The 914,427-nt window shown below is 61.9% G+C and carries 810 protein-coding genes, 4 tRNA genes, 57 pseudogenes and 1 riboswitch (1 of these 872 cut by a window edge); of the genes and pseudogenes, 385 read left to right on the forward strand and 486 right to left on the reverse strand.

Annotation, left to right across the window (positions count from 1 at the left end):
- The 3 genes from sctV to EJ076_RS01115 form a co-directional block, all read left to right on the forward strand.
- Window positions 1–1,869, forward strand: partial view of a type III secretion system export apparatus subunit SctV gene (gene sctV / locus EJ076_RS01105; RefSeq protein WP_063169272.1) — the 3' portion only. Its footprint begins 195 nt before the window's first position; the window shows 1,869 of its 2,064 coding nt (coding positions 196–2,064); its start codon lies beyond the left edge, outside the window; its stop codon occupies window positions 1,867–1,869.
- 53 nt (window positions 1,870–1,922) lie between these two features.
- A complete protein-coding gene (locus EJ076_RS01110) occupies window positions 1,923–2,465 on the forward strand; it encodes a tetratricopeptide repeat protein (RefSeq protein WP_082826568.1) in 543 nt (180 codons plus the stop codon).
- 894 nt (window positions 2,466–3,359) lie between these two features.
- Entirely contained in the window at window positions 3,360–3,830 is a 471-nt protein-coding gene (locus EJ076_RS01115; RefSeq protein ID WP_024505385.1) for a MucR family transcriptional regulator, read from the forward strand.
- 228 nt (window positions 3,831–4,058) lie between these two features.
- Here the strand turns inward: EJ076_RS01115 and EJ076_RS01120 are convergent, their stop codons facing one another.
- Both EJ076_RS01120 and EJ076_RS01125 read right to left on the reverse strand, forming a co-directional pair.
- Window positions 4,059–4,271: a cold-shock protein gene (locus tag EJ076_RS01120; RefSeq protein ID WP_008874821.1), complete on the reverse strand. Its 213-nt coding sequence runs from the start codon at window positions 4,269–4,271 to the stop codon at window positions 4,059–4,061.
- 1,543 nt (window positions 4,272–5,814) lie between these two features.
- The gene (locus EJ076_RS01125; protein WP_063169274.1) at window positions 5,815–6,936 is read right to left on the reverse strand and encodes a DUF418 domain-containing protein; all 1,122 of its coding nucleotides are present in this window, start codon (window positions 6,934–6,936) and stop codon (window positions 5,815–5,817) included.
- Window positions 6,937–7,687: 751 nt separating this feature from the next.
- On the opposite strand from EJ076_RS01125, the gene EJ076_RS01130 reads away from it, so the two are divergent.
- The 7 genes and pseudogenes from EJ076_RS01130 (at window position 7,688) to EJ076_RS01160 (ending at window position 17,848) form a co-directional block, all read left to right on the forward strand.
- Entirely contained in the window at window positions 7,688–8,146 is a 459-nt protein-coding gene (locus EJ076_RS01130) for a response regulator transcription factor (RefSeq protein WP_224570033.1), read from the forward strand.
- A gap of 244 nt (window positions 8,147–8,390) precedes the next feature.
- A pseudogene (locus EJ076_RS01135) lies at window positions 8,391–8,823 on the forward strand (helix-turn-helix domain-containing protein); the annotation flags it as partial.
- Between the two features lie 619 nt (window positions 8,824–9,442).
- Window positions 9,443–10,102 carry a response regulator transcription factor gene (locus EJ076_RS01140; RefSeq protein ID WP_024505389.1) on the forward strand — a complete coding sequence of 220 codons (660 nt, stop codon included), beginning with the start codon at window positions 9,443–9,445 and terminating at the stop codon, window positions 10,100–10,102.
- Window positions 10,099–11,427, forward strand: coding sequence for a HAMP domain-containing sensor histidine kinase (locus EJ076_RS01145; protein WP_063169275.1), 1,329 nt, complete (start codon window positions 10,099–10,101; stop codon window positions 11,425–11,427). Before EJ076_RS01140 ends, EJ076_RS01145 begins: the two co-directional genes overlap by 4 nt.
- A gap of 1,950 nt (window positions 11,428–13,377) precedes the next feature.
- Window positions 13,378–14,682, forward strand: a pseudogene (locus tag EJ076_RS01150) (pitrilysin family protein); the annotation flags it as partial.
- Window positions 14,683–15,231: 549 nt separating this feature from the next.
- Window positions 15,232–15,957: pseudogene (locus EJ076_RS36085) on the forward strand (pitrilysin family protein); the annotation flags it as partial.
- Window positions 15,958–16,372: 415 nt separating this feature from the next.
- On the forward strand, window positions 16,373–17,848 hold the full coding sequence (locus EJ076_RS01160) for an NAD-dependent succinate-semialdehyde dehydrogenase (RefSeq protein WP_095769043.1): 1,476 nt from the start codon (window positions 16,373–16,375) through the stop codon (window positions 17,846–17,848).
- A 784-nt stretch (window positions 17,849–18,632) separates the two neighbouring features.
- Here the strand turns inward: EJ076_RS01160 and EJ076_RS01165 are convergent.
- On the reverse strand, window positions 18,633–19,148 hold the full coding sequence (locus EJ076_RS01165; RefSeq protein ID WP_224570032.1) for a DUF2285 domain-containing protein: 516 nt from the start codon (window positions 19,146–19,148) through the stop codon (window positions 18,633–18,635).
- A 793-nt stretch (window positions 19,149–19,941) separates the two neighbouring features.
- On the opposite strand from EJ076_RS01165, the gene EJ076_RS01170 reads away from it, so the two are divergent.
- The gene (locus tag EJ076_RS01170) at window positions 19,942–20,397 is read left to right on the forward strand and encodes a transposase (protein WP_256748481.1); all 456 of its coding nucleotides are present in this window, start codon (window positions 19,942–19,944) and stop codon (window positions 20,395–20,397) included.
- Window positions 20,398–21,277: 880 nt separating this feature from the next.
- The gene (locus tag EJ076_RS35945; RefSeq protein ID WP_135907184.1) at window positions 21,278–21,406 is read left to right on the forward strand and encodes a hypothetical protein; all 129 of its coding nucleotides are present in this window, start codon (window positions 21,278–21,280) and stop codon (window positions 21,404–21,406) included.
- Here the strand turns inward: EJ076_RS35945 and EJ076_RS01180 are convergent.
- The 3 genes and pseudogenes from EJ076_RS01180 to EJ076_RS35565 all read right to left on the reverse strand — a co-directional run.
- A complete protein-coding gene (locus tag EJ076_RS01180; RefSeq protein WP_063169279.1) occupies window positions 21,372–22,001 on the reverse strand; it encodes a hypothetical protein in 630 nt (209 codons plus the stop codon). The genes EJ076_RS35945 and EJ076_RS01180 overlap by 35 nt on opposite strands.
- A 192-nt stretch (window positions 22,002–22,193) precedes the next feature.
- Window positions 22,194–22,507, reverse strand: a pseudogene (locus EJ076_RS01185) (ATP-binding protein); the annotation flags it as partial.
- A gap of 10 nt (window positions 22,508–22,517) precedes the next feature.
- Window positions 22,518–23,051, reverse strand: a pseudogene (locus EJ076_RS35565) (IS21 family transposase); the annotation flags it as partial.
- A 516-nt stretch (window positions 23,052–23,567) separates the two neighbouring features.
- Between EJ076_RS35565 and EJ076_RS01195 the strand changes: the two are divergent.
- On the forward strand, window positions 23,568–23,927 hold the full coding sequence (locus EJ076_RS01195) for a hypothetical protein (RefSeq protein WP_126066776.1): 360 nt from the start codon (window positions 23,568–23,570) through the stop codon (window positions 23,925–23,927).
- A gap of 569 nt (window positions 23,928–24,496) precedes the next feature.
- Here the strand turns inward: EJ076_RS01195 and EJ076_RS01200 are convergent.
- Together EJ076_RS01200 and EJ076_RS01205 are read right to left on the reverse strand one after the other, a co-directional pair.
- On the reverse strand, window positions 24,497–25,813 hold the full coding sequence (locus EJ076_RS01200; protein WP_063169281.1) for a HipA domain-containing protein: 1,317 nt from the start codon (window positions 25,811–25,813) through the stop codon (window positions 24,497–24,499).
- The gene (locus EJ076_RS01205) at window positions 25,803–26,141 is read right to left on the reverse strand and encodes a helix-turn-helix transcriptional regulator (RefSeq protein ID WP_063169282.1); all 339 of its coding nucleotides are present in this window, start codon (window positions 26,139–26,141) and stop codon (window positions 25,803–25,805) included. The genes EJ076_RS01200 and EJ076_RS01205 overlap by 11 nt, the downstream gene beginning before the upstream one ends.
- A gap of 611 nt (window positions 26,142–26,752) precedes the next feature.
- Here EJ076_RS01205 and EJ076_RS35045 point away from each other — a divergent pair.
- Window positions 26,753–27,249, forward strand: a pseudogene (locus EJ076_RS35045) (aldehyde dehydrogenase family protein); the annotation flags it as partial.
- 512 nt (window positions 27,250–27,761) lie between these two features.
- Here EJ076_RS35045 and EJ076_RS01220 read toward each other — a convergent pair.
- Window positions 27,762–28,222, reverse strand: a pseudogene (locus EJ076_RS01220) (OB-fold nucleic acid binding domain-containing protein); the annotation flags it as partial.
- Window positions 28,223–28,529: 307 nt separating this feature from the next.
- The gene (locus tag EJ076_RS01225) at window positions 28,530–30,461 is read right to left on the reverse strand and encodes a potassium transporter Kup (RefSeq protein WP_063169287.1); all 1,932 of its coding nucleotides are present in this window, start codon (window positions 30,459–30,461) and stop codon (window positions 28,530–28,532) included.
- 975 nt (window positions 30,462–31,436) lie between these two features.
- Here EJ076_RS01225 and EJ076_RS01230 point away from each other — a divergent pair.
- The 5 genes and pseudogenes from EJ076_RS01230 (at window position 31,437) to EJ076_RS35050 (ending at window position 37,860) form a co-directional block, all read left to right on the forward strand.
- The gene (locus EJ076_RS01230; RefSeq protein ID WP_063169289.1) at window positions 31,437–31,715 is read left to right on the forward strand and encodes an AlpA family phage regulatory protein; all 279 of its coding nucleotides are present in this window, start codon (window positions 31,437–31,439) and stop codon (window positions 31,713–31,715) included.
- The gene (locus EJ076_RS01235; RefSeq protein ID WP_063169290.1) at window positions 31,712–32,344 is read left to right on the forward strand and encodes a hypothetical protein; all 633 of its coding nucleotides are present in this window, start codon (window positions 31,712–31,714) and stop codon (window positions 32,342–32,344) included. The genes EJ076_RS01230 and EJ076_RS01235 overlap by 4 nt, the downstream gene beginning before the upstream one ends.
- 702 nt (window positions 32,345–33,046) lie before the next feature.
- The gene (locus EJ076_RS01240; protein WP_082826570.1) at window positions 33,047–36,580 is read left to right on the forward strand and encodes an autotransporter domain-containing protein; all 3,534 of its coding nucleotides are present in this window, start codon (window positions 33,047–33,049) and stop codon (window positions 36,578–36,580) included.
- A 243-nt stretch (window positions 36,581–36,823) separates the two neighbouring features.
- Window positions 36,824–37,507: pseudogene (locus EJ076_RS35570) on the forward strand (integrase); the annotation flags it as partial.
- A 116-nt stretch (window positions 37,508–37,623) separates the two neighbouring features.
- The gene (locus EJ076_RS35050) at window positions 37,624–37,860 is read left to right on the forward strand and encodes a hypothetical protein (RefSeq protein WP_063169293.1); all 237 of its coding nucleotides are present in this window, start codon (window positions 37,624–37,626) and stop codon (window positions 37,858–37,860) included.
- A gap of 161 nt (window positions 37,861–38,021) precedes the next feature.
- On the opposite strand, the pseudogene EJ076_RS01255 reads toward EJ076_RS35050, so the two are convergent.
- Both EJ076_RS01255 and EJ076_RS01260 read right to left on the reverse strand, forming a co-directional pair.
- Window positions 38,022–38,222, reverse strand: a pseudogene (locus tag EJ076_RS01255) (SMC-Scp complex subunit ScpB); the annotation flags it as partial.
- 93 nt (window positions 38,223–38,315) lie between these two features.
- The gene (locus EJ076_RS01260; RefSeq protein ID WP_095769041.1) at window positions 38,316–38,576 is read right to left on the reverse strand and encodes a hypothetical protein; all 261 of its coding nucleotides are present in this window, start codon (window positions 38,574–38,576) and stop codon (window positions 38,316–38,318) included.
- 217 nt (window positions 38,577–38,793) lie between these two features.
- On the opposite strand from EJ076_RS01260, the gene EJ076_RS01265 reads away from it, so the two are divergent.
- Both EJ076_RS01265 and EJ076_RS01270 read left to right on the forward strand, forming a co-directional pair.
- The gene (locus tag EJ076_RS01265) at window positions 38,794–40,956 is read left to right on the forward strand and encodes a prolyl oligopeptidase family serine peptidase (protein WP_082826571.1); all 2,163 of its coding nucleotides are present in this window, start codon (window positions 38,794–38,796) and stop codon (window positions 40,954–40,956) included.
- Between the two features lie 38 nt (window positions 40,957–40,994).
- A complete protein-coding gene (locus EJ076_RS01270; RefSeq protein WP_063169295.1) occupies window positions 40,995–41,693 on the forward strand; it encodes an OmpW family protein in 699 nt (232 codons plus the stop codon).
- Between the two features lie 307 nt (window positions 41,694–42,000).
- Here the strand turns inward: EJ076_RS01270 and EJ076_RS01275 are convergent, their stop codons facing one another.
- The 8 genes and pseudogenes from EJ076_RS01275 to EJ076_RS01310 all read right to left on the reverse strand — a co-directional run bounded on the left by EJ076_RS01275 (window position 42,001) and on the right by EJ076_RS01310 (window position 48,831).
- A complete protein-coding gene (locus EJ076_RS01275) occupies window positions 42,001–42,201 on the reverse strand; it encodes a hypothetical protein (protein WP_244514237.1) in 201 nt (66 codons plus the stop codon).
- A 905-nt stretch (window positions 42,202–43,106) separates the two neighbouring features.
- Window positions 43,107–43,762 (reverse strand): annotated as a pseudogene (locus EJ076_RS01285) (IS630 family transposase); the annotation flags it as partial.
- Window positions 43,763–43,830: 68 nt separating this feature from the next.
- Window positions 43,831–44,065: pseudogene (locus EJ076_RS01290) on the reverse strand (aldehyde dehydrogenase family protein); the annotation flags it as partial.
- A gap of 308 nt (window positions 44,066–44,373) precedes the next feature.
- Window positions 44,374–44,622 (reverse strand): aminotransferase class III-fold pyridoxal phosphate-dependent enzyme, encoded by a 249-nt coding sequence (locus tag EJ076_RS35950; protein ID WP_063169297.1) that lies wholly within the window; start codon window positions 44,620–44,622, stop codon window positions 44,374–44,376.
- A complete protein-coding gene (locus EJ076_RS35955) occupies window positions 44,583–44,810 on the reverse strand; it encodes an aminotransferase class III-fold pyridoxal phosphate-dependent enzyme (RefSeq protein WP_263485461.1) in 228 nt (75 codons plus the stop codon). Before EJ076_RS35955 ends, EJ076_RS35950 begins: the two co-directional genes overlap by 40 nt.
- 221 nt (window positions 44,811–45,031) lie before the next feature.
- Complete coding sequence (locus EJ076_RS01300; protein WP_063169298.1) at window positions 45,032–47,014, reverse strand: argininosuccinate synthase-related protein; 1,983 nt, start codon at window positions 47,012–47,014, stop codon at window positions 45,032–45,034.
- On the reverse strand, window positions 47,011–47,955 hold the full coding sequence (locus tag EJ076_RS01305) for a DMT family transporter (protein ID WP_082826572.1): 945 nt from the start codon (window positions 47,953–47,955) through the stop codon (window positions 47,011–47,013). The genes EJ076_RS01300 and EJ076_RS01305 overlap by 4 nt, the downstream gene beginning before the upstream one ends.
- A gap of 657 nt (window positions 47,956–48,612) precedes the next feature.
- Window positions 48,613–48,831 (reverse strand): helix-turn-helix transcriptional regulator, encoded by a 219-nt coding sequence (locus EJ076_RS01310; RefSeq protein ID WP_029354714.1) that lies wholly within the window; start codon window positions 48,829–48,831, stop codon window positions 48,613–48,615.
- A gap of 109 nt (window positions 48,832–48,940) precedes the next feature.
- Here EJ076_RS01310 and EJ076_RS01315 point away from each other — a divergent pair, with 109 nt between their 5' ends.
- On the forward strand, window positions 48,941–49,207 hold the full coding sequence (locus tag EJ076_RS01315; RefSeq protein ID WP_063169299.1) for a DUF2285 domain-containing protein: 267 nt from the start codon (window positions 48,941–48,943) through the stop codon (window positions 49,205–49,207).
- Between the two features lie 438 nt (window positions 49,208–49,645).
- Here the strand turns inward: EJ076_RS01315 and EJ076_RS01320 are convergent, their stop codons facing one another.
- Entirely contained in the window at window positions 49,646–49,879 is a 234-nt protein-coding gene (locus tag EJ076_RS01320; RefSeq protein ID WP_082826573.1) for a helix-turn-helix transcriptional regulator, read from the reverse strand.
- Between the two features lie 115 nt (window positions 49,880–49,994).
- Here EJ076_RS01320 and EJ076_RS01325 point away from each other — a divergent pair, with 115 nt between their 5' ends.
- Window positions 49,995–50,276 (forward strand): DUF2285 domain-containing protein, encoded by a 282-nt coding sequence (locus EJ076_RS01325; protein ID WP_063169301.1) that lies wholly within the window; start codon window positions 49,995–49,997, stop codon window positions 50,274–50,276.
- A 438-nt stretch (window positions 50,277–50,714) separates the two neighbouring features.
- Window positions 50,715–51,671, forward strand: a complete 957-nt coding sequence (locus EJ076_RS01330) for an IS481 family transposase (protein WP_063169302.1) — start codon at window positions 50,715–50,717, stop codon at window positions 51,669–51,671.
- A 175-nt stretch (window positions 51,672–51,846) separates the two neighbouring features.
- Here the strand turns inward: EJ076_RS01330 and EJ076_RS01335 are convergent, their stop codons facing one another.
- The 10 genes and pseudogenes from EJ076_RS01335 to EJ076_RS01380 form a co-directional block, all read right to left on the reverse strand.
- Window positions 51,847–52,584, reverse strand: coding sequence for a LuxR family transcriptional regulator (locus tag EJ076_RS01335; protein WP_082826574.1), 738 nt, complete (start codon window positions 52,582–52,584; stop codon window positions 51,847–51,849).
- A gap of 870 nt (window positions 52,585–53,454) precedes the next feature.
- Window positions 53,455–54,860 (reverse strand): annotated as a pseudogene (locus EJ076_RS01340) (aminotransferase).
- Window positions 54,861–55,050: 190 nt separating this feature from the next.
- Window positions 55,051–55,471 (reverse strand): annotated as a pseudogene (locus EJ076_RS35575) (transposase); the annotation flags it as partial.
- Between the two features lie 483 nt (window positions 55,472–55,954).
- The gene (locus EJ076_RS01345) at window positions 55,955–56,461 is read right to left on the reverse strand and encodes a TIR domain-containing protein (RefSeq protein ID WP_063169304.1); all 507 of its coding nucleotides are present in this window, start codon (window positions 56,459–56,461) and stop codon (window positions 55,955–55,957) included.
- Between the two features lie 9 nt (window positions 56,462–56,470).
- On the reverse strand, window positions 56,471–57,331 hold the full coding sequence (locus EJ076_RS01350) for a DUF4231 domain-containing protein (RefSeq protein WP_063169305.1): 861 nt from the start codon (window positions 57,329–57,331) through the stop codon (window positions 56,471–56,473).
- Window positions 57,332–58,733: 1,402 nt separating this feature from the next.
- Window positions 58,734–59,231: an Lrp/AsnC family transcriptional regulator gene (locus EJ076_RS01360; RefSeq protein WP_063169306.1), complete on the reverse strand. Its 498-nt coding sequence runs from the start codon at window positions 59,229–59,231 to the stop codon at window positions 58,734–58,736.
- 493 nt (window positions 59,232–59,724) lie between these two features.
- The gene (locus tag EJ076_RS01365; RefSeq protein ID WP_063169307.1) at window positions 59,725–61,248 is read right to left on the reverse strand and encodes a fumarate hydratase; all 1,524 of its coding nucleotides are present in this window, start codon (window positions 61,246–61,248) and stop codon (window positions 59,725–59,727) included.
- Window positions 61,249–61,275: 27 nt separating this feature from the next.
- Window positions 61,276–62,709: an NAD-dependent succinate-semialdehyde dehydrogenase gene (locus EJ076_RS01370; protein WP_063170369.1), complete on the reverse strand. Its 1,434-nt coding sequence runs from the start codon at window positions 62,707–62,709 to the stop codon at window positions 61,276–61,278.
- Between the two features lie 193 nt (window positions 62,710–62,902).
- Window positions 62,903–63,829, reverse strand: coding sequence for a LysR family transcriptional regulator (locus EJ076_RS01375; protein ID WP_063169308.1), 927 nt, complete (start codon window positions 63,827–63,829; stop codon window positions 62,903–62,905).
- A 167-nt stretch (window positions 63,830–63,996) separates the two neighbouring features.
- Window positions 63,997–64,398, reverse strand: coding sequence for a hypothetical protein (locus tag EJ076_RS01380; RefSeq protein ID WP_063169309.1), 402 nt, complete (start codon window positions 64,396–64,398; stop codon window positions 63,997–63,999).
- A 1,485-nt stretch (window positions 64,399–65,883) separates the two neighbouring features.
- Here EJ076_RS01380 and EJ076_RS01385 point away from each other — a divergent pair.
- Window positions 65,884–66,231 carry a transposase gene (locus EJ076_RS01385; RefSeq protein ID WP_063169310.1) on the forward strand — a complete coding sequence of 116 codons (348 nt, stop codon included), beginning with the start codon at window positions 65,884–65,886 and terminating at the stop codon, window positions 66,229–66,231.
- 713 nt (window positions 66,232–66,944) lie between these two features.
- Entirely contained in the window at window positions 66,945–67,319 is a 375-nt protein-coding gene (locus EJ076_RS35580) for a zinc ribbon domain-containing protein (protein WP_063169311.1), read from the forward strand.
- Window positions 67,320–67,374: 55 nt separating this feature from the next.
- Here EJ076_RS35580 and EJ076_RS01395 read toward each other — a convergent pair.
- The 10 genes and pseudogenes from EJ076_RS01395 to EJ076_RS01435 all read right to left on the reverse strand — a co-directional run.
- Window positions 67,375–67,499, reverse strand: a pseudogene (locus tag EJ076_RS01395) (integrase core domain-containing protein); the annotation flags it as partial.
- A 24-nt stretch (window positions 67,500–67,523) separates the two neighbouring features.
- Window positions 67,524–68,426, reverse strand: coding sequence for a CoA ester lyase (locus tag EJ076_RS01400; RefSeq protein WP_210326668.1), 903 nt, complete (start codon window positions 68,424–68,426; stop codon window positions 67,524–67,526).
- Between the two features lie 133 nt (window positions 68,427–68,559).
- Window positions 68,560–69,711, reverse strand: coding sequence for a CaiB/BaiF CoA-transferase family protein (locus EJ076_RS01405; protein ID WP_063169312.1), 1,152 nt, complete (start codon window positions 69,709–69,711; stop codon window positions 68,560–68,562).
- An 11-nt stretch (window positions 69,712–69,722) separates the two neighbouring features.
- Window positions 69,723–70,976, reverse strand: a complete 1,254-nt coding sequence (locus EJ076_RS01410; protein ID WP_063170371.1) for a methylaspartate ammonia-lyase — start codon at window positions 70,974–70,976, stop codon at window positions 69,723–69,725.
- A 453-nt stretch (window positions 70,977–71,429) separates the two neighbouring features.
- Complete coding sequence (locus EJ076_RS01415) at window positions 71,430–72,425, reverse strand: succinylglutamate desuccinylase/aspartoacylase family protein (protein WP_063169313.1); 996 nt, start codon at window positions 72,423–72,425, stop codon at window positions 71,430–71,432.
- A gap of 319 nt (window positions 72,426–72,744) precedes the next feature.
- The gene (locus EJ076_RS35055) at window positions 72,745–72,918 is read right to left on the reverse strand and encodes a hypothetical protein (RefSeq protein WP_164548525.1); all 174 of its coding nucleotides are present in this window, start codon (window positions 72,916–72,918) and stop codon (window positions 72,745–72,747) included.
- 93 nt (window positions 72,919–73,011) lie between these two features.
- A complete protein-coding gene (locus EJ076_RS01420; protein ID WP_063169314.1) occupies window positions 73,012–74,790 on the reverse strand; it encodes an ABC transporter permease subunit in 1,779 nt (592 codons plus the stop codon).
- A gap of 20 nt (window positions 74,791–74,810) precedes the next feature.
- Complete coding sequence (locus EJ076_RS01425) at window positions 74,811–75,899, reverse strand: ABC transporter ATP-binding protein (RefSeq protein WP_224570037.1); 1,089 nt, start codon at window positions 75,897–75,899, stop codon at window positions 74,811–74,813.
- A gap of 190 nt (window positions 75,900–76,089) precedes the next feature.
- Window positions 76,090–77,196: an ABC transporter substrate-binding protein gene (locus tag EJ076_RS01430; RefSeq protein ID WP_063169315.1), complete on the reverse strand. Its 1,107-nt coding sequence runs from the start codon at window positions 77,194–77,196 to the stop codon at window positions 76,090–76,092.
- 62 nt (window positions 77,197–77,258) lie between these two features.
- Window positions 77,259–78,422, reverse strand: coding sequence for a M20 aminoacylase family protein (locus EJ076_RS01435; protein ID WP_063169316.1), 1,164 nt, complete (start codon window positions 78,420–78,422; stop codon window positions 77,259–77,261).
- Between the two features lie 443 nt (window positions 78,423–78,865).
- On the opposite strand from EJ076_RS01435, the gene EJ076_RS35060 reads away from it, so the two are divergent.
- Together EJ076_RS35060 and EJ076_RS01440 are read left to right on the forward strand one after the other, a co-directional pair.
- Window positions 78,866–79,036 (forward strand): hypothetical protein, encoded by a 171-nt coding sequence (locus EJ076_RS35060; RefSeq protein ID WP_164548526.1) that lies wholly within the window; start codon window positions 78,866–78,868, stop codon window positions 79,034–79,036.
- 85 nt (window positions 79,037–79,121) lie between these two features.
- Window positions 79,122–79,753 (forward strand): annotated as a pseudogene (locus tag EJ076_RS01440) (IS5 family transposase).
- A gap of 2 nt (window positions 79,754–79,755) precedes the next feature.
- Here EJ076_RS01440 and EJ076_RS01445 read toward each other — a convergent pair.
- On the reverse strand, window positions 79,756–80,931 hold the full coding sequence (locus EJ076_RS01445) for a Xaa-Pro peptidase family protein (RefSeq protein ID WP_063169317.1): 1,176 nt from the start codon (window positions 80,929–80,931) through the stop codon (window positions 79,756–79,758).
- A gap of 258 nt (window positions 80,932–81,189) precedes the next feature.
- On the opposite strand from EJ076_RS01445, the gene EJ076_RS35065 reads away from it, so the two are divergent.
- Window positions 81,190–81,345 (forward strand): hypothetical protein, encoded by a 156-nt coding sequence (locus tag EJ076_RS35065; protein ID WP_164548527.1) that lies wholly within the window; start codon window positions 81,190–81,192, stop codon window positions 81,343–81,345.
- A 155-nt stretch (window positions 81,346–81,500) separates the two neighbouring features.
- Window positions 81,501–82,957: pseudogene (locus tag EJ076_RS01455) on the forward strand (MFS transporter).
- 830 nt (window positions 82,958–83,787) lie between these two features.
- On the opposite strand, the gene EJ076_RS01460 reads toward EJ076_RS01455, so the two are convergent.
- From EJ076_RS01460 to EJ076_RS01475, 4 genes are all read right to left on the reverse strand, one after another.
- A complete protein-coding gene (locus tag EJ076_RS01460) occupies window positions 83,788–86,127 on the reverse strand; it encodes a penicillin acylase family protein (protein WP_063170375.1) in 2,340 nt (779 codons plus the stop codon).
- A 352-nt stretch (window positions 86,128–86,479) separates the two neighbouring features.
- On the reverse strand, window positions 86,480–87,223 hold the full coding sequence (locus EJ076_RS01465) for an amino acid ABC transporter ATP-binding protein (protein WP_135921822.1): 744 nt from the start codon (window positions 87,221–87,223) through the stop codon (window positions 86,480–86,482).
- Window positions 87,224–87,317: 94 nt separating this feature from the next.
- Window positions 87,318–88,292 (reverse strand): amino acid ABC transporter permease, encoded by a 975-nt coding sequence (locus tag EJ076_RS01470; protein ID WP_063170377.1) that lies wholly within the window; start codon window positions 88,290–88,292, stop codon window positions 87,318–87,320.
- 60 nt (window positions 88,293–88,352) lie between these two features.
- The gene (locus tag EJ076_RS01475; RefSeq protein ID WP_063169318.1) at window positions 88,353–89,195 is read right to left on the reverse strand and encodes a transporter substrate-binding domain-containing protein; all 843 of its coding nucleotides are present in this window, start codon (window positions 89,193–89,195) and stop codon (window positions 88,353–88,355) included.
- Between the two features lie 458 nt (window positions 89,196–89,653).
- Here EJ076_RS01475 and EJ076_RS01480 point away from each other — a divergent pair.
- A pseudogene (locus EJ076_RS01480) lies at window positions 89,654–90,031 on the forward strand (alanine dehydrogenase); the annotation flags it as partial.
- A gap of 354 nt (window positions 90,032–90,385) precedes the next feature.
- Window positions 90,386–91,603: a serine hydrolase gene (locus EJ076_RS01485; RefSeq protein WP_063169320.1), complete on the forward strand. Its 1,218-nt coding sequence runs from the start codon at window positions 90,386–90,388 to the stop codon at window positions 91,601–91,603.
- A 505-nt stretch (window positions 91,604–92,108) separates the two neighbouring features.
- Here EJ076_RS01485 and EJ076_RS01490 read toward each other — a convergent pair.
- Both EJ076_RS01490 and EJ076_RS01495 read right to left on the reverse strand, forming a co-directional pair.
- A pseudogene (locus tag EJ076_RS01490) lies at window positions 92,109–92,495 on the reverse strand (transposase); the annotation flags it as partial.
- Window positions 92,496–92,764: 269 nt separating this feature from the next.
- Window positions 92,765–94,420 (reverse strand): MFS transporter, encoded by a 1,656-nt coding sequence (locus tag EJ076_RS01495; protein ID WP_063169321.1) that lies wholly within the window; start codon window positions 94,418–94,420, stop codon window positions 92,765–92,767.
- Window positions 94,421–95,001: 581 nt separating this feature from the next.
- Here EJ076_RS01495 and EJ076_RS35585 point away from each other — a divergent pair.
- Window positions 95,002–95,168, forward strand: a pseudogene (locus tag EJ076_RS35585) (IS21 family transposase); the annotation flags it as partial.
- A 400-nt stretch (window positions 95,169–95,568) separates the two neighbouring features.
- Here the strand turns inward: EJ076_RS35585 and EJ076_RS35960 are convergent.
- From EJ076_RS35960 to EJ076_RS01540, 9 genes and pseudogenes are all read right to left on the reverse strand, one after another.
- Window positions 95,569–95,775: an SDR family oxidoreductase gene (locus EJ076_RS35960; RefSeq protein ID WP_199489648.1), complete on the reverse strand. Its 207-nt coding sequence runs from the start codon at window positions 95,773–95,775 to the stop codon at window positions 95,569–95,571.
- A pseudogene (locus tag EJ076_RS35965) lies at window positions 95,763–96,044 on the reverse strand (SDR family NAD(P)-dependent oxidoreductase); the annotation flags it as partial. The pseudogene EJ076_RS35965 and the gene EJ076_RS35960, both read right to left, overlap by 13 nt.
- A gap of 27 nt (window positions 96,045–96,071) precedes the next feature.
- Window positions 96,072–96,269, reverse strand: a complete 198-nt coding sequence (locus EJ076_RS35970) for an SDR family oxidoreductase (RefSeq protein WP_063169323.1) — start codon at window positions 96,267–96,269, stop codon at window positions 96,072–96,074.
- A gap of 739 nt (window positions 96,270–97,008) precedes the next feature.
- Window positions 97,009–97,902 carry a polysaccharide deacetylase gene (locus tag EJ076_RS01515; RefSeq protein WP_224570030.1) on the reverse strand — a complete coding sequence of 298 codons (894 nt, stop codon included), beginning with the start codon at window positions 97,900–97,902 and terminating at the stop codon, window positions 97,009–97,011.
- Window positions 97,903–98,047: 145 nt separating this feature from the next.
- Window positions 98,048–99,451, reverse strand: a complete 1,404-nt coding sequence (locus EJ076_RS01520; protein WP_063169325.1) for an aspartate aminotransferase family protein — start codon at window positions 99,449–99,451, stop codon at window positions 98,048–98,050.
- A gap of 13 nt (window positions 99,452–99,464) precedes the next feature.
- On the reverse strand, window positions 99,465–100,943 hold the full coding sequence (locus EJ076_RS01525) for an NAD-dependent succinate-semialdehyde dehydrogenase (protein WP_063169326.1): 1,479 nt from the start codon (window positions 100,941–100,943) through the stop codon (window positions 99,465–99,467).
- Between the two features lie 973 nt (window positions 100,944–101,916).
- Window positions 101,917–103,095, reverse strand: coding sequence for a Xaa-Pro peptidase family protein (locus tag EJ076_RS01530; protein WP_063169327.1), 1,179 nt, complete (start codon window positions 103,093–103,095; stop codon window positions 101,917–101,919).
- Between the two features lie 401 nt (window positions 103,096–103,496).
- Window positions 103,497–104,645, reverse strand: coding sequence for a M20 family metallopeptidase (locus tag EJ076_RS01535; protein ID WP_063169328.1), 1,149 nt, complete (start codon window positions 104,643–104,645; stop codon window positions 103,497–103,499).
- A 36-nt stretch (window positions 104,646–104,681) separates the two neighbouring features.
- Window positions 104,682–105,860, reverse strand: a complete 1,179-nt coding sequence (locus EJ076_RS01540; RefSeq protein ID WP_063169329.1) for an aminotransferase class V-fold PLP-dependent enzyme — start codon at window positions 105,858–105,860, stop codon at window positions 104,682–104,684.
- 844 nt (window positions 105,861–106,704) lie between these two features.
- Here EJ076_RS01540 and EJ076_RS01545 point away from each other — a divergent pair.
- The 3 genes from EJ076_RS01545 to EJ076_RS01555 all read left to right on the forward strand — a co-directional run bounded on the left by EJ076_RS01545 (window position 106,705) and on the right by EJ076_RS01555 (window position 110,282).
- Window positions 106,705–107,172, forward strand: a complete 468-nt coding sequence (locus EJ076_RS01545; protein ID WP_063169330.1) for an Lrp/AsnC family transcriptional regulator — start codon at window positions 106,705–106,707, stop codon at window positions 107,170–107,172.
- A gap of 409 nt (window positions 107,173–107,581) precedes the next feature.
- Window positions 107,582–108,769: a M20 aminoacylase family protein gene (locus EJ076_RS01550; protein ID WP_063169331.1), complete on the forward strand. Its 1,188-nt coding sequence runs from the start codon at window positions 107,582–107,584 to the stop codon at window positions 108,767–108,769.
- Window positions 108,770–108,848: 79 nt separating this feature from the next.
- A complete protein-coding gene (locus EJ076_RS01555) occupies window positions 108,849–110,282 on the forward strand; it encodes an amidase (protein WP_063169332.1) in 1,434 nt (477 codons plus the stop codon).
- 808 nt (window positions 110,283–111,090) lie between these two features.
- On the opposite strand, the gene EJ076_RS35975 is transcribed toward EJ076_RS01555, so the two are convergent.
- A complete protein-coding gene (locus EJ076_RS35975) occupies window positions 111,091–111,396 on the reverse strand; it encodes a hypothetical protein (RefSeq protein ID WP_164548505.1) in 306 nt (101 codons plus the stop codon).
- A 2-nt stretch (window positions 111,397–111,398) separates the two neighbouring features.
- Here EJ076_RS35975 and EJ076_RS01565 point away from each other — a divergent pair, with 2 nt between their 5' ends.
- The 3 genes and pseudogenes from EJ076_RS01565 to EJ076_RS01575 all read left to right on the forward strand — a co-directional run.
- On the forward strand, window positions 111,399–111,728 hold the full coding sequence (locus tag EJ076_RS01565; protein WP_272482847.1) for an ATP-binding protein: 330 nt from the start codon (window positions 111,399–111,401) through the stop codon (window positions 111,726–111,728).
- Between the two features lie 771 nt (window positions 111,729–112,499).
- Window positions 112,500–113,507: an ATP-grasp domain-containing protein gene (locus EJ076_RS01570; RefSeq protein ID WP_063169333.1), complete on the forward strand. Its 1,008-nt coding sequence runs from the start codon at window positions 112,500–112,502 to the stop codon at window positions 113,505–113,507.
- A gap of 188 nt (window positions 113,508–113,695) precedes the next feature.
- Window positions 113,696–113,976: pseudogene (locus EJ076_RS01575) on the forward strand (integrase core domain-containing protein); the annotation flags it as partial.
- Window positions 113,977–114,024: 48 nt separating this feature from the next.
- Here EJ076_RS01575 and EJ076_RS36090 read toward each other — a convergent pair.
- Window positions 114,025–114,264, reverse strand: coding sequence for an IS110 family transposase (locus tag EJ076_RS36090; protein WP_063169335.1), 240 nt, complete (start codon window positions 114,262–114,264; stop codon window positions 114,025–114,027).
- 209 nt (window positions 114,265–114,473) lie between these two features.
- On the opposite strand from EJ076_RS36090, the pseudogene EJ076_RS01585 reads away from it, so the two are divergent.
- The 7 genes and pseudogenes from EJ076_RS01585 to EJ076_RS01610 form a co-directional block, all read left to right on the forward strand.
- Window positions 114,474–115,678 (forward strand): annotated as a pseudogene (locus tag EJ076_RS01585) (IS110 family transposase).
- A 419-nt stretch (window positions 115,679–116,097) separates the two neighbouring features.
- Window positions 116,098–116,478, forward strand: a complete 381-nt coding sequence (locus tag EJ076_RS01590) for a transposase (RefSeq protein WP_199489649.1) — start codon at window positions 116,098–116,100, stop codon at window positions 116,476–116,478.
- Window positions 116,475–116,827, forward strand: a pseudogene (tnpB, locus tag EJ076_RS01595) (IS66 family insertion sequence element accessory protein TnpB). Before EJ076_RS01590 ends, tnpB begins: the two are co-directional and overlap by 4 nt.
- A gap of 69 nt (window positions 116,828–116,896) precedes the next feature.
- Window positions 116,897–118,214: pseudogene (locus EJ076_RS01600) on the forward strand (IS66 family transposase); the annotation flags it as partial.
- A 49-nt stretch (window positions 118,215–118,263) separates the two neighbouring features.
- Entirely contained in the window at window positions 118,264–118,566 is a 303-nt protein-coding gene (locus EJ076_RS35075; RefSeq protein ID WP_063169337.1) for a hypothetical protein, read from the forward strand.
- On the forward strand, window positions 118,553–120,616 hold the full coding sequence (locus tag EJ076_RS01605) for a recombinase family protein (protein WP_063169338.1): 2,064 nt from the start codon (window positions 118,553–118,555) through the stop codon (window positions 120,614–120,616). The genes EJ076_RS35075 and EJ076_RS01605 overlap by 14 nt, the downstream gene beginning before the upstream one ends.
- Window positions 120,617–120,644: 28 nt before the next feature.
- Window positions 120,645–120,837, forward strand: a pseudogene (locus EJ076_RS01610) (transposase domain-containing protein); the annotation flags it as partial.
- A 44-nt stretch (window positions 120,838–120,881) separates the two neighbouring features.
- Here EJ076_RS01610 and EJ076_RS35605 read toward each other — a convergent pair.
- From EJ076_RS35605 to EJ076_RS01650, 8 genes and pseudogenes are all read right to left on the reverse strand, one after another.
- Window positions 120,882–121,219: pseudogene (locus tag EJ076_RS35605) on the reverse strand (IS110 family transposase); the annotation flags it as partial.
- Window positions 121,220–121,307: 88 nt separating this feature from the next.
- Window positions 121,308–123,176, reverse strand: coding sequence for a CocE/NonD family hydrolase (locus EJ076_RS01620; RefSeq protein ID WP_082826580.1), 1,869 nt, complete (start codon window positions 123,174–123,176; stop codon window positions 121,308–121,310).
- A gap of 399 nt (window positions 123,177–123,575) precedes the next feature.
- The gene (locus EJ076_RS01625) at window positions 123,576–125,408 is read right to left on the reverse strand and encodes a CocE/NonD family hydrolase (RefSeq protein WP_082826581.1); all 1,833 of its coding nucleotides are present in this window, start codon (window positions 125,406–125,408) and stop codon (window positions 123,576–123,578) included.
- Window positions 125,409–125,542: 134 nt separating this feature from the next.
- Window positions 125,543–126,544, reverse strand: coding sequence for an ABC transporter ATP-binding protein (locus EJ076_RS01630; protein WP_063169341.1), 1,002 nt, complete (start codon window positions 126,542–126,544; stop codon window positions 125,543–125,545).
- A complete protein-coding gene (locus tag EJ076_RS01635; RefSeq protein ID WP_063169342.1) occupies window positions 126,537–127,547 on the reverse strand; it encodes an ABC transporter ATP-binding protein in 1,011 nt (336 codons plus the stop codon). Before EJ076_RS01635 ends, EJ076_RS01630 begins: the two co-directional genes overlap by 8 nt.
- Window positions 127,544–128,476, reverse strand: coding sequence for an ABC transporter permease (locus EJ076_RS01640; RefSeq protein WP_063169343.1), 933 nt, complete (start codon window positions 128,474–128,476; stop codon window positions 127,544–127,546). Before EJ076_RS01640 ends, EJ076_RS01635 begins: the two co-directional genes overlap by 4 nt.
- Window positions 128,473–129,462 carry an ABC transporter permease gene (locus EJ076_RS01645; RefSeq protein WP_063169344.1) on the reverse strand — a complete coding sequence of 330 codons (990 nt, stop codon included), beginning with the start codon at window positions 129,460–129,462 and terminating at the stop codon, window positions 128,473–128,475. Before EJ076_RS01645 ends, EJ076_RS01640 begins: the two co-directional genes overlap by 4 nt.
- Window positions 129,459–131,138 (reverse strand): ABC transporter substrate-binding protein, encoded by a 1,680-nt coding sequence (locus EJ076_RS01650; protein ID WP_063170379.1) that lies wholly within the window; start codon window positions 131,136–131,138, stop codon window positions 129,459–129,461. Before EJ076_RS01650 ends, EJ076_RS01645 begins: the two co-directional genes overlap by 4 nt.
- A 715-nt stretch (window positions 131,139–131,853) precedes the next feature.
- Here EJ076_RS01650 and EJ076_RS01655 point away from each other — a divergent pair.
- A pseudogene (locus EJ076_RS01655) lies at window positions 131,854–132,924 on the forward strand (IS5 family transposase).
- Window positions 132,925–133,172: 248 nt separating this feature from the next.
- On the opposite strand, the gene EJ076_RS35445 reads toward EJ076_RS01655, so the two are convergent.
- From EJ076_RS35445 to EJ076_RS01700, 8 genes are all read right to left on the reverse strand, one after another.
- Complete coding sequence (locus EJ076_RS35445; RefSeq protein ID WP_176477193.1) at window positions 133,173–133,841, reverse strand: hypothetical protein; 669 nt, start codon at window positions 133,839–133,841, stop codon at window positions 133,173–133,175.
- Window positions 133,842–134,403: 562 nt separating this feature from the next.
- Window positions 134,404–135,180: an ectoine/hydroxyectoine ABC transporter ATP-binding protein EhuA gene (ehuA, locus tag EJ076_RS01665; RefSeq protein WP_063170381.1), complete on the reverse strand. Its 777-nt coding sequence runs from the start codon at window positions 135,178–135,180 to the stop codon at window positions 134,404–134,406.
- A gap of 119 nt (window positions 135,181–135,299) precedes the next feature.
- Window positions 135,300–135,968 (reverse strand): ectoine/hydroxyectoine ABC transporter permease subunit EhuD, encoded by a 669-nt coding sequence (ehuD, locus tag EJ076_RS01670; protein ID WP_063169345.1) that lies wholly within the window; start codon window positions 135,966–135,968, stop codon window positions 135,300–135,302.
- Window positions 135,965–136,636: an ectoine/hydroxyectoine ABC transporter permease subunit EhuC gene (ehuC, locus tag EJ076_RS01675; protein ID WP_063169346.1), complete on the reverse strand. Its 672-nt coding sequence runs from the start codon at window positions 136,634–136,636 to the stop codon at window positions 135,965–135,967. Before ehuC ends, ehuD begins: the two co-directional genes overlap by 4 nt.
- Window positions 136,637–136,695: 59 nt before the next feature.
- Complete coding sequence (gene ehuB, locus EJ076_RS01680; RefSeq protein ID WP_082826582.1) at window positions 136,696–137,568, reverse strand: ectoine/hydroxyectoine ABC transporter substrate-binding protein EhuB; 873 nt, start codon at window positions 137,566–137,568, stop codon at window positions 136,696–136,698.
- Between the two features lie 224 nt (window positions 137,569–137,792).
- Window positions 137,793–138,914 carry an alpha/beta hydrolase gene (locus EJ076_RS01685; RefSeq protein WP_063169347.1) on the reverse strand — a complete coding sequence of 374 codons (1,122 nt, stop codon included), beginning with the start codon at window positions 138,912–138,914 and terminating at the stop codon, window positions 137,793–137,795.
- A gap of 770 nt (window positions 138,915–139,684) precedes the next feature.
- Window positions 139,685–141,370, reverse strand: a complete 1,686-nt coding sequence (locus tag EJ076_RS01695; protein WP_063169348.1) for a GMC family oxidoreductase N-terminal domain-containing protein — start codon at window positions 141,368–141,370, stop codon at window positions 139,685–139,687.
- A 475-nt stretch (window positions 141,371–141,845) separates the two neighbouring features.
- Window positions 141,846–142,310, reverse strand: a complete 465-nt coding sequence (locus EJ076_RS01700) for an Lrp/AsnC family transcriptional regulator (protein WP_063169349.1) — start codon at window positions 142,308–142,310, stop codon at window positions 141,846–141,848.
- A gap of 621 nt (window positions 142,311–142,931) precedes the next feature.
- Here EJ076_RS01700 and ectB (EJ076_RS01705) point away from each other — a divergent pair.
- The 9 genes and pseudogenes from ectB (EJ076_RS01705) to EJ076_RS01745 form a co-directional block, all read left to right on the forward strand.
- Complete coding sequence (ectB, locus tag EJ076_RS01705; protein ID WP_063169350.1) at window positions 142,932–144,248, forward strand: diaminobutyrate--2-oxoglutarate transaminase; 1,317 nt, start codon at window positions 142,932–142,934, stop codon at window positions 144,246–144,248.
- A gap of 225 nt (window positions 144,249–144,473) precedes the next feature.
- Complete coding sequence (locus EJ076_RS01710; RefSeq protein ID WP_063169351.1) at window positions 144,474–145,934, forward strand: aldehyde dehydrogenase family protein; 1,461 nt, start codon at window positions 144,474–144,476, stop codon at window positions 145,932–145,934.
- A 328-nt stretch (window positions 145,935–146,262) separates the two neighbouring features.
- On the forward strand, window positions 146,263–146,631 hold the full coding sequence (locus EJ076_RS01715; RefSeq protein WP_063169352.1) for a GNAT family N-acetyltransferase: 369 nt from the start codon (window positions 146,263–146,265) through the stop codon (window positions 146,629–146,631).
- Complete coding sequence (locus EJ076_RS35610) at window positions 146,609–147,076, forward strand: transporter substrate-binding domain-containing protein (RefSeq protein ID WP_224571101.1); 468 nt, start codon at window positions 146,609–146,611, stop codon at window positions 147,074–147,076. The genes EJ076_RS01715 and EJ076_RS35610 overlap by 23 nt, the downstream gene beginning before the upstream one ends.
- 756 nt (window positions 147,077–147,832) lie before the next feature.
- Window positions 147,833–149,026, forward strand: a pseudogene (locus EJ076_RS01725) (IS256 family transposase).
- A 986-nt stretch (window positions 149,027–150,012) separates the two neighbouring features.
- Window positions 150,013–150,456, forward strand: a complete 444-nt coding sequence (gene panD / locus EJ076_RS01730) for an aspartate 1-decarboxylase (protein WP_063169354.1) — start codon at window positions 150,013–150,015, stop codon at window positions 150,454–150,456.
- A gap of 313 nt (window positions 150,457–150,769) precedes the next feature.
- Window positions 150,770–152,038, forward strand: coding sequence for an acetyl-CoA carboxylase biotin carboxylase subunit family protein (locus tag EJ076_RS01735; RefSeq protein WP_082826583.1), 1,269 nt, complete (start codon window positions 150,770–150,772; stop codon window positions 152,036–152,038).
- 81 nt (window positions 152,039–152,119) lie between these two features.
- Window positions 152,120–153,289, forward strand: a complete 1,170-nt coding sequence (locus EJ076_RS01740) for a Xaa-Pro peptidase family protein (protein WP_063169356.1) — start codon at window positions 152,120–152,122, stop codon at window positions 153,287–153,289.
- Between the two features lie 117 nt (window positions 153,290–153,406).
- Window positions 153,407–153,637 (forward strand): annotated as a pseudogene (locus EJ076_RS01745) (IS3 family transposase); the annotation flags it as partial.
- Window positions 153,638–153,779: 142 nt separating this feature from the next.
- On the opposite strand, the gene EJ076_RS01750 reads toward EJ076_RS01745, so the two are convergent.
- A complete protein-coding gene (locus EJ076_RS01750) occupies window positions 153,780–154,220 on the reverse strand; it encodes a GNAT family N-acetyltransferase (RefSeq protein WP_158515807.1) in 441 nt (146 codons plus the stop codon).
- A gap of 476 nt (window positions 154,221–154,696) precedes the next feature.
- Complete coding sequence (locus EJ076_RS01755; protein WP_063170383.1) at window positions 154,697–155,626, reverse strand: 2-oxoglutarate and iron-dependent oxygenase domain-containing protein; 930 nt, start codon at window positions 155,624–155,626, stop codon at window positions 154,697–154,699.
- A 456-nt stretch (window positions 155,627–156,082) separates the two neighbouring features.
- On the opposite strand from EJ076_RS01755, the pseudogene EJ076_RS35615 reads away from it, so the two are divergent.
- Window positions 156,083–156,226 (forward strand): annotated as a pseudogene (locus tag EJ076_RS35615) (transposase); the annotation flags it as partial.
- Between the two features lie 81 nt (window positions 156,227–156,307).
- Here the strand turns inward: EJ076_RS35615 and EJ076_RS01760 are convergent.
- The 7 genes from EJ076_RS01760 to EJ076_RS01790 form a co-directional block, all read right to left on the reverse strand.
- Window positions 156,308–158,038, reverse strand: coding sequence for a GMC family oxidoreductase N-terminal domain-containing protein (locus tag EJ076_RS01760; protein WP_224571100.1), 1,731 nt, complete (start codon window positions 158,036–158,038; stop codon window positions 156,308–156,310).
- A 282-nt stretch (window positions 158,039–158,320) separates the two neighbouring features.
- The gene (locus EJ076_RS01765; protein WP_158515808.1) at window positions 158,321–158,887 is read right to left on the reverse strand and encodes a GNAT family N-acetyltransferase; all 567 of its coding nucleotides are present in this window, start codon (window positions 158,885–158,887) and stop codon (window positions 158,321–158,323) included.
- Between the two features lie 389 nt (window positions 158,888–159,276).
- Window positions 159,277–161,106 carry an IucA/IucC family siderophore biosynthesis protein gene (locus tag EJ076_RS01770; RefSeq protein WP_063169359.1) on the reverse strand — a complete coding sequence of 610 codons (1,830 nt, stop codon included), beginning with the start codon at window positions 161,104–161,106 and terminating at the stop codon, window positions 159,277–159,279.
- A 463-nt stretch (window positions 161,107–161,569) separates the two neighbouring features.
- Window positions 161,570–162,871: a diaminobutyrate--2-oxoglutarate transaminase gene (gene ectB / locus EJ076_RS01775; protein ID WP_063169360.1), complete on the reverse strand. Its 1,302-nt coding sequence runs from the start codon at window positions 162,869–162,871 to the stop codon at window positions 161,570–161,572.
- Between the two features lie 166 nt (window positions 162,872–163,037).
- Window positions 163,038–163,877: a hypothetical protein gene (locus EJ076_RS01780; protein WP_063169361.1), complete on the reverse strand. Its 840-nt coding sequence runs from the start codon at window positions 163,875–163,877 to the stop codon at window positions 163,038–163,040.
- Entirely contained in the window at window positions 163,870–165,126 is a 1,257-nt protein-coding gene (gene ectB / locus EJ076_RS01785) for a diaminobutyrate--2-oxoglutarate transaminase (protein WP_063169362.1), read from the reverse strand. Before ectB (EJ076_RS01785) ends, EJ076_RS01780 begins: the two co-directional genes overlap by 8 nt.
- A 1,064-nt stretch (window positions 165,127–166,190) precedes the next feature.
- Entirely contained in the window at window positions 166,191–166,907 is a 717-nt protein-coding gene (locus EJ076_RS01790) for an SPASM domain-containing protein (protein ID WP_224571099.1), read from the reverse strand.
- 719 nt (window positions 166,908–167,626) lie between these two features.
- Here EJ076_RS01790 and EJ076_RS01795 point away from each other — a divergent pair.
- Window positions 167,627–167,862: pseudogene (locus tag EJ076_RS01795) on the forward strand (transposase); the annotation flags it as partial.
- A gap of 16 nt (window positions 167,863–167,878) precedes the next feature.
- Here EJ076_RS01795 and EJ076_RS01800 read toward each other — a convergent pair.
- Window positions 167,879–168,625, reverse strand: a complete 747-nt coding sequence (locus EJ076_RS01800; protein ID WP_063169365.1) for a LuxR family transcriptional regulator — start codon at window positions 168,623–168,625, stop codon at window positions 167,879–167,881.
- A 354-nt stretch (window positions 168,626–168,979) separates the two neighbouring features.
- A complete protein-coding gene (locus EJ076_RS35080) occupies window positions 168,980–169,282 on the reverse strand; it encodes a hypothetical protein (RefSeq protein ID WP_127262113.1) in 303 nt (100 codons plus the stop codon).
- Here EJ076_RS35080 and EJ076_RS01805 point away from each other — a divergent pair.
- Window positions 169,262–171,064 carry an ABC transporter ATP-binding protein gene (locus tag EJ076_RS01805; RefSeq protein ID WP_063169366.1) on the forward strand — a complete coding sequence of 601 codons (1,803 nt, stop codon included), beginning with the start codon at window positions 169,262–169,264 and terminating at the stop codon, window positions 171,062–171,064. The two genes, EJ076_RS35080 and EJ076_RS01805, sit on opposite strands and share 21 nt — an antisense overlap.
- Before the next feature lie 597 nt (window positions 171,065–171,661).
- Here EJ076_RS01805 and EJ076_RS01810 read toward each other — a convergent pair.
- The 27 genes and pseudogenes from EJ076_RS01810 to queC all read right to left on the reverse strand — a co-directional run bounded on the left by EJ076_RS01810 (window position 171,662) and on the right by queC (window position 196,337).
- Window positions 171,662–171,868 carry an exopolysaccharide production repressor protein gene (locus tag EJ076_RS01810; RefSeq protein ID WP_082826584.1) on the reverse strand — a complete coding sequence of 69 codons (207 nt, stop codon included), beginning with the start codon at window positions 171,866–171,868 and terminating at the stop codon, window positions 171,662–171,664.
- Window positions 171,865–172,182, reverse strand: coding sequence for a ferredoxin III, nif-specific (fdxB, locus tag EJ076_RS01815; RefSeq protein ID WP_174800308.1), 318 nt, complete (start codon window positions 172,180–172,182; stop codon window positions 171,865–171,867). The genes EJ076_RS01810 and fdxB (EJ076_RS01815) overlap by 4 nt, the downstream gene beginning before the upstream one ends.
- A complete protein-coding gene (locus EJ076_RS01820) occupies window positions 172,179–172,382 on the reverse strand; it encodes a CCE_0567 family metalloprotein (RefSeq protein WP_063169367.1) in 204 nt (67 codons plus the stop codon). The genes fdxB (EJ076_RS01815) and EJ076_RS01820 overlap by 4 nt, the downstream gene beginning before the upstream one ends.
- A 46-nt stretch (window positions 172,383–172,428) precedes the next feature.
- Window positions 172,429–172,865, reverse strand: a pseudogene (locus tag EJ076_RS01825) (DUF269 domain-containing protein).
- Window positions 172,866–173,189: 324 nt separating this feature from the next.
- Entirely contained in the window at window positions 173,190–174,347 is a 1,158-nt protein-coding gene (locus tag EJ076_RS01830; protein ID WP_063170386.1) for a TlpA disulfide reductase family protein, read from the reverse strand.
- A gap of 599 nt (window positions 174,348–174,946) precedes the next feature.
- Window positions 174,947–175,960: a 1-aminocyclopropane-1-carboxylate deaminase gene (locus EJ076_RS01835; protein ID WP_024505903.1), complete on the reverse strand. Its 1,014-nt coding sequence runs from the start codon at window positions 175,958–175,960 to the stop codon at window positions 174,947–174,949.
- Between the two features lie 236 nt (window positions 175,961–176,196).
- Entirely contained in the window at window positions 176,197–176,496 is a 300-nt protein-coding gene (locus EJ076_RS36095; RefSeq protein ID WP_082826585.1) for an exopolysaccharide production repressor protein, read from the reverse strand.
- Window positions 176,468–176,783 (reverse strand): annotated as a pseudogene (fdxB, locus tag EJ076_RS01845) (ferredoxin III, nif-specific). The gene EJ076_RS36095 and the pseudogene fdxB (EJ076_RS01845) overlap by 29 nt, the downstream one beginning before the upstream one ends.
- The gene (locus tag EJ076_RS01850) at window positions 176,780–176,938 is read right to left on the reverse strand and encodes a CCE_0567 family metalloprotein (RefSeq protein ID WP_224571204.1); all 159 of its coding nucleotides are present in this window, start codon (window positions 176,936–176,938) and stop codon (window positions 176,780–176,782) included. The pseudogene fdxB (EJ076_RS01845) and the gene EJ076_RS01850 overlap by 4 nt, the downstream one beginning before the upstream one ends.
- Window positions 176,939–177,028: 90 nt before the next feature.
- Window positions 177,029–177,472: a DUF269 domain-containing protein gene (locus tag EJ076_RS01855; protein WP_224571203.1), complete on the reverse strand. Its 444-nt coding sequence runs from the start codon at window positions 177,470–177,472 to the stop codon at window positions 177,029–177,031.
- A 320-nt stretch (window positions 177,473–177,792) separates the two neighbouring features.
- Window positions 177,793–178,938, reverse strand: coding sequence for a TlpA disulfide reductase family protein (locus tag EJ076_RS01860; protein ID WP_063170388.1), 1,146 nt, complete (start codon window positions 178,936–178,938; stop codon window positions 177,793–177,795).
- Window positions 178,939–179,210: 272 nt separating this feature from the next.
- Window positions 179,211–179,588: a hypothetical protein gene (locus tag EJ076_RS01865; RefSeq protein ID WP_024505270.1), complete on the reverse strand. Its 378-nt coding sequence runs from the start codon at window positions 179,586–179,588 to the stop codon at window positions 179,211–179,213.
- A gap of 13 nt (window positions 179,589–179,601) precedes the next feature.
- Window positions 179,602–180,900, reverse strand: a complete 1,299-nt coding sequence (locus EJ076_RS01870; RefSeq protein WP_063169368.1) for a SidA/IucD/PvdA family monooxygenase — start codon at window positions 180,898–180,900, stop codon at window positions 179,602–179,604.
- 842 nt (window positions 180,901–181,742) lie between these two features.
- On the reverse strand, window positions 181,743–182,615 hold the full coding sequence (locus EJ076_RS01875) for a universal stress protein (RefSeq protein WP_063169369.1): 873 nt from the start codon (window positions 182,613–182,615) through the stop codon (window positions 181,743–181,745).
- Window positions 182,616–182,710: 95 nt separating this feature from the next.
- Window positions 182,711–183,415 (reverse strand): response regulator transcription factor, encoded by a 705-nt coding sequence (locus tag EJ076_RS01880; protein WP_224571202.1) that lies wholly within the window; start codon window positions 183,413–183,415, stop codon window positions 182,711–182,713.
- 107 nt (window positions 183,416–183,522) lie between these two features.
- On the reverse strand, window positions 183,523–184,002 hold the full coding sequence (locus tag EJ076_RS01885; protein WP_024505267.1) for a NifX-associated nitrogen fixation protein: 480 nt from the start codon (window positions 184,000–184,002) through the stop codon (window positions 183,523–183,525).
- Between the two features lie 16 nt (window positions 184,003–184,018).
- Window positions 184,019–184,516, reverse strand: a complete 498-nt coding sequence (nifX, locus tag EJ076_RS01890; RefSeq protein WP_063169371.1) for a nitrogen fixation protein NifX — start codon at window positions 184,514–184,516, stop codon at window positions 184,019–184,021.
- The gene (gene nifN / locus EJ076_RS01895) at window positions 184,513–185,865 is read right to left on the reverse strand and encodes a nitrogenase iron-molybdenum cofactor biosynthesis protein NifN (protein WP_024505265.1); all 1,353 of its coding nucleotides are present in this window, start codon (window positions 185,863–185,865) and stop codon (window positions 184,513–184,515) included. Before nifN ends, nifX begins: the two co-directional genes overlap by 4 nt.
- A gap of 8 nt (window positions 185,866–185,873) precedes the next feature.
- The gene (gene nifE / locus EJ076_RS01900) at window positions 185,874–187,358 is read right to left on the reverse strand and encodes a nitrogenase iron-molybdenum cofactor biosynthesis protein NifE (RefSeq protein WP_024505264.1); all 1,485 of its coding nucleotides are present in this window, start codon (window positions 187,356–187,358) and stop codon (window positions 185,874–185,876) included.
- Window positions 187,359–187,419: 61 nt separating this feature from the next.
- A complete protein-coding gene (gene nifK, locus EJ076_RS01905) occupies window positions 187,420–188,961 on the reverse strand; it encodes a nitrogenase molybdenum-iron protein subunit beta (protein WP_024505263.1) in 1,542 nt (513 codons plus the stop codon).
- A gap of 129 nt (window positions 188,962–189,090) precedes the next feature.
- Complete coding sequence (nifD, locus tag EJ076_RS01910; RefSeq protein ID WP_024505262.1) at window positions 189,091–190,593, reverse strand: nitrogenase molybdenum-iron protein alpha chain; 1,503 nt, start codon at window positions 190,591–190,593, stop codon at window positions 189,091–189,093.
- Window positions 190,594–190,680: 87 nt separating this feature from the next.
- Entirely contained in the window at window positions 190,681–191,574 is an 894-nt protein-coding gene (nifH, locus tag EJ076_RS01915) for a nitrogenase iron protein (RefSeq protein WP_024505261.1), read from the reverse strand.
- A 1,097-nt stretch (window positions 191,575–192,671) separates the two neighbouring features.
- Window positions 192,672–192,868, reverse strand: a pseudogene (locus EJ076_RS35620) (7-carboxy-7-deazaguanine synthase QueE); the annotation flags it as partial.
- A 160-nt stretch (window positions 192,869–193,028) separates the two neighbouring features.
- On the reverse strand, window positions 193,029–193,781 hold the full coding sequence (locus tag EJ076_RS01930; RefSeq protein ID WP_063169372.1) for a carbonic anhydrase: 753 nt from the start codon (window positions 193,779–193,781) through the stop codon (window positions 193,029–193,031).
- 770 nt (window positions 193,782–194,551) lie between these two features.
- The gene (gene queE / locus EJ076_RS01935) at window positions 194,552–195,277 is read right to left on the reverse strand and encodes a 7-carboxy-7-deazaguanine synthase QueE (RefSeq protein ID WP_164548811.1); all 726 of its coding nucleotides are present in this window, start codon (window positions 195,275–195,277) and stop codon (window positions 194,552–194,554) included.
- Between the two features lie 5 nt (window positions 195,278–195,282).
- Entirely contained in the window at window positions 195,283–195,639 is a 357-nt protein-coding gene (gene queD / locus EJ076_RS01940) for a 6-carboxytetrahydropterin synthase QueD (protein WP_063169374.1), read from the reverse strand.
- A complete protein-coding gene (queC, locus tag EJ076_RS01945) occupies window positions 195,639–196,337 on the reverse strand; it encodes a 7-cyano-7-deazaguanine synthase QueC (protein WP_063170389.1) in 699 nt (232 codons plus the stop codon). Before queC ends, queD begins: the two co-directional genes overlap by 1 nt.
- A gap of 369 nt (window positions 196,338–196,706) precedes the next feature.
- On the opposite strand from queC, the pseudogene EJ076_RS01950 reads away from it, so the two are divergent.
- A pseudogene (locus tag EJ076_RS01950) lies at window positions 196,707–196,848 on the forward strand (transposase); the annotation flags it as partial.
- Here EJ076_RS01950 and EJ076_RS01955 read toward each other — a convergent pair.
- The 3 genes and pseudogenes from EJ076_RS01955 to hisC all read right to left on the reverse strand — a co-directional run bounded on the left by EJ076_RS01955 (window position 196,843) and on the right by hisC (window position 200,536).
- Window positions 196,843–198,045: pseudogene (locus tag EJ076_RS01955) on the reverse strand (IS3 family transposase). The pseudogenes EJ076_RS01950 and EJ076_RS01955 overlap by 6 nt on opposite strands.
- Before the next feature lie 254 nt (window positions 198,046–198,299).
- Window positions 198,300–199,334 (reverse strand): LLM class flavin-dependent oxidoreductase, encoded by a 1,035-nt coding sequence (locus EJ076_RS01960; RefSeq protein ID WP_063169375.1) that lies wholly within the window; start codon window positions 199,332–199,334, stop codon window positions 198,300–198,302.
- A 71-nt stretch (window positions 199,335–199,405) separates the two neighbouring features.
- Window positions 199,406–200,536, reverse strand: a complete 1,131-nt coding sequence (gene hisC, locus EJ076_RS01965) for a histidinol-phosphate transaminase (RefSeq protein ID WP_063169376.1) — start codon at window positions 200,534–200,536, stop codon at window positions 199,406–199,408.
- A gap of 796 nt (window positions 200,537–201,332) precedes the next feature.
- Here hisC and EJ076_RS01970 point away from each other — a divergent pair.
- Window positions 201,333–202,286, forward strand: a complete 954-nt coding sequence (locus EJ076_RS01970) for an IS481 family transposase (RefSeq protein ID WP_063169377.1) — start codon at window positions 201,333–201,335, stop codon at window positions 202,284–202,286.
- A 161-nt stretch (window positions 202,287–202,447) separates the two neighbouring features.
- Here EJ076_RS01970 and EJ076_RS01975 read toward each other — a convergent pair whose 3' ends face one another.
- Window positions 202,448–202,720, reverse strand: coding sequence for a hypothetical protein (locus EJ076_RS01975; RefSeq protein WP_199489650.1), 273 nt, complete (start codon window positions 202,718–202,720; stop codon window positions 202,448–202,450).
- Window positions 202,721–203,893: 1,173 nt separating this feature from the next.
- Between EJ076_RS01975 and EJ076_RS01980 the strand changes: the two genes are divergently transcribed.
- Complete coding sequence (locus tag EJ076_RS01980; RefSeq protein ID WP_063169380.1) at window positions 203,894–204,427, forward strand: peroxiredoxin; 534 nt, start codon at window positions 203,894–203,896, stop codon at window positions 204,425–204,427.
- A gap of 68 nt (window positions 204,428–204,495) precedes the next feature.
- Window positions 204,496–205,929: an RNA polymerase factor sigma-54 gene (rpoN, locus tag EJ076_RS01985; protein ID WP_063169381.1), complete on the forward strand. Its 1,434-nt coding sequence runs from the start codon at window positions 204,496–204,498 to the stop codon at window positions 205,927–205,929.
- Here the strand turns inward: rpoN and EJ076_RS01990 are convergent.
- From EJ076_RS01990 to EJ076_RS02010, 6 genes and pseudogenes are all read right to left on the reverse strand, one after another.
- Window positions 205,926–206,552, reverse strand: a complete 627-nt coding sequence (locus tag EJ076_RS01990; protein ID WP_063169382.1) for a nitrogen fixation protein NifQ — start codon at window positions 206,550–206,552, stop codon at window positions 205,926–205,928. The genes rpoN and EJ076_RS01990 overlap by 4 nt on opposite strands.
- Complete coding sequence (locus EJ076_RS01995; RefSeq protein ID WP_063169383.1) at window positions 206,539–207,591, reverse strand: LLM class flavin-dependent oxidoreductase; 1,053 nt, start codon at window positions 207,589–207,591, stop codon at window positions 206,539–206,541. The genes EJ076_RS01990 and EJ076_RS01995 overlap by 14 nt, the downstream gene beginning before the upstream one ends.
- Window positions 207,592–207,729: 138 nt before the next feature.
- Window positions 207,730–209,331, reverse strand: a complete 1,602-nt coding sequence (locus tag EJ076_RS02000) for an SDR family oxidoreductase (RefSeq protein WP_063169384.1) — start codon at window positions 209,329–209,331, stop codon at window positions 207,730–207,732.
- Between the two features lie 148 nt (window positions 209,332–209,479).
- A complete protein-coding gene (locus EJ076_RS02005) occupies window positions 209,480–210,067 on the reverse strand; it encodes a nuclear transport factor 2 family protein (protein ID WP_050580531.1) in 588 nt (195 codons plus the stop codon).
- 138 nt (window positions 210,068–210,205) lie between these two features.
- Window positions 210,206–210,367, reverse strand: a pseudogene (locus EJ076_RS35625) (ferredoxin); the annotation flags it as partial.
- Window positions 210,358–211,536, reverse strand: a complete 1,179-nt coding sequence (locus EJ076_RS02010) for a cytochrome P450 (RefSeq protein ID WP_063169385.1) — start codon at window positions 211,534–211,536, stop codon at window positions 210,358–210,360. The pseudogene EJ076_RS35625 and the gene EJ076_RS02010, both read right to left, overlap by 10 nt.
- A gap of 1,486 nt (window positions 211,537–213,022) precedes the next feature.
- Here EJ076_RS02010 and EJ076_RS02015 point away from each other — a divergent pair.
- On the forward strand, window positions 213,023–214,255 hold the full coding sequence (locus EJ076_RS02015; RefSeq protein WP_063169386.1) for an MFS transporter: 1,233 nt from the start codon (window positions 213,023–213,025) through the stop codon (window positions 214,253–214,255).
- A 156-nt stretch (window positions 214,256–214,411) separates the two neighbouring features.
- Here the strand turns inward: EJ076_RS02015 and EJ076_RS02020 are convergent, their stop codons facing one another.
- Together EJ076_RS02020 and EJ076_RS02025 are read right to left on the reverse strand one after the other, a co-directional pair.
- Complete coding sequence (locus EJ076_RS02020) at window positions 214,412–215,548, reverse strand: ChuX/HutX family heme-like substrate-binding protein (RefSeq protein ID WP_082826587.1); 1,137 nt, start codon at window positions 215,546–215,548, stop codon at window positions 214,412–214,414.
- A gap of 51 nt (window positions 215,549–215,599) precedes the next feature.
- Window positions 215,600–215,923 (reverse strand): hypothetical protein, encoded by a 324-nt coding sequence (locus tag EJ076_RS02025; protein ID WP_126066777.1) that lies wholly within the window; start codon window positions 215,921–215,923, stop codon window positions 215,600–215,602.
- Between the two features lie 210 nt (window positions 215,924–216,133).
- On the opposite strand from EJ076_RS02025, the gene EJ076_RS02030 reads away from it, so the two are divergent.
- The 14 genes and pseudogenes from EJ076_RS02030 (at window position 216,134) to EJ076_RS02100 (ending at window position 227,635) form a co-directional block, all read left to right on the forward strand.
- A complete protein-coding gene (locus EJ076_RS02030; RefSeq protein ID WP_029356570.1) occupies window positions 216,134–216,454 on the forward strand; it encodes an iron-sulfur cluster assembly accessory protein in 321 nt (106 codons plus the stop codon).
- Between the two features lie 347 nt (window positions 216,455–216,801).
- Window positions 216,802–218,013, forward strand: a complete 1,212-nt coding sequence (nifS, locus tag EJ076_RS02035) for a cysteine desulfurase NifS (protein WP_063169388.1) — start codon at window positions 216,802–216,804, stop codon at window positions 218,011–218,013.
- Between the two features lie 179 nt (window positions 218,014–218,192).
- Window positions 218,193–218,570 (forward strand): nitrogenase stabilizing/protective protein NifW, encoded by a 378-nt coding sequence (gene nifW, locus EJ076_RS02040; RefSeq protein WP_063169389.1) that lies wholly within the window; start codon window positions 218,193–218,195, stop codon window positions 218,568–218,570.
- A 188-nt stretch (window positions 218,571–218,758) separates the two neighbouring features.
- Window positions 218,759–219,610 (forward strand): electron transfer flavoprotein subunit beta/FixA family protein, encoded by an 852-nt coding sequence (locus tag EJ076_RS02045; RefSeq protein ID WP_063169390.1) that lies wholly within the window; start codon window positions 218,759–218,761, stop codon window positions 219,608–219,610.
- A 16-nt stretch (window positions 219,611–219,626) separates the two neighbouring features.
- Window positions 219,627–220,736: an electron transfer flavoprotein subunit alpha/FixB family protein gene (locus EJ076_RS02050; RefSeq protein ID WP_024505237.1), complete on the forward strand. Its 1,110-nt coding sequence runs from the start codon at window positions 219,627–219,629 to the stop codon at window positions 220,734–220,736.
- A gap of 10 nt (window positions 220,737–220,746) precedes the next feature.
- On the forward strand, window positions 220,747–222,051 hold the full coding sequence (locus EJ076_RS02055) for an FAD-binding protein (protein WP_063169391.1): 1,305 nt from the start codon (window positions 220,747–220,749) through the stop codon (window positions 222,049–222,051).
- Window positions 222,052–222,063: 12 nt separating this feature from the next.
- The gene (locus EJ076_RS02060) at window positions 222,064–222,363 is read left to right on the forward strand and encodes a ferredoxin family protein (RefSeq protein WP_024505235.1); all 300 of its coding nucleotides are present in this window, start codon (window positions 222,064–222,066) and stop codon (window positions 222,361–222,363) included.
- 255 nt (window positions 222,364–222,618) lie between these two features.
- Window positions 222,619–223,335, forward strand: a complete 717-nt coding sequence (locus tag EJ076_RS02065) for an alpha/beta fold hydrolase (protein WP_063169392.1) — start codon at window positions 222,619–222,621, stop codon at window positions 223,333–223,335.
- 691 nt (window positions 223,336–224,026) lie between these two features.
- A pseudogene (locus EJ076_RS02075) lies at window positions 224,027–224,113 on the forward strand (helix-turn-helix domain-containing protein); the annotation flags it as partial.
- A 273-nt stretch (window positions 224,114–224,386) separates the two neighbouring features.
- Entirely contained in the window at window positions 224,387–225,868 is a 1,482-nt protein-coding gene (nifB, locus tag EJ076_RS02080; RefSeq protein ID WP_063169393.1) for a nitrogenase cofactor biosynthesis protein NifB, read from the forward strand.
- 29 nt (window positions 225,869–225,897) lie between these two features.
- Window positions 225,898–226,092 (forward strand): 4Fe-4S binding protein, encoded by a 195-nt coding sequence (locus EJ076_RS02085; protein WP_024505232.1) that lies wholly within the window; start codon window positions 225,898–225,900, stop codon window positions 226,090–226,092.
- Window positions 226,093–226,177: 85 nt separating this feature from the next.
- A complete protein-coding gene (locus EJ076_RS02090) occupies window positions 226,178–226,498 on the forward strand; it encodes a nitrogen fixation protein NifZ (protein WP_024505231.1) in 321 nt (106 codons plus the stop codon).
- Window positions 226,495–226,707 (forward strand): putative nitrogen fixation protein NifT, encoded by a 213-nt coding sequence (gene nifT, locus EJ076_RS02095; protein ID WP_024505230.1) that lies wholly within the window; start codon window positions 226,495–226,497, stop codon window positions 226,705–226,707. Before EJ076_RS02090 ends, nifT begins: the two co-directional genes overlap by 4 nt.
- 34 nt (window positions 226,708–226,741) lie before the next feature.
- Entirely contained in the window at window positions 226,742–227,635 is an 894-nt protein-coding gene (locus EJ076_RS02100; protein WP_024505229.1) for an SIR2 family protein, read from the forward strand.
- Between the two features lie 307 nt (window positions 227,636–227,942).
- Here EJ076_RS02100 and EJ076_RS02105 read toward each other — a convergent pair whose 3' ends face one another.
- The 5 genes and pseudogenes from EJ076_RS02105 to EJ076_RS02125 all read right to left on the reverse strand — a co-directional run bounded on the left by EJ076_RS02105 (window position 227,943) and on the right by EJ076_RS02125 (window position 234,722).
- Window positions 227,943–228,509 carry a sugar O-acetyltransferase gene (locus tag EJ076_RS02105; protein ID WP_024505228.1) on the reverse strand — a complete coding sequence of 189 codons (567 nt, stop codon included), beginning with the start codon at window positions 228,507–228,509 and terminating at the stop codon, window positions 227,943–227,945.
- Window positions 228,510–228,973: 464 nt separating this feature from the next.
- Window positions 228,974–230,017, reverse strand: a pseudogene (gene nifA / locus EJ076_RS02110) (nif-specific transcriptional activator NifA); the annotation flags it as partial.
- 772 nt (window positions 230,018–230,789) lie between these two features.
- Window positions 230,790–231,998: a beta-ketoacyl-[acyl-carrier-protein] synthase family protein gene (locus EJ076_RS02115; protein WP_063169394.1), complete on the reverse strand. Its 1,209-nt coding sequence runs from the start codon at window positions 231,996–231,998 to the stop codon at window positions 230,790–230,792.
- The gene (locus tag EJ076_RS02120) at window positions 231,999–232,280 is read right to left on the reverse strand and encodes an acyl carrier protein (protein WP_029356603.1); all 282 of its coding nucleotides are present in this window, start codon (window positions 232,278–232,280) and stop codon (window positions 231,999–232,001) included.
- Window positions 232,281–233,498: 1,218 nt separating this feature from the next.
- Window positions 233,499–234,722: pseudogene (locus EJ076_RS02125) on the reverse strand (IS110 family transposase).
- 701 nt (window positions 234,723–235,423) lie between these two features.
- Between EJ076_RS02125 and EJ076_RS02130 the strand changes: the two are divergent.
- Window positions 235,424–236,341 (forward strand): LysR family transcriptional regulator, encoded by a 918-nt coding sequence (locus EJ076_RS02130; protein WP_063170390.1) that lies wholly within the window; start codon window positions 235,424–235,426, stop codon window positions 236,339–236,341.
- Between the two features lie 48 nt (window positions 236,342–236,389).
- Here the strand turns inward: EJ076_RS02130 and EJ076_RS02135 are convergent, their stop codons facing one another.
- The 12 genes and pseudogenes from EJ076_RS02135 to EJ076_RS02190 form a co-directional block, all read right to left on the reverse strand.
- Window positions 236,390–237,193, reverse strand: coding sequence for a TIM barrel protein (locus EJ076_RS02135; protein WP_063169395.1), 804 nt, complete (start codon window positions 237,191–237,193; stop codon window positions 236,390–236,392).
- A 164-nt stretch (window positions 237,194–237,357) separates the two neighbouring features.
- Window positions 237,358–238,418, reverse strand: a pseudogene (locus EJ076_RS02140) (LacI family DNA-binding transcriptional regulator).
- Between the two features lie 275 nt (window positions 238,419–238,693).
- A complete protein-coding gene (locus EJ076_RS02145; RefSeq protein WP_210326678.1) occupies window positions 238,694–239,977 on the reverse strand; it encodes a dicarboxylate/amino acid:cation symporter in 1,284 nt (427 codons plus the stop codon).
- A gap of 392 nt (window positions 239,978–240,369) precedes the next feature.
- Window positions 240,370–241,131, reverse strand: a complete 762-nt coding sequence (locus tag EJ076_RS02150) for a sulfotransferase domain-containing protein (protein ID WP_063169397.1) — start codon at window positions 241,129–241,131, stop codon at window positions 240,370–240,372.
- Between the two features lie 283 nt (window positions 241,132–241,414).
- Window positions 241,415–242,203, reverse strand: coding sequence for an ABC transporter permease (locus tag EJ076_RS02155; RefSeq protein WP_063169398.1), 789 nt, complete (start codon window positions 242,201–242,203; stop codon window positions 241,415–241,417).
- A 3-nt stretch (window positions 242,204–242,206) separates the two neighbouring features.
- Complete coding sequence (gene nodI, locus EJ076_RS02160) at window positions 242,207–243,121, reverse strand: nodulation factor ABC transporter ATP-binding protein NodI (protein ID WP_024505873.1); 915 nt, start codon at window positions 243,119–243,121, stop codon at window positions 242,207–242,209.
- A 261-nt stretch (window positions 243,122–243,382) separates the two neighbouring features.
- Window positions 243,383–244,708, reverse strand: a complete 1,326-nt coding sequence (gene nodC / locus EJ076_RS02165) for a chitooligosaccharide synthase NodC (RefSeq protein ID WP_063169399.1) — start codon at window positions 244,706–244,708, stop codon at window positions 243,383–243,385.
- Between the two features lie 15 nt (window positions 244,709–244,723).
- Window positions 244,724–245,383 carry a chitooligosaccharide deacetylase NodB gene (nodB, locus tag EJ076_RS02170; protein ID WP_063169400.1) on the reverse strand — a complete coding sequence of 220 codons (660 nt, stop codon included), beginning with the start codon at window positions 245,381–245,383 and terminating at the stop codon, window positions 244,724–244,726.
- Complete coding sequence (locus tag EJ076_RS02175) at window positions 245,380–245,970, reverse strand: NodA family N-acyltransferase (protein WP_063169401.1); 591 nt, start codon at window positions 245,968–245,970, stop codon at window positions 245,380–245,382. The genes nodB and EJ076_RS02175 overlap by 4 nt, the downstream gene beginning before the upstream one ends.
- Window positions 245,971–246,823: 853 nt before the next feature.
- Window positions 246,824–248,032, reverse strand: a complete 1,209-nt coding sequence (locus EJ076_RS02180; RefSeq protein ID WP_063169402.1) for a beta-ketoacyl-[acyl-carrier-protein] synthase family protein — start codon at window positions 248,030–248,032, stop codon at window positions 246,824–246,826.
- Window positions 248,033–248,314 carry an acyl carrier protein gene (locus EJ076_RS02185; protein WP_029356603.1) on the reverse strand — a complete coding sequence of 94 codons (282 nt, stop codon included), beginning with the start codon at window positions 248,312–248,314 and terminating at the stop codon, window positions 248,033–248,035.
- A 785-nt stretch (window positions 248,315–249,099) separates the two neighbouring features.
- Entirely contained in the window at window positions 249,100–249,375 is a 276-nt protein-coding gene (locus tag EJ076_RS02190) for a hypothetical protein (RefSeq protein ID WP_063169403.1), read from the reverse strand.
- 697 nt (window positions 249,376–250,072) lie between these two features.
- On the opposite strand from EJ076_RS02190, the gene EJ076_RS02195 reads away from it, so the two are divergent.
- Window positions 250,073–250,489, forward strand: a complete 417-nt coding sequence (locus EJ076_RS02195; RefSeq protein WP_063169404.1) for a hypothetical protein — start codon at window positions 250,073–250,075, stop codon at window positions 250,487–250,489.
- A gap of 238 nt (window positions 250,490–250,727) precedes the next feature.
- Here the strand turns inward: EJ076_RS02195 and EJ076_RS36100 are convergent, their stop codons facing one another.
- The 3 genes and pseudogenes from EJ076_RS36100 to EJ076_RS02210 all read right to left on the reverse strand — a co-directional run.
- On the reverse strand, window positions 250,728–251,219 hold the full coding sequence (locus EJ076_RS36100) for a cytochrome c (protein WP_244514239.1): 492 nt from the start codon (window positions 251,217–251,219) through the stop codon (window positions 250,728–250,730).
- A 41-nt stretch (window positions 251,220–251,260) separates the two neighbouring features.
- Entirely contained in the window at window positions 251,261–251,482 is a 222-nt protein-coding gene (locus tag EJ076_RS35640; RefSeq protein WP_245462946.1) for a hypothetical protein, read from the reverse strand.
- Window positions 251,483–251,503: 21 nt separating this feature from the next.
- Window positions 251,504–251,783: pseudogene (locus EJ076_RS02210) on the reverse strand (DUF411 domain-containing protein); the annotation flags it as partial.
- A gap of 801 nt (window positions 251,784–252,584) precedes the next feature.
- Here EJ076_RS02210 and EJ076_RS35645 point away from each other — a divergent pair.
- The 4 genes and pseudogenes from EJ076_RS35645 to EJ076_RS02230 all read left to right on the forward strand — a co-directional run.
- Window positions 252,585–252,789 (forward strand): annotated as a pseudogene (locus EJ076_RS35645) (isopenicillin N synthase family oxygenase); the annotation flags it as partial.
- A gap of 8 nt (window positions 252,790–252,797) precedes the next feature.
- Window positions 252,798–253,067, forward strand: a pseudogene (locus tag EJ076_RS02220) (pyridoxal-phosphate dependent enzyme); the annotation flags it as partial.
- A gap of 278 nt (window positions 253,068–253,345) precedes the next feature.
- Window positions 253,346–253,509, forward strand: a pseudogene (locus tag EJ076_RS02225) (thioredoxin domain-containing protein); the annotation flags it as partial.
- Window positions 253,510–253,550: 41 nt separating this feature from the next.
- Window positions 253,551–255,005 carry a glutamate synthase subunit beta gene (locus EJ076_RS02230; RefSeq protein WP_063169408.1) on the forward strand — a complete coding sequence of 485 codons (1,455 nt, stop codon included), beginning with the start codon at window positions 253,551–253,553 and terminating at the stop codon, window positions 255,003–255,005.
- 69 nt (window positions 255,006–255,074) lie between these two features.
- Here the strand turns inward: EJ076_RS02230 and EJ076_RS35650 are convergent.
- Window positions 255,075–255,269: pseudogene (locus EJ076_RS35650) on the reverse strand (DUF459 domain-containing protein); the annotation flags it as partial.
- Between the two features lie 1,181 nt (window positions 255,270–256,450).
- A complete protein-coding gene (locus EJ076_RS36105; protein ID WP_236473435.1) occupies window positions 256,451–256,759 on the reverse strand; it encodes a helix-turn-helix domain-containing protein in 309 nt (102 codons plus the stop codon).
- Window positions 256,760–257,124: 365 nt separating this feature from the next.
- On the opposite strand from EJ076_RS36105, the gene EJ076_RS35655 reads away from it, so the two are divergent.
- The 3 genes and pseudogenes from EJ076_RS35655 to EJ076_RS02255 all read left to right on the forward strand — a co-directional run bounded on the left by EJ076_RS35655 (window position 257,125) and on the right by EJ076_RS02255 (window position 259,758).
- Window positions 257,125–257,367, forward strand: coding sequence for a hypothetical protein (locus EJ076_RS35655; RefSeq protein WP_224571023.1), 243 nt, complete (start codon window positions 257,125–257,127; stop codon window positions 257,365–257,367).
- A gap of 1,053 nt (window positions 257,368–258,420) precedes the next feature.
- Window positions 258,421–258,642, forward strand: a pseudogene (locus EJ076_RS02250) (insulinase family protein); the annotation flags it as partial.
- Window positions 258,643–258,699: 57 nt separating this feature from the next.
- Window positions 258,700–259,758, forward strand: a complete 1,059-nt coding sequence (locus EJ076_RS02255) for a class I SAM-dependent methyltransferase (RefSeq protein ID WP_024504268.1) — start codon at window positions 258,700–258,702, stop codon at window positions 259,756–259,758.
- Window positions 259,759–260,179: 421 nt separating this feature from the next.
- On the opposite strand, the pseudogene EJ076_RS02260 reads toward EJ076_RS02255, so the two are convergent.
- The 4 genes and pseudogenes from EJ076_RS02260 to EJ076_RS02275 all read right to left on the reverse strand — a co-directional run bounded on the left by EJ076_RS02260 (window position 260,180) and on the right by EJ076_RS02275 (window position 266,383).
- A pseudogene (locus tag EJ076_RS02260) lies at window positions 260,180–261,524 on the reverse strand (IS5 family transposase).
- Between the two features lie 400 nt (window positions 261,525–261,924).
- Window positions 261,925–262,980: a hypothetical protein gene (locus EJ076_RS02265; RefSeq protein WP_063169411.1), complete on the reverse strand. Its 1,056-nt coding sequence runs from the start codon at window positions 262,978–262,980 to the stop codon at window positions 261,925–261,927.
- On the reverse strand, window positions 262,977–265,043 hold the full coding sequence (locus EJ076_RS02270; protein ID WP_063169412.1) for a hypothetical protein: 2,067 nt from the start codon (window positions 265,041–265,043) through the stop codon (window positions 262,977–262,979). The genes EJ076_RS02265 and EJ076_RS02270 overlap by 4 nt, the downstream gene beginning before the upstream one ends.
- A gap of 2 nt (window positions 265,044–265,045) precedes the next feature.
- Window positions 265,046–266,383: a metallophosphoesterase gene (locus tag EJ076_RS02275; protein ID WP_063169413.1), complete on the reverse strand. Its 1,338-nt coding sequence runs from the start codon at window positions 266,381–266,383 to the stop codon at window positions 265,046–265,048.
- A 491-nt stretch (window positions 266,384–266,874) separates the two neighbouring features.
- On the opposite strand from EJ076_RS02275, the gene EJ076_RS02280 reads away from it, so the two are divergent.
- The 7 genes from EJ076_RS02280 (at window position 266,875) to EJ076_RS02315 (ending at window position 272,858) form a co-directional block, all read left to right on the forward strand.
- Window positions 266,875–267,138 carry a hypothetical protein gene (locus EJ076_RS02280; protein ID WP_082826710.1) on the forward strand — a complete coding sequence of 88 codons (264 nt, stop codon included), beginning with the start codon at window positions 266,875–266,877 and terminating at the stop codon, window positions 267,136–267,138.
- Between the two features lie 317 nt (window positions 267,139–267,455).
- Window positions 267,456–267,572: riboswitch (TPP riboswitch) on the forward strand.
- 103 nt (window positions 267,573–267,675) lie between these two features.
- A complete protein-coding gene (gene thiC / locus EJ076_RS02290; protein WP_063169414.1) occupies window positions 267,676–269,511 on the forward strand; it encodes a phosphomethylpyrimidine synthase ThiC in 1,836 nt (611 codons plus the stop codon).
- A complete protein-coding gene (gene thiO, locus EJ076_RS02295) occupies window positions 269,508–270,509 on the forward strand; it encodes a glycine oxidase ThiO (RefSeq protein ID WP_063169415.1) in 1,002 nt (333 codons plus the stop codon). The genes thiC and thiO overlap by 4 nt, the downstream gene beginning before the upstream one ends.
- Window positions 270,478–270,675 (forward strand): sulfur carrier protein ThiS, encoded by a 198-nt coding sequence (thiS, locus tag EJ076_RS02300; protein ID WP_024504260.1) that lies wholly within the window; start codon window positions 270,478–270,480, stop codon window positions 270,673–270,675. Before thiO ends, thiS begins: the two co-directional genes overlap by 32 nt.
- A 1-nt stretch (window position 270,676) precedes the next feature.
- A complete protein-coding gene (locus tag EJ076_RS02305) occupies window positions 270,677–271,450 on the forward strand; it encodes a thiazole synthase (protein ID WP_024504259.1) in 774 nt (257 codons plus the stop codon).
- A complete protein-coding gene (locus EJ076_RS02310) occupies window positions 271,447–272,052 on the forward strand; it encodes a thiamine phosphate synthase (protein ID WP_063169416.1) in 606 nt (201 codons plus the stop codon). Before EJ076_RS02305 ends, EJ076_RS02310 begins: the two co-directional genes overlap by 4 nt.
- Window positions 272,043–272,858 (forward strand): hydroxymethylpyrimidine/phosphomethylpyrimidine kinase, encoded by an 816-nt coding sequence (locus EJ076_RS02315; protein WP_063169417.1) that lies wholly within the window; start codon window positions 272,043–272,045, stop codon window positions 272,856–272,858. Before EJ076_RS02310 ends, EJ076_RS02315 begins: the two co-directional genes overlap by 10 nt.
- Window positions 272,859–273,763: 905 nt before the next feature.
- Here EJ076_RS02315 and EJ076_RS02320 read toward each other — a convergent pair.
- The 7 genes from EJ076_RS02320 to EJ076_RS02350 form a co-directional block, all read right to left on the reverse strand.
- A complete protein-coding gene (locus EJ076_RS02320) occupies window positions 273,764–274,330 on the reverse strand; it encodes a hypothetical protein (protein ID WP_063169418.1) in 567 nt (188 codons plus the stop codon).
- A gap of 24 nt (window positions 274,331–274,354) precedes the next feature.
- Entirely contained in the window at window positions 274,355–276,328 is a 1,974-nt protein-coding gene (locus EJ076_RS02325) for a DUF3732 domain-containing protein (RefSeq protein ID WP_063169419.1), read from the reverse strand.
- Window positions 276,329–276,841, reverse strand: a complete 513-nt coding sequence (locus tag EJ076_RS02330; RefSeq protein WP_063169420.1) for a three component ABC system middle component — start codon at window positions 276,839–276,841, stop codon at window positions 276,329–276,331.
- Window positions 276,838–278,004, reverse strand: coding sequence for an ABC-three component system protein (locus tag EJ076_RS02335; protein WP_063169421.1), 1,167 nt, complete (start codon window positions 278,002–278,004; stop codon window positions 276,838–276,840). The genes EJ076_RS02330 and EJ076_RS02335 overlap by 4 nt, the downstream gene beginning before the upstream one ends.
- 323 nt (window positions 278,005–278,327) lie before the next feature.
- A complete protein-coding gene (locus tag EJ076_RS02340) occupies window positions 278,328–281,801 on the reverse strand; it encodes an AAA family ATPase (RefSeq protein WP_063169422.1) in 3,474 nt (1,157 codons plus the stop codon).
- Window positions 281,798–283,057 carry a DNA repair exonuclease gene (locus EJ076_RS02345; RefSeq protein WP_063169423.1) on the reverse strand — a complete coding sequence of 420 codons (1,260 nt, stop codon included), beginning with the start codon at window positions 283,055–283,057 and terminating at the stop codon, window positions 281,798–281,800. Before EJ076_RS02345 ends, EJ076_RS02340 begins: the two co-directional genes overlap by 4 nt.
- 71 nt (window positions 283,058–283,128) lie before the next feature.
- A complete protein-coding gene (locus tag EJ076_RS02350; protein WP_063169424.1) occupies window positions 283,129–288,714 on the reverse strand; it encodes a DUF3320 domain-containing protein in 5,586 nt (1,861 codons plus the stop codon).
- A gap of 636 nt (window positions 288,715–289,350) precedes the next feature.
- Between EJ076_RS02350 and EJ076_RS02355 the strand changes: the two genes are divergently transcribed.
- On the forward strand, window positions 289,351–289,764 hold the full coding sequence (locus tag EJ076_RS02355) for a MucR family transcriptional regulator (RefSeq protein WP_082826711.1): 414 nt from the start codon (window positions 289,351–289,353) through the stop codon (window positions 289,762–289,764).
- A 34-nt stretch (window positions 289,765–289,798) separates the two neighbouring features.
- Window positions 289,799–290,629, forward strand: a complete 831-nt coding sequence (locus EJ076_RS02360) for a thermonuclease family protein (RefSeq protein ID WP_127224212.1) — start codon at window positions 289,799–289,801, stop codon at window positions 290,627–290,629.
- A gap of 13 nt (window positions 290,630–290,642) precedes the next feature.
- Here EJ076_RS02360 and EJ076_RS02365 read toward each other — a convergent pair whose 3' ends face one another.
- The 6 genes from EJ076_RS02365 to EJ076_RS02390 form a co-directional block, all read right to left on the reverse strand.
- On the reverse strand, window positions 290,643–291,788 hold the full coding sequence (locus EJ076_RS02365; protein ID WP_095770037.1) for a DUF4236 domain-containing protein: 1,146 nt from the start codon (window positions 291,786–291,788) through the stop codon (window positions 290,643–290,645).
- Window positions 291,789–291,838: 50 nt separating this feature from the next.
- Complete coding sequence (locus EJ076_RS02370; RefSeq protein ID WP_224571173.1) at window positions 291,839–292,897, reverse strand: hypothetical protein; 1,059 nt, start codon at window positions 292,895–292,897, stop codon at window positions 291,839–291,841.
- The gene (locus tag EJ076_RS02375) at window positions 292,885–294,201 is read right to left on the reverse strand and encodes a hypothetical protein (RefSeq protein WP_063169428.1); all 1,317 of its coding nucleotides are present in this window, start codon (window positions 294,199–294,201) and stop codon (window positions 292,885–292,887) included. The genes EJ076_RS02370 and EJ076_RS02375 overlap by 13 nt, the downstream gene beginning before the upstream one ends.
- Window positions 294,201–295,019, reverse strand: a complete 819-nt coding sequence (locus EJ076_RS02380; RefSeq protein WP_063169429.1) for a hypothetical protein — start codon at window positions 295,017–295,019, stop codon at window positions 294,201–294,203. The genes EJ076_RS02375 and EJ076_RS02380 overlap by 1 nt, the downstream gene beginning before the upstream one ends.
- Complete coding sequence (locus tag EJ076_RS02385) at window positions 295,012–296,451, reverse strand: hypothetical protein (protein WP_063169430.1); 1,440 nt, start codon at window positions 296,449–296,451, stop codon at window positions 295,012–295,014. The genes EJ076_RS02380 and EJ076_RS02385 overlap by 8 nt, the downstream gene beginning before the upstream one ends.
- A gap of 197 nt (window positions 296,452–296,648) precedes the next feature.
- Complete coding sequence (locus tag EJ076_RS02390) at window positions 296,649–297,089, reverse strand: hypothetical protein (protein ID WP_126066778.1); 441 nt, start codon at window positions 297,087–297,089, stop codon at window positions 296,649–296,651.
- Window positions 297,090–297,242: 153 nt separating this feature from the next.
- Between EJ076_RS02390 and EJ076_RS36110 the strand changes: the two genes are divergently transcribed.
- From EJ076_RS36110 to EJ076_RS02405, 3 genes are read left to right on the forward strand one after another with little or no spacing between them, the layout of a single operon-like run.
- Window positions 297,243–297,353: a YHYH domain-containing protein gene (locus EJ076_RS36110; RefSeq protein WP_095770035.1), complete on the forward strand. Its 111-nt coding sequence runs from the start codon at window positions 297,243–297,245 to the stop codon at window positions 297,351–297,353.
- 28 nt (window positions 297,354–297,381) lie between these two features.
- Window positions 297,382–297,621 carry a hypothetical protein gene (locus EJ076_RS02400; RefSeq protein WP_082826591.1) on the forward strand — a complete coding sequence of 80 codons (240 nt, stop codon included), beginning with the start codon at window positions 297,382–297,384 and terminating at the stop codon, window positions 297,619–297,621.
- Between the two features lie 52 nt (window positions 297,622–297,673).
- Window positions 297,674–297,958 carry a DUF6804 family protein gene (locus tag EJ076_RS02405; RefSeq protein WP_063169433.1) on the forward strand — a complete coding sequence of 95 codons (285 nt, stop codon included), beginning with the start codon at window positions 297,674–297,676 and terminating at the stop codon, window positions 297,956–297,958.
- A gap of 203 nt (window positions 297,959–298,161) precedes the next feature.
- Here the strand turns inward: EJ076_RS02405 and EJ076_RS02410 are convergent, their stop codons facing one another.
- The 6 genes from EJ076_RS02410 to EJ076_RS02435 form a co-directional block, all read right to left on the reverse strand.
- Entirely contained in the window at window positions 298,162–299,115 is a 954-nt protein-coding gene (locus EJ076_RS02410; protein WP_063169434.1) for an IS481 family transposase, read from the reverse strand.
- Window positions 299,116–300,110: 995 nt separating this feature from the next.
- Window positions 300,111–300,773, reverse strand: a complete 663-nt coding sequence (locus tag EJ076_RS02415) for an SMC-Scp complex subunit ScpB (protein WP_063169436.1) — start codon at window positions 300,771–300,773, stop codon at window positions 300,111–300,113.
- 2 nt (window positions 300,774–300,775) lie between these two features.
- The gene (locus tag EJ076_RS02420; protein WP_063169437.1) at window positions 300,776–301,732 is read right to left on the reverse strand and encodes a DUF1403 family protein; all 957 of its coding nucleotides are present in this window, start codon (window positions 301,730–301,732) and stop codon (window positions 300,776–300,778) included.
- A gap of 488 nt (window positions 301,733–302,220) precedes the next feature.
- On the reverse strand, window positions 302,221–302,808 hold the full coding sequence (locus tag EJ076_RS02425; RefSeq protein WP_126066779.1) for a hypothetical protein: 588 nt from the start codon (window positions 302,806–302,808) through the stop codon (window positions 302,221–302,223).
- A 945-nt stretch (window positions 302,809–303,753) separates the two neighbouring features.
- Window positions 303,754–305,601: a DNA helicase RecQ gene (recQ, locus tag EJ076_RS02430; protein WP_126066780.1), complete on the reverse strand. Its 1,848-nt coding sequence runs from the start codon at window positions 305,599–305,601 to the stop codon at window positions 303,754–303,756.
- Window positions 305,601–306,362: a sulfotransferase gene (locus EJ076_RS02435; RefSeq protein WP_126066781.1), complete on the reverse strand. Its 762-nt coding sequence runs from the start codon at window positions 306,360–306,362 to the stop codon at window positions 305,601–305,603. Before EJ076_RS02435 ends, recQ begins: the two co-directional genes overlap by 1 nt.
- A 312-nt stretch (window positions 306,363–306,674) precedes the next feature.
- Here EJ076_RS02435 and EJ076_RS02440 point away from each other — a divergent pair, with 312 nt between their 5' ends.
- On the forward strand, window positions 306,675–308,093 hold the full coding sequence (locus EJ076_RS02440; protein WP_126066782.1) for a coniferyl aldehyde dehydrogenase: 1,419 nt from the start codon (window positions 306,675–306,677) through the stop codon (window positions 308,091–308,093).
- Window positions 308,094–308,274: 181 nt separating this feature from the next.
- On the opposite strand, the pseudogene EJ076_RS02445 reads toward EJ076_RS02440, so the two are convergent.
- A pseudogene (locus tag EJ076_RS02445) lies at window positions 308,275–308,433 on the reverse strand (cupin); the annotation flags it as partial.
- On the reverse strand, window positions 308,433–309,479 hold the full coding sequence (locus EJ076_RS02450; RefSeq protein WP_109664434.1) for an AraC family transcriptional regulator: 1,047 nt from the start codon (window positions 309,477–309,479) through the stop codon (window positions 308,433–308,435). The pseudogene EJ076_RS02445 and the gene EJ076_RS02450, both read right to left, overlap by 1 nt.
- Window positions 309,480–309,623: 144 nt before the next feature.
- Between EJ076_RS02450 and EJ076_RS02455 the strand changes: the two genes are divergently transcribed.
- Window positions 309,624–310,076: a cupin domain-containing protein gene (locus tag EJ076_RS02455; RefSeq protein ID WP_126066783.1), complete on the forward strand. Its 453-nt coding sequence runs from the start codon at window positions 309,624–309,626 to the stop codon at window positions 310,074–310,076.
- Between the two features lie 205 nt (window positions 310,077–310,281).
- Here EJ076_RS02455 and EJ076_RS02460 read toward each other — a convergent pair whose 3' ends face one another.
- Both EJ076_RS02460 and uxaC read right to left on the reverse strand, forming a co-directional pair.
- Window positions 310,282–310,617, reverse strand: coding sequence for a cupin domain-containing protein (locus tag EJ076_RS02460; protein WP_126066784.1), 336 nt, complete (start codon window positions 310,615–310,617; stop codon window positions 310,282–310,284).
- Window positions 310,618–310,671: 54 nt separating this feature from the next.
- Window positions 310,672–312,081 carry a glucuronate isomerase gene (gene uxaC / locus EJ076_RS02465; RefSeq protein ID WP_126066785.1) on the reverse strand — a complete coding sequence of 470 codons (1,410 nt, stop codon included), beginning with the start codon at window positions 312,079–312,081 and terminating at the stop codon, window positions 310,672–310,674.
- 176 nt (window positions 312,082–312,257) lie between these two features.
- Here uxaC and EJ076_RS02470 point away from each other — a divergent pair, with 176 nt between their 5' ends.
- On the forward strand, window positions 312,258–313,766 hold the full coding sequence (locus EJ076_RS02470) for a mannitol dehydrogenase family protein (RefSeq protein ID WP_206438764.1): 1,509 nt from the start codon (window positions 312,258–312,260) through the stop codon (window positions 313,764–313,766).
- Window positions 313,767–313,934: 168 nt separating this feature from the next.
- Here the strand turns inward: EJ076_RS02470 and EJ076_RS02475 are convergent, their stop codons facing one another.
- The 8 genes from EJ076_RS02475 to EJ076_RS02510 form a co-directional block, all read right to left on the reverse strand.
- A complete protein-coding gene (locus EJ076_RS02475) occupies window positions 313,935–314,342 on the reverse strand; it encodes a F0F1 ATP synthase subunit epsilon (protein ID WP_126066787.1) in 408 nt (135 codons plus the stop codon).
- A 60-nt stretch (window positions 314,343–314,402) separates the two neighbouring features.
- Window positions 314,403–315,995 carry a F0F1 ATP synthase subunit beta gene (gene atpD, locus EJ076_RS02480; protein WP_164548529.1) on the reverse strand — a complete coding sequence of 531 codons (1,593 nt, stop codon included), beginning with the start codon at window positions 315,993–315,995 and terminating at the stop codon, window positions 314,403–314,405.
- 70 nt (window positions 315,996–316,065) lie between these two features.
- Window positions 316,066–316,950 (reverse strand): F0F1 ATP synthase subunit gamma, encoded by an 885-nt coding sequence (locus EJ076_RS02485; RefSeq protein WP_126066788.1) that lies wholly within the window; start codon window positions 316,948–316,950, stop codon window positions 316,066–316,068.
- A 31-nt stretch (window positions 316,951–316,981) separates the two neighbouring features.
- On the reverse strand, window positions 316,982–318,511 hold the full coding sequence (gene atpA / locus EJ076_RS02490; RefSeq protein WP_126066789.1) for a F0F1 ATP synthase subunit alpha: 1,530 nt from the start codon (window positions 318,509–318,511) through the stop codon (window positions 316,982–316,984).
- Window positions 318,511–319,071 (reverse strand): F0F1 ATP synthase subunit delta, encoded by a 561-nt coding sequence (locus EJ076_RS02495; RefSeq protein WP_109664418.1) that lies wholly within the window; start codon window positions 319,069–319,071, stop codon window positions 318,511–318,513. Before EJ076_RS02495 ends, atpA begins: the two co-directional genes overlap by 1 nt.
- Window positions 319,072–319,317: 246 nt before the next feature.
- Window positions 319,318–319,713, reverse strand: a complete 396-nt coding sequence (locus EJ076_RS02500) for a DUF4345 family protein (RefSeq protein WP_109664413.1) — start codon at window positions 319,711–319,713, stop codon at window positions 319,318–319,320.
- A 95-nt stretch (window positions 319,714–319,808) separates the two neighbouring features.
- On the reverse strand, window positions 319,809–320,504 hold the full coding sequence (locus tag EJ076_RS02505) for an aspartate/glutamate racemase family protein (RefSeq protein WP_126066790.1): 696 nt from the start codon (window positions 320,502–320,504) through the stop codon (window positions 319,809–319,811).
- Between the two features lie 48 nt (window positions 320,505–320,552).
- Window positions 320,553–322,736, reverse strand: a complete 2,184-nt coding sequence (locus tag EJ076_RS02510) for a primosomal protein N' (protein WP_126066791.1) — start codon at window positions 322,734–322,736, stop codon at window positions 320,553–320,555.
- Between the two features lie 90 nt (window positions 322,737–322,826).
- Between EJ076_RS02510 and fsa the strand changes: the two genes are divergently transcribed.
- A complete protein-coding gene (fsa, locus tag EJ076_RS02515; protein ID WP_126066792.1) occupies window positions 322,827–323,483 on the forward strand; it encodes a fructose-6-phosphate aldolase in 657 nt (218 codons plus the stop codon).
- 92 nt (window positions 323,484–323,575) lie between these two features.
- Here fsa and EJ076_RS02520 read toward each other — a convergent pair whose 3' ends face one another.
- The 3 genes from EJ076_RS02520 to leuS form a co-directional block, all read right to left on the reverse strand.
- Entirely contained in the window at window positions 323,576–326,284 is a 2,709-nt protein-coding gene (locus EJ076_RS02520) for a DNA translocase FtsK (RefSeq protein ID WP_126066793.1), read from the reverse strand.
- 296 nt (window positions 326,285–326,580) lie between these two features.
- Entirely contained in the window at window positions 326,581–327,162 is a 582-nt protein-coding gene (gene lptE, locus EJ076_RS02525; RefSeq protein ID WP_126066794.1) for an LPS assembly lipoprotein LptE, read from the reverse strand.
- Complete coding sequence (leuS, locus tag EJ076_RS02530) at window positions 327,149–329,773, reverse strand: leucine--tRNA ligase (protein ID WP_126066795.1); 2,625 nt, start codon at window positions 329,771–329,773, stop codon at window positions 327,149–327,151. The genes lptE and leuS overlap by 14 nt, the downstream gene beginning before the upstream one ends.
- A 155-nt stretch (window positions 329,774–329,928) precedes the next feature.
- On the opposite strand from leuS, the gene EJ076_RS02535 reads away from it, so the two are divergent.
- Together EJ076_RS02535 and EJ076_RS02540 are read left to right on the forward strand one after the other, a co-directional pair.
- Entirely contained in the window at window positions 329,929–330,591 is a 663-nt protein-coding gene (locus EJ076_RS02535) for a YggS family pyridoxal phosphate-dependent enzyme (protein WP_126066796.1), read from the forward strand.
- 109 nt (window positions 330,592–330,700) lie between these two features.
- Entirely contained in the window at window positions 330,701–331,750 is a 1,050-nt protein-coding gene (locus EJ076_RS02540; RefSeq protein WP_126066797.1) for an aldo/keto reductase, read from the forward strand.
- 44 nt (window positions 331,751–331,794) lie between these two features.
- Here the strand turns inward: EJ076_RS02540 and EJ076_RS02545 are convergent, their stop codons facing one another.
- Window positions 331,795–332,703, reverse strand: coding sequence for a LysR substrate-binding domain-containing protein (locus EJ076_RS02545; RefSeq protein WP_126066798.1), 909 nt, complete (start codon window positions 332,701–332,703; stop codon window positions 331,795–331,797).
- Between the two features lie 119 nt (window positions 332,704–332,822).
- Here EJ076_RS02545 and EJ076_RS02550 point away from each other — a divergent pair, with 119 nt between their 5' ends.
- Together EJ076_RS02550 and EJ076_RS02555 are read left to right on the forward strand one after the other, a co-directional pair.
- Entirely contained in the window at window positions 332,823–334,004 is a 1,182-nt protein-coding gene (locus EJ076_RS02550; RefSeq protein WP_126066799.1) for an MFS transporter, read from the forward strand.
- Between the two features lie 57 nt (window positions 334,005–334,061).
- A complete protein-coding gene (locus EJ076_RS02555) occupies window positions 334,062–335,096 on the forward strand; it encodes an aldo/keto reductase (protein ID WP_126066800.1) in 1,035 nt (344 codons plus the stop codon).
- Between the two features lie 39 nt (window positions 335,097–335,135).
- Here the strand turns inward: EJ076_RS02555 and EJ076_RS02560 are convergent, their stop codons facing one another.
- Window positions 335,136–335,528 carry a DoxX family protein gene (locus tag EJ076_RS02560; RefSeq protein WP_109664374.1) on the reverse strand — a complete coding sequence of 131 codons (393 nt, stop codon included), beginning with the start codon at window positions 335,526–335,528 and terminating at the stop codon, window positions 335,136–335,138.
- Window positions 335,529–335,653: 125 nt separating this feature from the next.
- Window positions 335,654–335,926, reverse strand: a complete 273-nt coding sequence (locus tag EJ076_RS02565; protein WP_109664371.1) for an usg protein — start codon at window positions 335,924–335,926, stop codon at window positions 335,654–335,656.
- Window positions 335,927–336,240: 314 nt separating this feature from the next.
- Between EJ076_RS02565 and acs the strand changes: the two genes are divergently transcribed.
- Window positions 336,241–338,196 (forward strand): acetate--CoA ligase, encoded by a 1,956-nt coding sequence (acs, locus tag EJ076_RS02570; RefSeq protein WP_126066801.1) that lies wholly within the window; start codon window positions 336,241–336,243, stop codon window positions 338,194–338,196.
- Window positions 338,196–338,945, forward strand: coding sequence for an MOSC domain-containing protein (locus tag EJ076_RS02575; RefSeq protein WP_126066802.1), 750 nt, complete (start codon window positions 338,196–338,198; stop codon window positions 338,943–338,945). The genes acs and EJ076_RS02575 overlap by 1 nt, the downstream gene beginning before the upstream one ends.
- On the opposite strand, the gene EJ076_RS02580 is transcribed toward EJ076_RS02575, so the two are convergent.
- The 3 genes from EJ076_RS02580 to EJ076_RS02590 all read right to left on the reverse strand — a co-directional run bounded on the left by EJ076_RS02580 (window position 338,946) and on the right by EJ076_RS02590 (window position 343,220).
- Window positions 338,946–340,214, reverse strand: coding sequence for a cyclopropane-fatty-acyl-phospholipid synthase family protein (locus tag EJ076_RS02580; protein ID WP_126066803.1), 1,269 nt, complete (start codon window positions 340,212–340,214; stop codon window positions 338,946–338,948). It lies immediately after the preceding gene.
- 368 nt (window positions 340,215–340,582) lie between these two features.
- Entirely contained in the window at window positions 340,583–342,058 is a 1,476-nt protein-coding gene (locus EJ076_RS02585; protein WP_126066804.1) for a pilus assembly protein, read from the reverse strand.
- Between the two features lie 292 nt (window positions 342,059–342,350).
- Complete coding sequence (locus EJ076_RS02590; RefSeq protein WP_109664351.1) at window positions 342,351–343,220, reverse strand: transglutaminase family protein; 870 nt, start codon at window positions 343,218–343,220, stop codon at window positions 342,351–342,353.
- Between the two features lie 166 nt (window positions 343,221–343,386).
- On the opposite strand from EJ076_RS02590, the gene EJ076_RS02595 reads away from it, so the two are divergent.
- A complete protein-coding gene (locus tag EJ076_RS02595) occupies window positions 343,387–344,052 on the forward strand; it encodes an HAD-IA family hydrolase (protein WP_126066805.1) in 666 nt (221 codons plus the stop codon).
- Window positions 344,053–344,224: 172 nt separating this feature from the next.
- Here EJ076_RS02595 and EJ076_RS02600 read toward each other — a convergent pair whose 3' ends face one another.
- On the reverse strand, window positions 344,225–344,446 hold the full coding sequence (locus EJ076_RS02600) for a DUF1674 domain-containing protein (RefSeq protein ID WP_109664342.1): 222 nt from the start codon (window positions 344,444–344,446) through the stop codon (window positions 344,225–344,227).
- Window positions 344,447–344,551: 105 nt separating this feature from the next.
- Here EJ076_RS02600 and htpX point away from each other — a divergent pair, with 105 nt between their 5' ends.
- The 4 genes from htpX to purH all read left to right on the forward strand — a co-directional run bounded on the left by htpX (window position 344,552) and on the right by purH (window position 350,733).
- Window positions 344,552–345,571, forward strand: a complete 1,020-nt coding sequence (gene htpX, locus EJ076_RS02605) for a zinc metalloprotease HtpX (RefSeq protein ID WP_126066806.1) — start codon at window positions 344,552–344,554, stop codon at window positions 345,569–345,571.
- Window positions 345,568–346,956 carry an RsmB/NOP family class I SAM-dependent RNA methyltransferase gene (locus tag EJ076_RS02610; RefSeq protein ID WP_245462947.1) on the forward strand — a complete coding sequence of 463 codons (1,389 nt, stop codon included), beginning with the start codon at window positions 345,568–345,570 and terminating at the stop codon, window positions 346,954–346,956. The genes htpX and EJ076_RS02610 overlap by 4 nt, the downstream gene beginning before the upstream one ends.
- A 246-nt stretch (window positions 346,957–347,202) precedes the next feature.
- Window positions 347,203–348,927, forward strand: a complete 1,725-nt coding sequence (locus EJ076_RS02615) for a heparinase II/III family protein (protein WP_109664328.1) — start codon at window positions 347,203–347,205, stop codon at window positions 348,925–348,927.
- 189 nt (window positions 348,928–349,116) lie between these two features.
- On the forward strand, window positions 349,117–350,733 hold the full coding sequence (gene purH, locus EJ076_RS02620; protein WP_109664319.1) for a bifunctional phosphoribosylaminoimidazolecarboxamide formyltransferase/IMP cyclohydrolase: 1,617 nt from the start codon (window positions 349,117–349,119) through the stop codon (window positions 350,731–350,733).
- Between the two features lie 134 nt (window positions 350,734–350,867).
- On the opposite strand, the gene EJ076_RS02625 is transcribed toward purH, so the two are convergent.
- Together EJ076_RS02625 and EJ076_RS02630 are read right to left on the reverse strand one after the other, a co-directional pair.
- Window positions 350,868–352,244 carry an MFS transporter gene (locus tag EJ076_RS02625; RefSeq protein WP_109664316.1) on the reverse strand — a complete coding sequence of 459 codons (1,377 nt, stop codon included), beginning with the start codon at window positions 352,242–352,244 and terminating at the stop codon, window positions 350,868–350,870.
- A 134-nt stretch (window positions 352,245–352,378) separates the two neighbouring features.
- Window positions 352,379–357,193 carry an NAD-glutamate dehydrogenase gene (locus EJ076_RS02630; RefSeq protein WP_126066808.1) on the reverse strand — a complete coding sequence of 1,605 codons (4,815 nt, stop codon included), beginning with the start codon at window positions 357,191–357,193 and terminating at the stop codon, window positions 352,379–352,381.
- Between the two features lie 135 nt (window positions 357,194–357,328).
- Here EJ076_RS02630 and EJ076_RS02635 point away from each other — a divergent pair, with 135 nt between their 5' ends.
- Both EJ076_RS02635 and EJ076_RS02640 read left to right on the forward strand, forming a co-directional pair.
- The gene (locus EJ076_RS02635; RefSeq protein ID WP_126066809.1) at window positions 357,329–357,892 is read left to right on the forward strand and encodes a peroxidase-related enzyme; all 564 of its coding nucleotides are present in this window, start codon (window positions 357,329–357,331) and stop codon (window positions 357,890–357,892) included.
- A 136-nt stretch (window positions 357,893–358,028) separates the two neighbouring features.
- A complete protein-coding gene (locus EJ076_RS02640) occupies window positions 358,029–358,355 on the forward strand; it encodes a hypothetical protein (RefSeq protein WP_126066810.1) in 327 nt (108 codons plus the stop codon).
- 9 nt (window positions 358,356–358,364) lie between these two features.
- On the opposite strand, the gene EJ076_RS02645 is transcribed toward EJ076_RS02640, so the two are convergent.
- Window positions 358,365–358,979, reverse strand: a complete 615-nt coding sequence (locus tag EJ076_RS02645) for a LysE family translocator (protein WP_126066811.1) — start codon at window positions 358,977–358,979, stop codon at window positions 358,365–358,367.
- A 395-nt stretch (window positions 358,980–359,374) separates the two neighbouring features.
- Between EJ076_RS02645 and EJ076_RS02650 the strand changes: the two genes are divergently transcribed.
- Entirely contained in the window at window positions 359,375–360,001 is a 627-nt protein-coding gene (locus tag EJ076_RS02650; RefSeq protein ID WP_126066812.1) for a DUF1062 domain-containing protein, read from the forward strand.
- Window positions 360,002–360,062: 61 nt separating this feature from the next.
- On the opposite strand, the gene typA is transcribed toward EJ076_RS02650, so the two are convergent.
- Window positions 360,063–361,892 carry a translational GTPase TypA gene (typA, locus tag EJ076_RS02655; RefSeq protein WP_109664297.1) on the reverse strand — a complete coding sequence of 610 codons (1,830 nt, stop codon included), beginning with the start codon at window positions 361,890–361,892 and terminating at the stop codon, window positions 360,063–360,065.
- Window positions 361,893–362,089: 197 nt separating this feature from the next.
- Here typA and EJ076_RS02660 point away from each other — a divergent pair, with 197 nt between their 5' ends.
- The gene (locus tag EJ076_RS02660) at window positions 362,090–362,371 is read left to right on the forward strand and encodes a hypothetical protein (RefSeq protein ID WP_245462948.1); all 282 of its coding nucleotides are present in this window, start codon (window positions 362,090–362,092) and stop codon (window positions 362,369–362,371) included.
- Window positions 362,372–362,419: 48 nt separating this feature from the next.
- Here the strand turns inward: EJ076_RS02660 and EJ076_RS02665 are convergent, their stop codons facing one another.
- Together EJ076_RS02665 and EJ076_RS02670 are read right to left on the reverse strand one after the other, a co-directional pair.
- Entirely contained in the window at window positions 362,420–363,994 is a 1,575-nt protein-coding gene (locus EJ076_RS02665) for an alkaline phosphatase (protein WP_126066814.1), read from the reverse strand.
- Between the two features lie 112 nt (window positions 363,995–364,106).
- Window positions 364,107–365,390 carry an MFS transporter gene (locus EJ076_RS02670; RefSeq protein ID WP_109664290.1) on the reverse strand — a complete coding sequence of 428 codons (1,284 nt, stop codon included), beginning with the start codon at window positions 365,388–365,390 and terminating at the stop codon, window positions 364,107–364,109.
- Window positions 365,391–365,463: 73 nt separating this feature from the next.
- On the opposite strand from EJ076_RS02670, the gene EJ076_RS02675 reads away from it, so the two are divergent.
- Both EJ076_RS02675 and EJ076_RS02680 read left to right on the forward strand, forming a co-directional pair.
- Window positions 365,464–366,081 (forward strand): TetR/AcrR family transcriptional regulator, encoded by a 618-nt coding sequence (locus tag EJ076_RS02675; RefSeq protein WP_109664286.1) that lies wholly within the window; start codon window positions 365,464–365,466, stop codon window positions 366,079–366,081.
- A gap of 44 nt (window positions 366,082–366,125) precedes the next feature.
- Window positions 366,126–366,719: a hypothetical protein gene (locus EJ076_RS02680; protein ID WP_126066815.1), complete on the forward strand. Its 594-nt coding sequence runs from the start codon at window positions 366,126–366,128 to the stop codon at window positions 366,717–366,719.
- A gap of 9 nt (window positions 366,720–366,728) precedes the next feature.
- Here EJ076_RS02680 and ppa read toward each other — a convergent pair whose 3' ends face one another.
- The 6 genes from ppa to EJ076_RS02710 form a co-directional block, all read right to left on the reverse strand.
- On the reverse strand, window positions 366,729–367,262 hold the full coding sequence (gene ppa / locus EJ076_RS02685) for an inorganic diphosphatase (RefSeq protein WP_126066816.1): 534 nt from the start codon (window positions 367,260–367,262) through the stop codon (window positions 366,729–366,731).
- A 112-nt stretch (window positions 367,263–367,374) separates the two neighbouring features.
- Window positions 367,375–367,881, reverse strand: a complete 507-nt coding sequence (locus EJ076_RS02690; protein ID WP_056586049.1) for a GNAT family N-acetyltransferase — start codon at window positions 367,879–367,881, stop codon at window positions 367,375–367,377.
- Window positions 367,882–368,000: 119 nt separating this feature from the next.
- Complete coding sequence (locus EJ076_RS02695) at window positions 368,001–368,639, reverse strand: TPM domain-containing protein (protein WP_126066817.1); 639 nt, start codon at window positions 368,637–368,639, stop codon at window positions 368,001–368,003.
- A gap of 9 nt (window positions 368,640–368,648) precedes the next feature.
- Complete coding sequence (locus EJ076_RS02700) at window positions 368,649–369,518, reverse strand: YgcG family protein (RefSeq protein ID WP_126066818.1); 870 nt, start codon at window positions 369,516–369,518, stop codon at window positions 368,649–368,651.
- Between the two features lie 4 nt (window positions 369,519–369,522).
- Window positions 369,523–370,353, reverse strand: coding sequence for a YgcG family protein (locus EJ076_RS02705; RefSeq protein ID WP_126066819.1), 831 nt, complete (start codon window positions 370,351–370,353; stop codon window positions 369,523–369,525).
- Window positions 370,354–370,371: 18 nt separating this feature from the next.
- Window positions 370,372–371,010, reverse strand: coding sequence for a LemA family protein (locus EJ076_RS02710; protein ID WP_126066820.1), 639 nt, complete (start codon window positions 371,008–371,010; stop codon window positions 370,372–370,374).
- Window positions 371,011–371,173: 163 nt separating this feature from the next.
- Between EJ076_RS02710 and EJ076_RS02715 the strand changes: the two genes are divergently transcribed.
- The 6 genes from EJ076_RS02715 (at window position 371,174) to EJ076_RS02740 (ending at window position 376,462) form a co-directional block, all read left to right on the forward strand.
- Entirely contained in the window at window positions 371,174–371,425 is a 252-nt protein-coding gene (locus EJ076_RS02715) for a hypothetical protein (protein ID WP_109665384.1), read from the forward strand.
- Between the two features lie 13 nt (window positions 371,426–371,438).
- On the forward strand, window positions 371,439–372,323 hold the full coding sequence (pdxY, locus tag EJ076_RS02720) for a pyridoxal kinase PdxY (protein ID WP_126066821.1): 885 nt from the start codon (window positions 371,439–371,441) through the stop codon (window positions 372,321–372,323).
- The gene (locus EJ076_RS02725) at window positions 372,320–373,090 is read left to right on the forward strand and encodes a DUF429 domain-containing protein (protein WP_126066822.1); all 771 of its coding nucleotides are present in this window, start codon (window positions 372,320–372,322) and stop codon (window positions 373,088–373,090) included. The genes pdxY and EJ076_RS02725 overlap by 4 nt, the downstream gene beginning before the upstream one ends.
- A 148-nt stretch (window positions 373,091–373,238) precedes the next feature.
- Window positions 373,239–373,883, forward strand: coding sequence for a carbonic anhydrase (locus EJ076_RS02730; RefSeq protein ID WP_109664254.1), 645 nt, complete (start codon window positions 373,239–373,241; stop codon window positions 373,881–373,883).
- Window positions 373,880–374,314: a hypothetical protein gene (locus EJ076_RS02735; protein WP_109664249.1), complete on the forward strand. Its 435-nt coding sequence runs from the start codon at window positions 373,880–373,882 to the stop codon at window positions 374,312–374,314. Before EJ076_RS02730 ends, EJ076_RS02735 begins: the two co-directional genes overlap by 4 nt.
- Before the next feature lie 93 nt (window positions 374,315–374,407).
- Window positions 374,408–376,462 (forward strand): M3 family metallopeptidase, encoded by a 2,055-nt coding sequence (locus tag EJ076_RS02740; RefSeq protein ID WP_126066823.1) that lies wholly within the window; start codon window positions 374,408–374,410, stop codon window positions 376,460–376,462.
- Between the two features lie 146 nt (window positions 376,463–376,608).
- Here EJ076_RS02740 and EJ076_RS02745 read toward each other — a convergent pair whose 3' ends face one another.
- The 4 genes from EJ076_RS02745 to EJ076_RS02760 form a co-directional block, all read right to left on the reverse strand.
- Entirely contained in the window at window positions 376,609–378,105 is a 1,497-nt protein-coding gene (locus EJ076_RS02745; RefSeq protein ID WP_126066824.1) for a M81 family metallopeptidase, read from the reverse strand.
- A 23-nt stretch (window positions 378,106–378,128) separates the two neighbouring features.
- Window positions 378,129–378,953 carry a carbohydrate ABC transporter permease gene (locus EJ076_RS02750; protein WP_109664236.1) on the reverse strand — a complete coding sequence of 275 codons (825 nt, stop codon included), beginning with the start codon at window positions 378,951–378,953 and terminating at the stop codon, window positions 378,129–378,131.
- A complete protein-coding gene (locus EJ076_RS02755; RefSeq protein ID WP_126066825.1) occupies window positions 378,950–379,819 on the reverse strand; it encodes a sugar ABC transporter permease in 870 nt (289 codons plus the stop codon). The genes EJ076_RS02750 and EJ076_RS02755 overlap by 4 nt, the downstream gene beginning before the upstream one ends.
- A gap of 235 nt (window positions 379,820–380,054) precedes the next feature.
- Window positions 380,055–381,287 (reverse strand): sugar ABC transporter substrate-binding protein, encoded by a 1,233-nt coding sequence (locus EJ076_RS02760; protein ID WP_109664227.1) that lies wholly within the window; start codon window positions 381,285–381,287, stop codon window positions 380,055–380,057.
- 182 nt (window positions 381,288–381,469) lie between these two features.
- Between EJ076_RS02760 and EJ076_RS02765 the strand changes: the two genes are divergently transcribed.
- Genes EJ076_RS02765 through EJ076_RS02775 form a run of 3 tightly spaced genes read left to right on the forward strand, consistent with a single transcriptional unit; the run spans window position 381,470 to window position 384,238 of the window.
- Complete coding sequence (locus EJ076_RS02765) at window positions 381,470–382,276, forward strand: SDR family oxidoreductase (RefSeq protein WP_109664222.1); 807 nt, start codon at window positions 381,470–381,472, stop codon at window positions 382,274–382,276.
- A gap of 2 nt (window positions 382,277–382,278) precedes the next feature.
- Window positions 382,279–383,346 (forward strand): sn-glycerol-3-phosphate ABC transporter ATP-binding protein UgpC, encoded by a 1,068-nt coding sequence (gene ugpC / locus EJ076_RS02770; protein WP_109664217.1) that lies wholly within the window; start codon window positions 382,279–382,281, stop codon window positions 383,344–383,346.
- A gap of 10 nt (window positions 383,347–383,356) precedes the next feature.
- Window positions 383,357–384,238 (forward strand): MurR/RpiR family transcriptional regulator, encoded by an 882-nt coding sequence (locus tag EJ076_RS02775; RefSeq protein WP_109664213.1) that lies wholly within the window; start codon window positions 383,357–383,359, stop codon window positions 384,236–384,238.
- An 18-nt stretch (window positions 384,239–384,256) separates the two neighbouring features.
- Here EJ076_RS02775 and EJ076_RS02780 read toward each other — a convergent pair whose 3' ends face one another.
- Together EJ076_RS02780 and EJ076_RS02785 are read right to left on the reverse strand one after the other, a co-directional pair.
- Complete coding sequence (locus tag EJ076_RS02780) at window positions 384,257–384,568, reverse strand: DUF167 family protein (RefSeq protein WP_126066826.1); 312 nt, start codon at window positions 384,566–384,568, stop codon at window positions 384,257–384,259.
- A 13-nt stretch (window positions 384,569–384,581) separates the two neighbouring features.
- A complete protein-coding gene (locus EJ076_RS02785; protein WP_109665382.1) occupies window positions 384,582–384,872 on the reverse strand; it encodes a YggT family protein in 291 nt (96 codons plus the stop codon).
- A gap of 159 nt (window positions 384,873–385,031) precedes the next feature.
- Between EJ076_RS02785 and EJ076_RS02790 the strand changes: the two genes are divergently transcribed.
- From EJ076_RS02790 to EJ076_RS02820, 6 genes are all read left to right on the forward strand, one after another.
- Window positions 385,032–385,107 (forward strand) — tRNA-Ala (locus tag EJ076_RS02790).
- A 331-nt stretch (window positions 385,108–385,438) separates the two neighbouring features.
- Window positions 385,439–386,188 carry a helix-turn-helix transcriptional regulator gene (locus EJ076_RS02795; protein ID WP_126066827.1) on the forward strand — a complete coding sequence of 250 codons (750 nt, stop codon included), beginning with the start codon at window positions 385,439–385,441 and terminating at the stop codon, window positions 386,186–386,188.
- Between the two features lie 528 nt (window positions 386,189–386,716).
- On the forward strand, window positions 386,717–387,679 hold the full coding sequence (locus EJ076_RS02805) for a SagB/ThcOx family dehydrogenase (protein WP_245462949.1): 963 nt from the start codon (window positions 386,717–386,719) through the stop codon (window positions 387,677–387,679).
- A gap of 58 nt (window positions 387,680–387,737) precedes the next feature.
- Window positions 387,738–387,992, forward strand: coding sequence for a hypothetical protein (locus EJ076_RS02810; RefSeq protein ID WP_109664195.1), 255 nt, complete (start codon window positions 387,738–387,740; stop codon window positions 387,990–387,992).
- A gap of 79 nt (window positions 387,993–388,071) precedes the next feature.
- A complete protein-coding gene (locus EJ076_RS02815; RefSeq protein ID WP_164548531.1) occupies window positions 388,072–388,278 on the forward strand; it encodes a hypothetical protein in 207 nt (68 codons plus the stop codon).
- Between the two features lie 74 nt (window positions 388,279–388,352).
- Window positions 388,353–388,673 (forward strand): hypothetical protein, encoded by a 321-nt coding sequence (locus EJ076_RS02820; RefSeq protein ID WP_109664185.1) that lies wholly within the window; start codon window positions 388,353–388,355, stop codon window positions 388,671–388,673.
- A 23-nt stretch (window positions 388,674–388,696) separates the two neighbouring features.
- Here the strand turns inward: EJ076_RS02820 and EJ076_RS02825 are convergent, their stop codons facing one another.
- The 4 genes from EJ076_RS02825 to EJ076_RS02840 all read right to left on the reverse strand — a co-directional run bounded on the left by EJ076_RS02825 (window position 388,697) and on the right by EJ076_RS02840 (window position 391,902).
- Window positions 388,697–389,641: an energy transducer TonB gene (locus EJ076_RS02825; RefSeq protein ID WP_126066828.1), complete on the reverse strand. Its 945-nt coding sequence runs from the start codon at window positions 389,639–389,641 to the stop codon at window positions 388,697–388,699.
- Window positions 389,638–390,084, reverse strand: coding sequence for a TonB system transport protein ExbD (gene exbD, locus EJ076_RS02830; RefSeq protein ID WP_126066829.1), 447 nt, complete (start codon window positions 390,082–390,084; stop codon window positions 389,638–389,640). Before exbD ends, EJ076_RS02825 begins: the two co-directional genes overlap by 4 nt.
- A 4-nt stretch (window positions 390,085–390,088) precedes the next feature.
- Entirely contained in the window at window positions 390,089–391,039 is a 951-nt protein-coding gene (gene exbB / locus EJ076_RS02835) for a tonB-system energizer ExbB (protein ID WP_126066830.1), read from the reverse strand.
- 65 nt (window positions 391,040–391,104) lie between these two features.
- Window positions 391,105–391,902, reverse strand: coding sequence for an ATP-binding cassette domain-containing protein (locus tag EJ076_RS02840; RefSeq protein ID WP_126066831.1), 798 nt, complete (start codon window positions 391,900–391,902; stop codon window positions 391,105–391,107).
- 278 nt (window positions 391,903–392,180) lie between these two features.
- Between EJ076_RS02840 and EJ076_RS02845 the strand changes: the two genes are divergently transcribed.
- Window positions 392,181–392,867, forward strand: coding sequence for an isochorismatase family cysteine hydrolase (locus EJ076_RS02845; protein ID WP_126066832.1), 687 nt, complete (start codon window positions 392,181–392,183; stop codon window positions 392,865–392,867).
- Between the two features lie 6 nt (window positions 392,868–392,873).
- Here EJ076_RS02845 and EJ076_RS02850 read toward each other — a convergent pair whose 3' ends face one another.
- Window positions 392,874–393,815 (reverse strand): LLM class flavin-dependent oxidoreductase, encoded by a 942-nt coding sequence (locus EJ076_RS02850; protein WP_126066833.1) that lies wholly within the window; start codon window positions 393,813–393,815, stop codon window positions 392,874–392,876.
- A 113-nt stretch (window positions 393,816–393,928) separates the two neighbouring features.
- Entirely contained in the window at window positions 393,929–394,084 is a 156-nt protein-coding gene (locus tag EJ076_RS02855; protein WP_109664162.1) for a hypothetical protein, read from the reverse strand.
- A 289-nt stretch (window positions 394,085–394,373) separates the two neighbouring features.
- Here EJ076_RS02855 and EJ076_RS02860 point away from each other — a divergent pair, with 289 nt between their 5' ends.
- Window positions 394,374–395,141, forward strand: a complete 768-nt coding sequence (locus EJ076_RS02860) for an SDR family oxidoreductase (RefSeq protein WP_109664148.1) — start codon at window positions 394,374–394,376, stop codon at window positions 395,139–395,141.
- 30 nt (window positions 395,142–395,171) lie between these two features.
- On the opposite strand, the gene EJ076_RS02865 is transcribed toward EJ076_RS02860, so the two are convergent.
- The 7 genes from EJ076_RS02865 to EJ076_RS02895 form a co-directional block, all read right to left on the reverse strand.
- Complete coding sequence (locus EJ076_RS02865) at window positions 395,172–396,116, reverse strand: ABC transporter permease (RefSeq protein WP_109664143.1); 945 nt, start codon at window positions 396,114–396,116, stop codon at window positions 395,172–395,174.
- Complete coding sequence (locus EJ076_RS02870; protein ID WP_109664140.1) at window positions 396,113–397,168, reverse strand: ABC transporter permease; 1,056 nt, start codon at window positions 397,166–397,168, stop codon at window positions 396,113–396,115. The genes EJ076_RS02865 and EJ076_RS02870 overlap by 4 nt, the downstream gene beginning before the upstream one ends.
- The gene (locus EJ076_RS02875; protein ID WP_126070945.1) at window positions 397,168–398,679 is read right to left on the reverse strand and encodes an ABC transporter ATP-binding protein; all 1,512 of its coding nucleotides are present in this window, start codon (window positions 398,677–398,679) and stop codon (window positions 397,168–397,170) included. Before EJ076_RS02875 ends, EJ076_RS02870 begins: the two co-directional genes overlap by 1 nt.
- 181 nt (window positions 398,680–398,860) lie before the next feature.
- The gene (locus EJ076_RS02880) at window positions 398,861–399,892 is read right to left on the reverse strand and encodes a BMP family protein (RefSeq protein WP_126066834.1); all 1,032 of its coding nucleotides are present in this window, start codon (window positions 399,890–399,892) and stop codon (window positions 398,861–398,863) included.
- 153 nt (window positions 399,893–400,045) lie between these two features.
- The gene (gene pcaF / locus EJ076_RS02885) at window positions 400,046–401,251 is read right to left on the reverse strand and encodes a 3-oxoadipyl-CoA thiolase (protein ID WP_126066835.1); all 1,206 of its coding nucleotides are present in this window, start codon (window positions 401,249–401,251) and stop codon (window positions 400,046–400,048) included.
- Window position 401,252: 1 nt separating this feature from the next.
- The gene (locus tag EJ076_RS02890) at window positions 401,253–402,050 is read right to left on the reverse strand and encodes a CoA-transferase subunit beta (protein ID WP_126066836.1); all 798 of its coding nucleotides are present in this window, start codon (window positions 402,048–402,050) and stop codon (window positions 401,253–401,255) included.
- Complete coding sequence (locus EJ076_RS02895; protein ID WP_126066837.1) at window positions 402,047–402,904, reverse strand: CoA transferase subunit A; 858 nt, start codon at window positions 402,902–402,904, stop codon at window positions 402,047–402,049. The genes EJ076_RS02890 and EJ076_RS02895 overlap by 4 nt, the downstream gene beginning before the upstream one ends.
- A 120-nt stretch (window positions 402,905–403,024) precedes the next feature.
- On the opposite strand from EJ076_RS02895, the gene EJ076_RS02900 reads away from it, so the two are divergent.
- Window positions 403,025–403,795: an IclR family transcriptional regulator C-terminal domain-containing protein gene (locus EJ076_RS02900; protein ID WP_126066838.1), complete on the forward strand. Its 771-nt coding sequence runs from the start codon at window positions 403,025–403,027 to the stop codon at window positions 403,793–403,795.
- A 16-nt stretch (window positions 403,796–403,811) separates the two neighbouring features.
- Here the strand turns inward: EJ076_RS02900 and EJ076_RS02905 are convergent, their stop codons facing one another.
- The 4 genes from EJ076_RS02905 to EJ076_RS02920 are packed head-to-tail and all read right to left on the reverse strand — an operon-like array spanning window position 403,812 to window position 408,777.
- Window positions 403,812–405,101, reverse strand: a complete 1,290-nt coding sequence (locus EJ076_RS02905) for an FAD-binding oxidoreductase (protein ID WP_126066839.1) — start codon at window positions 405,099–405,101, stop codon at window positions 403,812–403,814.
- On the reverse strand, window positions 405,101–406,483 hold the full coding sequence (locus EJ076_RS02910) for a glutamine synthetase family protein (protein ID WP_126066840.1): 1,383 nt from the start codon (window positions 406,481–406,483) through the stop codon (window positions 405,101–405,103). Before EJ076_RS02910 ends, EJ076_RS02905 begins: the two co-directional genes overlap by 1 nt.
- Before the next feature lie 16 nt (window positions 406,484–406,499).
- Window positions 406,500–407,774: a glycosyltransferase gene (locus EJ076_RS02915; RefSeq protein WP_126066841.1), complete on the reverse strand. Its 1,275-nt coding sequence runs from the start codon at window positions 407,772–407,774 to the stop codon at window positions 406,500–406,502.
- A gap of 10 nt (window positions 407,775–407,784) precedes the next feature.
- Window positions 407,785–408,777: a GntR family transcriptional regulator gene (locus EJ076_RS02920; protein ID WP_245462950.1), complete on the reverse strand. Its 993-nt coding sequence runs from the start codon at window positions 408,775–408,777 to the stop codon at window positions 407,785–407,787.
- Window positions 408,778–408,962: 185 nt separating this feature from the next.
- On the opposite strand from EJ076_RS02920, the gene EJ076_RS02925 reads away from it, so the two are divergent.
- The 9 genes from EJ076_RS02925 (at window position 408,963) to EJ076_RS02965 (ending at window position 416,772) form a co-directional block, all read left to right on the forward strand.
- Window positions 408,963–410,027: a spermidine/putrescine ABC transporter substrate-binding protein gene (locus EJ076_RS02925; protein ID WP_126066842.1), complete on the forward strand. Its 1,065-nt coding sequence runs from the start codon at window positions 408,963–408,965 to the stop codon at window positions 410,025–410,027.
- Between the two features lie 100 nt (window positions 410,028–410,127).
- Window positions 410,128–410,970, forward strand: a complete 843-nt coding sequence (locus EJ076_RS02930; protein WP_126070947.1) for an ABC transporter permease — start codon at window positions 410,128–410,130, stop codon at window positions 410,968–410,970.
- On the forward strand, window positions 410,963–411,757 hold the full coding sequence (locus EJ076_RS02935; protein ID WP_126066843.1) for an ABC transporter permease: 795 nt from the start codon (window positions 410,963–410,965) through the stop codon (window positions 411,755–411,757). Before EJ076_RS02930 ends, EJ076_RS02935 begins: the two co-directional genes overlap by 8 nt.
- Window positions 411,754–412,827 (forward strand): ABC transporter ATP-binding protein, encoded by a 1,074-nt coding sequence (locus tag EJ076_RS02940; RefSeq protein ID WP_126066844.1) that lies wholly within the window; start codon window positions 411,754–411,756, stop codon window positions 412,825–412,827. Before EJ076_RS02935 ends, EJ076_RS02940 begins: the two co-directional genes overlap by 4 nt.
- A gap of 13 nt (window positions 412,828–412,840) precedes the next feature.
- Complete coding sequence (locus EJ076_RS02945; RefSeq protein ID WP_126066845.1) at window positions 412,841–414,115, forward strand: glycosyltransferase; 1,275 nt, start codon at window positions 412,841–412,843, stop codon at window positions 414,113–414,115.
- Entirely contained in the window at window positions 414,112–414,462 is a 351-nt protein-coding gene (locus EJ076_RS02950) for a cupin domain-containing protein (protein WP_126066846.1), read from the forward strand. Before EJ076_RS02945 ends, EJ076_RS02950 begins: the two co-directional genes overlap by 4 nt.
- 71 nt (window positions 414,463–414,533) lie before the next feature.
- Complete coding sequence (locus EJ076_RS02955) at window positions 414,534–414,875, forward strand: cupin domain-containing protein (protein WP_126066847.1); 342 nt, start codon at window positions 414,534–414,536, stop codon at window positions 414,873–414,875.
- Between the two features lie 23 nt (window positions 414,876–414,898).
- A complete protein-coding gene (locus EJ076_RS02960; protein ID WP_126066848.1) occupies window positions 414,899–415,243 on the forward strand; it encodes a cupin domain-containing protein in 345 nt (114 codons plus the stop codon).
- Window positions 415,244–415,263: 20 nt separating this feature from the next.
- The gene (locus tag EJ076_RS02965; protein WP_126066849.1) at window positions 415,264–416,772 is read left to right on the forward strand and encodes an aldehyde dehydrogenase family protein; all 1,509 of its coding nucleotides are present in this window, start codon (window positions 415,264–415,266) and stop codon (window positions 416,770–416,772) included.
- A gap of 38 nt (window positions 416,773–416,810) precedes the next feature.
- Here EJ076_RS02965 and bla read toward each other — a convergent pair whose 3' ends face one another.
- Complete coding sequence (gene bla, locus EJ076_RS02970; protein ID WP_126066850.1) at window positions 416,811–417,704, reverse strand: class A beta-lactamase; 894 nt, start codon at window positions 417,702–417,704, stop codon at window positions 416,811–416,813.
- 104 nt (window positions 417,705–417,808) lie between these two features.
- Here bla and EJ076_RS02975 point away from each other — a divergent pair, with 104 nt between their 5' ends.
- Window positions 417,809–418,705, forward strand: a complete 897-nt coding sequence (locus EJ076_RS02975; protein ID WP_126066851.1) for a LysR family transcriptional regulator — start codon at window positions 417,809–417,811, stop codon at window positions 418,703–418,705.
- Window positions 418,706–418,776: 71 nt separating this feature from the next.
- On the opposite strand, the gene EJ076_RS02980 is transcribed toward EJ076_RS02975, so the two are convergent.
- From EJ076_RS02980 to EJ076_RS03005, 6 genes are all read right to left on the reverse strand, one after another.
- Window positions 418,777–419,508, reverse strand: a complete 732-nt coding sequence (locus EJ076_RS02980; protein ID WP_126066852.1) for a hypothetical protein — start codon at window positions 419,506–419,508, stop codon at window positions 418,777–418,779.
- 302 nt (window positions 419,509–419,810) lie between these two features.
- Entirely contained in the window at window positions 419,811–420,572 is a 762-nt protein-coding gene (locus EJ076_RS02985; protein WP_126066853.1) for a glucose 1-dehydrogenase, read from the reverse strand.
- A 10-nt stretch (window positions 420,573–420,582) separates the two neighbouring features.
- Window positions 420,583–421,395, reverse strand: a complete 813-nt coding sequence (locus EJ076_RS02990) for an ABC transporter permease (RefSeq protein WP_126066854.1) — start codon at window positions 421,393–421,395, stop codon at window positions 420,583–420,585.
- Window positions 421,395–422,258: an ABC transporter permease gene (locus EJ076_RS02995; protein ID WP_109664060.1), complete on the reverse strand. Its 864-nt coding sequence runs from the start codon at window positions 422,256–422,258 to the stop codon at window positions 421,395–421,397. The genes EJ076_RS02990 and EJ076_RS02995 overlap by 1 nt, the downstream gene beginning before the upstream one ends.
- A 73-nt stretch (window positions 422,259–422,331) precedes the next feature.
- Window positions 422,332–423,495 (reverse strand): spermidine/putrescine ABC transporter substrate-binding protein, encoded by a 1,164-nt coding sequence (locus EJ076_RS03000; protein WP_126066855.1) that lies wholly within the window; start codon window positions 423,493–423,495, stop codon window positions 422,332–422,334.
- On the reverse strand, window positions 423,476–424,612 hold the full coding sequence (locus EJ076_RS03005) for an ABC transporter ATP-binding protein (protein WP_126066856.1): 1,137 nt from the start codon (window positions 424,610–424,612) through the stop codon (window positions 423,476–423,478). The genes EJ076_RS03000 and EJ076_RS03005 overlap by 20 nt, the downstream gene beginning before the upstream one ends.
- 115 nt (window positions 424,613–424,727) lie before the next feature.
- On the opposite strand from EJ076_RS03005, the gene EJ076_RS03010 reads away from it, so the two are divergent.
- Entirely contained in the window at window positions 424,728–425,534 is an 807-nt protein-coding gene (locus EJ076_RS03010) for a LuxR C-terminal-related transcriptional regulator (protein ID WP_126066857.1), read from the forward strand.
- Between the two features lie 5 nt (window positions 425,535–425,539).
- On the opposite strand, the gene EJ076_RS03015 is transcribed toward EJ076_RS03010, so the two are convergent.
- From EJ076_RS03015 to EJ076_RS03055, 9 genes are all read right to left on the reverse strand, one after another.
- Entirely contained in the window at window positions 425,540–427,606 is a 2,067-nt protein-coding gene (locus tag EJ076_RS03015) for a 3-hydroxyacyl-CoA dehydrogenase NAD-binding domain-containing protein (protein ID WP_126066858.1), read from the reverse strand.
- Window positions 427,607–427,743: 137 nt separating this feature from the next.
- Window positions 427,744–428,691: an ABC transporter permease gene (locus EJ076_RS03020; protein WP_126066859.1), complete on the reverse strand. Its 948-nt coding sequence runs from the start codon at window positions 428,689–428,691 to the stop codon at window positions 427,744–427,746.
- 3 nt (window positions 428,692–428,694) lie between these two features.
- Window positions 428,695–429,675: an ABC transporter permease gene (locus EJ076_RS03025; protein ID WP_164548532.1), complete on the reverse strand. Its 981-nt coding sequence runs from the start codon at window positions 429,673–429,675 to the stop codon at window positions 428,695–428,697.
- 1 nt (window position 429,676) lies between these two features.
- Complete coding sequence (locus EJ076_RS03030; protein ID WP_126066861.1) at window positions 429,677–431,146, reverse strand: sugar ABC transporter ATP-binding protein; 1,470 nt, start codon at window positions 431,144–431,146, stop codon at window positions 429,677–429,679.
- A 49-nt stretch (window positions 431,147–431,195) separates the two neighbouring features.
- Window positions 431,196–432,209: an ABC transporter substrate-binding protein gene (locus tag EJ076_RS03035; protein WP_109664026.1), complete on the reverse strand. Its 1,014-nt coding sequence runs from the start codon at window positions 432,207–432,209 to the stop codon at window positions 431,196–431,198.
- Window positions 432,210–432,303: 94 nt separating this feature from the next.
- On the reverse strand, window positions 432,304–433,317 hold the full coding sequence (locus EJ076_RS03040; RefSeq protein WP_245462951.1) for an SMP-30/gluconolactonase/LRE family protein: 1,014 nt from the start codon (window positions 433,315–433,317) through the stop codon (window positions 432,304–432,306).
- Between the two features lie 73 nt (window positions 433,318–433,390).
- Entirely contained in the window at window positions 433,391–434,359 is a 969-nt protein-coding gene (locus tag EJ076_RS03045) for a YihY/virulence factor BrkB family protein (protein ID WP_245463065.1), read from the reverse strand.
- Between the two features lie 187 nt (window positions 434,360–434,546).
- Window positions 434,547–435,269 (reverse strand): response regulator transcription factor, encoded by a 723-nt coding sequence (locus EJ076_RS03050; protein ID WP_126066863.1) that lies wholly within the window; start codon window positions 435,267–435,269, stop codon window positions 434,547–434,549.
- Entirely contained in the window at window positions 435,269–436,555 is a 1,287-nt protein-coding gene (locus EJ076_RS03055; protein WP_126066864.1) for a histidine kinase, read from the reverse strand. The genes EJ076_RS03050 and EJ076_RS03055 overlap by 1 nt, the downstream gene beginning before the upstream one ends.
- A gap of 155 nt (window positions 436,556–436,710) precedes the next feature.
- Between EJ076_RS03055 and EJ076_RS03060 the strand changes: the two genes are divergently transcribed.
- The 7 genes from EJ076_RS03060 to EJ076_RS03090 all read left to right on the forward strand — a co-directional run bounded on the left by EJ076_RS03060 (window position 436,711) and on the right by EJ076_RS03090 (window position 445,695).
- On the forward strand, window positions 436,711–439,128 hold the full coding sequence (locus EJ076_RS03060) for a glucan 1,4-alpha-glucosidase (RefSeq protein WP_126066865.1): 2,418 nt from the start codon (window positions 436,711–436,713) through the stop codon (window positions 439,126–439,128).
- Between the two features lie 50 nt (window positions 439,129–439,178).
- Window positions 439,179–440,192 (forward strand): phosphogluconate dehydrogenase (NAD(+)-dependent, decarboxylating), encoded by a 1,014-nt coding sequence (gene gnd, locus EJ076_RS03065; RefSeq protein WP_126066866.1) that lies wholly within the window; start codon window positions 439,179–439,181, stop codon window positions 440,190–440,192.
- 22 nt (window positions 440,193–440,214) lie between these two features.
- Window positions 440,215–441,591 (forward strand): glucose-6-phosphate dehydrogenase, encoded by a 1,377-nt coding sequence (gene zwf, locus EJ076_RS03070; protein ID WP_126066867.1) that lies wholly within the window; start codon window positions 440,215–440,217, stop codon window positions 441,589–441,591.
- An 11-nt stretch (window positions 441,592–441,602) separates the two neighbouring features.
- A complete protein-coding gene (locus tag EJ076_RS03075; protein WP_109663992.1) occupies window positions 441,603–442,322 on the forward strand; it encodes an ROK family protein in 720 nt (239 codons plus the stop codon).
- 216 nt (window positions 442,323–442,538) lie between these two features.
- Window positions 442,539–443,000 (forward strand): MucR family transcriptional regulator, encoded by a 462-nt coding sequence (locus EJ076_RS03080; RefSeq protein ID WP_056585880.1) that lies wholly within the window; start codon window positions 442,539–442,541, stop codon window positions 442,998–443,000.
- Between the two features lie 196 nt (window positions 443,001–443,196).
- Entirely contained in the window at window positions 443,197–444,297 is a 1,101-nt protein-coding gene (locus tag EJ076_RS03085) for a pyridoxal phosphate-dependent aminotransferase (protein ID WP_126066868.1), read from the forward strand.
- 159 nt (window positions 444,298–444,456) lie between these two features.
- Window positions 444,457–445,695: an MFS transporter gene (locus EJ076_RS03090; RefSeq protein ID WP_126066869.1), complete on the forward strand. Its 1,239-nt coding sequence runs from the start codon at window positions 444,457–444,459 to the stop codon at window positions 445,693–445,695.
- 2 nt (window positions 445,696–445,697) lie between these two features.
- On the opposite strand, the gene EJ076_RS03095 is transcribed toward EJ076_RS03090, so the two are convergent.
- From EJ076_RS03095 to hemC, 6 genes are all read right to left on the reverse strand, one after another.
- A complete protein-coding gene (locus tag EJ076_RS03095) occupies window positions 445,698–446,414 on the reverse strand; it encodes a glutamine amidotransferase (protein ID WP_126066870.1) in 717 nt (238 codons plus the stop codon).
- 18 nt (window positions 446,415–446,432) lie between these two features.
- Window positions 446,433–446,912 carry a TerB family tellurite resistance protein gene (locus EJ076_RS03100; protein ID WP_126066871.1) on the reverse strand — a complete coding sequence of 160 codons (480 nt, stop codon included), beginning with the start codon at window positions 446,910–446,912 and terminating at the stop codon, window positions 446,433–446,435.
- 102 nt (window positions 446,913–447,014) lie between these two features.
- The gene (locus tag EJ076_RS03105) at window positions 447,015–448,616 is read right to left on the reverse strand and encodes a heme biosynthesis protein HemY (RefSeq protein WP_126066872.1); all 1,602 of its coding nucleotides are present in this window, start codon (window positions 448,614–448,616) and stop codon (window positions 447,015–447,017) included.
- Window positions 448,617–448,626: 10 nt separating this feature from the next.
- On the reverse strand, window positions 448,627–450,111 hold the full coding sequence (locus EJ076_RS03110; protein ID WP_109663967.1) for a COG4223 family protein: 1,485 nt from the start codon (window positions 450,109–450,111) through the stop codon (window positions 448,627–448,629).
- Between the two features lie 115 nt (window positions 450,112–450,226).
- On the reverse strand, window positions 450,227–450,937 hold the full coding sequence (locus EJ076_RS03115; RefSeq protein WP_109663964.1) for a uroporphyrinogen-III synthase: 711 nt from the start codon (window positions 450,935–450,937) through the stop codon (window positions 450,227–450,229).
- A gap of 1 nt (window position 450,938) precedes the next feature.
- Entirely contained in the window at window positions 450,939–451,865 is a 927-nt protein-coding gene (hemC, locus tag EJ076_RS03120; RefSeq protein WP_109663960.1) for a hydroxymethylbilane synthase, read from the reverse strand.
- A gap of 157 nt (window positions 451,866–452,022) precedes the next feature.
- On the opposite strand from hemC, the gene tsaD reads away from it, so the two are divergent.
- Genes tsaD through EJ076_RS03150 form a run of 6 tightly spaced genes read left to right on the forward strand, consistent with a single transcriptional unit; the run spans window position 452,023 to window position 456,042 of the window.
- Window positions 452,023–453,108: a tRNA (adenosine(37)-N6)-threonylcarbamoyltransferase complex transferase subunit TsaD gene (gene tsaD, locus EJ076_RS03125; protein WP_206438802.1), complete on the forward strand. Its 1,086-nt coding sequence runs from the start codon at window positions 452,023–452,025 to the stop codon at window positions 453,106–453,108.
- Entirely contained in the window at window positions 453,105–454,121 is a 1,017-nt protein-coding gene (locus EJ076_RS03130; protein ID WP_109663953.1) for an NAD(P)H-dependent glycerol-3-phosphate dehydrogenase, read from the forward strand. The genes tsaD and EJ076_RS03130 overlap by 4 nt, the downstream gene beginning before the upstream one ends.
- Window positions 454,122–454,158: 37 nt before the next feature.
- A complete protein-coding gene (locus tag EJ076_RS03135; RefSeq protein ID WP_126066873.1) occupies window positions 454,159–454,455 on the forward strand; it encodes a YciI-like protein in 297 nt (98 codons plus the stop codon).
- A gap of 40 nt (window positions 454,456–454,495) precedes the next feature.
- A complete protein-coding gene (locus EJ076_RS03140; protein ID WP_109663946.1) occupies window positions 454,496–454,921 on the forward strand; it encodes an EVE domain-containing protein in 426 nt (141 codons plus the stop codon).
- 53 nt (window positions 454,922–454,974) lie between these two features.
- Window positions 454,975–455,574: a methyltransferase gene (locus tag EJ076_RS03145; RefSeq protein WP_206438803.1), complete on the forward strand. Its 600-nt coding sequence runs from the start codon at window positions 454,975–454,977 to the stop codon at window positions 455,572–455,574.
- A 51-nt stretch (window positions 455,575–455,625) separates the two neighbouring features.
- On the forward strand, window positions 455,626–456,042 hold the full coding sequence (locus tag EJ076_RS03150) for a DUF1761 domain-containing protein (protein ID WP_109663939.1): 417 nt from the start codon (window positions 455,626–455,628) through the stop codon (window positions 456,040–456,042).
- Between the two features lie 134 nt (window positions 456,043–456,176).
- On the opposite strand, the gene gcvA is transcribed toward EJ076_RS03150, so the two are convergent.
- Window positions 456,177–457,112 carry a transcriptional regulator GcvA gene (gene gcvA, locus EJ076_RS03160; RefSeq protein WP_109663936.1) on the reverse strand — a complete coding sequence of 312 codons (936 nt, stop codon included), beginning with the start codon at window positions 457,110–457,112 and terminating at the stop codon, window positions 456,177–456,179.
- A 130-nt stretch (window positions 457,113–457,242) separates the two neighbouring features.
- Here gcvA and EJ076_RS03165 point away from each other — a divergent pair, with 130 nt between their 5' ends.
- A complete protein-coding gene (locus EJ076_RS03165; RefSeq protein ID WP_109663933.1) occupies window positions 457,243–457,491 on the forward strand; it encodes a hypothetical protein in 249 nt (82 codons plus the stop codon).
- 46 nt (window positions 457,492–457,537) lie between these two features.
- On the opposite strand, the gene EJ076_RS03170 is transcribed toward EJ076_RS03165, so the two are convergent.
- Window positions 457,538–458,074: a L,D-transpeptidase gene (locus EJ076_RS03170; protein ID WP_164548813.1), complete on the reverse strand. Its 537-nt coding sequence runs from the start codon at window positions 458,072–458,074 to the stop codon at window positions 457,538–457,540.
- A gap of 144 nt (window positions 458,075–458,218) precedes the next feature.
- Here EJ076_RS03170 and EJ076_RS03175 point away from each other — a divergent pair, with 144 nt between their 5' ends.
- The 4 genes from EJ076_RS03175 (at window position 458,219) to EJ076_RS03190 (ending at window position 461,197) form a co-directional block, all read left to right on the forward strand.
- Window positions 458,219–458,902, forward strand: a complete 684-nt coding sequence (locus EJ076_RS03175) for a response regulator transcription factor (RefSeq protein ID WP_013528898.1) — start codon at window positions 458,219–458,221, stop codon at window positions 458,900–458,902.
- A gap of 123 nt (window positions 458,903–459,025) precedes the next feature.
- Window positions 459,026–459,481 (forward strand): Crp/Fnr family transcriptional regulator, encoded by a 456-nt coding sequence (locus EJ076_RS03180; protein WP_126066875.1) that lies wholly within the window; start codon window positions 459,026–459,028, stop codon window positions 459,479–459,481.
- A 7-nt stretch (window positions 459,482–459,488) separates the two neighbouring features.
- Window positions 459,489–460,001 carry a GNAT family N-acetyltransferase gene (locus EJ076_RS03185; RefSeq protein WP_126066876.1) on the forward strand — a complete coding sequence of 171 codons (513 nt, stop codon included), beginning with the start codon at window positions 459,489–459,491 and terminating at the stop codon, window positions 459,999–460,001.
- Between the two features lie 104 nt (window positions 460,002–460,105).
- Window positions 460,106–461,197, forward strand: a complete 1,092-nt coding sequence (locus EJ076_RS03190; protein WP_126066877.1) for a glycosyltransferase family 9 protein — start codon at window positions 460,106–460,108, stop codon at window positions 461,195–461,197.
- 216 nt (window positions 461,198–461,413) lie between these two features.
- On the opposite strand, the gene EJ076_RS03195 is transcribed toward EJ076_RS03190, so the two are convergent.
- The 3 genes from EJ076_RS03195 to EJ076_RS03205 all read right to left on the reverse strand — a co-directional run bounded on the left by EJ076_RS03195 (window position 461,414) and on the right by EJ076_RS03205 (window position 465,887).
- Window positions 461,414–462,220, reverse strand: a complete 807-nt coding sequence (locus tag EJ076_RS03195) for an exodeoxyribonuclease III (RefSeq protein WP_126066878.1) — start codon at window positions 462,218–462,220, stop codon at window positions 461,414–461,416.
- A 167-nt stretch (window positions 462,221–462,387) separates the two neighbouring features.
- On the reverse strand, window positions 462,388–463,071 hold the full coding sequence (locus EJ076_RS03200; protein ID WP_109665359.1) for an outer membrane lipoprotein carrier protein LolA: 684 nt from the start codon (window positions 463,069–463,071) through the stop codon (window positions 462,388–462,390).
- 152 nt (window positions 463,072–463,223) lie between these two features.
- Window positions 463,224–465,887 (reverse strand): DNA translocase FtsK, encoded by a 2,664-nt coding sequence (locus EJ076_RS03205; protein ID WP_126066879.1) that lies wholly within the window; start codon window positions 465,885–465,887, stop codon window positions 463,224–463,226.
- Window positions 465,888–466,088: 201 nt separating this feature from the next.
- Between EJ076_RS03205 and EJ076_RS03210 the strand changes: the two genes are divergently transcribed.
- A complete protein-coding gene (locus EJ076_RS03210) occupies window positions 466,089–466,460 on the forward strand; it encodes a hypothetical protein (RefSeq protein WP_126066880.1) in 372 nt (123 codons plus the stop codon).
- A 93-nt stretch (window positions 466,461–466,553) separates the two neighbouring features.
- On the opposite strand, the gene EJ076_RS03215 is transcribed toward EJ076_RS03210, so the two are convergent.
- The 4 genes from EJ076_RS03215 to tesB form a co-directional block, all read right to left on the reverse strand.
- On the reverse strand, window positions 466,554–466,829 hold the full coding sequence (locus EJ076_RS03215; RefSeq protein WP_109665356.1) for a hypothetical protein: 276 nt from the start codon (window positions 466,827–466,829) through the stop codon (window positions 466,554–466,556).
- Between the two features lie 328 nt (window positions 466,830–467,157).
- Window positions 467,158–468,513 carry an ammonium transporter gene (locus EJ076_RS03220; RefSeq protein WP_109663905.1) on the reverse strand — a complete coding sequence of 452 codons (1,356 nt, stop codon included), beginning with the start codon at window positions 468,511–468,513 and terminating at the stop codon, window positions 467,158–467,160.
- Between the two features lie 31 nt (window positions 468,514–468,544).
- Entirely contained in the window at window positions 468,545–468,883 is a 339-nt protein-coding gene (locus tag EJ076_RS03225) for a P-II family nitrogen regulator (RefSeq protein WP_013528889.1), read from the reverse strand.
- 217 nt (window positions 468,884–469,100) lie between these two features.
- The gene (gene tesB, locus EJ076_RS03230; RefSeq protein WP_126066881.1) at window positions 469,101–469,976 is read right to left on the reverse strand and encodes an acyl-CoA thioesterase II; all 876 of its coding nucleotides are present in this window, start codon (window positions 469,974–469,976) and stop codon (window positions 469,101–469,103) included.
- Window positions 469,977–470,075: 99 nt separating this feature from the next.
- On the opposite strand from tesB, the gene EJ076_RS03235 reads away from it, so the two are divergent.
- Window positions 470,076–471,335 (forward strand): ubiquinone biosynthesis hydroxylase, encoded by a 1,260-nt coding sequence (locus EJ076_RS03235; RefSeq protein ID WP_164548814.1) that lies wholly within the window; start codon window positions 470,076–470,078, stop codon window positions 471,333–471,335.
- Between the two features lie 10 nt (window positions 471,336–471,345).
- On the opposite strand, the gene EJ076_RS03240 is transcribed toward EJ076_RS03235, so the two are convergent.
- From EJ076_RS03240 to EJ076_RS03250, 3 genes are all read right to left on the reverse strand, one after another.
- Window positions 471,346–471,873: a hypothetical protein gene (locus tag EJ076_RS03240; RefSeq protein WP_109663898.1), complete on the reverse strand. Its 528-nt coding sequence runs from the start codon at window positions 471,871–471,873 to the stop codon at window positions 471,346–471,348.
- 151 nt (window positions 471,874–472,024) lie between these two features.
- Window positions 472,025–472,381 (reverse strand): YciI family protein, encoded by a 357-nt coding sequence (locus tag EJ076_RS03245; protein WP_126066883.1) that lies wholly within the window; start codon window positions 472,379–472,381, stop codon window positions 472,025–472,027.
- A 3-nt stretch (window positions 472,382–472,384) separates the two neighbouring features.
- Window positions 472,385–472,603, reverse strand: a complete 219-nt coding sequence (locus tag EJ076_RS03250; protein ID WP_126066884.1) for a hypothetical protein — start codon at window positions 472,601–472,603, stop codon at window positions 472,385–472,387.
- A gap of 222 nt (window positions 472,604–472,825) precedes the next feature.
- On the opposite strand from EJ076_RS03250, the gene EJ076_RS03255 reads away from it, so the two are divergent.
- A complete protein-coding gene (locus EJ076_RS03255) occupies window positions 472,826–473,251 on the forward strand; it encodes an OsmC family protein (protein ID WP_126066885.1) in 426 nt (141 codons plus the stop codon).
- Window positions 473,252–473,306: 55 nt separating this feature from the next.
- Here the strand turns inward: EJ076_RS03255 and EJ076_RS03260 are convergent, their stop codons facing one another.
- The 8 genes from EJ076_RS03260 to EJ076_RS03295 form a co-directional block, all read right to left on the reverse strand.
- Entirely contained in the window at window positions 473,307–473,936 is a 630-nt protein-coding gene (locus EJ076_RS03260; protein WP_126066886.1) for a DUF480 domain-containing protein, read from the reverse strand.
- Between the two features lie 224 nt (window positions 473,937–474,160).
- Window positions 474,161–475,801, reverse strand: coding sequence for an LTA synthase family protein (locus EJ076_RS03265; RefSeq protein ID WP_126070951.1), 1,641 nt, complete (start codon window positions 475,799–475,801; stop codon window positions 474,161–474,163).
- Window positions 475,802–476,285: 484 nt separating this feature from the next.
- On the reverse strand, window positions 476,286–477,065 hold the full coding sequence (locus EJ076_RS03270; protein WP_126066887.1) for a succinate dehydrogenase iron-sulfur subunit: 780 nt from the start codon (window positions 477,063–477,065) through the stop codon (window positions 476,286–476,288).
- Window positions 477,065–477,502: a DUF3052 family protein gene (locus EJ076_RS03275; protein ID WP_109663873.1), complete on the reverse strand. Its 438-nt coding sequence runs from the start codon at window positions 477,500–477,502 to the stop codon at window positions 477,065–477,067. The genes EJ076_RS03270 and EJ076_RS03275 overlap by 1 nt, the downstream gene beginning before the upstream one ends.
- 2 nt (window positions 477,503–477,504) lie before the next feature.
- Complete coding sequence (gene sdhA / locus EJ076_RS03280; protein WP_126066888.1) at window positions 477,505–479,340, reverse strand: succinate dehydrogenase flavoprotein subunit; 1,836 nt, start codon at window positions 479,338–479,340, stop codon at window positions 477,505–477,507.
- Window position 479,341: 1 nt separating this feature from the next.
- Window positions 479,342–479,737, reverse strand: coding sequence for a succinate dehydrogenase, hydrophobic membrane anchor protein (gene sdhD / locus EJ076_RS03285; RefSeq protein ID WP_126066889.1), 396 nt, complete (start codon window positions 479,735–479,737; stop codon window positions 479,342–479,344).
- Between the two features lie 2 nt (window positions 479,738–479,739).
- The gene (gene sdhC, locus EJ076_RS03290; protein ID WP_109663862.1) at window positions 479,740–480,159 is read right to left on the reverse strand and encodes a succinate dehydrogenase, cytochrome b556 subunit; all 420 of its coding nucleotides are present in this window, start codon (window positions 480,157–480,159) and stop codon (window positions 479,740–479,742) included.
- A gap of 242 nt (window positions 480,160–480,401) precedes the next feature.
- Complete coding sequence (locus EJ076_RS03295; protein ID WP_109663858.1) at window positions 480,402–480,830, reverse strand: hypothetical protein; 429 nt, start codon at window positions 480,828–480,830, stop codon at window positions 480,402–480,404.
- A 261-nt stretch (window positions 480,831–481,091) separates the two neighbouring features.
- Here EJ076_RS03295 and EJ076_RS03300 point away from each other — a divergent pair, with 261 nt between their 5' ends.
- Window positions 481,092–481,454: a hypothetical protein gene (locus EJ076_RS03300; protein WP_109663855.1), complete on the forward strand. Its 363-nt coding sequence runs from the start codon at window positions 481,092–481,094 to the stop codon at window positions 481,452–481,454.
- Here the strand turns inward: EJ076_RS03300 and EJ076_RS03305 are convergent.
- From EJ076_RS03305 to rplS, 9 genes are all read right to left on the reverse strand, one after another.
- A complete protein-coding gene (locus EJ076_RS03305; protein ID WP_126066890.1) occupies window positions 481,438–482,646 on the reverse strand; it encodes a GGDEF domain-containing protein in 1,209 nt (402 codons plus the stop codon). The genes EJ076_RS03300 and EJ076_RS03305 overlap by 17 nt on opposite strands.
- Before the next feature lie 76 nt (window positions 482,647–482,722).
- Window positions 482,723–483,919 (reverse strand): GGDEF domain-containing protein, encoded by a 1,197-nt coding sequence (locus tag EJ076_RS03310; RefSeq protein ID WP_109663848.1) that lies wholly within the window; start codon window positions 483,917–483,919, stop codon window positions 482,723–482,725.
- 161 nt (window positions 483,920–484,080) lie between these two features.
- A complete protein-coding gene (gene leuC / locus EJ076_RS03315) occupies window positions 484,081–485,490 on the reverse strand; it encodes a 3-isopropylmalate dehydratase large subunit (protein WP_109663845.1) in 1,410 nt (469 codons plus the stop codon).
- A gap of 364 nt (window positions 485,491–485,854) precedes the next feature.
- Window positions 485,855–486,490, reverse strand: coding sequence for a class I SAM-dependent methyltransferase (locus EJ076_RS03325; protein WP_126066891.1), 636 nt, complete (start codon window positions 486,488–486,490; stop codon window positions 485,855–485,857).
- A gap of 54 nt (window positions 486,491–486,544) precedes the next feature.
- Entirely contained in the window at window positions 486,545–487,354 is an 810-nt protein-coding gene (locus EJ076_RS03330; RefSeq protein WP_126066892.1) for an amino acid ABC transporter permease, read from the reverse strand.
- A 92-nt stretch (window positions 487,355–487,446) separates the two neighbouring features.
- Window positions 487,447–488,244: a transporter substrate-binding domain-containing protein gene (locus tag EJ076_RS03335; protein WP_126066893.1), complete on the reverse strand. Its 798-nt coding sequence runs from the start codon at window positions 488,242–488,244 to the stop codon at window positions 487,447–487,449.
- 175 nt (window positions 488,245–488,419) lie between these two features.
- On the reverse strand, window positions 488,420–488,920 hold the full coding sequence (locus EJ076_RS03340; RefSeq protein WP_126066894.1) for a MarR family transcriptional regulator: 501 nt from the start codon (window positions 488,918–488,920) through the stop codon (window positions 488,420–488,422).
- Entirely contained in the window at window positions 488,917–489,351 is a 435-nt protein-coding gene (locus tag EJ076_RS03345) for an organic hydroperoxide resistance protein (RefSeq protein ID WP_109663829.1), read from the reverse strand. The genes EJ076_RS03340 and EJ076_RS03345 overlap by 4 nt, the downstream gene beginning before the upstream one ends.
- A 140-nt stretch (window positions 489,352–489,491) precedes the next feature.
- Window positions 489,492–490,040 carry a 50S ribosomal protein L19 gene (rplS, locus tag EJ076_RS03350; protein WP_109663826.1) on the reverse strand — a complete coding sequence of 183 codons (549 nt, stop codon included), beginning with the start codon at window positions 490,038–490,040 and terminating at the stop codon, window positions 489,492–489,494.
- A 328-nt stretch (window positions 490,041–490,368) separates the two neighbouring features.
- Between rplS and EJ076_RS03360 the strand changes: the two genes are divergently transcribed.
- A complete protein-coding gene (locus tag EJ076_RS03360; RefSeq protein WP_126066895.1) occupies window positions 490,369–491,121 on the forward strand; it encodes a sulfite exporter TauE/SafE family protein in 753 nt (250 codons plus the stop codon).
- On the opposite strand, the gene trmD is transcribed toward EJ076_RS03360, so the two are convergent.
- Both trmD and rimM read right to left on the reverse strand, forming a co-directional pair.
- Window positions 491,103–491,804: a tRNA (guanosine(37)-N1)-methyltransferase TrmD gene (gene trmD, locus EJ076_RS03365; RefSeq protein ID WP_126066896.1), complete on the reverse strand. Its 702-nt coding sequence runs from the start codon at window positions 491,802–491,804 to the stop codon at window positions 491,103–491,105. The genes EJ076_RS03360 and trmD overlap by 19 nt on opposite strands.
- Window positions 491,801–492,400 carry a ribosome maturation factor RimM gene (gene rimM / locus EJ076_RS03370; RefSeq protein ID WP_126066897.1) on the reverse strand — a complete coding sequence of 200 codons (600 nt, stop codon included), beginning with the start codon at window positions 492,398–492,400 and terminating at the stop codon, window positions 491,801–491,803. The genes trmD and rimM overlap by 4 nt, the downstream gene beginning before the upstream one ends.
- Before the next feature lie 129 nt (window positions 492,401–492,529).
- Between rimM and EJ076_RS03375 the strand changes: the two genes are divergently transcribed.
- Window positions 492,530–493,468, forward strand: coding sequence for a tyrosine recombinase XerC (locus EJ076_RS03375; protein WP_126066898.1), 939 nt, complete (start codon window positions 492,530–492,532; stop codon window positions 493,466–493,468).
- A gap of 61 nt (window positions 493,469–493,529) precedes the next feature.
- A complete protein-coding gene (locus tag EJ076_RS03380) occupies window positions 493,530–494,600 on the forward strand; it encodes a TraB/GumN family protein (RefSeq protein WP_126066899.1) in 1,071 nt (356 codons plus the stop codon).
- 2 nt (window positions 494,601–494,602) lie between these two features.
- On the opposite strand, the gene EJ076_RS03385 is transcribed toward EJ076_RS03380, so the two are convergent.
- From EJ076_RS03385 to mdh, 11 genes are all read right to left on the reverse strand, one after another.
- The gene (locus tag EJ076_RS03385; RefSeq protein WP_164548533.1) at window positions 494,603–495,079 is read right to left on the reverse strand and encodes a DUF2867 domain-containing protein; all 477 of its coding nucleotides are present in this window, start codon (window positions 495,077–495,079) and stop codon (window positions 494,603–494,605) included.
- Window positions 495,080–495,379: 300 nt separating this feature from the next.
- Window positions 495,380–495,703: a hypothetical protein gene (locus EJ076_RS35085; RefSeq protein ID WP_164548506.1), complete on the reverse strand. Its 324-nt coding sequence runs from the start codon at window positions 495,701–495,703 to the stop codon at window positions 495,380–495,382.
- Window positions 495,704–495,742: 39 nt separating this feature from the next.
- Complete coding sequence (gene lpdA, locus EJ076_RS03395) at window positions 495,743–497,173, reverse strand: dihydrolipoyl dehydrogenase (protein ID WP_126070952.1); 1,431 nt, start codon at window positions 497,171–497,173, stop codon at window positions 495,743–495,745.
- Between the two features lie 60 nt (window positions 497,174–497,233).
- Window positions 497,234–497,989 (reverse strand): SDR family oxidoreductase, encoded by a 756-nt coding sequence (locus EJ076_RS03400; RefSeq protein WP_126066902.1) that lies wholly within the window; start codon window positions 497,987–497,989, stop codon window positions 497,234–497,236.
- Window positions 497,986–498,504: a hypothetical protein gene (locus EJ076_RS03405; RefSeq protein WP_126066903.1), complete on the reverse strand. Its 519-nt coding sequence runs from the start codon at window positions 498,502–498,504 to the stop codon at window positions 497,986–497,988. The genes EJ076_RS03400 and EJ076_RS03405 overlap by 4 nt, the downstream gene beginning before the upstream one ends.
- 59 nt (window positions 498,505–498,563) lie before the next feature.
- Window positions 498,564–499,832: a 2-oxoglutarate dehydrogenase complex dihydrolipoyllysine-residue succinyltransferase gene (gene odhB / locus EJ076_RS03410; RefSeq protein ID WP_126066904.1), complete on the reverse strand. Its 1,269-nt coding sequence runs from the start codon at window positions 499,830–499,832 to the stop codon at window positions 498,564–498,566.
- A gap of 28 nt (window positions 499,833–499,860) precedes the next feature.
- Window positions 499,861–502,848 (reverse strand): 2-oxoglutarate dehydrogenase E1 component, encoded by a 2,988-nt coding sequence (locus EJ076_RS03415; RefSeq protein ID WP_126066905.1) that lies wholly within the window; start codon window positions 502,846–502,848, stop codon window positions 499,861–499,863.
- Between the two features lie 135 nt (window positions 502,849–502,983).
- Window positions 502,984–503,886, reverse strand: coding sequence for a succinate--CoA ligase subunit alpha (gene sucD / locus EJ076_RS03420; RefSeq protein ID WP_126066906.1), 903 nt, complete (start codon window positions 503,884–503,886; stop codon window positions 502,984–502,986).
- A gap of 50 nt (window positions 503,887–503,936) precedes the next feature.
- Window positions 503,937–504,308, reverse strand: coding sequence for a cupin domain-containing protein (locus tag EJ076_RS03425; RefSeq protein WP_057145194.1), 372 nt, complete (start codon window positions 504,306–504,308; stop codon window positions 503,937–503,939).
- Between the two features lie 4 nt (window positions 504,309–504,312).
- Window positions 504,313–505,506 (reverse strand): ADP-forming succinate--CoA ligase subunit beta, encoded by a 1,194-nt coding sequence (sucC, locus tag EJ076_RS03430; RefSeq protein WP_109663789.1) that lies wholly within the window; start codon window positions 505,504–505,506, stop codon window positions 504,313–504,315.
- Between the two features lie 16 nt (window positions 505,507–505,522).
- Window positions 505,523–506,491, reverse strand: coding sequence for a malate dehydrogenase (gene mdh / locus EJ076_RS03435; protein ID WP_126066907.1), 969 nt, complete (start codon window positions 506,489–506,491; stop codon window positions 505,523–505,525).
- A gap of 392 nt (window positions 506,492–506,883) precedes the next feature.
- On the opposite strand from mdh, the gene EJ076_RS03440 reads away from it, so the two are divergent.
- A complete protein-coding gene (locus EJ076_RS03440; protein WP_245462952.1) occupies window positions 506,884–507,954 on the forward strand; it encodes an ISAs1 family transposase in 1,071 nt (356 codons plus the stop codon).
- 82 nt (window positions 507,955–508,036) lie between these two features.
- Here the strand turns inward: EJ076_RS03440 and zapE are convergent, their stop codons facing one another.
- Both zapE and EJ076_RS03450 read right to left on the reverse strand, forming a co-directional pair.
- Window positions 508,037–509,236 carry a cell division protein ZapE gene (zapE, locus tag EJ076_RS03445; protein WP_126066908.1) on the reverse strand — a complete coding sequence of 400 codons (1,200 nt, stop codon included), beginning with the start codon at window positions 509,234–509,236 and terminating at the stop codon, window positions 508,037–508,039.
- Window positions 509,237–509,318: 82 nt separating this feature from the next.
- On the reverse strand, window positions 509,319–509,858 hold the full coding sequence (locus EJ076_RS03450; RefSeq protein ID WP_109663783.1) for a protease inhibitor Inh/omp19 family protein: 540 nt from the start codon (window positions 509,856–509,858) through the stop codon (window positions 509,319–509,321).
- Between the two features lie 293 nt (window positions 509,859–510,151).
- Here EJ076_RS03450 and EJ076_RS03455 point away from each other — a divergent pair.
- The 9 genes and pseudogenes from EJ076_RS03455 to EJ076_RS03495 all read left to right on the forward strand — a co-directional run bounded on the left by EJ076_RS03455 (window position 510,152) and on the right by EJ076_RS03495 (window position 518,058).
- Window positions 510,152–511,169 (forward strand): annotated as a pseudogene (locus tag EJ076_RS03455) (MBL fold metallo-hydrolase).
- A gap of 71 nt (window positions 511,170–511,240) precedes the next feature.
- Complete coding sequence (locus tag EJ076_RS03460; RefSeq protein WP_109665341.1) at window positions 511,241–511,807, forward strand: hypothetical protein; 567 nt, start codon at window positions 511,241–511,243, stop codon at window positions 511,805–511,807.
- Window positions 511,808–511,906: 99 nt separating this feature from the next.
- Window positions 511,907–512,068: a DUF1328 family protein gene (locus EJ076_RS03465; RefSeq protein WP_082525393.1), complete on the forward strand. Its 162-nt coding sequence runs from the start codon at window positions 511,907–511,909 to the stop codon at window positions 512,066–512,068.
- A gap of 95 nt (window positions 512,069–512,163) precedes the next feature.
- Window positions 512,164–513,048, forward strand: a complete 885-nt coding sequence (gene dapF / locus EJ076_RS03470; protein WP_126066909.1) for a diaminopimelate epimerase — start codon at window positions 512,164–512,166, stop codon at window positions 513,046–513,048.
- Complete coding sequence (gene mtaB, locus EJ076_RS03475) at window positions 513,048–514,361, forward strand: tRNA (N(6)-L-threonylcarbamoyladenosine(37)-C(2))-methylthiotransferase MtaB (protein ID WP_126066910.1); 1,314 nt, start codon at window positions 513,048–513,050, stop codon at window positions 514,359–514,361. Before dapF ends, mtaB begins: the two co-directional genes overlap by 1 nt.
- A 12-nt stretch (window positions 514,362–514,373) precedes the next feature.
- A pseudogene (ftsY, locus tag EJ076_RS35660) lies at window positions 514,374–516,037 on the forward strand (signal recognition particle-docking protein FtsY).
- A 61-nt stretch (window positions 516,038–516,098) separates the two neighbouring features.
- Window positions 516,099–516,773: a septation protein A gene (locus EJ076_RS03485; RefSeq protein WP_126066911.1), complete on the forward strand. Its 675-nt coding sequence runs from the start codon at window positions 516,099–516,101 to the stop codon at window positions 516,771–516,773.
- A gap of 94 nt (window positions 516,774–516,867) precedes the next feature.
- Window positions 516,868–517,488, forward strand: coding sequence for a pyridoxamine 5'-phosphate oxidase family protein (locus tag EJ076_RS03490; RefSeq protein WP_126066912.1), 621 nt, complete (start codon window positions 516,868–516,870; stop codon window positions 517,486–517,488).
- Window positions 517,489–517,527: 39 nt separating this feature from the next.
- Complete coding sequence (locus tag EJ076_RS03495) at window positions 517,528–518,058, forward strand: NADPH-dependent FMN reductase (RefSeq protein ID WP_126066913.1); 531 nt, start codon at window positions 517,528–517,530, stop codon at window positions 518,056–518,058.
- Window positions 518,059–518,081: 23 nt separating this feature from the next.
- Here EJ076_RS03495 and EJ076_RS03500 read toward each other — a convergent pair whose 3' ends face one another.
- Window positions 518,082–518,288 (reverse strand): 4-oxalocrotonate tautomerase family protein, encoded by a 207-nt coding sequence (locus tag EJ076_RS03500; RefSeq protein WP_013528835.1) that lies wholly within the window; start codon window positions 518,286–518,288, stop codon window positions 518,082–518,084.
- 76 nt (window positions 518,289–518,364) lie between these two features.
- Window positions 518,365–519,285 carry an SMP-30/gluconolactonase/LRE family protein gene (locus tag EJ076_RS03505; RefSeq protein ID WP_126066914.1) on the reverse strand — a complete coding sequence of 307 codons (921 nt, stop codon included), beginning with the start codon at window positions 519,283–519,285 and terminating at the stop codon, window positions 518,365–518,367.
- Between the two features lie 270 nt (window positions 519,286–519,555).
- Between EJ076_RS03505 and EJ076_RS03510 the strand changes: the two genes are divergently transcribed.
- Window positions 519,556–519,723, forward strand: a complete 168-nt coding sequence (locus EJ076_RS03510) for a hypothetical protein (RefSeq protein WP_081738754.1) — start codon at window positions 519,556–519,558, stop codon at window positions 519,721–519,723.
- Between the two features lie 158 nt (window positions 519,724–519,881).
- Here the strand turns inward: EJ076_RS03510 and EJ076_RS03515 are convergent, their stop codons facing one another.
- The 4 genes from EJ076_RS03515 to ccmA form a co-directional block, all read right to left on the reverse strand.
- Window positions 519,882–520,460 (reverse strand): DsbE family thiol:disulfide interchange protein, encoded by a 579-nt coding sequence (locus EJ076_RS03515; RefSeq protein WP_126066915.1) that lies wholly within the window; start codon window positions 520,458–520,460, stop codon window positions 519,882–519,884.
- Window positions 520,457–520,624, reverse strand: coding sequence for a heme exporter protein CcmD (gene ccmD / locus EJ076_RS03520; RefSeq protein WP_126066916.1), 168 nt, complete (start codon window positions 520,622–520,624; stop codon window positions 520,457–520,459). Before ccmD ends, EJ076_RS03515 begins: the two co-directional genes overlap by 4 nt.
- 176 nt (window positions 520,625–520,800) lie before the next feature.
- A complete protein-coding gene (gene ccmB / locus EJ076_RS03525) occupies window positions 520,801–521,466 on the reverse strand; it encodes a heme exporter protein CcmB (RefSeq protein WP_126066917.1) in 666 nt (221 codons plus the stop codon).
- Window positions 521,466–522,095 carry a heme ABC exporter ATP-binding protein CcmA gene (gene ccmA, locus EJ076_RS03530; RefSeq protein ID WP_109663759.1) on the reverse strand — a complete coding sequence of 210 codons (630 nt, stop codon included), beginning with the start codon at window positions 522,093–522,095 and terminating at the stop codon, window positions 521,466–521,468. Before ccmA ends, ccmB begins: the two co-directional genes overlap by 1 nt.
- A gap of 281 nt (window positions 522,096–522,376) precedes the next feature.
- On the opposite strand from ccmA, the gene acnA reads away from it, so the two are divergent.
- On the forward strand, window positions 522,377–525,067 hold the full coding sequence (gene acnA, locus EJ076_RS03535; RefSeq protein WP_126066918.1) for an aconitate hydratase AcnA: 2,691 nt from the start codon (window positions 522,377–522,379) through the stop codon (window positions 525,065–525,067).
- Between the two features lie 120 nt (window positions 525,068–525,187).
- Here the strand turns inward: acnA and EJ076_RS03540 are convergent, their stop codons facing one another.
- Window positions 525,188–525,859, reverse strand: a complete 672-nt coding sequence (locus tag EJ076_RS03540) for a ceramidase domain-containing protein (protein ID WP_126066919.1) — start codon at window positions 525,857–525,859, stop codon at window positions 525,188–525,190.
- A 298-nt stretch (window positions 525,860–526,157) separates the two neighbouring features.
- Here EJ076_RS03540 and EJ076_RS03545 point away from each other — a divergent pair, with 298 nt between their 5' ends.
- A complete protein-coding gene (locus EJ076_RS03545; RefSeq protein ID WP_109663751.1) occupies window positions 526,158–526,943 on the forward strand; it encodes a thioredoxin family protein in 786 nt (261 codons plus the stop codon).
- Between the two features lie 661 nt (window positions 526,944–527,604).
- On the forward strand, window positions 527,605–527,991 hold the full coding sequence (locus EJ076_RS03550; RefSeq protein WP_109665336.1) for a DUF2794 domain-containing protein: 387 nt from the start codon (window positions 527,605–527,607) through the stop codon (window positions 527,989–527,991).
- A 123-nt stretch (window positions 527,992–528,114) separates the two neighbouring features.
- On the opposite strand, the gene EJ076_RS03555 is transcribed toward EJ076_RS03550, so the two are convergent.
- The 4 genes from EJ076_RS03555 to EJ076_RS03570 form a co-directional block, all read right to left on the reverse strand.
- Window positions 528,115–528,693, reverse strand: coding sequence for a GNAT family N-acetyltransferase (locus EJ076_RS03555; protein ID WP_109663749.1), 579 nt, complete (start codon window positions 528,691–528,693; stop codon window positions 528,115–528,117).
- Window positions 528,694–528,815: 122 nt separating this feature from the next.
- The gene (locus tag EJ076_RS03560) at window positions 528,816–529,595 is read right to left on the reverse strand and encodes a Bax inhibitor-1/YccA family protein (protein WP_126066920.1); all 780 of its coding nucleotides are present in this window, start codon (window positions 529,593–529,595) and stop codon (window positions 528,816–528,818) included.
- A 227-nt stretch (window positions 529,596–529,822) separates the two neighbouring features.
- Window positions 529,823–532,372 carry an ABC transporter permease gene (locus tag EJ076_RS03565; protein WP_126066921.1) on the reverse strand — a complete coding sequence of 850 codons (2,550 nt, stop codon included), beginning with the start codon at window positions 532,370–532,372 and terminating at the stop codon, window positions 529,823–529,825.
- Complete coding sequence (locus EJ076_RS03570) at window positions 532,372–533,061, reverse strand: ABC transporter ATP-binding protein (RefSeq protein WP_109663743.1); 690 nt, start codon at window positions 533,059–533,061, stop codon at window positions 532,372–532,374. Before EJ076_RS03570 ends, EJ076_RS03565 begins: the two co-directional genes overlap by 1 nt.
- 88 nt (window positions 533,062–533,149) lie before the next feature.
- Here EJ076_RS03570 and EJ076_RS03575 point away from each other — a divergent pair, with 88 nt between their 5' ends.
- Entirely contained in the window at window positions 533,150–533,794 is a 645-nt protein-coding gene (locus tag EJ076_RS03575) for an arylesterase (protein ID WP_126066922.1), read from the forward strand.
- Window positions 533,795–533,922: 128 nt separating this feature from the next.
- On the forward strand, window positions 533,923–534,519 hold the full coding sequence (gene thpR, locus EJ076_RS03580) for an RNA 2',3'-cyclic phosphodiesterase (protein WP_109663738.1): 597 nt from the start codon (window positions 533,923–533,925) through the stop codon (window positions 534,517–534,519).
- Here thpR and EJ076_RS03585 read toward each other — a convergent pair.
- On the reverse strand, window positions 534,423–534,941 hold the full coding sequence (locus EJ076_RS03585; protein WP_126066923.1) for a low molecular weight protein-tyrosine-phosphatase: 519 nt from the start codon (window positions 534,939–534,941) through the stop codon (window positions 534,423–534,425). The genes thpR and EJ076_RS03585 overlap by 97 nt on opposite strands.
- A 108-nt stretch (window positions 534,942–535,049) precedes the next feature.
- Between EJ076_RS03585 and EJ076_RS03590 the strand changes: the two genes are divergently transcribed.
- From EJ076_RS03590 to EJ076_RS03600, 3 genes are all read left to right on the forward strand, one after another.
- Entirely contained in the window at window positions 535,050–535,346 is a 297-nt protein-coding gene (locus EJ076_RS03590; protein WP_126066924.1) for a 4a-hydroxytetrahydrobiopterin dehydratase, read from the forward strand.
- A 159-nt stretch (window positions 535,347–535,505) separates the two neighbouring features.
- On the forward strand, window positions 535,506–535,868 hold the full coding sequence (locus tag EJ076_RS03595; RefSeq protein ID WP_126066925.1) for a YkvA family protein: 363 nt from the start codon (window positions 535,506–535,508) through the stop codon (window positions 535,866–535,868).
- Window positions 535,869–536,137: 269 nt separating this feature from the next.
- Window positions 536,138–536,641, forward strand: a complete 504-nt coding sequence (locus EJ076_RS03600) for an invasion associated locus B family protein (protein ID WP_056585679.1) — start codon at window positions 536,138–536,140, stop codon at window positions 536,639–536,641.
- A 69-nt stretch (window positions 536,642–536,710) separates the two neighbouring features.
- Here EJ076_RS03600 and EJ076_RS03605 read toward each other — a convergent pair whose 3' ends face one another.
- On the reverse strand, window positions 536,711–538,060 hold the full coding sequence (locus tag EJ076_RS03605) for a chloride channel protein (protein WP_126066926.1): 1,350 nt from the start codon (window positions 538,058–538,060) through the stop codon (window positions 536,711–536,713).
- 153 nt (window positions 538,061–538,213) lie between these two features.
- Window positions 538,214–538,513 (reverse strand): hypothetical protein, encoded by a 300-nt coding sequence (locus EJ076_RS03610; protein WP_109663731.1) that lies wholly within the window; start codon window positions 538,511–538,513, stop codon window positions 538,214–538,216.
- 270 nt (window positions 538,514–538,783) lie between these two features.
- On the opposite strand from EJ076_RS03610, the gene rlmN reads away from it, so the two are divergent.
- The 3 genes from rlmN to EJ076_RS03625 are packed head-to-tail and all read left to right on the forward strand — an operon-like array spanning window position 538,784 to window position 540,947.
- A complete protein-coding gene (gene rlmN / locus EJ076_RS03615) occupies window positions 538,784–540,019 on the forward strand; it encodes a 23S rRNA (adenine(2503)-C(2))-methyltransferase RlmN (RefSeq protein ID WP_126066927.1) in 1,236 nt (411 codons plus the stop codon).
- The gene (locus tag EJ076_RS03620) at window positions 540,016–540,471 is read left to right on the forward strand and encodes a hypothetical protein (RefSeq protein WP_126066928.1); all 456 of its coding nucleotides are present in this window, start codon (window positions 540,016–540,018) and stop codon (window positions 540,469–540,471) included. The genes rlmN and EJ076_RS03620 overlap by 4 nt, the downstream gene beginning before the upstream one ends.
- Complete coding sequence (locus tag EJ076_RS03625) at window positions 540,468–540,947, forward strand: hypothetical protein (protein WP_109663727.1); 480 nt, start codon at window positions 540,468–540,470, stop codon at window positions 540,945–540,947. The genes EJ076_RS03620 and EJ076_RS03625 overlap by 4 nt, the downstream gene beginning before the upstream one ends.
- Window positions 540,948–540,954: 7 nt before the next feature.
- Here the strand turns inward: EJ076_RS03625 and EJ076_RS03630 are convergent, their stop codons facing one another.
- Together EJ076_RS03630 and EJ076_RS03635 are read right to left on the reverse strand one after the other, a co-directional pair.
- Window positions 540,955–541,596 (reverse strand): LysE family translocator, encoded by a 642-nt coding sequence (locus tag EJ076_RS03630; protein WP_126066929.1) that lies wholly within the window; start codon window positions 541,594–541,596, stop codon window positions 540,955–540,957.
- Window positions 541,597–541,726: 130 nt separating this feature from the next.
- Window positions 541,727–543,772, reverse strand: coding sequence for a bifunctional diguanylate cyclase/phosphodiesterase (locus EJ076_RS03635; protein ID WP_245462953.1), 2,046 nt, complete (start codon window positions 543,770–543,772; stop codon window positions 541,727–541,729).
- A gap of 333 nt (window positions 543,773–544,105) precedes the next feature.
- On the opposite strand from EJ076_RS03635, the gene EJ076_RS03640 reads away from it, so the two are divergent.
- Entirely contained in the window at window positions 544,106–545,329 is a 1,224-nt protein-coding gene (locus tag EJ076_RS03640; protein WP_109663722.1) for an argininosuccinate synthase, read from the forward strand.
- A gap of 5 nt (window positions 545,330–545,334) precedes the next feature.
- Window positions 545,335–545,862: a hypothetical protein gene (locus EJ076_RS03645; protein WP_109663720.1), complete on the forward strand. Its 528-nt coding sequence runs from the start codon at window positions 545,335–545,337 to the stop codon at window positions 545,860–545,862.
- 165 nt (window positions 545,863–546,027) lie between these two features.
- Here EJ076_RS03645 and EJ076_RS03650 read toward each other — a convergent pair whose 3' ends face one another.
- On the reverse strand, window positions 546,028–546,825 hold the full coding sequence (locus EJ076_RS03650; RefSeq protein WP_109663718.1) for a lytic transglycosylase domain-containing protein: 798 nt from the start codon (window positions 546,823–546,825) through the stop codon (window positions 546,028–546,030).
- Window positions 546,826–547,154: 329 nt separating this feature from the next.
- On the opposite strand from EJ076_RS03650, the gene EJ076_RS03655 reads away from it, so the two are divergent.
- The 6 genes from EJ076_RS03655 to rpsP all read left to right on the forward strand — a co-directional run bounded on the left by EJ076_RS03655 (window position 547,155) and on the right by rpsP (window position 552,729).
- Window positions 547,155–548,252: a putative zinc-binding metallopeptidase gene (locus EJ076_RS03655; protein ID WP_126066930.1), complete on the forward strand. Its 1,098-nt coding sequence runs from the start codon at window positions 547,155–547,157 to the stop codon at window positions 548,250–548,252.
- 63 nt (window positions 548,253–548,315) lie between these two features.
- Window positions 548,316–548,915: a DUF1236 domain-containing protein gene (locus EJ076_RS03660; RefSeq protein ID WP_126066931.1), complete on the forward strand. Its 600-nt coding sequence runs from the start codon at window positions 548,316–548,318 to the stop codon at window positions 548,913–548,915.
- 182 nt (window positions 548,916–549,097) lie between these two features.
- Window positions 549,098–550,060, forward strand: a complete 963-nt coding sequence (locus tag EJ076_RS03665; RefSeq protein ID WP_126066932.1) for a type II CAAX endopeptidase family protein — start codon at window positions 549,098–549,100, stop codon at window positions 550,058–550,060.
- Window positions 550,061–550,349: 289 nt separating this feature from the next.
- Complete coding sequence (ffh, locus tag EJ076_RS03670; protein ID WP_109663712.1) at window positions 550,350–551,948, forward strand: signal recognition particle protein; 1,599 nt, start codon at window positions 550,350–550,352, stop codon at window positions 551,946–551,948.
- A gap of 7 nt (window positions 551,949–551,955) precedes the next feature.
- Window positions 551,956–552,288, forward strand: a complete 333-nt coding sequence (locus EJ076_RS03675; RefSeq protein ID WP_109663710.1) for a chorismate mutase — start codon at window positions 551,956–551,958, stop codon at window positions 552,286–552,288.
- 39 nt (window positions 552,289–552,327) lie between these two features.
- Entirely contained in the window at window positions 552,328–552,729 is a 402-nt protein-coding gene (rpsP, locus tag EJ076_RS03680; protein WP_126066933.1) for a 30S ribosomal protein S16, read from the forward strand.
- A gap of 86 nt (window positions 552,730–552,815) precedes the next feature.
- Here the strand turns inward: rpsP and EJ076_RS03685 are convergent, their stop codons facing one another.
- The 4 genes from EJ076_RS03685 to EJ076_RS03700 form a co-directional block, all read right to left on the reverse strand.
- Window positions 552,816–553,079 carry a glycine zipper domain-containing protein gene (locus tag EJ076_RS03685; protein WP_126066934.1) on the reverse strand — a complete coding sequence of 88 codons (264 nt, stop codon included), beginning with the start codon at window positions 553,077–553,079 and terminating at the stop codon, window positions 552,816–552,818.
- Between the two features lie 247 nt (window positions 553,080–553,326).
- Complete coding sequence (locus EJ076_RS03690; protein WP_126066935.1) at window positions 553,327–553,854, reverse strand: SRPBCC family protein; 528 nt, start codon at window positions 553,852–553,854, stop codon at window positions 553,327–553,329.
- 74 nt (window positions 553,855–553,928) lie between these two features.
- Window positions 553,929–554,339, reverse strand: coding sequence for a DoxX family protein (locus EJ076_RS03695; protein ID WP_126066936.1), 411 nt, complete (start codon window positions 554,337–554,339; stop codon window positions 553,929–553,931).
- Between the two features lie 105 nt (window positions 554,340–554,444).
- Window positions 554,445–555,350, reverse strand: a complete 906-nt coding sequence (locus EJ076_RS03700) for a bestrophin family ion channel (protein WP_126066937.1) — start codon at window positions 555,348–555,350, stop codon at window positions 554,445–554,447.
- A gap of 186 nt (window positions 555,351–555,536) precedes the next feature.
- Between EJ076_RS03700 and EJ076_RS03705 the strand changes: the two genes are divergently transcribed.
- The gene (locus EJ076_RS03705; RefSeq protein WP_126066938.1) at window positions 555,537–555,944 is read left to right on the forward strand and encodes an ACT domain-containing protein; all 408 of its coding nucleotides are present in this window, start codon (window positions 555,537–555,539) and stop codon (window positions 555,942–555,944) included.
- Between the two features lie 198 nt (window positions 555,945–556,142).
- Here the strand turns inward: EJ076_RS03705 and EJ076_RS03710 are convergent, their stop codons facing one another.
- Window positions 556,143–557,177: an aspartate-semialdehyde dehydrogenase gene (locus EJ076_RS03710; RefSeq protein ID WP_027059343.1), complete on the reverse strand. Its 1,035-nt coding sequence runs from the start codon at window positions 557,175–557,177 to the stop codon at window positions 556,143–556,145.
- A 438-nt stretch (window positions 557,178–557,615) separates the two neighbouring features.
- On the opposite strand from EJ076_RS03710, the gene EJ076_RS03720 reads away from it, so the two are divergent.
- Window positions 557,616–559,487, forward strand: coding sequence for a DEAD/DEAH box helicase (locus EJ076_RS03720; protein WP_126066940.1), 1,872 nt, complete (start codon window positions 557,616–557,618; stop codon window positions 559,485–559,487).
- On the opposite strand, the gene EJ076_RS03725 is transcribed toward EJ076_RS03720, so the two are convergent.
- Window positions 559,484–560,902 (reverse strand): glycosyltransferase, encoded by a 1,419-nt coding sequence (locus tag EJ076_RS03725; protein ID WP_126066941.1) that lies wholly within the window; start codon window positions 560,900–560,902, stop codon window positions 559,484–559,486. The two genes, EJ076_RS03720 and EJ076_RS03725, sit on opposite strands and share 4 nt — an antisense overlap.
- Before the next feature lie 153 nt (window positions 560,903–561,055).
- Here EJ076_RS03725 and EJ076_RS03730 point away from each other — a divergent pair, with 153 nt between their 5' ends.
- Window positions 561,056–561,769, forward strand: a complete 714-nt coding sequence (locus EJ076_RS03730; protein WP_126066942.1) for a DUF805 domain-containing protein — start codon at window positions 561,056–561,058, stop codon at window positions 561,767–561,769.
- Between the two features lie 70 nt (window positions 561,770–561,839).
- Window positions 561,840–562,493 carry a DUF805 domain-containing protein gene (locus EJ076_RS03735; protein ID WP_126066943.1) on the forward strand — a complete coding sequence of 218 codons (654 nt, stop codon included), beginning with the start codon at window positions 561,840–561,842 and terminating at the stop codon, window positions 562,491–562,493.
- Here the strand turns inward: EJ076_RS03735 and EJ076_RS03740 are convergent.
- From EJ076_RS03740 to leuD, 7 genes are all read right to left on the reverse strand, one after another.
- On the reverse strand, window positions 562,483–562,965 hold the full coding sequence (locus EJ076_RS03740; protein WP_126066944.1) for a GNAT family N-acetyltransferase: 483 nt from the start codon (window positions 562,963–562,965) through the stop codon (window positions 562,483–562,485). The genes EJ076_RS03735 and EJ076_RS03740 overlap by 11 nt on opposite strands.
- A gap of 5 nt (window positions 562,966–562,970) precedes the next feature.
- A complete protein-coding gene (leuB, locus tag EJ076_RS03745) occupies window positions 562,971–564,074 on the reverse strand; it encodes a 3-isopropylmalate dehydrogenase (RefSeq protein ID WP_126066945.1) in 1,104 nt (367 codons plus the stop codon).
- Between the two features lie 91 nt (window positions 564,075–564,165).
- Window positions 564,166–564,516 carry a VOC family protein gene (locus EJ076_RS03750; protein ID WP_126066946.1) on the reverse strand — a complete coding sequence of 117 codons (351 nt, stop codon included), beginning with the start codon at window positions 564,514–564,516 and terminating at the stop codon, window positions 564,166–564,168.
- A gap of 14 nt (window positions 564,517–564,530) precedes the next feature.
- A complete protein-coding gene (locus EJ076_RS03755; RefSeq protein WP_126066947.1) occupies window positions 564,531–564,914 on the reverse strand; it encodes a RidA family protein in 384 nt (127 codons plus the stop codon).
- A 256-nt stretch (window positions 564,915–565,170) separates the two neighbouring features.
- On the reverse strand, window positions 565,171–566,100 hold the full coding sequence (locus EJ076_RS03760; RefSeq protein WP_109665320.1) for a hypothetical protein: 930 nt from the start codon (window positions 566,098–566,100) through the stop codon (window positions 565,171–565,173).
- A gap of 107 nt (window positions 566,101–566,207) precedes the next feature.
- The gene (locus tag EJ076_RS03765) at window positions 566,208–567,071 is read right to left on the reverse strand and encodes a hypothetical protein (protein WP_126066948.1); all 864 of its coding nucleotides are present in this window, start codon (window positions 567,069–567,071) and stop codon (window positions 566,208–566,210) included.
- 69 nt (window positions 567,072–567,140) lie between these two features.
- Window positions 567,141–567,746, reverse strand: a complete 606-nt coding sequence (gene leuD / locus EJ076_RS03770; protein ID WP_126066949.1) for a 3-isopropylmalate dehydratase small subunit — start codon at window positions 567,744–567,746, stop codon at window positions 567,141–567,143.
- A gap of 128 nt (window positions 567,747–567,874) precedes the next feature.
- Here leuD and EJ076_RS03775 point away from each other — a divergent pair, with 128 nt between their 5' ends.
- Window positions 567,875–568,300, forward strand: a complete 426-nt coding sequence (locus tag EJ076_RS03775) for a GNAT family N-acetyltransferase (RefSeq protein WP_126066950.1) — start codon at window positions 567,875–567,877, stop codon at window positions 568,298–568,300.
- Between the two features lie 237 nt (window positions 568,301–568,537).
- On the opposite strand, the gene EJ076_RS03785 is transcribed toward EJ076_RS03775, so the two are convergent.
- From EJ076_RS03785 to EJ076_RS03800, 4 genes are read right to left on the reverse strand one after another with little or no spacing between them, the layout of a single operon-like run.
- Window positions 568,538–569,704 (reverse strand): FAD-binding oxidoreductase, encoded by a 1,167-nt coding sequence (locus EJ076_RS03785; RefSeq protein ID WP_126066951.1) that lies wholly within the window; start codon window positions 569,702–569,704, stop codon window positions 568,538–568,540.
- Window positions 569,705–569,742: 38 nt separating this feature from the next.
- Window positions 569,743–571,338 (reverse strand): ATP-binding protein, encoded by a 1,596-nt coding sequence (locus EJ076_RS03790; RefSeq protein WP_126066952.1) that lies wholly within the window; start codon window positions 571,336–571,338, stop codon window positions 569,743–569,745.
- A complete protein-coding gene (locus tag EJ076_RS03795; RefSeq protein WP_126066953.1) occupies window positions 571,329–572,021 on the reverse strand; it encodes a response regulator transcription factor in 693 nt (230 codons plus the stop codon). The genes EJ076_RS03790 and EJ076_RS03795 overlap by 10 nt, the downstream gene beginning before the upstream one ends.
- Window positions 572,022–572,024: 3 nt before the next feature.
- Entirely contained in the window at window positions 572,025–573,569 is a 1,545-nt protein-coding gene (locus EJ076_RS03800) for a DUF4173 domain-containing protein (protein ID WP_126066954.1), read from the reverse strand.
- 354 nt (window positions 573,570–573,923) lie between these two features.
- Here EJ076_RS03800 and EJ076_RS03805 point away from each other — a divergent pair, with 354 nt between their 5' ends.
- A complete protein-coding gene (locus EJ076_RS03805) occupies window positions 573,924–574,814 on the forward strand; it encodes a CoA ester lyase (protein WP_164548534.1) in 891 nt (296 codons plus the stop codon).
- Window positions 574,815–574,849: 35 nt separating this feature from the next.
- Entirely contained in the window at window positions 574,850–575,056 is a 207-nt protein-coding gene (locus EJ076_RS03810) for a DUF1737 domain-containing protein (protein WP_027032001.1), read from the forward strand.
- 162 nt (window positions 575,057–575,218) lie between these two features.
- On the opposite strand, the gene EJ076_RS03815 is transcribed toward EJ076_RS03810, so the two are convergent.
- On the reverse strand, window positions 575,219–575,641 hold the full coding sequence (locus EJ076_RS03815; RefSeq protein WP_023763026.1) for a metallopeptidase family protein: 423 nt from the start codon (window positions 575,639–575,641) through the stop codon (window positions 575,219–575,221).
- 182 nt (window positions 575,642–575,823) lie between these two features.
- Here EJ076_RS03815 and EJ076_RS03820 point away from each other — a divergent pair, with 182 nt between their 5' ends.
- From EJ076_RS03820 to EJ076_RS03830, 3 genes are read left to right on the forward strand one after another with little or no spacing between them, the layout of a single operon-like run.
- Entirely contained in the window at window positions 575,824–576,867 is a 1,044-nt protein-coding gene (locus EJ076_RS03820) for a hypothetical protein (RefSeq protein ID WP_126066956.1), read from the forward strand.
- Window positions 576,809–578,287 carry a DUF6504 family protein gene (locus EJ076_RS03825; RefSeq protein ID WP_126066957.1) on the forward strand — a complete coding sequence of 493 codons (1,479 nt, stop codon included), beginning with the start codon at window positions 576,809–576,811 and terminating at the stop codon, window positions 578,285–578,287. The genes EJ076_RS03820 and EJ076_RS03825 overlap by 59 nt, the downstream gene beginning before the upstream one ends.
- Window positions 578,284–581,637, forward strand: a complete 3,354-nt coding sequence (locus EJ076_RS03830) for an error-prone DNA polymerase (protein WP_126066958.1) — start codon at window positions 578,284–578,286, stop codon at window positions 581,635–581,637. The genes EJ076_RS03825 and EJ076_RS03830 overlap by 4 nt, the downstream gene beginning before the upstream one ends.
- 304 nt (window positions 581,638–581,941) lie before the next feature.
- On the opposite strand, the gene EJ076_RS03840 is transcribed toward EJ076_RS03830, so the two are convergent.
- The 4 genes from EJ076_RS03840 to EJ076_RS03855 all read right to left on the reverse strand — a co-directional run bounded on the left by EJ076_RS03840 (window position 581,942) and on the right by EJ076_RS03855 (window position 584,651).
- Window positions 581,942–582,190, reverse strand: coding sequence for a Trm112 family protein (locus EJ076_RS03840; protein ID WP_126066959.1), 249 nt, complete (start codon window positions 582,188–582,190; stop codon window positions 581,942–581,944).
- Window positions 582,191–582,199: 9 nt separating this feature from the next.
- The gene (locus EJ076_RS03845; protein ID WP_109663661.1) at window positions 582,200–582,871 is read right to left on the reverse strand and encodes an LON peptidase substrate-binding domain-containing protein; all 672 of its coding nucleotides are present in this window, start codon (window positions 582,869–582,871) and stop codon (window positions 582,200–582,202) included.
- A 183-nt stretch (window positions 582,872–583,054) separates the two neighbouring features.
- Window positions 583,055–584,068, reverse strand: coding sequence for a thioredoxin (trxA, locus tag EJ076_RS03850; RefSeq protein ID WP_109663659.1), 1,014 nt, complete (start codon window positions 584,066–584,068; stop codon window positions 583,055–583,057).
- Window positions 584,069–584,153: 85 nt separating this feature from the next.
- A complete protein-coding gene (locus EJ076_RS03855) occupies window positions 584,154–584,651 on the reverse strand; it encodes a prolyl-tRNA synthetase associated domain-containing protein (protein ID WP_109663657.1) in 498 nt (165 codons plus the stop codon).
- A gap of 217 nt (window positions 584,652–584,868) precedes the next feature.
- Here EJ076_RS03855 and EJ076_RS03860 point away from each other — a divergent pair.
- Both EJ076_RS03860 and EJ076_RS03865 read left to right on the forward strand, forming a co-directional pair.
- Window positions 584,869–584,943: transfer RNA gene (locus EJ076_RS03860), tRNA-Gly, on the forward strand.
- Window positions 584,944–585,472: 529 nt separating this feature from the next.
- The gene (locus EJ076_RS03865; protein WP_126066960.1) at window positions 585,473–587,125 is read left to right on the forward strand and encodes an amidohydrolase family protein; all 1,653 of its coding nucleotides are present in this window, start codon (window positions 585,473–585,475) and stop codon (window positions 587,123–587,125) included.
- 141 nt (window positions 587,126–587,266) lie between these two features.
- On the opposite strand, the gene EJ076_RS03870 is transcribed toward EJ076_RS03865, so the two are convergent.
- A complete protein-coding gene (locus tag EJ076_RS03870) occupies window positions 587,267–588,055 on the reverse strand; it encodes a SapC family protein (RefSeq protein ID WP_126066961.1) in 789 nt (262 codons plus the stop codon).
- 279 nt (window positions 588,056–588,334) lie between these two features.
- On the opposite strand from EJ076_RS03870, the gene EJ076_RS03875 reads away from it, so the two are divergent.
- On the forward strand, window positions 588,335–588,610 hold the full coding sequence (locus EJ076_RS03875) for a hypothetical protein (RefSeq protein ID WP_126066962.1): 276 nt from the start codon (window positions 588,335–588,337) through the stop codon (window positions 588,608–588,610).
- 70 nt (window positions 588,611–588,680) lie between these two features.
- Window positions 588,681–589,259, forward strand: coding sequence for a 2OG-Fe(II) oxygenase (locus EJ076_RS03880; RefSeq protein WP_126066963.1), 579 nt, complete (start codon window positions 588,681–588,683; stop codon window positions 589,257–589,259).
- A 3-nt stretch (window positions 589,260–589,262) separates the two neighbouring features.
- Here the strand turns inward: EJ076_RS03880 and EJ076_RS03885 are convergent, their stop codons facing one another.
- The 5 genes from EJ076_RS03885 to EJ076_RS03905 form a co-directional block, all read right to left on the reverse strand.
- Window positions 589,263–589,784 carry a GNAT family N-acetyltransferase gene (locus EJ076_RS03885; RefSeq protein ID WP_281037497.1) on the reverse strand — a complete coding sequence of 174 codons (522 nt, stop codon included), beginning with the start codon at window positions 589,782–589,784 and terminating at the stop codon, window positions 589,263–589,265.
- A 4-nt stretch (window positions 589,785–589,788) separates the two neighbouring features.
- Entirely contained in the window at window positions 589,789–590,310 is a 522-nt protein-coding gene (locus EJ076_RS03890; RefSeq protein ID WP_126066965.1) for a tail fiber protein, read from the reverse strand.
- Window positions 590,311–590,320: 10 nt separating this feature from the next.
- A complete protein-coding gene (locus tag EJ076_RS03895) occupies window positions 590,321–590,824 on the reverse strand; it encodes a tail fiber protein (RefSeq protein ID WP_126066966.1) in 504 nt (167 codons plus the stop codon).
- Between the two features lie 12 nt (window positions 590,825–590,836).
- Window positions 590,837–591,334, reverse strand: a complete 498-nt coding sequence (locus tag EJ076_RS03900; protein WP_126066967.1) for a tail fiber protein — start codon at window positions 591,332–591,334, stop codon at window positions 590,837–590,839.
- A gap of 249 nt (window positions 591,335–591,583) precedes the next feature.
- The gene (locus tag EJ076_RS03905) at window positions 591,584–603,496 is read right to left on the reverse strand and encodes an inverse autotransporter beta domain-containing protein (RefSeq protein ID WP_126066968.1); all 11,913 of its coding nucleotides are present in this window, start codon (window positions 603,494–603,496) and stop codon (window positions 591,584–591,586) included.
- Window positions 603,497–603,674: 178 nt separating this feature from the next.
- Here EJ076_RS03905 and EJ076_RS03910 point away from each other — a divergent pair, with 178 nt between their 5' ends.
- Complete coding sequence (locus tag EJ076_RS03910; protein WP_245463067.1) at window positions 603,675–604,373, forward strand: invasion associated locus B family protein; 699 nt, start codon at window positions 603,675–603,677, stop codon at window positions 604,371–604,373.
- Window positions 604,374–604,518: 145 nt separating this feature from the next.
- Window positions 604,519–605,763 carry a Xaa-Pro peptidase family protein gene (locus tag EJ076_RS03915; RefSeq protein WP_126066969.1) on the forward strand — a complete coding sequence of 415 codons (1,245 nt, stop codon included), beginning with the start codon at window positions 604,519–604,521 and terminating at the stop codon, window positions 605,761–605,763.
- Window positions 605,764–605,768: 5 nt separating this feature from the next.
- Here the strand turns inward: EJ076_RS03915 and EJ076_RS03920 are convergent, their stop codons facing one another.
- The 5 genes from EJ076_RS03920 to EJ076_RS03940 form a co-directional block, all read right to left on the reverse strand.
- The gene (locus EJ076_RS03920; RefSeq protein WP_126066970.1) at window positions 605,769–607,205 is read right to left on the reverse strand and encodes an amidase; all 1,437 of its coding nucleotides are present in this window, start codon (window positions 607,203–607,205) and stop codon (window positions 605,769–605,771) included.
- Window positions 607,206–607,432: 227 nt separating this feature from the next.
- Window positions 607,433–608,524, reverse strand: a complete 1,092-nt coding sequence (locus tag EJ076_RS03925) for a Gfo/Idh/MocA family oxidoreductase (RefSeq protein WP_126066971.1) — start codon at window positions 608,522–608,524, stop codon at window positions 607,433–607,435.
- A gap of 78 nt (window positions 608,525–608,602) precedes the next feature.
- Entirely contained in the window at window positions 608,603–609,766 is a 1,164-nt protein-coding gene (locus EJ076_RS03930; RefSeq protein ID WP_109663638.1) for an ABC transporter substrate-binding protein, read from the reverse strand.
- A 70-nt stretch (window positions 609,767–609,836) separates the two neighbouring features.
- Window positions 609,837–610,685: an ABC transporter permease gene (locus tag EJ076_RS03935; RefSeq protein WP_109663636.1), complete on the reverse strand. Its 849-nt coding sequence runs from the start codon at window positions 610,683–610,685 to the stop codon at window positions 609,837–609,839.
- Window positions 610,682–611,509: an ABC transporter ATP-binding protein gene (locus tag EJ076_RS03940; RefSeq protein WP_109663634.1), complete on the reverse strand. Its 828-nt coding sequence runs from the start codon at window positions 611,507–611,509 to the stop codon at window positions 610,682–610,684. Before EJ076_RS03940 ends, EJ076_RS03935 begins: the two co-directional genes overlap by 4 nt.
- A 336-nt stretch (window positions 611,510–611,845) precedes the next feature.
- Between EJ076_RS03940 and EJ076_RS03945 the strand changes: the two genes are divergently transcribed.
- The 3 genes from EJ076_RS03945 (at window position 611,846) to EJ076_RS03955 (ending at window position 615,433) form a co-directional block, all read left to right on the forward strand.
- Complete coding sequence (locus EJ076_RS03945) at window positions 611,846–612,790, forward strand: MurR/RpiR family transcriptional regulator (RefSeq protein ID WP_126066972.1); 945 nt, start codon at window positions 611,846–611,848, stop codon at window positions 612,788–612,790.
- 169 nt (window positions 612,791–612,959) lie between these two features.
- Window positions 612,960–614,744 carry an NAD(P)/FAD-dependent oxidoreductase gene (locus EJ076_RS03950; RefSeq protein WP_126066973.1) on the forward strand — a complete coding sequence of 595 codons (1,785 nt, stop codon included), beginning with the start codon at window positions 612,960–612,962 and terminating at the stop codon, window positions 614,742–614,744.
- 224 nt (window positions 614,745–614,968) lie between these two features.
- On the forward strand, window positions 614,969–615,433 hold the full coding sequence (locus EJ076_RS03955; RefSeq protein ID WP_126066974.1) for a CatB-related O-acetyltransferase: 465 nt from the start codon (window positions 614,969–614,971) through the stop codon (window positions 615,431–615,433).
- A 53-nt stretch (window positions 615,434–615,486) separates the two neighbouring features.
- Here EJ076_RS03955 and EJ076_RS03960 read toward each other — a convergent pair whose 3' ends face one another.
- Together EJ076_RS03960 and EJ076_RS03965 are read right to left on the reverse strand one after the other, a co-directional pair.
- Entirely contained in the window at window positions 615,487–616,722 is a 1,236-nt protein-coding gene (locus EJ076_RS03960; protein WP_126066975.1) for an amidohydrolase/deacetylase family metallohydrolase, read from the reverse strand.
- Between the two features lie 29 nt (window positions 616,723–616,751).
- Window positions 616,752–617,117 carry a RidA family protein gene (locus EJ076_RS03965; protein ID WP_109665318.1) on the reverse strand — a complete coding sequence of 122 codons (366 nt, stop codon included), beginning with the start codon at window positions 617,115–617,117 and terminating at the stop codon, window positions 616,752–616,754.
- A 220-nt stretch (window positions 617,118–617,337) separates the two neighbouring features.
- Between EJ076_RS03965 and EJ076_RS03970 the strand changes: the two genes are divergently transcribed.
- A complete protein-coding gene (locus EJ076_RS03970) occupies window positions 617,338–617,823 on the forward strand; it encodes a hypothetical protein (RefSeq protein ID WP_126066976.1) in 486 nt (161 codons plus the stop codon).
- Window positions 617,824–617,830: 7 nt separating this feature from the next.
- Here the strand turns inward: EJ076_RS03970 and EJ076_RS03975 are convergent, their stop codons facing one another.
- Entirely contained in the window at window positions 617,831–618,466 is a 636-nt protein-coding gene (locus tag EJ076_RS03975; protein WP_109665314.1) for an isoprenylcysteine carboxylmethyltransferase family protein, read from the reverse strand.
- Window positions 618,467–618,742: 276 nt separating this feature from the next.
- Between EJ076_RS03975 and EJ076_RS03980 the strand changes: the two genes are divergently transcribed.
- From EJ076_RS03980 to EJ076_RS03995, 4 genes are all read left to right on the forward strand, one after another.
- Window positions 618,743–619,000 carry a hypothetical protein gene (locus tag EJ076_RS03980; RefSeq protein ID WP_109665312.1) on the forward strand — a complete coding sequence of 86 codons (258 nt, stop codon included), beginning with the start codon at window positions 618,743–618,745 and terminating at the stop codon, window positions 618,998–619,000.
- A gap of 29 nt (window positions 619,001–619,029) precedes the next feature.
- Window positions 619,030–619,827: a hypothetical protein gene (locus tag EJ076_RS03985; RefSeq protein ID WP_126066977.1), complete on the forward strand. Its 798-nt coding sequence runs from the start codon at window positions 619,030–619,032 to the stop codon at window positions 619,825–619,827.
- Window positions 619,828–619,931: 104 nt separating this feature from the next.
- Window positions 619,932–620,609 (forward strand): winged helix-turn-helix domain-containing protein, encoded by a 678-nt coding sequence (locus tag EJ076_RS03990; protein ID WP_126066978.1) that lies wholly within the window; start codon window positions 619,932–619,934, stop codon window positions 620,607–620,609.
- Window positions 620,606–621,976, forward strand: a complete 1,371-nt coding sequence (locus EJ076_RS03995; RefSeq protein WP_109663616.1) for a HAMP domain-containing sensor histidine kinase — start codon at window positions 620,606–620,608, stop codon at window positions 621,974–621,976. Before EJ076_RS03990 ends, EJ076_RS03995 begins: the two co-directional genes overlap by 4 nt.
- 43 nt (window positions 621,977–622,019) lie before the next feature.
- Here EJ076_RS03995 and EJ076_RS04000 read toward each other — a convergent pair whose 3' ends face one another.
- Window positions 622,020–622,448, reverse strand: a complete 429-nt coding sequence (locus tag EJ076_RS04000) for an Lrp/AsnC family transcriptional regulator (protein WP_109663614.1) — start codon at window positions 622,446–622,448, stop codon at window positions 622,020–622,022.
- A 115-nt stretch (window positions 622,449–622,563) separates the two neighbouring features.
- On the opposite strand from EJ076_RS04000, the gene EJ076_RS04005 reads away from it, so the two are divergent.
- Window positions 622,564–623,667 (forward strand): saccharopine dehydrogenase family protein, encoded by a 1,104-nt coding sequence (locus EJ076_RS04005; RefSeq protein ID WP_109665309.1) that lies wholly within the window; start codon window positions 622,564–622,566, stop codon window positions 623,665–623,667.
- 174 nt (window positions 623,668–623,841) lie between these two features.
- Here the strand turns inward: EJ076_RS04005 and EJ076_RS04010 are convergent, their stop codons facing one another.
- From EJ076_RS04010 to EJ076_RS04030, 5 genes are all read right to left on the reverse strand, one after another.
- A complete protein-coding gene (locus tag EJ076_RS04010) occupies window positions 623,842–624,693 on the reverse strand; it encodes a glycosyltransferase (protein ID WP_164548535.1) in 852 nt (283 codons plus the stop codon).
- 100 nt (window positions 624,694–624,793) lie between these two features.
- Complete coding sequence (gene lpdA / locus EJ076_RS04015) at window positions 624,794–626,191, reverse strand: dihydrolipoyl dehydrogenase (protein ID WP_126066980.1); 1,398 nt, start codon at window positions 626,189–626,191, stop codon at window positions 624,794–624,796.
- A 247-nt stretch (window positions 626,192–626,438) separates the two neighbouring features.
- Window positions 626,439–627,767, reverse strand: a complete 1,329-nt coding sequence (locus tag EJ076_RS04020; protein WP_126066981.1) for a dihydrolipoamide acetyltransferase family protein — start codon at window positions 627,765–627,767, stop codon at window positions 626,439–626,441.
- A gap of 1 nt (window position 627,768) precedes the next feature.
- The gene (locus EJ076_RS04025; protein ID WP_109663606.1) at window positions 627,769–628,782 is read right to left on the reverse strand and encodes an alpha-ketoacid dehydrogenase subunit beta; all 1,014 of its coding nucleotides are present in this window, start codon (window positions 628,780–628,782) and stop codon (window positions 627,769–627,771) included.
- A 4-nt stretch (window positions 628,783–628,786) separates the two neighbouring features.
- On the reverse strand, window positions 628,787–630,019 hold the full coding sequence (locus tag EJ076_RS04030) for a 3-methyl-2-oxobutanoate dehydrogenase (2-methylpropanoyl-transferring) subunit alpha (protein WP_126066982.1): 1,233 nt from the start codon (window positions 630,017–630,019) through the stop codon (window positions 628,787–628,789).
- A gap of 329 nt (window positions 630,020–630,348) precedes the next feature.
- Here EJ076_RS04030 and holA point away from each other — a divergent pair, with 329 nt between their 5' ends.
- Window positions 630,349–631,392, forward strand: coding sequence for a DNA polymerase III subunit delta (gene holA / locus EJ076_RS04035; RefSeq protein ID WP_126066983.1), 1,044 nt, complete (start codon window positions 630,349–630,351; stop codon window positions 631,390–631,392).
- A 46-nt stretch (window positions 631,393–631,438) separates the two neighbouring features.
- On the opposite strand, the gene EJ076_RS04040 is transcribed toward holA, so the two are convergent.
- The 7 genes from EJ076_RS04040 to mnmE form a co-directional block, all read right to left on the reverse strand.
- Entirely contained in the window at window positions 631,439–632,227 is a 789-nt protein-coding gene (locus tag EJ076_RS04040) for a DUF2182 domain-containing protein (RefSeq protein ID WP_126066984.1), read from the reverse strand.
- 32 nt (window positions 632,228–632,259) lie between these two features.
- Window positions 632,260–632,886 (reverse strand): DUF1326 domain-containing protein, encoded by a 627-nt coding sequence (locus tag EJ076_RS04045; protein ID WP_109663597.1) that lies wholly within the window; start codon window positions 632,884–632,886, stop codon window positions 632,260–632,262.
- Between the two features lie 388 nt (window positions 632,887–633,274).
- Window positions 633,275–634,165 (reverse strand): ParB/RepB/Spo0J family partition protein, encoded by an 891-nt coding sequence (locus tag EJ076_RS04050; RefSeq protein ID WP_126066985.1) that lies wholly within the window; start codon window positions 634,163–634,165, stop codon window positions 633,275–633,277.
- 63 nt (window positions 634,166–634,228) lie between these two features.
- A complete protein-coding gene (locus EJ076_RS04055) occupies window positions 634,229–635,029 on the reverse strand; it encodes a ParA family protein (RefSeq protein WP_109663593.1) in 801 nt (266 codons plus the stop codon).
- Window positions 635,030–635,083: 54 nt separating this feature from the next.
- Window positions 635,084–635,716: a 16S rRNA (guanine(527)-N(7))-methyltransferase RsmG gene (rsmG, locus tag EJ076_RS04060; RefSeq protein WP_126066986.1), complete on the reverse strand. Its 633-nt coding sequence runs from the start codon at window positions 635,714–635,716 to the stop codon at window positions 635,084–635,086.
- Window positions 635,713–637,593, reverse strand: coding sequence for a tRNA uridine-5-carboxymethylaminomethyl(34) synthesis enzyme MnmG (mnmG, locus tag EJ076_RS04065; protein ID WP_126066987.1), 1,881 nt, complete (start codon window positions 637,591–637,593; stop codon window positions 635,713–635,715). Before mnmG ends, rsmG begins: the two co-directional genes overlap by 4 nt.
- 293 nt (window positions 637,594–637,886) lie before the next feature.
- Complete coding sequence (gene mnmE / locus EJ076_RS04070) at window positions 637,887–639,218, reverse strand: tRNA uridine-5-carboxymethylaminomethyl(34) synthesis GTPase MnmE (RefSeq protein WP_126066988.1); 1,332 nt, start codon at window positions 639,216–639,218, stop codon at window positions 637,887–637,889.
- Between the two features lie 66 nt (window positions 639,219–639,284).
- Here mnmE and EJ076_RS04075 point away from each other — a divergent pair, with 66 nt between their 5' ends.
- Window positions 639,285–641,303: a thioredoxin domain-containing protein gene (locus tag EJ076_RS04075; RefSeq protein WP_126066989.1), complete on the forward strand. Its 2,019-nt coding sequence runs from the start codon at window positions 639,285–639,287 to the stop codon at window positions 641,301–641,303.
- Here EJ076_RS04075 and EJ076_RS04080 read toward each other — a convergent pair whose 3' ends face one another.
- The 4 genes from EJ076_RS04080 to hemE form a co-directional block, all read right to left on the reverse strand.
- Complete coding sequence (locus EJ076_RS04080; protein ID WP_126066990.1) at window positions 641,304–642,236, reverse strand: EamA family transporter; 933 nt, start codon at window positions 642,234–642,236, stop codon at window positions 641,304–641,306.
- Between the two features lie 172 nt (window positions 642,237–642,408).
- A complete protein-coding gene (rho, locus tag EJ076_RS04085) occupies window positions 642,409–643,674 on the reverse strand; it encodes a transcription termination factor Rho (protein WP_109663581.1) in 1,266 nt (421 codons plus the stop codon).
- A 174-nt stretch (window positions 643,675–643,848) separates the two neighbouring features.
- The gene (gene hemJ, locus EJ076_RS04090) at window positions 643,849–644,385 is read right to left on the reverse strand and encodes a protoporphyrinogen oxidase HemJ (protein ID WP_126066991.1); all 537 of its coding nucleotides are present in this window, start codon (window positions 644,383–644,385) and stop codon (window positions 643,849–643,851) included.
- A complete protein-coding gene (gene hemE / locus EJ076_RS04095) occupies window positions 644,385–645,416 on the reverse strand; it encodes a uroporphyrinogen decarboxylase (RefSeq protein WP_126066992.1) in 1,032 nt (343 codons plus the stop codon). The genes hemJ and hemE overlap by 1 nt, the downstream gene beginning before the upstream one ends.
- A 405-nt stretch (window positions 645,417–645,821) precedes the next feature.
- Between hemE and EJ076_RS04100 the strand changes: the two genes are divergently transcribed.
- From EJ076_RS04100 to dnaQ, 5 genes are all read left to right on the forward strand, one after another.
- The gene (locus tag EJ076_RS04100) at window positions 645,822–646,643 is read left to right on the forward strand and encodes a pyruvate, water dikinase regulatory protein (protein ID WP_109663575.1); all 822 of its coding nucleotides are present in this window, start codon (window positions 645,822–645,824) and stop codon (window positions 646,641–646,643) included.
- A 132-nt stretch (window positions 646,644–646,775) separates the two neighbouring features.
- A complete protein-coding gene (locus EJ076_RS04105) occupies window positions 646,776–647,375 on the forward strand; it encodes a Maf-like protein (RefSeq protein ID WP_126066993.1) in 600 nt (199 codons plus the stop codon).
- On the forward strand, window positions 647,368–648,210 hold the full coding sequence (locus EJ076_RS04110; protein WP_126066994.1) for a shikimate dehydrogenase: 843 nt from the start codon (window positions 647,368–647,370) through the stop codon (window positions 648,208–648,210). The genes EJ076_RS04105 and EJ076_RS04110 overlap by 8 nt, the downstream gene beginning before the upstream one ends.
- Entirely contained in the window at window positions 648,207–648,812 is a 606-nt protein-coding gene (coaE, locus tag EJ076_RS04115; protein ID WP_126066995.1) for a dephospho-CoA kinase, read from the forward strand. Before EJ076_RS04110 ends, coaE begins: the two co-directional genes overlap by 4 nt.
- Window positions 648,813–648,989: 177 nt before the next feature.
- Window positions 648,990–649,694, forward strand: a complete 705-nt coding sequence (gene dnaQ, locus EJ076_RS04120; RefSeq protein ID WP_126066996.1) for a DNA polymerase III subunit epsilon — start codon at window positions 648,990–648,992, stop codon at window positions 649,692–649,694.
- Window positions 649,695–649,817: 123 nt separating this feature from the next.
- Here dnaQ and secB read toward each other — a convergent pair whose 3' ends face one another.
- Entirely contained in the window at window positions 649,818–650,318 is a 501-nt protein-coding gene (gene secB / locus EJ076_RS04125; protein ID WP_109663564.1) for a protein-export chaperone SecB, read from the reverse strand.
- A gap of 179 nt (window positions 650,319–650,497) precedes the next feature.
- Here secB and EJ076_RS04130 point away from each other — a divergent pair, with 179 nt between their 5' ends.
- Complete coding sequence (locus EJ076_RS04130) at window positions 650,498–650,971, forward strand: hypothetical protein (RefSeq protein WP_126066997.1); 474 nt, start codon at window positions 650,498–650,500, stop codon at window positions 650,969–650,971.
- Window positions 650,972–650,996: 25 nt separating this feature from the next.
- Here the strand turns inward: EJ076_RS04130 and EJ076_RS04135 are convergent, their stop codons facing one another.
- Window positions 650,997–651,497 carry an FxsA family protein gene (locus EJ076_RS04135; RefSeq protein ID WP_126066998.1) on the reverse strand — a complete coding sequence of 167 codons (501 nt, stop codon included), beginning with the start codon at window positions 651,495–651,497 and terminating at the stop codon, window positions 650,997–650,999.
- A 217-nt stretch (window positions 651,498–651,714) separates the two neighbouring features.
- On the opposite strand from EJ076_RS04135, the gene EJ076_RS04140 reads away from it, so the two are divergent.
- The 4 genes from EJ076_RS04140 to EJ076_RS04155 are packed head-to-tail and all read left to right on the forward strand — an operon-like array spanning window position 651,715 to window position 654,463.
- Window positions 651,715–652,422 carry a Tim44/TimA family putative adaptor protein gene (locus EJ076_RS04140; protein ID WP_126066999.1) on the forward strand — a complete coding sequence of 236 codons (708 nt, stop codon included), beginning with the start codon at window positions 651,715–651,717 and terminating at the stop codon, window positions 652,420–652,422.
- 24 nt (window positions 652,423–652,446) lie between these two features.
- Window positions 652,447–653,571: a murein transglycosylase A gene (locus EJ076_RS04145; protein WP_126067000.1), complete on the forward strand. Its 1,125-nt coding sequence runs from the start codon at window positions 652,447–652,449 to the stop codon at window positions 653,569–653,571.
- Window positions 653,568–654,098, forward strand: a complete 531-nt coding sequence (locus tag EJ076_RS04150; RefSeq protein WP_109663556.1) for a Smr/MutS family protein — start codon at window positions 653,568–653,570, stop codon at window positions 654,096–654,098. The genes EJ076_RS04145 and EJ076_RS04150 overlap by 4 nt, the downstream gene beginning before the upstream one ends.
- Window positions 654,095–654,463 carry a helix-turn-helix transcriptional regulator gene (locus EJ076_RS04155; protein ID WP_109663555.1) on the forward strand — a complete coding sequence of 123 codons (369 nt, stop codon included), beginning with the start codon at window positions 654,095–654,097 and terminating at the stop codon, window positions 654,461–654,463. The genes EJ076_RS04150 and EJ076_RS04155 overlap by 4 nt, the downstream gene beginning before the upstream one ends.
- Before the next feature lie 86 nt (window positions 654,464–654,549).
- Here EJ076_RS04155 and EJ076_RS04160 read toward each other — a convergent pair whose 3' ends face one another.
- From EJ076_RS04160 to EJ076_RS04180, 4 genes are all read right to left on the reverse strand, one after another.
- Window positions 654,550–654,786, reverse strand: a complete 237-nt coding sequence (locus EJ076_RS04160) for a hypothetical protein (protein WP_109663554.1) — start codon at window positions 654,784–654,786, stop codon at window positions 654,550–654,552.
- 334 nt (window positions 654,787–655,120) lie between these two features.
- Entirely contained in the window at window positions 655,121–655,738 is a 618-nt protein-coding gene (locus EJ076_RS04165) for a transglutaminase-like cysteine peptidase (RefSeq protein ID WP_109663552.1), read from the reverse strand.
- A 257-nt stretch (window positions 655,739–655,995) separates the two neighbouring features.
- On the reverse strand, window positions 655,996–657,273 hold the full coding sequence (locus tag EJ076_RS04175; RefSeq protein WP_126067002.1) for a polyhydroxyalkanoate depolymerase: 1,278 nt from the start codon (window positions 657,271–657,273) through the stop codon (window positions 655,996–655,998).
- A gap of 291 nt (window positions 657,274–657,564) precedes the next feature.
- Entirely contained in the window at window positions 657,565–657,924 is a 360-nt protein-coding gene (locus EJ076_RS04180) for a septal ring lytic transglycosylase RlpA family protein (RefSeq protein ID WP_109663545.1), read from the reverse strand.
- A 309-nt stretch (window positions 657,925–658,233) separates the two neighbouring features.
- Here EJ076_RS04180 and EJ076_RS35090 point away from each other — a divergent pair, with 309 nt between their 5' ends.
- Complete coding sequence (locus EJ076_RS35090) at window positions 658,234–658,410, forward strand: hypothetical protein (protein ID WP_164548536.1); 177 nt, start codon at window positions 658,234–658,236, stop codon at window positions 658,408–658,410.
- Window positions 658,411–658,421: 11 nt separating this feature from the next.
- Here EJ076_RS35090 and EJ076_RS04190 read toward each other — a convergent pair whose 3' ends face one another.
- The 4 genes from EJ076_RS04190 to tauA form a co-directional block, all read right to left on the reverse strand.
- The gene (locus tag EJ076_RS04190; protein ID WP_126067003.1) at window positions 658,422–658,607 is read right to left on the reverse strand and encodes a hypothetical protein; all 186 of its coding nucleotides are present in this window, start codon (window positions 658,605–658,607) and stop codon (window positions 658,422–658,424) included.
- A 29-nt stretch (window positions 658,608–658,636) separates the two neighbouring features.
- Complete coding sequence (locus EJ076_RS04195) at window positions 658,637–659,497, reverse strand: ABC transporter permease subunit (RefSeq protein ID WP_126067004.1); 861 nt, start codon at window positions 659,495–659,497, stop codon at window positions 658,637–658,639.
- Window positions 659,494–660,285 (reverse strand): taurine ABC transporter ATP-binding protein, encoded by a 792-nt coding sequence (locus EJ076_RS04200; protein WP_126067005.1) that lies wholly within the window; start codon window positions 660,283–660,285, stop codon window positions 659,494–659,496. The genes EJ076_RS04195 and EJ076_RS04200 overlap by 4 nt, the downstream gene beginning before the upstream one ends.
- Before the next feature lie 121 nt (window positions 660,286–660,406).
- On the reverse strand, window positions 660,407–661,420 hold the full coding sequence (tauA, locus tag EJ076_RS04205; protein ID WP_126067006.1) for a taurine ABC transporter substrate-binding protein: 1,014 nt from the start codon (window positions 661,418–661,420) through the stop codon (window positions 660,407–660,409).
- A gap of 699 nt (window positions 661,421–662,119) precedes the next feature.
- On the opposite strand from tauA, the gene EJ076_RS04210 reads away from it, so the two are divergent.
- The 10 genes from EJ076_RS04210 (at window position 662,120) to EJ076_RS04255 (ending at window position 673,979) form a co-directional block, all read left to right on the forward strand.
- Window positions 662,120–662,569, forward strand: coding sequence for an Rrf2 family transcriptional regulator (locus EJ076_RS04210; RefSeq protein ID WP_126067007.1), 450 nt, complete (start codon window positions 662,120–662,122; stop codon window positions 662,567–662,569).
- Between the two features lie 31 nt (window positions 662,570–662,600).
- Window positions 662,601–663,935 carry an FAD/NAD(P)-binding protein gene (locus tag EJ076_RS04215; protein WP_126067008.1) on the forward strand — a complete coding sequence of 445 codons (1,335 nt, stop codon included), beginning with the start codon at window positions 662,601–662,603 and terminating at the stop codon, window positions 663,933–663,935.
- Window positions 663,936–664,286: 351 nt separating this feature from the next.
- On the forward strand, window positions 664,287–665,708 hold the full coding sequence (locus EJ076_RS04220) for a pyridoxal-phosphate dependent enzyme (protein ID WP_126070957.1): 1,422 nt from the start codon (window positions 664,287–664,289) through the stop codon (window positions 665,706–665,708).
- Window positions 665,705–666,886 carry a PLP-dependent aspartate aminotransferase family protein gene (locus tag EJ076_RS04225; RefSeq protein WP_126067009.1) on the forward strand — a complete coding sequence of 394 codons (1,182 nt, stop codon included), beginning with the start codon at window positions 665,705–665,707 and terminating at the stop codon, window positions 666,884–666,886. The genes EJ076_RS04220 and EJ076_RS04225 overlap by 4 nt, the downstream gene beginning before the upstream one ends.
- A gap of 269 nt (window positions 666,887–667,155) precedes the next feature.
- Window positions 667,156–668,127 (forward strand): GlxA family transcriptional regulator, encoded by a 972-nt coding sequence (locus EJ076_RS04230; RefSeq protein ID WP_126067010.1) that lies wholly within the window; start codon window positions 667,156–667,158, stop codon window positions 668,125–668,127.
- A 269-nt stretch (window positions 668,128–668,396) separates the two neighbouring features.
- Window positions 668,397–669,692 (forward strand): Xaa-Pro peptidase family protein, encoded by a 1,296-nt coding sequence (locus tag EJ076_RS04235; protein WP_126067011.1) that lies wholly within the window; start codon window positions 668,397–668,399, stop codon window positions 669,690–669,692.
- Window positions 669,689–670,369 carry an isochorismatase family protein gene (locus EJ076_RS04240; RefSeq protein WP_126067012.1) on the forward strand — a complete coding sequence of 227 codons (681 nt, stop codon included), beginning with the start codon at window positions 669,689–669,691 and terminating at the stop codon, window positions 670,367–670,369. The genes EJ076_RS04235 and EJ076_RS04240 overlap by 4 nt, the downstream gene beginning before the upstream one ends.
- 11 nt (window positions 670,370–670,380) lie before the next feature.
- Entirely contained in the window at window positions 670,381–671,328 is a 948-nt protein-coding gene (locus tag EJ076_RS04245; RefSeq protein WP_126067013.1) for an alpha/beta hydrolase, read from the forward strand.
- A gap of 402 nt (window positions 671,329–671,730) precedes the next feature.
- Complete coding sequence (locus tag EJ076_RS04250) at window positions 671,731–673,371, forward strand: ABC transporter substrate-binding protein (protein ID WP_126067014.1); 1,641 nt, start codon at window positions 671,731–671,733, stop codon at window positions 673,369–673,371.
- Window positions 673,372–673,790: 419 nt separating this feature from the next.
- Window positions 673,791–673,979 carry a hypothetical protein gene (locus EJ076_RS04255; RefSeq protein WP_126067015.1) on the forward strand — a complete coding sequence of 63 codons (189 nt, stop codon included), beginning with the start codon at window positions 673,791–673,793 and terminating at the stop codon, window positions 673,977–673,979.
- Window positions 673,980–674,422: 443 nt separating this feature from the next.
- On the opposite strand, the gene EJ076_RS35455 is transcribed toward EJ076_RS04255, so the two are convergent.
- From EJ076_RS35455 to EJ076_RS04265, 3 genes are all read right to left on the reverse strand, one after another.
- On the reverse strand, window positions 674,423–674,518 hold the full coding sequence (locus tag EJ076_RS35455) for a putative RiPP precursor (protein WP_206438766.1): 96 nt from the start codon (window positions 674,516–674,518) through the stop codon (window positions 674,423–674,425).
- Window positions 674,519–674,894: 376 nt separating this feature from the next.
- On the reverse strand, window positions 674,895–675,407 hold the full coding sequence (locus tag EJ076_RS04260) for a hypothetical protein (protein ID WP_126067016.1): 513 nt from the start codon (window positions 675,405–675,407) through the stop codon (window positions 674,895–674,897).
- A 214-nt stretch (window positions 675,408–675,621) separates the two neighbouring features.
- Entirely contained in the window at window positions 675,622–677,196 is a 1,575-nt protein-coding gene (locus EJ076_RS04265; protein ID WP_126067017.1) for a DUF262 domain-containing protein, read from the reverse strand.
- A gap of 244 nt (window positions 677,197–677,440) precedes the next feature.
- Between EJ076_RS04265 and EJ076_RS04270 the strand changes: the two genes are divergently transcribed.
- Window positions 677,441–678,100 (forward strand): hypothetical protein, encoded by a 660-nt coding sequence (locus EJ076_RS04270; RefSeq protein WP_126067018.1) that lies wholly within the window; start codon window positions 677,441–677,443, stop codon window positions 678,098–678,100.
- A 129-nt stretch (window positions 678,101–678,229) separates the two neighbouring features.
- On the opposite strand, the gene lepA is transcribed toward EJ076_RS04270, so the two are convergent.
- Entirely contained in the window at window positions 678,230–680,035 is a 1,806-nt protein-coding gene (gene lepA / locus EJ076_RS04275; RefSeq protein WP_126067019.1) for a translation elongation factor 4, read from the reverse strand.
- A 191-nt stretch (window positions 680,036–680,226) separates the two neighbouring features.
- Here lepA and EJ076_RS04280 point away from each other — a divergent pair, with 191 nt between their 5' ends.
- The 4 genes from EJ076_RS04280 (at window position 680,227) to msrA (ending at window position 683,763) form a co-directional block, all read left to right on the forward strand.
- Window positions 680,227–681,405 carry a TadE/TadG family type IV pilus assembly protein gene (locus EJ076_RS04280; RefSeq protein WP_126067020.1) on the forward strand — a complete coding sequence of 393 codons (1,179 nt, stop codon included), beginning with the start codon at window positions 680,227–680,229 and terminating at the stop codon, window positions 681,403–681,405.
- A gap of 340 nt (window positions 681,406–681,745) precedes the next feature.
- Complete coding sequence (locus EJ076_RS04285; protein WP_126067021.1) at window positions 681,746–682,438, forward strand: DUF1223 domain-containing protein; 693 nt, start codon at window positions 681,746–681,748, stop codon at window positions 682,436–682,438.
- Between the two features lie 103 nt (window positions 682,439–682,541).
- Window positions 682,542–682,880, forward strand: coding sequence for a hypothetical protein (locus EJ076_RS04290; protein ID WP_245462954.1), 339 nt, complete (start codon window positions 682,542–682,544; stop codon window positions 682,878–682,880).
- Between the two features lie 145 nt (window positions 682,881–683,025).
- Window positions 683,026–683,763, forward strand: a complete 738-nt coding sequence (gene msrA / locus EJ076_RS04295) for a peptide-methionine (S)-S-oxide reductase MsrA (RefSeq protein WP_126067022.1) — start codon at window positions 683,026–683,028, stop codon at window positions 683,761–683,763.
- A gap of 37 nt (window positions 683,764–683,800) precedes the next feature.
- On the opposite strand, the gene EJ076_RS04300 is transcribed toward msrA, so the two are convergent.
- Together EJ076_RS04300 and EJ076_RS04305 are read right to left on the reverse strand one after the other, a co-directional pair.
- A complete protein-coding gene (locus EJ076_RS04300) occupies window positions 683,801–684,805 on the reverse strand; it encodes a cytochrome d ubiquinol oxidase subunit II (protein ID WP_126067023.1) in 1,005 nt (334 codons plus the stop codon).
- 10 nt (window positions 684,806–684,815) lie between these two features.
- Window positions 684,816–686,177, reverse strand: coding sequence for a cytochrome ubiquinol oxidase subunit I (locus EJ076_RS04305; protein WP_126067024.1), 1,362 nt, complete (start codon window positions 686,175–686,177; stop codon window positions 684,816–684,818).
- A 317-nt stretch (window positions 686,178–686,494) separates the two neighbouring features.
- On the opposite strand from EJ076_RS04305, the gene EJ076_RS04310 reads away from it, so the two are divergent.
- Together EJ076_RS04310 and EJ076_RS04315 are read left to right on the forward strand one after the other, a co-directional pair.
- A complete protein-coding gene (locus tag EJ076_RS04310; RefSeq protein WP_126067025.1) occupies window positions 686,495–687,421 on the forward strand; it encodes an ABC transporter ATP-binding protein in 927 nt (308 codons plus the stop codon).
- On the forward strand, window positions 687,418–688,179 hold the full coding sequence (locus EJ076_RS04315; protein ID WP_126067026.1) for an ABC transporter permease: 762 nt from the start codon (window positions 687,418–687,420) through the stop codon (window positions 688,177–688,179). Before EJ076_RS04310 ends, EJ076_RS04315 begins: the two co-directional genes overlap by 4 nt.
- 109 nt (window positions 688,180–688,288) lie before the next feature.
- Here EJ076_RS04315 and EJ076_RS04320 read toward each other — a convergent pair whose 3' ends face one another.
- On the reverse strand, window positions 688,289–689,326 hold the full coding sequence (locus EJ076_RS04320; protein ID WP_126067027.1) for a phosphatidylglycerol lysyltransferase domain-containing protein: 1,038 nt from the start codon (window positions 689,324–689,326) through the stop codon (window positions 688,289–688,291).
- A 354-nt stretch (window positions 689,327–689,680) separates the two neighbouring features.
- Between EJ076_RS04320 and EJ076_RS04325 the strand changes: the two genes are divergently transcribed.
- From EJ076_RS04325 to EJ076_RS04335, 3 genes are all read left to right on the forward strand, one after another.
- Window positions 689,681–690,877, forward strand: coding sequence for an NAD(P)/FAD-dependent oxidoreductase (locus tag EJ076_RS04325; protein ID WP_126067028.1), 1,197 nt, complete (start codon window positions 689,681–689,683; stop codon window positions 690,875–690,877).
- 84 nt (window positions 690,878–690,961) lie between these two features.
- A complete protein-coding gene (locus tag EJ076_RS04330) occupies window positions 690,962–691,447 on the forward strand; it encodes a MarR family transcriptional regulator (protein WP_126067029.1) in 486 nt (161 codons plus the stop codon).
- A complete protein-coding gene (locus EJ076_RS04335; protein WP_109663481.1) occupies window positions 691,444–692,124 on the forward strand; it encodes a GNAT family N-acetyltransferase in 681 nt (226 codons plus the stop codon). Before EJ076_RS04330 ends, EJ076_RS04335 begins: the two co-directional genes overlap by 4 nt.
- 19 nt (window positions 692,125–692,143) lie before the next feature.
- Here EJ076_RS04335 and EJ076_RS04340 read toward each other — a convergent pair whose 3' ends face one another.
- Both EJ076_RS04340 and EJ076_RS04345 read right to left on the reverse strand, forming a co-directional pair.
- Window positions 692,144–692,368, reverse strand: a complete 225-nt coding sequence (locus tag EJ076_RS04340) for a hypothetical protein (protein WP_013528677.1) — start codon at window positions 692,366–692,368, stop codon at window positions 692,144–692,146.
- 138 nt (window positions 692,369–692,506) lie between these two features.
- Window positions 692,507–694,510 (reverse strand): PhoX family phosphatase, encoded by a 2,004-nt coding sequence (locus EJ076_RS04345; protein WP_126067030.1) that lies wholly within the window; start codon window positions 694,508–694,510, stop codon window positions 692,507–692,509.
- A gap of 677 nt (window positions 694,511–695,187) precedes the next feature.
- On the opposite strand from EJ076_RS04345, the gene EJ076_RS04350 reads away from it, so the two are divergent.
- Window positions 695,188–695,667: a hypothetical protein gene (locus EJ076_RS04350; protein ID WP_126070959.1), complete on the forward strand. Its 480-nt coding sequence runs from the start codon at window positions 695,188–695,190 to the stop codon at window positions 695,665–695,667.
- A gap of 152 nt (window positions 695,668–695,819) precedes the next feature.
- Here the strand turns inward: EJ076_RS04350 and EJ076_RS04355 are convergent, their stop codons facing one another.
- Complete coding sequence (locus EJ076_RS04355) at window positions 695,820–696,482, reverse strand: response regulator transcription factor (protein ID WP_109663474.1); 663 nt, start codon at window positions 696,480–696,482, stop codon at window positions 695,820–695,822.
- Entirely contained in the window at window positions 696,479–697,870 is a 1,392-nt protein-coding gene (locus EJ076_RS04360; RefSeq protein ID WP_126067031.1) for a sensor histidine kinase, read from the reverse strand. The genes EJ076_RS04355 and EJ076_RS04360 overlap by 4 nt, the downstream gene beginning before the upstream one ends.
- 170 nt (window positions 697,871–698,040) lie before the next feature.
- Between EJ076_RS04360 and EJ076_RS04365 the strand changes: the two genes are divergently transcribed.
- The 4 genes from EJ076_RS04365 (at window position 698,041) to EJ076_RS04380 (ending at window position 701,478) form a co-directional block, all read left to right on the forward strand.
- Window positions 698,041–698,382 (forward strand): hypothetical protein, encoded by a 342-nt coding sequence (locus EJ076_RS04365; RefSeq protein WP_109663468.1) that lies wholly within the window; start codon window positions 698,041–698,043, stop codon window positions 698,380–698,382.
- A 14-nt stretch (window positions 698,383–698,396) separates the two neighbouring features.
- Window positions 698,397–699,116, forward strand: a complete 720-nt coding sequence (locus EJ076_RS04370) for a phosphatase PAP2 family protein (protein ID WP_126067032.1) — start codon at window positions 698,397–698,399, stop codon at window positions 699,114–699,116.
- 295 nt (window positions 699,117–699,411) lie between these two features.
- Entirely contained in the window at window positions 699,412–699,669 is a 258-nt protein-coding gene (locus EJ076_RS04375; protein WP_109663459.1) for a helix-turn-helix transcriptional regulator, read from the forward strand.
- Window positions 699,670–699,768: 99 nt separating this feature from the next.
- On the forward strand, window positions 699,769–701,478 hold the full coding sequence (locus tag EJ076_RS04380; RefSeq protein ID WP_126067033.1) for a SulP family inorganic anion transporter: 1,710 nt from the start codon (window positions 699,769–699,771) through the stop codon (window positions 701,476–701,478).
- Window positions 701,479–701,723: 245 nt separating this feature from the next.
- Here the strand turns inward: EJ076_RS04380 and EJ076_RS04385 are convergent, their stop codons facing one another.
- Entirely contained in the window at window positions 701,724–702,641 is a 918-nt protein-coding gene (locus EJ076_RS04385; protein WP_126067034.1) for an NADP-dependent oxidoreductase, read from the reverse strand.
- A gap of 63 nt (window positions 702,642–702,704) precedes the next feature.
- Here EJ076_RS04385 and EJ076_RS04390 point away from each other — a divergent pair, with 63 nt between their 5' ends.
- Window positions 702,705–704,153: a PLP-dependent aminotransferase family protein gene (locus tag EJ076_RS04390; protein WP_245462955.1), complete on the forward strand. Its 1,449-nt coding sequence runs from the start codon at window positions 702,705–702,707 to the stop codon at window positions 704,151–704,153.
- Window positions 704,154–704,333: 180 nt separating this feature from the next.
- Here EJ076_RS04390 and EJ076_RS04395 read toward each other — a convergent pair whose 3' ends face one another.
- Window positions 704,334–705,194, reverse strand: coding sequence for an ATP/GTP-binding protein (locus tag EJ076_RS04395; RefSeq protein WP_126067035.1), 861 nt, complete (start codon window positions 705,192–705,194; stop codon window positions 704,334–704,336).
- A gap of 113 nt (window positions 705,195–705,307) precedes the next feature.
- Here EJ076_RS04395 and EJ076_RS04400 point away from each other — a divergent pair, with 113 nt between their 5' ends.
- Entirely contained in the window at window positions 705,308–706,114 is an 807-nt protein-coding gene (locus tag EJ076_RS04400) for a helix-turn-helix transcriptional regulator (protein WP_126067036.1), read from the forward strand.
- An 8-nt stretch (window positions 706,115–706,122) separates the two neighbouring features.
- On the opposite strand, the gene EJ076_RS04405 is transcribed toward EJ076_RS04400, so the two are convergent.
- The 3 genes from EJ076_RS04405 to EJ076_RS04415 are packed head-to-tail and all read right to left on the reverse strand — an operon-like array spanning window position 706,123 to window position 708,383.
- Complete coding sequence (locus EJ076_RS04405) at window positions 706,123–706,923, reverse strand: lipo-like protein (RefSeq protein WP_109667682.1); 801 nt, start codon at window positions 706,921–706,923, stop codon at window positions 706,123–706,125.
- 51 nt (window positions 706,924–706,974) lie between these two features.
- Window positions 706,975–707,913, reverse strand: a complete 939-nt coding sequence (locus EJ076_RS04410) for a CHAD domain-containing protein (protein ID WP_109667680.1) — start codon at window positions 707,911–707,913, stop codon at window positions 706,975–706,977.
- Window positions 707,910–708,383, reverse strand: a complete 474-nt coding sequence (locus tag EJ076_RS04415; protein ID WP_109667677.1) for a CYTH domain-containing protein — start codon at window positions 708,381–708,383, stop codon at window positions 707,910–707,912. The genes EJ076_RS04410 and EJ076_RS04415 overlap by 4 nt, the downstream gene beginning before the upstream one ends.
- 104 nt (window positions 708,384–708,487) lie before the next feature.
- Here EJ076_RS04415 and EJ076_RS04420 point away from each other — a divergent pair, with 104 nt between their 5' ends.
- From EJ076_RS04420 to EJ076_RS04435, 4 genes are read left to right on the forward strand one after another with little or no spacing between them, the layout of a single operon-like run.
- Window positions 708,488–709,192: a CerR family C-terminal domain-containing protein gene (locus EJ076_RS04420; protein WP_126067037.1), complete on the forward strand. Its 705-nt coding sequence runs from the start codon at window positions 708,488–708,490 to the stop codon at window positions 709,190–709,192.
- On the forward strand, window positions 709,189–710,142 hold the full coding sequence (locus EJ076_RS04425; protein ID WP_126067038.1) for an HlyD family efflux transporter periplasmic adaptor subunit: 954 nt from the start codon (window positions 709,189–709,191) through the stop codon (window positions 710,140–710,142). Before EJ076_RS04420 ends, EJ076_RS04425 begins: the two co-directional genes overlap by 4 nt.
- The gene (locus EJ076_RS04430) at window positions 710,139–711,059 is read left to right on the forward strand and encodes an ABC transporter ATP-binding protein (RefSeq protein WP_126067039.1); all 921 of its coding nucleotides are present in this window, start codon (window positions 710,139–710,141) and stop codon (window positions 711,057–711,059) included. Before EJ076_RS04425 ends, EJ076_RS04430 begins: the two co-directional genes overlap by 4 nt.
- Window positions 711,056–712,192: an ABC transporter permease gene (locus EJ076_RS04435; protein ID WP_126067040.1), complete on the forward strand. Its 1,137-nt coding sequence runs from the start codon at window positions 711,056–711,058 to the stop codon at window positions 712,190–712,192. The genes EJ076_RS04430 and EJ076_RS04435 overlap by 4 nt, the downstream gene beginning before the upstream one ends.
- 3 nt (window positions 712,193–712,195) lie before the next feature.
- Here EJ076_RS04435 and EJ076_RS04440 read toward each other — a convergent pair whose 3' ends face one another.
- The 4 genes from EJ076_RS04440 to EJ076_RS04455 form a co-directional block, all read right to left on the reverse strand.
- Window positions 712,196–712,795 carry a DNA-3-methyladenine glycosylase gene (locus EJ076_RS04440; RefSeq protein ID WP_126067041.1) on the reverse strand — a complete coding sequence of 200 codons (600 nt, stop codon included), beginning with the start codon at window positions 712,793–712,795 and terminating at the stop codon, window positions 712,196–712,198.
- 18 nt (window positions 712,796–712,813) lie between these two features.
- Window positions 712,814–713,194 carry a nuclear transport factor 2 family protein gene (locus tag EJ076_RS04445; protein WP_126067042.1) on the reverse strand — a complete coding sequence of 127 codons (381 nt, stop codon included), beginning with the start codon at window positions 713,192–713,194 and terminating at the stop codon, window positions 712,814–712,816.
- 47 nt (window positions 713,195–713,241) lie between these two features.
- Window positions 713,242–714,219 carry a threonine/serine dehydratase gene (locus tag EJ076_RS04450; protein WP_126067043.1) on the reverse strand — a complete coding sequence of 326 codons (978 nt, stop codon included), beginning with the start codon at window positions 714,217–714,219 and terminating at the stop codon, window positions 713,242–713,244.
- A gap of 179 nt (window positions 714,220–714,398) precedes the next feature.
- A complete protein-coding gene (locus EJ076_RS04455) occupies window positions 714,399–714,722 on the reverse strand; it encodes a hypothetical protein (RefSeq protein ID WP_056585424.1) in 324 nt (107 codons plus the stop codon).
- A gap of 176 nt (window positions 714,723–714,898) precedes the next feature.
- On the opposite strand from EJ076_RS04455, the gene mbfA reads away from it, so the two are divergent.
- Window positions 714,899–715,882, forward strand: coding sequence for an iron exporter MbfA (gene mbfA, locus EJ076_RS04460; protein ID WP_109667652.1), 984 nt, complete (start codon window positions 714,899–714,901; stop codon window positions 715,880–715,882).
- A gap of 159 nt (window positions 715,883–716,041) precedes the next feature.
- Here the strand turns inward: mbfA and EJ076_RS04465 are convergent, their stop codons facing one another.
- From EJ076_RS04465 to EJ076_RS04475, 3 genes are all read right to left on the reverse strand, one after another.
- Window positions 716,042–716,386 (reverse strand): antibiotic biosynthesis monooxygenase, encoded by a 345-nt coding sequence (locus EJ076_RS04465; RefSeq protein WP_126067044.1) that lies wholly within the window; start codon window positions 716,384–716,386, stop codon window positions 716,042–716,044.
- Window positions 716,383–716,715 (reverse strand): NIPSNAP family protein, encoded by a 333-nt coding sequence (locus EJ076_RS04470; RefSeq protein WP_126067045.1) that lies wholly within the window; start codon window positions 716,713–716,715, stop codon window positions 716,383–716,385. The genes EJ076_RS04465 and EJ076_RS04470 overlap by 4 nt, the downstream gene beginning before the upstream one ends.
- Before the next feature lie 86 nt (window positions 716,716–716,801).
- Window positions 716,802–717,017: a DUF1127 domain-containing protein gene (locus EJ076_RS04475; protein WP_126067046.1), complete on the reverse strand. Its 216-nt coding sequence runs from the start codon at window positions 717,015–717,017 to the stop codon at window positions 716,802–716,804.
- A 68-nt stretch (window positions 717,018–717,085) separates the two neighbouring features.
- Between EJ076_RS04475 and EJ076_RS04480 the strand changes: the two genes are divergently transcribed.
- Window positions 717,086–717,760, forward strand: a complete 675-nt coding sequence (locus EJ076_RS04480) for a winged helix-turn-helix domain-containing protein (protein WP_126067047.1) — start codon at window positions 717,086–717,088, stop codon at window positions 717,758–717,760.
- Window positions 717,761–717,964: 204 nt separating this feature from the next.
- On the opposite strand, the gene ligD is transcribed toward EJ076_RS04480, so the two are convergent.
- Window positions 717,965–720,472, reverse strand: a complete 2,508-nt coding sequence (ligD, locus tag EJ076_RS04490) for a DNA ligase D (protein ID WP_126067048.1) — start codon at window positions 720,470–720,472, stop codon at window positions 717,965–717,967.
- A 12-nt stretch (window positions 720,473–720,484) separates the two neighbouring features.
- Entirely contained in the window at window positions 720,485–721,354 is an 870-nt protein-coding gene (locus EJ076_RS04495; protein ID WP_109667639.1) for a Ku protein, read from the reverse strand.
- Between the two features lie 377 nt (window positions 721,355–721,731).
- Here EJ076_RS04495 and EJ076_RS04500 point away from each other — a divergent pair, with 377 nt between their 5' ends.
- Together EJ076_RS04500 and EJ076_RS35665 are read left to right on the forward strand one after the other, a co-directional pair.
- A complete protein-coding gene (locus EJ076_RS04500) occupies window positions 721,732–721,878 on the forward strand; it encodes a hypothetical protein (RefSeq protein WP_082525385.1) in 147 nt (48 codons plus the stop codon).
- A gap of 180 nt (window positions 721,879–722,058) precedes the next feature.
- Window positions 722,059–722,220: pseudogene (locus EJ076_RS35665) on the forward strand (DCC1-like thiol-disulfide oxidoreductase family protein); the annotation flags it as partial.
- On the opposite strand, the pseudogene EJ076_RS04510 reads toward EJ076_RS35665, so the two are convergent.
- A pseudogene (locus EJ076_RS04510) lies at window positions 722,219–722,407 on the reverse strand (C4-dicarboxylate ABC transporter); the annotation flags it as partial. The pseudogenes EJ076_RS35665 and EJ076_RS04510 overlap by 2 nt on opposite strands.
- A gap of 257 nt (window positions 722,408–722,664) precedes the next feature.
- On the opposite strand from EJ076_RS04510, the gene EJ076_RS04515 reads away from it, so the two are divergent.
- The 3 genes from EJ076_RS04515 (at window position 722,665) to EJ076_RS04525 (ending at window position 724,747) form a co-directional block, all read left to right on the forward strand.
- Window positions 722,665–723,033, forward strand: a complete 369-nt coding sequence (locus tag EJ076_RS04515; protein WP_109667638.1) for a YciI family protein — start codon at window positions 722,665–722,667, stop codon at window positions 723,031–723,033.
- A 116-nt stretch (window positions 723,034–723,149) separates the two neighbouring features.
- Window positions 723,150–723,503 (forward strand): YciI family protein, encoded by a 354-nt coding sequence (locus EJ076_RS04520; RefSeq protein ID WP_056585399.1) that lies wholly within the window; start codon window positions 723,150–723,152, stop codon window positions 723,501–723,503.
- Window positions 723,503–724,747, forward strand: coding sequence for an RNA polymerase sigma factor (locus EJ076_RS04525; protein WP_126070961.1), 1,245 nt, complete (start codon window positions 723,503–723,505; stop codon window positions 724,745–724,747). Before EJ076_RS04520 ends, EJ076_RS04525 begins: the two co-directional genes overlap by 1 nt.
- Window positions 724,748–724,768: 21 nt before the next feature.
- On the opposite strand, the gene EJ076_RS04530 is transcribed toward EJ076_RS04525, so the two are convergent.
- From EJ076_RS04530 to hrcA, 6 genes are all read right to left on the reverse strand, one after another.
- Entirely contained in the window at window positions 724,769–725,395 is a 627-nt protein-coding gene (locus EJ076_RS04530) for a glutathione S-transferase family protein (RefSeq protein WP_126067049.1), read from the reverse strand.
- A 131-nt stretch (window positions 725,396–725,526) separates the two neighbouring features.
- Window positions 725,527–726,507, reverse strand: coding sequence for a cysteine synthase A (cysK, locus tag EJ076_RS04535; RefSeq protein ID WP_109667634.1), 981 nt, complete (start codon window positions 726,505–726,507; stop codon window positions 725,527–725,529).
- Between the two features lie 180 nt (window positions 726,508–726,687).
- Window positions 726,688–727,305 carry a LysE family translocator gene (locus tag EJ076_RS04540; protein WP_126067050.1) on the reverse strand — a complete coding sequence of 206 codons (618 nt, stop codon included), beginning with the start codon at window positions 727,303–727,305 and terminating at the stop codon, window positions 726,688–726,690.
- Between the two features lie 132 nt (window positions 727,306–727,437).
- Window positions 727,438–728,790 carry a sorbosone dehydrogenase family protein gene (locus EJ076_RS04545; RefSeq protein ID WP_126067051.1) on the reverse strand — a complete coding sequence of 451 codons (1,353 nt, stop codon included), beginning with the start codon at window positions 728,788–728,790 and terminating at the stop codon, window positions 727,438–727,440.
- 98 nt (window positions 728,791–728,888) lie between these two features.
- Entirely contained in the window at window positions 728,889–729,086 is a 198-nt protein-coding gene (locus EJ076_RS04550; RefSeq protein WP_126067052.1) for a hypothetical protein, read from the reverse strand.
- Window positions 729,087–729,110: 24 nt separating this feature from the next.
- The gene (hrcA, locus tag EJ076_RS04555) at window positions 729,111–730,193 is read right to left on the reverse strand and encodes a heat-inducible transcriptional repressor HrcA (protein WP_126067053.1); all 1,083 of its coding nucleotides are present in this window, start codon (window positions 730,191–730,193) and stop codon (window positions 729,111–729,113) included.
- 176 nt (window positions 730,194–730,369) lie between these two features.
- Between hrcA and rph the strand changes: the two genes are divergently transcribed.
- From rph to EJ076_RS35670, 8 genes and pseudogenes are all read left to right on the forward strand, one after another.
- Window positions 730,370–731,086, forward strand: coding sequence for a ribonuclease PH (gene rph / locus EJ076_RS04560; protein ID WP_109667625.1), 717 nt, complete (start codon window positions 730,370–730,372; stop codon window positions 731,084–731,086).
- Between the two features lie 10 nt (window positions 731,087–731,096).
- The gene (locus EJ076_RS04565; RefSeq protein ID WP_126067054.1) at window positions 731,097–731,507 is read left to right on the forward strand and encodes a VOC family protein; all 411 of its coding nucleotides are present in this window, start codon (window positions 731,097–731,099) and stop codon (window positions 731,505–731,507) included.
- On the forward strand, window positions 731,507–732,154 hold the full coding sequence (rdgB, locus tag EJ076_RS04570) for an RdgB/HAM1 family non-canonical purine NTP pyrophosphatase (protein WP_109667619.1): 648 nt from the start codon (window positions 731,507–731,509) through the stop codon (window positions 732,152–732,154). The genes EJ076_RS04565 and rdgB overlap by 1 nt, the downstream gene beginning before the upstream one ends.
- A complete protein-coding gene (hemW, locus tag EJ076_RS04575) occupies window positions 732,151–733,314 on the forward strand; it encodes a radical SAM family heme chaperone HemW (RefSeq protein WP_126067055.1) in 1,164 nt (387 codons plus the stop codon). The genes rdgB and hemW overlap by 4 nt, the downstream gene beginning before the upstream one ends.
- A gap of 4 nt (window positions 733,315–733,318) precedes the next feature.
- Window positions 733,319–733,642 (forward strand): low molecular weight protein tyrosine phosphatase family protein, encoded by a 324-nt coding sequence (locus tag EJ076_RS04580; protein WP_126067056.1) that lies wholly within the window; start codon window positions 733,319–733,321, stop codon window positions 733,640–733,642.
- A 25-nt stretch (window positions 733,643–733,667) separates the two neighbouring features.
- Window positions 733,668–734,105 (forward strand): EamA family transporter, encoded by a 438-nt coding sequence (locus EJ076_RS04585; RefSeq protein WP_126067057.1) that lies wholly within the window; start codon window positions 733,668–733,670, stop codon window positions 734,103–734,105.
- A gap of 51 nt (window positions 734,106–734,156) precedes the next feature.
- Complete coding sequence (locus EJ076_RS04590; protein ID WP_126067058.1) at window positions 734,157–734,375, forward strand: hypothetical protein; 219 nt, start codon at window positions 734,157–734,159, stop codon at window positions 734,373–734,375.
- Between the two features lie 386 nt (window positions 734,376–734,761).
- Window positions 734,762–734,878, forward strand: a pseudogene (locus EJ076_RS35670) (transporter); the annotation flags it as partial.
- A 73-nt stretch (window positions 734,879–734,951) separates the two neighbouring features.
- Here EJ076_RS35670 and EJ076_RS04600 read toward each other — a convergent pair.
- A complete protein-coding gene (locus EJ076_RS04600) occupies window positions 734,952–735,131 on the reverse strand; it encodes a hypothetical protein (RefSeq protein WP_126067059.1) in 180 nt (59 codons plus the stop codon).
- A gap of 147 nt (window positions 735,132–735,278) precedes the next feature.
- Between EJ076_RS04600 and rsmI the strand changes: the two genes are divergently transcribed.
- The gene (rsmI, locus tag EJ076_RS04605) at window positions 735,279–736,190 is read left to right on the forward strand and encodes a 16S rRNA (cytidine(1402)-2'-O)-methyltransferase (protein ID WP_164548538.1); all 912 of its coding nucleotides are present in this window, start codon (window positions 735,279–735,281) and stop codon (window positions 736,188–736,190) included.
- A complete protein-coding gene (locus tag EJ076_RS04610; protein WP_164548539.1) occupies window positions 736,183–736,560 on the forward strand; it encodes a YraN family protein in 378 nt (125 codons plus the stop codon). Before rsmI ends, EJ076_RS04610 begins: the two co-directional genes overlap by 8 nt.
- A gap of 104 nt (window positions 736,561–736,664) precedes the next feature.
- On the opposite strand, the gene EJ076_RS04615 is transcribed toward EJ076_RS04610, so the two are convergent.
- Entirely contained in the window at window positions 736,665–737,471 is an 807-nt protein-coding gene (locus EJ076_RS04615) for an undecaprenyl-diphosphate phosphatase (RefSeq protein WP_126067061.1), read from the reverse strand.
- Window positions 737,472–737,632: 161 nt separating this feature from the next.
- On the opposite strand from EJ076_RS04615, the gene EJ076_RS04620 reads away from it, so the two are divergent.
- From EJ076_RS04620 to EJ076_RS04670, 11 genes are all read left to right on the forward strand, one after another.
- Entirely contained in the window at window positions 737,633–738,325 is a 693-nt protein-coding gene (locus EJ076_RS04620) for a glutathione S-transferase family protein (RefSeq protein WP_126067062.1), read from the forward strand.
- A complete protein-coding gene (queG, locus tag EJ076_RS04625; RefSeq protein WP_126067063.1) occupies window positions 738,306–739,460 on the forward strand; it encodes a tRNA epoxyqueuosine(34) reductase QueG in 1,155 nt (384 codons plus the stop codon). The genes EJ076_RS04620 and queG overlap by 20 nt, the downstream gene beginning before the upstream one ends.
- Window positions 739,457–740,356, forward strand: coding sequence for an SDR family oxidoreductase (locus EJ076_RS04630; protein WP_126067064.1), 900 nt, complete (start codon window positions 739,457–739,459; stop codon window positions 740,354–740,356). Before queG ends, EJ076_RS04630 begins: the two co-directional genes overlap by 4 nt.
- Window positions 740,357–740,421: 65 nt before the next feature.
- Window positions 740,422–741,516, forward strand: a complete 1,095-nt coding sequence (gene mepA, locus EJ076_RS04635) for a penicillin-insensitive murein endopeptidase (RefSeq protein WP_109667592.1) — start codon at window positions 740,422–740,424, stop codon at window positions 741,514–741,516.
- Window positions 741,517–741,689: 173 nt separating this feature from the next.
- On the forward strand, window positions 741,690–742,736 hold the full coding sequence (locus EJ076_RS04640) for a glucokinase (RefSeq protein ID WP_126070962.1): 1,047 nt from the start codon (window positions 741,690–741,692) through the stop codon (window positions 742,734–742,736).
- Between the two features lie 78 nt (window positions 742,737–742,814).
- Entirely contained in the window at window positions 742,815–744,674 is a 1,860-nt protein-coding gene (locus EJ076_RS04645; protein ID WP_126067065.1) for an ABC transporter ATP-binding protein, read from the forward strand.
- Window positions 744,671–745,513, forward strand: coding sequence for a 4-hydroxy-tetrahydrodipicolinate reductase (dapB, locus tag EJ076_RS04650; RefSeq protein ID WP_109667586.1), 843 nt, complete (start codon window positions 744,671–744,673; stop codon window positions 745,511–745,513). The genes EJ076_RS04645 and dapB overlap by 4 nt, the downstream gene beginning before the upstream one ends.
- Before the next feature lie 33 nt (window positions 745,514–745,546).
- Window positions 745,547–746,167, forward strand: a complete 621-nt coding sequence (locus EJ076_RS04655; RefSeq protein ID WP_109667583.1) for a 2,3-bisphosphoglycerate-dependent phosphoglycerate mutase — start codon at window positions 745,547–745,549, stop codon at window positions 746,165–746,167.
- 84 nt (window positions 746,168–746,251) lie between these two features.
- Window positions 746,252–746,336 (forward strand) — tRNA-Leu (locus tag EJ076_RS04660).
- A gap of 149 nt (window positions 746,337–746,485) precedes the next feature.
- On the forward strand, window positions 746,486–748,165 hold the full coding sequence (locus EJ076_RS04665) for an FAD-dependent oxidoreductase (RefSeq protein WP_126067066.1): 1,680 nt from the start codon (window positions 746,486–746,488) through the stop codon (window positions 748,163–748,165).
- On the forward strand, window positions 748,162–748,470 hold the full coding sequence (locus EJ076_RS04670) for a UBP-type zinc finger domain-containing protein (protein ID WP_164548540.1): 309 nt from the start codon (window positions 748,162–748,164) through the stop codon (window positions 748,468–748,470). The genes EJ076_RS04665 and EJ076_RS04670 overlap by 4 nt, the downstream gene beginning before the upstream one ends.
- Before the next feature lie 267 nt (window positions 748,471–748,737).
- Here the strand turns inward: EJ076_RS04670 and EJ076_RS04675 are convergent, their stop codons facing one another.
- Window positions 748,738–749,595, reverse strand: a complete 858-nt coding sequence (locus EJ076_RS04675) for a class I SAM-dependent methyltransferase (protein ID WP_126067068.1) — start codon at window positions 749,593–749,595, stop codon at window positions 748,738–748,740.
- 728 nt (window positions 749,596–750,323) lie between these two features.
- On the opposite strand from EJ076_RS04675, the gene EJ076_RS04685 reads away from it, so the two are divergent.
- A complete protein-coding gene (locus EJ076_RS04685; protein WP_126067070.1) occupies window positions 750,324–750,866 on the forward strand; it encodes a cytochrome b in 543 nt (180 codons plus the stop codon).
- 121 nt (window positions 750,867–750,987) lie between these two features.
- On the opposite strand, the gene EJ076_RS04690 is transcribed toward EJ076_RS04685, so the two are convergent.
- Window positions 750,988–751,470 carry a DUF2127 domain-containing protein gene (locus EJ076_RS04690; protein ID WP_126067071.1) on the reverse strand — a complete coding sequence of 161 codons (483 nt, stop codon included), beginning with the start codon at window positions 751,468–751,470 and terminating at the stop codon, window positions 750,988–750,990.
- 38 nt (window positions 751,471–751,508) lie between these two features.
- Between EJ076_RS04690 and EJ076_RS04695 the strand changes: the two genes are divergently transcribed.
- Window positions 751,509–752,051 carry a phosphatase PAP2 family protein gene (locus EJ076_RS04695; RefSeq protein WP_126067072.1) on the forward strand — a complete coding sequence of 181 codons (543 nt, stop codon included), beginning with the start codon at window positions 751,509–751,511 and terminating at the stop codon, window positions 752,049–752,051.
- 60 nt (window positions 752,052–752,111) lie between these two features.
- Here EJ076_RS04695 and EJ076_RS04700 read toward each other — a convergent pair whose 3' ends face one another.
- The gene (locus EJ076_RS04700) at window positions 752,112–752,291 is read right to left on the reverse strand and encodes a hypothetical protein (RefSeq protein ID WP_164548818.1); all 180 of its coding nucleotides are present in this window, start codon (window positions 752,289–752,291) and stop codon (window positions 752,112–752,114) included.
- A gap of 131 nt (window positions 752,292–752,422) precedes the next feature.
- Window positions 752,423–754,414 carry a BTAD domain-containing putative transcriptional regulator gene (locus EJ076_RS04705; RefSeq protein WP_126070963.1) on the reverse strand — a complete coding sequence of 664 codons (1,992 nt, stop codon included), beginning with the start codon at window positions 754,412–754,414 and terminating at the stop codon, window positions 752,423–752,425.
- A gap of 253 nt (window positions 754,415–754,667) precedes the next feature.
- On the opposite strand from EJ076_RS04705, the gene cysK (EJ076_RS04710) reads away from it, so the two are divergent.
- From cysK (EJ076_RS04710) to EJ076_RS04745, 8 genes are all read left to right on the forward strand, one after another.
- Entirely contained in the window at window positions 754,668–755,756 is a 1,089-nt protein-coding gene (gene cysK, locus EJ076_RS04710; protein ID WP_126067073.1) for a cysteine synthase A, read from the forward strand.
- Window positions 755,757–755,768: 12 nt separating this feature from the next.
- On the forward strand, window positions 755,769–757,256 hold the full coding sequence (locus EJ076_RS04715; protein ID WP_109667559.1) for an aspartate aminotransferase family protein: 1,488 nt from the start codon (window positions 755,769–755,771) through the stop codon (window positions 757,254–757,256).
- A 63-nt stretch (window positions 757,257–757,319) separates the two neighbouring features.
- Window positions 757,320–757,661 (forward strand): hypothetical protein, encoded by a 342-nt coding sequence (locus EJ076_RS04720; RefSeq protein ID WP_245462956.1) that lies wholly within the window; start codon window positions 757,320–757,322, stop codon window positions 757,659–757,661.
- A 124-nt stretch (window positions 757,662–757,785) separates the two neighbouring features.
- The gene (locus EJ076_RS04725; protein ID WP_109667556.1) at window positions 757,786–758,157 is read left to right on the forward strand and encodes a hypothetical protein; all 372 of its coding nucleotides are present in this window, start codon (window positions 757,786–757,788) and stop codon (window positions 758,155–758,157) included.
- A gap of 150 nt (window positions 758,158–758,307) precedes the next feature.
- The gene (locus EJ076_RS04730) at window positions 758,308–758,934 is read left to right on the forward strand and encodes a CDGSH iron-sulfur domain-containing protein (protein WP_109667554.1); all 627 of its coding nucleotides are present in this window, start codon (window positions 758,308–758,310) and stop codon (window positions 758,932–758,934) included.
- A 57-nt stretch (window positions 758,935–758,991) separates the two neighbouring features.
- Window positions 758,992–759,294, forward strand: coding sequence for a cupredoxin family copper-binding protein (locus EJ076_RS04735; RefSeq protein WP_109667551.1), 303 nt, complete (start codon window positions 758,992–758,994; stop codon window positions 759,292–759,294).
- A gap of 213 nt (window positions 759,295–759,507) precedes the next feature.
- On the forward strand, window positions 759,508–761,550 hold the full coding sequence (locus EJ076_RS04740) for a hydantoinase/oxoprolinase family protein (RefSeq protein ID WP_126067074.1): 2,043 nt from the start codon (window positions 759,508–759,510) through the stop codon (window positions 761,548–761,550).
- 268 nt (window positions 761,551–761,818) lie between these two features.
- Window positions 761,819–763,987, forward strand: coding sequence for a malate synthase G (locus EJ076_RS04745; protein WP_126067075.1), 2,169 nt, complete (start codon window positions 761,819–761,821; stop codon window positions 763,985–763,987).
- Window positions 763,988–764,037: 50 nt separating this feature from the next.
- On the opposite strand, the gene EJ076_RS04750 is transcribed toward EJ076_RS04745, so the two are convergent.
- The 3 genes from EJ076_RS04750 to gshB all read right to left on the reverse strand — a co-directional run bounded on the left by EJ076_RS04750 (window position 764,038) and on the right by gshB (window position 767,579).
- A complete protein-coding gene (locus EJ076_RS04750) occupies window positions 764,038–764,577 on the reverse strand; it encodes a J domain-containing protein (RefSeq protein WP_109667544.1) in 540 nt (179 codons plus the stop codon).
- A 345-nt stretch (window positions 764,578–764,922) separates the two neighbouring features.
- Window positions 764,923–766,455, reverse strand: a complete 1,533-nt coding sequence (locus tag EJ076_RS04755) for a YifB family Mg chelatase-like AAA ATPase (RefSeq protein WP_126067076.1) — start codon at window positions 766,453–766,455, stop codon at window positions 764,923–764,925.
- Window positions 766,456–766,637: 182 nt separating this feature from the next.
- On the reverse strand, window positions 766,638–767,579 hold the full coding sequence (gene gshB, locus EJ076_RS04760) for a glutathione synthase (protein WP_109667539.1): 942 nt from the start codon (window positions 767,577–767,579) through the stop codon (window positions 766,638–766,640).
- A gap of 250 nt (window positions 767,580–767,829) precedes the next feature.
- Between gshB and EJ076_RS35095 the strand changes: the two genes are divergently transcribed.
- The 9 genes from EJ076_RS35095 to EJ076_RS04800 all read left to right on the forward strand — a co-directional run bounded on the left by EJ076_RS35095 (window position 767,830) and on the right by EJ076_RS04800 (window position 775,942).
- Window positions 767,830–767,976 (forward strand): hypothetical protein, encoded by a 147-nt coding sequence (locus EJ076_RS35095; protein ID WP_164548507.1) that lies wholly within the window; start codon window positions 767,830–767,832, stop codon window positions 767,974–767,976.
- A complete protein-coding gene (locus EJ076_RS04765; RefSeq protein WP_126067077.1) occupies window positions 767,973–768,371 on the forward strand; it encodes a GtrA family protein in 399 nt (132 codons plus the stop codon). Before EJ076_RS35095 ends, EJ076_RS04765 begins: the two co-directional genes overlap by 4 nt.
- 184 nt (window positions 768,372–768,555) lie before the next feature.
- Window positions 768,556–769,905, forward strand: a complete 1,350-nt coding sequence (locus tag EJ076_RS04770) for an EAL domain-containing protein (RefSeq protein ID WP_109667529.1) — start codon at window positions 768,556–768,558, stop codon at window positions 769,903–769,905.
- Window positions 769,906–770,175: 270 nt separating this feature from the next.
- The gene (locus tag EJ076_RS04775; RefSeq protein WP_126067078.1) at window positions 770,176–770,943 is read left to right on the forward strand and encodes an SDR family oxidoreductase; all 768 of its coding nucleotides are present in this window, start codon (window positions 770,176–770,178) and stop codon (window positions 770,941–770,943) included.
- A complete protein-coding gene (locus tag EJ076_RS04780; protein ID WP_126067079.1) occupies window positions 770,940–771,899 on the forward strand; it encodes a 2-dehydro-3-deoxygalactonokinase in 960 nt (319 codons plus the stop codon). Before EJ076_RS04775 ends, EJ076_RS04780 begins: the two co-directional genes overlap by 4 nt.
- Complete coding sequence (locus tag EJ076_RS04785) at window positions 771,896–772,534, forward strand: 2-dehydro-3-deoxy-6-phosphogalactonate aldolase (protein ID WP_126067080.1); 639 nt, start codon at window positions 771,896–771,898, stop codon at window positions 772,532–772,534. The genes EJ076_RS04780 and EJ076_RS04785 overlap by 4 nt, the downstream gene beginning before the upstream one ends.
- Window positions 772,534–773,415, forward strand: a complete 882-nt coding sequence (locus tag EJ076_RS04790; RefSeq protein ID WP_126067081.1) for an SMP-30/gluconolactonase/LRE family protein — start codon at window positions 772,534–772,536, stop codon at window positions 773,413–773,415. Before EJ076_RS04785 ends, EJ076_RS04790 begins: the two co-directional genes overlap by 1 nt.
- A 129-nt stretch (window positions 773,416–773,544) precedes the next feature.
- Complete coding sequence (locus tag EJ076_RS04795; RefSeq protein ID WP_126067082.1) at window positions 773,545–774,612, forward strand: D-alanine:D-lactate ligase-like protein; 1,068 nt, start codon at window positions 773,545–773,547, stop codon at window positions 774,610–774,612.
- A gap of 67 nt (window positions 774,613–774,679) precedes the next feature.
- Complete coding sequence (locus tag EJ076_RS04800; RefSeq protein WP_206438768.1) at window positions 774,680–775,942, forward strand: low temperature requirement protein A; 1,263 nt, start codon at window positions 774,680–774,682, stop codon at window positions 775,940–775,942.
- Between the two features lie 604 nt (window positions 775,943–776,546).
- On the opposite strand, the pseudogene EJ076_RS04815 reads toward EJ076_RS04800, so the two are convergent.
- The 9 genes and pseudogenes from EJ076_RS04815 to dnaK form a co-directional block, all read right to left on the reverse strand.
- Window positions 776,547–776,849: pseudogene (locus EJ076_RS04815) on the reverse strand (GFA family protein); the annotation flags it as partial.
- Window positions 776,850–776,865: 16 nt separating this feature from the next.
- Window positions 776,866–777,333 carry an SRPBCC family protein gene (locus tag EJ076_RS04820; RefSeq protein ID WP_126067083.1) on the reverse strand — a complete coding sequence of 156 codons (468 nt, stop codon included), beginning with the start codon at window positions 777,331–777,333 and terminating at the stop codon, window positions 776,866–776,868.
- On the reverse strand, window positions 777,330–777,650 hold the full coding sequence (locus EJ076_RS04825; RefSeq protein WP_126067084.1) for a helix-turn-helix domain-containing protein: 321 nt from the start codon (window positions 777,648–777,650) through the stop codon (window positions 777,330–777,332). The genes EJ076_RS04820 and EJ076_RS04825 overlap by 4 nt, the downstream gene beginning before the upstream one ends.
- A gap of 276 nt (window positions 777,651–777,926) precedes the next feature.
- The gene (locus tag EJ076_RS04830) at window positions 777,927–778,214 is read right to left on the reverse strand and encodes a DUF1330 domain-containing protein (protein WP_126067085.1); all 288 of its coding nucleotides are present in this window, start codon (window positions 778,212–778,214) and stop codon (window positions 777,927–777,929) included.
- Window positions 778,215–778,245: 31 nt separating this feature from the next.
- Entirely contained in the window at window positions 778,246–778,944 is a 699-nt protein-coding gene (pyrF, locus tag EJ076_RS04835) for an orotidine-5'-phosphate decarboxylase (RefSeq protein ID WP_126067086.1), read from the reverse strand.
- On the reverse strand, window positions 778,941–779,537 hold the full coding sequence (locus EJ076_RS04840) for an NADPH-dependent FMN reductase (protein ID WP_109667499.1): 597 nt from the start codon (window positions 779,535–779,537) through the stop codon (window positions 778,941–778,943). Before EJ076_RS04840 ends, pyrF begins: the two co-directional genes overlap by 4 nt.
- Window positions 779,538–779,592: 55 nt before the next feature.
- A complete protein-coding gene (gene pmtA, locus EJ076_RS04845) occupies window positions 779,593–780,198 on the reverse strand; it encodes a phospholipid N-methyltransferase PmtA (RefSeq protein WP_109667496.1) in 606 nt (201 codons plus the stop codon).
- A 169-nt stretch (window positions 780,199–780,367) separates the two neighbouring features.
- The gene (gene dnaJ / locus EJ076_RS04850; protein ID WP_013528587.1) at window positions 780,368–781,498 is read right to left on the reverse strand and encodes a molecular chaperone DnaJ; all 1,131 of its coding nucleotides are present in this window, start codon (window positions 781,496–781,498) and stop codon (window positions 780,368–780,370) included.
- A 213-nt stretch (window positions 781,499–781,711) separates the two neighbouring features.
- Window positions 781,712–783,628 (reverse strand): molecular chaperone DnaK, encoded by a 1,917-nt coding sequence (gene dnaK, locus EJ076_RS04855; protein ID WP_109667494.1) that lies wholly within the window; start codon window positions 783,626–783,628, stop codon window positions 781,712–781,714.
- Window positions 783,629–784,118: 490 nt separating this feature from the next.
- Here dnaK and EJ076_RS04860 point away from each other — a divergent pair, with 490 nt between their 5' ends.
- The 5 genes from EJ076_RS04860 to EJ076_RS04880 all read left to right on the forward strand — a co-directional run bounded on the left by EJ076_RS04860 (window position 784,119) and on the right by EJ076_RS04880 (window position 793,543).
- Window positions 784,119–786,080, forward strand: a complete 1,962-nt coding sequence (locus EJ076_RS04860) for a hypothetical protein (protein WP_126067087.1) — start codon at window positions 784,119–784,121, stop codon at window positions 786,078–786,080.
- A gap of 10 nt (window positions 786,081–786,090) precedes the next feature.
- On the forward strand, window positions 786,091–789,834 hold the full coding sequence (locus tag EJ076_RS04865) for a DUF11 domain-containing protein (protein WP_126067088.1): 3,744 nt from the start codon (window positions 786,091–786,093) through the stop codon (window positions 789,832–789,834).
- 222 nt (window positions 789,835–790,056) lie between these two features.
- The gene (rpe, locus tag EJ076_RS04870) at window positions 790,057–790,734 is read left to right on the forward strand and encodes a ribulose-phosphate 3-epimerase (protein WP_126067089.1); all 678 of its coding nucleotides are present in this window, start codon (window positions 790,057–790,059) and stop codon (window positions 790,732–790,734) included.
- A gap of 361 nt (window positions 790,735–791,095) precedes the next feature.
- Window positions 791,096–791,842, forward strand: a complete 747-nt coding sequence (locus EJ076_RS04875) for a GntR family transcriptional regulator (protein WP_126067090.1) — start codon at window positions 791,096–791,098, stop codon at window positions 791,840–791,842.
- Between the two features lie 186 nt (window positions 791,843–792,028).
- Window positions 792,029–793,543 carry a malonyl-CoA synthase gene (locus EJ076_RS04880; protein WP_126067091.1) on the forward strand — a complete coding sequence of 505 codons (1,515 nt, stop codon included), beginning with the start codon at window positions 792,029–792,031 and terminating at the stop codon, window positions 793,541–793,543.
- A 78-nt stretch (window positions 793,544–793,621) separates the two neighbouring features.
- Here EJ076_RS04880 and EJ076_RS04885 read toward each other — a convergent pair whose 3' ends face one another.
- The 5 genes from EJ076_RS04885 to EJ076_RS04905 are packed head-to-tail and all read right to left on the reverse strand — an operon-like array spanning window position 793,622 to window position 798,602.
- Window positions 793,622–794,734 (reverse strand): NAD(P)/FAD-dependent oxidoreductase, encoded by a 1,113-nt coding sequence (locus EJ076_RS04885; RefSeq protein WP_126067092.1) that lies wholly within the window; start codon window positions 794,732–794,734, stop codon window positions 793,622–793,624.
- A gap of 10 nt (window positions 794,735–794,744) precedes the next feature.
- On the reverse strand, window positions 794,745–795,917 hold the full coding sequence (gene nagA / locus EJ076_RS04890) for an N-acetylglucosamine-6-phosphate deacetylase (protein ID WP_126067093.1): 1,173 nt from the start codon (window positions 795,915–795,917) through the stop codon (window positions 794,745–794,747).
- Window positions 795,914–796,948, reverse strand: coding sequence for an SIS domain-containing protein (locus EJ076_RS04895; RefSeq protein ID WP_126067094.1), 1,035 nt, complete (start codon window positions 796,946–796,948; stop codon window positions 795,914–795,916). Before EJ076_RS04895 ends, nagA begins: the two co-directional genes overlap by 4 nt.
- On the reverse strand, window positions 796,945–797,727 hold the full coding sequence (locus tag EJ076_RS04900; RefSeq protein WP_027040192.1) for a GntR family transcriptional regulator: 783 nt from the start codon (window positions 797,725–797,727) through the stop codon (window positions 796,945–796,947). The genes EJ076_RS04895 and EJ076_RS04900 overlap by 4 nt, the downstream gene beginning before the upstream one ends.
- On the reverse strand, window positions 797,724–798,602 hold the full coding sequence (locus EJ076_RS04905) for an N-acetylglucosamine kinase (protein ID WP_109667474.1): 879 nt from the start codon (window positions 798,600–798,602) through the stop codon (window positions 797,724–797,726). The genes EJ076_RS04900 and EJ076_RS04905 overlap by 4 nt, the downstream gene beginning before the upstream one ends.
- A 198-nt stretch (window positions 798,603–798,800) precedes the next feature.
- On the opposite strand from EJ076_RS04905, the gene EJ076_RS04910 reads away from it, so the two are divergent.
- The 6 genes from EJ076_RS04910 (at window position 798,801) to EJ076_RS04935 (ending at window position 805,121) form a co-directional block, all read left to right on the forward strand.
- The gene (locus EJ076_RS04910) at window positions 798,801–799,760 is read left to right on the forward strand and encodes an N-acetylmuramic acid 6-phosphate etherase (RefSeq protein ID WP_126067095.1); all 960 of its coding nucleotides are present in this window, start codon (window positions 798,801–798,803) and stop codon (window positions 799,758–799,760) included.
- Between the two features lie 2 nt (window positions 799,761–799,762).
- Entirely contained in the window at window positions 799,763–801,022 is a 1,260-nt protein-coding gene (locus EJ076_RS04915; RefSeq protein WP_109667467.1) for an ABC transporter substrate-binding protein, read from the forward strand.
- 247 nt (window positions 801,023–801,269) lie between these two features.
- The gene (locus EJ076_RS04920; RefSeq protein ID WP_126067096.1) at window positions 801,270–802,199 is read left to right on the forward strand and encodes a sugar ABC transporter permease; all 930 of its coding nucleotides are present in this window, start codon (window positions 801,270–801,272) and stop codon (window positions 802,197–802,199) included.
- Window positions 802,200–802,209: 10 nt separating this feature from the next.
- On the forward strand, window positions 802,210–803,049 hold the full coding sequence (locus EJ076_RS04925; protein ID WP_109667461.1) for a carbohydrate ABC transporter permease: 840 nt from the start codon (window positions 802,210–802,212) through the stop codon (window positions 803,047–803,049).
- The gene (locus tag EJ076_RS04930) at window positions 803,046–804,107 is read left to right on the forward strand and encodes a Gfo/Idh/MocA family oxidoreductase (RefSeq protein ID WP_126067097.1); all 1,062 of its coding nucleotides are present in this window, start codon (window positions 803,046–803,048) and stop codon (window positions 804,105–804,107) included. The genes EJ076_RS04925 and EJ076_RS04930 overlap by 4 nt, the downstream gene beginning before the upstream one ends.
- Window positions 804,108–804,122: 15 nt before the next feature.
- Window positions 804,123–805,121 carry an ABC transporter ATP-binding protein gene (locus EJ076_RS04935; protein WP_126067098.1) on the forward strand — a complete coding sequence of 333 codons (999 nt, stop codon included), beginning with the start codon at window positions 804,123–804,125 and terminating at the stop codon, window positions 805,119–805,121.
- 158 nt (window positions 805,122–805,279) lie between these two features.
- Here EJ076_RS04935 and EJ076_RS04940 read toward each other — a convergent pair whose 3' ends face one another.
- The 5 genes from EJ076_RS04940 to EJ076_RS04960 all read right to left on the reverse strand — a co-directional run bounded on the left by EJ076_RS04940 (window position 805,280) and on the right by EJ076_RS04960 (window position 811,593).
- On the reverse strand, window positions 805,280–806,125 hold the full coding sequence (locus EJ076_RS04940) for a fumarylacetoacetate hydrolase family protein (protein WP_126067099.1): 846 nt from the start codon (window positions 806,123–806,125) through the stop codon (window positions 805,280–805,282).
- Window positions 806,126–806,151: 26 nt separating this feature from the next.
- Window positions 806,152–806,883: an SDR family oxidoreductase gene (locus EJ076_RS04945; protein ID WP_109667449.1), complete on the reverse strand. Its 732-nt coding sequence runs from the start codon at window positions 806,881–806,883 to the stop codon at window positions 806,152–806,154.
- Window positions 806,884–807,064: 181 nt separating this feature from the next.
- Window positions 807,065–809,437, reverse strand: a complete 2,373-nt coding sequence (locus tag EJ076_RS04950; RefSeq protein ID WP_126067100.1) for an aldehyde dehydrogenase family protein — start codon at window positions 809,435–809,437, stop codon at window positions 807,065–807,067.
- Window positions 809,438–809,504: 67 nt separating this feature from the next.
- Window positions 809,505–810,554 (reverse strand): deoxyribose-phosphate aldolase, encoded by a 1,050-nt coding sequence (gene deoC, locus EJ076_RS04955; protein WP_126067101.1) that lies wholly within the window; start codon window positions 810,552–810,554, stop codon window positions 809,505–809,507.
- Window positions 810,555–810,765: 211 nt separating this feature from the next.
- The gene (locus EJ076_RS04960) at window positions 810,766–811,593 is read right to left on the reverse strand and encodes a ferredoxin--NADP reductase (RefSeq protein WP_126067102.1); all 828 of its coding nucleotides are present in this window, start codon (window positions 811,591–811,593) and stop codon (window positions 810,766–810,768) included.
- A gap of 222 nt (window positions 811,594–811,815) precedes the next feature.
- On the opposite strand from EJ076_RS04960, the gene EJ076_RS04965 reads away from it, so the two are divergent.
- The 4 genes from EJ076_RS04965 (at window position 811,816) to EJ076_RS04980 (ending at window position 817,741) form a co-directional block, all read left to right on the forward strand.
- Complete coding sequence (locus EJ076_RS04965) at window positions 811,816–813,900, forward strand: hydantoinase/oxoprolinase family protein (RefSeq protein WP_126067103.1); 2,085 nt, start codon at window positions 811,816–811,818, stop codon at window positions 813,898–813,900.
- 1 nt (window position 813,901) lies between these two features.
- A complete protein-coding gene (locus EJ076_RS04970) occupies window positions 813,902–815,659 on the forward strand; it encodes a hydantoinase B/oxoprolinase family protein (protein WP_126067104.1) in 1,758 nt (585 codons plus the stop codon).
- A gap of 124 nt (window positions 815,660–815,783) precedes the next feature.
- Window positions 815,784–816,557 carry an ABC transporter substrate-binding protein gene (locus EJ076_RS04975; protein WP_126067105.1) on the forward strand — a complete coding sequence of 258 codons (774 nt, stop codon included), beginning with the start codon at window positions 815,784–815,786 and terminating at the stop codon, window positions 816,555–816,557.
- A gap of 53 nt (window positions 816,558–816,610) precedes the next feature.
- Window positions 816,611–817,741, forward strand: coding sequence for an aminomethyltransferase family protein (locus tag EJ076_RS04980; RefSeq protein ID WP_126067106.1), 1,131 nt, complete (start codon window positions 816,611–816,613; stop codon window positions 817,739–817,741).
- 115 nt (window positions 817,742–817,856) lie between these two features.
- Here the strand turns inward: EJ076_RS04980 and EJ076_RS04985 are convergent, their stop codons facing one another.
- The 3 genes from EJ076_RS04985 to EJ076_RS04995 all read right to left on the reverse strand — a co-directional run bounded on the left by EJ076_RS04985 (window position 817,857) and on the right by EJ076_RS04995 (window position 820,544).
- Entirely contained in the window at window positions 817,857–818,513 is a 657-nt protein-coding gene (locus EJ076_RS04985) for a methionine ABC transporter permease (RefSeq protein WP_027161152.1), read from the reverse strand.
- The gene (locus tag EJ076_RS04990) at window positions 818,494–819,591 is read right to left on the reverse strand and encodes a methionine ABC transporter ATP-binding protein (RefSeq protein WP_126067107.1); all 1,098 of its coding nucleotides are present in this window, start codon (window positions 819,589–819,591) and stop codon (window positions 818,494–818,496) included. The genes EJ076_RS04985 and EJ076_RS04990 overlap by 20 nt, the downstream gene beginning before the upstream one ends.
- A 98-nt stretch (window positions 819,592–819,689) precedes the next feature.
- On the reverse strand, window positions 819,690–820,544 hold the full coding sequence (locus EJ076_RS04995) for a MetQ/NlpA family lipoprotein (protein ID WP_126067108.1): 855 nt from the start codon (window positions 820,542–820,544) through the stop codon (window positions 819,690–819,692).
- Window positions 820,545–820,939: 395 nt separating this feature from the next.
- On the opposite strand from EJ076_RS04995, the gene hpaR reads away from it, so the two are divergent.
- The 9 genes from hpaR to EJ076_RS05040 all read left to right on the forward strand — a co-directional run bounded on the left by hpaR (window position 820,940) and on the right by EJ076_RS05040 (window position 830,178).
- Window positions 820,940–821,368 (forward strand): homoprotocatechuate degradation operon regulator HpaR, encoded by a 429-nt coding sequence (hpaR, locus tag EJ076_RS05000; RefSeq protein ID WP_126067109.1) that lies wholly within the window; start codon window positions 820,940–820,942, stop codon window positions 821,366–821,368.
- A 217-nt stretch (window positions 821,369–821,585) separates the two neighbouring features.
- Complete coding sequence (locus EJ076_RS05005; RefSeq protein WP_126067110.1) at window positions 821,586–822,074, forward strand: hypothetical protein; 489 nt, start codon at window positions 821,586–821,588, stop codon at window positions 822,072–822,074.
- 186 nt (window positions 822,075–822,260) lie between these two features.
- Window positions 822,261–823,355 (forward strand): transporter substrate-binding protein, encoded by a 1,095-nt coding sequence (locus EJ076_RS05010; RefSeq protein ID WP_109667408.1) that lies wholly within the window; start codon window positions 822,261–822,263, stop codon window positions 823,353–823,355.
- Window positions 823,352–823,954 (forward strand): ANTAR domain-containing protein, encoded by a 603-nt coding sequence (locus tag EJ076_RS05015; RefSeq protein ID WP_126067111.1) that lies wholly within the window; start codon window positions 823,352–823,354, stop codon window positions 823,952–823,954. Before EJ076_RS05010 ends, EJ076_RS05015 begins: the two co-directional genes overlap by 4 nt.
- Window positions 823,955–823,973: 19 nt before the next feature.
- Window positions 823,974–824,840: an ABC transporter permease gene (locus tag EJ076_RS05020; RefSeq protein ID WP_206438805.1), complete on the forward strand. Its 867-nt coding sequence runs from the start codon at window positions 823,974–823,976 to the stop codon at window positions 824,838–824,840.
- Window positions 824,837–825,757: an ABC transporter permease gene (locus EJ076_RS05025; RefSeq protein ID WP_126067112.1), complete on the forward strand. Its 921-nt coding sequence runs from the start codon at window positions 824,837–824,839 to the stop codon at window positions 825,755–825,757. Before EJ076_RS05020 ends, EJ076_RS05025 begins: the two co-directional genes overlap by 4 nt.
- Before the next feature lie 44 nt (window positions 825,758–825,801).
- A complete protein-coding gene (locus EJ076_RS05030) occupies window positions 825,802–827,445 on the forward strand; it encodes an ABC transporter substrate-binding protein (RefSeq protein ID WP_126067113.1) in 1,644 nt (547 codons plus the stop codon).
- Window positions 827,435–828,379, forward strand: coding sequence for an acetamidase/formamidase family protein (locus EJ076_RS05035; protein WP_126067114.1), 945 nt, complete (start codon window positions 827,435–827,437; stop codon window positions 828,377–828,379). Before EJ076_RS05030 ends, EJ076_RS05035 begins: the two co-directional genes overlap by 11 nt.
- Entirely contained in the window at window positions 828,376–830,178 is a 1,803-nt protein-coding gene (locus EJ076_RS05040) for an ABC transporter ATP-binding protein (RefSeq protein WP_126067115.1), read from the forward strand. Before EJ076_RS05035 ends, EJ076_RS05040 begins: the two co-directional genes overlap by 4 nt.
- A gap of 116 nt (window positions 830,179–830,294) precedes the next feature.
- On the opposite strand, the gene EJ076_RS35675 is transcribed toward EJ076_RS05040, so the two are convergent.
- Both EJ076_RS35675 and EJ076_RS05045 read right to left on the reverse strand, forming a co-directional pair.
- Window positions 830,295–830,438, reverse strand: a complete 144-nt coding sequence (locus tag EJ076_RS35675) for a LuxR C-terminal-related transcriptional regulator (RefSeq protein ID WP_245463068.1) — start codon at window positions 830,436–830,438, stop codon at window positions 830,295–830,297.
- The gene (locus EJ076_RS05045; protein WP_245462958.1) at window positions 830,375–831,058 is read right to left on the reverse strand and encodes a hypothetical protein; all 684 of its coding nucleotides are present in this window, start codon (window positions 831,056–831,058) and stop codon (window positions 830,375–830,377) included. The genes EJ076_RS35675 and EJ076_RS05045 overlap by 64 nt, the downstream gene beginning before the upstream one ends.
- Before the next feature lie 418 nt (window positions 831,059–831,476).
- Here EJ076_RS05045 and EJ076_RS05050 point away from each other — a divergent pair, with 418 nt between their 5' ends.
- The 7 genes from EJ076_RS05050 (at window position 831,477) to EJ076_RS05085 (ending at window position 838,046) form a co-directional block, all read left to right on the forward strand.
- A complete protein-coding gene (locus EJ076_RS05050; RefSeq protein ID WP_126067116.1) occupies window positions 831,477–832,685 on the forward strand; it encodes an ABC transporter substrate-binding protein in 1,209 nt (402 codons plus the stop codon).
- Window positions 832,686–832,696: 11 nt separating this feature from the next.
- The gene (locus tag EJ076_RS05055) at window positions 832,697–833,476 is read left to right on the forward strand and encodes an ABC transporter ATP-binding protein (protein ID WP_126067117.1); all 780 of its coding nucleotides are present in this window, start codon (window positions 832,697–832,699) and stop codon (window positions 833,474–833,476) included.
- Window positions 833,469–834,179 (forward strand): ABC transporter ATP-binding protein, encoded by a 711-nt coding sequence (locus EJ076_RS05060; protein WP_126067118.1) that lies wholly within the window; start codon window positions 833,469–833,471, stop codon window positions 834,177–834,179. Before EJ076_RS05055 ends, EJ076_RS05060 begins: the two co-directional genes overlap by 8 nt.
- Window positions 834,180–834,186: 7 nt before the next feature.
- Complete coding sequence (locus EJ076_RS05065; protein WP_126067119.1) at window positions 834,187–835,074, forward strand: branched-chain amino acid ABC transporter permease; 888 nt, start codon at window positions 834,187–834,189, stop codon at window positions 835,072–835,074.
- Window positions 835,075–835,117: 43 nt separating this feature from the next.
- Window positions 835,118–836,089 carry a branched-chain amino acid ABC transporter permease gene (locus EJ076_RS05070; protein WP_126067120.1) on the forward strand — a complete coding sequence of 324 codons (972 nt, stop codon included), beginning with the start codon at window positions 835,118–835,120 and terminating at the stop codon, window positions 836,087–836,089.
- Window positions 836,090–836,143: 54 nt separating this feature from the next.
- The gene (locus EJ076_RS05075; protein WP_245462959.1) at window positions 836,144–836,668 is read left to right on the forward strand and encodes a hypothetical protein; all 525 of its coding nucleotides are present in this window, start codon (window positions 836,144–836,146) and stop codon (window positions 836,666–836,668) included.
- A gap of 319 nt (window positions 836,669–836,987) precedes the next feature.
- Window positions 836,988–838,046 (forward strand): aminopeptidase, encoded by a 1,059-nt coding sequence (locus EJ076_RS05085; RefSeq protein WP_126067121.1) that lies wholly within the window; start codon window positions 836,988–836,990, stop codon window positions 838,044–838,046.
- 97 nt (window positions 838,047–838,143) lie between these two features.
- On the opposite strand, the gene EJ076_RS05090 is transcribed toward EJ076_RS05085, so the two are convergent.
- From EJ076_RS05090 to EJ076_RS05145, 12 genes are all read right to left on the reverse strand, one after another.
- A complete protein-coding gene (locus EJ076_RS05090) occupies window positions 838,144–839,277 on the reverse strand; it encodes a substrate-binding protein (RefSeq protein ID WP_126067122.1) in 1,134 nt (377 codons plus the stop codon).
- 73 nt (window positions 839,278–839,350) lie between these two features.
- Window positions 839,351–839,623 carry a hypothetical protein gene (locus EJ076_RS05095; protein ID WP_027024197.1) on the reverse strand — a complete coding sequence of 91 codons (273 nt, stop codon included), beginning with the start codon at window positions 839,621–839,623 and terminating at the stop codon, window positions 839,351–839,353.
- A 90-nt stretch (window positions 839,624–839,713) separates the two neighbouring features.
- The gene (locus EJ076_RS05100; protein WP_126067123.1) at window positions 839,714–841,291 is read right to left on the reverse strand and encodes an HD domain-containing phosphohydrolase; all 1,578 of its coding nucleotides are present in this window, start codon (window positions 841,289–841,291) and stop codon (window positions 839,714–839,716) included.
- A 370-nt stretch (window positions 841,292–841,661) separates the two neighbouring features.
- Window positions 841,662–841,895 (reverse strand): hypothetical protein, encoded by a 234-nt coding sequence (locus EJ076_RS05105; RefSeq protein WP_126067124.1) that lies wholly within the window; start codon window positions 841,893–841,895, stop codon window positions 841,662–841,664.
- Window positions 841,896–842,003: 108 nt separating this feature from the next.
- Window positions 842,004–842,387: a VOC family protein gene (locus tag EJ076_RS05110; RefSeq protein WP_126067125.1), complete on the reverse strand. Its 384-nt coding sequence runs from the start codon at window positions 842,385–842,387 to the stop codon at window positions 842,004–842,006.
- Window positions 842,388–842,492: 105 nt separating this feature from the next.
- The gene (locus EJ076_RS05115) at window positions 842,493–843,473 is read right to left on the reverse strand and encodes a 2-dehydropantoate 2-reductase (protein ID WP_126067126.1); all 981 of its coding nucleotides are present in this window, start codon (window positions 843,471–843,473) and stop codon (window positions 842,493–842,495) included.
- A gap of 2 nt (window positions 843,474–843,475) precedes the next feature.
- Window positions 843,476–845,002 carry an acyl--CoA ligase gene (locus tag EJ076_RS05120; RefSeq protein WP_126067127.1) on the reverse strand — a complete coding sequence of 509 codons (1,527 nt, stop codon included), beginning with the start codon at window positions 845,000–845,002 and terminating at the stop codon, window positions 843,476–843,478.
- 78 nt (window positions 845,003–845,080) lie between these two features.
- The gene (ggt, locus tag EJ076_RS05125) at window positions 845,081–846,667 is read right to left on the reverse strand and encodes a gamma-glutamyltransferase (protein WP_126067128.1); all 1,587 of its coding nucleotides are present in this window, start codon (window positions 846,665–846,667) and stop codon (window positions 845,081–845,083) included.
- Between the two features lie 47 nt (window positions 846,668–846,714).
- Window positions 846,715–847,515, reverse strand: a complete 801-nt coding sequence (locus EJ076_RS05130) for an ABC transporter permease (RefSeq protein WP_126067129.1) — start codon at window positions 847,513–847,515, stop codon at window positions 846,715–846,717.
- On the reverse strand, window positions 847,512–848,432 hold the full coding sequence (locus tag EJ076_RS05135) for an ABC transporter permease (protein ID WP_126067130.1): 921 nt from the start codon (window positions 848,430–848,432) through the stop codon (window positions 847,512–847,514). The genes EJ076_RS05130 and EJ076_RS05135 overlap by 4 nt, the downstream gene beginning before the upstream one ends.
- Window positions 848,432–849,514, reverse strand: coding sequence for an ABC transporter ATP-binding protein (locus EJ076_RS05140; RefSeq protein ID WP_126067131.1), 1,083 nt, complete (start codon window positions 849,512–849,514; stop codon window positions 848,432–848,434). The genes EJ076_RS05135 and EJ076_RS05140 overlap by 1 nt, the downstream gene beginning before the upstream one ends.
- Before the next feature lie 84 nt (window positions 849,515–849,598).
- Window positions 849,599–850,639, reverse strand: coding sequence for an ABC transporter substrate-binding protein (locus tag EJ076_RS05145; protein WP_126067132.1), 1,041 nt, complete (start codon window positions 850,637–850,639; stop codon window positions 849,599–849,601).
- Window positions 850,640–850,879: 240 nt separating this feature from the next.
- On the opposite strand from EJ076_RS05145, the gene EJ076_RS05150 reads away from it, so the two are divergent.
- On the forward strand, window positions 850,880–851,581 hold the full coding sequence (locus tag EJ076_RS05150) for a GntR family transcriptional regulator (protein ID WP_126067133.1): 702 nt from the start codon (window positions 850,880–850,882) through the stop codon (window positions 851,579–851,581).
- Between the two features lie 61 nt (window positions 851,582–851,642).
- On the opposite strand, the gene EJ076_RS05155 is transcribed toward EJ076_RS05150, so the two are convergent.
- On the reverse strand, window positions 851,643–852,407 hold the full coding sequence (locus EJ076_RS05155) for an SDR family NAD(P)-dependent oxidoreductase (RefSeq protein WP_126067134.1): 765 nt from the start codon (window positions 852,405–852,407) through the stop codon (window positions 851,643–851,645).
- Window positions 852,408–852,952: 545 nt separating this feature from the next.
- On the opposite strand from EJ076_RS05155, the gene EJ076_RS35100 reads away from it, so the two are divergent.
- Together EJ076_RS35100 and EJ076_RS05160 are read left to right on the forward strand one after the other, a co-directional pair.
- Entirely contained in the window at window positions 852,953–853,183 is a 231-nt protein-coding gene (locus EJ076_RS35100; protein ID WP_164548542.1) for a hypothetical protein, read from the forward strand.
- Between the two features lie 121 nt (window positions 853,184–853,304).
- Entirely contained in the window at window positions 853,305–854,159 is an 855-nt protein-coding gene (locus tag EJ076_RS05160) for a DUF1353 domain-containing protein (RefSeq protein WP_164548543.1), read from the forward strand.
- Window positions 854,160–854,165: 6 nt separating this feature from the next.
- Here the strand turns inward: EJ076_RS05160 and EJ076_RS05165 are convergent.
- Window positions 854,166–854,242, reverse strand: a tRNA-Arg gene (locus EJ076_RS05165).
- A gap of 306 nt (window positions 854,243–854,548) precedes the next feature.
- Entirely contained in the window at window positions 854,549–856,039 is a 1,491-nt protein-coding gene (locus EJ076_RS05170) for a HAMP domain-containing sensor histidine kinase (protein ID WP_126067136.1), read from the reverse strand.
- Between the two features lie 279 nt (window positions 856,040–856,318).
- Between EJ076_RS05170 and rpmH the strand changes: the two genes are divergently transcribed.
- The 4 genes from rpmH (at window position 856,319) to EJ076_RS05195 (ending at window position 859,375) form a co-directional block, all read left to right on the forward strand.
- Window positions 856,319–856,453, forward strand: a complete 135-nt coding sequence (gene rpmH, locus EJ076_RS05180; RefSeq protein WP_008833937.1) for a 50S ribosomal protein L34 — start codon at window positions 856,319–856,321, stop codon at window positions 856,451–856,453.
- A 16-nt stretch (window positions 856,454–856,469) separates the two neighbouring features.
- Entirely contained in the window at window positions 856,470–856,823 is a 354-nt protein-coding gene (rnpA, locus tag EJ076_RS05185; protein WP_027040126.1) for a ribonuclease P protein component, read from the forward strand.
- A gap of 14 nt (window positions 856,824–856,837) precedes the next feature.
- Entirely contained in the window at window positions 856,838–858,649 is a 1,812-nt protein-coding gene (yidC, locus tag EJ076_RS05190) for a membrane protein insertase YidC (protein ID WP_126067137.1), read from the forward strand.
- A 165-nt stretch (window positions 858,650–858,814) separates the two neighbouring features.
- Window positions 858,815–859,375, forward strand: coding sequence for a fasciclin domain-containing protein (locus tag EJ076_RS05195; RefSeq protein WP_126067138.1), 561 nt, complete (start codon window positions 858,815–858,817; stop codon window positions 859,373–859,375).
- Between the two features lie 189 nt (window positions 859,376–859,564).
- On the opposite strand, the gene EJ076_RS05200 is transcribed toward EJ076_RS05195, so the two are convergent.
- The 3 genes from EJ076_RS05200 to EJ076_RS05210 are packed head-to-tail and all read right to left on the reverse strand — an operon-like array spanning window position 859,565 to window position 862,846.
- Window positions 859,565–861,106 (reverse strand): DHA2 family efflux MFS transporter permease subunit, encoded by a 1,542-nt coding sequence (locus EJ076_RS05200; RefSeq protein WP_126067139.1) that lies wholly within the window; start codon window positions 861,104–861,106, stop codon window positions 859,565–859,567.
- On the reverse strand, window positions 861,103–862,389 hold the full coding sequence (locus tag EJ076_RS05205; protein WP_126067140.1) for an HlyD family secretion protein: 1,287 nt from the start codon (window positions 862,387–862,389) through the stop codon (window positions 861,103–861,105). Before EJ076_RS05205 ends, EJ076_RS05200 begins: the two co-directional genes overlap by 4 nt.
- Window positions 862,382–862,846, reverse strand: coding sequence for a MarR family transcriptional regulator (locus EJ076_RS05210; protein WP_126070965.1), 465 nt, complete (start codon window positions 862,844–862,846; stop codon window positions 862,382–862,384). The genes EJ076_RS05205 and EJ076_RS05210 overlap by 8 nt, the downstream gene beginning before the upstream one ends.
- Window positions 862,847–863,022: 176 nt before the next feature.
- Between EJ076_RS05210 and EJ076_RS05215 the strand changes: the two genes are divergently transcribed.
- The 3 genes from EJ076_RS05215 (at window position 863,023) to yihA (ending at window position 864,774) form a co-directional block, all read left to right on the forward strand.
- Window positions 863,023–863,337 carry a hypothetical protein gene (locus EJ076_RS05215; protein ID WP_109667774.1) on the forward strand — a complete coding sequence of 105 codons (315 nt, stop codon included), beginning with the start codon at window positions 863,023–863,025 and terminating at the stop codon, window positions 863,335–863,337.
- Between the two features lie 142 nt (window positions 863,338–863,479).
- Window positions 863,480–864,118, forward strand: coding sequence for a CatB-related O-acetyltransferase (locus tag EJ076_RS05220; RefSeq protein WP_164548544.1), 639 nt, complete (start codon window positions 863,480–863,482; stop codon window positions 864,116–864,118).
- A complete protein-coding gene (yihA, locus tag EJ076_RS05225) occupies window positions 864,115–864,774 on the forward strand; it encodes a ribosome biogenesis GTP-binding protein YihA/YsxC (RefSeq protein ID WP_024502094.1) in 660 nt (219 codons plus the stop codon). The genes EJ076_RS05220 and yihA overlap by 4 nt, the downstream gene beginning before the upstream one ends.
- A 125-nt stretch (window positions 864,775–864,899) precedes the next feature.
- On the opposite strand, the gene EJ076_RS05230 is transcribed toward yihA, so the two are convergent.
- Entirely contained in the window at window positions 864,900–865,634 is a 735-nt protein-coding gene (locus EJ076_RS05230) for a TetR/AcrR family transcriptional regulator (RefSeq protein ID WP_109667329.1), read from the reverse strand.
- A 132-nt stretch (window positions 865,635–865,766) separates the two neighbouring features.
- On the opposite strand from EJ076_RS05230, the gene EJ076_RS05235 reads away from it, so the two are divergent.
- Complete coding sequence (locus EJ076_RS05235; protein ID WP_126067142.1) at window positions 865,767–866,966, forward strand: HlyD family secretion protein; 1,200 nt, start codon at window positions 865,767–865,769, stop codon at window positions 866,964–866,966.
- A 22-nt stretch (window positions 866,967–866,988) separates the two neighbouring features.
- The gene (locus EJ076_RS05240; RefSeq protein WP_126067143.1) at window positions 866,989–868,581 is read left to right on the forward strand and encodes a DHA2 family efflux MFS transporter permease subunit; all 1,593 of its coding nucleotides are present in this window, start codon (window positions 866,989–866,991) and stop codon (window positions 868,579–868,581) included.
- A gap of 236 nt (window positions 868,582–868,817) precedes the next feature.
- Here EJ076_RS05240 and EJ076_RS05245 read toward each other — a convergent pair whose 3' ends face one another.
- The 5 genes from EJ076_RS05245 to EJ076_RS05265 form a co-directional block, all read right to left on the reverse strand.
- Window positions 868,818–869,168, reverse strand: coding sequence for a hypothetical protein (locus tag EJ076_RS05245; RefSeq protein WP_126067144.1), 351 nt, complete (start codon window positions 869,166–869,168; stop codon window positions 868,818–868,820).
- A 72-nt stretch (window positions 869,169–869,240) separates the two neighbouring features.
- Window positions 869,241–869,744, reverse strand: a complete 504-nt coding sequence (msrB, locus tag EJ076_RS05250; protein WP_126067145.1) for a peptide-methionine (R)-S-oxide reductase MsrB — start codon at window positions 869,742–869,744, stop codon at window positions 869,241–869,243.
- Between the two features lie 231 nt (window positions 869,745–869,975).
- On the reverse strand, window positions 869,976–870,533 hold the full coding sequence (locus EJ076_RS05255) for a fasciclin domain-containing protein (RefSeq protein WP_126067146.1): 558 nt from the start codon (window positions 870,531–870,533) through the stop codon (window positions 869,976–869,978).
- A gap of 224 nt (window positions 870,534–870,757) precedes the next feature.
- Window positions 870,758–871,486, reverse strand: coding sequence for an anti-sigma factor (locus EJ076_RS05260; protein WP_126067147.1), 729 nt, complete (start codon window positions 871,484–871,486; stop codon window positions 870,758–870,760).
- Window positions 871,483–872,022 carry a sigma-70 family RNA polymerase sigma factor gene (locus EJ076_RS05265; RefSeq protein WP_109667311.1) on the reverse strand — a complete coding sequence of 180 codons (540 nt, stop codon included), beginning with the start codon at window positions 872,020–872,022 and terminating at the stop codon, window positions 871,483–871,485. The genes EJ076_RS05260 and EJ076_RS05265 overlap by 4 nt, the downstream gene beginning before the upstream one ends.
- A 150-nt stretch (window positions 872,023–872,172) precedes the next feature.
- Between EJ076_RS05265 and EJ076_RS05270 the strand changes: the two genes are divergently transcribed.
- From EJ076_RS05270 to argB, 3 genes are all read left to right on the forward strand, one after another.
- The gene (locus EJ076_RS05270; RefSeq protein WP_126067148.1) at window positions 872,173–873,666 is read left to right on the forward strand and encodes an amidase; all 1,494 of its coding nucleotides are present in this window, start codon (window positions 872,173–872,175) and stop codon (window positions 873,664–873,666) included.
- A 54-nt stretch (window positions 873,667–873,720) separates the two neighbouring features.
- Entirely contained in the window at window positions 873,721–873,918 is a 198-nt protein-coding gene (locus EJ076_RS05275; protein ID WP_126067149.1) for an RNA polymerase sigma factor region1.1 domain-containing protein, read from the forward strand.
- Between the two features lie 100 nt (window positions 873,919–874,018).
- Entirely contained in the window at window positions 874,019–874,912 is an 894-nt protein-coding gene (gene argB / locus EJ076_RS05280) for an acetylglutamate kinase (protein WP_013528489.1), read from the forward strand.
- Window positions 874,913–874,942: 30 nt separating this feature from the next.
- On the opposite strand, the gene EJ076_RS05285 is transcribed toward argB, so the two are convergent.
- The 3 genes and pseudogenes from EJ076_RS05285 to EJ076_RS05295 form a co-directional block, all read right to left on the reverse strand.
- Window positions 874,943–875,341, reverse strand: a complete 399-nt coding sequence (locus EJ076_RS05285) for a RidA family protein (RefSeq protein ID WP_126067150.1) — start codon at window positions 875,339–875,341, stop codon at window positions 874,943–874,945.
- A 223-nt stretch (window positions 875,342–875,564) separates the two neighbouring features.
- On the reverse strand, window positions 875,565–877,112 hold the full coding sequence (gene bchE, locus EJ076_RS05290; protein ID WP_126067151.1) for a magnesium-protoporphyrin IX monomethyl ester anaerobic oxidative cyclase: 1,548 nt from the start codon (window positions 877,110–877,112) through the stop codon (window positions 875,565–875,567).
- Window positions 877,113–877,228: 116 nt separating this feature from the next.
- Window positions 877,229–877,703 (reverse strand): annotated as a pseudogene (locus tag EJ076_RS05295) (Lrp/AsnC family transcriptional regulator).
- 140 nt (window positions 877,704–877,843) lie between these two features.
- Between EJ076_RS05295 and phhA the strand changes: the two are divergent.
- Window positions 877,844–878,680 (forward strand): phenylalanine 4-monooxygenase, encoded by an 837-nt coding sequence (phhA, locus tag EJ076_RS05300; RefSeq protein WP_109667299.1) that lies wholly within the window; start codon window positions 877,844–877,846, stop codon window positions 878,678–878,680.
- A gap of 53 nt (window positions 878,681–878,733) precedes the next feature.
- Here phhA and EJ076_RS05305 read toward each other — a convergent pair whose 3' ends face one another.
- Window positions 878,734–879,234, reverse strand: a complete 501-nt coding sequence (locus EJ076_RS05305; RefSeq protein ID WP_126067152.1) for a MarR family transcriptional regulator — start codon at window positions 879,232–879,234, stop codon at window positions 878,734–878,736.
- A 94-nt stretch (window positions 879,235–879,328) separates the two neighbouring features.
- On the opposite strand from EJ076_RS05305, the gene EJ076_RS35105 reads away from it, so the two are divergent.
- Complete coding sequence (locus tag EJ076_RS35105; RefSeq protein ID WP_164548546.1) at window positions 879,329–879,496, forward strand: hypothetical protein; 168 nt, start codon at window positions 879,329–879,331, stop codon at window positions 879,494–879,496.
- 82 nt (window positions 879,497–879,578) lie between these two features.
- Here EJ076_RS35105 and EJ076_RS05310 read toward each other — a convergent pair whose 3' ends face one another.
- The 3 genes from EJ076_RS05310 to EJ076_RS05320 all read right to left on the reverse strand — a co-directional run bounded on the left by EJ076_RS05310 (window position 879,579) and on the right by EJ076_RS05320 (window position 882,166).
- Window positions 879,579–881,018 (reverse strand): GMC family oxidoreductase, encoded by a 1,440-nt coding sequence (locus EJ076_RS05310; protein WP_126067153.1) that lies wholly within the window; start codon window positions 881,016–881,018, stop codon window positions 879,579–879,581.
- A complete protein-coding gene (locus tag EJ076_RS05315; protein ID WP_109667291.1) occupies window positions 881,015–881,209 on the reverse strand; it encodes a hypothetical protein in 195 nt (64 codons plus the stop codon). The genes EJ076_RS05310 and EJ076_RS05315 overlap by 4 nt, the downstream gene beginning before the upstream one ends.
- Before the next feature lie 195 nt (window positions 881,210–881,404).
- Window positions 881,405–882,166 (reverse strand): GGDEF domain-containing protein, encoded by a 762-nt coding sequence (locus EJ076_RS05320; protein WP_126067154.1) that lies wholly within the window; start codon window positions 882,164–882,166, stop codon window positions 881,405–881,407.
- A 160-nt stretch (window positions 882,167–882,326) separates the two neighbouring features.
- On the opposite strand from EJ076_RS05320, the gene EJ076_RS05325 reads away from it, so the two are divergent.
- On the forward strand, window positions 882,327–883,040 hold the full coding sequence (locus EJ076_RS05325; RefSeq protein WP_109667287.1) for a pyrimidine 5'-nucleotidase: 714 nt from the start codon (window positions 882,327–882,329) through the stop codon (window positions 883,038–883,040).
- 88 nt (window positions 883,041–883,128) lie between these two features.
- Here EJ076_RS05325 and EJ076_RS05330 read toward each other — a convergent pair whose 3' ends face one another.
- Window positions 883,129–883,974, reverse strand: a complete 846-nt coding sequence (locus EJ076_RS05330) for an LOG family protein (RefSeq protein WP_109667284.1) — start codon at window positions 883,972–883,974, stop codon at window positions 883,129–883,131.
- A 226-nt stretch (window positions 883,975–884,200) separates the two neighbouring features.
- Between EJ076_RS05330 and dapD the strand changes: the two genes are divergently transcribed.
- The 4 genes from dapD to EJ076_RS05350 all read left to right on the forward strand — a co-directional run bounded on the left by dapD (window position 884,201) and on the right by EJ076_RS05350 (window position 886,650).
- The gene (gene dapD / locus EJ076_RS05335; protein WP_126067155.1) at window positions 884,201–885,055 is read left to right on the forward strand and encodes a 2,3,4,5-tetrahydropyridine-2,6-dicarboxylate N-succinyltransferase; all 855 of its coding nucleotides are present in this window, start codon (window positions 884,201–884,203) and stop codon (window positions 885,053–885,055) included.
- Between the two features lie 72 nt (window positions 885,056–885,127).
- On the forward strand, window positions 885,128–885,490 hold the full coding sequence (locus EJ076_RS05340; RefSeq protein WP_126067156.1) for a DUF805 domain-containing protein: 363 nt from the start codon (window positions 885,128–885,130) through the stop codon (window positions 885,488–885,490).
- A complete protein-coding gene (locus tag EJ076_RS05345) occupies window positions 885,483–885,860 on the forward strand; it encodes a DUF805 domain-containing protein (protein ID WP_164548547.1) in 378 nt (125 codons plus the stop codon). The genes EJ076_RS05340 and EJ076_RS05345 overlap by 8 nt, the downstream gene beginning before the upstream one ends.
- 13 nt (window positions 885,861–885,873) lie before the next feature.
- Window positions 885,874–886,650, forward strand: coding sequence for a hypothetical protein (locus EJ076_RS05350; protein ID WP_126067157.1), 777 nt, complete (start codon window positions 885,874–885,876; stop codon window positions 886,648–886,650).
- On the opposite strand, the gene EJ076_RS05355 is transcribed toward EJ076_RS05350, so the two are convergent.
- Window positions 886,550–887,593, reverse strand: a complete 1,044-nt coding sequence (locus EJ076_RS05355) for a 2-dehydropantoate 2-reductase (RefSeq protein WP_126067158.1) — start codon at window positions 887,591–887,593, stop codon at window positions 886,550–886,552. The genes EJ076_RS05350 and EJ076_RS05355 overlap by 101 nt on opposite strands.
- A 129-nt stretch (window positions 887,594–887,722) precedes the next feature.
- Between EJ076_RS05355 and dapE the strand changes: the two genes are divergently transcribed.
- Together dapE and EJ076_RS05365 are read left to right on the forward strand one after the other, a co-directional pair.
- Window positions 887,723–888,916, forward strand: coding sequence for a succinyl-diaminopimelate desuccinylase (dapE, locus tag EJ076_RS05360; RefSeq protein WP_126067159.1), 1,194 nt, complete (start codon window positions 887,723–887,725; stop codon window positions 888,914–888,916).
- 5 nt (window positions 888,917–888,921) lie between these two features.
- The gene (locus EJ076_RS05365; RefSeq protein ID WP_109667267.1) at window positions 888,922–889,554 is read left to right on the forward strand and encodes a transporter; all 633 of its coding nucleotides are present in this window, start codon (window positions 888,922–888,924) and stop codon (window positions 889,552–889,554) included.
- Window positions 889,555–889,601: 47 nt separating this feature from the next.
- Here the strand turns inward: EJ076_RS05365 and truA are convergent, their stop codons facing one another.
- From truA to def, 4 genes are read right to left on the reverse strand one after another with little or no spacing between them, the layout of a single operon-like run.
- Window positions 889,602–890,372: a tRNA pseudouridine(38-40) synthase TruA gene (gene truA / locus EJ076_RS05370; protein WP_126067160.1), complete on the reverse strand. Its 771-nt coding sequence runs from the start codon at window positions 890,370–890,372 to the stop codon at window positions 889,602–889,604.
- A gap of 22 nt (window positions 890,373–890,394) precedes the next feature.
- Window positions 890,395–890,901: an N-acetyltransferase gene (locus EJ076_RS05375; RefSeq protein WP_126067161.1), complete on the reverse strand. Its 507-nt coding sequence runs from the start codon at window positions 890,899–890,901 to the stop codon at window positions 890,395–890,397.
- A complete protein-coding gene (gene fmt, locus EJ076_RS05380) occupies window positions 890,898–891,851 on the reverse strand; it encodes a methionyl-tRNA formyltransferase (protein WP_126067162.1) in 954 nt (317 codons plus the stop codon). Before fmt ends, EJ076_RS05375 begins: the two co-directional genes overlap by 4 nt.
- A 5-nt stretch (window positions 891,852–891,856) precedes the next feature.
- Complete coding sequence (gene def / locus EJ076_RS05385; RefSeq protein ID WP_126067163.1) at window positions 891,857–892,387, reverse strand: peptide deformylase; 531 nt, start codon at window positions 892,385–892,387, stop codon at window positions 891,857–891,859.
- A gap of 103 nt (window positions 892,388–892,490) precedes the next feature.
- Here def and EJ076_RS05390 point away from each other — a divergent pair, with 103 nt between their 5' ends.
- Window positions 892,491–893,762 carry a DNA recombination protein RmuC gene (locus tag EJ076_RS05390; RefSeq protein WP_126067164.1) on the forward strand — a complete coding sequence of 424 codons (1,272 nt, stop codon included), beginning with the start codon at window positions 892,491–892,493 and terminating at the stop codon, window positions 893,760–893,762.
- A 6-nt stretch (window positions 893,763–893,768) separates the two neighbouring features.
- Here EJ076_RS05390 and EJ076_RS05395 read toward each other — a convergent pair whose 3' ends face one another.
- The 3 genes and pseudogenes from EJ076_RS05395 to EJ076_RS05405 form a co-directional block, all read right to left on the reverse strand.
- Window positions 893,769–894,173 (reverse strand): GFA family protein, encoded by a 405-nt coding sequence (locus EJ076_RS05395; protein ID WP_109667250.1) that lies wholly within the window; start codon window positions 894,171–894,173, stop codon window positions 893,769–893,771.
- A 63-nt stretch (window positions 894,174–894,236) separates the two neighbouring features.
- Window positions 894,237–895,202, reverse strand: a complete 966-nt coding sequence (locus tag EJ076_RS05400) for a cation diffusion facilitator family transporter (RefSeq protein ID WP_126067165.1) — start codon at window positions 895,200–895,202, stop codon at window positions 894,237–894,239.
- Between the two features lie 105 nt (window positions 895,203–895,307).
- A pseudogene (locus EJ076_RS05405) lies at window positions 895,308–896,115 on the reverse strand (transglutaminase family protein).
- A 211-nt stretch (window positions 896,116–896,326) separates the two neighbouring features.
- Here EJ076_RS05405 and EJ076_RS35990 point away from each other — a divergent pair.
- The gene (locus tag EJ076_RS35990; RefSeq protein WP_013528464.1) at window positions 896,327–896,452 is read left to right on the forward strand and encodes a hypothetical protein; all 126 of its coding nucleotides are present in this window, start codon (window positions 896,327–896,329) and stop codon (window positions 896,450–896,452) included.
- A 207-nt stretch (window positions 896,453–896,659) separates the two neighbouring features.
- Complete coding sequence (sugE, locus tag EJ076_RS05415) at window positions 896,660–896,974, forward strand: quaternary ammonium compound efflux SMR transporter SugE (protein ID WP_013528463.1); 315 nt, start codon at window positions 896,660–896,662, stop codon at window positions 896,972–896,974.
- 75 nt (window positions 896,975–897,049) lie between these two features.
- Here the strand turns inward: sugE and EJ076_RS05420 are convergent, their stop codons facing one another.
- Complete coding sequence (locus EJ076_RS05420) at window positions 897,050–897,478, reverse strand: DUF6481 family protein (RefSeq protein WP_109667244.1); 429 nt, start codon at window positions 897,476–897,478, stop codon at window positions 897,050–897,052.
- 276 nt (window positions 897,479–897,754) lie between these two features.
- Here EJ076_RS05420 and EJ076_RS05425 point away from each other — a divergent pair, with 276 nt between their 5' ends.
- The 4 genes from EJ076_RS05425 to EJ076_RS05440 all read left to right on the forward strand — a co-directional run bounded on the left by EJ076_RS05425 (window position 897,755) and on the right by EJ076_RS05440 (window position 902,053).
- A complete protein-coding gene (locus EJ076_RS05425; protein ID WP_126067166.1) occupies window positions 897,755–898,816 on the forward strand; it encodes an LLM class flavin-dependent oxidoreductase in 1,062 nt (353 codons plus the stop codon).
- 114 nt (window positions 898,817–898,930) lie between these two features.
- Entirely contained in the window at window positions 898,931–900,100 is a 1,170-nt protein-coding gene (locus tag EJ076_RS05430) for an AI-2E family transporter (RefSeq protein WP_126067167.1), read from the forward strand.
- A gap of 68 nt (window positions 900,101–900,168) precedes the next feature.
- A complete protein-coding gene (locus EJ076_RS05435) occupies window positions 900,169–901,170 on the forward strand; it encodes an LLM class flavin-dependent oxidoreductase (RefSeq protein WP_126067168.1) in 1,002 nt (333 codons plus the stop codon).
- An 88-nt stretch (window positions 901,171–901,258) separates the two neighbouring features.
- Window positions 901,259–902,053, forward strand: a complete 795-nt coding sequence (locus EJ076_RS05440) for an inositol monophosphatase family protein (protein ID WP_245462960.1) — start codon at window positions 901,259–901,261, stop codon at window positions 902,051–902,053.
- Window positions 902,054–902,073: 20 nt separating this feature from the next.
- On the opposite strand, the gene EJ076_RS05445 is transcribed toward EJ076_RS05440, so the two are convergent.
- Entirely contained in the window at window positions 902,074–903,093 is a 1,020-nt protein-coding gene (locus EJ076_RS05445) for a LacI family DNA-binding transcriptional regulator (protein WP_126067169.1), read from the reverse strand.
- A 220-nt stretch (window positions 903,094–903,313) separates the two neighbouring features.
- Here EJ076_RS05445 and EJ076_RS05450 point away from each other — a divergent pair, with 220 nt between their 5' ends.
- Genes EJ076_RS05450 through EJ076_RS05460 form a run of 3 tightly spaced genes read left to right on the forward strand, consistent with a single transcriptional unit; the run spans window position 903,314 to window position 907,177 of the window.
- Window positions 903,314–904,897: a sugar ABC transporter ATP-binding protein gene (locus EJ076_RS05450; protein ID WP_126067170.1), complete on the forward strand. Its 1,584-nt coding sequence runs from the start codon at window positions 903,314–903,316 to the stop codon at window positions 904,895–904,897.
- Window positions 904,894–906,222, forward strand: coding sequence for an ABC transporter permease (locus EJ076_RS05455; protein WP_126067171.1), 1,329 nt, complete (start codon window positions 904,894–904,896; stop codon window positions 906,220–906,222). The genes EJ076_RS05450 and EJ076_RS05455 overlap by 4 nt, the downstream gene beginning before the upstream one ends.
- Window positions 906,209–907,177: a substrate-binding domain-containing protein gene (locus EJ076_RS05460; RefSeq protein ID WP_126067172.1), complete on the forward strand. Its 969-nt coding sequence runs from the start codon at window positions 906,209–906,211 to the stop codon at window positions 907,175–907,177. Before EJ076_RS05455 ends, EJ076_RS05460 begins: the two co-directional genes overlap by 14 nt.
- Window positions 907,178–907,222: 45 nt before the next feature.
- Here the strand turns inward: EJ076_RS05460 and EJ076_RS05465 are convergent, their stop codons facing one another.
- From EJ076_RS05465 to EJ076_RS05490, 6 genes are read right to left on the reverse strand one after another with little or no spacing between them, the layout of a single operon-like run.
- Window positions 907,223–907,684, reverse strand: a complete 462-nt coding sequence (locus EJ076_RS05465; protein ID WP_126067173.1) for a MarR family transcriptional regulator — start codon at window positions 907,682–907,684, stop codon at window positions 907,223–907,225.
- A complete protein-coding gene (locus tag EJ076_RS05470) occupies window positions 907,681–908,265 on the reverse strand; it encodes an amino acid synthesis family protein (protein ID WP_126067174.1) in 585 nt (194 codons plus the stop codon). The genes EJ076_RS05465 and EJ076_RS05470 overlap by 4 nt, the downstream gene beginning before the upstream one ends.
- On the reverse strand, window positions 908,258–909,142 hold the full coding sequence (locus EJ076_RS05475; protein WP_109667760.1) for a hypothetical protein: 885 nt from the start codon (window positions 909,140–909,142) through the stop codon (window positions 908,258–908,260). Before EJ076_RS05475 ends, EJ076_RS05470 begins: the two co-directional genes overlap by 8 nt.
- Entirely contained in the window at window positions 909,142–910,683 is a 1,542-nt protein-coding gene (locus EJ076_RS05480; RefSeq protein WP_126067175.1) for a 6-hydroxynicotinate reductase, read from the reverse strand. The genes EJ076_RS05475 and EJ076_RS05480 overlap by 1 nt, the downstream gene beginning before the upstream one ends.
- Window positions 910,680–913,514, reverse strand: a complete 2,835-nt coding sequence (locus EJ076_RS05485; protein ID WP_126067176.1) for a molybdopterin-dependent oxidoreductase — start codon at window positions 913,512–913,514, stop codon at window positions 910,680–910,682. The genes EJ076_RS05480 and EJ076_RS05485 overlap by 4 nt, the downstream gene beginning before the upstream one ends.
- Window positions 913,511–914,368 carry a xanthine dehydrogenase family protein subunit M gene (locus tag EJ076_RS05490; RefSeq protein ID WP_126067177.1) on the reverse strand — a complete coding sequence of 286 codons (858 nt, stop codon included), beginning with the start codon at window positions 914,366–914,368 and terminating at the stop codon, window positions 913,511–913,513. Before EJ076_RS05490 ends, EJ076_RS05485 begins: the two co-directional genes overlap by 4 nt.
- Window positions 914,369–914,427: the final 59 nt, after the last annotated feature.

Genomic DNA, 914,427 nt, shown 5'->3' on the forward strand with positions numbered 1-914,427 from the left:
GATTTTTCCTCTTTGCCCGGCGTTATTTTGATTTCCACTGTATTCCGTCTCGCGCTCACGGTCGCAACGACGCGACTGATCCTGGCCGAGGGGGAGGCCGGCAGCATTATTCATACTTTTGGCGATTTCGTCATTTCAGGCAATATCGTGGTGGGTTTCGTCATATTTCTGGTCGTCACCATGGTGCAATTCATGGTCCTCGCGAAGGGTGCCGAACGGGTGGCAGAAGTGGCGGCGCGTTTCACGCTGGATGCTCTGCCGGGCAAGCAAATGGCGGTCGACGCAGAGCTACGCAACGGCCACATCGATGCCAACGAATCCCGCCGGCGGCGCGCCGAATTGGAGAAGGAAAGCCAACTCTATGGCGCGATGGACGGCGCGATGAAATTTGTGAAGGGCGATTCCATCGCCGGGCTGGTGGTTATCTGCATCAACATGCTGGGTGGAATTTCGATCGGCCTGCTCTCCAAGGGCATGTCCTTCGGCGAGGTACTGCATCACTACACTCTGCTGACGATAGGCGATGCATTGATATCGCAGATTCCGGCCCTTCTGCTCTCCATTACTGCGGCGACCATCGTCACCCGTGTGACTGGGACGGCGAGGATCAACCTCGGTACAGAAATGGTCAGTCAGCTCACGGCCAGCACTCGAGCCTTGCGACTGGCGGCCGGCGTCCTGGTTGTAATGGGGTTCGTTCCTGGGTTTCCCCTCCCCGTCTTTCTGATGCTGGCCGCAGTGTTCGCTGCGGTAAGCATTGTCAAGGCTGATGTGCTGGGCGCCGGCACTGCCGATGCGAAAGGTGGAACTGCAGCGGAGCCTAAGCAAGCCGCGCCTGCGAAGGAATTCCCGATCGCATTTTTTCTAGCGCCAGATCTTATGCAGGCGGTCGATCAAGCCGAATTGCAAAAACATATTGGGCGCGTTTCGCTCCTGGTCACAGCCGATCTGGGCATTATCGTTCCTCGCATCCCTGTCTTGGTTGACGAGCAGCTGCCTGAATCGCAATTCCGAATTGATGTCGAGGGCGTGCCAGTCGAACAGGACGCCTTAGATCCAAACCAGATGGCGCTCCGAGCCGATGTAGCGCACGTCGACTCGAGCGGTGTCCCCCTTAGACGTGAGCCGAAAACGGACAGACTCCCGGTTGAACATACCCCTGCAAAGGCCCTTACGGGCGCCGGCACGGAGCATAGGGCTCCCGGCGAACTCCTCGCCTTGCGCGTCCATGCAGCGTTGACCCGCTACGCACCGCGATTGGTGGGCATCCAAGAGACCCGACATTTCCTGGGCCGAATGGAGCAGGAATATTCTGAGCTTGTGAAAGAGGTGCTACGCACGACGCCGATTCCTCGGATTGCCGATGTTCTGCGCCGCCTCCTGGAGGAAGGTATCCCAATCCGCCACACCCGTCTCGTGTTGGAGGCATTGGCCGAATGGAGCGAGCGTGAGCAGAACGTTGCCCTGCTGACGGAATATGTCCGTTCTGGTTTGAAGCGACAGATCTGCCACCGCCATGCCAACACGGAGGGCATCGTGTCCGCCCTGGTCGTCGAGCGCGAGAGCGAGGATGTGATGCGTGGCGCGGTTCGAGATTCGGATGCAGGCCCCTATCTCGCACTGGAGGATCGGCAAAGCGAAGCGATGCTATCACAGATACGTCAGGTCCTTTCGAACGCAGAACCGGGTCAAACCCGCCCTATTCTGTTGACGTCGATGGATGTCCGACGTTTCGTCCGCGGCTTTCTGACGCGAAACGGGGTTGATCTCGCCGTGCTGTCTTATCAAGACCTCGCCTCCGACTTTACAATTCGCCCCGCAGGATCCGTCACACTCCCGCACGGATCGAACAGCGGATTGTTAGAGTAGTCCCACCTTTCCTAACTGAACGCCACGCGCCTCCCCGATAACTGAGAGATAACATGAATAGTAATACAGTTTCTCCATCGCCTATGTTTCTGCGCCGGAACTCACTTCTTTTTGCCGTACTCGCCATTCTGCCTTTGGGCGGTTGCGCCAGCTGGCAAAAGCCGGCTCTTTCCGTGCAGGAGACATCTTCCCCCGAGTTGCTCAGCGCCGATCAAATCGATCCGGCTATGCGCGAACGCATTTTGCGCGAAGTTGGTCAGGATGTTCAAGAGCGGGCTTTGCGGGATGAGGTGAAGCAGCACCCGGACAATGTTGATGCGGCGATACGACTTACAAATGCCTTGGTGGGCCAGAAGCGCCCGCACGAAGCGGTTGAGGTGCTCGACAGCGTCTTGGTTGCAGCCCCAGGAAACGTACGTGCATTGAATGCGAAGGGCGTGATTTTGGACATTGAGGGGCGGCATGACGCGGCACAGGCCCTGTATCGGCGAGCTCTCGAAAACGAGCCAGGCAATCAGATGGTGCAGCATAACTTCAATCTGTCGCTTGCCTTTAACGGCAAGTCCGAACAACCAAGGTTAGCACGATCGCAATAGGTGGGCACAGTGCATGCGCAGCCTGTTCCCCGGCTCGAACACGCGCTCGGCTCCCATCATAGATGGCCCCCTGAAGAGAGCCATATCTATGCAAAACAGTTGCTCCAGATCTGGCCGGCAGAGATCGGCAGGAGAGCCGGATGACATCACGCGGCCACCCGCAAGGCCACCCGCCTCGCTTCGTTGCCAGAGCGCCCTCTCCCTCGCCGGTCACCGTCTCGCAATGCGGCGACCTGGCTTAAGGCGGTCGACCGAGCGCCCGATGCAGTAGCCATGAATACGTAACGCAGCGATGGACCCGCCGGATCGTGTCGCGCTTGTGCTGGCCGTCCCTGCCATTACAGCACGGTGATTGTAGCTGGATCATATTCTAGAGGCATCGATGGTGTGGATGCCTTCGATCCAAACAATCGATTTGTTGAATTCGTCCGCCTGAGGAAATTAGCTGCGGCGATCCGACTTCCGACGCCTGCAGGCGCAAAACCAACAGCGTGAGCGCTGCGGGTCCGGAGGCAGGCTGCAAAGTGCAATCACCAGCGCTGATAAGCGGCAAGTGAAGAATGTATCGCTCGGGCAACTCCTGTGTTGTGCACGGTTGCCCCGCGAGGTGAACTGTAGCAGCTTGGCAGCTCAGCGTTCACGAAAGGAGAAAAGATTTGGGGCCAAGCAAAGACCGGCTTTTTTGATTGTCTTGCTGTATCGCTATGGTGGGGCGGGCGCGACCGCTCCCATAATTCAATACGCTGCCTTTAGCGATGGACGATGACGGGATGCGTCGCCGAGACTTCAATGGTGGAGGAGCAGCGCACCCGTCGATCCATTTGCTTTCAGCGGCAACCGCCACTATGAAGCGACACTTCGCCCAACTGTGTTTCAAGCTGCCCGGAGAAGTTTATGACAGAAGAACCCCACAAGACCGACATCCTCATCGAGCTCACTGCCGATGTTGTATCAGCCTACGTCTCCAACAACCCCGTCCCGGCGGGGGAGCTTCCTGCCCTGATCGCCCAAGTGCACGGGGCTCTAAACGGCACGGCTGGACTCATACCGGCAGAAGAGCCTGTGCCTGTAAAAAAACCTGCTGTCCCGATCAAAAAGTCGATCGAACCGGACTACATCATTAGCCTTGAAGACGGCAAGAAATTCAAATCGCTAAAGCGCCATCTGGCGACGCACTATGGTCTGACCCCAGACGAATATCGCGCCAAATGGGGTCTGCCGTCGGATTATCCCATGGTGGCGCCGAATTACGCCGCTGCGCGCTCCGCCTTGGCCAAGACCATGGGACTCGGCCGCAAACCGAAAGAGCCGGAAGCCCCAGCCACGGCGCCGGCGAAACGGACCCGCAAGAAGGTCGCAGCCTAAATCCGTATCAACAGTCGTTCGGACGCGCAGCAGCCGTTGGCCCAATCTGCGCGGAATCAAAGGGCGGGGATGAGCCCCGCCTTTCCCGTCCAAGAGCCTCATTTCCAGAGTAATTCATGATGGCTCCAGCAATCCCTGCCGCGGCATTAACTTGCATGCTCCGGCCCGGGTTTCGAGCCGTCAATGCGTTCCGGCGATGACGAACCTTGCCAAGGCTTTCCCGGACCGTTAGCCAGCCTTGCTGAGGCTGCCTGCAGAGGACTTTCCCGTGCGGCGATCCTGTTCCACCTCGTAGTTGATCTTCTGGCCCTCATTAAGGGTCGACAGGCCCGCTCGTTCAACAGCGGAAATGTGGACAAAGACATCCTGACCGCCGTTGTCAGGCTGAATAAAACCAAAACCCTTCGTGCTGTTGAACCACTTCACCGTTCCAGTCGCCATATCCATTCCTTTGTAATAAGTCGCAACTTAGGCAGGCCATTCACGCCAGCCTGATTTGTACACGAGACTTTAGGCGCATCAAAATCGGAAAATTGCAAGGCCCACTCGATCGCCTGATCTCCAGCAGCAACTGCAACATATGCGAGGCGCGTGCCAGACGAGGCGTATGCCAGACGTTTCGTCGTGCGCTGTCGCTCGAACGTTGACAGAAACAATGACACACCTTGCAAACTCGGCACATCTTGTGGACGTGCTCGGGTCGCTTCTCGACTGCGATACCCGCTCCTGACCGGGTATCGTCGGCCAAAATGAGAGTTTTTGTCATGTGCCGCCAGACCGAAAGATCAGGCGCGCAGCGACCTGCACATTCAAACCGGAACCCGCGAACCTCGATTAGCTTCTGCCTGCTCCGAAGGGCGGTAGCCTGCTCTGAGGCGGGCCACTGTCGGGTTGAAAACCAACTGTCGGGTTCGGAACCCCAGATTGTCGGCAAGGTACGCGCCGCCCACTGGTTGGCCAAAGGGGCACTGGCTCCTGATCCTGCCGCCATGCTCGCCCGATCTCAACCCGATCAAGACAGGTCTGCTCAAAACTCAAGGCGCGGCTGCGGAAGAAGGCGGCCAAAACTTTCGACGCTCTCTGCGGAACTCTCGGCGATATCTGCCAGCTGTAGGAGCCAAATCAAAAACCATTAATTGCGACAGGTGATTTTATGACATTCATTGCGAAGAGGCCAGAATGAACAGCGGAAGAGAGTAGCAGCTCTCTGGTCGCGGCGAGGTGGATCGTCGACACGATCGGCACCTGGCCCGTGCGGGGATCGCACCGCAGCCAGCACCAGAGCCAGACCTTGACCGCTTGCCTTGCTCAGGCGCCACAACAACGAGTGGCTGGAAGCAGATCCACGTGAACTCAGCGATATCGATCAGACGATGCTTACCCTCATGAAAGCCGATCCCGACGCTGTCCAGCGCCGCGAAATCCTGACCAGCATATGGCGCATCGGATGCCACCGCCTGCACACTCACCATCGACATGCCGGAACTCGGAACCAAAGGCCGCAAGCCTCGCCGGCCTCGGCAAAATGGAGCGGCCGCGCCTTCATCCGGGGCGGCCGGGCCAATGTTCGCCAGGCCCTCTACATGCCCGGCCCTTCGCCCTGCGCTTCAACCCCGACCTCAAGGCAAAATACCAGGCGCTAAAGGCGGCAGGCAAACCCGCAAAGGTCATCATCTTGTTGCGAAAGCTCCTCATCCTAGCAAACGCTCTCCTCAAGGCGCAGCGAAAATGGCCCCTAAAACCCTTGACCGAAACGGATACCTTAGCCTTTCAGGTGAGGCGGGCCGAGATAGACCAACCGCGGGTTTAACTTCGCGAGTTTAAGCTGATTATGCCGATGCAACTCTAGCGCCTGCGCGACCGTTTTAGCTTCCATCAACAAGGCGGCAGGCTGGGAGGAAGTACCCTCCCCTGCCGCGAACAAGCTTTGGACAAAGCCCCACCTTGTCCGTAATGTGATCGGGAGGCCGGGGCGCGGCGGTGCTCAGCGGATGTGACGCGCGAGATCTGCGACCCTACCCATCAGCACTTCCATCGGTCCTCGCTGGAAGATGCGCAGCCAAAGCACCGCAAAAGTGCTGATAACCACAACGAAGCCAAAGAGCGTGGACAGGCTCTCGTCTTTGAAAATGTTTATCTTCATAAGATAGGCTATTCCCGCAATGTGCAGCACATAGGCCGTCAAAGACATCGAGCCGACTGCGATTATTGGCCAGACCAGCTTTCGCAGACGCGGGAGCGCATCCACAGCGAGCATGCAAGCCGCCAAGATGATCATTGCGCAACCGGTGCTGCCCACGATCGAAAGCGTCGTTTCGCTATGAGGTGCGGCTATCCATGACGACTTGACTATAAATGACGACTTGGAAGGCTCAAAAGCGCCGTCAACGTCAGACCACCACAAGGAGGTTTCAGTCAAAGCGCGGGAACTCAGCGCGAGCAAGGATCCCCCATGGCCCAACACGGCCAGCGCGACCCCCGCCAGACCAAGGCGCCAATGCGCTGCTAGCGTATTAAGATTAAGGCGCGCGATGGCCATGCCAGCGATGAGGAAAGGAACCCAGGTCACCGCGGGATAGTAGCCGTTGACCATGAGGTTGAAGACCGGGTCGAGGAGGTTGGGGGCAACCGACAGAAGGGAGGAACGGACTTGCGGGAGAACTAATGCCGTAGCGGCAGCGATCAAGCCCAGCTGATATGCGCTGAGCCGATGGAGCGGCAATACCAACAAGAAGCAAATTCCGTAGTATTCTAGGATGACTTCGACCTGGGTACCGAGGCAGCCCAGGATTGAGCCAAGCGCGAGCAAAACAAGGGCACGAATTGCGACTCTGGCGATGGCCTGTCTACCGGCTATCCCCGACTTCGGCGCCTTGCGACCTGTAATCAGGAGGATTGAAAAACCGGCCAATACGGCAAACAGGGCCGACGGCCGCCCATGGGTTAGTTCCATCAGAAACCCGACTAGTCCTCCTTCGCCGGGGTCGGGACCGAGATGGGCGGCATACATCCCGAAGACAGCCAGGCCCCGAGCGAGGTCGATGCCGACCAGCCGATCTACTACCGACCCATTCCTAGCGTCGGCAACCGGTGCCTTCATTACCATGGTAGATTCCCTTGTTGGGTGTGTGGATCGCGGGAGCCGCGATAGGAGAGCCGGTCGGCTGCTGCCGTCGCCTCGTGAAAGGGTTCAAAACATCGCGCCATCTGGCGCATCGAGCCGGCGACAGAGCTGTTCAGCCATTAGCCTGGGGTAAGAACAACAGATCGGCTCACAAAGCCTGTGTCACGGACCTGAAAAGTGGTGTCGCGGAACCGTCGTTTTTTGCATGATGGCTAAGCCGAGAGATCCACTGCACCGACGAGAGACTCAGCGACGTTAGATATCCGATCAGTACGCCGCGGCTCCGCCGGTGACGATCACCCCGGGTGTCAAGGCCAGGGCGTAAACCTGCCATAATCTGTGGTAGTGCGCCCGCGACCAATCCGTTCGACAAAGCTCGGCGCATGGTCGAGCCAATCATATTCTTCCATGTGGCTGTTGCCTGAAAAACCGAAGACGCCGTTCGCTGGTCCAGCTCCAGACCTCGGCCTGCGTCGGTCATTAGAACCGGCGCGCCTGTTTCCCAAATCAATTTGCTGATGCAGCCGCCGGGGGTCACATTGAGCAAAAGTGCCGAGTTCAGGACGGGTTTCATAGGGGCTCTTCGTTTGGCTTTGTTAACGACCCCTTTCTTGCAAGTTGTAGCTGACAGCAGCCTGAAAGCTCCCCAAATAATTCGCTGCCGCCGGTTCAGCCTATTGTCAGCTTCGACCAATAAGATGGGAGCCTTGCCCTCATACCGGAGCTCGGCAGCATGATGCGAATACTGCTCACTGAAGACGATAAGGACCTTGGAAGTGCTATGCACGATCATTTGGTGGCTGGTGGCCACGCGGTCGACTGGGCCAAGAACCTGTCCGAAGCGCGCGATTATGCAGCTGTGGTCGGCTACGACCTTATTTTGCTCGACGTTCACCTGCCGGACGGCAATGGGATCGACTATCTGCGGGAGCTGATCAAGGAACTTGAATCGGCACCGGTCATCATTCTGACAGCCTGCGATCGGATTTCGCATCGCATCGAGGGCTTCAACGCTGGAGCCGACGACTATTTGGTCAAGCCGTTCGATCTGGGGGAACTCTCAGCGCGTATCCATGCAGTGGCACGTCGCCATGGGCATTTTCCGGAGCCGCAATTTTCGGTTGGGACGCTTTCCATACAGGCAGCCGAGCGACGCCTCTTCCGCGACGGGCAGGAGGTCTACCTGACTTGACGCGGATGGGCGGTGCTCGACTACCGTCTGCCCCAGCCCTGCACGGTCGTTTCAAAAGGGAAGATCGTGGACGCGCTTTTCGGCAGACGGCGCTGATTCATACTCTAAAAGAAAATTCGGCTTCCAGTTGCCTTGGCCATGACTTTCCTTCCCGAGAGATGGGTGACAGTTCATTCCGGATAGATGGGTTACACTTTCGGCCCTTTGCAAGGAGAGCAAGGTGCCTTGGAAGGAGTGTAACGTCATGGAAGAGCGGCTGAAGTTCGTCGCCCGGCTGCTGGACGCGAGAAGATGGCGGTGCTTTGCCGGGAGTTCGATATCTCGCGCAAGACCGGCTACAAGATCCTCACGCGCTACAACGACAGCGGCCTGGAGGGCTGACGGACCGATCGCGGCGGCCCTATCGCCACGCCAATCAGCTTCCGTTTCAAATCGAGAAGCTGATTGTGCGCCTCAAGCAAGACAAGCCGACATGGGGTGCGCCGAAGATACGCGAGCGGCTGGCCCGGCTGTATCCGGATGTGCACCGGCCCGCGATCTCGGCCGTGCATGCCGTGCTCGACCGCCACGGCATGGTCGAGCGCCGCAAGCGCAGGCGCAACAGGGCGACGGGGACACCACTTTCAAACGGCTGTCGCCCTAACGATCTTTGGTGTGCCGACTACAAGGGCGAGTTCGGCAGAGAACACGGCCGGGACAGGGGATCACAAACACTTGACCGTTCCAGACCCTGGCAGTGGCGCATCGATTGACCGTTGGCTCTGTTCGTGGGCACCGAAAATAGGGCCTTCTTGGTCCTCGGCAGAGAATATGGCCCGGACGGGGGATAACAAACACTTGACCGTTCCAGACTCTGGCAGTGGCGCATCGATTGACCGTCGACTCTGTTCGCGAGCGCCGAAAATACGGACGACCCCTATGGTCAAAGTGCACTTCTGACCTGCTAGGCACTGTTCGATAACTGGAGGCACCCGCTACGGTGCCCTCGTATTTAAGACACCTGTCAGTTTCAAGCCTGGACATTGACGCGTGGCGCGGCTGCCATTCGTTGACCGCCACGTCGAATTGCCCGCCAACCAGTGTACAGCCGCCGGTGGTCACATTGAGCAAAAGTGCCGAGATCAGGAGGGGTTTCATAAGGCCTCTTCGTTTGGCTTTGTTAACGACCCCTTTCTTGCAATTGTAGCTGACAGCAGCCTGAAAGCCCCCAGATATTCGCTGGCGCCGGTTCAGCCTACTGTCAGCTTCGATCAATAAGGCAGGAGCCTTGCCCTCATACCGGAGCTCGGCAGCCTGATGCGAATACTGCTCATTGAAGACGACGACGACCTTAGAAGTGCTGTGCACGATCATTTGGTGGCTGGTGGCCACGCGGTCGACTGGGCCGAGGGCCTGTCCGGAGCGCGCGGTCATGCAGCTGTGGCCGGCTACGACGTTATTTTGCTCGACGTTCACCTGCCGGACGGCAATGGCATCGACTATCTGCGGGAGCTGATCAAGGGGCTTGATACAACGCCGGTCATCATTCTGACAGCCCGCGATCGGATTTCGCATCGCATCGAGGGGCTCAACGCTGGCGCCGACGACTATTTGGTCAAGCCGTTCGATCTGGGGGAACTCTCGGCACGCATCCGTGCAGTGGCACGTCGCCAAGGGCATTTTCCGGAGCCGCAATTTTCGGTTGGGACGCTTTCCATACAGGCAGCCGAGCGACGCCTCTTCCGCGACGGGCAGGAGGTCCACCTGTCTGGACGCGAATGGGCGGTGCTCGACTGCCTTCTACGCCGGCCCGGTTCGGTCGTTTCAAAGGGGAGGATCGAGCACGCGCTTTATTCATTCAATTCGGAGTTCGAGAGCAACACAGTGGAGGTTTATGTCAGCCGGCTCCGCAAGAAGATCGGCGGGGATAGAATAGCAACCGTGCGTGGCTCCGGATACAGGCTCGTGGTCACATGACGAACTCGAACAGCATGACGAGAAAGCTGATATCGTGGTTAGGCGGGGCAACGCTCCTGGTTTGGATCGCCGCCCCAACCATTGCTGCGTTCATTTTTTGCAATAATGTAAACGAAAGTTCGGATGACTTGCTCCAGGGGAGCGCAGAGTACAGAGAACCAGAGCTGATCAAGGTCTTGAATGGAAAACACGTTGATCAATACAATAACCACTTGCCAACTTATGAAAAGTACTGGACCTATCGTGAGCAGGTTATTAATAAGTACGGGGTAGTGCTTATTTCTGAACCGGAAGAGGGTCAGCAGCCCTTCCCTGATGCTCCCCTGAGTAACGGCTTTTGGCGAAACGCTGATTACCGCGTCTACACAGAGGAGATCCAAGACGGCGTGTATCATCAGTTGGCCGAACCGCTTGATGGCCGCCGTACCACAATCGCGAAGGGCGCACTTTTTGTCTTCCTTCCGACACTCGTGCTCCTGCCCTTTAGCTTAGCTGTTTGGTGGATCGTGATCCGGCGCTCGCTGCGGCCAATCGAGGTACTGCGACAGCAGATCGGATCGCGCGACGGCGGCAATCTGTCACCAATGGACTTGGGCGATTTCCCGGCAGAGTTGGCTCCAATCGCGGCATCCGTCAATCGGCTTCTCGATCGTCTGCGGGCGGCTCTCGAGGCCGAACGCGAGTTCGCCGCAAACAGTGCGCATGAACTGCGCACGCCGATCGCAGGTTCAATCGCTCAGATGCAGAGATTAGTGGCCGAGCTTCCCAATGGGTCGGCCAAAATGCGTGCGCGCGGCATCGAGCAAGCGCTGTCGAGCCTTGGCCGCCTTGTCGAAAAAGTGCTTCAGCTCGCTCAAGCCGAATCGGGGGTTGGCATGGCGGATCACGCGATCGATCTTGTCCGATCGGTTCGGCTGGAAATCGATGACCTGAGGAAAAAGCCGCAATATGCCGGACGCCTGCATCTTAACGTCGACGGCTGCCCCACTTTGATGCGCAAAGTGGATGTCGATGCGTTTGGGATCCTCCTTCGTAACCTGATCGAGAATGCGCTGATACATGGACTGCCCACTGTTCCGACAACAGTTTCCGTCCAAACTGATGGAACCATCGCTATTGCAAACGCCGGACCGGTGGTGCCCCTCCCCGACCTCGAAGGGCTTACAAAGCGATTTAGTCGTGGTGCTACTCCTGCTGCGGGCTCAGGCCTTGGTCTACATATCGCTAACATGGTTATCCAGCGGATCGGTGGCAGTCTAGAGCTTGCGTCGCCCGCCCGCGGTCGCAATGATGGTTTCGAGGCGATCATACGAATTCCTCAATGACACCGGTGAATTCGACGACAGTTGGACACAGGGCGGATTGCTGGCAAGGCTGCTGACAGGGCGAACTGTACGGCAGTATGTATACGGCGTAGAAATCGTACTTCACACAACGCATTTCGGCCGCGGCAATCAATGCCGCTATCATCGTCTGAGCAGTTCGATCGAAGCGACACGACATGATCGGCAAAATCGAAGGCTCCGCCTCACCGCTCGCTCGATTTCGCCCGGGGAGAAAAAAGGCCATCCGAGAAAGTGCAAGCCGCCGCGCAAAGGCGACGTGTCCAATTGTCTGGGTGCCCCTGTGCGCCGGCCCGATCGGGTTGGCGCAGGTCCAGTAAGGACCCGGACCAACCATTCCATTTAGACGACCGGCAGGTTTTAATCGGCGTCCGGATCGCCGTCCCAAAATGCCCCAAGTATACGGCTAGAAAGGCTGCCAACGATCGAGCTTTGGTCGGAGGCGTGCTTGTCAGCGTCTTGGGTGCTTGACCGGCCTTTGCAATGGCCATCGCCATCGCAAGTATCGTGCGTGGCCAGTGAGACCGCAATTTCATCAGCCTGGAGCCGACCGTATCGGTGCTTTTTTATGATTTAGGGATTTTTCGTTTTCCTCTTGGATCATCACGGGTTTGGAGAGGATCTGGTGTTAAGTGCCATTCGGAGCGCCGGCGAACGGCCCGAAATTAATGTGGTCGAGTGATGAAGCCTCCCGAATGCGTTAAACGAGACCCTTTATGGCGGCCCTGGCTGACAACAGTCTGAAAGCTGCAAGCGGCATGCGAAAATGGGGCGATCCTGAATGACGACAGATGCTATCAACATGAAAGAGGCTCGCCCTGAAAGCTGAGCACGCTTTATGCTCAGGCTGCTGACAAGGCCAAAGCAGCGTAAGTGCGTAGTGAAATCCAAGGTCCACATGGGTCGTCGCGCGTCCCATGCGCCTGGGAAGGCGCCGGCCCGGCCAAGCTTTCCCAGCTCGTCCGCATGATGCTTCGCTGAGCGTCAATGGACGTTGGCGCGAGACCAAGGCGTCGTGCGTTGCAATCCGGACGGTCCAGGGTATCAGGAGTTTCACGGCCTCGGCCCGCTTGGCTGGCCACAGTTGAAGCTCCAACGTACCGGCTGGCACCGGGAAATTGGGCTCTGCGCTGCCTCAACGCTGATGGCACGGTCAATGCTTGCCTACCGATGGGGCCGCCCATGCCGTGATGCTGTCGGTCGACGTTCGCAAACCAGACCCTCGCGAGACCCAGCGAAGGGGCTCGCCGGTACGACGAGGGACCTTACCTCTTTATGCGCGGCATCATTATCGAGGATGACATGTTGCCTTACACGTCGTCCCTCGCGCTCGGGTCTTTGTGGGGCGGATGAAGTCCTGATCGCGGTGGCACTGCTGCATGTTTGCGTAAGACCCATCCAGTCACGATCGCGCTGTCCTTCGATGTCGCGGTGCTGATAGGCGGGCAGATCGGTGTGCGCGGCGCCCGCCAAAGGATCGTCGTCACGCCGGAGGAGGCGAGCGTCATAGCCGGCGCGCCGGCGAAAGGCGCTTTCTGTCGGATGCCCGACAATGTCGGATATCGCAAGTATCAAGGTTGGATCAAACCTTGCGAATCGGGGCTTTCTTACTTGGCACGGGGCATGCTCAGGTATCCGCAAACACCCAATGGATAACGAGCAGACTTCCCATGGCCTCACCATGCCGAAAGTTTCCCGGACGCATCCAAAGATGAGGCTCGCGTCAGGCCCAGCAACACGCTGACGGCTCATGTGGCTCGGCGTCGCGTGCCGATCCACTTTCTCCCAATAGGCGTTCGGGAGACATAGATCCTTCAAAATGAGGAACAGATCACTTTGCCAGGAACGCAGCCCATAACCCCACTCTCCCTACCAGAACTACCAAGCAAGCCCCGCACTCATGGGCTTCGCAGGACGTCCGTTGCGTCCGAGTTGGTCGGCGCGGGGCCGGCTCCGATCCCCGTCGCATGGGAGGACGGCAAGGCGAGGGATTTCGTGCTCGACAACGGCATGGAGGTGGTCGTCATTCCCAACCACCGGGCGCCGATCGTCACCCACATGGTGTGGTACAAGATCGGCAGCGCCGACGAGCCGCCGGGCAAATCCGGCATCGCCCATTTCTTCGAGCATCTGATGTTCAAGGCGACGACCAACCATGCGGGCGGCGAATTCGACCGCGCAGTGTTCGAGATCGGCGGCTCCAACAACGCCTTCACCTCCTCCGACTACACCGCCTTCTATCAGACAGTGGCGCCGTCGGCGCTCGAGCTGATGATGAGCTTCGAGGCCGACCGAATGCGAAACCTCATCCTGACCGACGATGTCGTCAAGACCGAGCGCGATGTGGTCATCGAGGAGCGCCGCTCAAGCACCGACACCAACCCGCAGGACGTTCTCCATGAGGAGATCGACGCGACGCTGTGGCAGAACCACCCCTATCGCATCCCGATCATCGGCTGGATGCAGGAGATCGAGCAGCTGAACCGCGTCGACGCCACCGTCTTCTATGAAAAGTACTACTGGCCCAACAACTCCGTGCTGATCGTGGCCGGCGATGTCGAACCGGACACGGTGCGGGCGCTGGCCGAAAAGACCTATGGCAAGGTGGCGCGCGGACCTGACCTGCCGCCGCGCATCCGGCCGGTTGAGCCCGAGCAGAACACCAGGCGCACCGTCACGCTCTCAGACGCCCGCGTCAGCGTGCCCAGTTTTTCGACGCAGTGGGTGGTGCCGTCCTACCACACCGCCAAGCCGGGCGAGGCCGAAGCGCTCGACCTGCTGGCCGAAATTCTCGGCGGCGGTAACCGCGGCCGGCTCTACCAGGCGCTCGCTGTCCAGCAAGGTATCGCTTCCAGCGCCCGCGTCTATTTCCAGGGCACTATGCTCGACGACACCAAGTTCGCCATCTATGGCGCACCGCGCGGCGATGCCAAGCTGGCTGATCTCGAAGCGGCGGCCGCTGCCGAAGTTGCCCGCATTGCCGAGGATGGTGTCAGCAACGAGGAACTAGGCAAGGCCAAGGACCACTATTTGCTCAATATGATCTTTGCGGAAGACAACCTGGACTGGCTCGCCAGCATCTACGGCTCGACGCTGGCCACCGGCGGTACCGTGAAGGATGTCGAGGAACGGCCGAATCGCATCCGCAAGGTTACCCCCGAGCAAATCAAAGCAGTTGCCGCCCGCTATCTCGCGTTCGACCGTTCGACCACGGGCTATCTCTTGCCCAAGACGGAGAATCAAGAGATGACGCTCGGCGCTCGGCCCCATGCTGCGATGAACATCCAGGAGGTGAAGTCCGAAAAGGGCATCATCGCCTGGCTGGTGGAGGACCACACAGTGGAAATCGTCAACATCGGCTTTGCCTTCAAGGGCGGCACCAAGCAGGACCCGGTCGGGAAGGAGGGGATGGCCAAACTGATGGCCGGCCTGTTCATCGAAGGCGCTGGCCATTACGACAGCGGTGCCTTCCAGGTGAAGCTCGACCATGCCGGCGCCGAAATGAGTTTGGACGCGCAAAGCGACGACATCTACGGATCGATGTGCATGCTTTCCAAAAAGCAGGACGCGGCGTTCGGCCTGCTTCGGCTCGCGCTGAACGCGCCGCGCTTCGAGCAGGGGCCGATCGATCGCGTCCGCGCCGAGATTGTCTCCCGCATCGTCGGCAGCGAGCGAGACCCTAACGCCATCGCTCAGCGCAAATGGCTGCGCGCGATCTATGGCGCGCATCCTTGTTCAAGGCTGGGAGAAGGCACAAAAGAGAGCCTGCCCGGCATCACGCCGTCCGACCTCCGCGCCTTCCACCAGGCCATTTTCGCTCGCGACGGGCTCCATATTGCCGTGGTGGGTGACATTGACGCGAACACGTTGAGGGAAAGGCTTGACCAGCTGTTTGGTGATTTGCCTGAGCAACAAACCCTCGTCCCCGTCTACGATGTCGCGCCGAAACTCGGTCAACTGGTGGAGGAGAACTACGACCTGCCGCAGACTTCGCTGACGTTGGCCTGGCCTGGCGTGAAGCCTAGCGCGCCGGATTTCTACGCGGCCGTGCTGCTGAACGACATCCTTGGCGGCTCATACTTGACTTCCCGCCTTTACGAGGAGGTACGTCAAAAACGCGGCCTTGCCTATCACGTCAGCTCTGAACTAACCCTTGACTCGCTTCTGGTTACGACAGAGACACGCTCGGACTGCGCTGCCCAAACACTGAGCATCGTGCGAGATGTGGTAAAGCAGATGGCGCAGCAAGGACCGACCGGGGCCGAGCTCAAGGCGTCGAAGAAGCACCTGATCGGCGCCTATGCCATCGACCAACTGGGCTCGACCCGCTCGATTGCAGACCGGCTCCTGGATTTGCAGATTCACAAGGCCGACGTCGACTACAACCAGCGTCGCGCCCGCAGCATCGGTCGGGTGACGCTCAAACAGGTCAAGGCGGCGGCCAAAAAGCTGCTTTCGGCCGAGCCCGCCATTTTGGTGGTCGGCCCGCCGCTGGGCGGCAAGGATGAGTAAAGAAACTCATCTCACCTTCCTTCTTCATCGGGGCTTCTCGTGGGAAGAGCGAATGTGGAGGCCCGTGGGCCAAGCAGATCATGCAGACGCGCGGAGTCGTTTTCGCCGACCTTGCGCGGCATTGGCGGTCCGGCGGCCTCTCGCCGAAATGGCGCTCCTCAGCATGTATGCCGCCTTTTTGCAGAATTCAGTCGCATGCCACCAGCAGGCATGGTGGATGAAGCAAACATCCGACTGCTTAATCCATCAATTGATGAACCGCGGGCACTCAAACTAACGAAACTGCTGTCTTTTCATCGGGCTAGCGTGGTCTACCAGCTGCTTTGCCGAGGCCCTACGACGAACCCACTGGTGCAGAATACACACTGACGGCCTGTCGACCTGGATGTTCGCTGCGTTGAGGAGGAATCCGGTATTGCCCCTGTGCCTGCCGATGATCCGCCGTCTGAAATCCCCGCACCTGTTTGGAGCCATCGACCGCCTGCCGGCACTCGGCAGACCAGTTGGCAATAAGACGTTCGAGGTCGTCAATCCGTCGACCGGCGAAGTTTTGGCAGAGCTTCCCGATATGGGCGTGGAGGAGACACGTGCTGCGGTAGACAAGGCCTATGTTGCGCAGTCGGGATGGGCCGCGTTGACGGCCCGAGAACGTAGCGACGTTCTTTGGCGATGGCATCAGCTGATCATCGACCATGCAGGCGATCTCGCCGCGATTCTGACTGCGGAAATGGGCAAGCCGCTTGCCGAAGCCATTTCAGAGGTATCGCATGCGGCGGCGTATCTGCAATGGTATGCCGAGGAGGCCAATCGCGTCTATGGCGAGACGATCTCGGCACCCTCGACAGACCGCCGAATGCTAGTGATCAAGCAGCCCATCGGCGTTGTTGGCACGATCACGCCATGGAATTTCCCGGCCTCCATGGTGGCGCGCAAAATCTCGCCGGCCTTGGCTGCGGGCTGCACAATCGTGCTCAAGCCCGCTGAACAGACGCCGCTCGTGGCTGGCGCAATGTTCGCCCTCGCCCATCAGGCCGGCTTTCCCGATGGCGTGGTCAACCTGATCTATGCGTCCGAAGGTGATCGCGTGGGCCGTGAACTCTGCACCAATTCCAAGATTCGAAAGATCAGCTTCACCGGTTCGACCGAGGTCGGACGGCTGCTGATGCGTCAGTGCTCTGACCAGATCAAGAAGGTCAGCCTTGAACTCGGCGGCAATGCACCTTTCATCATCTTCGATGATGCCGACATTGACGGTGCTGTTGACGGTGCGGTCCAGGCGAAGTTCCGCAATGCCGGCCAGACCTGCGTTTCCGCGAACCGCATTTACGTCCAATCGAGCGTTCACGATGAGTTCGTCAAGAAATTCGTGGAAAGAATCCGGCACTTGTCGGTTGGCGACGGATTCGATGCCGGAGTGGACATCGGACCGCTCATCGACAAGCATGCTCTGGCCAAGATCGAGTCTCACGTCGCAGATGCCATTGCGAAAGGCGGCACAATACGATGCGGGGGCCAGCGTATCGGCAAGAATGGCACGTTTTTCGAACCCACGGTCCTCACCGAGATTTCCAGCGTCATGGCAGTCGCGCAAGAGGAGACATTCGGGCCGCTCGCGCCGATCATTCGCTTCAACGATGCGGATCAGGTCGTGCGCGAGGCCAATGACACGATATACGGCCTCGCCGCATACTTCTATGCCTCAAACCTGAAGCGGGTCTGGCGTGTGGCAGAGGCTCTGGAATATGGCATGGTTGGCATCAACACGGGACGCATGTCCTCGGAGGCGGCACCGTTTGGCGGGATCAAACAATCCGGCATCGGGCGGGAGGGTTCCCGTCATGGCCTCGAGGACTATCTGGAAATGAAATATCTTTGCATGGGCGGGATTTGAAACCTGCTGCACTGTCTCTCCGCCCCACCGGGGGGCGGCCTGCGGTCAATGCCGCCACCTAATTGGAAGTTCCAAACGCCGTTGACCTGAAACACGGATGCCCGGCAGGAGACTGAGCTCGCTGTCGGGCCGGACATGCCTTGGGAGGGCATAAGTCAGCGCTCCTAGGGCCGATGGGCCACTCAGTTCGTGCGCCTTTTGCCGATTGCGTTGCATGTGCCGTGCCAAGCCAAAAAGCATTGATAAACCGCCGATGGATCAGCTTTTGCCCTGTTGCGCATTCTACATTGTGGGATATGCGACAATGCCCAAGCGGTTGAATCGTCGTGTTGCAGAACCCCAGACGGGTCATGACTGCTATTCTTAGGACAGTGCGCAGCAAGCCGCTACTCGCTGCACTCCAGGCACACCATTTCCATAATCAAGCGGTGGGTGCTATGTTGACCGAGCTGTCGACCAGGGAACGGTGTGAGGCCTCAGATCCCTCCATATTGTTGCACCCGCCGGTCCAACAGGACTGCAGGTCCGGCCTCAAAGGATCTTGGCTGCTATGGCGACATTGCGGTGCACGCCGCTTTCCGACCAATGATGTGCGTCCAGGTCGAGGCCGGCCCTAATGAACCACCGCCTTGGCACCCTCGCCCATCTCATTTCGGCATCGACAAGCTAGACCAGAGCGCACTTGCAAGGCGCCATGCAGTCCTGTCGGCGGGCGAACTGTTGGTGACGGGTACAGCTGCGAGCGAACGTTCATCCACCGACGCACAGCGCGGACTGTCGCTTTTCAAATTAGGAAATCTCTGTAGCCACCATTCATGAGCGCGCGGCCACGCGAGACGGCCCGACGGATGCGGTCGCGCAGATGATCGCGAGGATCCGCCCAGTCGGCATGGACGCGCCGTTGACCGATGAGAACTTCGGCGAGCTCGCGATGAGGTGCTCCGGCGAGCGAACCGTCGAGCGCACGAAGAACGAAGGACAAACGAACGCCGCGCTTTTCCGGCGCAAACAAGCGGGGGGGCAACTGTTGCCCTAGACTGAGAGCATTGAGGCACTCCAGTCCCCTCAGTCGATGCTTTAAAAGCACCGCGGGCCAGATGGCTTGCGTATGCAGGCAAACAGGGTGGAGGATATTCGCGCCCGAGACGGCGAGCTGCAGCGCGTGGTCCGCATTGCGAAGAAGAACATGCTGGCTCTTGTCGGGCGCCAGCAGGACGATTGCACGACAGGGCAATGCCGAGAGTTCGAACGGCGGTGTCGGCGACGAGGCAGGCAACCGTTCCGCAATGACCGGCAGCACATGGACGCACCAGAGCGGACACCAGAATACGACCGAAGCGCGGCCACAAGACTCCGCGAAACAGAACACCCCAGCGTGACAGGTCGCCGGCCGACGCGACCATATCGAGAAAGGATTGGAGAGACCAAGTCTTGCAATGCTGGCGCGCAGCGGTCAGATCGCGCTGGAACGCTGGATTGCGGCGTAAGAACTCCCAAGCCCACTCCCGCAGCGTCAGGCCAGCGGTGTAGTCGTATGATCTTTCATCCCGCCAATCGGCCTGATCCGCGCCAGTCAGGAGATTCATGACTGACATCCCCTGCCCGCGCCTGCGTGCGTCGAAACATTATGCCACTTCGCAAAGCATCGGCGAAGGCAGCAGACGTCGAAGACCCCGTTTCGTTGAAGCGTCAGCCATCGCCACTGTCGGCGACAGAAGATGTGCCCAAATTGCCACCAGACCGTCGAACTGGCACAGCGACGGCCAGCGCGACCTGGAATTGATCCCGTAACGGTCATCGGCTCCTGCGTCGCGATCCAGACGTCCCTTGAAGGCGCAGTAGCGCGGCAGTGGATCGCACGCTGCTTGTCGGCAAGTTGTCGTAGCGGCGGCGCCATAGGCACGGTCATCGGAGGGTCTCCTGCGGCAAGCTTTCGCCATTGGAGGCCAATCTCCCCGCTAGGGCAGCCTGTGCAGTTGCACAGGTGAAGCGGATCAATCAGGGGGAGCCATGGCGGAAACTGGATGATGGCGGCTTGAGGAGAGCGGCGTATCGAGGCGGGTGATGAAGCCTGCCAGTACCTCTCAAGGAGAGTGATACGCCATGAACGAGACTATCAACACATTGTTCGCCTTCGTCAGCCCGACGAAATCGATGATACCCTGACGGATGTACTTCGCAGCGGCGCGCGCAAATTGCTTGCGCATGCGATCGAGATGGAGGCCGAGGCGTATGCCAAGGCGGTCGACTGCCTGACGAAAGATCATATTGCGTCGCTGGCGCTCTACGATTTCCCCGCCCAACACTGGGATCATCTGCGAACGTCCAATCCCATCGAAAGCGTCTTTGCAACCGTTCGCTATCGCACGGTGCGTACCAAGGGCTCGCTATCCTCGAAAACCGCCCAGCTGATGGTCTTCAAGCTGTTGGCCGCGGCCAGGAAGTGGCGACGATTGAAAGGACAAAATCAGTTGCCGAAACTCATCGCAGGTGCCAGGTTCCTGGACGGAATCCAGGTCATCGAAACGAAGCCGCAGAGCGCCGCTTGATCAGCCTCGTCACCCAAATTCCAGCATAGCTCCATCGGAACTGCCAGCCTTCCTTGCCGATCAGGCGCATATCAGCGCTGACGATACCGAGGACGGCGATGGCGGTCACCTCCAGGCCGCCGAGTAACGACCCTCAAAACACCGCACTGGTCGAGGCCAGCCTGAACCGGTATCTTGTGCCTGCCCTCGGGAGTCGCTCTATCCACCATGTGATCGACACCGACATTGCTAACATCACCAAGAAGATCGTCGCCGGGGGTCACCCGCAAGCGGCTAACACGGCCTTCTGGTGTATGCGGGCATTTTTCAACTGGTGTCGCAAACCGCCGCAACGGCTCATCCGCGGTTTCCCCGCGAGGGATTGGAAAATCCGGATCCGGCCCCGATCGTCAAGCGCAAGCGAGTGGTGAACGATGCCGAACTGGCGGCTATATGAACGGGCTGTGAGCCCGAACCGGGCGATATCGGCTATTCGTTCGGCTCCATCGTCAAGCTGCTCATTCTGACCGGACAGAGGCGTACGGAAGTTGCCGCGATGCGTTGGTCCTCAACCTTGAAGCCGGAACATGGAACTATCGGGTGACCGCACGAAGAACGAAGAGCCTACGCTTATTCCGCTGTCCACACTGGCGGTGTCGGTCCCCCAGACGGTACCGAAGACCAATGACACGTTTTTTTCCCTGCGAGGGGCAACGAAAGAAGCCACTTCTCAGGCTACGCGAAGGGCAAGAAGGCTCTAGACGGCAAGGTCAATACTGACGGGGTGGCTTTGGAGAACTGGACCCTTCACGATCTGCGCAGGACGCTCGCGACAAATCTCGGCAGGCGGCAGGTATTGCCACACGTCATCGAGCACATACTGAATCACAAGGCGGCGTCCTTGACAGACATTGGCGAAATCTACAATCTCTATAGCAACGTCAAGGAGAAGCGCGAGGTGTTGCAGATGTGGTCAAATCACATCGAATGGCTGATCAAGCAGGCTGCGGATGACGCTCTGGCGGCGTAGCTGCTGGCATGGGCGGAAGATGCGGCGCAACAATCGTCAGAGCCTCATCGAATTGGAGAGCATGCTTGACCAGCAAATGCGCGGCCAATGCTTCGATGGCCGACCAGTGATCGAGTACTAGCCGGGCCGTGCAATCTTCGATCCGCCCCCAATCGGGGCGGCGCGGCATCAGGAACCGCAACTCACCATAGATTCGCTTGGCATCCGCGTAGTCGCTGCTCCCCTCATTCCCATCGGACGCATTCATCGCCATATCGCGCGGGTCCAGATAGCCTTCGAATGCGGATTCTGCAAAAGGACCTGCCAGACACGCAACTATCTCCCGGATCGCATCATCGCGTTCCAAACATCGATCCATATCGTCCTCGAAAATCGGCTTTCGCTTCGAGGTGAATCCTTGCGCTGAATAAAAACCCGCGCCTTCGACAACACCACCGCACTCTCCGTCACCGACGTCGGGGTAAATACTAACACTTGAGAAAGCAGGGAGTTCACGGTCGTCGTCGAACGTCTGACGGTGCAAAACGATGGCGGCCACCGCGTGCCCGGCTTCGTGATGCGCCACAAGCGGCAGATATTGGGAGGCTACATTCATGCGGTGCGGCTCTCAGGTCTAGTTTGCTTTTGCGCATAGGACCGCAATTGTCGTGCCAACTGGGAAAATCGTTTCGGGCAATGCGATCGCTCCGATAGCGTTGCGTCTCCTGTCTGACATTGTTGGGAAGTCGACACGCGCCCGTCGCAATGCGGTCGACCTTCCGCGCGAGTTGGGTGACCCGTGAAGGCGGCCGACCAGGACGATGTTGCGCTGATCGGCGACGAAGGCGCGGCCGGGCGAGATCGCGCATCAGGGGGTGACCGGCGTGTCGGCGAAGTCGAAGTCGTCGATGTCCTTGGCCAGCGGCAACTTGGCGACAGCGAACTGGTATTTGATGGAGCGGGCCTGCTTCTCCGATATCTCGGCCTGCAAGAGATCACCGACAATCCTGGGCGGCTCGTGCCGTCGCTTGATGGCGACGCGCCCATGATCTCGTCATAGGCTCTGCGCATTCCGTAGAGCTTCAGCGCTCCCATCAGTTCCAGTACCTCGGTGCGTTCCATGGCTGTTTGTCCTCCTGAGACTGTCATAGCGGGTGCAGTCGGCGACCGCTCGTGAGCTAGCTTCAGCGCTTGGGGAATGGAAAGGATCGTGCCCGGCGCCGGATCGCGGCTGCGGGCCAGGATGTTGAGGATCACCGGCGCCGACGATGCACCGTGCTCGATGGCTTCCTGACAGGCGGCCTCGACCGCGCTCAATCCGTCGGTCAGCACCCAGGTGAGGATCAACACCATCTGCCGGTCGACGTCATCAACCGCCTTGAGCTGCGCCGCACCTTCTCCATTGCCGACCGCACGACCCAGCCAAGGAACGGCGCGCGCCGTGTGCCAGGGATCGTAGGCGACCTCGTTGCGGCCAAAGGAGCGAACGTGTTCTCCCACGACCACGCCATCCTCTGGCGGATGCGATCCGATCGACATAAGCATGGATCTCGATGGGCCGACCGACGGCACTCGACAGCACCGAGTATTTGTTGTTGTCGAAGCGCACCGTGCAGGTCTTCGACACCGACGGGGGAATGCAATGGAAGCCGTCGAAGCGACCGGCAGCCGCTCCCGCTGCGGCTTGGCCGCATTCGCCGACAGCAGCCGGTCCCGCGTCTCACGCCGAGCTCCCATGCGGGGATAGGGCTGGTGCTTGCGCTCGTAGCGGAACTGCGTCTCCTCAGAACGCAGGACCTTGCGCACCACCTTGCGCGAGATCTTCAGCTCACGGCAGATCGCTTTGATCGACTTCCCCTGGACCAGCGACAGCCGACGTATCTTTGCAATCGTCTCTAAAACCAACATCCAAAACACAAATGCCTCCGATCAAGCCGGAGGCATCTTGATGACCCCATCGTTAAGGGGTCCCGTTTGGACGAAAATCACCCTTTAAACAGGGTCCCCATTCCACGAAAAATCAATGCACTACCTTCCAAAGCTGCGAGAGATCGCCACCGACCGCTTTGAAGGGGCTTTCGGCGGTCTCGTCAGCGAGGTTGTGGCATGAAGAAACATCAATCCACAGCATTGGGCCGAAGCATGCCACGGGCTCATGCCGCGGGAGAGCGGGAAGATATTCTTGAAAGAAGAAGCGGTCTCCGACATCAATACCGACAGGATGGGCAGCTTTCTCACATCACTTGAGGTCGAGCGTGGCAGTTGCGACCCGCAATGCAAGGCTGGCGGCGATGCATGCCTTTGCGCGGTTCCTGATTTCGGAGCACCCCGAATATTAGGATACGCTGCAACTGGTGGTGACACTTCCCTTCAAGAGGGCGCGTGGGTGGCACCTGTCGAATATCTCGATGAGCCCGGAAATCAAGAGCGTCCTGGCGCGTATCGTCCGCCGCACGCCTTCTGGACAGCGGGATTACGCTCTGTTTTCGCTGATGTTCAATACGGATGCACGAGTTCAGGGATCCTGAATCTTCGATTGTGACCTTCGTCTGGTATCGCCCTGTCCCGCCGAGCAAAGCAACGACCGCCCCACACTGCTCACCCGGTTCGGTGTTCCATACTTGCTGCGCACACATGGCTGCGGGCGAAGGAACCACCATGGCGGAAAAAAGCATCCATCATCGCCCTTTGCGGGACACGACGGCCATCCACCTCGTCAAGGCGGGTGTTGACATCGCCACCATCAGTCGATGGCCAGGCCACTCGGGCTGAACTAACGATGCGCTACGCCCAGGCCGGTATCGATATGAAGCGGCAAGCGCTCGAACAAGGCTTCCCCGACGTGATGTCATCGGCAAAAGATCAGACGATCATCGCTTTGATGGCTGGATGTTTGGCTGGCTGCACCGCTTGTAGACGCTCAGTTATGTGGAGTTGTATCGCGGGAAGTCGCGCGTCTTGGGCTTTTGCGGTGTCAGCTCCACATCTCTCCGCAGTGCACGTTGTCACTGTTGAAGAGCCGTTTGTTCAATCTTCGTCCTGGCACGGCAAGGGTTGTCGATATTGTGGGCGTCTTGCGCTTGCCGAGCTTGTCCGAAATCCAGCGCCGGATCAGGCGTGAACACTGTTGCGTAGTTCGTCAGCCAGAGCGCGGAGAACGTCGGCGCTTCCTTCCAGCGCCGTAAAAGCGTAGGGATTGAGGAACTGTCGGCCCCAGAACAGATTGCGATCTGTGCCGGATAGCGTAGCTTCCTCGCTGACACGCGGCCAATTCTCCGCAATGCATCGGAGCTGGCCTTCAACAATCGCAAGAGCTTCCGGCGCGCTGAGCAGGAAGTGATGCGCCGCTTCAAGGCAGGACGCTATCCGGCTCATGCGGTTATTGCCGCTGATGAGCATGGCCTGGCTGGCCTCCTGGCCACTGCGGGCCTGCGGACAAATATCGTACGCAGGCGTGAGGGTGAGCTTAGCGCCGTCCCAGAATGCCGCATGGTTGCGGGCATGATCGTCGGTGTTGCCGCAAAGTATGTTGAAGACAATGCGGCTGAACAACTCGCGCAGAGTTTCCGACGGCGCGGTGAATCGGTGGCGAATGATCTCCGCCAAATCCTGGTAGCTGGCGTAACGCGCCATCATCTCATCGAGCGCGAGCATCGTCAGCGCTGAGACCATGGATTTGCGTTGCCAGCCGCCCGTGACCTTGATCCGGTCGAATCGCTCGACGAGCAACACGTCGTTGCCTGCGGCGCGAACGAGCGAGACGGATGCCGCTCTGATGCCGCACAAGGCGGCAAGCCGCATGGCTATGAATTCTCCTTTGACGACGCTGTAAAGGTCGGCAGACGAGGAAAATTTCGCGACATGCTTGACGGCGTCACCCTCGATCAGCGCCTTTGGCCTTGCGCCGCCGATCGAGCTGCCGTGATGCAGCGCCTGATCTAATTCGGGGGTGAGCGGAATACCTTTCTCTACCCGCTCCGCCGATTGGACAAGCTCTTCGAGAGTGGCATTGGCCAGTGCGCGCGGCTCGTAATGCATTGGCGAAAACTGAAAATCGAGCGCGCCGATGCGGTCCGAGCCTGATTCCAGCAAGAACGTCAGTTCTGAAATATCGAGCCGCGCGATTTCATCGCCCTTCACACCGAATTTGCGGTTTAGGATAACCCGTCGTCCCCAGGCATCAGGGGCAGCATCGCGGATGCATCCCGGCATGGTTAGGCCAGGAAGCAAAGGCAATTCGCCTGCCTTCAGGGGCAGTTCCGGGAGATAAAGCGGGATCGCGCTTCCCAGTTCACGAAAGCTCCTGCCATAGTTGAAGCTGACGAGTCCGTCATGGGCATATAGCCGCCCGGCGACAACCGGCGCGGTCTCGCCCGGCAGCCAGACCCAGACATAGGCTTCGTCGTACTTGGGGACCTTAGAACTCATCGACGATCTGCTTGCCGGCCTTGTAGACGTGCTTCGGCAGCAGCGCGATGCGATCGTCCATGCGGCCTGTGAGGGCTGTGATGCCATTGCCGTCGGCATCGAACAGCTTCACACCGACAATGGCAGCAGCTTCGAACATCAGTCCGATTTCGACTTTGGGATCGCCCTTCTCGATGCGCTGCAGGGTGCTGCGTGAAACACCGATTCTCTCGGCTAACTCCTGTGCGGTTAACCGGTGCTGCATCCGGCCAAGCCGGATGGTCTTACCGAAAAGGCCAAGCGCTTCCATCGCGTAGCGCGAATAGGTGCGTTTATACGTTGCCTTCATTCGGGTCTCTGTGACCTATGCATGATCCATATCGCCTTCTTTCGAACTTTATATAGGTAATGTCACAGAGCGACTGCCAAAGTCAAGACTCCGTATCGCAAGCGTTACCCATCCGAACGAGGAAGGCGGATATTGCCGACGGCTCCTGCACAACCGGCCAGCTCTGCGCGTCTCGGGCGAGGCGGAGATCTGGCGCTGGATCGCGGACAGCCTTGAGACGCCTCGCATGAGTCATTCATGGGCGGTCCCTGGTGCGGGGCCGCGGCGCTCGACTGCTGGCCGACATTCTCGGCGGCGGGACCCGCATCCGGCTACACCAGCACTTTTCGACCGCATACGCGCCCAGCTTCTCTCCGAAATCATTGCCAATGAGCGCGAACCTCATGCGATCGCCGAGCTGGCCTGGCGGCGCGGAATCTACGCACGCATCCGTATTCGAGACCGCCCAAGGGAGGCTGACTAGCGTAACGCCCTCCGATCTAAGCGCCTTCCACAAAGCCGCTTTCGCACGCGACGGGCTGCATGTGGCGGTCGTAGGCGACATAGATGCCAAGCCCTGAGAGTAAGGCTCTACCAGCTGTTCGGCGATTTGCCTCAGAAACTGGCGCTTGCCGGCGCGAACCAGTGGTATCGCGAGGGCGAGCACGCCGAGCGCTTTTCCTCCGCCCTCCACTGACCACAGACCCGCACGCAACGAAGCCGCGCTCGATCTTATCGTGGCGTGGCTAGGTGCAATGTTTGCTCTCGCCATCAGGCCGGCTTTCCCGATGGCGTGGTCAACCTGATCTATGCGTCCGAAGGTGATCGCGTGGGCCGTGAACTCTGCACCAATTCCAAAGATCAGCTTTACCGGTTCGAACGAGGTCGGACGGCTGCTGATGCGTCAGTGCTCTGACCAGATCAAGAAGGTCAGCCTTGAAACCGGCGGCAATGCACCTTTCATCATCTTCGATGATGCCGACATTGACGGTGCTGTTGACGGTGCGGTCCAGGCGAAGTTCCGCAATGCCGGCCAGACCTGCGTTTCCGCGAACCGCATTTACGTCCAATCGAGCGTTCACGATGAGTCCGCCGAGAAATTGTGGAGAAGGTCCGGCACTTATCAGTGGTCCGACGTCTACTCCCGGAGCGAAGCCGTCGCCAACCCAAGATCGAGTCCCACATCGCAGATGATAATTCGATGCGGGGCCGAACGATAAATATGCATGCTTTGGCCACCCCGAGGCAGGGCTCATTGAGATGATCCGACCGCCTTGGAACAAAGATGGGGTAGAGCAGATGAAGCGTTGGCAGCGTGTCTCCATTCGACGCGAGCGCTTAGGATGGGATCACGATCATTCGCATCACGCGCAGCCGCAAGGGCGATGCCATGGCTACTTTGGAATCGTTGAAGTGGTTTGAGCCGGACAGTCACAAATACACCCGTTACGCCGCGGCTCAGGAAACGGGGCGGCGTCCGGCGGTGGAGGTGCTCGCTGACTTAAAAAGGGTGCGGGCAGTCGTTGCGCTTGAGAGCGACGACATTTGGGATCCGGCACGGGGTGACCTGCTGCCAATCGGCAGTTAACAGGGTCCGACAAAAGTGTGCACAACATGCTGCTGAAGTGGCCTCCGGAAGCGCTACCGGAAGTTACGCGTCTTGAACTTGATAGGGTCGATATGGTCATACTGCATCGACGATGTCGCGCCCCTTCGGCATGCCGCGCGGATCGATGCCCGATCCGCCGTGATGAGCCTCGTCCCTCGGCCGTGCGGCAACGGAAACGGCGTCTTGCGGTTTCCCACGCTGGCCAGCCCGGCCGACAGATCGGTCAGCTCGTGGGCGACGAGGTGCACCACCTCCTCTTCCGTCGGATGCGTCCGCGGACGCCGAGCATGGCCGAAGCAAGAAGCACGCGCCGGAATTTCTCGAGAGATCTTGACCCAGACGACGACGTTTGCCGCACCCGTCTCATCCTCCAGAGGAACATGAAGCCTTTGGCCGAGCCCGGCCGCTGCCGGACCAGCACCAGGCCGGCGGCCTCGAGCCAGCTTCTGCCTCGCGCCTGCATAGCATCCTGACAGGTCACGGTGCGGCGCCGGTTAGGCGGCACGCCGATTTTGGCAACGCTAGCCTGTGAACTGAAGAATGAAGGTCGGACTTGCGGCACATCGATTAGGTTCAAATGATAAGTTGCTGCCCGGCGAGGTCGTTTCAGCGCATCTCGACTGGTGGGTCGGCAAGACAATGCGGAACGGAAATGATCGCAGGCGTAAAGGACGGCTTTCGGGGCCGGAAGCTTCAGGCCTGGAACCGGACCCCAGTTTGGCGCAAGCATCGTGGCCTCCGCCCGGTCAGGCATTCACCGGCTCGCGAAATGCCAATTGATTCTGCTTAACCGGGCATACCTAAACGGCCACTTGCGTTCCGATCTCGACCACACGTCCGGTCGGGATCTGGAAATACTCCGTCGCGTCGGCGGCCGTGCGCGCCAAGCCGATGAACAGCTTGTCCTGCCACACCGGCATGCCGGAGTTGGGTGACGCCTTGAGCGAGCGACGCGACAGGAAGAAGGACGTCGTCATGATGTCGAACTTCCAACCCTGCTTGCGGCAGATCGCCAGCGCACGCGGGATGTTAGGCTGTTCCATGTAGCCGAAGGTCAGTGTCACCCGCATGAACAGCTCATTGATCGTTTCCATCTTGATCCGCTCGCTGTCGGGCACCACGGGCTGCTGCGCCGTCACCACAGAGAGGATGACGTTCTGTTCGTGCAGCGCCTTGTAGTGCTTCAGGCTGTGCATCAACGCGGTCGGCGCACTGGCGGGATCGCTGGTCAGGAACACGGCCGTACCGGACACCAGCTGCGGTTTCTTCTTCAACAGATTGCCCGCAAGGAAATCGAGCGGAATCTGGTTCCTGCGCGTCTTGTCAAATAGATACCTGCTGCCTCTTATCCAAGTCCACATGGTCATCACGATCACTGCGGCAATGGCAAGCGAGGCCCAGCCGCCTTCGAATACCTTGACGATGTTAGCTGCAAAGAAGCCGGTATCGATGAAGACGAACACCGCCATTAAGGCTATCGCGACGCCGAGCGGCCATTTCCAGATGCGCGTCATCACAACAAAAAGCAGTATGTTCGTCACCAGCATATTGCCGGTCACCGAAATACCGTAGGCCGAGGCCAGCCGGCTGGATTCGCCGAAGCCGACCACCAGCAGCATCACCACCAGCGCCAGCATCAGGTTGATGCGCGGCAGATAGATCTGGCCCGACTGTTTTTCCGACGTGTGCTGGATGACGAAACGCGGCAGCATGTTGAGCTGTACCGCTTGCCTGGTCAGCGAAAAGGCGCCGGAGATCACCGCCTGGCAGGCGATCACGGTCGCCGCCGTGGCAAGCACGACCATCGGAATAAGCGTCCAGCCCTGGTTCATCTCGAAGAACGGATGACCGACAACGCCGCCATTTGCCAGCACGAAGGCGCCTTGCCCGACATAATTGAGCAACAGACAAGGGAACACGATCGCCAGCCAGGCGAGCACGATCGGCTTGCGGCCGAAATGGCCGAGGTCGGCGTAGAGCGCCTCGGCTCCGGTGACGGCGAGGAAGACTGCACCAACCGTAACGAAGGCGACGTCAGGCGAGTTGACCAGGAACGACACGATGTAATGCGGGCTGATTGCCAGCAGGATTTCCGGGTCGTCCATGATGTGGTTGAGCCCGGAAAGGCCGATGGCCAGGAACCACAGCGCGGTAACGGGTCCGAACACCAATCCTACGCCGCCGGTGCCAAACCGCTGTACCGCAAACACGATCGCCAGGATGGCCAGTGTCAGCGGCACCACATAGGGCTGGAACGTCGGCGTGACGACATTCATACCTTCGACCGCCGACAGTACCGAGATTGCCGGCGTAATGACGGCGTCGCCAAAAAAAAGCGCCGCGCCGACGATGCCGATGCCGATGCCGATGCCGAGGATCACCGCAGAGCAGGTCGGGAAACTGTTGCGCGCCAGCGCCATAAGCGACAGCACTCCGCCCTCGCCTCGATTGTCGGCGCGGAGCACGAACATGATGTATTTGATCGTCACGGTGATCGTCAGGGACCAGATGATCAGCGAGAGTACGCCGAGGATGTCGCCACGGCTGGCGACGTTGCCACCCGCTGATGCATGCAACGCCTCGCGAAATGCATAGATCGGGCTGGTGCCTATATCGCCATAAACGACACCTAGTGCGCCCAACATCAGCGCCTTGGTGCTGTGCTGCTCGACCTCAGAATGGCTCGATTGTTCGACAGGTTCTGCCTCGTTACCAGCATTGGTAAGGGCCATGGACGACACTCCGATAAGCGCGCGGTGCTCTACGCTTGCTGCACTGCAATATCAAGTTCCGTCACGTAATGTCTGCCGTCTCGCCTGTCGTTGCTCGCCTTGGTAGACTCGCCAGCCCGCAGCCCTACCGAGCAGCAATAGCGCCCCGGCAGAACCCTCAATCGCCCAGATCAATGAATGGTTATCGCCCACAGTGCCCCCCCGCGATGCGGCCGATGGCGACCAGGGTGTCGTGGGCGCACAAGGATGGCGCTTTCCTGATGACGCCGTGCTCCAGGTGTGATCGCACCGTTGCTGCGCAAGCCATTTACTTGCTCGTCCCAGCGAGGACCGTGGCCAACTGGAACGCAGGGCCACGCCGCTCACCGGCCGCACTTTGCGGCGCAGATAACGATTCGATCTCCGCGGCGAGATTCTGGTTGAAGAAGCCACCAAGCTTGTCGAAGGACACACGGTCGTAATATCGACATGCCAGTATCCGCAACCCAGAAAAGCTCCTTGGGCTCCGCTGCGCGCGCCACGAACAACCCGATCTTCTCTGCGAAGAGGACGCCGTAATCCTTCAGGTTGAAGCCAAACCGGGGGGCGGCCGTGACGTATGGGCGAAGGGCTAGGAGGCGGGTTCGGTGAGGAACGGCATTGATGTCCACGCCGTCTCCTGGAAAGACAGAGGAATGCGGTGTCACCGACTGGCGCCGGAGGTTGATCCGGTGATTAGGAGGAGCACTCGTTGTCGGATTCTCGACGATGTCGGACATCTGACACAACGCTGCCAGAGCGATCACGTTGTTCCGAAACGATTTTCCCAGTTGGCACGACAATTGCGGTCCTATGCGCAAAAGCACTGCGATGCCGCACCGACTGGAAGAACTCATCAATGATCACGCTTTTCGAACATGTGGGCGCCGCTACCAACACTAAGCGTTCCCGATCAAACGGAAGCCTCTATCCCTTCTTTCTGAAGGCTGTCCGGACATGAACGCATTTGATGTCCGTCCAACGCTGGATGCTCCCGACGACGATCTCTATCTTTGGCTTGAAGATGTGGAAGGCGAGCGGGCACTTGCCTGGGCCGCCGGCCAGTCGGCAAAGACCCTGAAGCACTTCAGTGGAACGCAGTTCGAGCGCGACCGCGCGACTCTGAAGGCAGGCCTGTTCCCTAAGCGGCGTCGCATCTCCCCCGGCCGAGTCGCATGGCTTGAATCCGATATCAGGGCTTGGATGGAAACTAGATCTGAGAGCCGCACCGCATGAATGTAGCCTCCCAATATCTTCTCCCGTCTGTGGCGCATCACGAAGCCGGGCACGCGGTGGCCGCCATCGTTTTGCACCGTCAGATGTTCGACGACGACCGTGAACTCCCTGCTTTCTCAAGTGTTAGTATTTACCCCGACGCCGGTGACGGAGAGTGCGGTGGTTTTGTCGAAGGCACGGTTTTCTATTCAGCGCAAGGATTCACCTCGGAGCTAAAGCCGATTTTCGAGAACGATATGGATCGACATTTCCAACGCGATGAAGCGATCCAAGAGATAGTTGCGTGTCTGGCAGGTCCTTTTGCAGAATCCGCATTCGAAGGCTATCTGGACCCGCGCGATATGGCGATGAATGCGTCCGATGGGAATGAGGGGAGCAGCGACTACGCGGATGCCAAGCGAATCTATGGTGAGTTGCGGTTCCTGATGCCGCGCCGCCCCCGTTGGAGGCGGATCGAAGATCGCACGGCCCGGCTAGTACTCGATCACTGGTCAGCCATCGAAGCATTGGCCGCGCATTTGCTGGTCAAGCATGATCTCCAATTCGATGAGGCTCTGACGATTGTTGCGCCGCATCTTCCGCCCATGCCAGCAGCTACGCCGCCAGAGCGTCATCCGCAGCCTGCTTGATCAGCCATTCGATGTGATTTGACCACATCTGCAACACCTCGCGCTTCTCCTTGACGTTGCTATAGAGATCGTAGATTTCGCCAATGTCTCCGGTGCGGGCTCACAGCCCGTCCATATAGCCGCCAGTCTGCTGCCTTCGAGTGGCCCATGTTGGCCGCGGCCAGGAAGTGGCGACGATTGAAAGGACAAAATCAGTTGCCGAAACTCATCGCAGGTGACGGTCTGGTGGCAATTTGGGCACATCTTGTGTCTCGTCGCCAGTAAACACGGATGCCCGGCAGGAGCTGAGCTCGCTGCCGGCGGAAATCGTAGAGCGCCAGCGACGCATTCTGATCTTTCGTCAGGCAGTCGACCGCCTTGGCATACGCCTCGGCCTCCATCTCGATCGACCTGAACCGGTATCTTGTGCGCCATCCGGACGATCTGGGAAAGCTTGGCCGGGCCGGCGCCTTCCCAGGCGCACGGGAAGCGCGACGACCCATGTGGACCTTGGATTTCACTCCGCACTTACGCTGCTTTGGCCTTGTCAGCAGCCTGAGCATAAAGCGTGCTCAGCTTTCAGGCCGAGCACTCATCCATTGTTGACAGCACCTGTCGTCATTCAGGATCGCCCCATTCTCGCAGGCCGCTTGCAGCTTTCAGGCTGTTGTCAGCCAGGGCCGCCATAAAGGGTCTCGTTAAACAATTCAGGAGGCCGTTCCAATGAACAATCAGTTTGCGAGACTTTTTCGAGGACCAGGTATGCAGGCTTGTTTCAGGACAAAGAACTTTCTGGCGGCAACCACCGCGATGACGACGGTATTCCTGCCGGCTGTGTCTCTCGGGGTGGGTCTGGTAGCATTTCCAACTGGAGAAGCGTTGGCCGACGACCCGATTTCGATCCCGCTGGAGTATGTCGGGGAAGGCCATGACCGCCTGGGCATCTGGGCCAAGATCAACAATGGCAACGCGCAGCGATACGTATTCGACACGGGCTCGGACCAGCTCAACACGCAGATCGGGTCAGAGGTGACCGGGGTCCGCCCGATTGCCGACACGCCTTACGTATATACGTACGGGGACGGAACGTATGGTAATAAGCTTCAGAACGTGGAAATTGATAAATTTACATATGTCGATCCAGATCAAAAGATAACAATCGACGGGCCGTCTGTAAGCGATAAGAAATACCGGGCTGCTCGCATTCTCGATTTTGTCTATACCCATGCGTATTGCAAGGACAACAATCTTAAGTGCACGCCGGGATCCGTGACGGATGGACTTAAAGATATGTATGGTCAGGATCTCCAAGAACCTTATCACGCCGATAAGGAGCAGCGGGCGAAAATGACCGCTGGCAAGATGGCAGACGAAGGCGGCGATTTCGCAGGTACATTCGGGGCCGGCGATTTTCTTGGCAAGACAAGTGTCTGGGGCATGATGGGCAGTGTCACCAGGTCTGGCTACGTGGTCTCCGCCAATGTGAATCCGGATTCCGAGAGCGACCAAACGCCTGGCTGTTCCCCCTGCACGATTGTCAACCTCAATCCAAGCCTCCGGGCCCAATATACTAATGCCATGCCATGGGGAGAACCCGAGGAAAAAGATCAGGATTCTTATCAGAATTTTCCTGGCTCTGGCGCCAATGCCTCGACCGAATACGAAGGCAGCTACAATCTGCAGTACACGGTTAAGGATGGAGCCCCACCAATCACCGACCCCAACAAGACCGCGGTATTGCTCGACACCGGCACACCGGGCGGTGGCAGTCTGGAGATCAGTGATGCGATGCTGAAGCAATTTCAGGATGCGGGCGTCAAACTTAAAAATGTTCGGAGAAATGAGCAACGCGAGATCGTAAGCGCATCGGGCAACATCCCGAGCGTTACAATCGCAGGAACGGATGGCGATCCGGTAAGGCTGGACAATATCGACTTCACCTACACCAGCGGCACGACGGAACAACCCAATGACCAGACCAGTTTTGTTGCCGGTCTTGACTTCTTCAAAAACAGATCGGTCATTTTCGATCTGGAGAAGAAGTATACCGCTTATACGTCACATTTCGTCACTGCCAGCAACTTCTCTACCGATTCATCCGCACCCGAAGGGACCGGTCTGAGCAGGATCACGACGAGCATGGGGAATGAGGGCGGGTTCGGCATAGCGGGTGTCGTCTCCGGCTCCGGATCGCTGACGCTTGATACAAAGACGGTGGTCCGGATGACGAATGTCAACACCTACACCGGCGAGACGAATATTGCTCAGGATGCCTATCTCTCGCTTGCGGGGCTCGGCAACATCCAACGGTCAGCGAAAGTCGTTGCAGACGGCACGTTCGATATCTCCGAACATGGAAATGGCAGCGACTATTGGGGAATCTCCGACGCCTACAACGATGCCCGTATTCGTAGCCTGAGTGGCAGCGGAACGGTCGAACTGGGCAAGCGTACCCTGGTGCTAACGGATTCGAACGACACGTTCGCCGGCAGCATCAACGACCTCGACGTTGATAACAATAATATGGGCGGCAAACTATTCGTTGCCGGTGGCGTGCAAACGCTGAGCGGAAAGAACAATTTTTCCGGCATGACGACGGTCGGTTCCGGCGCGGGATTGCTGCTTGCCGATACAGGTGTGCTTTCCCATGATGCGACCACGTCCGGCTTTCTCGGGAATGACGGGCAGATCGGGGGCACGGCTATCGCAAACAGCGGCGGTGTCGTCGCAGGCGGCGGCACCTACGGTGCGGTCACCATTTCCGAGGGCGGCACGGTCGCTCCTGGCAGTGCGACCGATCCGAGCAGGATCGTCACCACACTGACTGTCACGGGCGATTTCGCGCAGCAGTCCGGATCGATCTATCAGGTCGACCTCGCAAGGTCGTCCGATCTCATCGATGTTGGCGGAGCAGCGGCGATCGACAGCGGCGCGCAGATCGAGCTGCTGCGGCAGGGAACGCTATCGGTCGATGCCCGATATACTCTGCTCTCCGCAGCAGGCGGCGTAAGCGGCACCTATGGCGGGCTGACGGGGGCTCTGGCGACAGACGCGACGCCCTTCGTCGATTTCCAGCTCGTCTACGATGCCAACAATGTCTATCTCGATATCAGCCGCACATCGACGGCGTTTGCCGATGTAGCCAGCACCTTCAATCAACGCTCGGTCGCCGCAGCGGCTCAGGCGCTTGGAAGCGGTAATCCGATCCAGGACAACATCCTGTTCCTGACGGCGCCGGAAGCCCGCAACGCTTTCGATATGCTATCAGGCGAGGTTCATGCTTCCATTCATAGCGGCCTCATCGAGGACAGTCATTCTGTACGCGATGCCGCGAGCGAACGGATCCGTGCGGCGTTCGACGGCGTCGGTGCCTCCAGCGTTCCGGTGATGACTTATGGGCTGGGTGGTCTGGAACTGGCCCCGGCAACGAGTGAGAATTTCGCCGTATGGGGCCGTGGCTTCGGCGCCTGGGGTCATCTCGACAGCGACGGCAATGCCGCCGGTCTCGATCACTCGACAGGCGGCTTTCTGGCTGGCGGTGACGCGGCTGTCGGCGAAAGCTGGCGGCTCGGCCTCATCAGCGGCTACAGCCATACCTCCTTGGAGGCGGACGATCGCGCGTCGTCGGGCTCGAGCGAGAATTACCATCTCGGTCTTTTTGCCGGCACGCAGAACGGCAATCTCGGTTTTCGTTCCGGCCTTGCCTATACCTGGCACAGCATCGAGACCGGCAGGTCCGTGGTCTTTCCAGGCTTCGCCGACAGCCTTTCGGCCGATTACGACGCCGGCACGTTCCAGGCCTTTGGCGAGCTCGGCTACCGTATCAATACGGCTTCGGCTTCCTTCGAGCCCTACGCTAATCTCGCTTATGTGAATTTTGACGCCGATGGCTTCACCGAGAATGGCGGCGCAGCCGCCTTGTCGAGCGGGGATCGCTCGAGCGACACGGCGTTTACCACGCTAGGTCTGCGTGCGTCGACGGTACTGACCCTCGGCACCGTGACTGCTACCGCGCGCGGCGGTCTTGGCTGGCGCCACGCCTTCGGCGACGTCAGGCCGGATACCGCTCTTGCCTTTGCTGGCGGTTCCTCCTTCGCCATCAAGGGCGTGCCGATCGCAAAGAACGCAGCTCTGCTCGAAGCTGGGCTTGACGTAAACATCACCGAGAACGCGACGTTCGGCATCGCCTATCAGGGACAGATCGCCTCGGATGCCCAGACACACGGGTTCAGCGCCAAGCTCGGCGTCCGTTTCTAAATCACCCGCAAAAGAGATTGGTTATGAAGTCAGTGAGTGCATTTTCTTTTACCGTCGTTCTCGGCTCAGCGACGGTGATGTCTGTGTCCGCCGCGCGAACGGACGATGCCTGCTACAACAAGGCACAAAGCCTATGATGACGCAATGTTCAATCGACGACCTGAAGCCAGTCGATGGCGAGCTTGACAAGCTCTACAAGGAGATGGAGACCCGGCTCAAAGAGTCCCGGCGCATGTCCAGGAACTGGTCGAGACCGCGAGGGGCTACAACGCCACCTCGGAGAACACGCGCGACGCCTACCCCAAGGATTGGCGGCATTTTTCCTCCTGGTGCCGGCGCGCTGGCTTCGATCCCCTGCCTCCGGGCTCGAAGGTGATCAGGCTCAATATCAGCGCCTGTGCCTCGGGCACCGCCGCCGGCGATCCGAAGCGTGGCGCCCCTGCCCTTTAGTTTGCGACCATCGAGCGGCGGCTTTCCGGCCTCGCCTGGAACTTTACCCAGCGCGGCCGGCCGTTGGACCGCGCGGAGCGGCATATCTATAAGGTTCTTGCCGGCATTCGCCGCAAGCACGCAAAGCCACCGCGGCAGAAAGAGGCGGTCCTGGCGACGATCTGCTGGCGATGATCGCCACGCTCGGCCACGACCTCAGGGCCTGCGCGACCGCGCTATTTTGCTCCTGGGCTGTGGCGGCGGCCTGCGGCGCTCCGAGATCGTCGGTCTCGACGTCATGCGCGACGACAACAGCGATGGCGCCAGCTGGATCGAGATTTTTGACGGCAAGGGCTGCTGGTCACCCTGCGCGGCAAGACCGGCTGGCGCGAGGTCGAGGTCGGCCGCGGCTCCAGCGACCACACCTACCCCGTAGTCGCGCTCGAGAGCTGGATCCGCTTTGGCCGCATCGCACGTGGACCCCTGTTCCGCCGCATCTTGTCGATCAGGTCGATATAATACGAAAAAGCCGCCGCCATTCGGGACGGGCGTCGGCTATCATGTCCAGCCATTATGCGGCGAGCGGATAGCTTTCGCCGGACCAGGCAGAGAACTTGGCGGCAAAAGCCTTCATCTCGTCGACCGCGAATGTGGTGCGCGGTTGCGAACTCGACTTGCTGGGCGAGAGGGACCTCGCCGAGAAAGGCGCTGACATGAGCGGGATGCTGCTTGGCCAAATCGAGATCCGCAAAGCAATCGGCCAGCGCCGCGTCGTCCAGCTGTACGCTGCAGGGCGCGTTCACGTCGTCAAGACGGATGCCAAATGCTTGCTCATAATGGCCGCAAGGTAATCGTTTCGGGTCGGAGACACAAGTTGCCGCCTCCTTCGCCGTAGAGTGGCCCGATACAATCACGATCGATATTGCCACCTCTTATCGATAGTGATCGCATAGTTCCCTGATTCGACTCTCAACCGCTCATATCAAGCGATTACTTCCATGTATCTGCTGCGCTAGCCCGTCCTGGCCTTGGAGTGTCGCTCCTCACCTCCTCCACCACTCACCAGCCCGATGGGAGTATCGCCCGCCAGCAGCTTCTCCTTGCTGAGCAGCGCGGCAACCTCAATCGCCTCGAAATCGGGCAAATCCCGCAGTGTGTCGAGGCCGAAGTGCAACAGGAAGGTCTTGGTCGTGACGTAGGTGTAAGGCGTGCCAAATTCAGCGGGCAGGCAGACGTTGACCCACAACAATCAAGGGGACGGTGCAGGCCAAGATTGCGGCAGGGCTTGGGCCCCCCACCCTTCTCCTCAGAACTCCGCTGCTTCCAGCTGGCGGCTGAAACTCACAGGCGCAGCCAGCTTGGTCTCTAACAGCATCGATCGCATCATGGTGTCTGCCATGAATCCGTGTGCGTGAAGCGCTCCAGAGCGAAGATGTTGGGCGTCAACCAGGTTCACTCCAATGAGCTTCACTTCTCGAGTTCTGCACAGTGTCCACGACTGGCGCCGGAGGTTGATCCGGTGATTAGGAGGAGCACTCGTTGTCGGATTCTCGACGATGTCGGACATGTGACACAACGCTTCCAGAGCGATCGCATTGTTCCGAAACGATTTTCCCAGTTGGCACGAAGGTTGCGGCCCTATGCGCAAAAGCACTGCGATGCCGCACCGACTGGAAGAACTCATCAATGATCACGCTTTTCGAACATGTGGGCGCCGCTACCGACACTGAGCGTTCCCGAGCCGACGGAAGCCTCTATCCCTTCTTTCTGAAGGCTGTCCGGACATGAACGCATTTGATGTCCGTCCAACGCTTGATGCTCCCGACGACGATCCCTATGTCTGGCTTGAAGATGTAGAGGGCGAGCGGGCACTTGCCTGGGCCGCCGGCCAATCGGCAAGGACTCTGAAGCACTTCGGTGGAACGCAGTTCGAGCGCGACCGCGCGGCTCTGACAGCCATTTTCGACAATCGCGACAATCTTCCCCTGATCGCGCGCCGTAGTCAGTACCTCTACAATTACTGGCGAGATGACGGTAATCCACGCGGACTGTGGCGCCGGACCACCCTTGCCGCCTACATGAAGGCGGATCCCCAATGGGAGCTACTGCTCGATCTGGATGCTCTCGCGGCTAGCGACGGAGAGGACTGGATCTGGGACGGCGCGTCCATCGAGCCGGAGAGACGGGAAAGAGCCGTTCTGCGCCTGTCGCGCGGCGGCAGCGACGCGGTCGTGCATCGCGAATTCGACCTGATTTCTCTGAGCTTTGTCGCCGACGGCTTCAACCTCCCCGAGGCCAAAGGCTACGTTAATTGGCTGGACCCTGACACGCTTCTGCTTTCCAGTGCGCTTGGTAATGGCATGGCCACCCGCTCCGGCTATGCGCGCACAGTTCGACTGTGGAAGCGTGACGCGGATCCCCTCACCACGCCGGCAATCTTCGAGGCCGGGTTCGAAAGCTTCCAAGTGTCTGGTCATTCGGACCGCACCGGCCGCAGCGAGCGCCTTTGGTTCATCGAGCAGCCGGCCTTCTTCGAGAAGATCAGCTGGATCGGCGATAGGAGCGGGCCGAGGAGGCAGATCGATCTTCCTCGCGACGCGTCGTGGCGGGTCTTCGGCGACTGGCTGGCGGTAAGGCCGCGCAAGCCCTGGACGGTGGGAGGCACCACCCATCCCGCCGACGCGCTGATCGTCATCTCGCTTTCCACTTTCCTCGCCGGCGGACGCCGTTTTGAGACCCTGTTTCAACCAGGGGAAAGGCGCTCCATGCAGTCATTCTTCTGGAATGACGGGAAGCTCATTATCTCTTACCTCGTCAATCTCGCACCGCGTTTCGAGATGTTCACTCCCGGCCACCAGGAATGGACGCGCCGAGTCCTGAACACCCTGCCCGCCGAAGGTACTGTCGACGTCTGGTCATTCGATGCGGCAGTTCACGAGACCAATGGAGAGGTCCTGATCTGTGCTCAGGATCCGATCACGCCGCCGCAGCTCTTGCTGTTCGATCTGAATGCCGCGCCGTCTCTCAGCGCTTCAGCAATCCTGAAGCGCAGCCCGGAGAATTTCGATGCATCCGGACTGGTGGTCACGCGCCACGAGGCAGTCTCTATCGATCATGAGCTGATCCCCTATACGCAGGTTGGTCCGGCGAACGGGAACGGAGATGCTCCGATTCACCTTTCCGCTTATGGCGGGTTCGGCGTATCATTCCTGCCCTACTACAACTCCCCGCTGGGCAAGCTGTGGCTCGAGCGCGGTGGCACGTGTGTCGAGGCGAACATCCGCGGCGGCGGCGAGTTCGGCACCCGCTGGCACGAAGCCGGGCGCAGGGAGGGCAAGCGTCTCGCCCACGACGATTTCGCCGCCGTTGCCTCCGACCTCGTGCGAAGGGGCATCACCCTGCCGAGGCGGATTGCCGCCGAGGGTGGCTCAAATGGCGGCCTGCTGATCGCAAACATGCTGACCCGCTATCCTGAGCATTTCGGGGCTCTGTTCTGCACAGCACCGCTTATCGACATGCGTCGCTACACCAAGCTCTTGGCGGGCGCGAGCTGGATCGACGAATATGGCGATCCGGACAAGGTTCACGATTGGGCTTTCCTGAAGGAAATCTCCGCCTATCACGCCGCAGCGCCGGGACAGCCCTATCCGCCTATCCTGATCGCCACCACGAAACGCGACGACCGCGTCCATCCGGGCCATGCGCGCAAGATGGCCGCAAAACTGCAGGCTCTTGGCTATCCCGCTTACTTCTACGAGGCCAGCGCAGGCGGGCACGGCTGCGGCGAGGACAATCGGGAGCAAGCCGCATTCATCAGTCTAGGCACCAATTTTCTCCGCAGCGCAATCGGCTTCAACGATCACCCTCCGGAGACGGCGGAACGCGTTGCAACGCAAGAGGGGCATTTGAGGTCCATCAACAATTCATTCGAGCAGGAGACGAAATAGTGCAGTGCATCCTTTCTGAACATCAAGGAGTGAATCTCATGGCGAGAACGCGAATGGGCGTAGCGCGGGCAACAGCAGCGGCGGTGGCCCTGATCATGGTGGGACAGCAGGCCGTCGCCGCGGAGCCTGCGCAAGCAGAGACCGTCCTGGCGGAGACGGGAGCCTCGGTCACCGAAGCGCCAATCCCTTGGCAGGTCCGCCTGCGGGCGTTGGGCGTCGTTACGAAAGATCTGGGCTACGTTGATACGCTTCCCGGCTCCGGTCTTTCGTATTCGGACACGGTGACGCCGGAACTCGATATCTCGTATTTCTTCACCGACAACATCGCCGCCGAACTCATACTCGGTACCACTTATGCCAACATCGCGGGCCAAGGGACGATCGGAGGGTTGGGCAACATCGGCAAAGTTTGGCTGCTGCCGCCGACACTCACGTTGCAGTACCATTTTACCGATCTCGGCGCGTTCAAGCCTTATGTCGGCGCCGGCGTGAACTACACGATCTTCTACAACCAGGACACTGGCAGCGCTGATGCTCTCAAGGTGAAGAACACGTTCGGCACGGCGCTGCAGGTCGGATTCGACTACATGGTGGACCAGCACTGGGGCCTCAACTTCGACGTGAAGAAGCTTTTCCTGAAGCCGGACTTCGACGTCACGGTGACCGGCGCGAAGCTGACGGGGAAGGCGGAGCTCGATCCCTGGCTGATAGGCGCAGGTGTCACCTACCGCTTTTGAATATCAGAGTGAAGTCTGCTTCCCGACTGCCGGTTTAAATGAAGGGCGCCTCGCGCGCCCTTTTTTACGGTCGACACTGCAGCGCAAGACCTCATGAAGCTATTGTCGGGCGGGGTTCTCTTCCGGCGGACCAAGAAGATGCACTGGCCAACCGGCCTTGCGCCTGAGGTGGAGTGCTTAGAAGCGCTTTGGATCGGGACGGGCTTTGGTATTGTGGGTGGAATGCTTCAGCCAGACCATTTGCCAGCATCGTCTCCCGGACGTCATGTGTGAGCTTCTTTGTCAGCGCAAGGCGAACACGGATCTCCTAGCAGGCCGTTGAAGAAGTGTCCCGTTTGGCCTTGAGGATTGCCTCGTCGCCGTTGTGATAGAAGGTGATGTCGATGGAGCCGTCGTCGAGCAGTTCAGCATGGCCGTCGCCTGTGACCTCGTCCATTTCGTCGAATCCGACCCATGTGAAGAAGACCGTCGACGGGCCGTAGCCGAGTTCGAGGGTTAGATGAGCCAAACGCCAGTGGGGCGTCCTGGGGACGACGCGCGCGAGATTCTGGTCGTGGTGGCCAGCCCAATACGATGTGAGAAGTTGCTGCCGGTGCGGGTACCGGAGGTCGCCGATAGTGACAGCCGATGTTCGACAGCGGCAAGGACATGCTCAGCCGTCAACGCGCCGAGGGCTTGGCCGGGAATGGTGGTGATGGAACCAATCCAGAAAGCGGCGGCTGCCCAGGAGAACGCCTTCGCGGGACTTTGACTCCAGTCCGCACACCCTGCTCAGATAGTCCGAAAAAGAGGTCAGAAGCGGAGCATCCGGATTATTATCTACACTGGGAACAGAAGCATGGAAGCGTTCTGGAGCCACTCGCCGCGCGTTTACCAGTGCCGACACTGCTCCAAGCTGACTATCTGCCATGACCACCTGCCGAACGTAGTCCGTTGATGCCACCGGTACCCTTCGCGGTCTGCTCCAGCGGGAAGATCGGGTCTGATCGACCCTGCTGACCTGTGCGGCGGCCTCTCTCGCTAGGGCGTCCCCCTTCCTGTCGTCCTCCTCCGCCGCTTTCGGCTGCTTTCGGCCCGCCGCCCTCGCCAAGGCGTCGTAGTCGGTAAGCGCGTCCTCCGTCTCCTTTAGGGGCTTCATCGCGTGACTAGAGTTTAGCGCGTGTTTGTAGGCGGCGGACCGAATGGTCGTCGAAATGCCACTCAGCGCCACCGCAAGATGCCCTAGGGCTTCCGCCTCATGATCTGACAGCGGCACGTCACGATTAGAGCCGATTGCCCTGCCTTCTTCCAGTTTCACAATGTTTGTAGTCATTTCCTGCTCCATCGCGTTGACTGAGATACGATGGAGACGGAAGTGGAGAACAAATTTTTACAAGCAACTAAGATGATATTCTCGTCAACGGGACAATAGTGGACGTTGAGGGCGGCGAACAGGGTGGTGGTGCCGTTGCGCTTGTAGTCGTGCCTCATCGTACCGAGCCGCCCCTTCTTCATCGGCAGGCCGGGTGGGTGCGGTCGAGCGCCGGATCTGGCTCTTTTCATCGACCGACAGAACGATGGCATGGGCCGGCGCATCGAGATAGAGGCCGACGACGGCGCGCAACTTGTCGACGAACTTCGGATCATTGGAGAGCTTGAACCTGGCGCCAGCGGTGGGGTGCGAGACCATGCGCCTTCCAGATGCGCCTGACGGCGCTGGCGCTGATTGCGGCGGCTTGCGCCATCATGTCGGCGGTCCAGTGGGTCCTCTCGCCCGGCGGATCGGCAAGCGTCAGTGCCACGACGCGCTCGCCGACATCGGGACCGAGCGGCGGAATGCGCCACTGTCGCGTCTTGTCGCGCAGCAGCCCGTCACAGCCTTCCGCGGCAAAGCGCTCCTGCCAGCGCCAGACGTCGGTCTTCGACTTGCCGATGCGGCGCATGACCTCGCCGGTGCCGACGCCGTCGGCGGGCAAAAGCACTATCTCGGCGCGCCAGACATGCTTTTGCGGGGCGTTGCGATCCCTGATCAGCGCCGTCAGACGGACGCGATCGGCCGACGAAACGGTGAACGATCTTCCTGTGCGCATGCGCCAGACTCGCACGCGCAGGCCAGAAAGGGAATCTCTGATTGGACTCCTATGTCAGGCGGGAACCACTAGACGCCGAGACCGCCGATGCAGACATGTTTGGTGTCGAGATAATCCACGATGCCCTGGAGGCCGCCTTCCTTGCCGAGGCCCGATTCCTTGACGCCGCGGAACGGCACCTCCGGCGTGGTGATCAGGCCTTCATTGACGCCGGTACTTCAGTCCTTCCATCACGCGGAAGGCGCGACCGAGATCGCCGGTGTAGAAGTAGGCCGCGAGGCCGAACTCGGTGTCGTTGGCGAGCGGCGTGCCCGACCTGAGACATGGGTGACGTTTTGTACCGGACACGGATGAAGTGCACCCCTCGGGTGAGCGTTTGCTCGATAATATCCACTGAAGTGAAGCAGTCGGTCTTAATGCTGGAACTCATGCCACCCGACCGACCCGGGAATTCGCAGCAGCGGCGCCGTCGAGTGCAGAACGAATGCCGTCAACCAAGGGGTCGATCTCGCTTTCGGTGATTATATAGGGCGGACAGATTCCAAGCACTTCTCCCATATTGCGGATCATGACGCCGTGCTCGCGGCACCGCCGCTCGACATCGCCGATCCTCAGCTCGGGCGCGAAGACGCGACGGGCGCACGATCCTCGACGATCTGAACCCCCGCGATGAAGCCGCGGCCGCGGGCTTCACCGACAAGCGGATGGTCGCCGAGCGCGTCCGCGAGGGCTCCATGCAAGTGATCGCCGAGACGACGCGCCTGGGTCACGAAATCGATCTCGCTGTAGATCCTGATCGCCTCGGCGGCGACGGCCGCTATCACCGGATGACCGGAGTAGGTGAAACCGTGACCGAACACGCCGACCTTGTGGGCCTCGTCAGCGGCGCATTGATAAATCTTGTCGAGATAATGACGCCGCCAATGGGCAGGTGACCGGATGAAAGCCCCCCGGCGATCGAGAGCATGTCCGGTTCCATCCCAAATGTCTGGCTACCAAACCAGTTCCCGGTGCCTCCGAAGCCGCAGACCACCTCGTCGGACAGCATGAGGATAATTTCTCACTTTCTTGCGAAGATCGGGGGTGTCCACGGTCATTCGTATTACGCGAGATCCGCGAGGCCAAAAACCATCATACCAGAGAGGCGAAACTGCTATCTAGGTGTTTAGATGCAAGAAATTAATCCTGCATTGTTCCCGCACCAGGAACACCCGAGAGGATACCAAGCAGTATTGAACCTTGTTGAAAATGCTCTCGGCGCGCTGGGCGTTATAATTTCTCGAAGGCGATCACAAGGACGTCGCGATAAGCGTACGGCATTTTCAGGTTTTCGGCCACAATCGACGATACATCGTGAAAGGTTTCGCGGTCGTTGCAGATCACAAAATCATTCGGGGAGTTCATTTCGACCTCGCCGAGGAACTCCTTTGAGGCGTCGGTGATCATGCTCATGCCGCCGGTGACGTTGACCCGCCCAATCATATAGCAAGCAATGAAGTCCACCCCGTCCTGGTGAAGGCCCTCGGGTGCCGGTTTGCCATTTACACCATCGCGCGCGACAATCCGGTAGGGATGGATCTTGATATTCCAACGATCATGTCGGGCGGCTTCACATAGAATTCTGCAGAAACCTGTCAGAATCTTTTCTAAGACGGGATGGTCTATAAAGGAGTTTTCAAGGGGCTCGAAGTGGCGCTTGAAGCCGCCATTCAGATGATTGACACTTTTTGATTGTTCGTAGGGGGCGTGGGGTAGGAGCCTAAAGATTCCGTCAGTCGCGTCATATTCAAAAGCGCTATAGCGCCGGTAACGATATGTTCCGCCGTCACGCATGTATTCATCGAGAAGAAGTCGATTCCAATGGTCAGCAAAGTTCTTCCAGGCTGCATCAATTTCGATGCCAAAGCAGGCTTCGGCGCGCTCGCCTTTTGAAAACCACCATCCATTTGTCACCAGACCGTCAGTGCATTGTTGACTGAGGTTGGCCGGCGCCTGGGGTGCGTTGTTTTCCACGGGTGTCTCCCTTTTGGTGACTTGGCGAGGACGGAACGCTTTGGACAACGCTATGTGGGTTGCGGCTTGGTATTCCCAAAGGTCGCGGTCCCTAATGTATCTCGGCGTCCTGGCTCGGATCGACCGAGGTAAAAAGCGTGTGTGATCGACTATGTAGCTGACGCTCCCGCTAACGCCCTCGAGGGCGGATGCAATGGCCCGTTCGCACATCTGGTGAATAGTACTGCCCCATGCACCTGAAACCGCCTCTTGGGACCAGGCTTGCTCAAGCCCTTGCTTCAAAACGATTGATGCCACGTCAAGAGAAGCGGTTTCGAGGTGACGCAGCGCGTCGAAGATAATGGCCGCGGCAGGGGCCTCGCGGACTTCGAGAACCTTTTGGCCGGTTGTGATGTGTTCAAGCCCGACAAAGCGGCCGTGCCCGAATTTGCCGACCGTGTTATTCAGGAACGGGATTGCGTCGACCAATGCAACATCACGGTCATCAATTGACACGAGACTTCCGTCTGCAAACCCGAGTTTGATCTCTACCGGCTGCTCTGCGGGAATGTGGCGCGTCCAAGCAAATGCCTCCTCGGGGATGGAAAAGTTCTCGGGATCTTCCAAAGGCCCCGACTCGAATTCCCGACACCAGAGGTTTTCGTCCGCGCTCCACGTGCGGTCCGCCACAAAAGTCGCTCCACACTTGGACAGGTCGGAGGTCTTCTGTTGTCGGGATATCACAGAGCATTCATACGGACTGCCGAAGTTGCCGGAAAATCCTGAGCGCTTAATGCTATTGTTAAGGCGCGGAAGACTGTTTTGAGAAAGGTTTGCTGTATGAAGAACCAGCCGTGAGTTGATTGACCTAGCATGATTAACAACCAAAGATGCGATTATGGGACGGCTCAACGAACTGCTCAACGGATAGATGCCAAGGTACTTGGCGTGGGCTCGAATGGCTGATTTCACGCCTTGTTCGACAAAGGCATCCCGCCCTTCGAGGCAGACAAAGCGCGCGCCGAACATGGCTGCCGTCCGTTCCAACAAAGGCTGATCGATGCGCGTTCCGACATCCGCTGCGACAGCTTCAATGTTCGCAAAGCCAAGGCTTTGCAGCTTGTAGAGAAGATAGGTGCTGTCGAGACCGCCGCTGAACATGGTTGCAACTGGTGCGGTTCGGTCCGGAAAAGCCTCCAGATCTTCAAAACTCGAAATGCCGCCGATGGCGGGTTTGGTGGAAGCCAAGATGGGGTTCATTTGGATGTCCTGCTCTCAAACCAGATGCCAGCAAACGTCGCAGCGAGGACGAGGCCTGCGCCTATCAAGCTCGGTACTGTCAAAGGCTCATTCAGAAGAAGGTGCGCTAGAACGAAACCAAAAAAAGGTTCTGTTCCCATCAAGAAGCCAACCCGTGTCGGTGTGGATTTTCTCACTGCGGCATTTTGAATGTAGAATGCAGCGAGGGTGCAGAAGAGTGCAAGGAAGGCAACAGCGCCCCAAAACTGAAGGGTGGCCCTCACAACAAGGCCTGAAATTCCGAACTGAGCGACGGCCAAAACGAAAGTAAGTGTTGCCACCGTCGATCCTTGGATGGCCGTCAGGGCTGCAGATGAAATCTGCCGGCCGGCCAGAAGGCGTTTGGTGGAAACGACCATAACCGCTCGCAGAATCGCGGCCCCCAAGACAAGCGCGTCACCCGGGCTGAACCTGCTGATCCCGCCAGTGAGAATGCCGACACCGATGCACGCTATGGCAGCACTTGCCAAAATGCCCGTAGGTGGAAGTCGCCGTGATAGCCCATAGTCGATGCTCGGCGTGAAAATCACACAAAGCGATATGATCAAGGCCGTGTTCATTGCGCTTGTCGATGCAACGCCGTAAGTTTCAGCAATAAAGATGCAAAAAAGTATTGTTCCCAATGCGAAGCCGCGGATGAAATCGCCCCAGGAGACCAATGCGATCTCATGTCTTGCAGCCACTGCCGTAATGATCGTAGTAATCAGGAAGCGATAAAGAACAAGTATCGAAACCGGCGCGTAGAACAGTGCGCCTTTCCCGACCGGATAGCTCGCCCCCCAAACGAATGCGACTCCCAGCAAGGCTAGATCCACCGAGAAAGATGGCGTCCGTGTTTTCCTGACAGGTATTGGAGAACTTTCGAAAACGTCCACCTTCAAAGTTTCCTTTGTGTTAGCCATCCACCCCTGCTGCGAGGGTCAAACAGATCAGGTCGTTCAGCCTCTTGGGCGATCCGTGCCGCGGCGTACTTGTTTTTGGTAACGCAAGTGCCGTGCCGATTCGGAAAACCATTGCTAGACAACAACCTGGTCGCCTTGATAGTTCGGCGGTTCATGTCCATTGTTGTCAGAATGCCGACAATGACTTCAACTGCAGGGATCCTACCGGCAGGGCCTCAAGGCGAACACGCGGCTCCAAGATGCCGACACGATGGCTGGTTCAGCCATGCTTCGACAGTTGCCTGTTTTTTCAGTTCCTTTGCTGTTCGTGCGCTAACCGCAACGCTCCATACTAGTCTCGCGTGGCTGTCCCCGTGGGGTGGGCGGCAGAAAGCGATTAGGCCCGCTGAAAGAGGCGAACCGCATCCGAAGGATCGTAACCAAGAGAAGGACCTGAAGCGAGAGCGAAGGTTGCGGGAGGCCGCGGCGGGCCTAAAAGGCAATGCCGACCGCCCCAGGAAAGGCTGACAAAAACCGCAGCGGCCGACTGTCCAATAGGGTGCGCCGGGCCAGGGCGAGCCAAATGGCAGGGGCTGCCGGGGGACCCTAAGAAAAGCCTGGGTTCACGAGCACCCGGCGCGCGCCATCAGGCGGCCAGCTACTTGGAGGGCGGGTGTATCATGCCTGTTTGTCGGGCCGAACCAGATCCATGTGGCTGACGCCGAGGGCCAATGCCAGTTCATAGATCGTGATAATTGTCGGATTTCTTCGGCCTTTCTCCAAGCCGCTGATGTACTGCTGACTGAACCCGGAAATCTCCGCAAGCTGCTCCTGCGTCAGGCGCTTCCTTTGCCTGATCCTCTGCACATTCCGTCCGACCAACTTGCGCATATCCATGCACGCAAGCCAGCGGATCAGGCGGCTTGAGTTTATCAACTATAATATGTAATCCACATTTAGCAGGCACAGGGCTTCGCGGGTCCATTGGCCGGAGATAGAATTAGCGATGTTGCAGCCCAGATCGAACACGCCGTTCGCCGACGAGGTCCCCTGGTCGGACCGCATTACAGCCTACGACAAGGACCACTTTACAACCTATATGAGGCTCCTGGACGCCTCGGCCGACAACGCCACTGAAGAGGAAATGGCCAAAGTGATCCTCGGCATTGATCCGGCACGCGAACCTGAGCGCGCACGCAACGTTCTTCGCAGTCATCTCGACCGTGCAAACTGGGTGGTGACGAGCGGCTACAAGGATTTGTTCGCCAGTTGACGAAATGGGCGGTGCGGTCGCTTCGCTTCAAGCAACGAAGTCGCGCAACCGCCATGCATCGACGTATCACCACAGCGCGGATGGCCCAGCGCTTCGCTGTCTCATCATTTTGTCCTCCGCTCGCCAATGGCTGCTTCCCAGGAATGGGTGCGGCGGCGAATCATGACAGGAACGGGTCCGCCGTCTGAGCCGCACCGCATCCGAAGGGCCGGATGGACAACCTACTGAAAGCTCACAGCTGGCTAAGGGTTGCGGGACGCCGCGGCGGGCCTAGAAGGATGCGGCGCCACCTGCTGAGAAAGGCACAAAACAGAGCGAATTGCGAGAGTCTAACGACGCGCTAGGAGGCGCAGCGGAATGGTCGAGACGCCAGAGCCAAGAAAATCGGGGCTCGACCCACCGGCACACGGCACGCGCGGTGATGGGCGCGGGCGCCCACTACGTGCGCAGGCTCAACAGAATCTCACACGGATCAGCATCGAGGGCCGCAGTTACGTCGAGAAACTCAATGACATCGAGACGCCGTTCGCCACCCTCATATTTCGCCACGAAAGATTGCGGACGACCAAGCTTCTCAGCCACCTGCGCCTGCGTCAGCCCTTTGACATTGCGCAGTGAGATCAACTGGGCCAGAAACCGCTGGTGGCGGGGAGATCGAAGAGATTTGGGCATTTAGGTGAACCGGCAGGTAGAGACCGGCTCAGCGACTAATCCCCGTTTCGGATTATCCCATTTTGGGATATTCTGCCTTGGATCCAGCGATCAACATGCGAGGTTCGCGGCAGACATGAATCAATCAACGGGAACAGATAGGACTCAAAGCTCAACACTGCTCGACGAAGTCCCTTGGTCTGACCGTCTTACCGCCTACGACAGGGCGCACTTTACCATCTATATGAGGCTCCTGGACGCCTCAGCCGATGAGGCGCCCGAAGAGGAAATGGCCCAACTGATCCTCGGCATTGATCCGGCACTTGAACCGGAGCGCGCCAGGAAGGCGCTTCGTAGTCATCTCGACCGTGCGAACTGGATGGTGACGAGCGGCTACAAGGAATTGTTCGCCAGCTGACAAATTCGCAGTGCTCGGTCATAGAAGCGTTCCTGTGCCATTGGTCAGGCTGATCGGGGCCTGCACCACAGACGCGCCGGCAAAATGGACCCGGTGGCGAGCACAATTCAGTTCCCAGGAAATCGGGGTTTGGCAACTGTCCGAGCGTCTGACGTGATAGAAGGTTCCGCTCTGTCTGGATGGGTATTAGCCCGGAGCAGCACTCCATATCGTACCGGCGCTCGACGAAGGGTCCACCTCTTCGCTTTCAAGCCGCATAACCGATAGCCATCGCCCTAAGTCAAGGGTTAGAGATTACCGGCAGGCAGGTATGCAAGCGGGCCATCCTCGGAAACTATATAACCGCACGACTAGCTGTGAGCTTTCGGGAGGTTGTCCATTCGGACCGGACCGGGGAGACTGGAGTTACCAAGCTTCAGCACTCACCGGAGGGTCCGAATGAACATCCATAAGAATGCCCGTCTCACACCGCTGCGTCGAGAGGAGATGGCGCTGTCGGTGATAGAAGGCGCTTTCTCCAAAGCCCATGCGGCGCGTGTCTACGGCGTGTCGGCCAAGATCGTGGCGCGCTGGGTCGAGCGCTACAAGTCCGAAGGGCGGGCCGGCATGATCGACCGTTCCTCGCGGCCCGCCAATATGCCGCAGGCCACCGCTGCGTTGATCGCCGAGCGCATCATGGCGCTGCGGCGGCAACGTTGGACCGGCAAGCACATCGCCCATGAGGTCGGCGTCTCGCCCGCCACCGTTAGCCGGGTTCTCAAGCGTGCCGGACTGTCGCGGTTGCGGGATATCGAACCGGCCGAGCCGATCCGACGCTACGAGCGCGAGCATCCTGGCGAGATGATCCATATCGATATCAAGAAGCTCGGTCGTTTCGAGCGCATCGGTCATCGCATTACCGGCAAGCGCACCGGCAATGCCAGCTCGCGCGGCAGCAGTTGGGAGTTCGTCCATGTCTGCATCGACGACGCCTCCCGCATCGCCTTCTCGCAGATCCTGCCCGACGAGAAAAAAGAAAGCGCCATCGCCTTCCTCAAGGCGGCGGTGGCCTACTACGCCAGCCTCGGCGTCACGATAGCCCGCGTCATGACCGACAACGGCTCCTGCTACAGATCAAAGGCCTTCGCCAAGGCCTGCCGCGATCTCGGCCTCAAGCACGTCAGGACAAGACCCTATACACCCAAGACCAATGGCAAGGCCGAGCGCTTCATCCAGACAGCACTGCGCGAATGGGCTTATGCCATCGCTTATCCGACTTCAGATCACCGCGCCGCAGAGTTGCCGGTCTGGCTGCACAGATACAATTGGCACCGTCCCCACGGGAGCCTAAAGTCCAAAACACCTATCAGTCGCCTCGCTCTAACCGAGGACAACCTGTTGAGGCTCCACAACTAGCTCGTCAGCGACGACACACCCGCTCGAGCACCCATAGACTATGATCACCGGCGCGGACTGGAAGAATACGGCTGCATCGCCCGAGCCGGCGGAACAGAAGATCTCGGCATCCAGTCAACGCTCGATACAAAGCGCGCGATCGAATGGCCCGAGCACAAGGGGATCAAAAAGCTTCTCAGACAATTGAGGACCCTTCGGACCCCAAAAGGGCTATAGCCTGATTTTGGGTTCGCACGCCTAGCTTCTTCTTGGCATTGTCCAAATGAAAAGCGATCGTGCGTGGCTTGATACCCAAGATGCGGCCGGTCACCCAGGCTGAATTACCCCGCGCTGCCCACCTCAGGCACTCATATTCGCGGGATGTCAGCGAAACCCCATCCACTGTTCGATCGCTCGGCAATTTGCGGCGAACGCAACGATGAAAGCAGGCCGCCATCAGTTGAAGAGCTTGTTCGTACCGCTCAGCGACCCGAAGAAATACTGGACGAGGCTCATCGGCGGCAAAAGTAACCGCAGCGATGCGGCCGCGGAGATCGACAATTGGGATCGTCAAACCGCAGCAGATGCTGAATTGAGCCGCCTCATCGAATAGCTGCTGTTGAGCCGGCGACATTTTATCGCCTCCCAAATTCGATCCCCAGTGAAACGGGCAGCCGCCATTTCGAGCACGCAAGACCACAGGATCGAGTTTCTCATACTGATTTTCCAGATACTGTCTGGTCCAGCGGGGTGGATAGTTTGAAATTAACCTCGGTTTGCCGGAAGGCCGTGCTGGCAAGGAGAGGTAGGCAAAGAAGATTAGGTCAAGTCGTCCGGCCGCCTCAGCCATGGCATCCCGGAAATCTGCCTCATCGATACTCTGTGACAGTCTTTCAAGGAATGTCTCGAAAACAAGTGGCATGTGCCTCGTCATCGTCGCGCTCGATTCTTCCTCTTTCTGCACGCCTTCCGGCTGCGTCGTGTATGTCCCGACAAACGTGATTGAATTCGCGGGCGTCGCTGGGCTGACCGGGCTCCAGAATGCTGCCACACTTTCGATCTTCGTCGGTCATCCCAATCATGCTGGGCTCACCCGATGGGCGTCTGGCAGACGCCTCATGATCTCAACAGCTCAATCAGAGAATCTCCATGCATTAAATCATGACCGCCCCTGCACCGACCAAATCAGGAGAAATCATCCTGCGCTGACCAAAAGCCATCATTGACCCCAGCTTTTGCAGGAATTTGGGTCGGCATTAGCATAACAATTCGGATAGCCGCTCATCCCCCACCCGGGGCGCCGTGATCCGCAAAGAAGTGTTGCGATGCTTTCTTTTCTTTGATAGGCAAATCGTCTCAACAATATTAAAATGCCTTTCCTTGTGAACGGGGTGGCGTGTGAGTATCGTCCTTCTATATACCTGACGTGATAAAATTCACCGCAATGATTATGGCCCGCTGCAATGATGTAAAGGGCACGTCTAAGCTCAATCTGCATCGGAACGTGCAGATGACCTTTACCAGACCCTCGATCCCGCACGGGCCATAATGATACTGATTACGTGGGTCAAAAAGGGCGCCCTGCCGGCGGGGAGGTACACCCGCAGGGCGCGCCGCACAGAGGTCCTGGTCGTTGGGCAACAGGACAGCGGCGGCAGAACTGATTCGGTTACAAATCGTGACTGAAATAGCCCGGAGCATGCTCAAGATCAGATATCTGGAATTCAACAGTTTTGGGTCTGCTCGGCGCAGTAGCGCGCAGGGACATGCCTGCCTCCGGACTCGCTCCTTCGCGATCGCAAAATCATACGGCACCCTCGGCCTTCAGCGCGCGATAGGTGGTATCGACCGACTTTACCGTCGCGTCGACAATGATGTCGATCTCTTTTCGGGTAATGATCAGGGGGGGGCATAACCGAGGATGTCGCCATGCGGCATGGCCCGTCCGATGACACCATTCTCAAACAGAGCAGCTGCAGTGCGCACCCCGACCTGAAGGTCGGGTTCGAATGGTATCCTTTGTTTTGGGTCCCGCATCATCTCTACGGCCGACAGGATACCCACTCCGCGAACTTCACCAACGATGGGATGTCCCGCCAGCTCGGCCTTCATCCGGTCTTGCCAATACGGTCCAACATCGCGGACATGCTCCAGAATATTTTTTTCTTTAAGCAGTCGAATATTGGCGAGCGCGGCTGCGGCACAAAGCGTGTGCCCCGAATATGTCCAGCCGTGGCCGAGTGCGCCGTGCTTCTCAGTTCCTTGTTCCAAAACCGACCAGACACGGTCGCCAATGATTGACCCGGAGATGGGGAGGTAGGCGGAACTCAAACCCTTTGCGATGGTCACGAAATCCGGACGCATGTTATACAGGTGGGAACCGAACTTCTCGCCGGTTCGCGCGAAGCCACAGACCACTTCATCCGCGATTAGAAGGATATCGTATTTGTCGAGCACCGCTTGAATGGACGTCCAGTACCCTTTGGGGGGCGGCACAATACCTCCTGTCCCAAGTACCGGCTCTCCGATAAAAGCTGCAACCGTTTCCGGTCCTTCGGCCAGGATCAAGGCTTCAAGCTCATCGGCACAGCGCCGGGAGAACGCTTCCTCGCTCTCCTCGACACGCGCCTGGCGGTAATAGTGCGGCGTGGTTGTATGGCGCACCAAATCCAGAGGCAGGTCGAAGAAATTGTGAAAGAAGGGAAGGCCAGTTAGGCTACCCGTGACCAATCCAGACCCGTGATAGCCGCGATTTCGCGAGATGATCTTTTTCTTTTCGGGCCGGCCAAGAATGTTATTATAGTACCAGACCAGCTTGATGTTGGTTTCGTTGGCATCGGAACCGGAGAGGCCGAAATAGACCCTTCGCATGTTCTGACCGAAATACTCGACCACGGCCTCTGCCAACAGGGCGACCGGCTCCGTACCTTGGCTGGCATAGACGTGCGCGAACGGCAATTCGTGTGCTTGCCTGGCAATGGCCTCGGCGATCTCCGTGCATCCATATCCCATGTTGACGCAGTAGAGTCCTCCGAAACCGTCGAGGCTCCTTCGGCCTTCGGTGTCCCAGATATAGACGCCTTCCGCACCGGCCATAATCCTATTTGGCGTTTCGCCTCGGCTGTGCTTGGCCAGATGCGTAGAAGGATGGAAGACGAAGCTTCTATCCTTCTCCCGGAGTTGCTCGGTTCCCAGATTGCTCAAGCGCATGTCCCTCTCCTCGCGATAAATTGGCGGAGGGCACTCGGCCAGCCACCTGTTTAGCAAATAGCATACCGGAAACGTCCCTTGAGTTTCTCGGGAATGCAGGTTATTCGCCGTGAAATTCGCGGGATCGGCCCGAATTGCCGTGAAAACTAAGGCGTCACCTTCGCCTTAGCCGAGGGTCGGGGGCGCGTCCTGCAAACACGAACAGCTTACGACGCGCATGCGCCCAGCATAGTGCCCGATTAGCGGGCGATATTGACGGATGAATAGCGCTCGGGACGCTGTTCCCGCCGGCCGCGCGAGGCACGATAGAGCGCCGGCGGCCATGTTCCGCCGAACTGCCGGTCATCCCTTACATTCTGACGGTCCGGATCGGTCTTGCCCTTCCCAAGGGTGGTAATGAGGTGATCAGGGGCAAAGCACATTCGCCTCGATCAGCAGGCAGCGGGTTCCGTGCCGCGGCACAGGCTCCAACCTGGTTGGCCAGCGCTGAGAGGCTGAGGTCGTGCCCTCGCGCATATTGATAGCTTTGGCGGTGCGGCGGCTGGTGCTCGGCAGACTTCTCGAAGGAGCATAGCCAGAAGGTTCGGCCCGGCAAAGACGCGCGGCGAGAGCTCCTTGCCATTGACATCTTGATTCGCAGCCGACCAGCGCCGCCAAGTTCTATCGTCAGCGTGTTGCCTTTCTTGCGATCGCAAATTCGTGGTTGCTGCGCAGGGCGAGCCGAGCTGCGGCTCGCAGGAGGGGGCGAGCCGACAGAATTGCGCGGCCTGAAAAGCTGCCTCCATCAATGCTGGCCGCTCGTGCAGTCTCGAAACGCTGGATCAAGCCTCAAACATCGAACAGCCGCTCCTTTTCCTCGCGAAACCAGCGCCCTCGCGCGACATGATCTTGTCTGACGATCCGACGCTTCGAGCGGGGCTCCTCTAATAGGTTGCACATGACCTGCAGCTTTCAGCCAAACTCAGCAAATCGGACGTCGTGCTCTTCTTATCATCGCTCGGCAAGCTCGGAACACGCTGGCGGACGTTGCTAAGGCTAGTCGCCGCCAGCGGATGGCGAGGATGTTTGGGCGGCTAAGTGCTTTTAGGTGGCGATTATAAGCCGAGATCGCGATAGGTGCTTTCGCCATAGCTCCTGGCGCCATCGCCACGCTGAGCGTTTGAAAGCCGATGAAATTCGCTCGGCCAATTGGCTAGCGCGTGCTTGATGGCCTTCATCTTGAACGGCACGTGCACAACACATTTGTCCCTGATGATAGGCGGACAGCTCACATCTTGTTGCCGCGAGCCGTTAAGGTTTGCTGCGATTATCGGCAGACCTAGATCAAGAGCCAATTCCATTTCCCAGCGCACGAAGCGAAAAAGGTTTTTCGTCTTCTCACCGATCAGGACAAGTACCTGGCTCGATCCATTCATTCTGTTGCGAAGATTGCGTTTAACATAATCTTCGTCCTGTGCTCGGCTCGTCATATTGTCCAGATCGTGAGCGTTCGCGAATTCAAAACTCACATTCTCGCTGGCGTTCCACCCTTTCATAAAGCGGTATGCCCAAGCGTCTTCATCGCCGTCAAATATTACATAGGTCGGATCGCTGTATGCCATTGTTGTCTCTTAGTTGTTTTGACGAGCAACCCACTGGGTGTGCTCCCGTGAGAAAGCCAGTTCGGCTTCGTTCACCGCGGCGGAGAATGCCTCATCCGAGTTGGCGTCCGTAATAAGGTCGGCAGTCAAGCCGATCTCGTGAGCTGTCAACGTGTAAGCCGATGCCAATTCGTTAAATTTCTTGATCTGGGTCCACCCAATAAGGGAGGCGGCGATGACAATTAGCGGCTCGGTCGGCCAGCCTGGCATCGCGGGGTCAGCGATGCGTACTACGATGAACGAGAATCCCAGAGCGTATGCAAAAATACCAAGGCCCATCCAGACTTTCGCGGACCTCTTGTTCGAGCGCGCCTTCTTCTCGTACCACTTCCGTTGGTCGCAGATTCGTCTCTGCAGATATAGGTCTTTTCTTTCTTTTAGCGGGGAGTCCCTTATCGACATCATCTGGTCGGTTGTTTGGGGGGATGCTGAATCGGTGCCGCTCAACGCGCTACCAAGGTGACGATTGCTATCAAGGATACCTTCCATGAGCTTTCGAAAATCAGCTCTGGCGTCAGCGGCGCGCGCGTCATCGAACGGCTGTGCTCGCATCGCGAAGCGCCAAGTCAATGTCTTCACCGACTCTGCCAGAGCTCGAGCCTGATACCAGACCTGCTCGGGCTTTGTGACCGACCGGAAAATGAGGACTCCCATTGAGCAAAGAAATACCGCAGCATAGACACCGAAATAGGCTTTTGATGGCGACAAGTCCAAAGAGAGCACCGACGCTAAAAAAAGAAGAACGTACTCTGCCCGGATCAGGCGCAGAAACGTCGCCTGCTGCTCGTTGGATGCCACGTCGGCGCTATTATAGAGTCCAGGATATTTCATTTTTGAAGCACACCAGTCTATTTTGTGGCGGTAAATTCTTTAAGCCAGGATTTGGCAAACGTGAGGTTAGCAGTCGAGCTTACAGAGCCTATTCTTGAGCGAGGCGCGGTCCCTCTGTTCATAAACAGGAATGCAGGTCCTGTCCCATCAATGTAAGGGTATAGGCCCAAAAATTCTTGCCCGGAGAATGTTTCCGAAGAATTTTTTGCCACGGGCAGAACCGCTACCGCGGTCCGAAACCCATCGAAAAAGCCAAGCTCCCAAGGCATCCATCTGGATCCTGGAGAATTGTTTGAATGCACATAGATTAGCGTCTTTGACTGCCTCATACGGGTCCGCAGCAACTCGGCGGTGGCCGAGGAGACTTTTGTGCGGTCCAGTTGTGAATCTTCGACCCAATCTACGTAAGCAGTGAACCCAAGCTCCTCGAAAATTCGCTTCACACCGAGAACGATCTCTGCGTCCTTGAAAGAATGTGACAGAAAAACGTCGAATGACGATCTGGCTGTAGCTGCGGCCGTCTCTTCCTTTAGAACGATCGATGCGGCTCTATGTCCTCGACTGGCATTCGCAACTCTTTTCAGCTCTGCCTCGGTCAGTAGCACTATTCAAATCCCCCCATGATCTGTTCGCAATCTATGAACTTGACGCCCATTCGATTAAGCGACCCTTGTCTTGTGAAAACTGGCACCATGCTCTCCAGCCGGTAGCGCAACCTCCACCTTCTCAAAGACCACGTCGGGTGGCAGGAGTGACCGGCCTTGTCACCCACCTACGCGATCCCGGCACAGCCATGCTCCTCGCTTAGAAGGCTGCGGAGACCAGCAATGTCAAACAGGACAGACGATCTCCTAATCTCGAACAGCAACGAACTTAGGACGTAAAAACGCGATCTCCGAATGTCCGCAGGCGTCGAGGGCCGGGTTGGTCGCCAAGGCCGAGCGGGCCAGCTTGCACTCCCGCTACCCGTCGGCTTGCCAAACCCTCGCTGTAGATTTCGCCCCCTACACGGATGCGCTGACCGCGACTAAGCTCAATCGCCACTGATCGCCAATCCAGGGCGAAAGTTCCCCCCTTGAAGTAGCGGTAGAGGCATTTTTCGGCACTTCGCATCTTAGATATGGACGCCTCCTCAACCAGGCACGATCCGGTTTGGCTTCTCGCCGTAACCGTGCTGGGCAAGTGCGTCCGATGGCTGCTTCGATCCTCTCCTGGAATAGATCGGTTCCAGATTGCTCAAGCGCATCGTCCTTGCTCGCGATCAACTGGCGGATAGCGCTCGGCCACCTTTTTCCAGCAATTAGTATACCGCAAATGTCCCTTGAGTTTCGTCGGAATGGGTGCCTTTTGCCGACGAATCTACGGGATCCGTGCCAAACGCCGTTGAAACTTAGCTTTTGGGTTACCGTTGCCTCAGGGCGGACAAAGGTATCGGTGAATTGGACTTCACTGGTTTCGTGACGACAAGGCTATAGTATTGATCAATCCCCAAGCCTGCCTGCAGCAGTCCCTCCATGAAATCCTGATAGGCGGCCATAGAACGAGATGCGACCCGCATCAGATAATCCACGCGCCCCCCAATTGCCCAGCAGTCCAGGATTTCCGGAATGTCTTGGATAGCAGTTTCGAAGTGTCGTTGGTCCTCAAGACGATGACGATCCAGCACGACCTCCACCATCACAAAGATCATGCCGCCGATGAGGGCAGGACTCAGCCGCGCATAAAATCCCTCAATAATCCCCGCGGCCTTGAGTGCTCGGAGCCGCTCCGAACAGGCGGACGCCGAAAGATGAACTCGTTTTGCAAGCTCACTTTTTGAAATCCGACCGTCTGCCTGAATTTCGGAGAGGATCCGCAGGTCCCAACTGTCGAGTTGCACGGGATCGGGTTTCGACTTCATAACCTATGCTCTCAGCGATGACATCGCGTTGTGTGCCGATCAATTCTATCATCAATTGAAACGAGCGAATGTAGCAGTGGAAGGCATCCGTTCCAGGCCCGAGATGTGCCAGAATGGGGTACGAAAATCAGCTGAGGGTGAGCGATCCGCTGAGAAAAGCTGCAGAAGTAATTTGGCTATCGCCCCAACGCCCAACGGGGCAATGGTGCAGCTGGAGAGAATAGTCGGCGGCGGCGGAGACCATGATAAATAGATAACCGATTTTCTTGAATCTCGCTGCCGTACTTGATAGACGCGCGACTGCATTCGACCCTCGATCGCATGGACGGCATACTCAATGCAGTATTCACTCGCACATTCAACTATTAGGGTGAATTGAAGGCCTTGCTTGGCCGGCTCGCCGAGGCGCAGGGCACCGCAAATGCCGCTCGTCTTATGGCTTGCCCGATAATTTGGCGCTCGGGTCTGGCCGAAATCGCCCAACCGGAAAGACTCAAACACCGATGTTGCGTGCGATGCTGTCGGCTGCCATACGCTTACGCCACTCAAGAGGCCCGGAATTGTGAATGGAGTTTCCCTCAACATCGACAGCCATGACGACGGGCATGTCCTGCACATCGAATTCATAGATGGCTTCCATGCCCAGGTCTTCAAAGGCGACAATCCGCGCCGCCTTAATCGACTTTGAAATCAGGTACGCAGCGCCACCCACTGCAGCAAGGTATGGCGTTCTGTGTCTTACAATCGACGCGATGGCCGCCGGTCCCCTCTCCGCTTTGCCCACCATCGCGAAAAGGCCGGTTTCGGCGAGCACCTTGTCCGTAAAATCGTCCAAGCGGCTGGAGGTTGTTGGACCGGCGGGTCCAACGACTTCATTCCTCACTGCCCGGACGGGACCGACGTAGTAGATCACGCGGCCCCTCAGATCGACTGGGAGCGGCTTGCCGGCATCAATCAGTTCGACCATTCGTTTGTGGGCAGCGTCACGGCCCGTCAGCATCTTTCCAGAAAGCAGGAGCGTTTCACCGCAGCGCCACGATGCCGTCTCTTCCTTCGTAAGCGTATCTAAATTGACCCGCCGGACGCCGGCTGGGTTCAATTCGTCGGCTCCGATGTCGGGCCATTCGCGCAAATCGGGCGGCTGGAGGCTGATGGGTCCAGAGCCGTCCAAAGTAAACTTCAGGTGCCGGTTGGCGGCGCATTGCGGGATGAGCGCCACAGGCTTGGACGCTGCATGAGTAGGATAGGTCGCAACCTTGACGTCAACGACTGTCGTCAGACCACCAAGGCCTTGGGCGCCGATACCAAGCGCGTTGATCCGCTCATAAAGCTCAATCCGCAGCCCCTCTTCTGCGCTTGACGCCCCCCTTGCGATCAGTTCCGCCATATCTATGGGCTCGTTCATGGCCTCCTTGGCCAGCAGCATCGCCTTTTCAGCGCTACCACCGATGCCGACAGAGATCAGTCCAGGTGGACACCACCCGCTGCCAAGGGTCGAAACGGTATTGACCACCCAGTCGGAAACGGAGGCGGTGGGATTGAGGGTGGTAAAACGTGCCTTGTTCTCCGACCCGCCGCCTTTCGCGGCGATGGTGATCTCAATCTGGTTACCTTGCACCAGGTCGACATGGACAACTGCCGGTGTGTTGTCGCGGGTGTTGACCCGTCTAGCGAGGGGATCCGCAACGATCGATGCCCGAAGGGGATTGTCCGGATCGAGATAGGCTTGACGTACGCCCTCATTCACAAGATCCGCGAAACTGGCTGTTGACTTAATGCGGGCATCCATGCCGACCTTTGCGAAGACAACCACAAGTCCGGTGTCCTGACAAATCGGGCGCCGCCCAAAGGCCGCCATGCGGGAGTTCAGCAGAATCTGACCTATGGCATTCTTCGCCGACGGGCTCTGTTCTCGCGTGTATGCGTGAGAAAGAGACCGGATATAATCTGGAGGATGATAGTACGAGATGTACTGAAGGGCGTCGGCGACGCTCCTTGTGATGTCGCTACCGGCCATGGTCCGTGTTCTGTTTCCCACCGGATTTTATCCAAATGAACCGAGGCCATTGACCATTTTCAGAATCTGGAAGCTTCGCACCCCCTGCTCGCCGCCTTCATATCCATAGCCGCTTTGTTTGACTCCTCCATAAGGGGCATCAGCGGAAACCCCTTTCAGGTAATTCACACTAACAGCGCCCGCAGAAAGACCGCCCACAAGCCTCTGTTGCGTATCGGCCGCGCCAGTAAACAAGTAGGCGGCCAGACCGTACTCCGTGGCGTTGGCTTCATCGATCGCCTCTTCGATCGTATCGAAAGGAGCCACGGTGAGAATTGGTCCGAACGGCTCTTCATGAAGCACTCTCGCTTCCTTCGGTACGCCAGTCAGGATGGTTGGCGGCCAGTAAAACCCCGGTCGGTCAAGGGGGATGCCACCGGTCTCGATTTGGGCGCCGCCCTCTACCGCATCTTTGGTCAGGCGTTGCATGGCCTCGATTCGCCGCGCGTTTGCCATGGGACCCATCTGCGTTGCAGGGTCATCCGGTGGACCGATCCTGATTTTTCGGACCGCCTCCGTCATCCGGAACAGGAATTCCTCATAGCGGGATCGGGCGACAAGAATCCTGCTGGGCGCATTACAACTCTGGCCCGCGCACTCGAATTTGTATTCCGAAATAGCCGGTATCGCCGTTGCCAGGTCGGCATCTTCGCACACAATAACCGGGGAATGTCCACCGAGCTCAAGGATGCAGCGCTGCAGATTATTCGCGGCCAGTGTGGCCAGCTGTTTCCCAACAGCGGTCGACCCCGTGAACGTCAAGACTTTGACAATTGGCGAACTGAGCAGATGCCGTGATATATGCACAGGAACACCGAACACCAGGTTGACCACGCCTTCCGGTATCCCTGCTTGACGCAAAGATTCCACGACATGGACAGCCACGCTTGGCGTCTCTTCGGCCCCTTTGAGGATCACCGGGCAGCCTGCCGCCAGCGCGGGGGCGAGCTTGCGGGCGATGAGAACGGCTGGATAGTTCCACGGCGTAAAGGCAGCGACGACACCGAGGGCCTCCGGGACGATCATCCTGTTCGGACCCAACGGAATCGGGGTCGACAACTCATCGGCATGCCGGCCATTCCATTCCAGCGTTTCGACTGCGCGCGCGTACTCTCCTGTTGCTTCGGCAATCGTCTTTCCCTGTTCGGACGACAGGTCCCTGGCTGCGGCGCCAGCTTTCTCAGCCAGATTGCTGGCGGCAGAGACGAGGATCTCGCCACGCTCTTTGGCGGGGCGTGAGGACCACGCCTTGCGGCTGCGTTCTGCCGAAGCAAGAGCTTCATCCAAGTCTGGAACCGTAGCCGAGGCCACTGAGGCAAATACCTTCTCCGTCGCCGGGTTGATCACCGGCAAAGTGGCTCGGCTACCACCGGCTCGCCATTTGCCATTAATGAAGAGCTCGTAGCTCCTGGCGTGGGACATCGCGGGCTCCACTTGTGATTCTGGCCATGCGAGCGCCGTTTCAATTTTCGAAGCCGCTGAGCTCGCTTGAGCCAGTTTCATCGCGATGGTCGCAGCGGGTCAAATATCGATTAGTGCCTAAATCCATCTGGAATCCAGATCGATCTGTTCCGACAGGAAGGAAGTCATGCCGTTGTTTACAGATCGATGGTTCTCAGGTCGCGTCAGGAGCCGATGCTACCCAGCCCCGGCTCTCAATCAATTCTCTGGCGACCTTCGGAATGAGCTTGCGGACCGCAGAAACGGCCGCAGAACGCTCATCTTTGGGATTTACAGCAAGCACCACGGAGCGGGTAATTACCGGATCGACTATCTTGACCGTCCGGACCAGCCCTTGAGAGGCTTCTTTCTGAACGGCAGACGGGGCGAGAATAGAATGCGCTTTTCCCTCTACGACCATGTTGATGATCGTTGAGAGCGAGTCCACTTCAAACTTGACGTCCATCGCGCAACCGTGTTGTGCGACGACATCAGCCACCGAACGCCTGACATTGTTGTTGCGCATGGGAACCGCCAGGGGGAATGCATGCAGGTCGGCCAGAGATATCGCATCTTCAAACGGTGGCTCGCCGGACGGAACCACCAGACAAAGGTCTTCGCGCGCTAGCACAGTCATTCGCCCCACACTGTCCGCAGTGCGGTACAGAACCGCCAGATTGAAGCGTCCAGCCGCCATCCATTCCTCTAGCGGTCCCGTCATACCCTCGACCATCTTGAGGGACACCTTGGGCAGTTCGTGTCTTACCGTCTCAAGCAGCGGACCGCTCAGGACGCGAGCAGCTCCAGACGGAATGCCAATAGTCACCTCCCCGGCGGGGGAAGCGGCTGTGTTGGTCAATTCCACCTCGGTAATTCGAATTTCTTTGAGAATCGCCCGCGCCCGCTCCAGGAGTTTGGCTCCTGACGCCGTCACGCTCACGCCGGTCCTGTCGCGTATCAGCAGCTGAGTGCCGAAGCCTTCCTCCAATTGGCGCACATGCAGACTCAGCGCACTCTGGGCGACATTCAGAAAGCCAGCGGCCTTCGTGAAACTGCCTGCTTCGACCACGCCAACAAAGTATCTTAACTGCCTGATTTCCACGGGTACTCTTCCGAGGGCGGACTGCAATGATGTAATCTATCTCGAAATGTGATGGCGCGACAGCAATAATTGCAGAGCGACATGACGCCTAACTGTCGTGTCATCTCAGTGTGGTTTGACCAAAACCGTAACCTATGTGTCCAGAATGGACCCAACCCGCCGAGGCTTCAACCGGCCAACTCGGCGCCCTGATCCATGGAGATGATTTCTCGGACCCTTCGAATAACCGGTAGATCGACCATCTTCCCGTCCAATGTGAACGCGCCTTTGCCTTGCGCCGTCGCATCTTTTTCGCCGCGAGGACACGACGGGTCCCTCGAGTTCTTGTGCGCTTGGTGAAAAGCCCCATCGATGTTTAAATGGATCGCCTGCGGCCCCACGAAGTTATCATTGTCTAAGAATCGCCGATGCTTCCTATCGAGCCGAGACTGCCGCATGGGGAACAGAACGGAAAGGTTCGGCGTCAAAAGCAGGTCGAGTTCTGGGGCACCGCCAACAGCTGCACTGAAGTCTTCAGTACCAAGCGCCATTGCAACCAGCGGCGCTAACAAGATGGGAAAGGAGGTCATTGCTATTGCCGCTGGCGGACTTCGGCCGGCCACCCCATTTCCTCTTCCGAGAGGTGAATTGTCCAACCAACCCTGCTGACTAATGACGAGCATGATCGTATCGTCAACGTGTCACAGAATTGCTTGCAAGCTCACGGCCTCAGCTGGGCCAACGAACATTGAACTCCGTGGACGAAGCCTGGACCCGTCGTCATCCAAGTCAATCCGCGCCTCGATGAGGGGACAGATCCTCAATTGGTTCAGCTGGCTTGCAGTATTGCACCTAGCAGTCACGGCGAGGACTGGGATTTGCGAAGAAGGCATTCTCGCAGTGCGGCCGTACGGTACCTCATTCCTGGCACACTGGATTAGATCGCTGGCGACATTAAGATCAGGTGTGACCGAGGTGAAATTTTATGTCGAAAACCTGAAGGCAGGGCGTCAGGCAGGGCGATTACAGAGATCCTATCGGACATGTCATCGCAGTTTCATCCACCATTGCTCGACCGAGGCGACACTCATCGTCCCATCAACCTAATCCATTGGTCGATCACGCCGTTCACGACCCTTGGCGAAGAAGGAATCAGCAGCCCCTAGGCTCAATTGGAAAGCGGGGCGGGGTCCATACGTATCTTCGTTTCCGGGCACCTCATGCTAATGAAGCCGCGACAACAGGTTGGTTATGCACCCAGGTGCTGGCCAATCCGGCTTGACTGGAAAGTTTCATACCCAGGCCTGGCACAGGCGAGCGTGATGCCGCTCTCGCTATGTTGGACCGCAGACGCCGCGACGGCGCATCGACTGGCGCTGGCGAAGCCTAGGACGCGCCAGTCAAGGACCTGCAAAGAGCAAGATCACGCCGCGCGTTGCCTTCAACGCCCATTTGAGCAGAAAGCAACAAGCCTCGCGTATAGCGATCGATGACCGCACGAAGCGCCATCCGGGCTATGATCTCAGTCAGCACTGCCCTAAGGGGTCAGAGGAGGGTTCGGTCAGTCAAGACCTCAGACGGCATGGCCAAGGTCAAGCTGCGAGGATGTGCCACCGCGGGCGCGGCATAACTTGGCGGGCTACAATTTGGTTCGCTTGCCCAGGCTGCTGGCAGCGCCGGTAGTCGGCCGCGCCGGACTGGCACCTACGTCTGGTCCATGAACGGTTGCTTTAGCAAAACCGAAGTCCTCGCCAAAACTCTTCGCCGACGTGCGACGACCGCGCCGGTGCTCGTTCCGGGGTCGGCAAGACGAAGACAGGCCTACTCTGGATTTATGCCCGCGATGACTGATTAGGGAGGGAGCGGACCGCCGGGCGTCTTATGTCTATGCGCCGGACCGAAAAGGCCCAGCGTGCGATCGCTCATCTCGCAGGCTCTCTACCGGAACTTGCAGGTCGACGGCTATAGCGGGCCATCGCTTGCTGGCCGACGAAAAGCGGCTTCACGCTCGCCTTCTGCCATGCCGCGCCCGATCGAGGCGCTAAGAAGGATCCGCGAACTCTAAAAGATCGAGGATGACATCCGTAGCCGAGGCCAACGAGGCCTTGCTGCACGCAGGCAAAAAGTGCTCAACCATCACGGCACTGGACCCAGGGCGGCTAGAGAAGCTCGGCCAAATCAGTCAGAAGACCAAGCTCACAGCGGCGATCCCCTACACGCTCTCGCGCTGGGAAGCGCCTCTCGCGCATCCTGGACGAGGCCATATCAAGATCGACAGCAACGTGGTCGAACGCTCAATCATACGCAACTCTTTTTGCAGCTCCGGCGGTGGCGCTGAGCACTGGTCAGTCATCGTGTCGCTGGGTGATCGCCGGGATTGGCCGGATAGCCTGAAGCTAAGGCCGTCGAGCCAGACCCTCTGACCTGCCACTGAACTTTCAACCAGTGGCGATTAGCCTCGGCCGTTTCTGTTATGGCGCGGTTTGAGCAACGGGCGGAGGCGCGAAGCCTTCATTGAGTGCAGCGTCGGAGCCGGTTGCGGCGAGGGTTCCGGCGAAGACCGCCGGGGTCAAATAGCGAGCGAGGAATGCGGCCTCACGGTGTTGAACAACACCAGGAAAGAACACCCACAGGACCGAGGAACGCAAGTTTCTTTATCCGTGGCATCCTTGGGCCGGGCGTTGTGTTCACGTTCATGAGGTGATCGAGAACGCCGACCGGGAGGTTTTCCGCTGCAGTCTCTCCCGCCACGCCTCCGATCGGTGGCTGGAAGTTCCGGCCTGGATGTTTGATCGCGGTCTGCACCGCGTGGCGCATTGCCCTGCCCCACATATCGATCCCAGAACGCTTGGCGTCTTGGTGACACTGCTGCAGGACCCGACGGCCAATTCCCACACCCCATCGCAATTGGAGGATTCGGGCGCAGCATCGGGTCCTCACGAAGCGAACCGGGGAGAGGTCCATACCGCGCCAGCCTACGACATATCAGTTCGATCTTCTCCAACCCGCACGACGCGCAGACCGCGCAGATGCCGCCATTCGCTCGCGCAGCCGCCGTAAGGCGCGAGATGCTGGCGCTGATTCCGGGTGCACACGAAGGCTACGTCGGCTGGGAAAGGCGGAAGCGATCCGCAAGATGGTGAGCGACCACGTGCCCACGAGCCGGCATCACGGGGCGCCCAAGCATGGCGACGCTCTGCTCGCCGACCTTGTCCGCTGCCGGCGCTGCGGCCGCGAGCTGACGGTCCGCTACACGGGAACCAAGCACAACATTCCGCGCTATTCCTGCTGGCGTGGTCTGCTTGACAATGGCGAGCCGCGTTGCATCGCCTTCGGTGGACTCGCGTCGATCGAAGGCGTTCATCCTCTGCCGGACGGTCCATGGGTCTTCAGCCGATCAACGCTTGACGAACCGGCGGCTCAGCGCATCGTTCATCGCGCGCGGCAAAACCCAAAATACCCCATGGGATCGCATCCAGATCAGCAAAACCTATTCACTCAAATGACATAGACAGATGAGTGTTATGAACAGGATTTAGGTCCTGCCTCCATTCGGCAGTGGCACTGCGGGCGTGGTCGAGGCCGAAGAACAGGCCATCGTTCAACAGCTCGTCTCGCATTCGGCCGTTGAGGGAATCGCGTAGCCATTTTGCATCGGCTTGCCCGGCGCGGTGTAGTGCCATTCGCTCCTGTTCAGCCGCTGATAACAGGCCAGTCAGTTGTTGCCCACAAGAATCAGGATCTCGTGGGCGCGCCGCACCACTGGCGGATCTATCATTTTGCCATTCAACGAGAATGCGGACAGTCCACGCGTGGCGGCATCATTTGCCGCCGCGACAACTTTATGGGCCCACTCGAGCTCCTGGGCGCTTGGCGAGAAAGCCTCATTGAATATGGCCACCTGTGTCGGATGGATCGCCAAAGCTCCGGCAAAGCCAAGCCGCCGCGCCCGCACCGCGGCCTCACGAAGTTTATGCGTGTCCGAGAACTCGCCGATGCTTCCTATGAAGCCCAGCGGGAGCAAGCCGGCCGCGCGGGCGGCAAACAGAACAGAAAGGTTCGGCGTCAAAAGAAGGTCGAATCCTGGGGCGCCGCCAACAGCGGCGCTGAAGTCTTCAGGGCCAAGCGCCATTGCGACCATCCTTGGATGCGCCGACGCAATGGCCGCAAGCCTTTGCAAGGCGCCCGGGGTCTCAATCTGGGCAAGGAACCGGATGCCTCCCTGCGGAAGATTTCTTTCACGTTCTAGTTCCGAAACCGCATTCGCGATCTCTATAACCCACTCTGCCGAATCCGTCTTCGGAAGAACCAGTGCGTCAACACCCGCCATCACGGCTGCATCGAGATCGGCCGCCAAGGCGCGCAGACCATGATTCACGCGGACCAAAACAGATGCGCCTTTCCGGCCCACCTCTGCCACGCATTCAGGAAGCTGCTGCCGTGACTCTCCTTTCCGATCCTGGGGCACGGAATCCTCCAGGTCGAGAATGACGCCATCTGCGCCCCGCTCATGGGCCGTCTCTACAAAGCGCGGAACGTGAACAGGAACGAAGAGCAGGGATCTCCAGCGCGGTACAGACATCGCGCCTTCAACGGCCGCAAAGGTGTCCTTGATCATGGAGACGCCTTTGCGGCCGATTTTAGCGCGGGCGCTGCCAGTGAGCTTTCTAGGCGGCCGGTGCGCTGAAATGATCCGAGGTACACAGGCATTTTGTAAACCGCGAGCAGTCTCACCTTACTGAAACGCGCGCTCACGCTGACGCGGCTCTTTCGCGCAAAAGCGCCCGCACCTCCTCGCGGACAGCCTCGGTATGAGAGCCAAGAGCCGGGACTGGGCGAAGCGAGGGGAGCTCCGAGTTGAAAATCGCCGCCGGCGCTATCGTCTCGACGGCTCCATCGGGTGTTCCAACCTGCACCCTGCGAATGTGTGGATGCTTTGAAACATCCACCACTTCGTTCAGTCGGCCATATGCCAGGCCGGCCGCCTCGAGCTCCTGCATCGCATCGTGGCAGGATAGTTCAAAAAACCGCTGTTCAATGATCTCATCAAGTTGCGCACGATGAGCGAGGCGCTCCATATTGTCAGCAAAACCAGGTGCGCGTGTGAGCCCGGACTGCTTCAGGAATTTCTCGCAGAAATTCACCCATTCGCGGTCATTCTGAACCGAAAAGATGACCTCTTTGCCGTCGGCACAGCGATAGGCACCATACGGCGCGAGCGACGGGTGTTTCACGCCTGCGCGTACCGTCTGGTAGCCGCTGTAATCATTTTGCAAAACCGGCACGTTCATCCAGTCGGCGACGGCATCAAACAGTGACACCTGGATGCTGGTCCCTTCGCCGGTGACCTCGCGGTGGTACAGTGCCTGAAGAATGGCGCTGTGCGCTGTCATGCCCGCCGAGATATCGCAAACCGAGACCCCTACACGCGCAGGCCCCTGTTGGTTGCCGGTGATAGCGCATAGACCTGTTTCGGCCTGGACGATCAGATCGTAGGCCTTCAAATGGGAATACGGCCCTGACTCCCCGAAACCAGAAATGTCGCAGGTGATCAGCCGCGGATATCGTCGACGCAGATCAGCGGACGCGAACCCCAGTTTTTCTATGCTGCCCGGCTTTAGATTCTGGATGAAGACATCAGCACTGGCAATGAGCGTGTCGAGGACGGCGCGATCCGCCTCCAACCTCAGGTCTAGACAGACCGACTCCTTACCCCGGTTGAGCCAGACGAAGTACGCGCTCTGCCCCCGCACCAGCTTGTCGTAGTTTCGGGCAAAGTCCCCTTCGGGCCTTTCGACCTTGATCACCCGGGCGCCTGCGTCAGCAAGGCGAGACGATGCGTAGGGAGCTGCAACGGCCTGTTCGACCGCCACAACCGTGATGTCCTTGAGACTGTTTAGCATCAGGGCGCTTCCTACGCGGCTTTCAGGTTTTGTGCCCGACGCCGATCAAGCATGGCGAGCAACCGATTTTGTTCGTTGCCTACAATGGAAAGACCTTCGTCGATGCCCATGCCAGGCTTCGCGAGCATCATGTCCGCCTGTGTTGCCACCGAAATGTGAACCGTCGCTCGCGCGGAGAGATCCGTCTCGCTGCAGCTGCCTCCCACATAGGCGTCCACGTTGTTCTCTTTGCACAGAAGCACCGCACGGGCGCTGTCGGCGATCGAGCCCACGTCCGGCGTCTTGATCTGCACGAGATGGGTCGCCTTAGCCTCCGCAAACAGACGCACATCCTCTAAGGTGTTGCAGCGTTCATCGACAACGATGCGCGCACGTGACGCGCGCGCATTCAGAATGCCGACGATCTGCCCGTAATTTTCGACCTGCGCCGGCGTAGACCCGAAGTCGGCTGGCGATTCGATATTCACCGTGAACTCCGGAACCGCGTCAGCAACCTTACTGATGAAGTCGGCGATGCGCTGGACGTCGAGCCCGATCTCCATACCGATCCAGCCGTACACATCGAAATGCAGCACCGGAGAATAGTCTGGTTGGCCGATTTGCTTGACGCGGTGCGCCACCCATTTGACGAAATCCAGAAAGGTTTCTCCCCCAACGCCGAATTTGCTACGCGAGTTGATGAGGCCATGCGGGATCACATCCACCCCCTTCAGGATCATTTTATCGACATTGATTTCGCGCGCATCACCGCTCTGGCAATAAATTGGGACACGACGATGCGGCATGGATAGGCAAAATTCCGAACAAACCACCTCCGCCATGGTACGACGCGCAGCATGGGCAGCAGCGCTTAAAAGGGCTTGGCTGACCCCATATTCGATGCATAGTGGGAGTCGTTTCCCAGTATGGAGATCGAAGACACTGGAGCAGGCTGTCAAAAAGCTGGACGCATCAATGTTTAAGAGCCGCGGGACAACAACACGTGACGTGAGATCCATGATGGCTCCGACGTCAAACAGGGGGTCACGCCCGCCAGCCCCTGAGTATTGCACTCCCATCATATCGCCCCAGGCGACCATATCGTCTTCCAGGACAAGCCCGACGCTTAAGCAAGCTGCCGGAACACGGATATCACGGAAGCCGGGCGTCAATGGCTCGCCGACGTAAACAAAACCGTCCTGGCCAACCCCTGCCCTAATGGCAGCTTGATCGTCATAAAAGAAGGCGCCGTTGCCGGGCGTGAGAATGACGTCTTTGATCTGCACTGAATTATACTCGAGTTTGGCCAAGCTATGAGCTGCGGCCGGATTTGCGCGCTCTGTCCTAAGTTATGCCCCGTTCGGAATCGGTTTTGCCAATATAAAGCCCCGAACGTGCCCATCTCGTTTTAAGATACGATAAAGTTGTTTTACGGGCGTCAGCGGGGACGGCACCGTCCGCCTCCCCTCTTGGTCGCGGTGCGCCGGATCGTCGCCCCTGCTTCCATAACAGAAGCTAGGCGATCAATCCGTCCGGCCAGCTCCCATCTCGGACCGCCACTTTCAACCATGGTTAGTATAAACCAAGCGATCAAGGATCAAGCAATCTTTTTGGCATGATTTTGGAAGACAGGATCAGCCGCTGATCGATCCGAGGAGCTGGCCTATAAGCTCCAGTCGAGGCCAGTGCCTTCATACCGGAGTTACTACAGCTGGCCAAGGCGCGGCTAATCTGTACCTCTAGTTATGCAGCGGCCGCGCAAGGATGGCTACCCCTTCATTGCGGTCGACATGCGCGCCCGATCCTATGGCTAGGACGATTGATGGCCCAGGCGCTCGGATGTCAATGGACGGAGCGGAAACAGAATCCATAGAGTGTAGGATACCTATAAGATCTCCCGACCTCACTTCATCCAACACAGAGCAGCGAGGTTCGAAGATACCCTGCGCGGGCGATTTCAACTCGTCTGATATCAGCGTCTCAAGGGTCTGACTGGACCTTTTGTTACGGAAAGACACGTCCTCGACTTTTCCTTCGACGAGTCCAAGCATAACGAGCGCGTTGCGAACTCCAGCTTCATAAATCGCTAGAGCTTCTGCGCTAACCGTACCACCGCCGAATTCCGCGCAAACGAATACCTTCCCTAGGCTATGTGCCCAACTGTCGAACATCCCAGCCGTGTCGTCATGTTGCCAGAGCAATGTTACGGGCAGCTTAAATGCCGCTGCCATTGCGAGCGTCTTAGCCATGAGATCCGCATCAGCAATTGGATGCGTGATGACCGCCGGGGGAAAATCCCACGTTGGGCCGAAGCTGTGCAGATCGAAAACGATGTCGGCATTTGGCAACAATACGCGTGAAACCGCATCCGCGATTCGTTCCGTAACAGACCCGTCGGCACGGCCCGGAAACACGCGGTTCAGATTCAAACCATCAAGCGGAGTATTGCGGCTCCATGCTTGAACTGCCAATGGATTAAGCACTGGCAGCACGATGATCCTACCACTGGTTTGCGCTTGTGGCAGCCACTCGATAAGCCGCCGCGCGACTAATGGCCCCTCCATTTCATTGCCATGATTCCCACCGGTGATAAGAAGGCGCGGTCCATCGCCCTTATTAAGACTAAAAACCGGAAGCGAGAACTCTTCATGGTCGGCGCCTCCCGGCACAACGAGGTGTCCTCTGCTCACGCCATGCGCATCGAGATCAAACGTAAGATGTGGTGCTTCGTTCATTGCTTAACCTATTGCGGGTGATCTGGCGACTTTGACCGGGCATATGGTCTTGTACACGGCTATTTTTTTCGCCTGGAACTATGCACACGCGGTCACCACTTCGCCAATATAATGTCCGAGACGGCACCATCGCGTTTTCAGATGACCAGGGCTCGCTCTGCTGACCTGTCCCTTGGTTCGTCACCTTGATCCCGGTGCACTAAGGGAGGAGGAAGGTCAAAGTCGCGGTGGGTAGCCGATTTCAGAAATCGCGCGATCAGCCGGTTGACGTTGGCTAGCTGTTCGTTGTTCAGACGGGCGAAGGATCTGTGCGATCCGGTCAGCGCCGTTGACCTCGAATTCCATCCTGGCGCGCAGCAAGAGGATCGGCAGGTCTGAGCTTGCTGGCGAGCAAGGCCGGCCGATCCCAGACATAGTCCGAATCCTTGATCCGCATGTGCCAGATGATAATTGCAAGAGCTTTACTGGTTTCCGTTTTGGACCAGGTGGCCATTTTATCCGCCCGTTGAAGCCCCGAACAGATGCTTGTCGCCAGTCCGTAGGAATAGGTCGGACGCATCATCAGGAAGTGGATCTGCCACGCCAGTTAGGCAGCGGCTTCCTGTAATGTTCGCTGCATGCTCGGTCGAGAACGCCACCAGACGGCATAGAGGACAAGCATCCAGATTAAAGGCAGAAGCATCAAAAGAGAAGCGACTGCAGCAATCGTCGGGTCGATTTGGTGGCGGATATTCTCCAGCATCTTCAAGGGCAACGTCCGCACCGACAGACCGCCGACCAAAGACGTTATGACCGCTTCATCGAATGACTGGAGGAATGCGAACATGGCGCCGCCGATCACTCCCGGCCTGATTAACGGCAGTGTTACGCGAAAAAACGTTTGCAGTGGTCCGGCACGCATACTCTTGGCCGCCTGCTCTAACGTCCGATCGAAGTTGGCCAACGTCGCAGAAACGATCACCACCACAATTCCAACAGCGCCGATACTGTGAGCGAGGGCGATACCACCCTTTGTGCCGATTAGACCAATCTGGATGAGACCCAGATAAGTCGCGATACCGACCACGATAACTGGAAAGGTGATAGGCGTGATTATGATCATTGTCAGCACGCCGCGAAGTCTTGCGCTTATTCGGCTCAATCCGAAAGCAGCAAGTGTTCCCAATAGAGTAGAAATAACAGCTACCTCGACACCAATCTCGACGCTGGTCCAAGCTGCTCCGCTCCAAGATGCATCGCCGAAAAACGAGCGATACCATTGAAGCGACAGGCCCGAAGGCGGAAATTGCAAAAATGCCCCGGAACTGAACGACATGATGACAACGATTATCCCTGGGAATAAAAGAAAGGCCATCACCAAAACGATAAAAACGATCGCGACGACTTTAGGCCATCGCCTTTCCGCCCCAGGCACGTAGCGCCGTCCCGTCCACCGTTTGACACGATAGGGACGCAGAATTTCGCTGAAGTTTCGTTTGATAACAAGAACAATGGGTAGTCGGGACATCGAGCCCTTCGGAGCTCGAGTTTGGCTTTGCTCTTGTTTGCCGGAGAGGTCAAGCCCGACCATGGAAAGCACCACAATGGCAAACCCGAGAAGGATGAAGGACGCAGCGGCAATGCGCGGAATATCGAACGAGCTATTCACCTCGGCCGCAATGAAGGTTGAAAGCATGGCATCGCGCAATCCCCCAAGTGCCGCCGGCGTGATATAGAATCCTAGGCAGAACACAAAAACTAGGAGCGAGCCACTCCGTGCGCCTGGAATGCTAAGGGGGAGAAATACACGCCTGAAAGCGGTGAAAGGTCCCGCTCCCATACTGCGTGCAGCAGCCATCAAGGACCGATCGATCCCCATCATCGCACTAACCAAGGGAAGTATCATCATCGGCAGCATGATGTGGACCATGCCAATATAGACCGCGGTTCGGTTATAGATGAGTTGCAGAGGTCGATCGATCAATCCGACGTCCAGCAAGATGTTGTTGATGACCCCGCGATCCCCAAGAATAACAATCCATGCGTAGGTACGCGCCAGCCCACTGGTCAAATAGGGGATGATCACGAGAGCGATGAGCGTCATGCGCAGAGTCTTGGATGCCGTGACGATCAGATACGCGGTTGGATAGCCTACGATTAAGCAGATGGCAGTTGCGACCAGACTTATTTCTATCGTTTGAAAGAGCACCCGCACATTAGCTGGCTGGGCGAAAAACGCTCCGTAGTATTGGAACGAGAAATCGGGGGCATTGACACTGCTTAGGAAAAGCAAGGTTATAGGGGCACCGAAAACCACAAGCAAAAGCGCGAACGCGGGCGCGGTTAACCCAAGTGGCACCTTGGCCATTCTGCGCAAAAGCTTCATGGATATCCCTTATCAATCGCTTATGGCGAAACGAAGCGAATGTCTGACCGCAGCCACGTGAGGCAAACCTCCTCGCCTGGCTGGAAAACAGGTTGGTCTGCCGCGACATGTTCCCGGACGATGAGAACATTGTTGCCAACGCGAACATGGTATTTTCGCAGAGGGCCGGCAAAAATCATATCGTCGACCGCACCGGCAACATATTGCCGCTGGTCCGTTTGAGCCCACTCCGCAGTCTTCGGAAGTACACTGATGCGCTCTGGCCTTATCATCGCAACGGTGCCGATTTGCGGCGCGTTGCCCCCTCTGGCCAGCAACAAGGCATCCTCGAGAATGTTCGCCTCACCCAGAAATTTAGCGACAAAGCACGATGATGGCCGATCATAGAGGGCCTCTGGTGTATCGATTTGCTCGACACGTCCTGCGCGCATTACAACAATCCGGTCTGACAGAGTAAGCGCCTCCTCCTGGTCATGCGTAACGCACACCGTCGTGATACCGAACTCCTTGTGCAAGCTCTTCATCTCGATCTGCATCTGCTCACGCAGGTTACGGTCGAGTGCGCCAAGCGGTTCATCAAGTAATAGGAAGGGTGGATCGGCAATCAGCGCGCGGGCTAGCGCCACGCGCTGCTGCTGACCGCCACTCAATTGGGATGGCATGCGACCGCCGAATTCCCCTAGATGCACGCGCTCAAGCATACGGGCTACCCGAACCTTCCTCTGATCGGGAGCCATGCCCCGCATTTCGAGAGGGAATTCCAGGTTTCGAGCCACTGTGAGATGCGGGAACAGCGCATAGCTCTGGAACACAATTCCTTGATCGCGCCGGTAGGACGGGACCGAAGCCACTGAATGGCCGGCGATCATAATATCACCCGAACTCGGGGCCTCAAAGCCGGCCAAGAGCATCAGGGTAGTGGTCTTACCCGAGCCGCTCGGGCCGAGAATCGTCAAGAACTCGCCGCGACGCACGGTCAGCGACAGATCCCTGACCGCCGGAACACTCCCGTACATCTTGGTAACACTGCTGAACTGAATTTGTGGCACCGATTGGTTCACATCTGCAGCGTCAACTTCCGAACGGGGGGCGGTATTCATTGCGTGCATGTTCACTGTGGCTCCTCCACCATCGCTGGCGTGCATTAGCAGGCATTTGCCGTACCTTCTGCCGTCGTACCCGATGCCGTGAGCGGAGAGGCTAGTGGGCTACCCCGCTCCCCGTCACATTTTCAGCATCAGTTTCGACTTTAGCCCGGTATGGAGTTACCCCGACCGGACTTTCGCACTTCAACCAACCCTACTGCAGGATCCACTCATTCCACCGCTGGATAAGCATCTCAGTGTTGGAAACACCGCTGGGGCCTACCTCATTGTACCATTTGCCGTTGATGGAAACGCTGCTCTTGATGTAATCTGGGTGGGTAGGGAGCTTGCGCGCAACTTTCTCGGGAAGAAGTTTGAACGCATTGCCGTTGCTTGGTCCCTCAGGAAACAATTGGCAAAATGCTGCCTGACGTTCCGCGCGAGTGGCGAATTCGATAAACTTCTGCGCAGCCTTCGCGTTGGGTGAACCCTTTGGAATGACCCAATAATCCCACTGCAGCTTCGCCTGGTTTCGATTGATCTCCGTCGCGGCGCCCTGATCGATCAACAGTAGAGCTCTTCCGTCATACGATTGAGCGATGTCAACGACCTTATCATGCAACATCTGTTGAATCTCTGATCCGCTGCTCCACCACTTACGGATGTGCGGCTTTATTTTGTCCAAACTGGCAAACACCCGGTCGATATCCATCGGGTAGAGCTTATCGGGAGATACACCGTCCGCTAACAGGGCCTCTTCCCAGGGTCCTTCTGAACCAAACTGGCCGGACACCAAGGTGCGAACGCCGGGAAACTTATCAGCATCCCAGAATTCAGCCCAGTTTGTCGGCCGGGGTTTATCAGCTGGGAATACGTCTGTGCTATATACCATATTATATGAGTAAATCAAATTTGCCACGCCAAACGGTTGCTTGGCAAATTCATAAATTCCGTCTAGCTCTTCTTTCCTGAACAAGGAGTAATCAATTTCTTCAAGAATTCCTTTCTTAGCTGCGACCAAGCCGGACCCTTGCGTAAGCGCCCCGACATCTACCGTGACATTGCCCGATTTTACCATCAACTCGACCTGTCCCATACCCATGTCGTCGGTGATTGGGTTGACCTTGATACCGGTCTCAGCTTCAAATGGCTTAGCGTAAGCCTCAATGTTAGCCTTTCCCCAATCGCCGCCGCCTAGCACTACGTTGATCTGGTTGGGTGTTTGGGCCGCAACGCGGCCCGCAATTGAAGACAGAGCGCCAGCCGCCATGGCGGTCGATGTCGCCTGCAGCAATCGTCGGCGATTTATTTCGTATTTCATGTCGTTACCCTCTTCTTGTGATCTCAGCCTTGATTAGCCAAGGTTGTTTTGCTTGGACAATGTCATGGTGCTAGAGCAGCCTCGGCCAAGTTGACCCAGTATCCAATGCCGTATGGCAGTGCTTCATCGTTAAAGTCGTAGGTTGGATTATGGAGAGCAGCAGTCGATCCATTTCCAAGCAGTATACATGCCCCCGGCCGCGCCTCTAGCATGTACGCGAAGTCCTCTGACCCCAAACTAGGTTTGACTTTGGGGTTCACCGATGAATGGCCGACCAGAGCACGCGCCACCTCTGTTGCCCGACGCGTTTGATCGGGATGATTGACAGTGAGGGGCTCCAGGCGGCGATGCTGAAACTCGACCTTCGCCCCGGAAGCGCGTGCAATATTTTCCGCGCACGCCTCAATCTGTTTTTCAGCGAAGTCGCGCAAAATCGGTGACAGTGTCCTGACTGTTCCGGCAATCTCCGCGCGTTCGGGAATGATGTTGTAAGCTTGTCCGGCGTTCAGCTTTGTGACGGAGATCACCAGGGACTCGGTGGGGTCCGTGTTGCGTGAGACTAGTGTCTGCAAGCCTAAAATGATCTGAGCTGCAACAACGACGGGGTCAATTGTCAGATGGGGAGCGGCCGCGTGACCCCCTCTGCCTTTGACCACAATATCGAACTCGTCGAGCGCGGCAAAAATCGAACCTTCGCAAATGCCGAACGCACCAACCTCCATGCCTGGCCAATTGTGCATGCCAAAGACCTGAGATATCCCGAAACGGTCCATGATCCCCTCCTGGACCATTCTTTGGCCGCCGCGGCCATCTTCCTCGGCAGGTTGGAAGATCAGGGCAACGGACCCTTTGAAGTTCCGGGTCGCGGCGAGGTATTTCGCGGCGCCAAGGAGCATTGCAGTATGCCCGTCGTGACCACACGCGTGCATCTGTCCGGACCTTTTCGACGTCCAAGGTTTGCCTGAAGCTTCGAGTATAGGCAGAGCGTCCATGTCGGCCCGCAACCCGATAGTGGGCCCATCTCCGAGTTGACCTTGGATCAACGCAACCACGCCGGTTTCAGCTATCCTGCACTCGATGTGGTTAATCCCGAAGGAAGCCAGCTTTTCCGCCACAAATGCCGCTGTGTCATTCACCCGATAGTCAAGCTCCGGATTCTCGTGCAGGTACCGGCGCCAAGTCATCGCTTCGATCTCGATCTCCTTGAACCTGTCAACGCCAACCATAGGCACGTTCCCGCATTTGAGTAATTTGGATCAGGCGCCGGTGCGTAATTAATGATCGATGCCACCGGTGTTTTCGTCAAATGCAGTTTGGATATCGTAACCATCTAGAACCGAGATAGCCCCGCGTTCAGGCCTCGGTGTTGGCGCCGGCGACTGCGACCCGATAACAAGCCGTTTGCCCTCAAATGGATAAGCTTCGGCCTTAGAGGACCAGCTGCGAAGTGCTGGCAATCATAAACTCTGGCTCTGCTGGCAACGGCCAATGGCAAAGGTCTGAGTAGGAAGAGCTGTCACCATCGCGACACTCCTCCCCCTCCCACGACCTACTTTCCAGGACTGCATGCGCTTTGCCACTCAATCCGCAAACCGCAGACCCTAGGCGGCGTGGACAAATTCGATGTTAGCAGGGTCGCTTTCCTGCGATCGGGTTGTTAGCATTGGGAATGACACTGGAAGAAGAGAGCGAACGAGCTACGTCGATGCTGATTGGCAAGGTTGTTCGCCGTGTCATGCGCCACCGCGATGGAGAGGTGGTGATCGAGTTTGAGGATGGCAGCCGATTTTTCGCGGATAGCGACAGCCCTCTCGAACTGTCCATCACCTTGGCGGAATAGTATATCCGCCTTACGGAATTTCGGACGTCGATGCGATTGACGTAGCCCAAGAGGATTGATTCAAGGCTGCTTTTTGGAGGCAGGTTTGAGCAGGGGCGATCTCACCGAAGCAGAATGGCGTGTTCTCAAGGGCTTGCTGCCCATCGACCCTGACAAACGCGGCCGAGGTAGACCTCCCAAGCAGAATCGTTCGATCATCAACGGCATTCTCTGGCGGCTCCGCTGCGGCGCTCCATGGCGGGATGTCCCGCCCAAATACGGCAGTTGGAACACCATCTATCGTCGGTTCCGACGCTGGAGCGAGGCCGGGGTCTGGGAGACCGTGGCGGTAATGCTCGCCGAGGTCATGGCGGACAGCGGCCACTACAGCATCGACAGCACCACAGTTCGCGCCCATGTCTCGGCAGCGGGCGGAAAAGGGGGACTCGTGCACCGGACGCCTTCCTTGCGGACAAGGGCTACGATGCCGATACCATTCGCGCCGATCTCGCCGAGCGGAAGATTAAACCCGTCATACCCGGCCGATCAAACCGCCGCGTGAAGATCGAGTATGACCGGGCGCTCTACAAGCAGCGGAACCGAATCGAGCGCATGTTCGGCCACCTCAAAATCAACCGGGCCATTGCCACCCGCTACGATCAATTGGCCAATAGCTTCCTCGGAATGGTCTACCTAGCCACCGCCAGATACTGGCTCAAATTTGTCCACGCCGCCTAGCATCACGCCCGATAAAGTGTTGGCGGGATTTCGCTCAGGAGTTCCGCGCCGCGCTCTGTCACGAGCACGTGTGCGCCGGCACCAAATAGGTAGCCACTTTCGCTGCACAAAATGTTTGGCATGTGCAGGGTCATGCCAGCTCGGAGTGGTTCATTTACATCGGGCTCCAGGCTTAGGTCGCCGCGCTCAGTCCAATTGATGCCAGTTTGGTATCCTGTTCGTTGGCGGAAGACGCCCTTGCGTCCAGATCGCTTCAACACCTCGCCCCCAGCAGCGTGAACGTCCGCCGGCGTAGCACCTGGTCGAATCGAGGAGACAAGGGCCGCAATGACCTCTTCAGCCAAGCCGTGCAAAGATTCGGTTTCGGGATGTTTGCCAAGGACTGCGCATCGAACCATTCCCACTGTATACCCGTGTTTCGAAGCCCCTATCTCCAGAAAGGCAGGTTCGTTGTTGCTGAGAGGATGATGGGTCGCTGGCGCATGGGGCAACTTCACTCGCTCTCCAAACAAAATGGTACCCGGCGCAAGCCCGATATCCCCAGCGGCGTTGCTGGGGTCGTTTGTTACCGCCGCAGCTAGGGCCGCTGCCATTTCGATCTCCGTAATGCCGGGACGAAGCGATTGCTGAAAGGTTCGAATTGCCACGTCAGTGAGTCGAACAGCATCGCGCATACACGCCAACTCAAGTTCTCCTTTCACTGCTGACACTGACGAGACCAGTCGGGTGACGTCAGTAATCTTCAGATCCGGGAGCTGGTCTTGGACTGCGCGCACGTCGGCGGGCGCGAGATTCCAGCAGCCAAGCTCGAAACCGACTCGCTTATTGTCCAGTCCGAGTCGACGCAATACATCGGCGCAGACCCTGCCAAAATCAGGCTGATGTGTATAGGTTTCAATTTCCTCGATGCAGCTATATGAACGTACTGCCTGCTCGTCATATTCTCGGACAACAAATATCGGGACCCGACCCGGCATCAGAATAAGAGGGAAAGGCGCGAAATATCCACCGCTCCCATCGTAGCCGCTGAGATACTTCAAGTGGCCGTGCGCCGTTACTACGATTGCGTCCAAGCCTGCCGTAGCAACCGCATCCAGCACATTGTTTTGCCGGCGCTCATACTCTGATATCGGAAACGGTACACCAGTCAGAGGAATTGCGGAGCGTGTCGTCGCCATATCTCACCTCAATCAGTGTGTCGTGGTTTGGTTGCGCAAAACGCGCGATCGCGTCCATGTTCGAAATTGAACAAAAGCTTCGCCGGCTCATGCGGGGTGACAATCCCCTTTCCTGGCGGCTAGCGTCAAATGCTGTTTTTATATCGGCTGCATCTCGCAGCGAGATGCGCATAGTGCCTTCATCGGCCGCTCAATGCAGGCAACGCTGGTCTCCGACAGCTTTGTTCTCGCCAGAGGATCGCCGACAAAGGCGCCGAGTTGCTCGGCAAGCTCGTCAGCCTCGGCCAGAAGAACCATGCTGACGACCTTGAGCTTGGCAGCGAGTCGGCGCGCCTTCGCATTCTTGCCGGCGAAGCCGCCGACGCCGGGGGAACTGTGCCGGCGCCACGCAACAGCATGTTTGCACTGATGTAAGGCCGCTGCGACACCAGCGACGGCTCTCCGCCGCCACCTCCGCATCTCGCTACCAGATGACACTAATACAAAGACTGCATTTGGCGCATCCGACGTGTAAGAGGATCGTGTCGCGCGAAGTGGTTAAGCTTGGCGGAACCGAATCGGTCGGAGCAATGAGCAAAGCGGCGGGCGCAGATGCGGATGTAGTTTCGCCGAAGACGTTTGCGCCGCTCAGGAATACGACATTTCGCTCAATCTGGTTTAGCCTCTCAAGTCTCTTCCCTTGGCTGGCTGATGCAGACCGTTGCTATCAGCTGGCTAATGGCAACGGTTCCGACCTCCGATCTGATGGTTGCGCTCGAGCAGGCTTCGTCTAACCTGCCCGCTTTCATTTTGTCCATTTTCGCTAGGGGTTCTCGCCGACAACTTCAGCCGTCGAAGAGTCATGTTCGCCGGCCGATGCCTAATGGTAATAGCATCCGCGATGCTACGGCTTCAGTGGTGCTGGGCTTTATCGCCCCGTGGATGATCTTCGGCTTCAGCTTCTTGATCGCAAGTGGTGCCGCGCTCAACGATACCGCCTGGCAGGCTTCTGTTGGCGATATTGTGGACCGACGCGAAGTTCCCGCTGCCGTCACCCTCCTCTCCATTGGCTTCAACACTGCACGGACCGTGGGACCGGCGCTCGCGGCATCATGATTGCGTCGTTCGGACTTATGACGGCTTTCGCTATGTTTACACTCACCTATATGATCCCTTTGGTCACCATATGGCGATGCAAATGGAAGGTTCGCTCCTCACTTCTCCCACGTGAGTCAATGAGGACGGCCATCTATGACAGGCTGCGCTTCACAGCGATGTCATCGGAAATCAAGACGGCGATCGCCCGCGGAACCTTCTTTGGCCTGTCGGGCATCGCCATACTCGCACTGCTGCCATTGGTTGTCCGCGATCAGCTGGGCGAAGGACCGCTCGCCTATGGCACCATCATCGCCGGCTTCGGCACAGGCGCCGTCATGGCTGGCGTCGCCAACAGCCTATTAAGACGGAGCTTGTCAGAAGAGCAACTAATGACGCTGGCATGCGTCGCCTGTGCGGCGTGCTCCCTTTTTCTGGCACTGCCTCTTCCATTGCGAGCGGCGTCCTGTTTCCCCTTCGCGAGGGTCGCGAGGCCGAGCCCGACCCTTTGGAGGAATTCGACGCGCCGGCAGTCGCCCTCAGTCTCAAGCCGAGAAGCGGCCCCATCGTGGTCAAAGTCGAGTACCTCATACTCGTGGAAAATCTAGAAGAATTCCTCGCCATGCGCGGGTGCCGGCATGTACAGAGTCGCGTTGGTGCTCGGCACTGGACTCTCCAGCGCAACCTTCAGGAGCCTGTGCTATGGACGGAGACATTCCGTACGCCGACCTGGACCGACTACCTTCGCCTGAATCATCGCCTTACCGAGGCCGACAAGGAACTGGACGAGAGAATCATCCTCCTCCACAAAGGAAAGCATTCTCCACGAATAACATTGTCAATCGAGCGCCCCACGAGTGCTCCACGCAAGCCTGAGTCATCAACGCCTTTTTTCCCCCGCCATTCAACGAAACGGCCAGCGTGCCACCGCAGGCTGAATGAAGATACATAAGAAGGCACGTCAACTGCTAACCACATCGGGCGGGCAACAAGCATCGCCGCCTTCGGGTATATGACAGACAGAATGTAGCGGACTTGAAAAATGAAAGGCGCTCACCCACCGCCAACATTTCTCGGCTGGTTCCCGGCATTCAAGGTCCTGCGGCTATACGCGAAGGCGGCAAGCCGCGTTGAAGTCGTCGATATTCAGTCGCATCGAAGGACAATGACGTGTTGCCCTGATGCCACTCTCTGCGAGGTTAGCTTGTTTCTCGGATGAGGAGACAGACAATGGTCTGCCCCCTGAAAGGTCCTCCCTGAGGTATGTGTCCATTCTTGAACTCGGCTCGACAATGATAGCGAACCCTGTTGACCGTCGCACTGTCAGTCTCGAATCAAGTGCTCTCCTACAGCAGATGCGATTATCGCCAATGCGTACTGGTAGCGCCCGAAGCGCGCGTTATCGGCAGCCGCCGAGGGCCGTGATGCGGCCGCGATCGAGCCTTGTAGTAACAGACGCGCTCTCCGGTGGTCGGGCCAGCACCTTACCCCTCTTCCCTATGGCCCCAAGGCAGAGCAATTGCCAATGCGGGACATCCCGCTTCTAAGTCTCCTGCAACATTATTGGAGGCCGCGACGGCCCTGCTCGTGACGATCAGGGGTGGTCGCCGCACACCAGCGGGATCATTGCCCCACAAGCGCATCCAGATTCCGGCCGGGCGTTCCGCTGTCAATATCAAAGTCGGCCGGCGGGCGCTAAAGTGTCGATCCTCACCTTGCCGCCAGGTGAGTTCGACCGATATGTTCCTGCTACAATGGTAAGCGGCCTATACTGTCGCATCCTCAACAGTCAGCGGGAGACAGGACGACCCTATGTTCGAGCTCCCTCCGTATGGACTCCTCTGAATATAACAAGGGCTTGTATTCGCCCCGTTGCCAATCGTGATTGAGGTCACGATAATGACTTGAGATCGGAACACCCGACTGACCTGGATTGTTAATAAAGAGACTGTCATCCCATGACCCAACGTCCATGATTATCCGCACTGACGGTCCTTCTGAAACAGAGAATTGGCCGCTTCGGTAACTCGAAAAATTGAGCGTTGAGCTACTTCCGCCGAGGGCTATGGCGCCCAACGACCATTGTTCAGACGTCAGTGCCTGCAGAGGGTGGCGCAAATCAAGCTTATGTATACTGCCCCATGCCCATGAGGCAGAATCGTCGCCAAATCGACATATGCATTCACTCCAGGCAGAAGTTAGGGATTCCATTATGGAATGCTTCAACTTTTCACTAGGCTCTGCCTGTTCGAGCCAAGAGGCTATGGCCGAAGGCTGTAAAGGCACGAGCAGTGCCAACACTTCATCGTCAGCGCTTTCTAAGCGAGCTACTGTCGGGCCAAGGTGTTTGCTAAGCCAAATCTCAAAGAACGCGGCGGCTGGCGAACTCGCATCCAAATGCCGGTCCCAGTTAGAAAATAAGTGCAACGCAGGCATGTTTGCAACCGAACCGAGAAGAGTGTCTAGTTTCGCAAGAATACGAACTGCTATCGGCGAATACACCGAACATTGCAGCGACATGCAGTCCCGCAACGAGATCTTCTCTGATCGTGAGAGAGTTGTATGAAGGGTATCATGTCTGCTGCTGTCAGACCACTCGTAGCCAAAAGCAGGATGCGATCTACTCCATTCCTCCGGAACATTCATTGCGTTGGCAGTGGCGACAAAACCTTTGGCGGGGTTCATCTCGAACGGCCCATCGTCCGGTGACAAATACCCTTCCCATTCGAACCGACCGTCTCCTGGAACCGGAAGCAGGCCGTCCCAATTTCTTCGGACCGGAGCCGCACCTGACGGTTTCCACGCAATTACATTCGACGTGTCCGCATAGATGTGATTAACTGAAGGACAACCCCAGTTTGCTAGACTGGAGGTGTATTCTGAAAATGTCTTAGAGCGCATTACGGCCAAGCTGGCCATGTAAGGTGCCATGCCGGGATCCATCCATACGGTTCTCAGTGCGAAGGCGCGGTCTTTTTCAGCATTTTGGTTTAAAATGGGTCCATGGCGTGTGAACTGAAGCTTTACCTCCTGGTCGGTGTGGGCGCGAACTGGAATTTTCTCGTGTATAGTCTTCACCTGCTCCCAGGCCCCTTTATATAAGTATTTATTTCCCTCACTCTTGGTTTCGTAAACATAAATATCTTCTTGGTCAGCGCCGAAAATAGTCAGACCAAAGGCGGCTGTCCCGTTGTGACCCATGGAGATTCCTGGGATCATAGGCTCTCCAGCGCCAATTACATCGAGCCCGGGCATACTCAGGTGTACAAGATACCTGATGGACGGAAGGACGTGCTTGCGATGCGGGTCTAGAGCAAGGATTGGTCGCTCCGTTGTGGTTTTTGTTGCGGATATGGCCCAGTTGTTTGAGCCCTCTTGGAACACCGTCTGCATGATCTCATCACTCGGTGTTACGCGGGTCCAACGGTCAGCTTCCTGAAGACTTGCTGCAAGTCTTTCCCTCGAGAATGAGACGGGACAGATTGCCAAGCGAAAATCCTGCAGTACTCGATCTGTCATAAAGGCGAGGTCAAGGCCCTCCGCTGGTCGTGGCGCTATCGGAGGTGACAATTCTTGTCTCAACCTGTCGAGGCGGGTACCTCGTTCCACACCTGCCAATGCCATCACCCTGCAGCGCAGAAGCTCCGAAATCGCATTTCGGGTTAGTGAGTGCGTTCGCACGCGAACGACGTCTTCGGGTTTCCAATAGTCGGGAGTGTGACCGAGGAGGCCAAACTCGGGTGGCAAGGCAATCAAACCGTCATGGCAACTGTCTACGTAGGAATTGATCCCCTCGGCAAACGCTGAGCATATCTCTTCGGAATCCGGGCCGTACGCCTGCCATTCTGCACTCATGGCTCCGCGAAATAAAAAGAGACGCGCCGCCCGATCCTGCTCCAAATATCCGGGGCCAAAGTCTCGTGACAGGAGACCGAGACCTCGTTTGCGCGCAATATCAATTTGCCAGAGGCGGTCTCGAGCTGCATTCCAACCCTGCGCGAAAAATAGGTCGTGCAAGTTCTGAGCCTTGATATGAGGAACCCCCCATTTATCAATGTCGATCGTGACCTCACTCTTAAGCTTGTCGGAGCTGTGGCGGTCGAAGGTTATGTTCTTTAACATGTGTTGATCCGTTTGGTTCACCCAAAGATGGTCGGGAATCTGCCAGAGGACGACGTCTGCAGATTGTGGTCGGTTGCGGGCAGAGGGTTGAGGCCGCACTCTTGCAACCTGATCATGTGTGGCGAGCCAATCCTCAGCGCGCCTGGACGCGAACTGGCACGGTGGGCTGCGCACAAGCTCAGCGGGATCCTACTCTCGCGCTTCCGGGAACGAGGCGCTTGCCGAGAACGCTCTGATGTATGTCAGCCAATACGTACGAATACAATATCCGCACATGTTGTCTCGCTGGCCTGAGGCAACGCATTCGATACACAGTAACTCGGTCGAACGGCCTCGTTGAAGGATGGCTCCCTCAATGCGACAAGATCTGGCTGAGAAACAATTTCGTTCTTTCGTGCTGCGGGTTTCTGAAGAAGTCGTGCGGTGTACCCTCTTCGACGATCTCACCTCGATCCATGAAGATTACTCGATCGGCCACGGCGCGCGCAAAGCCCATCTCGTGGGTGACGCATACCATGGTCATGCCGTCGCGTGCGAGTCCGGTCACAGTCTCGAGCACTTCAGCGACCATCTCTGGATCGAGCGAGGAGGTCGGCTCATCGAAGAGCATGACTGCAGGCTCCATACAGAGGGACCGGGCAATTGCGACGCGCTGCTGCTGTCCCCCGGAGAGCTGAGCCGGATATTTGTTCGCCTGTTCGGGAATGCGCACGCGCTCTAGGAATTTAAGCGCGATCTTTCTAGCCTCACCCTCTGGAACGCCCTTTATCCACATCGGCGCCGCCATACAGTTCATCAGCACGGTCATGTGCGGGAAAAGATTAAAGTGCTGAAAAACCATGCCGACGCTTTTGCGAACTTCAGCTACGTTGCGCATTTTGTTATGTAACCTAATCCCAGTGACGGTAATCTCGCCATCCTGGTGCGCTTCGAGCCGATTGACGCAACGGATCAGCGTCGACTTTCCCGAGCCTGAGGGCCCACAGATGACGATACGTTCGCCCTTGCGGACGGTTAGGTTGATGTCAGTTAGTGCTCTGAAGGCACCATACCATTTGGATACATTCTTAGCTTCGATGACTTCGTCGCTCAATATTGCATCTCTCTTGTTCATTGGCGCATCTGTAAGTGCCTTGAAAATGGCCGAACCAACTTAGACGTCTTTTTTAGCTTGACCAATGAATTCACGATCATCGCTTCTTACTTCTGGCAAAATGGTCCTCGATCCGGGATTGGACCAGTTCCAGGCAGGCGGATAAAATCCAATAAATCATTGCCGCTGTTACTAGCATCTCCATAGTATGGAAGGTTGGCTGGCCGAGTGAGTGAGCTAGATACGTCAGCTCCCAAACGCCAAGAACCGAAACGAGAGAGCTGTCTTTGAGCATTGAGATGAACGTGTTTCCCATCGGGGGAATGATAACCGGAAGCGCTTGCGGCAGAATGATTCTGCGCATTGTGAGCGCAAAGCCGAAACCTAATGACCGGGATGCCTCCCACTGGCCGCGATCGATGCTGGCTATGCCCGAACGGAAGATCTCCGTCATGTAGGCACCACTGCATAGCGAAAGCGCCAACACGCCTGCAGGCACGGCATTAATAACGTAACCTACCTGGGGCAAGCCCATGTAGATCAGATAAACCTGCATGAGAAGCGGCAGACCCCGGAAGCATGAAGTGTAGAAGCTGACTATCGCGTAAGCCATGCCGTTGCTTGACAGTTTCGCAATCGCGCCGATTATTGCGATAGCCGACGCAAATAGCAGTGACATCGCTGATACGTAAACTGTAGTAACTACCCCCTGCGTAATTAGAAATGGCAGGTTTGCCCAAATAAATGGCATGCTTAAGTCAAATGCCGCGAAGAGCGAAAGGAACAGTAGCACCAACTCAAACCATACGATCCCGATTTGGATTTTGAGCGGGACAAAACCAATCAGCACGAGGTTGAGGCAGAACATTGCGGCAATTACAAAAGCGATCGCAATGCGACTGTAAAACTTCACTTGTGCGTGATCGCCAATCACGGGCCGTAGGAGTTCGCCCATCGTGGTGCCCGCTACGTTGAAGATAAGAAAAACCGCGAGCACAATTGCAAATATGCAGCCGATAAACCATGGCTTGTGGACGAGCACCTCAGATTCAACTGTATCGTGGTAAAGCATAAGCATTTTCTTCCTAAGAAGAGGCGCCCCCGGGAAGGGGACGCCCACGATTGTGTCATGTTATTTATCGACGCTGAAATCCCCCCCGAACCACTTGACCGAGAGTTTAGCAAGAGTGCCGTCATCCTTCATCTTCTTGACCGCGGCAGCGACCTTGTCGATAAACTCCTTATCGCCACGCTCGATTGTGACAGCGCCCGGGGCGTAGAATAAGGGATCGCCAATAACCTTCAATGGATAGCCAGATTTGATTGCCGCAGCCGCCGTCGTTCCTTCAGTAATGACGCCATCGAGACGAACACCATCGCCGAGGCGCAGGTCGTCAAGCGTAAGAGAGTTAGCACTTGGATAAGCCTTCACTTGGCCCGCTGTAAATTGATATTGTATTGGCTTAGCGCCGATCCATGCCGGTGTGAGCTTGTGATTGGCATACAAATCGCCAAGAGTTCCCGCTCGGACGCCGACGATCTTGCCCTCCAGGTCGGAAGGCTTCGTCGCTTTGCTATCCTTGTGAACGACAGCGACTTCGCCTTCGTAGAAGTACATGGCCGGGAAGGCGAATTTTTTGGCGCGATCGTTGGTCGGCGTCATTTGACCCATGGCCATGTCCCAACGCCCCCCCCACTGGCCTGCCTGAATGATATCCCAGCCCGGGGTCACGAATTTGATCTTCACGCCCAAGTAGTCCGCAATGCCCTTCGCGACCTCTACATCATCACCGTCGAGTTCATGTTGGTCGTTCAAGTGAGACAAGGCTCCCCAGTCGGACCCGACCGCTACCGTCAATGTCTGTGCCGCGAGCACACGATCAAGGACTTCGCCGGCGCAAGCCTTGGCTGACAAAGACATCGACGCAACCGCCATGGAGACTGCAACTACGACCGTCGTTACATGATTGTTCATCTATAGTTCCCTTTTTTCTCGTTCTTATTTTCTTGAAAGCTACCTTCGTCGCCACCGAGAGGAGTGTCTTAGCGGTGCGCCATTGCTCCCTGCTGATTGGACCCATCCCGGTCCGTCATTTAACGAACGACACCTTATCGCTCTGCATTGTTGGCATTCAGCGAAATCGAGTTCGATGATGCAGGTTTCCTGCGAACTACCCTTGGCTTTCGCCGGATCGCTCTGGCGATTTCACAAAGCACGGATACCCTGGCCTCAGAGAGGTCGGCGAACTCGCCAACTCGCTGGACTCCGAAGGCTGCAGATTGCATCGCCACAAGACGTCTTGTTTGGAAGGATCTAAACTGGACTGGCGCGTTGAATTACACCTTGCAGGGCTGACTCTGGTCACGTGGGAACTGCGGTCCAAGCCCCTCTCTCTCCCTAATCTCGACCTCCCTAATCTCGACCTCCCTAATCTCGACGACCTCTTCGCCGGCCGTGTGCGCACCCGCTACTCAACCGTCGGGGCGCTCGAGGAAGAATGCTTCTCTGCCGACATCGTGGTCGGGGCCGTGCTGATCGCCGGTGCTGCCGCGCCAAAGCTCGTCACCCGCGAAATGATGTCCGGCATGAAGAAGGGCTCGGAGCTGGTCGACGTCGCTATTGACCAGGGCGGTTGCTTCGAGACGTCGCATGCGACGACTCAAGCCGAGCCCACCTACGAAGGCGACGGCGTTATCCACTATCGCGTCGCCAACATGCAGAGTCGCCCATGCCATTTCGCGATTTCTTGCCTTGCGAGTTCGCACGTATCCCTCTGGGTCAACATCGTTGATAGACCAGAGAATTTTTGACTCATCGTAGCTCGGACAGCGGAGACGCGTTACAATTGTCAACCCGTTCGGACCCGGTTTAATCGAGATGTACTCGGCATACTGCGCATGATGGCTCATGCCTCTTGTAGCTGGAAGCGTTCGGCAAGTTAGGTCCTACTTGCCACGCGAGAGCGGGGCCGCAAGTATGCGCCGGCCGCAATACAACGCTGATTTGCTGCGTTGTCGAGGACATTTCGCATAGAATGCGCGCCTGCCGCTGCTATGATCATAACATGTTGTGATTTAGTCCAGTCCGAACTCCCGAGGTTGGGTCGCAACTCTCGATAGCCAGCTGGCGCCGGGGGCGCCTAGGCATGAAATTGGATCCCATGTATGACAGAATTCAAACAACGGCAAACCGTCGGTAACGCGTCGGAGAGCGTACTCGAATTCGACGGACAGCAATACCTGGACGGCCGTGCATCGGATCCTCGCGAATTTGGCTGGATGCGCGGTGCGCCGCCGCCGCCAGACAAGCGTGTAACATTCGAGAATGAAACTGTTTGGACCTTTCCTCAGCTTCGCTGGTCGCTATCGCATATGCGTGAGCTGCGGCCCACAGTCCAAGTGTGGCGAGGGCGGGGCGGACCGTCGCAGCTTGAGTGCAGCAACAGGTCTACCGAAATCGATGGGCTCACGTTCGTCGACATGGACGACCGCACCAACCGGTTCGAGGAGGCGCTATTCGACACCTACACCGACGGCATTTTGGTCCTGCATCGGGGGCGGATCATATACGAACGATACTTCGGCGCACTCGCGCCGCACGTACAACATTCGTGTCAGTCAATCACCAAATCGTATGCGGGCACCCTAGCCGCGGCGTTGGTGCATGAGGGCATTCTCGACGACAGGAAGACAATATCGCAGTTTGTGCCGGAATTACGAGGTACAGGGTGGGAAGATGCAACGCTCCGCCAAGTCATGGACATGCAAACTAACGTTGCTTTTACTGAAGATTACACAAGTGTAGACAAGTCATATAGATGCGAATACCTGCGTACCATACGAAAGGAAGGGGCGCACGGCAAATTTGTCTACAAAGGCGTCGATACCAATGTTATGGCTTGGGTTATGTCGCGCGCAACGGGCCGGTCGTTCGCACAACTGTTGGAGGAGCGCTTATGGTTGCCACTGGGCTGCGAAGAAGACGCCTATGTCGAGATCGACCCGACAAACGGTATGCCGAGGGCGCATAGCGGACTCAATGTGACGTTGCGCGACTTGGCGCGTTTCGGCGAGCTGATGCGATGTGAAGGCTCGTGTAATGGCAAGCAACTGGTTCCCGCGAGTGTTGTCTACGACCTTCAAGATCTCGACCACCCCGCCAAGCCGGACCTCCCATTCGGCTATACATACCGAAGCCAATGGTGGGTATCACACGACGAGCTTGATGCTATTGAAGGTCGGGGCCTTTACGGCCAGAACCTGTACATAGCGCCAAAGGCGGAGATGGTGATTGCGCGCTTCGGGTCGCACCCCGCTTGCGACCACATTGATCGGATTAGAAGGCCGCAGATGCAGGCATTGGGGAGGATGCTCCGCGCGTAACTTGATGCACTAGACGGTCACCGCGCTTGTTTAGGAATTTCCTGCAAATTCGCGGTTGAAGAACTGGGGCGCCTACGCCGAATTCCTGCGTTCGGCTAGGGGGCAATTGGCGCAAAAGGCCTGTAGACGCTGCTACGCTTATGAAGTAAATACCAGAAGCCTCGCTTCCCATATGCATAATGCAGACCGATCTGGCTCGCTTTTGCTGAGGAAACAATGATCACCGAACATTGCATATTGATTGGGGCCGTCGCGACTTTGTATTGCGAGAATGGAACCGGTGGACCTATTGTATTCTTGCATGGTGCCGCTTTCGGGCTTATCCGTCAGCTTGACCTGAAACAAAACCCAACCCAAACATCAACGAGACCCAGGATCAGACCGAAAAATGGCCGCCTTCAAATCGGAATGCTGGCCGGAATGAAATCGGAATGACTGGCCGGCTTCAAATCGGAATCGGTGGCCGGCTTCATCGGAATACGCAGGCAATGGTATCGGCATCAGTGGCAGCGCTCTTGCGCTGCTTCTGGACGGTGAGATCGGCGGTTACCTGGGAAAGCCGGGCGACCAGCGCCTTGAGCCGCTGCTGGGCCGCGCTCGGCGGCAGCGTCGGCTGCAGCCGTTTGACCTCGCTATAGCGGGCGATGACGGCGGCGTCGATCCTGTCGGTCTTCTCCAGGAAGCCCATCGCCTCGGCGAATCAGCGTACGCTCCTCGCATTGGCCATGCCGCAGGCTACTCCCAACTCCCACGACAGCAGGAAGGGAAGCCGTTCGTAGCCGCCACTGGCCTCCATGACGACGAGCTCGACACCATTGACCTAACACCAGGCAGCAAGCTCGGCTATGCCTGCCGCATCGTTGCGAAAGCGGCCCGCCGCTCCGCTCGGCACGACATGGGTATCGAGCCAGTCTTTCGAAACATCCACTCCACAGATAGTCTTGTTCACGGTAACCTGCCTTGTGCGTGCGATTGGAGCCAAGCGACTATTCGGTCGTACGTGACGAAGGCGAAGATCCCAGGCTCACCCACGGTTGTGGCCGGAGGGGTGTCGGGCGACTTCGCCTTGCTTCGAACCGGATGGCCATCCGGTTCGAGGCTCAGTCGCTTCCATCGCACAAAGTCCTCTGCGTGCAGATACAAGGGGTTAACCTCGAAGAGTCAGTGTCGGAGAAAATAACGTGCTGATTCATCGGACTTTAGGGCCGAGCTTGTTGGTCGCTCGATAAAAAGCATGATTTTAGGCGGAAGCTGTCCTGCATGCAATTTCAGCACTTGTTTACCCAATTCCTTGTCTGCTTCCGTGAGACGATGGTTCAGGCGAAGGTAGTCGGTCCAGGTCGGCGTGCGGAATGTCTCTATCCATTGCATAGGCTCCTGAAGGTTGCGCTGGAGAGTCCAATGACGAGCGCCGACGCGACTGTGCACATGCCGGCGCGCCCGCATGAGTTCCAGGAATGCTTCGCGATTTTCCTCGGGCACTAGGTACTCGACTTTGACCACGATGGGACCGCTTCTTGGCTTGAGATTGAGGGCGACTGCCGGTGCGTCGAAGTCCTCCAAAGCATCTGGATCGGATTCGCGGCGCTCGCGAAGGGGAAACAGGAGGCCCGTGGCGGCGACCAGCAGAAGGGCTCCAGCGGAGCCCTCCAGTGCCAAGGTCAGTGAATGGTTCTGGGCCACCGTGCCCCACACCCAACTGCCCGCTGCGATGCCGCCATCGATCAATGCATAGTAAATCGAGATGGTGCGCCCCACGACCCAGCGCGGGCTTGCCAGTTGCACGGTCACGCCGACCCCGGACCAGGCGGTGACCCAGCCCGCGCCACCCATGGCGAGTGCAATTGCCGCCACTGCAATCGAAGAAGTCAGCGCAAGCGAAAGGGAGCATGCCGCGCAGGCGACGCATGCGAGCGTCATCAGCCGCTCTTGTGACAAGCTCCGTCTGAACACGCTGTTCGAGATGCCGGCGAAGACGGCGCCTGTCCCGAATCCGGCCATGAGCGTGCCATAGGCGAGCGGTCCGCCTCCCAGCTGGTCGCGGACAACCAGCGGCAGCAGCGCGAGAATGGCGATGCTCGCCAGACCAAAGAGGGTTCCGCGAGTGATCGCCGTCTTAATCTCCGACGACATCGCCGTGAAGCGTAGCCCGTCATAGATCGCCGTCCTCATCGACTCACGTGGGAGAGGTGATGAGCGAACCATCCACTTGCAGCGCCATATGGTTACCAAAGGGACCAGATAGGTAAGACTGGTTACGGCGAAAGCCGTCATCAGCCCAAAAGAGGCAACTACTATGCCACCGAGCGCCGGGCCTACGGTCCGAACAGTGTTGAAGCCAACGGAGAGGAGCGTGACGGCGGCGGGAACGTCGCGTCGGTTCACCATATCGCCAACCGAGGCCTGCCAGGCTGGATCGTGGAGAGCGCCGCCGCATGCGATCAAGAAGCTGAAGCCGAGGATCATCCACGGATCGACAAAGCCCAGCACCACAAAAGCCGTCAGCATCGCAGATGCCAATACCATAAGGCACCGGCCGGCGAACATGACCCGGCGCCGGCTGAAATTATCAGCCAAGGCCCCGGCGAAGACGGATAAGATGAACGCTGGCAGGTTTGAAGAAGCCTGAACCAGCGCGACCATCAGATCGGAAGTCGAAATCGTAGCCATCAGCCAGCTGATGGCAACAGTCTGCATCAACCAGCCGAGCGAGCTGACCTGCGTGGCGAACCAGATTGAACGAAAGCTCGGATTTCTGAGGGGCGCAAATGCTCCTGGCGAATTTGGATCGGCGACTTGGTCCGCAAGACTGCTCATCAATCTAACTCTTGCCTATGAGCCAGTTTTACATTGCTCCGACAGCCAGCAGCCGCCCAACCCGTTGAAGGTCCGAATCGGCCAATGTGCGCAAATAGTTACAACGCCCGGCAGGAGATTGAACTCGCTGCCGGGCCGATGCGCCTTGGGAGGAGGCGTAGTTGGAACCTTTGTGAAGACTTGGAACCAGCCGCATCAGGCCAGCCTACACTTACAATATGAGGATCAGACCACTCCAGGATTTTAGTGCATTGAATGGGTACTCTTCCAGCAATCCTCGCCAACAAATGCAGGAGATCGGCGTCGAGCTCCTAAATCTGCATAATATCGGTGATTCGCGGGCGAGCAGTGCAGTGGGCACATTCTCCAAGCTAAACGCTGAACGGGCTTTTTGCTTCTCAAATCGCCATAACAGGGAGAGATGGGCAAATACTACTTCAATATGCTCCCAAGGACGCTGAGTTGACTGCAGCCTCAGCAGAGCTCTCCGCGTGCCTTTTTGCGGCTCCCCGCGGTGCTCGCGCCCGCCGCGCCTGCAAAGGCTTTCCTCAACAGTCGTTCAGTTCGAGCAGCCTTTGCCAACTCTGACTCAAAAGCTGCCCGACTGGATTGACGGCCTCAGCTTCTTCGGCGGGTCACTGAGGCGATCCGTCTGCTACAACCTGGTGTGGCCAAGGCGCTGTGGTTCGCGCCGACGCTGAACGCGACCGTTGCGACAATGACCGAGCAGTACGACACTGCCATATTGATCGCTGGGAAGCGCGCGAAGGGTAAATTCAACTTGCCCACCACCGCGATCAAATGTGCGCCGGGTAATGGCGCCGCTAACAGGATCGACCACCGGAACCGGTTACCGGCAGAGTCGGTCTGCATCCGGGAATTGCAGGGCCATCCTGTGTATAGGCTTAAATTGCGCTATTCTTCTCTACTGTGACAGGCGGGAGCCGCCGTCGACGGGGATCACTGCGCCCGAGACGTAGAACGCGTCGTCCGAAGCAGGAAGGCGATCACCGCCGCCTGCTCCTCCGGCGAGGAGACGCGCTCGAGCGGATTGGCGCGACCATCAGGCGTTGGTAGCTGCGTACGTGCAGCGCTCGAGTCATGTCGGTGGGGACCACGCCGGGCGCCACCGCATTCACGGTTATACCCTACAGGCCCTGCTCGCCGGCCTGCTGGAGCGTGAGATACGCGATCCCGGCCTTGGCCACCGAATAGCCTACCGTTCCGGGATAGCCCGTAAGCCCGAGGATCGAGCTGACATTAATGATCCGCCCGCCCGGCTGGCGCATCCGCGGCCGCAACTCGCGGGTCAGGCTGATGACTGCACGCAAGTTGATATCGATCAGCGGGAACAAAAGGCATCGTCAGTATCGGCGAGCGACTTCGAACCGCCAATGCCGGCATTGTTCACGAGGACGTCGAGCGTCTCGATCCTTGCGGCATCCAAGGCGGCCAGAACCCGCCCTGCGGCGTCGGGCATGGCCAGATCGCAGACGAGCGCCGTCTGGCCAAGGCCCGCAGCTGTGTCGTGCACTTTATCCAGAACATCCACTAGCAACACCCACGCCTCTTCCGAGCCAAGCCACGCCGCTGTTGCGGCACCGATCCCGCGCGCCGCGCCGGTGACGACGACAGTGTTTCTGACCGGAGCTTAGGCAAGGCTGCCTCCGTCGACCGTAAGCGCGGCGCCGATGGTGAAGCCCGCCGCATCGTCCAGCAGATAGCCGACAGCTGTCGCCACCTCGGACGGCAACCCCATTCGGCCCATCGGATGCGCAGCGATGATCTTCGTCCGGCGCTCGACCTGTGCCGCTTCTCCCCGGGCGAAGGCGACGCCGGCCTCGGCCAACGGCTGGCGATGGTTCCGGGGCAGACACAGTTTGCGCGGATATTTCTGCCGCGTGGTTCAGCGCCAGCGTGCGAGTCATCATCACAACCGCCGCCTTGGTCACCGAATAGATCGGCACGTCCTTCGAGGCCTGCAGACCAGCAGTCGAGCTGAAGAGCACCACCGATCCGCGGCCAAGCTCGCGCATCTGCGGGATGCAGCTTGCAGATTCGCCAAATGGCCCCGACGTTGAAGCTGAACATGGCTTCGTACCCTTCACGTCTATCAGCCGCTTCATCGCACCGTAATGCCAGCGGCCGCGACCAAGCCCTCAACCGGCCGGCCAAAGCTCTCGCGGGCGAGGTCGACCAGCCCTTCCAGCATCGCCGGATCGGTCACGTCGCAGACAACTCAACGGGCACCAGGACAGGCGGCCAGAGTTTGGTCCAGAGCCTCTTGCGACAGGTCAGCCAACACCAAATCCGCTCCACCCGCCGCCAGCAGTTTGGCACTGGCCGGGCCAAGCGCGCCACCCGCCGGTAATCAGCACCGTTTTTCCGGCAAAGGTCGTGTCAATCAAGATTGTAGTCCTCCTCCAAGATAAGAACTCCCACTGTACCCGCTCTGAAAGCGAATACCGGACAGCGGATGATCCGCGTCATTCCAAATCCATTGGTGACCGCCGCAACGGTCGAGGCGCAGGACGGCTTGCGCCGCCCCAAGAACACCGCACTCTACCGGCGTTCCTGTCTGAGAGTTTTCAGAGACATGAGGACGCACGCTCGGCGACCTGATGATGTGTGGCGAACCAAACGTCACCCTTTGCTTTGGCGCGTCGAATTAATTCTTCTACGATCCAGATCCGTGAGCGATATCCAATGACGTGTGGATGCAGAGTCAGCTGAAATAAATCGGCATCTTGATAGGCCCCTTCGAACTCCCGAATAAATACAGAAAGCACGTCGTCGACTGATAAATCTGGCCGTGAAGACCCATCGGGACTCATCCAAAGATAAGTGGCATCGTCTCGAATCCATTCGACCGGTATTTCAATCACTCCCGTGGGTTCCTCGTCTTCCAGCAGCTCATAGCAACTATCATCGGCCATAAGGGATGAGTCGTATGTCAATCCGGTTTCACGTATGATCCGTAGAGTTGCGTCGGAAAAATCCCAGGAAGGCGTTCGAATTCCCGTCGGGCGTTTGGAAGTGATTTTTTCAAGAGTGTCGGCACTCCTCATCATTAAAGAGCGCTCGCTCTCTGCGCTCAGTTCCGAGTTTAGCTCGTGTATCCAGCCGTGCATGCCAATTTCATGGCCTTCATCGACAACTGCGCGTTGCTCGTCTGGATACAACTGAGCGATCACAGCGGGAACGAAAAAACTCGCCGGAACGTCGTACTTTCTCAAGAGTTCCAAAGCCCGAGGCATCCCTCGTCGGCTCCCGTACTGACCCCAGGATAATCTGCTTAGCGATCGCCCTCCCCTGCGCAATTCGTTCGACTCATGATCGACGTCGAACGAGATGGCGAAGGCACAGCGTTTACCGCCGGGCCACATTGGTCTTAGTGCCTTGCCCGCTCTGACTTTGTTGATGCGCCGCCGCCAATGGCTTTCAGGCCATTCCCAGGGATTGAGTGCGGTCGAATTGGCCACCAGTTCCTCCTGAGCAGTGTCTGCATTGAATTCCGCCGAAAACTCAATGAGCGGAACGCGGCACCAGCTCAGCTGGCAGCCCCGCAAGCCGATCAGGCCGTCGCTTGAGTTTGCGCCTTGATTACGACAAGATGGCCCAACTCATTCAGATTTTCTCACTCTCGCGAACAAGCTCATCCATAACCGAGCGCACGGCGCTTTCTGCGATTGCAACAATCTCCTCCGCCTCAGCTTTGGTTGTAACCAGCGGCGGAGCAAAGCCCAAAATGTCCCCGTGCGGCATGGCCCGAGCGATAAGACCACGGTCACGGGCGGCCTTCGAGATTCGCGCACCTACCTTGAGCGCCGGATCGAAACGCTTCCGATTGTCGCGATCGGCAACGAACTCGATTGCGCCCATAAGACCGACGCCCCGCACTTCGCCGACGATCGGCAACTGCGCGAACCTCTCCTGCAACTGCGCCTGGAAAAACGCGCCGACGTCACGCGCATTGCCGGGGAGGTCTTCTTTCTCGACAATATCGAGGACCGCGTTGGCCGCGGCGGCGCCGATCGGATGACCAGAGTAGGTGTAGCCGTGCGAGAATGCCCCGACCTTGTCGGCTCCATCCTCCAGGACTTTATACACCTTCTCACCGACGATTGCCGCTGAAAGCGGGAAGTAGGCCGACGTCAAACCTTTAGCGATCGTGATGAGGTCTGGCTCGATGCCATAGTGCTGTGAGCCGAACATGGAACCGGTGCGGCCGAACCCTGTGATCACTTCATCGGCAATCAGCAGCACATCATGTTTTTTGAGGACCGTCTGTACCGCTTCCCAATAGCCTTCCGGCGGAGGCGTGATACCACCTGTGCCGAGGACGGGCTCGCCAATGAAGGCGCCGACGTTGTCCGGGCCGAGCCGCTCGATCAACTGATCAAGCTCGGCGGCGCGGCGAGCGGAGAATTCGCGCTCGGTTTCGCCCGGGGTTGCGCCCCAGTAATGATGTGGAACACCCGTGTGAACAATCTGCGGAAGTGGCAGGTCCATGTGGTCGTGATAAAAGCTCATGCCCGTCATCGAGCCCGACACGACGCTGCAGCCGTGATAGCCGCGTTCACGGGAGATGATCTTCTTTTTGGTCGGCTTGCCACGCAGGTTGTTGTAGTACCAAACAAGCTTGGCCTGGGTCTCGTTCGCATCCGAGCCGGACATGCCATAGAACACCTTGCTCATCTTGCCCGGCGCCATCTTCACAAGGCGATCGGAGAGGATCGCAAGCTCGTCGGTCGTGTGCGCCGCATAGGAGTGGTAATACGCCAAGCGATAGGCCTGACGCGAGATCGCATCGGCGACTTCCGTGCGGCCATACCCGACATTGACGCAGTATAGGCCGGCAAAGCCATCGATAAATTGGTTGCCATGCGCGTCCTGGATGCGGATCCCCTTCCCTGTCACCACGATCGTTGGGTCGCCGAGCTTGCCAGTGGCGAAATCTTTAAGCTGAGTGAAAGGATGCAAGACCGAGTTGCGGTCCTTTTCGGTGATCTCTTTGATGTTGATGGTCATTGAATGCTTCCTTTCAGGCCGCGATGTTGCCGATGCAGAGGTATTTGGGTTCGAGATATTCGATAAGACCGTGCCTTGAGCCCTCGCGACCAAGGCCGGATTGTTTCCAGCCGCCGAACGGAATGCCCGGCCCCGTAAATTTTGGAGTATTCACGGCAACCATGCCATATTCGAGCCGGTCGGAGAGCCGCATGGCTCGGTTGAGATCTTGGGTATAGACGTAGGCCGCAAGTCCCATCTCGGAATTGTTGGCTCGCGCGACCACCTCCCGTTCGTCGTCGAAGGGCAGGATTGCAGCGACAGGTCCAAACGTTTCGTCCTTCGCAATCACCATGTCATCGGTCACATTAGCAAGCACGGCCGGCGTGACGAAGTTCCCGCCAAGCGAATTGTGCTGTGCGCCTGCTACCATTCGAGCCCCGGCTGCTAGAGCCTCAGAAACCTGGTGCCTGCATTTGTCAGCACCAGACGTCTTTGTCATCGGACCGATGTCGACACCTGGCTCCAATCCGTGCCCGACCTTTAGTTTACTGGTGGCCTCGGCAAATTTTTCCGTAAAATGCTCGTAAATCTCTCGCTGCACATAAATCCGGTTTGCCGCGAGACAGTCCTGACCGGATGTCGCGAACTTGGCTGCCATGCAACCGGCGACCGCAGCGTTGATCGGCGCATCGCCGAAAAGGATGAAAGGAGCATTGCCGCCAAGTTCGAGCGAGACTTTCTTCACTGTCTTCGCGGATTGCTCGAGAAGGATTCTGCCGACCTCGGTGGAGCCCGTAAAAGAGAACGCACGCACGTGGGTATGCAACAACAGCCGTTTGGCAAGTGGCGGAGCTTCGCCCGTGATCACCTGAAACACGCCGGGCGGAATGCCAGCATCCCCGGCAAGGCGGGCAAGCGCGAGGGCCGACAGTGGCGTTTCGGGTGCCGGCTTTACAATCATTGTGCAGCCAGCGGCCAGTGCAGCTCCAGCCTTTCTGGTGATCATTGCCGCTGGGAAGTTCCATGGCGTAATGGCGACAGTCACCCCGATCGGCTGCAAATGCACGGCCAGCCTGCTTGCGGGGAGATGGCTGGGAATCGTTTCGCCGTAAGCCCGCTCCCCTTCCCCTGCAAACCAATCTAAAAAGCCGGCAGCGTATGAAACTTCGCCGCGGGCTTCAGCAATCGGTTTTCCTTGCTCGGCCGTTATGATGACAGCCAGGTCTTCGGCGCTCTCCCGCATGCCTGCCGCCCATTTCCGCAGATATGCACCACGCTGTAACGGAAGCATGTCGCGCCACTTGAGGAACGCTGCTCTTGCGCAATGGACCGCGTCGTCAACGTCGGCGTCTGCGCAAGCCGCAACTTGAGCGATCTCGTCACCGCTGGCAGGATCAAACACGGCAAGAGTATCTGATTTGGAGAGCCAGGCGCCGTTCAGATACGCATCACCACGCAAAAGGTCTGGCCGTTTGAGCCTGCGTAATGCCGTGATTGACGTACCCCTCATCTAAGACTCCAATGGTATGCTGATGCCTTTAGGTTATTGCTGCCACAGCGCCGATCGGCAGCGCAGTTGATGCCCCTTTAGCTGCATTCCTGCAAACAGCAGCCAATTCGCGTAGAATTGGACACGGCTCACAACTTCACTTGCCAGGAGGCTTAGCGACCGCGAGCGAAGGTCGCGCTGGTCGCCGGCGGCGCGGAAAGTAGTTGGTTCCAGCGCCGATCTCCCGATCCCGAGTTCCCGATCTGGCCTCGTGGCATTAAGTTCTCGACCGACACCGATCAGGCGCACTGACGCAGGCGCAACCGCCTCGAATCTTAGACGGAACTCGCCGCAAGGCTACTTTCGTCCGGCACTGTGCAGGGTGACCGCGACCGCTTCAGACACGATGGCATCGCGGACGACTTCATTCGGAAGGAGGTCTTGGGGTCCCGAAATTGAGGTCCCCGCGATAACCCAGACATTCACTTGGTGAAGTGGTGAAGTCGCACGAAACAGCAGAAAAGGATGAAGCGAGCCCCGGGCAAAAGGCGAGCTTCGCTGCCGAGCCATCTATCGGGAACAACGTGTGCTGATGTCGCGACGTGTTGCACGGACGGGGCGGACCATACTCGCGTTCCCACCGGCGCGCAGGGTTGGCAAGAGCCCGCTTCAGGCGCGCGTAAACTCGTCCTCAATGCTCCTCAAAAGCTAAGTCCTCTTGCGTCATCCGCGCATTTGTAGAATGGGGCAACGTTCACGCCGCGCTCGCGTCACAGGTGGCTCATTTCGGCCTACGGATCTTAATCTCCGCTGATGCAGAGAACTCATGTGCTAGGCGAGATTCTCCTGTCCCAGAGGTTGGGCATGCCGCACCTCTCAGACAGCGCCGTCCTTAAGCTAGATCCGTTCATCCGCTCGCCGCAGAAACAAATTTCAACCGGCTTCGAACGGACCCAGTGAGATCGCAAAACGATTTGGGTCACATCCAAATCACCTAGTCCACGACGATCAAGCGGCGATCAACATCTGCCAATCGCTCACCGCCCCTTTCGGTTACAATAAATGATTCAGAGATGGCGGCGCCGAACCCTTCGAGCCTAACCCCCGACTGAAAATGGAAGCACATTCCTGGTTGTAGGATGGTCTTGTCGCCCGCGCGAATACTAACCGTGCGTTCGCCCCATTCCGGCGGGAAGTTGAGTCCGATTGAATAGCCGGAGCGGCCTATCTTGATATACCCGTTCCGCTTGAGGATATCTTGCCACACCGCATTAAGCTCCTCAACGACGGTACCAGGCTTTGCCATCTCGAGCACAGCATCCCCGCCTTCCACTATAACCTCAGCAAGACGCGAGACCTCTGCGGGTGGCTTTCCGATGTGGACGGTGCGGCACAGCGGCGCACAGTAGCGGCGTCGGGTGGCGCCGAACTCCATGAGAACCAGGCCAGAGGTCGGCAAGGGCTCCTCGGTCCAACTGAGGTGCGGAGCGTTCGTTTGTTCGCTAGTCTGGATAAGAGGAGGACCGCTAGAGTCGCCATATTTACCGTCCACCCCTCGTGTCTGGGCCCGGTACACCTCCGCGACGACCTCATGTTGCGGCACTCCAGGCCTTAGGTTAGCGATTGCCGTCTGCATCGTATGCGTTGCAAGGTGGCCCGCTTCTCTCATGTAGACTAGTTCAAGGTCAGATTTTATAAGCCGTGCCCAATTGACTAATTCGCGGCTATCAGAGAATTTTGCATTCGGAAGGCCTTTGACGAGATGTTGATGTGCTCGGGCAGTATAGAAGTGGGCGTTAAGCTCGACACCGATTCGATCAGATCCCCAGCCGCGCGAATTGATAAGCTCGCAAAGATCGTCAAATGGATGTAATTCTGGATGTTGAAGTCTATGATCGGAAAATGAGCTTATATTTTCTCTAGGCAGATCCGTCGTTATATAAGCGGAATTTACATCGACGAAACGTCCGAACCAGAGGGGCATGTCCGACTGGAGATGCACTAAGACCACCTGAGGCACGTAGAACGAATAGCCGTCAAAGCCGGTAAGCCAATACATATTCGCGGGATCCTGGCAGATCAGCAAGTCCAGCCCCGCTCGCTCCATCCGCTGCTTCACGTCATGAACACGACGCCGAAACTCCTCGGGCGGAAATGGCTTCTCATATTTCATCTCGTCGAGTCCTTCAAAACAGGCATTCCTCGAACGGATCAGGCATTCGTCCTGTCCGCATACTTTCTCTTCGTATCACGTCACAAGAGGCTGTTTTCCCCGAGGATTTCTTCTTGTCGCGGAAAATCTGCATTTCCTAGGCACTTGCCGTACGTTATCCGCATATGAGCGCCAAATTTTCGGTGGCTCTGCGTCTCCGGTGGAAGATCATGCCCTCCCTATGGTGAAGACGCACTCTGCCTGTCGCAACAGAATTTCAAGCACGGGCGGCAAGATCTACGTGGGAAGCGCCGACGAGACCAGCGAAGATCGGGACGTTGCGGCCGCCACGCTCATGCAGCATCCGGGGCGTCCGCGGCCCAATGGACGGGGTTTGAGCACCCCCATCAGGCCGGCCACTCCTAATATGTGAGCATGATTCTCTGGTACAAATCAGCAGCCTTGGTCAGTTGATCGATTTCAACGAACTCGTTGTTCGTATGGGCTTGGGCAGTACGCCCGGGTCCGATAATCACACACGGGATCCCAGCCAATGACAGCTGATTTGCATCCGAGCCGCCGGTGGCTCCCTTCTGCTCTCCGGTCCCCGCGACGTGGGCACAAGCCGCTCCTGCGACTGCTGCAATTTTGCTCGACCCGGAACTGATTGGAGGCGGGTCTTCCAATGCGGGAAGCAATGACCGAACATTGATCTTGTCTTCGCCCTGGCGAAGGCCTTCCAGTATGCTTTCTACCTCCGCCAACGCGTCCTGCGGCCGCTCCCCGGGTATGAGACGCCGATCGACCCAGATACGGCATACCGGCGGTACAGTGGTAAGTTCCAAACCTCCTTCGATGAGGCTCACGGTCAGCTGTGATGACCCTACCAATGGGTGCTGCGCCCGAGACACAAGGGATCGATGGTGCTCATCAAGTGCCAATACCACCTTGGCCATGCCCGTGATCGCGTTCACTCCGAGATGAGGCTTCGACGTATGAGCCGGTACACCCTGAACCTCGATTTGCCAGCGGACAGAACCCATGTGAGCTACAACGAGCTCTAATTCGGTGGGTTCACCGACTACCGCACCCTCATAAGCGACACCGGAATCGGCTATAGCGCGGGCGCCAAGTTTGCGGTACTCTTCGTCAATGCTGGCTGCCACAACAACCGTGGCCCGGGGCTGCCGTTCACCAAGTGAGCTAAGCGCAATCAACATAGCTGCAAGTGAGCCTTTTGTGTCGCAGCTACCTCGCCCATATATTCGCCCGTCCCGTTGCTCACCCGAGAATGGATCTGATTCCCACCTATCGATAGGAACGGTATCCATATGAGCAATGAATAGAATACGCCTATCGGGTTCTTTCCCAGGTACCCAGGTCAGGAAATTCGAGCGACCATCGGCCACCTCCTGTATCCCGTAAGCCAGCTTCCGCTCCTTGCAAAAACCCTCGAGGAACTTGGCTACACCTTGCTCTCCACTACCTTTTGGCGACAGCGATGGATTGATGCTCTCGATCTTTATAAGATCTTGGAGAAGTCCGATAGTCTCGGCGCTCTGGGTCGACATGTACTCTCCTGTGTGCATGAACTAGCCGTGTCGCTCTTACTTCGACCAGCTCTTGGCCAGATTGATTACGCGATCGACTTCATCGGCGGTGTTGTAAAGATGCAGGGAAAACCGGAGCATGCCTCTGCGTATTGAGACGATTACCCCGTTCTTCGTGAAATGCTCGTGAAGCGACCGAATGCGGGCGTCGACTGGGCGCCCTTCAACAAGATCGCTGGAATCGCCAACGGCTACGATACTTCCAGTGTGAGCGCCTGGTGGCCCGCCGCAGACCGGAAGCCCGATATCTAAGAGACCAGTGGCCATACGTTTTGCGAGTGAGGTAACGCTCTGGTCGATCGCCTCGGTTCCGATATCAAGTAGCTGGCCCATTGATGCATATGCAGCCAACATGCCAGGGAAGTTGTAATGCCCGATATCAAAGCGGGGCGCGCCAGAGCGCAACTTTACAAAACTAGGTACCGGAGCTGATTCTGGCGCGTTTCCGAAATCTACGCTGAAGCGCGCAAGATAGGCCGGGCTCAGCCGATCGGCCCATTCTTTACGGCAATATAAAAAACCCGATCCATAAAGACCCATCAAACCCTTCACAGTGGACACTGCTACACCGTCTACGCCAAGTCGATTGACGTCGGTGTGGAGTATCCCAACAGATTGCGTCGCGTCCGCCAAAAGAAATGCACCGTAGTGCCTACAGGCTTCGGATATCTGCTCCATGACGGTCCGAAACCCCGGAACCATCGTCACCGTCGCCAAGGCAACAACGCGGGTATGAGAATCAATCGCCTTTACGAATGCATCAGGGGGAATTGAGCCGTTATCCGGCTCTACGACTCGCAACTCGACATTGTAGCGGTCTCTGATCTGAATCCATGGCAAGATATTATTTGCGTGTTCCAATTTTGGGCATAGAACGACGTTGTCTCCATCTCTCCAATCGATCGCATTAGCGATGATGTTGATGCCTTCCGATGCATTCTTGGTAATTGCAATTTCATCGTGATCTGAATTGATAAATTGTGCGAACCTAGCGCGAGTACGCTCGACGTGTTCGAGCATTCTTTCTTCGTCGTTTAGGCCATGCAGCCGATTGTTCAAATGAGGCTCGATTGAAGCCAATGTTGTGCTTGATATGAGGCCCTGGTTCGCGACATCCATGTAGATGGCGTTTGCTGTGGCTGGAAACTCCTTTCGGAGGATGTCCAAGGGAAGCATATGGCTTTCTCTCCTGGGAGTGCGGACGGCGGTTGAGCTACCTTGTTCAGGCGATCGTTCCGGCAAGGGTAAGAATGCCGCCAGACTGGTCTGCGCTGACCTGCCCATTTTACACGGTGCTCGTGCCGACTTTGGTCTAACATTCGGTCTCCCACGCCGCATTCCTGCGCCAAACCGCGATTCACGCAGAGATCGCGAGCCATTCTCGCGGATCACTGAAGCGTCTCGACGGAATGCAGCTGCAACAACTGCCTCACGAGAGATCAATTTGGGTAATTCTCAGACCGCGGATAGGGCTTCTTACCAGTGCTTGGAGCGACGTTAGCCTGACTGAGCCGACGACCTTCTCCTCCAGCCCCACACCCATGCGGATCATAGTTCACTCGCGGCCGACGCGCGAGGGCCGTAAGGCATCCGAAAGCCGGGGCCGGTTCATAGCCTGACTCTCATGGTCTCCGATTTATGCTGCAACGCCGACACCCTTGGTGATGTCGCTCCCTAACACGCTTGCCTCGAACTGATGCGAGCGTGCTGCAACTCATGTTTTCTGCGCCTGAGCAACGAGATCGGTAGGATCTTTTCGACCGGGGATCGCCCCCACCCGATCGAATCTGCCGTTCTTGCGCTGGCCCGCAACTGCTCACCAGCAACGCCCATCGATTCAGCGGCACCCCTCAGATAGTTATACTATGCCGGTATTGTGCGCAGATGGCGAAAGAAACGCCGATTTTCTGCGACTTGGACCGACTTTAGCGCCGAGAGGGCGTTTGGCACTTGCTACATTTTGGACGTACGGACTGGCGGCCTTGGCATTGGCCGATATCATCATGAGCAGAGATTGTGAATGGATCTGGATCGAATTGACCGGAAGATTCTCAACGTCGTGCAGCGCAACAATCGCCTTACGACAGAGGAATTGGGCGAACTTGCCGGACTATCGGCTACCGCTTGTCAGCGGAGATTAAAGCGACTTCGAGACGCTGGCGTCATCGAAGCGGACGTTGCCATAGTTTCACCGGAAGCCGTCGGTCGGCCCCTGCTCCTGCTGGTATCCATCACTCTCGAGCGCGATCGCGCCGATATCATCGATCGTTTCAAGCAGGCAATTCGGCGGACGCCTGAGATCATGAACGCTTACTACGTTACGGGTGAAGCGGATTTTATTATTACGGTCTCTGCTCAGGACATGGCCGAGTACGAGGCGTTTACCCGTCGTTTTTTTTACGAACATCTTGAAGTAAAGGGGTTCAAGACAATCGTTGTAATGGATCGGATCAAGGCGTCGTTTGCTCTGCCAATTGCTGAAGAGTAGCCTTCAAAAGAGCCCGCCCAGGCAACCACCACGCGCCTTCCGCGGGTCGCAGTTGTCCCGCACTTCTGAATGTCGGCTGTCCTATTTTGAATGGTCCCGCATATATACCAGGGCACCTCCTCTCAGCCTGCAGGTGTTATGCGCCAATGACCAAAAAACGATGATATTCTGCGGGACCAAGGCGCCCTTCGCGCAACCAAGCTCTTTGGCACTTGCTACATTCTGGGCGGAGCGGAATTCAGGATTGTCGGTCCCCGGCTAATTGGAGCGGCTTCAGTCGGCGGAATAGCTGGGGTGCCTACGTCGCACAGAGGATGCTGTGCTCCCGGCAGCGCGGAAACGGGTCTCCCGGCTCTCGCAAGGACAAAGCGTGAAATTCGCCTGCAACCGGCAAGAAAGGAAAGTCCCCGTGGCAATTCTCAATAGCGTCGCAGAGTTTCTCCCCGAGATAGTGGCTTGGCGCCGGGACATCCATGCACATCCCGAACTGGGCTTCGACATCCCCCGTACTTCGGCATTTGTCGCCGAGCGCCTGCGCGAATTCGGCTGCGACGCCGTCGCGACCGGCATCGGCAAAACCGGCGTCGTTGGCGTCATCAAGGGCAACGGCGTCGTGAGCGACGGTAACCCAAAGGTTATCGGATTGCGCGCTGACATGGATGCGCTGCCGATCAACGAAGCGACCGATCTGCCCTATGCGTCCAAGAACAAGGGCTTGATGCATGCGTGTGGGCATGACGGCCACACCGCGATGCTGTTGGGTGCCGCGCGCTATCTTGCCGATACTCGGAATTTCGCTGGAACGGCGGTCATGATCTTCCAACCTGCCGAGGAGATCGGTACCGGCGCCGTTGCCATGCTAGATGACGGTTTGATGGAGCGGTTCGGCATCGAGCACATCTACGGAATGCACAATCGTCCGGGCTTGCCGGTAGGTGTCTTCGGAATCCGGCAAGGTCCAGTGATGGCGGCAACTGATAGCATAGAAATTAGCATTGAAGGGCGAGGGGGGCACCCTGGAAGGCCTCATGAATGCATCGATCCGATTCTGGTCGGCGCTCAGCTTGTGACGGCCCTGCAGCATATCCTGGCTCAGAACATTGACCCTGTCGACTCGGCAGGAATTTCGTTCCACCAGTTCCAGTCCGGGCAGAGACTAGTCCCCGTCGTTCCGCAAACAGCGGAGTTGGTGGGCACCATGCGGACGCTAAAGCCGGAGGTGCGCAAGTTCGTGAAGGAGCGGGTGGGCGAAGTGGTCGCCGGCATCGCCCAGATAACCGGCGCGAAGATAGATATTAAATTTCAGAGCTTCGACGCAATTCTCTTCAATGAGGTCCAGCAGACCGACCTTGCGAGAAGCGCGGCCAAGGGCGTGGCCGGTGAAAACAATGTGCTCGAGACGCCACCGGTAATGGGGGGGGAAGATTTCTCCTTCCTGGCGCAGGCGCGGCCGGGTGCTTTCGTCTGGTGCGGGAACGGTGACAGCGCCGGCCTGCATCACCCTGCCTACAATTTCAACGACGAGGCGATTCCTTATGGAACATCGTACTGGATCAAGCTCGTAGAGAACACGTTGGGATCCCGTCCGACGTCTTGATGATCGGTCTGACAAGGGCCGCAGAACGAATGAATAACTGCCGTCTTATGCCAGGCTTGAATGTAGCGGACCTCGTAAAATGAAAACTCGTTCATCCGTGCCAACATCTCTTGAGGGTCTGTCGGCGTGCGAATGCCTGGAACTCTACCGAAGGCGGCAGCTCTCGCCTGTTGAAGTCGTCGATGACTGTCTCAGCCGCATCGACGCCAACAACCCGGCGCTGAACGCATTTTGCCTCGTCGACCACGAAGGGGCCAGGTCTGCTGCCCGGGCCTCGGAGGGTCGATGGATGAAGGGGGAACCAGCCGGAGTACTAGATGGCATTCCGGCCACCATCAAAGACCTCACCTTGACACGAGGCTGGCCGACAAGACGTGGCTCATTGTCCGGCAGCACCGAGGGACCCTGGACTGAAGACGCCCCTGTTCCAGCCCGTATCCGTGAGACCGGTGGCGTTATCCTGGGCAAGACAACCACTCCAGAATTTGGCTGGAAAGGGGTAACAGACAGCCCGGTCTACGGGATCACCCGCAATCCCTGGAATCCTGACCTGACACCAGGCGGGTCGTCGGGAGGGGCGGCAGTTGCGGCTGCGCTCAACCTTGGCTTTCTTCATCAGGGTAGCGACGGCGGGGGATCAATCCGGATACCGGCGAGCTTCACGGGGACCTTCGGCTTCAAGCCAACCTTCGGCATCGTTCCGCAATGGCCAGCTAGCGCCATGACAACGCTGTCTCATTTGGGGCCGGTGACCCGCACCGTTGCGGATGCGATCCTGATGATGAATGTGATTGCACGAAAGGACGCTCGCGATGGCTATGCGGGTCCGGCGTACCTAGGTCTCGACCCCGATCCAGCAAAGACCACCATCAGGGGCCTGCGGATCGGCTACAGTCGGAACCTCGGCTATGTCAAGGTGGCGCGAGATATCCAAAACGTTACCGATAATGCGATCGACCAGCTTCGAGCTCTTGGGGCCGAGGTGGCCGAAGTCAATCCGGGATTTGCGGATCCGGTGGAGGTGTTTTCTACATTCTGGTTCGCTGGCGCCGCCCGTATTGTGTCACGAATGAACAAACAGCAAAGACAATTACTAGATCCTGGCTTTCTGGAAGGTGCCGAACGCGGGCTGAAGATCACCCTTACCGAATTTCAGGAAGCTGAGGCGATGCGGTTCGAGCTCTCCGCTCTGATGGCGAAGTTCCACGAAAATTACGATCTCTTGGTCACACCGACGATGCCTATCGCGCCGTTCCCCGTCGGGCGAAATGTGCCGGATGATAGTTACAAGGGGTGGGTGGACTGGACGCCCTTCACCTACCCTTTCAACTTGACCCAGCAACCAGCAGCATCGATTCCATCGGGCCTGGATGATCAAGGGCTGCCCGTCGGGCTACAACTGGTCGGCGCGCGCTATTCCGACACCTCCGTCCTAGCCGCGGCATATACGATCGAAAGTCGCCTGGGGCTTCCTTCTTTCGCGAGGAGCAGATTCCACGCTGCCACCCCTTAAAACTTGAGACTGCCGCGCTCAAGCACCTGACGGCCTCCAAGCGGTCAAGCCACGGACGCGAATGTCATTCGATAAAGGGGCGCGGCGTCATAGATGGGCAGTCCTGTCCTACGACGGATTGCTGACGTCACCATCGGGGACAATGTACATTCAAATAGGAGTGCGTCAATCTTGGGATGTGCGGCGCGAAGTCGCGACACAGACTGCAACCCGGGGACTCCATTTCGGTAACACTAGCCGGCCGCGTATTACCTTCGATGCCGCCGATGGCTACTCTTGCCCCTGCGGATGAATCCATGCCCAGCAGCTCTTCGCCGCAGTGTCTTGAGTCTGCGGCCAGACGGCGAGCTTTGCGCCGGCCGGAAGCTGCCGGAGGAGCGTGGGCGCCAGTAGCAGGCTCGACATGGCCACGGGAAGTTTGACAGACGTGGCCAGTGCAGCCTGGCACCAGATACTGAAGCCGCAGTCCCTGGTTATCGCGACGGCTCCGCGCTCAACCAACCGCCTGGCAGCTGCAATGTAGGCCGGCTCGAGAGAGGCATCGCCAGGACTGACCCTCTCCGCCAAAGCCCCGGCCGCGGTCTCTATTATAATTGGGAAGTCGAAGTTGCCGGGTTGAAGACCGACCCCGATGCGGTGGCGGAAATTCACCAGGGCGCAAGTCCGATCTCCAGCCTGTGATTTTTGCAACACTGGCCATCCAATGAGGATCCAACTGCCGTCTGATCGTGACAATTCAGCTGCGTCAAATGCCTTTGCCGCCAAGATGGCGCGTATCGTCAGGTTGTGCTGACCAAGCTGGGACGCTCTACGAGCGCAGGAATCCTGCATTCGCCTGACGCTTCCGGCTCGGTTGCAAGGCTCGGGAATAGTAATGACGAAACAGTGGATCAGCACGCCGTAAGCCCAGTGCAAAAAATGCGGGCTTCGTGCCGAACCTTTTTTTGGAACGGCGGGCGCGGATCTCATCATTGAGATTACCGGAAAGCCTGTCCGGACTTTTCCGAAGCCGCACTGTTATCCTGTTCGAGAGCGACGCATCGATGGTTCCTTTCCCCGCCTCATCGACAAGCTCACCCGTGTCCACTTGGCTCATCCACGACGACTTCGGCAACCATGCTCTCTCCGATCAGCAGCGCTTCCACCTCTTCGAAAATCGTCGAGGAGCGCTATCAGAGAAAATCCACCCTGATCACCGCCCAGGTCCCCGTGGCAAGCTGGCACGACCTTATTAACGACAGCACGGTCGCCGACGCTATACACGACCGCTCGTGCACAATGCACACCGCATCGCCCTTCAGGGCGAGAGCATCCGAAGAAAAAAGCCTCGGCCCTCTTGACCGACTCCGAGAACACCGAAATCAATCAGCCCTACAGCAACCAGGCTGCCGAGGACCAACCTCGACGAACTGTCGGACTTTTGTGAAAACGCTGTCCGGGAATTAGCGGAATCGCTGTCCAGCTTTTGAAGCGCGCAATAACACTATGGCCGTCATCGAAATGAGCAAGGCGAAGTGCTGATTGCCGCGTTTGTTCCGGGATTAAGCGCCAGCCTCTCAAGAAGATTTATGCCGACTCGCCATCATTGTTGAAACTGCTGCAGCGCTCGCACGTTGAAGCCGGCCAGGCCGGGCATACGATTATGCGGATCGCCTTCGCCCAACTTCAATTCTGGACGCCAGGGCTCGATGTAAGGGACCGGCGAGCGTCAAAAGACTGCGGATGGGTCGCCGCTCGTCCCCTGGGATACGATCTCTGTCGGATTTTGTCGCGCCTGCGACATAGTGGTTGTGCGGGCCAGTTTAGTACCTGATATGACCGTAAGTTTGATATCAAACTCAAAGCACTGGCCGACGTGCATTTTGCGAGGTTGGCACGGTTTTTGAAGCGATCATTTCGCGTCGGAGCGCTCTCATCCGCCGGTTATCATCTGTTTTGGCATAAACCCTGCATAAGGCTTTATTGATGGTACCGCAACCCAACTCGCCGTCTTTCGAGCTACTTGGGCAAAAAGAGCACCGCCAGCGGAAAGGGTCGGGAACCGGAGAGGGAACCGGGTGGTGGACCTATGTTTGTGGAGGGGGTTGTGAAAAGGGTCAGCCATGGTGCTTCGAGCCTCTTGTACTCGTGCAGGTCGTCAATGTTGATATAGCGGTTGGCCTCCATCCAGTTTTCATTGGTTTCGTGACAGCAGACAAACGTCAAAGGAGATAGCTCATGCGAGTAGCCATCGTAACGAACAGTGATTTCAACGGTGTGATTAACCGGTTCGGTCAGCCTTGTCCGCAGCCGCCGCAGCCTTGGCCGCATAGCGGCACGTTGGAAGATGTGGTGGCGGCACTTCAAGAGGGCGGCCACGAGACGGTAGTGTGTGAAGGCGATAAAGGACTGCTCGCCAGTCTCGAGCGGTTCATGCCACCTGATCCGCAAGGTCGCCCCTCGGGAATGGTCTTCAACTTGGCGGAGGGAATTCAGGGCGAAAAGCGTTACACTCATGTTCCTGCCATGCTTGAGATGGCCGGTGTTCCATACACTGGATGTAGCCCCTTCGGGATTGGGCTGACGGGAGACAAAGTCATTACCAAAATGCTCATCCGCGATCAGGGCGTGCCGACTCCGAACTTTCGCGTGATGCGTCGCGGCACCGAGAACACCGGCGACCTGAGATTCCCAGTGGTAGTGAAGCCGCGGGAGGAGGACTGCAGCTTCGGATTGCAGATCATACATGAACACTCTAAGTTGCGGCAGGCCGTCGAAGTGATCGTCACGCAGCATGCTCAGGATGCGCTAGTGGAGGAATACATCGAGGGGCGGGAAATCTGCGTTGCGTTGCTCGGAAACGGGGAGCCCGAAGTTTTGCCTCTAGTGGAGCAGGACTTCGGTGACCGCGAAACGCGTGTTATGAATTGGGATGCGAAGTACGTGGCGGCCGCAGCGGTGCCCAAGATTTGCCCGGCGAAAATCGAGAGCGGGCTTGAGACGATGTTACGGGATATTTCGGTTGCGACCTTCCGTGCCTGCCACTGCCGGGACTATGCCCGCGTCGATTTCCGGATCGATCGCTCAGGCCAACCGTTTGTCCTAGAGATGAACTCGGTGCCGGCCCTTGGTATACACTCCAGTTATGGCACAGCTGCAACGGCCGGCGGACACAGCTTCGTAAGCTTGATCAATCGCATCCTCAATGTCGCCCACACCCGCTATTTCGGAATCGGCGTCTCATAGTGGATTGATCGGATCAAAAGAGTCCGATTTCGGGATTCCGTTTTGCGGTTTGGCGTGCGAGTTAGATGCATGCGCAATAGCATCCCCCTTCACCGTTTTGGCCAGCGACCGTCAGCGCCTGCAAGCGCTCGTCGCGGCGCCAGGAAGCCCGCAAGCACGTTCGGGGGCCGCATCGTCGCGCTGTGCTTCGAACCACGAAGCCAAAGCATACTTGGACCACCGGCTAGGTCGAGCGAATGAACCGCACCATCAAGGACGCGACGGGCAAGCGTTTCCACTACGACGATCATGACCAACTGCGTCGGCATCTTGCCGACTTTGTTGCGGCCTACAAATTTCGGCCGCAGGCTGAAGGCCCTCAAAGGTCTCACCCTACGAGTTCATCTGCAAGGCATGGGCTTCCCAGCCCGAGCGCTTCACTCTCAATCCGCTCCACCAAATGCCTGGACTTGTCTATTCGGCGTGTTGAAGTCAATCCCATTCAAGCTTCCTAGGCTGACCTGCCGACGCGATTATCCTAGCCTGATTGATGTAACCGCGGCGTCAAACCGAGATACGGCCCCACGTCCTTCGAATTCCTGAAGGGGGCAGGAATATCGACCGTGGCGTTGAAACCCAGTGCAACGATAGGGCCGACGCCCAGCACGGTCATCAACCGCCTGCAAACCGTGTCACCCCTCACGATCGACAACAGTCTTTCGTGTAGCACCGTGAACTGCTCGCAAAGTTTCCGACGGGCGGTGAGCAACGTCTCCATGATGTCTCGAGTTCCGGAATGTCACCGGAAGGGTCCCGGATGCGATCCGCGAATTTGCCGGCCGTCGACAATGCCAACTTTGAGACCGAAGTTACGAAACAGGCCACGGATGTCGTTCTCGATGGCGATGGCCTTTTCCTGAAGCGACTTGAGGGCCGTCAGCAGCGCCCGGCGATTCTGGGTCGTCAGCGTCTTGACAGTAAGACCGTATGTCCGCCTCTGCCGATGAGGTGGCTCGCCCTACACTGCGCGTCCGAGGGTTGCTCGGACGGGCCGAGCCGATCCTCACCACAGGAGGACGAGCCGTGGCGGATTATAGAGAAGCATTTGTCGGAATCGATGTTGCGAAGCTTAAGAACGCTATTGCGATTGCGGAGGCAGGCCGGGAAGGAGAGGTTCGGTTCTTCGGTGAGGTCGACGCGTCGGCGACCAGCATGCGGCGGGTCATAGGCCGGATCGCCAGCCGCTTTGATTACGTGCATTTCTGCTATGAGGCTGGGCCGACCGGGTACGGCCTTTATCGCCTGATCCGGTCGCTCGGGCACGAGTGCACCGTGGTTGCACCATCATTGATACCAAGGAAGCCCGGCGATCGGGTGAAGACGAACCGTCGAGACGCCATTTCCCTTGCCCGACTATTGCGCGCCGGCGAGCTGACCGCGGTGTGGGTTCCCGATGAAGGGCACGAGTCCATACGGGATCTTGTTCGCGCGCGGGCGGGCGCGGTCGAGACGCTGCGGGTCCATCGCCAGCAGGTGAGCGCATTCATGCTCAAGCACGGCCGTAGCTATCCGCGAAAGAAGAGCTGGACGATGCGCTATCTACGCTGGCTTCAGGAACAAGGTTCGATCATCCCGCGCATCAGATCGCACTCCAGGAGATGGTCGAGGCGGTGCGCGTCTCGAAAGAGCGGGTCGAGCGGCTGGAGCGTGTGATCGAAGAGTTCGTCCCGGCCTGGTCGCTGGCACCGATCGTGTGGGCGCTTCAGACATTGCGTGGGGTAGACCTAATTGTCGCCGTGACGTTCGTCACCGAAGTCGGCGACGCCAGCCGGTTCGAAAGCCCACGCCAGCTCATGGGATATCTCGGTCGGGTCCCCGGCGAGCGCTCAACCGGGGAGACAGTCCGGCGCGGCGGCATCACAAAGGCAGGCAACGGTCGGGTTCGCCACATGTTGGTCGAGAGCGCCTGGACCTATCGACATCCGCCCAAGGTCGGGAAGGCGAAGCTATACCGGTTGGAGCAGGCGTCACCGAAGGTGCGTGAGATCGCCTGGAAGGCGCAGTCCCGCCTGACAGCCCGCTACCGCATGCTGAGCGCTCGGGGCAAACGGACAACGGTCGTCTGCACCGCGATCGCCCGTGAACTGGTCGGCTTTATGTGGGCAGTCGCAAGGGAGGCGCGCGTCACCTGATCGCTCGCCGCGATGGCGCACATATCGCGCATGGGCGGAGGCGGGACCACGGCAGGGGAATGCCCGTCAGACGCTTTGTGGCCGGCAAATCGACCGACGCCCGCAGTAAGATAGGAACAGCCCCGGACGCACAATCGGGAATGCGGTAGCCAACCCGCGCATCAGAGCTTGATCACCGACGTCCTTCAGTTCCGCCTCCCCACCCATGCGCGATCATCAGAATGAGCAGCCGTTCCTCGGATCGGGCGACCTCATGCGTTCCAAACCTTGACAGCGGACATCAGAGCGGTGTTTCCGGACCACCTTTCGGGAGTGGTCGCGATCTGTGAGGTTGCCGATCCTGTATTGGGATCGGAGATCGGCTTGTGTCTGGACTTGACCTTACGCTTGACCCGGAGCGGCAGCTTCGGCGTTTCGAGGTGATCAACGGTGCCGGCGGTCGGCGTCACTGGTCGGTGGATGACAAGGCGCGGATCATCGCAGAGACGCTGGAGCCGAATGCGATCATTTCCGAGGTCGCCCGCCGTTATGGTCTCAGGCCGCAGCAGGTCTTCGCCTGGCGCCGCGAAGCGCGCAAACAGGCCGCTTCGGTGCAGCAAGATTCTCCTGCCTTTGTGCCGGCGGTTGTGGCGGCGGCGGAACCTGCAGCCAGCCGTTCACCGAAGCAGCGGAAACGGCAAGCCACCCGAGATGCCGGCATGATCGAGCTTGAGATCGACGGCATCGCGATGCGCGTCGGCCGGGGCGCCGATACCAAGACGGTGGCCGCAGTGATCCGCGCGCTGAAGGCGACGTCGTGATCGGGCCGACGGGTGCGGTCAAGGTCATGGTGGCGACGAAGCCCGTCGACTTCCGCAAGGGTGCGGAGGGATTGGCGGCGCTGGTGCGAGAGACAATGGGGGCCGATCCGTTCAGCGGGGCCGTCTACGTCTTCCGGGCGAAGCGGACTGACCGGATCAAGCTGATCTTCTGGGATGGCACCGGGGTTTGCCTGCTAAGCGTTTGGAGGATGGGGAGTTCCGCTGGCCGAAAGTGCATGACGGCATGATGCGGCTGACGGCCGCGCAGCTCTCGGCGCTACTCGAAGGTCTCGACTGGCGGCGAGTCCATGAGGCGCGCCGGACCCGCGTGCCAGCCCAGGCGGGCTGACCCGCGACGAAGTGAATCAGCCTAGATTCCGCTGTCGCGGGCTGTCGGCGAATATGGTCTGATCCGTTCATGGCGATGACGGCTGACCAGCTTCCCGACGATCCGGACGCGCTGAAGGCGATGGTCCTGGCGCACGACGTCGAGAATGCCCGTCTGATTCAGATCATCAAGGAATTGCAGCGTCACCGCTTCGGCCGGCGTGCCGAGACGCTCCCCGAGGATCAATTGCTGCTGGGGCTCGAAGAGGCGGAGCAGATCGAGGCCGCCGGTGAGGAAGAGAAGGAGCAATCTGCTCCCGCCGAGCGGCAAGCAAAGGCCACGAGGCGCCGGGCCAACCGGGGCGCGCTGCCACCCCATCTGCCGCGCGTGGAGATGGTCGTCGACATCGAGGACCATGCCTGCCCATGCTGCCGCAATGGCTTGCATCGGATCGGCGAGGACGTGAGCGAGCGGCTCGACATCGTTCCGGCGCAGCTGCGTGTAATCGTCGTGCGCCGGCCCAAATATGCCTGCCGCGCCTGCGAGGACGTCGTGGTTCAGGCTTCCGGCGCCGGCCCGGCTGATCGAGGGTGGTCTTCCGACCGAGGCAACGGTCGCCCAGGTGCTGGTCTCAAAATATGCCGATCACCTTCCGCTCTATCGTCAGGCGCAAATCTACGCCCGGCAGGGTATCAATCTCGATCGCTCTACGCTCGCCGACTGGGTCGGCCGCGCCGCCTGGCACCTGCGTCCGGTGCATGAGCGGCTGCTTGGCAAGCTGAAGTCCTCGGCAAAACTCTTCGCCGACGAGACGACCGCGCCGGTGCTCGATCCCGGCCGCGGCAAGACTAAGACAGGTCAACTCTGGGCCTATGCCCGCGATGACCGACGATGGGAGGGGAGCGACCCGCCGGGCGTCGCCTATGTCTATGCGCCGGACCGAAAGGCCGAGCGTCCGATCGCTCATCTCGCAGGCTTCACCGGAATCTTGCAGGTCGACGGCTATGGCGGCTATCGCGTGCTGGCCGACAAAAGCGGCGTCACGCTCGCCTTCTGCTGGGCGCATGTCCGTCGGCGCTTTTATGAACTGGCAGCAGCCGGTCCCGCGCCGATCGCCAGTGACGCGCTGAGACGGATCGCCGAACTCTACAAGATCGAGGATGACATCCGTGGCCGATCGGCCAACGAGCGCCGCGCGATGCGTCAGGACAAAAGCCGCGCCATCGTCGCCGATCTCGAACCCTGGCTGCGTGAGAAGCTCGGCCTGATCAGTCAGAAGACCAAGCTCGCAGAGGCAATCCGCTACACGCTCTCACGCTGGGAAGGCCTCTCGCACTTCCTTGACGACGGCCGCATCGAGATCGACAGCAACACCGTCGAACGCTCGATCCGTCCGATCGCAATCTCGGGGTCATTCTGCCCATGTTGGGCAGGAGGTCGAAGTCCCGTGCGCAGCAATGGATCTGGGCTCCCCGCGCGCGTCGCTTGCTGCACTGCTTGAACTGAACAAGCTCTTGATCCAGCGCCGTTTCCGGCGAGGCTCTCCGGATGGTTTCATCATCGGGGAGACTCAAAATGAGAACCTTGCCGCCACCGACACGATCTCTCGTGATCGTTCGCCAGCTCAGCATGCGCTCGACTCGCACAAGCTAGTCGGGCTGAGCGCAGCGCAACGAACGATCGTGATCGCCCGGCTCGCCAATGTGCTGATGGCCGCCGCCGGTATCGTGACGGAGGAGAGCCGCGATGACGAGCCGTAATCTGATTCCGGCCACCATCCTCAAGCGCAAGGCCGTTGTCTATGTACGTCAGTCCACGCAGGCGCAAGTGCAGCTCAATCTTGAGAGCCAGCGTCGGCAATATGAGCTGGTCGACGTCGCGCGGCGCTGGGGATTCCGCAAGGTTGAGGTGATCGACGAGGACTTGGGACGCACCGCAAGTGGAGCTGTGGAACGTCCCGGTTTCGAACGCCTGGTCGACGATCTGTGCACCGGTCATGTGGGCGCTGTGCTTTGCCTGGAGGCGTCCCGCCTGTCTCGCAACGGACCGGACTGGCATCGGCTGCTCGAGTTGTGCGGCGAAGTCGATGCACGGGTGATCGATCTGGACGGAGTCTACGATCCGGGACTGCCGAACGATCGCCTGCTGCTCGGCATGAAGGGGAGCATAAGCGAGTTCGAACTCGGGGTGCTGCGTGCTCGCATGTACGAAGCTGACCGCGCCAAGGCACAGCGCGGCGAACTGCGCATCTCTGTGCCCTTCGGCTACGTCTGGCACCGGGATTACGGTCTCGGGTTCGATCCCGATATACGCCTGCAGGAGACCATTCGCCTGATATTCGCGCGTTTCCGCGAACTCGGCAGTGCCCGCCAGGTCCTGATCTCGATGATCGACGATGGCGTGCATTTCCCCAGACCCTCCGACGGCAAGAAGATGGTGTCCTTCGCCTGGGTTCCGGTCCGCTACCGCAACGTGATCTCCGTCCTGAAGAACCCGTTCTACGCCGGCGCTTATGTCTATGGTAAGAGCGAGAAGCGCACCGAGATCGTGGATGGCCGCGTCCGCAAGAGCTATGGTCATTACAAGCCGGCCAGCGATTGGGCGGTGGTGCTCAAGGAGCATCACGAAGGCTATATCGGATGGAGCGAGTACGAACGGAACCAGGAACTTCTCGCCGCCAACGCCTATGGCAAAGCCGGCGGCGTCAAGTCGGGCCGCGGCGGTCGCGCGTTGCTCCCGGGTCTTCTCTCCTGTGGTCGATGCGGGCGAAGACTGGTTGTCACGTATGCCGGACGTGGCCAAGGTTACCCGGTCTATCGTTGCGAGAACACCATGATGGCGCAGGCGCGATGCATGTCGTTCAACGGCTTTCGCACCGATGCGGCGGTGGCCCGCGAAGCCTTGGAGGCGGTTGCGCCGATGGCGATCGAGGCGGCGTTGGAGGCTGAACAGATGCAGCTGGAGAGCGAAGCCAGGCGGCGGCAGATGATCGAGATGGACCTGCAGCAGGCACGCTATGAGGCATCGCTCGCCGAGCGCCGCTACGCCGCCTGCGACCCGGAGAACCGGCTTATAGCGGCCCAGCTCGAGAGGAACTGGGAAGCTAGGCTCAGGCGCGTGGAGACCTGCGAGGCCCGGCTCAGTGAAGTCCAGCGTATGGAGCCTGTCGACGCGATCCCTGACTTCACCGGCCTCGCCCAGGATCTCGAAGCCGCCTGGAATGCGCCGGGTGTCGATATGCGGTTCCGTCAGCAACTGCTGCGCGCGCTCATCAAGGACATTGTGGCGGACGTCGATGACGACGCGCGCGATGTGATCCTGACCATCCATTGGCATGGGGGCCAGCATTCCCAGGTAAGGGTTCGCAAGTCCAAATCCGGAGAGCATGGCCAGAGTACGCCTGAGGAGGCTCTGGCGGTCATGCGATCCATGGCAACGCGATGGTCGGATGCCGAAATCGCCGCCACACTCAACCGCATGGGCATGAAGACGGGTCAGGGAAAGACCTGGACGGCGCGACGCGTCCAATCCCTGCGCACGGTGCACAAGATCAGCGGCTATCGGTCTTCCGACAAGAACGGCGAGTGGCTTACCATGTCGGACGCGGCCGCGAAGCTTGGCGTGTCGCACGTCAAAATCCGCCGGTTCGTCAGGGACGGCATATTACCAGCCGAGCAGGTCATGCGCGGCGCGCCCTACCAGATCCGCGCCAGCGACCTTGAAGATGAACGGATCAAGGCCGATTTGGCGCGCAAATCTCCGCGTATCATCAACGACGATAATCAGAAATCGCTGTTTCCCGCCATTTGAAGAGGGGGTGCATAATGAATCAGTCTTCGCGCTCAACCGCAAGAACGCGCTCTTCGCAGGCTCTGACGGCGGCGCCGAACACTGGGCAGTCATCGCCTCGCTGATCGAAACCTGCAAGCTCAATGGTGTCGAACCGCTCGGCTTATCTCGCCGATGTCCTCACCAGGATCGTCAACGGCCACCCCAACAGCCAGATCGACGATCTCCTGCCTTGGGTCTACATCAACAAGCTCGAGCTCAAGGCCGTGGCCCGAGAATACCGCTTACTCTTGACATGCACGGGCCGGAACAGGTTAACCCGCATATCTGCGCGATGCCGCGAGCATGGTTGCGGTCGGTCTTGTTGACCTGTGCCTTGAGAACGCCTTGGAATGACGGGGCTCGATACAGGTCACGTAGTCCGGCTGCCGCCAGACCAACCATTGGGATAAGGGGCCGGCTTCAAGCCTGATCCGGGCGAGATTCCATGCGGGGTTCTTCAATGCGTCAGCAAGATCGTCCGGATGACTAGCAACCTTCATCTCTCGGCAAATTCGGCGCCCTTCTCACGATGCAAACGGTGGTCTCTTTCACGGAGACGTCCAGTCCGGCATAATTTTTCATGCTGCGCTTCCTTTCCTGATGCTTGTGGCTGTTCACACAGACCACGTTTTGTCATCATCTCGAAGCGCAGCACTTCAAAACAACCCGTTCAAGGCGGGGGGCAAAGCCGAATACCACAATCTAAACACCTAGCGATGCTGTTCAAATTCGCCTTGCCGGCATGGGACCCCATCGCTGTCATCACAGGAAGCAGTACGTGGGAGGGGAACTGCTCGCAGTGATGAATCGTGTTCCGAGCCACTACCCATTCAGTTTCGTCCCAGTTGTTACCTCCCGTATTCAGGTTGCGGTCGAACCGCGGGAAGGCCGAACTAGTGATTTCCAGGCGAATTTGATGGCCGGCCGGAAACCAATTACTTGTGGCGTCGAGATCAATCTCGATTTTGCATATAACGCTCGGTTCCATGAAAACAGCCCGATCAAAGCCCTCGCGATAGCGGACGCGCAGTATCCCGTCCACCACGTCAATCGCACGGCCATCGGGATGTACGTCCAACAGTCTGGCCACGAAGTCCGTGTCCGGGGCCGAAGAAGAGACGAAGAGGACCGCCCGGACAAATCCGGTAACCTCCATGCCCTCTGTGAGGGGCGGTGAAGTGAAGCAGAGGACGTCTGGACGAAGCTGGACGTCCTGGTAATCGCGGGGTCCTATAGTAGTTCCACTTGACTTCCCGCCGTCCATCCCCAAGAACGGCGCCGGATCCCCAGGGTCGTAGGTAAACGTGTCAGCCGGCTCGTCGGCACTCGGAGGCTCTACATCAAGAGTCCCGTCGCCTAGACGGGTCGCGGCATTCCCGCCGCTGCGGAGGAACCAGTGCTGCAGTTCCACACCAAGAGGGGGCCATTCTGACGCGGCACGCCACTCGTTGCGACCCATCACGTAGTACTGGACGCGGGGCATTCCCTCGATCCGGTCGGGCTTGTCGTTCAGCCAGCAGTCGAACCAGTCCAGGTAGATCTGCCAGCAATCCAGGCGCGCGTCGCCCAGCTCGCGCTCGCCGATAACCGTCGGGGCTTTGAGACTCTCGGTGCCACAATGCGTGGCTGGCGACAGAATGATATGTTGGTGATCGCGTGCCGCCGGGCTCAATCCGCGAGCACTAAAAACGCGCTGCTGGTGAAGCGCGTCGGCAGCCCCCACGTCGTACCACGAGTTCACGAACAGGGCTGGGACGTCGATGGTCGAGTCCTCGCTAAGCATCCCATTCCGATCCCCCCAGGGATCGCCTGGGTCACGCGAGACCCAGTCCTCCCAGTCAGTCGGCGGTCCCCCAAGGCTCTTAAGCATGTTGACGAGCGGCAGCGACGCGAAAGCCCGCTGATACTCCTCATCGCTTTTCGGTTGCACTCGGGACCGGTCCTTCGCTGCGGTTTGGTGGAACCAGGGGACAAACGCGGCAACCTCCACCGCACCGCCGAGACGGAGATCCCCGTTGCGATATCGCCCTCCGGCAGAGCCGTTCGCGCCGCCCGATCCCTGCGCAATTGCGCATCGGTGGGCTGGATGGCACAACTGCGCCAGCAAAACCTGCGCGATACCAAGCGCCGAGCACCCATATGTGCCCACGCGTCCATTCGACCATGGCTGCTGCGAAATCCAGGACAGCGTGTCATAACCGTCGTCCCTTTCATTCTCCATGAGGGTGAATACGCCGCCGGAATCGAAGACTCCACGAAGCTCCTGCACAAGTACGGCGAAGCCTTGTCCAGCAAACATTCTTGCCACTTTGTGGCGAGGCTCAACCGGACAGCGATAGGGCGTCTTACCGTATTGAGTTCGGATAAGGATTGACCCGAGTTCCCCAGTGTAACCAATAGGCCGATACAGGTCCGTGGCGAGCTCAACGCCGTCCCGCATTGGAACGCGCAAGCCGGTCTGCAAAACCACTTCGTATCGCGGCGTTGGCGGTTTAATCGGGCCTAGTTCATTACACACTTCAGAGTGCCTCCCAGACATTGAGACTGATTCAAGATGGAGTGGCCAATTTCGACGGGTCTCAGCATTCTATCTGCACGGTGGTGTGTTCGTCGCATTCACAGTACAACGATGAACTCTGTGCCGTTGCTAAGTTGTTTGAAAAGAAACTCAACCGTGCTTCTCTAGCAGGTCCGGCACTCAATGATGGCGCGTTGCCACCCCAATTTCCCTATTGCTTAAATCAATGTGACAGCGCGCCTACGCCGCTGTGCAAAACATCAATTGTGAGTCTCACCGCCATTATGTGCCGATCCATGGACCCCCATTCCATGCTGATTGACGCGGGCCGATGGGGCAAGCTGCTTGATGTGAGAAGCGACGGGCTCCCCGACCGATCGCAGCTTGTTATCACCGTTTGTTTGAAATAGTGGAGGTAGGCTAGCCAGGCGGCAAGCTGTTCAAATTCGCCTTGCCGGCATGGGACCCCATCGCTGTCATCACAGGAAGCAGTACGTGGGAGGGGAACTGCTCGCAGTGATGAATCGTGTTCCGAGCCACTACCCATTCAGTTTCGTCCCAGTTGTTACCTCCCGTATTCAGGTTGCGGTCGAACCGCGGGAAGGCCGAACTAGTGATTTCCAGGCGAATTTGATGGCCGGCCGGAAACCAATTACTTGTGGCGTCGAGATCAATCTCGATTTTGCATATAACGCTCGGTTCCATGAAAACAGCCCGATCAAAGCCCTCGCGATAGCGGACGCGCAGTATCCCGTCCACCACGTCAATCGCACGGCCATCGGGATGTACGTCCAACAGTCTGGCCACGAAGTCCGTGTCCGGGGCCGAAGAAGAGACGAAGAGGACCGCCCGGACAAATCCGGTAACCTCCATGCCCTCTGTGAGGGGCGGTGAAGTGAAGCAGAGGACGTCTGGACGAAGCTGGACGTCCTGGTAATCGCGGGGTCCTATAGTAGTTCCACTTGACTTCCCGCCGTCCATCCCCAAGAACGGCGCCGGATCCCCAGGGTCGTAGGTAAACGTGTCAGCCGGCTCGTCGGCACTCGGAGGCTCTACATCAAGAGTCCCGTCGCCTAGACGGGTCGCGGCATTCCCGCCGCTGCGGAGGAACCAGTGCTGCAGTTCCACACCAAGAGGGGGCCATTCTGACGCGGCACGCCACTCGTTGCGACCCATCACGTAGTACTGGACGCGGGGCATTCCCTCGATCCGGTCGGGCTTGTCGTTCAGCCAGCAGTCGAACCAGTCCAGGTAGATCTGCCAGCAATCCAGGCGCGCGTCGCCCAGCTCGCGCTCGCCGATAACCGTCGGGGCTTTGAGACTCTCGGTGCCACAATGCGTGGCTGGCGACAGAATGATATGTTGGTGATCGCGTGCCGCCGGGCTCAATCCGCGAGCACTAAAAACGCGCTGCTGGTGAAGCGCGTCGGCAGCCCCCACGTCGTACCACGAGTTCACGAACAGGGCTGGGACGTCGATGGTCGAGTCCTCGCTAAGCATCCCATTCCGATCCCCCCAGGGATCGCCTGGGTCACGCGAGACCCAGTCCTCCCAGTCAGTCGGCGGTCCCCCAAGGCTCTTAAGCATGTTGACGAGCGGCAGCGACGCGAAAGCCCGCTGATACTCCTCATCGCTTTTCGGTTGCACTCGGGACCGGTCCTTCGCTGCGGTTTGGTGGAACCAGGGGACAAACGCGGCAACCTCCACCGCACCGCCGAGACGGAGATCCCCGTTGCGATATCGCCCTCCGGCAGAGCCGTTCGCGCCGCCCGATCCCTGCGCAATTGCGCATCGGTGGGCTGGATGGCACAACTGCGCCAGCAAAACCTGCGCGATACCAAGCGCCGAGCACCCATATGTGCCCACGCGTCCATTCGACCATGGCTGCTGCGAAATCCAGGACAGCGTGTCATAACCGTCGTCCCCTATATGTTCCCTAGCGTATACGCCGCCGGAATCGAAGACGCCACGACGCTCCTGCACAAGTACAGCGAACCCTTGTCCAGCAAACATTCTTGCCACTTTGTGGCGAGGCTCAACCGGACAGCGATAGGGCGTCTTACCGTATGGAGTTCGGATAAGGATTGACCCGAGTTCCCCAGTGTAACCAATAGGCCGATACAGGTCCGTGGCGAGCTCAACGCCGTCCCGCATTGGAACGCGCAAGCCGGTCTGCAAAACCACTTCGTATCGCGGCGTTGGCGGTTTAATCGGGCCTAGTTCATTACACACTTCAGAGTGCCTCCCAGACATTGAGACTGATTCAAGATGGAGTGGCCAATTTCGACGGGTCTCAGCATTCTATCTGCATGGTGGTGTTCCAGCCCACCTGCCTGTGCAATACCAGATGGAATACGCTCATTGGGGTGGCGCTGATTGCATGCCTTTCACTTAGCGAGCCAGCAGGCTGACAGGTGCTGTGGTCCAACTTCGATCGCCGGCGGCTCCTCAGCTTTGCAACGGTCGAAGGCAAGCGGGCAACGAGGATGGAAACGGCAGCCCTTCGGCACGCGCGCGGCACTTGGAACCTCGCCCTGCAGGGCCGGCAACTCGGCGCGACCTGCGTTGCCGCCAATCTGCGGTGTGGCGTTGCGCAAGGCGACGGTATACGGATGGCGAGGGTTGAATGTGATCTCGTCGGCGCTACCAATCTCGACCAATTTTCCAAGATACAAGACCGCAATCCGGTCGGCGATCAGCCAGGCAAGGGGCAAATCGTGGGTGATGAACAGCAGCGCCATGTTGTGCCTGTCGCGCAAGTCAACCAGGACCTGAAGAATCTGAGCGCGTATCGAGACATCGAGCATCGATACAGGTTCATCAGCAACGATGAGTTCCGGCCGGACGGCAAGCGCTCCTGCAATCACGACGCGCTGGCGCTGCCCGCCGGATAGCTCGTGCGGGAAGCGGGCGAAGAAATCGCCGGGAGGATTGAGCCCAGCGGCCGCAAGCGCTTCACTCACCCGGTCGGCGAGTTGAGTGGCGTTACCGACCAGCCGCAGGGACTGCAACGGCTCCGCCACGATGTCGAACACGGTGTGTCGCGGATTGAGGGCCTGATAAGCGTCCTGGAAGATCATTTGCACGCGACGCCGGTACGGACGTAGAGCCGAGAAGCCCTCTACCGACCTCATGTCGCGGCCTTCGAACAGCATTCTGCCGCCAGTCGGCTTGGCAAGCTTGGTGATGACGCGGCCCACAGTGGTCTTGCCGCTTCCCGATTCGCCGACCAGGGCGACGATCTCGCCCCGCCCGACGTTGAGGTCGATCCCGTCTACCGCGCGCATGGCGCCGACAGATCGGCCCAGGACACGGTCGAACAGACCGCCCTGGATAGGAAAATGAACTTGCAGGCTCTCGAGACGCAGGATGCCGGCAGTGTCAGGCATGAACAGCGACCTTGTCTTCTTGCGTCAAGGACCGGTGAAGGTGACAGGCGACACGTCCCCGCCCGAACTTATTGAGGCTGGGGACTTCGGTCGCGCACCCCCCCATGACCGACGGGCAACGCGGATGGAAAGCGCAGCCCGAGGGTCGATTCACCAAGTTGGGAGGATCACCCGGTATTGGCCGGATCATCTTTTTGCCGCTCGCTGGGTTCGGGATCGATTCGATCAGCTGTCGGGTGTAGGGATGTTTGGGCTGGGCGAAAATCTCGGCGACAGTGCCATCCTCGACGATGCGGCCCGCGTACATGATCATTACGCGATCACAACACTTAGCCACCACAGAAAGGTCGTGGGTGATCAAAATCAGGGCGAGGCTCAACTGCGATCGCAAGTCGCCTAGCAGGTTAAGGATCTGAGCCTGAGTGATGACGTCGAGCGCTGTGGTGGGCTCGTCACCAATGATAATCGAAGGTCGACACGCGAGCGCCATGGCAATCATCACCCTTTGTCGCATTCCGCCCGACAACTCGTGAGGGTAGGCGGAACCACGATCCGCCGGGATGCCGACCAGTTGAAGCAACTCACTTCCCCGCTTGGTCGCCTCGCCCCGCGACATGCCGAGCTTCAGCATGCATGGCTCGGCGATCTGCTTGATAATGCGGTGAACAGGATTAAGTGCGTTCATCGCGCCCTGGAAGACAACGGACGTTTCGCTCCAGCGATGTGGCCGCATCGCCGCATCATCGTCGATCGGCAGTCGGTTGCCACGATAGCGCACTTGGCCGCCGCTGACCCGCGCGTTGGGTGATAGTAGACCAGCGATCGCCATCGCGGTCGTGGTCTTGCCACTGCCCGATTCTCCGACGAGGCCCACGGCCTCTCCGGCTCGGAGCGCGAAGCTTACGCCGTCGATTGCTCGCAATGAAACGCCCTTGAGCCCATAATCGACAGAGAGCCGGTCTATTTCCAGAAGCGGTGTTTTGTCCTGGGAGGAGCTGGTCATGGGATCACCCTCCGCCGTGGATTGAACGTGTCGTCAAGGGCACTGCCAATCAGGACGAAGCTAAGCGAAACCGTGAGTACGCACAGTCCTGGGGCGCCGAGGTACCACCAGGCTCCAGCACTGGCCGCGCCGGCGCGCTGAGCGAGCGAAAGCAAAGTGCCCCATGAAGGCTGCAACGGGTCCCCGAGTCCAAGGAATGAGAGCGATGTCTCGACATAGATTGCGCTGGCGACCACCAGCGCACCATTGGCTGCGATTTGCGGCACGAGATTGGGGAGGATGTGCCGCACCATGATGCCGAAATTACTGCTACCCGCAACGCGCGCACGATCAATGAATGGTCGCTCCTTAAGCGACAGTGTCTGACTCCGGACGATACGTGCAACAAAGGACCAGCTTGTCATGCCTATAACGACAATGATCACGAAAAGAGAAGGACGGAAGCCCAGGATTTCTCCACCGCGCCCCATCACCTCGAGAACCACGGGTGTAATGACCAGCGCCAGCACGAAGGACGGCATGACAAAAAAGAAGTCTGTCAAGCGCATCAGCCAGACGTCGACCCTGCCACCATAGTAGCCAGCGGTCGTACCGATTGTAGTCCCAACGACGAGGCTGATCACAGTCGCGAGTAGCGCAATCGTAAGCGAGATCCGGGCACCATGGAGGACCAGATTGAGCACGTCCCGCCCGATTTCGTCCGTGCCGAGCAGATGCTCGCCTGATGGGGGTGCGAGGAAATCGCCAGTTGCATTGATCGCAGTCTGGAGCGGTCCCGCCAGAATATTGGGGACCGCTCCCACAACAAGAAAGAATACCAGACATACGAGGCCCACCTGAGCACCGCCATAGCTGAGAAATTGACGCAGAAAGCCTTTTATTGCGCGCGCCCGGCCTCGCGGGCAATATCGAACAATATTGTCGCTCATTGTCGGACCCTCGGATCTAGAAGGCTGTAGGCAAGATCGGCTACGAGGTTTGCGAGAACAATTGAAACGCCAAGCAACAGGAATATGCCTTGAAGGACTGGGTAGTCCCGTGCGTTGAGTGCTTCCACCGTCAGCCCGCCGATACCCGGCCAGGCGAAAACGGCTTCGACAGTGATGGCCCCGGCGACCACATAGCCAATATTGAGGGTGATCAAGGTCACGACCGGTAGCATTGCATTGCGAAATGCATGACGCATCAGCATTTGACCGTTGGTCAGCCCTTTCGCCCGTGCGGTTACCATGTAATCCTCGGTGAGTACGTCACTCATTGCGGCACGAGCGACGACGACGTACTGGCCGATTAGCCCAAGCGCCACCGCAGTGGCGGGAAGCGTGAGATGTTGCAGGTAGTCGAGGAACGAACCAAGAGAGCCCGTGATCAGGCCGGGCGAGTATGCACCATAGCCCGGGAGCCAACCCAATGCCGTGCTGAAGATTACCACCAGGATCATGCCGAGCCAGAAAGCCGGCGTAGAATAGAGCGCCAGAGAGGCTCCGGTTGCGATACGGTCGCCGGCTCCTCCCCGGCGCCAGCCTGCGTAGATCCCAAGCATCACCCCAATAACGATTGCCATTATCTGAGCAACCCCGACTAGGACTATGGTGTCCGGCAGGCGTTCCGCTATCAGGTCTGCGACATGCCTGCCCCTGAACTTGAAGCTGTAGCCGAAATCGCCGCGGAGTGTTGCCGACAGGTAGTCGACCGCCTGGTCCGGGAACAGCGGCCGGTCAAGGCCCCAACGTTGGTTCTGCGCCTCAATCTGCTCGGCGGTGACGCTGACGCGCGCCCCGCCAAGCAAAAGAGATGCAGGGTCACCTGGAATAACTCGGAATAGGATGAAGTTCAGGACTGCCACCATCAGGAGGGTTATAGAGGCCCTGACGATGATGCGCAGGATGTGACGGCTCCCTCCCCCTCCGTTCACGGCGCGGGCACCGGCTTCAAGCGATCGAATGGGAAGTAGCTGTCCATCGACATGATGCCTTGCTTTCCCCAACCCTCGAAGCAATCCCTCCGGTGGGCTTCGAGCAGGGTGGGGTAACATAGTACGATGTAAGGCGCTTCAGTATAAATTAGTCGCGCTGCCTGGTCGACCAGCTTTTGGTTTTTCTTGAGGTCAACGGTGACCTGCACCTCCGCGAACAGTTTGTCGAACTCCGCATTCGTCCAGTACGCCTTGTTCTTGATGCCGATGGAATTGCTGCTGCCGAAGATGAGCAGGTCTTTAGGTGTTGGGCCTTGCCAGGTATCGGAAATGAGCAGATCCCACCCTCCGCCGCCTTTCGCCGGAGCTGCGGCGCGGGCGCTCAGCGCACCGGAGTCGAGCCGAGTCACCGATACAGGGATACCGATTTGCTCCAACCAGCCAGCGATAAACTGCACTGCCGCGACCGGCATCTCTATATTTGCTGAAGGTCCAGACACCAGCTCTAGCTGGAAACTCTTCCCGTCCTTGTCCTCCCGAATGCCATCGCCGTTCGTGTCCCGGTACCCTGCGGCGTCAAGCCGGCGGTTGGCTTCGGCGAGATCGAAGTGGCGCCTGATGTCGTTCAGATCTGAATAGTAATCGGCCGCCACCGGCATTGCGAGTCCGACACCAGGGTCGGCGTGTCCGCGCATGGCTCGATCGACGATGGCCTTCTGATCGATCGCGTAGCCGAGCGCATCGCGAAACGCCGGATCCTGCAGAGCCTTGGTGCTACCTGCGCCATCTCCCGAAGCGGTGTTGAAGGCGAGATAGGTTTTCTGAGCTATGCGGGATTCACCGACTACAATGTCGGGATCCTTCGAGAGATCAGCCCACTGGGCGGACGTCAGGTAGTTGCCATAATCGAGTTCCCCGCTCTTAAGACCTTGCGCAATCGGATCGGCGGCATCGAAGGACCGCAGGATCACCCCCGCGATTTGGGGCTTCCCCGTACGGAAATAGGGGTTCGGCGTCAGGCGTGTAAACTGGCCCTGGTGAAACTCCGAAACGATCATAGGTCCCGTACCCACCAAAGGCGGATCGTTGCGGAAGGTTACGCGTGCGTCAGCATAGCTGATGTCCTTCCAAATGTGCTCGGGAACGATCATTATGATATTGTCTATTGGCCAGGTCGCGGGGAACTTGGTCACGATCTGCAAAGTCTCGTCGTCGAACGCTTTGATGGACTCGACGTTCTCAAGACCGCTGGTGCTGTTCCACCCGACGTTTAGCTCGTCGGGCTTGCCTATGGAATCGTGCAAATAACTATAAGTGAACGCCGCGTCCCTAGCGGTAGCAGGCTGGCCGTCCGACCACTTCATGCCGGGCCAGATCTTGAAGGTCCAAGTGAGGTTGTCGTCGGCGACGGACCAAGATTGGGCAAAGCCCTTTCGATCGTCGTATCGCTGGGCGTCTATGCAGACCAAGAAATCATAGCAAATAGCCAAGGGCCAAAAGGAGCCCCAAGTGGCGAAGGGGTTCATCGAATCAGGGCCTCCACCCAGTCCGCCGATTCGCAGGATGCGATCGTCGCACGACGAGGCGAACGCCCTCGAGTTAATCCCCCAAGGGGTCGCCGAAATCGCCAGCATTGCCTTCATAAGCGCACGACGATTATATGAGTATTGGCTCATTTTATCCTCCCTGTTTGCCGGCTTTATCATCACTTCATGTTCACACGACCACGATGATCTACGGCCTCAACCCGGAACATCTGGCTTCCTTTTGACGGAAGCTCCACAGTCCCCTCATTCCAGATAAGTAGCAGTGCCCAGGGGGGTGGTTCCTGCAAATTGGCCGCTGTGCCTGCATGAATCCGGCGTTTTTCTCGATTCTGGGCACAGCTAGCCAGAATTAAAGTCGATTGGCCGGTTCCAGCTCCTGGCGGCGCCCACGGACAATTCGCATATAGCAAACGAGGCAGTCATTCAGGTTCTGTTCGCGACCTCGGGTTGGAGGGTCCCGTCGAGCCGCAAACGCCTTTATCACGGATGTGTGATGTCGGAATGTCGATGCCGAAATTCCAGAGGATATCCTCTTCCGGCACACGACGGTCTAAGAGGCGTTCGACAAGCTGCGCGCCGCGCAACAACACGGAGCTTGAGCCGCCCGTTGAAAAACGATGTAAACGCTGATGGATCTCCAGCCTGATGCGTGGCCGCCAGCTCGTCGACCGTGAACTATCCGCAAGCCATTGATCTGGCCTTTTGATTGAGGCGGATAGCGTCTTTTGAATTGCAGGATTAGCGGTATTTGGACGCTGTTTTCCTGCAATTCGGTTTTGCGATTCCCTTGTGCTGCGGAGCGTGATTCACTCGGTTCGGCGGCGGCGAATCGAGGGGACGGCGAATGTCCAAGCCACGCGAGACGGGAGAGCAGGACCTGTTCCGCTCCAGGCTCGATCAGATCATCAACATGAAGCAGGCGATCGACCGGCCGGTGCTGGAGGAGCGTTTCGGCGCCGTCTATTCGGACGGCCCCGGCATGCCGCCGCTGCCGACCCGGCTGATGGCGGGGCTGGCGATCCTCAAGCACACCTTCAACCTGTCGGATGAGGTGCTGTGCGAGCGCTGGGTGGAGAACCCTTACTTCCAGTATCTCACCGGCGAGACGTTCTTTTGCCATACGCTGCCGTTCGACCTCTCGTCGATGACGCGCTGGCGCAGCCGCATGGGCGAGGAGCGGATCGTGGCGCTGTTGCAGGAGAGCCTCAGCCTTGCGGTCAAGACCGGGGCGATGAAGCCGGCCGACACGCGCCAGGTGATCGTCGACACAACCGTGCAGCCGAAGAACGTCATGTTCCCGACCGACGCCAAGCTCATCAACCGGGCGCGCGAACGGCTGGTGCGGCTGGCCAAGAGGGAAGGAGCTCCATTTGCGCCAGAGCTATCAGCTGGCGCTGATCAGCCACCAGCGCTATGCCCACGCCAAGCAGTTCAAGCGGGCCAACAAGGCGCTGCGCAGGCTCAAGACCTATCTCGGCCGGACCATTCGCGACATTTCTCGCCAGATCGCCGGCGATGCGGGGCTGGACGCGCTCTTCAAATGGCCGTTCTACCAGGCCGCCACCGTTCTCTAGCAACGCCAGCGCCAGCGCGGCCGCAAGATCTACAGCCTGCACGCGCACGAGGTGGAATGCATTGGCAAGGGCAAGGCGCATATGCCCTACGAGTTCGGTGTGAAGGTGTCGGTGGCCACCACGCTGAAGCGCTCCAAGGGCGGCCAGTTCGCCCTGCATGCAAAAGCGCTGCCCGGCAATCCCTATGACGGCCACACGCTGGCAAGCGTCATATCGGCCACATCAAGAACGAACACCGCATGGGCCGCAACTACCTCGCCGGCCAGCAGGGCGACGCCCTCAACGCCGTCCTGGCCGCCGCCGGATACAACTTCTCCCTCCTGCTCAGGTGGCTGAAGTGATTTTTGTGGCCCTTGATCGCCCTGCTTCAACTCCGGCCGAAGTCGGTCGCCGCTTAGCGTCTGGATCACGGTCGACCAGCACGAGTTCCAAAAATCCAACCTGCATCTCAGGCACCGCGTCCTGACCTCGGAAATCGAGGATCCAGTCTCGACAGAGTATTCGACAAGATGCGGACGTGTGTTACAATAACGAGCCGCAACTCATACCAGACATGAGCTCATATTTTGGGATAGTGGCCTCCAAGCGGTCAAGCCACGGACGCGAATGTCATCCGATAAAGGGTCGCGGCGTCATAGATGGGCAGTCCTGTCCTACGACGGATTGCTGACGTCACCATCGGGAACAATGTACATTCAAATAGGAGGGCGGCAATCCCCGGATGTGCGGCGCCAAGTCGCGCGACACAGGCTGCAACCTCCGACTCCATTTCAACAACACCAGCCGGCCACGCGTCACCTTCAATGCCGCCGATGACTACTCTTGCCTCTGCGGATGAATCTATGCCCAGCAGCTCTTTGCCGCAGTGTCTTGAGTCTGCGGCCACAACGGCGAGCTTTGCGTCAGCTGGAAGCTGCCGGAGTAGCGTGGGCGCCAGTAGCAGGCTCGACATGGCCACCGGGACTTCGACAGACGCGGCCACTGCAGCCTGGTACCGGATACTGAACCCGCAGTCCCCGGTTATCGCGACTGCTCCGCGCTCGACCAACCGCCTGGCAGCTGCAATGTAGGCCGGCTCGAGAGAAGCATCACCGGGAATGACCCTCTCCTCCAAAGCCCCGGCCGCGGTCTCTATTATAATTGGGAAGTCGAAAGTTGCCGGGTTGAAGACCGACTCCGGTTGCGGTGGCGGAAATTCACGAGGCGGAAGTCCGATCTCCAGCCCAATAATTCCGAGGGCCCTTTGTTGAGTTGTCACGGAAGCATCCTTCTTCTGGAAGCAGCTAAGATGGTGATTTCGGCAGCAAATGCCCATCACCTGCGCGATACAGGTTCTCTCTGAATGCACGAATTTAACAGCGTCGAAACGGCTGTTTCAGAGAAACATGCCTTTCCAGGCGCAGTAAGTCGGCATTGTTTTGGTGCATTCGCATGAAAGCCGTAAAAACTGGGAAACCGCAGAACGCTTGTGCGACCCTCCCCGGGCCTGTAGGATACCGGGTTTGCGTCCGCCGTCAGACAATCGTGTTAGGGCACTTTCCAGAGCCCAGATGCCCTGAATGGCAGATTGAACGCACATCAGATCTTCAAGCTCGCAACTGCCGAACGGGCAGCGCTATTTACCTAACTCGACCAATCTGGGGCTTGGACCGGACGATCCTAGTTATGCAGTCCTGAATGAACTGGGGCAGTAACCTCGACATCAACCCGGCCCTGAAAAACCGCGCGTAGGTTCGTCGCAGGGCAGCCTGCTCCGAACGGACCAGTTCCTGCCCGGAAGCCACCCACGGGATAACTCAACTAGCGGCACAACCCGCAACTCACCTCGTCTCCAGCACCGCATTGAGAAACTGCTGCGTTCGCTCGTTTTGCGGATTGCCTAAAAGCTGGCTGGGCGGGCCTTGCTCGACAATCTTACCGCCAGAAAAGAAGCACACGCGATCGGAGAACTCCTTGGCAAAGCCCATCTGGTGCGTGACCATCAGCATTGTGAGGTCATGTTCGGCGCTGAGCTTGCGGATGACGTTGAGCACCTCTCCAACCAGTTCCGGGTCAAGCGCTGATGTCACCTCGTCAAACAGCATCACCTTGGGCCGCATGGCCAACGCCCGAGCGATCGCCACGCGTTGCTTCTGGCCCCCGGAAAGCTGGATCGGGAAATGGTTCTTCTTGTCGCCGAGGCCCACCAAGTCGAGCAGCTCTGCCGCTCGGGCCTCCGCCTCCTTCTTCGAGAGCCCAAGGACGGAGATCGGCGCCTCCATGCAGTTCTGCAGAGCAGTCATATGCGGGAACAGGTTAAAGTGCTGGAACACCATACCGATCTTGGCACGCACGCGACGGAGATGACGCTCGCTCGCCGGCACTATTTGGCCGTTCTTCTGCGTATGCGTCAACGGTTCACCGTCGACCCATATCACCCCCCCGTTGATGTGCTCAAGCGTCATCAGCATGCGCAGAACGGTGGTCTTGCCCGAGCCGGACGGACCAATGATGGACACCTTCTCGTTGCGTGCGATCTCGAGATTGAGTTCGTCCAGCACCGTCAACGCGCCGTAGCGCTTTGTGACGTTCTCGAAGCGAACTATGGGTTCGTTCATGACTTTTTCGCTGCGCCTGATATCGAGGTCAAGCTCGTCCCGCCTGGCTGATGCCCTAGGGCGCTTCGTGAGATCGTCCTCGAAGCGAAGCACAAATTCGCTCATAGTATAAGGCCTCCCTATTGCAGATGGTAGCGGCGGTTGAGCCAGACGCGGACCGACTGCACGATAGCGGAAGCAACCAAGCTGAACACGTAGTAGAAGAAGCCGCACATAGTGATCGCTTCTATGTATCGATAGTTATTGCCCCCGAAATTTTTCGCCTGCTGCAGCATCTCGAAGATCGAGATTGCCGCCAGGACCGGCGTGTCCTTGAACATGCCGATGAAGTAATTGCCCAGAGCTGGCACCATGGGCGGGATCGCCTGCGGCAGAATGATTGTTCGCCAGGTCCGCGTTCGCGAAAGGTTTAGTGCCGTACAGGCCTCCCACTGGCCGCCATCCACATTCTCGATGCCGCCGCGGAAGACTTCGGAACAATAGGCTGCATAGTGGATCCCCAGCACGCCAACTCCCGCCGTCCAGGCAGGAATGAAGATTCCGATCTGCGGACCAACGAAATAGACAAAGAACAACTGCAGCAGCAAGGGCGTTGAACGGATAAACTCCACGATCTCCGCCATGGTGGTCGAGACGTAGCGGTTTGGCGACTGGCGAATCATCGCGAAGACAAGACCCAATATCAGCGCGATCGCAAACCCGAGCAGCGTAGCCTCAATGGTGACGATCGCTCCCTGATAGAGATATGGGAAAGCCTCCCATACGTAAGACCAATCCCAGATCTTCAAGCCACCTGCTCCCGAACGAAACCGCGCGAGACGCGGCGTTCCAGCCAGCGCACGAAAGGAGTGATGAGGGCGCGCGCGATGATGTAATAACCGAATAGTGCAACCGCAAAGAACAGCATATAATCGCCAGTTGCGTCGGCCGCCTGCTTGGCGGCGCTAGTAAATTCGGGAATGGTGATGAAGAAGACGAGCGAGCTACCCTTAAGCACATCGATGAGCATGTTACCCCAGGTCGGCAGCATGGCGCGCATTGCCTGTGGGAGGATAATACGCCGCATCATGGTGAGCCGCGAAAAATTGAGCGCTGTAGATGCCTCATACTGGCCCCTATCAACGGCCTGAATGGCGGCGCGGACATACTCGGCTGCGTAGCCAGAGGCATTCATTCCGATCCCCAAAATTCCGACAGTCCACGGCGACAGGAAAATACCGAAAATCGGCAATACAAAGAACCACCAGTAGAGCTGAACCAGCATGGACGTCCCGCGGAAGAATTCGATGTAGGCGATACTGAACCAGCGCAACTGCCGACGGGGAGAGACTCGGGTCAGGCCCACGAAAAGCCCAAGGACGATCGCTACGACGCAGGCGCCAAGAGTGACGATGACCGTAGTCATGACGCCCTTGGTGAGCACGGCAAAGATAAAGCTGAGATCGACCTTACTCATATGCCCTCCCCACTGACCGCCTACCGGCCAAGGGCCGGGGAGCGGTCAGACGCATAGCTTCAGCCCTTGCAAAGATCAGCGGTCTTGCTGCCATCCGGGAGATCGCGTTTGGTGTAACCATATTTGCCGACCGCGGCCATCATTTCGTCAGAGCCAATATAGTCTTTCAACACAGCATTGAACGCGTCTACCGCAGCCTGTTCGCTGAGCGGGAAGGCTATGGCGGGATGTTCATTCGGTCCCGGCGGGGTATACGGGTCAGCCACCTCAATGCTGGGATCCTGCTCGGCAAGAGTCGTCGCGTTCAGACTATAGAGCGAGCCGGCAGCGGCGCGGCCGGCCTTTACAGCCTGTACGACCTCGGGCGGTCCGGCGACCTGCATAACCTTGTCGTCAGGGAAACCTAATTTCTTCGCCTGCTCGACTGCGGTGGTACCCGTCATGATGGCCAGGGTAAGCCCCTTCTTCTGAGCGTCATGGAGGGAATGCAGCGCTTCCGGATTGCCCTTCGGCACGATCATCGAATCATTGCTCGATGCGATCGGTTCGCTGAACAGGACGTTGCGGCACCGCTCCGGCTTAATCCACATGCCGCCCGTGATGATGTCAAAGCGACCAGCCTGGAGGCCCGGGACAAGGGAACCCCAATCGGTTACGACCGGCTCGATTTTGGTCGTTCCCATCTTTCTCAGAACGTCCAGTGTCATCACATTGACCAGGCCAAGCGGCTCGTTGTTCGCACCAGGATAGGCACTGGGAGGCTCATTGGTGAAGCCAAGACGGATCGTTTCTCCGTTCTTAATCTTATCGAGCAGCGACTCCGCCGAGGCCGAACCGGCAAAGGACGAGATTGTCATCGCCGCCAGGCCGAGCGCGGCAATCCTCTTCAAGATTGCAGCCTTAAAGCATTCGTCGAGTTTCCACTTGACCACTGGTTAGTCCTCCGTTTTCGCATCGCCGATGGTCTCCCGATATGCCTCGGGAAAAGACCATTGCATCATTTGTTGAGCTTGTAGTCCGGCGGTTCCCATCATCGTGTGAGCTGCAGGGTCCCCACTTAGGTATAGATTCCTCCAGTCGATCCTTTGCTACGCCACTTGTGCATGCTTCGTGAGCGTAGCAGCGCAGCTGTGGTGCTTTGTGCGAGAAATGCAAGTTATTCGCAGAAATTCGGTGATTTTTGGGTGCATACGCACATTTCCGTCATCCCCGTGGTTCGTTGGAAGTGAACAATCGCGAGCTGTGGTATGGCCAACTGAGGCACACCACGTCTTGCATGACTCCTGCCCTGCCCGGTTGGATGGGCGCCACCGCCTGGGCTATGCCCTTGTTGCCATGGCAGGGCACAAGTTCGTCGTATGCGACACGCCGCTGAGAGATTCGCCTCGGAGACGCTGGCCCGAGCATTGTTCCCGTCACAGTTGATCATTCGTGCCATTGACGGATGAGTCTGTTCACGGCTTCGCTCCGGATCAACCTGGACGGAATCGCCGGCATTATTGAGCAGATGGAAATCTGAATTCCTGATCAGCTTCGCCAGGTTGATCCCTTGCTCCGGCGTCGCGGTAGGGTCGTTCTTGGACCAGATGATCAACGTCTGGGCCTGAAGCTGATCAAGGTAGGGGAAGATATACTTCTGCTGCAGCAGTGGATAACGATGCAGGTTTGTCTCGTCTTCCGGCAATCTCTGCCAGATCTCCCATTGTCCCCGAGCCGCGGCCCGCCGATAGGCTTCTCGCTCGGCGCATTCCACATCCTGCCCGTGGGCGCGGCAGCTTTTCCGCCGTGCGGTGATGTATTCCTCTTCGCTCGGCATCGGGCCGGAACAGCCGTAAGCCTGCCGGCAGGCCTCCAGCCAAGCTTCGTCACGGTCATCTCCGAACGCCGGCGACACGGAGTTAGCGGTCAGCAGGACAAGCTTAGAAACAAGATCGGGACGCACGATCGCGACCCGCGCGTCGACGAATGATCCTTCTGAATGGCCGACTAGCGTGATCTGCTTCAAACCCAGTTGTTGGAGGAAGCTAATTACATGATTCACACGACCGAGCCGGTTAATGTATTTGCAGTCAGCAGGATAATCCGTTCCCCCAAAATGGAGTTGATCAATCGCTACTACCGTAAATTGATCGGATAGCCCGTTCAGCTGCCGAACAAAGGAACTCTTAGCCTCTGCACGGAAGCCCGCCCCCTGCAGGAAAACAATCGGCCTACCAGCTCCGTTCTCGCAGTACGATGTCTCGACACCATCAACCGATACGCGATGCTTGGTGATCATCGGTTCCTCGGCAAAAGGAGGGGCATCAGGTCGGCATTGCGACATGCGAGATGGACTGCCATTGCTCACTCCTGAGCGTAGCAGCCTCACATGCCACGTTGCCGAACTATCTCGTCTGAATACCGGAAATCGGCACCCCGGAGCCTCGCGTCTTGTCACTTTGCTCTGTCGTCGCCCAGCCACTGCGGCCGGGAGCCTTTTAGGTGCATGGGTGGCATTCCCCGCAAGATTTCAACCCTTGCACAGGTCGCCGGTCTTGGTGCCGTCCGGCAGATTGATTTTGGTGTAGCCGTATTTTGACCGACTGCATCATTTGGTCGGAGCCGATATAAGTATTCAATACCTCGTTGAAGGCATCGACCGCCTGCTGATTGGGCAGGAAGGCGAGACTTGGGTAGCCGGCCTTCCCAGCCGGCGGGGTGAACGGATCTGCCATTTCAACGCTGTCGACCTTGTCAGCGAGCTCCTTACCGTGAAGTAGTTTAGCGACCCCGCCGCCGCGCGGCCGACCTTCACTGCCTGCAAGAATTCGGCCTGGCCGGCGACCTGCATGACACGATCCTCCGGAATGCCCGCGTCTTTGGCGGTCGTGACCGTGTCGGAACCGGCGGTGGTGACCAGCGTTAGGCCCTTATCACGAATATCGTCAAAGGAGTGCTGGTCTTTTGGGATTGCCATTCGGCATGAGCAGGGCTTCGGTGAACTTAGCAAGCGGCTCGGTGAACACCACATTGCGGCAGCGCTCCGGCAGAATGTACATGCCGCCTGGCCTAGCTCCGTCTGCCGTCTCTCAAGGTTGTGTCGGCCAATTTCTCAGCCACCATAATCGTCGGAATGTTTGTGTTCGCCCGAGGGCAAAATGGCATGACGGAAGCGTCGGCGATCCTCAAACCCAAAATACCATGAACGCGTCCCGACGGATCGGTCACAGCGCCAGGATCCGCGGCTGCCCCCATCCTGCAGGTCGACGTCGGATGCCAACTTGGGATGACGTTCTGGCGAATATACCGATCCAGATGTTTCTCGTCGTTGACGAGATCGGAAATGCTATCCCCATCCGTTATGACGCGCCTAATCAGCCCACGGCGCAGCCGCGGCGACGCGTCCATGAGCAGCGCCAGAAATGACGTGAGTGCATAGTTTGTGCTTGTGACCTTGCTCACCAGCTTCGCTCGCGCATTCAACGCTGACGGAAACGGGTCCAGCGCCACAGAGGACAGCGAATCTTGCTGCAGCAGGCGGACTATGAAGCGAAAGCCCTGCTTGAGGCGCTCGGCGTCCCGCTTGTCGCTCAACCAGTTGAAATCGACCTCCGGCTCTATTTTATGCGAACTACCCTTGAGCGCCACAGTTCCCGTCGAGTAGCTGCGATTGACCCACACGGCGAGAGTGCCGAGGCGCCTCCCCAGCGGGTGCCAGGATGATTTGGCAACAGTCGATATTGCCATATCGGTCGACGGGCAGCCTTCGTAACCCGACGAGTAGCGGGCGTGCATCTGAATATATTCGCTCACGCCGGGTGACAAGCGATCGGCCGGCTTCAAATAGGCCGAAACGCAAATCGTGGGGTGTTCCTGAAGATTCTGGCCCACACCTTTCAAATCTGCAACGATAGGGATTCCGAATTGTACTAATTCCTTCGCGGGGCCGATCCCGGAGCGCATCAATATGGCGGGTGAATGGAGTGCTCCTGCGCACAGGATAACGCAAGAAGCGCTATACGATTGCACGCCCGATTTGTTCTCCGTCTCGACCCCCGTTACCGTTGTTCCCAAAAAGGTCAGCCGCGCAACTGTCGTTTCGGATAAAATCGTTAGATTGCGGCGAGAGCGGACGGTTTCGGGTAAGTACGCCATCGCGGAGGAGACCCGATGACCATTGCGGTTGGTCAATGGGACAACTGAATAGCCATCACCGAATGCACCATTGAAGTCTGGCCTGAAATGAAGCCCCAAAGCATCGTAAGCATCGGAGATTGCCCGGATGAAGCCCGACCAGTCTGATTGGCGCACACGTTTGATTGGCAAGGGGCCGTTCGTGCCATGAAATTCCCCGCCGAAATCCAAATCGCATTCTAGACGACGGAAGTAGGGCAGCACGTCTTCCCAACCCCAGCCCGTTGCACCGCTTGAGGCCCACTCATCGTAATCTCCGGGCCCGCCGCGGTTGGCGACTTGGGCATTGATGCTGGAGCCGCCACCCATGACGCGCGCCTGTTCGTAATGGACAGGCTTGCGGCCACCTCGCACCGTTGTCGCGTGGAGTGACTGCCATCGATAACCGGGATTAAGGTAAGCACGCGTTGGGTCGCCATCCTGGATGTCGTCAGGAATGGCATTCGGCGGCGTATCAGGGCCAGCTTCAATGAGCAGCACGCGAGCGCCATAGGCGGAGAGCCTGCTCGCCATCACGCATCCAGAGGAGCCACCACCCACGACGATATAATCGAAAACCACGCAAACTCGCAAATGTCTGAGTCGGGCAAAAATCTAGCAGACGGCGAGCAAGCAAAAACGCGCAATTATCTTGCAGGACGCAGGAAATCAGCGCATTCTTAAGAGATTCGCATTATGGCGGCCTCCCAACGGGGCGGAACGTTTAAACATGACCTTGCCAGCAGTCCATCAGGGCTGAAGGCGATGCCGGAGCGTCGTGACTTAAGTGGACAAAGCGCATCGCGACTGAAGGGGACAAACCTATCGCGAGATACATCAGAATGCAGCCCGGTAGGTCCAGAAGTGCTTTTGCAGCATCGCGCTGACGAGGCCGTTGTAAGGAGCAGAATGATGCTTCGCCTTGCGCTCCATCGCCGCTTTAGCGGTACGAAAACTCCCGTCCCAATCATGGCCGGCGGGCAAGGCGGCTGACCCTTGCGCCAGTCATCGGTGAATCGGATCAACCAGTTGTTGAATGCGCGTAAGATTGCGCGTTCTATACATCGATTGGCACCGCCAAGGTTACCTTCGTGCGATCCATCACAATCATCGTGCTGTAATTTCTAACAGCCGGGCTATCAAAGAAGAAACGCCTCGAGAATGCGTCGTACTCTGCCAAGTCACGCACGGAGAGAAGGAGAACGAAATCGGCGTTACCGGTGACCGCATACGCGCTCATTACTTCAGGCGCCTTCTGTAGAGACTGCTTGAAGCGATCGATGACGTCGGAACGATAGCGCTCAATGTCGACCAAGACCAGCATCATCAGGGACCTGCCCACCGCCTCAGGCGACACGATTGCAACATCAGCCTCAATTACGCCAATTTGTCGCAACTGCTTCAATCGCCGCTGACAGGCCGTGGGCGATATACCGGCCAGTTGGCCCAATTCTTCCGTTGTTTGGCGATTGTTGCGCTGAACAGCGCTTAAGATTTTCAGATCTATCCGATCCAATTCCATGGTCATTCTCCGGAATAGCTGCAATTTGCGCAGAAAAACTGCGATATGCACTCGACTGTAGCCTCAACCCCGCGCAGACGGAAGCCCAAACGATCAGGCCAGGCATGGGACCAAAGTCGGCTATCGTCCTCGACGTCAGTTATAGCCATTGGCCGAAGAGTGCTGTCCACCATCGCCCAACTGACAATGGCAGCCGACGGTCAAAAGCCGAGGCCTTGCGCCCAGTTCGGCCGAGGAAACGTCTCGGAACTTAAACGCTAAGCCGACTGGACGATGATGATAGGGGGGACCTCTATTTCCGCGCTTCGGCTTCCATTCGTTGGCTCACGCTGCCAAGAGTCTCATCTGTGTATAGGGAATCGAGCGCTAGGTTCGCCTGCCCCGGTTGCTGCATCAAATGCAGCCGTCTTGAGGTGGTTGGGAAAAATCGTCACCGCAGCCACACAAACCGCCGGCCTTATGCAACCTGCCGGCAATTTCGCATAATTACTGCATCCCGCCGCTCAGAATTTGCGCAAGGCGCCCAATGTAGCGCGCTATTGTCTCACAACGGCACCTACACGCCACTTCATAAAGCAGAAGAGGCCTGGCTTTGCAGGCTTCAGATTGAGGAGTTCGCCTATGAGCAAGCAATTCGCACCTGAAATGGATGCAGGTCTCGCGGTTTTCAATCGCCTGGAGTCTGAGGTGCGCAGCTACGTCCGCGCCTTCCCCGCCCTATTCGATCGCGGAGTCGGGACCACTCTCATCGCTGCAGACGGTCGGGAATATCTCGACTTTTTCGCCGGTGCAGGCGTTTTGAATTATGGGCACAACAACCCCGTCATCAAGAAGGCGCTGCTGGATTATATCGAGCGCGACGGAATTGTGCATGGGCTGGACCTTGCCACGACGGCCAAGAAAGCCTTCATCGAAGCTTTCGAGCGATACATTCTCAAGCCTCGTGGTCTGACATACAAATTACAGTTTCCCGGCCCCACAGGTACGAACGCGGTCGAAGCGAGTCTAAAACTGGCTCGCCAGGTGACCGGGAGATCGAACATCGTCTCGTTTACCAACTCGTTCCATGGGGAAAGCGCTGGAGCATTGGCAGCGATGGGAAACAAGGAGCACCGGGCCGCTGCCGGGTTTCCCCTCGCCCATGTGACATCGTTGCCATACGAAGGCTACCTGGGGGCGTCAGTTGACACAATCGATTACTTCGAAAAGCTTCTCAATGACCCCAACAGTGGCCTCGACAAACCTGCCGCGGTGATCCTGGAAGGGATCCAAGGTGAAGGCGGCATCAATGCTGCGAGCGTTACTTGGCTGCAACGGCTGCGCGAGCTAACGTCGCGGCACGGAATCTTGATGATCCTCGATGACATCCAGGCCGGGGTCGGTCGCGCGGGCAGTTTCTTCAGTTTCGAAGCGGCTGCAATTGTGCCGGACATCGTTACCCTGTCCAAATCTTTGTCGGCGATCGGAACCCCAATGGCCCTTATTCTCATCAAGCCTGAACTTGATGTCTGGGCCCCGGGCGCACACACCGGGACCTTCAGAGGCAACAACTATGCTTTCGTCACTGCTCGTGCGGCCCTCGAAGCTTACTGGTCCGACTCCAAGTTCGAGGATGAGATCGCTCGCAAGTCTGCGATCTTGGTCCAAGAACTCAACGCGATTACCGAGGAATTCCCCACCCTCGGCCTGAGCGTGCGAGGCCGCGGTCTGATGTACGGACTCGTTTCACCGAAGCACCACTCCTTGCCAGGTCTGGTCTCCCAGGAGGCTTTTCGTCGGGGCTTGGTGATCGAGATCGCCGGCTCATACGGTGAGGTGCTTAAGTTCATGACTGCCCTCACCATCGCCGAGGCTGACCTTCGGCGTGGTCTGTCCATCATTCGCGACAGCATTGGCGCAGTAGCGACTACCCTCGACGGTGGAGGCGCGGCTCGCTAGCCGACAAAGCACCGGGCCACTAGCAGGTCCAAAATCGGGCCGCTCGCAGTCACGGAACGGGAAGGCCGTTCCGTGGCATGTGGCAGTGGGCGAACTCGGAGCGGCTGAACGGCAGACTAGGGCTTTCACTGCCGGACCGATACCACGGTTGCCGTTCTTCCTGCGGCGCCGACCACTGTCGCTGCGCCAATTCGAAGAAAATCGAGCGATAAGAAAGAGGACTGGATGGCCAGCAACGACGTAGTCAAAAATTATATCGATGGCGAGTGGCGGGATTCTGTGTCCGGCACACGCATCGAGGTCGATGACCCGGCGAGCGCCGAAACGATTGCTGTCGTAGCTGAAGCAGGACCCCAAGACATCGAGCTTGCCGTTACTGCTGCTCACCGCGTTTTTCGCGACCGCGTGCTGATAGACATGCATCCGTATGATCGCGGTCGCATGTTGTTTCGCGTTGCCGACGCCCTTGAAGCGCGTTTCGACGAGATCGCAGCCATTAACTGCGCGGAGACGGGGAAGGCATTGGAACTTGCCGATGGCGAGGTTCAGACCGCCATCAGATACCTGCGATACTATGGTGGCTTGGCCGACAAACTTGAAGGGCGCTCGATCCCGCGCGGGGCCAACCTGGTCAACTACACAGTCAGAAGTCCCTTCGGCGTGTCCGCCCAGATCGTTCCGTGGAATGGTCCACTTGAACTGACGGCCCGCTCGCTGGCCTGCGCCATCGCAACCGGCAACTCAGTCGTGGTGAAGTCGCCGGAACTAGCTCCCCTTTCCGGAGTTGAACTTGCGCGTGCCTGTGAGACAGCGGGGCTGCCTGCCGGAGCGGTCAACGTGCTCACTGGATACGGCCAAACGGCAGGCCAGGCGCTGATCGAACATCCCGACGTTCGCCACATCGTCTTCACGGGCTCGATTACTACTGGGCGGACGGTGCTCAAGACGGCAGCGGATCGGATCGTGCCCTGCATAATGGAACTGGGCGGAAAGTCGGCTGCAGTTGTGTATTCCGATGCCGACCTCGACTGCGTTGTGGAAGCGGTACGCGTCGGGACCTTTCTGAATGCAGGCCAGAATTGCAACAACCTTACACGTCTTATTGTGGAACGTTCTATTGCAGACAAACTGGTGGAAAGAGTGAGGGTCTGCGTCGAAGGACTGTCGGTCGGTCCAGGACGCGAAAACTGCGACATCACCCCGTTGATCTCCCGAAACCAACGACAAGGAGTTGAGCGGGCCTGCCAGACGGCCCTCTCGCAGGGCGCGCGACTCGTAACCGGCGGGACTGCGCTTTCGGAGCGGAGCGGTTACTTTATGGCGGCCACGGTGTTTGCCGATGTCGCGCGAGACAGCAATCTCTTCCAGCAAGAAGTATTCGGTCCTGTTCTTGCCGTTACCACGTTCGATAATCCGGGAATGGCCGTCAATCTCGCGAACGACACCGTTCACGGTCTGGCAGCGGGCGTGTTCACGCGGGATATTGACCGGGCCCTCTGGACCGCCGACCGCCTTTGGGCCGGTCAAGTGTACGTGAATGGGTGGTATGTGGGCGGGGTGGAAACACCGTTCGGTGGGATAAACCAGTCCGGCTACGGCAGGGAGAAGGGTCAGGAAGCGCTGGACGGCTACGTTCAGACGAGAAACGTTGGTATCCGCCTCTCGCAGCCACCATCTGGAAATTGAACGCTTGCTGATCCCTACCGACGGCGCGGCTGTCGGGCGATGCAGGATTCAATGACCTCGACCAAATCGAAATAAGCCCGGCGAGAGAATCCGTATCGGAGGTCATCGAGAACAACTCTAATCATAGGATTTTTGGCTGCGGACGGGCTTTACCCACCACGGACATGTAGGAGCGCATTGCCTAGCCCGCTGCGTGGGTCGCATGGGTCAGGAGAGGATCACAGTGCTTCAGAGACAATTGAGATTCGCAGAGCTGCCGCCGAAGATTTCGACAAGTTGGCAATGTTGAACCGCGAGTTGATCGAGGCCGAGAAGCATCGAAACCCCGATGACGGTTTCAGAACTCAAGGAGCGGTTTATTCAGTTGGTGAATCGCGAAATTTGGATGGTCGACCTCTTCAGCCAGAACGGCGAGATTGTGGGCCTCGCCACTCATCGTTTGGAGCCAGACAATGCGGAGCCGAGTGGGCAACGCGTCTTTTTGAGGCAATTCTACGTCAGCTGCCAACACCGACGTTCGGAGATTGGCTGCAGGACCCTTGAGCTGCTTATTCGGTCTCGTTTCCACAACAAATCAAGGATTTTCCTCGACGTGCTGGAGACCAATCCTGGCCGCAAGACCTTCTGGTCTCACACCGGTTTTGTCGCCTACAGCACGCTCATGGAGCGTCTCGTTGAAAAAGCGGACACCAAATAACCTGCGGTGCTGGGAATTAATTTGGGGATCGGATTGTCTGGCATTTGCGTGCGTCGCGCAAAAACACGAGAATAGAATCGAGCCGGTCGTAACCGAATGGGGCTCACTTGTCCCCGGCCTGCAGGCTAGCCGCTTCGACTTCATCACGGCCGGCATGTGGATCAAGCCGGAGCGCTGCCGCAACGTGCTGTTCAGCGAACCGATCGCTACGGAGAGAGGCGCACTGCTGGTGCCTAAGGGCAACCCGGAAGGGCTGCATTCTTATGAGGATGTGCGTGACAAGGGACTCACCTTCGTCAGTGATACAGGCTACACCGCGGTCCAGGACGCGAAAAAGTCAGGCATCGCCGACGACAAAATCATGCAGGTCGCCGGACCGCCGGCGGACAGGCTGTCGCGCCGCCGCCGGTGCCCTCGACTACTTTACAGCGACTGGACTTGTTAAGAAGGACCACAGCCTTGAGCTGGCCGATTCGTTCATCGCGCCAGCCAACTATCCTGCTATCGCCTTCGAGCTCAACGAGCAGGCTGCGGTCGACGCGTTCAATGCCGTATGCAGGACTATGTTGGCTCTGGCGAAATGATGGCAGTATTCGGCAAATACGGCTACGGCAAAGACAACCTGCGGACGGCAGCAAGACCGCTGACCTCTGCAGAGGCTGAAGGCAATGTGCCTTAACACGTCCCCGGTCATGGCGGGGACGTGTTCAGTGGGCAAGCGTCTGTGAGGCGATTTCAGGTCCACCGTGGCGGTGCTCACAAGACGCGCCTCATTGCCTGAAACAAACACATCTACACTTCATCGGGTGCGCACATGTGAGCGTCGCGGCCCACAATACGACGGCCAATATGCGGGCTGGCTCACCTGCCACATCAGGCAACTGCGCAAGCAAATCCCCTGACGTGTGCCGGAACGAGAAGCAGGAGAATACTGTGGAAATCAGAGTTGTACGCCCGGGCGACCTTTCTCAATTGCGCAAGATTTGTGACGAACACATCGACTTGGAAGGGGTGACAATAGCGGACCAGGACCTGAGTCCTTATTGGAACTCGGCGTTTTTTGGAACACCTGCCCAGTTGTTCGGTTGGGTTTGTGATGAAGGAGGGTGTGTGCTGACAGTTCTGCAAATTCGCTGAGAGAGGGCGGTCATGGCAGGCTGGTGATTGTTCACGTCACCGATTCCCGCGAAGGAACGCCACCATGACCAAGATTGAAAGTAAGACCGGCAGCGCTGCCATCAAAGACATTCTGCTTTCGGACCCGGACGGACTTCACGAAGTGATCCGTGCGGTGATGCAGGAGGTACTCGAGGCCGAGATGGACGAGGCGCTGGGGGCTTCGAAGAGCGAGCGCACACCTGAGCGGCTCGGCTACCGCTCGGGTTATTACGGCCGCACCCTTGTCACGCGGGTCGGCAAGCTTGAGCTGCGGGTTCCGCAGGACCGGGCCGGCCGCTTCTCGACCGAGCTTCTCGAGCGTTACCAGCGTTCGGAGCGGGCCTTGGTGGCGACGCTTGCGGAGATGTATGTGCAGGGCGTGTCGACCCGCAAGGTCAAGGCGATCACGGAAGAGCTGTGCGGCCATGCGTTCTCGGCCTCGTCGATCTCGGCCATCAACAAGCGGCTGGACGAGAGCCTCGCTGCCTTTGCCAGGCGCCCCCTTCAAGAGCCGTTTCCTTACCTCATCCTCGATGCGCGCTAAGAGAAGGTGCGTGAGGCCGGCGTCGTCATGAGCCAGGCGGTGCTGATCGCTGTCGGCATCGACTGGGACGGCCGGCGCCAGATCCTGGCCGTCGAGATGGCCAATCGCGAAAGCCGCTCGGCCTGGAGGGATTTCCTCGTCGCGCTGAAGGCGCGCAGCCCCAAGGGCGTCGAGCTGGTTGTCTCCGCCAATCATGCCGGCCTGGTCGCGGCGATCGGCGAGGTGATCCCCGAAGCCGCCTGGCAGCGCTGCTACGTCCACTTCCTCAGGAACGCGCTCGATCACCTGCCGAGAAAGCACGGCGCCGACTGCCTGCAGGACTTGCGCTGGCTCTAATGACCGGCGCGATCTCGCCGAGGCCAAGGCCGATCTCGCCGCATGGCTGTCCAAATGGTCGGGCCGCTATCCGCGACTGACGAGTTGGGTGGAGGAGACCATCGAGCGCACGCTGACCTTCTTTTGCCTGCCGCGCCAGCATCACAAGCATCTCAAGAGCACCAACATGCTTGAACGGCACAATGAGGAAATCCGCCGGCGCACCAATGTCATGCGCATCTTCCCCAATGAAAGCTGCCTGCGCCTCGTCAGGGCGCTGGCTGCGAGACCAACGAGAACTGGATGGAGGCCAACCGCTACATCAACATGGACGATCTGCGCGAGCACAAGAAGCTCGCTCTACGCCAAGCCGCATGACCAGCATCGTGGCCGCCCCATTTTGCAGAACTTGACGCACACAACCTGAAGGAGGTAAGCGTCATGACAACTCTTAGAGGATACATGACCGCGTCGATCCGGCTTTTCCTTGTTGGTCAGGGGCGATCCTCGGGTACGCCTCCGGCGAGGGCCGCCTTGCGCGATCATGGCACGGTAGCGAGGCTGGGCTCTTAAGGTCGTCCTTAGGAGCGTAAGCCCCGCGACCATCCCATCGCTGAAAACAAACCCTTGATCAGCGGGCGCCCGACGGACCGCCTCTGTCGTCGTGGCGCTCCCATGAAGAACCTGGCCCATAGTGCATCCTTTGATTCGGAAGATAAGGATGCCCCATCAAAACCTGAGATCAAACATTTAGGCAGGCCTCGACTGGGACAAGTAAAACGGCCGCATTCGAGGCATGAGGCTGCACGCGTCTAAGATCCGAACAGCCAATACCCGAGCGTCCTCGACATCCCCGCCGCCAGAAGTCAACGATGCCCAGATCGGCCGCACGACCACCAGCAGAAGGGCGCCACCTCAACCCGTCCTACACTCAACATTTTGTCGCGTCCGCGACGTGCCTTCTTGATCCGATCCGTGGTCTGCTCACCTAAATAGCTGAAAGAGATCACGCATTTCTGTTTCCGGCCTGATTAGCCAGTTTGGCACGAGGTTTGCAACTTTGTGTGCGATCCAGTTGAACGGGCCGATTGGCACAGTCACCTGAAATCACAACTAATTAAAGGAACGGAACATGTCGGAACTGTATCGGATGGCATTACCAATGGGGGACAGCCGGCCGGCAATGCCTCCGCCCACCACAACCAGCCTTCGCCTGACTGTCTCGTGCTGGCCACGCCAGAGTAATCAATTTTGTCCTAAGAACCACAATACGACAAATCGCAGAACGTCCATCCATCCATCCTGAAACCAAGACACAGCAATCGCTTGTCGACGCAGTGTCCCACCGCCGAGAGGAAATGTAGATGAGAAAATTTGTTGCCGCCAAGCTTCATGGAATAACTGTGACCGACGCGAATTTGAACTACCGGGGCTCAATAACTTTGGATCCAGATCACTGCGACGAAGCCGGCATCCTTCCAATGGAATTCGTTGAAATCTGGAATAAATCATCGGGCGCTCGAATCAGCACTTACGTGATTTATGGAGAGCGGGGTTCTCGTTGCTGCGTGCTGAACGGAGCCGCTGCTCGCACCTGTCAGGTCGGGGACGAAATAATCGTTTGCTCCTCCGCATACATCGAGGAGCATCAGATGGTGGAGATCAAGCCGCGAGTGCTGACTTTCCACCGGGATAATTCTATCTGCGACCACATGTTCTACGAGGGTGCAATAGACGACGATGGAAGGATAACGTTCTCGATTCGCGAGGGCTCTCCCGGCGATAACGCGCTAAAACTCACTCCCTAGTAGGGCCTTTCGGTGACAGCTCGTGGCGCCGGGTCCCGGTCAAGGGCGTACTCGTCCCCAGTACTCTGGTACGCGATACAGTGCATTATCCCACTCGGCCACTATTCGGTCAGTTGCCATCAAGCCCAATCGGTTCTGCCCAGATCTGGGAAGACGATTTTGCTGCGCCAAAGGCAACTTCAGCTTCAGCCAGCGGCTGCGGGTAGAGGCGACCAATTTCACGGAATGTTTGGCCTTGGATCGTTGTCTTTAAGTCTGAGGTCCACGATGGCAAAACGACCTATCGACAAAAACGCAGAGTGGAGAACAGCCAATGTCAAGGAAAGCTCTCATCCTGGTTGAAGGCCATGCAAGAGGTAATGGAATACGATACATCCACGCGGCCCGGCGTCTTGGCTTTCATCCAATTACACTATCAGTTGATCCAACACAGTACGAGTATCTTGCGGCGGAAAGAAGCGAGGCAATCCGTGTCGATACAACCAATCTTGATACCTTGATTCGCGAATGTTCCAGGCTGCGTGAGACCAATGACATCGCTGGTATCACGGGCTTCTCGGGCATCGACGAGTCGGTCTATGCAACCGTTGGCAAACTATGTCGGCATTTCGACTTACCGGGACCCAACCCCGAATTGATTGAACGATGCTGTGACAAATTCTCTCAGCGCCAGCTACTTGCGGAAGCCGGAGTTCCGATACCCGCTTATCGCATGGCGCTGAATGTGGCAGAAGTAGAAAGCGCTGTCGCGGAGATCGGCTTTCCCGTAATTGTTAAGCCGGCAATCGGCAGCGGTAGCATCGGTGTCCGATTGTGCCGCAACGCCGATGAGTTAGCTGACCACACGACCTATCTGTTGGGTGGGAAGCACATCTGGCCGTCTTCGCCGAGGATATTGGTTGAGGAATTCGCGCGCGGCCCTTTTTATAGCGTGGAGATAATGGGCAATGAGGTTATTGGGATTGTCGCCGTTGATTTCGGCCCCCCACCGCATTTCGTCTTCCGTGAAACGACCTTCCCGGCCCCGCTTGCGGAAGACGATCATGACCGTATCGTTGATGTTTCGCTGAGGTGCTTGCAAGCTCTTGGCCTTAATTGGGGGCCAACGAACATCGAGCTCCGGTTGACTAATCATGGCCCGGTTGTAATCGAAGTGAATCCGCGTCTTGCTGGTGCGCTTGAGCCTGAACTGGTCCAACTGGCGAGCGGTGTCGATCTGGTCACCGAGCACATCAAGCTTGTCGTCGGCGAGGAATGGGATTTGCGCAGAAGGCATTTGCAGACCGCAGCCGCGCGGTTCCTAGTTGCTGATTGCGACGGCACCCTCGATTGGATCGATGGCGGCAGTCAGGCGATCGCGGTACCAGGTGTCGCTGAAATCAAATTGTATGTTGAACCCAACGCGCCGATCTTCAGGAAAGGCGATTTTCGAGACTGGATAGGACATGTCGTCGCCGTTTCACCCAGCCTTGCTCAGACCGAAGCGATACTCCAACGAGCTGTCGACTTAATCGCTTGGTCTATCACACCGCCGTCGGGCGAACAGGAGCGATCTGCAGCCCCACGACTCCCCCCCAACTGAGAGGTGATCCGTCGCCAGCATAAGAACTCTTACCCGCAATAGCTCGCCTTGTTGTCAAAAGCATAGCTGGAGTTCAAACTTATGAATATATCCAAGGGACCCCAGGCATTCCCTAGAAGTGAATACCTTCGCCGGCTCGGCTCGGTGAAGTTCGAAATGGGTCGGTGCGATATCGACGCGCTCGTCGTTTCCGACCAACATAACATTACCTATCTCACGGGGTACACCGCGCTATCAGCCTATGTTCCTCAGGCCGTTGTGGTTTCGATACGAGAAGAGGAACCGACGTTCATTCTGCGCCGCTGTGATGCGCCGGCAGCCATTCATCAATGTTTTATGGAGCGCGACAAAATCGTCGCATACCCCGAAGCGTATATTGGAAATCCTGACAAGGATGGCTATGACGCGGTAGTCGATTACTTGGAGGACGTCGGCCTCGCGAGTCGAGGCATAGGAATCGAGCTATGCTGCCTTCCATCGCAATCGGCGAAAAAGTTTAGGATGCGCCTGCCTGGTGCCACGATCGTCGATGCTACTAAGGCGGTCACTTGGAAAAGGCTCATCAAGTCAGATCTCGAGATAGCTGTAATGCGGGAGGCGGCGGCAATCTCAGACGCCGCGATTCGACGCGCTGCTGAGGTAATACGCCCCGGGGTGCGTGAAGCAGACGCGTGCGCGGAAATTGTGGCAACGTTGGTGCGCGGCGCAAACGGTAAGCCAGGAAGCGGGATCGAGGGAATAAGTTTGTGTTCATCACCGCGAACGGGAACGTGCCACATTCCGTGGAGCGAGGACGTTTTTCGCTATGGATCGCAGGTGAATCTCGAAATCGGCGGTGCGCGATATGGTTACTGTGCTGGGCTTATGCGCACTTACACGATCGGCTCACCCTCCGATCGTCTACGTCGCGTGCATGAGATCCAAGTCGCCGGCCTTGAGGTCGCTCTTGATGCGATACGGCCAGGAGCGACTTGCAGCGATGTTGCCAACGCCTTCAATCGCAGCATCGAGAAGCGGGGCCTCAAAAAGGAGACGCGTTGCGGCTATGCACACGGCATTGGTTGGTTGGAGCCGACCGCAAGCCTTAAGGATGGCGATATGACAGAGTTGCTACCAAACATGACCTTTCACCTGATGTTAGGTAATTGGATCGAGGAGGATTTTGGATACGTCATCAGCGAAACGTTCCGTGTCACAGACTCCGGCGTCGAGGTACTGACCACTGCTCCCCGGAAGATTTTTGAGATCTAAATTAGAATATGGCTTGTCATAACGACAGCGCGGACGTCCGGAATAGATCTTGCCGGTCGACGAGATGTCGCCTACCTTGTTGAAGTGCGGACGGCGAGCGGCGGTCGGCATGCGGGGCCGATCCGTGTCGAGGCGAAGCCGAACGCACGCTGGTCGCTGTACGACCAGTTCTCCTGCGGCCGATCAACTCGTCGACGACGTGACGCGCGAATGCCTTACGCGATTCCGGACACAGATCTCTGGTCGCCGCGTTGCTCGCGAACTGACGACCTGATCGCCCAGCGCGGCAAGCCCGGCATGATCGTCGCAGACCACCGCACGGAGTTTACCTCGAACACGGTCCTTGCCTGATCAATGGATCATCGCGCCGAAAATACATTCCGCTGCAAGCCCATGTGCGCAACATAAATGGCTGCACCTCTAGTCTACTCGCCACTGTTTAAAAGACTGGGGCAGGTCAATGCGCTTTCGTTACGACCTCAGAGCAAGTCTACAGGTCATAGTAGTAGGTAAGGTATGGACTCAATTTACCGATCTTGTCATAGAGCGCCCGCGCATGATAATTTGATCTGTCCGTATTCCAATAGATTCTCAGCCAGCCTTGGTCGCGACCGTAGGAGGCCAGATTCGTGAGCATGGCTTGGCCAATCCCCTGGCGCCGCGAAGACTCGTCGACATAGAGATCTGCGAGAAAACAGACCGGACGATCGCTAAGAGTATACGGGTGAATGACAAAGGTAGCAAAACCTATGGTAACGCCAGTTGCTGAGACCGCGATCAGCGCGTTAATCGGTTCGTCTGGGCGCTCGATGCGCCGCCAGATCCTATCTGTCGCCTGTTCTGATGAATTGAGACCTTGGTCGGCGCAATATGCGTACCAAAGGGACCGCCATGCATCGCGGTCGGCAGTGCCTGCGAGACGAATCTCCATGAGGGGCGGGCTCCGGCTGAGAATGGGCTCCAGGGCGCGAGGTGTTCGGCCTGAAAGGTTGACGGCTTGCGATAACTGCCACCGGCCCGCAAGACGTGCAGCACGCGACCGCCGGGTGTTATAAGATCTTTCCGCCTGTGACGGCGTCGTGGTCGCGCTGGAACTGGTTCCCGGGAGCTCGGTTCGCGATACGTCAAGCGCGAGTTGGGCGAGCGTTATCATGGGATCAAGTTCCCTCAGGTTTTCCCGCAGCACGTTTGCGACAGCGGTGCAGATCTAGTGCGATCTTTCCCTGCGACCACACGATGCAAACAATCTGACACCATAGGTGCATTCATCCCGAAGCGGGCTTCCGACCGCCGCGCTACACGCGCGACGGCGGGACAATCTAGCGGATGCGAGAGTTCTTCCAGCTTACCACGGAGATCTGCACCGCGTCGGCGCCATAATTGCGCATGCTTTAGAAAAGCAGACAATCATTGCAGTTCGCGCGCGCGTCCGGCGCCATTCCCAGTCACCCATATTGACTCAACGTTGCGCAGCATCATTTCTACAACACTAACTTGCTGCCCTTGTCGCGAAGTCAGGCGAGCGTCGATCTCGGGATAAATAAAGAAGGGCAGCGAAATTCGATCAGTCGGACCACTATGCACGACCTGGTGGGGCGTACTCTTGAAGCGGCCGTCGCTCAAGACCTGAAGGAGGTCGCCCAGATTGACTACGAGACTATCGGGCAGGCTCGGCACCGGCATCCATCGACCGCGGAACCACACCTGCAAGGAACGCAGGGGGAGTTCCTCTTGCAGCAGCAGCGTGAAGAAGCCATGATCCGTGTGCTTTGCGCAAGTGCCGCCGCGAGCTGGATACCGTATCACGCGTTGCCCAAGCGTCGGCGTGCTGAAATGGCGTTGGAACCATGCCTCTTCCATACCTATCAGGTCCGCCAGCGCATCCCCGATCTGGGGGACAATCCCGGCGAGCACGGTAGCCTGCAAAGCAAGCAGGTTTCTTGCGAAGCCAGGAGCCAAGGCTTCATCCGGAAGGCGCGTGCGGCCGGAGAACGGACGCCGGTCGCCTTCGTTCTCAATTCCGAGGTCGAATACCTCCTTTGGATCGAAGCCGGCCTCAGGATGTAGCATTTCGCCGTGTAAAGGACTGTATCCACGGGCGGCAGTGGGGTACACGTCCTGAAAGGCGTGCCCGTAGCGTTCCTTAACCGACTGTGGCAATGCGAAGAATCGCCGGGAAGCCTCAATGGCTTGCGCGATCTGTTCCCCGGGGATGCCGTGCTCGACAAGGTAGAAGAACCCGTATTCCTGGCATGCCATTTGCAGGCGCTGGCGCTCGTCACGTCGCGTTGCATCGTCTCTCAATTTCGAAAGTGAAATTTTCGGCAGCGTGGTCATAGTCAATCCCCTTTTTGGGCGCTTAAGTTGATTAGTGTTTGCCGCGGCTCTCAAAGTCGACAGTTCCTTGGATGTGGGCAACGCGCCGTCTCTTCCAATAATAACGAAAGTCGACATGATGTCCCATTCTAAGGCTAAGCCGATGGCTGGGCGGTGATTCCGTCTTAGCAATTGATCTCTAGCGCTTCCTGGTGAAGATAACAACGATTTGTATGTTAATATAGTTGTATATATTGTTACATCCGTCGCGGTTAGTTTAACATTATCACGGCCAAGATACTAAGAGCGATTTACAATTCTGAATTGCTTTATGACTTCCAGGCTCAATCCAGACCAGCGCCGACCTCCGGGTTTCATGGCAGGATCGGCCATCTCGAAGAGCTCTATGACGCGAGGTATCGCCAGCTACCTGAGCTCGTCCATCACACACGCCGTCCCGGACGATGGCCGAATGGCAGAAACCGACCGCTCGAAATTTTCCTATCCCATAGTCTTTTTCGACGCTATCCGGGTCGAGCGGTCAAGCTCAGGGACGAAGACTTCGTTCGCAAAAAAGCCATCTACATCGGGTTCGGCGTTCTGCCTGGCGGCACCAAGGAGCACATGAGCTGAGGAAGCGCTTGTCGACGTTATCCGCCGTCTCGACGAGACGACTAGCCGAGCAGCAAAGCAGGCAGCGATTTAGCTCCGTCTGCCGTCTCTCAAGGTTGTGTCGGCCAATTTCTCAGCCACCATAATCGTCGGAATGTTTGTGTTCGCCCGAGGGCAAAATGGCATGACGGAAGCGTCGGCGATCCTCAAACCCAAAATACCATGAACGCGTCCCGACGGATCGGTCACAGCGCCAGGATCCGCGGCTGCCCCCATCCTGCAGGTCGACGTCGGATGCCAACTTGGGATGACGTTCTGGCGAATATACCGATCCAGATGTTTCTCGTCGTTGACGAGATCGGAAATGCTATCCCCATCCGTTATGACGCGCCTAATCAGCCCACGGCGCAGCCGCGGCGACGCGTCCATGAGCAGCGCCAGAAATGACGTGAGTGCATAGTTTGTGCTTGTGACCTTGCTCACCAGCTTCGCTCGCGCATTCAACGCTGACGGAAACGGGTCCAGCGCCACAGAGGACAGCGAATCTTGCTGCAGCAGGCGGACTATGAAGCGAAAGCCCTGCTTGAGGCGCTCGGCGTCCCGCTTGTCGCTCAACCAGTTGAAATCGACCTCCGGCTCTATTTTATGCGAACTACCCTTGAGCGCCACAGTTCCCGTCGAGTAGCTGCGATTGACCCACACGGCGAGAGTGCCGAGGCGCCTCCCCAGCGGGTGCCAGGATGATTTGGCAACAGTCGATATTGCCATATCGGTCGACGGGCAGCCTTCGTAACCCGACGAGTAGCGGGCGTGCATCTGAATATATTCGCTCACGCCGGGTGACAAGCGATCGGCCGGCTTCAAATAGGCCGAAACGCAAATCGTGGGGTGTTCCTGAAGATTCTGGCCCACACCTTTCAAATCTGCAACGATAGGGATTCCGAATTGTACTAATTCCTTCGCGGGGCCGATCCCGGAGCGCATCAATATGGCGGGTGAATGGAGTGCTCCTGCGCACAGGATAACGCAAGAAGCGCTATACGATTGCACGCCCGATTTGTTCTCCGTCTCGACCCCCGTTACCGTTGTTCCCAAAAAGGTCAGCCGCGCAACTGTCGTTTCGGATAAAATCGTTAGATTGCGGCGAGAGCGGACGGTTTCGGGTAAGTACGCCATCGCGGAGGAGACCCGATGACCATTGCGGTTGGTCAATGGGACAACTGAATAGCCATCACCGAATGCACCATTGAAGTCTGGCCTGAAATGAAGCCCCAAAGCATCGTAAGCATCGGAGATTGCCCGGATGAAGCCCGACCAGTCTGATTGGCGCACACGTTTGATTGGCAAGGGGCCGTTCGTGCCATGAAATTCCCCGCCGAAATCCAAATCGCATTCTAGACGACGGAAGTAGGGCAGCACGTCTTCCCAACCCCAGCCCGTTGCACCGCTTGAGGCCCACTCATCGTAATCTCCGGGCCCGCCGCGGTTGGCGACTTGGGCATTGATGCTGGAGCCGCCACCCATGACGCGCGCCTGTTCGTAATGGACAGGCTTGCGGCCACCTCGCACCGTTGTCGCGTGGAGTGACTGCCATCGATAACCGGGATTAAGGTAAGCACGCGTTGGGTCGCCATCCTGGATGTCGTCAGGAATGGCATTCGGCGGCGTATCAGGGCCAGCTTCAATGAGCAGCACGCGAGCGCCATAGGCGGAGAGCCTGCTCGCCATCACGCATCCAGAGGAGCCACCACCCACGACGATATAATCGAAAACCACGCAACTCCCCATCAAGGTACCAAGTGTGATGGGCTTCTTCAGCAAAGCGCTCCTCCTACCGCCTGAGATATGGTCACTTACGGCGCGGCAGCTCCACATCATGCCGTCTGTAACGGAGCGATTTGATCGCCAAATCGGTCGAGGGCATGCCCGAAGCGAGACCGAGCGACCCATCTGAACTATCTCTGAACCGACAAGCTCTCAATTCCAGGGCACATGCATCTCCGGACACGCCGGTGCGTCGGTGTGAATGATTGCAAGTTCGTAGGGCGAGAGCAGCGCTCGCCTACGGTTTCTTGCATCACCGTCTTCCGAGAAACAATGATACTAACAAGAGATAACGACGACTTTTTCGATTTTTACAGCAGTCAAGACTGTCACTTCAAAATATCGCATAACTACGTTATTGTAGACCCGGTCTCTTACATAGCGAAGGCCTACTTTCGGTGCTTTCCGAAGCGAACGCGTGTTCGTTGGGCGAATGAATGAAGTGACCTTCTCGAGCGTTAGGTTCTCGAAAGCAAACTGGATCGCTGCCCTGCCGGCCTCTGCGGCGATCCCCTTACCGGAAGACGCAAGGTGGAGGCACGATACGGTTTCCACATTAGTGGGATCTTCGGGCAGATACGGGCCACTGTACATCAATCCACAGTAGCCTGCGAATTTTCCGACTTGGCCTTCGCCTTTTACGAACACCATCCATAAGCCGAAACCATTGCTCTGCCAATGATGGATGAACTGTTGTAGTTTAGCTTTCGATTGCTCTCGGGTCGGATAGACTCCATCCCACATGGCATTTACCACAAATGGATCGCTATGAAGCTCATGTAGAAGAAGCTCGTCGCTATGCGACGGTGGCCTTAGGATTAGGCGCGGCGTTTCTAGAATGTACATGAGAAGCTCCCTTCTAGCCATAAGTTAGAGCCGCACTTACCTCCAACGCGGCCATGATCTCCTAGCATGAGCGTCAAGGCCGCAGTGCTTGATTGAAGGCGTTCGACGAGGTTTATGCTTAAGGTAGCGAGGTCTACACAAATCAAGCTTTGGGCGCCTAACCGTGTCAGTGTTGACGGCACCTGGAAAGCCGGCCCGAAGGCGATAAAAAAATTAGGCGCCTCCTTTCAGAATGGAAGCAGGCGACGCGCTGGTGAGCGGGCGCCTGATACGCGCAACATGCTGCGGCGGCGTTTACGCAAGGGGTTGCTTACCCCAAGGGGGGGTATGGTATTGGCCCAAAACCGGCTAACTACATTGTTCATTTAAAATACGCGCCTCCTTCAAGCTTAACCTGCACTGGTCACTTTGCGAATGCCCGCCAGTGGGTTCTTCAGCGTGCCGACGGTGTGCAGGTATTCTCCCGGATCACCGAAGTCCACCATTTGCTGGTTTTTTTGTATCTGCAGTCGATTCATACATCGTCGCAGAAATTCTGGAGCGAATAGGTCATGCTGCCTGTATTTTTCGTCATATTCCGGATGTTTCGTCTGGTAGCCAAGGATGGACTCGCTTACGAGCTGCCAGAAGTGTGTCGACGGAAAATCAAGATGTTCTTCGAGTGTTACAGCCAAGTAACGAAAGAAGCAGTCGAAAACGTCGGTGAAAATGAAGTCGTGCTTCATGTCGCGATTTACTTGAATGCAGATCCTCTTAATCTCCTCCGGCACGTTGAGATCTCCGCCTAGAATACGAAGCTCCTCGCCAATGTCTTTCATGATAACTCGCGTCGGAGCGTGATCTTTCATAACTAGAATTATATTTTCTCCATGTGCCATAAACGCTAGATCGTAAGCATAAAAGCAGTGGAGAAGCGGCGCCAGATAAGATTCAAAATAGCGGCGTAGCCAAGCGGCGGCGTCTAACCCCGAGGCATTGATGAGGGCTGTCACGAGTGCTTCACCATTGTAATCGACATGAAGCAGCGACGCCATTGTCATCAGACGTTCCCCTTCTTTCAACTGCCGAAGGGGGCTTTCCCTCCACAGCGCAGAAAGCATCTGCTTGTAAGGGGAGTCCTTCTTGAGGGCGGTGTTGAAACAACGATTGCGATAGCCAATCGTCGCGACCTCGCGAAGGATGCTGAAGCCGTTGGCGGCTAAATAGGAGTCACTGTCGAGCAAATTCTTCAACCATTCGTTGATGGCGGGCGTCGCCAGCATGTGTGTCGGTGACAAGCCGCGCATAAACCCCATGTTAAGTATCGACAGCGCCGTTTTCACGTACCGTTTATGCGGATCGCTTATATTGAAAAGTGTGCGGATCGATTGCTGGGCATGATATATGTCCTTCCCCTGGCCTAGGCAGACAATGTGCCGGTTGGCGATATCCGCCGCGAAGATAGTTGAGAGCCGATTGAACCATTGCCAAGGATGCGCTGGCATATAGATGTAATCGGTCGAGTTTAGTCCCTTTTGACGCAACGCTGCGTCGAACTGTTCCAGCGCCTGTCGACCGAGTTCCTCGTGCATGAGAAGGTCGTAGTCGAGCGTTGAAATGGACTTAAACGTTGCCATTTCTTTATGGACGGCCAGCCATATGAGTCTTATCGAACTGCCCACCTCCGGCGCATAGCGACTATAGTCGAGCGCGTCAAAGCCAATGCGACCGTTATTCGCGATAAAGGTCGGGTGGCCCTCCGTCATGCCAGCCTCAACGATCTGGTAATCGGCAAAAGCCAGTTCTGCGGCGGATATCTCTGTTTTGGCCTGCTTGTACGCGCTGCCATACAGCGTGCTGCTGATCTCCTGCAGGTAAACCGGCATCATCTCTTCCTTTATGCCAAGATGGCGGCTGAACTCAATAACAAAATCAAGCGCATCCAGGGGGGCCGGCCTGCCCTCAATCCTTTTCTCCAGAGAGCCGGCGTCCACTTGCCAGTGATCTAGCAGGAGGCGCCGAGCCTGGAACCAATACTCCAACCCAGGGGTCTCGCTTTCCAGCACATACTTCCCCCAGTCGCCTTCCATTCGCTGGAGTCGAGGAGCAATTAGCAACTCGTGTGCAAATTCGCTGATTGCTTTACGGATAAGGAGCCGGTTGGCCTTTGCCCATAAATGCGGTTTCAAATGCTGCGTTACGCGTTCGGCTAGGCTTATCTCATCGTCTCGGGCTGTCATATCACTCACGATCTCAACTCCTTCAGAACGTAACGGTGTAAGGTTCGCGAACGCGCCTTACACTCGTCTCGCCAAACTTCGACGTCGCACAAAATCCGTTCTATTTTTCATCAGAAAGGATAAGAAATACCGGACCTCTTATACAAGTTAATTTCTAATGTGTTGTGTACCGTTCGTCTTCGCTCGTGATAAACCAGCAATATTACCATCTTACTTATATAATATATTAGAATACCGGTTTCACCGGCCCTGGACGTCGTCCTTCATCTTGCAACGAGCAAGAAGTGTGTATTGATTTGCACATGCCGTACTGTCGTTCGATCACGTCAAGCGGTCGGTGTCCATTGTTTGAGCTCTCCGAGTGTCCATTTTTGCTGTCCGTCTCCATACAATCGCATACGTCTAAAGCGGAATTTCCTTTGCTTGATAAGCCCAGACTGGGTAGGGGGGACTGAGTGAATGCCTACTCCGCTGAAATGCTGTCCTGCACCGCGCCAATGCTGTCGCGTACGATCGACAGACCACGGCGCAGTTCAGCCTCGGTTATGGTAAGGGCTGTCATGAACTTGAGCACCTCACCATACGAGCCAGCGATCTCGATCACCAAGCCGCGACGAAAAGCTTCCCGGGAAATGAGCCCCGGCAATGAGTGGTGCTTTGGTGATACGAGTCCATACATCAAGCCGCGGCCTCGGACATTCAGAGCAAGGCTGGGGAAGTCGTCTGCGATCGACTTGAGTTCTTGAGCCAAGATGGCTGATTTGCGAGCAATCTCATCTTCAAACTTGGAGTCGGACCAGTAAGTCTCAAGGGCCGCACGAGCAGTGACGAAAGCATAGTTGTTGCCCCTGAACGTGCCGGTGTGCGCACCCGGCGTCCAGACATCAAGTTCAGGCTTCATGAGGACAAGGGCCATAGGCGTTCCAATTGCAGACAACGACTTTGACAGGGTAACGATGTCCGGCACGATCTCAGCCGCCTCGAAACTGAAGAATTTCCCTGTGCGACCGACACCAGCCTGAATATCATCGAGGATCATCAGGATCTCGTGCCGAGAGGTCAGATCACGCAGCCGTTGCAGCCATTCAACGGTAGCAGCATTGACACCGCCTTCGCCCTGCACTGCTTCTAGGATCACCGCAGCGGGTTTGCCGAGACCACTGCTAGGATCATCGAGAAGCTTCTCGAAATACTCGATCGTGTCTGAAGCGCCGAGATAGCCCTCGTACGGCAACGATGTCACGTGCGCGAGGGGAAAGCCGACAGCATCTCGGAACTTCGTGTTTCCGGTTGCCGCCAACGCCCCAGCGCTGACTCCGTGAAACGAGTTCGTAAACGAAACGATGTTTGACCTGCCGGTCACTTGGCGAGCTAGCTTCAGAGCCGCCTCGACCGCGTTCGTACCTGTGGGGCCAGTAAATTGCAATTTATAAGACAGACCGCGGGGCTTCAAAATAAACTGCTCAAAAGCTTCGATGAAGGCCTTCTTGGCGGTCGTAGCAAGGTCGAGCCCGTGCACAATTCCGTCGCGCGCAATGTAGTCCAACAACGCCCGCGTGAAGGCTGGGTTGTTGTGCCCGTAATTCAAGGCTCCCGCGCCTCCCAAGAAGTCGATGTATTCCCGACCGTCTGTAGCTATGAGGGCAGTGCCGACGCCTCGATCGAACAGAACTGGGAACGCACGGACGTAGCTCCGCACCTCAGACTCAAGACGATCAAAGATCGCGAGGCTTACATCGTTTGTAGGAGTAAACTGCTTCTTCATAGGGCGAGTCCTGAATTGTAGCCTGCAAAGGCATCAGCCCAAACTGTCTGGCGAAGGCCATTTCAATCGGTTCGAGGTTCGGCTTGTATGACGGCAGCATGAGCAGTCACACGCCTGGCCACGCCAACTCACGGCCCAAGCCAGTCGATCGCTGCGAGGTCCAACGTCACGTCCACCAGAGAACAAGATCAGGCCGCGCAAATCCGAAAAAGCAATTCAGCACTAGGCGACGCTTTCCGTCGCCTAATTGACCGGTAACCCCGTGAACGAAGCCGCCATCGATTAGGGCGATATCCCCGGTTTTGAGCTCGAACTCGCGGCAAGGGACGGCTTCCAGATAGGCTGCCGAATAGGGATATCCAGTGGTCTCCACACCTTGCGATATCCGGTCCGCAACCGTCGGCTTGTGGCTCCAGAGCTTCAGATTGCCGCCTTCCTCAGGCATGCTGGGATAGAGGTTGAGCGCTGCGACCGTATTGTGCGCCACCGCAGAAAGCTCGTAATCATCGCCAGCACGTAAGACTTGAGCGACGTCGTCGTGGGGATCCAAGGAAAATGTGCCTGTGCCCGACCAACTGAGGCCGCGACAAACATTGGCCTGGCCGTGTTCGGAACGGGCTAGCCGCAATTCGATTCCCTGGTTGTGAAGCTCTCGCTTCAACGCCCTGAATACTGCTCGAACCGGGTCAACCAAATTCTTAAAAAGGGCATCGACGTACGGCCGCGCGTTTTCGGCGTCTGCGAAATAGGTGGCTGCATCCTTCCTGTAGTGAGATGCGCCGACATATTGTCCGGGCACACCATCTTTACGCTCTCTGAGACCAGAGCTTCCAATAAAGTTCGTAGTGATCTCCTCGGCTACTTCGGTGCTGAAAGCTTGCTTGATGTGCAGAGCGGTGAGCTCACCTTTCAGGACCGAGATGATCTCCGCCGTGTTGATCGACCCGGTCCGTTCTTTGATCGAAACCGGCGAGATGGCTGGCACTTGAGATATCTGACTAGGCATTGTCTTGCTCCTGTAGTGCGTGTTCAAGGATGGTGATGCCACGATCGAGTTCGGCATCGGTGATGGTTATCGGTGGGAGGACTTTGATAACGTCGCGATTTGGCCCCGAGGATTCGATAAGAAGGCCATTTTCGAATGCGACATCGTGCACGCGGCCGACAACTGCCGGTGAACGGCATTTCAGGCCGGCCATCAGACCGCGGCCGCGCTTCTGTTCGATGTATCTTGGAAATTTCGCAACCAGGCGATCGAGGTGCGTTTGCAGCCTGACGGCTGTCCGCTCGACACCTGCAGTAAATTTCCTATCCGACCACATCTTGCACATGGCTCCTGCCGTCACGAAGGCGAAATTGTTGCCTCTGAAGGTCCCGCTATGTTCTCCGGGCTTCCATATGTCCAAGTCGGGTCGAATCAGAACGATGGACAACGGACTACCTGAACCGCTTAGGGACTTGGAAAGACACACAATATCCGGTTCGATTTTCGCGGACTCGAATGAGAAGAAATCGCCAGTTCGGCCCGCACCCGCCTGAATATCGTCGACGATAAAAACAATGCCGTGCGTACGGCAAATGCGCTGAATTTCCGTGAGCCAAGCTGCGGATGCGGCGTTCATGCCGCCTTCGGCCTGGATGGTCTCCAGAATGATTGCGGCAGGCTTTTCTATGCCGCTCCCCGGGTCGCTCAAAACGCTGTCGATGTAACTGGCGGAATCGAAAGCTTGGCTCGGATAGCCGTCATAGGGAACACGGATCACATCGTGGCGAGCGACGCCTCCCAGTTCCCTGGTTGAGGCCGAGCCCGACACCGCTAGAGAGCCGAGCGACATGCCGTGGAACGCATTCGTAAAGGCCATGACGCTCGAGCGGCCGGTGTATTTTCGCGCCAGCGCCAGCGCCGCTTCGTTGGCGTTCGTGCCGGTCGGCCCGGGAAACTGAATCTTGTACGAAAGGCCTCTGGGTTTCAGGATCCAATCGACGAACCCTTCAATGAAGTCACGCTTTGCCGCCGTATGCATATCAAGCGACAGAAGAATGTTCTCACCGACGAGATATTCAATCGCTGGCGCCATAATATCCGGATTGTTGTGCCCGTAGTTGAGTGCGCCGGAACCCACCAGGAAATCGATAAAGGGCTTACCCGTCTCGTCCCAGATCGTCGCCCCAAGGGCCTTCGTAAAGACGGTGGGGAACGCCCGGCAATAACGACGAACGTTAGATTCATGAGCCGTGAAAGCGTCGGTGTCCATATCAAGTCCTCTGCACATAGTCTTTCAAAGAAGAGAGCTGTTTAATGGCTAGTGGTTTGCGGCAGATGTTCGTCGCTTAACGTTGAAGCAGAATGCCGGAGGCAGCTTTGTTTGGTCTGGGTTTGGTCTGGTGATGCCGGCATCCTCATCAAATATTGTTGGGTTGCGTTGCCCTCCATTCGGATGCTTTCGAATGTGCTGCAACAGGATGGCTTCTAAAGCTTCCGCGAAAGCATCGCTACTATGGCATCAGGTAGTTGACGTACCCACCCTTCGCTGCCCATAGCGCTCCGGACAAATGAATGAGTCCAAGGAGATCAGCAGGGTCGCGTCGCCAGAGGTTGTGTCGCTCGGCGGTAGCGAAGCCGCTCGCGAGCGCGCTCCTCAATAGCGCCGTAGCGAGCGAGCGGCTTCGCGGCGGTCATCAATATTCGCCGTTCAACCTCGGGCTGCGGACACCAACCTGATTCAAGAAACTATTTGATGACCGATGACACAGCGAAAGCCACGCTCTCTTTGAGAAGAATGCGGATTCCGATCTCTTGCGCGATGACTGGCCCGAGCCGCCGGATCAAGAGGGCGGGGCCGCCGTGGACCCCCTTGACGGAAAGCCCGTTCGTAGGCCAGGCGGAAGCAACCGGGAGACGCGCTGGCGAAGGGCCGCATCGGTTTCGAGAACGTCCACTACCGCGACGGCAACCATCCCCGGCCGCAGCTGGGCTGCTGCCTTCAGGCGAGTCGAAAAGGAGATCGTCCGGGAGGGTGAAGGCGTTGACGAGGTGAGCCGTGAGTAAGCAATCAAGCTCTGATCGGGATCGACTAACACTGTTTCCATCCGACCGATGGTTGACCTGTGATCGGCGTTACCTCAAGCTAGGCAGGCCGACAAGCTCGGTTGGAAGGCGAAGACCTTTCGATGAGCTCGTCTCCGAAATGCTCGAGGCCCACTGCCGCGCCTACAGGAACATACTGGCGTAACGTGAAAACACGATGGCGTCGCGGGCAGGTGCATCTGTCGTGGGGCCATCCGCACTGCCAGGCACGCCCTCTCGGCCGGCATGCACTCAGGTCCGGTCGTTTGGGTCGGCGAATTCACACATCCTGCAAAGCAGAAAACCATCTGCTCCATTCATGCGGTCGACGATTTCGCGAAAAACTGGCTTTTCAAACAGAGCGGAGTAACCCTCATATAGAAGGTTGCCCAATACGTGACGCCGTTCAAAATCCATAGAGCACAGGGTAACGTCGCCGTTTGGAAGAAGAACATTCCGATACTGTCGTGCGTCCACGCAGGTTAGGGCTCCGACCACTGGCTGACGTGGTGCAACGATCTTAGGGTCGACGCTTCCACCCCTACTGCTCACCGGCCGCGCTTTTATCAGGGCTTCGGTAGGAATAATGTCGGCTATATCTGGGTGGGGCTCGCCCAAGGCCACGAATCGGATCAAGGGGATGTCCGCGTCGACGAGTTGACGAACCAGATCGCGATACTTGTCTCCGACCAGGCGGCTGTTCATGTAGGTGCCGTCATCGAAAACATGGACCACGAATACGCCCAAGCGCAAGGCTTGCAATCGCTGCAGGTCCTGCCCGTTCATTCCCACCAGCGTCGTAAAAATCCTGATGCCATGGCCTTTGGCGAAGGCGTGCTCCACCATTTCGGTACAGTCCGGATTGAGCCAAGGTTCGGAGTATCCCGCAAAACCAATGTCGACGGAAGTCGGTACGCGGGCCAGACACCGCTTGAAATCTTCAAGATCCAGATGACTCGCATGAGACACTTTTCTTTGCCGGACCGCGAACTTGTCCTGGGGACAATATGAACATCCTACGACGCATCCCGTGGTCGTCGTTATCTCCAAAACCCTGCCGGCTGTGTTTGCTGAGCGAAGTTCCGGTAAAATCACTGGTGATTACTCCCATCTACTTCCTGCGAAGCGCCACGATGGTGTGCGTGTGCCTTTGGCTTTCTGATACCGCCTGCTGATCTACCGAGGCAACGCAGACATCTACCCTTTTTGGCAGCCTAAGCCGCCCGGTTCACCGATTTGCCGGGCCGACCCTTCACAAACTTCCAGCGCGTCGGACCAGAGACAGCATTGCATCTTTCGAGGCATCACTCGCTCCGGAGATGTAGCCTCAACCGTTGGTCGCTGGCCCGTCGCCGAGATGCGCGCGCAGCACCCTCGAACCCGCCGGAGAGAAGCTTTCTGGATGCCGTCGATCATCCTTCATCGAGCGAGTTCCGTGTTCTCATGCGGGTCAGCCCTCACACTATATTGCCGCACATCGACCAGCAAAGGCCGAGCTAGTGCGCCTGGCGCGCAGTTACTGCGAGATAGGCTTCGAAAAGCCCGACAGGGCTAAGACGCTCCGCTGTATTGAACCCGAAATGTTTTCTGACAGCTGTCAGATTTTGGACACACATCACTCATCGTCAGTCGCTTAATACGGATGGTAATTTCTTCCAGGAATCGGTGACATTGAACACCACCCTGTCATGACCGCCCAATCTCAGCGAAGCGAACTCAGCATCGCCACCAGGACCAAGCCTGAAGATAAATCCGCCGTAGCAGCGTCAACGACATTTTGCTTTCGAAGCCGGATGGATTGCACGAGGTGATTCGCGCCGTGATGCAGGAGGTGCTCGAGGCCGAGATGGACGAGGCGCTGGGTGCTTCGAAGAGCGAGCGCACGCCGGAGCGTCTCGGCTATCACGCGCGCTACTACGGGCGGAGAACTAGCTGCGCACCTACGGCGGTTGGATAATCCCAAGGTTCAAAGCTTTTACAACAGCTACCGTTCTGCTGGTCGCATCCAACTTCCGCATTACATTTTTTAAATGGAAATCTATCGTATTTCGTGATCTGCCTAAAATAGTTCCTATTTCCCAAGATGATTTTCCTTGTGACACCAAATCAATGCACTCTATTTCTCTCGGAGACAGGTTATGAGCTCGTTCCGACGCAGTCGTAGTGTCGAACTTCGTAACCATCCGATGAAACCGCAGCGCGGCCATTTGCAGGTAGGTGATCGCTCTATTCTGCAATTCGCAGTCCGAGGATTGAGCAAAACTCACAAACCTAAAGCTGCCACCAGGGCCATGTAATGGGACGGTAACGCCTGACCTCAAGCCGAATGTTGCTGCTTCGTCCAAGACGCGGCGTCCATCTTCAGTTATGTTTTCATCAGTATACACCTCGCTCCATCGAAAGGGTCCCGCCTCCTTTCGACCTTTCTTGATGAGGGGGTCTATTTTGGCATAGCCCATTCTCGAGTAGCGCTCCTGCCATTCAGCAGGATAATTCCACATCACCACAGAACCCTCCCGGTTCGGCTTGAAAGCCCTCTCTGATGCGAGCGGCCCATAGGCAATCCACGGGCAATCGAAATTCAGCGCAAACGCAGACAACAGTTCGAACAACTGTTCGGATTGAGCGACATCATCAGTCATCTTGAGGAATAGGTCTAACTCCACCGCAATCCGCCGGAGTTCCATGATGTCTCCTTCATTGCGTTCTCATTGGTGCACAGTTTGCTCCAACCCAGCCTCGCAACATCCGAAGTCAACGGGACTCGAGCCGGAGTTCCTTCCGCCACCTGGAGTACCCTCAAGAGTCGTGCCAGCTTGCGAGCGAAGCTTCTCCTTCAGGTCGTCAATCGACGGGGGAGGTACCCAGGAGGCGAACCGACAGCACTGTGTCGGGGAGCGCACAATCCGACAGTCGAGCATTCGATTGACGGAATATGGGCAGGAAAGTATTCGCGGCGCGCTTTTGAAATCAGCACCTAAGTGCCGGGCCTGAGAAAGCTGCATTGCAACTGTACTTATTTGATCGAGGCAAGAACAAGCTCAAAATTCAATCGATACATCGACCTTCTTTTCCAATCTCCCGAGTTGAGCAGCCGTAGCAATCGTATCGACTGGATGGCGGCTGACTTTCTCCAGGCTCGGTAACCTGCTGAATTTGTCCTTCGGATGTTCCCGCTCAGTTGGCACGACTTTTGAACTCACCGTCGTGAGGCGGCAAGAGCTGCCCGCCAAAATTGATGCTGTTATGGGGGAGGTCGAAATTCCAGTTTTGTCTTTTATCGTCTTTGGGACCGAGCGTGTTGATGCGCCCGCTTGGAAACTATGAGACGTTTCCCCGTCCATGGGCGCGGCGCCACTTGTCGCGACGTTTTCGCCTTCACTGTTCGCCTCTGGAACAGGCAGCCGGCCCGGCTCGCGATCATCATGACCGCGATGCTCGCCTCCACGCTGGCTGACGTGTTGATGCCGCTCTATTCTGGCCGACTCATCGACGCTGTTTCTCGTGCTGCTAATGCGGCAGCACCAGCTTCGGATTCAGCTGTTGCAGCATTCTCTGTACCGATTGCATTGGCACTCGGTGGCATTGCCATGCGCCACGTCGCCTTCATTGGCCTGAGCGACCTGGTGTTGAAAATGATTTCCGACGTCGCGACCGAAGCGTTCCATCATGTGCAGCGCTTTTCGACAGACTGGCATGCAAACAGCTTCGCCGGCTCGACAGTGCGCAAGATAACGCGCGGCATGTGGGCGCTCGACCTCCTCAACAGCACGATACTCGTCACGCTGCTCCCGTCGTTTGTCATCTTGATCGGCTCGACGGTGCTGCTCGGCTGGCACTGGCCGGTCATGGGCGTGATCTTTGCTTGCGGCTCTCTCGTCTACCTTGCGTTTTCGATTTCGCTGTCGCTCGGCTATGTCGCGCCAGCGGCGAGCCTTGCCAACCGATGGGACACAAGGCTCAGCGGCGCGCTTGCGGACGCGGTCAGTTGCAACGCTGTGGTCAAGGGCTTCGGCGCAGAGGTTCGCGAAGACGAGCGGCTTGCAAATATCATGACGAAATGGCGGCACCGCGCGCGCCGGAGCTGGGTGCGCGGAACGATCATCGGCTCAACCCAAGGCGTAACTTTGGTTGCGCTCAGGGTGGCGGTGGTCGGATATGCCCTGCTTCTGTGGTCGCATGGACAGGCAACGCCGGGCGAGATAGCATATGTTCTCACGTCCTTCATCGTCCTGCAGGGCTATCTGCGTGATGCCGGCATGCATGTCCGCAACGTGCAGCACTCGGTTAATGATATGGAAGAACTGGTGGCCATCCACAATCAGCAGGTGGATGTTGCCGATCGTCCAGAGGCCAAGCCGATCCGGATCACGAACGGCCGTATCGATTTCGAGAACGTCCACTTCCGCTACGCCAACCATCCCCTGCCGCTCTATAGCGAATGTTCGCTGTCGATTGAAGCTGGCGAAAGGGTTGGGTTGGTTGGACCCTCCGGTTCCGGCAAGACAACATTCGTGAAGCTGATCCAGAGACTCTACGACCTGAGCGGCGGCCGGATCCTGATAGACGGTCAGGACGTCTCGGAGGTGACCCAAGAGTCCCTTCGTTCGCAGATCGCGATCGTGCAGCAGGAGCCGATCCTGTTTCACAGGTCGCTTGCCGAGAACATCGCCTATGGCCGGCCTGGCGCGAGCCAGGCCGAGATCGAGCAAGCGGCACGACTGGCAAGTGCCCACGAATTCATCGCGCCCCTGCCGAAGGGCTATGGGACATTGGTCGGCGAAAGGGGTTTGAAGCTCTCCGGCGGCGAGCGCCAGCGCGTGGCGATCGCGCGCGCCTTCCTCGCGAACGCGCCGATCCTTATTCTGGACGAGGCCACATCGAGCCTCGATTCGGAATCCGAGGTGCTCATTCAACAAGCGGTGGATCGGTTGATGGTGGGCCGAACCACACTCGTCATCGCACACCGGCTGTCGACGGTCCGCTCGCTCGATCGGCTGCTCGTCTTCGACCGTGGCCGCATCATGGAGGACGGCGATCATGCCGCCCTGATCAATCTCGATGGTGGCATTTACCGCCGCCTCTTCGAACGGCAGGCGTTGGAACTCGCGAAGGGCCTGGCCTGATCGCTAAACCGGCTTGCGCGATGCGCCGAGCCGTTGCCGGAGAGGGGTGTGGCAGTGACGAGCGGCGGGCGTTAGGCGGCAAAACCAGCACGGCCGGAACTGTCCGCCAAACGGGCGAGCGGGAATGCACCACGTCTAAGCTTCGGCGAATGCGCGCAGTTACACGCGGGCACCGAATTGTCGCGCCTAACGGCGCACGCACCAAAAGGGCGGGAATGTCGACGGCCCGGGAAGAGTGCGGCCCTCGCCGTTACCCACATTTCGCCAAAGGAAGCGAAGTCAACGCACATTGAGAGGGCGGTGCTTCCCGGCCGGCCGGGATCCCTGTCGCTGGCCCAACCTACCGCACGCTGGCCACGTCAACGGTTCAAAGTCCCTTCGGTTCGCAAAGTCGTCCCCTTGGAGACCCGGAAGCGCAGGAGCTCCGACCGCAGTCTTCGCTCAACTCTGGCCATCTGCTCCGGGATTGGATTCCGTTCCCTTGCTAGCACAGTGGCAGCTGAGCACGAACTCGCCGGCCCCGTGTCTTTCGATTACGGCCAACGGGCTTAGGAAGAGATTGGATTCGCCGGCCCTCTGCGGAGCGAATGAACAGTTCTACAGATCATCGACGTCCGCGAAAAAGAGCACGCAGCCGAAATAGCAGGCCTGAAGCAGCAGCGAACAGGCCAGCGTCGTGACGACTGCCACACGGATCGAATCCAAAGCGAAGTAAACCATCGACGCATTGCTGCACAGGACCAGCCCCACGAGCCGACAAAAAGATGAAGTGCAACGCCGTTCTCCTGGTTTTCGCCAGATCATGTTGCGAGCTCGTCGGCCGCAACATGCGTCTGGCAGTTCTTGGGGCAGACGCGGCCGCAGGCTCCGCAGCCTATGCAGCGGCCGGCATCATCGACAACCATGATCATGCGATTGAGCTTGCCGTCGAAATCGTCGTCCTCGTCATCGCAGGGGCCGAGGATTTCACCCGCATCATCAACGCCGTGAAGATGCATGACATCGCGCGAGCAGACCTTGAAACAACGGCAGCAGCCGATGCAGGTCTTGCTATCGATGGAGGTCAGGTACGACGGCATCCAAATGGAGCCGTCACGGGTGGTGAATGTGCGCATCATCCTAAATTCTTCATTGAAGCGAGTTCTCTCTTGGCAACATCCAACTCGGCATAAACGGCTTGGGTTTTCTCGGCGACTTCCTGTATGTCGGCCCACTTGCCCGGCAGACCCTCGACAAGGTCCTGCAATGCCATCTTGGCAATAGCTGCACGCAACTGGAGCTTTCGGACTTTCTTCCTCATCTTATCTAGGTCTGACATAGATCCTTCCTGGAACAATGGTTTTGTTGATGCGCTCCATCTCGGGCTAGGCTTCAATGGCTGCAGTCGCATCGTCGACCAGTTTCGTACCGGCCTCAGCAAGTTTGCGGAAAGTCTCGAAGCCGAACCGGTGGACGTCTCGACAGAACGCCCAACCGCTGGAAGCCCGCAGGGGCTTCATTCCAATTATTGGCGACGTCGACACGCCGGAGCGCTCCTCGATCGCAAGCGCTACGGCGGTGTAAACATGTCGAGCCTCCACAGCGCGTCAGGATCGGGATCGCCGCCAAAGGGTACCGCACGTTGCTGTTGCTTGGTGATGATGAACTCGGCCAGCAGCTCGGCATCCGAATGGCCTTCCCATAAGCCGAAGGAATCCTGAGTACGAATGAGCCGCAGGAGGCATTTGACGAACGGGGAAGCAAGGGCCTCGTCGTCATTGTTGACAGCAGGGCCAACCGGAGGAATTTCGTTGTTCGTCATTTCAGTCTTCGTCTTCGAGGTACGATTTCCTTTTCCTGCGATGCCCACTCCGGGTCCGCTTGCGTGGCCGACGAATGGCTTGGGCGGGCCAACCCCAAGAGTGCCCCGTGGCCGACCTCGACATGTCCACGAGTGCGAGACCTGCGGCGCGAATTCGCGGCGCACATCGTCTGCGCCGCGATCCGACCGGTGGTCAACGCAATTGAAATCCAACCTTCCGCAAGCCGCCGCCCTGCTGCATCGACATACTTGCTGCGAAGAGAGCTTCGATGGGCGGATTGGCCAGTGTTCAATTCCAATTGTCAGTCCCTTCGCGATTCTTGCTCAGGAAGTGACTTCGTTTTGAGTTTCGGGTGCCTTCTTTTGCGGAGCCACACAAAGATCCGCGTGACAGGCAGGCTCACCCGTGTAGTTGGCCAGTGCTTCGAGCAATGGGGTAAGATAGTACTGTTTGGTGTGGTCCGGAATTGGCCCCAGCCGGTCCACCGATTTCAGTGCCACCTCGATCAACTCGATTGCGCGATCTTTGTTGCCGCTCTCGTAATAATACTGAGCTACCGGGAGGTACCGGAGGTATTTAAACGGGCCATCGCCGTTCGGGGGATTGAGTGCCAGTATCTGTTCCGAGAGCTCGTTGCCCATCGCAAAGCGCTCCGCGCGCGGAAGATGGGAATTGTCCATCGTGGGATCGAAGAGTTGGTTGAGGGCCAAGGCCATCCACGACACCGCGTCGGACGTTTTGTCGATCGCGTCCTCGACCAATTCTCGCATGACCGGCATGCCGGTCTTGATGTCGCGCAGCTTGTGAAGCAGAAGATCCGCATGAATCTGCCGGAACTCACAAGAGTCTGGCATCAAGGCGAGGCCTTCTTCGATGGCCAAGAGCGCCGCCGTCCAATCCTCGGCCTGCATCGCCGGCTCAAGTTTGGCGTATATCGGCCCGGTAAGCGACATTTCGCGCGCTGCAAGTTGGTTATGCGCGATGCGCTTTGCATCGGCGGCTTTCGCTTCATAGCTGCTGCGCCAGCTGCCGTTAAGGACTTTCGGCAAAACGTCATCGAGTTCCGCCGGGTGGCCGATAAAAGCGATGTGGCCGTCGCGGTCGACCACGAACGAGGTGGGAATCCCAATCGAAGAGCTGGGATCCATCCAGAGCTTGTTCATTTCGCCAATGTAATCGAACCCGATACGATAATTCAGATTCGGGAACTCCTCGGTCAGCCAGGCATCCACGTTGGTCCGCGCCTCGTCTGCGGTAGGACCCTGTTCGCAGGCGGCAACTCCGACCGCCTCAAATCCGCTGCCTTCATATTTCTCCTGCAGTTCGATCAAATGGGGCATGGCGTCGACACATGGTCCGCACCAAGTCGCCCAAAACTCAACGAGGTAGACCTTGCCGGGCCGAAAGTTCGTGAGGGGCTCGCCACGCAGCCAGTTCTCCACTTTGATCGCAGGAGCCGGGGACCCCATACGCAGTTCCATCTTGGTGTCCAAAGTCATTCCACACCTTTCGTCTCTTTTGTCGCGGAATATTTTCCAGTCAAAATCGGACACGGTCTCGAGGGCATCGCTCCCTCTGGCTTGCTTCAGCGAAGCTCTCACCGTGTTGCCGCACATCAAGCTGCAACGGAGGTGCCAATTCCCTCAGCTCCGGTAAGCGGCGGGAAATGCTTTGAAATTCTCCACGAGGCCAAATGCGGCCGATTGTCGTGAACCCGACATGTCTTCTGCCGCTGTCGGGTTTCGCCCTATCACTCTTGAGAGCTTGGACGGCTCGCCTGTGATTAGACTGGCCTCGGCCCTCGAGCAGTGGCAGTTTGGCGCCAGTTCGAAAGCGCGAACTCGCCGGCTTGGTCCTCGTGCCGCCACCGCCGCGTGTGGATTCTTGCCCCGGAGTCAAAATTCGCCTCGCGGTTGCCAACGGCGGCATGCGCTCAATGCGCGTGGCGTTGAGCACCGACAGCACGTAATGGTACCAATTAGTGGATGCCCGTCGCTGCCTCCACTTCTCCAGCCAAGCGCTCGAACGACGCTACCTACCCACGTTCGAGCGCGACCGCGGAATCGCAGACTGCCGAACGTCAGCCGTTGCGAAAGGTGTAGCCGTACCCGTTGATCGCCGGTGCGCCGCCTAGATGTGCGTAGAGGACCCTCGATCCCTGTGGAAAGAAGCCCCTCTGGACGAGGTCGATCATCCCTTGCATCGATTTGCCCTCGTAAACGGGGTCCGTAATCATGCCCTCGAGCCGCGCGCACAAACGGATTGCCTCTTTGGTTTCCTCCGATGGAACGCCATAACCCGGGTACGCGTAGTCCATGAACAACACCACGTCTGCCTCGACAATTTCCGCTCCGAGGTGGACGAGCTTCGCTGTATTTTGGGCGATGCCAAGCACCTGCGCCTTGGTCTTGGCGGGCATGGCGGAGGCATCGATACCGATCACGTTGCGCTGTCGACCATCCTTGGCGAACCCGACGAGCATGCCGCCGTGGGTTGAACCAGTCACCGTACAGACGACGATATAGTCGAAGGCAAACCCAAGCTGCTCTTCCTGGGCACGCACCTCCTCAGCGAACCCCACATAGCCCAGGCCGCCGTATTTGTGGACAGAGGCGCCGGCAGGTATCGCATATGGCCTGCCGCCCCTTGCCTTGACTTCATAAAGTGCCTTTTCCCAGCTGCGGCGGATGCCGATGTCAAAGCCCTCGTCAACCAGGCGCACCTCTGCCCCCATGATGCGGCTCAAGAGGATATTGCCGACCCGGTCGTAGACAGCATCATCATGTGGGACCCAGCTCTCCTGGACCAGGAGGCATTTCATGCCGATCTTGGCGGCGACCGCAGCGACCATGCGCGTATGGTTGGACTGCACGCCACCGATTGTGACGAGCGTATCGGCATCTGACGCGATCGCGTCGGGCACAATGTATTCGAGCTTGCGCAGCTTGTTTCCGCCGAACGCGAGACCGGAGTTGCAGTCCTCGCGTTTGACGTAGATTTCCACCTTGTCGCCCAGATGCTTGCCGAGGCGGTCGAGCCTCTCGATCGGCGTGGGTCCAAAGGTGAGCGGATAACGTTCGAATTTTTCCAGCATGCTATCTCCAGCAAAAAAGTACCTGAACCTGCTACGCACCGGTCAGCCCAGGGGTATGGTCGCGTGTTAGCCGAACACAGATTCCCTATACGATCAGCTCAGTCATCAGAGGGTGACCAAAATTGGTGTGGGTCTGAGCACTGATCCTGTCATCCGCGCATCAAAGCAGCAGCACATGCTGGGCATTCGACCAAGCCGGGACACAGCTGAAAATTGCATTCCGCAGTTGATCAGAGTCAGACGACTGGTACCCGAGCTTTCCTGTAACCATCGGCATGCTGGCCCCTGTGGCGAGTTCCACGAGCGCGGCTAGAGGACTGCCAGATCAGAAAGAGCACGCGGCCGAAGTAGCCGGCCTGAAGCAGCAGCGAACAGGCCAGCGTCGTGACGACTGCCACACGGAGCGAATCCAAAGCGAAGTAAACCATCGACGCATTGCTGCACAGGACCAGCCCCACGAGCCGACAAAAAGATGAAGTGCACGCCGCTCCCCTGGTTTTCGCCAGATCATGTTGCGAGCTCGTCGGCCGGAACATGCGTCTGGCAGTTCTTGGGGCAGACGCGGCCGCAGGCTCCGCAGCCTATGCAGCGGCCGGCATCATCGACAACCATGATCATGCGATTGAGCTTGCCGTCGAAATCGTCGTCCTCGTCATCGCAGGGGCGAGGATTTCACCCGCATCATCAACGCCGTGAAGATGCATGACATCGCGCGAGCAGACCTTGAAACAACGGCAGCAGCCGATGCAGATTTGCTATCGATGGAGGTCAGGTACGGCGGCATCCAAATGGAGCCGTCACGGGTGGTGAATGTGCGCATCATCCTAAATTCTTCATTGAAGCGAGTTCTCTCTTGGCAACATCCAACTCGGCATAAACGGCTTGGGTTTTCTCGGCGACTTCCTGTATGTCGGCCCACTTGCCCGGCAGACCCTCGACGAGGTCCTGCAATGCCATCTTGGCAATAGCTGCACGCAACTGGAGCTTTCAGACTTTTTTCCTCATCCTATCTAGGTCTGACATAGATCCTTCCTGGAACAATGGTTTCTTGATGCGCTCCATCTCGGGCTAGGCTTCAATGGCTGCAGTCGCATCGTCGACCAGTTTCGTACCGGCCTCAGCAAGTTTGCGGAAAGTCTCGAAGCCGAACCGGTGGACGTCTCGACAGAACGCCCAACCGCCGGAAGCCCCCACGGGTTTCATTTCTATTGTCGGCGACGTCGACACGCCGGAGCGCTCCTCGATCGCAAGCGCTACGGCGGTGTAAAACATGTCGAGCCTCCACAGCGCGTCAGGATCGGGATCGCCGCCAAAGGGTACCGCACGTTGCTGTTGCTTGGTGATGATGAACTCGGCCAGCAGCTCGGCATCCGAATGGCCTTCCCATAAGCCGAAGGAATCCTGAGTACGAATGAGCCGCAGGAGGCATTTGACGAACGGGGAAGCAAGGGCCTCGTCGTCCCCGTGGACAGCAGGGCCAACCGGTTCATGAGGAATTTCGCTTTTCCCCAATTTCAGTACTCCTCTTGAAGGACGATCTCTTTTTCTGCGATGTGTGGTTCGGGCGCTTGCGTGGGCGGGGAATGGCTTGGGCGAGCCGATCCCACGCAACAGTGTCCCGTGGCCGACCTCGAGCACGTCCACCAATGCGAGACCTTTCACCGCGGCGCGAACGCCTGCGCCGCGGTTCGACCCGAGGTAAACGCAATGGAAATTCCACCTGCCGCAAGCCGCGCACTTTTGCGGCATCGACGTTATTGCTGCGAAGTGCGCCTGGGCGGGCGGATTTGCCGGTGTTCAATTCCAATTGTCATGCCCTTCGCGATCCTTGCTCAGGAAGTGACAGCGTTTTGAGTTTCGGAAGTCTTGTTTTGCGGAGCCACACAGAGACCCGCGTGACAGGCAGGCTCACCCGTGTAGTTGGCCAGGGCTTGGAGCAACGAGGTGAGGTAGCGCTGTTTGGTTTGGTCCGGCACTGGCTCCGAATGGTCCAGCGATTTGATTGCCACCTCGATCAACTCGATCGCCCGGTCCTTGTTGCCGCTCTCGTAATAATACTGAGCGACCGGAAAGTAACACCCGAATTTAAAGTCTCCATCGCCTTGCGGAGGATTAAGTTCCAGGATCTGTTCGGAGAGCTCCTTGCCCATCGCAAAGCGATCATCATGCGGAAGATGGGAGTTGTCGATCGTGGGATGGAAGAGTTGGTTCAGCGCCATCACCACCCAAGACATCGCTTCGAACTTTTTGTTGATCGCGTCCTCGACCAATTCGCGCATAAGCGGCAAGCCGGTTTTGATGTCGCGCAGCTTGTGAAGCAGAATATCCGCATGAACCCGCCGAAAATCAAAAGAGTCTGGCATCACGGCGAGGCCTTCTTCGATGGCCAATAGTGCCGCTGCCCAATCCTCGTCCTGCATCGCCGGCCCAAGTTTGGCGTATATCGGCTGACTCAGCGACGATTCGCGCACACGCGAGATTCGCTTTGCATCGACGGCTTTCGCTTCATAGCTGCTGCGCCAGCTGCCGTTAAGGACTTTCGGCAAAACGTCATCGAGAGGTGCCGGGTGGCCGATATAAGCGATGTGGCCGTCGCGGTCGACCACGAACGAGGTGGGAATCCCGAACGAAGAGCTGGGTTCCAGCCAGAGCTTTTTCATTTCGCCAGTGCAATCGAACGCTGTCCGATAATTCAGATTCGGGAACTTCTCGGTCAGCCAGGCATCCACGTTGGTCCGCGCTTCGTCCGCGGTTGCAGCCTTTTCGCAAGCTGCGACTCCGATAATCTCAAATCCGCTGTCTTTATATTTCTCCTGCAGTTCGATCAAATGGGGCATGGCGTGGACACATGGTCGGCACCAAGTCGCCCAAAATTCAACGAGGTAGACCTTGCCGGGCCGAAGGCTCGTGAGGGGCTCGCCACGCAGCCAGTTCTCCACTTTCAGCGCAGGAGCCGGGGACCCCATACGCAGTTCCATCTTGGTGTCCAAAGTCATTCCACACCTTTCGTCTCTTTTGTCGCGGAATATTTTCCAGTCAAAATCGGACACGGTCTCGAGGGCATTGCTCCCTCTCGCTTGCTTCAGCGGAGCTCTCACCGTGTTGCCGCACATCAAGCACGGCAAAGGGCATGCCAACCCTTCTTAGCTTCGGCAAGCGCCGGTACCGCCTTGAATAAGCGAGCCCTAACACGGCCAGCTGACGTTAACCTGAATGTCGGCTTTCGACGGCTCACCTTAGCGGCTGCCGTTTAGGAAGGTGAGAGTTTGGCTGGCCCGCTGGCGATAAGACCGGCTTCGGCGTCCTGGAGTAGTCGCACTTCGGCGATGGGGTCGAAAGTGCGGGAGAGGCTCGGTACCCTTGCAGCCACCGCCGCATGTGGCCCGGCGTCATAATTCGCGTCGCGGTTGCCAACGGCGGCGTTGGGCTCGATCCACGTGGCGTTGAGCCCGACAGCACGTAAAGCTGCATCGTGATTGAATGCCCTTTGCTGTTTCACGCCAAGCAGGAGTCGCGCGACGCTACCTTGCTCAAGCGCGAGCAGAGCGATCTGACGCCGTAGGAATATTGCTCGTCCCGCTTTTGCCGCCAGAGGCGGAAATCTTTCCTGAATGCCACCGCCGATCATCAATATCGACGAATCATATCCCGCTGCCCATTTGTTCGACTCCGAGGTCGGGCCAGCACTCCGTCAAGGGACGGTTGATGAACCCTAGATGCTCGGGATTGGCGCATGGCGCGCGCCGCAGAAGGCTGTCAAGGATGCGGCGCGCTCGCCAGGCCAGCAGCCCAAAGTTCGGATCAGCCAGCCCGCGCTGTCCAAGGCAGGCGTTCTGAACGAAAAGGCGTCGGTCTCGCGGTCCGTCCCAGTACACCGAAAAATCCTCGCCGATGGCGAGCTCATTGCCGATCTGTTCGAGGCGATCTGCGATCGGTTCTAGGAAACCCGGCAGCGGTTTCTCGTACCCGGTGGCCAGGATGACGATATCGGCGGTTACTTCTCCGATGTTGTCCAAGCCGCGTTGCAGCGTGAGCCTGTGCCCTGCTCCGGCATTGATGCAGCGCGACACGTTGCAACTTGGCCGCAATGTGATCTCGCATTGGTGTGGCTCGAGAAAGGCGTGGTGGTAGAGCGCCTGATAGACCGCGCGCAACTTGCTTTCTGAAATGCCCTCGGAGGCAAGCGCGAAACGCCGCAGGAACAGCTGTCGATGCACCTCGCTCATCGCAGCAAAACGATCCGAGAAGCATGGCGTGAACAGCCCGTTTGTGAACGCGTGGTCGTCGAAAGGCATCTCGCGCGTCAAGACCCATGTGATCGCCGCGGGCCGCCGTTCTTTCGGCCGGCCGACAAGGTGCAGTAGCAGCTCGGCTCCCGACTGTCCGCCGCCAACAACGCAGACATGCTTTTTTTGCACCTCAGGATTGATGTGGGCCAACTCAGATGAGTGGAACAGGTTGGGTCCAGTCCAGCCATGAAACTGAGGCGGAATTTGCGCCTGCTTGCCTATGTCGATGACGAGGTTTCTTGCATCAAGGACCGCGTTGTCCGTCCGCACGCGAAACTCGCCGTCAAAGCGGATTTCGCGAACGGCCTCGCCGCCACGGACAAGCGGATTCTTCTGGAACGCCCAGTTGAGATATTGGGCGAACTCGGCTCTAAGCACCCCGTGAAATTGCGCATTGAGGAAATTGTAAAGACGCCCGTTCTCGTGGAGGTAGTTTACGAATGTGTAGGCTGATCGCGGATTGACCAGAGTAACCAGATCCTGGAAGTGGCCGACCTGGAGCTCCGCGCAATCGAAAGCGCTGCCTGGATGTCCTCGGAAATCGACCTCCCGGTCCAGGAACAGTGCCCCTTGCGCAATCTCTTCCTGTATCTGACACGCAAGGCTCAAATTAGATGGTCCAGCACCCACACCAATACAAAAGAGGTCCACTTATCCTTACTCCTCTAGGAGTGTTTTCCAACTCAGCGGCATGTTGACGTCGATTGCCGGGCATTGAGCAATGCGAACCTCACAGGCATGCTTGAGCCGCGGTCCCGACTGAGAGGACAGCAAAAGCGTGTGCCGCCTTCCAGGTCTTGGGCTCAATGTCGGCGGCATCGACAGCGGCGCGGCGTGATCCGAACCCAAGAGCAGAAGGAAAGTGTGTGATGCTGTCGCGCGGCTCTTCCGGATCTTACGGCGGCTTCTAGCGCCGGCCTCCACCCCAGGAGTGGCTGTTTCCCTGCCACGACGGAAGCGGCTCTTTCTTTCGAGGGGCGTAACCATGGATAACGGCTCTTAATGCTTTCGGAGACTCCCATGCATGCGGCGTGCCGGATAAAGACCTGTCAAACCAACGAGTTCGCGCAGTTCCAGCTCGTCTGGAATCCGACATTGTCGCACGCCCGACGATCGGGCAGGGGAAGCTCCGCGGCAGCGGCCCTTGCACACCGCAGGCTGACAGGGACAGCCGCCGATTTGACGCGCGTCCGGGTACTGATAAGGGGCCTTCCAACAGGGTTCGCGCACGAGGCGGGGTCTCCTGGTACACCCGCCCTGTGGCTTGGCTGCGGTCTGCTGCAGCCGTTCGTCTTTACTGCCCGTTGCGGACGATCTCGCACGAGTTGGTTCACGAGAGCGTCGTGAAGCAGTCGAGGCGTCCGGTTTGGCTCTGACAAGCGTCGCAAGATGTTCGCGGATCCAGCCATGTCTCCGCAATCCGACCGGTAACCGACGACGACTTCGGACTGGTTGGCGGTCCTACGACCTGATCGGTGTTCCTACGGAGCTGATCAGCGAGCCAAAAACAGCGGCAATGTGGTCTTCCCAAAGCTCCAGCTCGGCGGACCGCCGAAAATCCGCTCACGCAGCCCACGGCTGCCATAAGCACCCATAACCATCATGTCAGCACAGATGTCGTTCGCGTGCTGGGTCAGCACTGTGCCCGCCGATTTGCCGGCGCTCTTAAGCAGGTCAACGGAGACCCGAGCACCGTGCCGAGTAAGATAGGCAGCGATGTCAGCTCCAGACTGCGCGCCTTTCCCGTTGTTTTGCGCCTTTGGATCGACCATAGCGACACAGACTTCCTTGGCAGCGGATAGGATACTAAGAGCTTCCCGAACCGCACGCGAGGCCTCTACACGCGAATCCCAGCCGACCAGCACGCGTCGAGGCGACAGCGTCGCCTTAACGCCCTTCGGCACGATGAGCACCGGCTTTCCGCTATCGAACAAGCAGCCGTTGACAACAGGAGGTCCGAGAGTCTCATCGTTGAGGAGGTCTCCTCCAACGATCGTCAGGTCAGCGCAGAGCGCCCGCTGTCGTGCCACTTCACCGAGGCTAGCCGGATCGCAATAGTCGGTGTCAACGTCACAGGAAAGCGACATAGCTTTCAGCCTTTTGAGGATATCCGCGGACCGTCTTTCCATTCTGGTCACGTCCTGTGAAAATTTCTCGATTTGCTGAAATCGATAGTTCGGTACTGCAATTGCCTGTGCACGTCCTGTATTCCATTCGGGGGGCGGAGACGACATCAAGAGCAATGGAGGCGGTATAATGAGTACCGATAGGTGCGCGCCGACCTCGGCACACAGTCCGGCAGCTGTTGTGAGGTCCTCATCAGAATGATCAGCACCCGTCACACTGAATATGCTTTTAAATTCCATTTGCCTGCTTCTCCTGGTCTTCGTTAGGAGCGCCTCAAAGCGGCAACACCGCTCTCAGGAGGAAGAGAGAGCGGCACCACGTTCGATCACCGATTTCAGTCGTCCGGCTTCTCGAGCGAGTAGCCGGCCGACCTGACGGTGCGAATGACGCTGCCGGGCAAGGCCGTTTTCAGCGCCCTCCTGATTCGGCTGATATGGACATCGACGGTGCGTGCACCGACATGAATGTTGGGCAGCCAGGCCGCCCCGATAAGCTCGTCCCGGCTGAAGACCTTGCCGGGGGCCTCAATCATAAGCCGCAGCACGTTGAAATCGATCCGTCCGAGATGGATGTCGTGGCCATTACCGCGAACCCGATGGGCATCGAGCTTCATCTCCAGGCCTCCACAACAAATCCAACTGTCGTTTTCAACCCCGTTCGGACCACGCTTGGTCAGCCCGAGCCTCGCCCGCAGGCAGTCGAGCAGCTTGGCCGGAGCCACCGGCCGCACAAAGCTCTCAACGCCTGCCTTCAAGAGATCGAGGTGCTGGTGCTCGGCGCCAGGCGCGATCAGGGCGATGATAGGCAGGTCGGTGGTGCGCGGTTCCCGCTTGAGGTGGGCGCAAATTGCGGACCCGTTTATGCTGGCTGGGTCGCAATCCAGCACTACGGCCTGAAGCTCCCGTTGTTCGGCCAAGGCCAGCGCAGCCTTCGCGCCGTCTGCCGTCTCACTGCTGAAACCGTCAACCTCCAGTATGTGGCTGTAGAGCAGATAGAACTCGGCATCTTGCGAGCAGATCAGGACCAGCGGCTTCTTCATCGGCGATACCCCAACAACCTGGTCGGCCTCGAGTCCCTGGATCGAGGGGACTGGCCAACATAGTTTCTCGGGTCCGTCATGATGGCCTTTCTCGAAAATCGCGCCCATCATGCCAGCGCCACGTGGGGAAAGGTTTCGATGACTGAAATCGCATCGTCGACCAGCTTCGTACCGGCCGTGGCGAGCTTCAGGAGCGTCTCGAAGCCAAACCGGTGGACATCGCGCAGCGTTTTGGACAAAACGACCAGCCGTCCGGTCGTGAAAAGCACCCGACCAAAACCCTCATGGCTCACCTGGATCATCGGCGATGCCATAAGGCCGCAGCGCTCCTCGATCGCAAGCCCGATGGCGGCGTAGTACTTGTCGAGCCTCCACAGCACGTCGGGATCGGGATCTCCGATGATTGGGATCCCTCGGCGCTGTTCCTTGGTAATGATGAAGTCGCCCAGCAGCTCAGCGTCCGCTTTGCGTTCCCACGAGCCATAGGAATCCTGAGAACGGATCAGCCGCACGAGGCATTTGACGAACGGGGTGCAAAGAGCCGCCTCGTCTTCGGCGACAGCTGGGGGGATTGCGGGGTCAGGCATTGGCGTCCTCCTCTTTTCAGTCCTCGTCCTCGAAGGACGGTTTCTTTTCGGCAATGCCCGCTCGCGCCAGCACCTTGCGCAGCCAAGGCGGAGGACACGTCCTGAGCATCATCTGCGTGCGCAAGAGCACCTGTGGGATCGATTGGGGCTCCGCCACTTTGATCGGGTGGATTTTTGCCGCGACAAGCTTGGCTGCCGAAGGGCCGCCAATTGCCAGACAAAACAGGATCTGACAGCCCTTGAGCGCATCCACCTTTGGCGTGATGCGATCATCGCGCTCGGCCCGATGCTCCCCGCTTTCATCGGACACGTCATCGAAGGCCACGGCTTCTACGAGATTCCATTCCTCGCGCGTCACGTCGTAGACAGCAAAGCGCCTGGCCGACCCGAAATGGGCGTTGAGGTCCTGCATGTCCTGAGTGGCGATCGCAACGCGCAATGCGCCCTTACGTCGTTCAGGCATCGGGGCGAAAACCTCACTACTGACCAGCGAGAGGCGGCGAACAGCGTTCATCGTGATATTTCTCGATTACGGAGTGGATCAAGCGCCTCAGGAGTGGGCGCGTGTTGGTTGGCCTGGAAGATGCTGGCGACCTCGAAGATCATGTCGCGGGTGCCCTGATAGAGAATTGCGAGCTTGTGCTGGCTGCCTAGTCGATCGAAGACCGGGAACCCGATGCGCATGAGCGGAATTCGGAGCCGCTCCGATGCTTGGCGCCCGTGCGAATGCGTGACAAGCAGGTCAGCACCGACGGCAAGACTTTCCAGATCGCCGAGATCGCCGATCTGAACCGAAACCGCCGGGACTTTCTCGAGAATTTTAGACCTGTCGGTCGTTGTGACGGCCGCGGCTATCTCGGAGCCGAGGCCAGCAAAGAAGGTCGCAAGTTGGAACAGCTGGTCTGGTTCGGCAGCGATGGCAATTTTCTTGCCGCCGAAATGGAAATGTCCGTCGAGCATCGCGTCCTGCAATTGCGCCCGGCGCCGGCGCACGCGGGCCGGTACCGCCGCGCCCGAAATCGCAGACAGCAGCGACACGAAGCGGTCCGTGTCCTGCAGCCCAGTCAGTGACTGGAACAACACGTAAGGCACGCCGGTCAACCCGTGCAGCGCTTTCGCCGGGCGGCGCATGTGCTCACCGATGGCGATGCATTGCATGGCCGTGCCCAACTCGCGAATGTCTTCGACGCTGGTGCCGCCGTATGTGGTCGCTACCCAGCGGTCAGGAACCGTACCGTCGAGCGAGCCTGAAATGTCGGGCAGAATAACCGGCTTGAGCCCAAAGCTTTCAACCATGTCACGCATATGCTCGATGTCGGCGACAGTGAGGTTGCATCCGGGCAGGATCGCGATCTTCTTCGGCTGCCGCGCACGTTCGCCCGAGCCTGTAATCCCTTTGATCATTGCGGTGACTGCCTTGGCCCAGCCCTCTTCGATCGCGCCGTCAAAATCCGGCGTGTTGGCCAGCACGACCTCCGTACCCGCAAGCTCTTGCGTGTGCTTCAGCTTGATGTTCGCAATATCACTCGCGCAATCTTCGCCACGCGTCTCCACCAGCGCGGTCGTGCACACCCCGATCAGCTTTGGCTTCGTGCGGTTCTTGAGGTTGAGGATGGCTTCTTCAAGATGGTCGGCAGCGCCGAGGATGGTCGCCACCTCATCCATCGCTGTTGTCTGCAATGGAATCGTTTCTTTGAAGTGCCGTACGAAGAGCACGAGCGCGAAGCTTGTGCATCCCTGGCTGCCGTGGAACAGCGGCATCGCGCCGTCGACCCCAAGAAAGGCAAAGGCGGCACCCAGCGGCTGCGACGACTTCAGCGGGTTCACCGCCGCGGATTTGGTCTGGGGAAGGATGCGGGCCATCGGTCGCCTCAACACTCGCTGAACTCGTGTGCCGTCGCGCCGGCGAATTCATCGAACAGGTGCCCGGACTCCTTCTTCGTGCATGGCAGTTCGTCTTTTAGATCAGGCTGGCAATCCCACGGGGCCGGCTGGCGCACCTGAGACCAGACCGGATTGTGAATGGCGAGGTCGATCTGGCGTACGAGTTCCACCATGCCGGCATAGCCGGCATAAGGGTGCTGGCGCTCCTGGTTGATATCGAGCCAGGGCGTCTTGGCCTTGAGCGCAATGAATTGCGTGCGACCGCCCGACAGCATGATATCGGCCCTGTGTTCAGAGAGCATGGCGTACAGCTCGCGCGCAGCCATGTATTCGAACATATGCTTGTCGTGCTTGAGAACTTGTTTGATGCGCTCCTTGTCCTGCACCGTAGATTTCTTGACCGAGGTGCCGACGATCTCGATTCCGATCTCCATCAGCGCACGGACAACCGACCAGGACTTCACACCGCCTGTGTTGAGCAGCACGCGCTTGCCTTGGAGCCTTTGCCGGTAGGATTCGAGTTTCTTCCACGCGATCGCCTCCTGCTGCGCGATCAGCGTCTCCGTGCGCTCGAGGATCTCCGGATCGGCGCCCTTCCTCACCAGCAGCCTGACAAGGTTGCGAAGAGCTTGCGATGTGTCGGAGATGCCATAGAAGGAGCCCTCGAAGAACGGGATGTCCCAGCGCTCCTCCATCTTGCGGGCAAGACTGATCAGCGCGGTCGAGCACACGATCATTGCCGCCCGGGCGCGGTGCGCGGAAGCAATGTCGCGGTAACGCGCATCGCCGGGAATGCAGGCGCGCACCCGGATGCCGAGCCGATCGAGGAGCGGCTTTACAAGCCAGAATTCGCCCGAGAGGTTGAATTCGCCAAGGATGTTGATGTCGTAGGGCCCGGGGTCGTCGGGTTCGACCGTGCCGATGACATGATCGAGCAACGCCTCGGCGGCGAGCTTGTTGCCGAGGTTCTTGGAGCCTGCCAGGCCAGGCGCATTGATCGGCACCACGGCCAAACCGAACTTTTCCGTGGCGCGTTTGCACACGGCCTCGATGTCGTCACCGATCAGCGCCGTTACGCAAGTTGAGTAGACGAAGATCGCCGGCGGCGCGTATGTGTGCTTGATCTCGCGGATCGCCTTGAAGAGTTTCCGCTCGCCCTGCCCCATCACCAGGTCGAGTTCGGTGAGGTCGGTCGTGAAGCTTGTCCGCCACAAGGTCGGCCCTGACGAAACCGCACCACGGTTGTCCCAAGAATTGCCCTCGCAGGCGAGCGGCGCATGGACCAGATGCGCAACGTCGGTGATCGGCTGCAGGACGATCTTGGCTCCGTCAAAGGCGCAGCCGCCGGCTGCCGCCCCTGGTGTCAGCGACTTCGAGCAGCCCTCCTTGCGCGCCTTGGCATCTTTGCCACGGTTCTTATCGCAGGCGGGCTCATCGAAGGCGTCCTTGATTTTGGCGCTGAGGGAGGACATCGCTCAGCCTCCCCAGTCCATTGGGCAAGGAATGGCCTCGGCGAAAAGCCGGCCACGGCTCTTAGCGCGTGAGGTCATAGGAATAATCCGTCACACCCGTCTCGCTCGTCTCGCGATCGAGTTTGTCGAAGATCTTGTCGAGGATCGTCGTCAGCACGCGCAACGCGCCCTGGTAGCCAAAGAGCGCAAAGCGGTGATGATGGTGCCGATCGAAGATCGGAAACATCAGCCGGATCAGCGGCGTTCCGGTGTCGCGCTCCAGGTACTTGCCGTAGGAATTGCCGATCAAAAGGTCCACCGGCTCGGTAAAGAGCAGCGAGCGCAGCGCCCACAGGTCCTTGCCCGCCCAAACCTGGGCAGCCTTGCCGAAAGGCGAGGATGCTAGCAGCTTCTTCAAATCGGCTTCCCATGCCGAGGTGCCATTGGTGGCGAGGCAATGGGTTGGCTCGCCGCCGGTCTCCATGACAAAGCGGGCCATTGCGTGAACGAAGTCGGGATCACCGTAGATGGCGTATTTCTTACCATGCAGCCAGGATTGGCTGTCCGCCATGGCGTCTACCAGTCGGCCGCGCTCGAGGCGAATTGCCTCGGGAATCTCCTTGCCGGAAATCGCCGCGACCTCCATCAGGAATTCGTCCGTCGCCTGAACGCCGAGCGGATAGTGGAACGAGGCCGTCGCCTGCCCGACCTCCTCGCAATAGCCCAGTGTCTTTCGGGTGTTGTGATGCTGCAGCGAAAGCGTTGCCTCGGCGTTGAGGGCCTTCTTCACCTCGTTGATCTTCGTGCCCCCGTCATACATGCGGTATTCACCGTCCGAAGGCGTATCGAACTGGTCAGAGGCATCCTGGATCAATGTATAGGACACGCCCATTACATCGAGCAGGCGCTTGAGCTCCCGGTTGTTGCCGACGCAGAAGCCGTCGAAGCCCGGAATGATGTTGATGGTTCCTTCGATTTGCGTACGCTCCTGACCTTTCCAGAAGTGCTCCAAAATGCCTTTGACCATGTTGTCATAGCCGTCGACATGACTGCCAACGAAGGCCGGGGTGTGGGCAAAGGGCACGTCGAAGTCGCGCGGGACTGAATCTTCGTCCTTGGCGTTCTGGATGAAGCTGTGCAGGTCGTCGCCAATGACCTCTGCCATACAGGTCGTCGACACGGCAATCATCTTGGGGTCGTAGAGCTGGTAGGTGTTGGCGAGCCCGTCGACCATGTTCTTCAGGCCGCCAAACACCGCCGCATCCTCGGTCATTGAGGAGGAGACCGCCGCGGCAGGCTCCTTGAAATGGCGCGACAGGTGCGAGCGGTAATAGGCGACGCAACCTTGGCTGCCGTGGACGAAGGACATGGTTCGCTCGAAGCCGGCGGCAGCGAATACCGCACCCAGCGGCTGGCAGGCCTTGGCCGGGTTCACGACAAGCGCTTTGCGGGCGAGGTTCTTTTCGCGGTATTCCCACGTCTGGGTGAAATCGCGCTGATCGGAAACGATTTCATCGGGGTGCGGACATTCGAAGTTTAGCTTCTTCTCAGCGAGCATCTTTCTGTATTCCGGCTCGCGGAACAGGGGAGCGTGATCGAGAATTTTTTCAGCCGACTGCGGCATGATGATTACCTCTTTTGCATCTGGCTGCGCGGGACGGCAGCTCAGGACGTCAAGACGTTCCAGGCTCCGGCGGATCAGAGGCCGCGGGAGTTCACCGTCTCAGTGGGAGACTGGGGCTGAAGCAAATGTTTATTCGGCAGCCATCGCCCGCTCATCGCCCCGGCTTCTTTTCCAAGGCGCGTGGAATAGGTCCCAGACCGGGTTGTTAATGGCGAGATCCACATCACGTGCGAAAATGGCAAAGCCGTCGTAGCCGTGATACGGGCCTGAATAATCCCAGGAATGCATCTGGCGGAACGGTATGCCCATCTTCTGCACCGGGTATTTTTCTTTGATTCCCGAGCCGACCAGATTTGGGCGAATCCCTTCGATGAATTTCTCCAACTCATAGCCGGTCACGTCATCGTAGATCAGCGTGCCGTTCTTCACGTAGTGGCCGGTGCGCTGATAGTCGTCGCTGTGGGCGAATTCATAGCCGGTGCCCACGATGACCATGCCGAGGTCCTCGTAGGCCGTGACGACGTGGCGGGGGCGCAGGCCGCCGACATAGAGCATCACGGTATTTCCTTCCAGGCGCGACAGGTACTTGGCGATGACCGCATCAACAAGCGGCCTGTACTTGGCAATGACCTTTTCGGTCTTCTCCTCGATTTCCGGCCCAAAATGCTTGGCTATGTTGCGCAGAGAGGCTTCGATCTGGGAGGGACCGAAGAAATTGTACTCCATCCAGGCGACGCCATACTTTTCCTCCATATGCCGACAGATGTAATTCATCGACCGGTAGCAGTGGATAAGATTGAGCTTAGCCTTCGGGGCGCGCTCGATCTCTGCGAGTGTGGCGTCACCCGACCAGTTGCCAACCACGCGCAGCCCTATCTCCTCAAGCAGTATGCGCGAGGCCCAGGCATCGCCGCCGATATTGTAGTCGCCGATGACGTTGACGTCGTAGGGGCCGGCCTCGAACTTGACATCCTTTTTGTCGAAGACCCAATCCCGGATTGCATCATTGGCGATGTGGTGGCCAAGCGACTGCGAGACGCCGCGGAAGCCCTCGCAGCGTACCGGCACGATCGTCTTGTCATACTCCTTGGTCTTTTTGCGAGAAACGGCCTCGGTGTCATCGCCAATCAGGCCGATAGGGCATTCGGACTGCACGGTGATGCCGTTGTTGAGCGGAAACAAGACTTCAATCTCGTCAATGATCTGTTCCAGCTTCTTGTCGCCGCCGAAGACGATGTCCTTCTCCTGGAAATCGGAGGTGAACTGCATTGTCCCGAACGTGTCGACGCCCGTTGTACCGACGTAGTAGTTGCGGCGCTGCGACCAAGAATATTGGCCGCAGCCGACCGGGCCGTGCGAGATATGGACCATATCCTTGACTGGCCCCCACACCACGCCTTTCGAACCAGCATATGCACAGCCGCGAATCGTCATCACCCCGGGAATGGACTTGATGTTCGATTTGACGTCGCATTCGGAAAGGACCTCGCTTTCCCCGCCAGCCTCGTTGCCGCTCTTTGCGACGTTGAGGTGCTTCTTGCGGCGCTTCGCCGCCTTGTCGGGATAATGCGACAGCACCTCTTCGATAAGCTTCGCATGAAGAGCACCGTCATTCTCGTATTCCCGGCTCATGAGTCCCCCTTTCAAGGTTGGGTGACGCCTCAAAGAATAGGCGCCGTTCTCTGCAAGGCGCGCCGATTCATGGCAGCGCTAATGTCACTACTGGGCCGCCGCCTTCGCCGCTTCCTTGGAGTGAAGCTCGGCAAGCATCTGCTCGTCGGTCTTCATGATGCCGAAGTCGAGCAGCATCTCCTCCAGCTCCTCCATGGTGATCGGCGTCGGGATCGTACCCTGGCCCGAATTGGCGTGGATCTTCTCGGCCAGAGCGCGGTATTCCCCTGCCTGCTTTGAGTCCGGCGCGTACTGGATCACCGACATCTTCCTGAGTTCGGCATGTTGGACGATGTTGTCGCGGGGCACGAAGTGGATGAGCTTGGAATTCAATCGGCCAGCCAGTGCTTCGGCCAGATCGAGTTCGCGGTCGGTTTGACGTTCATTGCAGATCAGCCCGCCCAGCCGCACACCGCCCGAATGGGCATATTTGAGGATGCCCTTGGCGATGTTGTTGGCGGCATAGAGCGCCATCATCTCGCCGGACATGACGATATAGATCTCCTGGGCCTTGCCTTCGCGGATCGGCATGGCGAAGCCGCCGCATACCACGTCGCCGAGGACGTCATAGGAGACATAATCGACATCGTCATAAGCGCCATTCTCCTCGAGGAAATTGATCGAGGTGATGACGCCGCGGCCGGCGCAACCGACACCCGGCTCGGGGCCGCCGGACTCCACGCACTTGATGCCTCTGTAGCCCACCTTGAGCACGTCCTGGAGTTCGAGGTCTTCCACCGAGCCTTCCTGTGCGGCGAGATCCAGGACGGTATCCTGAGCTTTCGAATTCAGGATCAAGCGTGTGGAATCGGCTTTGGGGTCGCATCCTACGATGAGGATTCTCTGCCCGAGGTCGACAAGGGCAGCGAGCGTATTTTGGGACGTGGTGGACTTGCCGATGCCGCCTTTTCCGTAAAAGGCGATCTGACGCAGACCTGACATAATAGCTTTCCTTCCTTCGTTCTAATTATCGCGACTGCCCGCGACACAAGTGCCGATAGGCAGCTCGTGCCGCCTCACACCAAGCATCGCAAAAAGCGTACCAGCGTGATCGGCCGATCCCAGAAGAAACTTTGTCATTAAATTCCAGCCGCTTAGACGGCGGCAAAACGCGCGAACGGGCCTTTCAGGCGTCTGTCACGGACACGACAAAGCCGACACAGATTGTCGTGCGCCATCCAAACCGCCGTGTGTCGAGCTCGAAGCGGGAGAATGGGGAAGTTAGCCCAAAGCTGATGGCGAGACCATCGGAAGACATCGGCTCTTGTCTTTCCAGCCTGCCATTGATCGGGCGGTCGCTGGATGAGCAGGAGCCTGGGGCTTGACCGCGGCGCGGGTAGTTCAGGCAGGCTTACAGAGCGGGAACGCCGGCGGCCGATAGACATCCGCGCTTAACCTTTCATAGCCCGTCTACAAGTTGGTTCCGCCGACGCGCTATATGGAAGCCAAATAATTCAGTAGCTTAGCCGAGAGCATTGATTTTTTCAGAAAGATACGTGTTATACGCGTATGAACCGCCGAACCCATGGTCGGCGCCCTCATGCGCGTGAGACCCCGTTGTGGGCGAGGCTCGCGACTGGCTGCACGATCCTAGCCGGCCTGCTTGCCATTGAGTTTGGTCCCGCCGCGGTAGGCTGCGGCATCAAGGGCAACATCAGCTACAACACTGGCAAGAAGATTATCACGTTCTTGGACAGGAATCTTACTGGGAGACACGCATCAACCTATTGAAGGGCGAGCGGTGGTTTTGTTCAGAGGAAGCTGCACGAAAGGCGGGCGGGCGGGCTTCGAGAGGTTAGTGTCGCGGCAGCTTGCAGATCTGCCCACGGGGCCGCCACGATCGCAAAGTGTGTACAAAAGCGCCCTCTCTGCCGAACTGAACAGTGCTCACGGCCATAGCCTCGGATGAGCCCGACTGGCTTGACCTCTGCATGATGAGAGCAGCTTTTACACCAGGTGCGCAGCACATGTCTTTAACGAACGCATCGTCTTCAAGAATATAGAGAGCAATTCGGAAAACCGAGTAGTTGGCGGCGAAGCTAGGAGAAGGTATACACTACCCTCTTGTTACCCCAGAGTAGAACGTGCAGCTGCGGCAAGACGCGGGCTTCGAACCACCTGTCGCTGGTCACCTTTTCTACCAGCGGTTCCATGCGCATCATATTCCGTCGGACTCGACAGAGACGTCTTCATTACCACGGCGGGGCGGCGTGTGATTGCCGGGTTGCAGACAAACCTCGCCGCGACGTATTTGGGACGAGTGGTGTCGGCACCGAATCCCTATCATTTAGACTAGCCAGCTTGGGGAGCGCCGTCAGACCGCCAGACCGGAAGAGGAGGCTTCGCGCCAACTTGTGCCAAGAATGTTGGACCGTGCGGAACCGCTGGGGCGGCGCTCAACTCTGGCGCAGGATGAAGCGTCGATTGGGTGAATGAATAGGGCGCGCGTTCGACGGGTAGAGTGAGGCAAATCGCTGGATGTCTGCCGGATCAACGTCAACCGGTTCCATCGCCACCATCCACTCGACGTTTTCGGTGCACGGCGGCGTCGTCAGTGAGCCCTCATAAGTCCAATAGCCAAGCGAGGCTGGCAGAAGCCAGTTGGGATTCACCTCGTCGATCGTCACCTCCCCATTCGGCAGTTCGGGAAAGGCCGCAGCAAGGGCAGCAAAGCTGGCATTTGTCGCGCCGGGCGTTAAAAAGACGCCCAGCACGCCCAGAGTACCACTTTGCGTGTCCTTGTGAACGAAATGCACCTCCATCGGGAAGCTCTTGCCCGCCACGTGATGTTCGCTTGGCGCATGGAAATGGAACTGTACCAGTTCGTAGACACGATCGCCGCGGGTCAGCGTGCTGCCTTGTGGCATATTGATTTGAATGGTGTGGCCGTTGTTCACCATATTGCCGCCGCCCTTGTGCCAGCCGATGGCGATATGCGGGATATCCGCCTTGACCGCGCTGTTGATATTGATCGGCGATTGCTGCGTGCCGGCAGAGCATACGAAATTTTCCTTATCCAGATCAGCCCAGTGCTCCGGTCCGACCGGACCGGTGTACCCCCAATGGGCACTGGTCGCTTGGGCGGCTTGAACGCAAATCCGGCATGCGCCGAGCGCAACCAACCCTTTGATCAGGTGACGACGATACATATTACTTTTGCTCCTCTTGCGAACTGATGTTGGTGGCTGCCCTAATGGACGCGTGATGGCCAATCGGCGCGGCCAGTATTGTCCTTTGCAACTGATAGATGCCCGCACGCCTTGGCGTGCTTTCATAAGTGCGGCTGCCGTTTCTCGGCTGGCCGGCTTCTGCAGCCCGCAACGGGGGCAGTTTCAACCAGCTAAACGATAAAAAATTTTAGCAGACCAGCGCTTGACCCCCGCCGCAAAGGCACAGGCGAAGGTGATCACTGCGCGGCTGCCGTTCGCGCCGGAGGCCGCATCGCTATACTTTACACTCGCTGCCCAAGGAGACGCAGGCGACCCCAATACGTTTTCATCGCTACTCCCGACGCAGCCGACCCACGCCACGAAAACGTTGCTATATTTCACGTTGGGCCAATGAGGAAATCGATCTTCTTTATGGAAGGCATTTGCGCAATGGATGCATTCCCATGCTGACAGTCGTGCGTCAGGCCGGACAATGAGATACATCGATAAGAGCTGGACAAGGATGAGGGGATGACGTGCTTGCGACGGAGCAGGTGGGGCGAGAAGGCCAGTTCTTGCGGATTTCAACTTTGCGTGACGACAGCTCATCGGAGTCAAGGTGACACACGCCGGCAGCGGGGTGTCCGGGCGGTTTCCAGCCGCACAATCGCGAGACCGCTGACGCGAACAAAGCTCGGCTGTACTCGGCACGCGAAGAGAGCCTGCCAAGCCGTTGGAGCCCGGCCTTCCGGTGCGACGCAAGCCACAGACTAGACCGCCCTCTTGTTACCCCAAAGCAGAACGTGCAGCTGCGGCAACACGCGGGCTTCGAACCACCTGTCGCTAGTCACCCTTTCGACAAGCCATTCCATTCGCATCATTATTCCGTCCAAGTCGACAGAGGCGTCTTCACTGCCAGGGAGCGGCGGCGTGTGATTGCCGGGTTGCAGATAGATCGGAAGGTGCGGATATCTCGCCGCGACTTCTTTGGCGTAGGCATAGTCACTCTCGTCGAAAACGACGAGCTTGAGCACGATTTGCGGCTTCTCTTGCGCCGCTTCGAGGCATGCATCAAACGCAGCCCAACGGGTCGTCATCTCGCTGGACGGCGGCTTTGGGCTAAGGGTCAGCACGTCAAGATCCGCAAACCACTCCCTCACCACGGAACCCTGCGTTTCCAGTGCAAAACGATAGCCCTCGCGATGGCCTCGTTCTATGAGGGGACCGAACGGCTGAATGGCCGGGTTGCCGCCTGACAAGGAGACCATAACCGGCCTGCCGCCGGAAAGCGCATGGACGGTTTGCCACACGGCATCGATCGGCATCGGTAGCCATTCATGGCGATACTGATTGTCCACCGCGTGAAGGCTGTCGCACCATGAACAGCGATAATCACATCCGCCGGTTCTGATGAACACCGTCGGCAAGCCGATGAGCACGCCCTCGCCCTGGATAGTCGGCCCGAATATCTCGCTCACACGGATTGCGGGATGCATGTCGGTCACGGACGGTATTCCGCCCAAGTTTTCGGTGTTTCGCTAACGCGCACGGCCGCGGTCTGCGGCAGACGTGCCTTGCACCATTCATAGAAATGTCTGGCCAGGCATTCCGCCGTGACCTTCTCATGTCCCAGCACGTCGTTGAGGTGCCGATGGTCGAAGCTCTCGTCAATGTAGCGTTTGAGCGGCGCCAGATCGTGATAGTCGCGCACGAAGCCGTGGGCGTCCAGTTCCTTGGCCGACAGCTCCACTACGACGACATAGTTATGCCCGTGCAGGCGCGCGCATTGATGGTTGGGAGGCAAGGAGGTGAGCTGATGCGAGGCCGAGAAGTGGAATTCCTTGCTGATGTGGAACATTACGCGCGCCTCCTGCGCAGCGCCTCAAGCCAGAAATCGGCGTCCTCGTAGTCGGTGGGATCAGCGTGCCCGGCGAGATGGAACGCTTCGCGCCGCTCGACGCAGGTCCCGCATCGTCCGCAGTGACGCACGCCGCCCTTGTAACAGGACCAGGTCTCAGCAAACGGGGTGCCGTATCTTGCGCCATCCGCAACAATGTCAGCTTTTCCGAGATTCACATACGGTGCATAGAGGCGTATCTGCGCATAGCCGTCGAGCGCGCGGTCTTGCATTGTCTGGAAAGCTTCAATGAAGGCCGGACGGCAATCGGGATAGATGAAATGGTCCCCACCATGCACGGCCGCCGCCACCGCTTCGGCGCTGTGGGCGGCGGCGAGACCGAAGGCGATTGCCAACATGATGGCATTGCGGTTCGGCACCACCGTAATCTTCATCGTGTCTTCGGCGTAGTGGCCGTCCGGCACGTCGATACTGCTAGTCAGCGCTGAGCCGGAAAGGCCACGGCCAATTTCGCCGATGTCGATGATCTGGTGCGGGACCTTCAGTCGCTGCGCGCAAAGAGCGGCGAAGCCCAATTCCTTCCTGTGCCGTTGGCCATAGTCGAAAGATAGAAGGCCGGTGAGTTCGTGCTCCGCTGCCACCATGTGAGCAAGGGAAACGGAGTCCAATCCGCCAGAGCAGACGGCGAGAGTCTTCATCATTGGTATCCTTGTTTTGACCGGGTAAGGCTGCGACCGGAGATTTCTCTGCGCCCCCACTACTCCAGCGACTCAGTTTTGTGAACCGGGAGAATTTGCGCTCAGCCCGATTGGAACGGGAGTGCGTCGCGTCCAACACGCGTGATCAATAAAAGTTGAGCGCTTCAGCAGTTTGTTTCGCATCGCGCCAACTTTCGCAACCTGCTGTCCGATCGTCGACTTCGAGACAAGGTGATGTTCGGCCGACATCGGCTGACTCTTAATTAAGCCGCAGAACACATGTTGGCTTTCTGGCCTTCGCTTGTGCGGTTGGCGAGGGCGACATGGATGCCAGCAAATTTGACATTGGCGACATCCGCCTGGAGAACCCTGCGCGGCGCGATTGAGGCCGCAGGCGAGCCTGCTCTAACTGCCGCCCTACAGTCCCGACTTCAATCCGATTGAGAACGCCTTCGCCCAACCTAAGGCGCTGCTGCGAGCAAAGGCCGAGATAACCATCAAGGCTCTATGGGACTGACGTTGCCCCAGCAGTTTTGAGTTCGTTTCCGGCGTGGGTTGTGCCCTGCTGGGCGGGTGAAGCGACGGGCGCTGGCGCGGAGCCTTTGGCATAGCGCAGCGCGAGCGACCGTCGCGGATTGAAGGTGCTGGCGAACTTGGCCGGGGTCTGCCAGGGGGGAGTGCGGCCGCGCGGTGTTGTAGTCGGCGTGCCACAGGGCGATGGCTACGCGCGCCTGAGCCAGCGAGGTGAACAGCGTCTCGTTGAGCAGTTCATCGCGCAGTCGGCCGTTGAAGCTCTCGATGAAGCCATTCTGCATCGGCTTGCCGGGCGCAATGTAATGCCATTCGACGCGGTTCTGATCCGCCCAGGAGAGGATGGCGTTCGAGGTGAACTCGCTGCCATTGTCGCTGACGATCATCCTGGGCCGGCCCCGCTCGGTGATGAGCCGTCCAATTCGCGGGCAACCCGCATGCCCGAGAGAGACGTATCAACGATGAGTGCGAGGCACTCTCTCGTGCAGTCGTCGACGACGGCCAGGATGCGGAAGCGGCGCCCGTCGGTGAGCTGGTCCGATACGAAGTCGAGCGACCAGCGCTCGTCGGGCCTCAGCGGCACCAGCATCGGCGCCCTGGTCCCGATCGCCCGCTTGCGGCCGCCACGGCGGCGACGGCGAGCTTCTCCTCCCGATAGAGCCGGAACAGCTTCTTGTGGTTCACGACCAGGCCCTCCCGCCTCAGCATCACGAGAAGACGCCGGTAGCCGAACCGGCGACGCTCCTGCGCGATCGGCCTTCATCCGCTCGCGAACCTCGCGGTCGTCCGGCCTGCTGGTCTGGTAGCGAACCGTCATGCGGCAACAGCCGATGGCTTTACACGCCCGCCGTTCGCTCATCCCGAAGCCTTCCTTCAGGCGAGCGACAGCTTTCCGCTTGGCGGCGGGCGTCACCATTTCTTTCCCACAAGGTCCTTCAACGCGGCATTGTCGAGCATGGCGTCGGCCAAAAGCCGCTTCAGGCGCGTGTTCTCGTCCTCCAGCGCCTTCAGGTCGCCGAGCCTCGGTGACATCCATCCCGCCGAAGCGGGCCTTCCAATTGTAGATCGAGGCGTCGCTGACCCCGTGCTTGCGGCACAGATCGCCAACCGATACCCCGGCCTCGTGTTTCTTCAAAATTCCGATGATCTGCTCTTCAGAGAAGCGGCTGCGTTTCATGTCCTGGTCCTCTGGATGGGCCAGAACGAACTTCAAACCGGATTAGATCAGAGGGGCAAGGTCAGGACGCCTCGGCGCGGTCGTCGACCTCTTCACCCCAGCCGAATGTGCCAACTACTTCAAAGCCGCAGGATATGACCTGGATCAGATAGGACGTGCTCCAATGGTTTACACCTGACACAGGAGTCCGGCCCCCACAACCGTTTCGCAATGAGGAGCAGCGCTGCCGCTGCTCCTCCAATCACACGACGGATTCACGATGCGGCAACTCGAGCCATGATTTCGGATCCAATGGCCGATGCGGTGTATAGTGAGGCATCCAGCGGCAAATCCCCAAATGCCAGTTGACACAGAAGATAATTAGCACCTGCCTCTTCCAGCTGATCAAGGAGAGCTTTTCGGACAGAATCTGCCGTTCCCACGACGCACAATTCACTTTCAATTGCTGCATCGAAGTTCAAAGGCAAGTTTGGTGGAGTGGAAATGGCATTTAGTTCGTATAGAAATTTGAAGCTATTGAGCCATCGTTCATAGGCAGGTGCTGCGAGCAAATACGCATCTGTTTCAGAACGCCCTATCACCACCATTCGGAGCAATCCAAGAAATGGCGCTTGCTGGCCAATGTCAGCATCGTGAATTCGGGCGGCGCGGAACGCGTCGGTAACGCTGCGAACAGAAGTGGAAGGTCCGACGCAGGCGATGTTTGCCCCATTCGCAGCGGCCCAGCTAGCCGGCTCGGGTCGATTGGTGGCGATCCATGTCGGCGGACGGGGATATTGGTGAGGTCTCAACGTCAGCGGAACATCTTTCAACTCAAAGTGGCGGCCCTGATAAGAAAGCGTCCCGCCTTTCATCGCATTGATGAGAATCTCACTGGCCTCCGCATACTGTTCTGGTGCTGCTTCTACAGCAACCCCGAAGTATCCCAATTCAGTGGGAGCAGAGCCGCGCCCTATGCCGAGTTCAAGCCTGCCGCCGCTCAACTGATCAAGCATGCAGATCTCCTCGAAGGCACGCAGCGGATGATAGAGCGCAAGTAGCATTACCATGGGACCAACACGAAGACTGCGGGTTCGCTGGGCGACGCTCGCTAAGAACAAATTCGGTGATGGACCTCTGCCATGCGGCGTACAGTGGTGCTCGGCGAGATGATACGCATAAAAGCCATAGCCATCGCACGCTTCTGCTAGGCTCAGCCGATCTGCATATTGTTGTGCGATGTCATCGCCGTTTTCGTCCAGATGATCGAAGATGCCGAAGGTCAGGCCCGAAGCGGAAATTTTCTTCAATTAATTGTTCTCCAAATTACCTATATTTATTCGCTAATCATCATAGCTCACGACATATCATTACTTGATGCTTAATGTGAATCGACTTCATGCTTGTGAGCACCGCGATCCTTCTTAAAGTTCATACAGACGCGTTCGGCGGCAGCAAGGAATTTGTCCATCTGCTCTGTGGTGCCAATGCTGACGCGAATACAGTTCTTCAAATCTACGTCAGGAAAGCTGGCGATGAGGATCGCCTGCTCTTTCAACGCGGCTTGCCAGCATGAGCCCTCCTGTCCCGCCGGCACACGGGCCAGCAAAAAGTTTGCGTGGGAGGGTGTTACGGAAAAGCCAAGTTGCAACAGCGCCAGGGTCACTCGCTGTCGTTCATGCTTGATGTGCCTGTGGTTCTCTTCGTAGGCGTGGCGATGCGCAAGAATGCTTTTCCCGACCGCCTGCCCGATCACGTTCATGTTGAAGACATTCTGGATGTTGCGCAGCCTGCCAATGATTTCTGGGTGACCGAAACCGAAGCCGACTCGCACGCCAGCGGCAGCATAGCTCTTTGAAAAAGTCCTCAAGATCAAAAGATTCGGATGTCTATTGACGAGGCGCAGGGCATTGTCGGGTGCGAAGTCAACGTAGGCCTCATCCAAGACGACCAAGCGATCTGCTTGCTCCACAAGGCGTTCGATTTCGGCCACCGGCACGAATGTTCCGGTCGGATTGTTCGGATTAGCCAACAGAATGAACTTCGCGTCTTTTGCGGGGCCGGACAGCAGTTTTTCTATCGGCAGGGGATGAGCTTCGCTCGATGCGATTTCGAGAAACTCGGCACCCTGCAACATGGCAAGTTTACGGTTGAACGAAAATCCGGGCGACAGCATTGCCACTCTATCTCCTGGGGCGAGGAAAGCTCTGTAGATGAGTCCGAGCAGCTCCGACGAACCGTTGCCGGCAATCACCTGATCTTTGGAAAATCCGTAAGCATCGGAGGCAGCTGCCCTTAAGCTGAGATTGTCGTCTTCCGGATAAAGATACTGGTGTTCGATCGCAGCAATTGCACTTTGCATTACGCTCTTCGGCAACGGAAACGGGTTCTCGTTCGTATTTAGCTTAACGCAGTTTGCATCCGTCGCTGGTCCGTTGGACGAGAGAGCATCTAATTTGCTGGCCACCGGCGAAAAAAGCGAAAGCACGGTCTTCAGTTTTGCATCGCACATGTTCTTCTCCGTTTTTCAGTCCCGCAGGGCATGTGACATGAGGCAATCGTTGATCGTGACTTGATCGACGTTCGGCTATATCAGCGCTGCCTTCCCACCCTGGTGGGGATCGCCGACCACGGTTTGGATTTGACACCGGGAAGCTGTCGAGAACCTGATGACGACCCAACGTTTGGCCGACGGCCGATTCGGCGCAACAGACGGTGTTTCAACATCGCATCGTCCTCAAAGCCGCATGCAGGGCCTGCACGACAGCCCGTCTCCAGCGCCCGCAGATAGGTGGAAGCCGAAGTCTTGCCGAACCTCAGTTGCTCTGCCACCTTGGCCCACCGGACTGCCCTGTTTATGGGTCAGGCGCAGGATATCTCTGACGCTCGTTCGTCTTGCTTGCTTCCGTCTTGGCATGGGCTCTCTCGGTTTGCTGATGAGAGAGCCAAATACCGGCTCATCTGAGCATGAGACGCAGGCCTGACGATATGGAGCGTCGCTGGTGGCGCGCGTAGCCGAGAGGGTTCGCCTCGCTGGCGGGGCATGCAAGACGGCGCACCTCCTTAGCCATCCTGTCCCATCGTCTCAGATCGTGAGGCGCACCTTATAGTCGGTGAGGAGATCTTGCAGGGTCAGGTTACGCCCTAGCGCTTAAGGTTGTTGGTCGCACCGAGCAAGCGCGGGACCTGTCGACGGACAACAGCGGTGCCACTGCCGGCACTAGGTGTGAGCTTTCGAGAGGTTGTCCATTCGGACCGGACCGAGGAGACTGGAGTTACCACGCTTCAGCATCCATCGGAGGGTCCGAATGAACATCCACAAGAATGCCCGTCTCACACCGCTGCGTCGAGAGGAGATGGCGTTATCGGTGATAGAAGGCGCTTTTTCCAAAGCCCATGCGGCGCGCGTCTATGGCGTGTCGGCCAAGATCGTGGCGCGCTGGGTCGAGCGCTATAAGACCAAAGGGCGGGCCGGCATGGTCGACCGCTCGTCGCGGCCCACCGTCATGCCGAGCCTGACCGAACAGTCCGTGGCCGAGCGCATCGCAGCCTTGCGTCGCCAGCGGCTGACCGGCAAGCACATCGCCCATGAGGTCGGCGTCTCGCCCGCCACCGTCAGCCGGGTTCTCAAGCGTGCCGGGCTGTCGCGGCTCAGGGATATCGAGCCGGCCGAACCGGTCCGGCGCTACGAGCGGGAGCATCCCGGCGAGATGATCCATATCGACATCAAGAAGCTCGGCCGCTTCAGCCAAGTCGGCCATCGTATCACCGGCGATCCGCAAAAGGGCAAGTCGCGCGGCGCCGGCTGGGAGTTCGTCCATGTCTGCATCGACGACGCGTCCCGCATCGCCTTCTCGCAAATCCTGCCCGACGAGAAAAAGGAGTGCGCCATCGCCTTCCTCAAGGCCGCGGTCGCCTATTACGCCAGCCTCGGCGTCACGATAGCCCGCGTCATGACCGACAACGGCTCCTGCTACAGATCAAAGGCCTTCGCCAAGGCCTGCCGCGATCTCGGCCTCAAGCACGTCACGACAAGACCCTATACGCCCAAGACCAATGGCAAGGCCGAGCGCTTCATCCAGACAGCACTGCGCGAATGGGCCTACGCCATTGCCTATCCGACATCCGATCATCGTGCCGCCGAACTGCCTGTCTGGCTGCACAGATACAATTGGCATCGTCCACATGGCAGCCTAAAGTCAAAAACGCCTATCAGTCGCCTCGCCCTGATCGAGGACAACCTGTTGAAGCTCCACAACTAGGTCGTCCAGCATCACAGTGAACCGCGTACGTAGTATTTTGTCGTAGGCGGCATTCTGGATAGCCGGATACGGGCTCTTCACCCGCTGCACCACCGATTGCGGGATGATGTCGCGAGAAACATTCACGGATTTCGTGAAAAAAGTGTACCCGCCGAAGAGCCCTACTCGCGGGGGCGGTGCAGCACCACCTCGGTGTCACTGCTCGTGTTCATGCGATGGACTAGGCCGGCCAGCTGTTGACGCAGCTCGCGGTAGTTGTAAGTCTCACCCGTGTAGACGAGCACCAAGTCAGGTCGGCCATCCCCCTGGAGCATCCTCGGCTGGCGGCCGCCCTGGATATCGATGATTGCCAGGCGGTGGTGTCCCAGCGCCGCAGGCCCGCCGATCCAAGTCCCCTCGTCGTCCGGACCGTGGTTCGCTATGGTGGCCGTCATATCGGCAAGCTCCCTTCGCGCATCGGGACCTCCGAGGTCTCGATTGAAGTCGATCCATTCACAGATGCCGCACAGGTTATGTCGCCGCATTTGGGCGAAGCAGATATAAGGCCAGTGGGAAACCATCGAGGCAAAGTGACGGATCTAGCCCAGCTACGATCCGCATCCGACATTGTCGGACATCGGACAGCACCGCGATTCGCTGCATAGGAAGCCTGGAGTCGCGATTTCCCCTGGGGGAATCAGCGCATGAAAGGAGAGCTGGGTCGTGTCTGCCGAAATGAGAAATTGCTCCCCCTTATTGCATCACCGAGGAATGTTACCCAGCGCGATAGACGGACATGCCCTATCTCCCCCCGTTGCAGCTGAGGGAGATAGGGGCCAGCTCTTCATTCAACCCTCATGGAGGATGATCAGCCCAGCCATTTCCATGCGCCGGCCTTCACAAGCCGTGCACCATTCAGGTTCTTTTCCTTGAAGCGCGACGATCCTTGTCAGACGTCGCAACACTTGCTGCCGAGAGCACGAGCTCTTCCTCGAGCATGCCTTGATCTGCGCCTCGAACGGCTCGCACATGCTGGGTTTCAACGACTTCGCAGAGGTTGATATTCTGCAGTGACTTCGTCTCGCTGCTGCACGGCATTGACGCTGGGAGCCATGCTCGCGTGGCGCAATTGTGCTGAAGCCGGTGCCCACGGCAACGTTTCTTAACCCGCCCCAGATCCTGGCGTTTGGCTATTTCCGACATTCGTGTCCGGCTTCGGACAAAGGCCGGGTTTGCCGAACGGAGTCGCACCCAATTTCCAGTGCTGCTTGAGCAATAATATCGACCGGCATTACTGCACAACACGAAAGTTGCTGCAAAAACCGAAGTGAACCCAAGGCATCGGGTCAATTGGCATGGCGCTTGCGACTCGGTCGATAGAACGCAGTCAAAATCACGGTTGCAGACCATGCCTACCTCTCAAAGCTCGATAAAGCACGCGAGCAAAATTCCCCGTCTCCGCGGAAGCTCGTCGCCGTTAAACGTGCCTGCTCGGGGGCGGTCTTGCACAAGACCGGTCCGAGGCAACCACGCCAAGGCGCGAGGCTGCCGGAACTGTCGACCGAAGTCGATGCCGCTTCAGTTTAACCGAAAAATGCACCGTACCACTTTGGCCTGGAAGCAAATCAATGACCTATAGAAAGAACGTTCCTCTCGTGACCTTTCGCACGCGTGTTCGCGATGAGTCGATCGGGGGGCCAAATCCTTATCAGTGGGAGAACAAGACCTCCGACGATTATTTCGGGGGCAAGCGCATCATCCTGTTCTCGCTGCCTGGCGCCTTCACCCCGACCTGCTCGACCTTCCAACTGCCCGATTTCGAAAAACTCTATGATCAATTTCTGGAACTGCGAATTGACGCGATCTACTGCGTCTCGGTCAACGATGCTTTCGTCATGAATGCGTGGGGAAAGTCCTTGGGGCTGCAGAAGATCGAGCTGATCCCAGACGGGTCGGGCGAGTTCACGCGCAAAATGGGCATGCTGGTCGCGAAGGACAATCTGGGCTTTGGCATGCGCTCCTGGCGATACGCCGCTCTGATCGACGATGGCGTGGTGGAGCAGTGGTTCGAGGAGGAAGGCTTCTGTGACAACTGCGAGACGGACCCCTATGGCGTTTCATCCCCGCAAAACGTTCTCGACAAATTGAAGGCGGCGGCATGACCCAGAAGTGGAAAGTCTCACACAACCCAAGCACACACTAGAGCCTCCTCGGCAGATCACGGTTCAACATGCATCTCTCAGCAAGCCTGCTTCAACGCCAGAAGCAACGTATGGTCTTATCGCCTCAAGCCATTGAAGCTATTCGCTTGCTGCGATTGACGCATACTGAACTCCATCAGCTCGTGCAGCAGGCACTCGAGAAGAACCCCGTTTTGAAGCCTGACCCGTTTGACGACGATTCGCCGCTGCCAGGGGTGGATCAGCGGAGCAGTCAAAGCAGAAGCGAAATCGGCGAATCGCCCATTGGCGGGCCGTCTGGCGGGCGCGGGCAATGGAAGTCGCAACGCAGTAGCGGCAACGATCGACCTGCCGTCGAGGAGTTTACCGCCCACACCGAAACATTGCACGACCATGTCGCCCGCCAGGTCGCCCTCAACCCGTTCACCCCCCAGGAGCGGCTGATTGCCGGACAGCTCGCCGCTCATCTGGAGGACACTGGCTATCTTCAGGTAAACCTTTTCGATCTGGCCAGGACGTTAAACGTTCGGCAAGCTGATGTGGAACGGGTCATCGGAATCTTGCAGCAATTTGATCCGCCGGGCATTTTTGCGCGAACTCTCAGCGAATGCCTGGAGATTCAGCTGCGCCAGCAAGACCGGTTCGACCCGGCTATGGCAGCTTTGGTCGCCAATCTCGAGATGCTTGCACGGGGGGATTTTCAGGGATTGAAGCAGCGTTGCGGAGTCGACGAGGAGGATCTCCTCGACATGAGGAACGAAATCCGCGCGCTCGATCCCAAGCCTGGAGACCGGTTCCAGTCCGGGACGCCGGAAACCATCGTACCGGACGTCTGGGTAATGCCCAAGTCCGAAGGTGGATGGCGGGTGGAGCTTGATCCGGCCACGCTGCCCAAAGTGTTGATCAACCACACCTATGTCGCCGAAATCTCGCAGCTGACCAAGCAAAATCCGGAAGGCAAAGCGTTTCTCGACAATTGCCAGGAAAAAGGGAACTGGCTGATCAGCAGTCTCAAGCAGCGCGCTAAGACGATCCTTAAGGTTGCGACCGAAATCGTGCGCCAGCAGGATGCCTTTTTTACACACGGCGCCGCCCATCTGCGGCCTCTCTGTCTCAAAAATGTCGCTGACGAGATCGGCATGCACGAGTCGACGGTAAGCCGGGTGACTTCGAACAGGTACATGTTGACTCCGCGCGGGGTGTTCGAGCTGAAGTATTTTTTCGCTGCGCCAATCGCATCCTGCGAGGGCGGCGATGCGCACTCCGCCAAAGCTGTCTGCCATCGGATCAAGGCAATCATAGCCGAAGAATCGCTCGACAAGGTACATTCCGACGAAGACATCGTTGCTCAACTCAAGGAGACCGGCATCGATGTCGCTCGCCGTACCGTCACCAAATATCGCGAGGCGATGAACATCCCTTCCTCCATACGACGGCGCCGCGATAAGCGTTTGTCCGCAGCTGCGATCAAGCGAAGTGACTAACCGACATTCGTGGTCGGCGAGAGGCGACTCTCAACTTCCTCCGGGCCGAAGCAGCTTTCGAAGTCATGGCATTCCCCGCAACTGGGTGCTGTGCATGACGAAAAGCCTTCGGCCTCACACAGCTTGCGGTAAAAGTACTTTTTCCATTTCATGTTTTCTGTGTTGCCTGCCGCCAGCGCGGGAAAATGTCTGGCAAGCAGGCGGCTGAGCTCAGCGCGATTTGAGAGGCCAAGATCCCGCCAAAGATGGTCCATGCGCATCGCACGCCGGGCGATGATCTTGGCCAAGCGGGCGCTCGCCGGGTCGGCCGGCGCAGCATGCGCTAGCAGCAGCCGGCGTAGCAGTTCCTCTTCCAGTTCCGGCTCGGGCTCGCTCAACTCCTCCAAAGCGAATACGCTGCTGGAGGTAGACGGGAAAGTTGCGGCCAAGACATCACGCAATTCGACAGACGAAAGGCCTGTCCCCTCCGTCGCCAACACCTCGCCCGCCTGGACCTCCTCAAGCGAACGTGAATGTACGCAGGGCAGCACATGCTGATCGAAGCTCCTCCCTAGCTCGGACCCACGCCATTGCGCGCTGGATAGGCAGCCATCATCGTAACGGCCGGCTTCAGCTTCCGGCATGACAAAGCGCCTTGTTGACCGCAGGGATGATCTTGTCGCCCCAGAGCTCGATCTGGCGCAGCATCGTCTTTTGGTCGAAGTCGCCCAATTGAGTCTGAACTGCGATCTGGTCCGGTTTCAAGATATCGATCTCTTCCAGCAGGCGATCAATCACGCGATTTACGCTGCCAATCGGCAAATTTTTGCGCATGGTCTCGAAGGACAGATCCTGCTGGGTCGGTGTCTCCTGCAGCAGGTAGCCATCGTGGCTCTGTTGGCGACGCTGATGCAGGGCTTCAGAAAGCCGGCGCTGGAAGCGGGCATTGTCGAGATAGCTGTTGATCTCCAACTCGTCGTGGCTGGCATAGCAGCAGCGCAGCAGCGATATCTTGACGTCGGTGACGTTCTTTTCCTCGGATGCCGCCGCCCTCTCGACTGATTCACGCAGTGTGGTCAAAGTCTCTAAGCCGTCGTGGAAGGCTGTGACAAAAAAATTGTGCCCCTCGCGGTAGGCCCGAGCCATCCGTGCGGCTCCGCCAGCGATCCAGATAGGCGGCGTCGGCTGCTGGACTGTGCGGACCGAAATCGCTGTTGGGGGGATCTTCTCATACTGGCCGTCGTGTTCGAAGACGTTTTGGTTGAGGCCCTTGAGAATGATGTCCAGGTATTCCGAAAAGACGGCCGGCGCCTCATCGATGTCCACGCCGAACCGTTCGAACTCGAACTGCTGGTATCCCAAGCCTACGCCGAGCTCGAGACGGCCGTTCGCAACGATGTCGGCGAAGCCGATCTCGGACAGCAGGCGCTGCGGTTGGTAAAGCGGCAGCACGCAGACGGCAGTGCCCAGGCGAATCGTGCTTGTCAAGCCGCCGCAGTGCGCCACCATCATCAGCGGGGATGGTATGAGGCTGTAATTGTTGAAGTGGTGCTCAGCAAACCACGCGGTGTTGAACCCAGCCTGCTCCGAAGCGACGGCCTGTTCGATGGAGTTGCGGATGACGCTTTCTGAGGATTGGTGATAGCCACGCTGGGCGGCCAGAATGAAAGTGGCAAATTCCATGATTTCTCCTCGTTATAGACACGTCAGCCGACCGGGAATGTGCTCGGCATGCGCATGCTTGGATCTCAAGCACCTCAGGTGCGTCGTGGAGCCGAGGCTTCATAATGCTCGGCCGGTCGCCCTGCGAAGGCCTGGCAATTAACCTGCGGCCTCCGCAAAACATTCGTCATAGAGCTCGCTGGCGTTTCCCGCATCACCGAACGAGGTCCAGCCGCCGTCCACGTAGAGGATCGAGCCGTTGATGTATGAGGCGTCAGACGAAGCAAGGAAGAACGATGCATCTGCGACGTCTTCTGGCCGTCCCATCCTGCCCATGGGGATGCGTCGTCCGATTGCTGTCAGGTCGATGCGGCCGGCTTTGGCCAACTGAGCAAGTGCGGGCGTGCGGATGTGGCCAGGAGCGACGGTGGCTGTCCGAATTCCGACCGGCCCGAGTTCGGCCGCCATGCAACGGGTCAGCATATCCATCCCCGCCTTGGAGGCGCCGTAGGCATGGCGCGGCGCGAACGGCAGAAAGCTGTCGATCGACCCGAGATTGAGGATCACGCCGCCCGGGCGCATAGCCTTGATCGCTTCGCGCGCGCAGGTGAAGGCGCCGGTAAGGTTGACATCCAGGACGTGTTCGAGCTGTTTCGACAGTTGCTCGATCGCAGGCACAATCCTGTCGGCGGTATCAGCACTATTGACCAGAACATCGATATACCCGAAGCGTCCCCTCAGTTCTTCGAACATCGACACCACATCGCTCTCGACGGCCACGTCCAGCGATTTCGCCAGATGCTTGCCGGGGAGCGATGTAGCCAGCTCTGCCGCTGCAGTGCCATCTTTATCAGCAATCACGACGGTGTCGCCGTTCGCGGCAAAGCGGCGAGCGACGGCCGCGCCAATGCTTTTTGCGCCACCGGTGACGAGCACGATTCGCGCATCTGTGCATTCGGCCGGACAGGAGAGCTCGGCTTGGAGCGCACCATCCACCGGCGGGTGAGCATCCCCCGGCTGGTTGAATGACATCCAGCCTCCGTCGACTGCCAGCACCGAGCCGGTGATGTAGCGCGCCTGCGTGCTGCTCAGAAAACGCACGACCCTGGCGATCTCGTCGGGGCGAGCCAAGCGCCCCATCGGCACGCGGCGGCGTATCGCCGCGAGGTCCATTTTGCCAGCGCGTGCCAGTTCTGTGACCATTGGGGTGCGGACGGAGCCCGGCGCCACCGCCGTGACGCGGATTCCTCGCATAGCCCACTCGCATGCAAGGGACTTTGTCAACGAGATCACGCCAGCTTTCGAGGCTGCGTAGGCGTTGCGCCTGGGATTGCCGACCACGCCCGCCATCGAAGCCACATTGACGATCGCACCGCCCGGCTTCATGCGCCGCGCCGCTTCCCGGGCCATAACGAATGGCCCAATAAGGTTCACTGTCACGCCGCGTCGGAAGGTATCGACAGCGGTGTCGATGATCCTATCCATCGTGGGTCCAACCGCCGCATTGTTGATGAGGACATCGATTTGCGCGAACCGTGCTTCGACCTGGCCGAAAAGTGAGAGCATGTCCTTCTCTCGCGACACATCGCACTCCAGACCGACGTGCGGCGACCCGAGATCCCGAGCCAGTTCAACCACACCACTGCCCGGAAGGTCCACCGCAACTACAGTGTCTCCGTCCGCGGCAAGGATATCGACCAGGGCACGGCCGATCCCGCCCGCAGCGCCTGTGATGATTACGGTGCGTGCTGCCAGTTTCACGAGAGCTTCTCCACGATGACCGCTTGTGATCTCAGCCCATCAACCTTGGGCGGAATGAAGGGCCGAGCCAAATCGTTGCAGTGACCGCCAGTCGCGGCCCCACACAGATGTCGTTCCCGTAGGGCGCTCATCCTCCATTCCTACCCACTTATGCAGCTCCCAGTTGGGGACCCTCGACGCCATCTTGGTCGGTGGGGATGTGACCCTTGAGCAACTGGTAGATGGGATCGTCTGGATGTGGTGCTCCAATCGGCTGTCGCCGGCCGAACCTATCTGCCTCAAGAATCGCTGGCGGGATTTGCTCCTCAACCCAATCGTAGACGACTGTCCGTTCCGCAATTCGCCACTCGTCCTGCCTCTTCTGAAACAGATCGCAGTAACGGCCGCAAAGCAGCGTCTGACGTATTTCTTGGTCTGTATCCGGTCCGCGTTGCAGCGCGGTGAAATAGCTCTCGACCGCGGCCTCTGCTGAACTGATGAAGTCGATCAGGCTGTTCGTGATTTGATGGATGTTACGGTGCCCCGGCAGACCGAGAGCAAATTGGATGAAGTCCTCTGCCGGTCCGCAATAGGGACCGTGCCTGTCATACGCTTCGGGCCAGTATGCGCTACGCAGCGCCGCCTCATCGGCGCGGTCTATCCCGCGGCAGTACCGATACAGGCAGTTGCGGATCGCCTCTCGGTCACGCAGTTCGGTAATTTTCGCGTGGTCGACAGGGTCTGTCGCGAATTGTATGATTGTTTTGTCCTTCCCGATGCCAGTCTGCACTTTGCGTGTGTCTCTCTCTACAACTGAGTTAGCGGGGGGCTCGTCAACTTCCAGAGCTTGTTCGGGGCAGGCTCGTACCCCTTTTGAGGCAAGCAGTTGCTCCCCATCGGCAACATCAATATCACCGGGCAAGATGTAGCCGGCGTCATCAAGCTTGAAGACTCTCGGCGCCCGCGCCCAGCAGCGCGCATGACCCTGGCATCTGGCTTTATGTACGACGACACGCATAGCGAACTCCAATGTCGTTGGCTGAAACTTCAGGACCATTCCAGGATCAGATTCTCGATCCCGAACACATGGCCGCCGAAGGTGATAGGTTCAGTCCCTGTCTTGATCCGAAAGGCTGGGATGCGCGCCAGCCACTCCTCCAGGCCAATGACAATCTCCCGCCGGGCAAGGTGTGAGCCAAGACAACGATGGGGACCATAGCCAAAGGCAGCGTGCCGGTTGTCCTCGCGCGCCAGATCGATCTCATTCGGGCATTCGAATTCCGCCGGGTCACGATTGGCAATCATCGTGGCACAGGAAACATAATCTCCCTTGCGGATCGGCGCGCCTTTGAAGTCGACATCCTTCGTTGCCACTCGGATCATCTGAATGGTCGAATAGGCGCGCAGCAATTCTTCCGCAGCGACGGCAATCCGGTCAGGTTCGCTTCGTAGCAATTCCTGATCTTTGGGGTTGCGCGCGAGATGGGCCAAGTCGAAGCATATGGCTGCTGAGACCGTGTCGAGTCCCGCGACGAACACAAGCACGCCGATGCCACGGACTTCTTCGTCACTGAGCAGACGACCCTCGACCTTTGCCTTCACGATGAAGGTCATGAAATCATCGACCGGCTCCTTGCGGCGCTCGGTGGCAAGTTCGTCGATGAAGGCCACGATCGTCCGGGCTGCGGGTGGTCGTTGCTCCTTATCGCCGTGGAGCAGATCTCTAGCCCAGCCGACAAATGTTTCTAGTCCGTTGTCCGAAAGCCCAATAAAGCGAAGGAAGATATTGACCGCGAACGGAACTGCAAAATCCTTCATGATGTCGCAGCTCGTGCCTGATGCGGCGATCCTGTCGATCAGCTTGATCGCTCGTTCCCGGACAGCCGGCTCCAATGCCATTACCCGCTTTGGCGAAAGCAGCGGATTGAGCAGTGAGCGAAAAACACCGTGGAATGGCGGATCGAGCTCAAGCGGGATCATCGGCCAGCTCTCGCCGAGCACAGAGGCGAAGATGCTGCGATGGCTGGAAAACGTTTCGGTGTCCTGCAGCACCCGGCGCTGGTCGCTCGCGCGAGTGATGACCCAGGTACCCCGACCGTCGCGCGTGTTGCTGGTTGAATAAAAGATCGGAGGCCCGGCATGAACGCAAGCAACCGCTGCATGCGGATCCCCGTTAGCCGTCGGCAACATGCCGGGCGACGTAAACAGGTTGAAGTCCCTCACCATTTCGGGCGGGACATGATCTGGAACCGGCCGCGATTTAACCGCGCCAGAATCGAGAGACCGTTCATGAGATGCTGTCGGCATTTGCATGCAATCGTCGGTGCAAGCTCCGTGCCGAATTCGTCTTTCGATAATCCTTGCCGTTTGCTGGGCAACAGGTGGCGCCTGCGCTGACTTGCTGGTCGGGATTGCAACATTCTTGTCCAGCGTCGGACACAGAATGTAGAATGCTAGACAGCGACTTGGAGCAACTCAACTGGTGGGATCGCTAGCCGATCATGTGCCCGGGGAGCATCCAGTTCGAAAGCTTGCGCTAAGCGGCTTGGTGACTTGGCCGAGGTCACCAGGTGGAAACGACCAACACTTGGGGTGAGCCTAGTGGCGCTCCCCTCGATGATGTCTGGCGGGGTGGTTAGCCGCCTCCGTAGGACAAGATCAGTCTACACGAATGGACTATAGCCTCTCCTCGCATGCCTCATTGGCCGTCCTTCAGAGCCGGCCACACGAGCTTTTGTCTTTCAGCAGGGCGTTTTTCTCGCCAGCTACAGAGCCACACCGACGCCATTAATGAGCGTCCAGTCGACGGGTTGGATGGCCCTGTCCATCTTGCCCAGCACCTTGGCTTAGCATTTGCCGGTGCGGCGGAAGCCTTCAAGACGCAGTTCTTGACCTTCTCCAGATCAGCCTCGGATGGATATCGGCAAGGGTTCAGCTCGTCCTTTTGAACTTGCGCATCTTCGTGTTGGCCAACCCCAGGCCGCCCGACATATTTGCGGTCTATCCGGCACCTCAACTTCGAACAACCTTGCGGCAAGCTCTTGGGATAGCCCACGCTCGTGCCTCCACCACCCGCTCAGCAGAGCCAGATTTGTCGTTGATGGCACGGAACTTGCGGAGTCATTCGCAGATGCGTCACGGACCGAGAGTGTCGTCCCATGAATTCGATCACCAAAAAGGCCGCCCGACGTTGCTGGGACCGCCTGCAATTACCTTATCCCAGAATTGGGAGCAACGGCTTCAAAAGGGATAACTCATCACCTCAATTTTGTCGATCGCGCGGCCATCGAACCGCAGCCATCGATCAGACTTCCGCCTCGTTGCACTCATTGCGACCGCCTTGGTGCTTGCGACAACCGCTCAATTCTGGCTGCCAGGATAACCACATATGGCGACGGAACTTCCTGCTTCAAAGCAATATAGAGATCGTCGATCATCCCCCATCAAGGCCTCGATCGAGGACACCGCGTTCGGCTTGCTTGGTTCGCAGTGAACAGACCGCACTTCGACGAATGCGATCGATGCGACCGCGCCGAGAACTCTCCCGCATTGTCGACGGTTGGGTCCGTCGGCCCTCCGATGAGGCCTCGGATGCGTCGGGCTCCGAGGCCTCGACTGATGCCGACTGGCCGCCGCCGGAAGGTCTCGCGGCTTTGATCCCCGGCGATGTAGCCACCCCTGCTGCAACAGCTCCTAGCCGGAGAACTCATTCATGACCGAATCGGCGACAGATTTAGTGGACGCGGCTTTGTTCGACCGAGATCGGCTTGACCCAGAAAGTCCCTATCAACGTTCTGGCCCTGCATGGGGTGCCATCATTTCGCTTTCCTTCGGCACCTTCGGGCTTGTGACGGCAGAGTTTCTGCCCGCCAGCGTTCTGACACCGCTCGCGCATGATCTCCGTATCACCACGGGCACGGCTGGACAGGCGCTAACAGCGGCCGCAATCGTCGCGGCGATCTCGGCACCGATAATCGCCATCGTGACAAAGCGTCTGGACCGCAGGGTCGTCATCTGGGCGATGACGCTCCTGCTGATCCTGTCGAACGTTCTGGCGGAGGTTGCGGGGTCGCTGCCGGTTTTGCTGGCGGCACGCGTCGTCCTTGGCATATCGCTTGGTGGTTTTTGGTCAATTTCGGCAGCGTTGGCGATGCGGCTGGTTCCAAGTCACCTCATGCCGCGCGCCATGTCGGTCATCCTCACCGGCGTTTCTGTCGCCTCCGTCTGCGCGGCTCCAATCGGCGCTTATGTCGGTGACATTTGGGGATGGCGAGCCTCGTTCAAGGTCGCCGCAATCGTGAGTGCCGTTGCGCTGCTCGTGCAACTCGTAACCATTCCGCCACTGCCTCCGATCGAAGTGCGCAGATTCCGCAGTCCGCTGGATGTCGCGAAGAATCCGGCGATGAAGGTTGCGGTGCTAGTCGTGCTATTGGTCGCTTCCGGCCATTTTGCCAGCTTCGCCTACATCCGCGCCTTTCTCGAGAGCGTTCCTGCGCTCGACAAGAAGTCAATCCCGCTCGTGTTCCTTGCTTTTGGCACGGCCGGCGTCTTCGGCAATTTAGCCGGCGCATTCCTCACCAAACACAGTCTCAAGGCGGTCGCGGCCCTGCCGCCCCTGCTCATTGCCGTAGCCGCTGTCTCGCTCCTGACCATGAGAGCATCGGCCTTGACCTCGGCAATTGCAGTTGCCGTATGGGGCTTTGCTTTTGGCGCGGTCCCGGTCGGATTGCAGACATGGATGGTGCTACGCGCCGCTCCGAAACAGGCCGAGAGCGCTGGTGTACTGATGGTCATAACCTTCCAAGTGGCCATCGCAGCCGGCACAACTTGCGGTGGCCTATTGGTGGATCACACGGGTATTGCCAGTGTCTTTGTCTACAGCGCGGTTGCCACGTTCCTCGCTGTCTTGACAGTATTTTTGCTCGGCCCGAACCGCAAAACCTGACCGCCTGGTGGGGAGTGACGGTCGGCGGCGTTCACGCTATTGTCACCTCTGAGCTCGGCCCAAAGGCCGCGGCTTCGTCGTAACCATGCGGTCGATGGGGCAGCGCCAAATTGCTTCCTGCTCATCGCGTTGCGATAATACAGCGCGCTTATTGCGTCATCGTGTCCCCGGTCTCGGCTTCAATGCCCGGCTACTGGCTGCGGAGGCAGATGGGCGCCGGCGTCCCACCGACGACGATCGGTCTTTTCTCATGTAGCTGTCGGGGAAACGAGGCAGGTTTTCCGCCAGAACCCGCCAGTCGTCGCGCTCGCGTTCGCCTTCCTTGCGCGCACCGAACAACTGGATGATGATCTTGCCGTCGGACCCATATGCTTCGAGCGAGGTGACGTGACTGTCATTGGTCGGCTTGCGCACGGCCCAAACCTCACGGATTTGGTGGGTCCTGAGATGCAGCCGGAACGTTTCGTCCAGCACATGGATGCACGGCCCGATCTGCTTGACCGACTTGATTAAGCCGGAATGGGTCTGGATAGAACCTCGGTTGCCGACGAAGCACATGATCGGCAATTCGTCTTCGGCCGCACGCTGGAGCACGGCGCCAACTGCGGCATTGTCGAGCAGCCAAGCGTAATCCTGGCCGACCATGCGCAAAGCCTGGCAGCGGCTGAGCTTGAGCGTCTTTAGAAGGTTGACGTCAGTCAGCCGGCTCCAGTACTCGCGTAGGTCGTCCACCGTGCCGGCCCAGTCCGCAGTCCTCGCGCCCAGGTCGGCTACTCTCGCCTTAAGCGACATGGTCGGCTCCTGGTTGGCGGATACGAGCTCGGCCACCAGCTTTCGATAGGCATGAAGGTTGGAGACCGGCCTGAGATGCACCTTATGCACTGCTGCGCCGGCGGCGTCGAAGAATTGCAAACTGCGCTGGATTCCGCCGCGATGGCGCCTTTCAACAGCGAAACCATACCTCCAAGCCTGCGGGAAGACGCGAAGGTCGAATTCGTCACCAAGGACCATGGCGTGATTGTTGCCGGTTATCACTCTGTTGAAGACGCCAATCTTTTCGTGCACGGCACCTTGATTGCGGGTCAGCGCCGTCACTTCGCCCACGAATTCGAGGCCCGTCAGAAGGTGATTGACGCGCGGGTCGATGCGTGCCGCGCCGAAACCGCAATGGGCCGCGACCAGTTCCGCTTCCGAAATGGCCAATTGGGCGGCGAAATCACGCGCGGGAATGTTCGGACAGACTTCCCACGCACGCCGGATTTCGTTGGGCGACCGCTTCTTGCGCTGATCCATGTTTTTACCCCTGCCCCGTTCTTCTTTTGACGATCGATCGAAAAACGGGCCTCAGGGATGTGCACGGCGGACGCGATCGATCGTCAGGCACATGCCAGTCGAATCCTGTCTCCGGGCGGTCAGCGGCCAATCGCCGGTAGCGAGCGATTGTTGGGTGGTCGGCGCCAATCGGCCGATCGAGCATTCGGGTACCACCGGCGGTGCTGCTTTCCCACCAAGGCGGGTCTGATGGATCATATTGCTTTCCTTCGTTCTTCGATTGCGAGGGCAACCCAAAGGTGAATCGGCCGGCAATTTTGCCGCCGCAACGAAGGCTTCACAAAAATCGTGCCAGTTGCTCCGCGGCAAGCTCTGAACATCTTTGGCTCTGTTCATTGCTTTACGCGTGAGTGCATCGCGAACTCAGGCGCCCTTCCTGTGACGCGGACGCGACAAACCCGACAGTAAGTGTCGGTTGTCGGACGTCTCCCCAGCAATCGAGCATAAGAGACGTCGGGATGTCCTACGGTTTTTGACACGTCTTCCCTTTGGCACGGTCCATGCGAGATGATCCACGAAAACGCCGGACCGAGGAGAAATCGAGCCATGATTACGCTCACCGACAACGCTGTTGCCGCCATCAAGGCCGCTCTTTACCGCGCCAGCGAGCCGGCGGAAGGATTTCGCATCATGGTCCATGCCGGCGGCTGCGCCGGCTTCCAATACTCAATGGGCCTGGAGAGCGTCTCACGTGAGGGCGATGCGATCATCGAGCGAGATGGGCTCAAGGTGTTCATGGATAGAGGCTCCCAACCCCATGCCGCCGGCATGACCGTGGACTTCGTCACTGGGCTCGAAACATCCGGCTTTGTTTTCGATAACCCCAATGCGCGTGAGACGTGCGGCTGCGGCAAGTCCTGCAAATGATTGCGAGGGAACAGGCTATGTTCGACTATAGCGACGCCAAGGAATACTGCGTCGAACCGGTAACCGCCGGCGCTCTGGAACCGGCCGACACGCACTGTCGGCCCGGAACAATTGCGTTCGGTGATGCACCAAATCGCGATCATCGATCGTTGCCGTGGGCAAGCAAACAAAATTGCCCGAAACAGCTGAATTCCCGGCGGATGCCGCCACCAAAGGGCAATGTCGACAGCGACCGGTCAGCCAAGCCATCGCTCCCCCGGCCGCCCACCTTACCAGATACGATATGCGCCAGAGGTTCAATGGCCCGACTACCCTTGAATCATTTCAGCAGTTGAAGGATCACTCCCATGAACCCTGTCTATCTCGACAACAACGCAACGACGCGGGTTGATCCTGCAGTCGTTGGAGCGATGTTGCCTTTCTTTACGGAGCAATTTGGCAATCATTCGTCCATGCACGCCTATGGCGCATCGGTTGCTGAAGCCGTGAGAAAGGCGAGGCAACAGTTGCAAGCCCTCATCGGCGCGGGATTCGAGGACGAGATCATCTTCACCTCGGGCGGGACTGAAAGCGACAGTACAGCCATCCTTTCGGCGCTGGAGGTGATGCCCGACCGAACGGAAATAGTGACTTCCGCGGTTGAACATCCGGCCGTTCTGAAGTTGTGCGCGCACCTTGAGAAGACGCGCGGCGTCAAGGTGCACATTATCCCAGTCGATCACTACGGCCGGCTCGACCTGGACGCCTACAGAACCGCCCTCACCCCACAAGTGGCAATCGTCTCGATAATGTGGGCGAACAATGAGACCGGTACGATCTTTCCCGTGGTTAAGCTTGCCGATCTAGCCAGGGAAGTCGGCGCGCTTTTCCACACTGATGCAGTGCAGGCGGTCGGAAGGCTTCCGATTGAGCTGAAATCGACCGCGATCGACATGCTGTCGCTCTCCGCCCACAAGCTGCATGGTCCAAAGGGGATAGGCGCGCTTTATGTAAGACGTGGCGTGCGCTTCTCCTCCATGATCAAGGGTGGGCACCAAGAGCGCGACCGGCGTGCAGGCACTGAAAACACACCCGGCATAGTCGGACTGGGCATGGCGGCCGAACTCGCCTTGAAATTCATGGACGAGACAAAACGAATAAAATGGTTGCGCGACCGCCTTGAGAACGGGATCATCCAGCGCATCCCAAACACATCCATCAACGGCGATCCGCAAGAGCGATTGCCAAACACTGCAAACATTGGATTCGAAGGTATCGAAGGCGATGCAATTCCAATTGTCCTGAGCCGGCTGGGAATCGCCTGTTCCGCCGGGTCCGCCTGTGCCTCTGGCTCACTGGAACCGAGCCATGTTCTGATCGCTATGAACGCGGCATGTGGGGCAGTCCGCTTCTCCTTGTCGCGTGACAACGGCGAAGATGACGTAGACCGCGTGCTTGAGGTCCTGCCTGCGATCACCGAGAAGCTACGGGCCGTTCCCAGTGCTGGACTGTGCGGGCGAGGTGCAGAACAGCTTCATTCCGGCCCGGGTCCGAGCGGCACAATAGCCGACGAGCCGTGAGGTCTTCCTCAACGTGACGACCCTGCGCAAGGAGAGCAGTTAAACTCGGGGTCGCCTTCACCACTTCAGAAAAGCTTGAGATCGCCAAGTCTCTTGCCCAGCCGCCGTGCCAGAGGTCGGCACGCCGTCAGCAATGTCACCAATGCATCGACACCACAATTTCGCGCCGGGAGAATACAATGAACTGCTCCGCTGATAGCCGCCCGATCGATCGCACCGATATCCTAGCGCGACTGAAGGGCCTGTCGGCCGCGGAGGACTTCTTCGCCTGCCTTGACGTCTCCTACGACCCGAAAGTGATGAATGTCTCGCGGCTCCATATCATGAAGCGCGTGGGCCAATACCTTGCCGAAGAAGATTTCTCCGGTCTGCCTAACCAGGTAATCGCCGCGCGGGTGCGCGCCAAGCTGGAACGCGCCTACGAAGATTTCGCGACTTCCTCGCCGCTCACGCAACGTGTGTTCAAGGTGCTAAGGGACCACGATCCAAACATATGTCCCGCACCTGGCCGCGCCTTCGTCCCGCTCGACTCTGCACTGAAGCGGTTCGGAAAGTAATGAGCCCGACACGGCTGCGACGCGACAATGTCGAGAAGTCGACAAATCCAGTCCTCATGACGCCTCCTCGGAAGCAAACGAAGCCACCTTCTGGAATAGAGGCAGGAAGACGACTTGGCATGAACGATGCAGGCAATGAGGTGAACCGCCAAGCACGAATCCGGACTGGGAGCTTAGAGAAACCGCCAATGCATATCGTAGTCTGCATCAAGCAGGTGCCGGATTCGGCACAGATCCGCGTGCACCCGGTGACGAACACGATCATGCGTCAGGGTGTTCCGACCATCATCAATCCTTACGACCTGTTCGCCCTCGAAGAAGCGCTCAAACTGCGCGACGTTCATGGTGGCGAGGTTACTGTGCTCACAATGGGTCCGCCCATGGCGGAGGACTCGCTGCGAAAGGCGCTCGGTTACGGTGCTGACCGAGCAGTTCTCTTGACGGACCGCTATTTTGCCGGATCCGATACGCTGGCGACTTCCTTTGCTCTTTCGCAAGCAATCGCAAAAATTGGGGAGACTTTCGGCAGGCCGGACATCGTCTTCACCGGCAAGCAGACGATTGACGGCGATACCGCCCAGGTCGGACCGGGCATAGCCAAGCGCCTAGATTTATCGCAACTTACCTATGTCGCGAAGATTGCCTCCATCGATCTCGATACGCGAGAGATCGAAGTCGCTCGTCGCGCCGAAGGCGGCACCCAGTTGCTGAAGAGCAGACTCCCTTGCCTCATTACCATGCTGGAAGACACCAACGAAATCCGCCGGGGCTCGCTCCAGCAGGCTCTGTGCGCGGCGCGCAGCCAAGTCGTGAAGTGGACTGCAGCCGACGCCGGCATTGACGATCTCACCCGGTGCGGTCTGCGTGGCTCGCCTACAGTCGTCAAGCGTGTTTTCGCCCCCACCGCACGGGCAGAAAGGGCGGCGCAGATCGACACCGCGGAAAGGGGCTTGCAGGACATAGCCGATGAACTCATCGCCGATATCTTAACCCGCCGGCCGGCGCTGGAACATGAGCTGGCCTTCAACAGCGGCACGTGACGGCCAGGAGCAGAAAATGTCGACCGCAAGCCAAACTACCCCTCGCATTGCCCCCGGCCGTGCCGGTGTAAAGAAAGAACTTCCCGACCGTTTCAAAGACTACCGGCACGTGTGGGTCTTCCTCGAGCTCGAACGCGGCAATGTGCATCCTGTATCATTCGAACTGCTGGGCGAAGGCCGCAAATTAGCCGACAAGCTTGAAGTCCAGCTCGCGGGCGTCGTGCTGGGACCGCCGGGCGAGATGGTCGAGGACGCTGTTGCCGAGGCCTTCGCTTACGGGGCGGATCTTGTCTACATCGTCGATGCGCCGCCGCTCGCCGACTACCGGAACGAGCCGTTCGCCAAGGCGCTCACGGATCTGGTCAATACCCATAAACCCGAAATCCTCCTTCTCGGCGCGACCACACTGGGCAGGGATCTTGCAGGCTCGGTAGCGACGACCCTGCAGACGGGGCTCACGGCCGACTGCACCGAACTTGATGTAGATTCCGACGGTTCACTCGCCGCGACCCGTCCGACTTTTGGTGGCTCATTGTTGTGTACGATCTATACACTAAATTACCGGCCGCAAATGGCGACGGTGCGACCAAGGGTCATGCCTATGCCGCAACGGGTGGATAAGCCGGTCGGGCGTGTCATGCGGCACAAGCTGTCGCTCGTTGAGGACGATATCGTCACCAAAGTCCTCGGCTTCCTACCGGATAACCAGTCGGCAATGGCAAATCTTGCCTATGCGGATGTCGTGGTTGCGGGAGGCCTCGGTCTCGGAGCGGCGGAGAACCTTCAGCTTGTGAAGAATCTTGCCCGAGCGATCGGCGCCGAGCATGGCTGTTCGCGCCCCTTGGTCCAGAAGGGCTGGATGCCGGCTGATCGACAGATTGGACAAACTGGCAAGACCATTCGACCGAAGCTTTACATCGCGGCCGGAATTTCCGGCGCCATCCAGCACCGAGTTGGGGTCGAGGGGGCCGATCTCATCGTCGCGATCAACACCGATCCGAACGCGCCGATTTTCGAGTTCGCCCACCTCGGGATCGTCACGGATGCAATCCGCTTCCTGCCCGCACTGACGGAAGCCTTCACCCGGCGGCTGTCGCCGCACAGTCGAGACAAGCTTGCGAGTTGAGGGAGAGGACATGATTGAACAATTCGATGCCATTGTGGTCGGAGCCGGCATGTCTGGAAACGCAGCTGCTTACACTTTGGCAAGCCAGGGGCTGAAGGTCCTGCAGTTGGAGCGCGGGGAATATCCGGGCTCTAAGAACGTCCAGGGTGCCATAATGTACGCGAACATGCTGGAGAAGATCATCCCGGACTTCCGGGATGATGCGCCCCTCGAGCGGCACCTGGTCGAACAGCGACTTTGGGTGATGGACGACACGTCTCACACCGGAATTCATTACCGGTCGGACGACTTCAATGAGGCGAAACCCAACCGCTACACGATCATCCGCGCCCAGTTCGACAAATGGTTTTCCCGCAAGGTGCGCGAGGCTGGCGCGACGGTCCTGTGTGAGACGACCGCGACGGAACTCGTCCGTGATGGCAATGGCAAGGTGATCGGCGTCCGCACAGACCGGGCTGGCGGAGTGGTCTTCGCGAATGTGGTCGTTCTCGCAGAAGGGGTGTCGGGATTGCTTGGCACTCGCGCAGGCCTGCGCGAGATGCCGAAGCCGGAGACCGTGGCGATTGCCGTCAAGGAAATGCATTTCTTGCCCGAAGAGGTCATTGGCCAGCGGTTCGGGGTGAAGGGCGATGAAGGCTGCGTAATCGAGGCCGTGGGCACGATCTCTCGCAGCATGGCCGGGCTCGGCTTCCTTTACACCAATAAGGAGTCGATTTCACTCGGCATCGGCTGCCTGGTCTCGGATTTCGCCGCGACGATGGAGAGCCCGTCCGCCCTCCTGGATGCGATGAAAAACCATCCTTCGATCCGGCCGCTGATCGCTGGCTCGGAGGTGAAAGAATATGCCGCCCATCTTATCCCCGAAGGTGGTTACAGGGCCATTCCGCAGCTATTCGGCGACGGTTGGGTCATCGTCGGCGACGCAGCGCAACTGAACAATGCCATTCACCGTGAGGGTTCGAACCTTGCCATGACCTCGGGTCGTGTCGCGGCTGAGGCGATCATCAAAGTCAAAAGCCGCAACGGTCCTATGACCAAAGCGAACCTTGCGCTCTACAAGACGATGCTGGATGACTCCTTTGTGATCAAGGATCTTAAGAAATACAAGGACATGCCAGCCTTACTCCACACCAATTCCAGCAACTTTTTTGACAGCTATCCGCGGTTGATGTCGCATGCCGCTCAGACCTTCATGCGTGTCGACGGCACGCCGAAGATCGAGAAGGAAAAGAACACCACGGCCGCCTTCATCAACGCGCGCTCGCGCTGGGGGTTGGTCAGCGACGCGGTCCGCCTGGCATTGGCATGGCGCTGAAGAGGGTACAAGATGACGATCGCAGTGACGAAGGTTCGTGTCGAGGACAAACTTTACCAGAACCGCTATCTGGTCGATTCCGGCCGCCCCCATATCATAGTGCGACCGCACGACAAGCCAAGCGCGAACTTGCTTGCGTTGACCTACGTCTGTCCGGCGAAATGCTATGAGTTGAATGACAAGGGTCAAGTCGAGATCACCGCCGACGGCTGCATGGAATGCGGCACCTGCCGGATATTGTGCGAGAAAGGCGGCGACATCGAGTGGAACTATCCGCGCGGCGGCTTTGGTGTCCTGTTCAAGTTCGGATGATCAGCCGGTGCCAAGAGCATGCCGGCAGCGAGCAACTGCGGCACACCATGAGCCTCTCCATCCACTTGCAAAGAGCTAGTGAATATTGGGTTTCGCAATTCAAGTTTCCTCGACTTGGTAGGGGTATCCTCAGGCCACGGGGCGCCTGTGCCGGACTTACCACCGGTAACGTGGTCGAGCCCCTTTGGACAATGTCCGGCCATCGTGCCGGATGGCAGCCACAACGGCCGGTGAGCAAATGGAACGGCACAATCCATGATAAAGACGTATGTGCTAGTGCATGGTGCCTGGCATGGCGGATGGTGTTGGCGGGACGTCGCCGCCAATCTTCGCAAGATGGGATGCCACGTGACCACGCCTACCCAGACAGGTGTCGGCGAACGCGCACGTTTGCTGTGCAAGGACATCACGCCCGACACATTCGTGACCGACATCGTCAACCACATTGTAACGGAAGAGCTGAGCGATGTGATCCTTGTCGGTCACAGTCTAGGCGGCATCAGCATCACCGGCGCCGCCGACCGGATACCCGACCATATCAGCCATCTCGTTTATCTCGACGGCGCCATCGTCGAGAGCGGTCAAAGTGTATTCAGCACCATGCCCCCCGACATCGTCGCCGCCCGTCGAAAATTGGTTGCGGAGGAAGGACGGGGTATCTTCATGCCGACTCCGCCGCCAACAGCATTCGGCACTCCCGAGGGACACTCGCTCACGGACTGGGTGCGGCGCCGGATAACACCGCATCCGGCAGGCACCTACGAAAGCGGACTTAAGCTCGAGCACCCGCTCGGCAACGGCAGACCCCGAACCTATGTCGTCTGCACTAATCCACTCCACCCGCCGATGGCGGGAGCGCGAGAATGGGTCGCGAAGCAGGATGGCTGGGCGTGGCAGGAACTCGCCACTGGCCACGACGCAATGATCCTCGCGCCGACGGAAGTTGCTCTCCTTCTTAGCGCTGTCGGCTGAGGAACCAAGTAGGGGGAGCGGCGGCCGATTCTCAGGCCGTGGCCTTGAGCTCTGGTGCAAGGATGTAGGCCCAACGGGTCGTTCCGGTGGCGCCACCGAAACCACTAGGCGGGAGTGGCCTGTCCTGCCGACGTCGCAAGCTTGCGAGCGTTCCGCCGCGGCCGCAGCCCGTAGCGCCGGGCAACCTCCGAGATCACCGCGTCGGCTCCAGGGTCTCGGAGATGACTCCGTGCCTTGTCGTCCATCGACCAATGCCGCCGACCAACAGCGCCGTTGATCACCCTCGAAAACGCCGAGGCTGCCGCTCAGGGTCAATCGTAAGTTCAAGTTCAGACACAAGCCGATCTCCGATCCACCTCAGAATCGGCAGGCCCACAGATCGCGGGTCCTCCTGGAAGGACACAGCGCTTACCCTTGAAATATGGAGAACCATGGCTTTGCGCCGTCGGCAGTTGAGCTGATCTCGCAATGCTATTTCCCCGGCAACGTCCGCGAGCCGGAGAACTGCGTGCTTGGCGTTCTCCTCTGGAAGGAACCAATCTTTCGGAACGTGGCAATGTCATCGACGAGCTCTCACGGGCCAGCACGATGCCGGTTCGGCGCATCGGCGCCCGCCTGAACACGAGATGGCCACTTGCGATTCTAACGATACGGCCGGACGGGGGCTGGGACCGCGGCGGACGAAGCGTGACGGCTGATCGACACAATGGAGAAGGCCGGCTGGGTTCAGGCTAATGCGGCTCGAATTCTCGGCCTCAAGCTGCGACAAGTCGGCTAGGCGATACGCCGGCATAGTATCGAGGTGAAGGAACTTCTAAGAGCCTGATGAGCCAATCGTCAGGCCAGTGGTCTTGCGCGCCCTGTGCGCGACAAGGAGTGCTTCGTGCTTCTGAACGGATTTGGACTTGCACTGTCGCAAGCAGGACAAAATTGTGTCGCGCCGGCCTGACACAATGCGATATCGACCCGAATAGTGAACTGAAGCCGCTTTTTTCAGTTGGTATGGCTCTTGCACCTTGAACCGCGACGTTACCAGCAACGGAGCCGTTTGATGTCCTCACCGACAGTTTCGATTGAGGGGCCGACTAGCACGACATCCGAGGGTCTTCTGGCAGCCGCGAAATCCGGTGGCTGCGCATCGTCTTCCTACGGCTCGTCGCCGACCAGCCCGGGCGAAGAGGATCCGGCTATTTGGGAAAGGATCAAGGATCACCCCTGCTTTTCGGAGGAAGCGCATCATTATTTCGCGCGTATGCATGTGGCGGTCGCGCCGGCTTGCAATGTCCAGTGCAACTATTGCAATCGCAAATACGATTGCGCCAACGAGAGCCGGCCTGGTGTTGTGTCTGAGAAGTTGACGCCCGACCAAGCGCTACGCAAGGTCATCGCCGTTGCCAACAAAGTTCCGCAGCTTTCGGTTCTTGGCATCGCTGGGCCGGGGGATGCCTGTTACGATTGGGAGAAAACGAAGGCAACGTTCGACCGCGTCATCAGGGAAATCCCCGACATAAAGCTGTGCGTCTCCACTAATGGGCTCGTGCTGCCGGACCATGTCGCCGAGCTTGCCGAAATGAATGTTGATCACGTGACGATCACCATCAACATGGTCGACCCGGAAGTCGGCGCGAAGATCTATCCATGGATCTTTTATGAAAATCGCCGCTACTTCGGCATCGAAGCCGCTCGAATCTTGCACGCGCGGCAGATGCTGGGCCTGGAGATGCTGAGCGCGCGCGGCATCCTCACCAAAATCAACTCGGTGATGATTCCTGGAGTGAACGACCAGCACCTGTTTGAGGTGAACAAAATGGTCAGGGAGCGGGGCGCGTTTCTGCACAACGTGATGCCTCTGATTTCGGACCCGGCGCACGGTACCCACTACGGACTCATCGGGCAGCGCGGCCCAACGGCAACGGAGATGATGGCTCTTCAGGATCGACTTGAAGGTGGCGCCAAGTTGATGCGCCACTGCCGGCAGTGCCGGGCAGATGCTGTCGGCCTGCTCGGTGAAGATCGTGGCCAGGAATTCACGCTGGACGGTATTCCCGACGATGTCGCCTACGATGCTGGCAAGCGTCAGGCCTATCGGCAGGTGGTCGCACACGAGCGCCGTGATCATGAGGCGGCGAGGAGCGAGGCCATCGGTATGGTCAAGGCAACAGACTCCGAAAAGTCGCTTCTGGTTGCGGTGGCCACTAAGGGAGGTGGACGGGTCAACGAACACTTCGGCCACGCGAAGGAATTCCAGGTTTATGAAGTCTCGCCTAGAGGGATCAGCTTGGTCGGGCATCGGAAGGTCGAGCGGTATTGCCTCGGAGGCGGGGGCGAAGACGCCATCCTCGAGGGCGTCATCGCAGCGCTCGAAGGCATACACATAGTGCTATGCGCCAAGATCGGAAATCGCCCGAAGGAACAACTCTCGCGAGTTGGACTGCGCGTAACCGACGCCTATGGCCATGACTACATCGAGACCGCAGTCAGCGCACTTTACGCGGCAGAGTTTGGGATCAGACCACTAGCGGCGACGGCCTGAGCCGTCTCGTCCGATAACCAGGAGTTAGAATGGCTTTAAAGATCATCGCATCCCAATGTACCCAATGCGGGGCCTGCGAGTTCGAATGTCCTTCGGAAGCGATCAAGTTCAAGGGCGACGCCTATGTGATCGATCCAAACAAGTGCACCGAATGCAAGGAGGCCTTCGATACGCAGCAATGCGTGTCGGTCTGTCCGGTACCGAAAACCTGCGTTCCCGCTTGATTCCTACCGAAACGGTCGGGTTCGCCGCACGACGACGCCTGCAACCCGCGACCACAACAAAAGCCTCGAGAAAGGAATGGACAGCATGTGGTCCAGACGCGAACAGGAGGTCGAAATCGGCAGACCGCCACGGTTCATGCAGGGTGAGCGGGTCCGTGCGATACGCCACATAAAAAACGACGGCACCTATCCCGGCAAGGAGATCGGCGAAAACCTCGTGCGGAAGGGCGACGAAGGCTACGTGCGCGACATTGGAACCTTTCTCCAGCAATTCTTCATCTATGCGGTCGAATGGATCGATCGTGGCACGGTCGTCGGCATGCGAGCGCGCGAACTCATTAGCCTCGACAAAGTCGAGGTTCCCTGCGGAGCTGAAGGCATTTCCAACGGGGGAACAGCCGGATGAAAGTAATGATTCGCAGGACCGCTACTGGCTTGTCGGCTTATGTCCCCAAGAAGGATCTCGAAGAGCCGATCACCGAGATTGAGAACGCTGACTTATGGGGCGGGACCGTGACGCTCAGGAACGGTTGGCGGCTCATGCTGCCCGACCTTCCGCGCGACACGCGTTTGCCGATCACCGTCGAGGCGATGAAGATTTCCGACGGGGCCTGATGCCGGTGGGTTCAGTGGCGGAGAGGAAACGCGTATGAACACGATGCTGAGCTGGGACCATCTCGTCGTCGTCCGGGGCAGTTTTGCCAAAAAACTGATTGACCTGCTGAACGGCGCTCTCAAGGCCGATCGAGTGATCCCCTATCTCGGTCCTGGTCTTCTGCAGCTTAACCCACCGGAATCCCCTGTACCTTGCACCCCTGAAGATGTCGCCGCGGCCCTCAACAAGCGGGCGCCTGCCCCTTCCAGGATTCGCACCAATATGTGGTCGGTCGCGCAGTTTATCGAGCAGCGCCGACATCGTCGGACTCTCCAAGCGTGGATGGCGGAGATATTCGCAGCCCCCGCCGAGCCGACCGTTCTTCACGCCTGGCTCGCAACCCTTCAACTGTCTGTCATCATCGACAGCTGGTACGATGGCGCCATGCGAGCAGCCCTTGCAGAGGCCGGCCAAACAGACGTTGTCGAGATACAAGGAACGACGCGCGCGACCGGAATCGGTAACATCTGGACGAGAACTTACGATTTGTCAGGAACAGAACTCGAGGCCGAACAAGTGGCTAGGACGGTGCTCTATGCGCCGCACGGCAGCGTCAGGCCGGCGGCAAACTTCCTCGTGGCTGATTCCGATTACGTCGAAGTCCTAACCGAAATTGATATCCAGACGCCGATCCCGGACGCGGTGAAGCAACGGCGCGTCAACCGGGGTTTTTTCTTCGTGGGCTGCCGCTTCAACGATCAGATGCTGCGCACATATGCCAGACAGCTGATGAAGCGCTCCACTGGCCCACATTTTGCGGTGATCGATTCGGCTACGCTGACCAGAAACGAACGTCGTTTCCTTGCCGAAGGCGCAATCACGGTCATCGACATGCCGATCCGCAACGCCGCGGCTCGCCTCGTCGGGGTCGATGCTAGCCAGGATTAATGGCCGGCGATTGCTGGTGAGTCGCTGCTTGCCTCCAAGGGCGAAAACTCAGTTGGGAATACATTCGTGAGCAGTAATGCTAGTGGCAGCACAACGTAGGCTCTGAATTCGTTGGGCCATGTGAAAGGGTCCGCTGCTGCGGGACGTGAGCACGTTGCGGCGGCATTACGCACATGATCTTGTGACCCCCGTGGCAAAAGAACTGAAGCGCCCGAGTCGCGACAACATATGCAGCGCTCAATGGCTTCGACAAAAATTCGGCACAGTTTCGACAGTTCGCATGCACCTCCAGGGTCAACGAGGTTGATTATGCCTGTTTATGTGGGTCGGCCACGCGAGCAGGAATTCCCACTACCTTTGCCCCGGCGGGAACATCTCGTGTGACCACGCAGCCAGCGCCTACCACTGCATTATCACCAATCGTGACGCCAGGCAGAATGATTGCTCCACCGCCGATCCAGACACGGCTGCCAATGTGAACAGGACGCCCGACCTGCAGGCCGGCCTGCCGCTGCTCGGCATCATGTGGATGATCGGCGGTATAAATCTGCACAGCAGGCCCAATTGCCGTTCCTTGCCCGATTTTGACCTCTACCACGTCAAGAATAACGCAGTTGAAGTTGATGTAGGCATTGGCTCCAATGCGGATATTGAATCCGTAGTCGCAAAAAAAGGGCGGACGGATGACCGTTCCGCGCCCAACCTCTCCCAGCCGCTCGGACAAAAGCTCATGCCAATGCCCCGTGGTCTGCCCCAGCGTATCATTGTACCGCTTGAGCCAAGCCCCGGTTGCCAACAGGTCAGCTTGGATCTCCGGATCCGCCGCATTGTAAAACTCGCCTGCGAGCATCTTTTCTTTTTGGCTACGCATCATAGTCTCCCGTCAGGTCGTGTCCCGTACAGTGATGCAGGAACGCACATCAAACTGCCTCGGCAACTTTGTAACTCGATCTTGCCGGGCGCGCGGTCGGTCACGAGCCGGGGCGACAGTTTCGTCTCGACCAACTTCCAAGAATTTGGATATCGGAGATCAACCGGTCGCAGGGGCCAATACCTGACGAAGTCGGCAACTGTCCAGCGGTCGAACTCACTTTCATGCCCATCTCAGATTGCGTGATATCGAGCGGTAAGCCATCAGCTAATGTATCGACCAGGTCCCGCCAGAGGATTACTCCTTTTTAGTTTGTCAGTCGCAGAGCCCCAGTACGACTGGTGGTAGAAAGCACACGGCCGGAATCTTGGCAGCGCTGTTCACACCCACTTCGTAAGCCTGGCCGATGGGCTCGGCGCCAGAGCACCAATGCTTGACCTGCTCCAGCTCTTGCTCGGCGGGTTGTTTCAGAGACGCTTGATCTCGATACCGCGTTTTCTCAGCACGTAGCCGATCTGGCGCGGGGTCAAACCGAGCAGGCGCGCCGCCTTTGCCTGCACCCAGCCACACTTTTCCATGGCAGCAATGACCGTATCGGCATCGGGCACCCTACCACGAGTCGTGGCAGGGCCTATCGGCGCTTGCCCGTCGCCGACGGGCGGGGCGGCACAGGCGGCGGAAGGCTCGATCGTAGTCGACTTCTCTGACGTCGGCTGTCCGTTCTTCCACAGCGCCGCGGCCAAGCACTGATCCGCGTAACAGGCAAAGTCAGTTCTGAGGATTGATGGACCCGTCGCCAGAACTGCCGTCCGTTGAACGCAGTTTTCGAGCTCTCGGATGTTACCTGGAAATTCGCAGTTCATTAGCACCTCAATCGCTTCGGGAGCGAAGGTCAGCGTGTGATCATTCTCAGTATTGAAATTCTTGAGAAACTGAGCGGCCAAGAGCGGAATATCACCTCGCCTTTCGCGCAATGCCGGCACGCGTAAAGTGACGACGTTGATGCGATAATAGAGGTCTTGCCGGAACTCCTTGCGTTGAACTGCCGTTTCCAAGTCCCTGTTCGTTGCGGCAATCACGCGAACATCAACTTTAATGGTGTGGTTGCTGCCGACGCGCTCAAACTCCTGCTCCTGCAGGACACGCAGCAGCTTAGCCTGGAACGAACCTGATATTTCGCCAATCTCGTCCAGAAACAATGTGCCTTTGTCGGCAGCCTCAAAGCGCCCCTTGCGCAAACTGCTCGCGTCGGTGAAGGCACCCTTCTCATGACCGAACAAGTCAGATTCCAGAAGCGTCTCGGTGAGCGCCGCGCAATTGACCTTGATGAAGGGCTGCTTGGCGCGAGGCGAGAGCTCGTGAATGGCTTTGGCAACCAGCTCCTTGCCGGTTCCGGATTCACCTCGCAACAGGACCGTAGTCTTCGCCTTGGCCACCTTGACAAGGTGCTCACGCAGCTTGCGCAGCGCCTGACTATCGCCAAGCATCTCCTTGCTGATCTTTTTACGTTCCATTTGGCAGCCCATCCCACTCCGCCACCCGCCGGTAGAACTGCACTGGACGGTGAGCTGTGTTGTATTTCGCCATCATCATTCTCGATCTCACCTTTGTTGCTTCGAAATTTCCGGCGCGCGGACCCCCTCGGCAAATGGCAATGGCGCCTGAGCATCGTTGTCTTTCACCAGGACGAGCGTCTTCTCCTCCGTGCGGGCGCCCGCAATATGCGCGCTTGTTTGCGCAGGCCTTTACTCGACCGGTCGCCGTTCTGTCCGGCTTCTGCCGCACCGCAGCCTGCAAACCCATCCTTGACAAGAAAGGAGGGGAGTCAATCGAGCTCTCCTTGCATTCGTGCAAGGAAAATTGTCAGTTTGATAGAATTCTATCAAAACGGCAGAAACGCCCCGCCCCCAATTTGGCTGTACCTGCGGCGTTCAGCTTACGTGACGACATGTGCGGACTTGTCCCAATTGCCGTCCGAGTTGTGCGGGAAACAGTAGCCGCTGCGCTGTTCGCTTCAACCGCGTGATGCCGCTGACAGTAGAGGCGGCGGCTCGTCGAGCGAGGCTTCATTGTTCGGCTACTAAAGCGGCTGTGCTTTGGTGGGAGTTGGTTTCGCCCAAGTTCTGGGCCTGGGGGCGTCTAGCCCGTTTCGCCGCACAGGCTCCTCCCACATCGTCGAGGCCGAGAAGGAGGGACCCCACAGCCCTCCCTGTATCACAATGCCCCGCCCCTCAAGCAGCTAGATACGACAGGTGACCTCGAATGAGGCGTCTTGCATGGCTTCTACACCTGCCTGAATGCCAGAACTGCGTTCGTACCGCCCATGGCGAAGGCGTTGCTCATGGCGACGCGCACCTTGCGCTCGCGCGGCACATTGGGTGTGATGTCGAGGTCGCAAGCGGGATCTGGCTCGCGATAGTTGGCGGTCGGCGGCACGACGTCCTCTTGGATTGCCATCACGCAGGCGATCATTTCAAGCGCGCTCGCTGCGCCGAGGCAATGCGCGTGCGTGGACTTGGTGGAAGAGATGGACATCGAATAAGCGTGGTTTCCAAACACACGCTTGATCGCCGCCGTTTCAGTCTGATCATTGCTCTTGGTACCGGTGCCGTGCGCGTTGAGATAGTCGACGTCCTCGGCATTCAGCCCGGCATCGGCAAGGCAGGCGCGCATCGCCGACGCTGGCCCCTCGACAGATGGCGCGGCAATGTGGAAGGCATCGGCGGAAAGGCCGACGCCGGCGATCTCGGCAAGAATTGTGGCACCACGCCTCGTGGCATGCTCGTAGCTTTCCAGCACGGCCATGCCCGCACCCTCGCCCAGCACCAGGCCCTTCCTATCGGCGGAGAAGGGCCGGCAGGTATCGGGTGAAAGCACGCGCATTGCTTCCCATGCTTTCAGCACGCCCCATGCGAAGGGTGCGTCGCTGCCTCCGGAAACCATTACGTCGGCCCGGCCCAGCTTGATCTGGTCCACCGCCGAGGCGATCGCATGGTTGGCCGAGGCACATGCGGAGGTCACCCCGAAGACCGGCCCGCGCAAGCCGAGGCTCAAGCTCACCTGGCCGGCGGCGGCGCTTGGCATCGTTTTGGGTACAGCGAGGATGCCAACTCGCCTCGCGCCGTCCAAAAGGAGGGCCCGGTAAGTTTCCTCCATCACATCCCAGCCCAAGCCGCCGACGCCCACTGTCGCGCCGAAGCGATGGGCATTCCCCTCGTCGCAGGAAAGTCCGGCCTGCCGCATGGCTTCGCGCGCTGCAAGCACGGCGAGCAAGCTGAAGCGGGCCATGGAGACGAGCTGCTTGCGATCGATGTCGTGCTGGGGCAGCGCCTTGATCTCAGCGCCGGTCATGCCCTCCAGGTCATGAAGCTCGGAATTGGCGATCGGGCCGATGGCGGAGCGGCCTTCGCGCATCTCTTTCCACATAGAGGCGGCGTCGGTGCCCAGTCCGCACAGGCCGCCCACTCCGGTGATAACGACGCGCCTGTCCATTCAAGCCTCCTTCGCAAGCAAGCCGCGGACGGCTTCCACGACGTCGCCGACATTCTTGAGATTGGACCAGGCATCGGCCGTGTTCATGTCGATCTTGATGCCGTAGGCCTGCTCCACATCCCAGAGGACGTCCGCCAAACCCAGCGAATCGAACCCGAGCGCGTCCAGTTCCGTGGCGATTGTTATCTCGCCGACGAATGACGCAGGCATTCCCTCACCGCTCTCCGACTCGGCGCGTTTCTTGATCAGGGCAATGACGTCCGTTGCGAATTGATCGGCCATTCTGTTTCCTGTCTTTCTTTCCCGCGTTTCGACCTGGACGCGGCTCAGTTCCTGAGGCGCGCCGCGTCGCGAAAGCCATCACGCTTGGGCAACTGACAAAGCCCAATGCTCATAAAGCCGGATCAGGTCCGGCCGGTGTGTGGCGTAGGTGCAGTATGACGATGTGAGCCGCTACACGTGCGCGTCTCCCGGTCTGTCCATAGGCTCGGAAGAAGTCGGACAGTTTGACATGGCCGGTCAGTTGCAACTCCCTTTCCCAGCACTCCACTGCCCGGTAGAGCGCATGAAAAATCTCCTTTCGGGCGGTTTCTTAAGACGCTCGCCACGCCATGAGGCAGTGGGGGCATCGGTGTCCATCAGGTGCTTCTGCCCATGCAGGATTCCAGAACATTGATGAAATCGTTTGTTTCGATGAAAGGCATCCACACTTTGGATGGTTGACCACGCTTTTCAAAGATCGTGAACTACATCTCCTCGTTGTGCTCGACGCACTCCGGACAAGTAACCTCATGGGCGCGGCATGCAGGATTAACCGAGCCCAGCCGGTCATGAGTGCGGCCGGCGCTCGGCTGCTCGATTTATTTGCGCGATAAGCTCGCGACCATGTCCGCGGAGGTATTCAAACTTAACGCTGCGTCCGGGAGCTCTTGCCCTCCAGTTTGCGACGCTCCCCCGCCCATCCAGTGATCGTTTATTTCGTCGGATAGTTTGACCCGGCTCTACCGAATCGCCGCTTCAGGATCATTCTTTCCGATTTCGTCACGCTCGTATTTCTGCCGCGTCCTACACCGATTGGGCGCGAACAAAACTGAGCGCCTTGGAACCCGAACCCGTGCGTCGTGACCGGGAGCATCCGGGGCGAACTCATCCGCTCGGGGGCATCGCATCACCGGACGGCGACAGGCACGGTCGACCGGCATCTCGGCATCGGCTGGGAATTCGTCCATGGTCTGCATTGGCGACGACGCTTCCTGAGGCCACGTAGCCCTTATGCCAAGCTGGGCGCCCGGGTCGAGCGCGTAATGACGACAATTGCTTCGCTGCAGGTCAAACGCTTTCCGGGCCACCTGCAAAGTCTTCACCCGGCCGTACAGCGCCCAAGACCACTGATGTGATCGACAAGAGCCTTTTTGATAAATCTGCGCTATTCTCCTGTCGCGCACGGACGACCGCGTGGCGAAGAGCAGGGTCCGAGATGAGAGCCCTGCCGCGCAGCTTCTATCGTCGCGCCTCGTTTGCGGCATCCGTGCCTACCCTCTTCGGACCTCGTGGGTTCCAACCGGCGACGAGGCGTGCATAGGCGCCCTCGGCCTGCTCCACCCAGCGGCGCTCTTCTTCCCGGTGGCTCTTTATGTTGTAGGCGTGCGCTCCCTTTTGGCCGCGCACAGCCTTGCTCCCGGCCTTGAGTTCCACATCGCGCAAGCTTCTTGGCATGCAGGGAGGGTCGAGCCCACGCGTAACTCTCGCCCTTCTCAACAGATGACAGATCACGACAGAGAGTTTGCGTGCGGTTGCCACGGCCGCGACATGCTGTCCGCGCCGGGCTCGCACGCCGCAGGGAGAAGGCTCGCAACGGTCCGGGAGCACGAGCGGCCGCCCAGGCCGCCTCGACGAGCATGCCGCGCGCATGACCACGGCCCTGCTTGGTGATCCGCCCATGGTAGGCCGGACCTGGCCGGACTGCTGGACGCTTGGGTTCAACCCGAGATAGGTCACGAGCTTCTGCGGATCGTCGAAGCGCGACACGTCGCCGATCGCCGCCCTTCATCGCCAGCGCGACGGTGATGTCGACGCCGGGAATGGTCATCAGCCGCTTCACGCCTTCATCCTCGAGAGCCGAGCGGACAAGATCGCGTTCGATGACCTGGAGGTCTTCGCCCAATCGGTCGAACTCGCGCAGATGCCCATCGATCGCGAGGCGCTCGTCCTGCGGTACGACCTGCTCGATTAACCAGGTCCGACCCTTGGCGCCGCACAGGTCAGCATGCGGGCAGGACGGATCAGGTGGCTATGAAGGATCGACTGGATGACGCTCTTCAATCGAGATCTCTGTCGGACAATCTGATTGCGCCGTGTCACCTGTCGACGCAGAGCCTGCGTCGGCTCGTCCGCAATCCAGACTTCTGGCAAGAAGCCGCTGGCATAGAGCTGCGCAAGAACGTCGGCGTCGATCGTCGTTTTGATCTTGGCATAGGCAACGATAAACACCTGTTTCGGCTTGGCGATCCCCACCTTCTTCACATGCGGCGCAACCACAGCTGCAGCGGACGTCGCGTTGCCGGTGGCCTCGATCACCCCGACATCGTTCGGCGACAGCTTCGCGGCGAACGCCGCCAGCAGATCGCGCCGCATGTCGACGCGGCCGAGTCGCCTGAGCCTGCCCTCCTCCCATGCCACTGCTTCGGCGAAGGCGCGGTGAATATCCAGTCCGATGATAAGCATGCCCGTTCCTCCTTCTTGGCTCGGTCAAAGACGGGAGCTGGCGGGCAACACGACATCTACTGATCCGCGCTCGCAGCGCATCCGGGAAAGTCGCGAGGGGCGGCCATGTAACGAGCTCGGGCTCTCAGCCCACGGTCTATTGACGGCCTGCCTGCACCTTTGTGCTCCCGGTGCCCCACGTCCCGGATGGGCTCACCATAAGGGCGTTCCAAAACAAGAACAGCAGGACGAGAAGGCACCACAGATCACATACCGGATAGCGGCAAGGCCAAGCGCTTCGTTCAGATAGGCTTGCGCCAATGGGCTTAGGCCGAGCCTACAACAGCTCTCAAAAACGCTGCCGGACTGCTGCATTGGCTCGCCGATACAATTGGCACAGGCCTCACGGCAGCTTAGGATCAAACCGCCCATCAGTCGCCTCGGACTGGAAAGGTGCACCCTATTAGGTTCCACGCCTAGCTAGGTCGGGGCCGCCGAAGACGCTGGTTGATAGACCGGCGCCATCGGCCCGGCGTTTCAAACTGCCAATCTCTGACCTGCACAGTACGAACGATTGCTCGCTTCGGCAGATCACGCGGCTCATATGTCGGACCTTAACGTCATCCATCATAAACTTTTTGCGACAAAAGATTGCAAGAATGCTAAATTGTTAAAGTCGTTTGTTTCGGTTAAAGGCATCCATCCCATGGATGGCTGATGACATGCGTTTCAAAGGACTTGATCTAAATCTCCTCGTTGTGCTCGACGCACTCCTGACGGAGCGTAATCTCTCGGCGGCGGCACGCAGGATTAACCTGAGTCAGCCCGCCATGAGTGCGGCCGTCGCCCGACTGCGCGATTATTTCCGCGATGAACTGTTTACGATAAGAGGTCGCGAAAGATTTCTAACCCCGCGTGCGGCAGCATTTGCCCCCGCAGTTCGCGACGCTCTCCAGCACATCCAGTGCTCGATTATTTCTTCGGATCCGTTTGACCCAGCTCGAGCCGATCGCCTCTTCAGGATCATTCTTTCCGATTTCGTCACGCTCGTGTTTTTCGAAAAGCTTGTGGAGCGTATTTCACGGGAAGCCCCCGCCGTCAGCTTCGAACTGCTGCCTGTCGACGATAGCCCCGATGAGCTTCTCCGGCGCGGTGACGTCGATTTTCTAATTCTACCGGATATGTTCACGTCGAGTGTGCATTCAAGCGTTGCGCTGTTTGACGAGAAGCTCGTGTGCGTAGGCTGTCCCACAAACAAGCAGCTGCCACAGCAGCTTACATTCGAGAGATACATGTCGATGAGGCACGTCGCGGTCAGGTTCGGGCGTACGATGAAGCCGTCTATCGAGGAATGGTTTTTGCTTGAGCATGGCCTTAAGAGACGTGTCGAGGTCGCCGTGCAGGGCTTCAGCATGATTCCACCTATGGTGTCCGGCACAGCTCGTATAGCGACCATGCCCTTACGGCTGGTCAGGCATTTCGAAAAAACGTTCCCCCTGCGGGTTATCGAACTTCCGCTGCCATTTCCCACATTCACCGAGACCCTCCAATGGCCGGCCCTCCACAATAGCGATCCGGCAAGCATCTGGATGCGGGAGATAATGATACAGGAGGCATCTCGGATGGCTGCCCCGCTGTGAACCCACGGAAAATTCAGGCGCACCTATAGTCACTACTCCTGTCACCATCTACTTTGACGACAATAGCCCTCGCCGGATAAAGTCGATGCTGGCGGCAAGTGCGCCTGCGAGATCGTCCAGAGAATGGACTTCCTCGACCAGCTCGAATGAGAAAGGTCCCGCGTAGCCGCCATCCAGCAGCGCCTGAATCTGGCTGCCATTGTCGGAACCTGCAAGAAAGCGATCGGGGTAAATCCAGAAGGTCGGGTCGTTTACGCTTGAAATGTGCACCAGGCCGGTAAGCTCGCAGAACAGGCATGTCTCCCCGGCCAGGGTGTGGTGGAACGTGTCGTGCACGAGGCGAAAGACGGACTGGCCATCAACCGCGGCAACGGCCTCGGCCGCTTCCTTCTTTGATCGAAGCGAGCAGGTTCGGAAACCCAGCGGCTCGATGAGACCGATCAGACCCCGCGACTGGAGGATTGGCTTGATCTCGTTTAGAGCGAAACGAAGATTGTCCTGGCGCTCGCTATTGGTGGGCCACGAGCTGCGGTTGGCCGGCACCAACACGAGCGTCTCCGCCCCGCACGCCGTCGCATAATCGGCGAGGTTGCTTGCCTCGGCCTGACGCGTTGGAGTCCAGTCGTTGAACCGCTGCAAGGCGTTGACAGAGATGATCGTGACGCCCGCTTCGGTAGCGGCCAACCGAACGTCCGCAGCCGGAATGCCGCGTGCGACAGGATTGCTGAAATGAGGGTAACGGATTTGGACGTCGGTCAGGCCTTGGTCACGGGCAAGCGCGAAAAGCGCACTGACGTCAAGGCGGGGCGCCGCCATGTGATCGAGTGCAAAGCGGGGCGATACCTGGCGCATTGCTTGACTTTCCTTCCATGAAGCGCGGCTGCCATTTCGGCATCCGGCTTCTTTCAAGACGGAACCACGCCGGTTCACAGATCGGACAGAGACGGCCGAGTCAATCGAGCTTTCCTTTCATCGGTGAAAGGAAAATGGGCGCTCATGATAGAAATCCATCAAGGTCAAATATTTTCCGGAAGATAAATGTCGAACGGCAGAAATGTCTGCCCCGGGCTCTCCGCGACGCCGGCTTTGATGGCCCGCTCCATTGCCATTATCAGCTCCTGGCAAAGTCGGCGCATTGGCGTGCCGACCGCCATCGTCAAGATGTCATCCGCAAGCGCCCCACGTGACTGCGGCGTCATTTCACTCACGATCGCGACGAGATCCTGACCGCTCCCCTCTTCTCGGAGCGCGGAAATTGCCCCCTCTATCCCCCGCCGGCCATATAGAAGCCGACGAGCTCTGGTTCCCGCTGCATAAGATCCAGCAATTTTTCGTAAGTGAGCTGCCGTTCATCAAGGTTCACGAGCGCATCAAGCACCTCGAATTTTGGCGCGTTCTCACGAAAATACGCACGAAAGGCCGTTTCCCGCGTCGCATGCGCCTGGAAGCGATGGCTTCCGACAAACACCGCCACCTTGCCGGGCCGTTTTGCGGCCTTGGAAAACACCCAAGCGGCAGTCCGTCCGACCTTGCTGTTGTTGAGGCCGATGTAGCCCTCGCGCACGCCATCGGCGAAGTCGGATAGCAGCGAAAATACCGGGATACCTTTCGCCTTGAGCTCCTCGACTGATGCTGTGATTTTCGGGTGATCGGCCGCCACCATGGCGATCGCCTGGCAGCGGCTCCCAAGGTCCTTAAGAAGCGGGAGCAGGTCACGCGGCAAATGTGACTGCGCGAACTCGATGATCGGAAGGCCGTGGAAGGATTTAGCCATACTGACCGACTCTTCGATCTTGCGAGCGAAATCTTGGTAGAAATCGTGGGTAGGTTTTCTCAAGATGAAGCCCAGCTTGTAGTGCGGCAGGTGCTGCTGCAAGCGCTGTTTGATGAGACCGGCAGCATGATAGCCGATCGCGTGCGCGGCCGCATGGACCCGCTGGGCGGTCTCCTCTCGCACCGGAAGGCGGACGTTCAGAACCCGATCGACTGTTGCTACGCTGACTCCGGCTTCGCGGGCGAGATCGGCTATTGTGACGCGCTTTCCCCTAGCGATTCTGATCGGCCGGTCCTCCATCATCCGGTGCGCTCCCGCGACGGCTTGGGGCGGCAAGCTGAAATAGTTCCCCCACCCCGCGGATAGCGCATTCGACGAACAGCGCTCCATGCGCACCCAGATGAGTCTCCGTGAACCGTTCGTTTGCTTAGGGGCTTCATGGTGTTGTATTACTCACTGCGTTAGTACTCTATTTCCAGCGCTCTTTGGAGGCTGGCAATTCGACTGTTGTGTCAAGGCCGCTACTTACACGTCGCGCTGTTGCGATCTTGCTTGCGGGGAGCCAGTTTGATGTAACCCTAACCGCGGAAAGCGGTTTCCATCCGTGACTGGTCCAATTCGCCTTCCCAGCGAGCGACAACGAGCGATGCCACCGCATTACCGACTAAATTCGTCAGCGCGCGGCATTCCGACATGAAGCGGTCCACGCCAAGAATTAGAGCCATTCCGGCAACGGGAACACTCGGCACGACAGAGAGAGTAGCGGCCAATGTGATGAAGCCGGCGCCGGTGACGCCTGCCGCACCCTTCGAGGAAAGCATCGCAATTAGCAGCAGGAGGATCTGATCGGCAATTGACAAATCTGTGTTCGTCGCCTGGGCGATGAAGAGGGCGGCGATCGTCATGTAGATATTGGTACCGTCCAGATTGAATGAGTATCCAGTAGGGATGACGAGACTTACGACCGAACGGGCGGCGCCGGCCTTCTCCATCTTCTCCATTAGCGAGGGCAGCGCGGCCTCCGAGGAGGACGTTGCCAGGACAAGCAGCAGCTCGTCCTTGATGTAGCGGACGAGAGAAAAGATCGAGAAGCCGTTGTAGCGGCAGACCGCGCCGAGAACCCCGAACACGAAGAGGAAGGCGGTAAGATAGAACGTCGCGACCAGTATCGCGAGGTTGGCCACCGAACCGATTCCGTATTTGCCGATCGTAAAGGCCATTGCGCCGAAGGCGCCGATGGGTGCAGCCTTCATCAGAATGCCGACGAGCTTAAAAATGGGGGCGGTAAGCGCCTGGAGAAAGGTAACGACCGGCCTGCTCGTCTCTCCGGTCATCGCCAAAGCAATGCCGAACAGGACCGAGAAGAACAGGACTTGCAGGATGTCGCCTTCCGCGAAGGCACTGGCAATCGTTGACGGGATGATGTTCATCAGGAAGCTGGTCACGGACTGCTCGTGAGCCGTGGCCACATAGCCCTTAACGGCTTGGACATCGAGCGAGGCCGGATCGATGTTGAGGCCGGCGCCAGGTTGAACGATATTCGCGACAATCAGTCCGACAACGAGTGCAAGTGTCGAGAAGGTGAGGAAATAAACCATCGCCTTGGCGGCAACTCGGCCGACCTTCTGCAGATCGCTCATGCCGGCAATGCCGGTCGCAATTGTCAGGAAGATGACAGGTGCGATAATCATCTTGACGACTTTGATGAAGGCATCGCCGAGCGGCTTCAGGCTCTGGCCGGTTTCCGGATAGAGGTAGCCAATTGCGGCTCCCAGGACTATGGCGGCAAGCACCTGCACGTAGGTCCGGGCAAAATGGGGCTTGCGGGGCGCTGCGATCGCGCGGGGGACTCTTGGAACCAACACCGTTTCTCTCTCCCTGACCGGATCGGGGTGGGGGCTCCTCCTTCTCCCATGCTGCGCTCCGGTCGAGCGCTGCTGTCATCTCGGAGCAAGCGCCGTGCCAACTGGAGGCCTGTCCCGTCCAGCGAGATTGGTGCGGGTTGCGCACTGGAACCCTCCACCTTTGCCGGAATTTGCACTCAAGGCTCGCCAAAGATCGCGTCTGAAGAAGTGCTTCGCCAGAGAGGGAATTGACCAGGTCGCCTTGCGGCCGTGTCTTTGATGTCTGCCGCAGATCGACTGCCGGCCGATATCTCTGTCGTCTTGGTGACTTTGGTTTGTCAGTTTTGCGACGGAATGCGCGCAAACTGCAGGATATCCTACACGCCCATCAGAGCACGCGGTACAAGCGATTAAGCGTAGGAGCGCATTGAATCTCCGAGGTCAAAAAATCTTGAATAAGGTCCCCGTGCGAAGTGAATCCGCAACTCGTCAAAGTTCTCCACCGTTTGATCCAGCGGTCGCGTTTCCTGGCGCTGCAGGATGGCGTTATCTGATGGCTCAAGCGCTGGAACGCCCAGGAAATCCCAAACCGCTCCCAGGCATTGGGCAGGTTCGTGAAGTAGGCTCTCGTATTCCATTACAAGCAGGTTGGTCGACGTGAAGGAGTCCATAACGCGAGCGTGAAAATCGTCGGCGGCTTTGAAATAAGCCTCACAGTCGGCGATTGACAACCTGACGCTCGGTGGCCGAGCGGTATCGTTGTCCCAGCTGAACTTCAGCCAGTGACCGCTTTCCCTGGCCTGCACAAAGGATCGGAGCGATTCCAATACGTTTCGGCGAACAACAAGGATGACCTTGAGTGCTGGCCAACGAGCCAGTTCCGCAAAGAATGCGGGACGCTCGCGAAACTGAGGTTCATTGATCTTGCATCCAAGATGCGTCACATTCTTGTAGTCGCGCATAGGGCAGCGCACATAGGCAAGCTCAAGAAGCTCGCGATCCGTGCCTAGCAGGCGATCAGTGCTGGGCCAATTGGGATCATATTCGTTTAGCAACTCACCGTTACTCAAAACGGTCGGATGCTCGTTTAGCAATTCTTCTAAATAGTGTGTTCCGGTCCTTGGCATAGCAAGGATCACAAAAGGCTCAAGAGTTGCTTCGTTGTGGGTCATTGCATGTGTATCCAACTAAATAATGGCCGCGACGGTCTGTGGACGCGCACAAGAAGCTTGGCTGCTATCGATTGAACGCTCCGGGTGGGTCCGCGCCTCACCATCCAGCCTGTTCTTCGAGGTGTGGTCGCGAAGCTGGGCGGGTGCCTGCAGCGGCTGGGTGGCGCCCGGCTTCGGCGTTGTACCACTCGCGATTCCTAGCATACGCATGCCTCCGGGCCGCTGTGGGCAGTTTGCATCCGGCATTGCGGACCTCCTTCTGGTTAATGGGTGTAAGCAAGCGTCAACGCATTAGTCGTCGATGAAACAGTCCAGCCGACAGAAAAAAAGGCAATACAGCGAACATGCAAAGTGCGCCTATATGCAGCCCTACATTGTCGCCCAGGCGGCCGAGCATCACCGGACGGATTAGCTCGATAGAATTCGCCAGGGGCGAGAAGGCCGCAATCTGCTGAAACACTCCTGGCAATTGGCCGACTGGAAAAACCGCGCCCGAAAGGAACAGCATGGGTGTGATGACAAGCGTCTGATAGAAAATAAAATAGTGATAACTGGGCGCGAGCGCGATGACGAGCATGGCCAGGCTCGCAAAGGCGAATCCGGTGAGAGCGACGACCGGTAGCACGTAGAGAACCGACGTCCACGCGGCATAACCTAGCGCGGCCGCAACAATCGCAATTGTCGTACCGGCCAGAAAAGCCTTTGTGGCTGCCCAGGTCAATTCACCGAGAACGATGTCGCCGAGGGTAAGTTGTGTGTGCAGGATTGCTTCCCAAGTGCCCTGATCGCGCATTCGACCGAAAACCGCGTAAATTGTTTCGAAGGTTGATGCTGTCATCGCGCTCGTCGCAACCATGCCGGCTGCCAGAAAGGCGATGTAGGATGCACCTTCGATGCGGCCTACCAACAGTCCAAGGCCAGTGCCGAGCCCGAAAAGGTAAATCATCGGATCAGCAAGGGTGCCGAGCATTGAAGCAAATGCCACCTTCTTCCATGCCAGATGATTGCGGCGCCACACCGCCATCCAGTTCCAGGCGTTGGCGGGTAGAGCGGCCGCAAAACGTTCACCCATTGCTCACTTCTCCATCTCACGTCCGGTTAACCGCAAGAAAACGTCCTCCAGACTGGGTGGACGCTCTAGAATACGCAGACCCGCTCGACCGCGAAGCTGGATGCGCACATCCTCCGGCTCAGGCGCATAGCAAAAGAGCGTCTCGCCGCTTACCTCGACACGCTGAACGTACGGTCTGATCAGCGAAATCAGCTCCTGTGGATTACCGCCGAAGATCTCGATCACGTTGCACCCAATGTACTCGTCGATCAGCGCATGAGGACTGCCCTCGGCGATCTTGCGTCCCCGCTCGAGAACACACAGCCGATCACAAAGCCGCTCAGCCTCTTCCATGAAATGGGTGGTCAAAATGATCGTTTTTCCGCTCGCCAGCAGGAAACGAAGTCGCTCCCAGATCAGATGGCGGGCATGCGGGTCGAGGCCGGTCGTGGGCTCATCCATCACAAGCAACTGGGGGTCGTTGATCAGAGCACGTGCCAGCGTCAGGCGCCGCTTCATCCCGCCGGATAGCAGGCCGACACGTGAATCCGCCTTGCTCTCAAGGCGAGCGAACTCGAGCAGCCGTGGGATGACGGCGTTGATCTCTCTTGTACTCATGCCGAAGTAGCGCCCGAACACCAACAGGTTCTCACGTACCGTAAATTCCAGGTCGAGATTGTCGAACTGCGGGACCACGCCTATGCCCTTGCGGGCCAAGCGGCTGCGTGCCGGCACTGGTAGACCGAGGACTGTTATATCACCCGCGTCAGGCCGGGTCATACCGAGGAGCATACGCGCAATCGTGCTCTTGCCTGCGCCGTTAGGCCCCAGCAGACCGAAGCACTCTCCCGATGCAACGGTGAAGGACAGCCCGTCCACAACGAGCTTGTTTCCGAATAATTTGGTTACGCCGGTAAGGTCGATTGCTACATTGGACATGCGTCTATCTCAAGCGGAATGAGTCCGATTGGCCACCGGCAGCTTACTTGCGAATTCTGGTTCAGAGCAGGCCACCGCCTTGAGATGACACCTTTGGAAAGTCGCGGCCGGAGCGACGTGTGTATCGCTTCCGCCAAAGAATAACGTCAAGATGCCACGTGTCGCTTCCACATAGTCCCCGTTCTGACCATAGGTAACTCGACAAGCTTCACCCCGTGTCGACTGACACAACTTACTCGGTCACTCGGCGCTGCAAGGCCGTCAGACTTCACTAGCTGTGAGCGAAAGATCTGCAGTATGAAGTGACTCCGCAATTCCAGAATTGCCCGCAGCATTTGCTCCGCCAAGCGGCATCGCGCTTGTGATTTCCTTTGTGCTGCTGTTGGGCAGGGGAACACTTTTACGCGACAGCCAATCGCTATTGCTCAATGTACACAGGGCGTAAGCCTTCAAGGGGATCAACAGGAATATCCTGATTAACGCGTGCATTGAATAGCCGATGAATCGAAGCTGCCGAGTGCGGAAAGATAACACCGTAGATCTGATTATGGTCATCGTGACAATAGCCAGCACCGTCCACCAATTTACTGTATGTGAAAATAGTAACTCACCGAGCGCCGTTACTACCGCGATGCCGAGCAACAATGGGCCGAGATTCTCTCCCATCACATCCAAAGTTAGATAGCGATCCAGGCCACGCAGTAGACCTCGCGCAAGCATCGTGTCCCGGAAAGTGCTTCGTGCCCAGCGGAGTTGTTGGCGCAAATAAGGTCCCATCTTGTCCGGAACGACTGTCGCCGCGACGGCACCTGGAACGTACTCGGTTCGAAAGCCTGCTTTCAGCATGAGGATCGTAAGATGACGGTCTTCACCGAAGTCGCTTGGTTTCCCCCTGAACAGCTGCGTCTCGTATTGATCCAGCAGAGAAAGGAGACAAGACCGGCGGTACATTGCACATGGGCCGCAGCAGCACATGACCGCACCAAAGCGACCTTGCGCCGCGCGCTCCTCATTGCAAGCCAGCCAGTATTCCATATCGATCAATCGGGTCAACCAAGTGTCGCTGCGGTTGTATGCCGTCAGCTGGCCCATGGCCGCTCCGACCATGGAATCCCGCATTTTTACTGCAAGCTTCGTGATGACGTCGGACGCAAGTGTCGTGTCAGAGTCGACGCTGAGCACGAAATCTCCAGATGAGCGGCGGATGGCGGCGATCTGCGCCTTGCGTTTGCCAACATTTTCGCGGAGCAGAATGAAATTGAATCTCGGGTCGCCCTCGTAGGCGTGATGTACCGGGATGACGGCATTACGATTTCCAGAACCGTCGTCAACCAGATAGACCTGAAATGTTCCGGAGTAATCTTGATTTGCAATGGAAGCTAAACACGCCGCGAGTGTGCGCGGGTCCTCATTGTAGCAGGGGATAATGACATCCACGCTCGGCCAACGGTCGGATCCGAACAAGCTTTCCGACGGCGGCGTAACATTTTCCGGTTGGGAGTAGACCGCTTGCATGCCTCTGTAAACAGTCGAGAGCACCGCATAAGACGAAACGGCAACAGTACTGGCTGTGGTGAGAAGGTCCATAGGATCTCTGTTTGTTCAGGGATGTTGAGGAAGTGATCGGATTACAAATCCGCGGCCGTGCAATTCTGGAATTAGGCGTGACAACGCTGTCACCGTCTGGTCGCGCAGACTGGCTTGATTGCCTGGTTGCAATTCGTCGGGAGCGCACCCGTCGTGCAACAGCACGATTGCGCCCGGCCGGATATCGGCGAGCACTCTGTCGACGATGGCGTCAACGCCGGGGCGAGACCAGTCGCGTGGATCAATGGACCAATGGACGGGCGCCAATGCCTCACCCGCTAATGCAGCGATTACTTCTTCGGTCCAGATGCCATAGGGTGCACGAAAGTACCGAACCATGGCCTGCGGGCAAGCCATCCCTATGACTCTGTTTGCCTCAACTATCTGGCAGTCGACTTCGACGGACCCGCATTTAGCTAGGTCCGGATGAGTCATCGTGTGGTTGGCTATACCGTGGCCGTCTGTAATAATTCGGCGAACGAGTTCCGGCTCGTCGGCCGCGTAGGCCCCAACAACGAAGAAGGTCGCCGGCACCTGATGTTGCGCCAGCACATTGAGTATCTGCGGTGTGAAAAATGAATTGGGACCGTCGTCAAACGTCAGATAGACGCTGCGCTCTGCAATGCGATCGGCATTGTCACTCTGCCCTTCGCATATGTAGTCCAGAGGCTTCATAGTTCCGGACCGTTCCGGTCGATCAGGGTACCAGACGGCCACTCGTCCATCGAGCGTCCGATCGGCGAAACCAACACGAGTACGTCTTCCAGGCGCGTGGGCGGCAGGTCGGGATGCACATCTGGACGGGTCGACCGTACGCGAACGCCCGACACAATGTTCGCGAGGCCGGCTCTGCAGAATCTTTCGACATGGTTTCGCAGCGCGTGCCGAACCGTGCCGAAAGCGAATGGAACACCCAACTGATGGAGCACTGGGTACGCCACGCGCATCGAAAAACCGATTCCGAGCCCTTCAAGATCCGGACGAACCGCGTACAGGCCCAATTCAGCGACGATCAAGTCGACCTCGCCAACTTTGATGAAGCGCCGCAGCATGCCGATGTGAGCCGCTACCCCATGCGCGTCGTAGCCGATTGCGCGGAATTCCGGCCTCGCGCCGGCCCAACTGCGGCCGCCTTCGAATGGCTCCGCGTTGAAGGCGCCAGTCCGTCCATAGGTCTTTCGAAAAAAGTCGGAGAGTTCGACATGGTCGGCCAGTTGCAGCTCATTTTCCCAGCACAACTTCCACTCGACATTCGGACGCATGGAAGACCTCACCTTGTAGCTGTCTGGTTGAGATAAATGTCCAAGCATTGATTAAATAATTGGCGTCGCGCCAACGGGGCGTAACTTGTGGGGACCGCCGAAAGACCAAGCCGCAATGCAGATGCGACTGACTTTGTACGCCCCGCACACCAGATGATGCTCCTCAGATCCAACGCAACCATCGGAACTACCTATCTTTCCAACTTGAAGCGCTTCTATGGGACCTGCAGCAAAAACGGTAAAATCCTTTGTTTAGATGAAAGGTATCCACGCTTTGGATAACTGGGCGAATGCGTTCCATATGGCTGGTCAATTATCGTCGTCACGCTCGAGGCACTTCTGACGAAGCGCAAAGCTCACGCCCGCGGCACGCGCGGCCGTTGCCGGGCCGCGCGATTATCTCCGTAAGAGCCGAGTGGAGCTCAGACACGACGATTGATCAGAATCTGATTCGCGGGTTCAGTATCTCTTTCGTGTATCCAGCTCTGGGCTGTCCTTTGGCGGGAGTTAGGTTCGCCCAGGTTCTGAGCCTGGGGCGTTGGCCCGTTCGCCGCGCAGGCTCCTTCGCACATCGTCGAGGCCGAGAAAGAGGGGCCACACAGCTCCCCCTGTACTTTCCACCACCCGACACCAGCGCTCACCCAGGGCGCCGGCCTTGCTCACCTCAACGGATAGCGCACTCGCGCCGCTTCACGATTAAAAGAATTCTACAAGCAAGATGCCTGTTTGATCGAGAGACGTCCGCTGCCAATTCCCGCATCGCAGAGGCAGCCAATAGCGCTCGCTTTACATAGTGGTCCGGCAAGCAGCTAGATACGACAGGTGACCTCAAATGAGGCGTCTTGCATGGCTTCTACACCTGCCTGAATGCCAGAACTGCGTTCGTACCGCCCATGGCGAAGGCGTTGCTCATGGCGACGCGCACCTTGCGCTCCCGCGGCACATTGGGTGTGATGTCGAGGTCGCAAGCGGGATCTGGCTCGCGATAGTTGGCGGTCGGCGGCACGACGTCCTCTTGGATTGCCATCACGCAGGCGATCATTTCAAGCGCGCTCGCTGCGCCGAGGCAATGCGCGTGCGTGGACTTGGTGGAAGAGATGGACATCGAATAAGCGTGGTTTCCAAACACACGCTTGATCGCCGCCGTTTCAGTCTGATCATTGCTCTTGGTACCGGTGCCGTGCGCGTTGAGGTAGTCGACGTCCTCGGCATTCAGCCCGGCATCGGCAAGGCAGGCGCGCATCGCCGACGCTGGCCCCTCGACAGATGGCGCGGCAATGTGGAAGGCATCGGCGGAAAGGCCGACGCCGGCGATCTCGGCAAGAATTGTGGCACCACGCCTCGTGGCATGCTCGTAGCTTTCCAGCACGGCCATGCCCGCACCCTCGCCCAGCACCAGGCCCTTCCTATCGGCGGAGAAGGGCCGGCAGGTATCGGGTGAAAGCACGCGCATTGCTTCCCATGCTTTCAGCACGCCCCATGCGAAGGGTGCGTCGCTGCCCCCGGAAACCATTACGTCGGCCCGGCCCAGCTTGATCTGGTCCACCGCCGAGGCGATCGCATGGTTGGCCGAGGCACATGCGGAGGTCACCCCGAAGACCGGCCCGCGCAAGCCGAGGCTCAAGCTAAGATGGACGGAAGCGGCGCTGGGCATCACCTTTACTCCAGTGAAGAGTTCAGCACGGATTGCGCTACCCAAAAGCAGTGAGCGGTAAGTTTGTTCTGTTGCGTACGAACCGGTAAATCCGACGCCCACTGTCGCGCCGAAGCGATGGGCATTCCCCTCGTCGCAGGAAAGTCCGGCCTGCCGCATGGCTTCGCGCGCTGCAAGCACGGCGAGCAAGCTGAAGCGGTCCATGGAGATGAGATGCCCCCGGTTGATGTCGTGCTGGGGCAGCGCCTTGATCTCAGCGCCGGTCATGCCCTCCAGGTCATGAAGCTCGGAATTGGCGATCGGGCCGATGGCGGAGCGGCCTTCGCGCATCTCTTTCCACATAGAGGCGGCCTCGGTGCCCAGTCCGCACAGGCCGCCCACTCCGGTGATAACGACGCGCCTGTCCATTCAAGCCTCCTTCGCAAGCAAGCCGCGGACGGCTTCCACGACGTCGCCGACATTCTTGAGATTGGACCAGGCATCGGCCGTGTTCATGTCGATCTTGATGCCGTAGGCCTGCTCCACATCCCAGAGGACGTCCGCCAAACCCAGCGAATCGAACCCGAGCGCGTCCAGTTCCGTGGCGATTGTTATCTCGCCGACGAATGACGCAGGCATTCCCTCACCGCTCTCCGACTCGGCGCGTTTCTTGATCAGGGCAATGACGTCCGTTGCGAATTGATCGGCCATTCTGTTTCCTGTCTTTCTTTCCCGCGTTTCGACCTGGACGCGGCTCAGTTCCTGAGGCGCGCCGCGTCGCGAAAGCCATCACGCTTGGGCAACTGACAAAACCCAATGCTCATAAAGCCGGATCAGGTCCGGCCGGTGTGTGGCGTAGGTGCAGTATGACGATGTGAGCCGCTACACGTGCGCGTCTCCCGGTCTGTCCATAGGCTCGGAAGAAGTCGGACAGTTTGACATGGCCGGTCAGTTGCAACTCCCTTTCCCAGCACTCCACTGCCCGGTAGAGCGCATGAAAAATCTCCTTTCGGGCGGTTTCTTAAGACGCTCGCCACGCCATGAGGCAGTGGGGGCATCGGTGTCCATCAGGTGCTTCTGCCCATGCAGGATTCCAGAACATTGATGAAATCGTTTGTTTCGATGAAAGGCATCCACACTTTGGATGGTTGACCACGCTTTTCAAAGATCGTGAACTACATCTCCTCGTTGTGCTCGACGCACTCCGGACAAGTAACCTCATGGGCGCGGCATGCAGGATTAACCGAGCCCAGCCGGTCATGAGTGCGGCCTTGCCGGGTCGGGCGATAGGCAGTCATGCCCTGCCCTTCCTGCGGGTCAAGCACTCCGAAAAAACATTTCCCCCATAAATGCTAGATCTTCCGTTGCCTTTTCGCGTCACAGGCCGTCAAACGCCCGGCCGTTCACAACAGTGATCCGGCAAGTGTTTGGCTGCGCGAGACGATGCTGCAGGGAGTCGTCCTGCATGGCACTTCGCTATGATGCTGCGGTGCCGTCTAACGGCGCCTCGTGCTTGAACGCACTGAACGGCCACCGCGATCAAAATCGATGGTTCGAGGACCGTTGATCATCACCCCGCCAGCCTCGATCTTGTTTGCCGCCACGAGAGCGACACAGAGACTGCTGGTGAAGATGCCCGCCTGCCCGCTATGTTCCGGATGGTTGACCATCCCGGATGGACCCATCGAGGGTGTCAAGGCGAGCATGAGCACAGGCGCGAACAGTTCACGGGCAGGCGCGACGGTGGCCGCAAAGCAACGTCGCGCCAGCATGCGATCTCAGCAGGATCGGCACCATCCTGTCAGGGAGCAATGCGAGTGGCTGGCTTAGCCGCTGCGACGCTGCCCGGCATCGCGTTCAATTGATCTGGCGCCTTAAATGCAGGAAGGCTTCGCGGCCGGTACGAGGCGCATCCCTCCTCCGAAGCAGCACGCCCAAGTATCATCACAAGCCCCGAGCGCCCGCGTTCGGCGATGTCCAATTTCCGACAATGTCGGAATACAGTCAGATCTGCTGGATTGACTTTAAATGGTTTTCTCATTTGGCACAGCGCATGCTGGTTATCCGGAAACACGTGACCGACCAACAAGAAGTCGCATGACACAACCGAAGCCATCCATGTCTGACGGGCTGCCCAGGATACCTACTGCGACCGCGCTTGCCCGGTGACGACCGCTCCGGCTCCGCCCGTTACCGACGAGGCAAAGTGACGGATTTCCTGCGTTTCAACGACATGGAGGTGGTTGTCATTCCCGCTGGGGGACAGACTCGGCCTGTTCAAGGCATTGCGCGAAGGCGGCAAGATGACGGCCACCCGTGCGCGAACTCAAGGAGCGCAGCCTGTATCGTGTATCAGGCAAATAGGCCGTCGGTCAGTGACCTTGACACAGGGGACATGCGCAAGGTCCTGAAGTTTGATGCAGCGATAGAAGGGTGCCAATGACAACAATAGCTTACAGGAACGGAACCATGGCTGGCGACGGCCGAGCCTTGGGTTTTGACTCAGTATCCGTCGGTGAGAAAACGAAGGTGTTTCGCTTATGCGACGGCACACTCATCGGCGTTTCCTCTTCGTCCTTGGGTATTCCAAAGGCCGTTCGAGACTGGGTTGAGAAGGGCATGGATGTTTCTGATATTCCTGTGCCGCGCAACGACGACAATTTTGAATTTGAGGCGCTGATAGTGCGCAAAAATGGGGAAGCCGTATTGTTGGACGGCAATTGGCTGCCAAGTGATCCCGTGAAAGGTGAATATTATGCCATCGGGAGCGGCAAGCAGTATGCTTTGGCCGCGCTGGTTTTGGGCAAGTCAGCTAAGGAAAGCGTCGAAGTTGCCGCGAAACTCGACGTTTGGACTGGTGGCACAGTCACTGCCATAACTCACTAAACCCGCCTTTCGGCGGGAGTGTGACAGTGCGAGCGTGGAAGTAGGGCGCCACCCCGGGGCACGTCGAGCCCTGTCATGTGAGCTGGTCCATAAGCGCGCGAAAGCGTCCAGTTGTGGCCAAAAGCACGATTTGCGACAGAACCGGCCCGCTTCTATGAGTATGGGCCGCTTTTTGCGGCCAGCGTGCTTGCCATCCTGCCGCCAGTGGCCGTCGCCTTCTTCTTCCAAGGTTACCTCGTCATGAAGTAGAGCACCACGATCTTGTCGGAGAGATCGGAAGGCGGACGGCCCTTCCGTCCGCGTCGGCCAGTTCGAAAGGCGGCGCGGCCTGCTCGTCGATCGCCTGGAAGAACCTCTCCGCGCTGTCCCTCATCTTGTCGAGATCGGCGCCCGGATGGTGGGCCAGCGCGGAGGTCCCGAGGATCAGCGCCAGAAATTGAATCGCAAGCGACGGTTTCGCTTTCATGGACAATGCATTCCGGTTGGGGGCGTTCGAGGGCTCCGCGGCTAGGATTGGTCTCACTGTGTCTGCTCCCGCTCCCGGCGGCTCATCTGCCTGATAGGCGCGTTCCCGCTCGGGCCATGTGCTTTTGATGAAGGCCAGAACGGCCCGGATCTCCTCGTCGGTGAGGACATTCCCGAAGCCCGGCATGTCGCTCTGGTAGCCGCCGCCGACGACCGCGGCCGGTCCCGGCGCCGGCATGCGTCCCGAAGGCAGCGGGCTTTCCAATCGCGCTGACCTTCGCCTGGCTAAAACCGTCTTGCCTAGCGCTATCGCCGCGGCCGGGGCGCGGCCATCCGGTTGGCGAGCCAAGGCAATGTCCAGACCAATCCGAGGCCTGCCGCGGCCACGCATCGATAAGAGGACCGACGCCCTTCTCCTTTGCCGCCGCTGGAGAACAGGTATTTGATCAGCGCGGCCGTCCCGAGGACGAGCACGACGACGACAAGCAGCCACACCAGGCCCGTGCCGAACATCATCATGCCGCTCATGCATTCCATCATCGAAGCCTCCTATTCCGTGGCGTAGATGCCGCCGGTCGCGTCAGACTTTCGGATTTCGAGAATCTCGAAGGGCGCTTCCTTCGTGCCACTCATGCCGGGGGAGCCCATCGGCATGCCGGGCAGCGTCATGCCCTTTGATGTCGGGCCGCTCGGTCAAGAGCTTGTTGACCGTGCCGACCGGCACATGGCCGCTCACCACATAGCCGTCGATGAACGAGAGAAGGCAGCCATCGGCTTCCGGCGGAATGCCCTCTTCGCGGCTCATGGCGAAAAGGTCGTGAGTCGGCCTTGACGGTGATTCCTGGAAGGCCGATTCCAAGGCGAGCTGGCTTGAAGGCCGCGGTCCGGATGGTCGACTAGGCAGCTTGGTTCCACGATCGCAATGCTTGATCGCTTCATTGCAGGCCATGGGCTCTCGCCCCCTCCTTTTGCCACACGAGGCGCCAGCTCACGTGTTGTTGTTGGCGTGCGCCCCGGCAACCGCTTTCACCAGCCGCTCCAGCGATCCCGCGCGCTCCAGCTCCGCAAAGAATGATGCGGCGTGACGCTACCCAGCCGGTGCTTCTCGGCCTTCCAATTAAACTGTCTCGACGAAAGAGCCGTCTCCGTTGCTCCGGTCTCGGTGTTGAGTTCTCTAAGGCTGCGCCACACCTTGGTCCCCACGCCGGCAAATGATCTCACTATGCAGCCCGTGCTCGCACGCTCTCAAACTAATTACCGCTGCTGCAACACGCCGCCTGGCGGCCTGCACCGAAAAGCCGACAGGGGTGCATCTGAATAGCCGTGAACCCAGGTCTCAAAGACCATCCGGCGCGACGAGCGGACGCACCGCACGTGTGACACCCGCCTTGTGGGGCAGGGTTGCCTTTCTCAATCCCGGCGTTGGTCGGCGTCCCAATGAGCAGCAAGCTATTATCGGCCGCCGAATCTTAGTGGCTTCGTCGAGAGCCTCAATCAACCAAGCGGCGAAAGCCCCGCTAGAGTCTCCGCCCGCCTGTCGCTATGAAGCAGTTGCAGCCAGCGCTGCTTCAGGCGCATGAACTCGCCCGATGCAATGATTTCCGTCGCCCTGGGTCTTTCGAAGGGCACTGTTTCTATTCCCTTCTTCTTCGGCGCGCGGCTTGATGCCGACATACGGTTTCTTGACCTGCCGCCTGAACTGGCTGCCGAAGCGGGTGCCCCGCCAGCGACCCCGACAATCCCCTGTTCCGCAACTGCTGAAGAGCCGACTGCGCTCGCATCCCGATATTGCGCAACGGCACTATGCCGACATTCTGGAGACCGCAGCCGCATGAGCCTCGAGATGTTCCGCCGACCGTCGACAAAGGCGTCCTCTCGCCTGCGTCCGCCATTTGTCAGTGCTCGATCTGATTGGGGAGACGCCGGTCGTCGAACTGAAGAGATTCGATACCGGCAGGTGTCGTCGCTTCGTCAAGATCGAAAGCCAGAATCCCGGCGGATCGATCAAGGATCGCATTGCGTTGTCGATGATCGTTAATGCCGAACAGCGTGGCACGCGCGGGGCGGTACAATCATCGAAGCGACCGCTGGCAACACAGGGCTCGGCCTGGCCATCTGGCGGCACGAAGCGCGTGATCGCGTGTCCAAAAGCTGACAGCGTCAGACAAATGTCAGGTTCATTACAACCAACATCTGGGCACTGACGAGGTTTTTCGAAGCAATGGGCGCTAACTGCGCGCTGAGCGCGTTGGCATGGCTTTTGAGACTGAGTGACTGTGACTGCACTCAATGGGGCAAGACGAGCGATGCGCTCCTCCCTGAACCCGTGTGCCGTCTCTGAGAGGAAACCAGCTCGTGCAGAAACCTTTGGAAATAGCTTTGGACCGCAACGTGGTATTGCAGATGGAGTCCCCGGCTCCTTCGATTAGAGTCGAGAACTGGCTGCATGGCGAGCCCCTCACGAGCTTTGAGCCCGGCAAGTGTACATAGTCGAATTTTGGGCAACTTGGTGCGGCCCATGTGTGGACGGGATGCCCCATCTGATCCAGCTGCAGGGCGTCGCCAGGCGCACCATCTGGACAGCAGGAACTGGACTATGGGCAAGGTAACAGGCTTTCTCGAAATCGACCGGCAGGTGCACAAGTACCAGCCGGCCTCCGACCGCATCCGGCATTTCCGCGAATTCACGCTGCCGATGTCCGACAAAGAGGTCGAGAAACAGGCCGCGCGCTGCATGGATTGCGGCATTCCGTTCTGCCATGGGCCGACGGGCTGCCCGATCCACAACCAGATCCCGGACTGGAACGACCTCGTCTACAATGGCGACTGGGACAATGCGATCCGCAACCTGCATTCGACCAACAATTTCCCGGAGTTCACCGGCCGCATCTGCCCCGCACCTTGCGAGGAAGCCTGCACGCTGAACCTCGAGGACATCCCCGTCGCCATCAAGACGGTCGAGCAGGCGATCGCCGACAAGGCTTACGAGACCGGCCATATCAGGCCCTATCCGCCGGAGAAGAAGACCGGCAAGCGCGTCGCCGTCATCGGCTCCGGCCCGGCCGGCATGTCGGCTGCCCAGCAGCTCGGCCGCGCCGGCCACGACGTCCATGTCTATGAGCGCGAGAGCCGGCCCGGCGGGTTGATGCGTTACGGCATTCCCGACTTCAAGATCGAGAAGCACTATATCGACCGGCGCATCGAGCAGATGCAGGGCGAGGGCGTCACCTTCCATTGCGGCGTCAATGTCGGCGTCGACAAGCCGGTTGCCGAGCTGCTCGCCGAACATGACGCCGTGCTTTATTGCGGCGGTTCCGAAACGCCGCGCGCGGCCGGCATTCCCGGCGACGATCTCGGCGGCGTGCATGACGCGATGCCCTATCTGGTGCAGCAGAACAGGCGTGTCGGCGGCGAACCGATCCAGTCGGTGGCGTGGCCGTCGCATCCGATCCTCGCCGGCGGCCAGCATGTCGTCGTCGTCGGCGGCGGCGACACTGCCTCCGACTGCGTCGGCACCGCCTTCCGCCAGGGCGCGGTGCGCGTCACCCAGCTCGACATCCGGCCGCAGCCGCCGGAAAAGGAAGACAAGCTGTCGGTCTGGCCATACTGGGCGACCAAGATGCGCACGTCATCCTCGCAGGCCGAAGGCGCCGAGCGCGAATTCCAGGTGGCGACGCTTGAATTCATCGGCGAAAACGGCCAGCTGACCGGGGTCAAATGCTGCGAAGTCGACGAAAAGCGCAAGCCGATCGCCGGCACCGAATTCGTCATCCGCGCCGATCTCGCGTTCATCGCCATCGGCTTTGCCGGGCCAGCCGCTCGCGGGCCGGTGTCGGAACTGGCCGGCCAGATGAAGATCGCCATTGACAGCCGCCGCTCGAAGAATGTCGAGGCCAATGACCGGGACTACAGGACCAGCGTCGAAAAGCTCTATGCGGCGGGCGACGTGCGGCGCGGCCAGTCGCTGGTCGTCTGGGCGATCCGCGAGGGCCGCCAGGCGGCGCGCGCCATCGATGAGGCGCTGATGGGATCGAGCGTGCTGCCGCGCTGAGTCCGTCTCGAGACCCTACTTGTGCGGCCACCTGAAGGCGCTTTCCGCCCTTCCGCTGCCCCGGGCAGCTTACGGACTGATCGCCGTGGTCGTTTCGGTTGTGGCCCCGGCCGCAGGCTGCCGCCTTGGCGGCCAAGAAAAATCGTCGGCGCGGCCGGGCGCAGCAGCGGGCGCCTTGCCCTCGACGACGAATTTTTCACCGGGCCCGTCCGGCTTGGCCGGCGCTGCGGCACCGAGAAGTTCCGAACCGCCGTCGAGTGCCGGTGATTGCGAGTCGGCGTCGGTAGCCGGGTCGGCGGCCTCAGTCTTTTCCTTCGAGGGTGGACTACGTTACTGGCCAGTACCGGCAACGCATCGAAGGAACTTTACAATCATAAAGGTACGTCACTGGTCTCGCGGCTCACCTATGACGATCTAGACGCGCATTCGAGTCCACAATCCGACTGGCATTTTCGTAAAGGCCTCCTCGGTGCGGGCGGCATCAGGGAGGATTTTCTCATGACGAGGACTTCTTACGGAAATGGGGGGCTACTCAAACACATTCAGTGATCAGCGCGGGGGCGGCGTCAGCTATTTCACCGCCGATCTTGGATATAATTTCTTGAACTCACCGCGCTACCGCATCGGTGCTTTTGTTGGCAACAATTTCTGGCACGAGAGCTACGATGCTTTCGGTTGCACGCAGCAGGCGACCAACTGGGGAACCTGTGTGCCAACCGTCCCACCTACGTCAACCTCTCAGCCAGGACAACGATTGGCATTCGCTGCGACTCGGCTTGGCCGGGCAGACGCAACTCACCGAGCGACTCAGCCTTTCTGGTGACGTGGCGTTCCTCTTCACGCGGCTCGACGGCAAAGAGCAGCACCACATGCGCCCAAGATCAAGCTAATTCCCGAAGACGGCGATGGGCATGGCGTCCAGCTCGAGGCGGTGTTGCGGCCGTGGCGAATAACGGCACCGCTCATTTCGAAGAGGCAATGGGCGGTCGTGGTTCCCCGCAGGCCGACGATTGGAAGGCAAAGCGCTACGGCGTTTTCGTGCAGGCTAGCATCAAGTTCAACTGAGAGAGCAAGAACCGAGGAGAGCGGCGATGCCACTCCAGCTCATTACGATCATTGGATCAACAGAAGGAAGTTTTCCGAAGAGTTTTGCAAGCGTGCGCAAAGTCGCCAGACAAAGTTCTCTCGGTCCATAGTGTACGTGCCGTCACGCCCGTTCTCGACATGGTTGAATGATACGTCCCGCGCGATCGATCAAAGTCGTTTTTCATTGGTTTTCCGGAAATCGCGGGGAGCACAGCGTGCTGTGACCCTCGCCTGCTGGTTTTCTGTCAACGCGCAGATGAGGGAGAATGAGCGTACAGCAAAAATCATCAGTGCTGTCGCTTTCGCCAAAGCCCGCCGCAGCTAAACGGGGTCCCACGCCCGGTAGCGCCCCCTGCCGGTCACCTCACGGATGCCGAGTTCGGCACCAGCCCGAGCGCAGCGCGCTGGCTAATTTTCAGCTCGGCCGCGACCAGACCTGCCGACACCAGCGGCCGCGCCAGCACCAGCTCGATCAGCGCCGGCAGGCTCGAGTTTTTGCGCCGGTTCCTGAGCCGGCGCTCCATCTGGCTTTTGGCCAGCGCCTGGATGATTGCAAGGCTGAAACAGTCGATGGAACGCCCCTCCAGCGAAGCCGAACCGGACGAGGCGCGCGCGCCAGGTCCTTCGGCTGCCATCGGCACGCTGGGTTTAAGTGCTTGGGGTGACACGGCGTGATCTCCGCCGTTGGCGGGAACAGGGCAGTGCAATAGTACTGCCCTGTTCCTTTTGATCAGAGGCCAGTGCGGATTTCTTCGGCAAGCGCCCTCAACGTCGTCTCGACGTCATCGCCGTTTACCATCTTCTGCATCGCCACGGCCCATGCGTTCATGGCTTCGCCGAAGCCGACACGCGGTGTGAAAGCCAGCGCGGCTTGGTCCTGTATCTTTTTGAAGCTGTCAACGAAGTTGTTGAACTCGGGCTGCGAAGCGTACTTAGTCCAGGTGTCGTCTGCCAGGTCGACGTGCGCGGCGGATTGACGAGCTGGCCAGCAAGGGCACCCTTGAGCGCCACCTGCTTGGAGGTGGCCCACGGGATGAACAGCCAGGCCGTGCCCTTCTTTTCGGAAGCCGCGTTCATGGCGAGAGCCCAGATCCAGATGTCAGACTCCAAGCTCGTGGCGCTCGGTGCGTGCAGCGGCGGAGCGAAGGCGATCTTGCCGGATGCCGGCTTCCCCGCAACATCGTTCCAGAAGCCGAACATATTTGAGTCGATCGTCATCGCGCTGCGGCCGGACGCGAAGGAAGGAGCCGCGCACTTCTTGATCATGTCCACGTAATGTAGTCGTATCCAGCATCGGTAAGCTTCCAATCGCTCAGGTATTTGTCCAGCGGCTCCAGGGCGCCACTCGGAGCGAGGTCCTACGCGGGCTGAATGCCAGTGCCGAACACATCCCATGCTGGCGACTTCGTCGTCAGTTGGATCGTCATCTTGTTCCAGTAAGAATCGTCTGGGTAGAGTTCCGGCGTGACCTTGATGCCGGGTCAGCTTCTCGAACTCCGGAAATTGCGCAGCGAGAGCATCCGCATAGGGGTGGATGTCGTAGGCCCAAGTTATGCTGGTCCCTTCGAATTGACGCCAGTTCACGGTGTCGGCAGCGGCCGAATTAGTGAGCGATGCCGAGACGGCAAAAAACGCCAAGTCAAAAGCAAGCTGTTTGCGAAGCGACGCGCACCTGTAACGAGTACGGGGAATGAGCGACCCATGTAATCCTCCCTGGGGCATTTTGCCAATTTTTGGGTCCACTCCTCCATCCCGAGTTCGCTCATAGCCACAATAAGCGGTTTCCAACGAGCTCGCTCTGAATGCACCAGGCCAACTGGGTAAAAACGGGTAACCGGCACTAAAAGGCGTTGTAGTATCGCCACCAGAAATACTGCTCCGTGGTGCTGGCCTTTGCCTGGGGGCGCAACACGGCAACTACCCGCTCAAAACGGTTGGTCCTCTACCTCTTATTCACCGTCGCTTTCCTCGCGGCCTAACCCGGCCGGAATATCCGTTGCCAGAAAAAGGCCTCGCGGCCGGTTCGAGGCTCATCCCTCCTCCGAAGCAGCACGCTCAAGTATCGTCACAAGCCCCGAGCGCTTCGCGTTCGGCGATGTCCAAATTCCGACAATGTCGGATACAGTCAGATCTACTGGATTGCGTTTGAATGGTTTTCTCATTTGGCACAGTACATGCGGGTCATCCGCAAAACACGTGACCGACCAACAAGAGTTCGCATGATCACCTTACCACAACATACAGCCGCCGCGGAACAATCACTTGGCCCCTGATCGCCCACCCCGGCACCACAACCGGAGTCATCGATGTTCTGACAGGCTGCCCAAGGATACCTGCTGCAACAGGGCTTGCCCTGGTGACGACCACTCCGGCTCCGCCGGTTACCGACGAGGGCAAAGTGACGGATTTCCTGCTTTTCAACGGCATGGAGGTGGCTGTCATTCCCGACCACCGCGCCGGTCGTCACCCATATGGTCTGGTGCAGGATCGGCAGCGCGGAATGAGCCGCCGGGGATATCTGCATGTCTTCGAGCATCTGATGCTCAAGGCGCCTCATGACGAGCACGGCTCCGTCGCCTGGAGAGATTGAACCCAAAGGGAGATTCAGATGTCTGAAGCGAATCAGGAAAAGTTGGACGCATTCTTGGGGAAAATGGTCGGCGATCTCGGTGCGATCGCAACGGGCGCGGGAGTCCTGCTGGGGGACAGACTCGGCCTGTTCAAGGCATTGCGCGAAGGCGGCAAGATGACGGCCGCCGAACTTTCGACACGCACCGGCACCCAGGAACGCCTCGTAAGGGAATGGCTTTCCGGGCAGGCGGCGGCGGGTTACGTCGACTACGATGAAGCGAGCGACAAATTCTATCTCAACGCCGAGCAAGAGCTGGTGTTCGCTGATGAAGACAGCCCGGCCTTCATGGCAGGCGCATTCGAGTTCCTGTCCGCGCTGTGGCTCGATGAAGAAAAGGTGAGGCAGGCATTCCAGTCCGGCAAGGGCGTCGGGTGGCACGATCATAGCGCGTGTCTGTTTCGCGGTACGGAACGGTTCTTCCGTCCAGGCTACAATGCCAATCTGATCGACTCCTGGCTGCCGGCCTTGGAGGGCGTCGTCGAGAAGCTCGAACGCGGCGTGGACGTCGCGGATGTTGGATGCGGTCATGGTGCATCGACCGTGCTCATGGCACAGGCCTTCCCCAATTCGCGCTTCGTCGGCTTCGACTATCATGCCCCTTCGATTGAGCGCGCCCGCAAGGCGGCCGAGGTAGCCGGCGTCGGCGTTAACACGCGGTTCGACGTGGCGGCCGCCAAGAGCTATCCCGGAACCTATGACCTCGTCACATTCTTCGATTGCCTTCACGACATGGGCGACCCGACGGGCGCCGCCACCCATGTCCACGGATCGCTCAAGCCGGACGGCACGTGGATGATCGTCGAGCCGTTCGCGCATGATCATCTGGCGGCGAACCTCAATCCCGTCGGCCGCGTTTACTATGCCGCTTCCACTTTCGTGTGCACGCCCGCATCCGTGTCGCAGGAAGTCGGGCTCGCGCTTGGAGCCCAGGCCGGTGAGGCGAGGCTGCGCAAGGTTGTGACCGGCGGCGGCTTCAAGCGATTGCGTCGCGCCGCGGAGACACCGTTCAACATGGTGCTGGAGGCCCGCCCTTAGCGTGGCCGTCGCCAGAAATTGCAGCTCATCGCATTTGATGAAGATCACCGCCAAAAATCCGGACGCATCGGGCACATTTTCAAGGCGTCTGGGTTCACGCAGAGGTCGCTGCCGAGTTGTGTGCCAAGAGTCCCATACGTTGCGGCTCAGAAAGGACCCCACGCACGGCGACGAACATGCCCATAGCGATGGCCGCTATAATCACATATGTCCACCATGGCGCGTTCACAAAGCTGGTAAGCCACGTCGCACCGAACGCGCTTACGACAAAAACGAGAGCCTCGATAAAAAGACTGAGCCTGTACACATTCAGTCGTCTCATCCTCATACCACCCATCCAAAGACTGAGCTTGTTGCGCTACTGCGACAGAGCCTAACATATTGGAGAGTGCTCACTAGTCGACCGTGAACAATCCGAGCCCTAAGCGGCGACCGGCTTCGGCCGGATTTGAAGCAGGGCAATCAAGAGCGACAAAAACCCCTTCAGCCACCTGAGCAGGAGGGAGAAGTTGTAGCCGGCGGCGGCCAGGATGGCGTTGAGGGTGTCGCCCTGCTGGCCGGCGAGGTAGTTGCGGCCCATTCTGTGTTCGCTCTTGATGTGGCCGATGACGGGCTCGACCGCCGACCGCCGTCGCATCTGGCGCTTGATGGCTGGGGTGACGCGGCGTTTCTGGCCCGCGGTGAAGACCCTGAGCTTGTGGCTCTGCGGTGCGTTGTGGCCGCGATAGCCGGCGTCGGCGAGGATGCGGCCGATCTCGTTGCCGATGGTCTTTTCCATGTCGGGGATGACGCTTGCCAGCGTGTGGCCGTCATAGGGATTGCCGGGCAGTGCTTTTGCATGCAGGGCGAACTGGCCGCCCCTGGAGCGCTTCAGCGTGGTGGCCACCGACACCTTCACCCCGAACTCGTAGGGCGCATGCGCCTTGCCCTTGCCGATGCATTCCACCTCGTGTGCGTGCAGGCTGTAGATCTTGCGGCCGCGCTGGCGCTGGCGTTGCTCGAGAACGGTGGCGGCCTGGTAGAGCGGCCATTTGAACAGCGTCCAGCCCCTGATCGCCGGCGATCTGGCGACCAATGTCGCGAATGGTCCGGCCGAGATAGGTCTTGAGCTTGCGTAGCGCCTTGTTGGCCCGCTTGAACTGCTTGGCGTGGGCATAGCGCTGGTGGCTGATCAGCGCCAGCTTGCCGACCCGCACATAACTCTGGCGCAAATGGAGACCCGTCCTCTTGGCCAGCCGCACCAGCCGTTCGCGTGCCCGATGGATGAGCTTGGCGTCGGTCGGGAACATGACGTTCTTCGGCTGCACGGTGGTGTCGACGATCACCTGGCGCGTGTCGGCCGGTTTCATCGCCCCGGTCTTGACCGCGAGGCTGAGGCTCTCCTGCAACAGCACCATAATCCGCTCCTCGCCCATACGGCTGCGCCAACGCGTCATCGAGGAGCGGTCGAACGGCAGCGTATGGCAAAAGAACGTCTCGCCGGTGAGATACTGGAAATAAGGGTTCTCCACCCAGCGCTCGCACAGCACCTCATCCGACAGGTTGAAGGTGTGCTTGAGGATCGCCAGCCCCGCCATCAGCCGGGTCGGCAGCGGCGGCATGCCGGGGCCGTCCGAATAGACGGCGCCGAAACGCTCCTCCAGCACCGGCCAGTCGATCGCCTGCGCCAGCCGCACCAGCTCGTGCTTCATGTTGATGATTTGGTCGAGCCGGGAGCGGAACAGGTCCTGCTCTCCCGTCTCGCGCTTCTCGCGTGGCCTGGACATTCGCTGTCCCCTCGATTCGCCGCCGCCGAACCGAGTGAATCACGCTCCGCGCCACAAGGGAATCGCAAAACCGAATTGCAGGAAAACAGCGTCCAAATACCGCTAATCCTGCAATTCCAAAGCCGCTATCCGCCTCAATCAACAGGCCAGATCAATGGCTTGCGGATAGTTCACGGCCGACTCACTATTTCTATGCTGAACAGTCTCGCCTGAGTATATGTTTTAGCTAGTCGCTAATTAGACGGAATTCTGCCAGTCTGCATTCCCCCCTGATCTGATGTAGAGCAGCTTCCAAGTGGGAATTAGCCCCCCATCGACCGGATCGGGCGACACGAACATGCGCTGAAGGCTTGGCGGAACGGCTACTGGGACCATGATGCTACTCGAATGCAAGATAGTGTCAGAACGTCCCGGGAAGGCTGCAGGCAGGGGATGTCAGGTCAATCAGCCTATAGATATGATACCGCCCATTCGCTGAGACTTCACGATGGGCATAGGAGGTGGGAATTCTTGCCTTGAGATGGACGCGGCTGTCGGAGCAGGCGAGCACGGCAGCAGCGATGGCCTGAACCTTCGGGCCGCTGACAAAAACGTTCACCACCGCACGCGAGCCGAACCCGTCGAGATACGTCTCGAAAGCATCGAGGTGGGCCATCAGCCCGAAAGCCTGGATGTCGCGAACTTCGCCATCTTCGAGCCGGTGGGTTTCACGTACCTTGGCCACCTGTTGATCGAGCAAAGCATCGATATGCGCATTCTTGTCGCTTCTTGGGACGAGGAGCGAGATCCGTTCCGGACTGACGATATCGATCAATCCGTAGAATACGTCGGCATCTCCTCCGATCCCCACGAGCAGGACTTTCTCTTCGCCCATTCCTCCGCTGCCTTGAAGATGAGGGACGGTGACGTATCGGTCCAAGCCGCTGGAAAAATCCTCTTTGCCGATCGCGTTCCCGTAGATACCTTCGGCGTACCCGAATTCGAGAGACTGAATCGACATTTTCTTGAATGCCACCGCAATCAGCCATTGGATGTAGATTCGCGGCATCGTCGAGCACTCGACGAAAACCTTCCGCAGGCTTCCTTCGTATGAGCCACATGAAGCGGCCATCTGAGTGAGCAGGTGATCGAGGAGATTGATGTTCTTCTGATACTCGATGGAAGGCTCGAGGGTGATCACAGTCACTTCGACGCCCCATCGGGTACCCATAGCGATGAGCTTTCGCCGGTTTTCTTCGACGGCTGGGACGTTCGCTTCCTTCAGAGCAAAGTCCAGAACCACGATCTTGCCGACCTTCAGGTCAAGATGGTTTTCGAACGCGGCGAAACGCGTTTCCCATCCAAGCGCGACGATCGCGATATCTGCCTCCATCGTTTCGCAGGTACCTGCATCTCTCGCCTTCTCGGTGACGGCCAGATGGCCGAAGACTCGATACTCGACAGTTGAAGCGGTCATTCGAGATCGCTCTCGAAAAGCGAGTGCTGGAATTCGGTCTTGAGTGCGGGCCGCGCGACGAGCTCCTTAAACACCGAGTCGGCCCAGTCTTCTGGGAGCCGATGCCTGGTAAAAAGCAGGTCGACCATCCGCGCCGCAGGGATTGTGTTGATTTCGTACGGGCCGCGATAGGAGAACCCGAAGTAAGGTGCAAATCGCCGATGCAATCTGATCATCATCTCCTTCGATGCGGGGTCGGCGCGGTCCACCTCAAAGTTGCCGGCGGCGGAGACCTCCCGGATAAACCCATCCCTTTCCGCCCGACGCAGGACCTCGTCCAGTTTTCCGCTGGGTTGCTCCAGTCGGTTCACCAGCGAGCGCATTTCCTTTAGATCAACCCTGAAAATGCCTCTCTCTGTCGTTCCTAGAGCATTTTCTTCGGCAAACTCTGTCTGGAGGCGAGCGGTCAGGTAACCCAACGCCCGCACCATGCGCACGCTCTCTTCTTCGTACGGATGTGAAAGCGCCTGAAGTCCATCAAGCTTCCGTTGAGAGGCGGCGTTCACAGCCTGTCTCTGCTGTTCGAGATGAATCTGTAAATCCGAGTTGATGAATTCCACCAGTTTTCGTGGATCACTGGAACTCGGAACACTGCGGCGGAAGATCTCTCCCATTATATCAAGGAAATCGCGTATACAGACGTCGCTCAATGATGTGATGATCTGGTGCCCTACGTACGGGTAGTCATGCAGACGCAGCATCTGGCACGCTTTCAGAAAAGCCCATCCCTGTTTCCGGGCGATCGACCTCTTCAGATTTGAAGCATCCGCCTTGCTCATGGGCCGGCGCTTAATTTCCGGGTTCATGAGCGCGAGCGCCAGCCCTTCGGCATAAGGGCGCGCTTTTCGATCAAGAAGGAATTGCTGCTGATCCGCCGTCCTCAAATTCACGGAGAGGAATTCACGTGCTGCATCAGCAAGTGCCACAAGCTCTTCTCTGCCCTCGGAATGACCCGATATGATAACCCGCTCGATGATGTCATTGACGGAAAGCCGCCCCAGCCGGTTTTTGAGCGAAAACGCGCTGAGCGCATCGTTGCGCTCGAGATCACTCCGCAGATGGTCAGGAAGCGCATAGTACAGCCGAAGCGACGACACGTTCTCGCACAGCGTGGCGAACTCCCTCGGATCGACTGAATCAAGATTCTCGACGTCCCGGTCAGCATTCGAGAGCGACTGGCCGGGTATGATCGTCCGGATCGTGTCGTAGAGGCCGCCGATGTAGGCGAGGACCCATTTCACGTTGCCGCGCGTCTTTCTCACCAAGGTGTTCAGGAACTGCTGTTGGAGCGGTGTCAGTGCTTCACAGTCGTCAATCAGTATCTTGAAGAAGGGCGCCCTGTCACCGGCGAAAGATGGGCCATTTAAAAGTGGAGTGATCGCGGTCGCGACCTTGTTAATGATCGCGCCAGGGTCTGTTGCTCTGAAGCCGGTCGCTCCGGCATCGGCGGCAAAGAAGAACGCGTTGAAGCATTCGTCGACGTACCGGGTTATCCCACCCCGCAGCTCATCGATGCTGAAGAAGTCGAGACGGGCAGGTTGGGGTATGAAGTGCAGCACTTCGCGATGCAGTGCCAGGGCGACGTCCCTATCTTCGGAGGCCCGGTATTTCAAGTGGCCGTCGCGTCTGAGCTGGCCGATGCTCTCGAGCAGGCGTTCGACTATCTTCAGCTCCAGATAGTGAGAGAAGATTACGAATTGCCGCGGGATCACGGCGGCCGTGTCGAAGCGTATCCGCTCCGGAATGAGGTTCAGAACGGCGTTGTCGATTAGGGGCGAGAATGTCTCATTGAGCTGGAAGAAGACGCCATACCAAGCGAGCTTGCCGACTTGGTCCGAGAGACTTTTGTCTTCAAGAATATGGACTGTGGAAAGCGAGCGAAGAATGCTGGTCTTGCCGCTGCCTCTCGTCCCTGCGACGAAGACCGGCTTGGCGGCGGCAGAAATCAACGCCGACTTCTGACTGAACCACAGTATCGGGCGGCTTTCGTACTCGATCCTGTTGGGGCCGAACGGATTCTCCATCGCTATTCGTCCCTTACCTTAATGCGCCAAGCCGAGTTTGCCTTGGTGAGGCCGTCTATCTCGATGAAGCGCGCCGCTTGGAGCATCAGAAGAGAGTCTTCCAGATCTAGCCCGAGCTCGGCGGAGGCAGCAATCTCAGTGATCTCGTCCCAGAAGAGTAACCCATTCCCGCGCCTGGTGGCATGGTCGCGCAGTCGGCGCAGCAGGTCAAACGTGTCGTTGTTCAGAAAGGCCTTGCCGTTGGACATGGTCGAAATAAAGCAATGTTCGCCTTCCATGACCGTCCCGTCGGCGACATTGGTGCGGTAGGGTATAAGTCGGATGCCGACGAGCTCTCCCTGATCGGTCGTGAAGAAGACGAGCTCATTGAAACCTGACTGTATCTCTGGTGCTGAGATGCAGATCAATTTGCCGTCCGGAAACCTTGGATCGTTGACGATCTCGACCGGATCAGCATGTATGTGTCCATGCAGGTAGACGATAGGCTTGTTGCCCTGCAGCAGCTGAGTTCTGACAAATCCGCTGTTGAGCATCTCCGCGTATGGCGTAATGCGCGGAGTCTTTTGTGGCAGCAGATTGTGATGGCCGATTATGATGCCGTAACGCATGTCGGGCTGCTGGAGCAATTCCTGTAGGCCTGCAAGCATCTCACGCGAGATGTATGGCGTGTCCATCTGACCGTAATACTCGTCGTCGGACGCCTCCTTGTCTGGATCGCTGGGAGGTGTCGCGGGCGAATGTCCCGAGATGTCCGGCGAGCCGAGATCTAGAGGCTCTGTAGAAGGACTGAGTGCCTCGAGACGATCACGAAGGAACGCGGGAAGGTTTTGAAGCTCCCAACTGCCTATCGCTGTGTTGACGAGGATGAAGTTTGCGCCTGCGGATCCTGTCGGAAGTCTGAAGTGCACGGGTTGGTCCACGGGAACGGTCTGCCAACCCAAGCGGGCGGCTAAACTCGCCATTTCGCTGAATTTCTCAGTCGGTCCAAGTTCGCGCGCGTCATCACGGTTCACATCGTGATTTCCCGGTACGAATATCAACGGAAGCGCCTTTGAACTGCGTCCCTGTGCGCGGCAGAGCAACGTGAAATGCTGGAATGCCGAAGCAATGAAGGTCTTGTCGCCACGGCTCGTGAAATCCCCCATGAAGGCGATCGAATCCAAGGGCTTCGAAGTCGTCAGCCGCCGAAGTTTCGTCAAGACGGCACGCAGCGAAGACGCGCGTAGCTTCTGCGTTATTTTCGGAGCGAACTTGCTATCCTTGGCATCGATGTTGCTAGAGGAAGGATGCCAGTCCGGATAGTGAATATCGCCTACTTGAAGGATTCGCACCCGCCGCATAACTCGCCCCCCTGCCGAGAGCCATAGACTAATCCGTTCGCTTTTGCCAAGCGCGAACGATCATCCGCAGTGTCCTTAACGAGGTAGCCTGCACTTTTCGAGAATTGCCACGGCGGCTATTTTTCGGCTGTGAAGCACACGAGACCCGTGACGTGAGACCCAGTTGCTCAATGCCCAGTTGCTCAATGAGCTTTCTTACGAATAAGGGAGAATTTCCGCGGCCGGACTATCTCTGAGCGAGCGTGCATGACTGCCAACGGAAGGTCTTGCACGCACCCTTGCGATCTTGAGCAATGGTCGCCATGACTTTCTTCTTGCAGGCTTTTGAGTGGCCCAGCCTGCGATCACCAGACCCCACCGATTCTAAAGAGCGTGGCAGATGGGATAGTCGAGGTTGCCCGTGCACAGTCACGCTCAGGGCTTGCGCCGCCCAGAGGACACGCTGAAAAGGCAGATTGGGGCGCAAGCACGCCATTCACGAGAGGTTCGACATGAAGACCATGCAAGAAAAAGACATTCCGGCATTCGTACAAGCAGTTGTGGACGCCGGCTGCAAAATTTGCGCGATTGGCAACTTGGGATACGTCTTTGGCGATGCTGATTTCACGCCAGCGCAACGGAGGGCCGTCGAGCCACAGCTGCGTAGGATTGCTGAAATCTACGGCGAACGCGATCATCTCATGAACGAGATAGCTGTATATCTGCGGTCGATCGGACGCCATGTCGAGGTTGAGCCGAAGACAGGTATTTCCTGATGGCCGTGATCGCGAGAAGCCGTCTTCCAACCTCTGAATCCTAAAGGAGGTGACCCCCAAGGCCGTTCGTCACCTTCGACCAGAATAACCACATCCGTGACCGCCTGAGCTACTTGGTCGATACGCGCACATGGCCAATACAGTTTCTCCATCCTTCACGAAGCGAATGAGGCTTTGGCCATTCAGCCCCGGTCTACGGGGCGTGACTTGTCCCCGATGCATGCGCGAGCTCTCCGCCCGGCTGGCCGCCGGTCGTCGCCACCGGCCGAAGGCGCCCGAATGCGCTTGACAAGATAGCGTCAGCCCGTTCAACCTAAGGCATTCACCAGGGGAGTCCCGGCAAGGGGCTGAGATACTGCTGGCTTTCGCGGCGCAGTGACCCGTTGAACCTGATCCAGTTCATACTGGCGTAGGGACGGTGCAAGCGCTTTGCGGGAGTTTACGCCCGAGGTCCTGTTGCAGCAGGTCTACAGAAGCGTCTTTTCATCCTTCCGGCACAGAACTGGGTCTCCAATGCATGAGCAAAGGAGCCTCACGATGAATGCCCTCACCCCCGCCGTATCGACGGGACCACTGCCCGCCTCGCGGAAAATCCACAAGCCCGGCGTCCTCTACCCGCAGATCAGGGTGCCGATGCGCGAGATTTCCGTCCATCCGACGGCCGGCGAACCGCCCGTCACCGTCTACGATCCGTCCGGCCCCTACACCGATCCATCAGTCGAAACCAGCATCGAAAAAGGCCTTGCCCGGCTTCGCCACGAATGGGTCACGGCGCGTGGCGATGTCGAAGCCTATGACGGCCGCCACGTCCGGCCGGAAGACAATGGATTCGCCACCGGCGAGCGCCTGACACCGGAATTTCCGATACGCAATCGGCCGCTCAAGGCCAAGCAGGGCAAGGCGGTGACCCAACTTGCCTATGCGCGCGCCGGCATCATCACGCCAGAAATGGAGTTCGTAGCCATCCGCGAGAATCTCGGCCGCGAGGTGATGCGCGGCAAGCTGCAACGCGACGGCGAAGCCTTCGGCGCGGCGATCCCAGATTTCGTCACACCCGAATTCGTGCGCGACGAGGTGGCGCGCGGGCGCGCAATCATTCCCGCCAACATCAATCATCCCGAGAGCGAGCCGATGATCATCGGTCGCAATTTTCTGGTCAAGATCAACGCCAACATCGGTAACTCGGCTGTCACATCGTCGATGGCCGAAGAGGTCGAAAAAATGGTCTGGGCTATCCGCTGGGGCGCGGACACGGTGATGGACCTGTCGACCGGCCGCAACATCCACAACATCCGCGACTGGATCGTGCGCAATGCGCCGGTGCCGATCGGTACGGTGCCGCTCTATCAGGCGCTGGAAAAGGTCAACGGCATCGCCGAGGATCTGAACTGGGAGGTCTACCGCGACACGCTGATCGAGCAGGCCGAGCAAGGCGTCGACTATTTCACCATCCACGCCGGCGTGCGGCTGCACTACATCCCGCTGACCGTCGACCGGGTCACGGGCATCGTCTCGCGCGGCGGCTCGATCATGGCCAAATGGTGCCTGCACCATCACCGGGAGAGCTTCCTCTACGAGCATTTCGAGGAGATCTGCGACATCGCCAGAGCCTATGACGTCTCCTTCTCGCTCGGCGACGGCCTTCGTCCCGGTTCAATCGCCGATGCGAACGACGCGGCGCAATTCGCCGAACTGGAAACACTTGGAGAACTCACCAAGATTGCCTGGGCAAAGGACTGCCAGGTGATGATCGAAGGCCCGGGCCATGTCCCCATGCACAAGATCAAGCAGAACATGGACAAGCAGCTCGCAGTGTGCGGTGAGGCGCCGTTCTACACGTTGGGGCCGCTGACGACCGACATCGCGCCGGGCTATGACCACATCACCTCAGGGATAGGTGCCGCCATGATAGGCTGGTTCGGCACCGCAATGCTTTGCTACGTCACGCCGAAAGAGCATCTCGGCCTTCCCGACCGCAACGACGTCAAGATTGGCGTGATCACCTACAAGATAGCCGCCCATGCAGCCGATCTGGCGAAGGGCCATCCGGCAGCGAAAACCAGGGATGATGCCCTTTCGCGCGCGCGCTTCGAGTTCCGCTGGGAGGACCAGTTCAACCTGTCGCTCGACCCCGAAACCGCACGGTCCTTCCACGACCAGACCTTGCCCAAGGAGGCGCACAAGCTGGCACATTTTTGTTCGATGTGCGGGCCGAAATTCTGCTCCATGCGCATTTCCCACGACATCCGTGCCGAGGCCCAGAAGGAAGGCATGGCGGCAATGGCGGCAAAATACCGGGAGGGCGGCGATCTCTACATGCAGGCGGACGAGACTGGCGTACCGGTCGTGCCAGAGGCTCCCAAACCATCATGAGGGTGCTCGTCAAAGGGGCCGGCGTTGCCGGCCTCACCGTCGCTTTCGAACTCGCCGCCCGCGGCGCGACGGTCACCGTCGCCGAGATGCGGCATGGCCTTGGTGGCAACGCGTCGTGGTTCGCCGGCGGCATGCTGGCGCCATGGTGCGAGCGCGAAAGCGCGGAGCAGCCGGTGCTGGATCTCGGACGCGATGCTGCCGACTGGTGGGATGCGGTGCTGTCGGGTCAGGTGACACGGGCCGGGACATTGGTCGTGGCCGCGCCGCGTGATGCCGGTGAGCTTGACCGGTTCGCCAGTCGCACGTCAGGGCATCGGCGCGTCGATGAAAACGAAATTGCGCTCCTGGAACCCGACCTCGCCGGCCGCTTCCGGCGTGGATTGCTCTTCCCCGACGAGGCTCACCTCGACCCACGCCCGGCGATGGCGGCACTTCATGACAAGCTTGCGACCATGGGTGTCAAATTCCACTTCGGCTGCGACGCCCGGCCTGTTTCGGGATTCGCCCGTCAGATAGACTGCATGGGAATGGCAGCGGCCGATGACAGGCTGCGCGGTGTTCGCGGCGAAATGCTGATCCTTCGCACGCCTGATGTCTCGCTGTCGCGGCCGGTCCGTTTGCTTCATCCACGCTTTCCGCTTTATGCCGTGCCGCGCACCGATCACCGTTTCATGATCGGAGCGACGATGATTGAAAGCCAGAGCGCCGGACCGGTGACGGCGCGTTCCATGATGGAGCTGCTGGGCGCCGCCCATGCCCTCCATCCGGCCTTTGGTGAGGCCGAGATCGTTGAAACCGGTGTGGGTGTCCGTCCGGCATTTCCCGACAATTTGCCACGCGTCGAAACAGACGGTGAGATCATCGCGATCAACGGTCTTTATCGTCACGGTTTTCTCCTCGCCCCCGCCATGGCGCGCCAGGCTGCCGACCTGGTTTTCAGTCAAGACAGAACCAAGGAGCATGCTCATGAAACTGATGGTCAACGGCGAGGCGCGTGAGATTGCCGCCACCACGCTGGCCGAGTTGCTTGCCGCGCTCGACTATGAGGGCGATTGGCTCGCCACCGCCGTCAACAGCGACCTCGTGCACAAAGCCAACCGCGCGGAGTTCCAGTTGAGCGACGGCGACCGGATCGAAATCCTCTCGCCCATGCAGGGCGGCTAGCATGTTGGAGCTTTATGGAACCGAGCTTTCGTCGCGCCTGCTTCTCGGCACGGCTCAGTATCCTTCGCCGGCCATCCTTGCCGATGCAGTCAAGGCATCGGGCACGTCGGTGGTGACCGTCTCGTTGCGGCGTGAGATGGCGGGCGGTAGGGCCGGCGAACAATTCTGGTCGTTGATCCGCTCGCTGGGCGCCAGAACCCTGCCCAATACCGCCGGCTGCCTCTCCGTCAAGGAAGCCGTCACCACCGCGAAAATGGCGCGCGAGGTCTTCGGCACCAACTGGATCAAGCTCGAAGTGATCGGCAATCACGACACGCTACAGCCGGATGTGTTCGGTCTGGTTGAAGCCGCCCGCATCCTGTGCGAGGACGGCTTTGCGGTATTCCCCTATACCACCGACGATCTCGTTGTCGCCGAGCGGCTGCTGGAAGCGGGCTGCAAGGTCCTGATGCCGTGGTGCGCACCGATCGGTTCCGCCTTGGGACCGGTCAACATGACGGCGCTGCGCTCGATGCGCGGATATTTCCCTGGCGTCCCGCTGATTGTGGATGCGGGGCTCGGACGGCCGTCGCACGCGGCCACCGTCATGGAACTCGGCTTTGACGCCGTGCTCCTGAACACAGCGGTCGCCAAGGCGGCAGATCCGGTCGGCATGGCGCGTGCTTTCGGTAAGGCGGTCGACGCCGGTCGTGAGGCGTTCAGTTCGGGAATGCTCGAACCGCGCGACGTCGCCGTGCCATCGACACCGATGGTCGGCAGGGCCGTTTTTTCATGAAGCTCGATCCCTTCTACCTGATCGTCGACAGCGCCGCCTGGATCGAAAGGTTGGCGCCGCTCGGCGTCAAGCTGATTCAGCTTCGCATCAAAACCATGGATGAAACCGGGCTGCGCGCGGAGATCCGCAAGTCGAAGGCCTGGTGTGTCCAACACAAAAGCCAGCTCATCATCAATGATTATTGGCGCCTGGCAATCGAGGAAGGCTGCGATTTCGTGCATCTGGGCCAGGAGGATTTGCAAACGGCCGACCTCTCGAGGATACGGGCAGCGGGCGTCAGGCTCGGATTGAGCACGCATGATCATGTCGAGCTGGAAACGGCCATGTTTGCCGAGCCCGACTATGTCGCGCTCGGTCCGATCTATCCCACCACTTTGAAGAAAATGAAGTGGGCACCGCAAGGGCTAGAGCGGATCAGCGAGTGGAAGCGGCGGGTGGCGCCGATCCCATTGGTCGCCATCGGCGGCCTCAACCCCGACCGCCTCGACGGCGTCTTTGAGGCCGGCGCCAACAGCGCCGCAGTGGTCACGGACATCACGTTGAGCTTCGACCCCGAAGCGCGCACGCGAGAATGGATCGAAAAGACGGACCGATGGCGATGAGACGAGAACCGCATGTGCTTGTCGTTGGCGGATCAGATTCCAGCGGGGGTGCTGGAATAGCACGCGACATCGAGACGATCTCTGCCGTTGGCGTGCGCACCTGTCTCGCCGTCACAGCGCTAACGGTGCAAACGCACGACGCCGTGATCGAAATCCATCATTCGCCACCCAGCATGGTGGCCAATCAGATGTGTGCCGCGCTACAGGCCAACGACGTAGCCACAATCAAGATCGGCATGCTGGCGACTGCCAAGATCATTGTTGCCGTTGCCGCAGTGCTGCGCAAATTTCCGCAAGTGCCGGCAGTACTCGACCCTGTGCTGGCCTCCACCTCAGGCCGCGCACTTCTGGAAGCAGGCGCTATCGCTGCCATGAAGCGCGATTTGATGCCGCTTTGCTGCATTGTCACGCCCAACCTTCCTGAACTGGCGCTCCTTACTGGTTCCGAACCGGCTTCGGATGAGGACGGTGCGCTCCAACAAGGACAAAGACTGCAGGCCGTCGGCCCTCAGGCCCTGCTGATCAAGGGTGGGCACGCGTCGGGTCCCCGATCGGCCGATATTCTGTTACGCTCCGATCATGAACCCATCCACTTCGACACGCCGCGCCTTGCTATATCGATGCGCGGAACAGGTTGCATGCTGGCCAGCGCGATTGCGGCGCATCTGGCGAAGGCGAAGTCGCTCGAAGATAGCGTGCGCGAAGGCAAGCTGTTTGTGTTCGAGAAGCTTCAGAAATGCCGGCTGAATAATCACAACGTTCTGCGTCCAGCCAAGCAGACCCATTTTCCAGAATTTTTCCAGTAGCGAGACTGGAGGGCTACTGCTTCTCTATGCCATCCTTACAACGCGTTGAGTTCCACTGTGCCGTCCAGAATTATCTGTCGTTGTCCAGAATTAAGCCGGGCTTAGAACTGAAACGAACCCGCCGAAAGGTACGAGCGGCCCTCACTCGATAAGGGTTACCAAACCTATTCCTGTGGGCTACCAATCCGCGTGGTGGGTGGCCTTAGGTTACCAATCAGTGTGGCGTCCGGAATTATCTGCCTCTCTCCGGAATTAAGCCGAGATTAGAAGATCGGTGCGGTATTGCGCCCGGTCAAACCGTGTCGATTTGCGGCGTAGCCGACGTGTCTCACGCTTGGCGGCGTCGCACGCTGGTCCCGATTGTCGCCCGAATATCTGCCTACCGGCGACAGTGAATGCGCCAAGCTAGACCTTCGTCGATAGGGCGGCTCCGGTTTACCAATCCTGTCGTCCTAGGTTGACCAATCCGTTGTCGACCGTGAGCGGGTTTACCAATAAGGGCGGCTATATTCTGCGCAAACCCAATCACCTGATGCCAATCCAGAATTAATCGTCATTAAGGGCATTGGTAAACTCAGTCTGAAACCCCACCCTTAGCCAGAAAACTCTCCTGTTTTCAATCGCATAGCCCGCCCGCCAGCAACCGATAATTCGGGACCGGTAAACCCGTGAAAGGCCCAATAATTCCGGACGTCACACCAGTCTGCCCTTTTATGCGACTTTTCGAGCACAGACCGGGAACATCTGACCGTTTCCATTCATCGCCCAAGGCCGGTTTAGCGCTGGAAAAGCCAAAGTGCGGGAGTAAGAATGGCCGCAACGGGGCCGGAAGCCGTCGGTCAGCTTTCGGGGAGTGATCCCGGTAAGTTCGCAACTCATTCGCTTCTTTTCTGCAGTCCCCGCCATTACGAGTTGGCGGTGTCGGTCGCCGAGGGGATCAACGCCATTACTGCGGCTAGTTCGGCCCTCCGGACGAGGAATGGCATGCGCGTCGTCCCATAGTGCTTGGCAAGATGGAAGCGGTGCATGCCTCCTACGATGTGAACTTGGCCTTGGTACTCGCCGAGCAAAGGCGGTGTGACACCGCGGCCATGCAGCCATCGGTAGGCGATCCCACAGCTCTTGCTCTTGTAACGTTGATGCCAAGGACCCTTGTCCCTGCTGGCGGCGTAGGTAAGCCTGCCGCCAACGTCAGTGACATCAGCGTCGATAAGAATGAAATCCGTCGAAGCGTGGTCGCTGGGATCATCGCCGTCGAACGCGAGATAGAAGTTTGCAGGATCGCAGTCCCATATCGCAGTCAGTGCAACCGGAATGTTCTTTCTTCCTTTGCACCAGATGTCGACCTTGCGTTTCTCCTGAGCGCGGGCGACCTCGAAGGCTTCGTCTAGTTTTCCTTCCGCGACATCCATGGCTGTGATGACGTTCAAGCCAAGGGCCGTCAGACGGTTGATCTCGTCCACGTTCGCCATGCCTTCTCCTCTGGCAGCAGATTATTATCCACCGTTGGAAGATGCGGCGGCAATCCAAGCCTGAGGCACGAGGGCCTGTCCACGCCATTCCTCAATCAACTTGACTCCGGGAAGCTTGCCCCAGACGTCCTCATCTGCATGATCCAGCACGATGATCTGGAGGCGACCTTTCGCGGCCATGACCTCAGCGCCTAGGAGCGCAAAGACCTTCCTGACGGCGACCACGTCCTGATCCCTCCACGCGATGAGGTCGGGGCCCTCGTCGCCCGCCGCCCGCTTAGGAAAATAGACTTGGCTAGGTTGGTCGAAGATCAGCTGACCAGGGACTGGGTGATGAGGTTCGGCCAGGAAGTAGTGCTGCAGCGCAAGCATTAGTGCGACGTGATACGCGAGCCAATTGGCGCCGCTGCCAATCTCCCACAGGTAGTCCTCACGCGTTCCCCTAGTCACCTTGACGGTCAGGTCTTCAATCAACAGCCTAATCGGGGCCTCGGGCCACTCCGCGTCAAGCTGCGGAATCAGCCGATTGGCATGATGGGAGACTTGGTGCAACGCGTTGAATAGCTTGCGCTGGATGTCGGCCTCGGAGATCGTCTTTTGCAGCGTTGCAATATCGGCCTGCAGCGAGGTGAGTTCCTGCCGCAAATCCGACGACTGGTCGGCGCGGTCGTAGACGTGCAACGCCTGCTCCAATCGACCGAGGAAGCGCTCAAGCCTATCGAAGCGATTGGCCTCGTCTCGGGCGACGTCAGAGTCCCGTTCCAGCACCGCTATCTCGCTACGGACATCGTTCAACTCAGATAGGACCGCTTCAGCGGCGCCGCGCTGGCGCAGGATTTCCTTGTCAAGCGTGTTAGACATCGCAGGGTGGGTCCGCAGTCGGATCTCCAGACCGCCGAGGTTGTCGCAAAGGGCCAAGACCTTCTCGCGGCCGCCGTCCCCGAGTGCGACCAACGGATCGGCGAACTCGTCGGCCAAGTCCCTCAGCCACGTGGAAAGGTCCAAGCGGTCACGTTGGATGCGCATGGCGTCGCCGTACGCCTCGCTGCTCTCCACCAGACGGCGCAGTTCGTTCAGGCGCTGACGATGCTCGGTAAGTCGCGCGGCGATTTCAGTTTCCGACGCACGAAGGGTTTCCAGACGCGTCAGCACCACATCGATGCCGGCCAGGCTTGGTCGAGCAAGACTTGAGTTGCTGTTCGACACGCGCCGAAGCAGGTCAACAACGTCACTCCAGTCCTTCGGCACTTCAGTGGAGGAATCGACTAGGCCAAGTTCGACTGCCTGACGCAGCCACGCCTCCGCCTCCGCCCGCCAAGCGCCAGTTGCCGACACGATCGCGCGTAGCTCAGCCTCCTTCCGGCGGAGGTTGCGCTGGAGCCGATCGATCTCAAACCGCGCCTGGAGAATCTTTGCCGTGACCGCGCCCAGAACGTACGGGAAGATGGTCTTTAGCTTCTCCCGGTGTTCCGTCGTATCGGCCTTGAAAAACATCACGTCGGGATTGGCGATCACGTTCTGAGGTTGGAACGTGAAGGCCATGAGGTCGCGGAAGCTTGGCCTTTGCTTGAATCCATTCTCTGTACCTGGTTCGAAGTCGAGGTCAGTCAGTCCTGCCAGGCGGTTCATCGCGCGCTTGACCGTGTCGACATTGGTGGTCTTGTCGGTGATCGTCTCCGGAATTTCGACCTGTGCGCCCTCCAGCAGCACCATGTCGCCTGTGCTCTGTTGGTCCCCCGGTTCGCGTCGCGCCAAGAGCTTTTCGCCCTCCAGCGTCTCGATCAGAATGCCGAACCAGCTGCAGTTCTCGCGGATTACGCCCACCGGAATCGCGCATTTCTCCGAGCCCAGACAGTAATCAACAATAGGGATAACGGCGGACTTCCCGGTCTTCGACGCGCCGCTGATGACGTTGACGACACCGGGCTCGAACTTGACGACCCGCGGCGCTGCACCATTGCGGGGCCAAAGGATCAGTTTTCGAAGCTGGAAATACATCTAGAACTCCACCCGTAACAGGTTGGCCACCTGCGCGGTCCCCAGGTTCGAAAACCAGAAACCCAATTTCTCCGAGGCAGGTCCGAGGTGCTTGACGCGCTCTGGAAGGACGAGCCTCCTCGGTTTCGGTTCTGGTACGTTTGCTCTTAAAGTAGCATCCTTGTAATCCACGGACAGCAGCCGCCCGCTCACACCGACAGCGGCCGATTGCAATGTCAGAGTACGCAGCAGCAGCGCTCGCTCGTGGACGGCGAGGAGTTGTTCCCGTTCCTTCCCGAGCTTGGCCGCGAAGAGCGCCAGTCCAGAGGGTCGGTTTGTCGAAGTCACGATTTCGAGCGTTGCGCGATGCAGGACGATTGGCAGCACGAGAAACGCCAAGGCGAACGGCGCTGGACGTTCGTCCTCAGCCTGGAAACCTTGGCCAAATTGCCACAATGCGAAAGCCCCAAGTCCTGGATTCTGGACAAGGGCGAGGTCGCTGAGCGGTAGGTGCGATCGGCCAGCCTCAATCAAGTCGCTGGCTCCAAAAGAGTCTGGTAGTCGGGATGCCAGCCGAGGCGCAGGCCGTGGGCAAGGGCGTTGAATGATCCGTGGACGAAATGACCGGGGACGACTCGACCATCGAGTGGAGGCTGCAACTGCGCGCAGCGCCTGTAAACTATTCTACCACGAACCGTTGCGGGGTGTCCGGCCTGTATGTCGTGCACCTCTGCACTGACGTGCTCATAGCGACCGACAAGATCATCGTCCCAGTCACTTAGGTTCTTCTCAAAGATTAGCCCGCTTTCGCCCCAGATCGAGATGTCGGCGAGCGTCCTAAGGTAATCGCTAACAGCCCGGACGCACGCTTCGTCTCCCACCTCGATCAGCTCGAGTTGGCGGACGAAGGCGGGACGGTCGGCGATCAATTGTTCGATGGCCTCGACAGGCGGTTGCTTGGTGAAAGACGACAGCAGCCCTGGAAGGTTGTTCTTCTGAACAAATGCTCTTTGCTCGGCCTGAAACGCGTCCACGTCCAAGATGGCGGGCTTGCCAGCTCTAATCAGCCTGTCCGCCGCCTCCTTCGCAGCGCCGATCGCGCGTTCGCACACTAGGTCGATGATGAGCGGAGAGACCGTCGGCTTGAAGATCGCGCGTATCGGATCGACGGGATCTGCATCGACGCTGATAACGGCGAGATTCTTGACCAAGGCGGCGCAATGAGCCGCATCAGCGTTCAGGAAAGCTTGGACGTCGGCGTCGCATGCCGGTGCAGCTTTCAGCTTGCTGTGGGCTTTGGCGAGGTTAGCGACCAGCGCCTCCACGTCGGCATCTGTTTTCGCGTCGTTCAGCGCGATCGCGAAGGCACCCGCCTTCACCGGTGTGACATATAGCCGGAAATGGCTGGTCGCCGGGTCGATCTCTCCCGCCGCCATGAAGCTGAGCCAGTTGGCCAGAGACTTCCACAGGTCCGCAGCCCAGTCGGATATCGGATTTTGCTTCAGTGCGCTCTTGCTTTGCTCAAGAACGACTTCGCCGCCGACCAGGTGAACCGCCACATCGTCTAAATGTTCAAGAGAGACCAAGGCGCCGCTAGGCGCGTTGAGCAGGTGAAAGCAAAGGCGTACAGGTTGAAGCGCATAGCCGAGGTATTGGCCAGCGGCGCTGTGTTTTCCCGTTTGCGTCTTCGCGTTCATTGCCCATCCCGTTCTCCCGAGTCGCACCGGAAGAAGCCAGTAACGATATTGGTATAGTTCGCCGTTGTTTACAATTGGCGCCCCGGCGATAGGACGGCTAGGCGCGATACAATTGCTGTTTAGGGCCAGCTCTCGAAGTCCAGATTCGGCAGGACAATGAATTTGCAGGACGTCCATTATGGGCACATCGGGGCCGTCTATGGCTCGGGCGATATGTCCGCTTTTGGACGAACGCGAAGTTTGCCGGAACGTCTGACTTTGGGCGCATACTTGCCGTCAAATTCGGCGTCCTTCACTGGTTCGTTCACGTATTCCGGAGAAAATTACTGTGCGAGTTGATGGATCCTCGTTCCCGGTACGACAGCCTCAGCTATTTCACATAGATGCTTATGGTGCGTCAGGTAGATGACCTGACCTGTGTTTGCCATCGCTCCGAACAGCCTGAAAACCTCCTCCGAGCGAATATGGTCGAACGTCTCCATGATGTCGTCGGCGACGAATGGGACCGAGGGCCGAAATTGCGCGAACTCGTAATAACCGGCGAGTCTTAGGGCAAGGTACAGCTGAAATCGTGCACCCTTTGAAAGCGCTTCGGTGACCTTGGATTGCCCGTCACCCTGCACAGCAATGAGAACCTCACCACCTCTTACAGGCTGGGTTGTCAGCCCCGAATACTGGCCACGCGTCATTAGCTTGAACGCGTCTGATGCGCGCGCCATCATGCCGGAGCGATGGCTCTCACGGTAGATCCGCAAAGCATTGCCAGCCGACATGATGCCAAGCTTCAGCTCTATGTAGCGAACGGCCTTCTCCTCGATTTCCAGCAGGGTTGTGCGCCGTTCAGCATCCAGGCGTGCAACCGCACTATCACCGCCGATGGCGTCCAGCTTGTCGGCCGCGCGCGTCTGCCGGATCAGCTGTTGCTGGATGGTTTCATCGAACAGGCGAAGCCGCTGCTCACCCTCAGCCTTCTCGACCGCGAGGCCGTCGAAATCGATCGCGTCCAGGATCGAGCGGGCCTGCTCGAATCCGTCGACCGCGAGCTCCGCCACTATCCGTTCCTCAAGTTCGGCGACGGTGGTGCGCAAGCCATCGCGCTCACGCAACAGCTCATCGCGTTCGACTACCTCGGGCAGAGTGGCGACACCAAAGACGCCCAGCACCTCGTTCTTGCGGCGTTCGTGTGCCAAAATCTCAGTGTCGAGGATGTCGCGCGCCTCCTTGAGGCGCTTCAGGTCGTTGCCGAGGCTTGCCTTCGTTTCACGTGTCCGCTCGGCACGCTCTAGGCGCTCGGCAAGGCGGATGGCCAACTGCTCCGGGTCGGTATCCTTCGTCGGCTCGTCGGCTTCAACCGCAACGGCGATGACCTCGACCAGAAAATTGGCCCTGTCGGCCTCCATCTTGTCGATACGCAGCTGCAGGTCGTCCCGTTCCTGCAGGCTTCTTGAAAGTTCGGCCAATTGATCGAGCACAGTGCCGACGCCGGATGCGGAGAGCCCGCTTTCGAGCCAAGTTCCCTTGAGTGCTTCGGTAATGCCGGCCAGCCATTCCTCCTCGCGACGCTCCGCCACACCTACTGCAACCCGTCGTGCCGCTAGATCCTCTTCTTTGGAGCTCACCATTCTGAGCGCCTCGGCATACTCGGCGTCCACCTTGCGCTGCCGATCCAGAAACGGCTCCGCGATGGCCATGATTGCTTCGAGGGTGTCGTTGGACTCTGATACAATGCCGACGCTTCCCAGCACTGCTCTCATTTCCAAGCGTATCTGCTCGCCGGCGTCAGCGGCTCGCTCGGCCTTCAAGCGAGCAAGTTCGATCTGCTCCCAGGCAGCGAGCGCATCGCTGCGCGCCTCGATCTGATCCTCGATCCTTTCGATCAGGCGCTCAGACGAAGGTTCCACGGCGTCTCCGAGCAGGTCCCTGGCGGCCGCGCGGATTTCCAACAATTGGGTATCCACATCCTTGCCGAGCTGTGTGCGTTGGATGCCGTTGCGTGACAGGTTGGCCGCGGCCTCGGCCAGCTCGCGCGTAGTTGCCCGGATCTCAGCCAGATCCGCCGCGCCGGCCAGCCGGCCTGCGCTGGCAATGTCATCGCGCGCCAATGCCACGGCGAAGTCGTCAGCGGTGTCACCGGTCAGCGCTGCGCGGTGCGTTGCCCACGCATCATCGCGAACTCGGCGGATGGCGGTAGCCGCTTCATCGTCGACAATGTCGCCCGAGGCACGAAGGGCATCCAATCGTGCGGCGAGCATGGCATGGTTGCCCTCGTATTCAGCAAGGCGTTCGGCAAGTACGGCGGTGTTCCTTGCCAGTTCTGACGCTACCGTCTTCCAGGCGGCAATCTGCCCGGCGCTCGGAACCGCGACGTTGGCGAGAGCGAGGGCATCTCCGTTCCATGGACGCAAGCGCGCGAGCGCCGCCTTCCATCGGATTGTTCCCGCATCTTCCGCCTCGCGAGCCGTCCTAATCTCTGCCTGGTGTCCGCTTGCTCGCGCTTTCGACAAAGCCGAGCCCAGCCTTGCCCTGGCAGGTTCGGGCACCGCCCTTTCCTCGCCGACCCGCTGCCTTGCCACCTGCAGCGCATCGAGTGCCGCCGCGGCTTCGTCGCGAGCGGCACGCATCCCGGTAGCAATCCCGGACCTCTGCTCGACCATGGCGCGAACGACGCCAACGGTGACGGCAGGCAGAAGCAGCGCGCCAGGATCCGCCTCGGAAGATCGGCCCAAGGCGGCAAGGCAGCTCGCCACGCTGTTGTTGAGGATTTGCAGCTCCATCCTGCGAGTGGGCAAGTCAAAGCCAGCCGCGGTATGGCGCACCTTGCTCTCCGCCAGCCCGCGAATGCGTTCGGAAATCGACAGGATCGGTTCGTCCTCGTCGACCGCAGTGACTTTTTCCGCCAGGCGCTCGGTCTCGTCGATGTTTGCGGACAGCCGCGTTCTGAGGCTGGCATCGTCATCGATCAGTTCGGTGACACTTCCCGTCGATGTCCGGGCTGGGGAGGCGATGTCCGGCAGCTGATCCAGCCGGGCAATCTTGCGCCGGATATCCGCCAGCATCGGCGCAGCACGCACGTAACGAGCAAAGGTATCCAGCCTGGCCACCAGCACCGCCCGATCGCTGATGGTTCGGCCGTACTGCTGCGCTGCATCGAGACGTTCGGCCTCCAGGCCCTCGTAGGTTGATGCAAGGGTGTCGATCGCATCCCTGCGCGACTTTACGTCAACAAGGCGCTTCTTCAACAGCGCCAGTTCGGTTCCATGCGCCTGCTTCCGATACAGAGCGTCTGCTTCGGCCTCGAGGGCGTTCAACGTATCACTTGCGTTCCCAAGACCGGCGCTGGCCGTGAACAGAAGCTTGCCGAGGTCGCCCCGCGACTCCAGGATAGATTTTCCGCCGGCTTCCAACGTCTCGTCATCGAGTGAGAACATCGTCGTGTAGGCGTCGCGCGACAGACCGGCGAGATGCGCCGTGATCGCCACCTCGCTTACCGGTTGGCCCGTCGCATTCAATAGCGAATTACTGCGCTGTTTCGTACGCGTGAACGTGTGTTCGGAGCCGGCCAGTTCCAGCACCCCGCCGATGCGCATGGCACTGTACTCGTGCAGGAAGTTGTAGCGGCTCCGTTCCTCGATGCCGAACAGCAAGTCTAGATAGGCCGAAAGCGCAGTCGATTTGCCGGCCTCATTCAGGCCAAACACGATATGCAGATCAGGTCCGGATTCCGGTTTGGGTCCGAAGTCGATCGAACGATCGGTGAACTTTCCATAACGAATGAGGTCAAGGCGCCGCAACCTCATGACGATCCACCGGCCTTAAGGCGGGCAGTCACCAAGTCCGCGCCCTTGGAAAGCACCTGATCGAGGAACTGTTCCAGCCCGGCTTCGTCCGTCCCAGCAAAATCCCGCCCGTCGGCCGGAAGGTCGGCGACCATCTTTTGGACGAACGCCCTCGCCTCAGCGCGGAAGGCCTCCGAGGTGGCATCGGCACGCATTGATTGCTCGAGTTCGAAAATCGGATCAGCAATATCCTCGGCGGTCTCCGTCCGAGGCGGCGCGAGGTCAAGCTCGAGCTTCTCCACCCACGTATGGCCTAGCTGTTCCGCAGCCTGTTCGGCTTCGGCAAGAAGGAGGTCCCTGTCGCGGATCAGCGCCCACATCAGTGGTGACGTTCCTGTCAGGCCAATGCGAGCCACAGCATGACGCGATCGGACGGTTGCCCGCATCTCTTCGAGTGCGAAGCGAACACGCGCGACGGCCTCGGGCCACTCCACCGCTCCGGTAAGGTCGACGCTCACCCGTTCGAACTGCGCAACGCTGGTCAGCCGTTCCTCGATCTCCACCGAACGGTCGTGGCGCACCGTCACCAGGGTGACTGATTTCTCACCGGCCTCGTTGATATCCCTCCCCTGCGGTATTCCCGGCATCACCACGGCACTGGCGCCAGGATGGACTTGGCGAGCATGGATGTGGCCGAGGGCCCAATAGTCGAAACCGTGGGCGTGCAAGTCAGCGATGCTGCAGGGCGCGTAAACGTCGTGACCTGGCGATCCAGCCAGACTGGTATGCATGATGCCTATGTTGACGGCCCCTTCACGAGCCGCCGGATATTTGGTTAACAGGCTGTCCGGCGCCTTAGGGTTCGCAAAGCTCAAACCATGGAATACGACGTCCAGACCGCCGGCTGTCTGCAATACCGACTGAGCACGACCACCAAAGATGGTAACGGTGTCGGGAAATACCAGCTGTTTGGAAATCCGCGACAGGGCGTCATGATTACCGCGGATCTTGAAAACCATGATGCCGGCCTGGTGCAGGCGTGTCATCTGCGCGCCCAAGAACCGCGCTGTCTTCATTGAAGTCTGGTCGCCATCGTATAGGTCGCCAGCAATGACCAACGCGGCCACACGTTCCTCAAGGCAGAGATCCACTATCGAAACGAATGCCTGGCGGCTGGCGTCGCCCACCAGCCCGGCAAGATCGGGATTTCGCATCGCCAGCGAACGAAGCGGCGAGTCGAGATGAATATCGGCCGTGTGTACGAATCGAAATGCCATTCGGCCTCCGCCAGCAAAAGAGGTGTTCCGAGCTTCGACAGAAATTGCAACGAGGGCGCTGCAGCGCCCCGTTACACTTCAGCTAATTTCTCGCTCGCGGATTCGCCGGCCACCAACAAGCCGTCTTGGGACCGTAACACTCCTTTGGCAACCAAATCGGCGACCCCAGCTGAAATCAGCTGCCTTAATTGTGCGCTTGTGGCTTTGAAGCCCAGCATCCTGGCAACGCCTGTGGCGATTTCTTCCTCTGTCGCACCGAGGTTGGATTTCACGACTTCCATAGCGCCTTGGGCGACCTCGTCCTGCGCAATCATTTCGGGCTTGCGCAATCCAGCGGACACGACCCCACTGCGATCCCTGAGACGAACAGGAACACCTGGCTTGAAGCAGAAGTTGCCTCGACGGGCTACTGAACCACCTCTCTGTGCTATGCTTACCCCCCGCTCGATTGCATCCTGAATCCTGCCACCGGCCCGCTGCAGACCCCAGGCGTCCCGAATACGCGAAACTATTTCGTCGACATGGATTGGCGTTTCTGTAGCCACGACCTGCTCGACCAGTCCGGCCATGATTCCGCTGGGCGTCTCGTGGAGTTCGAACGATCCCGGTCGCTTTAGTTCGGCCTCTTCGTAGGCTCGATTGGGTGTCTCGGATCCGTTTGTGCTTTCGAGACCGATTTCCGTCACGTTGCCTCGGTCGACCGTAACAACCTGCACGGCTACAGCTCGATTTCTCTGGACCCCCAATTCGGCCCGCTCATCGAGTTCTTTTCTGGCGGCCTCAATCGCTAGTATGGTTCGCTCCAGCTGCTCACGAGGCCGTTGGAACCAGTCAGCGCTCCAGATGCGATGGATGATCCAACCATGGTCTTCCAGAACCGACTGCCGAAGCCGGTCTCGATCTCTGGCCGAGCGAGATGAGTGATATTCTGCGCCATCGCATTCGATGCCAAGAATATAGCGGCCTGGCCTCTCTGGATCCGCAACTGCGAGGTCGATGAAGAAGCCGGCAATGCCCACTTGAGCATGAACCTGATAACCCATTTCGATCAGCGCGTTGGCTACCTGTTCTACAAAGATTGAATCCATTTCGCGAACCGTGACTTGGGCAAGCGAAATTCGCCCTGTTCTCGCGTAGTGCAAGAAGAGCTTGAAGGCGAAGATGCCTTTCCCTTTGCCACGCTCCAGGTCGATGTCCTCGTCTGTGATGGACGCGAATACTTCGCAGCTGCGCTTGGCGCGGCTTATGAGGACGTTGAGCCGACGCTCGCCGCCTTCCGCGCCAAGAGGGCCGAAACGCATGGCCATGTATCCCTGGGCATTCTTGGCATACCCCACCGAGATCATGATCACGTCGCGCTCATCGCCTTGAACATTTTCGAGGTTCTTGACGAAGAATGGCTCGCTTGGATGAGCGTGAAAGAATTCCTCGGTGTCGGGATTTAGTCGCCGCAGCGCTTCGAGTTCATCCTGGATCGCGCGGCGTTGGCTAACCGAAAATGTTGCAACGCCTAGAGTCTCTTGCGGGTTCACCTTCGCATGACGGATGATCGCCTCCGCTACTGCTCTCGCCTCTACCGGATTGGTTCCTGTGCCGCCGGAATCGAAGACCCCCTCCGGCACATGATGAAACCGCAACCCCATACCTGCCTCTTGGGTATAAGGGCTTGGCACGATGAAAAGCCGGTTCTCGTAGAACTGGCTGTTCGATACTGCGATTAGAGATTGGTGACGGCTACGGTAGTGCCAGCGCAGCATACGCTGCGGCAAGCCGCGGGCCGTGAACAGGCCGAGGATGCTTTCAATGTCGGCGACCTGCGCGCCCTCACCCTCGTCATCTTCAGACTGCGAGCCTGTCATCTTCGCGAAGAATGTCGTGGGTGGCAGTTGGCGTTCGTCGCCAACGACGACCACCTGACTGGCCCTGGCGACCGAGCCAAGTGCGTCCACGGGCTGGATCTGAGACGCCTCGTCCATCACGAGCAGATCGAAGGACATCCGGCCGGGCGACAGGAATTGCGCCACCGAAAGCGGGCTCATCATGAACACTGGCTTCAGCGCCTGGATGGCAGGGCCTGCCTTCTGCATCAATTGCCGGATGGGCATGTGGCCTCGTCTGCGCGCCATCTCAGAACGAAGCAGTCCGACAGGTCCAGCTCCGCCGTCTCTTGAAGGAATTTTCCGGTGATGAGCCGTTACAACTTCGATGGCGCCGGCCTTGATGCGCTGGCGGTCCAGATCTGCGAAGTCACGTACAGCCCTGGAATGCAGTTCCCCGTCGAACCTTGCCAGCTCCGGCTCATCGGTCGCCATCGCCAGAAACATTCGTTCGTAGTAGGCCATATCAAAAACTGATCGAGCCGATCCTGTTGTAATCTGGCCGTTGGCTAGGCCGTCTATCAACTGTCCCAGTCCAGCCTTTCGGGCCGTTTCGGATCGCTCTTCATAGGCAACCCATTTCGAGAGCTGCTCCTGATGATCGAGCCAACCCTGCAGCCGAGAAACGACCTCGCCTATCGCGACGTCCGGAAAATCGACTACTCCAAACAAGGAGGGAGCATCGGCTTTCAAATCCCCTGTAAGCGCCTTCAATTCCCGCGCTGCCGCTTGGGCCGCTTCACGTGCTGAACGTGCCGAGTTTGCGATCTCGATTCTTTCAGGCAACCGCGCAGCCAGATGTCGGATCGAGCCATTTTCTTTCAGCCAAAGCTCGGCTTGCGTGAGAGCGGCCCAATCGGATCCTCGACCGTGCCACGACGAGCCGAATACGAACTTGCCAAGGCTCTCTCCCGCATCGATCCCTTGAGCAAGTGCTTGTAGTCTGCCTAGTCGGCGCAGTAGCTCCACCCGCTCAGTGATTAGATCCGGAACGTCAGTCAGAACCTGTCGTGACGCATCATCGGCTTGAGCTACAGTGCTCGCCTTCGCTTCCATCAGTTGCAGCGAGGCCCGCTCGGCGGAAGCCACGTCGCCTAGCATGGATGACGCGAGGTGCCCGAGATCGTTCCAGAAACCTTCGATAATTGGCCGACCGATTTCGATAACCTTGCGAACGCGCGCTGCACGCGCACCGGCCTCGGAGCGTTCCGCCATCCGGCCGGCGATAATCCGAGGTTCGGGGCCTAGCCCTCGTAGAGTCCGCATCCACTCCACTAGCGCGAGCAGTGGCGCGGAAGCCGATCGCTCCCCACGCCAATCTGCCCCGAAGGCGGAACGGCCAAAAGCGTCGCCTTCGCGGACTCTTGCTGCGGCAGCCTGACCCTTCATCAAAAGGTCGAGGAGACCAACTATCTGCGTCGCAGGCGCGCTAGGGTCGACCACAATAGTCCGCGCAAGTGCTGTGGCGCGACGGTAGTCGCCGTTCAATGCTTTCAATATTCCCGTGTGTGTGGCGAGCGCCTGCCGCGCCGCGGCCACCTCGGTGCTCCACGCCGCGTCAACAACCTTGCCCTGAAGGTCGGCTCTGGCAGCCTCAAGCGTCGCTACGCTGTCGGCAAGGTCGCCTGCCTGCTCAAGTCCGGAGTCCCAAACGGTGGCTGCGAAGGCCTCCGGACTTGCGTCAGGTGCTGCCGCTACTCGCTCGCCGGTCACGGCCAGCCTGAGCAAGCCTGCCAACGTGTCTGGCAATATCGCCGATCCGAGTTCCTGATTCAGGCGCTCAGCTTCTTCCCTCAAGCGTGGGAGCAGAATGGTGAGCTGTCGCGCACGATGGAAACCATCTTTCGGAAATTCCGAGGGAAGCTTTGCAAGCTCTGTCTCGAGACCTTCAATTGGCGTGTCGATAGCCGTTGCCGCCAACTGCTCCGAAAGTTCCTCGGACTTGCGGGCGAAATCCGTTCCTGACCAGAGAAGCGATGAAATGTCTTTCGGACGCTCATCCCATACCGGCGAGACGAGCGCCTCGGCAGGAAGTCCAGGCGCGGACGCGAGAAGCTCAGCGCGATCTTCTATCTCGCCGCTGTCGCTGAGAATTTTCGGAGGCTCGGCCTTGATCCGCTCAGCGATACCGACCAGTTTGGCGTGCAGTGCCTTGGCTTGGTCCAGCAACGCCGCGATGCGTGGGACGAGCCTCTCAATGGTCGTTGGAAGAACGACATCCAGGCCAACTCCCCGCCACGGGTGGTGGATCGGCAAGCCGATCTCGTTGATCCGCTGAGAGACCTCATCGAGCAATTTGCGACGTTGCGAAACGCCGTCAGTTGTCCAGCTTGTGGCATCCGTAAGTTCGATGTCCACTGGTTTCTGACCGACCTGCCTTAGTCGGGTTAGCTGGCCGAGAACCTGATAAGGAGTGAGTTCGGACGCTCCGAACGCAACGTGCATTCGTGCAGCATGTGCGTTGAGTTTATCGCGAGCCTCCAGCAAGCGATCAGTTAGGGAAGAAGGAAGCTGGCCCCTGGGCGATCCGAGTTGCCAGGTTCGCCGCAGCTCCTCTAGCATCATGCGCTTGTTCGCCTTGTTACTATGCAGCTCAAGGCAGGCGTCCCCCACCCCAGCAGTGTCAAGCCGTCGCTTGACGACCTCCAGCGCTGCCATCTTTTCGGCCACGAACAGCACGGTCTTTCCGTCGGCAACGGCCGACCCAATAATGTTTGCGATCGTCTGCGATTTTCCTGTCCCAGGCGGACCTTGGATAACGAGGTCGCGACCTTTTCTGACGTCATGGATCGCCAGTGTCTGAGAACTGTCACTGTCGACGATATGCAACATTTCGGCGGGCGCAATGTGCGGATCAATCGCTATGTCGTCCGACATAAGCGGCTCGCGTGTTTCGAAACCATCTGAAAGAAGCGAGCGGATCTTCGGTTGTTCGATAATCTTTGCGCCATCGGGCCAGAGATCCGGATCCAGATCACGGTACATCAAGAACTTCGCAAACGAGAAGAAGCCGAGCACCATATCGTCGCGAAGCACCTCCCAACCCTCTTTGGTCGAAATTGCTTCGGCAACGGCATCGAGATAGGCCGAGACGTCGAAGTCATCTCCCACCTCAAAACGCGGCAGAGCGAGCTTGTGAATGCGGTCGAGATAGAGTTCCAAGGAGAGGTTTGCGGTAAGATCTTCCGGCCGGGCTCGTAGGCGGAATTTTTCTCCAGCGGCCCCTCGCTCAAGCCGAACCGGCACCAAAATGAGGGGGGCCTGACGGATGTTCTCTTTGTTGTTCGGGTCAATCCACTTCAGCATTCCAAGGGCCAGAAAGAGGATATTGACGCCCTGCTCTTCCTCGAGTGTGCGGGCATCATGGTAGAGATCAAGGAGCCGCCGCTGCAGCCCAGTTGGGGTCATACGCGTCTGCAGCTTGGTGTCCGAGTGCCGCGCGGATATCCCTCTGTTATCGACTCCATCGTCCTCTGGTTGGGCGAGAGCGACGGGGGAATAGTCGATCTCTTCGTCTGGAGGGCTGCTTTCATCCTGGCCCGCTTTCGGCCTATCGGGCTTGCCGGCCAGGAAGGTAAAAGCCTTTCCTTCGGTCACCAGCAATCGATAAATTTCGGACGACTTCTCATCGACGATATCGATCGTCTTCGCGCTCTTGGAAAACCGCGGCACATTCAAAAGTCGATTGCGGGCGGAAAGATCGAGCAACTCCATCCTGGCGCGCTCGAGTTTCTCCTTTAGAGGGAGATCGCTTTGGAAGACTGACTGTTTTACGTCCAAGACTTACATCCCCTTTGAAAGGAGAACCAGCTAGAGCCCGCGTAGAGCGTTCGCGCAAGAAAAAACAGCCGTGTTCAATTAGAAACGACTGCGATCACTTCTGGACACCGTCCAATATTGCGACGTGTGATATGGGTCAGAGCCTGCATTCTTGGCCCCCTTTGCCTAGTCGCTATCCGACGAGGATTCTCGCTCCCTGCCCCCGTATTTAGCCGCCTCCACAATGTCTTTTTCTGACACAGAGAGTCCGTTGCGGACCCGAATGGCTCCCGCACTTGGAACGCGGTCCAATTCAGATCCAGTCTTTGCCTTATCCTTCTGGGGCTTAACCTCCGGCGGCGGGTCTTTCGAAAATGTCATGCGTAGGTCCTACTCGTCCAAATCTAAATGCATCCGCCTGTGAGCCTCAAGCCGCTTTCCTGGTCATACAAAGAAAACGCCGCGCCCAATCAATCCACCGTCTCTCGTGGTTCCGCATTCTGATTGGCGCTTTAACATTCATCACTATTAGCGCCTGGCATTTAGTATCCTCCCTCTACTGGTTTTTTTAGCCGATAAGTAATAGATCGGGATTTCACTGCAGAAGTCCGGAGCCATGAAGTGACTGACGAAATCCAAAATACGGCCACCGCGCTGATGGAGCTTACCGCCGATATCGTTGCGGCTTATGTGAGCAAGAATTCAGTGCCGGTCTCCTCATTGCCGGACCTTATTGCCAGCATCAATTCGTCATTAGCGCGTATCGGCCAGCCGTCCGAACCGGAAAAACCCGACCAAGTTCCCGCGGTCAACCCCAAGCGCTCAGTCACTCCAGACTACATCGTCTGCCTCGAAGACGGCAAAAAGTTCAAGTCCCTCAAGAGACACTTGAACACGCATTTTGGACTGACGCCCGACGCCTATCGCCAAAAATGGGGCCTCTCCAACGATTACCCCATGGTCGCGCCTAACTATTCAGCCAATCGCTCCAGATTGGCAAAATCGATTGGCCTCGGTCGCACAGCAGCCGCGCCCAAGAAAGCAGCAGCCAAGAAGTCAAAGACGCGCTAGCAAAACATTTGGCAGCTTCGCAAAGGATCGAAAATTGAATCGCGATCGCTATTCCCATCGCCGCAGCTCGCGGCCAAGACGCGGCCGGGTTTCAATTATGCGCAAGCGTTTCTTTTCACATAAATCATTAGCCGCGATCCTGGTGATCACGCTAGCAGTGGGCGCTTATGTCACCTCCTACTTTACAGGGTGGGGCAACCAGATCGCGGGACCCAATACAGCAAGCGCACTCGGGTCAAAACCGAAGCCTATCGTCGGCGTAGCGTCCATCGTTGACGGGGACACGATCGAGATCCACGGACAGCGTATTCGTTTCAATGGCATCGACGCACCTGAAAGCAGCCAAAACTGCAGCGACGCAAGCGGGCAAGAATACCCATGCGGCCGCAAATCCGCAGAAGCACTGGACATCTTCCTCAGTCAATCCCGACCCATCCAGTGCAACTTTGTTTCGTGGGATCGTTACAACCGCTTCGTTGGTGATTGTCAGCGGGCGGACGGTGCTAGCATTGCGTCTTGGATGGTCGAACAGGGTTATGCCCTGGATTGGCCTCGATACAGCCATGGTAGTTACGCGTCACAACAGGCAGATGCCCAAAGGGCCAAGATTGGCATCTGGGTTGGCACTTTCACAGCCCCTTGGGATTGGCGAGCAACACATGCAGCCAACAATAAACCCGGTAATGACACATCCTACGGCCTTACAGGCCGTCGCCAAATAGCTCAGAGCTATTCGTGTCAACCGCGTCGCTATTGTAAGCAAATCTCCTCATGCGATGAGGCGCGCTGGTATCTCAATAACTGTAGCTGGGGACCCAAATTGGACCGGGACGGCGACGGAATTCCGTGCGAAGGCATTTGCTGACCAAGCCAATTCCTTAGCGCGCTTTCAGCAAGCCGGACTGGCCACCAGCGTTTCGGTGCATTTGCGCGAGTGCCAATAGAGCCTGGCAAAAGGGCTGGCTGACGTTTGTCTTGGAAAATTCCACCAGCTCGTTGAGCCCGGATGGGCTAGAAAACCGCAAGGCTTCGTAGCGACAGACAGGGATCTGCCGATTATCTCTGAAGCGTTTGTCGGGTCCGCCATTCTTATTGGGATGAGCCCAGGTATAGCTCACGATCTCAGCATCAGATGGAACTTTGCCGGTCTCAATAAAATTGCTGGGGGCAAATTGCGTCCTGAGGTCTCCATACCCAACGGCACCGTACTGGTTTCCGTCCTTCACCAAAATCATGTCTGGCATGAAATAAAGGATTTGCCGGCCGACGTGTATCGACGGTGGTGTGACATTGCTGCGAACAACCGTCGGCAAGGAAGCTTGGAGCGTCGTCGACTTTTTATCGACCAACATCGTGGCTCCCGCATTGCGCTTCCAAGTCGTCAGATCCTCTATCTTGCCACCAGCCGCGACATGCCAACTCGCCGCGCAGCGTGTGAGCGTGTCAAAGGCGGCGACAAGTCGCCCGTAGGCCGCCTCCGCGTCCTGCTCCAAATCATAGTAGAGCACGCTCACCCGGCGGTAGCTGTCCAACCAGTTGCCAATAAGCATGCCCGGCAAAAAGGCAGCAATACCGATCAGCGCCACCCCACCTCCCAGCATTGCGCCTGCGATCAATCCGGCGATCCCAAACAGCACGGCCAGGATGAGCGACATTCGCGTCTGCGATTGCCTCGCATTGATTTCATCAAGCACATTGGCAAATGTCTCATCACGCATCTCGATCACATCGGCGGACTCGATTTCTCTCATCACGACGCCACCGCTGACATATTCCACGGGTGAGGATGTTGGATGGGGCTTTGGCCCAGATGGGAATTCAGACAGTTGCAGCGTCTGCTTGGCGCTGCGCTTTCCCAAAGTGCCTCGGTAGTAGAGACCGCCGACGCCTGCATGAATATAATGCCCTCGTGGGCCAGTCCCGATACGAAGACCTTGCACGCCAACGGACGCGCCAACCCCGCCAGACGAGAAGTTAAAGCGGAAAGGTCCCGCACTAATCGATTTTCGAACGTAAAACCCCATCCCCGCAATCCCCCCCAAGCCCTGTGAGCGAAACCCAAGGGCAGTTCGCCTCACAACTTTGGTACCGGAACCAGTCCAATATCTGTCTCTCGCGAACGTTGCCTGACCCTGATCTCAATTCGCCTCCTCGCCTTGACGTCGCCGGCCTGTGCGCCGTCGGTGAGCCGGTCGCCAGGCAATATCAACTGGCCGCCGGACATTGGCAGGATGGTGAAGCCTTTCAGTTCCGGCATATCGCGCAGGATGCCTGTGACGGAGATCGCTCGCGCTAATCCAAGCCCGGCATTGTCGGCAGGATGGAGTGTGCCAATGTCCATCTTGCGCGCCAGTACGGGCTGAAGGCCTCTGTCCATATTCGATGAGTCACCGGACATCGCCTGCTCGTCCGTGTGGCCAATCACCTCAATGACGTCCACACCATAGGAAGTTGCAATTCCAGCAATGGTCTTCGACATCTGCCGCAACTTCGTTTTGAAGCCACCGGAAAGCTCCGCACTTCCAGTATCGAAATTATAGCCATCGAGCTCGCTAAGACTGATGATCGGTGGCCAATCGTGTGGCTTGTCAGCAGAGGCCTCGTTCCTTGCCTTCTTCAGTGCGTCAGCAAGATCCTTGGACGTCTTGCCCGTGCCAACGTAGCCGAGCTCGCGCAGAACCTTCATCTTCTCGATCATGGCTTTGGCCTGATCAACGTCGACGTCGTTGTCAGAGAGGACTTTGGCGGCCGGCGCGCTTTTCACCGCTTCCTCAAGGGTCAGTCCCACTTTTTTGATTGCCTCTGCGGCCTCTTTGGCCCGGACCAATTCACGCCATTCTTGATCTGGTACATTGCGTCGACTTGCAGGCTTGACCATGGCATTCAGCTGAGCCAGCAACCGCTTGTTTTCCTCGTCAAGCTTGCGAGCGTTCTCATTGAGGGACTGCGCAATCTTCTGCGCTGCCGCAGCCTCTTTCTTTGTCTTGGCGATGAGCGCGCCTGCAGCAAGCAAAAGGCAGAAAACGAGAAGCAGCATCGTCTCAGCCATCGTCAGGCCGAGTATCAGGCCGCGGCCATAGCCCTTGCGCTCAAACGTAATGGCTGTTCCGCTAACCTCACTCACCTGCCCCACCAACTTGCTCTCTTTGGCGGTTCACCCTTCTCCACCTCCGCCGGACTGCTTAACGATCGGAAGGTGTCGCCCTCCGTGTCATCCGAAACCTTGATTGGCGTCTCCACAGGGGAGGCAACAGTGGAAGGTGCCGCCACTCGCTCGACATCGTTCGCTATCGCATTGCTCAGAGGCTGGGGAGTGCGCACGGCCGGGAGGCTATGTTGTGTAAGGGTTGCGACGAGGCCGCGTGTTTCATTGCTGTGTTTCTGCATCACAGCCATGAACTCCTCAGTCAAACGCTGCTGCGCTTGGACAGTTTCTGCGGTCTTTTCTGCGGCCGCTGCCGCTCTCTCCACTCCAGTCGCCACCTTGATCACTGCGTCGGCAAGACCGGTCATCCGCGTTTGCTGCTCTTGCGAGGCTGTTTCGGTTTTTATCGCATATTGTGCGACAGCATTACCCAGGAGCTTGACCATCGGCGCCAGATCGTTCTTCAGCACCTCATCAGGAACAACCACCTTTTCCAGCTTGGCAGCCATATTGTCGGCTTGATTACCGAGCTTTCCAACAGAGTTGGACATCGAGCTGTTGGCTTTATCCAGCAAATCCGCTGCAGCTCCAACGCGGTTCGCTATCGAAGCAAACTGGGTTTCGACTTGCCCGAAATTGTGCTGCAACGCGTCACTGAGCTTGGCAGACGCCTCTTGGACAGGCTTGATCGATTCCATGGCAATATTGTCCAGGGCAGATCGAATGTGCTCCCCATTGCGTGCCGCTTGCTCGGCAATCTCTGCAAAGCCCTCTTCGAGCATTTGATGGCTGACACGACGAAAGTCGGCGAACTCCCTGGTTACGCTTTCCATCTCGGCTCTTACACGCCGTGTCATGTCGGCAAGTTCGTGCCTCGCCGTTCGCTCAATGTCCGCGGGATCGCGCCGCATCTGATTGTAGAAAACCCTCAGAGCAATACCGGTGATCGTCGACGTGATCGCGATGCCAAAATTTTGGACGATCGTGTCGGTTGAGCCTTCCGTTCCAAACTGAAACAGCGAGACCCCAAGGCTCGTCAGGGTGAACAGGAAGCCCATATAGTAGAGGTTATCGCCGGTCTGCTCGTCGTGCAGTTGTAGCTTTCCAGCAAAGATCGAAACCCCGAGATAGAAAAACATCAGGCAGGCCGGTGCTACCGCCGCGACGATCGGATTTACGCCTGAGAGTTTTGCAATGGCGATGAATACACACCCGCCGAGTGTCAATGCCGCGAAAACCACGACCGGCAGACGTGGATGATCCAGCAAAGGTTTGTCGTGCGCTCTCGCCATCAGTTTAACCCATCCAAGCCAACCAGCTTTTCGAACTCGCCGTGATGGTTCTGGACCCAATGTGTCCAGAACTCCGCGTGATCCAGGGTCTGAAATGGCTTCTTTGCCCGATCGATATAAAGAATTGTGATGCCCACCCCATCCAGCGACGTCCCATATGTGCGGTCGGCGGCGCTGTTGAGGTATTTTTGGTAATCCAGTCCCGATCGGTACTGCGAGTAAATCGTCGTATGCTCGATCATGTCAGAGGCGACCACCAATCGCTTGGGACTGCCCTGTTTGGCCAAGCTGCTATCGAAGAGCGACAGCTTGATTTTCTGAATTCCAGCCATGATCGGAGATTGGCTCGCGGAAGCCGCATTCGGGATTTCATCGGGAAGTTTGTTCAAAGGATCGCCGAAGGCGTTTTCCCACTTCTTTTGACGCCGCGCAGGATTGTTGGTCCAACTATCGACGGTCGACCCATCACCGGGATTGCATCCATCGAACATCACCGTCAGCTCACCAGGCGCCGAGCTCAGGGTATAAATCCTCACATACCCACCCGGCTCGACCTGCCCAATGGTCTTTCGGAACTCGTTCTTGAGATCAGCCATCGTCGTTGCCGAAATTGGATCAGTGGCGTCGATGAGGACGGCGGTCAGGCTGGAGGGTCCGTCCAATGGGCAATTCGTGTTGGCGTCGATATGGCCATTGCCAGACCTGGTCCACATCCAGCCGAAGCCGGCCAACATCGCAACGGATAGCACACCAAGGGCAATGGCCGCGGCAATGGTACCCGCATTGCCTTTCTTGCGTCTGCGGGTTCGCCTAGACATTCACGCTGTCCGGGTGAAGCTTATCAAGATCTCGGTACTGCTCAATTCCCCGTTCGCATTCCTGACCAATCAGACGAACCTGCTCGTTGAGTTCCTCCTGCGCCTGGCGAATTGATGCGCCAACATCTCCCTCATTCCACTCCCGCTCGCCGGTGACGTATGGCTTGATGCGATCAAGTTTGTAGGGCGTTCCGAAATGCTTGGGCGCCGGCTCGGTCCTCGCCTGGATGTTGGCTTCCCGATACATCGACAAAAGCTGATTGCAGGCTCGCTCCAATTGGTCTTGATGCTGCGCAAAAAGAGCCAGAAGCCTCGATCGATGATCGACAATCGCGCGGTGCTCGCGCCGGCGACTACCAAGCTGCTTGACGATTTCCTCCACTTTTTCGTTGTGGTCGTCGCGGACATCCTGCAGCTCTTCGATCAGTTCCTTCTTTCGATCGATGTAGTCATCGCGCCGTCGAACGAGCCGATTTTCAACGCCAGTGTAGCCTGGGTAAGGGTCGAGCACGAACCAGCCGTCGATAAAAGCGAAAAGCGAAAACATCAGGCCGATCGCAAACAGCAACCAGGACTTGATGTCCGTGAGACCCGCTGGATTGGCGAGCATATTACGGATGACCTCAGCGCCGGCGCCGTCAGCGAGCGAGCCGCTGACCTCACGGTAGTGCGCTAGCGCCAAGTTTATCGAAATCGCCAAGCCGATATAGAAAAGGATTGAAATGATCCCAACGAATTTTACGAAAAACGACCGATGGGTGACGAGACGAGCGCAGAAAACCGCCAGGAGCAAAGCCGCCCCGATGTTGATGAAAGAGAATGCCGCAGCCTCAAGGATGCCACCAAAAAATCCCTGCTCATTGCCCTTGGCCAGGAAGTTGCCGTTCATCGCTGTCTCGACCAGAAACAGAAATAGCAGAAGCGATAGCCGGAAAATGTGAGCGGCACCGTGCTGCACACGCGCGGCACGAACGAGACCGTGCTTCTCCTTAAACCATGCATGCTCTTTTTCGGCGTCGTTCAGGGCCCTTCTCAGGCCGTGAAGTTCATCGAGGCCCACGGCGACCGAGGCTTTGAAGTCCGAAACGCTAGCGGCATTCGTCTGACGGATTAGACCGAATTGTTCCTCGAAATCGAGGCCGGCAAGACGACCTCCAAGGAGTTGCAGGTTGTCCTCAAGAGTGTGATGCGCAGCCTTCTTCTCATCCTCAACGCGTTCCACGATGGCATGTTCGACATCGTCGAGATTCTTTGCCGTTTTCGGGGGTTGGTTCACCTCGCCGCGCTGCTTTCCGCGGTTAATGACATCCAGGTCGCCGTCGATCTTGGCAGGGTCCAGGCTGTTGAATAGCTGAGTGCTCGCCCGAAAATCGTGGTTGGATTCTCGCAGTGAGTCACGCAACTTATTTAGTTTTTCGAATTTAGAGCCCACGCACTCACAACCCCAACTTTACGCCCCCCGGCAGAGTGGTTTCTATGCATAGTAGAGCTAAAGGGCAACCGCACATTCACTTCTATCCACTTGCTAGTGCGGATCAGGCTCAATTGAGTTCCAACAAATGATCATGGCTGCTGATCAACTGGTTGATCGGCCGCGACTAGTCATGTCATGAGCCGTGCTGCGATGCTCTAAGGACAGAGTGCTACGAGCGGGTTCGCGACTGGGAAATTATCCACAGTCGTATACGTGTACTGGATCTCACCGCCCAGGCGAACGAAGGCAGATAGTTCCTCCGCACGACAGACATAGTTTTTGGTCATTTCATCGATCTTCTGGACATAGACCGGCCGCGAGACGCCAGCAGCCAACAATTTGGCGTCTACTTCCGCATCGGTCTGAGCCCAGGTGGCGTTGAAAACGATCCTTGGCCCGATTGCGATGATGCTCCGAACGGAGATGTTCGAACTGATCAGCATGGGCAATGCTGGAGCCATTTCGGTTTGCATTTTTTTTGCGTAGGCGCAGACGTCGGTCTTGGTGTACTTCGAGAGGCATTCATTTGCCGTCGCCACCCTTGGCCATGTCAGCAGGATCGCCAACGGGACGTGCATCAATCGCAATCCATCCAAAGTATTCTCCTCGCCCGATCTTGGCCTGCACAGAGGAGCATCTATCCTATTTGTGTTCACAGTGCCACGAGCAGCTTGTGCCCGACCGGCAATAGTGCTCTGTCTGAAATACTTTGGGAGGGCAATAAAATGAAAACAACATTTCTCGCGGCTATGGCCGCTGCAATAATCGCTTGCGCGACCGGCGCGTTTGCACACAGTGGCGGCACTGATGCCAACGGTTGCCATACCAACCATAAGACCGGCGCGTATCACTGTCACTGAAGGTCACGCCTTTCTGAGGGACACAAACATGCTGAAGAACATCATGTCAGCTCCGCTGGGCCTCCTCTTCATGCTGGGCGGGCCGATCACCTACGTGATGAATGTCGTCGACACATGGCAGGGCCATGCATCAGTGGTCGTAAAAATCCTGATTAACTTGAGCCTGGATGCGATGTTGGCGTTCATTTGGCCGATCACTTGGGCAATCTGGCTTTTCAAATATATGGCGGGCGCCGAAACTCCACTAACAACCGTGCTGGGCGTTTGAGGATCAAGTTTGCTGAAAATAATGCTTTTCGACGCCGGCCGGAACGGTCCGGTTGGTCTGCATCTGTGTAGCTATTGCCTCGCTGCTGGCGGTAGCGCCATGGCCGTACGGCTATTACCAATTCCTCCGCGTGGTGGTCTTTTTCGCCGGGATCTACTGCGGAGCCATGGTGTGGCGATCAGGCCCTGAAAATCGCACCCTGGCTTGGGCGCTGTTTGGAGCGGCAGCGATCTTCAACCCGTTCATGCCGGTTCATTTGCCGCGCGAGCTGTGGGCAATCTTCAACGTCGCAGCGGCTACTCTGTTCGGCTTTGTCGCATACCGGCACCGGAATTAAGCCGATAATCTGAGATGGCCAAGAGTGGACCTGAGACGCCGAAGGTCAAGGCGCGCCCGAGGGTCACCGTGTCACAGCCGTTGGCGCTTTATGCGGGAGATCTCCTCGAGCGGACGAAGGAGTACTTCGAGGCTTTCAACCATCTAGGCTCGGAGTCGGAAAAGGCGCATCTTTTTGCCCGTTATTTTCTATTTTCGCATGCCCTAGATGTGGAGCTTCAACAGGTTGTCCTCGATCAGGGCGAGGCGACTGATAGGCGTTTTTGACTTTAGGCTGCCATGTGGACGATGCCAATTGTATCTGTGCAGCCAGACAGGCAGTTCGGCGGCACGATGATCGGATGTCGGATAGGCAATGGCGTAGGCCCATTCGCGCAGTGCTGTCTGGATGAAGCGCTCGGCCTTGCCATTGGTCTTGGGCGTATAGGGTCTTGTCGTGACGTGCTTGAGGCCGAGATCGCGGCAGGCCTTGGCGAAGGCCTTTGATCTGTAGCAGGAGCCGTTGTCGGTCATGACGCGGGCTATCGTGACGCCGAGGCTGGCGTAATAGGCGACCGCGGCCTTGAGGAAGGCGATGGCGCACTCCTTTTTCTCGTCGGGCAGGATTTGCGAGAAGGCGATGCGGGACGCGTCGTCGATGCAGACATGGACGAACTCCCAGCCGGCGCCGCGCGACTTGCCCTTTTGCGGATCGCCGGTGATACGATGGCCGACTTGGCTGAAGCGGCCGAGCTTCTTGATGTCGATATGGATCATCTCGCCGGGATGCTCCCGCTCGTAGCGCCGGACCGGTTCGGCCGGCTCGATATCCCTGAGCCGCGACAGCCCGGCACGCTTGAGAACCCGGCTGACGGTGGCGGGCGAGACGCCGACCTCATGGGCGATGTGCTTGCCGGTCAGCCGCTGGCGACGCAAGGCTGCGATGCGCTCGGCCACGGACTGTTCGGTCAGGCTCGGCATGACGGTGGGCCGCGACGAGCGGTCGACCATGCCGGCCCGCCCTTTGGTCTTATAGCGCTCGACCCAGCGCGCCACGATCTTGGCCGACACGCCATAGACGCGCGCCGCATGGGCTTTGGAAAAAGCGCCTTCTATCACCGATAACGCCATCTCCTCTCGACGCAGCGGTGTGAGACGGGCATTCTTGTGGATGTTCATTCGGACCCTCCGATGGATGCTGAAGCGTGGTAACTCCAGTCTCCTCGGTCCGGTCCGAATGGACAACCTCTCGAAAGCTCACACCTAGAACTCCTCTTGAAAGCGTATCTAGCTTCAAAGGGCGTGTCGAAACGCGGTCTCCGGCTCGGCTTCGGTCACAAGATCGAGGACATTTACGAAGCCGCAGTGGCCCTAGGAATGCCGCCGATTGGGAACGTGAAGATGATTGCCAACAACCTTGACCTGATGAATTCTCAGCAAGATTTTAGGTACCCGTCGGGGTACAAGCTGAATGTCCCGCCGCCGAGCTTCTGCCGAGAAACGTATAACGCTCTCCACACAGCGATCGAGCCGAGGATCCCCACCGAGGTACTGAAAGCCAACCTCAAATTTCATTGGGATTTTCGGGGGAAGACTGTCATTTGGAAGGACGAATAGCCCGAGGATGATCTTCCCCATCTACGTTGGCGTTCTTATGGCGCTGCTGTCAGCATCCGCCATTGGCGGTGGCGGCAAGGCGATCTTGTTGGGATGGCCGCCTCGCTGACAATGGCCGGGATGGGCACTCGCCGGCTGGCTAGGTTCTTAGCAGGCCATAGCCGGCTGTCTGGTGGAGATCGTCTTTCAGGGCTTTGATCGTCTGTGAAAGGTCGCGAACCTTGTCCATCAGCGTCTGAATGGTCGCCCCGATGGGCTGGATCTTAACGCCTCAATCGTCGCGAGAAGCTCAAGGTAGACGTGGTTCAATTGAACTTTCTCCCTTCGAGAGCTCTCAATGGTGATCGACATGTGCGACCAGGCTCGATCAATTGCCTGTTCGCTTATCCTTCATCGACAAGCGGACGCGTGCCGCCACCTCCCTTCCGTCACGCGAAGGACCCAGCCGGCGAGACCAGACGGCGTGCGTGGCGCAATCTTCTATGTGACGAGCGGCGAGATCGCGTGTGTCCCGCCGTGATGGGATCATCTATTCGTCGAGCGCGGCGCTGGCGCCATCATCGTCGATATCTGCAAACCCTGGGATGATCCAGCAGCTTCTCCTTCGACAGCAGCCCGGCGTCCTCGAGCGCCTCGAAATCCGGCAGCTGGCGCAGCGTGTCGAGCCCGAACTGCGACAGAAAAGTTTTGGTCGTCACATAGGTGTAGGGCGCGCCCGGCTGCGGGCTGCGCGGCCCCGAGGCGACCAGCTGCTCAGCGCGCAGCACGCCGATCAGGTCACGTGACACCTCCTTGCCGAAAAAGCTCGACAGCTCGCCACGGGTGATCGGCTGGAAATAGGCAATGCACATCAAGACAAGCGCCTCCGCCTGCGACAGTTCTTTTGCTCCCTCGCCCGCTGCCGTGCCGAAGGCTGCGTGAATGGCGTCGCCAAAAACCTTTTTGGTCCGGTGCTGCCAGCCGCCGGCGACCGCGACCAGCTCGTAAGGGCGGCCGGCGAGTTCGGCGCGAATGTCGTCGATGATCAGCTCGATATTGCAGTTTTTTCCCACCACCCGCGCGAGGACACTACGTGTCACCGGTTCATTTGCCGCAAAGATCACCGCTTCGACGCGGGCCATCCATTCGCACCAGCGCAGCTCCGGCGGCAGATGTTCCAGTTCGGTGTCGAGCAGCGCCGGCTGATCGTTTGGCTTGCGGCGGGCGGACGCTTCGCTCATCGCTACAGCCCGAACAGCCGGAATGTGGGGCGGCCGGAGAGCTCGCGCACGACCTCCAGTTGCTGCAGCCGTTCGAACAGCCGTCGCGATGCAAAGCGCGACAGATTGTCCGTCGTCAGCGATCCGGACACGGCGTCTTCACTGAGCAGCAGAAAGATTACGTCGCCGGCGCCTTTGGCGCGCAGTTTCGGCGCCACCGCCAGGAGTTTTTCGGCCCGGCGCGACAGCTCGGCGGCCAACCGACAAGCGTCCGCGGCGGCCGCGACGAGCGCGATGCAAACCGCCCGCTCAAAATTCTTGTCCCCGGGCCGGATGCGCCGGCCACCGCCGGCCTCGGTGCGGAAAGATGGTCCAAAACCCTGCGCCATTAGGAGCGGCAGGGGCTGCGGCCAGCCCAGGCGTTGCGCCAGTACCAGGTCGGCGAGCCACCAGCCAAAGACTTCGGCATCGGGACGCATGGCGACGACCTCAGCGGCGATCGCCGCGGCGTCGAATGGCGCCGACCGCTGGGATACCCCGAGTTTTTCGATCTGCGTGCAAAGGTCGGCGAGCGCGGCGCCGTCCCAATGGAGGCCAAGCTGGTCGAGTATCTTCCCGAGCCGGCCGGGCGTAGCGGCGGGCGGCTGCCTGGCCAACTGCCGCCAGGCGCCAAAGACGGCGCCTGCGGGACCGGGGTCAGCACGTAGGGGACGCAAATGCCAGGCATCGCGCAAGGCGGCCGCATCCTCGGCGCGGCCGGCGAGCCGCATGCTGGAGGCGGCGCAGCGAACCGCCAGCCGCTGCCGCCAAGCGCCGGCCCAGGCTGCCTGCGCGCGGGCGAGCGTGTCGAGGGCACCCAGGGCGGCGCCGGCCCGGAAGGCGGCGTCGCCGTCACTCGGCGCGCCGGCGCTTGTGATCGCCCACGCGGGAACGGAGGGCGGCGCAGAGGAGCTGGCGGTCGCGGGATCGAGGCGAATCATAATTTGGAGAGTAAAGTGCCGGTGCGCTTTTCGCCATGATTTTCGTGCCAAAACGCACAGCCTGTCGGATCAGCACAACGACTGATAGTGTTGCATTATCAATCTCTTCACGAGTTCGTCCCTGCTAAGCCATTTGGCCAACAAGTAAGTCTCGACAGGGCACCTTTTTGCGCAGCCGGACGAAACTCCGTTCGGAAATGTGCCGGCTCGCGGCGTAGGAGCCTGCTCAGGTTCAGATGTCATGAAGGCATCTAACGCCCGATCTGCCGCGCAACTTCGGTCCCATATTCATTGCCGACGGGGTATCTGAGGGCGACGTTTTTTGCGGGTTTTTCCTGGTCGGCTTTGGAGGTGATGCTGGCGCCGATTGTCACAGGCTACTTCACTATCTGTTCCTTGACCGATGAGATCTTTTGCGCTGCGGCGCTCCCGTCTTTGCTGTGGGTCACCTTCTGACCCAAGCCCCAACGTACACACGCGGGAGTGTCCTACAAGCCATCGGTTTCGACAGATCGGATGGATTGGGCAGGCGAGCCCAAAAGCTGCGAGCTTAGAGCGGTTATAAATCGTAGTTGTAGCTGTGTAACAAACTGTGTAACAAAAAGCGCGAAAAGACTAGTATTTTCAGTATCATAGAGGTGAAAGGGAATCCCTCCCTCTCCGCCATATTTCCTGTCTGATAGATTGATTTTGTAAGATTTTTTAACGCCCACCTCTTCCTTCCCAATGCGTTTCCCAGGAAGCCGCAACCGAAGGAGATTTGGATTATGCACCGCTTTTCCGACCAGACTGTTGGCACACTCGCGTCCGTTCCCGGCATAGGCGCTACCCTGCCGGCTTGGGGCGTATTGCTTGCCGGCGACCGCCGCCGCCGCGGCAAGCACGCTGCCCAGTTTGGCGCGTATATTAGCAATCAACGATATATTAACGGCTATAATGCAACCTTTCAGTTTCGGGACGGGAACCGAACCCCGATCGACGTTCCAGCGCCCCTCTGTGCCGGGACGTTCGACCGATGCGGAGCAAAACGCATGAGAGTCGAAACAGCACTGGCACAGCTGCTGCGGATGATTCACCGTCGCGCCCTGAAATTAGCGACGTTGCCAGACGATGAAAGAGATCCGCACTACGATCTCATCCGCCTGTCATGTTGCGGAGCCGCTGAGCTGATTGGGCAAAGTCCGGACAGGGCAGCTGTCACGGCAAACAGCATGGTTGAATTTACTCGCGCAATGGTCGGGATCATTGAGACAAGCCGCGGATTAAATGCAGGACGAAGCGACCAATGGGCGCGGAGCGACAGTTCTACAGTTTGGCAGCCTGGGCGATCGCAGTAGGCGTGGTCGCTGATCGCTTTATCGCACGTACCTGCCAATGGCTGGCTGATAGCTGAATAAAAACCTCGCCGCTCCATTTGCGAAGCGGCGAGGGCCCCATCGCCCCATGCCGGATCCCATGGTCCCAACACCCGGCATTGCTGACATTGCAATTGTGATGCCAGCGGCAAATGACCCATTGTGGGACAGGTTAACCGGCGCCTTGGCTAACGTCGCCCCAGAGCCTCACCAACGCGCGTTGTGGCGGACTGCGAGCGCCGATGACGACGTCATAGGCGCCGCGAGTAAAACATACCACGGGCATGCATCCTCTGCCCCCTCGCTTGCAACAGGCGATGCAAACCGCGCCAATAGCCTGGTGCAGGCGGTCGATTCTTCAATCCGAACAGTAACAACACGCACATCGAAAGCGACGGACCGCGAATAACCGGCGTCGTTCAACGCTATCGGGGAATAACCGTGGCGCGCCTGTCACCCCACAGGCCGGCATTATCGTGAATGTCGGTACCAACGACCAACATCCCTGCGACCTTCGAACCCAAACCGATAGCTCGGGTAGGCCTTGTGGCGAGCGAGCTGCTGAGGCGAAGCCGGGTGGTCGTACCGGCCACAAGACGGACTATCCATGAACTCAAAGGTAAGGCTTGGCCCAGGCCGCTAAGTCTGTCGCAAATTCCCCCGTGTTCAGACTGCTCCACCCGACTGGTGCGCCGCGATTGCATCCAGAAAAACCTGGCCGAACTCCTTGAGCTTGGCAGCACCGACGCCGTTCACTTCGGCAAAGGCGTCGAGGTCGTGCGGGCGGCGTTCGGCCATGTCGATCAGCGTGCGATCGGAGAACACCACATAGGCCGGCACCTGGCGCTCCTTGGCGAGGCGCAGACGCAAGGATTTGAGCGCGGCCAGCAGTGACGCGTCGATCCCCTCGGCGTTCATGCCCGCCCCGTCGGCCCCTCGCATCTTGCGCAAGGCGCGGCTGCGCACCTCGACGCGGTAGTGGAACGGCATCTCGCCACGGCCAAGCGCATGGCCTTTTTCGGCGATGGCGAGGCCGCCATGGCCGGCCGGATCCGGCATCAGAAACCCACCGGCGACGAGCTGCCGGATCAGCGACAGCCAGAAATCCTTCTTGTGCGCCAGTCCACTGCCGAAGCTGGCAAGCCTCTGGTGGTTCCTGGCCAGCACCTTCTCGGTTTCATGGCCAAGCAGAATGTCGATGACATGGCCGGCGCCGAAACGTTCGCCGCTTTGCGCGATGGCCGCCAGGATGATCCGCGCCTCCGCCCCGCCATCGGCGCGCGGCGCCTGGTCGAGGCAAGTATCGCAATTGCCGCAAGGCTGCGCTTCCTCGCCGAAATAGCCAAGCAGCACCTGGCGACGGCACTGCGCCGTCTCGCAATAGCCGATCAGCGTGTCGAGCCGGCCGTGCGAACGCCTCTTGTGCTCGGCCGGTGCATCCTCATCGTTGATGAACATCCTGCGCATGCGGATATCGCCAAGGCCGAACAGCATATGCGCCTCGGCGTCCCGCCCATCGCGGCCGGCGCGGCCGATCTCCTGGTAGTAGGCCTCCAGGCTGCCCGGCATGTCGGTGTGGAAGACATAGGCGACATCAGGCTTGTCGATGCCCATGCCGAAGGCGATGGTCGCCACCATGACGACGCCGGACAGGGTCATGAAGCTGTTCTGGTTGGCGTCACGCGCCTCCTTGCTCATGCCCGCATGATAGGCGAGCGCGGTGACGCCGTTCTTCTCGAGGAAGGCCGCCGTCTCCTCCGTCTTCTTGCGTGACAGGCAATAGACGATGCCGCTGCGGCCGGGATGGCGCTCGACGAAGCGCAGCAATTGCCGCTTGCTGTCCTGCTTGGCCTCGATGGCAAGCTTGATGTTCGGCCGGTCGAAGCCAAGCACCAGGGTCTCGACGCGTTCGGCGAACAGGCGCGCTTCGATGTCGGTGCGTGTGCCCTCGTCCGCCGTCGCCGTCAGCGCGATGATCGGCACATTGGGGAAGATACCGCGCAGCCGCGACAGATCCTCATACTCGCGCCGAAACGCCGGTCCCCATTGCGAGATGCAATGCGCCTCGTCGACAGCGATCAGGCTGATATCGAGCCTGGCCAGCGCGTCCAGCATCCGCTCGGTCATCAGCCGCTCCGGCGCGAGATAGAGCAGGCGCGTCTGGCCCGAAGCAACGCGCCGCCATGCGGCGATATTGGCCTCGCGGTCGATCGAGGAATTGATCGTGTCGGCTGCGACGCCCGCAAGACGCAAGGCGGCGACCTGATCCTGCATCAGCGCCACCAGCGGCGAAACGACAATGGTGAGCCCGCCCAGGACCAGCGCCGGAACCTGGTAGCACAGCGATTTGCCCGCACCCGTCGGCATGACGGCCAGCACATGGCGCCCGGCCAGCAGCGCATCCATGACATCGGCCTGGCCGGGGCGAAAATCATCGAAGCCGAACACGTCCTTCAGGACACGCCGCTTGGGGTCTTGCCCTTCTGTCGTGAGGGCCGCTGCCGGTGCCTGCATCACGGAGCGTCCACGGTCTGCGATGTTATCGGCATGTCATACCCGAACTCGGCGCAGAAGCGCTGGACGCGGACGAGGAATGCCGGCGACAGGCCGCCGAGATAGGTCCGGAATTCTTCACTCCTCTCCCATTTTCTCAACGAAGCCACCCGGATCGGATTGTCCGGATCCTCGCTGAAGCGAATCCGCGGCGTCAGTCCGAACAACTGCGCGATTCGCTGCTGAATGGCATCGGGCGCGCCGATCATGTCTTCGTAGCGAACGAAAAGGATCTGCCTGTGCGGTTGTGCCTTCTTCAGCTTTATCAGCGCATCGTATTCGGCCAGCCAGCGATGCGGCGTGACGTGGAACCGACGCTCGTTGCGTGTTTGCGGATGCGAACTTGTCAGCGTGTCGAATGGATGGCGCACACAGTAAATCAAGCCGATGGGAGGAGGTAGCTTCGCCAGATGCGCAAAACCGCGCGCATCGCGCTTGACGACGAGATTGGATTCCGGCCGGTCCAGCATGTCCAGCACTGTGTATCGCGCTTCGGGCGGATGGACGAAAATGTCCTCGAAACACCTCATCAGCCGCTGTGTCAGTGTCGTCCCGCTGCGCGCACAGCCCGAGATGAAAATTCTGTTGGCCGGCGTAGCGCGTGGGTATGCGCGTTTTTGCATGCGCCTTTTCAGAAACAGCGGCACGAACCGATGAAACTCCCGCATGACCCTTCGCGCGGCCGCACCAAACGCAGCGCCAAGCCTGTGAGCGCCCTTCATCCGCAATTCCGCTGAGCCGCCCGGCGCGAAACGCGCTGCTTGGTATCCACGGCCAGGATGCTCGTCGCCAATGCATGCATCAGGCAGACACCGGGTTGGAATTTGGTGAGTTGGAGAGGATGTGGAAACGGATCAAGACAACTCTCCGCATGGGCACCTTGCCTTAGCGCAGCCTGCATCGCACCACAACAGGCGTGCCCTGTCCTCACGGCCGCTTTCGGCGCAGGGCGCCTTCCCCTGCGACAGCTGAAGCCCTGCTGGATTCCTTCACGCTGAGATGTAAGCTTGACCCGGCAGGACAGGGAGGGTGCGATGCTGCAGACCAGACAGGATGATCTTGGCGAGCGGTTCCAATTGCAGCGCGCCGCCTTCGGGACACAGCCCTTTCCTGACCTGGGCGTCCGCAAAGACCGCCTGAAGCGCCTGCTGGCGCTCACTGAAAAGCACGAGGCGGATATCTGTGCGGCGATCGACGCCGACTTTGGTGGCCGCTCGGCACACGAGACGCGGCTTGCGGAACTGTTCGTCGTGCGCGCCGGCATCCACCACGCGCTGGCCCATCTCAAGGGTTGGATGCGGGAGCGTCGCGTTGCCACCACCATGCCGTTCCTGCCGGGTAGAAATCGCCTCGTCCCGCAGCCGCTCGGTGTCGTCGGCATCGTGTCGCCCTGGAATTATCCTTTCCAGCTCGCCGTCGCTCCGGTCACGGCGGCACTCGCCGCCGGCAACCGCGCGCTCATAAAACCTTCCGAACTGACGCCGGCATTTTCGGCGCTGCTGGCCAAACTCGTTGCCGAGCATTTCGCAGCCGATGAACTCAGCGTCATCACCGGCGATGCCGAGATGGGAAAGGCCTTCGTGTCGATGCCTTTCGATCATTTGCTGTTCACCGGCTCGACATCGGTCGGACGCCAGGTCGCGATCGCGGCGGCCGCCAACCTGACCCCGGTCACGCTCGAGCTCGGCGGCAAGTCGCCGGCAATCTTCGACCCGTCATGCGACCTCGATGCGGCGGTATCCAGCATTGCCTATGGCAAGCTGTTGAATGCCGGGCAGACCTGCATCGCGCCGGATTATCTGCTGGTGCCGAAGGGGCAAGGAGACGCGGTCTCCGCGAAGCTGGCAACGGCGATAGCACGGCTCTACCCGACCTTGCGCGACAACCCCGATTATACCGCCATCATCAGTGACCGGCACCACCAGCGCCTGCGCGACATGATCGCCGAGGCGCGTGATGCCGGCGCCGATGTCACCGAAATCAACCCGGCCGGCGAGGAACTTGGCGCGAGCCGGAAAATGCTGCCGACCCTGGTGCGCAATGCCAGCGCAAACCTGCGGCTGATGCGCGAAGAGATCTTTGGCCCGGTGCTGCCGATCGTCGAATATGCCGGCATCGACGACGCGATCGACCATGTGAACGGGGCGGACCGGCCGCTGGCGCTCTACTGGTTCGGACGCGACAGCGGCAACCGTCAACGCATGCTGCACGAGACCGTCGCCGGCGGCGTCACCATCAACGACTGCATGCTGCATCTGGTGCAGGAGAACCAGCCCTTCGGCGGTGTCGGCGCCAGCGGCATGGGCGCCTATCACGGCGAATGGGGCTTTCGCACCTTCAGCAAGGAGAAGCCGGTTTTCCTGCAGTCGCGGCTGAGCGCCGGCGCCATGTTGCGTCCGCCCTACGGCAAGACGTTCGAGCGGCTCTTCAGCCTGCTCCGGCACATCACCTGACCGGACGTAGCCACCCAGCCATCACGGCGCGTTAAACCTATGTTCACCATCATGCGGCAGGTTTCGCATCCTGCGGTCATGTCTTGAGTACCGCGGCGCCACAAGCGCCCAGGCAACAACCCGCGTCTCTTTTGGGGCGCGGGTTTTCCCTGCTCGATCTCCTACTCTTGGCTAGAGCAATTCAAAGAGAAAGAAAATCGGCCCGGTGCGGCGTAAAGCTGTCGATCAGCCGCCCCGCTTCGAGCGCCTTGACGCCGTGCACCAGACCGGACGGCACGATGAAACTGCCGCCGGCCGCGAGGGTTTCGGTCCGGCCGGCGATGGTCACTTCGAAGCGGCCTAGGGCGAAGCAGATCCTAGGGCGAGACCCGCAAGAGAGCCGGTCCGTTCTCGCCATTTTCCCGGCGTGATCCCGGTGACCCGTTTGAAGGCGCGACTGAATGCAGCCTCGGATTGATATCCCACGCCGGCAGCGATACTTGCGAGACTTTCGTGGCCGAAACGCAGACGCTCCCCAGCCAGCTGGATCCTCCAACTCGTCACGTATTCGATCGGCGGGCGGCCGAGCAGCGCGTTGAACCGCCCTGCAACGATCGTGCGCGATGAGCCAACCTTGTCGGCAATCTGGCCGACGGTCCAGTGGCGCGCCGGATCGGCGTGGAGAAGCTGCAGCGTCCTTGCGACAATCGGATCGTTTAGCGCCGCGAACCAACCCTTTGAGCCGGGTGGAAGCCGGGCGACATGGCGCCTCAGCAGTTCAACGAACAAAAGCTCCATGAGCCTTCCGAGCATCGCCTGTGAACCCGGTGCCGCCGCCTCGACGTGCAAATCGATTTCCTGCACGGTTGAGGCGATCAGGGCGCCAACCTTGTCCTCTGACATCTTCTCGACGATGAGCGCCGGAAGCGTGCGGAACACCGGCGCGAACAGGAATTCTGAAGACTCAAGGAAGCCGCAGACCATACGCAGTTCGTCACCACCGCCGCCATAATTGACAGTCCACATCCCTTCGATCCGACCAGGCTGAACGATTTCTCCGGCTGCGGCCATCACCAGCGGCTCACCCTTCCAAAACCTGTGGTGGCCGGCGAATGGCAGGAACAACAGATCGCCAGCAGTGACTTCCCGCCGCTCGCCATTTCCGGCCTCAAAAGTACAGTTGCCCGCTACGATGAAATGGAAAATGCTGATGTGGCGCAGATACGCCATGGGGCTGACCGGGTCATAGTATTTCGGGGCCACAACGCCGAACGGCGCACTAAAGCAGGCGTTCAGAAAGACGGAGCCGGTCAGCCTTACGGCTTTCAGCATTTCCGACAGCAGATCCGGCCCGACGGGAGGCCCGTGGTCCGGCGTACCTGCATGTAAATCCGATGTTTCAATCATTGCTGAACCTGAAGTCTGGCGTCTACACCTCCAGAACGCTGCAGCTCGACAGATTAATCCCGCATCACCCGATGCCCGATCTTATCAACCCTCGAGCTTTGGCAAAAAACACGACCTTTCTGCGACCCAAATGGAGACACCAGGATGTTGAAACTTGCCTGCGCACTTGCACTTCTGCTTGTTGGAACAGCGCCCCTATTTGCTCACGACGCGCCGATAAACGCCGACGAAATCAAGTGGGGGCCCGCTCCTGCTGTCCTTCCAGCTGGCGCCCAGATCGCGGTTGTTGCAGGCGATCCGTCAAAGGACGGCATCTATGTGCTGCGGCTGAAGATGCCCGCGGGCTACAAAATTCCCGCGCACAACCACCCCACTTCGGAATATGTGACAGTGATTTCCGGCAACTTTCATATCGGAATGGGCGACAGGCTCGACGAGGCGAAGGGTATCGAACTGACGGCTGGCGGCTTCGGCGTTGCCCCGACTGGAATGAATCACTTCGCGTGGACGACAAGCGATACGATTGTCCAGGTTCACGGCGAGGGACCTTTCGCGATTACCTACGTCAACCCGGCAGACGACCCAACCAAAAAGTAGCAATTCACTGATCGCAAGATGTCCCAAGGACGTCGATATAAGCGACGAATCACCGCGCATCCTGCGGTGATGGTCAGAGTACTGCGGCGCCAAAGGGCTTAGGCAACAGGCCCGCGCCTCTTCGGAGACAAGGGGTTTTTCGTTTGCGAGGTTTGCTGGAACAAGGCAGCGCGGGCTTCTTCTGGCGTGCATTGATCCCGCTCGCTCAGCCGAGGAAATCGGCCCGGTGCGGCGTGAAGCTGTCGACCAGCCGCCCTGCATCGAGCGCCTTGACGCCGTGCACCAGACCGGACGGCACGATGAAACTGCCGCCGGCCGCGAGGATTTCGGTCTGGCCGTCGATGGTCACCTCGAAGCGGCCCTCGGCGACATAGCTTGCCTGGACATGCGGGTGCGAATGCAGGGCGCCGACGCCACCCTTGTCGAAGCCGAATTCGACCAGCATCAATTCATCGGTGTGCAGGAGGACGCGCCGCCTGTTGCCGTCCGGCGTTGCCGTCCAGGCGCCCTCGCCGGTATGCGCGAAAATCTTTGCGCTCATCGTCATCTCTCCTCATCGCGGATGCCCAGCCAACGTCGATCACGCGAGCACGCGTCAAAGCCGATAGGCTTTCTTGGCGAGCGCGTAGGCCAATTCCCCCGCCAGCTCGTGCGCTTCGTCTTCGCGCAGCCGGTGCTCCGCGACGAGGCGGGCGAGGAAGGCACAATCCACCCGCCGCGCCACATCGTGGCGCGCCGGAATCGAGGGGAAGGCTCTCGTGTCGTCATTGAAGCCGACCGTGTTGTAGAAGCCGGCCGTTTCCGTCGTCATTTCGCGGAACCGACGCATGCCTTCCGGGCTGTCGTGGAACCACCAGGCCGGCCCGAGTTTGAGCGCCGGATAGACGCCGGCGAGCGGCGCCAGTTCGCGCGCATAACTGGTCTCGTCGAGCGTGAACAGGATGACGGTGAGGTCGCGCTCCAGCCCGACGCAGTCCAGCAGCGGCTTCAGCGCCGTCACATAGTCCGTTCTAGTCGGGATATCGAAGCCCTTGTCGCGGCCGAATTTTTGGAAGATTGCGGGCGAATGGTTGCGCCAGGAGCCGGGATGGATCTGCAGCACCAGCCCGTCGTCGAGGCTCATCTTGGCCATCTCGGTCAGCATCTGGGCACGGAACAATTTTCGCTCGCGCTCGTCGTCGGAACCACGGCGCACCCGATTGAACAGCTCTTGCGCCGCAGCATCCGAAAGATTGGCCGTCTCGGCCGTCGGATGGCCATGGTCGGACGAAGTCGCGCCAAAGCTTTTGAAGAAGGCGCGCCGCTGGCGATGCGCATCGAGATAGCCGCCCCAGCAGCCGGTGTCGCAGCCGGTGATCTCTCCGAGCTGGTCGAGATTGGCCGAGAACCCCTCGAAGTCGGGATCGACGACCGCATCCGGGCGGTAGGCGGTGATAACGTGGCCCTCCCAGCCGCTGTCGCGGATCATCTGGTGCCATTGGAGATCGTCGAGCGCGCCTTCCGTTGTCGCGATGACCTCGATGTTGAAGCGCTCGAACAGCGCACGCGGGCGGAAATTCTCCCACTGCAGCAGCGTCGCGATGGTGTCGTAGTGGCGGCCGGCGGTCGCGACCGTCAGCGGTTCGTCGATGCCGAACAGATCGGCGAGCACATGATCGAACCACAGTCGGGTCGGCGTGCCGCGAAACAGATAATAGTGCTCGGCAAAACGCCGCCAGATCGTCCGGCCGTCGGTCTCGACCGGCCCACCGCCCAGCGTCGCCACGCCGAGATCCTCAAGCCGAACGCCTTGGCTGAACAGCATGCGGAAGATGTAGTGGTCCGGGACGATAAGCAATTGCGCCGGATCCGGGAACGGCTCGTTCAGCGCATACCAGCGCGGATCGGTGTGACCGTGCGGGCTGACGATCGGCAGGTTTTTGACGCCGGCGTAGAGGTCGCGGGTAAGCGAGCGCGACTGCGCTTCGGGCGGAAACAGCAGGTCCGGATCGGTCAGGGCGACCATGGGAAAGGCGGCTCCTTCCAGGTTGAACATCGGTACGTTCGGGCAAAAGCGATGTCAACGTGGGCTCACAAACAGGCATCCTTGCGGCAAGCGGAAACAGGTGTTACGCCGCTTGTCACCCACCGCGCGGGACACCGTCATGCCGCCCCGTCCAAAACCATCCGCCCTGTGATATGATGAACAGCAGCAATTTGTCCGACGCCTCGCTACAGTCACTGCCCGAGCGGGTGACAATTCCCGGATATGACCGCAGCAGGGTCGTTCCGGGCATCGTGCATCTCGGCGTCGGCGCCTTCCACCGCGCCCACCAGGCAGCCTATGTCGACGACTGCCTGGCGGCAGGCGAGACAGGCTGGGGCATAACAGGCGTTTCGCTGCGCAGCGCCGACACGCGCGACGCGCTCACGCCGCAAGATGGGCTCTACACACTGGCGATCAGAAGCAGTGGAACCGAAAAGCTTCAGGTCATCGGCTCGATCGGCGCGATGCTGGTGGCCCCGGAGGATCCGGGCGCGGTGCTGGCCGTGCTGACCGATCCGCGCACCCGCATCGTCACGCTGACCATCACCGAAAAGGCCTATCTGAGAGCAGCGGGCAGCGGATTGGATACTGCTCATCCCGACATCGTCCACGATCTGGCAAACCGGGAAATGCCGAGGACGGCGCATGGTTTCCTGGCCGAGGCGCTTGCCCGGCGACGCGCCGCCGGCACGCCACCCTTCACTGTCCTGTGTTGCGACAACCTGCCCGCCAATGGCGCCACGCTGCACCGGCTACTGACCGAATTCGCCGAATTGCGCGACGCCAGGCTTGGCGTGAAGGGCGACGCTGGAATCGCCGACCACATCGCCCATCAGGTCGCCTTTCCCTCAAGCATGGTCGACCGCATCGTGCCGGCAACCACCGATGCCGACCGGGCGCGGATCGCAGAAGAACTCGGCGTCGAGGACGCCTGGCCCGTGATGACCGAACCGTTCTGCCAATGGGTGGTCGAAGACAATTTCCCCGGCGGCCGTCCGGCCTGGGAAGACTTCGGCGTCACCATGGTTAGCGATGTCGGCCCCTTCGAGGACATGAAGCTCAGGTTGCTCAACGGCTCGCATTCGGCCATCGCCTATCTCGGACTGCTCAGCGGTCACGCCACGGTGGACCGCGCCTTCGCCGATCCGGCGATACGAGCCTTTGTCGATGCGCTCTGGGCCGAGGCCATCCCGACACTGCCGAAAAATGCCGGGCTCGACACCGCGAGTTATACGGCCGAGCTGGCAGAACGCTTCTCAAACACAGCGCTTGCCCACCGCACAGCACAGATCGCCAATGACGGCAGCCAGAAACTGCCGCAGCGCATCCTCGCTTCCGCCTTGGAGTGTATCGAAGCCGGGGCTGTGCCCGAACACCTGACGCTGGTGATCGCTGCCTGGATCGCGGCCTGCGATGCACGCGGCAAGACCTTGCCGGAGAGCCATTTCACCGATCCGCTCGATGTACCATTGGCGGCGCTTTTTGGCCGAAGCCTGCCTACGGAAGAGATGGTGACGGCTGTGTTCGACCTCGCCGGCTTCACCAAGGACCACACCGGGCGTCAGACGCTGGTCGAGTTCGTGGCCACCCATCTCGTCCATCTCAAGCAGGGCGGGCCGGCCCTTGCCCTCGCCGCACTCGGCATACGAAGCGAGCAATCCTGAGCTATGACTTGACGGTTGTGATGGGGCGCAGACCGTTGACGGCGGCGGGACAGCGCCCCCCTCTGTCCTGCCGGACAGAGGGGGGCGCGAAGGATCGCTACAGAACGCCCCTTTGCGCTACTGCGCTCCGCTTTCGCTCTACCCGGATGATGAGGAGACAGCCGCCCCTTACGCCGGCAGGATAGCGCCTTCCAGCGTGGTGAGCTGGCTAAGGAACTGTTCCGCCTTGCTGCGGGCCTGGTCGTCCTTGGCGTCGGCGGCGTCTTCCCTAGCTTCCTGGATGCGGCGCGCGAGATCGGCGCGGTCGACATCCTTCACGGCGACCGCCGATTCCGCCAGCAGCGTACAGCCGGCCGGAACGATGTCGGCGAAGCCGCCGAACACCACATAGCGCTCTTCGCCGCCCGCCGCGGTCTTCACGGTGACGACGCCCGGCTTGATCGTGGTCATGACCGGCGCGTGATGCGCCATCACGGTCATCTCGCCTTCGGCGCCCGGAATGACGACGGATTCGACCTGCTCGGAAACCAGCAGACGCTCCGGCGAGACCAGTTCGAACTTGAAAGCTTCAGCCATGGTGTCTCACAACGCTTGGATCGAAGACAGCGCGGCTGACCCGCGCTGCCGAATGGGAAATTAAGCCGCTTCAGCCGCCAGGCGCTGTGCCTTCTCGACCGCTTCCTCGATGCCACCGACCATGTAGAAGGCGGCCTCCGGGAGGTGATCGTAGTCGCCGTTGCAGAGGCCCTTGAAGCCCTTGATGGTGTCGGCGAGGTCGACCAGCTTGCCCGGCGCGCCGGTGAACACTTCGGCGACGAAGAACGGCTGCGACAGGAAGCGCTCGATCTTGCGGGCGCGGGCCACGGTCTGCTTGTCCTCTTCCGACAGCTCGTCCATGCCCAGGATGGCGATGATGTCCTGCAGCGACTTGTAGCGCTGGAGGATCGACTGCACCTGGCGGGCGACACCATAGTGCTCGTCGCCGACGACCAGCGGGTCGAGCATGCGCGAGGTCGAATCCAGCGGATCGACGGCCGGGTAGATGCCCTTTTCGGCGATGGCGCGGTTGAGCGTCGTCGTCGCGTCAAGGTGGGCGAACGAGGTCGCCGGCGCCGGATCGGTCAAGTCGTCGGCCGGCACGTAGATGGCCTGCACCGACGTGATCGAGCCCTTGGTGGTGGTGGTGATGCGTTCCTGCAGCGCGCCCATGTCAGTGGCGAGCGTCGGCTGATAGCCCACGGCCGACGGGATACGGCCGAGCAGAGCCGACACTTCCGAACCCGCCTGCGTGAAGCGGAAGATGTTGTCGACGAAGAACAGCACGTCCTGGCCCTGGTCGCGGAAATATTCCGCAACCGTCAGGCCGGTCAGGCCGACGCGGGCGCGCGCGCCCGGCGGCTCGTTCATCTGGCCATAGACGAGTGCGGCCTTGGAGCCTTCGCCGCCGCCCTTCTTGTTGACGCCGGATTCGATGAACTCGTGATAGAGATCGTTGCCCTCGCGGGTACGCTCGCCGACGCCGGCGAACACCGAGTAGCCGCCATGCGCCTTGGCGATGTTGTTGATCAGTTCCTGGATTAGCACGGTCTTGCCGACGCCGGCGCCGCCGAACAGGCCGATCTTGCCGCCCTTGGCGTAGGGAGCCAGCAGGTCGAGCACCTTGATGCCGGTGATCAGGATCTGTGCTTCCGTCGACTGCTCGACATAGGTCGGAGCCGGCTGGTGGATAGAGCGCATTTCAGTCGCGTCGACCGGGCCTTCTTCGTCGACGGGCTCGCCGATGACGTTGATGATGCGGCCGAGCATGCCCGGACCGACCGGCACGGTGATCGGCGCGCCGGTGTCACGCACTTCCTGGCCGCGAACCAGACCTTCGGTCGAGTCCATGGCGATGCAGCGCACGGTGTTTTCACCCAGATGCTGGGCGACTTCGAGCACGAGGCGGTTGCCGACATTGGTCGTCTCGAGCGCGTTCAGGATCGCCGGCAGGTGATCGCCGAACTGCACGTCGACGACGGCGCCGATGACCTGGCGGACCTTGCCGACAACGCCGGTTGCCTTGCTGGCCACTGCCGATGTCTTGGCAGCTGCGACCTTCGCAGGTGCTGCCGCCTTGGCCGGGGCCGCCTTCGCGGCTGCTACTGGAGCCTTTGCCGCCTTCGCGGGGGCTGCGGTCTTCGCGGCTGCGGCCTTGGGGGCTGCCGTCTTGGGGGTCGCTGCTTTCGCCATCGTCTTTACCCTTTTTCGTCCTTTGTTTCTCACGCGGTCCGGTCGCGGGTCGATAACCCGCGAACCGCGCCTAGAGCGCCTCGGCGCCCGAAATGATTTCGATCAGTTCCTTGGTGATCTGCGCCTGCCGCTGGCGGTTGTAGGTGATCGACAACTTGTTGATCATCTCGCCGGCGTTGCGCGTCGCATTGTCCATGGCGCTCATCTTGGCGCCCATTTCGCCGGCAGCGTTTTCGAGCAGCGCCCGGAAAACCTGCACGGAGATGTTGCGCGGAATGAGGTCGGAGAGGATTTCGCCCGGCTCCGGTTCATACTCATAGACAGCGTTGCCGCCATCCACCGCCTCGGCCGGAGCCGAAGCAACGCCCGCCGGGATGATCTGCTGCGCGGTCGGGATCTGGCTGATCACCGACTTGAACTGCGAATAGAACAGCGTGCAGATGTCGAAGCCGCCCTCGTTGAAGAGGTGGATGACCTTCTTGGCGATCGCATCGGCATTGACGAAACGCAGCGTCTTGACCTCGCGCAGGTCGACACGGTCGATGATCATCGAAGCATAGTCGCGGCGCAGGATATCGAAACCCTTCTTGCCGACGCAGATGATCTTGACCTGCTTGCCGTCGGCCAAAAGCCTGCGGATATGGTCGCGGGCAAGGCGGGCGATCTGCGAATTGAAGCCGCCGCACAGGCCGCGCTCGGCGGTGCAGACGACGAGCAGATGCACGTCATCCTTGCCGGTGCCGGTCATCAGCGCCGGGGCATCGCCGCCGCCGCCGATTGCCTGGGTGATGTTGGCCAGCACGGAACCCATGCGCTCCGAATAGGGGCGCGCCGCTTCCGCGGCCTCTTGCGCACGGCGCAGCTTCGCCGCGGCGACCATCTGCATCGCCTTGGTGATCTTCTGCGTCGCCTTGACCGAGGCGATACGGTTACGAAGGTCTTTTAATGAAGGCATGCTTCAAACCTGATCCCGTCTTGCACTTCGCTCAGGCGAAGGTCTTGGCGAAAGCGTCGATCTCGGCCTTCAGCTTGGCGCGCAGATCGTCCGACAGCGCCTTTTCCTTGCGGATGGCGTCGAGAACGTCCTTGCCGGCCGAACGCATGTGGCTGAGCAGGCCATGCTCGAACTTGCCGACCTGGTTGACCGGCAGCTTGTCGAGATAGCCGTTGACGCCGGCAAAGATCACCGCGACCTGCTCTTCCGTCTTCAGCGGCGAGAACTGCGGCTGCTTCAGGAGTTCGGTCAGGCGCGATCCGCGGTTGAGCAGGCGCTGCGTGGCGGCATCGAGATCCGAGCCGAACTGCGCGAAGGCCGCCATTTCGCGGTACTGCGCGAGCTCACCCTTGATCGAGCCTGCAACCTGCTTCATCGCCTTGATCTGCGCGGCCGAGCCGACGCGGCTGACCGACAGGCCGACGTTCACCGCGGGACGGATGCCCTGGAAGAACAGGTTGGTTTCGAGGAAGATCTGGCCGTCGGTGATCGAGATCACGTTGGTCGGGATGTAGGCCGACACGTCGTTGGCCTGCGTCTCGATGATCGGCAGGGCGGTCAGCGAACCACCGCCCAGATCGTCGTTGAGCTTGGCGGCGCGCTCGAGCAGGCGCGAGTGCAGGTAGAAGACGTCGCCCGGATAGGCTTCGCGGCCCGGCGGACGGCGCAGCAGCAGCGACATCTGGCGATAGGCGACGGCCTGCTTCGAAAGATCGTCGTAGCTGATCAGCGCGTGCATGCCGTTGTCGCGGAAATATTCGCCCATGGTGGCGCCGGCGAACGGCGCCAGGAACTGCATCGGCGCCGGATCGGAAGCGGTGGCGGCGACGATGATCGAGTATTCGAGCGCGCCGCGCTCTTCCAGCACCTTGACGAACTGCGCGACGGTCGAGCGCTTCTGGCCGACGGCGACGTAGACGCAGTAGAGCTTTTCCTTCTCGGGGCCGTTGTCGTGCACCGACTTCTGGTTGAGCATCGTGTCGAGGATGATGGCGGTCTTGCCGGTCTGGCGATCGCCGATGACCAGCTCGCGCTGGCCGCGGCCAACCGGGATCAGCGCATCGATGGCCTTGAGGCCGGTCGACATCGGCTCGTTGACCGACTTGCGCGGGATGATGCCGGGCGCCTTGACGTCGACGCGCTTGCGTTCGGTCGCCTTGATCGGGCCCTTGCCGTCGATCGGATTGCCGAGCGCGTCGACGACGCGGCCGAGCAGGCCGGGGCCGACGGGGACATCGACGATGGCGCCGGTGCGCTTGACGATGTCGCCTTCCTTGATGTCGCGGTCGGCGCCGAAGATGACGACGCCGACATTGTCGGCTTCGAGGTTGAGCGCCATGCCGCGGATGCCGCCGGGGAATTCGACCATCTCGCCGGCCTGGACATTGTCGAGGCCATAGACACGGGCGATACCGTCACCGACAGACAGCACCTGTCCGACTTCGGAGACCTCGGCCTCCTTGCCGAAATTCTTGATCTGGTCTTTCAGAATTGCGGAAATTTCCGCGGCGCGGATGTCCATCAGCCGACCTCTTTCAGTGCAAGCTTGAGCGAATTGAGTTTGGTTTTGAGCGACGTATCGATCTGGCGCGAGCCCATCTTGACCACCAGCCCGCCGAGCAGCGACGGATCGACGGTGACGGAGATGGCCACGTCCTTGCCGGCAACGCTCTTCAGCGCCGCCTTGAGTTCGGTCTGCTGGGCAGCGGTCAGCTCGTGCGCCGACGTCACTTCAGCAGCGGTCTCGCCACGATGTTCGGCGGCGATCTGGCGGAATGCCCTGATCATGCCGGGAATGGCGAACAGGCGGCGGTTGCGGGCGACGACGCGCAGGAAATTGCCGGTGAGGCCGGTGATCCCGGCCTTGTCGGCGATCGCCGCGATGGCCTTGGCCTGGTCCTCGCTGGAGAAAACCGGGCTGTTGATCAGCCGGGTGAGATCGGCGCTGCCCGCGAGCATCGCTTCGAAACTGTTGAGGTCGGCTTCGACCTTGGCCACGGAATTTGCCTGCAGGGCGAGTTCGAACAGCGAACCCGCATAGCGTTCTGCGACACCTGAGATTGGCGATGACGATTGAGCCACGGACCGTCTTTTCTCTTGTCTGACAGGCCGCAGATTGTTGGCGCGAGCAAAAACTCTGGCTAAATCTTTGACCTTACTGCATTTTTTCGAGCACGGAGGCGCGGCTTCCGCTATCCCCGGCCGAAAGTCGATTGCCGTCTAGCACAGGCATTTTAAGACCGCAATGCGTCGTTCCGCATGGTTTTCAGGCACTATTGTCGCATCCGTCGAAAGTCACCCGTCTTCCATCGCGGAATACCCAACGATTCAAGGCAGAAAGCCGAAGGCAAAGGCGAGCGGCAATGCCGCCAGCACCAATTCCACCACAATGGAAACCCAATTGAAAGGCGTGTTGGCGCCATCCGACATCATCGACAGCAGCCGGCCGAAGGCGGTGAACAGCCAGGAGAAGCCGAGCGCCATGTAGATCAGCGGCTGTGCCAAGAGGATGCAGCACAGACCGACGCCGAGATAGAAGCCCGACATCCTGCCGCGTCCCTCGGCGATCGCCGCAGCCTTCTCGGGCTTGACCTGCAAGCGTAAGGCACGGAAGGCGAGGCTCGGCGCCAGAAAGAACAAAAGCCCGAGCAGCACGGTGACGACGGCGCTCGACCACGCCAGCCATTCGCCCTGGCTCGTCGGCCACGGAAGCGCAAAATCCATCTTGTCCCCTCGAAATGCCTGTTTTGAAATTCCGGGCATTCTAGCGAAGGAAAGAACCCGCGCCAGATGGCATCAGGCACTTTAGGAAAAGCGCATCAGCTAAGCGCGAATTCGACCGCCGCCTCGGCATGAATGCGTGTCGTGTCGAACACGGGAATGTCGAAATCCTGTTGGCCGATGAGCATGGTGATCTCGGTGCAACCCATGATGACGCTATCGGCCGCCTCTTCGCGGCGTAGGCGTTCGGTCTCGGCGATATAGGCGGCCTTGGACGCTTCTGCCACGATCCCCTGGCACAGCTCGTCGTAGATGACATGGTGAACCATGTCGCGCCCGGCGGCATCGGGTATGACCGGCCGCAGACCGTATTTGTCGGCGAGCCGGCCCTTGTAGAAATCCTGCTCCATGGTGAAGCGCGTCGCCAGCAGCGCCGGGCGCCGCATGCCGGCGCGCTTGACCGCCACCGCAGTGGCATCGGCAATGTGGATCAACGGGATCGACACCGACGCCTGCACCTGGTCGGCCAGTTTATGCATGGTGTTGGTGCACAAAAGCAGACCTTCCGCGCCGCCGGCTTCAAGCTTGCGCGCCGACTCTACGAGAAGCACGCCCGCGCCGTCCCAGTCGCCGTGATGCTGCCGCTCGGCGATCTCAGCGAAGTCGAAGGACCACAGCAGAAGCCTCGCCGAATGCAAGCCGCCCAGCCGCCCGCGTACGATCTCGTTGAGCAGCCGATAGTAGATGGCGGTCGATTCCCAGCTCATGCCGCCCAGAAGGCCAAGGGTTTTCATGTGATTTCCATTCCTCGCTGGAGGCAGTCTCTCGCCGAAAGCGCAACCTTACAAAAAGCTCTGTGGGTCGATGTCGACCTGCACCCTGACCGAGCCGCGCTGTTTCGGCCCATTGGCCAGCATCGCGCGAATAAACCCTTGCATGTCGGCGCGCCGTTCGCCCTGGATCAGCAGGCGGAAACGATGACGGCCGCCGAGCAGGGACAGCGGCGCCTCGGCCGGCCCTAGTACGAACAGGTCCGTCGCCTCGGGCGCGGCGCGGCGCAGGCCGCGTGCATGGCCCTCGGCTTCCGCTCGCGTCACCGCGCTGACGATGACGCCTGCCAGCCGGCCGAAGGGCGGCAACGCCGCCCGTTCGCGCTCGGCAATCTCGCGCTCGTAAAAGGCCTCCGAATCGCCGGAGATGATCGCCCGCATCACCGGATGATCCGGCTGGAAAGTCTGCAAAAGGCCAAGGCTCTTCTTGCCGGTGCGGCCGGCACGGCCGGTGACCTGGCTGAGCAGCTGGAAGGTGCGCTCGGCGGCACGCGGATCGCCATTGGCAAGACCGAGATCGGCATCGACGACGCCGACCAGGGTCATGTTGGGAAAGTTGTGGCCCTTGGCGACGAGCTGCGTGCCGATGACGATGTCGGCCTCGCCATCGGCGATCGCCTCCAGCTCCAGCCGCAGCCGCCGCACGCCACCCATCAGGTCCGACGACAAAACGATGGTGCGCGCGTCGGGAAAATGCGCCACGACCTCCTCCGCGATGCGCTCGACACCCGGGCCGCAAGCGACCAGATGATCGAGCGTGCCGCATTCCGGGCAAGCCTCGGGGCGACGCTCATTGTGACCGCAATGATGGCAGACCAGCTGGCCGCGAAAGCGATGTTCGACCAGCCAGGCCGAGCAGACCGGGCAGCCGAAGCGGTGGCCACAAACCCGGCACAGCGTCAACGGCGCATAGCCGCGCCGGTTGAGGAACAGCAGCGACTGCTCCTTCCTCTCCAGCGTCTGGCGCATCTGGTCGAGCAGCACCGGCGACAGGAAGCCGCCGCGCGCCGGCGGTGCGCGCCGCATGTCGATCGCCTTGAGGTGAGGCAGTGCAGCCTCGGCGAAGCGAGCTGAAAGCACGGCTCTGTTGTATTTACCTTGGCTCGCATTGACCCGGCTTTCGACCGATGGCGTCGCCGACGCCAGTACGACCGGAAAGCTCCCGATATGGCCGCGCACCACCGCCATGTCGCGCGCATTGTAGAAGACGCGATCCTCCTGCTTGTAAGCAGGGTCGTGCTCCTCGTCGACGACGATCAGGCCGAGCTCCTTGAACGGCAGGAACAACGCCGAGCGCGCGCCGGCGACGACGCGCACGCCGCCCTCCGCCACTTGCCTCCAGACTTTTTCGCGCATCCGCGGCGGCAGGTCGGAATGCCATTCGCCCGGCTTGGCGCCGAAGCGCTGCTGGAAGCGCTCGAGAAAGGCATGCGTCAGCGCGATTTCCGGCAGCAGGATCAGCACCTGCTTGCCCTGGTCGAGCGCGGCCGCCACCGCCTCGAAATAAACCTCCGTCTTGCCCGAACCGGTGACCCCGTCGAGCAGCGCGACGTTGAACACACCGGCTGCGACATTGGCGCGCAGCATCAGCGCCGCGTCGCTCTGGTCCGGCATCAGTTCCGGTATGGCGTAGCTGGAATCGGGCGCGGCCACCACCGGGCGCGGCGGGATCATCACCGTTTCGAACACGCCTTGCGCCCTCAGGCCGTCGATCACCGTCGACGACACGCCGGCGGCGTGGGCGAGGCCGGATCGCGTCCAGGCGAGCCCGCCTTCGGCCGTCTCCAGCACGCGCTGCCTGGCACCCGTCATCCGGTCGGGTGCGAGAAGCGTGCGCTGCAGCCCCTCGATCCACGGTTCGGGGTCGAAAGCTTCCGGCGCCCGAAGCAGCATGCGCGCCACCATGCCTGGCGGCGACAGCGTGTATTGCGCCACCCAGTCGACGAAGCGGCGCATGGCGCGGTCGATCGGCGGGCAATCGAAGACCTGTTCGATGGGGCGCAGCTTCTTCGCGTCGACCTTCTCGACCGCCCCATCCCAGACGATGCCGGCGACCTGGCGCGGACCGAGCGGCACGCGCACGATCGAGCCCGGCACCACGCGCATGCCGGCCGGCACGGCATAGGTGTAGGGGCGTTCGGCGGGCATCGGCACCAGCACCGGTGCGGCTGCGACAAAGGGCGAATCTTCGATCATGAGGCGTGACCTTGCCCTGACTTTGGTCTAGATCAAAGGCCGACCCCGAATGTGCATGGCATGCACATAAGAATCTTCAGGAGACCCGCCATGAAATTTTTTGTCGACACCGCCGACATCAAGGATATCCGTGAGCTGAACGATCTTGGACTGCTCGACGGCGTTACCACCAACCCGTCGCTGATCCTCAAATCCGGCGGCAAGATCGCCGAGGTCACCAAAGAGATCTGCGACATCGTCAAAGGCCCGGTTTCGGCTGAAGTCACCGCCACCGAATATTCCGAAATGATGCAGCAGGCCAAGGTTCTGGCCAAGATCGCCGACAATGTCTGCATCAAGGTGCCGCTGACGCTGGACGGCCTCAAGGCCTGCAAGACGATCCGCACCGAGATGAACCGCCTGGTCAACGTCACGCTGTGCTTTTCGGCCAACCAGGCGCTGCTTGCGGCCAAGGCCGGCGCCTCGTTCATCTCACCCTTCGTCGGCCGCATCGACGACATCGGCATCGACGGCATGGAGCTGATCCAGGAAATCCGGCAGATCTACGACAATTACGATTTCCAGACCGAGATCCTCGTCGCTTCGGTGCGCACCGTGAACCACGTCAAGCAGGCGGCCCTGATCGGCGCCGATGTTGTTACCGCGCCGCCGGCGACCCTGAAGGCACTGGTCAAGCACCCGCTGACCGACAAGGGCCTGGAACAGTTCCTCGCCGACTGGGCCAAGACCGGCCAGAAGATCGGCTGACCCGCACCATTTTCAACTAACAAAAAAGGCCGGGTAACCGGCCTTTTTTAATGCACGTCAGACGAAGCCACGCCACCAAAAGAGCTCGCCGATCAATCCGCATTGTCGTCGTCAGGCGCACTCGCCTGCTGGCGCCGGCCCATGATGATTTCGCGTTTGCCGACATGGTTAGGTGTGCCGACCAATCCTTCCTTTTCCATGCGCTCGACGAGGGATGCGGCGCGGTTGTAGCCGATGCCAAGGCGGCGCTGGATGTAGGACGTCGAACACTTCTTGTCGCGCACCACCACCTTGACCGCCTCGTCGTAGATGGCATCGCTGTCTTCGGCTGCAACCGATCCCTTGTCGAAGACCGCGCCCTGGTCGTCTTCGATTTCTTCCTCATCCTCGTCGGCGATCACGGTTTCCAGATACTCAGGACGACCCTGCGCCTTCAGATGCGCCACCACATGCTCGACTTCGGCGTCGGAAACAAAGGGCCCATGCACGCGCGAAATGCGCCCGCCACCCATCATGTGCAACATGTCGCCCTGGCCAAGCAGTTGTTCGGCGCCCTGCTCGCCCAGGATGGTGCGGCTGTCGATCTTGGATGTGACCTGGAAGGAAATCCGGGTCGGGAAATTGGCCTTGATCGTGCCCGTGATGACATCGACCGAGGGGCGCTGCGTTGCCATGATCAGGTGAATGCCGGCAGCGCGCGCCATCTGCGCCAGACGCTGGATGGCGCCTTCGATCTCCTTGCCGGCGACCATCATCAGGTCGGCCATCTCGTCGACGATGACGACGATGTAGGGCATCGGCGCAAGGTCGATTTCCTGCTGTTCGAAAAGCGGCTCGCCGGTGCCCTTTTCGAAACCGGTCTGCACCGTCATGACAACCGTCTCGCCCTTGTCGCGGGCAGTAGCGGCGCGCTCGTTGTAGCCGTCGATGTTGCGCACACCGAGCCGCGCCATCTTGCGATACCGGTCCTCCATTTCGCGCACCGCCCATTTGAGCGCGGTGACGGCTTTCTTGGGATCCGTGACGACGGGCGTCAGAAGATGTGGGATGCCGTCATAGACGGAGAGTTCAAGCATCTTGGGATCGACCATGATCAGCCGGCATTCTTCCGGCTTCAGCCGGTAGAGCAACGACAGGATCATGGTGTTGATGGCAACCGACTTGCCGGAGCCGGTGGTGCCGGCCACGAGCAAATGCGGCATCTTCGCCAGCTCGGCGATGACCGGCTCACCCCCGATCGTCTTGCCCAAACAAAGCGCCAGCTTGCAGCTGGTCTTGCGAAAACCCTCCGATTCGATCAGCTCGCGGAAATAGACGGTTTCTCGCGTCTCGTTGGGAAGCTCTATGCCGATGACATTGCGGCCAGGCACGACGGCGACGCGCGCCGAAACAGCAGACATGGAGCGGGCGATATCATCGGCAAGCCCGATGACACGGGAAGATTTGACGCCCGGCGCCGGCTCGAACTCATAGAGCGTGACGACCGGGCCGGGACGAACATGAATGATCTCGCCGCGCACACCGAAATCTTCGAGCACGCTCTCCAACAGATCGGCGTTCTGCTCAAGCCGCTCCTGCGACATGTAGAAGCCTTGTCCCTCCGGGGGCTGCTGCAACAGATCTTCCGGGGGAAGCTCATAGGGATCGCCCGACGTTGATGGCACAATTTTGCCGGTCCGAGGCAGGCGCGAGGAAGGACGCGCGGCCGCGACCCTGACGGTGGCGTCCACGCTTGGAACGGCCGGCACGGGAACGGCATCGCGCGCCGCAGCGGGGATTGCAGCGGGCTGGGCCTGCAGTGACGCGTTGCTCGCTGGCACTTTGGGCTGAGCGAGAGCCTCGTTCGAGTTAGCCGGCAAAACGTCCGGCAACGGTTTCGAGGCCTGGCTCGGAAGACATTCGATCACACGAAACAGCGAGGTGGCATCGGTCGCTGTCGGCGGACGGATGTCGGCCCGCGCAGCGGCGACAGGCACTGCGGTGACCGGTGCAGGCGGGTTGGCCTGCCGGGCCTGGGACGAAACATCGACCAGATAGGGCGCCATAGCCTCGAAGAAGGCGTGATCCGAAAGATAGGGCCAGCGCAGCTTTTCGGGAGCAGCCGGTCTGATCTGGGCGCCCGCAGCGGCAACCGTGCGCGCGGTTGCTCGTCCCGTTGTGGCCGTCCTCGGCGGCGCCGGCGTAACGACTGGCACCTTCTCTCTGGCACCCCCCGAGGGAACGAAAGCCGCAGCCGGCGGTGACGGCCTTTGCGTGGCGGCTCCGCGGCCGGTCAGCGGCTGGGAGGCGGGGCTTTTCACCGATGCCGGCAATGCCAGGAGCGAGGGCGCGGCGGACGCCTCGTCGACCATGGGTTGCGCGACGGCTTGCTGCGTCGGGAGCGCGTCCGCATCGCCTTGCTCGACAACACGCTCGTCCTGCGGACGATGCTTCTTGGCCTCATAGTCGGGCGTGCGGGTGAAACGCACGTTGGGTGCGAGGAAGAAGTATTCTTGCCAGGCAGGGCTTTCGATATCGCCGACTTTCGAGGGCGCGTTGCTCGCCTCCGAGCTACCCCTGGGCTCCATATAGAGCCGCTTGTTGCCGCCGAGATCGACAACCGGCGCGGAATAACCAGCCTCGTGTGTACCGGGCTGCCGGCCGTCCAGTCCCTTGTGCGCCGGACGATCAAGAGCGCCTGTCGCTGCTGAAGAAATTCGCTGACCGCCCTTGTCGTTGATGCCGTCGAAACGCTTCCCCTCGGGATCATCGGGCGATGCTGCCTTCAACAAATTGACCCGTGAAAAACGCCTGGCTTCCATTCTCAAGACTCACTCCGAAATGTCTGCCGAGCAATAGGGAGCGAGTGGTTAACAGTTGCTTCCCGGACGGATCGCCAACCATCCTTGGGCAGCAAAATCGTCGTGACACCCTCTGCGAGCGACGCGGCACGATCGTCGTCTCACTGCGCACACGCCGGTGGCGCGATCTGCTCGCTGTGCCATGGAGGAGTCTGATGGCGTATCTTTGCGGCGATGCCGGACGATCTCAATTCGGAACCTGATCGTGATCTCACGATCATCCCGTCATGCTTGGGGCGCTAGACCGATGAGCAGCGCTAGCCAGCCGTCTTGCTGTGCCTGACCAGATCCTGGGCAATGGACAGTTGCAGCGCTTCCGCAAGCTCGCGCGCGGCGCGATTCTCGGCGTCGATCTGCGCCCGGTATGCCGCGAACTCCTGTCGCGGCCTGTCGAAGGACGAGGTGATCGAACGCTTGCCGGATGCGATCACCGCACCGGTCTTCACGTCGGCCAGCGTATAGGTGCCGGTCAGCGTCACGGAACCGGCGGTTGGCTCGTCCTGGTCGGTTCCGACCTGCACGAGTGCCGCGGACTCGACGGCTTCGCTCACGCCGAGAGTGAGCGAATAGGCCGGCGAGGCCGGCTCGCCGGCGCCTCGCCCAAACCCGAAAATCAAATTGTTGCGCACCTGCTGGCCGTAACGCGAGCCGACCGGCTTGATGCCGATCGACGCCAGTTCGGCACTGGCGCTGGCCTGCGAACCCGACAGCGGCGCACTCGAATAGAGCGGCCGCACCGTGCAGGCCGAGACAAGCACGAGCGAGCCGACCAGGCCGGCAAGCGCGATGCGACGCAGCAAACGGCTCAGCTCTGTCTTTTCCGGCTCAGGCAACGACATTGACGATCCTCTGCGGCACGATGATCACCTTGCGCGGAGCCTTACCTTCGAGTGCTTTCTGCACGAAGTCGAGAGCCAATACCGCTTTTTCGACCGCACCTTGGTCCGCGTCGCGGGCAATTGTCAAATCCCCCCGCTTCTTGCCGTTGACCTGTACCGGATAGGTGACTTCGTTGTCGACGACCAGCGCCGGATCGAAGACCGGCCACGGCCGTTCGGCGACCAGATCGGCGCCGCCGAGCGTTTCCCAACACTCCTCGGCCAGATGCGGCATGACCGGCGCGATCAGATGCACGAGAATCTCCACCGCCTGCCGGCAGGCGCCTTTCAGCGCCGCGTCGGCCTTGCCTTCGGCCACCTCATTAAGCGGCGTGGTCAGCGCGTTGGCCAGTTCGTACATGCGGGCGATGGCGCGGTTGAAAGCGAGCTTCTCGATATCCTCACCGACCGCCTTCAGGATCTTGTGCGCGGCCTTGGAAACCACTGCGGCCTCGCCGCTGCCAGCCGCCACGGGCTTGATGCCGGCCAGTGTTTCAGCTGCCGTCGACACCAGACGCCAGATGCGCTGGATGAAGCGATGCGCGCCGGCAGCGCCATCGTCGGTCCATTCGACATCGCGCTCGGGCGGCGAATCCGACAGCATGAACCAGCGCGCCGTATCCGCGCCGTAGCCATCGGTGATGTCTTCCGGGCTCACCGTGTTCTTCTTCGACTTCGACATCTTTTCCAGCGGGCCGATGGTGACGGCCTCGCCGGTGGCGATGTCGATGGCGCTGCGCTTGCCGTCGACATCCTCCAGCCGCACCTCGGTGGGCGCCAGCCAGCGGCCATTCGACGCCGAGCCGACGCGATAGGTTTCGTGCACCACCATGCCTTGCGTAAACAGGCCCTTGAACGGCTCGGCCAGATCGACATGGCCGGTCTCACGCATGGCGCGGGTGAAGAAGCGCGAATAGAGCAGGTGCAGGATCGCATGCTCGATGCCGCCAATATACTGGTCGACCGGCAGCCATTCATTCGCCGCCTTGGGATCGGTCGGTTCATGCGCCCACGGTGCCGTGAAACGGGCAAAGTACCAGGACGAATCGACGAACGTGTCCATCGTGTCGGTTTCGCGCCGTGCATCCCTGCCGCATTGCGGGCACTTCACATGCCGCCATGTCGGATGCCGGTCGAGCGGATTGCCCGGCCGGTCGAAATCGACATCGTCGGGCAGCTTGACCGGCAGGTCGGCCTTCGGCACCGACACCACGCCGCAATCCTCGCAATGGATCATCGGGATCGGGCAGCCCCAGTAGCGCTGGCGCGAAATGCCCCAGTCGCGCAGGCGGAAATTCACCTTGCGCTCGGCCATCGGCCGGTTGCCGATGGTCTTCTGCTCCAGCAGTTTCGCCACCTCGTCGAAAGCCTGATCCGGCTTCATGCCGTCGAGAAAGCGCGAATTGATCATCACGCCGTCGTCGACATAGGCTTCATCGATGATCTGGAAGCTCGCCGGATTCTCGCCCTCCGGCATCACCACTGGAATCACCGGCAGGCCGTATTTGTTGGCGAAGTCGAGGTCGCGCTGGTCGCCCGACGGGCAGCCGAAGATGGCGCCGGTGCCGTATTCCATCAGCACGAAGTTGGCGACATAGACAGGCAGCGTCCAGCTGTCGTCAAACGGATGGACGACGCGGATACCGGTGTCAAAGCCCTTCTTCTCAGCCGTCTCCAGCGCCGCCACCGAGGTACCCATATGACGGACTTCCTCGATGAACTTCGCCAGCGCCGGATTGCTCTCGGCGGCTTTTTTGGCCAACGGGTGATCGGCGGCGACAGCCATGAAGGAAGCGCCGAAAATGGTGTCAGGCCTTGTCGTATAGACTTCCAGCTCATGCTCGCCGCCGGAGGCGGTGGCCAGAGGCCAACGGATCAGTAGGCCTTCCGAGCGACCGATCCAGTTCTGCTGCATCAGCTTCACTTTTTCCGGCCATTCGTCGAGGCCGTCGAGCGAATCCAGCAGATCCTGCGCAAAGTCGGTGATCTTGAAGAACCACTGCGTCAGTTCGCGCTGTTCGACCAGCGCGCCCGAGCGCCAGCCGCGCCCATCTATGACCTGCTCGTTGGCGAGCACGGTCATGTCCTCCGGATCCCAGTTGACCTTGGAGGATTTGCGCGTCACCAGCCCCTTCTCGACGAAATCGAGGAACAGCATCTGCTGGCGGTGATAGTAGTCGACGTCGCAGGTGGCGAATTCCCGCGCCCAGTCCAGCGACAGGCCCATGACCTTGAGCTGCTCGCGCATGGTGGCGATATTCTGGTAGGTCCATTCCTTGGGGTGGACCTTGTTCTGCATCGCCGCGTTTTCGGCCGGCATGCCGAATGCGTCCCAGCCCATCGGGTGCAGCACGTTGAAACCCTTGGCCCGCTTGTAGCGCGCCACCACGTCGCCCATCGTGTAGTTGCGGGTGTGGCCGATATGGATGCGCCCCGACGGATAGGGGAACATCTCCAGCACATAGTATTTCGGGCGCGGATCGTCATTGTGCGCTTCGAACAGCTTCTTGGCGTCCCAGGCCTTCTGCCATTTGGGCTCTGACGCGCGCGGATTGTATCGTTCGGTTGCCATGGGGCGTTTTTCACTTAAAAGCATGCGCGAACTGCGGGCGACGGCTCGGCAGTTCAGGGAATGTGGTCCGGGTGTTCACCATGGTTTGGCAAACCCGTCAACCATATGGGTATCGCGTCTGATAAAAACGCCGGTCAAAACAGCAGGATTTGCATATGGGCGACGTCGTTCAGCAGTTTTTCGCGGTCAAGGCGAAGATCGCCGCAGCGGAGCAGGAGGCCGGGCGGGATGCCGGCGCGGTGACGCTGGTTGCGGTTTCCAAGACCTTTGACGCCGCCGATATCAGCCCGGTCATCGAGGCAGGCCAGCGCATCTTTGGCGAGAATCGCGTGCAGGAAGCGCAAGGCAAATGGCCTGATCTGAAGGACGCATTTCCCGACATCGAACTGCATCTGATCGGCCCGCTGCAATCCAACAAGGCGAAAGAGGCGGTGGCGCTGTTCGACGTCATCGAAACGGTCGATCGCGAGAAGATCGCCGCCGAACTCGCCAAGGAGATCGCCAGGCAGGGGCGGGCACCAAGACTCTATGTCCAGGTCAACACCGGCTCCGAACCGCAGAAAGCCGGCATCGAGCCACGCGAGGCGGTGGCTTTCGTCACCCGCTGCCGCGATGTGCATGGCCTCGCCATCGAAGGCCTGATGTGCATCCCGCCGGCCGACGAGAACCCCGGGCCCCATTTCGCCTTGCTGGAAAAGCTTGGGCATGAGGCCGGCGTCGCCAGACTGTCGATGGGCATGTCCGGCGACTACGAGACCGCGATCGCCTTCGGCGCCACCAGCGTTCGGGTTGGGTCGGCGATCTTCGGCAGCCGCTGAGAGGCAACGGCCTTTAGGCCAACTCGGCGGGTTCGTTGCTCCAAGACTGGAAACGAAACGTACCGTTCCTATTTGCTTTGTGCCATCACAACTCTCTGGAGCCTCCACCATGCGTTACAACCAGCTTGGAAATACGGGGATGTTCGTCTCCGAACTGTGCCTCGGCACCATGACCTTCGGCGCCGCCGGCCAGAATGCCCAATGGGGCCTGATTGCCAGCCTCGACCAGAAGGGCGTCAACGAGATCGTCGCCCATTCGCTCGCCGCGGGCGTCAATTTCTTCGATACGGCCGACGTCTACTCCTTCGGCGAATCCGAACGGCTGCTTGGTCAGTCGCTCAGGGATCTCGGCGTCAACAGGCAGAATGTGGTCATCGCCACCAAGGCGCATGGCGCCATGGGCGAAGGCCCCAACCAGCGCGGCTCGTCACGCGGCCACATCATGGATTCGGTCGATGCCAGCCTCGAGCGGCTGCAGCTCGACCATATCGATCTCTATCAGCTGCACGGCACCGACACCGTGACGCCGATCGACGAGACGCTGCGGGCACTGGACGATCTGGTTGCCAGCGGCAAGGTCCGCTATGTCGGCGTCTCCAACTGGGCGGCCTGGCGTATCGCCAAGGCGCTCGGCATCGCCGAGCGCAAGGGCTTCGCCCGTTTCGAGACCGTCCAGTCCTATTATTCCATCGCTGGCCGCGATCTCGAGCGCGAGATCGTGCCGCTGCTCAACGAGGAGAAGCTCGGCCTGATGGTGTGGTCGCCGATGGCCGGCGGCCTGCTGTCCGGCAAATACGGCCCCGGCGCACCGGGCAATGGCGAAGGTCGCCGCGCCAGCTTCAACTTCCCGCCGGTCAATGAGGATCGCGCCTGGGCGGCTGTTGCCGTCATGCGCGAAATCGCCAAAAAGCATGATGTGAGTGTCCCCACGGTGGCGCTCGGCTATGTCCTGGCCAAGCCCTTCGTGATGAGCGTCATCATCGGCGCCAGCCGCATGGAGCAGCTGGAGCAGAACCTTGCCGCGACCCAACTGAAGCTCGACACCGACGATCTGGTTCGCCTCGACGAGGTCAGCGCCCTGCCGTCCGAATATCCCGGCTGGATGCTGGAACGCCAGGCAGCGGGCCGCCGCCCGGCGCCGTTCACGCCGAAAGCATAACGCAGCCTAGGCTGACATCTAGGGAGCCCATGGCTCCCTAGATGTCAGGTCAGCCGCACGCTTTCCCCGAGAAAATCGAGAAAGGCGCGCACCCGCGCTGGCAGGTGCCGGCCCTGGCCGACATAGACGGCGTGGGTGGGCTCCTCGTCGCCGGGATTGAATGCCTCCAACAGCGACACCAGCCGGCCGGCGGCGATATCGGCGGCCACATGCCAATACGCCAGCCGAGCGACGCCCGCGCCCGCCAGCGCCATCAGCCGCATCGCCTCGCCATCGCTGACCTGCGTGTTGCCGGTGATCGGAACCATGATGGCGCGGCCCTCCGCGTCAAGGAACGGCCAACCGTCGACATGCCGTACAAAACCGAAGCCCATGCGGTTGTGTCTATCGAGATTGGCTGGCGTCAGCGGCATGCCGTGCGCCTCGAGGTAAGAAGGTGCCGCAACGACCACCACCGGGCTTTGCCCGAGCTTGCGTGCGACCAGCCGTGACTCACTTAGCGGGCCGGCACGGATGGCGACATCGGCACGTTCCGCCATCAGGTCGATGACGCTGTCGGTCAGCACCAGATCGACCGAAATCTCCGGATAGCGTTGGAGGAAGCGCGGCAGAAGCGGGATCAACCGATGCACCCCGAAGGGCACGTAGCTGTTGACGCGCAGCCGCCCGCGTGGCGCCGCACCCGCCGCTGCCTCCTGCTCGGCCGCCACCATGTCGGCCAGGATGCGCAGGCCGCTCTCGTAGAACCCGGTGCCTTCCGGCGTCAGTTGTAGTTTTCGCGTCGAACGGCTGACCAGCCGCGCGCCAAGCCGGGCCTCCAGTCGCGCGATCAGCTTGCTCACCGCCGACGGCGTCATGCGCAACGCGCGTGCCGCAGAGGAAAAACTGCCTTCCTCGACGACGCGCACGAACACTTCGATCTCGCCGGAGCGATTGATGTCGGACCTGGCCATTTGTGAATCTATTTCACAGAAAATGTGCCCAAGGCAAGTCTGGTTCACAATGCAGGGCAATACGATCTTTCGGGTCGGGGCGCGGGACGGCGCTCTTCGTCATCGAAGTGGAAACAGCCATGCCTCTTGCTCTCTACGCCCTCGCCGCCGGTGCCTTCGGCATTGGCGTCACCGAATTCGTCATCATGGGTCTGCTGCTCGATGTCAGCAAGGATCTCGGCGTTTCGATCTCGGCCGCCGGCCAACTCATTTCTGGTTATGCGCTTGGCGTCGTCATCGGCGCGCCCCTGCTGACCATCGCCACCGGCAACTGGCCACGAAAGACCGTGCTCCTTGCGCTGATGGCGATCTTCACGCTTGGCAATCTCGCCTGTGCGCTGGCACCCGACTACTGGACGCTGATGGGCGCCCGCATCATCACTGCCTTTGCCCACGGCACCTTCTTCGGCGTCGGCTCTGTCGTCGCCACAGGGCTGGTGGCGCCCAACAAGAAGGCCTCGGCGATCGCACTGATGTTCACCGGGCTGACCATCGCCAACATCCTCGGCGTGCCCTTCGGCACCTGGCTCGGCCAGGCCTTTGGCTGGCGGGCGACCTTCTGGGCGGTGACATTGGTCGGTCTGGCGGCCTTCGCCGTCATCCTGACCCTGGTGCCACGCAGCCAGGCGGCGCCCGAAAAGAGCGACCTGCGCGCCGATCTCGCCGTTTTGCGCCGCACGCCCGTACTGCTCGGTCTTGCCACCACCGTACTCGGCTATGCCGGTGTCTTCGCCGTTTTCACTTATATCGCGCCGTTGCTGACCGAGATCAGCGGCTTCAAGGAAGCGGCCGTATCGCCGATCCTGCTCGTCTTCGGCGGCGGTCTCATCGCCGGCAATTTGCTTGGCGGCAAGGTCGCCGACCGCTGGCTGGTGTCGGCCGTGCTGGGCAGTCTCGTGGTGCTGGCCCTGGTGCTCGCAACCATGACCTTCGCCATCCACAGCCAGGTGATGGCCGTCATCTATGTCGGACTGCTCGGCGCTGCCGCCTTCGCCACCGTGGCGCCGCTGCAGATGTGGGTATTGGACAAGGCGCAAGGTGCCGGCCAGAGCCTCGCCTCGTCCTTCAACATCGCCGCCTTCAATCTCGGCAATGCGGCAGGCGCCTGGCTTGGTGGCGCGGTGATTGCCCATGGGCTTGGTCTGGGGTCCCTCACCTGGGTCGCCGCCCTGCTGCCGCTCGCCGCACTCGCCGTGGCGGGACTGGCGCTGCGTCTCGATCGCACCGACACGCTCGGCGAGCCTGCCTCCATCCGGTCGTGACCGTCCTCGGCAAACCCACTTTCGACACCTTCATTCCACACCATCAGGAGTAAAAAGATGGACTATCGACGTCTCGGTGCATCGGGCCTGAAAGTGCCCGCACTCTCATTCGGCGCGGGAACTTTTGGCGGTTCCGGCCCGCTGTTCGGCGCCTGGGGCAACAGCGACGCCAGCGAGGCGCGGCGGCTGATCGACATCTGCCTGGAGGCCGGCGTCAACCTGTTCGACACCGCCGACGTCTATTCGAACGGCGCCTCGGAAGAGGTGCTTGGCGAAGCGATAAAGGATCGCCGCGATGCCGTGTTGATCTCGACCAAGACCTCGCTGCCGATGGGCGATGGGCCGGCCGACTACGGCTCGTCGCGTGCGCGGCTGATCAGATCCGTGGATGATGCGCTGAGGCGCCTCGGCACCGACTACATCGACCTTCTGCAGCTGCACGCCTTCGATGCCGGCACGCCGATCGAGGAGGTGCTGTCGACGCTGGACCAGCTCGTGCGCTCGGGCAAGCTGCGCTATGTCGGCGTCTCCAATTTCTCCGGCTGGCAAGTGATGAAGTCGCTGGCCGAGGCTGACAAGCACGGCTACCCCCGCTACGTAGCGCATCAGGTCTACTATTCGCTGGTCGGCCGCGACTATGAATGGGAGCTGATGCCGCTCGGCCTCGACCAGGGCGTCGGCGCGCTGGTGTGGAGCCCGCTCGGCTGGGGCCGCCTGACCGGCAAGATCCGCCGTGGCCAGCCTTTGCCGAAAAAGAGCCGGCTGCACGACACAGCAAGCTTCGGGCCGCCGGTCGAGGACGAGCATCTCTACCAGGTCATGGATGCCCTCGACGCGGTGGCGCAGGAAACCGGCAAGACCGTGCCGCAGATCGCCATCAACTGGCTGCTCCAGCGCCCGACCGTGTCGTCGGTCATCATCGGCGCCCGCAACGAGGAACAGCTGCGCCAGAATCTCGGCGCCGTCGGCTGGACGTTGACGCCGGAGCAGATCAGGACACTCGACGCGGCAAGCGAAGTCACGGCCCCCTACCCGTATTTCCCCTATCGCCGCCAGGAAGGTTTCGCCCGGCTCAACCCGCCGGCGGTCTGATATTTTTTGCTCAGGCCGCGCGTTGCGCGGCCCGATAGCCTACCCCCAGATTGGCCAAAGCGCTGCCTGGCCGCTGCCGATCAGGGCAATGATGATCAGGCAGACGACCCACAGCGCCGGATACTCCCAGCCACCGCCCGCATTGGTGAACCAGAAACCATTTTTGCCGTGGACGAGCACGATCGTGCCTAGCATCAGGGGAATGAGCAGAATGGCCGCCAGCCGCGTGGCGACGCCGAAGATCAGACCAAGACCGCCGGCCGTTTCGGCTGCGATGGCGATCAAGCCGAAATAGCCGGGTACGCCGAGCGACTGGAAATAATCGGTTGTGCCCTTGGGCGTGAAGACGAAGTACTTCAGATAGGCATGGGCAAGAAACAGGCCGCCGACGCTGACACGAAGCAGCAGCGCGGCATAGTCGAACGCGGTCATGTCCGTTCTCCCGATCGCGGACGCGCCTTGGGCACTCTGCCTTGCCGCGCCACCTGCGTAGGATAGCCGACAGCGGCGCTGCTGTCGCGGGACCAGAATGGAAACAGACCGTCTGCGGCCGCCGTTCAGTGAAGCACGAACTCGCCGTCCACCTTGCGCCATTCATTCGGCGCGATCAGCTTCTGGTGCGTGTAGCTGATCGAATGCAGCGGCCCGTCCAGCTTGGCCTTCCAGAATTCGATGAACTTGATCAGCACCGGAAATTGCGGCGCCAGATCATAGTCCTGCCAGATGAAGCTCTGCAGCAGATGCGGATGGTCGGGGAAATGATAAAGAATCTTGGCCGTGGTCAGGCCATAGCCTTTGAGCATCAGGTCCATTTCGGAATGGTCGCGCATGGCAGTCCCCTTGGGCGGTCCCTGGTTGAGTCTCCTTTCCTCCCAACGTCAGAGTGTGCGCGCCGTTGCTTAACTGTCTATTGATTTTTCCTGATCGAGAACGAGTTTTCCGCGCGAAAACATGCGGTTAGCAGCGAGCCCGCCCGAGTGCTGACAGCGGCAGGCAAATTGCCTGCGGCATCCCGCCGCGCGAATCCAACGTCTAATATTGCGATGACGGGCGAACTGGTAATAATGCCGCGAATTCGCGGCAGCTTTGTCGCGATCCCGCCGGCGTTTCAAGCCGGCGGATTGGTTTGGGAGGAAGTGAAGAAATGTCCGAGGTTCATGTCCATCGCGTCCAGCCGGCGTGGAAGAAAAACGCGCTGATCGATAATGACACCTACCTGAAATGGTATGCCGACAGCGTCAAGTCACCGGACAAGTTCTGGGGCAAGCACGGCAAGCGCATCGACTGGTTCAAGCCCTACAGCAAGGTCAAGAACACCTCCTTCGACGGCAAGGTCTCGATCAAATGGTTCGAGGACGGGCTGACCAACGTCTCTTATAACTGCATCGACCGGCACCTGAAGAAGCGCGGCAACCAGACCGCCATCATCTGGGAAGGCGACAATCCCTACGACGACAAGAAGATCACCTACAACGAGCTCTACGAGCATGTCTGCCGGCTCGCCAACGTGATGAAGAAGCACGGCGTCAAGAAGGGTGACCGCGTCACCATCTACATGCCGATGATCCCGGAAGCGGCCTATGCGATGCTGGCCTGCACGCGCATCGGCGCCATCCACTCGATCGTCTTCGGCGGCTTTTCGCCGGATGCGCTGGCCGGCCGCATCGTCGATTGCGAATCGACCTTCGTCATCACTGCCGACGAAGGCCTGCGCGGCGGCAAGGCCATTCCACTTAAGGAGAACACCGACAAGGCGATCGACATCGCCGCCAAGAATTTCGTCATGGTCAAGAACGTTGTCGTCGTGCGCCGCACCGGCGGCAAGGTCGGCTGGGCGCCGGGGCGCGACGTCTGGTATCACGACGAGATCGCGACGGTGAAGGCCGAATGCAAGCCGGAGAAGATGAAGGCCGAGGATCCGCTGTTCATCCTCTACACCTCCGGCTCGACCGGCAAGCCGAAGGGTGTGCTGCACACCACCGCCGGCTACCTCGTCTACGTCTCGATGACGCACCAATATGTCTTCGACTACCATGACGGCGACATCTATTGGTGCACCGCCGATGTCGGCTGGGTCACCGGCCACAGCTACATCGTCTACGGCCCGCTCGCCAACGGCGCCACCACGCTGATGTTCGAAGGCGTGCCGAACTATCCGTCGCAGTCGCGCTTCTGGGACGTCATCGACAAGCACAAGGTCAACATCTTCTACACCGCCCCGACGGCGCTGCGGGCGCTGATGGGCGCCGGCGATGCGCATGTCACCAAGACGTCGCGCAAGTCGCTGCGCGTGCTGGGTTCGGTTGGCGAGCCGATCAATCCGGAAGCCTGGGAGTGGTATTTCAACATCGTCGGCAACGGCAAGGTGCCGATCGTCGACACCTGGTGGCAGACCGAGACCGGCGGCATCCTGATCACGCCACTGCCCGGCGCCACCGACCTCAAGGCAGGCTCGGCGACGCGGCCGTTCTTCGGCGTCAAGCCGCAGCTGGTCGACGGCGAGGGCAACGTGCTGGAAGGTGCTGCCGACGGCAATCTGTGCATCACCGATTCCTGGCCCGGCCAGATGCGCACCGTCTATGGCGATCATGATCGCTTCATCCAGACCTATTTCTCGACCTACAAGGGCAAGTACTTCACCGGCGATGGCTGCCGCCGCGACGCCGACGGCTATTACTGGATCACCGGCCGCGTCGACGACGTCATCAACGTCTCCGGCCATCGCATGGGCACGGCCGAAGTCGAATCCGCACTGGTCAGCCACGACAAGGTTTCGGAAGCCGCCGTCGTCGGCTATCCGCACGACATCAAGGGCCAGGGCATCTACTGCTACGTCACGCTGATGGGCGGCGAGCAGCCGAGCGAGGAGTTGCGCAAGGAACTCGTCGCTCATGTCCGCAAGGAGATCGGCGCCATCGCTTCGCCCGACAAGATCCAGTTCGCGCCCGGCCTGCCGAAGACGCGCTCGGGCAAGATCATGCGTCGCATCCTGCGCAAGATCGCCGAGGACGATTTCTCAGCCCTTGGCGACACCTCGACGCTGGCCGATCCGGCCGTCGTCGACGACCTGATCGCCAACCGGCAGAACAAGAAGGCTTGATGCAGGACGAGGCCGCACTGGGCACTGTCAGTGAGCTCTGGCGCTATCCAGCGAGTTCGCTTGCCGGTGAGCGCCTGGAAACAATCTCGGTCGACGTCGAGAGCATCGACGGCGACCGCGTGTTCGGCCTTGTCGATGCCACCGACAATGAAATCGCCCGGCCGGATCGCGACGCGAAATGGCACAAGGTGCCGCGCATCCGGACCCGGCTGTCGCCTGCCCGCGAACTCGAGATCGCCATCCCGGACGGCGACTGGCTGGCTGCGCCGGGTATCGAGAGCGACAGCGCGGTGTCGGCCTATCTTGGCTTCGAGGCCTCGATCCGGCCGTTTCGCCGGGAGAATGCCGCGCCTGATTATTCCGGCCCGCTGACCGCGGAGCGCTACCGCAAGGCGCCGATCCATCTGTTGACCACGGCTTCGCTGACACGCCTGAAGGCATTGCATCCGGAAGGGACCCCCGATCCGCGCCGTTTTCGTCCCAACATCGTCGTCGACATGGCGGCAATCGAAGGATCGTTTCCAGAGACGGAATGGATCGGCCGCAAGCTGGCGATCGGCGACCTGTTGCTGACCATCTCGGAACCCTGCCGCCGCTGCGGTTTCACCATCATCGCCCAGGATGGCTTCGACAATGATCCCGGCATCCTGCGCAATCTGGTCCGCCACAACGCGCACAATCTCGGCGTCTATTGTACGGTCGATCGGCCGGCCAGCATCGAGGTCGGCGACACGATGCGCTTCATCTGATCATTGGTATAGATCCGCCCTTGTAGACGGCAGCCCGCTCGAGCCACGCGCGCGCTTGGTGACGACAGTCTGGAAAATCTGTGCCGAGGCACGTTCGAAGGTGATCGAACAGCCGGTCAGGTAAAGCAGCCACAGCCGCGCCTTGGCTTCTCCCACTTCGGCGATTGCCTCGTCGAACCTTGCATGCAGGCGCTCGGCCCACAGCCTGCAGGTGCGGGCATAGTGTTCGCGCAGGTTCTCGACATCGTAGACGAGGAAGCCGTGGGCTTCGAGATTGCCGAGCGTCATGCCGATCGTGTCGAGTTCGCCGCCGGGGAAGATGTATTTGATCAGCGCCTTGAACTCCGGACCCTTGCGCAGGGTTTTCTTGATGTCGCCCTTGCTGCGCCTGGTGATGGCATGATGCAGATAGATGCCGCCCGGTTTCAGCAACCGGTGGATTGTGGAGAAGTAGGCGGCATGGTTGGCGAGCCCCAGATGCTCGAACATACCGATCGACGATATCTTGTCGAAGCTACCGGTAAGCTCGGCGTAGGATTTTATTTCAATCGTGATCTTGTCCTCCAGCCCCTCGGCGCGAATGCGCTCACGGGCAAGTTGCGTCTGGGCTTCCGACAACGAGACACCGTGGCCGACGACGCCGTAGTTCTTCGCGGCATGGATCAGCATCGCTCCCCAGCCGCAACCTATGTCGAGCAGCCTCTCGCCGGGCTTCAGCCGCAGCTTGCGGCAGATATGGTCGAGCTTGTCGATTTGCGCCTCATCGATGCTGTTGGCGAAATCCTTGAAGTAACCGCAACTGTAGACCATGCGTTCGTCGAGAAAGAGCCGATAGAAGGCATTCGAGATGTCGTAATGATGCTGGATCGCTTCCTGGCTCGAACCGCTGACGAAGGGATTGCGCCCCGAAAGATCGGTCCGCGCCGTCATCTGTTTCCTTGAAAACAGCACGGCTGGCAGATCACGCAGGATCGCCAGCTTCGGCAATGTCTTGAGTTTCGACCTGAGTTTGCCTTGCGAAGGCAGGGCATAGAAGTCAAACAGCGATCCGTCTTCGATGTCGACCGCCTTGGAAATCCACATCTCGATCAGCGTCGAGAAGGCGGGACGGCGGACCACCTGCCAGACAATGTCCGGGTCGTTGACGGTGAGCACGGGGCCGGTAGCGGGGCCAATGCGCTCGCCGGTCCACAGCTTGACAGCAAAGCCCGGCTTCAGCGTTTCAACAACCGTTCGAACAATTCGCGCGGCCTTGTCGGTGGCGTCCATGCTTCCTCCCCGAAGCCAGAGCGCCAATGTTGTCTGTTTGCCACTGGACTGCAAGCCGCCCGTCTTGTCAGCCTGTCTGGAAAGACACACACCCGGCTTTTTGAGGGTGGCACCTTGCCATTTCCCAAATGAGACCCCATCATCTCCGTGTGTTCAACAAATCGAAAGGAGGTGATCCGATGTCGAGTGATTTCGTTTTCCAGAACGTGGCCTCAGCGGATTGCACTTTCGGGAAGCAGTCTTCCCGTTAAGGCGCGAGATGCGCGGCGGGTGACCTCTTGAGGTCGCCGCCATAGGGCCGCGCCACGGACGGAAACACGGAAGGCCGCCGGCTTCGCAAGAAGCGGCGGCCTTTTCCTTTTTGCGGATTACTGGGTCAGGACGACCTTTTCGGTGTTGCGGATGATTTCCTGAAAGGCGTCGTTCAATTCTACTCCGGTGGATACCTCGAAGTAATGCCTGTTGGTGGACACGTCCTTCGACGAACAGTCCTTCAGCACCGCCTTTGCCTGGTCCCGCTCGGTCGCCGACATGTCCTTGTCGTTCAGATCGAAGCCGATGGTGAAAATCTCGATGCCGTCATTCTTCATGTTGCCGCACAGCGTTTCGGCGTTGCCGCGCGCAAGGTTGCCCTGGCTGTTGTAGCTGCCCCCCGCACCGGCGAAGGCAGTATTGAACTGGCCATCGGTCATCAGGATCGCAACCTTGGCGATCTTCTTCGCATTGGCATCCGAGGCGCCTTTGCCGAGACCGGCATTCTCGATCGCGGCGCGCCATTGCGGCGACAGCATATAATAGGTCCACTGAATGGCGATCGCGCCGGCCGTATAACCGTCGGCCTGGAAGTCGTCGATCGAATCAATCAATGCATCGGAATTCGCGGTCAGCGGGATCACTTCCGCATCAGGGCACCTGTTCATTCCCCCACCACTGAGATGATCATCCCGGTTGACCAGGGCATAATATTTCTTGCCGGTCCTGTCCGTGCGAACCGTCTCTGGGCCGTCGGCGCTCAAATCCGCATCACCGTTTTTGTCCTTGCGCTCCGTCGTGCAATTATCGGGGTGTGGCATCGCCGCGCCAACAATGGAGATGTAGTCGCTGAAGGACGGCAGCAAATCTTTGCCCGTCTTGGCGACGAGAAGCGAACTGCCGGCGACCGGTGGCAGCTCAGAGCTCCCTTGGTTCTCGGCATAGACGTTTTCCGCCAGCTTGCCGGCGTTCACGCCAGATGCGTAGGGTACAATCGCGACGCGGATGCGGGGGTTCTTCGGATCCTGGTTCTGGAGCATCGTCTGAACGGCGTTTCTTGCAGCTGCTTTCAGATCGCCGATCTTGTCGACCTTGCCCCGCTTCGCCATCGATCCTGTTATGTCTAGCATCATCGCCACTTCGACGGTCTTGTCCGAATAGAGCGCCGTTGTGGAAGCGGTGACGCGTTTCATGTCACCCGTGCCAAAAATCGGGAAATACAGCGCGACATCGACATGGGCGTCGGCTTGGACCGTCTTGGCGGTACTGTTGACCGTCAGTCTGTCGAGCACGATCTGGTCGACCTGCAGGATGCCCGCCGTGCTGTTGGCATCGAGAAAGGCCTGAACCGATTTGTTGGCATCGGCCTCCTTGATGGCGCCGGTCGTCAGGTCGCGTGCGGTCGATGTCACGGCGGCATCGACCACGCCCTGCAGGCTCGATCTGGCATTGTACAGCTGAGAGACGTTGACGGAAAAGCCAACGCCCAGCGCCAAGACCGAGGCAGCAAGGCCGAACAGGACTGCGAAATTTCCACCGCGATCCCTGGCGAACCCACCGACCGCGTGAACAAGACCCCCGTAATTCCGCATCCTACAGCCTCCGCTCGCCTCGGCCTCGTCGCCGTGGAAAGGCCAATGCAGGAATCCGGCCGGATTGCGCGGTCGCTTCCGCGCAGCCCGGGATCAGGCAATCAAACTGTTGTTTTTGCTTGGGTTACGAAGGATGTAAGGTAAACAATAGGTAAACGGAAATTCAAGGAAGCGACTTCGTTTACGAAGCGCTTACCATGATCGACGGCATGTCGATCCGGGTCCCGATCCGGCACAGAGGCTCGAAGGATGCAGTGTCTCGAAGCGGATCAGAATCCGGCTGCGAAAAGCTCTAGGCCAGCATCCGTGCGCTGGCCGTCCTGTCGATGCCGTGATAGGGCGGGTTGAACAGATTGCCTTCCTGTTCGTAGGTCCACACCTTGAACAGGCCGAGCCGATGCGGGCCGAAGCTGTGCAGCAGCGGCACGTCGGTGGCGTCACGGCCGCGCGCGATGACGACGCGGCCGGTCCTCGGCGTGTTGTGGCGGGCATCGAACGTGTACCATTTGCCGTCGAGGAACACTTCCAGCCAAGCCGAGAAATCCATCGGCGCCGGATCGACCGGCACGCCGATATCACCGAGATAGCCGTTCACATAGCGCGCGGGAATGTTCATGCAGCGGCACAGCGTGATCGCAAGATGGGCAAAGTCGCGACAGACGCCGACCCGCTCCTCATGCGCCTGCGCTGCGGTGCGGGTCGACCGTGCATAGCCATAGCCGAACGACAGCCGGTTGTGGACATAGTCGACGATCGCCTGCACGCGCGCCCAGCCGGGCGGAAGATGGCCGAAGAGCTGCCAGGCCAGGCCGCTCAGATGATCCGTCTCGCAATAGCGGCTGCCCAGGAGATAGAAAAGCACCTCGTCGGGCAGGTCCGCCACCGGCACTTCACTGGCCAGTGTGTTGACCTCGTCCGTTTCGCCGCTGTCCTCGACGACCGCGTCATACAGGATACGAAAACCACCGGCGGGCGCCGTGAAGCGGCGGCAGGCATTGCCATGCAGATCGTGGTAGAGCTTGGTTGGCACCGAAGGCGAGGTCAGCACGCGCGTCTGCCGCTTGATGTCGGCCTGGCGGTCCTTGTGGACTTCGAGCAACGAAATCACGGGGGTGGCCTCGGTGCATTCAATGGCGATTTCGTAGCCGAGCCGGATCAGCATCGCAGTCCCCCTTCGGTCGTCGTGGAAAACAGTTTTGCTCAAACGCGAAAAGACTGGCCATGGTTCCCTGGGCCGATCGAAAAGCCCGGCCCGTGTCTTCCCCTGCCGTGGCCAAGACGTTAGGTTCGGGAACGCCACAAGCGCTCCCCCGGACTCAAGGAAAACCATGTATTCAGGCAGAAAATTCGCGGCCTTCCTCTTCGATATGGACGGCACGCTCATCAATTCCATCGCCTCGGCGGAACGGGTGTGGAGCGATTGGGCACGCCGCCAGGGCCTCGACGTCGCCGCCTTCCTGCCGACGATCCACGGCGTGCGGGCGATCGAGACCATCACCGGCCTGGCACTTCCAGGCGTCGACCCGGCGCACGAGGCCGACCTGCTGCTGAAGGCCGAGGCGGCCGATCTGGATGGCATTCTCCAGATCGCCGGCGCAGCCGCGTTTCTCAATTCGCTGCCCCCCGAGCGCTGGGCGATCGTCACCTCCGCGCCGCGCGAACTGGCGCTGTTGCGCATGCAGGCTGCCGGCATCCCTGTCCCGGCCGTCATCGTCGCGGCGGAAGATGTTTCCCGCGGCAAGCCGGCGCCCGATTGCTTCCGGCTTGGCGCGGAACGGCTCGGCTTCGATGCGCGCGACTGCCTCGTGTTCGAGGATGCTCCAGCCGGCATCACGGCAGCCGAGGCGGCGGGCGCGGCGGTCATGATCATCAACGCCACGCACAAGCATGCGCGGCAAAGCCAGCACGCCGCGATAGGAGGTTACGAGGGGATCGGCATCACCCTCGACGAAAACGGCTGGATCGCGCTTGAGCCGCAGCGCAGCGCCGCCTAGCCAAGGGTGTATTGAGATTCAGGTCAGGCCGAGTCGGAGTCGAAGACGGGCGCGTAGCGACCAAACAAGACGGTTTCCGAGAACCGGAGCGGAGCGCACTTGAAGGACGTGAGCACCGGAAGCGCAGGAAACCAACGCTTTCAGGCCAGCATCACCTGAATATCAACATCCCTTAGAAGTCGCTGGTCAGGCCCTTCACCTCCCAGTCGCCATAGCGGCCGGGCTCCTTGCCGCCACGGCCGCCGATCTCCTTCGGCGCGGCTGCTTCCTTCTCCAGATATTTCACGCGTCTTGCCTCGGCTTCCGCGAGCGCCCGTCTGGCTTGCGGCGTCAGCGCCTTTGGCTCGACATCATGGCCAAGGTCGGCATCGATTTTACTGGTTTCGTCGTTCATGCGATATTTCCGGCGGATTGAAACAGGACCAGGCGTTTCCCATCATATAGCGATGAACGCACACGGATCGACCCCCTTTCACCACCAGTTGGACAGGAGCAGACGATGAACACGCTTCGCACCGCCATGCTTCTTGCCGCGATGACGGCGCTGTTCATGGGCGTCGGCTTCTTGATCGGCGGAACCGGTGGCATGATGATCGCCCTGCTGATCGCTGCCGGCACCAACCTGTTCAGCTACTGGAACGCCGACAAGATGGTGCTGTCGATGAACCGTGCCGTCGAGGTCGACGAAGGGAACGCGCCCGAATATTACGCCATCGTCCAGACAATGGCCAAACAGGCCGGCCTGCCGATGCCGAAGACCTATCTGATCGACAACCCGCAGCCGAATGCCTTCGCCACCGGCCGCAATCCGCAGAACGCGGCAGTGGCTGCCTCTACCGGCCTGTTGCAGGCACTGACGCCTGAAGAGGTCGCCGCTGTCATGGCGCACGAACTCGCCCATGTGCAGCATCGCGACACGCTGACCATGACGATCGTCGCCACCTTTGCCGGCGCTATCTCGATGCTCGGCAATTTCGCCTTCTTCTTCGGCGGCAATCGTGAAAACAATCCGTTCGGCATTGTCGGCGTGCTGGTCGCGATGATTGTGGCGCCCTTTGCCGCCATGGTCGTGCAGATGGCGGTCAGCCGCACCCGCGAATATGAGGCCGACCGGCGCGGCGCCGAAATCTGTGGACACCCGCTCTGGCTGGCTTCCGCCCTTGACAAGATCGCCCGCGGCGCCGAACGCATCCGCAACCCCGATGCCGAGCGCAATCCGGCAACCGCGCATCTCTTCATCATCAATCCTCTTTCCGGCGAGCGCATGGACAGTCTGTTTTCCACCCACCCGAGCACCGACAACCGCATCGCTGCCCTGCAGGCGATGGCACAGCAGATGGGAGGGAGCGAAACTCAAGCTCAGCGCCAGACCCCGGCACCACCACGGCAGGCGGACGAACAGCGGCCGTCAGGCCCGTGGGATCAGGCAGCACGGCCCAAGCAGCCTGCGGAGCCCGCCAAGCCGAAATCCAACCCGTGGGGCCGCAACCCGACCGGACCCAAGGGCCGGTGGTCGTGAGCGTGGCGGACAGAGGACCTCGACGCACGGGTTCAGGCGATCAGGAACACAGGGACGGCGGCGACTTCGTTGCCGGCCTTGCCGCCCGCAAGGCGGCGGCACGCCTGCTTGCCGCCGTCATCGACGCCAGGACACCGCTCGACGGCCTGACCGATCACGAAAACGGCCACCCGCAATACAAGGCGCTCGACCTGCGCGATCGCGGCCTTGTCCGCGCCATTCTGGTTACAGCGCTGCGCTATCGCATGACCATATCAGGGCTGCTGGCGCGGCGCCTGGAGAAGCCGCTGCCGCCCAACGCCACCGCTTTGTCGCACATATTGCATGTGGCGGCGGCACAGATCCTGTTCCTCGACATTCCCGACAGCGCCGCAGTCGACCTGGCCGTGACCCACGCCAAGTCCGATCCGCGCACAGTGCGTTTCTCCGGCCTGGTCAATGGCGTACTGCGCACCTTGGCGCGCGCCAAGGAAACGGAACTGCCTGCCGCCCTTGCCGCCACCGACGAAGCGCCAAAATGGTTTTCCGACCGGCTGAAGGCCACCTATGGCACCGAGAAGGCAAGGCAGATCCTGGAAGCCCACCGCGTCGAGGCGCCGGTAGACTTTTCGGTCAAGGCCGATCCCGAGCTTTGGGCCGAAAAGCTCGGCGGCATCGTCCTGCCGACTGGCACGGTCCGGGTGGAGAATCTCGTTGGGCCGGTCACCGAACTGCCAGGCTTTGCCGACGGCGCCTGGTGGGTCCAGGACGCCGCGGCCAGTCTGCCTGCACGGCTGTTCGGCGATGTCAGGGGCTTGCACATTGCCGATCTCTGCGCCGCCCCCGGCGGCAAGACCGCGCAGCTCATTCTCGCCGGCGCCAAGGTCACCGCTGTCGACACCTCGAAGAACCGGCTGGTGCGGCTGACGCAGAATCTCGACCGCCTCGGCCTGTCCGCCGAGATCGTCCAGGCCGACCTGCTCAAATACGAACCGAAGGAATTGTTCGACGCCGTTCTCCTCGATGCGCCCTGCTCGTCGACCGGCACGGTGCGCCGGCATCCGGACGTGCCATGGACCAAGACGGCGGCCGATGTCGAAAAACTCGCCGACCTGCAACGCAGGCTGCTCGCCCGCGCTGTCACTCTGGTGAAACCCGGCGGCAGGATCGTCTTCTCCAACTGTTCGCTCGATCCGCTCGAAGGCGAGGATCTCTATCGCGCCTTCTTGGCTGGCGCCGCTGAAATAGCCAACGATCCGGTACAGCAAGGCGAGATCGCCGGCATCGATCCGTTCCTGACGCCGCAAGGCACGCTGCGCACCACACCCGCCGACCTTGACCTCGGCGCACCGGAGCGCTCGGGCCTCGATGGCTTCTTCGCCGCTCGCATGCGTCGAGCCGGCTAAATGCATGTCGCCCAAAAGTGCGCAGCGGTTTCGGGACGACGACATGCATAACAGAAAACCAAAGCGCGCTGCGTCAGACCGGTCGGGCGCGACGCGCTTTCATTTAACTACCTGGATTTGCTGTTTTTTTTAGGGAGAGTCGGCGGCAAAACCGGGTGAACCGGCGCCGTCCATGGAATTCGCCTTCGCACGAGTCGTGCAATCATGTAAACTCGGCGCCGGGGTAGTGGACGATCAGGAGGGGTTTTGGCACTTGCTGCCAGCAGCACGACGCGTCTGTGGACGCTTGTCGCGAAGGAGTTCTGGCGCAAAACGCGCCGGCGCCTGCGTGCCGGGCCGGTCTATCGCTGGCGCTATTCCGGCCGCACGCCGGAACGTGTGCTGATCGCACCGCCGGACCTGCGCCTCGCCGACCCGCAGATCGCGCTCGAGATCTACTACGGCCGCTATCCCCTGTCGGGGCATCTGGTCGAGACCGGCGGCAAGTCGCCGTTCCAGATCAACGTGCCCAATCACGGCTGGCAGAAGACGCTGCACGGCTTTCGCTGGCTACGCCATATGCGCGCCGCCGGCACCGAGCTTGCCGCCGCCAATGCCCGCGCCCTGGTCTCCGACTGGATCGCCATGCATGGCAGCCATATTTCCGGCGTCGCCTGGGAGCCCGGCACCACGGCCAAGCGCATCATCGCCTGGCTGCAGCACTCCTCCGTCGTGCTACAGGGCGCCGAGTTCCCCTTCTACCGCGCCTTCCTGAAGTCGGTTGCCGTTCAGATCCGCTACCTCCGGTCGATGGCGCGTGAAATGCCCGACGGCAAGGACAAGCTGCGTGCCCGCATCGCGCTTGCCTTTGCCGCTCTGTCCCTGCCGGCGCCGGCATCGGCGCTGCGCGGCGCAACCCGCAACCTGGCCGAGGAACTCGACCGCCAGATCCTCGCCGACGGCGGGCACATTTCGCGCAATCCGATGGTCGTCCTGGAAATCCTCGCCGACCTTCTGCCGCTGCGCCAGACCTATGCCAACCAGGCGGAAACGCCGCCGCAGGCGCTGATCGGCGCCATCGACCGCATGCTGCCGGCGCTGCGCTTCTTCCGCCATCAGGACGGCAGCCTCGCCCGATTCAACGGCATGGGCGCCACCATCCACGACCGCATCGCCACCATCCTGCGCCATGACGATACCGCCGGCGCGCCCCTGCTGCATGCGCCGCATTCCGGCTATGAGCGCCTGTCGATGGGCGGCACCACCGTCATTGCCGATACCGGCCTGCCGCCGCCGGTCGACGTGTCCAACGCAGCACACGCCAGCTGCCTCGCCTTCGAACTGTCGTCCGGCCGACAGCACTACATCGTCAATGCCGGCATCGACACCTATGGCGCGGCTGAATTCCGACCGCTGGCGCGCGCCACCGCGGCGCACTCGACCGCCACCATCAACGACACCTCGTCGGCACGCTTCAGCCATTCGCTGCGCGTCAACGACCTGCTCGGTTCGCCGCTGATCGGCGGCCCGCAGCATGTGCAGTGCAAGCGCACCGACCAGAAGGGCGTTCAGGGGTTCATCGCCCGCCATGACGGCTATGTCCCGCGCTTCGGCTTCCTGCATGAGCGCGAGCTGAAACTGTCGTCGAACGGCAATGTGCTGGCCGGCAGGGACCGTTTCCAGCGGCCCGGCAATGCGGCGATCCGCAACAACGGCCGCGACTTCGTCACCATCCGTTTCCACGTCCACCCCGACATCAACCTTTTACAGGACGAGCATGATCGCCTGGTGCTGGCCGCCGATCAGGCCGACACCTGGGTGTTCACAGCAGCCGAAGTGGTGCCGGAGGTCGAGGAATCGATTTATTTCGCCGGCCTTGGCGGCCCGCGCCGCAGCCGCCAGATCGTGCTTGCCTTCAAGGCCTCGGAAGTCGCCGAAGTCCACTGGCAGCTGACGCGCACCAGCATCGCCGGTTACCCGGAAAACAACTGAGCTTACCTGACCGCCGGTTTGATTTCCGGGCGGCATGTGCTACGGGCGCGGGCATCCACCACACCAGAGCGGAATGCGTTCAAGTCGAAACGCGAATTCCTCTCCGGCTTTTTGTTTTGTCGCATGATGTTTATCCGAAAAGTCCGCAACTTTTCGGCATCATGCTTAGCCGTGAAAGGCCGCCAGCCCATGGCCGTCGCCGCCAAGAACATTCCCGCACCTGATCTCGTCCCCGTGCGTCGCGCCCTGCTGTCCGTCTTCGACAAGACCGGCCTCATTGATTTCGCCAAAGCGCTGGCAGCAGCCGGTGTCGAGCTGGTCTCGACCGGCGGCACGGCAAAGGCGATCACCGAGGCGGGCCTGGCGGTGCGCGATGTCTCCGAGCTCACCGGTTTCCCCGAGATCATGGATGGTCGCGTCAAGACCTTGCATCCCAGCGTGCATGGCGCGCTGCTTGGCGTGCGCGACGATCCGGAGCATTCCGCGGCAATGCGCAAATACGGCATCGAGCCGATCGATCTCGTCGTCTCCAATCTCTATCCGTTCGAGGAGGTTCGCCGCTCCGGCGCCGACTACGCATCGATCGTCGAGAACATCGACATTGGCGGGCCAGCGATGATCCGCGCTTCGGCCAAGAACCACGCCTATGTCGCCATCGTCACCGATCCCGGCGACTACGCCTCGGTGCTGAATGCGCTGGCGATGAACATCGGCTCGCTGTCGCTGGATTTCCGCAAGAAGCTGGCGGCCAAGGCCTTTGCCCGCACCGCTACCTATGACGCGGCGATCTCCGGCTGGTTCGCCGAGGCGCTCGAGATCGAACATCCGACATGGCGCGCCTTTGGCGGCAGGCTGGTCGAAGTGATGCGCTACGGCGAGAACCCGCATCAGAGCGCCGGCTTCTACGTCAATGGCGACAAGCGGCCGGGCGTCGCCACGGCGCGCCAGCTGCAGGGCAAGCAGCTGTCCTACAACAACATCAACGACACCGACGCTGCCTTCGAACTGGTCGGTGAATTCGATCCGGCGCGCTCCGCCGCCGTCGCCATCATCAAGCACGCCAACCCTTGCGGCGTTGCTGAAGACACCTCGCTGAAGGCAGCCTACGCCAAGGCGCTCGCCTGCGATCCGGTCTCGGCCTTCGGCGGTATCATCGCTGTGAATCGCGTCCTCGACGCCGAGGCGGCGGAAGAGATCGTCAAGACCTTCACCGAGGTGATCATCGCGCCCGGCGCGACCGACGAGGCAGCGGCAGTCGTCGCGGCAAAGAAGAACCTGCGCCTGCTGGTCACCGGCGGCCTGCCAGATCCGCGCACGCCTGGCACGACGGTCAAATCCGTCGCCGGCGGTCTGCTCGTCCAGGGCCGGGACAATGCCGTGGTCGATGACCTCGAGCTGAAGGTGGTGACGAAGCGCGCGCCAACGCCGGCCGAAATGGCCGACCTGAGATTCGCCTTCCGCATCGCCAAGCACGTCAAGTCCAACGCCATCGTCTACGTTAAGGACGGCGCAACCGTCGGCATCGGCGCCGGCCAGATGAGCAGGGTCGATTCCTCACGCATCGCCGCCCGCAAGGCGCTCGACGCGGCCGAGGCCGCGGGCCTTGCCGAACCGCTGACCAAGGGTTCGGTCGTCGCCTCCGACGCCTTCTTCCCCTTCGCCGACGGGTTGCTGTCGGCGATCGCCGCCGGCGCCACCGCTGTCATCCAGCCCGGCGGTTCGATGAACGACAAGGACGTCATCGCCGCCGCCGACGAGCACGGCATCGCCATGGTGTTTACCGGCGTGAGGCATTTCCGGCATTGAGGCCCCTTACCCTCCTCCCGCGGGGAGGGTCGTTGAACGATTTTTGCGAAGCAAAATTCAAGAGACAGGGTGGGGGCAGCGCCGCCCCCTACCCCGCTCCGCGGATCGACCCTCCCTACAAGGGGGAGGGTAAGCTATTCCGCCGGCCGATCCGCCGGATACGGCGTCTTGATCAGGATCGCCATGCCGACACCGAGAAACAGGATGATCACCGCCATGCCGAGCCGCGTCGAGCCCGTGGCAAAGGAGATCGTTGAAAACAGGAACGGCGCCAGGAAACTGGTTGCCCTGCCGGCCAGCGCATAGATGCCGAAATAGCGGCCGGATTCTGCCGCGGTGACGCTCCGCGCCATATAGGATCGCGACGACGCCTGAACCGGCCCGAAGGCCAGCCCGATCAACAGGCCGTAGAGGATGTATGCCTTCTCGGCCGCCGTGCCGAACAGGCCGCCCGAATCGGCAATGGAAAGCGGCAATGCGCCGAACAGCGTATAGCCGAGCCCGGTCGAGATGATGCCGATGGTCGCGATCGTCAACATTCCCAGCGAGATCAGCACCACCGCCTTGGAGCCTAGGCGGGTATCAAGGTAAGCGGCGATCCAGCAGCCGAAGATGGCTACCACGTTGAGGATGATGCCGAACAAGCCGACCTCGGTGATCGACCAGCCGAACATCGCCGCGGCAAATACGGCGCCTTGCGTAAGCAGCGCGTTGACGCCGTCCTGATAGATCATGCGGGCGACGAGGAAGCGGAAGATACCGCTGCGCTTGCGCACCTCACCCAGTGTTACTTTCAGCTCCGCCAACCCCTCTCGCACCGCCGGGCCGATCGGCAGGCCCTTGAGGGCATCGGGGGTAAAAAAGAACATCGGCAGGATGAACAGGAAATACCAGCCGGCTGACAGCGGCCCGGTGGCCCTGGCGTCCTCGCCGAGCTTCGGGTCGAGCCCGAAGAGCGGGTCGATGCCGATGATCGTCTTGCCGGTTTCGGGGATGCCGGCCATGCATGTAATGACGAAGATCAGCGCAATCATGCCGCCGAGATAGCCGAGACCCCAGGCAACATTGGAAATCCTGCCGATTTCGCTCTTCGGCACCAGGCGCGGCATCATCGAATCGTTGAACACGGTCGAGAATTCCGCCGCGACCGATGCCAGCGAAAACAACGCCACGACCAGAAACAGGTTCGAACCGGGGGTGGCGAACCACAGCAGGCAAAGGCTGGTGATCTTGATGGCGGCAAAGAATGCGATCCACGGCTTGCGCGGCCCGGTCTGATCGGCAATCGAGCCGAGGATCGGCGACAGCACGGCGATGGCCAACCCGGCCGCCGCGATACCATAACCCCAGACGATTTGGCCCGTGACTGGATCGCTTGCCATGCGCGAAACGAAATACGGCCCGAAGATGAAGGTGGTAACGACCGTGAAGAACGGCTGCGCTGCCCAATCGAAGAACATCCATCCCCAGATGCCGCGTCCAGACGCACGCTGCACTGCTACCTCGGTCATATCCCCTCCGATCGCCTTCGTAACGCTGGCGGTTGGCATCATGTCTGCATGTTTTCCCGTGCGCATGCAAACGACCACGGTTGATGCTTCTCACCCAACCGAACGGGCAGAGCCAACCTCGTCAAACGAATCACTCACATCCCCGTCAGATCGCTCATCAGCCCCGATGCGACAGACAGCCGCGACACGGTGATGTCGCCACCCTCGGTCAGCGCCTGCAGCCGCTCGCGGATGCGCGCCACGCGCTCGCCGCCGGCTTCCAGCCAGGCGGCCACCGGATCGGCCGTCTTGGCGTGGCCGGTGAGTGCCGCCACCGCGATGCCACGCCGTGCGGCGCCGATCGTGTCGGTCGCGCGCGAAAGCGCCAGCTGGTCGTAATAATCCGACGGCGTGATCGAGCGTGCCGCGTCCTCGACACGCGGGATGCGGAAGGCATCACTGACCGCGAAGAACGCCTTGGCCGCGGCGACGATGTCGGCGCCGGCGGTGCGCGCCGTCAGCGCGATGTCGGGGATGAGTTCCGCCACCTCGCTCAGCGCCAGCTGTTCGGCCAGCTTTTCCGGCGCGCCGGCCTTGAACAGCCCGTGCCGCTTCTCCTCGATCCGCTCACGCGAGAAGGCCGGCAGCAGCGAAACGAGCCTGGGATCCAGCGCCTTGCGGGCTTCCAGCAGCTCAGTGATGCGCTGGCCAAGGGGTGCCGTGCCGGCATCGTTCTTCAGATACCAGCCGCTGGTCACATAGATCAGCCGGCTGACCATCTGATAGAGATCGAGCTGCACCTGACCGTCGATCTGGTTGTCGAGCGCGTCGATCTCGCGATAGAGCGCTGGCAAGGCAAACCCGTCGCGCACCACCGCGAAGGTACGCACGACGTCGGCGGCGGTGCGCCCCGTGGCTTCCTGCAACCGGTTGACGAAGGATGGGCCGCCGCGATTGACAAGATCGTTGGCGACGACCCGCGTGATGATCTCGCGGCGCAGCCTGTGGCCATGGATCTCGGCGGCGTATTTCTTCGCCATCCGGTCGGGAAAATAGCCCATCAGGTCGCGGTCGAAATGCGCGTCGTCCGGTACGTCGCTGGCGACGATGTCGGAAAACAGCACGATCTTGGCATAGGCGAGCAACACGCCGAGCTCGGCTCTGGTCAGCGGCTCGCCGCGCGCTTCGCGCTCGGCAAGCGCTGCCGGCGACGGCAGCGTCTCGACGGCGCGGTCGAGCAGGCCGCGCGCCTCCAGCGCCGTCATGAAGCGGCTCTGGTGCGCGATGTCGGCGAGGCCGCGCTTGCGGGCGATCGAAAGCGCCAGCGTCTGCTGGTAATTGTTGGACAGAACCAGCGAGCCGACCTCCTCGGTCATCTCGGCCAGCAGCTTGTTGCGTGCCGGGCGCGTCAACGATCCCTTGCGCATGGCGGAGGCCAGCGCGATCTTGATGTTGACCTCGACGTCGGAGCAGTTGACGCCGCCCGAATTGTCGATGGCGTCGGAGTTGCAGCGGCCGCCATTCATGCCGAACTCGATGCGTGCCCGCTGCGTGACGCCGAGATTGGCGCCCTCGCCGATGACCTTGGCGCGCACGTCGAGCGCGGTGATGCGGATGGCATCGTTGGCGCGGTCGCCGACTTCGGCGTTGGTCTCGGTGGATGCCCGCAAATACGTGCCGATACCGCCGAACCAGAGAAGATCGACCGGCGCCTTGAGGATCGCGGTCATGATCTCGACCGGCGTGGCGGTGGTCTTGGCCAAGCCGATCGCCGCCGCAGCTGCCGCCGGCAAGGTGATCGACTTCTGGTTGCGCGAGACGATGATGCCGCCTTCCGACAGTTTCGTCTTGTCATAATCCTGCCAGCTCGAGCGAGGCAGCGCGAACATGCGCTCGCGCTCGGCCATCGACGCCGCCATGTCGGGATCGGGATCGATGAAGATGTCGCGATGGTCGAAGGCGGCGATCAGCCTGGTCTTCGGCGACAAAAGCATGCCGTTGCCGAACACGTCGCCGGACATGTCGCCGACACCGACGACGGTGAAGGACGACGTCTGGATGTCGCGATTGATCTCGCGGAAATGCCGCTTGACCGCTTCCCAGGCGCCCTTGGCGGTGATGCCCATCTTCTTGTGATCGTAACCGGCCGAGCCGCCGCTGGCGAAGGCGTCGTCGAGCCAGAACCCATGCTTCTCGCTGATCGCGTTGGCGGTGTCGGAGAAGGTCGCCGTGCCCTTGTCGGCGGCAACGACGAAATATGGATCGTCCGGGTCGCGGCGCACGACACCGGCCGGCGGGATGACGCCGTCGAGGCCGATATTGTCGGTGATAGACAGCAGGCTGGAGACGAAGTTCTTGTAGGCCGACGTGCCGGCCTCGAAGATCGCATCGCGGGTGCCGCCTGCCGGCAGGCGCTTGGGGAAGAAGCCGCCCTTGGCGCCGACCGGCACGATGACGGCATTCTTGACCTGCTGCGCCTTGACCAGGCCGAGCACCTCGGTGCGGTAGTCCTGGGCGCGGTCCGACCAGCGCAGGCCGCCGCGCGCCACCGGGCCGAAGCGCAGATGCAGGCCTTCGACCTCGGAGCCGTAGACGAAGATCTCCCGCCACGGCCGCGGCGCCGGCAATCCCTCGACCGCGTGCGAATCGAGCTTGATCGCCAGCGACTGGCCTTTCTCTTTCGTATCGGCAACGAAATGATTGGTGCGCAGCGAGGCTTCGATCAGGTTGAGGTAGCGGCGAATGATGGTGTCGTCGTCGATATTCGGCACATCCTCCAGCGCGTCCTTGATCTTGGCCTTGAGGTGTTTTGCCGCCACCACACCTTCGGTCTCGGCTGTCGGGCCAAGCCGGGAGATGAACAGCGCATGCAGGCCGCGCGCGATGTCGGGATAGCGGTTGAGCACGGCGGCGATGAAGTCCTGGCTTTGCGGAATGCCAACCTGCTGCAGATAGCGGCCATAGGCGCGCAGGATGGTGATCTCGCCGGACCACAGCCCGGCGGTCTGGGCAAGGCCGTTATAGCCGTCATTGTCGACGTCGCCGCGCCAGACGGACAGGAATGCGTCCTCGAACAGCGCGCCGCCATCGGCAAGGTCGATCGGCTTGCCGTAGCTGTTTTCCAGCTCCATGTCGTGGATGAAGACCATGCCGGGCTGATCCCTATTGATCATGCCGGACTGGTCGTCGCCGACCGCGAAAGTGCGTTCGCTGATGACGCGGAACCCGATGTTTTCCAGCACCGGCACCCGACGCGACAGCGCCACCGGACTGCCGTGGTGATAGATCTTCAGCGCCGCCTGGTGCGGCTTCTGCTCGGCATGGCGATAATAGTCGATGGCGATCGGATTGCCGGCGCTGATCTTGGCGATGCGCCCGGCATCGGCCAGCGCCACCGCCGCGCTGAACGAATCGCGATAGCTTTCCGGCAGCCGCGCGGCAATGCTCTTCAACGCCTGGTCGGCGCCACTGGCCTCCGCCGCATCGGAAAGGGCGTCCTCCCAGGTGCGTACGATGTCGCGGATCGCCGCCTCGATCGTCGCTTGCTCGACCTTCGGCGTCTTGCCGCCGGAGCGGCCGATGATGAAATGCACGCGCGCCAGCCCACCTTCGGGGAAGGCCGGGTAGTAGGCCGACAGCCGGCCTTGGAATACGGTCTTCAGATAGAAGCCTATCTTCTCGCGCACGACGCTGTCGTAACGGTCGCGCGGCACGAAGACGAGGATCGAGACGAAGCGGTCGAACTGGTCGGCGCGCACCAGCGCCCGCACCCGCGGCCGCTCGACCAGGCCGAGAATGGCGGCGGCATGCTTCCTCAGGATCGGCACCGGCACCTGGAACAATTCGTCGCGCGGATAGCTCTCCAAGACGTTGATCAGCGCCTTGCCGGAGTGATCGTGCCGGTCGAAGCCGGACTTGGCGATGATGGTTTCGGCCTTGGACCTCAGATACGGGATCTTCATCACCGAGCGCGTGTAGGCGGTCGAGGTGAACAGGCCGACCATGCGCAATTCGCCCGCGAGCGCGCCCTTGGCGGTGTAGGTCTTGACGCCGATGTAATCGAGATAGATGCGGCGATGCACGGACGACTTGGCATTGGCCTTGGTGACGATCAACGGCTCCGGCCCATGCAGGAAGGCGCGGATTTCGGGCGTCGTCGTCACCGCTTCGGTGCCGCGCCTCAGCACCAGCACGTCGGGATCGGACAGGATGCCGAGACCGGGCTTGTCGGCGCGCTCCAGCGTGCCGCTTTCCTCGCCGCCGGTGTATTTGAATTCGCGCATGCCGAGGAAGGTGAAATTGTCGTCGCGCAGCCACTCGAGGAAGGCGATCGCCTCGGCAACGCTCTTCTTGTCGAGCGGTACCGCCGAATAGCGGAACTCCGAGATCGCCTGATCGAGGCGGGCCAGCATCGGCTTCCAGTCGTTGACGGCGGCGTGAACCTGGCCGAGCATCTTGCGCAGCCGCTCGGTCAATCCGTTCGCCTGCTCGGCGGTCAGCCGCGGGATGTGGACATGGATGACGCTCAACCGGTCGTGGCTGCCGTCGTCCTTGGCGAAATTGCCGTCGCCGAGGATTTCGTCCACACCGCCTTTGCCGTGGCGCACCACGATGACCGGATGGGTGACCAGGGTCGGTTCGCCTGATGTCTCGGTGATCTCGCCGAGGATGGAATCGAACAGGAACGGCATGTTGTCGTTGACGACCGTGATAATTGTCACCGGGCGGCCGTCTCGCACAACGCCGGAATCGGCATCGACGGCGACGACGCACTCGCCTTTTTTGTGAACGGCAATCGCCTTGCCAGCGAGATCGGCGGCGCGTTCGAGGTCGGCCGCTTCATAGGTGGCGATGTCTTCAGCCGGCGCGCGGGCGAGCAGATAGTCGGCAAGCCTGGCTGGCCTTTCCTCCGCTTTTGTCGCTGCCGTGGCTTTTTTCTTCGGCTTGCTCGCGGATTTCACGCTGGCCATGACGCACTTCCCTCCCGTCAATGCTTTTACGACTATGGTAGCAGATGACCGCTGTTTGGCGACAAAGGTTTGACGGCTTGCAAAGAAATATCGGAATTCGGCGACAAGATGCCGCGCAACGAGGAGAAATGACCCATGACCGGCAAAATCACCGCGCTTGACCTTGGCCAGGCGGAGCTCAGCGAGGCGACAAAAGCCTATTTCGCCAAATGCGAGGAGAAGCTCGGCCTGGTTCCCAACGTGCTGCGCGCCTACGCCTTCGACGACAAGAAGCTGCGTGCCTTCACCGACATGTACAACGATTTGATGCTGGGTGATTCCGGCCTGTCGAAGCTGGAACGCGAGATGATCGCGGTCGCCGTCTCCTCGATCAACCATTGCTATTATTGCCTGACCGCGCATGGCGCGGCGGTGCGTCAGCTGTCCGGCGACCCGGCGCTTAGCGAGATGATGGTGATGAATTTCCGCGCCGCCGATCTTTCGCCGAAGCAGGCGGCGATGCTCGAATTCGCCGCCAAGCTGACGGAAGAACCGGCGAAGATCGTCGAGGCTGACCGGGCGACACTTCGCAAGGCCGGCTTCACCGACCGCGACATTTGGGACATAGCCTCGACCGCGGCCTTCTTCAACATGTCGAACCGGGTGGCCGCGGCGATCGACATGCGGCCGAACGACGAATACCACGCCATGGCGCGGTGAAGTTCGGCGGCTGGGGCCAGGCCGCTGTTATATTAGCAATTTCGCATTCTCGTTGCTTGTTTGCCGGTTTGGTCCGATGATCGGCAGGCGGCGTGACCGCATGCCGGTTCGATGCCGCTCATCAAGGGAGGAGAACATGGCACAGTTTCTCTACGTCTATCACGGCTCGGGCAAGATGCCGACGACCGAGGTGGAACGCAAGGCGATGACGGACGCCTGGACAGGCTGGTTCGCAAAGCTTGGTTCGGCCGTGGTCGACCGCGGCAACCCGGTTGGCCTGTCGAAGAGCGTCTTGCCCGGTGGCAAGATCGAGAACAATGGCGGCAGCAACCCGACCGGCGGCTACTCGATCATCGAGGCCAGGGACATCGACGACGCTGCCAGCAAGGCCAGGGACTGTCCGATCCTGGCGGAGCCGAACTGCAACGTCGAGATCGCGCCGATCATCAATATGATGGGTTGACGCTTCGGCTCAGGACCGCGCCGCGATGGCCGCTGCCGCACCGGCCATCGTCGTGGCGCTAACGCGGTTGGCGATCTTCATGGCGCGCCTGCTCTTCAGGAGCTTGCGCGCCTGTGATGCAGCGAGCACCCAGGCGAGATCGATGGCGACCAGCACCACAGCCATGGTCGCCGTCAGCTCGACCCAGCCGACGATGCTGACCGAAGCGAGGTCGATGATGGTCGGCAGCAGCGCCAGGTAGAACATCATGATCTTGGGGTTGCCGAGTGTCACCGCCATGCCGGCGAAGAACAGCTTTGCCGGAGAATCCTCGCGCGGCATCTCGCCTTCTTTCGCATCGACAGGGGCGGTCCACATCTTCCAGGCGAGGTAGGCGAGGTAGGCAACGCCGACCCATTTCACGATGACGAAAGCGAAATGGAAGGTCTGTGCCACGACGGCCAGCCCGAACACCGCCAGCGACAGCCAGATCCCCTCGCCGATCCACATGGCAAGCAGGAACGGGAATACGTCGCGAAACCCCTTCGAGATGACGCGCGCGACGAGCGCCGCGATCGACGGACCGGGTGAACCGGCGGCAACGAACAAGGCGGCGGCGAAGATGAGGAGCGAGGTGAGGTGCATGGCCGGGGTCTCTGTTGAAAACCTTCGATATCAGACATTAGCGCAAGTGGCTCGGCTGCGGTAGCACCGACAAAAAGGCGCTTGTCGGTCCGGTATCTCGCGGCTAGAAAGGCCGCCGCGAAACAATTTTGAGCTTCACTTTGCCTACGTAGCCACCGGTCTCGTCAACTCCCCCGACACAAGGCATGACACCGCATTCGTGGTGTCTGTTTTCATGTTCATGTGTTCTTCTGGGCGGCGGTTCGAGACCGGTTTGGCACTGCTGAACCGTTGTCGCGCGCTGCCGCCCGTGACATCTGATTTCCGATCATAGCAAGCGACCGCCACGCCGCGCCCGCATGGGCATCTCGACATCGCCGACCTGATGAACTTCCCGACGGGAAGGGCTTATCGGCATGTCTGGACTTCTACGTATCCACTGGGCGATCGTACCCAAAACCCCACCTCGACCGCTCATCAACTGCAATCGCTGCGGCACTGTAAAAGCCTATTGCAGCAGCGGAAAATTCCGCGTCAACGCCAACGGCAAGCGCATCGACGTGTGGCTGATCTATCGCTGCCTCGACTGCGACACTTCCTGGAATCTCGGCATTTTCGAGCGCTGCAACCGCCGCGACATCGACCCGACGCTGCTGCAAGCACTGGAAAGCAACGATCCGGCGCTCGCCCGGCGTTATGCTTTCAACGTCATCGCGCTGCGAAATCAAGTGGGGCGCGTCGAGGAATTCCCCGATGTCGCCGTTCACAAGCGCAGGCTCGGCGACACCAGGGAAACCGCAACTATGTTGGAACTCCAGCTTGGGCTCGAAATGCCGATATCGCTGCGGCTCGACCGGCTGCTCGCCGGCGAACTCGGCATCTCGCGATCACGGCTTCAGGCGCTGGAGGATAAACGATTGCTGATCCTTGGCCGGGACGGGGCGAAGGCCCTGCGCAAGCCGGCCCGCGAGGGCACAACGATCCGCATCGATCTGTCCGGCGAGGCCGATCGGCAGACCATCATCTCGGCTGCCGGTGGATGAACGAAAAGGGGCGGAGCACTGGTTTGCTCCGCCCCTCTCGGTTGTTGGAAAAATGGCGAACTTACGCCGCGCCGACCGCCTTGGCCGACTTCTCGAAGCGCTTGCGCTCGTTGGGGTCGAGATAGAGCTTGCGCAGACGGATTGTCTTCGGCGTCACCTCGACCAGTTCGTCGTCCTGGATCCAGGCCAAGGCCTTCTCCAGCGTCATGCGGATCGGCGGCGTCAGCTTGACCGCCTCGTCCTTGCCGGCGGCGCGGATGTTGGTCAGCTTCTTGCCCTTGAGCACGTTCACTTCGAGATCGTTGTCTCTGGAATGGATGCCGATGATCATGCCCTGATAGACCTTGACGCCGGGATCGATGACCATCGGACCGCGGTCTTCCAGGTTCCACATGGCGTAGGCCACCGCCTCGCCCTGCTCGTTGGAGATCAGCACGCCGTTGGTGCGGCCCGGCAATTCGCCCTTGTAGGGCTCATAGGCATGGAACAGCCGGTTCATCACGGCGGTGCCGCGCGTGTCGGTCAACAGTTCCGACTGGTAGCCGATCAGGCCGCGCGTCGGCGCGTGGAAGACGATGCGCTGGCGGTTGCCGCCGGACGGACGCAGCTCGACCATCTCGGCTTTGCGCTCCGACATCTTCTGCACGACGATGCCGGCATGTTCCTCATCGACGTCGATGACGACTTCCTCGACCGGCTCGAGCAGGTCGCCATTTTCGCCCTTCTGCATGACGACGCGCGGACGCGACACGGCGATTTCAAAGCCTTCGCGGCGCATCGTTTCGATCAGCACGGCCAGCTGCAATTCGCCCCGGCCGGAGACGAAGAACGAATCCTTGTCCGGTGACTCCTCGATCTTCAGCGCGACATTGCCTTCGGCCTCGCGCAGCAGACGGTCGCGGATAACGCGGCTGGTCACCTTGTCGCCTTCGGTGCCGGCCAGCGGCGAATCGTTGACCAGGAACGACATGGTCACGGTCGGCGGATCGATCGGCTGCGCATGCAGCGGCTCGCTCACCGCCGGATCGCAGAACGTGTCGGCGACGGTGCCTTTCGAGAGGCCGGCAATGGCGACGATGTCGCCCGCCTGGGCTTCTTCGATCGGCTGGCGTTCGAGGCCGCGGAAAGCGAGGATCTTGGAAATACGGCCGGTTTCGACCAGCGTGCCGTCATGGTGCAGCACCTTGACCGGCTGGTTGGACTTCAGCGTGCCTGACTCGATGCGGCCGGTGATGATGCGGCCTAGGAACGGGTTGGCTTCCAGGATGGTGCCGATCATGCGGAACGGGCCGGGATGCACGGTCGGCGCCGGCACATGCTTGATGACCAGGTCGAACAGCGGCGCCAGGCCCTGATCCTTGGGGCCTTCCGGATTTTCTGAAACCCAGCCGTCACGGCCTGAACCGTACAGAATCGGGAAGTCGAGCTGCTCGTCGGTGGCGTCGAGCGCCGCAAACAGGTCGAACACTTCGTTGACCACCTCGACATGGCGGGCGTCCGGACGGTCGATCTTGTTGATGACGACGATCGGCTTCAGGCCGACCTTGAGCGCCTTGCCGACGACGAACTTGGTCTGCGGCATCGGCCCTTCGGCGGCGTCGACCAGCACGATGGCCGAATCGACCATCGACAGGATGCGCTCGACCTCGCCCCCGAAATCGGCGTGGCCGGGAGTGTCGACGATATTGATGCGGGTATCCTTCCAGTCGACCGAGGTCGCCTTGGCAAGGATGGTGATGCCGCGTTCCTTTTCGAGGTCGTTGGAATCCATGGCGCGCTCGGCGACGCGCTGATTGTCGCGAAAGGAGCCGGATTGCCGGAGCAATTGGTCGACAAGGGTGGTTTTTCCATGGTCGACGTGCGCGATGATCGCGATATTGCGGATTTTCATGTTCTGGTCTCGGAAGCGTTGCAGGCAGCAGGCCAAAAGGCGCTGCCTCTTTCGGTTGCGCGGCTCATACAGGGTTTTTCGCAGTTGCGAAAGAGGAAGCGCGACACCAAATACTCATCAAATCTTAAGCATCTGCGTGTGAGATGATTTTGTTAACCAAGGCGGGAACCTTTCGGGGCCCGGGCAGTTCGAACGTCATGACCGATAAACTCAACCGATTCTGGCCGCTCATCGCGTCTGCAGCCTTCGCCGTCCTGCTGGCGGCCAACGCCGCCCAGTCGGCCGCGTCGCTGCGCGAGGCGCGCCCCGTTGCGCAGTCCGACACGCAGACGGCCGAACAGACCTTTGCCGATGCACCCGATGGCGTCGACCCGATGGTGACCGGCCCGGTCAGCGCCGCCTTCAAGCAGCGGCAGGTCAGCGCCAACTGCGACAGTGCCGTGTGGCCGAACATTCCGATGGTCTGCTATCCGGACTAAGATGCCGCGCGCATGGCGCGCGCGACACGCTTTTCCAACCGACCGCGCTTACGCCGACCGCACCGGGTCAAGCGTGACCTTGTAGAGCTCGTGGTCGTCGCGGTCCATCAGCCGCACGGTCATCTGCTCGCTGGCGCCGTTGATATCGACCAGCCCGAAGAATTGCAGGCCAGCCGATGGCGGTAGGTTCTGGCCTTGCTCGGCGCTCGGCGCCTTGATGAACTTCAACTCCGGGCCGAACGTCATGTCGAAATCGTTGGGACCGAACGTGCCGGCGTGGATCGGGCCTGAGACGAATTCCCAGAACGGGTTGAACTCCTGGAACTGCGCCTTGTCCGGGTTGTAGTAGTGCGCGGCCGTGTAATGCACGTCGGCGGTCAGCCAGACGGTGTTGCTGATGCCGGCATTCTTGATGAAGCGCAGCAGGTCGGCGATCTCGAGCTCGCGCCCTTTTGGCAGGCTATTATCGCCATTGCTGATCGCTTCGGCGCCGACCTTCTTGGTACCGTCGTCCCAGACGACGAGGCCGAGCGGCATGTCGGCGGCGATGATTTTCCAGGTCGCCTTCGAATTCGCCAGTTCGCGCTTCAGCCATTTCGTCTGCTGTTCGCCCAGCATGCGCGATTGCGGCGTCATCTCATCTTGCATGTCCGGACCGTTGGGCCCGCGATAGGAGCGCATGTCGAGGAAGAACACGTCGAGCAGCGGCCCATAGGCGATCTTGCGATAGACGCGGCCGGGCTCCGAGGGTTCGTAGCGGATCGTCGTCATTTCATGGAAGGCGCGCGCCGCACGCGCCGCCAGCACGTGGATGGATTTCTCCGTGTAGCGATTGTCGGCGCTGAGATCCTTCGAATCCGACCAGTTGTTCAGCACCTCGTGGTCGTCCCACTGGTAGAAGGTCGGGCAGATGGCGCTCAGGCCGAGCACGTTCCTGTCCATCATGTTGTATTTCCACTGGTCCCGGTACTCATCCAGCGTCTCGGCGACCTTGCGCTTGCCGTCGATCAGCACGACGTTCTTCCACTTGCCGCCGCCGGGCAGGTCGACCTCGTCCTTCATCGCGCCGTCGGCATAGATGGTGTCGCCCGAATGCAGGAAGAAGTCGGGCGTGTGCTTGCCGATCGTGGCGTAGGTCTTCATGCCGGTCTCGTCGATGCCCCAGCCCTGGCCGGCTGTGTCGCCCGACCAGGCAAAGCGGATGTCGCGCTTCGAAGCCGGCGCCGTCCTGAAGCGGCCGGTGATCGGCTCGGAAACGGCGTTGATGTCGGCAAGATCGGCAGCTGTCATGCGGTAGAAGATATCCTGATCGGAAGCGAGGTCGGTGAGCAGCCGCTTGACCGTGTAGTCGCTGGCCGGCGAGGTATCGAGCGGTGCCAGGCGTGTCGCATTGGCGAAATTCTCAGTCGACGACACCTCGAACATGACGCGCGACGGGCGGTCGGTGCGCGTCCACACCATGCCGCTGGTTGCGTCGACATCGCCTGACTGGACGCCATGGGTGAAGGCCGGCCGCTGACTGGCGCGCGAATAATAAGGCAGCGCCAGGCTCGAGACGCCAACCAGGCCGGCGGCGCTGGCGGAGGTGACGAAGGCGCGGCGGGTCATCGAGAGCTTGTTCACGGCTGTCTCCTGGATGGCTTGAACGGTGCCACCAAGGTCCAGTGTCAATGTTTCAGGCGCATCTCGGGATGATGAAGTTTTTCTGACAACGCACCGGCAAGGCCGGCCCCGGCTAGGCGGCCTGGGGCTCGGGATCGAAGGCGGGACGGCTGGTATTGATCAGCAGCGAGATACACGCCGCGGCAATCGCCGTCATGCCGGCAATCAGGAAGGCCAGTTCGTAATTGCCCTGCAACTCGCGCATGGTGCCACCAAAGGCGGCGGCGGTGGCCGCACCGATCTGGTGGCCGGCGACGATCCAGCCGAACACGATCGGCCCGCTGCGATCGCCGAACGCCTCATTGGCAAGCCTCAGCGTCGGCGGCACGGTGGCGATCCAGTCGAGGCCGTAGAGCACGGCGAAGATGATCAGGCTGGTCGCCGAGAAGCCGGAATAGGGCAGATAGATCAGCGACAGGCCACGGATGCCGTAATAGACGCCGAGCAGCTTGCGCGGGTCGTAGCGGTCGGTAAGCCAGCCCGACAATGTCGTGCCGATCAGGTCGAAGATGCCCATCATCGACAGCAGGCCGGCAGCCTGAACCTCGCCAATGCCCATGTCGCCGCAAAACGCGATCAGATGGGTGCCGACCAGGCCGTTGGTGGTGAAGCCGCAGACGAAGAAGGTGGCGAACAGATACCAGAACACCCTTGTGCCGGCGGCGCGGCGCAGCGTGTTGAGCGTGTGCGCGAGGAAATTGCCTTGCGACGCGGGCGATGTCGGCGGCACGTCGTCGGCCTCGGCGCCGTAGCGCACCATGCCGATCGAAGCCGGCCGCTCCGGCACCAGCAGCCAGACCAGCGGTATCAGGGCAGCGGTGGCGATCGCGACCGCAATGACGACCGGCTGCCAGCCGCCCGACTGCGCCAACGCGGCGATCAGCGGCAGGAACACCAGCATGCCGGAGGCGCTGGAGGCCGACATCAATCCCATGACGAGACCGCGATTGGTCTTGAACCAGCGATTGACGATGGTGGCGCCAAGCACGCTGGCGACAGCGCCGGAACCAATGCCCGAGAACACGCCCCAGGTGACGAACAGGTGCCAGGGCTTGGTCATCAGCAGGCTGAGCGCGGTAGAGCCCGACATTACCACCAACGAGGCCAGCAGCGTGCGGCGCAGTCCGATGCGCTCCATCAAGGCTGCGGCAAATGGCCCCGTGAGACCGTAAAGCAGAATGCCGACACCGGCGGCCAGCGAGATGACGTCGCGCCGCCAGCCGAAACTGTTCTCCAGCGGCAGCATCATGACGGCGGGCGCCGAGCGCAAGCCGGCCGCGACCAGCAGGCAGAGGAAGATCACGCCAACCACGACGAAGGCGTAGCGCTGGCCAAATGGGCGGGATTGAGCTATCATGTTACTGACCGGTACGTTGCAGGGTGGAGCATGTATACGTACCGATCGGTAACATTGTCAATCGAGTCACGCGATGCCAACGGACAAAAATATTGAACTGACCATCAGCGACGGTCATGAGTCGGCGCCGCCGAAAGCCGCCAAGAAGATCCTCGATGTGGCGTATGACTTGTTCTACCGGCGCGGCATCAGGGCGATCGGCGTCGACGAGATCGTCAAACGCGCCGGCGTCACCAAGCCCAGCCTCTATCGCAGCTTTCCGTCCAAGGATGAACTGGCCGCTTCCTATCTCAGGCAATACGATCTTGAATACTGGGAGCGTTTCGACGAGGCGGTCGCCGCTCATCCCGGCGACCCGCGCGCGCAGATCAAGGCGTTCCTGACCCGCATCGGCAAACGCACGCAAGTGGCGGACTATCGCGGCTGCGGCATGACCAACGCGGCAGTCGAATATCCCGACCACAGCCATCCGGCCCGCGTGGTCAGCGAGGCCAACAAGCAGGAACTGCGCCGCCGGCTGCGCGCCATGGCGGTTGCGATGGGCGCGCAAGACCCTGACACGCTGGGCGACGGCCTGCTGCTCCTGATCGAAGGCGCCTATATCAGCGGCCAGTTGTTCGGGCTCGGCGGCCCGGCACAAGCGGTCGCCCGCAACGCCGATCTGCTGATCGAAGCCAGCTTGAAGAAATAGCGTTTGGCGCTACGCTGCGATGGCCTGCAACGGAGATGTCCGCGATGCGCAGCCTGCTGATTCTGCTCACCCTCGCTGGCTTCTGCCAGGCTGCACATGCCGATGGCATTGCAAGCGCCTACACCGATCTCGACTCGAAGAAGGACTGCGTCACCTACGCACAGGCCGAGGAAGGCGACGGCGATTGGGCCGAGCTCGCCTGTTCGGGCTATCGTGGTTACCCCGTGCTGATCGCCTATGACGACGCTCGTGAATCGCTGTTCTACGGTTTTCCGCCCGGCGGCGACATGACAACGGTCTGGGAGAGCTTTTCCGGGTTCAATTCGTCCGGAGCCAAGATCGAATGGCGCATCGAAACCAAGGGCGACAAGGCCGTTCCCTTTGCCGCCATCCATCGCCGCTCGATCAGCAACCCGGACGACGAAAAAAAGCCGACCGAAGTGCTGCTCGTCGCCAAGGTTGGCCAGATGGATGCGCGCGACGGCTGCACGGTCGGCCTGGTGCTGGCCACCGGCAATCCCGCCGCCAACGATCAGGCGCGCAAGCTTGCCGACGACAAGGCACGAACCTTCGCCTGCGGCAAGGACAGGCACACCGTCATCGGCAACGTGCCGGCTTTCGGCCGGGTCGATAACTGACCGGTCCGGCTACTTGCTCTTCTTGGCCCGCTCGATCGCGTCGACGATCATCTTCTTGGCATATTTGGAATCGTGCCAGCCTTCGATCTTGACCCATTTGCCGGGCTCGAGATCCTTGTAGTGCTCGAAGAAGTGCTGCACCTGCTGGCGGGTGATGTCGGGCAGCTGGGTGTATTCGGTGACGTTTTCGTAGCGCAGCGTCAGCTTCGGTGACGGCACGGCGATCACCTTCTCGTCCTGGCCGGCATTGTCTTCCATCACAAGCACGCCGATCGGCCTGACATTGATGACGCAGCCGGGCACCAGCGCGCGCGTATTGCAGACCAGCACGTCGATCGGATCGCCGTCACCCGACAGCGTGTGCGGCACGAAGCCGTAATTGCCGGGGTAGCGCATCGAGGTGTGCAGGAAGCGGTCGACGAACAGCGTGCCGGCTTCCTTGTCCATCTCATACTTGATCGGCTCGCCGCCGATCGGCACCTCGATGATGACGTTGATGTCCTCAGGCGGATTCTTTCCGATGGCTATGGCTTCGATGCGCATGGCTTTGTCCCTCTTTTGATGAGAGATCGATAGCGGGCGCTGCCGCGCGGCGCAATGCGGCGAATGGTGCTGGATACGATCGGAACATGCGGGTGGCCGAAAGGCCGGTCTGTCATTCCCAGACGAAAGCGACCTTCTTCAGCGCCTTCTGCTCGAAGATCTCGACGCCCTCGGCGACATCGCGGCCGCCGGCGCCGGCGTAGAAGGCAAGCGCGTTCTGGTTGTCTTCCAGCGCCCACACCACCATGCCTTTCAGCCCGTGATCGGCCAGACGCGCCCTGGCTGCCGCGAACAGGCGGCTGCCAAGCCCGATGCCCTGATATTCCGGACGCAGGTACAATTCGTAGATTTCGCCCTGCTGGCGCAGTTCACGGGCGCGGTTCTTGCCGATCGTCGCATAGCCGGCGATCTTGCCGCCTATCTCGACCACCAGAACGGTGGCAGCGCGGCGAATCGCGTTCGCCCACCAGTCGGCGCCACGACGGTTGATCATCGATGTCAGGGTACGGTGCGGAATGATGCCGGAATAGGCGCCGCGCCAGGCCTCCAGATGCACCTCGGCGATGGCACTGGCATCGCGCGGGTCGGCTTTCCGGATGTCGATCGTCAGCGTATTCATGATTTGTTAACCATAAACCCGCATCGCCCGATTGCAAGAGTCCGGACGCCCCGCCGACCGCTTTCTCACAGGCGATCATCGCCTCGGTGAGAGGCCTTCGACGCCTCTGTGGAAAGGCCTCAAATCTCTACGAGATGATCGTCCAGCTCGTTGCTGTCGCCCGCCGTGACCGGGAAATGCTCGGCCAGCACCGCGCCCACCTGCTCGATCGCCTTGACGAAGCCGTCTGCAAGCCGGTCGTCGCCGGCATGCGCGGTCAGATCGCGCACGACGCCATCCCAGACATGCTGGCCGACCTTGGCGTCGATGCCCGAGTCGGCGACCACTTCGGCATAGCGCTCAGTGATCGAGACGAAGACCAGCACACCGGTGCGCGCCATGGTGCGGTGGACATTGCGGGCAAGGAACTGCTTGATCGCATTGGCGTGCGCCGCCTGATAGCGCAGCCGCCTCGGCACCAGATGGATGCGCAGGCCAGGCAGCACCCACAACAAGGCCAGCACGCAGGCCAGCGCCAGGAGCTGGGCGAGGACGAAATGCGGCAACCGGATCGACAGCCACCAGGCCTCCAGCCCGTAGCCGACGGCCAGGCTGACGATCAGCATGCCTACGGTCGCCATGAAGGCGGCCGGGAAGAAATAACCGTCGCTGGCATGCGCCACGACGCAGTAGATTTCGCCGTCGGTTTTCTCCTCGGCAGCGCGGATCGCGGTGGCGATGCGCTCATGATCCTGCGGGCTGATCGGTCGTGTTGCCATGATCTTGTCTCACCAGCCTCCTGAAGAACCGCCACCACCCGATGAGCCGCCGCCGCCGGAAAACCCGCCACCGCTGCTTGACCCCGAAGACCAACTGCCGCCGGAACTCCCCGACGACCAGCCGCTGCCCGATGACGAACCCGATACCCAGGCGCCGCCCGGCCCGTGGCCGTAACGAAACGTCATGCCCAGCCATTTGTACACGCCCGGCGACAGCTTTGTGCCGAACATCGGCGGCAGGAACGCAATCGCCAGGCCGCCGAACAACATCGTCCCCCACACGATCAGGAACACCGCGACGACGGGGGCGATGGAGGTACTGTCATCGGCGGGATTGCGCTTGCCCCGCGCTTCCAGTTCTTCCGGATTGCCTTCCAGCACCATGACCATGTCGTCGACGGCCTTGCTGATGCCGCCGGAGAAATCGCCGGCGCGGAAGGCCGGCACCATGTCGTTTTCGATGATCAGCTTGGTGTGCAGGTCGGTCAGCGTACCTTCCAGACCGTAGCCGACCTCAATGCGCATCTTGCGGTCGTTCTTGGCCACCAGCAGCAGAACGCCGTTGTTTTCGCCGACCTGGCCGAGTTTCCAGAAGCGGAACAGCCGGTTGGCGTAAGGTTCGATCTCCTCGCCGTCGAGGCTCGAGATCGTCGCGACGACGATCTGGTCGGAACCCTTTGTCTCGAAATCGGCAAGCTTCTGCGTCAGCGCCGCCTTGGTCGCGTCGTCGATGATGCCGGCATTGTCGACGACACGGCCGGTCAGCGCCGGCAGGTCGGCGGCCCAGGCCATGAAACAGGAGAACAGCACGGCCACAGCCGTCAGAACAACCGAAGCGAAGCGGCCGGGTCTCGACAGGCTGGTGCTGCGTGTCGTCATGCCGTCACCAGCTTCCCGACGAGCCGCCGCCGCCGGACGAACCGCCGCCGCCGGAAAAGCCGCCGCCACCACCACCCGAAGACCAGCCGCCGCCGGAGCTTCCCGACGACCAGCCGCCGCTGGAGGATCGCCGGCTTGGCTCGAAGGTCATGCCGAGCCAGCGATATCGGCCAGGACCAAGCTTCTGGCCGAAGATCGGCGGCAGGACGGAAACCGCGATGCTGCCGAAGAAGATGATTGCCCAGATGCTGATGAAGACGGCGAAGAACAGGTCGTCGGAATTGAAAGGGGCCTGCTGGTTGCGCTCGCCGCGCGCCTCCAGCTCCTCCGGATTGCCTTCCAGGACCATGATCATGTCGTCGACGGCCTTTTCTATGCCGCCGGAGAAATCGCCGGCGCGGAATGCCGGCACCATGTCGTTTTCGATGATCAGCTTGGTGTGCAGGTCGGTCAGCGTGCCTTCCAGCCCATAACCGACCTCGATGCGCATCTTGCGGTCGTTCGGCGCGACCAGCAGCAGGACGCCATTGTTTTCCTTCGCCTGGCCGAGTTTCCAGAAGCGGAACAGCCGGTTGGCGTAGGGCTCGATCTCCTCGCCATCGAGGCTTGAGATCGTCGCGACGACGATCTGGTCGGAGCCTTTTGTCTCGAAGTCGGCGAGCTTCTGCGTTAGCGCCGCCTTGGTCGCGGCGTCAATGATACCGGCATTGTCGACGACACGGCCGGTCAGCGCCGGCAGATCGGCGGCGAGGGCCGAGAACGGCAGCACAAGGATGAGGAGCACGACGGCGACAAGACGAATGACGCGTCGCCCCTCATCGGCCTGAAAGATCACGACGTTTGGCTCCGACGATCACCCGCCCTGCTTGGTGCCGAAATCGACCTTCGGCGGCTGCATCTTGTCTTCATCGACGGTGAAATTGGCGAAGGGCTCGTTGCTGCGGAACCAGAATGTCGCCCACAGCACCGACGGGAACGTCTTCAGCGTCAGATTGTAGTCCCGCACCGCCTGGATATAGTCGCGCCGTGCCACCGCGATGCGGTTCTCGGTGCCTTCGAGCTGCGCCTGCAGTGCCAGGAAATTCTGATTGGCCTTGAGGTCTGGATAGGCCTCCGACACCGCGATCAGCCGCGACAGCGCGCTGGTCAACCCTGCCTGGGCATCCTGGAACTTCTTGAGGGCTTCGGGATCCTTCAGCGTTTCCGGCGTCACTGTGATCTGCGTTGCCTTGGCGCGGGCTTCGACCACCGCGTCGAGCGTGTCCTTTTCGTGCGAGGCATAGCCCTTGACCGTCTCGACCAGGTTGGGGATGAGGTCGGCGCGGCGCTGATACTGGTTCAGCACCTCGCTCCATGCCGCCTTGGCGTTTTCCTCCGCCGTCGGAATGGTGTTGTAGCCGCAGCCGGCCAGCAGCGGCAGCAGGATCGCCATCATCAGGAAGGCGGGCAGCGTGCGGAACATGGACGGTGAGGCAAGGCGCTGGGCAAACATGATGGGGTCCCTCGGTAGAAGTTGCATGCGAAGCATTACCACAATCGGCGCGCAAGAAAACCGCCCGACCGGCGGCCGTTTGGCTGGCACGCTGGATGCCATCGCAAGGCCCTGTGATTGGCTGTGCGAACGCGATAAGGTTCGATCGAAACGGGACATCATCATGGCGGAACGCCAGGACAGCGACAAGGAATCGCGCCGTATCCTCGAGCGCGTTGCGCGCGAGACGGATCCGGCCGGCAACTCGTTTGTGGCGCGGGCCACGAAAGGCCTGCACGATCACGTCACCGCGGCCGATGCCGATCGTGCCGATCCGATCGAAGTCTGGGGCACCCGCATTGGCCGGACACTCGGCCTGCTGCTGGCGCTGGGCCTGATGGTCTGGCTCGTGCTTTACGTCATCCGGGGCAGTTAGGAATCAAGCAACAATGAGCGCCGAACAAACCGACGCGCCGCGTGCGGTCATCGTCATTTCCAGCCATGTCGCGCGCGGCTCGGTCGGCAACCGTGCCGCTGTGTTCGCACTGGAGACGCTGGGTTTCCCGGTCTGGGCGGTGCCGACGGTCATCCTGCCCTGGCATCCCGGCCATGGGCGCGCAACGCGCATCGTGCCGCCGCTCGACCAGTTCAAGGCGCTGCTGGCCGATCTCGAGCGCGCGCCATGGCTGGGTGAGGTCGGCGCTGTGCTGTCCGGCTATCTCGGTGAGGCCGGCCAGGCCGAGGCCGTCGCCTCGCTGGTCGCCGCGGTCAAGGCAAGGACGCCTGACGCCGTCTATATCTGCGATCCGGTGATGGGCGATTCGGGCGGCCTCTATGTTCCCGAGCCAACCGCCATCGCCATGCGCGACCGGCTGATGCCGATCGCCGACATTGCCACCCCCAATCGCTACGAGCTGGAATGGATGGCCGGCGCTCCCTTGCCCGACCTGAAATCGGTGATCGCGGCGGCGCTGCATGCCGGGCCATCGACCATGCTGGTCACCTCGGCGCCGTCGATGATGACCGGTGGCACCGGCAACCTGCTGCTCGACGGCAGCCAGGCGCTGCTTGCCGAGCACCGCCTGATCGACAAGCCGCCGAATGGTTTGGGCGACCTGACGGCAGCCGTCTACCTGGCACGCATCCTGTCAGGCCAACCGGCGATCAAGGCGCTGCAATCGACGACCGCGGCGGTCTACGAAATCCTGGCGCGCACGGCCAAGCGCGGCGGCGATGAATTGCAGCTCGAAACCGATGCCCCGAGCCTGTCGCACCCGATGGCGATGGTCCAGCTGCGCCACCTCACGCATCCGGGGCGGGACCGCCGGGCGTGACATCGGCCGAGATCGTGCTTGTCGGCGTCGACGGCTGCAAGGCCGGCTGGATTGCCGTGCGGCGCACTCCCGGCATGGCACCATCGGTCGCTGTCGTCGCCAGCTTCACCGCCCTGCTTGCATCGCTCCCCGACGATGCGGTCATCGCCGTCGATATGCCGATCGGCCTGCCCGAGTTTTCGAGCAAAGGCGGGCGCGGCCCGGAAGCGCTGGTGCGGCCGTTGCTTGGGGCACGCCAATCCAGCGTCTTCTCGATCCCGTCCCGCGCCGCGCTCTATGCCGACACCAACGACTTCACCATCATCGAAGCCTGGTATGCGGCGCACATCAGGGCAAGCGAGGTGGCCAAAACCACATCCGACCCGCCGCGCGGCGTTTCGATCCAGGCGTTCGGCATTTTTGCCAAGATCCGCGAGATCGACGCACTGCTGATCGCGCGACCCGATCTGCGCGGCCGCGTGTTCGAATCGCATCCGGAACTCGCTTTCTGCCGGCTGAACGGCGACCAGGCCATGCAATTGCCGAAGAAAATCAAAGGCAGCATCAACCCGGCCGGAATGGCGGAACGCAAGGCGCTACTCTGCCGCCATGGCTACGACATGCGCTTTCTCGACCAGCCGCCGCCGCGCGGTGCCGCCGCCGATGACTTCCTTGACGCAGCAGCAATGATGCTGATCGCCGGTCGCATCGCCAGCGGTGAGGCACGGCCGTTTCCCGACCCGCCGGCCCGCGACAGGTTTGGCATTCCCGTTGCCATTTGGGCGTAACAGTATTGGCCAAGGCTGCGCCTGATGCATGGCATTTATAGCCAGCCCCCATAATTCTGCATTGCTCGCAACGGGCTTTTACCGTTAGAGCCTCTTTTGACCGCAACGAGCTGCCGCCTCCAACCCGGAAAGGCTCCAGACGCCGCCCATGTCCCATCTCCCCGACCATCTTCTCGCCGGCTACCGCAATTTCATGAATGGCCGCTATCTCACCGAGAGCGGACGCTATCGCGAGCTTGCCCGCGAAGGCCAGGCGCCCGAAACGATGATCGTCGCCTGTTGCGACTCCCGCGCGGCCCCCGAAGCGATCTTCGACGCCGGGCCTGGCGAACTCTTCGTGCTGCGCAATGTCGGCAATCTGGTGCCGCCCTACGCACCGGACGGCGAATTCCATTCGACCTCGGCGGCGCTTGAATTCGCCGTGCAGAGCCTCAAGGTCAAGAGTATCGTCGTCATGGGCCATGGCCGCTGCGGCGGCATCCGCGCCGCGCTCGACACCAATTCCGCACCGCTGTCGCCCGGCGACTTCATCGGCAAGTGGATGAGCCTGATCGCACCTGCCGCCGAAACCGTGTCCTCCAGCACCTTCATGACCGCGACAGAGCGCCAGACCGCGCTGGAGCGCATCTCGATCCGTTATTCCATCGCCAATCTGAGGACCTTTCCCTGCGTCTCGATTCTCGAAGGCAAGGGGCGGCTGTCGCTGCACGGCGCCTGGTTCGACATTTCGACCGGTGAACTCTGGACGATGAACAAGGAGACCGGCGATTTCGAACGGCCAGAGCTGGGATGAACATAGCGGCACGCAAGGTGGTGAACATCCGGTCGATCGTTTTCACGGCGGCCGCGCTGCTGGTCGCGATCATTGCCGCCCGCGCCGATGATCGCGCCATCATCAGCCGCTGGTATTCGGCTCTGCTGGTCGCCGACCGCACCGAACTGTCCGACCTGCTCTCCGATGATGTCCGCATTAAGCTGGACGACCTCGGCATTGTGCAAAGCAAGCAGGAATTCATCGCTTCGATCGACGAATGGAAAGGTGCTGTTGCGGGTGCTGCGATCCGGCACCGGATCGAGAAGAGCGAAAGCGGCGTCACCACGGTGGTCGCTTGTTACGATTTCCCCAACAACGACATGCTGATGCAGGAAACCTTCGCGGTGTCCGACAATCGCATCACCGCCAGTTCGCAAGCCGCGATCGCCGAGAACTGCGACGGCTTCTGAGGCGGATATCGGCCAACTGCGATATTGCGGGTCCGCCGGCCGCGCCCTACATCGGTAGCGACCCACCCTGCCTTCTCCAGCGAAAGACTGTCCATGCCTTCCACAAAACCTGTCGACCTCGCCGCCCATCCGCTGGCCACGTGGCAAGGGCCGCTGGGCCTGCCGGATTTCACCCGCATTGGCGACGGCGACTTCTCCCCGGTCTTCGACACGGCGCTGAAGGCGCATGAGGCCGAGATCGAGGCGATCGCCGGCAACAAGGATGCCCCGACCATCGAGAACACGCTTGCCGCGCTGGAACTCGGCGGCGAAGCACTCGATCGCGTCTCGTCGATCTTCTGGTGCCGCGCCGGCGCCTACACCAATGACACGATCCAGGCGCTGGAGCGCGACATCTCGCCGAAAATGTCCAGGCATTTCTCGGCGATTTCGATGAATGAGAGGCTGTTTGCCCGCATCGACGATCTCTACCAGCGCCGTGAGAGCCTGAAGCTCGACGCCGAGACGCTGCGGGTCCTGGAAAAGACCTGGAAGGGCTTTGTCCGATCCGGCGCCAAACTCGACGCCGACGGTAAGAAGCGGCTGGCCAAGATCAGCGAGGAATTGTCTTCGCTCGGCACCAGCTTCGGCCAGAATGTGCTGGCCGACGAGAGCGACTGGGCGCTGTTCCTCGACGATGCCGATCTTGTCGGTCTGCCGGATTTCCTGAAAAGCTCGATGGCCGAAGCCGCCGAGATACGCGGCCAGAAGGGTCGCTATGCCGTCACCCTGTCGCGCTCGATCTATGAGCCGTTCTCGACCTTCTCTGAACGCCGCGACCTGCGCGAGATCGCCTTCCGCGCCTTCACCATGCGCGGCCAGAATGGCGGCGCCACCGACAACACATCCGTGGTGCGCGACATGCTGCGCCTGCGCGCCGAAAAGGCAAAGCTGCTCGGCTACGGCTCCTTCGCCGCGCTGAAGCTCGACGACACCATGGCCAAGACACCGAAGGCGGTGCACGCGCTGCTCGATCCGGTGTGGGAAAAAGCGCTGGGGAAGGCGGCCGCCGACCAGACCGACCTGCAGCGGCTGGCGACGGAAGCCGGCAGCAACGAAAAATTCGCCGCCTGGGACTGGCGCTTCTACCAGGAGAAACTGCGCGCGGAGAAATTCGCCTTCGACGAGGCTGAACTGAAACCCTATTTGCAGCTCGACCGGATCATCGACGCCTGCTTCGACGTGGCGACACGGCTGTTCGGCGTCACCTTCGAGGAGAAAAAAGGCATCGCGGCCTGGCACCCCGACGCGCGTGTGTTCGTGGTGAAGAATGCCGACGGCAGCGAGCGCGGCCTGTTCCTCGCCGACTATTTCGCGCGGCCATCAAAGCGCTCCGGTGCCTGGATGAGCGCGCTGCAGTCCGGCTACAGGCTCGGCCTCGGCTCGAAACCGGTGATCTACAACATCATGAACTTCGCCAAGCCGCCGGTTGGCGAGCCAGCTCTGCTCTCGGTCGACGAGGCGAAGACGCTGTTCCACGAGTTCGGCCATGCTTTGCACGGCATGCTGACCGACGTCACCTGGCCGTCGGTCGCGGGCACCTCGGTCAGCCGCGATTTCGTCGAACTGCCCTCGCAGCTCTACGAGCATTGGCTGACGGTGCCGGCGGTGCTGGAAAAGCACGCTTTGCACGTGAAGACCGGCAAGCCGATGCCGAAGGCGCTGCTCGACAAGATGCTGGCGGCGCGCACGTTCGGCGCCGGCTTCGCCACGGTCGAATTCACCGCCTCGGCGCTGATCGACATGGCCTATCACGCCCGACCGGATGCACCGGAAGCGCCGCTTCGTTTCGAAGCCGAAACGCTTGCGACGCTGCACATGCCTGACACCATCGCCATGCGCCACCGCACCCCGCATTTCGGCCATGTCTTTTCCGGCGACGGCTATTCGGCCGGCTATTATTCCTACATGTGGTCGGAAGTGCTCGACGCCGATGCCTTCGCCGCCTTTGAGGAGACCGGCGACCCCTTCAACCCGGCGCTCGCCGAGCGGTTGCGCAAGAACATCTACGCCGCCGGCGGCTCGAAGGACCCGGAAGAGCTCTACACGGCTTTCCGTGGCAAGATGCCTTCGCCCGAAGCGATGATGGCCAAGCGCGGGCTGGTATAGCGCTGCACACTCTCCCCCCTCGAGGGGGAGATGGCCGCGAAGCGGCCAGAGGAGGTCGGTCCGACCGGACTCGGCCTCCTGCGACAGAAGAAAGTTGGCACTCCACGAGAGACGACCCCTCTGTCGCCTTCGGCGACATCTCCCCCTCAAGGGGGAAGAATGCCGGCGTCACTCTTCCAAGGATCAGCCACCCGCGGCCAGATCGGCCGCGTAAGCTTGGTGTAGTTGGTCACCGCCGGATTGCTTGGGTACGAACTCGGCGCCGAGACATAGATGATCTCGGCGGCGATCGGCTCGAAGCCGGCGTAGAAATGATTGGTCGACTTGATCAGCAGCATGTCCTTGGCCAGTGGGTCAACGCCGATATTGGAAAAGATATCCGGCTCGAAGGTCTGCGTGCGATTGGTGTTGAGGATGATGTCGACCTCGGTGCCTTCGAGGCGGACCAGCGCCGTCGGCCCCAGCGTCACCCGGCTTGGCCCGAAACTTTGCCAACCCTCCGCAACCGCCTTCAGCACGCGCACGCGCGCGTCGATCGGCTCGCCGGCCTGCGGCCCGGCCTTGCCGCCGAAGCGCAGGTCGATGACCGCGCCCTCGCCCGCCGCCAGGCAGAAGGTGACCGCGATCGGATCCCAGATCGTCGCCACACCGAATTTGTCCAGGCCACGCGCCAGCATCTGGCGCAGCACGAAGGTGCCGTCGCCCGGCACACCGCCGCCGGGATTGTCCCAGATATCGGCGATGACCACCGGCTTGCCCGGATTTTCGGCGCGCACGGCCAGCGCCCGGTCGATGCCGTCGGCGGCGCTCAGCATGGTCATCGCCGTCTTTTCGCGCAGCGCGTAGAGTTCCCGCCCCAGCCGTTCCGCCACCGCATCGCCCTTGGCCTTGTCATTGTCGGTGACGACCAGGATACGCGTGCCCATCTCGGCCACGTCGGCCGCCATGAAGCCGTGGATGACCGAGACCGACAGCACGCCATCCTTGCCGTGCAGCGCCTTGATGCGGTCGACGAAGGACCGCATCGGCTCGCGGCTGGTCGGCAGCACCTGGATCATGCGGCAATCGAACGTCGAGATGACCGGCTTGATCTCACCGCGCGCCGCGGCAATGCCAAGCTCGACGACATGTTCGCCGCGCTCGTAGAAATCGGTGTGCGGAAATTCGAGGAAGTAGGCGAGGATGTCAGAGGCCGCCACGCGCTTCGGTGTCAGATGGCTGTGCGGATCGAGTTCCACGGCGATCACCACCTCCGGCCCAACCATTGCGCGGACCCGTTCGAGCAGGTCGCCTTCGCAATCGTCATAGCCTTGCGCCACCATGGCGCCATGCAGGCCGAGGATGACGGCATCGACCGGCAGCACTGCCTTGAGCTGACCGAGAATCTCGTCGCGCAGCGCCTCGTAGGTCTGCCGCTGCACCAGCCCGCCGGGCTCGGCCCAGGTGGCGGTGCCCTCGATGACATCAAGGCCTTCGGCGACCGCCCGCCGGCGCAGGGCAACCATCGGCGACGAGCACAAAGTCGGTGTTTCCGGATGTTTGCCGGGCCCAGCATAGAAGGCCATCTCGAACGAGGCCCTATCGGTCGGCACCGGCGAGAAGGTGTTGGTTTCCGTCGCCAGCGAGGCGGTGAAGATGCGCATGAAAGCTCCGTGGATGGTGGCGGCTATTTGACCGCCCCGAGCGCCAGGCCCCTGACGAGGTAGCGCTGCAGCCAGATGAACAGGATGGCCACCGGCAAGGTCGCCAGCAGCGTGGCCGCCATGACGTGGTGCCATTCGATGGTATAGCGGCCAGCGACCAGCGAAAACACTTGGATCGGCAGCGTGTAGCTTTCCTGGCTGCGCAGCATGGTGAGCGCGACGACGAATTCGTTCCAGGCATTGATGAAGGTGAAGATCGCGGTGACCGCGATCGCCGGCAGGCAGAGCGGCAGGAACACCTTGCGCAAGGTCAGCCAGCGGCCGGCGCCTTCCATCCAGGCCGCCTCCTCGAGATCGCGCGGGATGGTGTCGAAATAGCTCTGCAGCATCCACACCGTGAAGGCGACGTTGAAGGCCATGTAGATGAAGCCGAGCGCCGTCGTGCTCTCGACCAGGCCCCAGGCGGCCATCAGCCGGAACAGGCCGAGCACCAGCACGATCGGCGAGATCATCTGCGAAATCAGCAGGAACTGGCGCAAGGCGCCGTAGCCGGCAAAGCGGAAGCGCGACATGGCATAGGCCGCCGGAACCGAGATCAGGATGGCGCCGACGGTGGCGATCACAGACACGTAGAGCGAATTGAGCAGCGCCTGGCCAAAGCCGGTCGCCACCCACATGTCGGAGAAGTTGGCCCAGCGGAATTCGCTCGGCCACCAGGTCGGCGACAGCACTTCCTGTCTCGGCTTGACCGCGGTCAGGAACATCACCGCGAACGGAAAGAGCGTCACCACGATCAGTGGCGCCAGCAGCAGCCAGGCAATGACGGTGCGTTTGAGTTTACTTGTCATGCGCGCTGCTCCCGCATCGCCAGCCGCACATAGATCATGGTGAAGATGAGCAATATGGCGAACATCACCAGCGACACCGCCGATGCTTCGCCCAGCTTGCCGATGCGGAAGGCGAGCTTGTAGAGGTGGGTGACCAGGATGTCGGTCGAATTGGCCGGCCCGCCCTGCGTCATCACCCAGATGATCGGGAAGGAATTGAACACGTAGATGGTGTTGAGCACGATGGCGATGTTGATGAACGGCTTCAGCAGTGGAAAGGTGATTTCGCGGAACTGCTGCAGCGGTGTCGCCCCTTCGAGCGCCGCCGCCTCGTAGAGGTCGTCCGGGATCGACGACAGCCCGCCGAGGAAGATCGTCGTCGTGAACGGCACCGTCACCAGGATGCCGATCAGCACCTGCATGGGAAAGGCGGTTTCGGCGCTCGCCAGCCACTGGATGTTGTGGTCGATGATGCCGAGGCCGATCAGCGCCGAATTCAGCATGCCGCTTTCACCACTCAGCGCCCAGCGCCAGACCACCGCGGTCATGGTCAGCGACACCGCCCAGGGCAACATGATGATGACGCGGGCAATACCCCTGCCATAGAAATCGGTGTTGAGGATCATCGCCACCGGGATCGACAAAAACAGCGCGCCGCCGACGACCATCACCGTCCACTGGCCGGTGCGCCAGAGCGCGGCCATGAAATCGGGATCGGCAGCGAGTGCCCCGAAATTGGCAAAGTCGTTGAAGTCGCGAAGCTGGCCGAAGCGGCTGACATCGTGCGTCGAGATCTGGATCAGGTCCCAGACCGGCCAGAAGATGACGATCGCCGCCAGGAACAGGCTGGGTAAGGTCAGAAGATAGGGCAAGAAACGGTTTTGCATCGGCTGGCCTGCGCCTAGAGCAATTCCAGGAAAAGTGTGGCGCGGTTTTCCGTTCGGAATTGCGTTAAAACAAAGAGTTGGATCGGTTCGCCGTTTCACCAAACGGTGAACCGATCCACGCGCGTGGATCAGAAGTTTCTATGCGAATTTCGGATCCACCGCACCAGGCGGGAAACCAAGGGGTGGCGCGCCCCGCCTGAGTCTGGGGCGCGCCACGGGCGCAGGGAGATACGCCCTATTTCTTCAGCACCGCGTTGGCCTTGGCTGCTGCGTCTTTCAAGCCTGCCTCGGGATCGCCGCCGAGATAGATCTTCTGCATGGCGTCGGAGGTGATCTGGGCGACCTCCTCCCAGCCGGGGATGACCGGCGCGAAGCGGGCGTCGGGCAGCAGCGCGGTGAACGCCGCCAGATCGGCATTGTTCACATAGTAGTCCATCTTGGCCTCTTCCTTGTTCACCGGCAGGAAACCTTCGCCCTGCGTGAACTTGGCGCGCTGTTCGGTGGTGAACAGGAAATCGAGCAGCTTCCAGGCCTCGTCCTTGTTCTTGGAGTTCTTGAACATGATGATGGAATCGGTCACGCCGTAGGTACCGCGCGCGCCGGTCGGCCCGGCGGGAATGGCCGCCACGCCGTATTTCAGGTTCGGCGCCTCGTCCTTGATCTGGTTGGAAAGGAAGGGTGCCGTGATCATCATGCCGACCTTGCCCTGCTTGAACAGGTTCTGCACGTCCTCGCGGTTGTTGGACGTGACGCCCGGCTCGGTGAGGCCTTCGTCGATCATCGACTTGTAGAGCTTGGCCGCTTCAAGCGCGCCGGGCGTGCCGAGGCCGGAGGTGCCGTCCTTGTTGAGGATCTCGGTGCCCTGGGACCACATCGCATAGTAGTAGTACACGTCGGTCTCGATCTCCTTGCCCTGCAGGCCGAAACCAAAGGTGCCGGAGCCCAGCGCCTTGATCTTGCGCGCATCGTCCTGCAGCTCGGTCCAGGTTGCCGGCGGCTTGGCGATGCCGGCTTTCTCGAACAGCTCCTTGTTGTAGTACATGGCGCGCGCCGAGGCCGCGATCGGCAGGCCGTAGGTCTTGCCCTCCATGATCGAGGGCGACAGGAAGGTGTCGATGAAGCGGTCCTTGAAGTCGGGCTTGATGTAGCTGTCGAGCGGCTCGGCGACATCCTGCTGGACAAAGTCGATCAGCCAGCGCGTGCCGATGATCGACAGATCGGCATTGGTGCCGGCGGTGATGTCGGTGGTCAGCTTCTGCAGCAGCACATCCCACGGCACCACTTCGAACTTGACGGTGATGCCGGGATTGGCCGCCTCGAATTCCTTCTTGACGTCGGCGAAATAGGGAGCAGTCTTGGCGCTGTACTCGGCGACGGTGACGCGCACCTCGCCCGCATTCGCCTGCGCCGCAATTGCCAGCATGCTCATTCCGGCCATCAGGCCGACAGTCCATTTTGCAAGGCTCATTTGATCTCTCCCATTTTGATTTTGCGCCTGCGCGCCTCTTCGTTGCCGGAGCAGAAGATTTATGTGACTTTCCTACATTATCGATGATTTGAAGGCTTGCAAGCAGATTATTCTGTTGCTTAATTACATTTTTTGGCCTAGGCGTTGCACCATCTGTCAGAACTCCCGGAGGATGACGCACGGTGGTTTCGCAAGCCAAGTTCGAAGGCAGGGCCGAGTTCGAAGGCAGGGCCGAGTTCGAGGGCAAGACTGTCGTGGTCACGGGTGCTGGCGGCGGCCTCGGCACCGCCATCGTGGCGCTGATGGCGCAAAGGGGCGCCAGGGTCGTCGGCTGCGACCAATCAAGCGAGGCATTGAAAAGCCCGCACCTTGCCTCCCGCCACGTCTTCGACCTTCTCGACAAGGCATCGATAGCGGCAGCGATCGCCGCGATCCTCGACCGGGATGGCATGCCCGACATTCTCGTCAACAATGCCGGCTGGACGCGCGCCGAAACGATTTCGGCGCTCAATCCCGACAAGATAGAGCAGGAACTCGACCTCAACCTGACCGGCGTGATGAACTTCGCCGATCCGCTGGTCAAGGCGATGGCCGGCCGAGGTTCCGGCAGCGTCGTCTTCATCTCGTCGGTCAACGCCATCGCGCATTTCGGCAATCCCGCCTATGCCGCGGCCAAGGCCGGCATCAACGCCTACGCCAAGGCGATCGCCGTCGAGCTCGGCCGCAGCGGCCTGCGCTCCAATGTCGTCTGCCCCGGATCGATCCGCACCGCCGCCTGGGACCATCGCCTTGCCAAGGATCCTGAAATCCTAGGCAAGCTGCAACGGCTCTATCCGCTTGGCCGCATCGTCAACGCTTCGGAAGTGGCGGAAGCCGTCGCCTTCCTTGCATCCGATCGCGCATCTGGAATAACGGGCGTGGTGATGCCGGTGGACGCGGGGCTGACCGCCGGTTGCCTGCCCTTCATCGACGACATTCTGGGAGCGTGAGCATGACCGACGTCGAGTTTCGCGACCTGTCGAAATCCTTCGGACAGCACAAGATCCTCGAGAACATCAGCCTCGATATCAAGAGCGGCGAGTTCGTCGTGCTGGTCGGCCCGTCCGGCTGCGGCAAGTCGACCTTGCTGCGCATGCTGGCCGGACTGGAGACGATCACCTCCGGCGACCTGTTGATCGGCGGCGTGCGCGCCAACGCGCTGCCGCCGCAGCAGCGCAACATTGCCATGGTGTTCCAGTCCTATGCGCTGTTTCCACACCTGAAGGCAGCCGACAATATCGGCTTTGGCCCGAAGATACGCGGCGAGGCGCGCGAGGCGGTCGACGCAAAGGTCAAGAAGGCGTCCGGCGTCCTCAATCTCTTCTCCTATCTCGACCGCTATCCCCGCCAGCTGTCGGGCGGCCAGCGCCAGCGCGTCGCCATGGGCCGCGCCATCGTGCGCGAGCCGTCGGTGTTCCTGTTCGACGAGCCCCTGTCCAACCTCGACGCGCAATTGCGCGTGCAGATGCGCGTCGAGATCAAGGCGCTGCACCAGCGGCTGAAATCGACGATCGTCTATGTCACCCACGACCAGATCGAAGCCATGACCATGGCCGACCGCATCGTCGTCATGGACCGTGGCAGGATCCAGCAGGTCGGCGCGCCGCTGGAACTCTATGACAGGCCGGCCAACAAGTTCGTCGCCAGCTTCCTTGGCTCGCCGTCGATGAGCTTTGTGTCGGGTTCTCTCAAGACGACAGCTCAGAAATCCTGGTTCGAGTCGACCGGTGGCGGCCGACTTGCGCTTGCCGGCAAACAGGTGCCGGCGGGCAGCGCGGTGGAAGCCGGCATCCGGCCCGAGCATTTCGTCATCGGCGAGGCTGTCGACGCGATGGCGATCAAGGTGGATGTCGTCGAGCCGACCGGTTCCGAGACCCATGTCTATGGCGCCATTGGTGCTGATACCGTACGCGCCGTGTTCCGCGACAGGGTGCCGGTCAGGCCGGGCGACCTGCTGCCGGTGACCGTCGATCCCGGCAACATCCATCTGTTCGACAAGGCGACGGGCCTGCCTCTATGAAAACACATACATGAAGACGCCGGCCGACATCATCACGCGCCTGCAGCTGATGTTGCAGGACGGAACGAAGTCGGATCGCAAACTGGCCGGCTTCGTGCTGGCCGACCTTGATTTCGTCTCCAAGGCGGCGATCTCGGAAATTGCCGCGCGTGTCGGTGTCAGCGAACCGACGGTGACGCGGTTCTGCCGCAACCTCGGTTGCGAGGGCCTGCGCGATTTCAAATTCTATCTGGCACAGGCCATCGCCATCGGCGGCCAGTATCTATCGCCGGAGCCGTTGAGCCGCGATGCCCGCGAACAGCGCATCGCTTCCGCCATCACCGAAGCGGCGATATCGGCCATCCAGCGCGCCAGCGAAAACCTCGACATGACGACGCTGGTCGCCGTCGCCGCGCGCATCGCCGTCTCGGGCAATGTGCTGTGCATCGGTTCCGGCGGTATTTCCTCGATGATGGCGACCGAAATGCAGAACCGGCTGTTCAGGCTGGGCGTGTCGGTGCTGGCGCAGATCGACGGACAGCTGCAGCGCATGTACGCCGCCGTCGCCACACCCGACACCACGCTGATCGCCTTCTCTGTCTCGGGCTATGCGCGATCGGTTATCGATGCGGTGCAGGTCGCCCAGCAATATGGTGCCACGACAATCGCCATCACGCCGCCGGACTCCGCACTCGCCAAGGTCGCCGACACGGTCATCCATTTCCAGTCGCTGGAAGACGGCAACATCTACAAGCCGACATCGTCGCGCTATGCGCTGCTGTCGATCGTCGACATGATCGTCACCTCCGTCGCCGAGACGCGCGGACCACGAGTCCTCGAAAATCTGCGCCGCATCAAGCAGAGCGTGAACACGTTGAAAGTCGACGATCCGCGTTTGCCGCTGGGGGATTGAACCCTTCACCGAAGGGCATCAGGAGCCGAGCCCCTCGATGCCTTTCGCCAACATCGCCGGATCGCCTGAAATGCGCACGGTCTTCAGCCGGGCGGTGCCGCCGGCGACAACCGAGACGGTGGACGCCGGCACGCCCAGCATCTTGGCCAGCAATCGTTCAAGCGCTTGATTGGCAGCGCCGTTTTCCGGCACGGCGCGGACGCGCGCCTTCAGATGGCTTCGACCGTCCGCTGTCGTCTCGACGCCTTCGAGCCTGTCCAGCGCAGCCTTCGGCGTCAGCCGGACAAACAGGTCGACGCCACCATCGCGCAGGCGGAACGGCGCGCTCATGCGAGCACCGGGCTCACAGGACGAGTGGCGCCACCGTGGTGAGTATGAACTGCCGCAGGAAGAACAGGATCAGAAGCAGGATGATCGGCGAGATGTCGATGCCGCCAAGATCCGGCATGAAGCGGCGGATCGGCCGCAACGCCGGCTCGGTCAGCCGGTAGAGCATGTTGCCGATACTGCCGACGAACTGGTTTTTCGAATTGACGACGTTGAAGGCGTAGAGCCAGGAGAAGATCGCCGATGCGATGATGATCCACCAGTAGAGGTCAAGCGCCATAACGATTGTCTGAATGAGGGCGAGCATGCCGGTCTCCAATTGTTGCCGACATGTAGCCATTGCACGCGAAACCGGCAAGGGCCGCCTTCCCTCTACGCTGGCCCGACACGCGACGGCAGCGGATTTCGGCAAAACGCCGCCTTGACAGAAAACCACGACGCCCGATAAATGCGCCATCCGCTGGACGGGGCTGTAGCTCAGCTGGGAGAGCGCGTCGTTCGCAATGACGAGGTCAGGAGTTCGATCCTCCTCAGCTCCACCAGCGGAATAATCAGTTCTCCACTCTCCGCGCCGAATGCACTGCACGGGGCTCGTCCTGGCTCCTGCGGGCGGTATTTGTTGTGCCAAGGCGCTTTCGAGGGCCGCACTACTGCGCGTCCATCTCGCAATATCTGACAAAACTGTTGTCAATTGGACTTATGGCGGAAGCTGCCCACGGATTGTTTCCGTTCTTTTTGGAAACTGCCCCATTAGATTGACGTTACCAAATCAGTTTTTCTGTGCGTTGTGACAAGGGCGTTTCGGCGGGGGCGACCGAAGACGCTATATGGCTTTCGAGTCGAAATGAAAAATCCGCCTGCGGAAGCAAAGACGTGTCAATTCGCGAGAATCTCGCTGCAAACCTTAGACGGCTCTGCAAGGACCATGCTTCCGTCAGCGCGGTATGCCGTGAGCTGGGCATCAACCGCACGCAGTTCGAACGCTACCTGCAAGGACAGACGGTTCCCAACAAGGCCACCGCCAAGCTGATCTGCGACTACTTCCGGATCGACGAGGCCGAGTTGTACCAGGATCCCGACGTCCCCGAACCCAGGGTCCGGGGCCTGCCGCCGGTTTCGGAGAGCTTGTTCAACCAGATGATCCGTCCGCCCAGCCCATCGATCGCGGGAGGCACCTATTTCACCTATTTTTCGATTCCCTCCCGGCCCGACCTCTTGATGCGATCGGTAACCTTCGTGCGTCGCGAAGCCGAGCTGGTCACCTTCAGAAGGGTTACCGGATGGTCGGAACGCCGGGGATCGACATGGGCGCGGGCGCGCGGCAACCACTATGGGGTGGCGATCTCGCGCCTGAACTGGATCTATTTCAGCGGCATCAATCGTCGCCAGACCGGCGAGCCGTCGCTGATCTCCGTGCAATGGGCACCGATCTCCGAACCGGTGCTGATAGGCAAGGCTATGCTTCTGACGGAGGCCGGGCCGGCCTTCGTGTCCGTCATCATGCGGCGCGACATGGCCAACATCCGCCCCAGGGACGCCATCAGCATGGCACACGTCATCAGGCTCGACGATCCAAGCGTCGACCAACTGGTGGTCAGCCTAACCCGGGACGGGCTGGGCTAATGCCGTCGATCGCCGTGGCTTACGCTAAATAAGAATAAGCATATACCGAAAAAGCGTATGCCAACGATTGTCTACTCTGTATCTGAATAAAATCGATATTTTACACTTTAGTGACAGGAAAGATAATTCATCAGCCCGTCTTTGGTACGTGGATTTACTACAATTTTAACATACCATTAACTCTTCCGACCTTACCTTTCTTGCCGTGGATCCCGTTTTGGGGGTCTTTCAACGGATCCCGATGGGATCAAGGAAGGGATGAAAATGGCCAAGAAAGTGAACACCGCTCCGAAGCTGACGATTGCCGCCGGCACGCAGACCGTCTTCTTTTCGCAGGGCATGCACTACAACAAGCGCTGAAGCCGTTCTGCGCCGGCGAGCGGTTCGCTTGTCGGCGCCTCGGCTCCGCACATGGCATTCAGCATCATGAAAATGCGCTCTTCAAAAACGCTTGTTTTCTACCCCGGGCCCAACAAGATCACGGCATGCAACTTCCTGACCAGAAGCGTGTTTGAATGCAGCCCGGAGATGGTCGGTCTTCTTGCATCGTGGGACAAATGGGCGTCGACGGCGGATATCGCCCGCGCCCATGGGTGGTCGAAGTCCGAGCTGAAGGCTGTTGTTCCCCAGTTGCTCGATTTTTCCGCCCTGGTGACCGCCGGATCGCCGCTCGCCGAGCAGGAGGAGCAGTTTTCCGGACAATGGAGCTGGGGCCTTCCGACCGCGCTGATGCATTTCTGCGTCCAGGACAGCGCATACATGACCATCGAGCAAGCGGAAGAACGGCAGATCGAACGCGCCGGCCACACGCCGCAACCGGACCTGGTGCTGAAGAATTCCGCTGGCGCCATTCAGCTGCCGAACGCATTGGAAGACAATGAACTTCTCGCCCTGATGGCGCGCCGCCGCACCAACCGCACGGCGGCTCAGCCCACCATCACGGCCAAACAGCTTTCCGATTGCCTGTTCGCAGGGCTCGGCATCACCGGCGAGACCGCCAACTGCGTTGGCGCCCTGCCGCTTGGCATGACCCCTTCCGGCGGCGCGAGGAATCCCTATGAGGCCTATGTGGTCGCGCTCGGCGTCGACGGTCTCGAGCCCGGCGTCTACCACTATTGTGCCGCCGATCACGACCTTGGCAGGATTTCCGCAAACCATCTGCCCAAGATCTCCGAACTGGTCGGTGGACAGGAATGGGCTGATACCATGCCGTGCCTTATCCTGCTTTGCGCGAAGCTCGATCGCACGATGTGGAAATACGAGGACGCCAACGCCTATCGTGTCGTGCTGATCGAGGCTGGCCATATCGGCCAGAACATCATGCTGGCGGCGACCAATCATGGCCTGTCGGCATGCCCGACGGCGGCGCTCAGTCATTTGGCGATCAAGCGCCTGCTCGGCCTCGATCGCCTCACCGACGCGCACATCTATGCCTTGACCCTCTCGGCCCCGGAACCATGCCCGTCTTCGGCGGGCCAATCTATCAATTAGTCGGCTTATTATTTTCTGTAACGCGTTCCCTAGGTTCAACCACAGACAGGAGCAGCACGTGGCAAATCATTCCCTACGTCAGTCGGAAATCGATAGTCTTCAATACATTTCGTCGATGACCAATGAGCTCGTGCAGATGGCCGAAGCAAGCCGTTTTCCCATGATCTCCTATCTGCTGGGCATGGCCTATGCAGAAGCCTTCGACGTTCTTCGCGGCGCACGGCCGGCCAGGCATGCGCAGCTCAGCGGCAACCCGCTGCACCCCAAGGTGCAGGCAAAGGACAATCGTGCTGCCCAGCCGCGGAGAGCATAGCGACATGCAATCGTCAGCCGCATGCGCGGTGGCCGCCGGCTCGACCTCCCGGCCAAACCGCTGGGGGACGCTATGCGCGTTGCAAAACCTGATGCCACTGCTGAAAAAAGCCGCCACGGATCTGAACCGCGCCGACATGGTCTACTGGTTCGAACAGGCCGATGCCGAGGTCGCTAACATCATCAGGGGCCGACCGACCGATGCGGCCGCCATCCCGGCCTTGATCGCATCCTGCCCGCAGAACCGGCATCCGTTCGCTCGGACCCAAAGCGGTTCAGGACACTGAACCCGTTCTAACCGTTTGTTTTCAAGCAGACGGGAAACCGTTGCGCGCCTGGAATTGCCAAGGGGGATCTGCACATGAACATGATTGCCAACATCAGAAGCGTCGACGCCAGGGAAAGCATTTTCAGCCGGCTCGACGCCTTGATCACCAGGCAACCGCCATCGCCTGACGCCGCGCGGGTCGAGGCTCGCCAACTCGTCTCGATGGCAATTGCCGATAGCTGCCAGGTCGACAGTCTCTGGGGCGCGGTGGACGCCTTTCATGCCCATTTCGACTTCATGATGCAGACCATCGAGATCAACGGCGCCGACGACCCGAGCCTCAGGCTTCTGCGCACGAAATGTCGCTTCTATCTGGAGCAGGTCGAAGCCCTGTGCCTGTCGCTCAGCTATTGATGGATCCGGGTCTGCTCTAGTCTCTAATTGCGCAGGCTGAACACGAACGGTGCTGTTCGGCTCAGGCGCGAGCCGAGTTCCGGCGGCGGTGCCGGCACTGAGGCGCCTTGCAGCACGGCGAGTGCCGCACGGTCCAAATCCGCATCTCCGGAGGAACGAGAGAGCCTGGCAGACAGGACCCGGCCGGACGAGTCGACCGTGAAGGCGACATACGGCCTGCCTTCCACGCCTCGAGCCTTGGCCGAACGGGGATAGCGCGTGTGCCGCTTGATCCAGGCGCCCAAGCGGGAGTCCCATTTGCTGGAGTCGCCGGATCGCGACGCGGATTGTGCCGACTCCGGCGCGGCAGTCCTGGCCGCAGGCCGTGCATCGGCGCTGGCGGCGGCTACCGTCTTCGGCGGCGCCGCCTTCTCCTTCTTCGGCCGCGGCTTGGGCTTCTCGACAGGCTTTTTCGCCTTGGCCTCGACCGGTTTCTTGTCCTTGACCACTTCGACCGGTTTCGGCTGCGGCAAGGGAATGACGACCTCGGGGGCGACAGCCTCGACAATATCCGGGACGACCTCATCCGGCGGCGGCTGGTCGACCTGTTCAGCCATTTCGGTCCGGGTGGGTTCGGCCTCGTCGGGCGGAACGGCTTGCGGCTGTTCGACAACCGGCTCCGCCTTCTCGACCGGCTCTTCGTGCGTAGGCTCGGGCGTCGGTGTCGGCTCGGTCTGATCTGGCGTAACCGCGTCCAGCGCGGCAATCTGCTCTTCCACCGCCGGCATCACCACCATCGGCGCCATCTCGATCACCTGGGCCGGTGGCAGACCGCCGTCTGCTTCGGTGACCATCGTGAAGTTTTGCACGGCATAGGCGACCGCGACATGAGCTCCGAGGACCAGCGCGGCCGCACCGGCCCACAAGCCAAGGTCGCGCCAGCCGAAGCGCGACAACTGGACCGAGGGCAAGGCGGTCGCTTGCATCATGGCGCCGCTGCACCAGTGGCGGCCGGCGCCGCCTCCAGGCCGACCAACGCGATCTTCAGATAGCCGGCACCGCGCAGCAGGTTCATCGCCTCCATCAGGTCGCCATAGGCGACCGCCTTGTCGGCACGCAGGAAGATGCGCGTCTGCTTGTCGCCTTTTGTCCTGCTGTCCAGCGTCGCGGCGAACGCCGGGCGCGGCACGCTGTCGTTGCCGATCGCCAGCGACAGATCGTCCTTCAGCGTCAGAAACAGCGGCGTTTCGGGCCGTGGCGCGGGCGTTGCGGTCGAGCCCGGCAGGTCGACATTGACATCCACCGTCGCCAGCGGCGCCGCGACCATGAAGATGATCAGCAGCACCAGGATGACATCGATGAAGGGGGTGACGTTGATCTCGTGGCTTTCCTCGAGATCGTCGTCCATGGTCTGTCGGATTCTGCTTGCCATGGCGCTACTCCGCCGCCAGCGCCGTCGGCGGCGCGACGGTGCGGAAGTCGAGGTCGCGGCTGACCAGCCGTTCGACGCCCGCCGAGGCATCGGCGAGGATCTGCCGGTAGCCGGCTATCGAACGGGCAAAGACGTTGTAGATGACGACGGCCGGTATTGCCGCGACAAGGCCCATCGCGGTGGCTAGCAGCGCTTCGGCGATGCCCGGCGCGACCACGGCGAGATTGGTGGTCTGCGCCTGCGAGATGCCGATGAAGGCGTTCATGATGCCCCAGACGGTGCCGAAGAGGCCGACAAAGGGCGCGGTCGAGCCGATCGTCGCCAGCACGCCGGTGCCGCGCGACATGCGCCTCGACGCCGCCGCCTCGATGCGCGACAGGCGCGACGTGACCCGTTCCTTCAGCCCGTCTCCCGAGACATGATCGAGCGCATCTGCAGAAAGTGCGGTCTCCTCCTCGGCCGCCCGCACCAGAAGCGCGCCGGGGCCGCCGCTGCGGTCGAGGGCGCGGCTCGCCTGCTTCAACGTGGCGGCCTCGCCGATCGCCCGCACTGCGCGCTGGATACGCAGCTTGCCACCAAGAATCTCCAGCGATTTGGCCAGCCATATCGTCCAGGTGACAAGGGAGGCAAAGGCCAGCCCGATCATCACCGCCTTGACGATGATATCGGCCGCCATGAACATGCCCCACGGCGACAGATCATGCGGCAGGGCCAGCTCCAGCGCCGTCGAAGGCCCGGCCTCGGCCGGTACGGTCGCGTTCGGCTGGCTGGCCGGCTGCGCAGGCGCCATCATGGCTGGGGGGACGACTGCCGGTGCTGCGGGTGCCGGTGCAGCCGGCGTGGTGGTCGCCTCGATCACGGGGGCGGAACCAGCCGGTTGCTGCTGGGCGGTCGCGCTACCGACCGACAGGATGACGGATGCGACCAACGCCGCCAACAAACCACTTCTCGACAACAGCTTCTTCCTTGTTCTCTCAGCGGCCGGCCGCTTTCCATTTCCCACCACCGCATCAAATCTCGTCACTGCACATAGCCGACGGGCTGGCCGGTGACGGGGTGCGCGAACACGCCCATCTCCACGCCGAAAATGCCTTTCAGCACACCGCTGCGCATGATCTCGCCGGGCGTGCCGCGCGTCAGCAGCTTGCCGTCCTTCAGCGCGATCAGCTCGTCGCAGTAGCGCGCCGCCATGTTGGGATCGTGCAGCACGACGACAACGCAGAGGTCGCGTTTGCGGCTAAGGTCCTTGACCAACCCGAGCACCTCGACCTGGTGGGCTATGTCGAGCGCCGAGATCGGCTCATCGAGCAGCATGACGCCGGCGTTCTGTGCCACCAGCATGGCCAGCCACGCGCGCTGGCGCTCGCCGCCCGACAATTCGTCCACCAGCCGGTCGGCAAAACCGTCCATGTCGGTCAAGGCCAGCGCCTCGTCGACATGCTGCCTGTCTTCCGCGCGGAAGCGGCCAAGCGCGCCATGCCAGGGATAGCGCCCGAGCGTCGCCAGTTCGCGTACGGTGAGACCGGTCGCCGCCGGCGTCGTCTGCGGCAGATAGGCAAGCGCGCGGGCAAGCTCGCGGGCGCCCCACTGCAATAGCGGCCGCCTGGCGAAGGTGATGGCGCCTGAGCTTGCCGGCTGCTGGCGCGCCATCAGCTTGATCAGCGTCGACTTGCCCGAACCATTGTGGCCGATCAGCCCGTAGACGCGCGAGCGCTGCAGTTCGAGCGAAACCGGACCGAGCAGCGTCCGCTCGCCGACGGCGAAGCGCACCGCGTCGATATGGAAGGCAGTCTGGGCATCAATTCCAGCCACGGTCATGGCTTTTCTCCAGTGCGGCCACCCGCATTTCCAGATTTCGGCTTTCGGCAGGCGATGCCCGGTTGACTATGAAACATGACCTTACTAGTCAACATTTAAGATGACTGCAACGGTCAACAAATCGTCGCGACGTAACCGTGAGGGTTTGCGCGGCGAACTGTCGTCGCCGGCACGACGCCCCTCGTCCTGCCTCTTGGTGTTAGGATTGCTGCCCGGGTGGACGGCTGCAACTTCGCCGTTCAGGATGGACCGCACAATCGGTGAGGAGAAAACCCCGGATGATCAAGGCGACGCCTTTCGACTTCCCCTATGACGGCAGGCTGGTTGCCGAAAACACTGCGCTGATCGTCATCGACCTGCAGCAAGATTTCCTGTCGACGACGGGCTACTTCGCCAAGCAAGGCTACGACCCCTCGCCGCTCAGGGCGATCCTGCCGACCGTGAGCCGGCTGATATCAGCCGCCCGCAAGGCCGGCGTCAGCATCATCCACACCAGGCAGGGCTATCGGGCTGACATGGCCGACATGACGCCTTACGAAAAATGGCGCCGCAAGCGCTCCGGGCTCGAAGGCACCGAAATCCTGCTGCGCTCGGGCCCGGGATTCCAGATCGTTCCGGAGATCGACGTCGCGCCGCAGGACATCATCGTCGACAAGACCTGCAACAGCGCCTTCACCTATACGGACTTCGAGCTTGTCCTGCGCGCGCAAGGCATCACGCATCTCATGTTTTCCGGATGCACCACGGATGTCTGCGTCCACACCACGTTGCGGGAAGCCTGCGACCGGAATTTCCAATGCCTGACGATCTCGGACGCCTGCGCCAGCGGCGACAGACAAGCGCACGAGGCAGCACTTCACATGGTGACGGTCGAAGACGGCGTCTTCGGCGCGCTGACGGATTCAGCCGCCGTCATCGAAGGCCTGTCGCGACTTGGCGACAGGCCTGAAGCAACAAAAGGCTGAAGGATCTCAGCCCATTGCGCGCGTCTCCAGACCCGCGCGAGACGCATACGCCCCGGGCTGGAATGCGTCGGTCTCGCGACGCGCCAGGGAGTTGCGCAGCAGGGCGATCGTTTCCCGGCCGACCGTGGCGATCTCGCGCGGCGTGTCGACGCCGACAATCATGAATTCATCGATCCCGAGCGCGGTATAGGCAAGCAGCGACAGGGCGGCCTGTGCCGGTGGCCCGGAAAGGTCGACCGCCTTGTGGCCCGTGGCGGAAGCGCCCTGGTGAATCCTGACCGGAAGCGCAAAGCGCAGTTTGCCCGCCCGGCCGTGCTCGGCAGCGGCACCGCGCACCCGCTCCATCAGCTGCCGAACCTCGTCGATCGAGCCCGGCGCCAGTTCGAAGACATCGGCATGCCGGCCGGCTACCTTGAGCGCCGTTCCGGATTGCCCGCCCATACGGATGATCAGGTCGGCGCCGTGCGGACCCTTGCGCGGCACGTAGCCGCCCTTGATGCTGTAGAACGCGCCTTCATGGTCGAAGGGCCGGTCGTTCGACCACAGCCGCTTGAGCAGCACCAGATATTCGTCGATGCGCTGCCAGATGACGGTATGCCCGACCGGCCGCGTTTCGGCATCGTCGTCGCTCAGCGGCTCGCTGAGCATCCTCAGCGCCAGCCGACCGCCGCTCTTGGCATCGATGGCAGCCAGCTGCCGCGCCGCCACTGTCGGCTCAATCACGCCCGCCCAGTGGGTAAGGACGACTTCCAGCGACGAGGTGCGATCCAGCACCTGGGTGGCAAGATCCATGTTGGTCAGCAACCCGGCCGAATCGTCGACGACAATCTTGCGGAAACCGCCATTCTCGATCAGCCCGAGCTTGGTCGCGGTATCGGCAAAGTCGTAGAAAAAGGGAACTGCGGCGTCGGCGGTCTTGCCAGGAACATGCGTGAACTCGATCGGCATTGCCATCTCCTCCGTTGTGTCGGGCGCGCGAAAGCGCACCGAGGATTCGGTTCATTCAACTCCGATTGCCTGTAAGCGGTGGGGCAGCAGCTAACCCCGGTCGATCTGACGACTCAGGGAATAAGACCCAGAACAACGGCCCCGGTGAACACAAACGCAAGGGCAAAGACGAGATAGGCGAAGGCACCGGCATAGGCCGGCCGAAAGGCCTGGGCACTGGCCAGCCTCTGGCCGTTGCGATCTGTCTGGGCGTTCTGGATATAGGACATATCGGCCTCCGTCTCGCCTGTTAACCTATAAAACTTGTAGACTTTGTCGATTGCTATTTTTGGGCGATAGGTAGAATAATTTTCTCTTGGATAGCTACAAATTGGTGGCTACTTGCTGAGAGCGCCCATCTGAGCGAGCGATCGACATGGGATGCCCGCTTTGCGTCGGCCCCTGAAGAGCCCGATGGCGTTGTCCCCGCTGCACCCAATTCGTGGATTGGCCGCCCGGCGCGGGCGCGGTAGCATCGCCGAACCAGCAAAGCGAAATCGTCAAACAGGGGGCAGAAAAATGGGCACGAGACTGGCCGGCAAGGTCGCTATCATTTCGGGCGGCGCGACGGGTATGGGTGGGGCGGCCTCGGAGCTATTCGCCGCTGAAGGCGCCAAGGTGGCGATCGTCGACCGCAACGGCGAGGCCGCCGCCGCAACCGCAGCGACAATCAGGACACGCGGCCATGTCGCCGAGCATTTTGTCGCCGACGTCTCCGACGAAGCCCAGGTCGAAGCGGCAGTGAAAGGGGCGGCGGAAAAGCTCGGCCCGGTCACCGTGCTGTTCAACCACGCCGGCACCATCGTCATCAAACCTTTCCTGGAGACGACGGTCCAGGAATGGGACTGGCTGCATGCCGTCAATGTGCGCTCGATGTTCCTGATGACGCGCGCCGTGCTGCCCGGCATGATCGCGGCGGGCGGCGGCTCGATCGTCTGCACCTCGTCGATCTCGGCGGTGGCGGCGACTCCCAACGAAGTGCTCTACGACACCACCAAGGGCGCCTGCCACATGTTCGCGCGCGCCATCGCGGTCGAGTTCCGCGACCGCAACATCCGCTGCAACGCGGTCTGCCCCGGCTTCATCCGCACGCCGCATGGCCTGCGTGAGGTCGCCGATCTCGGCAGACTCGGCGTCGACGTCTCAGACGCAGCGCTGGCCGCGCAGCAAGGCCGCATCGGCGAGCCGGAAGAGGTGGCAAGGGCCGCGCTGTATCTGGCCAGCGACGAGTCGAGCTTCGTCAACGGCACGCATCTGTTCGTCGACAACGGCTTTACCGCGATGTGAGCAGCGGGACGCTGACAGCCGCCAGAGCTGTCAGCGCTCCTCGCGCCGAAACGGCTTGAGCAGCGCCGAGGGCGCCACCGCGTTGCGCGACATCACCGCCATGGCGACGATGGTGAAGATGAAGGGCAGCATCAGGAATGCCTCGTAGGGGATGTGCCCGAGGCCGCTGGCCTGCATGCGCAGCTGCAAGGCATCGACGAAGGCGAACAGCAGCGCGGCACCCGCCGAGCGCCACGGATCCCAGCGGCCGAAGACGACCAGCGCTATCGCCACCCAGCCGCGCCCGGAGACGACGCCGAAGGTGAAGGCGTTGAACTGCGCCATCGACAGGAAGGCGCCGGCCAGCCCCATCAGCGCGCCGCCGAGGACAACCGCCTGGAAGCGCGTGGCGATGACGCTGACGCCGGCCGAATCGGCGGCGCGCGGGTTTTCGCCGACCATGCGCACCGACAGGCCCCATGGTGTGCGGTAGAGTATGAAAGCGGCAAGTGGAATGGCCAGGATCGCCATGTAGACCAGCGCAAACTGGTTGAACACCGCCGGCCCGAGCACCGGAATGTCGGAGAGGACCGGGATCGGCAGTGTCTGAAAACCCTTGATGTTGGGCGGCACCGACTGCTGGCCGAAGATCAGCCGGTAGAGGAAATAGGCGAGGCCCGACGAGAACAATGTCACGCCGATGCCGCAGACATGCTGGCTGAGGCCGAGCACCACCGTGAACAGCGCGTGCAGCGCGCCCATCAGCATGCCGGTCAGCACAGCCGCCAGCACGCCGAGCCACAGGCTGCCGCTGAGGCTGGCGGCAGTGAAGCCGGTCATCGCCGACAACAGCATGATGCCTTCGATGCCGAGATTGAGCACGCCGGCCCGCTCGGAGAACATTTCGCCGAGCGTCGCAAAAGCCAGCGGCGTGGCGATGCGGATGATCGCGGCGAGGAAGCCTACCTGAAAGATCTGTTCGAACACTGCGCTCATCGGGCAGCCCCGACGCGGCGGATGCGATAGGCGGTGAACAGCAGCGCCACCAGCATGGCAAGCAATGCGGTGCCCTGGATGACGTCACTGAGGAAGGCCGGCACGCCGGTCGCCCGCGACATCGCCTCGGCGCCAGTCATCACGGCGGCAAGGAAGATCGCCGCCGGCACGACGCCAAGCGGGTTGAGCCGCGCCAGCATGGCAACCACGATGCCGGAATAGCCGTAGCCCGGCGAGATATCGCTCATCACCTGGAAATGCACGCCGCCGACCTCGCCGACACCGGCCAACCCAGCCAGCGCGCCGGACAGCAGCGCCGTCGAGATCAGCACGCGCTCGACATGGATGCCGCCATATCTGGCGGCTTCCGGGTTTTCGCCGGTGACCCTGATGCGGAAGCCGAGCGTCGTGCGCACGATCAGGAACCAGATCAACGGTGCCGCAATCAGTGCCACGACGACGCCGAGATGCAGCCGCGTGCCTTCGAGCAGCACCGGGAAATTGGCCGAATCCTCGATCGGCGGCGAGATCGGATAGCCGCTGAAACTGTCTTTCCACGGCCCCTCGATCAGCGCCATCAGCGCGTAGTAGATGACCGAGTTGAGCAGCAGCGAACTGACGACATCGTCGACCTTGAATTTTACTCTGAGCGTCGCCGGCACCAGCGCGACCGCGGCTCCCGCGGCGGCACCCGCCAACGCCATCAACACCATGGCGAGCGGCCCCGGCATCGGAATGGCGCCGACAAAGCAACTGGCCACCGCGCCGGCCAGCAACTGACCCTCGGCGCCGATGTTCCAGAATTTGGCTCGGAAGGCGACCGCTACCGCCAGCCCGGTGAAGATCATCGGCGCCGCGCGCACCATCGTTTCGGTGATCGCATAGCTGTCGCCGAGCGAGGCCGTGAACATCACGCCGTAGGCTTCAAGCACGCCGGCGCCTGCCAGCGCGATGAGGCCGCTGCACAAGATGAGCGTTGCTCCGATCGCCAGCAGCGGCAAAGCCAGATTGAACCAGGCGGGCGTTGACGTGCGGACTTCCAGGCGAAACATCAGCTGTGACCCTCCGCGCCGGTCATCATCAGGCCCAGCCGGGCGACCGTCGCATCGGAGCTGTCGAGCGTGCCGACGATGCGGCCCTCATACATCACCGCGATGCGGTCGCAGAGCACCAGCAGCTCTTCGAGATCCTCGCCGATGACGATGATGCCGCAGCCCTTGGCCCGCATGTCGAGGAACTTTTCGTGGATGAAGCGCGCAGCGCCGATATCGAGCCCGCGCGTCGGCTGCGAGACAACAAGCACCTTCGGATCGAAGGCGAGTTCGCGCGCCAAAAGCGCCTTCTGCAGATTGCCGCCGGACAGCGCCCCGGCGCGTGTCATCGGCCCGGGGCACCTGATATCATAGGCGTTGATCTGCGCCTCGGCAAAGGCGCGGATCGCATCCGGCTTGAGCAAGCCCCTGCTGCTGAAAGCGGCGGTACCGATGCGCGGCAACACCATCGAATCGGCGAGTGGCAGATTGGTCACCAACCCGGTCGTCATGCGGTCTTCCGGGATGCGGCCAAGACCGAGCGCCTGCACCTCGCGCGGCGAAAACCGCGAGACCTTGCTGCCGGCGATCGTCATCTGACCGGCATCGGGCACGCGTGTCCCGGAGATCACCTCCGCCAGCGCCCGCTGGCCATTGCCCGACACGCCGGCAATGCCGAGGATCTCGCCGGCACGGACGGCAAGCGATACGTTGCGCAGCGGCGTGCCCGAGTGCTTTGAGGTCGAAATGCCGTCGAGGGTCAGCACCGCGGCACCGGGCGTCGACGGTCCCCTCGCCGGCGGCACGATCTCATGGCCGCACATCAGTGTTGCCATCTCCGAGGATGTCGTGTTGGCCGGGTCATCGACGCGGCCGGCGACGCGGCCATGCCGCAGCACCGTGCAGCGATGCGTCAGCGCCCGCACCTCGTTGAGCTTGTGCGAGATAAAGATGATGCCGAGACCTTGTGCGGCCATCGAGCGCAACGCCGAAAAAAGTCCGTCGACCTCGCTTGGCGCCAGCACTGCCGTCGGCTCGTCGAGGATCAGCAGCCTGGCGCCACGAAACAGCGCCTTGACGATTTCGAGCCGCTGCTGCTCGCCGACCGACAGTGCCGAGACCGGCAGGTTCGGGTCAAGCGTCAGCCCATGCTGGCGGCCTATCTCGGCGAGCCGCGCCAGCCCGCCGGCACGGTCAATCCAGCCTGTCTTGCCGGGAATGCCTATGAGCAGGTTCTCCAGCACCGTCAGCCTTGGTGCCAGATGAAAATGCTGGTGCACCATGCCGATGCCGGCGGCCAGCGCATCGGCCGAACTGGTGATCCGCACCTTTTGGCCCTGGATGAGAATCTCGCCGGCGTCGGGCGCATAGGCGCCGAACAGCACATTCATCAGCGTCGTCTTGCCGGCACCGTTCTCGCCCAGCAGCCCTAGGATCTCGCCGGGCGCGACACTGAGATCGACGGCTTCGTTAGCCTTGACGGCGCCGAAGCTCTTGGTGATGCCGCGCATTTCGATGAGTGGGGCGGGCAGTTGCAAAGCGGAATCCTGGTTGACGCGGTTCCCCTCCCCCTCGAGGGGAGGGTGCCGAGCGAAGCGAGGCGGGTGGGGTCGCCTCAACCGCCCCGACGTTGACTGAAAGCCGGCGCGCGTCGCGTCGGACCCCACCCGGCCCTACGGGCCACCCTCCCCTCGAGGGGGAGGGAAATCTGCGCTAGTCCGAAACCGGCGTGTTCTCGTCCACGTCCACGCGGAAATTGCCTTCGAGAATCTCGGCCTTTTTCTTCTCGACCAGCTCCTTGACGTCCGCCGGCAGCGTCTTGTCGAACTTGTGATAGGGCGCCAGGAACGAACCGCCCTTGGCCATGCGCGAGAAATCGCCATAGTCCTGCGCGGTGAAGACGCCGGCCTTGACCAGCTTGATCGCCTGTTCGACCGTCGGATACATGTCCCAGACCGGGCCGGTGATCACCGTGTCGGGGCCGAGGCTCGACTGGTCGGACATGTTGGAGATGGCGAGGATCTTCTTGTCCACCGCCGCTTCGATGACGCCGAAGCGCTCGGCATAGATGACGTCGACACCGGCGTCGATCTGCGCGACCGCCGCTTCCTTGGCCTTTGGCGGATCGAAGAAGGAACCGATGAAGGCGACCTTCTTCTTGATGTTTGGATTGACCTCCTTGGCGCCGGCGAAGAAGGCGTTGACCAGCCGGTTGACTTCCGGGATGCCCATCGCCGCGACGGCGCCTATCGTGCCCGACTTCGACATCTTGCCGGCGATCATGCCGGAGAGATAGGCCGGCTCGTGGATCCAGTTGTCGAAGACGCCGAAGTTCGGTTCCGCCGGGCCGGCCCCGGAGCCGAACAGGAAGGCGGTCTTCGGGAACTGCTTGGCCGTGCGGCGCGATTCACGTTCGGCGGCAAAGGCATCGCCCAGCACCAGCTGATAGCCGCCTTGCGCATATTCGCGCATGACACGGCTGAAATCGGCGGTCTGCACCTTCTCGGACCATTTGTATTCGATGCCGAGTTCCTTCTCGGCCTTCTGCAAGGCGACATGGATCTGGTTGTCCCACGGCTCCTCGATCGGCGTGGCGAAGATCGCCGCCACCTTCAGCTTCTTGTCCTTGCCGAAGGCAGCGCCTGGCAGCATGGCTGCGGCCAGGCCAAGTGCGCCCAGCTCCAGCACGTTGCGTCGCGAAAGCCCTTCGCGCTCTGTCTGGAATCTGTTCTTCCGGTTTTCCATTGCATTCCCCTCTGTTCGACAGCCGTGTCGAGCCGGCTGTTCGTGAAAATATCAGACGGGGAACTATGGAACGACGCCGGACTTTTGTCCACGTGGTCAAATTTGACCGCGCACCGGATTCTTGATCTTAGCCGGCCAAGCGAAGGCTGCTGGTCAAGCCCGTTCGAGCGCGATCGCGATGCCCTGGCCGACGCCGATGCACATGGTGGCAAGCGCATAACGGCCGCCACGTTCGCGCAGCTCCAGCGCCGCCGTGCCGGATATGCGCGCACCCGACATGCCCAAGGGATGGCCGAGCGCGATGGCGCCGCCATTCGGGTTGATGTGTTCCGCATCCTCGGCGATGCCGAGCTGGCGCAGCACGGCTATGCCTTGCGAGGCAAAGGCTTCGTTGAGCTCGATGACATCGAACTGTTGCGGGGTCAGCCCAAGCCGCGCGCAGAGTTTTTGCGTCGCCGGCGCTGGGCCGATGCCCATGATGCGCGGCGCCACGCCTGCGGCGGCCCCGCCGAGGATACGGGCGATCGGCGTCAGGCCGTATGTCTTCACCGCTGCCTCGGAGGCAACGATCAGCGCCGCCGCCCCATCATTGACGCCGGAAGCATTGCCGGCCGTCACCGTACCGCCCTGCCGGAACGGCGTCGGCAGCTTGGCCAGCGCCTCGACCGTTGAGCCCGCGCGCGGATGCTCATCCTTCGAGATGATCACCGGATCGCCCTTGCGCTGCGGGATCGTCACCTCCGTGATTTCCTTGGCCAGCCGACCATTGGTTTGCGCGGCGACAGCCTTGTCCTGGCTGCGTACAGCAAAGGCGTCCTGGTCCGCGCGGGAGATGGCGAACTCTTCCGCGACGTTCTCGCCGGTCTCCGGCATCGAATCGACCCCATACTGCTTCTTCATCAGCGGGTTGACGAAGCGCCAGCCGATGGTGGTGTCGTAAATCTCGGCATTGCGCGAAAACGCCGTGTCGGCCTTGGGCATGACGAAGGGCGCCCGGCTCATCGATTCGACACCGCCCGCAATCATCAGCTCCGCTTCGCCTGCCTTGATGGCCCTAGCTGCGATGGTCAGCGCGTCCATGCCCGAGCCGCACAGGCGGTTGACGGTTGAGCCCGGCACCTCCTTCGGCAAGCCTGCCAGCAACAGCGCCATGCGCGCCACATTGCGGTTGTCCTCGCCGGCCTGATTGGCACAGCCATAGACGACATCGTCGATCGCCAGCCAGTCGATGCCGGGGTTGCGCTCGACCAATGCCCTCAGGGGTATCGCGCCGAGGTCGTCGGTGCGCACCGAAGACAGCGAACCGCCAAAACGGCCGATCGGTGTACGGATGTAATCGCAGATATAGGCCTCGGCCATGTCATGCAGCCTTTGCTTTTCCGGTTCCCTCATGCGCCGCCTTGGTGCGAGCCTGCAGGTCGCGCAATGTCTTGAGTTCGAGTTCGCTTGGCGCCGATGTTTCGTCAAGCGCCTCGGCGAACTTAACCACCCAGCCACAGCTCTCCTGCACCTGCTGGCGGGTGACGCCTGGATGCAGCGACACGACGGTGAATTCCTTGGTCACCGGATCCGGCTTCCAGATGGCGAGGTCGGTGATCAGCAGCGTCGGGCCTGCCGTGTCGATACCAAGCCGCTTTCGATGGTCGCCGCCCTCGCCATGGCCGAAGGAGGTGAAGAAGTCGATCTTCTCGACCATGCCGCGCTTGGTCTGCGCCATGGTGATGTAGATCTCCTTCGATGAAGTCGCGATCTCCGGCGCGCCGCCGCCGCCGGGCAGCCTTGTCTTGGGATGGAAATAGTCACCGATGACCGTGGTGTTGATGTTGCCGAACTTGTCGAGCTGCGCCGCACCAAGGAAGCCGATCGAGATGCGGCCGCCCTGCAGCCAGTAGCGGAACATCTCCGGCACCGCGACGGTGGTGACAGCGGTCTCACACAATTCGCCGTCGCCGATCGACAGCGGCAGCACGTCCGGCGCGGTGCCGATCGTGCCGCTCTCGTAGATCAAGGTGATGTCAGGCGCATGCGTCAGCCGCGCCACATTGCAGGCAGCGGACGGCGCGCCGATGCCGACAAAGCAGACATCGTCATTGCGCAGCGCACGGCTGGCGGCGATCGTCATCATCTCGTTGGGGGTGAAGTCCGGACTGTCGCTCATGCCGCTTTCCTCAGATGCTCGACTCGGGCCTCGAAATCGTCGGCGCTCTTCTCGATGACGTTGGCCTGTATCCACGCCTGGAATTTTTCGCGGTCGGCGGCGATCTCGTCCCATTCCAGATAGGCGGCATTGTCACGCGCATAATAGCCATGCGCGTAGGACGGATGCGAGCCGCCGGGCACGACCGATATCGCCGCGATCGTCCAGCGCGGCAGCACGGTCAGATTGGGGTGCAGATCGTCGAAATTGTCGACGACTTCCTCCACAGTCACCACGGCACGTTTGGCCGCCAGCACCGCTTCCTTCTGGATGCCGATAATGCCTTCGACCAGCACATTGCCTTTCCGGTCGGCCTTCTGCGCATGGATGAAGGTGACGTCAGGTCGGATCGAGGGAACAGCCGCCAGCACCTCGCCGGTGAACGGACAAGTGACCGATCTGATGTTCGGATTGACCGCCGCAAGGCCAGCGCCACGATAGCCGCGGAACACCGCGCAGGGCAGACCGGCCGCGCCCGCCTCATAAGCGTTGGCCATGCCGGCATGGCTGTGCTCCTCGATCTCGATCGACCTGGGAAAACCGTTCTCGATGGCATCTCGGGCGCGCCGCAGCAGGCCGACGCCGGGATTGCCGACATAAGAGAAGACGATCTTCTTCGCCATGCCCATGCCGATCATCTGGTCGTAGATCAGGTCCGGCGTCATGCGGATCAATGTCAGGTCGCGAAACCCCTGGCGGATCGCCTCATGCGCCGCCGCCGTCGGGATCAGATGGGTAAAACCCTCGAAGGCGACCGTGTCGCCATTGTTCAAATTCTCCGCAACGGCCTGTTTGAGCGGCAGGAACTTGACCATCGCATCGGCTCCGGGTTGGAAAAGTTCGTATTGCGAACATATGTTTTATATGCGATACTTTCTATGCCGAACGAGGGCGTGGAGTCAATCCTGGCGCCGATGCCGTTCCGCGGAGGTGAGATGGACGAAGAGGCCGCTTCCCGTGACCATGTTGGCTCGCTCGAGCGCGGCCTTGCCGTCATCGAGATCCTGGCCCGGCATCCCTCGGGGATGACGTTGACCGAAATGGCCGAGGCGGCGGGCCTGACCCGCGCCGGCGCCCGCCGCTTCCTGCTGACGCTGACCGCTACCGGCTACGCCACCCAGGCCGGCCGCGTGTTCTCGCTGTCGCCGCGCCTGCTCACGGTTGCCCGCACCTGGCTCGGCGGTGCATCGCTCTGGGCCTTCGCCGCGCCCATCATGCAGGCTGTGGCAACGCAACTGAACGAGGCCTGCTCGGCAGCCATCCTGTCGGGTGAGGATGTCGTCTATGTCGCCCGCATTCCTGGCCGTCGCATCCTCAGCGTGTCGCTCGATGTCGGCACCAGGCTACCGGCCTATTGCACCTCGATGGGGCGCATCCTGCTTGCTGGCCTGACCTCTCGGGAATTGGACGCATTCCTCGGCCAGGCGACCATCGAGCGCCGAACGCCGAAGACGATCACCGATATCAGGCTGCTGGCTGGCGCCATCGGCAAGGCGAAAGCGGACGGCTTTGCCATCGTCGATGAGGAACTGGAGCTCGGCCTGCGCTCGATCGCCGTGCCGATCCGCGACCGCGCAGAGCGCACGGTCGCGGCAATCAACGTCTCGACCCAGTCCGCGCGTTTTTCCGTCGCGGAGATGGAACGCGAAATCCTGCCCGCGCTGCTTGGAGCCGGGCAACGCATCGAGGATTTCTTTGTCGTCTAGGTCGCGTCTCGCGACCTCAATGCTTGATACGATCGCGCATCGCGTACCACAGCATGCCGAGCACATAGAGCGGACCGCGCAACGCCGTGCCGCCGGGGAACGGCATCGGGGTCAGCGTCGAGAACAGATCGAGCCGCGAGGCATCACCCGTGATCGCTTCGGCCAGCAGCTTGCCGGACAGCGTCGACAGGATGACGCCCTTGCCGGAATAGCCATGCGCGAAATAGACCTCGCCAAAGTGCCCGACATGCGGCAGCCGCGACGTCGTCACCGACACCAGCCCACCCCAGGCATGATCGATGCGGCAGCCCTGAAGCTGCGGGAAGGTCTTCTCCATATGCGGTCGCACGAAGCCGGCGATATCGGCCGGCGGTGATGGCGTGTAGCGTTCGCCGCCGCCGAACAGCAGGCGTCCATCGGCCGACATCCGGTAGTAGTTGACGACGAAGCGTGTGTCGGACACCGCGACATTGGCCGGGATGACATTGCGCTTGCCCTCCAGTGGCTCGGTGGCGACGATGTAGTTGCCGACCGGCATGATGCGGCTGTTGACGCGTGGCTCCAGCCCATCGAGCAGCGCATCGCCCGCCAGCACGACATGCTTGGCCCGGACCGAACCCTTTGATGTCGAGACGCGGATCGAAGGCTCGCGCTCCAGCCTCACCGCCACCGAATTCTCATGAATGGTGACGCCGGCAGCAACCGCGGCGCGGGCGAGGCCGAGCGTGTAGTTGAGCGGGTGCATGTGGCCGCCAAGCGGCTCGTACATGGCGCCATGATAGGGCGTGTCGACCTTGCCGCGCGCTTCAGCCGCCGACAGGATTTCGGCATGCGGAAACTTCATCACCGTGGCCAGGCACTCAGCCTCTTCCTCGAGGTCCTTGAGATCGGAGCCGTTGACCGCGCCGACGAGATGACCGGTCAGCCTGAGATCGCAATCGATGGCGTGGCGCTCGATGATATCGAGCACCAACCCGCGCGCCTCGAAGGCAAGGTCGAACAGCGCTTTTGCACGTTCGGGTCCATAGAGCTTGACCAGCCCCTTCGCGCCCTTGCGCAGGCCGGGGATCATCTGGCCGCCATTGCGGCCCGAGGCGCCCCAGCCGATCTTGCCGCCCTCGAGCAGCACCACCTTCAGGCCGCGCTCGGCGGCATGAAGGGCGGCGGACAGGCCGGTGCAGCCGCCGCCGACCACCACAAGATCGGCGTCGATGTCACCCTGCAAAGCCGGATGGTCCGGCGACGGATTTGCCGTCGCGACATAGTAGGATTTGCCGATATCCAGGCCGGAATTGAAGCCCATCATTACACCTTGAGCAGCAGGTGGTCGCGTTCCCAGCTCGTCACCACGCCCTGGAACAGGTCGAGCTCAACGCTCTTGACGCGAAGATAACTCTGGAAGAAATCCTCGCCGAGCAACGCCCGCACCGGTTCACACGCCTCGAAACGGTCAAGCGCCTCCTCCATGGTTTTCGGCAGCGTGCTCTTGATCTTGTAGGCATTGCCCGACGCCTCGGGCGAGCGCACCAGTTTCTGTTCGACGCCGAGATAGCCGGCAAGCAGCGAGCCGGCGATCGCCAGATAAGGATTGGAATCAGCACCGGGCAACCGGTTCTCCACCCGCCGCGCGGCGCGTCCACCGGCCGGCACGCGCAGGCCGCAGGAACGATTGTCATGCGACCACTCGATGTTGGCCGGCGCGCTGTGGTTGGGCCTTATGCGGCGGAACGAGTTCACATTGGGCGCGAACAGCGGCATGATTTCGGGGACGAATTTTTGCATGCCACCAATGAAGTGGCCGAACATCTCGGTGTCGGCACCATCAGTGCCGGCAAACAGCGTCTTGCCGGCCTCGTCGATGATGGACATGTGCAGATGCATCGAGCTTCCCGCCTGCGCCGCGATCGGCTTGGCCATGAAGGTGGCGCGCATACCGCTTTGCTGCGCGGCCTGGCGCGTCAGCCGCTTGAACAGCAGCACCTTGTCGGCCAGCGGCAACGCGTCGCCGTGCAGGAAATTGATCTCCAGCTGTGCCGTTCCCGATTCATGGATCAGCGTGTCGAGCGGCAACCCGGCCGCCGCCGCATAATCATAGATGCGCCGGATCACCGGCTCGAACTCCTCGAGTGCCGCCATGTCATAGGGATGCTGCACGGTCTCGGCTCGGCCATTGGCGCCGACCGGCGCAGTCAGCGGCCGATCAGGATCGGGATTGGGCGCGGTCAGATAGAATTCCACCTCGGGCGCCACCACCGCTCGCCAGCCGCGCTGGGCGTAGAGATCGAGCACGGCCCTGAGCACATGCCGCGGCGAGGCCATCCATGGCCGGTCGTCCATATGGAAGGCGTCGGCAAAGACATAGGCCTTGCCCTCAGCGGCGCCGGGCGCCAGGCAGAGCGTCGAAACGTCGGGCACCATACGCATGTCCGGATCCGAATAGGCAAAACCCTCGTCGATCGAGCCGGAATAACGGCCGTCGATGCTGACCAGGAAGGCGCTGCTCGGCAGATAAAGCGCGCGGTCTTCCAGCGCCTTGAGGAACTTGGCCGTCGGCAAGGCCTTGCCGCGCAGCACGCCGTTCATGTCGGGCACCAGGCACTCGACCTCGTTGATGCCGTGCTGGGCCAGCCAGCTCTTGGGATCGTTGCTGCTGGAGAGCGAGGTATTCGTCGTGATTTTGTCAGGCATTTCGTTCATGTCCGCATCAGAGAGAGAGTATGGCTTGCGCGGCCACATCCGTTCCGGGTTGCAGCGCCATTTGGGCTGCGTTGTCCCTAAGGCGGGCACGCATGGCATCGTCGGCCAGCAGGCCGAGAATGGCTTTCTCCAATACTCCTTCGGTCCAGGCGTCACGGCCGATATGGTCACCGACGCCGGTCTCTCCGGCGCGGCGCGCATTGTCATGTCCGTCCCAGCAATAGGGCATGATCAGCGACGGCACGCCGAAGCGCAGCGCTTCGCAAAAGCTGTTGTTGCCGCCGTGGTGGATGAACAGGTCGGACTTTGCCACCACCGAGGGCTGTGGAAACCAGGCGTCGAGATAGACGTTGTCGGGCACCGCGCGATAGGCGTCGCGCAGGCCGCCGGCATTGACGATGAAGCGGGCGGGCAGCCTGTCGAATACCGCCAGCATCCGCTCGATCAGGCCGACATCCATGGCGCCCAGGCTGCCGAAGCTGACATAGACCAGCGGCCCGCCATTGCGCGGAAACACCGGCACCTCGAATGGCCCCTCCGAACGCACGCAGCCTTCGAGATAAACGAAGCGGGCCGGGTCGAGCGGCTCGGCGCGCTCGCGGCGCACGATCGTCGGGGTCAGCAGCAAATTGAGGTCGGGCGACGTCTCCAGGAACAAGCCCTTCGGCAGCGGCGCCAGGCCGGCATCCATCCGAAAGCGGTTGAAGCGGTCATGCGCCGGTGCCGAGGCCGTGAGATAGCGGGCCTCGAACGCCGCGCGTTGCGGGTCATCCACGCCAAGGCCCGACAAATAGGGTGGTACCTGCGCGTCCGGAAGCTCGGTCTCGGCGCAGGAGACGACGCGCACCCACGGGCAGCCGGCGGCGGCGATCGCGGGGAACATGATGACGTTGTCGAGGACCACCGCGTCAGGCTTCAGCCGTGCCAGCAATTGGCGCAGCGGCGCCTCGGCATTGACGGCTGTGTCGACGATCGCTTGCCAGGTCGGCGCGACATAGGTTTCGAGCTGGTCGATCGGGCTAAGCCTAAAATGCGGCAGGTGCCTGCGCACGAAGGCCTGCCAGTAGCTCTGGCGTTCGCTGTCGCTCAGCGGCTCGTCGGTCGGCAGCTGGTATTCCTGGAAACCATAGTCGGCAAAGACGCCGGAGAAGCCGGCATGGCAGATGAAGACCGGCCGGGCGCCTCTCGCACGCAGCGCCTGCGCGATCCCAACGCAATTCAACGCCGCGCCGAAACTGGCTTCGGGGAACAGCGCGATGGTCGGGCTGGCTTTACGCGTCAATTAATCCTCGTCAATCCGGCCGGCTGATCATGCCGAACAGGGCGGGAGCCCCGCGACTGGCCGCTTGCGGTCGCTGGTTGCGGGAGAGCCGCAGGTGGATGCGAAGCAGATCGGCCGCCACCTCATACTGCCGGCTTTCGAGATGGTCGAGTATATTTAGGTGTTCGCGCAGCGATTGCCGCAACCGGAAGACGTTGACGCCGGCATAAATGCCGGGCAATCGGCGCAGCCTGAGGTGATCGGCCAGCGCGTCGGCAACGAAGCGGTTGGCGCAGCCCTCGGCGAGCATGCCATGAAAATCGATGTCCAGCCGCTGGAACTCACGTGTGTCGAATGCAGCGTCCGGCAGCGCCACTAGCGCTTCCATGCCCTGGCGCAACGTCGCCGCACGCGCCCCGTCCAGCCGGAAGCCCGGCGTCAGGATGGCCGCGGGCTCCAGCAGCAAGCGGAACTCATAGCTGTCGCCTTGCGCCTCCGGATCGTCGGGCGTGCGCCGAAACAGCCAGGATTGGCCAGGCGCACGGTCCAGAAGATTCTCTTCTGTCAGTTTGTTGAGCGCTTTTAGTACCGTCTTGCGCTCGGCACTGTACCGCCGCATCAGCCCCGCGACGGTCACAGTCTGGTCCAGCCGCCGCGCCGACCGGTCGCGCAGGATCGCCTCGGCCAGCTCGTCCTCCTCGGCGGCGGGCAGTTCCGTGGCGACTGAAGCCTGCGCGGTGAGGTCGATCGCCAGATGATACCCGGAATCCGCCTCCCAGCGAACGACACCCCGTTCCGCGAGTAGGCCAAGAGCCGCCCGCACCGGCGTGCGCGAGACATTGCACAGCGAGGCGATCTGCTGCTCCGGCAAGCGTGCGCCGGGCTCAAAACCGCGCTGCCGCGCCACATCCAGGATGCGCTGCGCCAGATCGAGATGGTTGGTGCGAGGTCGTCGGGCTACGGCTTGCATGACTGGTCTCGTGGAAAACGACATGACCGCATTGATTTGACCGATCGCCAGCACGGACGCAATCGGCCAGATTCCTCGGTCGCTTGACAAATTATGGATTGACGTACTTTTTTCTGCAATAGTACTGTCAGGACAATCGGCGAGAAAAAGACCGAGGGAACAGGATCGAGGCGGCGGCAAGGTCGCAAGCGTTGGTCCGGCGAATGAAATTCGACGATCAACCAGAATGGGAGTCTGTCATGACCGCTACCAGCCTGCGGCGCAGTGCGCTGAAAACATCTTCGATCGCACTTGGCCTGGCCTTGGCGCTGTCCGCGCAGGCGATGGCTGCCGACCTCGTCATTTCCAACTGGGACGGCTACATGGCGCCCGACGCCATGACCGCCTTTAAGACCGCGACCGGCGTTTCGGGCGAAGTGGTGGTGCACGCCACCAACGAAGAAATCATGGGCAAGCTGATCGCCGCCGGCGGCAAGGGCTATGACGTGGTCTTCGTCTCCTCGCCTTTCGCCGAGGTGCTGAACAAGCTCGGCCTGACCGAGCCGATCGACCACGCCAAGATCCCGAACCTCACCAATCTCTATCCCGAGGCAACCAAGCTGCCGCACGATGTCGGCAATGCCTTCTCCGTGCCCTACACCTGGGGCACCACCGGCCTCTGCTATCGCTCGGACCTGGTCAAGACAGCGCCGACCAGCTGGAGCGATCTGCTCGCCCCTTCCAATGACCTCAAGGGCAAGACCACCATGCTGGCGACCGACCGCTGGCTGCTGGCCGCCGGCCAGCTCGACAAGGGCTATTCTGTCAACGAAACCGATCCGGCCAAGATGGCCGAGGTCAAGAACCTCTTGATCTCGGCCAAGAAGACCCTGCTCGCCTATGACGACACCACCTTCTATTCCAAGCTGGTGTCCGGCGAGGCGCTGATGGTGCAGGCATGGGACGGCTGGTGCAATTACGGCATCGCCGAAAAGCCCGAGATCAAGTACGTCATCCCGAAGGAAGGCTCCGACCTGTGGGTCGATACGATGGTGGTGATGAAGGCCTCCGCCAACAAGGACGCTGCCTTCCAGTTCATCAACTTCATGCTCGATGCCAAGAACCACGCCTGGGCGGCGCAAAATATCGACTACAAGGTGCCGAACAAGCCGGCCATGGAAAGCCTGCCGGCCGATTTCCTGGCAAAATTCCCCAACATGGCGATGCCGGTGGCCGACCTCGTCAAGTTCGAACAGCTGCGGGACGTCGGCGACGCCCAGCGCGACTATTCGAAGATCGTCAGCGAGATCAAGGCGGCGCAGTAGGCGGCGTCAAAACCAGACATCACGGCCGGCGGCGCTTCTGCCGCCGGCCCTGAGCGGTAGCCCAGAATTGTCCCAGACCCAATTTCGTTCCTCCCTCCTGATGGCCCCGGCCCTGGCCTGGCTCGCGGCCTTGATGGTGGTGCCGTGCGTGCTGGTGCTGGCGCTCGCCTTCTTTCGGCGCGGCATCTATGGCGGCATCGACTACACCTTCACGCTGGAGAATTTCGGGCTGGTCTTCGACCCGCTCTATGCCGGCATTTTCCTCAATTCGGCGCGTATCGCCGGCACCGCGACCCTGATCGCGGTGGTGATTGGCTATGCCGCCGCCTACGCCATCGCAGCGGCCCCGCGCCGGTGGCAGCCGGTGTTCCTGTTCTTTGCCGTGCTGCCGTTCTGGTCCAACTACCTGATCCGCACCTATGCCTGGATCGTGCTGCTCAACCGCGAAGGCCTGATCACGCAACTCCTGCGCTGGTTAGGCTACACCGGCGAGCCGCCCTCGATGCTCTACACGGAAGGCGCCGTCATCGCCGGCCTGGTCTACAACTATTTGCCCTTCGTCATCCTCGCCTGCTACGCGCCACTGTCGAGGCTCAACCCGGAACTCGCCGAAGCCTCGCGTGACCTCGGCGCCTCGGCCGCCACCACATTCCGCCGTGTCATCCTGCCACTGACGGTGCCAGGCATTGCTGCCGGCGCGGTGTTTGTCTTCGTGCTGTCGATCGGCAATTTCGTCACCCCGGCGCTGCTTGGCGGCGGCCGCTTCCAGATGATCGGCAACCTCGTCTACGACCAGTTCCTGACCGCCAATGACTGGCCTTTCGGGGCGGCACTCGCCATGGCGCTGACCGCCATCATGCTCCTGGTGCTGATGGCGCAGGCGCTGGCCGCCAATCGCGCCTCGGGGCACACCGCGCAAGCCGGCGGAGACACCGATGGCTGAGCGCTCCCTCGCGACGCGGCGCACGCTCTGGCTCGTGCTCAGCCTGGTCTTCGCTTTCCTCTACATCCCGATCGCCGTGCTGGTGGCGCTGTCCTTCAACGAAGGCGGGCTGCCCACGGCTTGGTCGGGATTCTCACTGAAATGGTACGTCTCGCTGACCTCGAACAGCGCCATCCTCTCCGCCGCCCTCAACACGCTGATCGTGGCGCTGGTCTCGACGGCCATCGCGACCTTACTCGGCACGCTACTGGCGATCGGCGTCGAGATGCGCCGGCAATACGGCAAGGGCCTCGAAGCGCTGATCTTCGCGCCGATGATCATTCCCGACATCGTACTGGCGATCGCGCTACTGTCGTTCTTCTCCATGCTCAACCTGACCATGGGGCTGCACACAATCATCCTTGCCCATGTCGTCTTCAACCTCGCCTTCGTTTGCTCGGTGGTGCGCGCCCGGCTGAAGAGTTTCGACTGGTCGATCGTCGAAGCATCGGCCGATCTCGGCGCCTCCGCGCTCACCACCTTCCGGCGGGTGACGTTGCCGGTCATCGCGCCGGCGGTCATCGCCGGTGCGCTGCTTGCCTTCACGCTCTCGGTCGACGAGTTCATCATCGCTTTCTTCACCGCTGGCGCCGGTCGCGCTTCGACAACGCTGCCGATGCAGATCTACGCGATGATCCGCTTCGGCATCACGCCAGAGATCAATGCGCTGGCGACCATCGTCATGGCGGTCTCGATCACCGCGCTGACCCTGTCGCAGCGGCTCAACCGTGGGATCATCGGCCAATGAGCGAACCGCGCACGCTGCTGGCCATCGACAAGGTGTCGAAGAATTTCGGCCGGGTGACGGCTGTCGACGGCGTCTCGCTCGACATCCGGGAGAACGAGTTCTTCGCTTTGCTCGGACCGTCCGGCTGCGGCAAGACCACGCTGCTGCGCATGCTGGCCGGTTTCGAGACGCCGAATGACGGGCGCATCCTGCTCGACGGCCGCGACATCGCAGGGATTCCGCCCAACAAGCGGCCGGTCAATTTGATGTTCCAGTCCTACGCGCTGTTTCCGCATATGAGCGTCAGGGCCAATGTGTCCTACGGCCTTGAGATGGAGCGTTTGCCGGTGGCTGAAATCCGCTCCCGCGTCGACGCCATCCTGGCGACGACTGAGCTCGTCGCCTTCGCCGACCGCAAGCCGGAGCAATTATCGGGCGGCCAGAAGCAGCGCGTCGCGCTCGCCCGCGCCCTGGTCAAGCGCCCCCGGCTGCTGCTGCTCGACGAGCCGCTCGGCGCGCTCGACAAGAAATTGCGCGGCGCCATGCAGCTGGAATTGAAGCGCCTGCAGCACGAGGTCGGCATCACCTTCGTCATCGTCACCCACGACCAGGAGGAATCGCTTGTGATGGCCGACCGCATGGCGGTGCTGAAGGATGGCAAGCTGCTGCAATGCGACACGCCGCATGCGATCTACGAACATCCCGCCGACCGTTTCGTCGCCGACTTCATCGGTGTGATGAATTTTGTGCCGGGCAAGGCCACCACTGATGGTGTTGTGGCCGCGAATGGCGCGCGCATTACCGGCAAGATGCCCGCCGCACTCACGTCGGGCGCATCGGCCGTGGCCTCAGTGCGGCCCGAACGAATCCGATTGTTCCCGTCGCCCGAGACCGCGAACCGCACCACCGGCACGGTCGAGGCGCTGGCCTATCAGGGGCTGGACCTGCAACTGCATGTCCGTACGCCCCTGTCACCAAAGCCGTTCCTGGTGCGTGTCACCGCCGAGGCCGCCGACCGTAGGCCGGTCTCATCGGGCGACCAGGTCGAACTCGGCTGGGACGCCGCCGATGTCAGAATTTTTGCAGAATAAGAGGAGAAGCCTGATGGCGCAGAAGACGATCGCGTTTTTTCCCGAAGCGGCCTACGGCCCGGCGCTCAATTCCGTCGGCATCGCTCAGGCGGTCGAGGCGCGTGGCCACAAAGCGGTGTTCCTGTCCGACCCCGGCTTCGTCGATGTCTACAAGGGCTACGGTTTCGAGGCGCATCCGGTGAACCTGTCCGAGCCGATGCCGCCCGAGCAGATGGCCAAGTTCTGGGAGGATTTCATCAACGGCCACATCCCGAACTTCCGCAAATCGCCCTACGACCAGGTCAACAACTACGTGAAGGATTGCTGGACGGCGATCGTCGACAGCGCCAAATGGGCGCAGAAGGATCTGCCGCGCGTTCTAGCCAGCATCAAGCCGGATGTCATCTGCGTCGACAACGTCATCTTGTTCCCGGCGATCAAGCAGTTCGGCAAGCCCTGGGTGCGCGTCATTTCCTGCTCGGAAAACGAGATCGAGGACGAGGACATCCCGCCGCATCTCTCCGGCTGCGGCGAGAACGACCATGCCGCCCACCAGCGTTACCGCGACCATTTCAACGCGGTGATCAAGCCGATCCATGACGACTTCAACGCCTTTCTCATCGCCAATAACGAGGCGCCCTATCCGATCGGCCAGTTCTTCGAGGCCTCGCCCTATTTGAATCTGCTGCTCTACCCCGAAGCGACGAAATTCAAGCGCCGCCATCCGCTCGACCCGGCAAGATTCCAGTATCTCGAAGGCTGCGTGCGGCAGGAAAAGCCGTACACGGTGCCGAGCTTCGAGAAAAACAATGACGGGCCGCTGCTCTATGTCTCCTTCGGCAGTCTCGGCGCCGGCGATGTCGAGCTGTTGAAGCGCATTATCGCGACGCTGGGCAAGACGCGCTACCGGGCGCTGGTCAATGTCGGCGGCTACAAGGACCAGTACACCGACGTCCCTGGCAACGTCATCGTGGAGGGCTGGTTCCCGCAGCCCTCGGTGATCCCGCAGGTCGACGCGGTGATCCACCATGGCGGCAACAACTCGTTCACCGAGTGCCTCTATTTCGGCAAGCCCGCGATCATCATGCCCTATGTCTGGGACGGCCACGACAACGCCACCCGCGTCGAGGAAACCGGCCACGGCTTCGGCATGCCGCGCTACGACTGGACCGATGCCGAGCTGATCGCCAAGATCGAAGCCTGCCTGAGCGACCCGGCGATGAAGGCGAAGCTGGCGAAGACCTCGGCACGGATGCATTCGCAGAACGGTCCGGAAAAGGCGGCTGGGTTGTTGGAGAAGTTGCTGTGACCTCCTCCGCACCACACCTCCACCAGGCCTCGACCCGCACCGATCTCGTCGACTGGGGCGTCCAACCCGACGCGCTGGAAGGCGCTTCGCACTCGACCGGCAAACTCGTGCACAAGGGCCCGAACAACCAGCCGGAATCCGGTATCTGGGTCTGCACGCCGGGCCGCTGGCGGCTCAGCATCCCGCGCGATGAATTGTGCCATTTCGTCGCCGGCCGCGCGACCTACCGGTCGGATGTCGGCGAAGTGATAGACGTCTCGGCCGGGACCGTGGTCATGTTCCCCGCCGGCTGGACCGGCGAATGCACCGTGCATGAGACCATGCGCAACCTCTACATGCTGGCCTGAGAGCATGATCCCGAAAAGTGGGAGCCGGTTTTTCGGACAAGATCATGCTTAAGCAAGAATCGGAGCAAGACATGCCGACACCACACTGGCCGAAGGCCTCGAGCGTGGAACTGGAGGACTGGGGCGCGGGCAGCAACACGCTCGCCGGTGCGCCGCGCGCCTCGGGCAGGATCCTGTCCCAGAACCCGGACGGATCGAGCGAATGCGGCCTGTGGTCGTGCACGCCGGGCACGCGCAAGGTCATCTTTGCCGCCGACGAATTCTGCCACTTCCTCTCGGGGCACGGCAGCTATGTCCATGACAACGGCGAGCAGATCCCCGTCGAAGCCGGCACGCTGGTGTTCTTCCCCGCCGGATGGACCGGCATCTCCATCATCACGCAAACGCTGACCAAGGCCTTCATGTGCCGCTGAGCACCCATTCCAAGGAAATCGATATGACCACACCCATCATGAAATCCCCCCTCGCCATGTCAGACCTCGTCGACTGGGGCGTCATCCCGACCATGATCGAGGGCGAGTCCCACACCTCGGGCAAGCTGCTGCACAAGGGGCCGGAGGGCCGTTCCGAATGTGGCCTGTGGGTGTGCACGCCAGGCAAATGGCACTGCCACGTCACCCGCGACGAGTTCTGTCACTTCCTCGAGGGACGCTGCACCTATGTGCATGAATCCGGCGAAGTGATCGAGATCGAGCCGGACACCGCCGCCTTCTTTCCGCAGGACTGGAAAGGCGTCTGCACCGTCCATGAGACGATCAAGAAGGTCTACATGATCCGCTGAGCGGATCTGAGAGGATGCCCATGGATTTCTCAGCTGACCGGCCGGCTTTCTTCGTCAATCCGGATTACCGGCCGATGATCGGCGCGAACAAACCGGTAATCGATCCGGCGACGCTCGAAATCGTCGGCACTATCTCGGCCGCTACCGACGGCGAGATCGACGCTGTGCTCACCGCCGCGACCAAGGCGCAGGCCGCCTGGAAAAAGCTCGACGCCAAGAGCCGGGCAAAGCACCTGCATGCCGTCGCCAACGCCATCGAGGCGGCCGACTTCACCCGCTGCGCCGAGCTGATGGTGCGCGAGATGGGCAAGCCCTATCCCGAAGCGATCGGCGAGATCGCCAATTGCGCGCCGATCTTCCGCTACTATGCCGAGATGGCGCGCGACGATGCCGGCAAGATCGCCGGCACGACGCAGGCCGGTTCGTTCCAGTACGCCCGCTACGAGCCCTATGGCGTCTCGGTCCACATCATGCCCTACAACTTCCCGATCCTGCTGATGTGCTGGACCGTCGCCGCCTCGCTTGCCGCCGGCAACGCTTGCATCATCAAGCCAGCCGAGGCGACAACGCTGTCGACGCTGGACTACATGACCGTGTTCCGCTCGCTGCCGGAAGGCTTGGTCTCCTGCCTGCCCGGCGGTGCCACCACCGCGCAGGCCCTGATCGCCTCCGATCGCACGCACGCCGTCGCCTTCACCGGCTCGGTCGCCGCCGGCAAGGCGGTCGCTGTCGCCTGCGCCGAACGCATGAAACCGTGCGTCATCGAGGCCGGCGGCAGCGATCCGCTGATCATCAGTGAGCACGCCCCGCTTGAGGTCGCGGCGGCCGGCAGTGTCACCGCCGCCTTCCACCTCACCGGCCAGGTCTGCACTTCGGCCGAGCGCTTCTTCGTCGTCGATGCCGTGCATGACCGCTTCGTCGAGCTGTTCGCCGAAAGGACACGGGCGCTGCGCATCGGCAACGGCATGGACAAGACCGAGATCGGCCCGCTGGTCAGCGAAGCGGCACGGGCAAAAGTCATGCGCCTGGTTGACGACGCCATCGCGCACGGCGCCAAGGCGGTGACCGGCGGGCGCATTCCGCCGGCGCACAATGTCGGCTGGTTCTACGAGCCAACCATCCTCACCGGCGTCACCCCGGATATGGCCATCGTGCGCGAAGAGTGCTTCGGACCGGTCGCCGCGATCTGCCGGGTCAGGGATTTCGACGAAGCGATACGTCTCGCTAATGACAGCCCCTTCGGGCTCGGCGCCTCGGTCTTCACCACCGACCTCGCCGAGGCGCATGAGGCGGCCGAACGGCTCGAGGCCGGCATGGTCTGGGTCAACAATCCGCTGATCGACAATGACGCCTTGCCCTTCGGCGGCTGGAAGGCCTCGGGCCTCGGCCGCGAGCTCGGTCGCCAAGGGCTGGATGCGTTCCGCCGGTCGAAGATGGTGATCATCGACCACAAGCCGGCAATCCAGGACTGGTGGTATCCCTATCCCGACAGCTGGTTTCGCGAGACCGGTGGCCGCAAGCACGTATGAGAGGAGCAGCGCGGCAAGGCGCGCCGCTTGATATGGACTTACGCCTCGATCGCTTCGACCAGAGCGCGAGAGACCGACGCAATCACGGCGTTGCGCTTGGTCAGGCTCTGTTTCGTGCCCGTCAGGTAAACCGACATCAAGATAGGATTGCCGGAAGCCGGCCAGATGACCGCCGCGTCATTGGTACTGCCACGGTCACCGGTGCCGGTCTTGTCGCCGCATCTCCAGCCCTTCGGCAGTCCAGCCCGGATGCGCTCATCGCCGGTCTTGTTGGCCACCAGCCATTCGACAAGCTGCGCCCGGCTTTTGTCCGACAGGCTGGTGCCGAGAGCGAGGCGCTGGTAGTCCTCAACCATGGCCAGCGGCGAGGTCGTATCACGCTCGTCGCCTGGCAGCGACTCGTTCAGCTCCGGCTCGATCCTGTCCAGTCTGCTCACACTGTCACCGATCGAACGCAGATAGGCCGTCAGCTGCGGCGGTCCGCCAAAGGACTCCAGCAGCAGATTGGCCGCGCCATTGTCGCTGACCGTCACGGCGGCCTCGCAAAGCTGCGCCACCGTCATCTCGCCGCCGGCAAACTTCTTGGTCGTCGGTGAATTGGCAATGATGGCGTTGTGCGGGATCTTGATGCTGCGCTCGAGCTGCTCGATGCCGCTATCGACACGATGCAGGATGAGCGCCGCCGCCAGCGTCTTGAAGGTGCTGCACATCGGAAACAGCTCGTTCTCGCGATAGCCGAATTGCGCGCTCGTTCCAGCGATCCGGCAGGCCACGCCAAGCCGGCCGCCGCTTTTCGCCTCGATCCGCCTTATTTTCGGCAAGACCTCATCAAATTTTGTCGGGCTCGTTGCCGCCGTCGCGATCGCGCCAAGGGTGACGGGGGCCGCCAGAACCACCGCGAGACCACTGATGAAACTGCGTCTGCTTGTCATGTCCACACTCTCTGTTGCCCCGCGCCGCAGAACTGGACCGGATCCGACGCAACCGCAAACGAGTTAACATCGCCCCCGCCACGAGAAAAACTAGGGCTCGACCAATGAAGCGATCGCACCTTCCGCTGAACGGCTTGCGCGCCTTCGAGGCCGCCGCGCGTCACCTCAGCTTCACCGGCGCCGGGCTCGAACTGCGCGTCACCCAGGCGGCCGTCAGCCATCAGGTCAAGGGGCTTGAAGAGCTGCTTGGCGTCAGGCTCTTTCGCCGGCTTCCGCACGGGCTCGCTCTGAGCGAGGAGGGCGAGGCGCTGCTGCCCGTATTGAGCGATGCCTTCAACAGGATCGGCGTCACGCTCGACCGCTTCGAGGGCGGCCGCTTCCACGACATCGTCACTGTCGGCGTCGTCGGCACTTTCGCCTCGGGCTGGCTGATCCCGAGATTACCTGTGTTCCACCAAGCCTATCCGGATATCGAGCTACGCATTTCGACCAACAACAACCGGGTCAATCTCGCCGCCGACGGCCTCGACTTTGCCATCCGCTTCGGCGACGGCTCCTGGCAGGGAACCGACAACACACCGCTGATGCCCGGCTCGTTCTCGCCGGCCTGCGCGCCCGATATCGCGGCGCGTCTGCGCGATCCATCGGATCTCGCGCGCGAAACGCTGCTATGCTCCTACCGGGAAGACGAATGGCTGCGCTGGTTCGAGGCGGCAGGGCACCATTGCCCACCCATCAAGGGCATCGTTTTCGACTCGTCCGTCACCATGGCCAACGCCGCGGTCCAGGGCGCCGGCGTGGCGCTGCTGCCGGTTTCGATGTTCAGCCGTGAGCTCCGTTCCGCTGAATTGGTCCAGCCTTTCGGCTGCACGGTCGATGTCGGCAAGTACTGGCTCTCAGCGCGGCGCAGGCGGCAGAACTCGCACGCGATGACGATCTTTGCCGATTGGCTGAAGGCTGAGACGGCCGCTCTACGAAGCCAGCCCGACCACGGCCGTTAAACAGCAACGCCGCCGGGCAAGACCCGGCGGCATCTTCTTTGACTGGTCACTGCCGTTTCGGCGGCAAGTCGTTACGGCGTCGTTTCCGTCTGCATCGTGGCGGCCGTCTGGTCGATCTTGTCGGCAAGGACGCCCTGGGCCCAGGCCGTGACCTCGTCGTCGACCGGCTTGTTGGCCATGTCCGTCAGCGCCGCGTCGAGTGATGCATCATCGGTGCCCTCCGCGGCCGCTTCCGCAGCAGTGGTCTGGGTGGCGATCTCGGCCTCCAGATCCGTTATCTTCCCCGGCAGGGCCGCCTGGTCTTCAGCCGACAGGGCGGCAATCTCATCGGGCGTCAGCGCCTTCAGCGCGTCCAACTGCGCGGTCAGCGCATCCAGCTGGTCCTGGGCGACCTTGGCTTTCGCGGACTGCGTCACGAATGCCTGAATGGCAGCGAACTTTTTGCTCTTGGAGTTCATGTAGGCGTTGATGTTGCGCTGCAGCGAGTTCAACCGGCCGAGTTTGGCGTGGATGTTTTTCTCCTTGGGCACGGCCGAGACCTTTGTGGTCGTGTCGACCGTGGTGCTGTCCGCCTTTGCCGCCCGCCCGGGAGCCGACGACGACTTGCCGTGCGAAGCGCCACTCTTGCCACTGCCATTGCCGCCGCCGTTACCGCCAGCATTGCCACCGCCGTTACCGTTGCCGCCGGCATTGCCACCGCCATTGCCGCCGCCGTGCCCGTTGCCGCCGGCTCCGGCGAGCGCCGGAGACGCCAGAAGCGCCAATGCGGCAAGCGCCGCGAACAGAGTCTTTCGGTTCGTCATGGTAACCTCCTCGGGGAAACGCCACCCTCGCCCGACCGCTAGGCGACCGTCGTATGAGAAATCGCTAATTGTACAGAGTAAACTTTAGACAAATGCCGTCTCAATATGCGAGCCGGCAACCAGCCGACACCATAAACCTTTGATATCAAATACAAATCGATCTTCTCAGATCGCCATGGCACTGAAGTCCCACGTCGGCCAGACTATAGTCCTGCCGCCGAGCAGCGGCACGGGTAAATGTCGTGGCGTGGTATATCGGAAAGGCTTTGAAACATGGGACGTCCATAACGAAAGCACAGGTCTCAGCCGATGCTTTCGCCCCCATCGATCACCAGCGCCTGGCCGGTCATGAAGGATGAGCGGTCGGAGACGAGGAACAGGATCGCCTCGGCGATCTCATCGGCGCTGGCCCAGCGCCCCATCGGAATCTTGGTGCGGACATAGTTTTCGATCGCCTCGCGTCCACCCATCTGGGCGATGAACGGCTCGTTGAACGGCGTGTCGACCCAGCCGGGACAGAGTGCGTTGACGCGGACATTGTGCCGGGCGTAGTCGAGCGACATCTGCCGCGTCATTGCCACCACCGCATGTTTGGAGGTTGCGTAGGCGATCATCTCGCGGTCGTAGAACACGCCCGAATTGGAGGCGGTGTTGAGGATGACACCGCCGCCTCGTGCGACCATCGACGGCATGACCATCCTGGCCGCCAGGAACTGCGCCCGCACATTGACCCGCCACGAGGCATCCATGCCGTCGACTTCGACTTCGGTCAGCGTGCCGCCGACCTGGATGCCGGCGTGATTGTGCAGGATGTCGATACGCCCGTGCCTGTCGAGCGTGCCGGCAATGAGTTGCTCGACCGCCGCGTCATCAGCGACATCGGTCGCGATTGCCTCTGCCCGACCGCCCGCTGCCAAGATATCTGCCGCTGTCGCTTCGCCGGCGGCCTGATCCCTGTCGGCGATGACGACCACCGCGCCTTCCCTGGCCATGATCATGGCGCCGGCGCACCCGATGCCGGAGCCGGCGCCTGTCACCACGGCGATGCGGTCTTTGAGGATCATGATGCAGCTTTCAGTTCGATGGTTTGCGCTGGCGCAACTGCCATTGGGCAAGCACCACAAGCAGCACGGAGGCGACGAGGACGATCGTCGCGATGGCATTGATTTCCGGTGTCACGCCACGCCGGATCGAAGCGAAGACATAGATCGGCAACGTCGTCTGTGCGCCGGCGACGAAGAAGGCGACGATGAAATCGTCGAAGGAGAAGGTGAAGGCGAGCAGGAAGCCGGCAACGACCGCCGGCATGATCTGCGGCAGGACGATGCTGCGGAACGTCGTCAACGGCGTGGCGTAGAGATCGCTCGACGCCTCGACCAGATTGCGGTCGAGGCTGCCGAGCCGGGTGCCAACGATCATCGTCACCAGCGCCATGGAGAACAGCCCATGCGCCGCGATGATCGAGCCGTAGCCGAGCGCCAGGCGCGGCGGCTGGTCGTCTGGCCAGATCGAGGCGAGGAACGGATTGACGACCGCGAACAACTGGACGAGCGCGACCAGCGTCGAAATGCCGATGACGACTCCCGGAACCACGATCGCGGCACCCAGAAGTGCGTCGAAAACCGCGCGGGTCCGCACGCTGACGCGCGCCAGGCCGAGCGCGGCCGCCGTGCCGCACAGCGCCGCCAGCAAGGCACTGGTGGTGGCGATGAACAAGCTGTTCTTCAGCGCCTCGACCAGGAACGGGTTCGCCAGCGCCTTGCCGTACCATTGCACTGAAAAGCCGGTGAACTCGCTGGCATGGTGACCGGCATTGAAGGAGAACAGCACGACCAGCGCGATCGGCAGATAGAGGAAAGCGAAGACGGCGATGACGAAGGCGCGCATCAGATCAGGTCCACCCGGCGCGCGCCCGAAACCCGGGTCGAGATGCGGTTGGCGGCAATCAGCACCACCACCGAGACCAGCACCAGCGTGATCGCGATGGCCGATCCGAACGGCCAGTTGCGCGACTGCAGGAACAGGTCGACCAGCGCGTTGCCGATGAAGAACACCTTGCCGCCGCCGAGCAGCGTCGGGATCAGATATTCGCCAAGCAGCAGGATCATGACCAGCGAGAAGCCGGTCATCACGCCCGGCAGCGACAGCTTTAGGGTCACACCGAGGAAGGTCGATAATGGCGTGGCGCCGAGATCGGCTGAGGCTTCCAGCAGCCTGCGATCAAGCCGTTCGAGGCTGACATAGATCGGCAGGATCATCAGCGGCAGATAGCCATAGACGATGCCGAGCAGCACCGCGCCCGGCGTGTTGATCAGCCTGACGTCCTCAAATCCGATATAAGCTAGCAATGCCGGGATGCCGCGTCCGCCCAGCACGTACATCCAGGCATAGGTCCGCATCAGAAGGCTGGTCCAGAACGGGATGACGACCAGCGCCAGCAGGATCAGCCGCCAGCGCTGCGGCGCGCGCAGGGCGAGGTAATAGGCAACCGGGTAGGCGACGAGAAGACAGGCGAGCGCTCCCACAGGCGCCAGCACCATCGTGTTCCAGAAGGCGGTCGCCCGCGCCGGAAGATTGGCATATTGCGCGAAAGTGAAGGCCGCCTGATAGCCGCCTTCCGGCGCCCGTTCGCCGACGCTGAAGACGGCGATGGCAATGAACGGCAGCACCAGAAACACCACCAGCCACGCGGTCGCCGGACCGAGCAGCATGGCGGTCAGAAGATTCTTGCGAAGACGGCTGCCGTGCATGGAGAGATTGCCCCGGTACCGGCGGGCATGACCCGCCGGTCAAGTTTGTCTGAGTCGAATTGAGGCCAGCTGCTCAGGCCGACTTGAAGCGCGCCATCAATTCGGCACGGCCGGGGTCGGTCAGCGTCGCCGCCGCGCCGAATTCCAGCGGCGTCAACAGGTCCGCCGCCGGATAGAGGATCGGATTGTCGAGCACCTCCTTCGGCAGCAGCTTATTGACCCGCGCGTCGGTCGAGGGCGCACCATTGGCCAGGTGCTCCTTCACCGCCACCTGCGGGTTCATCAGATAGTTGAGCAGGGCGTAACCTGCGGGCTTGTTCGGCGCATCCTTCGGAATGGCGTAGAAATCGGTCCAGATCTCGCCGCCTTCCCTGCCCAGCACATAGGCGATCTCGGGAATGTCACGATGCAGCTGGGCGCCGTCGTTCGTCCAGCACATGGTCATCCAGGCGTCACCCGCGCGCATCCCAGGCTGGTAGTCGGATGAGACCGCGAACAGATGCGGCTTGACCTTCAGCAGCAGTTCCTCCGCCTTGGCGAGTTCGTCCTGCTTGAGCGAGTTGAACGAGTAGCCGTAATATTTCAGCGCATTGCCGATCGTGGTCAGCTGGTAGTCGTGCACCATGGCGCGGCTGTCGCCTTCGGCCATGGCGGTGTCCCAGAATTCCTTCCAGCTCGTCATCGGCTTGGTCAGCTTCTTGGTGTTGACGGCAAAGCCGGTGGTGCCCCAGTTCTTCGGTACCGCATAGGTCACCGCATCGATCGTGCCTTCCCCAGTGAAGCGCGGATCCTCCTGCGAGCCGTCGAAATTCGGCAGCTTCGCCATCTCCAGCGGCTCGATGATGCCGAGCTTCTTGTAGGTCGAGATCGTGTAGTTGGTCGGCACGAAAAGGCTCCAGCCCGAGGCGCCGGCCTGCAGCTTGGCCAGCATCTCCTCATTAGAGCCGAACACGTTGACCTCGACGGCAACGCCGGTGTCCTTCTTGAAATTCTCGAAGGTCGCCGGGTCATGATAATTCGGCCAGGTGGCGATCGACATGCGGTCGCCAAGGCTTTCCGCGGCGAAGGCCGGCGTCGGCATGATGCCGATCTCGCGCGCCATCACCGCCGTCGCAATGCCAAGGCCGGTGAGGCCAAGGAAATCGCGGCGGCCGATCGAGCCGCGCTTGAGGCGCATCAACTGGTCGACGAAATTCTCGGGGCTTATCGGCAGTCCGTCACGATATGATTTCGACATGTTTATCTACCCTCTGGTTGGTCCCGTTGTTCTTGGTGTCCGGAAACGCCAGCGGCGTTCCGGAGGCAAAGCCGATGGCGACGGGTTCACCCGGCTTGAAGAGATTGCCGTGGCCGATCAGATGGTCGGCCTTGGCGAGCAGCGTTCCGATGCCCTGGACCTCGATCGCGTATTCCGCTGTCGAACCCAGGAAAATCCGGTTGCGGACGATGCCCTTGAACCGGCCACTTGTCTGGGCGCCGAGACTGAGCGATTCGGGGCGAAGGCTGACCGACACGGCCTCGCCCTGCTGCAAGGCGGTCCGCTTGCGCGCCGCAATCACCGTGCCATCAGCAAGCGCTATCTCCACCAGATCGCCCGAATGCCCGGCGACGGTGCCGCTCAACAGATTGGTCTTGCCGACGAAATCGGCGACGAACAGGTCGGCCGGTTCGTCATAGATCTCGCTCGGCTGCCCCAGTTGGACGATACGGCCGCCATTCATGACGCAGACGAAATCGCTCATCGACAGCGCTTCCTCCTGGTCGTGGGTGACCAGCACGAAAGTGATGCCGATCTCGCGCTGCAGGTTCTGCAACTCGATCTGCATGTCGGTGCGCAGCTTCTTGTCGAGCGCCGCCAGCGGTTCGTCGAGCAAAAGCACGGCTGGCTTGTTGACCAGCGCCCGCGCCAGCGCGACACGCTGCTGCTGGCCGCCCGACAGTTCGTGGATCTTGCGGCGGCCATAGCCGGCGAGCCGCACCATTTCGAGCGCCTCGCCCGCCCGCTGGCCAATCTCGCGCGACGACAGCCTTGGCCGTGCCTGGCGCAGCCCGTAGGCGACATTGTCCTCGACATCGAGATGCGGAAATAGCGCGTATTGCTGGAACACCATGTTGACCGGCCGCCGGTAGGGCGGCGTGCCGGCCATGTCCTGGCCGCGAATGAACACCTGGCCTTCGCTCGGCTGTTCGAAGCCGCCGATCATGCGCAGACAGGTCGTCTTGCCGCAGCCGGACGGCCCGAGCAGGGCGACAAAGGCGGAAGGTGGCACGGCGAGATCGATGCTGCTCACAGCCGTCACGCTGCCATAGCGCTTGGTGACGCCGCGAAACTCGATGTCGGGCACTGCGGTCAAAGGCTGCGGGCTCCAGCGACAGGGCAATTTCAGAACGCTACCAGAGCCAATGCCGGCTAGTATATACCTCGCAGGTGGTATATCTGATCTATTTTCTCGTTTAAGGGGGTATGGATTGTCCCGCAGCGACGAATACAGCCAGCTCGCCACGCTCGTCGCGGCGACGCGGGAGACGAGCGGCGACCTGTTCGGCAAGGCGCTGGTCGACTGGCTGCGGCTCCATGTCAGTTTCGATCACTGCGTGGTCTTCGGCTATCGCGGCGCCTCGCGCCCGCCGCTGCTGTTCGAGACCTTTTCGCCGGCCGAAAGCCACGTCTTCGTCGCGCTCTATCAGGAGGGGCCGTATCTGCTTGACCCGTTTCACCACGCGGCGGTCGAGCGCAAGGAAGGGTTCTGGCGCATGCGCGAACTGGCGCCGGACCGCTTCTATGCCAGCGAGTATTTTCGTTCCTACTACAGCCAGACCAGGCTGGCCGAGGAGGTCGGCTTCTTCGTGCCGCTACCGGGCAAGGACGCGCTGGTGCTGTCGCTGATGCGGCTGCGCGCTTCCGGCCCGTTCGGCACCGCCGATGCCAGGCTGTTGCGCGACATGGCGCCGGCGGTGATCAACCTCATCAGGTTGCGCTGGCCCGCCCTTCCGGCCGACGAACCAACCGAGACGAAGCAGGACGAGACGATCGTTGCGGTCAACGACTTCGACCGTGCCCATATCTGGAAGAGCCTGTCGCTGACGCCGCGCGAAAAGCATGTCGTCGACCTGGTGCTGCAGGGGCATTCCACGGAATCGATCGCCAGGGCGATGCGCATCGTGCCGGGCACCGTGAAGGTCCATCGCCGCAACATCTACCGCAAGCTCAAGATCAAGTCGCAGGCCGGCCTGTTCGCGCGTTTCGTCGAGATCATCGACGCGCGGATCCGGTAGGCCCTCTAACCGCCGGCTTCCCATGACCCGGTCTCGGCCATCCGCTTCAGCAGCGGCGCGGGCTTGAACACGTCCTTGCCTGTCCGCTGATACCAGTGGTCGAGCCGCTCGATAATCCTGGCCGGTCCTTCAAGGCCAGCCCAGAACATCGGCCCGCCCTTGCCTATGGGAAAGCCGTAGCCATTGACCCAGACGACATCGATGTCGGACGCACGGGCCGCTATGCCTTCCTCCAGGATCTTGGCGCCCTCGTTGACCAGGGGATAGAGCGTGCGCTCGATGATTTCTTCCGCGCTGATCGCACGCGGCGCGATGCCCTTCTCGGCAGCCTTGTCGCGGATCAGCGCTTCAACCTCGGGATCCGGCACCGGCGTGCGCGCGCCAGCCTCGTAGAGATAGAAGCCCCGGCCGGTCTTCTGGCCGAAACGCCCTTGTTCGCACAGCGTGTCGGCGATGACGGCCGTGAGGCCGCGTGCCTTGCGGTTGCGCCAGCCAATGTCGAGGCCAGCGAGATCGCCCATCTGGAACGGCCCCATCGGCCAGCCGAAATCGGTGAAGGCCTTATCGATCTGGCGCGGGGTCGCCCCCTCCAGCAGAAGCGCTTCGGATTCCGAGCCACGCGCGGCCAGCATGCGATTGCCGACGAAACCATGGCAGACACCGACGACGACAGCCACCTTGCCGATCCGCCGCGCCAGGTCGACGACGGTCGCCAGCGCATCGGGCGCGGTCTTGTCGGCCCGCACAATCTCCAGCAGCTTCATGACATTGGCCGGCGAGAAGAAATGCAGGCCGAGCACATCCTGCGGCCGCGAGGTCGAGGCGGCAATTTCGTTGATGTCGAGATAGGAGGTGTTGGTGGCAAGGATCGCGCCCGGCCTGGCCACCGCTTCGAGCTTGCCGAAAACCTCCTTCTTGACCGCCATGTCCTCGAACACCGCCTCGACGATCAGGTCGCAATCGGCGAGATTGGCATAGTCGGTAGAGCCTTTGAACTGGGCGAGGCGCTCGCGCTTGGCGTCTTCGCTTAGCGAACCGCGTGCCACGGAAACGGCATAGTTCTTGTCGATGGTCGCCAGCCCGCGCTGCAATGCCTCATGGCTGGTTTCCAGCAAGGTCACGGGATAGCCGCCATTGGCGAAGGCCATGGCGATGCCGCCGCCCATCGTGCCGGCGCCGATGACGCCGACACGCGCGATCCGGCGCTTGACGATGTCCTTGCCGGGAAGCTTTGCCGCCTCACGTTCGGCGAAGAACAGATGGCGCTGCGCCCGCGACTGGTCGCTGGCAACGAGCTTGACGAACAGCGCACGCTCCGCCACAAGCGCCTCATCGAAGGGCAGCGTGATGGCATTGCGCACCGCCTGCGCGCAGGCGATCGGCGCCTCGAGCCCGCGCGCCTTTTTGGTGAGGTCCGCGGCCTCGGCGTCGAAAGCCACGAGGTCGGTTTCCCTAAGCCGGTCGTCGCGGTCGCGCACCGGCGTGAAGGGACCACCCTTGCGGGCTATTTCCCTGGCAAAGTTCACGGCATGCGTGGTCAGATCGCCTTCGAAGACGGCATCGACGAGACCGGCGGCATGCGCCTCGGTCGCACCGATCGGCGCACCGGAAACGATCATCTTCAAGGCCTTCAGCGCGCCGACCAGGCGCGGCAACCGCACTGTGCCACCGCCACCCGGCAACAGGCCGAGCTTCACCTCCGGCAGGCCGAGCTTGGCGCCGGCATCGGCGATACGGAAATGGCAGCCGAGCGCCAGCTCCAGGCCGCCGCCGAGCGCGGTGCCGTGGATGGCGGTGACCGTCGGCTTGGCGATGGTCTCCAGCGTCGCCACGATGGCGCGCAGTTCAGGTTGCTGCATCGGCTTGCCGAATTCGGTGATGTCGGCCCCGGCAACAAAGGTCCGGCCGGCACAGGCGATGACGATGGCGGCAACCGACGGATCATCCCGCAGCTCAACCAGCGCCTGCATCAGCGGCTCGCGGACATGAAAGCTCAGCGCGTTGACCGGCGGGTTGTCGATGGTGACGACGGCGACGTCGCCGTCGCGGCTGACCTTCACAAAATCGGACAAGCAAAACCTCCCAGCGATGGTCACGGCCGTGGCCGCGCGACCCGGATTTACAGCGCCATGACGCAGATGGGAACCGGATGTCGGCCTGGCACAATGATTACAGGCCTTGAAAGTGCTTGGGATGACGAATGCGGGGGCTAGCGCAGCGCCTTCTGCCCACCCGCCGCGGTGATGACGCCAACGATGATCAACCCCGTCAGCAACAACCGCACGCCGGCACTCACCCCAAACGTGTTGAGCATGGTCAAAAGCAGCACCAGGAACAGCGCCGCGCCCCAGACTCCGGGCACGTTGGCCTTGCCGCCGGCCACCGAGGTACCGCCAATGACGACGACGGCGATTGAGGCGAGCAGGTATTCATTGCCGATATCGACATTGGCGCCGCGGAAATAGCCGGCGAGCAGCGCGCCGTCGATGCCGCCGAGCGCGCCCGACAGCGTGTAGGTGAGGAAGCGGATGCGGCCGACATTGACGCCGGCCAGCCACGCGGCGCGGATGTTCTGCCCGATCGCCAGCACCGAGCGGCCATAGATCATGCGTTGCAGCGCGATGGCCGCACCGATGGTGAACAGCACGGTGAGGATCGCCAGCACCGGAATGCCCAGTATCTGCCAGTTGGCGAAATCGGCGAAGCCCGGCGGCGGCTTGATCTGCAGCCCGCGCCCATAGCTGATGTCGATCGACTGGATGATGAAGCTGGCCGACAGCGTGGCGATGATCGGCGGAATGCGCAGCGCCCAGATCAGCAGATAGTTGGCTGCGCCGACCGCCGCGCCACAGGCGAGCGCTGCCAGCAGCCCGACCACGATCATGGAATCGTTGCCGTCCATCACTTTCATCGCGACGGCGCTGGCAAGGCCGATATTGGCCGGCAGCGACAGGTCGACATTGCCCGGGCCGAGCGTGATGACGAACATCTGGCCGACACCGACAATGACCGTGAACACCGCCAGCGACAAGGCGGCGGTCACCATGCCGCCGGCGCCATAGCCGCCGGTGAAGGCGATCGTCGCCAGCCACACCAGCAAGGCGCCGAGAAACGACCAGATCCAGGGTTTGGTCAGCAGCGATTTCACCGAGGCCATCGCTCACCTCTCCTTGCGACTGATCAGCACCCGCGCCGCCAGCACGATAATGAGGATGGCGCCGTTGGCGGCGACCTGCCAGTCGGGTGGAATGTGCATGAAGGTGAGCAGCGGCGAGGCGGCCAGCGCCAGCGTCAGCGCGCCGATCACCGCGCCGATCGGCGACACCCGGCCGCCGACGAACTCACCGCCGCCGAGGATGACGCCGGCGACCGCCAACAGCGTGTAGCCATTGCCGATATTGGCGTCGGCCGATGTGGTGATGCCGATCAGCGCCATGCCGGACAGCACGCCGAACAGGCCGGCGAGCGCGAACAGCACGATCTTGGTCTTGAGCAGCGACCAGCCGGCGCGGCCGAGTGCCGCCGGATTGCCGCCCGAGCCGCGCAGGATCACGCCATAGGATGTGCGCATCAGGCCGAAATGAACGATGAGGCCGATCAGCAGCGCCGCGATGATCGGGAACGGAATGAAAGGCGGCTTGAACGCCATCAGCCCAAGCAGCCAGTCCGGCGCCTTGCCGCCCGGTTTGGGCAAGACGAGAATCGCCAGGCCCTGCCAGACGAAGCTCATGCCAAGCGTCACCACGATGGAAGGCAGGTTGCGCAGATGGATCAGCGCGCCGAGCAGCGCATAGATGCCGATCGACCCGAGCAGGATGACGACGCCGATGAGCGGCGCATCCTTCAGCCAGGTCGCGGTGACACAGCCGACGAAGCCGACGAAAGTGCCGATCGACAGGTCGAGCTCGTTGCCAGCGATGACGAACATCTGCGCGATCGTCGCCAGCGCGATCGGGATCGCCAAATTGAGCATCAGGCTGAAGCCGAAATAGCTGATGGCGCGCGGGTTGAGCCAGGCGATGGCGAGCAGCACCAGCGCCAACGACAGCGCCGGCAGCAGCCCGCGCAACAGGCGGGCGCGGGCCAGTGCGCCACGCTCGGCGGAAGTCTTGGCAACGGTTTCCAGGCTGGCGGCCGTCATCTCAGGCCGCATCGCCGAAGGAGGACTGGATGATCTTCTCCTCGGTCAACTCGTCGCGGCGCAGATTGGCGACGATGCGGCCGTTCTTGAAGACATAGATGTGGTCGCAATTGTCGAGCTCTTCGGTTTCCGTGGTGTACCAGAGGAAGGTGCGGCCGCGGGCAGCCTCTTCGCGCACGAGGTCGTAGACCTCCAGCTTGGTGCCGATATCAACGCCGCGCATCGGATCGTCCATCAGCACGATCTGTGCGTCCGAGCCGAGTGCGCGGGCAAACAGCGCCTTCTGCTGGTTGCCGCCCGACAGCGAAAAGATGTTGTTGTTCATCTCCGGCGTGCGGATGCCGATCTTCTTCTGCCAAAATGCAGCAAGCTCTGCCTCGCGCTGCGGCGAGATCAACAGCCCGTTGCGCAGGCGCGCCAGCGAGCGGATGCCGATATTCTGCGCGATCGACCATTGCGGAAAAATGCCGTCCGACTGACGGTCGCCGGCGACCAGCGCCACAGGCGCCGTCACCTCGATGCCGGTCCGGGCGCGCGATGCCGCAGCGAAGATCGCCAGCAGCAGGTCGGTCTGGCCATGTCCCGCCAGCCCGGCGAGGCCGATGATCTCACCGGCACAGGCGACGAGATCGGTGCCGTCCTTCTGCGCGGCAGGTCGCGCCCGAACCCGCAGCGGGCTGACGCTGGGCTTGGCGGCAGCGATTTGCGCCGCGATCTTCTGGCGCGCTTCCGCTCCGCCCATCGCCGTCACCAGCCGGTCGCGATCGAAGGCACTGGCAGCGTCAGCGACAACCACTTTGCCGTCGCGCATCACCACGATGCGGTCGGCGTTCCGCAGCACCTCGCCCAGCACATGCGAGATCAGGATGCAGCTTTTGCCGCCGGCAACGAAGCGGCGTACGAAGGCCAGCAGCTGGCCCGCCGTATGCGCATCGAGCGATGATGTCGGCTCGTCGAGGATGACGAGGTCGAGCCGGTCTTGCGTCACCGTGAAGGCACGCGCCACCTCGACCATCTGGCGACGGCCGATCGACAGGTCGCCGACAATGTCCGACGCCGAGATGCTGTGACCCGGAAAGATCTCGTCGAGCTTGGCGGCGATCAGATCGGCCGCCTTGCGCCGCCAGCCGAAGCCACGCAGCGACGCATGGTTGATGCGTGTGTTCTCGGCGACGCTGAGATTGGGGCACAGCGACAGCTCCTGGAACACGCAGCGTATGCCGAGCTGCTGTGCCCGCGACACAGAGTAGTTGTCCTCGATGCCGCCATGCACGCCGATCTGCCCGCTGTCGGGCACCAGCGTGCCCGACACCATGTGCATCAGCGTCGATTTGCCGGCGCCATTGTGGCCGACGAGACCGACACACTCGCCGGATCCGACGTGAAAATCCACGCCGCCCAGTGCGCGAACGGCGCCGAAATGCTTTTCGGCGCCGTTCAGTCTGATGATGTCAGCGTTCCCTTCAGGCATGCTCAACGATATCCGCTCGGCGATACGGACGGCAACGCTGCCGTGACATTCACTTGATGTTGGCTTTGATGGCCGCGATCGCATCTTCCTGCGTGTATTCGTGGCTGGCAACGCCGCCCTTGACGATCTTCGGCAGTTCGGCCTCGAAATCGTCCTGGGTGAAGGCCAGATACGGCACCAGCAAATCGTGCGGGATATCGGTGCGGCCGTCGAGCACCTGCTGCGCCACCCAGAAGGCGAGCGACGAGACGCCGGGCGCGATCGAGGCCGACCAGGTCTTGTAGCCGTCCTTGTCCTTCTGTTCCTTCCACCATTGCAGCTCGTCCTGGCGGTTGCCCATGATGATGGTCGGGCGCGGCTTGCCGGCGGCGGCGAAGGCCTGTGCGGCGCCATAGCCGTCACCACCCTGGTCGACGATGCCGACGATGTCGGGCAGCGACGGCAGGATGGTCGCCACCGCCTTTTGCGCCGTCGTCTGGTCCCAGTCGCCGGTCACCGAGCCGACGATCTTGAACTCGGGATGGGCAGCCACACCTTCAAGGATGCCGGCATGGATGGCATCGTCGATCGAGGTGCCGGCAAGGCCGCGGATTTCAAGGAGATTGCCGCCCTTGGGCTGGAATTTGGCCATCTGCTCGACTTCCTGCTTGCCCATGTCCTTGAAGTCGACGACGACGCGGTAGGCGCAGGGTTCGGTCACGGTGCCGTCGAAGGAGACGACAGTGATGCCCGCGTCGCAGGCCTGCTTGATGGCGCCGTTGAGTGCGTCCGGCGAGGCGGCATTGATGACGATCGCGTCATAGCCCTGCAGGATCAGGTTCTGCACCTGCGCCGCCTGCGTCGGCACTTCCTTGTCGGCGGTGGTGAAGATGTCGGCCGCGCCGACGATCTTGTCGGCGACCGCCTTCTTGGTGACGATGCCATAGCTGTCGAGCATCGCCTGCCGCCAGGAATTTCCGGCATAGTTGTTGGAGAAGGCGATCTTCTTGCCACTGGTGTCGGCCAGCGCCGTGCCCGAGGCGAGCATCGCCGCCAGGGCGCCCAAGACGAACAGTTTCTTCATGTCGTAATCCTCCCAGATGTTGACTGCTGCATTTCCCGCCGGCTTTGACCCCGGCCTCACTCCCGATCTGATTTGAGCACGGATCGTCGCGGGCTCAAAACAGTCTCAATCCCGGCACTCGCACCCGGAGCCGGTACAGCGACGTCGACGCGGCGATGTAGAGGCTCTGCAGGTCGTCGTCGCCGAAGGTGAAATTCGCGCAATTTTCCGGTGTCCGGATAACGCCGAGAATGGCGCCCGACGCATCGAAGACATGGATGCCACCGGGCCCGGTGCAGTAGAGATTGCCGCGGCTGTCGATCTTCATACCGTCGGGCGCTCCCGGCTCCTCGCCCTCGGTCACGGCCCAGACGGCGCCGCCATTGAGGTCGCCGTTCGCTTCCACGCCGAACACCCTGATGTGCCCCCGTTCGGTGTCGTTGATGAACAGCCGCGACTCGTCCAGCGAAAAGCAAAGCCCGTTCGGCTGGACAAAATCGTCGGCCAGCAATGTCAGCCGGGCGCCGTCGCCATCGATGCGGTAGACGCCCTGGAACGGCAGCTCCTGTGGCCGCGGCACGCCATAGAATTCCACCCGACCATAGCCGGGATCACTGAAGTAGATCGATCCGCCGGTGGCAACGACGATGTCGTTCGGACTGTTGAGCTGCTTGCCCTGATGGTGCGTGGCAAGCACCGTCACGCTGCCGTTGGGCTCGGCGCGGGTCACCCGGCTCGTCGCGTGCTCGCAGGTGACCAGCCGCCCGTGGCGGTCCAGCGTGTTGCCATTGGCCTTGTGGCTCGGTTCGCGGAACAGCTCGATCTCGCCCTCGGCACTGCGGCGGTACATGCGGCTTTCCGGAATGTCGGAGAAGACCAGCCACTTCTTGTAGGGGTGCCAGACCGGCCCTTCGAGGAAGCCGAAGCCGCTCGCCAGCGTCTCGATCGTCGCATCGCCGACGACGTCGTCCAGGCCGGAATGGCGGGCGCGCGCCGACACCGACATCACCGGCTCCCGGCGGTGCGAATCCGCATGGTGACGAATGGCATGAGCGCTTCCCCGATATATCTTCTTGTTGGGGTTGAGCGTAGTCGCGGCGCCGGCGTGGCGATACGGGTCAAAGCGCATGGCCGACTGTGCGTTTGCACAGTCGCGCAGGGGCCAATCGGGGCAGAGTGTTAGCGGCTACGGCGAGGTCGGACTAGGGCCGGCGAACACCCAGCAAAAGCGCGGTCAAGGTCGCGCTCGCGCACGCCACCGCCACGAGCACGACCACGCCAGCAGAGTTGGATTTTTGCCCTGCGCGAAATGGGTTGTGCTGCGTGGGCAAGGGACTGTGAATCAAGGTTTTCAGATCGGACCTGCTGCCGTGCCTAATGGAATAGGCGCGCGTTAACTCGGCACCGAGAAGGAAAATTTCCGACGAATAGTAAACCCAGAGCAGTACGACGAGCAGACCACCCGCTGCGCCATACGAGGACGCAGTCGCGCTGGTGCCGATATACCAGCCGATAAGCGATTTCCCCAACGTGAACAGGGCAGCGGTCACAACAGCGCCAATCCCTACATCGCGCCATTCCAGGGTTCGATCGGGCAAAACTTTGTAAATGGCAGCGAACATCACGGAAATGAGCGCAAACGAAACGACGCCGTTGATCCCACTGAGTATGATCGTTCCAAACGGCAGATGGACGTTGATGAAATCGCTCAGCGCCGAAATCGCAGCGCTTGCTATGAGAGAAACCAGCAACAGGAACCCGAGCGCGGCCACCAACCCTAGACTGGCGGCCCGTGCCCGCACCAGACGCGACAAGGAGTTGCCCTGCGGTTCAACCTTCCAAATTGTGTTCAACGACTGCTGCATTTCGCCGAAGACGCCAGAGGCGGCCACCAACAAGGTGGCCAGCCCTATGATTGCGGCCCACGTCCCGTACAGCTTGCTAGATGCACTTTGCAGTGCGGTCTTGAGGAGATCGGCGCTTTCCGGCCCCATCAGCCCGGAGACCTGGGCCGACAAAGCCAATTGTGCGGCATCATGACCGAATACGAGACCAGCAATCGCAACCACAATCAGCAAGATCGGCGCCAGCGAGGTGGCAGCATAAAAGGCCATCGCAGCACCGTGACTAAGAGCATTGTCGTTGATGAAGCCGGCTACGCTTTCACGCACCAAGTGCCATGAATCTGTGATTGAGGGTCGCACTTTGAGTCCGCAGGCAGTGAATTGGAATGGCGTTCACTAGCAATGCGCCGGAACTTCCGATGTTCCGGTTGGCCGTGCCACCAATTTCACGAACCCATCGGAATCGGGCGTGGACCCTCCAGCCATGAGGCCGAGGCGCAGAAGACTAGGCCCGCTATTGCTCCGCCAGCCAGGCATCGAGCCGGTCCTGTTCGCGGCGCAGCGCATCGATGTTGATCAGGCCGCGCGCCATGGCGAGATAGATCGCCCGCGTCCGCGAGTTGAACACCGAAGCATCGCTGGCGCCGTCCTCCGCCGGAACGATGCCAAGCTTGTCGTAGACATGTTTAATGCGGCTCTGCGCGCCACGGATCGACAGGCCGCGGCGTGCTGCGATCGCCCGGTCGGTCAGGCCGAGCGCGATGTCGATCAGGCTTTCATATTCGCCGTCGGTGATGCCCTCGAACCTGTCCTGCACGCGGTGCTGGATGCCGCGGATCTCGCGGTCGATGATGCAGTGGCCATCGCGGAAAACGCCGCGCAGGGCGGACCGCATGCCCTCCTCCGTCGCCGATTTGAGCACATAGCCATAGACCGAGCCGGGCGGCACGATGCGCGCCACGCCGCGCACATAGGCCTCGTCGGCGAAATTCGACCAGAACAGGATGTGCGTGCCGGCGCGGCGGTTCCAGATCGCCCTGGCAACCTCGATCCCGGTCGCCTTCGGCATCTGCAGGTCGAGCACGACATGCGGCGGCTCGCGTTCGGCCGCCAGGTTGATCGCGTCCTCGCCGTCGCTCGCTTCGATCACCTCGACGTCGCCGGGCCACAATTGCTCTACGGTCCGGCGCGCGAAGGTGCGGTGCAACCCATCGTTCTCGGCGATCATCACAAGCATCACATGGCCTCCGACACGGCGAACTCGCCGGGTGCTGTTGCAGCCGCCGCAGCCGGTAACTCCCGCGACGGCGGGCGGTCGATCTCGACGACGACACGGGTGCCGCCGCTCTTGCGGCCGGCCTGGCCCATGCGCAGCCGCGCCCCGATGAGGGCGGCCCGTGTGTGCATATGGCCGATGCCGCCATGGGCGGCCGGATCGACAGCGCCGCAGCCCTGGCCGTCATCGGTGACGATCACCCGAAGCACGCTCGTTGTCGACGCCAGCAGCACGTCGATGCGGTGTGGCGCGGCGTGGCGAACGGCATTGTTGATCGCTTCCTGCACGATCCGGTAGAGCGCGGTGCGAACCGGCTCCGGCAGACTGTCGGCGCCACCGTCGCTGGTGTCGGCGATGTGCACGGCGATTGGCGGCTTGGCTCTGGCGACGCTGCGGTTGAGATGCGCCTCGACGGCATCGCGCAGGCCGAACAATTCGAGCACGCTCGGGCGCATGTCGTCGACGATGTGGCGCAGCTCCGTGAGACAACCGGCGACCTCCTGCTCGAGGTCGGCAAGCTGCGCCGCCCGCGCCACGCCCTGGCCGCGCAGGGCCGAAAGCTGGCGCGCGATGCGGGCGAGGTCGGCAAGCGTCTGGTCGTGCAGGTCCATGGCCATGCGCCGGCGTTCGCGCTCCATGCCTTCGGTCAATTGCGAGGCGCCGACCCGCAGCAGTTCGACGCGGTTGCGGGCCTCGCTCTCGGCAAGCATCGCCCGGCGGGCCTCCTCGGTCTGGATCAGCGCGAATATATAGGGCGCGATCAGATCGGCGCATTGCTGGGCGACGGCGACATCGGCAAGCGTGTAGCAATCGACCTCGTGCTGGCTGATGTTGAGCGCGCCGATGATGCCGCCGCGTGCCCTGAGCGGCACGACGATGCGGCTGCGCAGTCGGGCGGCGAAGATCGGCCCGTCTATGGCCGTGGCGAAATGGAAGCGCTGGTCGCCCAACGCGTCGTCGGCGAGCAGATAGGGTACTTCGCCCCACAGCACCGAGCGGATAGGGCTGACTTCGGTCGGCAGCGGATGCTGGGCAAGCTCGCTCCAGCTAGTGTGGAAGCCGGCTTCATAACAGGCGTGCCGGCGGCCATCATGCGACAGCACCGCCAGATCCATGTGGTCGTGCGGAATGAGCGAGCCGATCTCGATGGCTGTCGCGCGGAACGCCGTGCCGGGGTCGATATGGCCGGCAAGCGCCCGCGAGATCGCCAGCAGCCGGTCGATCAGGACCAGGGACACCTCCGGCATTGGCTTTCACGATCCTCCCGTGCCGGGAAATAGTGGACGCATGCCGGCGCTGCTGTCAACGACGCGCCATTGGCGGTGTCCGATCAACTTGCGGTGCAATGATTGTAAAGGGTTCGCGTCCTGGTCTAGGGAGGGGGCCAGGAGACCGAAACAGAATGCCAGTGACGCCAACCGTTGCTCCGGGCGCCCCGGGAATTCCGGCCCGCTGGACGTCAAGCGCCAAGAGCGGCGTCGGAACGTCGCTTTCGCCAGCCGGCCAGATCTGGTTCACGATCAGCCACGGCATCCTCAACGAAATCTACTATCCGCGCGTCGACAGCGCCTGCACGCGCGATTTCGGCCTGATCGTCACCGGTCCCGACGGCTACTTCTCGGAAGAGAAGCGTGATGCCGCGCACACCATCGAACCGTTCGAGGACGGCGTACCTGCCTACCGGCTGGTCAACACGGCGAGCGACGGCGCCTGGCGGATCGAAAAGCGCATCCTCGCCGACCCGGCGCGTCCCGCTTTGCTGCAGGAAATCACCTTCACGCCGCTCAAGGGTGCGCCCGGCGACTACCGCGTCTATGCGCTTCTGGCGCCGCATCTGGTCAATGCCGGCATGGGCAACACCGCCTGGGTCGGCGAGCACAAGGGAAAGCCCGTGCTGTTTGCCTCGGGGCGCGGCTCTTGCCTGGCGCTGGCCTCGTCGCTGCCCTGGGAAAACGGCGCGGCCGGCTATGTCGGCGTCTCCGACGGCTGGCAGCAGCTGCACAACACCGGCGAACTCGATCCGGCTCGCCAGCGGGCCGAGGACGGCAATGTCGCGTTGACCGGCGAGATCGGTTTTTCCGCCGCAAAGACCAAGGCCTTGCTGGCGCTTGGGTTTGGAGCGACGCCCGACGAGGCCGCGGAAAATGCCTTCGCCAGCCTGAAGCGGGGTTTTGCGGCGGCGGCCAAGTCTTACATCCAGAACTGGCGCAAGTGGCAGACTGGCCTGCTGCCGCTGGATCGGCACACAGCATCAGGCATCAACAGCTATCGCACCAGCACCGCGGTACTGGCGACGCACCGATCGATCGTCGTGCCGGGCGCCGCGGTCGCCAGCCTGTCGATCCCGTGGGGCTTCAACAAGGGCGACGATGACCTCGGTGGCTACCATCTGGTCTGGCCGCGCGATCTGGTCGAGACGGCGGGCGGCTTCCTCGCCGCCGGCGATGCCGCGGCGGCATTGCGGATTCTCGGCTACCTGCGCTCCATCCAGCAGCCGGACGGCCATTGGCCGCAGAATGCATGGCTCGACGGGTCCCCCTATTGGCCCGGCATACAGATGGACGAATGCGCGTTTCCGCTGCTGTTGGCCGATGCTTTGCGGCGCGCCGGCCATTTGCCGCGCGCCAGGCTCATAACCTTCCTGCCGATGATCGAGGGCGCCGCCAGCTATGTCGTGCGCAACGGACCGGTCACCGGCGAAGACCGCTGGGAAGAGGATGCCGGCTACAGCCCGTTCACGCTTGCAGTCGAGATCGCGGCCCTGCTTGCTGCGGCGGACTTGCTCGATGCCTGCGGCAAGGACGACGCCGCGACCTATCTGCGCGAGACCGCCGATGGCTGGAACGATCAGGTCGAGCGCTGGACCTATGTCAGCGGCACGGCGATCTGCAGGCAAGTTGGCGTTGACGGCTACTACGTGCGCATCGCGCCGCCCGACAGCGCCGACGCCGGCTCGCCGAAGGACGGCTACGTACCGATCAAGAACCGGCCGCCCGGCGACAGCGACCGGCCCGCCGAGGCAATCGTCAGCCCGGACGCGCTGGCGCTGGTGCGTTTCGGTCTACGGGCGGCCAACGATCCACGCATCGTCAACACGGTCAAGGTCATCGACGCTCAATTGCGCTGCGACCTGCCGCAAGGGCCGCTCTGGTATCGCTACACCAGCGACGGCTATGGCGAGCACGAAGACGGCGCGCCATTCGACGGCACCGGCCAGGGCCGCCCCTGGCCGCTATTGGCGGGCGAACGCGCCCATTATGAGCTGGCGGCAGGGCGCAAGGACAAGGCAGCCAGCCTTCTCGAGGCGCTGGAAGGCTCGGCCGGACCGGGCGGTCTGTTGCCGGAGCAAGTCTGGGACGGCCCCGACCTGATGGAGCGCGAGTTGCTGCATGGCAGGCCCTCGGGCAGCGCCATGCCTTTGGTCTGGGCGCATTCGGAGCATATCAAGCTGTTGCGCTCGCTGCGCGACGGTGCGGTCTTCGACATGCCGCCGCAAGGCGTCAAGCGCTACATCGAGGACAAGACCGTATCGCCGTTCAGGACCTGGCGGTTCAACAACAAGATCCGCACCATGCCGGCGGGCAAAACGCTGCGCATCGAGCTGTTGGACCCGGCAATCGTTCACTGGAGCAGCGACAACTGGGCAACCGCCCATGACAGCCAGACGGCAGAGAACGCTTTCGGCATCCATCTTGCCGATCTGCCCGTCGCCGGCCTCCCCAAGGGAAGCACGCTGACCTTCACTTTTTTCTGGCCCGCAACCGGCGATTGGGAGAATGTCGACTTCTCCGTCATATCAGGCGAGCAGGATAGCCAGTAGATCTTCCCCCGACAAACCCCGTAAATCTCCTAGAAAACAGGGACGAAAACATGCAAATCGGAATGATGGGACTGGGCCGGATGGGCGCCAACATGGTCCGGCGCCTGATGCGCGACGGCCACGAATGCGTCGTCTACGACATCAATCCCGCCAGCGTCGCGGCTCTGGTGACTGACGGCGCGCTAGGGGCGGCTTCAATGGAAGAATTCGTCGGCAAGCTCGCCAAGCCGCGTTGTGTGTGGCTGATGCTGCCGGCAGCCATCACCGGCAGGATCATCGATCAGGTGGCGGCCCTGATGGAGCCCGGTGACATCGTCATCGACGGCGGCAATTCCTACTATCACGACGCCGTCGACCAGGCCGCGAAACTGGCTGGCAAGGGTATCCATCTTGTCGATGTCGGCACCAGCGGCGGTGTCTGGGGCCTGGAGCGTGGCTACTGCCTGATGATCGGCGGTCCCGATGTGGCGGTGCAACACCTCGATTCGATCTTCGCCACGCTGGCGCCGGGCGCCGACGCCGGCTCCAATCCGCCCAAGGATGCCGGGACCGCGCCCTTTGGCTATCTGCATTGCGGACCGAGTGGCGCCGGTCACTTCGTCAAGATGGTGCACAACGGCATCGAATATGGTGTCATGGCCGCTTATGCCGAAGGCATGAACATCCTGAAATCGGCCAATGCCGGCAAGCGGCAGCGGACGGCGGACGCCGAGACCAGCCCGCTGGAAAACCCGCAATACTACCAGTTCGATATCGACCTTCCCCAGGTGGCCGAGGTCTGGCGGCACGGCAGCGTCATCGGCTCCTGGCTGCTCGACCTGACGGCCGGCGCCTTGAAAGGCGACCCGGGCCTGGCGAATTACGGCGGCCGCGTCTCGGATTCCGGCGAAGGACGCTGGACACTGAAGGCGGCGATCGACACCGGCGTGCCGGCGCCGGTGCTGTCCTCTGCGCTGTTTGACCGCTTCTCCTCGCAAGGCGAATCCGAATTCGCCGACAAGCTGTTGTCCGCCATGCGCTATGCCTTTGGCGGTCATGTCGAAAAGCCGAAGGCAGGCAAGTGACGGCGATAGGGGAGACACGCTCATGAGCCAGGAACGGTCCGACACGCTGGTGCTCTTCGGAGCAACCGGCGACCTCGCCCACAAGAAGATATTTCCGGCACTTTACCAGATGGTCGCCAAGGGCACGCTCACCGAACCGGTGATCGGCGTCGCCTTCGACGCCTGGGACCTCAAGCAGTTGCAGGCCCGCGCCCGCGACGGCATCGTCAATGCGCTGGGCAAGATCGACGAAAAGGTGTTCGCCAAGTTCGCCTCGCTGCTGCGCTATGTCAGCGGCGACTACCGCGATGGAGCGACGTTCGAGAAACTGAAAAGCGCGCTCGGCACCGCGCAGCGGCCGCTGCACTACATGGCGGTGCCGCCGACCATGTTCGAGACCGTCGTCCAGGGGCTGGAACAATCGGGCACCGCGCATGGCGCACGGCTGATGGTGGAAAAGCCCTTCGGGCACGATCTGCAATCGGCGCGCTGGCTCAACCGGGTCCTTCACCTGGTGTTCGACGAACAGTCGATCTTCCGCATCGACCACTATCTCGGCAAGGAAGCGATCCAGAACCTGCTCTATTTCCGCTTCGCCAACTCCTTCCTCGAGCCGATCTGGAACCGCAACTTCGTCGAGAGCGTGCAGATCACCATGGCCGAGGATTTCGGCGTCGAGGGGCGAGGCCGCTTCTATGACGATGTCGGCTGCATCAGGGACGTCATCGAGAACCACCTGCTCAACATCCTGTTGCTGCTTGCCATGGAGCCGCCTGTCGGCCGTTCCGCCGACGATTTGATCGACGAGAAGGTGCAGGTGCTGCGCGCCATCCGGACGCTGACCAAAGACGATGTCGTGCGTGGCCAGTTCACCGGCTATCTCACTGAATCGGGCGTGGCGCCGAACTCGCCGGTCGAGACCTTCGCGGCGGTGCGTTTCTTCGTCGACACCTGGCGCTGGCAGGACGTGCCGTTCTTCATCCGCGCCGGCAAAAACATGCCGGTGCATGTCACCGAAGTGGTGGTGCGGTTGAAGCGGCCGCCGCTCGACGTCTTCGATCCGATCAAGCCCGCCGACCAGAACTACGTCCGCTTCCGCATCGACCCACAGGTGGTGATCGCTATCGGCGCCCAGCGCAAGGCGCCGGGCGACGACATGATCGGCGAGCAGGTCGAACTGACGGCGCTCGACGACAGCAAGGGCGACATGCCGCCCTATGAGCGGCTGATCGGCGACGCCATGAACGGCAACGGCCAGCTGTTCACCCGCCAGGATGCCAGCGAGCTGGCCTGGCGCATTGTCGGCCCGGTGCTTGGCGACACCACGCCGCCGCACCTCTACGAGCCGGGAACATGGGGGCCAGCGGACGTCATGGCCGGGTTCGGGCCGCCCAATGGTTGGATTGATCCAGTGAAATGAGAGGGGACACGATGGCCAAGGCGGTGAAGCAACCAACGTTGGGTATTGAGACATCGGGCGCTGAGAAGATCGTGCTCTCGATCGATATTGGCGGCTCGCACGTCAAGATCCTGACCAGTGCCGGCGGCGAAGAGCGCCGCGCCGACTCCGGACCGGGCCTGACGCCGCAGCAGATGATCGATGCGGTGAAGAAGCTTGCCGAGGGCCTGCCTTACGATGTCGTCTCGATGGGCTATCCCGGCCCGGTCAATCACAACAGGCCGCTGACCGACCCCGCCAATCTCGGCGCGGGTTGGGCTGGATTTGACTTCGCAGGTGCATTCGGCAAACCGGTGAAGGTGGTCAATGACGCGCTGATGCAGGCCATCGGCAGCTATGAGGGAGGACGCATGCTTTTCCTCGGGCTCGGCACTGGCCTTGGTGCAGCGATGATTGCCGACAACGTCGCCCAGCCGATGGAACTTGCGCACCTGCCCTACAAGAAAGGCAAGAGTTTCGAGGATTATGTCGGCGAGCGCGGCCTCGAAGAGCGCGGCAAGAAGAAATGGCGCAAATATGTCTTCGACGTCGTCGACCGGCTTCGCGCCGCCCTGCAGCCTGACTATGTCGTCATTGGCGGCGGCAATGTCGACAAGCTCGATGAATTGCCCGCCGACTCCAGGCGCGGCGACAACACACGTGCGTTCGAAGGCGGATTTCGTTTGTGGCGCGACAAGGCACTGATAGTTTGATACTGTTATTGTTTAATATAGTTGTTCAAAATAACGTGTGATATGACACCAAGTCATTGCATTACGCAGATTTGCCGACTAGGAATTCCGCGCCACAACAACGCCATTCGTCCCGTGGACGCACGACGGACGCCATAGCATTTTTGATTTCGCGCATGATCCTTTCCGGAAATCGAATCCGATTTTCAGGTCATTCGCTGTAGACGGAGAAATAGAGTGACCGACGATAGCAACAGTGCCCGTAAAGACATCGACCTGCTCGAGCTGACCGCTCACATCGTGTCCGCTTACGTCGAGAAGAACCGGTTGCCCGCCTCCGGCCTGGCCGACCTCATCGCCAGCGTCAGCACCTCGATAAGCGGGCTCGGCAAGCCGGTGGTTCCGGTGGCTGCGCCCCTGGTCCCGGCGGTCAATCCCAAGAAGTCGGTGACGCCCGATTTCATCATCTGCCTCGAGGACGGCAAGAAGTTCAAATCGCTGAAGCGTCACCTCGGTGTGCATTTCGGCCTGACGCCGGACGCCTATCGCGCCAAATGGGGCTTGCCGTCGGACTATCCGATGGTCGCCCCCAACTATGCGGCCTCGCGCTCGCTGCTGGCGAAGTCGATCGGCCTCGGCCGCAAGGCCGCCCCCGTGAAGGCACCTGTCAAGGGCAGGAAGGCCAAGGTTTCAGCCTGAGGCATGTCGCCCAAAAGCATGCCCTTGGGCTTGACCCAAGGGTGCGCAGCGCTTTTGGGACAACGACCTGCCTGAAGCAAAGACCTAGTTCGGCCCTGAGCCAATAGATTGATTGGAGCCTGCCGGCGAATCCGCCTTGGCAGGCTTCATGTTTTTATGGCTTGGATGGGGCCGACAGGGTCTTTGGGGGGAAGCCATGAACTACACCAGGATGGTGATCGAGAAAGAGGCGCCGGAGGAATACGGCTACGACCGCATCCGCTACAATCTCTCCGAAAGTTCGATCGCCGACCAGAAACTCTCGGACATCGGCCTGTCACTGCCTGATCTCACGCTTTTCTATGGCGAGCATCGCGGCGACAAGGATTTGCGCGCGCTGATATCGGCGCAGGACGCCGGCACTTCGACTGACGATGTCCTGGTCACCGCCGGTGCCGCCGGCGCGCTGTTCATCATCTCGACCTCGCTCTTGTCGGCGGACGACCATCTCGTCGTCATCAGGCCCAACTACGCCACCAACATCGAAACCCCAAGGGCGATCGGCTGCGCCATCAGCTTTGTCGACCTGGCCTTCGAAGAAGGCTTCGCCATCGATGTCGAACGTGTCAAGGCGGCGATACAGCCGAACACGAAACTGATCAGCGTCACCTGCCCGCACAACCCGACCGGCACGATGATGAGCCGAACCGAGCTCGATGCGCTGGTGGCGCTCGCGGAAAGCAGGAACTGCCGTCTGCTGGTTGACGAGACCTACCGCGACCTCTCCTACGGCCGCCGCCTGCCGTCGGCGGCATCGCTCAGCCCGAAGGCGATCAGCGTCTCATCGCTGTCCAAGGCTTTCGGTATTCCCGGCATCCGCATCGGCTGGCTGGTCACCAGGGATGCGGCGCTTCAGGAGAGATTCCTTGCCGCCAAGGAGCAGATCGGCATCTGCGGCAGCGTCATCGATGAAGGCATTGCGCGCGGCATGCTTGAGCGCCGCGACGCCTTCCTGGCGACGCTGCTGCCCGAAATGGCCAAACGCCGCGGCATCGTCCAGGCCTGGATCGACCGCGAGCCACTGGTCGACTGGGTTCGGCCCGAAGGTGGCGTCGTAGGTTTCCCCCGCCTGAATGTCGATCCCGGCTTCGACCTCGACCGGTTCTATGTGAACCTGCTGGAGAACCACGGCACCTATGTCGGACCCGGCCACTGGTTCGAAATGGAGAAGCGCTTCTTCCGCGTCGGCTTTGGCTGGCCGACGGAAGCCGAATTGAGCGGCGGCCTCGACGCCATTTCCGCCGCGCTGAGGCAGTAACTTCCCCGTGCGGGCGATGGAGCAGGCTGAAAATTCCTTGATCCACCACTGATTTTAACGCATATCCGCGGCGAACTTTACTAGAAGTTCCATTGGTCGGAACAGCGCCCATCCGGGAAGTGCCCCGCCGGCCGATGCCATCGCAAAGGGGCTCACTCCATGACATCAGCACAAACCTCGCCGGACCAGCGCTATGCTGCGTTCCGCCACCGCTCCTTCCTCAGCTATTGGGCGGCGCGCTTCCTCACCACCTTCGCCACCATGATCGTGTCCGTCGCGGTCGGCTGGCAGATGTACGATTTGACCCGTGACCCGCTCGATCTCGGCCTGGTCGGCATCGTCCAGTTCCTGCCGTCGCTGCTGCTGGTGCTGGTCACCGGGGTCGTCGCCGACCGCTTCGGCCGCCGCCTGATCATGGCGCTGGCCGTGGTGGTGGAAGCGATCTGTGCGCTGGCGCTGCTGCTCCTGACGCTGCGCGGTATCAGTGGACCGCTGCCGATCTTCGCCGTACTCGCCATGTTCGGTGTCGCCCGCGCCTTCTTCGGCCCGGCCTCGGCCTCGCTGTTCGCCAATCTGGTGCCATCGGAGGATTTCGCCAACGCCATCGCCTGGAATTCATCGGCCTGGCAGACGGCGACCATCGTTGGCCCGGTCGCCGGCGGCCTGCTCTACGGCGTTTCGCCGGAAGTGGCCTACGGCACCGCCGCTGTCCTGATGCTTGTGTCCGGGCTGCTGATCTTCACCATCCCGAAGCCGTCGCAGCGCACGGAGACGGAAAAGCCGACCATGCAGCACCTGTTAGGCGGGTTCAGCTATATCTGGAGCGAGAAGATCGTGCTGGGCGCCATCTCGCTCGATCTGTTCGCCGTGCTCCTGTCCGGCGCCTCGGCGCTGCTGCCGGTCTACGCGCGCGACATCCTCCAGCTCGGTCCCTGGGGGCTCGGCCTGCTGCGCTCGGCGCCTAGCGTCGGCGCCATTTGCGTCGCGATCTGGCTGGCCGGACATCCGCTCCGCAACCACGCCGGCATGATCATGCTGGCTTCCGCCGCATCGTTCGGCGCCTTCACCGTGCTGTTCGGCCTGTCGACCATCACCTGGCTGTCGATCGTCGCCCTTGCCTTCCTTGGCGCCACCGACATGTTCAGCGTCTACATCCGGGAGACCCTGATCCAGCTGTGGACGCCCGACCACGTGCGTGGCCGTGTTAATGCCGTCAACCAGGTCTTCGTCGGCGCCTCCAACGAACTGGGCGAATTCCGCGCCGGTACCATGGCGGCGCTGATCGGCACCGTGCCGGCCGTGGTGGTCGGCGGCGTCGGCGCCATCGTCGTCGCCGGCCTGTGGATGGTGCTGTTCCCGCAACTGCGTAAGGTCCGCCACCTCAACGGGCGAAACTGACCTTATCGCGCTGCCGGCTTGCCGAAAATCACCCGCAGGAATTCGTCCAGCCAGCGCTTGAGATGCATGTCCCAGATCAGCCGGCCGCCGAGATGATCGCGGCCGGGCTGCGCGCCCGGCAACTCGAAACGGTGCGCGCCGCGCACCACCCAGCGCTGCATCATCACCCTGGTCAACTCGCCATGGAACTGGATGCCCCAGGCATTGTCGCCATAGCGGAAGGCCTGGTTGGGATAGGTCTCGGCCGTCGCCAGCAGCGTCGCGTCCCTGGGCAGCGAAAAGCCCTCGCGGTGGAACTGATAGACCATCTCAGGCCAGTGCATCAGTTGCTTGCCGGCTTCGGTCGCCTTCAGTCTGTACCAGCCGATCTCGACCAGCCCTTCGCCATGACCCTCGACCTTGCCGCCGAGATGATTGGCCAGCATCTGCGCACCAAGGCAGATGCCGAGGAACGGCCGGTTCTCCTTGAGCGGTATTTCCAGCCAGTTGGTCTCGCGGCGGACGAACTCGTCATCGTCATTGGCGCTCATCGGGCCGCCGAACACCACCGTGCCGGCATGGCCGTCCAGCGTTTCCGGCAAGGTGTCGCCCAGCGGCGGCCGGCGGATGTCGAGATCGAAGCCCTCCTCCAGCAGCATGTGGCCGACGCGTCCGGGGCTCGAATTCTCCTGATGCAGCACGATCAGGATTTTGGGCTTCGAACTCGTTTGGCGCGGCATGGGTAGGCGAAATCCCGTCTATTCGTCGTTCGATGTTCCGGTGGCGCCGGGCGCGTGCGCCGCCGCCTTGCGGCGCGCCTCGACGCGGTCGCGGCGTTCGACGCCGATCAGCTCGGCGACGCGCCAGACGGTGTTATCCTCCAGCTCGTGCAGCTCGCCATCGGCATAGACGATCTCCCACATCAGGCCGATGAAGGCCTTGCGCGCATCGGCATCGAGATGGCGCTTCAAGACACTGGTGAAGGCATAGAGATCGATCGCCTCATTGTCGGCCCGCTCGCCGGCGGCGACGAGCGCTTCGAGTTCGGCGCCGCTGATCGAGTAGCTCTCCGCCAGCACCGCCTTGAACCGCTCCCACTCGACATCCTGGCGCACACCATCGGCATTCATCACATGGTAGAGAAGCGCCGAGGCCGCGATGCGCGGATCGTCCGTGCTGGCATGCGTGTCGGCGCCGGCCGGCAAATCCCTGAGAAATGACAGAACGCGTTCAAACATAAGTCCATTCCTCAGAGCATGATGCCGAAAAGTGTGAAGCGGTTTTCGGACGACATCGTGCTCTATCTCCTTGAGTCAGAGGGGGCTGACGGCCGGCCCAATTCAAAACAGCCGAAACCGGCGCGGCGATTTTTCCGCTTCCTCGTCCGGATCGACGCCGGGATCGTCCGGCAGCCGTGCAAGCTCCTCGGCCGGCTCGACAGCCTCGGCATCGGTCGGCACCGCGGCGAAGGCCGCCGCCGTGATTGGCTTGACATGATCCTCGTGGCTCTCGGCGTCCTTGCCGCCTGCCTCGCCCTGACCGGCGTCATCGATCACCTCGGCCGGCTTTTTTTCGCTTATCGGCTTTGCCAGTGCTTCAATGACCGGCGCCGCGCTGGCTGGTGCATCCTCATGGCTGTCGATCAACTGGCCGAGACGCTCCATCGGCGCGCGCCATTCGAAGGCATCGAGCCGGCCGGTAATCGGTGACACCGGCGCCCAATGTTCGGACACCACGCCGTCGGCGACCCAGGCCGGATCGCGCGGCGCCCGCACCGCCCTCGACAGCAGTTGCCGCACCTTGCCCTGGTCGCCGGTCTCGGCCTCCTCGATGTCGGCGAGCAGCAGATAGGCGCCCTCGCGGCGATCCATCCGGATCGCGGCCTCGGCCTCGCGGCGGGCGGTCGAGAAATCCTGCGCGTCGAGTGCGGCGCGCGCCACCGTCATCGACGACTCGGCGTGGTTCTTCTTCATCTCCTGCAGCTTCTTCGCCCGGTTGAGGCGGTCGAGCACGGCGTCGCCCGGTCTGGCATGGGTATAGAGTTCGGCGACCTCCGGATGCGGCTCGGCCTTCCACGCCGCCTCGAGGATCTTTGAGCCCTTGCGCACGTCGTTCTGTTTGAACAGCGCGGCGGCAGCGGCAACGGCGGCGGGCGCGAAGTCCGGTCGCAGCCGGTTTGCCTCGATCGCCGCGGTTCTGGCGGCAGCGGGATCGCTGTCGGCAAGCGCCTGCGCCTTGGCGGTCAGCAGCACGGCGCGGCGGCGGGTGGCCGCGTCGCGTTCGATCTGCCGTGTCGACTTCTGCGCGTCGACCAGTTTCAAGGCGCCGTCCCAGTCGCCGCGTGCGGTCAGCTCTTCCAGCGTCGATTCGGCTGCCCACGCCAGCTGCGGAGCCACGGCGGCAGCACGGCCGGCATAGTGCCGGGCGGCGTTGCGGTCGCCGAGCCGTTCGGCTTCGAGATAGAGCCCGCGCAAACCCAACAGCCGCATTTCGGGATCGTCGAGCATGCTCTCGAATTTCTGCCGCGCGCCTTCATGATCGCCTTCGAGCAGCGACGCCTGCGCCTCGAGCAGATGGATCAGCGGTTCCTGGTCGGAGCGGATCAGCTTGGCGGCTTCCTTGGTCTTCTTGCGGGCCAGCGCGCCGTCTCCGGCGCCGGCGGCGATCATGCCGGTCGACAGCGCCTGATAGCCGCGGTCGCGGCGGCGCACCCGGAAATAGCGCGAGATGGTGTAGGGGCTGTTCCACAGCGACTTGAGCAGCCACCACAGGATCATCACCGCGGCGACCACGGCAACGACAGCCACCGCCGCCACCATCAGGCTGACCTGGTACTGATAGCCGCTGAAGGTGACGACCATGTCGCCTGGCCGATCGGCCAGCCAGGCAAAGCCCAGCCCAAGTGCGAAAACGACGATGAGGAAGGCGAGCAGCCGGATCATTGTGTTGCCCTCATGCCTTCATCGCGCCGGAGATCAGCGCGTCGACTTGGGTTTCGACCTCGATGCGTGCCTTCAGTTTGCCGGCAAAATCGGCGCCGGCGGCCTTGGCAGCTTGCGGCAGCGTGTCGTATTCACTGAGCGCCTTGGCGTAGTCGCCCTGGTTGACCGCCGCCTCCATGCGCGCGACGGTTTCCGGCGCACCGGCGCCCTCGACGGCGCCGATCGGCCTGACCTTGACCAGCGATTCGGCGCTCGACAAAAGGTTCTGCAGGAAGCCGGCATTCTCATCGACAGGCGTCGCAGCAGTAACCATGGCACTGGCGGCGGCATCCGCTTGCGTTGCGATCTCGGCGCGGGTCGGAACGCCCTTTTCGGCATAGGGACGCAAGGTCGCAAGCTGCGGCGCGTCCGGGGAAATCGCGGCAAAGGTCTCGAGTTCGGCCGAGAAAGGCGCGCCACGGTCGAGCGCCGCCTTGAGCGCCGACGCGGCGATGGCGAGCGCGATCTTCGGCTGTCCTGCCGCCGCCTCGACCTTGCTGGAAAGCTGCGACACCGACTGCTCCAGCGCGGTGAGCCGGCCATCCTGTGCCGTCGCCGCCTCGCCGGCCGACTTCACCTGCGCGTCGAGACCAGCCAGTTTTTCGTTGAGCGGGCCGAGATCGACCGGAGCCGTGCTGCCGGCCTTGCTGAGCGTGGCGACCGCCGTTTCGATCTGCGCGACCTTGTCGCCCAGTGCGGCGACCCCGGCAGTGTCGCCTGCTCCACCTTTCTCGACCGCCGATTTCAGCGCCGCGACATCGGCCTTGACCTGCTCCAGGCCCGAGGACAGGCCGACCACCTTGGCCGCTGCATCGCTGTTGCCGCCAGAGTCCTTCAAGCCGGCGATTTCGGCCTTCAGCGAAGCGATGTCACCATTGACGCCATCGAGCGAGACACTGGCGCCGGAGCCCGGTGCGCCGAGCAGGCCGGCAAACTGCAGCCCGCCGGCGCCGACCAGCGCGATGACACCTCCGATGATGCCGGCAGCGATGCCGTTGAGGCCGCCACGCTTTTCAGGGGGAGGTGCCGGCGCCATTCTGTCGTCCCGTGTCTCGGCTTCTGCCTTGCTGCTATCGGTCTGGGTGCGCTTTGCCGACGCATCTTCGAAACTGTAGTCGAAGGCTTTGGCGCGGTTGGGCGGAGCATCCGAACCGGGATAGGGGAGCTCTGGTTCGGCGGCTTTGGCTCCGGCATCTGCCGGCGCTTGCGTCTCCGCTGGCCCTGCGGCGGCATCCGCATGCTCCCAGGGCTCGAGATCGGTCTGGTCGGCATGAACCGGCTCTTCGGGAACTGCGGATCGAGAGGTTTCCGTGGCCTCCACTGGCGCTTCATCAGTGCCGGCCTGCGTCTTGGCGGCATCCTCGTCGGCGATGCGTGAGACGGCGCCCGGCTCCAGATCGATGGTCACCGGCTCGCGGCGGCTTTTTGAGTGTCGCATCTTCGGCGTCTTGACCATGCCTGGGCTCCGCACAATTCGCTTCGTCTCAACGCCCTGCGGCGCATGATGGTTCAGAAAGGGTCTAGCACATCACCAAGCGGTGAAAAGGGGCGGTGTGATGACGCGGCTCAGCTCACGCTCGCAAAAGCGCCAGCAGCGCTTCCTCGTCGGGCTGTGCGGCAATGCGGATTCTTTCGCTGGCGGTATCGTCGAGGATTGCCGCGATGCGGTTGGAAAGTGCGAAAAACCACGTTTTTTCAAAGAGCCCGTGCAGAGCGGGCCGTCTGGCCAGGACCTGCATCGCGGCAGCCGCCTTGGCTGAATAAAGCAGCACCGCATCGGCAGGTTGGCCGGACAGACGCTCGAGGATGGTTTCGTCCGAATAACCCATCTGTAGCGTGTCATATGTTTCGACGGCGTGGACCTGAACGCTCGCCGCCTTGAGCTCATGTTCGAAGGCCGGAAATCGCACGCGTCCACAGAGATAGACAATGGTCTTGCCCGAGAGATCAGCAGCAAGACTGCCGGCGAGACCTTCGGCATTGCCCGGGCCTTCGCTGACCGACAAGAACCCCGCTTCGCGCGCGGCTTCCGCCGTCCTTTTGCCGACGGCATGGCAAGGCAAGGCGGCGAGCGCCGCGATGACGTCTTCCGGCGCATGGCGCACGGCATTGGCGCTGGTGATGGCAACGGCGATGGCATCGTCCGGGACGAGTCCGGCATCGACCGGCAGCGCCACCGTTTCGGTCAGAGGCAGAAGAATCGGCAGAAACCCTGTCTCCCGAAGCTGCCGCGCTGTGCGCAAGGCGCCCGGTTCCGGTCTCGTCACCAGGACGCGAAGCATTTCAGAGCCAGCCGTCGAAGAACTTTTCGCCGGCCTTGTCCCTCACCGTCCTGGCTGCTTCGGCGCCGATACGGGCGGCGTCTTGCGCCGGTCCCTGCAGCTCGACTGTGTGCGACAGCGTGCCGTCGGGCGATATGATCAGCCCTGCGAACGACAGTTTCCCGGCCTCGATCGCCGCATAACCAGCGATCGGCGTGCGACAGGAACCGTCGAGCGCCGCCAGAAAGGCGCGCTCGCAGGCCAGCGCCTGACCGGTCGGAACATCATGGATTGCCACCAGCATCTTTTCGGCATCGCGATCGCCGATGCGGGTCTCGATGCCGATCGCGCCTTGCCCTGGCGCCGGCGGGAAGAGGTCGAGCGGCATCAGGTCGGTGGCGACATGCTCGAGCCCGAGCCGCTTCAGCCCGGCATAGGCGAGGATCGTGCCGGCGGCGACGCCTTCGTCCAGCTTGCGCAGGCGCGTCTGCACATTGCCGCGGAACATAACCACGTCGAGATCCGGCCGCATGCGGCGGATCAGCGCCTGCCGCCGCAGCGACGACGAACCGACTTTCGCCCCTTGCGGCAGGTCCGCAATCGTCTTCGCCGCCCTGCCGACAAAGGCGTCGCGCGCATCCTCCCGCGGCAGGAAGGCTGAGAGTTCGAGACCGTCGGGCAGTTGCGTCGGCATGTCCTTCGACGAATGCACGGCGATGTCGATCCGGCCCGCCAGCAGCGCCTCCTCGATCTCCTTGGTGAACAGACCCTTGCCGCCGGCTTCCGACAGCGGCCGGTCCTGGATGCGGTCGCCGCTGGTCGAGATGACGACGATCTCGAAGGCCTCCGCCGGCATGCCGTGCGCGGCCATCAGTCGCGCCTGCGTTTCCTGCGCCTGTGCCAACGCCAGCGGGCTGCCGCGTGTTCCGATTCTCAAGATTGTTTGCATGGCGCGCGGTCCGTGATAACCCCCGGCCTGAGCATTTTGCAGCCAAGTGGAACCACTTGGCGTCGCAGCAATGCGGCTAAAATAACCGAGGCCTTTCCGGACTTTCTCCTAACGGGGAAAGGCCTGACAGACAATCTCTTGGGATAGCGACGAATTGATCCGCGTGCTGGGCATAGAGACGAGTTGTGACGAGACCGCCGCCAGCGTCGTGGCTGTGGATGGCAACGCCGCGCCAAAAATCCTGTCCAACATCGTGCTCAGCCAGATCGAGGAACATGCCGCATTCGGCGGCGTCGTGCCGGAAATCGCAGCGCGCGCCCATGTCGAGGCGCTGGACGGCATCATCGAGGCGGCCCTTGCCGATTCGGGCGTGGCGCTCGCCGACATCGACGCGATTGCCGCCACCGCCGGTCCCGGCCTCGTCGGCGGGCTAATCGTCGGGCTGATGACGGCCAAGGCGATCGCCGCTGCGGCAAACAAGCCGCTGATCGCCATCAACCACCTCGAAGGTCATGCCTTGACCGCACGGCTGACCGACGGGCTCAATTTTCCCTATTTGCTGCTGCTGGTTTCCGGCGGTCATACGCAGATTCTCGCCGTGCGCGGCGTCGGCGACTATCAGCGCTGGGCAACCACCATAGACGACGCGCTCGGCGAAGCCTTCGACAAAACGGCCAAGATGCTTGGCCTGCCCTATCCTGGCGGACCGAATGTCGAGAAGGCGGCACAGGCCGGCAATCCTTCGCGCTTTGCCTTTCCGCGTCCGATGAAGGGCTCGGCTCAGCCCGACTTCTCCTTCTCCGGCCTCAAGACCGCCGTGCGTCAGGCGGCGACCGCCATTGCTCCCTTGAGCGACCAGGACGTCGCCGACATCTGCGCCTCCTTCCAGGTGGCCGTCGCCGATGCGCTGGCCGACCGCGTTTCCCGCGCGCTGACGCGCTTTCGGCAGACATTTCCCGCCACCAGGAACCCGGCACTCGTCGTGGCCGGCGGTGTCGCCGCCAACCGCACGATCAAGGCGATGCTGGAGCGGCTCTGTGCCGAGGCCGGCTTCAGCTTCATTGCGCCGCCGCTGAAACTTTGCACCGACAATGCGGCGATGATCGCCTGGGCCGGCGTCGAGCGGCTGCGCGCCGGCATGGCGCAGGAGAACGGCTTCGATTTCGTGCCGCGCTCGCGCTGGCCGCTGGACGGCATCTCGACGCCGATGGTCGGCTCCGGCCGGCGCGGAGCCAAGGCATGACTGGCCAGCATATGAACAGTCCGGACAAGAGCGGCTGGCGTGTCACCGTGCTTGGCGGCGGCGCCTGGGGCACGGCGCTGGCGCTGGCGATGCTACGCGCCGGTCATTCGGTCCGGCTGTTCGCGCGCGACCCGGAAACCGTCGCTGCGATCGGCCATGGCGAAAATCCGCGCTATCTGCCCGGCATTGCCATCGCGCCCGGCATCGAGGCGACGGGCGACATCAAGGTGGCACTTGCCGGCGCCGATTGCGTGCTGGCGGTGACCCCGGCGCAGGCGTTGCGGGCGACGCTGGCAGCCGCGAAGGACCATATGCCGGCGGGCATCCCGCTGGTTCTCTGCGCCAAGGGCATCGAGCGCGACACGGGCGCCTTGCTGTCGGCAATCGTCGAAGAGATCCTGCCGCAGAATCCGGTCGCCGCCCTGTCGGGTCCAAGCTTCGCCACCGATGTCGCCCGCGGCCTGCCGACGGCCGTTGTGGTCGCCGCCCGCGACGAGGCATTGGCCGCCGACCTCGCCGCCCGCTTTTCGGCGGAGAACCTGCGCTGCTATTCGAGTGACGACCTGATCGGCGTCGAAATCGGTGGCGCCTTGAAGAACGTCTTCGCCATTGCCGCCGGTGCTGTCACCGGCGCCGGGCTCGGCGCCAGCGCCCAGGCCGCCATGGTGACGCGCGGCTTTGTCGAACTGCGCCGCATCGGCGCCGCCTTCGGCGCCAGGCCCGAGACCTTGATGGGGCTTTCCGGCCTTGGTGACCTGCTGCTCACCTGCTCGTCCACACAGTCGCGCAATTTCGCCTATGGGCTGGCGCTTGGGCAAGGCAAGCCGCTTGCCGGATTGCCGCTGGCCGAGGGCGTGCCGACGGCCGCGATCGCTGCCCGCATCGCCACCGAGCGCAACATCGACGCGCCGATCATCGCCGCCGTCGCCGCCATACTGGACGGCACCATTACCATCCGGCAGGCTGTGACGGCTCTGATGACCCGGCCGCTGAAGACCGAAACCAACGATTGATCCCCACGACTTTGATCCCCAAGACCAGGAGAAGACCATGCTGTTTGCCGTGATTTGCAAGGACAAGCCCGGAAGCCTGCAGGTGCGCCTCGACACGCGGCCCGAACATGTTGCCTTTCTCGAAGGGTTGAACGGCGACAAGAAGCTGGCCTTCGCCGGTCCGTTCCTTGACGCCGAAGGCAAGCCCAATGGCAGCCTCGTCGTCGTCGAAGCACCCGACATGGCGGGTGCACAGGCCCTGTCGGCCGCCGACCCCTACGCTAAGGCCGGGCTGTTCGAAAGCGTCGAAATCCGCCCGTGGAGCTGGACGTTCAACAAGCCGGCAGCTAGTTAATCCCGGTCGTCGGCGCGCAACCCCAAGGAGGAGAAAAGACATGAACTACTGGCTGTTCAAATCCGAACCCTCGGTCTTCTCCTTCGAGGCATTGAAGGCCAAGGGCAAGGCCGGCACGCAATGGGACGGCGTGCGCAACTATGCGGCGCGCAACAACATGAAGGCGATGCAGATCGGCGATCTCGGCTTCTTCTATCATTCCAACGAGGGGCTGAACGTGGTCGGCATCGCCGAAGTCTGCGCGCTGGCCCATCCCGACACCACGTCGGATGATCCGCGCTGGGAATGCGTCGACATCCGCGCCGTCCAGGATGTGCCGAACCCGCCGACGCTGGAAGAGGTCAAGGCCAATCCAAAGCTTGCCGACATGGCGCTGGTGCGGCTCGGACGGCTTTCCGTGCAGCCGGTGACGCCGGCCGAATGGAAGGAAGTCTGCCGCATGGGCGGCTTGACACCCGCTCCGTGACGGCGCTGACGCCGAACAGTGCGAAACAATTCATTCTCGACAACACGGCGCTGATGGCGCCGCCGCACGTGCCGGAAATCCTGCTTCACCTTGCCGATGAAGCCCATGATCTGTGGCAGCGGACCGAGGACGAGCTGGTCGAAATCGGCCTGCCGCCGCCCTTCTGGGCCTTTGCCTGGGCCGGCGGCCAAGGCCTTGCCCGCTATGTCCTGGACAATCCCGGCACGGTGCGGGGCAAGCGCGTGCTCGACTTTGCCTCCGGCTCCGGCCTTGTCGCTATCGCCGCCGTCAAGGCGGGTGCTGCCAAGGTGATCGCCACCGACATCGATCCGTTTTGCGCGACCGCGATCCGGCTCAACAGCGAGGCCAACGATGTCGGGATCGAATTCCTCGGCACGGATTGCATCGGCACCGATGCGGGATGGGACGTGATCCTGGCCGGCGACGTCTTCTACGACAAATCCTTCGCCGACCGGCTGATGCCGTGGTTCGCAACCCTGAAGGCGCGTGGCGCCGAGATCCTCGTCGGCGATCCCGGCCGGTCGTATATGCCGAAGGCGGGGCTGGAACCGCTTGCGGTCTATGAAGTCGCCGTCACGCGGGCACTGGAGGATTCCCTGGTCAAGCGCACGACCGTCTGGCGCTTTGCTTGACGTGATCGCCGAACAGGCGTTCCATCACACCAGCATCTGAGGGGGAAGCTCATGGATTTTTCAGCAGTGAACTGGCTGGCGGTGATCGCCGCCGCAATCGTGGCATGGCTGTTCGGCGCCGCCTGGTACATGGGCCTGAGCAAGCCGTGGCTGAAGGCCGCCAAGCTTGATCCGGCCACGATGAAGAAATCGCCGCTGCCCTTCGTCATCAGCTTCATTGCCGAACTGGTCATGGCCTACATCATGGCCCTGGTCGTCGGCGCGATGACCGGCGGCGAGCCGACACTGCTGGCCGGCCTTGTCTTCGGCTTCGTGCTTTGGCTGGGCTTCGTCGCCACGACGCTCTCGGTCAACCACCGCTACGAGAATTTCGGCTGGGACCTGACCCTCATCGACGGCGGCCACTGGCTTGGCGTGCTGCTGATCATCGGCGCTGTGATCGGCTGGTTCGGCGCGGCGGCAAGCTGATCAAAGGCAGGGGAATAGGGGCCGAAGGCGGCACCGACGCCCATCCCTACTGCCCTACTGCCCTACTGCCCTACTGCCCTACTGCCCTACTGCCCTACTGCCCTACTGCCCTACTGCCCTACTGCCCTACTGCCCTACTGCCCTTTGTCCGTGGTCCGCGTCTTGGCGACTTCCTCGAGAATCCATTCGCGAAAGGCGACGATACGCGGATCGTCGCCAGCGCTCTCGGGATAGACTAGGAAATAGGCGAACTCGGGCGCCACCCGTAGGCCGAGTTCGAAAGGCTGCACCAGCCTGCCTTGGGACAAGTCGTTGGCCACCATGGCGAAATCGGCGAGCGCGACGGCATTGCCGTCGAGCGCCGCCTGGACGGCGTCCGTGGAGTTTCCGAACACGACAGTCCGGCTGTCGTCGAAATCGTGGACGCCGGCCGCCGCCATCCACATCCGCCAGTTCGGCCATGTCACGCCTTGTCGCGACCATTCGATATGGGCAAGCGTGTGATTGAAAAGATCGCGCGGCTCGCGCAGCGGCGGACCGGACGTCAAGAGGCTCGGACTGCACACCGGGATGAGGATGTTGTCGAACAGCCGGTGGGCGCGAAGGCCCGGATATTTGCCGGCGCCGAACCGAATGCCGACATCGATGTCATCGAGTTCGAAATCCCGCACTTCGTAGGCGATGTCGAATCTCAGCTCGATATTGGGGTGATGCTTGCGAAAATCGTCGACGCGCCGCATCAGCCATTTTGACGCGAACTGTGCATCGAGAGTCACTTTCAGCAACGCGGTGCCGCGCGTCAGCTTTTGCGCCCGCGAAACGGCCCGGCCAAGCAGGTCGAGCGCGTCGGTCGACGCCTCGAACAGCACCGTGCCCGCCTCGGTCAGCCGGATGGTGCGGCTGGTGCGCGTGAACAGCACAAGCCCAAGCTGATCCTCGATTTCCTTGATCTGGTGGCTGACGGCGGCTGGCGTCAGGCCCAGCTCGTCGGCCGCACGAGTGAAATTGAGGTGCCTGGCCGCTGCTTCCAGCGTCCTCAAGGCGCGAGTGCCTGGCAGCAGGCGAGCCATTCTATCCTCAAATAAAACTTGATAATCTAGAGAAAACTACTCGTTTCTCACAGCGATTTCAATCTGACATGATCCAACCATCGAAACATCATCAAGCCGGATTTGATATCCGGAGAGAACGGATCACACCATGTCCATCATCGCTTTGAATTCATCCATCGCTCGTCCGAACTGGCTGACCGAGACCCTTGACTGGTTGCGTCACGCCAGGGTCGCGATCAATCTCCCACACCAGAACGTCGAAGACCTGTCGGATCGGCAACTGCGCGACGTCGGCGCCAGGCGCAAGGACATCGCACGCGCCATGGACCGCGAGATGGGCCGCCTCGGCCTTCTCGACATCGGCTGGCAGCAGTCTGGTCGTAAGGGAAGGGAATAGGGCAGTAGGGAAAATCAAGGCGGCACTCACGCCCATCCCTACTGCCCTACCTCACCACCCTCACCACTGTCCGGTCCGACAGCAGCGGCAGCAGCCGCGCCATGGTTTGCGCCGTCACAGCCACGCAGCCTTGCGTCGGCGTGAAGCCGGGGCGCGCCAGATGAAAGAAGATGGCGCTGCCGCGCCCGCGCCGGCGTGGCGCCAGGTTCCAGTCGAGCACCAGGCAGGCGTCGTAGAGCCGGTCGTCGCGCCGCATGCGTTCGTGGCTGGCGCCATAGGGAATCTTGACCGGCCTGTTGTAGTTGCGGTCGTCAGGCACTTCGCACCAGCCGAGATCAGGCCCGATCGGCGTCATCGCCAGACGGGTCTTGCGGCCGCTGGTGAACTGATCTCCCCGGAAATATCCCGACAGGATCCGCATCGAGGCCAGCGGCGTGGCGCCGTCGCCTTCGCGCTTGCCGGCCGAGATGCCGCCCCGCCCCAGCGCACAGGCAAACACCGTTTTGCCGGCCTGCAGCAGGCCCTGGCTTGGATGACCGGGCCTGGCCCGCACGGTCAGTACGCGCAGCCCTTTTCGCAAAATTGCGCCGGCTGCATTGCGATCGTGTTTTTTCTTGTATGATCGTGCCACGGAACAAATCACTGTGATCGGGTGTTGTGCCGGTCAGCTTCCGCATAAACAGGCAGCGGTCAACTGAATTTTCTTTTCAAAACAACGGATTGATCCATGACTTCACGCACCATTCTGATCGTCGACGACGATGACGACCTGCGCGGCACACTGGTCGAGCAATTGTCCCTTTACGAGGAATTCGACGTGCTGCAGGAATCGACTGCGGCAAAAGGTGTCGCCGCCGCACGCGGCGGCCTCATCGATCTGCTCATCATGGATGTCGGGCTGCCCGACATGGATGGCCGCGAAGCGGTGAAGATCCTGCGCAAGGGCGGTTACAAGGCGCCCATCATCATGCTCACCGGCCACGACACCGATTCGGATACGATTCTGGGTCTCGAGGCCGGCGCCAACGACTATGTGACGAAGCCGTTCCGCTTCGCCGTGCTGCTTGCGCGCATCCGGGCGCAATTGCGCCAGCATGAGCAGAGCGAGGACGCCACCTTCTCGGTCGGGCCCTACACCTTCAAGCCCAGCCAAAAACTGCTGCTCGACCCGCGCGGCGGCAAGGTGCGGCTGACGGAGAAGGAGGCCTCGATCATCAAATATCTCTATCGCGCCGACCAGAAGGTGGTGACGCGCGATGTGCTGCTCGAGGAAGTCTGGGGCTACAATTCCGGCGTCACCACGCACACGCTGGAAACCCATGTCTACCGGCTGCGTCAGAAGATCGAGCGCGATCCTTCCAATGCGGAAATTCTTGTGACAGAAAGCGGCGGCTACAAGCTGGTTCCTTAAACATTTCATTATCCAATGAGCGGTCGGGCGGGGACGCTTTTCGGGTACGGTCCTGAAGCTGGAGGTGGTTTGGATCGAACTCGCAGAGGAGGAGTCGGACTGTCGGTTCGGGGACATAGCTAGATGGCGCTGGATGACGACATCCGCATCCTGTCCGCCGTGAGGCTCTTCGAGGGCTTCACGCAGGAACAGCTGCGCCTGCTCGCCTTTGGCGCCGAGAACACCAGGCTGAGCGCCAACCACAAGCTTTACCGCGAGGAGGACGAGGCCGATTCTGCCTATATCGTGGTCAGCGGGCGCATTGTGCTCTACCGTGAGCAGAATGGCGAACGCATCCCGATAGGCACGGCCGGCCCCGGCACGATCCTGAGCGAACTGGCATTGATCGCCGACACCAATCGGCTGACCAGCGCGTCGGCCGAAATCGATTCGGAAGTGATGCGGCTCAGCCGCAAGATGTTCCGCCGCATCCTGGAGGAATACCCCGAGATCGCGGTCAAGCTCCACCAGCGCATCTCCGAGGAATTTCAGGCGATGATCCGCCGCATCGAGGAACTGGCGCCACGCTTCTCTGGCTGAGGCGCACATGAACTTCCAGCTCGTACGCGCTACCGGAAATGACCTGCCCTTCATCATGGCGACCGAGCGGCGCGAGGGCTATGACGCCTTTGTCGGGCGCTGGGACGAGGCGCGTCATCGCGAGGCCCTTTTCGACGACAGTCATGCCTATTTTATCGGTGTCGATGGTTCAGTGCCGATCGGCTTCGTCATCCTTCGCCAATGGGCCTCTGCCGAGCGCGTGACGCTGGTCAAGCGCATCGCCGTCATCGCACCAGGACAAGGCCACGGCAGAATGCTTCTGGCAGCGACGGTTGATCGGGTTTTCGTCGAGACCGACGCCTATCGGCTCTGCATTGGGCTTTTCCCGGACAATCATCGCGCCCGGCGCGCCTACGAAGCTGTCGGCTTCACGGCTGAGGGTATTTCGCGCGGCAGCGCGTTTTTCAAAGGCGTGCACCGCGACGAGCTGGTCATGGCGCAACTGCGGCCGGAGTGGGAGGATCGCCGACGGGTTGGTCATCCCGTTGCCCGGACCTGAGCGCCGAGGTTCCGTTGACAGGCAAGAGGTGAAATCCTACAGAACCTCGAAGGCGGGCGGCCCAGCAGGCACCGCCACCACCAAGCTCCTGGGGGGAGCGAGGCATGCTGCCAGCTCGGTACGAGACGATTATCTTGTATTCCCGCAATGACGCGTTCGGCGACGGATTGATCCGGATTCCGGCTTTGCGCGCCGCCAGAACGGCATTCCCCGATAGTTTCATCGTCTACGGAACCACCGGGTCATCGACCCTTGAACACGTCCTCAATCGCCATGTCGATCACCTCGTCGATGCGATTAATGTGCGGACGCCCCTGATGCAGCTGGTGGCCAGCCACCGCAAGGGCAAGGGGCGATTGGCCGTTGTCGATTTCCGCATCTCGGGGCGTTGGCTGCTTCAGACCTGGGGCTCGCTGCTCGGTCGCGGCATCGCCTATGAGGCGAACTTCCCGGCTTTCGCTCTTTCCTGGCGCCCGGGCCAAAAAACCGAAGCACGGCCCGAGCGCAACGCATGGCGCTACCACCGCCTCATCGAGCGTCTTGCGGGCAAACGGTTGCCTTTCGATCATCGCCTGGAGCCCACCCCAGCCGCCCGGGCGGCGGCCAGGAGCCTGGCGGACGGCAAGCATGCTCCATTGATCGTTATCGCGGCGCATGGCGATGGCGGCAAACGCATGACCGCGGATCAGGTTGTCGCGATATCCGACAGTATGATCGCCGACGGGGCAAACCTTCTCTACGTGAAAACGCCAGGCGACGGCCCGGATCTGGCTGAACTGGCTCAACGCGTGCCGAGGCTGCAGCTTGTCGATTCCGGCACGGTCGAGGGTGTCAATGTCAGCGATGTTCTGCTGGCGCTAGGGGAGTTTGCCGATCTTTACATTGGCGCCGAAGGCGGCACGGCACACCTCATGGCAGCGGTGATGACGCCGATGGTTATCGTCAGTGGCGGTGCCAGCATGGCCCGTTGGCGGCCGCTTTCGAACGGCGTGGACGTGATCGAATCCCGCCATGCGAGTCCAACCGGCCTGGTCGCCAATGTCCCGGCGCCGATAATCATCGAAGCGGCCCAGCGCATGCTGGCGACGCGCCACCGCGACCACCCCCATCTGCTGGATCACGCGGCAGGCCTGTCAGCGCAGCAATTTCGGGACGACGACACGCGCAAAGACAAAGATTTGAAGCGCGTCATTTGAACCGTTTGGCCCCAGCGCAGCTTAAGGTGTGTTGAGATTCAGGTCAGGCCGGGACGGAGTCGAAGACGGGCGCGAAGCGACCAAAATGGCAGATACCGAGAACCGGAGCGGAGCGTACTTTTGGGTACGTGAGCTCAGTTCTACCGCGACGCGGTAGAACCGGGAAGCGCGGGTATCAGCCATTTGCAGACTGGCCTCATCTGAATATCGACGCACCTAATCCAGATCGAACCGCGCGATGACGGGCACATGGTCCGACGGGCGCTCCCAGCCGCGCGCCAGGCGCAGGATCTCGTAGCCGGAAAAGCTGGACACCAGATTCGGCGACGACCAGACATGGTCGAGCCGCCGGCCGCGGTTCGAGGCTTCCCAATCCTGCGCGCGGTAACTCCACCATGTGTAGAGCTTCTGCTCATGCGGCACGTTGAGCCGCATGAGGTCGATCCAGTTGCCGGCGAGACGCATCGCCTCGAAATTTTCCGTCTCGACCGGCGTGTGGCTGACCACGTTGAGCAATTGCTTGTGTGACCAGACGTCGTGTTCGAGCGGGGCGATGTTGAGGTCGCCGACCAGCACCGAGCCGGACACCTCGTCATGTTCTGCCCGGATGGCATTCATCTCGGCGACGAAATCGAGCTTGTGCTTGAACTTCCTGTTGATGACAGGATCCGGTTCGTCGCCGCCCGCCGGAACGTAGAAATTGTGCAGCAGGATCGCCTTGCCGCCGGCCCGCACGGTCACCGAGAGATGCCGGCTGTCCTCGATCTCGCAGAAACGTCGCTTCTCGACCACTTCGATCGGCCGCCGCGCCACCGTCGCGACGCCGTGGTAGCCCTTCTGGCCATGGAAGGCGATGTGCTCGTAGCCGAGTTTGCGGAAGGCCTTTTCGGGAAACAGTTCGTCGGGAACCTTGGTTTCCTGCAGGCAGAGCACGTCAGGCGCATGCTCGACGAGCAGGCGCTCGACGATCGGCATGCGCAGCCGAACGGAATTGATGTTCCAGGTGGCGATGGAGAAGGGCATTGGCAATCCAGGACAGCGTGCGGCCAGCCAGAACCGATGGGCCCTGACGGGGAAGACGCCTTTTGACGGAGTCAGTCCGGGAAACTGCCAGCCGCAAGCCGCAAAGACAAGCCGGTCAACGCCCGACGAGGCGCGGCCCGGTGCTTTCCACAGCTATAACGACAGGGTTAGCGCGACTTGTTGGTGTTGAGCTCGCGATTCGCCGTGTAGTCGATGGCGAAAGTATCGGGGGCGAAGCTGACGCCTTCCTTGGTGTTGAAGATCATCACCGTTGTGTCCTTGCCCTGCGCGTCGGTGATCGTCCACTGTCGCAAATCAAAGGTTTTAGGATCGAACATCATCGTGATCTTCGAATTGCCGAACACCGATTTGTCGGCGAGCTGGATGGTGGTGAGGTCATCCTCTTGCTTGACGCTTTTGACGCGGTCGCCGGAGAGGTCGATCCTGTTGTCGAGCAGCAACTTCAAGGGTGTCTTCGACAGCGGATAGAGATCGGACGTGTTGAGCTTCTTGTTAAGGATGACCACCGACTGGCCGTCTGAAATCACCCGGAAGTTTGAAGAGCCGTCATAGTTGAAGCGGATCTTGCCCGGCCGTTCGAGGAAGAACTTGCCGCCGGTCTGCTCGCCCTTCGGGCCGAACTGCACGAATTCGCCGCTCATCGATTTCACCGAGGAAAAATGGTCGGCGATCTTCTGTGCCGCGGCCGGCACGGCCGCCTGCGCCGAAGCCAGCACCTGGAAGCCGGGCACCGCGTTGAAGGCCGCCGCCCCTGCAAACGCCAGGCCGAGGCCCAGCAACTGACGCCGGGAGGGAGCAAACGTGCTGAGCGCTGAAGGATCATTTTTCATGTCGGTCACTCTCATCTGATTCCTGAGTTGTTCTGGTGCTTGGACCCCCAGTTAGGCTGAAGTTTGGCGGGTCAGGGCTCCCTCAGTCGCTTCAACGTCTTGAAAGGTTCAAGGTTGCGAGACCGGGATGTCACAAGGGTCAGGCCTTCTGGTCAGAATTTGTCCTCTTCGGTCGGCACCAGGATCTCGCGCTTGCCGGCGTGGTTGGCCGGGCCGACGATCCCTTCCTTCTCCATCTTCTCTATGATCGAGGCGGCGCGGTTGTAGCCGATGCCCAGCCGGCGCTGGATATAGCTGGTCGAGGCCTTGCCGTCGCGCAGCACCACGGAAACCGCCTGATCGTAAGGATCGTCGGAATCCTCGAAATTGCTGTTGCCGCCACCGCTACCGGAACCACCCTTGCCTGACGGCTCGTCGTCGTCCTCGCCGTCATCCTCGGTGATGGCGTCAAGATATTCTGGCACGCCCTGCAGCTTCAGATGCGCGACGATCCTCTCGACCTCTTCATCGGCAACGAACGGGCCGTGCACGCGCTGGATACGGCCGCCGCCCGCCATATAAAGCATGTCGCCCATGCCGAGCAGCTGCTCGGCGCCCTGCTCGCCCAGAATGGTCCGGCTGTCGATCTTCGACGTCACCTGGAAGGAGATGCGGGTCGGGAAATTGGCCTTGATGGTGCCGGTGATGACGTCGACCGACGGGCGCTGCGTGGCCATGATGACATGGATGCCGGCGGCACGCGCCATCTGCGCCAGGCGCTGCACGGCACCCTCGATGTCCTTGCCGGCGACCATCATCAGGTCGGCCATCTCGTCGATGATGACGACGATATAGGGCATCGGCTCGAGATCGAGGTTCTCGGTCTCGTAGATCGCCTCGCCGGTCTGGCGGTCGAAGCCGGTCTGCACGGTGCGCGAGATCTTTTCGCCCTTCTTGTCAGCCTGGCTGACACGGGCATTGAAACCGTCGATGTTGCGCACGCCGACCTTGGACATCTTGCGGTAGCGGTCCTCCATCTCGCGCACGGTCCATTTCAGCGCCACCACCGCCTTCTTCGGATCGGTGACAACGGGCGTGAGCAGATGCGGGATGCCGTCATAGACCGAGAGTTCCAGCATCTTCGGATCGATCATGATCAGCCGGCAATCCTGCGGCGTCAGCCGGTAGAGCAGCGACAGGATCATGGTGTTGATGGCAACCGATTTGCCCGAACCCGTGGTGCCGGCGACCAGCACGTGCGGCATCTTGGCGATATCGACGATGACCGCCTCGCCGTTGATGGTCTTGCCCAGCGCCAGCGCCAGCTTGGCCTTCGTCGTCTCGAAGTCGCGGCTGGCCAGGATCTCTCTGAGATAGACGGTCTCGCGCTTGGCGTTCGGCAGTTCGATGCCTATGGCGTTGCGGCCGGGCACCACGGCGACGCGGCAGGCGATGGCGCTCATCGAGCGGGCGATGTCGTCGGACAGGCCAATGACCCGCGACGACTTGATGCCGGGCGCCGGTTCAAGCTCGTAGAGGGTGACCACCGGACCCGGACGGACGGCGATGATCTCGCCCTTGACGCCAAAATCCTCCAAGACGCCTTCGAGCAGGCGGGCATTCTGCTCCAGCGCATCCTTGGACAGGCTGGCGTCGCGCACCACGTTCTTCGGCTCGGACAGGAAATGCAGCGACGGCATTTCGAACTTTTCCGAGCCGATCAGCGATGTCTGCGCCTCGCGCTGCACGCGGGCGCCTGGAGCCGGACGCGGCGCCGGCGCCTCGACGCGGGTGGCGGCATCGGAGCGGAACGGCTGGACCTTGGCGGTCGGCGCCGCACGCCGCTGGATGGCGGGCTCGTCCTGCTCGAAATCCATGTCGTCGTCGACGTCGAAGATGTCGGCATCATCGGGGTCGAGCGAGACGCTGCGGTCGTTGACCATGGCGGCGAAGAATTCAGGCTCGACGCGGGCGCGGCCATCGGGGCTCATTCGCGATTCGGCGAACTCGGCCGATTCGACCCGTTCGGCGGCGCGGCGCCAGGCGGTGGAGCGCTGCTCCATCTCCGGCTCGTACTCGTCCCGCTCCTGCCTGCGGCGCACGGCGCGGCGGTGCATCCACGCGCGGAACGAGAGCCACCAATGAGTAATTGCCCCGAGCGCCAGGATGCCCTCGTCGCCTTCGTCCTCGTCATTGTCGAACAAAAGGTCGTCCTCGCGCGGATCGACGGCAGGCTCGTCCTCCATGACGGCGAAGCCGTTCTTGCGTCCGATCAGCGCCGAGCCAAGGGCGAACAGCCACAGCGCGGGTGCGGCCAGCAGGATGGCGATGATGCTGGCGATCAGCCCGGTCGGATAGCCGCCGATGACGACGCTGGGGATCTTCAGCACCATGTCGCCGAACACGCCGCCGAGGCCGGTGGGCAGCGGCCAGGTCTTGGGCGGCACAACGCAGCCGGCCATTGCAGCGGCCAGCAGCGCAAAACCGAACCAGGACAGCCCGCGTTTGGGCAGCCTGTCGACGCCGCGTGCGGAAAACAGCAGGAAGCCCCAGATGACGGCCGGAACCAGGGCCGCGACGGCGGCGAGGCCGAAGAACTGCATGGCCAGGTCGGAGAACACCGCACCGGCATAGCCCATGGCGTTGGTGACGGTGTTGTTCGTCGCGTGGGAGAAGCTCGGATCGGCAACGTTCCAGGTGGCAAGGCTGGCCACGCCAAAGGCGACAGCCAAGAACAGCCCGGCACCGACCAGCCGCCCGACCTGACGCCGCGCGAACGCCTGGATGCCGTGCCCCGTATCGGCCAGCGCAAGCGGTGCTGAAGCCCCTGAACGCATGCTCTTCCCCGTCTGTCATGGACTCGCCGGGTGCGTGGCGCACTTCGGCAGATTCGGGTGTCAGACTATCGGCGGGAAGGTTAAGGGCGCATTAACTATAAGGGGTTGAGATGATCAAACCTCGTTACCGCCGGTTGAGCAGCTTGCTGCCCGAGGGATAGCCGAGAGCGGGCCGCAGGGGTCACCGATTTGGGTAGAGGCATGCAATCCGTCCTCCTTCGCGTGGCGGCTCTGGCCTGGGCGGGGCTCAGTCTCCTGCTCGCCCTGCACTGGTTTGTCGAACTCGGCATGGTGGGCTTCCCGGATGGTCACGTGACGCCCTTTGCCAGAGCGACCGGCCCGCTCCTGCACGTCCTCGCCATAGCCTGCCTGGCACAAGGACTGTATTTTCTGTGCAGGGGTCTCTTCGGCAAGGGATTTGGAATTCTGGGTCTCGGCTTGCAGGTTCTGATCGCCGCGGTCCTGACGGTGGCGCCCGTGCTGATTGTCAGGAATTGCCCCCAGTCCGGGACATGCAGCAGCGCCTATGAGGCACTGACGAACACCATGATGGACGATGGCGCCGGCGGATAGCGCTGCCGCTTGCCGAAACACAATGGCGGACCCGCGAGCCCGCCATTGGTCGTTGGCAACAAAAGATCGGGCCTCGGCCCGATCGCGGCAAAATCAGTTGGCGCCGCCAAGCGCCTGCAGGTTCGCGCAGAACTCCGCATGCGGCTTGCTCATCGCCGCGTCCTGGCATTCCTTCATCATCGCGTCCTGCTTGTCCTTCGCCATCGAATCCCAGGCAGCCTTGAAGTCGGCCTTGGGCTTCATGGTTTTCATGCCGGCGTCGGTGAAGAACGGTGCCATGTTGTCCGGTTCATCGAGAGCGCCGGCAAATGCCGTGCCGCTGACCATGGCAAGAGCGAGCGCTCCGAGGCAGATGTTCTTGAGGTTCATGAGATGGTTTCCTTCCCTGTTGTTTGGCACGAGCGTCAGAACGACGATCGTCCCCACAGTTCGGAACCAGAGCGGTCGATGTTTCCTCAAAAATCTTGATCACACGAACGTGATTGCGCGTATCCCGGCATTGGCAGGGCGATTGTACCAAAAAAAGAGGCCCGGACGTGATCCGGGCCTCAATGCGTGAACTCCTTTCGGGAGCGTCACGACGGGATTTTTGAAGCAATTCCAGGAAAAGTGTGTAGCGGTTTTCCGTCCGGAATTGCGTCGGAAGACAGGGGGCCGGCGGGAGGAGGGTTCCGCCGGCCCCGTGGCTAAGTTGGCCTTACGGCACCACTTCGCCATGCTGGGAGATGTCGAGGCCTTCGACCTCTTCCTGGGTCGTCGGACGCAGGCCGACCAGCGCCTTGACGATGTAGAGGATCACGAAGGTGGCAATCGCCGTCCACACGATGGTGACGGCAACGCCGTAGATCTGCTTGCCGAGCGAAGCGCCCGCACCGAGGCTGTTGATCGCCGGGTCGGCGAGCACGCCGGTGAGCAGAGCGCCGATCACACCGCCGACGCCGTGCACGCCGAACGCATCGAGCGAGTCGTCATAGCCGAACATGTGCTTGACCTTGACCGCCGAGAGGTAGCAGAGCACGCCGGCAACGATGCCGACGATAAAGGCGCCGGTCGGGTTGACGAAGCCGGAAGCAGGCGTCACCGCGACGAGGCCGGCAACGGCACCCGAGATGATGCCGAGCACCGAAGGCTTCTTGGCGACAATCCATTCAGCGAACATCCAGGCCAGAGCCGCCGCGGCGGTGGCAACCTGGGTGTTGAGCATGGCAGCGCCGGCAAGGCCGTCGGCTGCGAGTTCCGAACCGGCGTTGAAGCCGAACCAGCCGACCCACAGCAGCGAAGCACCGATCACCGAATAGACCAGGTTGTGCGGCGCCATGTTGGTGGTGCCATAGCCTTCGCGCTTGCCGAGAACCAGCGCGCAGACGAGACCGGCGACACCGGCGTTGATGTGGACGACCGTGCCGCCGGCAAAGTCGAGCACGCCAGCCGTGCCGAGGAAGCCGCCACCCCAGACCCAATGCGCGATCGGCACGTAGACGACGAGCAGCCACAGCGCCATGAAGATCAGCAGCGCCGAGAATTTGAAGCGTTCGGCGAAGGCGCCGGCAATCAGCGCCGGGGTAATGATGGCGAAGGTCATCTGGAACATCGAGAAGACGAATTCAGGAATGTTCGCGACGCCCGGCAGCCACAGCGAGGCAGTGGTGATGCCGTGATGGAAGAATTTCGAGGTGCCGCCGATATAGCTGTTCACGCCGCCGCCGTCGGAGAAGGCCAGCGAATAGCCGAACATGAACCACAGCACCGTCACCAGGCAGGTGATGGCAAAGCTCTGCATGATGGTGGCGAGCACGTTCTTCTTGCGCACCATGCCGCCGTAGAACAGCGCCAGGCCCGGAATGGTCATCATCAGCACGAGCGCCGTCGAGGTCAGCATCCAGGCGGTGTTGCCGGTGTCGAGCACCGGGGTCGGGGCAGCAGCCGGCGCGGCCGCGGCTGCGGCAGGAGCCGCTTCCTGCGCGAAGGCGGCGACCGTGCCCAATGCTGCGAGAACGAGCGAACCCAAAAGGGCGGCTCGTCCCGTCGTCTTCAAGGTGGAAGGAATATTCATTGAACTCTCCATTGGAATACGTGATCGCCGCTCAGAGCGCGTCGGTGTCTGTTTCGCCGGTGCGGATGCGCACCGCCTGATCGATGCCGAAAACGAAGATCTTGCCGTCGCCGATCTGGCCGGTCTTGGCGGCGGCGGTGATGGCTTCGACGGCCTTGTCGACCATGTCGGCACTGACCGCGACTTCGATCTTGATCTTCGGCAGGAAGCTGACCGCGTATTCCGCCCCGCGATAGATTTCCGTATGCCCTTTCTGACGCCCGTAGCCTTTGACTTCGGTGACGGTCAGGCCCTGGATGCCGACGGCGGTAAGCGCTTCGCGTACCTCGTCGAGCTTGAACGGCTTGATGATTGCCATCACGATTTTCATAAGGTTTCACCCTTTGCTGTTGCGGTCCCCCGCGTTTGCACACCTTCACCGATCCCAAAGAGCCGGAGAGTGCCCACGAGGATTCAAGCTCCGTGCCAAGTGCCGAAGCAGGGTGTTAACCCGTTGTAAACAAAGAGATCGAGGAGCGTCCCGACGCAACCTGCCCACAGCTGCGGCGATGCATCTGCTTAAAAATTAGGCAATTTTTCCAAAATGCCTACTCTGCAGGCGATCGCTTGAGCCGGATCAGCCCTTCCTGCGCAACCGAGGCGATCAGCGTGCCGTCGCGGGCAAACAGCGACCCGCGCGTAAAGCCGCGCGACCCTTGCGTCGACGGGCTGTCCTGCGTGTAGAGCATCCAGTCGTCGAGCGCATGGCTGCGGTGGAACCACATGGCGTGGTCGAGGCTCGCCGCCTGGATATCGCGATCGAAAATGGCGCGGCCATGCGCGAAGGTCGAGGTGTCGAGCAGCGTCATGTCGGAGAGATAGGCAAGCACCGCCGCCTGGATGGCGCGATCCGCCGGCACCGGACCGGTGGTCCGGATCCAGATGTTCTGCTTCGGCTCCAGCTTCTCGCGGCTCGTGTAATGCTTCAGCATCACCGGCTTCATCTCGATCGGCCGGTCACGCTCCCAATAGCGTTTGATGCCTTCGGGCACCGCTTCGCCGAACTTGCCCAGCAATTCGCGCTGCGACAGCAATGTGTCCGGCCCCGGAACGTCCTGCGGCATCGGCACCTGGTGCTCGAGGCCGACCTCGTCCTGCTGGAACGAGGCCTCCAGCGAAAAGATCGCCTGGCCGTGCTGGATCGCCACCACGCGCCGCGTGGTGAAGGAGCCGCCATCGCGGATCCGGTCGACCTCGTAGACGATCGGCACCTTGGTGTCGCCGGGCCGCATGAAATAGCCGTGCAGCGAATGCACGTGGCGATCGAGATCGACGGTTCGCTGCGCCGCCACCAGCGCCTGGGCAATGGTCTGGCCGCCGAAGACGCGCTGCCAGTCGAGCAGGGGGCTGCGACCACGATACAGATTGTGTTCCAGCTTCTCGAGGTCGAGAATGCCGAGAAGCTCGTCCATGGCTGCCGTCATATTTCGCGCCCTCGCAGCAGAAGTGTTATGGCGGTTTCCGACAGGACGGACAGGCAGTCAAGGGCGCAAGACCCGGCCGGCGCGCAAGGAGCGAAGATGATGGAACGCAAGGCGGACGCGAAACCCAAGTCCGGGCTCGATGTTCTGGTCGCCGGCGCCGGCTATGTCGGCTTGGCCGCAGCCGTGTCGCTGAAGCAGGCGCGCCCGGGTCTCGCCATCGCTCTTGTCGATGCCGCGCCCGCTGGCGTCTGGCAAAGGGATGGCCGCGCTTCGGCCATTGCCGCCGCCGCCTGCCGCATGCTCGACCAGCTTGGCGTGTGGGCCGAAATCGCGCCGCAGGCGCAGGCGATCACCGAGATGATCATCACCGATTCGCGCACCTCCGATCCGGTGCGTCCGGTGTTCCTGACCTTCGACGGCGAAGTGGCGCCGGGAGAGCCGTTTGCACATATGGTTGCCAACAGGGTGCTGAATGGCGCCTTGCGGGCCAATGCGGAAAAACTCGGCATCGACATCATCGAAGGCGTCGCCGTGCAGGGTTTCGAGACCAACGGCGCCGGCATCACCGTGCACCTCGCCGACGGTGCGACGCTGAAGGCCCGGCTGCTGGTCGCCGCCGACGGCGTCAACTCCAGGCTGCGCGACATGGCCGGCATCAAGACGGTGAAGTGGGAGTATGGCCAGTCCGGTATCGTCTGCACCGTGGCGCATGAACGCCCACACAATGGCCGTGCCGAGGAGCATTTCCTGCCGGCGGGACCCTTCGCCACACTGCCGCTCAAACCCGGCGAGGACGGCACCAACCGCTCGTCGATCGTCTGGGTCGAGCGCTCGCAGGATGCCGAGAAGCTGGTGGCCGGAGACGATCTCGTCTTCGAACACGAACTCGAACAGCGTTTTGGCCTGAAGCTTGGCGAGATCCGCGTTGCTGACAAGCCGCGCGCCTGGCCGCTCGGCCTGACCATCGCGCGTGCTTTCGTCGCACCGCGCATTGCGCTCGCCGGCGATGCCGCCCACGGCATCCACCCGATCGCCGGCCAGGGTCTCAATCTCGGTTTCAAGGATGTCGCCGCGCTTGCCGAGGTGATCGTCGAGGCCGACCGGCTCGGCCAGGACATCGGCGCGCTCGACGTGCTTGAGCGCTACCAGCAGTGGCGCCGCTTCGACACGGTGCAGATGGGCGTCACCACGGACGTGCTGAACCGGCTGTTTTCCAACGACATCGGCCCGCTCCGCACCGTCCGCGACATCGGCCTTGGCTTGGTCGAACGCATGCCGCGCCTCAAGGAATTCTTCATCCGCCAGGCATCGGGGTTGTCCGCCGGCACGCCAAGACTGTTGAAGGGCGAGGCGATCTGAGCGCTGTCGCTCAATTGACTTCGAAGCCGAGCTTCTGCCGCAGCCGCAATATCCTCTGGTCGGATATCTCAAGGCGTTTCTCGCCACCTTGGGCGGCGCGGTTGACCATCTGCAGCAGATCGTTTCGCTCGGCGACATCGAGACGTTCGCGCAGGAACGGCGCCAGCTTGTCGATGACGATTGTGGTGTCGTCGATCTGTGACGCCGCCCATTTGGCGTAGACCACCGCTTCGTCCGTTTTCTTCTTGTCGGCAATCTCGGAAATCACCGCGCGAATGACGGCCTCGCGCTGCGGCAGGATCGGCCCGTTCTCGGAGACGATGGCGGTGATGAGCGTTGCCGCCGCTACGACCGGATCATCGATCGCCGTCAGCGGCGACAGGGCCGCCTGCTTGCGCAACTTCTTGCGGCGGATGTTGCCCTGCACGCGCCCGACGACGTCCGCAACCTCGCGAGCCGCATCGTTCATCGCCTTCATCCGATACCACCAGAACGCCGCCGCGCCCAACACGCCAAGGATAGCAATCAAAAACGGCATGCCGACATCCCCTAAGCCGCTGCAACGATAAAAGAACTCGCGCGGTGCTTCAACACGCAAAAGTTGCGCCCGGCGAAGAAACCTCGGCCTCTCCGTCAGGCGCTCCCCACGGCGCCGCCGCCCCAGACGGCGGGCCGCAAAGGAATCGCATCTACGATCCCGGCACATTGTAGATCGCGCGCACCTCGATAGTGCCGATTTCGGCCAGCGGAATCTCGCTGGCGATCTCCAGCGCCTCGTCGAGATCATCAGCTTCGATCATGACGAAGCCGAGCAGTTGCTCCTTGGTTTCGGCGAACGGGCCGTCGGTGACCAGGCTCTTGCCCTTGCGTCTGCGAAGGGTTTTCGACGTCTTCACCGATTGCAGCGCCTGCGCGATGATCAGTATCCCGCGTTGGTCCAATGACCGGTCATGAGCCAGCGAGTCGGCATCGAGCTTGGCCAGACGCTCTGTGGTCATGGCATGGAGACCTTTTTCCTCACCGTAGACCAGGCAAACATATTTCATCTTCTATCTCCTTTGTGACCAATCATAGGATGAGGCGATCAGGCTGTCGGTCCGGCCCTTGCCCGCGGCTGCATGGTCGAGAATGCACACCGCAATCCCGATGATGGCAACCGCCGCCAGAAGCCGGCCAAAGCCGGACCCCGGCGGATGCAGCCAGAAGTCTTCTCGTCGCCCGGCCTTGCAGCCTGCGCCTCTCCAAAGTGCGAAAAACAGATTGTCCATGTGAACCTCCATCCGGCCACAAAACCCGTGGCCGCCCGCAGGACGGGCGAGGGGGACCAAAGTCGACATTTTGCACCTGCATTTCAGAAAAGATTTGACCACCATCGCCGACACCGTGCCGTGGTTCAAAGTGCGCAGTGGCCTTCGCGCCCGCGCGCGCTATAGTTGACCGGACGCCGGGCTCAGCCCCGACACCGAGTCACGACAACCAAGGAGGAATTCATGGACCGCACCGCAAACGCCGTCTGGAAAGGCAATCTGAAAGAGGGCAAGGGCACGCTCGACACCCAGAGCGGAACCCTGAAGGGCACGCCCTATTCGTTCAAGGCGCGCTTCGAGGACGAGAGCGGCAAATCCGGCACCAACCCTGAAGAGCTGATCGCCGCCGCGCACGCCGGCTGCTTTGCCATGCAGTTCTCGCATTTCCTGGCCGAGAACGGCACGCCCGCCACCGAACTCGACGCCAAGGCCGTGGTGACGCTGGTTCCCGGTACGGGGATCACCGGCAGCGCCCTTACCGTGGTCGGCAAGGTGCCCGGCATCGATGCGGCGAAATTCAAGGAATTGGCCGAAAAGGCCAAGGCCGGCTGCCCGGTGTCGAAAGCGCTCGGCGCCATAAACGTATCGCTCGACGCCAAGCTTGGCTGAGAACGCTGCATCCGGTGTGAAGACCCGGCGCGAACGCTCAGGCGTGCGCCGGGACCTACGCGCCCAGCGCGTCCAGCCGGGCGCGGAGTGCGGCGACTTCCTGCTCCAGCGCCTCCAACCGTACCTCCAGGTCGGACGCAGGCAGGGCCGATGCACTCCGCTGCGCCGAAAGGGCTGCAACGTCCACCGGGCCGCTGAGGAGATGCACGTAGCGGTCCTCGCGCTGGCCTGGTCCGCGCGGGATTTCCAGGATGAGTGGCGGTCGGCGACCGATCAGCATATCGAGCTCGGTGCGCAGATCCTCGATCGACGGGAACCGCGCCATGCGCTCGCCCCGCGCCAGCAGCTCATGGGCCGTCTGCGGCCCGCGCAGCAACAGCAGGCCGATCAAAGCGGTCTGCGGCGTGGTCAGCGAGAAGCGCTGCGCCATCTGGTGCTCGTAGCGCTCGACACGCGAGCCGAACATCTGCCGCACCAGCCCCTTTTGTTCGAGCAGCTTCAGCCCCCGGTGCACCTCGGCCTGTTCCAGCGCCATCACCGGCTCGCGCGCCGTCTTCTGGTTGGCGGCGGCCAGTGCTGCATTGAGCGTCAGCGGATAGACATCCGGCGTCAGCTCCTTCTTCTCGATCAGGCAGCCGAGCACGCGGGCTTCGACGGGATTAAGGATGGGAAGGTCTTCGCTCATGGCTCTCTCATACCCGAAGCTCCCGATACCATAGCTGTTCGCGAAACGTCTCCTACTTTCGATCGACGGATGTAGCTACGGAGCGTCACACCTTTCAGTCCTTTTTCTCGCATCGGGGCGATAGCTAGCATGGGACATATGCACTGGCGCGCTTCGGCACTCATGCAATATCGCCCAAAAGTGGCTCCGGTTTCTGGGAGAACGACATGCATGAAGACAAAAGCTTAAAGCGCATCAGTCCCAGGCGCCGCAGCCTCCCGCTCCGGTTTCGGCTGCCAGAATGATCTGACCAGCACATCCTCGGCATGGATCGCGTCGTCGAACCGGGCCTGTCCAAGTTCCTGGGCCAGCGTCGGTCGATCACCGAGCAGCGAGACGCCAAAAGCGGCCTGGCCATTGGGAGGCGGCACGCCCAGCGCGTCCAGGATGGTGGGAAATATGTCAATCGTGCCCGAAAGCCCGGTGTGCGTTTTGGCAGGAACGCCAGCCCCCGACAGGGAGAAGAAGTTGCGTCGCTCATGCGTGTTCAGGCGATCCGTAACTTTGCTCGGCGCGCTGAGATGGTCGCTTTGCAACGCCAGGACGGTATTGGCCATCAGACCTTCGGCCTCGGCTTTGTGAATGAAGTCCGCGATGAGCATGTTCGTGCATTTCACGGCATGGAGAATGTTGGGGGTTTGTGGAGACAGTCCCGTCTTGCCGATACATTTGTCGGTGAGGTATCCGTCCATCGCATGCCCACCACTGACGGCGATCGTCAGCGAGAACGGTTTGCCGTCCCGCTGCGCGCGCCGCAAAACGTCAAGGCTCAAATCGAGAACTTCGGCGTCATCGGCGCCAAAGGCGCTGCCGCGCCCGGCGACGGCAGCCACGACTTGGGATCCCCCAAAAAGCGATGAATAGCCATGGGTGGAATAGAATGTCCCCTGGCCGGTGAAGCTGAGCGCCCAACCGGTGACAAAGTTCTGCTGATAGCCCCGCGCCTTCAGGACATCGCCCAGGCAGGTCAGGCCTGGCAGGAACTGCGAATTCTCCTCCAGGTACTGGCGCGTCGTGAAGAACGTTATCAGCAGCGGCGTTCCGCAGTTCGCAGCGACCATCCCTGAGATGGAGTTGTTGGTGTAGGCAAGTTGCACCATGTTGGCCGCCGAAACACCCCGCCTCTCGAATTCGAGTAGCGGCCCCATGACATCGCCGAACTCCTCGTCCATGTAGGTGCGCTCGGCGCTCTCGATGAAAATATGAATGAGGTTCTTTGGCCCCGCGGTGGCGGACGCTGCTTCTGCCTCCGGCTCTGTCAGAGAGCTGATGTCGACGAACCGCTTGGATAGGAAATCATGCAGCGGGTTGGGGTGGATCGCGGCGGCAATCGGCCGTGTCAGCATCGGGTTTGCCGCCAGGAAGAACGCCATCAGGGCGACATCCAATCCTCTTGTCAGCGTGCCGCGCGCCTTCAGGGCGCCGAGACCGAAAAGAACGACGAGAATGACCAGCATCGTGCTTCCGGTATTCCACAAATAGTCAAAAACGACACCAGGCGTGAGCATCCCGGCGCCGGCATGCATGAACATCGCACCCCAGTCAAAATAGCCAAAAACACTTTCGAGATAGACATAGACAAGGAAGAGAAAGCAGGGAATGAGCGAAAAATAGAGCCTGAACCACCTGCTTTCTCGCTGATCCGCCCTCTTGTCCCGGAGCCCGTCAAGCAAGACAAGCGCGACCAAAACCCCCAGGCCGAGAGCCGCAAGCAGCCCCTTCTCCTGAAAATAGATCAGCGACACAAGCCAGGTGAGCGATCCCACTGTTGTGACGCTGATCAATGACCCGGATACCGAATACCCATTCACGGTGAAGCCGCGCATCATTTTGCACCCGAACGACGCTCTGGGAAGTGAATATCGGGGACCACTTAAAACTATACTAAGACAATACCGAGCCGCCTTGCGTATCCAGCAATCAATTACTTGCGATATCGCTAATATATGCCGCCAAGACTCCCTCGGCTCTAGACTAGCAAACGAGATGTTTGGAAAAATGAAAAATGATCGGGCGCGGCCGGCGGCCGCCTGACAAGAGCAGGCCAAGCGAGGCGGACCGCTGCGCAGTCAGCGAGAACTGCCGAGCCATCTGAGCTGATCGCGTTCGACACGCGAGCCGGACATCAGCCGCACCAGCCTTTCTGCTCAAGCAGTTGGGCGCTTGGAGCATCCCCGCCGGCTGCCATCACCGGCTCCCGCCGTCTTCTGGGTGGCAGCGGCTCCGCATTGAGCGTCAGCGGATCCGACGGCAGCCCCTTCTTTCGACCAGCGAACCAGATCTTCGATCAGAAGGACCGCCTTGGCCCCGCTAAACCCTTCTCTCCACCATCATCTTCTTGATCTCGGCGATCGCCTTGGCCGGGTTGAGGCCCTTGGGGCAGGTTTGCGCGCAGTTCATGATGGTGTGGCAGCGATAGAGCCGGAACGGGTCTTCGAGATTGTCGAGCCGCTCGCCCTTGGCCTCGTCGCGGCTGTCGATCAGCCAGCGATAGGCCTGCAGAAGCGTTGCCGGGCCGAGATAGCGGTCGCCGTTCCACCAGTAGCTTGGGCACGAAGTCGAGCAGCAGGCGCACAATATACACTCGTAGAGCCCATCGAGCTTCTCGCGGTCCTCATGGCTTTGCAGCCATTCCTTGGCCGGCTCCGGCGACACCGTCTTCAGCCAGGGCTGGATCGAGGCGTGCTGGGCATAGAAATTGGTGAGGTCCGGCACCAGGTCCTTGACCACCTGCATATGCGGCAGCGGGTAGACCTTGACGGCGCCGGAAATGTCGTCGCAGCCCTTGGTGCAGGCCAGCGTGTTGGAGCCGTCGATGTTCATGGCGCAGGAGCCGCAAATGCCTTCGCGGCAGGAGCGCCGCAAGGTCAGCGTCGGATCAATCTTGTTCTTGACCCACAGCAGCGCGTCGAGCACCATCGGCCCGCAATCGTCCATGTCGACGAAGTAGGTGTCGATGCGCGGGTTCTCGTCGTCGTCCGGCGACCAGCGGTAGATGCGGTATTCCCGCAGATTGGTGGCGCCCTCCGGCTTCGGCCAGGTCTTGCCCTGCTGGATCTTCGAGTTCTTGGGAAGCGTCAGTTCGACCATTACCTGCGGTCCTTTCGGATGACGAGCTTCAGCCCAGACCAGATTTCATTGACGGCGGCGACCTTGACGTCAACAAGGTCGCGCTTCAGCGCCTCGGCGCGGACAACGCCCTCGGTGACGTCGGTGGCCACCTTCGATGCCTTCTTTGGCCAGGACACCCAGACCATGCCGTCGCGCTTGATCGCCGCCTCGACATCGCCGAGGCGATCCTCGATCTCGGCACGCTGCCGGGTGAAGGCATGGACGGCGTCATACTTCAGGGTCGTTCCCGAAATCCGCGACCAGTCTGCCAGCCGGTCGACTTGAGCGAAGTCCATGGATTCGGCGAGATCGCTGAGGTCGTCGGGGAGCGCGATAAAAGCGGCGGTCATGCCGTGCTTCAGGCCGAGCTTGGCCGGAAGGGGCGTGCCGGAATATCCCGAGGCCGCCAGCGCCATCGTCAATACACCCTGGCCTTCGGCGCGATCTTGGCGAGGCTGATGCCGCCGTCCTTTTCCGCCAGTTGCGGCTCGGTGTGCACCGGCCGATAGGAGAGCGTCACCTTGCCGTCATCGCTGAGCCGCGCCAGCGTGTGCTTGCGCCAGTTGGCGTCGTCGCGGGCGGAAAAATCTTCCCGCGCGTGCGCGCCACGGCTCTCCTTGCGCGCCGCGGCGCCGTAGACCGTGGTGATGGCGTTGGCCATAAGGTTTTCCAGCTCCAGCGTCTCGACCAGGTCGGAGTTCCAGATCATCGAGCGGTCGTACACTTTGATGTCCTTGAGCTCGCTCCAGATCTGCGAAATGCGCTTGCAGCCACTGTCCAGCGATTCCTGCGTGCGGAACACCGCCGCATCTTCCTGCATAGCCTTCTGCATCTTCTCGCGCAGCACCGCCGTCGGCGTCGAGCCATTGGCGTGGCGAAGCCGGTCGAAGCGGTCCATGATCTTTTCGACCGAGGCCTCGTTGGGTGAGGGGATCGCCGAATTGCGGTCGATCACCTGGCCGGCCCGGATCGCCGCCGCGCGGCCGAACACCACCAGGTCGATCAGCGAGTTCGAGCCGAGCCGGTTGGCGCCATGCACCGAGGCGCAGCCGGCTTCGCCGACCGCCATCAGGCCGGGCGACACCTTGTCCGGGCTCCTGGCCGTCGGGTTGAGCACTTCGCCCCAGTAATTGGTTGGCACGCCGCCCATATTGTAGTGCACCGTCGGCAGCACCGGGATCGGCTCCTTGGTCAGGTCGACGCCGGCAAAGATCTTTGCCGATTCCGAAATGCCCGGCAGCCGCTCATGCAGGACGGCCGGATCAAGGTGGTCGAGATGCAGGAAGATGTGGTCCTTCTTCGGGCCGACGCCGCGGCCCTCGCGGATTTCCAGCGTCATGCAGCGCGAAACGACGTCGCGCGAGGCAAGGTCCTTGGCCGACGGCGCGTAGCGCTCCATGAAGCGCTCGCCCTCGGAATTGACGAGATAGCCGCCCTCGCCGCGCGCGCCTTCGGTGATCAGGCAGCCGGCGCCATAGATACCGGTCGGGTGGAACTGCACGAACTCCATGTCCTGCAGCGGAAAGCCGGCACGCGCCGCCATGCCGCCACCGTCACCGGTACAGGTATGCGCCGAGGTGGCCGAGAAATAGGTGCGGCCATAGCCGCCGGTCGCCAGCACCACCATCTTGGCCGAGAAGCGGTGGATGGTGCCGTCGTCGAGATTCCAGGCGACGACGCCGGTGCAGGTGCCGTCCGGCTCCATGATCAGGTCAAGCGCGAAATACTCGATGAAGAACTGCGCATTGTGCTTCAGCGACTGGCCGTAGAGCGTGTGCAGCATGGCATGGCCGGTGCGGTCGGCGGCGGCACAGGTGCGCTGCACCGGCGGGCCTTCACCGAAATTCATCATCATGCCGCCGAACGGCCGTTGATAGATCTTGCCCTCTTCGGTGCGCGAGAACGGCACGCCGTAATGTTCGAGTTCATAAACCGCGGCGGGCGCCTGCTGGACCATGTATTCCTGCGCGTCGATGTCGCCCAGCCAGTCCGAACCCTTGACGGTATCGAAGAGATGCCATTGCCAATTGTCGGGACCCATATTGGCAAGCGAAGCGGCAATGCCGCCTTGCGCCGCCACAGTGTGCGAGCGCGTCGGGAACACCTTGGTGATGCAGGCGGTGCGCAGGCCCTGTTCGGCCATGCCGAGCGTGGCGCGCAGGCCGGCGCCGCCGGCGCCGACGACCACCACGTCGAACTTGTGGTCGACAAAGGTGTAGCCTGCCATGTTGGCTTGTTTTGCGTCCTTGGCCAACTCAGCCTCCGAATGTCAGCTTGAGCAGGGCGAAGATCGAGGCGACGCCGACCGCTATTGTGAAAAATGTGTTGAGCGCGATCAGCGCCAGCTTCACGCCTTCGCCATGCACGTAATCCTCGATGATCACCTGCATGCCGAGCCGCATATGGGTGAGCCCGGAGACGAGCACCAGGGCCATCACCAGCGCCACGAACGGATTGGCAAGGGCTGCCCGCACATGCTCATGGTCAGCGCCGTTGAGCGCGATCAGGAAACCGACGAAGAACAGCGTCAGCGGGATGTTGGCGATCGCGGTCAGGCGCTGGCGCCAGAAATGTCCGGTGCCCTCGCGGGAGGAACCCAGGCCGCGAACCTTCGCCAGCGGCGTGCGCATGTCGGAGTTGTTGCCGCTCATGATCAGGCCCCTCGCGCCATGTAGCCGGCGATCCAGATCAGCAGCGTGAGCAGGATCGAGCCGACCAGCGTCGCCCAGGCGATCTTCGAGGCCGTGTGCTTTTCGAGACCGGCGCCGGTGTCCCAGACCAGATGGCGCACACCACCCAGCATGTGATGCATCAGCGCCCAGGTGTAACCGAACAGGATCAACCGGCCGAGCCAGGTGCCGAAGGCCCAGTTGACCCAATCAAAGGTCGCCTGCGAGCTTGCCGCCGCCATCAGCCACAGGGCGACCAGCAGCGTGCCGAAATACAGCGCGCCGCCGGTGATGCGATGGATGATCGACATCGTCATGGTGATCGGCGGCCGGTAGATCGTCAGATGCGGCGAGAGTGGCCGTTCACGTCTGGCAAATTCGCGGGTGGCTGGTGATTTGCTCATGGCTCCCCCAGTTCGACGTCCGGAGCCGCGATGGAAAGCGGCATTTGCCGCCTTATGTATGACTTCGGACAGCCGGTTTCTAATGCTCTTTTTGCACCGCGTCAAAGCCAGAAAATCGTTTTGGAAACGTCATTTAGTCTGACAAAAAGGCAGGCTCGGGCTTCAATCGATTAGGGGCTGATGGCCCGCAACCGGCTCTGTATCGCTGCAGTGCAGCATACGCTGCTCATTAGCCGTGCGGCCTATCGCTTGCAGGTCTGCGGCGTCGAGCCCCTCTTCATCACCAGCGCCTCACGCCCGTCGATCACGATTGCGTTATGTGTGGCGGCCTCCTGGTAGCGGCTGGACTGGTTGGCGGGCGACGCCGCAAACTCTTCAGTCGCGCCATCCGGCTCGATCACACGCAACGATGAGCCGAGATTCTGAATGGTGATCGCGCTGCCATTGCCGCATCCATAGGTTGCCGTACCCACAGTGGATCGCGGCGCGGTGAGGTCGGTGGTGATCTTGGTTGAAGCTGCCGGGGGCGCCGCGGCTGCGATGGGTTGCTGAGCCGGCGCAGGCGAGACGACAGTATTGGCCGCTTTCGGTGCGCTGCCCTGTGGCACACAGGCAGCAACGATAACGAGCAACGGGAAAACGGACACCCAAATCGGCCGGCGTAGCGCCATATGCTGTCCTCCCGCGCGGCAAACCAGCCGCGATGCTCTGCCAAGATCAAGGTCATCCCGACGCCGGGACGGACACCGGCGCGATGGTGCGGTCAAGCATGGCCGAATGATGGCCACAGGGTTTTCCATCCAGTCGGATATTAACGGATATTAACCATGTTTACCGAGACATCGCCGCGAACCGCGTCAGCCTCTTAACAAAGGTTAAGAAAACGTTAATTTCTGATTCGAGGAGGCTTTCCTCAAGACACGGAGGACGCCATGCGTTCGAATTCGGGCAGATCGCGCCTTGCGGCGTTCATAGTGGCGGCCTCGGTCGTCGGCCTTGCAGTGCCAGCGCTTGCCGGCGCGCGGCACCAGGATCGCGTCTACGCCGATTCCTTCGGCAATCTCGTCATCGACAGCGCCGCCGGCTACAAGCGCATCCTCGTCGGCGAAGGCAGGTTGGCCAAGCAACTGTCCGACTACACCAGCGCCGGCCAGCCCAAGGTGATCTACGAGAACGAAGCCGACGAAATATCGGGCTACGGCGATTGCTACCGGCCGCCGGTGCTGGTGAAGGGCCGCTCCTATATGTACGGTCTCTCCGACGGCGAGATGCCCGAACTCAGCCCCTGCCGCTAGCTTCGATCCCGGCTGACGACCAGTTGCCGGCCGGCCCGACGGAGACGCGCACGCAATCGCGCCCGGCATTCTTGGCCTGATAGAGCGCCTGGTCGGCGCGCCGCATCAGATCGGCAAAGTCTTCGCTCGGATGAAGTTCGGCGACGCCGAAGCTCGCCGTGCAGCGGTTGTCCGCCGGCAATCCGTCGATGGGCAGCGCGCCGAAAGCGCTGCGCGTGCCCTCGGCGAACAGCCGCGCGGCGGCAAGGTTGGTTCCCGGCAGGATGATGGCGAACTCCTCGCCGCCGATGCGGCCGGCGACATAATGCCCGGCGGCGGCTTCGCGCAGGAAGCCTGCGAAAGTCTCGATCACCCGGTCGCCGGACGCATGGCCGAAACTGTCGTTGACGCTCTTGAAATGATCGAGATCGGCGATGACCAGCGCGACCGGCACGCCTTGCCGCATCGCGCCCAGCACCGCCAGCTCCGCATGGCGGGTGAAGCCGCCGCGGTTGAGCAGGCGCGAAAGCGTGTCCGTCTCCGATTTCGACGTCACTTCGGCGAGCACGTCGCGAACCAGGATGGCCAGCATCAGCAGCGCCAGCGCCAGCGCAAAGACAGTGCCGAGCGATTGCGACACCAGCGCGTAGTTGCTTTGCAGATAGGCCTGCGGATTGGCGCCCCAGCCGCCAAGCGCATGCGCGATGAACGGCTTGGAGGCAAACTGCAGGCCGCTGGCCGCCAGAACGGCCATCAATATGCGATCGAGACGGGCGGGCCTTTGCCTCGATGACCAGACGATGGCCAGCCCGATGAATTGCATGACCGCATAGGGAAGCTGGTAGGCCATCATGCGGACCAGCGACTGGCGCTGCAGGTCTTGCACGAAATACACAGCGGTGGTGGTGGCGACGAGGAACAACAGCATCGGCTTCCAGGGCGGCGCCACGCCGTATTTGCGGGCAAGCCCGCCATTGAACGCAATGGTGGCGCAAAGGAAGACCGCGAAGGCGGCAACGACCGGGAGCCGCGCGTCACTGAAAGCGGGAATGCTGAATTCGATGGCCGAATAGGCCATGCCCAGCAGATAGCCAAATGCCAGCCAGCGCGCCGGTGCGCGGCCGACATCATGGAAGGCAACCGCCATGAAGGACGCCGCCAGCAGGCCGGCTACCGACAAATTGATCAACAGGATGAAGTTGGCGCCGCTCATGTTCTTCCCGCACCCGCGCCAATAGCTAAGCATCGACGGGCGAAGAAGACGTTAACGCCGGCACGGCACGGCCGGATCAGCCCACCTTGAGCGGCTCCGGCACGAACGCCGTTTCCGGCCGCTCATAGGACAGGCGCACACTGTCGCGGCCGTTCTTCTTGGCCTTGTAGAGCGCGTCGTCGGCACGGCGCATCAGCGGCTCCAAAGCCTCGTCGCCGCTGCGGGCCGCCACGCCGAAGCTGGCTGTCACCTTCGTCCCGGCGGGGAGCCCGTCGACGTGGCCGGCCGAATAGAGCGTGCGCACCGCCTCGGCGAACAGCCGCGCGGCGGCGAGATCGCTGAGCGGCAGCAGCACGGCGAATTCCTCGCCGCCGATACGCCCGGCAACACCGCGCGTGCCCGCCGCCGACCGAAGCTTGGCGGCGAAGTCGGCGATCACGCGATCGCCCGCCGCATGCCCGTGCACATCGTTGAGCGCCTTGAAATGATCGAGGTCGGCCAGCACCAGCGCGACCGGGAACCGGGCCGAGGCGCAGTGCCGCAGCAGCAGCATGCCTCGCTCCTCGAAGCCACGCCGGTTGAGCAGGCCCGACAGCGGATCGGTATAGGTTTCGGTCTTCAGCGCCTTCATCACGTCGAGGGCCGCGGCGGAGAACAGGCACAGCGCAATGAGCAGCGACAGCAGTGCATGCGACAGCAGCGCGGTCGTCCAGTAGGACGAGCCATAGAACCCGTCATAGCCGGTGAAGGGCCCATGCGCGATGACGACGACAAGGGTGCGCACGAAGAAGTTGACGCCCGACAGCAGCGACAGCACGAACAGGATGTTTTCGGTCGGACCGTTGCGGCGCACCGGGCGCAGTTCGGCGGCGACCAGAAGGCTGATCCCGCCGAAAGCGAAATTCATCGCCAGAATGCGCCAGGTGAGATCCGGCGCGACGAACAGGAACCAGCATAGCGACGCCAGGCCGCCGCCCGCCAACACGCCGATCCCCACATAGGGCACCTTGCGGCCATAGCGGTGGACGATGGCGCTGGACAGGCAGCAGCCGGCGATGGTGAAGCAGATGTTCGACGCCAGCTTGGTCAGCGGCATGCCGATCGGCAAGGTGAAATACTGCAGCAGAAAGCCGACCGCCGAGAGACCGTAGCTGATCCCCAGCACGGCCAGATAGGGGCGGTGGCGTTGATAGGACCATAGCACGAGGAACGCGGCGCCGAGCGCCAACGCGATCGTCGGGTTGAGCAGCGCTATGAGCAGACCCGTGTCCAAACGACTGTAATTTCCCCACTTACGTCGGGGAAGACCTTAGAGCGCAAGCCCAAACAAGCGGTTAAGCGAAAGCGAACATGTCGACGAACCGGATGAAAAAGGCCCCGGAGCCGCAAAGCGGTCCGGGGCCTGGTCTGTGTTCGAAGCTGGGCGCTCCGGAGTTACTTCCACTCGCGGATGTCGACGAAGTGGCCAGCGATCGCCGCCGCCGCCGCCATCGCCGGCGACACCAGATGGGTGCGGCCCTTGAAACCCTGCCGGCCCTCGAAATTGCGGTTCGAGGTGGAGGCGCAGCGCTCATGCGGCTTCAGCCGGTCGTCATTCATGGCCAGGCACATCGAGCAGCCCGGCTCGCGCCAGTCAAAGCCGGCGGCGACGAAGATCTTGTCGAGGCCTTCGGCTTCCGCCTGTTCCTTGACCAGGCCAGAGCCCGGCACGATCATCGCATCGACATGCGGGCTGACCGTCTTGCCTTCGACCACTTTGGCGACGGCGCGCAGATCCTCGATGCGCCCATTGGTGCAGGAACCGATGAAGACGCGGTCGAGCGTGATATCGGTGATCTTGGTCCCCGGCGTCAGCCCCATATAGTCGAGCGCACGCTGCTTGGAGGTGCGCTTGTTCTCATCGGTGATGTCGTCCGGGTTCGGCACGATGCCTTGCACCGATACAACGTCCTCGGGCGACGAGCCCCAGGAGACGATCGGCGGCAGCTTGGCCGCGTCGAGCACGATCACCTTGTCGAAATGCGCGCCCTCGTCGGACTGCAGCGTCTTCCAATATTCGAGTGCCGCATCCCAGGCCGCGCCTTTCGGAGCGCGCGGCTTGTCCTTGACATAGGCGAAGGTCGTCTCGTCGGCTGCGATCAGGCCGGCGCGCGCGCCGCCTTCGATCGACATGTTGCAGATCGTCATGCGGCCTTCCATCGACAGCGCACGGATCGCCTCGCCGGCATATTCGATGACATAGCCGGTACCGCCGGCGGTGCCGATCTCGCCGATGATGGCCAGGATGATGTCCTTGGCGGTGACACCTTCCGGCAACTGGCCGTCGACACGCACCAGCATGTTCTTGGCCTTGCGCTGGATCAGCGTCTGCGTCGCCAGAACATGCTCGACCTCAGACGTGCCGATGCCATGCGCCAGCGCGCCGAAGGCGCCGTGGGTCGAGGTGTGGCTATCGCCGCAGACGATGGTCATGCCGGGCAAGGTAAAGCCCTGCTCGGGGCCGATGATGTGGACGATGCCCTGGCGGATATCGTTCTCGGAGTAATATTCGACGCCGAAATCCTTGGCGTTTTTGGCTAGCGCCTCGACCTGGATGCGGCTTTCCTCGTTCTTGATGCCGAACTTGCGCTCGGGCGAGGTCGAGACATTGTGATCGACCACGGCCAGCGTCTTTTCCGGATGCCGGACTTTTCTGCCGGTCATGCGCAGGCCTTCGAAGGCCTGCGGGCTGGTCACTTCATGGACGAGGTGGCGGTCGATGTAGAGCAGGCAGGTGCCGTCGTCCTGGCGGTCGACGACATGGTCGTCGAAAATCTTGTCGTAGAGGGTGCGCGGTGCGCTCATGTGCGTAAATCCGTCGATATGAGAATGGGAAAGAGCAGACGCCTGACTTTCGGCCCGGCGAAACGACCTGGATAGGTCGGCCTAGGTAAGTCGGCTGGTCAGCGCCCCGGACACGCGCGCGGAGAAGCGCGACGGCAGGCGTTTCCTGTCCTGCAGCACGAACCCCTTGTAGGCCGGATCGCCAAAAAGCTCTTCCATGGCGTGGCTCATACCAATGTTTTGGGTTTTCGGCAATTGCGGCGTTCAGCGCCGAGACGGTTGAGGGGTGTTGGACGGAGTGCTGGCGGTGCCAAGCTGGAACACCCCTCATCCGACCTCGCTTCGCGGGGCCACCTTCTCCCGCAAGGGGAGAAGGGAAGTGGGGTCACAACACTTCAAACACAAAGGTCTTCACCAGCGCGTCAGGCTCGGCGATGGCGTAACACCTAAACCAAGAGCTTTCCTCGACCGGGCGCCATTTCCTCGCCTGCTCCAGTTCGTCGAACACTGCCTGGAAGCCGCCGCTTTCGAACACCTGGTCGCGCACGGTGAAGATGGCATGGCCGCCCTCGCGGGTGATGCGCACCAACTCGTGCAGGCCCGATGCCGACGCATGGCTGATGGTGAACACGCCGGTCGAAAAGAAGGCGCGGAAATACCCGTCCGGCCATGGCAGCTTCCCGCCCAGCATCGCCTGTTTCAGCTCGCTGTAGGCATTGCGGCTGCCGGCGATCTTCAGCATGTCGTCGGAAAGGTCGAGCCCGGCAATGTCGCGGTAGCCGAGCGCCTTCAGCGACGGACCTGACAGGCCGGTGCCGCAGCCGGCATCGAGCAATGGTCCATCGCCCGCCGGCACATGCCGCGCTACCCAGGCGGTGATCAGGAACGGCAGGAGATAACCGAGCGAGGCGGTCTCGCTGTCATAGGTCGCGGCCCATGCGGCATAGGCCTCTTCAAGCGCTTCCGGCGTGTCGGCCGTATAGACGGAATCCAGCGCCGCGTTGGCTTTATCGACGATCATGGAATCTCCTCAACGAGAATGCTCAGGGATCGTAACGCTGTCTTCGCCGAAAAACTATTCCTCGTGCTGACGGCGTAGCCGCCGTTCCAGCGCCCGCAGCGCCAGCGACAGGCCGACAGTCAGGATGAGATAGATATAGGCTGTTATCGAATAGGTCTCGAAGAAGCGGAACGAACCGGCGGCATAGACCTTGCCCATCTGGGTGATGTCGGCAACGCCGAGCACCGAGACCAGCGAGGAATCCTTGACCAGAGCGACGAAATCATTGCCGAGCGGCGGCAGGATGGTGCGGATCGCTTGCGGGAACACGATCAGCCGGAAGCGTTGCGCCCGGCTCAGCCCGAGTGCCTTCGCCGCTTCGATCTGGCCTTTCTCCACCGCCTGGATGCCGGCGCGGAAAACCTCCGAGATGAAGGCCGAATAGCCGATGGTCAGCGCCATGATGGCGCGCCACAGCAGCGACACGTCGCGCACCAGCAACTCGCCGAACAGGCCGGCGCTTTGTAGCGGCGCGGTCAGCGCGTTCCAGGCCGCGACGAAGGCCGGCGCACCGGCAAAGGCGATCCAGAACAACAGCACCAGGATCGGCACGCCGCGAATGATCTCGACATAGAAGCGGGCGATCTGGCGTAGCCAGCGCGAGCCGGACATTCCCATCAGAGCGATGCCGAGCCCAATGGCTGACGCCAGCACGAAGGCGATCACGGTGACGAAGATGGTGATGCTGATGCCCTTGGCGACGGTGGCGAACACCTGGGCATAGAGGTTGCTGGTGGCGACGAAGACCGCCACCGCGATAGCGATGGTCACTGCCACGACGAGCCACCAGGGGAAGTCGGCTTTGGAGGTGGAAGCGGGGGGCATCAATGCCCAACGCCGGTGAGCAGCTGCCTTCTTGTCAACCACCCCTGTTCATTGGCGTTTGCGATTAGCGAAACCCGTAGCGACAACAGGGCCTATTGCCCCATCTTGTAGTCAAGAAACCACTTCTTGTTGAGCGCATCGAGGGTGCCGTCGGCCTTGAGCGACGCGATCGCCGCGTTGACCGGCTTGACCAGATCCGAACCCTTCGGGAAGATAAAACCAAAATCCTCGGTGCCGAGCGGTCCGCCGATCAGCTTCAGCTTGCCTTCGGAGGCATCGACATAGCCCTTGCCGGCGGTGCCGTCGGTCAGCACGACATCGACGTCGCCGGACTTCAGCGCCTGCACCGTCGCGCCGAAGGTCTCGAACAGCTTGATGCGCGGGTTCTGCTCATTGCCGTCGAGCACGCTGTAGACGGCGGTGTAGAACGGCGTCGTGCCGGCCTGCGCGCCGATCAGCCCATCCTTGAAGGCGCCGAAGGTCTTCGCGTCGGTGAAGCGGCTCTCGTCGCCGCGCACCAGCATGAACTGTTCCGAGCGCATATAGGGGTCGGAGAAATCGACCTTCTCCTTGCGGTCGTCCTTGATGGTGATGCCCGTCATGCCGATGTTGTACTGGTTGTCGGAAACCGCCTGGATCATCGCATCCCAGGATGTGTTCTGGTACTCGACCGCAAAATTCAGCCGCTTGGCGATTTCGTTCATCGCATCATATTCCCAGCCGATCTGCTTGCCGGTCTTGGCATCGATGAACTGCAGCGGCGGATAGGCGTTTTCGGTGACCACCACCACCTTCTTGCCGCCGAGGTCGGGCAAAGCCTGCGCGAAGGCGGCAACGGGTGCCAGGACGAGGGCAAGCAGGCCTGCCAGCAGCAGTTTCGATTTGGTCATGACACACTCCCCGGAAATTGAAGGACCCAGACATGGCCGGGCTTGCAGGAAAATCCGGCGCCGACTTTAGCTTTCCGCAAGCGTCATGCAAGACGGTCCGCTGCGTCAGCGCATGCGAAAACGGATTCCGATGCGTTCAATTACGGGATTCCAGGACGATCCTTGCGATCCGCCGTCAATCGCGGTCCGGCGTCGCGGCGCTGGCTTCACGCAAACCGTCGATCAGTCGGGTCAAGGTATGATGCAGGGATTTCAGCTCGTCGCCATCGAGCGGCGAATGGCAGCGCATCGCGGCCGACACCGCCCTGGCGCCCTCGCGCAGCGCCCGGCCTTGCTGTGTCGGTTCGACCAGCACGCGGCGTTCGTCGGCGGCATCGCGCCGGCGCGTCACCAGGCCATTGCCTTCCAGGCGCTTGAGCAGTGGCGTCAGCGTTGCCGAATCGAGCCCCAGCGCATCGCCGAGGTCGCCAACGGTGCGCGGTGCATGCTCCCACAGCGCCAGCATGGTCAGATATTGCGGATAGGTCAGGCCGAGCGGCTCGAGCAGCGGCCGGTAGAGCCGCGTCATCAGCCCGCTTGCCGAATAGAGCGCGAAGCACAGATGCTGGTCGAGCTTCGGTATCCCGGCGAAATCCGCCGGGACGTCGATGACATCGCTTGTCTGCTTCGTGGTCATGCTGCCTTTGCCGGAAGTGCCCTGGCCGAAAGCGCCACTTCAATGTTGCCTTTGATGGCATTGGAATAGGGACAAATCTGGTGCGCCGCCGATACAAGCGCTTCCGTTGCCGCCTGATCAAGACCTTTCGTTTCCGCCGAAAGCGAAACGCCAAGCACAAATCCGCCCTGCGCATTGGTGTGCAGGCTGACATTGGCCGTCACCGAAGCATCCTGCAAGGGCAGCTTCTGCTTGCCGGCGATGAAGCGCATGGCGCTTTCGAAACAGGCGGCATAGCCGGCGGCGAAAAGCTGCTCGGGATTGGTGGCGCCGCCCTTGCCGCCCAGTTCCTTCGGCATGGCAAGGTCGAGGCTGAGCAGGCCATCGTCGCTCTGGACATGGCCGGCGCGGCCGCCGACGGCGCGGGCTTGGGTGGAATACAATGCAGGCATTACGCTTCTCCATTTAAATAGCACACGATTATTTAGTGTACGATATAAATGGAGTCAATCACCGATTTCCTGCCCAAGCCTTTCCCGGAAACGAAAAAAGGCGGCCGAAGCCGCCTTTTTGAACATGCTCGTCGAAAACCTTATTCGGCGGTGGCTGCTTCGGCTGCCTTGGCGGCTTCAGCTGCCTCGGCGGCGGCCTTCTTCTCGGCGGCGTCCTGGGCGGCCTTCTCGACGGCCAGAGCCTCGGCGGCTGCCACCTTCTCGGCCTCGATGCGGGCCTTCTCGGCGTTCAGCGCATCGCGCTCCTCGTCGTTCAGCTTGCGGGCGCGCACGCCGGTGTTTTCCGAAATACGGGCCGACTTGCCGCGACGATCGCGCAGATAATAGAGCTTGGCGCGGCGCACCTTGCCACGGCGAACGATCTCGACGCCTTCGACCATCGGCGAGTAGACTGGGAACACGCGCTCGACGCCTTCGCCGTAGGAGATCTTGCGAACGGTGAAGTTCTCCTGGAAGCCGGCGCCGGCGCGGGCGATGACGACGCCCTCATAGGCCTGGACGCGGGTGCGGGTGCCTTCGGTCACGCGGACCAGGACGCGCACGGTGTCGCCGGGCTGGAATTCGGGAAGCTTGCGCTTGGCTTCGATCTTGGCGGCCTGTTCGGCCTCGAGCTGACGGAGGATATCCATCTCAAAAATCCACTTCTTGTTCTTCCGACAGTCAGAGCGTCCGACACTCGCCTTGCAGTTCCAATGACCGCTCGGCTATGCCCTCTGTCTCCAAGACATTTGTCTTTGAAACATCGGGCAGGGGCGACTACACCGTCATTGTTGACGGGTCCGGCAGATTCTTTCTGGCCGGTACGGGCGGGCACATACAGCTATTTCGCCGCTTTGTCACGCCTTGGCCGCGCATTTTCTGCTTGCATGGCACCATCGTAATCTTGCCGTGCCGGGTTGCGCCGCTCGTTCAGGCTTCCTAAGCCTGAAATAGCACAGTTTTGAGCGGCCGCATTCCATGTCTGTCTTCGACGCAATCCTGCTTTTTCTGGCGGGCTTTCTGTCAGGCGCCGCCAATGCGGTCGCCGGTGGCGGCACCTTCATCACCTTCGGCGCCATGACACTGGTCGGCCTGCCGCCGATCGTCGCCAACGCCACCTCCTCCGTGACACAGTTTCCAGGCTACATCACCTCGACACTCGCCTACTCGGCCGACATCAGGCATTTCTGGCGCGGCGCGCTGCTGCTGTGCCTGATCTCGGCGGTGGGCGCGCTGGCCGGCGCGCTGATCCTGCTGGCGCTCGACAATCCCTCGTTTCGCGCCCTGGTGCCGTGGCTGCTGCTGGCCGCGACGGCCCTGTTTGCAGCCGGACCCTGGCTGAAGCCGGCGCCAAAACCCGGCCATGAGGCGGCGGTGGGTTCGCTGGCCGGTTCCCTGGCGCAGTTTGTCACCGCCATCTATGGCGGCTTCTTCGGTGCCGGCATGGGCGTGATGATGCTGGCGACGCTCGGCCTGACGCAAGCCGGCGACTATCACCGGCTCAACGCTTTGAAGAACATGCTGGCCATGGTCATCGCCGCTGTCGCGATCGTCGTCTTCGTCTCGGGTGGCGTCGTCGCCTGGCCACAGGCGATCATCATGATCCCGGGCGGCGCGCTGGGCGGTTATGCCGGCGTCTGGATCGCCAAGCGCGTGCCACAGAACGCGGTGCGCGGCTTTGTCGTCGCCGTCGGCCTGTTCCTCGCCTTCTACTATTTTGCCAAGGGGTGAGCAGCGGCAAGCAGGTCCGGACGCCTCTCGGCTGTCAGTCTCTCTGACTCCGCGCGCCGCCAGGCAGCGATCTTCTTGTGATTGCCGGAAATCAGCACTTCGGGAATCTCGCGCCCCTCGAATTCCTGCGGCCTTGTATAGTGCGGGTGTTCGAGCAGCCCGTTCTCGAAACTTTCTTCCTCGCCCGATACCGAATTGCCCATCACGCCGGGCAACAGCCGCACCACCGCATCGAGCAGCACAAGCGCCGCCGGCTCACCGCCCGAGAGGATGAAATCGCCGATGGAGACTTCCTCTAATCCCCGCGCGTCGATCACCCGCTGGTCGACGCCTTCGAAGCGACCGCACAGGATGACCGCGCCCGGCCCGGCGGCCAGTTCGCGCACACGCGCCTGGTTCAGCGGCTTGCCGCGCGGGCTCATCAGCAGCCGAGGCCGCATATCGCCTTCCGGCGAAGCTTGATCGATCGCCCTGGCCAGAACATCGGCGCGCATCACCATGCCGGCGCCGCCGCCGGCCGGCGTGTCGTCGACGGTGCGATGGCGGTCGGTGGCGAAGTCGCGGATCTGGATCGCCTCCAGCGACCACGTGCCGGCCTCGAGCGCCCGGCCGGCCAACGACAGGCCGAGCGCGCCGGGAAACATCTCGGGGTAAAGCGTCAGCACCGAGGCGGAAAAACTCACCGGTTGCCCCCGGCATCGCTTGGTCCGCGCGGCCTTCCCTTCGGATCGAAGCCTTCCTCGCGCGGGCCATCGCCATCCTCGTCCTCAACCAGCCCGGCCGCCGCCGGGTCGACACGGACGAAACCCTCGGCGATCGACACTTGTGGTACTGCGGCTTGCGTGAACGGGATCAGCACGCCCTTGCGCCCGCCCAATGTCACATCGAGAATGTCGCCACCGCCGAAATTGTGCACGGCGACGACCTTGCCGAGCGCGGCACCCGTGTCGTCGCGGACTTCGAGGCCGACGAGGTCGGCATGGTAGAATTCGTCTTCTTCGCCGTCGTCCGGCAGCATCGAACGGTCGACGAACAGCTCCGTGCCGGCCAGCGCCTCGGCCGCATTGCGGTCGGCAACGCCCTTGAAGCGGACCACGACGACGGTGTTGGCGGGCCTGATGTCGATGATCTGGAAGGCACGGCCGTCCCTGGAATAGAGCGGGCCGTAATCGGCCAGCGCCAGCGGCTCACCGGTGAAGGTCTTCACCCGCAATTCGCCCTTGATGCCGTGGGCGGCGCCGATCACGGCCATCTGGACAGGGTTCTGGGGCTTGCTCATGGCGCGACATCCTTTGGCTTTGCTCTAACGCTCCCCGATTGTCATTTCAATGACGCGCTCTTCACCGCTTCCTAACCCGGCTGCCGGAAAATGGCCGGGCATGCATGAAACAAAGGTTGAAAGCACGCCATGCAGGAATTCCTAATCCCCGCCAAACCCGATCTCCAAGCGGCACGCGAAAGCTGGCTGAAGATGCTCGCGCGAGAACGTCGGCTGTCACCTGAGACGGTGGAAGCCTATGAGCGCGACACGCGCCAGTTCCTGCATTTCCTCACCGGCCATTGCGGCGGCTCGCCCGGCATTTCGGACATCGCCAATCTGCGCCCGGCCGATCTGCGCGGCTTCCTCGCCGCCCGCCGCAACGCCGGTGCCGGTGCCCGCACGCTCGGCCGCGGCCTGGCCGGCATCCGCTCGCTGCTGCGTTTCCTCGAGCGGCGCGGCCTTGCCAATGCGGCGGGTGCGGCAGCCCTGCGCGCGCCGCGCCAGCCCAAATCACTACCCAAGCCGCTGACGGCAAGCGATGCCAAGCATATCGTTTCCGTCGAAGGCCAATTGGCGGAAGAGCCCTGGATCGCTGCCCGCAACGCCGCCGTGCTGACGCTGCTCTACGGCTCGGGTCTGCGCATTTCCGAGGCACTTGGCCTTGCCGGCGCCGATCTGGGGTCGGCGGCCGATACCGTGCTGCGCGTCACCGGCAAGGGCGGCAAGACGCGGCTGGTGCCGGTGCTGCCGGTGGCGCTGCGCGCCATCGCCGAATATCGCCGGCTCTGCCCCTATCACCTCGACCCGAAGGGCCTGTTGTTTCGCGGCGCGCGCGGCGGCCCGCTCAATCCGGCCATCGTCCAGCGCGACATGGCCAAATTGCGCTCGGCGCTCAACCTGCCCGACACCGCGACGCCGCATGCGCTGCGCCATTCCTTCGCCACGCATCTGCTCGGCCGCGGCGGCGATTTGCGCACCATCCAGGAGCTGCTCGGCCACGCCAGCCTGTCGACGACGCAGATCTACACCGGCGTCGACACCGCGAGGCTGCTCGAAATCTACGAATCCGCCCATCCACGGGCATGAAGCGTTCAATTTCGCAGTACCAATTAACCGTTTTGCCGCTTTTCGGTCCTAAGACAGAACCATGAAACGCGTCATAGCCATCGCCGACCGCGCAGCGTCCGTATCGCTGAAGCTGCTTGTTGCGCTCAATGTCCTGTTTTTCCTGTCGTTCCTCGCCGTCCTGCTGTTCGCGGCCGGCAGGGCGCATGCCGAAATCCCGACCTGCACCGGCGCCGACATGCTGTCGGCCTTGCAGAAGGACGACCCGGCCGCCTATCGCAAGATCGAGACGGAAGCGGCCGCGACGCCGAACGGCAAGGGCCTGTTGTGGAAGCTGGAAAAGCCGGGCGAAAAGCCGTCCTTCCTGTTCGGCACCATGCACATGACCGACCCACGCGTCACCACGCTGCCGCCTGACGCACAGAAAGCCTATGACGCCGCCGGCACCATCGTCATCGAAACCACCGACGTGCTCGACAAGCAGAAGATGATGGTCGCGATGCTTAAAGAGCCGGACCTGATGATGTTCACCGATTCGACGACGCTGGCATCGTTGCTGTCGCCGGACGATGCGGCGGCCATGAACACCGCACTCGACGCGCGCGGTATCCCACCGGCAAGCGTTGCCAAGATGAAGCCGTGGATGCTGTCGGCCATGATGGCACTGCCGGCCTGCGAACTCGCCCGCCAATCCGGCGGCGCACCGGTGCTCGACGTCAAGCTGGCGGAGGGCGCAAAGGCTGCCGGCAAGCCGGTGGAAGGATTGGAGACGGCTGAAAGCCAGCTGCGCGCCATGGCCTCGCTGCCGCTCGCCTTTCACATGAAGGGCCTCGTCGACACGCTGAAGCTCGGCGACAAGGTCAACGACATCAACGAAACCATGATCGTGCTCTACCAGCGCGGCGACACCGGCATGTTCTGGCCGCTGTTTCGTGCCGCCATGCCAGAGGGGCAGGACGACCCCGCGGGCTATGCGGCGTTCGAGGAAACCATGATCACCAGCCGCAACAAGGTGATGGTCGAGCATGCCGGGCCGATCCTTGCCAGGGGCAATGCCTTCATGGCGGTCGGCGCCCTTCACCTTCCCGGTCCCGAAGGCCTGGTCGAGGATTTCCGCAAGGCCGGCTATACCGTCACACCTGTCGGACTCTAGCTTTACTTGGACAGGATCTGGGCCAGCATCGCCGGAACAACGATCCGGTGAAACGGCATGATGATCGCGAGATAGGTACGCCCGAGCCAATTATGCGTCTTGACGATCGTCGTTGCGGCCACTTCCTGCCGGCCCATGCCGAGATCCCTGACTTCGACCAGGACCCGGAAATCGAGATGCCAATCGTCGAGGCCAAGCACGACCTTGCCGGGAAGCTGGCTGAGGAGCGGAAATATCCCGATCTTTCCGGCCGGCAACACGGCAGGTTCCAGGCCCGTCTTCAGCCGGAATGGCCTGACGGCAAGATTGCGCAGTGCTATGAGCCTGCCGACCCAGCGCGGCGTTTGCCCCAAAGCCCGTTCGGCGGCGCCGAGAGCGGTCAATGAAAGACCTTCGGTGACCAGCAGATAGCGGTCGGCGAACTGGGCGCCGGCAAGAGCGTCGTGGGGGTTCGGGACAATCTGCGCTGTGGAATTCATCGCGGCAAAATCCTCTGAATCGACCATAGCAGGCACGGACTTGGCGCGCTGCGTGGCGAAACGACGCCATTCCGGTCGCGGAAAGGCAGGATTGCCCTTGTTTTTGGCGTTTTCCAACCCTAGCGTGAAACCAGTTCAATGATTGCGCGTTGAATGGTGTTGATTGATATTTTTCATCCACGGAGGACACTTTTATGGCGAACGCACCGAATCCAAACGACCCGTTCAATTCGTCCACCAACGCTCCACGGCCAAGTAGCGGCGGCGGCGGTAGTGGTTGGCTGATTGCACTGGTCGTCGTTATTCTGGCGGTTGTCGCGTATTATGTTTTCGGAAGAAGTGGTGAGCATCCGGCACCAGCCGAGCCGCCGGCGGCCAGCACACCGGCCCCCGCGCCCGCACCGGCAGAACCGATGAAGCCGGCCGAACCTGCGCCAGCACCTGCTCCTGCTCCGGCCCCAGCTCCGGCTCCGGCTCCGGCTCCGGCCCCTGCACCAGCGCCCGCACCGGCCCCAGCGCCTGCGCCGGCACCTGCACCGGCCAACTGATCGGCTCGATATCAAATACGAACGGCCCGCTGAAAGCGGGCCGTTTTGTTTTGGGCGATGTCGCTACGTTCGTCATCCTCGGCTTGACCCGAGGATGACGAAGCGTTGGTTGGCTTTAGATGTGGATTGGCTTGAAGAACGTCGCCAGCGCCGCCTCCTTGACCGCTTCCGACATCGTCGGATGCGCGTGGCAGGTGCGGGCGAGATCCTCGGACGAGCCGCCGAATTCCATCAGCACAGCTGCCTCGTGGATCATCTCGCCGGCGCCGAAGCCGACGATATGCACGCCGAGCACGCGGTCGCTCGTCTTGTCGGCGAGGATTTTCACAAAACCGTCGGTGTGCAGCATGGCGCGCGCCCGGCCATTGGCGCTGAACGGGAATTTTCCGACCTTGTAGTCGATGCCGGCCTTCTTCAGCTCTTCCTCGGTCTTGCCGACCGAGGCGATTTCCGGGCTGGTGTAGACGACGCTGGGAATGACGTCATAGTTCACATGGCCGGCCTGGCCGGCAATGGTTTCCGCCACCGCCACACCCTCGTCCTCGGCCTTGTGGGCCAGCATCGGCCCGGCGATGACATCGCCGATCGCATAGATGCCGGGAACGTTGGTCCTGAGATGGCCATCGGTCTTGACGCGGCCGCGCTCGTCGACCTCGACGCCGGCTTCCTTGAGCCCGAGACTGTCGGCATAGGCGCGGCGGCCGGTGGCAATCAGCACGGCATCGGCCTCGATGGTCTCGGCGGCCCCGCCCTTGACCGGCTCGAAGGTGACGATGGCACCCTTCTTGGCCTTGGCGACACCGGTGACCTTGGCGCCGAGCTTGAACTCGAAACCCTGTTTCGACAAAAGCCGCTGGAACTGCTTGGAGACCTCGCCGTCCATGCCGCCGAGGATGGTGTCGAGGAATTCGACCACCGTGACCTTGGCGCCGAGCCGCGCCCACACCGAGCCGAGCTCGAGGCCGATGACACCGCCGCCGACCACCACCAGATGGCCGGGAACCTTGTCCAGCGACAGCGCCCCGGTCGACGACACGATCACCTTCTCGTCGATGTCGACCTTGACGCCGGGAATGCCGGCGACATCCGAGCCGGTGGCGATGACGATGTTCTTGGTCTCGATCTCCTCGACCTTGCCGTCCTCGCCGGTTACCGAGACCTTGCCGGCCGCGATCACCTTGCCGGTGCCGCGAAAGCTGTCGATCTTGTTCTTCTTGAACAGGAAGGCGACGCCGTTGACGTTCGACGACACCGTCGCGTCCTTGTGCGCCATCATCTTCTTCAGGTTCAATTTCGGCGCTGATATCTCGACGCCGAGCGTGTCGAAGGAATGACCGGCCTCGGCGAACATCTCGGAGGCATGGAGCAGCGCCTTCGACGGAATGCAGCCGATGTTGAGGCAGGTGCCGCCGAAGGTCGCATTCTTCTCGACCACCGCAACCTTGAGTCCGAGCTGCGCCGCCTTGATGGCGCAGACATAGCCGCCCGGCCCCGATCCGATGATAACGACGTCATAAGCCATGATACTGTCCTTCTGTTTGAGCATGATGCCGAAAAGTGTGACGCGGTTTTCGGATAACATCATGCTCGATCTGCTTGAGAGCGCTCAGCGGCCGCCGCTTACATTCAGGATCGCGCCAGTCGTGTAGGACGCGGCGTCGGATAGAAGATAGAGAACCGCGCCCGCGACTTCATCAGCCGTGCCGGCTCTTTTCATCGGCAGTATGTCGCGGAACCGCTCTATCCTGTCTGGTTGCCCGCCGGAGGCATGGATTTCAGTGTCGATGAGGCCCGGCCGCACCGCATTGACGCGGATACCCTCCAGCGCCACTTCGCGGGCGAGCCCGATGGTGAAGGTATCGATGGCGCCCTTGGAGGCGGCATAATCGACATATTCGCCCGGCGAGCCCAGTGTCGCTGCCGCCGACGAGATGTTGACGATCGATCCGCCCTTGCCACCGTGGCGGGTCGACATGCGTTTCACCGCCTCACGGGCGCAGAGAAACGAGCCAACGACATTGATGCGCATCATGCGCTCCAGCCGCGCCACATCCATCTCGTCGACGCGCGCCTTGATGTCGACGATGCCGGCATTGTTGACGAAGGCATCGAGCCGGCCATAGGCGCGGTCGACGGCCTCGAAGATCGCCAAGACATCGGCCTCGCTGCCGACATCGCCCTTGACGGCAAAAGCCTCGCCGCCGGCAGCCTTGATCTCGGCGACCAGCGTATTGGCAGCGTCCTGGTTCGCAGCGTAGTTGATCCCCAGTCGGTAGCCGGCTTGCGACCCGAGCCGGCAGATCGCGGCGCCGATACCTCGGCTGCCGCCGGTGACCAGCAGCACCTTTTGCGTCCCGCTCATTCCTGGCATCCCTTCAAGGCAAACACATCCCACGGCACTTTCGAAAACCCGCTGCCGCCATAGGCGCTGGATTGGCGCAACGCCGGCCCGAGATCCGGCAGGATCAGCGTCTTCGGCGCCTCGACGCCTTCGGCCGGCAGCAATCCGATGTTGCCCTTGTCATCCGACGTGTAGATCACGCCATGCCAGGGCGTGCAGGCCGCAAGCTCCTCGCCGGTAACGTCGCCCTCCGGGCATTTGTGCATCAGCGCGCCGTTCGGCCGCGACACACCCTCGTTCCACATGACGATACCGTTGAGCACCACATTGTTGTCGAGGATCATCCGGAAACTGTTGGTGACAGTCGCGGAGGTGCCGGTCGGCGTGAAATCAATCTCGCTGCCGCTCTGGGTGTCGCCATAGACGGCAAGCTCGATCGGACAGGCGGTGCGGGCGCCGGCGGCGGCCAGCGCCATGCCGGCCGCGATCGATGCTATCGAAAGCACCTTGGAAAGGCTAAGGGAACGGGTCGTCATTCTGCCGCGCAGATCCCTTCCTCCGGCACGCATTCCAACAACCGGATCAGCACCAGACCTCAGAGATCGAGCACCAGCCGTTCCGGATCCTCCAGGCTTTCCTTGACGCGCACCAGGAAGGTCACCGCTTCCTTGCCGTCGACGATGCGGTGATCGTAGCTCAGCGCCAGATACATCATCGGCCGGATGACGATCTGGCCGCCGACCACGACAGGCCGGTCCTGGATCTTGTGCATGCCGAGAATGCCCGACTGCGGAGCGTTGAGGATCGGCGTCGACATCAGCGACCCGTAGACGCCGCCGTTGGAAATCGTAAACGTGCCGCCCTGCATATCCGCCACCGACAGTTTGCCGTCACGTGCGGCGATGCCCAGCCGGCCGATGTCCTTCTCGATCTCGGCAATCGACATCTGGTCGGCATCGCGCACCACCGGCACGACGAGGCCCTTCTCGGTGCCGACGGCGACACCGATATGGGCATAGTTCTTGAAGATGATGTCGGTGCCGTCGATCTCGGCGTTGACCGAGGGGATTTCCTTCAGCGCGTGGGTCACGGCCTTGGTGAAGAAGCCCATGAAGCCGAGCTTCACGCCATGCTTCTTCTCGAACACGTCCTTGTATTTGGTGCGCAGCGTCATCACCGCTGACATGTCGACCTCGTTGAAGGTGGTCAGCATGGCGGCGGTCGACTGCGCTTCCTTGAGGCGGCGCGCAATGGTCTGGCGCAGTTTGGTCATGCGCACGCGCTCCTCGCGCGACGCATCGTCGCCCGAGGACGGAGCGCGCACGGCCACCGGTGCAGCCTTTGGCGTCTCGGCCGGCTGCGACGGCGCGCCCTTGGAGATGGCGTCGAGCACGTCGCCCTTCAGCACCTGGCCACGCTTACCGGAACCCGAGAGCTGGTCGACCGAGAGATTGTTTTCGGCGATCAGCTTGGCTGCGGCCGGCGCCGGCGGCATGCTGCGCGGCTCGACCGCGCCGGCGTCGCCGGCGATCTTGGCGGTCTCGGCCGCGGCCTGCCTGCCGGTCGCTGCCGCATCAGGCGACGAAGCCTGCGACACCGCTTGCGGCTTGGTAGCAGGAGCCTCGCCACCCGCCGAAATCGATCCCAGCAAAGCGCCGACGCCGACCGTCTCGCCTTCCTTGACCGCGATCTCCGAAAGGATGCCGGCGGCGGCGGCGGGCACTTCCACCGTCACCTTGTCGGTCTCGAGTTCGACCAGCGGCTCGTCGGCGGCGATCGCGTCGCCGACCTTCTTGAACCATTTGCCGATGGTCGCTTCGGTGACGGATTCGCCGAGAGTAGGAACGCGGATTTCGGTAGCCATTGTGCCTGTCCGTTTTCTTTCGGTTCTGTTATTCGCCGAGCGCGTCTTCGAGCAAGGCGGCGAGCTGGGCGAGATGCTTCGACATCAGTCCGGTCGCCGGCGAGGCGGCAGCCGGACGGCCGGTGTAGCGCACCCGCTGATGCTTGGCGTCGATATGCGCCAGCACCCATTCCAGATACGGGTCGATGAACGACCAGGCGCCCATGTTCTTGGGCTCCTCCTGGCACCACACCATCTCGGCATTGCGGAAACGCGACAGTTCGGTGATCAGCGCCTTGGCCGGGAACGGATAGAGCTGTTCGACGCGCAGCAGATAGATATCGTTGATGCCGCGCTTCTCGCGCTCCTCGTAGAGGTCGTAATAGACCTTGCCCGAACACAGCACGACGCGGCGGATCTTGGAATCCTTGGTAAGCTTGATCGCCTGGTTGGGGAGCAGCTGGGCGTCATCCCAAAGCAGCCGGTGGAACGAGCTTTCGCCCGAAATTTCCGGCAGCGTCGACACCGCCCGCTTGTGGCGCAGCAGCGACTTCGGCGTCATCAGGATCAGCGGCTTGCGGAAGTCGCGCTTCAGCTGCCGGCGCAGGATGTGGAAGTAGTTGGCCGGCGTCGTGCAGTTGGCCACTTGCATGTTGTCTTCGGCGCAAAGCTGCAGGAAGCGTTCGAGCCGGGCCGAGGAATGTTCCGGACCCTGGCCTTCATAGCCATGCGGCAAGAGACAAACGAGGCCCGACATTCTGAGCCACTTGCGCTCGCCCGACGAGATGAATTGGTCGAACACCACTTGGGCGCCGTTGGCGAAGTCGCCGAACTGCGCTTCCCAAAGCGTCAGCGCCTTCGGCTCGGCCAGGCTGTAGCCATATTCGAAGCCGAGCACCGCCTCTTCCGACAGCATCGAGTTGATGACTTCGTAGCCCGCTTGAGCGGCAGACAGATTGTTGAGCGGGATGTAGCGGGTCTCGTCGCGCTGGTCGTAAAGCACGGAATGGCGCTGCGAGAAGGTGCCGCGTTCGGAATCCTGCCCCGAAAGGCGGATCGGATTGCCGTCGAGCAGGATGGCACCGAAGGCCAGCGCCTCGGCCGTCGACCAGTCGATGCCTTCGCCCGACTCGATCGCCTGGCGGCGGTTCTCGAGGAAGCGGATGATCGTCTTGTGTGCCTCGAAATCCTTCGGCACCTCGGTCAGCTTCTTGCCGATTTCCTTCAGCGTCTTGACCGGCACGGCGGTCTTGCCTCGCCGCTGTTCGTCCTGGTTGTCGGCCGTGCGCAGGCCCGACCAAGCGCCGTCGAGCCAGTCGGCCTTGTTGGGCTTGTAGTGCTGGCCGACTTCCCATTCGGATTCCAGATGCGCGCGCCAGTCGGCCTTCATCTGGTCGAACTCGGCCTGGGTGATGTGGCCCTCGGCAATCAGGCGGTCGGCATAGATCTGCACCGCCGTCTTGTGGGTGCGGATGTTGCGATACATGATCGGCTGGGTGAAGGCCGGTTCGTCGCCCTCATTGTGGCCGAAGCGGCGGTAGCAGAACATGTCGACCACAACAGGTTTGTGGAACTTCATGCGGAATTCGATCGCCACCTTGGTGGCGTGCACCACAGCTTCCGGGTCGTCGCCATTGACGTGGAAGATCGGCGCTTCGATCATCTTGGCGACGTCGGACGGATAGGGCGACGAGCGCGAGAAGCGCGGATTGGTGGTGAAACCGATCTGGTTGTTGATGATGAAATGCAGCGTGCCGGCGACGCGGTGGCCGCGCAGGCCGGACAGGCCGAGGATTTCGGCAATCACGCCCTGGCCGGCAAAGGCGGCATCGCCGTGCAGCAAGAGTGGCAGCACCTTGGCGCGCTCTTCCAGCGGCACGATTTCCTCGCGGCTGCGGCCGAACAGATAATCCTGCTTGGCGCGCGCCTTGCCCATCACCACCGGATCGACGATTTCCAGATGCGAGGGGTTGGCGGTCAGCGACAGATGCACCTTGTTGCCGTCGAACTCGCGGTCCGACGAGGCGCCGAGATGGTACTTGACGTCGCCCGAGCCTTCGACCTCGTCCGGGGCGGCCGAGCCGCCCTTGAACTCATGGAAGATGGCGCGGTGCGGCTTGGCCATCACCTGGGAGAGCACGTTCAGCCGGCCACGATGCGCCATGCCGAGCACGATCTCCTTCATGCCGAGCTGGCCGCCGCGCTTGACGATCTGCTCCAGCGCCGGGATCAGCGCTTCACTGCCGTCGAGGCCGAAACGCTTGGTGCCCTTGTACTTGACGTCGATGAACTGTTCGAAGCCTTCGGCCTCGACCAGCTTCTGCAGGATCGCCTTCTTGCCGGTGGCGGTGAAGGTGATCTCCTTGTCAGCGCCCTCGATGCGCGCCTGGATCCAGGCCTTTTCCTCGGGATCGGAAATATGCATGAACTCGACGCCGAGCGTCGAGCAATAGGTGCGCGTCAGGATTTCCAGCATCTGCCGGATACTGCCGAATTCGAGCCCGAGGACATTGTCGAGGAAGATCGGCCGGTCGTAGTCGGCTTCGGTGAAGCCGTAATTTTCCGGCGACAGCTCGTTGTAGTCCTCGAGCGGCTTGGCGATGCCGAGCGGGTCGAGATTGGCGTGCAGATGGCCGCGCATGCGATAGGCACGGATCATCATGATCGCGCGCACCGAATCGCGCGTCGCCTGGTGCACGTCGGCGTCGGAGAGGACGATGCCGTTGGTGACCGCCTTGCCCTTGACCTTCTTTTCCAGATGCTTCTCGACGATGCCCCAATTGCCATCGAGCGCCGACACCAGCTCGCCATTGGCCTGCAGCGGCCAGGATGGCTTGGCCCATGAGGCGCCCTTGGCATTCTTGCGCACATCGCCGGCATCGTCCTTCAGCCCGGCGAAGAACTCCTGCCATTCGGGATTGACCGAGGCTGGATCGTCCTCATAGGCGGCGTAGAGCGCGTCGATGTAATCGGCATTGCCGCCATAGAGGAAAGAGGTGAGCGAAAACTGGTCGTTGGCCTGATCTTGTCTTGCCATTTTTGTCCGCGGAGCCTGGCTCCGTCTCCTTACGTTTGCGGCTGGGCCGCGATAGTGGGCGGTTCACCCGCCCCTCTTGTCCCCTCAAAGCCAACGAACGGTCGTTGACTCTCATTCCAACAATCAGCGCGCGGTTCAGCCCTTGATGGCTTCAACCAGCGTCGTGCCCAGCCGTGCCGGCGAGGGCGAAACTTTTATCCCGGCCGATTCCATCGCCGCGATCTTGTCTTCCGCGCCGCCCTTGCCGCCGGAGATGACCGCGCCCGCATGACCCATGGTGCGGCCGGCCGGCGCCGTGCGCCCGGCGATGAAGCCGGCCATCGGCTTCTTGCGGCCACGCTTGGCTTCGTCCTTGAGGAACTGCGCGGCGTCTTCCTCGGCCGAACCGCCGATCTCGCCGATCATGATGATCGACTTGGTTTCGTCGTCGGCGAGGAACATCTCGAGCACGTCGATGAACTCGGTGCCCTTGACGGGGTCGCCGCCAATGCCGACGGCGGTAGTCTGGCCGAGGCCGACATTGGTGGTCTGGAACACAGCCTCATAGGTAAGTGTTCCCGAGCGCGAAACAACGCCGACCGAACCCTTGCGGAAGATGTTTCCGGGCATGATGCCGATCTTGCATTCGTTGGGCGTCAGCACGCCCGGGCAGTTCGGCCCGATCAGCCGCGAGGTCGAGCGATCGAGCCTGGCCTTGACCTTGATCATGTCCATCACCGGTATGCCTTCGGTGATGCAGATGATCAGCGGGATCTCGGCCTCGATCGCTTCGAGGATCGCTTCGGCGGCACCCGCCGGCGGCACATAGACAACGGACGCGTTGGCGCCGGTCCTTTCCTTGCCCTCGGCGACGGTGGCAAAGATCGGCAGGCTCTCGCCTTTCGAGCCGGTCCAGGTCTCGCCGCCCTTCTTGGGATGGATGCCGCCGACCATTTTCGTGCCGTGATAGGCCAGCGCCTGCTCGGTATGGAACGTGCCGGTCTTGCCGGTCAGGCCCTGCACCAGCACCTTGGTGTTCTTGTCGACGAGAATGGACATGGGAGCCCTTTTCTAAAAACTGTTGATCGAGGAAGGCTGCGCGGTCACGGTCAGAGCCGCTTCAGATCGGCGACCGTGAGGTCGCTCTTGGCGTTGCCGGTGTTGAGCGTCGTTGCCGGCTCGAACATCAGCACGACAGGCTCTTCGCTGAGCGAACGCGGGCGATGCTCGACGGCGCGCGGCACGACGATGAACTCGCCGCTGGAGAGCTCCACCGTGCCGTCGCGAAAATCGATGGCGATACGGCCGCGCAGCACGAGGAAGGCTTCGTCCTCATTGTCATGCGCGTGCCAGTCGAAGACGTCGCCGAATTTGGCGATCTTGACCTGAGACTCGTTGACGTCGCCGGCAATGTGCGGATCGAAGACCTTCTTGATCTTTTGATCCGCCGCCTCGACCAGGTTTATCTTGTGCGGAGGCACCAGATCAGCCCTTCACCGCCGCCACGATCTTCTTGGCCGCGTCGTCGAGATCATCGGCCGACACCACGTTGAGGCCGCTGTCGTTGATGATCTTCTTGCCTAGCTCGGCATTGGTGCCTTCCAGTCGCACCACCAGCGGCACTTCCAGGCCGACTTCCTTGACCGCGGCAATGACGCCCTCGGCAATGATGTCGCACTTCATGATGCCGCCGAAGATGTTGATCAGGATGCCCTTGACCGCCGGATCCCTTGTGATGATCTTGAACGCCGCCGTCACCTTCTCCTTGGACGCACCACCGCCGACATCGAGGAAGTTGGCCGGTTCGGCGCCATAGAGCTTGATGATGTCCATCGTCGCCATGGCAAGCCCGGCGCCGTTGACCATGCAGCCGATATTGCCATCGAGGGCGACATAGGCGAGGTCGTATTTCGACGCCTCGATCTCCTTCTCATCCTCTTCGGTGGTGTCGCGCAGTTCGAGCACGTCCGGGTGACGGAACAGCGCGTTGTTGTCGAACGACACTTTCGCATCGAGCACGCGCAGCCGGCCGTTCTTCATGACGATCAGCGGGTTGACCTCGAGCAGGCTCATATCCTTCTCGACAAAGGCCTTGTAGAGGATCGGGAACAGGGTGTTGCCGTCCTGTGCCGCGTCGCCGTCGAGCTTCAACGCGCCGTTGAGCGCCTTTAGATCGGTTGCAGTGACGCCTTTTTCCGGGTCGATGGCGACAGTGATGATCTTTTCCGGCGTATCATGCGCGACCGCCTCGATGTCCATGCCGCCTTCCGTCGAAACGACGAAGGCAACGCGGCCGACCGAGCGGTCGACCAGGATAGACAGATAGAGCTCGCGTTCGATGTCGGCGCCATCCTCGATGTAGAGGCGGTTGACCTGCTTGCCGGCCGGGCCGGTCTGCTTGGTCACCAGCGTGTTGCCGAGCATCTCGTTGGCGTTGGCAACGACTTCGGCCACCGACTTCGACAGCCTGACCCCACCCTTGGCATCGGGGCCGAGTTCGGTGAATTTGCCCTTGCCGCGGCCGCCGGCATGGATCTGGCTCTTCACCACATAGAGCGGACCCGGCAGCGCCTTGGCCGCGGCTTCCGCCTCGCTCGCCTTGAACACCGGCACACCTTCGGCCACTGGCGCGCCGAAAGACTTCAGCAGCGCCTTGCCCTGATACTCATGGATGTTCATCTGAATTTGCTCCGGTTTACTTCGAGGCCAGCTGCGGCGCGATCTTGACGCAAGCCTCGGTCAGGCCCTGCACCGTCGCCACCGAGGAGTCGAACATCTTCTGCTCGGCCTTGTTGAGGTCGATCTCGATGATGCGCTCGACGCCGCCGGTGCCGATCACCACGGGAACGCCGACATAGGTGTTCTTGACGCCATACTGGCCGGAGAGATACGCGGCACACGGCAGCACACGCTTCTTGTCCTTGAGATAGGCTTCGGCCATCTGGATCGCGGAAGCCGCCGGCGCATAATAGGCCGAGCCGGTCTTGAGCAGGCCGACGATCTCGGCGCCGCCGTCGCGGGTGCGCTGCACGATCTGGTCGAGCTTTTCCTTCGAGGTCCAGCCCATCTTGATGAGGTCGGGCAGCGGAATGCCTGATACCGTCGAATAGCGGATCATCGGCACCATGGAATCGCCGTGGCCGCCGAGCACGAAGGCGGTGACATCCTCGACCGAGACCTTGAATTCCTCGGCCAGGAAATAGCGGAAGCGCGCGCTGTCGAGCACGCCGGCCATGCCGACGACATGGCTCTTGGGCAGGCCGGAAAACTTCTGCAGCGCCCAGACCATGGCGTCGAGCGGGTTGGTGATGCAGATAACGAAGGCCTTCGGCGCGTATTTCTTCAGCCCGGCGCCGACCTGTTCCATGACCTTGAGGTTGATGCCCAAAAGGTCGTCGCGGCTCATGCCGGGCTTGCGCGGCACGCCGGCGGTGACGATGCAGACATCGGCACCCTCGATGCCGGCATAGTCGTTGACGCCGGTAAGCCTGGAGTCGAAGCCATCGACGGGCGACGACTGCGCGATATCGAGCCCCTTGCCCTGCGGGGTACCCTCGGCAATATCGAACAGCACCACGTCGCCGAGGTCCTTGAGGCCGATCATGTGGGCGAGCGTGCCGCCGATCATGCCAGAGCCGATGAGCGCTATTTTGTTGCGTGCCATGTGAGGATGTTTTCCCTTTGTCAGTGACGACGTCTCAAATCCTTAACGACTTGATGGCGGCGTCGAAGAAGAGGCCGGAATGCTGCGGGGGAACCGCGAATTTTCGCCGCACCCAATAGCCTTGGCGCGATATAAATTCAAACGATTATTTCGAGGCCAGCATTTTCAATCGGTTAGAGTGTTTGGGATTTACGTAAACGTCAAAGTTTGTAAGCCGACTTCTGGGAATTTACACAATGAGGATGGAGATCGTAAGGCAATACTCGGGTGATGACGCCCTTGTGATGCGGCACCAAATCTCCCCCCTTGAGGGGCAGGGGAATCGCATATGGCGATTTTGCGCTTGAAGTTGGTTTGAGAAGGGATTCTTTGGGAAGGCAGTCCACCGAGGAGTGACTGCGATTTCCAGCCTTGAGAGCTATTTCGGCGCGGTCCCTGATCCGCGCGCTGCCAACGCCACGCACCGGCTTGGCGACTTGATCGTGATGATGATCGCAGCGAGCCTATGTGGCGCGACCAGCGCGACGGAGTTTTCGTTGTTCGCGCAAGAGCGCAAACAGGCGCTGTCGCGCTTGATCGACTATGAGGAGGCACCCAGCCACGACACCTTCTCGCGGCTGTTGCGCCTGCTCGATCCGGAGGCCTTAGGACGTGCGTTCGCCGCCTTTGCCGCAGGCTTTGCGCAGGCACGCCAGGGTGTGGTCGCGCTTGATGGCAAGGCGCTGCGACGGGCCTATGAGAAAGGCCTTGCGGCCAGCCCACCCCTGACGGTGTCAGCCTTTGCCAGCCAGACGCGACTGTGTCTGGCGGCGGCTACGCCCGGCGATGGAGACAATGAGGTCGAGGCTGCCCTCAAAGTCGTCGAACTCATTGATCTTACTGGCCGATTGGTCACAGCTGATGCACTCCATTGCCACACGCGCATGGCTCAGGCCATCATTCGGCGCGGCGGCGACTATCTGCTCGCGCTCAAGGGAAACCGCCGGCATTGGTTGGCTCGGGCCAAACAACATATGGCCCAGACCACTCCCGCCGTCACTGAGCAGACCGAGACCAACCATGGCCGCATCGAATGGCGGCAGGCAGAGGTCGTGGCGGCGCCTGAGCCGCTGATGCCTGGGCACAAGGCCCTCATCCGCATCACCAGCCGGCGCGATCAGGCCGAGCCGCTGACGCGCCTGTTCATGGCCTCAACGCTGCTGTCGCCGCAGCAGGCGATCGACCTCACCAGAGCCCATTGGCAGATCGAGAACGCACTGCACTGGATGCTTGACGTTCATCTGCACGAGGACCTCAGCCGTGCCCGCAAGGACAATGCCCCCGCCAACACCGCCCTCATCAACCGCATCGCCAGAAATATCCTTCAGGCCGCCGACATCGACAAAGTCCCCATTAGCCACCGCATCAAGAAATGCGCTTGGAATGACGACTATCTCATCCAGGCAATCGCTCATATGCGATAGCCCTGCCTTGAGGGGGGAGATCGATCGTCGCGCCAGTTTCGCCAACCGTCAACGATGCAAGAGGGGAACTACGTCTCTGAGCCTAAGCCTGCGCCTGCTGCGCCTCTGGCGCCGCCTTCACCTTCTGCCGCTCCGCCCAATCCTCCAGCCAGTCGCGGCTTTGCATCTCGATCAGCCGCGATGCCGTGCGCTCGAACTCGAAGACCTCGACGCCGCGTTTGGCCACATAAAGCTGCGGCGGCGGCGCCTCGGCGCTGACCACCAGCCGCACATGGTGATCGTAAAGCGTGTCGATCAACAGGATAAAGCGCTTGGCCTCATTGCGCTTGCCTTCGCCGAGCACCGGGACGTGATCGATGAAGATGGTCGAAAAGCGCCCGGCAATCGCCAGGAAATCGCGGGCTCCGAGCGGCTTTTCGCAGAGATCGGCGAAGGAGAACCGCGCCGCGTCACCGGCCGCTCGCGGCACGATCACCTGCCGCCCTTTGAGCGCCAGCGACGTCTGCGCCTCTGGCGCCCCGCGTGTCATGGCTTGCCAGGCCTCGTCGAGCACCTGGGCGGCCGCCGCATCGGCCGGCGTGACATAGACCGGTGTGCGGACTAGCTTTTCCAGTCGGTAGTCCTTGTCGGCATCGAGCGTCAACACCTGTGCATGCCGCTCCAGAGTGCCGATGAACGGCAGGAAAAGCTGGCGGTTCAGCCCGTCGCGATAGAGATCTTCCGGCGCCACGTTCGAGGTGGCGACCAGCACCACGCCGCTGGCAAACAGCGCCGAAAACAACCGCGACAGGATCATCGCGTCGGCAATGTCGGTGACCGAGAACTCGTCGAAGCACAGCACCCAGGCCTGCTCGGCAAGCGCCTTGGCCACGGGCGGGATCGGATCGTCTTCCTTCACGTCGCCATTCTTGCGCGCCTGCCGGTGCTTCTGGATACGGTCCTGTACATCGGCCATGAAGTCGTTGAAGTGGACGCGGCGCTTGCGCCGCACCGGCAGCAAGTCGAAGAACATGTCCATCAGCATGGTCTTGCCGCGGCCGACGCCGCCATGGATGTAAAGGCCTTTGACGGCCTCATGCGTCTCGCGCTTGCGGGCAAACAGCCAGCCCAGCGCGCTCGACTTGTGCGCCAGCCGCTTGGCCGAGATCTCGTCGATCAGCCGATCGAGCGCAGCCGCGATCCACTCCTGCGCCGGATCGCGTTCGATCGCGCCGGTTTCCACCAGATGGTCGTAGCGCTGCCTGACGGTCGCATGGGTCTGGAGGCCGTCACGCAGATGCATCGGTCACGTCATTTGTTTTTATGCATGTCGCTGTCCCGAAACCGGGGCCACTTCTGCGCGACATGCATTCGGAAGGACTAGCCTACCTTGTAAGCGAAATCGGCTGGCCGTTGGAAGTCTGGCCGTCGAATTTCGAGCCGCCCGAAGAATAGAGCCGCGCCAGCGCGCCGCCACTCTCATCATAAAGCGTCAGCTGCTTGCCGGCGACGTTCCACGACTTGATGCCGTCGATCGGGGCCGGGCAATGCAGCGGCCCGGCGCGGAAGCCGGCGCCGAATTTGGTCTGCGGCGTCGCCACCTTGCAGCTCTGGCCGGAAACGCTGACGTTCCAGACACCGGCGACGCTGGCGGCGGTCACGTCCGAAGCGCCGGCCGGCGCCGCGCCGTCCGGCGGCAGCGAGGCTACCTGCGTGTTCGCCGGGGCAGTCGGGAATTGCGACGGGTCAGTGGTGCCGGGCGATGCCGGCGGCGGCAGCTGGTTGCCGGTCACCTTGCCGGCGGGCGCGGCCTCCAGCGGCGCGGGCTGCTGGTCATCCATCGACGAGAAACGTGAGGTCGAACAGCCGCTCGCAACGAGCGCGGCCAGCGATACGGCCACCAGACCGGTTTTCGAAAAAGTCATTCCAACCTCCGTCGGATCCGGCTGGGGGGAAGCCGTCCGCACAATCTCACCCCCACCAAGATGGAGAAGGTGGCGAAATTTCAACCCGATATGGTTAAAATACGGTTTGCGGCAAGATTTGTTGCAAATTTATCGCAATCGCGATGGCATGGGCCGCTTGTCACGCGTCGCCCAAGGACCCCAGTCAACGATCCCAGTCAACACAGTGCTGCCCTGGCATTCGGCGGTCAGATGCTTGCGCGAGCCGGCGTAGCCCCTATGTCTGGTGACGAAACCCTGCTGGAGCCGCAAAATTGGCCGCGAGAAAGACAGCCGCCAATCGCTACTACAGCGGCCCGCCGAGCGACCATTTCGACGGCACATTGTTCTTCAATCCCGAGGGCCAGCCGCCTGGCCGTTTCGCCGACCTGCTGAAATGGCAGTTGAATGGCAAGCGCTCGAAATGGCCGGCGACCAATCCAAGCCCCTTTCCGCAGGCAAAACCGACCGCGAAGATCGAAGGCCCCGCGCTGGATGTGACGATGGTCGGCCATTCCACCTTGCTGATCCAGACGGCCGGTCTGAACATCCTCACCGATCCGGTATGGTCGCTGCGCGCGTCGCCGCTTTCCTTCGCCGGGCCGAAACGCATCAATCCGCCGGGCATCGCCTTTGCCGACCTGCCGCCGATCGACCTCGTGCTGGTCAGCCACAACCATTACGACCATCTCGACCTCGCCACGTTGAAGCGGCTGAAGGCCAGCCACGACCCGCTGGTGCTCGCCCCGCTCGGCAACGATGCCATCATAGAGGCCGCCGTGCCCGGCATGCGGCTGTCGGCGCATAACTGGGGCGACAGGGTCGAGGTCGGCAACGGCGTCGCCCTCCATGTCGAGCCGGTGCATCACTGGTCGGCGCGTGGCGCTCGCGACCGGCGCATGGCGCTGTGGGCCGGCTTCGTCATCGAAACGCCTGATGGCAAGCTCTATTTCGCCGGTGACACCGGCTTCCACGATGGCATCAACTACCGGCTGATGGCTGAGAAACATGGCGGTTTCCGTTTCGCCATCCTGCCGATCGGCGCCTATGAGCCGCGCTGGTTCATGGCGTCGCAGCACCAAAACCCCAGGGAAGCCGTGCAAGGCATGACGCTTTGCAACGCCGCTTTCGCCGCCGGCTGCCACTGGGGCACCTTCCAGCTCACCGACGAACCGATCGACGAGCCGGCGCGGATTGGCCGAGGCGCTCGACGATCAAGGTGTCCCGCGCGAGCACTTTCGCGCCTTGCGGCCCGGCGAGGTCTGGACCGTGCCTGAGATCGGGCGCGGCTGACGTCTGCATTGGCCATTTACGGCCCGGTCATTTTCGCAGATGGTCCGCCCGACAGGCAAAGGGGAATTCGGATGAAATCGATCATGGCAGTTCTGATGGCGCTGGCGATCTCGACGCCGTGCGCTTTCGCAGGCGAAATCGGCGACCGCGCCGCGGAAGCCGAAAAACTGCTGCAATCGGGTGACGGCGCCGGCGCGCTGGACAAATTCCGCAGCGCCGAGGAAGCCTTTTGGCAAGCGATGCCGCTGGCCGTCCAGAACGTCAAACAGGTCGATACCGCAAGCGGTTTCGGCATCTACAGCGAGCGCGCCAATCACACCTACAAGCCCGGCGAGAAGATCGTGCTGTACATGGAACCCATTGGCTATGGCTACGGCTCGGACGGCCTCGGCAACAGCATGATCGCGCTTTCCGTCGACATCACGGTGGTTTCCGCAGCCGGCGAGACGCTAGGCACGAGCGAGAAGGTCGGCCGTGTCCAGGTCGCGTCCCGCTCGCACAACCGCGAACTGTTCTTCAAGCTGGACCTCTCCCTTGACGGCTTGCCGCCCGGCAAATACCGCTGCGACTTCCTTATGCACGACGAGAATTCGAACAAGACGGCGCCCTTCACCACCGATATCGAGATCGCCGGCTAGTTTTCGCCGCCAACATGGCCTCGCAACCGACGGGAACTCGAGCGCGGCAGCCGCGTTTTTATGCGGTTTGAAAAATCTGTCGGTTTGCGAGGCATTCCCATGCTCAAATGGATCATCATTCTCCTCATCGTCGCCGCTGCGGCGAGCCTGCTCGGCATGCCGGCGCTGGCAGGTGCCGCCGCCACCGGTGCGCGCATCCTAATCGGCATCGTTCTGGTCATCTTCCTGCTGGTGGTGCTGGGCATCTTCGCCGTCACGTAAGTCCGGCGCCTTCGCCGTGACCAAGCGGCTGCGCACTGGTAATTCCCGCCCGTTTCCGCCATATAGCGCCAAACGGACACGGAATTTTCGGAGCAATGGCCAGCACCGCCCCTTTCGCCAAGATGAACGGCATCGGCAACGAGATCATCGTTGCCGACATGCGTAGCCGTGCCGATCGGGTGACCGCAGCGGCAGCGATCGCCCTGAACGCCGATGCCGCGACCAGCTTCGACCAGATCATGGCGATCCACGATGCCAGGACGCCCGGCACCGCCTTTTTCATCGACATCCTGAATTCCGATGGCTCCAAGGCGCAGGCCTGCGGCAATGGCATGCGCTGCGTTGTCCAGGCGCTTGCCGCCGAGACCGGCCAGAAGACCTTCACCTTCGAGACCGTTGCCGGCATCCTCAACGCGCGCGAACATGCCGACGGGTCGATCTCGGTCGACATGGGCACGCCGCGTTTCGGCTGGCAGGACATCCCGCTGGCCGAGGAATTCCGCGACACCCGCATGATCGAGCTGCAGATCGGCCCGATCGACGCACCCGTGCTGCACTCGCCCTCGGTTGTCTCGATGGGCAATCCGCACGCCATCTTCTGGGTCGACAACGACGTCTGGTCTTATGAACTCGACCGTTTCGGCCCGATGCTCGAGAACCACCCGATGTTTCCCGAGCGCGCCAACATAACCATCGCTCAGGTCACCTCGCCTGAAACCATGATCATCCGCACATGGGAGCGTGGCGCCGGCCTGACCAAGGCCTGCGGCTCGGCCTCCTGCGCCGCCGTGGTCGCAGCCGCCCGCACCAACCGGACCGGCCGCAGCGTCAGCCTGCTGACCCCCGGTGGCGGCACGCTGCATGTCGAATGGCGCGATGACGACCACGTCATCCTCACCGGCGCTGCCGAATGGGAATTTTCCGGCAACTTCGATCCGTCGACCGGAACATGGGCCCGCGACACCGAAAGCGCGGCTTGATGTCCGCTCTGTCCAAGAGCCCGGTGTCCAAGGGCATCGACGTCGTCACCTTTGGCTGCCGGCTGAACACTTATGAATCCGAGGTGATGCGGCGCGAGGCTGAAACCGCCGGTCTTGGCGCGCTGGAGGGCGGCGCCGTGATCTTCAACACCTGCGCCGTCACCGGCGAGGCGGTGCGCCAGGCCAAACAGGCGATCCGCAAGGCGCGCCGCGACAATCCGCAGGCGCGCATCATCGTCACCGGCTGCGCCGCGCAGACCGAGCCTGAAAAATTCGCCGCCATGGACGAGGTCGATCTCGTGCTTGGCAATGAGGAGAAGCTGAAAGCCAATTCCTATCGCGCGCTGCCGGATTTCGGCGTCAACGACACCGAGAAGGCGCGCGTCAACGACATCTTTTCCGTCCGTGAGACCGCAGGCCACATGGTCGACGCCATCGAGGGGCGGGCACGCGCCTTCGTCCAGGTGCAGAACGGCTGCGACCACCGCTGCACCTTCTGCATCATTCCCTATGGCCGCGGCAATTCGCGCTCGGTGCCGATGGGCGCCGTGGTCGAGCAGGTCAAGCGGCTCGCCGGAAACGGCTATGCCGAGATCGTGCTGACCGGTGTCGACATGACCAGTTTTGGTGCCGACCTTCCGGGCGCGCCAAAGCTTGGCAGGCTGGTGAAGACCATCCTCAAGCAGGTGCCCGATGTGAAGCGCCTGCGGCTATCCTCCATCGATTCGATCGAGGCTGACGACGATCTGCTCGACACGATTGCCACCGAGCCGCGGCTGATGCCGCATCTGCATCTGTCGCTGCAATCGGGCGACGACATGATCCTGAAGCGGATGAAGCGTCGCCATCTGCGCGATCAATCGATCCGCTTCTGCGAGGATGTTCGCAAGCTGCGCCCCGGCATCGTCTTCGGCGCCGACATCATCGCCGGCTTCCCGACCGAAACGGATGAAATGTTCGAGAACTCGGAAAAAATCGTCGAGGAGTGCGGCCTGACCCATCTCCACGTCTTCCCGTTCAGCCCGCGCGAAGGCACGCCCGCCGCGCGCATGCCGCAGCTCCGCCGCGAGGTGGTCAAGCAGCGCGCCGCCCGGCTGCGCGTCGCCGGCGAGGCTGCGTATATCAGGCATCTGTCGTCGCTCACTGGTACGCGTCAGTCGATCCTGGTCGAACGCGACGGCCTTGGCCGCACCGAGGGTTTTACGCTTGCCGCACTAGGCACGGGCGCACCGGGTGAGATCGTCGAGGCCGATATATCAGGCCACGATGGTATCAGGCTGATCGCGGCGCCCCTTGCCGCCCGCGCCGCCTGAGAAACGCAAAGCATGGCTGGTTTTTTCAAGAAGATATTTTCGTTCGGCAAGAAAGAGGTGGTCGAGGAGCGGGTCGACGAAACCGCTCCGCTGCCGCCGATCAAATGGGAAGCACTCGATGCGCTGAAGCCGGCGGCCGAGCAGGTCGTTCCGGAGTTCTTGAAGCGCGACGAGCCGCAGCCCGAGGCGGAAACGACGCCGACGGTCGAGCCGGAGGTGATTCCTGCGCCGGAACCGGCGCCTGTCGAGGAACCGGTGCCTGAGCCGGCGCCTTCAATTCCTGCCGAGCCGGAAATCCAGCCTGAGCCTGCTCCGGTTGAAGAGCCGCAGCCGGTTGAGCCCGAGGTTCCTGCCCCGAGGTCCCAGCCAAAGAGCCAACGCCGGAGGAAGTCCCCGCCGCGCCCGCGGCGCCCGAGCCAGTTCCCGCACCTGAACCGGAGGAAATTCCTGGACCGGAGCGGCCGGAGGTCGTGCCGCAGCCGGAGAAGCAGCCAGAACCTGCGCCCGTCGAAGTGCCGGCGCCGCCGGTCGAGGCTCCACCGGCAAAGCCGGAACCCGAGATTCCGCCGGCGGAAATCCGAGCTCCCATTCGCCAGCCTCCACCGGTCGAAACGCAGCCGGTCCTCGCCGAGATTGCGCCTGAACCGCAGGCCATTCCGCAACCTGCTCCAAAACCCGTTCCCGCGCCCGGCAAGGTGACCGTCACCAAGAAGGTCGAGCAGAAGGCCGAGCCGCAGAAGGCGCCGGAGCCGGCGCCAAGGCGTTCATGGTTCCAGCGCATGAAGGACGGACTTGCCCGCTCGTCCAAGGAGCTCACCGGCAACATTGCCGGCGTCTTCACCAAGCGCAAGCTGGACGAGGAGACGCTGCAGGACCTGGAGGATGTGCTGATCCGCGCCGATCTCGGCATGGAAACCGCCCTGCGCGTCACCGATGCGCTGGCCGCCAGCCGCTACGGCAAGGATGTCTCGGACACCGAGGTTCGCGCCATCATGGCGGCCGAGGTGGAAAAGGTGCTGACCCACGTCGCCATGCCGCTGGAGCTCGATCTCTCGCACAAGCCGCATGTCATCCTGGTGGTCGGTGTCAACGGCACCGGCAAGACCACGACCATCGGCAAGCTGGCCGCCAAGCTGACCGATGGCGGCCTGTCGGTGATGCTCGCCGCCGGCGACACCTTCCGCGCCGCGGCGATCGAACAGCTGAAGATCTGGGGCGAGCGGACGAAATCGCCGGTCATCGCCTCCAAGATCGGCGCCGATGCCGCAGGCCTCGCCTACGACGCCTTCGAAAAGGCCAGGGAAGCCGGCTCCGACGTGCTGATCATCGACACCGCCGGCCGCCTGCAAAACAAGACCGAACTGATGGCCGAGCTCGAAAAGATCGTCCGCGTGCTCGGCAAGCTCGATCCGGAAGCGCCGCACACCGTTTTGCAGACGGTCGACGCCACCACCGGCCAGAACGCGCTCAACCAGGTCGAGATCTTCCGCAATGTCGCCGGCGTCAACGGCCTTGTGATGACCAAGCTGGACGGCACGGCACGCGGCGGTATTCTGGTGGCGATCGCGGCAAAGCACAAACTGCCGGTCTATTTCATCGGCGTCGGCGAACAGGTCGACGACCTCGAACCTTTCTCAGCAAGCGAATTCGCCAGGGCGATCGCTGGAGTGGCGTAGCAAGCATGTCCCAGAAAGTTGCAGACTTTTTGGATCAGATCATGCGTAAGAAAGAGATTCCATGAACCCACCCATTCTCGAACGCGATCCGTCCGACCCGCAAAAACAGAAGAAGGAAGGCGTCAATCCGCTGCTCAAGCTGGTGCTGGAGCTGGGGCCGTTGATGGTCTTCTTCTTCGCCAATGCGCGCGGCGAATGGCTGGTGCAGAAATTCCCTGCTTTGGCCGAATTCGGCGGCCCGATCTTCGTCGCCACCGGCCTGTTCATGGCCGCCACGGCCATCGCGCTGATCGCTTCATGGTTGCTGTTGCGCACCTTGCCGATCATGCCGATGGTGTCGGGCGTCGTCGTCTTCATCTTCGGCGCACTGACGCTCTATCTGCAGGACGACATCTTCATCAAGATGAAGCCGACCATCGTCAACACGCTGTTCGGCGGCGTGTTGCTCGGCGGCCTCTACTTCGGCAAGTCGCTGCTTGGCTATGTCTTCGATTCGGCCTTCAGCCTCGACGCCGAAGGCTGGCGCAAGCTGACCTTCCGCTGGGGCCTGTTCTTCCTGTTCCTGGCCCTTGCCAACGAAGTGGTGTGGCGGAATTTTTCCACCGACGCCTGGGTTACCTTCAAGGTCTGGGGCATCATGCCGATCACGCTTCTGTTCACCTTCAGCCAGATGCCGCTGATCCTGCGCCATTCGCTCGAGGACAAGACCACGAAAGAAGAGAAGGCCGGCAAATAGAGCAATTCCAGGAAAAGTGTGAAGCGGTTTTCCCGGGAAAAGCGCATAGCGCTTTCCCTTGGGAATTGCATCAAAACAATGAGGGGAGAGGGCCATGGAATTCGTCACCACGCGCGACCAGCTGAGGACGATCTACAAGACGCCGCGACCGACCGACGGCTCGATCCGCAAGGAATTGAAGGCGCTCGACGGCCATTGCCGCTCCTTCATCGGCAAGAGCCCGTTCGTGCTGATCGGCTCGTCCGACGGCGCCGGCAATGCCGACGTGACGCCGAAGGGCGACAAACCGGGCTTTGCCGCCGTGCTCGACGACACCACCATCGCCATTCCGGACCGGCCCGGCAACAACCGGCTCGACACGCTGGAGAACATCCTCCTCAATCCCTCGGTCGGGCTGCTGTTCCTCATTCCCGGCATGAACGAGACGCTGCGCGTCAATGGCGAGGCCCGCATCACCGTCGACGGTGGCCTGCGCGAGCGGCTTGCCGTCGACGGCAAGCAACCGCAAAGCGTTATCGTGGTCACCGTCAAGGCCACCTATATGCATTGCGCCAAGGCCTTCATGCGCTCCGATCTGTGGAAGCCGGAAACCTGGTACGACCGCGCGACGCTGCCGACGCTCGGCCAGATCCTGCGCGACCAGTTGGCGCTGGCCGATTCGGCCGAGGCGACCGACCGCTGGCTGGACGACGGCTACAAGCAGACGATGTGGTAGGCTTTCGGGACCACGATTCGTCCTGACCGGTTCCACACCTTGCTGAACATCCTTGCCATTTCCGGCAGCCTGCGCGCGGCCTCCACCAATTCGGCACTGGTCGCCGCACTGGCGCACAACGCCCCGCCCGGCTGCCGTGTCACCGTCTATGACGGGCTTGGCCGTCTGCCGATCTTCAACCCCGACGATGAGGGCGAGCGGACGCCGCCCGCGGCGTCCGAACTGATCGACGCCGTCACTCAAGCCGACGGCGTGATCATCTCCTGTCCGGAATATGCCCATGGCGTGCCGGGCGGGTTGAAGAACACCCTCGACTGGCTGGTCTCGCGCGACGCCGCCGTCGAGAAGCCCGCAATGCTGGTGCACGCCTCGCCGCGCTCGCTGTTTGCCCGCGCCGCACTGGCCGAGGTCATGCGCACCATGTCGTTCGCGCTTTGCGACCACGTGCTGGAGATTGCCTTGCTCGGCAAGAAGCCGCCTGATGTGGAGGCCATCCTGGCCGAGCCGAAAAACCGGCGGGCGATGCATGATGCGCTGAATGCTTTCGCCGCTTTTATCCGCGCGCGTTGAGCGGCGGCCGCCATACCTTCGAACTAGCCCTTTCGCAGCGTCTCGACATCGGTCTTGCCGACATACCAGTCGCGCGCATTGACCTCCTCGAAGACCACCCAGACATCGTCATTGCTGAGGCCGGTGGCGTCCATGATGGCCGCCGTGACCTTTTTGGCGATATCCGCCTTCTTGCCCGCCGGATCGGCGGCGATCACTTCCTTGACGATGCGGATGTTGACGAATGGCATTTTCTGTCCTCCCGGGGATGTTCGTGCTCACGACCCGCTTCGACGAAACTGTCGAATGGTCGCCAGTGCTCTGGTCTCAATAAGTCTTGGCGCCGTTGACCATCAGCCGCACCATGTAGAGCGACGTGGTGCCGGCGATGTAGAGGCAATTCAGCTTGTTGCCGCCGAACACGCAATTGGCGGTGACTTCCGGCACCTTGACCTTGCCGATCAGCGTGCCGTCCGGATCGTAGCAATGGATGCCGTCGGCCGCACTGGTCCAGATGCGTCCGTCCTCGTCGAGCCGAAAGCCGTCGAACAGGCCGGCCGTACAGTCGGCGAAGATTTTTTCGCCGGAGACTTTCTTGCCGCCCTTGCCGACATTGAACACCCGCATATGCGCCGGATTCTGCGCGCCATGCGTGCGGCCGGTGTCGACGACATAGAGCTTGCTCTCGTCGAGCGAGAAGGCGAGACCGTTGGGCCTGACCATGTCGGTGATGACGGCTTCGACCTCGCCGGTGCCGGGGTCGACCCGGTAGACATGGCAGGCGCCGATCTCGCTCTCGGCCTTGTCGCCTTCATAGTCGGTATCGATGCCGTAGCTCGGATCGGTAAACCAGATCGAGCCATCCGACTTCACCACCGCATCGTTGGGTGAGTTCAGCCGCTTGCTCTTCCATTTGGCGGCGATGGTTGTGACCGAGCCGTCGAACTCGGTGCGGCTGACGCGGCGGCCGGAATGCTCGCAGGTGACCAGCCGGCCTTGCCGGTCGACAGTGTTGCCGTTGGAGTTGCCGGACGGCTGACGGAAGACGCTGACATTACCGTCGGTCTCGTCGTAGCGCAGCATGCGGTTGTTGGGGATGTCGGACCAGACGACATAGCGGCCGGCGGCGAACCAGGCCGGCCCTTCCGCCCATTGGCATCCGGTGAACAGCTTCTCGACCTGCGCGTTGCCGCTGAACAGGCGCGCGAAGCGCGGATCGAGAATTTCATAGTAGTCTGCGGCCGCCATGCTTTTCCTCCCGGCATCAGTGACACCGGATCAAGCCAGCCGGCGGGACAGAAGGCAATGTGGGTACGCACAGTGTCATGCAAAAAGCCAAGACAGATCACTTGCCGGCTCTACGCGTGACGTCAACGCAGCATTAACCGGCTATGCGCTGGGCGCAATGGTGCATTGCAACATCTTCTTTTTGCAACGCACCATTACTATGTCATGCTTCGTATCGATCAAGGGAGGAAGAAACCGCCGCCGAAATGCGGCGCCAAAAGGAACCTTGCTATGATCCTCGACAGTCTCATGACCCGTGCTCGCAACAGCATTGCCAAGCGCAAGCACTACAACCGCCTTGTCGCCGAAATCGACAGCTTTTCCAGCCGCGATCTGGCCGACATGCGCGCCGACCGTTCGGAAATGCTCTACCAGGTCCACAAGCAGATCTACGGCTGAGCCCCAAGTCCGATAAGACGCACCGCCAAGGTGCGTTGAGATTTAGGTCAGGCCGAGACGAAAACGGTGGTTTCCGAGAACCGGAGCGGAGCGTACTTAAGTACGTGAGCACCGGAAGCGCGGGAAGCCGCCGTTTGCAGGCCGGCATCACCTGAATATCAACGCGCCGCCAGCGCCTTGTCTATCTGTGGCAGCAAGAGGTCCCTCGCCGTCTCGGGCGTCAGCGGGCCGACATGCTTGTAGGCGATCTTGCCGTCCTTGCCGATGACGAAGGTTTCCGGCACACCGTAGACGCCCCAGTCGATCGCCGTGCGGCCGGCTTCGTCGACGCCGATCGCCTGGAACGGATTGCCGAGATCGCCGAGGAACCGGCGGGCGTTTTCCGGCCGGTCCTTGTAATTCAACCCCGCCATGGTGAAACGCTTGTCCTGCGCCAGCGCCAGCAGCACCGGATGCTCTTCGCGGCACGGCGCGCACCACGACGCGAAGACGTTGACCAATGTGACCTTGCCGGCGAAGGATTTCGAATCGAGCCCGGGCAGATTGATGCCCTCCAGCGCCGGCAGGTTGGTTTGCGGCGCCGGCAGGCCGATCAGAGCCGACGGCACTTCCGAAACATCGCGCCCCGACAACAGCTGCGACAGGAACAGTCCAGCCAGGCCGAGGAAGATCAACAGCGGCAAAAGCACAAACAGGCGACGAGTGGGTGGCGTCGGCGTTTCCGTTTCGGCGTTCATGGCCTGGCCGCCTTGTCGGAGCGCCGTCGTATGCCGGCCGCTTCCAGTTCGGCGAGTTCGCGCTTGCGCGCCCGCTGGTCTATCAGAATCCAGCCGATCAGCCCGACCAGCACCACGGCGGTGATGCCATAGGCGGCGGTCACGTAAAGTGCGTGCGCGCTCATGCCTGCCGCTCCATCGACATCCTTCTTCCCAACGGAATCCTTCCGCCTCGCTCGATCATGCTTTCCCTTAACGGCGTGCTGGCGGCTTCGCAATCGGCTGCCGCGCCGCGGCTTCCGAACTTATGCGGTCGCCGCGCTGCCGCCCTTGATGTCGCGCAAACCGCGCCTGACGTCACTCAATCCGTTCCGTGGCGCAGCGCCAGCGCCGCCGAGACCGGACCCAGCACGCTAAGAAACAAGGTCAGCGCGGCAAGAATGAGGAAGGGCTGCAGAAACGGATCGGGATTGGCGGTGGCCCCATAGCTCGCCGAAACGCCGAAGATCAGCACCGGGATGGTCAGCGGCAGCACCAGCACCGAGATCAGCAGCCCACCACGAGGCAGCGCCACCGCCACGGCGGCACCGGCGGCACCGATGAAGGTGATTGCCGGCGTGCCGACCAGAAGGGTCAGCGCCGTGGCGCCGATGCCGAGCGGCTCCATGTTCATGAACAGGCCGAGCAAGGGAGCCGCGATGACCAGCGGCAGCACGCTGCCCGCCCAATGCGCCAGGCATTTCGTCAGCACCGTCAGCGCCAGCATATGGCGGTCATTGCCGAGCACCAGCAAATCGAGCGAGCCGTCCTCGCGGTCGGCCTGGAACAGCCGGTCGAGGCCGAGCAGACAAGACAGCAGCGCGCCGATCCACAGGATCGCCGGACCGATGCGGGCAAGCAGCTTGAGATCCGGCCCGACCCCGAACGGGATGGTGGCAATGACGGCGAGGAAAAAGATGACGCCGGTCAGCGCCCCGCCGCCGGCACGGATGTTGAGGCGGATGTCGCGCAGGAAGAGCGACCACATTAGGATGCGGTCCCTTGTTGAGGCAGGAGTTCCCCCATCACCAACCCCTTCGCGCCATCCAATCCAAGCGGCAGATGCGTCGCCGCGACAATCATTCCGCCATCCGCGCAATGTCTCGTCATCAACCCCGCGAACCGCCCCTCCGAAGCCTTGTCCAGCCCCGCTGTCGGCTCATCGAGCAGCCACAATGGCCGGTGGCTGACCAAAAGCTTGGCGATCGCCGACCGCCGCCGCTGCCCTGTCGACAGATAGCCGAACGGCAGGTGGCCGATGCCGCCAAGCCCGACGGTTTCAAGCGCCTCTTCGACGCCGAGTTGCCCATCGCCGTTGAAGTCGCGCCAGAAGCGCAGGTTCTCCGCCACGCTGAGCGCCGGCTTCATTGCGTTCTGGTGGCCAAGGTAATGACAGGCCGACGCGATCGACGGAAACGCTTCGCCGCCACCTTCAATCTTCACGCTGCCTTCCGCCACCGGCAGCAGCCCGGCGATGACCCGCAGCAAAGTCGATTTGCCTGATCCGTTCGGCCCGGTGACAACAAGCGCCTGACCGTCTTCCAGGGCAAAGCCGATGCCGGCAAACACCGTGTCGCCGCCGCGTTCGCCGCCCAAATTTTCGGCGATCAGCCGCATCCCTCGCCTGCCCTGAAAACCATGTGCCGCGGCAGCTGCCGCATCGCACAAATTTGCTTTGCAACTGTCTAGAACTATTCCAGAAAATTCTCTATATGCGGTGCATCCGTGCCAGCGGTCGGCACGGGAACAGAATTAGCGCCGAACCAGCGCACGCGCCGCCTTGAACGGCTCGGGTTGCTTGGGAACGGACAGCGGAAATGGCCGTACCCGCACCTTTGCGCGTGATTGCATGCCATCGGCGTCCGTTCCCTTTCAGGCTGAACAGACAAGGATCGCACGTGTCAAAATCCCTCGACAGTTTCAATTGCCGCCGCACGCTGACCGCAAGCGGCGCCGAGTATGTCTATTTCGATCTCATCGAGGCCGAGAAAAACGGCCTGACAGGCATCGCCCAGCTGCCCTATTCTATGAAGGTGCTGCTGGAGAACCTGCTGCGCAACGAGGACGGCCGCTCCGTCACCAAGGAATCGATCCAGGCGGTGGCCGGCTGGCTGACCGACAAGGGCACCGCCGGCGTCGAGATCGCCTATCGCCCGGCCCGCGTGCTGATGCAGGATTTCACCGGCGTTCCGGCCGTGGTCGACCTTGCCGCCATGCGCGACGCCATGGCCTCGCTCGGCGGTGACCCGCAGAAGATCAACCCGCTGGTGCCCGTCGACCTCGTCATCGACCATTCCGTCATCGTCGATGAATTCGGCACGCCGATGGCCTTTGCCCGCAATGTCGAGCTCGAATATGAGCGCAACGAGGAGCGCTACAAGTTCCTGAAATGGGGCCAGCAGGCGTTCCGCAACTTCCGCGTCGTGCCGCCCGGCACCGGCATCTGCCACCAGGTCAACCTCGAATATCTCGGCCAGGTGGTGTGGACCAACACCGAGGACGGCGAAACCACCGCCTATCCAGACACCTGCGTCGGCACCGATTCGCACACCACGATGATCAACGGCCTTGGCGTGCTCGGCTGGGGCGTCGGCGGCATCGAGGCCGAGGCGGCCATGCTCGGCCAACCCGTCTCCATGCTGCTGCCGGAAGTCATCGGCTTTCGCCTCACCGGCAAGCTCAAGGAAGGCGTCACCGCCACCGACCTCGTGCTCACCGTCACCCAGATGCTGCGCAAGAAGGGCGTCGTCGGCAAGTTCGTCGAGTTCTTCGGCCCGGGCCTCTCCAACATGACGCTGGCCGACCGCGCCACCATCGGCAACATGGCGCCCGAATATGGCGCCACCTGCGGCTTCTTCCCGGTCGATGGTGAGACCATCCGCTACCTCACAATGTCTGGCCGTAGCGAGGATCGCATCGCGCTGGTCGAGGCCTATGCGAAAGCGCAAGGGTTGTGGCGCGACACCGGCTCGGCCGACCCTGTCTTCACCGACCTGCTCGAGCTGGAACTTGGCTCCGTCGTGCCGTCGATGGCCGGCCCCAAGCGGCCCGAAGGCCGCGTCGCGCTCGAAGGCATTCCGGAAGGCTTCGCCAAGGCGATGGAGACCGAATACAAGAAGGCCGCCGAGATCCACAAGCGCTATCCGGTCGAAGGCACCGACCATGATCTCGGTCACGGCGATGTCGTCATCGCCGCCATCACCTCCTGCACCAACACCTCGAACCCGAGCGTGCTGATCGGCGCCGGCCTCCTGGCCCGCAACGCCAACCGCCTCGGTTTGAGGCAGAAGCCGTGGGTGAAGACCTCGCTGGCACCGGGCAGCCAGGTGGTGGCCGAATATCTGGAGAAATCCGGCCTGCAGAAGGAACTCGACCAGATCGGTTTCAACCTGGTCGGCTTCGGCTGCACCACCTGCATCGGCAATTCCGGCCCGCTGCCGGCGCCGATCTCGAAAACCATCAACGAAAAAGGCCTGATTGCTGCCGCGGTCTTGTCCGGCAACCGGAACTTCGAAGGCCGTGTGTCGCCCGACGTGCAGGCGAATTATCTGGCGTCGCCGCCGCTGGTCGTCGCGCATGCGCTGGCTGGCACCGTCACCAAGGACCTCACGACAGAGCCGCTCGGCGAGGACAAGAACGGCAACCCGGTCTATCTCAAGGATATCTGGCCGAGCTCGGCCGAGATCCAGGAGTTCATCGAGAAGAACGTCACCCGCGAGCTGTTCGCCCGCAAATATGCCGACGTCTTCAAGGGCGACGAGTACTGGCAGAACGTCAAGGCGCCGGAAGGCCAGACCTATGCCTGGGACGACAACTCGACCTATGTGCAGAACCCGCCCTATTTCGCCGGCATGACCGCTGGTTTCGGCAAGATCGGCGACATCAAGGGCGCCCGCGTGCTTGGCCTGTTCGGCGACAAGATCACCACCGACCACATCTCGCCTGCGGGTTCGATCAAAGCGGCCTCACCGGCCGGCAAATACCTCACCGACCACGGTGTCGGCGTCGCCGACTTCAACCAGTACGGCACGCGGCGCGGCAATCACGAGGTGATGATGCGCGGCACCTTCGCCAACATCCGCATCCGCAACCACATGCTGGGCGAGAACGGCCGCGAGGGTGGCTACACCATCCACTACCCGTCGAAGGAAGAGGAATCGATCTACGACGCGGCGATGGAGTACAAGAAGGAAGGCGTGCCGCTGGTCATCTTCGCCGGCGTCGAATACGGCAACGGCTCGTCGCGCGACTGGGCGGCCAAGGGAACGAATCTCCTTGGTGTCCGCGCGGTCATCGCCCAGTCCTTCGAGCGCATCCACCGCTCGAACCTGGTCGGCATGGGCGTCATCCCCTTCGTCTTCGAGGATGGCACTTCCTGGGCCACGCTTAATCTCAAAGGCGACGAGCTGGTCGAGATCGACGGACTGAGCACGATCAAGCCGCGCCAGACGATGATCGCCAAGGTCACCTATGGCGACGGCACGGTGAAGAACGTGCCGATCATCTGCCGCATCGATACGCTGGACGAGCTCGACTACTTCAAGAACGGTGGCATCCTGCAATACGTGCTGCGCGATCTGGCAGCTTAGCAAGGGAATAAGGCAGTAGGGCAGTAAGGGAGTAGGGAATAGAGCACCCTACTGCCCTACTGCCCTACTGCCCTACTGCCCTACTGCCCTACTGCCCTACTGCCCTACTGCCCTACTGCCCTACTGCCCTGATTTCGGCTTCCCAAAGCGCGCCGCCGCCGCCAGAAGCACGCCGAGCATCAGGCCGTTGAAGATGTGCCAGAGGAAGTGCGTGCCGAGCGGAAAGCTGCCGCAGACCAGTGGATCGATCATCCGGCAGATGACGGACACCACGAAGATCGCCGATCCCGCCAGATTGTACCAGCCGGCGCGATTGCCGCTGGCCGCCACCAGCGCGCCGAAGAAGGCGAGCGCCAGGAACGGCGGCAGATAGCCCGTCGTGCCGTTCGACGCCTGGCGCAGCCAGTCCGGCACGGCGAAGGTTATCGCCCCGGCAACCACATAGAAGACAATGAAGATGGCGATGGCCTTGCCCCATCGCAGGCCGAGGAAGCGACGCAGGTTGAACAGCGTGTAGGCCAGCGTGAAGCCGGCGATCGGCAATACGTCGGTCCAGATCGTGCCCTTGGTGGCAAAGGTGTGGAAGATCGTCGAGCCGATGCCGATCGCTACCACCCACCAGGCCAGCACCTCGGCGAAGGTGCCGGTGCCCAGCCTTCGCACCTCGCGCACGCCCCACAGGCCGGCGGCGATGAAGGCGAGGTTCGTCAGGGCGTTGACCGGCTCGGACCAGAATTCCGGCCCGGTCCGCTCGCAATAGAGGTCGACCGGCGCCAAAAGAGTTTGCCACATCGTGATTGCCGCCCGAATCGGTTTCTATCCTGAAGCGCAAGCCTTCTCCTAGAGCAATTACAGGAAAAGTGTGAAGCGGTTTTCCCGGGAAAAGCGCATAGCGCTTTCCCTTGGAAATTGCGTCAAACCAAAGAGATAGAGCGGTTCGGCGTTTCGGTGAAACGATGAACCGCCCTATCGTGCCGTTGCTGTCGGCTGCAATGGCAAATTTCACCGCAACGTGACTTCCCGTTGACTTCCGCTTCTGCCACATATTTTAGCAATCAAGATAAAGCCGGCACCACCGGCGGGAATCGGAATGGCCATGGCCTCGCGAAAATCATTGTGGCTGGCAGCCTTTGCGCTGGCCTTCTCGGCGTCTGCCGGCGCCGGGTATGCCGGCGAGCCCGACCGAGCCCAGGCCGACAAGCCACAACTCGAAAAACCATTGGGCGTGGTCGAACTGTTCACCAGCCAGGGCTGCAATTCCTGTCCGCCGGCCGATGCGTTGTTCGCCGAACTTGTCGCCAAGGAGGACATCGTCGCGCTCGCCTATCATGTCGACTACTGGGACTATCTCGGCTGGCAGGACACACTGAGCCGCAAGGAGAACACCGAGCGGCAATATGACTATATGCGTGCCTTCGGCAGCCGCTCCGTCTACACGCCGCAGGCCGTCATCAACGGCCGCGTCCACGTCAACGGCGCCAGCCGCGGCGAGGTCGATGGCGCGCTCGCCCGCATGGCCAAGAGCGGCGAAGGCATGCGCGTCGCCATCAAGGTCAGCCGCACCAGCGACCGGGTGATGATCGACGCCGGCGATGCCGGTAGCGGCCCCAGTGACGCCCATGTCGTCATCGTCTATTTCGACCCCCCGCAGACGGTCAAGATCGGTGAGGGAGAGAACAACGGCCGCAAGATGACCTACTGGAATGCGGTCACCGGCATCCAGACCGCCGGCATGTGGCACGGCAAGGCGCAGCGCTACGAACTGCCGATGAGCGAGATTGCCAAGAAGGGCGGCTGCGCCGTGCTGCTGCAGTCGGTCGGCAAGGACGGCATGCCCGGTCCCATTCTTGGCGCTGCGTTCATCCACAAGCCGTAACAGAATCGCTGAAACGACCCTGCCTTCGTCATCCTAGGGAGAAGCAGGAGCGAAGCTCCGTCGCGGAGACCCGGGATCCATGCCGTGACATCGGCTACGCACGAAATCGGTCCAGAATCGAGAGGCGGCCCGCTTAAGCTGTCCCGTTTGAGACAGCTGGCCATTCTGATGGGCAGCATGCTTCGACAAACGTCGTGGCATGGATCCTCGGGTCTGCGCGTGCGCTTCGCTTCCGCTCCGCCCGTGGATGACGACGTCGCGGTAGCGCGAACCGCTTCTCACCCAATAAAAAACCGACGTCAGCTTGCTTCTGACGTCGGTCATTTAGGTTTTGGGATCGTCGCACCCGGTTCTTCCGAGGAAGAGCCGAGGTTGGTTCGATCCGACGCAGACCCGTGGGCGGGGGGCTTGGGGTTTACGAGCCGGTGCCGGACCGAACCGTCTCAGGCAACGCCGGTAAATTCGTCGGACATTGGGGCATGAGCGCGGATAAAAAAAGGCAGAAATGTGGCGAAGCATCACCAATTCCAACACGGCGTTTCATAAAAGTGACTGGACGTGGCGGAAACAGCGCGGCGCCGCCGTGCTTCGCCGGGTCTTGCAATTCAGCTGCGAACACGCCAACTTTGGCTGGCAAAGATTCATTTTGAAGGATCGAGGCATGACCGATGACAGCGGCGGGACGGGGGATGGTGACGCATCCGCAATATTGATCCCGCTGCACGAGGCGCGACGCGAGCGCCTTGATCAGCCGGTGCGGTTCGACCGGCGCGAGCTGGATCAGATTCTCAGACTCTACGGACGCATGGTCGCCGCCAATGAATGGCGCGACTACGCTATCGATCATCTCACCGACCGCGCTGTGTTTTCCGTGTTCCGCCGCACCAGCGAAGTGCCGCTGTTCCAGATCGTCAAGGATCCGAAACTGGCCCGCAAGCAGGGCGCCTTTGCCGTCATTGCCGCCGGCGGCCGCATCTTGAAGCGCGGCCAGGAACTCGGCCGCGTGCTTGGGATTTTCGACAGCAAGTTGAAAGTGGTCGAGGCCTGAGGGGAATTGGAGCAGGAGAATTGAAGAACTGGAGAATTGATGAGTTGAAGAAAAGGCCCGCAACGATATATATAGCCGCTGTTTCTTTTATTCTTCAGTTCATCAATTCTTCAATTCCTCAGTTCATTTCCCTCCAAGGCCCTCGCGAAACTTCCGCTCCGGCAGCGATTCGGGATCGGGCGGCGTCACTGCCCCGCCATTCAGCGACAGCTGCATGAACACCGTGTCCAGCCAGCGTCCGTGCTTGTAGCCGGAGCCTTCCAGGCGGCCTGAATGGCGAAAGCCGAGCTTTTCGTGCAGCCGCACCGAGGCGCTGTCGGGACGGCCATCGCCGATCACCGCGATGATCTGGCGGAAGCCCGCGCCCCGCACCGCCTCGATCAGCTGCTGCATCAGCAACAGGCCAACGCCCTGGCCCTTCGCCCAGGGCGCAATATAGACCGAATCCTCGACGATGAAGCGGTAGGCCGGACGCGGCCGGAAGGCACCAGCATAGGCGTAGCCAAGAACGGCGCCATCCTTCTCCGCCACCAGATAAGGAAATCCGCCGGCCATCAAACTATCGAATCGAGTGCCCATCTCCGCGCGGCTGGGTGGCTCCAGCTCATAGCTCGCCGTGCCTTGAGTCACCGCGTCGGCATAGATGTCCGTGATTCGGTCGAGGTCGGCCACCGTCGCGGGTCGAATCGTAATACTGCTCATAATTTATGCATGCCATTTCTCTGCTCGCAATAACAGCAAAGACCGGCACAAAAGAAAAGGGCGGCCGTTGGGCCGCCCTTTTGGAATTCGATGGTCCAGTCAGATCATGAGCCGGACAAAACCTAGCGGCGATCGCCCATGAACTGCAGCAGGAACATGAACAGGTTGATGAAGTCGAGATAGAGCCTCAGCGCACCCATGATCGCCTTGCGGCCAGCGACATCCGAGGCGTCGCCATCGAAGTACATTTCCTTGATCTTCTGCGTGTCATAGGCGGTGAGGCCCGAGAAGATTAGCACGCCGATCGCCGAAACGGCGAAGGACAGGGCCGACGACTGCAGGAAGATGTTGATGACCATGGCGATGATCAGACCGAACACGCCCATGATCAAGAACGAGCCCATCGCGGTCAGGTCGCGCTTGGTCGTGTAGCCGTAGAGCGACAGCGCGCCGAAGGCCGCTGCGGTGGCGAAGAAGGTCTGCGAAATGCTGGCCGCCGTGTAGACCAGGAAGATCGACGACAGCGACAGGCCGACGAGGCCGGCGTAGACCCAGAACGTCGTCTGCGCCGCCGCAACGCTCATCGACTGGACCCGGAACGACAGGAACAGCACCGCGGCCAGCGGGGCAAAGATCACCACCCAGCGCAGCGGCGAGCCGAAGATCGCGTAGCCGAACGAGGTCAGCATCTCGCCGCTTGGCAGCGTCGCGACAGCCGAAGCCGGATCGGTGGTGGTGGCCAGCATGATCGTGCCGACAGCGGCAAGACCGGTGATGAGGAGGCCAAGCCCCATCAGATTGTAGACCTTGATCATGTAGGCGCGCAGGCCCTGATCGATGTCAGCACCGACGCTGACGCCGGGCACGGCGCGCGTCTGGTAGTTGCGAATGGGATCAGCCATTGTAGTCCTCTATTGCTTCTGCCCCGTCCGGTGTCAGGTCCTTCCAGACCCAGGCGCCGCTGGCAGGGCTCCAGCATGCCTGTGGCGAAATATGATGGTTATTCGCGTCAAGAACAAGACCGTAACCGGATGTAACGGTTCGTGAGACAACGAAGTGCCGATTCCTCGGCTTTGCGGACGGCATTCTTACCAAGATTTAATCCAGGGTGGCCACTGCGGACCTAAGGTTACAGGTTGCGCAGCACGGGTGCTGCCTTCTGGCCAAGCACCCGCCAGGTGCCGGCGAGGCCGATGCCGACCGTGATCACCAGCGAGAACAGAATGGTCGCCACCGCCACCTCGGGCATGAAATGCGACGGCAATGTCATGATGCGCGCGACGACGAACCAGGCAGCGGCACTGCCTGCCGCCAGCGCGAAGATCGCGGTGGCGAGCCCGATCAGCATGTATTCGAGCGAGAAGGCCGCGATCAGCGTCCTGCGTGTCGCGCCAAGCGTCTTCAGCACCACCGCGTCATGGATGCGCGCCCGGTTGCCGGCGGCAAGCGCGCCGGCCAGCACCAGCACCGAAGCGATCAGCGCCACGCCGGCCGCGGCGCGGATCGCCGTGCCAAGCTGCCCGACCAGCCGGTTGACGACATCGAGCGCATCCTTGACCCGGACCGACGTCACCGCCGGGAAGGCGCGGGTGACGGCATTGAGGATACGAGCGTCGTCCGCCGTCGAGGCATTCTTTTCGGTCAACGTCGCCATCCAGCCATGCGGGGCGCCTGCGAATGTGTTGGGCGAGAACACCATGACGAAATTGATGCCCATCGTCTCCCATTCGACCTGGCGGAAATTGGCGATCCTGGCCGTGACATTGCGGCCGAGCACATTGACGGTGATGGTGTCGCCGAGCTTCAGCCCGATCTCCTTGCCTTCTTGCGCCGAAAACGAGACCAGCGGCTCGCCGCTATACTTGTCCGGCCACCAGCTGCCCTCGGTCAGCGTCGTGTTTTCCGGCTGCCTGGCGTCATAGGTCAGGCCACGATCGCCCTTCAGCACCCAGGCGCCTGCCGCCGGCACCTTCACCTTGTCGACATCGACACCGTTCAGCGCCATCACCCGGCCGCGCAGCATGGGCACCTTGGCCAGCGTTCCCCGCGGTGCCTCCTTGCCGATCAGCGCGGAGAAGGAATCGACATCGCTGCTCTGGATGTCGACGAAGAAGAAGTTCGGCGCCCGCTCCGGCAAGCTGCCGGAGATCTGGCGCCGCAGATTGCCGTCGATCAGCGCCAGCGTCACCAGCAGCGTCAGCCCGAGCCCCAGCGACAGCACCACCGATGGCGTCAATGCGCCGGGCCGATGGATGTTGCCTACGGCGAGCCGAAGCGCGACGAAGCGCACACGCGGGCTCTTCCTGGCCGCCCATTGCACCAGCGCGCCGACCAGGCGCAGCACCAGGAAAGCGAAGATGGTGGCGCCGACGAAGATCGAGGCGATGCGCTGGTCGCCCGAGAACAGAATTGCCAGCGCCGCCAGCAAGAGCGCGATGCCGATGGCCGCCACGACATAGACCGGGCGCGGCAAGCCACGGCCTTCCAGCCCCATCTCGCGAAACAGCGCGGTGGCCGGCACGTCGCGGGCGCGGCCGAGCGGCAGCAAAGCGAAGGCCAGCGTCACCAGCAGGCCGAACAGCGCCGCCATGCCGAGCGCGCCGGGATAGAAGCCGCCTTGCGCCGGCACCGGAATGACGGACTGAAGTGCGGCACTCGCCGCGAATGGCATCAGCGCCCCCAGCACAAGTCCCAGGACGATGCCAAGTGCGGCGATGATCAGGATCTGCACGAGGTAGACAGCAAAGACGAAGCCGCCCGAAGCGCCCAGGCTCTTGAAAGTGGCGATGACGCCGCGCTTGCCGTCGAGATAGGCGCGCACCGCATTGGCGACGCCAACACCGCCGACCACCAGCGCCGTCAGCCCGACCAGGGTCAGGAACTGCGAGAAGCGTTCGATGTTGGACGACAGCGCGGGAGCGGCGTTGCTGCGCGTGCGGATCGACCAGCCGGCCTCGGGAAAATCGCTGGCCGCCTGATCCTGGATGGCCTTGAGCCGCGCCTCGTCGGCGTCCGCCGGCAGCCGGATCTTGTAGGCATTCTCGACCAGGCTGCCCGGCTGGATCAGTCCGGTGGCCGCCAGCCCTTCGGTCGAGATCATCAGCCTCGGCGCGAAGCCGAAACCGTCGGACACGGCGTCCGGTTCGGTGACCAGCCTGGCGCGCAGTTCGAAGGTGGCGGTGCCGAGCTTCAGCCGGTCGCCGAGCTTGAGATGCAGGCGCTCGAACAGCAGATCGGGGGCCGCGGCGCCGAAAACACCGAACTCTTCGCCGAACAGTTCCTGCTTCGACAGCGCCGGCTCGGTCTCGAGCGTGCCATAGAGCGGATAGGCATGGTCGACCGCCTTGGCCTCGACCAGCGCCTGGTCGGTTCCGTCGGCGAGACGCGCCATCGAGCGCATGCTGGCGGTTCTGGAAATCTCGCCCAGCCCATCAAGGAAGCCGCGTTCGGGCTGGCTGGCGTCACGCTGGTTGATCTGGAAGCGAAGATCGCCGCCAAGCAGCGTCTGGCCCTGATTGGCGACACCGGCGGTGATCGAACGCGCCACCGAGTTGACGCCGCCGATGGCCGCAACGCCGAGCGCGATGCAGGCGAGGAAGATCAGGAAGCCGGACAGGCCGCCGCGCATCTCGCGCAGCGAAAAGCGGACCGCGAGCCTCAGCGTCTGCGACAATGGCATCAGGCCGTCACCTTGACGGGCGCCTCGATCCGGCCGGACCGCATCGAAACCTGGCGCGAACAGCGTGCCGCAAGGGCCGGATCATGGGTGACCAGCACCAACGTCATGCCGCGCTCGGCCGCCTTGGCAAACAAAAGATCGGCGACCTGTCGCCCGGTCGCCTGGTCGAGATTGCCGGTCGGCTCGTCGGCGATGAGAATGCGCGGCGACGGCGCCAGCGCCCGGGCGATCGCCACGCGCTGCTGCTCGCCGCCCGACAATTCGCCGGGATAGTGGGTGACGCGGTCGCTCAAGCCAACCGCCGCCAGCTCGCGCGCCGCCACCGAAAACGGATCGGCGTGCCCGGCCAGTTCCAGCGGCACCGCGACATTTTCGAGCGCCGTCATGTTGGGAATGAGGTGGAAGGACTGGAACACGATGCCAATGTTTCGGCCACGAAACGAAGCAATCTGGTCTTCGCTTTTGCCGTTGAGCAACTCGCCGGCGATTCGAACCGTACCCGAATCGACCCTTTCCAGACCAGCCAGAACCATCAGCAATGTCGACTTGCCGGAACCCGAAGGACCGACGATGCCGGTCGCCTCACCAGCCGCCACATCGAGGCTGACGCCCTTCAGCACATGGACGGAAGAGGCCCCTTCGCCGAGCGTCAGTGATACGTCTTTCAGCGCGATGACGGCTTCTGTCAAAATGAAAGCGTCCTATATGGAGGATGAAGGCTCTGCTTTGCCGGAAGCCGTCGCCGGAAGAATTCCTTGTTCATATGGGGCCTGCCGCATGTCTTTCAAACGCAGTATTGCCGCAGGCTTCATGGTTTTCCTCGCCATTTGCGGCGCCATGTCGTCGGCGCGTGCAGAGCCGTTCAAGATCGTCGGCTTCGGTGACAGCCTGATGGCGGGCTTCGGCCTTGGGCCGGACCAGGGCTTTACCGACAGGCTGCAGGCAGCGCTTGGCGCCAAGGGCCATGATGTGACCGTCGCCAATGCCGGCGTCTCTGGCGACACGACGAGCGGCGGCCTGGCGCGGCTCGACTGGTCGGTGCCGGACGGCACGCAGCTGGTCATCCTCGAACTCGGTGCTAACGACATGCTGCGCGGCGTCTCGCCCGACATCACCAAGAAGAACCTCGACGAGATGCTGGGTAGACTGAAAGAGCGCAAGATTGCCGTGCTTTTGGCCGGCATGCGCGCCGCACCCAATCTTGGTGCCGACTACCAGAACGCCTTCGACGCCATCTTTCCGGATCTGGCCGGCAAATATGGCGTTGCGCTCTACCCGTTCTTTCTCGACGGCGTCGCCGGCCAACCGGGCATGCGGCTCGAGGACGGCTTGCATCCGAACGCGCGAGGCGTCGACCAGATGGTCGAACGCATCCTGCCCACCGTCGAGAAGGCCATCTTGGCGGTGCCGGGCGGCTTGTAAGGCGGGACTGGAGTCGTTTCCGTTGGGGAAGCTTTTTAACGAAGACTGTGACCAACAAACCTCTTGCCCCGTTTGACTATCGATGATTCGCTATGGGTACAGTTCGATTCGAGGAAGGGAGGCTCTTCATGCCGCGTCTTTTCACCGCCCTCGAAATTCCGCGTGACGCCGCCCTTTCGCTGTCCCTGCTCAGGGGCGGCCTCCCAGGCGCCCGCTGGATCGACGTCGAGAACTACCATCTGACGCTGCGTTTCATCGGCGATGTCCCAGGCCATGTCGCCGACGAGATCGCCAACGCACTCGACCGCGTCCATCGCCCCTCCTTCTCGCTGGCGCTGTCCGGCGTCGGTGCTTTCGGCCAGAAGAAGCCGCATGCGGTGTGGGCCGGCGCTTCCGCCTCGCCCGATCTTGCCGCCCTTCAGGGCGAGATCGACCGGATCTGCCAGCGGCTCGGCATCCCTGCCGACCCGCGCAAGTTCATGCCGCATGTCACGCTTGCAAGGCTGCGCAACTCGACCCCGTTGGACGTCGCCCAATATCTGTCGGCGCGCGGCAATTTCTCGACGCTGCCGTTCCGCATCGGCCGTTTCGTGCTGATGTCGTCGCGCGATTCGGTCGGCGGCGGCCCCTATATCGTCGAGGAAGCCTGGCCGCTGTCAGGCACGGACGCCCGCACCTCCAGCCTTGTCGCCAGCGCCTCCGACGCCTCGCGGATCATGCGGTAGACCGAAGCGAAAGCTTCCGCCCCGTCATAGTAGGGGTCCGGCACATCACCCGCCTTGCCGTGCGCGAATTCCAGGAACAGTTGCACCCGGTCGCGCATGGCTGCCGGCGCCAGCGCTTTCAGGTCGGCAACATTCGACCGGTCCATGCCGAGGATCAGGTCGAAGCGGTGGAAATCCTGCGGCGTGACCTTACGCGCCATCTGCCCGGAAATGTCGACGCCGTGGCGCACCGCAACCGCGATCGAGCGTGGATCGGGAGCGGAGCCGACCTCCCAGCCGCTGGTTGCCGCCGAATCGAGCAAGATATCGTGGCCCAAACCGCGCTCCGCCAGGACGGCTCGAAGGACACCTTCCGCCAGCGGCGAGCGGCAGATGTTGCCGAGGCAGACGAAAAGAATGGAATTTATGGGCTTCGCGCTCATCGATCCGGATTTGTCTTTGTGCAAGTCGCTATCCCAAAACCGCAACGCACTTTTGGGCGACATGCACTATGGTGAGAGTCATTTTTGGAAATAGCACGGGAAGCTGACATGACGAGAGAGAAACTGGGCAAGGACGCAATCGCCGCCGCGCTGGTCGGGCTCGATGGCTGGGCACCGGCGGCGGATGGCGCCTCCATCAAGCGCACATTCACCTTCGCGAATTTCTCCGAGGCTTTCGCCTTCATGACCCGCGTCGCGCTTGCCGCCGAGAAGATGGACCACCATCCCGACTGGTCGAATGTCTACAAGACCGTCGACGTGACGCTCAACACCCACGATGCCGGCGGCGTCACCGCGCTCGATATCGATCTGGCGAAGAAGATGAACCGCTTTGCCGGCGGCTGACGCCCGCTATCGCCCGGGTATCGCCCCGGGTGTTGCGACGTCCACGATACGGCAGCAGACCAAATCGGCGCCGGCATCTTGCAGCGGGGGTCGGGTTTCACCACATTTTCGCTCGCGGGCATGCGCCGGGATGCGCATGGGCCCTGCAAGGAGAAACTGATGGCGCAACAATCCGGTTTTGATTTCTTCGGCTTTGGCGGCAAGCTCGGCGACGAGAACGAAGTGCGCGAGAAATTCTGGCGCACGGCCAAGAAGGCCGCGCGGCAGATCCCCTTCATGGAAGAGGTCGTGGCCGCCTATTACTGCGCCATGGACAAGAACACGCCGCTGCGCGCCAAGGGCGTCTTGCTGGCCGCGCTCGGCTATTTCGTCCTGCCGGTGGATGTCATCCCCGACTTCGTCTTCGGACTTGGCTTCACCGACGACATCGCCGTGCTCACCGCCGCGATCACCGCCGTCAGCGCCCACATCACCCCGGCGCACCGGCAGGCCGCCAAGGACGCCATCGCCGACAAGGGCTGAACACGCCCGCGAAACGCCGTTGAAGCCGGCTTTCGGCGGCAGCGCAAAAAGTCAAACTCTTGCCGCTTTCGTGGCCTCCAAGTCGCCGAAGGGACGTCGCGCCACCCGCTGAGAGGGCGGCGGCGCGGGAATGGCGGCGGTTTCCTCGGGTGCGGGTCCTTTTCTCAAAGGAAATTCACCGTTTGGTAACCCAGATTAAATCAAAATGAAGCGACGGGCAGGACGCCAAGCCGGCCTGCCGCCGCACCAGTTGGAATACGGGAAAAGCGATGCGCGGATTGATTGCACTAGTTTCGAGCCTGGTCCTGGTGGCCGTGGCGGCGCCGGCACTGGCGCAGTCGGCGACCAAGATCGGCCAGCACAATGCCTGGGGCACCTACAGCTACCAGGCCTCGGGCGGCAAGGTCTGCTATGTCCTGACCGTGCCGACCGACAAGCAGCCGCCGACGCTCGACCATGGCGACATGTTCTTCTTCGTGAGCCAGCGGCCCGGCCAGCAGGTCTCCTACGAGCCGCAATTCATCGCCGGCTACAACTTCCAGGAAGGCTCCAAGGCCACCGTCACCATCGACAAGAAGACCTTCTCGATGTTTACGCGCGGCAAGTCGGCCTGGGTCGAGAATGCCGCCGAGGAGCCGGTGCTGATCGCCGCCATGAAGACCGGCACCGATATGAAGGTGACGGCGAAGTCCGGCCGCGGCAACCCGACCTCCTATGTCTTCTCGCTGAAGGGCATTTCGGCGGCGCTGACGTCGATCGCCAAGTGCAAATAGGCAAAGTGCAAATAGGCAAAGCTTCGTTCTGAGGGAAAGGCCGGGCCGCGAAGCCCGGCCTTTTTTCTTTCAGCCTTGCCCCGGCGCGACTTCCGCCCGCCGCCGCCGGATCGCCTCGGCGATGAAGACGCGCGACAGCGCGTGATAGAGCGGCTCGTGCGAGATCATGCGCGCCGTGCCGTAGCCCAGCATCGAGGCCAGCATCAGCGCGATGACATTGTCGTGATTGCCGGTCATCTCCAGGATGATGACGAAGGCCGTCATCGGCGCTTGCACTACGCCGGCGAAATAACCGGCCATGCCGAGCAGCGCCGCCGCGCCCGTGCTGGCGCCGAAGAGAAGGCCAAGCGAACTGCCGATGCCGGCGCCGACCGCCAGTGAGGGTGCGAAGATGCCGCCCGGAATGCCCGAGACCATCGACAGCAGTCCCGCTAGGAACTTTTCGGCAAAGAAGAGTGGGGGCAGCGGCGTGCCTTCGACGGCGCCCCGCGCCTGCATGTAGCCGGTGCCAAAGGTCAGCCCGCCCGACGCGATGCCGATCACCGCCACCGCAAGTCCGCAGACCGCCGCCACGATCAGGGCGCGCCGCAGCGGCTGCTGTGCGTTCCAGCGCCGGATCCGCCGTGTTGCCTTCAACGCCAGCAGCGAGAACAGCGCGCCGAACCCGCCGCCAATGACGCCGCAGGCGATCACCAGCGGCCACTCAGCGGCAAACGAGATGGTGTCTTTGGCGACGCCGAAATAGGTGTAGTTGCCGAGCAGCCCGAGCGAGGCGAGACCGGCCAGGATCACCGCCGTCAGCACCAGCCCGTTGGTGCGTGCCTCATAGGTGCGGCCCATTTCCTCGATGGCGAAGACGATGCCAGCCAGCGGCGTGTTGAAGGCCGCCGCGATGCCGGCCGCCGAGCCGGCCAGGATCAGGCCGCGCGCCTGCGCCATGCCGCCCCAGCGCGCCACCTGCAGCATCAGTGACGCGCCGACCTGCACGGTCGGACCTTCGCGGCCGATGGAGGCGCCGCAGAACAGGCCGACGATGGTGAGCGCGATCTTGCCCGCCGCCAGCCGCAGCGACAGGATGTGGCTTCGGTCTTCATCGTCGCGCAGGTGGCGGGCGGCGATCGCCTGCGGAATGCCGCTGCCTTGCGAACCGGGGAAGAAGGCGTACGCCAGCCAGGCGCACAGCACGAAACCGAGCGGCGTGACAAGGAGCGGCAGATAGAAACGCCCGCCCCCATCGCTGCCGATCATCGCGTGGAACAGGCCTTGCGCCCGGTCGGCCAGCACCGCGAACAGCACGCTGATCAGGCCTATGCAGACGGCGCCGGCCCAGAACACCAGCCGCGGCTGCCAGACGCGCCGCGAGCCCCACATCGCCTGCGTGCGCCGCAGCATGGGATATTTTCGCGATATGCCGGCCATGTCTGTCCTCGGGATGGGATGTTCGGACCTAACATGGCGATGGCTATTTGGGCCAGCCTTAGGGGCGATGGATGAGGGAGCTGCAGTTCGACACCGCCGGTATTCCGTATGGCCCCGCCGGCTTCCATGCCGGCGGGGCAGGTCGACGAGGTCTCACATGGCCATTTTTTCACATTCGGCCTGAGCCTTCTTGGTCGACGTATCGATCATGAAGGCCTTGCCCTTGGCGTCGGTCATCATCATCATGCAGTGCTTGATCGGCTTTGCCATTTTCATCATCTCGGCGCCCATCTTTGCATCCGGCATCATGGTGCCCATGTGCCCGTCCGGCATGATCGCCATCACTTCTCCACCCTTCATCATGGTCATCGTGCCCATCGTGTCTTCGGCAAATGCCTGCGAGGTGGAAAGGCCAACGAGGCCGGCAATGACGGCGAGCTTGATAGAGTTCATTCTGCATACTCCCATTTTGTAGGGGCATGGTTGCCCCCTTCGGATTTCGACGGCGCGATGGGAATCGTTACGCAAACACGACGATGTGATCGGTTCCTTTACGTGGAAAGATAGGGCAAGGCTGCCAGATGGTCGTAGCAGCCTGTCAGCCGGCGTGCATGCCGTTGCATTCCCGCCGCATGACTCTGCCCTCAACCTGTGCTATGCGCCGCGCTTCCTTTCCGGCACGATGCGTGAAATCGGCCGCAAACCGCTTATATCAGTGCAACCATGACCCTTTCATTCGATCTTACCATTGACGGCACCCGTGACGCGTTGCGTGCCCGCGCAGCGCAGCCCGAAAAGCCGTCGCTGATCGGCCTGACGCGGGTCGAGCTCGCCGAGGCTCTGGTTGCATCAGGCACCGTGCCGGAACGCCAGGCCAAGATGCGTGCCCAGCAGCTCTGGCACTGGATGTATGTGCGCGGCGTCTCCGACTTCGCCGGCATGTTCAACATCTCCAAGGATCTGCGCGCCGAGCTCGACAAGCATTTCACCGTCGCCAGGCCCGAGATCGTCGAGGAGCAGATTTCTTCCGACGGCACGCGCAAATGGCTGTTCCGCTTTCCGCCGCGCGGCGCCGGCCGGCCCGTCGAGATCGAGACCGTCTACATTCCCGAGGAAGGCCGCGGCACGCTGTGCATCTCCTCGCAGGTTGGCTGCACGCTGACCTGCTCGTTCTGCCACACCGGCACGCAGAAGCTGGTGCGCAATTTGACCGCCGAGGAGATCCTCGCCCAGCTGCTCACCGCCCGCGACCGGCTCGGCGATTTCCCCGACCGCGACACGCCGGACGGCGCCATCGTGCCGGCCGAGGGCCGCAAAGTCTCCAACATCGTCATGATGGGCATGGGCGAGCCGCTCTACAATTTCGAGGCGGTGAAGAAGGCGCTGCTGATCGCTTCCGACGGCGATGGTCTTTCCTTGTCGAAGCGGCGCATCACGTTGTCGACCTCCGGCGTTGTGCCGGAAATCTTCCGCACCGGCGAGGAGATCGGCGTCATGCTGGCGATCTCGCTGCATGCCACCAATGACGATTTGCGCGACCTTTTGGTGCCGATCAACAAGAAGTATCCGCTGAAGGAACTGATCGCCGCCTGTCGTGCCTATCCCGGCCTGTCGAACGCCAAGCGCATCACCTTCGAATATGTGATGCTGAAGGACGTCAACGATTCCATCGAGGACGCCAAGGGGCTGATTAAGCTGCTCAAGGGCATTCCGGCCAAGATCAATTTGATCCCGTTCAACCCGTGGCCAGGCACCAACTACCAGTGCTCGGACTGGGAGACGATCGAGAAATTCGCCGACTACATCAACAATGCCGGCTATGCCTCGCCGATTCGCACGCCACGCGGCCGCGACATCCTGGCCGCCTGCGGCCAGCTCAAGTCGGACTCCGAGCGCATGCGCAAGGTCGACCGGCTGGCCCTGGAGGCCATGATGATCGCGGGGCACGGCGAGGCGTGAGCCGCCGCTTCGCCTGGCTGAAACGCCTCGCCGTGATGGCCATCGGTTATATCGCCGGTGTGCTGACCTCGATCCTGGTGCCCGTGCTGCTGATCGCGCTTCTGGAAGGCATCGAGGACGGGAACTGGTCCATCATTTTCGCATTCGACTGGTTGGGCTCCTTCCCGCTCGCCGTCTTGACCGTGATGATCGGCGCGCTGTTGATCGTCGGCCCCGCGCTCTTTGTCGCCGAATGGTTTTCGCTTCGGGGATGGTTCTACTTTGCCGCCACGGGCGCGATCACCTCGACGGCGTTTGGCGTTTCCATGCCGCGCTCGGCAGGCAGCTTTGTTTTCAATCCGGGTTTTCTCGGTTTTCTGGCCACGGCCGGCATTGCCGCCGGTTCGGTCTACTGGCTTCTGGCCGGGCGCAAGTCTGGCATGCGCCGGGATTTGGGCCGAGATTTGGGATGACCCGCCTCGTCGGCTACCTCGTCCGTTTCACTGTTATCCTGTTCGGCTATGCTGTCGCCTCGCTGGCGGCGAGCGCCTTCCTCAACGTCCTGTTCCTGGCGTCACTTGGCTACACGCCGGAGCACGGGCACCCCACAGCGACGGCTTCCCTGTATTTCTCAATTCCCTTCGTCGCCTTGTTCGTCGCTTATTTCGCCCTGATGCCGGCTTGCGTCGTTATCCTGGTTGCCGAGATCCTCGGCCGGCGCGACTGGCTGTTCTATGCGCTGGCGGGTGCGGTGGTTGCGGCGGTTTTCCTCGGCCTCGTCGACCACAGCGGTGACACCACCTTCGCGGTCAGGGACACCAGCGCCATCATGGCAGTGATCGGCAGCGGCATGGTCGGCGGCATTTTCTACTGGCTCAGCGCCGGGCGCTGGGCCGGAAGCTGGTGGCAGGGCGAGCCAGGATCCGAAGAGGATGGTCGAACAGGATGACGGGCCCCTACTTCGCCTGCGCCGTCAGGATCTTGAGCGCGAAGGCGGAGAACACGCCGGCAAAGAGATAGTCCACCACCCGCGTCACGCGCGGGCTGGCCTTCATCGCCGCCGAGAACCTTTCCGCCGCCAGCACCATCGGCACGGTCACCGGGATCGACAGCACGATGAACATGAGCCCAAGGAAAAACAGCTTTCCCGGTGCGCTCGGATCATGCGCGGACACGAACTGCGGCAGGAAGGTCATGAAGAACAGGATGATCTTCGGGTTGAGCAGATTGACGCCGAGGCCCGCCGCCCAGCTGCGCAACAGCGAAATTTCGGGGCCGGTTTTCTTCTCCGGCGAAAAGGCCGAGCCCCTGGTGATCGCCTGCCAGGCCAGGAAGACGAGATAACCGGCACCAAAAATCTTCAGCACGAAGAAGGCCGTCGGCGAAGCGACGATCAGCGCCGAGACGCCGACCACCACCAGCGTGGTGTGGATCAGCGTGCCGCACAGCGCACCCGCCATCGAGGCAAAGCCGGTGGCGCGGCCCTGGCTCAGCGTGCGCGAGACGAACAAGGTCATGTCCGGCCCCGGCGTGATCGCCAGGATCACGGTGGCAATGGCAAACTGGATCAGCGTGGCGGTGTCCGGAATGAACGACATGAGCGGCCTCAGGAGATTGGAGGCGCCTATACAGGATGAGCCGCGACGGTGCCAGACGCAGGAGCGATCCGATGGTCGATCCAGCAGGCGTATGGCGAAGGCGTCAACGGGCGCCCAGCCGCCGTAAATCCTATGCCTGCCTGCTCAGCCGCATCCTGGCGGGTTCCGTGGCGGCAGGCTGATCGTTCCGGACGTCGGGGCCGCCAATAAGCAGGATTTGATCGATCGGCTTGGGCCGGCCGAGGAAATAGCCTTGCGCCTCGTTGCAGCCCTCGACCTGCAGGATGGTGAGCTGGACATGCGTCTCGACGCCTTCGGCGAGCACCGGAATGTCGAGGCTGCGGCCCAGCGTCAGCACCGCCCGGATGATCGCCTTGGCTTGCGGGCTTCGCTCGACATCGGCCATGAACGAGCGATCGAGCTTGATCTTGTCGAAGGGAAACGAGCGCAGCGTGTCGAGCGAGGAATAGCCGGTGCCGAAATCATCGATCGCGATCGTCACCCCCAGCGCCTTGATCTGGCGCAGGACATGCAGCGTGCGCACCTTGTCGGCGACGATCGTCGATTCGGTCAGCTCGAGCTCCAGGCGTTTCGGCGACAGCCCGGTCTCGACCAGGATCTGGTGAACGAGCTTGGCGAGATCGGCATGGGCGAACTGCACCGGCGACAGATTGACCGCGATCTTGTGGCCATTGTCCCACGAGGCTGCCTGACGGCACGCGGTCCGCAGCACCCATTCGCCGATCGCCATGATCGAGCCGTTCTCCTCGGCAATCGGAATGAATTCGACCGGCGGGATCATGCCATGCACGGGATGGGTCCAGCGCAGCAGCGCCTCGTAGCCACAGGTGGCGCCGGTCGGGACGGAGGTCTGCACCTGATAATGGAGCGAAAGCTCGCCGCGCTCGATCGCCTGCCGAAGGTCGGTGGCCAGCGCGCGGCGCGCCCGGGCCGTCTCGTCCATGGCGGATTCGTAGAAGCAGACGGCCCGCGTCACATCGTTCTTTGCCCGGTACATGGCGAGGTCGGCATTGCTGACCAGCCGCTCGCGATCGGCCCCGTCGCGCGGATAGACGGCGACGCCGATGCTGGCGCCGGCGGCGATTTCGAAATCGTCGAGCCGCAACGGCTCGAACAGGGATTTCTCCAGCCGCGAGACCAGGCCGAGAAGGTCGTTCTGATCCTTGAAGCGCTTGATCGCGGCGAACTCGTCACCGCCGAGCCTTGCGGCGAATTCGCCCTCGCCGATGAGTTTCGACAGCCTGCGGGCGACGATCTTGAGCGCCTGGTCGCCGGCCGCGTGCCCCCTGAGGTCGTTGATCTCCTTGAAGCGGTCGAGATCGATGACGATGACGGCCGTCATCGTGTCCTTGTCTTCCCGCGCCCGTTCGATCTCATGGTCGAGGCGGTCGTTGAAGGAGACCCGGTTGGGGAGACCGGTAAGGGCGTCGTTGAGGGCAAGATGCTGAAGCCGCTCGAAGCTCTCCAGGCGGCCGCGTTCGTCGATCAGGTAGCTGGCGAAGCCGGTGGCTGCGACGATCAGGCCGACAACGGCAACGGCGACCGCCATCGCCACCAGAATGTCGGGGTTGGTGCCGGTGGTGATGAAGGACAGCGGCGTCACGGCCACCGCCGCCATCGCCGTGAAATGCAGGCCGACGATCGCCAGCACCAGCAGCCCGATGGCGAGATAGTGCGACCAGCGGTATGGCCGACGCACGGCATGGCCGACGGCCACGGCGGAAAACGCCGCCGAAATCACCAGTGAAGCGGCAATATAGGAGCTGTCCCATTCGACGATGCCGGCAACGTGATAGGCCATCATGCCGATGTAGTGCATGGCCGAGATCGCCAGCCCGACGACGCATCCGCCCCATTCCGGTGCAAGACGCCGGCTCTTGTCGGAGGCTAGGGTGAAGCCGGCTCCGGTGCCCGCGATGGCGACGACCAGCGACACCATGGTCAGGACCGGATCGAAGGTGATCGGCGCGCCGGGCTGATAGGCCAGCATGGCGATGAAGTGCGTGCACCAGATCGAGGAGCCGGCGGCGACAGCAGTCAGGAACAGCCAGCCCCGCATCTGCACGCCGGCGGTTTTCCTGGCACGGTCGAAGAGGCCGATCGTCACCCAGCAACCGGTGACGCACATCAGCGCCGCCAGCAGGACAAGCCACAAATTATGCTCCGTGGCGATACATGATATAACGCGCATCAGGAATGGCCCAAGCCCGAGGGTGCCCGCGACGAGGTAGGCAAGGCCGTCCCGGCACGTCGCCAACACAGCTTGTCGTCATATTAGCGACGGAGCGTGAAAACTTGATTAAATCCCTCCAGCAAATGCAGCCCTTGATTGCAGCCGGTTGTTTCCCTTGCCGGCACCAGCCCTCGCCATGCGCTGGACCAGAAGCCATGCACGCGCGCGTGCTTGCTCGCTTTGCCGTTCCTGCTAAAAGGCCCTCCGACAATCCATGACGCCTCGGCTGGGGCGTCCGCCATCGACGGGGTAAAAATGTCCAAGGCCAAAGACGTCAAGAAAGTCGTGCTCGCCTATTCCGGCGGCCTCGACACATCCATCATCCTGAAATGGCTGCAGACCGAACTCGGCGCCGAAGTCGTGACCTTCACCGCCGATCTTGGCCAGGGCGGCGAACTCGAGCCGGCGCGCCGCAAGGCCGAGATGATGGGCATCAAGGACATCCGCGTCGTCGACGTGCGCGAGGAATTCGTTTCCGACTTCGTCTTCCCGATGTTCCGTGCCAATGCCGTCTATGAAGGCACCTATCTGCTCGGCACCTCGATCGCGCGGCCGCTGATCTCCAAGCATCTGGTCGAGATTGCCAAAGAGACGGGCGCCGACGCGATTGCGCATGGCGCCACTGGCAAGGGCAATGACCAGGTCCGCTTCGAGCTTTCGGCTTACGCGCTGAACCCCGACATCAAGGTCATCGCGCCATGGCGCGACTGGTCGTTCAAGTCGCGTACCGACCTGATCAATTTTGCCGAGCAGCACCAGATCCCGGTGCCGAAGGACAAGAAGGGCGACGCGCCGTTCTCGGTCGACGCCAACCTGCTGCACTCCTCTTCCGAGGGCAAGGTGCTGGAAGACCCGTGGAGCGAGCCGCCGGAATTCGTCCACCAGCGCACCGTTTCGCCGATGGATGCGCCTGATACCGTCACCGAGATCGAGATCGAATTCCTGAAGGGCGATCCGATCGCGCTCAACGGCAAGAAGCTGTCGCCGGCAACGATGCTGGCCGCGCTCAACGATCTCGGCCGCGACAACGGCATCGGCCGGCTCGACCTGGTCGAGAACCGCTTCGTCGGCATGAAGTCGCGCGGCGTCTACGAGACGCCCGGCGGCACGATCCTGATCGCAGCTCACCGCGCCATCGAATCGATCACGCTCGACCGCGGTGCTGCACACCTCAAGGACGAGTTCATGCCGCGCTATGCCGAGCTGATCTACAACGGCTTCTGGTTCGCGCCCGAACGCCTGATGCTGCAGGCGATGATCGACAAGAGCCAGGAAGACGTCGAAGGCACGGTGCGGCTGAAGCTCTACAAGGGCAACGTCATCGTCACCGGCCGCAAGTCGAAGAAGACGCTCTATTCCGACGCGCTGGTCACCTTCGAGGACGATCGCGGCGCCTACGACCAGAAGGACGCTGCCGGCTTCATCCGCCTCAACGCGTTGCGGCTGCGCACGCTGGCCGCGCGCAACCGCAACAAGTAACGCGGATGCGCGGTCTCGGTCGCTGCCTGGCGCCGCTGGTTCTTCTGGCGACGCCGGCGGCCGGCCAGGAGTTCGACCCGGCCTCCGTCGACCTGGCCGGGTTGATCGAGTGCAAGGCAAGCGTCTCCGCCTACAATAATTTCGCCTTCTGGATCAGCGACGGCCCAGTTGCACTGGAAAAGCTCGGTTGGAAGGAAGCCACGTCCGGCAACCTCTTTCTCAAGCAGTACGACTTACCGGAGCCGGTTCGTACCTTCGGGCGCGAAACAAGCTCGATCGTCTTTACCGCGACCGGGCCGATGGCGGTCCTTGACGGGGTTTCGGCACCGGATCTGGCGCATGAATTGGAAATAGTTCCAACGGTGTCGACTGCGGAAAAATTCCTGGGCGAGAAAATCGTCGTCGAAAGCACCGAGGACGCCAACGGCATGAAGATCGAAACGCGCATAGCGCTCAACGTCTCGACTGTTGATTCGCATCCGGGCAAGACGCTGGCAGGCTGCTCCTATGCACTCAATGTGACCGTGAATTGAGAGTGACTGTGAATTGAGACCGGGCCTCGCACAGCTTGGCGCGAGGCAAGTCTTGCTCAATTAAGACCCTGCTAAGACCCTGCATCCGCGCCGCGTTCGGGACCATCAACAAAAAGCCCGGCGCAAGGCCGGGCTATTCTGTCGAATAGAGACTGCTATCCGTTATCAGTCGCCATCGATCGCCGTGGCGATGCGGGCGATCGCCTGCTGATAGACGCTTGCGGAATTCCAGCCGGCAATTGCGCCCATATTCGCGCTCGCGCTCGCGCCGGCACGCCAGCCATGACCCTTGAGGAAGTTGGCGGTGGAGGCCAGCGCAGTGCCCTTGTCGCGCAGGTTTCCGCTGCCGACGCCATACTTCAAGACATTTCCCGGCAGGAACTGCGTGTGGCCAATCTCGCCATGCGCGGCGCCGACCGACGAGGCTGTCAACGCCCCGCGGTCAACCAGCTTCAGGGCCGCAATGGCATGTGGGTAAAAGAACCCCGGACGGCGGCAATCATAGGCAAGCGTCAAAATGGCTGAGACCGTATTCTGGTTGCCCATGGCGGAACCGAACCCGGTTTCCATACCCCAGATGGCGAGCAACACACCCGGCGACACGCCGTAGTTCGCTTCGATCTGGGAAAACAGTGCCGCGTTCGACTTCTTCAGCGACCGGCCCTTGGAAATGATCGCGGCCCCGCCACGGCGCTTCATGAAATCATCCACCGAGCCGCTGAAAGCCTTGTGAATGCCGCGGTCGACGGAGATCGTCTTTGTTGCGTAGCTCGCGCCGGCCAGAGCGGCCAGACCCTTGGGGCCTACACCTTCGGACTTGGCTTCCGCGGCGAACTCCGGCTTCCAAGCCTCGAATCCGGCGCCGGTCTTGCCGCAGCTGGCCGCCGCCTGCGCGCCCGTAGCCAGCGCAAGCACCGCCACCACGGCCGATGCAAACATCTTTCCCTTGGCAAGTAATGCCATGCTTTTTTCTCCTGATTGCCTGAATCACGTCCCGGTTGCGAATTTGCCAGTGAAACGCGCAATTGTCACCGTCCCCCGGCGCTACGCTGGCCAATGAAGGGGAATTTGCCTACGATCAAGTGATTATTGTGGCGGAAACGCAATGGAAGACGTTGATGTCGTGATCATCGGCGCCGGTTCGGCGGTCTTGCCGCCGCCAGGACCCTGCAGGCGGCAGGCCTTTCCTTCGACAAGCTTAAATAGCTTCGAGAGATGCGGAATGCCGGTGGGCGGTTGGCGTTGGGCACGTGCCGCCCCACATATGCTGGCTCTGAAGGTTTGAGATCGAGATGAAACTCTTCGACTGCCCGCATTGCGGCCACCGTCTCTACTTCGAGAACGCCCAGTGCCTGAACTGCAGGAGTCTCGTACTCTACGATCCCGAGCACGCCCGCTTTGCGCTGTCTGATATCGACGGCATCTTCCAGTGCACCAATGCCGACGAATGCGCCTGCAACTGGATGGCCGAGCCGGGACAGGGTTTTTGCCGCGCCTGCGTGCTGAACCAGCTGATCCCCGACCTCTCCGTCGACGGCAACCGCCGCCGCTGGATCCGCGTCGAGGCGGCGAAGAAGCGGGCCATCTATTCGCTGCTCGCCTTCGGGCTGCCGGTGGCGCCCAAGCAGAACCCCGCCGACGAAATCGGCCTGGCCTTCGACTTCCTCGCCGACCCGATCGGCGGCGGCCCCGGCGGCGAGCGCATCCTGACCGGCCACGACAATGGCCTGATCACGCTCAACGTCGCCGAGGCGGACTCGGCCGAGCGCGAGAAGCGGCGTGTCGAGATGGGCGAGAACTATCGAACCTTGCTCGGCCATTTCCGCCATGAGCTCGGCCATTATTACTGGGACCGCCTGATCCGCGACGATCCGCAAAGGCTGGAAGCTTTCCGCGCGCTGTTCGGCGATGATCGCGCCGACTACGAGCAGGCGTTGAAGACCTATTACGCCAATGGTGCCGCGCCCGACTGGCAGCAAGCGCACATCTCGGCCTATGCCACCTCGCATCCGTGGGAGGACTGGGCCGAGACCTGGGCCCACCACCTGCACATCACCGACACGCTGGAAATGGTCCACGCGCTGAACTTTCCGCTCGGCCGGCTGGAGACGGTGGAGGCCAACGACCTGCCGCAAGGCGACACTGGCGGCGGGCTGCAGGCGGCCCCCTCGGAGCCTGCAGCCGCGCCCGAGCCTTTCGAAAAGATCCTTGCCCGCTGGCTGGTGCTGTCGGAAGCCTCCAATTCGATCAACCGCTGCATGGGCCTGCCCGACCTCTACCCCTTCGTCATTTCGGACGTCACGGCGCGGAAATTGGCCTTCGTTCACGAACTTCTGACCGGCTTGCCGAAAGAACAGGGAACAAATCGTGAGTTGGCGCAGGCGTTTTAGCGGGAACGCATAAGCCGCTGACCCGTTTTCGCTGGCGAGGGCCCATGAAAACGGAGAGAAACCATGAAATCTCTATTGTTTCCGGCGGTCGCCGGAATGCTGACCGCGATGTCGGGCGCCGCCTTTGCCGACACCGCCGTCTCCGCCGTCACCGATCTCAACGTCCGAGCCGGGCCTGGTCCGCAATATCCTGTCATCGGCGTGCTCGCCGCCGGGCAGTCGGCGACGCTTAATGGCTGCATCGAAAACAGCAAATGGTGCACCATCGCCGAGGCCGGCGGCCAGGGTTGGGTCTATTCCGACTATGTGACGGCTGATTTCGGTGGCAGCCGGGTCGTGCTGACGCAGCGGCGTTCCAGCGTTGCTGTCGTCTCGCCGCCGGAAGACATCGGCAACTACTCGACCGATTACACCGGTGCGATCGTTGGCGGTGAGCCGGTCGAGGACGCCTTCCCCCCGCCTCCGCCCGAAATCAGAACCTATGTCGACACGCATCGCCTCGACCCCGTCTATCTCGACGGCGAGGTGGTGACCGGCGCGACCTTGCCCGACACCGTCGAACTGCGCGAGATTCCGGACTACAACTACCGCTATGTCTATGTGAACGGCCAACCGGCGCTGATCGATCCGCAGACCCGGCGCATCATGTACGTCGTGCGCTGACATAGATTTAGCATAGGCGGCCGCGACAGAAGCGACCGCCCGGTAACAGGCAGGCGGCAGTGCTGCATCCCCTGGACGTGCGGCGGCGGCCACCCGTGCGTGAATCCTTTGCGGAAAATCGATTCCGAATTTCCGGACCATCGGCTAGATCAACAGACGATGGATTTGGCAAAGGAGCCAGCGTGACGATCGATTCGGCCGCCTTCGAGCGCTATAGGCAGTCGCCGAACGCCCGGACGACCTTGCCGCGCCTGTTCCTCGGAACGGCAATCGTGGTCCTGTTCTGGGCCGCAACGACCGCCGCAGTGCTGTTCGGCGGCACCTACGCTTTCTTCACCTGGCAGGCACCAGCGGCTCCGCCATCAGACGGGGTAATGCAGGACTTCCTCGCCTCGCCCATCGGCATCCTCACCGCGCTCGTCTCGTTCGCCGGCATCTGGATCGGCCTGTGGGTCGCCATGCGCTGGGTGCATGGTGAGAAGCTGTCGGCGCTGATCGGCGTCAGCCTTCGTATTTCATGGTCGGGCTTCCTCAAGGGGCTGATCGCGGTGCTGATGACATCGCTCATATCCGAGATCCTGCTCTATCTCTTGCAGCCGCAGATCGCGCGCGGCCCGATCAGCCTGTCGTCCTGGCTGCTGTTCGCGATCCCGATCGCCGCGCTCACTTTGTTGCAGACCTCGTCGGAAGAGGTGCTGTTTCGCGGCTATCTGCTGCGGGGCCTGGCCAACCGGTTCAAGAGCCCGTTCATCTGGGCGCTGTTGCCCGCTCTGCTGTTCACCTCGCTGCATTGGAGTGCAGGCGCGTCGCCCGCCATCAACGCCTGCATGCTGGCCTCGATCGCGGCTTTCGCGCTGCTGCTGACGCTTGTCGTCTATGCCACCGGCAATCTCGGCGCCGCCCTGGGCGCCCATCTCGGCAACAATCTGACCGGGTTTCTCTTGATCTCGCATCAGGGGAGCTACAATTCCTTCGCTTTGTTCACCGCCAGGCCGCTCGAAGGGCCGGGCTGGACGACATATGATGCGGTTCTCATCGCCCTCATCGGCATCGCCTGCAGCCTGCTGACGATTTGGTTGCTGCTGCATCCGCGCTCACCGCTGAGGGTTGCCGCTGAGTTGCCCGACCAGTCGGGCTCGGCCTGAACGCAGCCTGGGACGACCCGATATGGGCCTTGTCTTGACTCCGTGGCCGATTTCCTGTCTACACGCCCCGAATTCCGCGACGAGTATCCCTCCGAGCAAGCCGACCAGGACGCCGAAACTTCTTTTGAGGTGAAGTGCTGTAAATCGATCCTGGAGGCCAACACCCGGCAGCGCTGAGCGCCCCCGGGTGCTTTTTGGCTTTTCGCTTGCACGGGCTTTTGCTTGGACACTTGGCGCGAACGCATTACTTCTCGGTCACCGTCCGGGTGCCTGGGAAAAAGGAAGAAGAATGTTTGAATCGCTGCAGGAGCGCCTTGGCTCCATCCTGAACGGCCTGACCGGCCGCGGTGCGTTGTCGGAGGCGGATGTCTCGGCAGCACTGCGCGAGGTGCGCCGTGCGCTGCTCGAAGCAGACGTGGCGCTGGAAGTGGTGCGCTCCTTCACCGACAAGGTGCGTGAGAAGGCCGTCGGCGCCGCCGTGGTCAAGTCGATCAAGCCCGGCCAGATGGTCGTCAAGATCGTCCATGACGAACTGGTCGAGATGCTCGGCGCCGAAGGCGTCGCCATCGATCTCAATGCCCCGGCACCGGTCGTCATCATGATGGTCGGCCTGCAGGGTTCCGGCAAGACGACGACTTCGGCCAAGATCGCCAAGCGCCTCTCCGAGCGTCAGAACAAGAAGGTCCTGATGGCCTCGCTCGACACGCGGCGTCCCGCCGCGCAGGAGCAGCTTCGCCAGCTCGGCGAACAGGTCAAGGTGGCCACGCTGCCGATCATCGACGGCCAGTCGCCGGTCGACATCGCGCGCCGCGCCGTGCAGGCGGCCAAGCTCGGCGGCCATGACGTCGTCATCCTCGACACCGCCGGCCGCACACATATCGACGAGCCGCTGATGGTCGAGATGGCCGACATCAAGAAGGTGTCGAGCCCACACGAAATCCTGCTGGTCGCCGACTCGCTGACCGGCCAGGACGCCGTCAATCTGGCCAAAAGCTTCGACGAGCGCGTCGGCATCACCGGTCTCGTACTGACCCGCATGGACGGTGACGGCCGCGGTGGTGCTGCACTCTCGATGCGCGCCGTCACCGGCAAGCCGATCAAGCTGATCGGCACCGGCGAAAAGATGGACGGGCTGGAGGAATTCCACCCCAAGCGCATCGCCGACCGCATCCTCGGCATGGGCGACATTGTCTCGCTCGTCGAAAAGGCCGCCGAAAACATCGACGCCGAACAGGCGGCGGCGATGGCCAAGAAGATGCAGTCGGGCAAGTTCGACCTGAACGACCTCGCCAGCCAGCTTCAGCAGATGTCGAAGATGGGCGGCATGGGTGGCATCATGGGCATGATGCCCGGCATGGGCAAGATGAAGGACCAGATGGCCGCCGCCGGTCTCGACGACAAGATGTTCGGCCGCCAGCTCGCCATCATCTCGTCGATGACCAAGGCCGAGCGCGCCAACCCCGACCTTCTCAAGCATTCACGCAAGAAGCGCATCGCCGCCGGTTCCGGCACCGACGCGGCCGAAATCAACAAGCTGCTCAAGATGCATCGCGGCATGGCCGACATGATGAAGGCGATGGGCGGCAAGGGCAAAGGCGGCGGCCTGATGCGCGGCATGATGGGCGGTCTCGCCTCCAAGATGGGCCTCGGCGGCATGATGCCTGGCGGCATGGGCGGCATGATGGGCGGCGGCATGCCGGACCTGTCGAAGATGGATCCCAAGCAGCTCGAAGCCTTGCAGAAGCAGGCGCAGGCGGCCGGTCTCGGTGGCGGCATGAAAGGCCTTCCCGGCGGCGGTGGCCTGCCCGGTCTGCCCGGCGGCATGAAACTTCCCGGGCTTCCCGGTCTCGGCGGCGGCGGGCTGCCCGGCCTTGGCAAGAAGAAGTGAGGACGCCATGAACGAAGAGAAAGATATGGCCGACGCCCGCACCATCCTGGCCGATTACCGCGCCTCGATCGACAACATCGACGCAGCCCTCATCCACATGCTGGCCGAGCGCTTCCGCTGCACCAAGGCGGTTGGCGTGCTGAAGGCGACGCATGGCCTGCCGCCGGCCGACCCGGCGCGCGAGCAGCAGCAGATCGCCCGGCTGCGCCAGCTGGCGAAGGATGCCCATCTCGACCCGGATTTCGCGGAAAAATTCCTCAACTTCGTCGTCCGCGAAGTGATCCGCCACCACGAACAGATCGCGGCTTCCACTTCCAACGGCGTGACGAAAACCAACTGAAACCCAATCAACGAACTTAGAGTTTTTAGGAGAAAAGAAATGCCCTTGAAGATCCGACTGGCCCGTGCGGGCTCGAAGAAGCGTCCTTACTACCACGTCGTCATCGCCGACGCCCGTTCGCCGCGCGACGGCCGGTTCATCGAGGCGATCGGCTCCTGGAACCCGCTGCTGCCCAAGGATGGCGAACGCGTCAAGGTCGACGCCGACCGCGTCAAGCATTGGCTGGCGCATGGCGCCCAGCCGACCGACCGCGTGCTGCGCTTCCTCGACGAAGCCGGCCTCGTCAAGCGCGACGCCCGCTCCAACCCGAAGAAGGCCGAGCCGGGCAAGAAGGCGCAGGAACGCGCTGCCCTTCTGAAGAAGGCGCAGGAAGACGCCGCAGCCGCTGTTGCCGCCGCCGCAGCAGCACCGGCCGAGGCGGAAGCCGCCACCGCCGAATAAGTTATTTCTCTATCGTATCCAGGAAAACGGCGGGCCCCAGGCCCGCCGTTTTGCTATGTCGACTTCATTTTTCGAGTGCGGCCCGATCAATAGCCGCTAGGGCAGCGGTCGATGTAGACGCGGCCACGGCTATCGCGGTAGCGGCATTCGCCACGCTCGCTCGCCCGGCCGATCAGCGCACCGGCAACAGCGCCGACAGCGCCACCAACGACGGCACCCTGAACCGGGTCGCCGGCGACAGCAGCTCCGACCGCAGCCCCGCCCAGTCCGCCGACGGCGGCGCCTTTTTCCGTTTGTGAACAAGCGGCGAGCGGCACCAGCAGGGCCATCAAAAGCATCGTTTTCTTCATTGTCGTTCCTCTCCGATAGGGAAACGCCTCCGCCGCCAAGCGAGTCTCTAACTCGCAACTCGGCGATTTGATCCACGGGCAAGGAATGCCGGCAAAGGATTCAGGTTCCCCAGCAGCGGAACAGCACTCCAATGCATGCGGCTCCCGCCACGGCGCGCTGGCTGGTCGATGCCGTGCTGAACAATAACGGCCAGATCACCCGGTCGTGGCTAAGCCCAGATCGCTTTACCGGATGGGGCAGCTGACGTCATTTTTCGCCGAGACGCTTCAGATTGGCGAGGCCGACCTCGAAATCCTTGCCGATCAGCGTGTCGAAATTCATGAACAGGCCCATCAGCTTGGCGATGAAGGGCCGGCCGCCGCGCATCGCCCAGGTGACGGCGGTGTTGTCGCCCGACGGCGTCAGGGTGAAGTCGACACTGTTGTTGGCCCTGAACGGCTTCTCGAAATCGAGTTTCAGCGACACCAGCGAGGACGGCACCGAATTGACGATCTCCATGCGCCCCTTGCCGGCCTTGGCGTTGCCCTCCCAGGCATAGGCCGCGCCCTTGCCGCTGTCGGCGCCGGAGAGCGTGCGCTTCATCTGCGGGTCGAGCTTTTCGTAGGGCGACCATGTCGGCCAACGGCTGAAATCATTGATCAGCGGGAAGATCGCTTCCGGCGGAGCCTTGATCGTGGCGGTGCGGGTGACGACGAAATCATTCGGCCGAGTCGCGGCATAGAGGAGCACGGCGGCGATGATGACGAGCAGGATAATGAGGATGGTGCTGAACATTTTTCTCTCCCTAAGGCAATTCCAGGAAAAGTGTGAAGCGGTTTCTCGTCCGGAATTGCTTCAAAACAATGAGACTATCGGCTGAACGGGATCAGCGCGCGCACGCGTGGGTCGCGCAGATATAGGCCACCCCACAGGATGATGCCGAGATAGACGCCGAACAGCGTGTGCGAGAACAGCGGATTATCGACGCGGAGATTGGTGGCGATGGCGCCGCCCATATAGGCGGTGAGCAGGATGGCGCCGAGCACCGCAGTGCGCGGCAAGGCGTAGAGCGCCGTCGAGATCAGGCCGATGATGCCGAGCATGCGCGCGACATTCGGATCCGCCGGCCAACCGAGCGGCACCATCGTCTGGGTGACGATGTCGAGCGGCGGCAGCTTGATGGCGCCGTCGAAGATCATGAACAGCACGATGACGCCGCTGAGCGCGCGGCCGGTCCACAGAGCGCCCGGCGATACGGGCACGGTTTCGGAAATGCTCATGGCGGTCCCTCCTGATGGTTCGAGCCCTTTCGCTGGGGTCGAACCAAGGACGCGGCATGAGGCTGCGATCCTACAGGATGCGGATTCTTTTTGGCGTTGTTCTGCCTACGAGAAGTAAAACTTCTCGGCCGGCAGCATTTTCGGTGGCGTTTCGCCCAGCGCCTCGAACACCGAGATCTCGCAGACCCGGCAGAGGCTGTCGAGAGCGAGGTCGTTGGCCTCGGTGCCGAACGGGTCCTCGAGTTCTTCCGACAGCGCGTCGAGGCCGAAGAAGGTGTAGGCGATCAGCGCGGTGAACAGCGGCGTCGCCCAGCCGGCGGCGGAGACCAGCCCGAAGGGCAAGAGCAGGCAGAAGACATAGGCGGTGCGCTGCAGAAGCAGCGTATAGGCGAACGGCAAGGGTGTTCCCATGATGCGCTCGCATCCGGCCTGCGCGGCGGCGATTTCCGACAGGCGCTCGTCGAGGATGCGGTAGCCGATCGTATCGATCGCGCCGGCCTTGCGCAGCGCGGCGATGCGGCGGCCCATGCCGCGTACCATCGCATCGGGTGCGTTCGCTGCCTTGGCGACGATCTCGGTTTCGTCACCGATGAAGGCGCGGGCTTGCGGCGCCGCGTCGACCCGCCTGAGCAGCCCGCGCAGAAAGTGGCAGAAGGCGATCGCTTCCATCAGCAGGCCGCGCAATTCCGTCCGGTCGTCGACCAGCCCGGCGGAGGCGCGCGCCAGATTGCGGATATCGAAGACCAATTGGCCCCACAGTTTGCGCGCCTCCCACCAGCGGTCGTAGGCGGCGTTGTTGCGGAAGCCGAGATAGATCGACAGCGCCACACCGAGCAGCGCGAAGGGTGCTGTGCCGGCATTGCCGAAGTCGAGCTTCAGCGCCCGCACGACCACCACCACCAACGCGCCATAGGCTGCAAAGCCAAAGATCTGCGGCAGGATGCGCGGCACCACCGAGCCGCGCATGATGAAGAACAGATGCAGAAGACGTGGGCGCGGGCGGACGATCATCAGAAGCCTTTCGCGGACCGGCGCTGGTCCTCATCTCCTCTATTGTGCGATGCAACAGGCCCGCAAGCCCAGCCGCCAGCGACATCGCCATGTCGTGGGTACAGCGTCGGACTATCGGCACGCGCCGGTCGCGGATATTGAGGAGCAGGTGGGCTGCCGCCCGCTTCTGCAGGCGAGAGAAGACGAATGACCGGCGAAACCGATCTGAAGACACTGCTGGCATCGATGACGCCGGAACTGCTCGCCGGCACCTATGTCTTCGCCACGCTGGCGCCTGGCGTTCCCCAGCCGGAAGGCTTCGAGCCGGTGATGGTGTTTCGCGAGCGCGAGGGCGTGACGCTGATCGTGACCGAGGAGGCGGCCAGCGCAGCTGCACTGACCGCTTCCTTCCGCTGCTGCATGCTGACCTTGAACATCCATTCGTCGCTGGAAGCCGTCGGCTTCCTCGCCGCCATCACCACGCGCCTCGCCGCCGCCGGCATGGGCGTCAATCCAGTCTCGGCCTTCTACCACGACCATCTGTTCGTGCCGGCGGACAGGGCTGAGGAGGCAATGGAGCTGTTGGTTGGGTTGGCGGCTGAGAATCGAAGCTGAGGCTGGTGCTGCCCCTCATCCCCCCTGCCGGGACCTTCTCCCCGTGAACGGGGAGAAGGGGGCTAACGGCCAGAGGCAGAGCCCGCGACTGCGGGCCGCCGGTTGTCCGGCGCCCCCGCGGAGGGCCAGCCGCGTCAGCGGCGGTGCGGCCCGTGAGCGAAAAACAGGTCGGCCGCAGGCCGAGCCCGCGAGCGAGAACTAAGCCGCCTTCTTCTTCGGCTGGATCAGGCCGCGCTCGACCAGCAGCTCGGCGATCTGCACCGCGTTCAGCGCCGCGCCCTTGCGCAAATTGTCGGAGACGATCCACATCGACAGGCCGTTGTCGATGGTCGAATCCTCGCGGATGCGCGAGATGAAGGTGGCGTCCTCGCCGGCTGATTCCAGCGGCGTGATGTAGCCGCCGTCCTCGCGCTTGTCCAAGACCTGGCAGCCCGGCGCCTCGCGCAGGATATCGCGCGCCTCGTCGGCGGTGATCGGCTTTTCGAACTCGATGTTGACCGCTTCCGAATGACCGATGAACACCGGCACGCGCACGCAGGTCGCCGTCAGCTTGATCTTGGGATCGAGCATCTTCTTGGTCTCGGCGACCATCTTCCACTCTTCCTTGGTGGAGCCGTCGTCGAGGAAGACGTCGATATGCGGGATGACGTTGAAGGCGATGCGCTTGGTGAACTTCTTGACCTCGACGCCATCGGCGACGAAGACCGCGCGGGTCTGGGTAAAGAGCTCGTCCATGCCTTCCTTGCCAGCGCCGGATACCGATTGATAAGTGGCGACGACGACGCGCTTGATGGTGGCGAAGTCATGCAGTGGCTTCAATGCCACCACCAGCTGCGCCGTCGAGCAGTTCGGGTTGGCGATGATGTTCTTGCGCGTGAACAGCGAGATCGCGTCCGGGTTCACTTCCGGCACGATCAGCGGCACGTCCTGGTCGTAGCGGAAGGCCGACGAATTATCGATGACGACGCAGCCCTGCTTGCCGATTTTCGGCGACCATTCCTTGGAGACGTTGCCGCCGGCCGACATGATGCAGATGTCGGTGTCGGAAAAATCATACTGGTCGAGCGTCCTGACCTTCAGCGTGCGGTCGCCGAACGACACTTCAGTGCCCTGGCTGCGCCGTGAGGCCAGCGCCACGACTTCGCTCACCGGAAAGCCGCGCTCTTCCAGTATGTTGAGCATTTCCCGGCCCACATTGCCCGTGGCGCCGACGACTGCAACCTTGAAACTCATCGAAAAATCTCCTGTCCCTCTCCGCTTGGTTTTTGGAGAAACCCGCTGGCCGATGCGGGTTCCGTCCCCCGGGCCGAACCCGGGAGAGGGTGGTTAGGCCAAGGGAATCACACCGTTTTGGTGGTGGTTTTGGCCATAGTTTTGCTGGAACGGGGAGACGTGCCGACCCGCCCGGCCCAATGATGTGCATTGAGGCTGGGGGCATCGAATGTAAGAAGAGCCATCAAAAGGCCGCGCATCGAAAGACGATCCCGTTCGAAGCGGGCTTTTACGCGGTTTGCGTCAAGAGTCAATTGCGATGAGCGCCCTGTTGCCCTGTACAATGGCAGCGGCACGAAGTACGAACGGCATGACTATCCGGCTCATGGAGCGTCCCGACGCCCGCCGAAGACAGGCCCATTGCTGGGCATATAAGAATCCGAATTCCGAAAGAGTAAGATGTCCAACTTCGATGCACTCGTTCCCGCGCTGGCAAAGGCGCTGGAAAAACGCGGCTACTCCGAGCTGACGCCCGTACAGAAGGCGGTTGTGGCGCCCGAACTCGGCGAGGCCGATGCGCTGGTTTCGGCGCAGACCGGCTCCGGCAAGACGGTGGCCTTCGGCCTCGCCTTGGCGCCAACCCTGCTCGAAGGCGCCGAGCGCTTTGGCCACGCCGCGGCACCGCTGGCGCTGGCGGTGGCGCCGACGCGTGAACTGGCGTTGCAGGTGACACGCGAGCTGGAATGGCTCTATGAGCTGACCGGCGCCACCGTGGCGTCCTGCGTCGGCGGCATGGACATGCGCTCGGAGCGGCGTGTGCTGGAGCGCGGCGCCCATATCGTCGTCGGCACGCCCGGCCGGCTGCGCGACCACATCACCCGGCACTCGCTCGACATGTCGGCGCTCAAGGCGGTGGTGCTCGACGAGGCCGACGAGATGCTCGACCTCGGCTTTCGCGAGGACCTCGAATTCATTCTCGACGCTGCCCCGGCCGAGCGCCGCACGCTGATGTTTTCGGCCACGGTGCCGCGCTCGATCGCAACGCTCGCCCAGGGCTACCAGCGCAATGCCGTGCGCATTTCGGCCGCCGGCGAGGAAAAGCAGCATCTCGACATCGAATACCGGGCGCTGAGCGTTGCCCAACCCGACCGGGAAAACGCCATCATCAACGTGCTGCGCTATTACGAGGCCAAGAACGCGCTGGTGTTCTGCAACACGCGTGCCGCCGTCAATCATCTCACCGCGCGCTTCAACAACCGCAACTTCTCCGTCGTCGCACTCTCCGGCGAACTCAGCCAGAACGAGCGCAGCCATGCCTTGCAGGCAATGCGCGACGGCCGCGCCAAGGTCTGCATCGCCACTGATGTCGCGGCGCGCGGCATCGACCTGCCCAACCTCGAACTGGTGATCCACGCCGACCTGCCGACCAACCCGGAAACGCTGCTGCACCGCAGCGGCCGCACCGGCCGCGCCGGGCGCAAGGGCGTCAGCGCGCTGATCGTGCCCAACAGCGCCCGCAAGCGCACCGAACGGCTGTTGCAGAATGCCGGCCTCAAGGCGACATGGGCGAGCCCGCCCTCGGCCGACGACGTGATGCGGCGCGACGACGAGCGCATCCTTGCCGATCCGGCTTTCGACGAGCCGGTGAAGGAGGACGAGCGCGGTTTCATCGACGCGCTGCTCGCCAGGCATGGTGCCGAACAGGTGGCCGCTGCCTTCGTGCGCCAGTGCCGCGCCAGCCGCTCGGCGCCCGAGGACTTGATGGAAATTGCGCCGTTCACGCCATCGCGTGAAAGACCGGCGGGCGAAAACTTCACACGCCGGGACGAAGCGCCCAGCCGCCGAGACGATTTCGGCGACAGCGTCTGGTTCTCGCTGTCGATCGGGCGCCGGCAGAATGCCGAGCCGCGCTGGCTGATCCCGATGCTGTGCCGCACCGGCAGCATCTCGAAGCGCGAGATCGGCGCCATCAAGATGCAGCCGGAAGAGACCTACGTGCAGATCGCGGCGGACTGGGCCGACCGCTTCCTGGCCGCGATCGGTCCCGACCGCAAGCTGCAAGGCAACATCCTGGTGAAGCGGCTGGACGGCACGCCCGATCTGTCGCGCGCCGGCTACCAGCCGCCAAGCCCCGACAAGAAACCGCATCGCGGCAAGGCGCCGTTCGACCCCAACGCGCCGAAGCGCAAATTCGAGAAACGCGCGCCGGCTTCAGCCGATCAGCGCCCGGCAGTCGCGCATGAGGCAAAGCCGTGGGCGAAGCCGGGCAAGCCGAAATTCGACACCACCGGCGCGCCCAAGCACAAGAAGGCGAAGAAGCGGCCCGCCTAAAACCTTGATCGGCTCGACGCACTCGCCTGCAGACCTGCCTTGATGGCAGCCCAGCTTGCAGCCGCCGGCGTCGGCCGATGCTTCTCCGCGATGCGCTCGACCAGAGAGGATCGCCACGCATGGTCCTGCGCCATCCTGCGGATCGCCGCATACCAGCCTTGCTGATCTTGTGAATCGATCGCCGGCATCAGGCCGCCGGTCGCTTCGATCAGCGACGGCGCTGTCGAGACGATGACCGGAACGCCGAAATCGAGGCATTCCGAGGCGCCGTAGCCCCAGCCCTCAATATGCGAGGGAAAGACGCCGAAGGAAGCGCGGCGATAGTAGCCGATGAGTTCCTCGTCGCTGACCAGCCCGGTGAACGTGACCGACTGGAGGAGCTCGGGATGCGCCTTCAAATAAGCCCGCAGCGGCTCGATCATCCAACCCCAGCGCCCAGCGCAAACAAGCCGCGGCAGCTTGACGCTCTCGTCGAGCGCCTGCTGCCAGATCCGCGCCAGCAGGATGTGGTTCTTGCGCACTTCGATGGTCGAGCAGTAGAGCACGAACGGCTCGTCGGTCTCGATGCGCGAGGTCGTGCCAGCGCGTGATGCCGTCTCGTGCAGGATGGAGGGCATCGGAAAACGATACACGACCGGCGCGGCGACGCCTGCCGTGTGCATATGATCGGTCAGCGTCGCACCAACTTCCTCGGATGCACAAAATGCCGGCGCACCGGAACGCACGAGGTGTTCGAGATATGACCCGTAACGTCTCTCGCGAGGGGTCATACCAACCAGGTCGGGGCGCAGTGTCGGGATGAGGTCGTGGCAAAGAAACGCGAGGCCACCGGCGCGCGCCGAGACGGCGGCTCGGTCATCCCCGGTCAGAATGTGATGGCTGATCAAGACAAGGCCGCGTTCGGTCCCGACCGCTCGGCTTGGAACGTCCTGGCGCAGGCCCGACCGGATCCTCGCCCGCTGGTACAGGCGATAGGCACGGATCAGCAGCTTCGTCGCCTGATAGGCAATCCCTTTGCGGCCATTGGTCACCGTCTTGGCGAGATGGCGGTCAGCGTCGCGCTTGCCCCATGGTTGCAGCGCCACTGCCTCGAAAGCCTGCGACAGCGCCGTGCGTCTCCCCGGCCACCTCTGGACCTGATGCGGTGAAATCTCGCCCGCCGCGACATGGTCCTGCTCGTAAGGGGCAAGTGGGCGGAACCGGGCTTCATCGGCTCTGAACGCCACCACCTCCACGCAAGGGTCGGGATCCGCCAACGCCGCGTTGATGAGAAAGCTTTCTACCCGTGGGATGCCGGCCAGGCCCTCGCCGGGTGGCCAGAACATCAGGCCGGTGGCATCGATGGCCAGCCTCGGAGGCCTTGCGGCCTCTCTGTCCTCTATCGCGACGCTGGTATCGGAACACTCGGCTGTCATTGTCTGCTTTTGGGTCTGCTTTGGCGACGGCGGTTGTACTTGATGCCTTATGCTTCATCTGCCGGCAAGACGGTAGCCATGCTGCCCGGTATTGCCCATCGGCTCGGCCCTGTGCCACACGTTCGGCAGGGACGTGGCGAGCGGGGGTGGCAAATGCGCGGCGAAGTGCTTCACTATGACGAGGACCAGGGGTTTGGCTTCATCACCGGAGCCGACGGCAACCGCTACACCTTCACCCGCGAGAACCTGCGCCGGGAAACCGCCATGCCCAACGGCACGGCCGTCGAGTTCCAGCCGGGCGGCGGCCAGGCGCGCGACGTCTTTTCGATCGCCGCCCCGACTGCCGCTGCGGCCGCCGCCGACCCCGGCATCGAGGCCGCCCCTGCCCAGGCCGGCGTTCCGCCCCCAGCAGCCCCACCTCCTGCGCAGCATTTCGGTCGGTCTTCCGAGACAGCCGAGCCCAGCGATCTCTGGGGCTATTTCTGGCGTGGCGTGACGCAGAACTATTTCAATTTCGCCGGTCGCGCGCGTCGCAAGGAATATTGGGGCTACTGCCTATTCTGGACGGTTTGCCTGCTGATCATCGGCGGCATCGGCCTGTACACCGATATGGATATGGGCGGTTTCGACAGCGATATCTCGGGCGCGATAACGGTCGGGCTGTGCGGCACTTTCCTGCTGGCGACAATTCTTCCCAGCCTCGGCATGATCGTGCGCCGGCTGCACGACATCGGCCTGTCAGGCTGGCTCTGCCTGCTGATCCTGATCCCGACCATCGGCAGCCTGATCATCCTGGTCTTCGCGCTGATCCCGACGCAGGCCAGGGAAAACCAGTGGGGGCCGGTGCCGGCAGGCGTCAGGGTTTAGTATAGCGTGCATATTGCAATCGATGGCAACCCTGGGTAGTATTCTCATCGCAGCATAGATGGGGGTACGCATGCAGGGCGCGGTGCTTCACTACGACAAGGATCAGGACTACGGCTACATCAATGGAGTTGACGGCAAGCGTTACTTCTTCGTCCTTAACGATGTGACCCAGGGGGCGGCCCTCGTCAGCGGTACCCTCGTCGAATTCCAGCCCGATGACGGCACGGCACACAATATCGTCGCCGTGAATTCGACCACGGCCTCGTCACCTCCCCGCCAGCCCGGCCGTACCGCCGAAAACCAGCCCACTCGTTCCACGGGACTGTGGGCATACTTCCGGAACACGGTGAGCGTGAACTATTTCAATTTCAACGGACGCGCCCGCCGCAAGGAATTCTGGGCCTTTTGGCTATGCTTTAATCTTGTGCTGGTGGCGCTTCTTGGCTTCGGGATACTCGTCAATTTGGCCATCAACGGCTTCGGCATCAATGCGGGTAGGACGTCGATCGGATTGCTACCCGCCGCTGTCTTCGTCTTGGCATTCGGCCTGCCATGGATCGCGCTTACCGTGCGGCGTTTGCACGATGTCGGTCTGAGCGGCTGGTTTGTCTTGCTCTGCTTCATTCCGGTTATCGGCGGAGCGGGCTTGCTGGTCTTGGGGCTCGTGCCGTCTCACCTGGGCGAAAACCCTTGGGGGCGGATGCCGGCGGGCGTCAGGGTTTAGCCGCCTTCAGCGCCTCGCCTGAAAGCCTGAGGAAGACCTTCTGGCCGTGGCGCTCGGCGCCAAGCCGGTCGTAGAAGCGCAGGGCGCCCTTGTTCCAATCTTCGGTGGTCAGGTCGATACGGCCAATGCCGTGGCTGAGGCAATGATCGGCGAGAAAGCCGATCAGCGCCCGGCCGACGCCGGCGTTGCGTATGTTGTCGCGCACGAACAGGTCCTTAAGGAACAGCAGCCGCTCGAGATCGATACCAGGATGCGCGATCGCCACCGACGCCAGGCCGCTGACCTCGCCGCCGACGAAGGCGAGCGCGAAATGCGGATAGGCCGGGCTTTCCTCGCAAAGCCATTTGCGTGCGGCAGACAGTGCCCGGTCGGTATCGAGAGGCGGCTGCCGGTAATGCTCCGCCATCTCGCACAGCATGGCCGCCAGTGCCGCGGCGTCCTCGATCGTCGCCCAGCGGACGTCGACCGCCATGGGGATCAGCTCAGGAATTTGGCGATGATCGCGTCGCCCATCTGAACCGTACCGACCTCGGTCATGCCATCGGACATGATGTCTTTCGTCCGCAGGCCTGCATCGAGCACGGCAGCGATCGCGCTTTCGACACGGTCGGCTTCATCAACCATGCCGAAGGAATAGCGCAGGCACATGGCGAAGGAAGCGATCATGGCGATCGGGTTGGCAATGCCCTTGCCGGCGATATCGGGCGCCGAGCCGTGCACCGGCTCGTAGAGCGCCTTGCGCTTCTTGGTCTTCACGTCAGGCGCGCCGAGCGAGGCCGACGGCAGCATGCCGATCGAGCCGGTCAGCATGGCGGCAATGTCGGACAGCATGTCGCCGAACAGATTGTCGGTGACGATGACGTCGAACTGTTTTGGCCAGCGCACCAGCTGCATGCCGCCGGCATCGGCCAGCATGTGGTCGAGCTTGACGTCGGAATAGCGCGCCTTGTGGATCTGGGTGACGACCTCGTTCCACAGCACGCCCGACTTCATCACATTGCGCTTTTCCATCGATGTGACGTGGTTCTTCCGGGTCCGCGCCAGCTCGAAGGCGACGCCGGAAATGCGCTCGATCTCAAACGTGTCATAGACCTGCGTGTCGATGCCGCGCTTCTGGCCGTTGCCCAGATCGATGATCTGCTTGGGCTCGCCGAAATAGACGCCGCCGGTCAGCTCGCGCACGATGAGGATGTCGAGACCCTCGACCACCTCCTGCTTGAGCGAGGAGGACGCTGCAAGCGCTGGATAGCAGATGGCCGGGCGAAGATTGGCGAACAGCTCCATGTCCTTGCGCAGTCGCAACAGGCCAGCCTCGGGACGCACCTCATACGGCACCGCATCCCATTTCGGACCGCCGACGGCGCCGAACAGCACCGCGTCGGCCGCCATCGCCTTCTCCATGTCGGCATCGGAAATCGCCGCGCCATGTGCGTCATAGGCACAGCCGCCGACCAGACCGTCCTCGGTGGTAAAACCGCTGCCGAGCTTGTCGTTCATGGCTGATATCAGTTTCTTGACCTCGGCCATGGCCTCCGGACCGATGCCGTCGCCGGGGAGCAGGAAAAGATGCTTCGTTGCCATGGAGAAACCGTCCCAGAAAGAATGCGTTTCGATTTGGGGTCTTGCTAAACGCCAAGCGCCCGGCGCGCAAGCCTGCACGCCACAACCATGATCACCGATGCGAGAGAATGTTGATCAGCCGGCCGAACGGATCGCGGACATAGAAGCGCCGCATGCCCCAGGGTTCGTCGGCCGGTCCGTATTCGATGGCGAAGCCGGCCGTCTTCATGGCATCGAGCGCCGCATCGACATCATCGACCTCGATCGAGAGAGCCGGCACCGGCGTTCCGGAGCCGCCTTGCGCCATGAAGCTGACCTGGACATCCATCTTTGCTTGCGAGCCGTAGGTTGTGATCCAGCCGAGGTCCATGAGCATGTCGAGGCCGAGCACGTCCTGGTAGAAGCGCTTCGCCGCGGCGACATCCGATGTCTCGATGTTGGCAACGATGCGCTGGACTTTCATCGTCGGCCTGCCTTTTACGCTGTGCGCCGCAGCGCCGTGACTTCGATCTCGATCTTCATTTCCGGTTTGTTGAGCTGGCAGACGATCATCGTCGCCGCCGGTCTGATGTCGCCGAACGTCTCGCCGAGGATCGGGAAGACGATGTCCACGAAGGTCTGATCGGTGATGTAGTAATGCGCCCGCACCACATCGGCCATCTCGAAGCCACCATCATGAAGCGCCTTGCCGATCGTCGCCAGGCAATTGCGTGTCTGCGCCTCGACAGTGTCCGGCATCGTCATCGTCGCATAGTCATAGCCGGTCGTGCCGGAGACGAAGCACCAGTCGCCCTGCACCACGGCACGCGAATAACCGGCGGTCTTTTCGAAGGGGGAACCGGTTGAGATGAGTTTGCGCATATGAGGGGCCTTGCTTGGGTTGTCGGCCAGCATTAGCAGGCGGAACGGCGCGGGTCGTGGGCCAAGCCAGGCGAACTGTTATCCCGGAAGCGAAGCGCGAACCTCCGAGATTGGTTGAAGCATCCCTTCCGTCGTCATCCTATGGCGGAGCAAGGAGCGTAGTGACGCGGCATGGATCCTCGGGTCTGCGCTCCGCTGCGCGTCGCTCCGCCCGTGGATGAAGAAAGCGCGGGGGGCGCCGCGCACCGCTAATGCTTTAATTTGCCGACCCCTGCGCCTTGTCCAGCGCTTCCTTGATATCTGCCGGCCAGCTCGCCACCGCCGGCCAGGCGTTCGGCTCGCCATTGTCGCCGCGACGGGCGAAGTAGAGCTTGTGCTTGGCCGGGTCGACCGCCATGAAGCCGTCGTTACCACCGCAGTCATGCGGCACGCAGCCGCTGGCGTAGAAGGCGCCCGAAGCGGTCTTTTCCGTGCCGCCGCCGACCAGCAGGCTGGTCGCCATGTCGGGCATGTCCTTGCCGAGCAGCTTTTGCGCTTCCTTGTAGACGGCCTCGTTGTGGAAGGCGTCGATGATGTTCTGGTACTTTTCCGGATCGATGTCTTTCCAGTCCGTGCCGGGTTCCGGTATGTAGGTCAGATTGCCCGAGATCGTCAGCCCGTCGGTCGGCGACCATTGCAAAGCCGGCTTCTCATCGCCCGGCAGCAAATAGGGCACGAAATAGATGGCGTTGTCGGACACCGCCGAGGGCGGCGCGCCGCAGTCGTCCTGTTCGACCGTCGTGCTCTGGATGGTGCCGCCTTCCGGCTTCCAGACGATCACTGTCGCCGGCCCGCATTGATTGCCGCCGTCGCCGACATCGAACAGCGCCACCTTGACGCCGCCGACCTCGACTATTCTGTCGAAGAAGACGTCATAATTGGTGGCCAGCTGCTTGCCGTCGAAGGCAAGCACCTTCTCACCGTCCTGTTCCGGTTGGGTGATGGTCAGCGTGCCGCCCTCGAAGGGCACAGGCGCCTGCTTGTCGTCATCGGAGGCGTCGGCGGCGTCTGTCCCCTGGTCGGTGGCAGGCTTCTCGGCCGCAGGTGCCGGCTGGGCGGCGGGCGTCTGTGTTTGCGCATAGGCGCCCGCCACCGGCACCAGCAAAAGGGCCAGCCCGCAGGCGCCGGCAAGAAGCGAACGTGTCATGGTGGTCCTCCGTTTCGTCAGATCATAGCCGGCCGAAACCGAAACGCCAGTCCGCGCTCTGCGCAGGAGCCTTCGCGTTTTCGTCATCACCTTCGCGGAATGGTGGCCTAGTTCGGCGAGCCAAGCGCCTTGTCCAGCGCCGCCTTGATGTCGGCGGGCCACGTCTCCACCGCCGGCCAGACATCCATCCTGGGCTTGCCGCTGCTGCGGGCAAAATAGAGTTTGTGGTTGGTCTGGTCGACCGCCATGAACCCGTGGTTGCCGCCGCAATTGTGCGGCGCGCAGCCGTCGAAATAGACGATGCCGGACGCCGTCTTTTTCGTACCGCCGGCGGCCAGGAAACTGGCCGCCAGGATGGCCATGTCCTTGCCGAGCAATGTTTCGGCGTCCCTGTAGACAGCCTCGTTGTGGAAGGCGTCGATCATGTCTTCGTATTTCGACGCGTCGACATCTTTCCAACCCGTGCCAGGGTCCGGCATGTAGGTGAGATTGCCCGAAATCGTCAGCCCGTCCTGGGGCGACCATTGCATCACACGCTTCGAAGCGCCCGGTAAGAGATAGGGGACGAAATAGAGGGAATTGTCGGTCACCGACGCCGGCGCGCCGCAGCCGTCCTGCTCCACCGTGATGCCCTGGACCGTGCCGCCTTTCGGCTTCCACACGATCATCACAGGAGGACCGCAGAGATGGTCGATGTTGCCGTCGCCGACATCGACCAGCGCCACCTTGGCGCCGGCGATATTGACGATCCTGTCGAAGAAGACGTCGTAATTGCTCGCCAGCTTCTGACCGTCGAAGGCGAGCACCTTTTCGCCGTCGGGCTCCTGCTGGGTGACGGTCAGGTGACCGCCCTCGAACGGGATCGGCGCCTGCTGATCGATGGCAGGCGCCTGCGTCTGGGCATGCAAGCTAGTCGTCGGAAGCAGCATCAACGCCAGCCCGCAGGCGCCGGCAAAAAGCGAGCGTGTCATGACAGGTCCCCGTTCTACCCGAAGCGAAGACCAGCCATCGGTGCGGCCTTGGTACTCAGGCGGCGTCTATCAGGCCCAGGGGCGCTGTTCGGCGTTGCGCTTCTCGAACGAGGCGATGGCGCCGGCCTTTTCCATGGTCAGGCCGATGTCGTCGAGACCGTTGAGCAGGCAGTGCCGCTTGAAATCGTCGAGGTCGAATTTGACCACGCCACCATCCGGTCCGCGGATTTCCTTGGCCTCGAGGTCGACCGACACCGTGGCGTTGGAGCCGCGCGAGGCATCGTCCATCAGCTTCTCGAGATCCTCGGGGCTGACAGTGATCGGCAGGATGCCGTTCTTGAAGCAGTTGTTGTAGAAGATGTCGGCGAACGAGGTCGAGATGACGCAGCGAATGCCGAAGTCGAGCAACGCCCACGGCGCGTGCTCTCTGCTCGAGCCGCAGCCGAAATTATCGCCGGCAACCAGGATCTGCGCCTTGCGGTAGGCCGGCTTGTTGAGCACGAAATCCGGATTTTCCGAACCGTCGTCATTGTAGCGCATTTCGGCGAAAAGGCCGGTGCCAAGTCCGGTGCGCTTGATCGTCTTCAGATAATCCTTGGGGATGATCATGTCGGTGTCGACATTGACGATCGGCATCGGAGCGGCGACGCCGGTGAGCTTGGTGAATTTTTCCATGGCTTTTGCCCGTGTTTTCGTTGCGGGAGGATTTGCTGAGGCACGGTTTACACAAAGCCGGCGGCAAATAAAAGGCAACTGTTTGTGCGCGGTGGCACAAGCCAGCCCGATGGTGCAGTCTGGCGACCATGGCAGAAAACTCGCACGTCCTCTATGCACGCGAAGCCGCGCTCGACATCGACGAATTCCGCCGCGTTCTGATCGAATCCGGCCTCGGCGAGACACGTCCCGTCGATGACGACGTCAGGCTACAGGCAATGCTGTCGGGCGCCAATCTGGTGCTGACCGCACGTCTCGACGTCGAAGGCAGGCCACTGATCGGCGTTATCAGGGCGATGACCGACTTTTCCTGGGTCTGCTACATCTCCGAACTCGCCGTTTCCCAATCGGCGCAGGGGCTCGGCATCGGCAAGGGCCTGATGGACGAGGCCCGCCGGCAACTCGGTCCGTCCGTCGCCATCAGCCTGATCTCCATGCCTGACGCCGTCGGCTTCTACGAACGCATCGGCATGAAGCACATGGCCGACGCCTTCTGGTTTGGCCGCAAGGGCTGAGGCTCGCTCGAAATACTCTTCCGCAACCGTAGCGATCCTTCGTGCCCCCCTCTGTCCTGCCGGACATCTCCCCCACGAGGGGGGAGATTGGCAGCTTCGCCGTTGGCGCGCTTGCAACATTGATGATTGGCGAAGGCCGAGATGACAGCAATCTCCCCCCGTGTGGGGGAGATGTCCGGCAGGACAGAGGGGGGCGCTGTCCCGCCAGCGTCAAAAAGGACCTTCCCTTCGCCCCCCTCAAATCACATTCAATTCGCGAAACGCCCGTCCTTCCGCGACGCGGCTGTAGCCAAACGCCGAGCAGTCCACCGTGCGGTAGCCGCCATGCACGATCAGCTCGGCCAGCGCCTTGCCGACCGCCGGGGCCTGCTGCAGGCCGTGGCCGGAGAATCCGTTGGCGAAGATGAAATCCCCGACTTCAGGATGCGGGCCGATCACCGCGTTCTGATCCAACGTGTTGTAATCGTAATGCCCGACCCAGGCGCGGGTCGGCTTGATCGCCTCGAAAGCCGGAATGCGGGTCGCCAGCACCGGCCAGATCACCTCCTCGAACAGCGGCCAATCGACCTCGAAATCCCCGGGGGCGGCCGGGCCGTCACCCTCTTCCGGTTCGGCGCCGCCGGTGAGGTAGACCGAGCCTTCCGGGCGCACATAGATACCGGAGGGGTCGACCAGCAGCGGCATGTCGGCATATTTCTCGCGCGCCTCGAAAACGAAGACGTTGCGCTTGCGTGGCTCGACCGGCAGCGCTAGCCCTGCAAGAGCCGCCACCTTGCCGGCATTCGGCCCGGCGGCGTTGACGACGATGCCGGCTTCCAGCCTGTCGCCACTGTCGAGACTGACGCTGGTGACGCGGTCGCCTTGCCGCTCGATACCAGTGACATCAGCGGTGATGAAATCGATCTTCTTCTGCCGCAGCGCCTTGCGGAACAGCATCAGCATCGCATGCGCGTCGAACCAGCCCTCGCCGCTGCGGCCATAGGCGCCGGCGGTGATGCCCTCGGCCGACAGCCACGGGAAGCGGCGCACCAACTGGTCTGCGTCCTCCAGCACGATGTCGGCGCCCTCGGCCATCTGCGCCTCGTGATTGCTCTTGAGGATCGGCAAGCCGTTCTCGCCGGCAAGGATGAGATAGCCACCTTCGCGAAAGCCGATATCGGCGTCCGCGCCGAACTCCTCCTTCAGCCGCCGGAACAGCTTTAGCGTGAACTGCGACAGGCGGATGTTTTCCGGGATCGAGAATTGCTGGCGGATCGAGGCCAGGGACAGCGTCGTTGCCGCGTGAGCGAACTGCGGATCGCGCTCGACCAGCGCGATCGAGCCGGAAAACCCTTCCTCGCGCAGGTAATAGGCAACCGAGGAGCCGACGATGGCCCCGCCGATGATGACGATGTCGTAGCGCACGCTTTATGCCCTTTCCGATTCGAGCCGCCGATCAGGAGTCACGCGACCGGCAAAATAATCTCGAAGCGCGTGCCGCGTTCGGAGTCAACCAGCGCGATCATACCATCATGCGCTTTCAGGAGGGCCAGCACGATGCCGAGGCCCATGCCGGTGCCGCCGGTAGAGCGTCGCGTGGTGAAGAACGGTTCGAAAATGCGCGCCCGGTTGCTCGGCGAAATGCCGGCGCCATCGTCGCTGACGAGGATGATCGCCTTGCCGCCAGGGCTCGCCGCAGCAATCGAAACCAGCGTCGCGCCGTGCCTAGCCGAATTGTCGATGAGATTGGCAAGCACGATTGCGGCGTTCTCGGCCGACATGCGCAAGGCCAGATCGCCCCCGGCCTCGACGCGAACCGCCAGCCGGTTGTCGACGGGAAGCATCGCCAGTGCCGCACCGATCGAGGTGCTTTCGCCGCTCGGCGCCAGGTTTTCGGCGCGCGCCAGATCGAGCAGGCGCCGCACCAGCAGATTGAGCCGCCCGGCATCGGTGACGATGTTGTTGGAAAAACGCCGCCGCTCCGTATCGTCCATCGCCGCGCCGGAATCACGCAGCAATTCGGCCGCGCCCTGGATCGCCGTCAGCGGCGATTTGAGCTCATGCGAGACATGGGTAGCAAAAGTCTGGATGCTGTCGGAGCGCGCCTGCAGTTTTTCGGCCATGTCGAGGAAGGCGGCGGAAAGCTCCGCCATCTCTCGAGTGCCGTGATGGTCGAGCGGTCGGATCGCCGCGCGGTCGCCGGCGGCAATACGCTCCGTGCGATCGATCAGCGCATAGATCGGCCGGCTGACGGTGCGCAGGAAGACGAGGCCGATGAGCAGCGTGCCGCCGAGAATGGCGATGGCCGCCAACGTCACCTTGCCGCGCTCGCCATAGAGATGTTTGATGATGTTGTTGGGCGTCCGCGACACATAGACCACGCCGGCGACCTGGCCATCGACGGCCACCGGCAAGGCGACGAAGACACGCACCCTGGTGCCGCGGCTGACCGAATAGAGCGGCGGCGCCGGCTGGTCGGGGATACGCAGCCTGAGCGCGCTGGCATAGCGGCCGGCAAGTGCGGCGCGCACCTCCTCGACCTCGCCAAGCGACTGCCCAACCTCGTCGCGCCCGGCAATGACAACGCCCCGGGGATCGAGCAGCCGGAAGCCGGCCAGCGTGGTTTTCTGCGTGGCGTCGAGAATGCCGGACAGGCGCGTGCCGATCGCGGCAAAGGCGGGATCGGCGGTGCCTGGCATGGCCGCCGGCCGAGTGGGCAGGACATAATCGGAAGCGAGATCGAGTTGCGGCTCGATCGGCCTGTACAGCGGGTCAGGATTGACGTTTCGGCTTGAATCCCCGCTTGGCCCCGGCATCGGCGCACCGAGTTTTTCTGCGGCAATGCCGGCGTCGCGCACATCCTGCGCATAGATGGCGGCGATGGCCGCCCCTTGCGCGATCAGCTCCGCTTCGGTCTGGCGGATCAGCTGGTTTTCGTAGAGCCGGAAGAAGAACAGGCCGACGAGCGGCAAGGCCATCACCAGGATCAGGATGGCGACGACGACCGTGGCGAGGCGAGGCCGCCATTTGCGGCCGATCCATTTGCTCGTCAGCCGCATCGGCCGAGCCGGAAGCCGACGCCATGCACCGTCTCGATGACATCAGGGCAACCCACTGCTGCCAGCTTGGCGCGGATGTTGCGGATATGGCTGTCGACGGTACGGCCGGCGACATGGATCTTGCCGGCATAGGCGCTGGCCATCACCGCGTCGCGGTCGAGCACATGCGCCGGCCGCGCCAGAAACCCTTTCAGGATCGAGAACTCTATCCCCGTCAGGGCAAGCGGCTTGCCGTCGAAGCTGGCGGCATGGCTGGCCGGCGCCAGAGCCAGTTTGCCGTGCGAAAACTGCCTGTCGTCGTCCGGTTCGGGCACCGCCGGGCGCGCGCGCCGCAGGATGACGTTGACGCGGGCGACCAGCTCGCGCGGGCTGAACGGTTTTGTCACATAGTCATCGCCGCCCATTTCGAGCCCGAGGATGCGGTCGATCTCCTCGTCGCGCGCGGACAGGAACAGCACCGGCACATCGGATGTGTGCCTGAGCCGCCGGCAGACCTCCAGTCCGTCCATCTCCGGCATGCCGATGTCGAGCACGACCAGGTCGGGTGTGCGCCGTCCGATCGCTTGCAGGGCAGCCGCGCCATCGGCCACCCCTGTCGTTTTCATGCCGGCCTTCTCCAGCGCAAAGCAGATCACCTCGCGGATGTGCGGATCATCGTCGGCTACGAGGATGTGATGCGGCATGGATCAGTGGCCCGGCATGTGGGGTTCGATACGGTCAGGAACCACAGGCGGCCCCTTCATGTCGAGAGTGCGCAACAGCCGCCAGTCGCGAAAGCTCCAGGCCCGCCAGTTCTGCTGCAGGGTGCGATACCAGCCTTCGTCGCTGCCGCGCAACCCGACGAGTTCGCGCAAGACCGGATCATTGGCGACAGCCGTCCTGCTCTGATGATCGAGGAAGCGATCGAGCGCCGGAAACGCGCCCGGGCCGAGCGAGCGCAGATACCAGGCATCGAGGGAAATGCCCTGGCCGGTCATTTCGAAGGAATGGTCGACATTGTAATTGGCGATCGTTGCTGCGAAATTGATGAAACAGCCGGCATAAAGCGTCAGAGATAACGTCAGAAGATTGGCGGACAGCAGCCATTCGTTGGATTTTCCCAGCGCGATGCGGGCGATGATGAGGACAAGGCCTGATGCCACCAGCCCCATCCAGACGAAGGCGGCGACGCGCCAGTAGGTCAGCGCATAGATGCCGATATAGAGGTCGAGCCGCAGAATCGACGAGATGACCAGCATGATGTTCTGCGCCACCCAGGCATAGACCAGACGGCGGATGAGCGGATCGGCGGATGTCTCGCTGCCCGGCCGCAGCGCCGCCAGCACGAAGCCGGCGGCAAGCAACGCGGTGACAACAAGGGGATAGGCGCCGCGATGCGCGTAGGCGGCGTAGCTGAGCCCGTCGGGAAGCGCCACCCCACCCCACAGATAGGTGGCGTCGAGCGCCGTCTGCAGCGCAAACAGGATGTTGAAGACAATAAGCGCGCGAAGGATGGCAGCCTTGCCGAACAGCATGTCCTCGATGGTGGTGACGGTTCTCTCGGCTTGGATGCTGGCGGCCGGCGCCGCGCGCGGGATGCGGCGAATCAGGCGCGGCACCCGTGGCCGCAGAAAAGCCCAGACGCCGGCGAGCACGAACAGCCAGAAGGCAATCCGCGCAAGCTGGATGAGATCGAGCAGTTTCAGAAGGTCGATCAGCGACAACCAATAATCGATGACCGGATTGGCGGCACCGAACAGCGCCAGGAAGACCGCGCCCAGTGTCAGCGGCATCACCCAGACGGCGATGGCGGCGAGGCGGACGCGGCGCCGGCCGAAGCGGCGCGCCGTCTTGCGCCAGCGGATGAAATCACTGGCGAAGCGGAACGGCGCCGCCAGCCCGAACAGCGCGATCTGGCCGGCAATGCGGGCGATGCTGTGCCGCAGCCGCCCGCTCAGCGAAAGCGCGAAAACGACTAGCGCCGCCAGCGCTGTTGACACCGACAAGGCGCTGACGGTCTCGGCGAGCGGCAGCAGCACGACAAGCAGGGCAGCGGGCTTGAGCCAGACCCTGCCATCGCTGAAGGCCGCCGGATGCACGGCGACGACCGCGGCGGCAATCAGGAGGGCGAACAGGAAAACCGTGATCCCGGCGGGCTGGCCGTAGAACAGAAAATCCGCCAGCGCGACCAGCAGAGCGGCAACGCCAAGGCGGCTGCAATAGCTCGGTACGGCGGAGAACAACGCTGTCATGACCTGGCTTTCCTGATGACGTCCCGCCGGATTGCCGGCGGGCTCTTGCGGACAAAGGGGATGAGGATCGCCGTCGGATTCGCGCGCGGCGGATCGGCCAGCCACCAGCCTTCGCAGCGCAGCCTGTGAGGCAGACGGGGTTTTGCTCGCTTTTGCATGCCGCCTGTCTCGCAGGCCGGCGGGGAGATCGCAGGGCGGATCCGAGGAGGTTTTCCGCAAGCATGTGCAGTTTTCGTGCAGAGGCCAGAGCTGGCAGGCCCCCTCTGTCCTGCCGGACAGCGCTCCCCACAAGGGGGAGATCGAGCCTTAATGCACGCGCTTGCCTCCACCAACCACACGCGGCATAGATCACCCATGGAAACCTATCGCCCGCGCCGCTCGGTGCTCTACATTCCGGCATCCAACGACAAGGCGCTGGCCAAGATCGCGCAGCTTTCCTGCGACGCAGTCATCATCGACCTCGAGGATGCCGTCGTCCCGGCGGACAAGATCGCCGCGCGCGAAAAACTGGCCGGCATTTTCGCCAACCGACCGGTTGCCGACCCTATTGGCAAGCGCTGCGAGATGGTCGTGCGCATCAATGCGCTGGCCAGCGAATGGGGCGCCGACGACCTGCTGGCCGCGGCAAGCTGCGAACCCGACGGCATCCTGTTGCCCAAGGTCGACACGCCGCGCGACCTGCTCGAGGCCGGCGATGTGCTCGACGACAATTTTGCCCTCGACAGCGTGAAACTGTGGGCGATGATCGAGACGCCCAAGGCGCTTCTCAACATCGGCGCCATCGCCGAGCTTGGCCGCGACCCTGCCTCTCGATTGGCTTGTTTCGTTGCCGGAACGAATGATCTGGTCAAGAATACCGGCGTGCTGGCGACACCGGACCGGCGCTATCTCGTGCCATGGCTGATGCAGATGCTGCTGGCCGCGCGCGCCGGCGGCATCGACATGCTCGACGGCGTCTCCAACGATTTTCGCGACCTCGACGCTTTCGCCCGGGAATGCACGGAAGCCGCGGCCATGGGGTTCGATGGCAAGAGCCTCATCCACCCGGCCCAGATCGAAGCCGCGAACCGCGCCTTCGCGCCGTCCGCGGAAGCCGTGGTCGAGGCGCGCTTGGTCAGGCAAGCCTTCGCGCTACCGGAAAACGCCGGCAAGGGCGTGATCGCGCTGAACGGCAAGATGGTCGAGCGGCTGCATCTGGCGCAGGCTGAAAAACTGCTGGCGAAGGCCGCCGCCATCGGCGCATGATATCGGCCAAGCTTATTCACGACAGGACTTGAGACATGAAACTCTACCGCTTTCTGACCGGCCCGGACGACGCCAGCTTCTGCCACAAGGTGACGGCGGCGCTCAACAAGGGCTGGCACCTGTTCGGCTCGCCGACCTATGCCTACGACAAGAAAGCCAAGACGATGCGCTGCGGCCAGGCCGTGGTGAAAGATATCGACGGTCAGGAATACGGGCCCGATACCAAGCTGAGTGATTGGTAGATTTGCAAAGCGCCGGCGCAGGCTGTGTCGAGATTCAGGTCAGGCCGAGTCGAAAATGGTGGTGCCCGAGAACCGGAGCGGAGCGTACTTTTGGGTACGTGAGCACCGGAAGCGCAGGGGACCGCCATTTGCAGGCCGGCCTCACCTGAATATCGGCACAGCCTACTCCGCTGCCTCTTCGATCTTCTCCATGTCATCGTCCGACAGCCCGAAATGGTGGCCGATCTCGTGGATCAGCACGTGGGTGACGATGTCGCCCAGCGTTTCCTCGTTTTCGGACCAGTAGTCGAGGATGGCGCGGCGGTAGAGCGTGATGCGGTTCGGACCCTCGCCGGTCTGCGGATTCCAGCGTTCGGCGATGCCGCGCCCCTCGAACAGGCCGAGCAGGTCGAACGGCGTTTCCAGCGACAGATCGTCCATGATCTCGTCGGTCGGGAATTCGGCGATCTGGATGACGATCTCGCCGGTCAGCTTGCGAAAATCCTCCGGCAGATGGGCGTACGCCTCCAGCGCCAGGAACTCCATTTCGTCCATTGAGGGCGAGAGTTCGTCGTGCCAGGTGCGGGTCTTGTAGATGCGAGCCATGCTTTGTCCTTTGATCCCGGCATATAGGCTTTCACGCCGTGATCGGCAAATGAACGGGCTGATGCGCCTGCACCATCCAGGCGGAGAGGAATAAATTCCCCACGACTCCGCTTGACTCTTCCAGCACCCTCTGGAATCTATAGGAACATAACAGGAACAATTGTGAGTGGAAGCTGACCGTCATGGCGATGACCGCCGTGGCGCGGGAGACTGTTTTTGCCCTGCGCCGCCAGATCGCGAAAATCGAGGGAACGCTGCCCGAGCGCTTGGCTGCGCCGGCTGCCACGACCTCCGATGCTGACGTCAACACCGATCTCACAATCGTCCGGCGCGGCATTGCCGCGGCGTTGCCGGATGCTTTCCTGCCCATCGGCGTCGAGCGCCTCGATGTCGCCCTGAGCGGCGGTCTGCCGAAGGCCGCCTTGAGCGAAATCCATGGCACGCAAACCCGCGATGCCGGGGCCGTCGCCGGTTTCGCCCTGTCGCTCACCAGCCTGATCCTCAAGCAAACGCCGGGGTTGCCGGTGCTGTGGATCGGCACATCGGAGATTTTCCGCGAGGCCGGTTTTCCCTATGCCCGGGGGCTTCACGCCTCGTTCGGCATCGAGCCGGAGCAATTGCTGTTTTCCGAGGCGCCAAGGCTTGTCGATGCGCTGTGGGTCGCCGAGGAGGCGGCCCGGATGACGGCGCTCGCCGCGGTCATCCTGGAAATTCGCGGCAATCCGCAGCGGCTGGACCTGACCGCGACACGCCGGCTGCATGCAAGGGCGCAAGGTGCCGGCCGGCCGGTGTTCCTGCTGCGGCAGGCGGCCGAGCCCGAGCCGACGGCCGCCCCCGTCCGCCTCATCGTCGCCTCGGCGCCGGCAGCGCCGCGCGACACCATCGCCGGGCCGCTCGCCGGCTCGATCGGCCGCCCGGCCTTCACCCTCACCATCGGCAAGAGCCGCACGGCCCTGCCTGGACAATTCACACTGGAGTGGAACCCCGATGAACGCGCATTTGACGAAAGAGCGGGCGACGAAAGAAGGGGCGAGGGAAGACAACGGGCAAAGAATCCTGTCCCTGTGGTTTCCCTATCTGGCCGTGGAAAGGATCCTGCGGCAGCGTCTGGGGCGGTCCTGGCGTTCCCGGCCGTCGGATCACCTGCCGCCATCTCACCCACCGCTCGTGATCAGCCATCGCGACCGCAACGCGCAGCGCATCTCGGCCCTCGACGAGCGGGCTGAGGCGCTGCACCTGAAGCGCGACATGGGCATCGCCGATGCGCGCGCCATGCATCCGTCGATCGACGTCGTCGAGGCCGATCCAGAGGCCGACCGCCGCTTGCTCGAAGGTCTTGCCGACTGGTGCGACCGCTACACGCCGCTGGTGGCGCTCGACGAGGCAGATGGCCTGTTTCTCGACGTCACCGGCTGCACCCATCTGTTCGGCGGCGAACGCGCCATGCTGGACGACATCCTGTCGCGCTTCTTCCACCAGGGTTTCGATGTCCGTGCCGGGCTTGCCGCGACGCCCGGTGCTGCCTGGGCGGCGGCACGCTTTTGCGGCGACCGCATCGTCGAGGGCGGCGAGGAAGAAGCGCTGCTGGCACCCCTGCCGCTGGCCGCACTGCGCATTGAACTCTCGACCCGCGCCAGCCTGGAAAGCGTCGGCCTGCGCACGGCGGGCGCCGTCATGGCGGCGCCGCGCGCACCGCTCGCCCGCCGCTTCGGCGCCTTGCTGCTCCTGCGCCTCGACCAGGCGCTTGGCCGTCTCGACGAAGCGGTGTCGCCGCGCCTTCCCGTCGCGCCGCTTTCGGTCGAACGCCACCTTGCCGAACCCGTCACCTTGACCGAGGACATCGAACGGCTGGTGGGCATGCTGGCGGCGACTTTGAAGACCGATCTCGAGCGCCGCGGCGAGGGCGCCAGGACGCTGGCGCTGCTGCTCTTCCGCGTCGACGGCGCTGTCAGCCGCATCGCCATCGGCACCTCGCGGCCGATGCGCGAACCCCGGCTGATCCAGCGCTTGTTCCATGAGCGGCTGGCCGCACTCGAACAGGATATCGATGCCGGCTATGGCTTCGATCTGGTGCGGCTTTCGGTGCTGACATCAGCCGCCTTCGACATGCAGCAGGCTGATCTGACTGGTGAAACGATCGATGACGGCGCCGATATCGCGCTGTTTGCCGACCGCATCCGCGCCCGGCTCGGGGAGGGCGCGGTGCTGCAACCGGTCATGGTCGAAAGCCATCTGCCGGAGCGCGCCGTCGCCATGATCCCGTTCACCGAGGCGCCGCGCCGGATCACGCCGCCGAAGAAGCCGGACAGGCTGCAGGCGCCAAAAACCATCTTCCCGCCGGAACGGCCGATCCGGCTGTTCCGCTCGCCCGAACCCATCGATGTGCCGGCCACCGAAATGCCCGAAGGGCCGCCGCTGAACTTCCGCTGGCGGCGCGCGCTCTACCGGGTCACGCGGGCCGAAGGGCCGGAACGCATCGCCGCCGAATGGTGGCGGGAAGCGCCAAGCGACGAGGCGGCATCGACGCGCGACTATTTCCGCATCGAGGATGCCGACGGCCGCCGCTACTGGCTCTACCGGCAAGGTCTTTACGGCGGCGCCTCGCAAGTCCCGCCGCGCTGGTTCCTGCATGGGGTCTTCGCATGAACGCGCTGACCGTCATCCCCTATGCCGAGTTCGGCATCCAGTCGAATTTCTCCTTCCTGCGCGGCGCCTCCAAGCCGGAGGAGCTGGTGGTCGCGGCCAAGCTTCTCGGCTTCTCCGCGATCGGACTTGCCGACCGCAACACGGTGGCCGGCGTGGTGCGCGCCTGGCAGCAGGCCAAGGTCGAAAAACTCTCCTATCATCCTGGCTGCCGGCTGGTTTTCGGCGACGGCACGCCGGACATTCTCGCCTATCCCAGGGACCGCAAGGGTTGGGGGCATCTCTGCCGCATGCTGACGCAAGCCAATCTGCGCGACGAGAACGAGAAAGGGGCCACCCTTCTCCAGCGCAGCGACCTGCTCGAATGGGGTGACCTGATGTCGCTGGCGGTCCTGCCCGATCTGTCGGCGGGCGCGGAAGATAGTCTTGCCCTGCTTGGTGAGCTCAAGGACCGCTTCGGCAAAAGCCTGCGGCTTGGTGTTTCGCCCGACTATGCCGGAAATGACCGTTTCCGGATCGAGCAGGCTGCGGCGATGGCCGAGAGCGCTGGCATTCCGTTGATGGCGACCAACGACGTTCTCTACCACACGGCCGAACGGCGCCCCCTGCAGGACGTGCTGACCGCGATCCGCCTCAACACCCCCGTCGCCGAGGTCGGGCTGCAACTCACCGCCAATGCCGAACGCCATCTGAAGCCGCCGATGGAGATGGCGCGCCTGTTTCGCCGGCATCCGCAGGCGCTGGCCGAGAGCTTGCGGTTTGCGGAAGAGCTGACCTTCTCGCTTGGCGACCTCCAGTACAATTATCCGGACGAGCCGACGGAATCGGGCCTCGGGCCGCAGGCCGAGCTGGAACGGCTGGCGCGGGAGGGAGCGGCCAACCGCTACCCGGCAGGTGTGCCTGAATCCGTGACCAAGCGCATCCAGGAAGAGCTCGCTCTGATCGAGCGCCTCAACTACGCCCGCTATTTCCTGACTGTCTACGACATCGTCAAGTTCGCGCGCAGCAAGGATATTCTCTGCCAGGGACGTGGGTCAGCTGCCAATTCGGTCGTCTGCTTCTGCATCGGCATCACCGAAGTGGGGCCGGAAAAAATCGATTCTCTTTTCGAGCGCTTCATTTCCGAGGAGAGGAACGAACCGCCAGACATCGACGTCGATTTCGAGCACGAGAAGCGCGAAACCGTAATCCAGTACATCTACGAGAAATACAGCGGCAAGCGCACAGCACTTGCCGCCGCCGTCATCAGCTATCGCGGCCGCTCGGCGCTGCGCGAAGTGTCGAAGGCGATGGGCCTGTCCGAGGATGTCAGGGCATCGCTTTCTGGCTCGATCTGGGGTTGGTCGACATCGGAGCTTGGCGAGAAGGAAGCCCGGGCCGGAGGACTCGACCGGAGCGATCCGGTGTCGCGGCATGTGATGGAACGCGCCAATGAGATCATGGGCTTCCCCCGTCATCTCTCCCAGCATGTCGGCGGCTTCGTCATCACCCGGGACCGGCTCGACGAAATCGTGCCCATCGTCAAGACGGCGATGGACCAGCGCAAGATGGTGGAGTGGGACAAGGATGATCTCGACGCGGTGAAGATCCTGAAAGTAGACGTGCTGGCGCTCGGCATGCTGACCTGCCTGCAACGCGCCTTCACCTTGCTCACCGAGCATTATCCGAAGGCGAGGGACCCGTATGGGCAGCCCTATGTGCTGGCCACCCTGCCGCCGGAGGATAAGCAGGTCTACAAGATGATCTGCCGCGCCGACACGCTCGGCGTCTTCCAGATCGAATCGCGCGCCCAGATGTCGATGCTGCCGCGTCTCAAGCCAGACAATTTTTATGATCTCGTCATCGAGGTGGCGATCGTGCGGCCGGGCCCGATCCAGGGCGACATGGTCCATCCCTATCTGCGCCGCCGGCAAGGCAAGGAAAAACCCGAATATCAGAAACCGGAGCTGGAGGCGATTCTCAGCAAGACGCTGGGTGTGCCGCTGTTTCAGGAACAGGCTATGAATATCGCCATCGTCGCCGGTGGTTTCAAACCGGGCGAAGCCGACGAACTGCGCCGTGCCATGGCCACCTTCAAGCGCACCGGCACCATCGGCAATTACCGCGACCGTATGATCAATGGCATGGTCGGCAAGGGCTACACCAAGGACTTCGCCGAGCGCTGCTTCAAGCAGATCGAGGGTTTTGGCGAATATGGCTTTCCCGAAAGCCACGCCGCCTCCTTCGCCCTGCTCGTCTATGCCTCCTGCTGGTTCAAGACCTTCTATCCCGACGTGTTCTGCGCCGCGATCCTGAATTCGCAGCCGATGGGGTTTTACCAGCCGGCCCAGCTCGTCCGCGACGCGCGCGACCATGGCGTCGACATCCGCGACGTCGACGTCAATTTCTCGGTCTGGGATTGCACGCTGGAGGAATTCCCTTTCGATCCGGCCCGCATCCTCCCTCGCCACGCCGAAATGCGCGGTGTCATCCAGACAAATCATGCGGTTCGGCTCGGCTTCCGCCAGATCAAGGGCCTGTCGAAGGAACGCATGGAGGCTTTCGTCGAGCGGCGCGGCTCAGGCTACTCAACCGTGAGAGATGTCTGGCTGCGCTCCGGCCTCGATGTCGACGAGATCGAGAGGTTGGCGCAGGCCGATGCCTTCCGTTCGCTCGGCCTCGACCGCCGCGAGGCGCTGTGGGCGGTGCGCGCGCTCGACGGCAAGAGTGCCGCCGAAAGACTGCCGCTGTTCGACCAGCCGGCGATCCACCTGCGTGAGCTGGAGCCCGAGACGAGGTTGCCCAAAATGCCGCTTGGCGAGCATGTCATCCACGACTACCGCGCGCTTGGCCTGTCGCTGAAGGCGCATCCGGTCGCCTTCCTGCGCGAGCGGCTCGACCGGGCCGGCGTCACGCCCAATGCGAACCTGCCTTCCGTGGGCGACGGCAGGCGTGTCTCCGTCGCCGGCCTCGTGCTGGTGCGGCAGCGCCCCGGCAAGGGCAACGCGATCTTCCTGACGCTGGAGGACGACAAGGCTGTCGCCAACGTCATTTTCTGGCAAAGAACCTTTGACCGATACCGGCCTGTTGTCATGGGAGCACGGTTCGTGAAGGTCACCGGCAAATTGCAGTCGGAATCGGGTGTGGTCCACATCGTCGCCGAGAAGATCGAGGATCTGACACCCTGGCTGACCGTGCTTCTGGAGAAGGTCAGCGAGGCTGCGCCGGCAGCTGTCAGTTCTCCGGAGCGCGCTGCCAGGGTCCCCGATCGCTCCAGCCGCCCCGCGATACAAGACAAGCCGATCCGGCAGGATCTCGCAACGCTGTCGGAAGAAGCGGAGAGGGTCATGCCCAAGGGGCGTAATTTTCAGTAGGCATGAGGCGGAGCAAGAGCGAAGCAACGTCGCGGAGACCCGAGGATCATGCCGCGACATCACCGCGATGCAGCGGTGCAAAGCCTTTATGTCGGCGGGACAGCGCCCCCCTCTGTCCTGCCGGACATCTCCCCCACTTGGGGGGAGATCGACAGCTTCGTCGTCCGGCCTGTCTTTCGACGTTCGAGATTGGCGAAAGCGGAGATGACAGCCAATCTCCCCCCTTGCGGGGGAGATGCCCGGTAGGGCAGAGGGGGGCGCTGTCCCGCCGGCCTTCAGCAAATTGGGTACAAGAACGCGCCCCTCAGCCCGGCCCACTCAGGCGCGGCGGCGGTGGGGCCAGCACATCCTCCACCGACAGCGTCCGCGCTTCCGAGGGCAGCATGATCGGGATGCCGTCACGCACCGGATAGGCGAGCTTGGCGACCCGCGAGACCAGTTCACCGCGCTCCGGGTCCCAGGCCAGCGGCCCTTTGGTCAGCGGGCAGGCAAGCAGCTCCAGCAGCTTGGGGTCGACATTGGCCTTCTTCCCGTCACGTCCATCCGCCGCCATCGCGCCCTCTTATTGTAAACTCGAACCAAAATCCTCATTCTCGCGTGCCAGCGCCATTTCGGTGATGGCGATCAGCGTTTCGGCTCGTGTCTTCAGGTCGGCCGCTTCGAGCAGCGCCTGTTTTTCGGCCGGCCCGTAGGGCGCCATCATCGACAGCGCGTTGACCAGCATGGCATTTTCGGCCCGGCTGACGCTTTCCCAGTCGGCCTCCAAATCGTTGGCCTGCAGATAGGCGCGAAATGCCTTGAGCAGCGATGGCCGGTCGATCTCGTTGGCCGCCTGATCCTCATCGAGATCGGCGAGGAAAGCCGCCGGCTTGCACTGGCGAAACGGCGTCTTGACTGTCAGTTCGTGGGCGATGCGGAACCGGCACACGCCCTGCAGCGAAATCAGATAGCGGCCATCTCCGGTCTCGGAAAAGGCAATGATGCGCCCGGCGCAGCCGACATTGCAGAGCTCCGGCTCGCCGTCGTCGCGCAAGGCGCCGTCGAGACTGGGCTGGATGATGCCGATGAGCCGCGAGCCGGCGATGGCCTCGTCCACCATCTGCAGATAGCGCGGCTCGAAGATGTTGAGCGGCATGCGGCCTCCCGGCAGCAAGAGCGCACCCTCAAGCGGAAAGATCGGGATCGTCGACGGCAAATCCTTGGCGAGCCGATAATGCGCGTTTCCCGCTTGCACCTCATTCCTCCGATCGCGCCACCAGGAAGCGCGTCAATTCCCTTAAAGCGCGTCGCAGGTGACACGCTTTAGTCTTTGTTTATGCATGTCGTTCTCCCAAAACCGGGACCCACTTTTGGGCGACATGCATTAATCTGGCGCGGTCATCGCCGACGCCAAGCCCGTGCGGCAAAACAGCCGGGCTCAGGAAAACAGCAATGCCGACAATTTGCGGCGCGCGCTAAGCGTCGCCTCGTCGGTCATGCCCCAGGCCTCGAACAGCTGCAGCAATTGCGTCCTTGCGCCATCCTCGTTCCAGGCCCGGTCAGCCTTGATGATGGCCAGCAGATTGTCGGCGGCCGCCGTGCGGTCGCCATTGGCATTCTGGATCATGGCCAGATCGAAGCGCGCCTGATGGTCTTTGGGATTTTCCGCCAGGCGCCGCTCGAACTCGGCCGGATTGCCAAGCGCTGCCGCTTGTGCGGCCAGCGCCATCTTGGCGCGCAGGGCGGCCAGCGGCGGGGTATCTTTCTTGGCTTCCGGCGCTGTTGCCAAAAGCGCCTCGGCGCCTTCCGTGTCGCCGGCCTCGAACAGCAGCTCGCCCAGCCCGGCGATCGCCTCGATCGTCTCAGGCGCCTGCGCCAGGACGGCGTCATAGATGTCAGCCGCGGTCTGCATATCGCCGGCGTCGCGCGCTTCTGTAGCCGCGGCCAGGGCCTCGGCCACCGGCGGCGCGCCATCACCCTTGCCGCCGACCTTGGTGATGAATTCGTTGATCTGGCTCTCCGGGATCGCACCCATGAAGCCATCGACCGGCTGGCCGTCCTTGAAGGCGATGACCGCGGGGATCGACTGGATGCCGAGCTGGCCGGCGATCGAAGGATGGTCGTCGATGTTCATCTTCACCAGCTTGACCTTGCCGCCGGCGGCCTTCACCGCCTTCTCCAGCTGCGGCGTCAGCTGCTTGCAAGGTCCGCACCAGGGCGCCCAGAAATCGACCAGCACCGGCTGGCGGCGCGATTCCTGGATGACGTCGGCGGCAAAGGCGGCGGTCGTCGTGTCCTTGATGACATCGGCAGCCGGGGCGGCGGGAACGGCGGGCACATCGCCAAGCGCCACTTTCGCCGGCGCCGGCGCGGTTCCACCATACTGCACGGATGTGGTGTACTGGCCGCCATTGCCGCCAAAGGGGCCGCCAAACGGATTGTTGTCGCTCATCTCTTTAACCCTTCCATGACGCGGCCGGCCGGCAGCCAGGCGCCACATGCTTCAGACCATCTGACTCAAGCCATCCATGTGGCGATCACGCGGAGACTTTCAAGATAGCAGCATCGTGCCCGGTTGCCTCGACGAATTTGATCAGGTCGCTCGCTGCGATCGATGTCGTCGCCTCATTGGTCAGCGGATGCCCATTGATCACCGCATGCTCCATCAAATTCTTGTCGAGCACGAGCTTGACCCTGTTTGCCGTATCGTTGATGACGCCAAAGACCGTGACAGCGCCTGGCGTGACGCCGAGCAGCTCCATCAGCATCTCCGGCTTGCCGAAGGAAACGCGGCCGGCCGCGCCGATCACCTGGTGGATCTGCTTCAGGTCGACGACCGCGTCCTCGCCAACGGTGACCAGGAAGAAATTATCCTTCTTGTCCTTCAGGAACAGGTTTTTCGTGTGCCCGCCGGCGATTTCGCCACGCAGCGCCTGCGAATCGGCGACCGTGTAGAGCGGCGGATGGCGCTTCGTCGAGGCAGCAATTCCGAGTTCGGCAAGAAAGGCCATCAATTCGGCTTCGGTCTTCGGCATCGGTTTGTCTTCGTCCCGTTTCTCAAGCCCATGCCGTTTACGGCCAAAGGGACGACCGACACAAGACCGTCATGCGACATCGCGGTGAACGCCCACCACCGAGCCTACGGCTTGCGGGCATTGCCCGCCGCGTCGCAAAAAAGCCTGCGATTTCCCTGTTGCAATCGCCGCGCTCTTCAGCCATATAGGCCCGGCTTGCGGCCAAGACGCCGTGCGAGCGGGTGTAGCTCAGGGGTAGAGCACAACCTTGCCAAGGTTGGGGTCGAGCGTTCGAATCGCTTCACCCGCTCCAATTTCCTTCCAGGGAATCAAGCATCGAAAAGCCGCGGTCCGCCGCGGTTTTTTCATTTTGATGGCGGATGAACTCCTCCGCCCGCGTTCGAGCGGATTCAGGCGACGCACACACAATTCCCCATTCGTGCCGATCACAAAGTCCGCACCCCATTCGAACAGCGAAGTAAGCTGACGACCACTGTCGAGCGAACACTTTGCATCTGCATGTAATGCCCGACTTTCAAAGCTCATCGGGTGCAAGGCCGAACGCCAAGAACGACATAGATTCTGCATTGAAAGAAATATCGGACCCAAATATCTCCTCCGCTTGACACCGTGCGGCACCGGGCTCAGTGTCCAAACATAGATCGTCGTAGATACCGTAAATATGGATGTATTTACTCCATGCAGACCAAAATAGCGTGACGCGACGATTGCGGCGATTGCAACGAAAGCCGAGTGGGTTTTTGATCGGAAGAAGGCACCGGTACAAGGCTCGGGCTGGGTGAACTCGATCGCTGCAGCTCAGCGCCCGGGGGGGCATCGACATGCTGCGACGGACCTTTCTGAAAGCTATTGGGCTTTACGCGCTTGCCCCAATTGTCGGCTGCAAGACTACTGTGCCTCCCGTTGCGCCTTTCGGCACCTCGATCGATGCCCACTGCCACGTGTTTAACGCGTCGGATTTGCCTGCAACGCGGTTCATTCGATACACATTCCTGGACCTTTACCCTGAAACTCAAGCCGTTCATCTGCTCGATGTCCACGATCCGGATATCGTCGATAGCCTGATTGCATTTTTCGAAGCGATACTCGGAGCCAACAGCGCTCCGTCCGCCGCCCAGGAAGTGGCGGTTCTTTCCCGAACAGCCAGATCGAAACCGGAGAATGGCGATCTCGCAACTGCCTCCGCGATTGCTATCGATGCCATCGGCAAGCATATCCAGAAGATCCAGCAGAGCAGTCATCTTTCCACCCTGACCGCCGGCCGGGCCAGTGCGGATCAAAAGGTCCTCGATGTTGTGCTACAGTCTTCGGGTGGCGCGAAAGCCAGGAGGCTTGGCCCCCTGACGCATGTCGAAGCGCGCCAAGCAGCGGCAGCGACTTTTGTCTCACCCAACCAGCTAGGCGTCTATTTCCGATGGTTCAGGCTTTTCACGCTCTATCGGCACAAACTGGTCGACTTGCTGATCTCCGATACGCAAGCGCAAGGGCTGAAACCGGTCATGCTTGCACCGGCAACCGTCGATTTCGACAAATGGCTGAACCAAGACGTCGACGGCTCGCCGCTTGCCGCGCAGGTCGAGGTCATGGACAGGATAGCGCGCAGGGACGGCCCCGCGGTCCATGGCTATTTCGGCTTCGATCCGCTCAGGGAGATTTACTACAGGGAGCACATTGACCGCGAACGACAGAGCCCGATCGCTCTGGCCAGAAAGGCACTCGTGGACCACGGATTTCTGGGAATAAAACTGTACCCGCCGATGGGCTTCAGCGCCTCGGGCAACGCCGGCCCCTACCCAAAGTTCGTAACCAGGAAGGTTGGAAATCCGAGCAAGCGCTTGGATCAGGTGCTGGATGAACTCTACCAGCTTTGCGTGGACCTCGATGCGCCCATCCTGGCACATGCCTATGGTTCAAATGGCGCTGGCAAAGAATTCGCCGAGAGAGCAGATCCGGCATATTGGGTGCCGGTTTTCCGGGCCCACCCGAAATTGCGTGTTTGCCTGGCGCATTTCGGTCGCTTTGATTTGCCGTCCAGCGGCTCTCCCGGCCAGAGTTTTCCGGAAAGGAGTTGGGAGTGGACACTCGGCAGGCACTTGAAGGCCAATCCGCATGCGAACGTGGTTGCCGATCTCAGCTATTTCTCCGAAGTTCTGAACGCTGGCGCCACCGAACGAAAAAGACTGGCTACCGATTTCCGTCGGTTCATCGATGAGTTCGATCCCGGGATCGAGCATCTGGTGTACGGCACGGACTGGATCATGATCGGTCTCGAGGGTGGCTATCCTCATTACGCCCAAAGCGTGGATGGCTTCCTCAGGGATGATTGCGGACTGAATGAGGAAGAGCGCGGCCGGATCTTTCGCGGCAACGCCGTACGCTTCATGGGGTTGGGCGCGGGCGAACCTGCACGTCGACGTCTCCTGAGATTTTACAGGTTGCATGGCCTCGACCCCGCCAGACTGCCTGTCTCTTGATGTGAAATGCTGTGCGCACGCTGCGCGCGGCATGCTGAGAACTCAATGGCTCATGGAATTGCTCCAGAGGGGGCCAGGCATCGAAAAGCCGCGGTCCACCGCGGCTTTCAATAGGGGTGGCCGGTCAGCATCGGTGGGACGTCACGCAGCTGGCCGCTCCGCCTTCCGCAATGATGCCTGATGCACCAGCGAGGCCCAGCTGTTGGTCGAGGCGAGGTGGCAGTAGAGCATGCCGAGCGCGCCGGATTTGCGCAGGTCGAGAAACGCCTCGTCGCTCAGTCCGTTGAAGGCCGGCTCGTCGATCACCTGGAAATCGGTGAGGTTGAGCACTTCGCCGCCTTCCAGCGTCACCTTGCTCTGGCGCGGCGAAAACAGGCCGTGCGCGTCGACCCTTTCGATCATCGCGCGGGTGGCGTTGAAATCGATCTGGAACTGGTTGCAGAAGGCGAGTGCCTGTTTCGTTGCTTCTGTCGGCTCGTTGCCGGTGAAGAAGGGCAGGATCTTTTCGTCGCGGAACGGCGCCAGCAACTGGTCGACGACGCGGTCGCTGGCGCGGTCGACGCACAGCGTCAGCCGGCCGGGTGCCTTCGGGTCTTCGGCCATGATGAAGGGGTAGCGGCGTACATAGGCGGGGATGTAATGCGGCCCGGTCCATTTACCGTCGGCGTCGACGAACAGGTTCTCGTCCTGGCGCACGCCGGTGATGATCACCGGCGCCTTGGCGGCACCAATGAAGACGATCGGGTAGGAGCGCATCGCCGCCGGCATTTCCGAGGCGACCACCGGAATGGCGTGCGCCGAGCGGGCGAAGCCAAAGTCGCTGCGCGCGGTCAGGCCAAGCGAGCTGTGCCGCGCCGGGTTGAGCGCCTCTGGCCTGGAATAGAACAGCGGCATCGCATCGCTCGCCCCGTCCGTCTTTGCATCCGCCATCGTCCGTCCCTTTTCCCGCAAGCCGCCCAGGCCGCCACCATCAGACCCTGAAATCCGGGATCCGGTCTTGTTGCGCTGATCTTGGTCTGGAAACAATCCGGCGCAGGATCAAAGTACTACAGTGTCTCTTGTGCGCATAAAAGGACAGGCGGTGCTGTATTTTGGGGTTGGCATCGATGAACTGTCTTGGCACCACGCCGACAGCCAGCCGGACCTCTGGACAGCTTGCCGCGAAGCGGCGACAGTACCGCCGGCAACAAGCGAAGTGGGGCTGATAGCATGGCTGTGGCATCGGATTTCGAACAGGCGGTCGGGTCGGTTTTCAATGTTGCGATCGACGGCAGGGCGCTCTCCCTCGAATTGACCGCGGTTCATCAAATCGCCGCCAGCCCGCGCCCCGGTGGCGGTTTCACGCTTTTGTTCAAGGGACCGCGCGACATAGCTCTGCCGCAGGCGATCTACCGCCTCGACGGCGATGCCATCGCCGACGACATCTTCATCGTGCCGGTTTCAGTCGATGCGACAGGCTATCTCTACGAGGCTGTTTTCAACTGATTTTTCGACGGTCAGGCCGGGGCAGGGCGGCGACCAGACCACAGGGCAGTTCGAAGGGGCGGCTCGACATATGATCGACTACATCGAGATCGCTGATGTGCTTGATGAAGCAGCGTGCAGCGCGCTGTGCGCGGAAATCCGCGCCGCCAGCGGCGGGCCGGCCGGCCTGTTGGGCCGTGCCGACCAGAAGCCGGCATGGCCCGAAGTCCGCCGGACCAGGCGCGCCGAGGCCTCGGAAGCTACCGAAGGGTTGGTGGCTACCCTGTTGGCTGGGCAGAAGGTAGCTTTGGAACGGCATTTCGACTTTGCGCTTGGAGCCTGCGAAAAGCCCCAGTTTCTTCACTATCGGGAAGGCGATTTCTTCGTGCCGCACCAGGACGGCAACACACCGCTCATTCACGATGACTCACGGTTCAGAAAGGTCTCGGCGGTGATCTTTCTCAACGGTCAATCGAATGATCCTTCGCCGGCAAACTATACCGGCGGGTCCCTAGTATTGCATGGGCCATACGGCGGCCCGGACCTGCGCGTCGCCATGCCGGCATTGCCAGGCTCGCTCGTCGCATTCCGCTCCGAGACGACGCACGAAGTCACTCCGGTCACCCGCAACGAACGCTTCACCATCGTGTCGTGGTATCGCGGCGCCTGACGATCAGCGCGGCGAACGGATCATCAGGTCGTAGACGCCCTTATCCTCGGTGACAGTGAAGCCGAGGCGCTGGTAGAGCCGTCGTGCAGGGTTGTTCTTCTCGACATGGATCGAGACCGACTTGCCGACGGCACTTGCCTCGTCGATGAGGTCGCTGAGCAGTGCCGCGCCAAACCCCTTGCCGCAATGCGCAGGCAGGAAGGCGATGTCGATGATGCGATGCTGGCTCTGCCAGCGCTCGATATAGAGGCGACCGATGTCGTCGGCGCCAGACATCACCACCACCCAGTCGGCTTGCGGATAATGCTGCTGGTAGTGCGCATGCTGCGCCTGAAACTGCATGTCGAGAAACGCGGTTTTCTGCGCCTCTGTCCAAGACGTTAAGGCCAGTTCTTCCGCGCGGGTCGAGGCATAGACCTGTGACAGGAACGGCAGATCGGCATCCGTCATTGGCCGAAATGTCAGCCCAGCGCCAGCCGCTCGCACCCAGCCGGCCGAAACCGCTTCACAAAACTCGTCCCTCATAAAATCAGGGACGTGGTGGGAAGACGCCTTGCAGCGCGATGCAGAAATAGCAGGTGAGATAGGGCTGCAGATTGTTGTGCGGCTGGTCGCCGCCGGCAGGCGCAACCGCCATATCTCCGAGGTTCGTTATATTGACCGTCGCCGAATAGGCCTGCCCAGGGGCTGCACGGGCCAACGCACGCACGGTCGATGGAGCCGCCAGGTTGGCAGGATTGATGTTCGCCGTCATCGTATGCGAGTGCGATGGAATTTCGGACTCAAGCAGTGTCACGGTCTCGACCCCGCCCGGCTCTCCAAGGTCATGCAGCGAAAGGCCAGTCCCCTGGCCTGGATGCATCGGGGCTCGGCCTTGCAGGTCCGGCAGCGCGAAATTGGACTTGCCGTTGCCGCCATAGGTGGTGCCGAGCAGCGAGAACAGCGCTGTGTTCTGCGAAATAGGCAGCAACTGTCCATCACACCATGCCCAACCCTTGGGTGCGAAATTGAACGGGAAGATACGGATTTCGGCGACGAACGGGTCGGCCATGGCGGTCCTCTTAAGTCGGCGACGGGAAAATTCCGAACAGCGAGATGATGAAATTGACGCAGAGATAGGGCTGGAAGTTGGTGTGCGGCTGGTTGCCGCCCGTCAACGAGCCAGACAGTGAGGACATCGGGGATGCCGCAGCCGCCTCTCGATAAATCTGCGTCGCACCGACCTGCCCGACCGTATTGCCGGTGGGGCTGCTGCCCCCGGCAGTGTTCTGCGAGGCCAGGAAAGGATGCGTGTGCGCAGCCATCTGCTGGACTGTAAGCGTGACCTCTTCCACGCCACCGGTCTCGGCGAGGACGAAGCTGTTGCCCTGATGCATTGGAAGCCTGCCGCGCATATCGGGCAGCGCGAACGTGCTCTCGCCATCGCCGCCATAGGTCGTGCCGATCAGTTGGAAAAGCGTCTCGTTCTCGGAGATCGGCAGCAATTGTCCTTCACAGAACATCCAGCCGGCCGGTGCGAAATTGCCGGCAAATATACGAATTTCGCCAACATAGGGCTGTGCCATGATCGCGCTCCCTTAATTCGGCGACGGAAAAATGCCCTGCAGGGCGATGCAAAAGCTTATCGTCAAAAATGGCTGCATGTTTATATGCGCCTGGCTGCCGCCGACATAGGCAAGCGTGCCGGTGATCAGTGATGTTGGATTCGCAACCGGCGTGTAGACGTTGCTGACCGTTGCCAGAAGATTATTGGTAGCTACGGGTGAATCGGCATTGGCTGTCGTTCCGCGCGCGACGTGCAGGTGGGTGGGCAACTCCGCAACTGAAAGCGTGTGCGCCTGTTCGCCCCCGCGCTCGCCAAGCGCATGGCTGCCGCCGACGTGGATCGGCACGCGCCCGCGATAGTCAGGCAACGCGAAATTCACCTGCCCATCGCCACCGAAGGTTGTTCCGAGCAGCGAGAACAGCGCCTGGTTCTGATTGATCGGCAGCAGTTGCCCATCGCACAGCGCCCATCCCTTGGGGGGAAAGACGAACGACATCATCCTGATTTCGGAAAGAAATGGTTCCGCCATCACCGCCCCCTCGTTGTTGATACATACTAGCCCACAACTGTAAATTTACGCAACGTCAGGCTGACCGCAAATAGAGAAATATTTTTGACTTGGCTTTTATTAAAATTCGTCGGCAAAGCTAAGGGCTTGCCCAGAAGGGCACCGATCGCCGAACGCCTAGCTGTCTAATCTGGATGAAGCGTCACATCGAGCCTGATCACAGCGAGTTGGGAACCGCGGTAGCACTGGTCAACGAACTGACCCCGTTGATCAGGGCGGCGTTACCGGCAGTGTGTTCACCAGCACGATTGTGCCCCCTCCACCCGTGTCATCATAGGTGGGTGTACCGACATTGTCGTCCTGTACGACGCCTGCGGCGGTACCCGCAACCGAGCCGTTGCGAGACAGATTGAAATGGGTGCTGGCGTTGAGGTTGCTTAAGCTGACGTCCACAATTGCATTTGGCCCGCCGGCGAAGGTGTTTTGCTGCACACCCGCACCGCCGAGCACGAGGTTCATCGTGCTTGTATCCGTGCCCGTGGCGCCATTATCGGCAAAGAATGCGGCGAACGGGAATGCGGTACCTGGCGCAGTGACGCTGTTGCCGAACACGGAGGCATTCATCGTCGCGCTGCCGTCGTTGTTCTGCAGATGGATGCCGACATTGCCCCAACCGGTGATGGTGTTGTTCTGAATCAGCGTGGTCAACGAACCTGAACCTGCCGAGCGGACGAAGATGCCATCCGGACTTTCCCCGGTCTGGCCGACCAGCGTATTGCCGGTGATCTTGCCTGTGAACGTGCCGCCGCCGTTGCCCTTGGCAACAAAGATACCGACTGTATCGAAAGCATTGCCGCCGCCATCGCTCTCAATGTTGTTGGCGATGTTGAAGGTGACCGTGGCAGCCGTGCCAATTGAGTCCCCTCGTACGGAAACGATCGTTCCGCCACCTGGTATGATCGCCTGGCCGTTGTGGAACGTATTGTTGGTGGCGACCACATCCATCGTCGCATTGCTGTTGGCGATCGCCTCGAAGAAGTCGGAGCGCGTGCCAGAGAACGTGTTGTTGTCGAGCGTCACGTTGGCCGTCGCGCTGTTGTAGACGGTGAAGTCGACATTGTCGTTGCCGAGGGTCGAACTGATCAGGCCGAACGTGTTGCCGCTCATGGTCAGCCGGTTCAGCGTGCCGCTGGTGTTCCAGACGGCGAGGTTGCCGAACGCGCCGCCACTGATGTTGGATCCGGTGATCGAGGCGCTGCCGAGCAGATTGTCGAAGCGGATGGCGCTCTCTTCAATATTGCCTGTATTGCTGTCACCGTTTACGCCGCTGATGGTCGTGCCGGTCATCGTGAAGCCGGTGACGCTCTTTCCATAGACGGCGAAGTTAGAGAAGTCGTTGAGCTGCATGTTGGCCAGCGACACGTTCTGCGTGTTGCGCAGGAAGATGCCGGTGCCGCCGGTGCCGGACGTGGTGTTTCCGCCGGGCGTGCTGCCATTGAGGATATCCCCACCGGCCTTGCCGGAAATCGTGCCACCCGAGGTTGCCGTCGTGCTTACACCGGTGACCGTCAGTCCGCCAAGGGCGCCAGTGGTGTCGAGAACGATGCCAGCGGCGGTGCCGCCGCTCGACGAGATCTTCTGGAATTTCAGGCCCGAGGCGCCGATCGTCGTGCTGACGACGTTGAGTGCGGTGCCCTGGCCCGAGTCTATCGTGCTGCCCGAGCCGGTGACGCTGACAGTGCCGCCACCGGTGGCGTTGAAGCCAGTCGTATCGTCGGTGCTGGTGTTGATCGTCAGGGTGTTGGTGAAATTGATATTGGTGCCGTTGGTGCCGCCATTGCTCGTCAGGCTGATGCCGTCGCTCGAGCCGGTCGACGATACGGTTCCGTCGAACGAGATCGTGCTGGCGCCGCCGGCGGTGCCCGTGTGGTTCAGGACGTTGACCGCGATGGCATTGCCGGTGTGCGTGATGGAGCCGTTGTAGTCGATATTGGCCGAGCCGCCCGAAACCAGGAACGCCGTGCCCGAGGCACCGGTCAGCGAGCCCGTGCCGAGATTGACCGTGCCGGTGACATTGGTCAGGGCCACATTGTTGACGCCGCCGGTCGACGTCGTCGAGGTAAAGTTGACGTTGGCGGCGATGCCGTTGAGGTTGATCGCCTGCGCCGTGGCGGAGCTGATCGTGCCGGTCGTCACAGTGACCGTGCCGCCATTGCCGACGCTGAAGCCCATCGTGTTGCTGGTCACAATGTCGATGTTGGCGAAGCTGACGGTCGAGGCGAAGAAGCCGCCGTTGTTGATCGACACGGCGGTGCCGGTCATCGTCGTCGTGGTGCCGAGATCGACAGTACCAGTGAAGCTCACATTGCTCGTCCCCGTCGGGGGGGCGATGACGATGCCGCTCGCCGCACCGTTCGCCGCGACCATGCCGCCATAGGTCAGGCTGCCGCCGGTACGGCCGGTGATGCTGACAGCCGTGCCGGTCGTGATGCCGCTGATGGAGCTGGTCACGTCGAACGTGGCGGAAACATTGCTCTGGAGGACGAGGCCGCCGGAGGTGGTGTTGCTGATATCGACATTGGTGGCGTTGACTGTGCCGCCCTGGGCCAGGAACAGGCCGGTGCCGGCATTGCCGATCGAAATGTTGCTCAATGTCTTCACGCCGGTGCCGTTGAGCTGGATGGACGTGTTCGCCGCGCCCGAGGCGGTGATGTTGCTGAAGGTGCCGTCGCCAGCCAGGAGGTCGAACCCGTTGCCGTTGAAAGTGACCGCGTCGACGACGGCTCCCGCGCCAAGATCCGCGCCGTAGAGGCTGAAGTTGCGGATCGTCATATGGCTGACGGTGGTGTTGGACCCGCCCGAGCCGGCTATGCCGCGTGCGGCGTTGACACCGGCGCCGTCATCGCCGTCGAGAATGAAGCCGTCGATGATGTTGCCGCTGGCGCTGGTCGCGATGACGTTGTTGCCGTCGGTGGTCGTCAGTGTCGCGGCGCCGGCGCCCACCTGCGCGATGGCAATCGAGTTGCTGGCGAGCTGGATGGGCAATGGCACCGTCAGTGCAAGATTAATGTCACCATTGCCGAAGCCGCGCACCTGCTCGCCCGTCTGCAGGTTGAGCGTGTTGTCGGCATTGGTGCTGAAGGCGGTGATGGCATTGCCATTGTTGATCAGCACGATGATGTCGTTGACGCCGGCTGCCGCTTCGGCCGCCGCAAGCGTCATCGGATTGCCGCTATCCTTGCCCGATCCGTCACCGCCGCCAGTCGCGCCGTCGCTGTCGACAAAGTAGATCTTGCCGAGGCCGAAGCCGTTGCCCGGGTTGGTCGTGAAATTCACATCCTGAAAATTGTAGGTGCCGGCACCCGGCGCGCTGCTGGCATCGATGCCGACAGTGGCGCCGATGGTCGAATTCTGGTCCGTCGCCGTTTCGCCGTCGCCATAGGTGAAGGCGAGGTTGGTGGCGCTGTCGAGGAACACGCCGGTGTTGACCCCCGAGATGCTCGAGCTGGCGCCGCCGACAACCGCGTCGCCGAGGCGCACGATCTGGCCGCCGGTGGCGCCGCGCAGGTCGACGCCGATCGAGGTGCCGGCGCCGGCGGAATTGGTGACGTCGAAATCGTTGGCCGTGATCGGCGCGTTGATGATGGCGCCGTTGAGGTCGAAGGCCACGGCCGTGGTGCTGGTCAGGCCGATGCTCAGCGTGTTGAAATTGAGCCTCGCGCCGAGTGTGCCGGTGACGTCCACACCGCGCGAGTTGACGCCTTGCAGGTTGACCGTACCGAGATTGATGGCGCCGCCGGCCGAAGCGACGTTGGTGAGCCCGATACCGGTGACCGCGCCGCTGGTCGAAACCGAGTTGAAGTTGATGCCGCTGCCGACGGTCACCGCGTCAAGGCTGAGCGCGCTCCCGGTCGACGTGATCGTGTTGGTGGTGCCGGCGACGCCGATCGTGCCGCCGCCCTGGGCGTGGAAGCCGATGCCGCTGGTCGTGCTGATGGCCAGGCCGCCATTGCTGAAACCGATGGTGCCATTGATGTTGCCGACCAGGTTGACGCCGTCGGTCGCACCCGACTGGATCTGCTTGGTGGTGCCGGAGAAGGTGACGGTGGCCGCGGTGCCGTTGTTGATGTTGGCCACGACGATCTGGCCGCCGCCGGCAGCGTTCGGATCGGTCAAATTGCCCGAGAGCGTCACCGAGCCGCCGGTCAGTTCCTGGATCGAGACGGCGGCGCCGCTGCCGTTGCTGACGATGGCGCCGGCATAGGAGATCGTGGCGTTGCCGCCGCTGAGATCGGTGCCCGAGCCGACATTGAAGGCCGCGCCCGAGCCGGCGTTGATCAGTGTGCCGGTTCCGAGAGCCAGCGTGCCGGTCAGGTTCTGCAGGTTGATGCCGTTAGCGGCGCCGGAGACAATGGCGCTGACCGAGCTGAAGCCGCCGCTGACCTGGGCATTGCTGATGCTGACGCCGGTGCCGTTGGTGGTGGAAACAGTGTTCGTCCCCGATAGGGCCACCGCACCGCCATCGGCGAAGAAGCCGGCGCCGTTGCTGTTCTGGATCGAGAGCCCGCCCGAGAAGGTGAGCGTATCGGTGCTACCCGCCAGGCGCTGCCACTTGACGCCGCCCTGGCTGGCGTTGGTGATCGTGACCGCACCGCCGAAGGTGACCGAGGCCGCATTGGTGAGCGCGGACTGCTCGATCTGGATAGCGTTGAGCGTCGTGCCTTCGATCGTCACCGGACCGTTGAACAGCAGTGCCGGCGAAGCGGCGATGTTGGAGATATAGATGCCGTTCTGGCCGCCGCCTATGGCGCTGATGGCGCCGAACTGCGCCGAGCCGCCGGAACCGTTCTCGATACGGGTGCCGCCGGCGAAGGAAATTGCCGGCTGGCCGGTGGTCGTGATCGTATTCCCAGCCGCGCCGAAGAACAGCGTGCCGCCAGTGTCGGACAACAGACCGGCGGCCTTGACGGTGTTGACGGTGACCGCGCCAGAGAAACCGACGCGATTGCCCGCGCCGATCTGCGCGAACAGGGCATCGTTGTAGCCAACGGTGGCGCCGTTGCCGTCGACGTCGAGACTGGCCGTGCCAAAATCGATGCTGGTGCCACCACCCGCGCCGCTCGCATAGATGCCGATGGCGCTCGGGAGGGCAAAAGCCCCGCTTGCTGCAGCCTTGACCGCAACATTGGTTGTGTCGAAATTGAGATCGCCGGCAACAGAGCCCAGGAACAGGCCGTAGCCGCCGACACGGTTCGTCGTGGTACCAGCGACGAAGGCGCCGCCGTCTACCTGGTCGATGCCGACAGTGGCCGCATTGGCGTCGAAGGTAACGTCCTTCACCGCGAAGCCGCCAACTTCGCCGTTGTTGCCCAAGAGCGTGATGTCGGAGAAGGCGCTGACCTTCATCAGCCCGGCACCGACTGAGCCGTCGACAGAAGCGATGTCGCCGCCGGTCGCCGACAGGATCAGGTTCGACAGCGCGATCTTACTGTTGGCTGCGCCGTCCGTCAGCGACAGAGCACCGCCGGCACCACCCCTGATCGTGGCGCGGCTGAGGATGAGATCGGTGATGTTGGTGCCGGAGAGGCCGAGGCCCGAGCCGGTGTTCTGCAGAATGACATTGTCGATGCTGGTCTTGCCGGAGAAGTCGACAGTGTTGCCGCTAGCGGTCGTCAGCGTCGCCAGCACGGTGTCGACATTGGACGACGCAGTGATGACGGTCGTGGCATTGATGCCGCTGAAGCTGAAATTGCCGCCAAGCCCGCCGCCGAGGGCGCCGAGCGGCGCGGTATCGATGGAATCGCCGGCCTTGAGACCGATCAGGATCTGGCCGTCGGCGAGGTTGAGCGTGTTGTTGCCGCCGCCGACCTGCTGCGCCTGCATCATGTCGATGAGGTTGCTGGTGCCGTTCTGCGAGGTGTCGACAAGGATGATGACATCGGCGCCGGAGGCCTCGGCGTCTTCTATCGAGCCCGGGTTGGCGGCGGTGCCGTCGCCGTCGCCGTCCTGGTCGACATAGTAGGTGGTCGGGCCCTGCGCCTCGGAAAGGTCGCCGTCGAAGCCGCCGCCGGCGCCGTCGACATCGCTGAAATTGTAAGTGCCGCCGACGGGGAAGGCGCCGGTGGAATTGAGGACGTCAACGGCCTTGACCGTCGACAATTTGTCGACCGAGCCTTCGCCGTCGCCGTAGATGAAGTTGACGGCGGTGGTGCTCGAGAACTGGAAGCCGATGCCCGGGCCAGCGCCGATGCCGCCGATGGTGGAACCGGTTGTGTTGCCCGGCGCGCCGGGATCGCCGAGCTGGATGGTGCCGGTGCCGGTGGTGTTGGACAGGTTGACCGCCGTGGTGCCGGTCGAGCTGACGCTGGTCAGGTCGAAATCGGTCGCGGTGATGGTGCCGTTGACGATCGAGTTGACGAAAAACAAGCCGGTATCCCCAGCGCTCGAAAGCGCAATGTCGAGATCGGTAAAACTGATCGTGCCGGACGTGGTGCCCGAGAAAGAGACCGCTGAAGAACCACCGCTCGCGTTGACCAAAGTCGAGCCGTTTAAAGCAATCGTACCGGAGGTGTTCTTCAGCTCCACGATTGCCGGGTTGTTGCCGGTGACGGTCACGTTGCCGTCGAAGGTGGCATGACCGGCAATGTTGGACAGCAGCAGGCCGCCGTTCAGCCCGTTTGTTACGGAAAGCGGGCCGTTGACGTTGAGGGTTGCAGCCGCGCCCATTCCGTTGACGATTGCGGCGCCGCCGCCGGTCGCTGTCAGGTCTCCCGAGAAGGTGATCGTGCCACCGCTAGGCGCGGTTGTAGATCCTATGTCGAACAGATTGCCGTCCGAAGTGGAGGTCACGTCGCCGCTGAAGGTCACTGAACCGCCGGTGAGGCCATCGACCTTCACCGCCGTGCCCGGCGCGGTGGCCGAGCTGGAGATGGCGGCCGAGACGGTGATCGCCGCGCTGCCACCGGAGACGACGACGCCGTCGCCCGTGCCGGAATTGGTGATGGTGCCGCCGATGGCGATCGTGCCGGTGTTGTTGGTCAGGCTGACATCGGCGCCCGAGACGCTTGTCGTGACGAGGTTGTTGACGTTGATCGTCGCGGCGCTGTTTTGCACCACGAAGCCGGGGCCAGGGCCGCCGACCGTTGCGATGGTAGTCGTGCCGTTGAAGCTATAGGTGCCGCTGGCGATATTGTTAAGGCGGATGGCTACACCGCTGATGCGCGACAGGTCGACGCCGCCGAAGGTGACATCGCCGCCGCTGGTATTCTGGATGACGATGCCGGTCGAAACACCGCCGCCCGAACCGTCCACGGTGACGCTGGAGAAGTTCAGGCCCGCCGCGCCGATCGTCATGCCGGTGCCGCCGATCTGGATGCCCTTCTCGTCCGGCCCGAGACCGGTCGTCACCGTATTGCCGGAGCCGGTCACCGTCAGCGTGCCGCCATTGATGGCGCTGAAGCCGAAGCCGCCGTCGGTAGTGAGGTCGAGGCCACCGGTGAAATTGATCGTGGCGCCTGTATTGCCGCTCAGGTCGATCGCGGCGGCGGCGCCGGTGTTGGCGGTGATCTTGCCGGCGAAAGCGGCGGTGCCGCCGGTCATGCCGGAGATCTTCACCGCGCTTGCAGCAGTGGCCTGGTTGATGGTGCCGCTGTAGGTGACGTTGGACGAACTGTTGACGACATCGAACGCGGCGTTGCCGGTGTTGGTAATGGAACTGCCGGCGCCGAAGGTCAGCGTTCCAGTCGAACTATTGCGGATGGAGATGCCATAGCCGCCGCCGGTGATGTCGAGATCGTCGAAGCTGGCGGTGCCGTCGAGATCGTTGGCGAACAGCCCGACACTGGTGGCGCCGGAGATCTTGGTGTTGCCGGTGAAATTGAGGGTCGCGCTCGAATTGACAAGTGCGATGCCGGTTTGGCTTGCGCTCTGGATGGTCAGATTGTTGGCCGTGACCGTACCCGTCGTGCCGTCAAGCCAAAGGCCTATCGTGGCGGCGCTGATCGTCACCCCGTTGATCGTTGCCCCAGCGCTGCCCGATCCGTCGATGGCAAATCCGGAGCTGCTGACGGCAAGGTTCTCGATGACGTTGCCATCGGCTAGGTCGATGGTGTTGCCGGCCGCATTGTTGAGCGTCGCGCCGCCATTGCCGAAGGGGTCGTCCTGCACCTGCGTGCCGCTGATGACATTCAAGCCGGTGACATTGGCGGGCGGCGAACCCAGGTCCACGGAAGCGCCATTGGCGAAGGAGACTATCGACTGGCCGTCTGCAAGCGTAAAGCCGTCGGCATCGGTATCGATGCTTCCGGCCCCGGTGTTGACCAGCACGAAGATCGTGTTGGCAGGGGCCGCCAGCGCATCGGCCGCGGTGGCATTGATCAGGTCGTTGACGGTCGAGCCGTCACCGGCGTTGGTGCTGGTGGCACCGACGTAGATGACGTTGGCAACGTCGAACAGCTGCGGACCGTTGAGCACCGTGGTGTTGAAGGCATAGGTGCCGCTGCCCGGCGACAGGCCGCGCATATCGAGCGACGCAGTCGTACCGGTGATCGACGCACCGCCGGCCGCGCCGAACGAGAAGGCCGTGTTGGCGGTGGTGCCGGCCGCGCCATGCGTGCCCATCTGCACGCCGGTGTCGGCCGAAATGACGCCGGTGCCTATGGTGACCGAGCCGCCGGTGGTACCGGAAAGATCGATGCCGGTCGAGCTGCCGGCGCCGGTGATGTCGAGCGAGGTGGCGGTGAAGGTCGACTGGCTGCCCGACAGGTCGAGCCCGGTCTTACCGGTGTGCAGGCCCGTGATGTCGATGTTGCCGAAGCCGATCGTGCCGTTGGTGCCCGAGACGTCGATGCCGTTCTGGGTTGGCTGGTCGATGGCTACGTCGCCAAACGTGACCGCGCCGGAATTGCCGTTCAGAGCGATGCCGTTGCCACCAGGATGCGTGATGGAAACGGCACCGCCGAAATGAACATCGGCCGAACTGTTGGCGATCAGGATCCCATCGAAGAAAGTGTTCGAGATCGTTGTCGCACCGGAAACGGTGAAGTTGCCGTCAACGCCGGAAAGGCTGATGCCCGTATCGCCTGCAGCCTGGGCAACGCTGGTCAGCGTGACGTCGAGCCCGATATTCGTTGCGGAGAAGGAGCCCACGCCGCTGCCTGAAACCATGCCGCCGGTCGTTGAAAGCGTGCCGCTGCCGGTCGAAATGGCACTGATACCGTACAAGCCATTGCCGGTCGCATTGAGTGTCTGGAAGGCGTATGTGCCATCGCCGTTGATCGACAGGCCTGTGGCATTGTTTGCAAGTTCGGTCGTGCCGTTGAACGTATAAATCCCATCGCCTTGGATAGACAGGCCGGTACCGCCATTGTGGGTGGACGTCAGGTCGGTGGCGGTGACAGCATTGGTGCCTTCGAACAGCAGGCCGTTCAGATCGGCGCCATCGACTGTCAGGCCGGTCAGCGTGACGCCGGTGACGTTGTTGCCGTGAACACCGATGCCGCCGCCGGTGTTCGACACGGTGAAATCGAGCAGCGAGCTGTTGTTGGCCAGCGTGACAGTGTTGCCACTGCCGGTATCGGTCAGCGTCGCCGCGCCGCCGGAATCCGAGATCGCCGCGTCATGCACGACATTGTCGCCGGTGACATTGACCGGAATACCGCCGAGCGAGAAGGTGCGCCCATTGCCGAACGAGGCCAGCGTCTGGCCGGCACTCAGCGAGAAACCGCCCGTGGCATCGATTGCCGTGCCGTCGTTGACGAGCACGAAGATGGCGTCGCTGTCGGTGATGCCATCGGCGGTGCTGACCGCCGCCAGGTTTGCCAGCGAGGAGCCGTCGCCGCTGCCTGTCGCCGACGAGCCGATGAAGATGACATTTTGCGGGTCGAACAGTTGCGGACCGACAAGGTCGGTTGTCCCGAAAGCATAAGTGCCGAGCGTCTGGTTGAGGCCGCGCGCGTCGAGCGAAGCGACCGTGCCGGTGATGGCGCCGCCGCCGAACGAAAAGGCCGTGTTGGCACTGGTTCCCGATGCGCCATTGGTGCCCAACTGCACGCCGGTGCCGACGGAGATGGTGCCACTGCCGATGGCCACCGAACCGCCGTTGGCGCCGGAAAGGTCGATGCCGGTCGACGTGCCGGCGCCGGCGATGTTGAGCAGCGTGGCGGTGAAGATCGATGTGCTGCCCGACAGGTCAAGCCCGGTATTGCCGCTGGTAAGCCCGGATATGTAGACGTTGCCGAAGCCGATCTTGCCATTGATGCCCGAGACATCGATGCCGCCGGAGGTCGGCGCCTGGATCGTCACGTCGCCGCCGAAGCGGATCGCCGCCGGCGAATCCGTGATCTGGATCGCCGGTCCCGTCGTGTTCGAGATCGTGGTGGTGCCATTGACGGTGAAATCGCCCGAGACGTGATCGAGCAGGACGCCGGCCGGGCCGCCGGTCTGACTGATCGAATCCAGCACCACATGCGCTGTGATCGGGTCTATGAAGACGCCGATCCCGCCATTGCCCGAGATGGCACCGCCGGTGGTGGTGAACGTGCCGCCGGTCGACGTGCCCTGCACGGTTATGCCGCGGTCGGTATTGTCCTTCGCATTGACGATGGCGAAGGTGTAGGTGCCCTTGCCCGTGATATCGAGGCCGTCGTCGAGATTGTCCTGCAGGAGCGTCGTGCCGGTGAAATTGTAGGTGCCGTCGCCTTCGATGTGCAGGCCGTCCAGGCCGTTGCCGGTGGCGGTGAAATTGGAGCCGGTGATGCCGGTCGAGGTGCCCTTGAAGTCGGCGCCGTTGCCGCCTGCGCCCGTCACGGTGACATTGGTCAGCGTGGCGCCCGTGATGTTGTTGCCGAAGATGCCGTCGTTGCCGCCGGTGATGGTGATGCCGTTCAGCGTGTTGCCGTTGCCCAGCGCAATGACGGGGTTGGCGACATTGGTGCCCTGGATCGTGCCGTCGCTGCCGCCCAGGTTGAAGGTGCCGGTGCCGCCACCGAAAAGCTTGGCGGTAACGCTTTCGCCACCGCCAATGACGGTCTGGCCATTAGCGAGCGTCACGCCGCCAGTCGTCAGATTGCCGTTGCCGCCAAGCGCCACCACAAAGCCGCCGCTGCCGGCCTTGGTGACGGCGTCGTCCAGCGTCGTCGGGTCCGCCTGCGTACCCGCACCGGCCAGGCCGCCGTCCGCAAAGTAGAATTTGCCGAAGGCGGCGTTGGTGGCGGCGTTGATGGCGACGCGTGTCGTCGAGCCGCCGCTCAGCGTCTGCGACTGGATCCGGACGCCGATATCGCCGCGCACACGTTCGTTGACGCGCTTGCCCAGGCCTTCGCTGACCGGATAGACCGGGTCCGCCCCGCCGATGGCCCCGGTCGTGTCCGAGCCATGGCCGGGGTTGAACGGGATGTTCAGCCGCACGCTGCCAGCGAACTGGGTGTCGTCGCGATTGTCGTTGCGGACCTCGCCGGCAAAGACCAGTTCAGTACCACTGCCGAAGACATCGCCGATCGTGTATTCGAAGCCGGCCTTGGCGCCGGTGACGCTGCCATCGTCGCCGTGCGGGTCCTCGAAATGGTAGCCGCCGATGTCCAGCCGCAGCGAATGCTTGTCGGGCAGGTTGACCGGCACCTGCGCGCCGATCTCGCCTTCAATGCCCCATGCCGCGTAGTCGCGGTGATCAAGGACCGAGATCTGCTCCATCAGCTGGTTGCTGACCATCGACAGGGTCGAACTGGTCGAGTGATCGGTCGAATCGCCCTTGATCGGCAGATAGACATTCACATGCGCGTCGAAATGCGAGGTGATCGCCTCGGCGCCCAGCGTGGCTGATGTGAACTGGTTGCTGTTGTAGTTCTCGACATTGAGATAGGCGTAGCCGCCGATCATCAGGTCCGGGTTGACGATGCGGCGAATGCCGAGGCCGACATCCTGGCCGAAACTGTCCTTGAAATCATGCTTGGCCCGGACATCCAGGAACAGCACTGATTCGGCCGTCTGCTTGAGCGGTATGAAGCCTTCGAGCGCGGCGTTGCCGCCATTGTTGTCGGCGCCGATGATGGCGCGTATCTGCGGCTGCCACAAGCCGTTTGGATCGCCATGGGCGGCCAGGCCGGAAAGGCCGAGCGCCAGCGTCGTCAGCGCCGTCGTCTTCCACAGATGCCTGGCAATTCGCGAACGGCGATAGCCGGCGCGCACGCGGAAATCTTGCCCACGCGCTGCCGTCTCACCAACTTGCCGAGAATTCTCGGTAGTTCCCATCCCCGGCGAGTCCTTCCGGGACTACAGGTCCCCAAAAGAGTTCTTACTCGAATTCTATTGTATAGCGAGTCTCGACTCCTTCGATTTCTAGGGGCTTCCTGTAAAATTGCTCGGTGTGTCCGAAAGGTCACAGTACTTTTGCCGGCTTTCTTGGATCCGGCCCGACTTCCAGAACAGTCCCGAGTGTTGTATCAAGCCCCACTTGGGAGAATACCTGGCGGGGCGAGGAAACATGCAAGGCATCCGACAAAAGAACATGGCATTTATTTTAGCGATAGCTAATTTACTTGGCGTGGTTGCAGGATTCGGCGCCCTGTGGCTGATCCTGGCCGCCGCCGGGCCAGCAGTTGCCGAAGATGCCAAGCAGGCCGAAGCAAAGGAAGCAAAGCCGGCCGACGCCAATCCATGGGCGATCAATTGCTCCAGCGGTTCATCGACGGCCGAGCTTCAGTGTCAGGTGTCGCAAAACCTGACCGAAGCCAAGACCGGTCAGCGTGTGCTGACGGTGACCGTGCGCCGCGACAAGGGCAATGGCAGCCTGGCCATGTTGCTCGCTTTGCCGCACGGCCTGTTCCTGCCGTCCGGCGCCTCCTACCAGATCGACCAGGGCCAGAAGACGACCGTCGCCATCCAGACCAGCGACCAGAACGGCGCCTACGCCGCCGCACCGCTGTCGCCGGAACTCATCGCCGCCATGAAAGCGGGAACCAACCTCAACATCGGCATGGAATCCGTGACGCGAAAGCCGGTGACCATTCCGGTCTCGCTGGCCGGCTTCACCGCCGCGATCGACAAGCTGGAAGCCATCAAATAGCTGACATGGCTTGACCAGCCGGCCGATTGCGATGCGGCTGACAGCTGCGGCCGCTAACTCTGTATCCAGCGATTACCCGGTATTTGCCCCTTGAACGTCGATGCCCGGAATGCTCCGTTGCCGCTTCAGACATTCGGAGAAACCCATGACAGGCTTTGTCGACCGCGAGCGCGCGGCTCAACTGATGGAACGCGCCGGCATCAAGGCGCTGGTGCTGTGCGCGCCCGAGGCCTTCCACTATGCGACCGGCGCCTCGATAGGCCCGGCGGGACTGTTCCGGCGCGCCGGCGCCGGCTTCGTCGTCATCCCGGCTGGCCGAGACCTGCCGATCGGCGTGGTGGTGGCGGATTTCAATGCGGGACAGCTGCAACGGGCTCTGTCCGACGTCGTCATCCGCAGCCACCCGATCTGGATCGAAACCGCCACGTTCGACGCCTCGAGGCCAGCGCAAGGGCTGGCGCGGCGCATCGTGGCCGGCTTTGGCTCGTCCGGCTGGACGCCTGCCATTACCCGGCCCGCGACATTCGAGCTGGCCAATTCCGTCCATGAGCTGAAGCAGATCCTGACCGGGTTTGGGCTCGAGCGCGCAAGGATCGGCGTCGATCTCGATTTTGTTCCAGCCGCTGATTTCTCTGCCATGCAGGCGCTGCTGCCGGGCTGCACGATGGTCGACGGCTCGGCCGTGCTCGACAGGTTGCGGGCCATCAAGTCGCCGCGCGAGATCGACCTGCTGCAGCAAGGCATCATCCTGTCCGAAGCCGGGCTGGAGCGGCTGCAGGTCGATGCCATGGCCGGCATGCGTCAGGCCGATCTCATTGCCCTCTATCGCCAAGGTGTCACCACGGCCGCGGCCGGACTGGCCCATCCGGTCGCCACAGCCGAATATGTCACGCTCGGCGCCCGTGCCAAAAGCACCGATGCGAAAGCCATGCCCGGCGATCCGCTGAAGTGCGACATGGTCTGCACGGTCGGCGGCTATGCCTCCGACATGTCGCGCAACTTCACCTTCGGGCCGCCATCCGCCGAGCAGGCCGAACTGCATGCCATCGCCGAGCGGGCCTTTGACGACGGGCTGGCATCCCTTGTTCCGGGAACCGCGCTCACCCACGTACATCGCGTCGCCACCGACAGCCTGGCGCGGCAAGGGCTGCGCTCCTACCGCCGCGGTCATTTCGGCCATGGTGTCGGCCAGTCGGTCTTCTCAGAACAATGGCCGTTCATTGCGGCCGACAGCGATGTCGTGATCGAAGCCGGCATGGTGCTGGCCTTCGAGATCCCGCTCTACATCGACAGCCTCGCCAGCTTCAATCTCGAGGACCAGTTCCTGATCACGCCGGACGGACCTGTTGCCATGAACCGCTTGCCGAGGCGCTTGGAGACAATCGGTTAGCCGGCTTATGCACTCACCGGCGGCCGTCTCTCCTTCCACGGCATCTCCTGTTCGAGCAGCGCCGATGCGGCCAGCACCGTCGCCTCGTCGCCATAGCGGCCGACCAGTTGCACGCCGATCGGCACGCCGCCTTTCGACCAGCCGAGCGGCAGCGATATCGCCGGCTGACCGGAAATGTTGAAGGGGAAGGCAAACACCGAGTCCGCCCATTTGGCGTTGTAGCGGTCGATATCCGTCTCCGACATGTCGTAATAGCCGAACGGGCGCGGCAGCTGTGTCAGCGTCGGGGTTAAGAAGAGATCGTAGGCGCCGAGGTCGCCGACGATGTCGCGGCCGATCTGCCTGAGTTGCTCGACATCGGAGATGTGCCTGGTGCCGCTGGTCGAGCGGCCGCGCTCGATGATCGCCCAGGTCACCGCCTCCACGTCGCCTGGCGTCACCGGCCGGCCGATGACCGTTTCAAGGTAGTCGAAGGTCGCCGCCGTCTGCACGCAGGTCATGTTGGTGTAGGTCTTCCACACCGTGGTAGCGTCTAGCGCCATGTCATGCTCCTCGACATGGTGGCCGAGACGCTCGAGCGCCGCCACGGTTGCCAGCACCGCCGCCTTTACTTCCGCGTCGATCGCGGTGCCGTTGGGCGGCGTGACGGAAAAGCCGATGCGCAGCTTCTTCGGTGCCCGCGTCGACAGGCTGAGCCACGAACCGTCCGGCACCGGCGGCGTATAGGGGTCGCCCGGCAGCGCGCCGGCGACCGCATCGAGATAGGCCGCGGTGTCGCGCACGGTGCGCGAGCAGCACAGGAAATAGGCGCCGCCATACCAGTAGTCGCCGAAAGGCGCGAGGCTGACACGGCCGCGCGACGGTTTCAGGCCGACAATGCCGCAGCAGGAGGCCGGGATGCGGATCGAGCCGGCGCCATCGCTGGCCTCGGCGATCGGCACCATGCGCGAAGCGATGGCCGCGGCAGCACCGCCGCTTGAGCCGCCCGGCGTGATGCCGTCCTTCCACGGGTTCTTGGTCACACCGTAGAGTTTTGGTTCCGTGGTGATCGACCAGCCGTTTTCCGGCGCGTTCGATTTGCCGACCAGCACCAGCCCGGCCGCCTTCATGCGGCGAACCACTTCGGTGTCGAAGTCGGCGACGACGTCTTTCAGGTAGAAGCACGAATTGGTGTTTGGCGCGCCTGTCCAGGACGAAGCCAGCTCCTTGAGCAGGAACGGCACGCCGGCGAAGGGTGCTGATTTGTCGACCGTCTCGGCCTGGGTGCGCGCCATGTCGTAGAGGCGGTGAATGACCGCGTTGAGCGCCGGGTTGAGCCGCTCGACCAGCGTGATCGCTACCTCCACCAGTTCCGCCGGCGAAACCTGGCCGCTGCGCACCAGCCCGGCCAGGTCGAGTGCATCGGACTCGGCATAGGTTTTCAGCAGACTGCCGGTGACCATGTCTCTCTCCCTCAACCAATGGGCTTTATGTTGATGCCCCGCAGATAACCATGTTGATGCCCCACAGATAACCGCGTTCGGGCAGCGGCCCCCTCACCCAGCCTCCGCTTCGCTCGGCTGACCTCTCCCCGGGGGGAGAGGAGACTGTCGCGCGCTGGCGCCCCCCTCTTCTCCCCAGCGGGGAGAAGGTGGCCGCGAAGCGGCCGGATGAGGGGGCTGGCGCGACTTCAGGCCAGGTCGACGGTCCGCCCCAGCGCGATGCTCTGCTCGGCGGCGAGCACGATGCGCAGGCTGTTGACCGCCGCATCCATCTGCTCTGTGAGGTCAAGATCCTCGCGGATGGCGCGCAGGAAGAAGGCCTGCTCGCGGTCGCAGAGTTCCTGATGGCCGGGCTCGTCCTCCATGCTGACGATCTCGTCGGGCTTCGAGAAATTCTTGTCGCCGTCGACCTGCGCGTAATGGATCTTCAGCGCATCGGTTTTGGTGTGGCGGTCGATGTCGGCGGAGTTCGAGACTTCAGCGGTGTCGGCAGCGCTGCTCGCCTGTTGGCCCGCGACGATCGACACCGCGCCCTTGGGGCCGACCACGTCCTTCACGAAATAGGCCGTCTCGCTCATCATCGGGCCCCATCCGGCCTCGTACCAGCCGACCGAGCCGTCATCGAAGGTGACGTGCAGATGGCCGTAATTCTGCTTGTCGGCTTCCGCCCACAATTTGGCGCCGATGCCGTGCACGCGCACCGGCTTGGCGCCGGTCAGCTGGCACATGACGTCGACATAGTGCACTCCGCAGTCGACGATCGGGATCAGCGAATCGATCAGGTTCTTGTGCCAGTGCCAGGCGCTGCCGCTGCTCTGCTGGTTGAGGTTGAGCCGCATCACCAGCGGCTTGCCGAGCGTCTTGCCGACCTCGATGAACTTGATCCAGGAGGGATGGACGCGCAGGATATAGCCGAGCACGAGCTTGCGGTTCTTGGCCCGCGCCGCCGCGACAACCTTTTCGGCATCCTCATTGTTGGTGGCGAGCGGCTTTTCCATGAACACATGGCAGTTGGCGGCGATTGCCTTCAGCGCGTATTCGGCGTGGGTGTTCGGCCAGCTGTTGATCGACACGGCATCCGGCTTGGTCTCCTTCAGCGCCTGGTCGAAATCCTCGTAGAGCGGATAACCCGCCAGTTCGGCCGGGATCTTCGCGTTGCTCTTGATCGAGCGGCTCATGATGCCGACGATCTCGAAGCCGTCAGAGCGGTGATACGCGCTGGCATGCGACGCACCCATATTGCCGAGACCAACCACCAGCACTTTCACTCTGTCGGACACCGCTACCTCCCACGCTTTTCATTGAAATGGATTGCGGGCGGCAATCGTGTCGCCGCCCGATCTTGTTGTCGCCGGTTCCTACTTGATCGCCGAATCGAACAGATGCGCCTTGATCTTCTCGACATCGAGCGCGGCAAAGCCTTCCGACAGCTTGTATCCGTCGGCATCGGCCTTGACCTTGGCCTTGTCGAAATCATTGGCCGGGCCGATCAGGTCGTTGGTGCAGACGTCCTCGGCCTTCACCGGAGCTGTGATCTGGCCGATCTTGTGGATCTCGTCGAAGAAGCCCTGCCAGCTCGCCATATCGTGCGAGCCCCAGCCGCCGCGCTTGTCCATGTCGCCACGGAAGACGTTGATCTGCTGCAGGATCGAGGTGGTGCCAAGTTCGGGGCCGAGATTCTTGGCCAGCGTCGGGAACTGCTCGAACACCGCTTCGACGGCCGCGCGGGGATTTTGATACCCAAACTCCAGGCCCATCGCCCAGCCGCGCAGATATTTCTCCAGGAACGCCTTGCGGTCGGGATCCTCTAGGTCGGCGGCGCGCACGACGAAGGTGTTGGCCGGCAGCTTCGAATTCTGCACGCCGAGCCAGTATTCGAAGTCGAGCCCCTTGGCGATCCACTCGGCGCGGAGCCCCTCCCATGACAGGGCAGCGTCGCCCTGGCCGCCGGCAAGGGCCGTGCCCCAGGTCGGCCAGCCGGCCTCGACATATTTCACCTTCTTGATGTCGACGCCTTGCGCGGCCAGCAGCGGGTCGGTGATCGACTGCCAGGCGGCGGAGCCGAGCAGGATGGTCTTGCCTTCCAGCTTCTTCAGATCGTTCGATCCCTCGCCCTTGCGGAAGGCGAAGCTGAACGTGTCGCGCGCGCCCATGTGGAACACCGACTTAAGCTTCATGCCGTTCTGGATGGCGAAGGAGAACACGCCGGGCGACGGGAAGCCCATATCGGCCTGGCCGACGTCGACGAACTTCACCGTCGCGGTGCCGTCCGATGGTCCCGGCTGCATGTCGGTGTCCAGCCCATCGAAATAGCCCGCCTTCTTGGCCGCCCAGTAGGGATAGTCGTCGAGCACTTCGAGCGTGCCGCGCGGCGAGATCCAGGTGAATTTTCCGTAGGGTTCGGCGCTGGCCTTGAGGCCAGTGGCGCCGAGCGCGGTTGCCGTCACCAGCCCGGCGCCGGTCACCTGCAGGAAATAGCGGCGGCTGATCCCCGCCGGGTTGATCGAGTTCTCTTTGGTCATGGCATTCCCCTTTTTGTTTGACGTCAGTCTCTTGCCGCCCGCCTCCCGGGCGCCGCCTTATCCTTTGTGTTCAAGCCTCCCAGCTCGCCCATTTCTTGCCGATCAGGAAGAACAGCACGTAGATCAGGATGCCGAGCGTCGACAGGATCAGCACCACCGCGAAGAACTGCGGCATCTGGATCATCGACGAATAGGTGGTCAGCCGGTTGCCGAGGCCGAAACCGCCGCCGACCATCTCGGCGCCGACCGCGGTCAACAGGCCGAAGATGGCGCCGATCATCAGCCCGACCAGGATCATCGGCAGCGCCATCGGCGCGCGGATCTTCCAGAAGATCTGCAAGGTGCTGGCGCCATAGGAGCGCGCCAGCGCAATCTTGGCACTGTCGACGCGACGGAAACCGGTGGCGGCATTGATCATCACCATCGGCCCGGCGGCCAGCGCCACCGCGATAATGCGCGGCGTGTAGCCGAAGCCAAAGCGCAGGATCAGAAGCGGCACCAGCGCCAGCATCGGCGTGGTGACCAAAAGCAGGATGTAGGGCGCGACGATCTTCTCGGCGAACGGGAACTGGGTGATGACGGCGGCCAGCACCAGGCCGATGATAGCGCCGATGGTGAAGCCGGACACCAGCTCGACCAGCGTGTAGCCGAGATGCGGCGCAATCAGCGGAAACTCGTCGAACAGCGCATAGGCAATCGAGCTCGGCGGCGGCATGATGTAGAGCGGCACATGGAACAGGCGCAGCGCCAGCTCGATGCCGCCGATGATGATCACCGCCACCGCAAGAATGGCCGCCACCTCCTTGCCCGACTTGATGCCGGGGCCGCTGGCGAAGGCCGACAGATTGGTCAGGCTGACCTCGTGGCCGTCACCGGTCTTGGACTTCGAGAATTCCGGAATGGCGTCGCCTCCGCTCACGGCCTGATCCTCACGATCTCGGCGCTCGGGCGCTCCGGCGCTTTTGGCCGCGTGCGTTCGCCGACAATGTCCATCTTGATCCGGTTGGTGAGGTCGAAGACCTCTTTCGTCGCCATGATCTCCAGCGAGCGTGGCCGGGCAAACGGCACGCGATACTCCTTGGCGACGCGACCCGGCCGGGCGCTCAGCACCACCACCCGGTCGGAGAGGAAGATCGCCTCCTCGATGCTGTGGGTGATGAAGACGATGGTGGTCTTGGTGTCGAGCCAGATCTCCTCGACCAGCCGGTTCATCTCCTCGCGGGTAAAACTGTCGAGCGCGCCGAACGGCTCGTCCATCAGCAGCACCGATGGCTTCAGCGCCAGCGCCCGCACGATCGCCGCGCGCTGTTGCATGCCGCCCGACAGTTCGCGCGGAAACTTGCCGCCGAATCCGTCGAGCCCGACGCGGTTGAGCAGATGCGCGATCCATGCCCGGTCCGGCTTCTCGCCCTTGATCTCGAAGGGGAAGCGGATGTTGGCATCGAGATTGCGCCACGGCAGAAGGTTCGCTTCCTGGAAGACGATGCCGATATCGGGATGCGGGCCGGTGATGGTCTTCCCGTCAAGCCGGATCTCGCCGCTGGTCAGGCTGTGCAGGCCCGACATCGACCACAAAAGGGTCGTCTTGCCGCAACCGGACGGACCGACGATCGAGACGATTTCATTGGCACTGACATCGAGGCTGCAACGGTCCAGCGCCAGCAGGTCGCCGGAAGCCGTATGATAGATCTTGGTCGCTGCCTGCACGCCAAGCTTCGGGTTTCTTGCATCGCCCGTGTTCATCTGCCCCCCGGGAAGATTGCGCGATGATCCACTGGCTCACCCGACCGCGAAATCAATCTGTAACTATCCTACTTTCCTGTCAAGCACGAGCGCTGGTACCCGTATCACAAAAATGGACATGCATATCTATCTAATTGTTTTCGCGATGTTTTCATGACCTTGAAATATATGTTGCTTTCCTACATACTTCCGAACTCGCACGGCCTGGAAGGAAGCGGAGAAGGTGAGGTTTCCCCAACGACACGCTACGGTTGCGATGTGGTCAGGCACGTGGAGCCATGACGTGCAAACATGCTAAGACGGCAGCCACGCAACCCAGGGAAAGACCAGGACCCCATGACCGAAGCTGGCAGCCAGGACGAGCCTGTTCCAGGCCACGATACTGAGGGGCGCGATCCTGTCCGGCGCATTCCCGACATCATCTCGCTGGTCAAGGATTCCTACAGCGAATTGCGCCCGGCCGAACGGCGTGTCGCCGATGTCGTGCTCGACGATGTCAAATATGCCGTCGACGCCTCCAATGCCGCCCTTGCCCAGCGCGCCGGGGTCAGCGAACCGACGGTGACCCGGTTCTGCCGCGCCATCGGCTGCGAGGGCGTGCGCGACTTCAAGCTGAAGCTGGCGCAGAGCCTCGTCGTCGGGGCGCTCTATCTGGCCAAGTCACCTTCCGTCAGCAACGACAATGGCATGCCGTTCTGGAATGCCGTGTTCGGCGAGGCGCGCCGGGCGCTGCAGGAGGCCGAGCGGCAGCTCGACCCGGCGCAGTTGCAGAAGGCGGCCGAGCTGGTCGCCAAGGCGCGCCAGGTCACAGTCTTCGGCCTCGGCGGCAGTTCCTCGGCGCTGGCGCAGGAAACCCAGTACCGGCTGTTCCGCTACGGCATCACAGTCAGCGCCCAGTGCGACCCCTATCTGATGCGCATGACCGCCTCGACCTTGAAGCCGGGTGATCTGGTGATCGCCATTTCGGCGACGGGACGCACCCGCGAGGTGATCGAAGCCGTCGAACTCGCCAAGCACTACCGCGCCAATGCGATCGCCGTGACCGCGCCCGACACCGAGCTCGCCCGTGCCTGCGACGTCAGGCTGACGGTGGCGGTGCCCGAATATCCCGACACGCTGAAGCCGACGGCGTCGCGCTTCGCCTTCCTGGCGGCGATCGACCTTTTGGCGGTTGCCTCGGCCTACAAGCTCGACGGTTCGGCCCGCGAGACCGTGCGCCGCATCAAATACAACGCCCAGATCCACCGCACCGGCAAGGAGATGGAGCCGCTCGGAGACTAGCTCCCTTCACCTCGTTCACGGGGAGGTGAGGAATGGTCCGCGTAGCGGACGAAAAGCCAACTGCTTGGCTTTTCGAACGACGAACGCCGGCAGGCGGATGAGGGGCGGCGCTGAGTTCGACAATTGAGATTTTGCGCCATGTGTCGGCGCACGCACAAAGAGGGAAGAAATGCTCGAAATAGCACCGACGAAACAGGCCGCCGCATGGCTCGAATCCCTGGCGCAGGCACTCGCAGCCGGCGACGCGGCGGCAGCGAGCAACCTGTTCGTCGACGATTGCTATTGGCGCGATCTCCTGACCTTCACCTGGAACATCACGACCATGGAAGGCCGCGAGGCGATCGCCGACATGCTGGCGGCGGCGCTGGCGACGACCAAGCCCAAGGCATGGCAGCTGACCGGCGAGGCGACCTCGGACGAGGGCACCATCGAAGCCTGGTTCAGCTTCGAAACAGCAGTGGCGTCAGGAGAGGGCATCATGCGGCTGCGCGACGGCCGCTGCCGGACATTGTTCACGGCGATGACCGACCTCAAAGGGTTCGAGGAGCGCAAGGGGGCGGAGCGGCCGCTGGGTGTGCGCCACAAGGCCGATCCCAGGCGCGAGACCTGGTCGGAGGCGCGGGCGCGCGAGACGCGCGAGCTCGGCACTGATGAACAGCCCTACTGCCTGGTCATCGGTGGCGGCCAGGGCGGCATCATGCTGGGCGCGCGGCTGCGCCAGCTCGGCGTGCCCACCATCGTCATCGAGAAGAATGCAAGGCCGGGCGACTCCTGGCGCAACCGCTACCGCACGCTCGTGCTGCACGACCCGGTCTGGTACGACCATCTGCCCTACATTCCCTTCCCCGAAAACTGGCCGGTGTTCACGCCCAAGGACAAGATGGGCGACTGGCTGGAAATGTACACGCGCGTCATGGAGCTCAACTATTGGGTCGCCACGAAATGCCTTAGCGCCAGCTATGACGAGGTGGAGAAAGTCTGGACCGTGGTGGTCGACCGCGTCGGCCGGCACATCACGCTGAAGCCGAAGCACATCGTCTTCGCCACCGGCGCTTATGGCCCGCCACGGCGGATCGATCTGCCGGGCGCCGATCAGTTCAAGGGCGAGCTTCTGCACTCCAGCCAGTATTCCAGCGGCGAGAAATTTCGTGGCAGGAAGGTCGCCGTCATCGGCGCGGCAAGCTCTGGGCACGATGTCTGCGTCGACCTCTGGGAGAGCGGCGCCGAGGTGACCATGATCCAGCGCTCACCGACGACGGTGGTCAAATCGGACACGCTGATGGAGGTCGGCTTCGAGATCTTTTCGGAGACGGCGCTGGCACGCGGCATAACCACCGAGAAGGCCGACATGATCGTCGCCTCGACGCCGTTCGCGCTGGTGCCCAAGGGCCAGCGGGCGCTCTACGAGGTGATCAAGGCGCGCGACGCGGCCTTCTACGACCGTCTGCGCGCCGCCGGCTTCGCCATCGATTTCGGCGACGACGAGACCGGCCTTTTGATGAAGGCCTACCGCACCGGCTCCGGCTACTACATCGATGTCGGCGCTTCGGATCTCATCATCGACGGCGAGATCGACGTCCGCAGCGGCGTCGTCATCAAGTCGCTGACGCCGACAGGCATCCTGTTCGAGGACGGCAGCGAACTTGCCGCCGACGCCATTATCGCCTGCACCGGCTATCAGTCGATGAACGAGACGGTGGCGGCGATCGTCTCTCGCGACGTCGCCGACAAGGTCGGCCCCTGTTGGGGGCTTGGCTCGGGCGTCAAGGGCGACCCCGGACCATGGCAAGGCGAGCTGCGCAACATGTGGAAGCCGACCGCGCAGGAAGCGCTCTGGTTCCACGGCGGCAATCTGGCGCTGTCGAGGTTTTACTCCAAATATGTGGCGCTGCAGATCAAGGCACGGATGGAAGGTATCGCGACGCCGGTTTACGGAAAGCCGAGCAACTCCTGATCCGGTACGCCAGTAGCGTTGGGCCACTACACGAAATTGCTTGCGAACTTTTCAGATGTGGTGAGTAGTCTCCCTGTGTTGCCTGGCAATTCCTGGGGGGGAAGCTGGTGGGACTGCTGAGAGGACTTCGTATAAAGCTGGGACTGAAAAAGGACCCGTTGCCGCCATTGCCAGGCGTTGAGATTGGCCGTCATACCTACGGTCTCAACAAGAGATCGTTCTATATGCCGCATGAAAACGTGCCGGTGCGAATAGGCTCGTTCTGTTCGGTTGGCCCGGAAGTTCTCTTCGTCTGCGCGGCCGAACACGGGGTCGGCACCGCAACCACCTATCCGATCCACCGTATGTACGGAAAGGCCCGAAGCGGTCCCGAACCCTCCGGCAAGGGGCCAATCACCGTCGGCAATGACGTGTGGTTTGGTGCTCGTTGTACCATCCTCAGCGGTGTCACGATCGGCAACGGAGCAGTCATCGGTGCGGGCGCCATCGTCACCAGGGACATCCCTCCCTATGCCATCGCGGTCGGCAATCCCGCTCGTGTCCTTCGGCACCGTTTCTCACCTGACGTCATCAAGCGCCTGCAGGCGCTTGAATGGTGGAACTGGAGCGACAATCTGATCCGTGAACGCATCGAGCTTCTGACGGCGGTGGACGCCGAGCGCTTCGTCAACGAACTGGATCCGGCGTAACGGCCTCGGCCGTCACCTGACGTTGAACGACCAGCCGGCAGAAAGGCGGCGCCTCACTCGTGCCGATGTCCAAAATGCCTCGCCGCAACCTCGACATGCGTATGCCGTTCATGCGGCTCAAAACGCTCGGTCTCGCTGACATCGTTGACCGCCTCGTTCGGCCACCAGGTGCCGCCGATGGCGATGCCTTCGCAGATCAGCCGCTGGTCGGCGACCAGCGATGCGCCAACCGCGTCGACGAAGGTGAAGCGGCCCGGGCGCTGCCGCAGCACGGCGACGTCGCCGACAGTGCCGACCGCCAGTGTGCCCAGATCAGGTCTGGCGATCGCCTGCGCCGGCGCTTGTGTCGCGGCGCGTAGGACCTCGACCAGCGGCATGCCGAGCGCCAAAAGCTTCGACATGCAAACCAGGATATCGAAGGCCGGTCCATCGACGCAGTAGAGATGCACATCGCTGCTGATCACGTCCGGCGCCAGCCCTTCCTGGAGCATCGCCCTGGCGACGGCGAAATCGAACGAGCCCATGCCGTGGCCGATGTCGAAGATGACACCACGCTCGCGCGCCAGCCGCATGTCCGGCCGCACCGCGCCGGACGCGAAGACCGGCGCGTTGGGGAATGGGCGGAAGCAGTGGGTGAGGATATCGCCCTTGCGCAGGCGCGGCAGCACTTCCGAGCGGCCGGGCGGCGGCTCGTCGATATGCGCCATCAGCGGCAGGCCAGCCTGGTCGGCAGCCTCCAGCGCGAGATCCACCGGGGCGATGCCGCTGGTCCCGCCGGCGTGCTTGCCGGAGCGAACTTTTACGCCGACCACGACATCGCGGTGTTCACGCACCGCTGCCACAACCTCGCGCGGCTCGCATAGCCTGAGGTCGCTGCATTCGCCGACCGACACCGTCTGCGAGAAGCCGAAGATGCCGGCAAAGGAAATGTTGACATAGGCCAGGATGCGAACCTTCGAGCGCTCCATGACGTGGCGGCGGAAGCCGAGGAAATTGCCGGCTCCCGCACTGCCTGCATCGATGAAGGTGGTGGTGCCGCTCTTGGGGGCCAGCCGATCGGCATCGACGCCGAGCGAGGTGCCGCCCCAATAGACGTGGCTATGCAGGTCGACGAGGCCTGGTGTGACGATGCAGCCGCCGGCATCGACGACCTGCGCGGCGCGGTCGGCCGGGACATCGGCGTCGACCGCCGCAATGCGGCCATTGGCAATGGCGACATCGCGCGGCGCATCGAGCCCGGACGCCGGGTCGATCAGCCGTCCGCCCTTCAGCAGGAGGTCGAATTGCATTGAGGTCACCTCCGGTTCGCCAGCTTCGCTTAGAGAGGCCGGTAGGCGACCGCTTCGACTTCGATCTTGATGTCGATCATCAGCCGCGATTCGACCGTGGTGCGGGCCGGCGGGTTCTTCGGAAAGTGCCTGGCATAGACAGCGTTGAAGGCGCCGAAATCGCGCGCGTCCTCCAGCCAGACCGTCGTCTTCACGACATCGTCCAGGGTGCAGCCGGCGAGCGCCAACGCGGCCTTGATGTTGGCGAGCACCTGTTCTGTCTGTTCCGTTATGCCGCCCTTGACCACGATGCCGTCGCTGCCGACGGGCACCTGGCCGGAGACATAAACGAGATCACCGGCCCGCACGGCTGGCGACAGCGGCACATGCGACGTTCCAAAACATTGCTTGGGCAAGGGAAGGCCTCCTCTGATGACAGGACGGGATGCCGTGGCAGCGCCCGCTTGCGTCGACATTTACCCCGATCGGGGCGATCCTCATAGGGGCCTTGTTGGAAAGCAACATTCTTCGAAATCTATGTTGCTTTATTACAGAAGCGCTTGCATCGTGAGCGCTGTCGGGCTGCCTTTGCAGCCGCAACGCACAGACGCATTTGCCGGACCGGAGACAATAGCAATGACCTACGACAAGAACCCGTTTCCATCAGGCGATGCGGATCGCCACGCGCTCTGGGAAATGCTGGTGCGGCGCGACATCGACGCCTTCATCGGCCAGGACTGGTCCATGGTCGAGGATGATTTCGTCGCCGACAGCTTCTTCGGCATGCACGCGCATTTCCTCAGCAATGCCGACGCCTGGCGGCTGCAGTTTCCGAGGCTGGAAATCTATCGCGACGAGTGGCTGCGCCAGGCCAAGGAGACGGCGGCGACCAAATTCGCCGAGCCGCTGCGCGAGGCGCTGTTTCGCGTCACCAACATGCGCGACATCGATGTCGATGGCGACCGCGCCGTGCTGCACAAGAAATTCGACGGCTCGGTTGCCAAGGCGGATGGCAGCGTCGACAGGCTGAAATGGCAGACGCTGTATTTCTGCAGGAAGGTCGGCGGACGTTGGAAGATCGCGGGCTTTGTCGGCTATATGCCGCATCCGCTCGGCAGCTAGGAACCGATCAGTAGAGCGTGACGAAGGCTGGAAACAGCAGGCCGGTCGCCCGGAAATGCTCGACCAGTTCGATGGCCGGGAAGATGGCGAGGAAATAAAGCCCGTCGAAAAACGTACGCTTGAGCGCCCGCGTCGAGAACTGCAGCTCGTCATGGTCGTGGTACAGCCAAGGATTTGGCCAGAAGCGGGGCGTGTCCTTGGTATAGGCAAGGTAGGCCGGGCCGAATTTGCCGAGCAGGAATTCGGCCTCCTTTCGCGCCGTGACGCGAAAGATGAAGAAGCTGGCGAGGCCCAGCGCCAGCGCCGCCACCATCGAGCCGTAGAGCAATCCGACGCCGACCGCGCCGACCGTCGAGAAGAAATAGAGCGGGTTCTGGGTTGTCGAGAACGGTCCCGTCGAGACCAGTTCCTCGTTCTTCTTGCCGCCGACATAGAGGATGCTCCAGAGTCGTCCGACGACGCAGGCGAGCACCAGGCAGAAGCCGAGGAGTTCGAGCCTTTCGTGCCCGTCCGAGCCCTCGCTCAGCGCCGGTTTGGTGAGAAACAGCAGCAGCACCGCCAGCAGCGCCGCGGCCCGCACGAAGATCAACCGCTTGCGCTGGTCGAAGGCCTGTGAAACCGGCTTGAGGGAAGCGTAGGTCATTCTTGTTTTCCTTGGGCTTCGACAACCGGCGTTGAGCAGGTTCGGGGCACTGGTCACCACATTGATGGCGGATGCAAGGCGCCCGCATTTCATCAGCGCATCGCGAGGCATTCGTAAAGGCCTTTTGCGCGATCCACGCCCATTCTTACGAATTTGTATGCCGCCGGACAGGCTGATGTGAAGTCGCATCCCTATCGTTCGGATGCCGGCCTGCCATTTAAGGGCCGGCTTCCATTGCGGCAGCCCGACCACCGGCATCAAACAAGGAATGGTTTCATGAGAAGATTTGCGCTTGCCATCGCGGTCGGCACCCTCGCCATCTCCGGCGCGATTTCCACCGTCTTTGCCGCCACCGCGCCCTGCGAGGAGACGTTGAAAGCCCTTCGCGCGGCCGAGGCAACGGCCACGCTCAGCGCCGCCGACAAGGCGAAGGTCTCGGAGCTGGAGACCAAGGGCATCGAGCGCTGCAATGCGGACGACGACAAACGCGCCGACGACTTCTTCGCTCAGGCCATGAAGGTCATGGGCAAGTAATTCCGCGAACCAGCCTCAGGATATCAGCCATGCTCTCGCCCAACACGCAACCCCCAGCCGGACCAGGCCACAACAGGGTTCCGGATGTCACGATCGATTTCTGGCTGATCAAGCTGATGGCGGTGACCATGGGCGAGACGGCGGCCGACTATCTCGCCGTCAACCTGGGACTTGGGCTGACCGTTACATCGCTGATCATGTCGGGCGTGCTGATCGTAGCGCTTGTCTTGCAGTTCGCGCAGAAACGCTACGTGCCATGGGCCTACTGGCTGGCGGTGGTGCTGATCAGCGTCGTTGGTACACTGGTGACGGACAATCTCGTCGACAATTTCGGCGTGCGCCTGCAGACGACGACCATCGCTTTCTCGGTCGTGCTCGCCGCAACATTCGCCGTCTGGTACGCCAGCGAAAGGACGCTGTCGATCCACACCATCTTCACCACCCGACGCGAGACCTTCTACTGGCTGGCGATCCTCTTCACCTTCTCGCTCGGCACCGCCGCCGGCGACCTCGTCGCCGAGACCTTCGACATGGGCTACCTCACGTCAGGCCTGCTGTTCGGCGGGGTGATCGCGCTGATCGCGCTCGCCTATTATCTACTCCACCTGGACGCCATCCTGGCCTTCTGGCTTGCCTACATCCTGACCCGCCCGCTTGGCGCCTCCTTCGGTGACCTGCTGTCGCAGCCGGTCGAATATGGCGGCCTCGGCTTCGGCACGACCTTCACCAGCCTGATCTTCCTCGGCTGCATCATTGCCCTTGTTCTCTACATGACCCTGAAGAAAACCGCCGACGATGCCGACGAAATCCTGCTGGAGTCGGATTGAAACCTTGGCTTCGTCAGGGAAGCGGCCTGAATGCCTGCCATCCTAGGAACGGACCCATGCCGGTGCTACCCTGCCCCAGATCTCGGCAACGGACCGGACCTTTCATGCGACTTCTTCTCGTCGAGGACGACCACAGGACCGCCGACTACATCGTCAAGGGACTGACCGAGGCCGGCCATGTCTGCGACTTGCTTCGCAACGGACATGACGCACTTTTCGCGGCAACCAGGGGCAGCTATGACGTGATCGTCGCCGATCGTATGATCCCGGGCCTCGACGGCCTGTCGATGGTCAAGGCGATCCGCGCCGCCGGCGTACGGACGCCGGCCATCTTTCTCACCTCGGTCGGCGGCATCGACGACCGCGTCGAAGGGCTCGAGGCGGGCGGCGACGACTATCTGGTCAAGCCCTTCGCCTTTTCCGAGCTTCTCGCCCGTATCAACGCGCTCGGCCGACGGCCGGCCGCGCAGGAGCAGAAAACCGTTCTGCGGGTTGCCGACCTCGAAATGGACCTGATCATGCGGCGCGTTATCAGGCAGGGCCAGCCGATCGACCTGCAGCCCAGGGAGTTCAGCCTGCTGGAAGTGCTGATGCGCGGCGAGGGCCGCGTCATCACCCGCACCATGCTTCTGGAGCGCGTCTGGGATTTTCATTTCGATCCCAGGACCAGCGTCGTCGAGACCCATATCAGCCGGCTGCGGGCCAAGATCGACAAGCCATTCGAAACCCAGCTCATCCACACGGTCCGCAACACCGGCTACAGCCTGCACGCGGCGCCATGACCGGAACATGGTCCCGCCTGCTGCGCAGCACGCCGTTCCGACTTGCCTTGACCTTCGCCTTCCTGTTCGTGCTGGCCTTCGTCTTGTCGGGCGCCATCGTCTACCAGATGATGAGTGCCGATCTTGCCGAGCGGCTCGACGACACCATCAAGGAAACCTACGCGGTCGTTGCCGCGACCTATGCCGACAACGATCTCAAGGAGCTGGTGGAGACTGTCGGCAGCCACTCCATGCGCAGCCTCAAGAAGGAACAGCTGTTTTCGCTGACCGACGCGGCCGGAAACCATCTGGCCGGCAATTTCACCGCGGCAGAGCTTCCCGACGGCTTTTCGATGTTCGACGCCGTATTGCCCGGCGTGCCGCCGGGGGCCGAATACCGCGCCTATTCCGGCTCGATCGGCGGCAACACCCTGACCGTCGCCTTCAGCCTTTCCGAGACGGAGGAGCTGGAAGAGGTGGTGCTGATGAGCTTCGGCTGGGGAACGCTGATCATCACCGGGCTGGCGGTCGCCGGCGGCGCCCTGCTGGCCTCGCGCGTCCAGCGCCGTCTCGACGGCATCGCCGCCACCATGGTGGATGTCTCGCATGGACGGCTGGATACCCGCATTCCGCTGACCGGCAAGGGCGACGATATCGACATCGTCTCCAACCAGGTCAATGCCGCGCTCGACCGCCTGTCGGCGCTGGTCGAGGGCATGAAACAGGTCAGCGCCAACATCGCGCACGATCTGAAGACGCCGCTCAACCGATTGCAGATGATCCTCGACACCGCGTCGGAAAAGAACCTGTCGGGTCAGAAGGTCGCCGGCGAACTGGCGGAGGCGCATGCCGAGAGCCTGCAGATCAACGAGACCTTCGATGCGCTGCTGCGCATCGCGCAGATCGAGGCCGGCGCCCGCCGGGCGCGATTCACCGATGTCGATCTGGGCGAGGTTCTGCAAACCATCGCCGAGATCTATGCCGACGTTGCCGAGGACGACGGAAAATCGCTGTCGTCAGTGCAGCTGTGCGAGACGGCGGAGCGTATCCACGGCGACAGGGAGCTGCTGACGCAGATGTTCGCCAATCTGGTCGAGAACGCACTGCGCCATTGTCCATCAGGCACATCCATCAAACTGTCGGTGACGCGCCAGGGCGAGCGCGTTGTGGCCAGCGTCGCCGACAACGGTCCCGGCATTCCGGCGGAAGAGCGTGAGAAAGTGTTCCAGCGGCTTTACCGGCTGGACCACAGCCGGTCGACGCCGGGCAGCGGCCTCGGCCTCAGCCTTGTCAGGGCCATCGCCGATCTGCATGGCGCCTCGATTATGCTCGAGGATTGCCGACCTGGACTTGCGGTATCGGTCAGTTTTCCCACAGCGATGGATTAGCCGGCGAAACGCCTGGTGCAGTCCAGTCCTCAGAAGCCCGCCCTCAGCGGTCTATACGCGTCGACAGGATGATCGATGACAAAGTCCGTTCGACCCCGTCCATGGCGCCGATCTGGTCGAGCAGCATATCGAGATCGCGGATCGACGGCGCGTCGATAATGACGATCATGTCGAAATTGCCGCTGACCGAATGCAGCGTCCTGACCGGCGCCAGGGCGCGCAGGCCGCGCACCACCTTGTCGGCGAGCTTGGGCGTCACGGTGAGCAGCACATGCGCTCGCACCAGCCCCTGCTCATAGTCCGGCGCCAGCCGCACACCATAGCCGGTGATGATGCCGCGCAGTTCCAGCCGCTCGATGCGGCTCTGCACCGTCGTGCGGGAAACGCCAAGCCGCCGCGCGAGCTCGGCGGTCGAGGCGCGCGCATTTTCGCGCAGCAGGGAAAGCAGGGCCTGTTCGGCTTCACTGAGCATTTTGACGATTCCTGTCGGCAGAATGTCCAATCAGAGTTTCGTTTCGAACAATTCCACGCTTCCTTTCGACGGGCAAGCTGCGAATCTGTGCCTCACAATCAGTGAGGGATCGGTCATGAAGAAAATTGTTGTTGTCGGCGCCGGCAAGATCGGCTCGACCATTGCCGAGATGCTTGCCGCCACCGGGGATTACCAGGTCACGCTCGTCGACCGCTCGGCGGCACAGCTCATTGCTGCCGAACTGCCGGCCACGGTTGCGGCGCTGGAGCTCGACATCGAAGCCGCCGGCACCCTGGAAGCCGCGCTAGCCGGCAAGTTCGCGGTGCTCAGCGCCGCCCCCTTCCACCTGACCACCCGCATCGCCGAGGCGGCGGCCAGTGCCGGCGTGCATTATCTCGACCTGACCGAGGACGTCGTCTCGACACGCCGGGTCAAGGAGCTGGCGCGTTCGGGCAAGAGTGCCTTCATTCCGCAATGCGGCCTGGCGCCGGGCTTCATCTCGATCGTCGCCAATGATCTCGCCAGCCGCTTCGATTCGCTGGAAAGCGTGCGCATGCGCGTCGGCGCCCTGCCGCAATATCCGTCCAATGCGCTGAACTACAACCTGACCTGGAGCACCGACGGCGTCATCAACGAATATTGCGAACCCTGCGAAGCGATCGTCGAGGGCGAGCTGGTCGAAGTGCCGCCGCTGGAGGAGCGCGAGGAGTTCTCGCTCGACGGCGTCACCTACGAGGCGTTCAACACCTCAGGTGGCCTCGGCACGCTGGCCGAAACGCTGAAGGGCAAGGTGCGTACGCTCAACTACCGCACCATCCGCTATCCCGGCCACGCCGCGATCATGAAGGCGCTGCTCAACGATCTCGGCCTGCGCCATCGCCGCGACGTGCTGAAGGACATTTTCGAGAGCGCCCTGCCGGCGACGCTGCAGGACGTGGTCATCGTCTTCGTCACCGTCTCCGGTCGCAAGAACGGCCGCCTGCTGCAGGAGACCTACGCCAACAAGGTCTACTCCCAGCGCGTCGGCAATCAGGTGCGCAGCGCCATCCAGATCACCACGGCCTCCGGCATCTGCGCCGTGCTCGACATGCTGGCCGACGGCAGCCTGCCGGCGACGGGTTTCATCAAGCAGGAAGAGATCGCGCTCGACACCTTCCTCGCCAACCGCTTCGGCCGTGCCTATGCCCAGCACGAGATGGTGAGCCGGCTGGCGAGCTGAAGCGGCACCACCTTGCCTTCTCCCCTTGTGGGGAGAAGGTGGATCGGCGCGCAGCGCCGAGACGGATGAGGGGTGTTCCAGCGGAGTGAGGCGTTGGCGTTTCCTGGAGCACCCCTCATCCGTCGCCTTCGGCGACACCTTCTCCCACAGGGGGAAAAGGGAGATCCTCACGTCCTATTTCCGCAACACCATCGGCCGCCCCAGTAGAAACCGGATGAAATTGCCGGCGTTGCGCGAGGCCTTGGCGGAGGTCTGCGGCATCTGCTTTTGCGCAGGCTCTTTTCGGGCAGCCGCGCGCGTTTCTGTTTCGGCACCGGGCCGGCCCACCGTGAAAGCCGGCTCCGCGACCGGCTTGCCGCGCAAGACATTGGCTGCATTGTTGTCGTGGATGACGATGCACCATTGGGCCTCCTTCGAGGCCGCCCCAACGGTGTTGAAACGCATCGCCATCTTCGTGTGCTCGTCGCAATAGACCCCGTTCATGGACGGTGATCTCTTCTCGACCAGCGTGCCGAAGGCCGACGTCGGATATTCGTGCTGCGTATAGCGGTTGGTTGCCGCATCGAAATTCTGGCCGTGCGGAAAGGCTATATAGAGCGGTTGCTGGTTCACTTCGCCCTTGGCGATTTCCCAGCGCGCGTAGAAGTCGACACGCTCCATGAAGCTCGGCGCCAGCGCGTCATCGCTGTCGAGCCGCGTCAGCGAAACGAATTCGGCATCGGTGTCGCTTTGGACAAACGCATTGAAGGCAACATTGTAGTCCGCGCCGGCATCGACGAGGACCGGCCTGACGTCGATCCCGATCGCACAATCGCAGACGGTCCGGATGTAGTTCTCGTGTGTCTCGGAATCGAACCCGACCAGGACCGTAAAGTCCTTCAGCGACTGGCCATCAAGCGAGGGCGCGCAATAGGTGTCGAACAACGCCAGCCGCTCGACCAGCCACACCGGGTCGAGATTGGCTCTGCCCTTTCCATTCCATTGGCTCGGCATGAAGCCGGTGGCGGTGTTGTAGCGAATCGCCACGTATTTCTTCAGGTCGGAGTTCATTGGCTGAGACTAGAGCATGATGCCGAACGGTGGAATCCGGTTCTCGGAAATGCTCGCGCGGGCCGAGCAACCCACCCTAGATATGCAGCGCGTGCCCGAGCGCCTTCAGCGCTGCTTCCTGGAACCCCTCGCCTTGCGTCGGATGCGCATGGATGGTGCCGGCGATGTCCTCCAGCCTTGCGCCCATTTCGAGCGCCAGCCCGAAAGCCGCCGCCAGTTCCGACACGCCCTGCCCGACCGCCTGGATGCCGAGCACCAGATGGTTGTCCGCCCGCGCCACGACGCGAACAAAGCCGTCCTCGCCCAGCTTGGTCATCGCCCGCCCATTGGCGGCGAATGGGAACATGCCGATCTTGATCTCGCCGCCGAGCGCCTTGGCCTCTTCCTGTGACAGGCCAGCGGTGACGAGTTCCGGATCGGTGAAGCAGACGGCGGGAATGGAGCGCTTGTCCCAGCTGCGCTTGTGGCCGGCGATGATCTCGGCGACCATTTCACCCTGCGCCATCGCCCGGTGCGCCAGCATCGGCTCGCCGGTGACGTCGCCGATGGCAAAGATGCCGCGCATCGAGGTGCGGCACTGGTCGTCGATGCGGATGAATTTTCCCGCCCTGTCGAGGTCGATCTGCTCGAGCCCCCAGCCTTCGGTCACCGGCTTGCGGCCGACCGTCACCAGGATCCTGTCCGCGGCGACCTTGGCGTTCTTGCCGTCTGAGGTCTCGACCAGCAGCGCATCGCCTTTGGTCGACAGCCCCTTGGCCTTGGCACCCAGCATCACCTCGACGCCCAGTGCGTTGAGCCGCTTGACCACCGGCCGCGTCAACTCGGCATCATACTGCGCCAGCACACGCGGCAAGGCCTCGACCACGGTCACCTCAGCGCCCATTTTCGCGAAAGCCATGCCGAGTTCCAGCCCGATATAGCCACCACCGACGACGGCGAGTTTTTGCGGCACTTCGTTCAGCGCCAGCGCCTCCGTGGAGGAAATAACCGGACCGCCAAAGGGCAGGGACGAAAGGTCCACCGGCGCCGAACCGGTGGCGATGACGATCGTCTCGGCCCGGATCACTTGGCTTCCCGTCTCGGTCTCGACCGCGACGGTCTTGCCGTCGCGAAACATCGCCCAACCATGCACGGTCTTGACGCCGGCCTTCTTGAGCAGACCGGCAACGCCACTGTTGAGCCGGCTGACAATCCCGTCCTTCCAGGCGACGGTTCGGGCGAGGTCGAGCGTGGGTGCGGTGACCGAAATGCCGAGCGGGCTATTGCCGCCTTCCATGTGCGAGACCTTCTCGAACTCCTCGGCCGCATGGATCAGCGCCTTGGACGGGATGCAGCCGACATTGAGGCAGGTGCCGCCCGGTTTGCCGGCTTCGACGATCACCGTGTCGACGCCGAGCTGTCCGGCGCGGATGGCGCAGACGTAACCACCGGGACCGGCGCCGATGACGAGCAGCTTGCAGGAGATTTCTTTCATCTTGGCATCCTAACTCTTTGTCGCGCCGGCTTGAAAAGAGCGGTCTGTCGCGATCCTTCACGCCCCCCTCTGTCCTGCCGGACATCTCCCCCACGAGGGGGGAGATTGGCTAGTTCGGCGCTCCGCCTGCACTTCCATCGTTGAAGGTTGGCGAAAGCCGGCGTGACATCCGATCTCCCCCCTTGTGGGGGAGATGCCTGGCAAGGCAGAGGGGGGCGCTGTCCCGCCGGCATCTCGATCGTTTCCCTCAATCCACGAAAATCAGCGCCGGCGTTTCCAGCAGCGTCTTGATGCGCTGGATGAACACCGCCGCGTCCCAGCCGTCGATGACGCGATGGTCGAAGCTGGAGGACAGGTTCATCATCTTGCGCGGGATGAACTGGGTGCCGTCCCACACCGGCCGCACCATAATCTTGTTGACGCCGATGATCGCCACTTCCGGATGGTTGATGACCGGCGTCGTCGCCACGCCGCCCATGGCGCCGAGCGAGGTGATGGTGATGGTCGAGCCGGACAGCTCGTCACGTGTCGCCGTGCCGGACTTGGCCGCCTCGGCCAGCCTGATAACCTCGGCGCCGCAATCCCAGATGTCGCGCGCCTCGGCATGCTTGACCACCGGCACCACCAGCCCCGACGGCGTCTGCGCGGCAATGCCGATATGGATGCCGCCATGCTGGTGGATGATTCCGGCCTCGTCGTCGAACAGCGAATTGAGATTGGGCTGGTCCGATATCGCCTTGACCATCGCCCGCATCAGGAACGGCAGCAGCGTCAGCTTCGGCCGCTCCACGCCCGGACGCTTCTCCTTGTTGAGCGCGGCGCGCAATTCCTCGAGCGCGGTGACGTCGATCTCCTCGACATAGGTGATGTGCGGGATGCGCGATTTGGACAGCGACATCTTCTCGGCGATCTTGCGCCGCAAGCCCACCACCTTGATGTCCTGTACCGCATCGTTACGGGCGAGGCCGGATGCCTTGGCGACCTGCGGACCGCGCGCCAGGAAAGCCTCGATGTCCTCGTGGCCGATGCGGCCGGCCGGACCGGATCCCGCAACCTGCCTGAGATCGATGCCCGCCTCTTTTGCCCTCAGACGAACCGCCGGCGAGGCCAGCGGTCTTTCGCCTTCAGGACGCGGCGCGCCGGAGACGGACGGCTGCGCCGTGCTTTTCGAAACGGCCGATGGGGCCGCCGGTTTCGCCTTTGGCTCGTCGCTCTTTGGCGATGTCTTCACAACCGGCGGCGCGGCAGCCTCGGGTTTCGGGGTCGGGAGTTTTGCCGGAGGCTCGGCGGCCACCGCTTCCGCTTCGCCGCTTTGCGGTTTCGCATTGCCCTCGCCCGCCACCTTCAGCCGCACGATGGGCGAACCGATCGCCACCGTGTCGCCGATCTCGGCGCCCAGCCACAGGATTTCGCCATCGACCGGCGACGGGATTTCGACCGTTGCCTTGTCGGTCATGACGGCGGCAAGCACGGTGTCCTCGCGCACGATGTCGCCGATCTTGACGTGCCATTCGACGAGCTCGGCCTCGGCGACACCTTCGCCGACATCGGGCAGCTTGATGATGTGTTCACCCATGTCAGGCTCCCATGGTTTCAAGCAAAGCGCGGCCGACGCGCGCGGGACCGGGGAAATAGTCCCATTCCTGCGCATGCGGATAGGGCGTGTCCCAGCCGGCGACCCGCGCCACTGGCGCCTCCAGATGGTAGAAACAATTTTCCTGCACCAAGGCCGACAGCTCGGCGCCGAAGCCCGACGTCAGCGTCGCCTCGTGCACGATGACGCAGCGCCCGGTCTTCTTGACCGAGGCGACGATCGTATCGAGGTCGAGCGGCAGAAGCGTCCTGAGATCGATGATCTCGGCATCGATGCCAGTTTCCTCGACCGCGGCCTGCGCGACATAGACCATGGTGCCGTAGGCCAGCACGGTGATCGCTGAGCCCGCCCGGCGGATCGCCGCCTTGCCGAGCGGCACGGTGTAGTGGCCGTCGGCGACTTCGCCGAGCTCATGCTTCGACCATGGCGTTACCGGCCGGTCGTGATGGCCGTCGAAGGGACCGTTGTAGAGCCGCTTCGGCTCAAGGAAGATCACCGGATCCGGATCTTCGATGGCCGCGATCAGCAGCCCCTTGGCGTCATGCGGATTGGACGGCACCACCGTCTTCAACCCCGACACATGGGTGAACAGCGCTTCCGGGCTCTGGCTGTGCGTCTGGCCGCCGAAGATGCCACCGCCGGTCGGCATCCGCACCACGATCGGGCAGGTGAAATCGCCGTTGGAGCGATAGCGCAGCCGCGCCGCTTCCTGGGTCAGCTGGTCGTAGGCCGGATACATGTAGTCGGCAAACTGAATTTCCACGCACGGCTTCAAGCCATAGGCGGCCATGCCGATGGCCGAGCCGACAATGCCGGATTCGTTGATCGGCGCGTCGAAGCAGCGGCTCTTGCCGTATTTGGCCTGCAGGCCCTGCGTGCAGCGGAAGACGCCGCCGAAGAAGCCGACATCCTCGCCGAACACGACAACTTTGCTATCGCGCCCCATCGACACATCCATGGCGTCGCGGATGGCCTCGATCATGGTCCGTCTCGGCATTGGCTCAGACTCCCGCCTGCTGGCGCTGGCGCCGCAGATGCGGCGGCATTTCGGCGTAGAGGCCCTCGAACATGTCGCGCGTCGACGGCTTGCCGCCGGCATGCAGCGTGCCGTGGCTTTCGGCTTCCTTCTGTGCCGCGATCACTGTGTCGAGAATTTCCGCCTCGGCCTGCGCGTGCCGCTCGTCCGACCAGACGCCGAGCCCTATCAGATGGTTCTTCAGCCGCACGATCGGGTCGCCGAGCGGCCAGGCGTCGGATTCGGTCTTTGGCCGGTAGGCGGACGGATCATCCGAGCTCGAATGCGCGCCGGCACGGTAGGTGACATATTCGACCAGCGTCGGTCCGAGATTGCTGCGTGCCCGCTCCGCCGCCCATTTGGCCACCGCATGGACGGCGAGATAGTCATTGCCGTCGACGCGCAGCGACGGGATGCCGAAGCCGAGGCCTCTTGCCGCGAACGTACCCGACCCCCCGCGCGCAATACCCTGGAAGGTCGAGATCGCCCACTGGTTGTTGACGACGTTGAGCACCACCGGCGCCTTGTAAGTGGAGGCGAACACCAGCGCTGAATGGAAGTCGGATTCGGCGGTCGAGCCATCGCCGATCCATGCCGCGGCGATCTTCGAATCATTGCTGATCGCCGACGCCATCGCCCAGCCGACCGCCTGGATATACTGCGTCGCCAGATTGCCGGAGATCGAAAAGAAGCCGTGCTCCTTCGACGAATACATGATCGGCAGCTGCCGGCCCTTCAGCGGGTCGGCTTCGTTCGAATAGATCTGGTTCATCATCGTGACCATCGGATAGCCGTCGGCGATGAGCAGGCCCGCTTGTCGGTAGGTCGGAAAGTTCATGTCGCCGGGTTCGAGCGCCTTGCGGAAGGCGCAAGCCACCGCCTCTTCGCCCAGATGCTGCATGTAGAACGAGGTCTTGCCCTGGCGCTGCGCCATCTGCATGCGCGCATCGAAGGTCCGCAGCGTCATCATATGGCGCAGGCCGGCCAAAAGCTCGTCGCTGGACAGCAGTCCGGCCCAAGGGCCGACGGCTTCGCCATTGCGGTTCAGCACCCGGATGATCGAGAACGCATGATCGCGGATGGTGCGCGGATCGACATCGATCTCGGGGCGCGGCACCGAGCCGGCCTTCGGGATCGGCACATTGGAAAAGTCAGGCGTTCCGCCCGGCCGCACTTCCGGCTCCGGAACGTGAAAACGCAACATCCCAGCATAGGCCATGACCTTTGTCCTCCAATGTTGCCTGGCCCAAATTTGCCCGGAAAGATATTTGCATATCTGCGCGGCCAGACCAGTGCGAATTCGTCGGGCAAGCCTGCGGACCTCGGTCCGGTCGCGCCGGCCGATCCAGCCTCCCCAGCACCAAGATGAAGATATGTCCGCGAAATTTCTCGTCGATGTTGGGCGGTGGCGCGCAATTAGGGAGAAGGTTGGGCCGGGTTTGTTGGCAGATAAGGTAAGTTGGCGAAAGCGGCGGTATCTCCCCCCCTCGAGGAGATCACGCACTCCACCATTTCACCCCGCCCCCGCATCATGCTAACCAACCCGCCATGGCACAGAAGAAAGCTTACGAGGTCGATGGGTGGTTGGCGCGGCCGGACCAGCGCATCTCCATTGTCCTGCTTTACGGCCCCGATCGCGGCCTCGTCTCCGAGCGGGCGAAGGCCTTTGCCGAAAAGACCGGCCTGCCGCTCGACGACCCGTTCTCGGTGGTCCGGCTCGAGGGGTCGGAAGTCGATCGCGACGAGGGCCGGCTGCTTGACGAAGCTCGCACCGTGCCGATGTTCTCCGACCGGCGCCTGCTTTGGGTGCGCAATGCCAGCGGCCAGAAGGCGCTGGCCGACGACGTCAAGGCGCTGACGGCGGAGCCCGCGCGAGACGCGATCATTCTCATCGAGGCCGGCGATCTCAAGAAGGGCGTCGGGCTGCGCGCCATCGTCGAGGCGGCAGACACTGCCATGGCGCTACCGTGCTATGCCGATGAAGCCCGCGACATCGACGCGGTCATCGACGATGAACTGCGCAAGGCCGGCATGTCGATGACCATGGAGGCGAGGCAGGCGCTGCGCCGCAATCTCGGCGGCGACCGGCTGGCCTCGCGCGGTGAGATAGAAAAACTCATTCTCTACGCCCATGGCCAGAACGAGATCGGGCTGGAGGACGTCAAGGCGATGTCGGGCGACGTGTCCGGCGCCTCCTTCGATGACGCCGTCGATGCGCTTCTCGAAGGCAAGATCGGCGACTTCGACACCGCCTTTAGCCGCCATTGCCAGTCGGGCGGCCAGCCCTTCCTGGTGCTGTCCTCGGCGATGCGGCAGTTGCAGCAGATCCAGGTCATGCGCGGCCAGATGGACTCAGGCAATCGAAGCGCCGCCTCGGTCGTCGCCGCCGCTCGGCCGCCGGTGTTTTTCTCTCGTCGTAAGCTGGTCGAGAAGGCTCTGGAGCGCTGGAGCACCGACGCGCTCAGCCGCGCGCTGACCCGGCTGCAGACGGCGGTGCTGCAGACGCGGAGGCGGCCGGATCTTTCCGTGGCGCTGGCACGGCAGGCACTGCTGGGGATAGCGGTCGAGAGCAGCCGGCTGGCGCAGCGGTAGGAGAGCGATCCTTCTCCTTTCGGCGCCGAGCCGCTGGCTCCATTGGTCAATTCATTGTAATGGCGCCCACCGGCTGAAAGGTTGGCAGCGCCTGTGGAAAGACCAGTATCGCCGCGCCATAAAGAAGCAGAGCGATACCCGACACCTTTGCGATCCCACCTCCTGACGGGAGGGTCTTTTCCGCAAAGATTAGCAAGGTGACCACGGCCATTGCGGCGACGTTCATGATCCCGAGAGGAAAGAGGGCGAGAAACAAAAGCCAGCAGCAGCCCAGGCAAAAAAGTCCATGCTCCAGGCCCATGCGAACCGCACCCCAGTAACCATCGCGCCATGAGGTCAGGATGAAGCCAATCGGCGTGCGGCATTTGGCCAGACATAGATCTTTCAGTGGGGAGAGTTGATAGGCGCCCCCGATCATCAGCAGCGCGCCGCCGATACGCGCGGCCGTCGCCGTGGACAATCCCACACGCCCGGCAAGCATCTCCGCACCCGCCGCCCCGGCAAAGGCGATAACGCCCATCACGCCCCAAACCAGCATGTACCCGGCCACGAACACCCAGCTCGAGACAAAGGTCTCGCCCCGGCCCTGTTTGCCGGCCTGGACCTGGTGAAACGTCAGGATCATGGGCGCGGCCGTCGGAAACATCATGGCAATCATCATGATCATCCAGACGGCAAGAAACAGCGGCGCCTTCATGCCCATAGTGAGTGCGTACATTTCCATGCGCATGTCCGCGTCCATGCCCATCTGCTCCCAGATAAGCAGGGTCCACGCCGCCGCAGCGATAGCGATCAGCAGCGCGAGAATTATGTATCGCTGCAACGTCGGCGCCATGGACGGGTCGTTTCGTACTATGCGGCCAACGGCTACTGCTGGCCAGACCAATTGATCGGGGCGTAATGTCCGTTTCGGCGGGAATTGTCCCAGCTCATGCCATGGTCGCTGAATGTACTGCCTTCCGCCCCCATCGCCAGGGCGAGCCAGTCGGGATTGATGGGATGGCCGGTGGCCGCCCACATCTGCCCGTCCTCGCGCATTGTCGGCAGCGGCTCGACCGCCATCTGCATGACGCCCGCGATCTCCGCCGACCGCTTCTTGCCGTCTATCCGGTAGCTTATCGGCACCTTCTTGGCGCCAAGGTTCGTGCCAATCATGGGCGCCAGCACCGCCATCGGGCCGCCCGCGGCGCCAGTGAAGATGGCACCTAGCGCCTCTGTTTGCCTGTCATCGGCCCGTTCGTCGATATAGGCGGCGGCCGTCCAATTGCCGTTTGCCATCGGACCCGGCGTGTGAGCAACCATCGCGACACTGAGCCCATCCAATCGAACGTCGCCGTAGTTGCCCGTATCGATATGAAAGACCAAACCGACGTCGCAAACACCTCTCGTCGGCTTCGATGTCAGCTGCGCGTTGGTGGACAGCAGGCAAGGACATACGACATCGCAGCTACAATTTTCGAAGTAACTTCCGGACAATTGCCAACGGACTGCCATTTGCACCTCCCACTTGCGTCAGGCGCGTCGGCATATCGCTTTGGCGAGGCGGTGCCATTTCACGACTATTGTAGGAACGGCAAATAGCCCTTGCCTCGACTGACCGGCACGCTAGGGCACATAATTTAAGCCATATGTAATATAGGTTACGCCGTTGCCTGGCACTGTCAAGCCGCGAGCGCCAGGGCTGGCGACAGGCGCTGCTCGGGATCGCAGTTGAGAGCGCGAGGCTGGGGCAGCGCGCCCAATCTCCCCTCTCAAGGGGATTCGCGGCTTCGCCGATTTCGCCAATCACCATTGCCACAAAGGAAAAAGGCCGGCCCAACGGTCAGCCCCTTTCTCACATGCGCCAAATCAATCTCCGACTTGAAGATAATTCGCCGGCTAACTACCGCTCCTGCTTTAGCCGCCGGCACAGCTCATCCAGCTGCTCCAGCGACCGATACGAAACCCGCAGGACGCCGCCCTTGCCCTTGTGATCCACCGAAACGATCATGCCGATCGTATCGGTCAACAGCTTTTCCAGCGCCAGCGTGTCGGGGTCCTTTTGCTCCGGACCCGGCGCCGGCTTGGCTTCCTTGGCGCTGCTGCTGCCTGCCGGCATCTGCGCCAGCGCTTCGGCCTGGCGCACGGAAAGTCCTTCTTCGACGATGCGCTTGGCAAGGCCGGCCGGATCTTCCGCCGTCACCAGCGTGCGGGCATGGCCCGCCGACAAAGCGCCGTCGACCAGCATGTCGCGGATCACGTCGGGCAGCTTCAGCAGGCGCAGCGTGTTGGCGACATGGCTGCGGCTCTTGCCGATCACCTGGCCGAGATCGGCCTGGGTGTAGCCGTGATCGTCGATCAGCTGCTGGTAGCCAAGCGCTTCCTCGACCGCGTTAAGATCAGTGCGCTGGACGTTCTCGATGATTGCCAGCTCGAGCGCGGTGCGGTCGTTGACCTCGCGGATAATGACCGGGATCTCGGACAGCCCGGCACGCTGCGCCGCGCGCCAGCGGCGCTCGCCGGCGATGATCTCGTAGCGGCCGGCCTGTGTCGGCGAAGGCCGCGCCACCACCGGCTGGACGACGCCATGCTCGCGGATCGACTGCGCAAGATCGGTCAGATCGGCGTCGCCGAAATGCCGGCGCGGATTTTTCGGATTTGGCGTCAGGAACTCGATCGGCACCTTGCCGTCGGCGCTCATACCCGGCTTTTCGGGTGCTACTGGGCGATCAATCTCGCCGATCAGCGCTGCCAGTCCACGGCCCAGTCTCTTTCTCGAAAGGTCTTCGCTCATTTTTATTCCAAAGTCCCGGATCGTTTCGGTATCGAATCGGCTTTTAACTGTGTGGACGGTCTATTAAGCAGCGCGTAACTTGCGCTCACGGCGGATCACTTCCGACGCCAGTTGCAGATAGGCCTGGCTACCCGAGCATTTCAGGTCGTAGAGGATCGCCGGCTTGCCGTAAGACGGCGCCTCGGACACCCGAACATTGCGCGGAATGATGGTCTCGTAGACCTTGTCGCCCATATGCGCCCGCACATCCTGCACCACCTGGTTGGCGAGATTGTTGCGGCCGTCATACATGGTCAGCACGATGCCCTGGATGGTGAGATCCGGATTGATCGAACGGCGCACCTGCTCGACCGTTTCCAGCAATTGGCTGAGACCTTCGAGCGCGAAGAATTCGCATTGCAGCGGCACAAGAACAGAATCGGCTGCCGCCATGGAATTCAAAGTCAAAAGGTTGAGCGACGGCGGGCAGTCGATCAGCACATAGCCGAACGGCGCCCCACGGGCGGTTGCGGCGCGAAGCGCATTGCGCAGCTTGAGCACACGGTCGGGTGCGGAGGCGATCTCCATTTCGATGCCGAGCAGATCGAGCGTCGACGGCACGATCGACAGGCCAGGCACAGCCGTCGGGATGGCCGCGGCTTCCAGCTCCAGCTCGCCGGTCAGCACGTCATAGGACGAGACCGTCCGATCCTTGCGGTCAATGCCAAGGCCGGTGCTGGCATTGCCTTGCGGATCGAGATCGACGATCAGCACCTTTTCGCCGATCGCGGCCAGCGCGGTCGCCAGATTGATGGCGGTGGTGGTCTTGCCGACGCCGCCCTTTTGGTTGGCTACGGTGATGATTCGGGGGCCATTCTTCATCATGGGTCTATGCCAGAAGTTCATTTTGGGTCGCCAAATGGTCTGAAAGGTCGCAGATCAGACAGGTCGCAGGTTCGACAATTCAAGGATGACCCCATGAGGGTCGGTCACACTTGGATGTTCTACCAGATCGAAGGACCATCGGTGAACGCTTTCTTGCACTTCGGCGCGGTAATCCCGGCCTTTGTGGAACAGGCCGCGCGCGCCCGACGCCAGCCAGGGCGCCGACAGGTCCAGCAAAGTCGAAAGCGAGGCCAGCGCTCGCGCCGTGACGATTTGCGGTGTCGAAACAAGCGCATGGCTGTCGTCGATGCGGCGCGCTACGACCCGCGCCGGCAGGCTGAACTGTCCGACCACGGTCTGCAGGAAGGATGCTTTTTTGCGATTGCTTTCAACCAGATCGATGCTGGCGCCGTCGCGCTCGGCAAGCAGAAAAGCCATGACGAGGCCGGGGAATCCGCCACCCGAGCCGAGATCCACCCAGCGTGTGGCGGCCGGCTCTATGCGCCCGAGCTGCGCGCTGTCGAGGATGTGGCGCTGCCAGACATCGCCCGACGTCGACTGCGCCACAAGATTGATGCTGCGGTTCCATTTCTGGAACATCTGCTCGAACGCCATCAGCCGATCGAATGTTTCACGTGAAACCGGGCCCGCCGCGTCCTGCAGGCTCTCTAGGGACATAGAGCTCACGCAACATCCTTTTGTGGGCGCTGGGCGCTCTCTGCATGGCGGACATGCGCGACAATGATCGCCAGCGCTGCCGGCGTCATGCCTTCCATACGCTGGGCATCGGCGATCGAGCGCGGCCGCCGCGCCTGCATCTTCTGCTTCAACTCGTTCGACAGTCCCGGCACGCCGGCGAAATCGACCGCCTCAGGGATCAAGCGGCTCTCTTCATGCCGGATTTGCGCCACATCCGTCCTTTGGCGATCGAGATAGACCGAATATTTCGCTTCCGTTTCGAGACGTTCCGCCGTCTTGCCGTCGATTTCCGCGAACCGCGAATCGATACGAGCCAGCCAGGCCACATCGACGTCGGGATAGGACAGCAGTTCATAGCCGGACCGGCGTACGCCATCCCGGTTGATCTCAAGCCCGTGACGCGCCGCCTCATTGGGGGTCAGGGTGAGCGACTTCGCCAGCCGACGTGCTGCATCGAGGCACTGCATGACTTGCTCGTAGCGCTGCATCCGCTGCGTTGAGGCAATCCCCAGCCGGGCGGCGAGCGGCGTCAGCCGCTCATCGGCGTTGTCGGCGCGCAGCGACAGCCGGAACTCGGCACGCGAGGTGAACATCCGGTACGGCTCGCTGATGCCCCGGCTTGTCAAATCGTCGACCATCACGCCGATATAGGCCTCGGTGCGGCTGAGCACGATCTGCTCGTTGCCCGATATCAGCTGCGCCGCATTGAGGCCGGCGAGCAGGCCCTGCCCGGCCGCCTCTTCGTAGCCGGTCGTGCCGTTGATCTGGCCGGCGAGGAACAGACCACCGATGCGCTTCGTCTCCAGCGTCTGGTGCAGCTCGCGTGGATCGACATGATCATATTCAATCGCATAGCCAGGCTGCAGCATGACAGCCCGCTCCAGCCCGGGGATGGTTTTCAGGATTTCGAGCTGCACATCCTGCGGCAGCGAGGTCGAGATCCCATTCGGATAGACAGTATCATCGTCCAGCCCCTCGGGCTCGAGAAAGATCTGATGCCCGTCCCTGTCGCCGAACTTGACGATCTTGTCCTCGATCGACGGGCAGTAGCGTGGTCCGACGCCTTCGATCGAGCCGGAATACATGGCGGACCGGCCGAGATTGGCGCGGATCAGCTCATGCGTGGCCGTGGTCGTGCGTGTGATGCCGCACTCGATCTGCGGCGTCTCAATGCGGTCGGTCATCAGCGAGAACGGCACCGGATCCTCATCCGCCGCCTGCTTTTCCAGCGACGCCCAGTCGATGGTCCGGCCATCGAGCCGCGGCGGCGTGCCGGTCTTCAGCCGTCCGAGCTTGAAGCCCGCCCGGTCCATCGTTGCCGACAGGCCAAGGCTGGCCTGCTCGTTCATGCGGCCGGCGACAATCTTTTTCTCGCCGATGTGAATAAGCCCGCGCAGGAAGGTCCCAGTCGTCAGAACGACCGCGCCACAGGCAAGCCGCCTGCCGTCAGCCAGGAGAACAGCCGCGATCCGGCCGGCGACGATCTCGAAGTCCAAAACCTCGCCTTCGACGACGTCGAGATCGTTCTGCTGCCGAATCGCTTCTTGCATGGCAAGGCGATAGAGCTTCCTGTCGGCCTGCGTGCGGGGGCCGCGCACCGCCGGACCCTTGCGGCGGTTGAGCAGACGGAACTGAATGCCGGCAGCGTCGGCTACCCGGCCCATCAGGCCGTCCATGGCATCGATCTCGCGCACCAGATGACCCTTGCCGAGCCCGCCGATCGCCGGATTGCATGACATGACACCGATCGTATCAAAGCGTAGCGTCACCAGTGCAGTCCTGGCACCGGCGCGCGCAGCAGCACTGGCCGCCTCGCAACCCGCGTGGCCGCCGCCCACCACAACCACATCATAGTGATTGGTCATCACAAACTTCCTAAACTCAATGAATGAGGGACACATGTCCCTGCGGGGCGATGCTGTCAAGAAAACTCCGCGAGTCGTTTCACGTGAAACAACCGTGCGGGCTGTCAGCTCCATGTTTCACGTGAGTCACCGGGGCCGCCTGACGCGTTTCACGTGAGTCACGCAGGCGGCGCAGCGCGGTGGCCCAGACGAAGCCTCGTCATCTACGGGCGGAGCAGGAGCGAAGCTCCGTCTCGGAGGCCCGAGGAGGATGACGTCGTGGTTCCTCCCAGCAAGCCACTGTTTCACGTGAGTCATTTCCCGATGCAGAACTGCGAAAAGATCACGTCCAGCATGTCCTCGACGTCAATGGCGCCAACGATTCGGCCCAGGCGATCGGCAGCGAGCCGCAACTCCTCGGCGCGCAATTCCTGTCCGACAGTCCTGTCGTCAATGGCACGAAGCAGATGGCTGTTTGCCGCGCCAAGCAATTCGACGTGGCGCAGGCGTGAGGGCAGAACATCGCCGACGCTACCGGCCGCCTCCGCCGCACGCCGGCCGATTTCCGCCAGCAGTTCTTCCACGCCGGCCCCATTCTTCACCGAGATGACAAGATCATAATCGCCAGCCGCTTCGTTTGCAGCACGGCTCTCCAGCAGATCGAGCTTGGTGCCGACGCGCAAGGCCGGCGCCTCCGTCGGCAGCGACCCGATGTCCCTGGGGTCCGCAACGTCCTGCAGCAGCAGCAAGAGATCGGCACCATGCGCCTTGGCCTTCGCCTTCTCGATGCCAATCGCCTCGACCTTGCCCGGCGCATCGCGCAGCCCGGCCGTATCCGTAAGCCTGACCCGCAGCCCCTGAAGATCAAGTGTGACTTCAAGCAGATCCCGCGTCGTGCCGGGCTCATCCGTTACTATAGCGGCATCCCGCCGCGCCAGGGCGTTGAACAGACTCGACTTACCAGCGTTGGGCGCACCAAGGATGACGACCTCGAATCCATCGCGAATGATCTCGGCGGCGCGAAACCCGGCGATGTGTCGGTCGATCTCATCGATCATTATCCGGACGTCGGACCAAACCGTATCCGAAACGGAACCGGGGACATCGTCCTCATCGGCAAAATCGATCTCCGCCTCGATCATGGCGCGGGCATGGACCAGCCTGCGGCGCCAGCCGAGGTAGAGTTCGCTCTGAACGCCTTCGGCATTTTGGACAGCAAAACGCCGCTGCGCCTCGGTTTCGGCGTTGACGAGATCCGCCAGCGCCTCGGTCTCGACCAGATCGACTTTGCCGTTAAGAAAGGCGCGGCGGGTGAATTCGCCTGGTTCCGCGTGCCTGACGCCGTCAAAACCAGTGATCGTCTCGAGCATCCTGGCCACCACCGCACGTCCGCCGTGAACGTGGAACTCCGCGACATCTTCACCCGTAAAACTGGCCGGCCCGGGAAAGAAGACGACCAGGCCGTTATCCAATACGGTTCCATCGGGCGCCCGCAGCCTGCGCAAAACCGCCGCGCGGTCCTTAACCATAGTGCCGGCGATCGTTTCGACTACGAATCGAGTCTGCGGGCCCGAAATGCGGATGACGGCGACGCCGGCCGGAAGCCGGCCGCTCGACAATGCAACGATCGAATCGCCTGAAATCATTTGCCCGCTCTACCGAACCACCCTAGCTTCGCGCCCATACGGTAACCCCAACCGAGTTTACCCATCGTGACGCTACCCGCGCAAAACCTGCTTGCCCAGGAGGCCAGCCCCTATCTGCAGCAGCACAGCGGCAATCCCGTCCACTGGCGGGCCTGGTCGCCGGCTTCGCTTGGGGAGGCAAAGGCGCTGGACAGGCCGATCCTGCTTTCGGTCGGCTATGCCGCCTGCCATTGGTGCCATGTCATGGCGCACGAAAGCTTCGAGAACGCTGACGTCGCCGCCGTCATGAACCGTCTGTTCGTCAATATCAAGGTCGACCGCGAGGAGCGCCCTGACATCGACCAGATCTACATGGCGGCGCTATCCGCCATGGGCGAGCAAGGCGGCTGGCCACTGACCATGTTCCTGACCCCGGACGGCAAGCCGTTCTGGGGCGGCACCTATTTCCCGCGCGAGCCGCGCTATGGTCGTCCTGGTTTCATCCAGGTGATGGAGGCGGTGGACAAGGCCTGGCGCGAGAAGCGGGCGAGCCTCAACCAGAGCGCCGACGGCCTGACGACACATGTCGAGGCGCGGCTCGCCGGCTCGCATGCGAAAACAGGGCTCGATTGCGACACGCTGGCGGAACTGGCCAAGGGCATCGACGGCATGATCGACCGCGATCTAGGCGGCTTAAGCGGCGCGCCGAAATTCCCCAATGCGCCGTTCATGCTGACACTCTGGCTGTCCTGGCTGCGCGACGGCAACGCCAGCCATCGCGACGACGTCCTCAACAGCATCGAACAGATGGTAAGCGGCGGCATCTACGATCATATTGGCGGCGGGCTCAGCCGCTACTCGACCGATGCCGAATGGCTGGTGCCGCATTTCGAAAAGATGCTCTACGACAATGCGCAGCTCATCCGCTTCTGCAATTGGGCCTATGCGGCAGGCGGCAATGAACTGTTCCGGGTGCGAATCGAAGAGACAGTCGACTGGCTGCTGCGCGAAATGCGCGTTGACGGCGGCGCCTTTGCCGCCAGTCTCGACGCCGACAGCGACGGTGAGGAAGGGCTGTTCTACACCTGGAGTCGGGACGAGATCGAAGCCGCCTTTGGCGACGATTCATCCTTGTTTTTCAAGCACTTCACACTCTCCAGTCCGCATGGCTGGGAAGGCAAGCCGGTCGTCCACCAAACAGGGTCCCAGCAATCCCAAAGTGTGATCGACCGCGAACAGCTTAGCCCGCTCAAAGCGAAGCTTCTCGCCGTGCGGGGAGAGCGGGTCAGGCCCGGCCTGGACGCAAAGGCGCTCACCGACTGGAACGGCCTGATGATTGCAGCGCTTGCCGAGTCAGGCCGCTCGCTGGCGCGGCCTGACTGGATCGACGCGGCGGCAAAAGCTTTCGCCCATATCAGCTCTGCCAGCCGCGATGGCCGCTTGCCGCATTCGATGCTCGGCGCGAGAAAATTGTTCCCTGCTTTGTCCAGCGACTACGCCGCCATGACCAACGCAGCGATCTCGCTGTTCGAAGCGACTGGCAATTGGAGCTATGTCGACCAAGCCGGCCAATTCATCGGGCAACTCGACCATCGGCACGCCGACGCCGAGAAGACAGGCTACTATTTGACCGCCTCGGACAGTGCCGACGTGCCGATCCGCATCAGGGGCGATGTCGACGAAGCCATTCCGTCCGCCACCGGCCAGATCATCGAGGCGCTGGTCCGGTTCGCGTCCGTCACCGGCGATCTCGAGCTGCAGGAGAGGGCCTGGCAAGTCGCCGAACATGCCGCTGGCCGTGCGGCGCACCAGGCCTATGGCCAGGCCGGTATCGTCAACGCCTGCGCGCTGGCAATCGAGCCGCTCAAGCTGGTCATCGTCGATGCGCTGGATGATCCAAGGCTCGTTCCGGTTGCGAATCGATACCCGGACCCGCGTCGCGTCGACATGGTCGCATCAATCGGTACGGGTGCGAATCGACCCTTCCTGCCTGGTGGAGTCTTGCCGCCGACCGACAAACCTGGCGCCTGGCTCTGCACCGGCCAGGTCTGCCTGCCGGTCGTCACGGATCCGAAGGAGCTGGAGCAGCTCCTGCGTCGTCAATAATCAGGAGGCGTCGCTCTCCGCCGGCGCAGGAAACGCTGCCGTCTCGATCGTAGCCGCAATCTGTCGTGGCTTGAACAGCAAATCCTTCGCCGCGATTACCGCGCCGATTGTGATCAGCACGCAAGCGAGCGCCACCGACCAATGGAACACGCCAAACCCTGCCAACAGCAGCACGATCACCGAAAACAACGGTGCGGCGTAGGACAGGGCGCCGAGGATCATGATGTCCCCGTGCTTGCAGCCAAAATCCCAGGCGTAGAAGCCGGCTCCCAGAGGGATCGTGCCCAGAATGACGATAGCCATCCACTGCGTCGGCGTCTGCGGCCAGACCGTGGTCTCGAGGGTCAGGTGCAGCGCGAAAGCGACCGCCGCCGTGATGAAACAATAACCCGCCACGACATCGGTCGGCACCTGGCCGAAGCGGCGCGACAGGACCGAATAACCGGCCCAGATGAAGGCGCAGAACAGAGCGATGACATGGCCCTTCATCACCCCATTGGCCAGCCCGACATTGCCGCCCTTGGTGATCACGACGATGGCGCCGGCAAGCCCGAGAACAACGCCCACGACGTGATGAACCCTCAGCCTTTCACCGGGCAGGAAGGCGGCGAAGACGACGATCAGCAGCGGCCAGAGATAGGCGATCAGGCTGACCTCGACCGGCGGCGCCGACTGAATCGCGAAGAAGTAGGCGCAGTGGTAGATGCACAGTCCCGCCGTGCCGATCGCCCAGACCGGCCATGGCTGCCGCAGCGACCGGATCGCGGCCGGGCGGACAATCCAGCTGCTTGCGCCGACCAGCCCTCCGAGCAGGAAGGTCATGGCCGCCAGCTGAAAAGGCGGGATCGGGCCGGCGGCAGTCGAAAGCACTGCCAGGAACGACCAGGTCAGGATGGCCGAAAAGCCGATCAGGGTCGGGATGGTCTTCTTCACGTCGCTGCTTCCAATTCGAAGACGTCAGCTTTGCATGAAGGCGAAATTATCTGCTGCCGCATACGGCCGCTCGATATCGGGAAAGCGACTTGCCGCAGGGTAATGAAAAACCCCATCCCGGTTTCCCGGAATGGGGTTTCAATGTAGAGGCCGGAAAGTTTCGGCCTGACCTTTACGTGTTCATCGAATCGAAGAAATCCGCATTGGTCTTGGTCTGCTTCAGCTTGTCGATCAGGAACTCGATCGCGTCGGTGGTTCCCATTGGCGCCAGGATGCGGCGCAGCACGAAAATCTTCTGCAGATCCTGGCGAGCGACCAGCAGGTCTTCCTTGCGGGTGCCGGACTTGAGGATATCCATGGCCGGATAGATGCGCTTGTCGGCGACCTTGCGGTCGAGCACGATTTCCGAATTGCCGGTGCCCTTGAACTCTTCGAAGATGACTTCGTCCATGCGGCTGCCGGTATCGATCAGCGCGGTGGCGATGATGGTCAGCGAGCCGCCTTCCTCGATGTTACGGGCGGCGCCGAAGAAGCGCTTCGGGCGCTGCAGCGCGTTGGCGTCGACACCGCCGGTCAGCACCTTGCCGGATGACGGCACCACGGTGTTGTAGGCGCGGCCGAGACGGGTGATCGAATCGAGCAGGATGACGACGTCGCGGCCATGTTCGACCAGCCGCTTGGCCTTCTCGATGACCATTTCGGCGACCTGTACGTGGCGCACCGCCGGCTCGTCGAAGGTCGAGGAGACGACCTCGCCCTTTACCGAGCGTTGCATGTCGGTCACTTCCTCCGGCCGCTCGTCGATCAGAAGCACGATCAGATAGCATTCGGGATGGTTGGTGGTGATCGAGTGGGCGATGTTCTGCAGCAGCACCGTTTTACCAGTGCGCGGCTGCGCCACGATCAAAGCGCGCTGGCCCTTGCCGAGCGGCGCCACCAGGTCGATGACGCGAGCCGAGATGTCCTTGGAGGTCGGAACTTCCATTTCCATCTTAAGGCGCGAAGTCGGATACAGCGGTGTCAGATTGTCGAAGTGGATCTTGTGGCGGATCTTTTCGGGATCGTCGAAATTGATCGTGTTGACCTTGAGCAGCGCGAAATAGCGCTCGCCCTCTTTCGGGCTGCGGATCGGCCCTTCGACCGTATCGCCGGTCTTCAGCGAAAAACGCCGGATCTGCGACGGCGAAATGTAGATGTCGTCGGGACCCGGCAGATAGTTGGCGTTGGCTGAGCGCAGGAAACCAAAACCGTCCTGCAGCACCTCGACCACGCCGTCGCCGATGATCTCGACGTCCTGTGCGGCCAGTTTCTTCAGGATCGCGAACATCAGCTCCTGCTTGCGCATGACACTGGCGTTTTCGACCTCGAGCGATTCGGCATAAGCGATCAGCTCTGGTGGTTTCTTGTTTTTGAACTCGGCGAGTTTCATTTCTTGCATAGACGGACCTTGAATAGATGGAGTCTGGGTAAGCTTTGGGAAAATATCGGCGGGATGCGACAAATGCCGGGCGCGGCCGAAAGCAATGAGGGGCGGCGCATGACGGGAAGGAAGACCCGTCTTTTATCGTCGGTCGGGTGAAAGAGCAAGCTGCGTTTTATGGGCCAAACAGGCCTAGAACGGCTTGACGACAACCAGGATCACGATTGCGATCATCAGCAATGTGGGGATCTCGTTGACGATTCGCCAGTGCTTCGCGGGTTTTTCATTGCGGTCCTCGGCGAATTTGCGCACCGCGCCGGCCAGATAGCCATGAACGGCGGACAGCAAAAGCACCGCACCGATCTTGGCGTGCAGCCAGCCGCCCTGGAAATCAAAGCCCTTCCAGGCCAGCCACAGGCCGAACACCCAGGTGACGATCATCGCCGGATTGATGATGCCGCGCAGCAAGCGCCGCTCCATCACCTTGAAGGTCTCCGACTGCACCGAACTCTTCTCTACATCGGCATGGTAGACCAGCAGCCGCGGCAGATAGAGCATGCCTGCCATCCATGAGATCACGGCGAGGATGTGGATCGCCTTGGCCCAGGGATAAAAACTGTCGGGAGCGGCGAAATACAAAAGTGCGGTAAGCACAACCAGAACGCCTATGCCAATGACCATGCGCATCATCGCCTGCCCGGTGCTATTCGTGTTGTTCATCTGAGCCATCAGCGTGTCGCGCTCCTCACCTGTTTCACCATCGCCTCGACATGGGCGATCGGCGTCTCCGGCGTGATGCCGTGACCGAGATTGAAAATCAGTGGTCCGTCTCCCAGCGCCTTCAGGATCGCTTCGACGCCGTCGGACAGTGCCTTGCCGCCCGCCACGAGGCGCAAGGGATCGAGGTTGCCCTGGACCGCACCCGATCGCTGCAATTCCTTCGCCGCCTCCAGGGGCACCGTCCAGTCGATCCCCAGACCCGTCACGCCCGTCTTCCGGCGATAGGTCTGGTAGCGGGAGCCGGCGCCCTTGGGAAAGCCGATGATCGGCACATCGGGATAAACGGCTCGAACCTGCCTGACGATCTCCGCCACCGGCTGGACGCAGAACAGGTCGAAAGTTGCGTCATCGAGCACGCCGGACCAGGAATCGAAAATCTGCACCACGTCGGCGCCGGCCTCGATCTGGCGGATGAGATAGGCGGCCGAATGATCGGCAAGCACTTTCAACAGGTGCTGGAACGCTGCCGGCTCGCGATAGGCAAACAGCCGCGCCGGCGCCTGGTCGGGCGTGCCATGGCCGGCGATCATGTAGGTCGCCACCGTCCACGGCGCGCCGCAGAAGCCGATCAGCGTTGTCTCGTCGGGCAATCTTGCCCGCAAGCGGCGAACCGTCTCGTAGACCGGTTCGAGATTCACGTGAAACACCTTGCTTTCCAGAGCCAAGATCTCCTGCGCCGTGATCGGCGTCAGCAGCGGCCCTCGCCCCTCTTCGAAGCGGACGTCGCGGCCAAGCGCATGCGGAACGACAAGGATATCGGAAAACAGGATCGAGGCATCGAAGCCGAAGCGCTCGATCGGCTGCAAGGTCACTTCGACGGCAAGGTCGGGATCATAGCAGAGATCGAGGAAGGACCCGGCTCGTCTGCGGGTTTCACGATACTCCGGCAGATAGCGCCCGGCCTGACGCATCATCCAGAGCGGAGGCGGAAACACCGCTTCGCCCTTGAGGACGTCCAGTATGATCCGGCTTTTGGGCATCAAACGCTCGCCTCTCCCAGCCCTCTATAATCTTAAAGATTCTTATATCTAAGATTCTTCTGATTCTAAGAGTCTGTTGGTTGTGGTGGTTGTCACCTGTCCCGCTTTGCCCCGAAAAACACCAGCAAGCATATTGTCGCGCGCTTCTTTCTCCCGGATGTAGGGCTCTGGGGATAGTTTGGAATCCGCTACTGGAGTCAAAGCCTTAGGATGCTCCGGGAAAAACCGGCCCTGTGGACAGAAGCAGGGCAAGAAAACCGGTCCCCAAACTTGTCCCCAGCCGCCCGACGAAGCTGACAGCGCATCGAATTGTGGACAAACTGCCATCTGATACAGTCGCCTCCGACCGACCCGTCTTTTCATCCCGCTTTATCCACAGAAGCCCACAGCCCCAGGTGACCCCCTGTGAACAAACCCCAGAGCTTCTTCCACCTGCACCTGATTTCCGACGCGACCGGCGAAACGCTGCTCGCCGCCGGCCGGGCGGCTTCGGCGCAGTACAAGGATGCGCGTGCCATCGAGCACATCTATCCGCTCATCCGCACCGAAAAGCAGGTGGCGAAAGTGTTCGAGGACATCGAGGAGGAGCCCGGCATCATCCTCTATACGGTCGTCGACCAGAAGCTGGCACGCGGCATCGACGAGCGGTGTGCGACCATGGGCCTGCCCTGTGTGTCGGTGCTGGAGCCGGTGCTGACCGTGTTCCAATCCTATCTCGGCACGCCGGCCGGCCGGCGCGTAGGCGCCCAGCACGTGCTCGATGCTGAATATTTCCGTCGCATCGATGCGCTCAATTTCACCATGGACCATGATGACGGCCAGCTGCCGCTCAATATGGACGATGCCGATGTCGTGCTGATCGGTATCTCGCGGACGTCGAAGACGCCAACCAGCATCTATCTCGCCAACCGTGGCATCAAGACCGCCAACATCCCGATCGTGCTCGGCGTGCCGGTGCCGGAAAGCCTGGTCAACGCCAAGACGCCGCTGATCGTCGGGTTGATCGCCACCGCCGAGCGCATCTCGCACGTCCGGCAAAACCGCATCCTCGGCAACAGCAGCTCTTATGAGGCATCAGACTATATCGACCGCGCCGCCATTACCGAAGAGCTCGCCTACGCCCGCCAGATCTGCACGCGCCATGGCTGGCCGATGATCGACGTCAGCCGTCGCTCGATCGAGGAAACGGCAGCGGCGATCGTTGCCCTGCGGGGAAAGAACCGATAATTGGAGCCGCCGCGCGTCGCCAACACCCCACCGCTACGTCGCTTGAAAGTTACAGTGCCCGACGGGCGCAACGGTTTTCTACTTGGATGAACATCCCGACGGCAACTGGACGGGTAATCAGGCGCACGAACCATGACCGAGAAAATCATCCTCGCTTCGGGCAGTCCGTTCCGCAAGGCAATGCTCGTCAGTGCCGGCGTCGACGTCGAGGCGGTTCCGGCCGATGTCGACGAGCGTGCACTCGAGGCGCCTCTGCAGGACAGCGGTGTCTCGCCCGAGGATGTTGCCCTGGTGCTGGCCGAAGCGAAGGCCACCGAAGTCAGCGAGCGCAAGCCGGGCGCCCTGGTGCTGGGCTGCGACCAGACGCTGTCGCTCGGCGACGAGGTGTTCCACAAACCGGCCGATAGGGAAGGCGCGCGCCGTCATCTCCTGGCACTCTCCGGCAAGACCCATCAGCTCAACAGCGCCGCAGTGCTGGTTCGCGACGGCAAGGTTTTGTGGCGTCATGTCGGCATCGCCAGCATGACCATGCGCAAGCTCGACCCCGCCTTCATCGGCCGCCACCTCGCCCGCGTCGGCGCCAAGGCGCTGTCGAGCGTCGGTGCCTACCAGATCGAGGGCGAAGGCATCCAGCTGTTCGACAAGATCGAGGGCGATCATTTCACCATTGTCGGCCTGCCGCTGTTACCGTTGCTGGCCGAGCTGCGCACGCTGGGAGCCGTCGATGGCTGACGCGACAAAGAAGGCCTTCGTCACCGGCCATCCGGTCAAGCATTCGCGCTCGCCGAAGATCCATGGCCACTGGCTGGCCAGACATGGCATCGACGGCAGCTACCAGGCCATCGATGTCGCGCCGGAAAACTTTGCCGATTTCGTTAAGACGCTGCAGGCAAACGGCTACCGCGGCGGCAACGTCACCATCCCGCACAAGGAGGCGGCTTTCGCACTGGCCGAGCACCGCGACCAGGCGGCGCAAGAAATCGGCGCCGTCAACACGCTGTGGTTCGAAGACGGAGTCCTGTGGGGCGGCAACACCGACGCGCACGGCTTTGCCGCCAATCTCGATGATCATGCGCCGGGCTGGGCGAGCGAGGGCCCGGCGGTCGTGCTTGGCGCCGGCGGCGCATCGCGCGCGGTCATCCATGCGCTGAAGGAGCGCGGCGTTGCCGACATCCGCATCGTCAACCGCACGCTGGCCCGGGCTATAGAATTGCGCGATCGTTTCGGCGCCGGCGTTTCGGCGCATGGCATGGCGGTGACCAGCGAATTGCTTGGCGATGCCGGCCTGCTGATCAACACCACGGCCCTCGGTATGCACGGCAATGAGGGCCTGTCGGCCGATCCCGCTTTGCTGCCGGACCACGCCATCGTCACCGACATCGTCTATGTGCCGCTGGAAACGCCGCTGCTTGCGGCGGCCCGCGCGCGACAACTGAAGACGGTCGACGGCCTCGGCATGCTGCTGCATCAGGCCGTGCCCGGCTTCGAACGCTGGTTCGGTGTCAGGCCGCAGGTCACGGCCGAACTGCGCGCGCTCATCGTTGCCGATCTGGTGCCGAAGCCATGATCGTGCTCGGCCTCACCGGCTCCATCGGCATGGGCAAGTCGACCACGGCCAAGATGTTCGCCGAGGCCGGCGTGCCGGTTCACGATTCCGACGAGGCGGTGCATCGCCTCTATGCCGGCAAGGCAGCACCTTTGGTCGAGGCGGCCTTTCCTGGCACCACATTTGCCGGAGTGGTTGACCGCACCAAACTTGGCGCGCGTGTGCTCGGTGACGCCGCCGCGCTGAAGCGGCTCGAGGCGATCATCCATCCGCTGGTGCGCGCCGACGCCGATGCCTTCCTGGCCAGGCATCGTAAATCAGGCACGCCGATCGCCGTCCTCGACATCCCCCTGCTGTTCGAAACCGGCGGTCGTGGCCGCGTCGACAAGGTCGTCGTCGTCACCGCGCCACCTGAAATCCAGCGAGAACGCGTGCTGGCGCGGCCGGGCATGACGGAGGAAAAACTGGCGTCGATCCTGGCCAAACAGGTGCCGGACGTGGAAAAGCGCCGCCAGGCCGATTTTGTCGTAGACACCGGCCAGGGGCTGGACGCCGCGCGGGTAGCGGTCAAAGCCATCATCGCCGAACTCTCCGGGGATAAGTCCGGTAAGGCAGGCTCCTGACACTACAGCGCCGCGCGTCCGTTTGGACGCGCAAAGGACGCTGTAGCACTTTGATTTTGCGCATGTCCTTTCCGAAAATCGGTACCGATTTTCGGGGACATGCGGCAGGTCGTCAGCATTGGCCATTGCCATTTTGTTCCGGTCTCATGATTCTGCTCCTTTGGAGCACCTGATTCGATGCGTGAGATCATCTTCGACACGGAAACCACCGGCCTCGATTCGCGCGACGACCGCGTGATCGAGCTGGGCGGCGTCGAGCTGGTCAACCGCTTCCCGACCGGAAAGACCTTCCACCACTATATCAACCCTCAAGGGCGCGCGATCCACGCCGAGGCGCAGGCCGTGCACGGCATCAGCGCGGCGGACCTCGCGGGCAAGCCGACCTTTGCCGAAATCGTCGAGGAGTGGCTGGCCTTCACCGACGGCGCCAAGCTGGTCGCCCACAACGCGACGTTCGACATCGGCTTCCTCAACGTCGAGTTCGGCCGGCTGGGTCACCCCGTCATCGACAATGGCCTTGTTGTCGACACGCTGGCACTGGCACGCCGCAAGCATCCGATGGGTCCCAATTCGCTCGACGCGCTCTGCCGGCGCTACGGCATCGACAACACAAGGCGCACCAAGCACGGCGCCTTGCTCGATTCCGAATTGCTGGCCGAGGTCTATATCGAGCTGATCGGCGGCAAGCAGGCGGCCCTCGTCCTCGACAGCGCCACCGCGCCGGCCCGGGGCAACGAGAATGTCCGCCAGATCGAAATTGTCATCAGCCAGCGGCCGGCACCCTTGCCGCCGCGCCTCACCGAAGCCGAGCGCGGCGCGCATGCCGGCATGGTCGCCACGCTTGGCGAAAAGGCGCTGTGGCTGAAGGTTGTCGGGAACTAAAGTACGTTCCGTAGCGATCCTTCGCGCTGTCCCGTCGGCGTCTCAGCTATATTTCTCCGGCGCCCCCCAAAACAAAAAACCCGGCGCGAGGCCGGGTTTTTCACAATTCGTGGCTGGCAGGCCTCAGCTCACCTTGACCTTGGTGGCCGCCTGGTCTTCGGCCAGCTTCTGCTGGAACATCTGCGCGAAATCGATCGGGTCGAGCATCAGCGGCGGGAAGCCGCCGTTGCGGGTTGCCTCGGCTATGATCTGGCGGGCGAACGGGAACAAAAGGCGCGGGCATTCGATGAACAGGATCGGCAGCATGTGCTCCTGCGGGAAGCCGCTGATGGCGAACACGCCGCCATAGACCAGCTCGACATTGAACAGCACTTCCTGGTCGAAGGACGCCTTGGCGTTCAGCGTCAGGTTGACGTCGAACTGCTTGTCGGAGAGCGGGTTGGCGTTGACGTTGACGTTGATGGCGATGCCGGGCGCCTTGTCACGGCCACGCAGCGAATTCGGCGCGCCGGGGCTTTCGAAGGAAAGGTCCTTCACATACTGCGCCAGCACGTTGAGCGACGGCTGCGCCGCATTGCCGTTTCCGTTGGCTGCGCCGACCGGCGCGTCATCTTTGCTGGCCATAAGCCTTGTCCTCTTGCCTGGGCAGCGTCGCTGACCGAATTGAAATCGGGCGTTCGCTACCATGGCGGGGATGACAAGACAAGGTTTGCCGCCTTGCGGTAGTGGTAGCGTCACATTTGAATTTCCGCTTTCGGTCTTATGGCATCAAAGTGCTATTGTTCGCGTCGCCGAGGGTCCAGATGATCACACCTAAAAAATTGACGGCCAAGCTGCGGTCGGTACCTGAAGCCAAGTCCATCTTCGACAAGATGGCTGAGTTGCCCCTTTGGGATGCCGCATACCTTCTCCTGAGATCCGAATTTTTGCTCAATATGATTGAGTTCGATGCCGGACTTCGCAACGTGCCTTTCGTCGACGATCCTGCCGTGCCGGCTAAGCCGCTTATCGGCCCGCGCCGTACCATATTGAGATTCAACCCGCATGAAATGATGGTCCTTCGACTGAAGGCAGCCCACCCCAACGCAACCAATGCGCGTCTCCTGGAAGCCATCGAGGCAGCCCGCGAGTTGCAAAGCCAAAAAGCGTGGAAACTGATGATGGACGCCGATTTCTCCAGGGCGCGCTCAGCGACCACTTTGCAAGAGGAATGGCCTGGTTTCGAACAGAAGACCTATGAGTTGGCCTATCATGATTTTCGAGTGGCGAACCGATGATGCTGCCTCTTGGAGGGCGGCGTCCCTACTCGTCCTTGAGGCGGCGCCAGGGCGAGTTGTGGTCCGGACCGCGCGCATAGTCGTCGCTGCGCGAATAATCGCCGTCATCGAGGTCGATGGTCTTGTCGCGTTGCCGGCCGCGGAAGCCGCCGGTCGAGAAATTGGTGGCCAGCACGACGCGGCCCTTCAACGCCCGCCAGGCGAGGTCGCGGATCGGCGGCAGGAACAGCAGCAGGCCGATAATATCCGTGATGAAGCCGGGAATGATCAACAGGATCGCCGCCAGCACGATCATGGCGCCATGCGCCAGTTGCCGGCTTGGATCGCGGCCGGCGTCCATCTCGGTCCGGATCCGCGTCATGACGCTGAAACCCTGATGCCGGAGCAACAGCGCGCCGGCGATACCAGACGCCAGCACCAGGCCGACCGTCGCCAAGGCGCCGACCTGGCGTCCGACAACCACGAAGCCGGCGATTTCCAGCAGAGGAAGTGCCAGGAGAAAAAGCGGAAGGAACGGAATGCGCAAGTCTTGCCAACCTTTTTCGATCGTTTTGGCTGTTTCGATTGTTTTGGCCGTCGGCGAGCAATCGCCGCTGGCACTGAGGCTGTTAGATAGGTATGCCTGCCTTTGATTTGAATGATTGCGCCTTGCGTTCTATATGCTTTGAATGTTGAACGCTATGCGACCGCGGCCATTGGGCCTGACGGTCCGGCCACAAGGCAGGGATTGATTGGCGGAAGATATGGGATTCTTCGACTTCGGCACGATTTTCTTCCTGATTGCGGCGGTGGTCATCTTTTTCCAGCTGCGCAATGTGCTGGGCCGTCGTACCGGCAGCGAACGGCCGCCCTTCGATCCCTATACGGCGGCCCGCAGCGACAAGGATGCCGCGCAGAAATCCGAAAATGTCGTTTCGCTGCCGCGCAAGCGTCTGCCGGGTGAGCCGGCGGCCGCCGACACCTACGCGGCGATCGACGCTTTTGCCAAGCCCGACACCGACCTCAACAAGGGCCTGCGCACGATCAAAGACAACGACCCGTCCTTCGAGCCGAAGGGTTTTGTCGACGGCGCCAAGATGGCCTACGAGATGATCGTCATGGCCTATGCCGACGGCGACCGCAAAACGCTGAAGAACCTGTTGTCGCGCGAGGTCTATGACGGCTTTGTCGCCGCGATTGGCGAGCGCGAGGCCAAGGCGGAAAAGATCCAGTCCTCCTTCGTCGGCATCGACAAGGCCGACATCGTCTCCGCCGAGATGAAGGGCGGCGAGGCGCATGTCACGCTGCGCATCATCAGCGAGCTGATTTCGGCGACCCGCGACAAGGCCGGCGCCGTCATCGACGGCGATCCGGAAACTGTCGCCGAGGTCAAGGATGTCTGGACCTTCGCCCGCGACACGCGCTCGCGCGATCCGAACTGGAAGCTCGTCGCCACCGAGGAAGAAGACTGAGTTCGGATACGCGGCGAGGCTCCGGTGTCGCTATCGCCCCTCTTTGTCGGAAAATCTTTCGCTGACCTCCCTGGCTGGGAGGACGACGACCATCTGGCGGCTTTCGAAGCCTTTCGCCGCTCGGCCTTTCATGTCCTGACCAGACCCTATCGCAGCGGTGCGCTCGGCGTCGACTTCGACGCCTTTGCCGAATCCTACGCCGAGGCCCGCATTGTTTCGCCGGCGAATCGGTCGCCATTTCTAGATCGAAAGGAAGCCCGGGCCTTCTTCGAGCGCTATTTTGTCCCAGCGCACATCCGCGCCGAGAATGGCGGCGCCGGCCTCGTCACTGGCTTCTACGAACCGCAAGTCGAGGCCTCGCCGGTGCGGACGGACCGCTTTTCGGTGCCGCTGCTGTCGCGCCCCGCCGATCTCGTCGATATCGACGACGCCAACCGGCCGTCTGGAATGGATTCGTATCTCGCTTTCGCGCGGCAGACGCCGGACGGGCCGGTCGCCTATTTCGATCGCGGCGCGATCGAGCGCGGCGCGCTTGATGGCAAGGGCCTGGAAATCGCCTGGCTGGCCGACAAGGTCGATGCCTTCTTCATTCACGTGCAAGGTGCTGCACGACTAAACATGACCGACGGCCGGCTTGCCCGCGTCACCTATGCCGCCAAATCCGGCCAGCGCTTTACCGGGCCCGGCAAGATCCTGAGCGAGATGGGCGAGATCCCGCTGACGGAGGTGACGATGCAGTCGATCCGCGCCTGGTTCAAGGCGCACCCCGACCGCATCGACGAGATCCTGTGGCAGAACCGCTCCTACATTTTCTTCCGCGAGGCCGATGTCGAGGACGCGGCCCTTGGCCCGATCGCCGCCGCCAAGGTGCCGCTGACACCGGGCCGCTCCATTGCCGTCGACCGCCTGCTGCACACATTCGGCACGCCGTTCTACATCGACGCCTCGACACTGACCGCTTTCGACGCAGAACCGTTCCGGCGCCTGATGATCGCGCAGGACACCGGTTCGGCCATCACCGGGCCGGCGCGGGGTGATCTCTTCGCCGGCTCCGGCGACGCGGCCGGCGAGATCGCCGGCGTGGTGCGCAATGCGGCCGATTTTTATGCGCTGGTGCCGCGCGTGCTCTTTCCGGGTGCGAATCGATGACCCGGCGCCCAGACAAATTGAGCGAAGACGACCGGGTTCTGTGGAACCTGGTCGCGCGCACGGCCAAGCCGCTCAAAGGCAGGACTGCAGTCGACGTCCCCGAAATTGCTGCCGAAGCCAAGCCAAGTCAGTCGCAGCCCGCGCTGGCCGCTACCAACGCCGCAGGGACCGCAAAGCCGAAGGCTCAGCATGTCACGCACCGCCTCGACGAGCCGACGCTGGATAAACTGTCGAAAGGCCGGCTGCCCATCGAGGGCCGCGTCGACCTGCACGGCATGACGCAGGACGAGGCCTATTCGCTGCTGTTTTCGTTCCTGCACCGGGCGCATGCCGGCGGCATCCGCTATGTCCTGGTCATCACCGGCAAGGGCTCGTCTTCCGGTGGCGATGGCGTCTTGCGGCGCGCCGTACCCGCCTGGCTGTCGACGCCTGCCTTCCGGCCGCTTGTCTCCAGCCACGACCATGCCGCGCGCAACCATGGCGGTTCGGGCGCGCTTTATATCCGGCTGCGGCGGGTGCGTTCATGACCCCGTTCGGCGAGAAGCTGCGGACGCTCAGAAGCGAACGCCGTGTCAGCCAGAAGGACATGGCGGCGGCGATCGGCGTCAGCGCCGCCTATCTGTCGGCGCTGGAACATGGCAGGCGCGGCGCGCCGACCTGGACGCTGATCCAGAAGATCATCGGCTATTTCAACATCATCTGGGACGACGCCGAGGAGCTGGCGCGGCTGGCCGAAGCCTCGCACCCGCGCGTCAAGCTCGACACGTCGGGTCTGAACCCGGCTGCCACCGAGCTGGCCAATCTCCTGGCCGAGAACATCGAAAAACTCGACGAAGCGGAGCTTCGCCGCATCACCGCATCGATCCGCGCGGCGCTCGGCCGGCGGCCATAACTCGCCGGCTCGTGCCAGGGGCCTGAGTTCCCCTAGTGGCGCCGGCGTTCACTTCACCTGAAGAGCCCGCCGGCGGTCAACAGTGATCATTTCTTGCCGGCCGTGCCGCCATTGTTTCCCCGGCCACCTTTGTCGCTATGGTCGTGGCCATTGTTTCCGCCGCCCAGGCAGTCCGACGCCCCGGCAGCGCTGCAACAACGGCCAGCCCAGAGGTCGTTGAGGTTGGTTTTGGCACAGCTGGTGGTCTGATCTGCCATAGCGGATCCGGCTAGGCTCGACACCGCGATAGCGGCGAGAAGGGTGTTTCGCAGAAAAGCAGTCATCTGAAGTCTCCATGGTTGGTTTCGGTTCACGGCTGTGTGTCGTTGGCCGGAGCGAAATGGTTCATGGAGAAGTGCGAAAATTCATTCGGGGCGTGGTAAATATTGGCAGACGTCGCGCTGCCACTCATCCGCCTGCCGGCACCTTCTCCCCGTTACTGTGACGGGGAGAAGGGTATAGCCGCGCCGTTGGCGCTTGCGACGTTGATGATTGGCGAAAGCGCGATGAAAGCGTCTTTCTCCCCGCCCCTATACGGGGAGAAATGTCCGGCAGGACAATGAGGGGCGGCGCCGGCCTCGGCTATTTGGCGAAAGCGCGATCGTGCTTCGAAGCTTCCTACTGCACCGCGCCGACCAGCACCTGCTGGCCGCCACGGATCGAGACCCAGCGGCCGGTGTTGTCGATCGCCTGCCGCTTGAGGAAGCGGTAGCCGGTCGCGTCCCATGGCCTGACCTTGTCGGTCAGATTGTCGAGCACATAGTCGCCCTTGTCGGTGCGCACTGTCAGCACCGCATGGCCTTCGCCGTCCGGCTTGCGCACCACGGTGATCAGAAGATCGGCAAGCGAGATGCTCATGCGCGAAAGCTGGCGCCGCTTTTCCAGCACGTAGTCCTCGCAGTCGCCGACGCCGTTGTCGGGATAGGCCCAGACTTCGTCCTTGCCGTAGATGTCCATGTCGCTCATCGGCTTGACGGCGGCGTTGACCCTGGCGGTGACATTGAGGAGCTTGCGCATCAACCCGTCGGTCATCGGGGCCGGCGCGAGATTGGTCGGACGGATAGAGCATTCGCCCGGATGCAGCTTGCAGAAGTCATAGTGGCCGATCGGCTGCGAGGTGAGCCCCCCGGTCGCCATCGCTCCGGCCGCCAAAGCCGGCGCCACCCAGCCTCCCGTTACTGCCAGCCCGGCCGCCACATACACGCGCAGCCTTCGTGCCATTGATGAGGATATCATTGTCCCCGCTCACCCTTGTTATTAACGAAAGGTTAAGGGGGATTTACAGTCCGTGTCAATTACGACGACGGTCGGATTGTCGGCATGGTTACCCGAGGGGCAGCACCGCGTCTATTGTGCAACAGAATCGGCCAGCCGGCCGGTTTTGACGATCAATTGGCCGGATTGGCGCCGTTAAGCTTTGTTCCAGGGACGTCATTTCCCAAAATAGCTACGCCCTCGGGTCAGCCCGTGAACATGCTTTTGGGCGATGCGCATTATCTTTTGGCGGTACGCACCAGCTTCGGCTTCACCGCAACACGCTCTTGGCGCCCATAGCTGGTGATGAAGTCGACAATGCGAGGCACGATCTCGGAGCGGAAACGCGAGCCGTTGAACACGCCGTAATGACCGACTGCCGGCTGCATGTAGTGGGCATGCCGCTCAGTGGGGATGTTGGGGCACAGATCATGCGCCGCCTTGGTCTGGCCAAGGCCGGAGATGTCGTCGTTCTCGCCCTCGACCGTGAACAGGGCGACATTGCGGATTGCCGACGGATCGATCCTGGTGCCGCGATGCGTCATCTCGCCCTTGGGCAAGGCCTGGCGCACGAAGACGGTGTCGACGGTCTGCAGGTAGAACTCCGCCGTCAGGTCCATCACAGCCAGATATTCGTCGTAGAAGTCGCGGTGCTTCTCGGCATTGTCGCCGTCATGCTTCACCAGGTGCATGAAGAAGTCCTTGTGGGCGATGATGTGGCGGTCGAGGTTCATGCTCATGAAGCCTGACAACTGCAGGAAGCCTGGATAGACCTCGCGGCCGAAGCCCGGCACCGGCCACGGCGCCTGCATGATGACATTGTCGCGGAACCAGTCGATGCCCTTTTCCTGCGCCAGGAGGTTGACCGCGGTCGGGTTGCTGCGGGTGTCGATCGGCCCGCCCATCAAGGTCATCGTCGAGGGCACGAAGGGATCGCCCTTCGTTTCCATCAGCGCAACCGCGGCAAGCACCGGCACGGAAGGCTGGCACACTGCCATCACATGGGTGTCGGGGCCGAGCGCATGCAGCATGTCGATGATGTAGTCGATATAGTCGTCGAGATCGAAACTGCCGTCGGCCAGCGGCACCATGCGGGCATCGACCCAGTCGGTGATGTGCACGTCGGCATAGGGCAGCATGGCTTCGACCGTGCCGCGCAGCAGCGTCGCATAGTGGCCCGACATCGGCGCCACGATCAAAAGCTTCGGATCCGGCCGGCGCCCGGCGGGAATGGCGCGTTCGAAGCGGACGACTTTGCAGAACGGCTTCGACCAGACGGTCTTCTCGGTGACCTCGACGCTCTTCCAGTCGACCACTATCTTGCTCAGGCCGAAGGTCGGCTTGCCGTAGCGGCGGGTGGTGCGCTCGAACAATTCGGCGGTCGCCGCGACCGAACGGCCCCAGGGCGTGTGGGAAAACGGATTGAGCGGATTGGAGTAGAACAGGCGCACCGCGTCGGCATAGAGACGCGCCGGCTGCAAGGCGGCGTGGTTCATTTCATAGAGCTGGTAGAACATTAAGAACCCCGCTGCTGCCTGCGACCGAAGGGACGACGAGCAGCGCCGAGCCTAAATGTCTCGCGGGGAGGTTAACAACTAATTGCTGCGATGCAATACGTCACGTGGCGTGACCAATATTTCTTTGGTTCAAGGCACTGGGAATCGGCCCTGAACGGCGCCAGCCGGCTCAGTGTGCGGCTGCGAAATGTGTAAGTAATGTGTCCGGCCCCTCTTGCCGGACACCCGACCATGATCCCGAAAAGTGGATTCCGGTTTTCGGCAGAGATCATGGTCCAGGAAATAGTCACATCAAACGCGCGCCATGCACACGGCGGTGTGGCCGGAGCCGATGAAGCCGAGCTGGCCGGCCGCACCCTTCGACAGGTCGAGCACGCGACCCTTGATGAACGGGCCGCGATCGTTGATGCGCACGATGACGCTGCGGCCGTTGTTCTTGTTGGTGACCCTGAGCTTGGTGCCGAACGGCAAAGTGCGGTGGGCGGCGGTCATCGCCGAAGGATTCATGCGCTCGCCCGATGCGGTCTTGGAGTGCAGGGCATACCACGAGGCACGGCCGCACTGGCCGGCGGCGGTTGCCGAAGAAGCGCCGACCATCAGGCCAGCAGCGATCGTTACCGCGACAAGCGCGGTCTGTTTTGAGTTCTTCATGTTGAGGGATGGCTCCGTTCTTTGACAGACCCCAGCCGTTAGGTGCCGAATAAGGCAGGAAATGCGGCAATGATCTGGCGGTTCCGTGGCAGTGGCACACGTTTGGAGTCATTGGGTAACAGTCTGTCAGGGATTTTCCGGCAAGAGATGATCAATTGATGATGATCTTCGTTCCGATATCCGGGATTTGTTTGACAAGATCGAGCATAGATATCCAAGTAGAAGTCGACGCAAGCGGGCCACTTCCTTTGGCTCTTTCATCGCGGCCCCAGCGCCGCAACCGATCGACTTCGAAAGCGAGATCCGTCAATGAGACTGACCAAAAATCTGCTGGCGTTGATTGTGCTTGCCATCGGCGCGCTGTGGTCACTGCAAGGCGTCGGCGTTGTCGGCGGCAGCTTCATGACTGGCCAGTCGCAATGGCTCTATATCGGCATTGTCGCCATGCTGGTCGGCCTGGTGGGGCTGGTCTGGGCAAACCGGTAGGGTGTGACCCCTCACTGCGACCAGTACTGCCAGGCCCAGTAAAAACTCTCGTCGCGTGGCGGCAGGCGGTCGCGCTCGGCGTCCCAGCGTACCGGCGCCGGCGATTTCGGTTGCTGTTCAGGCGGCTGGCTTTCCCTGGTCCAGGCGAGAAGCCAGTTGCCGGCCTGGGCGAACAGCACGGCGGTGGAATGGGTCATCGTCATTCTCCTGCTCTTCTGGTTTCCACTCATTCGCGTCCCGCCCACGGGACGAGCACGCGCTCGATCCTGCGGATGGTGAATTCGAGCACGAAGGCGATGGCGGCGATCACCAATATGCCCATCACCACGACGTCGGTGACGAGGAACTGGGCGGCCGACTGGATCATGAAACCGAGCCCCCGTGTCGCCGCCACCAGCTCGGCGGCGACCAGCGTCGACCAGCCGGCGCCAAGCGCGATGCGCAGTCCGGTCAGGATCGAAGGCAGCGCACTGGGCAGGATCACATGGCGGACCACTTGTGCTCGTGTCGCGCCAAGCGAACGCGCCGCATTGATGCGCTCCTGCGAGACGCCGCGAACGCCCGAGGCGGTCGACAATGCAACCGGCGCCAGCATGGCGATGGCGATCACCAGGATCTTCGACGGCTCGCCGATGCCGAACCAGATGATGACCAGCGGCAGATAGGCGAGCGGCGGGATCGGCCGCAGGAACTCCAGCAGCGGATCGAAGATGCCGCGCCCGACCGTGCTGATGCCGATGGCGAGACCAACCGGCACGCCGACGAGGATGGCCGCGATCAGCGCGGCAAAGACTCGGCCCAGGCTGGCGACCGCATGCTGCAGCAGCGTTGCATCGACGAAGCCGTCACGGGCGACGAGGATGAACTTGTTCCACACCGCGATCGGCGAAGGCAGGAACACCGGCGACACCAGTTGCAGGCGGGCCGACAGCGCCCATACCGCCAGCACCACCAGGATGGTCACGGCGCTGACCGCGCGTGCCGAGATGCCCTTGCGCTTCGGGCTTGGCCGCGACCACGGCACCGACAGGCCGTCGGCCTCGTCGACCTTGCTGCCCGGCCGCTCCGTGTAGGAAGTAACGGTCATGCCGCTTCTCCTTCGAAGATCGCGTCGGTCAACTCGCCGCGCGCCGCGGCAAAAGCCGGATCGGCCTTGATGGTGCGAATGGCCTCGCCGGCCGCGTAGCGCCTGGAGAAACCGGGCTCGAAGCTCCTCACCACGCGGCCCGGGCCGGGCGCCAGCACGACGATGCGGGTGGCGAGCACCAGCGCCTCCTCGATGCCGTGCGTCACCATCAGCACACCGACATCGCTTGCCGTCCACAAATCGAGCAGTGTCGTCTGCATGCGCTCGCGCGTCAGCGCGTCTAGCGCGCCGAGCGGTTCGTCGAGCAGCAGGAATTCAGGTTCGGCGGCGAGTGCCCTGGCGAGGCCGACACGCTGGCGCATGCCGCCGGAAAGCTCCCAGATGCGCTTGTCGCCGGCATCGGTGAGTTTCACCAGATCAAGCAATTCATCGGCGCGCCGCGCCCGCTCGGCCGGTCCGACACCGCGCAGCCGTAGCGCGAAGGCAACGTTTTCGCGCGCGGTCAGCCATGGAAACAGCGCATCGTTCTGAAACACCACCGCCCGGTCCGAGCCCGGCGCGGTGATCGGTTGACCGTTGATGGAGGCACGCCCACGCGCCGGCGCGATAAGGCCGGCAGCGACATTGAGCAGCGAGGTCTTGCCACAGCCGGAACGGCCGACAAGCACGACGAAATCGCCCTTGGCGACATCGATCGACACCCGCTCGACGGCGGGTGCGGCCTGGCCGTCATAATGGATCGAGACCTTGTCCAGTACGAGATGGGGGTCGAGCACGAGATGCGGCATGGATGCCTCGCAGTCCGTTGAAATCCGACTGCCCCGGAGCGCTCCTCGTCAGCGGTTCCGGGGCAGGCAGCACGCGGCGTCAGGGAAGGAGATCCGCGCGCGTTCCGTGTGAGTCAGGTGCTCAGTTTGAGGCCAGCGCCTCGGTGACGTATTTCGACGACACGTATTTCGAATAGTCCGGCAGCACGGCGTCGATCTTGCCTTGCTCCTTGAGGAAGGCGGATGTCGCTTCCACCGCCTTGACCGTGCCGCCGCCAAGGAATTTGTCCGAAGCCTGCTCTTCGAGTGTCGGGAAGACATAGCCCTTGAGCAGCTGCGGCACTTCTTCCAGCTTGGCGCCGGTGAGCTTGGCGATCGCCGCCGCCTGCGGTGACGACACAGACCAGGCGTCCGGTTTGGCCAGGAACTCGGCATAGGCCGCACCCGTCACCTTGACGAAGTCGCGCACGGCTTCCGGGTTCTTCTCGGCAAAGTCGGTGCGCACGATCCAGGCATCGAAGGTCGGCGCGCCCCAGGCGGCGACCTGCGCGGAATCCAGCACCACCTTGCCTGTCGTCTTGATCTGGCCGAGCGCCGGATCCCAGACGTAAGCCGCATCAATGTCGCCACGCGAAAAGGCCGCGGCGATTTCCGGTGGCCGCAGGTTGAGGATCTCGACCGACTTCGGATCGACGCCCTCATGCTTCAGTGCGGCGAGCAGGCTGTAATGCGTCGTCGAGACGAAGGGCACGGCGACTTTCTTGCCGGCGAGGTCGGCGACCTTCTCGATGCCGGTGCCGTTGCGCGCCACCAGCGCTTCGGATTCTCCGATCAGGCCGACGACGAAGATGGTCTGGATCGGCAGCTCGCGGCTCGCCGCCGCCGCCAGCGGGCTCGAGCCGACATAGCCGATATCGACTGAGCCGGAAGCGACCGCGGCGATGACATCGGCGCCGGAATCGAATTTGCGCCAATCGATCGCCGCCTTCGTCGCCTTTTCATAGGCGCCGTCGGCCTGTGGCACTTTCGAGGGTTCGACCACCGTCTGATAGCCGATGGTGATCTTGAGGTCGTCGGCAAGAGCCGGGCCGAGGAAGGCAGCACCGGCCAATGCTGCCGACGAGAGCAGAACAATGCGTCGCGAAATGGTGGGCATGAAGGGCTCCTGAAAAGAGAAAATCGGAATGCCCCAGGATAGTCATCTAATTCTATCGTTCTTGTAGAGTTAAATCCTTCCAACGAAGGCCGGCTTGTTAGAAAAAAGCCACCGGCGTTGGGCTGCCAAGGCGGATAGGGCAGCTACGGTGGGCAACGTCACGGCGTTGGACAGGGCAGAACTTTTCTAATTGCCCGCGGGACAAAGGGGCGCGAAGGATCGCCGCATCGCCTAGCCACTCGCGAACGAGAATTCCCCCTTCGGGCAATGCCACGCAAATCCATGCCTCAAACAGCTCCGGATTTGAAAACGCATTCCGCGTTCCCGGAGCTAAGTATAGTATTCTTATCGACATGAGGGAGTTAGAGTCGACGATGAGCGGCCACCACATCACCATGATCGCTCGCGGCATGGATCGGCTTTCGCCGTCGCGTCAGTCGATGCCGGCCGCATCCGGCCCCGGAGAACCATTTGCCATTCCACTGCCATCAAAGCGCATTCTTTGTGCTCTCAAGGGCACAAAGGCAGGTTAAAATGGCCACAGAAGCATGAAAACGAAGCAAAATCAACATTGATCGGCTTGTACATCATGTCACTAGAATTTATGTGTCATGGCAGCTTGGACGTGGCGGCAACGCACGCCAGGCGTTTTGCAACCGATGGTTCTACGCCGTCGCATGACAGAGAAATTTTGATCTCATGCTCACGAAAAAGGGCAAGTACGGCCTCAAGGCGCTCGTACATCTCGCGCGATTGCCGGCCGGACAGCTCGCCTTCGTCAACGACATTGCCACCGGCAACAACATCCCGAAGAAATTTCTCGACGCCATCCTGGGTGAGCTGCGCAATGCCGGCTTCGTCCAGAGCCGCAAGGGCAAGGATGGCGGCTACCGCCTGGCGCGCCCTGCCGACGAAATCAAGGTCGGCCATGTCGTGCGCGTCCTCGACGGGCCGCTGGCTCCTATCCCTTGCGCCAGCCGCACCCAGTACCAGCGCTGTGAAGATTGCAACGAGGCGACATGCCAAGTCCGACATCTGATGCTCGAGGTCCGGCAGGCGATCGCCGAGGTGCTCGATCAGCGCAGCCTCGCCGAAATGCGCGATATGGCCTCGGACGACCTGCCGGTTGCGATCAAGGTCCAGGCCTGACACTGGCGCTGCGCACACCGCAGGCATGCCTATGACCGGGCGCGCCAACTCGATCATCATCGTCGGCGGCGGCGCCAGTGGCGTCGTGCTGGCAGCGCATCTGCTGAAATCGTCCAATCCCGACCTGCGCGTCACGCTGATCGAGAAGCGTCCGCATTTCGGCCAGGGCATCGCCTATTCGACGCTGCTGTCGGCGCATGTGCTGAATGTCAGCGCCGCCGGCATGAGCGCCTATGCCGACGATCCCGGCAATTTCTGGCGCTGGCTGCTGGAGCGCGGCCTGGCAAGTCAGGACCGGGCGCCGGTCTACGCGCCGCGCAGCGTCTATGCCCGCTATCTCGGGGAGCTGCTGGATGATCTCGAGACGCGCGAGCAGCAGACCGGGCGGCTTCGCCTGATCCGCGAGGAAAGCCTATCGATCACGCCCACGGCATCGGGCGTCGAAGTGGCGCTGGCCAACGGCACCAGCGTGGTTGCACACCTCGCCGTGCTGGCCACCGGCCATGACGAGGAGCCGGCGCAAGGCCATGCCGTCAGGATGGGCTCGGAAGCCGATACAGCACTTGATCCCGACAGAAGCGTCATGGTGCTCGGCACCGGTCTCAGCATGGTCGATGCGTTCCTGGCGCTGGAACAGCGCGGCCATCGCGGCGACATCATTGCTGTGTCCAGGCGTGGCCTGCTGCCCTCGCCGCATCGCAAGGGCAACCCGATCAAGCTCGACGTCGCCGACATCCCGCTCGGCACGCAGCTATCCTATTTCGTCGGCTGGTTCCGCGACCTGATCAAGGAAAACCAGAAGGCCGGCATCGACTGGCGTGACGTCGTCGACGGGCTGCGGCCGTTCAACCAGAAGATCTGGCAGAACTGGCCGGCTTCCGCCAAGCGCCGCTTCGTCGAGCACACCAAGGCCTGGTGGGACATCCACCGCCATCGCATGGCGCCGGAGGTCTACGCTCGGGTGACCGAAGCCGTGCAATCCGGCCGCATCCGCCTGGTCGCAGGCCGCGTCGTCGACATCGCCAAGGGCGGCGAATTCACCGTCCAGGTCCAGTCGCGACACACACAGCGCCTCGAGACCTTCGAGGTCGCCCGCATCTACGATTGCTTCGGCATCGTCAGGGACATCTCGACCTCATCGAACAGCGTGGTGCGTTCGCTGGTCGACCGCGGCCTGGCAAGGCCGGATCCGCTGCGCATCGGCCTCGACGTCTCAGCCAATTGCGAGATCATCGCCGGCGACGGAACCGTCTCGGCCAAGATCCTCGCCGTCGGCCCGCTGACACGCGGCACCTTCTTCGAGATCGACGCCATTCCCGATATCCGCGTGCAGTGTGCGAGGCTGAGCAAGCAGCTGCTGGGGTGAGTTGCTGTTGACGTCGGCGCTCTACGGCCCCCCTCTGGCCTGCCGGCCATCTCCCCCACAAGGAGGGAGATTGGCTGACACGACGGCCTTCGCCAATTATCGACCTTGGAAGGCATGCGGGGCGCTGAAGCTGCCAATCTCCCCACCCTGGGGGAGATGGCCGGCAGGCCAGAGGGGCGCGCTGTCCCGCTGCCCGGCCACGATTTGCGCGACAGCAGTAAACCCGGAATTTCATTCCTAATCTGGCCAGTTGATTGGCACGATCTATCTTCTTTCCGACTGCAAAGGGCTGGAAAAGAGGATACGCTGCCGCTCTGCCTCGAGGCGGTCGCTTGGTCATGGAGCATCGATATGAGCGAGCACGAGATCGCCGCAGCCGACGCGCTGTCCCGCCTGCGTCCGCCCTACAAGTCGGTTCTCGACCTGATCGGCCAGACGCCAGTGGTCGAGCTGACCAAGTTCGACACCGGCAAATGCCGGCTGTTCATCAAGCTCGAAAGCCAGAATCCCGGCGGCTCGATCAAGGACCGCATCGCGCTGTCGATGATCGCTGCGGCCGAGCGGGAGGGCAAGCTCAGGCGCGGCGGCACCATCGTCGAGGCGACCGCCGGCAACACCGGCCTCGGCCTCGCCCAGGTCGGCATCCCCAAGGGTTATCGCATCGTGCTGGTCGTGCCTGACAAGATGTCGCGCGAAAAAATCCAGCATCTGCGCGCGCTCGGCGCCGAGGTGCACATGACCCGCTCCGATGTCGGCAAGGGCCATGCCGAATATTACCAGGACATGGCGGAGAAGATCGCGGCGGAAACGCCCGGCGCCTTCTATGCCAACCAGTTCGCCAACCCGGCCAACCCGCTGGCGCATGAAACCACCACCGGTCCGGAAATCTTTTCGCAGCTCGACGGTGATGTCGACGCGGTGGTCGTCGGCGTCGGCTCGGGCGGCACGCTGACCGGGCTTGGCCGCTACTTCGCGAAAGTGTCGCCGAAGACCGAAATGGTGCTGGCCGATCCGGTCGGCTCGGTGCTGGCGCCGCTGATCAAGACCGGTAAGATGGAAGAGGCGGGCAGCTGGACGGTGGAAGGCATCGGCGAGGATTTCGTGCCACCCAATGCCGATTTGTCGCTGGTCAAAAAGGCCTACGCCATTCCCGACAAGCAAAGCATGCTGGCCGTGCGCGACCTCTTGTCCAAGGAAGGCATCCTCGCCGGCTCGTCCTCGGGCACGCTGTTGTCCGCTGCCTTGCGCTATTGCCGCGAGCAGACGGTGCCCAAGCGCGTCGTCACCTTCGTCTGCGACAGCGGCAACAAATATCTGTCGAAAGTGTTCGACGATTTCTGGCTGGCCGAGCAGGGGCTGGCCGAGCAGGAACAGCATGGCGATCTGCGCGACCTGGTGATGCGCTCGCATCGCACCGGCGACACCGTGTCCGTCGGCCCGGACGAAAGCCTGCTCAACGCCTATGGGCGGATGCGCCGCTCCGATGTTTCGCAGCTGCCGGTGCTCGACGACGGCAAGCTGATCGGCATCGTCGACGAAAGCGATATCCTGGCCAAGGTCGAAGGCCCGCATGACGGCCGCTGGGAGCGCTTCAACGGCCCGGTGCGCACAGCGATGACCTCCAACCTGCACACGCTGCAGGCCAGCCAGACGTTGGACGCGCTGCTGCCTGTCTTCGACCGCAACGAGGTCGCCATCATCTTTGATGGCGACGAGTTCGTCGGCCTGATAACCCGCATCGACCTGATCAACCATCTGAGGCGCGCACGATGACCAGCAAGACTTCACAGTCGGGCAAGAACCGCCTGGCCTTCTCGACGCGCACCGTCCATGGCGGCCAGAGCCACGATCCGCTGACCGGTGCGGTGATGGTGCCGATCTACGCCACCTCGACCTATGCCCAGCAGTCGCCCGGCGTGCACAAGGGCTTTGAATATGCCCGCAGCCAGAACCCGACGCGCTTTGCCTTCGAGCGCGCCGTGGCCGATCTCGAAAGCGGTACCAATGCTTTCGCTTTCGCGTCCGGCCTGGCGTCGATCGCCACCGTTTTGGAACTGCTCGATTCCGGAGCCCATATCGTCGCCACCGACGACATCTATGGCGGCTCTTTCCGCCTGATGGAGCGGGTGCGCAAGCGCTCGGCCAATCTGCAGGTCAGCTTCGTCGACTTCACTGATCTCGCCGCCGTCGAGGCTGCGATCCGCCCCGAGACGAAAATGCTCTGGGTCGAGACGCCGACCAACCCGCTTCTGCGCATCGTCGACCTCGAAGGCGTCGCCGCACTCGCCAAACGCAAGGGGATTTTGTCCGTCGCCGACAACACCTTCTGCAGCCCGTATATCCAGCGGCCGCTGGAGCTCGGCATCGACATCGTGGTGCATTCGACGACCAAATATCTCAACGGCCATTCCGACATGGTCGGCGGCGTCGCTGTGGTCGGCGACAACAAGGATCTGGCCGCCCAGCTGAAATTCCTGCAGAACGCCATCGGCGCCATATCAGGTCCGTTCGACAGCTTTCTGGCGCTGCGCGGCCTGAAGACGCTGGCGCTGCGCATGGAGCGCCATTCCGCCAATGGCCTCAAGATCGCGCAGTGGCTGGAAGGCCGGAAAGACGTCCGCCGCGTCATCTATCCCGGCCTCGCCAGCCATCCGCAGCACGACATCGCCGAGCGCCAGATGCATGCCTTCGGCGGCATGATCACGGCCGTGCTCGACCGCGACCTCGCCGGCACGAAAAAGTTCCTCGAACGCACGCAATTGTTCACGCTGGCCGAAAGCCTCGGCGGGGTGGAGAGCCTGATCGAGCACCCGGCGCTGATGACGCATGGGTCGATTCCGGTCAAGAAGCGGGCGGAGATCGGCATTTCGGATTCGCTGGTGCGGCTGTCGGCGGGGATCGAGGATGGCGATGATCTGATCGCGGATCTGGACCAGGCGCTAGGGGGTTAGGGGGCGGAATCGCTCACGCCGAAGCGAGTCTCCAAAGCCTGCGCCGCCCCTCACCAGCCTGCCGGCATCCTCTCCCCGTAAACGGGGCGAGGGACGCTGTTGTCGCCGGTTTCGCCAATCACCGGCGCCAGCTTTTAGCCTCTTTCGCCCCGTTTACGGGGAGAAATGCCCGGCAGGGCAATGAGGGGCGGCGCCAACGTCTCATGATGAACTGACCAGCCAACGACCCAGTTGACCCCGAACCCCATCTGCCCGAAGTGTAGCGCCCCATGGCCACGCGCGAACCACCAAAGCCCACCGAAACAGCCCTCACCTTCGCCGTGCTGGTGTTTCCCGGCTTTCCGATGATGGCGTTCAGCTCGGTCATCGAGCCGCTGCGCGCCGCCAATGTCTTGGCAAAGCGGGAATGCTATCGCTGGATCATCGTCGGCGGCACGAGGGGCGCGGTCGAGGCCTCGAACGGCGTCGTCATCCAGCCGGGCTTTTACGCCGAGGACGCGCCGAAGGTCGACCGCATCGTCGTCTGCTCCGGCGGCGATGCCGACCACCTCGTCGCCGAGGACGCAGCACACTGGATCCGCAAGAGCCTGCGCAATGGCGCCCATATCGGCGCGGTGGCGGATGCGGCGTTCTTCCTGGCGCGCGCGGGCCTGCTCGACGGCCATGCCTGCACCTTGCACTGGACCAGCCAGGCCGCCTTCACCGAAGCCTTCCCCAACATCGAACTGAGGCGCGACCTCTACGTCATCGACCGCAAGCGCTTCACTTCGGCCGGCGGCGTCGGCAGCCTCGACATGATGCTGGAGATCATCACCCGCGACTATGGCGCCGAACTCGCCGCCGGCGTCGCCGAATGGTTCGTGCACAGCCAGCTGCGCTCCAGCATCGACCGCAAGATGATGCCCTTGCGGCTGCGCACCGGCGTCCAGAACGAACTGGTGCTGTCGGCCATCGCCATCATGGAGGACGCGGTCGAGGAGCGGCTCGGCATGGCCGAGCTGACCGCGAAGCTCGGCGTCTCCTCCGACAAGCTCGAACGCTCCTTCCGCTCTGAACTCGCCATCTCGCCCAACGGCTACTACCGGCGGCTACGGCTGAAACGCGCCGCCGATCTGCTGGCGCACTCGACGCTCGCCGTGCGCGACGTGGCGCTGGCCTGCGGCTTTGCCTCGATGTCGAGTTTTGCCCGCGCTTTTCGCGAGGAGCACGGGCATCCGCCGAAACTGGCGCGGAGGCATTAGGGCCGGCACTTGAGGGTAGACCCCCTCATCCGGCCGCTACGCGGCCACCTTCTCCCCGCTGGGGAGAAGAGGAAGGCGCCGGCGCTGCAAGTCTCCTCTCCCCTCGGGGAGAGGTCAGCCGAGCGAAGCGGAGGCTGGGTGAGGGGGCTGCCCCACACGTTGCAGGGCTCCAGCGGCATCCTGCACAACACACGCGGTTTTCCGCACAATCCATTCACCCCGCTTGCGCCATGCTCCGACCTCGCAACCCCACCCAAGGCCAGGCACCCATGAGCATCGTCGTATTCGACCCCGACAGCACCGAGGACGTGGACTTCAAGGACCGCATGCGCCATCCGGCTGCGGCCGATCCGGCCGGCGGCATGTGGCTGTCCGACACCGAGCCGTCCTTCATCGATGCGGATGCCTTGCGCAAAGGCCGGCTGGCAAAACTGCGCGGCTGGATGCGCGAGGCAGGCTATGGCGGCGTCGTGCTGTTCGACCCCTACAACCAGCGCTACGCCACCGGCTCGCGCAACATGTTCGGCTATTTCCTGCGCAACTCGACCCGCTATTTCTTTATCCCGACCGACGGGCCGATCGTGCTGTTCGAATATCCGCAGAGCTACCATGTCTCGATGGTGCTCGACACGATCGACGAGGCGCGTCCTTCCAAGCTCGTCTGGTCGTCGGTCTCCGGCCGCGACGACGAGACCGCCGGCCCCTTCGCCGACGAGATCACTGAGCTCTTGAAGCAGCATGGCGGCGGCTCGATGAAGCTCGGCCTCGATCGCTGCAGCCATCTGCAGGCGCTGGCCCTGGAAAAGCGCGGCTGCGAGGTGCGCGACTGCCAGGGCGAGATTTTGGCCGTGCGCGCGGTCAAGACGCCGGAGGAAGTCAAATGCCTGCAGGTGTCGATGGCCGGCGCCGAGGCCGCCGTCTATGCGGTGCGCGAGGCGATCAAGCCCGGCGTCTCCGAAAACGACCTGTTCGCCATCATGTATGGCGAGGTTATCCGCCAGGGCGGCGAGTTCATCGAGACGCGGCTATTGACCTCCGGCCAGCGCACCAATCCATGGTTCAACGAGGCCAGCGGCCGCAAGATCCGGCCGGGCGAACTGCTGGCGCTCGATACCGACACGATCGGCTGCTACGGCTATTATTCCGATTTCTCCCGCACCTTCCGCTGCGGGCCGGGCAAGCCGACGCCCTACCAGAAGTCGCTCTACCGCATGGCGCACGACCAGGTTCAGCACAACATCTCGATCGTCAAACCCGGCATGGCCTTCCGCGAGATCGCCGAGAAGGCCTGGAAGATCCCGGACCGTTTCGTCGACCAGCGCTACACCTCGGTCATGCACGGCGTCGGCATGCATGGCGAAACGCCGTTCATCGCACACGCCATGGACTACGAGACCTATGGCCGCGACGGCCATATCGTGCCAGGCATGGTGGTCAGCGTCGAAAGCTATATCGGCGAAAAGGGCGGCCGCGAGGGCGTCAAGCTGGAGGACGAGATCCTGATCACCGACACCGGCACCGAACTCCTGTCGCGCTTTCCCTATGAGGACGAGTTTCTCGCGTGAAGGCTCCCATCGCCATCAAGCGCGGCACCGTGGCCGCGATCTTCATCGACCTGCAGGAGGAGCACCGGCAGGACCCGCGCTACCTGGTTGACGGCTTTGCCGAGATCCTCGCGAACGTCCAGCGCCTGCAGGCGGCGGCGCGCGCTAACCACGTGCCGCTCTACCACTGGGCCTACATCGTCGATCTCGACAAGCAGGACCGGCCCTTTCATCCGGTCGGTGAGGACGGCAAGTCGGCCTTCTCCGACAAGAGCGACCCGCTGACCGAGATCTGCCACGAGGTGGCGCCGATCAAGGGCGAGGCGCTGCTGATCAAGGCGGAGGCCAGCGCCTTCCGGTCGGGGCCGGCGGCCCGCGACATCAAATCGGCTGGCATCGAATGGCTGGTTGTATCAGGCGTCTGGACCGAGGCCTGCATCGACGCGTCAGTGAAGGATGCGGTGGCCAAAGGCTTTCGCGTGCTGCTGGTCAAGGATGCCTGCGGCAGCGGCAGCGCGGCCATGCACCAGACCGGTATCCTCAACCTCGCCAACCGGCTCTATGGCGGCGCCGTCACCAACACTGACGGCGCCTGCCGGCTGCTGGCCGGCGAGACCGTCACCGCCTGGCAGGTCGAAGGCTCGGTGCCGCTGCGCTTCAGCTTCGACAACGCGGCCGCACTCTACGCAGATCTATGACTGCCGAAAGCATGACCCGCGGCCCCTACGAAACACGGCTCGATCCGGCCCTGTGGGCCTATATCGACGCGGTCAACGCCTGGTATCCGCCCGAAATCCTCGGCCTGCCGATCGACAAGCAGCGCGCCGTCTATGACCGGATGAGCCGTGCCTTCCACCAGGGCCGCCCGCCCGGCGTGAAGGCCAGCGCCGGCCTGATCGCCGCCGCGGGCCGCGACATTCCGGTCCGGCGTTACCAGTTCGCCGGCAAGGCTGCCCGCGCCATGGTGGTCTACTATCACGGCGGCGGCTTCATCCTCGGCGGGCTCGACAGCCATGACGACATCTGCGCCGAGCTCTGCGCCGCCACCGGTTTTGATGTGCTGTCCGTCGACTATCGCTTGGCGCCGGAGCATGTCCACCCCGCCGCCTTCGACGATGCGGTCACCGCCTTCGAATGGGCAGCCGCCGCCACCGATCTGCCGCTCGTGCTGTGCGGCGAAAGCGCCGGCGGCAATCTCGCGGCTGGGGTGGTGCAGGCGACGCGCCGCCATATCAGGGCTGCCATCGGCCAGGTGCTGATCTATCCCGGCCTCGGCGGAGACGAGACCACCGGCTCCTATGTCGAGCACGCCGCTGCGCCGCTGCTGTCGGTGGCCGACATCGCCTTCTACCGCGACGTCCGCTCGGCCAAGCGGCAATCACTGGACGACCCGACCTTCTCGCCGCTGCGCGACCGCGACTTCTCCGCCCTGCCACCGACGGTGATCGTCACGGCCGAGTGCGACCCGCTGTCGTCGGACGGTGAGACCTACCGCGACCGCATTCTGGCCAGCGGCGGCAAGGCGTGGTGGCACGAGGAGCCGAGGCTGGTGCACAGCTTCCTGCGCGCCCGCACCACCGTGCCGGCGGCGGCGGAAGCGTTTGCACGGATCGTGGCGGCGGTTGGCGCGCTGGGCCGGGGTGAGTGGCCTTACTGAGCAAGGGCCGCCGGCGGAGCGCCAATCTCCCCCCTCGTGGGGGAGATGCCCGGCAGGGCAGAGGGGGGCGCTGTCCCGCCGACTTTGCCAAGGTCCATCCTGTCCACCTGGACGCAACTTCCCCTCGGAGCCACCTGGCCGCCATTCCACGATTGCTCGACGCCTGTCGAATGTCTGTTTGCGCTCTACGGCGCCCCCCTCTGTCCTGCCGGACATCTCCCCCACGAGGGGGGAGATTGGCTGTGGCCCTCTGCGGCCCACCGCACAATCACTGCGGAAAACCGAACACTCCCCTTCGTCACCCCGCTCTATCATTCACCTGCTCAGGCAACGGCGTCCCGGCGGCTGCGCCACACCGCGTCGGATGTGTCCGCCGGGGCGCCCAACAACAGGGGAACGACGATGAAATTCATGCTGACCGACCGCAAACTGCACCCGCAAGCCAAACCCGTCGCCGATGATTTCAAGACCGGCGGCATCAACCGCCGCGAGTATCTCGCTTTGATGGCCGGGCTCGGCGTCAGTGCCGCCGGCGCACTGGCGCTGGGCGGGCTCGGCACCACCCCTGCCCGCGCGGCCGAGCCAAAAAAAGGCGGCGTCTTGCGCGTCGCCATGAACGTCAAGGGTTTCAAGGACCCGCGCACCTTCGACGGCGTCGAGATGTCCAACGTCGCCCGCCATTGCAACGAATATCTGGTGCGCTGGAACACCGACTTCTCCTTCGAGCCCTGGCTGCTCGAAAGCTGGGAGGCGAGCGACGACGCCAAGACCCTCACCCTGCATGTCCGCAAGGGCATATCCTGGTCGAACGGCGATGCCTTCAACGCCGACGATGTCATCCACAACCTCACCCGTTGGTGCGATGCTTCCGTGCCCGGCAATTCGGTCGCCGCGCGCATGGGCGCGCTGGTCAATGCCGACACCAAGAAGGTGGTCGATGGCGGCATCGCCAAGGTCGATGACTTCACCATCAAGCTCAATCTGCCGAAGCCCGACATTTCGCTGATCGCCGGCATGGCCGACTATCCGGCGCTGATCATGCACCGCTCCTATGAGGGTGACGGCGATCCCCTGAAGGCGCTGGCCATCACCACCGGCCCGTGCGAGCTGGTCAGCTGGGATGCCGAGACCGGTGCCGAGGTGAAGCGCAAGGACAAGCCCTGGTGGAAGGGCGAATTCCACCTCGACGGCATCAAATGGGTCGACTACGGCTCCGACCCCAATGCCATGCTGTCGGCCTTCGAATCCGGCGAGATCGACACCGACCATGAAACCGCCTCCGACGCCGTCTCGCAGACCGAGCAGATGGGGCTGATGAATTCCGAGATCGCCACCGGCTCCACCATCGTCGCCCGCTTCAATGTCGGCAACGCGCCCTATGACGACGTCAAGGTGCGCCGCGCCGCCCAGCTCGCCGTCGACAACTCCGCCGTGCTGGCGCTCGGCCTCGGCGGCCGCGGCAAGCCCGCCGACAACCATCATGTCGGCCCCATGCACCCCGAATATGCCGATATCGGCCCGGCCAAGCGTAACGTGGACCAGTCGAAGAAACTGCTCGCGGAGGCCGGCAAGGCCGACCATGAATTCGAGCTCATCTCCGTCGATGTCGAATGGCAAAAGAGCACCGGCGACGCAATCGGCGCGCAGATGCGCGAGGCCGGCTTGAAGATCAAGCGCACTGTGCTGCCGGCCGCCACCTTCTGGAACGACTGGAGCAAATACCCCTTCTCCTGCACCGAATGGCTGGGCCGCCCGCTTGGCGTCCAGGTGCTGGCGCTGGCGTATAAATCGGGCGCTGCCTGGAACGAGAGCGCCTACGCCAACCCGGAATTCGACACCCTGCTCGACAAGGCCCTGGCAACGCCGGACGCCAAGGCGCGCAAGGAGATCATGGGCAAGATAGAGCAGAATCTGCGCGACTCCGGCATCATCATCCAACCCTACTGGCGCTCGGTGTACAGGACCTACCGCAAGGGCGTCGAAGGCTGCGAACAGCACCAGGCGCTGGAGCAGCATTTTGAGAAGGTTTGGATCGAGAGCTGAGCCAGGCGCGGCTCTCCCTTCTCCCCTTGTGGGAGAAGGTGGCCTCGCGAAGCGAGGTCGGATGAGGGGTGTTCCAGCTTGGCGAGACGTCAACAGTCGCCGACCCAAAGCAGGAACATCAACGCCTCACTCCGCTGGAACACCCCTCATCCGTCTCGGCGCTGCGCGCCGATCCACCTTCTCCCACAGGGGGAGAAGGGAAGGTGCGTCGGCGCCCCGGGTCGACAAGGGCGGCGCGTGAGGCGTCGGCATCTGCCGCCCCCGCGCATCGCCAAGCCCTATATTTCATGTACGGCGCAAAACGTGCGGTGCGACGCGGTAGACCGCCGCCGCCACAGGGCGCATGGTTTCGCTGTCGCTGGCCACTGTATGGGCGATGGGGAGTGTCAGCGTGCTCCCGCCCCGTCGGGAGCATTGCAATGGAAGACCCCACGGGCCTGGTGCCCGCGCTTACTTTCCATGCGTTGCGAAGGGCCTTCAAGACATCCATTGCCGAACGCCTCATCCCCGAGGCGCAATGGACTGAACACGCCAAGGCCCTGGTGCGCAAACTCACGCACAACGCGCATGTCGACAGCGGCCTCGTCGCCTGGATTATTCGCAAGTGAAGCAGAAATGGCCGACGCGAATGCCGGTGAGGCAGTTGCCTGAGCCCGCGTCGGCCACTGGCGACCTGATAGAGGACCGCCGCCCGGATTTTTTATGCTCCGATTGTGGCACGATCAACCGGGCTTGGCTGGTCTGTACGCATTCGTACCAACTCTACCGAAGCGGCCGAAGCAACAAAGCCCGCCCCGGCATAGTCCGAAGCGGGCTTCGTCAGGTCACAGTTTTCCGCAGTTCGACGGGCAAACCAACGCCGCCACCGCCGAAAGCTTCTCGCGCTTGTTCAGCGTCGGCTTTTCATAGAGTTTCTTCACGGATAATCCCCTCAGCCCCCAATGGCCGGGCTCAAAGGCGCCTGTGCGCGCGCAATGTCAATGCGCGGGCGCAGCGCACGTCGTGTCGAGCGGCCGGAAGGGAACCGGCACCGGCAAGGCCTGGGACCTTACTATCCGCAGGGTTGCGAGATCGGACAGGCAATTGCCGTCACGGCCGAAAGCTTCTCGCGCCTGTTGAGCGTCGGCTTTTGATAGGTCTTTTTCATGGATGTTCCCCCTCGGCCCCCAATGGCCGGTGCTCAAAGGCGCCTGTGCGCGTGCAAAGTCAATGCGCGGGCGCGGGGACCGGGAGCGGACAATTGCCTGAGTCAGCGCCGCCCCTCACTGTCCAGCCGGACGTTCGTCATTCGAAAAGCCAAGCAGTTGGCTTTTCGTCCGCCAAGCGGACAACTCCTCAACTCCCCGTAAACGAGGCGAGAGAAGCTGGCCGCAACGCCGGCGCCTTTTCTACAACGCGGACAATTAGCGAAAGCAGTCACGACAGCTCCTCGTTTCACGGGGAGAAGATGGCGGCGGCCGGGGCGGCGCCAACGCTCATCTTCCTGTTGCGAACTTTGACCGGGATCGACAGCGACGCACCGTCTAACGCTCGGATTTCAGCAGCGTCCAGATCCACCCGATAAAAGTCAGCACCAGGAACGGATAGCCGGCGGCGGGCAGCGGCGCCGAGGTCGGCAGCAAGGGCGCGCCCCAGAGGATCATACAAGCCGAGACGACAAACAGCACGGCGGCCACGAGCGCCGTGAGCCGCATCCACAGGGCGAAGGTTTTCGGCACGCTGACCATGACCAGTGCGGCCGCCCAAAGCGAGATGCCGCCGACATAGGAAGGCACGCTGGCCTCCAGCCCCGCCGCATTGCCGGCGAGCAGCAGACTCTCGCCGGCGAGGAAGGTGAGGAATCCGGCAGCTATGCAGTCATTGCCCAGCCGCTGATATTTCATGGTGAGCAGCGCGGTCGCCACCACGAGCGCCACGCCGTCGATCGTCCAGAGCGTTTCGCGCAGCGGAGCGCTGGCGACGAAGGTGCCGGCAAGGCCGAAGGCGCCACCGATGGCGAGGCCGAGCGCGGCGACGGTATCCGGAGTGGTGCGCATGTGATGTCTCCCCCAAGCCGGGGAGGATACGCCAGGGTGGGGCGTTTTCAATGGGGGTCGCGCGAAGCGGAAACTGCCGAGGTGTCGGGAGACGCTGCCAGCCTCGGCCAGCCTGACCTCGGCCATCCCCGCGCCCCCAGCGGCTGGGAAATGGCCGGCGCGAATGCCGGAGAGGCAGTTGCCTGAGCCTCGCGCCTGCCACTGGTCCCTCGAGCTATATCCGGCCCATCGCCTTATTGGCTGCGGTTACGAGCAGTTCTGCCCTTGCGGATTGAAATTTCGCAAAATCGTCGTCGAACAACACGTCCGGAATCACATTAGAGACCAGCACATCGGCTATGTCGGCCACCAACTTTGCTCTATATTCTGACGGCGCCTTGCTGCCGACCTTCTTGTTATCTGCTGCCGATAAAATACAAAAGTTTACAAGTGAATTAATGGCTGCGGGATCAATCCCCTTTCCCTTGAGGTACGCTTGGGGAAACAGATGGTGAAACTCCGCGCGATTTCCTGCATTGAGCACCCGCGAAATATGGACATTAGCGCCATTAACGAGCGATTTCGGTTTTTGGTTTGCTAGTAGCAATACAAATGTCTTTGTGTCGACGGTGCCCCCGATGAATTTCCGATCCGTAAAATTCGTTGGAGCTGCAGCCGAATCAAAATTACCAAGCGTACTCGCACCGTCAATCCGCAAGACTCTTGCGGCAGCTATATCTGCCTCAAGGTTTCTTTTCGTAGCGCTGCTGTATCGTCTAGCGTACGAAACTCTCCAAAACCACTCCTTTATCGTTTTCACTTGCGCGTCGGACAGCGAGTATTGCTCCTCCTCCGGCCCTTCGAAAAACGCCACCAAAGGGATCAGCATAGTCGGGTAAGGAAGGTTGCCCAGCTTTTCCACAAGCAGGTTCTTCTTCAAAAACTCGATCGACTCCTTGATACCCTTCTTGATACGGGGGAGCGCATCACGAACATCTGTCCCACTTACAGAGAGCAGGCTTTCGGCGCTCTCCTTTCCCGAAAGAACGGCCGCGGTGCATCTAAGAAGGAGGTCGGTATCATCACCGAGTGTTTCGAACCCGAATGGCTCGAGTTCACCCGCTAGTTCCTCAAATTGTTGCCGAAGTTCAAAGTCCTCGCTCCATGTCCAAGCAGTAAGCAGCTGAAACGTGTCTAGCGGAACCCCCTTTCTGTTGATACGCTCGAACACGATAGCAATCTTAGGCTTTTCTTCAGTTTCCATTAGGAAGTACGGAAACTGGGCTTGCTGGAACCGTTTCTTTAACTCATCGATGCGACTCGCCAAAGCGTCATCAAAATCTTTGGTCGCACGTCTATAGGCCACAGAATCGAATACGATGTTCAATGGAAAGTGTCTAGCTTTGTCCACCTCCTGAACATCAAGCGCAAGGAACTGAGAGTTCTGCGCGTGCTCCTGTGCTACGTAGTCAAAATATATATCCTTCCAATCAACCGTGTTGCTTCTAGGCAAACTATCGGCGAATACGCCAAGTATTGAGGTTAGTCGTTGCTGGCCATCGAGCACGTAGTCGATAGGGTAATCTGCTTGAGGGTCGGGCAATTCGAATGGCCCCAAGTTTCTTTCCTGCTGGAGTTTTGCCTTTGTTCTCCAAAGTAACACGCTGCCAAAAGGGTAATCTTTATATATACTATCCATCAAAAAAGCGACGTCATCAGGAGTCCAGACAAATCCCCTCTGGAAAGCCGGAATCCGTAGCTCCCCTCTTTTGAGTTTCCCAACGATTTCCTCAATGAAAAGTGTGGCCACTGTTTATCCCCCAACTTCACTCGGCATTCTGAACCGATTATTGCGCGATCTTATCGAAGTAATAATCTTGGTGTCCATCTCTCTTCGATCGAAGTGAATATTTAGATGCGATACAAGGAGGATTTGAGCCCACTGGCGCGCTTATTTCCTGCGTTGGCGTCGGAATGACGAATATCGAAGAACAAAGCAGGAATTTCTGTATATATTTGCAGTTGCGAATCGAAAGGTCAGAGAGGGTGTTTCAATGCCCGCGTTCGGAATTTCTGCTTTTTTGCGAATTGTCCATATGAATGTTCGACCTCAGCGAAGCGAGCTGCGCCGAAGATCTGTGCCGCGCGAGGGCGGCTACGATTTTCACAGTAGCCTGCGCCGGCTTAGTCAACGTCTGATGGCCGGAGAACCGCTAGAGACATTGTTGGCCGCAACGGCAACAATCACGCAGGAACCGGAGAGACGATCCGCTCAGCTTGGCCTACAGCGGCTGGACGCCTGGAGAACCCTGAACACGGGCGCAATATTGGAGTTTCCAGCGACCACCGTGCGAAGCCCTAACGAAGTGTTTTCGGTTACGTTCACTCCGAATTTTGGCCTCCGGATCGGAAGCCAGTCCGTCGCCATACATGTTTGGAATACCGCAGCGCCGCGACTGGAACCGAGACTGGTCCGAGCGGTCCTGTCCGCGTTCCAGGCTGCCTATCAAACAGCGAACAACTCGCCCGATGACATCGCTGTGCTATGCCTGCGAACCATGCGTTTTATTCGTCTGGGCGACGCATCAGACGTTGCGGAATTAGGTCGGCTGATCTTCACCAATATCGATGGCATTTTTCGAGAGATTGCTGCGGATCTGGGAGAAACCCCGCCTGCGCCCGGCGATCACCCAGCGCCGCCGCCCGGAGAGTAATCTCCACCGCGCTGCGTCAACGCCGCACCGGCGGGGGGCCCGCTGCCTCCGGCAGCTCCCCCGCTTTCGAAGCCTGTCATCGATCCACCGGATCGATGACTTGGCGCGCTTTGCGCGCCAACCGGCTTCTCAATCCCCCATCTTAAGCGCCTGGATAAACGCCTCCTGCGGAATATCCACCTTGCCGAACTGTCTCATCCGCTTCTTGCCTTCTTTCTGCTTGTCCAGCAGCTTGCGCTTGCGCGAGACGTCGCCGCCGTAGCATTTGGCGGTGACGTCCTTGCGCAGCGCCGAGATGGTTTCGCGGGCGATGACCTTGCCGCCGATCGCGGCCTGGATCGGGATCTTGAACAGATGGTTCGGGATCAGCTCCTTCAGCTTCTCGCACATCTGCCTTCCGCGCTTTTCCGCCGCCGTGCGGTGCACCAGCATGGAGAGCGCGTCCACCGGCTCCTCATTGACCAGGATCGACATCTTCACCAGGTCGCCTTCCTTGTAGTCGGTGAGGTGATAGTCGAAGGAGGCGTAGCCCTTGGAGATCGACTTCAGCCGGTCGTAGAAATCGAAGACGACTTCGTTGAGCGGCAAATCGTAGATCAGCATGGCGCGCTTGCCGACATAGGACAGGTCGGCCTGGATGCCGCGCCGGTCCTGGCACAGTTTCAGGATGCCGCCGAGATAGTCGTCCGGCGTCAGGATGGTGGCGCGGATCCACGGCTCCTCGATCGCCGAGATCTTCACCACGTCGGGCATGTCGGCCGGGTTGTGCAATTCCTTCATCGAGCCGTCGGTCAGCAGCAGCCGGTAGACGACGCTCGGTGCCGTGGCGATCAGGTCGAGGTTGAACTCGCGCTCCAGCCGCTCCTGGATGATTTCGAGATGCAGCAGACCAAGGAAGCCGCAGCGATAGCCGAAGCCGAGCGCTGCACTGGTTTCCATTTCAAAAGAGAAGCTGGCGTCGTTGAGGCGCAGTTTGCCGACCGCGGCGCGCAGATCCTCGAAATCGGCGGCGTCGACCGGGAACAGGCCGCAAAACACCACCGGCTGCGCCGGCTTGAAGCCGGGCAGCGCCTTGGCCGTCGAGCGCTTGTCCTCGGTGATGGTGTCGCCGACGCGGGTGTCGGCCACCTCCTTGATCGAGCCGGTGAAGAAGCCGAACTCGCCGGGGCCGAGCTCGTCGACATTGATGCGGGCCGGGGTGAACACGCCGGTGCGCTCGACCAGATGCTTGGCGCCGGTGCCCATCATGCGGATGGTCTGGCCCTTTTTCAAAACACCGTCGATGACGCGCACCAGAACGATGACGCCGAGATAGGCGTCGTACCAGCTGTCGACCAGCATCGCCTTCAAGGGCGCGGTCGCGTCGCCTTCGCGCGGCGGCGGCAGCTGGTGGACGATGGCCTCCAGCACATCGGGAATGCCAAGGCCGGTCTTGGCCGAGATCAGCACGGCGTTGGAGGCGTCGATGCCGATCACCTCCTCGACCTGCTCGCGGATGCGCTCGGGCTCGGCGGCCGGCAGGTCGACCTTGTTCAGCACCACGACGATCTCGTGGTTGTTGTCGATCGCCTGGTAGACATTGGCCAGCGTCTGCGCCTCGACGCCCTGAGACGCGTCCACGACCAGCAGCGAGCCTTCACAGGCGGCCAGCGACCGCGACACTTCATAGGCGAAGTCGACGTGTCCGGGCGTGTCGATCAGGTTGAGGATATAGTCCTCGCCATTGTTGGCATGGTACTTCAGCCGCACCGTCTGCGCCTTGATGGTGATGCCGCGCTCGCGCTCGATGTCCATCGAGTCCAGCACCTGCTCCTTCATGTCGCGCAGTTCCAGCCCGCCGGTCAGCTGGATCAGCCTGTCGGCAAGCGTGGATTTGCCATGGTCGATATGGGCGACGATGGAGAAATTGCGGATGTGGTCGAGGGGCGTGCTCATGGCGCGCGTTTAGCAGGGGCGGCTTGCCCGAGCAAGCGGCGCAGGCTGCTGCCGGGACGGGCGCTGCGGGCGTTTGTCGGCTTTGTCAGGCGGTTTCGCGAAAAGTCGATAAATTTTAACCAAGTAAGTTAGAGCATAATTGGGGAGTGCCATGTTAGCCGGTAGTGATATTCCGTTGTAAGGATCAAGGCATGCGGGGGCTGGCAGGTAGGTTTATCGAGTCGAGAAGCGGTGCATTTGCGCCGATCCTCATCGTCATGATGATTCCGCTGATCACCGCGGTCGGCTTTTCGGTCGACTACACCTCGGCGGTCCAGACCAGGTCGACCGAGCAGGCGGCACTCGATGCCGCGATCCTGTCGATCACCACGATGGATACCGCCTCGACGAAGGCGCAGCGCCAGGTGGCGATGCAGGCTTCCTACGTAGCCAATGGCGGACAGGGCACCGCGACGCTGAACACCTTCGACGTCAGCGCCAACGGCACCGCCACCGCGCAGGCTTCGGCAAGCTTCGCCATGCCGACCGTTTTCATGCAGATCGCCAGGATCCCCACGGTGGCGGTCGGCGTTACGTCGGCGGTCAGCAAAACGCCGGCGCTGGTCCAGGCTACATTCAACGTCGATCACGTTTCAGGCTACTGGAACAAGACCATGACCGTGTACGGCCTTCCCTTCGGTTCGACCTCCACGACCACACCGACGGCCATGATGAAGGTCGACTATGTCTACAAAGGGTATAGTTATTCCTATACGAGCGGGGGTAAGACTTATACCGCTGCCGACCCGAAAGGTTACGGTACGACAACTATTTCCACTGTGTCGGGAACAACCCAGACGCAGGTCCAGAGCCAAGTGTGCACGACAGTAGGATCAAAAACCGATTTCACTCCCACCGCGGGCGTTTACCGAAGCACCGCGGTAGCAAAAAGCGGAAATACGAGCGGCTCCACCATCTATTTCAAGACGACGTGCGCAACCACGAATACCGCCGGAAACAGCAGTGGCGCAACAATCGACGTGAGCACGATGGACCAGCTCTATCTGCAGATGAATGTGCCGTCCGGACCGGTCAACCCGCTCAAGTCGAACGATGCAAGCACGTCGAACCGGCTCTACTTGGGCGCCGGGTACGGCACCGCGGCACAAAAGACCCTGAACCCTTCCCTATACCTCCCCGTCGAGGTTGCCGGCAACGCGATCGTCGACATCTTCGCCGCTGTGCCCTGCGGCGAGACCAGCGACCAGGCATGGGAAGACGGCGGCAACAATCCTCCACTGCCAGACGTTACGAACGCCGACTTCTTCTACAGCGTGATGGGCAAGTGCGACTTCAACCGGCGCCCGTCCGACACGCTGCTGACGCAGTAGACGCTGCCGATCTCCCCACTTGTGGGGGAGATGGCCGGCAGGCCAGAGGGGGGCGCTGTCCCGCCCGCCTTGCCATATCCGTCTCCCACTTTCTCGGACCGATCTGATCATCATTCTATTTTGCTCGACGTCGGTGCTCTACGGCGCCCCCCTCTGTCCTGCCGGACATCTCCCCCACGAGTGGGGAGATTGGCTGTCGCGACAGTCGGTCCCGATCTCCAGCGCAGCAAAGCGACGAACCATCATCACAAACCGGTGAGCGCTGTAACGAAGCAGCGGGCGGCGGCGAAGTGGGGACATGAGCGGTGCATCCAGGCGCCGCCGCCCACGGAGCAAGCCGATGTCCTGCAAGTTCGTCACAGTGTCCAGTCTTTGCGCGCTTGCGCTGGCGGTGTCGCTCGGCGCGGCGGCCGCCCAGCCGCTCACCGTGGTCGAGCTGTTCACCAGCCAGGGCTGCTCGTCCTGCCCGCCGGCCAACGCCAACCTGATCAAGGTCAAGGACCAGCCCGGCGTGCTGGCGCTGTCGTTCAACGTCACCTACTGGGACTATCTCGGCTGGAAAGATATTTTCGGCCGCCAGGAATTCACCCAGCGCCAGGTCAGCTACGAGCCGCCGCTCGGCCATGACGGGCCGTTCACGCCGCAAGTGGTGGTCAACGGTCATGCCGATGTCGTCGGCGCCGCACCCGGCGAGATCCAGCATCTGATCGCAAGCACTGGCCGCACCAGCGGGCCGTCGCTGTCGCTCGATGGCGGCAAGATCAGCATCGGCGCCGGTTCGGTGCCGGCCGGCCGTGCCGATGTCTGGCTGGTGCGCTACGCCAAAGGCGTCGTCAATGTGCCGGTGGCGCGCGGCGAAAACACCGGCCGCACCTTGCCGCACGCCAATGTCGTCCATGTGCTCAAGAAGCTCGGCAGCTGGACCGGCGACGCCACGGCGCTGGATCTGCCGCCAGCTTCGGACGGCCTGAGCACCGCCGTGCTCGTGCAGTCGCCCGGTGGCGGGCCGATCCTGGCCGCTGCGACCAACTAGATCACGCTTCGACAAGAGATTGCGCAAACGCCGCACGCGCGGCGCCGCATACCACGGCCGCCAAGAGGCGCGCCTTCAACGACCAACCTCCGAGGAGACCACCATGACCATTCTTTCCCGGCCGACATTGTTGGCCCGGCTGACTTTGTCGGCCCGCCTGACGCTGCCGGCGCTCGCTCTCGCTTTGTGCTCGACGGCGCTGCTTGCCGGCGGCATCGCCCGTGCCGACGACGCGACCAACGCGATGAAGCCGGCAGCCAATGCCATGAAACCCGCTGCGGATGCGATGAAGCCGGCCGCGGACGCCATGAAGCCTGCAACGGATGCGATGAAGCCCGCCGACCCGATGGCCACCAATTCCATGAAGCCGGCCGCCAACGCCATGAAGCCGGCGGCTGACGCGATGAAACCGGCAACCGATGCCATGAAGCCGGCAAACTAGAGTTGACGCTGTTTCCGGCTTCGGTCCTCCCCCAGGTCCGAATCCGGGCGCACGTGAAAGTGAGGCCTCGGCCGCAACTCGCCCGTCGCATGATCGCATCTTATCCAATAGACTCCACATGATGGACGTCACAGGAGCTCAAGCCATGACCGACATTCAAAAACCACCCACCAGACAGTCGTCGAACCTCGTCCGCAGCGCGCTCGCCGCGCTTGCGCTTGCCGCCGCGGGCGCGGCCTTCTGGCTGACGCCGGCGGTTTCGGCCGAGGATGCGGTGAAGATCCCGCCGCCGGCATTTGACGAAAAGGCAGCTGCCGGCAGCGAAAAGGCAATCTTCGCCGGCGGCTGCTTCTGGGGCGTGCAGGGCGTGTTCCAGCACGTCAAGGGCGTCAGCAAGGCCGTCTCCGGCTACACCGGCGGTAGCAAGGATGATGCCGTCTACGAGACGGTCGGCTCAGGCCGCACCGGACATGCCGAATCCGTCGAGATCACCTATGATCCGTCTGAGGTCACCTATGGCCAGCTGCTGCAGGTCTATTTCTCGGTCGCCCACAACCCCACCCAGCTGAATTTCCAGGGTCCGGACTCCGGCACGCAGTACCGCTCGACGATCTTTGCCGAAAACGATGCGCAAAAGAAGATCGCGCAGAGCTACATCGCCCAGCTCGACCAGGCCAAGGTGTTCCCGGAGCCGATCGTCACCACACTGGAAACTGGCAAGACCTTCTATCCGGCCGAGAATTATCATCAGGATTTCCTGACGCTGAACCCGACCTATCCCTACATCGTCTACAACGACCTGCCCAAGGTGGCGAACCTGAAGGCACTGTTCCCGGCGCTGTACAGCGAGAAGCCTGTGCTGGCGCTGTCGGCGAGCAACTGAGGTGCGTAATCTCCCCCTCGAGGGGGGAGATCACGTCTCAATCATACGTCAAATCCGTCGCCTTCCCGCCAAACACCCGGTAGGCATAGAACGAATAGAAGATGATGACCGGCAGCACGACCACGGTGCCGGCCAGGATGATGGCCAGGCTCTCCGGTGCCGAGGCCGCTTGCCAGATGGTCAGGCGATCCGGCACCACGAACGGGTAGAACGACCAGGCCAGGCCGGCAAAGCCGAGCGCGAAGATGGCGGCCAGCGTCAGGAACGGCGTCAGCGAATGGCGGTCGTCGGGCTTCGGCAGATGGAAGGTCTGCCGCCACAGCCAGCCGAACAGCAGCGCCGACAGGATCGGCAGCGGCGACAAATAGAGCATCGCCGGCCAGACGAACCACTTGTCGAAGATGCGCGGGCTGGCGAAGGGCGTCGCCAGCGACACCGCCGCCATGCCAAGCCCGGTCAGCACCAGCGCCGTGCGCAGCCAGCGCACCGCCTTCTTCTGCAACTCGCCCTCGGTCTTGTAGATCACCCAGGCGGCGCCCATCGCCGCGTAAGCCGCGGCAAGGCAGAACGCCACCAGCACGCCAAACGCCATGCCGCCGAAGCCGACATCGAGGCCCAGCACATAGACGCCCAGCATATAGCCCTGCGCCAGCGAGGCGATGAGCGAACCCAGGAAGAAAATACGGTTCCAGCGGTGCTTGCGCTCGGTCGGCACCTTGGCGCGGAAATCGAAGGCGACGCCGCGCAGGATCAGCCCGATCAGCAGCACGAAGACCGGAATGTAGAGCGCGGTCAGGATGACGCCATGCGCCATCGGGAAGGCGACCAGCAGCAGGCCGACGGCCAGCACCAGCCAGGTTTCATTGGCGTCCCAGAACGGGCCGATGGCCGCGATCATCGTGTCCTGCTCGGCGTCTTCGGCGGCGGCGAACAGGATGCCAATGCCGAGATCGAAACCGTCGAGAATGACGTAGATCAGGATGGCCAGGCCCATCAGGCCGGCGAAGATCAGGGGAAGCGCGGTGGGCCAGTCGAAGCTCATTTTTCTTCTCCTACTCGCCTGCTGCCGGTTGCGACATGGCCGCCTTCATCACGCCCGGCAGCGGCGATGAATCGCCGTCCTTCGCCGCCTTCAGCGCCAGGTGCACCAGCACGCCGAGATAGGCGATCAGCAAAAGCGCGTAGAGAATGAGATAGATGGCCAGCGTCAGCGCGACATGGCTGCCGGCCACCGGGCCGACCGCGTCGGCGGTTTTCAGCACGCCGGTCACCAGCCAGGGCTGGCGGCCGATTTCCGTGGTGTACCAGCCGGCCAGCGTCGCCAGCCAGCCCGACAGCCCCATCGGCACCATCAGCAGAGCGAGCGGCTTCGGCAGGCTGTGGCGGCGCTTGAGGAAGAAGGCGGCCGACCACGAGACGATGAGCATCAATATGCCGGTGCCGACCATGACGCGGAAACCCCAGAACACCGGGAACACCGGCGGATGGTTGCCGGGATAGTCGTTCAGCCCCGGCACGACACCGCTGATCGAGTGTCGCAGCACCAGGCTGGCCCCGTCGGGAATGGCGATTTCGAACCTGTTTTCCTTGGCCGCCTCGTCGGGCAGGGCGAACAGAACCAGCGGCACGTTGGGGCCGGTGTTCCAGTTGGCCTCCATGGCGGCGATCTTCTGCGGCTGGTGCTCCAGCGTGTTGAGCCCATGCTGGTCGCCGGCAAAGATCTGGATCGGGATCAGGATCGCCGCGGTGAAGACGCCGGTGCGCAGCGCCTTCCACATCGATTCCGAGCGGTCGCCCTTGAGATAGCGCAGCGCTGACAGGCCAGCGATCAGGAACGACACCGTCAGGCCGGATGCCAGCAGCATGTGGGTAAGCCGGTAGGGCATCGACGGGTTGAAGACGATCGCCCACCAGTCGACGGCGTGTGCGACGCCATCACGGATCTCGAACCCGGCCGGCGTCTGCATCCAGGAATTGAGCGCGATGATCCAGAAGGCCGAGACGGTCGTGCCGCCCGCCACCAGCACCGTCGCCAGCGTGTGGATGCGGTTGGAGACACGGCGGAAGCCGAACAGCATGATGCCGAGGAAGGCGGCTTCGAGGAAGAAGGCGGTGAGGATCTCGTAGGCCAGCAGCGGCCCGGCAATGTTGCCGACCTTTTCCATGTAGCCGGGCCAGTTGGTGCCGAACTGGAAGCTCATGGTGACGCCGGTAACCACACCCATGGCGAAGGACAGTGCGAACACCTTCACCCAGGTGAAATACGCACGTATCCAGGCGGAATCGCCTGTCGCGTTGTAGCGCAGCTTGAAGAACAGCAGCACCCAGCCCAGCGCAATGGTGATCGTCGGAAACAATATGTGGAACGAAATATTTGCGCCGAATTGCATGCGCGACAGGATGAGCGGGTCCATGGTGGGCTCCGGCTGCTTCGAATGCCTTGAAGAATAGGCCTGTCACGCCGCTCGGTCAAAGCGGCGTCCCGCCGCGAGGCGGAACGCCGCAGCGCCCTGCCAATATGACGCATGCGCAGCATAGCTTACCCTATGTGCCGGTGTCCGGCAGGTCGCCAGACTCATCCCGGTCGCTGGGGCAGTTGTATCGGCCGCCAGCCACCATGGTCGGCCGGCAACGATTGTCGAGAACTGTCAGCAGCGGCATTGACTTACGGTTGCATGCACCGACATTCGGCCTATATCAGGGGACCTCTTTCAAGCAGCCGTTTTCAACCATGCCCTCCATCCTGTCTATTTCCGGGGTCTCCAAGACCTACGCCACCGGCTTTACCGCGCTCAAGGAGGTCAATCTCGACATCCAGCGTGGCGAGATCTTTGCGCTGCTCGGCCCCAACGGCGCCGGCAAGACGACGCTGATCTCGATCGTCTGCGGCATCGTCAACCGCTCGTCGGGCACCGTCACCGTCGACGGCCACGACATCAACAAGGATTATCGTGCCGCGCGCAGCCTGATCGGCCTGGTGCCGCAGGAACTGACCATCGATGCCTTCGAGAGCGTCTGGGCGACGGTCAACTACAGCCGCGGCCTGTTCGGCAAGCCGGCCAACCCGGCTTTTGTCGAGAAGGTGCTGCGCGACTTGTCGCTATGGGACAAGAAGGACGCCAAGGCGATCACCCTGTCGGGCGGCATGAAGCGCCGGCTGATGATCGCCAAGGCGCTGTCGCATGAGCCGCGCGTCCTGTTCCTCGACGAGCCGACCGCCGGCGTCGATGTCGAGCTGCGCCAGGACATGTGGGCGATGGTGCGCCGGCTGCGCGAGGATGGCGTCACCATCATCCTCACCACCCATTACATCGAGGAAGCCGAGGCGATGGCCGACCGCGTCGGCGTCATCAACCGCGGCGAGATCATCCTGGTCGAGAACAAGGCCGAACTGATGCGCAAGCTCGGCCGCAAGCGGCTGGTGCTGGAACTGCGCAATCCGCTGACGGCCATTCCCGAGGCGTTCTCGCGCTATGCGCTGGAACTGTCGCCGGATGGCGGCCAGCTGACCTACACCTATGACAACCAGGCCGAGCGGCCGGGCGTCGCCTCGCTCATCCGCGACCTCGAGGCCGGCGGCATCCAGTTCCGCGACATCGACACGCAAAACAGTTCGCTCGAGGAGATCTTCGTCAATCTGGTGAGGAGAGAGCCATGAACCTCCGCGCGGTATGGGCGATCTACCGGATGGAAATGGCGCGTGCCTTCCGCACCGTGCTGCAAAGCATCGTCTCGCCGGTCATCTCGACATCGCTGTATTTCGTCGTCTTCGGCTCGGCCATCGGCTCACGCATCACCGAGATCGACGGCATCAGCTACGGCGCCTTCATTGTGCCCGGCCTGATCATGCTGTCGCTCTTGACGCAGTCGATCTCCAACGCCTCCTTTGCCATCTACTTTCCGAAATTCGTCGGCTCGATCTACGAACTTTTGTCGGCTCCGGTCTCCTATCTGGAGATCGTCATCGCCTATGTCGGCGGCGCGGCAACCAAGTCGATCATCCTCGGCCTGATCATCCTGGCGACAGCCTCGCTGTTTGTGCCGCTGACCATCCTGCATCCGTTCTGGATGCTCGCCTTCCTGGTGCTGACGGCGGTGACCTTCAGCCTGTTCGGCTTCATCATCGGCATCTGGGCGAAGAGCTTTGAACAATTGCAGCTGGTGCCGCTGCTGATCATCACGCCGCTGACCTTCCTCGGCGGTAGCTTCTATTCTATCAACATGCTGCCTGGGGTCTGGCGCACGGTGACGCTGTTCAACCCGGTCGTCTATTTGATCAGCGGCTTCCGCTGGAGCTTTTACGGCAAGTCTGACGTCTCGGTCGGCGTCAGCCTTGGCATGACCGTCGTCTTCCTGCTGGTCTGCATAACCATCGTCGCCTGGATCTTCAGGACCGGCTACCGGCTCAGGAACTGAGCGGTCCAAAGTCGTCATCCTGGGGTCTGCGCCGCTTCGCTTCGCTCCTTGCCACGCCCCAGGATGACGAAGGGAAAAGGCTTCGCCCAAGCCCTGAATATCGATAGACCTAGATTGCCTTGACCAGCCGCAGCAGCCCTATCATCTCCACATACGTCCCCTTGCGGAAGGCGATGTAGACCGGCTCTTCGACACCATGGAAGCGGCGCTTGAACGCCGCCTGGCCCTGCAGGTTGAACCTGCGCCGGTTGACCCATGGCGAGTCGTAGGCGCGCTGGAAGATGTTGCGCCAGAAATCGCTTTCGTCAAAGCCGCTCGGGCCGATGTCGACCAGCGGCGACAGGCCGAGCGTGACCACCGAGATGCCTTGCTCGCGAAAACGGTCGACGGCGAATTTGGTCAGGCCGACCTCTGCATGCGGCGAGGCATCGATATGCTTGCGCTTGAAGGCGGTGGTGTAGCCGATGACCTTGCCGTCGGCAAACAGCGGATCGAAGTCGAGCAAAGCGACCAGTTCGCCGTCGGGGCCATGCAGCACGAAACGGCGCATGTCGCTACCGAGATGGTCGGCGAACGGGCGGTTGAGAAAGCCCATCTCCCAGCGCTTGACGATGCGGTCGCCGCGCCAGTTTTGGGAAAGCCGGGCGATCTCGTCGAGGTGGATCGTTCGCCTGTCCTCTTCGAACGAAAAGCCCTTCTTCAGCAGCCAGCGCTCGGAGTAGCGCACGGTTTCGTTGCGCTTTCCGGAAAAATCATGCTCGGGCAGGGTGAGGCGGGTGTCGATGCCGAAACGATTGACCTTGTAGCCGAGCCCGGCCAGCACCCGTGCGGTCTCTTCGCCGATCTGCACGAACCACGGGCTGCCGGCGGCCTCGACGAAGCGTCTGATATAGTCGGGTCGATGCGCCGGAGCCGCCACGGGGTCGCCGAGCGCGAAATGATGCTTCATCTTGGTGCCGAAGGCGATGTAGCCGTCGGCGTCGCCGAAATAGGAAAGCTTGTTCTGCACGGCGCTGGAGTAGGCGAGCGAGAAGTCGCCGTGGCGGCGTACAAGCGCCAGCCGTTCGACATGGGTCAGCGCCTCCCGCTCGACCTTGGGCGCGGCGCCCTCAAGGATGCTGTCGACATAGATCCGCAAGGAGGGCATGGTCGAGATTCCGCGTGCCGCCTACAACGCCGCGCGTCCAAGACGCGCAAAGGTGCTGTAACACTTCGATTCTGCGCATGGCCTCGAAAATCGAACCCGATTTCGGGCATGCGCGTGGGGGATAACAGAGACCCGCCAGCCCCCCAGGGCCTCGAATCAATCACATTGCCGCGACCTGATTACCGTTGATATTGCGCATATGCCATATAGGGCACAACCGCGGCCCAGCGTATGGCTCGAAAATCGTATGCTCGAAATCGGCAGCGGTTTGCGGGTATGGTCCTGCGCGGGATCAAACGGTTACAGCGTCATGCGAGCCTTGCGGCAGGGCGGTCGAATGGGATTCAAGAGTGAATGGCTGATACGACAATCAGGTGGGTGGCGGACCAGACGGTGACGGTCGAGCCGGCAATCGTCGTCGGCGCCGGTGCTGCCGGACTGGCCGTCGCGCACGCCGTGATGAACGCCGGCGTGCCGACCGCGATCCTGGAAAAGGAAAGCCGGCTGGCGGAGCCCTGGCACCGGCGACACCCGCAGTTGCATCTCAACACCCACCGCGATCTTTCTTCGTTGCCTGGCCTCGCCTATCCCCCGGGCACCCCTGCCTTTCCGCAAAGGATGGTCGTCATCCGCCATATGAATGATTTCAGGGAGGAGAACCGGCTGCCGGTGCAGTTTGGCGTCGCTGTCGAAGAAATCGCCTTCAAGGGCGATCATTGGGCGCTGCGGACCAGCGCGGGGCCGCGCCTGGCCCGCAATGTCGTCATCGCCACCGGCCGCGACAGGCAGCCATTCACTCCTGAATGGAAAGGCATGAAGGATTTCGCCGGCCGCATCATCCATTCGGCGGATTTCGGCGACGCGCAGGACTATGCGGGCCAGAAAGTGCTGGTCGTCGGCGCCGGCAATTCGGGCTTCGACGCGCTCAATCATCTGGCCGACATAGACACGGCCGCCATCTGGCTGTCGGCCCGCAGCGGCCCCGCCCTCCTGCCCAAGCGGATCGGCAAGATCGCCGTGCATCGGCTTTCGCCGTTCATGGCGCGCTTGCCGTTGCGGGTCGCCGATGCGGCGATCGCGGCAACGCAGCGCCTCGTCTTCGGCGACCTGACCAAATTCGGCATGCCGCCCGCACCCAGGGGCGGCGTCAGCCGCCTGACCTCGGATTATACCGCGATCGCTGCCGACGACGGCGCCGTCGACGCCATCAAGGCCGGCAAGATCACCGTCGTGCCGCCCATACGGGAATTCACCCGCGACGGCGTGATCTTGGCCAATGGCAGCCTGATCGATCCCGATATCGTCATTGCCGCGACAGGCTACCGCACCGGGCTGGAGCCCATGGTCGGCAAGCTCGGCGTGCTCGACAGCAAGGGCGTCCCGCTCTTCAACGGCGGGCAAGCCGATCCGAAATTGCCCGGCCTGTGGTTTACCGGCATGCGGCCAAGCATTCGCGGCTGCTTCGCCAATGCCGGCATCCTGGCCAAGGCGATCGCCAAACGGATTGCAGCTTCCGCTGGCGCCTCCCACCAATCCGGTGCTTCACGCTGACTTAATCGGAGACGCCGGCACGTCGGCTCGATCAACTGATTGCTATGTTATATAACATGTTATCATTTATGGCACAGGTCGACTATGGAAGACGTCATACGATCTCTTGGCTACCTCTGCCTGGGCAGCAGGTTGAAGCGCATTGGCGAGCAGTTGCAGGCCGACGCGCAGCGTCTGCTCGACGGCTTGGAGGTTCCACTTCAATCGAGCCAGTACCCGTTGCTTGCCGCACTCGACAAACTGGGACCGTTGGCTGTCGGCGAACTGGCGCAATCGCTGGGGCTGACACAGCCGGGTGTGACAAGAAGCGTGTCGCTTCTGGCCGAGCTGGGGCTGGTCGAAGCCATCCAGTCGGATGGTGACCAGCGGCGGCGGGTGGTCTCGCTGACTAAGAAGGGTCAACGCCTGGTCGATGTCGCGAAGCGGGACGTGTGGCCGCGCATAGAGAGCGCCGTCGCGGATTTGTGCCGAGATCTTTCGGGGCCGCTTCTCGATCAACTCGCGGCCATTGAGGACGGTCTGGCCACGGCCCCGCTCGATCGTCGCGTCAAGGAAGGCGCCAGGCAATGAAACATATTCTTGACCGTCCCGTCTGGAGCGCGCTGGAGACGAGGCATCAGGCCTTCGCGCAAGGTGGCAAGCTTGCCAGGCGCTATTCACCGTCAATCGCCCTCTTTGCCGCTACAGCTACCGACGATGCCGAAAGCCTGCGGGCGTTCGGCAAGCTTGTGTCCTCGGGCGAGAGCGTGATCATGGCTCAGGCCGATGCCATTGCGCTGCCCGTCGGCTTGTCGGCGATCTCGACGGCCGCTGCCGTCCAGATGGTTGCCGAGGTGCCGTTGCAGACCGTGTCGGACGAGCGCGTGCAACGTCTGACGCAAGAGGATGCGGCCGAGATGCTGGCCTTGGCGTCACTCACCAAACCCGGCCCGTTCACATCCGGGGCGTTGAGCCTCGGCGACTTCTGGGGTGTGAAAATCAACGGCAGGCTGGTGGCGATGGCCGGCGAGCGCATGAAGCAACCCGGCTATAGCGAACTCAGCGGCGTCTGTTCGCACCCGGAATTCCGTGGCGGCGGCCTCGGCCGGCTGCTATCGCTGTTCGTGGCAGACCAGATTTTTGCACGCGGCGAGATACCCTACCTCCACGCCTATGCCGCAAACACTGGTGCCATAAGATTGTACGAATCCATCGGCTTCCGATTGAGAAGCATGATCAATGTGGCCGTGGTTCAGCGGGCCGAATAGGATAAGGCGCCGCCGGGCATCACGCCGACTTTGGCTCGAGCCGCCGGAAACCGACGGCCTCCATCAGCATATCCTCTTCGACCATGCCGGCATTGTGCAGGGCGAGCAGGTTAAGCGCGATTTCGCGCGCATCGGCGGAATCGGGATGCGCTTCACGCCGCCGGCAGGCCTCATCGAACACGCGCTGCAGCTTGGCTATATCGGCTGGCTTGAGCAAGCCACGGTCATAGACGGACTTCGACATGGCGATCTCCTGATAAAGACCTAGGGCGCCACGTTTAAATTGCCAATCTTTCCCGAGGCTTGAATGATTTCACGTAAAAAGGGAGGGGCTTCGGGTCACCGAAATCCCTCCCTTGAGATTGCAAACCAGTGCCGGATATCAGACCGCGATCTTGCCGCCACCCTGTTTGGTGATGGCGACCACCGACGGCCGCACCGGCATGTCGGGCTTGAAGTCGGGCCAGCGTGTCGACAGGTCTTCATAGTAGGACGGGCGGCCGAACGCCTCCCAGTCCTCGCCGCCGTCGCCCGGATGCTGGACGGCGACGAAGGCGGTCTGGTCGTCGGGCGCAAACAGCGGACCGCACATTTCGGCGCCGATCGGCACGCGGAAGAACAGTTTTGAGGTCGCCCGCGCCGACCCTTCGGTGTCCACTGCCCACAGGCCGTCGGTACGGCCGGTGGCCTTCGGGCCCTGGCCATCGGTGGCCACCCACAGGCGGCCGGCCGAATCGACGGCGCAATTGTCGGGCATGCCGAACCAGCCATTGGCCGTCGTTGCCGTCGAGAAGGTGGCGCCGACATCGGCCACCGAAGGATCGCCGCATTTCAACAGCACTTCCCACTTGCCCTTGGCAGCGGTGAAATCGCCGCCGTCCTCCGATATCTCGATGATGTGGCCGAAGGCGTTTTCGGCGCGCGGGTTGGCGGCGTCGACCTGGTCGGCCTTGCGCTTCGAATTGTTGGTCAGCATCACATAGACCTTGCCGTTGACGGCATTGGGCTGGATGTCTTCCGGGCGGTCCATCTTGGTGGCGCCGAGCAGGTCGGCGGAGCGGCGTGTTTCGATCAGCACGTCGGCTTGGCCAGTGAAGCCGTTTTCAGCCGTCAGCGGCCCCTGGCCGAAGACGATCGGCAGCCATTCCACGGAACCGTCTTCGGCGAACTTGGCGACATGCAGCGTGCCGTCGTCGAGCAGGTCCTTGTTGGCGGCATGGTCGTTCGGATTGAACGCCGCCTTGGTGACGAACTTGTAGACATAGTCGAAGCGCTCGTCGTCGCCGAGATAGAAGACGACGCGGCCGTCCTTGGCGACGATCGATTCGGCGCCTTCATGCTTGAAGCGGCCCATGGCGGTGCGCTTCCTCGGCGTCGAGGTCGGATCGTTGACATCGACCTCGACGATCCAGCCGAAGCGGTTGGCCTCGTTGGGCTCTTTGGCGAGATCGAAACGGTCGTAATGCGCCGCCCATTCATAGGCGCCTTCGGGAATGCCGAGGCGCTTGTAGTTGGCGGCTTCCTTGTGGTCTGCCGGCAGTTCGCCGGAGAAATAGCCGTGGATGTTTTCCTCGGCCATCACATAGGTGCCCCAGGGCGTGACGCCACCGGCGCAGTTGTTGAACGTGCCGAAAACCTTGGTGCCGGACGGGTCGGCATTGGTCTTGACGCGGTCATGGCCGGCAACCGGACCCGACAGCGCCATTTCGGTGCTGGAGGTGATGCGGCGATTGAGCTTGCCGTCGCGCACCACCTGCCATTTGCCAGCGTCCTTGCGGATCTCGACGATGGTGCCGCCGTGCGCCGCCATCTCGACATCGACCTGCTCCTTCGAGAGGGGTGCGACTTCGGCCGACTTCTTGCCGTCCTTTTCGACGATCTTCACGATGCCCGGGAACATCAGATGCGGGTTGGTGTATTCGTGGTTGACCACCAGCAGGCCGTGTTCGGCTGAACCGTCGATCGGGAGATAGCCGACGTAGTCGTTGTTGTAGCCGAACTGTCTGGACTGCGCCTGCGCCGACTGTTTCGTCGGGTCGAAGTCCGGCGAATCGGCAAACAGCGGGTCGCCCCAGCGCAACAGCACATCGGCGTCGTAGCCCGGTGCGACATGATGCTTGTCGTCGATGCCGGCCTCCAACTCGTCGAACGCGAAGGCCGAGCCTTCCGCGGCCCGGGCCTCGTCGGCGCTGATAAGCGCCAGCGGGGAGACGGTGGCGGCGATGGCCGAGACGGCCAGCGAACCCCTGAGGAAGCCGCGGCGCGAGAACCGCGCGGCAATGATCTCGCCCATGGTGCGGTTGTCGGTGGGGTTGGTGGCCGGGCCGTCGTTTTCCTCGAGCAGGCTGGTGCGGAATCGGGCGTCAGGGGAGCGGTGTTCGGTCATTTGGGGGCTTGCCTCTGGCTGCGTGGATGGCTGGAGCGTGTTGCCTGTTTAACCCCTTATAATCGCCGGATCACATTTTCGTGACATCAGAGGCCTTTCAGACGCAACAGGCATTCCGCGCACCGTTGGCTAAGCATTCTCGGAGTTGCCGTGCCAGGGATGGTGGACATGATGTGACGGCGGACCACCGGCGACAGGATCGGAGTGGACGGCAACAAGATCGAGCATCCCGACGGCATCAGAGAGACAGCGCCAGGGAAGCAATCGAGAACGGTCGTTTCGATATAAAGGAGCCCTCGGCCGCGCCATCGTCGAACGTCCGGCGCCGGCGGACGATATTAGTCGTCTTCAGGCTCTGTGAAACAGGTCAACCAGGCAAAAGCCAGCGTTACAAGTCACCTCCGCCGCCCCCGGCGGAGGTGACTTGATGTCCGGCGTCTGCCGTCGTCAGGCATCGGGAAAGCCAGTCTCCCGTTAAGCGATAGCGGTCGCGGCGCCGTTCATACGAAGCTAATATAGCATAGGGATAGGACTTTAGTCCAATCTTGCGCTTGCAAAAGTCCTGGGTGACAACCGCAACGGTCGGAGGTCGCTTCCGGGAACCACGTCTTTCAGCGATGCTGGTTGCTACTGCGACGTTGAGGGTGGGCGCGCCGGCTCAATCGACGGAGATCAGGATGCACAGATCGGTCACGACCCGTTGTTGCCGGCTGGCGCTCAGATTGGCGGCCGCGCTGGCGTTGACCATCGCTCCCTATCACTTTGCCCTCCACGGCTCCGTTCCCGGAATCGACACCGCCAGCGCACAGGCCGGCAAGGGCGGCAATGGCGGTGGCAACAGCGGGGGTGGAAACGGCAATGGTGGCAGCAGCGGTGGCGGAAACAGCAGCGGCGGTAATAGCGGCAACAGCAACGGGAATGGCAACAGCGGCAATTCCGGCAAGTCGGGATCAAACAAGGGCAACAGCGCGAGTCATGTCAATGCCACGACCGGTGACAAGGTCGACGTGACAGGCAACAAGATCACAGTCCGGCATCCCGACGGCTTAACCGAACAGCTTGAGAACGGCCGTTTCAGGATGGAGGATGCGCTCGGGCGCACGATCATCGACCGCCGGGCCACGCCGGCCGATGTCAGCCGCCTGAAGGCCTTGTGAAGCTTGCCAACAGGCAACGGCCGGCTTCACATGTCACCTCCGCCGCCCCCCGGCGGAGGTGACCTCGTTTCTGGGCCGGCACCGCGCGATTTCCGGCACCGCGATGACTGAAGTCCCTGGAGCGGCTCCGGTTTGGTAGAAGCGCTGAACTGTTAGGTATGGCTCCTGTCGCGGTCGCGCGACTCACGCATCATCAAGGCTGCCTCGGTGCGGTTTCGCACATTGAGTTTCGACAGCACGCCGGTCATGTGATGCTTGACGGTCTTCTCCTGAAGCTCCAGCCGCAGGGCGACTTCCTTGTTGCTCAGCCCCTCAGCCACCAGCCGCAGGATTTCCGTCTGCCGCTCGGTGAGTTGCCGCAGCCGGTCCGCTATGGCGTTGGTGGGTTTCTGGGACTGGAGATCCGAAAGCAGTCGGGCCGACAGCGTCGGCGAAAGATAACTCTCGCCAGCCGCCACGTTGCGCAGGATGTCGGCAAGCGCGCGCGATCCGATACCTTTGAGGACATAGCCGCGCACCCCAGCGTTCAGGGCCATGGTCACATCGGCATTGGCCTCCGAAACGGTCAGCATGACGATCTTCTGGGCGGGATGGCTGGCGAGGATGCCTGCAACCGCGGCCAGACCACCCCCCGGCATGGAGATATCGAGCAGCAATATGTCGGGCCGCACCGTCGAGGCGATGCGTTCGGCATCCTGCGCCGTGGCACCCTCGCCAGCCATCTCGAAACCTCCGATCTCCGACAGGCTGCGCGTCACACCTTCGCGAAAGAGGGGATGATCGTCGACAATGGCGATGCGAATAACATCAGTCATGCTTGCTCCTCAATCGATAGACGGATCACCAATCGCGTGCCTTGCGGCCCGGTCAAGGTTTCGAACTGGCCACCAATGCTTTCGACCCGCTCTCTGAGGCCGGCGAGCCCGAGGCCCTCGACCCGTGCCGGATCGAAGCCTGGCCCGGCGTCCGATACTTCAACACAAAGCCTGCCACCTTTCATCCCGGCACTCACCGCTTGATCCTTGCCTCGCCCGTGGCGGTAGGCATTGTTCAGCCCTTCCTGCACGAAACGATAGATGCTGATCTTCTCGGAGGCGCCGGGCTCTGGCAACTGTCCGGCCAGCGTGAGTGTCACTGACGTTCCCGTCCTCAGCTCGTGTTCGTTGACGGCCAGCCGCAGAATGTCTGGGGCGGCTGCCGTCTCTATCTGCGGCAGGACGAGGCCGGTGCAGATGCCGCGTATTTCGCGCAGCGCATCCTCCAGCGTCTTGCGGATCATCGCGACCTCGGTCGAGCGGCTTTCGCCCGAATGGCCTTCGGCGGAAAATATCGGACTGTCCATGCGCAACGCCGCCAGGGCCACGAGTTGGGCCGGACCGTCATGGAGATCGGCGCCGATACGGCGCAAATATCTTTCGTTGAGCGCGGTGGCGCGGCGGGAGGCCCGCTGCACGCGCATTCTCAGGGCGCTGTTTTGCGTCACCAGACCCTGCAGTTCCGACACCTGGCGGCGCAGCGCCCCGCGCTGATCGTCGATGGTGCGGCTGCCGCGCAGGACGATGCCCGACAAGAGTAGCAATGCCGCCAGGGTCGCGCCGGCCACGATCAGCCAGCTAGACCACAGAGCGGAAGCCAGGGTGGCTTTGAACTCGTCGGCGATCTCGTAGAATTCGGTGACCGCCACCACTTCGCCGGACCAGGGCTCGCGCACCGGATTGTAGATCTCCAGCAAAGGAACGCCGGACGCCTCTTCCTTGCTTTCGGTCTCGTCGAACGTGTCGAGCTGGGCGACGACATTGCCCTGGAAGGCGGAGCGCAGGCCGCTGCTTGGTTCGAAACGGCGGCCTATCAGCGCCGTCTCCTTCGCATAGAGAACCGTGCCGTCGCGGCTCCAGAGCCTGAACGAGACGAGGCGCTTGCCGAGCGCGCCCTGGCCAAGTGTCTCGTCGAGCGCCCGCTTGACCGAGTCGCTGAGCTCCTGGTCCTTGCGCAGGTCTGGCAGCAGCGGCGCAATCACGCTGTCGACATACAGCGCCGTCGTGGCGGCTGAATTGTGGATGACGCCCTCCCGGATCTGCGCCGTCACCCAGGCGCCCACCACCAGCATGACGGCCAGCAGGCCAAAGCCGCCGGCAACGACGAATTGCAGGGCAAGAGAAAGTTCGCTCCAGCGTCGCACCAGGTTTTGCAGAATGCGTATCATGAGCCCCTGACCGCCCTTGAATCGACAGACTGGGCGATATCAGCACATTGACCCTCCCTCTTGCCGTTGCCAAGAGCTACGTTTGATCGACGTCGCTTGACGTCCCGGCACGCTTCGGAAACAAGGTCCTCGACACACGCGGCGGGAGCCGCTTCGAGAGGGGACGGGACGTGAGTTTTTCGGGATTGCTGCAGCTTGGCTTGTCGACTGTCATTTTCCTGCTGGCGGCGACAGCGGCCAAGCAATGGGGCCTGGCGCCGAGCCTGGGCAAGATCCTGCTGACGCTGGCGCTCTATTCGCTGGGCAATCTGATCATGCTGCGGCTGATCCGCGAGTTCGGCATGTCGGTTTCGTTCAGCCTCTCGGCCGTCATCCAGCTGGTCTCGGTGAATGTCGTCGCGCTGATGTTCTTCGGCGAGCGCGTCAACGCGCTGCAGGCGACCGGCATCATGCTGGCGATCGCTGCCGTGGCACTGATCACGCTTGGACCCTATCTGCAAGGCCGACTGTAACGGGCGAATTGCCGATGAAGAACGCCGCGAACGCTCTGCTCAACCGGGTCGAATTCCCGGTGCTGCTGGCCGGCCTGGTCATCGCCGCCGGCCTGTGGGGCTTCGAGGAGCTGATGGAGGTGGCGCGCGCCACCACGCCGCACGCTTTCGACACTGAAATCCTGCTCGCTTTCCGTCAGCCGGGTCAACCGGGGGTGCCAATCGGCCCGCTTTGGCTGGAGGGCGCGATGCGTGACATTACCAGCCTCGGCAGTTCGGCCGTGCTGGTGCTGATCACGGCGGCGACGATCCTCTATCTGCTGCTGATCCGCCGGCCGGCAACGGCAATTTTCATCTTCGTGGCGGTGGCCGGCGGCCAGGTGCTGTCGAGTCTGCTGAAAGCCGGCATCGACCGGCCCCGCCCCGAACTCGTCTCGCATCTCGTCAACGAAACTTCGCTGTCCTTTCCCAGCGGCCACGCCATGCTGTCGGCGGTGACCTACCTTACGCTCGGCGCGCTGGCAGCGCGCTTCCTGCCGGGGCGAACGACGAAGATCTATGTGCTGTCGCTGGCGGTGCTGACGACGCTGCTGGTCGGCATCAGCCGCATCTATCTTGGTGTGCACTGGCCATCGGATGTGCTGGCCGGCTGGTGCGCCGGCTTCGTCTGGGCGATGCTGTGCTGGCTCATGGCCTGGGCGTGGCAGCGATGGCGCGGGCAGCGCCTGGACGGCGACAGCGAGACTGGAGATTAGATCAGCCGGTTGATCAGCCCGTGCCCGCAACCCGTCAACAGCAAAACCACCGACAGCAAGGCTGCCGATGTCATCAATGCCCTGGAAATCTTCAACTGCTCACCCCGGTCGATGCTGAAAAGGAAAGGCTGCGTCGATATCTTCCCGCCAATGACCAGCCTAGCATGCCTGTCTTGCTCCCCGCCATCCGGTTTCCCGAGAGGGTACATGTTTCATATATGCATTATGATGGTTGAAACATCATCATGACTGTATTATACGTTGATACCGCAGACTCAGACGGGGGTTTTGGCCGATGATCACTGCCGCGCAGATGCGCGCCGCAAGGGCGCTGGCCGGCATCGATCAAAAGACGCTCGCCGAACGCGCCGGCGTTTCGCTTCCGACCATCCAGCGCATGGAGGCGAGTGATGGCGTGGTCAGGGGCGTGGTCGACACGCTGATGAAGGTCATCCAGGCCCTTGACGAGGCCGGGGTGGAATTGATCGGCGAGAACCAGACCAGCGAGCGCGGTGGCAGGGGCGTGCGCCTCAAGCAGACCGTGCCGCGCTAAGCCTCTCCCGCAACCCGAGTCGGCACACATAAGTCGCGACGCGACCGCCGACGTTCCTGCCGACGATCCCGCCGCCTTCACGGAGCGGAAGGCACATTCATGGACCAGAGCCATCCGGCAAGCCACCATCCGGCAAGGCCGACATTTTACGAACTGTTCACGCCGAAACTGGTGACGGTCTGGCGCGAAGGTTACCGCCTGCCGCAGTTCAAGGCCGACTTCATGGCCGGCCTGACCGTCGCCATCGTCGCACTGCCGCTGTCGATGGCGATCGCCATCGCGTCGGGGGTGACGCCGGAGCGCGGCCTGTTCACCGCCATCGTCGGCGGCTTCATCGTCTCCGCGCTTGGCGGCAGCCGTTTCCAGATCGGCGGACCCGCTGGCGCCTTCATCGTGTTGGTGGCGGCAACGGTTCAGCGCGAAGGTGTCGACGGTCTTCTGCTGGCAACGATGATGTCGGGCGTCTTCCTGCTCGCGATCGGCTATCTGAGGCTCGGCACCTACATCAAATTCATCCCCTATCCGGTGACGGTCGGCTTCACCGCCGGCATCTCGATCATCATCTTCTCCGGCCAGATCGTCGAATTGTTCGGGTTGAAGCTTGCAGGCACCGAGCCCGGACCGCTTCTGCCGAAGCTGATGGCGATCGGTGAGGCGGCCGGCACGCTCAACATCTCGGCGACACTGGTGGCGGTGCTGACCATCGTCACCATTGTCGCGGTGAAACGCTGGCGGCCGGGCTGGCCGGGCATGCTGATCGCCGTCGGCCTGGCCTCGCTGGTGGTGGCGCTGCTGGCGCTGCCGGCGGAAACGATCGGCACGCGTTACGGCGGCATTCCGCGCAGCCTGCCGTTTCCGGCACTGCCGGTGCTTAGCCTCGACAAGGCGATCGCCGTGCTGCCGGACGCCGTCGCCTTTGCGCTGCTCGGTGCGATCGAATCGCTGCTGTCGGCGGTTGTCGCCGATGGCATGACGGGCCGGCGGCACCGTTCAAATTGCGAACTGGTGGCGCAAGGCTTCGCCAATATCGCCTCGGCTCTGTTCGGCGGCATCTGCACCACCGGCACCATCGCCCGCACCGCCACCAATGTGCGGGCCGGCGCACATGGGCCGGTCTCGGGCATGTTGCATTCGCTGTTCCTGCTCGTCTTCATGCTGGTGGCGGCACCGCTGGCCAGCTACATCCCGCTCGCCGCCCTTGCCGGCGTGCTGGCGGTCGTCTGCTGGAACATGTTCGAAAAACAGGCCTTCGCCACCCTGTTGCGCGCTTCGCGCGGCGATGCGCTGGTGCTGATGGCAACCTTCTTGATCGTCGTCTTCCGCGACCTCACCGAAGGGATCGTCGTCGGCTTCGTGCTGGGGTCGATCCTGTTCATCGACCGCATGTCCAAGAGCATTGCGGTCGAGGCCGATCAGCCGCTGGTGCAGGAGGATGTCGCCGACAGCACCAACGCCTACGATTCCAGCGAGGCGACCGACGCCGACACCGTCGTCTACCGCATCTCGGGCGCCTTCTTCTTCGGTGCTGCGTCGACCGTCGGCACCGTGCTCGACCGCATTGCCGACCAGCGCAAGAACTTCATCCTCGACTGTTCGGCCGTACCGTTCTTCGATTCGACGGCGGCCAATGTCATCGAGGGCGCCGCCCACAAGGCGAAGCGCGCCGGTGTCCGCTTCATCATATCGGGTGCCGCGCCCCAGATACGGCGCATGCTGATCAACCATGGCGTCAAGCGCCCGCTGGTGACCTATGCCGCCTCGATCCGCGACGCACGGGCGCAGTTGAAAGGGAAACCGGAGACGGAGTAGCAGCCGGGATTTGCCGGCCGGTGGCCACTTGGTACAAGGTTTCCGCCGGTTGAACGTCGACTTTTGACTCTGAGCTGACTCACGCACGGCGCGACGTGAACGACCGCACTGCGCCTCATCTCGGCCGTAGAGCCGCGCCAGGGCCATGGGTAGTTTCCCAAGTTGCCACCGGCGCGTCTGATAGGACGCAGCCGGCCGATCTGGACAGCGCCGGCCGGCCGCGTGCATCGATAGGCGCGTGTCGCCTACTGACGAACGCGGATGATCGTCTTCCCCGAGCGTCGCTTGGTCGGGTTGAAGGCGGAAACGGCATCGTCGAGGGTCGAGATGTTGCCGATGTTCGTCCGCAGTCGTCCGTCCCGCACCCGCTGGACGATCTCACTTAGTTGAGCACGATCGGACTCGACAACGAAGTCGACCGCTAGGCCATTGGCGGGCCGCGCGTCGGGCGGCCCGACGACGGTCACCAGTGTTCCGCCGGCTCGAATCAAGCCTACGGACCGCTTCTGTATGTTGCCGCCGATGACATCGAACACCAGATCGACGCTGCCGACGTCTTCCAGGGCGTCGTTATCGAGGTCGACGAACTCGTTCGCGCCAAAGTCGAGAGCCTTCTGACGGTCGGCAGAGCGTCCGGTGCCAATGACGTAGGCGCCGGCCTCCCGCGCGAGTTGCGTCACCATCGAACCGACTGCGCCGGCCGCGCCGTGCGCAAGGACGCTCTGCCCCGCCTGAAGGCGGCCGTGCTGGAACAGTCCCTGCCACGCGGTCAGGCCCGAGATCGGCAGGCTCGCGCCCACCGTGAAGTCGACGTCGCCCGGCAGTGGCGCGAGGTTGCGCGCCTCCATGGCAAGATACTCCGCCAGGGTGCCGTCGCGATACCAATCGGCGAGACCGAACACACGCTGGCCCACCGACAGTCCCGTTGTGCCGTAGCCGAGGGCGGTGACCACTCCGGCCAGTTCGTGCCCGGGGATCGATGGCGTCCGGTCACGGTCGACGCGATCGGTCCAGGTCGAGGGCCACGTCAGCTCAGTCGGGACAAATCCAGACGCATGAACCTGAACGACGACGTCGTTTATCGCTGCCTGCAGCTCGGGCCGCTCGGTCAGCTTCATCCCGGCCGTTCCCGCGGCCTGATCCGTTACTGCGATTGCCTTCATCGGAATTGTCTCCTCGGTCATTTGTCACGTGGCGATGGCCGGTAGATATGTCAGGCTCCGGTCATGAAACAGGACCAAGATTGGCGGGAACGGTGGTACCATCGCGCCATGGCCGCTGTGCCCATCCATCTCGACCGCGCCGCAAGGACGCCGCTGGCGACGCAGATCTACCGGGCAGTCCGGGACGCCATCGAGACCGGGCGGCTAGACCCGGGAGCAAAGCTGCCTTCCTGGCTTGACATGGCCGCTCAACTCGGCGTCTCGCGCGGCACCGTACGCCTCGCGTACCAGCGGCTCATCGACGAGCAGTTCGCGGTCGGCGCCGGCGCGGCGGGCACCCGCGTCGCCGAAGGCCCGTCGCCTTCGTCGGCGCCGTTGTGGTCGCCAGACGTGCCGCCCCTGCCAGAACTGTTCCATACCTATGGAACGCCGCCCCTGCCTTTCCAGATGGGCGTGCCCTCGCAAGACGCCTTTCCGTTCAAGCTGTGGTCGCGCATCTTCGCACGAGCGGCGCGGCGGGCAGCGGCCGCGCCGGTCAGCTATCCCGATCCCCGGGGTGACCCGCAGCTGCGAAAGGAGATCGCGGCCTATGTCGGGATCGCGCGGGGTCTTCGGTGCAGTCCCGCCCAGGTGTTCATCGCGGCAGGCTATTCCGGGGCGATCGGTCTGGCGGTGCGCGCGCTCCAGGTCGAGGGATCGCGGGCCTTGATCGAGGATCCGAGCTTCCCGATCACACGCAAAGCGCTCGACCTGGCCGGCATCACCGTGACGGCCGTTCCGGTCGGCGCCGAAGGCCTGGATGTCGCTTCCGGCGTCCGGAGCGCTCAGGACGCAGCGCTGGCGATCGTCACGCCAGGGCAACATGCGCCGCTTGGGATGACGATGTCGCTGAGCCGCAGGCTTGCGTTGCTCGCGTGGGCTCGGCGGAGCGACGCCTGGATCATCGAGGACGATTATCTGAGCGAGCTGCAGCTAACCGGCCGGGCGGCTCCAGCGCTCGCTTCGCTCGATCACGGTGGACGGGTCTTGCATATTGGCAGCTTTAGCAAGACGATCAGCCCAGTTCTGCGCCTCGGGTTCGTCGTTGCGCCCATCGAACTCACTGGCCGGTTCGGTGACGTATGCGCCTGCCTGGCGCCGGCTCCAGCCCTAGCGCTCCAAGGCGCGGTGGCCGAGTTCCTGCGCGAGGGGCACTATATTCGGCATCTACGGCGCATGAAGCGCCTCTACGCGTCTCGGCGGCAGGCCCTGCTCGAGGGCCTCGCACAGGTCGGGTCGGAGTCGCTGAAAGTCGAAGCCACCGCTGGCTTGGCCGTGATTGTCTCGACAACCGCCTCTCTGTCGGACGTGGAGATCGCCCGCCGCGCCCGCTCGTTCGGCTTGGCACCGTCGCCTCTCTCTCAATGGTGCGTCCGATCACCCCCATGGCAGGGGCTCCTGCTCGGCGTGACCAACTTGGATACGGGTCGGCTTCCACAGTATTGCCGGCAGATCGCGGAAGCGGCGCAATAACGCCACTTGCGCTCGGCGATCCTTGTAGGGCCCGATCCTGCAATGGACTGCTCCTGCCCCTTGGTTTGGGGACACGGCCGTGGCCACAATACGAGTTCGAGTTGGCGATCCTCGCCGACGAACAACAGTCCATCGGCTGTTGGCGAATGTCTCGGCGGAGCGGCGCCGAGGCGCCAGTTTTCATTCGAGCTTCATGGCCGCCACTTCGCCCTCGCTCATCAACGGCACATAGAGGATCGACTTGCCGTCGGTGCCGATGTCGGCGCTGCCGGGCTTGAAATGCGCCACCGCTTCCGGTGCGCCGCCGGTATGATAGCGGTAGAGCGTGCCGGTCATGTAGGCGGTGGCGTAGATGCTGTCGCCAATGGCGATGACGCCATCGAGGTCGGCGAATTTCTGGGCGCCCGGCAAGGGCGAAACCACCTTGCTGGCGATGTCGACCGACAGCAGTCCGCCAGGCTCCGCCGTGCTGAAGTCGGGCTTTATGCCCTTGCCCCAGGAGGCGACGATCAGCCTGTTGCCATCGGCGAAGACGCCGTTGGGCGAGGCCAGCATCGCGTCCCTGACGAACAACTCCGGCCGGTCGCCATCGATGCGGTAGATGGCGTCGGCCAGCATGTCGGTGACATAGACCTTGCCTGACTGGTCCGATGTCATGTCGTTGAGGAAGACCGCGTTCGGCACCGCGATGCTCGCGACGAGTTTGCCGCTGGCGAGGTCGACGACGCGAACCTTGGTGATGTCGGCGACATAGAGTTTGCCGCCCGAGATCGCCATGCCCTTGGGTGCGTCCATGCCGTCGGTCCAGTGCCGGGTGACCGTCTTGCCGTCCAACGACAGCACGGAGAGATAACCATTGCCGTCGGCGTCGCCGGGATTGCCTGATATGTTGGAGACGATGATGCGGTCGTTGGCGGCGTCGAACAAAGCCGATTCCGGCTGCTCGAGGCCGGTGGCGCGCCAGAGTTCGGCGGCCTCGGCGGCAGGCGCTGCCGAGATGCCGATAGCCACGATAAGGGCTGAGATGATGAGGGTGTTCATGACTGCTCTCCTGTGATGACGAGGCAGAGCTATGGTTTTCGATACTTTCCGGAAAGGCCTGACACCGCTAGTATCGAAAGTCGATACGAAACTGCCGGCAAGAGGTGCATCGGATGAACGGTCTTATCTTCGAGGCGTTGAAGCGGACGCTGAAGGCGAAGGGCGTTACTTATCGCGCGCTTGCCGAACGCATGGGCGTTTCCGAACCGACGGTGAAGCGTATCTTCCACGAGCGCAACTGCAAGCTCGACCGGCTGATGGATATCTGCGCCGCCGCCGGCGTCGAGCTGGAAAACGTGCTCGGCTCGATGAACCGGGGACCAGGTCCGGTCAACCACATCGCGCCGGAGATCGAGCGCAGGCTCGCCGGTCGGCCGGCGCTGCTGTTCATCTTCGTCATGCTGTCGGAAAAGTTCACGCCCGAAGGCATCATGCGCTCGCAAGGCCTGAGCGAAGCCTCGATGTTCCTCTATCTGCGCGATCTCGAGGAGCTTGGCCTGGTCGCGCTCGGCCGGGGCCTCTCGGCAAGAGTGCTGGTCGAGACGCCGATCCAGTGGAATTTCGAAGGGCCGCTGAGGCCGCTGTTCGAGATGACCAACAAGAATTTCATCGGCTGGGCCATCACCCATATCGATAAGGAAGCGACCTTCGTCAGCTTCTCCAGGCGGATGCGGCCGGAGACGGCGGAGATGGTGCGGCGCGAGGCGCAGGAGCTGGCCGATCGCGCCAAGCTGCTCGCCCATCACGACCAGCACACCACGCCGGAGGACGGGCTGGTCGGCTACAAATGGACGTTTGCCTTTGGTGCAACGCCATTTCCGGCGATCATGCCGATCGGGCCGCACGCGCGAGATCCCGGTGCACGGGTGCCCGACAGCCCCAACACTCCGGCAAAAAGGGGTCGCCCCTTGCCGGCATAGTTCGCCTGCTATTCAGGGGCCTTCGCATCGGCAACCTTGTCGTCCCAGACCATCTGCCGGTAGTCGAAACCATATTCCAGCGTTGGCTTGACGATGCGGAAATAGGGCGACAGGTCGAAATCGCGCGGTGTGTAGAGCGAGTGGTGGCGGATGTGCAGGATTTCCTTGCGCGAATAGTTCGACTGCGCCGAAGCGCGGCCGGGCGCACGGGTGATCTCGGGCAGGATCGGATAGCGGATCTGGCCATAGGCCTCGGCGATCAGCGTCGAGCAGATCGCCCGTGTCGGATCGCCGGAGCCGAAGGCCAGCATGCGCCGGCGCCAGCGCACCGGCACCGGCGGCGTCGGGAAGAAAAAACGCAGCATGTCGAAAATGTTCTTGAGGTCGTATTTCAGGCCGAGCTTGCCGATCATGAAGGCGACGACCTTGTCGCGGTCCTCCGGCGCCAGTCCGCTCGCCCGGCAGATGCGGGTGTTGTAGGTGCGATAGCGCGACAACGGCACGGCGACGCAGCCTTCGCCGAGCGTGACCTCGATCAGCCGCCGCCGTTCCGTTCCGTCTTCCGGTTCGGCCAGCGCGTCGCCCACATAGAAGGCCGCATGTGACCAGGTCGACTGGGTCAGATACTTGATCGCCGCCGAGATCTTCTGGTTGCCCTCGATCAGCAGGATATCGCCGGGCTCAAGCGTGCGGCGCAGCGTCTCCGCATCGGACGGCGTATAGGGCTCGTAGCCGGAAGATTCTTCCTGCAGCCGGCCGGCAAGCCAGCGGCCAAGTCTATCCAGAAGCGTGTCGCCAGGCTCGGTCATGCCCTATGGCGATTAGCATAGGCGGGTGGCCGGGCGCCAGCCGCACGTCGCTCAGCTTGCCGTCGCCGCGGCCTCTTCCGGCGACGCAGCCAGATCGTCGCGCGCCTTGCGGGCGAGTTTGCGTGTCGAGCGTTTCGGACTGTCGCCGAACAGCTCCGCCGCCTCGGCAAGACAGCTCTTCTTCAGCTGCTTCTCCGACCGCTTCAAAAGCTTGGCCAGAAGCTTCGTGTCCTCGGGCGGTCCGAGCGGACGGTCATCGGCCTCGAGAAGATCGCGCATCACCAGCACATCGTGCAGGTCGCCCAGCCGCTCGCCCAGTTCGTCAACCGCCTTGCGCCTTGCCTTGATCGGCGTCGGCCACAGCCTGCCGAGCAGCGACAGATGCATGCCGTGGGTCTTGGCCGCCTTGCGCAGATCGTGGAAATCATTGGCCTCGCCGCGCGATCCGGCCTTGTCCAGCGCCTTCCTGGCACGGCGCAAGGTGATGCGGGCGCCTTCGGCAAGCACGTCGGCCGCCTGTTCCGGCTGGTCGGGCAAGGCAAGGCTTTCGATCCGCTTGAGGCCTTCCTCGCAAGCCGCGGTCGCCGCACCGATCGCCGCTTCGAGCCCGCTGCCCTCATGCATTTCATGCTGGCGGGCAATCAGCCTGTCGCGAACCGCGCCCAGCCCGTCGTCGGCGCTCTCCTTGGGAAAGCTTGCCGCCAGCCGGTCGATGGTCTCGATCAGCGCCGTCGCCTCGCGCGGGCCGGCAAGCAGGCCGGCCACATTGCGATAGCACTGGTTTTCGGTCTCGCAGAATGTTTCGTCACCGGAACGAACCAGGCGCAGCAAGGCACGAGCGCTCTTCAGCCGCTTGCGGCATTTGTGCAGTGCCTGTTCCGGCCGGCTCCGCGCGGCATCAAGGTGAGCCAATGCCTTGCCGATTTCCTCTGCAAGGATACGCCTGACCTCGCCGGTCAGCGGCACGCGCGGATCGATGCGAAAGCTCATGCGGCGATCTCCGGTATCCCCCCGAGGGCGAGCGACGCGTTGTAGTATTTTGACTCACCGGTGACTTCACGGCCGAGCCAGTCAGGCAGCATTTCGTCCGGCACGTCCTCCGGCGTCTCAAGTTCTGCGACCACAAGTCCCGTAAGTGGACCGCCAAAGACATCGACTTCATAGAGATAGCCGCGGTGCCTAACATGGTGACGTGTCTTCTCGATGACACGTCCGATGGCGAAGTCCAACATCTCCACCGCCTCCGGCAGCGGGATCGGGTATTCGAATTCGTCGCGCTCGCGCGCCTTGCTGCCAAACTTGAGCGTCAGCTTGGCGGACGTGCCATCGCTGATGCGCACGCGCACCGTGCGCCCGGGGCTGGCAGCGAGATAGAACTGGAGGATACGAATACGCGCCTCGGCCAGTTCTAGCCATGCGGTGCTGGAGACCAGGAACTTGCGCTCGACTTCCTTGCCCATGGCCGCGCACTAAAGCGGTTACCGCCGGCGATGGCAAGACGGTGACGTACACAAGTTAGCGCTCACGAATTGACTTTAATCAATCGATTGATTAAATACCTGATATGATCAAGCAGTCCGACGCCAAAAATCCCCGCCGCGAAGCATCTCCCGCCGAGATGACGCGTGCGGCGCTTGTCCGCGCGGCGCTGAAATTGTTCGGGCGGCAGGGTTTCGACGGCACTTCGACGCGCCAGATCGCCGCCGAGGCGCAGGCCAATATCGGCTCGATCGCCTATCATTTCGGCGGCAAGGAGGGCCTTCGCGCCGCTGCCGCCGACTTTATCGTCGAGACCATCCAGACGGTCGCCGGCCAGGCGCTCGGCAATGCGCAGGCGCCGATGCCGGGCGGTGCAGAGGCGGCGCAAGCGCAGCTCTTCGCGGCGCTGGAGCGGATGGTCGGCTTTGTCGTGGCCAGCCCGCAGGCCGGCGAGATCGTGCAGTTCGTGTTGCGCGAGCTTTCACATCCGACGGCAGCCCTCGACCGCATCTATGACGGCGTTTTCGAGCCGACGCATCGCCGGCTGTGCCAACTCTGGGAGCAGGCGACCGGCGAGCCGGCCGAGAGCGAGGCCACAAGGCTGACCGTGTTCACGCTGATCGGTCAGGTCATCTATTTCCGCATCGGCCGCGAGGCGGTGATGCGCCGCATGGGCTGGAACGACATCGGCGCCGCCGAGGCCGCCAAGGTGGTGGCGGCCACATCCGGCAATCTCGAGGCCATATTGGCTTCCAGAAAAGGGGCAAAGATGAAGGGGCAAAGACCATGAGCTTTCTGTGTTCGCTGCCGCTCGCTGCGCAGCTTTTCAGCGCCTGTGCCCCGGCTGCCCCGCTGGCCGTCGGCTATGTCGAAGGCGACTATGTGCTGCTGGCGCCGATCGAGGTGGCGCAGGTCGAGACCGTCACGGTCAAACGCGGCGACCGAGTGGTGCCCGGCACGACCGTGGTGACGCTGGAAAGTGCCGACGCGAAGATCGCGGTGGCGCAGGCCGAGGCCGGCCTTGCCCAGGCGCAGGCGCAATTGGCCGATCTGCAGATCGGCAAGCGGCCGGAAGAGATCGCGGTGTTGAAGGCCGAGGTCGACATGGCCAGCGCCCAGGCCGCCGACGCCAAGCGCAAATTCGACCGCGCCGCCGATCTGTTCAAACGCGGCGCCGGCACGCAGGCCGATTTCGACACCGCGTCGGCGACGCTGGAGACGGCCAATGCGCAGGTCGGCCAGGCCACCGCCAATCTCGCCGTCGGCGGCCTGCCGGCGCGGCCGGAGACGATCAAGGCCGCCGACAACCAGGTCAAGCAGGCGCAGGCGACCCTTGAACAGGCGCAGTGGCGGCTGTCGAAGCGGGTGCTGGGAGCCCCTTCGCCCGGCCGCGTCAACGATGTCATCCGTAATCCGGGCGACACCGCCGGCCCGACCGCGCCTGTCATTTCGATCCTGCCCGACGGCGCGGTGAAGCTCAGCGTCTACATTCCGGAGAGCGCCTTCTCCTCGGTCAAGGTTGGCACCTTGCTCGGCGTCCATTGCGACGGCTGCGGCGAGGGCGTGAAGGCGCGGGTCAGCTACGTTTCGCCCGATCCCGAGTTCACCCCGCCGGTGATCTATTCCCTCGAGAACCGGCAGAAGCTGGTCTATCTGGTCGAGGCACGGCCGGAGGGCGACGCCGGCCCGCTGCAGCCTGGCCAGATCGTCGATGTCGATCTGGCGGACAGCGCAAAATGAACGCCATCGACGTCCATGGCCTGGTCAAGCGTTTTGGCAACAAGACCGTCGTCGACCATGTGACGATGTCGGTCGCCGAAGGCGAGATCGTCGGCTTTCTCGGACCCAACGGTTCGGGCAAGACCACCACCATCCGCATCATGTGCGGTCTGCTGACGCCGGACGAAGGCGAAGGCACGGTGCTCGGCTTCAACATCCGCACCGACAGCCTGCGCATCAAGCGCGAAGTCGGCTACATGACGCAGAAATTCTCGTTCTACGAGGATCTGACGATCGGCGAGAATCTCGAATTCGTGGCGCGGCTCTACCGGCTGAAGCCGGTTGAAGAATATGTCGCCGGGACGCTTGAAGACCTTGGCCTGACCACACGCCGCAACCAGCTGGCCGGCACCTTGTCGGGCGGCTGGAAGCAGCGGCTGGCGCTCGCCGCCTGCATCATGCACAAGCCGAAATTGCTGCTGCTCGACGAGCCGACGGCCGGTGTCGATCCGAAGGCGCGGCGTGAATTCTGGGACGAGATCCATCGCCTCGCCAGCGGCGGGCTGACCGTGCTGGTCTCCACCCACTACATGGACGAGGCCGAGCGCTGCCACCGCATCAGCTACATCTCCTACGGCAAGATGCTGGCCACCGGCACCGTCGCCGAGGTGGTGAAAAATGCCGGGCTGACCACCTTCGTCCTGCAAGGCCCGCGCCTTGACCAGGTGGCCGAAGCGCTTCAAGGGCGCCCCGGCGTGGACCAGGTGGCGCCGTTCGGCGCGACGCTGCATGTCGTCGGCTCCGACAAGAAGAAGCTCGAAGCCGCACTCGCGGATGTCGAAAGAGAGCACAAGGGCGTGAAAGTGTCGCCCGGCGAAACCAGCCTGGAAGATGTTTTCATCCAGTTCATGTCCGGCTCGAAGGACAACATGGCATGAACAGTGTCTTTTCCTTCGCCCGGCTTGGCGCGCTGCTGATCAAGGAATTCATCCAGATGCGGCGCGACCGCATCACCTTCGCCATGATGCTGGGCGTGCCGCTGATACAGTTGGTGCTTTTCGGCTACGCCATCAACAACGACCCGAAAAGCCTGCCTGCAGCACTCGTGGCGACGAGCAACGATCCCTACACGCGTGCCATTGTCGCGGCGCTGCAGACCACCGGCTACTATCGTTTCGACCATGTCGCGCAAAGTGCTGCCGATGCGGAGTTCCTGATATCGCGCGGCGACGTCGCCTTCGTTGTCACCATCCCCGCCGATTTCGCCAAGAGGGTGGAGAGCGGCAACAACCCGCAGATCCTGATCGAGGCCGACGCCACCGACCCGGCGGTGGCCAGCGGCGCTATCTCGACGCTCGGCACCGTCGCTAGCCAGGCGCTGCTGAGGGCGCAAGGCACGCAGGAAGCCGCCGCCGAGGCCGCTAAGGGTCAGCTCGATGTCGTCGTACATCGGCGCTACAATCCCGAAGGCATCTCGCAATACAACATCGTGCCCGGCCTGCTCGGCGTCATCCTGCAGATGACCATGGTGATGATGACTTCGATCGCGCTAACGCGCGAGACCGAGCGCGGCACGATGGAGAACCTGCTGGCGATGCCGTCCAGCCCGCTCGAGATCATGCTCGGCAAGGTGCTGCCCTATCTGGCGGTCGGCGGCGTGCAGGTGGTGGTGGTGCTGGCGGCGGCCAAGCTTCTGTTCGCCATACCCTTCACCGGATCGATGTCGCTGCTGTTGACCGCCGTGCTGATCTTCGTGCTGGCGCTGGTGCTGCTCGGCTATACGATTTCGACCGTCGCCCGCACGCAGATGCAGGCCCTCCAGCTCACCTTCTTCTTCTTCCTGCCGTCGATCATGCTGTCGGGTTTCATGTTCCCCTATCGGGGCATGCCGGACTGGGCGCAGACCTTCGGCGAGATCTTCCCGCTGACGCATTTCCTGCGCATCACCCGCGCGGTGATGCTGAAGGGCGCCGAACTGCCGGCGGTGGCCGGCGAGATCGGCTGGCTGGTGGTGTTCGTGGCGTTGTTTGCCGGTGTCGCATTGGTGCGGTTCAGGCGGACGCTCGACTAGCTCTCACGGGTTGAGTGATCTCGTACCGCTAACGAACGGACTTCCTCGGACATAGAAGCGTAGCGGGCGATCCGCGTCCTTCGCAATGCCGATCCGGATGCCCTGCCCGATGTCACCGGCCGGATGATCATCAATTGCCAGCCATAGCGGGCCTTCGCGGCAAAGATCGATCCCGTCGAGCGAACGATCGATACGCAACGCCTGGGCGAGCCTTCCCGGTCCTCGCGCTAGGTCGCGCATGCGCTCGATGCCTCGATTGAGCCGCATGATGGCAATGCCTTCGAGCGGCTCGAGCGCCCGGATCAGCACACCGGTTCCGATCCCTGGCATCTCGCTCGAGACGTTGAGCATGTAGGAGACGCCGTAGGCGAGATAGACATAGGCGTGCCCGGGCCCGAGAAACAGCGAACGGTTGCGCGAGGTCATACCCCGGTAACCGTGCCCGGCGGCATCGCCGACGACATAGGCCTCCGTCTCGACGATGCGGCCGCTGGCGACGCCTTCGGGCAGCTCGCGCACCACGAGTTTGCCAATGAGGGTGCGGGCAAGGGATGCCGTATCATCAGGCAGTTCCGAGCGCACGAGCGGGCGGCGGATGGTCATGCTCAGCGCGGCCAGGTTTCACGGCATCGGCTCGACCCATTGCGCGCGCGAAGGTCCCGGCTCGAACGGATCGGCGAAATACTGGGTCTCGCGGGCGACCTTGCCATCGAGGAACTCCATGATGCTCACGGTGTAGGACGGTCGCCCGTCATAGGCGAGGACAAATTCAGTGACCCAGAGATCGCCCCCGCCAACGATCCGCCGCACCGTGAAGCGCTTTTGATTGGGCTGCGCGGCGCGCGACGACTGGATGTTTTGCCGCCCGCTTATGCGCTCGCCAGACTGCGGATAGTCGAGCACCGCGTCCTCCCGGTAGATCTGGTGCTCCGCCTCGAGGTCATCAGCGTCGGAAGCAGCCCAGTGGCGATCCAGAGCCGCCCGAATCTCCAAGTCTTCCATGCCGGATCTCCCTCGGACATCGCCGTCGTGACCGGGCCTTTCGCTACCTACGCCGCCGCCATGATCTCGGCATAGGTGCCGAAATCGACATTGCCGCCGGAGAGCACCACGGCAACGCATTTGCCGGATAGTTCGATCTCACCCGATGACAGTGCCGCCAGCGCCACGCAGCCGCCGGGCTCGACCACGAGTTTGAGATAGGCCATGGCGTCGCGCATCGCCTGCGCGGTTGCCTTGTCTGAGACCGCGATGCCACCGGCAAGGTTCCTGCGGTTGATCTCGAAGGTGATCAGGCCGGGCTCGGCGGTCAGGATCGCGTCGCAGATCGAAGCGTGGCCGGGCTCGTTCGACACCCTTGCGCCTTCGATGAGCGAACGGCGGGTGTCGTCGAAATGCTCGGGCTCCACTGCCCAGACCGCGGTGTCGGGCGAGGCGTCTTTGACCGCAACTGAGATGCCGCTGGTCAGGCCGCCGCCGCCGCAGGGAATGACGACCGCGTCGAGGCTGACACCAAGCGCTTTTGCCTGGCGCATCAATTCGAGGCCGATCGTACCCTGTCCAGCGATGATGGCCGGGTCGTCGAAGGGCGGCACCAGCACCATGCCCCTTTCGATATAAGGGCGCACCACGGTCATGCGGTCGTCGCGAAAACGGTCGAACGGCACCACCTCCGCGCCCATCTTGCGGACATTGGCGATCTTCATCGCCGGCGCGTCGGCCGGCATGGCGATGACCGCCTTGACGCCGAACATCGCGGCCGAAGCGGCGACGCCCTGCGCATGATTGCCCGACGAGAAGGCAACGACGCCTCGGCTGCGTTCTTCCTCACGGAGCGACGACAGCTTGTTGTAGGCGCCACGGAACTTGAACGAGCCGGTACGCTGCAGCGTCTCCGGCTTGAACAGGATCCGGCCGCCGAAGCGCTTGTTCAGCTCCTGCGATTCGATCAAGGGGGTTTCGACGATCAGGCCGGCAAGCCGGGCAGCGGCGGCGTGGATGTCGGCGATGCCGGGAGCGGTGGTCATGGCGGGTCCTGCGGAAAACATGTTGCCTTCATGATGCCCGCAAAGGCAGTTGGAGCACCAATGAAAAAATGTGACCGTTACAAAGTTTGGCGGGTCATGACCGACGGGCAGCGCTGCCCCTCACCTGCCTGCCGGGCGATGAGGGGCGGCGCCGAGATCGGCAAATTGGCCACCCAATTTTAGCCAAGCAGCGTCCTCTGCCTCTTGGTCCCACCCAGCTTGCGCCAGTTGTTGAACCGGTGGCTGGCGGCGGCAAAGGAGATCTTCATCTGCTGGGCAACCGAATAGCGCGACTTGCCCTCGTCGAACATGCGGTAGCAGCACTCGACGCCTTCCTCGGTCAGTTTGCCGTCCGGCGCCTTGTTGTGCGGATTGGCGGGGTCGAATTTCTCGACCTGTTGTTCGACCAGGCCTTTCAGGCGCTGCAGGTCGGCCTCGATGCTGGCGATGAGGTCGAGAACGGGCTTTGGATCATAGGGGTGCGGAGGCTGTTTTGCCGTCATCTCATGGCTCCTTGTTCTTGGCTTGAGTTCGGTTATATAGGTGAACATTCACTGATAATGAAGGGTCGCCGCGGGCGCGGGGCTTCAACAATTCTTGACCGCGACCCAAGCGCGCAATTGACCAAAGGCGTTCAAAACCCTACTTTAGAATTATTCTAAACTAGGGTGAATTCCTCATGCTTTCCCGTGTTTTCGGCTTCGGCCGCCGTCCCTTCGAATCGCTTACCGAACAGGAGATCCTGGCGCTGGCCATTTCGTCCGAGGAGGATGACGGACGCATCTACCGGGCCTATGCCGACGGACTGGCAGACACCTTCCCGCAATCGGCAAAAGTGTTCGAGGAGATGGCCGAGGAAGAGGATGGCCATCGCGATGCGCTGATCGAGCTCTTCCGCAGTCGGTTCGGCGAACGTATTCCGCTGATCCGGCGCGAGCATGTGAAGGGGTATTACGAGCGCAAGCCCGACTGGCTGGTGAGACCGCTCGGCATCGAGCACGTGCGCAGCCAGGCCGAGGCGATGGAGCGGCAGGCCTATCTGTTCTACGTCGAGGCGGCCAAGCGCACCACGGATGCCTCGACCAGAAAGCTGCTCGACGATCTGGCGCTGGCCGAGCAGGGGCACGAAACGCTGGCGCAGCGCCTGGAGCAAAAGCACGTACCGGGCGAAGTGAAGGACGAAGAGGCCGCCGCCGAGCAGCGCCAGTTCATCCTCACCTATGTGCAGCCGGGGCTTGCCGGATTGATGGACGGCTCTGTGTCGACGCTGGCGCCGATCTTCGCTGCGGCGTTTGCCACGCATGACACCTGGCAGACCTTTCTGGTTGGGCTTGCCGCCTCGATCGGCGCCGGCATCTCCATGGGCTTCACTGAAGTGGCTTCCGACGACGGCAAGCTATCGGGCCGTGGCTCGCCGATAAAACGCGGCATCACCACCGGCGTCATGACGTCGGCGGGTGGCCTTGGCCACGCATTGCCCTATCTCATCCCGCATTTCTGGACGGCGACGGCCGTCGCTGCGGTTGTGGTGTTCTTCGAACTGTGGGCGATTGCCTTCGTCCAGAACCGCTACATGCAGACGCCCTTCCTGCGTGCCGCCTTCCAGGTGGTGCTGGGCGGCGCCCTGGTGTTCGCGGCCGGCGTGCTGATCGGGAATGCGTAAGCGCAAAGCGCCCCCTCACCCAGCCTCCGCTTCGCTCGGCTGACCTCTCCCCGAGGGGAGAGGAGCTTTCCAGCGCCGCGCCAACCTCTTCTCCCCGCCGGGGAGAAGGTGGCCGCGAAGCGGCCGGATGAGGGGGCTGGCGCCACGCGGGTTGCCCGTTCACCCATTCACCGCCCGACTATCCCCAGGCGCCTCGTCCCTCTCGGTCAGCCCATAATCCCTCACCACATGCGCAATCCGCAGACGGTAGCCGGCAAAGATACCGCCACGGCCGGCCTTCTGCGCCTGCCGGTGTTCCTCGGTGTTGCGCCAGGCCTTCACCGCCTCCTCGTCGCGCCAGAACGACAAGGACAGGATGCGGTTCGGATCGACCAGACTCTGGAAGCGTTCGATGGAGACAAAGCCGTCGATGCCGTCAAGCAGCGGACGCAAGTCGGCGGCGATGCCCAGATAGGCGTCGCGCCTGCCCGCCGCCGGCTCGACCTCGAAGATGACGGCAATCACGGCAGCACCAGCTTTGCATGCGGTCCCGAGACGTGTTTCAGGAACATGCGGTCCTCCTTCAGGATGAATCTTTCGCGGCGGGCGAATTCGTAGTTTGCCTTGCCGGCGGGATCGGCGGCAAGCCGGGCGCGATAAGCTTCATAGGCCGCCAGGCTGTCGATGTTATAAGCGGCATAGGCGGTCGTCGCCGAGCCCTCATGCGGCGCGTAGTAGCCGATCAGATCGGCGCCGCAACGTGGAATGGACTGGCCCCAGTTGCGGGCGTATTCCTCGAAGGCCGCTTTGCCGAACGGGTCGATCTCGTAGCGGATGAAGCAGGTGATGGTCATTGTGGTCTCCTTGGGTTTCCGCGTCGATGGTTCGAGCGGCGTCGAAACGTCGTGCCGCCTGGTCTGCTAGGCAATTCCCTTGGCGGTCATGCCTGCCAGAAGGACTTCGTGCATTCGCGGCGCACGTCTTCTGGCGTCAGGCCAAGGTCGCGCAGCAGATGATCGTCGATCTCGGCGAGGTCGAGACGCTGCAAATGACGGTCATACCAGCGGGCCAGCAGCCGGGAACGCAACCAGGTGACGAACGGGAACGATTGGCGGCTGGCGAGCGGGGCCGAGGGGAAAGCGGTTCGTGCGGTCATCGTCGTCTCCTTGATCTGATCGGAGAATAGTGGTTATCTGACAAGAATGCTTCGATGAGGAACGAACTATGCGTGAAGGACCCGACATCGCCCGCATTGCCAGCCTGGTTGGCGATCCGGCACGGGCAAACATGCTGAATGCCCTGATGGGCGGCACGGCGCTGACGGCGAGCGAACTGGCGCTCGAGGCCGGCGTCTCGCTGCCGACCGCCAGCTCGCATCTGGGCAAATTGATGGAGGGCGGGCTGCTCACGGTGGCGAGCCAGGGCCGCCATCGCTACTACGGCCTCGCCGGGCCGCAGGTGGCGGGCATGATCGAAGCCATCACCGGTGTCGCGGAAGCCGTTGGCCCAAAGCGCGTCCGGCCGGGCCCGCGCGACGGCGCCATGCGCGTGGCGCGCGTCTGCTACGACCACCTTGCGGGCGAGCAGGCGGTGGCGATGCTCGATCGTCTCGTCGCCAAAAACGTGTTGGTCCGCGACGACAAGGAGATCAGGCTCGGGCCATCGGCGGCTTCGCATTTCGCTGCCATCGGCATCGATGTCTACACCAGGCCGCGCCGGCCGGTGTGCCGCGCCTGCCTCGACTGGAGCGTGAGGCGCTCGCACCTCGCCGGCACGCTGGGCGCCGCCATCCTCGACAAGATCCTTGCCGAGAAATGGGCGCGCCGCGAAAAGGACAGCCGCGCGGTCATTTTCTCACCGCCGGGCAAGCAGGCGTTTGAGCGGGTGTTTTTGGACTGAGGGGTTGGCGGGACAGCGCCCCCCTCTGGCCTGCCGGCCATCTCCCCCACACGGGGGGAGGTCAGGCGTCACGCCGGCTTTCGCCAATCTCTTACGTGCAAAGGGTGCGAAGCGCCGAAGCTGCCAATCTCCCCACTCGTGGGGGAGATGGCCGGCAGGCCAGAGGGGGGCGCGAAGGATCGCTGCGCTGGCAAATTGCGCGAACTACCCCCGCTTCAACACCTTCCCTACCTTGAAAAAATCCTTCCACGGATCGGCTAGCGCCAACTTCGCCAGCGTCGTCTGGTCGCCGATCGGGAAGGCGTTCGGCGCCAGCCCGGCCTCGATCTCGGCCCAGGTCACCGGCATCGACACCGTGGCGCCCTTCTTGGCGCGCGACGAATAGGGCGCGACCGTCGTCGAGCCCCTGCCATTGCGCAGATAGTCGACGAAGATCTTTCCGGTGCGCGCCTTCTTCGACAGCGTTGCCGTGTAGCGGTCCGGGGCGCCCTGTTCGAGCGCCTTGGCGAAATCATGGGCGAAGGTCTTCACCGCGTCCCAATCCGCCGATGGCTTCAGAGGCACCAGCACATGGTAGCCCTTGCCGCCCGACGTCTTGACGAAATTCGACAGCGACAGCTCGTCGAGCTTACCTCTGATGTCGAGTGCCGCCTCGCGCACCGCTTTCACGTCGACGCCTTCGTCGGGATCGAGATCGAAGATGATCTGGTCGGGCTGTTCAAGCTTGTCGATGGTGCAGCCCCAGATGTGGATTTCGACGACGCCGTATTGGACGAGTGCCGCAACGCCATCGAAATCCCGGATGAACAGGATTTCCTCGCCGTCCGTCGGGTCCTTCATGCGGGCGATCTTGTCGCTCATGCCGGCCGAGGCATGTTTCTGGAAGAAGCGCGGTCCGCCGACTCCGTCCGGCGCGCGCACCAGGCTGAGTGGCCGGTTGACGACGAACTGTTCCATGCGCGACCATACCGACGCGTAGTGGTCAAGCAGGCCTTGCTTGGATATTTTTTCGTCCGGCCATAGCAGCTTGTCGGGGTGGGAAAGCTTTACCGTGGTCGTCATCGACCCGGCAGGTTTGACGGTGCTGCTGGTCGTCGGCTTCGCCTTGCCTGTCGCTGCCGTCGACGCTTTGGGCTTTTCCTGCACGACTTCCTCCGCCGGCTTGTCCTCGCGCAATCCCTGGAACGAGGCGTGGCGTATTATACGGTCCGATGTCCAACTGCGGAACTCCACTTCGCCGACAAGTTCAGGCTTGACCCAGACCAGGCCCTTGCCCTTCGGCACCGCCGCATCGAAGGGCGACGACTTTGCCTTCAGCGCATCGAGCTTTGTCTTCAAATCGGTTGCACCCTTGGCGGAGAAGCCGGTGCCGACACGCCCGGCATAATGCAGCTTGCCTCCCTCGTGGTAGCCGACCAGCAGCGAGCGCAGTCCGCGCCCGGTCTTCTCCGACGGCAGATAGCCGCCGATGACGAATTCCTGCCGCGCCGTGCATTTCGATTTCACCCAGGTGGGACCGCGGCCGCTGCGATAGGGGGCATCAGCGCGCTTGGAGACGACGCCTTCCAGCCCCATGCGGCAGGCATGCTCCAGCATGATCTTGCCGGGCTCGGCGAAATGGTCGCTGAAACGGACTGCCGCATTCTCCGGTTGCTTGCCGAGCAAGTCCTGCAACACCTGCTTGCGCTCGACCAATGGTTCGCGGCGCAGATCCTTCCCGTCGAGGTGCATCAGATCGAAGACGTAGTAGATGAAGCGATCCGTCCGCTTCGCGGACAGGTCCTGCTGCAGCAGCGCGAAGGACGAAACACCACTGTCGGCCAGCACGACGATCTCGCCATCGATGATGGCGTCGCTGCATTTCAGGCCGGCGAGCTCCGCGACGATCTCGCCGCCGAATTTCTCCGTCCAGTCGAGGCCGGTGCGGGTCAGCAGCCGCACCTCGGTGCCGGCGATCTGCGCCTGCATGCGATAACCGTCGAACTTCACCTCGTGCAGCCAGTCCTTGCCCGGCGGGGCTTCGCGCTCCAGCGTAGCCAACTGCGGCTCGACAAAGTCGAGGCGCTTGCCGGGCTTCCCCTTGCCGGCAGCCGGCTTGTTGGAATGCCAGACTTCTGGCTTCTGGCCTCTCGCGGCCTTGCCCTCGCCGACCTCCTCGATGGTCAAGCCGGACTTCACCGATTCCGGCGCTTCCTTGAGGATGTCCTCACCCGGGCGTGCCGCCGCATCGTCCGACTTGATCAGCAGCCAGTTGTCGCGCTTTTCAGCCGCGCGGGGTTTCAGCCTGACTAGATGCCACAATCCGTGCAGTTTGTGGCCGTGCAGCTCGAAGCTGATATGGCCTTTCTTCATCGCCTTGGCCGGGTCGATCTCGGGAACCCAGGTGCCCTCGTCCCAGACGATGACCGAACCGCCGCCATATTCGCCCTTGGGGATGGTGCCTTCGAACGGCGCATAGTCGATCGGGTGATCCTCGACATGCACGGCCAGCCGCTTCTCATGCGGGTCGAGACTCGGGCCGCGCGTCACCGCCCAGCTCCACAGCACGCCGTCATGTTCCAGCCGCAGGTCGTAATGCAGCCTTGTCGCCGCGTGCTTGTGTATGACGAAGATGCCGCCCGCCTCGCCCTTCTTGGTACGGGCGACCTTGCCGGCTGGCTCGGCGGTCTTCTTGAAATCGCGCTTGGAGTGATACTGTTCGAGGCTGGCCATCGCTTCTTGTCCTCAGGCCGATTTGCGTTTGGGCGCGCTGGCTTTCGGTTTGGCGCGCTTCACCGCCAGTTTGGCTTTCGCGGAAGAAGCCTTCGTCGAGCTGCCATCCGACGACAGGCTCTTCTTCAGCGCGTCGAACAGATTGACGACATTGGAGGGTTTGGGCGCTGCCTTGGCCGTGGGCGCCTTCTTGCCAGCCTTCTTGGCGCGGATCAGCTCCAGCAGTGCGTCCTCGTATTTGTCATCGAATTTCGAGGGATCGAACTTGGCCTTCTTCCTGTCGATGATCAGCTCGGCCAGATCGGTCATCTCCTGATCGGTCTTTACCGCCTTGATGTCGCCAAACACGGTGTCCGGCTGGCGCACCGTGTTGTCGTAACGCAGCGTCGTCAGCACCATGCCTTTGCCGAGCGGTTCGATGACCACCGGGCGCTCGCGTTGATAGAGCACGATGCGCGCCAGTCCGGCCATCTTCTTGCCCGCCATCGCATCACGGATGACGGCGAACGCCTCCTCCGACACCTTGTCGGCCGGCGCGACATAATAGGGCGTGTCGAGGTAGATCTGCTGGATCGAGGCTTTGTCGACGAAACCGTCGAGCGCCATCGTGTGCGAGGATTCGATCTGCACCGCCTCGATCTCGTCTTCCTCGATATGGACGAAATCGCCGTCGCTGACTTCGTAACCCTTGATCTCGTCGTCGTCGCCGAGCGGCTTGCCGGTTTCGGAATCGACATAGATGCGTTTCACCGTGTTGCCGGTCTTGCGGTTCAGCACCCGGAACGAGACCTTCTCGGTGTGGGTGACGACATTGGTCAGCTCGACGGCACAGGTGACCAGCGACAGCTTCAGATAGCCCTTCCAGGCTGGACGCGGCGCCATGATATCTTCCCTTCCAAAACCAGATGAAGGTGAGAACGGACAGAGCCCGCTCCAGTTCCGCGCTCCCGCGCCGATCTGGATGCCAAGCGCGCCCGAGGCGTTCTGGCTGCCCGCACGGAAATTTCACTGAGGCAGCCAAAGTTGAAACAGAACCGCACGCAGGCGACATTCAAACGAAACATATGTGATGGAAAAGTCACATTGGGCGGAATGCCGACCAACTGCACGGAAAGACCCCGAATCAGCCGCATTCCAGCCACGAAGCAAGGCATTTTCGACCAGATATTAACATCACGTTCACCGACTATTCACGCCTCGACGCTATGATGACCGCAATTCGGAAGGGACATCCGAAAATCGGGACAGGGACAAGGTAAATGAACTTCCTCGCGCACCTCATCGGCTATGCCGCCGCCATCCGCGAATTCGTCGCGCCGACCTATCGGCCCGAGCGCTATTACATGCGTGGCCCCGGCCCGGCCTGCGCCCGTCGCGGCAACTCGCTCGGCGTGAGCGCGCACTGATCATGGCTTTCGAAAATCGCCACGACAGCCGGATCTGCAGGCCGGCCGCCTCTACCCGCGCCACCACCTATCGCGCCGAGCGTCCCGCTCTCGCCGACAGGCGGCGTGCGACATCGCCACGGCTTTGATACCGTCTCTGGCTGGCTTAGTGTCCTAAGGGCACAAGCAGCCGAGGCCCGCGTGACCGACCTTCCCCAGTCAAGCCGTCGCAAGTCAAGCTGTCCCTCCGAAACATCCTTCGATGCACGCCAGCCGCTGATCGTCTTCGATGGCGTCTGTGTGTTGTGCTCCGGCTTCGTGCGCATGGTGGTCAGGCTCGATCGCAAAAGCCGCTTCCGCTTTGGGTGCGGGCGCCTTCGATGCCCTTGCCGTAGATTTCCGACAGCGCCACGCCGAGCGGATAATAGACACCGGACGTGCCGCCGGTCAGCACATTGATGAATTCCTGCGCCTTGGCTGAAATAGCGCCCAGGCCAAGCGAGACCGCCACCGCGCCGGCTGCAATGAATTTCGTCCTGAAATGGAACATGGTGATTTCCTCCCTGAAATGTCTGCGCCGCCGCCCTCCTCGGCGCGGGCGGGGCGAGTTTAGACGGCAGACGGCAAATGCCAACCCGCAATTGCACCCATTAGACGAACGGCTGAGTGCTGCCGCGGTGGGCGCCGGCTTGCGCATGACACGACCAAGGCCGAAAGATTTTTCCAGCGCCTGTCGAAATCGGCCGAGACCGCACGACATAGGGTCGGCCCGCACGGAGCGGCCGTTCGACAAAACGGGAGAAGACCATGCGATACATGCTTTTGATCTACAATGACGAGGCCGCGACGGCGAATGCGCCGCGCGACAAGACCGAGCAGGTCCTCGCGGCCTATGGCGCCTATACCGAAGCGTTGAAGAAATCCGGCGCATGGCTGGCCGGCGACCGGCTGCGCCCGACCCAGGCGGCTGCCTCGGTGCGGATGGCCAACGGCAACACCAACGTGCTCGATGGCCCCTATGCCGACACCAAGGAGCAACTTGCCGGCTTCTACATGATCGAGGCGACCGACATCGACACGGCCATCGAATGGGGTGGACGCTGTCCGGCAGCCAGCACCGGCACGGTCGAGGTGCGCCCGATCTGGGAAATGACCGAGTACCTGTCCGAGAAATGACCGAAACGCCCCAACGACGCCGAATGTTTTTCGCGGCGCCTGTCGAAATCGGTCCAGGCCACGCGACATAGGGTCGGCCAGCAACGAAGCGGCCTTCGAGAAAACGGGAGAAGACCATGCGATACATGCTTTTGATCTACGTCAACGAAGCCGCGATGGCGGCCGCGCCGACCGATAAGACCTACGAGATCAGCGCAGCCTATGGCGCCTATACCGAGGCGTTGAAGAAATCCGGCGCCTGGCTGGCCGGCGACCGGTTGAAGCCGACCCAGGCCGCCACTTCGGTGCGGATGGCCAACGGCAAGACCAACGTGCTCGACGGCCCCTACGCCGACACCAAGGAGCAGCTCGCCGGTTTCTACATGATCGAGGCTGAGGACGCCGATGCCGCTATCGCCTGGGCAGCGCGCTGCCCCGCCGCCAGCGCCGGCACGGTCGAGCTGCGGCCGATCTGGGAACAGACCATGTGATGGAGAATGGCCTGGAGATCGCGCGGGCGGCGGCGGAAGTCGCCGCCAGGCAAAGCTACGGCAAGCTGGTCGCCTGGCTCGCGGCGCGCACGCGCGACGTGGCCGGCGCCGAGGATGCGCTGGCCGATGCTTTCGCCGCCGCACTGGAGCGATGGCCTCAAACCGGCGTACCCAGGAAACCGGAAGCCTGGCTGCTGGCGGTGGCAAGGCGGCGCCGCGTCGATGCGGTGCGGCGGCGGCTGACCAGCGAGGCCGGCCGTGAGCATCTCAAGCTGATTGCCGAGGAGGCGGAGGCGCACATGACCGACGAAGACCTGCCCGACGAACGGCTGCGGCTGATGTTCGCCTGCGCCCATCCGGCGATCGAATCGAGCGTGCGTTCGCCGCTCATCCTGCAGACCGTGCTGGGGTTCGACGCCGCGACGATCGCCTCTGCCTTCCTGGTCTCGCCGGCAACGATGAGCCAGCGCCTGGTGCGCGCCAAGACCCGCATCCGTGAGACCGGCATTCCGTTCCGCGTGCCGGAGCGGGCTGAACTCAGCGAACGGCTGGATGCGGTGCTGGAAGCGATCTACGCCGCCTTCGCCGAAGGCTGGTCCGACCCGGCGGGCACCGAGACGCAGCGCCGCAATCTGGCGACCGAAGGCATTTGGCTCGGCCGGCTGGTGGCTTCGCTGTTGCCGGAAGAGCCCGAGGCGCTTGGCCTGTTGTCGCTGATGCTGTTTGCCGAGGCGCGCCGCGCCGCACGGCGCGATGCGGCCGGGGATTACGTGCCGCTTGCTGAGCAGGACTATACGCTCTGGGATCGCGCTTTGGTCGATGAGGCGGAAGCGTTGCTCGGCCGCGCCGCCACCATGGGCGTCATGGGCCGCTACCAGCTTGAGGCGGCCGTGCAGTCCGCACATGCAGCACGACGGCTGACCGGCCGCACCGACTGGGCGGCGATCCGCGAGCTCTACGACGCGCTGCTTTCGATCGCAGGATCGCCGGTGGTGGCGATCAACCGCGCGGTGGCGATTGCCGAGGCCGAGGGCGCCGTGGCCGGATTGGCGGCCCTTTACGTGCTGGGCGACGACAAGCGGCTTGATGACTATCAGCCCTATTGGGCAGCCCGCGCCGGCCTGCTGGCCAGGCTCGGTCAGGTGCCACAGGCAACCGAGGCCTATGATCGGGCGATCGGCCTTGAACGCGACCCGGCGGTGCGCCGCTTCCTGCAAGGAAAACGGGCGGTGCTCAGAAATTGAGCCGCGCCACCGGCCGTCCGTTCAGCCTGGCCACATCTCATGCGATGTGTTGAGCGTCTTCATCAGCGGGTTGTCGCGCAGTTTCGACCACAGGCGTTCAATGTTCGGCCATGCCGTCCGCGCGCTGTCGACGTCGGGATGCCAGGCCACCAGCATGACGAGGTAAATGTCGGCCAGTGACAGCTGGTCGCCGACCAGCCAGTCACGGCCTTGGAGAGCGGCATCCAGAACGGCAAAGCCTCGGTCCATCTCGGCGACGGCTGCCTGCTTGACCGCCTTGGTGCCGTCGGGATCGGCCGTGTATCGATACGCGTAGTAGCAACGAAGCACCGCCGGATAGAGCACCGACGACATGAAGGTCATCCAGCGCAGGAAGTCGGCACGGGCAGGCGCGTCGACAGCCGGCGCCAGGCCGGCATTGGGGTGACGCTCGGCAAGCAGGATGCAGATCGCCGCCGATTCGGTCATCGAGCTTCCGTCCGGCAAGGTCAGCACCGGAACCTGGTTCAACGGACTGATGCCCAGGAAGGCCGGATCTGGCCGGTCCGTCTTCGGTACGTCGATCTGCTCGAACGGTACGTTCGCCAGCGCCAGCGCAGCCTCGACGACGAAGCCGCCGCTGCCTGGGCGGGTGTAGAGCTTGTACATGGAATCCTCCCCCGGCCCGCGCTAAGCAAGCCGGGAGCGATATGAACCGGAAGCGGTGTCGCGCTCAAGCCGCTGATGGCGGCCACGGACGGTTTTTCAGCGGGCCAGCTTGGTCACGAAGAAGCCTCGGACTACGAGCCCAACCCCTCGAACAGGATCGTCGACAGATAGCGCTCGGCGAAGGATGGGATGATCACCACAAGGTTCTTGCCCTTGTTCTCCGGCCGCGAGCCGACGACGATGGCCGCCTGCAGGGCGGCGCCCGACGAGATGCCGACCGGCACGCCTTCGAGGCGGGCGACGAGGCGGGCATTGGCGACCGAATCCTCGTTCGAGACCTTGACGATCTCGTCATAGATCGTCGTGTCGAGGATCTTGGGCGCGAAGCCGGCGCCGATGCCCTGGATCTTGTGCGGGCCGGGCTGGCCGCCCGACAGCACCGGTGAGGATTCCGGCTCGACTGCGACGACATGCACCGAAGGCTTGCGCTTCTTCAGCACCTGGCCGACACCGGTGATGGTGCCGCCGGTGCCGATGCCGGCGACGAAGATATCGACCTCGCCATGCGTGTCGTTCCAGATCTCCTCGGCCGTCGTCGTGCGGTGGATTTCCGGGTTGGCCGGATTCTCGAACTGCTGCGGGATGATCGCATTGGGGATCGTCGCTGCCAGTTCGTCGGCCTTGGCGATGGCGCCCTTCATGCCTTTCGGACCCTCGGTCAGCACCAGCTCGGCGCCGAGCAGCGCCAGCATTTTCCTGCGTTCGATCGACATCGTTTCCGGCATCGTCAGGATCAGCTTGTAGCCCTTGGCGGCAGCGGCGAAGGCCAGCGCGATGCCGGTGTTGCCGGACGTCGGTTCGATCAGCGTGGTCTTGCCGGGAGAAATCTTGCCGGACGCCTCCAGCGCCTCGATCATCGCCACGCCGATACGGTCCTTGACCGAAGCGATCGGATTGAAGAATTCGAGCTTGGCAATAAGATTGGCGACGATGCCCTTTTCCTTGGCGAACTTGTCGAGCCGCACCAGCGGCGTGTCGCCGATCGTGTCGGTGATGGAATCGTAGACGCGGCCGCGACCGGGCACGCGGGCTGATGTGACGGGCTTGTTCATTGGTTTCGCTCCCAGAATTTCAGGCAAGTGGAATTGCAGCCGGCAAGATAGGGCTTTCAGCCGCGCAACATAAGCTGTCGGCCGAAAATATCCGAGTGGGGCCTGTGTCGAAAACGTCTCCGCCGCGGAAAAGCATTTCCCGTAAAGGCCTGTTTGCGAAATGCTTTGGCCGAGAGCCCTTTATTGGCGGGCGGCAATCGCTGCAGCAGCACCAACCATGAAGCCGGCGGCGGTGCGGTTCAGCGCCTTGAGCGCGCGCGGCGATTTCAGGAACCAGCGCGCCTTGGCAGCCAGCGCCAGATACGGCACCAGCACCACCAAGAGCACGACGACCGTCAGCGCAACGAGAATGCCGTAATCGGCCAGCGTGATGGTCTTCAGGTCGACGATGGTCGGCGTGATGGCGAGGTAGAAGATCATCGTCTTCGGATTGCCGAGCGTGACGGTCAGGCCGGCGACGAAGCTCGACAGCAACCCGCCTTTGCCCTTCCTCGCCTCGACGGTCTCGGGCGTGATGCCGCTGTTCCAGAAACGCCAGCCGAGGAATGCGAGATAGCCGACGCCGAGCCATTTGATGGCGAGAAAAACCATGCCGAAAGTTTGCGCGACGAAAGCGAGGCCGAGCACCACGGCGGTCAGGTAGGTGAGGTCGCCAACCATCAGGCCAAAGGACATCGCCAGCGACGAGCGGAAGCCGGAGCCGAGCGCACGCGCGACAAGCGCGGTGATACCGGGACCAGGAATGGCGGCGGCGATGCCGAGGGCGGCGCTGTAGGCGAGGAATCCGGTGAGGGTCATGGTATTCGTCTCAGATCAGAAAGCCTTGTCGCATGGAACGGACCAGAATTGAATTCCCTTGGGTCGGAATCCATTGCACCAGATATCGCTGGAACACTCGAAGAAGACCTTGCGCCATCTAGGTAAGATTGCTCAAGATCGACCGTCGTCATGGGTGACACGCCATATGGTGCCGTTGCCGTCCTCGGTCACGATCAGCGCGCCGTCGTTCGCCACCGCCACGCCGACCGGTCGACCCCAGACTTCGCCGCTGGAGACGACGAAGCCGGTGATAAAATCCTCATACTCGCCGGTCGGCTTGCCATCCTTGAACAGCAATCTCACCACCTTGTAGCCGGTCCTGTTGCCGCGGTTCCATGAACCATGCAGAGCGACGAAGGCGTCGCCTTGGTATTCGGCCGGAAAGGTCTTCCCGTCGTAGAAGGCGATGTTGAGCGGCGCCGAATGCGCCTGCATCAGTACATCGGGAATATCAGCCTTGCCGGCAAGGTCGGGGCGCTCGCCCTTGCGGCGCGGATCCTCGTTGTTGCCGATATAGTACCAGGGCCAGCCATAGAAGGCGCCGTCCTTGACCACTGTTGCATATTCGGACGGCACATTGTCGCCGAGCCCATCGCGCTCATTGACGACACACCACAGCGCGCCGGTCGCCGGCTGCATGGTCATGCCCGAACAGTTGCGCAGGCCGGTGGCGACGATGCGTCCGTTCTTGCCGTCCGGATCGAAGGCCAGCACGTCGGCGCGGCCGTCTTCAGAGCCCCATGTGGCGCCGAGCGGCTTCGACTTCGCCCAGGCGTCGAGTCCGCCCTCCGGTTCCTTGCCCATATCCTCGGCGACATTCGATCCCGAGCCGACCGACAGATAAAGCGTCTTGCCGTCCGGCGAAAAAGCGATGTCGCGCGTCCAGTGATGATTGGCAGGGATGTTGTCGATGATGGTTTCCGGATCGCCTGATGCCTTCAGGTCGCCCTTGCGATAGGCAAAGCGCACGACGCTGTCGCTGTTGGCGACATAGACCCATTGCGGATCATTGCCCGGCGGATAGAAGGCGATGCCATAGGGCTGGTTGAGGTTGCCGGCAAAGATGCCGTCCTGCGCCGGCTTTGCGCTGCCCTCGGCCAGGCGATAGACGCGGACCTGGTTGGCCTCGCTGTCGGCGACGAACAGGTCGCCATTCGGCGCCACGCGCACGACGCGCGGATTGTCGATGCCTGACGCGATCAGCTCGGCCGAAAAGCCCTGCGGCAGCTTGGGCTTGGCGCCCGCCGGCCTTTCGGCGAGGCCGGCGCTGTTCGAGGCGGATTTGGTGGCGTAGGGCTTCGGCAGATCGTTCGGCCTGATCAGGCGGCGCACCCCCGGCCGGTCGGCGCGCCAGTCGCCGAAAGCGGCCGCGCCTTTCAACACGGGCTCGTCTGCCTGCTGCGCGAATGCCGTGGTGGTGACAAACAGGGTAGCGGAGATAGCCAGCCCGGCGAAACGGATCATCCTGCCCTCCAACACTTGGCCGTGAAGACAGCAACGGGCGGCTTCGCCGATCGTTCCGCGGCACACGATGCGTTGGAGGAAGGCCCCGATCTCCGGATTCAGGTTCCGGCAGCGTAGAAATCGTCGTCGAGGCGTTTTTCCAGCTCGACGAGGTCGGCCGGCAGCGGCAGGCCCATGGCGCGCATTTCCCGCAGCTTTTCGCGCAACTGTTCCTGGATTTCGTGCTGGTCTTCCGGCTGGTTGACCATTTCCTCCAGCAACAGGCTGATCCGGGCCTTGAGTTCTTCCAGCGCCATCGTCGTCTCCTCGGTTAGATCAGCTCAACGGAGCATGCGGGATATCAGCTGCGCGGTGTAATCCACCATCGGCACGATGCGCGCGTAATTCAGCCGGGTTGGACCGATGACGCCGAGCGCGCCGACGACGCGGGCGTCCTTGTCGCGATAGGGGGCTACCACCAGCGACGAGCCCGACAGCGAAAACAGCTTGTTTTCCGAGCCGATGAAGATGCGCACGCCCGAGCCCTGCTCGGCGAGGTCGAGCAGCTGGATCAGCCCGTCCTGCGTCTCCATGTCCTCGAACAGATGCCGCAACAATTCGATGTCGGCCTGGGCAGTGACGTTTTCCAGCAGATTGGCGCGGCCGCGCACGATGAGTCGCGCCGGCAGGCCGCTGTCGGCGCCGGCCCACACCGCCAGCCCCTTCTCGACCAGGTCCTGCGACAGCGTATCGAGTGCAGCCCTGGTCTCTTCCTTGATGCGGGCGATCTCGATCCGCGCCTCGGCCAGCGTGCGGCCGCGGATATGGGCGTTGAGGAAATTCGAGGCCTCGTGCAATTGCGAGACGGTGATGCCGACGGGCAGTTCGACGACGCGGTTTTCGACGTCGCCGTTCTGCGACACCAGCACCGCCAATGCCTTGGTCGGCTCAAGCTGGATGAATTCGATGTGCTTCAGCGCCACCTCGTTCTTGGCGGCCAGCACCAGGCCGGCGCCGCGCGACATGCCCGACAACATCTGGCTGGCCTCGGTCAGCATGTGCTCCAGCGTCGCGCCGGAGCCCGACGCCCGCACCTGTGCCTCGATGGCGCGGCGCTCCTCGTCGGAAAGGTCGCCAAGCTCCATGAAGGCGTCGACGAAGAAACGCAGGCCGGCCTGCGTCGGCAGCCGGCCGGCCGAGATGTGCGGCGCGTAGATCAGGCCGAGATGCTCGAGGTCGCTCATCACGTTGCGGATGGTCGCCGGCGACAGCGAGGAGGGCAGGATGCGCGACAGGCTGCGCGAGCCCACGGGTTCACCGTCCCTGAGGTAGGAATCGACAATGCGTCGGAAGATGTCGCGGGAACGCATGTCGAGCGACTGAAGCGCGGGCGACTGCGAACTCGGATCGACTGCCTTGGTCATACGGCCAAAAACCTCCGGCCCAAGATATAGACTTCGCCGCGGCCCGCGCAACCCGGTGTCTTTGTGAGATCGCCCGGTGTCTGTGTCGGATCGTCAGGCCATTTTCCTTTGCGCCACGCGTCCCATGTGGTTACAAGCCGGCCAAGATTCCGAAAAATGACAAGAAAGCAGCCAGAATGCGCCCCTCCAAACGCCAATTCGACGAAATGCGCGCCATCTCCTTCGAGCGCGGCGTCTCCAAGCATGCCGAAGGCTCATGCCTGGTGAAGTTCGGCGACACGCATGTCCTGTGCACGGCCAGCCTCGAGGAAAAAGTGCCGGGCTGGATGCGCAATTCCGGCAAAGGCTGGGTGACGGCGGAATATGGCATGCTGCCGCGCTCGACCGGCGAGCGCATGCGCCGCGAGGCTTCTGCCGGCAAGCAGGGCGGCCGCACGCTGGAAATCCAGCGGCTGATCGGCCGCTCCTTGCGCGCCGTGGTCGACCTGCAGGCGCTGGGCGAGCAGCAGATCACCGTCGACTGCGACGTCATCCAGGCCGATGGCGGCACCCGCACCGCCTCGATCACCGGCGGCTGGGTGGCGCTGTATGACTGCCTGCGCTGGATGGAAGCGCGCCAGATGGCCAGTGTCGCCAAGGTGCTGAAGGACCATGTCGCGGCGATCTCCTGCGGCATCCATGATGGCCAGCCGGTCATCGACCTCGACTATATCGAGGATTCCTCGGCCGGCACCGACGCCAATTTCGTCATGACCGGCAAGGGTGGCATCGTCGAGATCCAGGGCACCGCCGAGGGCGAGCCTTTCTCCGAAGATCAGTTCGCGGAATTGATGGGCCTGGCCAAGAAAGGCATCCAGCGTCTGGTCAGCCTGCAGCAGATGGCAGTGGCTTGACGGTTTTCTGGTGACCCCCTCCGCTATCCTGGAATCGGCCCTCTACGTCACCGATCTGGCGGCGGCGGAAGAATTCTATGTCGGCATCCTCGGGCTCGACCTGCTCGGCAGGGTCGACGGCAGGCACCTCTTCTTCCGCTGCGGACCGGGCGTGCTGCTCGTCTTCAATGCCGAGGCGACGAAGGTGCCGCCGGTCCCCGACGCCAGGCTGCCGGTCCCGCCGCACGGCGCTGTCGGCGAGGGTCATCTGTGCTTTGCGGCGACCGCCGACGAAATCGTGCGCTGGAAAGCGCATCTGGAGGTGAAGAAGATCGCCATTGAAAGCGAATTCGAGTGGCCGCAAGGCGGCCATTCGATCTATATACGCGACCCCTCGGGCAATTCGATCGAATTTGCCGAGCCACGAATCTGGGGCCTTTGATGCATTCTCTTGATGGCAAGAAGATCGTTGTCGCCAGCCACAATGCCGGCAAGCTGCGCGAATTCGCCGACCTGATGGGGCCGTTCGGCTTCGAAGCCAAGTCGGCCAAGGAGTATGGCCTGCCGGAGCCGGATGAGACCGGCACCACCTTCGAGGAGAACGCCTACATCAAGGCGCTCGCCGCAGCCCAGGCGACCGGCCTGCCGGCGCTGTCGGACGATTCCGGCCTGTGCGTCGACGCGCTCGACGGCGCGCCCGGCGTCTACACCGCCAACTGGGCCGAAACCCCCGACGGCTCGCGCGATTTCGGCATGGCCATGCAACGCACCGAAGTGGCGTTGCAGGAAGTCGGCGCGGCCTTGCCACAACAGCGCAAAGGCCGCTTCGTCGCCGTCATCTGCCTGGCGTTCCCCGACGGCGAGGCGGAATACTATCGCGGCGAGGCCGAAGGCACGCTGGTCTGGCCGCCACGCGGCGAGCTCGGCTTCGGCTATGATCCGGTGTTCCTGCCCGATGGCTTCGAAAAAACCTTCGGCGAGATGAGCGCTGAGGAAAAACACGGCTGGAAGCCCGGCCAGCCGACGGCGCTGTCGCACCGCGCCCGCGCTTTCCAGAAATTCGCCAAAGCGAGATTGGGCTCGGCATGAGCATGCTGCTCGACCGGACGCCCGGCTTCGGCGTCTATGTCCATTGGCCGTTCTGCGCAGCCAAATGCCCCTATTGCGACTTCAACAGCCATGTCCGCCACCAGCCAGTCGACCAGGACCGCTTCGCCAGTGCCTTCGAGGCCGAGTTGGCGACGATGCGCGAGCGCACCGGGCCGCGCGAGGTGACCAGCATTTTTCTCGGCGGCGGCACGCCGTCGCTGATGAAGCCGGAAACGGTGGCCAGGGTTCTGGACGCGGTGGCGAAGAACTGGACGGTGCCCGATGGCATCGAAGTGACGCTCGAGGCCAATCCGTCCTCGGTCGAGGCCGAACGCTTTCGCGGCTACCGGGCAGCCGGCGTCAATCGCGTCTCGCTCGGCGTGCAGGCGCTGAACGACAAGGATCTGCGCTTCCTCGGCCGGCTGCACAACGTTGAAGAGGCCCTGCACGCCATCGGCCTGGCGCGAGAAATCTTTCCGCGGCTGTCCTTCGATCTGATCTATGCCCGGCCCGGCCAGACGCCGGAGGCTTGGGCATCGGAGCTCGAACAGGCGATCGGCCATGCCGCTGACCACCTGTCGCTCTACCAGCTGACCATCGAGGAAGGCACGCCCTTCCACGCTCTGCATGCGGCGAAGAAATTCATCATCCCCGACAACGACCACGCCGCCGATCTCTATGCGCTGACGCAGGAGATCACATCGGCGCATGGCCTGCCGGCCTATGAGATTTCCAACCACGCCAGGCCGGGCGCCGAAAGCCGGCACAACCTGACCTACTGGCGCTATGGCGAATATGTCGGGGTCGGGCCGGGCGCGCATGGCCGTTTCGTCGAGAATGGCCGCCGCACGGTCACGATCGCCGAGCGGATGCCGGAAACCTGGGCCAATCTGGTCGAGGCCAAGGGCCATGGCGTCACCGGCGGTGAGATCCTGACGCGTTCGGAAGAGGCCGACGAATTCCTGCTGATGGGCCTGCGGCTGGCCGAGGGCATCGACCTCTCCCGCTACGAGGCGTTCTCAGGACGCGGCCTGTCGAGCGCACGGCTGTCGATGCTGCAGGGCGAGGGTCTGGTGGCACCGATCGGCAATGCCCGGCTCCGCGCGACGCCGGCCGGCATGATCGTGCTCGACGCCGTGGTGGCCGATCTGGCGCGCTAACCCCTTGAAAACCGTCCTCTTCGTCTGCAGCCAGAACCGTTTGCGCAGCCCGACCGCCGAGCAGGTGTTTTCAACCCGCCGCGACATCGAGGTCGCATCGGCCGGAACAAACCATGATGCCGACACGCCGCTGACGCATGATTTGGTCGCTTGGGCCGACATCATCTTTGTCATGGAAAAGGTGCACCGCACCAAACTGCAGAAGAAATTCAAGGCCAGCCTGAAGAAGGCCCGGGTCATCTGCCTCGATATACCTGATAACTATGAATTCATGGATCTGGAGCTGATCAGCCTTCTGAAGGCACGCGTTTCACGGTATCTCGGTTGAGACGTCATCCGCGAAGGCCACCCGCATGAACCTGACCGTCACCTCCTGGCAATTCTGGGCGCTGCTCTCGGCTGCATTCGCGGCCCTGACGGCGATCTTCGCCAAGGTCGGCATCGAGAACATCAATTCCGATTTGGCCACCTTCATCCGCACAATCATCATCCTGATCGTGCTCGGTGCGATCCTGCTCGCCAGCGGCCAGTTCCAGTCGCCGGCGATGATCACGGGAAAGACTTGGGCTTTCCTCGGCCTGTCCGGTCTGGCCACAGGCGCCTCATGGCTCTGCTACTTTCGCGCCCTGAAGATCGGCAATGCGGCGCAGGTGGCGCCGATCGACAAGCTAAGCGTCGTGCTTGTGGCGGTGTTTGGCGCGGTCTTTCTCGGCGAGCGACTCACCGGCGCGAACTGGCTTGGCGTCGCCCTTATCGCGGCGGGCGCGGTGCTGGTCGCCTATCGGGGATAGCTCAGCCACTCCGCAATCCGAACTCGATTCGACTTCGAAGAAGAAATCCTGATGATGAAAATCGCCGCCGTCCTCCCAGGATTGCTGCGTGCGGCCACAGCCTGCATAGGAAAACACGTCGATCTTTGTATCCTGCGGCGCCTGTATCCATTGGTCGCCAACCCTATGAAACATGTAGTGCGAAGTGGCTGGATCGTCCGAACGCATATGCAAGTGGATGCCGGGCATCGCGAATTGCGGATCGATGTCCAGCTGCAGATAGGCGGCTGAAATATTTTCGATGATTATCCAGTCATGGCTGGAAATGGGCTGGTTGAGCGCCGGGTAGCGAATTCTTGCGAGTTCGCGTTCTTCGGTCTCGCCGGCCAGCATCCCTCGGAGCGAAAGTGTCTTGCCAAAGAGGCCACTGGCCGCTGTGTGGCCCTGAATTTGATCGTTCCGTGGGGAGGCTGATGAAGAGCCGGCCTGTGCGGATTGCGGCGCGGCCCTCTGGGGGTCGCGTATGGGAAACATCTCATTGTTTCGCGCATCACCCGCGGAAGCCGAGGTGGCAAGGCACAAAAACCGTCGGCAAGCGCGCATACTCGCCGACCAACCAGCGTCTTCATTTCGCGTTCGATCAGAGCGTCTTCATTTTGCGGGCCACCCGGTCAGGCGTCGTGCTTGTCGCGGTGTTTGGCGCGGCCTTTCTCGGCGAGCGTGTCTCCGGCGCGAACTGGCTTGGCGTCGCCCTTATCGCGGTGGGCGCGGTGCTGGTCGCCTATCTGATGTAACGGCACGCCGTTGCGGGCGCTTTTTGTTTCAAGACGGGTGATGAAGATATCGAAGCGATTGGGCATCGTCCGGTCAGTGCTCCGTCGTGCTGTCGGGTTTGTTGTCGGAAAGCCTGACGTCCGCAGGCAAGGCGGCCTGCTTGGTCAGGCTGGCGTCGGTCTTGGCAGGCAAGCGCTTGTCCCTGCGTACGGCAACGCGGTTGCGGTCGGCATAATAGGGCTCGAAAGCGTCCTGTATCTTCAGGCTATCCATCCTGTCCTCCTCGGGAATCAGGGGGTAAATCTGCCGTAGCCGGTTTCGTTCCCTACTGTGGCAAAGGAATGGCGGGGGAGACGCAACGTCAGCTTTTGCAAGCCGACGTCAGTCGTGCCAAACAGGTTCTGAATGGAGAAGGCATCAGTGACCGGCGAGACGGGCAAGCGTAGCTATGTGGTCGGTCAGGCCGAGATCGCGGCCCGGCCGCTCGAGCCGGCGCTCTATCTGGTGGCGACGCCGATCGGCAATCTGGCCGACATCACGCTGCGCGCGCTGGAAACGCTGGCCGCCGCCGACATCGTCGCTTGCGAGGACACGCGGGTGTCGCGCGTGCTGCTCGACCGTTACGGCATCCGCCGCCGCACCACGGCCTATCACGAGCACAATGCCGGCGAGGCCGGGCCGAAGCTGATCGCGGCGCTCCAGGCCGGACAGAGCGTGGCGCTGATCTCCGATGCCGGCACGCCGCTGGTCTCGGATCCCGGCTACCGGCTGGTCGGCGAGGCGCTCGACCACGGCATTCGCGTCGTGCCGATCCCCGGTCCATCGGCGCCGCTCGCCGCGCTGACGGCATCCGGCCTGCCCTCGGATGCCTTCATGTTCGCCGGCTTTCTGCCGGTCAAATCAGGGCAGCGGCTGACGCGGCTGGAGGCACTGAAAGCCGTGCCGGCGACGCTGATCTTCTTCGAATCGCCGCGCCGGCTGGCTGACTCGCTTGTCGCCATGGTCGAAGCGCTCGGCGGTCAGCGCAAGGCGGCGATCGGCAGGGAATTGACCAAAACCTTCGAGGAGATGCGCACCGGCACGCTGCAGGCGCTCGCCGACCACTATGCGGCGGCCGATACGCCGAAGGGCGAGATCGTCGTTTGCGTCGGCCCGGCCGAGGCGAAGGCCGACGAACCTGAAGACATCGACCGCCTGCTTTTGTCGCTCGCCGCCGAGATGCCGGCCTCCAAGGCAGCCGCCGAAGCCGCGAAAATGACCGGCGGCCAGAAACAGGCGCTCTATCGGCGGCTGCTCGAGCTTAAGGATGCTTCCGGAGAGGGCGGTGGCTGAGCGCCCGATTGCCAGCCGCCAGAAGGCCTATCGGCGTGGTCATCGCGGCGAATGGCTGGCGGCGGCAGCGCTGATGCTGAAGGGCTACCGGATCCTGGCGCGCCGCCATCGCACGCGCTTCGGCGAGATCGACCTGATCGCGCGGCGCGGCGACCTGGTGCTGTTCGTCGAGGTCAAGGCGCGCCGCACGCTGATGGAAGCCATGGAGGCGATCGGCCATGAATCGGAACGCCGCATCGAGGCAGCGGCCGACATCTGGCTGTCGCGCCAGTCGGATTACGGCAAACTGTCGATGCGCTTCGACATGGTCGCGGTGCTGCCCTGGCGCTGGCCGGTGCATGTCGAGAACGCGTTTTATGGACGGAATTAGAAGAAGAGCCGTCCCTCGCGTCGTCATCCACGGGTCTGCGCTGCGTCGCTACGCTCCTTGCTCCGCCCGTGGATGACGAAGTCGAGGAGGTCGCGGACCACTCCTCACCCCCAGATCATCAAGCCAACCAGCCCGACAACACCCACCACCAGCCGCCACCAGCCGAACAGCGAGTAGCCGTTGCGCGATACGTAATCGAGCAGGAAGCGCACGACGATGAGCGCTGTGATGAAGGCGGCAACGAAGCCGACGGCGATGATCGGCAGGTCGGCGGTGCTCAGCACATTGCGGTTCTTGAACAGGTCGAAGGCGAAGGCGCCGACCATCGTCGGGATCGCAAGGAAGAAGGAAAATTCCGCGGCCGCCCGCTTGTCGACGCCCAAAAGCAGCGCGCCGACGATCGTCGAACCCGAGCGCGACGTGCCGGGGATGAGCGACAGGCACTGGAAAAGCCCGATCTGCAGGTAAAGCCGGGTCGGGAATCGCTCGACGTCGCGATAGACGGCTTTGAGGTTCATGCGATCGACAGCCAGCAGCACGACGCCGCCGATGATCAGCATGATGCAGATCAGCCTTGGCGATTCGAACAGCACTGTCTTGATGAAATCATGCGCCAGCGCGCCGATGATCGCCGCCGGCAGGAAAGCAATGAGGATGCCGATGACGAAATGCCGTGTCAGCCGGTCATGCGGCAGGTCGAGCAGCATTTTCCACAGACGGCGGAAATAGACACTGAGGATCGCCAGGATGGCGCCGAGCTGGATCAGGATCTCGAAAGCCTTGCCGGTCGAGTGGAAGCCGAGGAAATGGCCGGCGAGCAGGATATGGCCGGTGGACGACACCGGGATGAACTCGGTCAGCCCCTCCAGCAGGCCGAGCAGCAGGGCTTCGACGATGGTCTGGCTTTCCATGGCTACCTCGGCATTTGGCGTGACGGCTAACAGAACGGCTTGCTTGTCATGGCGTTGAAGTCCCCCTATAGGTCGCAACACTCTGACGGCCCGCTAACCGGGCGGCCAAGACTTACCGGTGCGCCCTGCGATTCGCCAGTGCGCTTTATCATCGCGGAACCATGCTGACGCTTTTCCACCATCCCATGTTCGCCACTTGTCGCTTCGTCCGCCTCGCTTTCGGCGAGTATGGCGAGGAGCTGGCCCTGATCGAGGAAAAGCCGTGGACCCGGCGCAAGGAGTTCCTGGCGCTGAACCCGGCCGGTACGCTGCCAATCCTGCTGGCCGAAGGCGACGTGCCGATCGTCGGCGCAACTGTCATCGCCGAATATCTCGATGAAACGCGCGGCGTCTTGAAGCGCGACAAGCGGCTGTTCGCCGAGGACCCGATGCAGCGCGCTGAAATCCGCCGGCTGATCGACTGGTACCTCAACAAGGCCGAAAGCGAAGTCACCCGCCATCTGGTGCGTGAGCGCGTGCTGAAGCCGGTCATGCCGGAAACGGCGGGCGGCGGCTCGCCCGATTCAGCCGCGATCCGTGCCGCGCGCGCCAACATCCGCCAGCACATGAAATACACCAACTGGTTGGCCGGCACCCGCCATTGGCTGGCCGGCTCGAGGGTCACCTATGCCGATCTCGCGGCCGCCGCAACGCTGTCGGTGCTCGATTATCTCGGCGAGATCGACTGGCGTGAACACGCCGCAGCGCGCGAATGGTACACGCGGGTGAAGTCGCGGCCCTCCTTCCGGCCGCTCCTGACCGACCGGGTGCGCGGCCTGTCGCCGGTGTCGCATTATGCGGACCTCGACTTCTGACGCCGCAAAACTGCGCGCGCTGATCGACGCAGAGGCGCGCCGCGCCGGCTTCGATGCCGTCGCCGTCACCACCCCCGATGCGATCCCGCTGGCGCCTGCCCGCCTTGCCGAATTCGTCGCCGATGGCTTCCACGGCTCGATGGACTGGATCGCGGAGACGCTGCAACGCCGTGGCGAACCGACCGCACTTTGGCCGCAGGTGCGCTCGATCATCGTGCTGGCGATGAACTACGGCCCCGACCATGATCCGCGCGGTGTGCTGGCCAAGCGCGATCGCGGCGCCATCTCGGTCTATGCGCAAAACCGCGACTATCACGATGTGATGAAGGGCCGGCTGAAGGAAATCGCCGGCAAGATCGTGGCGCGCGCCGGCGGCGACGTGAAGGTGTTCGTCGACACCGCACCTGTGATGGAAAAGCCGCTGGCCGAGGCCGCCGGGCTCGGCTGGCAAGGCAAGCACACCAATCTGGTCAGCCGCGAGCATGGCTCCTGGCTGTTCCTCGGCACCATCTTCACCACAGCCGAGCTTACGCCCGACCGCGCCGAGATCGACCATTGCGGCTCCTGCCGTGCCTGCCTCGATGCGTGTCCGACCGACGCCTTCCCGGCGCCCTACCGGCTCGATGCGCGACGCTGCATCTCCTATCTCACCATCGAGAACAAAGGGCCGATCCCGCATGAATTCCGCGAGAAGATCGGCAACCGCATCTATGGCTGCGACGACTGCCTCGCCGCCTGCCCCTGGAACAAGTTCGCGAAAGCCGCGTCCGAGGCCAAGCTTGCCGCGCGCGACGAATTGCGCGAACCGCCGCTCGCCGACCTGGTGCAACTGGACGACGCTTCCTTCCGCGCCTTCTTCTCCGGTTCGCCGATAAAACGCATCGGCCGCGACCGGTTTGTTCGCAACGTGCTGATCGCCGCCGGCAATTCCGGCGATACCTCGCTTGCCGGCGCCGTGCGTGCCTTGCTGGACGACGCCTCGCCACTGGTGCGGGGCGCGGCAATATGGGCGCTGGCGCGGCTGGTGCCGGACGCCGAATATTGTGAACGGGCCGCCGCCGGCCTGAAAACCGAGAGCGACGAAGCCGTGCGCGATGAATGGCGTCTGGCCCGGCCAACCAGGGCGCATGCATGAGCGAAAAACAGATATTCATCTTCGGCGCTGGCTATTCGGGCAGGGCCTTTGCTGGGGCTAACAAAGGCGCCGCCAGGATCTTCGGCACGACGCGCTCAGCGGACAAATTCGAGGTGCTGCGGCAGGCCGGCATCGCTCCGCTGCTCTTTGACGGTGCGCTGACCGAGGAAATCGGCGATGCGCTGGAAACGACGACGCATCTGCTGATTTCGGTTGCCCCGGAAGAGGCCGGCGATCCCGTTCTGAATGCCGCGCGAGAGGTAATCGCTCAAATGCCGGCGCTGGAATGGATCGGCTATCTCTCCACGGTCGGGGTTTACGGCAATTATGACGGCGCCTGGGTCGACGAAACGGCGCAATGCCGTCCGGTGTCGAAGCGCTCGGTGATGCGGGTTGCTGCCGAGCAGGACTGGCTGCGATTGGGCACGGACATCGGCCGGCCGGTGGCGATCCTGCGGCTTTCCGGCATTTACGGGCCGGGCCGCAACGCCCTGGTCAATCTGGAAAACGGCAGCGCAAGGCGGCTGGTCAAGCCGGATCAGGTGTTCAACCGCATCCATTGCGACGACATTGCCGGTGCGCTTTGGCAGCTGATCGAAGGCAATACAGGTGGCATCTTCAATGTCACCGATGACATGCCAGCGCCGCCGCAGGATGTCGTCGCCTATGCCGCTTCATTGATGGGTATCGAACCGCCGCCCGAAATTCCCTTCGACGCCGCCCAACTTTCGCCCATGGCGCGGTCCTTCTATGGCGAGAACAAGCGTGTCGCCAACGCGGCGATCAAGGCGGCGGGCTATCGCTTTCGCTTTCCGGATTACCGCGCCGCCTTCGACCATATGTGGGCAAGCGGCGACTGGCGCGACGGTGACGCGCGCAGCCCGATGAAGGGCTGACGATCGAAGCGTGGGGCTTTGCGTGCTATGATTCGGCCTTCGGATTGCGGTGGGGAACCGGTTTCATGAAGACAGCGATGCTGCCATTTCTCGGCAAAACGCCCCTGTTGGCCGCTGCGCTCGGTCTGCTTGCCCTGGCAGGGCTCGCCACGCAGCCGGCGAGTGCCGAAGAACGGGCAAAAGATCTGTTCGGCGCCAAGAAGCTGCCGGCCGCGACCGCTGCGCAGTCGATAGGCTTCTATTCCAAGGGCTGCTTCGCCGGCGGCGTCGCCATTCCGATGGATGGTCCGACCTGGGAGGTGATGCGGCCGTCGCGCAACCGCCGCTGGGGCCATCCGGCGATGATCGCGGTGATCGAGCAATTGTCGCGCGACGCAGCAGTCGATGGTTGGCCAGGGCTTTTGATCGGCGACATTTCGCAGCCGCGCGGCGGCCCGATGATGACTGGGCATGCCTCGCACCAGATCGGGCTGGACGCCGACATCTGGCTGACGCCGATGCCCAGCCGCCCGCTGTCGATGGCGCAGCGCGAAAGCATGAGCGCCACCTTGATGGTCGACGAGAAGACCCATCTGGTGAAGGACGCGCTATGGACCCCGGCACATACAAGGCTTCTGAAGCGCGCGGCCAGCTACAGCCAAGTCGAGCGCATCCTGGTCAATCCGGGCATCAAAAAAAAGCTCTGCGACACCGTCAAGGGCGACCGCAGCTGGCTGCGCAAGGTGAGGCCGTTCTGGGGCCACGACTATCATTTCCACATGCGCATCGGCTGTCAGCCGGGTTCGCCCGGCTGCAAGGCGCAGGAAGCGACGCCGGACGATGACGGCTGCGGCAAGCCGCTGGCCTGGTGGTTTACGCAGGAGCCGTGGCGGCCCAACAAGAACCCGGATGCGCCGAAGGCCCGCGACCTGATGACGATGGCGAACCTGCCCAGCGAATGCCGCGCCGTGCTCGACGCGCCGGGGCCGGCCTCTGCCGAGGCGGCGACCTACCACGGCGGAAGCGTGCCGGTTGCGGTGGCCGCACCTGAACCCGAAGCGCCGTCACTGCCCGCCACCGCGGCTAGTGGTATGACTGGACTGCCAAGCGCGGTGAACGCCTTCACCGCGACCCCCGAGATCGGCGTCCCGCTGCCGCGGCCACGGCCGCCGGGAAACTGATTGTTGCGGCATCAATCGGTTTAGGGCTCATTTTTGCGAAACAGTGGCCGTTTAGCCGCAGAAGCTGTGTCTGCGCGCCGCCGGGGTCGAAAACCGTTTCCCTTTTCAAACTCATGCGCTAGTCAACGGGAGAACGGCTAGATGCCGTCGGGGCGCCGGAGACGGACGTGAGCATGCCAGGCACAGGCGACGACGATACTTTGTTGCGGTTTCCGATCCTGATCGGCGACATCGGCGGCACCAATGCGCGCTTTTCGATCGTGCTCGACGCCAATTCCGAGGCCGGCGAGCCAACCATCGTCCAGACGGCGAACTACAACACCATCGACGAAGCGATCCAGGCGGCCGTGCTCGACCGCTCATCGGTGCGCCCCAATTCGGCGGTGCTGGCGGTGGCCGGCCCGGTCGATGGCGACGAGATCGAGCTCACCAACTGCCCGTGGATCGTCAAGCCCAGGCAGATGTTCGCCAACCTCGGCTTGAGCGACATCGTCGTGCTCAATGATTTCGAGGCGCAGGCGCTCGCCGTCGTCGCGCTCGGCGAGGAGCACATGGAAAAGATCGGTGGCGGCACGCCGGAGCCCAATGCCGGCCGCGTGGTGCTCGGTCCGGGAACCGGGCTCGGCGTCGCCGGGCTGGTCCATGCGCTTCGCCACTGGATCCCGGTGCCGGGCGAGGGCGGCCATATGGACATCGGCCCGCGCACACCGCGCGATTTCGAGGTTTTCCCGCATATCGATAAGCTCGAAGGTCGCATTTCGGGCGAGCAGATCCTGTGCGGACGCGGTCTGGTCAATGTCTATCGGGCGGTGGCCAAGGCGGATGGCAAGCCGTCGCCCTTCACCACGCCGGCCGAGGTCACCGGCGCGGCGCTGGCGAAAACCGATCCCGTTGCCGAGGAAGCGCTGGAGATCTTCGTCAGCTGCCTCGGGCGCACCGCCGGCGATCTCGCTTTGGTGTTCATGAGCCGTGGCGGCGTGTTCCTCACCGGCGGCATCGCGCAAAAGATCGTGCCGGCTCTGAAAGCCGGCAATTTCCGCGCCGCCTTCGAGGACAAGGCGCCGCACAGCGCGCTGATGCGCACCATGCCGGTCTATGTCATCACCCACCCGCTGGCCGCACTTCTGGGCCTTGCCGCCTATGCCCGTAACCCGTCGCTGTTTGGTGTCCAGACGGAGGGGCGGCGGTGGCGCGACGAAGTTAGTCACCCCAAGGCATAGGCAAGCCGGCTGCTTGGCGTTAAGAGGGGTGCCGAATTGCCCGGCCGCGGGAAGCGGAAACCTACGAAGCGCTCCGATTTGACATTTCAGCCCCCCAATTTGTCGAAACCCCGTGCGGGCGAGATCGTGGCGGTCATCCGCCGCATCCTCCAGGAAAACGGCCGCGAGTATCGGGGCGCGTATATTTTCACGATCCTCTGCCTGCTGACCGTGTCGGCGACGACGGCGCTTGCCGCCTGGATCATGAGCCCGGTCGTCAACCAGATCTTCTATGAACGGCGCGGCGACCTGATCCCGTGGATCTGCGCCGCACTGCTCGGCGCTTTCATCCTGCGCGGCCTTGCCGGCTACGGCCAGGCGGTGACGATGGCCAGGATCGGCAACAATCTGGTGGCGCGCTACCAGCAGCGCATCTTCAACCATCTGATGAAGCTCGGCGTCTCCTTCTTCAATGACACAAGGTCCGGACGGCTGGCCGCGCAGGTCAACGAGAACGTCAACGGCATTCGCGACCTGTTGTCGATGACGGTGACGTCGACGGCGCGCGACGCCGTCTCGCTGGTCGGCCTGGTCGGCGTCATGATCTACCAGGATCCGGTCCTTTCGCTGAGTTCGCTGCTGATCGGACCGCCGCTGATCTGGACCGTCACCTATTTGATGCGGCGAGTGCGGCGCATCACGCGCGAATCGGTGCAGATCAACTCGCGGCTGATCGGCGCCATGCAGGAGGCCACGCAAGGCATCGCCATCGTCAAGGCCTTCACCATGGAAGACGAGCTGTCGCGCCGCATCAGCAAGCTCGCCGAGGATGCCGAACAGCGGTCGAACAAGATCGCCCGTGTCTCCGAGCGGCTGACGCCGGTTTCCGAACTGCTGGCCGGCATCGCCTTTGCCAGCGTCATCGCCTATTCAGGCTATCGGGCCACCGTTCTCGGCCAGCCGCCGGGTGCGGTGTTTTCCTTCATCACGGCGCTGACGCTCGCTTATGATCCGGCCCGCCGGCTGGCGCGCATGCAGGTCGGCATGGAACGCGCGCTGGTCAATGCGCGCATGATCTACGAGCTTCTCGACATAGAGCCGCAGCAGAGCGACGCGCAGGGTGCAGCCGAGGCGAAATTCACCTCTGGTGAAGTGCGCTTCAACAACGTCTCCTTCCACTATGTCGAGGAGGCGCCAGTCCTGCACGATCTGAGCTTCGTCGCGGCCGCCGGCAAGGTGACGGCAATCGTCGGCGCTTCGGGCGCCGGCAAGACGACGCTGGTGGCGCTGCTGCAGCGCTTCTACGACGTCGAGGCGGGCACGATCGAGATCGACGGCCAGGACATTTCCAAGGTCACCAAACAGTCGCTGCGCGGCTCCATCGCCTATGTCTCGCAGCAGCCCTATCTGTTCGAAGGCACCATCCGCGACAACATCCGCTACGGCCGGCTGGGCGCCACCGACGCCGAGATCGAACAGGCTGCAAGGCAGGCCGCGGCCGACGATTTCATCCGCCAGCAGCCGCAGGGTTATGACACGCCGGTCGGCGAGAACGGCGTGACGCTTTCGGGCGGCCAGCGCCAACGCGTATCGATCGCGCGGGCCATTGTGCGCCAGGCACCGATCCTGTTGCTCGACGAAGCGACATCGGCGCTCGACAACGAGGCCGAGGCGCGCGTCCAGCAGGCGCTGACCCAGGTCATGGAAGGCCGCACCACCATCGTCATCGCGCACCGGCTGTCGACGGTGGTCAATGCCGACCACATCATCGTCATGGAACAGGGCCGGCTGGTCGAAGAGGGCACGCACGCCTCGCTGATGGCCGATCCGCACAGCGTCTATGCCCGGTTCCACCGCATCCAGGGCGTCAAGGGCCTGGGGCTTGTCGACGACAGCGCGCCGATCCAGATTTCGGCTCCGAACATTGAGACGCAGAATATCGCCGGGAGCACGACATGAGCAAGACGCCCGCAACCGACAGGCCGGCAACCGATATGGGCCTGGTGGTGGTGGGCGCCGCCGGCCGCATGGGCCAGACGCTGATCCGCGCCATCCACACCATCCCCGGCGCGCGGGTCATCGGCGCGGTCGAGCGAGCGGGTTCGCCCTATCTGGGCAAGGATGCAGGCGAGCTCGCCGGCGTCGGCCGTATCGATGTGGCGATCGGTGACGATCCGCTGCCGGTCTTCGCCAGGGCTGACGGCGTGCTCGATTTCACCACCCCGGCCTCATCAGCCGAATTCGCCGGCTATGCGGCGCAGGCGCGCATCGTCCACGTCATCGGCACGACCGGCTGCACGGCCGACGACAATGCCCGGATCGCGGCAGCGGCGCGCCACGCGACGATCGTCAAGTCGGGCAATATGAGCCTCGGCGTCAATCTTCTGGCGGTGCTGGTCGAACAGGCGGCGCGCGCGCTCGACGCCGACGATTTCGACATCGAGATCCTCGAAATGCACCACAAGCACAAGGTCGACGCGCCGTCCGGCACGGCACTTCTGCTTGGCGAGGCCGCCGCCGCCGGGCGCGGTATCGAGCTGGCCGGCAATGATGTGCGGGTCCGCGACGGCCACACCGGCGTGCGCAAGACCGGCTCGATCGGCTTTGCCACGCTGCGCGGCGGCTCGGTGGTCGGCGATCATAGCGTGCTGCTGGCCGGCACCGGCGAGCGCATCACGCTGTCGCACCACGCCGAGGACCGCGCCATCTTCGCTCGCGGCGCCGTCAAGGCGGCGCTTTGGGCGCGTGGCAAGAAGCCGGGACTGTATTCGATGCGGGACGTGCTCGGATTGAGCTGAGGCGGCCTGATCCATAAACCTGAAGGAGCAAACATGTCGCGAACCCTCGTGCTCGTGCGCCACGGCCAGAGCGAATGGAATTTGAAGAACCTGTTCACCGGCTGGCGCGACGTCGACCTGACCGAGCAGGGCCACGCCGAGGCCAAGGCCGCCGGCCAGAAGCTCAAGGCACGCGGCCTGAAATTCGACATCGCCTTCACCTCGGCGCTGATCCGGGCGCAAAAAACTTGCCAGCACATTCTCGATGCGGTCGGCCAGAGCGACCTGAAGACCATCCGCGACCAGGCGCTGAACGAGCGCGACTATGGCGATCTCTCCGGCCTCAACAAGGACGATGCCCGCAAGAAGTGGGGCGAGGAGCAGGTGCATGTCTGGCGCCGCTCCTACGACGTGCCGCCGCCCGCCGGCGAGAGCCTGAAGGACACCGGCGCTCGCGTCTGGCCCTACTACCTGCACGATCTGCAGCCGCACGTGCTGCGCGGCGGCACCGTGCTGGTCGCAGCCCACGGCAACTCGCTGCGCGCGCTGATCATGGCGCTGGACGGCAAGTCGGGCGAGGAGATCGTCAAGCTGGAACTCGGCACCGGCGTGCCGGTCATCTACCAGCTCAACGCCGATTCGACCGTGGCTTCCAAGGAAGTGCTGGAGGGCTGACGGTCCTTGAGCCGGCAAGTGGCAACAGCTTTAAAAAAAGCGCGTTGACACACATCGCTTGCCCGCTTACATGAGCCCGCACCAGCCCAGATGGCGGAATTGGTAGACGCGCACGGTTCAGGTCCGTGTTCCGCAAGGAGTGGAGGTTCGAGTCCTCTTCTGGGCACCAAATTCCCGTTTCGAACCATTCGACGGTTCAGAAACTTAGAGAAAAAGCCCGGTTCGTCCGGGCTTTTTCTTTGCCGCCAACCTCCCCTTCCGGCCAGTCCCCTCACAAACCGCTTCAAACTCCGCGCCCGCTTCGCTACGCTCAAAGCCATGTCGCAAACCATCAACCCGATCTTCGGTGCCCGTCGCGATCAGGCGTTCCCGACGCTGGCTGAGGCGGACATCGATCGCATGCGCCGGTTCGGCGAGGCCAGCGTCTATGCGGCCGGCGAGAACATCGTCACGGCTGGCGATGTGGCGCCCGGTCTGATCGTCGTGCTGTCGGGCAGCGTGGACATCACCCAGGATGGCGGGCTTGGCCGGCGCGAAACGATCGTCACCCACGGTCCGGGCAGTTTTGTCGGCGAGCTGGCGCAGCTTTCGGCCCGTCCTTCACTGGTCAATGCGCGGGCCGCCGAACCGGTGGAAGCGTTCGTCATCGCCTCGCAGCGGCTGCGCGACCTGATGGTGCAGGAAGCCAATCTCGGCGAGCGCATCATGCGGGCGCTGATCCTGCGCCGTGTCGGGCTGCTGGAAAGCGCCACCAGCGGACCGATCATCGTCGGACCTGCTGGCAATGCCGACGTGTTGCGGCTGCAGGGTTTTCTCGCCCGCAGCGGCCAGCCGCACCGCGTGCTCGATTCCGACAGCGATCCTTGTGCGAAAACCCTGGTCGAGCGCTTTGACGTCGATCCTCACCATCTGCCGATCGTGCTGTGTCCGAACGGCAGGCTGCTGATGAACCCCGGCGAAAAGGACCTCGCCCGCTGCATCGGCCTGCTGCGGCCGATCGATGCCGACAAACTGTACGATGTCGCCATTGTCGGCGCCGGACCGGCTGGGCTGGCGGCCGCGGTCTATGCGGCCTCCGAAGGGCTGTCGACGATCGTGCTCGATTGCCGCGCCTTTGGCGGACAGGCGGGCGCGTCCTCGCGCATCGAGAACTATCTTGGTTTCCCCACCGGCATTTCCGGCATGGCGCTGATGGCGCGCGCCTACAACCAGGCGCAGAAGTTCGGCGTCGAAATGGTGATACCGGACGAGGCGAAGCTTTTGAGTGCTGCCACCGACGGCGCCCGCTACAGGCTCGATGTCGGCGACGGCGAGATCGTGCGCACGCGCAGCGTGGTGATCGCCAGCGGCGCGCGCTATCGCCGCCTCGACATTGCCAATCTGGCGCAGTTCGAGGGAACGTCCGTGCATTATTGGGCGTCGCCCATCGAAGGCCGGCTTTGCGCGGGCCAGGAAGTGGCGCTGGTCGGCGCCGGCAATTCGGCCGGGCAAGCGGCTGTCTATCTGGCCAGCCATGCGCGGAAAGTGGCGCTGCTGGCGCGCGGCGGCAGCCTCGATGCCAGCATGTCGCGCTATCTGGTCGAGCGCATCAGGGCACAGCCGAACATCGAGGTGCTGACCGAGACCGAAATCGTGGCCCTGGAAGGCGACGGGGGCAATCTTGGCACGGTGCGCTGGCGCAACCGCGCCAGCGGCGCGGAAACGACGCGCCCGATCCGCCATCTCTTCCTGTTCATCGGCGCCGACCCGAACACCGACTGGCTGGCGAACTGCGATGTGGCGCTGGACGCCAAGGGTTTCGTCCGCACCGGATCGGACCTGGGATCCGCGCAGATGGAGACGAGCCGCAGCGGTGTTTTCGCCATCGGCGACGTCCGCGCCGGCTCGGTCAAACGCGTCGCGGCGGCTGTCGGCGAAGGTGCCCAGGTGGTCGCGGCATTGCATGCATATCTCGCGCGTGGCAACGCCGACGCACCTCAAACGGCAGGGAGACCATGATGGATGAATGCAAACATACGCGCGACATCAGGAAGGTGACGCCGAGCGCGCTCGGCTGCGAGGAATGCCTGAAGAGCGGCTCGGAATGGGTGCATCTGCGGCTGTGCCGCACCTGCGGCCATGTCGGCTGCTGCGACGACTCGCCCAACCGCCACGCCACCAAGCATTTTCACGCAACCAAGCATCCGATCATCGAGGGCTACGATCCGCCGGAAGGCTGGGCATGGTGCTATGTCGACGAGGTGTTTGTCGACCTCGGCGACGACGTGACCCCGCAGAACGGCCCGATCCCGCGCTTTTATTGAGCTGCGCCCGAGAGACCCGAAGAAGAGCCCGGTTCGCCCGGGCTTTTTCTTTGTCCGAGCATAATCGCCGCTCGATGCCCGATTGTCAGCAAACTGACAGGTTACCAGTTCAGTGTCTGCCAGGTCACGACCACCAGAGCCCTGACAAAGCTTTGACATGATCGCGGCTAATTTAGAAACATTCAAACTGGAAGGCTCGCATACCCGCCTAATCATTCGCGCCGCGCTCATCTTCGTGGCGCTGTATCTGGCCGGCTTTGGTGTCCTTCACCTGCTCCTATGGGCAAGCCTGATGCCGGGGTAGCTTCCGCGATTCTTTATCGCAATGAACGTTGCCCGTCGCCCGTTATAGTAGCGTTTCTCAAGCCCGGTTACTGTCGGTTTGAGACGTTCAATATCGGTAAATCCAGAATATTCCAATAAGCTGGTGACGGCGCGGGAATTGGGGGAAAACTGACAGAATTCCTCTGGGCGCCAGCGCGAGGTCGTAATGTTGCTTGCTGTGGAATCGACCCCCGCCACCCTGCGCATATGCCACATCGGCCATCGATCCAGGATTCGATTTATGATCGGCACCTTCATGAGAGTGGTATCAACCGCTAGAACGTTGCTTGCCAATGCTGAAATACGTTTGAGGCTTAAAACCGGGTTCTCCAAGTGGTATAGAATCCCGAAGAACAGGACGAGATCGAATGCACCGTGCTTGGACGGATCAAGTTCCATCAAATCAAGTTGCTGAAAATCTAAATTGTGGAGGTCTACTGCCTCTTTTACGAGATTTGCCTGTTCGATATAGTGAGGATCAATGTCGATCCCAAGCACATAACTGGCACCTGCCCTTGCCGCGTGCACAGAAAAACCACCGCAGTTGCATGCCACGTCAAGTACCCTTTTGCCTGCCAATGACCCTCCACAGGCACTAAGGATACTTGGCCATGCGTGATCGATGAGATTTTGCATTCTCGTGCGCTCTCGGTCTTGACGAGAAGCGGTCGGCACGTAGGTGCTCAAGCCGTAAGGCAAGTCGATGGCGTGATGAAACGGTGCGAGGCGTTCGACAGCCGCTTGAAGTTCCGATTTGGTCTTTTTTTCTGTCGGTGGGATCGACGGTTGAAGATTTTTCATAAGGTCGCATTCTCCCTTGCCCGCCCAGCGTCAGTCCAATGGGATTGTTCACGGATTCCTGAATACGCAGACGAGCAGCGTTGCGATGGGTATCACAGCCCATGCTAGTGCCTGGCACCTGCACGAACCGGATCAGCCGGTAGAATCCAAGCTACCGGACAAGGAAAACTAAGGCATCAACGGTGCCGTTGCACCATATCAAAACGTGGTAGCCGGGTTAATCCAGGGTACCAATTGGACAGGAAGGCCGCCGGCGCTGAACGGGGCATCCTTGCCGGGTGATTTCTCGGATCGACTTCAGCAACGCTTCATGCGTTCCCTGGGGAGTTCGGAACTGTTCAGAGCTTGGCACGATGCACTTGTGTAGTCGCTCTGCCTCCACCAGGAAGCGGTCAATTTCAGCCTGTGAAAGCTGCTTGGAGAGGTTTGTCCTAGCCATCGCGACACCTCTTGAGTGTCGCGCACCCCTCCGGAGCGGCGGCCCCGCTTAACAGGCACACATTCCTGACCTGTATCTGGCGGCTTCTTTCCACAATGCGAGTACCATCGCTGGGGATCGAACCTCTCACTTCAGATTCGCGATCCCGGTAGCTACCCGCTGCAATCCACACTGTCACTGAGCGTTGGTAGATCGTGTAGATCGTAATGCCTCTCACGATCACCAGAGCCCGACAAAGCTTTGACATGATCGCGGCTAATTTAGAAACATTCAAAACTGGAAGGTTCGCATGCACCCCACCTATACAAGCGCGCAAAAGGCCATTCACTGGGCGGTGTTTCTGCTGGTCATCGGCCTTTATGGCCTGACCTATGTGGAGGAGCTTTTTCCGCGCGGCGACCCCGGTCGTGCACTCGTCTGGTGGCTTCATATTTCGTTTGGGCTGCTGCTGTTCGCGCTGGTCGTTATCCGCGTCGGCCTGCGGCTGATGCTGGGAACGCCAGGGCTGCCGATGGAGATGTCGGAACTTGAACGATGGGCCGCAAAGATCGCGCATCTGCTGCTTTATGGGCTACTCGTGGCCATTCCGGTTCTCGGCATCCTGCTGACGTGGTACAGGGGCGACGCCTTGAGCTTCTTTGGCCTTTTCACCATCCCGGCTCCGGTCTCTCCCGACCGCGACACGGCCCGGTTCATCAGGGAACTGCACAGCCTCTGCGCCAATTCGATCCTCATCCTCGCCGGAGTGCACGCGGCCGCGGCGCTGTGGCACCATTTCATCCGCAAGGACGACGTGCTCAAGCGAATGCTGCCGGAAAGCGCGAGTTCTTAGAGCAAGTCCGGGAAAGTGTGAGACGGTTTTCCCGGGAAAAGCGCATAGCGCTTTCCCTTGGGAATTGCGTGAAGGCAGGGCTCCAGACCAGTGAACAGGGATGAGGCCGGCGGTTCAACTGTCATGCCGGCTTGTGCCGTCGCACGATCTTCCACTCGTGCCAGATCAGCACCATGACGGCCGCATCGAAGACGGTCAGGACGAGCAGGCCGAACGAATGGGTGTAGGAGTAGCGGTAGACTTGATAGACCATGAACAAGCCCAATGCCGCGAGCGATGCTGGATACGACCAAAGCTTGCCTCTCAGGAGGCCGACAACCAAGGCCAGCTTTATCAGGCCGTGGCTGAGCAGGTAGAAGGCGTAGAACTCCTTGCTGGCGATCGAAAAATGGCTTGCCATCTGCGACAGATGGCTCGCTATGAAATCGTTCGGATCTTCGATCAATTCCTCCTGGGTGAGAGCATTGACCCAGGAGGCAATGGTGTCGGTGGTGATAACGTAGAGCAGTATCCCACCGATGCACTCAATCAGGGCATGCGCGCCCTTGAGCCAGACGCTGACTTCAAAAATCTGATGGATGCGGTGTTCATCGACGGGCTTCAAAAATCCACCTCACGACCAATCGCGGGAACCGACGCCAAATGGATGCAGCTTTAACGCACTGGATAAACGCCGCGGCCGGTATCAGCCCTTTTCTTGATAATGCAATGGTCGGCATCTCACAAATCGGCGTTCCCCTCATGGTGCTGGCCGTGGTCCTGCAATGGTGGGCGAAGGCCGACCGCTATCATGTTCGCCACGCGGCGATATCCGCCGGCCTGGCGTTCTTGCTGGGTCTTGCGGTCAACCAGTTCATTCTTCTCTTCGTGCATCGGGTGAGGCCCTACGATGCCGGTGTGACGCATCTGTTGATTGCGCCCAGCGCCGACTGGTCATTCCCGTCCGATCACGCGACAGCCACCACTGCGATTGTCGCGGCCTTTGCGATGCAAGGTCTCCCGCGTCGGACGATTGCGCTTCTCGTCATGGCATTCCTGGTCTGCTGGTCGAGAATCTACATCGGGACGCACTACCTGACCGACGTTGTCGGCGGGGCCATCACTGGCATCCTGGGCGCCATCATTGTGCGGCTGGCTTACCGGGAGAACTCCCGGCTGGACAAACTGGTGACCAAGATTCTTTAGGTCGGCGCTGTTCGAAGACGCGCTCGGACAGAGGAGCCGCTCGGCGGGCTGCCGCGCCGTCTATCGCACCGACCCTGTGACGGTCGGGTCGATCGTGCTGGGAACGGATTTGCGTTCGTTACCGGCGAGTGCCGCTATGATCAGCAGGCTTGCAACCACCGGGACAAACAGGATGGCAACGCGGGCTTGCACGTAAAAGATGGCGCGCCATTCATTGCGCTTGTCGGGGCTGTTGCTCATCATACTCACTTTGTCAGACCCCCCGGCCGTGACATAGCCGCGAACGGTTAAGCAACCCCTTCCGACAGTGTTAACCGGGCGGAATTGAGGCGGAATTCCCAGGCGATCCCCCAGATGGCGATCGCCCGGCTTCAGCCCAGCCCGATCCGCCTTGCCCCTTGCCGGAACAGCGCCACGGCGTCCGGCTCGAAGCGGAAGGTGCCGATGAAATCGTCGACGCCATAGCTAGGCAATGTCTTGCGGATGACGGCGGCAAAGCCGCGTGCCTCGTCGAGCCGTCCGGCCAGAGCAAGGCAATGTGCTGCGATCGCCAGGATGATGGCGTGCGCGTTGGGCCGCGCCGCCGCCCTCAGCGCCCATTCGGCCGCCTCCTCGAACTGGCCGAGCCGGACATGCGCCATCGCCCGCGCGCCCAGCATGCCGAACAGCAGCGGGTCGAAGGGGCTGAGATGGCGCGAATGGTCGGAGGAGCCGATCGCCGCTTGCGGGTCGCCCGACTGCGAATGGACGAAGGACAGCGCATAGTGGCCAAGCGCGAAATTGGGACTGAGGTCCACCGCCCGTTCCAGTTCGATCAGCGAGCTGTCCTGCTCGCCGCGCAGCCACAGCGCACGCCCCATCGCCCAGTGCGCAGCCGGATTGTGGTCGTCGACCAGCAGGCTGTGGCCGGCGCTCTCGAAGGCCAGCGCGCTTTCGCGGTCGCGGTCGCCCCAGCGCTGGAAGGCGTTCTGCCAATGGGTGAAGGACAGGCCGGCATAGGCGCGAGCAAAGGTCGGGTCGAGCTGCAAGGCCTGGGCAAAGAAATGCCGCGCCTGCTCGTTTTCCGCCTGGGTGAAGCGGTACATGTGCCAGAGGCCGCGATGATAGGCCTCCCAGGCGTTGAGCGAACTGGGGGCTTTCAGCATGGCGCGGTTGCGCTCGACCGTTTCGATCTCGGCCGAGATAGACGAGACGATGCTGTTGCCGATATCGTCGAGTACGGAAAAGATGTCGTCGGGCCTGCGCTCGAACGTCTCGGCCCAGACGATCCTGGCCGTGCGCACCTCGATCAGTTCGACGCTGACAACAAGGCGGCCGGGCGGGCTGCGCACGGTGCCGGTGGCGACATAGTCGACATTCAGCCGGCGGCCGGCATCCTCGGGCGCGATGTCCTTCTCGGCCAGCGCAAACACCGATCCGCGCGCGATGACGAAGAAATCCCTGAGCTTGGAGAGGCGGGTGATGATGTCGTGGGTGAAACCATCGGCCAATCCGCCGCGCGTGCCGCCGCACTCCTCGACAAACGGCATCACCGCCAGCGAAGCGTGGCTGGGTTCGACCGGGCCGGCATCTGAGGGCGCCGCGGCCAACTGCGATATTGTGGACAGGCAGGCCTGCTGCGGCCGGAGCGGGGTACCCGACTGTTGGTCACGGATTGCCCGCCAGGCCGCACGAAGCTGCGCGAAATCCAGTTCCTCCGACTGAAACAATCGTTCCGCCGAAGCCAGGTGCTGCTCGGCCGCGCCGACCTCGCCGCGCCGGGCCAGACTGGCCAGAAGGGCTGCATGCGCACGCTCGTCGAACGGCGCCAGTTCCACCCATGTGTCGAGATGGACGATCGCCTCGTCGCTATCCGCCGGCAGGCTCGCGACAAGCTGTTCCAGCACGGCGATATGGCACGCGTGAAAACGGCGACGCTGGGCGATCAGCCAGCTGTTGAAATGCGGGCTGCGCTCGACCTCCGGCCCGTCGAGCAAATCACCGGCAAACAGCCCGGCCAGCACCCGCAAGCGCTCGACATCAAGCGTGCCGAGCCCTTGCGTGACGGCCTGGCTGACTTCCAGCGCATCGACCAGGCAATCGCTCAGATCGAGCGCTACCGTGTCGCCCTGTGTCACGACCCGGTGTCGGTCTGGCGCGTCGAGTGTGCCCCGCAGCTTGCTCAGGCACCAGCGCAGCTCGCCCCTTGGATCGTTCGGTACATCCCACAACAGCTCGCACAGGCGGCTGCGGCCGACCGGATGCGGCGCCAGCGCCAGATAGGCGAACAGAGCGCGCAGCTTGCGTGACGAGGGCAACGCAACCGGCACATCGTTGCGGGAGATTACCAGCGGTCCGAGCAGGCGCACGGAAAGCGCCGGCATCTCGCCGCCCAGCCTCGATCGTGCGGATTCCACGTCGGTTTCCACGCCTGCTCCCACGCTGGCCTGTCGGCCACTCCTGTATCACCAAACACGACAAGGCGCATGCGGCAGCGGATTACGCGCCGGACACCACCATTGCCGCAGTGCGGCATGTCAGTCCTAGCGCGGCAAGGTCACGAAACCTCGCCGCCCAACCCGCCGGTTTGTAACCGGCCCGTGATGACAAGACACGATGACAATCGAGGAGACCAAGATGTTGCATCAGCAGAAAATCAGGACCACGGCCGGCCGCGGCCGCCTTTTCGACAGCATTCTCGACACCGTCGGCGACACGCCGGTGGTCCGTATCAACAATCTGGGACCAGCTCACGCGACGATCTATGTCAAGGTCGAGTTCTTCAATCCCGGCGCTTCGGTGAAGGATCGGCTGGCGCTCAACATGATCGAGGAGGGCGAGCGCAGCGGCGCGCTGAAGCCGGGCCAGACGGTGGTCGAGGCGACCAGCGGCAACACCGGCATCGGCCTGGCCATGGTCTGCGCGCAGAAGGGCTATCCCCTGGTCGTCACCATGGCCGACAGCTTTTCGGTCGAGCGCCGCAAGCTGATGCGCATGCTGGGCGCCAAGGTGGTGCTGACGCCGCGCGCTGAAAAAGGCTTCGGCATGTACAAGAAGGCGGTGGAGCTGGCCGAGGCGAATGGCTGGTTCCTCGCCCGCCAGTTCGAGACGGCCGCCAACGCCGCCATCCACGAGGCGACGACCGCGCGGGAGATCGTCAATGACTTCGCCGGTTCGCGGCTCGACTGCTTCGTCACCGGCTATGGCACCGGCGGCACGGTCGTCGGCGTGGCGCGCGTGCTGCGCCGGGAGCGGCCGGAAACCCGCATCGTGCTGTCCGAACCGGCCAACGCGCAGCTCATCGGCAGCGGCAAGGTGCAGCAGCGTGGTGCCGATGGCGCCCCTGCCGCCAGCCACCCCGCCTTCGAGCCGCACCCGATCCAGGGCTGGACGCCGGATTTCATCCCCAACGTGCTGCAGGAAGCGATCGACGCCAGCCTCTACGACGAGGTGATGCCCATTGCAGGGCCCGAGGGCATCAAATGGGCCAAGGCGCTGGCGCGCCAGGAAGGCATCTTCACCGGCATCTCCGGCGGCGCCACTTTTGCCGTGGCGCGGCAAGTCGCCGAGCAGGCACAGGCCGGGGCGGTGATCCTGTGCATGCTGCCCGACACCGGCGAACGCTACATGTCGACGCCGCTGTTCGACGGCATCGAGGCCGAGATGGACGCCGATGAGGCTGCCCTTTCGCGCTCGACGCCCGGCTGCCAGTTTCCGGCGGCTTGACGGGAGATCGGTATGGACGCCGTACAGGAACCCCTCGGCCTGATGGCCGAGGAAACGCTCGATCCCCAGGACTGGGCCGATGTGCAGGCCCTGTCGCACCAGATTATCGACGATGCGGTCGACTATCTGCGCGACCTGCGCGACCGCCCGGTCTGGCGGGAGATGCCTGCGGATGTGCGAGAGGTCTTCGCGGCACCGCTGCCGCGATCGCCGGCGCCGCTTGCCGCTGTCTATGGCGAGGTCTCGCGCACGGTGATGTCTTATCCGATGGGCAACATCCATCCGCGCTTCTGGTCCTGGTATATGGGATCGAGCAACTTCACCGGCGCGCTCGGCGATTTCCTGGCGGCAATCCAGGGCTCCAACCTCGGCGGCGGCAACCACGCCGCCGGGCTGATGGACAGCCAGGTGGTCAACTGGTGCAAAGAGATGCTGGGCTTTCCGGCTTCTGCCAGCGGCACGCTGGTCAGCGGCGGCTCGATGGCCAACCTTATCGGGCTGACGGTGGCGCGTAACACCAAGGCGGGCATCGACGTGCGCGAGCACGGCGTTGCCGCCATCGAGAAGCCACTGCGTTTCTATGGCTCGGACCAGATCCATTCCTGCCACCGCAAGGCAATGGAGGCGCTCGGCCTTGGCAACAAGGCGCTGCGCCGCATTCCGACCGATGCCGGGCTGCGCATCGATATCGCTGCCTTGCGCGCGGCGATCGCCGAGGACCGCGCGGCAGGATTCAAGCCGGCCTGTATCATCGGCAATGCCGGCACGGTCAACACCGGGGCGATCGACGACCTGCGGACGCTCGCCAAGCTGGCCCATGAGGAGGACCTCTGGTTCCATGTCGACGGCTGTATCGGCGCGCTGGTCGCCATTGCGCCTGAAAATGCCCATCGCGTCGCCGGCATCGAATGGGCCGATTCAGTTGCGCTCGATCCCCACAAATGGCTGCATGCGCCGTTCGAGGTCGGCTGCGCCCTGGTCAGGGATGCCATCGCGCATCGCCGGACCTTCGCCGTGACGCCGGAATATCTGGAATCAACGCCGCGCGGCCTGGCCTCCGGCGAATGGCTGCACGACTACGGCTTGCAGACGTCGCGCGGCTTTCGCGCGCTCAAGGTGTGGATGGCGCTGAAGGAGCACGGCATCGACAAGTTCGGCCGCCTGATCGACCAGAACATCGCACAAGCTTTCTATCTCGCGGGATTGATCGAGACCGAGCCGGACCTGGAGCTGGCGGCAGTGCCGACCATCAACATCGTCTGCTTCCGCTATCAGCCCGGTTTGGCCGGCGAGGCGCTGAAGGTGCTCAACACCGAGATCATGCTGCGGCTGCAGGAACAGGGCATTGCCGCTCTGTCGGACACCACGGTGCATGGCGAGCACTGGGTGCGCGCGGCGATCACCAACCATCGCACAAGGCGCGAGGATTTCGATCTTCTGGTGCGGGAAACGGTGCGACTGGGGCGTGAAATCTCGGCGCCGGCGGCTGCGCCTTCCTAGTTCCCGGCAGGCATGCGATTCTGCCGGAATGATTCGCGAGGTCCGATGGTGACGCTCTTTCGTATGGCTGCACTTGCGGCCTTGCTCTTCACCACCTCGGCGCAGGCCGCCGAGATGGCCTTCTTCGTCAAGAACCTGCGCACGGAAGCAGTCGCGGTCGAGCTGTTCAGCCGCGACCGCGAGACGGTCTGGCCGGGCAACGACAAGGTGTTCCTGATCGACCCCAGCTCGCAGAAATCCGTGCCGCTCTCCTGCAATCAGGGCGAACATATCTGCTACGGTGCCTGGGTCGATGGCGACGACAGCATCTCCGCCGGCGTCGGACCGGACAATGACCAGCCCTGCGACACCTGCTGCTTCATCTGCGTGGAGCATTCGACCGAGACGATCGATCTGGTGCCCTAGGGCAGAGGCACGCCGATATCCCCAAAATCAGTCCGGGAATTGTTGCAATCATCCCTTTAGCGATTCAATGCAGCGTGCGATGGTCGCTCCGCGGCCGGGTGGGCCGCTATTTCAGGGGGTTACCATGCTTTACACCTACGCGCGCCGCACGCTGGTCGCGTTGTCGCTTGCCACACTGCTTGCGCCGTCAGCGCACGCCGCCGATATCACCTTCGCCATCAAGAACAGCCACCCCAACGCCATGCGCGTCGAGCTCTACAGCCAGGACCGCGACTATGTCTGGCCGGGCGAGGACAAGGACTACTTCCTTGACGATGGCGAGACCAAACAGCTGCCGATCTCGTGCAACGAGGGCGAATCGATCTGCTACGGCGCCTGGGTCGATGGCGACGAGGGCACCTATTGGGGCGTCGGTCCCGGCAACAAGGAAAAATGCGAGGATTGCTGCTATACCTGCAGCGGTGGCGAGACCGAGGAAATCGACCTGGTCCCCTGACCGGCTTGCCAGCTTGACGGTTATCCTGCCGGAGCCATAGAGCAATTCCAGGAAAAGTGTGAAGCGGTTTTCCGTGCGGAATTGCGCGAATACCCAGAGCGCGCCACATCCATTCGGATGCGACGTGCTTCAGGCAAGAGGAGCCCAGCTATGGCCGGCATGGTCGAAAGCGACAAGATCGACGTCGGATTCTCCGGCAAGCGCTGCATCCATTCGCGCAATTGCGTGCTCGGCGATCCGCATGTCTTCGTACCCAACGCGCCGGGCCAGTGGATCCATCCCGAGGCCGCCAGCGTCGAGAAGATCGTCGCCATCGCCGAAAGCTGCCCCTCGGGCGCCATCACCTACATCAGGAAGGATGGCGGGCCGCAGGAGCAGCCGCCGGTGGTCAACACCGTGCGGCTGCGTGAAAACGGCCCGCTGGCCGTGCATGCCGAGATCGTGCTCGACGGCGAAACGTTTTATCGCGCCACGCTGTGCCGCTGCGGCGCCTCGGAAAACAAGCCGTTCTGCGACGGCAGCCACAACAAGTCAGGTTTTGCCGCCACCGGCGAGCCGCCGCTGAAGGACACGCCGGCGCTGGAGGCGAGGAATGGCCCGCTGAAAGTGACGCCGACCACCAACGGCCCGCTCAAGCTCGAAGGCAATGTCGAGATCGTCACCGGCACCGGCCACACGGTCGACCGCACGCAACGCACCTTCCTCTGCCGTTGCGGCCATTCCGCCAACAAGCCGTTTTGCGATGGGACGCATAAAAAAATAGGCTTCGTGGCATGAAAGGAGGTCCGCCAGCGTTAGTGTAGGATGAGGGTTCGCGCTCAGGAGGAAATCATCATGCGCACCATGCTTGTTCTTGCTCTGCTTGCCTTTGCCATGCCCGCCTACGCCGCCAATCATGCGGTTCAGATCAAGGGCATGAAATTCACCCCGTCCAAAATCTCGGTCGCCGTCGGCGACACCATCACTTTCACCAATGCCGACCCGATGACGCACACCGCCACCGCGCTTGACGGCTCCTTCGACACCGGTCATCTCGCCACCGGCAAGAGCGCCAAGGTCAAGATATCAGCTGCCGGCGCGCACCCATTCCATTGTGCGATCCACAGCTCGATGAAGGGCACCGTCACCGCGAAATAGCGGCGTCCTCGCCAGACTTGTCATCCGCCATGGCGATAAGACTTCCAGCATCGGTGGAAGCTGGTTACTAGCGTTGCGGCAAAGCTGCCAATCTCCCTCCTCGTGGGGGAGATTGGCTCTCTTCCCTTGGCCCAGCGCTCGCAGCTTTATCGCCCGCTCCGTATCGGCTAAGGGCATGGACAGATAATTTCGCCAGCCGGACCGCCATCAGCAATGACCGCCAAGACCAAGCCAAAGCCGCTGTTCCTCGGGATCGACACCGGCGGCACCTACACCGATGCCGTGCTGTGGTCAGAGACGGAAGGCCCGCAGCAGGGGCCGAACAAGGGCAAGGTGCTGGCCAAGGCCAAGGCGCTGACCACCAGGCATGATCTCGCCGTCGGCATTTCCGGCGCCGTCGACGCGGTGCTGCAGAAGGCTGGCACCGATCCCGCTGATATCAAGCTGGTCTCGATGTCAACGACGCTTGCCACCAACGCGCTGGTCGAGGGCCAGGGCGGCCGCGTCGCGCTGGTGATGATCGGCTTTTCCGAGGGCGACCTCGCCCGCGACGGGCTGAAGGCCGCGCTGGGCACCGATCCGGTGGTTTTTTGTCCGGGCGGCCACGACGTCCATGGCAATGCCGCCAAGCTCGATCTGTCCGGACTGGAAGCGGTGCTGCCGGAACTCGGCGCGTCGGTATCCGGCTTTGCCGTCTGCGCCTATTTCGCCACCCGCAATCCGGCACATGAGATCGCCGCCCGCGAGCTGATCCGCGACAAGACCGGGCTGCCGGTAACCGCCAGCCACGAGCTGTCGGCCAAGCTCGGCGGTCCGCGCCGGGCGCTGACGACGCTGCTCAACGCCAGGCTGATCTCGATGATCGACCGGCTCGTGGCGGCGACCGAAGGCTTTCTCGAGGCGCGCAACATTGCAGCACCCCTGATGGTGGTGCGCGGTGATGGCGCGCTGGTTTCGGCGGCCTTTGCCCGCCAGCGGCCGATCGAGACCATCCTGTCCGGCCCGGCCGCCAGCCTGGTCGGCGCCCGCCACATGACCGGGCTCGACAACGCCATGGTGTCCGATATCGGCGGCACCACCACCGATGTCGCCGTGCTCGACGGCGGCCGTCCCCGGCTCGATCCGGAGGGCGCCACCGTCGGCGGCTTCCGCACCATGGTCGAGGCGGTCGCCATGCGCACCTTCGGCCTCGGGGGCGATTCCGAAGTGACGCTGGAGGATGGCGCGCTCAACCCGAAGATCCTGCTCGGGCCGCGCCGCCTGGTGCCGCTGGCGCTGGCCGGCATGGCGCATGGCATCGCCGTCACATCGGAACTCGAGCGCCAGTTGCGGGCACCCAATCCCGGCCGCATGGATGGCCGCTTCGCGGTGCGCACCGGCGTGCCGGATCGGCTCGCCGCCGGCCTGACCGGCGCCGAAGCCAAGCTCTACGAGCTGATTGGTGCCGTGCCGCTCGCCATCGACAGGCTTTTGACCTCGAACGCGCAGAACGCGACGCTGAACCGGCTGGTGTCGCGGGGGCTGGTGCATGTCGCCGGCTTCACCCCGTCGGACGCCGCCCATGTGCTGGGCAAGCAGGCGAACTGGGATCCCGTTACCGCGCGCCTCGGCGCCGAGCTGTTCGCCCGCAAGCGCGACGGCCGTGGCCAGTACATCGCCGCTTCCCCCGAAGCGATCTCGGAGCGGGTGCTGGTGACGCTGACCCGCTGGTCGGCCGAATATATCCTCGAAACCGCCTTCGCCGAGGACGGCCTCGATGGTGCGTCGACCGTGGCGCATGCGCTGGTGCAGCGCGCGGTCGACGCGCATCCCGGCATTGCACGGCTGACCGTGGCGCTCGACCGCCCGGTCATCGGCCTCGGCGCCTCGGCGCCGCTGCATTATGCCGGCCTGTCGCCGCTGATCGGCAATGACTGCGTGGTGCCGGAAGATACCGATGTCGCCAACGCACTCGGCGCCGTCGTTGGGCAGGTGCGGGTGTCGGCCGAGGCGCGGGTCAGCCAGCCCAAGGAAGGGCTGTTTCGTCTTGCCTCGGGTGAAACCGTGCGCGATTTCCTCGACGAGGCGGCGGCGATCGCGGCGGCCGAGGCCGATGTCCGCGCCATCGTCGCCCAGCGCGCCAGGGAGGCCGGCACCGACAGCGCCGAGATCGACGTCGCGACCGAATTCCGCGTCTCGACCGTCGAAGCCCAGCGCATGTTCATCGAGGCGCATGTGGTGGCGGTGGCCTCGGGAAGGCCGCGGATTGCGGTTTGAGCGCGTAATCTCCCCCCTCGAGGGGGAGATGTCGCCGAAGGCGACAGAGGGGGTCGGTTCGACGGGACGCGACCTCCTGCTTTGAACAGAAGAGGCTAGCGCCTTACGTCCGGCGACCCCCTCTGGCCTGCCGGCCATCTCCCCCCTCAAGGGGGGAGATCGGCAGCGTCGCCGCTCGCCAAAAACACCCACCTTCACCCTAAGCTGAATTGACCCGCCAGACCTGACATGCCAAAGGCCCGCAAAGCCTTTCATCTGGAGTAGCCTGATGACCGATCGCATCGAGATCGCCGGATTGCGGATTGCCCGCGAGCTGCATGAGTTCGTGGCCAAGGAAGCGCTGCCCGGCACCGGCATCGAAGCGGACGCCTTCTGGAACGGGTTTTCGGCCATCGTCCATGATTTGGCGCCGAAGAACCGGGCACTGCTGGCGAAACGCGACGCCATGCAGGAGAAGCTCGACGGCTGGTATCGCGACCACGGCGCCCCCGTCGATATGGAAGCCTACAAAGGCTTCCTGAAGGAGATCGGCTATATCGTTCCGGAAGGCCCGGCCTTCAGCGTGTCGACCGACAATGTTGACCCGGAAATATTAGTCATTGCAGGCCCGCAGCTGGTCGTGCCGGTGATGAATGCCCGCTATGCGCTCAACGCCGCCAATGCGCGCTGGGGCTCGCTCTACGATGCGCTCTACGGCACCGACGCCATTCCCGAAACCGACGGCGCCGAAAAGGGCAAGAGCTTCAACCCGGCGCGCGGCGCCAAGGTCGTCGCCTGGACGAAGAGTTTTCTCGATGAGGCTGCCCCGCTCACCTCGGGCAAATGGGCCGGCGTCAACGGTCTGTCGCTGGCCAACGGTGCCTTGCGGCTGAGTGCCGGTGCCGGCTCGACCACGCTGGCCAACCCGAAGCAATTCGTCGGCTACCGTGGCGACGCGGCCAATCCCGATGCGGTGCTGCTTGTGCGCAACGGCCTGCACATCGAGATCGTGATCGACCGCAACAACCAGATCGGCCGCACCGATCCGGCGGGGATCGCCGATGTCATCCTGGAATCGGCGCTGACCACCATCCAGGACTGCGAGGATTCGGTCGCCGCGGTGGATGCTGAGGACAAGGTCGTCGTCTACCGCAACTGGCTCGGCCTGATGAAGGGCGACTTGGCTGAAGAAATCACCAAGGGCGGCAAGAGTTTTGTCCGCAAGCTCAATCCTGACCGCTCCTACAGCGCGCCCGCCGGCGGCACGCTGACCGTGCCCGGCCGCTCGCTGATGCTGGTCAGGAATGTCGGCCACCTGATGACCAACCCGGCGATCCTTGACCGCGACGGCAACGAGGTTCCGGAAGGCATTATGGACGCGGCGATGACGGCGCTGATCGCGCTGCATGACGTCGGAACCAATGGCCGCCGCGCCAACTCCCGCGCCGGCTCGATGTATGTCGTGAAACCCAAGATGCACGGGCCGGAGGAAGTCGCTTTCGCCGTCGAGATATTCGACCGTGTCGAGGCCCTGCTCGGCATGGCCAAGAATACCATCAAGATGGGCATCATGGACGAGGAGCGGCGCACCACCGTCAACCTCAAGGAAGCGATCCGCGCCGCCAGGGAACGCGTGGTTTTCATCAACACTGGGTTTCTCGACCGCACTGGCGACGAGATCCACACCTCGATGGAAGCCGGCCCGATGATCCGCAAGGGCGACATGAAGCAGGCCGCCTGGATTTCCGCCTACGAGGCGTGGAATGTCGACACCGGGCTGGAATGCGGGCTGGCGGGCCATGCCCAGATCGGCAAGGGCATGTGGGCGATGCCGGATCTGATGGCGGCGATGCTGGAACAGAAGATCGCCCATCCCAAGGCCGGCGCCAACACCGCCTGGGTGCCGTCGCCGACGGCGGCGACGCTGCACGCCACCCACTATCACAAGGTCGACGTCCATGCCGTGCAGGCCGCGCTGAAGAGCCGGCCGAAGGCGAAGCTCGACGATATCCTGTCGGTGCCGGTCGCGGTCAGGCCGAACTGGACTCCCGACGAGATCCAGCGCGAACTCGACAACAACGCGCAAGGCATCTTGGGCTATGTCGTGCGCTGGATCGACCAGGGCGTCGGTTGCTCAAAGGTGCCTGACATCAACGACGTCGGCCTGATGGAAGACCGCGCCACGCTGCGCATCTCCTCGCAGCACATCGCCAACTGGCTGCACCACGACGTCTGCTCGCGCATCCAGGTGATGGATTCCCTGCGGCGCATGGCGGCCATCGTCGACCTGCAGAATGTTGGCGACCCGCTCTACCAGCCGATGGCGGCCGATTTCGACAACTCGATCGCCTTCCAGGCGGCCTGCGACCTGGTCTTCAAGGGCCGTGTCCAGCCCAACGGCTACACCGAACCGGTGCTGCACGCGCGCAGGCTGGAACTGAAGGCGCAGCAGGGCTGAAGAGGCATGGCGGCGGGTCTTCGACCTGGCTTCCGGCGAGAGATAAGGCGTTAGGAAGCTGTATGGTCTAGCAGCCGAATGGTGGGATCGCGACGGTATTCGGAATTGGCGCGGTCGACGCCTTCCACCGTAATCGCGATCGTCCCGTTTTCCACTCTTGCTATCCAGCCTTTCGCTTTCAGATACCAGAGATGAAACTCGAGATGTTCTCGCGGACAGCCTGACAGTCGTTCGAGCTCTACATCTCCGATCCCAGGATCGGTGACGTCGTGGCGGCGCTTTGCGTAAAGCAGCGACAGCAGTTTGGCCTGGATCACAGCATCCCGCTCGATGCCTTTGGTGTTGCTGGCTTCCTCGGTCAACTCGCGGCGAAGGCCGGCATGGTCTCTGTACGCGATGTCGTATTGAGCGCGCTTGACCGGATCCTTGAGCGTATTGTGGGCTTCCACGATTTCGCTGAAGCGGGCTTCATCGCCAGTCTGTTGATTGTCTGGATGATAGCGCATCGCAAAATAGCGAAATATGCGCTCCAGCGTTTCCGAGTTGGCATTCGGGCTAACTTCCAAAACTTCGTAATAGTCAATGAACATAGCGGTACACCCTCAACCGCAATCATATTCGCATTGTCTAAATAAAGAACATCCAAAGCAGAAGCCCAGACTTAAGTCCGGCGTCGATAACGGCCACGCTTCTGGAAGAGGAAGAAAATGGCCGGCGCCCGTTCGGTGGGGGCCGTTGGGTGGTGAGGACGCCGGCCAAGCGGACAATCAAGTCCGCCGCACTGCAGAGATGGTCGATTCGTTGGGTGGCGGTTATGGCGTGATCGCGGAAGGCAACGTGGCAGGGTCAGCTTGTCGCGAGATCGCGTACTGCCAGATTTCGCCGGCAGGACCAAAACCCACAACCGCAAGCACGGCCATCAGCAGGCAGGTAACCTACGCCGCCTGCGCCACCCGCTCCGAACTCATCCGATAAGAAATCGCCTCGGCCAGATGGATGCGGCCGACGGTTTCGCTGGCGTCGAGATCGGCCAGTGTTCTCGCGACCTTCAACACGCGGTGGTAGGCCCGCGCCGAAAAGGCGAGCTTCTCGCTGGCGTCCTTGAGCAGCGACAGGCCGGCGGCGTCAGGCATGGCGATCTCCTCGATGACCGACGGCGCGCAATGCGCGTTGGTGGTGGCTCGGGTAGCGCCGAGCCGTTCGAAGCGTTCGCGCTGGATGGTGCGGGCACGCGCCACGCGCAGCGCCACATCGGCACTTTTCTCCGCCCGGTCCGGTCGGATCAGGTCGCTGGCCGAGACCGCCGGCACTTCGATCCTGAGATCGATGCGGTCGAGCAGCGGGCCTGAGATGCGCGCCTGGTAGTCGGTGCGGCAGCGGTCGCCGCGCAGGCAGCGATAGCCCGGCTCGCCGGCCATGCCGCATCGGCACGGGTTCATCGCCGCAACCAGCTGGATGCGCGCCGGGTAGGTGACGCGATGGTTGGCCCGCGCGATCATGCAGTCGCCGGTCTCCAGCGGCTGGCGCAGCGCATCGAGCGTCTGCGGCGTGAACTCGGGAAATTCGTCGAGGAACAGCACGCCGTGATGGGCGAGCGACACTTCGCCCGGCCGCGCGCGGATGCCACCGCCAACCATGGCCGCCATCGAGGCCGAATGGTGCGGCGCGCGGAACGGCCGCCGGTCGGTCAGCTTGCCTTCGCCGAGTTCGCCGGCCACCGAGGCGATCATCGACACTTCGAGCAGTTCCTTCGGCGCTAGCGGCGGAAGGATCGACGGCAGCCGCTGCGCCAGCATCGATTTTCCCGATCCCGGTGGCCCGATCATCAGCAAATTATGACCACCGGCGGCCGCCACTTCCAGCGCCCGCTTGGCGGTCTCCTGGCCCTTGATGTCGGCGAGATCGGGCAGGTCGCGCGCCGCGGCGTGGATGCCGGCTTCCGGCCGCGACAGCACCTGCGTGCCGCGGAAATGGTTGGCGATGGCGATCAGGCTGCGCGGCGCCAGGATGTCGAAATCCTTGCCCGCCCAGGCCGCTTCCGGCCCGCAGGCGAACGGGCAGATCAAGCCCTTGCCCTCGGCATTGGCGGCGATCGCCGCCGGCAAGGCGCCGGCGACAGCGGCAATCGTGCCGTCGAGCGACAATTCGCCCAGCACGACATAGCCGGCCAGCATGTCACCCGGAATGGCGCCCAGCGCCGCCATCAGGCCGAGCGCGATCGGCAGATCGTAATGGCTGCCTTCCTTGGGCAGGTCGGCGGGCGCCAGATTGACCGTGACCTTCTTTGACGGCATCGACAGGCCGGAAGCATGAAGTGCTGCCTGCACGCGCTCGCGGCTTTCGGCCACTGCCTTGTCGGCGAGGCCGACGATGTGCATGTTGACCTTGCCGGGCGCGATCATCACCTGTACGTCGACCGGCACGGCCTCGATGCCCTGGAAAGCGACCGTGCGAACCCGCGCCACCATTTTCCCACCCCGGATATGGGCTTGCCCCAGCCCGTGCGATCGGGCCAGGAACGGCCCTCGAGGAGACAATCACAATTCCTTGATCAAATCAAGAACATTACAGGAACACGTGAGCGTGTAGGTTGCAGCCGAATAGAGCTCGGTTGCAAAAGCGGAACATGGTTAAGACAAAATGAAAACGATCACTTCCGCTTGTCCTCGACCGCGTCCCAGAACAGGCTGGCGATGTCTGCGCCACCGAAGCGCTTGACCTCGCGCACGCCGGTCGGCGAGGTCACGTTGATCTCGGTCATATAGTCGCCGATGACGTCGATGCCGACGAGGATGAAGCCGCGCTCCTTCAGCGACGGTCCGATGCGGGCGCAGATCTCGCGCTCGCGTTCCGTTAGTTCGGTTTTTTCGGCGCGGCCGCCGACATGCATGTTGGAGCGGGAATCATGCTCGGCCGGCACCCGGTTGATGGCGCCGACCGGCTCGCCGTCGATCAGGATGATGCGCTTGTCGCCCTTGCGCACGTCCTTGAGGTAGCGCTGCACGATATAGGGTTCGCGGAACATCTGGCCGAACATTTCGAGCAGCGAGGCAAGGTTGCGGTCGGCCTCGTGCAGATGGAAGATGCCGGCGCCGCCATTGCCGTAGAGCGGCTTGACGATGATGTCGCCGAACTCCTTGCGGAAGGCGGCAACTTCGAGTGGATCCTTGGTGATCAGCGTGTCCGGCATCAGGTCGGAAAACTCGGTGACGAAGATCTTTTCCGGGCTGTTGCGCACCCAGGCCGGGTCGTTGACCACCAATGTCCCCGGATGGATGCGCTCCAGGATGTGCGTGGTGGTGATGTAGTTCATGTCGAAGGGCGGATCCTGGCGCAGCAGGACGACGTCCATTTCCGCGAGATCGGTGCGTACCTGCTCGCCCAGCGAATAATGGGCTCCCTTCTCGTCGCGCACCTGCATCTCCTCGATGCGGGCAAACACCTTGCCGTCGCGCAACGACAGCCGGTCGGGCGTGTAGTGGAACAGCTGATGGCCGCGCCGCTGCGCCTCCAGCGACAGCGCGAACGAGGTGTCGCCGGCGATCGACACGGTGGAGATGTGGTCCATCTGGACGGCGATTTTCAGCTTCATGGCGGGTCTCCGGCGGCTCGGATGGGCGACTGTCTTGCCTGTACAGGCTCACTGCCCGTCTGCCAATCGCGACATTTTGAAGATTGGCATCAGAAGTCGCAAACCCGAGCCAGCGTCCGATCTGCCCCGGCCATCTGGAAACAAGGCGAACAGCGCGTCATCGCTTTCTTAAGCCTAGCCGTGCAAAGGTAAGCCCCGAATGCGCCCGGCAGTGTTGATGCAGCCCCGGGCACTCGATGGAACAACGACCATGAACGCCGTCACCGCCATCCGCGCCGCCGCAACCAGACAGCTCGAACTCACAATCCTGATGCCATGCCCCAACGATGACTTACTGGTCGATGACCTACCGGCCGATGACTTGCCGGCCAACCAGCTGCCGGCGCGCGACGCATGAGCGAAGCATTGCCGGCCTTTGTCCAGACACGCCTGTTCCGATTCCTGACGGTCGGCGTCGGCGCCGCATTGCTGTTCTTCGTTCTGTCGTGGCTTCTGGTGTCGCTGGGCCTTTCGCCCTTCATCGGTAGTGTCGTCGCCTATGCGATTGCCGTTGTTGTTGCCTATAGCGCACAGCGCGGCTGGACATTCGGCGGCCAGCACGATCACGTCAGCGCCATGCCGCGCTATCTTGCGCTGCAGCTCGGATGCGCTCTGTTTTCGGGTCTGGTGTCGCACCTGGCGGTCACGCGTTTCGGCTTGTCAGCGCTCGCCATGTCGGCGCTGACGACGGTTGCCGCAGGCGCGGTGAGCTACGTCATGTCGTTGCTATGGGTGTTTCCGACGCGCGGCTAGCGCGTTTTTTGCGCGTCGTTTTTTCGCCTTGTGGAGGGACTGTCGCCGACCCGCGCCGAGCCTCGTATCAGTCCCCGTGCACATGACGCCGCTTAGCCGCGAAAAATCGATTTCGCGATACGTTTCCTAAAGGGTTTGCTGCCAGTCTCGAAATAAATTCCGACGTCACAAAACAGGGACACCGATGCAAACTTCGTTTGGCACCGGTCAGGCAAACAGGGAGAGCACGGATCTGGCATTCACAGATCCGTTGACCGGGCTTGGCAACCATCGCCGCTTCTTCGACAAGGTCGATCGCCTGATCAGCGACCGTGCCGACGATCCCGCACCCTTTACCGTCGGTATTCTCGACCTCGACGGCTTCAAGCCGATCAACGATTTGTTCGGCCACAAGGCCGGCGACGACATCCTGATCCAGGTCGCCATGCGGTTGCGCGCCTCGATGGACGGCCACTCAACGGTCTGCCGCATCGGCGCCGACGAGTTCGCCTTTCTCTATCCCCTGGTGTTCAGCGAGGATGCAGCGGCCGAAAAGTCCCGCATGCTGATCGAGATACTGTCGGCGCCCTATGATGTCGGCGAACGCACCGCCAGGCTTTCGGCCTCGGTCGGCTGCTCGCTGTTCTATTCCGGCGACGAGACCACTGAGATCCTCATCAACAAGGCAGAGACGGCGCTCTACCATGCCAAGCGTTCCGGCCGTGGCCGTGTCGTTGTCTACACCCGCGAGATGGAAGAAGCGGCCAAGCGCGTCACCCGCATCGAACAGGCGCTGCGTCGCGCCGTCTCGGCCGGCGAGGTGGAGCCGCATTTCCAGCCGATCGTCGACCTCAACACGCGCCGCACCATCGGCTTCGAGACGCTGGCGCGGTGGACCGATCGCGACCTTGGCTCGGTGCCGCCCACGGTCTTCATTCCCATCGCCGAGGAGCGCGGCATCATCGGCCCGCTGTCGCAGCTGGTACTGCGCAAGGCGACCGAAGCCGCCAGAAGCTGGCCGAAGGACCTGTTCCTGTCGTTCAACCTGTCGCCCTCGCAGCTCGTCGACCAGAACACCGGCCTGCACATACTGGCGATCCTCGACCGCACCGGCTTCGATCCGCGCCGGCTGGAGATCGAGATCACCGAGACCGGCCTGATGAACGACCCGGCTTCGGCGGCGCAGATCGTCGAGGATCTGCGCCGCGTCGGCATCCGCGTTTCGCTCGACGATTTCGGCACCGGCCAGTCCTCGCTCGGCCGTCTGCGCGAATTCCATTTCGACAAGCTCAAGATCGACCGCGCCTTCGTCTCTTCCATTCTCGATGACAGGCCGTCCGAACACATCATCCGCGCCATTCTCGCCATGTGCGAAGGGCTCGGCATGGACGTGGTCGCCGAAGGCATCGAGCAGGAAGCGCAGGCCGACCGCCTGGTCCAATTCGGCTGCGCCGGCGGGCAAGGCTATCTGTTCGGCAAGCCGGTCGACGCCGACGCCACGCTCGGCTATCTCCGCGATTCCTTCCGCGGCGCCTTGCGCGCCAAGGCGATCTGACCGGCGATTCCCCCGCGGTCCGCAATCCCGACGGTGCCGCTGTGCGCACCCGGTGCGGCGCATTGTCGTTTTGTCTGACATAAGCCCTGAAATTCGACGGTTCGCCCTTGCCCGCGCGCCTTGCGTGGCTAGGATGCGCGCCGGTCACGACTACAGCGCCGCGCGTCCTCTTGGACGCGCAAAGGACGCTGTAGCAATTTACATTTTGCGCATGATCCCTTTCCGAAAATCGATCCGATTTTCGGGGTCACGCGCTGGGAGACAAGAACGATGATGCCATCGGCGCATTTTGCCGACCTCGAAGGAGCCTCGGTGCTGATTACCGGCGGCGGCTCCGGAATTGGCGCGGCACTGACCGAGGGGTTTGTGCGCCAGGGCGCCAATGTCGCCTTCGTCGACATCGCCGACGGCCCGAGCACGATACTTGCCGACCGCATCGAAAAAGAATTCGGCAAGCGGCCGCTCTATCTCAAGACCGACCTGCGCGACGTCGAGGCTCTGCGGGCGTCCGCCGCGAAGGCCGCCGAGGCGCATGGCGATGTCACCGTGCTGGTCAACAATGCGGCCTGGGACGAACGCCACGCCGTCGAGGACGTGACGGTCGAGTTCTGGGACAACAACCAGGCCATTAATCTGCGGCCGCACTTCTTCACCGCGCAAGCGGTGGCGCCGGGCATGAAACGGGCCGGCGGCGGCTCGATCATCAACTTCACCTCGACATCCTATCTGATCAACCACCCCGACATGCCGTCCTACACGGCCGCCAAGGCCGGCATACTTGGCCTCACCAAGGGGCTGGCCGGCAAGCTCGGCGTGGACGGCATCCGCGTCAACGCCATTGCGCCCGGCTGGGTGATCACCGAGCGGCAGAAGGAGCTCTGGGTGACCGAACAGGCGCTTGCCGCCCATGTCGCCAAGCAATGCATCAAGCAGGTGATGCAACCGGACGACATCGTCGGCACCGTGCTGTTCCTCGCCTCGGACGCCTCGCGCATGCTGACCGCGCAGATGCTGATCGTCGATGGAGGTTTCCTGTGAGCCCAGGGTTTGCCAGCAACGCGCCGGCGGTAGCCGCTGTCGACTGGGGCACAACCCGCATGCGGGTCTGGCTGATCGACGGGCAAGGCAAGATGCTGGCCGAACGCCGCGGCGATGATGGCCTGATCACCGCGCAACAGAAGGGTTTTGCAACTATTCTCGAAGGGCATCTGGCGGCGATGGGAGCACCGGAAGCGCTGCCCGTCATCATCTGCGGCATGGCCGGTTCCCGACAGGGCTGGCTGGAGGCGCCCTATGTCACCGTGCCGGCGCCACTCAGTGCCATTCTCGGCGGTGCTGCCAAGGTGCCTGGGCAAAGCCGCGACATCCGCATCGTTCCGGGCCTTGCCCAGCGCTTGGCCGATGCGCCCGACGTCATGCGCGGCGAGGAAACCCAGCTCGCTGGCGCTGGCCTGCCGGCCAGGGGACGCCAGCTGGTCTGCATGCCCGGCACCCATTCGAAATGGGTGCTGGTCGAGGACGGCGCCGTTGTCGGCTTCGGCACCTGGCCGACCGGCGAGCTGTTCTCGGTGCTTGCCGCGCATTCGATCCTGCGCCATTCGCTCGGCGAGCACCCCAAGCCGGTCACATCGGACAATCCGTTCTTCCGCCGCTGGTGCGAAACCGCATTGGGCGAAGGCGGCGATGTCACCTCGCGGCTGTTTTCCATCCGCGCCGCCGGCCTGCTGCAGGACCTGAAAGCCGACGATGCCGCAGCCTGCCTGTCCGGCCTTCTGATCGGTGGCGAGATCGCCTCGGCCAGCCGCCGTCACGGCGCCGGTGCGGAACCTGTCGTGCTGGTTGCCTCCGGCGCGCTGGCCGCGCTCTACCAGGCCGCACTTGGTCTTGCGGGGTTTGAGGTTCGGACCGTTGACGCCGATGAGGCGGTGCGTGCCGGCCTCGTCGAGGCGGCGCGCGAGAACGGCATGATCGCCAGAACTGGAGCAGCCCGATGAGCCAGACCGCACCTTTCCCCAAGCTCAAGCGCGGGCTGGTCGCCATCCTGCGTGGCCTCAAGCCGAGTGAAGCGATCGCTATCGGCCAGGCACTGTTCGATGCCGGCATCGAGGCGATCGAAGTGCCGCTGAACTCACCGGAGCCGTTTTCGTCGATCGCTGGGATTGTGGAAGCGCTTCCGAAAACAGCCCTGGTCGGCGCCGGCACGGTGCTGACGCCAGCCGATGTCGATGGTTTGCACAAGGCCGGCGGGCGGCTGCTGGTCAGCCCCAACATCGATGCCGAGGTGATGGCGCGTGCGATGCACTACGGCATGGTGACGATGCCCGGCGTGCTCACGCCGACCGAGGCCTTCCTGGCGATCAAGCTTGGTGCCTCGGCCCTCAAATTCTTCCCGGCGAGCGTGCTGGGTGCTGCCGGCATTTCCGCGATGCGCGCGGTGTTGCCGGCGCAAACAGTGGTCGGCGCCGTCGGTGGCGTCTCCGAAAAAGATTTTGCCGGCTACAAGGCCGCCGGCGTGACGGCCTTCGGGCTTGGCTCCAGCCTGTTCAAGCCGGGCATGAGCGTGGACGACGTGGCGGCGCGTGCGCACGCCGCCGTCACGGCCTGGGATGCGGTGTTCGGAGAAGCATGATGAGCGAAGCGATCGTTTCGGTTTTTTCCGATCACGTCTGCCAGCTCGGCGAAGGGCCGAGCTACGATCCCGCCACCGATACGCTGTTCTGGTTCGACATCGTCAACAGCCAGCTTCTGGAAAAGCAGCTGTCCGGCGGCGTGACCACCGTCCATGAGCTCGGCCAAATGGCGAGCGCGATCGCTGTCATCGACGAGAAGCGCCAGCTGATCGCTGCCGAGACCGGCCTTTATGTCCGCGATGTCGCGACCGGCAAACTGACGCTGCACACGCCTGTCGAGGCCGACAATCCGGTCACGCGCTCCAACGATTCCCGGGTCCATCCCTGCGGTGCCCTGTGGATGGGCACGATGGGCAAGAAGGAGGAAAAGGGCGCCGGTTCGATCTACTGGTTTTTCAAGGGCGAACTGCGCCGCCTGTTTTCGGACATCACCGTGTCGAACTCGATCTGCTTTTCGCAAGATGGCACGATCGCTTATTACACCGACACCTCGACCGGACTGCTGATGCGCGTCGCCTGCGACCCGGCGACCGGCCTGCCTGCCGGTGAGCCGAAGGTGTTCGTCGATCACCGCTCGGCCAAGGGCTATATCGATGGGTCCGTGCTCGACCGCGACGGCATCCTGTGGAACGCCGTCTGGGGCGGCAGCGTCATCGAAGCCTATGGACCCGACGGCAAGCTCGTCCGCACGGTCGCCATGCCGGTGACGCAGCCATCCTGCCCGGCCTTTGTCGGCGCCAAGGCCGACCGGCTGGCGGTCACCTCCGCCTGGTCGGGCAAGGACGAGAAGCAGCGCCTGCTGGATTTGCAGGGCGGCATGACCTTTCTGCTCGATATTCCCGTCAACGGCCGCTTCGAGCCGCACGTGCTGATCGCCTGAACAAGGCCAGCCTTTCTGATTCGACGCCGGTGCTGTCACGCAAGCGCCCGCGCCGTGTCGGTTTCGCGAGAGCCGATTGCCTTCACCATGCGATGGTAGGCAATCGCACTGCCGGGAATCGTTCATTTCATGTCGAGCCACAAGCCAAGACTGATCCTCGTCCATGAGCCGGAAAAGGCTTGTTTCGACCGTCTGGTCGCCGACGGTCATGCGCCGGAGCGTGCCGCCGAAATCGCGTCCTATCTGGCACAGTCGACCGATCTCGCTCCTGAATTCGATGCGCTTGGCCGCGCCTGCCAGGCACGCGGCCTGTCGTTCACACCTGTGGCACTGGACGACGCCGCAAGCGTCCTCGCCGGTGAGCATCCCAGCACAACACTGGTCTGGACGCTGACCGACGGCATTGCCTATTTCCGGGGCGGCGCGGCACCCGCTTTGGCGCGACTGGGCGGCTTCAAGACGATCGGCGCCGACGATGCGCTGTTCGCGCTCTGCCAGGACAAGTTCCGCTCCGGCGCCGTGCTTGGCGCACTCGGCCTGCCGGTGCCGCAGGCCGGTCTTGCGCGCGATGGCAAATGGCTGGTCGAGCCGCCTGCCTCTGCCGCCGGCTGGTTCGTCAAGCCCAACCGGCTTGGCGCCAAGATCGGCATCTGGGCGGATTCGCGCTGTAGCGATCTCGGTCACGCTTTGGAGCTCAGCCGGCGCGTGTTTTCGGCCTATCGCGATGATGTCGTCGTCCAGCCCTATGTCGCCGGCCGCAACGTGCGCGCCAGTTTCCTCGGCCTGGTGCCGGGCGCCGGGGTCGAAGCGCTTGGCGTGGCCTTTGTCGATTCAGGCGCCGATTTCCAGACCATGGCGGACAGCCTGGCGCTCTACGGCGACACCGGCGAGGTCGCGAAAGCGGCGGGACATTATGCCGAACCGGAACTCGTTGCGGTTGCCGACAGCCAGCCGGTCGCCGACGCCGGGATCCGCGCGATCGCCGAGCGGCTGATGGGCGGGCTCGGCCTGCGCGACGTGTTTTCCATCGATCTCAGGGTCGAGGCCGACGACACCGTCCACCTCATCGAGTTCGAGGTTTGCCCCGGCCTGCCTTGCTTCGATTTCCGCGCCTACTGCCGCCAGCAATGGGGCCTCGAGCTGGCCGATGCCATGGCCGAAACCGCGGCGAGCCGGCTGATCGGCGTCAACCGATAGCTGCGTGCCTTGACGGCTTTCGCCCTGCCTCTAGTGTCGGCCAACGCTCCCTAGCAAAGGCCGCGCGATGAACACAACATCAGTCGAAGCCCTCCACCATCATGTCAGGCGCATGGCCGGGCGCGATCCGCATGAGGTGCATCGTGTCGCGACGCCGCTCGAGCTTCTGTTCGACCTGACCTTCGTGACGGCGTTCAGCTTTGCCTCGTCGCAACTCGCCCATGCGCTGGCCGAAGGCCATTACTCGGCGGCCTTGCTCGGCTTCGCGTTCGCCAGCTTTGCCATTTGCTGGGCCTGGATCAATTTCTCCTGGTTCTCTTCCGCCTATGACACCGACGACTGGATTTTCCGGCTCGTCACCATGGTGCAGATGATCGGGGTGCTGGTGCTGGCGCTCGGCCTGCCACGCATGTTCGCTTCCATCGAGCACGGCGAGCACCTCAACAATTCGGTGATGGTGCTGGGCTATGTCATCATGCGGGTGGCGATGATCTTCCAGTGGCTGCGTGCCTTCAGGCAGGACCCTGTCCGACGTCGCGCCTGCCTGACCTACGCCACGGCAATTGCGGTCGCTCAGATCGGCTGGGTGGTGCAGATCATCGTCGATTTCCCGGTCGGCACCAGCATCATCCTCGCCGTCATTCTCGGGCTGATCGAAATGGCGGGGCCGGTGATCGCGGAAGGCAAGGATGGCGGCACGCCCTGGCATGCGCACCATATGGCCGAGCGCTACAGCCTGTTTGCCATCATCGCTTTGGGTGAGGGGGTCGTCGGCACCCTCGCCACCCTGTCCGCCGTGGTCGAGGAACAGGGCTGGACCGTGGATGCGGCACTGGTCTGCATCGCCGGCACCGGGCTCACCTTCGGCATGTGGTGGGTCTACTACATGCTGCCCTCAGCGCCGATCCTGCATGCCCACCGCAATCGCGCCTTCGTCTGGGGTTACGGGCAGATGCTGGTTGTCGCGGCAATTGTCGCCACCGGTGCAGGACTGCACGTCGCGGCCTATTTCATCGAGCACAAGGCGCATATCGGCCCGCTTGCGACACTGCTCGCCACCGCTGTTCCTGTCGCCGTCTTCCTGGCGGCGGTCTATGCGCTCTACACCTATCTCGTTCAGCGCTTCGATCCGTTCCACATCTGGCTGCTGCTCGCGACCGCGGCGGTCGTGGCCCTTGCCATTCTCGCAGCGCTCGCCGGCGTCGATATGGCCATCTGCCTGATCATCCTGATGCTGGCGCCGGCCGTCACCATCGTCGGCTACGAAATGCTCGGGCACCGCCACCAGGCGGAAGCACTCGCCAGCGACGAGCACTCGACACGGCATTAGCCGACCGCGGGTTTGCTCGAGCATTTATCCGTGTGGCATTCGCTCGAATGCCTGCAGCGAGCGATCGATCGTATCCCAGCCATGGCCGCGGATCGTGTAGGTGGGGGGGGGGGGGGGGGGGGGGGGGGGGGGGGGGGGGGGGGGGGGGGGGGGGGGGGGGGGGGGGGGGGTGGGGGGGGGTTGGGGGGGGGGGGGGGGGGGGGGGGGGGGGGGGGGGGGGGGGGGGGGGGGGGAGGGGGGGGGGGGGGGGACGGGGGGGGGGGGGGGGGGGGGGGGGAGGGGGGGGGGGGGGGGGGGGGGGGGGGGGGGGGGGGGGGGGGGGGGGGGGGGGGGGGGGGGGGGGGGGGGGGGGGGGGGGGGGGGGGGGGGGGTTGGGGGGGGGGGGGGGGGGGGGGGGGGGGGGGGGGGGGGGGGGGGGGGGTGGTGGGGGGGGGGGGGGGGGGGGGTGTGGTGGGGGGGGGGGGGGGGGGGGGGGGGGGGGGGGGGGGGGGGGGGGGGGGGGGGGGCGGGGGGGGGGGGGGGGGGGGGGGGGGGGGGGGGGGGGGGGGGGGGGGGGGGGGGGGGGGGGGGGGGGGGGGGGGGGGGGGGGGGGGGGGGGGGGGCGGCTGGTGGCGTGGACCGCGATCAGCTCCGGCATGGCGGCGAATGTCAGGAAGACCGGCGCTCCGCAGGTCGGACAGAAGGCGTGGATCTTCTCGTTGCCGCTGTCGCCGGCCACCCGCCAGGTGCTCGCCTCGCCCGTGATTGCCATATCGGCGCGCCGGCCAAAGGTCAGGTAGGATCCGTGGCCGGTACCGGCGCGCTTCTGGCAATCCAGGCATTGGCAATGGTTCTGGAAGATAGGCTCGCCGCTCGTCTCATAGCGAATGGCTCCGCATGCGCAGCCGCCTATATAGCGTTTGGTCATTGTCGGTCCTCCTGGGTCAGGCCGATTTCGGCTTGGCGAAAACGTCGATGCCGCTGCCGGTTTCCAGCAAGGACTTCAGGCTGGACAGCACAACCGGCCACCCCTGGCTGATGCCTTTTGCCATGCCGGAGCCGGCTTCGAGTTCGTCATGGGTGACGGTCAGCCGGACCATGGCGTCGTATTCCTCGATGCCGAAGGTCACGCGGCTGTAGCTTGCCGGATCGGCGGCCTGCGAAGGGCTTGCCCAGGTCATGACGAGACGGGTTGGCGGCGAGACCTCGACGACCTTGCCGACGATCTGGACGGTGCGCTCATCATTGGCGCGGATATGTTCCCACTTCGATCCCGGCTTCCAGTCGGAGACGTTCTCGTGGCCCCAATAGCGCCGTGCGATATCGGGCCTGGTTATGGCCTCGAACACTTTCTCTGGCGTCGAGCGGATGTAGGTCACGTAGACAAAACTGGTCGTCTCTTTGGTGGTCATTGGTCGTCTCCTTCGAGTTCTTGTTTCAGGTCGTGCAGCAGGCTGAGCCGCTGCCGTTCGAATTTGCGCACCCAGCGCTCGTAGACTTCGTGCAGCGGCACCGGGTTGATGAAATGCAGCTTTTCGCGGCCACGCTTGACCGTGCTCACCAGATTGGCCGCCTCCAACAGGTCGAGGTGCTGGGTGGCGGATTGCCTTGCCATGTCCAGGTTTTCGCAAAGCTGACCGAGCGTCTGCCCGTTCTGCTCACACAGAAGGTCAAGCAGCCTTCTGCGTGTCGGGTCGCCCAGCGCTTTGAAAACCTTGTCGGCGTCCATCGGCCTCACTCTGATGTGAGGCCATAATATGCAGGTAAATACCTGCATGTCAACCAGCAGATCCCCCAGTCGCTGCAATGGCTCAAGCGAAGGCTGTTGGGACTGGCAGTCGATCGTTCGACAAGCCGCGCATCGGCAAGGCTTCGCAACGGCGACTGGATACGGGAAGTGAGCTTACGGGGGTTCGGTGGAAGCGCCGCCGGGCTTTATCCGGTCTTGAGCGTGATCTCCGGCGAAAACCGGATACCACTTTTCGGATTTATGGTTCGGTGGACCTCAGGCGCCTTCGACCAGCACGATTTCGCCGTCGGCGACCTTCTGGCGGATGGCGACGGCGCGCTGGTACTCCGGCGAGTGGTAGCAATCGTGGGCGGCGGTGAGCGATTCGAACTCGATGATGACATTGCGTGCGCGGCCGGGCCCTTCGGCCTTTTCATGTTCGCCGCCGCGCGCCAGGAATTTCGCGCCGAAGCGCTCGAAGGCAGGCTTGGCAGCGGCGACATAGTCCTTGTAGCCTTCGGCGTCGCGCACATCGACACGAGCGATCCAGTATCCCTTGGGCATGTCTTGTCTCCGAACTCTCTATCTTGAAACGTCAGGCCGAGCGCATCTCGTCGAGGATGGCTTCGGCCGCCTCCCGTTTGTTGGCCGCAGCAACGATCGGCCGGCCGACGACGAGGTGGCTGGAGCCGTTGCGGATCGCCTGGCCCGGCGTCACCACGCGCTTCTGGTCGCCATGGTCGCTGCCTGTGGGCCGGATGCCCGGTGTCACCACTGCCAGGTCGGGCCCGGCGATGCGGCGTACCGCTTCCGCTTCCTCGGCCGAGCAGACGATGCCGCCCATGCCGGCATGCAGCGCCTGTTCCGAGCGCCGCAGCACCAGTGTGTGCGGGTCATATTCATAGCCCGCGTCGATCACGTCCTGTTCGTCCATCGAGGTCAGCACGCTGACGGCAAGCAGGCAAAGGTCGCTGCCGCGCGCTGCTTCCACCGCCGCCGCCATCGCCTTTGGATAGGCGTGGATGGTCAGCATGGTCATGCCCATCTTGACGATGTTCTCGACCCCCTTGGCCACCGTGTGGTCGATGTCGAGCAGCTTCATGTCGAGGAAGATCTTTGTCCCGCCGCTGGCCAGTTCCCTGGCGAAGTCGAGCCCGCCGGCAAAGGCCAGTTGATAGCCGATCTTGTAGAAGGAGACGACGCCGTCGAGTTCGCGCACCGCCTGCTCGGCTTGCTTCACGGTCGGCACGTCGAGGCCGACGATGAGCCGGTCGCGCATGCTATCGGCGATCATGCCTCGATCCGGGTGGACAGCATGCGCGAGGTTTCGATCAGCGTGCGGCATAGGTGCTCCATCGATTTGTGCAGTCTTTCGTCGCGGAAATGGCCGTCCTCGTCGAAGGCGTCGCCGCCCTCTGGCACCGAGCATTCCGGCGTCACCACCTCCATCTGGCAACGCACTAGGACGGCGCGCAGATGGTTGATGCAACGGATGCCGGCAAAGTGCCCGTTGGAGGATGAGCAGAGGCCGGCGACCTTGCCGGCAAGCGGCCTGACCGTGCGGCCACCATCCCTGCGCACCCGGCTCACCCAGTCGATCGTGTTCTTGAGCAGGGGCGGGATAGAGCCGTTATATTCGGGCGTGGCGATCAGCAGCCCGTCATGGGCGATCACCAGACGGCCGAGTTTCTGGGCGTTTTCGGGAACGCCCTTTTCCTTTTCCAGATCCTCGTCGAGGATCGGCAAGGGATAGTCGGCGAGCGAGATGCGGGTCACCTCGGCGCCTTGCATGGCAAGTTCCTTTTGCGCCACGTCGGCGGTCCTGCCGCTGTAGGCGCCGCTGCGCACCGAGCCGGCGAAGACGAGGATTTTCGGGATCACTGCCATTGGCCACCCTTGTTCCCGGACAGGTACAGCCAAGGCCCGCTTAAATCAACGCACCCTAATGGGCCTCGCGCCGATAGATCCACAGCTGCGTCGGCGGGATGTTGCGGAAGATGAAGTCGAAATGCTTGACCGTGTAGTCGCCGCGACCGGCCGGGATCGGCGACATCGGGCCATAGGTCAGCTGCACGATTGGCCGTCCGGCCGGGATGCGGTCGAGCAGGCTCTCGATATAGGCGATGCGCTGGGCGACCGGAAAGTTGAGCAGCGGCACGCCCGAAACGACGGAATCGAAGATCATCCCGCTCTTGTCGCCAAGCGTGGCATTGAGATTGAAGGCATCGCCCTCGATGACGTTGACACCGGGATAGAGCCGCCGCAGGTGGCCCACGAAATCCGTGTTGTATTCGACCGCGTAGAGGTTTTCGGGCCGCACGCCCTGGGCGAGGATGGCGCGGGTGATGACGCCGGTGCCGGGACCAACCTCGAGTACCGGCAGGCCGGACTTCGGATTGACGATCGAGGCCATCTTGCGGGCGGTGATCGAACTGGTCGGCACGATCGAGCCGACCGTCTTCGGCTTGTCGATCCAGCCCTTGAAGAATTTGAGTTCGTCGTCGAACTTTTCGACAAGCGCCTTCCGCAGTCCAGGGCCACGTGTCATGCAAGTTCTCCTCAGCGCTCCCCGCAAGTTACTTAACATCTGGGCGGTGCAAGGCAAGGCGCGGCCGGACGCATGTCGTGGATAAGATAATTTTCGTCGCGTCTCAAGGTGACGCGCGTCTCACGGATTTTCGCGGCGCAAACCGGCTCCTGGTCGTGGGCGGCATGCATCAACGTTCGCCGAAGGATTCGAAGAAATCCTTCATGCGGGCGAAAAAGCCGCTCGATTGGGGCGAATTGTCCTGCGAGGAGAGCTGTTCGAACTCCTCCAGCAGTTCACGCTGGCGGCGGGTGAGGTTCTGCGGCGTCTCGACCGCGGTCTGGATATAGAGGTCGCCGACATTGGGTTGGCGCAGCACCGGCATGCCCTTGCCCTTGAGGCGGAACTGGCGCCCGTTCTGGGTGCCTTCGGTCACCTTGACCTTGGTCTGGGTGCCATCCAGTGTCGTCACCTCGAAGGAGCCGCCAAGGGCGGCCGTCGTCATCGAGATCGGCACCTTGCAATAGAGGTCGGCGCCGTCGCGCTGGAAGAATTCGTGCGGCTTGACCGCCAGGAAAATATAGAGGTCGCCCGATGGCCCGCCGCGCAGGCCGGCCTCGCCCTCATTGGCTAGGCGGATGCGGGTGCCGTCCTCGATGCCGGCCGGGATGTTGACCGACAGCGAGCGCTCCTCGGTGACGCGGCCCTGGCCGGCGCATTTCGGGCATGGATCCTTGATCGTCTGGCCGCGCCCCTGGCATTGCGGGCAGGTGCGCTCGATCGAGAAGAAGCCTTGCGTGGCGCGCACCTTGCCGTGGCCGTTGCACATCGAGCAGGTGACGGGCTGGGTGCCGGGCTTGGCGCCGCTGCCCGAACATTCCGAACAGGAGATCGACGCCGGCACACGGATTTGCGCGGTCTTGCCGGCAAAGGCCTCTTCCAGCGTGATTTCCATGTTGTAGCGCAGGTCGGCGCCGCGCTCGCGGCCGCCCGACGAGCGGCGCTGGCGCCCGCCCATCATGTCGCCGAAAATATCCTCGAAGATGTCGGCGAAGCCGCCGGCGCCAAAGCCTTGCGCGCCGCCATTCATGCCGCCCTGTTCGAAGGCCGCGTGGCCGAAGCGGTCATACGCCGCGCGCTTCTGCGGGTCCTTCAGCGTCTCGTAGGCTTCGTTGATTTCCTTGAACTTGTGCTCGCAGGAATGATCGCCGGGATTGCGGTCGGGATGGAACTGCATGGCGAGCTTGCGGAAAGCGCTCTTGAGCTCCTTCTCATCGGCGCCCTTTTGCACGCCCAGCGTTTCGTAGAAATCAGCTTTCATTTTTTCCCGCTGTCCGGATGCTCAACGTCTTGAAGCATTGTTGCGTCGTTTGCCGGCATTGCCGTTCCGATTTAGGTGCGATGGAAGCGGGATGCCAGTGTCGACGCCGGTTTGCCTGCATTTTTTCAGCAAGGCCCGCTGTTTTTCCGCAAGGGGTTGCAAAAAAGCCCGGCTTTGCGCCGGGCTTTCCGCACTATCTTGCCGTCAAACGGTTCAGGCCGACTTCTTCTTGTCGTCGTCCTCGTCGATTTCCTCGAAATCGGCATCGACCACGTCACTGTCCTTGGCGGCGTCCGCCTTGGCGTCGGCTTCCGCCGCTTCCTTCTGCGAAGCTTCGTACATGGCCTGGCCAAGCTTCATCGAAGCCTCGGCGAGCGCCTGGCTCTTGGCCTCGATGTCGGCCGCGTCATCGCCTTCGGTCGCGGTCTTCAGCGCCGCGATCGCATCGGAGATCGCCGTGCGCTCGGTCTCCGAAACCTTGTCGCCATATTCCTTCAGCGACTTCTCCGAGGAATGCAGCAGTGCTTCGGCCTGATTGCGGGCTTCGACCAGCGCGCGGCGCTTCTTGTCGGTCTCGGCATTGGCCTCGGCGTCCTTGACCATCTTCTCGATGTCGGCGTCCGAAAGACCACCCGATGCCTGGATGCGGATCTGGTGCTCCTTGCCGGTGCCCTTGTCCTTGGCCGAAACGTTGACGATGCCGTTGGCGTCGATGTCGAAGGTGACCTCGATCTGCGGCACGCCGCGCGGCGCCGGCGGGATGCCGACAAGGTCGAACTGGCCGAGCGCCTTGTTGTCTGCGGCCATTTCACGCTCACCCTGGAAGACGCGGATGGTCACGGCCGACTGGCTGTCCTCGGCCGTCGAGAACACCTGGCTCTTCTTGGTCGGGATCGTCGTGTTGCGCTCGATCAGGCGCGTGAACACACCACCCAGCGTCTCGATGCCGAGCGACAGCGGCGTCACGTCGAGCAACAGCACGTCCTTGACGTCGCCCTGCAGCACGCCGGCCTGGATGGCGGCGCCGAGAGCGACGACTTCATCCGGATTGACGCCCTTGTGCGGCTCCTTGCCGAAGAACTGCTTCACGATCTCCTGGATCTTGGGCATGCGGGTCATGCCGCCGACCAGGACGACCTCGTCGATCTCGCCGGCCTTCAGGCCGGCATCCTTGAGCGCCGCCTTGCAAGGGGCAATCGTGCGCTGGACCAGATCGTCGACCAGCTGTTCGAACTTGGCGCGCGTCAGCTTCAGTGTCAGGTGCTTCGGCCCGGTCGCGTCGGCGGTGATGAAGGGCAGGTTGATTTCGGTCTGTGTGGTCGACGACAGCTCGATCTTGGCCTTTTCAGCCGCCTCCTTGAGGCGCTGCAAGGCAAGCTTGTCGTTCTTCAGGTCGATGCCCTGTTCCTTCTTGAACTCGGCCGCCAGATATTCGACCAGGCGCATGTCGAAATCCTCGCCGCCGAGGAAAGTGTCGCCATTGGTCGACTTGACCTCGAACACGCCGTCGCCGATCTCGAGCACCGAAATGTCGAACGTGCCGCCGCCAAGGTCATAGACGGCAATGGTCTTGCCTTCCTTCTTGTCGAGGCCGTAGGCAAGCGCTGCAGCCGTCGGCTCGTTGATGATGCGCAGCACCTCGAGGCCGGCGATCTTGCCGGCGTCCTTGGTCGCCTGGCGCTGGGCGTCGTTGAAATAGGCCGGAACGGTGATGACCGCCTTCTCGACCTTCTCGCCGAGATAGGCTTCCGCCGTCTCCTTCATCTTCTGCAGGATCATGGCCGAAATCTGCGAGGGCGACTGCTTCCTGCCGCCGGCCTCGACCCAGGCATCGCCATTGTCGCCCTTGACGATCTTGTAGGGGACAAGCTTCTTGTCCTTCTCCGTCACCGGATCGTCATAGCGGCGGCCGATCAGGCGCTTGACCGCGAAGATGGTGTTTTCAGGATTGGTGACCGCCTGGCGCTTGGCCGGCTGGCCGACGAGACGTTCGTCGTCGCCGCTGATGGCGACGATGGAAGGCGTCGTGCGCGCGCCTTCCGCATTTTCAATCACCTTGGGCTCCTTGCCATCCATGATGGCGATGCAGGAGTTGGTGGTGCCGAGATCGATACCGATTACTTTTGCCATTTTTCTAGTCTCTCCGCTAAGCAGGCTCTCAGGACCCGTACAGGCGTTCCGACGAAAGCCCCTGTTCACAAGAAATTCCGTTCCGGCAACCGGCATTCCGGCACCGAACGGCTTGGCGCGTATATAAGAACAGGCGGCATCGCGCGCAAGCATTCTGCGCAAGGCTTCCATGAACCTTTCCACCTCCGCCTGCGACTGATGTCCAGGCGCCGCATGGTGCGGCCCGGAAAGGAAGCCCCCCATGACCAATAACCCAGAGACTCCGCGGTCTCCGGGAACAACAGGAGCTCGGCGCGACCACCGCCTTCGGGACGGGGTCGATGCGCTGGGTTTTCCGCTGATTCCGTTGACCCTGCGTAAGAGCAGGCGTATCGTGACAATGAGGAAAGCAGACAATTCGATCAGGGAAGAACGAGCCGGAACGCCGCGCCTTGCCCTGATTTGCGCGGCCAGACCGGACGTTTCTCCCGTTGACTACGGGGGGAGTGTCATGTCTCGCATCCGCGGCTCGTTCGTGTCGTCTCTTGATGGTCGTTTGCGTCGTGCCGCGCATGCAGGCGGCGCATTGCTGGCGCTGACGCTCGCCGCCGGCCTGTGGCTGGGTGGCGCCGCGCAGGCGCAGGAAACCCAGATCATCTATCCCGGCTCGATGGCGGTGACCGGATTTTCCGGCACCATCATTCCCAATTTCGACGAGGGCCTGCCGCCCGGCGTCGATCCGGTCGACGAAACCTTCATCGACACCACCCGCGCCACCTTGCGCGTGTTCGACGTCTCGCATCTGGGCGGACCGGCCGCTGGCCAGCTCGTCAACACACCGCCGCCCTTCGAGGTGACGGCAGAGCAGATCGGCCAGGTGTTCGGCGTCACCTATGACGATGGAGTGCGCGATGGCATTCCGTCCGGCATTCCCAATCTCTATGCCGGCGCCACCTCGCTGCACGGCATCCGCATCGTCACGCCGGACGCCGACGATGACGGTCGCCCTGAGCGGCAACGCCGCGGCATGGCCGGCGCCACCTTCATGGATGGCCAGTTCGGCACCGAAAACGGCGGCGGGCCGGGCACCATCTGGAAGATCGACGGCATCACCGGCCAGGTCTCCAAATTCGCCGACATCGACACCAACAGCGGCCCCGGCATCGGCAATCTCAGCTTCGATCCCAGCCACCGCCAGTTCTTTGCTTCCGACCTCGACACCGGCCTGATCCATCGCATCGACGCCAACGGCAGGCTGATCGACAGCTTCGACCATGGCGTTGTCGGCCGCCCCGCGCATGGGCTGGCTCCCGTCGCCGACGACGGGTCGGTGATGGACATCCAGGGCGCGGCCTTCGACAGCGAAGACCCCGACAGTTGGGGCTACACGCAGGACGAGCGCCGCATCTGGGCCGTTTCCTATCATGGTGGCCGGCTCTACTACTCGGTCGGCGAAAAGTCGGAAATCTGGTCGGTGGGCATCGCCCGCGACGGCACCTTTGCCGGCGACCCGCGCTGGGAACTGACGGTCAAGGCTGACAAGGACTACGCCGTCACCGATATCGCCTTCGACAACAGTGGCTTCATGTACCTGGCCCAGCGCGGTCCGGTCGAGAACCGCTACGATTACAGCCAGTTCGCCGATTCCGGCAAGGGCGAGGTCATTCGCTACTGGCGCGAGAACCCGGACGATCCGGCAACCGAATCGGTCTGGGTGGAAATGCCGCAGGAATATGCGATCGGTTTCCCGCAGGGCAACCGGCAGTCGGCCGGCGGTCTCGACCTGCAATATGGCTATGACGCCGACGGCAATCTCGACACCTCGGTCTGCACGCAGACACTGGTCAACACCGGCGACAAGCTGCGCGACAATCCGGCTCTCGCCGAACAGCTCGCCGCCGGCGGGCCGCTGGCCGTGCATGGCGTGCAGATTACGCCCAAAGAGCTGGTCAAGCCGGCCAATGTGCCGCCCTTCGGCTCCTGGTTCGTCGACTTCGACGGTTATTTCGAAGACCCGGAGGTCGAGGGTCATGTCGGCGACGTTGCCGTCTGGCATCCCTGCGAAGGCCGCGCCGGCTATTATGAAGGAATCCCGGGCGGCTACCTGCCCCCCTTCTACCCGCCGGACTTCCCACCGCCCGGCAATCTGCCTCCGTGTCTCGACGTTGAAGATGTCCAGTACTACTGCACGCCTTCGGGGCTTGAGGCCGATCTCTATCTCCATGACCATGCCGGCTTCGGCGGCGATTCGATCAAGGCCCAGTCCAGGACGCCAGGCGTCGGGGTGACATCATCCCAGTCGCATGCGCCCGGCAAGCCCTACACGATCGACATCACCGGCCACGATCCGGGCGACACAGTCGATGTCGGGCTCTGCTTCTACAGGAAGTCCGACAAGGACAAGGGTGGCTACTACCCTTGCTGCAAGATGACTTTGCCGCTCAGAACCCCAGCCGTCAGCTGCGAACGTTGAGGAGGGGAAGATGAAAAATCTCGCACTCTCCCCGCTCGCAGAAAACAACTCAACCGTCATGGAGACGATCATGAAACCCCTGTCATATGCCAGGCGCGGCGCGCGCTGGCTGATGGCGGCCGGTATCGCGGTCGCCATGCTCACCCCTGTGGCAAGCCACGCGGAAGACGCCGTTCCGATCACCCCGGAACTGAAGCTCGACCTCGACAATTCGCGCGTCGTCAATCCGAGGCCGGACCGGCTCGTGCCTTTCTTCACCAAGAAAGGCACTCAACGAAGCTGCGACTATGTCGTCTATTCGCTGAGCTTCGGCTTGCGCGGCGATCCGCAAGGCTTTGCCGACCCAAGCCTCGCGGCCAGGCTGAACAAGCTCAAGCTCGACTTCAAGGACCAGCTCCCGCACGGCCTTGAGATCGTCAACGTCAATGTGGCCGGCGACGGCACGGATTCGTCCGGTGGGCCACTGCCGGGGGCTTCAATCAGCACCTCGGCAAATCCCAACGATACGGCGACTGTGTCCGATTTCCGGCTCTCCGCCACCGATCTCGACGGCGCCGGTGCTCCGAACGAGCGCGTCATCACCTTCCAGATCACGGCCAAGATCGATCATGCGGCTTTTCCCGCACCAACGATCGTCGACAACCAGGGCATGATCAAGGTGACGGCCGGACCGGGCACGGGGACCATCATCCCGTCGCAGGATCCGGGCAAGCCCGACGACGGCGACTTCAAGACCGGCGTGAAGACCTCGATCAAGATCGACGTCACAAAATGCAACCCGCCACCGCCACCTCCCGGCAAGGAATGCTTCAAGGTGGAACGCGGCACGGTCGACTGCGTGCCCGGCGGCGGCGCCTTCATCTATCACATGCCGGTCGGCCCGGAGATGGGCGGCAAGTGGGTGCAGGTGTCGACGACCACGCCCGGCATCACCATCATCCCCGACACCCAGCTGGTGCCGGCGGGCGGCGGTGTCTTAAACTGGAAGATCGTCGGCGCATCGCCCGGCGACGTCATCCACCTCATCGTCACCGGCATCGAAACCTATGCCGGTCCGAAGGAAGGCTGGGGCCTGTGCTGCACGCAGACGATCGACATCGTCATCCCGCGTGACCAGAGGTGCCCGCCCAAGGACAAGGAGCCGGACCTCAAGGTCGAGAAACGCGCCGACGTGACGCGTTGCACGATGGGCGGCGGCTGCGACTTCACCATCAGGGTCACCAATGTCGGCACCGGTGCCTACCACGGCAAGATCGTGCTCGACGAGGTGACGCTGCCGGCCGGATCGACGCTCGATTCGGGGCCTAATCCGCCCTGGGTCTGCGTACCCGGCACCACCCCGATGACGTGCACCTATCCGGTGACCACGCTCAGTCCGGGGGCCTCCGTCGACCTCAAGCTCGGCTTCAAGCCGGCCGGAGGCTGGCAAGGCAGCGTCCTGCGCAACTGCGCCACGTATAATTATGGGGCCAGCGGCAAGCCGCTGTTCGGCAGCCAATCGAATGATCGCGGCTGTGCCTCGATCCCGATCTGCCGGCGTGGCGACCGTGACCGCGACTGCCAGCCGCCGGTCGAAAAGAAGGTCGACCTGATCCTGAAGAAGCGTGCCCGTATCCCGGTCTGCACGGCCGACGGCATCTGCTACTTCGTGATCGACATCATCAACAACGGCACATCAACCTATAATGGGCCGCTGACGGTGATCGACACCTATCCGGGCGGCGCGCCGTCCTCCTCGACCTTCGGCCCGAGCCCGCCCTGGACATGCGGACCGAACGGCCCCGGCCAGTTCCGCTGCGACAATGCGGGGATCTCGCTGCCTCCGGGCGCCTCGACACCGATCGTCGTCAAGGCGGTCATGCCGGCCGGCTACCAGTCGGACACGGTGGAGAACTGCGCCGCGGTGAAGGCCATTCCTGGTGAAAACGACCTCACCAACAACAAGGCTTGCGCCAAGGAACGCTTCCGTCATCCCAATGGCGGCAAGCCGACCCTGCGCATCACCAAGGTATGCAACGGCTCGCTCGCCGGTGCCGCGGTCATCTCTTGCCGCATCACCGTCATCAGCCTTGGCACCGCTGCCCCCACCGGTCCGGTGCGGGTCAACGATGCCGCCACGCTGGTGGCTGGCGGCGCGCCCGTCCAGATCCAGACCGTCACCCCTGACGGCGCGGAATGGGCATGCGGACCGGTTCCGGCCAATGCGCTGTCGTGCCAGATTCCCGGTGCCGTGATGACACCTGGAACCAGCCGCCACTTCGACGTGACGGTTTCTGCGAATGGCGCGTTCGAGAACTGCGCGCGGGGTTCGTTTGGTCCGGCGCCAGGCGACGACATCGTCTATCCGATCGGCCAGGCCTGCGCCAAGGGCGGCGGCTCTTCGACTATCCGTGTCGAAAAAACCGGCGACCGCGAATGCAAGCTCGGCCAACCCTGCTCGTTCGAGATCACCATCACCAATGATGGGACGACCCCCTTCTCGGGACCGGTCCGTATCGGTGATGCGATCGGCGTGGATGGGCTCGGCAGGCTGGAAGGCGTTGAAATCACGTCGATCGATCCGCCCTTCGGCTGCTCGCCGGAACCGGCAACCTTGCCTGCGTCCTGCATTGCCGACCTGACGCTCGGCGCCGGCGAAAGCCAGGTGCACCATGTCACCGTGGTCATTCCCGACGACGGCCGCCTGGCCAATCTGCAGGGCAACGTCAGCGGCCAGAACTGCGTCGGCGTGCTCTCTCCCGACACACGGGTGCAAGGCGGTGGCGACGTGCTTGGCGGCGGCCAGACCAATGTGCAGGGCGATCGCGGCAAGGCCTATGCCTGCCATCCCTTCACCATCAGCCAGGAGACGAAGAAGGAATGCTCGCAAGGCTTCGTCATGAACGACGCCGGTCGCTGCGTCTGCCCGGAAGGCACCACCTTCCGCAATGGCCAGTGCACCGGCGGTGGTACCAATATTCTGCCAACGCCACCGCCGCCGAAGCGCTGCGTGCTGCTCGAAGGCCAGATCCGCACCGAGGACGGACGCTGCGTCTGCCCACGCGGAACCGGGCTTGAGAACGGCAAATGCGTCAGGACCGACAAGCCCGAGCAGTGCACCATCCGTGGCCAGGTCCACAATTCGGATGGCGATTGCGTCTGCCCCAGGGGAACGGAAGTCAGGGGCAATGCCTGCCGACCGATCCAGCCGAAGCCGGAGCAGTGCACCATCCGTGGCCAGGTCCACAATGCCGATGGCGATTGCGTCTGCCCACGCGGCACGGAAGTCAGGGGCAATGCCTGCCGACCGATCCAGCCGAAGCCGGAGCAATGCACCATCCGTGGCCAGGTCCACGGCGCCAACGGCGATTGCGTCTGCCCGAGGGGTACCGAGGTGCAAGGCAATGCCTGCCGGCGCAAGCAGCCTGATGTGCAGCAGTGCGACATACGCGGCCAGGTCCACAACAAGCGCGGCGAATGTGTCTGTCCGCGTGGGACCGAGGTGATCGACGGCGCATGCCGCAAGCCCAGGCAGCAGGTGGAATGCGCACCGGGCACGCAGATGATCAATGGCCAGTGCCAGCCGATCATCAGGCGGCGCTGCCCGGAAGGCACGATCGGGCGGTACCCGAACTGCCGGCCGGTCCGCGGGCAACCGTCGCTGGAGCTCAACCCGGGCCTGCTGCTGCAGCAGGTACTGCCACGGCGCAGGCCGCAGGTCGAACAGCAGCAGGATCCGGATCCAAACAGAATCCTGAAACTCCAGCAGCAATAACCATCTGCTCGACGCCAGACCAGAAACCCGCCGGAGCAATCCGGCGGGTCTTTCTTGTGGTTCCGGGGCAAGCGGAAATTGGCTGCAACAAGATCGGAGACGCCAAAACGCCACCCTGCCTGTGCAGCGCCCGCGCCCATGCACTCGACAAGTCGGCTGGAGCGCATTAGGCAGGCGATCCAGAGTGGCCGGATGAAAAGGGCGCTCGGAAAGGCCGCACCCATGAGCAGAAAGACCTTGATCGCACCGTCGGTGCTGGCATCGGATTTTTCGAGGCTCGGCGATGAGGTCGAAGCGGTGGCGGCGGCCGGCGCCGACTGGATCCATCTCGATGTGATGGACGGGCACTTTGTCCCCAACATCACCTTTGGCCCGCCGGTGATCAAGGCGATCCGCAACCGCACCAAGGCCTTCTTCGACTGCCATCTGATGATTGCCCCGGCCGACCCCTATCTGGCCGCTTTCGCCGAGGCCGGCTGCGACGGTTTGACGGTCCATGCAGAGGCCGGGCCGCATCTCGACCGCTCGCTTCAAACCATCAGGAACCTTGGCAAGAAGGCCGGAGTGTCGCTCAATCCGGCAACGCCTGAAAGCGTGGTCGAGTATGTGCTCGACCGGCTCGACCTGATCCTGATCATGACCGTCAATCCGGGCTTCGGCGGCCAGGCGTTCATTCCGGCCATCGTCGATAAGGTGAAGCGGGTCAAGGCGCTGATCGGCGACCGGCCGATCCGCATCGAGATCGACGGCGGTGTTTCAGCCGAAACCGCGCCACTGGTCACCGCTGCCGGCGCCGACGTGCTGGTGGCTGGCGCCGCCATTTTTAAAGGCGGCAGTGTCGAAGCCTACCGGCAAAACATTCAGGCGATCAGGACGGCAGCCGACAACGCAGCCGGCTAACTCACGGCGCATCGTATCTTCAAGGGCACTGCGCCCAAAAGAGCAGCGGCGGCCTGATTCGGCTTCGCTGTTCGCCGCCTGTGCGCGCAATAGAACAGGTGGTCTCATGCGCATACAAAAGAACAGGAAGAACAGATTCTCCTGCGTGCATACAAAACATGTTAAGTTTCCGCAGGTTGTGGGAATGCGCGGGATTACAGCATTGATCTCCGGAATGCCGCATATTCCTTTGTGCTAAAGTACAATAGCGTGATCTTCTGCTTGAGCGCGCCGCGGCACGCGTTATATGGTACAAGTACGAAAAGGCGAATGCTGTCGGACTCGAATTGCCCAAGACAAGTTTTGGGGACAAGGAGTCGCTGTGACATACGGAGCTGCCAATCTGAACGATGACGCCGCAGGACCCAAGAGCACGCTTGCCAGCACGGTCTATCAGCAATTGCGTGACGATCTTCTCGGTGGTGTTCTTGAAGCCGAGAGCAAGCTGCGGGTCGAATGGGTGGTCTCCAAATATGGGGCTGGCGCTTCCCCTGTCCGCGAGGCTCTCAATCGCCTCGCCTCGGAAGGGCTTCTCGGTCGGCACGACCAGCGTGGCTTCTTCATCATGCCGGTCAGCGCGTCGGAACTCGAGGAACTGACGCGTACCCGCTGCTGGCTCGAGGAGCGAGCGCTTCGCGAATCCATCGCCCACCGCACCGCCGAATGGGAAGAACAGCTCGTCCTGGCTCTGCATCGCCTGGGGCGCGCGTCACGTCTTTCGCCGCAAAATCTCTTCTCGCTCAACCCGGATTGGGAAAGGTTGCACCGCATCTTCCACAGGGTGCTGATCTCGGCCTGCCGGTCGCAATGGCTGGTGGGGTTCTGCGATCAGCTTTCCGATCACGCCTATCGCTATCGGCAAATGGCCAATGACGGCGAAGGCGTCCAGCGCGACGATTTCGGCGAGCATCGCCTGATCGCCGAATGTGCCCTGGATGGCAATGCCGACGCTGCCGTCGAGGCACTGATCAATCACTACCAGTTGACCGCCGCCATGTGCATGAAACGCTTCAGTCAAGGCGAAGGGTCACAGGCGGTCGCCGGCAGAGCCGAGCGCGCCCGGCGATAGCGGTCGTTTTCCCGGCGGATTTTTTGCGGCCCATTGCTCGCTATCTCTGGGTGTTGGCTCGACTGGTGTGAGCCATCGTCTGCGGTCTTGACGGCGCGGCCAGGAATCGCGAACTCTTCGCCGCCAATGCATGCCGCTCGAAAGGCATGCTCGGCGCCGCCGTTCCGCCACCCCAGGGAAGTCCTTATGAGCAATCATCTGTTCGATGCGTTCCGGTCTCGGATGCCGGCGCCAGGGCGCCTGCTGATGGAAACCAATGATGGCGGCTCGCTCACCTATGGCGATATGCTGGCGCGCTCGGCGCAGCTTGCGCATGCGCTCTTGCAATTGGATGTCGAACCCGGCGACCGCGTCGCCGTGCAGGTCGAGAAGAGCCCGGAAGCGGTCCTGCTCTATCTCGCCTGCCTGCGCGCCGGCGCCGTCTTCCTGCCGCTCAACACCGCCTACACACTGGCCGAGCTGGAGTACTTCTTCGGCGACGCAGCGCCACGCCTCGTCGTCTGCGATCCGGCAAGGGCTGCCGACATCGCAGCGTTGGCGGGAAAATCGGGCGCCACCACCGTCACGCTCGGCCGCGACGGCGAGGGATCGCTGACCGATCAGGCCTCGCGGCTGCCGGCGGATTTCCATGACGTGGCGCGCGGGCCGGATGACCTAGCGGCGATCCTCTACACGTCGGGAACCACCGGCCGCTCCAAAGGCGCCATGCTCAGCCACGAGAACCTTGCCTCCAACGCGCGGGTGCTGGTCGAGCACTGGCGCTTCACCGGAGATGATGTGCTGATCCACGCATTGCCGATCTTCCACACCCACGGCCTGTTCGTCGCCACCAACGTCATCCTGATGGCTGGCGCCTCGATGCTGTTCGAGCGGAAGTTCGATCCGGCCCGCATCGTCTCGCTGCTGCCGCGCGCCACGGCCCTGATGGGCGTGCCGACCTTCTATGTGCGCCTGCTGCAGCAGGACGGGCTGAACCGCGAGGCGGCGAAAAACATCCGTGTGTTCATTTCCGGTTCGGCGCCGCTGCTGGCCGAGACACACAAGGCCTGGCGCGAGCGCACCGGCCACGCGATCCTCGAACGCTACGGTATGACCGAGACCAACATGAACACCTCGAACCCCTATGAGGGCGAGCGGCGCGCCGGTACGGTTGGTTTCCCCTTGCCCGGCGTCGCGCTTCGCATCGCCGATCCCGACAGCGGCGCAGCGCTTGCGCAGGGCGAGGTCGGCATGATCGAGGTGAAGGGCCCAAATGTTTTCGGCGGCTATTGGCGCATGCCGGAGAAGACCAAAGCGGAATTCCGCGCCGACGGCTTCTTCATCACCGGCGATCTCGGCATCATCGATGCCGATGGTTACGTCCACATTGTCGGGCGCGGCAAGGACCTGATCATTTCCGGCGGCTACAACATCTATCCCAAGGAACTCGAAAGCGAGATCGACGCGCTTGACGGGGTTGGCGAAAGCGCCGTCATCGGCGTTGCCCATCCGGACTTCGGCGAAGGCGTCACTGCTGTCGTCGTGCGGGCGCCGTCATCGCAGATCACCGGGGCCGAAATTCTCGGCGCCATCGCTGAACGCGTGGCGAAATACAAGCACCCGAAGCGGGTGATCTTCATCGACGAACTGCCGCGCAACACCATGGGCAAGGTGCAGAAGAATCTTTTGCGCGACGCCTACAAGGACCTCTATGCCTCATAGAGCAATACCAGCAAAATAGCGCGGTTCGGCGGTTCCGTGAAACGATGGATCGCCCCGGGAGCCGCGTAGGCAGTCGGGTCAGCCTGGGTACAACAGCTCGGCGACGTGCTCGGCGATCGCCAGGCTGGCCGTCAGGCCGGGGCTTTCGATGCCGAACAAATTGACGATGCGGCCGGCGCCATGGTCGGCCGGACCCTGGATCGTGAAGTCGGCAGCCGGCTGGCCGGGGCCGGACAGTTTCGGTCTGACGCCGGCATAGGCAGGCTGCAGGGCGCCGTCGGCAAGCTCGGGCCAGTAGCGCCGGATCGCCTCGTAGAAGACAGTGCTTCGGCGGGGATCGACCGTATAGTCGAGGTGGTCGATCCATTCGACATCCGGACCAAAGCGCGCGCTGCCGCCAAGGTCCAGCGTCAGATGCACGCCGAGGCCGCCATTGACCGGGACCGGATAGATCAGCCGCGAGAAGGGCGACCGGCCCGAAAGCGAAAAGTAATTGCCGCGCGCCAGCCAGAGCGGCGGAACGAGGTCTTGTGAAAACCCCTCGATCCGGTTGGCCAGGGCTTGTGCATCGAGACCTGCCGCATTGACGAAGGCGCCGGTTTTCAATGCGAAGATCTCGCCCTTGGCATCGCGCGTATCGATCCGGATTCCATCGGCTTCAACGGCCGCTCCGGCGACAGTGGTAAGGAAGGCGAACGACACGCCGGCGGTCTCCGCGTCGCCGCGCAGCGACAGCATCAGTGCATGGCTGTCGACAATGCCGGTCGATGGCGACAGCAACGCGCCGGCGCACCTCAGCGCGGGTTCGAGGCTTTCGGCTTGTGCCTGTGTAAGCAGATCGAGATCGCCAACCCCGCAGCTCTGCGCATTGGCCCTGATCGCGCTCAGCCTGCCCAACTGATCCGGTTCGACGGCGACGATCAGCTTGCCGGTGCGATCATGGGCGACGTTGCGCTCGCAGCAATAGGTGTAGAGCCGCTCACGCCCTTCGACGCAGAGCCGGGCTTTCAGGCTCCCGGGCGCATAATAGAGCCCGGCATGGATGACCTCGGAATTGCGTGAGCTCGTGACGGTGCCGATCGCATTAGCCTGCTCGATCACCAGCACCTCTCGGCCCGACAAAGCGAGCGCGCGGGCGACGGCGAGCCCAACGACGCCCGCTCCGGCGACGACGCAATCGATATCTTGCATGGTCTTGCTTTCAGCGTGAAGCGGTGGCCTCGAACACCTTGCCGCCGCCGATCCAGACGCTTCTTATGTCGAGATCGTCCGACAGAGCAACGATATCGGCTGCCGTGCCATTGGCGAAGCGGCCAAGCCGGTGCGACTGGCCGATCGCCTGCGCCGGATACAATGAGGCCATGCGCAAGGCCTCGGATAGATCGATGCCAACGACATTGTGCATGAAGCGAACAGCCGAGATCATGTCGAGATCGGCACCCGCCAGCGTTCCGTCGGGAAGCCGCAGGCTGCCATCCTTGCGGTAGATGGTGCGGCCGTTGAGCGTGAACGAGGTCATGTCGGTGCCGATTGTCGCCATGGCGTCGCTGACCAGCACGATCTTGCCGGGACCTTGCTTGGCGCGCAGTGCGATCTTGATGGTGGCGGGATCGACATGGATGCCGTCGGCGATAAGACCGGCGGACAAGGTGCCGATATCGATGGCTGCGCCCGCCAGCCCTGGCTCGCGATTGCCGATCTGGCTCATCGCGTTGAACAGATGGGTGACCACGCTCGCGCCGGCTTCGGCGAAGGTTCTGGCGGTGGCGTAGCCGGTGTCGGAATGGCCAAGACTGACGATGACGCCGGCCTTGGCGAGTGCCGCGACGCGTGCCGGCTCGACGGATTCCGGCGCTACGGTGGTGAGCAGCACCGGCAGCTTTTGCCGCGCCGCGATCAGCATCGCCTGGTCGGCATCGAGCATCGGCCGGATCAGCGCCGGATCATGCGCGCCCTTGCGGGCGATCGACAGATGCGGGCCTTCGAGATGCAGGCCGAGGAAGCCCGGCACCTTCCGCAGCGCCGCTGCTTCGCCGGCGGCGACGGCGGCGGCGGTGACGCCGGGCGTGTCGGTGATCAGCGTCACAAGCAGCGCCGTCGTGCCGAAGGGCGCATGCGCCTTGCAGATGGTTTCGATCGAGGCGACATCGGGGTGGTCGTTGAGCATGACGCCGCCACCGCCATTGACCTGCAGGTCGACGAAGCCCGGCGCCAGCACGCCGCCGCCGGTGTCGACGGCGCGGATATCCGAGGGGATGGCGCTGGTGGGCAAAATAGCCTCGACGAGGCCGTCACGCACGACCAGCGCGTGGCCTTCATGCCAGTCGTCGCCATCGAAAATCCGGGCGCCAGTCAGGGCAAAACGGTCGCTCATACGGTCTCCGTCACCTTGCGAAGATTGCGCGGCGTGTCCGGATCGAGGCCGCGATGGCGGGCAAAGGCCTCGACGAACATGTAGAAGGAGACGATCAGCGTCAGCGGATCGGTCAGCGGGTGGCCGGTGGCGACATGCGGCAGGCGCACGGCGCGCTGGGCAAGTGCGGAGGTGACGAACACCGGCGCGCCCTTGGCCGCCAGGCTGTCGGCGGCCTCGGCGATAGACGGCTCGGACGCATCGCGCGCGGCCAGCGCCAGCACCGGAAAATCGGGCCCGATCAGTGCCAGCGGGCCATGCATGACTTCGGCGGCGCTGTAGGCCTCGGCATGCATGCCGCAGGTCTCCTTGAATTTGAGCGCCGCTTCGTTGGCCATCGCAGCCGACGGGCCGCGGCCGAGGATGAACAGCGACTTCTGCTTCTCGATCGTCTCAGACAGCACGCTCATCCAGTCGCAAGCGATCGCCTTGCGGAAATGCCCAGGCAATTGGGCGAGGGCCGCCAGAAGCGCATCGTCGCCGGTGGCATGCGCCATCAGGGCGAGGCCGGCGACAGCGGAATTGATGAAGGTCTTGGTTGCCGCCACGCTGCGCTCGGGGCCGGCCAGGATATCGATCGCATAGTCCGAGGCGCGCGCCAGCGGCGAATCGGCGGTGTTGGTGATGGCGACGGTCAGCGCGCCCCCGGCCCGAGCGGTTTCGGCCATGGCTACGATGTCGGGACTCTTGCCCGACTGCGAGATCGCCAGGCAGGCCGAGCCGGCGAGCCTGAGCTTGCGGCCATAGATCGAGGCGATGGATGGTCCGACCGATGCCACGGCCAGTCCCGCAGTCAGCTCGACGGCATATTTCATGAAGGTGGCGGCATGGTCGGACGAGCCGCGTGCCACGGTGACGACAAACTGCGGGTCGCGTGCGCGGATGCCGCGCCCGGCCTCGGTCAGCACCGCGCCGGAACCGTCGAGCAGGCGAGCGACGGCTTGCGGGATCTCCTCGATCTCGCGCCGCATATGGGTTGCTTGTGTCGTCATGGTCGGCCCTCTTCGCTCGGCCCGGTCAGCCGCAGTTCGGCGACGAAATCATAGGCGTCGCCTCTGTAGATAGAGCGGGTGAATTCGATGACCTTGCCGCTCGCCAGATAGGAAATGCGTTCGATGTGCAGGCCGGCGATGCCTGGCGGCACCTCAAGCAGGCGCGCGTCGCTGTCGCCGAGATTGGCGGCGGAGATGCGCTGCACCGCCCGCACCGGCCGGTTGCCGGTCAGTTCCAGCGCCGCATAGAGCGAGGAGCCTATGTCGGCCGGATCGGGCAGCACGCTGGCCGACAGCGAGGCGCGTTCGATCGCCAGCGGCGTGTCGTTGGCAATGCGCAGGCGCGCCACGCGTGCCACCAGTTCGCTCGACGACAGGCCGAGCACCATCATCTCGTCAGGCGAAGGCGCGTAAAGGCCGCGGTCGAGCCAGGCCGAACGCACAGCCATGCCGCGCCGAGCCATGTCCTCGGTAAACGAGGTCAGCCGCGACAGCGACTGTTCGACGCGCTCCATGCGCGGCGCCACGAACGTGCCTGAGCCGTGGCGCTGGACCAGGATGCCGCCCTTGACCAGGTCCTGCACCGCCTTGCGCACGGTGACCCGCGAAATGTCGGCCTTGGTGGCAATGTCGCGCTCGGAGGGCAGCGCGTCGCCCGGCCCAATCAGGCCGCGATTGACCGCGTCCTCGATGCTCTTGCGAAGCTGCAGATAGAGCGGCGCGCCGCTTTGCGCCTGATGTTTCAGCGTGGCGAAGATCTGGTCGGCGGCCTCGCTCATCGAGCCGCCTCCGTGGTCGCGAAAAGGCGGACCGCCATCTGCACGGCGCCGCCCAATGCGTCGTCGAGCGGCGGCTTCAGCAGCGCCCGGTAGCGCGCCGAGAGGCGCGGCGCGTAGAGCGGCGCCAGCCCGCCGAGCAGGCAAAGCGGCGCGTCGTCCGCAAGGTCGAGCGCCCCGAGCGAGGCCTCGACATCGGCGACCACCCTGTCGAGGATCCAGTTGGCGACGCTGTCGCCCTTCTCGGCATGCTCGAACACCTTGGGCGCGAAGCCGCCGAAATCGCCTGGCTTGGCATTGGTGGTGAATTCGACCACGTCCTCCGGATTGTTGCGGAAAACGGCCAGCATGCTCTGCGTCAGCGGCGAACCCGCGCGGACGCCGTCATAGGCAAGCAGTGTCTGTTCGAGCAGGTCGCGGCCGATGCGGGCGCCGCTGCCCTGGTCTCCGACCTGGAAGCCCCAGCCGCCGATGGCGCGCGACTTGCCGTTCTTGCGCGCCATGTAGGCGGTGCCGGTGCCGAGGATCGCCATGGCGCCGTCGCCCGAGCCGACAGCGCCTTCCAGGGCGATTTCGGCGTCGGTCTCGACGCGGCTGGTGCTGAACGGCAGGATCGCTTCGAGCTGCTGCCGGTAGGTGCCGACATTGGCGCCGGCAAGGCCGAGAATGGCCGGTGTCTGCGGGATCAGTTCCGGATCCTGCCCGGCGGCGATGAACGCCTGCCTGGCGGCATCGACGATGTTCGAGCGGGCGCCGGTCAGATCGGTGCGGATGTTGGCGGCGCCGCTCTTGGCGCGGCCAATGACTGCACCATCCGCTGTTGCCAGGGCGGCCCTGCAGCTGGTGCCGCCGCCATCGATTCCGAGCACGAAATTCACGTGATTTCTCCTCCGGGCGGATAATACCAATAAAATACCAATAGCCAAGGGTTAATTTTCGTTTCAAAAAGATTAAGGCGTATTTTATTGAAAAACCTACGTATTTCGTCGACTCAGCGATTTCCGAGCCGCGAATTCGTTAATGCGTGTGGACAAGTGGTATTTTTTTGGTATTGTTCTGGTATTGGAGGAACCGGGATGGCCGAAACGCGCACCGAAGCGCTTCACCAGAATGCCGAGGGGCTGGATATCCAGGCCCCGGACGCCATCCTTTCCTATTTGGCCGATGCGCAGATCGAAGCCGCAACGGTCGTGCGCCAAGCCATTCCATCCATTGCCAGGGCGGCCGAGATCATCGCCGGCAGGCTGAAGAGCGGCGGCAAGCTTGCCTACGCGGCGGCCGGCAGCTCCGGCCTGATGGCGCTGGCCGATGCACTTGAATTGCCCGGCACCTTCGGCATTCACCGCGACCGCATCGCCATCCTGATCGCCGGCGGCGACGAGGCCTTTCGGACACTGGCCGGCGGGCCGGAAGACGATACCGAAGAGGCCGCGGCTGCGGTCGCCAAGGCCGGTCTCGGCAAGGGCGACTGCCTGATCGCCATTTCCGCCAGCGGCACGACGCCCTATGCGGTGCGGGCCATCGAGGAAGCCGCTCGCCGTGGTGCCGCCACCATAGGCATCGCCAACAACCGGGACTCTGCCCTGCTTCGCCAGGCGCAAACCGCCATTCTGCTCGAAACGCCGCCGGAGCTGATCGCCGGCTCGACCCGCATGGGCGCCGGCACCGCCCAGAAGATCGCGCTCAACATGCTGTCGACGCTGACCGCGGTCCATCTCGGCCATGTCCATGACGGCTACATGGTCAATCTGATGGCCGACAACATCAAGCTGCGCGACCGCGCGGCGCGCATCGTCGCCGCCGTCAGCGGGCGTGGCACGGACGAAGCGGCCCGCCTGCTCGAGAAGAGCGGCGGCGCGGTCAAAACCGCCATTCTGCTTGCCGCCGGCGCCGACAGCGCCGATGCGGCGCAGAAGATACTGGAAGAGACCGGCCAGAAGCTGCGGCCGGCTCTTTCCGCGATCGAGGGGAGCAAAGGGCGCACTGCCTCCGTTCTCATCAAAACCGAACCTGAAAAAGGTCAACAGGGAGACTGAGCATGACAACGAAACTACTGACGGCACTACTTTTGGGCACCAGCATTCTCGGCTCGGCCGGGGTGGCTTCTGCCGCAGACGTAACGCTCAACATCGAAAGCTGGCGCGGTGACGACCTTGCCATCTGGAAGGACAAGCTGATCCCGGCTTTCGAAGCCAAGAACCCCGGCATCAAGGTGGTGTTCGCGCCGTCGGCTCCGACCGAATATGACGCCGCGCTGGGCGCCAAGCTTGCCGCCGGCTCGGCGGGCGACCTGATCACCTGCCGCCCCTTCGACAAGTCGCTTGAACTGTTCAAGAAAGGCAACCTTGCCGACCTGTCGGCGCTGCCCGGCATGGAGAACTTCTCTCCGGTGGCCAAGTCCGCCTGGCAGACCGACGACGGCAAGGCGAGCTTCTGCGTGCCGATGGCCTCGGTCATCCACGGCTTCATCTACAACAAGGACGCCTTCGACAAGCTCGGCATCAAGGTGCCGGAGACCCGCGACGAGTTCTTCGCCGCGCTCGACAAGATCAAGGCCGACGGCACCTACATCCCGATGGCGATGGGCACCAAGGATCTCTGGGAAGCCGCGACCATGGGCTACCAGAACATCGGCCCCAACTACTGGAAGGGTGAGGACGGCCGTGCGGCGCTGATCAAGGGCGATCAGAAGCTGACCGACAAGGACTGGGTCGCGCCGTATGAGGAACTGGCAAAGTGGAAGCCTTATCTCGGCGACGGCTTTGAAGCCCAGACCTATCCGGACAGCCAGAACCTGTTCACGCTCGGCCGCGCCGCCATCTACCCGGCCGGCTCATGGGAAATCGGCCTTTTCAACACCCAGGCCCAGTTTAAGATGGGCGCCTTCCCGCCGCCGGTCGAGAAGGCCGGCGACACCTGCTACATCTCCGACCATACCGATATCGGCATGGGCCTGAATGCGGCTTCGAAGAACGCCGATGCGGCCAAGACCTTCCTGTCCTGGGTCGCCTCGCCGGACTTCGCCACCATCTACGCCAACGCGCTGCCGGGCTTCTTCAGCCTGAACTCCGCACCGGTGAAGATGGAAGACCCGCTGGCGCAGGAATTCGTCTCCTGGCGCGGCAAGTGCAAGTCGACGATCCGCTCGACCTACCAGATCCTGTCGCGCGGCACGCCGAACCTCGAAAACGAGACCTGGGTTGAATCGGCCAACGTCATCAACGGCACCGATACGCCGGAAGCTGCCGCCAAGAAGCTGCAGACCGGTCTCGACAGCTGGTACAAGCCGGCCAAGTAAGCGCTCAGGCAACGGAGCCGGCCGGGCGCAGGCCTGGCCGGTTCCGGACTACCTCATTCAGAGTGCGCCTATTCAGATTGCGATTGTCGGCACCGCCTCCCGGCCTTACCCTCTCTTGGGGGAAGGCTAGCTGATCAGTCGCATGCCTTTGTTCTTGCCGCATCCGGCAAGAGTGTTCGGGCCGTGCATCGAGGCATCATCTAGATCGATACCCTTTTGGAACCGAGAGACGGCGGGGACCGAACTCATGGCCGCAGATATCAGACCGAAAAGACCGTTCCGCTGGCATATCGGCGTCTTTTTGGCGCCGGCAGTGCTCGTCTATACGGCGATCATGATCCTGCCGCTCGCCGGCACGCTGCAGCTGTCGCTGTTCCGCAACATCGAGCAGCATCAGGTCTTCGTCGGGCTGGAAAACTTCCGCATGCTGTTCGGCGATCCCAACTGGTCGGTGGGTTTCTGGAACGCGCTCAGGAACAACACCTGGTTCTTCATCATCCACATGGTCGTGCAGAACCCGATCGGCGTCATGCTGGCCGCCCTGCTGTCCAGCCCGAAACTGAGGTTCGCGGCCTTCTACCGCACGGCGATCTTCGTGCCGACCATCCTGTCCTTCGTCATCGTCGGTTTCGCCTGGAAGCTGATCCTGTCGCCATTATGGGGCGTGGCGCCGCATCTGATGGATCTCGTCGGCTTGAAAAGTCTCTTCACGCCGTGGCTCGGCAAGGAGCAATATGCGCTGACCGCGCTCAGCCTGATCTCGGTTTGGCAGTTCGTCGGCATCCCGATGATGCTGATCTACGCAGCCTTGCTGTCGATCCCCGAAGAGGTAATCGAGGCCGCCGAATGCGACGGGATCACCGGCCTGTCGCAGTTCTGGAAGATCAAGCTGCCGCTGATCCTGCCGTCGATCGGCATCATCTCGATCCTCACCTTCGTCGGTAATTTCAACGCCTTCGACCTGATCTACACCGCGCAAGGGGCGCTCGCCGGGCCGAACTATTCCACGGATATCCTCGGCACCTTCCTCTACCGCGCCTTCTTCGGCTTCCAGCTGCAGGTCGGCGATCCCAATATGGGTGCGGCGATCGCCACGATGATGTTCCTGATCATCCTCGGCGGCGTCTGCGTCTATCTCTTCCTCGTGCAGACGCGCCTGCGTCGCTACCAGTTCTGAGGGGCAAGAGATGAGCATCGCCACCCGTTCCGTGCCCCGCACCATCGGCGCCCATGCGATCCTGCTGACCTATACGGTGATCGCACTGTTTCCGGTGATCCTGGTGATCATGAATTCGTTCAAGTCTCGCGCCGGCATCTTCGGCGCGCCGCTGACGCCGCCGACGCCCAAGACCTTCGACCTGATCGGCTACACGACCGTCATCGGCCAGGGCGATTTCATCCACTATTTCCAGAACAGCCTCGTCGTCACCGTCGCCTCGCTGTTCTTCGTGCTGTTGTTCGGCGCCATGGCAGCCTTCGCCCTGTCGGAATACCGCTTTCGCGGCAACTCGCTGATGGGCCTCTATCTGGCGCTCGGCATCATGATCCCGATCCGGCTCGGCACCGTCGCCATCCTGCAGTTGATGGTGGCGAGCGGGCTGGTCAACACGCTGACGGCGCTGATCCTGGTCTACACCGCGCAAGGCCTGCCGCTTGCCGTCTTCATCCTGTCGGAATTCATGAAGCAAGTGTCCGACGATCTGAAGAATGCCGGCCGCATCGACGGCCTGTCCGAATACACCATCTTCTTCCGGCTGGTGCTGCCGCTGGTGCGGCCATCGATGGCGACGGTCGCCGTCTTCACCATGATCCCGATCTGGAACGATCTGTGGTTCCCGCTGATCCTGGCGCCGTCGGAAGAAACCAAGACGGTGACGCTCGGCGCGCAGCTCTTCCTCGGCCAGTTCGTCACCAACTGGAACGCCATCCTGGCGGCGCTCTCGCTGGCGATCATGCCGGTGCTGATCCTCTACGTCATCTTCTCGCGGCAACTGATCCGCGGCATCACCTCCGGAGCCGTCAAGTGAGTTCGCAGGCACCTCTTCGCGTCGTCGTCGCCGGCCTCGGCAATATGGGCCGCAGCCATGCGCTGGCCTATCACAGCAATCCGGGCTTCGAGATCGCGGCGCTGATCAACCGCTCCGACGTGCCGTTGCCGGACGGGCTTACCGGCTATGGCATCAGGCGTTCCTTCGACGACGCATTGCGTGAGGAAAAACCCGATGTCGCCTGCATCGCCACCTATTCCGACAGCCATGCCGACTATGCGGTTAGGGCGTTCGAGGCTGGCTGCCATGTCTTCGTCGAAAAGCCGCTGGCAACGACGGTGGCCGATGCCAAGCGTGTCGTCGCGGCGGCCAAGGCCAATGGCAAGAAACTGGTGATCGGCTACATCCTGCGCCACCATCCATCCTGGATCCGGCTGATCGCCGAAGCGCGCAAGCTCGGCGGGCCCTACGTGTTCCGCATGAACCTCAACCAGCAATCCTCAGGCCATACCTGGGAGACGCACAAGCAGTTGATGCAGACGACGTCGCCGATCGTCGATTGCGGTGTGCACTATCTCGACGTCATGCTGCAGATCACCGACGCCAAACCGGTCGAGGTGCGCGGCATGGGCGTGCGGCTGACCGACGAGGTGGCGCCCTCGATGTACAATTACGGCCATCTGCAGGTGCTGTTCGATGACGGTTCCGTCGGCTGGTACGAAGCAGGCTGGGGGCCGATGATTTCGGAAACCGCCTTCTTCGTGAAGGACGTGATTTCGCCGAATGGCTGCGTGTCGATCGTCATGAAGGAAGGCGTCAAGTCCGACGACATCGACACCCACACCAAGACCTCGACCATACGCCTGCACAGTGCCGCGACCGGCGCGGACGGCAAGTTCGTCAAGTCGGACGAAATGCTGTCGATGGAAGGCGAACCGGGCCACCAGGACCTTTGCGACCTCGAACAGGCCTTTGTGCTGAAGGCGATCCGCGAGGATCTGGATCTCACCAAACACATGGACGACGCGGTCAAATCGCTCGCCGTCTGCCTTGCCGCCGACGAGAGCGTGCGCAGTGGCGCCGCCGTCAAACTCTAGAACAGGGACGAAGCCGTGGGCTCGCTGAACATCGAGAATGTGAAGAAGGCCTTCGGGCCGGTCGAGGTGCTGAAGGGCATCAACCTCGAAGTGACCGACGGCGAATTCGTCGTCTTCGTCGGCCCGTCGGGTTGCGGCAAGTCGACCTTGCTCAGGGTCATCGCCGGACTGGAGGATTCGACCTCGGGCCGCGTCGTCATCGACGGCGCGGATGTCTCGGCCACCCCGCCGGCCAAGCGCGGCATCGCCATGGTGTTCCAGACCTATGCGCTCTACCCGCATCTGACGGTGAAGAACAATATGGGCCTTGGCCTCAAGCAGGCCGGCACGCCGACGGCCGAGATCGAGCGGCGCATCGGCATCGCCTCATCGATGCTGTCGCTGGAACCCTATCTCGAAAGGCGGCCGGCCGAGCTCTCCGGCGGCCAGCGCCAGCGCGTCGCCATCGGCCGCGCCGTGGTGCGCGAGCCCAAGCTTTTTCTGTTCGACGAACCGTTGTCGAATCTCGATGCGGCTCTGCGCGTCAACACGCGGCTGGAGATCGCACAGCTGCACCGCCGGCTGAAGGCGACAATGATCTACGTCACCCACGACCAGGTCGAGGCGATGACACTGGCCGACAAGATCGTCGTGCTCAATGCCGGCCGGATCGAGCAGATCGGCGGCCCGATGGAGCTCTACAATTCGCCGGCAAATGAGTTCGTCGCCGGCTTCATCGGCTCGCCGAAGATGAACTTCGTCGATGGCGCCCGGCTTGGTGAGACGGCGAAGACCATCGGCGTGCGGCCGGAGCACCTGACCGTCGATCCGAAGTCAGGCGCCTGGAAGGGAACGGTCGTTCATGCCGAGCATCTCGGCGCCGACACCAATCTCTATCTCGATTGCGAGAAGGCCGGGCTGATCACCGTGCGGATTTTCGGTGTCTATGATGCCGAACCGGGCGCCACGCTCTATGCGACGCCGGATCCGGCTAAGACTTATCGGTTTGGGGTTGATGGGAAGGTGCTGAAGTAGGGGCTGACGGCGCAGCCCCCTTACCCAGCCTCCGCTTCGCTCGGCTGACCTCTCCCAGAGGGGAGAGGAGATTGTCAGCGCCGCCGGCCACCTTCTCCCCTGCGGGGAGAAGGTGGCCGCGAAGCGGCCGGATGAGGGGGCAGCGCAACCTTGCAGATCTACACGTCAGCCTTAAATGTCTGCTTCTGCTGGCCCAAGCCTTCAATGCCGAGCTCCACCACATCGCCGGCCTTCAAGAACACCGGCGGCTTCATGCCGAGGCCAACGCCGGGCGGCGTGCCGGTGGAGATGATGTCGCCGGGGTGCAGCGACATGAACTGGCTGAGATAGGACACCAGATACTTGACGCCATAGACCATGGTCTTGGTCGAGCCGTTCTGCATCGTCTTGCCGTTGACGGTCAGCCACATTTTGAGGTTCTGCGGATCGGCGACCTCGTCCTTGGTCACCAGCCATGGGCCGGTCGGGCCGAAGGTGTCGCAGGACTTGCCCTTGGTCCACTGGCCTTGCCGCTCAGCCTGGAAGGCGCGTTCGGAGACGTCGTGGGCGACGCAATAGCCGGCGACATAATCGAGCGCATCGGCCTCGCTGACATATTTGGCGGTCTTGCCGATGACCACGGCCAGTTCGACTTCCCAGTCGGTCTTCACCGAGCCGCGCGGGATCAGCACGTCGTCATCCGGCCCGACAATGGCCGAGCTTGCCTTCATGAAGATGATTGGCTCGGGCGGCACGGTGGCGCCGGTTTCGGCGGCATGGTCGGAATAGTTGAGGCCGATGCAGATGAACTTGCCGGTGCCGGCAACGCAGGCGCCAAGGCGCGGGCTGCCGGAAACCGCCGACAGGGACTTCGGATCGAGCTTGGCCAGCGCTGCCAGCGATGCCGGATCGAGTGCCTTGCCGCCGATATCGGTGACGTGGCCAGTGAGATCGCGGATCGTTCCATCCGCATCGAGCAGGCCGGGGCGTTCGCTCCCGACCTCGCCATAGCGCAGCAGCTTCATGTCATGCTCTCCTCAGTCAGATTGGTTCAGATCGACCAGCCGCCGTCGATATTATAGGCCTGTCCGGACGTATAGGTGGCGCCGGCCAGATAGACGGCGAGATCGGCGATTTCTTCCGGCGTGCCCAGCCGGCCCATCGGCTGGCGGGCGATGAAAGCGGCGCGGGCGGCATCGTAGTCGCCCTGCGCATGCATGCGGTCCTGCAGCGACGGGCTCTCGACCGTGCCGGGGCAGATCGCGTTGCAGCGTATGCCCTTGCCGACATAGTCGGCGGCGATCGCCTTGGTCAGGCCGATGACGGCGGCCTTGGTCAGACCGTAGACGAAGCGGTTGGGCACGCCCTTGGTCGAGCTGGCCAGCGAGGCCATGTTGATGATCGATCCGTCGCCGCGTTCCAGCATGCCGGGCAGCACGGCACGGCTGGTGCGGATCATGGCGCGGACATTGAGGTTCAGCGCGAAATCGAGATCGGCGTCCTTCATCTCGAGGATCGAGCCGGAATGGACGAAACCGGCGCAATTGAACAGCACGTCGACGACACCGATCTCGGCAAAGGCGGCATTGACGGCCTCGTCGTTGAGCACGTCCAGCTTGCGGGCCTTGATTCCTGGCGTCTTGGCGAGCTCAGCGAGAAGCGTCTCGTTGATGTCGGTGGCGTGGACCACGGCACCTGCCTTGGCGAAGGCCAGCGCGCTCGCCTTGCCGATGCCTTGTGCCGCTGCCGTGACGACAACGACCTTGCCTGCCAGATCCGCCATGCTGTTCTCCTCTAGGGATCGTCCGGGTTTATCGGCAGTCGGCCAGGGCGTCATGGGCCAGTCGGACGCCATTATGCGGCCTGCGCGCCTGTCAGCCCACAGATAAAGATGTTTTTTCTCGTTAAAGAACATGCATCCGGGCGTCAAGCCCGAACACGATCACCATCATGGCAGCACGGCCTCAGTCGCCGTATGGCACCCAGACGTTCTTGACCTCGACGGCGCGGCGCAAGAAGGTGTCGCCGGCAGCTTCGTCGGACGCCCATTCGAGGCCACGGCCATTGCCGCTCCAGACCCGTTTGAGGTTGCCGATGGACTCGGCTTCCGCCTTGGCGCAGGTCTCGGCATCAGCGAACACCCAGAGTCCGTCGACATCGTCATGCTTGGCCAGCACGCCGGCAAGCTCGGCCGTGCGGCCGGTAACGATGTTGATGGCGCCGGCCGGAACGTCGGAATATTCGATCACCTGGTAGAGATCGGTCGCCAGCAGCGGATAGCGCTCGGACGGCACCGCGACCACGGTGTTGCCCATCGCGAGTGCGGGTGCAATCAGCGAGATCAGGCCGAGCAGCGGCGAGGTATCCGGCGCGACGATGCCGACGACACCGACCGGCTCATGCAGCGCCAGCGTGACAGCGCGCGCCGGTGGCTGGTGCACGCGCCCCTCGAATTTGTCGGCAAGGCCGGCATAGAGGAACAGCCGCTCGATCGACTGGTCGACCTCCTCGCGCGCCGCCTTGGGCGTAGCACCCGTAAGCTCGGTCAGGCGGGCGGCAAACTCGCCGGCGCGACCGGAAAGGTTCTCGGCCAGATAGTAAAGCACCTGGGACCTGTTGTAGGCGGTCGCCTCCGGCCATGCTTTGCAAGCGCGGGCTGCGGAGACGGCATCGCGGATATCCTTCCGGCTGCCGAGACCAACCTCGCCGACAAGCTTGCCCTTGGCAGTGGCGATGGCAATCGAATAATTGCCGTCCGGGCGCACCTGCTTGCCGCCGATGAACAGCTTTGCCGTGCGGTCGATTGCCGAGCCGTCGGCCTGCTCGACTGGCTGTGCGGAGAGCGTCGCCGGCTTGATGACCGGGCCGAGCGGCAGTTTCGCCGCGAGATATTCGAACATGCCTTCACGACCGCCTTCGCGGCCGAAACCGCTCTCGCGGTAGCCGCCGAAGCCACAGGCGGCGTCGAACATGTTGGTGCCGTTGACCCAGACGACGCCAGCCTTGAGCTGCGGCGCAACGTGCAGGGCCAGATTGACATTTTCGCTCCACACCGAGGCGGCCAGCCCATAGCGCGTGTTGTTGGCAAGCTCGATCGCTTCCTCGGTGTTGCGGAAGGTCATGGTCGCCAAAACCGGACCGAACACTTCTTCCTGTGCGAGAATGTTAGCCGGCGAAACTCCGGTGGCGAGCGTCGGCAGATGGTAGTAGCCGGAGGACGGCAGCGCCGCATCCGGCTGCCAGCAGACGGCGCCTTGTTTGGCGCCTTCGGCGACCAGGCCCTTGACCCGGTCGAGCTGTGTCAAGTCGACCAGCGGGCCGATATCGGTGTTCTTGTCGAGCGGGCTGCCGACGCGCAGCCGGCTCATCCGCGTCTTGACCTTGGCAATGAGGGCATCGGCGATGCCTTCCTGCACCAAAAGCCGCGAGCCGGCGCAGCACACCTGACCCTGGTTGAACCAGATGCCGTCGACCAGTCCCTCGACCGCGCTATCGAGATCGGCATCCTCGAAGACGATGAAGGCCGATTTGCCGCCGAGCTCCAGCGACAGCTTTTTCCCTGACCCGGCGGTGGCCTTGCGGATGATTTTGCCGACCTCGGAAGAGCCGGTAAAGGCGATCTTCTGGATGCCGGGATGGTTGACGATGGCCGCTCCCGCCTCCGGGCCGCCCTGGACAATGTTGACGACGCCTTTCGGCACGCCGGCGCGCTCACAGATTTCGGCGAACAGGATCGATGTCAGAGGCGTGAATTCGGCCGGCTTCAGCACCACGGTGCAGCCGGCGGCGAGTGCCGGCGCAATCTTCCAGGCCAGCATCAGCAGCGGAAAATTCCAGGGGATGATCTGGCCGACGACGCCAACACCCTTCTGGCCGGGGAAATCCTTGTCCAGCGCCTGCGCCCAGCCGGCATGATAGATGAAATGGCGGATCGCCAGCGGCACATCGATGTCGCGGCTTTCACGGATCGGCTTGCCGTTGTCGATTGTCTCAAGCACGGCGAACAGACGCTGATGGCGCTGCATGGCGCGGCCGATGGCATAGAGCACTTTTGCTCGGCTGTAGCCCGAAGACGCCGACCATTTCGGCAGCGCCTTGGTGGCCGCCGCAACCGCGGCGTCGATATCGGCGGCATTGGCGTCCGAGACCTTGGCCAGCAGCTTGCCGGAAGACGGCTCGCTGGTCTCGAAGGTCTTGCCGCCGGAAGCTGCTTTCCAGTCGCCGCCGATGAACAGCGCCTTGCCGAAATCGCGCGCGGCGAGCCACGCGTCGACCTCGTTGCGGGCTTCCGGCGCCGGGCCGTACTCCATGGCGTGATAGCGTTCGAGAATGTTCATTGGGCTCCTCCTTCACCCTCCCGTCTGGAGGGTCGATCGGCGAAGCCGATCGGGGTGGGTGGTGCGTTCAAGCCATCGCGTGGCGATGATTGGCCGAATAGTGTCCGGTCAGATGATGCTCGAGCTGGCGCTCGATGTCGGTCAGCAGGCTCGAGGCGCCGAAGCGGAACAGCTCGGGCTCCAGCCATGGCCGGCCGAGCTCTTCCTTCATCAGCACCAGCCAGTCGAGCGAGGCCTTTGCCGTCGAAATGCCGCCGGCCGGTTTGAAGCCGATGAGATAACCGGTTTCCTCGAAATAGGCTCTGATAGCACGCACCATGGCGAGGCCGACGGGCAGCGTCGCATTGACGCTTTCCTTGCCGGTCGAGGTCTTGATGAAGTCGGCGCCCGCCATCATCGCCACCATCGAGGCCAGCATGACATTGCGCAGCGTGGCGAGGTCGCCGGTGCCGAGGATGACCTTCAGATGCGCGTCACCGCAGGCGGCCCGCATCGAGACAATCTCATTGTAAAGCTCCCGCCACTTGGCGCCGAACACCACGCCGCGCGGAATGACGACGTCGATCTCGTCGGCGCCGTCGCGGACCGAGGCTTCGATTTCCTGCAGACGGGTGGACAGCGGCGCAAGGCCATGCGGAAAGGCGGTGGATACGGCGGCGACGTGGATGCCGGTGCCGCGCACGGCGTCGACGGCGGTGGCGACGAAGGGATGGTAGACGCAGACGGCCGCCGGCCGGATGGTTTCACCCGCAATGCCGAGACCCTCGACAATGTCGCGGCGAAACGGGTTGATCGCCTTGGCGCAGAGCCGGCGCACGCGTTCCTCGGTGTCGTTGGAATTCAGCGTCGTCAGATCCATGCAGGCGACGGCCTTTAGCAACCAGGCCGCCTGGTTGTCGGCCTTGATCGAGCGCCGCTTGGTCAGGCTGGCGACGCGCCGTTCCAGCGCCGAGCGATTGACGCTGCGCACCGATTCCATGAAGCCGAGGTCGAGCTTCATGCCTGGATTGCGCGCAATACGATGGTCGTGTGGGACGGGGGTGTTGGCGGCGGCGCGCGCCGGCAGCGGCGTCACCTTGGACGAGCCGACATCGGCTTCGCGGATTGTGCTGCTCATCTCCTGCCCTTTCATTCGGCGACGTGCGCTTATGTCTTGGTGCGCATCGTCTTCCCAAAACCGCTCGACACTTTGGGCGACACGCACGAAGATAGCTCGTGAATTCACGCTTCACGAGTCCTTAGGGCGCTCATAGCTGAAAAAGGCTGCGAAAGCAGCTAGTTTTTGACCGAAAGGTCAAAATGCGGATATGAAAGTGTCGACGCTCGGCTCAGCCGACGAAGGCGCGCTCGACCACAAAAGTCGCCGGATGGCTCAGCGAGCCTTCGACGAAACCGAGGCTTTCGGCCAGTTCCTTGACGTCCTTCAGCATATGCATCGAGCCGCAGATCATGATGCGGTCGGTTTCCGGGTTGAGCTTGTCGATGCCGAGATCGCTGTAGAACTTGCCGGAGCCGATCAGCGCGGTGATGCGGCCCATGCAGGCCGAGTCTTCGCGGGTCGTCGAATTGTAGAGCGTGACGCGCCCAGTGGTCAGTTCGCCGATCAGCGGGTCGCTTTCCAGCGCCGCCACCAGCTCCTGGCCGTAGATCAGCTCGGCATTGTCGCGGCAGGTATGGGTCAGGATCAGCTGATCGAATTTCTCGTAGGTGTCGGGGTCGCGCAGCAGGCTGGCGAAGGGCGCGATGCCGGTGCCGGTCGAGATCATGAACAGCCGCTTGGCCGGGGTCAGCGCGTCGACCACCAGCGTGCCGGTCGACTTCTGGCGCATGATGACCGTGTCGCCGACCTGGATCTTCTGCAGTTCCGAGGTCAACGGGCCGTCCGGCACCTTGATCGAGAAGAATTCCAGCTCTTCGTCCCAGGCCGGGCTCGCCACCGAGTAGGCGCGGTACACCGGCTTCTCGGCATTGGGCAGGCCGATCATGACGAACTCGCCGGAGCGGAAGCGCAGCGACTGCGGACGGGTGATGCGGAACGAGAACAGCCGGTCGGTATAGTGCTTCACCGAGACGACGGTCTCGGCATAGACGTTGGCCGGAATCGGGAATTGCAGCGGGCGGGCGCCGACGGTGTTGAGAGCGGATGTGGTGTTCATCAAATCCAACCTTCTGGCCCAAACTCACGGACGCGGGCGCCAAACCTTCACCTGCGCGCCCGAACCATTCAGGTTCCGGCGTGCTGTTCGTACACTCCAAAGCGGTAAGCTCTTGTGTCGGGAATTTATTAGTATACAAACGATATTTGCGTCAAGATGCTACCGTAAAACACCTTTCCAAACTGACACATATCCGTAGTCCGGGCATTTCGGGTTTCGACGATGAAAGAGAATATTTCGGCGCAAGCGCGCGATTCCCTGGGAAATGTCGTCGCCGGTATCGATGTCGGCGGCACCTTCACCGACCTACTCCTGATCGACGGACGCGACGGCGGCAGGGTGCATATCGCCAAGACTCCGACCACGGTCGACAACCAGGCTTTCGGCGTCGTTTCGGCACTCGGCGCCACCGGATTTCCGATCGACGGCATCGATCTCATCGTGCATGGCACGACCACCACCACCAATGCGGTGCTAGAGCGCCGGCTGGCGAAAACCGGCATGATCACCACGCGCGGCTTTCGCGACGTGATCGAGCTTGGCCGGCGCACACGGCCGCAGGCCTATGGCATGACCGGCAGCTTCGTGCCGATCATCCCGCGTAATCTCAGGCTTGAAGTGTCGGAGCGTGTCGAGGCGTCCGGTGCGATCCGTACGCCGCTCGACGAGGCCGAGATGCGCGAGGCTGTGCAGACGCTGATCGCGGCCGGCTGCGAATCCCTCGTCATCCATTTCCTGCATTCCTACGCCAACCCGGCGCATGAGCGGCGTGCCGCCGAAATCGCCGCCGAATTCTGGCCGAACGGCTACATCACGGCAGGCCACGCACTGCTGTCGGAAGCACGCGAATTCGAGCGCGGCGTCACCGCTTCGGTCAACGCCTCCGTGCAGCCGATCCTCGAGCGCTATGTCGAGCGGCTGCGCAAGGAGCTGGTTGCAAAAGGCTATGCACGCGACTTCCTGATCATGAACGGCAATGGCGGCATGATCTCGGCCCGCTTCGTCACACGTGAATCGGCCAAGACGGTCATGTCCGGTCCGGCCTCGGGCGTCATCGCCGCCGCCTATACCGGAAAACGCGCCGGCTTCGAAAACCTCGTCACCTACGACATGGGCGGCACTTCGACCGACGTGGCGCTGATCCGCAATGCCGAGCCGGCGGTGTCGAACGAGATCGAGATCGAATATGCGATGCCGATCCACGTGCCGATGGTGGCGGTGCACACGGTCGGCGCCGGCGGCGGCTCGATCGCCCGTGTCGACGCGGCCGGCCTGATCCAGATCGGTCCGGAAAGTGCCGGCGCCAACCCCGGCCCGATCTGCTATGGGCGCGGCGGCCTCGAACCGACCATCACCGACGCCAATCTGGTGCTCGGCCGGCTGGCGCCGAAGAAATTGCTGGCGGTCGAAAATCCGGTCACATCAGAGCGCGTCACCGGCATCTTCGAGGAAAAGATCGGTAAGGCGACTGGCCTGTCCGGCGTCGAGGCGGCGGGCGCGGTGCTGCGGCTCGGCAACATGAAGATGGCCGGCGCCATCCGCATGGTCTCGGTCTCGCGCGGCCATGATCCACGCGACTTTGCCCTGTTTGCCTTTGGCGGCGCCGGGCCGCTGCATGCGACCGCGCTGGCGCGCGAACTCGGCCTGCCCCGGGTGCTGGTGCCGGCGCGTCCCGGCATCACCAACGCACTCGGCTGCGTCGTCGCCGACTTGCGCCACGACTTCGTCAACACCATCAACCAGCCGGTGGCGGTGCTCGACGAAACCCAACTTCACGGAGTGTTGGAACGGCACCGAAACGAAGGTGAAGAGCTGATCGGCATGGAAGCGGTGAAGCCGGAGACGATCCGCGTCACCCACTCCGCCGACATGCAGTTCGTCGGCCAGACCCATATCATCAACGTGCCATTGCCGTCCTCATCGGTGACGCGGGCAACGCTGCAGCAGCTTTTCGAAAAGGCCTATTTCGCCCGCTTCAAGGTCGAGCTGCCGGAGATCCGGGCCAATCTCGTCAACCTCAACACCTCGGTCACCGGCGTGCGTCCGGCGATCGATCTGTCCCGGCTGATCGACCCGGCTGGACGCGAAAAAACGCTCGACGAGGCGCGGCGCGAGATCCGGCCGGTCTGGTATGGCGGACGCTGGCACGACACGCCGGTATACGCACGCGAAAAACTGCCGCTCGACGCGGTCATCGATGGCCCGGCGATCCTCGAACAGATGGACGCCACCACCGTACTCGAACCCGGCGACCGCGCACGCTGCGACGCCGACGGCAACATCATCATCGACATTGGCGAGACCTGAGATGCCAAATCTTGACGGGGCAAAGCTCGACGCCATCACGCTTTCGGTCCTCCAGGCAGCCCTGCAGCAGGTCTGCGACGAGATGGACCTGACCTTTTCGCGCGCCGCCTTCTCGCCGGTCATCGCCGAGGCCAACGACCGCTCCGACGGCATCTATTCCGCCGTCGATGGTTCGCTGATCGCGCAAGGAAGCCAGGGCCTGCCGGTGTTCGTCGGCGTCATGCAGTATTCGACCAGGACGGTAATCGAAATGATCGCCGATGGCCGCTGCTTGGCCCCAAAGCCCGGCGACATCTACATCGTCAACGACCCCTATCTCGGCGGCACCCATCTGATGGATGTGCGCTTCGCCATGCCGGTCTACCGGGACGGCAAGATTTTCTGCTGGCTGTCCAATACCGGCCATTGGCCCGATATTGGCGGCTCGGTGCCGGGCGGGTTTTCAGCCTCGGCGACCGCGGTCGAGCAGGAAGGGCTGCGGCTGCCGCCGGTCAAGCTGTTCAAGAAGGGCGTGCTCGATCCGGAGATCTACGCCATCATCTGCTCCAACATTCGCGTTGCCGACCAGCGCATCGGCGACATCCGGGCCCAGGCCGCCGCACTGCTGATCGGCCAGGACAGGCTCAACGGAATCCTGGATCGTTACGGAGATGAAACTGTTGTCGAGGCAATCGCTGAACTGCGCCGCCGCGCCGCCGAACAGATGCGCGCCAACATCTCAGCCATTCCCGACGGCACCTACTGCTCCAAGGCCTTTGTCGATTCCGACGGCGTAGTCAACGAGCCGCTGACCATCGCGCTCGCGGTCGAGAAACAGGGCGACACACTGACCTTCGATTTCGCCGGCTCGTCAAAGCCCTGCGCCGGGCCGATGAACAGTGTGCTGGCGACGACCCTGTCCTCGGTCTATCTCGCCATGCGCCACATTTTCCCCGATGTGCCGATCAGCGCCGGCGCGTTTGAGCCCCTGATCGTCAAGCGGCCGGAAGGCACGTTCCTCGACGCGAAATATCCGCGCCCCGTGTCGGGCTGCGCCGCCGAAGTGTCGCAGCGCATCGCCGAAGCTGTATTCGCGGCGATGGTGCAGGCATTGCCGGAAAAGGTGACGGCGGCTCCCGCCGGCTCCAGCGGCAATTTCGCGCTCGGCGGCAACGACCCGGCGCGCGGCCGCGATTACGTGATGTACCAGATCTCCGGCGGCGGCTACGGCGGCAATTCAGGCCACGACGGCCTGACCAATGGCTGCTCGACCATCGGCATTTCCAAATCGCCACCGGTCGAGATTATGGAGCAGGCTTTTCCGGTGCTCTACCGCCATTACGCCCTGCGCGAAGGCTCGGGCGGCGCCGGCAAGCATCGCGGCGGCTTCGGGCTCGCATATGAGGTCGAGATCCTGCGCGGCGACGCCCGTGCCTCCTTCGTCATGGATCACGGCCGTTTCGGCCCGCAAGGTGCACTCGGTGGCAAGGACGGCGCGGTCAATACCGTCATTGTCTTCCGCAACGGTGAGGAGCATGTGCCGCCGCACCTCTCCAAGGAGCAGGACATCGCGCTCAAGGCCGGCGACCGCGTGCGCGTCGGCACGCCGGGCGGCGGCGGCTATGGCGATCCGCGCGAGCGCGACCCGGACTTGGTGCTGCGCGACGTGGCGCTGGGATATTATACGTCAGAGGAAGTCAGCGAAAAATTTGGCGTTGTCCTCTCGGCAGGCGAACTCGCCATCGACCGGACGGCGACGAACAAGCAGCGCGCCGGCTAACGCACCACCAATCGTGAGGGCTTGGTCCGCTCGCCGCGCCGTGATCGCCGCAGCGCATGTCGTTTCCGTCTCCGCCGAGGGCACGAAAGCCCGTAGACTTCTCCGGTCAACGGAGATCTCGAACATGCGTCTTTTCGGTCGTTTCGTGCTTGCCGCTTCCGTCGCCCTTACGCTGGCCACGGGTGCTTCCGCCCAGGACAAGAAGCTCAGGATCGGCACCGAAGGCGCCTATCCGCCCTTCAATTACGCCAGTGCCGACGGCACACTGGGCGGCTTCGACATCGACCTCGGCAAGGCGCTGTGTGCGCAGATGAAGGCCGAGTGCGAGTTTAGCGTACAGGATTTCGATGGTTCGATCCCGGCGCTGCAGGCCGGCAAGTTCGACGCCATCATCAACATCACCATCACGCCCGAGCGAGCCGAGAAGGTCGAGTTCACCCACAAATACTACCAGACGCCGCCGGCCATCGCCGTGCCGAAGGATTCGACCATATCAGGCACCTCACCGGAAGACCTGAAAGGCAAGGCGCTCGGCGTGCAGACCGCGACCATCCACCAAAAATTCGCCGAGCAGAAATACGCAAGCTCGACCGTCAAGGCCTATCCGACCGGCGACGATGCCCGCACCGACATGGCCAATGGCCGGCTCGACGCGATGATGGACGGCTCGATCATCCTGACCGAATGGCTGAAGAAGCCCGACGGCGCCTGCTGCAAGCTGCTCGGCACGCTGACGGCCGATCCGGCCATTCACGGCCCCGGCGTCGGCATTGCACTGCAGAAGGGCAACAAGGAGCTGGCCGACAAGCTCAATGCGGCCATCGACGCGCTGCGCGCCAATGGCAAGTACAAGGAAATCAACGACAAGTACTTTTCGTTCGACGTCTACGGCAGCTGAGACCGGCAACAATCACCTTCGGCAGCGCCGCCTGGCGCTGCCGTTTTTCATGAATGATGGAGACTTCCTTGGCTGAGCGGCGTTCCCCTTTCTACAGCAGCATCGTTGCCGTGGGCGCGACCATGGGTCGGGTCGGTGGCGATTTCATCTCCGCGAAGTATTATTCCGGCATCGCCGACGAGCATCTGAACACCCGCCAAAATGTCGGCGTGCAGGATCTCAGCACCATGGGCAAGATGGACATCAAGGGGTCGGACGCCGAGGCGCTGGTCAACCACGTCATCGTCAACGATGCCGCCGCCATGAAGCCCGGACAGGTCCGCTATTCCACGGTCTGCCGCGAGGATGGCGGCATCATGGACGACCTCACCGTGTTCCGCCTGGCACCGGAGCATTTCATGCTGGTGACCGGCTCGGTCAACCGCCTGAAGATGCTGCCCTGGCTGTTGCATCATGCGCAGGGGCGCAAAGCCTATGTCACCGACATCACCGCCGCCATCGCCTTCCCGACCATCCAGGGTCCGCGCTCACGCGAACTGCTGAAAGCGTTGATTACGGATGCCGATCTGGACGGGCTGAAGCGCTGGTCGTTCGCCTCAGGGCGCGTCGGCGAGACCAAGGTGCTGATTTCGCGCACCGGCGTGACCGGCGAACTCGGCTTCGAACTCTTCGTGCCGGCCGACGAGGCGGCCTCGGTCTGGGAAAAGCTGATGCACGCCGGGCGGGACTTCGGCCTGAAGCCATATGGTGTGCTGGCAATGTTCACGCTCGGGCTGGAAAAGGCCTATCCGGCGCATGGCATCGACATGGACGAGACCCGCACGCCGTTCCATGTCGGCCTCGACCGCTGGATCAAGTTTGACAAGGGCGATTTCGTCGGCCGCGAAGCGTTGCTCAAGGTCCGCGACAAGGGCCTCGACGAGCAATGGGTCGGCCTGATCCTCGACGGCGACAAGCCGGCCGCAACCGATGCCAGGGTTATGGCTGATGGCGAGGACGCCGGCGTGGTCACTTACAGCGACCATGGCTATTCCCTCGGCAAGGTGCTGGCCACCGCGCATCTGCGGCTGCCCTTCACCGCGATCGGCACCGAGCTCAGCATTGAGATCGAAGGCGTACCGACCCGCGCGGTCGTGGCGCCGATACCGTTCTTCGACCCGGAGGGGGTCAGGTTGCGGGCTTAGCCGGACCGCCCATCGCTTCGTCATCCACGGGTCTCCGCGACGCCGCTTCGCGGCTGCGCCGCCCGTGGATGACGAAGTTGGGGAGACCTCGGCCAATCCCAAATGTTCAGCCTGCCTACCCCCGCCGATCCAGCCGCGCCACCAGCCGGTCACCCACCCACTGGATGCCGCAGACCAGGATGATCAGTACGATGACCACAGCGATCATCACGGACGTCTCAAAACGCTGGTAGCCGTAGCGGATGGCGAGGTCGCCGAGGCCACCGGCGCCAATCGCGCCGGCCATGGCCGACGCGCCGATCAGCGTCACCAGCGTCACCGTGAAGCCGGCGACGATGCCGGGCAGGGCTTCGGGCACCAGCACCTCGCGGATGATCGTCCAGCGGTTGCCACCCATGGCGCGCGCGGCCTCGATCAGCCCGCGGTCGACTTCGCGCAGCGACACTTCGGCGATGCGCGCGTAATAGGGCGTGGCGGCGATCGACAGTGGCACGATGGCTGCCCATGTGCCGATCGAGGTGCCGACGATCAGCCGCGTCACCGGGATCAGTGCCACCAGAAGGATGATGAAGGGCACGGAGCGGAAACCGTTGATGATGGCGCCGAGCGCCCGGTTCACCCACAGGCTTTCAGCAATGCCGCCGCGTTCGGTGGCAATCAGGGCCAGGCCGAGCGGCAGGCCGAAAACCAGCGAGATAAGGCCGGAGGCGGCCGTCATCAGCACCGTCTCCCAGATCGAACGCAGCAGAAGTTCAAACAGGATTGGCGACATGGCCAAGCACCTCCACCCGCGCCTGGCGGGCCTTCAGGAATGTGATGATGTCAGCGAGATGATTTACATCGCTGCCGGGAACCGAAAGGAACAGCGTGCCGACCGGCTGATGCTGGATATGGTCGATGCCGCCATGGACGAGGCGGAAGGCGCCTGGAACAGCCGTGGCAAGGTCGGACAGCAAGGGCCCGCTTGCCGCCTCGCCGGCCACGTCGACGCGCAGGATCGTCTCCGCGCCGGCTGCCGGCAGCAGCCGGGCTGCCAGCTCGGCCGGCAGTTGCGGCCGGATGGCGCCGAGCAGGCTTCTCGTGATGTCCGAGCGCGGGTCGGCAAACACCGACCACACCGGCCCTTCCTCGACGATGCGCCCGGCGTCGATCACCGCCACCCGGTCGGCGATCGAGCGGATCACCTCCATTTCATGGGTGATCAAAAGGATGGTCAGGCCAAGCTGCCGGTTGATGTCTTTCAGCAGTGCGAGGATGGAGCGCGTCGTCTCCGGGTCGAGCGCAGAAGTGGCTTCGTCCGACAAAAGCAGCGCCGGGCGCGCGGCAAGCGCCCGGGCGATGCCGACGCGTTGCTTCTGGCCGCCCGACAGCGACGCCGGATAGGCTTTTGCTTTCTCCGACAGGCCGACGAGATCGAGCAGTTCGGCGGCGCGCTTCAGTCGCTCGGCTTTCGGGCGGCCCTCGATCTTCAGCGGCAGCGCCACGTTGTCCTCGACGGTCTTGGCCGACAGCAGGTTGAAATGCTGGAAGATCATGCCGATGCGCCGCCGCAACGGCTGCAGGTCGCGCTCGCCAAGCCGGCTGATCTCGCGGCCTTCGATGAACACCTCGCCGGAGTCAGGCCGTTCCAGCCCGTTCAGGCAGCGGATCAACGTCGACTTGCCGGCGCCGCTACGGCCGATAATGCCGAGGATCTCGCCCTTGCGCACCGTCAGCGACACGCCGTCGAGCGCCGCCGTCACACCGAAGCGGCGCTTCAGTTCGACAAGGCGCACGACGTCCTGAGACGCCTCGGCTCGTGCCTGGGTCGGATCGGTGGTGTCCCCGGATGCCGTGATATGCTGGTTCATTCGTGTTCCTGTTCTCGCCATCCGAAAACGCAATCGCGGCCCGCACCTGAGCGCGGACCGCTGTTGCTCTCGAGCCGGGTTTCCGGCCGAGGATCGGATCAATAGGCGCTGAGGCCGGTGCCCTTGTAGACCTTGTCGAACTCGGCCTTCACCGCCTCATTCTGATAGGACGCGACCAACGTCTTCACCCAGGCCTCGTTCTCGTTGCCGACCTTCACCGCGATGAAGTTTCGGTAGGGATTATCGGCGATCGGCTCCTGCGCGATGCGGTTTTCCGGCGTCAGGCCGCTTTTCAGCGCCCAGTCGGTGTTGACCACGGCGGCGTCGAGATCCTCGACCGAGCGGCCGACAATGCCGGCGTCGAGCTCCTTGATCACCACCTTCTTCGGGTTCTCGGCGATGTCGGCGGTGGTGGCCAGAATGCCGGTGCCGTCCTTCAGCTTGATCACGCCCTCGTTCTGCAGCACGCGCAGCGCGCGGCCCTCATTGGAAGGGTCGTTCGGCACGCCGATGACCGCGCCCTCGGGCAGGTCGGCGACCTTGGTGTATTTCTTCGAGTAGAGGCCGATCGGCCAGACGCCGGTATAGCCGACGCGGACGATGTGGTACCCTTGAGTCTTGATCTGGTTGTCGAGATAAGGCTGGTGCTGGAAGGCGTTGGCGTCGATCTCGCCGCGCTCCAGTGCCTCGTTGGGCTGGGTGTAGTCGTTGAACACCACGGTCTCGATAGAGAGGCCCTTTTCGGCCGCCTGAGCGACGACGACCCGCCAGACATCCTCGTCCTCGCCACTGATGATACCGACCTTGATCGCCTTCTTGTCCTCAGCGAGCGACGCGCTGGGCGCCATCAGGCTGCCGATCGCGACGGCCGATGCGAACAGCAGAGCCAGGCCGCTGCGCCGGTTGACGGTTGACCAAAGGGAAGATGGCAAAGTGTTCTTGAAGTCGGACATGATTGATCTCTGCGGTTGTGAAGTCATGGCAGCCAGGCGGATTGCCTAGCCTTGGTCACATCGTCAGAAATTCTATCGATTATATCAAAGAACGCGTTTCGCCGTTCTCGTCAAAGCCGGGAATATTCTCACAAAAATTTCGAGAAGGGGAGCACAAGACGCCATCGGATCGACCGCGGCGGCTGCGCTGCGATTCCGGTAGTCTCTGGAGAAGGCGTCGACATCCATATGCAGGCCGAGCGCTTCGCCGGTGACCGCAGCACGGCCAGTGGCGACGCTGAGTCAAGTCTTGCATCGGGCTGGGCGCAACGATACGGGATGGAAAGGTCGGGTTTCGGCTCACGGTCCGTGCTGAAAGAACCCCGTTGACGACGGCACTATTGAGGACGTTCTTCTTGCTGCCTGAAAACACCCGTCGTTCCCTGCCATTGGCGCTGCTTCATGCCCGCGAAGCAGTGATGGCACGGTTTCGGCCGATGCTTGCGGCGCATGACGTCACCGAGCAGCAATGGCGTGTGCTGTGTGTGTTGAGCGAAGCCGGCTCGGTCGAGGCAACAGAGCTTGCCGATCGCGCATCGGTGCTGCCGCCCAGCCTGACGCGCATCATCAAGGCGCTCGAGGGACGCAAATTCATCACCCGCAACAAGGCGCAAGGCGACGGCCGCCGCGTCGTGCTGACCATTGCGCCTGCCGGTTCCGCCTTGATCGACGCCCTGTCGCCCGAGCGTCGCGTCATCTATGACGACATCGAACGGCGTTTTGGTCACGAGAAGCTTGAGCAGTTGCTCGACCTCCTGGAGAGCTTGATCGACGGCGAGAGCTGACCGTTCTCCGGTCCCTTGCGGCCCGCATCCGGTACGGCTGAACCCCGATGCGAGCCCATTTCCGCCATGGCGCGTTGGCTTCCCGGCCGCCAGCCATGATGCAGCCATGGCCACTTTTTCGTGAAGCTGAACGGGTTGATCCGATCGCCTGTTTGCCTAGGTAAAAGGAGCGGCGGGCGTCACGCAAATCTGCAATCGGGCAAATCTTACAATCGGTATGACATTTTCCTGTATTCGAAAGCTTGCCCTTCCTGTTCTCTTCGTCGGCGTCCAGTCTTCCTGCGTCATTCCCGACGATACGTCGCGCATCGCCAAGGTTGACCCCACGGTGGCGGCGGCTCGCAAGGAGATGGTCGGCCTTAGTGAAGCCGACGTTCGAATGTGCGCGGGGTTTCCGACTGCCACCGCCGCCGCTGGCCGATCGGGCCAGATCTGGACCTATAAGCGCATCGTTCAGCGCGGCAATCTCAGTATTGTCGTCCCAACCCTAGCGGTCGGCGCTATCCCGGCGGTCGGCGGCTCCGTCAATGTCGCTCCCGGCGGATATTGCGACACGCAAATTCGCATGGTCGACGGCCGCGTCGCCGAAGTTGCCTACGCCGGCGACAACAATTTGCCCAACAGGCGCGACGCGCTTTGTGTCAGCACGGTGGACGCCTGTGTGGCCTATGCCCGCCAACACAGTCAGAGGCCGGCGGCCAGATAGCTGGCGGCAACGAAACAGCGATGGCAGGCCGTGAGTGTGGCACGCGGATAGGGCTTGACTGACCGCCTGTACCGAATAGGTTAGTGATCGGAAAAATACCGGCTCTGATCGCCGGGCGGCAAGAATGCCTCGTATGCCTCGCCCCTCCGGCGCTGGCTGCGGGGCATTGTCATTTTGGGGATCTGTTTGAAACGGCGCATCGAGATCGGCATCCTGTATTCCCGCTCGGGGAGCTACCAGCTCATCTCCGATGCGTGCCGTATGGGCGCCATGCGCGCGGTCGCCGACATCAATGCCGACCGCCAGCATGGCATCGAGCTGGTGCCGGTCGAGCGCGATCCGCAAAGCAATGCGGATCGCTACGCGACGCTCTGCGAGGACATCTTCAAGACCAGCAGCGCCCGCCATGTCGTCGGCTGTGTGACCTCCTGGAGCCGCAAGGAGACGATCCCGGTTCTGGAGAAAGCCGGTGGCATGCTCTGGTACGCCTGCCCCTATGAGGGCTTCGAGGCCAACGAGCACGTCGTCTACATGCACGCTTGCCCCAACCAGCATCTGGTGCCGCTGATGGCCCATGTCGTGCCGCGCTTCGGCGCCAACGGTTTCCTGCTCGGCTCGAACTATATCTGGGGCTGGGAGATGAACCGCGTGGCGCGCGACCTGATCGCCGATGCCGGCGGCAAGGTTCTGGGCGAGCGCTATCTGCGCATCGGCGAGACCGACGTGTCGCGCCTGATCGCTGAAATCCGGGCCACGCGGCCGAACTTCATCCTCAACAATCTGATCGGCACCTCGTCCTACGCCTTCTTGGCGGCCTATCGCGACTTGGGCGACGAGGATCCGGCCTTCCGCCCCGAAGCCTGTCCCGTCATCTCCTGCAACCTCACCGAGGGCGAGCTGCCGGCGATCGGCGAATCCGGGAAAGGGCATTTGTCGGTCGGGCCGTATTTCGCGCCGCGCCCGGCCGCCTTCGCCTCGTCCTTCGAGGCCTCCGCCTATGCCTCGGTGCAAGTGATGGCCGACGTGCTCTCCCGCGATGCCGAAGCCGGTCCGGCGGAATTCTCCAAAGCCTTCGCCGAACGGCGCTTCTCCACTCGGCTCGGGCCGATCGCCATCGACGCCCACTCCCAGCACGCGACATTGCCGGTGATCATTGGGCGAATTGCGGACGGCTTCTTCGAGGTTGTCAGCCGCGAGGACGAGGTCGCGCCGGACCCGTATCTGTCGCGCTACGATCCTGCAAAAACATTCGGCCGTCCGCGCCTCAGGGTGGTGTCGTGACCAGGGCGCCACGCATTCCCAATCTCGGTGGCGCCAGGGCCTTCATCCTGCATCGCCCGCACCCGACGGTGCAGGCGATCACCCGGCAATTGTCGGCCATCGGCCTGATCACGTTGGATTGCTGGCCGGAACTGCCGCCCGAGGCGCTGGCGGCCGATTTCGTCTTCTTCGACGCCGATCTCGGCTTCGACGAGCAGTTCCCGTGGAAGCCGGGCGAGGCGCCGATGCCGCTGGTGGCGCTGATCGGCTCCGAGGTACCCGGCCGCATCGAATGGGCACTGTCGCACAAGGCCGACGCCCAGCTGCTGAAGCCGGTCGGCACTGCCGGCGTCTACAGCGCGCTGCTGATCGCACGCCAAAGTTTCGAGGCGCGCAAACATCTGGCCGGCGAGATTGCCTCGCTTCGCCAGCGTGTCGCCGAGCGCCAGACCATCGTGCGCGCGGTGACCGCACTGTCGAAAGGCACCAATGACGACCGCGCCTATGCGCAACTGCGCTCGCTGGCGATGAGCTGGCAGATCAGCATCGAGGATGCCGCGCGCCGGATCGTAGCGATGACGGAAGAGGAAGGCGGCGATGACCAGTCCCATCGCGCCTGATCTCACCGCGCCAGGGCGCATGCCGGTCAAGCCGCGCGCCGGCGTCTGGCGCCGGCTGGTCAGGCGCCGTCTGGCGCTGCTCGGGCTGGTGATCGTCACCATTGTCGTTGCCGGTGCCGTGCTGGCGCCATGGCTGACCGGCTATGATCCCAACGAGCAGATGTTCGACGGCCTGACCATCGAGGGCTCGCCCTTGCCGCCGGATGCAAAATTCTGGCTGGGCACCGACCTGCTCGGCCGCGACCTGCTGACCCGCATCCTCTACGGCGCCCGCACCTCGCTGATCATCGGCATCGTCGCCAATGGCGTGGCGCTTCTGATCGGCACGCTGGTCGGCGTTGTCGCCGGCTATTTCCGCGGCTGGATCGGCAGCGCGCTGATGCGCTTCACCGACCTGATGATGGCGTTTCCCGCGCTCTTGCTCGCCATTTGCCTGGCGGCGGTGTTCGAGCCCAGCCTGTGGATCGTCGCCATGGTCATCGCGCTGGTCAACTGGGTGCAGACCGCACGCGTCATCTACACTGAGACCAGCTCGCTGGCCGAACGCGAGTTCATCGACGCCGAGCGCACCATCGGCGCCAGCGCACCGCGCATCCTGTTTCGCCACATCCTGCCGCATCTGCTGCCGACCATCATCGTCTGGGGCACGCTCGGCATTTCCACCACGGTGCTGCTCGAGGCGACGCTGTCCTTCCTCGGCATCGGCGTGCAGCCGCCGACGGCGTCCTGGGGCAACATCATCTTCGAGAACCAGACCTACTTCCAGGCCGCACCCTGGCTGGTGTTCTTCCCCGGTGCGGCGATCCTGGCGCTGGCGCTGGCCTTCAACCTGATCGGCGATGCGCTGCGCGACATCCTCGATCCGACGCAAAGGGGCCGGGCATGATCGCCTATCTCGGCCGCCGTCTCATCCAGTCGCTGCTGATCCTGCTCGGCGTCTCGCTGATCACTTTCGCGCTGCTCTATCTCTTGCCGGCCGATCCGGTACGCCAGATCGCCGGCCGCAGCGCCACGCCGCAGACGGTCGAGAACATCCGCCAGCAGCTGGGCCTCGACCAGCCCTTCGTCGTCCAGTACTGGCGCTATCTGGTGAAGCTCATCAGCGGCGATCTCGGCCGCTCTTACATCCAGCGCTCCGAGGTCACCGAGCTGATCGTCTCGCGGCTGCCGGCCAGCCTGTTGCTGATGGTCGGCGCCATCCTGTGCGAGCTGCTGCTCGGCCTCAGCATGGGTCTCATCGCCGCCGTCAAGCGCGGCACCGCTACAGACCAGACGCTGATGGTCGCCTCGTTCGTCGGCGTCTCTGCGCCGCAATTCGTCGTCGGCCTGCTGCTGCTCTACGTCTTTGCCGTACGGCTCAGCTGGTTTCCGATCGGCGGCTACGGCACCTGGCGTCATCTCGTGCTGCCGTCGCTGACCATGGGCATCCTCGGCGCCGGCTGGTACGCCCGCATGATGCGCTCGTCGATGATCGACGTGCTGCGCCAGGATTACGTGCGCACCGCCCGTGCCAAGGGTCTGGCGCGACGCGCCATCCTGTTCCGCCATGCGCTGCCCAACGCCATCCTGCCGGTCATCGCCATGATCGGCATCGATATCGGCATCTTCATGGGCGGCATCGTCGTCGTCGAAAGCGTGTTCGGCTGGCCCGGCATCGGCCAGCTCGCCTGGCAAGCCATCCAGCGCGTCGACATCCCGATCATCATGGGCGTAACGCTGGTGTCGGCCTTCGCCATCGTGCTGGGCAATCTGCTGGCCGACATCATCGCGCCCTTTATCGACCCCCGCATCAAGCTCAGATGAAAACAGGACATGACTGAAACCAAACAGAGAAAGGGAACATAAAAATGAAAAAGTTTCTCGCATCCACAGTGGCGGCATCGGCGCTGGCGCTGATGCTTGGCATGACAAGTGTTCGCGCCGAGGACGCCATCGATCCGAACGCCAAGCAAGGCGGCGCCATTACCATCACCTACAAGGATGACGTTGCTACGCTCGATCCGGCGATCGGCTATGACTGGCAGAACTGGTCGATGATCAAGAGCCTGTTCGACGGGCTGATGGACTACGAGCCGGGCACCACCAATTTGAAGCCCGACCTCGCCGAAAGCTATGAGATCTCGCCCGACGGCAAGACCTTCACCTTCAAGCTGCGCCATAGCGTGAAATTCCACAACGGCCGCGAAATGACCGCCGACGACGTGAAATATTCGCTCGACCGCGTCACCAATCCGAAGACCCAGAGCCCAGGCGCCGGCTTCTTCGGCTCGATCAAGGGCTATGACGATGTCGCTGCAGGCAAGGCGGAAAGCCTCTCCGGCGTCACCGTCGTCGATCCCTACACGGTCAAGTTCGAGCTGACCCGCCCCGATGCCACCTTCCTGCATGTCATGGCCATCAACTTCTCGCATGTCGTGCCAAAGGAAGAGGTCGAGAAATACGGCGCCGATTTCGGCAAGCATCCGGTCGGCACCGGCGCCTTCAAGCTTGCCGAGTGGACGCTCGGCCAGCGCATCGTCTTCGAGCGCAACCCGGACTACTGGCACAAAGGCTTGCCGCATTTGGACAAGATCACCTTCGAGATCGGCCAGGAGCCGATCGTGGCGCTGCTGCGCCTGCAGAAGGGCGAGATCGACGTGCCCGGCGACGGCATTCCGCCGGCCAAGTTCCAGGAAGTGATGGCCGATCCCGAGCAGAAGGCGCGCGTCGTCGAGGGCGGCCAGCTGCACACCGGCTACGTCACCATGAACACCACCATGGCGCCGTTCGACAATGTGAAGGTGCGCCAGGCCGTCAACATGGCGATCAACAAGGCGCGTGTCATCCAGATCATCAACGGACGCGCCGTGCCGGCCAACCAGCCGCTGCCACCGTCGATGCCGGGCTACGACAAGGAATACAAGGGCTATCCCTATGACGTCGCCAAGGCCAAGGCGCTGCTCGCCGAGGCCGGCCATCCCGATGGTTTCGACACGCAATTGTTTGCCATGAACACCGACCCCAACCCGCGCATCGCCCAGGCGATCCAGCAGGACCTGGCGGCGATCGGCATCAAGGCCAGCATTCAGTCGCTGGCGCAGGCCAATGTCATCGCCGCCGGCGGCGACAAGGCCGGTGCGCCGATGATCTGGTCGGGCGGCATGGCCTGGATCGCCGACTTCCCGGATCCGTCGAACTTCTACGGCCCGATCCTCGGCTGCGCCGGTGCGGTGCCGGGCGGCTGGAACTGGTCGTGGTACTGCAACAAGGATCTCGACGCCAAGGCGGCCGAGGCCGATTCGGTGGTCGATCCGGCCAAGGCCGGCGAGCGCGACAAGATGTGGAGCGCTATCTACGACAAGGTGATGGAGGACGCACCGTGGGCGCCGGTCTTCAACGAGCAGCGCTTCACCATGAAATCGGCGCGCATGGGCGGCGCCGACAACCTCTATGTCGACCCGGTCCATATCCCGATCAACTACGACAATGTGTACGTAAAAGATGTGCAATAACTGCGACTACACCATCCACGGGCGCCATCATCATTTCGGCTGGGACAATTCGTTTGCCCCGGCCGAGCGGGTGGCGCCCGGCTCGACCATCGAGTTCCAGTGCCTCGATGCAGGCGGCGGTCAGCTGAAGCCCGACAGCACGGTCGCTGACATCGCCAAGCTCGACTTCGGCCAGATCAATCCGGTCACCGGGCCGATCTTCGTCGAGGGTGCGGAGCCGGGCGACGCCCTGAAGGTGACGATCGAGCTGTTCAAACCGTCCGGCTTCGGCTGGACGGCGAACATTCCGGGTTTTGGCCTGCTCGCCGACGACTTCAAGCAGCCGGCGCTGAACATCTGGAAGTATGATGCCGCCTCGCTCGAGCCGGCACTGTTCGGCAAGAATGCGCGTGTGCCGCTGAAACCCTTTGCCGGCACCATCGGCAACGCACCGGCGGAAAAGGGCCACCACTCGGTGGTGCCGCCAAGGAGGGTCGGCGGCAACCTCGACATCCGCGATCTCGCTGCCGGCACTACGCTCTATCTGCCGGTGGAAGTGGCCGGCGCGCTGTTTTCGGTCGGCGACACCCATGCCGCGCAAGGTGACGGCGAGGTCTGTGGCACGGCGATCGAAAGCCCGATGGATGTCGTGCTCAAGCTCGACCTGGTCAAGGACGCCAGGCTGAAGACGCCGCGCTTCACCACGTCGGGCCCGGTAACGCGCCATCTCGACGCCAAGGGCTATGAGGTGACGACCGGCATCGGACCGGACCTGATGGCCGGCGCCAGGGAGGCGGTTGCCCAGATGGTCGACCTGCTCGCTGGCCGTTACAAGATCGATCCGGTCGAGGCCTATATGCTGGCCTCGGTGTGCGGCGATCTCCGCATCAGCGAGATCGTCGACATGCCGAACTGGGTGGTGTCGTTCTACTTCCCGCGCTGCGTCTTCGAATGACCGCAGGTGCGGGCAAAAAGCGGACCGGGGCAGCTGCTCCGGTGACGGCGGGACCGGTGCTCGACATCGCCGGCCTGTCGGTCAGCGTGCGCGGCGAGGACGGCGAGCGCGAGGTCGTCTCCGACCTGTCGCTGACGCTGGCCCGCGGCGAGACGTTGTGCATTGCCGGCGAGTCCGGTTCCGGCAAGTCGATGACCGCGCTGGCCATCATGCAATTGCTGCCACAGCCGGCGGCGCGCATTTCCGCTGGTAGAATCCGTCTCGGCGACACCGATCTGGCTGATCTCGACGACCGCCAGATGCGCCGCATTCGCGGCGACCGCATCGCCATGATCTTCCAGGAGCCGATGACCTCGCTCAACCCGGTGCTGTCGATCGGCCGGCAGCTGACCGAATCCATCGAGGCGCATACCAGCCTGTCACAAAGCGAGGCCCGACAGCGCGCCATCGAAGCGTTGAAGGCGGTGCGCATTTCGGAAGCCGAAAGCCGGCTAAAGCAGTTTCCGCACGAACTGTCTGGCGGCATGCGCCAGCGGGTGATGATCGCCATGGCGCTGGCGCTCGAGCCCGACGTGCTGATCGCCGACGAGCCGACGACGGCGCTCGACGTCACCGTGCAAGGCGAGGTGCTGGAGCTGCTGCGTGACCTGCAGCGCCAGCATGGCACCAGCGTCATCCTGATCACCCACGATATGGGCGTCGTCGCCGAGATGGCCGACCGCGTCATCATCATGCGGCACGGCCGCATGGTCGAGGAAGGGAAAACTGCCGACATCTTCGCCCGGCCGCAAGCCGACTACACGCGCGAGCTGCTGGCCGCCGTGCCGCGCATCGGCAGCGGCGTGGGGCGGCAGAAATCCAGGGATGCCGAGGCGGCGACGCCAGCCAATGTCGCCGAGGTCAGAGACCTGCATGTCCGCTTCGACCTGCATGGCGGGTTCTTCGGCAGGGTCAACCGCCGCGTCCACGCCGTCGAGGGCGTCAGCTTCTCGATCGCCCCCAACGAGACGCTGGCGCTGGTCGGAGAATCCGGTTGCGGCAAGTCGACCACCGCCAAGGCGCTGGCCGGGCTGGTGCCTTACAGCGGTGACATCGTCATTGGCGGGCGCAACCTGTCCGGCCTTGGCCGCGACGAGCGCAAGGCGGTGCGCCGCGACGTGCAGATGATATTCCAGGACCCTTACGCCTCGCTCGACCCGCGTATGCGCGTCGGCGATCTCGTTGCCGAGCCGTTGGTCATCCACGGCATCGCCTCGAAGCAAGAGCGCAGCGAGCGTGTGGCCGCGCTGTTCGAGCGCGTCGGCCTGTCAGCCGACCAGATGGAACTCTATCCGCATGAATTCTCAGGCGGCCAGCGCCAGCGTGTCTGCATCGCGCGGGCGCTGGCGCTGCGGCCGAAGCTGATCATCGCCGACGAAAGCGTCTCGGCGCTCGACGTCTCGGTGCAGGCGCGCGTGCTCGATTTGTTGAAGGAATTGCAGCGCGAATTCGGCGTCGCCTACCTCTTCATCTCGCACGACATGGCGGTGGTCGAGAACATCTCCGACCGCGTCGCCGTCATGTATCTCGGCCAGATCGTCGAGATGGGCACGCGCGACCAGCTCTTTTCCAACCCGCGTCACCCCTACACCAGACGGCTGATCGAAGCCGTGCCGGTGGCCGATCCGGGCAAGCGAAGAAGCCGCTTCGCCCGCCTCGACCAGGAAATCCCGAGTTCGACGCGAAAGATCGGCGAGACGCCTGCGAGACTGGTGCTGAGCGACGTCGGTGGCGGACATCTTGTTGCTGCTGGAAGCTGAGGTCGCCACCCCAGACCGTGGGGCTGCATCCGCCTTCGGAGGACACAGCTGCAATCACGCGATTGCGATCTTGACCGGTTCACGCACCACGGCATTCGCCAAGCGGCTGCCGTCGATCAATTCCTGGTGAGCCCCTGATACGGCGTCGTATTCAGGATGTAGGCCACCTCGGTCCGGTTCCGGGCGCGAAGTTTCTTCATGATATTGCGGACATGCACCTTGACCGTGCTCTCGCACATGTTGAGTTCATAGGCGATGATCTTGTTCGCTTTCCCTCGACGCAGGGCTTCGATGACCGAGATCTGGCGTGACGTGAAAACGTTGTCGTCTTGCGACTGCTGTTTGCCCGTTTGCTGGCCGTCCTTGGCGTTTTGCGCCGATTGGTAAAGGACACTCGGTGGGATGAAAATCCCCCTGCCGCCACAAGATGAATGGCCTTGGCCGCGACCTGCAAGCTGACGCTCGTCGGAACATAGCCTCGCGCGCCTTTTTCGATCGCCTTGAGAATATCGTCAAGATTTTCGATATCGGCCAGGATGATGGCATTCACCGAAGGTCTGGTGGCCTTGAGATGGGCGATCCGGGCAAGATGGTGGTCCGCTTCGGAATTTGACCACATAACGCACATCAACACCGTCGAGATCCTTTGGGTCTCATCCAGGCTTGCCGCATCGAAGGCTTCGATGCTCGAGAAATGCTGGAAACGAAACGCTGGTTCGAAAACCGTCAGGCCCCTTGCCAGGCAGTCGCACATCAGCGGTCGATCATCGACAATCGCGATCTCGATATCCGCCGCTATGGATGGCGGTGGGCTATCAGGATCGATATCAAAAGCGCACAGGCTTTGTTGAGCCGTCTCATATGGTTGAATTGTTAGCATGACTCCACCCCTTTGTCGGATCTCGCCCCCGCGGGGCTTGGCCTCTACTCCACTGTTTTAGCTCCTCCTTACTAAACTTGGATTCGAGGCAGACGTATGTGAAACAAAGCACACGACTGGGCGAATTCGATTCCGGCCCGATATGCTGACCCGGTGAAGGACGATCTGTTCGACCCAGCAGACCCATCCACCGCAGCAATCGGGCACGCCAACCAACTTGGCGCGAAAATTTTGCGGCGGTGCCCCGACGCGCTTTAGATCGCGTCAGGCTTTCCCGGGACCGGGTGCAACTTTCTACTAAAGTAACGGTTATCGCGGTGCCGGGCGATGGTTACCATCCACGGATGTGCTTATCTCTGACGATCGCATCCGTCGACATTTCGCCAGGTGACACACCACAAGGGAGGAAGTTTAGACAATGAAACTATCCCATTTCGTTTCGGCAGCGCTTCTCGCCGCATCCGCAATCCCCGCCTCAGCCGCCGAAATTTCCGATGGCAAGGTCAAGATCGGCATCCTCAATGACCAATCGGGCGTCTATGCCGATTTCGGCGGCAAGTGGTCGGTCGAGGCGGCCAAGATGGCGGTCGAGGATTTCGGCGGCAAGGTGCAGGAAGCGCCAATAGAGGTCATCAGCGCCGACCACCAGAACAAGCCGGATATCGCCTCCAACATTGCGCGGCAGTGGTACGACACCGAACAGGTCGATGCCATCATGGAACTGACCACCTCTTCGGTGGCGCTCGCCGTCCAGGGAATTTCCAAGGAAAAGAAGAAGATCGATATCGTTACCGGTGCGGCGACCACGGAGTTGACCGGCAAACAGTGCTCACCCTATGGCTTCCACTGGGCCTATGACACCCATTCGCAGGCAGTGGGAACCGGCGGCTCTCTGGTGCAGCAGGGCGGCGACAGCTGGTTCTTCGTCACCGTAGATTATGCATTCGGCTATTCGCTCAAGGACCAGACAACGAAGTTCGTCGAGGGTCACGGCGGCAAGGTGTTGGGCGAAGTGCGTTATCCCCTGGGGGCGACCGATTATTCGTCTTTCCTGCTGCAGGCGCAATCGTCGGGCGCCAAGGTTATCGGTTTGGCGAATGCCGGCCTCGATACCTCCAACTCCATCAAGCAGGCGGCTGAATTCGGCATCGTCCAGGGCGGCCAGCGTCTTGCAGCGCTTCTCTTCACGCTGGCCGAGGTGCATGGGCTGGGTCTTCAGGCGGCGCAGGGCGTCGTGCTGACCGAGGGTTTCTACTGGGATCGCGACGACAAGAGCCGCGAATTCGGGCAGCGCTTTTTCAAGCGCACCAACCGCATGCCGAACATGATCCAGGTCGCCACCTACTCGGCGGTGACACAATACCTGAAGGCGATCGACAAGGCTGGCACCGACGAGACCGAAGCCGTCGCCAAGCAATTGCATTCGATGCCGGTGAACGACGTTTTTACGGCCAACGGCAAGGTGCAGGCGGACGGCAACATGGTCCACGACATGTATCTCTATCAGGTCAAGTCGCCAGCCGAGAGCACCAAGGATTGGGACTACTACAAATACCTCGCCACCATCCCCGGCAACGAGGCATTCCTGAGCGAGAAGGAAAGCGGCTGTCCGACGGCCGGCCAGTGATCGGCGCGGCCATGGTGCCGCCTGACCTGAAAGGGAATGAGCCGCGGGTGGTGCTTTCCGCCCGCGGGTTGCGGCGTGACTTTGCCGGCTTCGTCGCCGTCAAAAGTGTCGATCTCGATGTCCGCCATGGCAACATTCACGCCCTGATCGGACCCAATGGCGCCGGCAAGACGACCGTCTTCAACCTGCTCACCAAGTTCCTGGCGCCGACCAGCGGCAGGATCGAGCTGCTTGGCCACGACATCACCCGAACGTCGCCGGCCAGGGTCGCGCGCATGGGTCTGGTGCGCTCGTTCCAGATATCGGCGATTTTTCCGCACCTCAGCGTGCTCGACAATGTGCGCGTCGCGCTGCAGCGGCCGGGTGGTCTTGCCGTCCAGTTCTGGCGCTCGCTCGCGGCGCTCGATCGGCTGACGCCGCGCGCCGAGGAACTGCTGCGCTCGGTCGGTCTCGACGACGCCAGGAACAGGCTCGCCGGCGATCTTTCCTATGGCAGGAAACGCGTGCTTGAGATCGCCACGACACTGGCACTCGAACCGAAAGTGCTGCTGCTGGACGAGCCGATGGCCGGCATGGGGCACGAGGACGTGGCCACGGTTTCCGACCTCATCCGTTCGGTGGCCAAGGATCGCGCCGTGCTGATGGTCGAGCACAATCTGACCGTCGTGGCCGACCTTTGCGACTGGATAACGGTCATGCAGCGCGGCGAGGTCCTTGCCGCCGGCGACTACGCCACCGTCAGCCGCGACGACCGCGTGAAGGTTGCCTATATGGGCACCGCCGATGACTAGTGCCGCACCTCTCCTTGCGGTCGGCGGTCTCAACGCCTGGTATGGCGAAAGCCATGCGCTGCACGGCGTCGATCTGGAGGTGTTTGCCGGCGAGACGGTCACGCTGCTCGGCCGCAACGGCGTCGGCAAGACGACGACGCTGCGCGCCATCATGGGACTGATCCGCAAGCGAACCGGCCGGATCGCTTTCGACGGCAAGGACCTGATGCGGCTGCCGCTGCACCGGACCGCGCATCAAGGCATCGGCTTCGTGCCAGAGGAACGCGGCATCTTCGCGACGCTGACCGTCGACGAGAATCTGGTGCTACCGCCGATCGTCGCCGGGGGCGGCATGAGCGTCGAGGAAATATTCGATCTCTTCCCCAATCTGAAGGAGCGGCGCAACAGTCCCGGCACGAGGCTGTCGGGTGGCGAACAGCAGATGCTGGCGATCGCACGCATTTTGAGAACCGGCGTGAAAATGCTGCTTCTCGACGAGCCGACGGAGGGTCTCGCTCCCGTCATCGTGCAGCGCATCGGCGAGTTGCTGGCGACGTTGAAAAAGCGCGGCATGACGATCCTGCTGGTCGAGCAGAACTTCCGTTTCGCCAGCCGTGTCGCCGATCGTTTCTATCTGATGGAGCACGGCAAGGTGGTGGCAGGGTTTCCGGTCGGCGACCTGCCGGACCGCATGACGCAGCTCCACGAAGTCCTGGGTGTATGATGGCGCCATGACGATGATCTTCGGAATCCCCGTTCAGGCTTTCCTCGGCCAGTTGCTGGTCGGCCTGATCAACGGCTCGTTCTACGCCATGCTGAGCCTCGGCCTGGCTGTCATATTCGGCCTGCTGCGCGTCATCAATTTCGCCCATGGCGCCCAGTATATGCTCGGCGCCTTCGTCGGCTATCTGCTTCTCACCTATCTCGGCATCGGTTATTGGCCCGCCTTGATCCTTGCGCCGCTGATCGTCGGTGTCTTCGGCATCGTGGTCGAGCGCCTGGCGCTGTCGAGGCTGTACGATCTCGATCCGCTCTACGGCCTGCTCTTCACCTTTGGTCTCGCGCTCGTGCTCGAAGGCATCTTCCGCTATTATTACGGCGTCTCGGGAAACCCCTACGCCGTGCCGCCGCTGCTTGCCGGAGGCACCAATCTCGGCTTCATGTTTCTGCCCAACTATCGCGGCTGGGTCGTGGTCGCCTCGCTGATCGTCTGCTTCGGGACCTGGGCGCTGATCGAGAAGACCAGGCTGGGTTCCTACCTGCGCGCGGCAACCGAGAACCCCCGTCTCGTCCAGGCTTTCGGCGTCAACGTGCCGTTGCTGCTGACCCTGACCTACGGCCTCGGCTCGGCTCTTGCCGGGCTTGCCGGAATTCTGGCCGCGCCAATCTATCAGGTGAGCCCGCTGATGGGATCGGATCTCATCATCGTCGTCTTCGCGGTCGTCGTGGTCGGCGGCATGGGATCGATCCTTGGCGCGATCGTCACCGGCTACATGCTTGGCCTTGCCGAAGGCCTGACCAAGGTCTTCTACCCCGAGGCCTCCAACCTCGTGGTCTTCGTCATCATGGCCATCGTGCTTTTGGTCCGGCCGGCCGGCCTGTTCGGGAGGGACGCCTGACATGTCGGAAGGGACATCTGAGATGTCGGAAGGGACATCTGACATGACCGACCTGACGCTGCGCGAGACGCAAGCCAGGACCTCGGCACGGCTTGAATGGGCGCTGGTCGGGCTCGGCATCCTGGCGCTGCTGGTGGCGCCTTTCCTGGTCTACCCGATCTTCCTGATGAAGATGCTGTGTTTCGCGCTGTTTGCCTGCGCGTTCAATCTTCTGCTTGGCTATACCGGTCTCCTGTCGTTCGGCCACGCCACCTTCTTTGGTGGCGCCGCCTATTTCACCGCGCATGCCGTCAAGGTCTGGGGCTGGCCGCCGGAAGCGGGTATCCTGCTCGGCATGGCGGGCGCGGCATTGCTCGGCCTTGTCATGGGCTTTTTCGCCATTCGCCGGCAAGGCATCTATTTCGCCATGATCACGCTGGCACTGTCGCAGATGTTCTTCTTCTTCTGCGTGCAGGCGCCCTTCACCGAAGGCGAGGATGGCATTCAAGGCGTGCCGCGCGGCATGCTGCTTGGCGTGCTCGACCTGAACGTGTCGCTGAACATGTACTATTTCGTGCTGGCGGTGTTCCTGATCGGTGTCTTCGCCATCTGGCGCATCGTCAATTCGCCCTTCGGCATGATCCTGCGCTCGATCCGGGAAAACGAGAACCGCGCGATTTCGCTGGGCTATTCCGTCGCCAACTACAAGCTGGGCGCCTTCGTCATGTCGGCGGCACTGGCCGGGCTGGCGGGCTCGCTCAAGGCCATCGTTTTCCAGTTCGCCACGCTCACCGACGTCACCTGGCAGATGTCGGGCGAGGTGATCCTGATGACGCTCCTCGGCGGCATCGGAACAATGGTCGGGCCGATCATCGGCGCCAGCCTGGTCATCGGACTGGAAAACACCCTTGCCACCTCTGGCTTTCCCGTGACCATCGCCACCGGGCTGATCTTCATGGTGTGTGTGCTGATCTTCCGGCGCGGCATTGTCGGCGAATTTTATGTGCGGCTTCTCAAGCGAGCGGCGAAGGACTGATCAGCTCCGGAACGATTGGACGCGGTGAGCGGACCCGCCCGCACTCGCCACATCATGGCGCCGCGGCTCCATGGACAACCCCTGGCCTCGTATTCTACAGAGCGGCTGTGGGCACGCGCCACACGAGTCGGACGCGGGCGGCGGTTTCAATCCAAAGGGAAGAGCATGAGCATTCGGTCGATGATGATAGGGGCAGCCGCCCTGGTGGCGGTTGGGACGTTCGCTGCGCACGCGCAAGCCGAAGGGTTCGAAAACATCGTGCTGTCCGCAAGCAAGGACGCAAAAGAGACTCAGGCGACATTTGCGCCGGATACGGCCAACATCTTCCTCTCCGCCGATCTGACCGACGCGGTGGCCTCGGGATCGAAGCTCACCGTGAGTTGGATTTCGGTGGATTCAGGCGGTGTCGCGCCAGCGAACTACAAAATCGACGAGGTCAGCTTCGAAATCGGCATGATCGAAAACCATGTCGACTCCTCGGTGAGCAAGCCGGATGCCGGCTGGCCGGTCGGCACCTATCAGGTGCAGATCGCCGTTGACGGCACGGTGAAGGAAGCGGTCGACTTTTCCGTGAAGTGACCGGGGCGCGCCAGGTGCCGCCCGTGCTCCACGAGTAGGCGTCGCAGCCCCGTCATCGACTGTGGCGCGAGAAAAACGCGCCTCGGATGTACTTTCGATTAGGCAAGCCTTGCCGATCCTATTGCCGCTGGCGCGAACTCGGCGCCGACGGCGACGCTTGGTTCCGACTGCAGCTCGGCGAAGTGGGTCCGAATATTCTGTCCGGCTTCTTTAGAAAGCTATAGACCTCGATCAAATCAATGCGACTGCTTGAGAGACCTGGGGCAATCGCGACAATCGCCCTATCGGAACGGGTGAGCAGTGCTGTGGGCAAATCGTGATGCGCGCATTCTTTCGATTGGTTGCCGTTGTGATCGTGGTGTCCGGCGTGACCGGTTGCACCAGCATTTCCTACTATGCGCAATCCGTGAAGGGTCATCTGCAGATCATGACGGCGCGCCAGGATGTCGGAAAGCTGATCGAGGATCCTTCGACGCCCAAGGTATTGCGCGCCAGAATGGCATCGGCGAGCGCCATACGACAGTTTGCAACAGATGAACTGGCGCTGCCCGACAACAATAGCTACCGCAGCTACGTTGATATCGGTCGGGACTCGGTGACATGGGCCGTCTTCGCCGCGCCGGAATTCTCGCTGACGCCGCGAACATGGTGTTTTCCTGTTTTCGGCTGCGTTCCCTACCGAGGATATTTCTCCAGGAAGTCCGCGACTGAAACCGCTGTCGAACTTCAAGGACAGGGCATGGACGTCTATGTGACGGGCATCACTGCTTATTCCACGCTTGGCTGGTCAAGTGATCCGCTGCTAAGCACGATGTTCGGCGAGGATGAAACCTATCTTGCAGGGCTGGTTTTTCATGAACTCGCCCACCAGCGCGTCTACGTGAACGGCGATTCCGCATTCAACGAGGCGTTCGCTGTCGCCGTCGAAACAACCGGCGTGAGAAGATGGCTGCGCGCGGCTGGTGATACCGCCGCATTGCGCCGCTACGAAGCTGCCCGGAGGCGCAAAGCTGAATTTCTTGCGCTTGTCTCCCAGACCCGGGACGAGTTAGCGCAAGTCTATTCCAACTCCGGTAACTCGGAGCAAAAGCTGGCCGCAAAGACGGCCGCGATTGAACGGCTGCGGATGCGCTACCGACAGATGCGCGACAGACGCTGGGGCCGATACCGGGGATACGATGCCTGGTTCGCTTCTCCGATCAACAACGCAAAGCTCGCCGCGACTGCTGTGTATGGTGAACAGGTTCCGGCGTTTCTGCACTTGTTCGATTTGTGTTCGGGCGACTATGTCAGGTTCTATGCATCGGTCCGACGGATTGGCGCGCTGGACGAAGCTCACCGTGCCGAAGCACTTGCGGCGGCAGATAGCTGTTATTGAGCAGGTCAAATGTGAAGGCCTGAAACGAGACCAGAGGCGGGCTGAGGCGTCCACCATCTGCCGCTCCCTTTGGAAGGCTGCTGATAGACGCCGCCAGTCACCCCGCGTCGCTTAGCCGGAATTCGTCGCCGAGCAACCGTTCGTTGGGATCGATCGGACCCAAGCTCTTTACGACCCGGAATCGACCGCTTTGGGCCTGCGCGATATACATGTTCATGCAAACATGGTGCTGGCCGGGTACCATTTCAGCCGGTCCGCCAGGGCCTTCGCTTATGCGGGCGTGATCGAGTGCCCGGATGACTGCGTCGCGCTCCACCGTGCCGGCCTCCTTCACGGCCGCTTCCCACATCCTGATCGCGCGGTAGTGACCGGTGCAGCCGCTGCCTGCGGTCAACATGGCACTGCCGGGGTATCGATCCTGGTAGCGACGCAGGAGAGCTCGCCCAAATGGGTCGTCGAGTTCCTGGTAGTAGTCGAGACAGCTGTAGAGACCCTCGATCTGCTCGGACGGCACAAGGTTGAAGAAGTTCTCGTCGAAGTAGGTGCAGACGATCTTGCCGCCGCGCTTGCCGAAACCGGCCTCGTGCAGTTCTTCGAAGAACGGTGTCAGGCCCGGCGGCACGATGGTATTGAAAACCACATCGGTGCCGCTCGCCATGATCTGCTGTGCCGTCCGCCTGAAATCGATGGTGTCCAGCGGAAGATACTCCTCGCCAACGATCTCGCCCCCATTGGCGCGCACCACCCGGCTCGCGGCCTTGTTCAGCACATGGGGCCAGATGTAATCGGACGACGGCAGATAGAACTTCTTCGCGCCGGTGCTGTTCATGAGCCATGGTATCAATGGCTCGACCTGCTGCGCGGGGACGGGTCCGGTGCAGAAGATCAGGGGATGGTTTTCCTGCCCCTCGTACTGCTCGGTGTAGATGTAGAGAGTCTTGCCCCGCGTAACCGCCTCGCTTTTGATGGCCTGGCGGGTCGAGCTGTAGATGCCGCCGACGACCACATCCACCATGTCGACGTCGATCAGTTTCCCGGTCCTTGCCTTGGCGACGTTGTCGATGGTTTCGCCGTCCTCGATGACAAGCTCCAGCGGTCGGCCGAGCAAGCCGCCCCTGGCGTTGATATCGTCGACGAGCATGGTGGTGAGGTTCGCATTTGCGACGCCCATGAAAGACAACGGGCCGGTGAGTTCGGCGATAAGACCGATCTTGATGGGTTTCGGATCCATTTGATTTCTCCAAATCAGGGGGTTCGTCGGGCGCGCCGCCGCCGGGCGGCAGGCGGCGCATGGCGAGGGGAACTCAGGCCTCGTAGTGGCCGAGCAGCAGTGCCGCCTGCGGCTTGCCGACATGGCCGGCTTCCTGCAGGATCGCGGGCACCTCAGGATCCGACACGAAATTCTTCCAACCCTCGGCGTCCCAGTCGAAGATCGCCCAGACGCGGTCGGGCTCGCTGGGGTCGCGGAAGACGGTCGCACCGTTCGAGCCGTGCAACCGGCGCTTGTCGGCGCCCTTGGTTGAAAAGATACGGATGAAGTGGTCGACGTCAGCCACTTTGGTCGTTGCGAGAAGCATCTGATTTCCTCCTGTCGGTCGCGGCCACCATTGGTCCGTCGACAGGATCACGATGCGCGCCCGCGAACGGGCGCACATGGGGTGGATTCCCTATGCCTGCGTTTCTCCCGGCCGGATAAGGCCGTGCTCGACGGCATAGAGCACTGCTGCGGCGCGGGTGGTCACACCAATCTTGGAATAGACGTTCTGGATATGGTGGTCCGCGGTCTTGGGCGATATATCGAGCTTGCGTGCCGCCTCTTTCGCCGTGAATCCGGCAGCGATAAGGCGTAGCACCTCGATTTCGCGCGAAGTCATGCCGGCCAGCGCCCGCGGCAAGGCCCGGCGCGACTGCTGCCCCGCGAAGGACAACACGGCCTCTGCCGCGTCGGCGCACATACAACCGTCACGCACTGCGGCGCGCAGCTGTATGGCCGCCGCCTCGCTGGACAGCGCCTTGCGGTGGGGACGTTCCTCTCGCGACGTTTGGAACGCTTCGGCAGCGGCCAGGATCCGTGCTGAAGGCGACAGGTCGGAGCCACCGACCTTGCGGTGATAGCCCGAGCCATCCAGGCGTTCGTGATGACGAAGCACGAGCGCGGCCATCGCATCGCCCTCGCGGCCGAACGATGCCAGCGCGCGTTCGCCGTAATAGGCATGCAGTTGCGCCGCGTCACGCTCGCGCACCGACAGCGGTCCGTTTCGCATCCAAGTCGCCACCGGCACCACGAGTTCGCCAATATCGTGGATACAGCCTGACCAGCGCAACGCGCGCAAGTCGGCGGCGGGCAGCTTCATTTGTCCCCCGGCTCCCTCGGCCAGCTGCGCCACCATCCGCGAATGGCCATAGGTAAGCGGCATGCGCATGTCGATCATGTCGGCGATGGCGAGGAACGCCTCGTCGCAGGCTGCTTCGTCCAGCGTCACCGGCGGATCGGGTTCGAGCGCCAGGATCGTCTCACGGTCGACCGTCGCGCCGATGCCGTCCATCAAGGCCCCCGCGTTAGCCGAGACGAGCCGGGCCAGTTCCGCTTCGTATGGGCCATCGCCTCGGCGGGCTACGGTCTCAGCCATCCCGTCGATGCCGACGGCATCGCAGAGCGCAATCACATCCTGCGCCAGAGTGATCAGGCGCACGGCCGGCAGCACATCCTCGCCGCTCAGCCCTCGCGGCAGACCTTTGCCGTCCCAGCGCTCATAAATCTGCCCGAGATTGCGCCGGATCTCCTCGGAAAGGCCAAGCCGTTGGCCGATCCGCTGCGCGACCTCGCAATGCGCGGTGAGCACCGGGCGAGCCACAGCGAGCGCCTGCGACATCGCGGCCTCGATCGCCCTGGCTTGCGCGTCGGGTTCGAGATCGTAGTAGAACCGCTTGAAGGCCTGCACGAAGACCCTCCCCAGTTCCGCACGATTGCCCATGTCGAGACCGACGAGATCCTGGCGAAGCGCTATTTCGTCCCCAAAGGTGGCCGACAGAAGGTCCGTATCGGCATTGCAGCCGACATAGCGCAGCATCGACTGGTGGTAGGCATTGCGCCGAACCTCATCGGAAACACCCGCAAGCTCGGCGATGCGCATTGCAAGCACGCACGATTTCAGCGCGAAGTCGCGAGAATGACCAGTGGCGAGGTCCGAAGCATAGGCCAAGACCATCATGAAGTCCGCCCGGCGTATCGAGACGTCTGCCATCGCACACCCCCAGTGAGGCTATGCTAGTCCCCTCTGTTATCAATACCTAGGGGAAATTCGCAAGCCTGATGCGCCCTGCGGGAAATAGAGCACTCTGCGTTTGGCCGAAAGCGGACTGGCGTTCGATGTCAGCGTTCTGGGAGGGTCGTCGCTGTATGAGATGGCCGAGTGACGGCGCATGGCTGCCGTCGCCGCCCAAAACCAAGGTCGGCTTCGTGCTTGAGCGTGATGCGCTTTGTCCGACAGGCTGTCGCTAAGGCTTTGGCGCACCCCGTCCAACCAGCGCCCGCGATCCACTGTCAGCCGCCGCACCAGCACGGCGTCGATCGTCGGCGTCTGACAGCGCGGTTGAGATCGCCCGCGCGCGGTTCTACTGGTCCGAAAACCTCACGCTCACGCCGCGCTGCCGAAAATAAGCCTGCATCAACTTGCGGCCCGAGCGGTTGTTCTGCGCCAACTTGGTTGGATCGAACACCGCCTGTTTTATCCCCTCTCGTGTCAGCGCCGCCTTGAGCGTCGCGATATGTGCGTCGATGTCGGCATTGTCCGCCCGGAGCGAGGCATAGATGCTCTCGGTCGCCTCGGCCACGGTCAGTTCGCTCATTGGTGTCGTCCTTTGGTTGGTTTGGCGGCGCTTAGCACAGATTCGCGGTTCCGCCGATACCGATGAGACCGTCAGTACACAGCGCCCGCCGCGAAAGCGAACCGTTCCTTATGGGGCTTCGTAGAGTTCCAGCGGCAATCCATCTGGGTCCCTGAAAAAGGTAAACCGTTGGTCTGTATATGGGTCGATCCGGATTGGCTCAACGGCAACGCCTGCGGCTTCCAGGCGCATAATTACGGGATCAAGATTCGCCACGGCAAATGCCAGATGTCTCAGGCCTGTCGCCTCTGGATGGGACGGCCGCATCGCTGGTGCAGGGAAGGAGAACAATTCCAGTTGCACCGACCCGATCCGTAGATCCGCTTTCCATGACTGCCGCTCCTCCCGATAGACCTCCCGGATCAGATCGAGGCCGAGAAGTTCGACGTAGAACCGTCGCGACCGGTCGTAGTCGGTGCAGATCAGCGCGACGTGGTGAATGGCGTTCAGCATGCTACTTACTCTGGTCAAGCTGGGTTTTGAGGCCAAGGCAGAGCCGGCGCTTCAAGGCCTAGATCGTCGCGCTCATGCCACCGCTCTGATTTACTCCTAAGCCCCTCACCCATAACACCCGCGCTCCACCGCCAGCCGGCGCACCAGCGCCAGCACGGCATCGATGGTCGGGGTCGGCTTGTCCGTTAGCCGGCCAAGTTCCCGCACCGCGCTCACCAACGCGTCGATCTCCATCGGCCGGCCGCGCTCGAGATCCTGCAGCATCGAGGTCTTGTGTTCGCCGACATCGCCGGCGCCCTTGATGCGCCGGTCGACCCCAATCGGAAAACGCACGCCGAGGCTTTCGCCGATCGCCTGCGCTTCCAGCATCATGGTGCGGGCGAGCGTACGGGTGCCTTCGTCGGCAACGATCGCGGCAAGCGTGCTGCCGGTCAGCGCGGAGATCGGGTTGAAGGAGAGATTGCCCCACAGCTTCACCCAGATTTCGCTGCGGATGTCGTCGCGTACCGGCACCTGCAAGCCGGCCTTGACCATCTCGTCGGCCAGAAGCGTGACCCGCTCGCTGCGCTCGCCGGAGGGTTCGCCGAGCGAGAAGCGCTTGCCTTCGACGTGGCGGATGAGGCCGGGGGCATCGACTTCGACGGCGGGATAGACGACCGAGCCGATGACGCGCTGCGGCCCGATCCGCTGCCAGATCGCGCCGCCCGGATCGACCGCGCTCAGCCTGGTGCCTTCGAGCGGCCCGCCGACGCCATGGAAATACCACCACGGCACGCCGTTCTGCATGGTGACGACGGCGGTGTGCTGCCCGAGCAGCGGCGCGATCTGGTCAAGAGCCGGGGTGAGGGAATGGGCCTTCAGCGCCAGCACCACATAATCCTGGGCGCCAAGCTCCTCGGCTTTCGCCACGGCCCGGACGGGGACCGACATTTCCTTGCCATCCTCGATCAGGCGCAGGCCATTTGCCTTGATCGCTTCCAGATGCGCGCCGCGCGCGACGATCGAAAGATCGGTCCGCCCAGTGATTGCCAGCTTGGCCGAGAGATAGCCGCCGATCGCGCCGGCGCCGAAGATGGTGACCTTCATCGTCAAAGTCCGAGCTTGGCGGCAAGGCCGATGCGCTGCAGCTTGCCGGTCGCGCCCTTGGGGATCTCGTCCAGGATCAGGATCTTGCGCGGCACCTTGAAGTCGGCAAGTCGCGTCGCGGCATAGGTGCGAATGTCGCCCTCGGTGGCACTGATGCCTTCGCGCAGCACAACCGCCGCCGCCACCTCCTCGCCGAGCTTGTCATGCGGCATGGCAAAGGTGACGACCTGCGCCACCGCCGGATGATCCATCAGCACATCGTCGACCTCGAGCGGCGAGATCTTTTCGCCACCGCGGTTGATGATCTCCTTTAGCCGACCGGTGACCCTGAGATAGCCGTCCTCGTCCAGCACGCCCTGGTCGCCGGTGTGGAACCAGCCATGCGCGAAAGCCGTGGCGTTGGCATCCGGGTTCTTTTCGTAGCCCACCGTGACGTTGGGTCCGCGGATGACGATCTCGCCGGTCTCGCCGGCTTGGAGCAGCCGCCCGTCGGGCGCCATCACAGCCACGTCCGGACCGGCGGAGGCCCCGACGCTGCCCGGCTTGCGTTGGCCCGGCGGCAGCCGGTTCGACGCCATCTGGTGCGCCGCCTCGGTCATCCCGTAGGATTCGATCACCGGGCAGCCGAAAGTCGCCTCCAGTTCGGCCATCACCTGCGCCGGCAGCGAGGCCGAGGACGAGCGGATGAAGCGCAGGCGCGCTGCCGCCAGCACCTCGGTGTTGCGCGCCGCCCTGGGCAGGATCGCCTGATGCATGGTCGGCACCGCCGTGTACCAGCTAGGTTGCGCCTCGCTCAGCCACTGGAAGAAGCGCAGCGCGTTGAAGCCCGGCGTGCAGTAGATGCTGCCGCCAGCGGCCAGCGACGACAGCACGGCCGCGATCAGGCCGTGAATGTGGAACAGCGGCATGATGTTGAGGCAGCGGTCATCGGCCGTCAGGCCGAGTGTCGCGCCGATATGGGCTGATGAGGCCGCGATGTTGGCATGGCTGAGCGGCACCAGCTTTGGCCGCGATGTCGTGCCCGAAGTGTGCAGCAAAAGCGCGATGTCATCATCACGCGCCATGTCGGGCGCCGCTTGCGGTCCGATCGCCGCGCCCTCGATCGTGAAGCTGCCGGCTGGTGTGTCCGGCTGCACGACAAGCCGCAGCACGCCGATGCCGAGTCGCTCGGCCACCGTCACCGCCGGTCCGGTCTCGCCTTCCGCGACAAGGATCGCCTTGGCGCCGATGTCGGTCAGGTAGAAATCGAGCTCGTCGGCCCGGTAGGCGGGATTGAGCGGTGCCGTCGAGGCGGCGGCTGCCACGGCGACGAAGGCGGTGGCCATCTCGGGTCCGTTCGGCAGCACGATCGCCACCCTGTCGCCTCGGCCGATGCCGAGCGCATGCAGCTGTTTTGCCGTGTCGGTGATCAGGCCGCGCAATCCGCCATGGGTGAGCGTCGCCCTGTCGGGTGCCAGGATGGCGGGCGCATCATCGGCGCCGGCGGCGAGGCGGCGGGAAAGCCCAGGAGAATTTGCGATACTGGCCATGATCACCGACTATCTTTCCAACCCGTCAAAATCCAGCCGCGACACGCATATGTGATGCCACCGCAGACTGGGTCTATATCAATATCCAAGCGCCAAGCCATCCTTGCGCGGATCGGAAGCGCCGGTCAGCGTGCCCTTCTCCCAGTCGATCAGCACCACTTGCCCGCCGCCCAGCGGATGATGCGGCTCGGCTGTGCAATGGCCACGTCGGCGCAGGCCCTCGATCGCCTCGGCAGGAACGTTGCGCTCGGCCTCAACAGTGTCGTCATTGTAGAACACCCTGGGCGCATCCAGCGCCTGCTGCGGATCCATGCCGAAGTCGATCATGTTGGTGAGCAGGTGGACATGCCCGAACGGCTGGTAGCCGCCGCCCATGACGCCGAACGGCATCACCACGCGACCGTTCTTCGTCGCCATGCCGGGCATGATCGTGTGCATCGGCCGCTTGCCGGGCGCGATCGCGTTCGGATGTGCCGGGTCGAGGCGGAAGCTCGAACCGCGGTTCTGCAGCACGATTCCGGTCTTCGGGCCGACGACGCCGCTGCCGAACGAATAATAGGTCGAGTTGATGAAGGAGACCGCGTTGCGGTCGCGGTCGACGATGGAGATGTAGACCGTGTCGCTGCCGGGCAGATCCACGCGCGGCAGATGCGTCATGGCGCGGTCGCGGTCGATCTCGGCGCGCAGCCGGTCGGCATAGGCGCCGGACAGGAGTTGCTTGACCGGCACCGGAACACGGTCCTGGTCGCCGACATAGCGGTCGCGGTCGCGATAGGCCAGCCGCCCGGCCTCGATCTCCAGATGCAGGCGCTCGGCGCCGTTGGGGTCGAGCCCGCCAAGCTTGAAGCCCGACAGCACGTTGAGCATCAAGAGCGCCGTCAGGCCCTGATTGTTCGGCGGCATCTGGTGGATGTCGTGGCCGCCATAAGAGGTGCTGACCGGCGCCACATAGTCGCCTCTGGTCGCGGCAAAATCCTCGGCCGAATGAAGCCCGCCCAATTCATTGAGCCGGCGCACGATATCGTCGGTGACAGTGCCTTCGTAGAATCCGGCGCGACCGTGCTTGGCGATGATGCGCAAGGTGGCCGCCAGTTCCGGCTGCCGGTGGACATCGCCGGCCTTCGGCGCCTTGCCGCCAGGCAGGAAGATGCGCGCGGCATGTTCGTCGGCTGACAGATCGGTCTCCGGTTCGGCCCAGTCGAAGGCGACGCGGTCATGCACGACATAGCCGTTTTCGGCATAATGGATGGCCGGCGCCAGCGCCTCGGCAAGGCCCTTGCGGCCATGGTCCTCGAGCAGGCGGCTCCAGGCATCGACGGCGCCCGGCACGGTGACCGCGTGCGGTCCCTGCAGCGGGATGCGGTCGAAGCCTTTTTCGAGATACCAGTCGACCGTCGCCTTGGCAGGCGCCCGCCCCGAGCCGTTGAAGGCCAGCACATTGCCTTGTCCTGCCGGGCTATAGAGCACGAAGCAGTCGCCGCCGATGCCGGTCGACTGCGGCTCGACCACGCCCTGCACGGCGGCGGCACAGACCGCGGCATCCATGGCGTTGCCGCCGGAGCGCAGCATCTCGATTGCGGCAAGGGTTGCGAGCGGATGCGAGGTCGCGGCAACCGCCTCGGTGGCACGAACCGGCGAGCGGCCGGGAAACTGGAAATCACGCATTCTGTCTGGATATCCCATGGTCACGTCTGCGAATTGGTCTGGTGAAATCAATGCCGCCGCCCGAAGATCTGCGCAACCGACAACAGCACGACCGACAGCACGATCAGGCAGGTGGAGATGGCGGCGATCGTCGGGTCGATCTGGTCGCGCAGCGCATTGAACATGCGGCGCGTCAATGTCGTGGTCTCGCCGCCCGAGATGAACAGCGAAACCACCACTTCGTCGAAGGAGGTGATGAAGGCGAACAGCGCGCCCGAGACGATCGAGAAGCGGATCTGCGGCATGGTCACCTGCCAGAAGGCGGCGACGCGTCCGGCGCCGAGGCTGCGCGCCACGCGCTCCTGGTTCATGTCGTAGGAGCGCAGTCCCGACAGCACGGTCAGCACCACCAGCGGCAGCGCCTGCACCGTGTGCGCGATGACCAGGCCGGTCAGCGTGTTGTTGAGCCCGATGCGCGCATAGAGGAAGAAGGTGCCGATGCCGATCAGGATCACCGGGACGATCAGCGACGCCGTCAGCAGCGCGTTGATGGTGCCGTTGAAGCGCAGCGTGCCCCGGTTGATGGCATAGGCTGCGGCAGTGCCGAGCGGCGTCGCCACCAGCACCGTCGTAACAGCCACCTTGACCGAGACGATCGTGGCGTCGCGCCACTCCAGTGACCCGAAATAGGCCTGGTACCAGCGCAGCGACCATTGCTGTGGCGGGAATTGCAGCAGCGTCGAGTCCGAAAACGACATGATGACGATGATGATCGACGGCGCGATCAGGAACAGCAGCACGAGGCCGCCGAGGCCGTAGAGCCACAGACGTTGCCGGTGCGAGATCGGCAGGCCGATATCCTCGCTCATCGCGAACTCCACACACCGGTGGCGCGCGCGCCGAGCAGCCACTGGAACAGGCCGAGAAGCGCCAGCGTGACCACCAGCAGCACCACGCCAAGTGCCGCACCCGCACCCCAGTTTGAATAGAGGCTGGTGGTCTGCTCCATGCGCATCGCCCACATGATCACCTTGCCGCCGCCCATCAGCGCCGGCGTGACGAAGAAGCCCAGGCAGAGCACGAAGACGATGACCACGCCCGAGGCGAGGCCGGGCAGCGACAGCGGAAAGAAGATCTGCCGGAAGGTGGCGACCGGGCCGGCGCCGAGGTTCATGCCGGCGCGCAGGCAGTCGGTGTCGATCGTCTTCATCGAAGCGTAGAGCGGCAGCACCAGGAACGGCAGCAGGATATGCGTCATGCCGATGACGACGCCCGACAGATTGTTGGCGAGCGACAGCGGCTGGTTGATGACGCCGAGGTCGATCAGCCAGCTGTTGATCAGGCCCTTGCGCTGCAGGATCACCAGCCAGGCATAGGTGCGCACCAGAACCGACGTCCAGAAGGGCAGGATGACAAAAATCAGGCAGATCGACGCCGCCCGGCGCGGCAGCTGCGACAGCATGTAGGCTAAGGGATAGCCGAGCAGGACGCAGGCGCCGGTGACGATGAAGGCGACCTTGAAGGTGGTTGTGAAGGTCTTGATGTAGGAGGCCTGCTCGAAGAAGCGCGCATAGTTGGCGGCGCTGAAGGCGCCGGCCTCGTCGAACAGCGACAGCCAGAACAGCCAGCCGATCGGCACGATGATGATGGCGAAGACCAGGAACAGGCTCGGCGACAGCAGCGCCAGCAGCCGCAACGACTCGCGCCGCGCGTCAGTGCGCAGCGCCTGCGCGTTCAGGTCCTGGCCCGCGCCGGCAGTCTCTTGCATGAGGGCGGGCGCGCTCATCAGTCTGCCGCCACCAGGATCGTGTCCTGCGCGTCGAGGCCGAGGCTGACCGGCTGGCCGGAAGCCGGCATTTTCGCCAGCACATCGCTGCGGCAATAATCGCGCAGCGTCAGCTGACGGCCATCGCGCAGCACCGCGTAGCAGACGAAGCTGTCGCCCTGGTAGATGATGTCACTGAGCGTCGCGTTGAGCACGTTGACGCCGCTTGCCGGTTCGGCATTTGCCAAGAGCCGCAGCTTTTCCGGCCGCACCACCATCAGGTGCTGGCCAGCCGCCGGCACTGGTGCTGCCGCGTGGATTCTGCGGTCCTCGTACCAGACGGAGCCGTTGCGGCACTCGACCGGGATGAAATTCGATTCGCCGATGAAGCCGGCTACAAATCGCGTTTGCGGCGTGGCGTAGAGGGTTTCAGGCTTATCGAGCTGTTCGATGCGTCCGCCGTTCATGACTGCAATGCGGTCCGACATGGTGATGGCTTCGCGCTGGTCATGCGTGACATAGACCGTGGTCATGCCAAGCCGCCGGTGCAGGCTGCGCAGCTCGATCTGCATGTGCTCGCGTAGGCCCTTGTCCAGCGCCGACAGCGGTTCGTCCATCAGCACGATACGCGGCTCGAAGACGATGGCGCGCGCCAGCGCCACGCGCTGGCGCTGGCCGCCAGAGAGCTGGTCGACCCGGCGCTCGCCCAGTCCCTGCAATTTCACCAGATCGAGCGCCTTCTCGACACGCTCGGCCGTTTCGGTGGCTGCGACGCCGCGCTGCTTCAGCGGAAAAGCGATGTTGTGGAAGACGTTCATATGCGGAAACAGCGCGTAGTTCTGGAACACCATGCCGATGTTGCGCTTGTGCGGCGGCGTGGTGATGATCTCGTCATTGCCAACCTTGATGCTGCCGGCATTGGCCCGCACAAAGCCGGCAAGGATCATCAGCAGCGTCGTCTTTCCGGACCCGGAAGGCCCGAGCAGCGTCAGGAACTCACCGGCCTCGACATCGAGGTTGAGGTCGCGCAGCACCGCTACGCTGCCAAATCGTTTCTCGATCCCGCGCATGCTGATCGGCAGCGCGGATGGCGCAATGGACAAGATTTTTCTCTCCTTGGGCGGCAAGCAAGAACTGACGAGGCAGACGCTGCTAGCGCCGCCTCGCCGTGAGCTTCCGGCCGCAGCCTATTGCTGGATCAGATTGTTGAACTTTTCCGTCGCCTCGACCAGATTGTCGCGCCAGAACTCGGCATCCTGCAGCACCTGCTTCTTGACGTTTTCGGGTGCCGAATTGATGTCCTTGATCCTGTCCTGTGGGATCTTGCCTGTCTCGAAAGCCTTCTCGTTGACCGGGCCATTATCGACATAGAGCGGCAGATTGGCCTGCAGTTGCGGGCTGACGAACATCGCCAGCGCCTTCATCGCCGCTTCCTTGTTCTTGGCGCCCTTCGGGATGACCATGCAGTCGGCGGTCAGCACGCCCTGGTCGAAGGAGAAGCTGACCGGCGCGCCTTCTTTCTTCAAGGTGCCGGCGCGGCCATTCCAGATGCTCGCCATATCGACTTCGCCGTCTTTCACCAGCTGCATGGCCTGGGCGCCGGAGGTCCACCAGGCGTCGACATGGCTACGGATCTTGTCGACGGATTTCAAGGCGCCGTCGACATCGACCGGATAGACCTTGTCGATCGGAATGCCCTCGGCCAGTGCCGCGACGCTCAGCGTTTCGGTCGACTGGCTGCCGCTCAGCGCGCGCCGTCCCGGAAATTTTTCCACGTTCCAGAAATCGGCCCATGTCTTCGGGCCTTTGTCGCCGAAGACATCGGTCCGGTAGATCAGCACGACCGAGGTGTAGGAAATACCGACCCAGTCGTCATGGACAAGCTTCGGGTTGATACCGCTCTTGTCGATGATGCTGTAGTCGAGTTTCTCGAACAGCCCTTCCTTCGAGCCACGCGCGCATTCGTCGGCGCCAAGTTCGGTGATGTCCCATTTCACCGCGTTGCCGGTCACCTGTAGCCGCACGTCGTCGAGGCCGTTGGTGGTGTCTTCCTTGATGGTGATGCCGAGCGCGTCGGCGGTCGGCTTGAAGAACGCCTTGGTCTGCGCCTCCTGGTAGGTGCCGCCCCATGAGGCGACTGTGATGGTGTCGCCCGCCATGGCGGGGGCCGCGAGCGACGCCATGAGGCCCGCTATCGCAACAACGCTAACGCTTCTGGTCCTGTTCATTTTCGGCTCTCCAACCGGTGTTCCCATTATTTTTGATTTCGCATGCTATTTTGTATACAATTTTGAGTGTAGCTTAGGGATCGATGTTGTCAACACCGTCCGGCGCGCTCAAATTTTACGCGCTTCGTGCCGGGCCAGTTTGGTGAGGGACGGCGTCGCTGGAGGCGTGGCAAATTGCGCTGACTGCGATTACAGCTATGCGTGTTCCGGCTGAAAGGCCGGAGAAGTGGGAAGGGAACCTTGGCCAAGGAAACCAGAAATACGCTGCGCGACTCGGTCTACTCCGCGCTCAAGGCGATGATCGTGACCGGCCAGATCCCGCCGGGTTCGCGCGTCACCGAAAACGACATCGCCGCGAGACTGACTGTCAGCCGCACGCCGGTGCGCGAGGCCTTCAACCGCCTCGAGCGCGACGGCCTGGTCACCGGCCGGCCGCGCCAGGGCTATGTCGTCACCGAGTTCGACATCAACATGTTCCGCGAGGCGTTCGAGATCCGCGAGCTGCTCGACGGCCATGCGACGGAACTGGCGGCAGTCGCGGCAACGGAGGCGGACAAGGCGCGGCTGCGCGCCATGCTGGCCGAATGCGAGCGGCTGGCCGCCATTCCGGAGCGCACCAACAGGGAAAAATTCCAGGAACTGGAAGTCGGCATCGACCTGCACCGCGTCATCGCCGAAATCAGCGGCAACGTGATGCTGCACGGCATGCTGTGCGGCATCCTCGACAAGTGCCAGCACTATGTCTGGACCGAACTCTTGTGGCTGGACGAATGGAAGATCGCCCGCGACGAGCACGCTGAAATCGTCGACGCAATCTGTGCCGGCGACGCTGCCAGAGCCGGCACGCTGGCGCGCGCCCATGTGCGGGGATCGCGAGACAATGTTTTGCGCCTGCTGCAGGCCAAGTCGGACTATCGGAACTTTCTGGCCAAGGCGTCGTGAGCGAGGAGCTTGGGCGAGGCCTGCCCGCCGACTGACCCCGACGACAAGCGCCTTTGAGCCTTCAGCCCTTGCGCTCCTGAAGGCTGTTGCCGCCGTCGACCACCAGCAGGGCGCCGTTGACATAGCTGGCGCCTTCCGAGGCCAGGAACACGACCGCTGCGGCCACCTCGCCCGGCCGCCCGGCCCGCGCCGGCGGCGTATGCAGGGCGGCTTGCCGCTCCATCTCGCTCGACGAACCGGTTTCGATCCAGCCGGGGGCGACGGCATTGGCCGTGATGCCGTTTTTCGCCACTTCGAGCGCGAGTGTGCGCGTCAGGCCGACCATGCCGGCCTTGGCGGCGGAATAGGCTGCCGTGCCTTCGAAGGACACCAGCGGCCCGGTCACCGACGCCACATTGACGATGCGCCCATAGCCCGCTTCGACCATCGCCGGCAGAAACGCCTTCGTGACGAGGAATGCCGTCTTCAGGCTGATGTCGATGCCTTGGTCCCAGTCGGCCTCGGTCATGGCGAGAAACGTCTTGTCGACCGAGGGTGATGCCAGCGAGCCCATGCCGGCATTGTTGACCAGGATATCGACGGCGCCGACATTATCCCGCAGCCGCGCGACATCAGCAGCAATGGTGAGATCGGCGACCACGGCTTTGGCATCGATGCCTTCGGTACAAAGCTCGGTGGCGCGATCGAGCACACGCCCACTGGCACCCGTGAGGAAAACGGCATGGCCGGCATAGCCGAGCTGCCGGGCAATGGCAAAGCCGATGCCGTCGGCGGCGCCGGCTCCGGTGATCAAAGCGCGCCGGATCCTGGCGGGGGTCGCGGTCATACGGGCTCCTGTGGGACTGGCATCGTTTTTTGATTTGATTTGGTTGTCGATTTACCAGCGCACCCGCAAATTGAATGCAACAAGAATGTTCATGCAAGACGGTTCGATGAAGTTGCACTGGCGAGACCGGGATCGGTCATTCCTTCCTCAACAGCGGCGCCGACCTACGCAACGGCCCGATGGTCGGCGAGCGCATGCGGACCCCGACAAGGTGATAGCCCGATATGGCCGCGGTGCGCAGATACTGGGACGGCGAGCAGTCGGGCTGATTGGCCGAAATCATGGGCATGCCTGAGAGGTTCGACGTTTCAACGGCGCTGTACATCGAAAATATACTTGCTTCATCCTCTCGACTCAAAAGTCGACGGGTGCTCTGATTGTAATCCCTGGGAGCGGGACTACCTCTCGGATCGTCGCTATAAGTATGGCTACAATATTCGATTGATGGCCGCGGTGCCGCGCGGCCGCAATTTTTGGAGAAGCGGACCGTCGCAAGACACCGATCAAAGCGTCATGACGAGCCGTAGCGTTCGAGAGCGCCCTGAATGAAGACGAACCTGATCCAATCGATGAAAGCGCGCAGCCCGCTGGGGCGGGTATTTCTTGCGCTTTTTCTCACATTCAATGCGTTCATGGCATGGGCTTCTTATGAAGCCGTACAAGCATTTAGAAACATCACCGAAGCCGGCAGTAAAACCGTTGTCCTGGGCCTGGATCTGGGTGGGCTGGAGAGCGTGGCGGCAGTTCTGGCCGTGTGGCTCGTGGGGGCCTGCTGACTGGCTTACTTGTCCATGTGACTCGAGCGCAAGCCCTCCACGACAAAGAACGCCATGGAGGGCAGGAATGACCCGTAACATAGCTTGGTTTTCGAGACGGACAGCCGTCGGAGCTGCACTATTGGCATCGCTCACTGCGGCTCATACGGAACCAATTGATGTAGATCTTCCCATGTGTACGGCCGGTGGGAAAGACTGTTTCACCGGAAAGCTTGATCTGTACCCGATTCCTCTCGACCGTGACGGGAACAGCAGGGCTTTGACGTTCGATTTCGGCTTTGTAGACAGTACCAGCACCGGATGGCAGACCAATGCCGGAGACCCGACCGACGGAGCGAGTATCCCGCCCGAGCTTCAATGGATCGTGGGCGGGTCTTTCGACAAAAAATTCGTGCCGGCCGCGGTCATCCATGACCGCTATTGCGATTGGAGAAGAGCGCATCGCGTCTATCCCTGGAAGGCGACCCACCGGATGTTTTATCAGGCGCTGCTCGCCACCGGCGTAAAAAATGCCAAGGCACGGCTGATGTACTACGCGGTGTATACGTTCGGGCCGAGATGGACCGCGGAACAGATGGATATCGGCCACATTTGCCGGGGCAACCTGACACCGCTCTGCCAGCAGTTTATCGAGGGTTCAGGAGGGCCTCGGACCGATGATCCGCAACCGGTGGAGCCCGAAGACCCGGCGGAGCTGATGAAAAAATACAAACTGTCTGAAGTCGAGAAAGGCAAATTCGATGTATTTCGCGGCGCCGTCTATGGGGATCAGGGTGTCCAGGACGATCTGAAAGTCGCAAAGACGGTTCTCGACGCAACCTATTCCACACCGGACTCGGAGCAGAGCACTCCGGATCAGCAAATGGATTTTATCGAGCACCTATCAGACACACGGCATCCCGCCGAAGCGATCTTGCTATCGGAGCAGGCCCCAGTTCCAAGCGAACCGCAACAGCCGCGACCGGTCCCAAAGTGAGTGAATTGGCGCGCCCGAAGAGATTCGAACTCCTGACCCCCAGATTCGTAGTCTGGTGCTCTATCCAGCTGAGCTACGGGCGCGCAACAGGCCATGCTTTCCATGACCCCGCGAGCCGATCGTGAACGACCGACCGCGACGAGACGTGTTCCCTAGCGACTGAATTTCCGAAAAGCAAGCCGATCCGGTAAAAGTTTTGTCGCAGGCGTGTCATCCGGCGATGACGGGCCGTTTGCCCGGCGCATCGTAACAGCTCGGCGCGGCATGTCCGGGCTCTGGATTGTCTCCAGCCCGTGCGGTTCTCTTTGCCGGAGCCGCTTCGGCTTATATGCATTCCAAATTCGAAGGCTGAGTAGGCGCGGATTGCCGGGCGAAACAGCCCAACCCTATCATGCCGGGCGGCGCAGGCCGTTGCGGGCCTGGTCGAGCCGGACCGGCTGGTCGGGAATGGTGACCGCGAATGTGGTGCGCCCGCCAATGCTCTCGACCAGTTCCACCGTGCCGCCATGCGCGCGGATCAACTCATGCGCGATCGCCAGGCCAAGGCCGGTGCCGCCGCTACGCGCCGAGCCGCGGAACGCCGCGAACAGGTTCTCGCGCGCCTTGGGTGGCAGGCCGGGGCCGGTGTCGCTGACGGCGATGCGGCTGACGCTGCCCAGGCGCACGGCCGACACCGCCAGGCGGCGCACCAGGGCGCTTTCGCTGTCTGCCGCCATCGCCTGCACCGAGTTGCGGCACAGATTGGTGAGCACGCGGAACAGCTGGTCGGAATCGGCGTCCACCTCGAAGGCCGGCTCGACGGAATTGACGAACTCGATGCCTTGCTCGATGTCGAGCAGGCCGTGCACGTCCTCGACCAGTTGGCGCAGCCTCAAGCGTCGGCGCGCCGGTGGCGGCTCCTGCGTGCGGCCATAGGCGAGAACGCCTTCGGAATAGGACACGGCACGGTCGAGCGCGCGCAGCAGTTTCGGCGCGAAGGCCTGCACGGTCGGGTCCTTGACCTGGCGCAGGCGGTCCGACATCAGCTGCGCCGAAGCCAGGATGTTGCGCATGTCATGGTTGATCTTGGAGACGGCGAGGCCAAGGTCGGCAAGGTGCTTCTGCTCGGAGAGCATTTTCTGCAGCCGCTCCTGCATCTGCGACAGCTCGCGCTCGGCGACGCCGATCTCGTCGGCGCGGGCGGCCGGATGGATGATGCGCCCGGGATCGTCGGGGGCTTCGGAGAAAGACAGCATCGAGCGCGTCATCGTCCGGATCGGCCCGATCATGATCAGGTCGATGGCGGCATAGACCAGCATGGCGGTGAACAGCGAGATCAGCAGCGAGACGAAGGCGACATTGCGCGAATATCGCAGCATCGCATTGCGCAGGCTGTTGTCCGGCATGATCAGCTCGAACTCCTTGTCGGAGTCGCCGACCGGGCCGAAAACGCGCAGCATCCGGCCGCCGCCGAAAAACAGCGTGTCGAGCGCGCCGGTCATGCCCTTGATCATGCCGATGCTGGCGATATCGATATGTTCGTCGACCTTCGGCGGCATTTCGGCCACCACCAGCAGCCGCGAGACGCCGCCGTCGCGCACGGCGATCGCCTTGGCGCCGATTGCCATCAGCACGTCGTTCTGCGCCGTGCGCGACAGCGAGGTGGGTTCGCCCTGCACCAGCACGATCGACACAGCCGCTGCCGTGCTCAGCCGCTCCTTGAGCCAGTTCAGCCGGTAGCTGGCGATCCAGGGCAGGAAGATCAGCACTTCGGCCAAAAGCACGAAGACGATGGTGAGCAGCAGCAGCTTGGTCGACAGGCCGCGCGACAGCGGCACCGTGCGCACGATGGCTGGCTCCGCCGTGCCGATCCCTTCCTGCGCGTGTATGGTTTCGCTCATGCGGTCCATGTCTTCACAATCACTTGATCAACGCAGATTAGGCGATTACGGCTTTTTTGCCAATTTCATCCTTGGTCGGAAACATAAACCGACCTGAACGACGCCCGGCTTGCGCCCGACGACTCCGGATTGACTTCCAAAAGCCTTCTTTCTATAAGCCCGCACACGCTCGGGCCATTCGTCCCGGCGCGGTTTCGATCGCGCCAAAGCCGGCCCGGCAAAGCTCCTGTTACACAGTGACAGAATCAAGAAGGGCCGCACCCCGCGGTATTAAAACAAATGAAGCGTACCTACCAACCGTCTAAACTCGTCCGCAAACGTCGGCACGGCTTCCGTGCCCGCATGGCCACCAAGGGTGGTCGTGGCGTCGTCGCAGCTCGCCGCAACCGCGGCCGCAAGCGGCTCAGCGCCTGAACGGAAGACGAGATCGTTGCCCGCAACCGGCAAGCCAGTGGGACCAAATCCCAAGCGGCTTCTGAAGCGCGCGGAATTCCTGGCCGTCCGTCGTGGTGAAAAGCGACGCGGGCGGCTTTTTCTCGTTGAAGTTCTCGACCGTGGCGACGGCCTGTCGCCGCGCGTCGGCTACACCGTCACCAAGAAGGTCGGCAATGCTGTTGTCCGCAACCGCGTCCGCCGGCGGCTGCGAGAAGCCGTTCGTACGCATGCGGCAAGTGACATGGCGCCTGGCAATGACTATGTCATCGTCGGGCGTGAAGACGTGCTTACCACTCCGTTCGGCCAGTTGAAGGCCGAACTCTCCCGCCGACTGCGCGGAACACGATAGGCCAAGGGCTTTCGATGGAAAACAACCGGAACTTCTTCATCACCATCGCGCTGTCGGTGCTGATCCTGGCGGTATGGCAATATTTTTACGTGTTGCCGCGCAGTGAGGCGCAGCGCGAAGCGGCCCGCGTCGAACAGCAGCGCGTCGAAGAGCAGAAGAAGGCCGCCGGCACAAATCCCGGCACTGACACCGGAACGCCCGCCGCACCTGGCGCCATTCCGAATGCACCCGGCACCGATGCCGTGACGCCGGCCGGCCGCGAACAGGCACTTGCCACGACGACCCGCGCCAAGATCGATACGCCGAGCCTCGAGGGTTCGATCAACCTGACCGGCGCCCGTCTCGACGACCTCAAGCTCAAGCATTACACCGAGACGGTCGACAAGAACTCGCCCGAGATCAGCCTGCTCAACCCGGCGGCACTCCCCAATGGTTACTATGCCGAGATCGGCTTCGTCGGCAACGACAAGACCGGCGCGGTGCCCGGCCCGGAAACCGTGTGGGCCGTCGACGGCAATGCGACGCTGACGCCGACAACCCCGGTCACGCTGACCTATTCGAACGACAAGGGCCTGACCTTCAAGCGCACCTTTTCCGTCGACACCAACTACATGTTCACGGTGTCGGACACGGTGCAGAATGCGGGCACGGCTGCCGTCTCGCTGTCCAATTACGGCCGCGTCACCCGTTTCGACAAGCCGGCCGTTGCCAGCACCTATGTGCTGCATGAGGGCCTGATCGGCTTCACCGGCACGGAAGGACTGCAGGAACACAAATACGCGTCCATCGAGAAGGACAAGCAGTTCACGCCGGGCAAGTCGACCGACGGCTGGCTTGGCATCACCGACAAATACTGGGCGGTGACGCTGGTGCCGTCCGAGAAGCAGCCGTTCCAGCCGCGCTACGCTTATTTCGAGGACGGCCGCCATCGCTACCAGTCCGATTTCCTCACCGACCCGATCACCGTCGATGCCGGTCAATCGGCGACGGTGGAGAGCGAAATCTTCGCCGGCGCCAAGGAGGTCGGCAAGATCAACGCCTATGCGGAAGACCGCCACATCAAGCGGTTCGACCTGTTGATCGACTGGGGCTGGTTCCACTTCATCACCAAGCCGATGTTCTGGCTGATCGACACGCTCTACAAATTCTTCGGCAATTTCGGCCTGGCGATCCTCGCCACCACCGTCATCGTCAAGGCCATCTTCTTCCCGCTCGCCAACAAGTCCTACGCGTCGATGGCGAACATGAAGAAGGTGCAGCCCAAGATGCTCGAGATCCGCGAGAAATACGCGGACGACAAGATGAAGCAGCAGCAGGCGATGATGGAGCTGTACAAGACCGAAAAGATCAATCCGCTTGCCGGCTGCTGGCCGGTGGCGCTGCAGATCCCGGTCTTCTTCTCGCTCTACAAGGTGCTCTACATCACCATCGAGATGCGGCATGCGCCGTTCTTCGGCTGGATCCAGGATCTGGCGGCACCCGATCCGACGTCGATCTTCAATCTGTTCGGCCTCGTTCCGGTTACCTTGCCGCACATGCTGATGATCGGTGTCTGGCCGCTGATCATGGGCGTCACCATGTTCCTGCAGATGCGCATGAATCCGACGCCGCCGGATCCGACGCAGGCCGCGATCTTCACCTGGATGCCTGTCATCTTCACCTTCATGATGGCGGGTTTCCCGGCCGGCCTGGTCATCTACTGGGCCTGGAACAACACGCTGTCGATCCTCCAGCAAGGCGTGATCATGAAACGCCAGGGTGCCAAGATCGAGCTGTGGGACAATCTGATCGCACTGTTCCGAAAGAAACCGTCACCGGCGGAATAGAAACTCCCTTCGCGGAAAAGCCCGGCTCGTCCGGGCTTTTTCTTTGGGCAATGGCCCGTTCACGTTCCCGTGACCGGCGAAACTAGCGCCCCGCGAGCGGCGTGACTGCCTGTGCGTTTCCAAAGGCTATCAATTCCGATCAGCCCTCACCCGGAGGAAGACCACATGCGCTTGCCGTCATTCAGGACCATCGCCATTTCCGCACTCGTCGCCGGCGTGGCGATCGCCGCTCCCGCCTACGCCAAGAACCCGAATGTCGGCGGCGCGCCGATGTACACCACCAAGAACATCGTCGAGAACGCCGTCAATTCGAAGGACCACACCACGCTGGTCGCCGCCGTCAAGGCGGCCGGCCTCGTCGACACCTTGCAGGGCGCCGGTCCGTTCACTGTCTTTGCACCGACCAACGAAGCGTTCGCTGCCCTGCCAAAGGGCACCGTCGACACGCTGCTGAAGACCGAGAACAAGGACAAGCTCACCAAGGTGCTGACCGCGCATGTCGTGGCCGGCAAGATCTCGGGCGCCGAAATGATGAAGAAGGCCAAGGCGATGGGCGGCAGATATGAGATGAAGACCGTTTCCGGCGACACGCTGACCGCAGAGGTCAAGAAGGGCAAGCTCTATATCATGGACGAGTCGGGCGGCGAGGCCAAGGTGACGATCGCCGACGTCAACCAGTCGAACGGCGTCATCCATGTCGTCAACAAGGTTCTGTTGCCGAAGTAACGGCTTTCCGGCCAAAGGGATCAAGGCGGTTCGTTGGGGCTTTCTCGAACCTGCCATCCCGCCTCGCGACGAGGTGCCACGTTTCTTGGGAAGTCGTACCGGCATCGGGCCGGGGTCCTGTAGTCACTCACAGGACCCCGGTTTCTTTTGGCGGGCTTGGCCAGGCAAGCCGGCCCGGCCGCCAAACCATCATTCCATGACCGCGCTGTGGTCGACCTTGGCCGGCGTCGCCGGCTTGCGCAGCAAGAGAACCAGCGGAATGGCGGCAAGCGACAGGATCATCATCAGCTTGAAGTCGTTCATATAGCTGATAACAGTCGCCTGCAGCGTCACCACGCCGTCGAGCGCGGCACGGCCGGCGGCGCTGTAGGGGTCCATCGCCTGGAAGATTGCCGGATTGCCGAACGCTTGGTTGTAAGGCGTCACATAGGTGGCGATGTTGGCGTGGTTGATCTGCACGTTCTGCGTCAAAAGCGCGGTGACGACGGATATGCCGACGCTGGAGCCGATGTTTCGCGACAGATTGTACAGCCCGGTGCCTTCCGCGCGCCGCTCCGGCGCCAGCGTGGCGAAGGTGATGGTGGTCAGCGGCACGAACAGGAAGCCCAGCCCCGCGCCCTGGATGAAGCCGGTGCTGATGATCGTCCATTGCGAGACATCAGGGGTCCAGCCGGTCATGTCGTACATCGCCCAGGCGGTGACCAGCAGACCGGTCAACAGCAGCCAGCGCGTGTCCACCTTGCCGATCAGCCTGCCGACCAGGAACATGCACGCCATGGTGCCGAGACCGCGGGGCCCCATGACGATGCCGGCCGTCACCACCGGATAGCCCATCAGCGTCTGCAGATAGGGCGTCATCAGGGCCAGCGAGGCCAGATAGGTGATGCCGATGATGAAGATGAAGATCATGCCGACGGCGAAGTTGCGGTCGAGGAAAAGCCTCGGGTTCACGAACGTGTTGCGGGCGGTGAAGGTGTGAACGAGGAAGATGTAGAAGGCCGACGCGCAGATCAGCGCCTCGACGATAATCTCGGAGGACGAGAACCAGTTGAGCTGCTCGCCGCGATCGAGGAACATCTGCAGCGATGCGATGGTGACGCTGAGCATGCCGAAGCCTAGCCAGTCCAGCCTCGCCTTGAGATCCGTCTTGGTTTCCTGGACGAACATCGACACGCCGGCGAAAGCCAGGGCGCCGATCGGGACGTTGATGTAGAAAACCCAGCGCCAGCTGACATTTTCGGTCAGCCAGCCGCCGATGACCGGCCCGAGCACCGGCCCGACCATCACCGAAACGCCGAACAGCGCCATCGCCGAGCCGCGCTCTTCGACGCTGTAGATATCGAGCAGGATGCTCTGCGCCAGCGGCACCAGGGCGGCGCCGAACAGGCCTTGCAGCAGGCGGAAGCCGACGATCTGCGGCAGCGACTGCGCGAAGCCGCACAGCACCGACGCGACGACAAAGCCGGTGATGGATATCAGCAGGATGCGTTTGCGGCCGAAACGATTGGCAAGGTAACCCGAAGGCGGCGTCATGACGGCCGCAGCCACGATATAGGAGGTCAGCACCCAGTTGATCTGGTCGGCGCTCGCCGAAACGCTGCCCTGGATATAGGGCAGCGCCACATTGGCGATGGTGGTGTCCAGCGCCTGCATGATGACGGCCAGGATCACGCAGGCGGTGATGGCGCCGCGATTGGCGATCACGCCACCTGTCGCGGACGCGCCGGTCATGATTTTTGTCCGAACCGGTTGATAAGATCGGTCACGAAGTCCGGCAGGCCGCGCGCATGGCCGGTGTCGATGCCGACCACGACGCTCATTCCGCCACGCAGCGGCGGCTTGCCCCGGAGATCTTCGACCGTCACGCGCATCGGAATGCGCTGCACGACCTTGACCCAGTTGCCGGTGGTGTTCTGCGCCGGAAGCAGCGAGAAGCTCGACGATGACGCCGGGCTGATCGAGGCGACCGTGCCGTGCCACACAGTGCCCGGATAGCTGTCGACGCTGATCGTCGCTGTCTGTCCCGGCCGCACATAGGTTAGTTCGGTTTCCTTCGGCTCCGCCGCGATCCACAAATCGGTCGCCGAAATCAGGCTGAACGCCGGCTGCGAAGCCGGTAGGTACTTGCCGACCTGAAGCGCGTCGACATTGGTGACGATGCCGTCGAACGGCGCCTTGACGATGGAATCGGCAAGATTGCGCTGGGCGTCGTCCACCGCCGACTGGGCCTGAAGGTAGAAGGGGTTCTTCTCCACAGGCTGGCCGGCGTCGCCGCCAAGCTGGGCAAGCGTCGCCTGCGCCTGCGCCTCGGCAACGGACACTTTCTGGCGGGCGGCAACGAGATCGTGCTGGGCACTGTCGAAGGTCGCCTTGGAGGAAGTCGAGGTCTTGAGCAGATCCTGCTGGCGCTGGAAAGCGGCCTCGTAATAGGGAATATCGGCCTGCGCCTGCTCGATCAGCGCTTGCGACTGCTGGTAGCTCGCCTGCAAGGTCAGCACCTGGTTGCGCACGGTCCCGAGCTGCGCCTGGGCCGCGGCAAGAGCAGTTTCGAAAGAGGCCGGCCGCAGCCGGAAAAGCACCTGGTCCTTCTTCACCGCCTCGTTGTCGCGCACGTCGATCTCGAGCACGGTGCCGGAGACATCGGTGGAGACGCCAAGCGACTGCGCCTGGATGTAGGCATTGTCGGTCGTCATCACCTGGCCGCCGATGACGTAGTAGTAGCCGCCGACGACCAGCGCGACCGGAAGCAGGGCAAACAGGATCGGCCGCGTCAGGCTGCGCCTGGGCTTGACCGGCGCCGGAGGCGCCACAGTGACCGTGGCTTGCTGCGGCTCTTTGGACGGAGCCTCGAGCGCCGTCGGCTCCAGGGCAACCGGTGCTTCCAGCTCGTCATCGTCGATGACGGTGTTGGGTCGCCTTTGTTCGCGTTCGCTGTCCAGCCGGATGATCTGGTCGCTCGACCGACCTGATGGTTCGGCGTCGGCGGGCTTCTTGGGTGAGGTTGATTCAGCCATGTATTTTCTCCCGGTCGACGGCAGGCTGGGCGCAAGCCGTGAGCAGATTGGATTTGATGAGGGATAGGGTTTGCAGCAGATGCAGCTGGGCATCCGCGGAAAGGCCGACGAAGGCCTCGTCACGCGTTTTCTGGCCATTGCTGCGCATGATTTCGATCAGCGGATGGGCTTGCGGCGTCAGGTAAAGCAGCCATGCCCGGCGGTCAGTGGGATTGGGCCGGCGCTCGATGAAGCCGCTTGCTTCCATCTTGTCGAGCAGCCGGGCGAGCGTGATCGGCGTGATCTCGATCAGGTCGGCGAGCTTGTTCTGGTGGATGCCTTCATGCAGGCTGAGATAGGCCAGCACCTGCCATTGGGCGCGGGTCAGCCCCGACGCCCGCGACCGCTGCTCGAACCGCTTTCGAAGCAGGCGCGCGACATCGTGCAGCACGAAGCTGATGTTGGGTGACGATGGCATGGGAGATACTGGGTTTTCGGCGTGACTTTTAGTGAGCATGCTTATTATCATCATGCACATAATCCCGCTGGACGCGGTGCGCAAGACGGACTAAGCCCGCCTGGAAAAAATGACGCATGGGCTGCGACGCAGCAGAAAGGCCCGGTGACAGGCCGTTGCCGGGCGAGGATATGACGATGAATTGGTTGAAGATCGCGATCGTGGCGGCCCTCGCAGCATGGCCTGGAATTGCGCTCGCAAAGGAGGCCGTCAGCTGCGGCGGCGCCGCCATGCTGGGTGGCGCGCAGTTGAACTGCAGCCATGTCGAACCCCAGGCGCCGCCTCAGTTTTGCACCTATAGCTGGGCTCTGCACACGCCCGCCGGCGATCAGAAAATCGTCGAAGGCACGTTCATGCTGCCGCCCGGCGCCTCGAATGTCACCGTCTATCAGGGCAGCGGTTTCGACAGTGCGCTGTCCGATCCGATCGTCATCTGCCGCGGCAGCAAATGAGCAAAGCCGTCAAGGAAAGCTCGCTCGTCAGCTGATTGGTGCTATAGGGCGGATCACGCTATTTTGAACAGGCGCATGCGGATTTAGAATGCGCCTGGCGGCCATTTCTTTGACGGACCCCAATTCTTTAACGGACATCGACATGGACGGACCCAACCCCAACATCAAGCACCCGATCCCGATGCACACCCGCGTCGGCTTCCTCAAGGGACTGGTGAACGCGCCGAACATCGAGATCGGCGATTACACCTATTATGACGATCCCGACGGGCCGGACAAATTCGCCGAAAAATGCGTCCTGCATCACTATCCGTTCATCGGCGACAAGCTCATCATCGGCCGGTTCTGCGCCATCGCCGAAGGCGCGCGCTTCATCATGAACGGCGCCAACCACGCAATGTCCGGCTTTTCGACCTATCCGTTCAATATTTTCGGCCATGGCTGGGAAAAGGGATTTGACCCGGCGACATGGTCGAAGGAAGTGCGCGGCGACACAATCGTCGGCAACGACGTCTGGATCGGCATGGAGGCGGTGATCATGCCTGGTGTGACGATCGGCCATGGCGCCATCGTAGGTGCGAAATCAGTGGTGACGCACGACGTGCCGTCCTATGCGATCGTGGCCGGCAACGCGGCCAAGGTGGTAAGGATGCGTTTCGACGACCGGACGGTCAGGCGGCTGCTGGCCGTGGCGTGGTGGAACTGGCCGGTGGACAAGGTCGGCCGCAACCTCGATGCTATCCGGGGTGCCAATATTTCTCTTCTGGAGGCAGCAGCTTGAACGCTCTGAACAGCAGCATAATCGGCACCGAACTGTTTACGCGAGGGTGGATCTTCATCCGCGGCGTGCCGGCCATGAAGTTCCTGCCGCCGGAAGGACCGCCGGAAATCGCCTTCGCCGGCCGTTCGAATGTCGGCAAGTCGTCGCTGATCAACGCGCTTGTCAACCAGAAGGGGCTGGCGCGCACCTCCAACACGCCGGGGCGCACGCAGGAGCTCAACTATTTCGTGCCGGACGGATTTTCGGGCGAGGGCGCCGACCTGCCGCCCTTGGCGCTGGTCGATATGCCCGGCTACGGCTACGCCACCGCGCCGAAGGAGAAGGTCGATGAGTGGACCAAGCTGGTCTTCGACTATCTCAAGGGCCGCGTCACGCTGAAGCGGGTCTATGTGCTGATCGACGCCCGCCACGGCATCAAGGCCAAGGACGACGAAGTGCTGTCGCTGCTCGACAAGGCGGCGGTGTCCTACCAGATCGTGCTGACCAAGACCGACAAGATCAAGACCGCCGGCGTGCCGCGGCTGATCGAGGAGACGCTGGCAAAGATCAAGAAGCGGCCGGCGGCATTCCCGTTCGTTCTGGCAACGTCGTCGGAAAAGGCCGAGGGCCTCCAGGAATTGCAGGCTGCCATCGTGCTTGCCGCCAATGGCGGCTAAGCATCTACATCTTGGAGCGTGGTCTAGGGCAATTCGAGGAAAAGTGTGAAACGGTTTTCCGTCCGGAATTGCGCCAAAACAAAGAGTTAGAGCGGTTTGCCGTTTCCGCGAAACGGTGAACTGCTCTAAGGCTTGGCCTCGATCGCAATCGTCTGATGGCCTTCTTCCGCCACAAGCCTTTCGGTGCCGTAAGCCTTCAGGAACATGCTGACGCCTGACCTGACGATGTGGTCGATCTCGTCCTGGCTGGGGGCTTTGGTGCGGTAGGCGAAAATGCACTGGCGGAACAGACCGGCCAGGCACAGTTCGGTGAACTGATAGGCGGCGAGATCGACATCGTCGATCCGCAGCAAGTCGCGCTCGATGGCGGCATCGAGAAAGGCCGCGACCTTGTCGTGACCGCGCTTGGGACCGCGTTCGTAGAACCGCGCACCCATGTCTGGTATCCGGTCGGATGCCCCGATCACCGTGCGCTGCGCCTGGATGACCTTGGCCGACGTGATCTTGAGGGCCAGCACCTTGCCGAATTTCACCAGCGTCTCGCGCAGGTCGTCGGCGTTGTCCAGAACGTCATACATGTTCTTGAAGATGGTGCCGCGCTCTTCCTCGATCAGCGCTTCGAACAGCTCTTCCTTGTTGGCGAAATAGACATAGATCGTGCCCTTGGAGACACCGGCCTCACGGGTGATGTCGTTCATCGAGGCGGCTTCGAAGCCCTTGTCGATGAAGACACGACGGGCGCCGTCGATGATCTGGCTGCGCTTGACCGGATCCTGCCCGGCCGCCGGGCGGCCACGGCGCAGGCTGTCCAGCAGGTCGCCACACTGGTCGGTTTCGACGTTGGGCGATGTCTCGGTCATGAAAGTCACACCTCGAAAATAATTCGAACCAACCGGTTCGATTGCCCTTGATATGGTCCTCTTTACGCGCTATGTCAACGGCCAGATCGAACCGAACGGTTCAGTATTATATTATAATTTTAGAGAGATGTCATGTCCTCGAACGCGCCGACCACAGCCGAAGTCCGTCCCTTCCCCAACGCCAAGGTTGCGCCGGCGACGGAAGCACCGCAAGTGCCTACCCAGCCCGTCTCGTCGCCGCCGGCAGAGGCTCCGGCCAAGAAGAAGCGCTCGGTGCGCTCCTTCCTGCTGCCGATCATCGGCATTGCCTTGCTGGGCGCCGGCGCCTGGTACGGTTACGATTACTGGACCACGGGCCGCTTCATGATCTCGACGGACGACGCCTATGTCCAGGCCGACATGGCGTTCATCTCGCCCAAGATTTCCGGCTATGTCGATCAGGTCAAGGTGAGCGAGAACCAGTCGGTCAAGGCCGGCGATCCGCTGCTCGTCGTTGATGACGGCGACTACAGAATAGCCGTCGCCCAGGCAGAGGCGCAGATTGCTACGCTGAGCAAGACACTCGACCGTATCGACGCCCAGACCGAAGCGGCGCGCGCCGCGCTGCAGCAGGCACAAGCGCAGAAGGTCGCCGACCAGGCCGCGGCCGACAATGCGGCCAAGGTGGCGGCGCGCGCCTCGCAGCTGCTCAAGACGCATGTCGGCACGCAGGCACAGCTGGACGACGCCCAGACGGCGGTGCAGCAGGCCAATGCCGCCCTTGTCGGCGCCGATGCGCAGATCGCCGCGGCGCAGGCCAATATCGGCGTGCTGCAGGCGCAGCGCGCCGAATCGGCAAGCACGCTGGCGTCCTTGCAGCTCAGCCGGGACAAGGCCGAGCGGGATCTTTCCTTCACCGTGCTCAAGGCGCCTTATGACGGCGTCGTCGGCAACCGTTCCGTCGAGCAGGGCGATCTCGTCAGCCCCGGCCAGAAGCTCGCCGTCATCGTGCCGATGGACAAGCTCTACATCGTCGCCAACTTCAAGGAGACGCAGCTTGCCCGGCTGGTTCCCGGCGAGAAGGTCAAGATCTCGGTCGATGCGACCGACGGCCAGTACTTCGAGGGAACCGTCTCGTCGCTGGCCCCGGCTTCCGGCGCCGTGTTCTCGCTGCTGCCGCCCGAAAACGCCACCGGCAACTTCACCAAGGTCGTGCAGCGCGTTCCGGTCCGCATCGACGTGCCGGCCGACGTGCTGAAGAGCGGCAAGCTGCGCGCCGGCCTGAGCGTCGTCGTCGCCGTCGACAGCCGCACCGCACCATCCGGGTCGGCATCAGCGGCCGCGTCGAACTGAGCGGCCGCCTTGGAGCAATGCCATGGCAACCGCAACCCTGACAGCAGGAGCGCCGCCGGCGAGGCCGGCTGTGCCTGACACCATTTCAACGCGGCGCGTCATCGCCTTCCTGGCGATGGTGTTTGGCATGTTCATGGCCATCCTGGACATCCAGATCGTCTCCGCCTCGCTGGCCGAGATCCAGGCCGGCCTGAGCGCCAGTTCTGACGAGATCCCGTGGGTGCAGACCGCTTACCTGATCGCTGAGGTGGTGATGATCCCGCTGTCGGGTTTCCTCAGCCGCATGCTGTCGACACGCGTGCTGTTCACGATCTCGGCGGCAGGCTTCACCGCAGCCAGTGCTCTGGCGGCGACCGCCACCAACATCGACCAGATGATCGTCTACCGCGCCGTCCAGGGCTTCATCGGCGGCGGCATGATCCCGAGCGTCTTCGCTGCCGCCTTCACCATCTTCCCGCCCTCGCGCCGCGCCGTGGTCTCGCCGATGATCGGCCTGGTGGCGACGCTGGCGCCGACCATCGGCCCGACCGTCGGCGGCTATATCAGCCATGCCATGTCCTGGCATTGGCTGTTCCTGGTCAATGTCGTGCCTGGCATCCTGGTGACGACGGCGGCCTGGACGCTGATCGACTTCGACAAGCCCAACCTCAAGCTGTTCAGCAAGTTCGACTGGTGGGGCCTCGCCGGCATGGCAGCCTTCCTGGGCTGCATGGAATATGTGCTCGAGGAAGGCCCCAACAATGACTGGCTGCAGGACCAGGGCGTGTTCATCTGCGCCATTGTCATGACCATTGGCGGGGTGCTGTTCTTCTGGCGCGTGTTCACCGCCGAGGAGCCGATCGTCGACCTGAAGGCGTTCACCAACATCAACTTCGCCTTCGGCTCGCTGTTCTCCTTCGTCATCGGCATCGGCCTCTACGGCCTGACCTATCTCTACCCGGTGTTCCTCGGGCGTATCCGCGGCTACGATTCGATGATGATCGGCGAGGCGCTGTTCGTCAGCGGACTGGCCATGTTCTTCACTGCGCCGATCTCGGGCATCCTGTCGAACAAGATGGACCCGCGGCTGATGATGATGGTTGGCTTCTTCGGCTTCGCCACCGGAACGTGGTGGATGACGCATCTGACCGCCGATTGGGATTTCTACGAACTGCTCATCCCGCAGATCCTGCGCGGCTGTTCGATGATGCTGTGCATGGTGCCGATCAACAACATCGCGCTCGGCACCTTGCCGCCCGAGCGGTTGAAGAATGCTTCAGGCCTGTTCAACCTCACCCGCAACCTTGGCGGCGCCGTTGGCCTTGCCCTCATCAACACCGTGCTGATCGACCGCAATGCCTTCCACTACGCAAGGCTCTCCGAGCATGTGCAATGGGGCAGTGCCGCCGCGCAGACCAAGCTGCAGAACATGACGCTCAATTTCGAGCAGACCCCCGGCCTGGACGCGACAAGTGCCGCGATCTCCAAGCTGTCGGGCATGGTCCAGCAGCAGGCGGCGTTGCTGTCCTTCATGGACGTGTTCTTTATGCTGACGGTGCTGTTTGCGACGCTTGGCCTGTTCACCATGCTGATCCGCAAGCCGGCCGCGGCCGGTGGCGGCGGTGGCGGCCATTGATACCAGACGTGGGCAGCGGTTTCGGGAAGCTCCTCCAGTCCACGCCCGAAAAGCTCTGACCGCGCAAAAAAACTCCGGGCCGCAAGCCCGGAGTTTTTCGTTTCCGATTAGGAATGCATGTTCTCTCGGCTGAAAGACTTCGGCCGCGTCACAACCCGCTATGATCGCAACGCCGCGACCTTCCTCGCGGTGGTCTGCATCGCTGCCTTCCTACTGGTTATGAGTTCGGACCCAGATCAGATGGTCCAGGTCCAGTCGATCGGGTAGTTGAAAATCGGGGTGAATGTCACGCCGACCGCCTCCATATCCCTGCGGCCGTCGACGACCATCTCCTTCAGGAAGTCCAACTGTGCCGCATGCTCGTCGGTGTCCCAGACGCTAACTTGCACGATCGAGCCCTTCGGCGAGACGCCTGCATAAAAGTGAAGAAGCCCCGGCAACCGTCTGATGGCCGGGATTATGTACTCCGAGGTCTTCTTGCTCGCGGCGTCGACTTCGGCGAACCGGCTCGGGTCGTAGCTAGCGCGCGAGACCCGGACGACGGCGGTTGTCGGCAATGACTCGGCCATGGTGGTTCTTTCGGTCATAGGGATCCTATCTCTTGGCAACTGTGAAACGGTCTTCCGTTCGCAATCACGTCAAAACAAAGAGAGGTTCTGTCAGGCCGTGGCGGGCTTGAAGGTCAGCGCCACGCCGTTGATGCAGTGACGCAGGCCGGTCGGCGCCGGGCCGTCGTCGAAGACATGGCCAAGATGGCCGCCGCAACGGCGGCAATGCACTTCGGTGCGGGTCATGCCGAGCGACCGGTCCACGGTCTTGCCGATGCCGTTGGCGATCTCCTGCCAGAAGCTCGGCCAGCCGGTGCCGGAATCGAATTTCGTCTCAGACGGGTAGACCGGCAGGTCGCAGCCGGCACAAGCGAAGATGCCCTTGCGGTGTTCATTGAGCAGCGGGCTGGTGCCGGGATATTCCGTGCCTTCCTTGCGCAGCACGTCGAACGCGGCCGGCGACAGGATGGCTTTCCATTCGGCGTCAGTCTTGGTGACCTCGAACTTTTCGGCGGCCTGAGCGGCCTGCGGGTTGCTCATGCGCAGCACTATTGCCGCGGCCCCGACCACGCCGATGGCGGCGGCGCCGCTCAAAAGAAAGTCGCGACGGTTCATGACCAATTCCTCCTGATGTCTCTTTGCCAAACTATACCGCCAACCGGAAATCAAAAGCCGGTGACGGTGGCCCTCGAACGAACACTCCGCGCCGTCCCACATTTGAACGTGGACGACGCGGAGTGCGCGGGTCAATTGCGGATCACGGGAGCGGGATCATGCAATCGACGGAGGGTCCTTGCTGCAAGTTCGCCGGCAGCAAGCCCCCTGTTACATCTTGGGCAAAAGAAGTTACATCTTGGGCAAAAGAACCTTGTCGATGACGTGGATGACGCCGTTGGACTGCTCGACATCGGCGATCGTCACGTTGGCGACATTGCCGTTCTCGTCGGTGACGGTGACCTTGCCGCCGTCGGCTTTGAGCGACAGCTCGCAGCCGCCAACGGTCTTGACCTTGTGCGTGCCGCCGTCGGCCTTGACCATCGCGGCGACGTCAGCCCCCATCGCCTTGGCGCCGATGACATGGCAGGTCAGGATCTTGGTGAGCTTGTCCTTGTTCTCGGGCTTGAGCAGCGTCTCGACCGTGCCGGCCGGAAGTGCCGCGAAGGCGTCGTTGGTCGGTGCGAACACGGTGAACGGGCCGGCGCCCTGCAGGGTTTCGACCAGGCCGGCAGCCTTCACGGCGGCGACCAGCGTGGTGTGGTCCTTCGAGTTCACGGCGTTCTCGACGATGTTCTTGTTGGCATACATGGCGGCGCCGCCAACCATCGGGTTTTCGGCATAGGCGGCGGTGGCAAGGGCGGAAACGGCGATCGTGCCGGCGAGCAAAAGGGTGGCGAATCTACGCATGATATCAAACTCCTCGGGTTTTCTCTTCCCATCTTTGGGGACGCGAGGAGATACGGAACAAAAATGCGCGAGTTTCAGAAATATTTTGATTTTTTATTTTATCCGGCATGCCGGAGAGATTTTGCGGCGTAGCCGCTTGCCGGCTAACATGCTGCTCATAGGCATGTGAAGCGGTAGATAGACTTCAGCTAGTCTATTTTGAGTCTGCTGGCGTCAAGAGCCGGTCAGATGCTCTTCAGATCGCCCGCAGCGACCACCGGTCCGGTCGGCTGGCCGGTCGGCGAACCGCCCGAGGGCTCGAGGCTGACGGCGAGCACCGCACCCTGGGCGAGCTTCTGCTGGGCCGCGGGCGAGACGACGATATGCGCCGTAGCGCCTGCCGGAATGACGCCCATCGAGACCGGCGGGTTCTTGCCCTCGATCATCCACAGTTCGAAGTCCTTGCCGGCGGCACGCTCACCGGAGACGTGCGACAGGCCGACTTCGTGATGCGCGGCGTCGTAGACGGCGAGATATTTGACATCGCTGCCCTCGGCGGCGAGCGACGCGACCAGGCGCGCCTGCGGCTGCCCGACCGGCGGGTTGAGGACGGGTACGGCGATGTAGATCGCCAGTGCTGCAACCGCCGCCGCGGCAAGGCCACGCCAGAAGGCCAGGCTGGACCATAGCCCGCCGCGCGATTCGGCGGGCGGGGTCACGGAAGCGGCGGACGCGAACAGGCGGCGATCGATCGCAGGCTTGACCGAAGCCGGCGGCTCGATTTCCGGATAGGCGGCGGCCAGCGGCGAAAAATTGACCTCCCAGCCGTCGACAAGGCGGGCGAAATCCGTCTCGGCGTCGATGCGACGGGAGGCGATCTGGCGTTCGTCGGCAGCCAGCACGCCGAGAACGTATTCGGCGGCGAGCAGGTCGTCGCCTCCGCGTTCCGGTCCTGTGTCTTCTGCCAGCGTCATCTTTCCAGACATTCTCTGAGTTTCAACAGGCTGCGGCGCAGCCAGGTACGCATCGTGTTCAACGGCACGCCGTGGCGCTCCGCCAGTTCGGCATAGCTTTCGCCCTTGAGATAGGCGCCCCGGACGGCCGCCGCCCGGTCTTTTTCCAGCTCATCGAGACAATGATGGATACGTTCGGATTCGTCGCTCGCCACCACCATCGCTTCAGGTCCCGGCGCCGGATCGGCCACGTCGAGCGCGGCATCGATATCGGCGGCAGGCTTGCGTCGCGCTCGTATGCGATCGATCGCATGATTGCGCGCTATCGCCACCAGCCAGGATATCGGGCTTAGATCGGAGACGGCAAAACGATCCGCCTTCGTCCATATCTTGACGAAGACTTCCTGTAGCGCTTCTTCCGCATCTCCCCGGTCGTTCAATACACGAAGACAGACGCCGAAAAGTTTCGCGCTGGTCTGCCGGTACAGCAGATCGAACGCAGCCCGATCCTTCATCGAAGTCCGGACGATCAACTTGGTGATGTCCTGCGGCGTCATCTCAGGCAAATTAGGCGATTGCAATGTATTTGCAACGGCGGAAATAACCTTGTGCACGCCTAAGCCTTGCGTGTCGCCAGCCCGGGTCTATCCGTCGATTGCCAATGAAGTCGCCACTGGCTAGCTTGCCTGAAGTGACGGGGGGCGCGCATGTCGGTTGAACATACACTGTGGGCGCAGGACGCAACCGGCCTCGCCGACCTGGTCCGCAAGGGCGACATTTCAGCCGTCGAGCTGACCGAAGCCGCGATCGCCCGTGCCGAGGCCACGCGACCCGACATCAACGCCACGGCCGAGCCGCTCTATGATGCCGCCCGCGCCCGGGCGAAGACCGTCGACCGCTCGCTGCCGCTGGCCGGCGTTCCCTTCGCCATCAAGGATCTCGGCATCGCCATCAAGGGCGTGCCGACGCATGGCGGCAGCCGCATTCCGGCATGGTTGGCCGATGTCAATTCGGTGCTCACCGACCGCTATCTCGCCGCCGGCCTCATTCCGATCGTCACCTCGACGTCGCCGGAACACGGGCTTCGGCTGATGACTGAATCCAGGGCCTTCGGCATCACTCGCAATCCCTGGAACACCGGCCATACCAGCGGCGGCTCGTCGGGTGGTGCGGCGGCACTGGTCGCGGCAGGCGTCGTGCCGGTGGCGCATGCCTCGGATGGCGGCGGCTCGATCCGCGTGCCTGCCGCCTGCACCGGACTTGTCGGCCTGAAGACGTCGCGTGGCCGCACGCCGCTGACGCCCCTGGTGAGCGAAAGCTGGTATGGCATGGTGGTCGACCATGCGCTCACCCGTTCGGTGCGCGATTGCGCATTGCTGCTCGACCTCACCCACGGTCCCGACCTTTTGTCGCCCTATGCCGCGCCGTTGCCGAAAGGCAGTTTCACAGCCGCTGCCGCGCGCGATCCCGGCAAGCTCAGGCTGGCCGTGTATCGCAAATCGCCGCTTGGCCTGCCGATCTCGGATGAGACGCTCAAGGCGCTCGACACGGCGGTGGCGCTTGCCCGCGAGGGCGGCCATACGGTCGCGGAGATCGATCTGCCCTCTATCGGGCGCGATTTCTTCGCCGACTTCTGCAGGACGGTTGCCTCTGCCGTCGCCGGCACGATGCGTGCGGAAGCGTTGCGTGTCGGCCGTTCCGTTACAGGCGACATCGAGCGGGCCACACGCGTGCTCGCCCGCTTTGGCGAAATGGTGTCGGCCGGCGAGACCTATGCCGACCTGCAGCGGCTGCATGCCGCCTCACGGCGGCTGATCGCGGAGACCGCGCAGTATGACGCCGTGCTGATGCCGATCATTGCCCACCCGCCGCTCGGCTGCGGCGCCATGGATCCGAAAGGCGCCGACGAGCTCATCGAGAACCTGCTCGACAAGCTTCATCTGACGGCCTTGCTGAAGCTGAAGCCGTTCTTCGGTCAGCTGATGGACAAGAGCCTCTGGTTCACCCATTGGCCGGCGATCCAGAATGTCAGCGGCCAGCCGTCGATCGCCCTGCCGGTCCATGTCACCGACGCCGGCCTGCCGATCGGCATCCAGGCCGCCGGCCGTCCGGGCGACGAGGAGACGCTGCTGTCGCTTGCCGCGCAGATGGAGAAGATCTCGGGTTGGCTGGGCCGCAGGGCGCCGCTGATGGTGCCTTAATCGGGGTAAGGCCTAGGCCCTTGAAAGTTCGTTATCCCGGACAATATTCGAGTGATGACCGAGCATCCCGGCTTGCCAGAAAACGTCCGAAACGCAATCCTCGCCCTGATCGACCAGTATCAGCAGCGCGGGGTTATCACGGTCGACGAACTCAATGCAGCGTTTCCGAATGCATATCATTGTAGCTCGCGGGATATCGAGGATGCCCTGCAATTGATTGCCGAAGGCGGTTTGCAGATCGAATGGGAGTAATTCGATCGCGTCGGACCTAACGGTCGCCGAACCATTTGCCCCTTGCCCAAATTCCCGCTAAGACGCCGCCGTCCTTACCGATCTCCAGGGAACCAAGCCGATGACGGAAATAACCGCCACCGCCGAGATGCAGGCCGCTCTGCTTTCGCGGGCGCTGCCCTACATGCAGCGCTACGAACACAAGACGGTCGTGGTGAAATATGGCGGCCACGCCATGGGCGATATCGAGCTCGGCAAGGCGTTCGCGCGCGACATCGCGCTCCTGAAGCAATCCGGCGTCAACCCGATCGTCGTCCATGGCGGCGGCCCGCAGATCGGCGCCATGCTGGCCAAGATGGGCATCGAATCGAAGTTCGAGGGCGGCCTGCGCGTCACCGACCAGAAGACGGTCGAGATCGTCGAAATGGTGCTGGCCGGCTCGATCAACAAGGAGATCGTCGCGCTCATCAACGCCGAGGGCGAATGGGCGATCGGCCTGTGCGGCAAGGACGGCAACATGGTGTTTGCCGAAAAGGCCCGCAAGACCATGATCGACCCGGACTCCAACATCGAGCGCGTGCTCGATCTCGGCTTTGTCGGCGAGCCGGTCGAGGTCGACCGCACGCTGCTCGACCTTCTGGCGCGTTCCGAAATGATCCCGGTGCTGGCGCCGGTGGCGCCGGGCCGCGACGGCCACACCTACAACATCAACGCCGACACCTTCGCCGGCGCCATTGCCGGCGCCTGCCAGGCGACACGCCTGCTGTTCCTCACGGACGTGCCGGGCGTGCTCGACAAGAACAAAAAGCTGATCGACGAACTGACCGTGGCCGAGGCTAAGGCGCTGATCAAGGACGGCACGGTGTCGGGCGGCATGATCCCCAAGGTCGAGACCTGCATCGAAGCGATCGAGCGCGGCGTCGAAGGCGTCGTCATCCTCAACGGCAAGACGCCGCATGCGGTGCTGCTCGAACTCTTCACCGAACACGGCGCCGGCACGTTGATCGTGCCCTGAGCCAACCCTTTGGTCGCTTGCCGCCAGCGATCAGGCAGGCTGCGACAGGCGCGCAATGACCTTGATCTCGAAATCGAAGCCCGCCAGCCAGTTCACGCCCACCGCGGTCCAGTTCGTGTAAGGCGGTTCACCGAACACCTTCAGCCTAACGGCGTCGATTGCCTGCCACTGCGCGGCCGGATCGGTGTGGAACGTGGTCACGTCGACGATGTCGTCGAACGTGCAGCCGGCGGCCCTCAGCACCGCCGCGAGGTTGTCGAAGGCAAGCTGCACCTGCTTTTCGAAGACCGGCTCGGGCGACCCGTCCTCGCGGCTGCCGACCTGGCCGGAGACGAACAGAAGGTCGCCCGAGCGGATCGCCGCCGAATAGCGGTTGATCTCATAGAGGGCCTGCCGGCCGGCGGGGAAGATCGCGTCGCGTTTGGTCATAGTTTCTCCATTCAAAACAAGGCAGGCCAGACCTCCGGACGATCGCGACGGGGTTCGCCGAAAGGGCGAGAGCCGTCCGCAAGGTTCAGGGTTTTGGATCGCTGCACTCCAACATCGGGGACGGTTATTGACATACGTCCCGTATGTCGGATGTGGGTGCATACGCCTCGTATGTCAATACGCATACGTCGCGTATGATTTCTTTAGGAAATAGCCAAGGCCTTCAGGCGCGCGGCGAAATCGGAATCGCGGGCGGTGTCAGCTTGCGCACCGAACGTCGAACGGTCATCGATTCCTCCTCGGCGTCCTGCGGCGCGCCCCAGAACTCGGCCAGCGTCGGGCCGTCTTTCACCCTGATGTCGCGGACCAGAAATCCCCAGACCTCGCGGAACCAGACGCGGCGGCCCATCTGCGTGTACCAGCGCATCGAATGGCGCTGCTCGGGATCTTTGTGGAACAGGATGCGCGCCAGCGCCTTCGGCCGCGATTGCACCGCCAGCTCGATCAGCTTGACGCTGAAGAACAGCATCCACGGCTTCAGCCGCGTCATCTGCAGCACCTGGTGCTTGTAGTCCCACAGGCGGGCATCCCGCTGGATCACCTTGCGATCCCGCGCGATCCGGAAGAACGGCGTCCAGCGATGCGGTGTCACGTAGAGCGCCTGAATCTGGTCCGGGTCGTAAGCGATGAGCTGACGAAAGCCGCGCCACAGGTCGCGAAAGCCCTCATCCTCGAAGCCGGCCACCCAGGTCGCCATCGACAGGATGTCGTGCAGGCGCAACAGCCTTATCGCTTCGCGATCGGATGAGGTGCTGCCGCCCTTGCGGATCAATTGAAGCGTCTGTTCGTCGGTGTTCTCCATGCCGAGCAGCCAGCGGATGACACCGGCCTTGCGGTAGAGATGCAGGATGTCGGCATCGCGCACGATGTCGTCGGCGCGGGTCGAGCCGACGATCAGCACCGGCACGTTCTCGGCGATCAGGGCGTCGAGAAAGGCGCGCCAGGCTTTCTTCGAAACCGTCGGATTCTCGTCGGCAAAATTGATCAGCTCGACGCCGTGTTCGCGGTGCAGCCAGGCGATTTCTTGCGCGAATTTCACCGGATCGCGATGCCGCCAGCGGGTCCAGAAGCCGCGCTGGCCGCAATAATTGCACAGATGCGGGCAGCCGCGCGAAAACTGCATGACGACGGCCCGCTTGCCGCCCCAGTAGCTGTAGTGCCTGTGGTCGATCAGCTCCCAGCCGACGCGGTAGGCGTCGAGGTCGGCAATGGTCATGGCTGGCTGCGTGGCGAAGGGACGGCGCAGATCGTCGCGAAAGGCGATGCCGGCCACGCTCGCCGGTAGCTGGCGCATCTCCAGCGCCTCGACCAGCGCCACCACGGTTGCCTCGCCCTCGCCGCGCACGATGAAGTCGAAGGCATCCGTTTCAGCCAGGATGTCGCGCCAGTGATAGGTCGGAAAGACGCCGCCATAGATGATGATGGTCGCCGGCTCGCGCTCCTTGATCATCTCGGCGATCAGCAAGGCGGTCGGGTGCGCCGAGGTCGAGCCGGAATGGCCGATCAGGATGAAGTCGGGGCGATCGGCGAGCGCGTCGCGCACCACACTGTCGAGCGGCATCGGCCCGAATTCGGCGTCGACGAGCCGCACCTCATGGCCGGCATCGATCAGCGGGCCGCCCAGCGCCAGCAGGCCGAGCGGCGGCAAATGATCGTCGGGCACGCGGCTTCCGATGGCGGTGTGCGGCGGATTGATCAGGACGATTTTCATGACGGACCTCCCGGGCAGTTGGTCCGCGCAAGCTGGCCGGCGATGTGGACACGCGCTTGGCCCGTTTCAGCAGTTTGCGTGCAGCTTTTCCCCAAGGAGTGCGAAGGCAGGCATTGTCACCGCCGGAGGTGGGCGAGCGGCACGTGGCCGGGTCCCTTGATGTTCTGCAGCACCAACTGGGTGTGGACGTCGCGCACGCCGTCGAGCCGCATCAGCCGGTGCATGACGAAGGCGTTGAGCTCGTCGACCGACGGCACCATGACATGCAGCAGGAAATCGTGGTCGCCTGTCATCGTCCAGCACGAGGACACCTCGTCCATGCGCTGCACCAGCGATGAAGCTTTCGGGCGAGCCGTCGCTGTGGCTGACAAGGCGAACCTGGATGAACACCTCGACCATCAGCCCGACCGCACGGCGGCTGATCACCGCGGCAAAGCCCTTGATGATGCCGGCCTCCTGCAGCGCTTCGAAGCGCCGCGCGCACGGCGTCGTCGACAGGCCGATCTCCTGCGCCAGTTCGGACACCGGCTTGCGCCCGTCGCGCTGCAAGACATCGAGCATCTTGATCTCGAAATCATCGAATTGAGGCATTTTCACTCCTTTGATGCGTTTTCTGAGTGAATGTTATCCCGATTCCCGCATTCGAGCCATCATCAAAACCGATTTGCCTCGGCAAATCCGGTTAGCCTTTCAGCACCATTCGCCATTCATGATTTGCGAGGAGAAAAACCATGACGACGATGAGCGTTGCCGAATATGCCCGCGACTGCGCGGCGCAAGGGTTGCGCGGCGACTACTCGGTCTGCCGTTCCGATTTTACCGTGGCGCAGGGTTACGACTACAGCGCCGAAGAGCAGGCGGTGTGGCGCACGCTGTGCGACCGCCAGACCAAACTGACGCGCAAGCTCGCCCACCATTCCTATCTCGACGGCGTCGAGAAGCTCGGCCTGCTTGATCGCATCCCCGATTTCGAGGAGGTCAGCGCCAAGCTGCACAAGCTGACCGGCTGGGAGATCGTCGCCGTGCCGGGGCTCATTCCCGCAGCCCCGTTCTTCGACCATCTCGCCAATCGCCGCTTCCCGGTCACCAACTGGCTGCGGACCCGGCAGGAACTCGACTACATCGTCGAGCCCGACATGTTCCACGATTTCTTCGGCCACGTCCCTGTTCTGTCGCAGCCGGTGTTCGCCGATTTCATGCAGATGTATGGCCGCAAGGCCGGCGACATCATCGCGCTGGGCGGCGACGAGATGATCACCCGGCTCTACTGGTACACGGCCGAATACGGCCTGATGCAGGAGGCCGGCCAGACGCTGAAAGCCTTTGGCGCCGGCCTGATGTCGTCGTTTACCGAATTGCAATTCGCGGTCGACAGCAAGGACGCTCACCACGTGCCCTTCGACCTGGAAACGGTGATGCGGACCGGCTACGAGATCGACAAGTTCCAGCGTGCCTATTTCGTGCTGCCGTCGTTCGACGCCTTGCGCGATGCCTTCCAGACTGCCGACTTCGAGGCGATCGTCGCCCGCCGCAAGGGCCAGCCGGCGCTCGACCCGGCAACCGTCTAGCTTTCCGCAAAAGCGTGTCTCCCCCCTCGATGAGGCGGGAGCCATCGGCACTCCTATCGCCCGTTTGGAGTGTCGGGCCCCTCGGCCTTCAGCCGCGCCAGCTGGTCGCGCTGCAGGTCGAGTGCGGCGTTGACGAAGCGCGATATGGTGGCGAGCTCTGCGTCGCCGAAGCTGGCGATCACCCTTTCGCCTTCCCGCGCGATGGCACCGTAGTAGCGCGCCGACAGTTCCCGCGTGGCCTCGGTCGCCTCTATGACCACCTTGCGCCTGTCCTCAAGACTGCGCATGCGCGTCAGCAGGCCGCGCGCTTCCAGCCGGTCGATCAGCGCGGTCACCGCAGCCGGTGTCAGCCCGGTTGCGGTGGCGATCGCGCCGGCCGATTGCGGGCCGCCATGGAGCAGCCCGATGCAATGGCGTTCGGCCATGTTCAGCCCGAGCTTCACCCCCACCGCTTCGTCATATGCCTGCGTCGCGTCCTGCCACTGCATGATGGCAAGGCCGATGGCCTTCGTCAGTTCGGCACGATTCCCGATTGACGAATTTACTTCGATCATCTAATTATCAATCCGTCTAACATTTAGACTATCGCAGCAATATGCGGCCGCACTGCCTGCAAGGCAAGAGCCGGCCGCCGACAAGGAGTGAAAAATGAGCTTGATTCAACAGCGCGCGCCGCTCTCGCATGAGGAGGAGTTCAAATACGCCAAGCTGGCGATGGAATGGTATGGCTGGGGCTCTCCCATCGGCCTCGGTATTCTGCTCGTGTCACTGGCGGCCGCGGCTGTGTTGGTGCGCATCGCCGTCTACGGCTTTTGAGCCATGCCGCGCATCTGCCGGCGCCATCACGGCGCCGGCATTGTCGGCATGCCTTGAAATTCAGCACGTTGCCGTGGGACCGTCAGACGGTGACCACCTTGCTCAGATGGTCGCCCAGCCGGCAGGCCAGCGCGGTGATCGTTGTCGTCGGGTTGCATTGGCCCGATGTGCAGAACACCGAGGAGCCACCGACATAGAGATTGTCCATGCCGTGCACCTTGCAGTTGGCGTCGACAACACTCTTGCTGATGTCGGTGCCCATGCGCGTGCCGCCCATGTGGTGATGGCCCGCCGTCTCGTCATTGGTCGGATAGTCCTGACCATTGCTGATCCAGTCGGCGATGCGCACCCGGCCGAGGTTCTTTTCGATCAGCGTCGTGCCGAACAGTCTGAGCCCTTCGAGCAGGGTGCGATGTTCCAGCTCGGATTTCTTCCAGTGCAGTTCGATGCGCGGTGCGCCGGCATGATCGACATCGGTCTTCGACAGCTCGATCTGGTTGGAGGCCAGCGGCGCCTGTTCCCAGGCGACGTAGAGCTGGGCAGCGCAGCGCAGCCTCTGGCTGAGCTTGGAGGACATCCACTCGGCCATGTTGGGCGCCGTGCAGGCGAGGTCGGCGATAAGGCTCTTGACCCCCGGATACGGCGTCTCGATCAATCTGATGCCGAAATTCATGATCTGCAGCCGCTCCATGGCGGCAAGTGTCGGCGAGAAGAAGGCCTCGTTGACGGCGTCGACCTCGAACGCGTTGTAGTCGGCCAGGATGGCATTGCCGCCCTCGAAGGTCGGATGCTCCATCCAGTAGCGGCCAAGCGCTGCCGCATTCGGCACGACGCCGCCGTTCGAGCGCTGGTTCGACCACAGAAGCAGCCGCGAATTCTCCAGCCCGCCGGTGCAGACGATGAAATAGTCCGCGCTGAAGGAGCCGGCATCCTGCCCGTTCGACCACAGTCTGGCGCCCGTCACGCGTTTGCCGTCGCCGACAAGTTCAGTGACGCATGTGTTGAGCACGACCGCGATGTTCTTGGCTTTGTCGAGTTCGTCGCCGAATTTCTCGGCGAAGCGCACAGCCGGGCTCTTGATCAGCTGCACCCAGCGAATGTCGTCCGAGATCGGCATGTCCGGCCGGAAGGCCGGAAGGTCGAGAATATCGCGCACTTCCGGCAGATAGGGCTCTATGTCGGTGCGGCGGATCGGCCAGCCCGTATCGGGCACCCAGGCCTTCGGCTCGAAATCCTGTTTGTCGAGCACGCGGCACCAGCCGGCCCAGTGGTTGGAACTGCCACCCATGAACCGCAGCCGGGTGATGTCGAGATCGAAATAGAAATCGCCGACCGTGGTGCCACGGTAGAAATCCTGCGACTCGTCGCTGAACTCACGCGCGCCGGCCTCCAGCACCACGACCGGAATGCCGGCGGCGCCAAGCTTGCGGGCAATGGTGGTGCCGGCCGGGCCGGAGCCGAGGATGCACACCTTTGGGGTGAAGTTCGCGGCGCGATACGCCTCGTAGCTGTCGAAGATCATGCCAGGTCACTCCGCTTCAGGATCCAGCCATTGACCTCGACGATCTCGCTCGGGTCGGCCAGGGATGCACCGGCATGGGATGGATGGGCGGCATCGGCATCAGGCAGCTTGCGGAACAAAGACAGGGCAGGCAGTGCGATCAGCGCCTGCACGATCGCGCGGCGTGACATTTTTTTGATGAGGAAACTCATGACGGTCTCTCGGGTGGGAGCTTCGACAATGCGTGGCATTCCTGGAACGGCAGTTCCCGGAACGACACATGCATCGCCGCAGAAGCCAGTATCGTGCCAAGTCTGGCCGCAAAGCAGTGAAAACCCGGCTAAACGGTGCAACCGAGTGCAAACAGCGTTAGAATTTCCTTAACGATCTGGTTGTGGCGGATCGGATCACGCCGCTGCGGAAATGTCCGTATCGAGGATCGTCAGGTTGCGGCCCTGATGCTTGGCCTGGTAGAGGCGCCGGTCGGCGGCGCGCATCAGGTCCGATACGCTGACATCGTCGCCACAGACGGTGCCGCCGATGCTGACCGTGAGCGGAATGGTCCGCTCGTCGACGGGCCGGAAGCGGATCAGCTCGACTTCGCGGCGAATGCGCTCGGCGACCCGCTTGGCCTCCTGCTCGGTGGCGCCGATCAGGAAGGCGCCGAACTCCTCGCCACCGATGCGGCCGAGCACATCGCCGCTGCGCACGCCGCGCTGGATCGCGCTGGCGATCAAAAGCAGCGCGTCATCGCCGGTCAGGTGGCCAAAATTATCGTTGATCTTCTTGAAGTGGTCGGCGTCGATGATCAGCAGCGCGCCGCGATCGGACTTGCGGCGCGAACCGTCGAGCGCGGCAAAGAAGCTTTCCCGGTTGAGCATGCCGGTCATGTCGTCGCGGCTCGCCTTTTCCGCCAGGCGGCGATGCGCTGCGGCGAGCTGGGCATGGGCGCGGGCAAGTTCGCGATGTGCGGTTTTCAGTCTGTCGCTTTGCCAGAAAGTACTTGCGCTGGCGGCCCATGCCAGCACCAGAGGACAGAGCGTAGAAGACAGCCAGATCGTGCGGTTTACCGGAAATCCCATCGCCGGAACGATGATCAGCGTCAGCAGGAGAGAGGCCGCGACAGAGGCGAAAGCAACGGCGGCGGATCTAAGAATTATGCTGCTCATTGCTTGCTCCCACAAGACTGTCTCTGTGCCAGCAAGCCCTGAAGGTCACCTTTCCCGGATGCATAAAATTTGAATCGTGAGGCGATTTACGCAACCTCAACGAGTAGAAGTTGTGGATAAAGTCGCTTCCGGAATGCCCGTTTCATGCCATAAGGAGCGCATGACCACGCTCCCCGACCCCGCGCGCTTCGCCCATGTCACCGACTGGGTGTTCGATCTCGACAACACGCTCTATCCGCACCACTCGAATCTGTTCTCGCAGATCGACGTCAAGATGACGGCCTATGTCGGCGAACTCCTGGCGCTGCCGCGCGACGAAGCGCGCAAGCTGCAGAAGGAACTCTACCGCGAATATGGCACGACGCTGAACGGGTTGATGACGCGTCATGGCATCGACCCCGACGATTTCCTCGAGAAGGTGCATGACATCGATTATTCATGGCTGGTGCCCGATCCCGTTCTCGGCACCGCCATCCGCCAGCTTCCGGGCCGCAAGTTCATCTTCACCAATGGCGACCGCAGGCATGCCGAACGCACCGCGCGCCAGCTCGGCATTCTCGACCATTTCGACGACATTTTCGATATCGTCGCCGCCGGGCTCAATCCCAAACCGGCGCGCCAGACCTACGAGAAGTTCGCCGAGCTCCACGCCGTCACCGGCCACAATGCGGTAATGTTCGAAGATCTTGCCCGCAATCTTTCGGTGCCGAAGTCGCTCGGCATGACCACGGTGCTGGTGGTGCCACGCAATTTCGAGCCGACCTTTGCCGAGATCTGGGAGCGCGACCCGGCCAATGAGGATGATGTCGATTTCGTCACCGACGATCTTGCGGGGTTTCTGACGGCGATTGTGGAGACGGGGGTAGGGAATTGAAGATTTGAAGAACTGACGAATTGGGGAATCGATCCGGAACGCGCAATCCCCCTCATTCTTCAATTCCCCAGTTCTCCAATTCCCAGCCCTACTCCCCTAACTTGTAGAACCGGCTGATAATCCCCCAGGCCTCATCGGCGGTGTCGACGAAGTCGATGATGTCCTGGTCGCCGGGGCTGATCGTGCCCTGCTCGGCGAGGAAATCGAGATCGATCGCCCGCTTCCAGAAGGATTTGCCGAACAGGATCACGGGCACGCGCTCCATGCGTCCGGTCTGGATCAGTGTCAGCGTCTCGAAGAACTCGTCCATCGTGCCGAAGCCGCCGGGAAACACCGCCACGGCCTTGGCGCGCATGACGAAATGCATCTTGCGGATGGCGAAATAGTGGAAGTTGAAGCAGAGCTCCGGCGTCACATAGATGTTCGGCGCCTGCTCATGCGGCAGGACGATGTTGAGGCCGATCGACGGCGCGCCGACATCGTCGGCGCCGCGATTTCCCGCTTCCATCACGCCGGGCCCGCCGCCGGTCACGACGACATATTCACGATAGTATGAAGCAGCCGACTGCCGCGAGCAGAGACGCGCGAATTTGCGCGCCTCCTCGTAGTATTTGCTGTTTTCCTCGAGGTTCTTCCTCTGCGTCTCGTTCTTGGCCGCCCAGGCCTCGCCGCCGGGTTCCGGCAGGCGTGCGCCGCCGAACAGGATCACCGTCGAACGGATGCCGCGTTCGGCCAGGATCATCTCGGGCTTCAGGAGTTCGAGCTGCAACCTGACCGCGCGCAACTCGCGCCGCGTCATGAAGTCGGGATCGTTCCAGGCCAGCCGGTAGGTCTCGGCACGCGTCTGCGGCGTGTCCGGCACGCTCTTCGACCGCTCTAGATCCTCGTCCGAATGCGGCAGCGGGGTCCACCCCGCCTTTTCCATAGGAGTCATATGCTTTACCGTCCAATTCTTTCACTTGCGCCGTCCCATGACGCACCCGCGATTGACCCTCACCAAGGCTTCACATAAGCAGGTTCCGCAAAAGTGTCCGGCGGTTTTGTGACAAGAACCTGCTACATGCAAAGACCCAGGCAGGCAAAGCCTGCCAAGGGGTCCGCGCGACTTTGGAAACAGGTTAAGGCGTTGCCCCTTAACAGCTTGGTAATGGAGCGAATTCATGTCGAAGCCCGATCTGGCGAGTCTCGAAAAGACCATTGAGAAGGCCTTCGAGGAACGCGACACGATTTCGACGGCGACGCGTGGCGAAACGCGCGATGCCATCCAGTCGGCGCTCGACCTGCTCGATCGCGGCGACGCCCGTGTCGCCGAACGGCAGGCCGACGGCAAGTGGCATGTCAACCAGTGGCTGAAGAAGGCCGTGCTGTTGTCGTTCCGGCTCAACCCGATGGAGATCATCAAGGGTGGTCCGGGCGAGGCGGTGTGGTGGGACAAGGTGCCGTCGAAGTTCGACGGCTGGAGTGCCGTCGACTTCGAGAAGGCAGGCTTCCGCGCCGTGCCGTCGTCGATCGTGCGCCGTTCGGCCTATGTCGCGCCTGGCGCCGTGCTGATGCCGTCCTTCGTCAATGTCGGCGCCTATGTCGACTCAGGTACCATGGTCGACACCTGGGCCTCGGTCGGCTCCTGTGCCCAGATTGGCAAGAACGTCCATCTGTCCGGCGGCGTCGGCATCGGCGGCGTGCTGGAGCCGATGCAGGCCGGGCCTACCATCATCGAGGACAATTGCTTCATCGGCGCTCGCTCGGAAGTGGTCGAGGGCTGCATCGTGCGCGAAGGCTCGGTGCTCGGCATGGGCGTCTTCATCGGCCAGTCGACCAAGATCGTCGACCGCGCCACCGGCGAAATCTTTTATGGCGAAGTGCCGCCGAATTCCGTCGTCGTCGCCGGTTCGCTGCCGGGCAAACCTTTTCCGAACAACGAACCTGGCCCCAGCCTCTACTGCGCCGTCATCGTCAAGCGTGTCGACGCCAGGACCCGGTCCAAGACCTCGATCAACGAATTGCTCCGCGATTGATCTTTCCGCAAAGCGAGCGCACCTTCCGCCGGCGCGACAATCGGTCGCGCTAGTTCAATATGGAGGGGTGACATGGACTGGAAATATCTGCTCACAAGCTTTGATGGCCGCATCAACCGTGGCAAGTTCTGGGCTGGCATCGGCGTATTCATCGTTATCGGCGTCATAGCTTTCATTCTCGATGCGATCCTCGGCACGCGGTTCACCACGGCCAGCGGCGCTCAGGTCGGCATTATCGGCATCCTCTTCGCGCTGGCATCGATCTATTTCGCGATTGCCCTCTATGCCAAACGCTGGCACGACCGCAACAAGTCGGGCTGGTGGACGCTGATCGGCCTCGTACCCATTATCGGCGGCATCTGGCTGCTGGTCGAACTCGGCATCCTCGAAGGCACCAGGGGTGCCAATCAATATGGACCGGACCCGCTTGCCTGACAGATCAGATCTCACCTGGCTTTTCTTCAAAATATCGGGCCGCGTCAGTCGCGCGGCCTATTTTCTTGGCGGGTTGCTCGTCGCCATCATCCAGGCCTTTCCGCTCTACCGCTTCACGCTGGTGCCGGAAGGCTCGGCCGAGAGCAACATGTGGTCGTTCATCTTCTTCGTCGCCTTCATTGCCTCGCTGTGGTCGAACATCGCGCTGGCGGTCAAGCGGCTGCACGACTTGGACAAGCCGGGCATTGCCGCGCTGATCCTGTTCGTGCCGGTGGTCTCGATCGTCGCCTTCCTTGTGTTGTGCCTGTTTCCAGGGCAGCCTGGGCCCAACCGCTATGGCCGGCGCACCAACGAGCCGGCACAACCCTGAGGGCCGATCGGACATGCGCTACCGCACGCTTGATCCGAAACTGATCGTCGAAACCGCCGAGCGGCTGGAAGAGCGGATCGCCGACCGTTTCCCCGAAGCGGGATTGCGTGGCGTCGCCGCCGAACTGGTCTCGCTGTCGCGCGATCTGGCCAAGGCGGCTCAGGCGCTCGAAGCGCCGATCTGGTGGCTGCGCGGGCTGATCATCGCTGCCGTCGCCGCCGGCGCGCTGATCTTCCTGTTCGTCGGCACCATCTTGCCGCTCATCCACATCTCCCAGGCCGACGATGCGGTGCAGTCGGTGCAAGGCATCGAAGCCACGATCAACATGATGATCCTTGCCGTGCTTGGCTTCCTGGCGTTGATCCGCACCGAGGAGCGTATCAAGCGCAAGCGGGTGTTTCGCCAGCTGCACGGCCTGCGCTCGCTGATCCATGTCATCGACATGCACCAGCTGACCAAGGATCCGGCGGCACTTTCGTCCAATTTCAAGCCGACGGCGCATTCACCGGCCCGCATCACCAATGCCGCCGACCTGGCGCGCTACCTCGACTATTGCTCCGAAATGCTGTCGATCACCGGCAAGATCGCAGCGCTGTTCGCGCAGTCGGTCAATGACGACGTGGTCATCGACGGCGTCAACGACATCGAAAACCTGGCTTCCAACCTGTCGCGGAAAATCTGGCAGAAGATCACGTTGATCGACGGCCAGCCGGCGGCGCAACGACCTGCTCCGGCGCCAGGCCCGGTGAGCCAAGCCGCTCCGATTCCGCCGCGCGCACCAAGGCGGTGATCCGCTGGACCATCGGCGCCGGCGTGCCGGCCTCTTCCGCCAGCCGCAGGATGGCGCCCTGCAAGTCATCGATCTCCGTCGGCCGGCCGCGCTGCAAATCGTCCCACATCGACGAGCGCGCCTGCGGGTCAATCGCCAGCATGCGCCGCGCCAGCAGCTTGAACAGCCAGTCCGGCAGCCTGAGCACTTTCGGCAGCAGCGCCGGCCGCAGGCCGGCGATCCGCGCCGGCTCGATGCCGGACGCTTTCATCGCCGTCAGCGCCTCGTCGATCTGACCGGCCAGGATCAGCCGCCAGCGCCGATCGGCCAATTCGGTTGCCAGCGGCAGGCCGGAAAGTGCCACCAGCGCGTTGTTCAAATTCATAAGCAGCTTGCCCCACAGCACGGCCTTCATCTCGCCATGGGCCTCGACCGCAAACCCTTCGACGCCAAGCAGGCTGACCAGGCCGGCGTCGCCATCCTCGACCATCACCGTGCCGTCGCTGGCGCGGTGCACGCGCAGCGGCAGTTCGCCGTCCGGCGACTGCACGACATTGAACGGCACCATGCCGGCCAGCACCGTTCGCCGGCCAAGTCCTGCACGCAGCCTGTCGGCATTGTCGATGCCGTTCTGCAGGCTGACCACCACAGCATCCGGGCGCGCATGGGCCCTGATGAGGGCTGCCATGTCCTGCGTCGCGCCGCTCTTGACCGTGACCAGGATCACGTCCGCTTGCGGCAAGGCGGTCGCCGGATCGGTGGTGACGACAAGTGCCTCGGGCCTGATCGTGCGATCGCGGCCTTCAAGGTCGCTGACCCGCAACCCACCCTGCCGCAAGGCCACCTCGATGCGCGGCCGGGCCAGCAGGGTCACCTCGCGGCCGGCGAGCGCCAGGCAGCCGCCAGCATAGCAGCCAATGCTGCCGGCGCCGGCAATGACGATCCTCTTGTCCCCGTTTGCCATCCTGTCGCCCCGCATTCGGCCCGGAACTATACGACATGAAAACCATAATGTCGGCGCTATCGCCAGCCATGGAGCTGGCCCCCATGTCTGGCCGTGACAGGCCCTGCGCTTTCGACTATCGCTTTTGCCATGACGCTGCCGACCGATCCCGCCGAAAACCTCGCCGCCCTTATCCGTTGTGCTTCGGTGACGCCCACTGAGGGCGGTGCGCTGACCGCGCTGGAGACGATGCTGAAACCGCTCGGCTTCCTGGTCGATCGGCCGGTGTTTTCCGAAGACGGCACGCCCGACATCGAAAACCTCTATGCGAGGCGTTCCGGCAACGGCCCGCATCTGATGTTCGCCGGCCACACCGATGTGGTGCCGGTCGGCGACGAAGCCGCATGGACGCATCCGCCCTTCGCCGCCGAGATCGCCAATGGCGAGATGTATGGCCGTGGCGCAGTCGATATGAAGGGCGGCATCGCCTGTTTCATCGCCGCCATGGCGCGCCATGTCGAGCAGAATGGTGGTCCGAAAGGCTCGGTCTCGCTGCTGATCACCGGCGACGAGGAAGGGCCGGCCATCAACGGCACCGTCAAGCTGCTCGAATGGGCGGCTTCCAGGGGCGAGAAATGGGATGCCTCTATCGTCGGCGAGCCGACCAACCCGGACGCGCTCGGCGACATGATCAAGATCGGCCGCCGCGGCTCGATGTCCGGCGCCATATCAGTCAATGGCCGCCAGGGCCATGTCGCCTACCCGCAGCTTGCCGACAATCCGGTGCGCGGGCTGATGAGCCTGGTCGACGCCTTGCTGCATCCCGTCTTCGACAAGGGAACCAGGGATTTCCAGCCGACCAATCTGGAGATCACCTCCATCGACGTCGGCAATCCGGCCACCAATGTCATTCCGGCCAAGGCGCTTGCCACCTTCAACATCCGCTTCAACGACACCTGGACTGATGAGACCCTGCAGGCCGAGATCCACAACCGGCTCGACCAGGCGGCCAGGCGCAAGAAGTACCGGCAGGGCAAGAAGACGCCGGTCGACTACGAGCTCGTCTGGCGCGACCGGCCAAGCCATGTCTTCCTGACCCGCGACGACAAACTGATCGAAACGCTGCGCGGCTCGATCAAGTCGGCGGTCGGCAAGGAGCCGACGCTGTCGACCTCCGGTGGCACGTCCGACGCGCGTTTCATCAAGGACTATTGTCCGGTGGTCGAGTTCGGGCTGGTCGGCAAGACCATGCACATGGTCGACGAACGCGTCGCCATTGCCGATCTTGAAACGCTGACGCGAATCTACCAGCGCTTCATCGAAGACTGGTTCGGACAGGGCTGAGCAACATGCTTTCGGCGGACGAAACCCAAGCTTCGCTGACGGGCGCCTGGCGATTGATGCTCGGCAAGGCCGATGGATTGCGCCTGCTCGACCTGTCGGCCGACGGCTTCTGGAATTCCTTTTTCGCCATTGTCGTTGCCGCACCGGCGCTGATCGTCGGCTGGGTCGGCATCGCCAACGAGATCGGCGATCCCGATGCCTTCGCGGGTCGCTTCAGCATGCTGGTGCGCCTGGCGACGGTCGACATCGGCTCCTGGGTGCTGCCGTTGATTGCGCTCGCTTTGATCGCGCCGCGCGCCGGCATAGGCGGCCGCTTCGTCCACTATGTCGTTGCCAGCAACTGGGCTTCGGCCATCACCGCCTGGCTGATGCTGCCCTCGGCGCTGATCCGGCTTTTCCTGTCGTCCGCGAGCCAGGTTTCGAGCCTCGTGTCGCTGCTTTTGTTTGCCCTGTCGATGGTGCTGACCTGGCGCATGACCAACGCCACCATCGGCAAGGGCCCAGCGATCGGCACCGGCGTTTTCGTCGGTATGTTCATCGCGTCGCTGTTGGTGCTGTTCGGCCTGCAGACACTGCTCGGCATCACCGTGCCGGATGATGTCGGGGCTCAGAGCCTTTCCGGGTTCGTCTCCGGATAGAGCCTTCGGGCCTCTATCCCGGATAGAGCCTTCCGCCTCTATCCTGGTTAGTCGACCTCAGGATAATCGACGCCCGAATAATCGACGCCGATGAGAAAAAGCCCGTCTGGCGGCGCCACCTGGCCGCAGGCGGCGCGGTCGTGCGCATCGAGTGCCGCCTTCAGGTCGGCCTCGGTCCAGCCGCCGTCGCCGACACGCTTGAGCGAGCCGACCATCGAACGCACCTGATTGTGCAGGAAGGAGCGCGCCGAGGCCCTTACCTCGATCAGGTCGCCTTGCCGCATCACATCGAGCCGCTCCAGCGTCCTGATCGGGCTGTTGGCCTGGCACTGGGTCGAGCGGAAGGTGGTGAAGTCATGCCGCCCAAGCAGGACCTTCGCCGCCTCATGCATGGCGCCGGCGTCGAGCCGCTTCGGCACCCACCACACCTTGCCCTTGTCGAGCGCGGCCGGCGCGCGGCGGTTGAGGATGCGGTAGAGATAATGGCGGCCGGTGGCCGAGAAGCGCGCATCGAAGCCGTCCGGGACGACGGCCGCCTTCAGGACGGCGATGCGCGCGCCGGCCGCCTGCAAATGGGCATTGATCGCATCGCGCACCTTGTCGCCGGGCCACGCCTTGGCGAGGTCGACATGCGCCACCTGGGCGGTCGCATGCACGCCGGCATCGGTGCGCCCGGCGGCACGCAGCCTGACCACTTCGCCACAGAATTTTTCGATCGCCTGCTCGATCGCCTGCTGCACCGAAGGCTGATCCGCCTGGTGCTGCCAGCCGGCAAACAGGCTGCCGTCATATTCGATGTCGAGGCGAAAACGCGGCATACCGGCTGCTGTACGCTCTCGCCTAGGCGGCGAGAGCGGTGAAGGCGGAGGCGTAGACCAGCCTGCCTGCCTCTGGTGCGTCGCCCCAGGCCAGCGCTTGCAGTGCTTCGCCCTGGTACTCGCTTTCGAAGTTCTGGGCACGCGTGTGGCTATAGCCGAAACGCCCGTAATAGGTGGGGTCGCCGAGCACCACGGCCAGCGTCTCGCCGCCGTCCCTGAGGCGGATATGCGCCTCGCGGATCAGCGCGCCGCCAATGCCGCTGCCATGGAACGAAGGCTCCACCGCCAGCGGCGCAAGCGCTACGGCGGCGAAGGTCTTGCCGCCATTCTGGACGAACAGCCGCGAAAACAGGATGTGGCCGACCACCTGGCCGTCTTCTTCCGCCACCAGCTCGGCAACGGCGTCGCCGCCAGTCACCAACGCGTCGACCAGCCCGGCCTCCGCCTGCTGGCCGAAAGCGTGTTCCTCGACGAGGCGAATGGCCTCGCGATCCCGCGGCGTCGCCGCGCGTATCGACATCATGCTCATGAGAATTTCATTCCTTTTTCGATCTTGGCCCCGCGCAGGAACTCCGACGCGGCAGCGGGCCTTCCGCCCGCCCGTTGAACTTCGACCAGTCTGATCGCGCCTGCCCCGCAGGCGACCGTCAGCCGATCATCGAGAATTCCTCCCGACTCGCCCAAATCTTCCGAAGGCGACAGGCCTTGCGATAGCGTCGAGCGAAGCAGTTTCAGCCGCTCCGGGCGGCCGCCAATTCCTATCTCGGACCAGGCGCCGGGAAAGGGCGACAGGCCACGAATGCTATTGTGGACCTCGCTCGCCGAGCGAGTCCAGTCCACGCGCGTCTCGGATTTATCGATTTTTTTGGCGTAGGTCACCCCTTCCACCGCCTGGGCGGCAAATGTCAGGGTGTTCCTTTCCAGTCGCGCCAGCGCTTCCACCATCAGGGTCGCACCGACACTCATCAACCGATCATGCAGATCGCCGGCTGTCATATCGGGTTCGATGGCGCATTTTTCAACCAGTCCGACCGGACCGGTGTCCAAACCCTCTTCCATGCGCATCACCATCATGCCGCTTTCCAGGTCGCCGGCCATGATGGCGCGCTGGATGGGTGCCGCGCCACGCCAGCGCGGCAGCAGCGATGCATGGCCGTTGATGCAGCCAAGCCGGGCCGCCTCCAGAACCGCTTTCGGCAGCAGCAAGCCATAGGCGACGACCACGGCGACATCGGCCTGCAAGGCACGGAACGCGGCCTGCTCGGCCTCGCCCTTGAGCGAAGTCGGTGTCCGCGTCTCGATGCCCAGCCGCTCCGCCTCGCGCTGCACCGGCGACGGCGTCAGCTCCAGCCCGCGCCGTCCGGCGGCGCGCGGCGGCTGGGTGTAGACGGCTGATATCTCATGTCCAGCCTCGGCAATCGCGCGCAGCGTCGGCACCGAAAACTCAGGCGTGCCCATGAAGATGACGCGAAGGGGCATTTCCCCTATCCCGCCAGTTTGCCCGGCGCCTTGTCCCTGGCGAGCTTCTTGAATTTCTTCACCACCATGTCGCGCTTCAGCTTCGAGATGTGGTCGATGAACAGCACGCCATTGAGGTGGTCGATCTCATGCTGCAGGCAGGTCGCCATCAGGCCCTCGGCCTCCATCTCCTGCAACTTGCCGTCGCGGTCGAGATATTTGACCCGCACGGAGGCCGGGCGTTCGACCTCGGCGTAATAGTCCGGGATCGACAGGCAGCCTTCCTCGTAGACGGAGCGCGCGTCGGCGCTCTCCAGGATTTCCGGGTTGATGAAGACCTGCGGCGCCGGCGTCTCGTCTTCCTTGGCCAGATCGATCACCAGCATGCGCAACGGCTCGCCGATCTGGATTGCCGCCAGCCCGATGCCGGGCGCGTCATACATCGTCGCCAGCATATCGTCGGCTAATTTGCGCAAAGGCGCGTCGACGCGCTCCACCGGCTTGGAAACCTGGCGCAGGATGGGGTCGGGAAGGATGATGAGCGGCTTGATCGGCATGGCGTTCCACCTAAGACCTCCAGCGAAAAGCGTCAACCATTGGGCTTGAGGCTCGTTCACGTTTTGATCTGTGCTATCAGGGCGAATCGTCTATGCTGTCCACATGAATGATCTGAGCACTATCCTTTCGGAGCCTGTCGCCCGGCTTGGCGCCACCACGATCACGCTCGGCCATGCGCTGGCCTTCGGCGCTTTGCTGTTTCTTGGCCTGTTCGTGGCGCTCGTCATCGCGCTGTGGCGGTCGGCCAAGGCGCGGGCTGTCGCTGCCGCCGAAGCCGCCGACCATGCCCGCGACGCCGAGGCGCGGATGGCCGGCATATTGCAAAGCCAGGCCGAGATGCAGGGCCGCATGGGCGCCATCGCCGAAGTGTTCGGGGCACGGCAGGCGGAACTGACGCAGTCGATCGGCCAGCGCCTCGACGCCATGACCGGCCGCCTTGGCCAGACCATGACCGAGCAGACCAAATCCACGCATGAGAGCCTGGCCAAATTGCAGGAGCGGCTGGCGATCATCGATGTCGCGCAAGGCAACATCCAGTCGCTCGCCGGCCAGGTCGTGCAGCTGCAGGCGATCCTTTCCAACAAGCAGACGCGGGGCGCCTTCGGCCAATCGCGCATGGAGGCGATCGTCGCCGACGGCCTGCCGCACGGCGCCTATGAATTCCAGGCGACATTGTCGAACGGCAGCCGGCCCGATTGCCTGGTGAAGATGCCGAACGGCGCACCGTCGCTCGCCATCGATGCAAAATTTCCGCTGGAAGCCTGGAACGCCATCCGCGCCGCCGATGGCGCCGACCTGCAGAAGGCAGCCTCGCAGGCCTTCCGCCGCGACATCGAGATCCATGTCCGCGATATCTCGGAAAAATACCTGATCCAGGGCGAGACGCAGGACACCGCCTTCATGTTCGTGCCGTCGGAATCGGTGTTCGCCGAGATCCACGAGAATTTCGAGGCGATCGTGCACAAGGCGCACCGCGCCCGCGTCGTCATCGTCTCGCCGTCGCTGCTGATGCTGTCGATCCAGGTCATCCAGGCGATCCTCAAGGATGCGCGCATGCGCGAACAGGCGCATCTCATCCAGGGCGAGGTCATCCGGCTGATGGAGGACGTTGCGCGTGTCGACGAGCGGGTGCGCAAGCTGCAGGTCCATTTCGGCCAGTCGGCCAAGGACATCGACGACATCCTGGTTTCGACCTCGAAGGTCACCAAGCGCGGCCAGAAGATCGAGGCGCTCGAGTTCGGCGCGCAGCCAGACGGCGATGCTGTCGCGGACGCAGCGTCACGGGCTCCGGTGGCGAAGGTCGACGCGGGCGCCCGCGTTGCCGATTCGAAAACCGGACAGCTCAGGTTGAGGGTCGTCGAAGGCGACGACTGAGCCGCGCTACTGCTCCTCCACCGTGGTCATGCCCTGAAATTCCGGCAACCAATGCAGCGCCGAGCGGTGCCATTTCTGCTGTGTCGGTGTCAATTCCTGGCGTTGCCGCGCGGTTCCCACTCGAATTCCATAGACCTTCGGACCATCTCCGACCGACGTGGCGTAAAGGTGCGAGCCGCAGTCGGCGCAAAAGGCCTGGGCGCGCTTGGCGCCGCTCGCCACGATCTTGATGTAGATTTTCGGCGTGCCCTTGGTGATGCGGTAGTTGCTTTCCGGCGCCGGAACCGTCACGCGAAAAGCCGTGCCGGTCAGTTGCTGGCAGTCCGTGCAGTGGCAGATGTTCGTCTTTTGAGGATCGACCTCTGCCTCGTAGGTAATGGCGCCACAATGGCAGCCGCCGTCGATTTTCATCTTCGCTCCTCCAGAATTCCCGACGATCTTAGCGGGGCAAGGCCGCGAGGCAACGGCGCAGCGCTAGTCCAGCGCTGGATCGGATGCGGTCTCGATCAGCTTGCGCCGTTTTTCCCAGGTGCCTGACGTCTGCGGCTTGACGAACAGCCGCGTGATCTCCGGCATCTCTTTTTTCAGCTTCGCCTCCAGACGCTCCACACAGGCTTCGATCTCCGGCGCCGTCAGATGATCCTCGAATTCGATGCTCAGGCCGGCGACGATCTCTGTCGGCCCCATATGGACGGTCAGGACGCCGTTTGCCCGCTGCACCGCCGGATCTTGCTGGGCGATCGCCAGCACCTGTCTCTGCACCTCGAGTGATGCCGGCTCGCCGATCAGCAGGCCCTTGCTTTCGCGTGCCAGGAAGATCGCCGTCGCGCCGAGGATCAGCCCAATGCCGATCGAGGCGGCGCCGTCGAGCTCCGGCATCTCCAGCAGTTCCGCCGCCAGGATGCCGGCGAAAGCGACGATCAGGCCGAGCAGGGCCGCACTATCCTCGAACAGCACGGTGTAGACGCTCGGATCCTTGCTCGATTGCACGGCCTGCAGCCAGCCCTCCTTGCCCTTCTGCTTGCGAAACTCCTTCAGCGCCACCCACCACGAGCTGCCTTCGAACAGGAAGGCAAGACCCAGAACGATGTAGGTCACCTCAGCGTTGGCGACCGGCTCCGGCGCCATGATATGGACCACGCCTTCGTAGAACGACACGCCGGCGCCCAGCGCGAAGACGAGAAGGGCGACGATGAAACTCCAGAAATACAGCTCGCGGGCGTGCCCGAGCGGATGCGTGCGGTCGGCCGGGCGGGCGGCGCGATGCATGCCGTAGAGCAACAGGCCGCCATTGCCGGTATCGACCAGCGAGTGCACGCCTTCCGACAGCATCGCCGAGCTGCCGGTGAAGAGGGCGGCGGCGAACTTGGTCACTGCGATGGCGAGATTGCCGGCAAGTGCTGCGTAGATGACTTTCTTTGAGCCGCCATGCCCGGCCATCGTATAGTCCCCGTTCGAGGCACCCAGTCTAACGGCCAGGCCGCCGAAGCTCCACAGGCAACGCGCGAGTAGCCCGATCGTTCAAGACGGCGGTTGCTACGGCGGCTATTCGACGATCTCGCTTGTCCACACCTTGAAGCCGGCTAGCGTACCCGGCCCGAATATGGGTCAGCGGCACATCTGCGGCGTCGCGGCCGGAGGCAATCAGGATGCGGCCGATGCGCGGCGCATTGTTGCGCGGGTCGAAGACATGCCAGCGGCCGCCGAGATAGACTTCCATCCAGGCGCAGAAATCCATGCTCGCCCACGGCTTTGGCATGCCGATGTCGCTGATATAGCCGGTGCAGTAGCGCGTCGGGATGTTGAGTGCCCGGCAGAAGGTGACGGCGAGATGCGCGTAGTCGCGGCAAACACCGCTCTGTTCGCGATAGGCTTCCGCCGCGGTGCGCGTTGGCCGCGCATTGCCGTAGTTGAAGACGATATGGTTGTGGACGAAGTCGCAGACCGCCTGCACGCGTGGAATGCCGAGCGGTGTGTTGCCGAACAGCCGCCACGCTTCGCTGGCCAGAAGGTCGCTCTCGCAAAAGCGGCTGGGCAGCAGGAACAGCAGCGTGTCCGCCGGCAGGTCGCGCACCTCGTGCTGCCAGGCCATCAGGTCGCCCATCTCGAAGGTGCCGGGATCGCGGATCACCGCGTCGGTGCCGAAGGTGAAACGCCCGGGCGGCGCGACGAACCGGTTGCACCAGTTGCCGAAACTGTCGCGATAGCTCTGGATCGGCACCGGCGGATTGGAGATCAGGAAATCCGGCCGTTCGAGATCGGAGGCCCGGGAATAGTGCACATTCAGCATCGCGATGAGCGGCGTTTCCTGGGGAAAGTCGAAGCTCATCTCGCAGCCGATGTGGATTCGCATTGTCGTCCTGACGGCCTGCCTGACGATCACCCGGCGAAGGCACGGGTTGATGCTGCAGTGCGAAAATGACCATGGCACGGACCGCCAGGGTTTACGAGCAAATTAGAAACCGGTTGAAAGCGATCCGCTGACGGCGGCAGCAGTCGCTAACCCCTTGCGGTCCGGCGGTTCTCTTGTTTCACTTCGCTTCCCACATCAGGAGGAACGAATCATGGCTAAAGGTGCGATGAAGGCAGGCAAGGAAGCCCGCAAGCCGAAAAAGGACGCCAAGAAGCCCGCCCCGGCTCCGGCCCTGAAGGCGCCGCCGGTCAAGGCGATGAAGCTCAAGGACAAGTAGGTCCGGCCCATCCGCTTCGGAATAAGATTACGGCCGGCAACACTGTTGCCGGCCGCTGTTGATCGAGCGCCCGAAATTCCTATATTGCGTGGCGGGGACGACCTCGCGCTTCCCCCAAAATCCGGACGGGACGACCCGCCATTGTTTGACTGAGCGTCGGACACCCGAAAATCACTTTCGGTCCGATGCTCTGATGGAGCGTTGTCGATGTCGTGGATTCTTCTCTTTTTTGCCGGCCTGTTCGAGATCGGCTGGGCAATCGGCCTCAAATACACCGATGGCTTCTCGAAGCTGGTGCCGACCGTGCTGACCGTTGCTTCGATGGTTGTCAGCCTCACTCTGCTCGGCCTGGCGCTGAAGGCGCTGCCGGTCGGCACCGCCTATGCGGTGTGGACCGGCATTGGCACCGTCGGTACGGCACTGCTCGGCATCTGGCTGCTCGGCGAGCCAGCCACCGCGATCAGGCTGGCCTGCATCGCGCTCATCGTCTGCGGCATCATGGGGCTGAAGTTCGCCGCCTGACCATAGCGGCAGACAAACACGTTCAGGGCCGCTGCGAGGCGACCCTGACCTTGAAATTCGATGCTTGCCGCGAGGCTAGCGGGCGGAGAAGCCTGGAGGCGTTCTGCCGGTGCGCTGCTTGCGCGCTGCATAACGCGCGTCGCGCTTAGCCTTTCGTTCGGCTTCGTCGGCCAGGAAACGGGCGATGCGCTCGTTCTCTTCGGATTCCCGAATCTTGGCCTCAGCCTGCGCAGCTTCCTCAGCGGCGATACGTGCCGCCTCGGCTGCTGCCTCGCGCTCGGCCTTCTCGACCGCTTCGCGTGCCAGCTTTTCCTGCTTCAGCCTGGCCTTCTCGGCCTCGCGGATTTCGCGGGCCTCGAGGATTGCCTTGCGTTCGGCCTGCCGCGCCAGCACTGCGGGATCATCCGCCGCCGGTTTTGCCTTGAAGCGCTCGAGGAGCGCCTTCTTTGCCTCGTTTGCGGCGTTGCGCCGCTCGAAAACGTCTTTTTCCCTGTAGATAGCCAAGTCCACTTCCCTGAAGTCAATTCGCGACGCTTACATACGCGCGAAAACCGAGAGTTCAAGCGCCAAAACGGCATGGCAGCCATGAAATTGTTGGCTGTTGCAGCCGGGAGACGCCTTTAGAGCAATTCCAGGAGAAGTGTGAAGCGGTTTCCGTCCGGAATTGCGACGAAGAGATAGAGCCTAAACCGACATGCACTGTTCACCGTCCGCCCCACTGGCGGCGAGGCGGGTCGGTCGCTACCTCTAGCCACAAAACCCAACACCAGGATGACATCAATGGAACTCGGTCTCTACACCTTCGCCGACGTCAGCCCGCAGCCGGGCCCCGGCGCCATCGGCCCGCATGAGCGGCTGCGCAACCTGATCGAGGAGGTCGAACTGGCCGACCAGGTCGGCCTCGACGTCTTCGGCCTCGGCGAGCATCACCGGCCCGACTACGCCGCCTCGGCACCGGTCGTGGCCCTGGCCGCGGCCGCCGAGCGCTCGAAGCGCATCAAGCTGACCAGTGCGGTCACCGTTCTGTCCTCCGACGACCCGGTGCGCGTCTTCCAGCAATTTGCCACGCTCGACCTTCTGTCGGGCGGCCGCGCCGAGATCATGGCCGGGCGCGGCTCGTTCATCGAATCCTTCCCGCTGTTCGGCTACAATCTCGAGGACTATGACGAGCTGTTCGCCGAAAAGCTCGATCTGCTGCTTGCCATCCGCGATAGCGTGAAGGTCACCTGGTCTGGCAATCTGCGTACGCCGATCAATGATCGCGGCGTTTATCCCCGGCCCTTCCAGGACAGGCTGCCGGTGTGGATCGCCATTGGCGGCACGCCACAATCGGCGGCGCGCGCGGGTGCCCTTGGCCTGCCGCTGGCGCTCGCGATCATCGGCGGCGAGCCGGCGCGCTTCGCGCCGCTGTTCGATCTCTACCGTGAGGCCGCCAAGCGCGCCGGCAGCGATCCGGCGGGCCTTGCCACCAGCATCAACGTGCACGGCTTCATCGCCGAAACGACCGAGCAGGCGGCCGACGATTTTTACGGCCCGCAGGCGGAAGTGATGAACCGCATCGGCCGCGAGCGCGGCTGGGGACCGACATCGCGGGCGCATTTCGACCAGTCGCGTGGTCCTGATGGCGCCTTGTTCGTCGGCAGCCCCGAGCAGGTGGCCGAGAAGATCGTTGCCCAGCACAAGATCTTCGGCAATGACCGCTTCCTGCTGCAGATGGCGATCGGCACCATGCCGCATGCCAAGATCATGAAGGCGATCGAGCTTTACGGCACCAGGGTGGCGCCGATCGTGCGCAAGGAAACGGCCAAGGCCGCGCCGGCACTGGCAGCGCCCGTCGCCTGAGCCAATGGCAAGGCCTACGGGCGCAGGCCTTGCCGGCTAAAGGAACCTTGAAGCCACGTCAGCGTTTTCCACCGACGGATTGCACCAATTGCGGTGCGCCGTTGAGGGACCGTGATGAAAGCCGAACCCGCCGCTTTGAGCGCAGGCGTTGCCGAGGTTGACGACGCGCGCGTCGCGGCTCGTGCCGACACGCATCTGATGCGTTCACTGCTGATCGGCATCTTCCTGTTCATGGCCATCTACGCGCTCTACTTTGCCCGCGCCTTCTTCATGCCGGTCATCCTGGCTTTCCTGCTGGCTCTGACGCTGACGCCCATCGTTCGGCTCTTGCGCAAGCACGGCATCCCCGAAGTGATTTCCGCGACCCTTCTGGTGCTGTTGTCGATCTGCATCTTTGCCAGCGCCGGCTACCTGCTCAGCAGCCCGATCATCGACCTCATCAACAACACCTCGTCGATCGGCCAGCAGCTCACCGAACGGCTGGCGCAATTGCGGCAACCGTTCGAGAAGATCATGCAGATCTCGCATCAGGTCGAACAGCTGACCGAGACCTCGCAGGAGCCGGGCATCCAGAAGGTGGCGGTGGCGCAGTCCGGCATCATGTCGGCGGCGGCCAGCAATATCCTGTCGGCGGGAACAAGCCTCACCATCATCTTCGTTTTGTCGCTGTTCCTGCTCGCGTCCGGCACGATGTTCTATGAAAAGATCATCCAGTCCTTCGCCCGTCTCAGCGAAAAGAAGCGGGCGCTGCGCGTCGTCTATGACGTCGAGCGCGAGATCTCGCACTATCTGCTCACCGTCACCATCATCAATGCCGGTCTCGGCGCGGTCATCGGCCTTGGCCTGTGGGCACTCGGCATGCCCAACCCGCTGGTCTGGGGCGTGGCCGCGGCATTGCTCAACTTTCTGCCCTATGTCGGAGCGCTGATCACCATCGTGTTTGTCACGATCATGGCGCTGATCAGCTTCGACACAATCGCCTACGCAATGCTGGCGCCGGCCTTCGTGCTGTTGTGCGACATCGTCGAAGGCCAGTTCGTCACACCGATGGTGGTCGGCCGGCGCCTCGAGATCAACGCCGTGGCGATCTTCATCGCCATCGCCTTCTGGTCATGGCTGTGGGGCTTCGTCGGCGCGCTGATGGCGGTGCCGCTGCTGGTCGTCATCAAGGTGTTCTGCGATCATTTCGATGGGCTGAGCCATGTCGGCAATTTTCTCGCCGCGCAACAGACGACCGTCGTCGAGGAGGACGACAACGCCGACACCGAACCCGCGAAAGGTTGATCAATATTTTTGAATTTGCGGCGCCCCCGGGCGCTTCCTACATGCGGTCCTGACACAGGATACCGTTCATGACCGACCTTTCCGTTCTCGATCTGTCGCCGATCATCGAAGGCAGCGATGCCTCGCAGTCGCTGGCCAACTCGCTCGATCTTGCCCGCCATGCCGAACGGCTGGGCTACAAGCGCTACTGGCTGGCGGAGCATCACAACATGCCGGGCATTGCCAGTGCGGCAACCGCGGTCGTCATTGCCCATGTCGCCGGTGGCACGAAGACCATTCGTGTCGGTGCCGGCGGCATCATGCTGCCCAACCATGCGCCGCTGGTCATTGCCGAGCAGTTCGGCACGCTGGCCGCCTTGCATCCGGGCCGCATCGATCTCGGTATCGGCCGGGCGCCCGGCACCGACATGGGCACAGCCCGCGCCTTGCGCCGCAACCTCGAGGCCGGCGTTGACAATTTCCCGCAGGATGTCGTCGAGCTGATGGGCTATTTCCAGCCAGCAGAGGAAGGCCAGCGCATCCGCGCCGTGCCTGGCGAAGGCCAGAACGTGCCGGTCTGGATCCTCGGCTCCAGCCTCTACGGCGCGCAGCTCGCCGCCATGCTCGGCCTGCCCTACGCCTTCGCCTCGCATTTCGCGCCGGCGGAGCTGGATCACGCGCTGGATGTCTACCGCTCGCGCTTCCAGCCGTCCGAGCAGCTCGACAAGCCGCATGTCATGCTCGGCCTCAACGTCTTTGCCGCGCCATCCGACGCCGAGGCACGTTTGTTGTTCACCTCGTTGCAGCAGGCTTTTGTCAATCTGCGCACGGGCCGGGCCGGTCGGCTGCCGCCACCTGTCGAGAACTATGACCGCGATCTCGATCCGATGGCAAAGACCATGCTCGACCAGGCGCTGTCCTGCGCCGTCGTCGGCTCCCCGGAAACGGTCAGGCAAGGTATCGATGCCTTCGTACGCCGTACCGGCGCCGACGAGCTGATGGTCACCGCGCAGATATCAGACCATGCAGCGCGGGTGCGGTCGTTCGAGATCCTCGCCGAGGCCCATAAATCGCTGTCGCAAGCGGCCTGACAGTCCTGGTACGAGATACTCTTGGCTTGGAAGGTGCGGTCCGCCTCTGCTAAAGGCAGGCCACCCTTCCGCAAGATCGAGCGCCCCCGTGAACGATGACCATGACGCCCGCATGCAATTTGCCGTCGATCTGGCGCGGCGGGCAGGCGAACTCGGCCTGAAATATTTTCGCGACCTGGAAAACCTGACCATCGAGAGCAAGGGCCATCAGGACCTGGTCTCGGATGGTGACCGCGAGGTCGAGCTGTTCATCCGCGCCGCAATCGCCGCTGATTATCCGCAAGATGGCATCGTCGGCGAGGAACATGCCTCGGTTGCCGGCCAGACTGGCTATGTCTGGGTCATCGACCCGATCGACGGCACCGCCAATTTCGTGCGCGGCATTCCGGCCTGGTGCGTGGTGATCGCCTGCACCAGGGACGGGGAGGCCGTGGCTGGCGTCATCCATGAGCCGTCGACCGGCGAGACGTTTCACGGCAGGCTCGGCGGCGGCGCCTTCGTCAACGGCCGGCCGATCAGGACCAGTGCGGCGACCAGCATCGAGGAAGGTTCCGTCGGGACCGGATTTTCGAACCGCGCCGACACCGAAAATATCGCCGTGCTGATCCGCGCGCTGCTAGCCGAAGGCGGCGTTTTCTTCCGCAATGCCTCCGGTGCGTTGATGCTCGCCTATGTCGCCGCCGGCCGGCTGCTTGGCTATGTCGAAGAGCACATGAACGCCTGGGATTGTCTGGCCGGCATGCTTCTGGTCGAGGAAGCCGGTGGCACGGTGGTGAAGCCCGATCCGAAGACGGTGCTGCAGAAGGGCACGCTGGTCATCACGGGTGGCAAAGGCGTCTTTCCGAAACTGCAGGAGCTTTGTTCGGAGGCGTTTGGGCTCTGACCCCGCCGACGAAGTGGGCGCTATGCGCTCACGCTCTGCGCAATCGCCCCGAGCGGGCGGCATGAATTGCGGATCATCAGCCGGCCCTTGAGCACCAGTTTGCGCGGCGGCGCGTCCCTGTTGCCGGCGAGACGGTCGAGAAGCAGATTGGCCGCCTGTTCGCCGATCGCCTGCACCGGTTGCGCCACCGTGGTCAGCTGCGGCTGGAACACGTCGGACCATGGAAAGTCGTCGAAGCAGGCAACCGAAATATCCTCCGGGCAGGACAGGCCGATGTCGCGGATCGCCTTCATGGTGCCGATCACCATCGGGTTGTTGGCTGAAAAAATCGCGCTTGGCCGATCGTGCGAGGAAAGCATCTGCATGGTGGCGTTGTAGCCGTCGATCTCGTGGAAATTGCCGAAGCGGATTAGCTCCTCCGCGATCGGCAGCCCGGCGGCGTGCAACGCCTCGCGATATCCCGCCATGCGGTCATGCATCGGCGAAATGTCCGACGTGCCGGTGATGTAGCCGATTCGTCGATGGCCGAGATTGATCAGATAGGTGATGGCGTCGAAAACCGCGCGCTGGTTGTCGAGGACCACGGTATCGGTGTCGACGCCCTCGCAGATACGGTCGAGCAGCACGACCGGCACATTGGCGTCGTCGACGATCCCCTTGAGGATCGCGCCGTCGCCGACGCGCGCCACGATCAGCCCGTCGACCATGCGGTCGAGCAGCAGCCGGATCTGGTCGTCCTGGGTGTTCAAATCCTCGTCCGTGCAGCACAGCATGACGGCATAGCCGGCCCGGTCGAAGGCCTGCTGGATGACCGAGACGACATCTGTGAAGAACGGGTTGGTGATGTGCGGCACGGTCAGCCCGATGGTGCGGGTCGTGCCCATCTTCAGGCTGCGGGCGATCGCATTGCGCTTGTAGCCGATATCGCGGATCGCCTGTTCGATGCGCTGGCTGAGTTCCGGACTGACCGTCGCCGTGCCGTTGATCAACGCCGACACGGTGGCGACCGAGACACGCGCCGCCTCGGCCACATGAAGCATTGTGGGTGCGGTGGATCTACGCTGCTTTTTTCGCCCTGACGCTGTCATTTTCGAAACGTTTCGTCACCCCTTGCTGCCAATACCTACGGAATACCATCTTTTTTAGCAAGAATCGAAATGCATCAAACTTCCGTCACCGGATATCGGCTTGACACGATCGAAACGTTTAGATTAGCGTTTGCGGGAAATTGACGACGACGGAAGGGAGGCCGCCATTGTCATGGAACATGCGAATTCCCTTTCCCCGGAGCACAGTGCGGCGGATCGGTCAGACACCGTTCTGAGCGCCGAGCGCGTCTCCAAGAGCTTCGGCGGCATCGCCGCCCTGGTCGATGTCGGCTTCGAGCTGCGACGCGGCGAGGTTCATGCCTTGATGGGCGAGAACGGCGCCGGCAAATCGACGCTGATGAAGATCCTCTCCGGCGTCTACACCGGCTATGAAGGCACGGTCAGCGTCGATGGCCGCCCCGTCAGCTTCGCCGGCGTGCGCGACGCCGAGGATGCCGGCATCGCCATCATTCACCAGGAGCTCAACCTGGTGCCCGAACTCAGCGTCGCCGACAACATCTTCCTCGGCCGCGAGAAGCTGATCGCGGGCCTGATCGTCGACCGCAAGGCGAGCAGCCGCGCGGCGGGTGCTTTGTTGCAGCGGCTCGGCATCGAACTCGATCCGCAAGCCCGCGTCGGCGCCTTGCGCGTCGGCGAACAGCAGCTGGTCGAGATCGCCAAGGCTTTGTCGATGTCGGCACGCATCCTGATCATGGATGAGCCGACCTCGGCGCTGTCGCCAGCCGAATGCCAGCGGCTGTTCCGCATCATCCGCCAGCTTGCCGACAGCGGTGTCGCCATCGTCTACATCTCGCACCGCATCGACGAGGTCATGCATCTGGCCAGCCGCGTCACCGTGTTTCGCGACGGGCGCCATGTGCTGACCGAGCCGATGGCCAGGCTCGACGAAGACGCGATCATTTCGGCGATGGTCGGACGAAACCTGCTCGCTTCCTCCCAGGAAGAGCGCCACTCCGGCGGCAAGATCGTGCTTTCGGTCGAAAACCTGTCGCTGTCGAAGCCCGATGCGCATGGCTGGCGCACGGTGATCGACGGCGTCGGCTTCGATCTTGCCGCCGGAGAAATCCTCGGCATTGGCGGGCTGCTGGGTTCGGGCCGCACCGAGATCCTGGAAGCGATCTTCGGCTCGAGCGATGGTCGTACCGGTGGCGAAATCCAGGTCGACGGCCGACCCGTGGATATCCGTTCGCCCCGCGATGCAAGGCGGCTGGGCATTGCGCTGGTCACTGAGGACCGCAAGACGCAAGGCCTGCATCTGCAGGCATCGATCACGGACAATGTCGCGCTGCCGCTGGTCGGATCGCTGGCGCGCTTCGGCATCCGCTCGCTGGCCGGCGAACAGGGATTGGCGCGGCAGGCGGTCAAGGCGCTCGGCATCCGCTGCCAGGACATCGACCAGCCCGCCGGCACGCTGTCCGGCGGCAACCAGCAGAAGGTCGTCATCGGCAAGTGGCTGGCGACCAGGCCGAGGGTGCTGTTGCTGGACGAGCCGACGCGCGGCATCGATGTCGGCGCCAAGCGCGAGATCTACGACCTGATCTTCAAGCTGGCGCGCGATGGTCTCGCCATCGCCGTCATCAGCTCCGAGCTGCCGGAGCTTTTGCATCTTTCCGACCGCATCCTGGTGATGGCCGATGGCCGCCAGACAGGCATTCTTTCCCGCGATGCGGCCAGCGAGGAGGCCATCATGCGTCTCGCCGCCCCGCGCCGGACCATATCGAGACCAGCCGCATGACTGCCCTGAAACTCCTGTCCCGGACCAAGCTCTATTGGGGCCTGATCGCCATCTTCCTGATCGGCGTGCTGGGCTCGCCGATGAGTTCGAAGGGCAACAACATCTTCCTCTCCTACGGCAATCTGCTCGACGTGCTGCGCCAGGTGTCGACCACCGGGCTGATCGCCACCGGCATGACGGCGGTGATCATCACCGGCGGCATCGATCTCTCCGTCGGCTCGCTGATGGCCATCTGCTCGGTGGTCTGCGCCATGCTGTTGACGGTTCCAGGCGTGACGCCGGGCGTCGTGCTGGGCGTGCCGACCGTCGCCCTGGTGGCGCTTTGCCTCGGTTTCGTCGTCACCCGCTTCATCTTCCAGAACCTGGCAAAATCCCGTGCCGGGCCAGATGCCACCGCGCGCGACATCAGGTTGGACGGCGTTCGCGGCCTGGTTACGCCTGCTGTCGTCGGTGTGGTCCTATGCAGTCTGTCGCTGTGGTATCTGCTGCCGCAGATCGGGTCGAAATTCGGCGTGCTCGGCGTGCTGCTGGTGGCGCCGTGTGTCGGCTTGCTGTTTGGCGCGCTCAACGGCTTCATCATCGTTGCCGGACGGCTGCAGCCCTTCATCGTCACCCTGGCGATGATGGTGACGGCGCTCGGCATCGCCCGGCTCACCGCCGGCCAGAACAATGCGGTGCTGCCGGTCTATACCGGCTCCAACGCCACCGCCGATTTCGAGATACTGCGCTCGCTGGTGTTCGGCGTCATCCCGATGCCGGGGCTGTTCTTCCTCGGCGCCATCCTGATCTACGGCGCGGTGCTGCGCTTCACGCCGTTCGGCCGCTATGTCTATGCCATCGGCGGCAATGAGGAGGCGGCGCGGCTCTCCGGCATCGCCGCCGGTCGCGTCAAGATCGCCACCTATGCCATCTCCGGACTGCTCGCCGGTATCGCCGCCGTGCTCTATGTCGCGCAGTATAGGCAAGGCAAGCCGGATGCCGGCGCCGGGCTGGAACTGGATGCCATCGCCGCCGTCGTCATCGGCGGCACCAGCCTGATGGGCGGGCGCGGCAGCCTCATCGGCACGTTCTGCGGCGTGCTGATCTTCGGCCTGCTCTCCAACATCCTGCAGCTCCACAACATCAATTCGAACCTTCAGCTGGTGCTGAAGGGGATGATCATCATCGGCACCGTGCTCGTGCAGGAGCGCAATGTCGGTGATCTCCTGGCCTATCTGCGCCTGCCCGGCGGGCAATCGGCGCACAAGGAAACGGCCGCGGCAAAGCGGCCGTCGCAAGAGACACCGTCTCTCAATCTCGGAGGAAACAAGAATGAAACGACGTGACATGCTGAAGCTTGCCGCCATGACCGCGGCACTGCTGACCACCACCGCGCTTCTGACCACCGGCAATGCCTATGCCCAGGACAAGAAGTGGAAGATCGGCTTCTCGCAGGTGACGACCATCGAGCCCTGGCGCGCGCAGTTCAACAAGGACATCCTGGCTGAAGCCGCCAAGCATCCCGAGGTCGAGCTGATCATCACCGACGGCGAGGACAAGACCGAAAAGCAGGTCGCCGATGTCGAGAACCTGATCCGTCAGGAGGTCGACGCACTGCTGGTATCACCGAAGGAATCCGCCGGCCTGACCGGCGTCGTGCAGCAGGCGATCGACGCCAAGATTCCGGTCTTCGTGCTCGACCGCAATGTCGACACCAAGGACTACACCCAGTTCGTCGGCGGCGACAACGCGCTGATAGGCCGCGCGGCCGGCGAATATGCCGTCGAGCTGCTAGGCGGCAAGGGCAAGGCTGCGGGCAATGTCGTCGAGATCTGGGGCGGCATGGGTACCCAGCCGGCGCATGACCGCCATGACGGCTTCCACGAGTTCACCGACAAGGAGCCGGGCATCAAATATCTGCTCGACCAGCAATCGGGCGACTGGAAGCAGGACCAAGCCTATAATCTGATGGCCAACGCGCTGAAGAGCAACGAGAAGATCGATCTCGTTTACGGCCACAACGACCCGATGGCCTACGGCGCCTATCTCGCCGCCAAGGATGTCGGCCGCGAGAAGGACATCAAGTTCATCGGCATCGATGGTCTGCCCAACGAGGGCGTGCAAATGGTCAACAAGGGCGAGCTGACGGCCACCTTCACCTATGTCACCCCCGGCGCCGAAGGCCTGCGCCAGGCGATCAAGTTCCTCAACGGCGAGAAGGTCGAAAAGACCATCACTCTGCCGACCGAGAAGATCACCAAGGAAAATGCAGCCAAGGTGCTGAAGGACAACGGCCTCTGAGCCAAAACGTCCTGCCGGGTGCTTTTTGGCGCCCGGCAGGACGATCTAAGCCAGCTTGGCCAGCAATTTCATGAAGGTGGCGATCTCCTTGGCCGAGAGCGGCGCCAGCGTCTCCTGGGTGATTTCGCGGGCCAGCGGGATCAGGCGCTCGATGGCGTCGCGCCCCTTCGCGGTCAGATTGACCAGCAGCCGCCTTTTGTCGACCTCGTGCTTGGAAAGCTCGACCAGGCCGCGCGCCTTCAGCCGGTCGATGACGCCCTTCACCGTCGCCGCGTCCATGGCGATCAGCGTGCCGAGCTGGTTCTGCGAGGTCTCGCCGACATCGCGCAGCTTGGCGAGTGCGGCGAATTGCGGCGGCGTCAGATCGCCGATATGCGCGGCAAAGATCGAGACATGGCGCTGATGCGCCTTGCGCAGGATGAAGCCGACCTGCTCCTGCAAGAGGTAATCCTGGTCGTCCGGCGTCTCGACCTCGACCAGCTTCAGCAGATTGTCCTCGGTGCTCACCGCAGCCCGTCCCAGGCCTTGATATCCCCGGCGGCCAAGCCACCCATGCGGTCGTGCACGCGCGGGCCACAGGTCATGGCGAGGCAGAACAGGATCTCGTCGGGGCGCGGGCCATCGCTGATGCCGACTTCCATGGCGTCGAAATGGCTGCGCACATAGGCGGCGTTGATGTGGCCGAGCGGCACGTCGAGCTTTGAACCGAAAACGCCAACCTTCTTCGCCGACGGCACGATCGCCTTGGCGTCGCCGAGCCGTTCGCGCATGGCGTAGCCGCCGGGCACATGCCAGAGTGCACCGTGCTCCAGCTCACCCGCCGTGCCGACAATGGCGCCCTTGCCGTAGCCGTCGATCTGCTTGACGTCGCCGCCGAGTGCCGCGATCAGCCGGTCGGCGAGCAACAGGCCAAGCGGCTTCAAATCGTCCATGGCGCTCTGCAAATCCTCGACATAGCGCCCGGCGAACGGGTTCTTGACCAGCGCCATGGCGGCGGCGCGGCGGCGCGGCATCTTGGCCACCGGCCCGCCCTCATGGAAGATCTCTTCGGTCAGCACCGCGATCTTGCGGATCGGAAACTCAGGCATGGGCAACTTCCTCCCTCGAACTTTTGTTGGGCGCGGCAAGCGCAACCGAGCCACTGATGCGGATCTCACCGCCAAGAAACAGCGCCGATCCGGCAATCAGGCCGCGCCGGCGAAAATCTTCGGCGACGGCAAGGCCGTTGTCCAGCGCCCGCGCCACTTCGCCAAGTGCAAGCGTGCCGACGCCATGTGTCACCAGGCGCGCGCCGAGATCGCTGTCGGGCGACAGTTCGTGTGCGGGAATGCGCTTGATGGCCGGATTGCCGGGCAGGTCCACCGCGTTGGCAATGAGCGTCGCCGCCGCATCGGCCTCGGCGCCAGTCCGCGCGAGCACGGTGACGGCGTCGGCAATGCCAAGTGAGAAGGAGCGGCCTCGCCAACCGCTGGTGGCGACGCCGCGAACGCCATCTTCCGCGCGGATCGTGATCCGGTCGGCCATGTCGTTGCCGGTGCCGGCGATCGCCAAGCCCATCGACTGGCCCTTGCCGATATGGATTGCGCAGTCGCCGCCATTGTTGACATAGGCGCGATCGAGCTTGCGGCCGGCAAGCAATGCGGCGAGCATTTCGTCGGCTACCGATCCGGCGACGGCGGCCATCGGTGTTATGAAACATTCCGCCAGGGGTATGACGGCTGCTTCCATGCGGCGCGCCGTCGGGCCTGCGAAGGTGCGCGGCGCCAGGAAAAACGCCGGGAGCCGCAATTCGGGGAGCTCCTCGACCAACTCCATCAGGATCGTCTGAAAGCGCGCGACAGCTTGCGCGTAAGCGGCGCGACACTCATCCGCTTCGCCAAAAACCTCGACGATCAGGTCGATCGGCCCGTGGTTGAGATGCAGCCGCTTGCCGTCCTGCAGCCAATGCGTTTGCGGGCCTTGCATCATCCGGTCTCGTTCGACGCAGCGCGGCGCAATTGCGCCAGTGGCGGCCATGGATTGCTGACCGCGGCACCGGTGCCGCGTCGCGAATTGAGGTATTCGCCACCCTTGGCAACGATATCATCGACGCTGCGGATCTCGGCCTCGTAGCCGCCGAGCCTGATGTAGTCGTCGCGGCGGAGCGTGAATTCGATCGGCGCCACAAGTGCGGGGGTCGGCACATAGCCGAAGGCCCCTTCCGGCACCCTGGTGACATCGACCATCAGCGTGATGCCGCCGCCCGGCCAGACATAGACCGGCGCGCCGCCGACCGTCACATAGGTGGTCAGGCCCTGCACGGAACGGGTGAGGTTGACCGGGTTTTCGGTGACGCCGGCGCGCAATGAACCGCCGGCGCCGCCGATGAACAGCACGGTGCAGAGCGCCGGCTCGCAATTGTCCTCGATCAGGCCGACCGATTTCTGCAGCCGTTCGGGAAACGGCTTCTGCACCGGCTTCAGTTCATCATCGAGCTCGTAATAGGCGAACTGCTCGCCGGTGGTCGAAACCATCAGCAGCGACAGGCCGGGGCGCGCGCCTTTCTTGGCATTCCATTCGCCGAGGATCGACAGCGGGTCTGAAATGCTGGTGCCGCCCCAGCCCAGCCCGGGCTCGGAGACCTTGAAATAGCGGCCCGGCGTCGAGCGGCGGCCGATGATTTTTATACCCGTATCCTGCCAGCCCAGCACCTTGCCGGCCTGATGCTCCGAAACGACGCCGGTGATGTGGTCGTCGACCACCACCACCTCGTCGACCAGGCCACGCCATTGCGTGGCGAACATGCCGATGGTTGCCGAGCCGCAGCCGACACGCATGCGGTGTTCCTGCTTGCCGTCGATGACAGGGGGTTTGCCGGCTTCGACTGTTATGGTGGCGCCGCCGTCTATGGCCAATTCCACCGGCTTGCGGTTGCACAGATTGAGCAGCGCGTCACAGGTCGCGCGGCCTTCGGCCTTCGAGCCGCCGGTCAAATGATGCACGCCGCCCAGCGACAGCATCTGCGAGCCATACTCGCCCGTCGTGACATGGCCAATTGCCTCGCCGGCTGCGCGGACTATTGCCGTCTCGGGACCAAGGTGACGGTCGGTGTCGATCTTCACCTTGACGCCGCAGTAGGAGAAAATGCCCTCGGTGACGACGGTGACGAGATCGACGCCTTCGACCTCCTGGCTGACGATGAAGGGGGCCGGCTTGTAGTCGGGATAAGTCGTGCCGGCACCAATGGCGGTGACGAAGCGGCGCCCGGTGTTGACCAGTTCGCCATCCCAGGCCTCGCCCTCGGCGACGAAGGGCACGATTGCCACGCCGGTCTCAGCCGCATGGTCGAGGATGGTCAGCGGGTCCATCCGCACGATCCTGCCGCCGACATTGCCGTAGCGGTCGCAGGCGCCGGTGCGGCCATCGGCGATGTAGCACATGACCGGACAGGCATCGCAGCGGATCTTCTCCGCCACCAGCTTCTCGCCGGGATCATGCGTTTCGAAGCGCTCGGCAAGCTCGCTCATCGGCGTGCCTCCTTTTCGCGGATGCCATCTTTTTCACGGATGCCAGCGCGGATCCGCGTCGGCGTCGCCGGAACCTTGGTGATGAGAACACCGGTGGCGTGGCGGATGGCGTTGAGGATCGCCGGCGCCGTTGGGATCAGCACATGTTCGCCCAGCCCCTTGGCGCCGAATGGGCCTTCCGGATCGGGAACCTCGATCAGGATGGTTTCGATCGGCGGCACGTCGCCAATGGTCGGGATCAGATAGTCGTGCAAATTCTCGGTACGGCCGGGGATGTACTCCTCCATCAGCGCCATACCGATGCCTTGTGCGATGCCGCCCTCGATCTGGCCTTCGACCAGCAGCGGGTTGATCGCCTTGCCGACATCGTGCGCGGCGGTGATCTTGATCAGCTTGACCGTGCCGAGCTTGAGGTCGACCTCAAGTTCGGCGATCTGCGCGCCAAAGCCGTAGACGGCGTAGGGTTTGCCCTGTCCCTTGGCATCGAGCGGCAGCGTCGGCGGATCGTAGGTCTCCTGGGCGCGGAAGATGAAGCCTTCGGCATCCACGTCGAGCGAGGCGAGATCGATACGGCGCGTGGCTTCGCCTTCGCGGATGACGATCGCCTGGCCGTCGAGTTGCAGGGCCGCGTTTCCGGAAACATTGGCAAAGCGCAGGATCTTTTCGCGCAAGGCACGGCCGGCCTTTTCGGCGGCCTTGCCGGTCACAAAAGTCTGGCGTGAGGCCGATGTCTTGCCGGCGTCGGGGGTGATCGCCGTATCCGCGCTCTTCAGCTGGAATTTCTCCAGCGGCAGGCCGAGCGCGTCGGCGCAGATCTGGGTGATGACCGTGTTGGAACCCTGGCCGATATCGACGGCGCCCTGATGCAGGATGACCGTGCCGTCAGCCGCAATGCCGACCAGGATGGTCGACGGGTTGGGCAGCGAAGTGTTGCCGCAGCCATACCAGCACGACGCGACGCCAACGCCGCGCTTTCTATCCCTGTTGGCACTGTTGAACGCATCCGCATCAGCCGTCGCGCGCACCCAATGCGGGCGTAGCGATTCGAGGCATTCGGCAATGCCGACGCCGGAGTCCAGCCGTTGCCCGGTAACCGTTTCGGAACCGTTCCGAAGGCAGTTCTTCAAGCGAAAATCGAGTCGGTCCATGCCGAGCTTGCCGGCCAGCTCATCATAGAGCGTCTCCTGCATGATCGTCGCCTGCGGCACGCCGAAGCCACGGAAGGCGCCTGAGATCGGCCCATGGGTGTGAATGGCGCGGCCCTCGGCACGGTAGTTCGGCGTCGCATAGGGGCCGGACGCATGCACCGGCACGCGGTTGGCGACGGTCGGCCCCCAGCTTGCATAGGCGCCGGTGTTGAAATCGCCTGAGAAGATCATCCCGGTGACAAGGCCATCGGCATCGGCGCCGATGGTCGCTTTCATCACGGCTGGATGGCGCTTGGTGGTCGAAATCATCGATTCGGTGCGGGTGTAGGCAAGTGCCGCCGGTCGCCCCGTCTTCAGCGCCACAAGGCCGATCAGCGGCTGCAGCGAAACGTCGAGCTTGGAGCCGAAGCCACCGCCGGTCGCGGTCGGCACGATGCGCACCTTGTCGACGGCAAGGCCGAGCACCTTCGCCGTCTCATCGCGGTCCATATAGGGTGCCTGGGTGCAGGCGACGACGACCAGCGTGTCGCCGTCCAGATAGGCATAGCCGGCTTCCGGTTCGATATAGGCGTGCTCGACATAGGAGGTGTCGATGGCGCCGGACACGGTGACCGCCGCGTCGGCAAGCGCCGCTTCCGGGTCGCCGCGTTCGACCAGGCCGGAGGTGAGCAGGTTTGCCGGCCGGTTGTCATGCATCAGCGCAGCACCCTCGGCCTGCGCTTCGGCAGGCTGCAGAAAATGCGGCAGTTCGCTCCAGCGGATCGGAAAATCCGACAAATCGAGATCGAGGATCGCCTCGCGTTCGCCGGCAACCAGCGCCACCGCCTCGCCACGAAGCCGCGAAAACCCTTCGGCCAGTGCCGGCTGGTCGGCGAACGGACCGATAGCGCCGAAACAGTTCTTCCCCGGAATGTCGGCGGCTGTGAAGACACCGGCGATGCCGGGATGCGCCTTCGCCCAGCCGTTGAGGTCGCCGAAGGCGAAGCTGGCGTGATAATGCGGCGAGCGGACCACCAGCACGGCCAGCGCATCGGCGGGGAAGGAATCGCCGCCGAATTTCTCAGCCCCGGTGACCTTCGGCACGCCGTCGAGCCTGATGGGCGAGGAACCGATCGCATGGCCGGATTGAGGCAAGCGGAAATCGAGGCTTGCTGCCTGCAGGGAGGCATCCATCACCGCCGCGATGATCTTCCGGTAGCCGGTGCAGCGGCAGAGAATACCGCCCAGCGCATCCTGCACCTCCGCCTCGGTAGGGCGGGGCTGCTTGTCCAGCAATGCGGTTGCCGCGACCAGCAGCGCCGGCGTGCAGATGCCGCACTGCGCCGCGCCATGGGCAAGGAACGAGGCCTGCAGCGCCGACAGCCGGCCATTGGCGAGGCCTTCGACTGTCGTCACCGACGCCCCGGCGACGGACGCAGCCGGCATCAGGCAAGCGCAGACGGGATCGCCGTCGACCAGCACCGTGCAAGCGCCGCAATCACCGGCATCGCAGCCGACCTTGGTGCCGGTCAGCAGCAATTCATCGCGTAGCACCAAGGACAGTCGGCGCAGCGGCGGTACGTTGACGGAGATGGCGGCGCCATTGACCTCGAAGGCGATGTCGGCTCGTTCTGGGCCGAGAGCAGGCCGAACGGCGCCCGGACCGGGCAGGGCTTCACGCATATCAGGCTGAACTTGGCTCATGCCGCCGCCACCTCGTCGCCAGTCGTTCGCCCCACAGCCGCAAGCACGGCGCGGGCGACAATCTCGCGCACCGCATCGAGCCGGTATTCGGCGCTGCCGCGTACGTCGGCGATGGGTGACAGTTCGCTCATCGGCGCGGCCAGGATCGCGTCGGCAAGTCCGCCGTCCACCGGCAGTCCGCGCAGCGCGGCTTCGACACCGGCCAGCCGCTTGGCCACCACCGAACAGGAGCCGGCGGCGACCGCCGCTTCGGCGACAGTGCTGTTGTCGACGACCAGACGCGCCGCCACCATGGCGATGGAAATGACGAGGTAGCGCCGGGCGCCGAGCTTGACGAAAGCCGACGTGCCGCTGGGCTTCGGCACGCGGATGGCCGTCACCATCTCACCGGGCAGCAGCGCCGTGCGGCGGTTGCCAAGAATGAAGTCCTGCAGCCGCAGATGCCGCGTGGCTGCCACGGAGCGCAGCTCGACCTCGGCATCGAGGACGAGCAGGCCCGGCACGCCGTCGGCGGCAGGCGACGCGTTGCAGAGATTGCCGGCGACCGAGGCGACGTTCTGGATCTGCGCCGAGCCGACCTCTCGCGCCGCCTGTTTCAGCGCGTCGAAGGCCGGCGGCAAGCGATGGCGGATAATGTCGGTCCAGGTCGTGCGCGCGCCGATGACGAAGTGGTCGTCCGTTTCGGCAATGCCGCGCAGCGAAGCCAGACCGTTGATATCGAGAACATTGTCGCGGAAGGGTTTGCTGCCCTGTGCCGGATAGAAGTCGGTGCCGCCGGCAAGGATGCGCCAGGCGCCCTCGCCAAGCAAAGCGAGCGCTTCGTCGACCGAGGTGGGTTTCGCGTAACGGATCACGCTTTGCCTTCCAGAAAAGAGGTCTTCCAGAAACCAGTGTTTCCAAAGACGCTGCCGGC

It is taken from the genome of Mesorhizobium sp. M7D.F.Ca.US.005.01.1.1, assembly GCF_003952545.1.
Lineage (GTDB): Bacteria > Pseudomonadota > Alphaproteobacteria > Rhizobiales > Rhizobiaceae > Mesorhizobium > Mesorhizobium loti.

What these genes read in the sequence shown, in the direction of transcription:
- EJ076_RS01110 (WP_082826568.1), top strand. Translation starts at nt 1,923, where the DNA reads ATGAATAGTAATACAGTTTCTCCATCGCCTATGTTTCTGCGCCGGAAC.
- EJ076_RS01115 (WP_024505385.1), top strand. Translation starts at nt 3,360, where the DNA reads ATGACAGAAGAACCCCACAAGACCGACATCCTCATCGAGCTCACTGCC.
- EJ076_RS01120 (WP_008874821.1), bottom strand. Translation starts at nt 4,271, where the DNA reads ATGGCGACTGGAACGGTGAAGTGGTTCAACAGCACGAAGGGTTTTGGT.
- EJ076_RS01125 (WP_063169274.1), bottom strand. Translation starts at nt 6,936, where the DNA reads ATGGTAATGAAGGCACCGGTTGCCGACGCTAGGAATGGGTCGGTAGTA.
- EJ076_RS01130 (WP_224570033.1), top strand. Translation starts at nt 7,688, where the DNA reads ATGATGCGAATACTGCTCACTGAAGACGATAAGGACCTTGGAAGTGCT.
- EJ076_RS01140 (WP_024505389.1), top strand. Translation starts at nt 9,443, where the DNA reads ATGCGAATACTGCTCATTGAAGACGACGACGACCTTAGAAGTGCTGTG.
- EJ076_RS01145 (WP_063169275.1), top strand. Translation starts at nt 10,099, where the DNA reads ATGACGAACTCGAACAGCATGACGAGAAAGCTGATATCGTGGTTAGGC.
- EJ076_RS01180 (WP_063169279.1), bottom strand. Translation starts at nt 22,001, where the DNA reads ATGAATGTAGCCTCCCAATATCTGCCGCTTGTGGCGCATCACGAAGCC.
- EJ076_RS01200 (WP_063169281.1), bottom strand. Translation starts at nt 25,813, where the DNA reads ATGAGTTCTAAGGTCCCCAAGTACGACGAAGCCTATGTCTGGGTCTGG.
- EJ076_RS01205 (WP_063169282.1), bottom strand. Translation starts at nt 26,141, where the DNA reads ATGAAGGCAACGTATAAACGCACCTATTCGCGCTACGCGATGGAAGCG.
- EJ076_RS01225 (WP_063169287.1), bottom strand. Translation starts at nt 30,461, where the DNA reads ATGGCCCTTACCAATGCTGGTAACGAGGCAGAACCTGTCGAACAATCG.
- EJ076_RS01230 (WP_063169289.1), top strand. Translation starts at nt 31,437, where the DNA reads ATGAACGCATTTGATGTCCGTCCAACGCTGGATGCTCCCGACGACGAT.
- EJ076_RS01235 (WP_063169290.1), top strand. Translation starts at nt 31,712, where the DNA reads ATGAATGTAGCCTCCCAATATCTTCTCCCGTCTGTGGCGCATCACGAA.
- EJ076_RS01240 (WP_082826570.1), top strand. Translation starts at nt 33,047, where the DNA reads ATGAACAATCAGTTTGCGAGACTTTTTCGAGGACCAGGTATGCAGGCT.
- EJ076_RS01260 (WP_095769041.1), bottom strand. Translation starts at nt 38,576, where the DNA reads ATGTCCGACATCGTCGAGAATCCGACAACGAGTGCTCCTCCTAATCAC.
- EJ076_RS01265 (WP_082826571.1), top strand. Translation starts at nt 38,794, where the DNA reads ATGAACGCATTTGATGTCCGTCCAACGCTTGATGCTCCCGACGACGAT.
- EJ076_RS01270 (WP_063169295.1), top strand. Translation starts at nt 40,995, where the DNA reads ATGGCGAGAACGCGAATGGGCGTAGCGCGGGCAACAGCAGCGGCGGTG.
- EJ076_RS35955 (WP_263485461.1), bottom strand. Translation starts at nt 44,810, where the DNA reads ATGCTGTCCGACGAGGTGGTCTGCGGCTTCGGAGGCACCGGGAACTGG.
- EJ076_RS01300 (WP_063169298.1), bottom strand. Translation starts at nt 47,014, where the DNA reads ATGAACCCCATCTTGGCTTCCACCAAACCCGCCATCGGCGGCATTTCG.
- EJ076_RS01305 (WP_082826572.1), bottom strand. Translation starts at nt 47,955, where the DNA reads ATGGCTAACACAAAGGAAACTTTGAAGGTGGACGTTTTCGAAAGTTCT.
- EJ076_RS01310 (WP_029354714.1), bottom strand. Translation starts at nt 48,831, where the DNA reads ATGGATATGCGCAAGTTGGTCGGACGGAATGTGCAGAGGATCAGGCAA.
- EJ076_RS01315 (WP_063169299.1), top strand. Translation starts at nt 48,941, where the DNA reads ATGTTGCAGCCCAGATCGAACACGCCGTTCGCCGACGAGGTCCCCTGG.
- EJ076_RS01320 (WP_082826573.1), bottom strand. Translation starts at nt 49,879, where the DNA reads ATGCCCAAATCTCTTCGATCTCCCCGCCACCAGCGGTTTCTGGCCCAG.
- EJ076_RS01325 (WP_063169301.1), top strand. Translation starts at nt 49,995, where the DNA reads ATGAATCAATCAACGGGAACAGATAGGACTCAAAGCTCAACACTGCTC.
- EJ076_RS01330 (WP_063169302.1), top strand. Translation starts at nt 50,715, where the DNA reads ATGAACATCCATAAGAATGCCCGTCTCACACCGCTGCGTCGAGAGGAG.
- EJ076_RS01335 (WP_082826574.1), bottom strand. Translation starts at nt 52,584, where the DNA reads ATGACGAGGCACATGCCACTTGTTTTCGAGACATTCCTTGAAAGACTG.
- EJ076_RS01345 (WP_063169304.1), bottom strand. Translation starts at nt 56,461, where the DNA reads ATGGCATACAGCGATCCGACCTATGTAATATTTGACGGCGATGAAGAC.
- EJ076_RS01350 (WP_063169305.1), bottom strand. Translation starts at nt 57,331, where the DNA reads ATGAAATATCCTGGACTCTATAATAGCGCCGACGTGGCATCCAACGAG.
- EJ076_RS01360 (WP_063169306.1), bottom strand. Translation starts at nt 59,231, where the DNA reads ATGAAGTCGAAACCCGATCCCGTGCAACTCGACAGTTGGGACCTGCGG.
- EJ076_RS01365 (WP_063169307.1), bottom strand. Translation starts at nt 61,248, where the DNA reads ATGGCCGGTAGCGACATCACAAGGAGCGTCGCCGACGCCCTTCAGTAC.
- EJ076_RS01370 (WP_063170369.1), bottom strand. Translation starts at nt 62,709, where the DNA reads ATGTCCCACGCCAGGAGCTACGAGCTCTTCATTAATGGCAAATGGCGA.
- EJ076_RS01380 (WP_063169309.1), bottom strand. Translation starts at nt 64,398, where the DNA reads ATGACCTCCTTTCCCATCTTGTTAGCGCCGCTGGTTGCAATGGCGCTT.
- EJ076_RS01385 (WP_063169310.1), top strand. Translation starts at nt 65,884, where the DNA reads ATGACATCCGTAGCCGAGGCCAACGAGGCCTTGCTGCACGCAGGCAAA.
- EJ076_RS35580 (WP_063169311.1), top strand. Translation starts at nt 66,945, where the DNA reads ATGGTGAGCGACCACGTGCCCACGAGCCGGCATCACGGGGCGCCCAAG.
- EJ076_RS01400 (WP_210326668.1), bottom strand. Translation starts at nt 68,426, where the DNA reads ATGATCAAGGACACCTTTGCGGCCGTTGAAGGCGCGATGTCTGTACCG.
- EJ076_RS01405 (WP_063169312.1), bottom strand. Translation starts at nt 69,711, where the DNA reads ATGCTAAACAGTCTCAAGGACATCACGGTTGTGGCGGTCGAACAGGCC.
- EJ076_RS01415 (WP_063169313.1), bottom strand. Translation starts at nt 72,425, where the DNA reads ATGAACGAAGCACCACATCTTACGTTTGATCTCGATGCGCATGGCGTG.
- EJ076_RS35055 (WP_164548525.1), bottom strand. Translation starts at nt 72,918, where the DNA reads ATGGCCACCTGGTCCAAAACGGAAACCAGTAAAGCTCTTGCAATTATC.
- EJ076_RS01420 (WP_063169314.1), bottom strand. Translation starts at nt 74,790, where the DNA reads ATGAAGCTTTTGCGCAGAATGGCCAAGGTGCCACTTGGGTTAACCGCG.
- EJ076_RS01425 (WP_224570037.1), bottom strand. Translation starts at nt 75,899, where the DNA reads ATGCACGCAATGAATACCGCCCCCCGTTCGGAAGTTGACGCTGCAGAT.
- EJ076_RS01430 (WP_063169315.1), bottom strand. Translation starts at nt 77,196, where the DNA reads ATGAAATACGAAATAAATCGCCGACGATTGCTGCAGGCGACATCGACC.
- EJ076_RS01435 (WP_063169316.1), bottom strand. Translation starts at nt 78,422, where the DNA reads ATGGTTGGCGTTGACAGGTTCAAGGAGATCGAGATCGAAGCGATGACT.
- EJ076_RS35060 (WP_164548526.1), top strand. Translation starts at nt 78,866, where the DNA reads ATGACACTGGAAGAAGAGAGCGAACGAGCTACGTCGATGCTGATTGGC.
- EJ076_RS01445 (WP_063169317.1), bottom strand. Translation starts at nt 80,931, where the DNA reads ATGGCGACGACACGCTCCGCAATTCCTCTGACTGGTGTACCGTTTCCG.
- EJ076_RS01460 (WP_063170375.1), bottom strand. Translation starts at nt 86,127, where the DNA reads ATGTTAAAGAACATAACCTTCGACCGCCACAGCTCCGACAAGCTTAAG.
- EJ076_RS01470 (WP_063170377.1), bottom strand. Translation starts at nt 88,292, where the DNA reads ATGCTTTACCACGATACAGTTGAATCTGAGGTGCTCGTCCACAAGCCA.
- EJ076_RS01475 (WP_063169318.1), bottom strand. Translation starts at nt 89,195, where the DNA reads ATGAACAATCATGTAACGACGGTCGTAGTTGCAGTCTCCATGGCGGTT.
- EJ076_RS01485 (WP_063169320.1), top strand. Translation starts at nt 90,386, where the DNA reads ATGACAGAATTCAAACAACGGCAAACCGTCGGTAACGCGTCGGAGAGC.
- EJ076_RS01495 (WP_063169321.1), bottom strand. Translation starts at nt 94,420, where the DNA reads ATGAGCAGTCTTGCGGACCAAGTCGCCGATCCAAATTCGCCAGGAGCA.
- EJ076_RS01520 (WP_063169325.1), bottom strand. Translation starts at nt 99,451, where the DNA reads ATGACCATCAACATCAAAGAGATCACCGAAAAGGACCGCAACTCGGTC.
- EJ076_RS01525 (WP_063169326.1), bottom strand. Translation starts at nt 100,943, where the DNA reads ATGAGGGGTACGTCAATCACGGCATTACGCAGGCTCAAACGGCCAGAC.
- EJ076_RS01530 (WP_063169327.1), bottom strand. Translation starts at nt 103,095, where the DNA reads ATGAAATATGAGAAGCCATTTCCGCCCGAGGAGTTTCGGCGTCGTGTT.
- EJ076_RS01535 (WP_063169328.1), bottom strand. Translation starts at nt 104,645, where the DNA reads ATGTCGACCCAGAGCGCCGAGACTATCGGACTTCTCCAAGATCTTATA.
- EJ076_RS01540 (WP_063169329.1), bottom strand. Translation starts at nt 105,860, where the DNA reads ATGCTTCCCTTGGACATCCTCCGAAAGGAGTTTCCAGCCACAGCAAAC.
- EJ076_RS01545 (WP_063169330.1), top strand. Translation starts at nt 106,705, where the DNA reads ATGGATCTGGATCGAATTGACCGGAAGATTCTCAACGTCGTGCAGCGC.
- EJ076_RS01555 (WP_063169332.1), top strand. Translation starts at nt 108,849, where the DNA reads ATGAAAACTCGTTCATCCGTGCCAACATCTCTTGAGGGTCTGTCGGCG.
- EJ076_RS01565 (WP_272482847.1), top strand. Translation starts at nt 111,399, where the DNA reads ATGCTCTCTCCGATCAGCAGCGCTTCCACCTCTTCGAAAATCGTCGAG.
- EJ076_RS01570 (WP_063169333.1), top strand. Translation starts at nt 112,500, where the DNA reads ATGCGAGTAGCCATCGTAACGAACAGTGATTTCAACGGTGTGATTAAC.
- EJ076_RS36090 (WP_063169335.1), bottom strand. Translation starts at nt 114,264, where the DNA reads ATGGAGACGTTGCTCACCGCCCGTCGGAAACTTTGCGAGCAGTTCACG.
- EJ076_RS35075 (WP_063169337.1), top strand. Translation starts at nt 118,264, where the DNA reads ATGGATCTGGGCTCCCCGCGCGCGTCGCTTGCTGCACTGCTTGAACTG.
- EJ076_RS01605 (WP_063169338.1), top strand. Translation starts at nt 118,553, where the DNA reads ATGACGAGCCGTAATCTGATTCCGGCCACCATCCTCAAGCGCAAGGCC.
- EJ076_RS01620 (WP_082826580.1), bottom strand. Translation starts at nt 123,176, where the DNA reads ATGTCTGGGAGGCACTCTGAAGTGTGTAATGAACTAGGCCCGATTAAA.
- EJ076_RS01625 (WP_082826581.1), bottom strand. Translation starts at nt 125,408, where the DNA reads ATGTCTGGGAGGCACTCTGAAGTGTGTAATGAACTAGGCCCGATTAAA.
- EJ076_RS01630 (WP_063169341.1), bottom strand. Translation starts at nt 126,544, where the DNA reads ATGCCTGACACTGCCGGCATCCTGCGTCTCGAGAGCCTGCAAGTTCAT.
- EJ076_RS01635 (WP_063169342.1), bottom strand. Translation starts at nt 127,547, where the DNA reads ATGACCAGCTCCTCCCAGGACAAAACACCGCTTCTGGAAATAGACCGG.
- EJ076_RS01640 (WP_063169343.1), bottom strand. Translation starts at nt 128,476, where the DNA reads ATGAGCGACAATATTGTTCGATATTGCCCGCGAGGCCGGGCGCGCGCA.
- EJ076_RS01650 (WP_063170379.1), bottom strand. Translation starts at nt 131,138, where the DNA reads ATGAGCCAATACTCATATAATCGTCGTGCGCTTATGAAGGCAATGCTG.
- ehuA (WP_063170381.1), bottom strand. Translation starts at nt 135,180, where the DNA reads ATGAACGAACCCATAGTTCGCTTCGAGAACGTCACAAAGCGCTACGGC.
- ehuC (WP_063169346.1), bottom strand. Translation starts at nt 136,636, where the DNA reads ATGAGTAAGGTCGATCTCAGCTTTATCTTTGCCGTGCTCACCAAGGGC.
- EJ076_RS01685 (WP_063169347.1), bottom strand. Translation starts at nt 138,914, where the DNA reads ATGATCACCAAGCATCGCGTATCGGTTGATGGTGTCGAGACATCGTAC.
- EJ076_RS01700 (WP_063169349.1), bottom strand. Translation starts at nt 142,310, where the DNA reads ATGGAATTGGATCGGATAGATCTGAAAATCTTAAGCGCTGTTCAGCGC.
- ectB (WP_063169350.1), top strand. Translation starts at nt 142,932, where the DNA reads ATGAGCAAGCAATTCGCACCTGAAATGGATGCAGGTCTCGCGGTTTTC.
- EJ076_RS01710 (WP_063169351.1), top strand. Translation starts at nt 144,474, where the DNA reads ATGGCCAGCAACGACGTAGTCAAAAATTATATCGATGGCGAGTGGCGG.
- EJ076_RS01715 (WP_063169352.1), top strand. Translation starts at nt 146,263, where the DNA reads ATGACGGTTTCAGAACTCAAGGAGCGGTTTATTCAGTTGGTGAATCGC.
- panD (WP_063169354.1), top strand. Translation starts at nt 150,013, where the DNA reads ATGAGAAAATTTGTTGCCGCCAAGCTTCATGGAATAACTGTGACCGAC.
- EJ076_RS01735 (WP_082826583.1), top strand. Translation starts at nt 150,770, where the DNA reads ATGTCAAGGAAAGCTCTCATCCTGGTTGAAGGCCATGCAAGAGGTAAT.
- EJ076_RS01740 (WP_063169356.1), top strand. Translation starts at nt 152,120, where the DNA reads ATGAATATATCCAAGGGACCCCAGGCATTCCCTAGAAGTGAATACCTT.
- EJ076_RS01750 (WP_158515807.1), bottom strand. Translation starts at nt 154,220, where the DNA reads ATGGAGATTCGTCTCGCAGGCACTGCCGACCGCGATGCATGGCGGTCC.
- EJ076_RS01755 (WP_063170383.1), bottom strand. Translation starts at nt 155,626, where the DNA reads ATGACCACGCTGCCGAAAATTTCACTTTCGAAATTGAGAGACGATGCA.
- EJ076_RS01765 (WP_158515808.1), bottom strand. Translation starts at nt 158,887, where the DNA reads ATGTACATTCTAGAAACGCCGCGCCTAATCCTAAGGCCACCGTCGCAT.
- EJ076_RS01770 (WP_063169359.1), bottom strand. Translation starts at nt 161,106, where the DNA reads ATGACAGCCCGAGACGATGAGATAAGCCTAGCCGAACGCGTAACGCAG.
- ectB (WP_063169360.1), bottom strand. Translation starts at nt 162,871, where the DNA reads ATGAAGAAGCAGTTTACTCCTACAAACGATGTAAGCCTCGCGATCTTT.
- EJ076_RS01780 (WP_063169361.1), bottom strand. Translation starts at nt 163,877, where the DNA reads ATGCCTAGTCAGATATCTCAAGTGCCAGCCATCTCGCCGGTTTCGATC.
- ectB (WP_063169362.1), bottom strand. Translation starts at nt 165,126, where the DNA reads ATGGACACCGACGCTTTCACGGCTCATGAATCTAACGTTCGTCGTTAT.
- EJ076_RS01800 (WP_063169365.1), bottom strand. Translation starts at nt 168,625, where the DNA reads ATGGAACTCCGGCGGATTGCGGTGGAGTTAGACCTATTCCTCAAGATG.
- EJ076_RS01805 (WP_063169366.1), top strand. Translation starts at nt 169,262, where the DNA reads ATGAGACGTTTCCCCGTCCATGGGCGCGGCGCCACTTGTCGCGACGTT.
- EJ076_RS35080 (WP_127262113.1), bottom strand. Translation starts at nt 169,282, where the DNA reads ATGGACGGGGAAACGTCTCATAGTTTCCAAGCGGGCGCATCAACACGC.
- EJ076_RS01810 (WP_082826584.1), bottom strand. Translation starts at nt 171,868, where the DNA reads ATGATCTGGCGAAAACCAGGAGAACGGCGTTGCACTTCATCTTTTTGT.
- fdxB (WP_174800308.1), bottom strand. Translation starts at nt 172,182, where the DNA reads ATGATGCGCACATTCACCACCCGTGACGGCTCCATTTGGATGCCGTCG.
- EJ076_RS01820 (WP_063169367.1), bottom strand. Translation starts at nt 172,382, where the DNA reads ATGTCAGACCTAGATAAGATGAGGAAGAAAGTCCGAAAGCTCCAGTTG.
- EJ076_RS01830 (WP_063170386.1), bottom strand. Translation starts at nt 174,347, where the DNA reads ATGGAACTGCGTATGGGGTCCCCGGCTCCTGCGATCAAAGTGGAGAAC.
- EJ076_RS01835 (WP_024505903.1), bottom strand. Translation starts at nt 175,960, where the DNA reads ATGCTGGAAAAATTCGAACGTTATCCGCTCACCTTTGGACCCACGCCG.
- EJ076_RS36095 (WP_082826585.1), bottom strand. Translation starts at nt 176,496, where the DNA reads ATGTTCCGGCCGACGAGCTCGCAACATGATCTGGCGAAAACCAGGGGA.
- EJ076_RS01860 (WP_063170388.1), bottom strand. Translation starts at nt 178,938, where the DNA reads ATGGAACTGCGTATGGGGTCCCCGGCTCCTGCGCTGAAAGTGGAGAAC.
- EJ076_RS01865 (WP_024505270.1), bottom strand. Translation starts at nt 179,588, where the DNA reads ATGATCGGCGGTGGCATTCAGGAAAGATTTCCGCCTCTGGCGGCAAAA.
- EJ076_RS01875 (WP_063169369.1), bottom strand. Translation starts at nt 182,615, where the DNA reads ATGGAATTTAAAAGCATATTCAGTGTGACGGGTGCTGATCATTCTGAT.
- EJ076_RS01880 (WP_224571202.1), bottom strand. Translation starts at nt 183,415, where the DNA reads ATGAAGAAGCCGCTGGTCCTGATCTGCTCGCAAGATGCCGAGTTCTAT.
- EJ076_RS01885 (WP_024505267.1), bottom strand. Translation starts at nt 184,002, where the DNA reads ATGCCTGACCCCGCAATCCCCCCAGCTGTCGCCGAAGACGAGGCGGCT.
- nifX (WP_063169371.1), bottom strand. Translation starts at nt 184,516, where the DNA reads ATGAACGCTGTTCGCCGCCTCTCGCTGGTCAGTAGTGAGGTTTTCGCC.
- nifN (WP_024505265.1), bottom strand. Translation starts at nt 185,865, where the DNA reads ATGGCCCGCATCCTTCCCCAGACCAAATCCGCGGCGGTGAACCCGCTG.
- nifE (WP_024505264.1), bottom strand. Translation starts at nt 187,358, where the DNA reads ATGTCCTCCCTCAGCGCCAAAATCAAGGACGCCTTCGATGAGCCCGCC.
- nifK (WP_024505263.1), bottom strand. Translation starts at nt 188,961, where the DNA reads ATGCCGCAGTCGGCTGAAAAAATTCTCGATCACGCTCCCCTGTTCCGC.
- nifD (WP_024505262.1), bottom strand. Translation starts at nt 190,593, where the DNA reads ATGAGCCGGGAATACGAGAATGACGGTGCTCTTCATGCGAAGCTTATC.
- nifH (WP_024505261.1), bottom strand. Translation starts at nt 191,574, where the DNA reads ATGTCAGGTCTGCGTCAGATCGCCTTTTACGGAAAAGGCGGCATCGGC.
- EJ076_RS01930 (WP_063169372.1), bottom strand. Translation starts at nt 193,781, where the DNA reads ATGTATCGTCGTCACCTGATCAAAGGGTTGGTTGCGCTCGGCGCATGC.
- queE (WP_164548811.1), bottom strand. Translation starts at nt 195,277, where the DNA reads ATGCATCCCGCAATCCGTGTGAGCGAGATATTCGGGCCGACTATCCAG.
- queD (WP_063169374.1), bottom strand. Translation starts at nt 195,639, where the DNA reads ATGTTCCACATCAGCAAGGAATTCCACTTCTCGGCCTCGCATCAGCTC.
- queC (WP_063170389.1), bottom strand. Translation starts at nt 196,337, where the DNA reads ATGAAGACTCTCGCCGTCTGCTCTGGCGGATTGGACTCCGTTTCCCTT.
- hisC (WP_063169376.1), bottom strand. Translation starts at nt 200,536, where the DNA reads ATGTGCGATGCAAAACTGAAGACCGTGCTTTCGCTTTTTTCGCCGGTG.
- EJ076_RS01970 (WP_063169377.1), top strand. Translation starts at nt 201,333, where the DNA reads ATGAACATCCACAAGAATGCCCGTCTCACACCGCTGCGTCGAGAGGAG.
- EJ076_RS01975 (WP_199489650.1), bottom strand. Translation starts at nt 202,720, where the DNA reads ATGACGGCCACCATAGCGAACCACGGTCCGGACGACGAGGGGACTTGG.
- EJ076_RS01980 (WP_063169380.1), top strand. Translation starts at nt 203,894, where the DNA reads ATGACCTATAGAAAGAACGTTCCTCTCGTGACCTTTCGCACGCGTGTT.
- rpoN (WP_063169381.1), top strand. Translation starts at nt 204,496, where the DNA reads ATGCATCTCTCAGCAAGCCTGCTTCAACGCCAGAAGCAACGTATGGTC.
- EJ076_RS01990 (WP_063169382.1), bottom strand. Translation starts at nt 206,552, where the DNA reads ATGCCGGAAGCTGAAGCCGGCCGTTACGATGATGGCTGCCTATCCAGC.
- EJ076_RS01995 (WP_063169383.1), bottom strand. Translation starts at nt 207,591, where the DNA reads ATGGAATTTGCCACTTTCATTCTGGCCGCCCAGCGTGGCTATCACCAA.
- EJ076_RS02010 (WP_063169385.1), bottom strand. Translation starts at nt 211,536, where the DNA reads ATGGTGAGGGACTTCAACCTGTTTACGTCGCCCGGCATGTTGCCGACG.
- EJ076_RS02015 (WP_063169386.1), top strand. Translation starts at nt 213,023, where the DNA reads ATGACCGAATCGGCGACAGATTTAGTGGACGCGGCTTTGTTCGACCGA.
- EJ076_RS02020 (WP_082826587.1), bottom strand. Translation starts at nt 215,548, where the DNA reads ATGGATCAGCGCAAGAAGCGGTCGCCCAACGAAATCCGGCGTGCGTGG.
- EJ076_RS02025 (WP_126066777.1), bottom strand. Translation starts at nt 215,923, where the DNA reads ATGAACAGAGCCAAAGATGTTCAGAGCTTGCCGCGGAGCAACTGGCAC.
- EJ076_RS02030 (WP_029356570.1), top strand. Translation starts at nt 216,134, where the DNA reads ATGATTACGCTCACCGACAACGCTGTTGCCGCCATCAAGGCCGCTCTT.
- nifS (WP_063169388.1), top strand. Translation starts at nt 216,802, where the DNA reads ATGAACCCTGTCTATCTCGACAACAACGCAACGACGCGGGTTGATCCT.
- nifW (WP_063169389.1), top strand. Translation starts at nt 218,193, where the DNA reads ATGAACTGCTCCGCTGATAGCCGCCCGATCGATCGCACCGATATCCTA.
- EJ076_RS02045 (WP_063169390.1), top strand. Translation starts at nt 218,759, where the DNA reads ATGCATATCGTAGTCTGCATCAAGCAGGTGCCGGATTCGGCACAGATC.
- EJ076_RS02050 (WP_024505237.1), top strand. Translation starts at nt 219,627, where the DNA reads ATGTCGACCGCAAGCCAAACTACCCCTCGCATTGCCCCCGGCCGTGCC.
- EJ076_RS02055 (WP_063169391.1), top strand. Translation starts at nt 220,747, where the DNA reads ATGATTGAACAATTCGATGCCATTGTGGTCGGAGCCGGCATGTCTGGA.
- EJ076_RS02060 (WP_024505235.1), top strand. Translation starts at nt 222,064, where the DNA reads ATGACGATCGCAGTGACGAAGGTTCGTGTCGAGGACAAACTTTACCAG.
- EJ076_RS02065 (WP_063169392.1), top strand. Translation starts at nt 222,619, where the DNA reads ATGATAAAGACGTATGTGCTAGTGCATGGTGCCTGGCATGGCGGATGG.
- nifB (WP_063169393.1), top strand. Translation starts at nt 224,387, where the DNA reads ATGTCCTCACCGACAGTTTCGATTGAGGGGCCGACTAGCACGACATCC.
- EJ076_RS02085 (WP_024505232.1), top strand. Translation starts at nt 225,898, where the DNA reads ATGGCTTTAAAGATCATCGCATCCCAATGTACCCAATGCGGGGCCTGC.
- EJ076_RS02090 (WP_024505231.1), top strand. Translation starts at nt 226,178, where the DNA reads ATGTGGTCCAGACGCGAACAGGAGGTCGAAATCGGCAGACCGCCACGG.
- nifT (WP_024505230.1), top strand. Translation starts at nt 226,495, where the DNA reads ATGAAAGTAATGATTCGCAGGACCGCTACTGGCTTGTCGGCTTATGTC.
- EJ076_RS02100 (WP_024505229.1), top strand. Translation starts at nt 226,742, where the DNA reads ATGAACACGATGCTGAGCTGGGACCATCTCGTCGTCGTCCGGGGCAGT.
- EJ076_RS02105 (WP_024505228.1), bottom strand. Translation starts at nt 228,509, where the DNA reads ATGATGCGTAGCCAAAAAGAAAAGATGCTCGCAGGCGAGTTTTACAAT.
- EJ076_RS02115 (WP_063169394.1), bottom strand. Translation starts at nt 231,998, where the DNA reads ATGGACAGGCGCGTCGTTATCACCGGAGTGGGCGGCCTGTGCGGACTG.
- EJ076_RS02120 (WP_029356603.1), bottom strand. Translation starts at nt 232,280, where the DNA reads ATGGCCGATCAATTCGCAACGGACGTCATTGCCCTGATCAAGAAACGC.
- EJ076_RS02130 (WP_063170390.1), top strand. Translation starts at nt 235,424, where the DNA reads ATGCGTTTCAAAGGACTTGATCTAAATCTCCTCGTTGTGCTCGACGCA.
- EJ076_RS02135 (WP_063169395.1), bottom strand. Translation starts at nt 237,193, where the DNA reads ATGCGCCAGGTATCGCCCCGCTTTGCACTCGATCACATGGCGGCGCCC.
- EJ076_RS02150 (WP_063169397.1), bottom strand. Translation starts at nt 241,131, where the DNA reads ATGACCCACAACGAAGCAACTCTTGAGCCTTTTGTGATCCTTGCTATG.
- EJ076_RS02155 (WP_063169398.1), bottom strand. Translation starts at nt 242,203, where the DNA reads ATGGGTGAACGTTTTGCGGCCGCTCTACCCGCCAACGCCTGGAACTGG.
- nodI (WP_024505873.1), bottom strand. Translation starts at nt 243,121, where the DNA reads ATGTCCAATGTAGCAATCGACCTTACCGGCGTAACCAAATTATTCGGA.
- nodC (WP_063169399.1), bottom strand. Translation starts at nt 244,708, where the DNA reads ATGGACCTTCTCACCACAGCCAGTACTGTTGCCGTTTCGTCTTATGCG.
- nodB (WP_063169400.1), bottom strand. Translation starts at nt 245,383, where the DNA reads ATGAAGCCTCTGGACTACATATGCGAAGGGCAGAGTGACAATGCCGAT.
- EJ076_RS02175 (WP_063169401.1), bottom strand. Translation starts at nt 245,970, where the DNA reads ATGCGTCCGAATGTCGAGTGGAAGTTGTGCTGGGAAAATGAGCTGCAA.
- EJ076_RS02180 (WP_063169402.1), bottom strand. Translation starts at nt 248,032, where the DNA reads ATGGACAGGCGCGTCGTTATCACCGGAGTGGGCGGCCTGTGCGGACTG.
- EJ076_RS02185 (WP_029356603.1), bottom strand. Translation starts at nt 248,314, where the DNA reads ATGGCCGATCAATTCGCAACGGACGTCATTGCCCTGATCAAGAAACGC.
- EJ076_RS02190 (WP_063169403.1), bottom strand. Translation starts at nt 249,375, where the DNA reads ATGCTGGCGCGACGTTGCTTTGCGGCCACCGTCGCGCCTGCCCGTGAA.
- EJ076_RS02195 (WP_063169404.1), top strand. Translation starts at nt 250,073, where the DNA reads ATGGCTGGCGACGGCCGAGCCTTGGGTTTTGACTCAGTATCCGTCGGT.
- EJ076_RS35640 (WP_245462946.1), bottom strand. Translation starts at nt 251,482, where the DNA reads ATGAGCGGCATGATGATGTTCGGCACGGGCCTGGTGTGGCTGCTTGTC.
- EJ076_RS02230 (WP_063169408.1), top strand. Translation starts at nt 253,551, where the DNA reads ATGGGCAAGGTAACAGGCTTTCTCGAAATCGACCGGCAGGTGCACAAG.
- EJ076_RS35655 (WP_224571023.1), top strand. Translation starts at nt 257,125, where the DNA reads ATGAACAGCCAGGCCGTGCCCTTCTTTTCGGAAGCCGCGTTCATGGCG.
- EJ076_RS02255 (WP_024504268.1), top strand. Translation starts at nt 258,700, where the DNA reads ATGTCTGAAGCGAATCAGGAAAAGTTGGACGCATTCTTGGGGAAAATG.
- EJ076_RS02265 (WP_063169411.1), bottom strand. Translation starts at nt 262,980, where the DNA reads ATGACCGCTTCAACTGTCGAGTATCGAGTCTTCGGCCATCTGGCCGTC.
- EJ076_RS02270 (WP_063169412.1), bottom strand. Translation starts at nt 265,043, where the DNA reads ATGGAGAATCCGTTCGGCCCCAACAGGATCGAGTACGAAAGCCGCCCG.
- EJ076_RS02275 (WP_063169413.1), bottom strand. Translation starts at nt 266,383, where the DNA reads ATGCGGCGGGTGCGAATCCTTCAAGTAGGCGATATTCACTATCCGGAC.
- EJ076_RS02280 (WP_082826710.1), top strand. Translation starts at nt 266,875, where the DNA reads ATGAAGACCATGCAAGAAAAAGACATTCCGGCATTCGTACAAGCAGTT.
- thiC (WP_063169414.1), top strand. Translation starts at nt 267,676, where the DNA reads ATGAATGCCCTCACCCCCGCCGTATCGACGGGACCACTGCCCGCCTCG.
- thiO (WP_063169415.1), top strand. Translation starts at nt 269,508, where the DNA reads ATGAGGGTGCTCGTCAAAGGGGCCGGCGTTGCCGGCCTCACCGTCGCT.
- thiS (WP_024504260.1), top strand. Translation starts at nt 270,478, where the DNA reads ATGAAACTGATGGTCAACGGCGAGGCGCGTGAGATTGCCGCCACCACG.
- EJ076_RS02305 (WP_024504259.1), top strand. Translation starts at nt 270,677, where the DNA reads ATGTTGGAGCTTTATGGAACCGAGCTTTCGTCGCGCCTGCTTCTCGGC.
- EJ076_RS02310 (WP_063169416.1), top strand. Translation starts at nt 271,447, where the DNA reads ATGAAGCTCGATCCCTTCTACCTGATCGTCGACAGCGCCGCCTGGATC.
- EJ076_RS02315 (WP_063169417.1), top strand. Translation starts at nt 272,043, where the DNA reads ATGGCGATGAGACGAGAACCGCATGTGCTTGTCGTTGGCGGATCAGAT.
- EJ076_RS02320 (WP_063169418.1), bottom strand. Translation starts at nt 274,330, where the DNA reads ATGGCGAACGTGGACGAGATCAACCGTCTGACGGCCCTTGGCTTGAAC.
- EJ076_RS02325 (WP_063169419.1), bottom strand. Translation starts at nt 276,328, where the DNA reads ATGTATTTCCAGCTTCGAAAACTGATCCTTTGGCCCCGCAATGGTGCA.
- EJ076_RS02335 (WP_063169421.1), bottom strand. Translation starts at nt 278,004, where the DNA reads ATGAACGCGAAGACGCAAACGGGAAAACACAGCGCCGCTGGCCAATAC.
- EJ076_RS02340 (WP_063169422.1), bottom strand. Translation starts at nt 281,801, where the DNA reads ATGAGGTTGCGGCGCCTTGACCTCATTCGTTATGGAAAGTTCACCGAT.
- EJ076_RS02345 (WP_063169423.1), bottom strand. Translation starts at nt 283,057, where the DNA reads ATGGCATTTCGATTCGTACACACGGCCGATATTCATCTCGACTCGCCG.
- EJ076_RS02355 (WP_082826711.1), top strand. Translation starts at nt 289,351, where the DNA reads ATGGAGCTTACCGCCGATATCGTTGCGGCTTATGTGAGCAAGAATTCA.
- EJ076_RS02365 (WP_095770037.1), bottom strand. Translation starts at nt 291,788, where the DNA reads ATGGGGTTTTACGTTCGAAAATCGATTAGTGCGGGACCTTTCCGCTTT.
- EJ076_RS02375 (WP_063169428.1), bottom strand. Translation starts at nt 294,201, where the DNA reads ATGGCGAGAGCGCACGACAAACCTTTGCTGGATCATCCACGTCTGCCG.
- EJ076_RS02380 (WP_063169429.1), bottom strand. Translation starts at nt 295,019, where the DNA reads ATGTCTAGGCGAACCCGCAGACGCAAGAAAGGCAATGCGGGTACCATT.
- EJ076_RS36110 (WP_095770035.1), top strand. Translation starts at nt 297,243, where the DNA reads ATGGCCGCTGCAATAATCGCTTGCGCGACCGGCGCGTTTGCACACAGT.
- EJ076_RS02400 (WP_082826591.1), top strand. Translation starts at nt 297,382, where the DNA reads ATGCTGAAGAACATCATGTCAGCTCCGCTGGGCCTCCTCTTCATGCTG.
- EJ076_RS02410 (WP_063169434.1), bottom strand. Translation starts at nt 299,115, where the DNA reads ATGAACATCCACAAGAATGCCCGTCTCACACCGCTGCGTCGAGAGGAG.
- EJ076_RS02415 (WP_063169436.1), bottom strand. Translation starts at nt 300,773, where the DNA reads ATGAGCGAAGCGTCCGCCCGCCGCAAGCCAAACGATCAGCCGGCGCTG.
- EJ076_RS02420 (WP_063169437.1), bottom strand. Translation starts at nt 301,732, where the DNA reads ATGATTCGCCTCGATCCCGCGACCGCCAGCTCCTCTGCGCCGCCCTCC.
- recQ (WP_126066780.1), bottom strand. Translation starts at nt 305,601, where the DNA reads ATGCAGGCACCGGCAGCGGCCCTCACGACAGAAGGGCAAGACCCCAAG.
- EJ076_RS02435 (WP_126066781.1), bottom strand. Translation starts at nt 306,362, where the DNA reads ATGAAGGGCGCTCACAGGCTTGGCGCTGCGTTTGGTGCGGCCGCGCGA.
- EJ076_RS02440 (WP_126066782.1), top strand. Translation starts at nt 306,675, where the DNA reads ATGCTGCAGACCAGACAGGATGATCTTGGCGAGCGGTTCCAATTGCAG.
- EJ076_RS02450 (WP_109664434.1), bottom strand. Translation starts at nt 309,479, where the DNA reads ATGATTGAAACATCGGATTTACATGCAGGTACGCCGGACCACGGGCCT.
- EJ076_RS02455 (WP_126066783.1), top strand. Translation starts at nt 309,624, where the DNA reads ATGTTGAAACTTGCCTGCGCACTTGCACTTCTGCTTGTTGGAACAGCG.
- EJ076_RS02460 (WP_126066784.1), bottom strand. Translation starts at nt 310,617, where the DNA reads ATGAGCGCAAAGATTTTCGCGCATACCGGCGAGGGCGCCTGGACGGCA.
- uxaC (WP_126066785.1), bottom strand. Translation starts at nt 312,081, where the DNA reads ATGGTCGCCCTGACCGATCCGGACCTGCTGTTTCCGCCCGAAGCGCAG.
- EJ076_RS02470 (WP_206438764.1), top strand. Translation starts at nt 312,258, where the DNA reads ATGAACAGCAGCAATTTGTCCGACGCCTCGCTACAGTCACTGCCCGAG.
- EJ076_RS02475 (WP_126066787.1), bottom strand. Translation starts at nt 314,342, where the DNA reads ATGGCTGAAGCTTTCAAGTTCGAACTGGTCTCGCCGGAGCGTCTGCTG.
- atpD (WP_164548529.1), bottom strand. Translation starts at nt 315,995, where the DNA reads ATGGCGAAAGCAGCGACCCCCAAGACGGCAGCCCCCAAGGCCGCAGCC.
- EJ076_RS02485 (WP_126066788.1), bottom strand. Translation starts at nt 316,950, where the DNA reads ATGCCTTCATTAAAAGACCTTCGTAACCGTATCGCCTCGGTCAAGGCG.
- atpA (WP_126066789.1), bottom strand. Translation starts at nt 318,511, where the DNA reads ATGGACATCCGCGCCGCGGAAATTTCCGCAATTCTGAAAGACCAGATC.
- EJ076_RS02500 (WP_109664413.1), bottom strand. Translation starts at nt 319,713, where the DNA reads ATGGATTTTGCGCTTCCGTGGCCGACGAGCCAGGGCGAATGGCTGGCG.
- EJ076_RS02505 (WP_126066790.1), bottom strand. Translation starts at nt 320,504, where the DNA reads ATGAAAACCCTTGGCCTTCTGGGCGGCATGAGCTGGGAATCGACCGCC.
- EJ076_RS02510 (WP_126066791.1), bottom strand. Translation starts at nt 322,736, where the DNA reads ATGATCGAAGATTCGCCCTTTGTCGCAGCCGCACCGGTGCTGGTGCCG.
- fsa (WP_126066792.1), top strand. Translation starts at nt 322,827, where the DNA reads ATGAAATTTTTTGTCGACACCGCCGACATCAAGGATATCCGTGAGCTG.
- EJ076_RS02520 (WP_126066793.1), bottom strand. Translation starts at nt 326,284, where the DNA reads ATGGAAGCCAGGCGTTTTTCACGGGTCAATTTGTTGAAGGCAGCATCG.
- lptE (WP_126066794.1), bottom strand. Translation starts at nt 327,162, where the DNA reads ATGTCGTTGCCTGAGCCGGAAAAGACAGAGCTGAGCCGTTTGCTGCGT.
- leuS (WP_126066795.1), bottom strand. Translation starts at nt 329,773, where the DNA reads ATGGCAACCGAACGATACAATCCGCGCGCGTCAGAGCCCAAATGGCAG.
- EJ076_RS02535 (WP_126066796.1), top strand. Translation starts at nt 329,929, where the DNA reads ATGGGCGACGTCGTTCAGCAGTTTTTCGCGGTCAAGGCGAAGATCGCC.
- EJ076_RS02540 (WP_126066797.1), top strand. Translation starts at nt 330,701, where the DNA reads ATGCGTTACAACCAGCTTGGAAATACGGGGATGTTCGTCTCCGAACTG.
- EJ076_RS02545 (WP_126066798.1), bottom strand. Translation starts at nt 332,703, where the DNA reads ATGGCCAGGTCCGACATCAATCGCTCCGGCGAGATCGAAGTGTTCGTG.
- EJ076_RS02550 (WP_126066799.1), top strand. Translation starts at nt 332,823, where the DNA reads ATGCCTCTTGCTCTCTACGCCCTCGCCGCCGGTGCCTTCGGCATTGGC.
- EJ076_RS02555 (WP_126066800.1), top strand. Translation starts at nt 334,062, where the DNA reads ATGGACTATCGACGTCTCGGTGCATCGGGCCTGAAAGTGCCCGCACTC.
- EJ076_RS02560 (WP_109664374.1), bottom strand. Translation starts at nt 335,528, where the DNA reads ATGACCGCGTTCGACTATGCCGCGCTGCTGCTTCGTGTCAGCGTCGGC.
- EJ076_RS02565 (WP_109664371.1), bottom strand. Translation starts at nt 335,926, where the DNA reads ATGCGCGACCATTCCGAAATGGACCTGATGCTCAAAGGCTATGGCCTG.
- acs (WP_126066801.1), top strand. Translation starts at nt 336,241, where the DNA reads ATGTCCGAGGTTCATGTCCATCGCGTCCAGCCGGCGTGGAAGAAAAAC.
- EJ076_RS02575 (WP_126066802.1), top strand. Translation starts at nt 338,196, where the DNA reads ATGCAGGACGAGGCCGCACTGGGCACTGTCAGTGAGCTCTGGCGCTAT.
- EJ076_RS02580 (WP_126066803.1), bottom strand. Translation starts at nt 340,214, where the DNA reads ATGGACGCCACCGACAAGGCCGCGCGAATTGTTCGAACGGTTGTTGAA.
- EJ076_RS02585 (WP_126066804.1), bottom strand. Translation starts at nt 342,058, where the DNA reads ATGCGGAATTACGGGGGTCTTGTTCACGCGGTCGGTGGGTTCGCCAGG.
- EJ076_RS02590 (WP_109664351.1), bottom strand. Translation starts at nt 343,220, where the DNA reads ATGCTGATCCGGCTCGGCTACGAAATCGCCATTGAATGCACCGAGGCC.
- EJ076_RS02595 (WP_126066805.1), top strand. Translation starts at nt 343,387, where the DNA reads ATGTATTCAGGCAGAAAATTCGCGGCCTTCCTCTTCGATATGGACGGC.
- EJ076_RS02600 (WP_109664342.1), bottom strand. Translation starts at nt 344,446, where the DNA reads ATGAACGACGAAACCAGTAAAATCGATGCCGACCTTGGCCATGATGTC.
- htpX (WP_126066806.1), top strand. Translation starts at nt 344,552, where the DNA reads ATGAACACGCTTCGCACCGCCATGCTTCTTGCCGCGATGACGGCGCTG.
- purH (WP_109664319.1), top strand. Translation starts at nt 349,117, where the DNA reads ATGGCCGTCGCCGCCAAGAACATTCCCGCACCTGATCTCGTCCCCGTG.
- EJ076_RS02625 (WP_109664316.1), bottom strand. Translation starts at nt 352,244, where the DNA reads ATGACCGAGGTAGCAGTGCAGCGTGCGTCTGGACGCGGCATCTGGGGA.
- EJ076_RS02630 (WP_126066808.1), bottom strand. Translation starts at nt 357,193, where the DNA reads ATGGCCAGCGTGAAATCCGCGAGCAAGCCGAAGAAAAAAGCCACGGCA.
- EJ076_RS02635 (WP_126066809.1), top strand. Translation starts at nt 357,329, where the DNA reads ATGACCGGCAAAATCACCGCGCTTGACCTTGGCCAGGCGGAGCTCAGC.
- EJ076_RS02640 (WP_126066810.1), top strand. Translation starts at nt 358,029, where the DNA reads ATGGCACAGTTTCTCTACGTCTATCACGGCTCGGGCAAGATGCCGACG.
- EJ076_RS02645 (WP_126066811.1), bottom strand. Translation starts at nt 358,979, where the DNA reads ATGCACCTCACCTCGCTCCTCATCTTCGCCGCCGCCTTGTTCGTTGCC.
- EJ076_RS02650 (WP_126066812.1), top strand. Translation starts at nt 359,375, where the DNA reads ATGTCTGGACTTCTACGTATCCACTGGGCGATCGTACCCAAAACCCCA.
- typA (WP_109664297.1), bottom strand. Translation starts at nt 361,892, where the DNA reads ATGAAAATCCGCAATATCGCGATCATCGCGCACGTCGACCATGGAAAA.
- EJ076_RS02660 (WP_245462948.1), top strand. Translation starts at nt 362,090, where the DNA reads ATGACCGATAAACTCAACCGATTCTGGCCGCTCATCGCGTCTGCAGCC.
- EJ076_RS02670 (WP_109664290.1), bottom strand. Translation starts at nt 365,390, where the DNA reads ATGATAGCTCAATCCCGCCCATTTGGCCAGCGCTACGCCTTCGTCGTG.
- EJ076_RS02675 (WP_109664286.1), top strand. Translation starts at nt 365,464, where the DNA reads ATGCCAACGGACAAAAATATTGAACTGACCATCAGCGACGGTCATGAG.
- EJ076_RS02680 (WP_126066815.1), top strand. Translation starts at nt 366,126, where the DNA reads ATGCGCAGCCTGCTGATTCTGCTCACCCTCGCTGGCTTCTGCCAGGCT.
- ppa (WP_126066816.1), bottom strand. Translation starts at nt 367,262, where the DNA reads ATGCGCATCGAAGCCATAGCCATCGGAAAGAATCCGCCTGAGGACATC.
- EJ076_RS02690 (WP_056586049.1), bottom strand. Translation starts at nt 367,881, where the DNA reads ATGAATACGCTGACGATCGACATCCGGAAAGCCGACCCGCGCGATGCC.
- EJ076_RS02695 (WP_126066817.1), bottom strand. Translation starts at nt 368,639, where the DNA reads ATGGCAACACGACCGATCAGCCCGCAGGATCATGAGCGCATCGCCACC.
- EJ076_RS02700 (WP_126066818.1), bottom strand. Translation starts at nt 369,518, where the DNA reads ATGACGACACGCAGCACCAGCCTGTCGAGACCCGGCCGCTTCGCTTCG.
- EJ076_RS02710 (WP_126066820.1), bottom strand. Translation starts at nt 371,010, where the DNA reads ATGTTTGCCCAGCGCCTTGCCTCACCGTCCATGTTCCGCACGCTGCCC.
- EJ076_RS02715 (WP_109665384.1), top strand. Translation starts at nt 371,174, where the DNA reads ATGGCGGAACGCCAGGACAGCGACAAGGAATCGCGCCGTATCCTCGAG.
- pdxY (WP_126066821.1), top strand. Translation starts at nt 371,439, where the DNA reads ATGAGCGCCGAACAAACCGACGCGCCGCGTGCGGTCATCGTCATTTCC.
- EJ076_RS02730 (WP_109664254.1), top strand. Translation starts at nt 373,239, where the DNA reads ATGTCCCATCTCCCCGACCATCTTCTCGCCGGCTACCGCAATTTCATG.
- EJ076_RS02735 (WP_109664249.1), top strand. Translation starts at nt 373,880, where the DNA reads ATGAACATAGCGGCACGCAAGGTGGTGAACATCCGGTCGATCGTTTTC.
- EJ076_RS02740 (WP_126066823.1), top strand. Translation starts at nt 374,408, where the DNA reads ATGCCTTCCACAAAACCTGTCGACCTCGCCGCCCATCCGCTGGCCACG.
- EJ076_RS02745 (WP_126066824.1), bottom strand. Translation starts at nt 378,105, where the DNA reads ATGCGCATCTTCACCGCCTCGCTGGCGACGGAAACCAACACCTTCTCG.
- EJ076_RS02750 (WP_109664236.1), bottom strand. Translation starts at nt 378,953, where the DNA reads ATGACAAGTAAACTCAAACGCACCGTCATTGCCTGGCTGCTGCTGGCG.
- EJ076_RS02755 (WP_126066825.1), bottom strand. Translation starts at nt 379,819, where the DNA reads ATGCAAAACCGTTTCTTGCCCTATCTTCTGACCTTACCCAGCCTGTTC.
- EJ076_RS02760 (WP_109664227.1), bottom strand. Translation starts at nt 381,287, where the DNA reads ATGAGCCTTGCAAAATGGACTGTCGGCCTGATGGCCGGAATGAGCATG.
- ugpC (WP_109664217.1), top strand. Translation starts at nt 382,279, where the DNA reads ATGACCGACGTCGAGTTTCGCGACCTGTCGAAATCCTTCGGACAGCAC.
- EJ076_RS02775 (WP_109664213.1), top strand. Translation starts at nt 383,357, where the DNA reads ATGAAGACGCCGGCCGACATCATCACGCGCCTGCAGCTGATGTTGCAG.
- EJ076_RS02780 (WP_126066826.1), bottom strand. Translation starts at nt 384,568, where the DNA reads ATGAGCGCGCCGTTCCGCCTGCGCGATGGTGGCGTCGACCTGTTTGTC.
- EJ076_RS02785 (WP_109665382.1), bottom strand. Translation starts at nt 384,872, where the DNA reads ATGCTCGCCCTCATTCAGACAATCGTTATGGCGCTTGACCTCTACTGG.
- EJ076_RS02805 (WP_245462949.1), top strand. Translation starts at nt 386,717, where the DNA reads ATGGTCGGTCTTCTTGCATCGTGGGACAAATGGGCGTCGACGGCGGAT.
- EJ076_RS02820 (WP_109664185.1), top strand. Translation starts at nt 388,353, where the DNA reads ATGAACATGATTGCCAACATCAGAAGCGTCGACGCCAGGGAAAGCATT.
- EJ076_RS02825 (WP_126066828.1), bottom strand. Translation starts at nt 389,641, where the DNA reads ATGATGCAAGCGACCGCCTTGCCCTCGGTCCAGTTGTCGCGCTTCGGC.
- exbD (WP_126066829.1), bottom strand. Translation starts at nt 390,084, where the DNA reads ATGGCAAGCAGAATCCGACAGACCATGGACGACGATCTCGAGGAAAGC.
- EJ076_RS02840 (WP_126066831.1), bottom strand. Translation starts at nt 391,902, where the DNA reads ATGACCGTGGCTGGAATTGATGCCCAGACTGCCTTCCATATCGACGCG.
- EJ076_RS02845 (WP_126066832.1), top strand. Translation starts at nt 392,181, where the DNA reads ATGATCAAGGCGACGCCTTTCGACTTCCCCTATGACGGCAGGCTGGTT.
- EJ076_RS02850 (WP_126066833.1), bottom strand. Translation starts at nt 393,815, where the DNA reads ATGCCGATCGAGTTCACGCATGTTCCTGGCAAGACCGCCGACGCCGCA.
- EJ076_RS02855 (WP_109664162.1), bottom strand. Translation starts at nt 394,084, where the DNA reads ATGTCCTATATCCAGAACGCCCAGACAGATCGCAACGGCCAGAGGCTG.
- EJ076_RS02860 (WP_109664148.1), top strand. Translation starts at nt 394,374, where the DNA reads ATGGGCACGAGACTGGCCGGCAAGGTCGCTATCATTTCGGGCGGCGCG.
- EJ076_RS02865 (WP_109664143.1), bottom strand. Translation starts at nt 396,116, where the DNA reads ATGAGCGCAGTGTTCGAACAGATCTTTCAGGTAGGCTTCCTCGCCGCG.
- EJ076_RS02870 (WP_109664140.1), bottom strand. Translation starts at nt 397,168, where the DNA reads ATGTTTCGCCTGGAAGTCCGCACGTCAACGCCCGCCTGGTTCAATCTG.
- EJ076_RS02880 (WP_126066834.1), bottom strand. Translation starts at nt 399,892, where the DNA reads ATGGAAAACCGGAAGAACAGATTCCAGACAGAGCGCGAAGGGCTTTCG.
- pcaF (WP_126066835.1), bottom strand. Translation starts at nt 401,251, where the DNA reads ATGGCCGAGGCCTATATCTGCGATTACATCCGTACACCGATCGGCCGT.
- EJ076_RS02890 (WP_126066836.1), bottom strand. Translation starts at nt 402,050, where the DNA reads ATGAGCGACAGTCCGGACTTCACCCCCAACGAGATGATGACGATCGCC.
- EJ076_RS02895 (WP_126066837.1), bottom strand. Translation starts at nt 402,904, where the DNA reads ATGGTCAAGTTCCTGCCGCTCAAACAGGCCGTTGCGGAGAATTTGAAC.
- EJ076_RS02900 (WP_126066838.1), top strand. Translation starts at nt 403,025, where the DNA reads ATGGACGAAGAGGCCGCTTCCCGTGACCATGTTGGCTCGCTCGAGCGC.
- EJ076_RS02905 (WP_126066839.1), bottom strand. Translation starts at nt 405,101, where the DNA reads ATGATGGGCTTCAATTCCGGCCTGGATATCGGCAAATCCTACTATGTC.
- EJ076_RS02910 (WP_126066840.1), bottom strand. Translation starts at nt 406,483, where the DNA reads ATGCCTGACAAAATCACGACGAATACCTCGCTCTCCAGCAGCAACGAT.
- EJ076_RS02925 (WP_126066842.1), top strand. Translation starts at nt 408,963, where the DNA reads ATGACCGCTACCAGCCTGCGGCGCAGTGCGCTGAAAACATCTTCGATC.
- EJ076_RS02930 (WP_126070947.1), top strand. Translation starts at nt 410,128, where the DNA reads ATGGCCCCGGCCCTGGCCTGGCTCGCGGCCTTGATGGTGGTGCCGTGC.
- EJ076_RS02935 (WP_126066843.1), top strand. Translation starts at nt 410,963, where the DNA reads ATGGCTGAGCGCTCCCTCGCGACGCGGCGCACGCTCTGGCTCGTGCTC.
- EJ076_RS02940 (WP_126066844.1), top strand. Translation starts at nt 411,754, where the DNA reads ATGAGCGAACCGCGCACGCTGCTGGCCATCGACAAGGTGTCGAAGAAT.
- EJ076_RS02945 (WP_126066845.1), top strand. Translation starts at nt 412,841, where the DNA reads ATGGCGCAGAAGACGATCGCGTTTTTTCCCGAAGCGGCCTACGGCCCG.
- EJ076_RS02955 (WP_126066847.1), top strand. Translation starts at nt 414,534, where the DNA reads ATGCCGACACCACACTGGCCGAAGGCCTCGAGCGTGGAACTGGAGGAC.
- EJ076_RS02960 (WP_126066848.1), top strand. Translation starts at nt 414,899, where the DNA reads ATGACCACACCCATCATGAAATCCCCCCTCGCCATGTCAGACCTCGTC.
- EJ076_RS02965 (WP_126066849.1), top strand. Translation starts at nt 415,264, where the DNA reads ATGGATTTCTCAGCTGACCGGCCGGCTTTCTTCGTCAATCCGGATTAC.
- bla (WP_126066850.1), bottom strand. Translation starts at nt 417,704, where the DNA reads ATGACAAGCAGACGCAGTTTCATCAGTGGTCTCGCGGTGGTTCTGGCG.
- EJ076_RS02975 (WP_126066851.1), top strand. Translation starts at nt 417,809, where the DNA reads ATGAAGCGATCGCACCTTCCGCTGAACGGCTTGCGCGCCTTCGAGGCC.
- EJ076_RS02980 (WP_126066852.1), bottom strand. Translation starts at nt 419,508, where the DNA reads ATGACGAACCGAAAGACTCTGTTCGCGGCGCTTGCCGCATTGGCGCTT.
- EJ076_RS02985 (WP_126066853.1), bottom strand. Translation starts at nt 420,572, where the DNA reads ATGATCCTCAAAGACCGCATCGCCGTGGTGACAGGCGCCGGCTCCGGC.
- EJ076_RS02990 (WP_126066854.1), bottom strand. Translation starts at nt 421,395, where the DNA reads ATGCGCGCCTTCGTCATCGCCGTCTTCGCTTTCCTCTATCTGCCGATC.
- EJ076_RS02995 (WP_109664060.1), bottom strand. Translation starts at nt 422,258, where the DNA reads ATGCACGGCAGCCGTCTTCGCAAGAATCTTCTGACCGCCATGCTGCTC.
- EJ076_RS03000 (WP_126066855.1), bottom strand. Translation starts at nt 423,495, where the DNA reads ATGTCGAAATCATATCGTGACGGACTGCCGATAAGCCCCGAGAATTTC.
- EJ076_RS03020 (WP_126066859.1), bottom strand. Translation starts at nt 428,691, where the DNA reads ATGGCCTCGGTGAAATCGCTGCTGACCAAACCCTGGATCTGGTCGTTT.
- EJ076_RS03025 (WP_164548532.1), bottom strand. Translation starts at nt 429,675, where the DNA reads ATGACGGCCGCCAGCCTGGAAACCGTTGCCAAGACTTCCGCCGAGCGT.
- EJ076_RS03030 (WP_126066861.1), bottom strand. Translation starts at nt 431,146, where the DNA reads ATGCCTGAAGGGAACGCTGACATCATCAGACTGAACGGCGCCGAAAAG.
- EJ076_RS03035 (WP_109664026.1), bottom strand. Translation starts at nt 432,209, where the DNA reads ATGAAGAAACTGTTCGTCTTGGGCGCCCTGGCGGCGATGCTCGCCTCG.
- EJ076_RS03040 (WP_245462951.1), bottom strand. Translation starts at nt 433,317, where the DNA reads ATGCGCTTTGACCCGTATCGCCACGCCGGCGCCGCGACTACGCTCAAC.
- EJ076_RS03050 (WP_126066863.1), bottom strand. Translation starts at nt 435,269, where the DNA reads ATGCTTGTGATGATCGCCGAGAACGATGGGTTGCACCGCACCTTCGCG.
- EJ076_RS03055 (WP_126066864.1), bottom strand. Translation starts at nt 436,555, where the DNA reads ATGCCGGAGGTGTCCCTGGTCCTGATCGACCGGCTGCTGGCGATCTCG.
- EJ076_RS03060 (WP_126066865.1), top strand. Translation starts at nt 436,711, where the DNA reads ATGCCAGTGACGCCAACCGTTGCTCCGGGCGCCCCGGGAATTCCGGCC.
- gnd (WP_126066866.1), top strand. Translation starts at nt 439,179, where the DNA reads ATGCAAATCGGAATGATGGGACTGGGCCGGATGGGCGCCAACATGGTC.
- zwf (WP_126066867.1), top strand. Translation starts at nt 440,215, where the DNA reads ATGAGCCAGGAACGGTCCGACACGCTGGTGCTCTTCGGAGCAACCGGC.
- EJ076_RS03075 (WP_109663992.1), top strand. Translation starts at nt 441,603, where the DNA reads ATGGCCAAGGCGGTGAAGCAACCAACGTTGGGTATTGAGACATCGGGC.
- EJ076_RS03085 (WP_126066868.1), top strand. Translation starts at nt 443,197, where the DNA reads ATGAACTACACCAGGATGGTGATCGAGAAAGAGGCGCCGGAGGAATAC.
- EJ076_RS03090 (WP_126066869.1), top strand. Translation starts at nt 444,457, where the DNA reads ATGACATCAGCACAAACCTCGCCGGACCAGCGCTATGCTGCGTTCCGC.
- EJ076_RS03095 (WP_126066870.1), bottom strand. Translation starts at nt 446,414, where the DNA reads ATGCCGCGCCAAACGAGTTCGAAGCCCAAAATCCTGATCGTGCTGCAT.
- EJ076_RS03100 (WP_126066871.1), bottom strand. Translation starts at nt 446,912, where the DNA reads ATGTTTGAACGCGTTCTGTCATTTCTCAGGGATTTGCCGGCCGGCGCC.
- EJ076_RS03105 (WP_126066872.1), bottom strand. Translation starts at nt 448,616, where the DNA reads ATGATCCGGCTGCTCGCCTTCCTCATCGTCGTTTTCGCACTTGGGCTG.
- EJ076_RS03110 (WP_109663967.1), bottom strand. Translation starts at nt 450,111, where the DNA reads ATGGTCAAGACGCCGAAGATGCGACACTCAAAAAGCCGCCGCGAGCCG.
- EJ076_RS03115 (WP_109663964.1), bottom strand. Translation starts at nt 450,937, where the DNA reads ATGCTTCGCGTCCTGGTGACGAGACCGGAACCGGGCGCCTTGCGCACA.
- hemC (WP_109663960.1), bottom strand. Translation starts at nt 451,865, where the DNA reads ATGCAAACAATCTTGAGAATCGGAACACGCGGCAGCCCGCTGGCGTTG.
- EJ076_RS03130 (WP_109663953.1), top strand. Translation starts at nt 453,105, where the DNA reads ATGACTGGCCAGCATATGAACAGTCCGGACAAGAGCGGCTGGCGTGTC.
- EJ076_RS03135 (WP_126066873.1), top strand. Translation starts at nt 454,159, where the DNA reads ATGCTGTTTGCCGTGATTTGCAAGGACAAGCCCGGAAGCCTGCAGGTG.
- EJ076_RS03140 (WP_109663946.1), top strand. Translation starts at nt 454,496, where the DNA reads ATGAACTACTGGCTGTTCAAATCCGAACCCTCGGTCTTCTCCTTCGAG.
- EJ076_RS03145 (WP_206438803.1), top strand. Translation starts at nt 454,975, where the DNA reads ATGGCGCCGCCGCACGTGCCGGAAATCCTGCTTCACCTTGCCGATGAA.
- EJ076_RS03150 (WP_109663939.1), top strand. Translation starts at nt 455,626, where the DNA reads ATGGATTTTTCAGCAGTGAACTGGCTGGCGGTGATCGCCGCCGCAATC.
- gcvA (WP_109663936.1), bottom strand. Translation starts at nt 457,112, where the DNA reads ATGGCTCGCCTGCTGCCAGGCACTCGCGCCTTGAGGACGCTGGAAGCA.
- EJ076_RS03165 (WP_109663933.1), top strand. Translation starts at nt 457,243, where the DNA reads ATGTCCATCATCGCTTTGAATTCATCCATCGCTCGTCCGAACTGGCTG.
- EJ076_RS03175 (WP_013528898.1), top strand. Translation starts at nt 458,219, where the DNA reads ATGACTTCACGCACCATTCTGATCGTCGACGACGATGACGACCTGCGC.
- EJ076_RS03180 (WP_126066875.1), top strand. Translation starts at nt 459,026, where the DNA reads ATGGCGCTGGATGACGACATCCGCATCCTGTCCGCCGTGAGGCTCTTC.
- EJ076_RS03185 (WP_126066876.1), top strand. Translation starts at nt 459,489, where the DNA reads ATGAACTTCCAGCTCGTACGCGCTACCGGAAATGACCTGCCCTTCATC.
- EJ076_RS03190 (WP_126066877.1), top strand. Translation starts at nt 460,106, where the DNA reads ATGCTGCCAGCTCGGTACGAGACGATTATCTTGTATTCCCGCAATGAC.
- EJ076_RS03195 (WP_126066878.1), bottom strand. Translation starts at nt 462,220, where the DNA reads ATGCCCTTCTCCATCGCCACCTGGAACATCAATTCCGTTCGGCTGCGC.
- EJ076_RS03200 (WP_109665359.1), bottom strand. Translation starts at nt 463,071, where the DNA reads ATGAAAAATGATCCTTCAGCGCTCAGCACGTTTGCTCCCTCCCGGCGT.
- EJ076_RS03205 (WP_126066879.1), bottom strand. Translation starts at nt 465,887, where the DNA reads ATGCGTTCAGGGGCTTCAGCACCGCTTGCGCTGGCCGATACGGGGCAC.
- EJ076_RS03210 (WP_126066880.1), top strand. Translation starts at nt 466,089, where the DNA reads ATGCAATCCGTCCTCCTTCGCGTGGCGGCTCTGGCCTGGGCGGGGCTC.
- EJ076_RS03215 (WP_109665356.1), bottom strand. Translation starts at nt 466,829, where the DNA reads ATGAACCTCAAGAACATCTGCCTCGGAGCGCTCGCTCTTGCCATGGTC.
- EJ076_RS03220 (WP_109663905.1), bottom strand. Translation starts at nt 468,513, where the DNA reads ATGAATATTCCTTCCACCTTGAAGACGACGGGACGAGCCGCCCTTTTG.
- EJ076_RS03225 (WP_013528889.1), bottom strand. Translation starts at nt 468,883, where the DNA reads ATGAAAATCGTGATGGCAATCATCAAGCCGTTCAAGCTCGACGAGGTA.
- tesB (WP_126066881.1), bottom strand. Translation starts at nt 469,976, where the DNA reads ATGACGGCAGCCATGGACGAGCTTCTCGGCATTCTCGACCTCGAGAAG.
- EJ076_RS03235 (WP_164548814.1), top strand. Translation starts at nt 470,076, where the DNA reads ATGGAACGCAAGGCGGACGCGAAACCCAAGTCCGGGCTCGATGTTCTG.
- EJ076_RS03240 (WP_109663898.1), bottom strand. Translation starts at nt 471,873, where the DNA reads ATGCCGTTTTTGATTGCTATCCTTGGCGTGTTGGGCGCGGCGGCGTTC.
- EJ076_RS03245 (WP_126066883.1), bottom strand. Translation starts at nt 472,381, where the DNA reads ATGAAATATGTTTGCCTGGTCTACGGTGAGGAAAAAGGTCTCCATGCC.
- EJ076_RS03250 (WP_126066884.1), bottom strand. Translation starts at nt 472,603, where the DNA reads ATGGACAATCTGTTTTTCGCACTTTGGAGAGGCGCAGGCTGCAAGGCC.
- EJ076_RS03255 (WP_126066885.1), top strand. Translation starts at nt 472,826, where the DNA reads ATGGACCGCACCGCAAACGCCGTCTGGAAAGGCAATCTGAAAGAGGGC.
- EJ076_RS03260 (WP_126066886.1), bottom strand. Translation starts at nt 473,936, where the DNA reads ATGAGCGAAGACCTTCCCATCCTTAATCCCGTCGAAGCCCGCGTGCTC.
- EJ076_RS03265 (WP_126070951.1), bottom strand. Translation starts at nt 475,801, where the DNA reads ATGCGCGGCTTCACCGTGAATGGGTATTCGGTATCCGGGTCATTGATC.
- EJ076_RS03270 (WP_126066887.1), bottom strand. Translation starts at nt 477,065, where the DNA reads ATGGTCGAACTGACGCTTCCCAAGAACTCGAAGATCCAGCAGGGCAAG.
- EJ076_RS03275 (WP_109663873.1), bottom strand. Translation starts at nt 477,502, where the DNA reads ATGGCGCTGGCGGCCTCGGGATATTCCGGCACGCCCCTTCCGGCCAAG.
- sdhD (WP_126066889.1), bottom strand. Translation starts at nt 479,737, where the DNA reads ATGAGCGGCAACAACTCCGACATGCGCACGCCGCTGGCGAAGGTTCGC.
- sdhC (WP_109663862.1), bottom strand. Translation starts at nt 480,159, where the DNA reads ATGAGCAAATCACCAGCCACCCGCGAATTTGCCAGACGTGAACGGCCA.
- EJ076_RS03295 (WP_109663858.1), bottom strand. Translation starts at nt 480,830, where the DNA reads ATGGCGCTACGCCGGCCGATTTGGGTGTCCGTTTTCCCGTTGCTCGTT.
- EJ076_RS03300 (WP_109663855.1), top strand. Translation starts at nt 481,092, where the DNA reads ATGCGTTCGAATTCGGGCAGATCGCGCCTTGCGGCGTTCATAGTGGCG.
- EJ076_RS03305 (WP_126066890.1), bottom strand. Translation starts at nt 482,646, where the DNA reads ATGAGCGGCGCCAACTTCATCCTGTTGATCAATTTGTCGGTAGCCGGC.
- leuC (WP_109663845.1), bottom strand. Translation starts at nt 485,490, where the DNA reads ATGAGCGCACCGCGCACCCTCTACGACAAGATTTTCGACGACCATGTC.
- EJ076_RS03325 (WP_126066891.1), bottom strand. Translation starts at nt 486,490, where the DNA reads ATGATCGTCGATAAAGCCAACGCGGCGCTGGATTCCGTCTATACGGCC.
- EJ076_RS03330 (WP_126066892.1), bottom strand. Translation starts at nt 487,354, where the DNA reads ATGCCCCCCGCTTCCACCTCCAAAGCCGACTTCCCCTGGTGGCTCGTC.
- EJ076_RS03335 (WP_126066893.1), bottom strand. Translation starts at nt 488,244, where the DNA reads ATGACCAAATCGAAACTGCTGCTGGCAGGCCTGCTTGCCCTCGTCCTG.
- EJ076_RS03340 (WP_126066894.1), bottom strand. Translation starts at nt 488,920, where the DNA reads ATGACCACGAAGCAGACAAGCGATGTCATCGACGTCCCGGCGGATTTC.
- EJ076_RS03345 (WP_109663829.1), bottom strand. Translation starts at nt 489,351, where the DNA reads ATGCCTGCATTGTATTCCACCCAAGCCCGCGCCGTCGGCGGCCGCGCC.
- rplS (WP_109663826.1), bottom strand. Translation starts at nt 490,040, where the DNA reads ATGGATATCCTCCGTCAGCTCGAGGCCGAACAGGCCGCCAAGATCGAA.
- EJ076_RS03360 (WP_126066895.1), top strand. Translation starts at nt 490,369, where the DNA reads ATGTCTGTCTTCGACGCAATCCTGCTTTTTCTGGCGGGCTTTCTGTCA.
- rimM (WP_126066897.1), bottom strand. Translation starts at nt 492,400, where the DNA reads ATGAGCAAGCCCCAGAACCCTGTCCAGATGGCCGTGATCGGCGCCGCC.
- EJ076_RS03375 (WP_126066898.1), top strand. Translation starts at nt 492,530, where the DNA reads ATGCAGGAATTCCTAATCCCCGCCAAACCCGATCTCCAAGCGGCACGC.
- EJ076_RS03380 (WP_126066899.1), top strand. Translation starts at nt 493,530, where the DNA reads ATGAAACGCGTCATAGCCATCGCCGACCGCGCAGCGTCCGTATCGCTG.
- EJ076_RS03385 (WP_164548533.1), bottom strand. Translation starts at nt 495,079, where the DNA reads ATGAATTCCACAGCGCAGATTGTCCCGAACCCCCACGACGCTCTTGCC.
- EJ076_RS35085 (WP_164548506.1), bottom strand. Translation starts at nt 495,703, where the DNA reads ATGACGAACGTAGCGACATCGCCCAAAACAAAACGGCCCGCTTTCAGC.
- lpdA (WP_126070952.1), bottom strand. Translation starts at nt 497,173, where the DNA reads ATGCTCAAACAGAAGGACAGTATCATGGCTTATGACGTCGTTATCATC.
- EJ076_RS03400 (WP_126066902.1), bottom strand. Translation starts at nt 497,989, where the DNA reads ATGAGCGGGACGCAAAAGGTGCTGCTGGTCACCGGCGGCAGCCGAGGT.
- EJ076_RS03405 (WP_126066903.1), bottom strand. Translation starts at nt 498,504, where the DNA reads ATGACGACCCGTTCCCTTAGCCTTTCCAAGGTGCTTTCGATAGCATCG.
- odhB (WP_126066904.1), bottom strand. Translation starts at nt 499,832, where the DNA reads ATGGCTACCGAAATCCGCGTTCCTACTCTCGGCGAATCCGTCACCGAA.
- EJ076_RS03415 (WP_126066905.1), bottom strand. Translation starts at nt 502,848, where the DNA reads ATGGCAAGACAAGATCAGGCCAACGACCAGTTTTCGCTCACCTCTTTC.
- sucD (WP_126066906.1), bottom strand. Translation starts at nt 503,886, where the DNA reads ATGTCCATTCTCGTCGACAAGAACACCAAGGTGCTGGTGCAGGGCCTG.
- sucC (WP_109663789.1), bottom strand. Translation starts at nt 505,506, where the DNA reads ATGAACATCCATGAGTATCAGGGCAAGGCGCTGCTGAAGTCTTTCGGC.
- mdh (WP_126066907.1), bottom strand. Translation starts at nt 506,491, where the DNA reads ATGGCACGCAACAAAATAGCGCTCATCGGCTCTGGCATGATCGGCGGC.
- zapE (WP_126066908.1), bottom strand. Translation starts at nt 509,236, where the DNA reads ATGCATCTGCGTGACGGCCTCCAGACCCATGCGACCGTCAGGCAGCGC.
- EJ076_RS03450 (WP_109663783.1), bottom strand. Translation starts at nt 509,858, where the DNA reads ATGACTTTTTCGAAAACCGGTCTGGTGGCCGTATCGCTGGCCGCGCTC.
- EJ076_RS03460 (WP_109665341.1), top strand. Translation starts at nt 511,241, where the DNA reads ATGAAATCGATCATGGCAGTTCTGATGGCGCTGGCGATCTCGACGCCG.
- EJ076_RS03465 (WP_082525393.1), top strand. Translation starts at nt 511,907, where the DNA reads ATGCTCAAATGGATCATCATTCTCCTCATCGTCGCCGCTGCGGCGAGC.
- dapF (WP_126066909.1), top strand. Translation starts at nt 512,164, where the DNA reads ATGGCCAGCACCGCCCCTTTCGCCAAGATGAACGGCATCGGCAACGAG.
- mtaB (WP_126066910.1), top strand. Translation starts at nt 513,048, where the DNA reads ATGTCCGCTCTGTCCAAGAGCCCGGTGTCCAAGGGCATCGACGTCGTC.
- EJ076_RS03485 (WP_126066911.1), top strand. Translation starts at nt 516,099, where the DNA reads ATGAACCCACCCATTCTCGAACGCGATCCGTCCGACCCGCAAAAACAG.
- EJ076_RS03490 (WP_126066912.1), top strand. Translation starts at nt 516,868, where the DNA reads ATGGAATTCGTCACCACGCGCGACCAGCTGAGGACGATCTACAAGACG.
- EJ076_RS03500 (WP_013528835.1), bottom strand. Translation starts at nt 518,288, where the DNA reads ATGCCATTCGTCAACATCCGCATCGTCAAGGAAGTGATCGCCGCCGAT.
- EJ076_RS03505 (WP_126066914.1), bottom strand. Translation starts at nt 519,285, where the DNA reads ATGGCGGCCGCAGACTACTATGAAATTCTCGATCCGCGCTTCGCGCGC.
- EJ076_RS03510 (WP_081738754.1), top strand. Translation starts at nt 519,556, where the DNA reads ATGATCCTCGACAGTCTCATGACCCGTGCTCGCAACAGCATTGCCAAG.
- EJ076_RS03515 (WP_126066915.1), bottom strand. Translation starts at nt 520,460, where the DNA reads ATGAACGCCGAAACGGAAACGCCGACGCCACCCACTCGTCGCCTGTTT.
- ccmD (WP_126066916.1), bottom strand. Translation starts at nt 520,624, where the DNA reads ATGAGCGCGCACGCACTTTACGTGACCGCCGCCTATGGCATCACCGCC.
- ccmB (WP_126066917.1), bottom strand. Translation starts at nt 521,466, where the DNA reads ATGTGGTCGCTCTTCCTGCGCGACATCCGCCTCAACATCCGTGCCGGC.
- ccmA (WP_109663759.1), bottom strand. Translation starts at nt 522,095, where the DNA reads ATGCGGCTGATCGCCGAAAATTTGGGCGGCGAACGCGGCGGCGACACG.
- EJ076_RS03540 (WP_126066919.1), bottom strand. Translation starts at nt 525,859, where the DNA reads ATGTGGCAAACTCTTTTGGCGCCGGTCGACCTCTATTGCGAGCGGACC.
- EJ076_RS03545 (WP_109663751.1), top strand. Translation starts at nt 526,158, where the DNA reads ATGGCCATGGCCTCGCGAAAATCATTGTGGCTGGCAGCCTTTGCGCTG.
- EJ076_RS03550 (WP_109665336.1), top strand. Translation starts at nt 527,605, where the DNA reads ATGACCGATGACAGCGGCGGGACGGGGGATGGTGACGCATCCGCAATA.
- EJ076_RS03555 (WP_109663749.1), bottom strand. Translation starts at nt 528,693, where the DNA reads ATGAGCAGTATTACGATTCGACCCGCGACGGTGGCCGACCTCGACCGA.
- EJ076_RS03560 (WP_126066920.1), bottom strand. Translation starts at nt 529,595, where the DNA reads ATGGCTGATCCCATTCGCAACTACCAGACGCGCGCCGTGCCCGGCGTC.
- EJ076_RS03565 (WP_126066921.1), bottom strand. Translation starts at nt 532,372, where the DNA reads ATGCCATTGTCGCAGACGCTGAGGCTCGCGGTCCGCTTTTCGCTGCGC.
- EJ076_RS03575 (WP_126066922.1), top strand. Translation starts at nt 533,150, where the DNA reads ATGTCTTTCAAACGCAGTATTGCCGCAGGCTTCATGGTTTTCCTCGCC.
- thpR (WP_109663738.1), top strand. Translation starts at nt 533,923, where the DNA reads ATGCCGCGTCTTTTCACCGCCCTCGAAATTCCGCGTGACGCCGCCCTT.
- EJ076_RS03585 (WP_126066923.1), bottom strand. Translation starts at nt 534,941, where the DNA reads ATGAGCGCGAAGCCCATAAATTCCATTCTTTTCGTCTGCCTCGGCAAC.
- EJ076_RS03590 (WP_126066924.1), top strand. Translation starts at nt 535,050, where the DNA reads ATGACGAGAGAGAAACTGGGCAAGGACGCAATCGCCGCCGCGCTGGTC.
- EJ076_RS03595 (WP_126066925.1), top strand. Translation starts at nt 535,506, where the DNA reads ATGGCGCAACAATCCGGTTTTGATTTCTTCGGCTTTGGCGGCAAGCTC.
- EJ076_RS03600 (WP_056585679.1), top strand. Translation starts at nt 536,138, where the DNA reads ATGCGCGGATTGATTGCACTAGTTTCGAGCCTGGTCCTGGTGGCCGTG.
- EJ076_RS03605 (WP_126066926.1), bottom strand. Translation starts at nt 538,060, where the DNA reads ATGGCCGGCATATCGCGAAAATATCCCATGCTGCGGCGCACGCAGGCG.
- EJ076_RS03610 (WP_109663731.1), bottom strand. Translation starts at nt 538,513, where the DNA reads ATGAACTCTATCAAGCTCGCCGTCATTGCCGGCCTCGTTGGCCTTTCC.
- rlmN (WP_126066927.1), top strand. Translation starts at nt 538,784, where the DNA reads ATGACCCTTTCATTCGATCTTACCATTGACGGCACCCGTGACGCGTTG.
- EJ076_RS03625 (WP_109663727.1), top strand. Translation starts at nt 540,468, where the DNA reads ATGACCCGCCTCGTCGGCTACCTCGTCCGTTTCACTGTTATCCTGTTC.
- EJ076_RS03630 (WP_126066929.1), bottom strand. Translation starts at nt 541,596, where the DNA reads ATGTCGTTCATTCCGGACACCGCCACGCTGATCCAGTTTGCCATTGCC.
- EJ076_RS03640 (WP_109663722.1), top strand. Translation starts at nt 544,106, where the DNA reads ATGTCCAAGGCCAAAGACGTCAAGAAAGTCGTGCTCGCCTATTCCGGC.
- EJ076_RS03645 (WP_109663720.1), top strand. Translation starts at nt 545,335, where the DNA reads ATGCGCGGTCTCGGTCGCTGCCTGGCGCCGCTGGTTCTTCTGGCGACG.
- EJ076_RS03650 (WP_109663718.1), bottom strand. Translation starts at nt 546,825, where the DNA reads ATGGCATTACTTGCCAAGGGAAAGATGTTTGCATCGGCCGTGGTGGCG.
- EJ076_RS03655 (WP_126066930.1), top strand. Translation starts at nt 547,155, where the DNA reads ATGAAACTCTTCGACTGCCCGCATTGCGGCCACCGTCTCTACTTCGAG.
- EJ076_RS03660 (WP_126066931.1), top strand. Translation starts at nt 548,316, where the DNA reads ATGAAATCTCTATTGTTTCCGGCGGTCGCCGGAATGCTGACCGCGATG.
- ffh (WP_109663712.1), top strand. Translation starts at nt 550,350, where the DNA reads ATGTTTGAATCGCTGCAGGAGCGCCTTGGCTCCATCCTGAACGGCCTG.
- EJ076_RS03675 (WP_109663710.1), top strand. Translation starts at nt 551,956, where the DNA reads ATGAACGAAGAGAAAGATATGGCCGACGCCCGCACCATCCTGGCCGAT.
- rpsP (WP_126066933.1), top strand. Translation starts at nt 552,328, where the DNA reads ATGCCCTTGAAGATCCGACTGGCCCGTGCGGGCTCGAAGAAGCGTCCT.
- EJ076_RS03685 (WP_126066934.1), bottom strand. Translation starts at nt 553,079, where the DNA reads ATGAAGAAAACGATGCTTTTGATGGCCCTGCTGGTGCCGCTCGCCGCT.
- EJ076_RS03690 (WP_126066935.1), bottom strand. Translation starts at nt 553,854, where the DNA reads ATGTTCAGCACCATCCTCATTATCCTGCTCGTCATCATCGCCGCCGTG.
- EJ076_RS03695 (WP_126066936.1), bottom strand. Translation starts at nt 554,339, where the DNA reads ATGAGCATTTCCGAAACCGTGCCCGTATCGCCGGGCGCTCTGTGGACC.
- EJ076_RS03700 (WP_126066937.1), bottom strand. Translation starts at nt 555,350, where the DNA reads ATGATCGTCCGCCCGCGCCCACGTCTTCTGCATCTGTTCTTCATCATG.
- EJ076_RS03705 (WP_126066938.1), top strand. Translation starts at nt 555,537, where the DNA reads ATGACCGGCGAAACCGATCTGAAGACACTGCTGGCATCGATGACGCCG.
- EJ076_RS03710 (WP_027059343.1), bottom strand. Translation starts at nt 557,177, where the DNA reads ATGAGTTTCAAGGTTGCAGTCGTCGGCGCCACGGGCAATGTGGGCCGG.
- EJ076_RS03720 (WP_126066940.1), top strand. Translation starts at nt 557,616, where the DNA reads ATGTCCAACTTCGATGCACTCGTTCCCGCGCTGGCAAAGGCGCTGGAA.
- EJ076_RS03725 (WP_126066941.1), bottom strand. Translation starts at nt 560,902, where the DNA reads ATGACAGCCGAGTGTTCCGATACCAGCGTCGCGATAGAGGACAGAGAG.
- EJ076_RS03730 (WP_126066942.1), top strand. Translation starts at nt 561,056, where the DNA reads ATGCGCGGCGAAGTGCTTCACTATGACGAGGACCAGGGGTTTGGCTTC.
- EJ076_RS03735 (WP_126066943.1), top strand. Translation starts at nt 561,840, where the DNA reads ATGCAGGGCGCGGTGCTTCACTACGACAAGGATCAGGACTACGGCTAC.
- EJ076_RS03740 (WP_126066944.1), bottom strand. Translation starts at nt 562,965, where the DNA reads ATGGCGGTCGACGTCCGCTGGGCGACGATCGAGGACGCCGCGGCACTG.
- leuB (WP_126066945.1), bottom strand. Translation starts at nt 564,074, where the DNA reads ATGGCAACGAAGCATCTTTTCCTGCTCCCCGGCGACGGCATCGGTCCG.
- EJ076_RS03750 (WP_126066946.1), bottom strand. Translation starts at nt 564,516, where the DNA reads ATGAAAGTCCAGCGCATCGTTGCCAACATCGAGACATCGGATGTCGCC.
- EJ076_RS03755 (WP_126066947.1), bottom strand. Translation starts at nt 564,914, where the DNA reads ATGCGCAAACTCATCTCAACCGGTTCCCCCTTCGAAAAGACCGCCGGT.
- EJ076_RS03760 (WP_109665320.1), bottom strand. Translation starts at nt 566,100, where the DNA reads ATGACACGTTCGCTTCTTGCCGGCGCCTGCGGGCTGGCCCTTTTGCTG.
- EJ076_RS03765 (WP_126066948.1), bottom strand. Translation starts at nt 567,071, where the DNA reads ATGACACGCTCGCTTTTTGCCGGCGCCTGCGGGCTGGCGTTGATGCTG.
- leuD (WP_126066949.1), bottom strand. Translation starts at nt 567,746, where the DNA reads ATGGAAAAATTCACCAAGCTCACCGGCGTCGCCGCTCCGATGCCGATC.
- EJ076_RS03775 (WP_126066950.1), top strand. Translation starts at nt 567,875, where the DNA reads ATGGCAGAAAACTCGCACGTCCTCTATGCACGCGAAGCCGCGCTCGAC.
- EJ076_RS03790 (WP_126066952.1), bottom strand. Translation starts at nt 571,338, where the DNA reads ATGCGGCTGACGAGCAAATGGATCGGCCGCAAATGGCGGCCTCGCCTC.
- EJ076_RS03795 (WP_126066953.1), bottom strand. Translation starts at nt 572,021, where the DNA reads ATGCCGCATCACATCCTCGTAGCCGACGATGATCCGCACATCCGCGAG.
- EJ076_RS03800 (WP_126066954.1), bottom strand. Translation starts at nt 573,569, where the DNA reads ATGACAGCGTTGTTCTCCGCCGTACCGAGCTATTGCAGCCGCCTTGGC.
- EJ076_RS03805 (WP_164548534.1), top strand. Translation starts at nt 573,924, where the DNA reads ATGGAAACCTATCGCCCGCGCCGCTCGGTGCTCTACATTCCGGCATCC.
- EJ076_RS03810 (WP_027032001.1), top strand. Translation starts at nt 574,850, where the DNA reads ATGAAACTCTACCGCTTTCTGACCGGCCCGGACGACGCCAGCTTCTGC.
- EJ076_RS03815 (WP_023763026.1), bottom strand. Translation starts at nt 575,641, where the DNA reads ATGGCTCGCATCTACAAGACCCGCACCTGGCACGACGAACTCTCGCCC.
- EJ076_RS03820 (WP_126066956.1), top strand. Translation starts at nt 575,824, where the DNA reads ATGGCGATGACCGCCGTGGCGCGGGAGACTGTTTTTGCCCTGCGCCGC.
- EJ076_RS03830 (WP_126066958.1), top strand. Translation starts at nt 578,284, where the DNA reads ATGAACGCGCTGACCGTCATCCCCTATGCCGAGTTCGGCATCCAGTCG.
- EJ076_RS03840 (WP_126066959.1), bottom strand. Translation starts at nt 582,190, where the DNA reads ATGGCGGCGGATGGACGTGACGGGAAGAAGGCCAATGTCGACCCCAAG.
- trxA (WP_109663659.1), bottom strand. Translation starts at nt 584,068, where the DNA reads ATGAGCGACAACAATCCGTTTGGCGGCCCCTTTGGCGGCAATGGCGGC.
- EJ076_RS03855 (WP_109663657.1), bottom strand. Translation starts at nt 584,651, where the DNA reads ATGCCGAAGACCGAAGCCGAATTGATGGCCTTTCTTGCCGAACTCGGA.
- EJ076_RS03865 (WP_126066960.1), top strand. Translation starts at nt 585,473, where the DNA reads ATGCTGCGACGGACCTTTCTGAAAGCTATTGGGCTTTACGCGCTTGCC.
- EJ076_RS03870 (WP_126066961.1), bottom strand. Translation starts at nt 588,055, where the DNA reads ATGGCGGATGCAAAGACGGACGGGGCGAGCGATGCGATGCCGCTGTTC.
- EJ076_RS03875 (WP_126066962.1), top strand. Translation starts at nt 588,335, where the DNA reads ATGGCTGTGGCATCGGATTTCGAACAGGCGGTCGGGTCGGTTTTCAAT.
- EJ076_RS03880 (WP_126066963.1), top strand. Translation starts at nt 588,681, where the DNA reads ATGATCGACTACATCGAGATCGCTGATGTGCTTGATGAAGCAGCGTGC.
- EJ076_RS03885 (WP_281037497.1), bottom strand. Translation starts at nt 589,784, where the DNA reads ATGAGGGACGAGTTTTGTGAAGCGGTTTCGGCCGGCTGGGTGCGAGCG.
- EJ076_RS03890 (WP_126066965.1), bottom strand. Translation starts at nt 590,310, where the DNA reads ATGGCCGACCCGTTCGTCGCCGAAATCCGTATCTTCCCGTTCAATTTC.
- EJ076_RS03895 (WP_126066966.1), bottom strand. Translation starts at nt 590,824, where the DNA reads ATGGCACAGCCCTATGTTGGCGAAATTCGTATATTTGCCGGCAATTTC.
- EJ076_RS03900 (WP_126066967.1), bottom strand. Translation starts at nt 591,334, where the DNA reads ATGGCGGAACCATTTCTTTCCGAAATCAGGATGATGTCGTTCGTCTTT.
- EJ076_RS03915 (WP_126066969.1), top strand. Translation starts at nt 604,519, where the DNA reads ATGACAGGCTTTGTCGACCGCGAGCGCGCGGCTCAACTGATGGAACGC.
- EJ076_RS03920 (WP_126066970.1), bottom strand. Translation starts at nt 607,205, where the DNA reads ATGGTCACCGGCAGTCTGCTGAAAACCTATGCCGAGTCCGATGCACTC.
- EJ076_RS03930 (WP_109663638.1), bottom strand. Translation starts at nt 609,766, where the DNA reads ATGACCAAAGAGAACTCGATCAACCCGGCGGGGATCAGCCGCCGCTAT.
- EJ076_RS03940 (WP_109663634.1), bottom strand. Translation starts at nt 611,509, where the DNA reads ATGAACACGGGCGATGCAAGAAACCCGAAGCTTGGCGTGCAGGCAGCG.
- EJ076_RS03945 (WP_126066972.1), top strand. Translation starts at nt 611,846, where the DNA reads ATGACCGAAGCTGGCAGCCAGGACGAGCCTGTTCCAGGCCACGATACT.
- EJ076_RS03950 (WP_126066973.1), top strand. Translation starts at nt 612,960, where the DNA reads ATGCTCGAAATAGCACCGACGAAACAGGCCGCCGCATGGCTCGAATCC.
- EJ076_RS03955 (WP_126066974.1), top strand. Translation starts at nt 614,969, where the DNA reads ATGCCGCATGAAAACGTGCCGGTGCGAATAGGCTCGTTCTGTTCGGTT.
- EJ076_RS03960 (WP_126066975.1), bottom strand. Translation starts at nt 616,722, where the DNA reads ATGCAATTCGACCTCCTGCTGAAGGGCGGACGGCTGATCGACCCGGCG.
- EJ076_RS03970 (WP_126066976.1), top strand. Translation starts at nt 617,338, where the DNA reads ATGACCTACGACAAGAACCCGTTTCCATCAGGCGATGCGGATCGCCAC.
- EJ076_RS03975 (WP_109665314.1), bottom strand. Translation starts at nt 618,466, where the DNA reads ATGACCTACGCTTCCCTCAAGCCGGTTTCACAGGCCTTCGACCAGCGC.
- EJ076_RS03980 (WP_109665312.1), top strand. Translation starts at nt 618,743, where the DNA reads ATGAGAAGATTTGCGCTTGCCATCGCGGTCGGCACCCTCGCCATCTCC.
- EJ076_RS03985 (WP_126066977.1), top strand. Translation starts at nt 619,030, where the DNA reads ATGCTCTCGCCCAACACGCAACCCCCAGCCGGACCAGGCCACAACAGG.
- EJ076_RS03990 (WP_126066978.1), top strand. Translation starts at nt 619,932, where the DNA reads ATGCGACTTCTTCTCGTCGAGGACGACCACAGGACCGCCGACTACATC.
- EJ076_RS03995 (WP_109663616.1), top strand. Translation starts at nt 620,606, where the DNA reads ATGACCGGAACATGGTCCCGCCTGCTGCGCAGCACGCCGTTCCGACTT.
- EJ076_RS04000 (WP_109663614.1), bottom strand. Translation starts at nt 622,448, where the DNA reads ATGCTCAGTGAAGCCGAACAGGCCCTGCTTTCCCTGCTGCGCGAAAAT.
- EJ076_RS04005 (WP_109665309.1), top strand. Translation starts at nt 622,564, where the DNA reads ATGAAGAAAATTGTTGTTGTCGGCGCCGGCAAGATCGGCTCGACCATT.
- lpdA (WP_126066980.1), bottom strand. Translation starts at nt 626,191, where the DNA reads ATGAAAGAAATCTCCTGCAAGCTGCTCGTCATCGGCGCCGGTCCCGGT.
- EJ076_RS04020 (WP_126066981.1), bottom strand. Translation starts at nt 627,767, where the DNA reads ATGGGTGAACACATCATCAAGCTGCCCGATGTCGGCGAAGGTGTCGCC.
- EJ076_RS04025 (WP_109663606.1), bottom strand. Translation starts at nt 628,782, where the DNA reads ATGCCGAGACGGACCATGATCGAGGCCATCCGCGACGCCATGGATGTG.
- EJ076_RS04030 (WP_126066982.1), bottom strand. Translation starts at nt 630,019, where the DNA reads ATGGCCTATGCTGGGATGTTGCGTTTTCACGTTCCGGAGCCGGAAGTG.
- holA (WP_126066983.1), top strand. Translation starts at nt 630,349, where the DNA reads ATGGCACAGAAGAAAGCTTACGAGGTCGATGGGTGGTTGGCGCGGCCG.
- EJ076_RS04040 (WP_126066984.1), bottom strand. Translation starts at nt 632,227, where the DNA reads ATGGCGCCGACGTTGCAGCGATACATAATTCTCGCGCTGCTGATCGCT.
- EJ076_RS04045 (WP_109663597.1), bottom strand. Translation starts at nt 632,886, where the DNA reads ATGGCAGTCCGTTGGCAATTGTCCGGAAGTTACTTCGAAAATTGTAGC.
- EJ076_RS04050 (WP_126066985.1), bottom strand. Translation starts at nt 634,165, where the DNA reads ATGAGCGAAGACCTTTCGAGAAAGAGACTGGGCCGTGGACTGGCAGCG.
- EJ076_RS04055 (WP_109663593.1), bottom strand. Translation starts at nt 635,029, where the DNA reads ATGATGAAGAATGGCCCCCGAATCATCACCGTAGCCAACCAAAAGGGC.
- mnmG (WP_126066987.1), bottom strand. Translation starts at nt 637,593, where the DNA reads ATGACCAATCACTATGATGTGGTTGTGGTGGGCGGCGGCCACGCGGGT.
- mnmE (WP_126066988.1), bottom strand. Translation starts at nt 639,218, where the DNA reads ATGATTTCAGGCGATTCGATCGTTGCATTGTCGAGCGGCCGGCTTCCG.
- rho (WP_109663581.1), bottom strand. Translation starts at nt 643,674, where the DNA reads ATGCAAGAAATGAAACTCGCCGAGTTCAAAAACAAGAAACCACCAGAG.
- hemJ (WP_126066991.1), bottom strand. Translation starts at nt 644,385, where the DNA reads ATGGCTCAGATGAACAACACGAATAGCACCGGGCAGGCGATGATGCGC.
- hemE (WP_126066992.1), bottom strand. Translation starts at nt 645,416, where the DNA reads ATGCCCAAAAGCCGGATCATACTGGACGTCCTCAAGGGCGAAGCGGTG.
- EJ076_RS04105 (WP_126066993.1), top strand. Translation starts at nt 646,776, where the DNA reads ATGACCGAGAAAATCATCCTCGCTTCGGGCAGTCCGTTCCGCAAGGCA.
- EJ076_RS04110 (WP_126066994.1), top strand. Translation starts at nt 647,368, where the DNA reads ATGGCTGACGCGACAAAGAAGGCCTTCGTCACCGGCCATCCGGTCAAG.
- coaE (WP_126066995.1), top strand. Translation starts at nt 648,207, where the DNA reads ATGATCGTGCTCGGCCTCACCGGCTCCATCGGCATGGGCAAGTCGACC.
- dnaQ (WP_126066996.1), top strand. Translation starts at nt 648,990, where the DNA reads ATGCGTGAGATCATCTTCGACACGGAAACCACCGGCCTCGATTCGCGC.
- secB (WP_109663564.1), bottom strand. Translation starts at nt 650,318, where the DNA reads ATGGCCAGCAAAGATGACGCGCCGGTCGGCGCAGCCAACGGAAACGGC.
- EJ076_RS04130 (WP_126066997.1), top strand. Translation starts at nt 650,498, where the DNA reads ATGATCACACCTAAAAAATTGACGGCCAAGCTGCGGTCGGTACCTGAA.
- EJ076_RS04140 (WP_126066999.1), top strand. Translation starts at nt 651,715, where the DNA reads ATGGGATTCTTCGACTTCGGCACGATTTTCTTCCTGATTGCGGCGGTG.
- EJ076_RS04150 (WP_109663556.1), top strand. Translation starts at nt 653,568, where the DNA reads ATGACCCGGCGCCCAGACAAATTGAGCGAAGACGACCGGGTTCTGTGG.
- EJ076_RS04155 (WP_109663555.1), top strand. Translation starts at nt 654,095, where the DNA reads ATGACCCCGTTCGGCGAGAAGCTGCGGACGCTCAGAAGCGAACGCCGT.
- EJ076_RS04160 (WP_109663554.1), bottom strand. Translation starts at nt 654,786, where the DNA reads ATGACTGCTTTTCTGCGAAACACCCTTCTCGCCGCTATCGCGGTGTCG.
- EJ076_RS04165 (WP_109663552.1), bottom strand. Translation starts at nt 655,738, where the DNA reads ATGATATCCTCATCAATGGCACGAAGGCTGCGCGTGTATGTGGCGGCC.
- EJ076_RS04175 (WP_126067002.1), bottom strand. Translation starts at nt 657,273, where the DNA reads ATGTTCTACCAGCTCTATGAAATGAACCACGCCGCCTTGCAGCCGGCG.
- EJ076_RS04180 (WP_109663545.1), bottom strand. Translation starts at nt 657,924, where the DNA reads ATGAAGAACTCAAAACAGACCGCGCTTGTCGCGGTAACGATCGCTGCT.
- EJ076_RS35090 (WP_164548536.1), top strand. Translation starts at nt 658,234, where the DNA reads ATGAGACTGACCAAAAATCTGCTGGCGTTGATTGTGCTTGCCATCGGC.
- EJ076_RS04190 (WP_126067003.1), bottom strand. Translation starts at nt 658,607, where the DNA reads ATGACCCATTCCACCGCCGTGCTGTTCGCCCAGGCCGGCAACTGGCTT.
- EJ076_RS04195 (WP_126067004.1), bottom strand. Translation starts at nt 659,497, where the DNA reads ATGACCGTTACTTCCTACACGGAGCGGCCGGGCAGCAAGGTCGACGAG.
- EJ076_RS04200 (WP_126067005.1), bottom strand. Translation starts at nt 660,285, where the DNA reads ATGCCGCATCTCGTGCTCGACCCCCATCTCGTACTGGACAAGGTCTCG.
- tauA (WP_126067006.1), bottom strand. Translation starts at nt 661,420, where the DNA reads ATGCCCACCATTTCGCGACGCATTGTTCTGCTCTCGTCGGCAGCATTG.
- EJ076_RS04210 (WP_126067007.1), top strand. Translation starts at nt 662,120, where the DNA reads ATGCTCACGAAAAAGGGCAAGTACGGCCTCAAGGCGCTCGTACATCTC.
- EJ076_RS04215 (WP_126067008.1), top strand. Translation starts at nt 662,601, where the DNA reads ATGACCGGGCGCGCCAACTCGATCATCATCGTCGGCGGCGGCGCCAGT.
- EJ076_RS04220 (WP_126070957.1), top strand. Translation starts at nt 664,287, where the DNA reads ATGAGCGAGCACGAGATCGCCGCAGCCGACGCGCTGTCCCGCCTGCGT.
- EJ076_RS04225 (WP_126067009.1), top strand. Translation starts at nt 665,705, where the DNA reads ATGACCAGCAAGACTTCACAGTCGGGCAAGAACCGCCTGGCCTTCTCG.
- EJ076_RS04230 (WP_126067010.1), top strand. Translation starts at nt 667,156, where the DNA reads ATGGCCACGCGCGAACCACCAAAGCCCACCGAAACAGCCCTCACCTTC.
- EJ076_RS04235 (WP_126067011.1), top strand. Translation starts at nt 668,397, where the DNA reads ATGAGCATCGTCGTATTCGACCCCGACAGCACCGAGGACGTGGACTTC.
- EJ076_RS04245 (WP_126067013.1), top strand. Translation starts at nt 670,381, where the DNA reads ATGACCCGCGGCCCCTACGAAACACGGCTCGATCCGGCCCTGTGGGCC.
- EJ076_RS04250 (WP_126067014.1), top strand. Translation starts at nt 671,731, where the DNA reads ATGAAATTCATGCTGACCGACCGCAAACTGCACCCGCAAGCCAAACCC.
- EJ076_RS04255 (WP_126067015.1), top strand. Translation starts at nt 673,791, where the DNA reads ATGGAAGACCCCACGGGCCTGGTGCCCGCGCTTACTTTCCATGCGTTG.
- EJ076_RS35455 (WP_206438766.1), bottom strand. Translation starts at nt 674,518, where the DNA reads ATGAAAAAGACCTATCAAAAGCCGACGCTCAACAGGCGCGAGAAGCTT.
- EJ076_RS04260 (WP_126067016.1), bottom strand. Translation starts at nt 675,407, where the DNA reads ATGCGCACCACTCCGGATACCGTCGCCGCGCTCGGCCTCGCCATCGGT.
- EJ076_RS04270 (WP_126067018.1), top strand. Translation starts at nt 677,441, where the DNA reads ATGCCCGCGTTCGGAATTTCTGCTTTTTTGCGAATTGTCCATATGAAT.
- lepA (WP_126067019.1), bottom strand. Translation starts at nt 680,035, where the DNA reads ATGAGCACGCCCCTCGACCACATCCGCAATTTCTCCATCGTCGCCCAT.
- EJ076_RS04280 (WP_126067020.1), top strand. Translation starts at nt 680,227, where the DNA reads ATGCGGGGGCTGGCAGGTAGGTTTATCGAGTCGAGAAGCGGTGCATTT.
- EJ076_RS04285 (WP_126067021.1), top strand. Translation starts at nt 681,746, where the DNA reads ATGTCCTGCAAGTTCGTCACAGTGTCCAGTCTTTGCGCGCTTGCGCTG.
- EJ076_RS04290 (WP_245462954.1), top strand. Translation starts at nt 682,542, where the DNA reads ATGACCATTCTTTCCCGGCCGACATTGTTGGCCCGGCTGACTTTGTCG.
- msrA (WP_126067022.1), top strand. Translation starts at nt 683,026, where the DNA reads ATGACCGACATTCAAAAACCACCCACCAGACAGTCGTCGAACCTCGTC.
- EJ076_RS04300 (WP_126067023.1), bottom strand. Translation starts at nt 684,805, where the DNA reads ATGAGCTTCGACTGGCCCACCGCGCTTCCCCTGATCTTCGCCGGCCTG.
- EJ076_RS04305 (WP_126067024.1), bottom strand. Translation starts at nt 686,177, where the DNA reads ATGGACCCGCTCATCCTGTCGCGCATGCAATTCGGCGCAAATATTTCG.
- EJ076_RS04310 (WP_126067025.1), top strand. Translation starts at nt 686,495, where the DNA reads ATGCCCTCCATCCTGTCTATTTCCGGGGTCTCCAAGACCTACGCCACC.
- EJ076_RS04315 (WP_126067026.1), top strand. Translation starts at nt 687,418, where the DNA reads ATGAACCTCCGCGCGGTATGGGCGATCTACCGGATGGAAATGGCGCGT.
- EJ076_RS04320 (WP_126067027.1), bottom strand. Translation starts at nt 689,326, where the DNA reads ATGCCCTCCTTGCGGATCTATGTCGACAGCATCCTTGAGGGCGCCGCG.
- EJ076_RS04325 (WP_126067028.1), top strand. Translation starts at nt 689,681, where the DNA reads ATGGCTGATACGACAATCAGGTGGGTGGCGGACCAGACGGTGACGGTC.
- EJ076_RS04330 (WP_126067029.1), top strand. Translation starts at nt 690,962, where the DNA reads ATGGAAGACGTCATACGATCTCTTGGCTACCTCTGCCTGGGCAGCAGG.
- EJ076_RS04335 (WP_109663481.1), top strand. Translation starts at nt 691,444, where the DNA reads ATGAAACATATTCTTGACCGTCCCGTCTGGAGCGCGCTGGAGACGAGG.
- EJ076_RS04340 (WP_013528677.1), bottom strand. Translation starts at nt 692,368, where the DNA reads ATGTCGAAGTCCGTCTATGACCGTGGCTTGCTCAAGCCAGCCGATATA.
- EJ076_RS04345 (WP_126067030.1), bottom strand. Translation starts at nt 694,510, where the DNA reads ATGACCGAACACCGCTCCCCTGACGCCCGATTCCGCACCAGCCTGCTC.
- EJ076_RS04350 (WP_126070959.1), top strand. Translation starts at nt 695,188, where the DNA reads ATGCACAGATCGGTCACGACCCGTTGTTGCCGGCTGGCGCTCAGATTG.
- EJ076_RS04355 (WP_109663474.1), bottom strand. Translation starts at nt 696,482, where the DNA reads ATGACTGATGTTATTCGCATCGCCATTGTCGACGATCATCCCCTCTTT.
- EJ076_RS04360 (WP_126067031.1), bottom strand. Translation starts at nt 697,870, where the DNA reads ATGATACGCATTCTGCAAAACCTGGTGCGACGCTGGAGCGAACTTTCT.
- EJ076_RS04370 (WP_126067032.1), top strand. Translation starts at nt 698,397, where the DNA reads ATGAAGAACGCCGCGAACGCTCTGCTCAACCGGGTCGAATTCCCGGTG.
- EJ076_RS04375 (WP_109663459.1), top strand. Translation starts at nt 699,412, where the DNA reads ATGATCACTGCCGCGCAGATGCGCGCCGCAAGGGCGCTGGCCGGCATC.
- EJ076_RS04380 (WP_126067033.1), top strand. Translation starts at nt 699,769, where the DNA reads ATGGACCAGAGCCATCCGGCAAGCCACCATCCGGCAAGGCCGACATTT.
- EJ076_RS04385 (WP_126067034.1), bottom strand. Translation starts at nt 702,641, where the DNA reads ATGAAGGCAATCGCAGTAACGGATCAGGCCGCGGGAACGGCCGGGATG.
- EJ076_RS04390 (WP_245462955.1), top strand. Translation starts at nt 702,705, where the DNA reads ATGAAACAGGACCAAGATTGGCGGGAACGGTGGTACCATCGCGCCATG.
- EJ076_RS04395 (WP_126067035.1), bottom strand. Translation starts at nt 705,194, where the DNA reads ATGAACACCCTCATCATCTCAGCCCTTATCGTGGCTATCGGCATCTCG.
- EJ076_RS04400 (WP_126067036.1), top strand. Translation starts at nt 705,308, where the DNA reads ATGAACGGTCTTATCTTCGAGGCGTTGAAGCGGACGCTGAAGGCGAAG.
- EJ076_RS04405 (WP_109667682.1), bottom strand. Translation starts at nt 706,923, where the DNA reads ATGACCGAGCCTGGCGACACGCTTCTGGATAGACTTGGCCGCTGGCTT.
- EJ076_RS04410 (WP_109667680.1), bottom strand. Translation starts at nt 707,913, where the DNA reads ATGAGCTTTCGCATCGATCCGCGCGTGCCGCTGACCGGCGAGGTCAGG.
- EJ076_RS04415 (WP_109667677.1), bottom strand. Translation starts at nt 708,383, where the DNA reads ATGGGCAAGGAAGTCGAGCGCAAGTTCCTGGTCTCCAGCACCGCATGG.
- EJ076_RS04420 (WP_126067037.1), top strand. Translation starts at nt 708,488, where the DNA reads ATGATCAAGCAGTCCGACGCCAAAAATCCCCGCCGCGAAGCATCTCCC.
- EJ076_RS04425 (WP_126067038.1), top strand. Translation starts at nt 709,189, where the DNA reads ATGAGCTTTCTGTGTTCGCTGCCGCTCGCTGCGCAGCTTTTCAGCGCC.
- EJ076_RS04430 (WP_126067039.1), top strand. Translation starts at nt 710,139, where the DNA reads ATGAACGCCATCGACGTCCATGGCCTGGTCAAGCGTTTTGGCAACAAG.
- EJ076_RS04435 (WP_126067040.1), top strand. Translation starts at nt 711,056, where the DNA reads ATGAACAGTGTCTTTTCCTTCGCCCGGCTTGGCGCGCTGCTGATCAAG.
- EJ076_RS04440 (WP_126067041.1), bottom strand. Translation starts at nt 712,795, where the DNA reads ATGACCATCCGCCGCCCGCTCGTGCGCTCGGAACTGCCTGATGATACG.
- EJ076_RS04445 (WP_126067042.1), bottom strand. Translation starts at nt 713,194, where the DNA reads ATGGAAGACTTGGAGATTCGGGCGGCTCTGGATCGCCACTGGGCTGCT.
- EJ076_RS04450 (WP_126067043.1), bottom strand. Translation starts at nt 714,219, where the DNA reads ATGACCACCGCTCCCGGCATCGCCGACATCCACGCCGCCGCTGCCCGG.
- EJ076_RS04455 (WP_056585424.1), bottom strand. Translation starts at nt 714,722, where the DNA reads ATGACGGCAAAACAGCCTCCGCACCCCTATGATCCAAAGCCCGTTCTC.
- mbfA (WP_109667652.1), top strand. Translation starts at nt 714,899, where the DNA reads ATGCTTTCCCGTGTTTTCGGCTTCGGCCGCCGTCCCTTCGAATCGCTT.
- EJ076_RS04470 (WP_126067045.1), bottom strand. Translation starts at nt 716,715, where the DNA reads ATGACCATCACCTGCTTCATCCGCTACGAGATCGACCCGTTCGGCAAA.
- EJ076_RS04475 (WP_126067046.1), bottom strand. Translation starts at nt 717,017, where the DNA reads ATGACCGCACGAACCGCTTTCCCCTCGGCCCCGCTCGCCAGCCGCCAA.
- EJ076_RS04480 (WP_126067047.1), top strand. Translation starts at nt 717,086, where the DNA reads ATGCGTGAAGGACCCGACATCGCCCGCATTGCCAGCCTGGTTGGCGAT.
- ligD (WP_126067048.1), bottom strand. Translation starts at nt 720,472, where the DNA reads ATGGCCAGCCTCGAACAGTATCACTCCAAGCGCGATTTCAAGAAGACC.
- EJ076_RS04495 (WP_109667639.1), bottom strand. Translation starts at nt 721,354, where the DNA reads ATGGCGCCGCGTCCAGCCTGGAAGGGCTATCTGAAGCTGTCGCTGGTC.
- EJ076_RS04500 (WP_082525385.1), top strand. Translation starts at nt 721,732, where the DNA reads ATGAACTTCCTCGCGCACCTCATCGGCTATGCCGCCGCCATCCGCGAA.
- EJ076_RS04515 (WP_109667638.1), top strand. Translation starts at nt 722,665, where the DNA reads ATGCGATACATGCTTTTGATCTACAATGACGAGGCCGCGACGGCGAAT.
- EJ076_RS04520 (WP_056585399.1), top strand. Translation starts at nt 723,150, where the DNA reads ATGCGATACATGCTTTTGATCTACGTCAACGAAGCCGCGATGGCGGCC.
- EJ076_RS04525 (WP_126070961.1), top strand. Translation starts at nt 723,503, where the DNA reads ATGGAGAATGGCCTGGAGATCGCGCGGGCGGCGGCGGAAGTCGCCGCC.
- EJ076_RS04530 (WP_126067049.1), bottom strand. Translation starts at nt 725,395, where the DNA reads ATGTACAAGCTCTACACCCGCCCAGGCAGCGGCGGCTTCGTCGTCGAG.
- cysK (WP_109667634.1), bottom strand. Translation starts at nt 726,507, where the DNA reads ATGAACAAGCCCGTCACATCAGCCCGCGTGCCCGGTCGCGGCCGCGTC.
- EJ076_RS04540 (WP_126067050.1), bottom strand. Translation starts at nt 727,305, where the DNA reads ATGACCCTCACCGGATTCCTCGCCTACAGCGCCGCCCTCGGCATCGCC.
- EJ076_RS04545 (WP_126067051.1), bottom strand. Translation starts at nt 728,790, where the DNA reads ATGATCCGTTTCGCCGGGCTGGCTATCTCCGCTACCCTGTTTGTCACC.
- EJ076_RS04550 (WP_126067052.1), bottom strand. Translation starts at nt 729,086, where the DNA reads ATGGCGCTGGAAGAACTCAAGGCCCGGATCAGCCTGTTGCTGGAGGAA.
- hrcA (WP_126067053.1), bottom strand. Translation starts at nt 730,193, where the DNA reads ATGACCAAGGCAGTCGATCCGAGTTCGCAGTCGCCCGCGCTTCAGTCG.
- rph (WP_109667625.1), top strand. Translation starts at nt 730,370, where the DNA reads ATGCGCCCCTCCAAACGCCAATTCGACGAAATGCGCGCCATCTCCTTC.
- rdgB (WP_109667619.1), top strand. Translation starts at nt 731,507, where the DNA reads ATGCATTCTCTTGATGGCAAGAAGATCGTTGTCGCCAGCCACAATGCC.
- hemW (WP_126067055.1), top strand. Translation starts at nt 732,151, where the DNA reads ATGAGCATGCTGCTCGACCGGACGCCCGGCTTCGGCGTCTATGTCCAT.
- EJ076_RS04585 (WP_126067057.1), top strand. Translation starts at nt 733,668, where the DNA reads ATGAACCTGACCGTCACCTCCTGGCAATTCTGGGCGCTGCTCTCGGCT.
- EJ076_RS04590 (WP_126067058.1), top strand. Translation starts at nt 734,157, where the DNA reads ATGATGAAAATCGCCGCCGTCCTCCCAGGATTGCTGCGTGCGGCCACA.
- EJ076_RS04600 (WP_126067059.1), bottom strand. Translation starts at nt 735,131, where the DNA reads ATGGATAGCCTGAAGATACAGGACGCTTTCGAGCCCTATTATGCCGAC.
- EJ076_RS04615 (WP_126067061.1), bottom strand. Translation starts at nt 737,471, where the DNA reads ATGGAAAGCCAGACCATCGTCGAAGCCCTGCTGCTCGGCCTGCTGGAG.
- EJ076_RS04620 (WP_126067062.1), top strand. Translation starts at nt 737,633, where the DNA reads ATGCTGACGCTTTTCCACCATCCCATGTTCGCCACTTGTCGCTTCGTC.
- queG (WP_126067063.1), top strand. Translation starts at nt 738,306, where the DNA reads ATGCGGACCTCGACTTCTGACGCCGCAAAACTGCGCGCGCTGATCGAC.
- EJ076_RS04630 (WP_126067064.1), top strand. Translation starts at nt 739,457, where the DNA reads ATGAGCGAAAAACAGATATTCATCTTCGGCGCTGGCTATTCGGGCAGG.
- mepA (WP_109667592.1), top strand. Translation starts at nt 740,422, where the DNA reads ATGAAGACAGCGATGCTGCCATTTCTCGGCAAAACGCCCCTGTTGGCC.
- EJ076_RS04640 (WP_126070962.1), top strand. Translation starts at nt 741,690, where the DNA reads ATGCCAGGCACAGGCGACGACGATACTTTGTTGCGGTTTCCGATCCTG.
- dapB (WP_109667586.1), top strand. Translation starts at nt 744,671, where the DNA reads ATGAGCAAGACGCCCGCAACCGACAGGCCGGCAACCGATATGGGCCTG.
- EJ076_RS04655 (WP_109667583.1), top strand. Translation starts at nt 745,547, where the DNA reads ATGTCGCGAACCCTCGTGCTCGTGCGCCACGGCCAGAGCGAATGGAAT.
- EJ076_RS04665 (WP_126067066.1), top strand. Translation starts at nt 746,486, where the DNA reads ATGTCGCAAACCATCAACCCGATCTTCGGTGCCCGTCGCGATCAGGCG.
- EJ076_RS04670 (WP_164548540.1), top strand. Translation starts at nt 748,162, where the DNA reads ATGATGGATGAATGCAAACATACGCGCGACATCAGGAAGGTGACGCCG.
- EJ076_RS04675 (WP_126067068.1), bottom strand. Translation starts at nt 749,595, where the DNA reads ATGAAAAATCTTCAACCGTCGATCCCACCGACAGAAAAAAAGACCAAA.
- EJ076_RS04685 (WP_126067070.1), top strand. Translation starts at nt 750,324, where the DNA reads ATGCACCCCACCTATACAAGCGCGCAAAAGGCCATTCACTGGGCGGTG.
- EJ076_RS04695 (WP_126067072.1), top strand. Translation starts at nt 751,509, where the DNA reads ATGGATGCAGCTTTAACGCACTGGATAAACGCCGCGGCCGGTATCAGC.
- EJ076_RS04700 (WP_164548818.1), bottom strand. Translation starts at nt 752,291, where the DNA reads ATGAGCAACAGCCCCGACAAGCGCAATGAATGGCGCGCCATCTTTTAC.
- EJ076_RS04705 (WP_126070963.1), bottom strand. Translation starts at nt 754,414, where the DNA reads ATGCCGGCGCTTTCCGTGCGCCTGCTCGGACCGCTGGTAATCTCCCGC.
- cysK (WP_126067073.1), top strand. Translation starts at nt 754,668, where the DNA reads ATGTTGCATCAGCAGAAAATCAGGACCACGGCCGGCCGCGGCCGCCTT.
- EJ076_RS04715 (WP_109667559.1), top strand. Translation starts at nt 755,769, where the DNA reads ATGGACGCCGTACAGGAACCCCTCGGCCTGATGGCCGAGGAAACGCTC.
- EJ076_RS04720 (WP_245462956.1), top strand. Translation starts at nt 757,320, where the DNA reads ATGGCTGCACTTGCGGCCTTGCTCTTCACCACCTCGGCGCAGGCCGCC.
- EJ076_RS04725 (WP_109667556.1), top strand. Translation starts at nt 757,786, where the DNA reads ATGCTTTACACCTACGCGCGCCGCACGCTGGTCGCGTTGTCGCTTGCC.
- EJ076_RS04730 (WP_109667554.1), top strand. Translation starts at nt 758,308, where the DNA reads ATGGCCGGCATGGTCGAAAGCGACAAGATCGACGTCGGATTCTCCGGC.
- EJ076_RS04735 (WP_109667551.1), top strand. Translation starts at nt 758,992, where the DNA reads ATGCGCACCATGCTTGTTCTTGCTCTGCTTGCCTTTGCCATGCCCGCC.
- EJ076_RS04740 (WP_126067074.1), top strand. Translation starts at nt 759,508, where the DNA reads ATGACCGCCAAGACCAAGCCAAAGCCGCTGTTCCTCGGGATCGACACC.
- EJ076_RS04745 (WP_126067075.1), top strand. Translation starts at nt 761,819, where the DNA reads ATGACCGATCGCATCGAGATCGCCGGATTGCGGATTGCCCGCGAGCTG.
- EJ076_RS04750 (WP_109667544.1), bottom strand. Translation starts at nt 764,577, where the DNA reads ATGTTCATTGACTATTACGAAGTTTTGGAAGTTAGCCCGAATGCCAAC.
- EJ076_RS04755 (WP_126067076.1), bottom strand. Translation starts at nt 766,455, where the DNA reads ATGGTGGCGCGGGTTCGCACGGTCGCTTTCCAGGGCATCGAGGCCGTG.
- gshB (WP_109667539.1), bottom strand. Translation starts at nt 767,579, where the DNA reads ATGAAGCTGAAAATCGCCGTCCAGATGGACCACATCTCCACCGTGTCG.
- EJ076_RS35095 (WP_164548507.1), top strand. Translation starts at nt 767,830, where the DNA reads ATGAACGCCGTCACCGCCATCCGCGCCGCCGCAACCAGACAGCTCGAA.
- EJ076_RS04765 (WP_126067077.1), top strand. Translation starts at nt 767,973, where the DNA reads ATGAGCGAAGCATTGCCGGCCTTTGTCCAGACACGCCTGTTCCGATTC.
- EJ076_RS04770 (WP_109667529.1), top strand. Translation starts at nt 768,556, where the DNA reads ATGCAAACTTCGTTTGGCACCGGTCAGGCAAACAGGGAGAGCACGGAT.
- EJ076_RS04775 (WP_126067078.1), top strand. Translation starts at nt 770,176, where the DNA reads ATGATGCCATCGGCGCATTTTGCCGACCTCGAAGGAGCCTCGGTGCTG.
- EJ076_RS04785 (WP_126067080.1), top strand. Translation starts at nt 771,896, where the DNA reads ATGAGCCAGACCGCACCTTTCCCCAAGCTCAAGCGCGGGCTGGTCGCC.
- EJ076_RS04790 (WP_126067081.1), top strand. Translation starts at nt 772,534, where the DNA reads ATGAGCGAAGCGATCGTTTCGGTTTTTTCCGATCACGTCTGCCAGCTC.
- EJ076_RS04795 (WP_126067082.1), top strand. Translation starts at nt 773,545, where the DNA reads ATGTCGAGCCACAAGCCAAGACTGATCCTCGTCCATGAGCCGGAAAAG.
- EJ076_RS04800 (WP_206438768.1), top strand. Translation starts at nt 774,680, where the DNA reads ATGAACACAACATCAGTCGAAGCCCTCCACCATCATGTCAGGCGCATG.
- EJ076_RS04820 (WP_126067083.1), bottom strand. Translation starts at nt 777,333, where the DNA reads ATGACCACCAAAGAGACGACCAGTTTTGTCTACGTGACCTACATCCGC.
- EJ076_RS04825 (WP_126067084.1), bottom strand. Translation starts at nt 777,650, where the DNA reads ATGGACGCCGACAAGGTTTTCAAAGCGCTGGGCGACCCGACACGCAGA.
- EJ076_RS04830 (WP_126067085.1), bottom strand. Translation starts at nt 778,214, where the DNA reads ATGCCCAAGGGATACTGGATCGCTCGTGTCGATGTGCGCGACGCCGAA.
- pyrF (WP_126067086.1), bottom strand. Translation starts at nt 778,944, where the DNA reads ATGATCGCCGATAGCATGCGCGACCGGCTCATCGTCGGCCTCGACGTG.
- EJ076_RS04840 (WP_109667499.1), bottom strand. Translation starts at nt 779,537, where the DNA reads ATGGCAGTGATCCCGAAAATCCTCGTCTTCGCCGGCTCGGTGCGCAGC.
- pmtA (WP_109667496.1), bottom strand. Translation starts at nt 780,198, where the DNA reads ATGACACGTGGCCCTGGACTGCGGAAGGCGCTTGTCGAAAAGTTCGAC.
- dnaJ (WP_013528587.1), bottom strand. Translation starts at nt 781,498, where the DNA reads ATGAAAGCTGATTTCTACGAAACGCTGGGCGTGCAAAAGGGCGCCGAT.
- dnaK (WP_109667494.1), bottom strand. Translation starts at nt 783,628, where the DNA reads ATGGCAAAAGTAATCGGTATCGATCTCGGCACCACCAACTCCTGCATC.
- EJ076_RS04860 (WP_126067087.1), top strand. Translation starts at nt 784,119, where the DNA reads ATGTCTCGCATCCGCGGCTCGTTCGTGTCGTCTCTTGATGGTCGTTTG.
- EJ076_RS04865 (WP_126067088.1), top strand. Translation starts at nt 786,091, where the DNA reads ATGAAAAATCTCGCACTCTCCCCGCTCGCAGAAAACAACTCAACCGTC.
- rpe (WP_126067089.1), top strand. Translation starts at nt 790,057, where the DNA reads ATGAGCAGAAAGACCTTGATCGCACCGTCGGTGCTGGCATCGGATTTT.
- EJ076_RS04880 (WP_126067091.1), top strand. Translation starts at nt 792,029, where the DNA reads ATGAGCAATCATCTGTTCGATGCGTTCCGGTCTCGGATGCCGGCGCCA.
- EJ076_RS04885 (WP_126067092.1), bottom strand. Translation starts at nt 794,734, where the DNA reads ATGCAAGATATCGATTGCGTCGTCGCCGGAGCGGGCGTCGTTGGGCTC.
- nagA (WP_126067093.1), bottom strand. Translation starts at nt 795,917, where the DNA reads ATGAGCGACCGTTTTGCCCTGACTGGCGCCCGGATTTTCGATGGCGAC.
- EJ076_RS04895 (WP_126067094.1), bottom strand. Translation starts at nt 796,948, where the DNA reads ATGACGACACAAGCAACCCATATGCGGCGCGAGATCGAGGAGATCCCG.
- EJ076_RS04900 (WP_027040192.1), bottom strand. Translation starts at nt 797,727, where the DNA reads ATGAGCGAGGCCGCCGACCAGATCTTCGCCACGCTGAAACATCAGGCG.
- EJ076_RS04910 (WP_126067095.1), top strand. Translation starts at nt 798,801, where the DNA reads ATGGCCGAAACGCGCACCGAAGCGCTTCACCAGAATGCCGAGGGGCTG.
- EJ076_RS04915 (WP_109667467.1), top strand. Translation starts at nt 799,763, where the DNA reads ATGACAACGAAACTACTGACGGCACTACTTTTGGGCACCAGCATTCTC.
- EJ076_RS04920 (WP_126067096.1), top strand. Translation starts at nt 801,270, where the DNA reads ATGGCCGCAGATATCAGACCGAAAAGACCGTTCCGCTGGCATATCGGC.
- EJ076_RS04925 (WP_109667461.1), top strand. Translation starts at nt 802,210, where the DNA reads ATGAGCATCGCCACCCGTTCCGTGCCCCGCACCATCGGCGCCCATGCG.
- EJ076_RS04940 (WP_126067099.1), bottom strand. Translation starts at nt 806,125, where the DNA reads ATGAAGCTGCTGCGCTATGGCGAGGTCGGGAGCGAACGCCCCGGCCTG.
- EJ076_RS04945 (WP_109667449.1), bottom strand. Translation starts at nt 806,883, where the DNA reads ATGGCGGATCTGGCAGGCAAGGTCGTTGTCGTCACGGCAGCGGCACAA.
- EJ076_RS04950 (WP_126067100.1), bottom strand. Translation starts at nt 809,437, where the DNA reads ATGAACATTCTCGAACGCTATCACGCCATGGAGTACGGCCCGGCGCCG.
- deoC (WP_126067101.1), bottom strand. Translation starts at nt 810,554, where the DNA reads ATGAGCAGCACAATCCGCGAAGCCGATGTCGGCTCGTCCAAGGTGACG.
- EJ076_RS04960 (WP_126067102.1), bottom strand. Translation starts at nt 811,593, where the DNA reads ATGAACACCACATCCGCTCTCAACACCGTCGGCGCCCGCCCGCTGCAA.
- EJ076_RS04965 (WP_126067103.1), top strand. Translation starts at nt 811,816, where the DNA reads ATGAAAGAGAATATTTCGGCGCAAGCGCGCGATTCCCTGGGAAATGTC.
- EJ076_RS04970 (WP_126067104.1), top strand. Translation starts at nt 813,902, where the DNA reads ATGCCAAATCTTGACGGGGCAAAGCTCGACGCCATCACGCTTTCGGTC.
- EJ076_RS04975 (WP_126067105.1), top strand. Translation starts at nt 815,784, where the DNA reads ATGCGTCTTTTCGGTCGTTTCGTGCTTGCCGCTTCCGTCGCCCTTACG.
- EJ076_RS04980 (WP_126067106.1), top strand. Translation starts at nt 816,611, where the DNA reads ATGATGGAGACTTCCTTGGCTGAGCGGCGTTCCCCTTTCTACAGCAGC.
- EJ076_RS04985 (WP_027161152.1), bottom strand. Translation starts at nt 818,513, where the DNA reads ATGTCGCCAATCCTGTTTGAACTTCTGCTGCGTTCGATCTGGGAGACG.
- EJ076_RS04990 (WP_126067107.1), bottom strand. Translation starts at nt 819,591, where the DNA reads ATGAACCAGCATATCACGGCATCCGGGGACACCACCGATCCGACCCAG.
- EJ076_RS04995 (WP_126067108.1), bottom strand. Translation starts at nt 820,544, where the DNA reads ATGTCCGACTTCAAGAACACTTTGCCATCTTCCCTTTGGTCAACCGTC.
- EJ076_RS05005 (WP_126067110.1), top strand. Translation starts at nt 821,586, where the DNA reads ATGACATTTTCCTGTATTCGAAAGCTTGCCCTTCCTGTTCTCTTCGTC.
- EJ076_RS05020 (WP_206438805.1), top strand. Translation starts at nt 823,974, where the DNA reads ATGCCGGTCAAGCCGCGCGCCGGCGTCTGGCGCCGGCTGGTCAGGCGC.
- EJ076_RS05025 (WP_126067112.1), top strand. Translation starts at nt 824,837, where the DNA reads ATGATCGCCTATCTCGGCCGCCGTCTCATCCAGTCGCTGCTGATCCTG.
- EJ076_RS05030 (WP_126067113.1), top strand. Translation starts at nt 825,802, where the DNA reads ATGAAAAAGTTTCTCGCATCCACAGTGGCGGCATCGGCGCTGGCGCTG.
- EJ076_RS05035 (WP_126067114.1), top strand. Translation starts at nt 827,435, where the DNA reads ATGTGCAATAACTGCGACTACACCATCCACGGGCGCCATCATCATTTC.
- EJ076_RS05040 (WP_126067115.1), top strand. Translation starts at nt 828,376, where the DNA reads ATGACCGCAGGTGCGGGCAAAAAGCGGACCGGGGCAGCTGCTCCGGTG.
- EJ076_RS05045 (WP_245462958.1), bottom strand. Translation starts at nt 831,058, where the DNA reads ATGCTAACAATTCAACCATATGAGACGGCTCAACAAAGCCTGTGCGCT.
- EJ076_RS05050 (WP_126067116.1), top strand. Translation starts at nt 831,477, where the DNA reads ATGAAACTATCCCATTTCGTTTCGGCAGCGCTTCTCGCCGCATCCGCA.
- EJ076_RS05055 (WP_126067117.1), top strand. Translation starts at nt 832,697, where the DNA reads ATGGTGCCGCCTGACCTGAAAGGGAATGAGCCGCGGGTGGTGCTTTCC.
- EJ076_RS05060 (WP_126067118.1), top strand. Translation starts at nt 833,469, where the DNA reads ATGACTAGTGCCGCACCTCTCCTTGCGGTCGGCGGTCTCAACGCCTGG.
- EJ076_RS05065 (WP_126067119.1), top strand. Translation starts at nt 834,187, where the DNA reads ATGACGATGATCTTCGGAATCCCCGTTCAGGCTTTCCTCGGCCAGTTG.
- EJ076_RS05070 (WP_126067120.1), top strand. Translation starts at nt 835,118, where the DNA reads ATGACCGACCTGACGCTGCGCGAGACGCAAGCCAGGACCTCGGCACGG.
- EJ076_RS05075 (WP_245462959.1), top strand. Translation starts at nt 836,144, where the DNA reads ATGGCGCCGCGGCTCCATGGACAACCCCTGGCCTCGTATTCTACAGAG.
- EJ076_RS05085 (WP_126067121.1), top strand. Translation starts at nt 836,988, where the DNA reads ATGCGCGCATTCTTTCGATTGGTTGCCGTTGTGATCGTGGTGTCCGGC.
- EJ076_RS05090 (WP_126067122.1), bottom strand. Translation starts at nt 839,277, where the DNA reads ATGGATCCGAAACCCATCAAGATCGGTCTTATCGCCGAACTCACCGGC.
- EJ076_RS05095 (WP_027024197.1), bottom strand. Translation starts at nt 839,623, where the DNA reads ATGCTTCTCGCAACGACCAAAGTGGCTGACGTCGACCACTTCATCCGT.
- EJ076_RS05100 (WP_126067123.1), bottom strand. Translation starts at nt 841,291, where the DNA reads ATGGCAGACGTCTCGATACGCCGGGCGGACTTCATGATGGTCTTGGCC.
- EJ076_RS05105 (WP_126067124.1), bottom strand. Translation starts at nt 841,895, where the DNA reads ATGAGCGAACTGACCGTGGCCGAGGCGACCGAGAGCATCTATGCCTCG.
- EJ076_RS05110 (WP_126067125.1), bottom strand. Translation starts at nt 842,387, where the DNA reads ATGCTGAACGCCATTCACCACGTCGCGCTGATCTGCACCGACTACGAC.
- EJ076_RS05115 (WP_126067126.1), bottom strand. Translation starts at nt 843,473, where the DNA reads ATGAAGGTCACCATCTTCGGCGCCGGCGCGATCGGCGGCTATCTCTCG.
- EJ076_RS05120 (WP_126067127.1), bottom strand. Translation starts at nt 845,002, where the DNA reads ATGGCCAGTATCGCAAATTCTCCTGGGCTTTCCCGCCGCCTCGCCGCC.
- ggt (WP_126067128.1), bottom strand. Translation starts at nt 846,667, where the DNA reads ATGCGTGATTTCCAGTTTCCCGGCCGCTCGCCGGTTCGTGCCACCGAG.
- EJ076_RS05130 (WP_126067129.1), bottom strand. Translation starts at nt 847,515, where the DNA reads ATGAGCGAGGATATCGGCCTGCCGATCTCGCACCGGCAACGTCTGTGG.
- EJ076_RS05135 (WP_126067130.1), bottom strand. Translation starts at nt 848,432, where the DNA reads ATGAGCGCGCCCGCCCTCATGCAAGAGACTGCCGGCGCGGGCCAGGAC.
- EJ076_RS05145 (WP_126067132.1), bottom strand. Translation starts at nt 850,639, where the DNA reads ATGAACAGGACCAGAAGCGTTAGCGTTGTTGCGATAGCGGGCCTCATG.
- EJ076_RS05155 (WP_126067134.1), bottom strand. Translation starts at nt 852,407, where the DNA reads ATGACCGCGACCCCCGCCAGGATCCGGCGCGCTTTGATCACCGGAGCC.
- EJ076_RS35100 (WP_164548542.1), top strand. Translation starts at nt 852,953, where the DNA reads ATGAAGACGAACCTGATCCAATCGATGAAAGCGCGCAGCCCGCTGGGG.
- EJ076_RS05170 (WP_126067136.1), bottom strand. Translation starts at nt 856,039, where the DNA reads ATGAGCGAAACCATACACGCGCAGGAAGGGATCGGCACGGCGGAGCCA.
- rpmH (WP_008833937.1), top strand. Translation starts at nt 856,319, where the DNA reads ATGAAGCGTACCTACCAACCGTCTAAACTCGTCCGCAAACGTCGGCAC.
- yidC (WP_126067137.1), top strand. Translation starts at nt 856,838, where the DNA reads ATGGAAAACAACCGGAACTTCTTCATCACCATCGCGCTGTCGGTGCTG.
- EJ076_RS05195 (WP_126067138.1), top strand. Translation starts at nt 858,815, where the DNA reads ATGCGCTTGCCGTCATTCAGGACCATCGCCATTTCCGCACTCGTCGCC.
- EJ076_RS05200 (WP_126067139.1), bottom strand. Translation starts at nt 861,106, where the DNA reads ATGACCGGCGCGTCCGCGACAGGTGGCGTGATCGCCAATCGCGGCGCC.
- EJ076_RS05205 (WP_126067140.1), bottom strand. Translation starts at nt 862,389, where the DNA reads ATGGCTGAATCAACCTCACCCAAGAAGCCCGCCGACGCCGAACCATCA.
- EJ076_RS05210 (WP_126070965.1), bottom strand. Translation starts at nt 862,846, where the DNA reads ATGCCATCGTCACCCAACATCAGCTTCGTGCTGCACGATGTCGCGCGC.
- EJ076_RS05215 (WP_109667774.1), top strand. Translation starts at nt 863,023, where the DNA reads ATGAATTGGTTGAAGATCGCGATCGTGGCGGCCCTCGCAGCATGGCCT.
- EJ076_RS05220 (WP_164548544.1), top strand. Translation starts at nt 863,480, where the DNA reads ATGGACGGACCCAACCCCAACATCAAGCACCCGATCCCGATGCACACC.
- EJ076_RS05230 (WP_109667329.1), bottom strand. Translation starts at nt 865,634, where the DNA reads ATGACCGAGACATCGCCCAACGTCGAAACCGACCAGTGTGGCGACCTG.
- EJ076_RS05235 (WP_126067142.1), top strand. Translation starts at nt 865,767, where the DNA reads ATGTCCTCGAACGCGCCGACCACAGCCGAAGTCCGTCCCTTCCCCAAC.
- EJ076_RS05240 (WP_126067143.1), top strand. Translation starts at nt 866,989, where the DNA reads ATGGCAACCGCAACCCTGACAGCAGGAGCGCCGCCGGCGAGGCCGGCT.
- EJ076_RS05245 (WP_126067144.1), bottom strand. Translation starts at nt 869,168, where the DNA reads ATGACCGAAAGAACCACCATGGCCGAGTCATTGCCGACAACCGCCGTC.
- msrB (WP_126067145.1), bottom strand. Translation starts at nt 869,744, where the DNA reads ATGAACCGTCGCGACTTTCTTTTGAGCGGCGCCGCCGCCATCGGCGTG.
- EJ076_RS05255 (WP_126067146.1), bottom strand. Translation starts at nt 870,533, where the DNA reads ATGCGTAGATTCGCCACCCTTTTGCTCGCCGGCACGATCGCCGTTTCC.
- EJ076_RS05260 (WP_126067147.1), bottom strand. Translation starts at nt 871,486, where the DNA reads ATGACGCTGGCAGAAGACACAGGACCGGAACGCGGAGGCGACGACCTG.
- EJ076_RS05265 (WP_109667311.1), bottom strand. Translation starts at nt 872,022, where the DNA reads ATGACGCCGCAGGACATCACCAAGTTGATCGTCCGGACTTCGATGAAG.
- EJ076_RS05270 (WP_126067148.1), top strand. Translation starts at nt 872,173, where the DNA reads ATGTCGGTTGAACATACACTGTGGGCGCAGGACGCAACCGGCCTCGCC.
- EJ076_RS05275 (WP_126067149.1), top strand. Translation starts at nt 873,721, where the DNA reads ATGACCGAGCATCCCGGCTTGCCAGAAAACGTCCGAAACGCAATCCTC.
- argB (WP_013528489.1), top strand. Translation starts at nt 874,019, where the DNA reads ATGACGGAAATAACCGCCACCGCCGAGATGCAGGCCGCTCTGCTTTCG.
- EJ076_RS05285 (WP_126067150.1), bottom strand. Translation starts at nt 875,341, where the DNA reads ATGACCAAACGCGACGCGATCTTCCCCGCCGGCCGGCAGGCCCTCTAT.
- bchE (WP_126067151.1), bottom strand. Translation starts at nt 877,112, where the DNA reads ATGAAAATCGTCCTGATCAATCCGCCGCACACCGCCATCGGAAGCCGC.
- phhA (WP_109667299.1), top strand. Translation starts at nt 877,844, where the DNA reads ATGACGACGATGAGCGTTGCCGAATATGCCCGCGACTGCGCGGCGCAA.
- EJ076_RS05305 (WP_126067152.1), bottom strand. Translation starts at nt 879,234, where the DNA reads ATGATCGAAGTAAATTCGTCAATCGGGAATCGTGCCGAACTGACGAAG.
- EJ076_RS35105 (WP_164548546.1), top strand. Translation starts at nt 879,329, where the DNA reads ATGAGCTTGATTCAACAGCGCGCGCCGCTCTCGCATGAGGAGGAGTTC.
- EJ076_RS05310 (WP_126067153.1), bottom strand. Translation starts at nt 881,018, where the DNA reads ATGATCTTCGACAGCTACGAGGCGTATCGCGCCGCGAACTTCACCCCA.
- EJ076_RS05315 (WP_109667291.1), bottom strand. Translation starts at nt 881,209, where the DNA reads ATGAGTTTCCTCATCAAAAAAATGTCACGCCGCGCGATCGTGCAGGCG.
- EJ076_RS05320 (WP_126067154.1), bottom strand. Translation starts at nt 882,166, where the DNA reads ATGAGCAGCATAATTCTTAGATCCGCCGCCGTTGCTTTCGCCTCTGTC.
- EJ076_RS05325 (WP_109667287.1), top strand. Translation starts at nt 882,327, where the DNA reads ATGACCACGCTCCCCGACCCCGCGCGCTTCGCCCATGTCACCGACTGG.
- EJ076_RS05330 (WP_109667284.1), bottom strand. Translation starts at nt 883,974, where the DNA reads ATGACTCCTATGGAAAAGGCGGGGTGGACCCCGCTGCCGCATTCGGAC.
- dapD (WP_126067155.1), top strand. Translation starts at nt 884,201, where the DNA reads ATGTCGAAGCCCGATCTGGCGAGTCTCGAAAAGACCATTGAGAAGGCC.
- EJ076_RS05340 (WP_126067156.1), top strand. Translation starts at nt 885,128, where the DNA reads ATGGACTGGAAATATCTGCTCACAAGCTTTGATGGCCGCATCAACCGT.
- EJ076_RS05350 (WP_126067157.1), top strand. Translation starts at nt 885,874, where the DNA reads ATGCGCTACCGCACGCTTGATCCGAAACTGATCGTCGAAACCGCCGAG.
- EJ076_RS05355 (WP_126067158.1), bottom strand. Translation starts at nt 887,593, where the DNA reads ATGGCAAACGGGGACAAGAGGATCGTCATTGCCGGCGCCGGCAGCATT.
- dapE (WP_126067159.1), top strand. Translation starts at nt 887,723, where the DNA reads ATGACGCTGCCGACCGATCCCGCCGAAAACCTCGCCGCCCTTATCCGT.
- EJ076_RS05365 (WP_109667267.1), top strand. Translation starts at nt 888,922, where the DNA reads ATGCTTTCGGCGGACGAAACCCAAGCTTCGCTGACGGGCGCCTGGCGA.
- truA (WP_126067160.1), bottom strand. Translation starts at nt 890,372, where the DNA reads ATGCCGCGTTTTCGCCTCGACATCGAATATGACGGCAGCCTGTTTGCC.
- EJ076_RS05375 (WP_126067161.1), bottom strand. Translation starts at nt 890,901, where the DNA reads ATGAGCATGATGTCGATACGCGCGGCGACGCCGCGGGATCGCGAGGCC.
- fmt (WP_126067162.1), bottom strand. Translation starts at nt 891,851, where the DNA reads ATGCCCCTTCGCGTCATCTTCATGGGCACGCCTGAGTTTTCGGTGCCG.
- def (WP_126067163.1), bottom strand. Translation starts at nt 892,387, where the DNA reads ATGCCGATCAAGCCGCTCATCATCCTTCCCGACCCCATCCTGCGCCAG.
- EJ076_RS05390 (WP_126067164.1), top strand. Translation starts at nt 892,491, where the DNA reads ATGAATGATCTGAGCACTATCCTTTCGGAGCCTGTCGCCCGGCTTGGC.
- EJ076_RS05395 (WP_109667250.1), bottom strand. Translation starts at nt 894,173, where the DNA reads ATGAAAATCGACGGCGGCTGCCATTGTGGCGCCATTACCTACGAGGCA.
- EJ076_RS05400 (WP_126067165.1), bottom strand. Translation starts at nt 895,202, where the DNA reads ATGGCCGGGCATGGCGGCTCAAAGAAAGTCATCTACGCAGCACTTGCC.
- EJ076_RS35990 (WP_013528464.1), top strand. Translation starts at nt 896,327, where the DNA reads ATGGCTAAAGGTGCGATGAAGGCAGGCAAGGAAGCCCGCAAGCCGAAA.
- sugE (WP_013528463.1), top strand. Translation starts at nt 896,660, where the DNA reads ATGTCGTGGATTCTTCTCTTTTTTGCCGGCCTGTTCGAGATCGGCTGG.
- EJ076_RS05425 (WP_126067166.1), top strand. Translation starts at nt 897,755, where the DNA reads ATGGAACTCGGTCTCTACACCTTCGCCGACGTCAGCCCGCAGCCGGGC.
- EJ076_RS05430 (WP_126067167.1), top strand. Translation starts at nt 898,931, where the DNA reads ATGAAAGCCGAACCCGCCGCTTTGAGCGCAGGCGTTGCCGAGGTTGAC.
- EJ076_RS05435 (WP_126067168.1), top strand. Translation starts at nt 900,169, where the DNA reads ATGACCGACCTTTCCGTTCTCGATCTGTCGCCGATCATCGAAGGCAGC.
- EJ076_RS05445 (WP_126067169.1), bottom strand. Translation starts at nt 903,093, where the DNA reads ATGCTTCATGTGGCCGAGGCGGCGCGTGTCTCGGTCGCCACCGTGTCG.
- EJ076_RS05450 (WP_126067170.1), top strand. Translation starts at nt 903,314, where the DNA reads ATGGAACATGCGAATTCCCTTTCCCCGGAGCACAGTGCGGCGGATCGG.
- EJ076_RS05455 (WP_126067171.1), top strand. Translation starts at nt 904,894, where the DNA reads ATGACTGCCCTGAAACTCCTGTCCCGGACCAAGCTCTATTGGGGCCTG.
- EJ076_RS05460 (WP_126067172.1), top strand. Translation starts at nt 906,209, where the DNA reads ATGAAACGACGTGACATGCTGAAGCTTGCCGCCATGACCGCGGCACTG.
- EJ076_RS05470 (WP_126067174.1), bottom strand. Translation starts at nt 908,265, where the DNA reads ATGCCTGAGTTTCCGATCCGCAAGATCGCGGTGCTGACCGAAGAGATC.
- EJ076_RS05475 (WP_109667760.1), bottom strand. Translation starts at nt 909,142, where the DNA reads ATGCAAGGCCCGCAAACGCATTGGCTGCAGGACGGCAAGCGGCTGCAT.
- EJ076_RS05480 (WP_126067175.1), bottom strand. Translation starts at nt 910,683, where the DNA reads ATGAGCGAGCTTGCCGAGCGCTTCGAAACGCATGATCCCGGCGAGAAG.
- EJ076_RS05485 (WP_126067176.1), bottom strand. Translation starts at nt 913,514, where the DNA reads ATGAGCCAAGTTCAGCCTGATATGCGTGAAGCCCTGCCCGGTCCGGGC.